At 66.2% G+C, this 886,822-nt stretch carries 831 protein-coding genes, 5 tRNA genes, 2 other RNA genes, 7 pseudogenes and 3 riboswitches (2 of these 848 only partly in view); of the genes and pseudogenes, 453 read left to right on the forward strand and 392 right to left on the reverse strand.

The window, feature by feature from the left end:
* From cbiE to PI990_RS03725, 6 genes are all read left to right on the forward strand, one after another.
* A protein-coding gene (gene cbiE, locus PI990_RS03700) for a precorrin-6y C5,15-methyltransferase (decarboxylating) subunit CbiE (RefSeq protein WP_271659848.1) crosses the window boundary here: on the forward strand, positions 1 to 94 show its end. It extends 1,112 nt beyond the left edge of the window; 94 of the gene's 1,206 nt are visible here — the last part of the coding sequence; its start codon lies beyond the left edge, outside the window; its stop codon occupies positions 92 to 94.
* Between the two features lie 44 nt (positions 95 to 138).
* The gene (locus tag PI990_RS03705; RefSeq protein ID WP_271659849.1) at positions 139 to 1,236 is read left to right on the forward strand and encodes a cobalt-precorrin-5B (C(1))-methyltransferase; all 1,098 of its coding nucleotides are present in this window, start codon (positions 139 to 141) and stop codon (positions 1,234 to 1,236) included.
* Complete coding sequence (locus PI990_RS03710; RefSeq protein ID WP_271659850.1) at positions 1,233 to 1,964, forward strand: cobalt-precorrin-6A reductase; 732 nt, start codon at positions 1,233 to 1,235, stop codon at positions 1,962 to 1,964. The genes PI990_RS03705 and PI990_RS03710 overlap by 4 nt, the downstream gene beginning before the upstream one ends.
* On the forward strand, positions 1,961 to 2,668 hold the full coding sequence (locus PI990_RS03715; protein ID WP_271659851.1) for a (2Fe-2S) ferredoxin domain-containing protein: 708 nt from the start codon (positions 1,961 to 1,963) through the stop codon (positions 2,666 to 2,668). Before PI990_RS03710 ends, PI990_RS03715 begins: the two co-directional genes overlap by 4 nt.
* A 77-nt stretch (positions 2,669 to 2,745) precedes the next feature.
* A complete protein-coding gene (locus tag PI990_RS03720; protein WP_271659852.1) occupies positions 2,746 to 2,991 on the forward strand; it encodes a type II toxin-antitoxin system CcdA family antitoxin in 246 nt (81 codons plus the stop codon).
* Positions 2,991 to 3,308, forward strand: coding sequence for a CcdB family protein (locus PI990_RS03725; protein ID WP_271659853.1), 318 nt, complete (start codon positions 2,991 to 2,993; stop codon positions 3,306 to 3,308). Before PI990_RS03720 ends, PI990_RS03725 begins: the two co-directional genes overlap by 1 nt.
* A gap of 10 nt (positions 3,309 to 3,318) precedes the next feature.
* On the opposite strand, the gene PI990_RS03730 is transcribed toward PI990_RS03725, so the two are convergent.
* The 3 genes from PI990_RS03730 to PI990_RS03740 form a co-directional block, all read right to left on the reverse strand.
* Complete coding sequence (locus tag PI990_RS03730) at positions 3,319 to 4,461, reverse strand: MFS transporter (protein ID WP_271659854.1); 1,143 nt, start codon at positions 4,459 to 4,461, stop codon at positions 3,319 to 3,321.
* Between the two features lie 347 nt (positions 4,462 to 4,808).
* Positions 4,809 to 5,441 (reverse strand): vWA domain-containing protein, encoded by a 633-nt coding sequence (locus PI990_RS03735; protein ID WP_271659855.1) that lies wholly within the window; start codon positions 5,439 to 5,441, stop codon positions 4,809 to 4,811.
* A 20-nt stretch (positions 5,442 to 5,461) separates the two neighbouring features.
* Positions 5,462 to 6,466 carry an ATP-binding protein gene (locus PI990_RS03740; RefSeq protein ID WP_271659856.1) on the reverse strand — a complete coding sequence of 335 codons (1,005 nt, stop codon included), beginning with the start codon at positions 6,464 to 6,466 and terminating at the stop codon, positions 5,462 to 5,464.
* A 522-nt stretch (positions 6,467 to 6,988) separates the two neighbouring features.
* Here PI990_RS03740 and PI990_RS03745 point away from each other — a divergent pair.
* Positions 6,989 to 8,077, forward strand: a complete 1,089-nt coding sequence (locus PI990_RS03745) for a 3-deoxy-7-phosphoheptulonate synthase (protein WP_271659857.1) — start codon at positions 6,989 to 6,991, stop codon at positions 8,075 to 8,077.
* A 119-nt stretch (positions 8,078 to 8,196) separates the two neighbouring features.
* Here the strand turns inward: PI990_RS03745 and cobN are convergent, their stop codons facing one another.
* Together cobN and cobW are read right to left on the reverse strand one after the other, a co-directional pair.
* The gene (gene cobN / locus PI990_RS03750) at positions 8,197 to 11,931 is read right to left on the reverse strand and encodes a cobaltochelatase subunit CobN (protein ID WP_271659858.1); all 3,735 of its coding nucleotides are present in this window, start codon (positions 11,929 to 11,931) and stop codon (positions 8,197 to 8,199) included.
* A gap of 60 nt (positions 11,932 to 11,991) precedes the next feature.
* Positions 11,992 to 13,044 carry a cobalamin biosynthesis protein CobW gene (cobW, locus tag PI990_RS03755; protein WP_316924369.1) on the reverse strand — a complete coding sequence of 351 codons (1,053 nt, stop codon included), beginning with the start codon at positions 13,042 to 13,044 and terminating at the stop codon, positions 11,992 to 11,994.
* Positions 13,045 to 13,140: 96 nt separating this feature from the next.
* A riboswitch (cobalamin riboswitch) is annotated at positions 13,141 to 13,334 on the reverse strand.
* 58 nt (positions 13,335 to 13,392) lie between these two features.
* Positions 13,393 to 13,604: riboswitch (cobalamin riboswitch) on the forward strand.
* A 102-nt stretch (positions 13,605 to 13,706) separates the two neighbouring features.
* Between cobW and PI990_RS03760 the strand changes: the two genes are divergently transcribed.
* The 6 genes from PI990_RS03760 (at position 13,707) to PI990_RS03785 (ending at position 17,857) form a co-directional block, all read left to right on the forward strand.
* Positions 13,707 to 13,889 carry a CbtB domain-containing protein gene (locus tag PI990_RS03760; RefSeq protein WP_021219636.1) on the forward strand — a complete coding sequence of 61 codons (183 nt, stop codon included), beginning with the start codon at positions 13,707 to 13,709 and terminating at the stop codon, positions 13,887 to 13,889.
* A gap of 11 nt (positions 13,890 to 13,900) precedes the next feature.
* Entirely contained in the window at positions 13,901 to 14,608 is a 708-nt protein-coding gene (locus tag PI990_RS03765; protein WP_271659859.1) for a CbtA family protein, read from the forward strand.
* A gap of 73 nt (positions 14,609 to 14,681) precedes the next feature.
* Positions 14,682 to 15,092, forward strand: a complete 411-nt coding sequence (locus tag PI990_RS03770; RefSeq protein ID WP_271659860.1) for a cobalamin biosynthesis protein — start codon at positions 14,682 to 14,684, stop codon at positions 15,090 to 15,092.
* Positions 15,089 to 15,853: a precorrin-4 C(11)-methyltransferase gene (gene cobM, locus PI990_RS03775; RefSeq protein ID WP_271659861.1), complete on the forward strand. Its 765-nt coding sequence runs from the start codon at positions 15,089 to 15,091 to the stop codon at positions 15,851 to 15,853. Before PI990_RS03770 ends, cobM begins: the two co-directional genes overlap by 4 nt.
* 197 nt (positions 15,854 to 16,050) lie before the next feature.
* The gene (locus PI990_RS03780; RefSeq protein ID WP_271659862.1) at positions 16,051 to 16,935 is read left to right on the forward strand and encodes a sugar nucleotide-binding protein; all 885 of its coding nucleotides are present in this window, start codon (positions 16,051 to 16,053) and stop codon (positions 16,933 to 16,935) included.
* Positions 16,928 to 17,857, forward strand: coding sequence for an NAD-dependent epimerase/dehydratase family protein (locus tag PI990_RS03785; RefSeq protein ID WP_271659863.1), 930 nt, complete (start codon positions 16,928 to 16,930; stop codon positions 17,855 to 17,857). The genes PI990_RS03780 and PI990_RS03785 overlap by 8 nt, the downstream gene beginning before the upstream one ends.
* A 459-nt stretch (positions 17,858 to 18,316) precedes the next feature.
* Here PI990_RS03785 and PI990_RS03790 read toward each other — a convergent pair whose 3' ends face one another.
* The 5 genes from PI990_RS03790 to PI990_RS03810 form a co-directional block, all read right to left on the reverse strand.
* Positions 18,317 to 19,009, reverse strand: coding sequence for an OmpW/AlkL family protein (locus PI990_RS03790; RefSeq protein WP_263401569.1), 693 nt, complete (start codon positions 19,007 to 19,009; stop codon positions 18,317 to 18,319).
* A gap of 114 nt (positions 19,010 to 19,123) precedes the next feature.
* Positions 19,124 to 19,651, reverse strand: coding sequence for a DUF3299 domain-containing protein (locus PI990_RS03795; RefSeq protein WP_021219643.1), 528 nt, complete (start codon positions 19,649 to 19,651; stop codon positions 19,124 to 19,126).
* Between the two features lie 7 nt (positions 19,652 to 19,658).
* Complete coding sequence (locus tag PI990_RS03800) at positions 19,659 to 20,921, reverse strand: ABC transporter permease (RefSeq protein ID WP_021219644.1); 1,263 nt, start codon at positions 20,919 to 20,921, stop codon at positions 19,659 to 19,661.
* 1 nt (position 20,922) lies between these two features.
* Complete coding sequence (locus PI990_RS03805; protein ID WP_263401566.1) at positions 20,923 to 21,630, reverse strand: ABC transporter ATP-binding protein; 708 nt, start codon at positions 21,628 to 21,630, stop codon at positions 20,923 to 20,925.
* 38 nt (positions 21,631 to 21,668) lie between these two features.
* Positions 21,669 to 22,262, reverse strand: a complete 594-nt coding sequence (locus tag PI990_RS03810; protein ID WP_271659864.1) for a DUF2796 domain-containing protein — start codon at positions 22,260 to 22,262, stop codon at positions 21,669 to 21,671.
* A 130-nt stretch (positions 22,263 to 22,392) separates the two neighbouring features.
* On the opposite strand from PI990_RS03810, the gene PI990_RS03815 reads away from it, so the two are divergent.
* The gene (locus PI990_RS03815; protein ID WP_021219647.1) at positions 22,393 to 22,746 is read left to right on the forward strand and encodes a hypothetical protein; all 354 of its coding nucleotides are present in this window, start codon (positions 22,393 to 22,395) and stop codon (positions 22,744 to 22,746) included.
* A gap of 102 nt (positions 22,747 to 22,848) precedes the next feature.
* Here the strand turns inward: PI990_RS03815 and trxA are convergent, their stop codons facing one another.
* The 3 genes from trxA to PI990_RS03830 all read right to left on the reverse strand — a co-directional run bounded on the left by trxA (position 22,849) and on the right by PI990_RS03830 (position 24,879).
* Complete coding sequence (trxA, locus tag PI990_RS03820; protein ID WP_263401563.1) at positions 22,849 to 23,718, reverse strand: thioredoxin; 870 nt, start codon at positions 23,716 to 23,718, stop codon at positions 22,849 to 22,851.
* Between the two features lie 73 nt (positions 23,719 to 23,791).
* On the reverse strand, positions 23,792 to 24,445 hold the full coding sequence (locus PI990_RS03825; RefSeq protein ID WP_021219649.1) for a class I SAM-dependent methyltransferase: 654 nt from the start codon (positions 24,443 to 24,445) through the stop codon (positions 23,792 to 23,794).
* Positions 24,442 to 24,879: a YbaY family lipoprotein gene (locus PI990_RS03830; RefSeq protein WP_271659865.1), complete on the reverse strand. Its 438-nt coding sequence runs from the start codon at positions 24,877 to 24,879 to the stop codon at positions 24,442 to 24,444. Before PI990_RS03830 ends, PI990_RS03825 begins: the two co-directional genes overlap by 4 nt.
* 122 nt (positions 24,880 to 25,001) lie before the next feature.
* On the opposite strand from PI990_RS03830, the gene nrdR reads away from it, so the two are divergent.
* From nrdR to PI990_RS03895, 13 genes are all read left to right on the forward strand, one after another.
* A complete protein-coding gene (gene nrdR / locus PI990_RS03835) occupies positions 25,002 to 25,466 on the forward strand; it encodes a transcriptional regulator NrdR (protein ID WP_031287756.1) in 465 nt (154 codons plus the stop codon).
* 3 nt (positions 25,467 to 25,469) lie between these two features.
* Positions 25,470 to 26,579 carry a bifunctional diaminohydroxyphosphoribosylaminopyrimidine deaminase/5-amino-6-(5-phosphoribosylamino)uracil reductase RibD gene (gene ribD / locus PI990_RS03840; protein ID WP_271659866.1) on the forward strand — a complete coding sequence of 370 codons (1,110 nt, stop codon included), beginning with the start codon at positions 25,470 to 25,472 and terminating at the stop codon, positions 26,577 to 26,579.
* Between the two features lie 188 nt (positions 26,580 to 26,767).
* Positions 26,768 to 26,913: riboswitch (FMN riboswitch) on the forward strand.
* 210 nt (positions 26,914 to 27,123) lie between these two features.
* Positions 27,124 to 27,786 (forward strand): riboflavin synthase, encoded by a 663-nt coding sequence (locus PI990_RS03845; RefSeq protein WP_021219653.1) that lies wholly within the window; start codon positions 27,124 to 27,126, stop codon positions 27,784 to 27,786.
* A 17-nt stretch (positions 27,787 to 27,803) separates the two neighbouring features.
* Entirely contained in the window at positions 27,804 to 28,898 is a 1,095-nt protein-coding gene (ribBA, locus tag PI990_RS03850; protein ID WP_021219654.1) for a bifunctional 3,4-dihydroxy-2-butanone-4-phosphate synthase/GTP cyclohydrolase II, read from the forward strand.
* A 61-nt stretch (positions 28,899 to 28,959) separates the two neighbouring features.
* A complete protein-coding gene (gene ribH, locus PI990_RS03855) occupies positions 28,960 to 29,436 on the forward strand; it encodes a 6,7-dimethyl-8-ribityllumazine synthase (protein WP_111260678.1) in 477 nt (158 codons plus the stop codon).
* Positions 29,433 to 29,924 carry a transcription antitermination factor NusB gene (gene nusB / locus PI990_RS03860; RefSeq protein ID WP_021219656.1) on the forward strand — a complete coding sequence of 164 codons (492 nt, stop codon included), beginning with the start codon at positions 29,433 to 29,435 and terminating at the stop codon, positions 29,922 to 29,924. The genes ribH and nusB overlap by 4 nt, the downstream gene beginning before the upstream one ends.
* A gap of 7 nt (positions 29,925 to 29,931) precedes the next feature.
* The gene (thiL, locus tag PI990_RS03865) at positions 29,932 to 30,900 is read left to right on the forward strand and encodes a thiamine-phosphate kinase (protein WP_271659867.1); all 969 of its coding nucleotides are present in this window, start codon (positions 29,932 to 29,934) and stop codon (positions 30,898 to 30,900) included.
* Positions 30,893 to 31,396: a phosphatidylglycerophosphatase A family protein gene (locus PI990_RS03870; RefSeq protein WP_031287757.1), complete on the forward strand. Its 504-nt coding sequence runs from the start codon at positions 30,893 to 30,895 to the stop codon at positions 31,394 to 31,396. The genes thiL and PI990_RS03870 overlap by 8 nt, the downstream gene beginning before the upstream one ends.
* Before the next feature lie 42 nt (positions 31,397 to 31,438).
* Positions 31,439 to 32,215, forward strand: coding sequence for a substrate-binding periplasmic protein (locus PI990_RS03875; RefSeq protein WP_271659868.1), 777 nt, complete (start codon positions 31,439 to 31,441; stop codon positions 32,213 to 32,215).
* Entirely contained in the window at positions 32,202 to 32,852 is a 651-nt protein-coding gene (locus PI990_RS03880) for a retropepsin-like aspartic protease family protein (RefSeq protein ID WP_263401557.1), read from the forward strand. The genes PI990_RS03875 and PI990_RS03880 overlap by 14 nt, the downstream gene beginning before the upstream one ends.
* A gap of 108 nt (positions 32,853 to 32,960) precedes the next feature.
* Positions 32,961 to 33,575: a GTP cyclohydrolase II gene (ribA, locus tag PI990_RS03885; RefSeq protein WP_021219661.1), complete on the forward strand. Its 615-nt coding sequence runs from the start codon at positions 32,961 to 32,963 to the stop codon at positions 33,573 to 33,575.
* Positions 33,572 to 33,991, forward strand: coding sequence for a hypothetical protein (locus PI990_RS03890; protein ID WP_021219662.1), 420 nt, complete (start codon positions 33,572 to 33,574; stop codon positions 33,989 to 33,991). The genes ribA and PI990_RS03890 overlap by 4 nt, the downstream gene beginning before the upstream one ends.
* Complete coding sequence (locus PI990_RS03895; protein ID WP_442969314.1) at positions 33,991 to 34,788, forward strand: cobalamin-binding protein; 798 nt, start codon at positions 33,991 to 33,993, stop codon at positions 34,786 to 34,788. Before PI990_RS03890 ends, PI990_RS03895 begins: the two co-directional genes overlap by 1 nt.
* 419 nt (positions 34,789 to 35,207) lie before the next feature.
* On the opposite strand, the gene PI990_RS03900 is transcribed toward PI990_RS03895, so the two are convergent.
* Together PI990_RS03900 and PI990_RS03905 are read right to left on the reverse strand one after the other, a co-directional pair.
* Positions 35,208 to 35,867, reverse strand: coding sequence for a response regulator (locus PI990_RS03900; protein ID WP_271659869.1), 660 nt, complete (start codon positions 35,865 to 35,867; stop codon positions 35,208 to 35,210).
* Entirely contained in the window at positions 35,848 to 39,279 is a 3,432-nt protein-coding gene (locus PI990_RS03905; protein WP_271659870.1) for a hybrid sensor histidine kinase/response regulator, read from the reverse strand. Before PI990_RS03905 ends, PI990_RS03900 begins: the two co-directional genes overlap by 20 nt.
* Positions 39,280 to 39,594: 315 nt before the next feature.
* Between PI990_RS03905 and urtA the strand changes: the two genes are divergently transcribed.
* From urtA to PI990_RS03950, 9 genes are all read left to right on the forward strand, one after another.
* A complete protein-coding gene (gene urtA / locus PI990_RS03910) occupies positions 39,595 to 40,827 on the forward strand; it encodes an urea ABC transporter substrate-binding protein (protein ID WP_021219666.1) in 1,233 nt (410 codons plus the stop codon).
* A 175-nt stretch (positions 40,828 to 41,002) separates the two neighbouring features.
* Complete coding sequence (urtB, locus tag PI990_RS03915; protein WP_021219667.1) at positions 41,003 to 41,920, forward strand: urea ABC transporter permease subunit UrtB; 918 nt, start codon at positions 41,003 to 41,005, stop codon at positions 41,918 to 41,920.
* Between the two features lie 10 nt (positions 41,921 to 41,930).
* Positions 41,931 to 43,109, forward strand: a complete 1,179-nt coding sequence (gene urtC / locus PI990_RS03920) for an urea ABC transporter permease subunit UrtC (RefSeq protein WP_271659871.1) — start codon at positions 41,931 to 41,933, stop codon at positions 43,107 to 43,109.
* On the forward strand, positions 43,106 to 43,864 hold the full coding sequence (gene urtD / locus PI990_RS03925; RefSeq protein WP_021219669.1) for an urea ABC transporter ATP-binding protein UrtD: 759 nt from the start codon (positions 43,106 to 43,108) through the stop codon (positions 43,862 to 43,864). The genes urtC and urtD overlap by 4 nt, the downstream gene beginning before the upstream one ends.
* 30 nt (positions 43,865 to 43,894) lie before the next feature.
* Positions 43,895 to 44,584: an urea ABC transporter ATP-binding subunit UrtE gene (urtE, locus tag PI990_RS03930; RefSeq protein WP_043245943.1), complete on the forward strand. Its 690-nt coding sequence runs from the start codon at positions 43,895 to 43,897 to the stop codon at positions 44,582 to 44,584.
* Positions 44,585 to 44,781: 197 nt separating this feature from the next.
* Entirely contained in the window at positions 44,782 to 46,011 is a 1,230-nt protein-coding gene (fmdA, locus tag PI990_RS03935) for a formamidase (RefSeq protein WP_271659872.1), read from the forward strand.
* A gap of 84 nt (positions 46,012 to 46,095) precedes the next feature.
* Entirely contained in the window at positions 46,096 to 46,443 is a 348-nt protein-coding gene (locus tag PI990_RS03940) for an FmdB family zinc ribbon protein (protein WP_173180368.1), read from the forward strand.
* A gap of 16 nt (positions 46,444 to 46,459) precedes the next feature.
* Positions 46,460 to 47,503 (forward strand): aliphatic amidase, encoded by a 1,044-nt coding sequence (locus PI990_RS03945; protein ID WP_271659873.1) that lies wholly within the window; start codon positions 46,460 to 46,462, stop codon positions 47,501 to 47,503.
* A 63-nt stretch (positions 47,504 to 47,566) separates the two neighbouring features.
* Positions 47,567 to 48,610, forward strand: a complete 1,044-nt coding sequence (locus PI990_RS03950; RefSeq protein ID WP_271659874.1) for an AAA family ATPase — start codon at positions 47,567 to 47,569, stop codon at positions 48,608 to 48,610.
* On the opposite strand, the gene PI990_RS03955 is transcribed toward PI990_RS03950, so the two are convergent.
* The 3 genes from PI990_RS03955 to PI990_RS03965 all read right to left on the reverse strand — a co-directional run bounded on the left by PI990_RS03955 (position 48,611) and on the right by PI990_RS03965 (position 54,071).
* Positions 48,611 to 50,581, reverse strand: coding sequence for a TonB-dependent receptor plug domain-containing protein (locus tag PI990_RS03955; protein ID WP_271659875.1), 1,971 nt, complete (start codon positions 50,579 to 50,581; stop codon positions 48,611 to 48,613). It lies immediately after the preceding gene.
* 330 nt (positions 50,582 to 50,911) lie between these two features.
* Positions 50,912 to 52,816 carry a 1-deoxy-D-xylulose-5-phosphate synthase gene (dxs, locus tag PI990_RS03960; RefSeq protein WP_271659876.1) on the reverse strand — a complete coding sequence of 635 codons (1,905 nt, stop codon included), beginning with the start codon at positions 52,814 to 52,816 and terminating at the stop codon, positions 50,912 to 50,914.
* A 37-nt stretch (positions 52,817 to 52,853) separates the two neighbouring features.
* Positions 52,854 to 54,071: an MFS transporter gene (locus PI990_RS03965; protein WP_271659877.1), complete on the reverse strand. Its 1,218-nt coding sequence runs from the start codon at positions 54,069 to 54,071 to the stop codon at positions 52,854 to 52,856.
* Between the two features lie 97 nt (positions 54,072 to 54,168).
* On the opposite strand from PI990_RS03965, the gene PI990_RS03970 reads away from it, so the two are divergent.
* The gene (locus tag PI990_RS03970) at positions 54,169 to 54,618 is read left to right on the forward strand and encodes a winged helix-turn-helix transcriptional regulator (RefSeq protein ID WP_043245949.1); all 450 of its coding nucleotides are present in this window, start codon (positions 54,169 to 54,171) and stop codon (positions 54,616 to 54,618) included.
* 239 nt (positions 54,619 to 54,857) lie between these two features.
* Here PI990_RS03970 and PI990_RS03975 read toward each other — a convergent pair whose 3' ends face one another.
* Positions 54,858 to 55,307, reverse strand: a complete 450-nt coding sequence (locus tag PI990_RS03975) for a BRO-N domain-containing protein (protein WP_271659878.1) — start codon at positions 55,305 to 55,307, stop codon at positions 54,858 to 54,860.
* A gap of 443 nt (positions 55,308 to 55,750) precedes the next feature.
* On the opposite strand from PI990_RS03975, the gene PI990_RS03980 reads away from it, so the two are divergent.
* Positions 55,751 to 55,933 (forward strand): type II toxin-antitoxin system HicA family toxin, encoded by a 183-nt coding sequence (locus tag PI990_RS03980; RefSeq protein ID WP_271659879.1) that lies wholly within the window; start codon positions 55,751 to 55,753, stop codon positions 55,931 to 55,933.
* A gap of 32 nt (positions 55,934 to 55,965) precedes the next feature.
* Positions 55,966 to 56,373, forward strand: a complete 408-nt coding sequence (locus PI990_RS03985; protein WP_271659880.1) for a type II toxin-antitoxin system HicB family antitoxin — start codon at positions 55,966 to 55,968, stop codon at positions 56,371 to 56,373.
* A gap of 109 nt (positions 56,374 to 56,482) precedes the next feature.
* Here PI990_RS03985 and PI990_RS03990 read toward each other — a convergent pair whose 3' ends face one another.
* The 3 genes from PI990_RS03990 to PI990_RS04000 form a co-directional block, all read right to left on the reverse strand.
* The gene (locus tag PI990_RS03990; RefSeq protein ID WP_271659881.1) at positions 56,483 to 56,740 is read right to left on the reverse strand and encodes a DUF4332 domain-containing protein; all 258 of its coding nucleotides are present in this window, start codon (positions 56,738 to 56,740) and stop codon (positions 56,483 to 56,485) included.
* Between the two features lie 16 nt (positions 56,741 to 56,756).
* Positions 56,757 to 57,212 carry an RDD family protein gene (locus PI990_RS03995; RefSeq protein WP_271659882.1) on the reverse strand — a complete coding sequence of 152 codons (456 nt, stop codon included), beginning with the start codon at positions 57,210 to 57,212 and terminating at the stop codon, positions 56,757 to 56,759.
* A 234-nt stretch (positions 57,213 to 57,446) separates the two neighbouring features.
* Positions 57,447 to 58,229, reverse strand: coding sequence for a hypothetical protein (locus PI990_RS04000; protein ID WP_271659883.1), 783 nt, complete (start codon positions 58,227 to 58,229; stop codon positions 57,447 to 57,449).
* Between the two features lie 202 nt (positions 58,230 to 58,431).
* On the opposite strand from PI990_RS04000, the gene PI990_RS04005 reads away from it, so the two are divergent.
* Both PI990_RS04005 and PI990_RS04010 read left to right on the forward strand, forming a co-directional pair.
* Positions 58,432 to 59,163: a helix-turn-helix transcriptional regulator gene (locus PI990_RS04005; protein WP_271659884.1), complete on the forward strand. Its 732-nt coding sequence runs from the start codon at positions 58,432 to 58,434 to the stop codon at positions 59,161 to 59,163.
* A 35-nt stretch (positions 59,164 to 59,198) separates the two neighbouring features.
* The gene (locus PI990_RS04010; RefSeq protein WP_271659885.1) at positions 59,199 to 59,501 is read left to right on the forward strand and encodes an antibiotic biosynthesis monooxygenase family protein; all 303 of its coding nucleotides are present in this window, start codon (positions 59,199 to 59,201) and stop codon (positions 59,499 to 59,501) included.
* Positions 59,502 to 59,578: 77 nt separating this feature from the next.
* Here PI990_RS04010 and PI990_RS04015 read toward each other — a convergent pair whose 3' ends face one another.
* On the reverse strand, positions 59,579 to 59,920 hold the full coding sequence (locus PI990_RS04015) for a zinc ribbon domain-containing protein YjdM (RefSeq protein ID WP_021219689.1): 342 nt from the start codon (positions 59,918 to 59,920) through the stop codon (positions 59,579 to 59,581).
* Positions 59,921 to 60,159: 239 nt separating this feature from the next.
* Between PI990_RS04015 and PI990_RS04020 the strand changes: the two genes are divergently transcribed.
* A complete protein-coding gene (locus tag PI990_RS04020; protein WP_271659886.1) occupies positions 60,160 to 60,864 on the forward strand; it encodes a sulfotransferase family 2 domain-containing protein in 705 nt (234 codons plus the stop codon).
* Positions 60,857 to 61,465, forward strand: coding sequence for an adenylyl-sulfate kinase (gene cysC, locus PI990_RS04025; protein WP_021219691.1), 609 nt, complete (start codon positions 60,857 to 60,859; stop codon positions 61,463 to 61,465). Before PI990_RS04020 ends, cysC begins: the two co-directional genes overlap by 8 nt.
* Positions 61,466 to 61,619: 154 nt before the next feature.
* Here cysC and PI990_RS04030 read toward each other — a convergent pair whose 3' ends face one another.
* Positions 61,620 to 62,114: an LEA type 2 family protein gene (locus PI990_RS04030; RefSeq protein WP_271659887.1), complete on the reverse strand. Its 495-nt coding sequence runs from the start codon at positions 62,112 to 62,114 to the stop codon at positions 61,620 to 61,622.
* 269 nt (positions 62,115 to 62,383) lie between these two features.
* Here PI990_RS04030 and PI990_RS04035 point away from each other — a divergent pair, with 269 nt between their 5' ends.
* Positions 62,384 to 63,286: a YihY/virulence factor BrkB family protein gene (locus tag PI990_RS04035; RefSeq protein ID WP_043245960.1), complete on the forward strand. Its 903-nt coding sequence runs from the start codon at positions 62,384 to 62,386 to the stop codon at positions 63,284 to 63,286.
* 12 nt (positions 63,287 to 63,298) lie between these two features.
* Here PI990_RS04035 and PI990_RS04040 read toward each other — a convergent pair whose 3' ends face one another.
* Positions 63,299 to 64,135 (reverse strand): arylamine N-acetyltransferase family protein, encoded by an 837-nt coding sequence (locus PI990_RS04040; RefSeq protein ID WP_271659888.1) that lies wholly within the window; start codon positions 64,133 to 64,135, stop codon positions 63,299 to 63,301.
* Between the two features lie 399 nt (positions 64,136 to 64,534).
* On the opposite strand from PI990_RS04040, the gene PI990_RS04045 reads away from it, so the two are divergent.
* Positions 64,535 to 65,986 carry a sodium:solute symporter family protein gene (locus PI990_RS04045; RefSeq protein WP_043245962.1) on the forward strand — a complete coding sequence of 484 codons (1,452 nt, stop codon included), beginning with the start codon at positions 64,535 to 64,537 and terminating at the stop codon, positions 65,984 to 65,986.
* A gap of 574 nt (positions 65,987 to 66,560) precedes the next feature.
* The gene (locus tag PI990_RS04050; RefSeq protein WP_271659889.1) at positions 66,561 to 67,298 is read left to right on the forward strand and encodes a DNA/RNA non-specific endonuclease; all 738 of its coding nucleotides are present in this window, start codon (positions 66,561 to 66,563) and stop codon (positions 67,296 to 67,298) included.
* 168 nt (positions 67,299 to 67,466) lie between these two features.
* Here PI990_RS04050 and PI990_RS04055 read toward each other — a convergent pair whose 3' ends face one another.
* The 5 genes from PI990_RS04055 to PI990_RS04075 form a co-directional block, all read right to left on the reverse strand.
* On the reverse strand, positions 67,467 to 68,090 hold the full coding sequence (locus PI990_RS04055; protein ID WP_043247406.1) for a TetR/AcrR family transcriptional regulator: 624 nt from the start codon (positions 68,088 to 68,090) through the stop codon (positions 67,467 to 67,469).
* A gap of 116 nt (positions 68,091 to 68,206) precedes the next feature.
* A complete protein-coding gene (locus PI990_RS04060; RefSeq protein ID WP_271659890.1) occupies positions 68,207 to 69,022 on the reverse strand; it encodes an outer membrane protein OmpK in 816 nt (271 codons plus the stop codon).
* Positions 69,023 to 69,415: 393 nt separating this feature from the next.
* Positions 69,416 to 70,873, reverse strand: coding sequence for an AdeC/AdeK/OprM family multidrug efflux complex outer membrane factor (locus PI990_RS04065; RefSeq protein ID WP_271659891.1), 1,458 nt, complete (start codon positions 70,871 to 70,873; stop codon positions 69,416 to 69,418).
* Positions 70,870 to 74,007: an efflux RND transporter permease subunit gene (locus PI990_RS04070; RefSeq protein ID WP_021222361.1), complete on the reverse strand. Its 3,138-nt coding sequence runs from the start codon at positions 74,005 to 74,007 to the stop codon at positions 70,870 to 70,872. The genes PI990_RS04065 and PI990_RS04070 overlap by 4 nt, the downstream gene beginning before the upstream one ends.
* Before the next feature lie 12 nt (positions 74,008 to 74,019).
* Positions 74,020 to 75,162: an efflux RND transporter periplasmic adaptor subunit gene (locus PI990_RS04075; protein ID WP_031288879.1), complete on the reverse strand. Its 1,143-nt coding sequence runs from the start codon at positions 75,160 to 75,162 to the stop codon at positions 74,020 to 74,022.
* 196 nt (positions 75,163 to 75,358) lie between these two features.
* Here PI990_RS04075 and PI990_RS04080 point away from each other — a divergent pair, with 196 nt between their 5' ends.
* Positions 75,359 to 75,991, forward strand: a complete 633-nt coding sequence (locus PI990_RS04080) for a TetR family transcriptional regulator (protein WP_271659892.1) — start codon at positions 75,359 to 75,361, stop codon at positions 75,989 to 75,991.
* A 74-nt stretch (positions 75,992 to 76,065) separates the two neighbouring features.
* On the opposite strand, the gene PI990_RS04085 is transcribed toward PI990_RS04080, so the two are convergent.
* The 15 genes from PI990_RS04085 to PI990_RS04155 form a co-directional block, all read right to left on the reverse strand.
* A complete protein-coding gene (locus PI990_RS04085; RefSeq protein WP_271659893.1) occupies positions 76,066 to 76,962 on the reverse strand; it encodes a LysR family transcriptional regulator in 897 nt (298 codons plus the stop codon).
* A 273-nt stretch (positions 76,963 to 77,235) separates the two neighbouring features.
* Complete coding sequence (locus tag PI990_RS04090) at positions 77,236 to 78,186, reverse strand: adenosine deaminase (RefSeq protein ID WP_021216794.1); 951 nt, start codon at positions 78,184 to 78,186, stop codon at positions 77,236 to 77,238.
* Positions 78,187 to 78,320: 134 nt separating this feature from the next.
* Positions 78,321 to 79,283 carry a 2-oxoglutarate and iron-dependent oxygenase domain-containing protein gene (locus tag PI990_RS04095; RefSeq protein WP_271659894.1) on the reverse strand — a complete coding sequence of 321 codons (963 nt, stop codon included), beginning with the start codon at positions 79,281 to 79,283 and terminating at the stop codon, positions 78,321 to 78,323.
* Between the two features lie 61 nt (positions 79,284 to 79,344).
* Positions 79,345 to 80,424, reverse strand: coding sequence for a BMP family ABC transporter substrate-binding protein (locus PI990_RS04100; protein ID WP_021216792.1), 1,080 nt, complete (start codon positions 80,422 to 80,424; stop codon positions 79,345 to 79,347).
* A 187-nt stretch (positions 80,425 to 80,611) separates the two neighbouring features.
* A complete protein-coding gene (locus PI990_RS04105; RefSeq protein WP_271659895.1) occupies positions 80,612 to 81,295 on the reverse strand; it encodes an SDR family oxidoreductase in 684 nt (227 codons plus the stop codon).
* Positions 81,296 to 81,436: 141 nt separating this feature from the next.
* A complete protein-coding gene (locus PI990_RS04110) occupies positions 81,437 to 82,363 on the reverse strand; it encodes an ABC transporter permease (protein WP_271659896.1) in 927 nt (308 codons plus the stop codon).
* Positions 82,354 to 82,746, reverse strand: a complete 393-nt coding sequence (locus PI990_RS04115) for a hypothetical protein (RefSeq protein ID WP_271659897.1) — start codon at positions 82,744 to 82,746, stop codon at positions 82,354 to 82,356. The genes PI990_RS04110 and PI990_RS04115 overlap by 10 nt, the downstream gene beginning before the upstream one ends.
* Positions 82,743 to 83,846, reverse strand: coding sequence for an ABC transporter permease (locus PI990_RS04120; protein WP_271659898.1), 1,104 nt, complete (start codon positions 83,844 to 83,846; stop codon positions 82,743 to 82,745). The genes PI990_RS04115 and PI990_RS04120 overlap by 4 nt, the downstream gene beginning before the upstream one ends.
* A gap of 16 nt (positions 83,847 to 83,862) precedes the next feature.
* The gene (locus PI990_RS04125; RefSeq protein ID WP_271659899.1) at positions 83,863 to 85,401 is read right to left on the reverse strand and encodes an ABC transporter ATP-binding protein; all 1,539 of its coding nucleotides are present in this window, start codon (positions 85,399 to 85,401) and stop codon (positions 83,863 to 83,865) included.
* A 732-nt stretch (positions 85,402 to 86,133) separates the two neighbouring features.
* The gene (locus PI990_RS04130; protein WP_271659900.1) at positions 86,134 to 86,967 is read right to left on the reverse strand and encodes a nucleoside-binding protein; all 834 of its coding nucleotides are present in this window, start codon (positions 86,965 to 86,967) and stop codon (positions 86,134 to 86,136) included.
* 278 nt (positions 86,968 to 87,245) lie between these two features.
* Positions 87,246 to 88,205, reverse strand: coding sequence for a LysR family transcriptional regulator (locus tag PI990_RS04135; RefSeq protein ID WP_271659901.1), 960 nt, complete (start codon positions 88,203 to 88,205; stop codon positions 87,246 to 87,248).
* A complete protein-coding gene (locus PI990_RS04140) occupies positions 88,202 to 88,801 on the reverse strand; it encodes an IMPACT family protein (protein ID WP_043243758.1) in 600 nt (199 codons plus the stop codon). The genes PI990_RS04135 and PI990_RS04140 overlap by 4 nt, the downstream gene beginning before the upstream one ends.
* On the reverse strand, positions 88,801 to 89,472 hold the full coding sequence (locus tag PI990_RS04145) for a TetR/AcrR family transcriptional regulator (RefSeq protein WP_021216784.1): 672 nt from the start codon (positions 89,470 to 89,472) through the stop codon (positions 88,801 to 88,803). Before PI990_RS04145 ends, PI990_RS04140 begins: the two co-directional genes overlap by 1 nt.
* A 186-nt stretch (positions 89,473 to 89,658) precedes the next feature.
* Complete coding sequence (locus PI990_RS04150; protein WP_271659902.1) at positions 89,659 to 91,035, reverse strand: uracil-xanthine permease family protein; 1,377 nt, start codon at positions 91,033 to 91,035, stop codon at positions 89,659 to 89,661.
* A 355-nt stretch (positions 91,036 to 91,390) separates the two neighbouring features.
* The gene (locus PI990_RS04155; RefSeq protein WP_021216782.1) at positions 91,391 to 92,311 is read right to left on the reverse strand and encodes a LysR family transcriptional regulator; all 921 of its coding nucleotides are present in this window, start codon (positions 92,309 to 92,311) and stop codon (positions 91,391 to 91,393) included.
* A gap of 130 nt (positions 92,312 to 92,441) precedes the next feature.
* On the opposite strand from PI990_RS04155, the gene PI990_RS04160 reads away from it, so the two are divergent.
* The 3 genes from PI990_RS04160 to PI990_RS04170 all read left to right on the forward strand — a co-directional run bounded on the left by PI990_RS04160 (position 92,442) and on the right by PI990_RS04170 (position 95,667).
* A complete protein-coding gene (locus PI990_RS04160) occupies positions 92,442 to 93,788 on the forward strand; it encodes an aspartate aminotransferase family protein (protein WP_031286809.1) in 1,347 nt (448 codons plus the stop codon).
* On the forward strand, positions 93,788 to 94,075 hold the full coding sequence (locus PI990_RS04165; RefSeq protein WP_043243760.1) for a cupin domain-containing protein: 288 nt from the start codon (positions 93,788 to 93,790) through the stop codon (positions 94,073 to 94,075). The genes PI990_RS04160 and PI990_RS04165 overlap by 1 nt, the downstream gene beginning before the upstream one ends.
* A gap of 92 nt (positions 94,076 to 94,167) precedes the next feature.
* A complete protein-coding gene (locus PI990_RS04170) occupies positions 94,168 to 95,667 on the forward strand; it encodes a CoA-acylating methylmalonate-semialdehyde dehydrogenase (protein WP_271659903.1) in 1,500 nt (499 codons plus the stop codon).
* A gap of 402 nt (positions 95,668 to 96,069) precedes the next feature.
* Here PI990_RS04170 and PI990_RS04175 read toward each other — a convergent pair.
* The 4 genes and pseudogenes from PI990_RS04175 to PI990_RS04190 all read right to left on the reverse strand — a co-directional run bounded on the left by PI990_RS04175 (position 96,070) and on the right by PI990_RS04190 (position 102,881).
* Positions 96,070 to 96,603 (reverse strand): annotated as a pseudogene (locus PI990_RS04175) (REP-associated tyrosine transposase).
* 305 nt (positions 96,604 to 96,908) lie between these two features.
* Positions 96,909 to 97,358 (reverse strand): BRO-N domain-containing protein, encoded by a 450-nt coding sequence (locus PI990_RS04180; protein ID WP_271659905.1) that lies wholly within the window; start codon positions 97,356 to 97,358, stop codon positions 96,909 to 96,911.
* 565 nt (positions 97,359 to 97,923) lie between these two features.
* Positions 97,924 to 101,193, reverse strand: coding sequence for a carboxyl transferase domain-containing protein (locus PI990_RS04185; RefSeq protein WP_271659906.1), 3,270 nt, complete (start codon positions 101,191 to 101,193; stop codon positions 97,924 to 97,926).
* Complete coding sequence (locus PI990_RS04190; protein WP_271659907.1) at positions 101,190 to 102,881, reverse strand: AMP-binding protein; 1,692 nt, start codon at positions 102,879 to 102,881, stop codon at positions 101,190 to 101,192. The genes PI990_RS04185 and PI990_RS04190 overlap by 4 nt, the downstream gene beginning before the upstream one ends.
* A 219-nt stretch (positions 102,882 to 103,100) precedes the next feature.
* Here PI990_RS04190 and PI990_RS04195 point away from each other — a divergent pair, with 219 nt between their 5' ends.
* Positions 103,101 to 103,997: a phosphatase PAP2 family protein gene (locus tag PI990_RS04195; RefSeq protein WP_271659908.1), complete on the forward strand. Its 897-nt coding sequence runs from the start codon at positions 103,101 to 103,103 to the stop codon at positions 103,995 to 103,997.
* A gap of 22 nt (positions 103,998 to 104,019) precedes the next feature.
* Here PI990_RS04195 and PI990_RS04200 read toward each other — a convergent pair whose 3' ends face one another.
* From PI990_RS04200 to PI990_RS04250, 11 genes are all read right to left on the reverse strand, one after another.
* Positions 104,020 to 104,409, reverse strand: coding sequence for a cupin domain-containing protein (locus PI990_RS04200; protein WP_184489581.1), 390 nt, complete (start codon positions 104,407 to 104,409; stop codon positions 104,020 to 104,022).
* Between the two features lie 144 nt (positions 104,410 to 104,553).
* Positions 104,554 to 105,921, reverse strand: a complete 1,368-nt coding sequence (locus PI990_RS04205) for an OprD family porin (protein ID WP_271659909.1) — start codon at positions 105,919 to 105,921, stop codon at positions 104,554 to 104,556.
* 29 nt (positions 105,922 to 105,950) lie between these two features.
* Entirely contained in the window at positions 105,951 to 106,739 is a 789-nt protein-coding gene (locus PI990_RS04210) for an inositol monophosphatase family protein (protein ID WP_271659910.1), read from the reverse strand.
* A gap of 14 nt (positions 106,740 to 106,753) precedes the next feature.
* Entirely contained in the window at positions 106,754 to 107,746 is a 993-nt protein-coding gene (locus tag PI990_RS04215; protein ID WP_271659911.1) for an extracellular solute-binding protein, read from the reverse strand.
* 19 nt (positions 107,747 to 107,765) lie between these two features.
* Entirely contained in the window at positions 107,766 to 109,397 is a 1,632-nt protein-coding gene (locus tag PI990_RS04220; RefSeq protein WP_271659912.1) for an ABC transporter permease, read from the reverse strand.
* A complete protein-coding gene (locus PI990_RS04225) occupies positions 109,394 to 110,464 on the reverse strand; it encodes an ABC transporter ATP-binding protein (protein WP_271659913.1) in 1,071 nt (356 codons plus the stop codon). The genes PI990_RS04220 and PI990_RS04225 overlap by 4 nt, the downstream gene beginning before the upstream one ends.
* A 175-nt stretch (positions 110,465 to 110,639) precedes the next feature.
* On the reverse strand, positions 110,640 to 111,386 hold the full coding sequence (locus PI990_RS04230; RefSeq protein ID WP_043243770.1) for an AraC family transcriptional regulator: 747 nt from the start codon (positions 111,384 to 111,386) through the stop codon (positions 110,640 to 110,642).
* 171 nt (positions 111,387 to 111,557) lie between these two features.
* On the reverse strand, positions 111,558 to 112,445 hold the full coding sequence (ispA, locus tag PI990_RS04235) for a (2E,6E)-farnesyl diphosphate synthase (RefSeq protein ID WP_021216766.1): 888 nt from the start codon (positions 112,443 to 112,445) through the stop codon (positions 111,558 to 111,560).
* Positions 112,442 to 112,684, reverse strand: a complete 243-nt coding sequence (locus tag PI990_RS04240; RefSeq protein ID WP_021216765.1) for an exodeoxyribonuclease VII small subunit — start codon at positions 112,682 to 112,684, stop codon at positions 112,442 to 112,444. Before PI990_RS04240 ends, ispA begins: the two co-directional genes overlap by 4 nt.
* Before the next feature lie 157 nt (positions 112,685 to 112,841).
* On the reverse strand, positions 112,842 to 113,600 hold the full coding sequence (locus tag PI990_RS04245) for a sulfite exporter TauE/SafE family protein (protein WP_271659914.1): 759 nt from the start codon (positions 113,598 to 113,600) through the stop codon (positions 112,842 to 112,844).
* A gap of 121 nt (positions 113,601 to 113,721) precedes the next feature.
* A complete protein-coding gene (locus PI990_RS04250) occupies positions 113,722 to 113,976 on the reverse strand; it encodes a DUF2790 domain-containing protein (protein WP_271659915.1) in 255 nt (84 codons plus the stop codon).
* Between the two features lie 285 nt (positions 113,977 to 114,261).
* Here PI990_RS04250 and PI990_RS04255 point away from each other — a divergent pair, with 285 nt between their 5' ends.
* From PI990_RS04255 to PI990_RS04285, 7 genes are read left to right on the forward strand one after another with little or no spacing between them, the layout of a single operon-like run.
* Positions 114,262 to 115,281 carry a beta-ketoacyl-ACP synthase 3 gene (locus tag PI990_RS04255; RefSeq protein ID WP_271659916.1) on the forward strand — a complete coding sequence of 340 codons (1,020 nt, stop codon included), beginning with the start codon at positions 114,262 to 114,264 and terminating at the stop codon, positions 115,279 to 115,281.
* Complete coding sequence (locus tag PI990_RS04260; protein ID WP_271659917.1) at positions 115,281 to 116,288, forward strand: NAD-dependent epimerase/dehydratase family protein; 1,008 nt, start codon at positions 115,281 to 115,283, stop codon at positions 116,286 to 116,288. Before PI990_RS04255 ends, PI990_RS04260 begins: the two co-directional genes overlap by 1 nt.
* Complete coding sequence (locus PI990_RS04265; RefSeq protein ID WP_271659918.1) at positions 116,285 to 117,139, forward strand: MBL fold metallo-hydrolase; 855 nt, start codon at positions 116,285 to 116,287, stop codon at positions 117,137 to 117,139. Before PI990_RS04260 ends, PI990_RS04265 begins: the two co-directional genes overlap by 4 nt.
* Entirely contained in the window at positions 117,129 to 118,487 is a 1,359-nt protein-coding gene (locus PI990_RS04270; protein ID WP_271659919.1) for a F390 synthetase-related protein, read from the forward strand. The genes PI990_RS04265 and PI990_RS04270 overlap by 11 nt, the downstream gene beginning before the upstream one ends.
* Complete coding sequence (locus PI990_RS04275) at positions 118,475 to 119,629, forward strand: ATP-grasp domain-containing protein (RefSeq protein ID WP_271659920.1); 1,155 nt, start codon at positions 118,475 to 118,477, stop codon at positions 119,627 to 119,629. The genes PI990_RS04270 and PI990_RS04275 overlap by 13 nt, the downstream gene beginning before the upstream one ends.
* On the forward strand, positions 119,626 to 120,765 hold the full coding sequence (locus PI990_RS04280) for a hypothetical protein (RefSeq protein WP_271659921.1): 1,140 nt from the start codon (positions 119,626 to 119,628) through the stop codon (positions 120,763 to 120,765). Before PI990_RS04275 ends, PI990_RS04280 begins: the two co-directional genes overlap by 4 nt.
* On the forward strand, positions 120,762 to 121,763 hold the full coding sequence (locus PI990_RS04285; RefSeq protein ID WP_271659922.1) for an aromatic ring-hydroxylating oxygenase subunit alpha: 1,002 nt from the start codon (positions 120,762 to 120,764) through the stop codon (positions 121,761 to 121,763). The genes PI990_RS04280 and PI990_RS04285 overlap by 4 nt, the downstream gene beginning before the upstream one ends.
* Before the next feature lie 63 nt (positions 121,764 to 121,826).
* On the opposite strand, the gene PI990_RS04290 is transcribed toward PI990_RS04285, so the two are convergent.
* Both PI990_RS04290 and PI990_RS04295 read right to left on the reverse strand, forming a co-directional pair.
* Entirely contained in the window at positions 121,827 to 122,198 is a 372-nt protein-coding gene (locus PI990_RS04290) for a DUF3592 domain-containing protein (RefSeq protein WP_271659923.1), read from the reverse strand.
* A 185-nt stretch (positions 122,199 to 122,383) separates the two neighbouring features.
* Complete coding sequence (locus tag PI990_RS04295) at positions 122,384 to 123,058, reverse strand: hypothetical protein (protein WP_034019461.1); 675 nt, start codon at positions 123,056 to 123,058, stop codon at positions 122,384 to 122,386.
* Between the two features lie 234 nt (positions 123,059 to 123,292).
* Between PI990_RS04295 and PI990_RS04300 the strand changes: the two genes are divergently transcribed.
* The 3 genes from PI990_RS04300 to PI990_RS04310 all read left to right on the forward strand — a co-directional run bounded on the left by PI990_RS04300 (position 123,293) and on the right by PI990_RS04310 (position 126,100).
* Complete coding sequence (locus tag PI990_RS04300; protein ID WP_271659924.1) at positions 123,293 to 124,597, forward strand: hypothetical protein; 1,305 nt, start codon at positions 123,293 to 123,295, stop codon at positions 124,595 to 124,597.
* Positions 124,598 to 124,666: 69 nt separating this feature from the next.
* Complete coding sequence (locus tag PI990_RS04305; RefSeq protein WP_034019465.1) at positions 124,667 to 124,897, forward strand: helix-turn-helix transcriptional regulator; 231 nt, start codon at positions 124,667 to 124,669, stop codon at positions 124,895 to 124,897.
* 477 nt (positions 124,898 to 125,374) lie between these two features.
* Entirely contained in the window at positions 125,375 to 126,100 is a 726-nt protein-coding gene (locus tag PI990_RS04310) for an inovirus Gp2 family protein (protein ID WP_271659925.1), read from the forward strand.
* 3 nt (positions 126,101 to 126,103) lie between these two features.
* Here PI990_RS04310 and PI990_RS31500 read toward each other — a convergent pair whose 3' ends face one another.
* The gene (locus tag PI990_RS31500; protein WP_232961653.1) at positions 126,104 to 126,175 is read right to left on the reverse strand and encodes a DUF4113 domain-containing protein; all 72 of its coding nucleotides are present in this window, start codon (positions 126,173 to 126,175) and stop codon (positions 126,104 to 126,106) included.
* 196 nt (positions 126,176 to 126,371) lie between these two features.
* Here PI990_RS31500 and PI990_RS04320 point away from each other — a divergent pair.
* Positions 126,372 to 126,725 (forward strand): annotated as a pseudogene (locus PI990_RS04320) (type IIL restriction-modification enzyme MmeI); the annotation flags it as partial.
* Between the two features lie 131 nt (positions 126,726 to 126,856).
* Here PI990_RS04320 and PI990_RS04325 read toward each other — a convergent pair.
* Together PI990_RS04325 and PI990_RS04330 are read right to left on the reverse strand one after the other, a co-directional pair.
* Entirely contained in the window at positions 126,857 to 128,233 is a 1,377-nt protein-coding gene (locus tag PI990_RS04325) for a heavy metal sensor histidine kinase (protein WP_012018612.1), read from the reverse strand.
* Positions 128,234 to 128,235: 2 nt separating this feature from the next.
* Positions 128,236 to 128,913, reverse strand: a complete 678-nt coding sequence (locus PI990_RS04330) for a heavy metal response regulator transcription factor (RefSeq protein WP_004374688.1) — start codon at positions 128,911 to 128,913, stop codon at positions 128,236 to 128,238.
* A 206-nt stretch (positions 128,914 to 129,119) separates the two neighbouring features.
* Between PI990_RS04330 and PI990_RS04335 the strand changes: the two genes are divergently transcribed.
* From PI990_RS04335 to PI990_RS04360, 6 genes are all read left to right on the forward strand, one after another.
* On the forward strand, positions 129,120 to 129,479 hold the full coding sequence (locus PI990_RS04335) for a co-regulatory protein PtrA N-terminal domain-containing protein (RefSeq protein ID WP_003246763.1): 360 nt from the start codon (positions 129,120 to 129,122) through the stop codon (positions 129,477 to 129,479).
* Between the two features lie 166 nt (positions 129,480 to 129,645).
* Positions 129,646 to 130,203 carry a cupredoxin domain-containing protein gene (locus PI990_RS04340; protein WP_003139550.1) on the forward strand — a complete coding sequence of 186 codons (558 nt, stop codon included), beginning with the start codon at positions 129,646 to 129,648 and terminating at the stop codon, positions 130,201 to 130,203.
* A gap of 147 nt (positions 130,204 to 130,350) precedes the next feature.
* A complete protein-coding gene (locus PI990_RS04345; protein ID WP_003246762.1) occupies positions 130,351 to 130,884 on the forward strand; it encodes a cupredoxin domain-containing protein in 534 nt (177 codons plus the stop codon).
* Between the two features lie 79 nt (positions 130,885 to 130,963).
* Positions 130,964 to 131,212, forward strand: coding sequence for a DUF2933 domain-containing protein (locus tag PI990_RS04350; RefSeq protein WP_003246761.1), 249 nt, complete (start codon positions 130,964 to 130,966; stop codon positions 131,210 to 131,212).
* Between the two features lie 5 nt (positions 131,213 to 131,217).
* Positions 131,218 to 133,581: a heavy metal translocating P-type ATPase gene (locus tag PI990_RS04355; protein ID WP_172979187.1), complete on the forward strand. Its 2,364-nt coding sequence runs from the start codon at positions 131,218 to 131,220 to the stop codon at positions 133,579 to 133,581.
* A 177-nt stretch (positions 133,582 to 133,758) separates the two neighbouring features.
* Positions 133,759 to 133,959: a heavy-metal-associated domain-containing protein gene (locus PI990_RS04360; RefSeq protein WP_003246756.1), complete on the forward strand. Its 201-nt coding sequence runs from the start codon at positions 133,759 to 133,761 to the stop codon at positions 133,957 to 133,959.
* Positions 133,960 to 133,978: 19 nt separating this feature from the next.
* Here the strand turns inward: PI990_RS04360 and PI990_RS04365 are convergent, their stop codons facing one another.
* The 4 genes from PI990_RS04365 to bufA2 are packed head-to-tail and all read right to left on the reverse strand — an operon-like array spanning position 133,979 to position 136,276.
* The gene (locus tag PI990_RS04365) at positions 133,979 to 134,293 is read right to left on the reverse strand and encodes a hypothetical protein (RefSeq protein WP_004374672.1); all 315 of its coding nucleotides are present in this window, start codon (positions 134,291 to 134,293) and stop codon (positions 133,979 to 133,981) included.
* A 50-nt stretch (positions 134,294 to 134,343) separates the two neighbouring features.
* Positions 134,344 to 135,138: an HvfC/BufC N-terminal domain-containing protein gene (locus PI990_RS04370; protein ID WP_003246754.1), complete on the reverse strand. Its 795-nt coding sequence runs from the start codon at positions 135,136 to 135,138 to the stop codon at positions 134,344 to 134,346.
* Positions 135,135 to 135,971: an MNIO family bufferin maturase gene (bufB, locus tag PI990_RS04375; protein ID WP_004374664.1), complete on the reverse strand. Its 837-nt coding sequence runs from the start codon at positions 135,969 to 135,971 to the stop codon at positions 135,135 to 135,137. Before bufB ends, PI990_RS04370 begins: the two co-directional genes overlap by 4 nt.
* Before the next feature lie 44 nt (positions 135,972 to 136,015).
* On the reverse strand, positions 136,016 to 136,276 hold the full coding sequence (gene bufA2, locus PI990_RS04380) for a BufA2 family periplasmic bufferin-type metallophore (RefSeq protein ID WP_003460126.1): 261 nt from the start codon (positions 136,274 to 136,276) through the stop codon (positions 136,016 to 136,018).
* 283 nt (positions 136,277 to 136,559) lie between these two features.
* On the opposite strand from bufA2, the gene PI990_RS04385 reads away from it, so the two are divergent.
* From PI990_RS04385 to PI990_RS04410, 6 genes are all read left to right on the forward strand, one after another.
* Positions 136,560 to 136,766 carry a co-regulatory protein PtrA N-terminal domain-containing protein gene (locus tag PI990_RS04385; RefSeq protein WP_003460125.1) on the forward strand — a complete coding sequence of 69 codons (207 nt, stop codon included), beginning with the start codon at positions 136,560 to 136,562 and terminating at the stop codon, positions 136,764 to 136,766.
* Between the two features lie 188 nt (positions 136,767 to 136,954).
* A complete protein-coding gene (locus PI990_RS04390) occupies positions 136,955 to 138,769 on the forward strand; it encodes a copper resistance system multicopper oxidase (protein WP_271659926.1) in 1,815 nt (604 codons plus the stop codon).
* Between the two features lie 12 nt (positions 138,770 to 138,781).
* Positions 138,782 to 139,093, forward strand: a complete 312-nt coding sequence (locus PI990_RS04395; protein ID WP_003246749.1) for a hypothetical protein — start codon at positions 138,782 to 138,784, stop codon at positions 139,091 to 139,093.
* Positions 139,083 to 140,174 carry a copper resistance protein B gene (locus tag PI990_RS04400; RefSeq protein WP_003246748.1) on the forward strand — a complete coding sequence of 364 codons (1,092 nt, stop codon included), beginning with the start codon at positions 139,083 to 139,085 and terminating at the stop codon, positions 140,172 to 140,174. Before PI990_RS04395 ends, PI990_RS04400 begins: the two co-directional genes overlap by 11 nt.
* A gap of 9 nt (positions 140,175 to 140,183) precedes the next feature.
* A complete protein-coding gene (locus PI990_RS04405; RefSeq protein WP_003139525.1) occupies positions 140,184 to 141,026 on the forward strand; it encodes a c-type cytochrome in 843 nt (280 codons plus the stop codon).
* On the forward strand, positions 141,016 to 141,459 hold the full coding sequence (locus tag PI990_RS04410) for a DUF411 domain-containing protein (RefSeq protein WP_003246746.1): 444 nt from the start codon (positions 141,016 to 141,018) through the stop codon (positions 141,457 to 141,459). The genes PI990_RS04405 and PI990_RS04410 overlap by 11 nt, the downstream gene beginning before the upstream one ends.
* Before the next feature lie 196 nt (positions 141,460 to 141,655).
* Here PI990_RS04410 and PI990_RS04415 read toward each other — a convergent pair whose 3' ends face one another.
* From PI990_RS04415 to PI990_RS04435, 5 genes are all read right to left on the reverse strand, one after another.
* Positions 141,656 to 142,963: an OprD family porin gene (locus PI990_RS04415; protein WP_271659927.1), complete on the reverse strand. Its 1,308-nt coding sequence runs from the start codon at positions 142,961 to 142,963 to the stop codon at positions 141,656 to 141,658.
* 156 nt (positions 142,964 to 143,119) lie between these two features.
* Complete coding sequence (locus PI990_RS04420) at positions 143,120 to 143,452, reverse strand: DUF2790 domain-containing protein (protein ID WP_037051470.1); 333 nt, start codon at positions 143,450 to 143,452, stop codon at positions 143,120 to 143,122.
* A gap of 145 nt (positions 143,453 to 143,597) precedes the next feature.
* Positions 143,598 to 146,747 carry an efflux RND transporter permease subunit gene (locus PI990_RS04425; RefSeq protein ID WP_074918666.1) on the reverse strand — a complete coding sequence of 1,050 codons (3,150 nt, stop codon included), beginning with the start codon at positions 146,745 to 146,747 and terminating at the stop codon, positions 143,598 to 143,600.
* Positions 146,744 to 148,204, reverse strand: a complete 1,461-nt coding sequence (locus PI990_RS04430) for an efflux RND transporter periplasmic adaptor subunit (RefSeq protein ID WP_003452298.1) — start codon at positions 148,202 to 148,204, stop codon at positions 146,744 to 146,746. The genes PI990_RS04425 and PI990_RS04430 overlap by 4 nt, the downstream gene beginning before the upstream one ends.
* Complete coding sequence (locus PI990_RS04435) at positions 148,201 to 149,463, reverse strand: TolC family protein (protein ID WP_003139513.1); 1,263 nt, start codon at positions 149,461 to 149,463, stop codon at positions 148,201 to 148,203. The genes PI990_RS04430 and PI990_RS04435 overlap by 4 nt, the downstream gene beginning before the upstream one ends.
* Before the next feature lie 927 nt (positions 149,464 to 150,390).
* On the opposite strand from PI990_RS04435, the gene PI990_RS04440 reads away from it, so the two are divergent.
* The 3 genes from PI990_RS04440 (at position 150,391) to PI990_RS04450 (ending at position 151,790) form a co-directional block, all read left to right on the forward strand.
* Entirely contained in the window at positions 150,391 to 151,089 is a 699-nt protein-coding gene (locus tag PI990_RS04440) for an inovirus Gp2 family protein (RefSeq protein WP_271659928.1), read from the forward strand.
* 184 nt (positions 151,090 to 151,273) lie between these two features.
* Positions 151,274 to 151,519, forward strand: coding sequence for a type II toxin-antitoxin system Phd/YefM family antitoxin (locus PI990_RS04445; RefSeq protein ID WP_033942931.1), 246 nt, complete (start codon positions 151,274 to 151,276; stop codon positions 151,517 to 151,519).
* Positions 151,509 to 151,790: a type II toxin-antitoxin system RelE family toxin gene (locus tag PI990_RS04450; protein WP_074918669.1), complete on the forward strand. Its 282-nt coding sequence runs from the start codon at positions 151,509 to 151,511 to the stop codon at positions 151,788 to 151,790. The genes PI990_RS04445 and PI990_RS04450 overlap by 11 nt, the downstream gene beginning before the upstream one ends.
* A 69-nt stretch (positions 151,791 to 151,859) precedes the next feature.
* On the opposite strand, the gene PI990_RS04455 is transcribed toward PI990_RS04450, so the two are convergent.
* The 6 genes from PI990_RS04455 to PI990_RS04480 all read right to left on the reverse strand — a co-directional run bounded on the left by PI990_RS04455 (position 151,860) and on the right by PI990_RS04480 (position 156,030).
* Positions 151,860 to 152,033 carry a hypothetical protein gene (locus PI990_RS04455; protein ID WP_009686156.1) on the reverse strand — a complete coding sequence of 58 codons (174 nt, stop codon included), beginning with the start codon at positions 152,031 to 152,033 and terminating at the stop codon, positions 151,860 to 151,862.
* Between the two features lie 10 nt (positions 152,034 to 152,043).
* Positions 152,044 to 152,541 carry a RadC family protein gene (radC, locus tag PI990_RS04460; RefSeq protein WP_074918671.1) on the reverse strand — a complete coding sequence of 166 codons (498 nt, stop codon included), beginning with the start codon at positions 152,539 to 152,541 and terminating at the stop codon, positions 152,044 to 152,046.
* Positions 152,513 to 153,463 carry a recombination directionality factor gene (locus tag PI990_RS04465; RefSeq protein ID WP_074918674.1) on the reverse strand — a complete coding sequence of 317 codons (951 nt, stop codon included), beginning with the start codon at positions 153,461 to 153,463 and terminating at the stop codon, positions 152,513 to 152,515. The genes radC and PI990_RS04465 overlap by 29 nt, the downstream gene beginning before the upstream one ends.
* Before the next feature lie 86 nt (positions 153,464 to 153,549).
* A complete protein-coding gene (locus PI990_RS04470) occupies positions 153,550 to 154,554 on the reverse strand; it encodes a YqaJ viral recombinase family nuclease (RefSeq protein ID WP_271659929.1) in 1,005 nt (334 codons plus the stop codon).
* 80 nt (positions 154,555 to 154,634) lie between these two features.
* A complete protein-coding gene (locus tag PI990_RS04475) occupies positions 154,635 to 155,603 on the reverse strand; it encodes a DUF932 domain-containing protein (protein ID WP_074918677.1) in 969 nt (322 codons plus the stop codon).
* 97 nt (positions 155,604 to 155,700) lie between these two features.
* Positions 155,701 to 156,030 carry a hypothetical protein gene (locus PI990_RS04480; protein WP_074918679.1) on the reverse strand — a complete coding sequence of 110 codons (330 nt, stop codon included), beginning with the start codon at positions 156,028 to 156,030 and terminating at the stop codon, positions 155,701 to 155,703.
* A gap of 273 nt (positions 156,031 to 156,303) precedes the next feature.
* On the opposite strand from PI990_RS04480, the gene PI990_RS04485 reads away from it, so the two are divergent.
* Positions 156,304 to 156,576 carry a hypothetical protein gene (locus tag PI990_RS04485; RefSeq protein WP_003118374.1) on the forward strand — a complete coding sequence of 91 codons (273 nt, stop codon included), beginning with the start codon at positions 156,304 to 156,306 and terminating at the stop codon, positions 156,574 to 156,576.
* A gap of 51 nt (positions 156,577 to 156,627) precedes the next feature.
* Here the strand turns inward: PI990_RS04485 and arsA are convergent, their stop codons facing one another.
* Positions 156,628 to 158,382 carry an arsenical pump-driving ATPase gene (gene arsA, locus PI990_RS04490; RefSeq protein ID WP_271659930.1) on the reverse strand — a complete coding sequence of 585 codons (1,755 nt, stop codon included), beginning with the start codon at positions 158,380 to 158,382 and terminating at the stop codon, positions 156,628 to 156,630.
* Between the two features lie 9 nt (positions 158,383 to 158,391).
* A complete protein-coding gene (gene arsB / locus PI990_RS04495; RefSeq protein WP_003460650.1) occupies positions 158,392 to 159,471 on the reverse strand; it encodes an ACR3 family arsenite efflux transporter in 1,080 nt (359 codons plus the stop codon).
* Between the two features lie 109 nt (positions 159,472 to 159,580).
* Here arsB and PI990_RS04500 point away from each other — a divergent pair, with 109 nt between their 5' ends.
* The 11 genes from PI990_RS04500 (at position 159,581) to PI990_RS04550 (ending at position 167,324) form a co-directional block, all read left to right on the forward strand.
* Positions 159,581 to 160,363 carry a metalloregulator ArsR/SmtB family transcription factor gene (locus PI990_RS04500; protein ID WP_003118377.1) on the forward strand — a complete coding sequence of 261 codons (783 nt, stop codon included), beginning with the start codon at positions 159,581 to 159,583 and terminating at the stop codon, positions 160,361 to 160,363.
* A gap of 22 nt (positions 160,364 to 160,385) precedes the next feature.
* A complete protein-coding gene (locus PI990_RS04505) occupies positions 160,386 to 160,856 on the forward strand; it encodes an arsenate reductase ArsC (protein WP_003118378.1) in 471 nt (156 codons plus the stop codon).
* An 18-nt stretch (positions 160,857 to 160,874) separates the two neighbouring features.
* Positions 160,875 to 161,585 (forward strand): arsenical resistance protein ArsH, encoded by a 711-nt coding sequence (gene arsH / locus PI990_RS04510; RefSeq protein ID WP_003118379.1) that lies wholly within the window; start codon positions 160,875 to 160,877, stop codon positions 161,583 to 161,585.
* A 19-nt stretch (positions 161,586 to 161,604) separates the two neighbouring features.
* Positions 161,605 to 162,105, forward strand: a complete 501-nt coding sequence (locus PI990_RS04515; protein WP_017678239.1) for a cyclin-dependent kinase inhibitor 3 family protein — start codon at positions 161,605 to 161,607, stop codon at positions 162,103 to 162,105.
* A 23-nt stretch (positions 162,106 to 162,128) separates the two neighbouring features.
* Positions 162,129 to 163,133 carry an ArsJ-associated glyceraldehyde-3-phosphate dehydrogenase gene (locus PI990_RS04520; RefSeq protein WP_003118381.1) on the forward strand — a complete coding sequence of 335 codons (1,005 nt, stop codon included), beginning with the start codon at positions 162,129 to 162,131 and terminating at the stop codon, positions 163,131 to 163,133.
* A gap of 18 nt (positions 163,134 to 163,151) precedes the next feature.
* Positions 163,152 to 164,375, forward strand: a complete 1,224-nt coding sequence (arsJ, locus tag PI990_RS04525; RefSeq protein WP_017678240.1) for an organoarsenical effux MFS transporter ArsJ — start codon at positions 163,152 to 163,154, stop codon at positions 164,373 to 164,375.
* Between the two features lie 84 nt (positions 164,376 to 164,459).
* A complete protein-coding gene (locus PI990_RS04530) occupies positions 164,460 to 164,741 on the forward strand; it encodes a class II glutamine amidotransferase (RefSeq protein WP_235567577.1) in 282 nt (93 codons plus the stop codon).
* 57 nt (positions 164,742 to 164,798) lie between these two features.
* Entirely contained in the window at positions 164,799 to 165,695 is an 897-nt protein-coding gene (locus PI990_RS04535) for a cation transporter (RefSeq protein WP_271661259.1), read from the forward strand.
* Positions 165,696 to 165,743: 48 nt separating this feature from the next.
* On the forward strand, positions 165,744 to 166,175 hold the full coding sequence (locus PI990_RS04540; RefSeq protein ID WP_003118384.1) for a disulfide bond formation protein B: 432 nt from the start codon (positions 165,744 to 165,746) through the stop codon (positions 166,173 to 166,175).
* Complete coding sequence (locus PI990_RS04545; RefSeq protein ID WP_003118385.1) at positions 166,175 to 166,858, forward strand: DsbA family protein; 684 nt, start codon at positions 166,175 to 166,177, stop codon at positions 166,856 to 166,858. The genes PI990_RS04540 and PI990_RS04545 overlap by 1 nt, the downstream gene beginning before the upstream one ends.
* A 4-nt stretch (positions 166,859 to 166,862) precedes the next feature.
* Complete coding sequence (locus PI990_RS04550; RefSeq protein ID WP_003118386.1) at positions 166,863 to 167,324, forward strand: methyltransferase family protein; 462 nt, start codon at positions 166,863 to 166,865, stop codon at positions 167,322 to 167,324.
* A gap of 460 nt (positions 167,325 to 167,784) precedes the next feature.
* Here the strand turns inward: PI990_RS04550 and PI990_RS04555 are convergent, their stop codons facing one another.
* The 6 genes from PI990_RS04555 to PI990_RS04580 form a co-directional block, all read right to left on the reverse strand.
* Positions 167,785 to 168,288: a hypothetical protein gene (locus tag PI990_RS04555; protein ID WP_003118387.1), complete on the reverse strand. Its 504-nt coding sequence runs from the start codon at positions 168,286 to 168,288 to the stop codon at positions 167,785 to 167,787.
* A 195-nt stretch (positions 168,289 to 168,483) separates the two neighbouring features.
* The gene (locus PI990_RS04560; RefSeq protein WP_034019487.1) at positions 168,484 to 169,689 is read right to left on the reverse strand and encodes a tyrosine-type recombinase/integrase; all 1,206 of its coding nucleotides are present in this window, start codon (positions 169,687 to 169,689) and stop codon (positions 168,484 to 168,486) included.
* 203 nt (positions 169,690 to 169,892) lie between these two features.
* Positions 169,893 to 170,420: an inorganic diphosphatase gene (ppa, locus tag PI990_RS04565; RefSeq protein ID WP_021216753.1), complete on the reverse strand. Its 528-nt coding sequence runs from the start codon at positions 170,418 to 170,420 to the stop codon at positions 169,893 to 169,895.
* 78 nt (positions 170,421 to 170,498) lie between these two features.
* Complete coding sequence (locus PI990_RS04570) at positions 170,499 to 171,317, reverse strand: zinc-dependent peptidase (protein WP_021216752.1); 819 nt, start codon at positions 171,315 to 171,317, stop codon at positions 170,499 to 170,501.
* 4 nt (positions 171,318 to 171,321) lie between these two features.
* The gene (locus tag PI990_RS04575) at positions 171,322 to 171,987 is read right to left on the reverse strand and encodes a DedA family protein (protein WP_021216751.1); all 666 of its coding nucleotides are present in this window, start codon (positions 171,985 to 171,987) and stop codon (positions 171,322 to 171,324) included.
* A gap of 243 nt (positions 171,988 to 172,230) precedes the next feature.
* Complete coding sequence (locus PI990_RS04580) at positions 172,231 to 172,689, reverse strand: GNAT family N-acetyltransferase (protein WP_021216750.1); 459 nt, start codon at positions 172,687 to 172,689, stop codon at positions 172,231 to 172,233.
* Positions 172,690 to 172,882: 193 nt separating this feature from the next.
* Between PI990_RS04580 and PI990_RS04585 the strand changes: the two genes are divergently transcribed.
* Complete coding sequence (locus tag PI990_RS04585) at positions 172,883 to 175,015, forward strand: acetyl-CoA hydrolase/transferase C-terminal domain-containing protein (RefSeq protein ID WP_271659931.1); 2,133 nt, start codon at positions 172,883 to 172,885, stop codon at positions 175,013 to 175,015.
* Positions 175,016 to 175,018: 3 nt separating this feature from the next.
* On the opposite strand, the gene PI990_RS04590 is transcribed toward PI990_RS04585, so the two are convergent.
* The gene (locus tag PI990_RS04590) at positions 175,019 to 176,020 is read right to left on the reverse strand and encodes a diaminopimelate epimerase (protein ID WP_271659932.1); all 1,002 of its coding nucleotides are present in this window, start codon (positions 176,018 to 176,020) and stop codon (positions 175,019 to 175,021) included.
* A gap of 154 nt (positions 176,021 to 176,174) precedes the next feature.
* On the opposite strand from PI990_RS04590, the gene PI990_RS04595 reads away from it, so the two are divergent.
* The 3 genes from PI990_RS04595 (at position 176,175) to PI990_RS04605 (ending at position 179,633) form a co-directional block, all read left to right on the forward strand.
* Positions 176,175 to 176,558 (forward strand): DUF2946 family protein, encoded by a 384-nt coding sequence (locus tag PI990_RS04595; RefSeq protein WP_271659933.1) that lies wholly within the window; start codon positions 176,175 to 176,177, stop codon positions 176,556 to 176,558.
* Positions 176,559 to 176,664: 106 nt separating this feature from the next.
* A complete protein-coding gene (locus tag PI990_RS04600; RefSeq protein ID WP_271659934.1) occupies positions 176,665 to 178,812 on the forward strand; it encodes a TonB-dependent copper receptor in 2,148 nt (715 codons plus the stop codon).
* A 53-nt stretch (positions 178,813 to 178,865) separates the two neighbouring features.
* The gene (locus tag PI990_RS04605) at positions 178,866 to 179,633 is read left to right on the forward strand and encodes an alpha/beta hydrolase (protein ID WP_271659935.1); all 768 of its coding nucleotides are present in this window, start codon (positions 178,866 to 178,868) and stop codon (positions 179,631 to 179,633) included.
* A 3-nt stretch (positions 179,634 to 179,636) separates the two neighbouring features.
* Here the strand turns inward: PI990_RS04605 and PI990_RS04610 are convergent, their stop codons facing one another.
* Positions 179,637 to 180,119 (reverse strand): hypothetical protein, encoded by a 483-nt coding sequence (locus PI990_RS04610; protein WP_271659936.1) that lies wholly within the window; start codon positions 180,117 to 180,119, stop codon positions 179,637 to 179,639.
* A gap of 230 nt (positions 180,120 to 180,349) precedes the next feature.
* Here PI990_RS04610 and PI990_RS04615 point away from each other — a divergent pair, with 230 nt between their 5' ends.
* The gene (locus PI990_RS04615; RefSeq protein WP_271659937.1) at positions 180,350 to 182,308 is read left to right on the forward strand and encodes a DEAD/DEAH box helicase; all 1,959 of its coding nucleotides are present in this window, start codon (positions 180,350 to 180,352) and stop codon (positions 182,306 to 182,308) included.
* Between the two features lie 342 nt (positions 182,309 to 182,650).
* On the opposite strand, the gene PI990_RS04620 is transcribed toward PI990_RS04615, so the two are convergent.
* The 9 genes from PI990_RS04620 to exaC form a co-directional block, all read right to left on the reverse strand.
* Positions 182,651 to 183,115, reverse strand: coding sequence for a hypothetical protein (locus PI990_RS04620; protein WP_442969315.1), 465 nt, complete (start codon positions 183,113 to 183,115; stop codon positions 182,651 to 182,653).
* A gap of 84 nt (positions 183,116 to 183,199) precedes the next feature.
* A complete protein-coding gene (locus PI990_RS04625) occupies positions 183,200 to 183,574 on the reverse strand; it encodes a response regulator (protein WP_021216742.1) in 375 nt (124 codons plus the stop codon).
* A gap of 24 nt (positions 183,575 to 183,598) precedes the next feature.
* The gene (locus tag PI990_RS04630) at positions 183,599 to 185,041 is read right to left on the reverse strand and encodes an ATPase domain-containing protein (RefSeq protein ID WP_021216741.1); all 1,443 of its coding nucleotides are present in this window, start codon (positions 185,039 to 185,041) and stop codon (positions 183,599 to 183,601) included.
* A gap of 194 nt (positions 185,042 to 185,235) precedes the next feature.
* The gene (locus tag PI990_RS04635) at positions 185,236 to 186,381 is read right to left on the reverse strand and encodes a two-component system sensor histidine kinase NtrB (protein WP_271659938.1); all 1,146 of its coding nucleotides are present in this window, start codon (positions 186,379 to 186,381) and stop codon (positions 185,236 to 185,238) included.
* A gap of 89 nt (positions 186,382 to 186,470) precedes the next feature.
* Positions 186,471 to 187,166, reverse strand: a complete 696-nt coding sequence (locus PI990_RS04640) for a glutathione S-transferase N-terminal domain-containing protein (RefSeq protein WP_271659939.1) — start codon at positions 187,164 to 187,166, stop codon at positions 186,471 to 186,473.
* 305 nt (positions 187,167 to 187,471) lie between these two features.
* Positions 187,472 to 188,287 carry an ethanolamine ammonia-lyase subunit EutC gene (gene eutC, locus PI990_RS04645; protein ID WP_271659940.1) on the reverse strand — a complete coding sequence of 272 codons (816 nt, stop codon included), beginning with the start codon at positions 188,285 to 188,287 and terminating at the stop codon, positions 187,472 to 187,474.
* Between the two features lie 9 nt (positions 188,288 to 188,296).
* Positions 188,297 to 189,691, reverse strand: coding sequence for an ethanolamine ammonia-lyase subunit EutB (locus tag PI990_RS04650; RefSeq protein WP_271659941.1), 1,395 nt, complete (start codon positions 189,689 to 189,691; stop codon positions 188,297 to 188,299).
* Between the two features lie 54 nt (positions 189,692 to 189,745).
* Positions 189,746 to 191,116, reverse strand: coding sequence for an ethanolamine permease (gene eat / locus PI990_RS04655; protein WP_271659942.1), 1,371 nt, complete (start codon positions 191,114 to 191,116; stop codon positions 189,746 to 189,748).
* 274 nt (positions 191,117 to 191,390) lie between these two features.
* The gene (gene exaC / locus PI990_RS04660) at positions 191,391 to 192,911 is read right to left on the reverse strand and encodes an acetaldehyde dehydrogenase ExaC (RefSeq protein WP_271659943.1); all 1,521 of its coding nucleotides are present in this window, start codon (positions 192,909 to 192,911) and stop codon (positions 191,391 to 191,393) included.
* Positions 192,912 to 193,228: 317 nt separating this feature from the next.
* Between exaC and PI990_RS04665 the strand changes: the two genes are divergently transcribed.
* A complete protein-coding gene (locus PI990_RS04665; RefSeq protein WP_271659944.1) occupies positions 193,229 to 195,130 on the forward strand; it encodes a sigma-54-dependent Fis family transcriptional regulator in 1,902 nt (633 codons plus the stop codon).
* Between the two features lie 435 nt (positions 195,131 to 195,565).
* Here PI990_RS04665 and phnX read toward each other — a convergent pair whose 3' ends face one another.
* The 3 genes from phnX to PI990_RS04680 form a co-directional block, all read right to left on the reverse strand.
* Entirely contained in the window at positions 195,566 to 196,393 is an 828-nt protein-coding gene (gene phnX, locus PI990_RS04670; protein ID WP_271659945.1) for a phosphonoacetaldehyde hydrolase, read from the reverse strand.
* 22 nt (positions 196,394 to 196,415) lie between these two features.
* Positions 196,416 to 197,762 (reverse strand): MFS transporter, encoded by a 1,347-nt coding sequence (locus PI990_RS04675; protein ID WP_184489616.1) that lies wholly within the window; start codon positions 197,760 to 197,762, stop codon positions 196,416 to 196,418.
* A 220-nt stretch (positions 197,763 to 197,982) separates the two neighbouring features.
* Positions 197,983 to 199,152: a 2-aminoethylphosphonate--pyruvate transaminase gene (locus tag PI990_RS04680; RefSeq protein ID WP_271659946.1), complete on the reverse strand. Its 1,170-nt coding sequence runs from the start codon at positions 199,150 to 199,152 to the stop codon at positions 197,983 to 197,985.
* A gap of 113 nt (positions 199,153 to 199,265) precedes the next feature.
* Here PI990_RS04680 and PI990_RS04685 point away from each other — a divergent pair, with 113 nt between their 5' ends.
* The 6 genes from PI990_RS04685 to PI990_RS04710 all read left to right on the forward strand — a co-directional run bounded on the left by PI990_RS04685 (position 199,266) and on the right by PI990_RS04710 (position 209,714).
* Entirely contained in the window at positions 199,266 to 200,144 is an 879-nt protein-coding gene (locus PI990_RS04685) for a LysR substrate-binding domain-containing protein (protein WP_271659947.1), read from the forward strand.
* A 180-nt stretch (positions 200,145 to 200,324) separates the two neighbouring features.
* Entirely contained in the window at positions 200,325 to 201,542 is a 1,218-nt protein-coding gene (locus tag PI990_RS04690) for a glycosyltransferase family 4 protein (RefSeq protein WP_271659948.1), read from the forward strand.
* Between the two features lie 108 nt (positions 201,543 to 201,650).
* On the forward strand, positions 201,651 to 207,242 hold the full coding sequence (locus tag PI990_RS04695) for a calcium-binding protein (protein WP_271659949.1): 5,592 nt from the start codon (positions 201,651 to 201,653) through the stop codon (positions 207,240 to 207,242).
* A gap of 181 nt (positions 207,243 to 207,423) precedes the next feature.
* Complete coding sequence (mpl, locus tag PI990_RS04700; RefSeq protein ID WP_271659950.1) at positions 207,424 to 208,776, forward strand: UDP-N-acetylmuramate:L-alanyl-gamma-D-glutamyl-meso-diaminopimelate ligase; 1,353 nt, start codon at positions 207,424 to 207,426, stop codon at positions 208,774 to 208,776.
* Positions 208,777 to 208,786: 10 nt separating this feature from the next.
* On the forward strand, positions 208,787 to 209,419 hold the full coding sequence (ubiX, locus tag PI990_RS04705; protein ID WP_043245935.1) for a flavin prenyltransferase UbiX: 633 nt from the start codon (positions 208,787 to 208,789) through the stop codon (positions 209,417 to 209,419).
* Positions 209,412 to 209,714: a YceK/YidQ family lipoprotein gene (locus PI990_RS04710; protein ID WP_271659951.1), complete on the forward strand. Its 303-nt coding sequence runs from the start codon at positions 209,412 to 209,414 to the stop codon at positions 209,712 to 209,714. The genes ubiX and PI990_RS04710 overlap by 8 nt, the downstream gene beginning before the upstream one ends.
* A 78-nt stretch (positions 209,715 to 209,792) precedes the next feature.
* Here PI990_RS04710 and PI990_RS04715 read toward each other — a convergent pair whose 3' ends face one another.
* From PI990_RS04715 to PI990_RS04745, 7 genes are all read right to left on the reverse strand, one after another.
* Entirely contained in the window at positions 209,793 to 210,260 is a 468-nt protein-coding gene (locus PI990_RS04715) for a YbaK/EbsC family protein (RefSeq protein WP_184489622.1), read from the reverse strand.
* A gap of 30 nt (positions 210,261 to 210,290) precedes the next feature.
* Positions 210,291 to 211,157 carry an MBL fold metallo-hydrolase gene (locus PI990_RS04720; protein WP_271659952.1) on the reverse strand — a complete coding sequence of 289 codons (867 nt, stop codon included), beginning with the start codon at positions 211,155 to 211,157 and terminating at the stop codon, positions 210,291 to 210,293.
* A gap of 59 nt (positions 211,158 to 211,216) precedes the next feature.
* Positions 211,217 to 211,828: a class I SAM-dependent methyltransferase gene (locus tag PI990_RS04725; RefSeq protein ID WP_021221505.1), complete on the reverse strand. Its 612-nt coding sequence runs from the start codon at positions 211,826 to 211,828 to the stop codon at positions 211,217 to 211,219.
* A gap of 102 nt (positions 211,829 to 211,930) precedes the next feature.
* Entirely contained in the window at positions 211,931 to 212,572 is a 642-nt protein-coding gene (locus PI990_RS04730) for an oxidoreductase (protein WP_271659953.1), read from the reverse strand.
* Between the two features lie 28 nt (positions 212,573 to 212,600).
* Complete coding sequence (locus tag PI990_RS04735) at positions 212,601 to 214,328, reverse strand: C13 family peptidase (RefSeq protein WP_271659954.1); 1,728 nt, start codon at positions 214,326 to 214,328, stop codon at positions 212,601 to 212,603.
* A 90-nt stretch (positions 214,329 to 214,418) separates the two neighbouring features.
* Complete coding sequence (locus PI990_RS04740) at positions 214,419 to 214,631, reverse strand: TM2 domain-containing protein (RefSeq protein WP_021221502.1); 213 nt, start codon at positions 214,629 to 214,631, stop codon at positions 214,419 to 214,421.
* Positions 214,632 to 214,746: 115 nt separating this feature from the next.
* Positions 214,747 to 215,202 (reverse strand): MaoC family dehydratase, encoded by a 456-nt coding sequence (locus PI990_RS04745; protein WP_271659955.1) that lies wholly within the window; start codon positions 215,200 to 215,202, stop codon positions 214,747 to 214,749.
* Positions 215,203 to 215,447: 245 nt separating this feature from the next.
* Between PI990_RS04745 and PI990_RS04750 the strand changes: the two genes are divergently transcribed.
* The 3 genes from PI990_RS04750 to PI990_RS04760 are packed head-to-tail and all read left to right on the forward strand — an operon-like array spanning position 215,448 to position 217,124.
* Complete coding sequence (locus tag PI990_RS04750; protein ID WP_271659956.1) at positions 215,448 to 215,810, forward strand: CidA/LrgA family protein; 363 nt, start codon at positions 215,448 to 215,450, stop codon at positions 215,808 to 215,810.
* A 2-nt stretch (positions 215,811 to 215,812) separates the two neighbouring features.
* Positions 215,813 to 216,523 carry an LrgB family protein gene (locus tag PI990_RS04755; RefSeq protein ID WP_271661261.1) on the forward strand — a complete coding sequence of 237 codons (711 nt, stop codon included), beginning with the start codon at positions 215,813 to 215,815 and terminating at the stop codon, positions 216,521 to 216,523.
* Positions 216,524 to 216,533: 10 nt separating this feature from the next.
* Positions 216,534 to 217,124, forward strand: a complete 591-nt coding sequence (locus tag PI990_RS04760; RefSeq protein WP_271659957.1) for an LON peptidase substrate-binding domain-containing protein — start codon at positions 216,534 to 216,536, stop codon at positions 217,122 to 217,124.
* Positions 217,125 to 217,174: 50 nt separating this feature from the next.
* On the opposite strand, the gene PI990_RS04765 is transcribed toward PI990_RS04760, so the two are convergent.
* Positions 217,175 to 218,494, reverse strand: a complete 1,320-nt coding sequence (locus tag PI990_RS04765; protein WP_271659958.1) for a bifunctional DedA family/phosphatase PAP2 family protein — start codon at positions 218,492 to 218,494, stop codon at positions 217,175 to 217,177.
* Positions 218,491 to 219,201: a DNA-3-methyladenine glycosylase gene (locus tag PI990_RS04770; RefSeq protein WP_271659959.1), complete on the reverse strand. Its 711-nt coding sequence runs from the start codon at positions 219,199 to 219,201 to the stop codon at positions 218,491 to 218,493. The genes PI990_RS04765 and PI990_RS04770 overlap by 4 nt, the downstream gene beginning before the upstream one ends.
* Before the next feature lie 114 nt (positions 219,202 to 219,315).
* Between PI990_RS04770 and PI990_RS04775 the strand changes: the two genes are divergently transcribed.
* The gene (locus PI990_RS04775) at positions 219,316 to 220,167 is read left to right on the forward strand and encodes a class I SAM-dependent methyltransferase (protein WP_271659960.1); all 852 of its coding nucleotides are present in this window, start codon (positions 219,316 to 219,318) and stop codon (positions 220,165 to 220,167) included.
* A 280-nt stretch (positions 220,168 to 220,447) separates the two neighbouring features.
* Here the strand turns inward: PI990_RS04775 and PI990_RS04780 are convergent, their stop codons facing one another.
* On the reverse strand, positions 220,448 to 221,674 hold the full coding sequence (locus PI990_RS04780) for an alpha/beta fold hydrolase (protein WP_271659961.1): 1,227 nt from the start codon (positions 221,672 to 221,674) through the stop codon (positions 220,448 to 220,450).
* Between the two features lie 298 nt (positions 221,675 to 221,972).
* Here PI990_RS04780 and PI990_RS04785 point away from each other — a divergent pair, with 298 nt between their 5' ends.
* The 11 genes from PI990_RS04785 (at position 221,973) to lipB (ending at position 232,036) form a co-directional block, all read left to right on the forward strand.
* Positions 221,973 to 223,238: a glutamate-5-semialdehyde dehydrogenase gene (locus tag PI990_RS04785; RefSeq protein ID WP_263404274.1), complete on the forward strand. Its 1,266-nt coding sequence runs from the start codon at positions 221,973 to 221,975 to the stop codon at positions 223,236 to 223,238.
* Positions 223,238 to 223,882 carry a nicotinate-nucleotide adenylyltransferase gene (gene nadD, locus PI990_RS04790; protein WP_184489631.1) on the forward strand — a complete coding sequence of 215 codons (645 nt, stop codon included), beginning with the start codon at positions 223,238 to 223,240 and terminating at the stop codon, positions 223,880 to 223,882. The genes PI990_RS04785 and nadD overlap by 1 nt, the downstream gene beginning before the upstream one ends.
* 21 nt (positions 223,883 to 223,903) lie before the next feature.
* A complete protein-coding gene (rsfS, locus tag PI990_RS04795; protein WP_031288488.1) occupies positions 223,904 to 224,257 on the forward strand; it encodes a ribosome silencing factor in 354 nt (117 codons plus the stop codon).
* Between the two features lie 12 nt (positions 224,258 to 224,269).
* A complete protein-coding gene (rlmH, locus tag PI990_RS04800) occupies positions 224,270 to 224,737 on the forward strand; it encodes a 23S rRNA (pseudouridine(1915)-N(3))-methyltransferase RlmH (protein WP_021221490.1) in 468 nt (155 codons plus the stop codon).
* Positions 224,738 to 224,746: 9 nt separating this feature from the next.
* Positions 224,747 to 226,648, forward strand: a complete 1,902-nt coding sequence (mrdA, locus tag PI990_RS04805; protein WP_184489632.1) for a penicillin-binding protein 2 — start codon at positions 224,747 to 224,749, stop codon at positions 226,646 to 226,648.
* 38 nt (positions 226,649 to 226,686) lie between these two features.
* Complete coding sequence (gene rodA / locus PI990_RS04810) at positions 226,687 to 227,790, forward strand: rod shape-determining protein RodA (RefSeq protein ID WP_169708471.1); 1,104 nt, start codon at positions 226,687 to 226,689, stop codon at positions 227,788 to 227,790.
* Positions 227,791 to 227,804: 14 nt separating this feature from the next.
* Positions 227,805 to 228,815: a lytic murein transglycosylase B gene (gene mltB, locus PI990_RS04815; RefSeq protein WP_031288487.1), complete on the forward strand. Its 1,011-nt coding sequence runs from the start codon at positions 227,805 to 227,807 to the stop codon at positions 228,813 to 228,815.
* Positions 228,816 to 228,818: 3 nt separating this feature from the next.
* The gene (locus tag PI990_RS04820; protein WP_184489633.1) at positions 228,819 to 229,823 is read left to right on the forward strand and encodes a septal ring lytic transglycosylase RlpA family protein; all 1,005 of its coding nucleotides are present in this window, start codon (positions 228,819 to 228,821) and stop codon (positions 229,821 to 229,823) included.
* Positions 229,824 to 229,881: 58 nt separating this feature from the next.
* Entirely contained in the window at positions 229,882 to 231,045 is a 1,164-nt protein-coding gene (locus PI990_RS04825) for a D-alanyl-D-alanine carboxypeptidase family protein (protein WP_271659962.1), read from the forward strand.
* An 89-nt stretch (positions 231,046 to 231,134) separates the two neighbouring features.
* On the forward strand, positions 231,135 to 231,416 hold the full coding sequence (locus tag PI990_RS04830; protein ID WP_111261509.1) for a DUF493 domain-containing protein: 282 nt from the start codon (positions 231,135 to 231,137) through the stop codon (positions 231,414 to 231,416).
* 62 nt (positions 231,417 to 231,478) lie between these two features.
* A complete protein-coding gene (gene lipB, locus PI990_RS04835; protein WP_043245009.1) occupies positions 231,479 to 232,036 on the forward strand; it encodes a lipoyl(octanoyl) transferase LipB in 558 nt (185 codons plus the stop codon).
* Between the two features lie 101 nt (positions 232,037 to 232,137).
* Here lipB and lipA read toward each other — a convergent pair whose 3' ends face one another.
* From lipA to leuS, 6 genes are all read right to left on the reverse strand, one after another.
* The gene (gene lipA / locus PI990_RS04840) at positions 232,138 to 233,190 is read right to left on the reverse strand and encodes a lipoyl synthase (RefSeq protein ID WP_021221482.1); all 1,053 of its coding nucleotides are present in this window, start codon (positions 233,188 to 233,190) and stop codon (positions 232,138 to 232,140) included.
* A gap of 177 nt (positions 233,191 to 233,367) precedes the next feature.
* The gene (locus PI990_RS04845; protein ID WP_271659963.1) at positions 233,368 to 234,672 is read right to left on the reverse strand and encodes a lytic murein transglycosylase; all 1,305 of its coding nucleotides are present in this window, start codon (positions 234,670 to 234,672) and stop codon (positions 233,368 to 233,370) included.
* A gap of 56 nt (positions 234,673 to 234,728) precedes the next feature.
* On the reverse strand, positions 234,729 to 234,881 hold the full coding sequence (arfA, locus tag PI990_RS04850) for an alternative ribosome rescue factor ArfA (protein ID WP_021221480.1): 153 nt from the start codon (positions 234,879 to 234,881) through the stop codon (positions 234,729 to 234,731).
* 75 nt (positions 234,882 to 234,956) lie between these two features.
* Complete coding sequence (holA, locus tag PI990_RS04855; protein WP_021221479.1) at positions 234,957 to 235,994, reverse strand: DNA polymerase III subunit delta; 1,038 nt, start codon at positions 235,992 to 235,994, stop codon at positions 234,957 to 234,959.
* Positions 235,995 to 236,036: 42 nt separating this feature from the next.
* Positions 236,037 to 236,642, reverse strand: a complete 606-nt coding sequence (locus PI990_RS04860; RefSeq protein ID WP_021221478.1) for an LPS-assembly lipoprotein LptE — start codon at positions 236,640 to 236,642, stop codon at positions 236,037 to 236,039.
* Between the two features lie 60 nt (positions 236,643 to 236,702).
* On the reverse strand, positions 236,703 to 239,324 hold the full coding sequence (gene leuS / locus PI990_RS04865) for a leucine--tRNA ligase (protein ID WP_271659964.1): 2,622 nt from the start codon (positions 239,322 to 239,324) through the stop codon (positions 236,703 to 236,705).
* Between the two features lie 241 nt (positions 239,325 to 239,565).
* Between leuS and PI990_RS04870 the strand changes: the two genes are divergently transcribed.
* Together PI990_RS04870 and PI990_RS04875 are read left to right on the forward strand one after the other, a co-directional pair.
* Positions 239,566 to 240,009, forward strand: coding sequence for a hypothetical protein (locus PI990_RS04870; protein ID WP_271659965.1), 444 nt, complete (start codon positions 239,566 to 239,568; stop codon positions 240,007 to 240,009).
* 26 nt (positions 240,010 to 240,035) lie between these two features.
* Positions 240,036 to 240,797 carry a YdcF family protein gene (locus PI990_RS04875; protein ID WP_043244991.1) on the forward strand — a complete coding sequence of 254 codons (762 nt, stop codon included), beginning with the start codon at positions 240,036 to 240,038 and terminating at the stop codon, positions 240,795 to 240,797.
* A 54-nt stretch (positions 240,798 to 240,851) separates the two neighbouring features.
* Here PI990_RS04875 and lnt read toward each other — a convergent pair whose 3' ends face one another.
* The 5 genes from lnt to miaB form a co-directional block, all read right to left on the reverse strand.
* Positions 240,852 to 242,372, reverse strand: coding sequence for an apolipoprotein N-acyltransferase (gene lnt / locus PI990_RS04880; RefSeq protein ID WP_021222013.1), 1,521 nt, complete (start codon positions 242,370 to 242,372; stop codon positions 240,852 to 240,854).
* A 102-nt stretch (positions 242,373 to 242,474) separates the two neighbouring features.
* Entirely contained in the window at positions 242,475 to 243,314 is an 840-nt protein-coding gene (locus tag PI990_RS04885; RefSeq protein ID WP_271659966.1) for an HlyC/CorC family transporter, read from the reverse strand.
* 21 nt (positions 243,315 to 243,335) lie between these two features.
* Entirely contained in the window at positions 243,336 to 243,794 is a 459-nt protein-coding gene (ybeY, locus tag PI990_RS04890) for an rRNA maturation RNase YbeY (protein ID WP_021222011.1), read from the reverse strand.
* A complete protein-coding gene (locus PI990_RS04895) occupies positions 243,787 to 244,809 on the reverse strand; it encodes a PhoH family protein (RefSeq protein WP_184489640.1) in 1,023 nt (340 codons plus the stop codon). Before PI990_RS04895 ends, ybeY begins: the two co-directional genes overlap by 8 nt.
* 90 nt (positions 244,810 to 244,899) lie before the next feature.
* Positions 244,900 to 246,240: a tRNA (N6-isopentenyl adenosine(37)-C2)-methylthiotransferase MiaB gene (miaB, locus tag PI990_RS04900; protein ID WP_184489641.1), complete on the reverse strand. Its 1,341-nt coding sequence runs from the start codon at positions 246,238 to 246,240 to the stop codon at positions 244,900 to 244,902.
* A gap of 128 nt (positions 246,241 to 246,368) precedes the next feature.
* Between miaB and PI990_RS04905 the strand changes: the two genes are divergently transcribed.
* On the forward strand, positions 246,369 to 246,698 hold the full coding sequence (locus tag PI990_RS04905) for a DUF1820 family protein (protein ID WP_021222008.1): 330 nt from the start codon (positions 246,369 to 246,371) through the stop codon (positions 246,696 to 246,698).
* 228 nt (positions 246,699 to 246,926) lie between these two features.
* On the opposite strand, the gene PI990_RS04910 is transcribed toward PI990_RS04905, so the two are convergent.
* The 4 genes from PI990_RS04910 to PI990_RS04925 form a co-directional block, all read right to left on the reverse strand.
* Positions 246,927 to 247,475 (reverse strand): tetratricopeptide repeat protein, encoded by a 549-nt coding sequence (locus PI990_RS04910; RefSeq protein ID WP_021222007.1) that lies wholly within the window; start codon positions 247,473 to 247,475, stop codon positions 246,927 to 246,929.
* 177 nt (positions 247,476 to 247,652) lie between these two features.
* Complete coding sequence (gene hemL, locus PI990_RS04915; RefSeq protein WP_271659967.1) at positions 247,653 to 248,942, reverse strand: glutamate-1-semialdehyde 2,1-aminomutase; 1,290 nt, start codon at positions 248,940 to 248,942, stop codon at positions 247,653 to 247,655.
* Between the two features lie 33 nt (positions 248,943 to 248,975).
* Complete coding sequence (thiE, locus tag PI990_RS04920) at positions 248,976 to 249,605, reverse strand: thiamine phosphate synthase (RefSeq protein WP_184489643.1); 630 nt, start codon at positions 249,603 to 249,605, stop codon at positions 248,976 to 248,978.
* Positions 249,602 to 250,399, reverse strand: a complete 798-nt coding sequence (locus tag PI990_RS04925) for a hydroxymethylpyrimidine/phosphomethylpyrimidine kinase (protein WP_021222004.1) — start codon at positions 250,397 to 250,399, stop codon at positions 249,602 to 249,604. The genes thiE and PI990_RS04925 overlap by 4 nt, the downstream gene beginning before the upstream one ends.
* A 299-nt stretch (positions 250,400 to 250,698) precedes the next feature.
* Between PI990_RS04925 and PI990_RS04930 the strand changes: the two genes are divergently transcribed.
* The 3 genes from PI990_RS04930 (at position 250,699) to PI990_RS04940 (ending at position 255,497) form a co-directional block, all read left to right on the forward strand.
* Positions 250,699 to 253,092: a hybrid sensor histidine kinase/response regulator gene (locus tag PI990_RS04930; RefSeq protein WP_271659968.1), complete on the forward strand. Its 2,394-nt coding sequence runs from the start codon at positions 250,699 to 250,701 to the stop codon at positions 253,090 to 253,092.
* 106 nt (positions 253,093 to 253,198) lie between these two features.
* Positions 253,199 to 253,837 (forward strand): TetR/AcrR family transcriptional regulator, encoded by a 639-nt coding sequence (locus PI990_RS04935; protein WP_021222002.1) that lies wholly within the window; start codon positions 253,199 to 253,201, stop codon positions 253,835 to 253,837.
* A 10-nt stretch (positions 253,838 to 253,847) separates the two neighbouring features.
* Positions 253,848 to 255,497 carry an acyl-CoA dehydrogenase family protein gene (locus tag PI990_RS04940; protein ID WP_271659969.1) on the forward strand — a complete coding sequence of 550 codons (1,650 nt, stop codon included), beginning with the start codon at positions 253,848 to 253,850 and terminating at the stop codon, positions 255,495 to 255,497.
* A 58-nt stretch (positions 255,498 to 255,555) separates the two neighbouring features.
* On the opposite strand, the gene PI990_RS04945 is transcribed toward PI990_RS04940, so the two are convergent.
* Complete coding sequence (locus PI990_RS04945) at positions 255,556 to 256,287, reverse strand: cell envelope integrity protein TolA (protein ID WP_271659970.1); 732 nt, start codon at positions 256,285 to 256,287, stop codon at positions 255,556 to 255,558.
* Between the two features lie 146 nt (positions 256,288 to 256,433).
* Between PI990_RS04945 and amn the strand changes: the two genes are divergently transcribed.
* Positions 256,434 to 257,915: an AMP nucleosidase gene (gene amn, locus PI990_RS04950; protein ID WP_021221999.1), complete on the forward strand. Its 1,482-nt coding sequence runs from the start codon at positions 256,434 to 256,436 to the stop codon at positions 257,913 to 257,915.
* A 149-nt stretch (positions 257,916 to 258,064) separates the two neighbouring features.
* A complete protein-coding gene (locus PI990_RS04955) occupies positions 258,065 to 258,880 on the forward strand; it encodes a hypothetical protein (protein ID WP_265170452.1) in 816 nt (271 codons plus the stop codon).
* Positions 258,881 to 258,923: 43 nt separating this feature from the next.
* Here the strand turns inward: PI990_RS04955 and PI990_RS04960 are convergent, their stop codons facing one another.
* Positions 258,924 to 260,003 (reverse strand): MBL fold metallo-hydrolase, encoded by a 1,080-nt coding sequence (locus tag PI990_RS04960; protein ID WP_021221997.1) that lies wholly within the window; start codon positions 260,001 to 260,003, stop codon positions 258,924 to 258,926.
* A 152-nt stretch (positions 260,004 to 260,155) separates the two neighbouring features.
* Here PI990_RS04960 and PI990_RS04965 point away from each other — a divergent pair, with 152 nt between their 5' ends.
* Complete coding sequence (locus PI990_RS04965) at positions 260,156 to 260,725, forward strand: pseudouridine synthase (protein WP_021221996.1); 570 nt, start codon at positions 260,156 to 260,158, stop codon at positions 260,723 to 260,725.
* A gap of 26 nt (positions 260,726 to 260,751) precedes the next feature.
* Here the strand turns inward: PI990_RS04965 and PI990_RS04970 are convergent, their stop codons facing one another.
* From PI990_RS04970 to PI990_RS05000, 7 genes are all read right to left on the reverse strand, one after another.
* Positions 260,752 to 261,144: a globin gene (locus PI990_RS04970; protein WP_021221995.1), complete on the reverse strand. Its 393-nt coding sequence runs from the start codon at positions 261,142 to 261,144 to the stop codon at positions 260,752 to 260,754.
* Between the two features lie 75 nt (positions 261,145 to 261,219).
* A complete protein-coding gene (locus PI990_RS04975; protein WP_021221994.1) occupies positions 261,220 to 261,423 on the reverse strand; it encodes a DUF2788 domain-containing protein in 204 nt (67 codons plus the stop codon).
* Between the two features lie 188 nt (positions 261,424 to 261,611).
* The gene (locus tag PI990_RS04980) at positions 261,612 to 262,091 is read right to left on the reverse strand and encodes an Lrp/AsnC family transcriptional regulator (protein WP_021221993.1); all 480 of its coding nucleotides are present in this window, start codon (positions 262,089 to 262,091) and stop codon (positions 261,612 to 261,614) included.
* 438 nt (positions 262,092 to 262,529) lie between these two features.
* A complete protein-coding gene (locus tag PI990_RS04985) occupies positions 262,530 to 262,949 on the reverse strand; it encodes an MAPEG family protein (protein WP_043245005.1) in 420 nt (139 codons plus the stop codon).
* A 111-nt stretch (positions 262,950 to 263,060) separates the two neighbouring features.
* A complete protein-coding gene (locus PI990_RS04990; RefSeq protein WP_021221991.1) occupies positions 263,061 to 263,954 on the reverse strand; it encodes a cation diffusion facilitator family transporter in 894 nt (297 codons plus the stop codon).
* Positions 263,951 to 264,454 (reverse strand): DinB family protein, encoded by a 504-nt coding sequence (locus PI990_RS04995; protein ID WP_271659971.1) that lies wholly within the window; start codon positions 264,452 to 264,454, stop codon positions 263,951 to 263,953. Before PI990_RS04995 ends, PI990_RS04990 begins: the two co-directional genes overlap by 4 nt.
* Positions 264,454 to 264,873 (reverse strand): polyribonucleotide nucleotidyltransferase, encoded by a 420-nt coding sequence (locus tag PI990_RS05000; RefSeq protein WP_184489652.1) that lies wholly within the window; start codon positions 264,871 to 264,873, stop codon positions 264,454 to 264,456. The genes PI990_RS04995 and PI990_RS05000 overlap by 1 nt, the downstream gene beginning before the upstream one ends.
* 129 nt (positions 264,874 to 265,002) lie before the next feature.
* Here PI990_RS05000 and hrpB point away from each other — a divergent pair, with 129 nt between their 5' ends.
* Positions 265,003 to 267,534: an ATP-dependent helicase HrpB gene (gene hrpB / locus PI990_RS05005; RefSeq protein WP_271659972.1), complete on the forward strand. Its 2,532-nt coding sequence runs from the start codon at positions 265,003 to 265,005 to the stop codon at positions 267,532 to 267,534.
* 9 nt (positions 267,535 to 267,543) lie between these two features.
* On the opposite strand, the gene PI990_RS05010 is transcribed toward hrpB, so the two are convergent.
* Positions 267,544 to 267,984 carry a CopD family copper resistance protein gene (locus tag PI990_RS05010; RefSeq protein WP_271659973.1) on the reverse strand — a complete coding sequence of 147 codons (441 nt, stop codon included), beginning with the start codon at positions 267,982 to 267,984 and terminating at the stop codon, positions 267,544 to 267,546.
* A gap of 244 nt (positions 267,985 to 268,228) precedes the next feature.
* A complete protein-coding gene (locus PI990_RS05015) occupies positions 268,229 to 269,311 on the reverse strand; it encodes an endonuclease/exonuclease/phosphatase family protein (protein WP_271659974.1) in 1,083 nt (360 codons plus the stop codon).
* A gap of 250 nt (positions 269,312 to 269,561) precedes the next feature.
* On the opposite strand from PI990_RS05015, the gene PI990_RS05020 reads away from it, so the two are divergent.
* Positions 269,562 to 270,365: a substrate-binding periplasmic protein gene (locus tag PI990_RS05020; RefSeq protein WP_271659975.1), complete on the forward strand. Its 804-nt coding sequence runs from the start codon at positions 269,562 to 269,564 to the stop codon at positions 270,363 to 270,365.
* On the opposite strand, the gene PI990_RS05025 is transcribed toward PI990_RS05020, so the two are convergent.
* The 4 genes from PI990_RS05025 to PI990_RS05040 all read right to left on the reverse strand — a co-directional run bounded on the left by PI990_RS05025 (position 270,359) and on the right by PI990_RS05040 (position 272,664).
* Positions 270,359 to 270,790, reverse strand: coding sequence for a VOC family protein (locus tag PI990_RS05025; protein WP_271659976.1), 432 nt, complete (start codon positions 270,788 to 270,790; stop codon positions 270,359 to 270,361). The genes PI990_RS05020 and PI990_RS05025 overlap by 7 nt on opposite strands.
* 46 nt (positions 270,791 to 270,836) lie before the next feature.
* Positions 270,837 to 271,499 carry a YciC family protein gene (locus PI990_RS05030; RefSeq protein ID WP_271659977.1) on the reverse strand — a complete coding sequence of 221 codons (663 nt, stop codon included), beginning with the start codon at positions 271,497 to 271,499 and terminating at the stop codon, positions 270,837 to 270,839.
* A 77-nt stretch (positions 271,500 to 271,576) separates the two neighbouring features.
* The gene (locus tag PI990_RS05035) at positions 271,577 to 272,095 is read right to left on the reverse strand and encodes a metal-dependent hydrolase (protein WP_021217620.1); all 519 of its coding nucleotides are present in this window, start codon (positions 272,093 to 272,095) and stop codon (positions 271,577 to 271,579) included.
* Complete coding sequence (locus PI990_RS05040) at positions 272,092 to 272,664, reverse strand: cysteine hydrolase family protein (RefSeq protein ID WP_271659978.1); 573 nt, start codon at positions 272,662 to 272,664, stop codon at positions 272,092 to 272,094. Before PI990_RS05040 ends, PI990_RS05035 begins: the two co-directional genes overlap by 4 nt.
* A 130-nt stretch (positions 272,665 to 272,794) precedes the next feature.
* Here PI990_RS05040 and PI990_RS05045 point away from each other — a divergent pair, with 130 nt between their 5' ends.
* Positions 272,795 to 273,268, forward strand: a complete 474-nt coding sequence (locus PI990_RS05045; protein ID WP_021217618.1) for an NYN domain-containing protein — start codon at positions 272,795 to 272,797, stop codon at positions 273,266 to 273,268.
* A 34-nt stretch (positions 273,269 to 273,302) separates the two neighbouring features.
* Positions 273,303 to 273,905, forward strand: a complete 603-nt coding sequence (locus PI990_RS05050; protein ID WP_271659979.1) for a 3'-5' exonuclease — start codon at positions 273,303 to 273,305, stop codon at positions 273,903 to 273,905.
* A 295-nt stretch (positions 273,906 to 274,200) separates the two neighbouring features.
* Here PI990_RS05050 and PI990_RS05055 read toward each other — a convergent pair whose 3' ends face one another.
* Positions 274,201 to 274,674 carry an Lrp/AsnC family transcriptional regulator gene (locus PI990_RS05055; RefSeq protein WP_021217521.1) on the reverse strand — a complete coding sequence of 158 codons (474 nt, stop codon included), beginning with the start codon at positions 274,672 to 274,674 and terminating at the stop codon, positions 274,201 to 274,203.
* Positions 274,675 to 274,833: 159 nt separating this feature from the next.
* Here PI990_RS05055 and yedA point away from each other — a divergent pair, with 159 nt between their 5' ends.
* From yedA to PI990_RS05095, 8 genes are all read left to right on the forward strand, one after another.
* Positions 274,834 to 275,739, forward strand: coding sequence for a drug/metabolite exporter YedA (gene yedA, locus PI990_RS05060; protein ID WP_271659980.1), 906 nt, complete (start codon positions 274,834 to 274,836; stop codon positions 275,737 to 275,739).
* 88 nt (positions 275,740 to 275,827) lie between these two features.
* Complete coding sequence (locus PI990_RS05065) at positions 275,828 to 277,153, forward strand: DEAD/DEAH box helicase (RefSeq protein ID WP_271659981.1); 1,326 nt, start codon at positions 275,828 to 275,830, stop codon at positions 277,151 to 277,153.
* A gap of 208 nt (positions 277,154 to 277,361) precedes the next feature.
* Positions 277,362 to 278,192 (forward strand): response regulator transcription factor, encoded by an 831-nt coding sequence (locus tag PI990_RS05070; RefSeq protein WP_271659982.1) that lies wholly within the window; start codon positions 277,362 to 277,364, stop codon positions 278,190 to 278,192.
* 661 nt (positions 278,193 to 278,853) lie between these two features.
* Complete coding sequence (locus PI990_RS05075) at positions 278,854 to 279,972, forward strand: ABC transporter ATP-binding protein (RefSeq protein ID WP_271659983.1); 1,119 nt, start codon at positions 278,854 to 278,856, stop codon at positions 279,970 to 279,972.
* A gap of 80 nt (positions 279,973 to 280,052) precedes the next feature.
* Positions 280,053 to 281,192, forward strand: a complete 1,140-nt coding sequence (locus PI990_RS05080) for an ABC transporter substrate-binding protein (protein ID WP_021217526.1) — start codon at positions 280,053 to 280,055, stop codon at positions 281,190 to 281,192.
* A 105-nt stretch (positions 281,193 to 281,297) separates the two neighbouring features.
* Positions 281,298 to 282,209, forward strand: coding sequence for an ABC transporter permease (locus PI990_RS05085; protein ID WP_021217527.1), 912 nt, complete (start codon positions 281,298 to 281,300; stop codon positions 282,207 to 282,209).
* A gap of 1 nt (position 282,210) precedes the next feature.
* Entirely contained in the window at positions 282,211 to 283,023 is an 813-nt protein-coding gene (locus PI990_RS05090; RefSeq protein WP_043245027.1) for an ABC transporter permease, read from the forward strand.
* A 19-nt stretch (positions 283,024 to 283,042) separates the two neighbouring features.
* Positions 283,043 to 284,512 (forward strand): aldehyde dehydrogenase family protein, encoded by a 1,470-nt coding sequence (locus tag PI990_RS05095; RefSeq protein WP_271659984.1) that lies wholly within the window; start codon positions 283,043 to 283,045, stop codon positions 284,510 to 284,512.
* 585 nt (positions 284,513 to 285,097) lie between these two features.
* Here the strand turns inward: PI990_RS05095 and PI990_RS05100 are convergent.
* From PI990_RS05100 to PI990_RS05155, 12 genes are all read right to left on the reverse strand, one after another.
* Complete coding sequence (locus PI990_RS05100; RefSeq protein ID WP_043245029.1) at positions 285,098 to 285,565, reverse strand: PAS domain-containing protein; 468 nt, start codon at positions 285,563 to 285,565, stop codon at positions 285,098 to 285,100.
* Positions 285,566 to 285,567: 2 nt separating this feature from the next.
* Positions 285,568 to 286,575: a response regulator gene (locus PI990_RS05105; RefSeq protein ID WP_263403911.1), complete on the reverse strand. Its 1,008-nt coding sequence runs from the start codon at positions 286,573 to 286,575 to the stop codon at positions 285,568 to 285,570.
* 85 nt (positions 286,576 to 286,660) lie between these two features.
* Positions 286,661 to 287,026, reverse strand: coding sequence for a VOC family protein (locus tag PI990_RS05110; protein WP_271659985.1), 366 nt, complete (start codon positions 287,024 to 287,026; stop codon positions 286,661 to 286,663).
* Positions 287,027 to 287,311: 285 nt separating this feature from the next.
* A complete protein-coding gene (locus tag PI990_RS05115) occupies positions 287,312 to 287,914 on the reverse strand; it encodes a GNAT family N-acetyltransferase (RefSeq protein WP_021217533.1) in 603 nt (200 codons plus the stop codon).
* Between the two features lie 121 nt (positions 287,915 to 288,035).
* Positions 288,036 to 289,412, reverse strand: a complete 1,377-nt coding sequence (locus PI990_RS05120; RefSeq protein ID WP_271659986.1) for an amidohydrolase family protein — start codon at positions 289,410 to 289,412, stop codon at positions 288,036 to 288,038.
* A gap of 21 nt (positions 289,413 to 289,433) precedes the next feature.
* Positions 289,434 to 290,774 (reverse strand): nucleobase:cation symporter-2 family protein, encoded by a 1,341-nt coding sequence (locus tag PI990_RS05125; RefSeq protein ID WP_021217535.1) that lies wholly within the window; start codon positions 290,772 to 290,774, stop codon positions 289,434 to 289,436.
* A gap of 103 nt (positions 290,775 to 290,877) precedes the next feature.
* A complete protein-coding gene (locus PI990_RS05130; RefSeq protein WP_271659987.1) occupies positions 290,878 to 291,930 on the reverse strand; it encodes a CobW family GTP-binding protein in 1,053 nt (350 codons plus the stop codon).
* Positions 291,927 to 292,550 (reverse strand): UbiX family flavin prenyltransferase, encoded by a 624-nt coding sequence (locus tag PI990_RS05135; protein WP_184489672.1) that lies wholly within the window; start codon positions 292,548 to 292,550, stop codon positions 291,927 to 291,929. The genes PI990_RS05130 and PI990_RS05135 overlap by 4 nt, the downstream gene beginning before the upstream one ends.
* Positions 292,547 to 293,944, reverse strand: coding sequence for a UbiD family decarboxylase (locus tag PI990_RS05140; RefSeq protein ID WP_271659988.1), 1,398 nt, complete (start codon positions 293,942 to 293,944; stop codon positions 292,547 to 292,549). The genes PI990_RS05135 and PI990_RS05140 overlap by 4 nt, the downstream gene beginning before the upstream one ends.
* Before the next feature lie 121 nt (positions 293,945 to 294,065).
* On the reverse strand, positions 294,066 to 294,971 hold the full coding sequence (locus PI990_RS05145; RefSeq protein ID WP_043245036.1) for an amidohydrolase family protein: 906 nt from the start codon (positions 294,969 to 294,971) through the stop codon (positions 294,066 to 294,068).
* Positions 294,972 to 294,975: 4 nt separating this feature from the next.
* Positions 294,976 to 295,905 (reverse strand): amidohydrolase family protein, encoded by a 930-nt coding sequence (locus tag PI990_RS05150; protein WP_043245037.1) that lies wholly within the window; start codon positions 295,903 to 295,905, stop codon positions 294,976 to 294,978.
* Between the two features lie 477 nt (positions 295,906 to 296,382).
* On the reverse strand, positions 296,383 to 297,282 hold the full coding sequence (locus PI990_RS05155; protein WP_271659989.1) for a LysR substrate-binding domain-containing protein: 900 nt from the start codon (positions 297,280 to 297,282) through the stop codon (positions 296,383 to 296,385).
* Positions 297,283 to 297,404: 122 nt separating this feature from the next.
* On the opposite strand from PI990_RS05155, the gene PI990_RS05160 reads away from it, so the two are divergent.
* The 3 genes from PI990_RS05160 to PI990_RS05170 are packed head-to-tail and all read left to right on the forward strand — an operon-like array spanning position 297,405 to position 301,011.
* The gene (locus tag PI990_RS05160) at positions 297,405 to 297,872 is read left to right on the forward strand and encodes a (2Fe-2S)-binding protein (RefSeq protein WP_271659990.1); all 468 of its coding nucleotides are present in this window, start codon (positions 297,405 to 297,407) and stop codon (positions 297,870 to 297,872) included.
* Entirely contained in the window at positions 297,869 to 300,079 is a 2,211-nt protein-coding gene (locus PI990_RS05165; protein WP_271659991.1) for a xanthine dehydrogenase family protein molybdopterin-binding subunit, read from the forward strand. The genes PI990_RS05160 and PI990_RS05165 overlap by 4 nt, the downstream gene beginning before the upstream one ends.
* A 32-nt stretch (positions 300,080 to 300,111) precedes the next feature.
* A complete protein-coding gene (locus PI990_RS05170; RefSeq protein ID WP_021217544.1) occupies positions 300,112 to 301,011 on the forward strand; it encodes a LysR substrate-binding domain-containing protein in 900 nt (299 codons plus the stop codon).
* A 3-nt stretch (positions 301,012 to 301,014) separates the two neighbouring features.
* Here PI990_RS05170 and PI990_RS05175 read toward each other — a convergent pair whose 3' ends face one another.
* From PI990_RS05175 to PI990_RS05185, 3 genes are all read right to left on the reverse strand, one after another.
* A complete protein-coding gene (locus tag PI990_RS05175; RefSeq protein ID WP_271659992.1) occupies positions 301,015 to 302,238 on the reverse strand; it encodes a TIGR03862 family flavoprotein in 1,224 nt (407 codons plus the stop codon).
* A gap of 89 nt (positions 302,239 to 302,327) precedes the next feature.
* Positions 302,328 to 302,849 (reverse strand): TM2 domain-containing protein, encoded by a 522-nt coding sequence (locus tag PI990_RS05180; RefSeq protein WP_271659993.1) that lies wholly within the window; start codon positions 302,847 to 302,849, stop codon positions 302,328 to 302,330.
* Between the two features lie 272 nt (positions 302,850 to 303,121).
* Positions 303,122 to 304,042 carry a histone deacetylase family protein gene (locus PI990_RS05185; RefSeq protein ID WP_271659994.1) on the reverse strand — a complete coding sequence of 307 codons (921 nt, stop codon included), beginning with the start codon at positions 304,040 to 304,042 and terminating at the stop codon, positions 303,122 to 303,124.
* 90 nt (positions 304,043 to 304,132) lie between these two features.
* Between PI990_RS05185 and PI990_RS05190 the strand changes: the two genes are divergently transcribed.
* Genes PI990_RS05190 through tesB form a run of 3 tightly spaced genes read left to right on the forward strand, consistent with a single transcriptional unit; the run spans position 304,133 to position 307,174 of the window.
* Entirely contained in the window at positions 304,133 to 304,690 is a 558-nt protein-coding gene (locus tag PI990_RS05190) for a GNAT family N-acetyltransferase (protein WP_271659995.1), read from the forward strand.
* Positions 304,687 to 306,252 carry a SagB/ThcOx family dehydrogenase gene (locus PI990_RS05195; RefSeq protein WP_271659996.1) on the forward strand — a complete coding sequence of 522 codons (1,566 nt, stop codon included), beginning with the start codon at positions 304,687 to 304,689 and terminating at the stop codon, positions 306,250 to 306,252. Before PI990_RS05190 ends, PI990_RS05195 begins: the two co-directional genes overlap by 4 nt.
* Before the next feature lie 52 nt (positions 306,253 to 306,304).
* Entirely contained in the window at positions 306,305 to 307,174 is an 870-nt protein-coding gene (tesB, locus tag PI990_RS05200) for an acyl-CoA thioesterase II (protein ID WP_184492074.1), read from the forward strand.
* Between the two features lie 336 nt (positions 307,175 to 307,510).
* On the opposite strand, the gene PI990_RS05205 is transcribed toward tesB, so the two are convergent.
* Positions 307,511 to 307,993: a BRO-N domain-containing protein gene (locus PI990_RS05205; RefSeq protein ID WP_271659997.1), complete on the reverse strand. Its 483-nt coding sequence runs from the start codon at positions 307,991 to 307,993 to the stop codon at positions 307,511 to 307,513.
* An 857-nt stretch (positions 307,994 to 308,850) separates the two neighbouring features.
* Here PI990_RS05205 and PI990_RS05210 point away from each other — a divergent pair.
* The 7 genes from PI990_RS05210 (at position 308,851) to PI990_RS05240 (ending at position 315,354) form a co-directional block, all read left to right on the forward strand.
* Positions 308,851 to 309,297, forward strand: a complete 447-nt coding sequence (locus PI990_RS05210; protein ID WP_271659998.1) for a Csu type fimbrial protein — start codon at positions 308,851 to 308,853, stop codon at positions 309,295 to 309,297.
* Positions 309,298 to 309,369: 72 nt separating this feature from the next.
* On the forward strand, positions 309,370 to 309,897 hold the full coding sequence (locus PI990_RS05215; RefSeq protein ID WP_271659999.1) for a Csu type fimbrial protein: 528 nt from the start codon (positions 309,370 to 309,372) through the stop codon (positions 309,895 to 309,897).
* The gene (locus tag PI990_RS05220; RefSeq protein WP_271660000.1) at positions 309,897 to 310,445 is read left to right on the forward strand and encodes a Csu type fimbrial protein; all 549 of its coding nucleotides are present in this window, start codon (positions 309,897 to 309,899) and stop codon (positions 310,443 to 310,445) included. The genes PI990_RS05215 and PI990_RS05220 overlap by 1 nt, the downstream gene beginning before the upstream one ends.
* A 13-nt stretch (positions 310,446 to 310,458) precedes the next feature.
* Positions 310,459 to 311,247 (forward strand): fimbrial biogenesis chaperone, encoded by a 789-nt coding sequence (locus PI990_RS05225; protein ID WP_442969316.1) that lies wholly within the window; start codon positions 310,459 to 310,461, stop codon positions 311,245 to 311,247.
* Positions 311,248 to 311,272: 25 nt separating this feature from the next.
* Complete coding sequence (locus tag PI990_RS05230; RefSeq protein ID WP_271660001.1) at positions 311,273 to 313,717, forward strand: fimbria/pilus outer membrane usher protein; 2,445 nt, start codon at positions 311,273 to 311,275, stop codon at positions 313,715 to 313,717.
* Positions 313,718 to 313,740: 23 nt separating this feature from the next.
* Positions 313,741 to 314,712, forward strand: a complete 972-nt coding sequence (locus PI990_RS05235) for a Csu type fimbrial protein (protein WP_271660002.1) — start codon at positions 313,741 to 313,743, stop codon at positions 314,710 to 314,712.
* A 51-nt stretch (positions 314,713 to 314,763) separates the two neighbouring features.
* Entirely contained in the window at positions 314,764 to 315,354 is a 591-nt protein-coding gene (locus PI990_RS05240; protein WP_271660003.1) for an HAD family hydrolase, read from the forward strand.
* A gap of 125 nt (positions 315,355 to 315,479) precedes the next feature.
* On the opposite strand, the gene ypfJ is transcribed toward PI990_RS05240, so the two are convergent.
* The 4 genes from ypfJ to PI990_RS05260 all read right to left on the reverse strand — a co-directional run bounded on the left by ypfJ (position 315,480) and on the right by PI990_RS05260 (position 318,561).
* Positions 315,480 to 316,352 (reverse strand): KPN_02809 family neutral zinc metallopeptidase, encoded by an 873-nt coding sequence (gene ypfJ / locus PI990_RS05245; RefSeq protein WP_271660004.1) that lies wholly within the window; start codon positions 316,350 to 316,352, stop codon positions 315,480 to 315,482.
* A gap of 68 nt (positions 316,353 to 316,420) precedes the next feature.
* Positions 316,421 to 317,275 (reverse strand): PhzF family phenazine biosynthesis protein, encoded by an 855-nt coding sequence (locus tag PI990_RS05250; RefSeq protein ID WP_271660005.1) that lies wholly within the window; start codon positions 317,273 to 317,275, stop codon positions 316,421 to 316,423.
* Positions 317,276 to 317,338: 63 nt separating this feature from the next.
* Entirely contained in the window at positions 317,339 to 317,776 is a 438-nt protein-coding gene (locus PI990_RS05255; protein ID WP_184492082.1) for a DUF411 domain-containing protein, read from the reverse strand.
* 275 nt (positions 317,777 to 318,051) lie between these two features.
* Positions 318,052 to 318,561, reverse strand: a complete 510-nt coding sequence (locus PI990_RS05260) for a DUF4136 domain-containing protein (protein WP_271660006.1) — start codon at positions 318,559 to 318,561, stop codon at positions 318,052 to 318,054.
* Between the two features lie 140 nt (positions 318,562 to 318,701).
* Here PI990_RS05260 and PI990_RS05265 point away from each other — a divergent pair, with 140 nt between their 5' ends.
* From PI990_RS05265 to ilvA, 4 genes are all read left to right on the forward strand, one after another.
* Complete coding sequence (locus tag PI990_RS05265; RefSeq protein ID WP_021218823.1) at positions 318,702 to 319,223, forward strand: DUF4345 domain-containing protein; 522 nt, start codon at positions 318,702 to 318,704, stop codon at positions 319,221 to 319,223.
* Positions 319,224 to 319,317: 94 nt separating this feature from the next.
* A complete protein-coding gene (locus PI990_RS05270) occupies positions 319,318 to 320,139 on the forward strand; it encodes an HDOD domain-containing protein (protein ID WP_021218822.1) in 822 nt (273 codons plus the stop codon).
* A gap of 194 nt (positions 320,140 to 320,333) precedes the next feature.
* Positions 320,334 to 320,750: a YybH family protein gene (locus PI990_RS05275; RefSeq protein ID WP_021218821.1), complete on the forward strand. Its 417-nt coding sequence runs from the start codon at positions 320,334 to 320,336 to the stop codon at positions 320,748 to 320,750.
* Entirely contained in the window at positions 320,747 to 322,273 is a 1,527-nt protein-coding gene (gene ilvA, locus PI990_RS05280; RefSeq protein ID WP_265170481.1) for a threonine ammonia-lyase, biosynthetic, read from the forward strand. Before PI990_RS05275 ends, ilvA begins: the two co-directional genes overlap by 4 nt.
* 456 nt (positions 322,274 to 322,729) lie before the next feature.
* Here ilvA and trmA read toward each other — a convergent pair whose 3' ends face one another.
* Both trmA and PI990_RS05290 read right to left on the reverse strand, forming a co-directional pair.
* The gene (gene trmA / locus PI990_RS05285) at positions 322,730 to 323,824 is read right to left on the reverse strand and encodes a tRNA (uridine(54)-C5)-methyltransferase TrmA (RefSeq protein ID WP_111259671.1); all 1,095 of its coding nucleotides are present in this window, start codon (positions 323,822 to 323,824) and stop codon (positions 322,730 to 322,732) included.
* Positions 323,824 to 325,116 (reverse strand): NCS2 family permease, encoded by a 1,293-nt coding sequence (locus PI990_RS05290; RefSeq protein ID WP_271660007.1) that lies wholly within the window; start codon positions 325,114 to 325,116, stop codon positions 323,824 to 323,826. Before PI990_RS05290 ends, trmA begins: the two co-directional genes overlap by 1 nt.
* Before the next feature lie 291 nt (positions 325,117 to 325,407).
* Between PI990_RS05290 and PI990_RS05295 the strand changes: the two genes are divergently transcribed.
* From PI990_RS05295 to PI990_RS05305, 3 genes are read left to right on the forward strand one after another with little or no spacing between them, the layout of a single operon-like run.
* Positions 325,408 to 325,938: a (2Fe-2S)-binding protein gene (locus tag PI990_RS05295; RefSeq protein ID WP_271660008.1), complete on the forward strand. Its 531-nt coding sequence runs from the start codon at positions 325,408 to 325,410 to the stop codon at positions 325,936 to 325,938.
* Positions 325,935 to 326,924, forward strand: a complete 990-nt coding sequence (locus tag PI990_RS05300; RefSeq protein WP_271660009.1) for an FAD binding domain-containing protein — start codon at positions 325,935 to 325,937, stop codon at positions 326,922 to 326,924. The genes PI990_RS05295 and PI990_RS05300 overlap by 4 nt, the downstream gene beginning before the upstream one ends.
* Positions 326,921 to 329,128: a xanthine dehydrogenase family protein molybdopterin-binding subunit gene (locus PI990_RS05305; RefSeq protein WP_271660010.1), complete on the forward strand. Its 2,208-nt coding sequence runs from the start codon at positions 326,921 to 326,923 to the stop codon at positions 329,126 to 329,128. The genes PI990_RS05300 and PI990_RS05305 overlap by 4 nt, the downstream gene beginning before the upstream one ends.
* On the opposite strand, the gene PI990_RS05310 is transcribed toward PI990_RS05305, so the two are convergent.
* Complete coding sequence (locus PI990_RS05310; protein ID WP_271660011.1) at positions 329,129 to 330,346, reverse strand: MFS transporter; 1,218 nt, start codon at positions 330,344 to 330,346, stop codon at positions 329,129 to 329,131.
* Between the two features lie 286 nt (positions 330,347 to 330,632).
* Here PI990_RS05310 and PI990_RS05315 point away from each other — a divergent pair, with 286 nt between their 5' ends.
* The 8 genes from PI990_RS05315 (at position 330,633) to PI990_RS05350 (ending at position 339,912) form a co-directional block, all read left to right on the forward strand.
* Positions 330,633 to 333,464: a xanthine dehydrogenase family protein molybdopterin-binding subunit gene (locus tag PI990_RS05315; protein ID WP_271660012.1), complete on the forward strand. Its 2,832-nt coding sequence runs from the start codon at positions 330,633 to 330,635 to the stop codon at positions 333,462 to 333,464.
* Entirely contained in the window at positions 333,457 to 333,996 is a 540-nt protein-coding gene (locus tag PI990_RS05320; protein WP_271660013.1) for a (2Fe-2S)-binding protein, read from the forward strand. Before PI990_RS05315 ends, PI990_RS05320 begins: the two co-directional genes overlap by 8 nt.
* Before the next feature lie 2 nt (positions 333,997 to 333,998).
* Entirely contained in the window at positions 333,999 to 335,222 is a 1,224-nt protein-coding gene (locus PI990_RS05325; protein ID WP_271661263.1) for a cytochrome c, read from the forward strand.
* 2 nt (positions 335,223 to 335,224) lie between these two features.
* Positions 335,225 to 336,196 carry an XdhC family protein gene (locus PI990_RS05330; RefSeq protein WP_271660014.1) on the forward strand — a complete coding sequence of 324 codons (972 nt, stop codon included), beginning with the start codon at positions 335,225 to 335,227 and terminating at the stop codon, positions 336,194 to 336,196.
* 128 nt (positions 336,197 to 336,324) lie between these two features.
* Positions 336,325 to 336,912: a nucleotidyltransferase family protein gene (locus PI990_RS05335; protein WP_271660015.1), complete on the forward strand. Its 588-nt coding sequence runs from the start codon at positions 336,325 to 336,327 to the stop codon at positions 336,910 to 336,912.
* A gap of 380 nt (positions 336,913 to 337,292) precedes the next feature.
* Positions 337,293 to 338,738 carry a cytochrome ubiquinol oxidase subunit I gene (locus PI990_RS05340; RefSeq protein ID WP_021218808.1) on the forward strand — a complete coding sequence of 482 codons (1,446 nt, stop codon included), beginning with the start codon at positions 337,293 to 337,295 and terminating at the stop codon, positions 338,736 to 338,738.
* 2 nt (positions 338,739 to 338,740) lie between these two features.
* Complete coding sequence (gene cydB / locus PI990_RS05345; protein ID WP_184492091.1) at positions 338,741 to 339,748, forward strand: cytochrome d ubiquinol oxidase subunit II; 1,008 nt, start codon at positions 338,741 to 338,743, stop codon at positions 339,746 to 339,748.
* 17 nt (positions 339,749 to 339,765) lie between these two features.
* Positions 339,766 to 339,912, forward strand: a complete 147-nt coding sequence (locus PI990_RS05350) for a DUF2474 domain-containing protein (protein WP_021218806.1) — start codon at positions 339,766 to 339,768, stop codon at positions 339,910 to 339,912.
* A 621-nt stretch (positions 339,913 to 340,533) separates the two neighbouring features.
* Here PI990_RS05350 and PI990_RS05355 read toward each other — a convergent pair.
* A complete protein-coding gene (locus PI990_RS05355) occupies positions 340,534 to 341,658 on the reverse strand; it encodes a methyltransferase (RefSeq protein WP_271660016.1) in 1,125 nt (374 codons plus the stop codon).
* A 325-nt stretch (positions 341,659 to 341,983) separates the two neighbouring features.
* Here PI990_RS05355 and PI990_RS05360 point away from each other — a divergent pair, with 325 nt between their 5' ends.
* Together PI990_RS05360 and PI990_RS05365 are read left to right on the forward strand one after the other, a co-directional pair.
* On the forward strand, positions 341,984 to 342,976 hold the full coding sequence (locus tag PI990_RS05360; RefSeq protein ID WP_271660017.1) for a TRAP transporter substrate-binding protein: 993 nt from the start codon (positions 341,984 to 341,986) through the stop codon (positions 342,974 to 342,976).
* Between the two features lie 85 nt (positions 342,977 to 343,061).
* Complete coding sequence (locus PI990_RS05365) at positions 343,062 to 343,838, forward strand: ferredoxin--NADP reductase (RefSeq protein ID WP_271660018.1); 777 nt, start codon at positions 343,062 to 343,064, stop codon at positions 343,836 to 343,838.
* Between the two features lie 182 nt (positions 343,839 to 344,020).
* On the opposite strand, the gene PI990_RS05370 is transcribed toward PI990_RS05365, so the two are convergent.
* The gene (locus PI990_RS05370) at positions 344,021 to 344,266 is read right to left on the reverse strand and encodes a cbb3-type cytochrome oxidase subunit 3 (RefSeq protein ID WP_021218802.1); all 246 of its coding nucleotides are present in this window, start codon (positions 344,264 to 344,266) and stop codon (positions 344,021 to 344,023) included.
* 10 nt (positions 344,267 to 344,276) lie between these two features.
* Positions 344,277 to 345,701, reverse strand: a complete 1,425-nt coding sequence (ccoN, locus tag PI990_RS05375) for a cytochrome-c oxidase, cbb3-type subunit I (RefSeq protein ID WP_021218801.1) — start codon at positions 345,699 to 345,701, stop codon at positions 344,277 to 344,279.
* Positions 345,702 to 345,992: 291 nt separating this feature from the next.
* Here ccoN and PI990_RS05380 point away from each other — a divergent pair, with 291 nt between their 5' ends.
* From PI990_RS05380 to PI990_RS05390, 3 genes are all read left to right on the forward strand, one after another.
* Entirely contained in the window at positions 345,993 to 347,663 is a 1,671-nt protein-coding gene (locus PI990_RS05380; RefSeq protein ID WP_271660019.1) for a nitrite/sulfite reductase, read from the forward strand.
* The gene (locus PI990_RS05385) at positions 347,660 to 348,142 is read left to right on the forward strand and encodes a DUF934 domain-containing protein (RefSeq protein WP_043244491.1); all 483 of its coding nucleotides are present in this window, start codon (positions 347,660 to 347,662) and stop codon (positions 348,140 to 348,142) included. Before PI990_RS05380 ends, PI990_RS05385 begins: the two co-directional genes overlap by 4 nt.
* A 286-nt stretch (positions 348,143 to 348,428) precedes the next feature.
* The gene (locus PI990_RS05390) at positions 348,429 to 349,991 is read left to right on the forward strand and encodes a TerC family protein (protein ID WP_271660020.1); all 1,563 of its coding nucleotides are present in this window, start codon (positions 348,429 to 348,431) and stop codon (positions 349,989 to 349,991) included.
* A gap of 58 nt (positions 349,992 to 350,049) precedes the next feature.
* On the opposite strand, the gene mscL is transcribed toward PI990_RS05390, so the two are convergent.
* Together mscL and PI990_RS05400 are read right to left on the reverse strand one after the other, a co-directional pair.
* Positions 350,050 to 350,469, reverse strand: coding sequence for a large-conductance mechanosensitive channel protein MscL (gene mscL / locus PI990_RS05395; RefSeq protein ID WP_263403961.1), 420 nt, complete (start codon positions 350,467 to 350,469; stop codon positions 350,050 to 350,052).
* 63 nt (positions 350,470 to 350,532) lie between these two features.
* Positions 350,533 to 350,820 carry a DUF1272 domain-containing protein gene (locus PI990_RS05400; protein ID WP_271660021.1) on the reverse strand — a complete coding sequence of 96 codons (288 nt, stop codon included), beginning with the start codon at positions 350,818 to 350,820 and terminating at the stop codon, positions 350,533 to 350,535.
* A gap of 159 nt (positions 350,821 to 350,979) precedes the next feature.
* Between PI990_RS05400 and PI990_RS05405 the strand changes: the two genes are divergently transcribed.
* From PI990_RS05405 to radA, 3 genes are all read left to right on the forward strand, one after another.
* Complete coding sequence (locus PI990_RS05405) at positions 350,980 to 351,219, forward strand: YdcH family protein (RefSeq protein ID WP_043244487.1); 240 nt, start codon at positions 350,980 to 350,982, stop codon at positions 351,217 to 351,219.
* A 77-nt stretch (positions 351,220 to 351,296) separates the two neighbouring features.
* Entirely contained in the window at positions 351,297 to 351,578 is a 282-nt protein-coding gene (locus tag PI990_RS05410; RefSeq protein WP_021218794.1) for a YdcH family protein, read from the forward strand.
* Positions 351,579 to 351,617: 39 nt separating this feature from the next.
* Positions 351,618 to 352,979 carry a DNA repair protein RadA gene (gene radA, locus PI990_RS05415; protein ID WP_021218793.1) on the forward strand — a complete coding sequence of 454 codons (1,362 nt, stop codon included), beginning with the start codon at positions 351,618 to 351,620 and terminating at the stop codon, positions 352,977 to 352,979.
* A 3-nt stretch (positions 352,980 to 352,982) separates the two neighbouring features.
* On the opposite strand, the gene PI990_RS05420 is transcribed toward radA, so the two are convergent.
* From PI990_RS05420 to PI990_RS05430, 3 genes are read right to left on the reverse strand one after another with little or no spacing between them, the layout of a single operon-like run.
* Positions 352,983 to 353,351, reverse strand: coding sequence for a PilZ domain-containing protein (locus PI990_RS05420; protein ID WP_021218792.1), 369 nt, complete (start codon positions 353,349 to 353,351; stop codon positions 352,983 to 352,985).
* Positions 353,352 to 353,404: 53 nt separating this feature from the next.
* Positions 353,405 to 355,576, reverse strand: a complete 2,172-nt coding sequence (locus PI990_RS05425; protein ID WP_271660022.1) for a hypothetical protein — start codon at positions 355,574 to 355,576, stop codon at positions 353,405 to 353,407.
* On the reverse strand, positions 355,563 to 356,768 hold the full coding sequence (locus tag PI990_RS05430; RefSeq protein ID WP_271660023.1) for a DUF3142 domain-containing protein: 1,206 nt from the start codon (positions 356,766 to 356,768) through the stop codon (positions 355,563 to 355,565). Before PI990_RS05430 ends, PI990_RS05425 begins: the two co-directional genes overlap by 14 nt.
* Before the next feature lie 219 nt (positions 356,769 to 356,987).
* Between PI990_RS05430 and PI990_RS05435 the strand changes: the two genes are divergently transcribed.
* From PI990_RS05435 to PI990_RS05470, 8 genes are all read left to right on the forward strand, one after another.
* Positions 356,988 to 357,494, forward strand: coding sequence for a DUF3015 domain-containing protein (locus tag PI990_RS05435; protein WP_021218789.1), 507 nt, complete (start codon positions 356,988 to 356,990; stop codon positions 357,492 to 357,494).
* A 415-nt stretch (positions 357,495 to 357,909) separates the two neighbouring features.
* Entirely contained in the window at positions 357,910 to 359,976 is a 2,067-nt protein-coding gene (locus PI990_RS05440; protein WP_271660024.1) for a carbon starvation CstA family protein, read from the forward strand.
* 13 nt (positions 359,977 to 359,989) lie between these two features.
* Positions 359,990 to 360,193, forward strand: coding sequence for a YbdD/YjiX family protein (locus PI990_RS05445; RefSeq protein WP_021218787.1), 204 nt, complete (start codon positions 359,990 to 359,992; stop codon positions 360,191 to 360,193).
* 60 nt (positions 360,194 to 360,253) lie between these two features.
* Positions 360,254 to 360,328, forward strand: a non-coding RNA gene (locus PI990_RS05450) — sX9 sRNA.
* 119 nt (positions 360,329 to 360,447) lie between these two features.
* A complete protein-coding gene (gene yjiA / locus PI990_RS05455) occupies positions 360,448 to 361,422 on the forward strand; it encodes a GTPase (protein ID WP_271660025.1) in 975 nt (324 codons plus the stop codon).
* An 86-nt stretch (positions 361,423 to 361,508) separates the two neighbouring features.
* Complete coding sequence (locus tag PI990_RS05460; RefSeq protein ID WP_021218785.1) at positions 361,509 to 362,024, forward strand: sigma-70 family RNA polymerase sigma factor; 516 nt, start codon at positions 361,509 to 361,511, stop codon at positions 362,022 to 362,024.
* Positions 362,021 to 362,968 (forward strand): FecR domain-containing protein, encoded by a 948-nt coding sequence (locus PI990_RS05465; protein ID WP_271660026.1) that lies wholly within the window; start codon positions 362,021 to 362,023, stop codon positions 362,966 to 362,968. Before PI990_RS05460 ends, PI990_RS05465 begins: the two co-directional genes overlap by 4 nt.
* A 65-nt stretch (positions 362,969 to 363,033) precedes the next feature.
* Positions 363,034 to 365,421, forward strand: coding sequence for a TonB-dependent receptor (locus PI990_RS05470; RefSeq protein WP_271660027.1), 2,388 nt, complete (start codon positions 363,034 to 363,036; stop codon positions 365,419 to 365,421).
* Positions 365,422 to 365,983: 562 nt separating this feature from the next.
* On the opposite strand, the gene glyA (PI990_RS05475) is transcribed toward PI990_RS05470, so the two are convergent.
* The 3 genes from glyA (PI990_RS05475) to PI990_RS05485 all read right to left on the reverse strand — a co-directional run bounded on the left by glyA (PI990_RS05475) (position 365,984) and on the right by PI990_RS05485 (position 370,222).
* Entirely contained in the window at positions 365,984 to 367,237 is a 1,254-nt protein-coding gene (glyA, locus tag PI990_RS05475) for a serine hydroxymethyltransferase (protein ID WP_021222882.1), read from the reverse strand.
* A 100-nt stretch (positions 367,238 to 367,337) separates the two neighbouring features.
* Positions 367,338 to 369,215, reverse strand: coding sequence for a hypothetical protein (locus PI990_RS05480; protein WP_271660028.1), 1,878 nt, complete (start codon positions 369,213 to 369,215; stop codon positions 367,338 to 367,340).
* A gap of 311 nt (positions 369,216 to 369,526) precedes the next feature.
* Positions 369,527 to 370,222, reverse strand: coding sequence for a DUF4241 domain-containing protein (locus PI990_RS05485; RefSeq protein ID WP_271660029.1), 696 nt, complete (start codon positions 370,220 to 370,222; stop codon positions 369,527 to 369,529).
* A 232-nt stretch (positions 370,223 to 370,454) separates the two neighbouring features.
* Between PI990_RS05485 and PI990_RS05490 the strand changes: the two genes are divergently transcribed.
* Positions 370,455 to 371,099 carry a DUF6348 family protein gene (locus PI990_RS05490; RefSeq protein ID WP_271660030.1) on the forward strand — a complete coding sequence of 215 codons (645 nt, stop codon included), beginning with the start codon at positions 370,455 to 370,457 and terminating at the stop codon, positions 371,097 to 371,099.
* A 72-nt stretch (positions 371,100 to 371,171) separates the two neighbouring features.
* Here the strand turns inward: PI990_RS05490 and PI990_RS05495 are convergent, their stop codons facing one another.
* The 3 genes from PI990_RS05495 to PI990_RS05505 all read right to left on the reverse strand — a co-directional run bounded on the left by PI990_RS05495 (position 371,172) and on the right by PI990_RS05505 (position 376,472).
* Entirely contained in the window at positions 371,172 to 371,543 is a 372-nt protein-coding gene (locus PI990_RS05495) for a hypothetical protein (RefSeq protein ID WP_271660031.1), read from the reverse strand.
* A 40-nt stretch (positions 371,544 to 371,583) separates the two neighbouring features.
* Positions 371,584 to 371,961 carry a hypothetical protein gene (locus PI990_RS05500; RefSeq protein ID WP_271660032.1) on the reverse strand — a complete coding sequence of 126 codons (378 nt, stop codon included), beginning with the start codon at positions 371,959 to 371,961 and terminating at the stop codon, positions 371,584 to 371,586.
* 344 nt (positions 371,962 to 372,305) lie between these two features.
* Entirely contained in the window at positions 372,306 to 376,472 is a 4,167-nt protein-coding gene (locus PI990_RS05505) for a bifunctional diguanylate cyclase/phosphodiesterase (protein WP_271660033.1), read from the reverse strand.
* Between the two features lie 285 nt (positions 376,473 to 376,757).
* On the opposite strand from PI990_RS05505, the gene ettA reads away from it, so the two are divergent.
* Positions 376,758 to 378,425, forward strand: coding sequence for an energy-dependent translational throttle protein EttA (gene ettA / locus PI990_RS05510; protein ID WP_021219403.1), 1,668 nt, complete (start codon positions 376,758 to 376,760; stop codon positions 378,423 to 378,425).
* Between the two features lie 84 nt (positions 378,426 to 378,509).
* Here the strand turns inward: ettA and PI990_RS05515 are convergent, their stop codons facing one another.
* Positions 378,510 to 378,917 carry a hypothetical protein gene (locus PI990_RS05515; protein ID WP_021219402.1) on the reverse strand — a complete coding sequence of 136 codons (408 nt, stop codon included), beginning with the start codon at positions 378,915 to 378,917 and terminating at the stop codon, positions 378,510 to 378,512.
* Between the two features lie 345 nt (positions 378,918 to 379,262).
* Here PI990_RS05515 and gdhA point away from each other — a divergent pair, with 345 nt between their 5' ends.
* Positions 379,263 to 380,597 carry an NADP-specific glutamate dehydrogenase gene (gene gdhA, locus PI990_RS05520; protein WP_271660034.1) on the forward strand — a complete coding sequence of 445 codons (1,335 nt, stop codon included), beginning with the start codon at positions 379,263 to 379,265 and terminating at the stop codon, positions 380,595 to 380,597.
* A gap of 97 nt (positions 380,598 to 380,694) precedes the next feature.
* Here the strand turns inward: gdhA and PI990_RS05525 are convergent, their stop codons facing one another.
* The 8 genes from PI990_RS05525 to PI990_RS05560 form a co-directional block, all read right to left on the reverse strand.
* Positions 380,695 to 381,066 carry a hypothetical protein gene (locus PI990_RS05525; protein ID WP_271660035.1) on the reverse strand — a complete coding sequence of 124 codons (372 nt, stop codon included), beginning with the start codon at positions 381,064 to 381,066 and terminating at the stop codon, positions 380,695 to 380,697.
* 113 nt (positions 381,067 to 381,179) lie between these two features.
* Complete coding sequence (gene rtcA / locus PI990_RS05530) at positions 381,180 to 382,205, reverse strand: RNA 3'-terminal phosphate cyclase (protein ID WP_271660036.1); 1,026 nt, start codon at positions 382,203 to 382,205, stop codon at positions 381,180 to 381,182.
* A 41-nt stretch (positions 382,206 to 382,246) separates the two neighbouring features.
* A complete protein-coding gene (locus PI990_RS05535) occupies positions 382,247 to 383,626 on the reverse strand; it encodes a HEAT repeat domain-containing protein (RefSeq protein ID WP_271660037.1) in 1,380 nt (459 codons plus the stop codon).
* Between the two features lie 49 nt (positions 383,627 to 383,675).
* Entirely contained in the window at positions 383,676 to 384,593 is a 918-nt protein-coding gene (locus tag PI990_RS05540; protein WP_271660038.1) for a hypothetical protein, read from the reverse strand.
* Positions 384,594 to 384,622: 29 nt separating this feature from the next.
* Positions 384,623 to 385,420, reverse strand: a complete 798-nt coding sequence (locus PI990_RS05545) for a nucleotidyltransferase domain-containing protein (protein WP_271660039.1) — start codon at positions 385,418 to 385,420, stop codon at positions 384,623 to 384,625.
* Between the two features lie 21 nt (positions 385,421 to 385,441).
* The gene (locus tag PI990_RS05550) at positions 385,442 to 386,020 is read right to left on the reverse strand and encodes a hypothetical protein (protein ID WP_271660040.1); all 579 of its coding nucleotides are present in this window, start codon (positions 386,018 to 386,020) and stop codon (positions 385,442 to 385,444) included.
* A 157-nt stretch (positions 386,021 to 386,177) separates the two neighbouring features.
* A complete protein-coding gene (locus PI990_RS05555; RefSeq protein ID WP_043243702.1) occupies positions 386,178 to 387,401 on the reverse strand; it encodes an RtcB family protein in 1,224 nt (407 codons plus the stop codon).
* Between the two features lie 658 nt (positions 387,402 to 388,059).
* Entirely contained in the window at positions 388,060 to 389,610 is a 1,551-nt protein-coding gene (locus PI990_RS05560; RefSeq protein WP_271660041.1) for a TROVE domain-containing protein, read from the reverse strand.
* Positions 389,611 to 389,851: 241 nt separating this feature from the next.
* Here PI990_RS05560 and PI990_RS05565 point away from each other — a divergent pair, with 241 nt between their 5' ends.
* The 4 genes from PI990_RS05565 (at position 389,852) to PI990_RS05580 (ending at position 393,807) form a co-directional block, all read left to right on the forward strand.
* Entirely contained in the window at positions 389,852 to 390,460 is a 609-nt protein-coding gene (locus PI990_RS05565; RefSeq protein ID WP_271660042.1) for a YiiX family permuted papain-like enzyme, read from the forward strand.
* 2 nt (positions 390,461 to 390,462) lie between these two features.
* A complete protein-coding gene (gene rtcR, locus PI990_RS05570) occupies positions 390,463 to 392,067 on the forward strand; it encodes an RNA repair transcriptional activator RtcR (protein ID WP_271660043.1) in 1,605 nt (534 codons plus the stop codon).
* 256 nt (positions 392,068 to 392,323) lie between these two features.
* Entirely contained in the window at positions 392,324 to 392,884 is a 561-nt protein-coding gene (locus PI990_RS05575; RefSeq protein ID WP_271660044.1) for an NADAR family protein, read from the forward strand.
* Positions 392,884 to 393,807, forward strand: coding sequence for an SMI1/KNR4 family protein (locus PI990_RS05580; protein ID WP_271660045.1), 924 nt, complete (start codon positions 392,884 to 392,886; stop codon positions 393,805 to 393,807). Before PI990_RS05575 ends, PI990_RS05580 begins: the two co-directional genes overlap by 1 nt.
* On the opposite strand, the gene PI990_RS05585 is transcribed toward PI990_RS05580, so the two are convergent.
* Complete coding sequence (locus tag PI990_RS05585) at positions 393,801 to 395,606, reverse strand: Lnb N-terminal periplasmic domain-containing protein (RefSeq protein WP_271661264.1); 1,806 nt, start codon at positions 395,604 to 395,606, stop codon at positions 393,801 to 393,803. The genes PI990_RS05580 and PI990_RS05585 overlap by 7 nt on opposite strands.
* Positions 395,607 to 395,872: 266 nt before the next feature.
* Here PI990_RS05585 and PI990_RS05590 point away from each other — a divergent pair, with 266 nt between their 5' ends.
* The 5 genes from PI990_RS05590 to PI990_RS05610 all read left to right on the forward strand — a co-directional run bounded on the left by PI990_RS05590 (position 395,873) and on the right by PI990_RS05610 (position 400,768).
* Positions 395,873 to 398,386 (forward strand): Lon protease family protein, encoded by a 2,514-nt coding sequence (locus PI990_RS05590; RefSeq protein ID WP_271660046.1) that lies wholly within the window; start codon positions 395,873 to 395,875, stop codon positions 398,384 to 398,386.
* 210 nt (positions 398,387 to 398,596) lie between these two features.
* Complete coding sequence (locus PI990_RS05595) at positions 398,597 to 398,938, forward strand: PA4575 family protein (protein WP_021219386.1); 342 nt, start codon at positions 398,597 to 398,599, stop codon at positions 398,936 to 398,938.
* Positions 398,939 to 399,133: 195 nt separating this feature from the next.
* Positions 399,134 to 399,628: a TIGR00645 family protein gene (locus PI990_RS05600; protein WP_031287650.1), complete on the forward strand. Its 495-nt coding sequence runs from the start codon at positions 399,134 to 399,136 to the stop codon at positions 399,626 to 399,628.
* 130 nt (positions 399,629 to 399,758) lie between these two features.
* On the forward strand, positions 399,759 to 400,064 hold the full coding sequence (locus tag PI990_RS05605) for a DUF6482 family protein (RefSeq protein WP_021219384.1): 306 nt from the start codon (positions 399,759 to 399,761) through the stop codon (positions 400,062 to 400,064).
* 86 nt (positions 400,065 to 400,150) lie between these two features.
* On the forward strand, positions 400,151 to 400,768 hold the full coding sequence (locus PI990_RS05610) for an FKBP-type peptidyl-prolyl cis-trans isomerase (protein WP_021219383.1): 618 nt from the start codon (positions 400,151 to 400,153) through the stop codon (positions 400,766 to 400,768).
* A gap of 139 nt (positions 400,769 to 400,907) precedes the next feature.
* On the opposite strand, the gene PI990_RS05615 is transcribed toward PI990_RS05610, so the two are convergent.
* Together PI990_RS05615 and PI990_RS05620 are read right to left on the reverse strand one after the other, a co-directional pair.
* Positions 400,908 to 401,156: a PA4570 family protein gene (locus tag PI990_RS05615; RefSeq protein WP_021219382.1), complete on the reverse strand. Its 249-nt coding sequence runs from the start codon at positions 401,154 to 401,156 to the stop codon at positions 400,908 to 400,910.
* Between the two features lie 229 nt (positions 401,157 to 401,385).
* Positions 401,386 to 402,354: a polyprenyl synthetase family protein gene (locus PI990_RS05620; protein WP_184488591.1), complete on the reverse strand. Its 969-nt coding sequence runs from the start codon at positions 402,352 to 402,354 to the stop codon at positions 401,386 to 401,388.
* Between the two features lie 244 nt (positions 402,355 to 402,598).
* Here PI990_RS05620 and rplU point away from each other — a divergent pair, with 244 nt between their 5' ends.
* From rplU to PI990_RS05645, 5 genes are all read left to right on the forward strand, one after another.
* Positions 402,599 to 402,910 carry a 50S ribosomal protein L21 gene (rplU, locus tag PI990_RS05625; protein WP_021219380.1) on the forward strand — a complete coding sequence of 104 codons (312 nt, stop codon included), beginning with the start codon at positions 402,599 to 402,601 and terminating at the stop codon, positions 402,908 to 402,910.
* Positions 402,911 to 402,935: 25 nt separating this feature from the next.
* Positions 402,936 to 403,193, forward strand: coding sequence for a 50S ribosomal protein L27 (gene rpmA / locus PI990_RS05630; protein WP_031287649.1), 258 nt, complete (start codon positions 402,936 to 402,938; stop codon positions 403,191 to 403,193).
* Positions 403,194 to 403,334: 141 nt separating this feature from the next.
* The gene (gene cgtA, locus PI990_RS05635; RefSeq protein WP_271660047.1) at positions 403,335 to 404,555 is read left to right on the forward strand and encodes an Obg family GTPase CgtA; all 1,221 of its coding nucleotides are present in this window, start codon (positions 403,335 to 403,337) and stop codon (positions 404,553 to 404,555) included.
* A gap of 80 nt (positions 404,556 to 404,635) precedes the next feature.
* The gene (gene proB / locus PI990_RS05640) at positions 404,636 to 405,754 is read left to right on the forward strand and encodes a glutamate 5-kinase (protein ID WP_271660048.1); all 1,119 of its coding nucleotides are present in this window, start codon (positions 404,636 to 404,638) and stop codon (positions 405,752 to 405,754) included.
* A 12-nt stretch (positions 405,755 to 405,766) separates the two neighbouring features.
* On the forward strand, positions 405,767 to 406,231 hold the full coding sequence (locus tag PI990_RS05645; protein WP_271660049.1) for a CreA family protein: 465 nt from the start codon (positions 405,767 to 405,769) through the stop codon (positions 406,229 to 406,231).
* A gap of 109 nt (positions 406,232 to 406,340) precedes the next feature.
* Here PI990_RS05645 and rpsT read toward each other — a convergent pair whose 3' ends face one another.
* Positions 406,341 to 406,616, reverse strand: coding sequence for a 30S ribosomal protein S20 (gene rpsT, locus PI990_RS05650; RefSeq protein ID WP_031287647.1), 276 nt, complete (start codon positions 406,614 to 406,616; stop codon positions 406,341 to 406,343).
* 261 nt (positions 406,617 to 406,877) lie between these two features.
* Between rpsT and murJ the strand changes: the two genes are divergently transcribed.
* From murJ to ispH, 6 genes are all read left to right on the forward strand, one after another.
* On the forward strand, positions 406,878 to 408,413 hold the full coding sequence (gene murJ / locus PI990_RS05655; RefSeq protein ID WP_271660050.1) for a murein biosynthesis integral membrane protein MurJ: 1,536 nt from the start codon (positions 406,878 to 406,880) through the stop codon (positions 408,411 to 408,413).
* A gap of 108 nt (positions 408,414 to 408,521) precedes the next feature.
* The gene (ribF, locus tag PI990_RS05660) at positions 408,522 to 409,460 is read left to right on the forward strand and encodes a bifunctional riboflavin kinase/FAD synthetase (RefSeq protein WP_021219373.1); all 939 of its coding nucleotides are present in this window, start codon (positions 408,522 to 408,524) and stop codon (positions 409,458 to 409,460) included.
* Positions 409,461 to 409,475: 15 nt separating this feature from the next.
* Positions 409,476 to 412,307 carry an isoleucine--tRNA ligase gene (gene ileS, locus PI990_RS05665; RefSeq protein WP_271660051.1) on the forward strand — a complete coding sequence of 944 codons (2,832 nt, stop codon included), beginning with the start codon at positions 409,476 to 409,478 and terminating at the stop codon, positions 412,305 to 412,307.
* Entirely contained in the window at positions 412,300 to 412,806 is a 507-nt protein-coding gene (lspA, locus tag PI990_RS05670; protein ID WP_263400619.1) for a signal peptidase II, read from the forward strand. The genes ileS and lspA overlap by 8 nt, the downstream gene beginning before the upstream one ends.
* Positions 412,799 to 413,251, forward strand: coding sequence for an FKBP-type peptidyl-prolyl cis-trans isomerase (locus PI990_RS05675; RefSeq protein WP_043243724.1), 453 nt, complete (start codon positions 412,799 to 412,801; stop codon positions 413,249 to 413,251). The genes lspA and PI990_RS05675 overlap by 8 nt, the downstream gene beginning before the upstream one ends.
* A 49-nt stretch (positions 413,252 to 413,300) precedes the next feature.
* Positions 413,301 to 414,248, forward strand: coding sequence for a 4-hydroxy-3-methylbut-2-enyl diphosphate reductase (gene ispH / locus PI990_RS05680; RefSeq protein ID WP_271660052.1), 948 nt, complete (start codon positions 413,301 to 413,303; stop codon positions 414,246 to 414,248).
* A 72-nt stretch (positions 414,249 to 414,320) separates the two neighbouring features.
* On the opposite strand, the gene PI990_RS05685 is transcribed toward ispH, so the two are convergent.
* From PI990_RS05685 to PI990_RS05720, 8 genes are all read right to left on the reverse strand, one after another.
* Positions 414,321 to 414,776, reverse strand: a complete 456-nt coding sequence (locus tag PI990_RS05685) for a type IV pilin protein (protein WP_271660053.1) — start codon at positions 414,774 to 414,776, stop codon at positions 414,321 to 414,323.
* Entirely contained in the window at positions 414,773 to 418,741 is a 3,969-nt protein-coding gene (locus PI990_RS05690; protein ID WP_271660054.1) for a PilC/PilY family type IV pilus protein, read from the reverse strand. The genes PI990_RS05685 and PI990_RS05690 overlap by 4 nt, the downstream gene beginning before the upstream one ends.
* Positions 418,738 to 419,085, reverse strand: a complete 348-nt coding sequence (locus PI990_RS05695) for a hypothetical protein (protein ID WP_271660055.1) — start codon at positions 419,083 to 419,085, stop codon at positions 418,738 to 418,740. The genes PI990_RS05690 and PI990_RS05695 overlap by 4 nt, the downstream gene beginning before the upstream one ends.
* A 6-nt stretch (positions 419,086 to 419,091) precedes the next feature.
* On the reverse strand, positions 419,092 to 419,613 hold the full coding sequence (locus PI990_RS05700) for a pilus assembly PilX family protein (RefSeq protein ID WP_271660056.1): 522 nt from the start codon (positions 419,611 to 419,613) through the stop codon (positions 419,092 to 419,094).
* Between the two features lie 7 nt (positions 419,614 to 419,620).
* Positions 419,621 to 420,403: a PilW family protein gene (locus PI990_RS05705; RefSeq protein WP_271660057.1), complete on the reverse strand. Its 783-nt coding sequence runs from the start codon at positions 420,401 to 420,403 to the stop codon at positions 419,621 to 419,623.
* On the reverse strand, positions 420,400 to 420,978 hold the full coding sequence (pilV, locus tag PI990_RS05710) for a type IV pilus modification protein PilV (RefSeq protein WP_271660058.1): 579 nt from the start codon (positions 420,976 to 420,978) through the stop codon (positions 420,400 to 420,402). The genes PI990_RS05705 and pilV overlap by 4 nt, the downstream gene beginning before the upstream one ends.
* A 15-nt stretch (positions 420,979 to 420,993) precedes the next feature.
* A complete protein-coding gene (locus PI990_RS05715; RefSeq protein ID WP_271660059.1) occupies positions 420,994 to 421,512 on the reverse strand; it encodes a GspH/FimT family pseudopilin in 519 nt (172 codons plus the stop codon).
* A 124-nt stretch (positions 421,513 to 421,636) separates the two neighbouring features.
* Entirely contained in the window at positions 421,637 to 422,179 is a 543-nt protein-coding gene (locus tag PI990_RS05720) for a GspH/FimT family protein (RefSeq protein WP_271660060.1), read from the reverse strand.
* A 71-nt stretch (positions 422,180 to 422,250) separates the two neighbouring features.
* Between PI990_RS05720 and thiO the strand changes: the two genes are divergently transcribed.
* A complete protein-coding gene (gene thiO / locus PI990_RS05725; RefSeq protein WP_271660061.1) occupies positions 422,251 to 423,357 on the forward strand; it encodes a glycine oxidase ThiO in 1,107 nt (368 codons plus the stop codon).
* A gap of 12 nt (positions 423,358 to 423,369) precedes the next feature.
* Here thiO and PI990_RS05730 read toward each other — a convergent pair whose 3' ends face one another.
* The 4 genes from PI990_RS05730 to PI990_RS05745 form a co-directional block, all read right to left on the reverse strand.
* Positions 423,370 to 424,704, reverse strand: a complete 1,335-nt coding sequence (locus tag PI990_RS05730) for a sigma-54-dependent transcriptional regulator (RefSeq protein WP_184488604.1) — start codon at positions 424,702 to 424,704, stop codon at positions 423,370 to 423,372.
* A 2-nt stretch (positions 424,705 to 424,706) separates the two neighbouring features.
* Positions 424,707 to 426,299 carry a sensor histidine kinase gene (locus tag PI990_RS05735; RefSeq protein ID WP_021219359.1) on the reverse strand — a complete coding sequence of 531 codons (1,593 nt, stop codon included), beginning with the start codon at positions 426,297 to 426,299 and terminating at the stop codon, positions 424,707 to 424,709.
* A complete protein-coding gene (locus tag PI990_RS05740) occupies positions 426,289 to 426,525 on the reverse strand; it encodes a PP0621 family protein (RefSeq protein WP_021219358.1) in 237 nt (78 codons plus the stop codon). The genes PI990_RS05735 and PI990_RS05740 overlap by 11 nt, the downstream gene beginning before the upstream one ends.
* Before the next feature lie 182 nt (positions 426,526 to 426,707).
* A complete protein-coding gene (locus PI990_RS05745) occupies positions 426,708 to 427,727 on the reverse strand; it encodes an outer membrane protein assembly factor BamD (protein WP_021219357.1) in 1,020 nt (339 codons plus the stop codon).
* 148 nt (positions 427,728 to 427,875) lie between these two features.
* On the opposite strand from PI990_RS05745, the gene rluD reads away from it, so the two are divergent.
* From rluD to clpB, 3 genes are all read left to right on the forward strand, one after another.
* The gene (gene rluD, locus PI990_RS05750) at positions 427,876 to 428,847 is read left to right on the forward strand and encodes a 23S rRNA pseudouridine(1911/1915/1917) synthase RluD (RefSeq protein WP_442969317.1); all 972 of its coding nucleotides are present in this window, start codon (positions 427,876 to 427,878) and stop codon (positions 428,845 to 428,847) included.
* Complete coding sequence (gene pgeF / locus PI990_RS05755) at positions 428,847 to 429,572, forward strand: peptidoglycan editing factor PgeF (protein WP_271660062.1); 726 nt, start codon at positions 428,847 to 428,849, stop codon at positions 429,570 to 429,572. The genes rluD and pgeF overlap by 1 nt, the downstream gene beginning before the upstream one ends.
* A 166-nt stretch (positions 429,573 to 429,738) precedes the next feature.
* Positions 429,739 to 432,303 (forward strand): ATP-dependent chaperone ClpB, encoded by a 2,565-nt coding sequence (gene clpB, locus PI990_RS05760; RefSeq protein ID WP_271660063.1) that lies wholly within the window; start codon positions 429,739 to 429,741, stop codon positions 432,301 to 432,303.
* A gap of 58 nt (positions 432,304 to 432,361) precedes the next feature.
* Here the strand turns inward: clpB and PI990_RS05765 are convergent, their stop codons facing one another.
* Entirely contained in the window at positions 432,362 to 432,694 is a 333-nt protein-coding gene (locus PI990_RS05765; RefSeq protein ID WP_021219353.1) for a PilZ domain-containing protein, read from the reverse strand.
* Positions 432,695 to 432,703: 9 nt separating this feature from the next.
* Positions 432,704 to 435,016, reverse strand: a complete 2,313-nt coding sequence (locus PI990_RS05770) for a DUF1631 domain-containing protein (RefSeq protein WP_271660064.1) — start codon at positions 435,014 to 435,016, stop codon at positions 432,704 to 432,706.
* 204 nt (positions 435,017 to 435,220) lie between these two features.
* Here PI990_RS05770 and PI990_RS05775 point away from each other — a divergent pair.
* The 14 genes from PI990_RS05775 to PI990_RS05840 all read left to right on the forward strand — a co-directional run bounded on the left by PI990_RS05775 (position 435,221) and on the right by PI990_RS05840 (position 449,411).
* Positions 435,221 to 435,296 (forward strand) — tRNA-Asn (locus tag PI990_RS05775).
* A 9-nt stretch (positions 435,297 to 435,305) separates the two neighbouring features.
* Positions 435,306 to 435,382 (forward strand) — tRNA-Pro (locus tag PI990_RS05780).
* A gap of 11 nt (positions 435,383 to 435,393) precedes the next feature.
* Positions 435,394 to 435,469: transfer RNA gene (locus PI990_RS05785), tRNA-Lys, on the forward strand.
* A gap of 585 nt (positions 435,470 to 436,054) precedes the next feature.
* Entirely contained in the window at positions 436,055 to 437,380 is a 1,326-nt protein-coding gene (locus PI990_RS05790; protein WP_271660065.1) for a 3-dehydroquinate synthase II, read from the forward strand.
* Between the two features lie 9 nt (positions 437,381 to 437,389).
* A complete protein-coding gene (locus PI990_RS05795; RefSeq protein WP_037022255.1) occupies positions 437,390 to 438,187 on the forward strand; it encodes a class I fructose-bisphosphate aldolase in 798 nt (265 codons plus the stop codon).
* 56 nt (positions 438,188 to 438,243) lie between these two features.
* Complete coding sequence (locus PI990_RS05800) at positions 438,244 to 440,691, forward strand: AMP-binding protein (protein ID WP_271660066.1); 2,448 nt, start codon at positions 438,244 to 438,246, stop codon at positions 440,689 to 440,691.
* Positions 440,692 to 440,726: 35 nt separating this feature from the next.
* On the forward strand, positions 440,727 to 441,440 hold the full coding sequence (locus tag PI990_RS05805) for a class I SAM-dependent methyltransferase (protein WP_271660067.1): 714 nt from the start codon (positions 440,727 to 440,729) through the stop codon (positions 441,438 to 441,440).
* Positions 441,441 to 441,462: 22 nt separating this feature from the next.
* Positions 441,463 to 443,193 carry an FAD-dependent monooxygenase gene (locus PI990_RS05810; RefSeq protein ID WP_271660068.1) on the forward strand — a complete coding sequence of 577 codons (1,731 nt, stop codon included), beginning with the start codon at positions 441,463 to 441,465 and terminating at the stop codon, positions 443,191 to 443,193.
* A gap of 36 nt (positions 443,194 to 443,229) precedes the next feature.
* Positions 443,230 to 443,955 (forward strand): cupin domain-containing protein, encoded by a 726-nt coding sequence (locus tag PI990_RS05815; protein WP_021221812.1) that lies wholly within the window; start codon positions 443,230 to 443,232, stop codon positions 443,953 to 443,955.
* 35 nt (positions 443,956 to 443,990) lie between these two features.
* Positions 443,991 to 444,755 carry an SDR family oxidoreductase gene (locus tag PI990_RS05820; RefSeq protein WP_021221813.1) on the forward strand — a complete coding sequence of 255 codons (765 nt, stop codon included), beginning with the start codon at positions 443,991 to 443,993 and terminating at the stop codon, positions 444,753 to 444,755.
* 56 nt (positions 444,756 to 444,811) lie between these two features.
* On the forward strand, positions 444,812 to 446,530 hold the full coding sequence (locus PI990_RS05825; RefSeq protein WP_271660069.1) for a GMC family oxidoreductase: 1,719 nt from the start codon (positions 444,812 to 444,814) through the stop codon (positions 446,528 to 446,530).
* Positions 446,531 to 446,588: 58 nt separating this feature from the next.
* Positions 446,589 to 447,359 (forward strand): aldolase, encoded by a 771-nt coding sequence (locus PI990_RS05830; protein WP_442969318.1) that lies wholly within the window; start codon positions 446,589 to 446,591, stop codon positions 447,357 to 447,359.
* A 29-nt stretch (positions 447,360 to 447,388) separates the two neighbouring features.
* Positions 447,389 to 448,135 carry an SDR family NAD(P)-dependent oxidoreductase gene (locus tag PI990_RS05835; RefSeq protein ID WP_021221816.1) on the forward strand — a complete coding sequence of 249 codons (747 nt, stop codon included), beginning with the start codon at positions 447,389 to 447,391 and terminating at the stop codon, positions 448,133 to 448,135.
* Positions 448,136 to 448,160: 25 nt separating this feature from the next.
* The gene (locus PI990_RS05840) at positions 448,161 to 449,411 is read left to right on the forward strand and encodes an acyltransferase family protein (protein ID WP_184488614.1); all 1,251 of its coding nucleotides are present in this window, start codon (positions 448,161 to 448,163) and stop codon (positions 449,409 to 449,411) included.
* Positions 449,412 to 449,663: 252 nt separating this feature from the next.
* On the opposite strand, the gene PI990_RS05845 is transcribed toward PI990_RS05840, so the two are convergent.
* The 10 genes from PI990_RS05845 to PI990_RS05890 form a co-directional block, all read right to left on the reverse strand.
* The gene (locus PI990_RS05845; RefSeq protein ID WP_271660070.1) at positions 449,664 to 449,945 is read right to left on the reverse strand and encodes an Ada metal-binding domain-containing protein; all 282 of its coding nucleotides are present in this window, start codon (positions 449,943 to 449,945) and stop codon (positions 449,664 to 449,666) included.
* A gap of 3 nt (positions 449,946 to 449,948) precedes the next feature.
* Positions 449,949 to 450,563, reverse strand: coding sequence for a 2OG-Fe(II) oxygenase (locus PI990_RS05850; protein WP_271660071.1), 615 nt, complete (start codon positions 450,561 to 450,563; stop codon positions 449,949 to 449,951).
* Positions 450,560 to 451,693 (reverse strand): bifunctional DNA-binding transcriptional regulator/O6-methylguanine-DNA methyltransferase Ada, encoded by a 1,134-nt coding sequence (gene ada / locus PI990_RS05855; RefSeq protein ID WP_184488616.1) that lies wholly within the window; start codon positions 451,691 to 451,693, stop codon positions 450,560 to 450,562. Before ada ends, PI990_RS05850 begins: the two co-directional genes overlap by 4 nt.
* 177 nt (positions 451,694 to 451,870) lie before the next feature.
* Entirely contained in the window at positions 451,871 to 452,416 is a 546-nt protein-coding gene (locus tag PI990_RS05860; RefSeq protein ID WP_271660072.1) for a methylated-DNA--[protein]-cysteine S-methyltransferase, read from the reverse strand.
* Between the two features lie 10 nt (positions 452,417 to 452,426).
* Positions 452,427 to 452,663, reverse strand: a complete 237-nt coding sequence (locus PI990_RS05865) for a hypothetical protein (RefSeq protein WP_271660073.1) — start codon at positions 452,661 to 452,663, stop codon at positions 452,427 to 452,429.
* 54 nt (positions 452,664 to 452,717) lie between these two features.
* Positions 452,718 to 453,431, reverse strand: coding sequence for a 2OG-Fe(II) oxygenase (locus tag PI990_RS05870; RefSeq protein WP_271661267.1), 714 nt, complete (start codon positions 453,429 to 453,431; stop codon positions 452,718 to 452,720).
* 26 nt (positions 453,432 to 453,457) lie between these two features.
* Positions 453,458 to 454,468 (reverse strand): LysR family transcriptional regulator, encoded by a 1,011-nt coding sequence (locus PI990_RS05875; protein WP_271660074.1) that lies wholly within the window; start codon positions 454,466 to 454,468, stop codon positions 453,458 to 453,460.
* Positions 454,469 to 454,779: 311 nt separating this feature from the next.
* Complete coding sequence (locus tag PI990_RS05880) at positions 454,780 to 456,081, reverse strand: NAD(P)/FAD-dependent oxidoreductase (RefSeq protein WP_271660075.1); 1,302 nt, start codon at positions 456,079 to 456,081, stop codon at positions 454,780 to 454,782.
* Positions 456,082 to 456,144: 63 nt separating this feature from the next.
* Entirely contained in the window at positions 456,145 to 456,318 is a 174-nt protein-coding gene (locus tag PI990_RS05885) for a DUF3094 family protein (protein ID WP_021221826.1), read from the reverse strand.
* Positions 456,319 to 456,404: 86 nt separating this feature from the next.
* Positions 456,405 to 457,031, reverse strand: coding sequence for a DUF1780 domain-containing protein (locus PI990_RS05890; protein WP_021221827.1), 627 nt, complete (start codon positions 457,029 to 457,031; stop codon positions 456,405 to 456,407).
* A gap of 113 nt (positions 457,032 to 457,144) precedes the next feature.
* On the opposite strand from PI990_RS05890, the gene PI990_RS05895 reads away from it, so the two are divergent.
* The 4 genes from PI990_RS05895 to PI990_RS05910 all read left to right on the forward strand — a co-directional run bounded on the left by PI990_RS05895 (position 457,145) and on the right by PI990_RS05910 (position 459,040).
* Positions 457,145 to 457,570: a GNAT family N-acetyltransferase gene (locus PI990_RS05895; protein ID WP_271660076.1), complete on the forward strand. Its 426-nt coding sequence runs from the start codon at positions 457,145 to 457,147 to the stop codon at positions 457,568 to 457,570.
* Positions 457,567 to 458,034 carry an FAD/FMN-containing dehydrogenase gene (locus PI990_RS05900; RefSeq protein ID WP_271660077.1) on the forward strand — a complete coding sequence of 156 codons (468 nt, stop codon included), beginning with the start codon at positions 457,567 to 457,569 and terminating at the stop codon, positions 458,032 to 458,034. The genes PI990_RS05895 and PI990_RS05900 overlap by 4 nt, the downstream gene beginning before the upstream one ends.
* A complete protein-coding gene (locus tag PI990_RS05905) occupies positions 458,031 to 458,717 on the forward strand; it encodes an energy-coupling factor ABC transporter permease (protein WP_271660078.1) in 687 nt (228 codons plus the stop codon). Before PI990_RS05900 ends, PI990_RS05905 begins: the two co-directional genes overlap by 4 nt.
* A gap of 107 nt (positions 458,718 to 458,824) precedes the next feature.
* Complete coding sequence (locus PI990_RS05910) at positions 458,825 to 459,040, forward strand: hypothetical protein (RefSeq protein ID WP_043244210.1); 216 nt, start codon at positions 458,825 to 458,827, stop codon at positions 459,038 to 459,040.
* Between the two features lie 3 nt (positions 459,041 to 459,043).
* Here the strand turns inward: PI990_RS05910 and yacG are convergent, their stop codons facing one another.
* Genes yacG through pilB form a run of 5 tightly spaced genes read right to left on the reverse strand, consistent with a single transcriptional unit; the run spans position 459,044 to position 463,649 of the window.
* The gene (yacG, locus tag PI990_RS05915) at positions 459,044 to 459,244 is read right to left on the reverse strand and encodes a DNA gyrase inhibitor YacG (RefSeq protein ID WP_021221832.1); all 201 of its coding nucleotides are present in this window, start codon (positions 459,242 to 459,244) and stop codon (positions 459,044 to 459,046) included.
* A complete protein-coding gene (gene coaE, locus PI990_RS05920; RefSeq protein WP_271660079.1) occupies positions 459,241 to 459,852 on the reverse strand; it encodes a dephospho-CoA kinase in 612 nt (203 codons plus the stop codon). The genes yacG and coaE overlap by 4 nt, the downstream gene beginning before the upstream one ends.
* On the reverse strand, positions 459,852 to 460,721 hold the full coding sequence (locus PI990_RS05925) for a prepilin peptidase (protein WP_271660080.1): 870 nt from the start codon (positions 460,719 to 460,721) through the stop codon (positions 459,852 to 459,854). Before PI990_RS05925 ends, coaE begins: the two co-directional genes overlap by 1 nt.
* Before the next feature lie 3 nt (positions 460,722 to 460,724).
* Positions 460,725 to 461,942 carry a type II secretion system F family protein gene (locus tag PI990_RS05930; RefSeq protein WP_271660081.1) on the reverse strand — a complete coding sequence of 406 codons (1,218 nt, stop codon included), beginning with the start codon at positions 461,940 to 461,942 and terminating at the stop codon, positions 460,725 to 460,727.
* Positions 461,943 to 461,945: 3 nt separating this feature from the next.
* Entirely contained in the window at positions 461,946 to 463,649 is a 1,704-nt protein-coding gene (gene pilB, locus PI990_RS05935; RefSeq protein ID WP_271660082.1) for a type IV-A pilus assembly ATPase PilB, read from the reverse strand.
* A 224-nt stretch (positions 463,650 to 463,873) separates the two neighbouring features.
* Between pilB and PI990_RS05940 the strand changes: the two genes are divergently transcribed.
* The 3 genes from PI990_RS05940 to PI990_RS05950 all read left to right on the forward strand — a co-directional run bounded on the left by PI990_RS05940 (position 463,874) and on the right by PI990_RS05950 (position 466,314).
* Positions 463,874 to 464,371 carry a pilin gene (locus PI990_RS05940; protein ID WP_271660083.1) on the forward strand — a complete coding sequence of 166 codons (498 nt, stop codon included), beginning with the start codon at positions 463,874 to 463,876 and terminating at the stop codon, positions 464,369 to 464,371.
* 106 nt (positions 464,372 to 464,477) lie between these two features.
* On the forward strand, positions 464,478 to 466,163 hold the full coding sequence (locus tag PI990_RS05945; RefSeq protein WP_271660084.1) for a PglL family O-oligosaccharyltransferase: 1,686 nt from the start codon (positions 464,478 to 464,480) through the stop codon (positions 466,161 to 466,163).
* Positions 466,164 to 466,238: 75 nt separating this feature from the next.
* Positions 466,239 to 466,314, forward strand: a tRNA-Thr gene (locus tag PI990_RS05950).
* A 61-nt stretch (positions 466,315 to 466,375) separates the two neighbouring features.
* Here PI990_RS05950 and nadC read toward each other — a convergent pair.
* Complete coding sequence (gene nadC, locus PI990_RS05955; RefSeq protein WP_271660085.1) at positions 466,376 to 467,224, reverse strand: carboxylating nicotinate-nucleotide diphosphorylase; 849 nt, start codon at positions 467,222 to 467,224, stop codon at positions 466,376 to 466,378.
* Between the two features lie 321 nt (positions 467,225 to 467,545).
* Between nadC and PI990_RS05960 the strand changes: the two genes are divergently transcribed.
* From PI990_RS05960 to PI990_RS31505, 4 genes are all read left to right on the forward strand, one after another.
* Complete coding sequence (locus tag PI990_RS05960) at positions 467,546 to 469,885, forward strand: DUF1631 domain-containing protein (protein ID WP_271660086.1); 2,340 nt, start codon at positions 467,546 to 467,548, stop codon at positions 469,883 to 469,885.
* Positions 469,886 to 469,994: 109 nt separating this feature from the next.
* Positions 469,995 to 470,558, forward strand: a complete 564-nt coding sequence (gene ampD, locus PI990_RS05965) for a 1,6-anhydro-N-acetylmuramyl-L-alanine amidase AmpD (protein WP_271660087.1) — start codon at positions 469,995 to 469,997, stop codon at positions 470,556 to 470,558.
* The gene (gene ampE / locus PI990_RS05970; protein WP_271660088.1) at positions 470,555 to 471,391 is read left to right on the forward strand and encodes a regulatory signaling modulator protein AmpE; all 837 of its coding nucleotides are present in this window, start codon (positions 470,555 to 470,557) and stop codon (positions 471,389 to 471,391) included. The genes ampD and ampE overlap by 4 nt, the downstream gene beginning before the upstream one ends.
* A gap of 1,610 nt (positions 471,392 to 473,001) precedes the next feature.
* A complete protein-coding gene (locus tag PI990_RS31505) occupies positions 473,002 to 473,706 on the forward strand; it encodes a methyl-accepting chemotaxis protein (RefSeq protein ID WP_431483552.1) in 705 nt (234 codons plus the stop codon).
* A 115-nt stretch (positions 473,707 to 473,821) separates the two neighbouring features.
* Here the strand turns inward: PI990_RS31505 and PI990_RS05980 are convergent, their stop codons facing one another.
* A complete protein-coding gene (locus PI990_RS05980) occupies positions 473,822 to 474,610 on the reverse strand; it encodes a TatD family hydrolase (RefSeq protein WP_271660089.1) in 789 nt (262 codons plus the stop codon).
* A gap of 97 nt (positions 474,611 to 474,707) precedes the next feature.
* Entirely contained in the window at positions 474,708 to 476,291 is a 1,584-nt protein-coding gene (locus PI990_RS05985; protein ID WP_021217730.1) for a peptide chain release factor 3, read from the reverse strand.
* Positions 476,292 to 476,854: 563 nt separating this feature from the next.
* Here PI990_RS05985 and PI990_RS05990 point away from each other — a divergent pair.
* The 6 genes from PI990_RS05990 to PI990_RS06015 all read left to right on the forward strand — a co-directional run bounded on the left by PI990_RS05990 (position 476,855) and on the right by PI990_RS06015 (position 484,493).
* Positions 476,855 to 478,018, forward strand: a complete 1,164-nt coding sequence (locus PI990_RS05990) for a type III PLP-dependent enzyme (RefSeq protein WP_021217731.1) — start codon at positions 476,855 to 476,857, stop codon at positions 478,016 to 478,018.
* 136 nt (positions 478,019 to 478,154) lie between these two features.
* Positions 478,155 to 479,273: an alpha-hydroxy acid oxidase gene (locus PI990_RS05995; protein WP_271660090.1), complete on the forward strand. Its 1,119-nt coding sequence runs from the start codon at positions 478,155 to 478,157 to the stop codon at positions 479,271 to 479,273.
* A gap of 162 nt (positions 479,274 to 479,435) precedes the next feature.
* Complete coding sequence (locus PI990_RS06000) at positions 479,436 to 482,024, forward strand: sulfite reductase flavoprotein subunit alpha (protein ID WP_271660091.1); 2,589 nt, start codon at positions 479,436 to 479,438, stop codon at positions 482,022 to 482,024.
* A gap of 125 nt (positions 482,025 to 482,149) precedes the next feature.
* Positions 482,150 to 482,896, forward strand: coding sequence for a 5-oxoprolinase subunit PxpA (locus PI990_RS06005; RefSeq protein ID WP_271660092.1), 747 nt, complete (start codon positions 482,150 to 482,152; stop codon positions 482,894 to 482,896).
* Positions 482,893 to 483,570 carry a 5-oxoprolinase subunit PxpB gene (gene pxpB, locus PI990_RS06010; protein WP_271660093.1) on the forward strand — a complete coding sequence of 226 codons (678 nt, stop codon included), beginning with the start codon at positions 482,893 to 482,895 and terminating at the stop codon, positions 483,568 to 483,570. The genes PI990_RS06005 and pxpB overlap by 4 nt, the downstream gene beginning before the upstream one ends.
* Positions 483,567 to 484,493, forward strand: a complete 927-nt coding sequence (locus PI990_RS06015) for a biotin-dependent carboxyltransferase family protein (RefSeq protein ID WP_271660094.1) — start codon at positions 483,567 to 483,569, stop codon at positions 484,491 to 484,493. The genes pxpB and PI990_RS06015 overlap by 4 nt, the downstream gene beginning before the upstream one ends.
* Positions 484,494 to 484,776: 283 nt before the next feature.
* On the opposite strand, the gene PI990_RS06020 is transcribed toward PI990_RS06015, so the two are convergent.
* From PI990_RS06020 to PI990_RS06055, 8 genes are all read right to left on the reverse strand, one after another.
* Positions 484,777 to 485,748, reverse strand: coding sequence for a peptide ABC transporter ATP-binding protein (locus PI990_RS06020; RefSeq protein WP_021217738.1), 972 nt, complete (start codon positions 485,746 to 485,748; stop codon positions 484,777 to 484,779).
* Entirely contained in the window at positions 485,748 to 486,719 is a 972-nt protein-coding gene (locus PI990_RS06025) for an ABC transporter ATP-binding protein (protein ID WP_184488641.1), read from the reverse strand. Before PI990_RS06025 ends, PI990_RS06020 begins: the two co-directional genes overlap by 1 nt.
* Before the next feature lie 10 nt (positions 486,720 to 486,729).
* Positions 486,730 to 487,632 carry an ABC transporter permease subunit gene (locus tag PI990_RS06030; RefSeq protein WP_184488642.1) on the reverse strand — a complete coding sequence of 301 codons (903 nt, stop codon included), beginning with the start codon at positions 487,630 to 487,632 and terminating at the stop codon, positions 486,730 to 486,732.
* Positions 487,633 to 487,641: 9 nt separating this feature from the next.
* Positions 487,642 to 488,652: an ABC transporter permease subunit gene (locus tag PI990_RS06035; RefSeq protein ID WP_021217741.1), complete on the reverse strand. Its 1,011-nt coding sequence runs from the start codon at positions 488,650 to 488,652 to the stop codon at positions 487,642 to 487,644.
* Positions 488,653 to 488,766: 114 nt separating this feature from the next.
* A complete protein-coding gene (locus tag PI990_RS06040; RefSeq protein WP_271660095.1) occupies positions 488,767 to 490,347 on the reverse strand; it encodes an ABC transporter substrate-binding protein in 1,581 nt (526 codons plus the stop codon).
* Between the two features lie 45 nt (positions 490,348 to 490,392).
* Positions 490,393 to 491,838, reverse strand: a complete 1,446-nt coding sequence (locus tag PI990_RS06045; protein ID WP_271660096.1) for an OprD family outer membrane porin — start codon at positions 491,836 to 491,838, stop codon at positions 490,393 to 490,395.
* 244 nt (positions 491,839 to 492,082) lie between these two features.
* Entirely contained in the window at positions 492,083 to 493,684 is a 1,602-nt protein-coding gene (locus PI990_RS06050; RefSeq protein ID WP_271660097.1) for an ABC transporter substrate-binding protein, read from the reverse strand.
* 277 nt (positions 493,685 to 493,961) lie between these two features.
* Positions 493,962 to 494,525, reverse strand: a complete 564-nt coding sequence (locus PI990_RS06055; RefSeq protein ID WP_021217745.1) for a helix-turn-helix domain-containing protein — start codon at positions 494,523 to 494,525, stop codon at positions 493,962 to 493,964.
* 163 nt (positions 494,526 to 494,688) lie between these two features.
* Between PI990_RS06055 and PI990_RS06060 the strand changes: the two genes are divergently transcribed.
* A complete protein-coding gene (locus PI990_RS06060) occupies positions 494,689 to 495,903 on the forward strand; it encodes a M24 family metallopeptidase (RefSeq protein ID WP_271660098.1) in 1,215 nt (404 codons plus the stop codon).
* A gap of 147 nt (positions 495,904 to 496,050) precedes the next feature.
* Here PI990_RS06060 and PI990_RS06065 read toward each other — a convergent pair whose 3' ends face one another.
* The 3 genes from PI990_RS06065 to PI990_RS06075 form a co-directional block, all read right to left on the reverse strand.
* Positions 496,051 to 497,652 carry an ABC transporter substrate-binding protein gene (locus PI990_RS06065; RefSeq protein WP_271660099.1) on the reverse strand — a complete coding sequence of 534 codons (1,602 nt, stop codon included), beginning with the start codon at positions 497,650 to 497,652 and terminating at the stop codon, positions 496,051 to 496,053.
* Positions 497,653 to 497,706: 54 nt separating this feature from the next.
* Entirely contained in the window at positions 497,707 to 499,308 is a 1,602-nt protein-coding gene (locus tag PI990_RS06070) for an ABC transporter substrate-binding protein (protein WP_184488671.1), read from the reverse strand.
* Between the two features lie 226 nt (positions 499,309 to 499,534).
* The gene (locus PI990_RS06075) at positions 499,535 to 500,248 is read right to left on the reverse strand and encodes an SIMPL domain-containing protein (RefSeq protein WP_271660100.1); all 714 of its coding nucleotides are present in this window, start codon (positions 500,246 to 500,248) and stop codon (positions 499,535 to 499,537) included.
* A 236-nt stretch (positions 500,249 to 500,484) separates the two neighbouring features.
* Between PI990_RS06075 and PI990_RS06080 the strand changes: the two genes are divergently transcribed.
* The 10 genes from PI990_RS06080 (at position 500,485) to PI990_RS06125 (ending at position 514,974) form a co-directional block, all read left to right on the forward strand.
* Positions 500,485 to 501,741, forward strand: coding sequence for an ATP-binding protein (locus PI990_RS06080; protein WP_184488672.1), 1,257 nt, complete (start codon positions 500,485 to 500,487; stop codon positions 501,739 to 501,741).
* A 22-nt stretch (positions 501,742 to 501,763) separates the two neighbouring features.
* Entirely contained in the window at positions 501,764 to 502,324 is a 561-nt protein-coding gene (locus PI990_RS06085; RefSeq protein ID WP_021217751.1) for a response regulator transcription factor, read from the forward strand.
* 339 nt (positions 502,325 to 502,663) lie between these two features.
* Entirely contained in the window at positions 502,664 to 503,605 is a 942-nt protein-coding gene (locus PI990_RS06090; RefSeq protein WP_021217752.1) for an AEC family transporter, read from the forward strand.
* Between the two features lie 117 nt (positions 503,606 to 503,722).
* The gene (locus PI990_RS06095; protein ID WP_043246079.1) at positions 503,723 to 504,514 is read left to right on the forward strand and encodes a YfaP family protein; all 792 of its coding nucleotides are present in this window, start codon (positions 503,723 to 503,725) and stop codon (positions 504,512 to 504,514) included.
* A 35-nt stretch (positions 504,515 to 504,549) separates the two neighbouring features.
* Complete coding sequence (locus PI990_RS06100; RefSeq protein WP_271660101.1) at positions 504,550 to 506,241, forward strand: DUF2138 domain-containing protein; 1,692 nt, start codon at positions 504,550 to 504,552, stop codon at positions 506,239 to 506,241.
* The gene (locus PI990_RS06105) at positions 506,226 to 506,888 is read left to right on the forward strand and encodes a DUF1175 domain-containing protein (RefSeq protein WP_271660102.1); all 663 of its coding nucleotides are present in this window, start codon (positions 506,226 to 506,228) and stop codon (positions 506,886 to 506,888) included. Before PI990_RS06100 ends, PI990_RS06105 begins: the two co-directional genes overlap by 16 nt.
* Entirely contained in the window at positions 506,885 to 511,453 is a 4,569-nt protein-coding gene (locus tag PI990_RS06110) for an alpha-2-macroglobulin family protein (protein WP_271660103.1), read from the forward strand. Before PI990_RS06105 ends, PI990_RS06110 begins: the two co-directional genes overlap by 4 nt.
* Before the next feature lie 28 nt (positions 511,454 to 511,481).
* Complete coding sequence (locus PI990_RS06115; RefSeq protein ID WP_271661268.1) at positions 511,482 to 513,101, forward strand: DUF2300 domain-containing protein; 1,620 nt, start codon at positions 511,482 to 511,484, stop codon at positions 513,099 to 513,101.
* A gap of 5 nt (positions 513,102 to 513,106) precedes the next feature.
* A complete protein-coding gene (locus PI990_RS06120) occupies positions 513,107 to 513,907 on the forward strand; it encodes a YfaP family protein (RefSeq protein ID WP_271660104.1) in 801 nt (266 codons plus the stop codon).
* 113 nt (positions 513,908 to 514,020) lie between these two features.
* Positions 514,021 to 514,974: an IS1595 family transposase gene (locus PI990_RS06125; RefSeq protein WP_271660105.1), complete on the forward strand. Its 954-nt coding sequence runs from the start codon at positions 514,021 to 514,023 to the stop codon at positions 514,972 to 514,974.
* 931 nt (positions 514,975 to 515,905) lie between these two features.
* On the opposite strand, the gene PI990_RS06130 is transcribed toward PI990_RS06125, so the two are convergent.
* From PI990_RS06130 to gatC, 5 genes are all read right to left on the reverse strand, one after another.
* Positions 515,906 to 516,292 (reverse strand): carboxymuconolactone decarboxylase family protein, encoded by a 387-nt coding sequence (locus PI990_RS06130; RefSeq protein WP_271660106.1) that lies wholly within the window; start codon positions 516,290 to 516,292, stop codon positions 515,906 to 515,908.
* Positions 516,293 to 516,311: 19 nt separating this feature from the next.
* Positions 516,312 to 516,695 (reverse strand): septal ring lytic transglycosylase RlpA family protein, encoded by a 384-nt coding sequence (locus PI990_RS06135; protein ID WP_271660107.1) that lies wholly within the window; start codon positions 516,693 to 516,695, stop codon positions 516,312 to 516,314.
* An 83-nt stretch (positions 516,696 to 516,778) separates the two neighbouring features.
* The gene (gene gatB / locus PI990_RS06140) at positions 516,779 to 518,224 is read right to left on the reverse strand and encodes an Asp-tRNA(Asn)/Glu-tRNA(Gln) amidotransferase subunit GatB (RefSeq protein WP_271660108.1); all 1,446 of its coding nucleotides are present in this window, start codon (positions 518,222 to 518,224) and stop codon (positions 516,779 to 516,781) included.
* Between the two features lie 11 nt (positions 518,225 to 518,235).
* A complete protein-coding gene (gene gatA / locus PI990_RS06145; protein WP_271660109.1) occupies positions 518,236 to 519,687 on the reverse strand; it encodes an Asp-tRNA(Asn)/Glu-tRNA(Gln) amidotransferase subunit GatA in 1,452 nt (483 codons plus the stop codon).
* A 16-nt stretch (positions 519,688 to 519,703) separates the two neighbouring features.
* On the reverse strand, positions 519,704 to 519,991 hold the full coding sequence (gatC, locus tag PI990_RS06150; protein ID WP_021217764.1) for an Asp-tRNA(Asn)/Glu-tRNA(Gln) amidotransferase subunit GatC: 288 nt from the start codon (positions 519,989 to 519,991) through the stop codon (positions 519,704 to 519,706).
* A gap of 218 nt (positions 519,992 to 520,209) precedes the next feature.
* Here gatC and mreB point away from each other — a divergent pair, with 218 nt between their 5' ends.
* The 8 genes from mreB (at position 520,210) to tldD (ending at position 531,092) form a co-directional block, all read left to right on the forward strand.
* A complete protein-coding gene (mreB, locus tag PI990_RS06155) occupies positions 520,210 to 521,247 on the forward strand; it encodes a rod shape-determining protein MreB (RefSeq protein WP_021217765.1) in 1,038 nt (345 codons plus the stop codon).
* Positions 521,248 to 521,325: 78 nt separating this feature from the next.
* Entirely contained in the window at positions 521,326 to 522,300 is a 975-nt protein-coding gene (gene mreC, locus PI990_RS06160; RefSeq protein ID WP_271661269.1) for a rod shape-determining protein MreC, read from the forward strand.
* Positions 522,300 to 522,788, forward strand: a complete 489-nt coding sequence (gene mreD, locus PI990_RS06165; RefSeq protein WP_271660110.1) for a rod shape-determining protein MreD — start codon at positions 522,300 to 522,302, stop codon at positions 522,786 to 522,788. The genes mreC and mreD overlap by 1 nt, the downstream gene beginning before the upstream one ends.
* A 49-nt stretch (positions 522,789 to 522,837) precedes the next feature.
* Complete coding sequence (locus PI990_RS06170; protein ID WP_184488680.1) at positions 522,838 to 523,431, forward strand: Maf family protein; 594 nt, start codon at positions 522,838 to 522,840, stop codon at positions 523,429 to 523,431.
* A gap of 9 nt (positions 523,432 to 523,440) precedes the next feature.
* Positions 523,441 to 524,898, forward strand: a complete 1,458-nt coding sequence (gene rng / locus PI990_RS06175; protein WP_271660111.1) for a ribonuclease G — start codon at positions 523,441 to 523,443, stop codon at positions 524,896 to 524,898.
* A 14-nt stretch (positions 524,899 to 524,912) separates the two neighbouring features.
* Positions 524,913 to 528,743, forward strand: a complete 3,831-nt coding sequence (locus PI990_RS06180; protein ID WP_271660112.1) for a YhdP family protein — start codon at positions 524,913 to 524,915, stop codon at positions 528,741 to 528,743.
* Between the two features lie 55 nt (positions 528,744 to 528,798).
* Entirely contained in the window at positions 528,799 to 529,653 is an 855-nt protein-coding gene (locus PI990_RS06185) for a carbon-nitrogen hydrolase family protein (protein ID WP_043246891.1), read from the forward strand.
* On the forward strand, positions 529,650 to 531,092 hold the full coding sequence (tldD, locus tag PI990_RS06190) for a metalloprotease TldD (protein ID WP_021217772.1): 1,443 nt from the start codon (positions 529,650 to 529,652) through the stop codon (positions 531,090 to 531,092). The genes PI990_RS06185 and tldD overlap by 4 nt, the downstream gene beginning before the upstream one ends.
* Positions 531,093 to 531,150: 58 nt before the next feature.
* Here the strand turns inward: tldD and yjgA are convergent, their stop codons facing one another.
* Entirely contained in the window at positions 531,151 to 531,672 is a 522-nt protein-coding gene (gene yjgA, locus PI990_RS06195; RefSeq protein WP_021217773.1) for a ribosome biogenesis factor YjgA, read from the reverse strand.
* Between the two features lie 145 nt (positions 531,673 to 531,817).
* Between yjgA and pmbA the strand changes: the two genes are divergently transcribed.
* The 6 genes from pmbA to PI990_RS06225 all read left to right on the forward strand — a co-directional run bounded on the left by pmbA (position 531,818) and on the right by PI990_RS06225 (position 537,289).
* On the forward strand, positions 531,818 to 533,164 hold the full coding sequence (pmbA, locus tag PI990_RS06200; RefSeq protein WP_021217774.1) for a metalloprotease PmbA: 1,347 nt from the start codon (positions 531,818 to 531,820) through the stop codon (positions 533,162 to 533,164).
* A 279-nt stretch (positions 533,165 to 533,443) separates the two neighbouring features.
* The gene (locus PI990_RS06205; protein ID WP_271660113.1) at positions 533,444 to 533,836 is read left to right on the forward strand and encodes a FagA protein; all 393 of its coding nucleotides are present in this window, start codon (positions 533,444 to 533,446) and stop codon (positions 533,834 to 533,836) included.
* Positions 533,833 to 535,209 (forward strand): class II fumarate hydratase FumC, encoded by a 1,377-nt coding sequence (gene fumC, locus PI990_RS06210; protein ID WP_271660114.1) that lies wholly within the window; start codon positions 533,833 to 533,835, stop codon positions 535,207 to 535,209. Before PI990_RS06205 ends, fumC begins: the two co-directional genes overlap by 4 nt.
* Before the next feature lie 54 nt (positions 535,210 to 535,263).
* Positions 535,264 to 535,710 (forward strand): tetratricopeptide repeat protein, encoded by a 447-nt coding sequence (locus PI990_RS06215; RefSeq protein WP_021217777.1) that lies wholly within the window; start codon positions 535,264 to 535,266, stop codon positions 535,708 to 535,710.
* A gap of 14 nt (positions 535,711 to 535,724) precedes the next feature.
* Complete coding sequence (locus PI990_RS06220) at positions 535,725 to 536,336, forward strand: superoxide dismutase (RefSeq protein WP_184488685.1); 612 nt, start codon at positions 535,725 to 535,727, stop codon at positions 536,334 to 536,336.
* A gap of 65 nt (positions 536,337 to 536,401) precedes the next feature.
* Positions 536,402 to 537,289, forward strand: coding sequence for a ZIP family metal transporter (locus PI990_RS06225; protein ID WP_031287154.1), 888 nt, complete (start codon positions 536,402 to 536,404; stop codon positions 537,287 to 537,289).
* 95 nt (positions 537,290 to 537,384) lie between these two features.
* Here PI990_RS06225 and PI990_RS06230 read toward each other — a convergent pair whose 3' ends face one another.
* The 10 genes from PI990_RS06230 to PI990_RS06275 all read right to left on the reverse strand — a co-directional run bounded on the left by PI990_RS06230 (position 537,385) and on the right by PI990_RS06275 (position 544,389).
* A complete protein-coding gene (locus PI990_RS06230) occupies positions 537,385 to 537,657 on the reverse strand; it encodes an HPr family phosphocarrier protein (protein ID WP_263400543.1) in 273 nt (90 codons plus the stop codon).
* 15 nt (positions 537,658 to 537,672) lie between these two features.
* On the reverse strand, positions 537,673 to 538,530 hold the full coding sequence (gene rapZ, locus PI990_RS06235) for an RNase adapter RapZ (protein ID WP_021217830.1): 858 nt from the start codon (positions 538,528 to 538,530) through the stop codon (positions 537,673 to 537,675).
* A 9-nt stretch (positions 538,531 to 538,539) separates the two neighbouring features.
* A complete protein-coding gene (gene ptsN, locus PI990_RS06240) occupies positions 538,540 to 539,004 on the reverse strand; it encodes a PTS IIA-like nitrogen regulatory protein PtsN (protein ID WP_021217831.1) in 465 nt (154 codons plus the stop codon).
* Positions 539,005 to 539,017: 13 nt separating this feature from the next.
* Entirely contained in the window at positions 539,018 to 539,326 is a 309-nt protein-coding gene (hpf, locus tag PI990_RS06245; RefSeq protein WP_263400541.1) for a ribosome hibernation-promoting factor, HPF/YfiA family, read from the reverse strand.
* Positions 539,327 to 539,408: 82 nt separating this feature from the next.
* Positions 539,409 to 540,908 carry an RNA polymerase factor sigma-54 gene (locus PI990_RS06250; protein ID WP_031287164.1) on the reverse strand — a complete coding sequence of 500 codons (1,500 nt, stop codon included), beginning with the start codon at positions 540,906 to 540,908 and terminating at the stop codon, positions 539,409 to 539,411.
* Positions 540,909 to 541,051: 143 nt separating this feature from the next.
* Positions 541,052 to 541,777 (reverse strand): LPS export ABC transporter ATP-binding protein, encoded by a 726-nt coding sequence (gene lptB, locus PI990_RS06255; RefSeq protein ID WP_021217834.1) that lies wholly within the window; start codon positions 541,775 to 541,777, stop codon positions 541,052 to 541,054.
* On the reverse strand, positions 541,777 to 542,322 hold the full coding sequence (gene lptA, locus PI990_RS06260; protein ID WP_021217835.1) for a lipopolysaccharide transport periplasmic protein LptA: 546 nt from the start codon (positions 542,320 to 542,322) through the stop codon (positions 541,777 to 541,779). The genes lptB and lptA overlap by 1 nt, the downstream gene beginning before the upstream one ends.
* Entirely contained in the window at positions 542,309 to 542,881 is a 573-nt protein-coding gene (gene lptC, locus PI990_RS06265; protein ID WP_184488687.1) for an LPS export ABC transporter periplasmic protein LptC, read from the reverse strand. The genes lptA and lptC overlap by 14 nt, the downstream gene beginning before the upstream one ends.
* Before the next feature lie 8 nt (positions 542,882 to 542,889).
* Positions 542,890 to 543,414 (reverse strand): KdsC family phosphatase, encoded by a 525-nt coding sequence (locus PI990_RS06270; protein ID WP_271660115.1) that lies wholly within the window; start codon positions 543,412 to 543,414, stop codon positions 542,890 to 542,892.
* Positions 543,415 to 544,389 (reverse strand): KpsF/GutQ family sugar-phosphate isomerase, encoded by a 975-nt coding sequence (locus tag PI990_RS06275; protein WP_021217838.1) that lies wholly within the window; start codon positions 544,387 to 544,389, stop codon positions 543,415 to 543,417.
* 244 nt (positions 544,390 to 544,633) lie between these two features.
* On the opposite strand from PI990_RS06275, the gene PI990_RS06280 reads away from it, so the two are divergent.
* From PI990_RS06280 to hisC, 10 genes are all read left to right on the forward strand, one after another.
* Positions 544,634 to 545,443 carry an ATP-binding cassette domain-containing protein gene (locus PI990_RS06280; protein WP_021217839.1) on the forward strand — a complete coding sequence of 270 codons (810 nt, stop codon included), beginning with the start codon at positions 544,634 to 544,636 and terminating at the stop codon, positions 545,441 to 545,443.
* Complete coding sequence (gene mlaE / locus PI990_RS06285; protein WP_021217840.1) at positions 545,443 to 546,240, forward strand: lipid asymmetry maintenance ABC transporter permease subunit MlaE; 798 nt, start codon at positions 545,443 to 545,445, stop codon at positions 546,238 to 546,240. The genes PI990_RS06280 and mlaE overlap by 1 nt, the downstream gene beginning before the upstream one ends.
* On the forward strand, positions 546,240 to 546,707 hold the full coding sequence (mlaD, locus tag PI990_RS06290) for an outer membrane lipid asymmetry maintenance protein MlaD (RefSeq protein ID WP_021217841.1): 468 nt from the start codon (positions 546,240 to 546,242) through the stop codon (positions 546,705 to 546,707). The genes mlaE and mlaD overlap by 1 nt, the downstream gene beginning before the upstream one ends.
* Positions 546,708 to 546,718: 11 nt before the next feature.
* Positions 546,719 to 547,366 carry an MlaC/ttg2D family ABC transporter substrate-binding protein gene (locus PI990_RS06295; RefSeq protein WP_265167753.1) on the forward strand — a complete coding sequence of 216 codons (648 nt, stop codon included), beginning with the start codon at positions 546,719 to 546,721 and terminating at the stop codon, positions 547,364 to 547,366.
* Positions 547,359 to 547,667, forward strand: coding sequence for an STAS domain-containing protein (locus PI990_RS06300; protein ID WP_271660116.1), 309 nt, complete (start codon positions 547,359 to 547,361; stop codon positions 547,665 to 547,667). The genes PI990_RS06295 and PI990_RS06300 overlap by 8 nt, the downstream gene beginning before the upstream one ends.
* A 109-nt stretch (positions 547,668 to 547,776) precedes the next feature.
* Complete coding sequence (locus PI990_RS06305; RefSeq protein WP_021217844.1) at positions 547,777 to 548,016, forward strand: BolA family protein; 240 nt, start codon at positions 547,777 to 547,779, stop codon at positions 548,014 to 548,016.
* A 23-nt stretch (positions 548,017 to 548,039) separates the two neighbouring features.
* Positions 548,040 to 549,305: a UDP-N-acetylglucosamine 1-carboxyvinyltransferase gene (gene murA / locus PI990_RS06310; RefSeq protein ID WP_043241471.1), complete on the forward strand. Its 1,266-nt coding sequence runs from the start codon at positions 548,040 to 548,042 to the stop codon at positions 549,303 to 549,305.
* A gap of 85 nt (positions 549,306 to 549,390) precedes the next feature.
* A complete protein-coding gene (hisG, locus tag PI990_RS06315; RefSeq protein WP_021217846.1) occupies positions 549,391 to 550,026 on the forward strand; it encodes an ATP phosphoribosyltransferase in 636 nt (211 codons plus the stop codon).
* 119 nt (positions 550,027 to 550,145) lie between these two features.
* Positions 550,146 to 551,459, forward strand: a complete 1,314-nt coding sequence (hisD, locus tag PI990_RS06320; RefSeq protein WP_184488690.1) for a histidinol dehydrogenase — start codon at positions 550,146 to 550,148, stop codon at positions 551,457 to 551,459.
* A gap of 2 nt (positions 551,460 to 551,461) precedes the next feature.
* Positions 551,462 to 552,514 carry a histidinol-phosphate transaminase gene (gene hisC / locus PI990_RS06325; protein WP_271660117.1) on the forward strand — a complete coding sequence of 351 codons (1,053 nt, stop codon included), beginning with the start codon at positions 551,462 to 551,464 and terminating at the stop codon, positions 552,512 to 552,514.
* 75 nt (positions 552,515 to 552,589) lie between these two features.
* On the opposite strand, the gene PI990_RS06330 is transcribed toward hisC, so the two are convergent.
* The 3 genes from PI990_RS06330 to algW all read right to left on the reverse strand — a co-directional run bounded on the left by PI990_RS06330 (position 552,590) and on the right by algW (position 556,704).
* Positions 552,590 to 553,318: a DUF4198 domain-containing protein gene (locus PI990_RS06330; protein WP_271660118.1), complete on the reverse strand. Its 729-nt coding sequence runs from the start codon at positions 553,316 to 553,318 to the stop codon at positions 552,590 to 552,592.
* A 12-nt stretch (positions 553,319 to 553,330) separates the two neighbouring features.
* Positions 553,331 to 555,418 carry a TonB-dependent siderophore receptor gene (locus PI990_RS06335; protein WP_271660119.1) on the reverse strand — a complete coding sequence of 696 codons (2,088 nt, stop codon included), beginning with the start codon at positions 555,416 to 555,418 and terminating at the stop codon, positions 553,331 to 553,333.
* A gap of 128 nt (positions 555,419 to 555,546) precedes the next feature.
* Positions 555,547 to 556,704, reverse strand: a complete 1,158-nt coding sequence (gene algW, locus PI990_RS06340) for a Do family serine endopeptidase AlgW (protein WP_021217851.1) — start codon at positions 556,702 to 556,704, stop codon at positions 555,547 to 555,549.
* Between the two features lie 112 nt (positions 556,705 to 556,816).
* Between algW and PI990_RS06345 the strand changes: the two genes are divergently transcribed.
* From PI990_RS06345 to cysN, 4 genes are all read left to right on the forward strand, one after another.
* The gene (locus PI990_RS06345) at positions 556,817 to 557,575 is read left to right on the forward strand and encodes a Nif3-like dinuclear metal center hexameric protein (RefSeq protein WP_271660120.1); all 759 of its coding nucleotides are present in this window, start codon (positions 556,817 to 556,819) and stop codon (positions 557,573 to 557,575) included.
* Positions 557,576 to 557,727: 152 nt separating this feature from the next.
* Positions 557,728 to 558,645, forward strand: a complete 918-nt coding sequence (gene cysD / locus PI990_RS06350) for a sulfate adenylyltransferase subunit CysD (protein ID WP_271660121.1) — start codon at positions 557,728 to 557,730, stop codon at positions 558,643 to 558,645.
* Positions 558,646 to 558,701: 56 nt separating this feature from the next.
* Positions 558,702 to 559,043: a four helix bundle protein gene (locus PI990_RS06355; RefSeq protein WP_021217854.1), complete on the forward strand. Its 342-nt coding sequence runs from the start codon at positions 558,702 to 558,704 to the stop codon at positions 559,041 to 559,043.
* 53 nt (positions 559,044 to 559,096) lie between these two features.
* The gene (gene cysN / locus PI990_RS06360; RefSeq protein WP_271660122.1) at positions 559,097 to 560,995 is read left to right on the forward strand and encodes a sulfate adenylyltransferase subunit CysN; all 1,899 of its coding nucleotides are present in this window, start codon (positions 559,097 to 559,099) and stop codon (positions 560,993 to 560,995) included.
* 136 nt (positions 560,996 to 561,131) lie between these two features.
* Here the strand turns inward: cysN and PI990_RS06365 are convergent, their stop codons facing one another.
* On the reverse strand, positions 561,132 to 561,572 hold the full coding sequence (locus PI990_RS06365; RefSeq protein WP_021217856.1) for a YhcB family protein: 441 nt from the start codon (positions 561,570 to 561,572) through the stop codon (positions 561,132 to 561,134).
* A 126-nt stretch (positions 561,573 to 561,698) separates the two neighbouring features.
* On the opposite strand from PI990_RS06365, the gene PI990_RS06370 reads away from it, so the two are divergent.
* The 3 genes from PI990_RS06370 to zapE all read left to right on the forward strand — a co-directional run bounded on the left by PI990_RS06370 (position 561,699) and on the right by zapE (position 564,895).
* On the forward strand, positions 561,699 to 562,328 hold the full coding sequence (locus tag PI990_RS06370; RefSeq protein ID WP_021217857.1) for an alpha/beta hydrolase: 630 nt from the start codon (positions 561,699 to 561,701) through the stop codon (positions 562,326 to 562,328).
* 30 nt (positions 562,329 to 562,358) lie between these two features.
* Positions 562,359 to 563,705 (forward strand): tryptophan--tRNA ligase, encoded by a 1,347-nt coding sequence (locus PI990_RS06375; RefSeq protein WP_021217858.1) that lies wholly within the window; start codon positions 562,359 to 562,361, stop codon positions 563,703 to 563,705.
* Positions 563,706 to 563,800: 95 nt separating this feature from the next.
* Positions 563,801 to 564,895: a cell division protein ZapE gene (gene zapE / locus PI990_RS06380; protein ID WP_021217859.1), complete on the forward strand. Its 1,095-nt coding sequence runs from the start codon at positions 563,801 to 563,803 to the stop codon at positions 564,893 to 564,895.
* Between the two features lie 118 nt (positions 564,896 to 565,013).
* Here zapE and PI990_RS06385 read toward each other — a convergent pair whose 3' ends face one another.
* Both PI990_RS06385 and PI990_RS06390 read right to left on the reverse strand, forming a co-directional pair.
* A complete protein-coding gene (locus tag PI990_RS06385) occupies positions 565,014 to 565,976 on the reverse strand; it encodes a hypothetical protein (RefSeq protein ID WP_021217860.1) in 963 nt (320 codons plus the stop codon).
* Between the two features lie 133 nt (positions 565,977 to 566,109).
* A complete protein-coding gene (locus PI990_RS06390) occupies positions 566,110 to 567,009 on the reverse strand; it encodes a GlxA family transcriptional regulator (RefSeq protein ID WP_169708358.1) in 900 nt (299 codons plus the stop codon).
* A gap of 247 nt (positions 567,010 to 567,256) precedes the next feature.
* Between PI990_RS06390 and PI990_RS06395 the strand changes: the two genes are divergently transcribed.
* Positions 567,257 to 568,393: an acyl-CoA dehydrogenase family protein gene (locus tag PI990_RS06395; RefSeq protein WP_021217862.1), complete on the forward strand. Its 1,137-nt coding sequence runs from the start codon at positions 567,257 to 567,259 to the stop codon at positions 568,391 to 568,393.
* 45 nt (positions 568,394 to 568,438) lie between these two features.
* Here PI990_RS06395 and PI990_RS06400 read toward each other — a convergent pair whose 3' ends face one another.
* Positions 568,439 to 569,476: an NADP(H)-dependent aldo-keto reductase gene (locus PI990_RS06400; protein ID WP_021217863.1), complete on the reverse strand. Its 1,038-nt coding sequence runs from the start codon at positions 569,474 to 569,476 to the stop codon at positions 568,439 to 568,441.
* A 272-nt stretch (positions 569,477 to 569,748) separates the two neighbouring features.
* On the opposite strand from PI990_RS06400, the gene rplM reads away from it, so the two are divergent.
* From rplM to PI990_RS06435, 7 genes are all read left to right on the forward strand, one after another.
* Positions 569,749 to 570,177, forward strand: coding sequence for a 50S ribosomal protein L13 (rplM, locus tag PI990_RS06405; protein ID WP_021217864.1), 429 nt, complete (start codon positions 569,749 to 569,751; stop codon positions 570,175 to 570,177).
* 14 nt (positions 570,178 to 570,191) lie between these two features.
* Positions 570,192 to 570,584, forward strand: a complete 393-nt coding sequence (gene rpsI, locus PI990_RS06410; protein WP_021217865.1) for a 30S ribosomal protein S9 — start codon at positions 570,192 to 570,194, stop codon at positions 570,582 to 570,584.
* A gap of 251 nt (positions 570,585 to 570,835) precedes the next feature.
* Positions 570,836 to 571,429, forward strand: coding sequence for a ubiquinol-cytochrome c reductase iron-sulfur subunit (gene petA / locus PI990_RS06415; RefSeq protein WP_031287170.1), 594 nt, complete (start codon positions 570,836 to 570,838; stop codon positions 571,427 to 571,429).
* Complete coding sequence (locus PI990_RS06420) at positions 571,429 to 572,640, forward strand: cytochrome b (protein ID WP_271660123.1); 1,212 nt, start codon at positions 571,429 to 571,431, stop codon at positions 572,638 to 572,640. The genes petA and PI990_RS06420 overlap by 1 nt, the downstream gene beginning before the upstream one ends.
* On the forward strand, positions 572,640 to 573,422 hold the full coding sequence (locus PI990_RS06425) for a cytochrome c1 (RefSeq protein WP_021217868.1): 783 nt from the start codon (positions 572,640 to 572,642) through the stop codon (positions 573,420 to 573,422). Before PI990_RS06420 ends, PI990_RS06425 begins: the two co-directional genes overlap by 1 nt.
* An 88-nt stretch (positions 573,423 to 573,510) precedes the next feature.
* Positions 573,511 to 574,128 (forward strand): glutathione S-transferase N-terminal domain-containing protein, encoded by a 618-nt coding sequence (locus PI990_RS06430; RefSeq protein ID WP_271660124.1) that lies wholly within the window; start codon positions 573,511 to 573,513, stop codon positions 574,126 to 574,128.
* 13 nt (positions 574,129 to 574,141) lie between these two features.
* Complete coding sequence (locus tag PI990_RS06435) at positions 574,142 to 574,564, forward strand: ClpXP protease specificity-enhancing factor (RefSeq protein ID WP_271660125.1); 423 nt, start codon at positions 574,142 to 574,144, stop codon at positions 574,562 to 574,564.
* A gap of 48 nt (positions 574,565 to 574,612) precedes the next feature.
* Here the strand turns inward: PI990_RS06435 and PI990_RS06440 are convergent, their stop codons facing one another.
* Genes PI990_RS06440 through PI990_RS06455 form a run of 4 tightly spaced genes read right to left on the reverse strand, consistent with a single transcriptional unit; the run spans position 574,613 to position 577,938 of the window.
* Positions 574,613 to 575,143: a BON domain-containing protein gene (locus tag PI990_RS06440; RefSeq protein ID WP_021217871.1), complete on the reverse strand. Its 531-nt coding sequence runs from the start codon at positions 575,141 to 575,143 to the stop codon at positions 574,613 to 574,615.
* Complete coding sequence (locus PI990_RS06445; RefSeq protein ID WP_021217872.1) at positions 575,140 to 575,733, reverse strand: phosphoheptose isomerase; 594 nt, start codon at positions 575,731 to 575,733, stop codon at positions 575,140 to 575,142. Before PI990_RS06445 ends, PI990_RS06440 begins: the two co-directional genes overlap by 4 nt.
* A 28-nt stretch (positions 575,734 to 575,761) precedes the next feature.
* A complete protein-coding gene (locus PI990_RS06450; protein ID WP_043241436.1) occupies positions 575,762 to 576,130 on the reverse strand; it encodes a YraN family protein in 369 nt (122 codons plus the stop codon).
* A complete protein-coding gene (locus tag PI990_RS06455) occupies positions 576,127 to 577,938 on the reverse strand; it encodes a penicillin-binding protein activator (RefSeq protein WP_043241434.1) in 1,812 nt (603 codons plus the stop codon). The genes PI990_RS06450 and PI990_RS06455 overlap by 4 nt, the downstream gene beginning before the upstream one ends.
* A gap of 89 nt (positions 577,939 to 578,027) precedes the next feature.
* Between PI990_RS06455 and rsmI the strand changes: the two genes are divergently transcribed.
* From rsmI to lpxC, 18 genes are all read left to right on the forward strand, one after another.
* A complete protein-coding gene (rsmI, locus tag PI990_RS06460) occupies positions 578,028 to 578,933 on the forward strand; it encodes a 16S rRNA (cytidine(1402)-2'-O)-methyltransferase (RefSeq protein WP_043241432.1) in 906 nt (301 codons plus the stop codon).
* 40 nt (positions 578,934 to 578,973) lie between these two features.
* Positions 578,974 to 579,331, forward strand: an RNA gene (rnpB, locus tag PI990_RS06465) — RNase P RNA component class A.
* Positions 579,332 to 579,669: 338 nt separating this feature from the next.
* Positions 579,670 to 580,125 (forward strand): division/cell wall cluster transcriptional repressor MraZ, encoded by a 456-nt coding sequence (gene mraZ / locus PI990_RS06470; RefSeq protein WP_031287485.1) that lies wholly within the window; start codon positions 579,670 to 579,672, stop codon positions 580,123 to 580,125.
* On the forward strand, positions 580,122 to 581,069 hold the full coding sequence (rsmH, locus tag PI990_RS06475) for a 16S rRNA (cytosine(1402)-N(4))-methyltransferase RsmH (protein ID WP_271660126.1): 948 nt from the start codon (positions 580,122 to 580,124) through the stop codon (positions 581,067 to 581,069). Before mraZ ends, rsmH begins: the two co-directional genes overlap by 4 nt.
* The gene (gene ftsL / locus PI990_RS06480) at positions 581,066 to 581,359 is read left to right on the forward strand and encodes a cell division protein FtsL (RefSeq protein ID WP_021218780.1); all 294 of its coding nucleotides are present in this window, start codon (positions 581,066 to 581,068) and stop codon (positions 581,357 to 581,359) included. Before rsmH ends, ftsL begins: the two co-directional genes overlap by 4 nt.
* Positions 581,356 to 583,089, forward strand: coding sequence for a peptidoglycan D,D-transpeptidase FtsI family protein (locus PI990_RS06485; RefSeq protein WP_021218779.1), 1,734 nt, complete (start codon positions 581,356 to 581,358; stop codon positions 583,087 to 583,089). Before ftsL ends, PI990_RS06485 begins: the two co-directional genes overlap by 4 nt.
* A complete protein-coding gene (locus PI990_RS06490) occupies positions 583,089 to 584,552 on the forward strand; it encodes a UDP-N-acetylmuramoyl-L-alanyl-D-glutamate--2,6-diaminopimelate ligase (protein WP_271660127.1) in 1,464 nt (487 codons plus the stop codon). The genes PI990_RS06485 and PI990_RS06490 overlap by 1 nt, the downstream gene beginning before the upstream one ends.
* A complete protein-coding gene (locus PI990_RS06495) occupies positions 584,545 to 585,909 on the forward strand; it encodes a UDP-N-acetylmuramoyl-tripeptide--D-alanyl-D-alanine ligase (protein WP_271660128.1) in 1,365 nt (454 codons plus the stop codon). The genes PI990_RS06490 and PI990_RS06495 overlap by 8 nt, the downstream gene beginning before the upstream one ends.
* Before the next feature lie 2 nt (positions 585,910 to 585,911).
* A complete protein-coding gene (gene mraY / locus PI990_RS06500; protein WP_021218776.1) occupies positions 585,912 to 586,994 on the forward strand; it encodes a phospho-N-acetylmuramoyl-pentapeptide-transferase in 1,083 nt (360 codons plus the stop codon).
* Between the two features lie 7 nt (positions 586,995 to 587,001).
* Complete coding sequence (murD, locus tag PI990_RS06505) at positions 587,002 to 588,348, forward strand: UDP-N-acetylmuramoyl-L-alanine--D-glutamate ligase (RefSeq protein ID WP_271660129.1); 1,347 nt, start codon at positions 587,002 to 587,004, stop codon at positions 588,346 to 588,348.
* Positions 588,348 to 589,556 carry a putative lipid II flippase FtsW gene (gene ftsW / locus PI990_RS06510; protein ID WP_021218774.1) on the forward strand — a complete coding sequence of 403 codons (1,209 nt, stop codon included), beginning with the start codon at positions 588,348 to 588,350 and terminating at the stop codon, positions 589,554 to 589,556. Before murD ends, ftsW begins: the two co-directional genes overlap by 1 nt.
* Complete coding sequence (gene murG / locus PI990_RS06515; protein WP_021218773.1) at positions 589,553 to 590,623, forward strand: undecaprenyldiphospho-muramoylpentapeptide beta-N-acetylglucosaminyltransferase; 1,071 nt, start codon at positions 589,553 to 589,555, stop codon at positions 590,621 to 590,623. Before ftsW ends, murG begins: the two co-directional genes overlap by 4 nt.
* Positions 590,616 to 592,073, forward strand: a complete 1,458-nt coding sequence (gene murC / locus PI990_RS06520; protein WP_021218772.1) for a UDP-N-acetylmuramate--L-alanine ligase — start codon at positions 590,616 to 590,618, stop codon at positions 592,071 to 592,073. The genes murG and murC overlap by 8 nt, the downstream gene beginning before the upstream one ends.
* Positions 592,070 to 593,017, forward strand: a complete 948-nt coding sequence (locus PI990_RS06525) for a D-alanine--D-alanine ligase (RefSeq protein ID WP_271660130.1) — start codon at positions 592,070 to 592,072, stop codon at positions 593,015 to 593,017. Before murC ends, PI990_RS06525 begins: the two co-directional genes overlap by 4 nt.
* Positions 593,018 to 593,021: 4 nt before the next feature.
* Positions 593,022 to 593,885: a cell division protein FtsQ/DivIB gene (locus tag PI990_RS06530; protein ID WP_021218770.1), complete on the forward strand. Its 864-nt coding sequence runs from the start codon at positions 593,022 to 593,024 to the stop codon at positions 593,883 to 593,885.
* 16 nt (positions 593,886 to 593,901) lie between these two features.
* Positions 593,902 to 595,152 (forward strand): cell division protein FtsA, encoded by a 1,251-nt coding sequence (gene ftsA / locus PI990_RS06535; protein WP_021218769.1) that lies wholly within the window; start codon positions 593,902 to 593,904, stop codon positions 595,150 to 595,152.
* A 47-nt stretch (positions 595,153 to 595,199) separates the two neighbouring features.
* Entirely contained in the window at positions 595,200 to 596,387 is a 1,188-nt protein-coding gene (gene ftsZ, locus PI990_RS06540) for a cell division protein FtsZ (RefSeq protein ID WP_021218768.1), read from the forward strand.
* A gap of 112 nt (positions 596,388 to 596,499) precedes the next feature.
* The gene (gene lpxC, locus PI990_RS06545) at positions 596,500 to 597,411 is read left to right on the forward strand and encodes a UDP-3-O-acyl-N-acetylglucosamine deacetylase (protein ID WP_021218767.1); all 912 of its coding nucleotides are present in this window, start codon (positions 596,500 to 596,502) and stop codon (positions 597,409 to 597,411) included.
* Positions 597,412 to 597,508: 97 nt separating this feature from the next.
* Here lpxC and PI990_RS06550 read toward each other — a convergent pair whose 3' ends face one another.
* A complete protein-coding gene (locus PI990_RS06550; RefSeq protein WP_021218766.1) occupies positions 597,509 to 597,970 on the reverse strand; it encodes a DciA family protein in 462 nt (153 codons plus the stop codon).
* 79 nt (positions 597,971 to 598,049) lie between these two features.
* Between PI990_RS06550 and PI990_RS06555 the strand changes: the two genes are divergently transcribed.
* The 5 genes from PI990_RS06555 to PI990_RS06575 all read left to right on the forward strand — a co-directional run bounded on the left by PI990_RS06555 (position 598,050) and on the right by PI990_RS06575 (position 604,920).
* Positions 598,050 to 598,976, forward strand: a complete 927-nt coding sequence (locus PI990_RS06555; protein WP_021218765.1) for a M23 family metallopeptidase — start codon at positions 598,050 to 598,052, stop codon at positions 598,974 to 598,976.
* 117 nt (positions 598,977 to 599,093) lie between these two features.
* On the forward strand, positions 599,094 to 601,829 hold the full coding sequence (gene secA / locus PI990_RS06560; RefSeq protein ID WP_031287482.1) for a preprotein translocase subunit SecA: 2,736 nt from the start codon (positions 599,094 to 599,096) through the stop codon (positions 601,827 to 601,829).
* Between the two features lie 126 nt (positions 601,830 to 601,955).
* On the forward strand, positions 601,956 to 603,173 hold the full coding sequence (argJ, locus tag PI990_RS06565; protein ID WP_271660131.1) for a bifunctional glutamate N-acetyltransferase/amino-acid acetyltransferase ArgJ: 1,218 nt from the start codon (positions 601,956 to 601,958) through the stop codon (positions 603,171 to 603,173).
* Positions 603,174 to 603,334: 161 nt separating this feature from the next.
* A complete protein-coding gene (locus tag PI990_RS06570) occupies positions 603,335 to 603,976 on the forward strand; it encodes a glutathione S-transferase family protein (RefSeq protein WP_271660132.1) in 642 nt (213 codons plus the stop codon).
* The gene (locus tag PI990_RS06575; RefSeq protein ID WP_271660133.1) at positions 603,973 to 604,920 is read left to right on the forward strand and encodes a Nudix family hydrolase; all 948 of its coding nucleotides are present in this window, start codon (positions 603,973 to 603,975) and stop codon (positions 604,918 to 604,920) included. Before PI990_RS06570 ends, PI990_RS06575 begins: the two co-directional genes overlap by 4 nt.
* Before the next feature lie 357 nt (positions 604,921 to 605,277).
* On the opposite strand, the gene PI990_RS06580 is transcribed toward PI990_RS06575, so the two are convergent.
* The 4 genes and pseudogenes from PI990_RS06580 to PI990_RS06595 all read right to left on the reverse strand — a co-directional run.
* On the reverse strand, positions 605,278 to 605,853 hold the full coding sequence (locus PI990_RS06580) for a cob(I)yrinic acid a,c-diamide adenosyltransferase (protein ID WP_271660134.1): 576 nt from the start codon (positions 605,851 to 605,853) through the stop codon (positions 605,278 to 605,280).
* Between the two features lies 1 nt (position 605,854).
* The gene (locus PI990_RS06585) at positions 605,855 to 607,867 is read right to left on the reverse strand and encodes a sensor histidine kinase (RefSeq protein ID WP_271660135.1); all 2,013 of its coding nucleotides are present in this window, start codon (positions 607,865 to 607,867) and stop codon (positions 605,855 to 605,857) included.
* Between the two features lie 45 nt (positions 607,868 to 607,912).
* The gene (locus PI990_RS06590; protein ID WP_271660136.1) at positions 607,913 to 608,824 is read right to left on the reverse strand and encodes a putative 2-dehydropantoate 2-reductase; all 912 of its coding nucleotides are present in this window, start codon (positions 608,822 to 608,824) and stop codon (positions 607,913 to 607,915) included.
* Positions 608,821 to 609,792: pseudogene (locus PI990_RS06595) on the reverse strand (response regulator); the annotation flags it as partial. The pseudogene PI990_RS06595 and the gene PI990_RS06590, both read right to left, overlap by 4 nt.
* Before the next feature lie 218 nt (positions 609,793 to 610,010).
* Between PI990_RS06595 and PI990_RS06600 the strand changes: the two are divergent.
* Positions 610,011 to 610,490 carry a YajQ family cyclic di-GMP-binding protein gene (locus PI990_RS06600; protein ID WP_021217414.1) on the forward strand — a complete coding sequence of 160 codons (480 nt, stop codon included), beginning with the start codon at positions 610,011 to 610,013 and terminating at the stop codon, positions 610,488 to 610,490.
* A gap of 114 nt (positions 610,491 to 610,604) precedes the next feature.
* Positions 610,605 to 611,441 (forward strand): mechanosensitive ion channel family protein, encoded by an 837-nt coding sequence (locus PI990_RS06605; protein ID WP_271660137.1) that lies wholly within the window; start codon positions 610,605 to 610,607, stop codon positions 611,439 to 611,441.
* Between the two features lie 42 nt (positions 611,442 to 611,483).
* Here the strand turns inward: PI990_RS06605 and PI990_RS06610 are convergent, their stop codons facing one another.
* Both PI990_RS06610 and PI990_RS06615 read right to left on the reverse strand, forming a co-directional pair.
* Positions 611,484 to 613,253, reverse strand: coding sequence for an AmpG family muropeptide MFS transporter (locus tag PI990_RS06610; RefSeq protein WP_271660138.1), 1,770 nt, complete (start codon positions 613,251 to 613,253; stop codon positions 611,484 to 611,486).
* Positions 613,254 to 613,328: 75 nt separating this feature from the next.
* Positions 613,329 to 613,709, reverse strand: coding sequence for an MGMT family protein (locus tag PI990_RS06615; RefSeq protein WP_021217411.1), 381 nt, complete (start codon positions 613,707 to 613,709; stop codon positions 613,329 to 613,331).
* Positions 613,710 to 613,905: 196 nt separating this feature from the next.
* Here PI990_RS06615 and PI990_RS06620 point away from each other — a divergent pair, with 196 nt between their 5' ends.
* Positions 613,906 to 614,910, forward strand: coding sequence for a DUF481 domain-containing protein (locus tag PI990_RS06620; RefSeq protein WP_265167771.1), 1,005 nt, complete (start codon positions 613,906 to 613,908; stop codon positions 614,908 to 614,910).
* 100 nt (positions 614,911 to 615,010) lie between these two features.
* On the opposite strand, the gene PI990_RS06625 is transcribed toward PI990_RS06620, so the two are convergent.
* Positions 615,011 to 615,769, reverse strand: a complete 759-nt coding sequence (locus PI990_RS06625; RefSeq protein WP_021217409.1) for an SDR family oxidoreductase — start codon at positions 615,767 to 615,769, stop codon at positions 615,011 to 615,013.
* 109 nt (positions 615,770 to 615,878) lie between these two features.
* Between PI990_RS06625 and PI990_RS06630 the strand changes: the two genes are divergently transcribed.
* The 4 genes from PI990_RS06630 (at position 615,879) to groL (ending at position 619,323) form a co-directional block, all read left to right on the forward strand.
* Positions 615,879 to 616,607 carry a HugZ family pyridoxamine 5'-phosphate oxidase gene (locus PI990_RS06630; protein ID WP_271660139.1) on the forward strand — a complete coding sequence of 243 codons (729 nt, stop codon included), beginning with the start codon at positions 615,879 to 615,881 and terminating at the stop codon, positions 616,605 to 616,607.
* A gap of 65 nt (positions 616,608 to 616,672) precedes the next feature.
* On the forward strand, positions 616,673 to 617,125 hold the full coding sequence (locus PI990_RS06635) for an FxsA family protein (protein ID WP_271660140.1): 453 nt from the start codon (positions 616,673 to 616,675) through the stop codon (positions 617,123 to 617,125).
* Positions 617,126 to 617,349: 224 nt separating this feature from the next.
* Positions 617,350 to 617,643: a co-chaperone GroES gene (locus PI990_RS06640; protein ID WP_111263046.1), complete on the forward strand. Its 294-nt coding sequence runs from the start codon at positions 617,350 to 617,352 to the stop codon at positions 617,641 to 617,643.
* 39 nt (positions 617,644 to 617,682) lie between these two features.
* A complete protein-coding gene (gene groL / locus PI990_RS06645) occupies positions 617,683 to 619,323 on the forward strand; it encodes a chaperonin GroEL (RefSeq protein ID WP_043241261.1) in 1,641 nt (546 codons plus the stop codon).
* 104 nt (positions 619,324 to 619,427) lie between these two features.
* On the opposite strand, the gene PI990_RS06650 is transcribed toward groL, so the two are convergent.
* Positions 619,428 to 620,156, reverse strand: coding sequence for a phosphatase PAP2 family protein (locus PI990_RS06650; protein ID WP_271660141.1), 729 nt, complete (start codon positions 620,154 to 620,156; stop codon positions 619,428 to 619,430).
* Between the two features lie 161 nt (positions 620,157 to 620,317).
* Here PI990_RS06650 and PI990_RS06655 point away from each other — a divergent pair, with 161 nt between their 5' ends.
* From PI990_RS06655 to PI990_RS06670, 4 genes are all read left to right on the forward strand, one after another.
* The gene (locus tag PI990_RS06655; protein WP_043241257.1) at positions 620,318 to 621,001 is read left to right on the forward strand and encodes a response regulator transcription factor; all 684 of its coding nucleotides are present in this window, start codon (positions 620,318 to 620,320) and stop codon (positions 620,999 to 621,001) included.
* Positions 620,991 to 622,271, forward strand: coding sequence for a sensor histidine kinase (locus PI990_RS06660; protein WP_271660142.1), 1,281 nt, complete (start codon positions 620,991 to 620,993; stop codon positions 622,269 to 622,271). Before PI990_RS06655 ends, PI990_RS06660 begins: the two co-directional genes overlap by 11 nt.
* Positions 622,272 to 622,835: 564 nt before the next feature.
* The gene (locus PI990_RS06665; protein ID WP_271660143.1) at positions 622,836 to 623,057 is read left to right on the forward strand and encodes a hypothetical protein; all 222 of its coding nucleotides are present in this window, start codon (positions 622,836 to 622,838) and stop codon (positions 623,055 to 623,057) included.
* 425 nt (positions 623,058 to 623,482) lie between these two features.
* Complete coding sequence (locus PI990_RS06670; RefSeq protein ID WP_271661270.1) at positions 623,483 to 624,187, forward strand: lipopolysaccharide kinase InaA family protein; 705 nt, start codon at positions 623,483 to 623,485, stop codon at positions 624,185 to 624,187.
* A gap of 56 nt (positions 624,188 to 624,243) precedes the next feature.
* On the opposite strand, the gene PI990_RS06675 is transcribed toward PI990_RS06670, so the two are convergent.
* The 8 genes and pseudogenes from PI990_RS06675 to PI990_RS06705 form a co-directional block, all read right to left on the reverse strand.
* The gene (locus tag PI990_RS06675) at positions 624,244 to 627,309 is read right to left on the reverse strand and encodes a multidrug efflux RND transporter permease subunit (RefSeq protein ID WP_271660144.1); all 3,066 of its coding nucleotides are present in this window, start codon (positions 627,307 to 627,309) and stop codon (positions 624,244 to 624,246) included.
* A gap of 24 nt (positions 627,310 to 627,333) precedes the next feature.
* Positions 627,334 to 628,488, reverse strand: coding sequence for an efflux RND transporter periplasmic adaptor subunit (locus PI990_RS06680; protein WP_271660145.1), 1,155 nt, complete (start codon positions 628,486 to 628,488; stop codon positions 627,334 to 627,336).
* Positions 628,489 to 628,830: 342 nt separating this feature from the next.
* Positions 628,831 to 629,598: a methyl-accepting chemotaxis protein gene (locus PI990_RS31510; RefSeq protein ID WP_371877132.1), complete on the reverse strand. Its 768-nt coding sequence runs from the start codon at positions 629,596 to 629,598 to the stop codon at positions 628,831 to 628,833.
* A gap of 165 nt (positions 629,599 to 629,763) precedes the next feature.
* Positions 629,764 to 630,534 (reverse strand): annotated as a pseudogene (locus tag PI990_RS31515) (methyl-accepting chemotaxis protein); the annotation flags it as partial.
* A gap of 27 nt (positions 630,535 to 630,561) precedes the next feature.
* Positions 630,562 to 631,659 carry a DUF1513 domain-containing protein gene (locus PI990_RS06690; RefSeq protein ID WP_271660147.1) on the reverse strand — a complete coding sequence of 366 codons (1,098 nt, stop codon included), beginning with the start codon at positions 631,657 to 631,659 and terminating at the stop codon, positions 630,562 to 630,564.
* Position 631,660: 1 nt separating this feature from the next.
* Positions 631,661 to 632,725, reverse strand: a complete 1,065-nt coding sequence (locus PI990_RS06695) for an imelysin family protein (protein WP_043241239.1) — start codon at positions 632,723 to 632,725, stop codon at positions 631,661 to 631,663.
* A gap of 10 nt (positions 632,726 to 632,735) precedes the next feature.
* Entirely contained in the window at positions 632,736 to 634,163 is a 1,428-nt protein-coding gene (locus PI990_RS06700) for a di-heme oxidoreductase family protein (RefSeq protein ID WP_271660148.1), read from the reverse strand.
* 246 nt (positions 634,164 to 634,409) lie between these two features.
* Positions 634,410 to 635,747 (reverse strand): imelysin family protein, encoded by a 1,338-nt coding sequence (locus PI990_RS06705; protein WP_271660149.1) that lies wholly within the window; start codon positions 635,745 to 635,747, stop codon positions 634,410 to 634,412.
* A 201-nt stretch (positions 635,748 to 635,948) separates the two neighbouring features.
* Between PI990_RS06705 and PI990_RS06710 the strand changes: the two genes are divergently transcribed.
* Both PI990_RS06710 and PI990_RS06715 read left to right on the forward strand, forming a co-directional pair.
* Positions 635,949 to 636,521, forward strand: coding sequence for a LemA family protein (locus PI990_RS06710; protein ID WP_043241229.1), 573 nt, complete (start codon positions 635,949 to 635,951; stop codon positions 636,519 to 636,521).
* On the forward strand, positions 636,521 to 637,432 hold the full coding sequence (locus PI990_RS06715; RefSeq protein ID WP_265167775.1) for an E3 ubiquitin ligase family protein: 912 nt from the start codon (positions 636,521 to 636,523) through the stop codon (positions 637,430 to 637,432). Before PI990_RS06710 ends, PI990_RS06715 begins: the two co-directional genes overlap by 1 nt.
* Before the next feature lie 149 nt (positions 637,433 to 637,581).
* On the opposite strand, the gene PI990_RS06720 is transcribed toward PI990_RS06715, so the two are convergent.
* The 4 genes from PI990_RS06720 to PI990_RS06735 form a co-directional block, all read right to left on the reverse strand.
* Positions 637,582 to 639,648: a putative bifunctional diguanylate cyclase/phosphodiesterase gene (locus PI990_RS06720; RefSeq protein WP_043241223.1), complete on the reverse strand. Its 2,067-nt coding sequence runs from the start codon at positions 639,646 to 639,648 to the stop codon at positions 637,582 to 637,584.
* A gap of 389 nt (positions 639,649 to 640,037) precedes the next feature.
* Positions 640,038 to 640,619, reverse strand: coding sequence for a superoxide dismutase [Fe] (gene sodB, locus PI990_RS06725; RefSeq protein ID WP_111263062.1), 582 nt, complete (start codon positions 640,617 to 640,619; stop codon positions 640,038 to 640,040).
* 206 nt (positions 640,620 to 640,825) lie between these two features.
* Positions 640,826 to 641,428, reverse strand: coding sequence for a LysE/ArgO family amino acid transporter (locus PI990_RS06730; RefSeq protein ID WP_271660150.1), 603 nt, complete (start codon positions 641,426 to 641,428; stop codon positions 640,826 to 640,828).
* 3 nt (positions 641,429 to 641,431) lie between these two features.
* Positions 641,432 to 641,839: an ACT domain-containing protein gene (locus tag PI990_RS06735; RefSeq protein ID WP_043241214.1), complete on the reverse strand. Its 408-nt coding sequence runs from the start codon at positions 641,837 to 641,839 to the stop codon at positions 641,432 to 641,434.
* Between the two features lie 91 nt (positions 641,840 to 641,930).
* Here PI990_RS06735 and PI990_RS06740 point away from each other — a divergent pair, with 91 nt between their 5' ends.
* A complete protein-coding gene (locus tag PI990_RS06740) occupies positions 641,931 to 642,827 on the forward strand; it encodes a LysR family transcriptional regulator ArgP (RefSeq protein ID WP_271661271.1) in 897 nt (298 codons plus the stop codon).
* 1 nt (position 642,828) lies between these two features.
* Here PI990_RS06740 and PI990_RS06745 read toward each other — a convergent pair whose 3' ends face one another.
* Positions 642,829 to 643,887 (reverse strand): saccharopine dehydrogenase family protein, encoded by a 1,059-nt coding sequence (locus PI990_RS06745; protein ID WP_271660151.1) that lies wholly within the window; start codon positions 643,885 to 643,887, stop codon positions 642,829 to 642,831.
* Between the two features lie 174 nt (positions 643,888 to 644,061).
* On the opposite strand from PI990_RS06745, the gene PI990_RS06750 reads away from it, so the two are divergent.
* Complete coding sequence (locus PI990_RS06750; RefSeq protein ID WP_184488738.1) at positions 644,062 to 645,051, forward strand: NAD-dependent epimerase/dehydratase family protein; 990 nt, start codon at positions 644,062 to 644,064, stop codon at positions 645,049 to 645,051.
* Positions 645,052 to 645,059: 8 nt separating this feature from the next.
* Here the strand turns inward: PI990_RS06750 and PI990_RS06755 are convergent, their stop codons facing one another.
* Positions 645,060 to 645,320: a hypothetical protein gene (locus PI990_RS06755; RefSeq protein WP_021217930.1), complete on the reverse strand. Its 261-nt coding sequence runs from the start codon at positions 645,318 to 645,320 to the stop codon at positions 645,060 to 645,062.
* 314 nt (positions 645,321 to 645,634) lie between these two features.
* Between PI990_RS06755 and PI990_RS06760 the strand changes: the two genes are divergently transcribed.
* On the forward strand, positions 645,635 to 646,477 hold the full coding sequence (locus tag PI990_RS06760) for an ATPase (RefSeq protein WP_271660152.1): 843 nt from the start codon (positions 645,635 to 645,637) through the stop codon (positions 646,475 to 646,477).
* Between the two features lie 235 nt (positions 646,478 to 646,712).
* Here the strand turns inward: PI990_RS06760 and PI990_RS06765 are convergent, their stop codons facing one another.
* The 4 genes from PI990_RS06765 to PI990_RS06780 all read right to left on the reverse strand — a co-directional run bounded on the left by PI990_RS06765 (position 646,713) and on the right by PI990_RS06780 (position 650,810).
* Positions 646,713 to 647,684: an IS110 family transposase gene (locus tag PI990_RS06765; RefSeq protein WP_271658246.1), complete on the reverse strand. Its 972-nt coding sequence runs from the start codon at positions 647,682 to 647,684 to the stop codon at positions 646,713 to 646,715.
* Positions 647,685 to 648,226: 542 nt separating this feature from the next.
* Positions 648,227 to 649,276, reverse strand: a complete 1,050-nt coding sequence (locus PI990_RS06770) for an alkene reductase (RefSeq protein WP_021217558.1) — start codon at positions 649,274 to 649,276, stop codon at positions 648,227 to 648,229.
* A 15-nt stretch (positions 649,277 to 649,291) separates the two neighbouring features.
* A complete protein-coding gene (locus tag PI990_RS06775) occupies positions 649,292 to 650,455 on the reverse strand; it encodes an MFS transporter (protein WP_184488740.1) in 1,164 nt (387 codons plus the stop codon).
* 46 nt (positions 650,456 to 650,501) lie between these two features.
* Positions 650,502 to 650,810 (reverse strand): ArsR/SmtB family transcription factor, encoded by a 309-nt coding sequence (locus PI990_RS06780; protein ID WP_021217560.1) that lies wholly within the window; start codon positions 650,808 to 650,810, stop codon positions 650,502 to 650,504.
* A gap of 141 nt (positions 650,811 to 650,951) precedes the next feature.
* Here PI990_RS06780 and PI990_RS06785 point away from each other — a divergent pair, with 141 nt between their 5' ends.
* Positions 650,952 to 651,533 carry an acyl carrier protein phosphodiesterase gene (locus PI990_RS06785; protein ID WP_271660153.1) on the forward strand — a complete coding sequence of 194 codons (582 nt, stop codon included), beginning with the start codon at positions 650,952 to 650,954 and terminating at the stop codon, positions 651,531 to 651,533.
* 70 nt (positions 651,534 to 651,603) lie between these two features.
* Positions 651,604 to 652,464 carry a universal stress protein gene (locus PI990_RS06790; protein WP_271660154.1) on the forward strand — a complete coding sequence of 287 codons (861 nt, stop codon included), beginning with the start codon at positions 651,604 to 651,606 and terminating at the stop codon, positions 652,462 to 652,464.
* A 3-nt stretch (positions 652,465 to 652,467) separates the two neighbouring features.
* On the opposite strand, the gene PI990_RS06795 is transcribed toward PI990_RS06790, so the two are convergent.
* Together PI990_RS06795 and olsB are read right to left on the reverse strand one after the other, a co-directional pair.
* Positions 652,468 to 653,241 (reverse strand): lysophospholipid acyltransferase family protein, encoded by a 774-nt coding sequence (locus PI990_RS06795; RefSeq protein WP_271660155.1) that lies wholly within the window; start codon positions 653,239 to 653,241, stop codon positions 652,468 to 652,470.
* A gap of 14 nt (positions 653,242 to 653,255) precedes the next feature.
* Positions 653,256 to 654,026, reverse strand: a complete 771-nt coding sequence (olsB, locus tag PI990_RS06800; RefSeq protein ID WP_021217564.1) for an L-ornithine N(alpha)-acyltransferase — start codon at positions 654,024 to 654,026, stop codon at positions 653,256 to 653,258.
* 138 nt (positions 654,027 to 654,164) lie between these two features.
* Between olsB and PI990_RS06805 the strand changes: the two genes are divergently transcribed.
* The 16 genes from PI990_RS06805 to PI990_RS06880 all read left to right on the forward strand — a co-directional run bounded on the left by PI990_RS06805 (position 654,165) and on the right by PI990_RS06880 (position 670,419).
* Positions 654,165 to 655,049 carry an acyl-CoA dehydrogenase family protein gene (locus PI990_RS06805; RefSeq protein WP_271660156.1) on the forward strand — a complete coding sequence of 295 codons (885 nt, stop codon included), beginning with the start codon at positions 654,165 to 654,167 and terminating at the stop codon, positions 655,047 to 655,049.
* 475 nt (positions 655,050 to 655,524) lie between these two features.
* The gene (locus tag PI990_RS06810) at positions 655,525 to 656,310 is read left to right on the forward strand and encodes an MBL fold metallo-hydrolase (RefSeq protein ID WP_021217701.1); all 786 of its coding nucleotides are present in this window, start codon (positions 655,525 to 655,527) and stop codon (positions 656,308 to 656,310) included.
* 109 nt (positions 656,311 to 656,419) lie between these two features.
* On the forward strand, positions 656,420 to 657,532 hold the full coding sequence (locus PI990_RS06815; RefSeq protein ID WP_271660157.1) for a serine hydrolase domain-containing protein: 1,113 nt from the start codon (positions 656,420 to 656,422) through the stop codon (positions 657,530 to 657,532).
* Entirely contained in the window at positions 657,529 to 657,861 is a 333-nt protein-coding gene (locus PI990_RS06820) for a hypothetical protein (RefSeq protein ID WP_021217699.1), read from the forward strand. Before PI990_RS06815 ends, PI990_RS06820 begins: the two co-directional genes overlap by 4 nt.
* Before the next feature lie 145 nt (positions 657,862 to 658,006).
* Positions 658,007 to 659,215 carry a M20 aminoacylase family protein gene (locus PI990_RS06825; RefSeq protein ID WP_271660158.1) on the forward strand — a complete coding sequence of 403 codons (1,209 nt, stop codon included), beginning with the start codon at positions 658,007 to 658,009 and terminating at the stop codon, positions 659,213 to 659,215.
* A gap of 16 nt (positions 659,216 to 659,231) precedes the next feature.
* Positions 659,232 to 660,566 carry a citrate-proton symporter gene (locus PI990_RS06830; protein ID WP_271660159.1) on the forward strand — a complete coding sequence of 445 codons (1,335 nt, stop codon included), beginning with the start codon at positions 659,232 to 659,234 and terminating at the stop codon, positions 660,564 to 660,566.
* The gene (locus tag PI990_RS06835) at positions 660,563 to 662,050 is read left to right on the forward strand and encodes an amidase (RefSeq protein WP_271660160.1); all 1,488 of its coding nucleotides are present in this window, start codon (positions 660,563 to 660,565) and stop codon (positions 662,048 to 662,050) included. Before PI990_RS06830 ends, PI990_RS06835 begins: the two co-directional genes overlap by 4 nt.
* Before the next feature lie 75 nt (positions 662,051 to 662,125).
* Entirely contained in the window at positions 662,126 to 662,896 is a 771-nt protein-coding gene (locus PI990_RS06840; protein WP_271660161.1) for an IclR family transcriptional regulator, read from the forward strand.
* Between the two features lie 137 nt (positions 662,897 to 663,033).
* On the forward strand, positions 663,034 to 664,341 hold the full coding sequence (locus PI990_RS06845; protein ID WP_271660162.1) for an OprD family outer membrane porin: 1,308 nt from the start codon (positions 663,034 to 663,036) through the stop codon (positions 664,339 to 664,341).
* A 120-nt stretch (positions 664,342 to 664,461) separates the two neighbouring features.
* Positions 664,462 to 665,043 (forward strand): YceI family protein, encoded by a 582-nt coding sequence (locus tag PI990_RS06850; protein WP_184488749.1) that lies wholly within the window; start codon positions 664,462 to 664,464, stop codon positions 665,041 to 665,043.
* Complete coding sequence (locus PI990_RS06855) at positions 665,040 to 666,197, forward strand: phospholipase D-like domain-containing protein (protein ID WP_184488771.1); 1,158 nt, start codon at positions 665,040 to 665,042, stop codon at positions 666,195 to 666,197. The genes PI990_RS06850 and PI990_RS06855 overlap by 4 nt, the downstream gene beginning before the upstream one ends.
* Before the next feature lie 77 nt (positions 666,198 to 666,274).
* Positions 666,275 to 666,838, forward strand: coding sequence for a DUF2846 domain-containing protein (locus tag PI990_RS06860; RefSeq protein ID WP_271660163.1), 564 nt, complete (start codon positions 666,275 to 666,277; stop codon positions 666,836 to 666,838).
* Positions 666,839 to 666,926: 88 nt separating this feature from the next.
* A complete protein-coding gene (locus tag PI990_RS06865) occupies positions 666,927 to 667,508 on the forward strand; it encodes a DJ-1/PfpI family protein (RefSeq protein WP_263400466.1) in 582 nt (193 codons plus the stop codon).
* A 550-nt stretch (positions 667,509 to 668,058) separates the two neighbouring features.
* Positions 668,059 to 668,361 (forward strand): ribbon-helix-helix domain-containing protein, encoded by a 303-nt coding sequence (locus tag PI990_RS06870; RefSeq protein WP_021218680.1) that lies wholly within the window; start codon positions 668,059 to 668,061, stop codon positions 668,359 to 668,361.
* 129 nt (positions 668,362 to 668,490) lie between these two features.
* The gene (locus PI990_RS06875; RefSeq protein ID WP_021218681.1) at positions 668,491 to 668,991 is read left to right on the forward strand and encodes a hypothetical protein; all 501 of its coding nucleotides are present in this window, start codon (positions 668,491 to 668,493) and stop codon (positions 668,989 to 668,991) included.
* A gap of 171 nt (positions 668,992 to 669,162) precedes the next feature.
* A complete protein-coding gene (locus PI990_RS06880; RefSeq protein ID WP_271661272.1) occupies positions 669,163 to 670,419 on the forward strand; it encodes an Nramp family divalent metal transporter in 1,257 nt (418 codons plus the stop codon).
* A 13-nt stretch (positions 670,420 to 670,432) separates the two neighbouring features.
* Here the strand turns inward: PI990_RS06880 and PI990_RS06885 are convergent, their stop codons facing one another.
* The 4 genes from PI990_RS06885 to PI990_RS06900 all read right to left on the reverse strand — a co-directional run bounded on the left by PI990_RS06885 (position 670,433) and on the right by PI990_RS06900 (position 678,006).
* Positions 670,433 to 670,963, reverse strand: coding sequence for a hypothetical protein (locus PI990_RS06885; RefSeq protein WP_271660164.1), 531 nt, complete (start codon positions 670,961 to 670,963; stop codon positions 670,433 to 670,435).
* Positions 670,941 to 673,736 carry a M66 family metalloprotease gene (locus tag PI990_RS06890; protein WP_271660165.1) on the reverse strand — a complete coding sequence of 932 codons (2,796 nt, stop codon included), beginning with the start codon at positions 673,734 to 673,736 and terminating at the stop codon, positions 670,941 to 670,943. The genes PI990_RS06885 and PI990_RS06890 overlap by 23 nt, the downstream gene beginning before the upstream one ends.
* Before the next feature lie 51 nt (positions 673,737 to 673,787).
* Positions 673,788 to 676,154, reverse strand: coding sequence for a type II secretion system secretin GspD (gene gspD, locus PI990_RS06895; protein WP_442969319.1), 2,367 nt, complete (start codon positions 676,152 to 676,154; stop codon positions 673,788 to 673,790).
* A gap of 328 nt (positions 676,155 to 676,482) precedes the next feature.
* Positions 676,483 to 678,006, reverse strand: coding sequence for a fumarate hydratase (locus PI990_RS06900; protein ID WP_021218686.1), 1,524 nt, complete (start codon positions 678,004 to 678,006; stop codon positions 676,483 to 676,485).
* Positions 678,007 to 678,230: 224 nt separating this feature from the next.
* On the opposite strand from PI990_RS06900, the gene PI990_RS06905 reads away from it, so the two are divergent.
* Genes PI990_RS06905 through PI990_RS06915 form a run of 3 tightly spaced genes read left to right on the forward strand, consistent with a single transcriptional unit; the run spans position 678,231 to position 681,087 of the window.
* A complete protein-coding gene (locus PI990_RS06905; protein ID WP_184488756.1) occupies positions 678,231 to 679,358 on the forward strand; it encodes a GGDEF domain-containing protein in 1,128 nt (375 codons plus the stop codon).
* A complete protein-coding gene (locus PI990_RS06910; RefSeq protein ID WP_271660166.1) occupies positions 679,351 to 680,289 on the forward strand; it encodes an iron-sulfur-binding ferredoxin reductase in 939 nt (312 codons plus the stop codon). Before PI990_RS06905 ends, PI990_RS06910 begins: the two co-directional genes overlap by 8 nt.
* 24 nt (positions 680,290 to 680,313) lie before the next feature.
* The gene (locus tag PI990_RS06915; RefSeq protein WP_184488758.1) at positions 680,314 to 681,087 is read left to right on the forward strand and encodes an enoyl-CoA hydratase; all 774 of its coding nucleotides are present in this window, start codon (positions 680,314 to 680,316) and stop codon (positions 681,085 to 681,087) included.
* Between the two features lie 200 nt (positions 681,088 to 681,287).
* Here PI990_RS06915 and pyk read toward each other — a convergent pair whose 3' ends face one another.
* Entirely contained in the window at positions 681,288 to 682,739 is a 1,452-nt protein-coding gene (gene pyk, locus PI990_RS06920; RefSeq protein ID WP_184492156.1) for a pyruvate kinase, read from the reverse strand.
* Between the two features lie 87 nt (positions 682,740 to 682,826).
* A complete protein-coding gene (locus PI990_RS06925; protein WP_021218061.1) occupies positions 682,827 to 683,630 on the reverse strand; it encodes a hypothetical protein in 804 nt (267 codons plus the stop codon).
* Between the two features lie 160 nt (positions 683,631 to 683,790).
* On the opposite strand from PI990_RS06925, the gene PI990_RS06930 reads away from it, so the two are divergent.
* The 3 genes from PI990_RS06930 (at position 683,791) to PI990_RS06940 (ending at position 685,094) form a co-directional block, all read left to right on the forward strand.
* Positions 683,791 to 684,165 (forward strand): tetratricopeptide repeat protein, encoded by a 375-nt coding sequence (locus PI990_RS06930; protein ID WP_021218060.1) that lies wholly within the window; start codon positions 683,791 to 683,793, stop codon positions 684,163 to 684,165.
* An 84-nt stretch (positions 684,166 to 684,249) separates the two neighbouring features.
* Complete coding sequence (locus tag PI990_RS06935) at positions 684,250 to 684,672, forward strand: DUF4124 domain-containing protein (protein WP_021218059.1); 423 nt, start codon at positions 684,250 to 684,252, stop codon at positions 684,670 to 684,672.
* A 62-nt stretch (positions 684,673 to 684,734) separates the two neighbouring features.
* Positions 684,735 to 685,094, forward strand: coding sequence for a PilZ domain-containing protein (locus PI990_RS06940; protein WP_021218058.1), 360 nt, complete (start codon positions 684,735 to 684,737; stop codon positions 685,092 to 685,094).
* A gap of 398 nt (positions 685,095 to 685,492) precedes the next feature.
* On the opposite strand, the gene PI990_RS06945 is transcribed toward PI990_RS06940, so the two are convergent.
* From PI990_RS06945 to PI990_RS06975, 7 genes are all read right to left on the reverse strand, one after another.
* The gene (locus PI990_RS06945; protein ID WP_271660167.1) at positions 685,493 to 686,824 is read right to left on the reverse strand and encodes a DUF58 domain-containing protein; all 1,332 of its coding nucleotides are present in this window, start codon (positions 686,822 to 686,824) and stop codon (positions 685,493 to 685,495) included.
* The gene (locus PI990_RS06950; protein WP_021218056.1) at positions 686,821 to 687,945 is read right to left on the reverse strand and encodes an AAA family ATPase; all 1,125 of its coding nucleotides are present in this window, start codon (positions 687,943 to 687,945) and stop codon (positions 686,821 to 686,823) included. The genes PI990_RS06945 and PI990_RS06950 overlap by 4 nt, the downstream gene beginning before the upstream one ends.
* Positions 687,942 to 689,237 carry a DUF4350 domain-containing protein gene (locus PI990_RS06955; RefSeq protein ID WP_271660168.1) on the reverse strand — a complete coding sequence of 432 codons (1,296 nt, stop codon included), beginning with the start codon at positions 689,235 to 689,237 and terminating at the stop codon, positions 687,942 to 687,944. The genes PI990_RS06950 and PI990_RS06955 overlap by 4 nt, the downstream gene beginning before the upstream one ends.
* Positions 689,234 to 690,835, reverse strand: a complete 1,602-nt coding sequence (locus PI990_RS06960) for a DUF4129 domain-containing protein (RefSeq protein WP_271660169.1) — start codon at positions 690,833 to 690,835, stop codon at positions 689,234 to 689,236. The genes PI990_RS06955 and PI990_RS06960 overlap by 4 nt, the downstream gene beginning before the upstream one ends.
* Positions 690,822 to 691,799, reverse strand: a complete 978-nt coding sequence (locus PI990_RS06965) for a stage II sporulation protein M (RefSeq protein WP_271660170.1) — start codon at positions 691,797 to 691,799, stop codon at positions 690,822 to 690,824. Before PI990_RS06965 ends, PI990_RS06960 begins: the two co-directional genes overlap by 14 nt.
* Positions 691,796 to 692,533 (reverse strand): RDD family protein, encoded by a 738-nt coding sequence (locus PI990_RS06970; protein WP_021218052.1) that lies wholly within the window; start codon positions 692,531 to 692,533, stop codon positions 691,796 to 691,798. The genes PI990_RS06965 and PI990_RS06970 overlap by 4 nt, the downstream gene beginning before the upstream one ends.
* A 90-nt stretch (positions 692,534 to 692,623) precedes the next feature.
* On the reverse strand, positions 692,624 to 693,376 hold the full coding sequence (locus tag PI990_RS06975) for an integral membrane protein (RefSeq protein WP_043242520.1): 753 nt from the start codon (positions 693,374 to 693,376) through the stop codon (positions 692,624 to 692,626).
* A gap of 182 nt (positions 693,377 to 693,558) precedes the next feature.
* Here PI990_RS06975 and sbcB point away from each other — a divergent pair, with 182 nt between their 5' ends.
* Positions 693,559 to 694,989 (forward strand): exodeoxyribonuclease I, encoded by a 1,431-nt coding sequence (gene sbcB, locus PI990_RS06980; protein WP_271660171.1) that lies wholly within the window; start codon positions 693,559 to 693,561, stop codon positions 694,987 to 694,989.
* Positions 694,990 to 695,047: 58 nt separating this feature from the next.
* Here sbcB and mvaT read toward each other — a convergent pair whose 3' ends face one another.
* Entirely contained in the window at positions 695,048 to 695,425 is a 378-nt protein-coding gene (mvaT, locus tag PI990_RS06985) for a histone-like nucleoid-structuring protein MvaT (RefSeq protein ID WP_184492153.1), read from the reverse strand.
* Between the two features lie 309 nt (positions 695,426 to 695,734).
* Between mvaT and purU the strand changes: the two genes are divergently transcribed.
* The 3 genes from purU to PI990_RS07000 are packed head-to-tail and all read left to right on the forward strand — an operon-like array spanning position 695,735 to position 697,221.
* Positions 695,735 to 696,586 carry a formyltetrahydrofolate deformylase gene (gene purU / locus PI990_RS06990; RefSeq protein ID WP_021218048.1) on the forward strand — a complete coding sequence of 284 codons (852 nt, stop codon included), beginning with the start codon at positions 695,735 to 695,737 and terminating at the stop codon, positions 696,584 to 696,586.
* A 28-nt stretch (positions 696,587 to 696,614) separates the two neighbouring features.
* The gene (locus tag PI990_RS06995) at positions 696,615 to 697,034 is read left to right on the forward strand and encodes a CBS domain-containing protein (RefSeq protein WP_021218047.1); all 420 of its coding nucleotides are present in this window, start codon (positions 696,615 to 696,617) and stop codon (positions 697,032 to 697,034) included.
* Between the two features lie 10 nt (positions 697,035 to 697,044).
* The gene (locus PI990_RS07000; protein WP_021218046.1) at positions 697,045 to 697,221 is read left to right on the forward strand and encodes a hypothetical protein; all 177 of its coding nucleotides are present in this window, start codon (positions 697,045 to 697,047) and stop codon (positions 697,219 to 697,221) included.
* 25 nt (positions 697,222 to 697,246) lie between these two features.
* Here PI990_RS07000 and PI990_RS31520 read toward each other — a convergent pair whose 3' ends face one another.
* Both PI990_RS31520 and PI990_RS31525 read right to left on the reverse strand, forming a co-directional pair.
* Positions 697,247 to 698,011 carry a methyl-accepting chemotaxis protein gene (locus PI990_RS31520; protein ID WP_371877133.1) on the reverse strand — a complete coding sequence of 255 codons (765 nt, stop codon included), beginning with the start codon at positions 698,009 to 698,011 and terminating at the stop codon, positions 697,247 to 697,249.
* Between the two features lie 138 nt (positions 698,012 to 698,149).
* A pseudogene (locus PI990_RS31525) lies at positions 698,150 to 699,124 on the reverse strand (cache domain-containing protein); the annotation flags it as partial.
* A 117-nt stretch (positions 699,125 to 699,241) separates the two neighbouring features.
* Here PI990_RS31525 and PI990_RS07010 point away from each other — a divergent pair.
* Positions 699,242 to 700,732 (forward strand): helicase HerA-like domain-containing protein, encoded by a 1,491-nt coding sequence (locus PI990_RS07010; protein ID WP_271660172.1) that lies wholly within the window; start codon positions 699,242 to 699,244, stop codon positions 700,730 to 700,732.
* A 61-nt stretch (positions 700,733 to 700,793) separates the two neighbouring features.
* Here the strand turns inward: PI990_RS07010 and PI990_RS07015 are convergent, their stop codons facing one another.
* The 8 genes from PI990_RS07015 to PI990_RS07050 all read right to left on the reverse strand — a co-directional run bounded on the left by PI990_RS07015 (position 700,794) and on the right by PI990_RS07050 (position 709,295).
* Positions 700,794 to 702,266: an inorganic phosphate transporter gene (locus PI990_RS07015; protein WP_271660173.1), complete on the reverse strand. Its 1,473-nt coding sequence runs from the start codon at positions 702,264 to 702,266 to the stop codon at positions 700,794 to 700,796.
* A 154-nt stretch (positions 702,267 to 702,420) separates the two neighbouring features.
* Positions 702,421 to 702,618 carry a hypothetical protein gene (locus tag PI990_RS07020; RefSeq protein ID WP_021218042.1) on the reverse strand — a complete coding sequence of 66 codons (198 nt, stop codon included), beginning with the start codon at positions 702,616 to 702,618 and terminating at the stop codon, positions 702,421 to 702,423.
* Between the two features lie 313 nt (positions 702,619 to 702,931).
* The gene (gene mapR, locus PI990_RS07025) at positions 702,932 to 704,341 is read right to left on the reverse strand and encodes a GntR family transcriptional regulator MpaR (RefSeq protein WP_271661273.1); all 1,410 of its coding nucleotides are present in this window, start codon (positions 704,339 to 704,341) and stop codon (positions 702,932 to 702,934) included.
* A 77-nt stretch (positions 704,342 to 704,418) separates the two neighbouring features.
* Positions 704,419 to 705,837, reverse strand: coding sequence for a cytochrome c oxidase accessory protein CcoG (gene ccoG / locus PI990_RS07030; RefSeq protein WP_271660174.1), 1,419 nt, complete (start codon positions 705,835 to 705,837; stop codon positions 704,419 to 704,421).
* Positions 705,838 to 706,022: 185 nt separating this feature from the next.
* Positions 706,023 to 706,181 (reverse strand): hypothetical protein, encoded by a 159-nt coding sequence (locus PI990_RS07035; protein ID WP_271660175.1) that lies wholly within the window; start codon positions 706,179 to 706,181, stop codon positions 706,023 to 706,025.
* A gap of 86 nt (positions 706,182 to 706,267) precedes the next feature.
* Positions 706,268 to 706,804, reverse strand: coding sequence for an ADP compounds hydrolase NudE (gene nudE, locus PI990_RS07040; protein ID WP_271660176.1), 537 nt, complete (start codon positions 706,802 to 706,804; stop codon positions 706,268 to 706,270).
* Positions 706,805 to 707,004: 200 nt separating this feature from the next.
* A complete protein-coding gene (locus PI990_RS07045) occupies positions 707,005 to 708,135 on the reverse strand; it encodes a LuxR C-terminal-related transcriptional regulator (protein ID WP_271660177.1) in 1,131 nt (376 codons plus the stop codon).
* A 113-nt stretch (positions 708,136 to 708,248) separates the two neighbouring features.
* On the reverse strand, positions 708,249 to 709,295 hold the full coding sequence (locus tag PI990_RS07050) for a Rieske 2Fe-2S domain-containing protein (protein WP_271660178.1): 1,047 nt from the start codon (positions 709,293 to 709,295) through the stop codon (positions 708,249 to 708,251).
* A 183-nt stretch (positions 709,296 to 709,478) separates the two neighbouring features.
* Here PI990_RS07050 and PI990_RS07055 point away from each other — a divergent pair, with 183 nt between their 5' ends.
* The 3 genes from PI990_RS07055 to ribB are packed head-to-tail and all read left to right on the forward strand — an operon-like array spanning position 709,479 to position 712,323.
* Complete coding sequence (locus PI990_RS07055) at positions 709,479 to 710,294, forward strand: SDR family NAD(P)-dependent oxidoreductase (RefSeq protein ID WP_271660179.1); 816 nt, start codon at positions 709,479 to 709,481, stop codon at positions 710,292 to 710,294.
* Positions 710,295 to 710,305: 11 nt separating this feature from the next.
* The gene (locus PI990_RS07060) at positions 710,306 to 711,232 is read left to right on the forward strand and encodes an alpha/beta hydrolase (RefSeq protein ID WP_271660180.1); all 927 of its coding nucleotides are present in this window, start codon (positions 710,306 to 710,308) and stop codon (positions 711,230 to 711,232) included.
* Positions 711,232 to 712,323 carry a 3,4-dihydroxy-2-butanone-4-phosphate synthase gene (gene ribB / locus PI990_RS07065; protein WP_271660181.1) on the forward strand — a complete coding sequence of 364 codons (1,092 nt, stop codon included), beginning with the start codon at positions 711,232 to 711,234 and terminating at the stop codon, positions 712,321 to 712,323. Before PI990_RS07060 ends, ribB begins: the two co-directional genes overlap by 1 nt.
* Positions 712,324 to 713,203: 880 nt before the next feature.
* Here ribB and surE read toward each other — a convergent pair.
* The 4 genes from surE to PI990_RS07085 all read right to left on the reverse strand — a co-directional run bounded on the left by surE (position 713,204) and on the right by PI990_RS07085 (position 718,812).
* Entirely contained in the window at positions 713,204 to 714,193 is a 990-nt protein-coding gene (gene surE / locus PI990_RS07070) for a 5'/3'-nucleotidase SurE (RefSeq protein ID WP_184492143.1), read from the reverse strand.
* Between the two features lie 126 nt (positions 714,194 to 714,319).
* On the reverse strand, positions 714,320 to 715,696 hold the full coding sequence (locus PI990_RS07075) for a DUF1329 domain-containing protein (RefSeq protein ID WP_271660182.1): 1,377 nt from the start codon (positions 715,694 to 715,696) through the stop codon (positions 714,320 to 714,322).
* Between the two features lie 63 nt (positions 715,697 to 715,759).
* Positions 715,760 to 717,127: a DUF1329 domain-containing protein gene (locus PI990_RS07080; protein WP_271660183.1), complete on the reverse strand. Its 1,368-nt coding sequence runs from the start codon at positions 717,125 to 717,127 to the stop codon at positions 715,760 to 715,762.
* Between the two features lie 20 nt (positions 717,128 to 717,147).
* Positions 717,148 to 718,812, reverse strand: coding sequence for a DUF1302 domain-containing protein (locus tag PI990_RS07085; RefSeq protein ID WP_271660184.1), 1,665 nt, complete (start codon positions 718,810 to 718,812; stop codon positions 717,148 to 717,150).
* A 194-nt stretch (positions 718,813 to 719,006) separates the two neighbouring features.
* Between PI990_RS07085 and PI990_RS07090 the strand changes: the two genes are divergently transcribed.
* Both PI990_RS07090 and PI990_RS07095 read left to right on the forward strand, forming a co-directional pair.
* Positions 719,007 to 720,764, forward strand: coding sequence for an FAD-dependent oxidoreductase (locus PI990_RS07090; RefSeq protein WP_271660185.1), 1,758 nt, complete (start codon positions 719,007 to 719,009; stop codon positions 720,762 to 720,764).
* A 68-nt stretch (positions 720,765 to 720,832) separates the two neighbouring features.
* Positions 720,833 to 721,711 (forward strand): SDR family NAD(P)-dependent oxidoreductase, encoded by an 879-nt coding sequence (locus PI990_RS07095; RefSeq protein ID WP_271660186.1) that lies wholly within the window; start codon positions 720,833 to 720,835, stop codon positions 721,709 to 721,711.
* Between the two features lie 659 nt (positions 721,712 to 722,370).
* Here the strand turns inward: PI990_RS07095 and PI990_RS07100 are convergent.
* Together PI990_RS07100 and PI990_RS07105 are read right to left on the reverse strand one after the other, a co-directional pair.
* Positions 722,371 to 723,504, reverse strand: coding sequence for an LLM class flavin-dependent oxidoreductase (locus PI990_RS07100; RefSeq protein ID WP_271660187.1), 1,134 nt, complete (start codon positions 723,502 to 723,504; stop codon positions 722,371 to 722,373).
* Positions 723,505 to 723,961: 457 nt separating this feature from the next.
* A complete protein-coding gene (locus PI990_RS07105) occupies positions 723,962 to 725,146 on the reverse strand; it encodes a flavin-dependent monooxygenase (RefSeq protein ID WP_271660188.1) in 1,185 nt (394 codons plus the stop codon).
* Positions 725,147 to 725,611: 465 nt separating this feature from the next.
* Between PI990_RS07105 and PI990_RS07110 the strand changes: the two genes are divergently transcribed.
* The 17 genes from PI990_RS07110 (at position 725,612) to PI990_RS07190 (ending at position 743,342) form a co-directional block, all read left to right on the forward strand.
* The gene (locus PI990_RS07110) at positions 725,612 to 726,118 is read left to right on the forward strand and encodes a flavin reductase family protein (protein ID WP_271660189.1); all 507 of its coding nucleotides are present in this window, start codon (positions 725,612 to 725,614) and stop codon (positions 726,116 to 726,118) included.
* A 7-nt stretch (positions 726,119 to 726,125) separates the two neighbouring features.
* Positions 726,126 to 727,802 (forward strand): FAD-binding protein, encoded by a 1,677-nt coding sequence (locus PI990_RS07115; RefSeq protein WP_271660190.1) that lies wholly within the window; start codon positions 726,126 to 726,128, stop codon positions 727,800 to 727,802.
* Positions 727,799 to 728,557 (forward strand): glucose 1-dehydrogenase, encoded by a 759-nt coding sequence (locus tag PI990_RS07120; protein ID WP_271660191.1) that lies wholly within the window; start codon positions 727,799 to 727,801, stop codon positions 728,555 to 728,557. Before PI990_RS07115 ends, PI990_RS07120 begins: the two co-directional genes overlap by 4 nt.
* Positions 728,558 to 728,569: 12 nt before the next feature.
* Positions 728,570 to 729,628, forward strand: a complete 1,059-nt coding sequence (locus tag PI990_RS07125; protein ID WP_271660192.1) for a ferredoxin--NADP reductase — start codon at positions 728,570 to 728,572, stop codon at positions 729,626 to 729,628.
* A gap of 181 nt (positions 729,629 to 729,809) precedes the next feature.
* Positions 729,810 to 730,583, forward strand: coding sequence for an SDR family NAD(P)-dependent oxidoreductase (locus tag PI990_RS07130; protein WP_271660193.1), 774 nt, complete (start codon positions 729,810 to 729,812; stop codon positions 730,581 to 730,583).
* A 68-nt stretch (positions 730,584 to 730,651) separates the two neighbouring features.
* A complete protein-coding gene (locus PI990_RS07135) occupies positions 730,652 to 732,217 on the forward strand; it encodes a FadD3 family acyl-CoA ligase (protein ID WP_271660194.1) in 1,566 nt (521 codons plus the stop codon).
* 814 nt (positions 732,218 to 733,031) lie between these two features.
* On the forward strand, positions 733,032 to 733,922 hold the full coding sequence (locus PI990_RS07140; protein WP_271660195.1) for a VOC family protein: 891 nt from the start codon (positions 733,032 to 733,034) through the stop codon (positions 733,920 to 733,922).
* Positions 733,923 to 733,932: 10 nt separating this feature from the next.
* Positions 733,933 to 734,814 carry a CoA transferase subunit A gene (locus PI990_RS07145; RefSeq protein WP_271660196.1) on the forward strand — a complete coding sequence of 294 codons (882 nt, stop codon included), beginning with the start codon at positions 733,933 to 733,935 and terminating at the stop codon, positions 734,812 to 734,814.
* 22 nt (positions 734,815 to 734,836) lie between these two features.
* Positions 734,837 to 735,649, forward strand: coding sequence for a CoA-transferase subunit beta (locus PI990_RS07150; RefSeq protein WP_271660197.1), 813 nt, complete (start codon positions 734,837 to 734,839; stop codon positions 735,647 to 735,649).
* A 12-nt stretch (positions 735,650 to 735,661) separates the two neighbouring features.
* Positions 735,662 to 736,528: an enoyl-CoA hydratase gene (locus PI990_RS07155; protein WP_271660198.1), complete on the forward strand. Its 867-nt coding sequence runs from the start codon at positions 735,662 to 735,664 to the stop codon at positions 736,526 to 736,528.
* On the forward strand, positions 736,528 to 737,595 hold the full coding sequence (locus tag PI990_RS07160) for an NAD(P)H-dependent flavin oxidoreductase (RefSeq protein WP_271660199.1): 1,068 nt from the start codon (positions 736,528 to 736,530) through the stop codon (positions 737,593 to 737,595). Before PI990_RS07155 ends, PI990_RS07160 begins: the two co-directional genes overlap by 1 nt.
* 13 nt (positions 737,596 to 737,608) lie before the next feature.
* Entirely contained in the window at positions 737,609 to 738,367 is a 759-nt protein-coding gene (locus PI990_RS07165) for an enoyl-CoA hydratase family protein (RefSeq protein ID WP_271660200.1), read from the forward strand.
* A 5-nt stretch (positions 738,368 to 738,372) separates the two neighbouring features.
* Positions 738,373 to 739,539: an acyl-CoA dehydrogenase family protein gene (locus PI990_RS07170; RefSeq protein WP_271660201.1), complete on the forward strand. Its 1,167-nt coding sequence runs from the start codon at positions 738,373 to 738,375 to the stop codon at positions 739,537 to 739,539.
* 10 nt (positions 739,540 to 739,549) lie between these two features.
* Positions 739,550 to 740,605 carry an acyl-CoA dehydrogenase family protein gene (locus tag PI990_RS07175; protein ID WP_271660202.1) on the forward strand — a complete coding sequence of 352 codons (1,056 nt, stop codon included), beginning with the start codon at positions 739,550 to 739,552 and terminating at the stop codon, positions 740,603 to 740,605.
* Positions 740,606 to 740,642: 37 nt separating this feature from the next.
* The gene (locus tag PI990_RS07180) at positions 740,643 to 741,791 is read left to right on the forward strand and encodes an acetyl-CoA C-acetyltransferase (RefSeq protein WP_271660203.1); all 1,149 of its coding nucleotides are present in this window, start codon (positions 740,643 to 740,645) and stop codon (positions 741,789 to 741,791) included.
* A gap of 146 nt (positions 741,792 to 741,937) precedes the next feature.
* On the forward strand, positions 741,938 to 742,813 hold the full coding sequence (locus PI990_RS07185) for an SDR family oxidoreductase (RefSeq protein WP_271660204.1): 876 nt from the start codon (positions 741,938 to 741,940) through the stop codon (positions 742,811 to 742,813).
* A 37-nt stretch (positions 742,814 to 742,850) separates the two neighbouring features.
* On the forward strand, positions 742,851 to 743,342 hold the full coding sequence (locus PI990_RS07190) for a thioesterase family protein (protein ID WP_271660205.1): 492 nt from the start codon (positions 742,851 to 742,853) through the stop codon (positions 743,340 to 743,342).
* Positions 743,343 to 743,463: 121 nt separating this feature from the next.
* On the opposite strand, the gene PI990_RS07195 is transcribed toward PI990_RS07190, so the two are convergent.
* From PI990_RS07195 to PI990_RS31530, 6 genes and pseudogenes are all read right to left on the reverse strand, one after another.
* Positions 743,464 to 743,892, reverse strand: a complete 429-nt coding sequence (locus tag PI990_RS07195) for a hypothetical protein (RefSeq protein WP_271660206.1) — start codon at positions 743,890 to 743,892, stop codon at positions 743,464 to 743,466.
* 695 nt (positions 743,893 to 744,587) lie between these two features.
* Entirely contained in the window at positions 744,588 to 744,839 is a 252-nt protein-coding gene (locus PI990_RS07200; RefSeq protein WP_271660207.1) for a hypothetical protein, read from the reverse strand.
* Complete coding sequence (locus tag PI990_RS07205; RefSeq protein ID WP_271660208.1) at positions 744,836 to 745,303, reverse strand: BRO-N domain-containing protein; 468 nt, start codon at positions 745,301 to 745,303, stop codon at positions 744,836 to 744,838. Before PI990_RS07205 ends, PI990_RS07200 begins: the two co-directional genes overlap by 4 nt.
* Positions 745,304 to 745,810: 507 nt before the next feature.
* Entirely contained in the window at positions 745,811 to 747,247 is a 1,437-nt protein-coding gene (locus tag PI990_RS07210) for a hypothetical protein (RefSeq protein WP_271660209.1), read from the reverse strand.
* Positions 747,248 to 747,296: 49 nt separating this feature from the next.
* Positions 747,297 to 747,836 carry a super-infection exclusion protein B gene (locus PI990_RS07215; RefSeq protein ID WP_271660210.1) on the reverse strand — a complete coding sequence of 180 codons (540 nt, stop codon included), beginning with the start codon at positions 747,834 to 747,836 and terminating at the stop codon, positions 747,297 to 747,299.
* A gap of 209 nt (positions 747,837 to 748,045) precedes the next feature.
* Positions 748,046 to 748,216 (reverse strand): annotated as a pseudogene (locus tag PI990_RS31530) (hypothetical protein); the annotation flags it as partial.
* 211 nt (positions 748,217 to 748,427) lie between these two features.
* Between PI990_RS31530 and PI990_RS07220 the strand changes: the two are divergent.
* The 7 genes from PI990_RS07220 (at position 748,428) to PI990_RS07250 (ending at position 754,217) form a co-directional block, all read left to right on the forward strand.
* Positions 748,428 to 749,585, forward strand: coding sequence for an acyl-CoA dehydrogenase family protein (locus tag PI990_RS07220; RefSeq protein ID WP_271660211.1), 1,158 nt, complete (start codon positions 748,428 to 748,430; stop codon positions 749,583 to 749,585).
* Positions 749,582 to 750,769 carry an acyl-CoA dehydrogenase family protein gene (locus PI990_RS07225; RefSeq protein WP_271660212.1) on the forward strand — a complete coding sequence of 396 codons (1,188 nt, stop codon included), beginning with the start codon at positions 749,582 to 749,584 and terminating at the stop codon, positions 750,767 to 750,769. Before PI990_RS07220 ends, PI990_RS07225 begins: the two co-directional genes overlap by 4 nt.
* An 11-nt stretch (positions 750,770 to 750,780) precedes the next feature.
* Entirely contained in the window at positions 750,781 to 751,563 is a 783-nt protein-coding gene (locus PI990_RS07230; RefSeq protein WP_271660213.1) for an SDR family oxidoreductase, read from the forward strand.
* 2 nt (positions 751,564 to 751,565) lie between these two features.
* Positions 751,566 to 752,024, forward strand: coding sequence for a MaoC family dehydratase (locus PI990_RS07235; protein WP_111264713.1), 459 nt, complete (start codon positions 751,566 to 751,568; stop codon positions 752,022 to 752,024).
* A 150-nt stretch (positions 752,025 to 752,174) separates the two neighbouring features.
* Positions 752,175 to 753,377: an acetyl-CoA C-acyltransferase gene (locus PI990_RS07240; RefSeq protein ID WP_271660214.1), complete on the forward strand. Its 1,203-nt coding sequence runs from the start codon at positions 752,175 to 752,177 to the stop codon at positions 753,375 to 753,377.
* A gap of 10 nt (positions 753,378 to 753,387) precedes the next feature.
* The gene (locus tag PI990_RS07245; protein ID WP_271660215.1) at positions 753,388 to 753,777 is read left to right on the forward strand and encodes a nuclear transport factor 2 family protein; all 390 of its coding nucleotides are present in this window, start codon (positions 753,388 to 753,390) and stop codon (positions 753,775 to 753,777) included.
* Positions 753,774 to 754,217, forward strand: coding sequence for a nuclear transport factor 2 family protein (locus PI990_RS07250; RefSeq protein WP_271660216.1), 444 nt, complete (start codon positions 753,774 to 753,776; stop codon positions 754,215 to 754,217). Before PI990_RS07245 ends, PI990_RS07250 begins: the two co-directional genes overlap by 4 nt.
* A 218-nt stretch (positions 754,218 to 754,435) precedes the next feature.
* Here the strand turns inward: PI990_RS07250 and PI990_RS07255 are convergent, their stop codons facing one another.
* Positions 754,436 to 755,212, reverse strand: a complete 777-nt coding sequence (locus PI990_RS07255) for an SDR family oxidoreductase (protein ID WP_271660217.1) — start codon at positions 755,210 to 755,212, stop codon at positions 754,436 to 754,438.
* 461 nt (positions 755,213 to 755,673) lie between these two features.
* On the opposite strand from PI990_RS07255, the gene PI990_RS07260 reads away from it, so the two are divergent.
* The 6 genes from PI990_RS07260 (at position 755,674) to pbpG (ending at position 761,094) form a co-directional block, all read left to right on the forward strand.
* Positions 755,674 to 756,501 carry an alpha/beta fold hydrolase gene (locus tag PI990_RS07260; protein ID WP_271660218.1) on the forward strand — a complete coding sequence of 276 codons (828 nt, stop codon included), beginning with the start codon at positions 755,674 to 755,676 and terminating at the stop codon, positions 756,499 to 756,501.
* On the forward strand, positions 756,498 to 757,289 hold the full coding sequence (locus tag PI990_RS07265; RefSeq protein WP_271660219.1) for a fumarylacetoacetate hydrolase family protein: 792 nt from the start codon (positions 756,498 to 756,500) through the stop codon (positions 757,287 to 757,289). The genes PI990_RS07260 and PI990_RS07265 overlap by 4 nt, the downstream gene beginning before the upstream one ends.
* Before the next feature lie 13 nt (positions 757,290 to 757,302).
* Positions 757,303 to 758,211 (forward strand): acetaldehyde dehydrogenase (acetylating), encoded by a 909-nt coding sequence (locus PI990_RS07270; RefSeq protein ID WP_271660220.1) that lies wholly within the window; start codon positions 757,303 to 757,305, stop codon positions 758,209 to 758,211.
* A gap of 12 nt (positions 758,212 to 758,223) precedes the next feature.
* Positions 758,224 to 759,258 (forward strand): 4-hydroxy-2-oxovalerate aldolase, encoded by a 1,035-nt coding sequence (gene dmpG / locus PI990_RS07275; protein ID WP_271660221.1) that lies wholly within the window; start codon positions 758,224 to 758,226, stop codon positions 759,256 to 759,258.
* 148 nt (positions 759,259 to 759,406) lie between these two features.
* Positions 759,407 to 759,751, forward strand: a complete 345-nt coding sequence (locus PI990_RS07280) for a hypothetical protein (RefSeq protein WP_271660222.1) — start codon at positions 759,407 to 759,409, stop codon at positions 759,749 to 759,751.
* Positions 759,752 to 760,161: 410 nt separating this feature from the next.
* On the forward strand, positions 760,162 to 761,094 hold the full coding sequence (gene pbpG, locus PI990_RS07285; RefSeq protein WP_263401281.1) for a D-alanyl-D-alanine endopeptidase: 933 nt from the start codon (positions 760,162 to 760,164) through the stop codon (positions 761,092 to 761,094).
* Positions 761,095 to 761,163: 69 nt separating this feature from the next.
* Here pbpG and PI990_RS07290 read toward each other — a convergent pair whose 3' ends face one another.
* The 5 genes from PI990_RS07290 to PI990_RS07310 form a co-directional block, all read right to left on the reverse strand.
* On the reverse strand, positions 761,164 to 761,451 hold the full coding sequence (locus PI990_RS07290; protein WP_043242556.1) for a HigA family addiction module antitoxin: 288 nt from the start codon (positions 761,449 to 761,451) through the stop codon (positions 761,164 to 761,166).
* A 10-nt stretch (positions 761,452 to 761,461) separates the two neighbouring features.
* A complete protein-coding gene (locus tag PI990_RS07295; RefSeq protein ID WP_043242561.1) occupies positions 761,462 to 761,740 on the reverse strand; it encodes a type II toxin-antitoxin system RelE/ParE family toxin in 279 nt (92 codons plus the stop codon).
* Between the two features lie 53 nt (positions 761,741 to 761,793).
* The gene (locus tag PI990_RS07300; RefSeq protein ID WP_271660223.1) at positions 761,794 to 762,492 is read right to left on the reverse strand and encodes an LrgB family protein; all 699 of its coding nucleotides are present in this window, start codon (positions 762,490 to 762,492) and stop codon (positions 761,794 to 761,796) included.
* The gene (locus tag PI990_RS07305) at positions 762,489 to 762,845 is read right to left on the reverse strand and encodes a CidA/LrgA family protein (RefSeq protein WP_271660224.1); all 357 of its coding nucleotides are present in this window, start codon (positions 762,843 to 762,845) and stop codon (positions 762,489 to 762,491) included. Before PI990_RS07305 ends, PI990_RS07300 begins: the two co-directional genes overlap by 4 nt.
* A gap of 106 nt (positions 762,846 to 762,951) precedes the next feature.
* Positions 762,952 to 763,086, reverse strand: coding sequence for a hypothetical protein (locus tag PI990_RS07310; RefSeq protein WP_271660225.1), 135 nt, complete (start codon positions 763,084 to 763,086; stop codon positions 762,952 to 762,954).
* Positions 763,087 to 763,345: 259 nt separating this feature from the next.
* Between PI990_RS07310 and kynU the strand changes: the two genes are divergently transcribed.
* The 5 genes from kynU (at position 763,346) to PI990_RS07335 (ending at position 770,461) form a co-directional block, all read left to right on the forward strand.
* Positions 763,346 to 764,590 carry a kynureninase gene (gene kynU / locus PI990_RS07315; protein WP_021218030.1) on the forward strand — a complete coding sequence of 415 codons (1,245 nt, stop codon included), beginning with the start codon at positions 763,346 to 763,348 and terminating at the stop codon, positions 764,588 to 764,590.
* A 31-nt stretch (positions 764,591 to 764,621) separates the two neighbouring features.
* Complete coding sequence (locus PI990_RS07320) at positions 764,622 to 766,037, forward strand: amino acid permease (RefSeq protein WP_031287232.1); 1,416 nt, start codon at positions 764,622 to 764,624, stop codon at positions 766,035 to 766,037.
* Between the two features lie 127 nt (positions 766,038 to 766,164).
* Positions 766,165 to 767,484, forward strand: coding sequence for an OprD family porin (locus PI990_RS07325; RefSeq protein WP_271660226.1), 1,320 nt, complete (start codon positions 766,165 to 766,167; stop codon positions 767,482 to 767,484).
* A 90-nt stretch (positions 767,485 to 767,574) separates the two neighbouring features.
* Positions 767,575 to 769,335 carry a hypothetical protein gene (locus tag PI990_RS07330; RefSeq protein WP_021218027.1) on the forward strand — a complete coding sequence of 587 codons (1,761 nt, stop codon included), beginning with the start codon at positions 767,575 to 767,577 and terminating at the stop codon, positions 769,333 to 769,335.
* A 100-nt stretch (positions 769,336 to 769,435) separates the two neighbouring features.
* Positions 769,436 to 770,461, forward strand: a complete 1,026-nt coding sequence (locus tag PI990_RS07335; protein WP_271660227.1) for a porin — start codon at positions 769,436 to 769,438, stop codon at positions 770,459 to 770,461.
* Between the two features lie 982 nt (positions 770,462 to 771,443).
* Here the strand turns inward: PI990_RS07335 and PI990_RS07340 are convergent.
* From PI990_RS07340 to PI990_RS07400, 13 genes are all read right to left on the reverse strand, one after another.
* Positions 771,444 to 772,430 carry an amidohydrolase family protein gene (locus PI990_RS07340; protein ID WP_184491926.1) on the reverse strand — a complete coding sequence of 329 codons (987 nt, stop codon included), beginning with the start codon at positions 772,428 to 772,430 and terminating at the stop codon, positions 771,444 to 771,446.
* Entirely contained in the window at positions 772,427 to 772,999 is a 573-nt protein-coding gene (locus PI990_RS07345; protein WP_184491927.1) for a 3-hydroxyanthranilate 3,4-dioxygenase, read from the reverse strand. The genes PI990_RS07340 and PI990_RS07345 overlap by 4 nt, the downstream gene beginning before the upstream one ends.
* A gap of 10 nt (positions 773,000 to 773,009) precedes the next feature.
* A complete protein-coding gene (locus PI990_RS07350; RefSeq protein ID WP_021218023.1) occupies positions 773,010 to 773,435 on the reverse strand; it encodes a RidA family protein in 426 nt (141 codons plus the stop codon).
* Complete coding sequence (locus PI990_RS07355) at positions 773,432 to 774,232, reverse strand: 2-keto-4-pentenoate hydratase (protein WP_021218022.1); 801 nt, start codon at positions 774,230 to 774,232, stop codon at positions 773,432 to 773,434. Before PI990_RS07355 ends, PI990_RS07350 begins: the two co-directional genes overlap by 4 nt.
* Positions 774,229 to 775,266 carry a 4-hydroxy-2-oxovalerate aldolase gene (gene dmpG, locus PI990_RS07360; protein WP_021218021.1) on the reverse strand — a complete coding sequence of 346 codons (1,038 nt, stop codon included), beginning with the start codon at positions 775,264 to 775,266 and terminating at the stop codon, positions 774,229 to 774,231. The genes PI990_RS07355 and dmpG (PI990_RS07360) overlap by 4 nt, the downstream gene beginning before the upstream one ends.
* A gap of 10 nt (positions 775,267 to 775,276) precedes the next feature.
* Positions 775,277 to 776,218 carry an acetaldehyde dehydrogenase (acetylating) gene (locus PI990_RS07365; protein WP_021218020.1) on the reverse strand — a complete coding sequence of 314 codons (942 nt, stop codon included), beginning with the start codon at positions 776,216 to 776,218 and terminating at the stop codon, positions 775,277 to 775,279.
* A gap of 11 nt (positions 776,219 to 776,229) precedes the next feature.
* Complete coding sequence (locus PI990_RS07370; protein ID WP_111263721.1) at positions 776,230 to 777,042, reverse strand: 2-keto-4-pentenoate hydratase; 813 nt, start codon at positions 777,040 to 777,042, stop codon at positions 776,230 to 776,232.
* 14 nt (positions 777,043 to 777,056) lie between these two features.
* Entirely contained in the window at positions 777,057 to 778,523 is a 1,467-nt protein-coding gene (locus PI990_RS07375) for a 2-hydroxymuconic semialdehyde dehydrogenase (RefSeq protein ID WP_442969320.1), read from the reverse strand.
* A 416-nt stretch (positions 778,524 to 778,939) separates the two neighbouring features.
* Positions 778,940 to 779,902, reverse strand: a complete 963-nt coding sequence (locus tag PI990_RS07380; protein WP_271660228.1) for a LysR substrate-binding domain-containing protein — start codon at positions 779,900 to 779,902, stop codon at positions 778,940 to 778,942.
* A 276-nt stretch (positions 779,903 to 780,178) separates the two neighbouring features.
* Positions 780,179 to 780,928 carry a tetratricopeptide repeat protein gene (locus PI990_RS07385; RefSeq protein ID WP_271660229.1) on the reverse strand — a complete coding sequence of 250 codons (750 nt, stop codon included), beginning with the start codon at positions 780,926 to 780,928 and terminating at the stop codon, positions 780,179 to 780,181.
* Positions 780,929 to 781,054: 126 nt separating this feature from the next.
* Positions 781,055 to 783,508: a TonB-dependent siderophore receptor gene (locus tag PI990_RS07390; protein ID WP_271660230.1), complete on the reverse strand. Its 2,454-nt coding sequence runs from the start codon at positions 783,506 to 783,508 to the stop codon at positions 781,055 to 781,057.
* 105 nt (positions 783,509 to 783,613) lie between these two features.
* Complete coding sequence (locus PI990_RS07395) at positions 783,614 to 784,579, reverse strand: FecR domain-containing protein (RefSeq protein ID WP_271660231.1); 966 nt, start codon at positions 784,577 to 784,579, stop codon at positions 783,614 to 783,616.
* Positions 784,576 to 785,109: a sigma-70 family RNA polymerase sigma factor gene (locus tag PI990_RS07400; protein ID WP_271660232.1), complete on the reverse strand. Its 534-nt coding sequence runs from the start codon at positions 785,107 to 785,109 to the stop codon at positions 784,576 to 784,578. The genes PI990_RS07395 and PI990_RS07400 overlap by 4 nt, the downstream gene beginning before the upstream one ends.
* 190 nt (positions 785,110 to 785,299) lie before the next feature.
* On the opposite strand from PI990_RS07400, the gene PI990_RS07405 reads away from it, so the two are divergent.
* The 3 genes from PI990_RS07405 to PI990_RS07415 all read left to right on the forward strand — a co-directional run bounded on the left by PI990_RS07405 (position 785,300) and on the right by PI990_RS07415 (position 789,413).
* The gene (locus PI990_RS07405) at positions 785,300 to 785,812 is read left to right on the forward strand and encodes a sigma-70 family RNA polymerase sigma factor (protein ID WP_271660233.1); all 513 of its coding nucleotides are present in this window, start codon (positions 785,300 to 785,302) and stop codon (positions 785,810 to 785,812) included.
* Complete coding sequence (locus tag PI990_RS07410; protein ID WP_271660234.1) at positions 785,809 to 786,783, forward strand: FecR family protein; 975 nt, start codon at positions 785,809 to 785,811, stop codon at positions 786,781 to 786,783. The genes PI990_RS07405 and PI990_RS07410 overlap by 4 nt, the downstream gene beginning before the upstream one ends.
* 185 nt (positions 786,784 to 786,968) lie before the next feature.
* Positions 786,969 to 789,413: a TonB-dependent siderophore receptor gene (locus tag PI990_RS07415; protein WP_271660235.1), complete on the forward strand. Its 2,445-nt coding sequence runs from the start codon at positions 786,969 to 786,971 to the stop codon at positions 789,411 to 789,413.
* 383 nt (positions 789,414 to 789,796) lie between these two features.
* Here PI990_RS07415 and PI990_RS07420 read toward each other — a convergent pair whose 3' ends face one another.
* The 4 genes from PI990_RS07420 to PI990_RS07435 form a co-directional block, all read right to left on the reverse strand.
* Positions 789,797 to 790,117 carry a hypothetical protein gene (locus PI990_RS07420; RefSeq protein ID WP_271660236.1) on the reverse strand — a complete coding sequence of 107 codons (321 nt, stop codon included), beginning with the start codon at positions 790,115 to 790,117 and terminating at the stop codon, positions 789,797 to 789,799.
* Positions 790,114 to 790,653 carry a thiamine pyrophosphate-binding protein gene (locus PI990_RS07425; protein ID WP_271660237.1) on the reverse strand — a complete coding sequence of 180 codons (540 nt, stop codon included), beginning with the start codon at positions 790,651 to 790,653 and terminating at the stop codon, positions 790,114 to 790,116. The genes PI990_RS07420 and PI990_RS07425 overlap by 4 nt, the downstream gene beginning before the upstream one ends.
* On the reverse strand, positions 790,650 to 791,828 hold the full coding sequence (locus tag PI990_RS07430) for a PepSY-associated TM helix domain-containing protein (RefSeq protein WP_184491934.1): 1,179 nt from the start codon (positions 791,826 to 791,828) through the stop codon (positions 790,650 to 790,652). Before PI990_RS07430 ends, PI990_RS07425 begins: the two co-directional genes overlap by 4 nt.
* Positions 791,829 to 792,053: 225 nt before the next feature.
* On the reverse strand, positions 792,054 to 792,929 hold the full coding sequence (locus PI990_RS07435; RefSeq protein ID WP_271660238.1) for a LysR substrate-binding domain-containing protein: 876 nt from the start codon (positions 792,927 to 792,929) through the stop codon (positions 792,054 to 792,056).
* A 134-nt stretch (positions 792,930 to 793,063) separates the two neighbouring features.
* Between PI990_RS07435 and PI990_RS07440 the strand changes: the two genes are divergently transcribed.
* Genes PI990_RS07440 through PI990_RS07455 form a run of 4 tightly spaced genes read left to right on the forward strand, consistent with a single transcriptional unit; the run spans position 793,064 to position 797,293 of the window.
* Complete coding sequence (locus PI990_RS07440) at positions 793,064 to 794,119, forward strand: agmatine deiminase family protein (RefSeq protein ID WP_271660239.1); 1,056 nt, start codon at positions 793,064 to 793,066, stop codon at positions 794,117 to 794,119.
* 1 nt (position 794,120) lies between these two features.
* On the forward strand, positions 794,121 to 795,032 hold the full coding sequence (gene aguB, locus PI990_RS07445) for an N-carbamoylputrescine amidase (protein WP_184491937.1): 912 nt from the start codon (positions 794,121 to 794,123) through the stop codon (positions 795,030 to 795,032).
* Positions 795,033 to 795,034: 2 nt separating this feature from the next.
* Entirely contained in the window at positions 795,035 to 796,129 is a 1,095-nt protein-coding gene (locus PI990_RS07450) for an extracellular solute-binding protein (RefSeq protein ID WP_184491938.1), read from the forward strand.
* Between the two features lie 36 nt (positions 796,130 to 796,165).
* Entirely contained in the window at positions 796,166 to 797,293 is a 1,128-nt protein-coding gene (locus tag PI990_RS07455; protein ID WP_271660240.1) for an agmatine deiminase family protein, read from the forward strand.
* A 480-nt stretch (positions 797,294 to 797,773) separates the two neighbouring features.
* Here PI990_RS07455 and PI990_RS07460 read toward each other — a convergent pair.
* The 3 genes and pseudogenes from PI990_RS07460 to PI990_RS07475 form a co-directional block, all read right to left on the reverse strand.
* Positions 797,774 to 798,120, reverse strand: a pseudogene (locus tag PI990_RS07460) (DUF1883 domain-containing protein).
* Positions 798,121 to 798,538: 418 nt separating this feature from the next.
* A complete protein-coding gene (locus tag PI990_RS07470; RefSeq protein WP_184491941.1) occupies positions 798,539 to 798,703 on the reverse strand; it encodes a hypothetical protein in 165 nt (54 codons plus the stop codon).
* 62 nt (positions 798,704 to 798,765) lie between these two features.
* Positions 798,766 to 799,821, reverse strand: coding sequence for a helix-turn-helix transcriptional regulator (locus PI990_RS07475; protein ID WP_271660242.1), 1,056 nt, complete (start codon positions 799,819 to 799,821; stop codon positions 798,766 to 798,768).
* A gap of 103 nt (positions 799,822 to 799,924) precedes the next feature.
* On the opposite strand from PI990_RS07475, the gene PI990_RS07480 reads away from it, so the two are divergent.
* Positions 799,925 to 800,818, forward strand: a complete 894-nt coding sequence (locus tag PI990_RS07480) for a tetratricopeptide repeat protein (protein ID WP_271660243.1) — start codon at positions 799,925 to 799,927, stop codon at positions 800,816 to 800,818.
* Entirely contained in the window at positions 800,805 to 801,845 is a 1,041-nt protein-coding gene (locus PI990_RS07485) for a hypothetical protein (RefSeq protein WP_271660244.1), read from the forward strand. The genes PI990_RS07480 and PI990_RS07485 overlap by 14 nt, the downstream gene beginning before the upstream one ends.
* A gap of 58 nt (positions 801,846 to 801,903) precedes the next feature.
* Here the strand turns inward: PI990_RS07485 and PI990_RS07490 are convergent, their stop codons facing one another.
* Positions 801,904 to 802,494 carry a hypothetical protein gene (locus tag PI990_RS07490; protein WP_271660245.1) on the reverse strand — a complete coding sequence of 197 codons (591 nt, stop codon included), beginning with the start codon at positions 802,492 to 802,494 and terminating at the stop codon, positions 801,904 to 801,906.
* Between the two features lie 263 nt (positions 802,495 to 802,757).
* Between PI990_RS07490 and PI990_RS07495 the strand changes: the two genes are divergently transcribed.
* From PI990_RS07495 to PI990_RS07505, 3 genes are all read left to right on the forward strand, one after another.
* Entirely contained in the window at positions 802,758 to 804,869 is a 2,112-nt protein-coding gene (locus PI990_RS07495) for a hypothetical protein (protein ID WP_271660246.1), read from the forward strand.
* 273 nt (positions 804,870 to 805,142) lie between these two features.
* Entirely contained in the window at positions 805,143 to 806,582 is a 1,440-nt protein-coding gene (locus PI990_RS07500) for a purine-cytosine permease family protein (RefSeq protein WP_184491945.1), read from the forward strand.
* Positions 806,579 to 807,439: a nitrilase family protein gene (locus PI990_RS07505; protein ID WP_271660247.1), complete on the forward strand. Its 861-nt coding sequence runs from the start codon at positions 806,579 to 806,581 to the stop codon at positions 807,437 to 807,439. The genes PI990_RS07500 and PI990_RS07505 overlap by 4 nt, the downstream gene beginning before the upstream one ends.
* A 55-nt stretch (positions 807,440 to 807,494) precedes the next feature.
* Here the strand turns inward: PI990_RS07505 and PI990_RS07510 are convergent, their stop codons facing one another.
* Together PI990_RS07510 and PI990_RS07515 are read right to left on the reverse strand one after the other, a co-directional pair.
* Positions 807,495 to 808,367 (reverse strand): helix-turn-helix transcriptional regulator, encoded by an 873-nt coding sequence (locus PI990_RS07510; RefSeq protein WP_184491974.1) that lies wholly within the window; start codon positions 808,365 to 808,367, stop codon positions 807,495 to 807,497.
* A 587-nt stretch (positions 808,368 to 808,954) separates the two neighbouring features.
* The gene (locus tag PI990_RS07515; RefSeq protein ID WP_265167836.1) at positions 808,955 to 809,986 is read right to left on the reverse strand and encodes a pyridoxamine 5'-phosphate oxidase family protein; all 1,032 of its coding nucleotides are present in this window, start codon (positions 809,984 to 809,986) and stop codon (positions 808,955 to 808,957) included.
* A gap of 366 nt (positions 809,987 to 810,352) precedes the next feature.
* Between PI990_RS07515 and PI990_RS07520 the strand changes: the two genes are divergently transcribed.
* Positions 810,353 to 811,384: an ABC transporter substrate-binding protein gene (locus PI990_RS07520; protein ID WP_021218759.1), complete on the forward strand. Its 1,032-nt coding sequence runs from the start codon at positions 810,353 to 810,355 to the stop codon at positions 811,382 to 811,384.
* Between the two features lie 211 nt (positions 811,385 to 811,595).
* On the opposite strand, the gene PI990_RS07525 is transcribed toward PI990_RS07520, so the two are convergent.
* Positions 811,596 to 811,958, reverse strand: a complete 363-nt coding sequence (locus tag PI990_RS07525) for a winged helix-turn-helix transcriptional regulator (RefSeq protein WP_271660248.1) — start codon at positions 811,956 to 811,958, stop codon at positions 811,596 to 811,598.
* Between the two features lie 123 nt (positions 811,959 to 812,081).
* Between PI990_RS07525 and gstA the strand changes: the two genes are divergently transcribed.
* From gstA to PI990_RS07560, 7 genes are all read left to right on the forward strand, one after another.
* Complete coding sequence (gstA, locus tag PI990_RS07530) at positions 812,082 to 812,684, forward strand: glutathione transferase GstA (protein WP_271660249.1); 603 nt, start codon at positions 812,082 to 812,084, stop codon at positions 812,682 to 812,684.
* Positions 812,685 to 812,756: 72 nt separating this feature from the next.
* Complete coding sequence (locus PI990_RS07535; protein ID WP_271660250.1) at positions 812,757 to 813,785, forward strand: AraC family transcriptional regulator; 1,029 nt, start codon at positions 812,757 to 812,759, stop codon at positions 813,783 to 813,785.
* Between the two features lie 266 nt (positions 813,786 to 814,051).
* Entirely contained in the window at positions 814,052 to 814,411 is a 360-nt protein-coding gene (locus PI990_RS07540; protein WP_021218755.1) for a DUF3509 domain-containing protein, read from the forward strand.
* A 236-nt stretch (positions 814,412 to 814,647) separates the two neighbouring features.
* The gene (locus tag PI990_RS07545) at positions 814,648 to 816,912 is read left to right on the forward strand and encodes an ATP-binding protein (RefSeq protein WP_271660251.1); all 2,265 of its coding nucleotides are present in this window, start codon (positions 814,648 to 814,650) and stop codon (positions 816,910 to 816,912) included.
* A gap of 9 nt (positions 816,913 to 816,921) precedes the next feature.
* Positions 816,922 to 817,383 carry a response regulator gene (locus PI990_RS07550; protein ID WP_021218753.1) on the forward strand — a complete coding sequence of 154 codons (462 nt, stop codon included), beginning with the start codon at positions 816,922 to 816,924 and terminating at the stop codon, positions 817,381 to 817,383.
* A 61-nt stretch (positions 817,384 to 817,444) separates the two neighbouring features.
* Positions 817,445 to 819,832 (forward strand): response regulator, encoded by a 2,388-nt coding sequence (locus PI990_RS07555; protein WP_271660252.1) that lies wholly within the window; start codon positions 817,445 to 817,447, stop codon positions 819,830 to 819,832.
* Positions 819,829 to 820,389, forward strand: a complete 561-nt coding sequence (locus PI990_RS07560; RefSeq protein WP_271660253.1) for a biliverdin-producing heme oxygenase — start codon at positions 819,829 to 819,831, stop codon at positions 820,387 to 820,389. The genes PI990_RS07555 and PI990_RS07560 overlap by 4 nt, the downstream gene beginning before the upstream one ends.
* Positions 820,390 to 820,493: 104 nt before the next feature.
* On the opposite strand, the gene PI990_RS07565 is transcribed toward PI990_RS07560, so the two are convergent.
* On the reverse strand, positions 820,494 to 821,726 hold the full coding sequence (locus PI990_RS07565; protein WP_271660254.1) for an NADH:flavin oxidoreductase/NADH oxidase family protein: 1,233 nt from the start codon (positions 821,724 to 821,726) through the stop codon (positions 820,494 to 820,496).
* Between the two features lie 121 nt (positions 821,727 to 821,847).
* Here PI990_RS07565 and PI990_RS07570 point away from each other — a divergent pair, with 121 nt between their 5' ends.
* The 6 genes from PI990_RS07570 (at position 821,848) to PI990_RS07595 (ending at position 824,444) form a co-directional block, all read left to right on the forward strand.
* On the forward strand, positions 821,848 to 822,282 hold the full coding sequence (locus tag PI990_RS07570; RefSeq protein ID WP_271660255.1) for a MerR family transcriptional regulator: 435 nt from the start codon (positions 821,848 to 821,850) through the stop codon (positions 822,280 to 822,282).
* 285 nt (positions 822,283 to 822,567) lie between these two features.
* Positions 822,568 to 822,714: a hypothetical protein gene (locus PI990_RS07575; RefSeq protein ID WP_271660256.1), complete on the forward strand. Its 147-nt coding sequence runs from the start codon at positions 822,568 to 822,570 to the stop codon at positions 822,712 to 822,714.
* Between the two features lie 33 nt (positions 822,715 to 822,747).
* Positions 822,748 to 823,104: a hypothetical protein gene (locus PI990_RS07580; protein ID WP_271660257.1), complete on the forward strand. Its 357-nt coding sequence runs from the start codon at positions 822,748 to 822,750 to the stop codon at positions 823,102 to 823,104.
* The gene (locus tag PI990_RS07585; protein WP_271660258.1) at positions 823,104 to 823,508 is read left to right on the forward strand and encodes a hypothetical protein; all 405 of its coding nucleotides are present in this window, start codon (positions 823,104 to 823,106) and stop codon (positions 823,506 to 823,508) included. The genes PI990_RS07580 and PI990_RS07585 overlap by 1 nt, the downstream gene beginning before the upstream one ends.
* 94 nt (positions 823,509 to 823,602) lie before the next feature.
* Positions 823,603 to 824,031 carry a hypothetical protein gene (locus PI990_RS07590; protein WP_271660259.1) on the forward strand — a complete coding sequence of 143 codons (429 nt, stop codon included), beginning with the start codon at positions 823,603 to 823,605 and terminating at the stop codon, positions 824,029 to 824,031.
* Between the two features lie 35 nt (positions 824,032 to 824,066).
* Positions 824,067 to 824,444 (forward strand): hypothetical protein, encoded by a 378-nt coding sequence (locus tag PI990_RS07595; RefSeq protein ID WP_169708378.1) that lies wholly within the window; start codon positions 824,067 to 824,069, stop codon positions 824,442 to 824,444.
* Here PI990_RS07595 and PI990_RS07600 read toward each other — a convergent pair.
* A complete protein-coding gene (locus PI990_RS07600) occupies positions 824,441 to 825,349 on the reverse strand; it encodes an ADP-ribosylglycohydrolase family protein (RefSeq protein ID WP_271660260.1) in 909 nt (302 codons plus the stop codon). The two genes, PI990_RS07595 and PI990_RS07600, sit on opposite strands and share 4 nt — an antisense overlap.
* A 111-nt stretch (positions 825,350 to 825,460) precedes the next feature.
* Positions 825,461 to 827,170, reverse strand: a complete 1,710-nt coding sequence (locus PI990_RS07605) for an amidase (RefSeq protein WP_271660261.1) — start codon at positions 827,168 to 827,170, stop codon at positions 825,461 to 825,463.
* Positions 827,171 to 827,736: 566 nt separating this feature from the next.
* Between PI990_RS07605 and PI990_RS07610 the strand changes: the two genes are divergently transcribed.
* Together PI990_RS07610 and PI990_RS07615 are read left to right on the forward strand one after the other, a co-directional pair.
* Positions 827,737 to 828,771, forward strand: coding sequence for an ABC transporter substrate-binding protein (locus tag PI990_RS07610; protein WP_271660262.1), 1,035 nt, complete (start codon positions 827,737 to 827,739; stop codon positions 828,769 to 828,771).
* A 2-nt stretch (positions 828,772 to 828,773) separates the two neighbouring features.
* Entirely contained in the window at positions 828,774 to 830,489 is a 1,716-nt protein-coding gene (locus tag PI990_RS07615; RefSeq protein WP_271660263.1) for a diguanylate cyclase domain-containing protein, read from the forward strand.
* A gap of 75 nt (positions 830,490 to 830,564) precedes the next feature.
* Here the strand turns inward: PI990_RS07615 and PI990_RS07620 are convergent, their stop codons facing one another.
* From PI990_RS07620 to PI990_RS07645, 6 genes are all read right to left on the reverse strand, one after another.
* On the reverse strand, positions 830,565 to 830,918 hold the full coding sequence (locus PI990_RS07620; protein ID WP_271660264.1) for a type II toxin-antitoxin system RelE/ParE family toxin: 354 nt from the start codon (positions 830,916 to 830,918) through the stop codon (positions 830,565 to 830,567).
* The gene (locus PI990_RS07625; protein ID WP_236207590.1) at positions 830,918 to 831,202 is read right to left on the reverse strand and encodes a type II toxin-antitoxin system ParD family antitoxin; all 285 of its coding nucleotides are present in this window, start codon (positions 831,200 to 831,202) and stop codon (positions 830,918 to 830,920) included. Before PI990_RS07625 ends, PI990_RS07620 begins: the two co-directional genes overlap by 1 nt.
* 153 nt (positions 831,203 to 831,355) lie before the next feature.
* A tRNA-Gly gene (locus PI990_RS07630) sits at positions 831,356 to 831,429 on the reverse strand.
* Positions 831,430 to 831,552: 123 nt separating this feature from the next.
* The gene (locus PI990_RS07635; protein WP_271660265.1) at positions 831,553 to 832,437 is read right to left on the reverse strand and encodes an alpha/beta fold hydrolase; all 885 of its coding nucleotides are present in this window, start codon (positions 832,435 to 832,437) and stop codon (positions 831,553 to 831,555) included.
* A 483-nt stretch (positions 832,438 to 832,920) separates the two neighbouring features.
* Positions 832,921 to 833,613: a pseudouridine synthase gene (locus tag PI990_RS07640; protein ID WP_271660266.1), complete on the reverse strand. Its 693-nt coding sequence runs from the start codon at positions 833,611 to 833,613 to the stop codon at positions 832,921 to 832,923.
* Positions 833,613 to 833,819, reverse strand: a complete 207-nt coding sequence (locus PI990_RS07645; RefSeq protein WP_271660267.1) for a cysteine-rich CWC family protein — start codon at positions 833,817 to 833,819, stop codon at positions 833,613 to 833,615. The genes PI990_RS07640 and PI990_RS07645 overlap by 1 nt, the downstream gene beginning before the upstream one ends.
* Positions 833,820 to 834,136: 317 nt before the next feature.
* Here PI990_RS07645 and pcsA point away from each other — a divergent pair, with 317 nt between their 5' ends.
* The 6 genes from pcsA to PI990_RS07675 all read left to right on the forward strand — a co-directional run bounded on the left by pcsA (position 834,137) and on the right by PI990_RS07675 (position 839,780).
* Positions 834,137 to 834,859 carry a phosphatidylcholine synthase gene (gene pcsA / locus PI990_RS07650; protein ID WP_021216986.1) on the forward strand — a complete coding sequence of 241 codons (723 nt, stop codon included), beginning with the start codon at positions 834,137 to 834,139 and terminating at the stop codon, positions 834,857 to 834,859.
* A gap of 132 nt (positions 834,860 to 834,991) precedes the next feature.
* Positions 834,992 to 835,528 (forward strand): hypothetical protein, encoded by a 537-nt coding sequence (locus PI990_RS07655; protein ID WP_271660268.1) that lies wholly within the window; start codon positions 834,992 to 834,994, stop codon positions 835,526 to 835,528.
* Positions 835,529 to 836,116: 588 nt separating this feature from the next.
* Complete coding sequence (locus PI990_RS07660; protein ID WP_271660269.1) at positions 836,117 to 837,481, forward strand: glutamine synthetase family protein; 1,365 nt, start codon at positions 836,117 to 836,119, stop codon at positions 837,479 to 837,481.
* 109 nt (positions 837,482 to 837,590) lie between these two features.
* A complete protein-coding gene (locus tag PI990_RS07665; protein ID WP_271660270.1) occupies positions 837,591 to 838,901 on the forward strand; it encodes an NAD(P)/FAD-dependent oxidoreductase in 1,311 nt (436 codons plus the stop codon).
* Positions 838,902 to 839,218: 317 nt separating this feature from the next.
* Complete coding sequence (locus PI990_RS07670) at positions 839,219 to 839,491, forward strand: type II toxin-antitoxin system Phd/YefM family antitoxin (RefSeq protein ID WP_172435033.1); 273 nt, start codon at positions 839,219 to 839,221, stop codon at positions 839,489 to 839,491.
* Entirely contained in the window at positions 839,457 to 839,780 is a 324-nt protein-coding gene (locus tag PI990_RS07675; RefSeq protein WP_271660271.1) for a type II toxin-antitoxin system RelE family toxin, read from the forward strand. Before PI990_RS07670 ends, PI990_RS07675 begins: the two co-directional genes overlap by 35 nt.
* A gap of 292 nt (positions 839,781 to 840,072) precedes the next feature.
* Here the strand turns inward: PI990_RS07675 and PI990_RS07680 are convergent, their stop codons facing one another.
* Positions 840,073 to 840,861: a helix-turn-helix transcriptional regulator gene (locus PI990_RS07680; protein WP_271660272.1), complete on the reverse strand. Its 789-nt coding sequence runs from the start codon at positions 840,859 to 840,861 to the stop codon at positions 840,073 to 840,075.
* 151 nt (positions 840,862 to 841,012) lie between these two features.
* Here PI990_RS07680 and PI990_RS07685 point away from each other — a divergent pair, with 151 nt between their 5' ends.
* The 3 genes from PI990_RS07685 to PI990_RS07695 all read left to right on the forward strand — a co-directional run bounded on the left by PI990_RS07685 (position 841,013) and on the right by PI990_RS07695 (position 844,479).
* Positions 841,013 to 841,828: a carbon-nitrogen hydrolase family protein gene (locus PI990_RS07685; protein ID WP_271660273.1), complete on the forward strand. Its 816-nt coding sequence runs from the start codon at positions 841,013 to 841,015 to the stop codon at positions 841,826 to 841,828.
* Positions 841,829 to 841,953: 125 nt separating this feature from the next.
* Entirely contained in the window at positions 841,954 to 843,276 is a 1,323-nt protein-coding gene (locus PI990_RS07690) for an APC family permease (RefSeq protein WP_271660274.1), read from the forward strand.
* A 126-nt stretch (positions 843,277 to 843,402) separates the two neighbouring features.
* A complete protein-coding gene (locus PI990_RS07695) occupies positions 843,403 to 844,479 on the forward strand; it encodes a bifunctional transcriptional activator/DNA repair enzyme AdaA (protein WP_271660275.1) in 1,077 nt (358 codons plus the stop codon).
* 238 nt (positions 844,480 to 844,717) lie between these two features.
* Here the strand turns inward: PI990_RS07695 and metR are convergent, their stop codons facing one another.
* Entirely contained in the window at positions 844,718 to 845,635 is a 918-nt protein-coding gene (gene metR, locus PI990_RS07700; RefSeq protein WP_021217003.1) for a transcriptional regulator MetR, read from the reverse strand.
* A gap of 109 nt (positions 845,636 to 845,744) precedes the next feature.
* Between metR and metE the strand changes: the two genes are divergently transcribed.
* Positions 845,745 to 848,033: a 5-methyltetrahydropteroyltriglutamate--homocysteine S-methyltransferase gene (gene metE, locus PI990_RS07705; protein WP_271660276.1), complete on the forward strand. Its 2,289-nt coding sequence runs from the start codon at positions 845,745 to 845,747 to the stop codon at positions 848,031 to 848,033.
* A gap of 56 nt (positions 848,034 to 848,089) precedes the next feature.
* On the opposite strand, the gene glyA (PI990_RS07710) is transcribed toward metE, so the two are convergent.
* Positions 848,090 to 849,346, reverse strand: coding sequence for a serine hydroxymethyltransferase (gene glyA, locus PI990_RS07710; RefSeq protein WP_271660277.1), 1,257 nt, complete (start codon positions 849,344 to 849,346; stop codon positions 848,090 to 848,092).
* 374 nt (positions 849,347 to 849,720) lie between these two features.
* Here glyA (PI990_RS07710) and PI990_RS07715 point away from each other — a divergent pair, with 374 nt between their 5' ends.
* Entirely contained in the window at positions 849,721 to 850,713 is a 993-nt protein-coding gene (locus tag PI990_RS07715) for an alpha/beta fold hydrolase (protein WP_043242827.1), read from the forward strand.
* A 187-nt stretch (positions 850,714 to 850,900) separates the two neighbouring features.
* Here PI990_RS07715 and glpD read toward each other — a convergent pair whose 3' ends face one another.
* The gene (gene glpD / locus PI990_RS07720) at positions 850,901 to 852,427 is read right to left on the reverse strand and encodes a glycerol-3-phosphate dehydrogenase (protein WP_265167852.1); all 1,527 of its coding nucleotides are present in this window, start codon (positions 852,425 to 852,427) and stop codon (positions 850,901 to 850,903) included.
* Between the two features lie 138 nt (positions 852,428 to 852,565).
* Complete coding sequence (locus tag PI990_RS07725) at positions 852,566 to 853,324, reverse strand: DeoR/GlpR family DNA-binding transcription regulator (RefSeq protein ID WP_021222792.1); 759 nt, start codon at positions 853,322 to 853,324, stop codon at positions 852,566 to 852,568.
* A 106-nt stretch (positions 853,325 to 853,430) separates the two neighbouring features.
* On the opposite strand from PI990_RS07725, the gene ybaK reads away from it, so the two are divergent.
* The 4 genes from ybaK (at position 853,431) to PI990_RS07745 (ending at position 857,393) form a co-directional block, all read left to right on the forward strand.
* Positions 853,431 to 853,901 (forward strand): Cys-tRNA(Pro) deacylase, encoded by a 471-nt coding sequence (gene ybaK / locus PI990_RS07730; RefSeq protein ID WP_021222791.1) that lies wholly within the window; start codon positions 853,431 to 853,433, stop codon positions 853,899 to 853,901.
* A 29-nt stretch (positions 853,902 to 853,930) separates the two neighbouring features.
* Entirely contained in the window at positions 853,931 to 855,427 is a 1,497-nt protein-coding gene (glpK, locus tag PI990_RS07735; protein ID WP_271660278.1) for a glycerol kinase GlpK, read from the forward strand.
* A gap of 39 nt (positions 855,428 to 855,466) precedes the next feature.
* Entirely contained in the window at positions 855,467 to 856,258 is a 792-nt protein-coding gene (locus PI990_RS07740; protein WP_184491585.1) for a substrate-binding periplasmic protein, read from the forward strand.
* 64 nt (positions 856,259 to 856,322) lie between these two features.
* Positions 856,323 to 857,393 carry a GGDEF domain-containing protein gene (locus PI990_RS07745; protein ID WP_271660279.1) on the forward strand — a complete coding sequence of 357 codons (1,071 nt, stop codon included), beginning with the start codon at positions 856,323 to 856,325 and terminating at the stop codon, positions 857,391 to 857,393.
* Here PI990_RS07745 and PI990_RS07750 read toward each other — a convergent pair.
* Entirely contained in the window at positions 857,375 to 858,484 is a 1,110-nt protein-coding gene (locus tag PI990_RS07750; protein ID WP_271660280.1) for an ABC transporter ATP-binding protein, read from the reverse strand. The genes PI990_RS07745 and PI990_RS07750 overlap by 19 nt on opposite strands.
* Positions 858,481 to 859,398 (reverse strand): ornithine carbamoyltransferase, encoded by a 918-nt coding sequence (gene argF, locus PI990_RS07755; RefSeq protein WP_271660281.1) that lies wholly within the window; start codon positions 859,396 to 859,398, stop codon positions 858,481 to 858,483. Before argF ends, PI990_RS07750 begins: the two co-directional genes overlap by 4 nt.
* A 472-nt stretch (positions 859,399 to 859,870) precedes the next feature.
* On the opposite strand from argF, the gene PI990_RS07760 reads away from it, so the two are divergent.
* The 3 genes from PI990_RS07760 (at position 859,871) to grxD (ending at position 862,983) form a co-directional block, all read left to right on the forward strand.
* Entirely contained in the window at positions 859,871 to 860,308 is a 438-nt protein-coding gene (locus PI990_RS07760; RefSeq protein WP_043242824.1) for a hypothetical protein, read from the forward strand.
* A gap of 137 nt (positions 860,309 to 860,445) precedes the next feature.
* Entirely contained in the window at positions 860,446 to 862,554 is a 2,109-nt protein-coding gene (locus tag PI990_RS07765) for a molybdopterin oxidoreductase family protein (protein WP_184491577.1), read from the forward strand.
* Positions 862,555 to 862,650: 96 nt separating this feature from the next.
* Positions 862,651 to 862,983, forward strand: a complete 333-nt coding sequence (gene grxD / locus PI990_RS07770) for a Grx4 family monothiol glutaredoxin (protein ID WP_031289067.1) — start codon at positions 862,651 to 862,653, stop codon at positions 862,981 to 862,983.
* A gap of 61 nt (positions 862,984 to 863,044) precedes the next feature.
* Here the strand turns inward: grxD and bfr are convergent, their stop codons facing one another.
* The 4 genes from bfr to pyrC all read right to left on the reverse strand — a co-directional run bounded on the left by bfr (position 863,045) and on the right by pyrC (position 865,921).
* Positions 863,045 to 863,515 carry a bacterioferritin gene (gene bfr, locus PI990_RS07775; protein ID WP_021222782.1) on the reverse strand — a complete coding sequence of 157 codons (471 nt, stop codon included), beginning with the start codon at positions 863,513 to 863,515 and terminating at the stop codon, positions 863,045 to 863,047.
* A 198-nt stretch (positions 863,516 to 863,713) separates the two neighbouring features.
* Positions 863,714 to 863,932 carry a bacterioferritin-associated ferredoxin gene (locus PI990_RS07780; protein WP_021222781.1) on the reverse strand — a complete coding sequence of 73 codons (219 nt, stop codon included), beginning with the start codon at positions 863,930 to 863,932 and terminating at the stop codon, positions 863,714 to 863,716.
* A 271-nt stretch (positions 863,933 to 864,203) separates the two neighbouring features.
* Positions 864,204 to 864,878 carry a ribonuclease T gene (rnt, locus tag PI990_RS07785; RefSeq protein ID WP_021222780.1) on the reverse strand — a complete coding sequence of 225 codons (675 nt, stop codon included), beginning with the start codon at positions 864,876 to 864,878 and terminating at the stop codon, positions 864,204 to 864,206.
* On the reverse strand, positions 864,875 to 865,921 hold the full coding sequence (pyrC, locus tag PI990_RS07790) for a dihydroorotase (protein ID WP_271660282.1): 1,047 nt from the start codon (positions 865,919 to 865,921) through the stop codon (positions 864,875 to 864,877). Before pyrC ends, rnt begins: the two co-directional genes overlap by 4 nt.
* Positions 865,922 to 866,148: 227 nt before the next feature.
* On the opposite strand from pyrC, the gene PI990_RS07795 reads away from it, so the two are divergent.
* The 3 genes from PI990_RS07795 to gloA all read left to right on the forward strand — a co-directional run bounded on the left by PI990_RS07795 (position 866,149) and on the right by gloA (position 868,950).
* Positions 866,149 to 867,090 (forward strand): flagellar protein MotY, encoded by a 942-nt coding sequence (locus PI990_RS07795; RefSeq protein ID WP_374981999.1) that lies wholly within the window; start codon positions 866,149 to 866,151, stop codon positions 867,088 to 867,090.
* Between the two features lie 127 nt (positions 867,091 to 867,217).
* Entirely contained in the window at positions 867,218 to 868,435 is a 1,218-nt protein-coding gene (locus tag PI990_RS07800) for an argininosuccinate synthase (protein ID WP_271660283.1), read from the forward strand.
* Between the two features lie 122 nt (positions 868,436 to 868,557).
* The gene (gloA, locus tag PI990_RS07805; RefSeq protein WP_021222776.1) at positions 868,558 to 868,950 is read left to right on the forward strand and encodes a lactoylglutathione lyase; all 393 of its coding nucleotides are present in this window, start codon (positions 868,558 to 868,560) and stop codon (positions 868,948 to 868,950) included.
* Between the two features lie 188 nt (positions 868,951 to 869,138).
* On the opposite strand, the gene PI990_RS07810 is transcribed toward gloA, so the two are convergent.
* The 9 genes from PI990_RS07810 to metG all read right to left on the reverse strand — a co-directional run bounded on the left by PI990_RS07810 (position 869,139) and on the right by metG (position 877,196).
* Positions 869,139 to 869,318 (reverse strand): PA3496 family putative envelope integrity protein, encoded by a 180-nt coding sequence (locus PI990_RS07810; protein ID WP_021219177.1) that lies wholly within the window; start codon positions 869,316 to 869,318, stop codon positions 869,139 to 869,141.
* 107 nt (positions 869,319 to 869,425) lie between these two features.
* Entirely contained in the window at positions 869,426 to 870,064 is a 639-nt protein-coding gene (gene nth, locus PI990_RS07815) for an endonuclease III (protein WP_021219178.1), read from the reverse strand.
* A gap of 16 nt (positions 870,065 to 870,080) precedes the next feature.
* Positions 870,081 to 870,626 carry an Rnf-Nqr domain containing protein gene (locus PI990_RS07820; protein WP_271660284.1) on the reverse strand — a complete coding sequence of 182 codons (546 nt, stop codon included), beginning with the start codon at positions 870,624 to 870,626 and terminating at the stop codon, positions 870,081 to 870,083.
* Positions 870,623 to 871,225 (reverse strand): RnfABCDGE type electron transport complex subunit G, encoded by a 603-nt coding sequence (locus PI990_RS07825; protein ID WP_271660285.1) that lies wholly within the window; start codon positions 871,223 to 871,225, stop codon positions 870,623 to 870,625. The genes PI990_RS07820 and PI990_RS07825 overlap by 4 nt, the downstream gene beginning before the upstream one ends.
* A complete protein-coding gene (locus tag PI990_RS07830; RefSeq protein ID WP_271660286.1) occupies positions 871,222 to 872,223 on the reverse strand; it encodes an RnfABCDGE type electron transport complex subunit D in 1,002 nt (333 codons plus the stop codon). The genes PI990_RS07825 and PI990_RS07830 overlap by 4 nt, the downstream gene beginning before the upstream one ends.
* On the reverse strand, positions 872,220 to 873,605 hold the full coding sequence (gene rsxB, locus PI990_RS07835) for an electron transport complex subunit RsxB (protein WP_271660287.1): 1,386 nt from the start codon (positions 873,603 to 873,605) through the stop codon (positions 872,220 to 872,222). Before rsxB ends, PI990_RS07830 begins: the two co-directional genes overlap by 4 nt.
* Positions 873,602 to 874,153 carry an Rnf-Nqr domain containing protein gene (locus tag PI990_RS07840; RefSeq protein ID WP_271660288.1) on the reverse strand — a complete coding sequence of 184 codons (552 nt, stop codon included), beginning with the start codon at positions 874,151 to 874,153 and terminating at the stop codon, positions 873,602 to 873,604. Before PI990_RS07840 ends, rsxB begins: the two co-directional genes overlap by 4 nt.
* Before the next feature lie 101 nt (positions 874,154 to 874,254).
* Positions 874,255 to 875,058 (reverse strand): DUF4349 domain-containing protein, encoded by an 804-nt coding sequence (locus tag PI990_RS07845; protein WP_442969332.1) that lies wholly within the window; start codon positions 875,056 to 875,058, stop codon positions 874,255 to 874,257.
* 101 nt (positions 875,059 to 875,159) lie between these two features.
* A complete protein-coding gene (gene metG / locus PI990_RS07850; protein WP_271660290.1) occupies positions 875,160 to 877,196 on the reverse strand; it encodes a methionine--tRNA ligase in 2,037 nt (678 codons plus the stop codon).
* Between the two features lie 132 nt (positions 877,197 to 877,328).
* Between metG and apbC the strand changes: the two genes are divergently transcribed.
* The gene (gene apbC / locus PI990_RS07855; protein ID WP_271660291.1) at positions 877,329 to 878,420 is read left to right on the forward strand and encodes an iron-sulfur cluster carrier protein ApbC; all 1,092 of its coding nucleotides are present in this window, start codon (positions 877,329 to 877,331) and stop codon (positions 878,418 to 878,420) included.
* A gap of 39 nt (positions 878,421 to 878,459) precedes the next feature.
* Here the strand turns inward: apbC and PI990_RS07860 are convergent, their stop codons facing one another.
* Both PI990_RS07860 and PI990_RS07865 read right to left on the reverse strand, forming a co-directional pair.
* Complete coding sequence (locus PI990_RS07860; RefSeq protein WP_271660292.1) at positions 878,460 to 878,951, reverse strand: rod shape-determining protein; 492 nt, start codon at positions 878,949 to 878,951, stop codon at positions 878,460 to 878,462.
* Positions 878,952 to 879,033: 82 nt separating this feature from the next.
* Complete coding sequence (locus tag PI990_RS07865; protein ID WP_271660293.1) at positions 879,034 to 879,795, reverse strand: glycine-rich domain-containing protein; 762 nt, start codon at positions 879,793 to 879,795, stop codon at positions 879,034 to 879,036.
* A gap of 174 nt (positions 879,796 to 879,969) precedes the next feature.
* Here PI990_RS07865 and dcd point away from each other — a divergent pair, with 174 nt between their 5' ends.
* From dcd to PI990_RS07880, 3 genes are all read left to right on the forward strand, one after another.
* Positions 879,970 to 880,536 carry a dCTP deaminase gene (dcd, locus tag PI990_RS07870; protein ID WP_043242812.1) on the forward strand — a complete coding sequence of 189 codons (567 nt, stop codon included), beginning with the start codon at positions 879,970 to 879,972 and terminating at the stop codon, positions 880,534 to 880,536.
* A 76-nt stretch (positions 880,537 to 880,612) separates the two neighbouring features.
* The gene (locus tag PI990_RS07875) at positions 880,613 to 881,164 is read left to right on the forward strand and encodes a hypothetical protein (protein WP_271660294.1); all 552 of its coding nucleotides are present in this window, start codon (positions 880,613 to 880,615) and stop codon (positions 881,162 to 881,164) included.
* Between the two features lie 124 nt (positions 881,165 to 881,288).
* On the forward strand, positions 881,289 to 881,492 hold the full coding sequence (locus PI990_RS07880) for a hypothetical protein (protein ID WP_184491632.1): 204 nt from the start codon (positions 881,289 to 881,291) through the stop codon (positions 881,490 to 881,492).
* Positions 881,493 to 881,496: 4 nt separating this feature from the next.
* On the opposite strand, the gene nadE is transcribed toward PI990_RS07880, so the two are convergent.
* Genes nadE through PI990_RS07895 form a run of 3 tightly spaced genes read right to left on the reverse strand, consistent with a single transcriptional unit; the run spans position 881,497 to position 884,237 of the window.
* Positions 881,497 to 882,324 (reverse strand): ammonia-dependent NAD(+) synthetase, encoded by an 828-nt coding sequence (gene nadE, locus PI990_RS07885; protein WP_271660295.1) that lies wholly within the window; start codon positions 882,322 to 882,324, stop codon positions 881,497 to 881,499.
* Positions 882,325 to 882,339: 15 nt separating this feature from the next.
* Positions 882,340 to 883,545: a nicotinate phosphoribosyltransferase gene (gene pncB / locus PI990_RS07890; RefSeq protein ID WP_184491549.1), complete on the reverse strand. Its 1,206-nt coding sequence runs from the start codon at positions 883,543 to 883,545 to the stop codon at positions 882,340 to 882,342.
* A 2-nt stretch (positions 883,546 to 883,547) separates the two neighbouring features.
* Entirely contained in the window at positions 883,548 to 884,237 is a 690-nt protein-coding gene (locus PI990_RS07895) for a nicotinamidase (RefSeq protein ID WP_371876952.1), read from the reverse strand.
* A gap of 47 nt (positions 884,238 to 884,284) precedes the next feature.
* Between PI990_RS07895 and PI990_RS07900 the strand changes: the two genes are divergently transcribed.
* The 3 genes from PI990_RS07900 to PI990_RS07910 all read left to right on the forward strand — a co-directional run.
* A complete protein-coding gene (locus PI990_RS07900; RefSeq protein WP_271660296.1) occupies positions 884,285 to 884,890 on the forward strand; it encodes an adenylyltransferase/cytidyltransferase family protein in 606 nt (201 codons plus the stop codon).
* On the forward strand, positions 884,887 to 885,567 hold the full coding sequence (locus PI990_RS07905; RefSeq protein WP_271660297.1) for an NUDIX hydrolase: 681 nt from the start codon (positions 884,887 to 884,889) through the stop codon (positions 885,565 to 885,567). Before PI990_RS07900 ends, PI990_RS07905 begins: the two co-directional genes overlap by 4 nt.
* A gap of 533 nt (positions 885,568 to 886,100) precedes the next feature.
* A protein-coding gene (locus PI990_RS07910; RefSeq protein ID WP_271660298.1) for an ABC transporter ATP-binding protein crosses the window boundary here: on the forward strand, positions 886,101 to 886,822 show its 5' portion. 130 nt of this gene lie beyond the right edge of the window; the window shows 722 of its 852 coding nt (coding positions 1-722); it begins with the start codon at positions 886,101 to 886,103; the stop codon falls past the right edge of the window.

An 886,822-nucleotide genomic window follows, 5' to 3' on the forward strand; every position in this document is an offset into this window, starting at 1 on the left:
CATCGCCATCGCCCAGGCCCAGCCCCTGGGCGGCTTCGACACCTGGCGCTCGGCACTGCCCATCACCCTGCTCGAGGTGCTCAAGGATGCCTAGGTTGGCGCCGAGCGCCGCCGAGTCCTGCCCTGCACGACCCCGCCATGCGTGACGAAACCCCCGAACAGCCCGCGCCCCTGCGCAGCGGCTACACCACCGGCAGTTGTGCCACCGCCACCAGCCTGGCGGCGGCGCGCCTGTTGCTGGGCGGCGCGGCGAGCGACGCGGTGGAGATCGTCCTGCCCAAGGGCCAGCAGGTGCTCATGCGCCTGGAGTTCTGTCGCCTGATCGATGGCGGCGCCGAGGCGGGCACTCTGAAGGATGCCGGCGATGACCCGGACGTGACCCACGGCGCGCTGATCTACGCCCAGGTGCGCCTGGCCGCCGAGCCGGGGGTGCGCTTCCATGCCGGGCCCGGCGTCGGCACCGTCACCAAACCGGGCCTGACCCAGGCGGTGGGCGAGCCGGCGATCAACCCGGTGCCACGGCGGATGATGACCGAGCACCTCACGCGCCTGGCCCAGGAGCGCGGTCACGCCGGCGGCTTCGAGGTCACCGTCTGCGTGCAGGGCGGCGCCGAGCTGGCGCTGAAAACCATGAACCCGCGCCTGGGTATCCTCGGTGGCCTGTCGATCCTCGGCACCACCGGCATCGTCCGGCCCTTCTCCTGCTCGGCCTACATCGCCTCCATCCACCAGGGCATCGACGTCGCCCGCGCCAACGGCTTCACCCACCTGGCCGCCTGCACCGGCAACGCCAGCGAGGACGCCATGCGCCACCGCTATGGTTTCGACGACACCGCGCTGATCGAGATGGGCGACTTCGCCGGCGCCGTGCTCAAGCACCTGCGCAAGGCACCGGTGGAAAAGCTCAGCCTGTGCGGTGGCTTCGGCAAGATCAGCAAGCTCGCCGCCGGCCACATGGACCTGCACAGCCGCCACTCCAGCATCGACCTGCCGCTGCTCGCCGAATGGGCCGCCGGCCTGGGCGCCGATGCCGAGCTGCAGGGCGCCATGCGCGGGGCCAACACCAGCCAGCAGGCACTGGCGCTGGCCCACGCCGCCGGGGTGCCCCTGGGCGATACGGTCTGCGCCCACGCCCTGGCCTTCGCCCGTCGTACCGTACCCGCCGGCGTCAGCCTGGAAGTCTTCGCCATCGACCGCCAGGGCAACCTGGTGGGCCAGGCCCTGGAGCACCCATGAAACGCATCCTGCTGCTGGGCGGGGTCACCGAGGCCCTGGCCCTGGCCCGGCGCCTGGGCCCCGAACACGTCTACAGCCTCGCCGGCCTCGGCAAGGTGCCGGCCGACCTGAGCTGCCAGGTGCGCGTCGGCGGCTACGGCGGTGCCGAAGGGCTGGCGCGCTACATCGAGGACAACGGCATCGGCCTGCTGCTCGATGCCACCCATCCCTATGCCGCACAGATCAGCCACAACGCCGCCCGCGCTGCCGAGCTTGCTGGCGTGCCCTGCTGGGCATTGCGTCGCCCCGGCTGGCGCGCCGGCGAGGGCGACGACTGGCGCGAGGTTGCTGATTGGGCCGAGCTGCTCGACGCCCTGGCCACCTTCCAGCGCCCCTTCTTCACCCTTGGCCGCGAACCCCTGGAGCACCTGGGTGAAATCCCCGCCCACCAGCACTGGACGGTGCGCTGCCTGCAAAGCCAGGCGCCCGGTGAACGCTTCGAGGTGATCGGTGCCCGTGGCCCGTTCGTTCTGGATGAGGAGCGTGCGTTGTTCGAGCGGCTGCGCAGCGACGTGCTGATCAGCAAGAACAGCGGCAGCCAGTCCACTGAACCCAAGCTGCAGGTGGCCCGCGAGCGTGGCCTGCCGGTGCTGATCCTCAAGCGCCCCGAGCTGCCCCCCGTCACCCGTGAATTCGACTCGCTCGACGGCCTCTGGCAGGCCCTCGTCCCCTACCTGGAAACACCATGACCGCCACTCCCTACGCCCGCGTGCTGTTCGCCGGGCCCGACCTCTACACCGGCTCCTTCGCCGAGCTGTTCCGCCGCCAGCTGAGTGCCCTGCGCGGTGAGGCGGCACTCGCCGATATCGTTGACACCGGCACCGGCCTCGATGCACTGCTGCATGCCGTGCAGGCCAGCCCGCGCCCGCTGCTGGTGATCGACCTCGACCCGCAATCAACCGCTCAACACCTCGACTGGCTGCGCAGCGAACTGGGTCGCCTCGACGCCCCCGAGCAACTCTTCGTCGCCAGCCTGCTGGGCCAATACGACAGCGACCCGGCCGGCGCCGCCGTCGCCCTGGTCGAGCGCCGCGAACTGCACCTGGCCTGCGTCGGCGTACCGGAGCTGCCGGGCAGCCACGCCTGGTCCTGCATCCCGCCCCACGCTCGCCGCCTGCTGCTGTGCAACGGCCCGCGCTGCACCCGCCGTGGTGCGCTGCCTCTGTGGAAGAAATTGCGGGAAACCCTCAAGGCCGCCGGCAAGCTGGAGTGCGAAGGCGGCGTGCACATCACCCGCACCCAATGCCAGTTCCCCTGCGACCTCGGCCCCACCGCCAGCCTCTACCCGGAAGGCGAGTGGTACCGCATCCGCGATGAGGCGGAGGTGCTGCGCTGGGTGCAGGAACGAATAGTCGAAGAACGGGCAGTGCCGGAGATGCTGACCAGTGTTTAAGGGACGCCTGACGCTCGATTTTGCTTTGCGGGTTTGTGTGCGCATAAGATGTGCGCATTAACCGTGAGGGTTCGAAAATGCCTGCTCTCTACAACGCCCAAGCGCCGAAGAAGGCCGCCAACCTCAGCATCAACAGTGATCTGCTGAGCAAGGCCCGCTCTTTGGATATCAATCTTTCCTCGACCCTGGAACAGGCCTTGGTGGAGGCCTTGAAAACCCGTCAGCGCGAAGTCTGGCTCGAAGAGAATCGCGAGGCCATTGCCGCTTACAACCAGCATGTCGAGGAGCATGGTGTTTTCAGTGATGGTCTGAGGCGCTTCTGATGCCCCAGTTCGCTGTCCATCTCAATACGAATCCAGCCACTCGAGCGAAAATCCCTTATCTGCTGGATGTGCAGAGCGATCTGATCGACGGCCTCGCAACTCGTCTAATAGTGCCTCTGTACATCGATGACATCCTGGATGGCCGAGCGGTTGGAACCCTGATGCCGAAGTTCGAGGTGGAAGGAACAACAGTGGTGATGTTCACCCCTGAATTGGCAGGTGTGCCACGTAATGTTCTTGGCGCTCAGGTGGCGGACTTGTCAGGTCATCGTTTCGAAATCATCGCAGCCTTGGATCTGTTGATCACTGGTATCTGACTTCGCCCCTTCACCGCGCGAAACGCCCCGCCGTGAGCGGCGCCGAGAGCATCAGCGCGCCGAGGATCATGAAGGCCGTGACCAGGCCCAGGCCCTGGGCGACGAAGCCCACCAGCGCAGGCCCGGCGAGTACGCCGGCGTAGCCGACGGTGGTCACGGCGGCCACCGCGAGGTTGGGCGGCATGGCGCTCTGGCGGCCGGCGGCGGTGAACAGCACCGGCACAATATTGGCCGCGCCCAGCCCGACCAGCAGGAAACCCGCCAGCGCCAGAGCGGTGTGCGGGGCCAGCAGCATCAGCGCGAAGCCGGCCGTGGCCAGCAGGCCGCCGCCCACCAGCACGCGGTACTCCCCCAGGCGGGCGATCACCCGGTCGCCCGTCAGCCGGCCGCTGAGCATCGCCAGGGAGAACAGTGCGTAGCCGATCCCGGCCTGGGCCGGGTCGAACTGGCGGGTTTCCACCAGCAGGATGGCGCCCCAATCCAGCAGCGCGCCTTCGGCCAGGAACATGGCGAAGGTCAGCGCCCCCAGCAGCAGAACGATCCCGCGCGGCAGCACGAACAGTGGCCCTTCGCTGCCCGAACGGGTGCGCAACAGGCGCGGTGCCGCGAGGGCGAGCCCGAGGATGACCACCAGCAGGGCGACGAGAATCGCCGGCAGCGGTGCCAGCCCGGCGGCCAGCAGCCCGGTCATGCCGAGGGAACCGACGAAGCCGCCGAGGCTGAACAGGCCGTGGAAGCCCGACATCAAGGGAACCGGTGCGTCGTTCGCCACCTCCACGGCGTGGATGTTCATCGCCACGTCCATGGCCCCCAGGGAGGCGCCGAACAAGGCCAGGGCCAGGGCCAGCACCAGGCTGGAGTCGGCACCGGCCAGCAGCGGCATGGCGCAGCACAGGCCCAGCCCGCCCACCAGGATCACCGGACGGGCGCCGATCCGCCCGGCCAGCACGCCGGCCACCGGCATGGACAGCATCGAGCCAGCCCCCAGGCACAGCAGCAACAGCCCCAGCACCGCCTCCTCGATACCCAGGCGCGCCTTGGCGTAAGGCACCAGCGGCGCCCAGCAGGCCATGCCGAAGCCGGAGACGAAGAACGCCAGGCGCGTGGCGAGACGGGTGGCTGGGCTGTCGGCGCAGGGCACTGCTTGGTTCATCGGGCATTCCGCAAAGAAAAGGGCGGACCTTAACACGCACCCGGGGCGGGCGACGTTCGACCATCTGGTTGATGGACGATCCAGGGCGCGGGTGGTTCAGGTCCGACGCGGACGTAGGTTGGCGCCGAGCGCAGCGAGGCCCAACGTTGCGAGGCCGGTATGTGCAACTTCAGTTCATTGGGCATCCGCGAGGTTGGCTCGCATTTGGGGACACCTTCAGCTCTGCCCGGTGGACCGGTAAAGCGTGGTCCACCCGAAGTCGCATGCCATTCACGGGGTCCCCCGCGGGTAGGGTGGACATCGCTCTTTATGTCCACCAAGCGGTGCCTATTCCGAGCGCATCCGGCTCAGTCCGACAGCACCCGGTATTCCGCACCCAGTTCCTCGGCCAATTGGCGGGCGCGGCCGAGGCGGATGGGGCCGCCTTCGATATCCACCAGCAGCGTGTCGCAGCCCAGCGGCTCCAGGGCGGGCCAGTCCTTGAGGCGGCCATCGGTGAGGATCAGCACGCGCTGGTGCTCCGCGGGCTTCTGTCGTTGGCGGCGCTGCAGCCAGTCACGGGCCAGGTGCAGGGCCTCGATCAGCGGGGTGCCGCCGCCGGCGCCGAGGCCGTCGAGCCATTGATGCAGTGGCGCCGAGGCCTTGCTGCCCTGCCACAGCCAGTGGGGTTCGCGGCCGGTGGCGTGGAGCAGGGCGAGGCGGGCGCGCTGGCGGTAGGCGGATTCGAACAGCCCGGCCAGCAGGCCCTTGGCGCGTGACAGGGCGCCGTGGCGGCGGGTGGAGGCGGAGGCGTCCACCAGCAGCAGCCAGAGTGCATCGGGGCGCTGGCCTCGGGGGCGGCGCACCAGGTCGTCGGCCTTGCGCGGGCGGCCGCGCAGCAGGGTCGGCAGCCACTGGATGGCACCGTCGCGCCCGCCACGGGCCGCGCCGCTGCGGCCGTTGGCGAGTGTCCCGGGGCCTGGTCTGGCATCCGCGCCCATGACCCGGCGCGGGCGGATGCTCAGGGCTTTTTTGGCCAGCCCGGCAGCTCGCGTCGGGTGTCGGTGGGCACGGGTTGCGCGGGCAGCTCGCCCCACTGGCCTTCGGCGCCGGCGGCATCGCTGGGCGCCGGCGCGGAGGCGGGCGATTGTGCCGGCGGGGCCGAGGGTGGCGTTGCGTGGCGACGGCGATGGGCCAGGGCGAAGTGCTCGACGGCGTCGATATCCTCTGCCTCGATACGTGGCGCGCCACGCCAGGCGGCATGGGCGCGGGCGGCGCGCAGCCACACCAGGTCGGCGCGCAGGCCGTCGACGCCGGCTGCGAAGCAGCGTTGGGCGATCTGGTCCAGGGCGCTGTCATCCAGGGGGATGGCGGCGAGGCGTTCGCGGGCGTCCTGGCAACGGCGCGCGAGGGCCTGCTGCGGGGTGTCCCACTGGGCGATGAAACCCTGCGGGTCGGCGTCGAAGGCCAGGCGGCGGCGCACGATCTCGGCGCGCTCGGCCGGTTGCGGTTGGCCGTCGAGGGTGACCTTGAGGCCGAAGCGGTCCAGCAGTTGCGGGCGCAGCTCGCCTTCCTCGGGGTTCATGGTGCCGATCAGCACGAAGCGCGCGGCGTGGCGGTGGGACAGGCCGTCGCGCTCCACCAGGTTGACGCCGCTGGCGGCGACATCCAGCAGCAGGTCCACCAGGTGGTCGGGCAGCAGGTTCACCTCGTCGACATAGAGCACGCCGCCGTGGGCCTTGGCCAGCACGCCGGGGGAGAACTGCGCACGGCCTTCGCCCAGGGCCGCGTCGAGGTCGAGGGTGCCGACGATACGTTCCTCGCTGGCGCCCAGGGGCAGGGTGACGAAGATGCCTTGCGGCAGCAGGTCGGCGATGCCCCGGGCCAGGGTGGACTTGGCCATGCCGCGCGGGCCTTCGATCAGCACACCGCCGATGGCCGGGTCGATGGCTGCCAGGTACAGCGCGAGCTTCAGCTCGTCGGCGGCGACCACGGCGCTCAAGGGGAAGTGGGGGAGCTCGGACATGACGGGTTCCTGAAAACGCATCGCGGCATGGTAGCGAAAGGCCGAACGCGCCGATAGAAAACAGTGATTGAACGGCGGCCGGCGATGCAGTAATTTGGCCAGCATTCGCTTTGGAGATCGTCATGCCGCACCTCGCTTCCACTCCGCTCACCGCTTGCCAGGCCCAGCGCCCGGCACGTGCGCGCGTGGCTGCTGCGGCCAGCTATTTCTATGGGTATTGGTTTAGCCACGGGCTGGCCTGATACCTGATCAGGCGGCCCACTCCAGCAGGGTCGCCAACCAAAGCTCCACAAAACCCCCGGTCGGCAACCCGCCCGGGGGTTTTTGTTTTTCCAGGGCCCACAAGGCCAAACGCACGTAATCCGAGGATCGCACCATGATCAGCTACCGCACCTACGCCACCTATTACCGCAACTCCGACTGGCGATTTAGCCGCTTCGCCGCCGCACTCACACCCCTGAATCGAACACCCAGTTAGAGCGCCGCGCGCGGACCGAACCGCGCCGGCCGAGGATGCCCGTCATGAATTCCTTTTCCGTATCGCCCATCGCCGCCCAGCCCCTCCACGCCCTGCCGCTGGAAAGCCTGGCGTCCCCCTCGCGCAGCACCCAACCGCTGCCCACCCCCGCCGAACTGCGCCAGCGCCTGCCGCTGCACGATGCCCTGGCCCGCCAGGTCCGTGCCCAGCGCGATGCCGTGCGCGCGGTGCTGGATGGCGACGACCCGCGCCTGCTGGTGGTGGTCGGCCCCTGTTCCATCCACGATCCCGAATCCGCCCTCGACTACGCCCGCCGCCTTGCCGCGCTGGCGCCGGAGGTGAGCGACCAGTTGCTGCTGGTGATGCGCGCCTACGTCGAGAAACCGCGCACCACGGTGGGCTGGAAGGGGCTGGTGTACGACCCGCACCTGGATGGCAGTGGCGATATGGCGGCCGGCCTGGCGCTCAGCCGCCGGCTGATGCTGCAGATGATCGAGCTGGGGCTGCCGGTGGCCACGGAATTGCTGCAACCCCTGGCCGCCGGCTACTTCGATGACCTGCTGGGCTGGGCCGCCATCGGTGCGCGCACCAGCGAATCCCAGGTGCATCGCGAGATGGTCAGCGGCCTCGACCTGCCGGTGGGCTTCAAGAACGGCACCGACGGCAGCCTCGGCATCGCCACTGACGCCATGCGCTCGGCGGCCCATGCACACCAGCACTTCGGCATCGACGACCAGGGCCGCCCGGCGCTGGTGCAGACCGCCGGCAACGCCGATACGCACCTGGTGCTTCGCGGCGGCCACCAGGGCCCGAACCATGACGCAGCCAGCGTCGCGGTCGCACGGGCGGGGCTGGAGAAGCTCGGCATCGCGCCGCGCATCATGGTCGATTGCAGCCATGCCAACAGCGGCAAGGACCCGCTGCGTCAGCCGGCGGTGCTGGCGGACGTGATCGACCAGCGCCTGGCCGGCCAGGACGCCCTGCGCGGGGTGATGATCGAGAGCCACCTGTTCGACGGCGCGCAGTCGCTTTCCTGCGACCTGAGCTACGGCGTGTCCATCACCGATGGCTGCCTGGGCTGGGACGGCACCGAGCGCATCCTGCGGGAGGCGGCGGCGCGGTTGCGCGGGTAATCATCGGTGGGCGGGGCGTTGCCCCGCCTGGCGACTGAAGTCGCCCCTACAGGTGCCTCGACGCACCGATGGAAAAGCATCGCGAATGAATTCGCTCCCACCGGGCATCAGGCCGGGGGCTACTGCTCCTCGATATCCAGCAGCAGGTTCTCGATGGCCTCGCGGTAGTCGCCGGGGTGTTCCCAGAGGCCGCGTTGCTGGGCTTCCACCAGGCGCTCGGCAATGTCGCGCAGGGCGTCGGGGTTGTGCTGCTGGATGAAGTCGCGGGTGTCGGCGTCCATCAGGTAGGCGTCGGCCAGCAGCTGGTACTGGTGGTCGTCGATCAACTCGCTGGTGGCGTCGAAGGCGAACAGGTAGTCCACGGTCGCCGCCAGCTCGAAGGCGCCCTTGTAGCCGTGGCGCTTCATGCCGGCGATCCACTTGGGGTTGGCGGCGCGCGAGCGCACCACGCGGCCGAGTTCCTCCTTCAGCGAGCGGATGCGTGGCAGGTCCGGCTGGCTGTGGTCGCCGTGGTAGCTGGCCACTTTCTCGCCGCGCAGGGTCTCGGCGGCGGCGAGCATGCCGCCCTGGAACTGGTAGTAATCATTGGAGTCGAGGATGTCGTGCTCGCGGTTGTCCTGGTTCTGCAGCACCGCCTGCAGCCGCTCCAGGCGTTGGGCGAAGCGCGCCCGCGCGGGCGTGCCGGCATCCTGGGCGCCGTAGGCGTAGCCGCCCCAGTTCAAATACACCTCGGCCAGTTCGGCTCGGTCCTGCCATTGGCGCTCCTCGATGGCGCCTTGCACGCCGGCGCCATAGGCCCCGGGCTGGGCGCCGAAGATGCGCCAGCCGGCCTGCAACCGCGCGTCGTCCGCGGCCAGCCCTTCGGTGGCGAGGCGGGCGCTTTCCAGTTTCACCCGCGCGGCCAGGGGGTTCATGTCCTCGGGTTCGTCCAGTTCGGCTACGGCCTGCACGGCGGCATCGAACAGGCGGATGAGGTTGGCGAAGGCATCGCGGAAGAAGCCCGATACCCGCAGCGTCACGTCCACTCGGGGGCGGTCGAGCAGCGACAGCGGCAGGATCTCGAAGTCTTCCACGCGCTGGCTGCCGGCCTGCCACACCGGACGCACGCCCATCAGCGCCAGGGCCTGGGCGATGTCGTCGCCGCCGGTGCGCATGGTGGCGGTGCCCCAGACGGAAAGGCCGAGCTGGCGCAGGTGGTCGCCCTCGTCCTGCAGGTGGCGTTCCAGCAGCAGGCTGGCGGACTGGAAGCCCAGGCGCCAGGCGGTGGGCGTGGGCAGGTTGCGCACGTCCAGGGTGAAGAAGTTGCGCCCGGTGGGCAGGGTGTCGAGGCGCCCGCGACTGGGGGCGCCGCTGGGGCCGGGCAGCACGAAGCGGCCTTCCAGGGCGGCCAGCACGCCGCCGATTTCGGCGGGGCCGCAGGCGTCCAGGGTCGGGGCGACGACCTGGCGCAGGCTGTGGATAACCAGGTCGCTGGCGGGGCCCACTGGCGGATGATCGGTCGCCCGGATCATCTCCAGGGCCAGCAGCTCCAGGCGCTCGCGGGTGTCGCCGTTGCTGCGCCAGGGATCGATGCTGACCCGCTCCAGCAGCGCCGGGCGCGGGCCTTCCCAGGCTTCGGCCCAGTTGCAGTCCAGTGGGTCGCGGCCCAGTTGCAGGTCGGTGGCGAGCGCACGCAGCAGGCTGGCGTTGGCGCCCTTGCCGTCCCCCCGGGGGATGCGCACCAGGGACAGCAGGGTGTCGTCGCGCAGGCCGCCGACGGGGGATTCGCCGAACACGTGGAGGCCGTCGCGGATCTGCGACTCCTTGAGGTCGCAGAGGTAGGCGTCCAGCTGCGGCAGCCAGCTTTCCGGGTCGTCGCTGATGCTCAGCTCCAGCTCGCGGTCCAGCGCGGTGGCCTTCACCAGTTCGAGGATCTCGCCGCGCAGTTGCACGGCGCGGCGCGGGTCCAGCAGCGAGGCGTCGTAGTACTCGTCGGCCAGGCGCTCCAGGTCGCGCAACGGGCCGTAGTTCTCGGCGCGGGTCAGCGGCGGCATCAGGTGGTCGATGATCACCGCCTGGGCGCGGCGCTTGGCCTGGGCGCCTTCGCCGGGGTCGTTGACGATGAAGGGGTAGATGTTCGGCAGCGGGCCCATCACCGCGTCCGGCCAGCACTCGGCGGAGAGGCCGACGCCCTTGCCCGGCAGCCATTCCAGGTTGCCGTGCTTGCCGACGTGCACCAGCGCGTCGGCGCCGAACACCTCGCGCAGCCAGAAGTAGAAGGCCAGGTAGCCGTGGGGCGGCACCAGCGCGGCGTCGTGGTAGATGGCTGCCGGGTCCAGCTGGTAGCCACGCGCCGGCTGGATGCCGACGAAGGCCAGGCCGAAGCGCAGGCCGGCGATCATCATGCGCCCGGCGCGGAACATCGGGTCCTGCTGCGGTTCGCCCCAGCGCTCCGTTACCGCCCGCTGGTTGGCTTCGGGCAGGCGGGCGAAGCAGGCCAGGTAGGCGTCCAGCGCCAGGCTCTGGGCGCAGGGGCGCGCGTCGAGGCTGTCGAGGTCATTGCTGACGCCGCCCAGCAGGCTGTGGATAAGTGCCGTGCCGTTCTCCGGCAGGCCGGCCAGGGGGTAACCCTCGGCCTCCAGGGCGCGGAGGATGTTCAGCGCGGCGGCCGGGGTGTCCAGGCCCACGCCGTTGCCGATGCGGCCGTCGCGGGTGGGGTAGTTGGCGAGGATCAGCGCCACGCGCTTGTCGGGGTTGGCCTTGCGCCGCAGCAGCAGCCAGCGGCGCGCCAGTTCGGCGACGAAATCCATGCGTTCGAGGTGGGGCAGGTAGCACACCACGTCGCTCTGGCTGCGCTCGCTGCGCCAGGCCAGGCCCTTGAAGCTGATGGGGCGGGTGATGATGCGCCCGTCCAGCTCCGGCAGGGCGATGTGCATGGCCAGGTCGCGCGGGCCGAGGCCTTGCGGGTTCTCTTCCCAGAGCGGTTGGTTGTCCAGCGAGCAGATGGCCTGCAACACCGGCACGTCGCGGCGGAAGGGACGCTGGCCGGGTGAGTCGGGGTTGGATTGGGCGAAGCCGGTGGTGTTGATGATCAGCTCGGCGTCGGCGGCGTCCAGCCAGTCCTCGACCACGGCCAGGCATTCGGCCTCCTTGAGGCTGGCGACGGCGATGGGCAGCGGGTTGATGCCGACGGCGGCGAGGCGCTCGCAGAAGGCGTCGATGAAGGCGGTGTTCGCCGCCTGCAGGTGGGTGCGATAGAACAGCAGGGCCGCCACCGGCTGGCCCTCCCGCCAGTCGGCGCGCCAATGGTCGAGATGAGCGGGGCGCTGGTGCGGGTGATGCACGGCAACGCGGGGCAGGGCGCTGGGTGCCTGCCAGGGGTAGTCGCGGCCCAGGCAGCGGCTGGCGAGGCTGGCGAACAGCTGGCGGGCGTTATCCAGGCCGCCTTGGCGCAGGTACTGCCAGCAGCGCTCGGCGTCTTCTTCCGGGACGTTGCACAGGCGGGCCAGCTCCGGGTCGGGGCGGTCGTCGCCGGGCACCAGGATCAGCTGTGTGCCGCGCTCGGCCAGGGCCACCAGTTGCTCGATGCCGTAGCGCCAGTAGCCGACGCCGCCATGCACGGAGATAAGGATGACCTTGGCGTGCTGCAGCACCTCGTCGACGTAAAGGTCCACCGAGGCGTGGTTCTGCAGCTGCATGGGGTTGGCCAGGCGCAGGCTGGGGTAGTCCGCCGGCAGCTCGCGGGCGGCCTCGGCCAGCAGCGCCAGGTGCGAATCACCGCTGCAGAGGATCACCAGCTCGGCGGGCGTCTGGGCCAGGTGGGCGATGCCGTCGTCGGGGACGAAGCCGCCAGGTTGGGTGCGCAGCAGGTGCATGGCTCGGGCCTTGGCTCTGTGGAGCGGCCCTCTCCCGGGGGAGAGGAGCCGGTTCGGCGGTTACGCCAGGGCGGTGCGCAGTTCGTTGGCTATGGTGGCCTGGTCCAGCTCCTGGCCGATCACCACCAGGCGGGTGGCGCGGGGTTCGTCGGCCAGCCACTTGCGGTCGAAGTGCTTGTCGAAGCGCTTGCCGACGCCCTGTACCAGCAGGCGCATGGGCTTGCCGGGGATGGCGGCGAAGCCCTTGATGCGCAGCACGTCGTGGCGCTCCACCAGTTGGCCGAGGGCGGCCAGCAGGGCGGCTTCCTCCACTTCCGGCAGGTCGACGTGGAAGGAGTCGAACTCGTCGTGGTCGTGGTCCTCGTGCCCTTCGTGGTCGTGGTGGGTGGCGCGGCTGTCGATGTGCGCCTCGGCCTCGGCGTTCAGGCCCAGCAGCACGGAGAGCGGCAGCTTGCCGGCGCTGGCTTCGACGATCTTCACCGCCGGCGGCAGCTCCTCGGCCACCTCGGCGCGCACGGCGGCCAGGGCGTCGGCATCGAGCAGGTCGGCCTTGTTGAGGATCACTAGGTCGGCGCTGGCTAACTGGTCTTCGAAGAGTTCGTGCAGGGGCGACTCGTGGTCGAGGTTCGGGTCCTGCTTGCGCTGCTCGTCCACCTGCTCGGGGTGGGCGGCGAAGGTGCCGGCGGCCACGGCTGGGCTGTCGACCACGGTGATCACCGCGTCCACGGTGCAGGCACTGCGGATCTCCGGCCACTGGAAGGCTTGCACCAGGGGCTTGGGCAGGGCCAGGCCGGAGGTCTCGATGAGGATTTGGTCGAGGTCGCCACGGCGTGCCACCAGCTCGCGCATCACCGGGAAGAACTCTTCCTGCACGGTGCAGCACAGGCAGCCGTTGGCCAGCTCGAAGACGCGGCCCACGGCCTCTTCCTCGCTGCAGCCGATGGAGCATTGCTTGAGGATTTCGCCGTCGATGCCCAGCTCGCCGAACTCGTTGACGATCACCGCGATGCGGCGGCCCTCGGCGTTGTCGAGCATGTGGCGGAGCAGGGTGGTCTTACCGGCACCGAGGAAGCCGGTGACGATGGTGACGGGGAGTTTGGCCAGGGTTTTCATGCGCGGCAGCCCTTCGCTGGGAGTCGATCGGATCGGCGGGCGCGCGGGACGAGGGCACGGAGGGCCCGATTCGCCACCGGATCACCCCGCCCGGTTGTATGGAAATTCGCCGAGGCAGGTCTCCTGGCTCACAGCCTGGCGCGGTGCGCCGTCCCTCCGCCTTCCCGCCCGGTGGGCAGTGGCTGTGGATGGGACCTCAGCTGTTCACAGTTGCGGGGGCAGCCACGGCTTGGCCGTGTTCCCTCTTAGCCGCGGCGCACGGCCGCGGAACCTCGAAGGGCCGAAGGCTACGCAGGGCGGGGGCGGCGGTCAATCGCGGCGGTTGACGGCCAGTCGGACTCGTGATGTTCTTGTGCGGTTTTTTCAGGTGTCTCGCGCCGTCGCGCGCGAGGTGAAACGGGAAGTCGGTGTGCTCCAGGGCGAGTCCGACGCTGCCCCCGCAACGGTAAGCGCACGTAGGGATCTGTAGGCCACTGTGTCCGGCGGACATGGGAAGGCAAACCCGACCAGCCATGGCTGGCGTCGCAAGCCCGGAGACCGGCCTGATCACTTTTTTGGCAACCCGCGGTGGGCGGGCGCACGCCGGAAATGCGGTCCCCGCGCGGCCGCTTTCTTCGCACGCGTTCCTCTTGCCGACTCACCCGCATCGCAGAGGAAGCACCATGTCCAGCAGCACACTGAGCCATTCGGCCGCCGCCGTCCCCCTGTCCAAACGCCTGGCCATCGCCATCGGTGCCAGCCTCCTGGGCCTGTCGCTGGTGTACTTCGCCGGCTTCTCGCACATCGAGGCGGTGCACAACGCGGCCCACGATACCCGCCACAGCTCCGCCTTCCCCTGCCACTGAGAGGCGCGACCGTGATCAAGCGCATCGCCCAGACCGCCGGGTTCGCCGGCCTCTTCGCCGCCATCGTGCTGACCCTGCTGCAAAGCCTGTGGGTCACCCCGCTGATTCTCCATGCGGAAACCTTCGAGAACTCGGCACCGGCCGAGCAGACCGAACACGCCCACGAGCACGCCGCTGGCGCGCCCGCCCATGAACACGACGCCGAAGCCTGGGCTCCCGCCGACGGCTGGCAGCGCACCCTGTCCACCGGTGGCGCCAACCTGGTGGTGGCCGTCGGCTTCGCCCTGCTGCTGGCCGCGCTGTTCAGCCTGCGCGGCCCGACCCGCGCCTGGCAGGGCCTGCTCTGGGGCCTGGCCGGTTTCGCCACCTTCGCCCTGGCGCCGTCCCTCGGCCTGCCGCCGGAGCTGCCGGGTACCGCAGCCGCCGACCTGGCCCAGCGCCAGGTCTGGTGGATCGGCACCGCTGCCTCCACCGCTGCTGGCCTGGCGCTGATCGCCTTCGGCCGCAACTGGGTCCTGCGCATCGTCGGCCTGGTACTGCTGGTGATCCCCCATGTGGTCGGTGCACCGCAGCCTGAAGTGCATGCGAGCTTGGCGCCGGAAGCGCTGGAGCACGAGTTCATCGCCGCCTCGCTGGTGACCAACGCGCTGTTCTGGGGCGCCCTGGGTTGGGCCGCTGCCTGGCTGTACCAGCGCTCCGCGAGCCAAGACCTGGCGTGAGCCGGGCTTCGCTGCCGATCGACCCCGCGCAGGGCCCAGCCCTTCGCGGGGTTTTGTTTTGTGAGGCCGGTCGATGACCCTGGTGGCCGGCCTCGGCTGCCGGCGCGGCTGCTCGGAGCAGGAGCTGCGCGCGTTGCTCGACGCTGCCCTGGCCGAGCAGGGACTCGTACCTGGCCATCTCAGCGCCCTGGCCAGTGTCGACAGCAAGGCCGATGAGCCGGGGTTGCAGGCCCTGGCGCTGACCCTTCGCTTGCCCCTGGCGCTGCTGCCGGCGGCGCAGCTGGCGGCCTGCGAGGGGCGCTTGTCCGGCCTGTCGGCCATCGCCCTGCGGGAAACCGGCAGCCCCGGCATCGCCGAAGCCGCCGCGCTGGTACAGGCCCAGGCCCTGGCCGGCCGCCCGGCGCGGTTGCTGGTGGAGAAACGCCGCAGTGCCAACGCCACCTGTGCGCTGGCCTGCACCCTTGAGGATGTGGATAACCCATGACGGTCTATTTCATCGGCGCCGGCCCCGGCGATCCGGAGCTCATCACGGTCAAGGGCCAGCGGTTGATCCGCAGTTGCCCGGTGATCCTCTACGCCGGTTCCCTGGTGCCGGAAGCGGTGCTGGATGGGCATAGCGCCGAGCGGGTGGTGAACACCGCCGAGCTGCACCTGGAGGCGATAGTCGCCCTGTTGGCCGAGGCCCACGGGCGTGGCCAGGACGTGGCCCGGGTGCATTCCGGCGACCCCTCGCTGTATGGCGCCATCGGCGAGCAGATCCGCCACCTGCGCGCGCTGGGCATTCCCTATGAGGTGGTGCCCGGCGTCACCGCCACCGCCGCCTGCGCCGCGTTGCTCGGCACCGAGCTGACCCTGCCGGATATTTCCCAGACGCTGATCCTCACTCGCTTCGCCACCCGCACTCGGATGCCCGAGGGCGAATCGCTGGCGGAGCTGGCGCAGCACCGCGCGACCCTGGCCATCCACCTGGGCGTCAGCCACCTGCCGCGCATCGTCGAAGAACTGCTGCCGCACTATGGCGCCGATTGCCCCGTGGCCGTGGTGCACCGCGCCAGCTGGCCCGACCAGGACTGGGTGACCGGCACCCTGGCGGACATCGAGGCACGGGTGGCGCAGAAGGATTTCCGCCGCACCGCGCTGATCCTCGTGGGGCGGGTGCTGGCTGCCGAAGGTTTCACCGATTCCTCGCTCTACCACCCCGACCACGCCCACCTCTACCGCCCAACGGAGCCTCCGCAGAGCTGAAGTGGCATGCCGCATGGCGCGCCACTAGTGACGCAGCGCCGGGAAATAAGCAGAATGCGTCTTTCCCGGTCGGAAACGGCCGCTGGCTTGCGTGCCCGATGTCCCCGTCACGGCGATCCTCCTGGTCACAGGGAGGGCGCTATCGCGGGACGACGGCTGATCGTTAACACCCACTGGCTTTAAGCGACCTTCTGTCTATGCGTATGCGCTTGATGCTCCTGGGCGGTGGCAATGCCCTTGGCCAGGCGCTTATCCGCCTGGGGGCCGAGGATGATGTAGGGTTCCTCGCCCCACGCCCGCCCGACCAGGGCTGGGATGCCGCCAGCCTGACCCAGCTGCTCGATGACACCCGCCCCGATGCGGTGATCAACCTCGCCTACTACTTCGACTGGTTCCAGGCCGAAGAGGCCAGCGCGGGCCGCTTCGCCGCGCAGGAACGCGCGGTGGAACGCCTGGCCGAGCTCTGCCAGCACCACGGCATCGTCCTGTTGCAGCCTTCCAGCTACCGAGTCTTCGACGGCGCCCGGGCCACCGCCTACAACGAGAAGGACGAGACCATCCCCCTCAGCCTGCGCGGGCAGTCCCTGTGGCGCATCGAGCAGAGCGTGCGCGCGGTGTGCCCCAAGCACGTGCTGCTGCGTTTCGGCTGGCTGCTGGATGACAGCAACGAAGGCATCCTCGGGCGTTTCCTCGCCCGTGCCGAGCGGGACGATGAGCTGATGCTGGCCGACGACCGCCGTGGCAACCCCACGCCGGTGGACGATGCCGCGCGGGTGATGCTCGCGGTGCTCAAGCAGCTGGACTGCGCGGCGCCGCTCTGGGGCACCTACCACTACGGTGGCCACGAGGCGACCACCACCCTGGCGCTTGGCCAGGCGGTGCTGGCCGAAGCCCGCAACCTGCACACGCTGAAGGTGCAGGAAATCACTCCCCAGGCCCACGCCGCCCGTCCCGATGCGGCGGACGAGCCGCAGCACGCGGTGCTGGCCTGCAAGAAAATCCTCCATACATTCGGCATCAAGCCCCGCGCCTGGCGCGCGGCGTTGCCCGCTCTCCTGGATCGTTACTACCGCCATGGCTGATTCCCCCATCCTCGTTACCGGCGGCGCCGGCTTCATCGGCTCCAACCTGGTGGACGCGCTGCTGGCGCGCGGGCATTCCGTGCGCATCCTCGACGACCTGTCCACCGGCAAGCGCGACAACCTGCCGTTGCACGACTCCCGCGTCGAACTCATCGAAGGCAACGTCGCCGACGCTGCGCTGGTAAGCCGTGCCGTGGCCGGCTGCAAGGCGGTGGCGCACTTGGCCGCGGTGGCCTCGGTGCCGGCTTCGGTGGACGACCCGGTGGCTACCCATCAGGCCAACTTCATCGGCACGCTCAATGTGTGCGAAGCCATGCGCGAGCACGGCGTGAAGCGCGTGGTGTTCGCCTCCAGCGCCTCGGTCTACGGCCAGAACGGCGAAGGCCAGGCCATCGACGAGAACACCCCGACCGCGCCGCTGACCCCTTACGCGGTGGACAAGCTGGCCAGCGAGCAGTACCTGGATTTCTACCGTCGCCAGCACGGCCTGGAGCCGGCGGTGTTCCGCTTCTTCAACATCTTCGGCCCGCGCCAGGACCCGTCCTCACCCTATTCCGGGGTGATCAGCATCTTCACCGAGCGCGCCCTGGCCGGTACGCCGATCACTATCTTCGGTGACGGCGAGCAGACCCGTGACTTCGTCTATGTCGGCGACCTGGTGCAGGTGCTGGTGCAGGCCCTGGAAAACCCCGGCGTCGAAGCCGGCCCGGTGAACGTCGGCCTGCAGCGTTCCACCAGCCTCAAGGACCTGCTCGCCGCCATCGGCAGCGTGGTAGGCGAACTGCCGGCCATCAGCTACGCCGAAGCGCGCTCTGGTGACATCCGCCACTCCCTGGCGGACAACGGTCGCCTGCTGGAGCGCTTCGCCTTCCCCGAGCCGACGCCCCTGGCGGTCGGCCTGGCTCACTTGCTGGGCCGCTGAGCCGAATGGAAAAGGCGCCCGCGAGGCGCCTTTTTTGGCTCTGTCTGCGTTAGCTGTTGTGGTTTTAAAGCAAGGGCTCAAGCACGGTGTCTTCCGGACGCCCTCCACCGCATGGGTTTCGCTTCGCTCTACGCCATCCTACGAAAGCTGCCGCCACTACGTGCGCGCTGGGGGCGCACATCGATGTGATGCGTTTGGCGAAGAAAGCTGGAGCAGCCGCCAGACCCGTATGGAGGGCCAAGTTTTTTGGTTCCTTTTCACCGGGCTGGCGTTCCAGCGATTGGAAAAGGGACTCGCCCGGGTGGGCGAAACCAGAAGTACCAGCAAAACTCAGCAATCAGCTGGGCTCAAATCCTCTAGCAACACTTAACGCAAAAAGCCTTTTTTCATCCCACCAGATGGGCCGGTGATGCCAACGAAAAAGGCGCCCGAAGGCGCCTTTGTTCAGTGCGGTTGGGCTTAGAACTTGTAGCCCAGGCCGACCATGTAGACCCACGGGTCGACATCCACGTCCACTTTGGCGCGTACGCCCAGGGCGGTGTTGTCGACGTAGGCGCGGGTGTCGATGTCGATGTAGCGCACCTGGGCGTTGACCATGATGCTGTCGGTCAGCATGTAGTCGGCGCCGACCTGCCAGGCCAGGCCCCAGGAGTTCTTCACGCGGAAGTTGTCGAAGCCGGCTGCGGTTGCGCCGCTGCCCACGTGCTCGTCATAGATCCAGGTGTAGTTGATGCCGGCGCCCACGTAAGGCTGGAAGGCCGACTGGGATTCCAGCGGGTAGTACACGACGCTCAGGGTCGGCGGCAGGTGCTTCAGCGAGCCCAGGCTGCCGTTGGCGGCGTCGAGGGCGGTGCCCTTGAGCTTCACTTCGTGCTCGAAGGGGGTGGCGGCCAGCAGTTCCAGGCCGAAGTGGTCGGTCAGCATGTAGGCGAAGTTCAGGCCCAGCTGGGTGTCGCTGTCCATGGTCGCCTTGCCGCCCAGGTCGGCGCCGGCCAGGGGGCCGCGGTCTACCTTGACGCTGGAGCTGTCGGCTTTCGGGTTGACGGTGATGGCACCGGCACGAACGAGGATGTCACCCGCCTGGTGAGCCTGGGCCAGAGGGGCGGCCACAGCGAGGGCGAGAAGGGAGGCGGCTAGGAACGGCGTTTTCATTTATTGGCTCCGAGGTCATGAGCTTGTGTTGGCTGGGCTCAGTTTCGGGGAGCGCGAACCACGGCACCTTGATCTAGCTCAATGCCGTGGTGAGTTCGTTAGCAGGCTTGCTTATCAGCTCTCGGGGATCTCGTAGGGGTAGATCTTGCTGGCTTCCATCTGGTAGCCGGCCTCGGCCAGTTCGCTAGTGCTGGATTTCACCTGCAACGGCCCTTCGATCCAGAACGGCTGGTAGAGCGCGTCCATCAGCACGCCGAGTTCGCTGGTGACGTGGACGATCTGGTTCGACGGCGGTGGCGGCACGTGGATGCAGGCACCGAAGTAGGGGACCAGCAGGAAGTCGGTCACCCGGCCTTCTTCGGTCACGTCCAGCGGCACGATATAACCGGGCAGTTTCACTTCCAGGCCATCCAGCGTCGGCACCACCGGAGCGGTCGGCGACTGCTGGGTGGCGGCCGGGCCCGCCTCGGCGGCCAGGGAGTCGGCCAGTTGCGAAAGGTCGTGGATGGGCGCGGGGGGCGGTGGCGGCGGAGCGTCGGCGGGGATCAGCTCGGACCAGGTCAGTTCACGGACCTCACCGGCCCAGAGGCCGGTGGCGGTCAGCAGGATCAGGGCCGGAAGGGCCAGCAGGGCGCGTTTCATCATGGGCTCACAGGCGAATGGACAGGCCGTCGGCCAGGGATTGCCGATAGGCGCGCCAAGCCGGCACGGCGCCCATCAGCAGGGCGGCGGCCAGGATACCGCCCAGCAGCGTCCACTCATAGCGGCTTGGCAATGCCAGCGGCAGGTAGAGGCCGTAGTTGGCCTGCACGTAGCCCTGGGCGAGGGCGATGCCGAGGTAAAGCACCACCAGGCCGAGCACTGCACCGGCCAGGGCCAGGGCGAAGGCTTCCAGCACCAGCAGGCTGGCGATATGCCAGGGCCGCGCGCCCACCGAGCGCAGGATGGCCATCTCGCGGCGGCGCTCGTTGAGGCTGGTGAGGATGGCGGTGAGCATGCCGATCAGCCCGGTGAGCACCACGAACAGCGAGACCACGAAGAGTGCCTTCTCGGCCGTGCCCATCAGGCTCCAGAGTTCCTGCAGGGCGACGCCGGGGAGGATCGCCAGCAGCGGCTCGCCACGGAATTCGTTGATCTCCCGTTGCACGGCGAAGGTGGCGATCTTGCTGTTGAGGCCAAGCAGGAAGGCGGTGATGGCCTTGGGTTGCAGGTCCAGGGCGCGGGCCTGCTCGGCGCTGACCTTGCCGGCACCGCGGGCGGGCACGCCGTTCTGCCAGTCGACGTGCAGCGCCTCCATCCCCGCCAGGGAGATGTGCAGGGTGCGGTCCACCGGCGTGCCGGTGCGTTCGAGGACGCCGACCACGGTGAAGGGTTTGTCGTCGTGCTGCACCAGGCTGACGGTGCTGACGCCGTGGGACAGCACCACCTTGTCGCCCAGCTTGTATTTCAGGGCTTCGGCCACTTCGGCGCCGAGTACCACGTCGAACATGTCGGCGAAGGGTTTGCCTTCGGCCAGCTTCAGCGGCTGGGCGCGGCCGTAGCGGTAGTGTTCGAAATAGGCTTCGCTGGTGCCCATCACCCGGTAGCCCTTGTGGGAGTCACCCAGGGAGATGGGGATGGCCCACTTCACCTTGGGGTTGTGGGCGAGGGTTTCGAAGCTGTCCCAGCGGATGTTGTTGGTGGCGTTGCCGATGCGGAATACCGAATACAGCAGCAGGTTCACCGAACCGGAGCGGGCGCCGACGATCAGGTCGGTGCCGCTGATGGTGCTGGCGAAGCTGGCACGGGCCTCGGTGCGCACCCGCTCGACCGCCAGCAGCAGGCAGACGGAAAGGGCGATGGCGAAGACCGTGAGCAGGGCGGTGAAGCGGCGGTTGGCGAGGCTCGCCAGGGCCAGGCGGAACAGATACATCTCAGGCCTCCTGCGGGCGCGCAGCGCGGTTCAGTTCCAGCAGCGACAGGCTGCGATCGAAGAGCGGTGCCAGGCTCTGGTCGTGGCTGACGAACAGCAGGCTGGCCCCGGCCTCGCGGCATTCGCCGAAGAGCAGCTGGAGGAAGCTTTCCCGGGCGTCGGCATCCAGGGCCGAGGTGGGTTCGTCGGCGATCACCAGTTCCGGCTGGCCGATCAGTGCGCGGGCGGCGGCGACGCGCTGCTGCTGGCCGATGGACAGGGCATCGGCGCGGCGTTCCAGCAGGCTGGCGGCTAGGCCCAGGTGGCCGAGCAGGGTGGCGGCGGCTTGGGCCACGCTGCCGTGGCGCTGCTGGGCGCGCTGGGCCCGCAGGCGCGAGAAGTGGCAGGGCAGCTCGACGTTCTCGCGCACGGAGAGGAAGGGCAGCAGGTTGAACTGCTGGAAGATGTAGCCGGTATGGTCGACGCGGAAGCGGTCGCGCGCGCCAGAGGCCATCTTGCCCAGGTCGCGGCCCAGCAGGTTGACGCTGCCACGGCCGGGGGTCTGCACGCCGCCGAGCAGGCCCAGCAGGGTGGTCTTGCCGCTGCCGCTGGGGCCTTTGAGGAAGAGGGTCTCCCCGCTTTGCAGGGCGAAGGCGGGGATGTCGAGCAACTCGGCGTGGCCCGGCCAGGCGAAGCCCAGGTCGGTGATTTCGATCAGTGTCTGGCTCATGGGGTGCCGGCCGGGTTGCCCCGGCCGGTTCATCGGGTTCAGAAGCTCAGGGAAGGGCTGGCAGGGGTCAGTTCGGCGCCTTGCTGGCCCTGCGGGCCGATCAGTTGTACCTGAATTTTCTGGGTGGCGGGGAAGCGCGTGAACAGCGCCTTGAGGTCCAGGGTCTTGAGGTTTTCGGGCTTGGCGCATTCCAGCTGGTAGTGGGCGTGGATCTCGCTGTGCTCGTGGTGGTGCTCGTGGCCTTCCGCTTCATCGTGGTCGGCGTCTTCGTGTTCATGCTCGTGTTCCGGGGCATTGCCGAACAGCGGGCTTTCCAGCTCCTGGCCAGCCACCTTGCAACCGGCGACCAGGGGGATGGCGAACAGGTCCAGGGGCTTTTCCAGCTGGGCGCGGGCGGCGGCGACCTTGGCCTTGTCGGCGTCGCTGTTGGCGGCGTGCTCGAAGCCCACCAGGTTCATGGCCGGGCTTTCCAGCTCCAGCTCCAGGCTGTTGCCGTCCAGGGCGATGTTCATCCGCGCCACGCCGTGCTCGTGGGCACCGAGGCTGCCGTGTTCCTCGTGTTCGTGGTCATGGGCCTGGGCGGCGGCCAGGGGCAGCAGGGCGAAGGGCAGGGCGAGCAGCAGGCGGCGCATGGGGCACTCCGGGGTGGGGCTGAAATGAGGTGTTACGTTATAACAACTTTGCGTTGGCCATGCCAGTGCTGCTTGGCGCCTCGTGGAGGGGCGTGGGAGCATTGCCCGATTCAAACCCGGGGAACTGGACATGCTGCGAATTCGTGGACGGATCGGCGATTGGCCGGTCGACCTGACGGTGGAGATGGACGAGGAGGACTGGCAGCGCCTGGGCGGGCAATTGCAGGTCAGCGTCGAGGCGCCGTCGGCTCCTGCCCCTGTCGCCACGCCTGCCGCGCCGAAGCGCAACGACGCTCTGTGGGATGCCGCGCTGGGCCTGTTGCAGGGCGCCGGGCGCATCGAAGGACCGCGCCTGCTGGTGGAGCTGGAAGCCCTGGCCGGCGGTGCCGCTGCCGGTAAGCGCCTGCTGGTGCGGCTGCGCCACAGCGAGCAGGTGCAGCTGGAGATGGGCGGCGACGCGCCCGTCTATATCTGGAAGGGGTAAGCGCCGTCGGTTGGCGCCCAGCGCAGCGAGGCCCAACGTGATGGATGTGGGCTTCGCTGCGTTGGGCTTCGTACCTCGGCCCAACCTACGTCGGTCGAGCGATCAGTAGATCGCCTGGTACAGCTTGCGGCGGTAGGTGGTGACCAGCGGGTGGTCGTTGCCCAGCAGGTCGAACACCTGCAGCAGGGTCTTGTGGGCGATGCCTTCGGCGTAGCTGCGGTTGCGCACGAACAGCTTGAGCAGGCCGTCCAGTGCCGGCTCGTACTGCTGGCGGGCCAGTTGCTGGATGCTCAGCTGGTAGCTGGCCTCGTCGTCCTCGGCGTTCTGTGCCAGGCGCGATTTCAGGTCGGCGGCTTCCGGCAGGTCGGCGGCCTGGCGCAGGAAGGTCAGCTGCGCGCGGGCACCGGCCAGGGCCTGCTTGTGCTCGTCGCTCTTCACCGCATCCAGTACCGCCTGGGCTTCGCCCAGCTCACCGCGCTCGGCCAGGCAGCGCGCGTAGAGGATCAGCGCGGCGGCGTTGCTGTTGTCTTCGGTCAGTACCTGCTTGAGCAGGGCCTCGGCATCGCCGATACGGCCTTCGGTGAACAGCGCCTGGGCGGTTTCCAGCGGATCGGCGGCGGCCGGTGCGGGCTGCTGCACATGGGGTTCGAGCATGGCGCGGATCTGCGATTCCGGTTGCGCGCCGGCGAAGCCGTCCACCGGCTGGCCGTCCTTGAACAGCACCACGGTGGGCAGGCTGCGGATGCCGAAGCGCATGACGATGTCCTGCTCGATGTCGCAGTTGACCTTGGCCAGCAGCAGCTCGCCCCGGTACGACTCGGCGATCTGCGCCAGCAGCGGCATCAGCGCCTTGCAGGGCGCGCACCACTCGGCCCAGAAGTCCACCAGGACCGGCTTGTGGAAGGAGTTCTGGATCACCGCCTGGTCGAAGTCGGCGGCGGTGGTATCGAAGATATAGGGCGTGTCGCTCATCGGGGTTCTCGAGTGCGCAAGGGATGGGCGAATGATACGGCTGCCGCTTGCAGCCGCCTACCGGGGCTCGTCGTTATCTCACTGCGTGATACAGGCTCACGTGGCGGAATTCCTCGGGTTCGGCCAGGTCCGGCCAGGTGCAGGCTTCGAGCATGGCCAGGCGGTTGTAGTGCGGGTGGGCGAAGTCGCGGACGCGGGAGTCGGCCACCAGGGCTTCGCGGCCACGGCTGAGGAAATGGTCGAGCAAGGGCAGGTTGGCGCGGTCGTAGAGCACGTCGGCGACCACGATCAGGTCGAAGCGGTCCGCTTCGGCGAAGAAGTCCTCGGAGTAGCCCAGCTCCACGCCATTGAGGGCCGCGTTGGCGCGGCAGGATTCCAGGGCCAGCGGGTCGAGGTCGCAGGCCACCACCTCCGCCGCACCGGCCTTGGCCGCGGCGATGGCGGCGACACCGGAGCCCGCGCCGAAGTCCAGCACGCGCTTGCCGGCCACCCAGTCGGGGCGCTCGGCGAACCAGCGCGCCAGGGCCAGGCCGCTGGCCCAGCAGAAGCACCAGTAGGGCGGCTCTTCGAGGATGCGCCGGGTTTCCTCAGGGTTGAAGGCACGGTCCATGTTGGCGCCGTCGATCAGCCACAGGCGCAGGTCGGTGCCCGGCAGCGTCTCGGCACTGAGGCGGGCGTCGCCGAGCAGGTCGCCGAGGGCGCGCTGCAGGCCTTCGGGGGGCGTCATGGTGCGCGCTCCAGCTGCAACGGGCCGAGGGCCTGGCTCTCGGCCTGGAGGATGCGCTGCGGTGCCAGGCGCTGCACCAACTGGCCGGACTGGCTGACCCGGGCGCGCAGCTCGACGCGCCGGCCCAGGGGGAACACCTCGGGGTTGAAGGTCAGCTTGAAGGGCAGGGCCTGGCCGGTGCCGGAGAGGCGCAGGCTGGCCAGCAGCTGCTGCGGGCGGTCACGGTCGTCGATCACCAGCAGGGCCATTTCCACTTCGCTGCCGGCCGGGGCGCCGAGCAATTGGCCCCTGAGCTCGCGCAGGTGGGCGGGCGTGGGTTCTTCAGCCTGCAGGCGAGGCGCGGCCGGCTTGGAGGCGGGCGTGGGCGCGACGGGCGGCTCGCTGGAGCAGGCGACCAGCAGGGCAGCGAGGGAAAGGACGGAAAGGGCACGCATGGATGACTCCTGGCCTTTGTTGCGGAGGGCTCTGGGCGGCCTTATAACGCAAAGCCCGCGGCTTGTCTTGCGGGGGAGATGCGCTACCATGTGGCCTTCTTTTTCCGCAGTTGTCGCCCACCATGCACTGTCCCTTCTGTGGCGCCCATGACACCAAGGTGATCGATTCGCGACTGGTCGCCGAAGGCGATCAGGTCCGTCGCCGCCGTGAATGCCTGGCGTGCGAGGAACGCTTCACCACCTTCGAGACCGCCGAACTGGTCATGCCTCGGCTGATCAAGCAGGACGGCAGCCGCCAGCCCTTCGACGAGGAAAAGCTCCGCGCCGGCATGCAGCGCGCGCTGGAGAAGCGCCCGGTGAGCATCGAGCGCCTCGAAGAGGCCATCGCCCATATCAAGCACAAGCTGCGCGCCACCGGCGAGCGCGAGGTGAAGTCCCGCGTGCTCGGCGAGCTGGTGATGCTGGAGCTGCAGAAGCTCGACGAAGTCGCCTATATCCGTTTCGCTTCGGTCTACCGCCGATTCCAGGACCTCAACGAGTTCCGCGAGGAAATCGAGCGCCTGGCCCGTGAGCCCTCGAAAGACTAAGGCATGACCCAGAACGATCAGGCCTTCATGGCCCGCGCACTCGAGCTGGCCCGCAAGGGCCTGTATTCCACCCATCCGAACCCCCGCGTCGGCTGTGTGATCGTCCAGGGCGGGCGCATCGTCGGCGAAGGCTGGCATGCCCGCGCCGGCGAGCCCCATGCCGAAGTCCACGCCCTGCGCCAGGCCGGCGACAAGGCCCGTGGCGCCACCGCCTACGTCACCCTCGAACCCTGCAGCCACCATGGCCGCACGCCGCCCTGCGCCGATGCATTGGTCAATGCCGGCGTGGCGCGGGTGGTGGCGGCGATGCAGGACCCCAACCCCGAAGTTTCCGGTCGCGGCCTGCTGCGCCTGATGCAGGCCGGCATCGCCGTGCAGAGCGGCGTGCTGGAAGCCGAAGCCCGTGCGCTGAATGCCGGCTTCATCAAGCGCATGGAACAGGGCCTGCCCTTCGTCCGCGTCAAGCTGGCGATGAGCCTGGACGGCCGCACGGCCATGGCCAGTGGCGAAAGCCAGTGGATCACCGGGCCGGATGCCCGCGCCGCCGTGCAGCGCCTGCGTGCCCGCGCCAGCGTGGTGCTGACCGGGGCCGACACCGTGCTCGCCGATGGCGCGCGCCTCACCGTGCGCCCGGACGAGCTGGGCCTGAATGCCGAGCTCACTGCCCTGGCGCTGGATCGCCCGCCGCTGCGCGTGTTGGTGGATGGCCGCCTGCGCGTGCCGCTGTCCGCCCCCTTCTTCCAGGCCGGGCCGGCACTGGTGGCCACCTGCGCTGCCGCCGCCGCGCGCGACCGCTTCCAGGACGATGGCCACGAGCTGCTGGCGGTGCCGGGCAGCAATGGCCACGTCGACCTCAAGCGCCTGCTGGCCGAGCTGGCCTCGCGCGGCGCCAATGAAGTGCTGGTGGAAGCCGGCCCCCGCCTGGCCGGCGCCTTCGCCCGTGCCGGGCTGGTGGACGAGTACCAGATCTTCATGGCCGGGCGCATCCTCGGCTCCAGCGCCCGCCCGCTGCTGGACTGGCCCCTGGCACGGATGGCCGAGGCGCCGCAGCTGAAGATCGTCGAGATGCGCGCGGTCGGGGATGACTGGCGGATCATTGCGGTGCCTTTGTGAAGGCAGCGGCAAGCCTCAAGCTTCAAGCCTCAAGTTAGAAGCTAGAAGCTAGAAGCTAGAAGCTAGAAGCTAGAAGCTAGAAGCTAGAAGCCGGCACACTTGCAGCTTGCAGCTTGCAGCTTGCAGCTTGCAGCTTTCCCCTTTCCCCTCCTTGTGTTAAAAAACCGCCTCGGCCACGCCAGTGGCCGAATCGTTCTCAGGGCGGGGTGAAAGTCCCCACCGGCGGTAATTGCGCGTTGCGCATAGCCCGCGAGCGCTTGCTTAGTCGCAAGGTCAGCAGACCCGGTGTGATTCCGGGGCCGACGGTCATAGTCCGGATGAAGAGAGAACGGGATTGCCTGCCTGGGCGTGTTTCTGCGCGCCTGCGAAGTCCCTTTCGATCCAACGTGCCCTGTTTTTTCATAAACAGGAGTTCAACGATGTCCCATACCTTTCTCCCGGCGCTCGCAGCATCGTCTGCGTGGATGACCGCGAGCGCATCCCGGGTGCCTATAATGCGCTCCCGGGCCTTGCGCACCGGCCATCCTGTTGCAGTGGAGGTCCCATGTTCACCGGCATAATCGAAGCGATCGGCAGCATCCGCGCCATCACCCCCAAGGGCGGTGACGTGCGCGTCTACGTGGCCACCGGCAAGCTCGACCTGGGCGATGTGAAGCTCGGCGACAGCATCGCCGTCAACGGCGTCTGCCTCACCGCGGTGGAACTGCCCGGCGACGGCTTCTGGGCCGACGTCAGCCGCGAAACCCTGGCCCGTACCGCCTTCATCGACCTGAAGACCGGCAGCAAGGTCAACCTGGAAAAGGCCCTGACCCCCACCAGCCGCCTCGGCGGGCACCTGGTCAGCGGTCATGTCGACGGCGTGGGCGAGATAGTGGCGCGGGAAGACAATGCCCGTGCCGTGCAATTCAGGATCCGCGCACCGCGTGAACTGGCGAAGTACATAGCCCTGAAGGGGTCGATCACCGTCGACGGCACGAGCCTGACGGTGAACGCGGTCAATGGCGCCGAATTCGAGCTGACCATCGTCCCGCACACCCTGGATGAAACCATCATGGCCGACTACCGGCCGGGCAGGCAGGTCAACCTCGAGGTCGATCTGCTGGCGCGTTACCTGGAGCGCCTGCTGCTGGGTGACAAGGCCGCCGAGCCCGCCGCCTCCGGCCTGACCGAAAGCTTCCTCGCCGAACACGGCTACCTCAAACACTGAATTCAAAAGGAGGGCCCATGGCTCTCAATAGCGTTGACGAACTGATCGAAGACATCCGCCAGGGCAAGATGGTCATCCTCATGGATGACGAAGACCGCGAGAACGAAGGCGACCTGATCATGGCCTCCGAGTGCGTGCAGGCCGAGCACATCAACTTCATGGCGCGCTTTGCCCGTGGCCTGATCTGCATGCCCATGACCCGCGAGCGCTGCGAGACCCTCAAGCTGCCGCTGATGGCCCCGCGCAACGGCTCCGGCTTCGGCACCAAGTTCACCGTCTCCATCGAGGCCGCCGAAGGCGTCACCACCGGCATCTCCGCCGCCGACCGCGCACGCACCGTGCAGGCTGCTGCCGCCAAGGGCGCCAAGGCCGACGACATCGTCAGCCCCGGCCACATCTTCCCGCTGATGGCCCAGCCCGGTGGCGTGCTGGCCCGCGCCGGCCACACCGAAGCGGCCTGCGACCTGGCGCGCATGGCCGGCTTCGAGCCGTCCGGGGTGATCTGCGAAGTGATGAACGACGACGGCACCATGTCCCGTCGCCCCGAACTGGAGGCCTTCGCCGCCGAGCACGGGATCAAGATCGGCACCATCGCCGACCTCATCCACTACCGGCTGATCCACGAACGCACCGTCGAGCGCATCGCCGAACAGCCGCTGGACAGCGAGCTGGGCCAGTTCAACCTGGTTACCTACCGCGACGCCGTCGAGGGCGACGTGCACATGGCGCTGACCCTGGGCACCATCAGCCCGGAAGAGGCGACCCTGGTGCGCGTGCACAACATGGACCCCCTGCGCGACCTGTTCATGGTCAACCAGGAAGGCCGCTGGAGCCTGCGCGCGGCGATGAAGGAAGTGGCCAAGGCCGGCAGCGGCGTCGTGCTGCTGCTGGGCAACCCGCTGACCGGCCCGCAGTTGCTGGCGCACCTGGAGCGCCAGCTGGGCAGCGATGCCAAGGTCACCAACCCCGCCACCTACAGCACCGTCGGCGCCGGCTCGCAGATTCTTCGCGATCTCGGTGTGCGCAAGATGCGCCTCATGAGTTCGCCGATGAAGTTCAATGCGATATCCGGTTTCGACCTGGAAGTTGTAGAATACCTGCCCGCTGAATGACCCGTAGGGCGCGCCACATGCCGTGAACGCGCCCTCGCTCTTTAATGAACGAGAACCCGCCATGACCCTGAAGACCATCGAAGGTACCTTCATCGCCCCCAAAGGCCGCTTCGCCCTGGTGGTCGGCCGCTTCAACAGCTTCGTCGTAGAAAGCCTGGTGAGCGGCGCCGTAGACGCCCTGGTACGCCACGGCGTGAATGAAAGCGACATCACCATCATCCGTGCCCCGGGTGCTTTCGAAATCCCGCTGGTGGCGCAGAAAGTCGCCCAGCGCGGCGAGTACGCAGCGATCATCGCCCTCGGCGCCGTGATCCGTGGTGGCACCCCGCACTTCGAATACGTCGCCGGTGAGTGCACCAAGGGCCTGGCCCAGGTGTCCATGGAGTTCGGCGTACCGGTTGCCTTCGGCGTGCTGACGGTCGACTCCATCGAGCAGGCCATCGAACGCTCCGGCACCAAGGCCGGCAACAAGGGCGCCGAAGCTGCCCTGTCCGCCCTCGAAATGGTCAGCCTGCTGGCGGCCTTGGAGGCCAAGTGAGTTTCAACAGCGACATCGACAACCCGGACGAAGCCAACAAGCCCGTCGCCAAGGGCAAGACCGCTGCGCGCCGCCAGGCCCGCAGCCTGGCCGTCCAGGCCCTGTACCAGTGGCACATCGCCGGCCAGACGCTCAATGAAATCGAGGCGCAGTTCCGCGTCGACAACGATTTCTCGGCGGTCGACGGTGCCTACTTCCACGAGATCCTCCACGGCGTACCGCGCCAGGTGACCGAGATCGACGAGGCCTTCACGCCTTGCCTGGATCGGCCCCTGGCGGAAGTCGACCCGGTCGAACTCGCGGTGCTGCGCCTCTCCACCTACGAGCTGCGCAACCGCGTCGACGTGCCCTACCGTGTGGTGATCAACGAAGGCATCGAGCTGGCCAAGGTCTTCGGCGCTACCGACGGACACAAGTTCGTCAACGGCGTGCTGGACAAGCTGGCACCGCTGCTGCGTGCCGCCGAGGTCCGTGGCGCCAAGCGCTGACCGAGGAATGGGTGAGTTCGAGCTGATCCGCCGTTACTTCGTCGCCGCTGCCTGTGCAGCGGCTGGCGAGGGCATCGCGCTGGGTATCGGCGACGACTGCGCCCTGCTGCAACTTCCCGCCGGCGAGCAGCTGGCGGTCTCCACCGATACCCTGGTCGCCGGGGTGCACTTCCCCCTGGACTGCGACCCCTTCCTGCTCGGCCAGCGCGCCCTGGCGGTTTCCGTCAGCGACCTGGCCGCCATGGGCGCCACGCCCGTCGGTTTCACCCTCGCCCTGACCCTGCCGGCCGCCGATGCGGATTGGCTGCAGGGGCTCGCCCGTGGCCTCGATGCCATGGCCCGCGACTGCGCCATCGCCCTGATCGGCGGCGACACCACCCGTGGCCCGCTGAGCCTGACCGTCACCGTGTTCGGCCGCGTGCCCGCCGGCCAGGCCCTCACCCGCGCCGGCGCCCGCCCGGGCGACCTGCTCTGCGTCGGCGGCAGCCTGGGTGACGGTGCCGGCGCCTTGCCCCTGGTGCTCGGCGAGCGTGATGACCACAGCCATGAAGCCCGTGCGCTGCTCGCCCATTACTGGTCGCCGCCGCCGCAGCTCGGCCTCGGCATCGCCCTGCGCGGCAAGGCCAGCGCGGCGCTGGATATTTCCGATGGCCTGCTCGCCGATTGCGGGCACATCGCCGCCGCCTCCGCTGTCGCACTGATGGTGGAGCGCGAGCGCCTGCCGCTGTCCGCAGGCCTGCGTGCGCTCTACCCGCGCGAGCCGGCCCTGAACCATGCACTGGCCGGTGGCGACGACTACCGCCTGGCCTTCACCCTGCCGCCGCAGCACCTGGCCGCCCTGCAGGCCGCCTGGCCCGAGGTGGCCGTGATCGGTCGCGTCGAAGCGGGCCAGGGCGTGCACCTGCTCGACGCCGATGGCGGGGATATCCGGCCGCCGGCACGGGGCTTTCAACATTTCGGGAGTCAAGGTGACTGATCATCCGCAGCAAGAGCCGGTGCCACCGGCCCCGCCCTCGGTCTGGCGCAACCCCTGGCATTTCCTCGCCTTCGGCTTCGGTTCCGGGACCCTGCCCAAGGCCCCCGGCACCTGGGGTTCGCTGGTGGCGCTGCCGTTCATCCCGCTCTGGCAGATGCTGCCCGACTGGGGCTACTGGCTGATGCTCGGGCTGACCATGCTGTTCGGCTTCTGGCTGTGCGGCAAGGTCGCCGATGACCTGCGCGTGCACGACCACGAAGGCATCGTCTGGGACGAGATGGTCGGCATGTGGATCACCCTCTGGCTGGTGCCCGAAGGGTGGCAGTGGCTGCTGCTAGGCTTCCTGGTATTCCGGTTCATGGACATCCTCAAGCCCTGGCCGATCCGCTGGATCGACCGGCACGTCCACGGCGGCGTCGGCATCATGCTCGACGACGTGCTGGCCGGCGTTTTCGCCTGGCTGGCGATGCAATTGATCGTCTGGGGCGTGGGCTAGCCGCCAGACCTGGACTCGGCAGGGAGCGGAAGGGGAGTGATGATGCGCGGCTGGTTGGTCGGACTGCTGGCAATGATGCTGGCGCCCTGGGCGCTGGCAGCGGACGCATCCCCTGGCAACAAGCCCGAGGCGAGCGCGACGGAAGTCGTGATCGCCGCCGAAACCTGGGCCGCACACACCGACGCCGACGGCAGCGGCCTCGGCTGGGACATCCTGCGCAAGGTCTTCGAACCGGTCGGCGTGCACCTGCGCACGCGCTCGGTGCCCTACACCCGCTCCATCGGCCTGGTGAAGCGCGGCGAGGCCGACGCCTGGGTCGGCTCCTACCGTGACGAAGTGCCCTGGGCCATCTACCCCCACTGGAACTACGACGCCGACCGTATCAGCGCCCTGGCCCTGAAGGGGACACCGGTGCCCACCCTGGCCAACCTCGGCGAACACCGCCTGGTGTGGATGCGCGGCTACGGCTACGAGCGCTACCTGCCGAACCTGGCGCATTTCCAGGAGATCGAGCGGCGCGGCGGCATCCTCTCGATGCTCGACCTCGACCATGCCGACTACTACATCGACGCCCGCACCGAGGTCGACGACGTCCTGCGGCAGAGCCCCAACCCGGAAAACTACCGCATCACCTACCTCACCCAGCTCAAGCTCTATGTCGCCTTCGGTGACACGGCACGCGGACGCGAATTCGCGGAGCTGTTCGACGAACGCATGGCGCGCCTGGTGGAAAATGGCGAACTGCGCCCGGTCTTCGCCCACTGGGGGCAGCCGTACCCCTTCGACCCGGAACCGGAGAGCCACCATGCGTCGCCTTGAACTGTTCTGCGCCAGCCTGCTGCTGGCCTGCTGTGGTGCCCTCCATGCCGAACCCCAGGTGCAGGTGGTTGGCCTGTTCCCCAATGCCGCGGTGCTCAGCGTCGACGGCCAGCGCAAGCTGGTGAAGGTTGGCCAGACCGGCCCCGGCGGCGTCGAGGTGGTCAGTGCCAGCAGCCGGGGCGCGGTGCTGCGCATCGGCGGTATCGAGCGCACCTACGAGCTTTCCCGCGAATACAACCAGGCCGGCGCCAGCGCCCCGCAGAAGACCCAGATGAGCATCGCCCGCGGCAACAATGGCCACTTCATGGTGGCCGGTGCCATCGAGGGCCACCCGGTGCAGTTCATGGTCGACACCGGTGCCTCCACCGTCGCCATGAGCGAGAACCAGGCGCGCATCCTCGGCATCGACTACCGGGTGACCGGCAAGCCGATGACCGCCAGCACCGCCTCCGGCACCGTGCGGGCCTGGCGGGTGGTCTTCGACCGGGTCAAGGTCGGCCCGCTGGAAGTGCTCGGCGTCGAAGGCGCGGTGGTCGAGGGCGATGCCCCGGTCGACGTGCTGCTGGGCATGAGCTTCCTCAACCGCGTGCGCTGGCGCGAGGACCAGGGCGTGCTGCTGCTGGAGTCGAAGATCTGAGGCTCGATCGTCCAAGCGTTTCGATCCTTATCCCCAACTATTCAGTCTGACCGGCCGGTTAATGCTGCTGATACAATGCCGGCCTTTCGAAATCCCAGGAGATCCGTGGTGTCCGTCGTCTTCGTCGCCGCCTCCCAACTGCCCACGCCCTTCGGCCTCTTCACCATGCATGGCTTCCTCGACCAGGCCAGCGGCAAGGAACACGTTGCCCTGACCATGGGCGAATTCGCCGATGGCGCCCCGGTGCTCGGCCGTCTGCATTCCGAATGCCTGACCGGCGACGCCCTGTTCAGCCTGCGCTGCGACTGCGGCTTCCAGCTCGAGGCCGCCCTGCGCGCCATCGCCGAGGAAGGCCGTGGCGTGCTGCTGTACCTGCGCCAGGAAGGCCGTGGCATCGGCCTGCTGAACAAGATCCGTGCCTATGAGCTGCAGGACGGCGGCGCCGACACGGTCGAGGCCAACGAGCGCCTGGGCTTCGGTGCCGACCAGCGCGACTACGCCATCTGCCTGCCGATGCTCGACCACCTGGGCATCTCCGGCATCAAGCTGATGACCAACAACCCGCGCAAGGTGAAGGCCCTCGAAGGCTTCGGCATCCGCGTCGCCGAACGCGTGCCGCTGCAGACCGGCCTCAACCCGCACAACAAGAAGTACCTGGCGACCAAGGCCGGCAAGCTCGGCCACATGCTCGGCAGCCTGCACCAGGGTGAAGTCGAGCTATGACCCGCAACCAGGTGCGCCGCAAGCTGGGCCTCGAATGGTGGGCCTACCTCGCCATCGCCCTGGCCCCGCTGTTCGTGCTCAACCTGCTGTTCGGCTCCGGCGAACCGGTGTTCGCCGCCCTGGAGATGCCGCTGTTCCTGGCGGCGCTGATCTCCATGTTCATCAGCCTGCCGCTGTTCCGTGGCTACAAGCGCGCCCTGATCGCCACCGAGGAAGCCCTCGACAGCGAAGAAGAACCCGCCGCCTGGATCGCCCTGGCCCGCGCCCGCCGCGTGGCCTTCCTCGGGGCCGGCCTGCCGGCCTGGATCGGCGCCGTCGCCGTGTTCGCCGGCCTTAACGCCGTGGCCCTGGTGCTGCTGGCCCTGGGCAGCGTGGTGATCTTCAGCCTCTACCGCATCCCGCGCCAACTGGGCTGATGCGCAGCCTGCTGGGCGCTTTGCTGCTGTGCCTGGCGCTGCCCGCCATGGCGCAGCTGCGCGTGGTCAGCCTCGCCCCTTCCCTTACCGAACTCATGCTCGACCTGGATGCCGCCGACCTGCTGGTGGGCGTGCTCGATGGTGGCGAGCGCCCGGCCGCTCTGGCGGGGCTGCCCAGTGTCGGCCGCTACGGCCAGCTGGAAATCGAAAGCCTGTTGGCGCTGAAGCCCGACCTGGTGCTGCTGTGGCCCGACAGCGTGGGCGCTGCCGGGCGTGAACAGCTCAGGCGTACCCCCATCGAGCAGTTGCGGGTGGAGCCCCGGCAACTGGATGACCTGGCCGGGGTGTTCGCCGAAGTGGGCCAGCGCGTGGGGCGCGCCGAACAGGGCCGTGCCCTGAGCCAGCGCTTCGCTGCGGGGCTGGCGGAGTTGCGTGGGAAATACCGCCGCGAGGTGCCGCTGGCGGTGTTCTACCAGGTGTGGGACAAGCCGCTCTACACCCTGGGCGGGCAGCAGATCGTCAGCGACGCCCTGCGCATCTGCGGCGCCGAGAACGTCTTCGCCGACCAGCGCCTGCCGGCGCCCCAGGTCAGCATCGAATCCATCCTGCAGCGCCAGCCCCGGGTCATCCTCGTCAGCGAACCGGCCCAGGCCGACGCCTGGCGAGCCTGGCCGCAGATCCCCGCGGTCGCCGCCGGCCAGGTGTGGCCAGTGCCCGACCGCGGCCTGGAACGCCCCAGCTTCCAGATGCTCGACGCCACCCGCAAGCTCTGCGAGCGCCTCGCCAGCGCTCGTTGAGCGCCGCCCGACGTATCCTACGAAAGACGCCATCCGCAGCGAGCACCCAGCGGGCTGTAGGGTGGATGACGCTTCACCCATCCACCATGGGCAGGCAGGGATCTATGGACCTGGCACCGAGGCTGATCGGTACCTCGATGGTGGATGAAAAGAGCGTCATCCACCCTACGCATCACCTATCTCATTCGCGATGCCGGCTCCGTGCCGGGCATCGATGGGTTTCGCTGCGCTCTACGCCATCCTACGAAAGCCGCCATCCGCAGCGAGCACCCAGCGGGCTGTAGGGTGGATGACGCTTCACCCATCCACCATTGGGCAGGGCAGGGGTCCATGGACCTGGCACCGAGGCTGATCGGCACCTCGATGGTGGATGAAAAGAGCGTCATCCACCCTTGCATCACCTGGCTTCAAAAGGAGCATCAACGCCCCGCCGACATGGCCACCGCCGCCGCTGCGGTGCGGGTTTCGACGCCCAGCTTTACGTAGACGTGCTCCAGGTGCTTGTTCACCGTGCGCGGGCTGAGGCCGAGGATGTCGCCGATGTCGCGGTTGGTCTTGCCGCAGGCCACCCAGTGCAGCACCTCCATTTCCCGGCCGGTGAGCTGGAAGCGCGAGGCCAGCGCCTCCTGGGTCTGCTCGTCGTCCAGCGCCGGGCGTGGCGCCGGGGCGTTGCGCACGGCCTGCAGGGCGCGGGCGGTGCGCAGGTGGGCGGCGACGCGGGCGAGCACCTCGTCGGGCTTGATCGGCTTGGTCACATAGTCGATGCCGCCGGCGGCGAAGCCTTCCACCACATGCTCGCTCTCGGTCAGCGCGGTCATGAACAGCACCGGGATGTCCGCCGTCTCGCCACTGGCCTTGAGCCGTCGGCAGGTCTCGAAGCCGTCCATGCCCGGCATCATCGCGTCCAACAGGATCACGTCCGGCTGGCTGCGCTGGGCGCGCTCCAGGGCGCTGGTGCCGTCCAGCGCCACCAGCACCCTGTAGCCGGCGGCGTCGAGGGCATCGCTGAGCAGGGCGAGGTTGTCCGGGGTGTCGTCGACGATCAGCACCACGGCGCTGTCACGGCTCGAGCTGTGCATGGGCTCCTCCTGTCTGGTCGCGCGCCAGGTCGACGCGGGGGGTGGGGCTGCCGGCCGCTTTCAGCAGCGTATTGAATTCGTTGAGTTGGAAGCGCCGCGCGCGTTGTCGCAGGCCGGCGAGGACGGCGGTGCACCCGGGCTCCTCGCGCTCGATGGCATCCAGGCGCTCGAGGATGCCCTTGACGTAGCCCATCTCGCTCAGCTCGCGCAGCGCCTCCAGGGCGGCGGGCGAGGGCCGCGCGCCGTCCGCTTCGGTACAGGGGGCCACGGGCGGACGCTTGAGCCATTCCAGGCCCAGGTGCTCCTTGATCTTCTCCAGCAGGGCCGGGGTGTGCACCGGCTTGGCCAGGTAGTCGTTGCAGCCGGCCGCCACGCTGCGCTCGCGGTCGTCAGCGAAGGCGTTGGCGGAGATGACGATGATCGGCGCCCGCGACTGCACGTGGCGGCGGATCAGGCGGCTGGTCTCCCAGCCGTCCATGTGCGGCATCGACAGGTCCATGAGGATCAGGTCCGGGTGCAGCAGGGCCACCTGGCGCACCGCCTCCTGGCCATCGGCGGCCTGGACGATCTCGAAGCCCAGCGGTCCCAGCATGCCGGCCAGCACCCGGCGGTGCTCGATATGGTCGTCCACCAGCAGCACGCGGCGGCGCGCGCCCTGGTAGCCGATGATGTCGTGCTCGACGTGCACCACCGCCTGGGGCACGCGCACCTCGGACAGGAACAGGCGCACCTGGAACGAGGTGCCCTGGCCCGGCCGGCTGTGCACGCGGATGTCGCCGCCCATCAGCGCGATGAGCATGCGGGTGATGGTCAGGCCGAGTCCGACGCCGTTGTCCTGGCGCAGCGGGTCGCCCCGTTCGAAGGGCTGGAAGATGCGCTCGATCTGGTCCGGCGCGATGCCGATGCCGGTGTCGATGATCTCGAAGGTGGCGGTTTCGCGCAGGTAGCTGACCCGCAGCCGCACCTCGCCGCTCTCGGTGAAGCGCACCGCGTTGCCCAGCAGGTTGATGAGGATCTGGCGGATGCGCTTCTCGTCGCCGCGCACCACCACCGGCAGGCGACCGCCGGGCTCGTAGCGGAAGGCCAGGCCCTTCTCCTCGGCCTGCGGGCTGAACATGTGCTGCAACTGCTGGAGGAATTCGGGGAAGGGGATTTCGCTGGGCTCCAGTTGCAGCTTGCCGGCCTCGATCTTGGCCACGTCCAGCAGCCCGTCGATCAGCGACAGCAGGTGCGAGCCGCTGCGGAAGATGGTCGCCAGGGCCTCCTTGTGCGGCTCGGGGGTGAGGCCGTCGCGCTGCAGGATCTGGGTGTAGCCGAGGATGCTGTTGAGCGGCGTGCGCAACTCGTGGGACAGCCCGGTGACGTAGCGGCTCTTCGCCGCGTTGGCCGCCTCCGAGGCTTCCTTGGCCTTCTGCAGCGCCTCGTCGGTCTTGCGGTGGGCCTCGATCTCCTGCATCAGCAGGGTGGTCTGGCGGTTCGACTCCTCCAGCGCCACGTGGCGACTCTCGCGGGTCAGCACCACCCACCAGGCGAGTATCGCGGCGAACAGCGAGAGGGTCAGGAAGGCCTTGAGGAACGCCTGGTAGAGCGTCTGCGCGGCGTCCGCCGGGGCCTGTTCGAGGCCCTGGGAAACCTGGCTGTAGATCAGCGCCAGGGCGCAGAACAACAGGATCACGATCACCGCCAGCACTCCCAGGTAGTGGGCCAGGCGCGTGTGCAGGCGCGGCACCGAGGCGTTGGGCAGCAGCCGGCGCACCAGGTCGTCGAACTGTTCCGAGAGCCGCGCCCGGGGCTTGCAGGCATCGCCGCAGCGGGCGTCCAGCGAGCAGCACAGGGAGCAGATGGGCGCGCCGTAGGCTGGGCAGAAGGCGGTGTCCTCGCGCTCGAAATCGTTGCTGCACAGGGTGCAGGTGACCTTCTCGCGTAGCGGATGGAGCAGCGCCGGGTCGCTTTCCCGGGCGATGTAGTAGCGCCCGCCGGTGAACCAGGCCAGCAGCGGCGCCACCGCCATCGCCGAGACCAGCGCCACCATGGGCGAGGCCGCCTGGGCGAGGCTGCCGAGCAGCCCGGCATGGGCCAGCACCGAGAGCAGCGAGGCGATCAGCATGGCGCCGACCCCCACCGGGTTGATGTCGTAGAGGTGCGCGCGCTTGAACTCGATGTGCCGCGGCGACAGGCCCAGCGGCTTGTTGATCACCAGGTCCGCCACCAGGGCGCCGATCCAGGCGATGGCGATGTTGGCGTAGAGCCCCAGCACCTGCTCGATGGCCTCGAACACGCCCAGCTCCATCAGCATCAGCGCGATGGCCACGTTGAACACCAGCCAGACCACGCGGCCGGGGTGGCTGTGGGTGATGCGGGCGAAGAAGTTCGACCAGGCCAGGGAGCCGGCGTAGGCGTTGGTGACGTTGATCTTCACCTGGCTGACGATGACGAACAGCACCATGGCGCCGAGCGCCCATTGCGGCGAGGCGAACACGTAGTTGAAGGCCACCAGGTACATCTGCGTCGGTTCGGCGGCGCGCTCCAGGGGGATCTCGTGCTGCAGGGCGAGGAAGGCGAGGAAGGCGCCGCCGAGCATCTTCAGTGCGCCGGGGATGATCCAGCCGGGGCCGGCCAGGAGCATTGCCGCCCACCAGCGCTTGCGGTTGGCGCGGGTCTTCTGCGGCAGGAAGCGCAGGTAGTCCACCTGCTCGCCGATCTGCGTCACCAGCGCCAGGGCCACGGTGCAGGCGGCGCCGAAGTGCAGCGGGTTGAAGGTGCCGGCCTCGCCGTCGCGCCCGGCGAAGCTGGCCAGGTCGCCGAGCGCCCCGGGGTTCCTGGCGATGACGAAGACGTAGGGCAGCAACAGCAGCAGCAGCCACACCGGCTGGGTCCACATCTGCAGGCGGTTGATCAGGGTGATGCCGAAGGCCACCAGGGGAATGATGATCACCGAGCAGATGACGTAGGCCAGCGCCAGCGGGATGCCGAAGTACAGCTCCAGGGCCAGCGCCATGATCGCCGCCTCCAGGGCGAAGAACAGGAAGGTGAAGCTGGCGTAGATCAGCGAGGTGATGGTGGAGCCGATGTAGCCGAAGCCGGCGCCACGGGTGAGCAGGTCCATGTCCACGCCGTAGCGTGCGGCGTAGTAGCTGATGGGCAGGCCGGTGAGGAAAATCACCAGGCTCACCGCCAGCACCGCCCACAGGGTGTTGGTGAAGCCGTAGCTGATGGCCAGGGCGCCGCCTATGGCTTCCAGGGCGAGGAAGGACACGGCGCCGAGGGCGGTGTTGGCGATGCGCAGCTCCGACCATTTGCGGAACGAGCGCGGCGTATAGCGCAGCGCGTAGTCCTCCAGCGTCTCGTCGGCGACCCAGCTGTTGTAGTCGCGGCGGATCTTGGCGATGCGTTGCGTACCGGTCTGTTGCACGGCGGCGCTCCTGGGCGGCGGTGGGCGTGTGCAGCAACTTCCATGCCCCGCCCCGGCCCCGGGTGCGCACCGCTCTGGCACGGCCTTCCCGGCTTGGCTGCGTCATCGCGCGCACGTCCTTGCGCCTGTCTGCGAGCGCAGCATGCCCCAAGCTGGCGCACCGGCCACTACGTCAGATGACGTATGCCGCTACGTCAATGTGCGTATACCCCCGCCCCCTGCCCGAACGCATCCTTGCCCCGAACCGAGGCCGGTACCCGCAAGGCGAGCCGACCACGCCAACCACAGAGGAGCAGGACCATGGATTCAAGCTTGATGACGGGTGCGAAACGCTTTCTTCCGCGCCGGCTGGCGCTGGGCGCCGCCGCGCTGTCGCTGATGGCCGCAGCGGTATTCGGTCAGCTGGCGGTGGCCGCCGACGCCAACACCACCGGCCTGGCGGTGACCGACACCGAAGTGACCGTGGGCCAGCTGCACTCGGCCACCGGCACCATGGCCATCTCCGAGACCGGCTCGATCCAGGCCGAGCGCCTGGCCATCGAGCAGATCAACGCTTCCGGCGGCATCCTCGGCCGGCAGATCAAGATCATCCAGGAAGACGGCGCCTCCGACTGGCCGACCTTCGCCGAGAAGGCCAAGAAGCTGCTGGTCAACGACAAGGTCGCCACCGTCTTCGGCTGCTGGACCTCGGCTTCGCGCAAGGCCGTGCTGCCGGTGTTCGAGAAGGAAAACGGCCTGCTTTACTACCCGACCTTCTACGAGGGCCTGGAGCAGTCGAAGAACGTCATCTACACCGGCCAGGAGGCGACCCAGCAGATCCTCGCGGGCCTGGACTGGGTGGCCAAGGAGAAGGGCGCCAAGACCTTCTACCTGATCGGCTCGGATTACATCTGGCCGCGCACCTCGATGAAGATCGCCCGCAAGCACATCGAGAACGTGCTCGGCGGCAAGGTGGTGGGCGAGGAGTACTACCCGCTGGGCAACACCCAGTTCGGCTCGCTGATCAACAAGGTCAAGCTGAAGAAGCCCGACGTGGTCTTCGCCGCCGTGGTCGGGGGCTCCAACGTCGCCTTCTACAAGCAGATGAAGGCCGCCGGCGTCACCGCCGCCAAGCAGACCCTGCTGACGCTCTCGGTGACCGAGGATGAACTGCTCGGCATCGGCGGCGAGAACATGGCCGGCTTCTACGCCTCCATGAAGTACTTCCAGAGCCTGGACAACCCCAACAACAAGGCCTTCGTCGAAGCCTTCAAGGCCAAGTACGGCAAGGACGCGGTGATCGGCGACGTGACCCAGGCCGCCTACCTCGGCCCGTGGCTGTGGAAGGCCGCCGTGGAGAAGGCCGGCAGCTTCGACGTCGACAAGGTGGTCGCCGCCTCCCCGGGCATCGAGCTGACCACCGCGCCGGAAGGCTACGTGAAGGTCCACGACAACCATCACCTGTGGAGCAAGACCCGCATCGGCGAGGTCCAGGCAGACGGTCAGTTCAAGGTGGTCTACGAGTCCGGCCTGATCGAACCCAATCCCTTCCCCAAGGGGTATCAGTGAGTAGGGAGCGGCAAGCGGCAAGTTTCAAGCTGCAAGAGGCAAGCGAGAAGCGAGAAGCGAGAAGCAGCTTGAAGCTTGAAGCCTGAAGTGGGGTCGGGGTTTGTCTGACCCCCGTTCCACCCTGAATCCAAACCCCGGCGGGCGGCGAGGCTGTCGCCCGCTTCCGGAGAACCTTATGGAATGGCTATCTGAGTTCGGCGCCATTGCGGCCATGCAGGGCTTCAACGGGCTGTCGGTGTTCTGCGTCCTGCTGCTGATGGCCCTGGGGCTGGCGATCATCTTCGGCCAGATGGGCGTGATCAACATGGCCCACGGCGAGTTCCTCACCATCGGTGCCTACACCACCTACCTGCTGTCGGCACTGACCACCCACTACGCGCCGGCGATGCAGCCCTATTACTTCTTCTTCGCCATCGTGCTGTCGTTCTTCATCGCCGGGGCCATCGGCTGGCTGGTGGAGTGGGCAATGATCAGCAAGCTCTACCAGCGCCCGCTGGACACCCTGCTGGCCACCTGGGGCCTGTCCCTGGTGATGCAGCAGGCGTTCCGCTCGATCTTCGGCGCGCGCGAGGTCAGCGCCACCCTGCCGGAATGGCTGATGGGCTCGTTCAACCCCACCGAGAGCATCGACATCCCGCGCAACGGCCTGTTCGTCATGGGCCTCACGGTGCTGCTCACCGCCACGATCTTCCTCATGCTCTACCGCTCGCGCTGGGGCCTGCAGGTGCGCGCCACCATGCTCAACCGGGTGATGAGCCGCGCGGTGGGCATCAACACCAAGCGGGTCGACCGCATGACCTTCGCCCTCGGCTGCGGTGTCGCCGGGGTGGCCGGCGCGGCCTTCACCACCATCGGCTCCACCGGGCCGACGGCGGGCTCGCTGTACATCGTCGACACCTTCCTGGTGGTGGTCTTCGGCGGCGCGCAGAGCCTGTTCGGCACCATCGCCTCGGCCTTCACCATCGCCCAGACGCAGTCCATCTCCGAGTTCTTCATGAGCGGCTCGATGGCCAAGGTGCTGACCCTGTCGGCGGTGATCCTGATCCTGATGCTGCGCCCCCAGGGGCTCTTCTCCATCAAAGTCCGTAAATGAGGGGCGGCAGATGAACGCAATCGACAACGTCCTCGGCGGGCGGCAGGGCACCATCGGCCTGCTGATCCTCGCCGCACTTATCCTCGTGGTGTTCCCGCTGGCGCTGGACGCCTTCCGCCTGAGCATGGTCGGCAAGTACCTCACCTACGCCTTCGTCGCCGTCGGCCTGGTGCTGTGCTGGGGCTACGGCGGCATCCTCAGTCTCGGCCAGGGGGTATTCTTCGGCCTCGGCGGCTACTGCATGGCGATGTTCCTCAAGCTGGAGGCCTCCGACCCGGAGAGCACCAGGATCCAGTCCACCCCCGGCATCCCGGACTTCATGGACTGGAACCAGATCACCGAGCTGCCGCTGCTCTGGCAGCCCTTCCACAGCTTCGGCTTCACCCTCGTCGCGGTGCTGGCGGTGCCCATGCTGCTGGCGGCGGTGATCGGCCTGGCGATGTTCAAGCGGCGCGTGGGCGACGTGTACTTCTCCATCGTCACCCAGGCCATCGCCATGATCCTCACGGTGCTGATCATCGGCCAGCAGGGGCTCACCGGCGGGGTCAACGGCATCACCGACCTGAAGACCCTGATGGGCTGGGACATCCGCACCGACGGCGCCAAGCTCATCCTCTACTTCGTCAGCGCCTTCCTGCTACTGGGCTGCATCGTCATCGGCAAGTTCATCCTCGCCTCCAAGCTCGGCCGCCTGCTCATGGCCATGCGCGACAAAGAGGAACGGGTGCGCTTCTCCGGCTACGACGTGGCCAGCTTCAAGATCTTCGTGTTCTGCGTGGCCGCCGGCTTCTCGGCCATAGGCGGGGCCATGTTCGCCCTGCAGGTGGGCTTCATGTCGCCGAGCTTCGTCGGCATCGTGCCGTCCATCGAAATGGTCATCTTCGCCGCCGTCGGCGGGCGCATGTCGCTGCTCGGCGCGGTGTACGGCGCGCTGCTGGTGAACTACGGCAAGACCTACTTCTCCGAGAGCTTCCCCGAGCTGTGGCTGTACCTGATGGGCGGCCTGTTCATCGCCGTGGTCATGTACTTCCCCAACGGCCTCGCCGGGCTCTGGCAGAGCCATGGCCGCCCGCGCCTGGAGCGCCTGCTGGCCACCCGCGCCAAGGCACCCGCCGCAACTGTGACGACGCCCGCCGCGAGCCCGAGCCCGGCCCCGAGCACCCCCCGTGAACTGGAGCGCACACCATGAGCCCGAGCGGATTCGAAAGCCCGAAACCGGTGCTGGCCATCGAGGGCCTGACGGTGTCCTTCGACGGCTTCAAGGCGGTCAACGACCTCAACCTCTACCTGGACCGCAACGAGGTGCGGGTGGTGATCGGCCCCAACGGCGCCGGCAAGACCACGGTGCTCGACCTGATCTGCGGCAAGACCCGCGCCACCGCCGGCAGCATCCAGTTCGACGGCCGCGAGCTGACCCGCATGCGCGAGTACGACATCGTCCGCGCCGGCGTCGGGCGCAAGTTCCAGAACCCCTCCATCTACGAGAACCTGACGGTGTTCGAGAACCTGGAGATGTCCTACCCGGCCGGGCGCAAGGTGCTCGGTGCGCTGTTCTTCAAGCGCAGTGCCGAGGTCATCGCCCGCGTCGAGGCGGTGGCCGGGGAAATCTTCCTCAGTGAGCACCTGCACCGCCAGGCCGACCTGCTCTCCCACGGCCAGAAGCAGTGGCTGGAGATCGGCATGCTGCTGATGCAGGACCCGGAGCTGCTGATGCTCGACGAGCCGGTGGCGGGCATGAGCGTCAGCGAGCGCGCGCAGACCGCCGAGCTGCTCAAGCGCATCAGCCAGGGGCGTTCGGTGCTGGTCATCGAGCACGACATGGAGTTCGTCAAGAGCATCGCCCACAAGGTCACCGTGCTGCACCAGGGCAAGGTCCTGGCAGAAGGCAGCATGGAGGCGGTGCAGAGCAACCCGAAGGTGATCGAGGTGTACCTGGGGCATTGAGCCCCGGGCCAGCCATCAATGGAGTCCAGCATGTTCCAGATCAGCAAGCTCACCTCGGGCTACGGCCAGAGCCAGATCCTCCACGACCTCGACCTGAACGTGGCCAGGCAGGAAATCGTCGCCGTCATGGGGCGCAACGGCATGGGCAAGACCACCCTGTTCAAGAGCCTGATGGGCATCCTCCCGCAATGGGGCGGTGAGGTGCGAGTCGATGGCCAGGACGTGTCGGCCCTGGAGACCCACCAGCGCGTCGAACGCGGCATCGCCTACGTGCCCCAGGGGCGGATGATCTTCTCCCACATGACGGTGCTGGAAAACATCCAGACCGGCCTGCCGGCCTCGGCCAACGGCCAGGTTCCGGACGATCTCTACGCGCTGTTCCCGGTGCTCCACGACATGCGCTCGCGCAAGGGCGGCAACCTCTCCGGCGGCCAGCAGCAACAGCTGGCCATCGCCCGCGCCCTGGCCACCAACCCCAAGGTGCTGCTGCTGGACGAACCCACCGAGGGCATCCAGCCGTCGATCATCAAGGACATCGCCCGCAGCCTGAAGGAGATCCGCACCCTGCGCGACCTGACCATCGTCGTCTCCGAGCAGGTGCTGTCCTTCACCCTGGAGATCGCCGACCGCTTCCTGGTGATCGAGAAGGGCCGCTTCGTGATCGAGGAAACCCGCGACCGGGTCGACGAAGCCACCATCAGCCGCTACCTGTCGGTGTAGCCCGCAGCCGGGCCGTGGCCCGGAATCCCCGCCAAGCCGTCCCCGTGCCCGCGCACGGGCGACGGCTTTCGCGCGCCCGCCCGGCCGCTTCCCACCTACGTAATTCGACGTATTCCCGATCCCGGCCAGGCGGCCAAGACTAGCTCCCAGCGCGGCCCAGACCGCCCGTCCAACACTTGGTCCCAAGGAGCACCGTCATGACCGAAACGCTGATCAAGGTCGACCTCAACCAGGCCGCCACCGAGAACGAACAGATCCACAACCGCTGGCACCCCGACATTCCCATGGCCTGCTGGGTCAACCCGGGGGATGACTTCATCCTCGAGACCTACGACTGGACCGCCGGCGCGATCAAGAACAACGACGACGCCTCGGACGTGCGCGACGTCGACCTCTCCACCGTGCACTACCTCTCCGGCCCGGTGGGGGTGAAGGGCGCCGAGCCGGGCGACCTGCTGGTGGTGGACCTGCTGGACATCGGCGCCAAGCCGGATTCCCTGTGGGGTTTCAACGGCTTCTTCTCGCGGCAGAACGGCGGCGGCTTCCTCACCGATCACTTCCCCCTGGCGCAGAAGGCCATCTGGGACTTCCACGGCCTGTTCACCAGCTCCCGGCACATCCCCGGCGTGCAGTTCGCCGGGCTGATCCACCCCGGGCTGATCGGCTGCCTGCCGGACCACAAGATGCTCGCCGACTGGAACAGCCGCGAGCAGGCGCTGATCGACACCAACCCGACCCGCGTGCCGCCCCTGGCCAACCCGCCGATGGCGCCCACCGCGCACATGGGCAAGCTGCGCGGCGAGGCCCGCGACAAGGCGGCCATGACCGGCGCGCGCACCGTGCCGCCGCGCGAGCATGGCGGCAACTGCGACATCAAGGACCTGTCCCGCGGCTCGAAGATCTTCTTCCCGGTCTACGTCGACGGCGCCGGCCTCTCGGTGGGCGACCTGCACTTCAGCCAGGGCGACGGCGAGATCACCTTCTGCGGCGCCATCGAGATGGCCGGCTGGGTGCACATGAAGGTCGAGCTGATCAAGGGCGGCATGGCCAAGTACGGCATCAAAAACCCGGTGTTCAAGCCCAGCCCCATCGTGCCCAACTACAAGAACTACCTGATCTTCGAAGGCATCTCGGTGGACGAGTCCGGCAAGCAGCACTACCTGGACGTCAACATCGCCTACAAGCAGGCCTGCCTCAACGCCATCAACTACCTGACCAAGTTCGGCTACTCGCCGGCCCAGGGCTACGCGCTGCTTGGTTCGGCGCCTGTGCAGGGGCACATCAGCGGGGTGGTGGACATCCCCAACGCCTGCGCCACGCTCTGGCTGCCGACGGAAATCTTCGACTTCGACATCAACCCCAACGCCTCCGGCCCGACCCGCTTCCTCGACGGCAGCGTCGACCTGCCCATCGCGCCGGACAAGTGAGTTCACCGCCCCGGCGGGAGGTTGCTCTGGACGGCGTACCTCCCGCCGGGACGGCGGACATCGAACGAAGACGAGGACCCCAACATGCCCATCTACGAATACGACTGCGCCACCTGCGGCGACTTCACCGCCCTGCGGCCCATGGCCGAGCGCGAGGCCCCCTGCGCCTGCCCGGTGTGCGACGAGCCGGCGCCGAGGGTCATCCTCTCCGCACCCGGCCTGGCCACCCTGGCCGGCAGCCAGCGCCGCGCCATCGCCGCCAACGAGCGCAGCGCCAACGCGCCGCAGACGGTCGAGGAGTACCGCGAGAACCGCAAGCACCCGAAAGGCTGCGGTTGCTGCACGCCGAACAAGCCCCTGGCGCCGACCAAGGCCAACCCCCACGCGCTGAAGACCAAGCCCGGTGCGCGGCCCTGGATGATCAGCCACTGAACGGAAGGAGAAGCCCATGCGTCACGGTGATATTTCCAGCAGCCCGGATACCGTCGGCGTCGCCGTCGTCAACTACAAGATGCCGCGCCTGCACAGCAGGGCCGAGGTGCTCGACAACGCCCGGCGCATCGCCGAGATGATCAAGGGCATGAAGCTCGGCCTGCCCGGCATGGATCTGGTGGTGTTCCCCGAGTACAGCACCATGGGGATCATGTATGACCACGACGAGATGATGGCCACCGCCGCCAGCATCCCCGGCGAGGAGACGGCGATCTTCTCCGCCGCCTGCCGCGAGGCCGGGACCTGGGGCATCTTTTCCCTCACCGGCGAACGCCACGAGGAGCACCCGCACAAGGCGCCCTACAACACCCTGGTGCTGATCGACGATCGTGGCGAGATCGTGCAGAAGTACCGCAAGTGCATCCCCTGGTGCCCCATCGAGGGCTGGTACCCGGGCGATCGCACCTACGTCAGCGAAGGGCCCAAGGGTCTGAAGATCAGCCTGATCATCTGCGACGACGGCAACTACCCCGAGATCTGGCGCGACTGCGCGATGAAGGGCGCCGAGCTGATCGTGCGCTGCCAGGGCTACATGTACCCGGCCAAGGAACAGCAGGTGCTGATGGCCAAGACCATGGCCTGGGCCAACAATTGCTACGTGGCGGTGGCCAACGCCGCCGGCTTCGATGGCGTCTACAGCTACTTCGGCCACTCGGCGATCATCGGCTTCGACGGCCGCACCCTGGGCGAATGCGGCGAGGAGGAGATGGGCATCCAGTACGCCCAGCTGTCGGTCTCGCAGATCCGCGATGCGCGGGCCAACGACCAGTCGCAGAACCACCTGTTCAAGCTGCTGCACCGGGGCTACACCGGCGTCTACAACTCCGGCGATGGCGACCGTGGCGTGGCCGATTGCCCCTTCGAGTTCTACCGCACCTGGGTGCTGGATGCGGAGAAGGCCCGCGACGATGTGGAAGCGCTCACCCGCCGCACCCTCGGTGTCGCCGACTGCCCGGTGGGCGAGCTGCCCCATGGTGGGCGCGAGCAGGTCGCGGGCTAGCGCGACGGCGCTCCGTGAGCGGGGCGGCCCGCCGCCCGTGATTCCCTGAACCGAGGAGCCCGGATGCCCTTCGTCAACGACCTGATCGAGCACAACCGCGAGCACCTGGGGCGCGGCGAGGTGCCGGCGGCGCGCTTGCAGTCGCGCTTTCTCTTCGAGCCCGACACCGTCATGGCCCTGCTGCGCACCCGCATCGTCGGCCAGGACGCCGCGCTGGAGGCGGTGGAGGCCCTGCTCAAGGTGGTCAAGGCGGACATCGGCGACCGCGAGCGGCCCCTGGCGGTGAACCTGTTCATGGGCCCCACCGGCGTCGGCAAGACCGAGCTGGTGCGCCTGCTGGCGCTGGCCATCCATGGCCGCGCCGACGCCTTCTGCCGCATCGACATGCAGACCCTGGCCCAGGAACACTACGTCGCTGCGCTCACCGGTGCGCCGCCGGGCTACGTGGGCAGCAAGGAGGGCGCCACGCTGTTCGACGCCGAGGCCATCCAGGGCAGCTTCGGCCGCCCCGGCATCGTGCTCTTCGACGAACTGGAGAAAGCCGGCAAGGAGGTGGTGCGCAGCCTGCTCGGGGTGCTGGAGAACGGCCAGCTGATCTTGAGCGCCGGCAGCCGCCGCATCGACTTCCGCAACAGCCTGATCTTCCTCACCAGCAATATCGGCGCCCAGGAGGCCTGGCAGTTCCGTGAGCGCTATTCGCGTGGCTGGCGGCGCCTGTTCGGAGTCTCCCCACGGGACGAGGCGCGGGTGCTGGAGGCGGCCTTGCACCGCCACTTCGACCCGGAGTTCCTCAACCGGCTGGACCGCGTCGTCTGCTTCGAGCGCATCGGCGAGGACCACCTGGAGGCCTTGCTCGACATCGAACTGGCGCGCCTCAACCAGCGCCTGGCACGCCAGGGGCGCACGCTGGTGCTGCAAGAGGGCGCCCGCGAGCTGCTCTGCCTCGGCCATGACCCGCGCTACGGCGCCCGTGACCTGGGGCGGCGCGTGCGGGTGCTGCTGGAACCGGCCCTGGCTGAGTGCCTGCTGGCGTCCCCCGGCGCGACTCGCCTGGTGGCTGCGCGCCGGCAGGGCAGCCTGCGGGTGCGCGCGGGCGAGGCAACCTGACTAGAACTGCGGCGACCACTTGAGGGTCATCACCACCTTGCGGCCTTCGTCCTGGTAGCCGCCGTACTGCTCGATGGTCGGGTCGGCGACGTTCACCGTGTTGCTGCTGGTGGGCGTGCCATCGCCGAAGGGGTAGGACGACGAGGGGTTGGAGCTGGAGACGTAGCGCTGCTCGGTGATCTGGCGGTTGCCGATGTTCTCGACCCGGGTCTCCACCTTCAGGCCCTTGAGGAAGCTCCAGCCGGCACGGATATCGATGCGTCCGTAGCCGGGGGTCTTCTCGGTGTTCTCGGCGTCCACGTAGCGGCTGGAAACCCCCGTCCAGCTGAAGCCGAAGTTGTAGTCCCCGAACTTCTTGTCCACATCCAGCACCAGGGTGCGCCGTGAGCGGCCGGGCAGGGTATGACCGGTGTCCCGGTCGCGCGGGTCCACCAGGCCCAGGTTGAGGTGGGTGTTCCAGCCCATGAAGTCGCGGGATGCGCTGAGGTCCATGCCGTTGATGCGGGCCTTGCCGACGTTGCGCATCTCGTTGACGAAGAAGGGGTTGAAGTCCAGGACCGGGGAGATCAGGTCCTCGATGTCGGTGCGGTAGACGCCGAAGCTCCAGTCGGTGTCGTAGTGCGAACCGCGCAACTGGGCTTCCCAGGTCTTCGAGTGCTCGGGGTCGAGGTCCGGGTTGCCGGTGGGCTGGAAGGGCGCCGGCAGGTACAGCTCGACCATGTTGGGCACGCGGAAGCCCTCGGCGTAGCTCAGCACCAGCTGGGTGGACATCGGCAGGTCGAAGTCCAGGGCGGCCCCCAGGCTGTTCTCGCTGCCGTACTGGTCGCTGCTGTCGTGGCGCAGGCCGAGTTCGGTACCGAAGGGCGCGGCGCGATAGCGGTGCTGGGCGAACCAGGCCTGGTTGCGGCGCTCCATCTCGTTGAGCGTGCGATTGGCGGTCAGGCGCTCCTCGTACCACTCGGCGCCCAGCAGCACCTGCTGGTGCTCGTCCAGGCGCAAGGTGTTCTGCCACTCCACCGAGTCGCGATAGGTGGCGAATTCCTGATGGGTGGTGAAGAAGTTGCGCACCGTGTCCAGCTGGCTCCTGTTCTCCGCGTGGCCCAGTTGCAGGCGGCTGGTCCAGCGCGGGTCGAGGTTCGCCTCCAGAAACGCCGAGGTGCTGTTGAGGGTGAACTCGTCGGTGGGCTGGCCGGGGTACCAGAGGGCGTTCTCGTCGAGGTCGCTCTTGCCGCGCTGGTCCAGCAGGTTGAGGCCGGCACGCCACTGTTCGGTGAGGCGGTGTTCCAGGCTCAGGTTGAAGCCCCGGTTGCGGTAGGTGTCGTCGTCGGTGTTGGCGCCATCGATGTCGTCGGTGCGGTCGCTGTGCAGCTCCAGCAGGCTGGCGCCCAGGTCGAAGCGGGTCCGCTCGTCGCCGCCGGAGAGGCCCAGGCTGTGCTCGTTCTCGTCGCTGTCGCCGAGGCTGAAGTCGAAGCGCGGCTCCAGGCCGGCGCCCTCGCCACGGCGGGTGAACACCTGGATGACGCCGCCCATGGCATCCGACCCGTAGAGGCTGGAACGGGCGCCGCGGGTGACCTCCACGCGTTCAACCTGCTCCAGGTTCAGGTATTCGAGGCGTGACAGGCCATCGGAGAGCGAGCCGATGCGCACGCCGTCGATCAGCACCAGCGTCTGGTTGGCATTGGTGCCGCGCAGGTAGAGGCTGGTGCGGCTACCACGGCCGCCCTGCTGGGCGACCGACATGCCGGGTACACGGGTGAGCAGGTCCGGCACGCTCTTGACCTTCAGCCGGGAGATGTCCTTGCGGGTGAAGATGCTGGTGGCGGCGGTGGCCTGGGAACGGGGCTCCAGCGCGTTGCCCGAAGTGGCCACCACATAGGGGCTCTTCAGCGCGTCGAGGCTGTCCAGGGGGATTTCTTCGGCTGCCGCGAGGCAGGGGGCCATGGCGATGGCCAGGGCCAGACGGGAACGCATAATCGATGACTCCTCAAAAGATCCATGACTTTCGAGAAGGGCGGGACAAGAACGACTGCGCGACCGGTGATCGCCTGTGCTTGACGGTGCAGCCCCTCCGCAACACACGTCGTACGACGAGAACCGTTTCCACGTGCCGCCCCGCACCGCGCCGACGACTCTCTGGTCGTTCGACGACATCCTGCACGTGAGGCCGGGAGCCGGAACCGCCTGTTGCGGGCTCCCCGTGGCGGGCTGGGCTGGTCGCTCTGCGGCGGCCTGGCTCCGGGCCCGGGTGTCTCGGGTGAACAAGCGCCGCGCCCGCTGGCACGGCGATCAGTAAAGGGCAGTCTAGCCGGCGCTGCGCTCCAGCAAGGCCAGGCGTTCGCGGATCGAGGCTTCGATGCCGCTGGCGTCCAGGCCGCACTCGGCGAGCATCTGTGCCGGTTTGGCATGCTCGACGTAGTAGTCCGGCAGCCCCAGGTGCAGCACGGGCAGCAGGATGTTTTCACGGGCGAGGAACTCGCTCACCGCCGAGCCGGCACCCCCCATGATGCTGTTTTCCTCGACCGTCACCAGCAGTTGGTGGCTGCCGGCCAGTTCACGCACCAGGGCCTCGTCCAGCGGCTTGACGAAGCGCATGTCGACCACGGTGGCGCCCAGCGTTTCGCCCACCTGCAGGGCTTCGGCCAGTTGCACGCCAAAGGCGAGGATGGCGACGCGGGCACCCTGGCGGCGAACCACGGCCTTGCCGATCTCCACTGGCACCAGCTCCTTGTCGATGCTGGCGTTGGGGCCGCTGCCGCGCGGGTAGCGCACCGCTGCCGGGCCGGGGAACAGGTGGCCGGTGGTCAGCAGCAGGCGCAGTTCGTTCTCGTCGCTCGGGGTCATCACCAGCATGCCGGGGATGCAGCGCAGGTAGGAGAGGTCGAAGCTGCCCGCATGGGTGGGGCCGTCTTCGCCCACCAGGCCGGCGCGGTCGATGGCGAACAGCACGTCGAGGTTCTGCACCGCGACGTCGTGGATCAGCTGGTCGTAGCCGCGCTGGAGGAAGGTCGAGTAGATCGCCACCACCGGCTTGGCGCCGTCGCAGGCCATGCCGGCCGCCAGGGTCACGGCGTGCTGTTCGGCGATGGCGACATCGAAGTAGCGATCGGGGAAGCGCTCGCTGAAGGCCACCAGGTCGGAACCTTCCTTCATCGCCGGGGTGATGCCCACCAGGCGCGGGTCCTGCGACGCCATGTCGCAAAGCCACTGGCCGAAGACGCTGGAGTACTTGGGCCCGGACGCCTTCTTCGGCGCTGCCGGAGCGTTGATCGGCTCCAGCTTGGTGATGGCGTGGTAGCCGATGGGGTCGACTTCCGCCGGGGCGAAACCCTTGCCCTTCTTGGTCACCACGTGGAGGAACTGCGGGCCCTTGAGGTCACGCATGTTGCGCAGGGTGGCGACCAGGGTGGGCAGGTCGTGGCCGTCGATGGGGCCGATGTAGTTCCAGCCGAGTTCTTCGAACAGGGTGCCGGGAACCAGCATGCCCTTGGCGTATTCCTCGGTGCGACGGGCGATCTCCCAGGCGCCGGGCAGGCGCGAGAGCACCTTCTTGCTGCCTTCGCGCATGCTCGCGTAGGTGCGGCTGGAGAGGATCTTGGCCAGGTAGTTGGACAGGCCACCGACGTTGCGCGAGATCGACATGTCGTTGTCGTTGAGGATCACCAGCATGTCGGTCTGCACGTCGGAGGCGTGGTTCAGTGCCTCGAAGGCCATGCCGGCGGTCAGTGCGCCGTCGCCGATCACCGCGATGGACTTGCGCTCCGAGCCCTGCATGCGGGCGGCGATGGCCATGCCCAGGGCCGCGCTGATGGAGGTGCTGGAGTGGCCGACGCCGAAGGTGTCGTACTCGCTCTCGGCGCGGCGGGGGAAGGCGGCGACGCCGTCCTTCTGGCGCAGGCTGCCCATCTGCTCGCGGCGCCCGGTGAGGATCTTGTGCGGGTAGGCCTGGTGGCCCACGTCCCACACCAGTCGGTCGTCGGGCGTATCGAAGACGTAGTGCAGGGCGATGGTCAGTTCGACCACGCCGAGCCCGGCGCCGAAGTGCCCGCCGGTCTGGCCAACGGTATAGAGCAGGTACTGGCGCAGTTCGTCGGCCAGGGTTTCCAGCTCCGCTTCACCCAGCCGGCGCAGCTCGTCCGGCGTCGCCGCGCGGTCGAGCAGGGGCGTGAGCGGGCGCTCGCGGGGAATCTCATGGAACGTCGTGGGCATCAGGCTAGTCGTTATGGGTGCAAAAAGATGCGGCAGTTTACCTGATGCCGCTTTGCCTGCCCAAGACATGGTGTCGGATGCCGTTGCGGTCCGGCAGGGTCACCCACCAGAAGGCCAGCGCCAGCAGGCTGAGAGCCGCGCCGAGCAGGCACACGGCGGCCCAGCCGGCCCAGGCATAGAGCTGCGTGGCGGCGAAAGCGCCCAGGGCACTGCCGGCGGCATAGAACAGCATGTAGAGGCTGATCAGCCGGCTGTGGGCGGGGTTGCCGCTGCTCAGCACCAGGCTCTGGTTGAGCACGTGCAGGGCCTGGCCGGCGGCGTCCAGCAGGAGGATGCCCAGCAGCAGCGCCCACAGCGATTGCCCGGTGAAGGCCAGCGGCAGCCAGGCCAGGGTCATCACCAGCAGTGCCAGGCCACTGGCCTTCTGCGCCTGGCCCCGGTCGGCCCAGGTGCCGGCTCGCGTCGCTGCCAGCGCTCCGGCTGCGCCGACCAGGCCGAAGGCACCGATGGCGCTGTGGCTCAGCGCCAGGGGCGGTTCGCTGAGGGGCATCACCAGCGCCGCCCAGAACAGGTTGAACACGCAGAACAGCAGCAGCGCGAGCACGCCGCGCACCTGCAGCACGCGGTCCTCGCGCAGCAGGCTGAACATCGACCCGAGCAACGCCGGGTAGCGCATCCGCGAGTGGGGCCGGGTCTCCGGCAGGCGCCACCAGAGCAGGGGCAGCAGCACCGTCATCAACCCGGCCGAGAGCAGGTAGACCGCGCGCCAGCCGCCCAGGTCGGCCATCAGCCCCGCCAGGCTGCGGGCCAGCAACAGGCCCACCACCACGCCGCCCTGGGCGGCCCCCACCACCCGGCCGCGCTCCCCGTCACTGGCCAGGCTGGCGGCGAAGGCCAGCAGGCCCTGGGTCATCGCGGTGCCCAGCAGGCCGAGGCCGAGCATGCCCAGCAGCACCAGGGCCGGCTGGCGGGCGAGGGCGACCAGCAGCAGCGAGCCCACCAGCAGGAGCAATTGCCCAGCCATCAGCCGGCGCCGTTCCAGCAGGTCCCCCAGGGGCACCAGCACCAGCAGGGCCAGGGCGCTGCCCACCTGGGTGAGGGTGATCACCCCACCGACAGCGGCACGGCCGATGCCCAGGTCAGCGGCGATCGCATCCAGCAGCGGGTGGGCGTAATAGACGTTGGCGACGCTCAGGCCGCAGGCCACGGCCAGCAGCCAGACCAGTGCCGGCGGCATCGGGGAATGAGTGGGCATGCCGAAAGTCCTTGTTGTGGTTTCAAAATGAAACCATTTGAAGGCTATCGATACAGGTTTTAAACTGCAACCACTTTTCGCGAGCTGGAGGTGGTGCATGAAAGACCCGCAAGCCGAGGAGCACTGCCCGGTGGCCCGGGCGCTGGACGTGATCGGGGACCGCTGGTCGCTGATGATCGTGCGCGACCTGTTCGACGGCCTGCAGCGTTTCGGCGAACTGCAGAAAAGCCTCGGCGTGGCCAAGAACATCCTCAGCGACCGCCTGCGCAAGCTGGTGGTCGAAGGTGTCCTTCGTGTGGAGCCGGCCGCCGACGGCAGCGCCTACCAGGCCTATGCGCTCACGCCCCGGGGCCATGACCTGTTCACCCTGGTCGTCAGCCTGCGCCAGTGGGGCGAAGCCCACTGCTTCGCCCCCGACGAGGTGCATTCCGAACTGCTCGACACCGCCGACCAGCCCCTGGCGCGCCTGGAAGTCCGCGACGCCAATGGCCGCCCCATCAGCGCCGCCGACACCCGCGTGCGCAAGGTCGACGTCGCGGCGGGTTGACCGAGCAGCAGGACGTGGGAATTCATTCGCGATCGGGGGCAGCACCGGCGCCACGTCTGTGCATTGCAACGATGGGTTTCGCTTCGCTCTACACCATCCTACGGGGTCGGTTCACGGGCTTGGCATCGGAGCCGATCCATACCGCTCGTAGAAGGGGGCGGGCGGCGCTCCGCGAGATTCGTAGGATGGGTAGAGCCGTGCGAAACCCATGCTGGGGGGCGGCACCCTGCCCGGGCGTTTCAGAGCCCTCGGTAACGCGGCACCTTGTCCCACTGCATCCACAGCTCACCTTGCCAATCCAGCAGCACCAGCCGGCGGGATTGCCAGTCCAGCATCACGCGCCGTGGCTGGTGACGGCAGCCCGTGTACTGGTCGCGCAGGGTGGGGACCACGTCGCGGGCGAGCCACTCTTCCAGGTGCTGCAACTCGGGGTGGCCGAAGCGGATCATGGCCTGGTAGAGGCCGCCTTCACTGACGAGATGGACCTCTTCCTCGCTGCCGGTGGCATAGGCGAAACGGGCGCTGCGAATCTGATAGGGGCGCAGGCGGCGGTGCAGCGCCTGGGGATGGTGCAACCCCAGCAGGCGGGCGAAATCGTAGGCGCAGAACCAGGGCTGGTCGTCGATCATCACGCCGCGCAATGGGCGGTTGTGGCGGTAGAAAAAGATCGGGGTGTATGCGTCGTGCATGGCGTTACTCCGTTTGCTGGTAGGTCCGCCACCCCTCGTCGCTAAACAAAGGGTGGCGGATCGCGCGGGGTTAGCGAACCGGGCAAACGGAGCCGGCAGACCACGAAGGTCTCCCCACGCGATCCGCCATTAGATGATGCAGTCCTGAAAACTGCATGCGAGCCGGTTCCCGCTGGAAACGTACGCCGTTTCCCGCAAGCCCCGTAGGCGGCATCGCGCCGTTTGCTTCAGGTCGCTAAACCTGGTCGCGGATTGACTGCGACCGAGCGAACTTAGGGAGTGGGCTGGAGGCGAACAAGGGGTTGCGGCGGGTTTGGGAAATTTCCTCGGCAAGTTTGCTTGTGAAGCTGAAACGGCTGACTCGCTCAGCAGTGCCCGATAGCAGAGAATTGTGTTTCTTTATTTGGTGGTTACTATAACCACCAGTCTGCCAAGGACTGGATGTGAACAGCCGACAACTCATTGAGCTGATCGAGGTCGATGGTTGGTTTCTGGTAAGGACCAGAGGTAGTCATCACCACTTCAAACACCCGAGCAAGCCAGGACTCGTAACCATCCCCCATCCGAAGAAGGACCTGCTTGCTGCCACGGTGGCAAGCATCCTCAAGCAGGCGGGGCTCAAATGAACTTGCCTACTCCCTGTCGAAGAGGCCAAACAATGCTTTACCCGATTGCAATTCTGCCCGGCGATGACGCGCACGCCTGGGGTGTCGAAGTACCGGACCTGCCCGGCTGCTTCTCGGCAGGTGATGACCTGGACGAGGCGATGGCCATGGCGCGCGAGGCTATCGAGGGGCATCTGGAGTTGCTTGCGGAGGACGGCGCGCCAATTCCCGTGGCGCGCAAGGTGACCTTCCATGCGGAGGATCCCCGTTATGCCGGCTGCACCTGGGCGTTGGTGGATATCGATGTGGTCCGCTACATGGGCAAGGCCGAGAAGCTCAACATCACACTGCCCGGCTACCTGCTCAATCGCATCGACGAGTACGTGCGCACTCACCCGGAACAGAAAAGCCGCTCGGGCTTCCTCGCTGCCGCAGCAATGCGAGCACTGCAGGAGGCCTGAAGCCCCCGCCTCTGCCCACAGTTTCTGTGGAACAGCCTGTGGATATCTTCTGGGTGGATCGCTGCGGAGCAGGCGGGGCGGTGGTTCGGCGTGGTCGCTCGAAAATTCGTCAGGCCTGGGCGGTGTGCTGCCGGGCGAAGTCGATGATGGCCTGGATGGCTGCCCGCGCCTGGGGGCTGTTGTGCCAGCAGGTGGAGCCCATCATCCGGGAAATCTGCAGGGTGAGGTCGGCGGCTTCGCAGTGGGCCAGTTGCTCCAGGGTGTGGAAGCCGATCTGTTCCAGGCGGCCGACCACGGTCGGGCCCACGCCTTTGAGCGCGACCAGTTGGGCGCGGGTTTCCGGGGTGAAGCCCTGTAGTTGGGTCATGGCGATTTCCTTCGCTTCATTCCGTTGCGGTGGTTGTGGTGGGCTCTTCCATCTCGGCCATGCGCTGGCGCAGTGCGGCCAGGTCGCGGGTGGGGATGACGAAGGTGTAGGCCCAGATATCGCCCAGGCGCCGGGCGTTGCAGGACCAGATGACGGCAATGGCGGCCGGCAGCGAGCCGAGGATGAAGGGGTTGGTTTCCACCAGGCGGAAGGCGCTGCGGACGAGTACCTGCATCAGTTGCGGCGGCTCGCCGTTGGGGGCGATGACCCGGATCCGGCAGATCCATTTCCCTGGGGTGAAGCCACGCAGCAGCCACTCGCACAGCGGGAAGTACAGGAGCACCGGCAGCACGATCGCGAGCACGTGACGTGTCTGTTCGTAGAGGAGAGCGACCAGGCTGATGATCAGTGCCTTGTCGATGATGAAGGCGAGGCTGCGCAGGGCGAGCATGCGTGTGCGGGAAACGTCCATGTTGCTTGGAGCCGGTGGTGGAAAGGGGCGGGCAGGATAAACCAATCCCGCTGGGGAGGTCGGGCGTCGGTCACGGCAGCGGCGCCCATTTCCCGGGCTGAAGCCCGGGCTACGGGTATGGAGCGCCCGTGCACTGCCCACAATTTCTGTGGGGCAAGCTGTGGATAAGTTTTGGATGGATGGCTGCAGGGCAAGCCGCCCGTAGCATTCAGGCGGCTGGTGGTTTTTCCGCCATCACGGATAGTCGCGGCACCAGGTTTCGCCGTACTCGGCCAGCATGGCCTGTTCCAGCACCTTGGCGTCGGCGGCTTCGGCGAAGCGGAACAGCACCCAGGCAAGGCTGCGCACGAGCTGGTCGCGGGTCTTGTAGTTGGGGATGTCGTGCATGGCGTCGGTGGCGTGCTTGAGCCAGGCGAACAGCTCGCGCTGGTCGGCCTCGTCGGCGCCGAGCAGGTAGATGAAGAGCATGCCGACCAGGGGCAGGCTGAGGTCGAAGTTGTCGCGGTTGAAGGTCAGGCGGGCGAAGGGAACCGCGCGCAGCACGCGGGCGATTTCGCCGTGCAGCCAGGCGTCGCCTCCGAACTCGGCCTTGAGCTTCTGCTTTTTCGCCAGCATGCCGGGCTGGTGGGCGAAGCGGCCGACCTGGGCCAGTAGCGCGAGGCGGCGGGCATGGGCGTCGAGGGTCATCTCGCCGTCGAACAGCAGGACCATTTCCCAGCGGTTGAGGCGGCAGCGCGGGTAACCGTGTTCGGCCAGCACCTGGGCGGCATCTTCTGCGGCACGGGCGAGCAGGCCGAGCTGGAGTTCGCTGGTGGTCGGCGGTGTGCCGCCATTGAGCAGCAGGTAGTAATAAAAGGTCTGCAGGGTGGCGTCATCGAGCTCCTTCGGCGGCTTCTTCACCAGCGGGGTGATGCTGGGGTGGTGGCTGCAGTAGTAGCTGTTGGAACTGTTGGCTTCGGCGAAGTCGGCTGCGCCGGAGGCGATGAACTGCTGGATGATTTCCGTCTTGCTGGACATGGCTCGTTACCTGATGGGCGGCGCCACCGAGCATAGAAGGCCGGGCAGGATTTTTCTGAGCAGCGGGTGGCTTTCCTGAGGGAGCTCGCCGGTTTGCGAGGGTGTTCGCCAGGTATCACCGGAACGGCTCGGCGGCGCTGGTTTTTACCGTTGGGCTGTGCCCAAATGCCTGCCGGTATTCCCCTCAATACGGCTCCCTTCCATGCGCAAGGCCGATCGCCTGTTCCAGGTCGTCAACCTGATCCGCACCCACCAGCCCATCACCGCCCAGCGCCTGGCGGAACGGCTGGGAGTTTCCACGCGCACCATCTATCGCTACGTGGACGACCTGTCCCTGAGCGGCATCCCGATCTACGGCGAGGCCGGCGTGGGGTATGCGCTGGACGAGCATTTCGAGCTGCCGCCCCTGGCACTCAACCGCGACGAGCTGGACGCCCTGCTGCTGGGCGTGGAGCTACTGTCGCGCACCGTGGGCGACGAGATGGCCGATGCCGCGCGCTCGCTGCTGAGCAAGATCCAGGCGGTGGTGCCCGAGCACGCCCTCGACCCGCAGAGCGCACCGGTTCGGGCATTCGTCAGCCCCTTCACCCCGGAGCAACTGCGCCATTGGGACAGCCTGCGGCGTGCCATCGGCGAACAGGCGGCGGTGCGTATCGACTACCTGAGCCTGGACGACCGCGCTTCGCAGCGGGTGATCTTCCCACTCGGGTTGTTCTACTGGGTGGGCAAGTGGACGGTGGGTGCCTGGTGTGTGCTGCGTGGCGAGTACCGTGACTTCCGTGTCGACCGCATCCGCAACCTGGCGCGTCTGGCCGATGCACCGCCGGCGCCCGAGGGGCTGAGCCTGGCCAGCTACATGCGCCACCGCAGTTGCGAGGCGCAGTTGCAAGAGGCGCAGGCCACTGACAGAACGTTGTCAGCAGAGGAGGCATAGGCTGGGCAGTCTCAACCAACGGAAGGGCGATCGCCATGCAAGATTCTTCGGTATTGGAACTGGTGCTGTTCAAGACTAAACCCGGCCGCGAAGAGCGCATCGCCGAAATCCGTGCCGGTGTGCGCGAGGCGCTGAAGACCTGCGACGGCTTCATCGGCTTCCGCAGCTTCATCTCGGTGGAAGGCAGCCATGTGTTCGCCGACCTCGCCGAGTGGTCCTCCCATGAAAGCGCCCTCAGCGCGGCCCGTGCCTTCAACGGCGCCGACCCGCGCTTCCAGCCCTACATGCGGGAGATCAAGGAGGTGATCTTCATGGGGCATTTCAGCCCGGGCGAGTGACCTGGTGTTAAGACAGTGGTTACCGCAGGCATGAAAAAGCCCGGCATATGCCGGGCTTTTTGCTGCCTGAGAAGGGCTCAGACCTTGCGCACGAATTCCGACTTCAGCTTCATCGCGCCGATGCCGTCGATCTTGCAGTCGATGTCGTGGTCGCCATCCACCAGGCGGATGCCCTTGACCTTGGTGCCGACCTTCACCACCAGGGACGAGCCCTTGACCTTGAGGTCCTTGATCACGGTGATGGTGTCGCCGTCCTGCAGGACGTTGCCGACGGAGTCCTTGATCACCTTGCCTTCATCGGCCGGCGCGTCGGCGGCGTTGGCGGACCATTCGTGGGCGCACTCCGGGCAGACCAGGTTCTGGCCGTCTTCATAGGTGTATTCGGAGTTGCATTGGGGGCAGGGGGGCAGGGTGCTCACGGCGTATCTCGCAATCGGGTGAAAAAAAGACCGCAGATTATATAAGGTTTTAGTGGTCGCTGTCGGGGGTGGCGTAATGATGGCCCTTGTATCGGACTGCTTACCGGCTTGACCAAGGCTAAATATTTCCCGGCTGCCGCCTTGCTAGCCTGCCGCAGGTAAACCCATGCCCAGGACGTACAAGGCGTGGAACCAGTCCGATGGCGATGGAGTGCCTGCCGTTCCTGCGGGGGGAATCGATGTTTCAACGTGTCCTGTGGAAGCTCATGCCGAAGTCGCAGCGGGCCTTCCTGCTGGGGCGGATGGCGGTGGTCGACCGCGCCGCCGTCAACCGCTCCATGTCGGGCAACCTGCGCTACCCGGAGCCCTTCCGGCGCCAGGGCTGCCTATTCATCCACGTGCCCAAGTGCGCTGGCTCCAGCGTGGGCGATGCGCTGTTCGGCGGCTGGCGCGCCGGGCACCTGCCGCTGTACTGGTACGAGCAGCAGTTCCCTACCGAATACGCCACGGCCTTCAAGTTCAGCTTCGTCCGCGACCCACTGGAGCGTGCCTTCTCGGCCTACGTCTACCTGCGTGGCAACGAACTGCGTCCGCGCCACCAGGCGGCCAAGCGGTTGGTCAGCAGTTACCAGGGCTTCGATGACTTCGTCGCCCGCTGGCTGCATGTGGATAACGTGCGGCGGCAGATCCACTTCGCCCCGCAGACCGACTTCCTGATGGATTCCCTCGGCCACCTGGCGCTGGATTTCATCGGCTATCAGGAACACCTGGAGCGCGATTTCACGGCGCTCTGCGAGCTGCTAGGCTGCAATCGGACGCTGCCTCACTCCAATCCCTCGCTACGGCGCGAGGCGCTGCCGGTGAAGGACATCTGCACGGCGCGCACGCGGGAGATCGTGCGCCAGGTTTACCAACGTGACTACGAGTTGCTCGGCTATGCATAAGCACGCACCTTCCGCCCTGTTGCCCTGGATCCGCCCCTACAACCTCGCCCTGCCGCGCTCGGCACGGGCGGCGATCAAGCACCAGAGGCCCTGCTGCATCTGGCTGACGGGGCTTTCCGGCTCCGGCAAATCCACCCTGGCCAACGCCCTGGAAGTGGAGCTGAACGCACGTAACCTGCACACCTTCGTGCTCGACGGCGACAACCTGCGCAACGGCCTGTGCCGTGACCTGGGCATGGACGATGCGGCGCGCCGGGAGAACGTGCGGCGCATCGCCGAGGTGGCGCGGCTGATGGTGGATGCGGGGCTGGTGGTGATAGTCGCCGCCATCTCGCCGTTCCGCGCCGACCGCGAGGCGGCACGGGCGCTGTTCAGCGTCGACGAATTCCATTGCGTCTACGTCAGCACGAGCTTCGAGACCTGCGCCCGCCGCGACCCCAAGGGCCTCTACCAGGCGGCGATGCAGGGCCGCATCAGCAATTTCACCGGCCTCGACAGCCCCTACGAAGCCCCCACCGACGCCGACTGCGAGATCGACACCGACGAGGTGGACGTGATCGAAGCGACCTCGTGGTTGATGGCGCTGGTGCTGGGGGAGTAGCCCCTCCCAGGCGACAGCCTTTTGGAGGGTGGATGACGCTCTTTTCATCCACCAGGCGAGGCCGCAGGCGGCACCCAGCGGGGCCTGCTTTGGCGACTGAAGTCGCCCCTACAGCAGAGCGCGCCGTTGCCGTTTGTGTGTTCCTTACCGTTGGTCAATACACCGTCGCCGGCTCCGGCAGGCTGAGCAGGCCGGCTTCGTTGAAGCGCACGGTGTTCCAGAAGCCGCCGCCGAGCTTGCCGCGCACGGTGTAGGGGACGCCGGGTTGGCGGCCGGTGTTGTGGCTGTTGGCCAAGCCCCAGGCCTGGCGCATGGCGGAGAAGGCAGAGACGGTCACGGGGACGCTCACCAGGGCTTCGCTGAAGCGCGGGATTTCGCCGGCCTGGTCGCTGACGCCGCTGGCCAGGGGCTGGTTGTTGATGTCGAGATCGAGGGCGATGCCGTTGTAGCGGATGGCGGTGTCGTTGGGGTTCTGCACCCGCAGCTTGACCATGAAGCGCATTTCCAAGCCTTGGCCGGGCACCGGCTCCATGCCCACCAGGTCGATGCGCACCGGGTCGCGCGGGGCCAGGGTGCTGCAGGCAGAGAGGCCCAGCATCAACAGCAGGCAGCTGGCGAGGTGCAAGGTGGAGCGGATGATTGGGGTCATGGCGTACGTCCGATTTGTGCAGGTGGTGCACCGCTAGAGACCGGCGAAGACGCCGTTCATTCCGCGTTCTCCGACGAAAGTAGCCCACGGGACGGCGTCGCGAAGGGGCGTTCGGCCAGGTATTTCCGGCCCTTAAGCGGAGCGGCGGCGTCTATCCCAGGGGCTGCTGCCGTCCGTCGGAAGGCACGCGCCAGGCGCGTTGCCTGAACTCAATGACCGCTATGGCCGTCCATTGCCCTTGTATGGGGATGAAAATAGCGAGCAGGCAGATGATCCGTTCTCTGGGGTTGAGGAATGTCGGGTGGCGCACCATCGTGGTCCGCACCGTGACCGAGTTCATCGATGACGAGCTGCCGACCTATGCCTCGGCGCTGGCCTTCCAGATGTTCTTCTCGCTGTTCCCCTTCCTGTTGCTGCTGATCGCGGTGATCGGCTTCCTCGAGTTGCCTGAGTTCTTCGACTGGCTGCAGGCCCAGGCGACGCTGGTGCTGCCGGGGGCGGCGATGGACCTGGTGCTGCCGGCCATCGAGCAGTTGCAGACGCAGAAGCCGGGGTTGTTTTCCATCGGTGCGGTGGTGGCGCTGTGGTCGTCGTCATCGGCCATCCGCTCGAGCATGGATGCGATGAACCGCGCCTATGACGTGGAGGAAGGGCGCCCGACCTGGAAGCGCATCCCGCTGTCGGTGCTCTACACCGTGGGCGTGGCGGCTTTCCTGCTGGCAGCGGCAGGGCTGATGGTCACCGGACCGCAGGTGATGAACTGGCTGGCCGGGCAACTGGGCATCGAGGATGTGGTTGTGCTGCTGTGGAACTGGCTGCGCATCCCGGTGGCGGTGCTGCTGCTGATGATGGTGGTGGCGTCGGTCTACTACCTGCTGCCGGATGTGAAGCAGGAGTTCCGCTTCATCACGCCCGGCTCGGTGCTGGCGGTGCTGGTGTGGCTGGTGGCGTCCATGGGCTTCAGCTACTACGCGAAGAACTTCGCCACCTACAACGCCATGTACGGCAGCATCGGCGCCATCATCATCCTGCTGCTCTACCTGTACATCTCGGCGGCGGTGCTGCTGTTTGGCGCCGAGCTCAACGCGGTGATCGAGCACCACTCACGCGAGGGCAAGAAGCCCGGCGAGAAGAAGGCCGACGAGGGTGCCGTTGTGCAGTTGCCCGAGTAGCGGTGCGCCGGTTCAGCCGCGCAGCAGGCCTTCCAGGCGCTCGCGCAGCCGGGGCTCTTCCTCTTCGCTGATGCCCAGCAGGAAGTAGTGGCGCAGCACGGCGATGGCTTCGTCCGCGCTTTCCAGCAGGCGCTGGTTCACCTGGCCGTCGGCACTGCGGCGGTTGAAGGTGCCGTTGCGCAGGGTGAAGCGCTCCGTGCCCTGGGTGCGGGCGGCCACCAGCATCTGGCGGAAGATGCTGTCCGGGTGGGTCGAGGTGTACCAGTTGCGGGGCACGTAATCGACCCAGTGCTGGGGCTGCAGGTCGAAGCGGTAGACCGGCACCCAGGCATCGCCCAGGAAGGTTTCCAGCTGATGGTCATCGTGCCCGGCGTCGGGCGGGAGCAGGCGGAAGGGCAGCTCGCCGAGGTCCTCATGGCCCTGCAGGGACAGCGAGCGGGTGGGGTTGGCGGAGCCGAAGCCGACATCGGCGATGACCGGGCCGCCGTCCAGGTCCACCCTCAGCAGCAAGTGCGAGGTGATGGTCAGCGGCGCATCGTCCGGCAACCCCCAGCGCACCCGCGCCGCCAGCGGGGTGACGCGAAAGCCCAGGGCCAGCAACAGGCGCCCGAACAGGCCGTTGATCTCGAAGCAGTAACCGCCACGGCTGCGCTCCACCACCTTGGCGAACACCGCCTCGGCGTCGATGGAGATGGGGCGGTCGAGCAGGACGTCGACGTTCTCGAAAGCGACCCGGTCCAGGTGGGCCTTGATCAGGCGGTCGAGGGTGGCGCGGTCGGTGAGGGTGGGGGCCGGCTGGTCGATGTGGGCCAGGTAGGCGCGGGTCTGCTCAGGGCTCAGGGCGTGCATGAAGCGGCTCCATGGATGACGGGAGGAGGCTAGCAGAGCTTTGGCGGGCTGGCTGCTGTTCTGCTTTTGCAACGCCTCCTGTAAAAAATAAGGAACTGATGGGTTGGCGCTGGCGAAGAAATGATCGGTGCATCAACGGGTTGTCTGACAATCCGAAGGCGCGCCTGTCGTTTTTTGTAGTCATCTGGCTTGTAACTGTTTGACATATTTGACGGCTTTGGCAGACTGCTCGCCCGTTGCGGCAGGAGGTCGCGGTTGCCGTGCAGGGCTCCTGAAGCCATGACGGATGATCCCGCCCGGTTGTGACGCGCCTAAAACAAAAATTCTGTCAGTCGCGGCGACCCTGGGTGGACACAGGTCCGGCAGGCCAGACGACGGGCGAGCCACTGGAACTCACACATGCTGATCTGGTTTGTTGCGGTCTACCTGCTGATCACCGTCGGTGTTGGCTTCTACGCCTCCACTCGCGTCAAGAACTCCAAGGATTTCGCGGCAGGCGGCCGCAGCATGTCCTTCCCGCTGGTGGCGGCCATGGTGTTCGCCACCTGGTTCGGCTCCGAAGCGGTGCTGGGCATCCCCGCCACCTTCATCGAGGAAGGCTTCGCCGGGATCATCGAAGACCCGTTCGGCTCCTTCGGCTGCCTGATGCTGGTGGGCCTGGTGTTCGCCCGCCCGCTGTACCGCATGAACCTGCTGACCATCGGCGACTTCTTCAAGAAGCGCTTCGGGCCCAATGTCGAGCTGATCACCAGCCTGGTGATCATTGGCTCCTACCTGGGCTGGGTGGCAGCGCAGCTCACCGCGCTGGGCGTGGTGTTCAACGTGCTCTCCGACGGCTCCATCACCACCACCCAGGGCATGCTCATCGGCACCGGCATCGTGCTGCTGTACACCCTGTTTGGCGGCATGTGGTCGGTGGCGCTGACCGACTTCATGCAGATGATCATCATCGTCGCCGGCCTGCTGTACCTGACCTGGCTGATCGGCGACATGGCCGGTGGCGCCGAGGTGGTGATCAGCCACGCTGCCAGCGAGGGCAAGTTCGCCTTCATGCACGGCTTCGAACCCCGTGACATCGTCGCCTTCCTCGGCGCGGCGGTGACCATGATGTTCGGCTCCATCCCGCAGCAGGACGTGTACGCCCGGGTGATGTCGGCCAAGACCGAGAACATCGCCGCACGAGCTTCCATGGCCGGCGCCTGCTTCTACCTGGGCTTCTGCATGCTGCCGATCTTCCTCACCTATGCGGCCTCGATGATCGACCCGGCGATGGTGCAGAAGTGGCTGGCGGAAGATGCGCAGATGATCCTCCCGCACCTGATCATGGAGCGCACCCCGCTGTTCGCCCAGGTGATGTTCTTCGGCGCGTTGCTCTCGGCCATCATGTCCACCGCCTCGGGCACCCTGCTGGCGCCTTCGGTGACCTTCACCGAGAACGTGCTCAAGCGCTTCCTGCCGGATATGGACGACCGCCAGTTCCTGCTCGCCATGCGCCTGAGCGTGCTGGGCATGACGGTGGCCACTTCGCTGTTCGCCCTGTATTCGGACGCGAGCATCTACGAGATGGTCGGCAATGCCTACAAGGTGACCCTGGTCGCCGCCGTGGTGCCGCTGTTCGCCGGGCTGTTCTGGAAGCGCGCCACCACCCAGGGCGCGCTGACCGCCATCGGCTTCGGCCTGGCCTCCTGGGTGTTCCTGGAGATGAATTACCAGGAAACCGACTTCTGGCCGCCGCAACTGGCGGGCCTGCTGTTCAGCGTGCTGGGCATGCTGCTGGGCTCCCTGCTGCCGCAGCTGAGCCGCCCGCGCGGTGAAAGCGTCGACGCCATGATGGCGCCCGCCGGCAACTGACCCATCCCGGGCCCTCCTGTTCTGGAGGGCCCGCCCTTCTTCCCCGTGCCGGTCCCGGCACACCCCGTACGGAAGCTGTGATGCAGTCGTGGTTTCTGACTGCTCGAACAGGTTCCGAACTGGTGCATCCCTTCCTGGCTGTCCTCCCGCATGACCGGCCCCGGGCGCTGGCAGCTGCCCGAGGGGCGAGGCCTGGCGGTGGATTTCTTCCTTTAGTTGACCTATGCGTCAATTTGGATGTGCGCTCACCATAATGGTGAGAAAAATATTATTACGATGAAAATCAGTGGCTTGTGATTAATTCAGGGCCGCTTGCCAGCGTCGCACTCCTTGCTCTAGGTTTCACGAACCTGTCATTAGAGACAGGTTATCGTCTCCCCCGGTGACTGACCGGCTCGGTAGTGCTCCCCTGTGCTGCCGGGCCGCCAGTGCACCACCGTGCAGCCCACCGCACGGTGCGCCCGCCCTGGGCGCCTCGCCGTAGATCAATCGCAACAGACATCGCCTGGTTTCGTTTTTTCCACCCGAGCGCTTCCCGCCGTGGGAGGCCCGCACCTGCAAGGAAGAAAAAGCAATGAAACGTATCGCCCTCCTGCTGTCGCTTTGCTGCGTCCCTTTCACCTCGGCCTTCGCCGCCACCGTCACCCTGAGCAAGGGCGGCTACAACCTCACCTACGATTGCGACAACCACACCGCCTTGCGCTACGAGTACGTGCTGACCACCGACACCGGTTCGGCGGCGAGGCCTTCGTCCTTCTACCTGGATCCGGACCTGCCCAGCGGTTGTGCCGGCCAGACCAGCTCTTCGTCCTACGCCAGCGTGGTATCGGGTTGGGACCGTGGCCACCTGGTGACCTCCAACCACATGGACTACAACGCCACCTACATCAAGCGCGCCAACTACATGAGCAACATCGTGCCGCAGGTGGCCAGCTTCAATCAGGGCATCTGGGTGGCGGCCGAGAATGTCGCTGAGTGCTACCGCGACCTGGCCACCGTCTATGTGTATGGCGGGGTGGTCTACAACGACACCTCCAACGACTACTTCCTGTCGTCCCACGGCATCCGCACGCCGGATTACTTCTGGAAGACCATCGTCACCACCGATACCGCCACCGGGCAGACCAAGGCCATCAGCTGGTACATCCCCAACCAGGCCGGCCTGGGCAGCCTGAACAGCTACATCAAGAGCATCTCCGAGCTGGAAAGCCTGATCGGTACCAGCGCCGTGGGCATCAGCGTGCCGGCCAGCGTCAAGGCGCAGAAACCCACCAGCACCTGGGCGACGCCGAGTGGCTGTGATTTGAGCTGATCATCGATTGCGTAGGGTGGGGCGGGGGGCTGGGCTTTTCTTCCAGCTTCCAGCTTCCAGCTTCCAGCTTCCAGCTATCCAAGCCCCTCGAATGCCCAGGCTGGGCCGCCCACTCCCCGCCACTCCAGACTTTTCTTGCCGCTTGCAACGTGAAGCTTGCCGCTGCTTCTAAGTCGCCAGACCGATGCCACGGAGTATGACGGCGGTGACGGTCTGCACGGCGCGTTCGAACTGCTGGTCGTTCAACGGCTGGTGATTGTTGAGCACCATCACCTGGTGGTCGAAGTCGGCGTAGTGCTGGGTCGAGGCCCAGATCATGTACAGCAGGCTGGAGGGTTCGACCGGAAGGATGCGCTTGCTCTCGACCCACTGGCGGATCTTTTCTTCCTTGAGCTTGGCCCAGTCGTAGAGGGGGCCGTCGAGGGCTTCCTTGAGCTGCGGGGCGCCGTGGATGACTTCGGCGGCCCAGACCTTGGAGCCATGGGGGCGGGTGCGCGAGCGGTTCATCTTGGCGCGGATGTAGCTGGTCAGCGCGACGCTGGGGTCGTCGAACATCTCGAAGCAGGTGCCGTCTTGCTCCCACTCTTCCAGCAGGCTTTGCAGCACGGCGCGGTAGAGGTCTTCCTTGGTCGCGAAGTAGTAATGCAGGTTGGACTTGGGCAGGCCGACTTCCTGGGCGATGTCCTGCATGGAGGTGGCGGCGAAGCCTCGCTCGGCGAAGACCTTTTCGGCGGCCAGGAGGATCTTCTCGGTGTTCTTGATGCGGATGCCGATCTTGCGGTTACTGCTCATCGATCCCTCGGGCTGCACGGACTGAAGCCGGGCAAACATATCACCGAACCCGGCGCGGGCACGAGCCCGACGCGCGAGGTGCCCCGCCGCCGTGGAGGCGGCGGGGCGGGGCTGGATCAGAAGTGCACTTTGACCAGCAGGCTGGCGGTGTTCTGGTCGGTGCCGCCGAGGATGTCGTCGCCGAGGAAGCTGTCATCGTCGATGCCGTACTTGTTGCTCCAGTAGTCGTACTCGACGCCCACGTAGAGCTGCTTGGCGCCCAGGTTCATGGCCTTGCCCAGGTCGTACTTGATCTGCGGGTTGAAGTGCAGGTTGGCGTGCAGGTCGTTCGGGCGGCTGCTGGTGGCGTCCTTGTTGTTCCAGACCCAGTCCATGAAGCCGTCGATGAGGATGTCGGAGTCGCCCACCGGCAGGGTGTACGACCACACCGGGGTGACCTGCCACTGGCCGGACGGGTTGTTGGTGATGCCGTCGGGCTTGCGGTAGTAGAAGTTCAGCTGGAAGTAGTCGAAGCCGGGGATGGCCAGGTCGAAGCCCGGGCCCACCAGGTAGTTCTGGTTGCGGTTCTCGCCGCGCTCGTAGGTGGCGGCCAGCAGCACGTCGGTCACCGGGCCGAAGGCGATCTTCTGGTCGAACAGCTTGCCGAAGGACAGGCGCGGGGAGATTTCACCGTAGTAGGTGTTGTTGCCCGCGTTGGCGTCGGCCTTGCCGTTGTAGTTGATCTGGTCGGCGAAGATGAACAGGTCGCCCCAGGTCCAGCCACTGGCGTGCTCGAAGGTGAAGGTCTGCTGGATTTCCGGGTTGACCTTGAAATCCTTGCCATAGAGGTAGGTGACGCTGTTGTTCTGCCACAGCAGGGGGCCGTCGGCCAGGGCTTGGCCGCAGGCCAGCAGGCCACCGGCGAGCGCGAGAGCGGAGAGGGTACGGTTCATTCGGGTTGGGCTCCTGGTGCTTGGTTATCTTTCTATCTGCGTAGAAGTTGTCTGATTGGTCAGGCTTGGCTGCCAGAGCAAGAAAGGAGCCAGTTTTCTCCGACACCTTCCCCGGGCGCGGGATTATCTGGATAAACCCCGATGTTTCAAGCGGTTGTTTCGTGACCAACGGGTTTTTCCGACTTGCGGGAGGCTTGCCCGTGCACGGTTATGGGCGCGCATACCTGACCGATCGAACAGTCCTGCATCAACTTGGGGCGGCTGCGGGCGACGGGGGACGGAGCGTTCGGCGCCTGCTGCGGTTTTTCCCCGGCCCATAAAAAAGCCCCCATCAAGCTTGATGGGGGCCTCGCGCAGCAAGGGTGGCCCAATCCATGGGCCTGGACACGCGAATCAGGATTGCGGGTTGGCCGGTGCCGCCTGGGCGCTGCCGGTGCGCTCGTTCCAGCCACCGCCGAGGGCCTTGTACAGGTTGACCTCGCTGGTGAGCTGGTTGAGGCGGTCACTGATCAACTGCTGGCGCGCGCTGAACAGCTGGCGCTGGGCGTCGAGCAGGGTCAGGTAACTGTCCACGCCGGTGCGGTAGCGGCGCTCGGCCAGGCGGTAGTAGTCCTCGGAGGTGCGCACCAGGTTGCGCTGGGCGGTGAGCTGCTCCTCGAAGGTGGTACGGGCGGCGAGGCCGTCGGCGACTTCCTGGAAGGCGGTCTGGATGGCTTTCTCGTACTGCGCCACCTGGATGTCCTTCTGCACCTCGGCGTAGTCGAGGTTCGCCTTGAGGCGGCCGGCGGTGAAGATCGGCAGGTTGATCTGCGGCTGGAACAGCCAGCTGCCGGAGCCACCGTCGAACAGGCCGGAGAGCTCGGCGCTCTTGGTCCCGGCATTGGCGGTGAGGCTGATGCTGGGGAAGAACGCAGCGCGCGCGGCACCGATGCTGGCGTTGGCGGCCTTGAGCTGGTGCTCGGCCTGGAGCACGTCCGGGCGGCGTTGCAGCAGCTCGGAGGGCAGGCCGGCGGGCACTTCGGCCAGTTGGTCGTCGCCCAGCACCTCGCCTTGCGGCAGGTCACCGGGTACGCCCCTGCCCAGCAGCAGCGCCAGGGCGTTGCGGTCCTGGGCCACCAGGCGGCTGTACTGCGCCAGGGTGACCTGGGCGCTTTCCACGGCGGTGCGCGCCTGGCTCAGGGCCAGGGCATCGGCGACGCCGACGTCGAAGCTGCGCTGGGTGAGGGCGAAGCTTTCCTGGTAGGTCTTCAGGGTGTCGCGGGTCAGCTTGAGCAGCGACTGGTCGGCCTGCAGGGTCAGGTAGGCGTTGGCGACGCTGGCCACCAGGCTGATCTGCGTGCTGCGACGGGCTTCCTCGCTGGCGAAGTACTGCTCCAGGGTCTGCTCGTTGAGGCTGCGCAGGCGGCCGAAGAAGTCGATTTCCCAGGCGCTGACGCCCACCGTGGCCGAGTACTGGCCGCTGGTGGTGGCGCGGCCGCTGCTGGACAGGTCCGCCGGCAGGCGCTGGCGGGTGCCGCTGCCGTCGGCCGAGATGCTGGGGAACAGCTCGGAGCGCTGGATACGGTACTGCGCGCGGTAGGCGTCGATGTTCAACGCGGCGACGCGCAGGTCGCGGTTGTTGGCCAGGGCGGTTTCCACCAGGCGTTGCAGCGCCTGGTCCTTGAAGAACTCGCGCCAGCCCAGGTCCACCACAGCGGTGGTGGTCTGCGCGCCGCTGGCGTTGGCGGTGTAGGCCTCGCCCAGGGGCCAGGCGCCGTCCACCGGCGCCTCGGGGCGCTGGTAGTCGGGGATCAGCGAGCAGCCGCCGAGCAGGACGCTGGCGACCGCGAGGGACAGCAGGGACTGCCTCATTCGGCGGCCTCCTTGGTCAGTTCGTCTTTGCTGCGCTTGTCCTTGAACAGCGAGCAGACCAGTACGTAGAACAGCGGGACCCAGAAGATCGCCAGCACCGTTGCCGTAAGCATGCCGCCGATCACGCCGGTACCGATGGCGTGCTGGCTGCCCGAACCGGCGCCGCTGGAGATGGCCATGGGCACCACGCCGAGGATGAACGCCAGCGAGGTCATGATGATCGGACGCAGGCGCATGCGGCACGCCTCGATGGCGGCGTCGAACAGGCTCATGCCCTGCTCGTGCAGCTCCTTGGCGAACTCGACGATGAGGATCGCGTTCTTCGCCGAGAGGCCGATGGTCGTGAGCAGCCCTACCTGGAAGAACACGTCGTTGGAGAGCCCGCGCATGCTGGTGAACAGCAGCGCACCGAGGATGCCCAGGGGCACCACCAGCATCACCGAGAAGGGGATCGACCAGCTCTCGTACAGGGCCGCCAGGCAGAGGAACACCACCAGCAGCGACAGCGCGTAGAGCGCAGGTGCCTGGGCACCGGAGAGGCGTTCCTCGTAGGACAGGCCGGTCCAGGAGTAACCGACGCCGGCCGGCAGTTGCTTGATGATTTCCTCGACCGCCGCCATCGCTTCGCCCGAGCTGTGGCCAGGCGCCGCTTCACCGAGGATCTCGATGGCCGGTACGCCGTTGTAGCGGGCCAGTTTCGGCGCGCCGTAGACCCACTCGCCGGAGGCGAAGGCGCTGAACGGCACCATTTCGTTCTGGTCGTTGCGCACGTACCACTTGCCGAGGTCGTCGGGGTTCATCCGCGCCTCCGGTACGCCCTGCAGGTAGACCTTCTTCACACGGCCACGGTCGATGAAGTCGTTGACGTAGCTGGCACCCCAGGCGATGGACACGGTGTTGTTGATGTCCGCCAGGGAGACGCCATGGGCACGCGCCTTCTCGTCGTCGATCTGCAACTGGTACTGCGGCTCGTCGTACAGGCCGTTGGCGCGCACGCGGGTCAGCACCGGATTGTTGTTGGCCAGTTCGAGGAACTTGTCCCGGGCGGCGTTGAGCTGCTCGTGGCCGACGCCTGCGCGGTCCTGGAGGAAGAAGTTGAAGCCGGTGGCGTTACCCAGTTCCAGCACCGCCGGCGGGGCGAAGGCGAAGACCATCGCGTCGCGGAAGCTGAAGAAGTGCTGCTGGGCGCGCTGGGCCAGGGAGAACACGCTGTGCTCGGCGCCGGGGCGCTCTTCCCATGGCTTGAGCATGATGAAGGCCATGCCCGAGCTCTGGCCGCGACCGGCGAAGTTGAAGCCGGTGACGGTGAACACGGATTTGACGGTGTCCTTCTCCTTGTCCAGCAGGTACTCGCGCATCTGGTCGACCACCACCTGGGTGCGCTCGGCGCTGGCGCCGGCCGGGGTCTGCACCTGGGCGAAGAGCACGCCCTGGTCTTCCTCGGGGAGGAAGGCGGTGGGGATGCGGGTGAACAGCCAGGCCATGATCGCGACGATCACCAGGTACATCAGGATGTACGGCGTCTTGCGCTTGAGGATGGCGCGCACGCCCCGCTCGTAGCCGTTCACGCTGCGGTCGAAGGTGCGGTTGAACCAGCCGAAGAAGCCGCGCTTGGGGGCGTGGTGACCCTTGGCGATGGGCTTGAGCATGGTGGCGCAGAGGGCCGGGGTGAAGACCAGGGCCACCAGCACCGACAGCGCCATGGCGGAGACGATGGTGATGGAGAACTGGCGGTAGATCACGCCCGTGGAGCCGCCGAAGAAGGCCATCGGCAGGAACACCGCCGAGAGCACCAGGGCGATGCCCACCAGTGCGCCCTGGATCTGGCCCATGGACTTGCGCGTGGCTTCCAGCGGCGACAGGCCTTCCTCGGCCATCACCCGCTCGACGTTCTCCACCACGACGATGGCGTCGTCCACCAGCAAGCCGATGGCCAGCACCATGGCGAACATGGTCAGGGTGTTGATGGTGAAGCCGAACATCGCCAGCACGCCGAAGGTGCCGAGCAGCACCACTGGCACCGCGAGGGTGGGGATGATGGTGGCGCGGAAGTTCTGCAGGAACAGGAACATCACCAGGAACACCAGCACGATGGCTTCGCCCAGGGTGTGCACCACGCCTTCGATGGAGGCCGAGACCACCGGGGTGGTGTCGTAGGGGAACACCACTTCCATGCCGGCGGGGAAGAAGGGCTTCAGCTGGTCGATGGTTTCGCGGATCGCCTTGGCGGTGTCCAGCGCGTTGGCGCCGGTAGCCAGCTTGATCGCCATGCCCGAGGCCGCCTTGCCGTTGAACTGCGCGCTGATGGCGTAGTTCTCGCCGCCCAGCTCGACGCGGGCGACGTCGCGCAGGCGCACCTGGGAGCCGTCACGGTTGACCTTGAGCAGGATGGCGCCGAACTGCTCGGGCGTCTGCAGGCGGGTCTTGCCGATGATGGTGGCGTTGAGCTGGGTGCCGGGGGAGGCGGGCAGACCGCCGAGCTGGCCGGAGGACACCTGCACGTTCTGCGCCTGGATGGCGCTCTTCACGTCCACCGGGGTCAGCTGGTAGTTGTTCAGGCGCGAGGGGTCGAGCCAGATGCGCATGGCGTACTGCGAGCCGAACACCTGGAAGTCGCCCACGCCCTTGGTGCGCGAGATCGGGTCCTGCATGTTGGAGACGATGTAGTTGGACAGGTCGTTCTTGTCCATGGAACCGTCCACCGACACCACGCCGATCACCAGCAGGAAGTTCTTCACTGCCTTGGTCACGCGGATGCCTTGCTGCTGCACTTCCTGCGGCAGCAGCGGGGTCGCCAGCTGCAGCTTGTTCTGCACCTGCACCTGGGCGATGTCAGGGTTGGTGCCCTGCTCGAAGGTGGCGGTGATGGTCATGCTGCCGTCGGAGTTGCTCTCCGAGGAGATGTAGCGCAGGCCGTCGATGCCGTTGAGCTGCTGCTCGATCACCTGCACCACGGTGTCCTGCACCGTCTGCGCCGAGGCGCCGGGGTAGGACACCTGGATGCCGACGGCGGGCGCGGCGATGCTCGGGTACTGGTTGATCGGGAGCTTGAGGATGGCCAGGCCGCCCGCGAGCATGATCACCAGCGCGATCACCCAGGCGAAGATCGGCCGGTCGATGAAGAACTTCGACATGGAAGACGCTCCTTATTGGCTTTTCGCCAGGTCGGGATCCACCGACTTCGATTCGGCGACGTTGGTCGCGGGGGCGGTCTTCACTTCGGCGCCGGGGCGGACGAACTGCAGGCCTTCGGTGATCAGCTTGTCACCCGGGTTGAGGCCCTTGGTCACCAGCCAGCGATCGCCGACGGTACGGTCCGCTTCCAGCTGGCGCAGCTCCACCTTGTTCTCGGCGTTGACCACCAGCGCGGTGGCCTGGCCCTTGAGGTCACGGGTCACGCCTTGCTGCGGCGCGAGGATGGCCTGCTGGTTCACGCCCGAGCTCAGCTGCGCGTGCACGAACATGCCGGGCAGCAGGTCGTGGTCGGGGTTGGGGAACACGGCGCGCAGGGTTACCGAGCCGGTGCCTTCGTCCACCGACACCTCGGAGAACTCCAGGGTGCCTTCGTGGCCGTACTCGCTGCCATCTTCCAGCATCAGCTTGACCTTGGCGGCGTTGTCGCCGGCCTTCTGCAGCTGGCCGCTCTCCAGGTCGCGGCGCAGGCGCAGCAGGTCCTTGGTCGGCTGGGTGACGTCGACGTAGATCGGGTCGAGCTGCTGGATGGTCGCCATGGCGGAGGCCTGGCCGTTGTTCACCAGGGCGCCCTCGGTGACGCTGGAGCGACCGATGCGGCCGGAGATCGGTGCCAGCACCTTGGTGTAGCGCAGGTCGATGCGGGCTTTCTCCAGGGCGGCTTCGGCTTGCAGGCGCGCGGCCTGGGCTTCGTCATAGGCCTGGCGGCTGACGGCCTGGTCGGTCACCAGATCCTTGTAGCGGTCGGCCAGGGAGCGGCTGGAGGCGAGGGTCGCCTCGGCGCTCTTGAAGGTCGCCTGGTACACGGATTGGTCGATCTGGTAGAGCTGCTGGCCGGCCTTCACTTCCGAGCCTTCCTTGAACAGGCGCTTCTGGATGATGCCGTCCACTTGCGGGCGAACTTCGGCAATGCGGAACGCGGTGGTGCGGCCCGGCAGCTCGGCGGTGAGCGTGAAGGGCTCGGATTTCAGGGTGACGATGCCCACTTGAGGTGTCTGCGCGGGCGGCGGCGCGGAGGCCTCCTTGCAGCCGGCGAGTGTGAGCGTAGCCAGAGCGACGGCGGAAACCATAGCTGCGAAGGCTGGCTTCTTCTGCATCTGAAAAGACCTCGTTCGATACGTTTGCCCGGGCGGGCGGTACCCATGCAGGGAGCGTGGGTGGATTGTTTAGTCAGCTAACGAATATACTTACGTACGTGAACGTTTGTAAACGAATCTTCTCATCTCTCTGTCAGATAATGTGTCGAGGGTGAGGCGTTCTTTCGCTGCTGTCCCCACTCTCAGAGTCACCTGCATGGCCAGACGAACCAAAGAAGAAGCCGAAGCGACCCGTGTCCAGACCCTGGATGCCGCCGAACAGGTGTTCTACGACAAGGGCGTCTCACGTACCTCCCTGGCGGATATCGCCGCCCGGGCGGGTGTCTCCCGCGGGGCCATCTACTGGCACTTCCAGAACAAGGTCGACGTCTTCCAGGCCATGCACGAACGCTTGCGCACCCCGCTGGAGGAGCTGGCCCGCGCCAGCGAGAGCGAGGACGAGCCCGACCCCTTGGGCCGCATGCGCCAACTGCTGGTGCGCCTGCTCAAGCGGGTGGAGCTGGACCCGCGCAGCCGGCGCATCAGCGAGATACTCCAGCACAAATGCGAGTTCACCGACGAGCTGGGCGACCTGCGGCAGAAGATGCAGAGTTTCAGCCTGGAATGTGACCAACGCATTGCCCGCGCCCTGGCCAATGCCGTGGCCAGGGGACAGCTCCCCGAGGGGCTCGACTGCACCCGCGCCGCAGTCACGCTGCACGCGTACATCGACGGCCTCCAGGCCCACTGGCTGTTGGCGCCCGGGCGCTTCCCCCTGGCCGAACAGGCCGAGCAACTGGTGGACGCACTGCTGGACATGCTGCGCGGCAGCGTCGCGCTGCGCGGCTGAGAAGGGTCTGACAGACCCGGGGTTCATGGCTTTCGCGCCCCGGGAGCCGCGTCCCAAAGGCGGGTGGATCTGTGCTAGGCCCGGGCGCCGGTCAGGCGCGCCTGGATGAAGTCGAGAAAACACTGGATGCGCAGGGCCAGCTGCGAGTTGCGGTAGTACACCGCATGGATCGGCTGGCGGTAGTCGCTCATGTGCTCGGCCAGCACCGCCACCAGGCGGCCCTCGGCCAGGTCCTGGTCGGTCATGAAACTGGCCAGGCAGGTGATGCCCTGGCCGGCCAGGGCCAGCTGGCGCAGGGTCTCACCGCTGGAGGCACGCAGGTTCGGCTGCACCGAAAGCTGGTTGCCGCAGACATGGCGCACCGGCCACTGGTTGAGGCTTTCCGGTTGGGTGAAGCCCAGCAGGCGATGGGCCTTGAGGGCCTCCACACTGTCGGGCATGCCGTGGCGCTCCAGGTAATCCGGGCTCGCTACCAAGTGCAGGCGGCTGGCGCCCAGGGGCCGCGCGTGCAGTGTGGAGTCGCTCAGCGGGCCGATGCGGATGGCCAGGTCGGTGCGGTGCTCCAGCAGGTCGATGATCTGGTCGTTGGTGTTTAGCTCCAGCTGGATGTCCGGGTACAGCGCGCGGAACTCGCCGATATGCGGCACCACCGCATGCAGCATGAACGGCGAGGCGGCGTTGATGCGCAGGCGCCCGGCGGGCTTCTGCTGGCGCAGGGCCAGGCGTTCTTCCAGGGCCTCCATCTGCTGGAGGATCTCCTTGGCGCTGTCGAAAAAGAAGCGCCCTTCCTCGGTCAGCTCCATGCGCCGCGTGGTGCGGTTCAGCAGGGTGGTGGCCAGCTTCTCTTCCAGGCGCGACAGGGTGCGGCTCACCGCTGACGGCGTCAGCCCCAGGTGCTCGGCGGCGGCGCTGATGGAGCCGCACTCGACGACGCTGACGAAATGCTGGAGCTCATCGGAGGTGGCTTTCATGTCGGCCTCATTCGTGATCGGCAAGCAAGGCCGAAGGGCGGATAGCGCTTTTTTCTGCGGGGAATTGTAGGCCTCTCTGGGGACTTATTCATTGCCCATGCGGTGCTAGCCGCCCCACGGAGCAAGAGGCTCCTGTCTATGGAGAGAGAGGTGAGCCCCAGCGATGTTGGGCCGACGACATGGATTTCGCGTTGCTAGCGGATAGGCGCCTGCTCCATGGCGAAGCCGGCCCATGTCCACCCGCAAAAAGGGCCGCATCGCGGCCCTTTTCCTTTACTTCACCAGCCGTGCATCCAGGCTGTTCTGCGCCAGGCGCTGGGCCTGATCCTGGCTCATGCCCAGGTGTTCGTGCAGGGCGTAGAAGTTTTCGGTGACGTAGCCGCCGAAGTAGGCCGGGTCATCGGAGTTCACCGTCACCTTCACACCGCGCTCGAGCATGTCGAGGATGTTGTGCTGGCTCATGTGGTCGAACACGCACAGCTTGGTGTTGGACAGCGGGCACACGGTCAGCGGGATCTGCTCGTCGATGATGCGTTGCATCAGGCGCTCGTCCTCGATGGCGCGCACGCCGTGGTCGATGCGCTCGATCTTCAGCAGGTCGAGGGCCTCCCAGATGTATTCCGGCGGGCCTTCCTCGCCGGCATGGGCGACGGTGAGGAAGCCTTCGCCACGGGCACGGTCGAACACGCGCTGGAACTTGCTCGGCGGGTGACCCATCTCGGAGCTGTCCAGGCCCACGGCGACGAAGGCGTCGCGGAAGGGCAGCGCCTGGTCGAGGGTTTTCTGCGCCTCGTCTTCGGAGAGGTGGCGGAGGAAGCTGAGGATCAGCCCGCTGCTGATGCCGAGCTGCTTGCGGCCGTCGTCCAGGGCATGGCGGATGCCATTGAGCGCCACTTCGAAGGGGATGCCGCGATCGGTGTGGGTCTGCGGGTCGAAGAAGGGTTCCGTGTGGATGACGTTCTGCGCCTTGCAGCGTTGCAGGTAGGCCCAGGTCAGGTCGTAGAAGTCCTGCTCGGTGCGCAGTACATCGGCGCCGGCGTAGTAGAGGTCGAGGAATTCCTGCAGGTTGCCGAAGTCGTAGGCGCGGCGCAGGGTTTCGACGTCATGCCAGGGCAGGGTGACCTTGTTGCGTTCGGCCAGGGCGAACAGCAACTCGGGCTCGAGCGAACCTTCCAGGTGCAGGTGCAGTTCGGCTTTGGGCAAGGCATTGAGCCAGTCGTACATGGTGGTTTCTCGTTATCAGGCAAGGTCGCCTGCAAGTTTAACTTCCCGGACAGGATTTCGCCGAGCAGCCGCCCGAACGGTGTTGCCCCAGGGGCCACCCGGCGGCCCCTGGCGAACGGCACTCGCCCACGCGCTCAGGCGGTTTCTTCGCGGCGATAGGCGTAGGTGTCGGCGAAGCGTGAAAGCAGGTACTCGGCGCTGGTCACCGCCGGGTACTTCGGCGGGTTTTCGGCGCTGGAGCAGTTGGGCAGGCAGCTGATTTCCGTATCCGGGTGCGGTTCGGCGAAGAAGGGCATGGAGTAGCGGTGCACACCCAGGGGGCTGATGACCCGGTGCGGGGTGGACTTGTACCGGTCGTTGCTCCAGCGCGCCATCATGTCGCCGATGTTGACCACGAAGCTGCCGGCGATCGGCGGCGCGTCGATCCACTGGCCGCGCACATCCTGCACCTGCAGGCCGCCGGCGTCGTCCTGGTAGAGCAGGGTGACGCAGCCGTAGTCGGTGTGCGCGCCGGCGCCCTGTTGCTCGGCGGAGCTGGCGGTATGGCGCGGCGGGTAGTGGATCATGCGGAACACGCTGATGGGCTCGGCGAAGCGCTGGTCGAAGAAGTCGCGGTCGATGCCCAGGGCCTGGGCGATGGCCCGCAGCAGGGTCTGCGCCAGGGCCTGCATGTCGGCGTAGTGCTGCTCCATCAGCGGCGCCCAGCCGGCCTGTTCGGGGTGGCGGTTGGGGCCGCGCAGGGGCTTGCCGGCCAGCACCTCGGGGTGGTTCGCGTCCATGTGGAAACCCATGTCGAAGGTCTCCTTCAGGTCGCTCGGCTTGCTCGGGTCGAGCTGCTCGGTGGCGATGGCGCCGTAGCCGCGATGGTGCGCCGTGCGGGTGATGTCGATCTTCAGCTTCTCCGCCTCGGGCTGGGCGAAGAAGGCCTTGGCCGCCGCCAGCAGTGCCTCGATGCGCGCGGGGGCGATGCCGTGGCCGGTGATGTAGAAGAAGCCCCAGTCGCGGCAGGCGGCGTCGATGCGCGCCGCGACCTGCTGCCAGGCCTGGTGGTCATCACCGTAGAGCGCGGCGATGTCGATGATGGGGAGCTGGTTCATCGGTGATCCTTGGATCCTGTGGGAGAACACCCTCTCCCCGGTGGGGGGAGAGGGGCTGCGCTTACTTCGGCAGTTCCGCCTTGATGCCTTCGACGTAGTAGTTCATGCCGGCCAGGTCGGCGTTGGTGGCGGTCACGCCGTCGGCCAGCTTGATGGCGCCGCTCTGGTCCTTGATCGGGCCGGTGAAGGGGTGGAACTCGCCGCTCTTGATGCTGGCGATGATCTTCTCCGCCTCGGCCTTCACGTCGGCCGGCACCAGGTCGCTGATGGGCAGCTGGATGGTGTCCTCGGCCAGGCCGCCCCAGTAGTCCTGGGATTTCCAGGTGCCGGCCATCACGCCTTCGGCGGCCTGGATGTAGTGCGGCCCCCAGTTGTTGACGATGGAGGTGAGCACGGCCTTCGGGCCGAAGTGGGCCATGTCCGAGGCGTAGCCCACGGAGTACACGCCACGGCGCTCGGCGGCCTGGATCGGCGCCGGGCTGTCGGTGTGCTGGAAGACCACGTCCACGCCCTGGTCGATCAGCGCGTTGGCGGCGTCGGCTTCCTTGCCCGGGTCGAACCAGGAGTTGACCCAGACCACCTTGATCTCGGCCTGCGGGTCGTACTTGTTCAGGGCCAGCTGGATGGCGTTGATGTCGCGGATCACTTCCGGGATGGGGAAGGAGGCGATGTAACCGATCTTGTGGCTCTTGGTCATCTTCGCCGCCAGGTAGCCGCCGACGTAGCGGCCCTCGTAGGAGCGCGACAGGTAGGTGCCGAGGTTCTTGTCCTGCTTGTAGCCGGTGGCGTGCTCGAAGGTGACCTTGGGGAACTGCTTGGCCACCTTGGCGGTGGGGTTCATGTAGCCGAAGGAGGTGGTGAAGATCAGGTCGTAGCCGCCCTTGGCCATGTTGCGGATGACCCGCTCGGCATCGGCGCCCTCGGCGACGTTCTCGACGAAGCTGGTCTCGACCTTGTCGCCCAGCTTGGCCACCAGCGCCTTGCGGCCTTCCTCGTGCTGGTAGGTCCAGCCGTGGTCGCCGATGGGGCCGACATAGACGAAGCCGACCTTCAGCGGGTCGGCGGCGGAAGCGCCGAGGGTGGCACTGAAACCGATGGCGGCGACGAGCGTGCGCAGCAGGTTCTTCTTGGAATCGAACATGGGGGATGGGGCTCCTGGTCTGTTGTTCTTTGCTGTGCCCTGTGGGCTGACCAGGCGATTGCAAAAAATTGACCAACTGGACAAGCCGCGCGCAAAGCCGCGTGCCAGGCCCCTCGCTGCAGGCGTTGCGCACCATCCGCGAGCGCGGATGGTGCACGGCGAGCGCTGCCCGCCGCCTGCTGGTGCGTCACCAGGGAATGGTCTGGCCCTGGTAGTCGATGTAGTGATGGCCACCGCGACCGGCGAAGGCTTCGATCTGCTGCACCAGGCCCTGGACGCTGGTGGCGACGTCGATCTCGGCTGACTCGCCGCCCATGTCGGTCTTCACCCAGCCCGGGTGCAGGCTCAGCACCGTGGGCGACGCGTCGCCCCATTCGGCCACCAGGCTGCGGGTCAGGGTGTTCAGCGCGGCCTTGCTGGCGCGGTACAGCGCCAGGCCGCCGGCGTCGTTGCCGGCCACGCTGCCCAGTATCGAACTCATGAAGGCCAGGGTGCCGCCGGGCAGCAGGTTGTCGCGCAGGCGCTGGGCCAGGCGGATGGGCGCCACGGCGTTGGTGAGGAACAGCTGGGCGATCTCGGCCTCGGTGGCCTGCACCGCGGACTGGTGCGCCGGGCCGTAGACCCCGGCGTTGACCAGGATGAGGTCGAAGGTGCGGCCGTCCAGCTCACCGGCCAGGGTCTCCAGGCCGGCGACGCTGTCCAGGTCCAGGGTTTTCACCTCGACGCCCTCCAGCGCGGCCAGGTCGCCGGCGCCCTGAGGGTTGCGCACGGTGGCGGTGACCTGCCAGCCGGCGGCCTGCAGTTGCTTGACCAGGCCCAGGCCGATGCCCCGGGAGGCGCCGATGATCAATGCGGTTTGTGTGCTGCTCATGTGCGGTCCTCTGCATGTGAAGACCGGCAAGAGTAGCCGTTTATTGAGTGCGTGTGCCTGGGCTTCCCGGACTGAAGTCCGGGCTACGCTTCGCACGGCCCAACCCTGTAGCCCGGGCTTCAGCCCGGGAGTGTTGTCAGGTCAGTGCCCACCCTTCCACGGCTGGCCCAGGGACACGGGGGCGAACAGGCGGGTGCGCACGGCATCGCGGGAGAGCAGCACCAGCACCAGGATGGTCGCCACATAGGGCAGCATCGCCAGCAGGTTGGCCGGGATGGCCAGGCCGACGCCCTGGGCCACCAGGTGGAGGATGCTGGCCAGGCCGAAGAGGTAGGCGCCGAGCAGCACGCGGAACACCCGCCAGCTGGCGAACACCACCAGGGCGAGGGCGATCCAGCCGCGCCCGGCGGTCATGTTCTCCGCCCACATCGGCGTGTACGCCAGGGACAGGTAGGCCCCGGCCATGCCCGCCATGGCCCCGCCGAAAAGCACCGCCAGGGTGCGCACGCGCAGCACCGGCAGGCCCATGGCGCTGGCCGCGTCGGGGTTCTCGCCCACGGCCTGGAGCACCAGGCCGATGCGGCTCTTGAGCAGCGCCCAGGCGATGAACGCGAACAGCGCGAAGGACAGGTAGACCATCAGGTCCTGGCTGAACAGCATCTTGCCCAGCAGCGGAATGCCGCTGAGCAGCGGGATGGCCACCGGCTCGAAACCGGACAGCGGCTTGCCCACCCAGGCGGCGCCGACAAAGGACGACAGGCCGATGCCGAAGATGGTCAGCGCCAGGCCCGTGGCCACCTGGTTGGCGTTGCAGCCCAGGGCCACCAGGGCGAACAGGGCGGACAGCAGCATGCCGGCGGCCATCGCCAGCAGCACGCCGAGCCACAGGTTGCCGGTGCTGATGGCGGCGATGAAGCCCACCACCGCACCGAACAGCATCATCCCTTCCTGGCCGAGGTTGAGCACGCCGCTCTTCTCGCACACCAGCTCGCCCAGGGCGACCAGCAGCAGCGGCGTGCCGCAGCGGACCATGGCGTAGAGGATGTTGGTCAGCAGATCTAGATCCATGGGGAAACCTCGGTTTTGTAGCGGGAAGCTGGAAGCTCGAAGCTGGAAGAAAAGGCGCCGTTCATGTCTGTTGCACCGTCTTCAAGCTTCCGGCTCTCGGCTTCCAGCTCAACGCAAAGCGTGGCCGGTACAGAATCAGCACGTCGCAGGTGAGCAGGAGGAACAGCACCAGTTTTGTAGCGAGAAGCTTGAAGCTGGAAGCTGGATGAAAAAGCGTCGTTCATGTCGATTGCACCGTCTTCAAGCTTCCGGCTCTCGGCTTCCAGCTCAACGCAAATCGTGGCCGGTACAGAATCAGCACGTCGCAGGTGAGCAGGAGGGACAGCACTGGTTTTGTAGCGGGAAGCCGGAAGCTCGAAGCTGGAAGAAAAAGCGTCGTTCATGTCGGCTGCACCGTCTTCAAGCTTCCGGCTTTCGGCTTCCAGCTCCACGCCAAGCGTGGCCGATACAGAATCAGCACGTCGCAGGCGAGCAGGAAGAACAGCATCATTCCCTGGAACAGCTGGGTGATGGATTGCGGCAGGTTGAGGGCCATCTGCGCGTTCTCGCCGCCGAGGAACAGCAGTGCCATCAGCAGCCCGGCGACGAGGATGCCGAAGGGGTTGAGGCGGCCGAGGAAGGCCACGGTGATGGCCGCGTAGCCGTAGCCCGGCGACACCTGCGGCACCAGTTGGCCGATGGGGCCGGTGACCTCGCCGACGCCGGCCAGGCCCGCCAGGCCGCCGCTGACCAACAGCGCCAGCCACACCAGGCGCTTCTCGCGGAAGCCGACGAAGCCGGCGGCGCGCTTGTCCAGGCCCAGCACCTTGATCTGGAAGCCGAGGAAGCTCTTGTGCAGCAGCACCCACACCGCCACCAGGGCGAACAGGGCGAAGTACAGGCCGATGTGCAGGCGCAGGTCCTCGACCACCGGCGGCAGGCGCGAGGCATCGCCGAACATGGCCGACTCGGGGAAGTTGAAGCCTGCCGGGTCCTTCAGCGGGCCGTGCACCGCATAGAGCAGCAGGTTCAGGGCCACGTAGTTGAGCATGATGGTGGTGAGGATCTCGTTGGCGTTGAAGCGCGTGCGCAACCAGGCCGCCAGGCCACCCCAGGCGGCACCGGCGAGCATGCCGGCGGCCAGCACCAGGGCCAGGGCCCAGCGGCTTTCCCAGTCGATGATGTGCACCGCCACGGCGCTGCCGGCCAGGGCGCCCAGCAGCAGCTGGCCTTCGGCGCCGATGTTCCAGATGCGCGCCTGGTAGGCCACCGCCAGGCCCAGGGCGCAGAGCAGGATGGGCAGCGCCTTCACCAGCAGCTCGGAGATTCCGTAGAGGTCGCTGATGGGCGCCACCAGCAGGGCGTGCAGGGTTTCCAGCGGGTCATGGCCGAGGGCGACGAACAGCGCCGAGCCACAGGCCAGGGTCAGCAGGCCGGCCAGCACCGGGGACAGCAGGAGCATCGCGCGCGACTGCTGCGTGCGGGGTTCCAGGGATAGCAACATGAAAGGCTCCGGGCGCTCAGGCGGCTTGGGTCGAATCGAACTGGCCGGCCATCCAGCGGCCGACCTCCTGCGGGCTGGTGGCGACCACGGGCTTGAGCGCCGACAGCTCGCCGCTGCACAGGGCGCCGATGCGGTCGCTGATCTGGAACAGCTCGTCGAGGTCTTCGGAGATCACCAGGATCGCCGCGCCGGCATCGCGCAGGGCGATCAGCGCGCGGTGGATGGCGGCGGCGGCCCCTACGTCCACGCCCCAGGTGGGGTGGGCGGCCACCAGCAGCTTGGGTTGCTGGAGGATCTCGCGGCCGAGGATGAACTTCTGCAGGTTGCCGCCGGAAAGGCTGCGGGCGGCGGTGTGGGCGTCCGGGGTCTTCACCGCGAAGCGCTGGATGATCTCGTTGGCGAAGGCCAGCACCTGGCCGCGGCGGATCATGCCCCGGCTCAGCAGCCCGCGCTGGAAGCCGGTGAGCAGGGCGTTGTCGGCCAGGCTCATGTCCGGCACCGCGCCATGGCCCAGGCGCTCGGCAGGGACGAAGGCCAGGCCGCGGGCGCGGCGGGCGTCCGGCGGCAACTGGCCCACCGGCTGGCCGGCGAAGCGGATGGCACCGGCCTGGGCGGCGGGCAGGCGGCGCTCGCCGGAGAGCAGGGCGAGCAGCTCGTCCTGGCCATTTCCGGCGACCCCGGCGATGCCGACGATCTCGCCGCTGCGCACATCGAGGCCGAGGTGCTTCAGCGACATGCCGAACGGGTCCGGGTTGTACCAGTCGAGCCCCTGCAAACTGAGGAAGGGCGCGCCGCCGCTGGCCTTGGGGTAGCTGGCGGCCAGGCCTTCGGCATCACCCACCATCAGCCGTGCCAATTCCAGGTCGCTGCATTCGGCCGGCACGCAGTGGCCGGACACGCGGCCGCCCCGCAGCACCGTGGCGCTCTGGCAGAGGGCGCGCACTTCGCCCAGCTTGTGGCTGATGAAGAGGATGCTGCAGCCCTCGGCAGCCAGGCGGCGCAGGGTGACGAACAGCTCGTCGGCCTCCTGCGGGGTGAGCACCGAGGTGGGCTCGTCGAGAATCAACAGGCGAATGTCCTGCATCAGGCAGCGGACGATCTCCACCCGCTGGCGCTCGCCGATGGACAGCGCGTGCACCAGGCGCCCGGGCTCCAGGGCCATGCCATAGCGCTGGGACACCTCGCGGATGCGCGGCTCCAGTTGTTTGGGTGTGCCGGCCTCGCGGCCCAGGGCCAGGGCGATGTTCTCGGCCACGGTGAGGGTTTCGAACAGGGAGAAGTGCTGGAACACCATGCCGATGCCCAGGGCGCGGGCCTGGGCCGGGTCGCGCACGCGCAGCGCCTCGCCCTGCCAGCGGATCTCGCCGGCATCCGGCTGTACCACGCCGTAGATGATCTTCATCAGCGTGCTCTTGCCGGCGCCGTTCTCGCCTAGCAGGGCGTGGATCTCGCCGGGCTCGATGCGCAGATCGACGCGGTCGTTGGCCAGGCAGCCGGGGTAGCGCTTGGTGATGCCGAGCATCTCCAGGCGCGGTGGGGGAGTGGGGCTGTTCATCGTGGTCTTTCCCGGAAAGAGAGCTGGCCAGACAAAGCAAAAAGCTGGCCACCGGGTCAGGAAGGCCCGTGCGGGCTCGCGTGGCTGGGCGAAGCGGGGAAAACGCAGCCGTCGATGGGCATTGCCGGGGCATTTTCCTGCACGCTTTCGGGGCGCCGTGGCTCCCGATGGCGCAGCGGCTATTGGACGAATTTCGACCACCGCCCCGCAGCGCCCGTGGGCACTGGCGCGGAGAAGTTGTTCCCAAGGTTATCCACAGGAATGTCCACGGCCCGTGTGGACAATGGCGGTGCACCGCGCCGGTATCCCGGCGCCCGGGTTTCTGGCAGGTGAAAATAAAGCTAGACCCTTCAGGTGCTTACACGGTAGACACGGGGCCCCGCGCGCACTGGTCACGAAACGAGCAGCCCCGGCGAAGCGGCGGCCGGCGGCGCCCCGAGCAATTGCTCAAAAGGTTATCCACAGGCTTGTCCACGCTTTATGTGGGTGGTTCCAAGGCGGATTCCGGACACCCCCGTAGGTTGGCGCCAAGCGCAGCGCGGCCCAACGTTGTGGGGATAAGGGAAGTGGCGGTGTGGATGGCTGAGACACCGCACGGTGGACCGGTGAAGCGGGGTCCACCCTACGAAGTCTCGTGCCTCAGGGAAGCCGGTAGCCCGGGCTTCAGCCCGGGAGCAGGGGGTAGTCGTGTCGCGGGGGAGGGCCCGGCACCGGGTGGCGCCGGGCGGCGGGTCAGAAGCTGAATTCCATGTTCAGGGTCGGGGTGGAGGTGCGGCTGCCACGGCCGCCGTCGACGCCGAACTTGTTGTGCCAGTACTCGTAGCCAACGCCGAACCAGAGGTTGGGCTTGATGTTCTTGCCCGGGCGCGCGGCGACCATCAGCGAGGTGCGCATCAGCGTCTCGGCGGCGGTGTCCTTGTTGTTGTAGTCCTCGCCCTTCTCGCCCACGTGGTTGATATAGCCCTGGAACTTGGCGGCGTGGTCGCCGACCTGGAAGGGGCGCAGCCAGGTGAGGTTGAGGTTGTAGGTGCCGTCGAAGGTCATCTCCTCGTGGCGCGCGCCGGGGATGCCGGTCTGGTTGCGCTCGCGGTAGTAGAGCAGGCTCAGGTCGAGCACGCCGACGGTGTTGAACTTGAGGGTCGGGCCGAACACGATGGCGCTCTTGTTGGAGGAGGCGCGGTTGTTGTTGCGGTTGACGTCGAAGCCGGCGGTGAAGGCGTAGTCCTTGATCAGGCCGTCGCCCTGTTTCTGGTCGAACACCCGCGAAGCGAACAGCTGGTGGCGGTACACCGCGTAGACCTCGCTGCCACCGTGGTCGGTGCCCTTGCGCGGGTCGCGGTTGTCGGAGAGGAAGACGTCGAGGTTGAAGAAGTTGCTGCCGTACTGGTACCCGCTGGCGTGGGTGAAGCTGTAGATGCGCTTGGCGAATTTGTTCGGGTTGTTCGGGTTGGTGAACTGCTGGCCGTAGCGGAAGCCGACGCTGTTGTTCATCCATTCCAGTGCGGCCGCTTCGCCGGCCGAGAAGAGGGCGAGAGCGACCGTGGCTCCCTGCAGTGCTTTTTTCATTGTTATGGGCTCCTGTTCCTGAGTTCTCGATGCCTTGGCTCGGGCATCGAGGGGCGCAGTATCAGCACATCCGGATTGATCACCAAAGAACAGAATGTAGAGCATCCCGATGCCGATTCGGCATCACGCGGTTGACTCAAAAGTCAGTATTTTCAGGGCTTTAGCGGGATTGTGTACAAACCGCAAAAGCCGATGGCTCTAGCGCGCGGGCTGCAGCAGGGCGCCCCGTCCAGAGCCTCGACAGGGACAGTCATGAAAAAGATAGACGGGAATGCGGCCTACGGCCGGTTGCCGGGGGCACTGCGGGGTGGTGGCCGCTCTTCGCGCTCACGCAGGGTGATTTCCTCGGTCAGCTGGCGTGCCAGTGCATCCACCGCCACGGGCAGGTAGCGGCCGCCGCGCACGTAGAGGCCGAGGTCGTTGAAGATGCCGCCGTTGTCGGTCAGCGGCAGGTGCACCAGGTCGCCGGCCTCGAGGTCGGCCTCGATGCCGATGCGGGTCTGGAAGGCCACGCCCATGCCGCGTTTCACCAGTTGCCGGGCCAGCTCCACCGAGCTGCTTTCCAGCGCCGGCTTGCCGGGCAGGTTGAGGCGTTTCTGCAGCGGGCCGAGCAGGTGGTGGATGGACAGTTCCTGCTTGGCCAGGATCAGCCCGTGCTCGGCGCAGGTGGCGAAGCTCACCTCGTGCAGCGAGGCCAGCGCATGCCCGCGCGGCACGATGGCGCCGAGACGGAAGTGGCCGACGCTGAGCTGTTGCAGCTCGGCGCTGCGGGGCAGGAAGAAGGCCAGGCCGAGGTCGGCGGCGCCACTCAGCACCGCCTCGGGGATGGCCTGGGAGCCCATGGCGGTGACGCCGATGGTGACCCGTGGGTAGCGCTCGTGCATGGCCTTGAGCACCCGGGGCAGCAGGTCGATGGTCACCCCTTCGACGGTGGCGATCTCCACGTGGCCGGTGCGCAGGCCCTGCATGGCATCCAGCTCCGAGCGCACCCGCTCGACGTCCTGCAGCACCACGGTGATGTGGCGGGTGAGGATCTCCCCGGCCGGGGTCAGGCGCAGGCCGGCGGGCAGGCGGTCGAACAGCGGCGCGCCGATCTCGTCCTCCAGCTTGAGGATCTGCCGGTTCACCGCCGAGGAGGCGACGTTGAGCCGGCGCGCCGCCTCGCGGATGGAGTTGCAGCGGCGCACCATGTCGAAATAGTGGATGGCCGGCGAGTGGATGCGCAGCTTGCCGGTCATGGCGTGTCGTCCTCGATGGCGGCGAGCTGGCTGCGCCCACGGCTGATGTCGCCGAGCAGGCGTTGCAGCGGTTCCCGCTGGGCCTCCGGCAGGGCCAGGTGCAGCCAGGCGCCTTCGGCGTCGTAGTCCTCGCCTTCGAGCTGCGCCTGGAGGTCGGCCAGGCGTGCCTTGAACAGCGCCAGTTCGGCGAACGCCAGGTGGCAGCGGAAGCGCGACAGGCGCAGCAATGGCAGGCGCTCGCCGCCTTGCAGGCACTTGGCGGCGCTGCCGCCGTAGGCGCGGGCGAGGCCGCCGGTGCCGAGCTGGATGCCGCCGTACCAACGGATCACCACTACCGCGACCTGGTCCATGTCCTGGCCCTCGATGGCCGCGAGCATGGGGCGCCCGGCGGTGCCGCCGGGTTCGCCGTCGTCGCTGAAACGGTATTGGTTACCCACCTTCCAGGCCCAGCAGTTGTGCGAGGCGGCGGGGTCGCTGGCGCCGGCGATGAAGGCTTGCGCCTCGGCCGCGCTGGTGACCGGCGCGGCGAGGGCGATGAAGCGGCTCTTGCGGATTTCCTCGCGGTATTCGCAGGGCGCGGCAAGGGTGAAGGGCATCAGCTGGCGGGTGTCGGCGGGGTCAGGCCGCAGCCCTTGAGGATGATGTGGGTGAGGCTCTGCGCGGCCACTTCGAAGTCGTCCTTGGTCAGGCGCTTGCGCCCGCTGACGCGGCAGATCTGCGAGCCGAAGTCGGCGTAGTGCTGGGTGCTGCCCCAGAGCAGGAAGATCAGGTGCGTGGGGTCGATCGGGTCCAGCTTGCCGGCGGCGATCCAGGCTTCGAACACCCCCGCGCGGCCCTTGAACCAGTCGCGGTAGTCCTGATCGAAATACTTCTCCAGGCAGGCACCGCCGCTGATCACTTCCATGGCGAAGATCTTCGAGGCCAGGGGGAAGCGCCGCGAGAATTCCAGCTTGGCGCGGATGTAGCGGGCCAGCGCCTCGGCGGGGTCGTCGTCCACGGTCAGGGTGTTGAAGGTGCTGTCCCACAGTTCGAGGATGTTGCTTAGCACCGCCACGTACAACCCCAGCTTGTTGCTGAAGTAGTAGTGCAGGTTGGCCTTGGGCAGCCCGGCACGCACGGCGATGGTGTTCATGCTGGTGCCTTTGAAACCGTGCTTGGCGAACTCTTCCTCGGCAGCAGCGAGAATGGTCTCTTCGTTCTTCTGGCGGATGCGGCCGGCAGGCTTGCCGGTGGAGCTGGGGCTATGGGCGGGGACCAGGACAGTCATAGGTCATCCAGAGGGGTCAGGAAGCGGGCGAATGCACTGATAACCCAAGCGCGGGGCGGTCGACAAGCCAAAACTGTTGCGGCGGTCAGGTTATCCACAGGTTTTGTCGGGCCTGCACCATGATGGGTCGGTTTTTTCGTGCCGTGCACCGCGCCAGGCACCGCCCCGGGCCTGGCGCGGCGTGGTTCAGGCGCGTTCGGCGGCACCATCCGTCCGGTTGGCGCGTTTCTCTTCCGGTAGCACCAGGCTCAGGACGATGGCGGTGATGCCGCCGCAGGTGATGGCCGAGTCGAACAGGTTCTGCACCAGCTGCGGCATCTGGTGCAGCAGGGTCGGCTGCGCAGCGATGCCCAGGCCGACGCCGAAGGAACCGGCGATCACCAGCAGGCTGCGGCGGTCCAGCGGCGCCTGGGCGAGGATGCGGATGCCCGCCGCCGCCACGCTGCCGAACATCACCAGGGTGGCGCCGCCCAATACCGGCTTGGGGATCTGCTGCAGCACCGCGCCGATCAGCGGGAACAGGCCGAGCACGAACAGCACGGCGCCGATGTACAGGCCGACATGGCGGCTGGCGACGCCGGTGAGCTGAATCACCCCGTTGTTCTGGGCGAAGGTGGTGTTGGGGAAGGCGCTGAAGGTGGCCGCCAGCATGCAGCTGACGCCATCGCCGAGCACGCCGCCCTTGAGCCGCGCCTCGTATTCCGGGCCCTTGAACGGCTTGCGCGAGATCATGCAGTTGGCGGTCAGGTCGCCCACGGTCTCGATGGTGCTGATGAGGTAGATCAGCGCCACCGGAATGAAGGCTGTCCAGTCGAAGCTGAAGCCGAACCTGAAGGGCAGCGGCACGCTCACCAGGGGCAGGTCGGGCAGCGCCTGGGGCACCAGCTTGCCGCTGAAGAAGGCGGCCACGCTGCCCACGGCCAGGCCGATGAGGATGGACGACAGGCGCACCCAGGGGTTGCTCGAGCGGTTCAGCAGGATGATGGTCGCCAGCACCAGGCCGCCCAGGGCCAGGTTGCCCGGCGCGCCGAAGTCCGGGGCCTTGAAGCCGCCGCCGATATCGGTGATGCCGACCTTGATCAGGCTGACGCCGATCAGGGTGATGACGATGCCGGTGACCAGCGGGGTGATGACCCGGCGCAGGTGGCCGATGAAGCGGCTGAGCACGATCTGCACGAAGGCGCCGAAGAAGCACACGCCGAAGATCATCGCCAGGATGTCCTCCGGGCTGCCGCCACGGCTCTTCACCAGGAAGCCCGCCGACAGCACCGCACCGAGGAAGGCGAAGCTGGTGCCTTGCAGGCAGATCATCCCCGCGCCGATGCCGAATGGGCGCCGCGCCTGGAGGAAGGTGCCGACGCCGGAGACCATCAGCGCCATGCTGATCAGGTAGGGCAGGTGCGCCCCCAACCCCAGCGCGCCACCGATCACCAGCGGCGGGGTGATGATGCCGACGAAGCTGGCCAGCACATGCTGCAGCGCGGCGCAGAACGCCAGCAGCGGTTTCGGCTTGTCGTCCAGGCCGTAGATGAGTTCGGAGTTGCGTTCTTCTTCAGCGTGCATGCTGGCCTCGGCAGGTTGGGGCGGCGAACCGGAGCGGCTCGCCGGGGCAGATGCCGGGCTATTGCAAAAAATTGACCAGGTGCGCAGGTTTTTTCGCTTTCCACCCTGCAAGACCCAGGGTTGGCGGGCGCTACGGGATAGGCGTATGGGCTGCGCTAGGTATGACCGAAGGGTTTCTCCTGCACCAAATCGGGGTCGCCCGCTTCATTGCTGGGCGTTCGGTGACGCTCATTCTCTCCTACGATTCAGTCCAGAGCGCGGCTTCGTAGGGTGGACCACGCTTCACCGGTCCACCAGGCGGAGTGGAAGGGGAGCTCAAGCGCTCCGCCAGCCCGTCATCCCCCGCGAACACGCCTTAGCCCGTTGCCGCCAATGCCTCCAGGAAACTCTCCAGCACCAGGTGCGGGCGGCGGCCCTTGCGGGTCACGGTGGCGAGGCTGAGGTCGTAGAAGCGCTTGCTGGGCTTGAGCGCGCGCAGGCGGCCCTGCTGCACCCAGAAGGTGGCGTAGTGGTCCGGCAAATAGCCGATGTAGCGCCCGGTGAGAATAAGGAAGGCCATGCCCTCGCGGTCGGAGGCGCTCGCGGTGCAATGCAGCGCCTGGTAGTGGGCCTGGATATCGGCCGGCAGGCGGAAGGTGGGGGCAATGGCCTCCTGCTCGTTGAGGCGGGCATCGCTGAGCTGGGCATCGTCGGCGTAGAACAGCGGATGGCCCACGGCGCAGTACAGCAGCGAGCGCTCGTCGTACAGCGGCTGGTACTCCAGGCCCGACAGCGCCACCGTCTGCGGCACCACGCCCACGTGCACGCGGCCGTCGAGCACGCCCTGTTCCACCTCGCTGGGCGGGGTCATGCGGATGTTGATCACCACGTCCGGCCCGCGCTCCTTCAGGCGCGACAGGGCATGGGTGATGCGCATGTGCGGCAGGGTCACCAGGTTGTCGGTGAGGCCGATGTTCAACTCGCCGCGCAGGTGCAGGTGCAGGCCGTTGACCTCGGTACGGAAGCTCTCCAGGGCGCTGAGCAGTTGCAGCGACGACTGGTACACCTCGCGCCCCTCCTCGGTCAGGGCGAAGCCGGCGCGGCCGCGCTGGCACAGGCGCAGGCCGAGGCGCTGCTCCAGGTCGCTCATCTGCTGGCTGATGGCCGAGCGACCGATGCCCAGCACGCTCTCGGCGGCGGAGAAGCCACCGCACTCGACGACGCTGCGGAAGATGCGCAGCAGGCGGATATCGAAGTCGCTGACCTGGGCCAGTGCTTCCGGGCGACGGGTGCTCATCAGTTTAGTAGTCCGTGACCTGAAGATATGAAAAGTTGAATTTTCATGACTTTATGCCCGTGGCAATGTCGACTGCAAGAACCACCGGGTTCTCCCCCACAACCCACGCCCCATCGCGAGGCAGACAAGAATGAACATGCCGCAGACCGCCACCCCCTCCCTGGCCAGCCAACTGAAGCTGGACGCCCACTGGATGCCGTTCTCCGCCAACCGCAACTTCCAGCGTGACCCGCGTCTGATCGTGGCCGCCGAAGGCAGCTGGCTGATCGACGACCAGGGCCGTCGCATCTACGACAGCCTGTCGGGCCTGTGGACCTGCGGCGCCGGTCACTCGCGCAAGGAAATCCAGGAAGCCGTGGCCAAGCAGCTCGGCACCCTCGACTACTCCCCGGGCTTCCAGTACGGCCACCCGCTGTCGTTCAAGCTGGCCGAGAAGATCGTCGAGATGATGCCCGGCGAGCTGAACCACGTGTTCTTCACCGGCTCGGGCTCCGAGTGCGCCGACACCGCGGTGAAGATGGCCCGCGCCTACTGGCGCCTGAAAGGCCAGGCCACCAAGACCAAGCTGATCGGCCGCGCCCGTGGCTACCACGGCGTGAACATCGCCGGCACCAGCCTTGGCGGCATCAACGGCAACCGCAAGATGTACGGCCAGCTGATGGACGTCGACCACCTTCCGCACACCCTGCAACCGGGCCTGGCCTTCACCAAGGGCATGGCCGAGACCGGCGGCGTGGAACTGGCCAACGAGCTGCTGAAGCTGATCGAACTGCATGACGCGTCGAACATCGCCGCCGTGATCGTCGAGCCCATGGCCGGCTCCGCTGGCGCCCTGGTGCCGCCGGTGGGCTACCTGCAGCGCCTGCGCGAAATCTGCGACGCCAACAACATCCTGCTGATCTTCGACGAAGTCATCACCGCCTTCGGCCGCATGGGCAAGAACACCGGCGCCGAGTTCTTCGGCGTGACCCCGGACATCATGAACGTGGCCAAGCAGATCACCAACGGCGCCATCCCCATGGGCGCAGTGATCGCCAGCCGCGAGATCTACCAGACCTTCATGAACCAGGCGACGCCCGAATACGCCGTCGAATTCACCCACGGCTACACCTACTCCGCCCACCCGGTCGCCTGCGCCGCCGGCCTCGCCGCCCTGGAGCTGCTGGAGAAGGAAAACCTCATCCAGCAGGCCGCCGACCTGGCCCCGCACTTCGAGAAGGCCATCCACGGCCTGAAGGGCGCCAAGCACGTGGTCGACATCCGCAACTGCGGCCTCGCCGGTGCCCTGCAACTGGCCCCCCGTGACGGCGACGCCATCGTCCGCCCGTTCGAAGCCGGCATGGCCCTGTGGAAGGCTGGCTTCTACGTTCGCTTCGGTGGCGACACCCTGCAGTTCGGGCCGACCTTCAACGCCAAGCCGGAAGAACTCGACCGCGTGTTCGACGCCGTCGGCCAGGCCCTGCAAGGCATCAACTGATGAGCGCACGCCCCCAGGCCGTGCCCACCGTGCAGGTGGACAACGCCGAAGTCATCGTCACCGAGTGGCGCTTTGCCCCCGGTGCCGAGACCGGTCGCCACCTGCACGGCCACGATTACGTGGTAGTGCCCATGACCGGCGGCACCCTGCTGCTGGAAACCCCGGAGGGCGAGAAACGCGCGCCCCTGGTGGCCGGGCAGAGCTACTTCCGCAAGGCCGGCGTCGAGCACAATGTGATCAACGCCAGCGACCACGAAATCGTCTTCATCGAAACCGAAATCAAATGACGTCCACCCTCTCCCCGTGAGGAGAGGGCGGGTGCGCAGCCGCTGCCCGCGCCCCAGGACCACCCCGACAAAGCCCTACAAGAGAGATGACCATGAGCACCATCCAGCACCTGATCCACGGTGAGCTCGTTACCGGCGAAGGCCGCACGGCCGACGTGTACAACCCGGCCACCGGCGAATCCACCCGCAAGGTCGCCCTGGCCAGCCGCGCCACCGTGCAACAGGCCATCGACTCGGCCAAGGCCGCCTTCCCGGCCTGGCGCAACACCCCGCCGGCCAAGCGCGCCCAGGTGATGTTCCGCTTCAAGCAGCTGCTGGAGCAGAACGAAGCGGAAATCTCCCGCCTGATCAGCGAAGAACACGGCAAGACCATCGAAGACGCCGCCGGTGAACTGAAGCGCGGTATCGAGAACGTCGAATACGCCAGTGCCGCCCCGGAAATCCTCAAGGGCGAATACACCCGCAACGTCGGCCCGAACATCGACGCCTGGAGCGACTTCCAGCCGCTGGGCGTGGTCGCCGGCATCACCCCGTTCAACTTCCCCGCCATGGTGCCGCTGTGGATGTACCCGCTGGCCATCGCCTGCGGCAACTGCTTCATCCTCAAGCCCTCCGAGCGCGACCCGAGCTCCACCCTGCTCATCGCCGAACTGCTGCACCAGGCCGGCCTGCCCAAGGGCGTGCTGAACGTGGTGCACGGCGACAAGGAAGCCGTGGACGCCCTGATCGAAGCGCCGGAAGTGAAGGCCATCAGCTTCGTCGGTTCGACCCCCATCGCCGAATACATCTATGCCGAAGGCACCAAGCGCGGCAAGCGCGTCCAGGCCCTGGGCGGTGCCAAGAACCACGCCGTGCTGATGCCCGACGCCGACCTCGACAACGCCGTCAGCGCGCTGATGGGCGCTGCCTATGGCTCCTGCGGCGAGCGCTGCATGGCCATCTCCGTGGCCGTGTGCGTGGGCGACCAGATCGCTGACGCGCTGGTGCAGAAGATCGTCCCGCAGATCAAGGGCCTGAAGATCGGCGCCGGCACCAACTGCGGCCTCGACATGGGGCCGCTGGTCACCGCCGCCGCCCGCGACAAGGTGGTCGGCTACATCGACGACGGCGTCGCCGCCGGTGCCGAACTGGTGGTGGACGGCCGCGGCTACCGCGTCGCCGGCCATGAAGACGGCTACTTCGTCGGTGGCACCCTGTTCGACCGCGTCACCGCCGACATGCGCATCTACCAGGAAGAAATCTTCGGCCCGGTGCTGTGCATCGTCCGCGTCGGCAGCCTGGAAGAAGCCATGCAACTGATCAACGACCACGAATACGGCAACGGCACCTGCATCTTCACCCGTGACGGCGAAGCCGCCCGCCTGTTCTGCGACGAAATCGAAGTGGGCATGGTCGGCGTCAACGTGCCGCTGCCGGTACCGGTCAGCTACCACAGCTTCGGTGGCTGGAAGCGCTCCCTGTTCGGCGACCTGCACGCCTACGGCCCGGACGGCGTCCGCTTCTACACCCGCCGCAAGGCCATCACCCAGCGCTGGCCGCAACGCGCCAGCCACGAGGCCGCGCAGTTCGCGTTCCCGAGCAACAACTCCTGAGTGATCGGGTGAGATAAGAAAAAGGCCAGTCGAGAGACTGGCCTTTTTTGTTTCCCTTCCAATGCGGCATGTGCCTGCTCATTGGGTGATGGGTTTCGCCAAGCTTTACCCATCCTACGAAGATGAATTGGCGCCGCCGTAGGATGGTTAGAGCACCGCGAAACCCATGCTGCCGGCCCGGCACCGGAGCCAGGTCTGTGCCCGGAATTGATGGGTTTCGCTTCGCTCTACGCCATCCTACGGAGGTGCTTCGGTGTCTAGGTGTCTTTGTAGGATGGGTAGAGCACCGCGAAACCCATGCTGCCGGCCCGGCACCGGGGCTAGATCTGTGCGTGGAATTGATGGGTTTCGCTTCGCTCTACGCCATCCTACGAAGATGTATTGATGGTCGATGCCTGCGTTTCACCACTCCCCCACGCTGCCTTCCATTTCGTCTTCAGCGCCCGCCCAGTTTGCCGGCAGGATGCCCGCCTTCACCTATTGATGAAACGACGACCAAGGCCAATCGGCCACCCGCTCGACGTGCCCGTGCTTGCGTGGGTTGTGGTGGATGTAATCCACATGGCGGGCGAAGTCTTTGTCGTCACGGATGCGGTGCTCCCAGAACCGCCGTTGCCAGATGCCGCGCTCGCCCTTGTACTTGCGGCTGTCGGAGTGCGGCTCGCCATAGGGCAGTGCCCGGGAGAAGCCACTCTTGATCAGACGCCAGCGCAGGGCGTAGTTGGCATCACCGGGTGGCAGTGTGCACAGCGCATGCAGGTGATCCGGGAGGATGACTATGGCATCGATGCGCCACGGGTGGCGCTTCATGCCGGCGCGAAAGCTGGCACGCAGCAGATCGATGTGATCGGTGAGCAGGCTGCTGCTGCGGTCGGCCAGGTTGAGGGTGAAGAACCAGGTAGCGCCTGGTGTGTGGTCGCGGCGGTAGTTGGTCATTGGCGGGCGTCCTTGCCTGAGGATGGACGTGCCCATCCTAAGAACGCCTTGTTCTCTCAGTGGCTGGTGGGCGTGACCGATTCGTCCTGAAACCTTGTGGCTGATGGGTTTCGCTTCGCTCTACGCCATCCTACGGAGGTGCCTAGGTGCCTCGGTGTCTTTGTAGGATGGGTAGAGCTCCGCGAAACCCATGCTGCCGGTCCGGCACCGGAGCCAGGTCTGTGCCCGGAATTGATGGGTTTCGCTTCGCTCTACGCCATCCTACGAAGGTACCTCTACGCTGCCGAGGAATAGCCTGGTACTCGCTAGAGCCCCAGGTAGCGCGGCACCTTCTCCCACTGCATCCACAATTCGCCCTGCCATTCCAGCAACAGCAGCCGTTCGCTCTGCCAGCCGATCCATACGCGGCGGGGTGCGTGGGTGGGGGCGTCTTGCTGGTCGCGCAGGGTGGGGATCACCTCGCGGGTGAGCCATTCATCCAACTGCTGGCATTCGGGGTGGCCGAAGCGGATGAGCGCCTTGTAGAGGCCGGCTTCGTTCATCACGTCGATCGTCTCTTCGCTACCGCTGCTGCGGTGCAGGCGGATGCGGCGGGTTTCGTGTGGCTTGAGGCGGCGATGCAGGGCCTGTGGATGGTGCAGGCCCAGCAGGCGGGCGAAGTCGTAGGTGGAGAACCAGGGCTGGTTGTCGATCATCACACCGCGCAGGGGGCGGTCGTGGCGGAGGAAGGTGGTGGGGATGTAGGCGTCATGCATCGTGTAGCTCCCGTGGTCGGTTAAGGAGCTGCCACCTACGTCGTCATCGAAAGGGTGGCAGACCGCAACGGGGTTGACGAACCGGACCACGACCGGCAGACCGCTAAGGGTCTCCCCGCGCGGTCTGCCATGGAGGGCGTGCAGTTTAAAAAACTGCGCGCTGCACAGGTGCCACGGGAAACGTCCGTTGTTTCCCGCCGGCACCGTAGGCAAAACACGCATGTGGTTCAGGTCGTCAAACCCGATCGCGGGATTGACCGCGACCGGGTGAACGTAGGGAGCGGGGCGGGGGCGAACAAGGGGTTGCGGTGGGTTTGGGAAATTTCCGCGTGATGCTTGGGCGTTGGGCACTGCATGCCCTTTCGCGGATGAATCCGCTCCCACGGAGGGCTGTGCCGTGCGCACCGCCGCAGGGTGTTTCCGGCGAGCCCTTGGGTCGGTTCATGGGCTCGGCATCGGAGTCGATCCGTGCCCCGTTGGTGGATGGAAAGAGCGCCATCCACCCTACGTACAGCCCAGCCCGGTGCAGAACTGTGCGAATTCATTCGCGATGGGTTGGCTCGGCCTACCAGGTATCCACGAACGGGCGCTTGCGGCCTTCCCGTGGGGTGGGTTTCGGCGCGGTGTTGAGGCCGCGTAGGAGCCAGGCGCGGGTTTCTTCCGGGTCGATGACGGCGTCGATCTCGAGGAAGCTGGCCATGTTGATCGCCTTGCCGTTCTGGTAGGCCTTGGCGACCATCTTGTCGAACAGCTTCTGCCGCTCTTCGAGGTTTTCCACAGCCGCGAGCTCCTTGGCGAAGCCCAGGCGCACGGCGCCCTCCAGGCCCATGGCGCCGAACTCGCCGCTGGGCCAGGCGATGGTGAACATCGAGGAGTGGAAGCTGCCGGCGGCCATGGCCTGGGCGCCCAGGCCGTAGCCCTTGCGCAGCACCACGGTGAAGAAGGGCACCGAGAGGCTGGCGGCGGCGACGAACATGCGCGAGACGTGGCGCACCGTGGCGTGTTTCTCAGACTCCGGGCCGACCATGAAGCCGGGGGTGTCGCAGAGCGAGACCATGGGGATGTCGAAGGCATCGCACAGCTGCATGAAGCGCGCGGCCTTGTCGCCGGCCTGGGCGTCGATGGCGCCGCCCAGGTGCATGGGGTTGTTGGCCAGGAGGCCGAAGGGCTTGCCTTCGATGCGGATGAAGGCGGTGATCATCCCCGGGGCGAACTGGCGGCGCAGCTCCAGCACCGAGCCCTCGTCGGCCAGCTGGCCGATCACCGCGCGGATGTCGTAGACGCGCAGGCGGTTCTCGGGGATCGCATGGCGCAGCTCGCGCTGGTCGGCGCATTGCCAATCGCTGACCGTGCCCTGGAAGTAGGAGAGGTAGCGCTTGGCGACGTCCACCGCTTCGGCTTCGTCTTCCACCAGCACGTCGATCACGCCGTTGGGGCCCTGCACCGAGGTGGGGCCGACCTCCTCGGCCTTGAAGCTGCCCAGGCCGCCGCCTTCGATCATCGCCGGGCCGGCCATGCCGATGCTGGCGTTGCGGGTGGCGATGATCACGTCGCAGCAGCCGAGCAGCGCGGCGTTGCCGGCGAAGCAGCGGCCGGAGACGACGCCCACCACCGGCACCAGGCCGGAGAGCCGCGCCATGGCGACGAAGGTGTGGCAATCCAGCCCGGCCACGCCGACGAAGTCGGTGTCCCCCGGCCGGCCGCCACCGCCTTCGGCGAACAGCACCAGCGGCACGCGCCACTGTTCGGCGAGGCCGAGCATGCGGTCGGTCTTCTTGTGGTTCATCACGCCCTGGGTGCCGGCGAACACGGTGTAGTCGTAGGAGATGGCCATGCAGCGCGCGGCCTCGTTGCCGAACTGTGCGGCGTTGACCGTACCGAGCCCGGCCACCAGGCCGTCGGCCGGGCTTTGCTGGATCAGCTCTTCCAGCGAACGGCGGCGGCGCTGGGCAGCCAGGGCCAGGGCGCCGTATTCGATGAAGCTGCCGGCGTCGAGCAGGTCGTCGAGGTTCTCGCGGGTGGTGCGCTGGCCGGTCTTGCGGCGGCGCGCCACGGCGTCGGGGCGGCGCTCGTCGCGGGTGATGGCATGGCGTTCGAGCACCTCGGCGAGGTCGGCGCGGATGTGCGCCAGGTCGATGCTTTCTTCGCTGGCCACGGCATCGCCGCTCACCTCTGCCGGTTCCAGGTAGAGCAGCGCGGCGCCTTCGAACAGGGCGTCGCCGGGGGCCACCGGCAGGGCGCGGACGATGCCGCTGTGGCTGGCCTTGACCACGAACTCCATCTTCATCGCTTCCAGCACCGCCACGGCCTGGCCGACGGCGATGGCGTCGCCCTCGGCCACGTCCAGGCTCACCAGCACGCCCTGGCTGGGGGCGTTCAGGGCGATGCAGCCGGCCGGTACGTCGGCCACGGCGTTGTGCGCGGCCTGGCCGCTGGTACCACTGACGAACAGGTGCGGGTGGGCGGCCTGTTGCGGGGCCAGCAGCTCGGCGATGTGCTGCTCGATGAAGCGGGTGCTGACGCGGTTGTCCGCCAGCTCCGGGCGGCGCAGCAGGTTCTGCAGGAAATGGATGTTGCTCGCCACGCCCTCCAGGCGGAATTCGCAGAGGGCGCGGTAGGCACGGCGCAGGGCGCTGGGGAAGTCCTCGCCCTGGACGATGACCTTGGCCAGCAGGGAGTCGTAGCTGGGGCTGGTGGCGTAGCCGGCGTACCCGTAGCCGTCGACGCGGATGCCGGCGCCGCTGGGCGGTTCGTAGGCGCTGATGACGCCGCCGGCCGGGCGCGCACTGCCGTCGGCCTGCATGGTTTCCAGGTTGACCCGCAGCTGCACGGCAAAGCCCCGTGGCGCGGCGGGCTGTGCCAGGCCCAGCTCGGCGAGGCGGGCGCCGGCGGCGATGCGCAGCTGCGCCTGCACCAGGTCGACGCCGGTGACGGCCTCGGTGATGCAGTGTTCCACCTGGATGCGCGGGTTGGCCTCCATGAACACGAAGTCGCCGCGCGCGTCGTCTACGAGGAATTCGAAGGTGCCGATGCCACGGTAGGAAACCGCGCCGGCCAGGGTCAGGGCGGCGTCGAGGATGCGCTGGCGCAGCGCCAGGTCGAGCCCCGGTGCGGGGGCGATTTCGATGACCTTCTGGTTGCGTCGCTGCAGGCTGCAGTCGCGCTCCCACAGGTGGCTGACCGCTTCACCGTCGCCGACCACCTGCACCTCGATGTGCCGGGCCTGTTCGATCAGCCGCTCGACGTAGAGGGCGTCGCTGCCGAAGGCGCCGCGTGCTTCCGATTGGCAGCGGGCGTAGGCCTCCTCCAGCTCGGCCGCCTCGCGCACCGGGCGCATGCCGCGGCCACCGCCGCCGGCCAGGGCCTTGAGCATGATGGGGCCGCTGTCGAGAAAGGCGCGGGCCTCTTCCAGGCTGGTGGCGCGGTTGCTGCCGGCGGCCAGGGGTACGCCGCAGCGCTCCGCCAGTTCACGGGCACGGGCCTTGTCGCCGAAGGTGTCGAGGGCGTCGGCTGCCGGGCCGATGAAGCGCACGCCGGCCCCTTCGCAGAGGCGGGCGAAGGCGGCGTTCTCGCTGAGGAAGCCGTAGCCCGGGTGCACGGCGTCGCAGCCGTTGGCCAGGGCGGCGTCGAGCAGCTGCTGCATGTCGAGGTAGGCGGCCGCGCCACGGCCCTTGAGCGCCACGGCCTGGTCGGCCTTGCGCAGGTGCAGGGAGGCGGCGTCGTCCTCGGCGAACACCGCGACGCTGGGGATGCCCAGCTCGGCGGCGGCACGGGCGATGCGGATGGCGATCTCGCCACGGTTGGCGATCAGCAGGCGGGTGATGGCTCGGTTCACAGCAATGCTTCCAGTTCGTTCTTCTTGACCTTGCCGGTGGCGGTCATCGGCATGGAGTCGACCAGACGGATGTCCGGCACCTTGTAGATGGCCATGGAGGCCTCGCACCACTCCAGCAGGCTGGCGCCGGTTTCGTCGCTGCCCGGCTTGAGCACGACGAAGGCGACGGGTTGCTGGCCGCGCTCCGGGTGCGGGCGGCCGAGCACGGCGCTGGCGAGGATGGCCGGGTGCTGGCCGAGCAGGGCTTCCAGCTCGCTGGGGAACACGCTCATGCCGTTGACCTTGAGCATTTCCTTGCGTCGGCCGAGGTAGCGGATGAAACCCTGCTCGCTGATCACGCCGAGATCGCCGGTGTGCAGCCAGCCGCCGCGCAAGGCTTCGGCGCTGGCCTCGGGGCGCTGCCAGTAGCCCTTGAGCAGGGAGGGCGAGCGCAGGCACAGCTCGCCTTCGCTGCCCAGGGGCAGCAGCTCGCCGGTGTCGAAGTCGCAGACCTTGAACTCGGTGCCCGGCACCGGCAGGCCGACGAAGGTGGGCTGGGCGCGCAGGTCGAAGTCGTCGTCCTGCAGGCCGGCGGTGAAGGTGTCGCAGGTGTGGGTTTCGGTCATGCCGAAGCTGAATTCGAACAGGGTGCAGCCGGTGAGCTCGCGCCAGCGGCGGCGGTAGTCGAGGGTGAGCTTCTTGACGAAGGAGATGGCGCCGACCTGGCGCAGGGAGGCGAAGTCGAATTCGCCCACGCGGGGGTGGTCCAGCACCTCGGCGGCGCTGTCCACCAGCAGGCCGCAGTGGCTGACGCGGTAGTGCTGCACGGCGGCCATGAAGGCCGGGGCGTCCCAGCGCGCCAGCAGCACCAGGGTGCAGCCGGCGAACACCGGGAACAGCAGGCCGGCGTTTTCCCCGGCGATCCAGAACTCGGGGAGGAAGTTGAGGGTGATGCTGTGTTCGTCCATGCCCAGCGCGGTGGGCACGAAGCTGGCGCAGGTGTAGAGCATGTCGCGGTGGCTGTGGATGCAACCCTTGGGCAGGCCGGTGGTGCCGCCGGTGTAGTTCAGTGCGGCGATGTCATCCAGCTGCGGGCAGTGCGCAGGCGTGGGCGCGGTGCAGGCGGCGAGGGCGGGGTAGAAGTCGATGACGTCGTCGCCCGTGACCTTCGGGGCGAACAGCAGGTCCGGCGCCGGAATCGTCGGCGTGGCCGGGCGCAGCTCGCTGAGGCTGGTGGCGATCACCTGGCGCAGGGCGGTTTCGCCACGCACCTGGCGCACCACCGGCAGCAACTGGTCGAAGCACAGCAGCACCTCGGCGCCGCTGTCGTTGAGCTGGTAGCTCAGCTCCAGGCCCTTGGACAGCGGGCTGACCGGGGCATGCACGGCGCCGCACTTGAGGATGCCCCAGAAGGCGATGTGCAGCTGCGGGCAGTTGGGCATGAACACCGCGACGCGGTCCCCCGGGCGCACGCCGAGTTCCACCAGCAGCGCGGCGCAGCGGTCGCTGAGGCGGTCCAGTTCCGCATAGTCGAGGGTGTGGCCGTAGAAGTGCAGGGCGGTCTTGCCCGGCTGGTGCCGTGCCCATTCGCGCAGGTACTCGGTCAGCGGCCGTTCGCCGAGGGGGTACTGCGGCTCGCGCGGGGTGCCGGTGGGCCAGGCGTCGTGCTGGAGCTGGCGCAGGGTGGCCAGGTACTGGTCTTGGTTCATCGGGGCCTCGCGCTGGTCTTGTCGTTGTGTCGCGGGATGGCCTTCATCCTAGACAGTCGCGCCCGTTGCAGGACCGATGTTCGCCCTGACGAATACCCCTCTCTCAGGGTGGCTGATGGAGCTTGCGCGTGTCGTGAGGGCTTTTGTCCTGATCGGACCTTGCCGCCAGGCGCGGGCTGCAGTATCTGTGGCGACCTTCCCCTGCCCTCAAGGACGACCATGAACGAATTGCTGCACAGCCTGGACTGGGTGCTGCCCTTGCGCAGCGACGCGCTGACGCCGCTGATGCGCTTCTTCACCCTGCTGGGGTACGAGAAGTTCATCCTCTTCTTCCTGCCCCTGGGCTACTGGGCCTGGCACCGCACGGTGTTCTTCCGCTTGCTGGTGCTGGTGGCGATCACCGCGCTGCTCAACGCCTGGCTCAAGGATTACTGGCAGGACCCGCGCCCGGACATCGCCCTGCGCATGGACCACGAGGTGGGCGAGAGCTTCGGCCTGCCCAGCGGGCACGCGCAGATCTCGGTGGTGATCTGGTTCTGGCTGGCCCTGGAAGTGCGCCGCCTGTGGTTCTGGCTGCTGGCCTGCACCCTGGTGACGGGCATCCTCTTCAGCCGCCTGTACCTGGGCGCCCATGATGTCGAGGACCTGATCGGCGGCTCGCTGCTGGGGGCCGCGACCCTGGGCTGCTTCGCCCTGGCGCAGCGCTGGCAAGGTTGGCGCGAGGCCCCGGCTCTGGTGCTGCTGATGCTGATCATCGCGGCCACCGCCCTGGCCTACTTCACCTGGCATGGCCAGCCGCCGAGCTACGTGCCGCTGCTGGCGGGGCTGATGATCGCGGTGCTGTACGGCTATCGCCACCTGGACTTCTCCATGGAGGTGGCGACCTGGCGGCGGGTGCTGGCGGCGACCATCGGCGCGCTGTCGTTCATTGGCCTGCAGTGGGGGCTCAAGCACATCGGCTTTGCCTTCTCCCTCGATGGCCAGGCCTGGCAGGCGTTCCGTGGCTTGGTGATGGGCGGCTTCGTCGCCGCACTGATGCCCTGGCTGCTGATTCGCCTTGGGCTGCTCAAGGCGCGCCGCGACGAGCCGGCCCTGGCGCTGGCCCAGCCCGTCTGAGGGGCGGGCCGGCAGCCCGCGGTCAGGCCGACTGGTTGGCCGGCGCCGGGTAGTGGGTGCTGCTCTCGGTGTGCCGCGGCACCACCGCCAGCACGGCGGCGTCGCGCCCCTGTAGGCGGTGCCAGAGGCCCCGGGGCACGACCAGGATGGAGCCGGCGCGGATCGTTTCCTGTAACAGGCCGATGGCGGCGAGCAGGGTGATGTCCAGCTCGCCCTCCAGCACCTGCAGCAGCTTGTCACCGTCGGGGTGGCGCTCCCAGGGCATCTCGCCGCTGAGGCGGCCCAGGTGGATGGCGCCCGCGCCGGGGTGGAAGGGCGTCAACTGGGTGAGCGGCTGGAGCTGCGGCTCCAGGGCCATGATCCGGCCGTTGCGGATGCCGTCGAGTGCGCTGTGGATATCGATCGCCTTCATGTGTGCCTCCAGGCTGGTTGACCAAGGTCGGGCAGGGCCTGGACGACGTTAACAGCGGGGCGGGTAGGGCGTGGCTGAAGCTCGGGTAGGACCGCAGCGAACGGCCCCGGCGCGTGCGCACCGGGGCCCTGTTGCGCATGCGCCCTAGAACAACGCCAGGCTGTAGCTGAGGAAGACCCGGTTCTGGTCGACGTCGGTGCTGGCCTGGCTGCGCAGGCTGGCGTTGCGCCAGGTGATGCCCAGGCCCTTGGCCGGCCCGGCCTGCACCACGTAGGCCAGGGTGAAGTCCCGTTCCCACTCTTGCAAATGCCCGCGTTCGGAGCGGATGCCGCTGCCCTTGAGGTAGGCGACGTTGCTGGTCAGCCCCGGCAGCCCCCAGGTGCCGAAGTCCACCCCGTACTGGGCCAGCCAGGTGCGCTCGCCGGCGCGGGCGAAGCTGTTCAGCTGGCGGTCGGTGATGAGGTAGACGTCGCTGCCGTTGCCCTGGTTGGGCTGGATGAAGTGGCTGTCGCCGCTCAGGCGCTGGTAGCCGGCGCCGAGGCTGTGGGCGCCGAGGCTCCAGTTGAACAGGGCGCTCCAGGCGCGGTTGTCCACCTTGCCGCGATGGGCGCCGCTCTCGCCGTTGCCGGGGCCGTAGTAGCCGGCGGCGGTGTAGCCCTCGGCGCGGCCGCTGTGGCTGGCGTTATGGCCCGTGGCGCGGGTGTCGAAGTGGCGCAGGTCGGTCTTCAGCGTACCCAGGGGCAGCACCTGCTCGTGGTTGAGGCCGAGGAAGTGCTGGCGATAGAAGTCCTCCAGCTGGCCCAGGTAGTACTGCACCTGCAACTGCTGGCTGACCTGGTAGTCCAGGCCGAGGAAGTCGAAGGCGTCGCTGTGGCGGGCCGGCGCCGCGCTGACGGCGTTGCCGGGCTTGCGCGGGCTGTTGGCGCCGTTGATGGAGAGGTCGTCGCGGTGGCTCTGGGCGCGCCCCTTGGCCTGGCGCAGGCGGCCGGCCAGCAGGGTGAGGTCGTCGAACTCGCGCACCGTCAGCTGGGCGCCTTCGAAGGTCTGCGGCAGCAGGCGCCCGTCGTTGGCCTTGATCACCGGCAGGCGCGGGATCAGGGTGCCGAACCGCGCCTCGCTGGCGCCGACCCGCAGCTTGGCGGTGAGCCCGAGGCTGCTGTATTCGTCGCGGGCGCGGCCGTCGTGCTCCAGGGGGAACAGGGCGCTGGGGGTGCGGGTCTGGTCGGCCTTGCCGGCGCGGCCACCGCCGTCCAGGCGGATGCCGAGCAGGCCGATGGCGTCGAGGCCGACGCCCACCGTGCCTTGGGTGTAGCCGGACTGGTAGTCCAGGCGCAGGCCCTGGCCCCATTCCTCGGTCTGGCCGGCGTGGCCGTCGCGGTTGTCCTGGTTGAAGTAGAAGTTGCGCAGCGCCAGGGTGGCGTGGCTGTCGTCGATGAAACCGTCCGCCTCGGCCAGGCCCATGGCGAGGGCCAGCGACAGGGCGAGGGGGATGCGGGGATGGATGGCGGTCATGGCGTGTCCTCCTTGTGACCTTGGGTGGTTCAGGCCTGGTGCAGGCGCTCCAGGGCCTGGCGGTGCAGCTGGGGATCGCCGGCGGCCAGCACGCTGCTGCCGGAGCCAAGGCCGAGCGGGCGGCCCTGCCAGTCGCTGATCACCCCGCCGGCGCCTTCGATGACCGGCACCAGGGCGCAGTAGTCCACCGGCGCCATGCCGCCGCCGTCGGCCACCAGGTCGATGCGCCCCCGGGCGAGGTTGGCGTAGGCGCTGCAGGCGGCACCGTAGAGGCGCCAGCGGGTGGCGTCGCGCAGCCGGGCGAAGGCCGCCAGGTGTTCGGCCGGCAGGCTTTCCGGGTTGCTGCTGGCCAGCAGCGCGCGGGCCAGCTCGGTGCAGGGGCGGGTGCGCACTGGCTGGCCGTTGAGCCGGGTGGGCTGGCCTTCCACGCCGACCCAGCGCAGGCCGGCGATGGGCAGGTCGACCACCCCCAGCACCGGGCGCCCGTCGCGGCACAGGGCGATCAACGTGCCGTACACCGGCACCCCGGCGATGAAAGCCTTGGTGCCGTCGATGGGGTCGAGCACCCAGCTGTATTCGGCGTCGCGCTGGTGGTCGGGGTATTCCTCGCCCACCACGCCGAACTCGGGCGTGTGGTGGGCGATGGCCTCGCGCAGTTCCTGCTCGATGGCGCGGTCGATGGCAGTGACGGGGCTGGCGTCGTCCTTGTCCTCGAAGGGCTGGCCGTCCTCCTGGGCGGCCTGCCAATGGGCCTGCAGGCGGGCGCGGGCGAGGTCGGCGAGGTGTTCGGCTGTGGCGCGGTGGTGGCTGGCGGTCATGTCCGGCTCCGGTGTCAGAGGGCTTTGTCGAGGCCTTTCCAGGCGCTGAGGAAGGCGTCGCGGCCGGCGATGGCGGCCTGCTCGTCGGTGGGGAAGACGGCGATGTCCTTCAGCTCCGGCAGCTCGACATGGGCGCTGACCTCGATGTCGCTGCGGCTCGGCCGGCGGTAGGCCTGCTCCAGCAGGGCGACCTGGGTGTCGCGGCTCAGCAGCAGGTCGTAGAGGCGCTTGCCGGCCTCGGGGTTGGGGCCGTTCTTCACCAGCACCAGGGCCTCTTCGGTGACGAAGGTGCCGTCGGCCGGGTAGACCAGGCGGATCTCCCGCTGGCCGCCGGCGACATAGGCGTAGGCGTTGCCCTCGAAGGTCAGGCCGACGGCGTATTCGCCCTGGGCCACCTGGTTGAGCACGGCGCTGGAGTTGCGCGAGACCACCAGGTTGGCGGCCAGGCGGCGGAAGTCGTCCTCGCCCAGCAGCTGGCGCAGGCCCCAGAGCGCGGTGTAGGCGGTGGAGGTGGCGGTGGGGTCGCCGACGATGATCCGCCCCTTCCAGGCCGGGTCCAGCAGGTCGCGCCACTGGGTGGGCTCCTTGAGCCCGCCGAGCTGCTTGCGGTTCACCATCATCACCACCACCTGGATGTTGGCGGTGCTCCACAGCTGCTGCGGGTGCTGCTGTGCCTCGGGGATGGCCTGGGCCTGGGGCGAGCGGTAGGGCGCGTAGAGCGCGGTGAAGGCGCCCAGGGTGTTGGGCTGGGAACTCCAGAACACGTCGGCCCGAGCCGCCTGGCCCTCGGCCTCGATGCGCTTGAGCAGGGCGGCGCTGGAGCCGTTGACCACGCCGATCTTCAGGCCCGGGTCGAGGCGCTGGCCGCTGTCCAGCAGGGCCTGCACCGCCGAGTCGTTGTTGGTGGTGTAGAGCACCGCCTGCTCGCGGGCGAGGGCGGGTTGCAGCAGGTTGAGGGCGAGGGCGGCCAGCAGGGCGGGCAGCCGGTGCTTCCAGGTGGCGTTCATGGCGACTCCTTGGTGCGGTTCAGAAAACCTTGATGCGGAACACCCGGGTGGCGATGACCACCGGGACGAGGGTGAGCAGGACCAGCACCAGCCCGTAGGCCGCCGCCTGGCCCTGGAGGCCGGTTTCCACCAGGCGGAAGACCTGGATGGTGATGGTCTCGCGGCCGGCCGAGTACACCACCAGCGAGGCGCTCAGCTCGGCGACGATGGTGGTCCAGGTGAGCACCGCCGCAGCGGCGACGGCAGGCGCCATCAGCGGCAGCACCACCTTGAAGAAGGAGCGCAGCGGCGGCACGCCGAGGCTGATGGAGGCCTCCTCGATGGAGTCGGGGATGTTGTAGAGGGTGGCCGAGGCGCTGCGCACGCCGAAGGGGAAGCGGCGGATGACGAAGGCCACCACGATGATCGCCGCCGTGCCGCTGAGGGCCAGCGGGCCGCTGTTGAAGGTCATCACCAGACCGATGCCGAGCACCGTGCCGGACATGGCCAGGGGCAGCATGGCGAGGTAGTCGATGGCCGGGGTGAGCAGGTTCTTCTTCTTGATCACCAGGTAGCTGATGACCACGCTGAGCAGGATGCCCACCAGGGTCGCCAGGGCGCCGTAGGCCAGGGTGTTGAGGATGGGTTCCGGGCTGCGCAGCAGGACCCGTTCCAGGTTCTCCAGGGAGAACTGGCCCCAGTGCATCACCGGCCCCCGCGAGCGGGTGAAGGCGCTGGCCAGCACCGTCAGCAGCGGCAGCGAGGAGAGCAGGATGAACAGCGCCGTGGCCGCGCCCAGCAGCGCGCCACGTACCCCACGCAGGCGCTGGGCCGGGGCGCTGCGGCCCTGGACGATCTCGTAGCGCTTGCGCCCCACCAGCCAGCGCTGGAGGAACAGCACCCCGGCGACGATGGCGATGGACAGGGTGGCCAGGGCGCTCTGCAGGCCGGCGTTGGTGCCCATCTCGGAGACGAAGCTCAGGTAGGTGAGCACCGAGAGCAACTGCACCTTGCCGCCCAGCAGGGTGGCGATGGCGAAGTTGCCCACCACCAGGGTGAACACCAGCAGGCCGGAGGCCAGCACGGCGGGCAGCACCACCGGCAGCATCACCTGCAGGCGCGCCTTGGCCGGCGGCACGCCGAGGCTCTGGGCGGCTTCCTCCAGCTGGGCGTCGAAGCCGCGGATGGCGGCCAGGGTGCCGAGGTAGATGTAGGTGTAGTAGACCAGGCTCATCACCAGCACCAGGCCGGGCCAGCCGTAGAAGCTGGGCAGGGCGAGGCCGAGGTGGTCCTCCAGGGCGCGGGTGAGCAGGCCGTTGTTGCCGAGGATCATCAGCCAGGTCTGGCTGACGATCACCTCCGGGACCACCAGGGTGCACACCGGCAGCACCGCCACCAGCGCCTTGCCGGGGAAGTCGAAGCGCGCGGTGACGTAGGCCAGGGACACCCCGAGCACGCTGGCGCAGCCGGTCACCAGGGCGCCCAGCAGCAGGGTGTTGCCGAGGGCGCGCAGGTAGCGCGGGTCGTCCAGCAACTGGGCCCAGCCGCTGCCGCCGGCACCGGCCACGCTGCCGTGCAGCAGGTTGGCCAGGGGCCAGAGCAGGAACACCAGCAGCAGCCCCAGGGCGAACAGGGCGAGGAGCAACCAGGGGGAGGGCAGGCGCCGGTTCATTGGGCCACCACCCGGAGCTGTGCGGGGTCGAACTCCAGGCTCACCGGCTGGCCCTCGTGGAAGCCGTCGCCGTCGGTGCCGAAGCGGTCGACGTTGAGCTGCTGGGCGTCGGCCAGCTCGATGCGGTAGCTGGTGCGGTTGCCCAGGTACTGCTTGCGCCGCACCTGGCCGGCCAGGCAGTTGCCGAGGGCCTGCCCGGCGGGGCGCAGGCGGATGCTTTCCGGTCGCGCCACCAGGTGCACCTCGGGCTCGGGCAGCGCCGTCTCGGCACGTGCCTGCAGGGGCTGGCCGGCCACCAGTACGCGGATGCCGTCGTCGCCTGCCTGCTCCAGCACCCGCGCGGCCAGCAGGTTGGCCGAGCCGATGAAGTCGGCGGCGTAGGTGCTGGCGGGGGACTGGTAGATGGCCTGGGGGCTGCCCAGTTGCTCGATGCGGCCCTTGCGCATCAGGGCGATGCAGTCGGAGAGGGCCAGGGCCTCTTCCTGGTCGTGGGTGACGAAGACGGTGGTGATGCCGATCTCCCGCTGCAGGTCGGCGATGGCGGCGCGGATCTGCAAGCGCAGCTGGGCGTCGAGGTTGGACAGCGGCTCGTCCATCAGCAGCACCTCGGGCTCGATGGCCAGGGCGCGGGCCAGGGCCACCCGCTGCCGCTGGCCGCCTGAGAGAGCGGCGGGGTGGCGCTCGGCGAAGCCGCTCATGCCGACCCGCTCCAGGTATTCGCCCACCTTGCGGCGCACGGTCGCCGCGTCGGCCCGGCGGGCGCGCAGGCCGTATGCGACGTTGTCGAACACGGTCTTGTCGGGGAACAGGGCGTAGTCCTGGAAGACCATGCCGATGCCCCGGCGGTGGGCGGGGACCTGGGTCATGTCGACATCGCCGAAGGCCAGGCGCCCGCCGCTGGGGCGGATGAAGCCGGCGATCACCCGCAGCAGGGTGGTCTTGCCGCAGCCGCTGGGGCCGAGCAGGGTGAAGAAGCTGCCGTCGGGAATGTGCAGGTCAAGGCCGTCGATCACCCTGATCCCGCTGCCGTAGCTGACCTCCAGCTGGCTGATGCTGATGGATGACATCGCATTTCTCCGTTCGCGTGTTTGTTCTTGTTGGCGCGGGGGCGGTGCCTGGACGGCCCGCCCCGGGGCGTTCGTGCACCCCGTGGATGGGCCTACTGTGAACGGGGCGCGGGCGGGTGGCTTGATCGATTCGCCCGGTTGCGGTGCGCGGTTCGGCACAGCCGGCCGACCGGCCTCAGGCGCGGCAGCGGTCGCGGTACTGGCTCGGGGAGAGCCCGGTGAGGGCCTTGAACTGGCGGCTGAAGGCGCTGTGGTCGGCATAGCCGCAGCGGTAGGCGATCTCGGTGATGGGCAGCTCGCCGGCCAGCAACTGGGTGGCGGCGCCCAGGCGCGCCTTGTGGATCATCTGCCGGGGGCTGAGCTGGAAGATGCGCTTGCACAGCCGGCCGAGCTGGGAGGCGGAGAGCCCGGCGATGGCGGTGAGTTCATCGAGGCTGATGGGCTCGGCGAAGTGCTCGCGGATGTGGGCGTCCACCGCTGCCAGGCGTTGGAAGGCGGGGTGGCTGGACTGTGGCGCCTGCAGGTCGTAGGAGATACCGGCCACGCCGATGACCCGCTGCGCCGGGTCGCGCAGGGCCAGCTTGTGGGTCAGGCACCAGCCGGGCTTGCGGCCGGGGTAGAGGTGCAGCTCCAGCTGGTCGCTGAGCTGGTCGCCGGCCTCCAGCACCTGGCGGTCCTGCTCGGTGTAGAGGTGGCCGAAGCGGCGCGGGAACACGTCTTCGGCGGTGCGCCCCAGCAGCGGCGCCTTGTCCTTGAAGCCGCAACGCTGGGCGAGGGTCTGGTTGACCAGCACGTAGCGGGCGTCCAGGTCCTTGACGAAGAACACCACGTCCGGCATCGCGTCCAGCAGCGGTGCGACCTGTTCCAGGCTGCGCAGCAGAGCGGGGAGATCCGGGGTGATGGGGAGCTGATCGAGCTGCATCGTTCACGCCGAAGAGTCGTTGGCCATGGGCTTCGGACGCTGAACCTAGCCTGCGCCCTTCTGCGGGCACCAGATGAGGAGCGCCCCCGGAAGGGCGCGCTTTTGCGTATTCGATGGACGGAAGGTGACGGGTTGGCGTGGCGGTATTTCCCGCCGGGCGTGGAACGCGGGTCAGCTGCGCCGTTCGACGATGTAGCGGGCCAGGTCGCGCAGCGGTTCGGCGGCCTCGCTGAAGGGGCGCAGGGTGTGCAGGGCCATGTCGCGCAGTTCCAGGGCGTAGGCCTTGGCGTCGTCGAGGCCGAGCAGGGCGGGGTAGGTGGGCTTGTCGCTGGCCTGGTCCTTGCCCTGGGTCTTGCCGAGGGTGACGGTGTCGCTCTCGACGTCGAGGATGTCGTCCTGCACCTGGAAGGCCAGGCCGATGGCCTGGGCATAGGCCTGCAAGGACTTCATCGATGAATCGTCGGCATTGCCACTGGCCAGGGCGCCAAGGCGCACGCTGGCTTCGATCAGGGCGCCGGTCTTGTGCCGGTGCATCACTTCCAGGGCCTTCTGGTCGAGCCGCAGGCCCACCGAGCCGAGGTCGATGGCCTGGCCGCCAACCATGCCGGCGGGGCCGGCGGCGCGGGCCAGGGTACCGACCATGGCCAGGCGCGCATCGCTGTTCTGCGGGTTGAGGCGACGGTCCGCCAGCACTTCGAAGGCCAGGGTCTGCAGGCCGTCGCCGGCGAGGATGGCGCAGGCTTCGTCGAAGGCCTTGTGGGTGGTGGGCTTGCCCCGGCGCAGGTCGTCGTCGTCCATGGCCGGCAGGTCGTCGTGGACCAGGGAATAGGCGTGGATCAGCTCCACCGCACAGGCAGCGCCGTCGGCACGGTCGAGATCGCCACCCAGGGCTTCGCAGGCCGCATACACCAGCAGCGGGCGCACGCGCTTGCCGCCATTGGTGACGCTGTAGCGCATGGCCTCGTACAGGCGTTGCAGTTCAGGGCGGGGGGCGTCGAACAGGGTTTCCAGGGCGGCGTCGACGCGCGCCTGGCAGCGGGACTGGTAGGCCGCGATCATGCCTGCTCGTCCGCGTCGAAGGGGGCCTCTTCCAGCTCGCCGTCGCGCTCCAGGAGGATCTGCACCTTCTGCTCGGCCTGGCTCAGCGCACCCTGGCATTCGCGGGTCAGGCGGATGCCCTGCTCGAAGGCGCCGAGCGAGTCTTCCAGCGACAGCTCGCCGCTTTCCAGGCGCTCGACCAACGCTTGCAGGTCGGCGAGGGACTGTTCGAAATCGGGGGTGGCTTTCTTGCGGGCCATGGCGGGCATCTCAGGGCAGTTCGGAACGGGCGGACACTAGCAGAGCCGCGCCCTTGCGGGCAAATGAACGGGAGGGTTTTCAGGGCTTTTCCGTCGCTCCGGCAGGCGGCGGAACCCTGTTCGTTGAGCGTGGCAAACACGCCTGTGAGGATGAACCCTACGCCGTAATGAAGTAGTAAGCCGTCATTCCCGCCCCCACGGCGATCACCAGCCAGCGTAACCAGCGGCTCGGCAGGCGCCTGGCCAGCGCGCCGCCGGCATAGCCGCCGCAACTGGCGGCGCCGAGCAGCACCGCCAGCTCCGCCCAGCTGACCCGCCCCGCTGCCACGAAGGTGACCACCGCGACGCTGTAGATGGTGCTGGAGAGCAGGTTCTTCAGCGCATTGGCGCGCAGCAGCGGGTGCCCTTCGATGGAGAAGGCCGCCAACTGCAGGATGCCCATGCCCGCGCCGAAGTAGCCGCCATAGACCGCCACCAGCGCATGGGCGATGCCGCCCGCGACGCCGTGGCGGGGCAGGGCGCCGGCTTCGCGCTGGCGGTTGACCCGCCGGCTCAGCCAGGGGCTGGCGGCGAACAGCAGGGTGGCGGCTAGCAGCAGCCAGGGGATCAGCCGGCGGAACACCTCGTCGCCCCCGGCCAGCAGCAACAGGCCGCCGCCCAGGCCACCCAGCAGGGAGATCGCCACCAGCGGCAGCAGCCAGCGGCCCAGCGGGCGCAGCTGGTCACGTGCCGCCCAACTCGCGGCGAGGCTGGCGGGCCACAGGGCCACGGCATTGGTGGCGTTGGCGGTCACCGGCGGCAGGCCGGCAGCCAGCAGGGCAGGGAAGGAGAAGAAGGTGCCGCCGCCCGCGAGGGCGTTCATGCCGCCGGCAGCGAAGCCGGCGAGCAGCAGCAAGAGGATATCGGCGAGGGTCATGGCAACGGCGCAAAAGGGCGGAGCTTACGCAGCGGGCGCCGTCGAGGCAAAGGTGGGGGCCGTCATGCGCCGGCCGGCCCCGGGCCGCTCGCCCTTGGGGCGAGGCGTATCGCGCGGGGGCTCAGCTGTTGAAGCAGGCGTCGGATTGCTTGGTGTAGCTCACGGCGTGGGTCGTGCCCTGGGAGTCGATGTAGGTCATCTTCGCCTCCACCAGTTCGCAGGTGAGCGGGTGGGGCTCGTCGATGGACACGACCTTGGCCACGTCCAGGTGCATGCCGTAGACGAAGGGTTCGACCTGGGTCGACTCGCTGGCGTGGGCGCCGCTGGCGATGGTCACGAACAGCAGCGCCGTGGCGCCGCAGGCAAGGGCTTTCATGGTGTTTTCCTCTTCGGGTGGTTCATGGCCACCATGAGAAACCATGGCACGCCGGGGAAAAAGCGAGGTGCCGAAGAAGGGCTTTTTCGGATGGCGTAACAATCCGCTCCGATCCTTCGCCGCAGGCCGGGAATTGAGACCGGTGAAATTGTTTCGGCCGGGGGCGTTGCCGTATGCTCGGCCGATTCTCTCCAGGGCTCATCTGCCCTTGCCAGTGGCCCCTGTGTGGGCACTGCGGCGGCGCCATGCCGCCGGGACGGCTCAACTTATCCAAACGGAACTTGAATGCAGACTTCACCCCCCGCGCACCTGCCCGCCAGGCCCGTATCCATCCTCGGTTCCGGGCACGCCTTGCCCGAACGCATCGTCACCAGCACCGAGCTGGATACCCGCCTTAACCTGCGCGCCGGCAGCGTGGCGCGTATCAGCGGGGTCATCCAGCGGCACGTCGCGAGCCCCCGGGAGACCGCTGCCAGCCTCGGTGCCCTGGCGGCCCGCCGCGCCCTCGCCGCCGCCGGCCTGGAGCCGCAGCAGGTGGACCTGGTCGCCTGCGCCAGCGGCACCATGGACCAGGGCATGCCCAGCAACGCCGCGCTGCTGCACCTGGAACTGGGGCTGGGGCAGTCGGGCATCCCGGCGCTGGATGTCAACGCCAGCTGCCTGGGCTTTCTCGCCGCCGTCGACACCCTGTCGTGGCCGCTGAGTGCGGGGCGTTATCGACGCATCCTGCTGGTCTGCTCGGACATCGCCTCCTGCGGGCTGGACTGGCAGCAGGTGGAGGTCTGCGGGATCTTCGGCGACGGTGCCGCTGCGGTGGTGCTGGGCCTTGGCGATGGCGGGCCGAAGATCATCGCCTCCAGCCTGCGCACCTATTCCGAAGGCGCGCACCTGTGCGAAATACCCGGTGGCGGCTCGCGCTATCACCCGCGCCGCATCGATGTGCCCTTCGAGCCGCTGACCAGCTTCGCCATGCACGGCAAAGGCGTGTTCCGCCTGGCGGCCAAGCACCTGCCCGCCATGAAGGACGAGCTGCTGAGCCAGGCCGGGCTGAGCCAGGCGCAGATCGATTGGGTCATCCCCCACCAGGCCAGCCACCGCGCCATGCAGCACGCGGCGCGGCGCCTGGGCTTCAAACGCGACAAGGTCATCGACATCTTCGCCATGCACGGCAACCAGGTCGCCGCCTCGCTGCCCACGGCGCTGGATATCGCCATCCGCGACGGCCGCATCCAGCGCGGGCAACGCTTGCTGCTGATCGGCACCGGCGCGGGCCTGTCCCTCGGCGGCATGATCCTGGAGTACTGATGAAGATTCTGGTTACCGGTGGCAGCGGCTTCGTCGGCCGCCATATCGCCTGGCGCCTGGCGGCCGAAGGCTGCGAGGTGGTCTTCACGGGGCGCAACGCCACGGCAGCGGCCGAGGTCATCCAGCACAGCCCCGGCCCCCTGCGCTGGGTGCCAGTGGAGCACGGCTCCCCGACGGCGGCCGCGACCTTGCGGGAGGCCAGCCAGGGCTGCGCGGCCATCGTCCATTGCGCGGCGCTGTCCTCGCCCTGGGGCTCGGTCCAGGCGTTCGCGGATGCCAACGTGGCGTCCACCGAGGAGGTGCTCCAGGCCTGCGAGGCCAATGGCGTGAAGCGCCTGGTGCACATCTCCACGCCGAGCCTGTACTTCGCCTTCCGCGATCGCCTCGGCGTGCGCGAGGACGAGGCCCTGCCGCCACCGGTCAACGAATATGCCCGCAGCAAGGGCCTGGCCGAGGAGCGGGTGCGCGCGGCCGGCCTGCCCGAGGCGGTGCTGCTGCGCCCGCGCGCGGTGTTCGGCCCCTGGGACGGCACCCTGATGCCGCGCCTGCTGCGGGTCATGCAGCGTGGGCCGATCCCGCTGATGCGCGGCGGGCGCGCGCAGCTGGACCTGACCTGCGTCGACAACCTGGTCCAGGCGATCTGGCTGGGCCTCAACCAGCCGTTGCCCAGGGCCCTGTGCACCTACAACGTCAGCAACGGCACGCCGCTAGCCTTCGAAGACCTGCTGCACAAGGTCGCCGCCGCCTTCCAGCTGGAGCTGCGTACCCGCCGGCTGCCCTGGCGGTTGGTGGACCTCATTGCCCGGGGCCTGGAAGCCAGCGCGCGCCTGCGCGACAGTGGCGAGCCGCTGATCACCCGCTACGGAGCCGGTGTGCTCGCCTTCAGCCAGACCCTGGACCTCCAGGCCCTCCACGACGAGCTGGGCTACCGCCCGGTGATCACCCAGGACGAAGGCATCCGCCAGCACGCGCAGTGGTGGCTGGCCCAACCAGGAGTACGCCCATGAGCCGCACCGTCAGTCTCAACATCCTGCGCGCCGGTTGGTGCCGGCACCTGGAGTGCATGGCGGACCGCGGCGGGCGCTGGGCGAAAACCGAGTTCCCGGCGCTCTGCGGGTTGATCCGCCACCCCGAGGAGGGCTGGCTGCTGTACGACACCGGTTACTCCGAGCACTTCTTCCAGGCCACCCAGGCATTGCCCGAGCGCCTGTTCCGCCAGGCGGTTCCCGTGGAGCTGCCGGTGCAGGAACGGCTGCACGCGCAATTGCAGGCCCTGGGCATCACCCCGGACGACATCCGCACGGTGATCATTTCGCACTTCCACAGCGACCATATCGCCGGGCTGCGGGACTTCCCCCAGGCCTCGTTCATCGCGCTCGACGCTGACCGCCGGCATATCGAAAGCCTGCGTGGCCGGCGCTGGCGCGCGACCCTGGGCGGCCACCTGCCGACGCTGCTGCCCGACGACTTCGGCAGCCGCGTACGCCTGGCCGATGAGTGTCGCCGCTGTGATCTGCCGGAGTGGATGCAGCCCTTCGACCAGGGCTTCGACCTGCTGGGCGATGGCAGCCTGGTGGGCGTGCCGCTGCCGGGGCATAGCGAGGGCCAGCTCGGCTTGTTCATCCCCGATGCCCAGGGGCGCCCGGTGTTCCTGGTGGCGGACGCCTGTTGGTCGGTGCCCGCCTGCCGCGCGGGCCGGTTGCCGGCACCACCGGCGCTGTGGTTCGCCGGCCACGACGCCGGGCAGTACCGCCAGACCTATGCCGGCCTGGGGGCGTTGATCCGCAACGAGCCCGCCGTCGCCGTGCTGCCTTCCCACTGCACCCAGGCCTGGGAGGCGTTCGAGGATGAGCGCTGAGCGGGCCCTCGGCGCCCTGCGCAGCATCGCGAGTTTCATCCACAGCCGTTACCGCCTGCGCTTCACCCGACGCGAGCAGCTGGAGGCCTGGCAGGCCAGGCAGCTGCGGCACTTCCTGCGGGACGTGCTGCCCCGTGCCGGGCGCTTCCAGGGGCGGGCCATCACCGACCTGGCCAGCCTGCCGCTGATGGACAAGGCCACGTTGATGGGGGATTTCGCCGGCTTCAACAGCCGTGGCCTGAGCCTGGAGGAGGTGTTGCCGATCGCGCGGCAGGCGGAGGCGTCGCGGGACTTCAGCCCGACCCTGGGCGACATCACCGTCGGCCTGTCGAGCGGCACCTCGGGCAACCAGGGGGTGTTCCTGGTCAGCAGCGAAGAGCGCCAGCGCTGGGCCGGCATCCTGCTGGCGAAGACCTTGCCCCGGCACCTGTTGCCGCGCCTGCTGGCGCCCTGGCGCCCGGCCTTGCGCATCGCCTTCTACCTGCGGGCCAACAGCCGCCTGTACACCACGCTTTCCAGCCGGCGGATCGACTTCGGCTTCTATGACCTGACCCTGGGGCTGGAGCCGTCGCTGGCGCGCCTCGCGGACCATGCCCCCGATGTGCTGGTGGCCCCGGCCACCGTGCTGCGCGGGCTGGCCGAGGCGGCGCTCGCCGGGCGCCTGAGCATCCGCCCGAGCCATATCCTCTCGGTTGCCGAGGTGCTCGAGGCGGAGGATGCAGAAGCCGTGCGCACCGCATTCGGCGTGGCCCCGCAGCAGATCTACCAGGCCAGCGAAGGCTTCCTCGGCTACACCTGCGAGCGCGGCACCCTGCACCTCAACGAGTGCCACCTGCATATCGAGCCGGAGTGGCTGGATGCCGGGCGCACGCGCTTTCAACCGATCATCACCGACTTCTCCCGGCGCACGCAGATGATCGTGCGCTACCGCCTCAACGATGTGCTGCGGGTGGCCGAGGCGCCGTGCGCCTGCGGGCGCGTCGAGCGGGCCATCGCCGCCATCGAGGGGCGCGCCGACGACATCCTCTGGCTGCCCGACCTGCCGGGCCGGCAGTTGCTCGCGCTCTACCCCGATGTGCTGCGCCGCACCCTGCTGATGCACGGGGCGGCCTTGCAGGAATACGAAATCCATCAGCGTGGGCTGGCGTGGCAGGTCAACCTGCGCGCCGCCGGCGACCACGACGACGCCTGCCTGGCGCTCGGCGACAGCATCCGCGCGCTGTGCGCCCAGTTGGGCATGCGCCCGCCGGCGCTGGGGTTCGGGCACTGGCAACCTGCGCCACCCGAGGCCAAGCGCCGCCGATTGAAACTCCTGGAACTGCCCGAGGGCCTGCCATGCACGTACTGATTCTCGGCGCCCGCGCGCCGGCCTGCCTGGAGTGGGCGCGTGCCTTCGACGAGGCCGGCTGGACGGTCAGCGTCGGCGATTCGCTGAGCCTGCCGCTCAGCCGCTTCAGCCGTTCGGCGCAGCATTTCGTGCGCCTGCCGGAGCCCCGGCAAAACCCGGCGGCCTGGGTCGAAGCGCTGGCGGCGGTGATCCAGGCGCAGGGCATCGACCTGTTGCTGCCGACCTGCGAGGAGGTGTTCTACCTCTCCCACGGCCTGGCAAGGCTGGCACCGCTGTGCCGAGTGCTGACCAGTGACTTCGCCCTGCTGCACCGCCTGCACCACAAGGGGCGCTTCGCCGCCATGACCGAGGGCTGGGCGCTGAGTGCGCCCGAAACCCACCTGCTGGCCGACAGCCAGGCCCTGCAACGCTTCGCCGGCGAGGCCGCGCAGTGGGTGTTCAAGCCGGCCTACTCGCGTTTCGCCTCGCAGACCCTGATCCGCCCCAGCGCAGTACAACTGGGCAAGGTCCAGCCGACGGCTGCGGCGCCCTGGGTGGCACAGCGCTTCATCGAGGGGCGCGAGCTCTGCAGCTTCAGCCTGCTGGTGGACGGCGAGTTGCGCGCCCACGGCTGCTATCACCCGCGCTACCGGGTGGGCCGGGGCTCGGGCATCTACTTCCAGCCCGAGCTGCCGCAACCGATCCGCGAGTTTCTCGAGCGCTTTGGCCGGGAAACTGGCTACACCGGCCAGGTGGGGTTCGACTTCATCGAAGACCGCGCCGGGCGTTTCCATGTACTGGAATGCAACCCCCGGGCAACCAGCGGCGTGCACCTGTTCGACGACCAGCGCCGGCAGCTGGTGGCCAGCCTGGGGGCTGCCTCCGGACAACTGCTGGAAGCCACGCCCGCACCGCGCATGGTCGCCCTGGCGGTGCTGTTGCTGGCGGCGCCGCAACGGGCCTTCAGCGCACCCTTCTGGCAGGACTACGCCGCCGCCCGCGATGTGGTGGTCCAGCAGGGGGACTACTGGCCCCTGACCACGCAATTGCTGGGGCTGTCGGAAATCATCGCCCGCGCCCTGACCCGGCGTTGCGGCCTGCTGGCCGCCTCCACGGCGGACATCGAATGGAACGGCCAGCCCCTGGGCGAGGCGCCGCGATGAGGCTGCTGCCTGCCGAACAGCTCCTGGCCGAGCCCGCCGGCGACGGTGACAGCCTGGCGCGCAGCTATGTAAAGGCCTGCGCCAGCGCGCGCCTGGTGGGCAATGTGACCACGCGCCTGGCGCTGCTCGACACCGGCACCCAGCAGTTCCCCGTCAGCATCACCGACGGTGGCGAGCCGGAAGGCAATTGCTATGTGGTGTCCCCGCGCACCGCCTACAGCGGCTACGCCCGTGAAGAGATCAAGCGCCTCGGCAAGCCCTGGCTGACCTGGCCGCTCACCCTGCTGACCCTGGGGGTCGACCGCCTGCTGCGCCTGGCCAAGGTGGACAGGCTGGCGCAGGTGAACAACTGGCTGCTGTCTACCAACCTCTACCCGGCCGGCTGGGACCTCGATGAATTGCCGGCGCTCACGGCATTGTTGAAGGCGGAGTTTCCCGACAGCGGCTTCGGTTTCCGCTCGCTCAACGACGCCAGCAACCGCGCGCTGCGCGAGCGGCTGGAGGGCCTCGGCTACCTGAGCATTCCCAGCCGCCAGGTCTACCTGTTCGATGGCCGTGCCGGAGGCGAAGCCGCGTTCCTCAAGCATCACAACACCCGCCTGGACGCCACCTTGCTGCGCCGCAGCCCCTATGACGTGGTGGATGGCGCGGCGCTGAGCGAAGCCGATTTCCAGCGCATCGAGTACCTCTACAACCTGCTGTACCTGGACAAGTACTGCCGGCTCAACCCCCATTACCGCGCCGCCTGGCTGCAACGTGGCCAGGAGCAGGGCTGGCTCGACATACGCGCCCTGCGCGGCCCCGACGGGCGGATCGACGGGGCGCTGGGCTGGTTCGCCAACGCGACGCTGATCAGCGCCCCGATCGTCGGCTACGACACCGCGCTGCCCCAGCGGGCCGGGCTCTATCGGCAACTGACGCGCCTCTGCCTGCAAGAGGCCGTGGAGCGCCGGGTGGTGCTGAACTTCAGTTCCGGTGCCGCCGGGTTCAAGCGCCTGCGCGGCGGGCAGGCGGAGATCGAGTACAGCCTGATCCACGTCGCCCACCTGCCCTGGTACCGGCGCCTGGTGTGGACCCTGCTCAGCCGCCTGCTGCATGGCATCGCCGTGCCGATGATGAAGAAGCTCAAGCTATGACTGCATCCGCCCGATGGTGGCCGGTGGCGCTCAGCCACGAACTCGGCAAGCAGCCCCTGGCCTGCCAGCTGCACGACCTGCCACTGGTGCTGTTCCGCGCGGAGGACGGCACGCCCGCCGCCTTGCCGGACCGCTGCCCGCACCGCTTCGCGCCACTGAGCGCGGGCAAGGTCCGTGACGGCCAGATCGAATGCCCGTATCACGGCTGGCGCTTCGCCGCCGACGGGCGCTGCACCCGCGTGCCCGGCACCGAGCTGGAGCGCTGCGACAAGCCGCTGCTCGACAGCCTGCCCAGTTGCGAGGCCCATGGGCTGGTGTGGGTCAGCCTCGCAGGCGACCGGCCGGCCATCCCGCCTGTCGCGCCGGCCGAACAGCGGCAGGCTCTGGACACCTTCTGGATCACCGACGAGGTGGAATGCTCGCTGCTGGAGGCGGCGGAGAACTTCCTCGACGGCTTCCACACCCACTTCGTCCATGCCGGCTGGATTCGCCACGACCGGCAACGGCAGAGGATCAGCGCCCGGGTCCGCCCGCTGGCCGACGGCGTCGAGGCCCTCTACAGCGAGGAGGGCACACAATCCGGGTTGATCTCGCGGCTGTTCGAAGGCGAACGCGGCATCAGCATGGGGCGCTTCCGCCTGCCCGGGCTGGCGGAAATCGAATACCGCGACCGCAAGGGCGGCCTCAACCTGCTGGTCAGCGCCTGGCTCGTGCCTGTCGGCAACGGCCGGCTGCGCCTGTTCGCCCGCATCGCCACCGCGCACGGTTGGTTGCCCGCCGCGCTCAAGCGCCTGGTGCTGCGGCGCTTGTTCGGGGTGATCCTGCGGCAGGACCGGCAGATACTCGAACAGGTCAGCGCCAACCAGCGGCGTTTCGAGCACCTGCCAGTGAAGCAGCTGGATGGCAGGCAGGACCTGCTTGGGCCGAGCATTCGGCTGCTGATCGAGGGCGATGAGCCGCTCGATTTCGAGGAGAGGCGGGTGGAGATCCGGCTCTAGGCGATGGGAAGTTTCTCCATCAGGCTGCCGGCAGGACACCGCGTCACGTGGGCGGAGGCGCGTCTAGAGTTGAATGGCAGAGGAAAAGCCGGGCTGGACGACATGGGAGCGGTCAGGGCGCTCCGGGTCGTAGGCGATCTCGAGTTTCGTACCCACGGGGTAGCGACGGGCTGCGTCTTCTGCGGAGCTTTCTCGCGAAAACGGAGTGCTCAGGTCGACGGCGGAATGGTGCGTTCCGTTCGCTTCATAGCGGTATAGCAGCGTGGCCGTGTACTCGTACCGATCTCTTCGGTTCTTCGAGCTGGTCACCTTCATGCCGGTGACTATCGCCTGCGTTCTGGGCCAGCTTTGCTCGATCTCCGTCTTCGCCTTGACGTAGTAGATGGAGGCAGCTGCAACGAGCAGAAATCCAATGATCTTCCAGGCGTCGGACATGACTCTTCCTTCCTTGGGGAGCGATGACTTGCCTGATTCTCATTGAGCAGGCAATAAAAAAGCCGGCTTGTGGCCGGTGTATTATTGTTGTATCTCATTGATTTTATAAGATTTTATATTTATAAATTACTTTGACCCACACTTTGACCCACACTCTGGTGGGTCGCTGCCCTGGGGCGATGATTTCAGATGGCTCTTGGGCTCATCTCTCTATGCTTGAATACGGCGGCGTCGATGGCCTCTTGGATTACACGCAGGTGTTCCTCTGCAAGAGGCGTTGCAGCGGCTTCTTCCTCGGGGGATAGCGCAGGGAGTGTTTCCTTTAGGTAGGCCTCCCACTGCGCAAGCTGTTTTATGCAATGGCGCAGCTGCTTCCAGGTTTCATCAATGCGGATCTTGGCTAACTCTTGTTCAAGCTTGCGTGCGTTGCGTATGGCTTTCATTGCCTGAGATTCGTGCCTGGCTTCCTCTTTGTTAATGGAAACCTGTTTAGAGGCTACCTCGATCAGGCTTTCAATCACGCCTGTTTCAGTAATTTTGTGTCTTTTTGCCAAGGTCTTGAGCTTTGCCTTGGTTGCTTTGGGGAGGGTGAAGGAGCACGTCTGCCGGCCACCCTCTGTCGCTCGATAGCGCCGTTGCCGGATGGCATTTCTCAGTCGCTGAATGAGCTTTACGCCTTCGGCCTCTTTTTCTAGGGCATGGATCGATCTGACAAGCGAGCTGAAAATCGTCGCGGCCATCAGGCTGAGCTTGTCCTTGAGTCGATCAGGGCAGTGTTTGGACAGATAGTTCGCGGCCCACTGCCACTCTTCATGATCATCCTCATTGAGCCAGCTCGGCTTGCCTTCAGTCCTCGCCATCCACCTCTCTCCTCTTACTGAGCTCCACCACCATGCCGTGGGCGCTCGCTATGCCAAGCCTGTTAACAGAAAAGATAACTGATGTGTTAGCTGATGTGAATTATGAGGTGTTAACTGATTTGTTAATTAGCATGTTAAATGCATCGTTAACGGTCTTGTTAACTGAATTAACTGTTCTGATAAAATAGGGTATAAAATCTCAATTTCTATTTTTGGATTAAGATTTTTACGGCCATGATAGCTCTATCAGATATAGAAGCAGATGCAGAGGCACGGTTTTTTTTGCAGGCTTTTGTTTGTCGGAATGACGTCAGTCTGGACGTGCCTTACAAGATCAAGCCTGTAGCGAAGCAACTCTGTCTGACGGAAAGGTTTGTCTGGGATGCTTCGCAAGAGCTGGTCAGGGCTGGGCTTCTGAAGAAGTGCAAGCAGGACGGCAGGGTTGGGCGTCCTGATGTCAGCTACGTAGCCTCAGAAAACTTGCTTAGAGTGCTCGTCAAGGCAGACCCAGAATTCACTCATCGCGAGCTGATGCTTCGTCTTTTTCTTGAACCGGAGATTCACGCAGTTAGGGACGGTGAAACGACGGCATCGACAGGGCATGAGGAAAAGCCACCCCGTACTGCGACACGCAAAGACGGTCGGCCTGCAGCTCCTGGTGCCAAGGGGCGGTTGGGGGCTGCTACCCGGGTTTTATTAGCGGCCCTTCTCAGTGAGGCTGACGAGTGCGGTGTAGTGGCCGGGCTTGGAGGGCCTAGGCTCAGGGCTATGACTGGTCTCGACACCTTATCGATCAAGCATCAATTGAAGCGTCTTTTGAGCTTGGGGTTCGTTAGGAGCTATATGCCGGGGTTGTCGCATGGGGTCTTCGTTGGCTCAAAGGTAACGAGCATCTACTACCTAAACCTGGATCACCCGCAGCTTCGTTTGAGACAGAGGGAACGGGGGGTAGTGGTATACGTAACGCATGGGCCGGGCAGATACGACATACTCGGCGCGGCAATGCCGACGACAGAGGCGCTAAATGCGCTGAAGCCAAAGCAAGGACAAAAGCCTTATGTGCTGGATCTGCTCTATCACAAGCTGGCAAGCCATACGTCGTATCTGCTGACGGCTATTTGGTCAGATCCAGAATGCGACCTGGGTGATGCGAAAGCGGAAATTTCCAAAAGGATTGCTGAAGAGCTGGGCGGTCCGTTGACCGTTAATTCTGATCGGACTGCGTACGCTGGTTGGGGAGGCTTGAGGGAAAGTTTCCAGGCCGAGGCTTGCCGGTGGGCGGAAAGCATCCACAAGGGGTTGCGCCGTATGAAAGTCTGGCCAGGATACAAGCCCCACCTGGTTCGGCTCATTCCAGCTCCGGTGAGAAAGGATGGCCTCAGCATTGTGTCGCTGGTTGTTCATCCCGCACCGAGAGATAACAACATATGCCTTTGGGTATGGGACGTACGCGGTGGGAGGGTTGACTCGTATATCCGTGAGGATGCGCTGGACTCGGCCCTTCGCTATGACGTAAGGCTTTTGACCAGGGCCCCCTAGGCGAGCAACAGGCAGGTCATTTTATACGGCCCTCGCAGATCCTCTGGGACATACAGAGGAGCCCTGCTGATGCGAATTTTCCGCTTACAAGACGTGATCACTGCTACTGGCCTGTCTAGGTCGACCCTGTACAAGTACATCTCGGAAGGCACCTTCCCGAAACCGGTATCGTTGGGCGACCGATGCGTCGGCTGGGTCGATAGCGAGGTGCACGACTGGATCCTGGCCAGGATTGAGGAGCGTGACCAGGCTGAGGGTGCTGCTACGCGCCCGATTGGCCACCTGAGTATGGCCGGCTAGAACCGCTCCTGCGCCATGATCAGCTTCGGCTGGTCATGGCGCTTATGCCGTCGTTCAGTCACTGGCTGTGCGGCCTCGCATGGCAAGTCGTGGCGGTGTCGCTCCCGCCGCCCCGACAGCCTCTTCGATATCTGGCTCAGGCCTCTTCAGCTTGATTTATTTCCGAAATCCGAACTCGGCAAAAATTGCCGCTATGGCGGGACGATTGAGGTGGCTTTGCCCGAGCAGCTCGGCGAAGGAAATTGCGGTGCGGGTATTATGCTTTTACTAGCTATTACCCCCCGAAGGGTTCACGCCTAACCGAGTAGCAACCTTCACTGACCTACACAGGGAGTCGGACACTGATCCACCATCTGAGAGGCCAACACTACAGCGTGTCCAGAGAGACCAACCAACGGATCAGGCGAGCAAGGTAGCGGTTAAAAAGTACACAGTAGACAAAAGGTTATGAAACTCCACCAACGAGAGGTCATAACCATGCTCAACGATACCGACACCATCCAACGCTACCCGCTTCGTCATCCAGCCAATACCAATCTGCATCTTCACTACGACGACACCTTTGAGGGCTTCCGCTTGATGCGTGACAAGGGGCCTTTCATTCGTGAGCACCTGTCCGATCTCAAGCGCACCATAGACCTGGCATTAGCTGAGTATCCGAGGGTCTTAGCCTTCAGAGTTGACCTCCACTTGCCTCAAGGCGTCCTGCTACCTGACTACGCTTATACGAACCAGGTCATCAGCCGATTCTTCGAATCGTTTACGAAGAAGATCCAGTACCACCAGGAACGAGTGGCTGATCGTGGCTATTCGCGTGGCTGCAAAGTACGGTACGTCTGGTCGAGAGAAATAGGTCAGGCAGGCCGGCAGCATTATCACCTGCTGATCCTGTTGAACCGCGATGCCTATTACACCCTGGGGCTGCTGCGCTCAGACAGGGTCAACATGATCAGCCGGATAGAAGAGTCATGGGCCAGTGCACTGCGGTTGTCGAAGCATGAGGTCGACGGGCTGGTACATATCCCCGACAATCCAACGTATCGGATAGATCGGCATCCCCGTATGCGGAAGGTTGCATGGTCAGAACACAAGATTCTTGTTGATGAGCTACCGGATCTGTTCCACCGGGCCAGCTACCTGTGTAAGAAAGCGACCAAGTCCTACGGGGATCGTCAGCGAGGATTCGGTACCAGTCGAGGGTAGTGGCTAGTTCGCCTTTGCGACCATTAACTCAGACCAGCGAGTGGTGTAGGCGGGGGATAGCAGTTTTCTTCGCATAGCCCACTCGACTGGCTTGGCGATGCGTCCTGGCTGCAGCGTTCCACGTCCTCAGCAGTTTTTGATAGCTTCCATGGGGCACAGGATCATTTTCACATGCCAATGCTCGTTCCTTTATCATCCATGCACTTTGCATGGATGGTGGGCCTAAAGGCCCCCTGTGCCGCCTTGGCAGCAGTGATCGGAACAGCCCTATATGAACGCCGTAGAAATCGAACAAGCCATCACCGACCTGGCCAGCCAGCCGTTTGACCGGGTCGAGTTCCCTTATGCCTTCCTGCAGGCTTTCGGTAACAAGGAAACCACCCTCAAGCGCCTGCGTTCGGGTGCAACCAATAAGTCCGATCTGGGCGGCGTACTGCAGACCAGCAATATCCATTTGGCTGTGTGTGAGCCAGGCAAGGTCACCGAAACCCTGGCGGCACTGAAGGCCAGCCCCGCGACGGCCCGTGCCAAGGCTAAATATGTGCTCGCTACCGATGGCGAGACGCTGGAAGCTGAGGAGCTGGAAAGCGGCGAGACGGTCGCCTGCGACTACCCGCAGTTTCCTCTTGTGTCAGCTCACCGCTCGTTACCTATCTGGATGGCGAATGCAATCTGCGCTCAGTCGAGTTGCACCTGCACCCACCCTGTCAAGTTGGGCTAGCGGTTAGCTGTAGCCTACTTACCGCCAGACCGGCATTATCTGGGATGGGGCAATTCGATGTGAAAGCCCGTGAGGCTAGCCGCTGAGGTGCACCAGATGCGGCCTTTGTGAGCCTCAATGATGGATCGGGTGATTGCAAGCCCGAGCCCGGCGTTGCTCGGGCTGCCCTCCCGCCGAGCGGGGTCAACCCGGTAAAAACGGTCGAAGAGCTTCTCTAGATGCTCTGAGCTGATTGTGTCCCCTGGGTTCTCGATACTGAAGGTAGTGGAGTCCTCTGTCTCGCGGATCAGAACCGAAATTGTCTGTCCCGCCGGCGTGTAGCGCAGCGCATTGGACAGCAAGTTGGATAGCGCGCGATCAAGCATCAGCCGATCTCCCAGCACTTGGCCTTTGCCTGTGAGCGATAGCTCAATGCCGCGCTCTTCGGCCAGAAGGTGGTAGTAGTCAAACAGCTTGAAGACTACGTCAGCCAGTTCGATCCTGGCCTGCTCGGGGATGATCAGGCCATTATCAGCCTTGGCCAAGAACAGCATGTCATCAATCATCCGAGACATGCGCTTCAAGTCCTCCAGGTTGGAGTACAGATTCTCCTCATAGGCATTGATATCGCGTTTTTTACTCAGCACGACCTCGGTGTGGGTCATCAGATTGCTGACTGGAGTTCGTAGCTCGTGGGCAATGTCGGCCGAAAAATTGGAGAGCCTAACGAAGGCATCCTCTAGCCGAGCCAACATCGCATTGAAGGAGAGAACCAGTTGCTGAAGTTCCCGCGGCACTGGTTCGAGAGGGATTCGCTCCTGTAACGAGCGAGCGGACATCCCGGAGGCCACATGAGTGACTTGCCGCAGAGGCCTAAGGCCGCTGCGAGCAACCACCCAGCCGAGTGCGGCACTGAACAGGGCGCTGATGACCAATCCAATCCAAAACCATCGTTGCAGCGTGTCGAAAAAGTGTGTGTGATTGGTGACGTCAAGAATCAGCAACGCAGTGAGCGGCTCAGCCTGATCGGCTACCGAGATTTGCTCCGTCATGCCACGGTACATGTGTTGGCCGTTCTGCCACTCCCACATGCTCTGCTCATTTGCACGTCTGAAACGCTCAGGTACTTCGACTGCTCTGGGGTCGGAAAACAGTACAGAACCGTCACTGGCCAGGATAGTGGCGGCCAGATCCTGATGGGCTCCCAGCAAAGCTCGCAACTGCGGTAATTCTTCCGAAAGGCTCGCTTCACCGCGAGCATTGTTGAGGATATGTTTGGCGGATTCGAGTTTCTCCACCAGGGCCTGCCGATCCAGCATCTTGAAGTGGTGCTGGCTGAGCATATTGAAACTCAGCCCTGCTACCGTCAGGACTGCAATTACCGCGGACATGAACATCAGGCTCATGCGTGCGGTCAGCGAAAGGTGCTTCATATTCACTCCGGAGCATCCATCATGTATCCCATGCCGCGGGCGGTATGAATCAGCTTGAGATCGAAATCGTCATCGATTTTTGCGCGTAGCCGGCGTACCGCAACCTCAATGACATTGGTGTCGCTGTCGAAATTCATGTCCCAAACCTGAGAGGCAATCAGCGACTTCGGGAGCACCTCGCCGCGCCGGCGCAGTAGCAGTTCCAGCAGTGAAAACTCCTTCGCGGTCAGGTCAATTCTTTTCCCGCCACGGATCGCACGCCGCTTCATCAGATCGACTTCCAGATCGGCAATTTTCATGGTGGTCTGCGTCGGCGAACCATTACCTCTGCGCAACAGCGTTCTGACCCTGGCCAGAAGCTCTGAGAAAGCAAATGGCTTGATCAGGTAGTCGTCCGCACCCAGCTCCAACCCTTTTACGCGGTCTTCCACACCATCGCGTGCCGTCAAGAACAGTACGGGGACGTCTTTTCCTGCTGCGCGCAACATGCGCAGCACTTCCCAACCGTCCAGCCCAGGCATCATTACATCCAGAATTAGCAGGTCATAGGCTTCGCTAAGTGCATGCTGAAGGGCATCTGTACCGGTCATAACCCGGTCGACATTGAACCCAGCCTCGGTGAGACCTTGCTGGAGGTACGTACCGGTTTTGGGTTCGTCTTCAGCTACCAGTAGTTTCATGTGTGCAGACTCCAAAAGTCGGGTGGCCTGAGTTTGCAGGCAAACCGCGGCCCCAACCAGAAGCTTACGAAAATGTAATTCTGACTTCAGCTCACTGACAGGGTGGCTTGTCTAGGGTGCAAGCATGAGTACTAGGTTGTGCTCTCGGCCCTCGACAGACCAAAAGCAGAGGTGCCGGCCATAGTTTGCACTGATGGAGACTGCCCATGAAATCGCTGAAACCTTTGCTTCTGGTTGGTTCGCTACTGCTGTCTTCCATGGCTTGGGCCGAAGGGGGCAGCGACCGTGTATTCGAGCGCATCCAGCAGATGCGCGACAAAGCAGAAGCCGTGCTGATCCAGGCGGAGAAGGCCCCGGTCGGCGAGCGGCATGTGCACATGAAGGAGCATATGAACATGCTCGAAGACATCATGAGCCAGCTGCACAACGAACATCCCGCGCCAAACATGTCTGCCGAAGAGCATCTGGCCTGGATGGAAAAGCATGACAAGCTGGTAGACGACGTGCTGGCTCAAATGATCCGCGAGCACAAGCTAATGATGGCCGACAAAGAGTGCCATCGATAAGGATTTTCCCATCTTCCAGGCCTTCCGTGATTGCTCCTTTGGCCTAGCGGCGCCTTTATGGCGCCGTGCTTTTTCCCAGCTGACGCAATTGTAGTTTTGGGGTCAGCGGCCTGGCAGCAAGCGGGGAATAGCATGAGATTTCCAGCACCCATCTCGAGGTCTCACCATGAAACGCTTACCCCTTAAACTGCTGATCAGCACTCTGTTCATCAGCACCACCTTTCCGGCATTTGCCGAGGTCGGCGGCAGTAGCAATGGCATTGGGCAGCAGGCCCAGGCGACGCCAGCGACTCGTACCATCTTGGTAAAGATGGACGACATCAACTACAGCCAGAAAACGATCGATGTGAAGCCAGGTGAAACCGTGCGCTTCGTTCTGAAGAACGAGGGCGCGTTGATGCACGAGTTCAACATCGGGCAGGCAGCGTCCCAGCTGGAGCACCAGCGCAAGATGGCGTCCTTGTTCAAGGACGGCACACTGACCCCGACCGGCATGGCCGAGCGCATTGTCTGGCATGAGCGTTATGGCATGGGAGACTCCAACCCTCCAGGCTATCCGGAAGTCATCAAAGCCAAGCATGACGACCCGAACGCGGTTCTCGTCGAGCCCGGCACAACCAAAGAGTTCGTGTGGACCTTCCCTAAGGCGGGCAGTTTGAGCTTCGCCTGTACATTGCCTGGGCATTACCAGGCGGGGATGGTCGGTGAGTTTGCTCTGCGTTAGTCCGGCATCGGTGCTACCCGTTGGCCGCGAGCTGGGTAGCACCGATCTGACGAACCTTACTGCGATGTAGTTTTCACGTCAGCGTACCGCCAGCTGCACCTCATTAGCATCGGGACTCATCCCTCCTCAACACCTCAGAGGCACACCATGAAACTCAGACCCGCTTTCATAATCACCACCCTTGGCTTGCTGCTCAGTGCTGCCAATGCGCTGGCCAGCCCGGGCCACAAGAAAGACAGTATTGGGCAACCGGGAGACGGTCAGGCAGTAGATCGCACCATCGAAGTCCGGATGGGGGACATCTTCTTCGAACCCAAAGCAATGGAGATCAAAGCAGGCGAGACAGTTCGCTTCGTCCTGAAAAATGACGGTGCACTGCTACACGAATTCAATCTTGGCAAAGCGGCATCCCATGCCGCGCACCAGAAAGAGATGGCCGCGATGTTTCAGAACGGCACGCTGTCCCCTACAGGTGCACATGACATGAGCAATATGGGCCATGCCATGGGCGGCATGAAGATGGTCGGTATGGAACACGATGACCCCAACAGTGTTCTTGTCGAACCTGGAGCACGCGAAGAGTTGATCTGGACCTTCTCCGCCGCCACCGAACTGGAGTTCGCCTGCAATATTCCAGGACATTATCAGTCGGGAATGGTCGGTAAGGTGACCGTACGCTGACGTTTATTGATACTCGCCAACTCCGTCCAGTCTGAGACACCTATAGTGATCCGGCCGCCATTGAAACGAGGCTATTGTCATGGACCATACCCATCACACCAGTACCACTGAGCCGCCTTTTTGGAAGAGCAAGATTGGCATTGCGCTGATCATGCTGGCCGTAATCGGCATCTTCTATGTAGCGCGTGAGCATTACGGTCATCTTTCGCAGGCCCTGCCGTACCTCATCCTGCTGCTATGCCCGCTGATGCATCTGTTTGGCCACAATCACGGCGGGCACTCCCACTCCAGCAGCACCGCTGTTTCCAAGGACGAAGAAAGGACATAGATCGCATGCAAAAGACCTCCTGCCATCATGACCAGGATCATTCACATAACTCGCACGCCCACTCCGAGAGCCAGCGCGACCCGGTGTGTGGCATGGAGGTCAAACCTGATGGCCCTTATCGCGGGAGCTTTGAAGGGAAGGCCTATCATTTCTGCAGTGCGAAGTGCCTAGAGAAATTCCAAGCAGATCCTCATCAGTACATGAGCCATCAGTCTCATGGGGAGCATCACCAGCACGCGACTCCAGCACCCACATCGACACCTGTAGGTGCTGAATACACCTGCCCGATGCATCCAGAAATCCGTCAACCGGCTCCCGGAAACTGCCCGATCTGCGGGATGACGCTGGAACCTGTCATCCCGGAGCTGGAAGAGGAGGAAAATCCAGAGCTGAAGGACTTCTCGCTGCGGTTCTGGTGGACCCTACCGTTGACCGTCATCGTGACCGTATTGGCGATGGCCGGCCATTCCTTGCAACTGTTTCATGGCACGACCCAGAACTGGGTCGAGCTGGCTCTGGCGACGCCCGTGACGCTATGGGGTGGCTGGGTATTCTTCACCCGCGGCATTGACTCCATCCGCCACCGCAGCCCCAACATGTGGACCCTGATCGGTTTGGGAACGGCCGCTGCCTACCTCTACAGCGTGGCCGCTACCTTGGTTCCGCAGTGGTTTCCGGCGGCTTTTGCCCAGGACGGACGTATCGGCGTCTATTTTGAAGCAGCCGCGGTGATTATCTCACTCACGCTGTTGGGCCAAATGCTCGAACTCAAGGCCCGCTCGCAGACTTCGGCAGCCATCAAGTCACTGCTGAGGCTGGCACCAAAGACTGCGCGTCGCATCAAGCCCGATGGCCAGGAAGAAGATATTCCGCTGACACATGTCCATCAGGGCGACCACCTACGTGTCCGGCCGGGAGAGAAAGTCCCGGTGGACGGTACGGTTCTAGAGGGGGAGAGCGCCGTCGACGAGTCGATGCTTACCGGAGAACCGTTACCCGTGACCAAGCGGGTAGGGGATGCCCTTATCGGTGCCACCCTGAACACCCACGGCAGCCTGGTGATGGAGGCGCAGAAGGTCGGTGCCGAGACCATGCTGTCGCAGATCGTTCAGATGGTGGCCAGAGCCCAACGTTCCAAGGCCCCCATGCAGCGTATGGCTGATGCGGTGGCAGGGTATTTCGTGGTCGGGGTGATCCTGATCGCGATTCTGACCTTCTTCGGCTGGGGGCTATTAGGGCCGGAATCAGGCTGGGTATTTGGCCTGATCAATGCGGTGGCGGTGCTAATCATTGCGTGTCCCTGCGCTCTGGGTCTGGCAACCCCGATGTCCGTCATGGTTGCGACTGGCAAGGCCGCTAGCAGCGGTGTGTTGTTCCGCGATGCCAGCGCCATCGAAAATCTATGCAAGATCGACACGCTCATCGTCGACAAGACTGGAACCCTGACTGAGGGGCGTCCCGTATTTCATAGTGCGGAAGGGACAGGCGGTTACGACTCCAATGAAGTGCTGCGCCTGGCTGCTAGTCTCGACCAGGGTAGTGAGCACCCGCTGGCTCATGCCATCGTCGATCATGCGCGCGGTCAGGGCATTGCACTGGTCAAACCGGACACTTTCGAATCTGGCTCGGGTATTGGTGTGCGCGGCCAGGTCGATGACCATCAGCTGCAGCTCGGCAACACCGCACTGATGGACGAGGCGGGCGTCGATATTACCCCGCTGCGCAATCGCGCCGAGCAACTGCGTCTGGAAGGCATCAGCATCATCTATTTGGCCGTTGATGGTCGCCTGGCGGGACTCCTGGCCGTTTCCGATCCGATCAAGCCTACTTCTCAACAGGCTGTCTCCAAGCTTCAAAGCGAAGACGTAAAGGTCATCATGGCCACTGGTGATGGCCTCACCACAGCAAGAGCCGTGGCGAAGCAGCTCGGAATCGAGGAAGTGCATGGTGAGGTCAAACCGCAGGATAAGGAGAAACTGGTCGCCGATTTGCAGGGCTATGGCCGTCGTGTCGCCATGGCGGGTGACGGCATCAACGATGCGCCCGCCCTGGCCAGGTCTGACGTAGGTATCGCCATGGGCACCGGTACCGATGTGGCGATGAACAGCGCCCAAGTGACGCTGGTCAAGGGAGATCTGATGGGCATCCTGCGAGCGCGCACCCTGTCAGTGGCAACCGTGAAAAATATGAGGCAGAACCTCGCCTTTGCGTTCCTCTACAACGCGATGGGAATCCCGCTAGCAGCGGGGCTGCTGTACCCGCTGACGGGGCATCTTCTGTCGCCCTTGATTGCTGCGCTGGCGATGAGTGTCAGCTCGGCGTCGGTGGTCTTCAATGCTCTGAGGTTGAAATCAACGGACATCGGATAGGCTTCCATACCACCGACCAGGTGATTATTCAGAAGCGCATCTGACCGGAAAATGCCGTACGGTAGTTTCCGGTCCGACCTATCTGTCGCAACACATACGGGCTTGACCTTGCCATCGTGTCAAGGTCGATGCTGTCCGTGCGGTAACTTGAGCCGCGGACGAAATGAGGTGAAAGACATGTTTAGTCTGAGTGTTGCGGGGATGGGCTGTGGCAGTTGCGTGAGCAAAATCACGAAGGCCATTCAAGCTCTGGATCAGGATGCACGAGTAGAAGTGGATCGAGCGGCCGGCAAGGTCACCGTTGAGAGCACAGAAAGTGCCGAATCGATCCGCGAACTCATCCAGGAGCTTGGCTATTCGGCCCAGGTCAGCGCTTGAGCGCTGACCTGCTATCCCACTAAATCTCCAGTTCTGAGAGCTCTTTTAGCCCTGGGATACTGGTGACCTCGTTGGTCATACCTTCTGAACCATCTCGGCCGCGAAGCCAGTTTGAGTGATCGCCTGGCTCGCGCATTTCCAGCGTGTCATAGGAGTACCGCTTGCGCTTGAACAGGCTTTTCAATGCAGCGAACTCGTGGCTTTTTTCGTCTTCTATGCCGACGACTTCTCCTGCAAGCCGCTCCCAGTGACCAACGCCGTCGGCCAGCATTGCCTGATAGGTCTCCGGGTCAAGCAAGGCTTGCTGTTTGAAATGAATGATGCGGTGAGTCATAGAAGCGCTCGGAGTGGCCAAAGAGAGAGCGCTAGCCTAAAGGTTCCGGGTCATTCGTGTAATAGCTGGCCGCGCTTTAGCAAACCGTCGTTGACCCACAACTTCAACCAGGTCGCGGCTTGCAAGGGAGCTTGCTCGCCATGCGTGGCGCTCAACGACTCGCAGAGTTCAGCGAACGATCCGCCCTCGATGAGAAACTGCAATGCCGAAGCCTCCGCTGGCTCCAGGCTCCGGTACTGGCAGACGAGTTCATGACGCCAAACAAGACAGGCTAGGTTCGTTGGCAGGCGGGTAACATCAGGCAGCAAGCTGCCGGACTTGGCGGCTTTCCACAACTCCAGCGTGTTGTACTGCAGCTGCAACCACCGGGCAGATGCAGTCAGGGAAACCCTGAGTGAAATCCAGTCTTCAGCCGAAAAATCACTCATGGTCTCCAGCGAAAGCGCTTCGACATCCTGAGCGTCGAAGGCCAGTGTAAAGGCCCATTCCAGTTCCGCGAGTTCGCGCATCGGCGATAGTTGGGGTTCTTCGACGTAGCTGCTAATGAACTCGGGCAGCTTCTCGCCCAGCCAGCGAATGCTGAAATGTCGTGGTGGCCAGGCGGCCAAGTACGCCAGTGCGAGCTGCTCGAATGATTCGTTGCCGATCCAGTGAAGCAGGGCAGGGAAGTCTTCTCGCAAGACCGCAAGCAGGCGCGAACGGTAAGCGTTGTGGTAGATCTGCAGGCCTTCGAGAGCACTCAGCGCTGTGCTACCTCGGATCTGCTCCAAAAGCTCGTTGGAGGGCAGGGCACTGTCACCTGTCAGGTAAGTTTCAAATGCAGTCTGTAGGGCGATCAGGCTCAAGGGGTGGCCCCCGATATCACAGATTTGGCGATAGCACGGGCATGTGCTAATTCGGACAACAGCTCTTCCAGCGGCGGAAACTGGTCATCCCGCTCGATCAAGGTCGATGTCGGGCCCAAGTAGCTCAAAGTCTTGCTGTAGAGAGACCAAACCGGATCAGCGATGGGCTGGTCATGGGTGTCGATGAGGTACTGCCCGTAATCGCTGTGCCCGGCCAGGTGAATTTGCCGAATCCGCTCGTGCGGCAATTCCATGATGAACTGCCAAGGGTCGAAACCCTGGTTGCGCGAACTGACGTAGACGTTGTTCACGTCGAGAAGCAGCTCGCACCCGGTCAGGTAACTGAGCTCCGAGAGGAACTGAGACTCGCTCATGCTGGATGTTGTCCACTGCACGTAGGAGGAAACGTTCTCCAGCACGATGGGACGTTCCAAAACATCCTGCACCAAGCGCACCCGGGCCGCGACATGCAGCAGGCTCTCCTGGGTAAACGGCAGCGGTAGCAGATCGTGAAGTTGATGGGCGTTGCCTCGACTCCAGCACAGGTGATCAGACACCCACTGAGGCTGCACCCGATCCGCCAGCTGCTTGAGCTGTCGTAGGTAGTCTATGTCCAAGGCATGTGAGCCGCCAATCGAAAGAGATACTCCGTGCATCACCAGGGGGTAGTGCTCGCCGATCGCATCAAGGAAGTAGAGAGCCTTGCCGCCCTCCACCAGGTAATTCTCGGAAATGATCTCGAACCAGTCGACCGCAGGCCGTTCCTCCAGGATCTGCCGGTAATACTCGTTACGAAGGCCAAGACCGAAACCCAGAGTTTTGCGCTTACTCATTCGAGACTCCAGCAGGGGAGTGGCATGCACTCCCCTGAACCGCCTTATTCGCTGGTTTTGCCACCGGCTTCGTCACATTTGGTCTGGGTCATCAACTTGAACCCTTGGCCTTTGCATTCGCCTTGGCCTTTGCAGTCGTTTTTCGCGGTCATGCAGTCGTTCTGCCCTTTGCAACCATTGATCCCGAAGCACTTCACTTCTGCTGCTTTGGTTTCCTGAGCAGCCTGGACGGGCAGGGTGGAGAACAGGCTGGCGGCCACCAGAGCCAAGGCGGCACCGGTAGCTACGTTGGATTTGTTCGACATAGTGGCTATCTCTCTTGATTGTTTGATGGTCGCGATCCGTCGGTGCGAATGAACGAGTTAGCTCAGGCATTGCTACCGATCAGGCCCATGGAATCCGCAAGGCTGCGCGGGCAGGAAGACAGTACCGAGCCTTCAGGAGGGCCTACAAGAAAGAAATAGCAAACTGACAGAACTGTAATGTTCGGATCAGGTTGCTGACAGGGCGTCGTGGTTAACGTAGCTGCGAGCTTAACGCTCGTCCCCACTAGTTACAGGGGCTTCTAAACTTCTGAGGATTAACGAAATGAAATCGATCAAAACCCTGTTTGTAGTTGCTGCCCTGAGTGTTTCCAGCCTGGCGATGGCCGAAGGCGGTGCTGATCGCACGTTTGCACGCATGGAGCAGGCACGCCAGACGTCTCTGGAGGCCTACCGGGTGGCCCAGCAGCAGAAAGTTGAGGCTCCTGTAGCCAGCAGTCCAACCGAGCAAGCAGAGCACACCAACTGCTGAAGTCATCTACCTTACAGAAATGTAATCACCCGGATGGTTGAGATATGGCAGTTTCATACTGCTTGGTGTCAGGGGGAACTTGCGCAGCACGCAAAGCTTGAAGATCAAATCTCCCGACACTGGAGCAGTCAATGAACCCGAGACCGGGTGCATATCACCGGCTCATCTGACGGATTGGACATAACGGCATGCAAAGCAAAACCACAAGACGTACTTTCGTCAAAGGCCTCGCCGCCGCCGGTATTCTCGGCGGCATGGGCATGTGGCGCACGCCGGTCTGGGCGGTGAACAGCCCCGGCCAGCCCAACGTACTGACTGGTAACGAATTCGACCTATTCATCGGTGAAACCCCGGTGAACATCACCGGCGCAGCGCGCACGGCCATGACCATCAACGGCTCGCTCCCTGGGCCGATTCTTCGTTGGCGCGAAGGCGATACCGTCACATTGCGCGTGCGCAACCGCCTCAAGGAGGACACCTCCATCCATTGGCACGGCATCATCCTGCCGGCGAACATGGATGGTGTTCCTGGCCTGAGCTTCCATGGCATCGCCCCTGACGGCATGTATGAGTACAAGTTCAAGGTCAACCAGAACGGTACCTACTGGTATCACAGTCACTCGGGGCTGCAGGAGCAGGTCGGCGTATACGGCGCGCTGGTCATCGATGCCAAGGAGCCCGAGCCCTTCAGTTACGACCGTGATTACGTCGTGTTGCTGAGCGACTGGACGGATGAAAATCCAACGCGGGTACTGGCCAAGCTCAAGAAACAGTCGGACTACTACAACCAGCACAAACGCACCGTTGGTGACTTCATCGATGACGTAAGCGAGATGGGTTGGTCCGCCGCCTTAGCCGACCGTAAGATGTGGGCCGAAATGAAGATGAGCCCGACTGATCTCGCCGACGTCAGTGGCTACACCTACACCTACCTGATGAACGGCCAGGCACCTGATGGCAACTGGACCGGCATATTCAAACCGGGCGAGAAGATTCGTCTGCGTTTCATCAATGCCTCGGCCATGACGTACTTCGATGTGCGCATCCCAGGCCTGAAGATGACTGTGGTTGCGGCCGATGGTCTGCACGTCAAACCGGTCAGCGTCGACGAGTTCCGTATCGCCGTGGCCGAGACCTACGACGTGATCATCGAACCAGACAGCGAACAGGCCTATACCGTGTTTGCCCAATCCATGGACCGCACTGGCTATGCGCGCGGCACCCTTGCGGTACAGGAAGGGTTGAGTGCACCGGTACCAAGCCCTGACCCGCGCCCACTGATTGCCATGGGTGACATGGGCATGGACCACGGCAGCATGGGCGGCATGGATCATGGGAGCATGGCCGGGATGGATCACGGCAGTATGTCGGGCATGGATCATGGGAGCATGCAGGGTGGCATGGCCGGCATGGATCACAGCCAGATGGCTGGAATGGATCATTCGGGCATGGCAGGCATGGCAGGCATGGCAGGTGCCATGCAGGCACACCCAGCCTCAGAGACCAACAACCCGCTGGTCGATATGCAAACCATGACACCAACGCATAAGTTGGACGACCCAGGTATTGGTTTGCGAGACAACGGCCGACGCGTCCTCACGTACTCTGACCTGCGCAGCACCTTCCCTGATCCGGACGGGCGTGAGCCAAGTCGCACCATCGAGCTGCACCTCACCGGGCATATGGAGAAATTCTCCTGGTCCTTCGATGGAATCAAGTTCTCTGACGCCGAGCCTCTGCGCCTCAAGTACGGCGAGCGTGTTCGCATCACGCTGGTCAACGACACCATGATGACTCACCCGATCCATCTTCATGGCATGTGGAGTGATCTGGAGGATGCGAACGGCAATTTCCTGGTGCGTAAACACACCATCGACATGCCGCCAGGTTCCAAGCGCAGCTATCGGGTGACCGCCGATGCGTTGGGGCGTTGGGCCTATCACTGCCACCTGTTGCTCCACATGGAAACGGGCATGTTCCGTGAAGTCCGTGTGGATGAGTAAAGGAGATTTCTGATGAGTACTTTTATGAAGCGTAATGCCCTGTTTGGCAGCGCAGCGATGTTCAGTCTTTTGGCTGTTCTGCACGCGCCGACGTCATTGGCAGGTGAGGGGCACAGCGAGCACGAACAACATGCTGCCGAGTCGGCTGCGCCCGACGCCAGTGACAAGCCAGCAGATCAATCGAAAGGCAAGGCCGCTGGCCATCAGATGGATCATGGCGCCATGGATCATGAGGGTATGAACCATGACGATATGGGGCACGAGAAGATGATGGATAAGCATGGCGGCACCGAAGCCGAAGCAGGTTCGAACCATGACCACTAGGTTTTCACGCCCGTCCCTCATAGCGCTGGCCGTGTCGCTGAGTGCACTCAGCGGCGGCGTTACCCAGGCTGCGGAAGAAATGGATCATTCGGCAATGGGGCACGGCTCCATGTCGATGGACCACAGCCAGATGGGCCACGGTTCCGCCAAAGCGCCGATGGAGGGCATGGATCACAGCAAGATGGACCATGGTGCCATGCAGGGTGCTTCGGGCAGCATGGATCATAGCCAGATGGGCCACGGCCAGAGCCAAGAGAAGGCCCAGGCTATGGATCACAGCAAGATGGGGCATGGCGCCATGCAAGGACAGATGGAGGGCATGGATCATTCAAAGATGAACCATGGCTCCGCTGAAGCCCCGAGAACCACCAGCCGTACGCCGATTCCCGTTCTGACGGATGCTGATCGCCAAGCGGCTTTCCCGCCATTACCTGGCCACAAGGTTCACGACAGCGCCATCAACAGTTTTTTCCTGCTCGATCAGCTCGAATACCAGGACGCAGATGAGGGCAGCACCCTGGCCTGGGATGCGTCGGGCTGGGTAGGCGGTGATATCAACCGGGTCTGGTTCCGCTCCGAAGGCGAGCGTACCAACGGCGTGACCGAGGATGCTGAATTACAGCTGCTGTACGGCCGCTCGATCGGCCCTTGGTGGGATGTCGTCGCGGGCGTTCGCCAGGACTTCAAACCGGAGTCGCCGCAGACTTGGGCCGCCTTCGGTATCCAGGGCATGGCGCTTTACGCCTTTGAGGCCGAAGCCACGGCCTTCGTCGGCGAGAATGGCCAAACTGCTGCCCGACTGGAGGGCGAGTACGACATTCTGCTGACCAACCGGCTGATTCTCCAGCCAACTGCCGAAATGAACTTCTACGGCAAGAACGATCCTGAGCGAGGTGTGGGGTCTGGGTTGGCAAATACCGAGCTCGGCTTGCGTCTGCGTTACGAGATTGTCAGGCAGTTTGCCCCCTATATCGGGGTTTCCTGGAGCCGCTCCTATGGCAACACGGCAGACATGGTGCGCGACGAGGGCGGTGATGTAGACGAGGCGCGTTTTGTCGCCGGTATCCGGATGTGGTTTTGAGAACCTGGCATGAAAAGAACAATTAAAACTTTGGTGGCGGCCGGCGTGGTCGGTAGCACAGCTGTCCTGGCCGGCGCCTACTTTGGCGTGGTCAACGTGGGGGCCGACGATCCCCATTTTCCTGCAGTGCATGCGTTTCTCACGATGGCCCGTGACCGCTCTATCGAAGTCCGTTCGCGGGACATCGAGGTTCCCAACCTGGATGATCAAGCTCTTATTCGCGCCGGTGCGGGCAACTACAACTCCATGTGTATCGGCTGTCATTTGGCGCCAGGTGTGGCGGAGACCGAGCTAAGCCAATCGCTTTATCCTGCGCCCCCCAACCTCGCCAAGATCGGTGTCGATGGCAATCCGTCAGCAGCGTTCTGGGTGATCAAGCATGGCATCAAGGCAACGGGTATGCCTGCGTGGGGCAAGAGCATGGGAGACGAGTACATCTGGGGCATGGTTGCCTTCCTCAACCAACTGCCGACGATGGATGCCAAGCAATACCAAACACTCGTCGCATCCAGTGGCGGCCATCAGCACGGTGGTGGGGAAACGCAGATGCATAACCATGAAGGACAGCACGGCGACAACAAGCCTGGCCATCATGACAATAGTGGCGGTGGCGATGACCATCATGGATCAGGTGATGCTGGAGAGCCTGGTCATCACGATGCCGCGGCTACGGATAGCGAGGGTGGCTCCGCACCTAAGGCAGGTCACCATTCGGATATGAGTGGCGATGACCACCATGCTGGAGATGAGGCGTCGTCCAACGGAGGTGATCATCACGCCGAGCAGGCTCCGAACGCCTCGCCCAAGACCCACACCCACGCCGATGGCAAAGAGCACGTACATGAAAGCTAAATATCTGGCCTTACTGGCCGCCCTCTCCGTCACGTCTGCGGTTCAAGCAGCTGATGCCCTGACGATTGATGTCCATCGTGATGCCAATTGCGGATGTTGCAAGAAGTGGATTTCACACCTCGAAGCGAATGGCTTCAAAGTCGTCGACCATGTTGAAAGCAACATGACAGCAGTGAAGCAAAGACTGGGCGTCGCGCCACGGTTAGCGTCTTGCCACACCGCGGTGATTGACGGCAAGTTCGTCGAAGGTCATGTGCCGGCGGCTCAGGTCATCGAACTCACCAAGCGCGATGATCTGCTGGGCATCGCTGTTCCCGGGATGCCGGCGGGCTCCCCCGGCATGGAAGTCGATGGCGTACAGCATGCCTACCAGGTCATTGGCTTGACCAAGACGGGTTCTGATCAGGTCGTTGCAGAATATCCCGCCCAGTAGTACTGCCTGCCAGCACGGCCGCTTGTGTGTAGTGGCCGACTCATTTTCATACGTCCTTTAACCTAAGTAAAAAAGGCGCCCTAGGGCGCCAAGGGCTGTCTCCAAACCAAAGGAGCACTACGAGGGGACAGCAGGACCAAGGAGCGAGCGGGGCAATCAACCCGCTCGCTTGCCAGGGTTAGAGAACTTCCAGCGGCTACTCGACAATCAGGCGGAACTCATCCAAATCCGACTCGAAGTCGGTGGCGCGAGTCGTGGCTTGTCGAATGCGAAAGGACATGTCCTTCAACGACCCAGACTGCACAACGTACTTGGCCTCGATGTCCCGCTCCCAGCGCTTCTGGTTGGTCAACGGATCGCCGTTGTCATCACGGCGCATATAGACTTCGTTGGCGTTGCTGTAGTCGACATCCCAGCCCTGGGCATATCGAGTCATGAAGCTCAATCCAGGCACACCGAAAGGCTCCATATCCAGGTCATAGCGCACTTGCCATGACTTCTCCTTCGGCGAGTTGAAGTCGCTGTACTGGATTGAGTTGTCGAGGTAGATGGAGTCCGATTGGCGCAAGTAGTCGAAGTCATCATCGCCATTGTTGCGCTGGAGACCCACCAGCACTGTATGAGCGCCGAATTGGATGCCGACCTTGCCGCTCCAGATGTTGTTATCGAAGCTCCCGAGGAGCTGCCTCCCTTCATCGACCGCCTTGTAGTAGTTCAGCCCGCCGATCAAGGCGACATCGTCCGCAAGCGGGTAGCTCAGCGTGGTGCCCGCGTAATATTGATTCCAGGCATCCTTGAGGCGGCTGGTGTAGAGACTAAAGCCGACGTTGTCATTAAGCGTGTAATCACCACCGAAATAGGCGATCCATGGCGAGTCCACTTCGCCCGCGTAGAAGGTAGCGAAGCCGTCGCGCATGCTGCTGGTATTGGGTTGGCTCATCGAGTGGAGGCGACCGCCCTGAAGCGACAGTCCTTCCACGCTGCTGTTGACCACGGTGACACCTCGGAAACTCTCCGGTAAAAGCCGTGCATCACCGTATTGGACGACCGGGCTGACGGGAAAGACGTCGCCTACCTTGATCTCGGTATCCATGAACCGAGTTTTCACCGCGCCCCCCAGTTTGGAGTAGTTGTCCTCAGCCTGCCCGAGGCTGTTGTAAGGCATCACGTCGACTGAGCCGCCTGCTCCAGAACGGCCGTCGCCGGTGTCAAGCTTGAGCCCTAGCATGGCAAAGGCATCGACACCAAAGCCTATGGTGCCCTCGGTGAAACCAGACTCGAATCTGCCTATCACGCCATGCGCCCACTCTTCCGAATAGCCATTACCCGAGCTGCTGGACTGGCCTTTACGGAAATCGCGGTTGAAGTAGAGATTTCGATTGAGAATGGTCAGGCTGCTGCCTTCGATAAATCCCTCGCCTTTCTCGCCGGCGGCCATTGCAGCTTGCCCGGTACTGATGCTCAGAGCGAGTAGAGAAAGTCCTAACAGGGTTCTGTTATTCATAAATGCTCCTGATGTTATTGGCAGTTGTCATTGTGTGGTCTCATATATGTGCCAAGCGCGCCGGGCATAACCAGGCGCGCCTTGGCCATATTTCCACATGCCAAATAACGTCAGGGTGACTTGAAAATTACTTTTCAATCAGCGCGATGTCATTTATTAGTTTTGGTTCCGGCAACCTGTTCCGACTGCACGGTATTCAAGAATATTCAGATCGCCGTTGGAGTCCTCGTAGGTCATCTGGGCTGGCATCACATTGCAGCTAGAGTCCGTTGAGGTAATGGCCACGACCCTGGCGATATCGAGCTTCATGCCGTAGCGGTAATGAATAACTTCAGGCGGATTCTTTCCGTTAGCGGCAGCATACTCTTGCATGGCCTGCTCATTGGCCTGAATCATCCGACCATAAACACGATCAGCGCCGCCTTCTGCCAGAGCGGCAGAGGAAACAACCATAACGGCAAGGGCTGCAATAACTTTGAGGCTTTTCATATTTAATCACTCCTTCAAGGTGGTGATTAAAATATATCCGCTCAACCTGTCATAAAAATGAAGTCAAAGTTACATCGCCGTAATGCTTCCTGCCGCGTTACCCGGGCGAGTCAGCTTGGCGCGTGGCTTGCCCGGGTTTGTAAAGCTATATCTCCTGTGGTGCGCGAACCTTCTGTGTACGCTGCCTTCGCATCAGCCAGTAGGCGGCCGGCAAAACCAGCATGGACATCAGCGGCGCGGTAATCATGCCGCCGACCATGGGCGCGGCGATGCGCTTCATCACTTCGGAACCGGCACCGCCGCCCCAGAGGATCGGCAGCAGGCCGGCGATGATCACGGCCACCGTCATCACCTTAGGCCTCACGCGCAGCACCGCGCCCTCACGAATGGCCTCAAGCAGGGCCGGATCACCGCTGCGTCCAGAGTCCAGCCGAGCATGCCAGGCGTTCCTCAGATACAAGAGCATGATCACCCCGAACTCGGCTGAGACGCCGGCCAGGGCAATGAAGCCGACCCCAGTGGCCACCGACAAGTTGAAGCCGAACCAATAGAGCAGCCAGATGCCCCCCGACAGGGCGAAGGGCAGGGTGGCCATGATCAGCAGGGCCTCGCTGAAGCGGCTGAAGGTCAGGTAGAGCAGCACGAAGATAATCAACAAGGTCGCCGGCACCACCCAGGACAACCGCGCATTGGCGCGCTCCAGGTACTCGAACTGACCGGAGTAAGAAACGGTCATGCCAGCGTCGAGTTTTACCCGCTCAGCTACGCGTTGCTGCAGCTCACGCACGGTCGATGCCAGGTCGCGCCCACGGACATCGACATAGACCCAGCCGGACAGGCGCCCGTTCTCGCTGCGCAGCATCGGTGGCCCTTCGGTCAGGCTAACCTGGGCGACGGTGCCCAAGGTGATCTGCTGGCCGGCAGGGGTGAGGATCGGCATACGCCTTAGCGCCTGGGGACTGTCCCGCCACTCCTTGGGATAGCGCAGGTTAATCGGAAAGCGGGCCAATCCTTCGACCGTCTCGCCGATATTGCTGCCGCCAATGGCACCCGATACCACCGCTTGTACGTCGGCAATGCTCAGGCCGTAGCGTGCCGCGGCCAGGCGATCGATCTGGATATCCACATAGCGTCCGCCGGTGAGGCGCTCTGCCAGCGCTGAGCTCACCCCAGGTACATCTTTGGCCACCACCTCGATATCGCGAGTAATGCGCTCGATATCGACCAGGGAGGTTCCGGAGACCTTCACGCCGATGGGGCTCTTGATCCCCGTGGCCAGCATGTCGATGCGGTTGCGAATTGGCGGCACCCAGATGTTGGACAGCCCTGGGACTTTCACCGCACGATCCAGCTCCTCAATCAGCTTCTCCGGCGTCATACCCGCGCGCCATTGCTCGCGCGGCTTGAACTGCACGGTGGTCTCGAACATTTCCAGCGGCGCCGGATCGGTGGCTGTCTCCGCTCGCCCGGCTTTGCCGAATACCCGGGCCACCTCCGGCACCGTGAGGATCATGCGGTTGGTTTGCTGCAGCAGCTGGGTTGCCTTGCTCGCCGGCAAGCCGGGCAGGGCCGAAGGCATGTACAACAGGTCGCCTTCGTCCATGGGCGGCAGGAACTCTCCTCCGAGTCTGCTGAGGGGCCACAGACTGGACACAAAGACCAGCACGGCCAGCGCCAAGGTCACCTTGGGCCAGGCCAGCACCCACTCCAGCACCGGCCGGTATGCGCCGATCAGCCAGCGGTTCAAGGGGTTTTGCTGTTCGCTGGGGATATGCCCACGAATCCAGTAGCCCATCAGCACCGGTACCAGGGTGACCGAGAGGCCGGCGGCGGCGGCCATGGCATAGGTCTTGGTGAAGGCCAGAGGGCCGAACAGGCGCCCTTCCTGGGCCTCCAGGGTAAATACCGGGAGGAACGATAGGGTGATGATCAGCAGGCTGAAGAAGAGTGCCGGTCCGACTTCGGCTGCGGCTTCGCCGATCACTCGCCAGTGCGCCTCGCCTTGGAGCGGCTCATTGGGGTGCCGAGCCTTCCAGGCCTCGATGTGCTTGTGCGCGTTCTCGATCATCACCACGGCGGCATCGACCATGGCGCCGATGGCGATGGCGATCCCGCCGAGCGACATGATGTTGGCATTGACGCCCTGGTAGCGCATGACGATGAAGGCCATCAGGATGCCCAGGGGCAGGGTGATGATCGCCACCAGCGACGAACGCAGGTGCCAGAGAAAGATCAGGCAAACCAAGGCAACCACCACGAACTCTTCCAGCAGCTTGTAGCTGAGGTTGTCGATGGCACGGTCGATCAGTTGCGAACGGTCATAGGTAGTGACCACTTCGACGCCGGTGGGCAGGCTGGCTTTCAGGCTGTCCAGCTTGGTCTTCACGGCAGCGATGGTGTCCCGGGCATTCTTGCCGGAGCGCAGGATGACCACGCCACCGACCACTTCACCCTGGCCGTCCAATTCGGCGATACCGCGACGCATCTCTGGCCCCAGTTGAATGGTGGCCACCTGGCCTAGCAGCACCGGAATTCCGCTTGCCGAAGCCCGCAGCGGCACATTGCGAAAATCATCCAGGCTCTCCAAATAGCCCGAGGCCCGCACCATGTACTCGCGCTCCGCCAGCTCCAAGATGGCGCCGCCGGTTTCCTGGTTAGCGCTCTTCAGCGCCGCTTCGACCTCCTGCTGAGTTACCCCATAAGCCACCAGCTTCTGCGGATCGAGCAGCACTTGGTATTGCTTGACCATGCCGCCGAGGGTGGCCACTTCGGCTACGTTGGGCAGGCTCTTGAGTTCGTACTTGAGGAACCAGTCCTGCAGTGCCCGCAGCTGGGCAAGATCATGCTGGCCGCTGCGGTCGACCAAGGCGTACTGGTAGATCCAGCCCACGCCGGTGGCATCCGGCCCAAGGGTGGTGGTAACACCCTCGGGCAGGCGTTCCTGCGCCTGGTTGAGGTACTCCAGCACCCGCGAGCGCGCCCAGTAGAGGTCGGTGTCGTCCTCGAACAGCACGTAGACGAAGGAGTCGCCGAAGAACGAGTAGCCGCGCACCGTCTTCGCCCCCGGTACCGAGAGCATGGTTGTGGCCAGTGGGTAGGTCACCTGGTTCTCGACGATCTGCGGTGCCTGTCCGGGAAAGCTGGTTCTGATGATGACCTGGGTGTCAGATAGGTCCGGCAGTGCATCCAACGGCGTGTTGCGCAGCGACCAGAGGCCCAGGGCGGTGATGAACAGGGTGGCCAGCAGTACCAGGAAGCGGTTGCCGATCGACCAATGGATCAGGCGCGCGATCATGGCTGGTCTCCTTCCTTGCGGAGCTGCTCGATCAGCAGGCCGGAGTTTGTCTGACGTGCGGCGATGCGTACGTGATCTCCTGGCTTAAGTCCCACAGCTACTTCGGAGCTGACCAGAGGAAAAGCCATGGTCATACCTGGCATATTCAGGCTCTCGAAGGGGCCATGCTCCAGGGTGACTTGTTTCCCGTCCAGTGCGCGAATAACGCCGTGAGACACATGCAGCCCCTCCGTGCTGTCCTGTTCTGCATTGCCGGCCAGGATGCCCTGCAGGCTGGCTTCCGAATCGATGAGGAACTGGCCGGAGGTAACGACCGCCTGACCTTCCTCAAGACCGGAAAACACCTCCAGACGCCCATCGGCCTCGCGGCCCAAGGTGATTTCCTGGGGACGGTAGCGTCCGTCGCCTTCGGCCAGCATCACCAATGCACGCTTCCCGGTGCGAATCACGGCTTCACTCGGCACAAGAAGCGTGGATTGTTCGACGGCACTGTTCAGGCGTACGGCGGCGAACATGCCGGGGCGCAACTTACCGGCAGGGTTGGGTAGCTCGCTGCGTACCGTGAGCGTGCGCGTTTGCGGATCGGCACTCGGCAGCAAGGCTATGACGCGGCCCAGCAGCGGTCGATCAGGAAAGGCCGTCAGGTTGGCGCGGATCTCGTCCCCGACCTGGATACTTCCGGCCATGGCCTCGGGTATCGCCGCATCGAGCCAGACACTGGACAGCCCGTTGATCAACGCCAGATCCTGCCCGGCTTCAACGGTCATCCCGGCGCGTACCTGCAAGGCTTGGAGCTCGCCGCTGATAGGTGTGGTGAGGGTTTGCACTGCCCGCGGTTTGCCGCTGCGGCGAACCTGCTCTATCAACGCTTGTGGCATGCCGAGCAGGCGGAGGCGCTCTTGGGCCGCAGTGATCAAGCGGGCGTCACCGGTACGCAGTACCGCGAGGAACTCCAACTGCGCGGCGGACCACTCGGGAATCAGCAGGTCGACCAGGGGTGTTCCAGCTGGCAGTACATCGCCAGGGGCACGCCCGTAAACCCGCTCGACGAATCCGCCAGCGCGGGCCTGGAGGTTCGCTACCTCTCGCTGGTTATAGGCCAGGGAGCCGACCACCTCGATATCCGAGGGCAGTACACCGCGGATCACCGTCGAGGTCCGCATTCCGAGGTTCTGCACGGCTTGAGCGGGGACGCTCAGGACAGACGGATCTTGCTCGGATCCTGCGTATTTAGGGACAAGCTCCATATCCATGAAAGGTGACTTGCCCGGTTTATCGAAGCGCTGCTCAGGCTGCATCGGGTCGTACCAATAGAGCACCTTGCGCTCGTCCGTCGGTGCGGAGCTAGGCAGTAGCTCGTGTTTGGCTTGCCGCTGGGCCAGCCAGTAGCCACCGCCCGCCGCGCCAATGCCCACGGTCAGCACGGCGACCGCAAAACCAAATGTCGATATCTTCATTTCAGGCCCTCCACATAGGCGTAGTACAGGCTTGCGGAGAGCTGGCTCAACTTGCGCTGTTGTTCAATCTGCCGCAGTTGCGCATCAATCAGGTCGCGCTGGGCAGTAATAACGGATGTGAGCTGGCTGTTACCGGCTTGGTAGGCGGCCAGTTCGAGATCGGCACGTTTGCTTGCAAGCGGGATCAAGGTTTTTTCGGTGCGTGACAAGGTCCTGCGCAGTTGCTCAAGCTCGGCAATACCGCCTTCCAGCTCAGCCTGATGGGCGCGCAGTAATGCTTCCTGCTCGGCTTCCATCTGCGACACGCTTTGTTGTCTGGCGTTGATCTTGGGCCCCTGACGTGTGCCTACGAACAACGGCAGGTCGAAGGTAAATTGCACCATCACCATATCGCCGAACTGGTTGTCGCGATTGTTGTAGGCAAACTCAACACCCCAGTCGGGGGTCTTCTCGGCGATGGCCTCGTTCAGCTCGGCGCTAGCCTCGCCGACTCGGGCGGAGGCAGCGCGCAACTCAGGGTGTGAGGCAATGCGTTGCTGCAGGTGCGGTGCCACCAGGTTCAGACTGGGAACACCTCCTTGCAAAGGCTGGTCAGCCTCGTTGCCTATCCAGCGGCGCAGCTTGGCACGAGCTACTGCCACATCGCGATTCAGTTCATCTCGCCGATCTTGTAACGCCAAAGCTTCCTGGTCGGCCTGCAACAGCTCGCCAGGCTGAGCACTACCGCCGGCAATCAGCGATTGCACGGTCGAGCGGAGCATCTCGATCTGACGGTCCAGTTGATCGAAGAGGCCAACACTGCGTTCGGCGTAGTACACATCCAGCCAGCTCACTGCCGTCTGGCGCTTGATCTCCAACTGCATGGCACGCTGCTCGGCCTCGGCTCGGCCTACTGAAGCCTCGGCCAACTGGCGCCGAGCCTGACGCTTGTCACTGTTGGGGACTTCCTGCATGAACCCAATGCGGCGCATGGTCATGGAGTCACGATTAAGCGTGTAACGGTCAGGGCCTTCGATCGGCAGGTTGTCGATGCCTAGAATCAGCTTGGGATCGGGCAGGGCGTCTGCGGGCTCGACAGCCTGCTGTGCCGATGCCACCTGCGCCTGGCGCGCGAGGTTCTCAGGGGCACTCTGCTCGGCCAGAGCTTGGGCTCGTTCGAAAGTTAGGGGCTGCGCCTGCGCGGCAAGCCAGGGAGCTGCCCAGAATGCGGCAGCCAACACACCGAGAAAGCCACGGCGTGGAAAAAGGAAAGCGGACATGCTTTCGCCTCCAATGCGATTGATCGAAGTCGCGACTACGAAACGTGACCGCGACGATGCGCCTGACTGTAAGGCGCGGGATGATCACTGCATTAGACGAAACGAGGAGGGCGCCAGAGTCCTGCGGGCTCTCGCTTAATCACCGACTGGGTCAGCAATATCTCGGGGCGTGAGGGGAGAGGGGATATGCTCTTGATCACGGTGGTCTGGAGAAGTCCTCCGGTCTTGCATTCCTGGCCGGGTTTGCAAGGGGACTTCTTGGCCACCCCATCAGACTTGTCCATTTGCTCGCAGCACGGAGCATCGGCCATTGCATGGCCCTGATGATCGGCGCTCTGCATCGGGCAAGGTTGTGCCGGCATGCTGAAAGCCACACCGCCGAAGGTCGGCAGCACGAGGCTAGCAATCATTAGCAGGATCAATCCAATCCGACGCACAGCAATTCACCAGGCGGGGCAATAGGCCGACGATAGCAGATTGCCCCCGAGCCATGAATGCTCCTTTTGACGATAACAGCACTTCGTTGATTTGGATCAAATAGAGTGGCTGGTCTCACAGGGCGAGCTGATTTTGTAGCGGGTGAGATTTCAATCGAGCAAGCGATAGAGTTCAGGCCAAAGAGGATTCTATAATCACTCTATAATTAACTACATGGATCAGCGTATTATTTTTGGATAATTTGGATAATTTAATTCCGAAATTGTATTGATTGTTAAAAGCTCTGTAATTGCTTTGTTTTATCTATAGCGCCCTTCGTGTTTGCTGGGCTTTCTGCTTATTTATTTTGCGGCGGGAGTATTATTATTTTATTGATAACTATTAAGCTTATCTAGCATGGTGCGGGTGTTAAGGGTGGAGGGTGTAGGGTGTATTAAATATTTAATAATGGCATATGTGTTATGAGTCAAATTAACTGGAGTCATAACCATGGTCAACGATATCGCTACAACCCAGCACTCCCCACTACGTCATCCCGATAATACCAATCTTCATTTGCACTACGGGGAGACCTTTGAAGGTTTTCCTATCCAGGCAGAAGTAGGCCCCTTTGCTCTGGAATACCTTTATGATCTCAAACATACCATCGACTTAGCCATGGCTGAGTACCCTAGAGTACTTGCCTTCAGAGTAGATCTTTATGTGCCTAATGCTATCGAGCTACCCGAGTACGCCTATACGAACAAGGTCATAAGCAAGTTCTTCGAATCGTTTACGAAGAAGATCCAGTACCACCAGGAGCGCGTGGCTGAGCGTGGTTACTCGCGTGGTTGCAAAGTACGATACGTCTGGTCGAAAGAGATCGGTCAGAGAGGTCGTCGCCATTACCACCTACTGATTCTTTTGAACCGTGATGCCTATTACAGGCTAGGCCGGATAGGTTCTGAACGGATTAACATGTTCAGACGGATTGAAGAGTCTTGGGCCAGTGTACTTGGATTATCAGCTGATCAGGTTAGGGGGCTGGTCCATAGGCCAAAGAATCCTGAGTACTTTATCAATCGAGAAATTCGTCGAGACGAGTTCGATGAGCTGCCTGAGCTGTTCAAACGAGCCAGCTACCTGTGTAAGAAAGCGACCAAGTCCTACGGCGATCGTCAGCGGAGTTTCGAGACCAGTCGGGGGTAGGGAGCAGTCCGCGCAAGCCGCATGGGCTCACAGCTCAATGGGAGGCTTCAGGGCAATCAGTTCTCCCAGATGGCGGCGGTTCAAAATTGGACGCCTCGTGCCATTTGGAAGATTGCCCATGGGGATGCCTTGCTATGCTATGCACCTTAAGACCAAAATAAAGACCTAAAAAAGGAGCTATGGTATGCAGAGTGTTTTGGCTGACGTTGCAGTGAGCGTTTCTGAGCTGAAGAAAAACCCCACCGGTGTTATGGCTGGTGCTGGTGGCATGCCGGTCGCCGTTCTCAATCATAACCGCGTGATGGGGTACATGGTGCCAGCCGAGCTGTACGAGCAGATGCTGGACCGTCTGGACGATCTGGATCTGATCGATGTCGTTAATGCACGCTCCGGTGAGAAGGGGGTGCCGGTGAACCTGGATGACCTATAAGCTCGAGTTCCTGCCCTCAGCGCTGAAGGAATGGGAGAAGCTGGGTCATACAGTGCGTGAGCAGGCAAAGAAAAAACTGCGTGAGCGGCTGGAAGCACCAAAGGTACAGGCTGATGCCCTCAGGGATCTGCCTGGGCACTACAAGATCAAGCTCCGAACAGCAGGCTATCGTTTGGTGTATCGGGTCGAAGATGATCGGGTGGTTGTGATTGTGGTCGCAGTGGGCAAGCGTGAACGAAGTGCAGCTTACAAGGCAGCAGGTAAGCGTTAGCTACCAGGGCAAAAGAAGAAGTGAGAGCCATTGCAGGCAGTCTTTCGACTACCCACGCTGGCTCACCGTTCAAGGGTTCATTCTTACTTTCTGCTTCCGGTAGATCCAGCACGCCAACACCACGGCAATCAGCAATGGTGGAAAGCGCACCATCAGAATCATCAGCAGCAATATCGCCAGACAACCGGCCAAGATCCCGGCAAACATGAATGCCGAGGCAACAGTCCGTAGCAGCAGTTTCATTGGCACCTCCTTACAGGTAGCCGCGCTCAGCCAACGACACACAATCCTCCTGGCCTACCACAACGTGATCGAGCGTTCTGACTCCGACCAGATTCAGTGCGTCCTGCAGTTTCGTGGTGAGATTGCGATCCGCCTGGCTGGGCTCGGGATCACCTGAGGGGTGGTTGTGTACCAGGATGATTGCCGCTGCGTTGTGTTCCAAGGCGATCTTCACGATTTCCCGTGGGTAGACGCTGGCTCCATCCAGGGTTCCGCGAAACACTTCCTCGAACGCAATCACCCGGTGTCGGCTGTCGAGCATGAGCAGTGCAAAAACCTCGTGCTCATAATCAGCCAGCAGCGTCTGCAGGTGACTGAACGCCTCCTTAGGCGAGGTCAGTGCACGTCCCTTGCGCAGGCGCAGGCTGGCCAGTTGCCTGGCCATCAGCAGGATGTCGTTTTCCGTCACCGGGGACTCGACCAAGTAGGTGCCGGCCGTGTCACTGGCTTTCAGCTTGTGCAGGTGCATGGCGGCCTCCTTGGTCTTGGTCTGTGGGTGGGGTGTGACGAGCAGCCTGTGCATCGAGCTTTTCAGCCAGGCTGGGTTTGGTGGGGTTGAGTTGGGAAATTGTTGCTGCAGCAGGAGCTTCACCCTCGGGGTAGAACTCTTCCACGATGGCGCTGGCATCCTCCTCGCTGTCCTCGAAGGCTCCGTTGCCGAAGCCGCGTCGTGCAGCCTCATCCAACGCTGCTTGATTGAAGCCGGCAGCTTGCCGCCGCGAATCGAGTTCACTGGCGGACACCAGTGCTTCAGACATGTCCATGCCACCACGTACCGTCAGATCGGCGTAGAAGATCGGCGTGCCATGGCTCTGGCGAGTCGACTTACCACGTAGACGTAGTTCCAGTGGCAGGCAGGCCAGGCGGTTGCCCGAGATGGCCTGGAAGTAATGCAGGCGAGCGGCGAGGGTGCGGATGCTGTTGAAGCCGGTGGTGCGGAACACGAAGCTGCCCAGCGGATCCTCATCACCAATGACCACATTCAGTCGGCCGTAGGGCTTACAGGCACCGCCTTTGGCCAGTGGGCAGGCATCCGGTGACGGGCAGGGCAGTGACTGCATGCCGTCCTGAGTGACCCGCTTGCAGGTTTCACCATTGCCCACGCAGATTGGGCGTCCGGACTGTCGGTCGAACAGCGTGTAGTCAGCTCGGAAATTCAGCTCCGGTTCGTTGAACAGAAGCCGTACCGGAATGCTGCGCAGCTTGTCGTCCTTGCCCTGGCGCAGCTCGTCATTGAGCGGGTGCAGCAGCCAGCCGTCCTTGCCTTGCACTTGGGAAGTGATGGTGAACTGGTCATCTTTCTCCGGCAGACGCTTGCCGTTCTTCTCGATGACCTTGCCGATGGAAATCCGCCCGAGTACCGGCGGAGTGATAGCCAGACCTTTGAGCATGGTGAGTCTCCTGGAAGTGAAAAAAGGCCAGCCACGCAGCGCTAACTGCATGGACTGGCCAAGGGGAGGGATGGAGTAGTTGGGTTTCAGCCCACCAGGAAGCGTCGTGCACCTGGTTTCAGCAGTGGGTACTTGGCTTGCAGGTAGGGCTTGTCCTTGAGCAATTGAGCGACATCGAGACCGATACTGTCTTTGGCCTTGCGCCAGCTGACATAGCCACTGGAGAACTCCGCCCGGCTGGCATCGCCCATGGCCTGCTGCAGCATCTGCTTCAGTTCAGACTCGCGCTTTTCCTTGTCGGCAATCGACTGACGCACGGCTTTCAGCTCGATGTAAGCCGCTGAAAGACCAGCATGCTGGCTGAAGTCGACGACCTGGCCGTTGTCCTCCGGGTAGAGGTAGCGCAGCGCAGACTCAGCTGAAGCCGTGCCATCGGCCGGCGGTGGGGTGTCGGTTTCCACGTAGTGCCAGAACTGGCGCTCCAGCTCGATCAGGCGAGCAATCATCTGCTCGTCCCGTTCGATACGGTGGATCTCCAGCGTTTGGCCACCCAGCAGTACCGCTACATCCGCCGCCTGCTTACCGGTGACGGCGAGCTGGTGCATCACCTGCAGCTGCACATACTCAGGCACGCCCTCTTTCCAGAGTCGTGCCCCATTTATGCCTGCTGTCTTGCATTCGAGGATCTGCACGTCGTCCGCCCCGATTACCTCGCGGTCGATGTTGGCCAGCATCCAGGGCAACTCCGGATCAGGATGCTGCAGCACGGCGTTGATGCGCCGTACCTTGTTCTTAGTGCGCTTGCTGTAGTGCCAGGCCACGATGGGCTCCAGCACGTTGCCCCAGTACATCGGGCTTTCCTCATCCTGAGGATCAGCCTTGGGCATGCCAGCATCACGCCCGGTCTTTTCCATCCACAGCTCCAGTTGCGACTTGTAGGGGTTGAGTCCTACGGCTGCAGCTGCATCCGAGCTGCCAATACCTTGCTTACGGATCTGCAGCCAGTCCTCGCGTGGCAGTTCCTTGGTGCTGACCAGGCGCAGAGCTGGGCGGGATTTGCTGGTGCTGCGATTCAATGAAGTGGCTTTCATAGCGTTCACCTTGCAGAAATAGAAACGCCCGACCTGCAACGAAGCGGGTCGGGCGTTATGGGGTGGAGTAGGTAAAAAGGTCAGGCGACCAGTTGCAGGGCAGTATCCAGAGCGCGTTGCTTGATCTGGGCACCTTGGCCGAACCAGGCAGAGTCGAGGCGGTATTCCGTGCTGCGTGCCCGGCGTTCGTGATCGACGTACTCGGTCACGGCATTGAGCAAGCCCCAGGCGGTGCCGCGTGCCGAGTCCAGCTGGCTGCCGCGACCACGACCTTCGTACAGCTCCTGCACTTTGCGCAGAGCGCGTTCGTTGGGCAGTTGCTCCGGCAGTGCGCCAGTCGGGCTTGTGTCGCACATCACGTTCATAAAGAAGCCCAGTGCCTCATGCCACTGCACCTTGCGTTCAGCCAGGTGGCGCATGCGGTACATGAAGTCATCCCATTGCGAGACGGCGATACCGAGCTGCTTCTTCACCAGATCGCCATCGAAGCGTGTGCTGTGCGGCACCTTGATCGCACGGCTGGTGCCGTCCAGGGCGATGGTCAGGGTGTTGTTGCAAACTACGCGGATGGTGGTGGGCGTTGCTGTGGTGGCCAGGGTGCCGTCGCAGGAAGTGGCCAACAGCAGGTAGCCATTCACCTGGTCGTTACCTTTGATCGCTGCACCCTGGCCAGTTCGCGCCAGCGCCCAGAACTTGCGACCGCCCTTGAGCACGCCAGCGGTTTCCAGCTCGTAGCCGGAGACCTCGGTCAGATCGCGGTAGAACTCCAGCACCTCACGAGGCTGGACGGTGTGGTAGCGCTGCGAGACCACCGACAGCGGTGCCTTGGTGTCCGAACGGTAGAGCACCTTCTGCTCGGGGAATGAGTGGATCGCGCCCAGGTGGCCGATGGCGTCCGACTTGAAATGCACGGGGCTTTCCAGGATCTGCCAATCCATGCCGGCTTCGCGTTGCCAGACCTCGATAGGCTGTTTCTGCGGCAGGTTGTTGCCTAAGCCGTGCCACGGGGTAGCGCCAACATAGGCCATTTGTTCGATTTGATGAGCCATGACGAATTTCCTTTGGGTGCAGGCCGGCATAAAGCGCCGCGCAGAGCGCAGCACCGGCAATCAGTGATGGATAAGTAAGAGGAGAGCAGTTGCCGGATCAGGCCGGCAGATTGAAGCGATGACCGCAGAGCAGGCAGAGGTTGTGAGCCAGGACATGGCGGTCGAGCGACTCGCCGAGCTGAGCGCCAATCGCACAGCCGCCGACGCTTCCGGCCAGGCCGCCGAGAATGGCGCCGGATACCGAACCAAGTGTGATACCGACAGGGCCGGCGATTACGCCGAGCGCTGCGCCGGCCTTGCCGCCTGCCAGAGCAGCACTGATGCCTCGTGCGAGACCACCGACAGCGCCGATGGCCGCGCCAGCTTTCATGGCGTGATGGAAAGAAGCGACTTTGGGGGAGTGACAGCGGGGGCACTGCAATGACATGGGGCGAACCTCCTTGGTGCTGATGTCATTGCGGTAATGTGTTGCTGAGATTTTTTTGAATCGAATGGCTGCTTTTCAGCAGCGCTAACTGAGTGCGAACTGGCTGGAGTCGGCCAGAAGCAGCCATTGCCTTGGTTTCTTCATAGCTCGGCGAAGCTCTTTGAGGCCTGAAACGAATGGTTACATACGCACATTCGAATTAACGCATATTGTAACTTTTCTGAAATGGTCGCCTTAATAAATTATGGCTCTCCCCACTCAATAGGTAGTGCCATGAAGAACCTCACCCTCTCAGCCCTGCTCCTCTCGTCCCTGTTCACCGGCTCCATTATGGCCAGCGAATTCGATAAGCCTGGTTTTGTTACCGAGGTTGAGGATGGTCGTCTCTGGGTTTTCCGCGAAGACTCTCAGGAACTGAAGGACTTCAAAGCCACTGGCGAGCCAGCCAAGCAGTTCACCGATATCGGTTCCGGCCCGAATGGCATGACGGTCAAAGCGGCTGACGAGAAAACCCTCAAGGATTACCTTGAGGTCATCAAGAAGTAAGCGCTTTCAAGCAGAAGGCCCGCAGAATGCGGGCCTTTTCATTGGTGCAGATTACTTGCTGAGAGCGAGTAAACGCTCAACCCCAACCGGCTCCTCCGCCATGAGCGGGATGACCGCATAGCGTTGCGCGTGCTCGGTCGCGACATGCTCAATATCCTTCAGCTCATTGACCGCCCGCTTATGTAATAGCGGTGATTCTGTCCTTGCGGCTGCCACGCTATTGTTGATCACCCATGCCCAAGGCTCAATGCCGGCACGACGCAGATCAGCTTGCAGGCTCGCGGCCTCCAGCACGGGAGTGGTTTCAGCCAGGGTCACCAGCAGCACTTTGGTTTGCTTAGGATCCTGGAGTTGCATCATCGGCGTGGAAAAACGCATGTTGCTGCCCGACATCTGCCGAGCAATGTCGCGGTGATAAGCCCCGGTGGCATCCAGTAACAGCAAGGTATGGCCGGTCGGGGCCGTATCCATCACCACGAACTTTTTGCCGGCTTCACGGATGATTCGCGAGAAGGCCTGGAATACAGCGATCTCCTCGGTACAGGGTGAACGCAGATCCTCGGCCAGCAGCGCCCGAGCCTGCTCATCCAGGCCCGCGCCCTTGGTTTGCATGACGTGATCACGATAGCGCTGTGTCTCGGCATGCGGGTCAATGCGGCTCAGCGTCAGGTGCTCAAGCGTGCCATCCAGTGTCTCGGCAAGGTGCGCGGCAGGATCAGAAGTAGTCAGGTGCACGGGCAGCCCACGTCGAGCCAATTCGACGGCAACCGCTGCGGCCAAAGTCGTTTTACCGACACCACCTTTGCCCATCACCATGATCAGGCCATGACCATCGGCGGCGATCTCGTCGATCAGGGACTTGAGTCGTGGAGCGTTCAATTCAATCGGCGCACTGGCCGGTGCCTGCGTGCTGTCAGCAGAACCCTCAACCAAAAGTTGTCGCAGGGCATCCAATCCCACCAGGTTGAATGCTTTCAACGGCAACAGGTCGAGCTGCAGTGTTCGCAGCGCTGGCGGCATGGCAGCGACTGCGGCCTGTTCACGTTTATAGACGGCGGCGGCCAGTACATCCTTCTGCGCCTCACTCGCCGGCAGCACGCCGTTGATCACCAGGTACTGCTCTTGCAGCCCGATGGCTGCCAACTCCTCGCGTGTGCGGGCAGCCTCGCGCAGGGTGGCGGCCTGCGCCCTGGCAACCAGAACCAGACGGGTCTTGGCTGGATCAGAGAGTGCCTCTACCGCCTCGCGATACTGATCACGTTGTTTGTCCAAACCGGCCAGCGGGCCAAGACACGATGCATCACCTTGCCCCGCCTCCAGAAATCCACTCCAGGCACCCGGCAGTTGCAGCAGTCGAATCGTGTGCCCGGTCGGGGCGGTATCGAAAATGATGTGATCGAAGCGGGCCTTCAGTTCATCGTTGACCAGCAGTGAGGTGAATTCGTCGAAGGCTGCGATCTCGGTCGTGCAGGCTCCCGATAATTGCTCCTCCATGCCTTTGACCACATCAGCAGGCATGACACCCCTCGCCGGGCCCACAATCCGATCCCGATAGGCTTGAGCTGCGCCCTGTGGGTCGATCTCCAGGGCCGCCAGGTTTTCCACGGCGGGTACAGCGGTGATCTGATTGCCGATCTCCAGACCGAATACCTGCCCGACATTGGAGGCCGGATCGGTACTGACCAGCAGCACGCGCTTGCCCTGACGGGTCAGTTCCAGGGCTGTCGCGCAGGCAATGGAGGTCTTTCCGACCCCGCCCTTACCGGTGAAGAACAGGAAGCGTGGTGCATTGTCGATAAAGCGCATGCTGACCCCCTAGCGATTGTTGAGGCTGCTCTCGTACCAGTTGCGTGTGCTGTTGACCATGCGTACCAGCCATAGCATCACGGGCACTTCGATCAGTACGCCGACCACGGTTGCCAGGGCGGCACCCGAGTTGAATCCGTACAAGACAATGGCCACGGCTACGGCCAGCTCGAAGAAGTTGGAGGCGCCGATCATGGTGGCCGGGCCCGCTATGTCGTGGCGCACTTTCAGTGTATGGCAGAGCCAGTAACCCAGTGCCGCGATGAACAGTGTCTGCACCAACAGAGGAATCGCGATGATGCCGATGATCAGGGGTTGCTCGACGATGGACTCACCCTGGAAGGAGAACAACAGAACCAGAGTGGCCAGCAGAGCGATGATGGAAAATGGCGAAATCTTCGCCAGCACATTCTCGAAATAGGCTTCGCCGCGCTTCATCAGTTGAGCCCGCAGAAACTGGGCGATGGCCAGCGGGATGACGATGTACATCACCACGGAAAGCAGCAGGGTGTCCCAAGGCACCGGGATCGAAGAAACGCCCAGCAACAGCGCCACGATAGGCGCAAAGGCAAACACCATGACCAGATCGTTCAGTGCCACCTGGGTCAGGGTGAAGTTGGCATTACCCTTACACAGGTTGCTCCAGACAAACACCATCGCCGTGCAGGGCGCCGCACCGAGCAGGATCAAGCCGGCCATGTAGCTATCCAGCTCTTCGGCGGGCAGCCAGGGCGCAAACACCTGCTTGATGAAGAACCAGCCAATCAGCGCCATGGAAAACGGCTTGACCGCCCAGTTAACGAACAGGGTGACGAACATGCCGTTCTTCTGCTGGCGCACTTCGCTGATGGCGCTGAAGTCGATCTTCATCAGCATCGGAATGATCATCACCCAGATCAGCAGGCCAACCGGGATATTGACCTTCGCCACCTCCAGGGCGCCGACGGCCTGAGCCGCTTGCGGCACAACCAAGCCAAGCACGGTGCCCACCACGATGCACAGGAACACCCACAGGGTCAGGTAGCGCTCAAAAACTCCCAGTGGAGCCCCAGAGGCCTGCTTCATCGCGACTTCACACGCATTTGTCATCTTTGCTGCCTATCCTCGTTCCCTTGGCGCGCAACGCGCCGAATATTCATTTTACTGCATATTCGAAAAATAATATATTTGCTCATGTGCATCTTTGATAGGGATCAACATGAGCCAGAAAAAGCGCGTCCTGTTCCTCTGCGTCGCGAACTCCTCACGCTCGCAGATGGCCGAAGCCCTGCTGCGCCACACCGACTCAGAACATTTTGAAGTCTACAGCGCAGGCTCCGCCCCCACTGAAGTCGACACCCGAGCCCGCAACGCATTGGAGCAGCTTGGTGTTCCCACTGATGGGCTTTACAGCAAGTCCATCGAACAGGTCGCTGGCGAGCCTTTCGACTACGTGATCACCCTGTGTGACAAGTCCGCCCTGGAGTGCCAGGCCCTGCCAGGGGCTGGTGAGTACATCGCCTGGAATTTTGAAGACCCGGCAACCAGCTCGCAGAAAGATGCCTATCGCAAGACCCTGCATGAGATTCATGAACGGATAAAGATGTTCGTGCTGATCAAAAGCAAACCGGCTAAAGAAGCTTCCACTCTGCATGCCATGTCGCCAACCGAAGTCTTCAAATGTCTGGCCGAGGAAACGCGGGCGCGAATCGCCTTGCTGGTGACCCTGGAACAGGAACTCTGTGTCTGTGAACTGACCTCGGCACTGGAAGAGGCGCAACCCAAGATATCTCGTCACCTGGCCCTGCTGCGCGGCTGTGGCCTGCTGGAGGATCGGCGTAATGGCCAGTGGGTGTACTACCGCCTGCACCCGCAGCTGCCGGAATGGGTGACCGATATCCTCAAACAGGCCCTGGACAACAATGCCGAGTGGTTACGCCAGGATGTGCAACGCCTCTGGCAAATGCGAGATCGCCCTGGGCGCAAGCCGGCCTGCGATTGAATACCAGCCATTGAGGATGACCATGAAAGTTTTATTTCTCTGCACCGCCAATAGCTGCCGCAGCATCCTGTCGGAGGCTATCTTCAATGCGATGGCTCCCAAGGGCATGCGGGCCTTTAGCGCAGGCAGCTACCCCAAGGGGGAGGTCAATCCGTTGGCTTTGCAGGCACTGCTTGATGCTGGATTCGATGTTGAAGGCCTGTACAGCAAATCAACCGATGCCCATCAGGCTCTCGCCCCTGACATCGTCATTACCGTCTGCGACAAGGCAGCCGGAGAGGCCTGCCCAGTTTTCTTTGGCCCGGCGTCTCGTTGTCACTGGGGACTGAGTGACCCATCCGACGTTAACGGATCTGAGGCGGAAATAAACGCAGCGTTTGCAGCCACCATCCAGCAGATCCAGAAGCGAGTGAGCGCATTTATCGCGCTGCCCTTTGCTCAACTCGACAGCGATGCGCTCAAGGCCGAGCTGAACAGGATCGGCTCGTTGTAGCCCAAGAGGTAAGAACCCATGATCGACAACCTGCCCAACGTCGCCGAGGAGCTGTTTGCCCGCTCTATCCCGACAAACCTGGGCCTCGCCGAAGGCGAGCACAAGCCGCGCATTCTGCTGCTCTATGGCTCCAATCGTGAGCGCTCCTACAGCCGTCTGCTGACCCAGGAAGCGGCGCGCTTGCTGGAAGCCTTCGGCGCGGAAACCCGAATATTCGATCCTTCCGGCCTGCCCATGCCGGACGATGCCGACAGCAGCCATCCCAAGGTCAAGGAACTCATCGACCTGGTGCTCTGGTCTGAAGGTCAGGTGTGGTGTTCACCCGAGCGCCACGGCGCTATGACCGGCGTATTCAAGTCGCAGATCGACTGGATACCGCTGACCATGGGTGCCATCCGTCCCAGTCAGGGCAAGACCCTGGCCGTGATGCAGGTCTGTGGAGGCTCGCAATCCTTCAATGCGGTTAACCAGATGCGTGTGCTGGGGCGCTGGATGCGCATGTTCACCATCCCCAACCAGTCTTCAGTGCCCAAGGCCTACCTCGAATTCGACGAGGCCGGGCGCATGAAACCTTCCAGCTATTACGACCGCGTTGTGGACGTCATGGAGGAACTGGTCAAGTTCACCCTGCTGCTGCGCGGCCACAGCGACTATTTGGTCGACCGTTACTCGGAACGTAAAGAGTCCGCTGAAGAACTCTCCAAGCGCGTCAACCAGCGCGCCATCTGACTACCAGGAAACCCTCTCAATGAATCACCCCTACGACCGGCTCAGCATTCCCGGTATCCAAGGCAAACTCATCTTCACGCCCTGTCCCGGCACCAAAGACAGCAGCCTTGTCGACTCGCTGGCCACGCTGAAACAGGCCGGTGCCTCTGCCGTGATCAGCCTGATGCCGGCAAGCGAACTGGCCTCCAACGGGGCCGAGGACATCGGCAAGCAATGCCAGGCGCAGGACATGGCCTGGTTCCACCTGCCGGTGGCGGATGAGCAAGTACCGCTCGAAGATTTCGGCCAGGGCTGGAAAGCCTGCAAACAGAGCATCCTTGAGCGGCTCAATGCGGGCCAGGACATCGCCATCCACTGCAAGGGCGGCTCGGGACGCACCGGGCTGATTGCGGCGCGGATCATGATCGAGGCCGGCATTCCCCGCGCCGATGCCATTGCCCTGGTGCAAGCCCTGCGTCCCAAGGCTATTCAACACCCTGCCCACATCAACTGGATCACCCAGTTCGATGCTGCCCACTAACTCCAGTAGATGAGTCGAAAAACATGGCTATCAAAATTGGTATCAACGGTTTCGGTCGCATCGGTCGTTTGGCGCTGCGCGCCTCCTGGGACTGGCCCGAGTTCGAATTTGTCCGCATCAATGATCCGGCAGGCGATGCCGCCACCCATGCGCACCTGATCAACTTCGACTCGGTGCACGGTCGCTGGCACCACGAAGCCGGCAGCGAAGGCGATTGCGTGGTGATCGGCGGCAAGCGCATCCAGGTCACCGCCAACAAGGCGATTGCCGACACCGACTGGTCGGACTGCGATCTGGTGATCGAGGCCAGCGGCAAGATGAAGACCGTGGCGGTATTGCAGGCTTACCTGGATCAGGGCGTGAAGCGGGTCGTGGTCTGCGCGCCCGTGAAGGAGAAAGGCGCACTGAACGTGGTGATGGGTGTCAACCAGCAGCTGTTCAATCCAGCCGAGCACCGCATCGTCACCGCTGCCTCCTGTACCACCAATTGCCTGGCTCCGGTGGTCAAGGTGATTCACGAGAACCTCGGCATCCGCCATGGCTCGATCACTACCATTCATGACCTGACCAACACCCAGAGCATCCTCGACACCCCGCACAAGGATCTGCGCCGTGCACGCGCTAGCGGCATGAGCCTGATCCCGACCAGCACCGGTTCGGCCACCGCCATCGCCGAGATTTTCCCCGAGCTGCGCGGCAAGCTGAACGGCCATGCCGTGCGCGTGCCGCTGGCCAACGCCTCGCTGACCGACTGCGTGTTCGAAGTCGAACGGGCCACCACGGTGGAGGAAGTCAACCAACTGCTGAAGGCTGCTGCCGACAGCCAGCTGAAAGGCATCCTCGGCTACGAGGAACGCCCGCTGGTCTCCATCGATTACCGCACTGACCCGCGCTCCTCAATCATCGATGCGCTGTCGACCATGGTCATCAACGGCACTCAGGTGAAGCTGTATGCCTGGTACGACAACGAATGGGGCTATGCCAACCGCACCGTGGAGCTGGCCAAACTGGTCGGCCTGGCCGTTTAACCAAGTAGGGATGCAAGCATGAAGGCGTTGTCAGCCCTGGCCCCGGAGGTCAAACAGTACCTGCTGGTGACCGGCAATTACTGGGCATTCACCCTCACCGATGGCGCCTTGCGCATGTTGGTGGTGTTGCACTTCCACAGCCTGGGCTACAGCCCCTTGCAGATTGCCGCGCTGTTTCTGTTTTACGAGATCTTCGGCGTAGTCACCAACCTGGTCGGCGGCTACCTCGGCGCCCGATTGGGCCTTAATCGCACCATGAATATCGGCCTGGCGATGCAGGTGGTCGCACTACTGATGCTCACCGTGCCCGCCGCCTGGCTAACCGTGCCTTGGGTCATGGGCGCACAGGCGCTGTCGGGGATCGCCAAAGACCTCAACAAGATGTCGGCCAAGAGTTCCATCAAACTCCTGGTGCCCGATGCCCAGCAGGGCACGCTGTACAAGTGGGTGGCAATCCTCACCGGCTCGAAGAATGCGCTCAAGGGCGTGGGTTTCTTCCTCGGCGGCGCCCTGCTGGCCGTGCTGGGTTTTGCCGGCGCGGTATTGACCATGGCCGGCGTGCTGGCGGTGATCTGGATCGCCAGTCTGTTCCTGTTGAAGAAGGATCTGGGCAAGGCCAAAGCCAAGCCCAAGTTCAAGGACATCCTTTCCAAAAGCCGGGCGATCAACATCCTCTCCGCCGCGCGCCTGTTCCTCTTTGGCGCCCGCGATGTCTGGTTTGTGGTTGCCTTGCCGGTTTACCTGAGCACGGTTTTCGGCTGGGACTTCTGGATGGTGGGTGGCTTTTTGGCCAGCTGGATCATCGGCTACGGCATCGTGCAGTCCTTCGCTCCGGCCCTGACCGGCAAGCGCAGCGGGCATGTGCCCGATGGCCGTGCGGCGTTTCTCTGGGCGGCGCTGCTAGCCGGCATTCCGGTTGCGATTGCTCTGGGCCTGGATAGCGATTTACCCAAGCAGGCGGTACTGGTAGGTGGTCTACTGATCTTCGGTGCCGTGTTTGCCATCAACTCGTCGCTGCACAGCTACCTGATCGTCAGCTACGCCAAGGAAGACGGCGTGTCACTGGATGTCGGTTTCTACTACATGTCCAACGCGCTTGGCCGGCTGGTCGGGACGCTGTTGTCCGGCTGGGTCTTCCAGCAATACGGCCTGGAAGCCTGCCTGTGGGTCTCCAGCGCCTTTGTCGTGTTGGCCGCGCTGATATCCATCGGTCTGCCCAGGCATCAGCAGTTGGTGAGCTAAGCCAATACCCTATCCGGAGCACGCGCCATGTGTGAGTTGCTGGGAATGTCTAGTCGGTATCCCGCGAGACTGACCTCGTCACTGATGAGTCTGGCAGCACACGCAGGGGGTGCCAGCAGGAACAGCGATGGCTGGGGCATTGCGCTCTACGATGAGCGCGACGTGGCAGTTTTTAGAGAAACTGGCCGGGCTAGCGAGAGCCCGCTAGTACAGTTCCTGCTGGCTGGAGGGCCCTGCACGACACTGGCACTCGGGCATATTCGACATGCAACCCAAGGTGCCAGGACGCTGGCTAACACTGCACCCTTTACCCGAGAGTTAGCGGGTCGAATGCACGTATTTGCACACAATGGCATGCATGCTTGACCCTGTAGCTACTACATGGTTTGTAATCCGCAGGCTCAAGTTCAATAGGAGATATGGATAGTGAGCTCTTGTGAAAAGTCCTGTGGTTGCGGTTCTACTGCGGAAGCCATTGAAGCAGCGGCCATATCTTCGAGTGAAGGAAGCTGGGTCAGCAGTTTTTCTGTGCCCAAAATGGATTGCCCTTCCGAAGAGCGGATGATTCGGCTCGCACTCAATGGCTTGCCTGAACTTCACTCGTTGTCCTTTGATTTAGCCGGCAGGCAAGTACGCGCATTTCATGATGGGTCGGTTGATCAGATTGCCAGCAAGCTGGAGTCACTTGGCCTGGGCGCAACACTGCTAGGCACTCAACCAGCCAGCCAGGAGTCCGTCTCGGCCAACAGTGCTAGTGAAGAGCTAACTGCTTCGAAAGAGGCCTGTACGCTGAAAATCCTGCTCGGCATCAATGGCGCGATGTTTGTCACCGAGATGACCGCTGGTTTAATCGCTCAGTCGGCTGGCCTGGTTGCCGACTCTTTGGACATGTTTGCTGATGCTGCCGTTTATGGATTGGCTCTATACGCGGTCGGCCGCAGCGCGCAGTTGCAAGTGCGCGCAGCCCATCTGGCGGGCTTCCTTCAAATCGTATTGGCTCTGGGTGTACTCGGAGAAGTGATTCGGCGCTTCTTCTACGGTAGTGAGCCTGAGTCGATGCTGATGTTGGGGGTAGGTCTAGTCGCACTGGTGGCAAACGTCAGCTGCCTTTTGCTGATCTATGGCCACCGCGAAGGTGGTGCTCACATGAAAGCGAGCTGGATCTTTTCAGCAAACGACGTGCTCGCGAACATCGGTGTAATCACTGCAGGGGCATTGGTTGCCTGGACAGGCTCACCCTACCCAGATCTGGTCATTGGCACTGTAGTAGGACTGTTCGTGCTGAACGGTGCGCGCCGCATACTGGCCTTGAAGGCCTGATCAACAGGATCGTCTGCCGTAGCGCCCGCTAGGCATAAGGAAATTACGATGAGCCTTCAACCTTCCTCCGGCAGCTGGAATCTGCTGCTGCTCGCCTGGTTAGTAGCTTTGGTGTCGACTCTCTCCGCGCTGTTCATCGGCGAGGTAATGGGTCAGGCACCTTGCGTGCTGTGCTGGTTCCAGCGTGCCTTTATGTTCCCTCTGGCGGTGGTTCTGGCTATCGCCTGCTACCGCTCAGACTTCGCCATTTGGCGTTATGCCTTGCCGCTGGCCGCTATTGGCGCGGTGTTGGCCTTCGCCCACACGCTGCTCTACGCCGGACTGATTCCCCAGCCGATTCAGCCTTGCACGGCTACCGGCCCGTCCTGCTCAGGAGCCGAGATGACCATATTCGGCGGCGTGCCGTTGCCAGTGCTGGCTCTGCTCGCATTCATCCTGATCACCGTTCTACTCATCATCATCCGCCGGAGAACCATCTAATGAACCGCCGCCCCCTGGTCCTGATCATCAGTGTGGTGATCCTAGCTGTCTTCGCTGCCGCCGCTTACCTGTACGCGCCATCCAAATCGTCCCAGACATCGCAGCAGCCCCAGGCAACCGCGCCAGCACAAGCCGCAACGGAAGCCACCTCAGACAGCAGCAACCTGGTCCGTTTCCACTCGCCGGTGTTCGGCCCAGCTAAAGCCCCGGTGACCATTGTCGAGTTCTTCGATCCGTCTTGTGAGGCATGCCGGGCCTTCTACCCGCATGTGAAGAAAATCCTCGCCGAGAACCCCGCCGAAGTGCGCTTGGTGCTGCGCTATGTGCTGTTCCACCAAGTATCCGAGGAGGTGGCGCGCCTGCTGGAGGCCTCGCGTAAACAGAACCTGTATCCGCAGGTGTTGGAAGCGGTACTAGAAGCCCAGCCGGGCTGGCACGACGACCCCAAGGCCCAAGAGGCCTGGGTCGTCGCCGAACGAGTCGGTCTGGATGTGGAGAAGGCTCGTGCGGACATGAATAGTCCTGGTGTCGACGCCGTACTGAAGCAGGATATGCAAGATGTTAAGGCCGTGGGCGTTCAGGGCACGCCGACTTTCTTCGTCAATGGCCAGCCGTTGGATGAGTTCGGCCTAGAGCCGCTGCGCCAGCTGGTGAGCAGCGAAGTCGCCAAGGTAAGGAAGTGACACGATGGGCGTGTTAGAAAACCGAATTCCGCCGCCCTTGGTTGCAACCATCATTGGAGTGCTGATGGGGGCTTCCTATCGCTACCTGCCAGGCTTTGAGCTGACGCTTGGCTGGCGCCTAGCCGCCGCTCTGCCGGTGCTGTTACTCGGGCTCGGCGTATGTCTTGCTGGTGTATTGTCATTTCATCGTGCTCGCACCACGGTCAACCCGCTACGTCCGGAGAGCGCCTCCGCTCTGGTCGATGGTGGCATCTACCAGTACACCCGCAACCCAATGTATCTGGGCTTTGCCACCGCCCTGGTGGCTTGGTCGCTGCTGCTGGCCTCGCCACTCACACTGCTCGGTGTGGTCGTCTTCGTGCTGTACATGAACCGCTTCCAGATTGTTCCCGAGGAACGGGCACTAACGATGCTGTTCGGTGTGGATTTCGCCCGTTACTGCTCGCAGGTGAGGCGCTGGCTCTAAATCATCGAATGTCTGCTTCTGGCTGTGGCTCAACCTCCGAGCGCAACTTGGAGTAATCGTCGCCTCGATCGACGAGAGGTAAAGCGCTCGCCCTTAGGATCATTGATCGGCAAGAGCGATGCAGAGCCTCCACTATCTAGTACATCACGCTCGACTGACTCCAAGACCTCCCGACTAACCCCAGAACCAATGCGAATACTCACGCACGCCACGTCTTCGGCGTCAGACTGCATCACCATTACCGAGTTTCAGCCCGCTGGCTCCCGCAGAGCTTCCTAGCATCTGGAGCGAGGGCACTTACTGGGTAATTGAAAGATGTGCTAACGCGGCAGCCGACGCAGCGGGCGAGTGAGACCGAGCAGTTGCTACCGCATGAGGTCCTGCCCACCTCACGCAAGGTGAGGTGGGCAGACGCTTAGTGATGGGAGTCGGGCGGTTCCCGTGGAACAAGCGTTAGGGCTTAGCGAGGCGGAGTGCCCATGTGCTGCTGATGCTGCATCATCTGATCCATCATCATCTGTTGCATACCCATGTATCTGTCCATCATGTATTGATGTTGCCTCATCTGTTCAGGCGACATCTGGGAGTAGTGGCTGCCCATTTGGCCCCAGCCCATCATGTGGCCGCCCCCCATCATTTGCCCACCCATCTTGCCGCCTCCGCAGCAATCCATCATTCCGTCGCCCCACATCCCGTTCATCATTTGCATTCCATGCTGCATCATGACTTGGTGCTGTTGCATCAATTTCTGGCGCTGCGCAGGATCGGCCGCCTTCTGGATTAGGCTCATCTGCTCCTGCATGTTCTTCAGGTTTTCCTGCGCCTTCGCCATCTCCTGGTCAAATTGCTCGATGCTCATAGACTGCTGAGTCGGCTTGGCGGCGTTAGCGTCCTGCTGCGCAAAAGCTAAGGCTGGGAAAAGTACAGCCGCCAAAGCGAGGGCGGCGAGTTTGGATGCTTTCATAATTCAGATCCTTGTACGGGATAGTGGGCAGGGAGTGGATTGCCACTAATCAATATAGGCCTCGATTCAGGGCGCAAACTGATGTAAGTCAAAGGGTGACCTGACGCCTCAACACACGCAATGATGAGGGGCGTGCATGGCCGCTTTTGGCCGGTTTCTGTCTGTTGTTACCGGCTGCTTGGGGCTTGCTGTGGGTCACTTCTTGCTCGTGCAGAACTTGGCCCATTCCGCCATCAGTGCCCTGCGCTTCTCCAGAAGGTCGGAGCGCGAATAGGCCGCCTCGGTCTGGTCGCGTTCATCATGGGCAAGCGCAAGCTCGCATACCTCTCGCGGGTAGTTGGTGCATTCGTTTGCCCAGTCCCGGAAGGTCGATCGAAAGCCATGTCTCGTGATGTCTGCATACCCCAGCTTGTGCAGCAGGTTGCGTATGGCGTTGCCATGCATGACACCATTCTTCCCTTGCCCAGGGAAAAGATATATTGAATGAGTCGTATTCATGATATTCAGCATCTCGACTACCGGGGGCGATAGAGGAATGACGAAAGGTTTTCGCATCTTCATGCGCTCAGCCGGCAGTGCCCAAGTGCCAGTTTCGAGGTCAAACTCAGACCATTGAGCATGTTGGATCATGTGGTAACGAGCACCGGTTAGAATCAGTAATCTGGTTGCGATGGCGTCACGTGTATCGATGTTGGCCAGGGTGGATATCAGCTTCGGAGTGTCTTTCCACTGCAGTGCTGGGAAGTGCTGGCGCTGTCTGGCCTTCTTCTTCTCTGCCTTGCTCAGCAAATTGTCCAGGTGTCCGCGCCAGCGGGCAGGATTGTCCCCCTCGCGTAAGCGCCGAGCCTTGGCTGCATCTAGTATTTGCTCGATCTGGCCCCTGATTTCATCAGCAGTCCGGGTCTTGGTTACCCAGATGGGTTGCAATGCAGCAAGCACATGCTCGGTGCTGATGATGTCAGCCGACAACTTGCCCATGGTCGGGAAGGCGTAGAGCTCCAGTTTGCGCAGCCAGCCTTTCCGCCACTTCTCAGACCAACTACCGCCGTGTGCTTGTTGGTATTCGCGAGCGAGATCTTCGAACGTCGTGCGACGTGCTGCAGCCTGGCGTTCGGCTTCGCGCTTGGCTTCCTTTGCCGCATCGCGGGTTGCCAGTGGGTCGCTTCCGGACGCTAGAAGCTTGCGTTGATCGGCGGCTAACTGCCGGGCTTGGCTGAGTGTGACGGCCGGAAAGGGGCCTAGCCCCATTTCGCGGCTGCGGCCATCCAGCTTGTAGCGAAAGATCCAGCTGGTTCCGCCGCTCTTGGATACCTGGAAGTACAGGCCATCGCCATCATTGGTTTTTCCTGGCGTTGCAGCCTTGGCTATCGACTCCACGGTCTTGCTGGTCAGCTTGCCCATTACTCGCTCCTACTCCAACCCACACCCCTCGACCCACACTTTGACCCACACCTTGGTCGCGGATTTTATGGATGGTTACTGGATGTCTTAGGACGAATGCTAAGCTGCAGGGCCTGTATTTGCTAGTGCTGTAGGATCTTGTCGGATTTCTTCGGGCAATAAAAAAGCCGGCTTGTGGCCGGCTTTCCATGAGAGGTCGGGGCTTACTTTTGGTAAGCCGCAACCGCTTTGACGATTTCGGCGCGGGCAGCGTCAGCATTGCCCCAGCCTTCGACCTTGACCCATTTGCCTTTCTCGAGATCCTTGTAGTTCTCGAAGAAGTGCTTGATCTGTTCCAGCAGCAGGGCCGGCAGGTCGGTGTATTCCTTGATGTCCACGTACAGCTGGGACAGCTTGTCGTGGGGGACGGCGATCAGCTTGGCGTCGCCGCCGGCTTCGTCGGTCATGTGCAGGACGCCGACCGGACGGGCGCGGATCACGGCGCCGGGGGCGACGGGATACGGGGTCACGACCAGCACGTCCAGCGGGTCGCCGTCGTCAGCCAGGGTGTTGGGGATGTAGCCGTAGTTGGCCGGGTAGAACATCGGGGTGGCCATGAAACGGTCGACGAACAGGCAATCGCTGTCCTTGTCGATTTCGTATTTGATCGGCGCGTGGTTGGCCGGGATTTCGATAGCGACGTAGATGTCGTTCGGCAGGTCTTTGCCAGCCGGGATCTTGCTGTAGCTCATGGTCGACTCCCTGGGAATGGGCCAAAAAAAGTGGGCGGATTATATGCACATTCATTGGGCGGCGCCACGCCGTCGTGCTCATCCGTTGGTCGTGTTCCGATAGTCCGGGTGCTCGTCGATCAGGCGTGCCAGGCGCGTGGCCGGGTCTTGCCGATAGAAGGCCGCGAGCTGGGTGTAGACGGCGGGGTAGGCGGCCTGCAGCAGGTCGGGGGCGCTGAAGAAGTACTCGCTGGTGACGGCGAAGAATTCCGCCGGGTCTTCCGCCGCGTAGGGGTCGATGGGCAGCTCGGCGTCTTCGTTTTCGTCGAGGCGGGCGTTCATTTCATCGTAGGCGGCCTGCATGGCCTCGGCCCAGTCGGATTGGCGCATGTCGCGGTGCAGCGGTGGCAGGCCGTTGGCGTCGCCGTTGAGCATGTCCAGCTTGTGTGCCAGTTCGTGGATCACCAGGTTGTAGCCCTCCCAGCCGCCGCTGGCCTGCACGCCGGGCCAGGCGAGCACCACCGGGCCGCGGAGCCAGGCTTCGCCGCTGTGCTCGGCGTCCCATTCATGGACGACGCCGGCGCTGTCGCGGTGGCGCTGGGGGCTGACGAAATCGTCGGGGTAGATCACCAGTTCGTGGAAGCCCTGGTACCAGCCCAGTTCTCCCAGGTGCAGCAGCGGCAGCTGGGCCTGGGCCGCGAGGATCAGGCGGTCACGCGGGGCGAGCTGGACGTCGCCCAGGAGGCTCAGGTGCTTGTCGTGGAGGAACAGCACGCTGCGTTCGCGCAGGCGCTGGTCTTCTTCGGCGCTGATGCCGTCGAGTATCGGCAACGCCTGGCGCACCTCGGCCCAGAGCGTGTCAGCGACCGGGTTGCGCGCCAGCGTGCGGCGCCGGCGCCAGTTGCGCAGGGACCACATGGGCTCAGCCCGGGCGCTCGGTGCTGTCGCTGGCGTCGGCCGGGCGCAGGTGGCGATGCACCACGCCGATGAACATGGGCACCAGGGACAGCAGGATGATGACGACCACGCCCACGGACAGGTTCTGCTTGATGAAGGGCACGTTGCCGAAGAAGTAGCCGAGGGTCACCAGGCCGCCGACCCAGAGGATGGTGCCGACGACGCTGAAGGCCAGGAAGCGCCCGTAGGGCATGCGGCCGACGCCGGCGACGAAGGGGGCGAAGGTGCGCACGATGGGCAGGAAGCGCGCCAGGGTCACGGTCTTGCCGCCGTGGCGGTCGTAGAACTCGTGGGTGCGCTGCAGGTAGTCGCGGCGGAAGATCTTCGAGTTGGGCTTGTTGAACAGCCGCTCGCCGGTCGTTCGCCCGATCATGTAGTTGGTGCTGTCGCCCATGATCGCCGCGAGCATCAGCAGGGCGCCGAGCACGATGGGGTCCATGGCGCCATTGGCGCAGATGGCGCCGGCGATGAACAGCAGGGAATCACCGGGCAGGAAGGGCATCACCACCAGGCCCGTCTCGCAGAAGATGACCAGGAAAAGGATGGCGTAGATCCAGGTGCCGTAGTTGCTGACCAACAGGTTCAGGTATTCGTCGAGATGGAGGATCAGGTCGAGCAGGTTGAAATCCATGGGGCGCCTTGTCGATTCTGCGGCGGCGGCTCTGCTGCCGGGCGAGCGGCATTATAGGGGCAAGCGATGTGGCAACGGCGAGCATCCGTCGCCACCTGTTCCAGCATGAAGGTTGCAACTGTTTCCATTGTTTTCCGCTGGATAGGCCCACAGGGCCGCTGCACCGGGTGGTGCGGGTTACGGTGCCGCTGGTGATCGGCTGGTGGCGGAGCCTGGGCGCCTGAGGGGCGCCCGGCGGGTGGATCAGTCTTCGTGGATCGGCAGGATGTAGTTGACGAACTCGCTGTCCTCGCGGAAGCCGATGGACTCGTAGACCTTCTTCGCCACCTCGTTGCCGGCGCTGGTGGAGACGCGCATGCGCACGGCGTTGGTTTCCTTGGCCATCTTCTTCGCGGTCTGCAGCAGGCGGTCGGCCACCAGCTGGCGACGGGCGTCCTCGGCGACATAGATGTCGTTGAGGATCCACACGCGCTTCAGCGACAGGGACGAGAAGCTCGGGTAGAGCTGGCAGAAACCGAGGATCTTGGTGTCGTCGTCATCGGCCAGGGCCAGGTAGATCACCGACTCCTTGCGGCGCAGGCGCTTCTCGAGGAATTTGCGGGAGGAATCGGGGAAGGGCAGTTCGCCGTAGAACTCGCGGTATTTGACGAACAGCGGGTTCAGCAGGTCCAGGTGCTCCAGGGTGGCTTGGACGATGCGCATGAGTAGGCCTCGGCGTAGGTGGTTGGGGCTGGTAAGAATGCAGGTGCTATGCCAGCACCCGGTCGATGCTGCCTGAAAATTCCTGGAAAGCGCAATCCAAGCGAGCGTTTGAATCGCAGCCCGTCGCACGTTGAGCAAAAACGCAGCCGTGCCGGTCCAACCCTGCATCGTCGATCTGCAAGGGAGAGGACAGGTGCCCAACTGCTCGCTGGAACAGGCCGTGGATGAAGTGCTGCGCCGGATCGAGGGGCCCATCCGCCTCGGCATCCCCCTGGGGCTGGGCAAGCCCAACCGCTTCGTCAACGCGCTGTACCAGCGGGTCAAGGCACTGCCCGAACGCCAGCTGACCCTCTATACCGCGCTGTCCCTGGCCAAGCCGCAACCGGCCAGCGAGCTGGAACAGCGTTTCTCCGGCCCCTTCCTGCGCCGCCTGTATGGCGACTACCTCGAACTCGACTATCTCAGTGACCTGCGCTGTGGCGAGCTGCCGGCGCATATTCGCGTGGAGGAGTTCTACCTGCAGCCGGCCAGCCAGCTGGATAACCCCCAGGCCCAGCAAAGCTACGTCAGCCTCAACTACAGCCAGGTGGCCCGGGACCTCGACCGCAAGGGCCTGAACCTGGTGGCGCAGATGGTCGCCGCGCGGCCGCAGAACCCGGGGCGCTTCAGCCTCAGTTGCAACCCCGATATCACCCTCGACCTGCTGCCGCGCCTGCGCCGTCGCCGCGCGGCGGGGGAAACCATCCTCACCGTCGCCCAGGTGCACGAGGCCCTGCCCTATATGCCGGGCGATGCGGAGATCGACGCCGACGAATTCGACCTGGTGCTGGACGCCCCCGAGCGCAGCACCCTGTTCTCCACCCCCAACATGCCGGTAAGCCTGCAGGACCATGCCATCGGCCTGCACGCCAGCGCCCTGGTGCGCGACGGCGGCACGCTGCAGGTGGGCATCGGCGCCATGGCCGATGGCCTGGCCGCCGCGCTGGTGGCGCGCCAGGGGGACAACGCTGGCTACCGCGCGGTGCTCGACGCCCTGGAGGTGCCCCAGCGCTGGGGTGCACTGGTGGAGGCCGAAGGCGGCCTGGCGCCCTTTGCCCAGGGGCTCTACGCCAACAGCGAGATGTTCCTGCTCGGCCTGCTGGTGCTGCTGGAAGCGGGCGTGCTGTGTCGCCCGGTGTACCCCGATGTGCGCCTGCAACGCCTGGCCAACGCCGGGGTGCTGGACCCCCACGGTGCCGTGACCGACCTCGATGCACTGCTGGATGAGCTGCCGCGCGTGCTGGATGGCGACAGCCTCGCCTGGCTGCAGCGCCATGGCCTGCTCGGCGAGACCGTGCGCCTCGATGGTGGCCAGCTGCTGCTGGGTGATGGGCGCCGGCTCAGCCCTGATATGGAGAACGCCGCCACCCGCGCGGCCCTGGTCGAGCAGCTCGGCCAGGTGCGCGGCGGGGTGCTGATCCATGGCGGCTTCTTCCTCGGCCCCGAAGCCTTCTACCAGCGCCTGCGCGAGCTGGGCGACGGGCCGCTGTCACGCATCGCCATGACCGCCATCAGCTACGTCAACCGCCTGCACGGCGACGAAGAGCTCAAGCGCCTGCAGCGCCGCGACGCGCGCTTCGTCAACAGTTGCTTCACCATCACCCTGCTGGGCGCCAGTGCCGCCGACCAACTGGAGGACGGCCGCGTGCTCAGCGGCGTTGGCGGGCAGTACGACTTCGTCGCCCAGGCCCACGAGCTGGAGGGCGCCCGCTCGATCCTGATGCTGCGCAGCTGGCGTGAGTCAGGCGGCGAGGCCAGCTCCAACATCGTCTGGGAATACGGCCACGCCACCATTCCCCGGCACCTGCGCGATCTGGTGGTGACCGAGTACGGCATCGCCGACCTGCGCGGCAAGAACGACGCCGAGGTGATCGAAGCGCTGCTGCGCATCGCCGACTCGCGCTTCCAGGACGGCCTGATCGCCGAGGCGCAGAAGGCCGGCAAGCTGCCCGCTGACTTCACCCTCGACCCGCTCTACCGGCAGAACACCCCCTGGCGCCTGCTGGCGCTGCAGGCCGAGCATCCCCGGTTGTTCGCCGAATACCCGCTGGGCTGCGACTTCACGCCGGAGGAACAAGACCTGTTGCGCGCCCTGCGCTGGTTGAAGAGCAAGCTCAAGCTCAGCGAGATCCTCGAGCTGGGCATGGCCACCCTGTTCGACCTGCCGGAGCCCGCCGACTACACCCGCCACCTGCAGCGCATGGACCTGCACGCGCCCAGCGGCCTGCGCGAGCAGCTCTACCAGAAGCTGGTGCTGGCCGGGCTCAAGGCCACCGCGCCGGGCTGAACCTCAGCCGTCGAGCCGCGTGCCCACGCCGAACAGCCACACCCCCACCAGCGCCTCGCCCTGTTGCTCCAGGCGCAGCGGCGCGGTGCCGCCGGGCATGCGCACCTGCACCTCGCCGGCCGCCACCAGCCCGGCCTTCCAGGCGGCACTGGCCACGGCGCAGGCGCTGCTGCCGGAGGATTCGGTCGCCCCTTCGCCGCGCTCGAACACCCGCGCCTCGATGGCGCCGTCCGCCGCCCGCGCCGCCCATTGCAGGTTGACCCCGGCGGGGCAGGGGTTGCCGCCGCCGATGGGCGCGGCGTAGGCGATGCGCTCCAGTGCCGCGTGGGGCACGGCGGCGCGCAGCCAGGGCATGGTCGGCAGCGTGGCGGGATCGTCCAGCAGGGTCACGCAATGAGGGTTGCCGATACGCACGAACTGGCTGCGCTGCCATTCGGGATTCACCTGCGCCAGGGCGTCGACACGGCTCAGCGGGTGGCCGTGGAAGTCGGCGGCGGCCACATGCTCGCCATCGGCACCCACCGCCTCGGGGCCGAACCCCGGTGCGCCCATCTGCAACCAGAAGCCTGAGTGCCCATCGCGTTCGGCGGGCTCGATGGGCGTGACCACCGGCGAGCTGCCGCCGGGCTTGTCGTGGTGCACCTGCAGGACGAAGGCCTGGCTGGGCAAGACCTGGCCGTCGTCGAGCAGGGACTGGGCGAAAAGGGTCATGCCGTTGCCGCTGCGTTCGGTCAGGCTGCCGTCGGTGTTGACGATCAGCAGGTCCCAGGGCGAGGCGTCACCGAAGGGACCCACCAGCAGCCCGTCCGAGCGATGGCCCTTGGCGCCTTGTGGTCGCTCGCCTTCGGGCCAGGTGCAGAGGGCCTCGATGGCGGCGACGCTCCACTGCGCGCGCTGCCGCGCCGCGTCGGCGGCTTGCTGTGGCACGGCGATGCCGAGCTGGCGCAGCGCTTCGGGTGTGGTGACGACATAGCGGTTGCCGCGGGCATCGTAGAGGCGGGTCATCGGGGTTCTCGCTGCGGATTGGAGGTGCGACTGTAGCGGTTGTGACGCCGTTCCGGCCAAGCGGATTGCAGCGATCTATCCGACATCGGCTGCGGCAATCCACCACAAGGGCCGGCTTTCTCGCCGTGAAATTTCGGTGCTAGAGTCGCCGCCCATGAAAACCGCCCGCCACGACCGCTCGTTGATCGCCTGGATGCTCTACGCCTGCGTCCTGTTCAACCTGCTCGCCTGCGGTATTCACCACGGCCAGGCATTGGGCCTGGAACTCAGCGGGCTCGGTGGCGCCTTCTGCTCGGCCACCGGCAGCGACGGGCCTTCCGTCGACGGTGATCTGTCCGGCTCCCTGGCGCAGCTTTCAAACCTGGGTTTCAGCTGCCCGATGGGTAGCGCCGTCACCCTCGGCATCCTCTTCTTCCTCGGTCTGTTCTGGCTCCAGCGTCGCCGCGAGCTTCCGCGCCCGCCCCGGGACCGCCACACATGCACGCCCCCCCGTTACTGCTGGCCCTCGGCCAATCCCCGCGCCTCTCCCTGCCTCTGAAATCACAACCCCGCGCCTGCGGCCGTCCTGCTGACGCCGCCGACCCGAGCTGCCCGTCGCCCGAGCGTGACGGCGCCAACGATTTCAGATCATGGAAAGCATCCACATGCACCAGCCTGTCCCCTGCCGCTCCAGCCGTTTCAGCTTCCAGCCCGATGCCGCGCGCCTGCGCTGGCGCCACGCCTTCGCCCTGGCCGCCGGCCTGGCCTTCGCCGCGGGCGCCGTCGCCCATGAACATGACCACGAGCAGCACGTGGCGCCCGTCGCGCCCGCTGCCGAGCCGATCGAGGTCAGCGCCACCGTCATCACCGCGGTGCAGCAGAGCTCGCCGCTGACCATCGTCACTGACCCGAAGGAGGCCCGGCAGCCGGTGCCGGCCAGCGACGGCGCCGACTACCTGAAGACCATTCCCGGCTTCTCCGCCATCCGCAACGGCGGCACCAACGGCGACCCGGTGCTGCGCGGCATGTTCGGCTCGCGCCTCAACCTGCGCACCAACGGCGGCCTGATGCTCGGTGCCTGCCCGGGGCGCATGGACGCCCCCAGCTCCTACATCTCGCCGGAGACCTTCGACAAACTCACCGTGATCAAGGGCCCGCAGACCGTGCTCTGGGGCCCGGGTGCCTCGGCCGGCACTGTGTTGTTCGAGCGTGAGCCGGAGCGTTTCGGCGAACTCGGCAGCCGCCTCCATGCCAGCCTGCTGGCCGGCTCCAACGGCCGCTTCGACCGCGTGCTGGACGGCGCCGTGGGCAACGAACTCGGCTACCTGCGCGCCACCGGCAACCATTCCCAGTCCGACGACTACGAGGACGGCAACGGCGACACCGTGCCCTCGCGCTGGGACAAGTGGAACGGCGACGTGGCCCTCGGCTGGACCCCGGACGCCGACACCCTGGTCGAGCTCTCCGCCGGGCGTGGCAACGGCGAGTCCCGCTACGCCGGGCGCGGCATGGACGGCAGCCAGTTCCTGCGCGAAAGCCTCGGCCTGCGCTTCGAGCGCAGCAACCTCGGCGGCGTGCTCGACAAGCTGGAGGCGCAGGTCTACTACAACTACGCCGACCACGTGATGGACAACTTCCGCCTGCGCAACCCCGACCCGACCAGCTCGATGCCCATGCCGATGGCCTCCCAGGTGGACCGCCGCACCCTCGGTGCGCGCATGGCCGCCACCTTCAAGTGGAGCGAGGTGGAGCTGGTGGCCGGCCTCGATGCCATGCGCAGCGAGCACCGCAAGCGTGCCTCGCGCTACTCGATGATGAGCGGCACCTTCACCGACGCCGACCAGTTCCCCCGCACCCGTGATGCGCTGATGCACAGCTACGGCGCCTTCGGCGAGCTGACCTGGTACGTGGAGGAGGGCGACCGCGTGGTGGCCGGCGCGCGCCTGGACCGCTCCGACGCCAAGGACTACCGCCGCACCCTGGGCATGATGGGCATGGCCAACCCGACCTTCGGCGACACCCGCGCCGACACCCTGCCCAGCGGCTTCGCGCGCTACGAGCACGACCTGGACAGCGCCACCACCCTCTATGCCGGCCTCGGCCATGTGCAGCGCTTCCCCGACTACTGGGAGCTGTACTCGCCCAACCAGGGCCCGGCCGGCTCGCGCAACGCCTTCGATGGGGTCAAGCCGGAGAAGACCACCCAGCTGGACTTCGGCGTGCAGTACAGCGAGGGCGACCTGGAGGCCTGGGCGTCCGGCTACGTCGGCCAGGTGCGCGACTACATCCTCTTCACCTACACCCCGGGGATGATGGGCGACACCTCGCGGGCCGATAACATCGACGCGCGCATCATGGGCGGCGAACTGGGCGCGGCCTACCGCCTGGACGAGAACTGGAAGACCGACGGCACCCTGGCCTACGCCTGGGGCAAGAACAGTTCCGACGGCCGTGCGCTGCCGCAGATGCCGCCGCTGGAAGCGCGCCTGAGCCTGGCCTACGAGCAGGGCGCCTGGAGCGCCGGTGCCCTGTGGCGCGTGGTGGCCGCGCAGAACCGCGTGGCCGAAGGGCAGGGCAACGTCGTCGGGCAGGACTTCGGCAGCAGCGGCGGCTTCGCGGTGTTCTCCCTCAATGGCGCTTACCGCCTGACCCGCGACATCAAGGTCAGCGCCGGGGTCGACAACCTCTTCGACAAGGCCTACGCCGAGCACCTCAACCTCGCCGGTGACGCCGGCTTTGGCTTCCCCGCCGAGCCCGAGGCGATCAAGGAGCCCGGCCGCACCCTGTGGACCAAGGTGGACTTCAGCTTCTGATAGGCTGAAAACGCCCCCGCGCCCAGCGCGGGGGAACACCTTCGGAGCTCTCCATGACGCGCACCCTGCTGGTAACCCTCGCCCTCGTCGCCGGGCTGTACCTGGCCATCTGCCTCATGCTCTTCCTGTTCCAGCGCAACCTCCTCTACTTTCCCCAGCCCCGCGCGGTGCAGGCGCCGGAGAACACCCTGGAGCTGGCGGTACCGGGAGGGCGGCTGGTGGTCACGGTGCGGCCACGGCCCGGCGCGCAGGCGCTGCTGTACTTCGGTGGCAATGGCGAGGATGTGTCGCTGAACCTGGAACAGCTGGCCGAGGCCTTCCCCGACCGCGCGCTCTACCTGATGCATTACCCGGGTTATGGCGGCAGTTCCGGCGAGCCGTCGGAGGCTCTGATCCTGCGGGATGCCGAATTGCTCTATGACCACATCCGCGACCGCCACGAGCAGGTGGCGCTGGTGGGGCGCAGCCTGGGCTCGGGCGTTGCCGTGCAATTGGCGAGCAAGCGGCCGGTGAGCCGGCTGGTGCTGATCACCCCCTACGACAGCATCGAGAACGTCGCCGCCGGGCGTTTCCCCTGGGCGCCAGTGCGCGGGTTGCTACGGGATCGCTACCGCTCGGCGGATGTCGTCGGCGCCCTGCGCGTGCCGACGCTGCTGATGCTGGCCAGCGATGACCAGGTCATCCCCCGTGACAGCAGCGAGCGCCTGGCGGCGGCCTTCGCCCCCGGCGTGGCACGGCTGGAGGTGCTGGACGGCGCGGGCCACAACGACATATCCCTGCACCCGCGCTACCTGCCGCTGCTGACCGAGGCCCTGCGCTGAGGCTCAGGCGTAGATGCTGATGCCGCCCTTGGCCTGCAGCCAGTCGCGGTAGGTCTCCAGCGAGCTGGTCTGCTTGTCGCCGTTCACGCCGACGAAGGAGAAGGCACCTTCCAGGCCCTTGTCGAGCAGCTTCTGCACCTGGGTCAGCATCTTGGCGGCGTCGTCGCGGTCCAGGGTGGAAACGTCCGGCAGCTGTATCTGTGCGCCATTGCCGCCATTTAGCCCGGCCCTGGTCGCGGCGCTGGCGTTGCTCAGCACGTTGCTGGTGTTGCCGGCCATGGCGTTCATCAGCCCGCCGCGCCCCTGGGCTACCAGGTTGGCGGCGAACTGGCGCAGTTCGGCGATGGGGTCCGTCGGCTTGTCGGTGGCCTTGCCGTCGGTGCCGGTGGTGGTGCCGGTGGTGGAACCGCTGGTGCCGGTGGTGGACGGCTTGGTGGCGCTGGCGAGGTAGGTCGCCAGCGGCGAGCTGTTGGAGATGATGGTCATGGCCTTTCCCTGGATGCAGAGGATGCGCCGCTTTGGTGCAGGGATCGGGCCATATTCGTGAAAGCCCCGCTGCAGAAGGCTTCCGGCCTTTTACTCGGGAATGTGCGCGGCGCCGCATTGCCGGCGCGGGGCAAGGCCTTGCCGCCGGTTGGCCAGGGGCCAGCAACTGACGGCGCCGGGGCAAAGCCCTTATCATCGCGCCCTGTTATTCGCTTTCCCGGACCCTTTGGATGCTGTCTGCCGTCAAGCGCTACAAGTCGCTGCTCTCCGGAGCGCTGGCGCGTTATTTCCCCCGTACCACCGCCTACCTGCGCGAAGAGCGCGAGGCTGCGCAGGCCATGGCCGCCCAGGCGCAGAAGAAACCCCGTGGGCGCAGCCGCAAGGGCGCCACCAGCACGCCCAAGGGCCGTTCGAGTGGCAAGAAATCCGCCCCCAAGGAACCGGGCGGGGTCGCTGCGCCGGCGGCTGAGCTCCAGGACGACGGCATCTACGGCGGCCCCCTGCGGCAAAGCGCCGGTGTCGCCGAGGCCATGCGCGAGAAGGTCGCCGCCGCCGTGGCCGCTGGCGTGGTGGCTGCGCCTTCGGACGAGCAGTGGGCGATGATCCTCGGCCGCGCGCCGGTCACCCGCATCTTCGCCGGGGCTGGTTCCGGCAAGTCCACCACCCTGGTGCTGCGCGTGGTGTTCATGCTCTGCCACCTGGGCATCGAGCCCGGCAAGCTCACCGTCATCTCCTTTACCAACGCCTCCTGTGCGCAGCTGCGCGACCAGCTGCAGCGGGTGCTCGGCTTCTGGGAATTCGCTTTCGACGCCACCCAGGCGCGGCAGTGCGTGCGCACCTTCCATTCGGCCATGGGCGTGCTGGCCAAGGCGGCCCTGGGCAACCCCGCCTGGTTCGAGCAGCTGGACGACCGCGACCCCAGCGCCGAGCCGGACAACCCCCTCGCCGCCGGCCGCCTGCGCCCGGCCCAGCAACGCCTGCTGGAGGAGGCCTACCAGGCCTGCTACGCCGCCGATGCCGGGTTCCGCCAGCGGGTGCACCGCCTGCTGGGGCTGGCCGAACCGGTGGAGGAGGAGGGCGCCACCATCGGCCAGGCACCCCGTGATGCGTTGCGCCTGGCCGGCGAGCTGACTGCGCTGCCGCTGCCGGAAGCCTTCCATGCCCAGGCCGGGTTCATCGAAAGCATCGGCCTGCGCATCGACCGGTTGCAGCCGGCCACGCTCAACTGCCCGCCCCAGGAGCGCTTGTTCATCGAAGCCCTGCAGCCCTTCTGGGCGCGCTTCCAGGCGCTGTTGCGCGAGCGCGGCGCGATGACCTTCAACGATGCCTTCGCCGAGCTCACCCAGCGCCTGCCGGCCGGCAGCCTCGACGCCGCGCTGCTGGAGCCGCTGACGCACCTGCTGATCGACGAGTTCCAGGACATCTCCCCGCAGATCGTCCAGTGGCTGCAGGCCGTGCACCGCCAGCTGGCACGCTCGCGCCGGGCGCCGAGTCTGATGGCCATCGGCGACGACTGGCAGTCCATCTATGGCTGGCGCGGTAGCTCGCCTGAGCTGTTCATGGATTTCGACCGCCACTTCCCCGGCAAGGGCAAGGCGAAGAAGAGCAAGGTGCTCTTGCTGGAAACCAACTACCGCTCCATCGAAACGGTGGTACGCGACGGCGAGGCGGTACTCGGGGGCGTCGCCTTCAAGCAGGAGAAGACCAGCCGCGCGGTGAAGGTTGCCCAGCCGGAGGACGGCGTGCGCCTGGTGCAGGGCTTCGACCTGGCCGCCGGGCTGCCGAACCTGGTCGCCGACATCCAGGCCCAGTGCCGCCATGTCGAGGAGCGTGGCAGCGGCGAGCGCACCGCCGTGCTCCTGCTCGGCCGTCGCAACGAAGCCCTGCGCAGCATCCAGGCGCAACTGGACCCGGCGCTGCCGGTGAAGGCCTACAGCATCCACCGCGCCAAGGGCCTGCAGGCGGAAGTGGCGGTGATCGTCGACGACTGCCTGCCCACGGAGGCGCACCCCCTGCGCAACGCCCTGTATGCCCGCTGCGGATTCTTCCGCAACAGCTACGACCAGGCCATGCGTGACGAGAGCCTGCGCCTGGCCTATGTCGCCATCACCCGGGGCGTCAGCCGCGTTATCTGGTACTGCCGCAAGGCCCAGGGCGCCACCGCCGTATTGGCCGGGCGCGGCCGTTGAGTCGTTGAGCCCGTAGGGGCGAGCTCTGCGAAAGCTCCTGCAGGGGCGACGTCAGTCGCCAAGTGGCGCGCAGCGCCGCCGCCCTTATGGGAGCGAATTCATTCGCGATCGGAGCCCCGGACTGAAGTCCGGGCTACGGGCTCGCGAAGCGCCTGGCGACGTGGCCCGTCACCGCTCCCTTGGTGGATGAAAAGAGCGTCATCCACCCTACACGGCGGTCTTGCCCGTGCGGTGGCGAGAGCCTTTGTAGGGGCGACTTTAGTCGCCAAGTGGCGCGCAGCGCCGCCGCCCTTGTGGAATTCATTCGCGAAAGGGCGGCCTTGAAACCGCCGCTGCGTCGCCTCAGAACAAGGCTTCGGTGTCGCGGATGAGCACGGCGTGGTGGCCGTCTTCGTCTTCGAAGATTTCGTAGAGGAAGTACATCTCGATGGCGCCCTCGGGGGTGTTCACGGCCACCTGGTCGCCGGCTTCGGCGGTGAAGTAGGCGCGGCTGGCGGGGGCGGCGATGCATTCGATCAGGGCACTGAAGAACTGCACGGGGTCGCTGTCGTCGTAGTATTCCTCGCGCTCGCTGTCGCTCCATTCGGCGGGGGGCTGGAAGACGCCGGTGATCAGTACGCGGGCATCGCCGAGGTCTTCCTCATCGGCGTCGGCATCGTCGGGGTCGGCGCGATAGAGCGTGGCTTCGAGGGCGTCGGGGCTGCCCAGCACGGCCTGGCGAGAGGTGAAGCGGCGCTGCGGGTCGAGGGCGACGGCCTGGCAGATCTGGACCCAGGTGGGGTCGCTGGCGAGTTCTTGGGTGGACACGGCGGTCTCCGCTGGGGGCTGAAAGCCGGCAGTTTCCGGGACGCGAGCGACGCTGGCAATGGGCGGCGGACGGAGCGGGGCGGTTCAGGCCTGGCCGTCGCTGGGGCCGATCAGTTGCGCGACCGTGGCGATCACGGCGTTGATGTCGAAGGGCTTGTCGAAGACGGCGGCGAACAGGTCGCTGCGGTCGCGGCCGACGCTGCCTTGGGCGCCGCTCATGAGGATGATCGGCAGATCGGGGGATTGCGTGCGCGCGCGGATCGCCTGGGCGAACTCCAGGCCGTCCATGATCGGCATCATGAAGTCGGTGATGACCAGGGACGGGCGCTCGCGATCGAGAACTTCCAGTCCCCTGCGGCCGTTGCCGGCCTTGACCACCATGTAGCCTTCGTCCTCCAGCGCAAAGGCCAGGATATCTGCAATCAGATACTCGTCATCGACTACCAGGATCGTTGTCATTAGGCACTGACCAGTTGGCGTGTTTCAGTTGCCGGGATTGGGCGTTGCCGCCCCCGACATGACTGCCGTCGCATGCTTGAAGGCCTTGTCGAGGTTGATTCCATGGTCGTGGATAACGACCTCCAGCAGGGAGGGGTCGTAACGGCTGTCCCTCATCTTGAGAATGGACAGCAGGCGTTTCAGTTCAGAGTTCATTTCCACGTAGCGCATCAGCACCAGGTTGTCGACGATGCTCGACAGCTCCGGCGCCGGGGCGTTGATGTCGGCACTGTACAGGTCGCGCATCTCCCAGGTGGCGAGGACGGTGACGCCGAGGGCGCGCAGCTCGTTCATCAGGGCGCTGAAGAACTCCACCAGGCGCGACTGGTTGCTGGCGACGCGGGCCATGCCGCCGAGGCTGTCGATGTGCACGCGCTTGATGCCTTTCTCGACCACGGTCTTGATCAGCCGAGCGCCGAGGCCGTCGAGCAGGCCTTCGGTGGTGGGTTGCCACTTCAGGTGCAGGGCGCCGCTGTCTTCCAGGGGCTGCAGGTCGATGCCGATGCTGCGTGCCTTGATGCGCAGGCGCTCTGGGGACTCGTAGAAGCCGAAGTGCAGGCCGGGCTCCTCGGGGGTGGACTGGGCGAGGAAGCTGATGCCGAGGCTGGTCTTGCCGACGCCGGCCGGGCCCATTACCAGGGTGGCCGAGGAGCGCGCCAGGCCACCGTCGATCAGCGCATCGAGGCCGCCGATGCCGCTGGAGATGCGCTGCAGGTCGGCGCTGTCGGGGCGCGTGGGGCGGCTGTAGAGGGTTTCCAGGCGCGGGTAGACGACCAGGCCGTCGTCGGTGATCTCGCACTCGTGCAGGCCGGACAGCGCACCGCTGCCACGGGTCTTGCGCAGCTGGATGCGGCGCACCGAGCGGGCACCGAACAGCTCTTCGCCCAGCTCGATGACGCCATCGACCATGGTGTGCTCGGGGCTGCCGTCGTCGAGGCGGGCGCTGGTGAGAAAGAGCACGGTGCAGCCGGCGAAGGCGGCGTGGCCCTGCAGCTCACCGATGAATTTCTTGGTGTCCAGCGGCGTATCCGCCTTGGAGCGGGCATTGAGCAGGCCGTCGACGATCAGCACCGTGGCCTTCTGCCGGCTGATCTCGCGGCGCAGCAGCTTGACCACCTCGTCCAGGCCTTCGTTCTCCAGCGTGTCGAAGGCGCTGACGAACTGGATCTGCGCGCCGATCTGCGAGGCGTCGAAGAAGCTCAGGGTGGAGAGGAACTGGAACAGTCGCTCATGGGTTTCGGCCAGCAGCGTGGCGACCAGTACGCGCCCGCCGTCGCGCACGTGGTTGAAGGCGATCTGGTTGGCGAGGATGGTCTTGCCCGATCCGGGACGGCCCTGGACGATGTAGGACGCGCCGGCAACCAAGCCACCCTTCAACAGGGCATCCAGCCCTTCGATGCCGCTTTGAAGGCGTTTTAGCTGTTCCAAGTTCTGGCCTGCCTCATCTGGATGTTCGCTTGTAGAGGGCCGACGTGCCTGCTCGGGAGCCTGGCTGGCCGGCACTGCGCATTGCGTCCGGTCATGGGCGGGTCGGCCTTGATCCCGGCGATTCTACGCTGCCGGCTCACTATCAGCGATAGAGTCGTGCCTTCTGAAGTAGTTCCTGTGCGCGGCGGCACCTTTCAGGGGGCCTGGTAGAGCAGCGCCGGCAGGCAGAGGGTCATGGTGGTGCCGCGCCCCGGTTCGCTGTCCACGCGGATGGTGCCGCCGTGCTGGCGCACGAAGCCGTAGGCCTGGCTCAGGCCCAGGCCGGTGCCCTTGCCCAGCCCCTTGGTGGTGAAGAAGGGCTCGAAGATGCGCGGCAGCACCTCCGGCGGGATGCCGCTGCCGCTGTCGCGCACCGAGATGATCAGGAATTCGCCGGTCAGCTCGTCCCACTCGCCCGTCAGGGTGCGGTTCTCCGCGCGCAGCACGATGCTGCCGTCCTGCTCCATGGCGTCGCGGGCATTGAAGATGAGGTTGAGCAGGGTCATCTCCAGCTGGCTCGGGTCCACCAGGATGGGATGCAGCGGCGGGCACAGCTGCAGCTCCAGGGTCATGCCCTTGGGCAGCGCCTGGCTGAAGAACATCTGCGCCGAATGCAGGGTGTTTTCCAGCTGCACCACTTGCTGCTGCTGGTCGCGCTGGCGGGCGAAGGAGAGCAGGTGCTGGGTCAGGTGGCTGCCACGCAGGCCGGCCTCGTGGATGCTGCCGAGCAGTTCCTTGATGCGCTTGGGGTCCTGGGTGCGACCGGCCAGCGCCGAGGCGCCGATGATCACCGTGAGCAGGTTGTTGAAGTCGTGGGCCATGCCGCCGGTGAGCTGGCCCAGGGCTTCCAGCTTCTGCGCCTGGAACAGCTGCGCGCGCAGGCCTTGCAGGTGCAGCTCGGACTCGTGGCGTTCGGTCATGTCGCGGGTGATCTTGGCCAGGCCGATGATCCGTCCGTCGTGGTCGCGCACCACATCCATCACCGCCAGGGCCCAGAAGCGCGTGCCGTCGCGGCGCACCCGCCAGCCTTCGTCCTGGGAACGCCCGGTATTGAGTGCGGTGGCGATCAGGTGGGCGGGGCGGTTGGCTGCGCGGTCTTCCTCGGTGAAGAACATCGACAGGTGCTGGCCGATGGCTTCCTCGGCGCTGTAGCCCTTGATCCGCTCCGCGCCGGCGTTCCAGCTGATGATCTCGCCCTCGGGCGAGAGCATGTACAGGGCGTAGTCGACCACGGCGTTGACCAGCAGCTCGTAGCCTTGCTCGTTCAGCCTGTGGATGGGCTTGGGGGTGTTCGGGTCCATTGGCACCTGCTTGGGCGGGGAACCGGGTAGGGGCTGGCAGTGTACGTCTTCCCGGACGGCGCGCGCACCGTCCGGTAGCGGTGCCGAGATCACCCCGGAATCTTCAGTCCACGGGCCACCGCTGGGCGGGCGAGGAAGGCCTCCAGCACGCGGGTGACGTTGGCGAAACCGTCGATGCCCACCAGCTCGCCGGCCTCGTAGAAGCCGATTAGGTTGCGCACCCAGGGGAAGGTGGCGATGTCGGCGATACCGTAGTCGTCCTGGATCCAGTCACGCCCTTGCAGGCGACGGTCGAGCACGCCGAGCAGGCGCTTGGACTCGGCGACGTAGCGGTCGCGCGGGCGCTTGTCCTCATAGTCCTTGCCGGCAAATTTATTGAAGAAGCCGAGCTGGCCGAACATCGGGCCGATGCCGCCCATCTGGAACATCAGCCACTGGATGGCCTCGTAGCGCCCGGCGGCGTCGTCGGGAATCAGGCGCCCGCTCTTCTCTGCCAGGTACAGCAGGATGGCGCCGGACTCGAACAGCGCCAGGGGCTGCCCACCGGGGCCGTCCGGGTCGAGGATGGCGGGAATCTTGTTGTTGGGGTTGAGGGAGAGGAACTCGGGGGACAGCTGGTCATTGGTGTCGAAACTGACCTTGTGCGCCTCGTAGGGCAGGCCGACTTCCTCGAGCATGATCGACACCTTCACCCCGTTGGGCGTGGGCAGCGAGTAGAGCTGTAGGCGGTCGGGATGCTGGGCGGGCCATTTGTGGGTGATGGGGAAGGAGGAAAGGTCGGTCATGGGGAGTCCTGTCGAATGGCTGCGGGACGAGCAGACAGCATGGCTGGGTCGCGGCGCTTGTCCAGTGGCGACAGCCATGACCCGGCGGGATCGCGGGCCGCATCACGGATGCCTGGGGTTTCCATCTCGACCACTGGCGTCGCGTGCCGTTCAGTCACCCGGCTCGACCCGTAGGGTGGCGTAGAGCGCAGCGAAACCCATCATCCAGGCTGTCCAGGAAGAGGCCCGCCGAGACCGGGGAGCGGCAGGGCCCGGCTCCCGGTCCATCGCGAATGAATCCGCTCCCACAGGGTGGGCGAGGCGCTTCAACCACCCAGCAGGAAGTTGCCCCGTGCAGGCTGGCCGGCGCCGTCGAGCATCGGCACCTGGGAGTCGTCCTTGAGGTTGACCCCGGAGAGCTGACGGCGGCTGGCTTCGCGCATCAGGTAGAGGAGGCGGTGGGCGGCGAGGCCGTAGGAGAGGCCTTCCAGGCGCACGTTGGAGATGCAGTTGCGGCTGGCGTCGGTGAGGCCGACCCGGGGCGCCCAGGTGAAGTACAGGCCGAGGCTGTCCGGGGAGCTGAGGCCGGGGCGTTCGCCGATGAGGATCACCACCATCTTCGCCTTGAGCAGTTCGGCCACTTCGTCCGCCACCGCCACACGGCCTTGTTCCACCAGGGCGATGGGCGCGGTGCTCCAGCCGTCTTCCGCCGCCTGTTCCTCGAAGCGTTGCAGGAAGGGCAGGGCGTGGCGCTGCACGGCCAGGGAGGACAGGCCGTCGGCGATCACCAGGGCCAGGTCGTAGCCGTCGGGATTGGCTTCGGCGTGCTGGCGCAGGCGCTGGACCGACTCCTCGTCCAGGCGTCGGCCCAGGTCCGGGCGCTGCAGGTAGGTGTGGCGGTCCGCCGCTGCGCTGTGCAGCAGCAGGCTGTCGCGATCACGCGTGGCCAACTCGGCAGCCAGGGCCGCGCGGTCGAAGGGCAGGTGCACGGCGTCGCGGGCCTGGGCGTGGGCGAACTGGAAGTCCAGCTGGGCTTCGGTGGGCAGGCTGGTGCCGGCACGGCCGAGGGCGATGCGCGCGGGGGTGAGGTTGCGCAGTTCGCGCCAGGGGTTGTCGAGGGCGGGGCGTTTGTCGTCGCTCATCGGGCTTCCTCAGGTGAGCTGCGCCAGGGCCTGGCGGAAGGCGGGCGGCACCTGTTCGCCCAGTCGCACACGGCCGCCCTGCTGGCTGGCGATGCCCATGCGCTCGAGCCAGGCCTCGAATTCGGGGGCCGGGCGCAGGCCCAGGCTCTGGCGGGCGTAGAGGGCGTCGTGGAAGGAGGTGGTCTGGTAGTTGAGCATCACGTCGTCGGAGCCGGGGATGCCCATGATGAAGTTGATGCCGGCGACGCCGAGCAGGGTCAGCAGCATGTCCATGTCGTCCTGGTCGGCTTCGGCGTGGTTGGTGTAGCAGATGTCGCAACCCATGGGCACGCCGAGGAGCTTGCCGCAGAAGTGGTCCTCCAGCCCGGCGCGGATGATCTGCTTGCCGTTGTAGAGGTATTCGGGGCCGATGAAGCCGACCACGGTATTGACCAGGAAGGGGTCGAAGTGGCGGGCGACGGCATAGGCGCGGGTTTCGCAGGTCTGCTGATCGACGCCGTGGTGGGCATTGGCGGAGAGCGCGCTGCCCTGGCCGGTCTCGAAGTACATGAGGTTGTTGCCCAGGCTGCCGCGTTTCAGCGAGAGGCCGGCCTCGTGGCCTTCGCGGAGGATTTCCAGGCTGATGCCGAAGCTGGCGTTGGCCGCCTCGGTGCCGGCGATGGACTGGAACACCAGGTCCAGCGGTACGCCACGGTTGATCGCCTCGATGGAGGTGGTGACGTGGGTGAGCACGCAGGCCTGAGTGGGGATTTCGTAGCGCTGGATGATGGCGTCGAGCATCTCCAGCATGGCGCAGATGGACGACAGGCTGTCGGTGGCCGGGTTGATGCCGAGCATGGCGTCGCCGTTGCCGTAGAGCAGGCCGTCGAGAATGCTCGCGGCGATGCCGGCGGGCTCGTCGGTGGGGTGGTTGGGCTGCAGCCGAGTGGACATGCGCCCGCGCAGGCCCATGGTGTTGCGGAAGCGGGTGACGACGCGGATCTTCTGCGCCACCAGCACCAGGTCCTGCACGCGCATGATCTTCGACACGGCCGCGGCCATCTCCGGCGTCAGCCCGGGTGCCAGGGCGCGCAGTGAGGTCTCGTCGGCCATATCGCCCAGCAGCCAGTCGCGCAGCCCGCCGACCGTGAGGTGGCTGACCGGGTCGAAGGCGGCGCGGTCGTGGCCGTCGATGATCAGGCGGGTGACTTCGTCCTCCTCGTAGGGGATCAGCGCCTCGTCGAGGAAGTGCTTGAGCGGGATGTCGGCCAGGGCCATCTGCGCGGCCACGCGTTCGCCGTCGCTGCTGGCGGCGACGCCGGCGAGGAAGTCACCGGAGCGCGCCGGGCTGGCCTTGGCCATGACCTCCTTGAGGCTGTCGAAGCGCCAGGTCTGGCCGCCGACGCTATGGGAAAAAACTGCCATGTCGATCGTCCTGTCTGTGCCGGCCCCGCCATTGCGTCGGGGCCGGCCTGGGGCTCAGATGCGGGTCAGCATCGCGTCGGCGGGGGCGCTGGCGCGGTGGTGGGCGGTGAACTGGAACCAGACGAAACCCACGGCCATGATGCCGAGGAAGATCACCCCGATCAGGGTGTTGAACCAGGCCATGGCCACCAGGCAGACAACCGCCAGCAGCAGGGCAATGGCCGGCACCACCGGGTAGCCCGGGGCGCGGAAGGTGCGCTCCAGGTTGGGTTCGCTGGCGCGCAGCTTGAACAGCGCGAGCATGCTGATGATGTACATGACGATGGCGCCGAACACGCTCATGGTGATCATCGCGGCGGTCAGGCTCATGCCCTGCAGGTTGATCAGGCCGTCGCTGTAGATGGCGGCGATGCCGATCACGCCGCCGGCGATGATGGCGCGGTGCGGAGTCTGGAAGCGCGACAGCTTGGCCAGGCCGCGTGGCAGGTAGCCGGCGCGGGCCAGGGCGAAGAACTGCCGCGAGTAGCCGAGGATGATGCCGTGGAAGCTGGCCACCAGGCCGAACAGGCCGATCCACACCAGCATGTGCATCCAGCCGGAGTTCTCACCGACCACGGCCTTCATGGCCTGGGGCAGCGGGTCGTTGATGCCCGACAGCTGGCGCCAGTCGCCGACGCCGCCGGCCATGATCATCACGCCGATGGCGAGGAACACCAGGGTGAGGATGCCGGCCACGTAGGCGCGCGGGATGGTGCGTTTCGGGTCCTTGGCTTCCTCGGCGGCCATGGCCGCGCCTTCGATGGCGAGGAAGAACCAGATGGCGAAGGGGATGGCGGCGAAGATGCCGGAGATCGAGGCGCTGCTGAAGGTGTCCGAGCCGGCCCAGCCGTTGAGCACGAAGTTGCTGAAGCTGAAGCCCGGCGCCACCACGCCCATGAACACCAGCAGTTCGGCCACGGCCAGCACCGTGACCACCAGCTCAAAGGTGGCGGCGATGCTGACGCCGAGGATGTTCAGGGTCATGAACACGAAGTAGGCACCCACCGCCGCGTGCTTGGGATCGAGTTCGGGGAACTGCACGTTGAGGTAGGCGCCGATGGCCATGGCGATGGCCGGTGGGGCGAAGACGAATTCGATCAGCGTGGCGATGCCGGCGATCAGGCCGCCGCGCTCACCGAAGGCGCGGCTGCTGTAGGCGAAGGGGCCGCCGGCGTGGGGGATGGCGGTGGTCAGTTCGGTGAAGCTGAAGATGAAGCAGGTGTACATGGTCGCCACCAGCAGCGTGGTGACCAGGAAGCCGAGGGTGCCGGCGGCGCCCCAGCCGTAGCTCCAGCCGAAATACTCGCCGGAAATCACCAGGCCGACGGCGATGCCCCAGAGGTGCAGGGTGCCGAGGGTGGGTTTGAGTTGGTTAGTGGTTGTCATGCGCGTCTCCGGATGTTGCCTTGAAGGAAGTGGGGCGACGGATCGGAGAGGCGGGAGGCGGCGCGTGGCCCGAGCGGGCACGGACCACCGACTGCGGGCAGCAGCGAGGCGTGATGCACATGGTGTTCACCGTTTCTTGTTGTTGTAGTCGGATGGAGCCGGGGTGGAGCGGACCGGGCGCTGCCTGATCGGCGCCCGGTCCTGGTTTTTCACTTACAAGGGGTCTCTCCTGGCCTGGACCTGCGAGGCTCGCGGCAGGCCAGGAGAGCCTTTTCTAGAAGAAGCCGAGAGGGTTGATGTCGTAGCTCACCAGCAGGTTCTTGGTCTGCTGGTAGTGGTCGAGCATCATCTTGTGGGTCTCGCGGCCGACGCCGGACTTCTTGTAACCACCGAACGCGGCGTGGGCCGGGTACAGGTGGTAGCAGTTGGTCCACACGCGGCCAGCCTTGATGCCACGGCCCATGCGGTAGGCGCGGTTGATGTCGCGGGTCCACAGGCCGGCGCCCAGGCCGAACTCGGTGTCGTTGGCGATGGCCAGGGCTTCCGCTTCGTCCTTGAAGGTGGTGACGCCCACCACCGGGCCGAAGATCTCCTCCTGGAACACGCGCATCTTGTTGTTGCCCTTCAGCAGCGTCGGCTGGATGTAGTAGCCGGTGGACAGGTTGCCTTCGAGCTTCTCGACGCCGCCGCCGGTGAGGATTTCAGCGCCTTCCTGCTGGGCGATATCGAGGTAGCTGAGGATCTTGTCGTACTGCTGCTCGGAGGCCTGGGCGCCGACCATGGTGTCGGTGTCCAGCGGGTCGCCACGCTTGATGGCCTTCACCTTCTTCATCACCTCGGCCATGAATGCCGGGTAGATGGATTCCTGTACCAGGGCGCGGGACGGGCAGGTGCACACTTCGCCCTGGTTGAAGAAGGCCAGCACCAGGCCTTCGGCGGCCTTCTCGATGAAGGCCGGCTCGGCCTGCATGATGTCCTCGAAGTAGATGTTCGGGCTCTTGCCGCCCAGCTCCACGGTGGAGGGGATGATGTTGGTGGCGGCGCACTTGAGGATGTGCGAGCCCACCGGGGTGGAACCGGTGAAGGCGATCTTGGCGATGCGCTTGCTGGTGGCCAGCGCTTCACCCGCTTCCTTGCCGAAGCCTTGCACCACGTTGAGCACGCCGGGCGGCAGCAGGTCGCCGATCAGCTCCAGCAGCACGCTGATGCCCAGCGGGGTCTGTTCGGCGGGCTTGAGCACCACGCAGTTGCCGGCGGCCAGGGCCGGGGCCAGCTTCCAGGCAGCCATCAGCAGCGGGAAGTTCCACGGGATGATCTGCCCCACCACGCCCAGGGGTTCGTGGATGTGGTAGGCGACGGTGTTCTCGTTGATCTCGGCGGCGCCGCCTTCCTGGGCGCGGATGCAGCCGGCGAAGTAGCGGAAGTGGTCGGCGGCCAGGGGGATGTCGGCGTTGAGGGTTTCGCGCACGGCCTTGCCGTTGTCCCAGGTTTCGGTGACGGCGAGCAGTTCGAGGTTGGCTTCGATGCGGTCGGCGATCTTCAGCAGCACCAGGGAGCGGTCCTGCACCGAGGTCTTGCCCCAGGCATCGGCGGCGGCGTGGGCGGCGTCCAGCGCCTTGTCGATGTCGGCGGCGTCGGAGCGGGGGAATTCGGCGATGGGCTGGCCATTCACCGGCGAAGTGTTGGTGAAGTACTGGCCGTTGACCGGCGGGACGAACTCGCCACCGATGTAGTTGCCGTAGCGGGCCTTGAAGGAAACGATGGCGCCGGGGGTACCGGGTTGGGCGTAACGCATGGTCTATCTCCTGGCTCTTGTGCTTATTGGGGAGTTGGCGCCGAAGCGCTTTGAGCAGCATAGAGCAAGGGCCGGGCCAGGCCGGTGAAAGCCCCGTGGGAGAAGGCTCCAGGCGTTGTGGGGAACGGCCGGTGGGCGAGGGCTGTCGCATGCCTGGTACGTCCCGGGTGACAGAGTGTCACGCATCCGGTACAGCGCTCGACCGGTGGGTCACCCGGCGATTGCAAAGCCGCTTGTGCTGGTGGATGCTGCGGCGATGCGGGTGCCCATCGGGGCACGGGCTGCCTCCCGCAAGCCCGCAATGGAGAACGACAAGAATGCACGACCACCTGAGCCGCCACGCTCGGCAAGTGCTGACCGTGGCGCAAGGCAAGGCCCAGTCCAGCGGGCCCGCCGCCGACCCTTCCATCGCCCGCTCCTGGCTGCGCTGCCTGGAGGATTACCACCTCGACCCGGCCCTGCCCATGGCGCCGACCGTGCTCGAACATGCGCGCATGCTCGAGTGCCGCGAAGGCATGCAGCAGGTGCTGGAGATCGCCAGCGGCGAGATGAGCAGCCTTTATCACCAGCTTTCCGGTGCCGGCCATGCGGTGCTGCTCACCGATGCCCGGGGTGTGATCCTCAATTGCGTGACCGCCGGGGCCGAGCGCCAGGCCTTCGAGCGCGCCGGCCTTTGGCTGGGCGCCGACTGGAGCGAAGCCCGCGAGGGCACCAACGGCATCGGCACCTGCGTGATCGAGCGCCAGGCGCTGACCATCCACCAGGACGAGCACTTCCGCAGCCGTCACACCGGCCTCACCTGCTCCGCCAGTCCGGTGTTCGACCCCCAGGGCGACCTGTTGGCGGTGCTCGATGTGTCTTCCGCGCGCCACGACGTGTCGCGCCAGAGCCAGTTCCACACCATGGCGCTGGTCAACCTCTCGGCGAAGATGATCGAGAGCTGCTACTTCCTGCGCCGCTTCGAGGGCGAGTGGCTGCTGCGCTTCCACCTGCAGGCCGAGTACGTCGGCCTGTTCAGCGAGGGGCTGATGGCCTTCGACGGCGAAGGGCGCATCCGCGCGGTGAACCAGAGCGCCATCAACCTGCTGGACAGCGCCCGCGAGCGCCTGCTGGGGCAGAGCGTGGAAGCCTTCTTCGACTGCCGGCTGGACGACCTGCTCGGCCGCGCCCAACCACAACCCAATGCCAGCTGGCCGCTGCGTGCGCGCAATGGCCGTGCCCTCTATGCCGTGTTGCGGGGCCAGCCGCGTGCCGTCGCCCGTGCGTTACCGGTGGCACCGAAATCCGCCGTGCCCGGCCTGTGCCTGGGCGACCCGGCGCTGGCCGCCGACTTCCGCCGTGCGCTGAAGGTGTACGAGCGCGACGTGCCCGTGCTGGTCAATGGCGAGACCGGCTCCGGCAAGGAGGCCTTCGCCAAGGCCGTGCACCTGGCCAGTTCCCGCGCTGCGCGGCCCTTCGTGGCGCTCAACTGCGCGGCCATCCCTGAATCCCTGATCGAGAGCGAGCTGTTCGGCTATCGCGGCGGCAGTTTCACCGGTGCGCGCAAGGAAGGCATGCGCGGCAAGCTGCAACAGGCCGATGGCGGCACCTTGTTCCTCGACGAGATCGGCGACATGCCCCTGGCCCTGCAGACCCGTCTGCTGCGGGTGCTGGAGGAGCGCCAGGTGGTGCCCATCGGCGGCGAGGCCCAGGCCGTGGACGTGCGCATCATCAGCGCCACCCACCGTGAGCTGGGAGCTCGCGTGGCCGATGGCAGTTTCCGCGAAGACCTCTACTACCGCCTCAACGGCCTGGTGATCGACCTGCCGCCCCTGCGCGAGCGCAGCGACCGCCCCGAGCTGCTCGACCACCTGCTGCACGAAGAAGCCCGTGGCCAGGCCATCCGCCTGGAGCAGGACGCCCGCCAGGCGCTGCTCGACTACGCCTGGCCCGGCAACGTGCGCCAGCTGCGCAACGTGCTGCGCACCCTGGCGGCGCTGTGCGAGGACGGCCGCATCCGCTACGCCGACCTGCCGGCGGACCTGCGCCGTGCACCTGCCCCGGCCCCCACCACCGACTGCGTGGTGCACCCGCTGGAAGACGCCGAACGCAGCGCCCTGCTCGCCGCCCTGGAAAGCCAGCGCTGGCACATGACCCGCACCGCCGAGCAGCTCGGCATCAGCCGCAACACCCTGTACCGCAAGCTGCGCAAGCATTCGATCGAAACGCGCAGTTTGTAGCCAGGCTCGGATGTAGCCCGGGCTTCAGCCCGGGAATCTCCGTCGGGTTCAGGCCTGTTGATGATGGGTTTCGCTGCGCTCTACGCCATCCTACGGGTGGGGCTTGCGCTTGGTTCAGGCACTGAGATGACCGGGGAGTAGGGTGGATGGCGCTCTTTCCATCCACCAGGCGGTGCTACCTGTGGCACCGAGCAGGGGCAGCCCTGCGGGCTGCTTGGCGACTGAAGTTGCCTCTACGGTGATGGGTTTCCCTGCGCTCTACGCCATCCTACGGTGGGGCTTACGCTTGGCTCAGGCACTGAGCGGACCGGGGCGTAGGGTGGATGGCGCTCTTTTCATCCACCAGGCGGTGCTACCTGTGGCACCGAGCAGGGGCAGCCCTGCGGGCTGCTTGGCGACTGAAGTTGCCTCTACAGGGTGCCCCCTACGGTTCACTCAATTGCCCTGCGGCATTTCCCCGCGCTTGAGCCGGGCGTTGATGGCGTCGATCACCTGCGGCAGGTCGGCGATGGTGTCGATCAGGTAGTGCGGGCGGGCGCCTTCGAATTGCTGGACGATGCGTGCGCGCTCCTGCTCCAGCTTGGCGGCGGGCAGGGCCTTGAACTGCTCCCAGGTCAGGCCCAGGGCGTTGCCGGAGCAGGTGAGGGCGACCGTCCACATACCGGCGCTGCGGCCTTCTAGGATGCCCGGCCAGGTGTCGTCCACCTTCACGCAGGCGGCCACGTCGCTGATGCCCAGGGCGATGACGTTGGCCAGTGCCTGGGCCGGGTGCGGGCGGCCGTTGGGGACTTCGTCGGTGGCGACCACATGGTCGGCGACGTAGCCGTTCTTCTCCGCCAGTTCCACCACCTTGGCCATCACCGCTGCCGGGTAGCCGGAGCAGGAGCCGATCTTCAGCCCCTTGCCGCGCAGGCTGGCGATGGCCTCCAGGGCGCCGGGGATAAGCGCCGAGTGCAGGGCGATCTTCTCGATCTGCAGGGGCATGAAGCGTTCATAGATCGCAGTGACGTCGTCGTCCGTGGGCTGGCGGCCAAAGGCGGCGCGGTAGCGCTCGGCGATGGCGGGGAGGTCGCACAGGGTGCGGATGTGATCCCACTTGCCCATACCCATCGGGCCGCGCGCTTCCTCCAGGCTCACGGCGACGCCGAACTCGGCGAAGGCCTCGACGAAGATCTGCGTCGGCGCGAAGGAGCCGAAGTCGACAACGGTGCCGGCCCAGTCGAGGATCGCGGCTTGCAGCTGGGTGGGTTGCTGGTAGTTCATGGGTGTCTCCTTGGGAGTGAAGTCAGGAACGGGCGCCGAGGGGCTGGCCGTCGTTGCCGGGTGGGGGGATGAGTCCGTCGAGAACCTTCAGGGTCTTGGGCCGGCTGTTCCAGAACGGCACCAGCATCAGGCTGGCGAGCAGGGCCGCGACGGTGAAGCCGATGAACACGGTGGTGGTGTCGAAGTAACCGGGCAGCAGGCCGCCGAGGATGGCGCCGACCGAGCCGCAGCCGTTGACGAAGCCGGCGGCGGTGCCGGCCGCTTCAGTGGTGCCGAAGTCGATGGCGGCGGAGCTGCTGATCATCGAGTCGGGGCCGTAGAGGGTCAGGCCCAGCATGAACAGCAGGCCGACCACCAGGTACAGGCTGCCGCTCTGCATGGCCGGCACGAACAGGCCCAGGCACAGGGTCAGCGCCACCAGGCTGATGACGCAGGCGGGCATGCGCCGCGCGCCGAACCAGCGGTCGGAGGCGATGCCGATGAGGATCGGCCCCACCAGCCCGGCCACTTCGAAGGCTGTGGGCACGATGGCCGAGGCGACCTTGCCCACGGCGGGCATGCGCTCGTAGACCATCATCGGGCCCCACAGCAGGATCGCGTAGCGCGCCGGCTTGAGCAGGAAATAGGCGAGGCCGAGGACCAGCACCGTGCGGTTGCCCATGATCTTGCGCAGCGATGCCCAGTGGCCGTCGCGCTCGATCTTCAGCTCGCGGGAGGTCTTCACTTCCACCTCGACCGGCTCCAGGCCGACGTCCTCGGGGCGGTTGCGCTGCAGCAGCCAGAACAGCACCGCCACCACCAGCACCACCACGGCGCTGGAGACGAAGGCCGCGCGCCAGTCGCCGAACACCTGGTACGCCCACCAGCCGGCGAAGGGCGTGGAGACCAGGCCACCGAAGGCGTAGCAGGTGCTCCAGTAGCCCAGCACCCGGCCGCGCTCGCGGGTGGCGAAGAAGCAGCCGATGTTCTTGCACAGCCCGCTCCAGCCGGTGGACTGCGCCAGGCCCTGGACCACCATGCAGGTGGCGAAGATCGGCAGGGTGGCGAAGGTGCCCATGGCCAGCGCGGCGAGCGCCGAGACCAGCAGCCCGCCGAAGACGATCACCCGCGGGCCGAAGCGGTCGGCGAAGATGCCCCAGGTGAACTGGCCGATGGCATAGGCGGCGAGGTACAGGGCATCGAGGTTGGCCATGACCGATTTTTCGAGTTCGAAATCCGCGTCCTCGGTGATGCCGAGCTTGGCCACCGAGAAGGCCTTGCGGGTGAAGTAGAAGGCGGCGTAGGCCAGCCAGGTGATGAGGAAGATCTGTACACGCCAGCGCTGGATGGATTGCCATCCGCGCCCTTGGACACCGAGTTGGTTGTTCATGGTTCTGACCCCTATGGGTTTGCCGACAGTGCGAGAGGGAGGCTGTTGTTGTTCTTGGGTACTTCCTGGCTGTCTAAACGCCGGGCCTGGTCAGAAGGGCAGAGGCCGTGCGTCAGGCATGGTGCTGATCGTCTCGGGTGGGCGGGCTCCTCGCCGGCGCGGTCGCCGGCCGATGGAAAAGGGGCCACCCGTATCGGGGCACGGGCGGCCAAGGGGCGGATCAGGCCGCCGTTTTCTCGAGGGTCACGCCCATTGCCTGCAGGGACTCGGCGATGGCGCGCAGCAACTGGCGCACGATGGGCTCGTCGATCTGGCCGATGCAGCCGATGCGGAAGCTCTCGGCCTGGGTCAGCTTGCCGGGGTAGATGACGAACTGGCGGGCCTTGAGCTCGTCGTAGAAGCGCTTGAACTCGAAGGCCGGGTGCTCGGGGCTGAAGAAGGTGGTGATGATCGGCGACAGCCAGCGGTCCTCCAGCAGCGTCTCGAATCCCAGCTCGCGCATGCCGTTCACCAGCACGTCGCGGTTGCGCGTGTAGCGCGCCAGGCGGCCCTGCACGCCACCCTCGGCGGCGTGCTGTTCAAGTGCCGCGTGGAAGGCAACCACGCTGTGGGTGGGCGGGGTGAAGCGCCACTGGCCGGTGCGCTCCATGTAGCGCCACTGCTCCAGCAGGTCGAGGCTCAGGGAGTGGGCGCGGCCGGCGGATTCCTCCAGCAGGTCTCGGCGGATGATCACGAAGCCGAAGCCGGGGATGCCCTCGATGCACTTGTTGGCCGAGGACACCAGGACATCGAAGGACACCTCGTCCACCGTCAGCGGCACCGCGCCGAAGGAGCTCATGGCGTCGACGATCAGGCGCTTGCCATGGGCCTTCACCACAGCCGCCAGCTCACGCAGGGGGTTGAGGATGCCGGAGCTGGTCTCGCAGTGGACCAGGAACACGGTGGTCACCTCGGGGTGGTCGCGGAGCAGGGCGTCCACCTCCTCGGGTAGCGGCGGCAGGTAGTCGCCCTTGTCCAGCGCGATATGGGCGCGGCCCAGGTAATCGAGGGTCTTGGCGGCGCGCTGGCCGTAGGCGCCGTTCATCAGGATCAGCGCCTTGCCGTCGCGGGGGATGGCGGTGGCGAGGGCGGCTTCCACCGAGAAGGTGCCGCTGCCTTGCAAGGGCACGCAGGCGTAGCTGTCGTCGGTCACCCCGGCCATGGCCAGTAGCTGCTGGCGGATCTCGGCGGTGACGCGGTTGAAGTCGGCATCCCACGAGCCCCAGTCACGCAGCATGGCTTCCTTGGTGGCACGCGAGGTGGTCAGCGGGCCGGGGGTCAGCAGGTAGGGCTCGCCCTGGACCGGCGCGGCGAGGGGCGTATGCGATGCGGGGAATTCGGCTTTGCTCATGATCGTCTCCAGCGGTGGTCGGGGCTGGCGCTGATCAAAGCAATTGGCTAGAAATAAATGAAATCGATTTATGGTATTTCACAAACAAGCTGAGCTTATTAGTAGGGGCTGTGATGTCGGTTTCCCAGGCGCAACTCAAGGCCTTCCACGCCGTGGCGGTGCACGGCAACTTCACCCGCGCGGCGGAGCAGTTGTTCCTCAGCCAGCCGGCGGTCTCCGACCAGGTGCGCAAGCTGGAGGAGCGCTTCGGCGTGCTGCTGTTCAACCGCAACAAGCGCTCGGTGCAGCTCACCGAACTGGGTGAGCGCCTGCTGGCCATCACCCAGCGCCTGTTCGCCGCCGAAAACGAGGCCGAGGAACTGCTCACCCGCTCCCGCGCCCTGCAAAGCGGCAGCCTCACCCTGGCAGTGGACGCGCCCATGCACCTGCTGCCCTACATCGCCCGCTTCTGCGAGCGCTACCCCGGCATCCGCGTGCGCCTGGTGACCGGCAACAGCGACGAATCCCTGCGCCGGCTGATCGACTACCAGGCCGACTTCGCCGTGCTTGGCCGCCCGGTGGACGACGACCGCCTGATCGCCCATGTGCTCAGCAGCGGCCCGCTGGTGGCCTTCGTCGCCGAAGGCCACCCCTGGGCACGACGCGACGCCATCCACCTCGCCGACCTGCACCGCGCCCCGCTGGTGCTGCGCGAACAGGGCTCCATGACCCGGCAGATGCTGGAAGACGAAATGCGCCGCCTCGACCTCGACACCCACCCCGCCATCGAAGTGGAAGGTCGCGAAGCGGTGTTCGAGATGGTCGTCGCCGGCCTCGGCGTCGGCATCGTCTCCGCCGCCGAACTCGGCTCCAGTCGCGGCGTGCACGTACTGCCCATCCTCGACTTCGAACCGCGCATGACCGAGACGCTGGTGTGCTTGAAGGAGCAGGGGGCGAGGCGGGTGATCGGGGCGTTTTTGGAGGTGGTGGGAATCCAGGACGCTAGGTCCTGATTCCTTGCTTGGCTATTGATCCGCCATTCGTGAGCCGCATCACGCGGCCCGCTTTCCTTGCTCCCCTGTCCCGGTTCATCCTTCGCTTGTGGCGTAGTGCCATGATTTTCTGCCGCTTCTCGCCTGGGCAAACCCGAGGGGTGGCAGCCATGGAAGACCTGCAAAAGGAGTTGCGGCGGGATGCGTGTGCTGTTCATTCACCAGAATTTCCCTGGCCAGTTCCGTCATCTCGCCGCCCATCTGGCGAAGCGGGAGGATGTCGAGGTCCTGGCCATCGGCCGCGAGCAGGCGCCTGGGCTGCCGGGGGTGCGGTTGTTACGCTACAAGCCCCATCGCAAGGCGAGTGCGCAGACGCACCCTTATGTGCGCACCTTCGAGGATGGCGTGCTTCATGGGCAGCAGGTGCTACGCCTGCTTCTGGACCTGAAGGGCAAGGGTTACCGACCGGATGTGGTGGTCGCCCATCCGGGGTGGGGTGAAAGCCTGTATGTGAAGGAGGCCTTCCCCTCGGCGCGGTTGATCCACTTCTGCGAGTACTACTACCAGGCCCGTGGCGCCGATGCCGGTTTCGACCCGGAATTCCCGCTTGATACCAACGGCGCTGCGAGCATCCGCAGCCGCAATGCGCTGCACCTGCTCAACCTGGAGAACTGCGACCTCGCCATCACCCCGACCCAGTGGCAGCGCAGCGTGCACCCCGCGGCCTATCGCGACGCCATGCAGGTGATCCATGAAGGCATCGATATCGCCGGCCTGGGCCCTGATCCCGAGGCCAGCCTGGAGTTGCCCGATGGCCGGGTGCTGAAGGCCGGGCAGCCGACCCTCACCTACGTGGCACGTAACCTGGAGCCCTACCGGGGCTTCCACAGCTTCATGCGGGCCTTGCCGCGCATCCTTGAGGCGCACCCGACCTGCCAGGTGCTGGTGGTCGGTGGCGACGAGGTGAGTTACGGCAGCCGCCCCAAGGGCGCTGCCAACTGGCGCAGCAAGCTGCTGGCGGAGAACCCCATCGACCTGCAGCGCGTGCACTTCCTCGGCAAGGTGCCCTATGCCACCTACAAGCGAGTGCTGCAGGTTTCCGCCGCGCATATCTACCTGACCTACCCCTTCGTCCTGTCCTGGTCCCTGCTGGAGGCCATGGCCAGCGGCTGCCTGATCATCGGCTCGGATACCGCGCCGGTGCGCGAGGTGATCGAGGACGGCCGCAACGGGCTGCTGGTGGACTTCTTCGATGGTGAGCGGGTCGCCGAGAAGGCCTTGCAGGCCCTGGCCGAGCCCGAGCGCTTCCAGGCCTTGAGGCGGCAGGCGGTGGTTACCGCACGGGGATATTCGACTGACAGCGGCATCGCCCGCTACCTCCAGGTGCTGGGCCTCGACTCGGTGATGCAGCCTGCCTGATTGCGACAGCCCCCCGTTCATTTATCCACACCTGCGGATACCTCTTCGGACTACCGAAGGGGCGCGGGTGGTGGCGGTTCGATCGTGTGATCCATCAAAGGAGAGGGTATGGATTTTCAAGGCACAAACGGCAACGACACCCTGGTTGGCGGCGATACGGACGACCAGTTCTATGGCGCTGAGGGGGATGACCTGCTGGTCAGTGGCGCTGGCGTGGATACGCTAGCCGGCGGCCTGGGCAACGACACCCTGCGGGGCGGCTCGGGAGCCGATATCTACCGCTTCGGCCGAGGCAGCGGTCGCGATGTGATCGAGGACGGCGGTGGCGATGGTTTCGTCAATCGCCTCGAGTTCGAGGTGGGCATCCTGCCGGAGGATGTCAGTTGCAGGCGCGTCGGCGTGGACCTGGTGCTGAGCCTCGTCGACTCGAACGATCAGGTCATCCTGCGCAACTACTTCTCCAGCGTCGGCCTGCCGGAGATCGCGGAAATCTTCTTTGCCAATGGTGCCCGCTGGTCGCCTTATGACGTGAGGACGCGCGTGGAGAACGCCCCCCAGGGCCAGTTCCTGCAGGGAACTCCGGGCGCTGATTTCCTCCAGGGGACTGGCCAGGCCGACACCCTGGAAGGCGGCGCCGGCAACGACATGCTGAACGGCCTTGGCGGTGATGATCTGCTGCTGGGTGGCGAGGGCGATGACACGCTGGTGGGCGGGCAGGGGTTCGACACCCTGATCGGCGGCCAGGGTAACGACACCTATCGCCTGGCGGGCAGTTGGGGCCAGGTGCTGATCAATGAGCAGGCCATGGAGAGCGGTGTCGATGTGATCGAGATCCTCGACGTGTCATCGCAAGACGTGCGGCTCAGCCGAGTTGGCAATGACCTGATCCTGCTCCGCCAGGGAAGCAGCGACAGGATCACCATCAGCAACTATTTCAATGCCGATGCCCTTGCACCCTACGCCATCGATGAGATCCGTTTCTCCGACCAGATGTGGCGGCCGTTGCAGGTCCTGCAGATGCTCAACGCCGGCACGCCCGGCAACGACACCCTGACGGGAACGGCCGTCCCCGACACCCTTTCCGGTGGCTTGGGCGATGACCAGTTGTTCGGCCTGGGTGACAACGACCAACTGGACGGTGGCGCGGGCGACGACAGCCTCTTCGGCGGTGCGGGTGACGATCTGTTGCTCGGCGGTGATGGCGACGACTGGCTGGACGGCGGGGAGGGCTACAACCAGCTTATTGGCGGCATGGGCAATGACACCTATGTGGTGGACAGCCAAGGCTACGCCGCTATCACCGAGAACATCGGTGGCGGGATCGACACCGTGCGCAGCAGCATGACCCATACGCTGGGTTACGGCCTGGAAAACCTGGTCCTGACCGGCAGCGCCCGCATCGACGGCTATGGCAACCAGCTGGACAACGACATCACCGGTAACTCCGGCGATAACCGCCTCAAGGGCGAAGCCGGAAACGACCGGCTGTATGGCCTGGATGGCAAGGACACCCTGGAGGGCGGTGCCGGCAACGACAGCCTCTACGGCGGGGCGGGCGACGATACCCTGCTCGGCGACGACGGCGATGATTGGCTGGATGCCGGAAGCGGGGCCGATCTGCTCATCGGCGGTGCGGGGAACGACACCTACGTCATCAGCCAGATCGAGCAACGGATCAGCGAGATGGCCGGGGGTGGCGTGGATACGGTGCGCAGCAGCATCAACTACGGCCTTGTCGGTGCACTCGAGAACCTGGTTCTGACCGGCACGGCGGACCTGAACGGCTTCGGCAACGAGCTGAACAACGAACTGACCGGCAATGCGGGCAACAACATCCTCGAAGGCCGAGCGGGTGATGACCGCCTTGACGGGGGCGCTGGCGACGATCAGCTCAGCGGCGGTTATGGCAACGACACTTACCTGTTCTCCCGTGGCTGGGGTCGGGACACCATTTTCGACAATGGTGACGGCCGCGATGTGATCCTGTTCGGCGCGGATGTCCTGCCGAGCGATATCCAGGCGGTGCATCTGGGCGACGACCTGATGCTCACCCTGAAGGGGGCGTCGGACTCCATCCTGGTCAAGGGCTACTTCCTCAATAACGGGGCGAGCGTCAACTCGATCGAAGAAATCCGCTTCGCCAACGGCGTGGTCTGGACCTTCGGGCAGGTGCGCAGCCTGGTACTCCAGGGGGGCGATGGCGATGACCTGCTCAATGGCTTCAGTACTGCCGATACGTTGAACGGCGGAGCGGGTAACGACACGCTCTTCGGCGCGGAGGGCAACGACCTGCTGATCGGCGGTGCCGGCAACGATGTGCTGAATGGCGGCACCGGCTCCGACACCCTGCGTGGCGGGCTGGGCGACGACACCTATGTGATCGACTCCCTCGGCGATGTGATCCAGGAGAACCCCAACGAGGGCATCGACACCCTGGAGTCCAGCGTCAGCATCAGCTCGACGCTGAGTGCCAATATCGAGAACCTGCGCCTGACCGGCAGCGGCAACCTGACCGGCTTCGGCAACGGCGCGAACAACCTGATCACCGGCAACCAGGGCGCCAACTACCTGATGGGCAACGCCGGCAACGACACCCTCAGCGGGGAGGGCGGCAACGACACCCTCGAAGGGGGCGTCGGCAACGATGTGTACCGTTTCGCCAGGGGCTGGGGTTCGGACACGGTGCAGAACTTCGAGTCCGGCTCCAATGGCCTGGACGTCATCGAGTTCGCTGCCGATATCCTGCCGAGCGATATCCAGGTGTCCCGCAGCGGGGCCAACCTGGTGCTGAGCCTGGGCGGCAGCGGCGACCGCATCAATGTCATCAACTACTTCCTGAGCGATGGCGCCACCTCCAATGCGGTGGATGAAATCCGCTTCGCCAATGGCGCCCGCTGGACCCTGACGACCATCAAGGCGCTGGTACTGCAGGGCACCAGCGGCAATGACACGCTGACGGGCTACGCCACTGCCGACAGCATCAGTGGCGGTGCCGGCAATGACAGCATCCTCGGGGGTGATGGCAACGACACCTTGGACGGCGGCAGCGGCGATGATGTGCTCGAAGGGGGCACCGGCAACGATCGGCTGGTCGGGGGCGCGGGCAACGACACCCTGAACGGCGGTGCTGGCAACGACGTCTTCGTGGTCGATTCCGCAGGCGATGTGGTGATCGACAGCAGCGGCACCGACACGGTGGAGGCCAGTGTTTCCTTCACCCTGGGGGCGGGCATCGAGAAGCTGACGCTCACCGGCAGCGCCAACCTCCAGGGCATCGGGAACAGCCTGGACAACACCCTGACTGGCAACACCGGCAACAACCTGTTGCAGGGCGGCGCCGGCAACGATGCGCTGAATGGCGGCGCGGGCAACGACCAGTTGCAGGGTGGCGAGGGCGACGACCTCTACAGCTTCGCCCGTGGCTGGGGCCAGGATGTGATCGACGATACCGAGGGTGCCCTCGACGCTATCGAGTTCGCCACGGGCATCGCTCCCGGTGATATCACCGTCAGCCACGATGGCGACGACCTGTTGCTGAACCTGTGGGGCAGCGCCGATAGCATCCGTGTGGTGGGCTACTTCGGTGCGACTGGAGCCGTGGAGCAGATCCGCTTCGCCGACGGCACCCAGTGGCTGCCGGACCAGCTCCGCTCGCGGGTGCTGCAGGGGGACTCCACTGATGATCGTCTGGTCGGTTTTGCCAGCAACGACGTTCTCGACGGCAAGGGGGGCAACGACAGCCTGTTCGGTCTGGCCGGCGACGACACGCTTTACGGCGGTGCCGGCAACGACCTGCTCGACGGCGGCGATGGCAACGACCTGCTCGATGGCTACACCGGCGTCGATACCCTGATCGGTGGCGCGGGTGATGACCGCTACTGGGTGGATGCGGGCGACAGCGTGATCGAAGGCGTGGACGGCGGCATCGACACGGTCGAGTCGCGGGTTTCCTGGACCCTGGGCGACAACGTCGAGAACCTGGTCCTCAGTGGCCCGGCGATCGAAGGCATCGGCAATGCGCTGAACAACGATATCCGTGGCGGCGACGGCAACAACCTGCTGCGCGGGGAGGCGGGCGACGACCGCCTGAACGGCGGGCAGGGCAAGGACACCCTGATCGGCGGGACGGGCAACGACACCTATGTGTTCAACAACTACTGGGGGCAGGACGTCATCCACAACCAGGACGACGGCATCGACAAGCACGACGTCATCGAGTTCGCCGACTTCAACCCCGAGCACATCCGCTTCCGTCGTGTCGACGACGACCTGGTGTTCGAGCGCAACAACACCCTGGACAGCCTGACCGTCGTCGGCTTCTTCGCTGGTGATGGCAAGGGGCCGGCCTCCATCGAGGAGGTTCGTTTCGGCAATGGCGATATCTGGACCGGCGACTTCATCCGCAACAGCCTGCTGCACGGTTCCTATGGCAACGACACGGTGCAGGGCTACTCCACGGACGACGCCCTCTTCGGCGATGACGGCCAGGACGAGCTGCGTGGCTTTGCCGGTAACGACACCCTCGATGGCGGAGCCGGCAACGACACGCTGTTCGGTGGCGCCGGAAATGACTCGCTGCTTGGCGGCCTGGGCGGCGACCGCATGGAAGGCGGTGCCGGCGACGACACCTACCAGGTGGACTCGCTGAGTGACCTGGTGATCGAGAGCGCGGGCGGGGGGATCGACACCGTTGAATCCAGCCTGACCCTGACCCTGGGCGCCAATGTCGAGAACCTCACCCTCACCGGCACCGCTGCCATCAACGGCACCGGCAACGATCTGGACAACCTCATCATCGGCAACGATGCGAACAACGCGCTGTACGGTGGCATCGGCAACAACTGCCTGTTCGGCAGGGGCGGTGATGACCTGCTAGTGACGGGCTCCGGGCAGGACTACCTCGATGGCGGTGACGGCAACGACACCCTGAACGGCAACCTCGGCAACGACACGCTGTTCGGCGGGGCCGGCAATGACGTCCTCAATGGCGGCGATGGCGATGACCGCCTGTACGGCGGCGAGGGCAACGACAGCCTCTATGGCGGCCGTGGCAACGACACCTTCGTGATCGACTCGCCCGGTGACAGCGTCTTCGAGTACCTCAACGAGGGCATCGATACGGTCGAGGCCTCCATCAGCCACAGCCTGGCCTTCGGTGTGGAGAACCTGACCCTGACCGGTGAGGCCGCTATAGACGGGACCGGCAACACCCTGGACAACCAGCTGCGGGGCAACGCGGCGGCCAACCGGCTGTCCGGCGGCGCGGGCAATGACACGCTGATGGGGGGGGCCGGCAACGACACCCTGTCCGGTGGTGCCGGCTCGGATACCTATGTCTTCGGCCTGGGCGACGGCCAGGATGTCATCCAGAACAACGACAGCGTGGCGGGTAGCCTGGACCTGTTGCAGTTCGGCAGCGGCATCTCGGTCGAGCAACTCTGGTTCCGCCAGAACGGCAACGACCTGGATGTCAGCCTGGTGGGCGGCACCGAGCGGGTGAGCATCGAGAACTGGTACGGCGGAAGCGCCTACCACCTCGACCAGTTCAAGTCGGCCGACGGCAAGACCCTGCTGGACAGCCAGGTGCAAGGGCTGGTGGATGCGATGGCCGCCTTCGGCGTGCCGGCGGGGGCCGAGGGCAACCTCACCGCCGCCCAGCGCGACGAGCTGAACCTGGTGATCGCCACCCACTGGCAGTGACCGCCTGAACGCGTGACAAGGAGCCCCGCCATTCGGCGGGGCTTTTTCGTTGCGGGGCGGCGAATGAAATCACCTTCCAGCGCTCTACATATGCCGCAGGGCCAGGCTCCGGGCGGGGCCGCTGTGCTAACCTGCGGCATGTTTTTTTCGGGCTCCGGCAGCCCGTTTCCAGAGGTATTCCATGCATATCCATATCCTCGGCATCTGCGGCACCTTCATGGGTTCGCTGGCGGTGCTGGCCAAGGAACTCGGCCACCGCGTCACCGGCTCCGACGCCAACGTCTACCCGCCCATGAGCACCCAGCTGGAGGCCCAGGGCATCGAGCTGATGCAGGGCTACGACCCCGCGCACCTGGACCCGGCGCCGGACCTGGTGGTGGTGGGCAATGCGCTGTCGCGGGGCAACCCGGCGGTGGAGCATGTGCTGAACAAGGGGCTGCCCTATGTCTCCGGCCCGCAGTGGCTGGCGGACCACGTGCTGCAGGGCCGCTGGGTGATGGCGGTGGCCGGTACCCACGGCAAGACCACCACCACCAGCATGCTGGCCTGGGTGCTGGAGCATGCGGGCATGAGCCCGGGCTTCCTCATCGGTGGCGTGCCGCAGAACTTCGGCATCTCGGCGCGCCTGGGCGGCACGCCGTTCTTCGTGGTGGAGGCGGACGAGTACGACAGCGCCTTCTTCGACAAGCGCTCGAAGTTCGTTCACTACCGCCCGCGCACGGCGATCCTCAATAACCTGGAATTCGACCACGCCGACATCTTCCCGGACCTGCCCGCCATCGAGCGGCAGTTCCACCACCTTGTGCGCACCATCCCCGGCGAGGGGCTGATCATCCACCCCACCACCGAACCGGCCCTGGTACGGGTGCTGGAAATGGGCTGCTGGACGCCGGTACAGACCACCGGTGAAGGCGGCCAGTGGCAGGTGCGCCTGCTCAGCGAGGATGGCTCGCGCTTCGAGGTGCAGTTCGACGGCAAGGTGCAGGGCACCGTGGAATGGACCCTGACCGGCCAGCACAACGTGGCCAACGCCCTGGCGACCCTTGCCGCCGCGCGCCATGTGGGCGTGGTGCCGGAACTGGGCATCGCCGCCCTGAGCGCCTTCCGCAACGTCAAGCGGCGCATGGAGAAGGTCGCCGAAGTGAACGGCGTGACCATTTACGACGACTTCGCCCACCACCCCACCGCCATCGCCACCACCCTCGACGGCCTGCGCAAGCGCGTGGGCGAGGCGTCGGTGATCGCCATCATCGAGCCGCGTTCCAACTCCATGAAGCTCGGCGCTCATCGCGACGGCCTGCCGGAGAGCGTGGCCCAGGCCGACCAGGTGATCTGGTACGCGCCGCCGAACCTGGGCTGGGACCTGGCCGCCACGGCCGCCGCCTGCCCGGTGCCGGCGGTGGTCTGCGATTCGCTGGAGGCGATCATCGAGCGGGTGAAGGGCCAGGCGCGCCCGGGCACCGAGGTGGTGATCATGAGCAACGGCGGTTTTGGCGGCCTGCACGGCAAGCTGGCCAAGGCGCTGGAAGGCTGAGGACGACGACATGAGCGGACCCGAACGCGTCACCCTGGCGATGACCGGCGCTTCCGGTGCCCAGTACGGCCTGCGCCTGCTGGACTGCCTGGTGCAGGAAGACCGCGAGGTGCACTTCCTCATTTCCAAGGCCGCGCAGCTGGTGATGGCCACCGAGACCGAGGTCACCCTGCCACCCAAGCCGCAGTCGATGCAGGCCTTCCTCAGCGAATACACCGGCGCCGCGCCGGGGCAGATCCGCGTCTACGGCAAGGAAGACTGGATGGCCCCGGCGGCCTCCGGTTCCGGTGCACCGGGGGCGATGGTGGTGGTGCCTTGCTCCACCGGCACGCTGTCGGCCATCGCCACCGGTGCCTGCAACAACCTGATCGAGCGCGCCGCGGACGTGGCGTTGAAGGAGCGGCGCAAGCTGATCCTGGTGCCCCGCGAGGCGCCGTACTCCAGCATCCACCTGGAGAACATGCTCAAACTCTCCAACCTCGGCGCAATCATCCTGCCGGCCTCGCCGGGTTTCTATCACCAGCCGCAGACCATCGATGACCTGGTGGACTTCGTGGTGGCGCGCATCCTCAACCTGCTGGAAATCCCCCAGGACATGCTGCCGCGCTGGGGCGAGCACCATCTGCAGAGCAGCGATGACTGAACCGCGCCGCGCCCGCCTGGGCTTGCTCATCGGCCTGGTGCTGGTGTTCCAGGGCTGCGCCGCCGTGCGTACCCTGGACGCGGCCAAGCCCGGCGCGCCCATCATCTACTCCGGCACCCGGCTGGATTGGTATTCCCTCAATGGCGGTTGCTGCCCCAAGGACCGCTTCGGCGCTGAAGCGCCAGGCTGGGCGGCGCTCGACTTGCCGTTCAGCGCCGTGCTGGAGACGCTGTTGCTGCCCTTCGCGGTGGCGGCGGAGCTGGGCGTTGGGCTGGGTGTGACCGGGGGGAATTGAGGCGCTCCGTAGGGTTGCGTGGTGATGGGTTTCGTACCTCTACCCATCCTACGGATGATTCCTTCTGATCGGCCGACGTCAGGCCGGGTCCTGGCAGACATCCACCCATTGCGCGGCGACCAGTTCGGCCATGTGTTGCGGGGCGATGCGTACGGCGCTGTGGATGGCGCCGGCGGCGGGGACCACTTCATCGAAAGCCTGCAACGACAGGTCGCAATAGACCGGCAGCGGGGTGGCCAGGCCGAAGGGGCAGACGCCGCCGACGGGGTGGCTGGTCAGCGCCTGCACGGTTTCGGCGTCGAGCATCTTGGCCTTGGCGCCGAAGGCTTCCTTGAACTTGCGGTTGTCGATGCGCGCATCGCCGCGCGCCACCACCAGCAGGTGCTGCTCGCCGACGCGGAAGGCCAGGGTCTTGGCGATGCGGCCCGGCTCGACGCCGTGGGCCTCGGCAGCCAGGGCGACGGTGGCGGTGCTGGTTTCCAATTCGATGATGGCGAGTTCGGGGGCCTTCTCGGCGAGGAAGGCGCGTACGGATTCGAGGCTCATTCGGGGCTCCTTGATTTCTGTCCGGCTGGCTCAGGCGGCCAGCTGGTGCACGGCGGCGAGGCTGTCGTCGAGGCCGTAGCGGCCCTTGCCGTCGCGGGTGACGCGGCCCATGGCGACGCTCGGGTCGTGGGTGAAGAGCAGGCGGCCATTGCGCTCCAGCAGGCTGGCGAGCAGGGCTTCCTTCTCTTCTATCAGGCCTTCGGGGAAGCGGTCGTAGCCCATGGTGATGGGCAGGTGCACCCAGGGTGCGCCGGGGATCAGGTCGCCGCTGAACACCACCGGACCGTCGGGCATGGCGATCTCCGGCAGCAGTTGGCCGGGCGTATGGCCGTCGCTCCAGTGCAGGCGCCAGTCCGGGCCGAGGATCTCGGCGCCGGGCTGCTCGTCGATCAGCACTAGGCGGCCGCTGGCTTCCAGCAGTTCGAGCATTTCCGGGATGTAGGAGGCGCGGTCGCGCGGGTGCGGGTTGCAGGCGCGCTGCCACTGGCGGCGGCCGGTGACGAAGCGGGCGTTGGGGAACAGCAGGCGCATGGGCTGGTCCTGTTCCCAGGCGGCGAGCAGGCCGCCGGCATGGTCGAAGTGCAGGTGGGTGAGCAGCACGATATCGATGTCGGCATCGGACAGGCCCGCCTCGGCGAGGCTGTCGAGCAGCACGTGGTGCGCCTCCTGCACGCCGAAGCGGTGCTTGAGCTCGGGCGGGAAGAAGGCACCGATACCGGTTTCGATGAGGATGTTGCGCTCGTCTTCCTGCACCAGCAGGGCGCGGCAGCCGAGGTCGATGCGGTTTTGCGCGTCCGGCTGCATCCAGCGCTCCCAGAGGGCGCGCGGGGCGTTGCCGAACATGGCGCCGCCGTCGAGTTTCTGGCTGTTGCCGGTGAGCGAGGTGAGGGTACGCATGGGGCGGTTCCGGGCTGGCTTTCAAGCGCCCAAGGCTAACCCGGTTGCGGGGGCGCCGGTCAATCCGCCCAGCCGCGATAGACGAAGGTCATGGGGCGCGGGCCCTGCAGGTAGCCGGTGTGCAGCTCGCGGATGGCGAAGCCGCCGGCCTCGATCAGGCGCGGGATGTCGCGGTTGAGGTGGCAGCCGCCGGCGAAGGGTTTCCACAACGGCGTGAGGCGATGCTGCCAGCGCACCACCGGGGCGTCCGGTGCCAGGCCGTGTTCGGCGAACAGCAGGCGCCCGCCGGGCTTGAGCACGCGGCGCATTTCCTTCAGCGCCGCCGGTGCATCGGGGATGGTGCAGAGGGTGAAGGTGCAGACGATGCTATCGAAGCTGGCGTCGCTGGCCTGGATCTCGCCCAGTTCCAGGGCGATGGTTTCCACCGGGATGGTGATGGCGTCGGCACGCTGGCGAGCCAGGGCCTGCATCTGCGCGGCGGGGTCGACGCCGATCACCACCTGCACCTTGGCCGGGTCATAGAAGCCGAGGTTGAGGCCCGTGCCGATACCGATCTCCAGCACCCGGCCTTCGGCCTGGGGCACGATCTTCGAGCGGGTCTTCATCACTTCGCCCATGCCGCAGGCGTAGTCGATCAGGCGGGGCAGGACGTGGCGATCGTAGAAACCCATGGCGGGCAGTCCATTGCGGTTGACGAGGCATTCACGTTAGCAGGGCGCATCCCCGCGCGGCGCGGGGATTTCGGCCAATGGCGGGAGGATTCCCGCCCGGGCTTAGCGGCCCAGGCGGCGCAGTTCGTCCGATTCGATGATGCGCGTGCCCTGGTCGGTTTCCAGGGCCAGGCGCCACAGGGCTCGGGCCAGGGTGCAGGCGCCGATGCCACGGTACTTGCCCGGCAGCCAGCGCATGAGCGGGGCGGCCAGGCGTTCGCCGAGGCGGAATTCGCTGCGCGGGCCGAGCAGCAGGGACGGGCGTACCAGGGTCAGCTGTGGCCAGTCCTGGGCCTTGAGCGCTGCCTCCATCTCGCCCTTGGTGCGGTTGTAGAACACCGAGGAACTGGCGTCCGCGCCCAGGGCGCTGATCACCAGGTAGTGGCGGGCGCCGAGTTCGCGGGCGCGGGCGCCGACGGCGAGCACCAGGTCGAGGTCGATGGCGCGGAAGGCTTCCTGGGAGCCGGCCTGGCGGATGGTGCTGCCGAGGCAGCAGAAGGCGGTGTCCACCGGCCCCTGGAGTTGCGGCAGCAGGTCGGCGATATCGCCCACCGGGTTGTCCAGGCGCTTGTGCTCGGCGAGGGGGCGACGGGTCGGCGCGAGCACCCGCTCCACCGTGGGTTCGTTGAGCAGTCGGTCGAGCAGGTGTTCACCGGTCAAGCCCGTGGCGCCGGCGAGCAGGATGTGCTGGGGCGTCAGATGCATGCTGTTTCTCCGCTGTTACAGCTTCAGCTTAGTGGCTGGCGGCGGTTTTGCCGTCGGCCGTTGCAGGTTGCGCGGCGAGGGCCTCTTGGGCTTGCGCGGCGCGCAACTTTCGCCAATGGGCGAGCACCGGTTTTGGTGCCCAGATCTGCGGTTCGGAGGGTTCGAAACCGTCGGCCTTCTCCCATTCGGCAACCTCGGTGCGGGCGAGTTCGAAAGCACGTTCCAGGTCGTCGGTCTGGTTCAGGGCGTCGGCCAGCAGGGCGCGGCCGAAGTAGGTGAATTCGTTGTCGTCGGAGCAACCGAAGGACACCCGGTCGGCGCGGGCGGCGGTCATCACCAGGGTCTTGTCGTCCTTGAGCGCGGGGATGAAACCGCCGGAGTAGCAGGCGGAGATCACCACCACCTTGTGGCGCTCCTTCAGCGGCGCCAGCACCGTGGCCAGCTCGCTGGCGGGCAGGTCGCCGAGCTGCAGGCCGGGCTGCTCGAGGGCCAGCTGGTGGTCGGCGGAGCCGTGGCTGGTGAGGTAGATGAACACCAGGTCTTCCGGCCCGCTGCGCTGGGCGATGCCCTGGATGGCGCGGGCCAGGCTCTCGCGGGTGGCCAGGGGGCGGTCGGCCATGTGGTCGCGGTGGTTGATCAGGGTGATGTGGCCGTGGGCGCCGAAGCGCTGGTCGAGCAGCGTGGCGACGTAGTCGGCCTCGCGCAGGAATACGCTCTGGCGGCCATCGCCCCCCAGGCTCAGGGAGTACAGCTCCACCGCCGGGGTGGAGGCGGGCAGGGCGTCGATGGCGGCGTCGAGCAGGCGGCCTTGTTCCAGCAGGCCGACCTCCAGGGGGTTGGGCAGCGCCTTGCCGGTTTCATCGTTGATGCGCCGGCCACCGCGCCAGGTGCCTTTCTCCTGGCCGCCGTCGGCCAGGGTCAGGGTGCCCTTGCCGGCATAGCGCCCAGCGGCGAAACCGCCTTCGTAGCGGCTGCCATCGGCGAGGCTGAGGCTGCCTTCGCCCTGGTAGCGCCAGTTGCGGAAAGCGCCGGTGTACAGCTCGCCGTCCGCGCCCTTGTATTCGCCCCTGCCGGTGAGGCTGCCGCCCTTGAACTGGCCGCTCCAGACCGAGCCTTCGGCGTTCTGGTAGCGGCCCTTGCCGTCGAACAGACCGCCTTTGAAGCCACCGCTGTAGAAGCCGCCGTCGGCGCCCTGGTAGTCGCCTTCGCCATCGAGTTGGCCGGCCTTGAACGGGCCGGAATAGCGCGAGCCATCGGCGTCGGTGCGCACGCCCCGGCCGGTCTGTTCGCCGCGTTTGAACTGGCCCTGGTAGCTGCTGCCGTCGGGCAGGGTGAGCTTGCCCTGGCCGTGGTAGCGATCGTCGCGGAAGGTGCCGCTGTAGACCATGCCTTCGCGGCTGAGCGTGCCTTCGCCGTTGAATTGGTTGGCCTTGAAGCCGCCCTCGTAGAGCGTGCCGTCGCCATAGGTCATGTGGCCGTTGCCGTCGAACAGGCCGTTGCTGAAATCGCCCTGGTACTCGACGCCGTTGGGGCCGTGCCAGGTGCCGCGCCCATTGGGCTGGCCATCCTTGAAGGTGCCTTCGAACCAGGTGCCGTTGCTGTAGTCCAGGCGCCCCGGGCCCTGCAGCAGGCCATCGACCACCGCGCCACGGTAGCGCGAGCCGTCGGGCAGGCGAGCGTCCGGCGGGGTGAGGGGTTCTCCGTCTCCGCAGGCCACGAGGAGCAGGGCGAGCGCGAGGGGCAGCAGCGGTTTCATCGACAGTCCCTTGAAGGTGGATACGGCTGGTGCAAGTGTGGCGTAAAAAAGCCCGCTATTGCGGGCTTTTCTTTTCAGTCAGGCAGGGGCTCAGGTCCACTGGGTGATCTTGTTGCCCTGTTTGTCGGTGAAGGCGCCGACGATGATCATGATGAAGTCGATCAGGGTCCAGATGCCCAGGCCGCCGAGGGTGAGGATCTGCAGGATGGCGGTGCCGATCTTGCCGGCGTAGAAGCGGTGCGCGCCGAAGGTGCCGAGGAAGAAGCACAGCAGGAAGGCGGGGAGAATGCGTTTTTCGGTCATGGAACTGTCCTTGTTGAGAAGGCGGGTGCCGATTGGCGATGGGGATTCTAACGAATGCGGCGCGGCGAAGGCCAATGGCGGGGGAAGTGCCGGCGAGGGCCGCCGGCACGATGCTTCAGACGAAGCAGAGGCTGAGGGACTCGGCGATGTAGGCAGGCTTGGCCTGGCCTTCGATCTCCAGGGTGGCGCGGGCCTTGATCAGCCACTGGCCGGGGTTCTTCTCGGTGACGTCCATGATGGTGAGCGCCAGGCGGACGCGGGAGTCCACCTTCACCGGCTGGATGAAGCGCACGCTGTCCAGGCCGTAGTTGATGCCCATCTTCATGCCTTCGGGCAGTACCAGCAGCCCTTCGGTGAGAGCCGGGATCAGCGACAGGGTGAGGAAACCGTGGGCGATGGTGGTGCCGAAGGGGGTGTGCTTGGCCTTCTCCGGGTCAACATGGATGAACTGGTGGTCGCCGGTGCACTCGGCGAACTGGTCGATGCGACCCTGGTCGATGGTCAGCCACTCGGAGTGGCCCAGGTCCTTGCCTATGTAGTTCTTCAGTTCGGATACAGGTACGAACGGCATGCTTCATCCTCCGTGGACGTGGTTTGTTGTTCTTCTTGCTGGGTCTTTGGCCGACCCTGGATTCATCGCCGTCTAGATCAGCATGGCCGGATGCCAGGGGTCAAGCTGGCATGCCCCCTGCGAATGGCGGGTTATAGCGAGGGGGGCGAGCGGGCCTATAATGGCGCGATCCTGGCAACGGGCCCTCTGCAACGGGCCTTGCGCGCGGTTCGCCGTTTGCTTCCTCGACCTATCCGGAGATTTTCATGCTTTTGCGCGGCCTGACCTGGCTGGTGCTGTTCCAGTTGCTCGGCACCGGGATCAACGCCCTTTTCCTGCAAATGCTGCCCGGCCCCATCATCGGCCTGGTGCTGCTGTTCCTGTTCCTCGTCGCCCGGGGCGAAGTGGGTGAGCCGCTGTCGGTGGCCTCCAGCAGCCTGCTGCGCTACCTGCCGTTGCTGCTGGTGCCGCCGGCGGTGGGGGTGATGGTCTATGCCCAGGCGATCTGGGCGGACTTCTGGGCGGTGGTCGGCGCGCTGGCGCTGTCGGTGTTCTTCTCGATGCTGTTCGTGGGCTGGCTGATGCAGCGCCTGATCGACCGCAAGGCCCGCCAGGAGGGTCGCCCATGAGCATCGACTGGCACGGCGCCTGGCAGGCCATCGCCCACCATCCGCTGTTCGGCGTCGGCCTGACGCTGGCGGCCTACCAGCTGTCCATCTTCCTCTACGAGAAGACCCGGCTGATGTTCCTGCAGCCGGTGCTGGTGTCCATGGCCGTGGTGATCGCGGTGCTGGTGCCCCTGGGCATCGGCTACGAGGAGTACCGCCAGAGCACCACGCTGCTGACCTTGCTGCTGGGCCCGGCCACCGTGGCCCTGGCGGTGCCGCTGTTCCTCAACCTCAAGCGCATCCGCCAGTTGTTCTGGCCGACGCTGATCACCCTGTTCATCGGCGGCCTGGTTGCTACGGTTATGGGCGTGGGCCTGGCCTGGGCCTTCGGTGCCGAGCACATGATGCTGATGACCATGGCGCCGAAGTCGGTGACTTCGCCCATCGCCATGCTGGTGGCCGAGCAGATCGGCGGCGTGGCGGCGCTGGCAGCGGTGTTCGTGCTGATCACCGGCGTCATCGGCGCCACCCTCGGCCCGGAGTTGCTGCGCCGCATCGGCGTGCGTCACCCGGCGGCCCAGGGCATGGCGCTGGGCATCACCGCCCACGCCGTGGGCACCGCCCGGGCGTTACAGGAAGGCGAGGAGTGTGGCGCCTTCGCGGCGCTGGCGATGAGTTTGATGGGTGTGGCCACCGCGGTGCTGTTGCCGCTGGCCGTTGCGATGGTCGTTTGAGGTCGTGTCGATGAATCTGCCGCTGTTTCCGCTCAATACCGTGCTCTTCCCCGGCTGCTCGCTCGACCTGCAGCTGTTCGAGGCGCGCTACCTGGACATGATCGGCCGCTGCATGAAGCAGGGCACCGGCTTCGGCGTGGTCTGCATCCTCGAGGGCGAGGAGGTGGGCGACGCGGCCAGCCGTTTCTCCGGCATGGGCTGCGAGGCGGTGATCCGCGACTTCAAGCAGTTGCCCAACAGCCTGCTGGGGATCCGCGTGGAAGGCGTGCGGCGTTTCAAGGTGACCCGCGCCGAGGTGCTGCCCGACCAGTTGACGGTCGCCGATATCGAGTGGCTGGACGAGGCCGAGGAGCGCCCGCTGCAGCCCGAGCACGCCGACCTCGCCGCGCTGCTCAACGCCTTGGCCGAGCACCCGCTGGTGCAGGGGCTGGGCATGGGCGGCCTGGCCAATGGGCAGCAGGAGCTGGCCAACCAGCTGGCCTACCTGCTGCCGTTCTCGCTCAAGGAAAAGCTCGAACTGCTGGCGCTGGGCGACCCCGAGCAGCGCCTGGGTCACCTGCAGGGGCTGCTCAACAAGCTGCAGGGCGACATGATCGCCTGAGGCTCCCGCTTCTCCCTTCCCGGGCTGAAGCCCGGGCTACCGGCTCCCGATCACTTGTAGCGGTACATGGCGAAGGCTTCGGGCAGGGCCCAGGTGGCTACGCCGCCGAGCAGGGCGATGCAGGCCGGGAGCACCAGCCACCAGACCCGCGCGCTCATCGCCGGCATCGGCTCGTCACGCTGCAGGATGGCCAGCCAGGCCGCACAGATGCAGCCGGCCAGCAGGGCGCCGGCAAGGATGTCGGTGGGCCAGTGCACCCCCAGGTAGACCCGTGACAGGGCGATGGCCAGCGCCGGCAGGCAGGCCAGCAACAGCCAGGTCAGGCGCATGCGTGCGGGCTGCGAGCGGCCGGCCAGCACGCCCAGCACCAGGAAGAAGGCGAAGGCTGCCGAACTGTGGCCGCTGGGGAAACTGAAGGTGCTCAGGGGCTCGGCCAGTACCTCCGGCCGGGCGCGGGCGAACAGCTGCTTCAGGCCGCCATTGGCCAGCGCCGTGCACACCAGGGTGGCGCCAGCGAACACCGCGTGGCGCCATTTCCGGGCGACCAGTAGCAGCGAGGTGAGCAGGGCGCCGGCGAACAGCTGGGTGCGGAAATCGCCGAGGCGGGTGACCAGCACCATGACGCTGTCGAGGGTGTCGTTGCGCTGCTCCTGCACCAGCGCCATCAGGCCCTGGTCGAAGTCGTGCAGGTAGGACCAGCCGAAGAACAGCCCCGCCAGCAGCGCCAGGCTGAGGCCGGCGGCCAGGGGCGTCGCCCAGCGCTTCTCGCGCAGGCTGCCCTGGAGGATCAGCGCCAGCATCGCCAGCACGGCGACCACCACCACGCCGGCCTCCTTCCAGAACCCCTCCGGCAAGGGCAGGCGGAAGGCCGCGCCCGTGGCCCAGCCGGGCAGCAGGTAGGCCACCGACCAGCCGGCCGCAGCGAGCATGCTCACCGCGATGAAGCGCGGCAGCGGCATGTCGAGCATGCCGGCGACCATGGGCAGCATCGGCCGCAGCGGGCCGATGTAGCGACCCACCAGCAGGCTGGCGACGCCGTAGCGGTTGAAGTAGTTCTCCGCCCCGGCCAGCCATTCCGGGTGGTGGCGCAGGCCCGGCAGGCGGCGGATGTTCTGGTGGAAGCGCCGGCCCAGCCCATAGGAAATGGCATCCCCCAGCAGGCCGCCGAAGTAGCCCAGCAGCAGGGTTTCCCAAAGCCCCAGTGCACCGCTGCCGGCCATCACGGCGACGGCGAACAGCAGCACGGTGCCGGGCACGATGATGCCGGCGATGGCCAGGCATTCGACGCAGGCGATGATGAAGATGGCCAGGCCCAGCCACTGCGGGTGGGCGCCGAGCCAGGTGGTGAGGGCGTCGAGCCATTCGCTCATGGGGTCGTTCCTTCGATCAGGTGATAGTGCTGCCCTTCGACCTGCCCACGGCGCAAAGGGTTGCGTGTGCAGTGCCGTGCATAACCGGCGTCGACGAAGCGGTAGAGCAGGTGCTCGTCGCGGCCGTGGGGAATGCCCAGGCGGGTGGTCTGGATGATCTGTGTCGGCCGCTCGCCAACGTCTTCGACGAACAGTCGGGCGGGGTCGAAACGCTGCGCATCCCATTCCTTCACCCGCAGGCCCATGGCCTTGCACAGCAGGGTCTGGCCGGCGCAGAGGCGTTCGGGCGGGCGCGGGATACCGTTGGCGTCGGGGTTGTTGAGCTGCATGGCGGTCAGTGCTTCGGGGCCGGAGATCGCGTCCACCCAGGGGTGGCCGGACTTGATCAGCACGGCGTTGCCGGGCCCCTGGGCGCTGAAATTGAGCGAGTCGCCGCCGCGCGCGTAGTACATATAGATGTGGCCGCCATCGAGGAACAGCGCCCGGCGCTTCTCGGTGTAGCCGAGGGAGGCGTGGCTGCCCTTCTCGGCGCAGTAATAGGCCTCGGTCTCGATGATGCGCGCCGACAGCCAGTGCTTGCCGACCCGGTGGCGGATGACCTTGCCGAGCAGTTCACGGGCCAGCAGTTGTGCGTCGCGGTCGAAGAAGGCATCGCCCAGGGCACGGTCTTGCGGCCAGGGCAAACTTAGGGTGGGAACGGTGGGCATGGGCTGTCTTGGCTATCCGCAGCGGCTTAGGCTGGCGATTATACGTAAGCCTCGACGGCCGGCAGCTGAACGGCTGGATGGGAAACACCGAGAAAAACAATAAAGAGTCCTGCCATGTCCAGAACCGCCCGGGCCGACAGCGCCCACATCACGCCCAGCGCGCACTACACCGGTTATGTCTGGTACCGCCATCACCTGGCCGACCCAGCGTTCGCCACCTCCCTCGGGCGCTGGGTGCACGGCCTGCTCAGCCCCATCACCTGGGGCGCGCGGGTGGGCTTCGGCCTGGATATCGAGAACTTCCTGCTGCAACGCCACCTGCTGATCGACGCCCGGCTCGACGCTGCCATCGCCACTGGCACGACCCAGGTGGTGGAGATCGCCTGCGGGCTGTCGCCCCGGGGTCGGCGCTTCTGCGAGCGCTACCCGGAGCTGCGCTACCTGGAGGCCGACCTGCCGCCCATGGCCGCGCGCAAGCGCCTGCTGCTGCACGGCGAGGGCTGGCTCAACAGCCGCCACCAGGTGCGCGCCGTGGACATCCTCGCGGGCGAGGGCGGGCAGGGGCTGGATGCATTGTTCGCCGGGCTGGACCGCCACCGGCCGGTGGTGGTGATCACCGAGGGGTTGGTCAATTACTTCGAGCTGCCGGTGATCGAGGGCTTCTGGCAGCGCCTGGCCGACCAGTTGCGCGCCTTCCCCTCAGCCTCCTACCTCACCGACCTCTACCCGGACCTGCGCGAGCACCCGCGCTACCGCCAGGTGCGCTGGGGCGTCGACCTGGTCGGCCGCTTCACCCGCGGCAACTACCCGCTGCACTACCGCGACGGCGCGGCCATCGTCGACGGCTTCAACCGCTGTGGTTTCCCCCGGGTGCAGGTGCTGGACCCACAGGTGCATGGCGCCGACCTGGGCTTGAGCATGGGGCGGTGGCCCACCCTGGTCCGCGTCGTCGAAGCTTCCATATGAAACGACCTGCGTTGCCATCGCGGCGTTAAAAACAGGCTCGAGGTGCTCATTTACAGCACGTAAACTCCCGCCCTTTCGCCTGTTTTTGCCTTGCGCTGGCTGCCTCGCCTACGTTTCAGGGCTTGAGTGGCAAAGGGCAAGGGGCAAGGGGCAAGGGGCAAGGGGCAAGCGGCAAGCGGCAAGCCACAAGTGACAAGCCAGAAGCCAAAGCCAAAAGCTTCAAGAAAACTCCTGGCTTCCAGCTTCCAGCTTCCAGCTTCCAGCTTCCAGCTCCCATCTTTCAGGCCGCTGCCGCCGCCATTTGCCAGGGTCCGACCTGGGCGGCGAGGGCGGCGCTGGCCTGGGCGTCGACATGGGTGAACACCAGCGACAGCGTGTCGCCCTGGCGGCGCAGGGGCAGCAGTTCCAGCGCTGGCAGGTCGCCGGCGCGCAGGCTCCAGCCACGGGTGGGCAGCGTGGTCGGCAGGTCGCCGTGCAGCAGGCCGCCGAAGAAGCCCAACTCGCTCACTTCCACGCTTAGCTCCCCCAGTTCCGGGTGGAACAGGCGGCCGTTGCGGTCGAGCGGGGCGAGGCGGGGTTCCTGGCGTTTCTCCAGGTTGCCGAGCATGCCCCGCGCCAGGCGCGTGGCACCGGGGGCCTGCTGCGGCAGCGGGTTGCCCTTGAAGAAGGGCACGTAGAGGCGCGAGCAGGCGTCGCGGCGTTCGAACTGGGCCAGGTGGTCGCCGTTCTCGATCAGTGCGCAGTCGGCATCGTCGCAGGCGGCGGCGAACAGCGCGTGTTCCCAGGGCTGGGTGAAGTGGTCGTATTCGCCGGCCAGCACCAGGGTCGGGCAGCGCGGGTGCTGGGCGAAGCCGCCGAAATCCAGCAGGCGCCGGCTGTTCTGCCGATAGCGCTCCTGCTCCACCGGCGACAGGCGTTGCAGCTGGCGCAGCATGGCCTTGCGGAAGCCCGGGGTGATGCCGGTGGCATCCAGGCGCAGCGGGTTGATCAGGCCGATCAGCACGCCCTGGGCGAAGGCCGCAAGGTTGCCTTCGGCGAGCATCAGCAGGCCTTCCTCCAGCAACGCGCGGGCGCCGTCGCGGCCGAAGGCGGTGATGCCGGCCAGCAGCAACCGCTCGCAGCGTTGCGGGTGGCGGCTGGCGAACAGCGCCGCCAGGGCCGAACCGTAGGACAGGCCGATGGGCATCAGCGGGGGCAGCGCCAGTTCCTCGACGAAGTCGGCGATCAGGTCGGCCAGTTGCTCCAGCCCCAGCTCGGGGGCCAGTTGCAGGTTGCCGCCCTGGCCGGGGAGGTCGAGGAGGATGACCGGGTGCTCGCCGAGCAGCTCCTCCACCTCGGCGGCGAAGGAGCGGAAGCTCTGGAAGGCGCCGCCTAGCATGAGCACCGGCGTTCGTGGGTCGTCTGCGTGGTGGGACCAGGCCTGGTAATGCAGGCACCAGGGGCCGATGTGGAGCCTCTCGGGGGGCGAGGCGAGCAGGTCTGCGCTGTATCCGGTGCGATAGAGCATGGCGATTCTCCGGCGCTCGGGCGCCTTGTTGTTGTTCTCGCCGCGAGTCGGGGCGCGGGGCACGACCTCAAGGTAAACATCGGTGACGATTTTGTTTACCCAACCTTCGGGCGGCAAAAAGCCAGTATTTTTCCGTGGGTGTCACCGTATCCCCTGCAACCGCGGGGGCTGGCGCTTGCGAGTGGGAGCCGGGGAGGGCGCGGAACGGGCTGTTTACCATCCGCCCGGCGCCGCTGGGCGTGGCGGGGCGCGCGGGCTATAATCGCCCACTTTTCCCAACTGCCAGACCGCCGAGACCATGACCGAGTCCGTTCTCGATTACATGACCCGCCTGGGCCGCGCCGCGCGCGCCGCCTCGCGCGTGGCCGCCCGTGCCAGCACCGCGCAGAAGAACCGCGCCCTGCTGGCCGCCGCCGATGCCCTGGACGCCGCCCGTGGCGAGCTGTCCGCCGCCAATGAGCAGGACCTGGCCAACGGCCGGGCCAATGGTCTGGAGCCAGCCATGCTGGATCGCCTGGCGCTGACTCCGGCACGCATCGACGACATGATCGAGGGCCTGCGCCAGGTGGCCACCCTGCCGGACCCCATCGGCGAGATCCGCGACATGCGCTACCTGCCTTCGGGCATCCAGGTGGGCAAGATGCGCGTGCCCCTGGGCGTGATCGGCATCATCTACGAGTCGCGCCCGAACGTGACCATCGATGCGGCCAGCCTGTGCCTGAAGTCCGGCAACGCCACCATCCTGCGGGGCGGTTCCGAAGCCATTCATTCCAACCAGGCCATCGCCCTGTGCATCCAGAAGGGCCTGGCCGACGCCGGCCTGCCGGCCGAGCTGGTGCAGGTGGTCGAGACCACCGACCGCGCTGCCGTGGGCGCGCTGATCAGCATGCCGGAGTTCGTCGACGTCATCGTGCCGCGCGGCGGCAAGGGCCTGATCGAGCGCGTCAGCCGTGATGCCAAGGTGCCGGTGATCAAGCACCTGGACGGCATCTGCCACGTCTATATCGACATCGCTGCGGACCTGGACAAGGCGATTCGCGTCGCCGACAACGCCAAGACCCAGCGCTACGCGCCCTGCAACACCATGGAAACGCTGCTGGTGCATGCCGGCATCGCCGAGCGCGTGCTGCCGCCGCTGGCCGCCATCTACCGCGACAAGCAGGTGGAGCTGCGTGGCGACGCCGCCACCCGCGCGCTGCTGGGCAGCGATGTGCTGGAGGCGACCGAGGAAGACTGGCGCACCGAATACAATGCGCCGATTCTGTCGATCCGCATCGTCGCCGGGCTGGATGAGGCCATCGAGCACATCAACGCCTACGGCTCGCAGCACACCGACGCGATCATCACCGAGAACTTCAGCGACGCCCGTCGTTTCCTCACCGAAGTGGATTCCGCCTCGGTGATGGTCAATGCCTCGACGCGCTTCGCCGACGGGTTCGAATACGGCCTGGGCGCGGAGATCGGTATTTCCACCGACAAGCTGCACGCCCGTGGCCCGGTCGGCCTGGAAGGCCTGACCAGCGAGAAGTACGTGGTCTTCGGTGACGGTCACGTGCGCACCTGATGGGCAAACGCATCGGTCTGTTCGGCGGTACCTTCGATCCTGTGCACATCGGCCACTTGCGTGGTGCGCTGGAGGTCGCCGAACTGATGGGGTTCGACGAGTTGCGTCTGATTCCTAGCGCCAGGCCGCCGCACCGCGAGACGCCGCAGGTTTCTGCGACCGATCGCCTGGAAATGGTCCAGCGTGCGGTGGCCGACCTGCCGCCGTTGCGGGTGGATGACCGCGAACTGAAGCGCGACCGACCGTCCTGGACCATCGACACCCTGGAGTCCGTGCAGGCCGAACTGGGCACGGACGACTCGCTTTACCTGCTGCTGGGCTGGGACGCCTTCTGCGGCCTGCCGAGCTGGCACCGCTGGGAGGAGTTGCTGGAGCACTGCCACATCCTGGTGTTGCAGCGGCCGGATGCCGACAGCGAACCACCGGAAGCACTGCGCGACCTGCTGGCGGCGCGCAGTGTCGCCGACCCCCTGGCCCTGGCCGGGCGCGGTGGGCAGATTTCCTTTGTATGGCAGGCACCGCTGGCGGTGTCCGCCACGCAGATCCGCCAATTGCTGGCCACCGGGCGTTCGGTACGATTCCTCGTCCCCGATGCGGTGCTGGCCTATATCCATGAGCACGGCCTGTACCGTGCGACGAGCTGAATGATCGAGGTAGTTGAACCGATGCAAAACGAAGAACTGGTCAAGGTCGCTCTTGCGGCCCTGGAAGACATGAAGGCCCAGGACATCACCACCATCGATGTACGCGGCAAGACCAGCGTTACCGACTTCATGGTGATCGCCAGCGGTACCTCCAGCCGCCACGTCAAGTCGATCGCCGACAACGTGCTGGAGAAGGTCAAGGAACAAGGCGTGAGGCCCCTGGGCAGCGAAGGCCTGGACAGCGGCGAATGGGCCCTGCTGGACCTGGGCGATGTGGTCGTCCACGTGATGCAGGTCGCCACCCGTCAGTTCTATGACCTCGAGCGCCTGTGGCAGGGTGCCGAGCAGAGCCGCGCCCAGCATCCCCAGGAATAACGGAGCGTCGCCTTGCGTCTGCGTCTGATCGCCGTTGGCTCGCGCATGCCCCGCTGGGTGGAGGAGGGTTGGCACGAGTACGCCAAGCGCCTGCCGTCCGAACTCGCCCTCGAACTGGTGGAGATCCCCCTGACCACGCGCGGCAAGAACGCCGACGTGGCGCGGATGATCCGCCAGGAAGGCGAGGCGATGCTGGCCAAGGTGCAACCCGGGGAACGCATCGTCACCCTGGAAGTCGAAGGCCGCGCCTGGAGCACCGAGCAACTGGCGGTGGAGCTGGACCGCTGGCGTCTCGACTCACGCACCGTGAACCTCATGGTCGGTGGCCCGGAAGGGCTGGCCCCCGAGGTTTGCGCGCGCAGTGAGCAACGCTGGTCGTTGTCGCCGCTGACCCTGCCGCACCCGTTGGTGCGGATCCTGGTCGGCGAGCAGATCTACCGTGCCTGGACCGTGCTGTCCGGCCACCCCTATCACAAGTAAGCCGTACCGATGCCGCAGCCGATCCGCCTGAAAGACCACGAGAAGGATGCCCGCCTGGTGCGGCGTCGCGTCGTCGTCGGCGCTGTGGCGGTGCTGCTGCTGACCTGCGTGCTGATCGCCCGCCTTTATTACCTGCAGGTGATCCAGTACGAGTACCACTCGACGCTTTCCGAGAACAACCGCGTCCACGTCCAGCCGATACCGCCGACCCGTGGCCTGATCTACGACCGCAACGGCCTGATCATCGCCGACAACCGGCCGAGCTTCAGCCTCACGGTGACCCGCGAGCGCGCCGGCGATTGGGAGCAGACCCTGGACGTGATAGTCGAGGCGCTGCAGTTGAGCGCCGATGACCGGGCGCTGTTCGAGAGGCGCATGAAGCAGGGGCGTCGCCCCTTTGAGCCGGTGCCCATCCTCTTCGAACTCTCGGAAGAGCAGATCGCCCGCGTGGCGGTGAACCAGTTCCGCCTGCCGGGCGTGGAAGTGGTGGCGCAACTGGTGCGGCACTACCCCCAGGGCGCGCACTTCGCCCATTCGGTGGGCTATGTCGGGCGCATCAACGAAAAAGAGCTCAAGGAGCTCGACCCGATCAACTACAGCGGCACCCACCATATCGGCAAGACCGGTATCGAGCGCTTCTATGAGGACACGCTGCACGGCGAGGTGGGTTACGAGGAAGTCGAGACCAACGCCCGTGGCCGCGTGCTGCGGGTGCTAAAGCGTACCGACCCTAAACCGGGCAAGGACCTGGTGCTGACCATCGACACGCGCCTGCAGGAGGCGGCCGAGGCGGCCCTCGCTGGGCGTCGCGGTGCCATCGTGGCAATCGAGCCCTCCAGCGGCGATGTGCTGGCGATGGTCAGCCAGCCGAGCTTCGATCCCAACCCCTTCGTCACCGGCATCAGCTTCAAGCAGTACGCCGAGCTGCGCGACTCCATCGACCGGCCGCTGTACAACCGCGTGCTGCGCGGCCTTTACCCGCCGGGCTCGACGGTGAAGCCGATGGTGGCCGTTTCGGGCCTGGACGCTGGCGTGGTCACCCCGGATTCGCGGGTGTTCGACCCCGGCTTCTACCAACTGCCCAACTACGACCACAAGTACCGCAACTGGAACCGCAGCGGCGACGGCTGGGTGAACCTGGAGACCGCGATCATGCGCTCCAATGACACCTACTTCTACGACCTCGCCCATAAGATGGGCATCGACCGCCTGCACACCTATATGAGCCGCTTCGGCTTCGGCCAGAAGGTCGCCCTGGACATGTTCGAGGAAACCACCGGGCTGATGCCGTCCCGCGACTGGAAGCGCGCCCGCTACCGCCAGGCCTGGTACCCGGGCGAGACGCTGATCCTCGGCATCGGCCAGGGCTACATGCAGGCCACGCCCCTGCAGCTGGCCCAGGCCACCTCGCTGATGGCCAGCCGCGGCAAGTGGATCCGCCCGCACCTGGCCAAGACCATCGAAGGCAAGCCGCCGGAAGACCCGAACCCGATGCCGGACATCGCGCTGCGCGATCCCAAGTTCTGGGACTATGGCCGTATCGGCATGGAGCAGGTGGTGCACGGCGCCCGTGGCACCGCGCGCAAGGTCGGCGACGCCTCGGTCTATCGCATCGCCGGCAAGTCCGGTACCGCGCAGGTGGTGGCGATCAAGCAGGGCGAGAAGTACGACCGCTCGAAGGTCCAGGAACGCCATCGCGACCACGCGCTGTTCATCGGCTTCGCTCCTGCCGACAACCCGAAGATCGCCGTGGCGGTGATGGTGGAGAACGGCGAGTCCGGCTCCGGTGTCGCTGCGCCCGTGGTGAAGCAGGTGATGGATGCCTGGCTGCTGGGCCCCGATGGGCAGCTCAAGCCCGAGTTCCAGTCGCCGCAGGCGCCCCTCACCGCCGAGAAGAGCCCGAGCCGATGAACAGCAACTTCGACCGCACCCTGTCCAACGAGGACGTGATGCGCCGCCGCGCCAGCCTGCTGCAGCGTCTGCACATCGATGGCCAGTTGCTCCTGCTTCTGTTGCTGCTGGCCGCCGGCAGCCTGTTCGTCCTTTATTCGGCCAGCGGCAAGCACTGGGACCTGCTGATGAAGCAGGCGTCTTCCTTCGGCCTCGGCCTGGTGGCGATGGTGGTGATCGCCCAGTTCGAACCCCGCTTCCTCGCCCGCTGGGTACCCCTTGGCTATGTCGGTGGCGTGGCGCTGCTGATAGTGGTGGACATCATGGGCCACAACGCCATGGGCGCGACGCGCTGGATCAACATCCCCGGGGTGATCCGCTTCCAGCCCGCCGAGTTCATGAAGATCCTGATGCCGGCGACCATCGCCTGGTACCTGTCCAAACGCACTTTGCCACCCAAGCTCAAGCACGTTGTGGTGAGCCTGGCGCTGATCGTGGTGCCCTTCATCCTGGTGGTGCGCCAGCCGGACCTCGGCACCGCGCTGCTGATCCTCGCCTCGGGCGCCTTCGTGCTGTTCATGGCCGGGCTGCAGTGGCGCTGGATACTCGGCGCGGTCACGGCGGTGGTGCCGATCGCGGTGGGGATGTGGTTCTTCGTCATGCACGACTACCAGAAACAGCGGGTGCTGACCTTTCTCGACCCGGAGAGCGACCCGCTCGGCACCGGCTGGAACATCATCCAGTCGAAGGCGGCGATCGGTTCGGGTGGGGTGTTCGGCAAGGGCTGGCTGCTGGGCACCCAGTCGCACCTGGATTTTTTGCCCGAAAGCCACACGGACTTTATCATTGCCGTCCTCGGCGAAGAGTTCGGCCTGGTCGGCGTGTGCATCCTGCTGCTGGTCTACATGCTGCTGATCGGTCGCGGCCTGGTCATCACCGCCCAGGCGCAGACCCTGTTCGGCAAGCTGCTGGCGGGCAGCCTGACCATGACCTTCTTCGTTTATGTGTTCGTCAACATCGGCATGGTCAGCGGCCTGCTGCCGGTGGTTGGAGTGCCTCTTCCCTTCATCAGCTATGGCGGAACTTCGCTGGTTACGCTGCTGTCAGGGTTTGGGGTTTTGATGGCCATCCATACCCATCGCAAGTGGATCGCCCAGGTTTGATACGAGTGAATAATTTGAAAATACTGCGCAACTGGATGATGCGAGGGGCCCTGGGAGTGGGCTTCTGCGGCGTGCTGGGTGCAGCCGCCCCCGCATTGGCGGGCGACTATGAAGGAAGCCCCCAGGTCGCCGAGTTCGTTGCGGAGATGACCCGCGACTATGGTTTCGCCGGGGAGCAACTGGTCAGCCTGTTCCGGGAGGTCGAGCGCAAGCAGGCGATCCTCGATGCCATCTCGCGGCCGGCCGAACGGGTCAAGCCGTGGAAGGAATACCGGCCGATCTTCATCACCGATGCCCGCATCCAGAAAGGCGTGGATTTCTGGAACAAGCACGCCGACGCCTTGGCCCGTGCCGAGAAAGAGTACGGCGTGCCCGCCCAGGTGATAGTCGCCATCATCGGCGTCGAGACCTTCTATGGCGGCAACACCGGCAGCTACCGGGTGATCGATGCGCTGTCCACTCTGGGCTTCGACTACCCGCCGCGTGCCGACTTCTTCCGCAAGCAGCTCAAGGAGTTCCTCCTGCTGGCGCGCGAAGAGCAGGTCGACCCGCTCACCCTCAAAGGCTCCTACGCCGGCGCCATGGGCCTGCCGCAGTTCATGCCGGGCAGCTTCCGCGCCTACGCGGTGGACTTCGACGGTGATGGCCACATCGATATCTGGAACAACCCGGTGGATGCCATCGGCAGCGTGGCCAGCTACTTCAAGCGCCATGGCTGGGTAGCCGGCGAGCCGGTAGTGAGCCGCGCCCAGGTGCGTGGCGAGAATGCCGAACAGGGCCTCACCGAAGGCCTAGACCCGGTGAAGAATGTCGGCGAACTGCGCGCCCTGGGCTGGGCAAGCGGTGACGCCTTGCGCGATGATCTCCCCGTCACGGCCTTCCGACTGGATGGCGTCGACGGCATGGAGTATTGGATGGGCCTGCCCAACTTCTACGTGATCACCCGCTACAATCGCAGCGTGATGTATTCCATGGCGGTGCATCAGCTTTCAGAATCCTTGGTCAATGCACGGGGCGGGCGTTAACAGATGCAGCCAATGCCTATGAGAATCGCTGCTTACGGTGTCCTGGCGCTGATGCTCGCCAGTTGCTCCAGCAGCCGTACCCCGCAGCCGGTACAGCAGGGCGGAAATATTTCCGGCCCCGGCGACTATTCGCGCCCTCATCGTGACGGCGCTCCCTGGTGGGACGTGGACGTATCGCGGATTCCCGATGCCGTGCCCATGCCGCACTACGGCTCGTACAAGGCCAACCCCTATACGGTGCTCGGCAAGACCTACTACCCGATGAGCGATGCGCGCCGCTACCAGGCCACCGGCACCGCCTCCTGGTACGGCACCAAGTTCCACGGCCAGGCCACTGCCAACGGCGAGGCCTACGACCTCTACGGCATGACCGCCGCGCACAAGACCCTGCCGCTGCCGAGCTACGTCAAGGTGACCAACCTGGACAACGGCCGCACCGTGATCCTGCGGGTCAACGACCGTGGCCCGTTTTACTCCGACCGCATCATCGACCTGTCCTTCGCTGCCGCGAAGAAGCTCGGCTATGCCGAGAGCGGCACCGCGCGGGTCAAGGTGGAAGGTATCGATCCCAACGAGTGGTGGGCTGCCCAGGGCCGCCCGGTGCCCATGGTGCTGGCACAGCCGCAGCAGGTGGCCAAGGCGCAGCCGGCGCCGAGCGTCGCGCAGGTTGCCTCCGCCCCCGTTGAGCAGTACACCCCGCCGCCCGCGCAGCACGCAGCCGCCGTGCTGCCCGTGCAGATCGACGCAAAAAAAAACGGTTCACTCGGAGCATCTGGCCTGTATCTCCAGGTGGGCGCCTTCGCCAATCCGGACGCTGCGGAGCTCCTCAAGGACAAGCTGAGCGGGATGGTGAGTGCCCCGGTATTCATCAGCTCGGTCGTGCGCAATCAGCAGATCCTGCACCGGGTACGCCTGGGGCCGATCGACACGCAGGGTGAAGCACAGCAATTGCAGGACAGCGTACGCCTGGCCAACCTCGGCCAGCCGACCCTGGTGAAGCCGGACTGACGGCTTCGTTCTTTGCCCGCAAGGGCCTGTTAGACCATTAGCAACTTCAGAGAGACGGATGAACATCATCAGCTTTGCGAAACGCCTTCTACTGCCAGCAGCCCTGCTCATCGCCGCGCCGGTCGCCCTGGCCGCCGAGCAGATCGTCCCATCGCCGCCGCAACTGGCTGCCAAGGCCTATGTGCTGATGGATGCCGCCAGTGGCCAGGTCCTGGTCGAGAACGCCGGTGACGAGCGCCTGCCGCCCGCCAGCCTGACCAAGCTGATGACCGCGTACATCGCCACCCTGGAAATCCGCAAGGGCCAGATCGGCGAGAACGACCCGGTGACCATCAGCGAGCACGCCTGGCGCACCGGCGGTTCGCGCATGTTCGTGCAGGTGAACACCCAGGTGTCCCTGAGCGACCTGCTGCACGGCATCATCATCCAGTCCGGCAACGACGCCAGCGTCGCGGTGGCCGAGCACATCGCCGGCAGCGAAGACGCTTTCGCCGACATGATGAACACCACCGCCGAGAAACTCGGCATGACCGGCAGCCATTTCATGAACGCCACCGGCCTGCCCAACCCGGAGCACTACTCCACCGCGCACGACATGGCTCGCCTGGCCCGCGCGATCATCTACGAGGACCCGGCGCACTACGCCATCTACTCGCAGAAGGAGTTCTTCTGGAACAACATCAAGCAGCCCAACCGCAACCTGCTGCTGTGGCGCGACAAGACCGTCGACGGCCTGAAGACCGGCCACACCGAGGAAGCCGGCTTCTGCCTGGTTGCCTCCGCCGTGCGTGACAACCAGCGTCTGATCGCCGTGGTGTTCGGCACCAACAGCGAGCAGGCCCGTGCCGCCGAGACCCAGAAGCTGCTGACCTACGGTTTCCGCTTCTTCGAGACCAAGACCTTCTATCAGAAGGGTGCCGAGCTGGCGAAAGCCCAGGTATGGAAGGGCGCTTCCCGCGAAGTGAAGGCCGGCCTGGCCAGCGACCTGACCATGACCCTGCCGAAAGGCCAGCTGCAGAAGCTGCAGGCTGCCATGACCCTGTCCCCGCAGCTGGTCGCGCCCATCAAGCAGGGCGACGTGATCGGCAAGGTCGAGGTCAAGCTGGACGACAAGGTGGTGCACAGCGCCGACCTGGTCGCCCTGGAGGCCGTCGAGGAAGGTGGCTTCTTCCGCCGCGTGTGGGATAGCATCCGCCTGTTCTTCTACGGCCTGTTCAACTAAGCCGCACCCACCGACCTACTGAGCCGACGCCTCGCCCCCCACCCGGGTGGCGGGGCGTCCGCATCGCGGGCCACGAGTCCGCCGCCGCCATGACCGACGAAACCGACGTACAAGCCCCGAAAATCGAATTCCCCTGCGAGCGCTACCCGATCAAGGTGATCGGTGATGCCGGCGAGGGCTTCTCCGACCTGGTCGTCGAGATCATCCAGCGCCACGCGCCGGACCTCGACGTCACCACCCTGGTGGCACGCGACAGCCGCAATGGCCGCTTCCTCTCCGTGCAGGTGCTGATCACCGCCACCAGCGTCGACCAGTTGCAGGCGATTCACGTCGACCTGCGCGCTACCGGTCGCGTGCACATGGTGCTCTAGTGGCGCCTGAGCTCATCGTGCGTCACCTGGGGTTGGCGGATTACCTGCCGACCCTGGAGGCGATGCGTCGCCTGACCGCCGAGCGCGACGGCAGCACCCCCGATGAAATCTGGCTGCTGCAGCACCCGCGCGTCTTCACCCAGGGGCAGGCCGGCAAGGCCGAGCACCTGCTGGCACCTGGGGATATCCCGGTGGTCCAGGTGGATCGCGGTGGCCAGGTCACCTACCACGGCCCCGGCCAGCTGGTGGGCTACCTGATGCTCGACCTGCGCCGTCTGGGCCTGGGTGTGCGCGAACTGGTCACGGCCATGGAGCAGAGCCTGGTCGATGTGCTGGCCGGCTACGGCATCGAGGCCGCGCCCAAGGCGGATGCCCCCGGCGTCTATGTCGCGGGCGACAAGATCGCCTCGCTGGGGCTGCGGGTCAGCCGTGGCTGCTCCTTCCATGGCCTGGCACTCAACGTGGACATGGACATGTCGCCCTTCCAGCGCATCAATCCCTGCGGCTACGCCGGGCTGAAGATGGTGCAGCTCCGTGAGCTGCTCGATTCGCCGCCGTCGTTCGACGAGGTGGCGCAGCGGCTGGAGCGCGTCCTGCGCGACCGGCTCTACCCGCGCTAGGCAGATACGAAAAAGGCGCCCAGTGGGCGCCTTTTTCGAAGTCCTGATTTCCCTTCATCGCACTCCACCCCGGTTTTCCGGGGCGGTCTTGCCGTGCCCGCTCAACCCAGGTTGAGGGTGGGGATGAGGTTGGTATCCAGGGGCTGGCCCGGTACCGGAACCGGTGCGGCGAGGCCCAGGTTGTTCTTCTCGAACACCCGGTCGGCGCGGTAGCTGGAGCGCACCAGCGGGCCGGCGGCGACTTCCATGAAGCCCTTCTCCAGGCCGATGTCGCGGAAGCGGTTGAATTCTTCCGGGCTGACCCAGCGCTGCACCTTCAGGTGGTTGCGGGTGGGTTGCAGGTACTGGCCGAGGGTGAGGATGTCGACGCCGATGGCGCGCATGTCATCCATGGCTTCGATCACTTCTTCGTCGGTCTCGCCCAGGCCCAGCATCAGGCTGGTCTTGGTCAGCAGGCTGGGGCGATGGCGCTTGGCATGCTCCAGCACGCGCAGGGTCTTCTCGTAACCGGCGCGGGGGTCACGCACTTCGTAGGTCAGGCGCTTCACCGTCTCGACGTTCTGCGCGAATACTTCGAGGCCGGAGTCCGCCACACGCTCGATGGCTTGCAGGTCACCGTTGAAGTCGGGGGTGAGGGCTTCCACCACTACGTTCGGGGTGCGCTCCTTGATGGCGCGCACGCAGGCTGCGTAGTGGGCCGCGCCGCCGTCGTCGAGGTCGTCGCGGTCGACGGAGGTCAGCACGATGTAGCGCAGCGCCATCAGCTCCACCGACTTGGCGGTGTTCTGCGGCTCTTCCTTGTCCAGCCAGCCATTGGGGTTGCCGGTGTCCACGGCGCAGAAGCGGCAGGCGCGGGTGCACACCGAGCCCATCAGCATGATGGTGGCGGTGCCGTTGGACCAGCACTCGCCCATGTTCGGGCAGTGGGACTCCTGGCACACGGTGCTCAGGCGGTGTTCGCCGACATTGCGCTTGACCGCGTCGAAGCGGCTGCCACCGGGCGCCTTGACCCGCAGCCACTTGGGCTTGGGCTCGAATACCTGCGGCTCGGCCGAAGAACGGCGCTTCTGGCCATCCTTGATCGCGGTGATGCCCTCGGCGTTACGGAATTTTTCGCCACTGGCGACGGGTTTTGGCGAGGCTGTATCGGACATCTGAACTGGCTCCGCTAGAGGCTCAGCTGGCTGCCACGGGGGCAAAAAAAGGGGGTGGCGCAGTTTATCACAAAGGTGGATACAGGCTGGCAGCCACCCGGAGACAAATGACCAGACGGTCAGCCTCGGCCACCGGCCTTCCCGCAGGAGAGGCCGGTGGCCGGGCGAAAGCGGGGCTCAGCGTACCTTGCGCAGTTCGCCGAGCAGTTCCTGGTTGGGGTAGCCATCGGCTGGCCAGCCCAGGCGCTGCTGGTAACCACGGATCGCCTTGCGGGTGTTGGCGCCGATGATGCCGTCGGCGGCGCCCGGGCTGTAGCCGTTGCTGGCCAGGGCTTCCTGCAGCTCGATGCGCTCGGTGCGGCTCAGAGGCTTGTCACCCTTGGGCCAGGTGCCGGCGATCAGCCCCTGGCCGTCGAAGCGCTGGGACAGCAGACCGATGGCCAGGGCGTAGGACGAGGAGTTGTTGTACTTGAGGATGACGCGGAAGTTGTCCAGCACCAGGAAGGCCGGGCCGCGATAACCGGCCGGCAGCAGCAGGTAGCCCCGCTCCTGCGCGAGCGAGGCGTGCAGGGGGGATTTGACCCCGAGGGCCTGCCACTCGGCCACTGTCTTGCGGATCTCGGTGTCGGCCTGGGCGTAGTCGAAGCCGGCGGGCAGCCGCACTTCGGCGCCCCAGGGCTTGCCCTTCTGCCAGCCGGAGGCCTGCAGGTAGTGGGCGGTGGAGGCCAGGGCGTCGGCGGTGGAGTTCCAGATATCGCGGCGACCGTCGCCGTCGAAGTCCACGGCGTGGGTGTTGTAGGTGGTGGGGATGAACTGGGTCTGCCCCATGGCGCCGGCCCAGGAGCCACGCATGCCGCCGGGCTTGATGTCGCCGTGCTGGATGATCTGCAGCGCGGCGATCAGTTGGGCGTGGGCGAAGGCCGGGCGGCGGCCTTCGTAGGCCAGGGTGGCGAGGGAGCGGATCACCGATTTGTCGCCCATGAACTGGCCGAAGCTGCTTTCCATGCCCCAGACGGCGACCAGGGTCTGGCGGTCGACGGCGTAGCGTTGCTCGATGGCGTCCAGTATCCGGGCGTGTTCCGCCAGCAGGGCCTGGCCCTTGCGGACGCGGTAGGGCGACATGGCGCCTTCCAGGTATTCCCAGACCGGGCGGGTGAACTCGGGCTGGCTCTGGTCGGCCTTGACTACGGCGGGGTCCGGTTCGATGCCCTGGAAGGCCTGGTCGAAAATTGTGGCGCGGATGCCGGCCGCCAGTGCTTCCTGGCGGAAACGGTCACGCCATTGTTCGAAGGTCTCGTCGGGCAGGACGTCGGGCGCGAGCTGCTGCACGGTGGTTTGTGCGGAGGTGGAGGCGGGCTGGACGGGCGCGCTGGCCAGGGGGGCGGCGTTGTTCGGGGTGTCGGCGCAGGCGCTGAGGACTGCGAGGGTGGTAGCCACTGCCAGGCTGCGGAGGATCAGGCCGGGTACGGGGGCGAGGAGCATGGGGCGGTCTCGACAGCTGTAAAAACAAGCCGCGACCTTAACACGGATGGCCCTTTTCAGGCGGCCAGAAGCGAAGAAGCCTCCCAGTTACGGGAGGCTTCGCGGCGGTAGCTGCCTTTGCCTTTTGCCGGCTGTTCCTGGCGGCTGCGGAACAGGGGCTGGGCGATGATGCTTTTCGCCTTGTTGGGTTTCTTGCGCTGCTTGGCCATGGCCGACTCTCCACTGGACGCCTGCGGGGTTGCAGGCGCGCGCATCTTGCGCCCGAGTGCGGGCGATGTCCAGTGTCAGGCGGCGGGGATGGGCAGGCGCTGGCCGGCGAGGCTGAGCGCGAGGTGCGCGAGTCCGATCCAGGGGTCGCCTGCGGCCTGGCCCTTGATCTGCGCATCGATGCGCTGGGCATCGCTGAGCAGCTGGTTCCAGCGCGAGGCAGGGTGGCGTTGCAGGGCACGACTGACCAGCGGGCGGCGTTTGTCCCAGACCGGCGGGCGGGCGGAGGCGAAGGCCTTTTCCAGCGGTACGCCCTGGCTGTACTGCTGGGCGATACCGGCCAGCTGGCGCAGCTCGCGGGCCAGGGCCCAGAGGATCACCGGGGTTTCCACGCCCTCGCCACGCAGGCCTTCGAGGGTGCGCAGGGTGTGGGCGGCTTCGCCATTGAGTGCGGCATCGATCAGCCCGAAGACGTCGAAGCGGGCGCTGTCGGCAACGGCGGCCTGCACGGTGGCGGCGTCGATCTGACCGCCTTCGGCGAGCAGCTTGAGCTTTTCGATTTCCTGGGCGGCGGCCAGCAGGTTGCCTTCCACGCGGGCGGCGATCAGGTCCACCGCTTCCTGGTTGGCGGCGAGGCCGGCCTGGGCCAGGCGCTGGCGTATCCATTGCGGCAGCTGGTGGGCGTCCACCGGCCAGATCTGCAGGAACTGGGCGTTGGGGCCGTCGATCAGCGCCTTGGCCCATTTGGTCTTCTGGGTGCTGCCGTCCAGCTTGGGCAGGCTCACCAGCAGCAGGGTGTCTTCCGGCGGGCGCGAGAGGTATTCGAGCAGGGCGGCGGCGCCTTTGTCCCCGGGTTTGCCATTGGGGATGCGCAGTTCGAGCAGGCGCCTGTCGGCGAACAGCGAGAGGCTGGCACCGGCCTCATGCAGTTGGCCCCAGTCGAAGCTGGTCTCGACGTTGAAGACCTGGCGCTCGTTGAAGTCGCGCTCGCGGCAGGCCATGCGGATGGCGTCGCAGGCTTCCTGGCACAGCAGCGGTTCATCGCCGCTGACGACGTAGACAGGGGCGAGGGTGCCTTGCAGGTGCTTGCTGAGTTGGGCGGCGTTGAGCTTCATGGGCGGGAAATGACCGGGGCCGCAGTAGCGGCCCCGTACACCTTACTGGATGGGCAGTTGCAGCGGAGACTGCTGCGGCTTGGCCTCGTCGGCGCGACGCTCGGCTTCCAGGGCTTCGGCTTCCGCCTTGGCCTTGGCTTCGGCTTCTGCCTGCAGCTGGTCCAGACGCTCGGGGGTGATCAGCTGCAGGCGCATGGCCAGTTGCTGCACCACTTCGCGGCGCATTTCCTCACGCAGCTGGGTGGACTCCTGGGAGGAGCCGATCAGGTTGTTGCTGTCGTGGGTGTAGTAGCGCTGCACGTCCATGCGATCGCTGAGCAGCAGCAGGTCGTTGTTGCCGCGGATCTCGTAGTCGACGGTGTAGCTCATCTCGTACTCGGCGCTGCGCGCGGAGCCGGTGTAGGTGGCGGTGCGCTGGTCTTCCTTCTCGCGGGAAAGGACCAGGGTGTAGGGCGCGCCGGCGTGGACGTTGACGTTGCTGTTCTCCAGCAGCTCGCGTACCTGCTTCACGGTCTCGCCGTAGGTGTTGCGGCCGGTGACGTCGATTTCCTTCAGGGCGAACCGGGTGTCGCCGGTACCGCGCAGCTGAAAGCCGCAGGCACTGAGCATCACGGCCAGACCCACGACCAGCAGATTCCGTTTCTTCATCTTTGTTTTCCCCTTGGCGAACGTACCGGGGCCGCGCTCCACACGCGGCCCCGGGCTCAATCAGTTGGCGACTATGTTGACCAGCTTGCCCGGCACCACGATGACCTTGCGGATCGTCAGGCCCTCGGTGAAGCGCAGCACGTTCTCGTTTTCCCGCGCGGTGGCCTCGACGGCCTCGCGGCTGGCGTCGGCCGGTACTTCGATCTGGCCGCGCAGCTTGCCGTTGACCTGAACCACCAGTTGCAGGGTGTCCTGCACCAGGGCGCTTTCGTCGACCTTCGGCCAGGTGGCATCGATGATCGCGTCGGCGTGGCCCAGTTCGCGCCACAGCTCATGGCTGATGTGCGGGGTGATGGGGGCCAGCAGCAGGGCGACGGTCTCCAGGCCTTCCTGCAGCAGGGCGCGGTCCTGGGCGGTTTCCTGGGCGGCTTTCTCCAGCACGTTCATCAGGGTCATCACGGCGGCGATGGCGGTGTTGAACTTGTGGTGCTGGCCGACATCCTGGCTGGCCTGCTTGATGGCCAGGTGGATGGCACGGCGTACTTCTTTCTGCGTGTCGCTCAGGGCGGCGGCGTCGAGGCTGCCCGGCAGGCCGGCGTTGACGTGGGCCTGGCCCAGGCGCCAGACGCGGCGCAGGAAGCGGCTCGCACCTTCGACACCGGAGTCGGACCATTCCAGGCTCATGTCCGGCGGCGAGGCGAACATCATGAACAGGCGGCAGGTGTCGGCACCGTAGGCGTCGATCATGGCTTGCGGGTCCACGCCGTTGTTCTTCGACTTGGACATCTTCTCGGTGCCGCCGATTTCCACCGGCAGGCCGTCGGTCTTCAGGCGGGCGCCGATGACCTTGGCCTTGGCGTCACGCTCGACTTCGACGTCGGCCGGGTTGAACCAGTCCTTGCCGCCGTTCTCGGTGGTGCGGTAGTAGGTGTCGGCGATCACCATGCCCTGGGTGAGCAGGTTCTTGAACGGCTCGTTGGAGCTGACCAGGCCTTCGTCACGCATCAGCTTGTGGAAGAAGCGCGCGTAGAGCAGGTGCAGGATGGCGTGTTCGATACCGCCGATGTACTGGTCAACCGGCAGCCAGTGGTTGGCGGCGGCCGGGTCGACCATGCCTTTGTCGTAATGGGGCGAGGCGTAGCGGGCGAAGTACCAGGAGCTTTCCACGAAGGTGTCCATGGTGTCGGTTTCGCGCTTGGCCGCGGTGCCGCATTTCGGGCAGCTGCACTCATAGAACTCGGGCATCTTGGCCAGCGGCGAACCGGCGCCGTCCGGCACCACGTCCTCGGGCAGGACGACGGGCAGCTGGTCCTCGGGGACCGGCACGTCGCCGCAGCTCGGGCAATGGATGATCGGGATCGGGCAGCCCCAGTAGCGCTGGCGGCTGATACCCCAGTCGCGCAGGCGGAACTGGGTGCGCGCCTGGCCGAGGGATTTCTTCTGCAGGGCAACTTCGATGGCGTCGAAGGCACCCGGGAAGTCCAGGCCGTCGAACTCGCCGGAGTTGATCAGCTGGCCATGCTCGCCATAGGCGGGCTGCCAGGGCGCCGGGGTTTCGTCGCCGGCGCTGGTGCGCACCACGGCTTTCACCGGCAGGGCGTACTTGGCGGCGAATTCGAAGTCGCGCTCGTCGTGGGCGGGCACGGCCATCACCGCGCCTTCGCCGTAGTTCATCAGGACGTAGTTGGCGACCCACACCGGCAGCTTCTCGCCGGTCAGCGGGTGCTCGACGAACAGGCCGGTCGGCAGGCCTTTCTTTTCCTGGGTGGCGATGTCGGCTTCGGCAACGCCGCCACGCTTGCACTCATCGATGAAGGCCTGCAACTCGGCAGCCTTGTCGGCCGGCAGCTTCTGCAGGGCGATGGCGGCCAGCGGGTGCTCGGCGGCCACGGCCACGTAGGTGGCCCCCATCAGGGTGTCCGGGCGGGTGGTGAAGACCTTCATTACCCCGGCCTGGCCGATGCTGGCCGCGTCGTAGGGGAAGCTCACTTCCATGCCACGGGACTTGCCGATCCAGTTGCGCTGCATGGTCTTGACCTGCTCGGGCCAGCCATCCAGGTCGTCCAGGCTGCTCAGCAGCTCATCGGCGTAGGCGGTGATCTTGAAGTAGTACATCGGGATTTCGCGCTTTTCGATCAGCGCGCCCGAACGCCAGCCACGACCGTCGATGACCTGCTCGTTGGCCAGTACGGTCTGGTCCACCGGGTCCCAGTTGACGGTGCCGTTCTTGCGGTAGATGACGCCTTTCTCGAACAGGCGGGTGAACAGCCACTGTTCCCAGCGGTAGTAATCCGGCTTGCAGGTGGTGACCTCGCGGGACCAGTCGATCGCCAGGCCCAGGCTTTTCAGCTGGGTCTTCATGTAGTCGATGTTTTCGTAGGTCCACTTGGCAGGGGCGACGTTGTTCTTCATCGCGGCGTTTTCCGCCGGCATGCCGAAGGCGTCCCAACCCATGGGCTGCAGGACGTTCTTGCCCTGCATGCGCTGATAGCGGGCGATCACGTCGCCGATGGTGTAGTTGCGCACGTGCCCCATGTGTAGCTTGCCGCTCGGGTAGGGGAACATCGACAGGCAATAGAAGGTGTCCTTGCCGGGCTGTTCGCTGACTACAAAGGATTTCTGCGAATCCCAGTGGGATTGCGCGGCGGCTTCGATTTCGCGGGGCTGGTAGTTTTCGTGCATGGCTACTTGCGCTGAGAAAAGGGCATTCAGATCCGCTGCTGTCCCGGATTCGGTAGGCCTGATCTGAAAAGGAAATTCGAGCGCCGTAGCATACATGACCCCCCTCGGCTGAGGGAAACCCTGATTGTCCGCCGCCCGGGCGCGGCCCACCGTTTGTCGCGGCAGCCTGCCGGTTCGGCACCTGGCGCTAAGCTATTCATTAGCTTTGTAAAAGTCGGATGCGGTAACGAGGTGGTGGTAGATGGGCGATTTGCGGCGGGCGGAATCGGCGGGCGGGCTCTACGAGCGATTGCTGCATCGCCTGGCGCTCGCCCTGGATGAAGCCGACACCGCCGTCCGCCTGCGTGATGAGCACCCCCGCGAGCTGGAGCTCAAGGGACTGACCCCCGCCGAGCTCGAACTGATCCGCGCCTACCTCGACAACGACCTGCACTGGCTGCGTGGATGGCACGCGGCCGCCGAAGAGCTGGCGTTGATCGAGCAGCAGCCGGCCAAATCCAAGCTCACTCGCACCGCCGCCAAGGCGCCCACGCCCTCGCCACGTGTCGCCAAACCCCTGTTCAAGCGGCGCCAGCAACTGGTTTGCGCACTTTGCGGCGCGGCTGCCAGCTGGCAGCGTGGCCAGGGTGTGCAGGCCTGCCCCACCTGCGGTTCGCAGCTTTTCCGTACCGGTAATCCCCGTTAGGCTTCGCGCACCTTTGGAGGTGCTCGATGCCCATTCGCTATTTCTTCAAACAATTGCTGCTGCCGCCTGGTGGCCTGTTGCTGCTTCTGCTGGCCGGCTGGTGGCTGCGTCGACGCAGCCCGCGCCTGGCGCTGTGCTGCTTCGTGCTGGGCTTCGGCGGCTTGTGGGCGATGAGCCTGCCGGTGGTGGTCGAGTGGTCGGCACGGGCACTGGAGACCGAAGCGCCCTTGACCCGGGATGAGTGGAGCGGCCTGGCCGGGCGTGCCCAGGCCATCGTTGTGCTCGGTGCCGGGCGCATGCGTGGCGACCCCGCCTGGGGCGAAGACCAGCCCAGCCTCCTGGCCATGGAGCGGGTGCGCTATGCAGCGTTCCTGGCCAAGGCCAGCGGTCTGCCGGTGCTGACCTCCGGCGGCCTGCACTACGGCACCCCGCCCAGCGAGGCGGCGATCATGGCCAGGACCCTGGAGCAGGAGCTCGGCGTGCCCGTGCGCTGGCAGGAAGGGACCAGCCGCACCACCTGGGAAAATGCCGTGGAAAGCGCGCGCATCCTCAAGGCCGAGGGTATCGACAAGGTCGTATTGGTGACCCAGGCCTTCCATATGCAACGGGCGCGCTGGTGCTTCGAGCAGGTGGGGCTGGAGGTGGTGACGGCGCCCATGGGCGCCTACGGGGTGCCGGTCTCGCAACCCTTCGGCGGCTGGCTGCCGGAAGCGCCGGCGGTGTGGAGGAGCGGCATGCTGCTCAACGAGTGGATCGGGCTGATCGCCTATCCGCTGGTCTATCGCTGATCCTCCGTGCGTCCCGGGCTGAAGCCCGGGCTACGGTGGCGCCGGGGCGCGGGGTCAGACGGTCTTGGCGATGCGGCTGGCCAGCAGGGCCCAGCCGAACAGCAGGCCGCAGAGGATCACCAGCGGCCAGGCACGCCATTTCAGGTAGGGCGTCAGCTCCTGCATCGGCACCACTTCGCCATACAGGGTGGCCTTCTGGAACTGCGGGATGCTTTCGGTGATCTGGCCGAAGGGGTCGATCAGCGCGGTGACGCCGTTGTTAGTGGCGCGGATCATCCAGCGGCCGGCTTCCAGGGCGCGCATCTGCGCCATCTGCAGGTGTTGCAGCGGGCCGATGGAAGTGCCGAACCAGGTGTCGTTACTCACCGTCAGCAGCAGTTCGCTGTTGGCCGACAGGCCGGCGGCGAACTCCGGGTAGACCACTTCGTAGCAGATGAACGGGGCGATGCGGTACCCCTTGGCCAGCAGCGGCTGCTGGTCGGCCGGGCCCCGGGCGAAGTCCGACATGGGCAGGTCGAAGAAGGCGATCAGGCCGCGCAGCACGTCCTGCAGGGGGACGTACTCGCCGAAGGGCACCAGCTTCTGCTTGAGGTAGGTGCCTTCACCTTCACCGACCACGGTGATGCCGTTGTAGTAACGCTTTTCACCGCGCTCATTGAGCTGGCGGATCGGCACCCCGGTGATCAGGGTGGCCTGGCGATCATGGGCGAATCGGTTCATCACCGAGAGGAAGCCGTCGGCGTATTCCTTGAGCACCGGCACGGCGGTTTCCGGCCAGATGATCAGGTCGGCCTTCTCGGCGCTGAAGGTCATGTCGCGGTACAGCGCCAGCTGCGCGTTGAGCTGTTCCGGGTCCCACTTCATGTTCTGTTCGACGTTGCCCTGCAGCGCGGCGACCTTCAGCGGCTCGCCGGCGGGTTTGGTCCAGGCATGGCCTTTCAGGGCCTGGCCGGCGATCCAGGGGGCGACCAGCAGCACCAGGCCGGCAGCGAGGAAGCCTGGGCGTGTGCGCAGGCGCACCAGGTTGACCAGCAGGGCGGCGGTCAGCGCGAGGACGAAGGACACCAGCCACATGCCGCCCACCGGGGCGAGCCCGGCCAGGGGCGCGTCGAGCTGGCTGTAGCCGGCGTAGAGCCAGGGGAAGCCGGTGAGGAACCAGCCGCGGAAGGCCTCCTGGGCCAGCCACAGGGCGGCGAAGGCCAGGGCGTCGGCCAGGGGCGCTTCGCTGCGGCGGAACCAGCGCGCCCAGACGATGGCGGGCAGGGCGAAGAACAGCGCGACGCCGGCGCTGAAGCCGCCGGTGAGGAAGGCCGCCAGCGGCACCGAGGCGGCGCCGTAGTCATGGATGCTGACGTAGATCCAGCTGGTACCGGCAATGAACAGGCCGAAGCCGTAGCACCAGCCGCGGATGAAGGCGGCCTTGGGCGCCAGGTCGCGCAGGCCGAGGTAGAACAGCGCCAGGGACAGCAGCGAGAGTGGCCAGATATCGAAGGGCGCGAGGGCGAGCGGGGTGAGCGCGCCGGCCGCCAGGGCCAGCAGGTTGCCCGGCCAGCCGGGGCGGGTGATCCAGTTCATGCACAGTCCTTGGGCTTGGTGGCGCGGTCGCGCCCGGGGAGTTCGTCGCGGCGCAGTCTAGCCGGGCCGCGCCCACGCCGTGAAGCGGGGCGCGGCCTGGTCTCAGCGGGACAGCGGGCTGAGGCGCAGCAGGTGCAGGCGGCGGCTGTCGGCGTTGAGCACGCGGAAGCGGAAGTCGCCGATCTGGGTGACTTCGTTGCGCTTGGGCAGGTGGCCGAAGGCGCCCATCACCAGGCCGCCGACGGTGTCGAATTCGTCTTCGGAGAAATCGGTTTCGAAGAATTCGTTGAAGGTGTCCACCGGGGTCAGTGCCTTGACGATGAAGTCGCCGCTGGGCAGCGGCTTGATGTAGCTGTCTTCCTCGACATCGTGCTCGTCCTCGATGTCGCCGACGATCTGCTCCAGCACGTCCTCGATGGTCACCAGGCCGGCGACGCCGCCGTATTCGTCGATGACCACGGCCATGTGGTTGTGGTTGGCGCGGAATTCCTTGAGCAGGACGTTGAGGCGCTTGGACTCGGGGACGAAGGTCGCCGGGCGCAGCATGTCCTTGATGGCGAAGGGGCGCTCCGGGTCCTGGAGGATCAGCGGCAGCAGGTCCTTGGCCAGGAGGATGCCCATCACGTCATCCAGGCCTTCGCCGATCACCGGGTAGCGCGAGTGCGCGGCGTCGATGATCGCCGGAAGGAATTCCTTCGGGCTCTGGTTGGCCTTGATGCTGATCATCTGCGAGCGCGGCACCATGATGTCGCGTACCTGCAGGTCGGCGACCTGAATTGCACCTTCGACGATCGACAGGGCTTCGCTGTCCAGCAGCTTGTTCTGGTGCGCTTCACGGAGGAGCTCCAGCAGCTCCTGGCGGTTCTTCGGCTCATGGGCAAAGGCCTGGGTCAGCTTTTCCAGCCAGGACCTGTGCCCGTTGCTCGATCGATCTTCGCTCATATGTCCTTGCTCGGTGCCTTCTTATTCGTCATCGCGGTAGGGATCGGGGTGGCCCAGTTCAGCCAGCAATTCCCGTTCCAGCGCTTCCATTTCTTCGGCTTCTTCATCTTCGATGTGGTCGTAACCGAGAAGATGCAGGCAGCCATGAATCACCAGGTGCGCCCAGTGGGCGTCCAGGGCCTTGCCCTGTTCAGCGGCCTCGCGGGCCACCACCGGGGCGCAGATCACCAGGTCGCCGAGCAGCGGGATATCCAGCAACTCGTCGGGCACGTCGGCGGGGAAGGACAGTACGTTGGTGGCGTAGTCCTTGTGCCGCCAGGTGTTGTTCAGCTCGCGGCCCTCGGGCTCGTCTACCAGGCGGATGGTCAGCTCCGAGTCGGCACTGCGCTGGCGCAGGGCCAGTTCGCACCAGCGGCGGAAGTCGGCTTCGCCGGGCAGCCCGGGGGCTTCACTGGCCAGTTGCAGGTCGAGTTCAAGCATCGGCGTCGATCGCACCCGGGTCGTTGTCGGCAGGCTTGGTCTTGGGCTGGTTGCGGTTGTCGTAGCGGTCATAGGCTTCGACGATGCGCTGCACCAGCGGGTGGCGGACCACGTCCTGGGACTTGAAGTGGGTGAAGGCGATGCCCGGTACGTCACGCAGCACATCGATCACGTGGGTCAGGCCGGAGCGGGTGCCGCGCGGCAGGTCGACTTGGGTGATGTCGCCGGTGATCACGGCCGTGGAGCCGAAACCGATACGGGTGAGGAACATCTTCATCTGCTCGAGGGTGGTGTTCTGACTCTCGTCGAGAATGATGAAGCTGTTGTTAAGGGTGCGGCCGCGCATGTAGGCGAGCGGGGCGACCTCGATGACCTGTTTCTCGATCAGCTTGGCCACCTGCTCGAAGCCGAGCATCTCGTACAGGGCGTCGTAGAGCGGGCGCAGGTAGGGGTCGATCTTCTGCGACAGGTCGCCGGGCAGGAAGCCGAGCTTCTCGCCGGCCTCGACCGCCGGGCGCACCAGCAGGATGCGGCGGACCTGTTCACGCTCCAGGGCGTCCACGGCGCAGGCGACGGCGAGGTAGGTCTTGCCGGTGCCGGCCGGGCCGATGCCGAAGTTGATGTCGTGGTCGAGGATCGATTTGACGTAGCGCTGCTGGTTGGCGCCGCGCGGGCGGATCATGCCCTTGCGGGTGCGCAGGGCGACGCTGGTGTCGACCTTGGCGGGGCTGGCCAGCTGCTCCATGCCGGTTTCCTGGAGGAACAGGTGGACCATGTCCGGCGATAGCTCGCTGGCTTCGGTTTCACGGTAGAGGCGGCGCAGGAGGTTTTCCGTGGCCTGGGTACGCTGGGCGTCGCCAACCAGTTCGAACTGGTTGCCGCGGTTGCGTATCTCGATGGCCATGCGCTGTTCGATCAGCCGCAGGTGCTCGTCGAATTGGCCGCAAAGGTTGGCGAAGCGACGGGCTTCAAAGGGTTCCAGGGTGAAGCGGTGCAAATCCAGGGGTGCGTTCAATGTCGTCTGTATGTGGCCGCCGAACGGCAGGGATAGGAAAGGAAGAATAAACCCAGGTGCCCGACTGTGAAAGCTCGGGCATCTCGGAATTCAGTGCAGGGTCTCGTTGATCAGGGTGCCGCGCAGGGAGTGGGGCAGGGCGTCGTCGATGTGGACGTCGACGAACTGGCCGATCAGCCGCGGGTTGGCACTGCGGAAGTTGACGATGCGGTTGTTCTCGGTGCGGCCCTGGAGCATGCCCGGGTCCTTCTTGGAAAAATCGCTGACCAGGATGCGCTGGGTGCTGCCGACCATCCGTCGGCTGATCTCGAAGCCCTGCTGGTGGATGCGGCCCTGGAGGATCATCAGGCGCTGCTTCTTGACCTCGTCCGGAGTGTCGTCCACCAGGTCGGCAGCGGGGGTGCCGGGGCGCGAGCTATAGATGAAGGAGAAGGAGAAGTCGAAGCCGACGTCTTCCACCAGCTTCATGGTGGCTTCGAAGTCCTTCTCGGTCTCGCCGGGGAAGCCGACGATGAAGTCGGAGCTGATGCAGATATCCGGCACCGCCGCCTTCAGCTTGCGCACGCGCGACTTGTATTCCAGCGCAGTGTGGTTGCGCTTCATCGCCGCGAGCACGCGGTCGGAGCCCGCCTGCACCGGCAGGTGGACGAACTTCACCAGCTCGGGCACCTCGGCGTGGGCCAGGATCAGCGCATCGGAGAATTCCAGCGGGTGAGAGGTGGTGTAGCGCAGGCGGTCGATGCCATCGACGGCAGCGACCACGCGGATCAGCTCGGCGAAGTCGGCGATGCGGCCGTCATGGGTGGTACCCCGGTAGCCGTTGACGTTCTGCCCGAGCAGGGTGATTTCGCGCACGCCGTTGTCGGCGAGGTGGATGACCTCGGCGAGCACGTCGTCGAAGGGGCGGCTGACTTCCTCGCCACGGGTATAGGGCACGACGCAGAAGGTGCAGTACTTGCTGCAGCCTTCCATCACCGAGACGAAGGCGCTGGGGCCGTCGACGCGGGGTTCGGGCAGGCGGTCGAACTTCTCGATCTCGGGGAAGCTGATGTCCACCTGGGGCACGCGGGTGCTGCGTGCCGCGTCGATCATTTCCGGCAGGCGGTGCAGGGTCTGCGGGCCGAAGACCACGTCGACATAAGGGGCACGATCACGGATCGCCGCCCCTTCCTGGCTGGCCACGCAACCACCGACGCCGATCACCAGCTGCGGGTTCTGCTGCTTCAGGTCACGCCAGCGGCCCAGTTGCGAGAACACCTTGTCCTGCGCCTTTTCGCGGATGGAGCAGGTGTTGAGCAGGATGACATCGGCGTCTTCGGCGCGCTCGGTCACTTCCAGCGCCTGGTGTTCGCCCAGCAGGTCGACCATGCGCGAGGAGTCGTACTCGTTCATCTGGCAACCGTGGGTCTCGATGTAAAGCTTCTTGGCCATGCACGTTCGTCGGGTGGTTCGAAGAACCGCGCATTATAGTCGGCAGGCGCCTGGCTTCCTAGCGTCCACCGTCCGGAGCCGTGCTATGCTTCGCGCCCCTCGAACTTCCCCCTCCTGCCGCCTCCTCCATGACCAAGCGCGACCCGATCTACAAGGTGATCTTCCTCAACCAGGGCCAGGTGTACGAGATGTACGCCAAGCAGATCTACCAGAGCGATCTGTGGGGCTTCCTGGAGGTGGAGGAATTCGTCTTCGGCGAGCGCACCCAGGTGGTGGTCGACCCCAGCGAAGAAAAGCTCAAGGCCCAGTTCGAAGGCGTGGTACGCAGCTTCGTGCCCATGCACGCCATCATCCGCATCGACGAGGTCGAGCGCCTCGGCACCCCGAAGATCAGCGAAGCCAAGGTCACCGGCAACGTCATGCCGTTCCCCATGCCGATGCCGGATAAGAGCAGCTGAAAGCCTGAAGCCTGAAGCCTGAAGCTGGAAGGGTCGTGTGTAGGGTGGGTCGGGCGGCGTTCCGCGAGCGTAGCGAAACCCATGTGGAGCGGTTTTCGGCATGACTCCGAGCGGTGGACCGATAAAGCGTGGTCCACCCTACGTCCAGGTTGCGAAAGCAAGAAAGCCTGGAGTTGACGACCATCGTCGATCCCCCAGGCTCTTCCAGCTTCCAGCTTCCAGCTGCTCCTAAGGCAACGGCGAAAAAGGCGAGCCGCCGTCGGCGGTCTGCAGTTCGATCAGGTAGTTGCGGAAGATCTGCCCCAGCACCTGGGTGGCGATCTCGAGTTCGTCGGCGCGCATCTGGCCGGAAACCATGTCGGCGGTGTCCATCGCCTCGTCCGAGCCGTTCACCGCAGCCATCTTCAGCACGATATAGGCCTGCACGTTGCTGGCCGGCACGCCTTCGCCACGGAAGAACATGTTGCCGAGGCGGAACTGCGCCTGGGCGTTGCCTTTCAGGGAGGCTTGCTCGAACCAGTTGAGCGCCTGGTGCAGGTCGCGGGGGGTGCGCTTGCCGTCGTAGTAGAACTCGCCCAGCTCGTACTGCGCCTCGGTGTCGCCGGCCTTGGCGGCCTGCTGGCAGTTGGAGAGGGCTTCCTGCTGGTCTTCGGGTTGCGTATTCAGGCTGCAGCGCCCGGTGGCCGAGATCAGCAGGGAGTTACCGCCGGCTTCGGCCAGCAGTGGAGAGAGGAGCAACAGGCTGCCCAGGGTCAGGATGCGGCCGGTGCGGTTCATGAAATCACAGCGCCTCGAAAAGCAGTGCGGGCGACGGGCCCGGCCGGCGAAACGCGCCGACCGTCACATTATGAAATAAGCAAGGCGCTTCTTACAAAGTCTTTGCGCGGATTTCCTTGCATCCGGGCGCTGGCCCGTAGGCGCGGCATCCCGGATGCAACGTCCGCGTAAAGCCGGTCAGGCCTTTTTCAGCTCGGCGAACGCGCGCTCGGCGGCGTCCAGGGTGATGGCCAGCTCGGCATTGCCGTGGGCGATGGAGGTGAAGCCGGCCTCGAAAGCGCTGGGCGCCAGGTACACGCCACCCTGCAGCATCAGGTGGAAGAAGCGCTTGAAGCGCTCGGCGTCGCTGGCCATCACGTCGTCGAAGGTGACGATGTCGTCGGCGCCGCTGAAGTAGAGGCCGAACATGCCGCCCGCCTGGGTGGTGACGAAGGGAATGCCGGCGGCATCGGCGCGCTGTTGCAGGCCATCGAGCATGCGGCTGGTGTAGTCGCTCAGCTCGGCGTGGAAGCCGGGGCGGCTGATCAGCTTCAGGGTGGTCAGGCCGGCGGCCATGGCCAGCGGGTTACCCGAGAGGGTGCCGGCCTGGTAGACCGGGCCCAGCGGGGCGATCTGCGACATGATTTCGCGCTTGCCGCCGAAGCAGCCCACGGGCATGCCACCACCGACGATCTTGCCGAAGGTGGACAGGTCCGGCGTCACGCCGTAGTAGCCCTGGGCACCGCCGAGGGCGACGCGGAAGCCGGTCATCACCTCGTCGAAGATCAGCACCACGCCGTGCTGGTCGCACAGGCGGCGCAGGCCTTCGAGGAAGCCCGGGGCCGGGGGGACGCAGTTCATGTTGCCGGCCACCGGCTCGACGATGATGCAGGCCACGTCCTGGGCCACTTCGCCGAGCATCTTCTCGACGGCGTCGATGTCGTTGAAGGGCAGCGTCAGGGTGTGCTTGGCGAAGGCTGCGGGCACGCCGGCGGAGCTCGGCACGCCCTGGGTCAGCAGGCCGGAGCCGGCCTTCACCAGCAGGCTGTCGGAGTGGCCGTGGTAGCAGCCTTCGAACTTGATGATGCTGTCGCGGCCGGTGTAGCCACGGGCCAGGCGGATGGCGCTCATGGTCGCCTCGGTGCCGGAGCTGACCATGCGCACCATCTCCATGGACGGCACCAGGGAGCAGACCAGGTCGGCCATCTCGGTTTCCATGGCGGTCGGGGCGCCGTAGGAGAGACCGTGCTCCAGCTGGCGGCGCACGGCGTCGAGCACGTCGGGGTGGCTGTGGCCGAGGATCATCGGGCCCCAGGAGCCGACGTAGTCCACGTAGCGCTTGTCGTCCTCGTCCGTTACGTAGGCGCCTGCAGCGTGCTTGAAGAACAGTGGCGTGCCGCCAACGCTCTTGAAGGCGCGGACCGGCGAGTTGACGCCACCGGGGATGTGTTTCTGGGCGTTGGCGAACAGGGTTTCGGAACGGGACATGTCAGGCTCTCTCTGAAAACGGGTGTACGGGGCTCAGGCCGGATCGAACAGGGCACTGAAGGCGCGCGCGCGGCGCTCCACTTCGGCGGGGCTGTCGGCGGCGAACAGGGCGTGGATCACGGCGATCAGGTCGGCGCCACGGGCGATCAGCTCGGGGGCGTTGTCCTGGGTCACGCCGCCAATGGCCACCAGCGGCAGGGCGAAGCGGCGTTTGGCTTCGTCCAGCAGCTCGGGCGTGGCGGCAGGGGCGCCGGGCTTGGTGTTGGAGTTGAAGAAGCGACCGAAGGCGATGTAGCTGGCGCCTTCGCGCACCGCGGCCGCGGCGAATTCCAGGTTGGCGTGGCAGGTGCCGCCGATGATGGCGTTGCGGCCGAGCAGGGCGCGGGCGGCGGCGAGGGAGCCGTCGCCCTGGCCGAGGTGCACGCCGACGCTCAGGCGCGCGGCCAGTTCGGCATCGTCATTGATGATCAACTGCGCACCGTGGCGCGCGCACAGCTCGCGCAGGGCGTCGGCTTCGCGCAGGCGGCGGGCGTCGTCACCGGATTTGTCGCGGTACTGCAGCAGTCGGGCGCCGCCCTTGAGCGCCGCCTCGACGTAGGGCAGCAAGCGGCCGTCAGCGAGCAGGGCGCTGTCGGTGATGGCATAGAGACCGCGCAGCTTCATGAGCAGAAGTCCAGGGGCAGGCGGCGCGGCACGAACTGGCCCTGGCCGGGCTGCTCGGCGTCACGCAGGGTGCGCCAGGTGTAATCGAGGGCGGTTTCCACTGCGCTGACCAGGTCCTGGCCGAGGGCCAGGCGGCCGGCGAGGGTGCTGGCCAGGGTGCAGCCGGAGCCGTGATAGCTGCCCGGCAGGCGCTGGCAGGTGAAGGTGTGCTGGCTGCCATCGCGGGAATAAAGGCGGTTGTGCACTTCGGTCTCGTCGCCATGGCCGCCGGTGATCAGCAGGTGGCGGACGAACGGCAACAGCTTCTCGGCGCACTGGTCGGCGGTGCCTTCGGGCAGTTCGGCGAGGATGCGTGCTTCCGGCAGGTTGGGGGTGGCCAGGGTGGCGACCGGCAGCAGGCGCTCGCGCATGGCGAAGCCGACTTCGTCCTTGCCCAGGGCGCCACCGCCGCCCGCGCGCAGCACCGGGTCGCAGACCAGCGGCACGCCCGGCAGGGACTGCATGATTTCCAGGACCGTCTCGACCATTTCCACCGAGCCAAGCATGCCCAGCTTGACGGCGGAGACCGGCAGGTCTGCGATCACCGCATGGGCCTGGGCCAGCACCCACTCGCGGTCGAGCACGCGGAAGTCGGAAACGTTGACGGTGTCCTGCACGGTGAGGGCGGTCACGGCAGGGGCGGCATGGCAACCCTGGGCGATCAGGGCTTCGATGTCCGCCTGGAGACCGGCGCCGCCACTGGGGTCGTGGCCGGAAAGACAGAGGACGATGGGGCGGGAGATGGGCTTTTTCATGGTGCGCGAGCTTATCACTTTTCCCGCGCCCGGAGCCCGGCCGGCCCGTACGCATTGTCGGACAAAAGGCCTCTGCGACAACCTGCCCCAGGTTGGGGCAGGAACACGCCGCCGCGTGTTTCCGTGGAATGCCTTGAAAGTACCGTTCTAGAGCGGCTGGTGGCTTATGGCAATGTGCCTCTTCGTGCGGCCTTGGGCTGTGCTAAAGTGAGCGAATTCGAACAACCAGGCCCCGTGTGGCGCGTCAGCAGGGGAAGAAGGGACTTCCCGACGCGCACAACAGGCCTTTGCGGGGCTTCATGCGGCGCGTCCTTCTGCTTCTTCTCCTTCTGGTTTCCACGTCCGTGCTGGCGGTCGAATTCGACGAGCAGACGCGCCAACTGCCCCTCGGGCGGCACATGGACGTATTCGAAGACGTACGCGGCGACGCCAGCCTGGCCGATATCACCTCGCCCGCCCTGGAAAGCAGCTTCCGCCGTCACGACAAACCCGTGCTCAACGCCGGCTACTCGCGCTCGGTGTTCTGGCTGCGGGTGGACCTCGACTACCGCCCGCGCACGCTGGGCGGCCAGCAGCCCTGGTTGCTGGAGCTCGCCTACCCGCCGCTGGATCACCTCGAGCTCTACCTGCCCGACGGCCTGGGCGGCTACCGCCTGGCCCAGCGCACCGGCGACGCCTTGCCCTTCTCCAGCCGCGAGATCAAGCAGAACAACTACCTGTTCAGCCTCAACCTGCAGCCCAACCAGCCCCAGCGCCTCTACCTGAGGCTGCAGAGCCAGGGCTCGATCCAGGCGCCGCTGGCCCTGTGGTCGCCGCAGGCCTACCTGGAAGAGCAGCCCGGGCGCATCTACGTGCTCGGCATCATCTACGGCGTGCTGCTGGTGATGCTGATCTACAACCTGTTCATCTTCCTCAGCGTCCGCGACACCAGCTACCTCTACTACATCCTCTATATCGCCTCGTTCGGGCTCTACCAGATCTCGGTGAACGGCGCCGGCATCGAATTTTTCTGGCCCGACAGCCCCTGGTGGGCCAACGCCGCAACGCCCTTCCTGATCGGCTCGGCCTCGCTGTTCGGCAGCCAGTTCGCCCGCAGCTTCCTGCACACCGCCGAACACAGCCCGTGGATGGACCGCACCCTGCTCGGGCTGATGGCCATGGGCGGCCTGGTGATGGTGCTGTCGCTGGCCGCCAGTTACGGCGTGGCCCTGCGCCTGGCCACCTCCCTGGCGCTGATCTTCACGGTGGTGATCTTCACCGCCGGTATCCTCGCCTGGCTGCGCGGCATGCGGGTAGCGCGCTACTTCATCTTCGCCTGGACCACCTTCCTCATCGGCGGCGCCATCAACACCCTGATGGTGCTGGGCTACCTGCCCAACGTCTTCCTCACCATGTACGCCAGCCAGATCGGTTCCGCGCTGGAGGTCGGGCTGCTGTCCCTGGCCCTGGCCGACCGCATCAACGCCATGAAGGAAGAGCGCACGCGCATCCTCCAGGAAGCCGGGCGCAAGTTGGAGACGCTCAACCAGGAACTGGCCAACAGCAACCGCCTGAAGGACGAATTCCTCGCCACTGTCACCCACGAGCTGCGCACTCCGATGAACGGCGTGATCGGCTCCCTGGAGCTGATGCAGACGGTCAAGCTCGACGTCGAGCTGGAGCAGTACCAGAAGACCGCCGCCAGCTCGGCGCGGGACATGATGCGCCTGGTCAACGACATCCTCGCCATGACCGAACTCCAGGCCGGCAAGCTCTACCCCCGGCGCGAACCCTTCAGCCTGCGTGGCCTGTTCGACAGCCTGCGTGCCCAGTACGCCCCGCGTGCCGAAGACAAGGGCCTGCGCTTCTCCCTGGAGCTGGATGAAAGCCTGCCCGACATCCTCGAAGGCGACGCCGGCAAGCTCTCCCAGTCCCTCGGCTACCTGCTGGACAACGCCATCAAGTTCACCCCACGGGGCAGCGTCACCCTGCGTGTGTTGCGCCTGGAGTCCAGCGGCGACGACCTGGGCCTGCGCGTGGAAGTGGAAGACACCGGCATCGGCTTCCAGACCCCGGCGGATGGCTCGCTCTACCGCCGCTTCCGTCAGATCGACGGCTCCATGACCCGCGAATACGGCGGCCTGGGTATCGGCCTGGCCCTGGCGCGGCAGCTGGTGGAGCTGCTGGGTGGCGACCTCACCCATGAATCCGAGCCCGGCCAGGGCAGCTGCTTCCGTCTCGACGTGCAGCTGACCCGGCCCGCCCAGCCGCAGTTGCCGGCCACGCCCCCGCGCCGCGCCGCCGGCCAGGCCCAGCGTCGGCCCGAGCAATGCACCGTGCTGGTGGTGGAGGACAACGCCATCAACCAGTTGGTGACCCGCGGCATGCTGCTCAAGCTCGGCTACCGCGTGCGCACCGCCGACAACGGCGCCGAGGCCCTGGAGCTGCTGCGCCGCGAACCGGTGGACGGCGTCCTGCTGGATTGCCAGATGCCGGTGATGGACGGCTTCGCCACCTGCCGTGCCCTGCGCGGCATGCCCACCTATGCCGACCTGCCAGTGCTGGCGATCACCGCCCACAGCCACAGTGGCGACCGCGAGCGCTGCCTGGCGGCGGGCATGAGCGACTACCTGGCCAAGCCGGTCAAGTTCGAAGAGCTGCGCACCCTGCTGCACGACTGGCTGCTCTGCCGGCCGGTGGAAACCAGCGCCTGAACAGTCCCGGCAGGCGGCGTTTTTCCCCTTTTCGACGGCGTTAATCCCGCTTTCTGCAAAATCTGAATCCTGATTCACTGAAAAAAGATGAATCAGGATTCAGACCATGTCCTACCGAGTCACCGCCACCCGAATCGACCGTGACCAGGAACTGCGCCGGCGTATTCTCGATTGCGCGCTGGCCCGCGTGGCCGAGGGCGGTTTCGCCGCACTCACCATGCAGGCTCTGGCCGAGGACGCCGGCGTCGCCACCGGCAGCCTGTACCGGCACTTCCGCAACAAGGGTGAGCTCGCGGCCGAAGTCTTCGCCCGTGCCAGCCAGGTGGAAGTGGACACCCTGGCCCAGTTGCTGCGCGGCCCAGGCACCCCCACCTGGCGCCTGGCCGAAGGCTTGAACCAGTTCGCCGCCCGCGCCTGGAGCAGCCGCCGGCTGGCCTTCGCCTTGATCGCCGAGCCGGTGGACCAGGAAGTGGACGAGCAGCGCCTGCTCTATCGTGAGTCCTACGCCGAGCTGTTCATCGAGTTGCTGGAGGAAGGGCGCGCCAGCGGCGAATTCGACCTCCTCTCCACGCCCCTCACCGCTGCCTGCCTGGTGGGGGCCATCGCCGAAGCCCTGGTCGGCCCCTTGTCGCCGCCCGCCCGCGCCGCCCGTGAGCCCGGGCAATCCCAGGCCGACCTCGAACTGGTCAGCCGCAACCTCGTTTTCTTCTGCCTGCGCGCCGTTGGCGCCGCCATCCCTGCCTAGGAGAACCGCCATGAACCTGCACCAGTTCGCCGAGACCCATGACGTGCTCAACCAGGTGCCGTCCCTGGACGGCGCCAACCTCTACCGCGTCGACCTGCCCCTGCAGGAATGGACCCGCCGCTACGACGGCGGCTGGGCCGAGGCGCAGCTCGACCGCTACGGTGCTGCGGCCGGCGGCGCGTTGATGGCGGCGGGTTTCCTCGCCAACGAGAACAAGCCGGTATTCAAGAGCCATGACCGCTACGGCAACCGCATCGACCTGGTGGAGTTCCACCCCGCCTACCACGAGCTGATGGCCTCGGCCATCGCCGCCGGCATCCCCTCGCTGCCCTGGACCGACCCGCGTCCCGGCGCCCAGGTGGCGCGCGCGGCCCTCAACTACCTGCACAACCAGCCCGAGGCCGGCAACGCCTGCCCGCTGACCATGACCTACGCCAGCGTCCCGGCCCTCAAGCTGCAGCCGGATATCGCCGAAAAGTGGCTGCCGAAGATCCTCTCCACCCAGTACGACCCGCGCAACCTGCCCATGGAGCAGAAGAGCGGCGTCACCATCGGCATGGCCATGACCGAGAAGCAGGGCGGCACCGACGTGCGCGCCAACACCACCCGCGCCCACCCCGTCGGCATCCCCGGCCCGGGCCAGGCCTACGAGCTGGTCGGCCACAAGTGGTTCTGCTCGGCGCCCATGTGCGACGCCTTCCTCACCCTGGCCTACACCGACAAGGGCCTGTCCTGCTTCCTGCTGCCGCGCCACCGCCCGGACGGCACCCGCAACCAGTTCTACATCCAGCGCCTGAAGAACAAGCTGGGCAACTGGGCCAACGCCTCCAGCGAGGTGGAATACCGTGGCGCTCTGGCCTGGATGATCGGCGAGGAAGGGCGCGGCGTGCCCACCATCATCGAAATGGTCTCCCTGACCCGCTTCGACTGCATGATCGGTTCCAGCTCGCTGATGCGTCAGGCGCTGACCCAGGCCGCGCACCACTGCGCCCACCGCAAGGTCGGCGGGCGCGTGCTGGCCGACCAGCCGCTGATGCAGAACGTACTGGCCGACCTGGCCCTGGAAAGCGAAGCCGCGCTGGCCCTGACCATGCGCATGGGCCGCGCCCTGGACCACGCCCACGATGAGCAGGAAGACAAGTTCGCCCGCCTGGTCACCGCCGTGGGCAAGTACTGGATCTGCAAGCGCGCCCCCGCGATGATCAACGAGGCCCAGGAATGCATGGGCGGCGCCGGCTACGTCGAGGAAACCATCCTCCCGCGCCTCTACCGCGAAGCGCCGGTCAACTCCATCTGGGAAGGCTCCGGCAACGTCCAGTGCCTGGACGTGCTGCGCGCCCTGTCCAAGGAGCCCGGCGTGCTCGACGCCCTGTTCGCCGAACTGGGCGACGGCCACGGCGACGCCCGCCTGGCCGCCCACATCGGCAACCTCAAGGCTGCCTTCCATGACACCGCCGACATCCAGTACCGCGCCCGCCAGCTCACCGAAGACGTCGCCGTGGGGCTGCAGGCCAAGCTGCTGCTGGAAGCCGGCAACGCCACCGTCTCCGACGCCTTCATCGCCAGCCGCCTCGGCCACGGCGGTCGCGTCTACGGCACCCTGCCGCGCGGCGTGGATGTCGAAGCGCTGGTGGCGCGCAGCACGCCGCATCTGGTGTAACGCTCGGCGTGTGGCGTCGTAGGTCGGGTGAAGCCCGGCGATCTTTCTGGCCAGCGGTTCAGCGCCGCTGCCAGATCATCTTCCCGCCCGTGCCCTCGGTGACCAGGTAGGGGTCGCTGAAGCGGTAGCGGGCGGCGGGCTGGTAGTCGGCGGCGCCTTGCTGGCGTACCAGCAGCACGCCGTTGTCGCTGCGCCATTGGCCGCTGTATTGCAACTGGCCGGGGCTGTCGTAACTCCAGTCGCCGCCACCGCCGGCGGAGCGGGTCCATTGCGCCACGCTGCCGTCGGCGCCGAGGCGCAGGGTCATCACGGTGTTGAAGGAGGCGAAGCCGGTGCCGCCGCTGCTGTTGATGATCTTCTCGTGCACCCAGTTGCCCACCAGGGACGGGTCCAGGCCGCCGCCCGTACTTTGTGGCTGTGCCTGTGCGTTCGCCTGGTCGGCGCGCAGGAACAGTGCCTGGCGCTCCAGTACCTGGCCGTTACGCGGGTCGCGGGCGGCGATGCGGGTGGCGAGCTGGGCGTCGGCGTAGCGGGCGGCGAGGGTGGCGACCACCTGGCCGGATTGCGGCACGCTGATTTCCGCTCGCAGCACCTGGCCGTCGAAGCTGCCCTTGAGGTCGAGGCGCAGGCTGCCGTTCTCCACGTACTGGCCGCTCACTGCCTGGCCGTCCTGGCGCAGCACCAGCTCGGTGGGTTGGCCGTCGAGGTTGGCCTGGTAGCGGCCGTCGAGTTCGCCGGCCAGCAGGGAGCAGCAGTAGAGGGCGGGTAGCAGGCAGAAAAGGCGGGCCATGGCGGAGGACTCGTCGTTGGGGTCACCCAAGCCTAGTCGCAGGCCGTGCAGGCTGCCATTGCCGGGACAATCGTCGCGCAATGCACCGAAGGCTCTATGCCGCGGGCCCGGACAGCGGCAAGATAGAACCTGTTCGCACAGACAGGATGCCGATCGTGACCCAGGATACCCCCGAGTTTCTCATCGCCAGCACCGCCGAAGAGGCGGTCGACCGTCTGGCCGAGCTGCATGGCCGCGCCACCTCTGCGCTGAGCCAGGCCCTCAAGCTCTACCTCAAGGAACGGGCCGAGCCGGACGCCGCCCAGCGCGCGCAGTTCCGCTACCCGGAGTTGCGCATCACCTATCGCTGCCAGGGCGAGGTGCCGTCCACCGTCCGCGCCTACGCCAAGATGCAGGTGCCGGGCACCTACAGCGTCACCGTCACCCACCCTGCGGCCTTCCGCAAATACCTGCTGGAGCAGCTGCGCCCGCTGATGAGCGACTTCACCGTGCAGGTGGAAGTGGGCGTGAGCCAGCAGAACATCCCCTATCCCTATGTGGTCGAGCAGGGCGATGAGCTGGCCGGCACCGACGTGACTGCCGCCGCCCTGGCGCGGGTGTTCCCCAGCACCGACCTGTCCGCCGCCACCGATGGTGTCGCCGACGGGCTCTATGACTGGGAGCAGGCCGACCCGCTGCCCCTGGCGCTGTTCGACGCGGCGCGGGTGGATTTCTCCCTGCGCCGCCTGGTGCACTACACCGGCAGCGACTGGCGCCATGTGCAGCCCTGGATCCTGCTCACCAACTACCACCGCTACGTCGACCAGTTCATCCAGCACGGCCTCACCCAGCTGCGCGAAGACCCGCGCTTCGTGCGCATGGTCCTGCCCGGCAACGTGCTGGTGGAGCGGGACATGAACGAGGAGACCATGCAGGCGGTGATCGACAGCGTGGTCTGGCACCGCTACCAGATGCCGGCCTATCACCTGATCGCTGCCGACGGCCATGGCGTCACCCTGGTCAACATCGGCGTCGGCCCGTCCAACGCCAAGAACATCACCGACCACCTGGCGGTGCTGCGCCCCCACTGCTGGCTGATGATCGGCCACTGCGGCGGGCTGCGGCAGTCGCAGACCATCGGTGACTACGTGCTGGCCCACGCCTACATGCGCCGCGACGGCATCCTTGATCGAGTGTTGCCGCCGCATATCCCGCTGCCGGCCCTGGCCGAAGTGCAGCAGGCCCTGCAGGACGCAGCAGCGCTGGTCACCGGCGAACACGGTGAAGACCTCAAGCGGCGCCTGCGCACCGGCACCGTGCTCACCTACGACGACCGCAACTGGGAGCTGCGCTGGGCCCAGGAGCGCCCGCTGATCAACCTGTCGCGGGCGGTGGCGGTGGACATGGAAAGCGGCACCATCGCCGCCCAGGGTTATCGCCTGCGGGTGCCCTACGGCACGCTGCTGTGTGTCTCCGACAAGCCGCTGCACAGCGAGATCAAGCTGCCGGGCTCGGCCAGCGCCTTCTACCAGCGCGCCGTCAGCCAGCACCTGCGCATCGGCATCGCCGCGCTGGACCTGCTGCGCACTCAGCTCAACTCGCTGCACTCGCGCAAGCTGCGCAGCTTCGACGAGCCGCCGTTCCGCTGATCGTTCGTTGAATAGGAAAAGGGCCGCATGATGCGGCCCTTTGTCTTGTGGGGCTGAACGATCGTACGTCCTTTGGTGAGCTGCTCGGCAGCCGTGCACTCGGGTTTCGATTTAAGCTGCGGCCTTCAAGGACGAGCGAGGTGACATCGATGGAGCAGGCCCGCCACTTACTCACGGCATTCTGGGAACCGTTCAGCTTCCTGAACCTTTTCGCCTGGATCAGCGGCGCACTGCTGTTAGGCACGATCGCCGGCCTGGTGCTGGCCATCCAGTTGCACCGCGGCGGTTGGCTGGCCCGCAGCAAGCGCTGGCATCACTGGACGCTCAAGCTGTATTTCCTGCTGCTGCCGCTGGCCGGAGGTGTGCTGGGATTCCAGGGCGGGATGCTGTACAGCGGACAGCAACAGATCAACCGGCACCTGGACAGCTACGCGCCGGCCGTGCAGCGGCTGGCCGATGACACCTGGCAGGACTTCCAGGCTTATGTCCAAGCCCAGGACGAGCAGCGACTGCAGGCCTTGCGCGGCGCCAGCGTGCAAGCGGCACTCAATCAACTGGCGCTGGATTACCTGCGCGGCGAGCGGCAGCAGGAGGCCGACGCGCGAGCCGAGGCGTCGCTGGCCGAGCGCGTGGCCTTCGACCTGCTCGATCGTCTGCGAGCGAGCCTGCTTGGCAAGGCCTTGGGCGAGGTGGCGGTGAGCGAGGCGGCGAGCTACAGCGGGCTCAACAAGAAGGTGCTGGCCGGGGTGCTCGATGCGCGGGTGGAGCAACTGTTCCAGGCCGAGTTCCTGCTGGACCTGCTGAAGCGCCAGGTCGGCCATGTGTTCAAGCCGTTTTACATCGCGCTGCTGCTGCAGCTCGGCCTGCTCCTGGTTTTAATCGCCGGGGAGTGGGGTGTTTCACGCTGGCTCCGCCAGATCCCGTCCGCCGCCCTGGCGGAGCCGGTCGCACTGGGGGCTCCGTAACAAACGGGCCGCGTGATGCGGCCCGTTTGTTACGGGCGGTGGCTCAGTTGCCGCTGGCCTCGGCGAGGCCGGTTGCGGCGTCGCCGTCCAGGGCGGGCACCTGCCACTGGTAGCCCGGCGTCGGCACGCGGAAGTTGTCGGCCTCGACGTTCCAGTCCGCCAGCGCCTTGGCCAGGTCCTTGGGCGGGGTGTACTGGCCTTCGTCAGTGAGGTTGAAGGTGCCGAAGTGGATGGCCAGGCTGTTGCGCGAATCCAGCTGCTTGTGGGCCTGCACGGCATCGTCCGGGTTCATGTGGTTGTCGCGCATGAACCAGCGTGGCGCATAGGCGCCGATGGGCAGGGCGGCGAAGCGCATGGGCCCGAAGCGCTCGTGGATCAGGCGGAACTCCGGCCCCAGCCCGGTATCGCCGGGGAACAGCAGCGGGCCGTCCGGCGAGGTGACCACGAAGCCCATCCACAGGGTCCGGTTGGTGTCGCCGCGGGTGCGCGCCGACCAGTGCTGCACCGGCACCGAGTGCAGGGTGAGTTCGTCGTTCAGCGGCAGCTCCTGCCACCAGTCCAGCTCCACCACGCGGGCGAAACCGGTCTCGCGGATCAGCGGGCCGTTGCCCAGCCCGGTGGCCACGGTGGCCAGGGGGAAGCGCTCGGCCAGGCCACGCAGGCTTTCCAGGTCCAGGTGGTCGTAATGGTTGTGGCTGACCAGGATCAGGTCGATGGGCGGTAGCTGGTTGAGGCTCAGGCCCGGCTGCTGATGGCGGCGCGGGCCGATGAAGCTGAAGGGGCTGACGCGCTGGGACCACACAGGGTCGGTGACGATGTTCAGGCCGCGGTGCTGGATCAGCACGGTGGCGTGGTTGATGTAGGTGATGCGCAGCTCGTCGCCCTGCACCCGCTCGACGACCTCGGGGGCGGCGACGGCGGGCTCTTCCACCCAGGGCGCCTGCTTCTCGCGGTTGAACTGCCACTTCAGCACCGACCACAGGTCCTTGTGCGGCTTGGGTTCGATGTTGTGGAAACGCTGGCCGTCGAAGTGGTCCGAGGTCGGCCCCTGGTAGGGCGTGCCCGCACAGCCGGCCAGGGTCATCAGGCTGATCAGCCAGGTGGGGCGTAACGCACGGGGCATGGTGGTCCTCGCTCTTGCGGTGGTGGGGCGCTCAACCTAGCATGCGCTTCCGATACCCTGTCCACTGCCGCTCGTAACCAGCCATGTCGTCCCGCCCGCCGCGCTCTCCACGTCCTTCTTCCCGTCGCCCCCAGCCCGCCGCTCCCCGCCGCGTGGCCAAGGCGCCGCCGGCCGAACCGCGCCTGGTGCTGTTCAACAAGCCGTTCGACGTGCTCACCCAGTTCAGCGATGGGGAAGGGCGCGCCACCCTCAAGGATTTCATCGACATCCCCGGCATCTACCCCGCCGGGCGTCTCGACCGTGACAGCGAGGGCCTGCTGCTGCTGACCAATGACGGCCGCTTGCAGTCGCGCATCGCCGATCCCAAGCACAAGCTGGCCAAGACCTACTGGGTGCAGGTGGAAGGGGAGCCCAACGAAGAACAGCTGCAGCGCCTGCGTGACGGCGTCGAACTCAACGACGGCCCGACCCTGCCGGCCGAGGCGCGCCTGCTGGAGGCGCCGCAACTGTGGGAACGCGACCCGCCCGTGCGCTTCCGCAAGAGCGTACCCACGGCCTGGCTGGAACTGGTGATCCGCGAGGGGCGCAACCGCCAGGTGCGGCGCATGACGGCCGCCGTCGGCCTGCCGACCCTGCGCCTGGTGCGCGTGCGCATCGGCCCCTTCGCCCTGGACGGGCTGGGGCTCGGTCAGTGGAAGGACGTGCCGGCGCGTCTGGACTGAGCGCCGGCGGCTGGATCAGGAACTGATCAGTAGAAGGACTTGATCACTTCGATGCCCTTGTTCAGCACCTCGCGCCAGGCGCTGCGTACCTCGGTGCTGTGATCCTTGTCGTGCTCGGCGATGGTCAGCAGCAGCGACTCCACCCACAGGTCGTACATCTCGGGGCGGATGTCGAAGCCCTCGCGGGAGTGGGTGGCGCCGAGTGCGCGCAACTTGGTGTCGGGCATGCCGCGGGCGAACATCACCAGGTTGAGGATGCCCTGGCGCAGCAGTGCCTTCTGCGCCGGCATATCGGTCTCGGTGAACTTGGCGCGGATCTGCGGCGAGCTGTCGAGAAAGCGGCGATAGAAGGCATCGAAGAAATCGGGGTTGGCACAGCAGCGTCCATAGCTCTGCATGACGCGATCAGTGGCGTTCATGTTGTCTCCAGGCAGAAAAAACGAAGCCGCCCACGCAGGCGACCTTGCCTGTGCGGGGAGCGCGGGGGAGGTTTTTTACATGCCTTCGAGGCCGCCGATCACCAGGGACTTGATGACGAAGCCGAGCACACCGAGACCCAGGGCGAGGAACAGGATGAAGGTGCCGAAGCGACCGGCCTTGGACTTCTTGGCGAGGTCCCAGACGATGAACGCCATGAACAGCACGAGACCGGCGATCATCGCGGTCATCATCCACTCTTCGAATTTCTCGGGGCTCATTCTCAACCTCTAGCAGCGAAACGAATCAGACCCGGCGCGGGAATGCGCCGGGCAGTGATGCCGTGAGGGCGGGGGCTGCGGTTGTTGTTCTGCGAGCCTGGGGCTCTTATTGGCGAAACCACGCGGGGCACAGCAAAGGCGCGGCGATTATACGCCGCGCTCCGGTGCTCGCCAGTACCACCTACGTATTAGCCGCGCAGGTGGGTCAGCGGCAGCTCCGTGGTGCTCAGCACCTGGTTGAGCACGAAGCTCGAACGCACGCTGGTAACGCCTTCGATGCGGGTCAGCTGGCCCAGCAGGAACTGCTGGTAATGGTCCATGTCCGGCACCACCACCTTGAGCTGGTAGTCCGCCTCCATGCCGGTCACCAGGCAGCACTCCAGCACCTCCGGGCACTGGCCGATCACCGACTGGAAGTGCTCGAAGCGCTCCGGGGTGTGGCGGTCCATGCCTATCAGCACATAGGCGGTCAGGCTCAGCCCCAGCTTCTTGCGGTCGAGCAGGGCCACCTGGCGCACGATGTAGCCGTCGTCCTCCAGCTGCTTCACCCGCCGCGAGCAGGGCGAGGGCGACAGGCCGATGCGCTCGGCCAGCTCCTGGTTGGAGATGCGCGCATCGCGCTGCAGTTCGGCGAGGATCTTCAGGTCGTAGCGGTCGAGTTTTTCCATCTGTGCACCCGGATTCCATGTGGATTGCCAGGAATGATGCGTGATTAGTGAAAAATTGCGCAAGTGGCAATCTGCAGAGCAATCTTTGCAATCATCTGTCGTGCCCGGCAGCTTAAGATTCTTCTCAGTTTCACGGCCCGGACAGCATGTCCACCCGACCCGCCCAATCAGGCGCGTCGGCGCCGCCGAACCCACCGGTTCGAGTCGGCCCCCGGGTCCGCGCTGCCCAATCAGGCAGGCGATGAAAGCGGCGACACAATTGCCAGCACAGGACAGATTCCCCAAAGGGGGGCCCGAAATAGGGGCCCCCCTTTTTTATTGCCCGCGAGAAACCTGATGCACAGGCTCAATCCGTAGGATGGGTCGGGCGGCGTTCCACGAGCTCGGCGAAACCCATCGAGACCGAGCGCGGATCAGCACGGGTACTTGCGAGAGGCCTTAGACGAGGCCGGCCAGGCGCAGCAGCCACCAGGCCAGCACTGCCAGCTGCACGAAGAAGCCGGCGAAGCGCAGCCAGACGAACAGCGCGCTGGTGCTGATCAGGTGGACGACGCTTTGGAAGATGCGCGCGCCCAGCAGCACCAGGGCCAGCGGGTCGGTGATGGCGGTTTGCGCGGTGGCCAGGGCGAACAGCAGTACCGCCGCCTGCATCGGCAGGTTTTCCAGGCAGTTGGCGTGGGCGCGCACCAGGCGCTGGCCGAGTGCGCCGGGCGTGTTGCTGCCATCGGGGGCGAAGGCGTTGACCTTCATCCGCCCGCCGAGCACCAGCAGGCCGCGCTGATTTACCAGTAAAAAGACCAGCAGCAGGCTCCAGGCGACCAGGCCGAGCAAGGCGATGGCAGTGGGGGATTGCGACATGGGAAAGGCTCCTCGAATTGTTGTTGTGGGATGACGCGCGGCGAATATAGAGCAAAAGCTCTAAATCTGCGAAGCCAACCAACAATGGGGAGGAATACCGGGAGGGCAGTCTTAGTTGCGGGCGGCCTGGACCACCTCGATGGGGTCGGCGTGTACCAGCACCTCGGCCCGTGGGTAGGCCGCGATGATCGCCTGTTCCACCCGCTCGCACAGCGCATGGGCCTGGGACAGCGGCAGCTCGCCCGGCAGCTCCAGGTGCAGTTGCACATACCAGTGGCTGCCGGAAATGCGCGTGCGCAGGTCGTGGGCGCCCAGCACGCCGGGCACCGCGCAGGCAAGCTGGTGCATGCGCTCGCCCACTTCTGCGGAGACTTCCTCGTCCATCAGCACTGCCACCGATTCCCGGGCGATGCTGATGGCGCTCCAGAGGATGTAGGCGGCAATGCCCAGGCCGAAGAGGCCGTCCACCCGGTCCCAGCCCTGGCTGGCCAGCGCCAGGGCGATGAGGATGCTGGTGTTGAGCAGCAGGTCCGAGCGGTAGTGCAGGGAATCGGCCCGCACCGCGGTGGAGTGGGTGACCTGCACCACATGGCGCTGGAAGGCCAGCAGGGCGAGGGTCAGCACCAGGGACAGCACCATCACCGCCATGCCCAGGCCCTGGCTGCCCAAGGGCTCCGGCTGGCGCAGGTGCTCGACCGCCTGCACGCCCACCAGCACGGCGCTGGCGGCGATGAACATGGCCTGGGCCAGCCCGGCGAGGGATTCCGCCTTGCCGTGGCCGAAGCGGTGGTCATCGTCCGCCGGCTTCAGGGCGAAACGCACGGCCAGCAGGTTGAGCAGGGAGGCGGCGCTGTCCAGCAGCGAGTCGGTCAGGCCCGCCAGCAGGCTGACCGAGCCGCTCAGCCACCAGGCGACTGCCTTGGCCAGCACCAGGGTCAGGGCGACACTCAGCGAGGCGCTGGTGGCCAGGCGCAACAGGCGCGCGTGCTGCGCTGAAGTGCTCATGAACGGCTGGGCTGGTAGTAGATGAAATCCAGCGGCGGGCTTTCCAGGCCAATTGCCGTCATCGCCGCGGTCACCTGGCCCCGGTGGTGGGTGCCATGGTTCACCAGGTGGGTGATGATTTCCCCATGGGGGCGGCGGAAGGGCTCGCCCTTCATGTTCTGGTATTCCAGGGGCGCGGCCAGGGCGTCGTCGTCCTGCCCGGCCAGCCAGGCGCGCCACAGGCCGATGCCTTCGGCCAGCACTGCGGCCAGGGCAGCGCGGTCCGGCGCGGCCTCGGCGTCCAGTCGTTCGAAGGGGCGGGGCAGGTGCAGCAGGCGGGAGAACCAGATGCGGTCCACCACGGCTAGGTGGTTCAGGGTGCCGTGGATGGAGCCGAAGAACAGGCCGCGATCGGCCCGGTAGCGGGTTTCGTCGAGGGGCGCGAGGCTCGCCAGCAATTGCCGGTAGGCCCAGCCGTGGTAGGCCAGGAGTCTGTCGAAATGGCCGGCGAGCGCACGCATCAGGCGGCCGGTTTCAGGCCATAGGCGGCCAGTTGCTCGAGGCTGCCGCTGTGCTGGATCAGGCGCGGGTCGTCCAGCGGCAGGTTGCGGCCGGTTTCACGCTCGATGATCGCCTTGAGGCGGGCGTTGTCGATCTTGCCGTCGGTGCCGATGGCGTCTTTCAGCAGCGCCGGGTCGACCTGGGCGGTCTCGTTGTCCGGCAGGTAGATGGCACCGGTGGCGAAGTCGACGCCGAAGGCGATCAGGCCGGGGATCACATAGAAGAGGATGCCGACGGCGTTGAGGGCGGCGACCACGGGGTCGATCTTGCCTTCGATCTGGCCACGGCGGTCAGGGAAGAACAGCGTGCCGCAAGCGGTCAGCTGGGTCAGCAGGGCGGCGGCGACGGCGCCACCGATCAAACGGGAAGACATGCGCATATGCGGCTCCAGGCGAGAAAATGGCGTCACTATACCAAGGCGTTCATTGCAAAACGCACGGCAGTGTTGAGACCACACGAAAGGGCTGGCAGTTCGCCGCTATAATCGCCACCCCGCGTTGGAGCCCCCATGAATCCGCTACCCATCGATGCCGTCCTGCCCGCCCTGCGCGAGGCCCTTGCGCAGCGCCATGAAGCGGTGCTCGAAGCGCCCCCCGGCGCCGGCAAGACCACCCGCGTGCCCCTGGCGCTGCTGGGCGAACCCTGGCTCGCCGGGCAGTCCATCCTCATGCTCGAACCCCGCCGGCTGGCTGCCCGGGCCGCCGCCGAGCGCCTGGCCGACGAGCTGGGCGAGAAGGTCGGCGAGACCGTGGGCTACCGCATCCGCCTGGAGTCGAAGGTCGGCCCGCGCACGCGCATCGAAGTGGTCACCGAAGGCATCCTCGCCCGCCGCCTGCAGGACGACCCGGCGCTGGAAGGCGTCGGCCTGGTGATCTTCGACGAATTCCATGAGCGCAGCCTCGACGCCGACCTGGCCCTGGCGCTGACCCTCAACGGCCGCGCGCTGCTGCGTGACGAGCCGCCGCTGAAGGTGCTGCTGATGTCCGCCACCCTGGAGGGCGAGCGCCTTTCCAGCCTGCTGGACGCGGCGCCCGTGGTGCGCAGCGAGGGGCGCATGTTCCCTGTGGATATCCACTGGGGGCGGCCCTTCCAGGCTGGCGAATACATCGAGCCGCGGGTGCTGCAGACGGTGCTCCTGGCCCTGGCCGACCAGCCGGGCAGCATCCTCGTGTTCCTCCCCGGCCAGGCCGAGATCCGCCGCGTCGCCGAGCAGCTCGGCGAACAGCTGCAGGGGCGCAGCGACGTCCTGCTCTGCCCGCTGCACGGCGAGCTCGACCTGGCCGCCCAGCGCGCCGCCATCGAGCCCGCGCCGGCCGGCACGCGCAAGGTGGTGCTGGCCACCAACATTGCCGAAACCAGCCTGACCATCGACGGCGTGCGCGTGGTGGTGGACGCCGGCCTGGAGCGGGTGCCCTGTTTCGACCCGGCCAGCGGCATGACCCGCCTCGACACCCAGCGCATCTCCCGCGCCTCCGCCACCCAGCGTGCCGGCCGCGCCGGGCGCCTGGAGCCGGGCGCCTGCTACCGCCTCTGGTCCGAGGCCCAGCACCAGCAGCTGGCCGCCCACGGCAGTGCCGAAATCCTCCAGGCCGATCTCGCCGGCCTGGCCCTGCAACTGGCGCGCTGGGGCGTGGAGCCCGGCGAACTGGCCTGGCTCGACCCACCGCCCGCCGCCGCCCACGGCCAGGCCCGTGACCTGCTGCGCCGCCTGGGCGCCCTGGCCCCGCGCGAAAGCGGCGGCCTGGCGCTCACCGCCCACGGCCAGGCCATGGCCGAGCTGCCGGCGCACCCGCGCATCGCCCACCTGTTGCTGCGTGGGCAGGCGCTGGGGCTCGGCAGCCTGGCTTGCGACCTCGCTGCGCTGCTCGGCGAGCGCGACATCCTCCGGGGTGGCGGCGCCGACCTGCACAGCCGCATCGCCCTGCTCACTGGCGAGACAGGCGCCGCCCGTGGCGCCAAGGGCGGCGTGCAGCGTGCCCGCCAACTGGCCCGGCAGTTCCGCTCCTACCTGCGTGGTGCCGCCAGCGAAGCCGTGGCCGACCCGGACCACCCGCGCTGGCTCGGCTGCCTGCTGGCCTTCGCCTACCCCGACCGCATCGCCCAGCAACGCCGCCCCGGTGGCGCCGAATACCGCCTGGCCAACGGCCGTGCCGCGCTGTTCGCCGAACCCGATGCGCTGATGAAGGAGCCCTGGCTGGTGATCGCCGACCTGGGCAGCCGCCAGGGCCAGCGCGAGGAGCGCATCTACCTCGCCACCGACCTCGACCCGACGCTGTTCGAAGGCCCCCTCGCCGAACAGGTCAGCGCCCAGGAACTGCTGGACTGGGACGAGCGCGAAGGCGTGCTGCGTGCCGAACGCCAGCGGCGCATCGGCGAGCTGGTGCTGGACCGCGAACCCCTGGCCAGCCTGGACGAAGCCGCGCGCACCCGCGCCCTGGTGGGGCTGGTGCGGCGCAAGGGCCTGGAGTTGTTGAACTGGACGCCGGACCTGCGTCAGTGGCAGGCCCGCGTGGCGCTGCTGCGGCGCCTCGACCTGGCCCGACAGGGCAGCAGCGATTGGCCGGACCTGTCCGATGCCGCGCTGCTCGATTCCCTGGAGGACTGGCTCGCGCCCTGGCTGGGCAAGGTCAGCCGCCTTAGCCACTTCTCCGCCCTGGAGCTGCCTGGCATCCTCGCCGGCCTGCTGCCCTGGCCGCTGCCCCAGCGCCTCGACGAGCTGGCGCCGCGCGCGATCACCGTGCCGTCCGGCTCGGCCATCCGCCTCGACTACAGCGAAGACACCCCGGTGCTGGCGGTGCGCCTGCAGGAGCTGTTCGGCCTGGCCGACACGCCGCGCATCGCCGAGGGCCGCCAGGTGGTCAAGCTGCACCTGCTGTCTCCCGCGCGCCGCCCGGTACAGGTCACCCAGGACCTGGCCAGCTTCTGGGCCAACACCTATATCGAGGTGAAGAAGGACCTCAAGGGCCGCTACCCGAAGCACTACTGGCCGGACGACCCGCTGATCGCCGAGCCCACCGCCCGGGCCAAGCCGCGCAAGTGAGGGGGCGGCTTACCAGCTGAGGAGGAACATCGCCTTGGCCAGGAAGATCACCCCCAGCATGTGCACCAGCACGCTGATGTGGATGCGCCGCGAACGCTGCGGCGTCATCTGCCCACGGCGCATCAGCAGCACCACCAGCAGGAAGTGCCCGAGGATGCTCAGCGCCAGGATGATCTTCAGCGTCAGCAAGGTGCCGAAGCTGCTGGACAGCGGTGCATGCAGCGCCGCGCGATAGTGCATGGCCAGCCCCAGCCCGGCACCGAACAGTGCCAGCACCACCCAGTGCATCACCTTGCGTGCGCGTTGCCCCAGGGCCTTGGAGAAGCGCTCGCGGGGTTCCTGCTCCAGCACCGGGGTGGCACGGCTGAGAATCATCACCTCGAAGAACACCCCGCCGATGAAAAAGGCAGCGGCGGTCAGGTGGATGAACTTGAGCAGCAGGTAATGCATGGCGGGCTCCCGAACGGCGGATGGCGGCGGGCACTAAGCCCGTTGCCGATCATGCCGCGTACCGCCAAGCGCGCCCTGACCTGGGTCAGCTGTGTGTGAAGCGGCCGGAACGCCCCATCCTGCGAAGAGCATGAAGCCCCGCCGTAGGGTGTGCCGCGCGCACCGAGAAGATGAGGCGTACCTGACACATCGAATGAGCCATGAAAGGTGAGGCAGCTAAAAACGCCTCGCCCCAGTCAACATCTCAATGCACCGGCGGCAGCAGGAAGCGTGCGATCAGGGGCAGGTGGTCGGAGATGCGCAGGGTATCGAGCTGGCGCACGCGTGCGTCGATGCGGGTCAGGCGGGGGCTGTGGAACACATAGTCGACGGTGCGGTCCGGCCCCGTCACGCGCGGGTCGTTGGGGAACTGGGTGAACCAGCGTTGGCGCTCGGCGCCGTCGGTTTCCTCGGCGGCGGGCACCCTCGGGTAGGCCTTCAGCGCGTCCAGCTCGCTGTCCGGGGCGAAGCGGCTGCGTTGCACCGCGTCCAGATGCGGGTACTGGCCCGGCGGCAACTGGTTGAAGTCGCCGCCCAGCACCCAGGGCGTGCGCTCCCGTTCCAGTTCGTCGAGCAGGCTGCGGGTCATCGCCAACTGGCGCTGTGCGGTGTCCTGGCCTGGCACCCAGGGGTCCAGGTGGGTGTTGATCGCCGCCAGGCGCCCGCCCTCGCGCACCGGCAGGTAGCTCACCAGCAGCGCCGGCTTGCGTTCGAAGGGGCGCTGCAGCAGGTCGCCTTCGGCGAGGGGCAATTGCAGGCGTTCGGCGCTGTCCATGCGCAGGCGGCTGAGGGTTGCCAGCTTCATGCCGACGCTGCCGAGGATGTGTGGCTGCGGCACGAAGGCGGCCTTCCGGTAGAAGGCCTGGGTGCTGCAGGGATAGACGTCGGCGAGGCGCTCGCGCAGCAGGGCCAGCTGGTCCTGGTAGTCGGTGGCGCGGGCGCCTTCGTCCAGCTCCTGGAGGAACACCAGGTCCGGTTGTTCGTCGCGCAGCACGCGCACCACCTCGTCCAGGCTGTAGGCCACGTCGGCGGCGGTCGGGCGTTCGTCCGGGCCTTCGCGGTCAGGCAGGTCGTAGTAGAAGACGTAGCGCTTGCCGGCCAGGTACTGCAGGTTCCAGGTCATCACCTTCAAGGCCTGGCCGGGCTGCAGCAGCGGCGCCTTGGTCACGCAGCTCACCCGTTCCTCCTCACGCGCGGCGGGGTGCCAGGTCAGGCTGTAGACCAGCGCAGCCAGGGCGACGGCGAGGATCAGCAGGCAAAGCAGGAGGCGGCGCAGTAAGGGGGGCATCGGCTGGGAGCTGGGCTTGGCTGGAACCGGGAATTGCCGAGCATACCCGAGCAGGCGGCCTGGCCAAAACCCATGGCCAAGCGAAGCGGCCAGGACGCGTGAGCGACGCTATTCTTGTCTTGTCGCGATGGATCGCAGAGCAGTCCGGTAAAGCCGGTTTGCGCATTCCTCGGGTTGCCCTACCATTCCCGGCCCCGTAGGCAAGGGTCTTGCAGGATCAACCCGACAGTCCCGACTTCCAGGAGCAGGCATGCATCGCCAGATAGTGGTCAGTCCCGCCGAGCCGCCGGCCCTTCGCTGGGGTGGCCCGTGGCTGTTCGTGGTGCTGGGGGGGTTGCTCGGCGCCACGGCGGCGCTGGCCGAGGAGCGCGCGCCGTTGCGGGTGATGACCGATTATTGGCCGCCCTTCCGCATGGAAGGCGAGCGCGGTGCCCTGCATGGCCTGGACATCGACCTGCTGGCCGAACTGGAGCGTCGCACCGGGCTGCGCTTCGATGTGCAGCGCGCGCCTTGGGCCCGTGGCCTGGCCGCCTTGCAGAGCGGCTCGGCGGACCTGATGACGGGCCTGGCGCGCACCCCCGAGCGGGAGCGCTACATCGACTACCTGCCCATCCCCTATTACGCCTGCGCGCCGCGCCTGTATGGCACGCCGGAGCTGGCGGCGAGCATCACCCGCTACGAACAGCTGCGTGGCCCCACCATCGGCTACGTGCTGGAGTCGGTGTATTTCCAGCCCTTCGATTCCGATGCCGGCCTGCACAAATCAGGAGTCAACAACGAGCAGCAATTGCTGGAGATGCTCATGCGCGGGCGCCTGCAACTGGTGATCGGCACCGACTGCCAGGTGGACTACGAGCTGCGCGACCCGCGCCTGGCCGGGCGCATCGTCAAGACCGGCTACCAGCCGCAGACCCGCACCGAGCTGTTCATCGGCTTCACCCAGCAGCATCCGCTCACCGACGAAAAGAAGCGGATCGCCACCGCCCTGCAGCAGATGCTCGACGAGGGCTGGGTGGCCGAGGCCGCCAAGCGCTACCAGCCCGCCACTCAGTGAGCGTGGGGTTCGACCACCACTTCGTAGTCCAGGCTGGTGTCCCAGAACGCCGCCTCGATCTTGTGCCCGTCCGGGTCCCGCACGAAGCAGCCGAAGTAGGGCGCGCCATATTCCGCGCGGGGCCCCGGCTCGCCATCGGAACTGCCGCCGCCGGCCAGGGCCGCCTGGTAGAAGGCCTGCACTGCGTCCTTGTCCGCTGCGAAGAAACCGATGTGGGTGCCGTTGCCGGTACTGGCGGGCTTGCCGTCGATGGGCTTCTGCACCCAGAACTCCGGGTACTCGCGGCCATAGGCCACGGCGCCGGGGTGCTCCAGTACGCGGCGGCAGCCGAGGGTCGGCAGCACCTTGTCGTAGAAGGCGAGGGCGCGGTCGAAGTCGTTGGTGCCGAGCGAGATATGGGAAAGGATGCTGGGGTTTTCGGCCATGGAATGAATCTCCCTGTGCAATGGCCCGGACAAGACTAGCCGGCTTTCAGTGTTCCGCTGCCGGCTCCCCCAGCAGGCTGAACAGGCGGAAGATCAGCACGCTGGTGAACAGTTGCAGGAAGCCGTCCAGGCAGTCGACGAAGATGCTGGCGATGGTGTCCGGGCGTTCGCCCAGCTCGCCATAGGCCCACCATTCGAAGAGCCATACCGGCCCCATCGCCAGGAGGATGCAGCAGAGGATGGTGAGGAAGTGCCCGTCGCTCATGCGGAAGCTCTGCTTCATGGCATCCATCGGCGACATGCCGTCCAGCACCAGCAGGTACTCGGCGAACGCCAGCCGGCTCATGACCCACAGCCCCGGCAGGATCAGCAGCGAGGCGCCTAGCATGATCAGCAGCGTGCTGAAGGCCGCCAGCACCGCGAAGGACGGCCAGCGCAGCAGCGCCAGGCCCCATATCTGTTTCTTCTTCAGGCTCACCCGGCTGCTGCGGCTGTCGAGGAAAACGATCAGCGCGCCGGTGTAGAGGGGGTAGAACACCAGGCGGATGAGCAGGTCGGAGGCTGCCGAAGGCGTCTCGCCCATCCAGGTGGAGGCCAGTTGCAGGGCCAGTGCCTCCAGCAGGATCACCGGCAGGCAGAGCGAGGCGATCATGCCGAAGTGACGGCTGAAGAAATACCAGGAGTCGCGCAGCAGCAGCAGGGGGTTCATCGACGGCGCCATAGGAATGCAGGGCAATGAGGCAACTCTAGTCGATGCCTCGCACCATCTCCAAGGCGCCGCACGCGCTAGAGGGCGGCCTGCGTCGATCCGCCTCGCCACCTGAGGCGCGCCAGCCAGAGCGCCGCCCCCAGCAGGCTGAGCTCCAGCAGGAACGACCAATGCAGGATGAAGTTCAGCCACCAGGGCTGGTAGCGCGGCGTCACGGTGGCCAGGGAGAAGGCCTGGTCGACCCAGGGCGCCAGCCACCAGATATCGCCCACCACGCTGTCCAGCAGCAGGTGCACGCAACCGTTGAGCGTGAACAGCACGAGCAGCGTCGGCACCCACGTTTGCTGCGCCAGCCGCTGCCAGGCGAGGGCCAGCGCCAGGGCGCCGAACCACACCACAGGCCAGTGGCTCCAGTAGCTGTGGTGGTGATGCTGGCGGCCATCCACCAGGTGGAAATAGAGCATGTCCAGGTCCGGGGCGAAGGCCCCGAGCAGCGCCACCGCCAGCCACAGGCGCGGGCTGCAGGCGGCGGGGCGGAAGCGACGTTCCAGCAGGGCGCCGATCAGGTAGCCCGTGGGCAGGTGGGCGACGATCACGAAACCAGTCCGGCCAGCAGGGCCTCGCTGTTCAGCACCTCGGCGTACTCGCCGGCGAGGTTGGCCATGGCCATGTCGTGCACTTCCTCGGCGCTGCGCGGGCGGCCGGCCCAGTCGGCCTTGGCGAAGGTGTAGCAGGCGTCGGCCACCACAGTGGTAGCGAAGCCCAGGTTGCTGGCGCTGCGCGCGGTGGCCTCCACCGAGTTCTCGCTGGCGACCCCGGTGATCACCACACGGTGGATGCCGCGCACATGCAGCCAGCGCTCCAGGGCGCTGTGGGTAAAGGCATCGGTGACGTTCTTCTCCAGCACCTGCTCGCCGGGTGCCGGCGCCAGCTCCGGCTGGAACAGCGCGCCGTCCTGCCCCGGGGCGAACACCGAGCCCGGCTCGCGGGACATGTGGCGCACGTGCACCAGCGGCCAGCCGTGCTCGCGCCAGTGGGCGAGCAGGGCGGCGATGCGTGCTTCGGCCTGGGGGTTGTTGCGTTGCGTGGTGACGCGGGCGATGCCTTGCTGCATATCGATGATGATCAGGGCGGGAGGCGCGTGGAGAGGGTCGTTCAGCGGCATATCGGGTGTCCTTTCCTCGGTGCTGGCATACTGTGCGCCGACTCTAGCAGACCGTTGAAAAACTGACTGCGCTGCCTCGTTTACGTTTTTTTGCAGCTTTAAACTCACGCCCGCCACCCGAGGAAAACCGGTGAAGAAGATCGCAGTGTTCGCCGATGTCCAGAACCTCTACTACACGGTGCGCCAGGCCTATGGTTGCCATTTCAACTACACCGCGCTGTGGAAGGACATCGCCGCCCGTGGCGAGATCGTCGAAGCCTATGCCTACGCCATCGACCGGGGCGACGCCCGCCAGCAGCAGTTCCAGCAGATCCTGCGCAACCTCGGCTTCACCGTGAAGCTCAAGCCCTTCATCCAGCGTGCCGACGGCTCGGCCAAGGGCGACTGGGACGTGGGCATCACCATCGACATCCTCGACGCCGCCGCGCGGGTGGACGAGATCGTCCTGGCCTCCGGCGATGGCGACTTCGACCTGCTGCTGGACCGCGTTCGCGACCATGGTGTCGAAGCCGTCGCCTATGGCGTGCCCGGTCTCACCGCTCAATCGCTGGTGCGTGCCGCCAGCCGTTACGTACCCATCGAGGGCGGCCTGCTGCTCAAGTGACAGCGCGCCGCCCCCGCGAAACACTGGAAACCCCGTGGACCCCATAGCCGTCATCGACTTCGAAACCACCGGCGTCACGCCGGGGGACAACTGCCGCGCCACCGAGATAGGCGTGGTCATCCTCGACCAGGGCCGCATCGTCGACCGCTACCAGAGCCTGATGAACGCCGGCGTCTGGGTGCCGCCCTTCATCGAGAGCCTCACCGGCATCAGCAACGCCATGGTCCGTGCTGCACCGCCGGCGGCCCAGGTGATAGGCGAGGTGGCGGATTTCGTCGGCGACATCCCGTTGCTGGCGCACAACGCCTCCTTCGACCAGAAGTTCTGGGACGCCGAGCTGGCGCGCCTCGGTCGCCGTCGCCGGCAGGCCTTCGCCTGCTCCCTGCTGTTGTCGCGTCGCCTGCTGCCGGAGGCGCCCAACCACAAGCTCGGCACCCTCAACAGCTGGGCGCGCCTGCCCCACACCGGCCAGGCCCACCGGGCGCTGGCCGATGCCGAGATGGCGGCCAACCTCACCCTCTTCATCGCCGAGCGCCTGCGTGACCGCCACGGCGTGCAACGGATCTCCCACGAGCTGTTCTGCAGCCTGCAGAAAGTCCCCGCCGCCAAGATCCTCGATGCGCTGAAGCGGTTGTAGATGCGCTCGGCGCCGCACTCGGCGAGGTGCTTTGCGTAGGGTGGATGACGCTCCTTTCATCCACCAGGCGATGTCGAGTCCCGCACCGCCTGGTGGGAGCGAATTCATTCGCGATGGAGTGCCCGGCCACCCTTAGCTCAGTACCGGCGGCGGGGCTTTCGCGGCTGAAGCCGCTCCCACAGGATTGCCCGCAGCGAGGCCGGATAGGGCTGCGTTGGGCCTCGCTGCGCTCGGCACCAACCTACGAAGCGTATCCCCGTGGGAGCGAATTCATTCGCGATGGGCTACCCGCCACTCACACCTTGCGCAACGCCTCCACCTTGCCGGTGTGCACCTGCAGTTCCGCCGGGATGCGCCGTTCGAAGGGGGTGGAGAGGATCAGCGAGGTCTTGCTGGCGCCGTACTGGCTGAGGCGGTCGATCAGGTCCTGCAGCTCCGGCATGGTGGCCACGGCGGCTTTCATCAATACGCAGGCGTCGCCGGTGATGCGGTGGCAGAGGGAGATCTGCGGGATCTTCTCCAGGGCCTCCAGGGCGCGCTTGGAGTCGTGGTCGGCGAGGCGCAATTCGATCACGCACTCGATAGGCAGGCCGATCTTCGCCGGGTCCACGGCGGCGTGGTAGCCGGTGATCACCCCGCTGGCCTCCAGCTTGGCCACGCGGTCGGCCACGGCCGGGGGCGAGAGGTTGACCCGGCGCGCCAGGTCGGCGAACGAGGCGCGTCCGTTCTCCATCAGCGCCGAGAGCAGCAGGCGATCATACTTGTCCATCGTTGGTCTCCACGCGCTGTGTTTAGGAAAAAAGGCAAACAGCGTTTATTGGCGTTGATTCGAAAGTTAAGGGGCCATTGAAGCAGGTTTCATCGCTTATTTTCCCCATATGGCCTTGCATAGAATAAACACTCTGCCAACCGGATCGTCGAGCCCCCCATGCCTGCGCAACGTTTTCCCCTCCTGCTGATCGGCGCCTTCATAGCCCTCTACATCATCTGGGGGTCCACCTACCTGGCGATCCGCATCGGCGTCGAATCCTGGCCGCCGCTGCTCATGGCCGGCGTGCGTTTCGTCATCGCCGGCAGCCTGATGTTCGCCTGGCTGCGCTGGCGCGGTGCGCCCATGCCCACACTGCGTGAATGGAAGGCCGGTGCGGTGATCGGCGTGCTGCTGCTCAGCTGCGGCAATGGCGGCGTCACCCTCGCCGAGCACCTGGGCGTGGCCTCCGGCGTCGCCGCCCTGGCGGTGGCCACGGTGCCGCTGTTCGCCCTGGTGTTCGGGCTTATCTGGGGCCAGCGCACCACGCGCCTGGAATGGGCCGGCATCGTCCTCGGGCTGATCGGCATCGCCTTGCTCAACCTCGGTTCCAACCTCCAGGCCAGCCCCCTGGGCGCCGCGCTGATCCTCTTTGCCGCCGCCAGCTGGTCCTTCGGCTCCATGTGGAGCAAGCACCTGCCGCTGCCCGCCGGCCCCATGGCCAGCGCGGTGGAAATGCTCGCCGGCGGCGCCGCGCTGCTGCTGGGCAGTGCGCTGAGCGGCGAACGCATGGAAACCCTGCCCACCCCCGCCGGCTGGGCGGCCCTGGCCTACCTGGTGGTGTTCGGCTCGATCATCGCCTTCAGCTCCTACCTCTACCTGCTGAAGAACGTGCGCCCGGCGGCGGCCACCAGCTACGCCTACGTCAATCCGGCGGTGGCGGTGCTGCTCGGCGTGCTCTTCGCCGGCGAACACATCGGCGGCGAGGAAGGCCTGGCGATGCTGGTGATCATCAGCGCCGTGGTGCTGATCGGCCTGCCGCAGTGGCGCAAGACCAAGGAGCCGGTGCTGCAGCAGACGAGCTGACGGGAGGCCGGAATCCGGCCAAGGAACGCAGGTAGTTTTCCAACGGCCTGATAGAATTGCGCCTTTCCGTTCCCTGGCTGTTACCTCCATGACCTTCGCTTCCCTTGGCCTGATCGACCCCCTGCTGCGCGCGCTCGACACGCTCGGCTACCAGACCCCATCGCCGGTGCAGGCCGAGGCGATCCCCGCCGTACTCAAGGGCCGCGACCTGATGGCCGCCGCGCAGACCGGCACCGGCAAGACCGCCGGTTTCGCCCTGCCGCTGCTGCAGCGCCTGACCCTGGAAGGCCCGCAGGTGGCCGCCAACTCGGTGCGCGCCCTGGTGCTGGTGCCCACCCGCGAGCTGGCCGAGCAGGTTCACGAGAGCTTCCGCGTCTACGGGCAGAACCTGCCGCTGCGCACCTATGCGGTGTATGGCGGGGTCAGCATCAACCCGCAGATGATGAAGCTGCGCAAGGGCATCGACGTGCTGGTGGCCACCCCCGGCCGCCTGCTCGACCTGTACCGGCAGAACGCGGTCAAGTTCAACCAGGTGCAGGCGCTGGTGCTGGACGAGGCCGACCGCATGCTCGACCTCGGCTTCTCCCGCGAGCTGGACGATGTCTTCTCCGCGCTGCCGCGCCGCCGCCAGACCCTGCTGTTCTCCGCCACCTTCTCCGACGCCATCCGCCAGATGGCCCGCGAGCTGCTGCGCGACCCGCTGTCCATCGAGGTCAGCCCGCGCAACGCCGCCGCCCGCAGCGTCAAACAGTGGGTGACCACCGTGGACAAGAAGCGCAAGTCCGAGCTGTTCCTGCACCTGCTGCAGGAGCGCCGCTGGGGCCAGGTGCTGGTCTTCGTCAAAACCCGCAAGGGGGTCGATGAACTGGTGGGCGAGCTGCAACGCACCGGCGTGTCCGCCGACGCCATCCACGGCGACAAGCCGCAGCCCTCGCGCCTGCGTGCCCTGGAGCGCTTCAAGGCCGGCGAGGTGCAGATCCTCGTCGCCACCGATGTCGCCGCCCGTGGCCTGGACATCGACGACCTGCCCCTGGTGGTCAACTTCGACCTGCCCATCGTCGCCGAGGACTATGTGCACCGCATCGGCCGCACGGGCCGTGCCGGCGCCACCGGCGAGGCCATCTCCCTGGTCTGCGCCGACGAGGTGCAGCTGCTCTCGGCCATCGAAGTGCTGATCAAGCAGACCCTGCAGCGCCGCGACGAGCCCGGCTTCGTCCCCGATCACCGGGTACCGCAGACCGACGCCACCGGCGCCATCCTGAAAAAGCCCAAGAAGCCGAAGAAACCCAAGGAGCCCCAAGCCGGCGCAAAGGGTGGCAAGCCGTCGCGCCTGGGCAACTGGATCGACAGCGAGGCGCCGAAGGCCAAGGCCGTGCGCAAGGGCCCGGGGTTCGGCAAGGCGAAGAAGGGCTGACTGCTACCGCCCGGTGTAGCGTCGGGTGACGCAACGCGGGGCGCGGCGAACCATCGAGGTGCACTGCGCAGGCCGTTGAGCGAGGCGGCGCGCAGCCTGGCGCGGGATTGGCCAGAGTTCGGGATATTGGCGCAAATCGTGCATTTCTGTGCGAAATGATGAACGCCTAGTGCGTTCAAAGCGCCGTCCCACGTCAGACGATTCCATGATGCGCCCCAAGGAACTCAAGCACTGGACCACCGGTGTCGCCCACCTGCTGTCACAGCCCGCCGGCCGTGCGCGCCTGCTCGGCCTCGCCCAGTGGCTGCAGCAGATCTGCCACGTCGACCACTTCGTGCTCTTCGTCTACGAGGGCAACCACCGGCCGCTGGCGCTGTTCGATACCTTCCCGGCGGACAAGCGCCACGTCTACGTCGAGGATTACCAGGTCGGCCCCTACCTGCTCGATCCCTTCTACCTCGCCTGCACCCGCAACCAGGCCCCCGGCCTGTGGCGCCTGCGTCAGTTCGCCCCGGACCACTTCTACCTGGGCGAGTACTACGTCACCTACTACCAGCAGACCGGCCTCACCGAGGAGATCGCCTTCTTCATCGACCTGGCCGACGGCGCCAAGGCGGTGCTCTCGCTGATGCGCAGCGCCTGCAGCCCGGCCTACAGCCGCGACGAGATGCAACTGCTCGACTGCGCCCAGGCGGTGGTCGAGCAGGTGGTGGGGGAGGCCTGGGAACAGCGCCGCGCCCACCAGCCACGCCCGGCCCAGGACCTGGACTACAAGATCCGCGAAACCTTCGAGCAGTTCGGCGCCCACCTGCTCACCGCCCGCGAACAGGAAGTGGTGCAGATGCTCCTGCGCGGGCACTCCAGCGCCTCGGTGGCGGAGCACCTGGCCATCAGCCCCGGCACGGTGAAGATCCACCGCAAGAACATCTACGCCAAGCTCGGTATCGGCAGCCAATCGGAGTTGCTCGGGCTTTTGGTGCGCGACCTTGCCGGCCAGCGCGAGGTGGTCAGCGAAGCAGTATTGCGTGCGGCGATCTGAGGCATTTCGCTTATCGCCAAGTGGAATTTAGCGGCGCTGATCAATAACCATCCATCATGCTGGAAGCCGCGCGGCGCTTGGCCCCGGGCCGCCTGTCCACGAGTTATCCACAATCCGTTCCACAGATAATGTGAGCAGAAAACCGCACCCCCTGCGGCATTTCGGCCTGTGCGGCAAGCCTTTTTATGCAGAAAAAAAGCTTGCCTTCGCGGGGCCTGGGTGGCAGGCGCATTTCGTCGCCGCTGCGACCTGAAATCGCAGTTTTGCACCGCTGTTCATTTTTTGTACATATTCTCAAGGTGCCCGTATCCAGTGGGCTGCAGAAGGTTATAGACGAGTTATCCACAGCTTCATCCACCGTTTCTGTGGGCACTCGAACCCTTGCCCGACAGGGTTCGATCTGCTAGCCACCGACGCACTCCGGGGTAGAGCGATTGATCGTTTTTTGAGCAGTTGGCGGTGGCCCCTGCCGGGAGTGGTGCGCACGCGCCCATCCACCCTCTGTCCACAAAGTTATCCACAGCTTCTGTGCATAGCTGCGGTAACTGACAGGGCGCTGGTTGTGGCCGGCCAGCCCTATCCCCGGAGGGATATATACAGCCCGAAACGGCGGTTGCTAGCGTGGCTCCACAAGCAGGAACACCTGGAAAAGGGGCTGGTCGTGAGCGATGCAGAGGCTGTCTTCGATATCGAATTCCGCAACGTGGAAAAGAGCTACGGCTCGGTGCGCGCGGTCAGCGGGCTGAACTTCAAGGTCCGTCGCGGCGCCTTCCACTCCTTCCTCGGCAGCTCGGGCTGCGGCAAGACCACCACCCTGCGCATGATCGCCGGCTTCGAGCAGCCCAGCGCCGGCGAAGTCTGGCTCGGCGGCCGCCCGGTGGCGGGCATCCCGGCGCACCAGCGGCCGGTGAACATGGTGTTCCAGAGCTACGCGCTGTTCCCCCACCTCACGGTGACGGAAAACATCGCCTACGGCCTGCGCTACCTCAACCCGCGGCCGGATCGCGACGAACAGCGCCGCCGCGCCGACGAAGCCCTGGAGATGGTGCGCCTCGGCGGCTTCGGCCAGCGCAAGCCCCACGAACTCTCCGGCGGCCAGCAGCAGCGCGTGGCCCTGGCCCGTGCCCTGGTCAACAAGCCCACGGTGCTGCTGCTGGACGAACCCCTGGCGGCGCTGGACCGCAAGCTGCGCAAGGAGATGCAGTCCGAACTGCTGCGCCTGCAGCGCGAGGTCGGCATCACCTTCGTGCTGGTCACCCATGACCAGGAAGAAGCGCTGTCCATGAGCGACAGCATCAGCGTCATGCAGGACGGCGGCATCATCCAGACCGCCACCCCCGAGCAGCTCTACGAAACCCCCGCCAGCCGTTACGTGGCGGACTTCATCGGCGAATCCAACCTGTTCACCGGCACCGTGCGCCAGGTGGACGGCGACCGTGTGCTGCTGGACATGCCCCAGGGCCTGCAACTGGCCAGCCCGGCCACGCCCACCGGCCCGCGCCTGGCCGCCAGCGACCCCGGCTGCATCGCCGTGCGCCCGGAGCAGATCGCCATCGGCAACGCCGCCGACGCCCTGGCCCGGGAGATCAGCCTGGCCGGCGAAGTGGTGGACCGCATCTACCTGGGCAACCTCACCGAATACCGCGTGCGCACCGAGCCCTTCGGCATCGTCTGCGTGCGGGTGCCGGGCCACACGGGGCGCGACAAGGCGGCCTTCGAGCACGGCGCGCCGGTGCGCATCGGCTGGGACCAGGCCGCCGGCCTGGCCATGGCGCTCTAGGTTTCAACCCCCCCTGCAAGGCATCGCGGGGGCTTCTGCAGTGAATAAAAACCACAGACGAACTGGCGGGGTAGCAGGCAATGGACCGTAAAGACTTCATCAAACAGATGCGCAGCTGGCAGAACGGCTCCATCACCCGACGCGAATTCCTCGGCCGCACTGGCCTCGGACTGGCCGCTGCGGTGGTCGCCACCCACATGCCCGGCCTGCTCACCAGCAAGGCCTATGGCGCCGACAAGGCCATCGGCGACCGCGTGGTGCTGGCCACCTGGCCGAACTACCACAACGCCGAGAACTTCGCCGCCTTCGCCGAGAAGACCGGCGCCCACGTGCAGATGAACGTGTTCGGCTCCAACGAGGAGATGCTCGCCAAGCTCCAGGCTGGCGGCAGCGGCTGGGACCTCTTCGTGCCCACCAACTACACCATCAGCACCTACGTCGAGCTGGGCCTGATCGAGCCGCTGGACCTGGCGCGCCTGCCCAACTTCGATGCCGCCAGCTACGAGAAGCGCTTCATGGAGCAGGGCATCGTCGACGGCAAGCTCTACGCCGTGCCGAAGAACTGGGGCACCACCGGCTTCGTCTACGACAGCGACAAGATCAAATCCAAACCCAGCAGCTGGAAGGAGTTCTGGGAACTGGCCAAGGGCGACGCCTCCGGCCGGGTGATGGTCCACGACTACCAGCTCACCGCCATCGGCAATGCGCTGAAGTCCTTCGGCTACAGCTTCAACTCGCTGGACCCGAAGGAGCTGGCCGACGCCGAGAAGCTGCTGCTGGAGGTCAAGCCGCACCTGTTCGCCATCAACTCCGACTACCAGCCCTCGATGCGCAACGGCGACGCCTGGATGTCCATGTGCTGGACCGGCGACGGCTCGCAGCTGCACCGCGACCTGCCCAACATGCAGTTCACCCTGGGCAAGGAAGGCGGCGAGCTGTGGAGCGATTTCTTCGCCATTCCCAAGGGCGCCGAGCGCCCGGATGCCGCCTACGCGCTGATCAACTTCCTCCTCGACCCGCAGGTGAACAAGCTGGAAGTGGAGGCCCACGGCTACCCCAGCGGCGACAAGCGCGTGGATGCGCTGCTGCCCAAGGCGATGCTCGACGACCCGATCATGTACCCGGCCGCCGAGCTGCTCAGCGCCCTGGAGTTCGGCGCCGCCGCCACCCTCACCAGCCCGGAGCGTGCCGAACTGATGGCGCGTTTCAAGGCTGCCTGACCGTCGCTGCCGTCGCAGGGGCGAGCTCCACCCGTGAATCGCGACGCCGCATTCGCGAGCAGAGCTCGCTCCCAGGTCGCCTCCATGAATCGTAGGGACTCTTCCATGAACGTCGCTCTCAGCGCTCCCGCAGCGGTCGATGCGGGCCAGGCCGCGCCGGTCGAAAGCCGCAGCCTCGGCCGCCGCGTCACGCTGCTCCTGCTGCTGCCTTCCACCCTGTGGTTCCTGCTGATGCTGCTGATGCCGCTGGTGATCATCCTGGTCTTCAGCCTCGGCGAGCGCAGCCCGGTTGGGGGCTATGCCGCCGCGCTGACCCTGGACAACTACCTCAACCTCGGCTCGCGGGCCAAGGCCTTCGCCAACACCCTGTTCCTCGCCCCGCTGGGCACCCTGGTGTGCCTGCTGGCGGCCTACCCGCTGGCCTACTTCCTGGCGGTGAAGGTGCAGCGCAACCGTTCGCTGCTGCTGACCCTGGTGATCGTGCCGTTCTGGACCAGCTTCCTGATCCGCACCTACGCCTGGATCTTCATCCTCGGCGGCAAGGGCATCCCCGCGCTGCTGGCCAGCGTCGGCCTGGAGGACGTGCGCCTGATCAACACCCCCACGGCGGTGCTGATCGGCATCGTCTACGGCTACCTGCCGCTGATGGTGTTCCCCATCTACGTCAGCCTGGAGAAGCTCGACAAGCGCCTGCTGGAAGCCTCTTCCGACCTCGGTGCCAGCGCCTTCGAAACCTTCCGCCGGGTCACCCTGCCGCTCTCCGCGCCGGGGGTGATCACCGGCGCCATGCTGGTGTTCATCCTGCTCATGGGCGAGTTCCTCATCCCCGCCATCCTCGGCGGCGGCAAGGTGTTCTTCGTCGGCAACGCCCTGGTCGACCTGTTCCTGCAATCGCGCAACTGGCCCTTCGGCAGCGCGGTGGCCATGACCCTGGTGGCGATGATGCTGGTGATCATCTTCCTCTACCTCAAGCTCGTGGCGCGCTACGGCAAGCGCTCCACCGACGGGATGCTCTGACATGTGGCTGCGCAGCTATTCCACCTCGCTGTACCTGTTCCTCTACGCGCCCATCGCGCTGATCATCCTGTTCAGCTTCAACGCCGGGCGCAGCGGGCTGTCCTTCGAATGCTGCTCGGTGCAGTGGTTCGGCCGCGCCTTCGGCAACCCCTTCATCATGGAAGCCCTGGGCAACAGCGCGCTGATCGCCCTGTGCTCGGCGCTGATCGCCACCCTGTTCGGCACCCTCGCGGTGTTCGGCCTGCAACGGGTGGGGCGGCGCGTGCGGATGTTCTTCGACGCCCTGACCTACTGCGCGATCATCATCCCCGGCATCGTCATCGGCATCGCCACGCTGATCGCCTTCATCAGCCTGTTCGAGGTGCTCAACCCGCTGCTGGATGTGATTCTCGGCGCCGGCCTGCCGCGCCTGCGCATGGGCTTCGTCACGGTGGTCGCCGCCCATTCGCTGTTCACCATGGCGCTGGTGATGGTCATCGTCCGCACCCGCGTCGAGTCCCTGGACAAGGCCCTGCTGGAAGCCTCCGCCGACCTCTACGCGCCGCCGCTGGAGACCTTCCGCCGCGTGGTGCTGCCGCAGATCGCCCCGGCGATCATGGCCGGCTTTCTCCTGGCGTTCACCTTCAGCTTCGACGATTTCATCATCGCCTTCTTCGTTGCCGGCTCGGAAACCACGCTGCCGATCTACATCTTCTCGTCCATCCGCCGGGGCATCACCCCGGAGATCAACGCCATCTCGACCGTGATCATCTGCGCCTCCCTGGCGCTGCTGTTCACCTCCCGCTACCTGCAGAACCGCCGTACCGGCGCCTGACGACCACCTGGAGAACACCATGCGTGACCAGCTGTATATCAACGGGCAATGGGTCCGCCCGGACCTGGGTGGCCATTTCGACGTGATCGACCCGAGCAGCGGCGACCTGATCCAGCGCGTGCCGGCGGCCACCGAGGAAGACATCGACCACGCCGTGCGCGCCGCGCGCCAGGCTTTCAACCGTGGCTGGGGGCAGACCACCGGCGCCGAGCGCGCCGGCTGGCTGGAGGCCCTGGCCAGCGAGCTGGAAGGCCGCCAGGACGCCCTCGCGGTGCTGGAGGTGCGCGACAACGGCAAGCCGCTGCCCGAGGCGCAATGGGACATCGCCGACGCCATCGGCTGCTTCCGCTACTACGCCGAACTGGCGCGGGAGCTGGACGGCCGCCAGGACGAGGCGCTGGAGCTGCCGGATGCGCGCTTCAGTTGCCGCATCCGCCACGAGCCGGTGGGCGTGGCCGGGCAGATCATCCCCTGGAACTACCCGCTGCTGATGGCCGCCTGGAAGGTCGCCCCGGCCCTGGCCGCCGGCGCCACCTGCGTGCTCAAGCCCTCGGAGCTGACCCCGCTCACCGCCCTGGAGCTGGCCAGTGCGGCGGACCGCATCGGCCTGCCCTCGGGCGTGCTCAACGTGGTCACCGGCCTCGGCGGCGACGCCGGCGGGCCCCTCAGCCAGCACCCGGGCGTAGACAAGCTGGCCTTCACCGGCAGCGTGCCCACGGGGGCGAAAATCATGTCGGCGGCGGCGGCCGATATCAAGAACATCAGCCTGGAGCTGGGCGGCAAGTCGGCCTTCATCGTCTTCGACGACGCGGATATCGAAGCGGCGGTGGAATGGATCATGTTCGGCATCTTCTGGAACCAGGGCCAGGTGTGCAGCGCCACCTCGCGGCTGCTGGTGCAGGAGGGTATCGCCCCGCGCCTGCTCGAACGCCTGGTCGCCGAGGCGCGACGCATCACCATCGGCCCGGGCCTGGAACGCGGCGTGCTGCTGGGCCCGCTGGTCAGCGCCGGGCAGTACCAGAAGGTCATGGGCATGATCGAGCAGGGCACCCGCGAAGCGACCCTGATCAGCGGCGGCAAGCGCCCCACACACCTGTCCCACGGCTACTTCCTCGAGCCGACCATCTTCGACGAGCCGGCGGACAACGCCAGCATCTGGCGCGACGAAATCTTCGGCCCGGTGCTCTGCGTCAAGCGCTTCAAGACCGAAGCCGACGCCCTGCGCCTGGCCAACGACAGCCGCTTCGGCCTCGCCGCCGCGGTGATGAGCGCCGACCTCGACCGCGCCGCCCGGGTGGCCAACGGCCTGCGCGCCGGTATCGTCTGGGTCAACTGCTCGCAGCCCACCTTCACCCAGGCGCCCTGGGGCGGCATGAAACACAGCGGCATCGGCCGCGAGCTCGGCCGCTGGGGGCTGGACAACTACCTGGAGGTCAAGCAGGTCACCGAGTACCGCAGCCAGGAGCCCTGGGGGTGGTACCTCAAGTGATGCGAGGGGCCCCGTAGGATGGTGTAGAGCGAAGCGAAACCCATGCTGTGGTGTGCATGGCTGGATCGCCCATCGCGAATGAACTCGCTCCTACAAAAGCAGCAGGCCCCCGCCGCACAAGCGTGACCGCTGCGTAGGGTGGAGGTCGTTCTTTACCTCCACCAGGCGGAGTCGGGCCCCGGCACGGCATCATGCCTGAGGCTTCGCATCGATGGGTTTCGCGGAGCTCTACCCATCCTACGACGACGCCCCACGCGGAGTCAGGATCGGCACCTCGTCACGCGGAAACTCCGAGCAGGTCGAGGAGAAACGGTGGGTTGAAGCGGAGCGCCGCCCGGCCCACCCGCCCTGTGTCTGTGCATGACCGGATCGGTTGATCGCGAATGAATTCGCTCCCACAGGGCGGCGGATGGGCTTGACCCATGCGTAGGGTGGAGGTCGCTTTTTACCTCCACCAGGCGGAGTCGAGCCCCTGTACAGCGTCATGCCTGAGGCTCCACATCGATGGGGTTCGCGGAGCTCTACCCATCCTACGAGGCCTCCACGCAGGGTTCGCCGTGTGCACAACGAACGGATCGGTGGGCGTTACGCCGGGCCGCCGTCGCCGGCGCGGAGGGCGGCGACCTGCTTCTTGTAGCGCGCCACCTCGGTGACGTCGTAGATCACCACGCAGAGGTGCTCGACGCTGCCGCTGGCGCCCATCAGCGGCAGCAGGGTGACGTTCTGGTACATGAGGTCCTCCTCCCCGGTGATCGGCTGGTAGTTCTTGAAGCGCACCAGGTAGGGCCGCTGCTCCCACAGGCTGAAGGCGCGGGTGCCGAGTTGCACCACGCTGTCCACCTTGCGTCGCAGCCAGGTCTCGTCGATCTCGTCGAACAGCTCGAACAGCACCTTGCCGTGGACCTCGTCCGGGCCCATGCCGGAGTGGTTCTCCATGAAGCTGTTCCACACCTCCACCTTGTACTGGCGGTCGAGAACGATCACGCCGACGTCGATGCACTGCACGATGTCGAGCAGCCAGTGAACCTCTTTGATATCGATCTGTGCCGGCATGGTCAGTCCATCAGGTAGCGGATCTTGTGGGTCAGGCGCGGGATCGAGTCCTCGGTGAACAGCAGCAGCAGGTCGAAGTGCACGTTGTGGCCCTCGACGCTGTAGCTGATCTCCACCGCCAGGGTCTTCTTCCAGCGGGTGCGGTTGAGGTGGATCAGCCGCTCGATGGATGCATGCTGGCCGAGCAGCTGCGGGTGGCCCTGGGAGAAGCGCACGTCGATCTGCTCGGCGATGCCGGCCAGGCAGGCACCGATGATGATGCTGGCCAGGTCCAGCAGCATCTCCGAGGTTTCCTTGTCGTCGGCCGGGTGCCAGCCCAGCAGGTTGGCCATGTCGGCGATTTCGGAGTCGTGGAACAGCAGCAGCGCCTCGCCGGCGATGGCGTCGCCGATGAAGCCCTGGCACAGCGCGCTGAGCCGCTCGCCGCTCTGGGCGTCGGCCAGGGTCATGTGCAGCTCGCTGACCTCGAAGATGTTCACCTGGGGCACCGGCAGCTGCACGAACACGTTCAGCACCTTGGCCAGCAGCGCGGCGGCGCGGCCCATGGCGACGTTGCTCACCTCGCGCAGGGCATCGCGGAAGTTGACCTTGAGGACCAGGTCCTCGCGGGAGGGCACCGGCTCGGCGGGCACGCCCGGTGCCGGCACCTTGAGCAGGCCCAGGCGCACCAGCACGGCGCGCAGCTCGGCGGGGTCGGCGGGCTTCTTGAGGAAGGCCAGGGCGCCCAGTTCCAGCACCCGGCGCTGGGCCTCTTCCTGGATGTCGCCAGAGACCACCACCACCTGGGCCACCAGGCCCTCGGCCTGCAGCTGGGCCAGCACCTGGTAGCCATCCATCACCGGCATGGTCAGGTCCAGCAGCACCACTTGGCCCAAACCCTGGCGAATGGCGGCCATGGCTTCTTCACCCTGGGTGGCCTGGGTGATGGTCACCGGCCAATCCTGGGGCAGCGCGCGGATCAGTTGCTTGCGCGCCATCATCGAGTCATCGCAGACGAGGAGGGGAATCACTTAGCGGCACCGCCGTCACTTCAGGTCAGAGCAAGCATAGACGCTGGCCCGGGGCTCGCCGGCACGGGCGCCGGCGGGATTGCGCTCAGATGTTCTGGCCGATACGCCAGAGCACGCCGCTGGGGTCGAAAAGAATGAAGTCGCGGATGCGCCAGGGCTGGTCCTCGGGCGGGATGGCCCGCACGCCGTAGCGCTCGATCACGCCGCTGGTCTGCACGTGCTGCCACCAGGCCTCAACGTCCTTCACCAGTAGGTGCATCATCAGGTTCTCGGCCAGAGCCTGCTCGTAGAAGTTCTGCAGCAGGAAGGCGCAGTCGCCATGGCTGAAATAGGCGATCTCCTCGGAGACGCCGCCGGGCTTGAACCCCAGGTCCAGGTAAAAGGCCTTGCTCTGTTCGTAGTCCTTCGCGGGGACGAAGGCCTTCATTTCAACGGTTTCCAGCGTGCTCATGGGCTATCCCTGTGGTCGGTGAACAGGCCGTCGCGGTCAGGTGGGCGCCTCTGCGGGCGCCTGCAGCCGCATCCTAAACCCAGGAATACCCGCTCCGGTAGCCCGTCAGGAGCACGAAGGTCGCGTCTCCGCATGATCGATGCAGGGGCGACTTCAGTCGCCAAGCGGCGCGCAGCGCCGCCGCCCTGGTAGGAGCGAATTCATTCGCGATGGGGTGATCAGGCCATGCACGGCACAGCATGGGTTTCGCTTCGCTCTACGCCATCCTACGGTCCGCGACCCCCCTCAAATCCCCCGGGTCATGAACCGATGGGCGGCGATGCCGGGGATAGGGGAGGGGCGCTCGTGCTCGACCACGAAGCCCAGACGTTCGTAGAGCGCCTGGGCGCGGGGGTTGGCGGCGGAAACGTCGAGGGCCGCGCGTTGCAGGCCGTCATGGCGGCCCAGGTGCAGCAGGTGGTCGATCAACCGCTGGCCGATGCCCTGGCCGGTGAGGCCCTCTGCCACGCCCAGGTGGGCGAGGTAGCAGGTGGCGGCGGGTGGCGGCTGGATGATGCGCTCCAGCTGCAGGCCGCGGCGGATCACCGCGGCGGCGCCGAAGCCGTAGAAGCCGACGATCTGCCCCAGCGCCGCCAGGCTGTTGCGCAGGTTGGCTTCGCCGCTGAAGGCGGTGCCAGTGGCGACGATGCGGCCATCCTGCTCGCCCACCCAATGCAGGCGGTAGCCGAACTCGCCCGCCTCCCGCGCCAGGGTCCAGCGCAGGAAGTCCACCGCGCTGCGCCCGCCACGGGCGAAGGCGTGGTCGAAGGCGGCGGGGCCGGAGCGGTACACCAGCGGGGCGATGGCCGGGGCATCGGCCGGTGTCGCGGGGCGGAAGGTCAGGGCCATGGCGGGGGCTCGGAAGGGCAGGGGAATGCGAAAATTAGCACTTTCGTGCCACGTTTCGCGAGTGCCCCGCCGAGCCGCCCACCGCGCCGCCCTGAGCCCCGGGCAGCGCGGCTTTCCGGCCTCAGTCGCCCTGCAGCAGCTGCTGCACGCCGTCCAGGGCTTCGCGGCGCAGGCGCTCGATATCGAGCCCCGGGATCACCCCGTCATCCACCACCAGGCGCCCGCCCACCAGGCTGTAGCGCACCGCCATCGGCTCGCCGGCCAGCACCGGCGCCAGGGCCGGGTCGTGGAAGCCGAAGAAGCGCGGGTGGTCGAGGCCGTAGAGCACCAGGTCGGCGGCCTGGCCCACTTCCAGGGTGCCCACCGCGCCCAGGCCCAGCACCGTGGCGCCGCCGGCGGTGCCCCAGTGGATGACGTCCTCGGCCAGGGTGGCCGAGGCGCCCTGGTTGGCGCGATGGATCAGCCAGGCGGTGTTGGCCTCGCCCACCATGCTCCCGGACTCGTTGGAGGCGACGCCGTCCACCCCCAGGGAGATGGGCACGCCGGCTGCCGCCATCTGCGGCACCGGGGCGATGCCGCTGCCCAGGCGCGCGTTGCTCACCGGGCAGTGGGAGATGCCGGTGCCGGTCTGCGCCAGCATGCGGATCTCCGAGGGCTGGGCGTGGACCATATGGGCGAACCACACGTCTGGCCCCAGCCACTCGTGCTCGGCGACGAACTCCACCGGCAGGCAGTTGTACTTCTCGCGGCAGAAGTTCACGTAGTTCTGCGTCTCCGACAGGTGCGTGTGCAGGCGCAGGCCCATGCGCCGGGCGCTCTGCGCCAGCTCGCGGAGCAGCGTCGGCGGCAGCGAGAAGGTCGGCGTGGTGGGGGCGACCACCACCCGGCGCAGGGCGTCCGGGGTGTTCTGGTGGTAGCGCGCCTTGAGCCGCTCGATGTCGCCGAGCATCTGTTCCAGGCTCTCCGGCTGCAGCGCCGTCTTGGAGAAGCCCGGGTGGGCGTTGGCCGATTCCAATGCGCCGCCCCGGCAGAGCACGAAGCGCATGCCGAATTCTTCGGCGATGTCGAACAGCGCGTCGCCGCTCTCGGTGCTGCCATGGGCGTGGTAGAGGTAATGGTGGTCGGCGCAGGTGGTGACGCCCGACAGCAGCAGCTCTGCCATGCCCAGGCGCGCGGCGATGCGCACCAGCTCGGTGGTGAAGCGCGACAGGCGCGGGTAGGGCACGCTGGCCAGCCAGCCTTGCAGGTCCTGGTTGAGGCCGGCGGGTACGGCCTTGAGCAGGTTCTGCGCCAGGTGGTGGTGGGTGTTCACCCAGCCCGGGTAGACCAGGCAGTGGCGCGCGTCGATCACCCGCTCGCCGGCCCCCGGCTGCAGGTCGTTGGCCATCTCGGCGATGCGCCCGTTGCGGATGCGGATGTCGACGCCACCGGCGCGGGCGCGGTCGCCGCGCAGGCCGGTCATCACCGACTGGGGATTCTTGATCAGGATGTCGTTCATGGAAGGTTCCCGTGGTTGCGCTCAGAGCACGTCGTGGAGGGTCTTGCCGTTCGCGGTGTCCGGCACGCCGACGCCATTGAGGGCGGCGTTGAGGCCCACCGACACCAGGCAGGCGATCACCACGCTGCTGTGCAGGAAGGGCTGGCTCCACTCGGGCAGTTGATGGAACAGGGCGGGGGAAAGCACCGGCACCAGCGCGGCGGCGATGGTGAAGCCGACGATCAGCACGTTGTAGCGGTTGCGCTCGTAGTCGACCTTGGCCAGGGTCTGGATGCCGGCGGCGGCGACCACGCCGAACATGGCCACGGCAGCGCCCCCCAGGGCGGCGGTGGGCATCGAGGCGATGACGGCGCCGGCCTTGGGGATCAGCGCCACGGCGCACATCATCAGCCCGCTGACGGCCACCACCCAGCGGCTGCGCACGCCGGTGAGGATCACCAGGCCGACGTTCTCCATGAAGGCGATGAAGGGGAAGCCGGCGAACATCCCGGCGATGGCGCTGGATAGGCCGTTGGCGCGCAGCCCGGCGACCACCTGGCGGTCCTCCACCGGGCGCTCGACGATGTCGCCGATGGCCACGAACAGGCCCATGGACTCGACCATCTGCACGATCATCACCACCACCATCGTGGCGATGGGGATCAGCGCGAAGGTGGGCACGCCGAAGTGGAAGGGCACCGGCACCGTCAGCCAGGGCGCCTCTTCCACGCCGTGGAAGTTGCCCATGCCCAGCCCATAGGCCAGGCCGCCCCCCACCAGCATGCCGATCAGCACCGACATGTTGCGCAGCAGCGGGCTGCCGTAGCGGGTCACCAGCAGGATCACCGCCAGCACCACCACCGTCACCAGCAGGAAGCCGGGAGCGCCGAAGTCGCTGTGGTTGCGCCCGCCGCCGGCCCATTCGTAGGCGATGGGGAACAGCTGCAGGCCGATCACCGTGACGATGCAGCCGGTGACCACCGGCGGGAACAGCCGTCGCAGGCGCCCCACCCAGGGCGCCACCAGCATGGTGAAGAGGCCGGCGCCGATCACCGCGCCGCAGATGCCGGCGACGCCGATGTCGGGGTTGCTGCCGATGGCGATCACCGGCCCCACGCTGCTGAAGGCAGCGCCCTGGAGGATCGGCAGGCGCACGCCGAACTTCCAGAAGCCCAGGGTCTGCATCAGGGTGGCGATGCCGCAGCAGAACAGCGTGGTGCTGATCAGCAGCACGGTGTCCGGCTGGGACATCTTCAGGGCGCTGGCGACGATCAGGGGGACGGCGATGGCGCCGATGTACGAGACGGCCATGTGTTGCAGGCCGAGGGTGAGCATCTGACGGAGCGGCAGAATCTGGTCTACCGGGTGCACGGCTGAATTCATGGTGTAAGTCCTCTGGCGAATTGTTCTTGTTGCTGAGGGAACCCGTTCAGTGTGCCCAGGGCCGTCGCCCGGCTCACGGGCGTAGCGGCAGCCCGGAGCGTGGTCAGCCTGCGAGGCAGGCGGCGAACCCCTGGTTGAGGGCGGCGCGATCGAGGTCGCGGCCGATGAACACGATCTTGCTGGTGCGCGGCTCGTTGCCCCAGGGCGTGGAGGCGCGGAACTCCACCAGGCTGTGCACGCCCTGCAGCACGTAGCGCTGGTCCTCGCCCTGCACGGCGAGCACGCCCTTCATGCGGTAGAGGGTGTCGGCCTGGCGCTGGCGCAGGTCGGTGATCCAGCGGTGGAAGGCCATCAGGTCGATGTCCTGGGTCACGGCGATGCCCACCGAGCTGACGCTGGGGTCGTGCTCGTGGTCGGTGTCCGCAGCAGGCTCGTGGTGGTCATGGTCATGGTCATGGTCGTGATGCTCCGCGCCGATCTCCATCAGCTTGCGGGTGGCCTCGAAGGCGCCGACGCCGAGGATGCTGTCCAGGTCGATGCGGGCGTAGCTGGAGGTCACCAGCTCGGCGGTGGCGTTGAGGCTGCGCACCTTGCCTTGCAGGTCGGCCAGTTCCTCGCCGTTCACCAGGTCCACCTTGTTGATGATGATGCGGTCGGCACAGACGATCTGGTCCACCGCCTGGTTGTCCACGCCGTCGAGCTGCAGGTCCTCCAGGTGCTGGGCGACGTGCTTGGCGTCCACCAGGGTGACGATGGCGTCCAGCTCCACCTCGGCGGCGATCGGGTCGTCGATGAAGAAGCTCTGCGCCACCGGGTAGGGGTCGGCCAGGCCGCTGGTCTCGATGAGGATGCGGTCCAGGCGCACCGGGCGCGCCACCAGCTCGCGGATGATGCGCACCAGGTCCTCGCGGACCTCGGCGGTGCAGCACACGCAGCCGTTGACCATCTCGTAGATCTCCTCGCTCTCGGAGCTGAGCACCAGGTCGCCGTCGATGCCGACTTCGCCGAACTCGTTTTCGATCACGGCGATCTTGTGGCCGTGGTTCTCCTTGAGGATGTAGTTGAGCAGGGTGGTTTTGCCGGCCCCGAGGAAGCCGGTGAGGATGGTCACCGGGATCTTGCGGTTGGGCGTCGGGGCGTTGAATGGACTGTTCATGCGAGCTCCTTCGGGGTTGCGGAATGGCCGCCGTCGGCGCCGGCTTGCGGGGCGGGTTCGCCCCAGCGCAGCGCGGTGCCGGCGTCGAGGCCGAACAGGTCGAGCACCCGGCCGAGGCTGTGGTCGACCATCTGTGAAAGCGATTGCGGGCGGGCGTAGAAGGCCGGCACCGGCGGGGCGATGATCCCGCCCATCTCGGTGACCGCCGTCATGTTGCGCAGGTGCGCCAGGGTCAATGGCGTTTCCCGCGCCATCAGCACCAGCGGCCGGCGTTCCTTGAGGGTCACGTCGGCGGCGCGGGTCAGCAGGCTGGAGGAAGCGCCGCTGGCGATCTCCGCCAGGGTGCGCATGGAGCAGGGCGCCACCACCATGCCCAGGCAGCGGAACGAGCCGCTGGCGATGCCGGCGGCCACGTCGTCGGCGCGGTGGTGGTGGCTGGCGCGGGCGATGACGTCGGCCAGCTTGTAGTCGGTCTCGTGGGCCATGGTCAGCTGCGCCGCGCGGCTCAGCACCAGGTGGCTCTCGATCCCCAGCTGCTCCAGCAGCTCCAGCAGGCGCACGCCGTAGACGAAGCCCGAGGCGCCGCTGATGCCCACCACCAGGCGACGGGGAGCCGTCATGACGCGCTCCCCGGCAGGTAGCCCTTCAGCAGCTGGCGCATGCGCCCCTGGATGCGCGGGTCGAGCTGCGCGCGGATGCCGTCGAAGCCGCTGCTGCGGGTGGCGTCCAGGCCCATGCGCGAGGTGGTGCCGTTGGCCGAGGAGGACGGGTCCAGCGGGCTGCCCGGCAGGCCGTCGATGGTGAACAGGTCCTGGTGCGGCTGGAAGTGCGTGGCCAGCGCCCAGAGCACCTGGCTGTCGTCGCTGATGTCGATGTCGCTGTCCACCGCGATCACCGTCTTCAGGTACGGGTCCCAGCCGAGCAGGGCGAGCATGATCTGCCGCGCCTCGCCGTCGCGGCTCTGGTCCAGCGCCACGTAGCAATGGAAGTGGGTGCCGGAGTTGGGGTAGTGCACGGCGGTCACCGCCGGGAAGCGCGCCTTGAGCTTCTCGCTCATCTCCGCCTCGCGGGGCAGCCGCGCCAGGGTCAGGTGCTCGGCGTAGCGCCCGCCCACCACGTCCACCAGCCAGGCGTCGCTGCGGCGCAACAGGGTGTCGACGCGCAGCACGTTGTTGGTGGAACGGTCGGAGGAGTAGCCGCTGAACTCGCCGAACGGGCCTTCCTCGGCATAGGCGGTGGGGTCGATGGCGCCCTCCAGCACGAACTCGGCGTGGGCCGGCACGCCGATGCCGTAGCGCGGCGTCTTCACCAGTTCCAGGGGCGCGCCGAACAGGCCGCCGGCCACCGCGCGCTCGTCGGCGCCATAGGGCAGGCGCGCGGCGGCGGCCAGCATGAACAGCGGGTGGGCGCCGACCACCATGGCCACCGGCAGCTCCTCGCCGCGTTCGCGGGCGGCCTGCAGCATGCGCCACAGGTGGCCGCGGGAATGCAGGCTGGTGGCCAGGGCCTGGCGGGCATGGCGCATGGAGCGGTGGTAGCTCATGTTGGCCACGCCCGTGACCGGGTCCTGGGCGACGATGATGGCGTTGGTGATGTAGGGCCCGCGGTCGCTGTCGAAGTGCTTGAGCATCGGCAGCAGTGCCAGGTCCAGGGCCTCGCCCTCGATCACCTCGTCGAGCACCGGGCCGGTGGCCAGGTAGACCGGCGGAACGGGGGCGTTGGCGCGGGCCTGGAACACCTCGTGGAGCTTCGCCGGGGTGGTGCCGAAGAGCCGGGCGATGCGGGTTCGCGAGGCGAACAGGTTGGTCACCACCGGCACGCCGAGGCTGCCCACCCGCTCGCAGATCAGCAGCGGGTGCTGGCCCCGGGCGGCCAGGGCGTCGACCAGGGCGGTGACGTCCTGGTCGGCGGAAAGGGGTTCCTTGATGGTCAGCACGTCGTCGGCGAAGCGCTCGCGGTAGGCCTCGATGAACGCGTGGAAATCCTGGGTCGTGGCAAAGCTCGGCAGGGTCATGGTGCACCTCTCGAAAAGCAGGCGGTCCCGGGGCGCGGGGTGTCCGAGTCCCTGCACGCGGCCGGCCGATGGCCGACCGCGTGCGGTCCCCGGGACGCCTGTAAGTACCGCAGTGGAAACCCTAGAGGTAGGTGGTGGTCAGGCGGATCTCCGCCTCCGCCAGGTCCTTGGGCGGCGGCGTCGGGTCGATGCCCACCAGGCGCGCGATGTTGTTGCCCAGGTAGTCCTCGAGGTGGTCCTCGTCGATGCCCAGCCCCTGCGGGGCGGGCGAGCAGAGCACCTCCAGCTCGCGCAGCCACATGCCCGGTTCGTTCGGCGGCGAGTCGGTGCCGAAGACGATCTTGTGGCGCGGCAGCTCTTTGGCGAACTCGACGATGCGCGACTGGAAGCACCAGCCCGACTCGCAGTACACGTTGGGCGTGTCCATCGCCATCCAGAAGGCCTCGAAGGAGTAGTTGCCGCCGGTCTGGATGCCGAAGTGGCCGATGATGAAGTTCACCATCGGGAACTCGCGGATGATCGGGTAGAACATGGTCGGGATGGTGTAGGGCCCGTCACCGGTGTGGATCAGCACCACGATGTTGTACTTGGCGCAGACCTTCATCGCCGGGCGCAGCCAGTCCAGGGCGCGGTCCGGGCGGTAGCCGTGCATGTTGGCGTGCAGCTTGAGCATCTTGAAACCGTATTCCTTGACGTGGAATTCCAGCTCCGCCGCACCGTTTTCCGGGCCCCAGCGCGGGTTGAAGGTGAAGTTGCCGATGAAGCGGTCGGGGTAGTTCACGCACAGCTCGGCGATGTACGACATGTAGTCGCGCACGCCCTCGCGGCCACGGCGGTTGCCGTCGCGGTAGCCGGTGTTGCCCGGCGGCGGCTGGATGAAGCCCATGTCGATGCGGCGCGGCTTGCCGTTGATCATGTAGGGGCCGTCCATCAGCTTGAGCATGCGCTCGCCGGTGAAGGGCGTGCCGGTGTGGCGCCAGGCCTCGTCGACCAGGTTGGTGGGGTGCAGGTGGGTGTCGATGATCATCGCATCAGCTCCTGGCCAGTTGCGTGGTGACGGGGCTCTTCAGCAGCGCCTCGGCTTCGGCGAGGCTGCGCGGCGGCGGGGTCGGCTCCAGGCCGATCATCCGGGCGGTGTTGTTGCCGAGGTATTCCTCGAGGGTGTCCTCGTCCAGGTCCAGCCCCTGGGGCGGCTCCATGCACAGCACCTCCAGCAGGCGCAGCCACATGCCCGGCTCGTTGGGCGGGGTGTCGGTGCCGAAGAGGATCTTGTGGGTCGGCAGGACCTTGGCGAACTCGACGATGCGCGATTGCAGGCACCAGCCGGACTCGCAGTAGACGTTGGGCAGCTCCATGGCCCACTGCATGGGCTCGAACACGTAGACGCCACCGGTCTGCACGCCGAAGTGCGCCATGATGAAGTCGACGTTGGGGAACTCCTTGATCATCGGCACCCACTCGGAAGGGATGCTGTAGGGGCCGTCACCGGTGTGCAGCTTCACCGGCACGCCCAGCTCGGCGCATTTCTCGAAGGCCGGGCGGACCCAGTCCAGGGCGCGGTCCGGGCGGTAGGCATGCATGTTGGCCTGCATCTGGACCATCTTGAAGCCGTGCTCGGTGACGTAGCGTTCGATGGCCTCGACGCCGTTCTGCACGCCGCAGCGGGGGTTGTAGACGAAGCAGCCGATGAAGCGGTCCGGGTAGGTCTGGACCATCTTCAGGGTGTAGGCCATGTAGGCGTCGATGGATTCGCGGCCCGACAGCTCGCCGTCGGTCCAGGTGTAGATGGTGTTGCCCTGGGGCGGCTGGATGAAGGCCTTGTCGATGCGGCGCGGTTTGCCGTTGACCAGATAGGGGCCATCCATCATCTCCAGCAGGCGCTCGCCGGTGAAGGGGTCACCGTCGTGCCTCCAGGCGAGGTCCACCAGATCGGTGGGGTAGCAACTGATATCGATGATCACAGTTCGATCTCCTGATAGTGCGGGGAAGGAAGACCTTCCGGTTCGCAACAGATCGACCTGTGCAATGGCCATTGCTAGGTGCCTCGCAGCACCTTCCCGCGCCTCTTGCAGGGCGCACAGGACCTGAGCTGTCGCTTGGTCCGCAGTATTGGGAGGGGCCTCGAAGCGCGACCAATACTATTTGGCCGCTGGGTTGATATGCGCTGGATATCGGCCCCGCAAGAGGATGATTTGCAAGGGGTTATCCACAGCGCCGCCCCTGCGTTGGGCACGAATTCACCGCGCAAGTGGCCTCTGTAGGATGGGTAGAGCTCCGCGAAACCCATCAATGCTGCGCGCCAGGTATAACGACGTGCCCGGTCCGACTCCGCCTGGTGGATGAAAAAGCGCCATCCACCCTACACAGCGGTCATGTCCGTGCAGCGCCGCCGCTTTTCCGGTGGGAGCGAATTCATTCGCGATCGGGCTTCCAGGTGCTCACTCGATCGCCGCGAACGTCCTCGCCGCCATGTCGCGGATGGCGGCGATCATCGGCGCAACCTTCTCGCCACCGCCGTGGGGCCAGAGGGCGTAGAGGTTGTAGTGCGCGGGAATGCTGGTGCGGGTCAGGCGCACCAGGCGGCCTTCGCGCAGGGCATCGGCGGCCAGCAGGCCGCGCACCAGCCCCACGCCGGTGCCGGCCTCGGCGGCGGCCAGCAGGTTGGCGACGTTGTCGAACACCATCACCGCCGCAGGCTCGGTGGGCTCCAGGCCGGCGGCGTCGAGCCAGGGGATCCACGAGCGCCGCGAGTAGCCCAGCAGCGGCAGCTTCAGCACCTCGGCCGGCTCGATGGGGGCCACCAGGCCATGGCGTTGCAGCAGCGCCGGGGAGACGACGGGGGTGACGCGGTCGTCGCAGAGGGGCGCGAACTCGCAGTCCTGCCACTCGCCGTAGCCGTAACGCAGGCTCAGGTCGACGCGCTCGAACGCCTGGCGCTCCAGGCGCGGCATGGACAGGAAGAGGATCTCGCGGCCGGGGAACAGCTCCAGCAGCGCCGGCAGGCGGGCGTTGAGCCAGCTCTGCGCCAGCTCGGCATCCACATCCAGGGTCAGGCGCCGGGGCAGTTCGCGGTGGCTCACCGAGGACAGTGCCTTGTCGATCTGCATCAGGCCGTCGGTGAGCATCCCGGCGAACAGCTGGCCGGCATCGGTGAGGCTGCTGCGGCCCTTCTCGCGAAGGAACAGCGGCTGCCCGACGAATTCTTCCAGCGTGCGGATCTGCTGGCTCACGGCGCTGTGGCTGAGGTCCAGGTCGCGGGCGGCCTGGGAGAAGCTGCCGGTACGGGCGGCCTGGAGAAACGCGCTCATCGACTGCAGCGACGGGTATCGCTTGTACATGGCTGTAAGTCCTGCTTACACGGGTTGGCGGAAATCGTCGCTGGCTGGCGCCGCAGCTCCCACCCACTATGGGGCGGCACGACTACACGCGAATTCTCGCCTCAGTTCAAGGAGCGCCCGGCATGATCGAGATCGTGGTGAACGGTACAGGCCATCAGTTGGAAGACACGCTGGCGTCCACGCCCTTGCTCTGGGTCCTGCGCGACCGCCTGTACCTGACCGGCACCAAGTTCGGTTGCGGCGGTGGTTTCTGCGGCGCCTGCACGGTGCACCTGGACGGCACGCCGATCCGCTCCTGCCAGTTCCCCCTGGCGGCTGCGGCGGGGCATGCGATCACTACCATCGAAGGGCTGTCCGCCGAGGGCGACCACCCGCTGCAACTCGCCTGGGTCGAGGAGGACGTGCCCCAGTGCGGCTACTGCCAATCCGGCCAGTTGATGTCGGCGGCGGCATTGCTGGCCTCCGGCACCGCCATCGACGATGACACCATCCGTTCAGCCATGGCCGGCAACATCTGCCGCTGCGGCACCTACCCGCGCATCGCCAAGGCCATCAAGCGTGCCGCCGCAGCACAGGGGGACGCCACATGAGCCTGGCCCGGCCGCTGGCGCGGCGCACCTTCCTCAAGCATTCGGCGACCCTGGCCTCGGGCCTGGCCATCGGCTTCCACCTGGGCGGCGCCCAGGCCGGGCGCGAACTCGGCACGGCCGCCGGGGCCACGGCGCCCTTCGAGCCCAACGCCTGGGTGCGGGTGCTGGCCGACGGCACGGTGAGGATCGTGGTGCACAAGCACGACTCCGGCACCGGCACCCACACCGCGCTGGCCGCCTGCGTCGCCGAGGAACTGGACCTGGACCCGCTGGAGGTGCAGGTGATCACCCCCGAGAACCCCTTCTTCGAGGCCTACCGGCACCCGCTGTGGAAAGTGTTTTCCACCGGCGGCAGCACCAGCGTTTCCCTGGAATACGGGCGTCTGCGTGAGGCCGGCGCCACCGCGCGCACCCTGCTGGTAGAGGCTGCGGCGCTGCGCTGGGGCGTGGCGCCCAGTGATTGCACCACCCGGGACGGGCAGGTGCTGCATGCCGCCAGCGGCCGCCGCGCGGGCTACGGCGAGCTGGCCGACGCCGCCGCACAATTGCCGGCGCCCAAAGAGGTGAAGCTCAAGGACCCGGCGCAGTTCCGCTACATCGGCAAGCTGCGCCACAAACGCCACGCGGCGGACAAGGTGCGCGGGCGCTTCGAGTACGGCATCGACGCCCGGGTGCCGGGCATGTGGGTGGCGGTGGTGCAGCGCAGCCCGGTGGTCAACGGCCGGGTGGCGAGGATCGACGACAGCGCGGCGCTGAAGGTGCCCGGCGTGCACCGGGTCATCCGCATCCCCGCGCAGGACAAGGTGCTCGGCGGCAACCAGGAAGGCGTGGCGGTGCTCGCCGCCGACTACTGGGCCGCCAAGCTGGGGCGCGCCGCGCTGGTGGTGGAGTGGCAGGGCGGCCTGGATGATTTCGACAGCGAGCAGCTGGCGGCAACCCAGGCCAAGGCGCTGGAAACCGCCGGCGCCACGCCGGTGCCGACGCTGCAGGCCGGTGACGCCGCTGCGGCCCTGGGCGGTGCCGGGCGGGTGATCAAGGCCGACTACCGCATGCCCGGCAAGATGCAGAACCCCCTGGAGCCGGTGTGCATCATCGCCTGGCTCGACGCAGGCGGGATCACCTTCAAGGGCGGCGTGCAGGTGCCGTCCTTCGCCATGGAGGCGGCCGAGGTGATCTGCGGCCTGCCACCGGAAAAAGTGCACATCGACGAGATGGTCTCCGGCGGCAGCTTCGGCGCTCGGGAGGCCAAGTACTGGCTGTTCGAGGTCGCCTACCTGGCCGCCCAGGCCAAGGTGCCGGTGAAGCTGATGAACAGCCGTGAGGACGAGATGCGCGCCCTCTACGGCCACCCCGCCACCCTGCACCGCCTGGAAGGGGCCCTGGATGGCGAGGGCGCCCTGCAGGCCCTTAGGCTGCGCGCGGTGTCCCCGGCCTCGCCGGAGATGTGGGAGCCGGGCTACTTCGAGCGCCCGGACCACATGGACTACAGCACCACCGAGGCCATCTCCGCCTTCGACTTCGCCTACCGCGCGCCGCACCTGGACCTGGCCTGGCTGCGCCACGAAAGTGGCGTGCCCAGCGGCTGGTACCGCTCGGTGAGCTTCATCCCCAACGTCTTCGCGGTGGAGAGCTTCATGGACGAGCTGGCCCAGGCCGGCGGCCGCGATCCGCTGGATTTCCGCCTGGCGCACATGCACGAACGGCCGCGCCATGTGGAGGTGCTGCGCACCGCGGCGAAGCGCGCCGGCTGGGGCCACGCGGCGGAGGCGGACTCGGCCCTGGGCATCGCCACCAACCAGGGCTACGGCAGCTTCATCGCGGTGATCGCCCAGGTGGCCCGGCGCAACGGCACGGTGCAGGTGGAGCGCCTCACCTGCGTGGTGGATTGCGGCCTGGCGGTGTCCCCCGGCGGGGTGGAGGAACAGCTCCAGGGCGGGCTGATGTGGGGGCTCGGCCATGCGCTGTTCGACCGCCTCGACATCCGCCAGGGCCAGGTGGTGCAGAGCAACTTCCACGACTACCGGGTGGCGCGCATGTCGGACATGCCGGCGCTGGACATCCAGGTGCTCGAAGGCGCGCGGGACACGCCCGGCGGCATCGGCGAGCTGGCCAGCCCGGCGGTGGCGCCGGCCATCGCCAACGCGGTGTTCCGGCTCACCGGCAAGCGCCTGCGAGACACGCCGCTGGCGCTGGATGGCCTGGGCTGAACGGGGTGAACTGAACGGCTTGCGGAGGCTGCATGGACTTACGACTGCTGCGCTATTTCTCGGTGCTCGCCGATGAACTGCACTTCGGCCGTGCGGCCACCCGGCTGCACATGTCGCAACCGCCCCTGAGCCAGCAGATACGCCTGCTGGAGGAAGCCCTGGGCACGCGCCTGTTCGAGCGCAGCCACCACCGGGTGGAACTGACCGAAGCCGGCCGCACCCTCAAGCAGCAGGTGCCGCTGGTGTTCGAGCAGCTGAACCGCGCGCTCGACCTCACCCGCCAGACCGCCCGTGGCCAACTGGGCGAACTGGAGATCGGCATGATCAGCTCGGTGATGGTCGGCGTGCTGCCCAAGGCGTTGCACCGCTTCCGCACCCGCTACCCGGACGTGCGCTGGCGCCTGCACGAGATGACCCCGGCGGCGCAGCTGGTGGCGCTGAAGGAGCACCGCATCGACGTCTGCGTGTTCCGCGTCGGCCATGACGACCCCGGCCTGCGCAACGAGCTGCTGCTTTACGAACCCCTGCGCGCGGTGCTGCCGGCGGAGCACCCGCTGGCCCAGCGCGCGACCTTGGCGCCCGTCGACCTGGCGGGGGAGTTCTTCGTGACCCTGGAGCTGAACCAGTCGAGCTTCGCCAACTTCCTCGTGCAGTGCTGCGTGCAGGTGGGCTTCAGCCCGCTGATCCTGCAGCAGGTGATCGAGGTGCAGACGCTGCTCGGGCTGGTCCAGGCGGGGTTCGGCGTGGCGCTGCTCCCGGCGTCGCTGGAGCAGCTGGCGCCGGCCGGGGTGGTGTTCCGCCGCCTGCAGCCGCCCCTGCCGGAGGTGCCGCTATACGCCATCTACCGGGCGGGGGATGACTCGGCGGTGCTGCAGCGCTTCCTTGAAACCCTGCGCGAACAGAGCGCCACCGAGCGGCCGTTGCCGGCCTGACGTCTAACGGGCCAGCCACTCCAGCATGCCCAGCCCGGCGCGGCGGCCGCTGGCGAAGCAGGCGGTGAGCAGGTAGCCGCCGGTTGGGGCTTCCCAGTCGAGCATCTCGCCGGCGCAGAACAGGCCGGGCAGGGCCTTGAGCATCAGCTTGTCATCGAGGGCTTCGAAGGGCACGCCGCCGGCGGAGCTGATGGCCTCGTCCAGCGGGCGCGGGCGCACCAGGGTGATGGGCAATGCCTTGATGGCGGCGGCCAGGCGCGCCGGGGCGGTGAACACCTCGGCTGGGGTGAGCTCGCGCAGCAGCCCGGCCTTGACCCCGTCGATGCCCAGCTGGCTGTGCAGGTGCTTGGCCATGGAGCGCGCGCCGCGCGGCTTGGCCAGGGCCTTGATGACCTTCTCCAGCGGGTGGTTGGGCAGCAGGTCCAGGTGCACCGTGGCACTGCCATCGCGGGCGATGCGCTGGCGGATGCGTGCCGACAGCGCATAGACCAGGCTGCCCTCGATGCCGCCGGCGGTGAGCACGAATTCGCCCGGGCGGGGCGGCTCGTCGTCCAGGCGCAGGGCCACGGTCTTCAGCGGCGCACCGGCGAACTTGTCCTTGAGCAGTTGGCTCCAGCCTTCCACCTCGAAGCCGCAGTTGGCCGGTTGCAGCGGGGCGATGGCGACGCCACGGCCTTCCAGCAGCGGCACCCAGGCGCCGTCGGAACCCAGGCGCGCCCAGCTGCCGCCGCCCAGGGCGAGCAGGGTGGCGCGGGCTGCGACGCTGCGTTCGCCCTCCGCCGTGGCGATGCGCAGGTCGCCCTGTGCGTCCCAGCCCAGCCAGCGATGGCGGGTGTGGATGGCCACGCCCGCTTCGCGCAGGCGCTTGAGCCAGGCGCGCAGCAGCGGCGCGGCCTTCATGTCGGTGGGAAACACGCGGCCGGAGGTGCCGACGAAGGTGTCGATGCCCAGGCCGTGGATCCACGCGCGCAGCTCCTCGGCGCCGAAGCCGTGCAGCAGCGCGGCCACATCGTCGCGGCGTTCGGCATAGCGGGAGAGGAAGGCGTCGCTGGGCTCGGAGTGGGTGATGTTCATCCCGCCGACACCGGCCAGGAGGAACTTGCGGCCCACCGAGGGCATGGCGTCGTAGAGGTCGACCCGCACGCCGGCGAGCGCCAGCGTTTCGGCGGCCATCAGGCCGGCGGGGCCGCCACCGATGATGGCGACGGGGAGGGAATTCTGGGTCATGGCGGGCTTGGCGAGGTTGGGCTGGCGCGCATTCTAGCGCAGGCCTCGCCAGCGGGCATGGGCGCCGCACGGGGCGGCGCCCGGCGGGCTCACTGCTGCTGGCGCAGTTGCGGCTCGGCCTGCGGTTGTTGCTGGTGTTGCTGCTCGATACGGGCCTGGGCGGCCTTGGCCTTCTGTACGTACTGCTGGTAGGCGGGGATGGCGATGGCGGCGAGGGTGCCGATCACGAACAGCAGCGCGAAGCCGCCCGCCAGGCCGATCAGCCAGGCACTGCCCTTGGTTCGGCCGTACTTGGCGTTCCAGGTCTGGTCGCTGGTGCAGAAGAACACGATGGCCTCGATCAGCGAGATCAGGCTGGGGATGCCGGTGCCGATGAACAGCAGGTAGAACAGCCCCCACCACTGGCCCAGGTAGAAACGGTGGAAGCCGAGGCCGCCGAGGAATAGCGCGAGGAAGCCCGCGACGATCTTGCTCTTGGAGTTCAGGTTCTGGTCGGCGTTGCAGCGCGGGCAGGTCTGCGCTGTCGGGGTGATGGAGGAACCGCAGTTGCGGCAGAACACGCTTTCCGCTTCGAGGTTGGCGCTGGGTGCCTGGTAGGCATGGACTTCCATGGAGACATCCTTGTGGGGGAAAGCGGCGACTCTAGCAGTGGCACGAAACGACTGCTAGCAGGTGGCCATGATTCTGTGAGGGCGGCGGGGATTGGGGCCTGTGGGGGTGTTTGGGGAGGGGGGGGGAGTGTTGGGGGAGTTTTTGGGTGGGGGGTGGGCTTTGGTGTATTCGGTGGGCTGAAGCGGAGCGCCGCCCGGCCCACCCTACGGCTCGCTCTACGCCGCGCTCTACGGCCATCCTGTGCCCCGTCTTACGCCGGCGTTGTGGCGGGTTAGGCGAGGCCCTGGCTGTGCCAGACGCGGGCGGCGCTGTGGTGGAGGATGCCGTGGCGGCGGGCGAGGGCTTGGCGGTCCTTGCTGTAGCCGCCGCCGATGACGCCGACCACGGGGATGTCGCGGCCCAGGCAGTGGCGCATCACCGCTTCGTCGCGGGCGGCGACGCCGGCATCGGTGAGCTTCAGGTAGCCCAGGGCATCGTCCTGGTGCACGTCCACGCCGGCGTCGTAGAGCACCAGGTCGGGCTGGTAGAGCGGCAGCAGGTAGTTCAGCGCGTCGTCCACCACCCTGAGGTAGTCGGCGTCGCCCATGCCCATCGGCAGGGGGATGTCCCAGTCGCTCTCGGCCTTGCGCACGGGGAAGTTCTTCTCGCAGTGCAGGGACACGGTGATGGTCTCGGGTGTGTCGGCGAGGATGCGCGCGGTGCCGTCGCCCTGGTGCACGTCGCAGTCGAAGATCAGCACGCGTCCGACCCGGCCGGCCGCTAGCAGGTAGCGGCTGATCACCGCCAGGTCGTTGAAGATGCAGAAGCCCGCCGGGAAGTCGTAATGGGCGTGGTGGGTGCCGCCAGCCAGGTGGCAGGCGAGGCCGTGCTCCAGGGCCAGCTCGGCGGCCAGCACCGAGCCGCCGACGGCGCGGATGGTGCGCCGGGCCAGGGCCTCGCTCCAGGGCAGGCCGAGGCGGCGCTGGTCCTCGTGGGCCAGCTCGCCCTGCAGGTAGCGGGCGATGTAGTCGGGGCAGTGGGCGAGGGCGAGGATGTCGGCCGGGCACAGCTCGGGGCGCAGCAGCTGCTCGTCGCGGACCAGCCCGCTGTCCACCAGGTGGTCGCGCAGCAGGCGGAACTTCTCCATGGGGAAGCGGTGCCCGTCGGGGAAGGGCGGGCTGTAGTCGTCGTGGTAGACCAGCGGCAAAGGCATAATGCGGAGCTATTTTTCATCGGCCGGGGCGCAAGAGTACCCCGCTGGCTGTCCATGCCGTAAGCACCACCACGCTTGGAGGAACCGACCATGCCCATCGAAACGCAAAGCCCGCGCCTGTTGCTGCGCGCCTGGCGCGACGACGACCTCGATCCCTTGGCCGCGCTCTGCGCCGACCCCGAGGTGATGCGCTACTTCCCCGGCACCCAGAGCCGCGAGGAGGCCGCCGCGCTGATCCAGCGCGCCCGCGCCCACGCCGCCGAACACGGCTTCGGCCTCTGGGCCCTGGAGCGCAAGGACAACGGCGAATTCATCGGCTTCACCGGGCTGGGCAAGGTCGGCTTCGAGGCGCCCTTCACCCCGGCCACCGAGATCGGCTGGCGCCTGGCCCGCGCCCACTGGGGCCAGGGTTACGCCAGCGAGGCGGCGCGCGCAGCCCTGGCCTGCGCCTTCGACACCCTGCAGCTGGCCCAGGTGGTGGCCTTCACCACCCCGGCCAACAGGGCCTCCAGCGCGGTGATGGAACGCATCGGCATGACCCGTGACGAGGCCGGCGACTTCGAGCACCCGAAGGTGGAAGTCGGTCACCCGCTGCGCCGCCACATCCTCTACCGTATCCACCGCCAGGCTTGGCTGGAGCGGCCATGAGCGATGAGGTTCGCGCCTACCACGCCCTGAGCAAGCACCGCCCGGATGCCTGGGCCCCCGGCCCCGGGCGCCTGGAGTGGTCGACCCAGCCGGCGCCGTTCCGCCGCTACGCGGGCGCTCGCTGCATCGCCCTGCCGCGCCGGCCGCTGGAGGAAACGCCGCGCTACGACCAGCCCTTCGCCGGGCCCGTCAGCGCCCCCGCGCCCTTCGATGCCGCCAGCATCGGCCAACTGCTCTACGACAGCCTGGCCCTCTCGGCCTGGAAGGAGGACGGCGGCAACCGCTGGGCGCTGCGGGTCAACCCGTCCTCCGGCAACCTGCACCCCACCGAGGCCTACCTGCTGGCACCAGCCGGCAGCCTGGACGGCCCGGCGCTGCTGGCCCACTACGCACCGGACCTGCACGGCCTGGAGGTGCGCGCCGAGTTGCCCGCTGCCCTGGCGCTGCCGGCAGGCGGCTTGCTGCTGGGGCTTTCCAGCATTCACTGGCGCGAGGCCTGGAAGTACGGCGAGCGTGCCTACCGCTACTGCCAGCACGACCTCGGCCACGCCCTGGCGGCCATTGCCATCGCCGCCTCCGCCCTGGGCTGGCGGGTGCGCCTGCTGGGCCAGGTGCCCGATGCCCGCCTGGACGCCCTGCTGGGGCTGGACCGGCCCGGCTTCGAGGAGGCCGAACGGGCCGATGCGCTGCTGTGGATAAGTGCGCCGGACGCGCCGCTGCCCCGGCTGCCGGGCACCTTGCTCGACGGCCTGGCCGCGCTGGAGCTGGACGGTGTGCCCAATCGCCTGTCCCGCGAGCAGCGCCACTGGCCGGAGCTGGAACGGGTGCTGCAGCTGTGCCGCGCCCCGGCGCAGGCCGACAGCGACGACGCCTTCACCCCCGGCCGGCAGAGCGACGACAACCCTGGCCTGCCGTTGCGCCCGCTGTTGCACCGGCGCCGCAGCGCCCAGGCTATGGACGGGCGCACCGGCATCCACGCCGAGCTGCTGCTGGCCTGGCTGCGCCGGCTGATGCCGGAAAACTCGCCGGTGCCCCTGGCCCTGGCGGGGGCACCGCAGGTGGACCTGCTGCTGTTCGTGCACCGCGTGCAGGGCCTGGAGCCCGGCCTCTACTGGCTGGCCCGTGGCGCCGCGGCGGACGCCGAGCTGGCGCAGGGGCTGCGGGAGGATTTCCTCTGGCGGCGGGTGCCCGGCGAACTGCCGCTGTACCGCCTGCTGGAAGGTGATGCACGGGGTCTGGCGGGCTTTCTTTCCTGCGGGCAGGACATCGCCGCCGACGGCTGCGTCGCCCTGGCCATGCTGGCGCGCTTCGACCAGGCCCTGGAACAGGGCGCCTGGCGCTACCCGAGGCTGTTCTGGGAATGCGGCCTGCTCGGCCAGCTGCTGTACCTGGAAGCCGAAGCGGCGGGGCTTTCCGGCACCGGCATCGGCTGTTATTTCGACGATGCGGTGCATGAACTGCTCGGACTTGCCGACAGCCGCTGGCAAAGTCTTTACCATTTCACCCTTGGCCGCGCCCGCTGGGATGAGCGCCTGACGACGTCACCGGCCTATCCTGAATGAACTCGACCCCGACCCTGAACGGGGCAGCCGCCTTGCAGAGGAGATACCCCACATGACCCAGGTGCTGGATGATCTGGTCGCCTTGCTGAGCCTCGAATCCATCGAGGAGAACCTCTTCCGTGGCACCAGCCAGGACCTGGGCTTCCGCCAGCTGTTCGGCGGCCAGGTGCTCGGTCAGTCGCTGTCGGCGGCCAGCCAGACGATGGAAGAGGAGCGCCACGTGCACTCCATGCACGGCTACTTCCTGCGCCCGGGCGACGCCACCCTGCCGGTGGTCTACACCGTGGACCGGGTGCGCGACGGTGGCAGCTTCAGCACCCGGCGGGTGACGGCGATCCAGAAGGGCCAGCCGATCTTCACCTGCAGCGCCTCGTTCCAGGCCGACGAGAACGGCTTCGAGCACCAGATCACCATGCCCCAGGTGCCCGGGCCGGAGAACCTGCCCTCGGAGCTGGAGCTCACCCGGCAGAACGCCCACCTGATTTCCGAGCGCATGCGCGACAAGTTCCTCTGCGACAAGCCCATCGAAATCCGCCCGGTCACCGCCAACAACCCCTACGACCCCAAGCCCGGCGAGCCGATCAAGTACGTCTGGTTCCGCGCCGACGGCAACCTCCCGGACATCCGCGCCCTGCACAAATACGTGTTGGCCTATGCCTCGGACTTCGGCCTGCTGACCACCGCCATGCTGCCCCACGGGGTTTCGGTGTGGCAGAAGTTCATGCAGGTGGCCAGCCTCGACCACTCGCTGTGGTTCCACCGCGACCTGCGCGCGGACGACTGGCTGCTGTACTCCATGGACAGCCCCTGGTCCGGCAACGCCCGCGGCTTCTCCCGCGGCAGCATCTTCAATCGCGCCGGCCAGCTGGTGGCCTCGGTGGCCCAGGAAGGGCTGACCCGCGTGCGCGAAGACTGGAAATAACCCCCGCGCCCACCCCGTAGGAGCGAGCTCTGCTCGCGAAGCGCTCCGCCGAGTGGGCCACGGCGTATGGCCCGACTCCGTTGGTGGACATAAAAAGCGATGTCCACCCGCCCGAAATGCCCCGGTGCCCCACGACGACCGGGCCCGGGTAGGGTGGATGACGCTCTTTTCATCCACCAATCGGTGTTCCCGGCCTGCACCCTGGGCGAGTTTTGCACCGCATGGGTTTCCCTGCGCTCTACCCATCCTACGTGTGCCTTGCAGGTGCTTCGTAGGATGGGTAGAGCCGTGCGAAACCCATCACCTCGGTATCCCCAGGCGTCCCCACGGCCAGCCTCAGGACAACTGCTGCTTCAACGCATCGCTCTGGCCGAGGACGCGGGGCATGTCTTCGTAGCGGATCCACCATTGGCCTTGCCATTCCATGAGGTTGACCTGGTGGTGGCCCTGCCATTTCAGCAGGCGGCGACGGGGCTGGTGGTCGGGCGTGCGTTGGCCGTCGAGGAGGGCGGGGAGCACTTCCTGGGTGATCCACTGGCGCAAGCTGCGGTTTTCCGGGTGGTAGAAGTTCACCAGCAGCAGGCTGTGCAGGCCGCTTTCGTTCACCAGCAGCTCGTCGGTGAATTGCCCGGCCTCGTGGCGCAGGGTTTCCTGGCGCCACTGGTCGGCGTCGAGCTTGGCGGTGAGGCGCATGTCCAGGCGGCTGTTGGTGAGGCGGGCGAGGTCGCGGCAGCAGAACCAGGGCAGGCCGTCGATCAGCACGACGTTGAGGGGGCGGCGGTAGCGGATGAAGCGCGTGGCGATGCGGTAGTCAGTCATGGCGCGCCTCCGGGGTGGAGGGGCGGCAGGTGATGCGCTGTTGCGACTGGATGGCTCGCATGTTCCAGAACTCCTGTGCTGGACGTGGAGCCGCCACCGAGGGGAAGGGTGGCGGACCGTGCAGGGCTAGAGACCCCGGCAAACACGCAAACCGGATGGGCATACGCCCGTCCCGCACGGTCCGCCATAGACGGCCAGGAAGCCGGAACCCGAGGGGACCGTCTTTCTGCTATGGCGTGTGATGCGTGTGTTGGATTTCGGGGTCTCTAATCCCGGTCATGACCAAGGCCACGACGGGGCGAGAAGCTACTGAGCGGTCCTGTAGGACGGCAATGCAGTTGTCGCGTAGGGAACGGCCTTCAAGCTACCGCAAGTCGTTGGTTAATCCCGCTGTAAGACCCTGAGTGAAATATTTCCAACGGGTCGATGTTATTAGGCGATTTGCTGTAGGAGAATCCTCACAAATCTTTATTGCCAATCGCAATTTAAACCCGCTCGAAAAGTGCTAATGCGTTTAAAAACACATACTGGCTATTTGCTCTTTGTTGCGTAAGTAAAACGCTATTTATACTTCCTCTTATTTCCTACAAAGCCCTGAAAGCCCCGCCAATACATAGGTTTGAAGCCCTGTAGGCCCTGTGATGGCACATTGCGCCAGCGTGCTGGCACCTTCAGCTTTTTGAACGCCGCCGAATTTCTACTACGGTCCCATTCACTGGTACGCAAGTGCTCGTGGAGTCTTGGGTGTTGTAGGAGTTTTCATAATGAACCGCGCTCAGTTTTTGATTTCGTCCCTCGTACTTCTGCCTCTCTCTTCTACGCTCGAGGCCGCCGGGACGGTCCAGGGACAGTTGGGTGTGCAGCTCGTGATTGGCGCCGGTTGCACCGTGAACAACGGCAGTAACAACGGCAGTGCGAACACATTCGGCAGCATCGCCTTCGGTACCTACCCGAGCTTGAACAGCATCATCGAAGCCCAGTCCGTGGGGGCTTCGGCGGGCAGTTCGTTCGGCGTGACCTGCACCATCGGCACCAACTATTCGGTGGCGCTGGATTCGGGCCTGCATGCCACCGGCAACCAGCGCAACATGAGTGCCGGCGCCACCGATGTGATCGCCTACAACCTCTACAAGGAGGCGGCGCGCACCACGCTCTGGGGCAACGGCAGCAACGGCGGCACGGCCCTGGCCGCCACCGGCACCGGCGCCAACCAGGAGCTGGTGGTGTATGGCCGCGTACCGCCGCAGACGACACCCGCCACCGGCACCTACACCGATACCGTCCAGGTGACCATCACCTGGTAAGCGTTGTGACCGGGCCCGGCGCCCGCAATGACCACTGCGACACGGAAGTAAGACTCACAGCCAGGAACCGCCATGGTCTGCCATTGCGACAGCAAGTGGATGTGGCTGGTGCTGATGGTTTCGACGACGGTCTGTCCGTCGATCCATGCCGCCAGCAAGAGCGCCACCATCGGAATAGCCGCTGAAGTCCTGCCGGCCTGCAGCGCCGGCAGCACGGTACCGGCGACCCTCGGCCAGTTCGGCACCCTGGATTTTGGCACCCACTTCAACCTCGCCGCGCAGGTCACTGTGGTCGGCACGGCGGGAGCCGGTGCACTGCGGGTCAACTGCCTGACCAGCACCCCCTATCGCGTACTGATCAGCGCCGGCGGCAGCGGCAACGTCAATGCCCGCCGCATGACCGGGCCCTCGGCAGCCCAGGTCAGCTACAACCTCTACACCTCCGCCACCTACGACACCGTGTGGGACAACAGCATCGGCGTCACCGGCACCGGCAACGGCCAGGACCAGCTGCTGCCGGTGTACGGCCGCGTGCCGGTACAGGCCGCGCCGCTGTCGGGCACCTACACCGACACCGTCACCGTGACGGTGAGCTGGTGATGGTGCGCCGGCCCCTGGTCGCCAGCCTGGCCCTGCTGCCGGGCCTGGGCTGCTTCGCCGACACGGGCCTCAACGAGCTGCAGATCACCCAGCTGTTCGAGATCAAGGCGGCGGTGACCGCCGGCTGCATCCTGGGCAGCGGCAGCAGCGACGTGACCACCTACGGCAGCATCAACTTCGGCCAGGTCAGCACCCTGCCCAGCGACGTGACGCGGGTCAGCACGGTGGGCAACGGCTCCATCCAGTTGCAGTGCACACCCGGCACCTCGCTGAGCATCGCCCTCAACGCCGGGCTCAACACCGCCAGCGTCACCGGCGGCCGCTACATGATCAAGGGCGCCGAGACCCTGCGTTACCAGCTGTACAAGGACGCCGGCTACAGCGCCGTCTGGGGGGATGGCAGCAACGGCGCCACGGCCATGAGCCTGACCTACAGCGCCACCAGCGGCACCCAGTCCTACCCGGTGTATGCGCGGCTGTTCGCGGTGGCGACCATGCCCAGCGCCGGGATCTACACCGACACGGTGACCGTCACCGTGACCTATTGAGAAGGGGAAGCCCATGCACCGAACCGCCCTAGGACATGGCCTGCGCACCGGCGTCATCGCCGCCTTGCTGGGGCTGGGCCTGACGGCGGCGAACACGGCCATGGCGGCGAGCTCGGTGCTGATCTGGCCGATCAACCCGACCATCGAGGCCGAACAGAAGGCCGCCGCGCTGTGGCTGGAGAACCGTGGCCAGCAACCCGTCGACCTGCAGGTGCGGGTGATGGCCTGGCGCCAGGGCAACTTCGACGACCAGCTCGACGCCCAGCGCACCATCATCGGCAGCCCGCCGGTGGTGACCATCGCCCCAGGCAAGCGACAGATGATCCGCCTGATCGCCACCCAGCCGGCGCCGGCCGGCACCGAGCAGGCCTACCGGGTGCTGGTGGACGAGATGCTGCGCCCGGATGCCCAGGTGGACCCGCAACTGGGGGTGAAATTCCAGATGCGCTATTCGGTGCCGCTGTTCGTGTTCGGCGGTGGCGCGGGGCCGGAGCCGGTGAGCGGCGCCAAGCCCCGCGAGGGGGTGCAGATCCTCCAGCCCAGGCTCAGCTACCAGGTGCGCCAGGAAGGAGGCCGGCGCTACCTGTTCCTCAGCAACCAGGGGCCGGCCCATGCCCGGCTGTCCAAGGTATCGCTGCGCCAGGGGGGCGCCAGCACACTGATCGCCGATGGCCTGCTGGGCTACGTGCTGCCCGGCGCGCAGATGCGCTGGCAACTGCCGGAGCGGGCGCCGAGCGGCAATTTCGTGCTGGAGGCGCGGATCAACGAGCAGGCCGAGCCCCAGCCGATACCGGCCCATTGAACAGCGGCCGGGCGACTGCCGAAGGATGGCGCATATTGGGGGCAACGGGCGCAACACAACGGCATGGGCATGGCGCCTGTGGGGCGGGCTGCTGCTCGTTCTGCTGCTGGGCGGAGCGCCCTGGGCGGCCGAGCCCAACCCGCCGCCCGCCGAGGCCGCCGCAGCTGCGCCCGTCGACTCCAGCCCAGGGCCGGGCCCGGGCGAGCCGGCGGCCACCGACCCTGGCGCGGCGCCGGGGGAGTACACCCTCTACCTGGAGCTGGTGGTCAACGAGATGCCTACCGACAAGGTGGTGCCGGTGATCGTCCGTGCTGGCCACTACTGGGTCGAGGCCGAGGACCTGCGTGGTGCTGGCGTGCGCCTGCCCGAGGGCGCCAGCGGGCCCCAGGCGCTGGATGCCATCGAAGGCCTGGGCAGCGAGTACGACCAGGAGCTGCAACGCCTGAAGCTGACGCTGCCCAGCGAGTGGCTGCCGCGCCAGGAGGTGGGTGATACCAGCGTGTATGCGCGCACCCCGGCCCGCGCCGACTTCGGCGCGCTGTTCAACTACGACCTCTACTACACCGACAGCGATGCCGGGCAGCGCTACGCCAGCACCTGGCTGGAGCAGCGCCTGTTCGGCAGCCGCGGCACCCTGGGCAACACGGGCGTGTACCGCAAGAGCTTCGGCGACAGCGAGGGCGAGGGGGACGGCTACGTGCGCTACGACACCCTGTGGACCCTCAACGACCAGGAGAGCCTGCGCACCTTGCAGGTGGGCGACCTGGTCACCGGGGCGCTGACCTGGAACAGCGCGGTGCGGGTGGGCGGCGTGCAGATGTCGCGTAACTTCGGCCTGCGCCCGGACCTGGTCACCTACCCCCTGCCGCGCTTCAGCGGCGATGCCGCGGTGCCGAGCACGGTGGACCTGTTCATCAACAATGCGCGGGTCAGCAGCGACGACCTGCAGCCCGGCCCCTTCACCGTGAGCAACGTGCCCTACATCAGCGGCGCGGGCACCGCCACGGTGGTGACCACCGACGCCCTGGGGCGCCAGGTGTCCACCGACGTGCCCTTCTACGTGACCAACACGCTATTGCAGAAGGGCCTGTACGACTACTCCCTGGGTGTGGGCAAGCTGCGCGAAGACTACGGCGTGAAGAGCTTCGCCTATGGCAGCACAGTGAGCAGCGGCACCTTCCGCTACGGCATCAGCGACGCCTTCACCCTGGAGAGCCACGCCGAGCTGGGCGAGGAACTGCGCCTGGGCGGGCTCGGCGGCACCTTCGGCCTGGGCAACTGGGGCACCCTCGGCACCTCGTTTTCCCAGAGCACCTATGAAGGCCTGCGCGGCCATCAGGCCAGCCTCGGCTACAGCTATTACTCGCCGCTGTTCGGCTTCGCCTTCCAGCGTGTGCAGCGCAGCTCGGGCTTCGTCGACGTCAGCCAGGTCAGCGCCCTGGAGCTGGGCCGCGAGGAGCTGGGCCTGGCGCGGCGCACCGACCAGGTGACCTTCTCGGTGAGCCCGGAGGAGATCGGCAGCCTCGGCATCGGCTACTTCGCCAGCGAGACCCGCAGCGGCGAGCGCACCCGCGTGCTGAACTTCTCCTGGTCGCGCAGCCTGTGGGCCAACAGCAGCCTGTACGTGTCGATGAACCGCGAGTTGGGCACCTCGGGCTATTCGGCGCTGGTGCAGCTGATCATGCCGTTCGACATGCTTTCCACCTTCAGCGCCAGCGTCGAGCGCGACACCAACGGCAAGTACCGCGAGCGGGTCAACTACGGGCGCACCGCACCGAGCCAGGGCGGCGTCGGCTACAACCTCAGCTACGCCGCCGGTGGCGGCCGCTACACGCAGGCCGACGTCACCTGGCGCACGCCCTATACGCAGATGCAGCTGGGCGTGTACGACAACGATGGCGAGCGCACCCAGTGGGGCGATATCAGCGGCTCGCTGGTGTGGATGGACGGCGGGGTGTTCCCCAGCAACCGCATCAACGACGCCTTCGTGCTGGTCAGCACCTCGGGCTTCGCCGACGTGCCGGTGAACTTCGAGCACCAGCTGCTGGGCCACACCGACAGCCGCGGTCACCTGCTGGTGCCCTGGGTGCCGTCCTACTACCGCGCCAATTACGAGATCGACCCCCTGGGCCTGCCGGGCAACGTGCGTATCCCGGATATCTCCCAGGAGATTGCCGTGCACCAAGGCAGCGGCGCCCTGCTGGAGTTCCCCATGGCGCGGGTGGTGGCGGCGAGCATCCTGCTGATCGACGTGCGTGGCGAGGTGCTGCCGCGCGGCGCCATCGCCCGGGTCGAGGGGCGCGACCTGGAGGCCTATGTGGGCTGGGACGGGCTGGTGTATTTCGAGGGGCTGGAGCTGCGTAACGCGCTGCGCGTGGAGCTGCCCGACGGCAGCCACTGTGCGGTGACGGTGGAGCTGAAGAGCCTGGACGAGGAACTGGCGCAGATCGGCCCGCTGACCTGTCGTTGACCTGCACAAACGAGGAACGAGTCATGGATGCGAAGCGCAATATCCTCTCCCTCCTGCTGCTGGCGCTGCTCTGGCTCGGCGCGGGGCGCGCCTGGGCGGCCTGCACCACGGTGAACCCGGCGGTGAGCCTGGGCAGTGTCAGCTCCTTTGCGATGAACGCGTCCGCCCAGGGCAACCTCGGCGGCGCTGGGCTGACCTGTGCCTCCTTCCTCTCGCTGCTGGCGGCCAACTACGTGCAGGTCACCCTGCAGTCCGCCGCGCCGGTGCTCAGCGACGGCCAGGGCAACAGCATTCCGCTGAAGGTGTTCGTCAGCAACGGCGGCGCCGAGATCACCCCCGGCTCCACGGTGCAGCTGAGCAGCCTCGCGGTGCTGGCGCTGCTGACCAACGCCACCACCGGCATCAACCTGTACTTCCAGGCCCAGGCCGCCAACGTGCCCGCCGGCACCTACACCGCTTCGGTGGTGTTCACCTGGCGCTACGCCATCTGCGAATCCGGCGCGCTGAACCTGTGCAGCTGGCAACGCAGCCCGGGCGTCACCCAGAATTGCCCGGCGGGCCTCTGCGGCGCGCCCACCAACTGGGGGACCGGGGTGACCGCCACCAGCACCGTGACCATCGTAGTCACCAAGGCCTGCACCCTGAACAGCTACCAGAACGTCGACCTCGGCAGCCAGGCGCTGGTCAGCCAGTTCGCCTCGGTGACCCGCGCCATCACCCTGACCTGCACCAGCGACGAGGGTTACCTGGTCAGCTTCGACAACGGCCAGAACTACCAGGCGCCCTGGCGACGCATGGCCAGCGGCGCCAACCGCCTGGGCTACAACATCTACTTCCCCAATACGACGACGGTGTGGACCACCACGCAGAACCTGTCGCAGAAAGGCACGGGATTGCTGCAGACGGTGAACTTCCAGGTGACCGTCGACCCCACGCAGGCCAACGTGCCGGTGGGCACCTACATCGACAACGTGACCCTGATCATCAACTACTGACGGGACGGTGTACCCTGGCGCGCTGTTTCCCGAACCGTCCGGAGTAGAGACATGGGCCTGGCGCAGTTCCGCCATTGGGTGTTCGACATGGATGGCACCCTGACGATTGCCGTTCACGATTTCGCCGCGATCCGCCGCGAGCTGGCGATTCCCCCGGAGGATGACATCCTCCATCACCTCGCCGCGCTGCCGGCGGAAGAGGCCCGGGCCAAGCACGCCTGGCTGCTGGAGCACGAGCGCGAGCTGGCGCTGAATGCACGCCCGGCGGCCGGTGCCGTGGAGCTGGTGCGCCACCTGCACGCATGCGGCGTGCGCCTGGGCATCCTCACCCGCAACGCCCGCGAGCTGGCGCTGCTGACGCTGCAGGCCATCGGCGTGGACGATTGCTTCGCCCCGGCCGACATCCTCGGCCGCGACGAGGCGCCACCCAAGCCGCACCCGGGTGGCTTGCTGCACCTTGCCGAGCGCTGGGCCGTGGCGCCGGACGAGATGGTGATGGTGGGCGACTACCGCTTCGACCTCGACTGCGGCCGCGCCGCCGGCAGCGCCACGGTGCTGGTCAACCTGCCGGAAAACCCCTGGCCCGAACTTACCGATTGGTACGCCGAGGATTGCGCGCAGCTGTTGCTGTTGGCGCGGTAATCGGGTGCGTGCCAAGACCGCAACCGCATGGGTTTCGCTTCGCTCTACCCATCCTACGGGGGAGTGCTTCGTAGGATGGGAAGAGCCGTGCGAAACCCATCAAAGGCCCCACACGGAGCGGGTGGCTACAGGTCCCGTGCGGTGAAGGTGTCGCAGCGGTTGATGTCGCCGCGTTCGAAGCCGGTCTTGAACCAGCGCACCCGCTGGGCCGAGGTGCCGTGGGTGAAGGAGTCGGGCACCACCTGGCCGCGTGCCTGTTTCTGCAGGCGGTCGTCGCCGATGGCGTTGGCGGCGTTGAGGGCTTCTTCCAGGTCACCCGGCTCCAGCCAGTCCAGGCGTTTCTGCGCGTGGAAGGCCCAGACACCGGCGAGGCAGTCGGCCTGGAGTTCCTGGCGCACCAGTAGGCCGTTGGCGCCTTCCATCTTCTGGCCGCGCTGGCGCGCGGCATTGACCTTGGCGGAGACGCCGAGCAGCGTCTGCACGTGGTGGCCCACCTCGTGGGCGATGACATAGGCCTGGGCGAAGTCGCCGGCGGCGGAGAAGCGCTGGGCCATTTCGCGGAAGAAGTCCAGGTCCAGGTACACCTGGCGATCGCCGGGGCAGTAGAAGGGGCCGACCGCCGAGGAGGCGAAGCCGCAGGCCGATTGCACGCCGCCGTTGAACAGCACCAGTTTCGGGTCCTGATACTGGCGGCCGCCCTGCTGGAAGATGGCCTGCCAGGTGTCTTCGGTATCGCCGAGCACAGCGCGCACGAACTCCGCTTCCTGGTCGTCCCCCGGTGGCGCGCCGCTATGAGGGGGCGCGGTGGAGAGGCTGGCCTGGCCGGCGAGCTGGCCGAGGATGGTCAGCGGGTCTTCACCCATGAGCAGGCCGACCACCACCACCAGGGCGATGCCGCCCAGCCCGATGCTCTTGCCGCCGCCGAGGCGCATGCCGCCACTGCCGCTGCCGCGCGCATCCACCACGTTGTCGCTGCGTCTCGCCCGTTGCCAGCGCATGTGCCGATCCTTGTTCTTGTCGAGGCATTGAGTGTCGTAGCTGGCGGCGGGGTGCGCCAGCCCGGTCGTCAGCCGAGGCGGCCCGGCTCCGGCAGCAGACGCGCATGGGCCAGCAGTTGCACGGCGCCGCCGACCTGCACGCGGCCCTCACCGGTGACCTGTACATCCAGCCGGCTGGGGCGGCCGAGGAAACGCCCCTGGTTGAGGGCGAAGCCCTGCTCGCGGCGCTCCAGGCCCCGCTGTACCAGCCAGGCGGCGACCGGGCCGGCGGCGCTGCCGGTGGCGATGTCTTCGACCACGCCGAGGGGGTCCCAGGTGCGGCCTTCGCGGGCGTCGACGTCGAGGAGGAAGACGAAGGCCGCGCCTATGGCCGCCAGGTCGTCATCCAGCGGACGTTGCTGGCGGGCATTGGCCAGCCCGGCGCCGGTCACCGGCAGCAGCAGGTAGGGCAGGCCGGTGCTGACCACCTGCGGCGGGTGGCGGCTGTCCCATTCGCTGCTGAACGCGGCGGCGAAGCCCTGGGCGGCGCGGGCGTCCAGCTCGACGCCGAACTCGGCGATGCCCTGGTCCATCTCCGCGTAGAAGCCCTGGCCCTGGCGGCGGGTGGCCAGGGTGACGCGCTTGTCGCGCAGCTGCAGGGCCCATTCGGCGTGCTCGCCCGGGGCGTGCAGGTGGTGCAGCAGGGCGGCGGCGCCGAGGATCGGGTGGCCGGCGAAGGGCAGCTCCTCTTCCACGGTGAACACCCGCGCGGCGAACTCCCCGGGCTGGGCGCTCGGTTCGAGGAAGATCGACTCGAACTGGCGCAGCTCCTGGGTCAGTCCCTGCATGGCAGCGGGCGACAGGCCCCGGGCGTCGGGGAACACCGCCAGGCCGTTGCCGGCCAGCACGCGTTCTGCGAATACATCGACCTGCCAGTAATCCATTGCTGTTCCTCGTAAACGCGCGCGGCCGCCCAGGGGCGGCCGCGTTGTGGGGGTAGGGGAGCGCTAGTGTGCCGGATACTCGGCCAGCACGCTCTGCTGACCTTGCGCCGATACGCCGATCACCTGGTAAGCGTCCTGCATGCCGTCCATCTCCATGCCCGGCGAGCCCATGGGCATGCCCGGCACGGCGGCGCCGATCAGGTCCTTGCGCTCGCGCAGCTTGAGCACGTCGCTGGCCGGCACATGGCCCTCGACGAACTTGCCGTCGACCACGCCGGTGTGGCACGAGCCCAGGCCGTGAGGCACGCCGAGGCGGGTCTTGACCGAGGCCATGTCGCGCTCGACGTGGTCGTTGACCTGGATGCCGTTGTCCCGCAGGTGGCTGATCCAGGCCTTGCAGCAGCCACAGTTGGGGTCGCGGTAGACGTCCATGGAAACGGTCTCCGCCGCCTGGGCGAAGAGGGGTGCGAAGAGCAGGGAGGCGAGAAGGGCGCGGCGCATGGGAAAGCTCCTGAGCGTGGAATGGGCGACAGCTTATGCCTGTCGCCGCTGCGCTGCGCGCCTCGGCTGTTACGGGATGTACGCCGGTTGATATGGGTCAGTTTTCCCCGTTTCCGGGGACGCGTGCGTTGCCCTCGTAGGATGGGTAGAGCGGAGCGAAACCCATCAATGGGGCGCGCCAGGGAAAACGGCGTGCCGCTCCCGACCCCGCCTGGTAGAGGTAAAAAACGACCTCCACCCTACGCAGCGGTCATGTCCTTGGTGGGCGGGATGTTTCAAGGCGCCGGCCGCGCGGGGAAGTCCTTCAGCAGCTCGGCCACGGCCTGGTCGAAGCCTTGCTGGGTGAGCTTGGGGTCGTGCAGCTGGCGGCTGATCTGCGCTTCGAACAGCACCCGCTCGTCGAAGCCGTCGAGGATGCGCAGGGCGAGGCGGGCGCGTTCGTCCTGGGTCAGCTCGGTCTGGTTGTAGAGGGCGCCGCCTGGGGTGACCACCGGTCGCATGGTCACGCCTGGCTCCGGCGCCAGGCCCAGGGCGTAGATGATGGTCAGGTCGCTGCCGTGCTCCTGGTAGCGGTAGCCCTTGGCTTCCAGGGCCTTGTGCAGGGCGTTGTCGAAGCGTTCTTCCAGGTCCTGGCGGTGCCCCGGGGCACGCACCGGCTGGATGCTGAAGGTCATGTAGTGGCTGGTGCGCGCGGCCGGGGCGACGGTGACGCCGTCGTCGGGGGGCGCGGCGCAGGCGCCCAGCAGCATGGCGAGCAGCGGCAGGCTGAGGCGGGGCGGCAGCATGGGTGACTCCTTGGAATGGTCCTGGCTAGAGCCTAGCCGTGGCCTTGGTCCGGCGGCCCCGACCTTGCGATGGGTTGGGCGAACGAAACCCGCTGCGATGGGTCTTTTGCAGATCGCTGCCGATCGGGAGGAGAAAGGCGATGCTACTTGCCCGGCTGATTCTGGTGGTCCAGATCCTGGTGTTCGCGGGTTTCGGCCTGGCCTACTGGTTCCGCCCCTACGAGATGGCCAACCTCAGCGGCATGCTGCTGATGGAAACCACCTCGGTAAGCAACGTGCGTGTCTACTACGGCGGCCTGCAGATCGGCCTGGCGCTGTTCCTGCTCTGGGCCCTGCGCGGCCGCGAGCTGATGCGCGCGGCGCTGATGATGCTGTTGCTGGTGCAGTCCGCCCTGGCCCTGGCGCGCATCGGTTCCCTATGGCTGGACGACGGCACCCTGCAGAACTTCGACATCAGCTCCCTGGCCTACAAGGTGGCCACCGCGCTGCTGGCCGGCGTGGCCCTGGTGCAGCTGGCGCGCTACCAGGAACCGGTGGCGGACACCGCGCTGATCGGCGACCTGGACGACGAGGTCAGCGAGCCGCTGCGCCGGGGCGGCATCCGCGAAGGGTTGGTGGAACGCATCGACGAAGCGGCACCGCTGCCGCCGGAAAGGCCCTGATACAGAGCCGTCGCACACGGGGCGACGGCCTGCCGGGCAGGCTTGGGAAACTTGCCTATCCTTTGGTTTTCAAGCCGATGACGGAGGCGGTCCCATGGATATAGAAGCCCTATTTTCCAACCTGCACACCTTGCCCAGCATTCCCAAGGTGGCGCAGGACCTGATCCAGCAATTCGATAGCCCGACCTCCAGCCTGGATGGCGTGGCGCGCAATATCGCCCTCGACCCGGTGATCGCCGCCAAGGTGCTGCGCCTGGCCAACTCCGCGCGCTTTCGCGGGGCGCGGGAGTCCACCAGCATCGAGGATGCGGCCATGCGCCTGGGCTTCAACACCCTGCGCACCCTGGTGATGGCTTCGGCCGTGACCGGCGCCTTCAAGGCCTCGCCCAATTTCGACCTCAAGGGCTTCTGGCTGCACAGCTTCCAGGTGGCGAGCATCAGCCGCCTGCTGGCCAAGCAGAAGGGCGTGGACCCGGACACGGCGTTCACCTGCGGGATGATGCATGACATCGGCGAACTGCTGATCCAGACCGGCGCCCCCGAGTTCGCCGAGAAGCTCAACAGCGGCAAGGGCGGGGCCACGGGGCGTGCCGCCAGCGAAACGCTGCAACTGGGGTTCGGCTACCCGGAAGTGGGGGCAGAGCTGGCGCGGCGCTGGCAGCTGCCGGCGGTGATCCAGCAGGCCATCGCCTACCAGGCGCGCCCGATGCAGGCGCCGGCCGATGCCTTGCTGCCGCGCATCCTCGCCCAGGCGGTGCTGGTCAGCGAGGCGCTGCAGGCACATGGCGGCGCCACCGAGGAGGCGCGGCAATCCCTGGAAGGCCCGCTGGTGGAAGGCGTGGACCTGGACGCGCTGTTCGCGGCGTTGCCGGCGGTGCTGGAGGCGGACAAGGCCTTCGCCGAACTGCTCACCTGAAACCGACGCTTGACTTGGCGCAGCGGCAGGAATAATTTCCAGACCCATGAAATCGACCTCCCTGATGCTGCGCCAACAGATTATTACCGCCATTACATACTTGGCGGGTTGACCAGTACCTACAAAGAAACCCGCCCTCGAGGCGGGTTTCTTCTTTCTGTCTCCTGGGCCCCAAGCGAACCGCAGGAGACGCCATGCAACCTTCCCCCCTCGTCCAGGCCGTGCAACAGGCGGACCAGCTGATCAATGCCGGGCGCTTCGATGCGCTGATGGATTTCTACACCGACGACGCCGTGCTGGTGGTGCGCCCGGGCCTCAACGTCCAGGGCCGCGACGGCATCCGCCGCGCCTTCGATGCCATCGCCGCGCATTTCCAGCACAGCCTCTGGGTCAGCCAGCGCGACCTGCAGGTGGTGGAGACCGGCGACACCGCCCTGGTGATGGGCCGTGCGCGCATCCAGTGGCGCTCCAGCGACGGCTTCCTGTCGTTCCTCGAACGCAAGGCCACCTACGTGTTCCGCCGCCAGGCCGACGACAGCTGGCGCTGCGCCGTGGATAACTCCTATGGCACCGACCTGCTCGATGCCGTCACCGGGGAGGCCGTGGCATGACCGACTCACTGCTCAAGGGCTATGTGCAGAAGATCCTCCGCGCGCCGGTGTACGACGTCGCCATCCAGACGCCCCTGCAACCGGCGCCGCGCCTGTCTCAGCGCCTCGGCAACGCCGTGCTGCTCAAGCGCGAGGACCTGCAGCCGGTGTTCTCCTTCAAGATCCGCGGCGCCTACAACCGCGTGTCCCAGCTCAGCGCCGAGCAGCGTGCGCGCGGGGTGATCGCCGCCTCCGCCGGCAACCACGCCCAGGGCCTGGCCCTGGCGGCGCGCCAGCTGGGCATCGAGGCGACCATCGTCATGCCGCGCACCACGCCGGAGCTCAAGGTCCAGGGCGTGCTGGCCCGGGGCGGCAAGGCGGTGCTCCACGGCGACGCCTTCCCCGAGGCCCTGGCCCATGCGTTGCGCCTGGCCGAGGAGCAGGGCCTGACCTTCGTGCCGCCCTACGACGACCCCGACGTGATCGCCGGCCAGGGCACCGTGGCCATGGAGATCCTGCGCCAGCAGCCGGGCGAGCTGGATGCCATCTTCGTGCCGGTGGGCGGTGGTTCGCTGATCGCCGGCATCGCCGCCTATGTGAAGTACCTGCGTCCCGAGGTGAAGGTCATCGGCGTCGAGCCGGAGGATTCCAACTGTCTGCAGGCCGCCATGGCCGCTGGCGAGCGCGTGGTGCTGGAGCAGGTGGGGCTGTTCGCCGACGGCGTGGCCGTGGCGCAGATCGGCGCGCACAACTTCGAGGTCTGCCGCCAGTACGTGGACGAGGTGCTCACCGTCAGCGCCGACGAAATCTGCGCGGCGATCAAGGACATCTACGACGACACCCGCTCCATCACCGAGCCGGCCGGCGCCTTGGCCGTGGCCGGGATCAAGAAGTACGTGGCCCGCGAGCGCTGCGAGGGCCGCACCCTGGTGGCCATCGATTCGGGCGCCAACGTCAACTTCGACCGCCTGCGCCACGTGGCCGAGCGCGCCGAGCTGGGCGAGCAGCGCGAAGCGATCATCGCCGTGACCATTCCCGAGCGCCCGGGCAGCTTTCGCGCCTTCTGCGAAGCCCTGGGGCGGCGGCAGATCACCGAATTCAACTACCGCTTCCACAGCGAGGCCGAGGCGCACATCTTCGTCGGCGTGCAGACCCACCCGGAGAACGACCCGCGCGACGCACTGGTGAGCGGCCTGCAGGCCCAGGGCTTCCCGGTGCTGGACCTGACCGACAACGAGCTGGCCAAGCTGCACATCCGCCACATGGTCGGCGGCCGCGCCGACGGCGCCCTGCACGAGCGCCTGCTGCGCTTCGAATTCCCCGAGCGGCCCGGCGCGCTGCTGAACTTCCTCAACCAGCTGGGCGGGCGCTGGAACATCAGCCTGTTCCACTACCGCAACCACGGCGCCGCCGACGGCCGCGTACTGGCCGGCCTGCAGGTGCCCGACCACGAGCTGCACCTGCTGCCCGGGGCGCTGGACGCCATCGGCTACCCCTGGTGGGACGAAAGCGACAACCCGGCCTACCGCCTGTTCGTGGGGTGATGGGCGTGATGAATCGCCACTTTGTGGGGGGCGACATGCACTTTTCGTAGGATGGGTAGAGTTCCACCAAACCCATCGATGCTGAGCCTCACTCAGGCATGGGTGTCGTGCCTTTGCAGCATGGGTTTCGCTCCGCTCGCGGAACGCCGTCCGACCCATCCTACGGAGGTATGCGGGTGGCTTTGGAGCGGCTTCCTGTAGGGGCGACTTCAGTCGCCAAGCGGCGCGCAGCGCCGCCGGCTTGGTGGGAGCGAATTCATTCGCGATTGAGAGGGCGGCGCGCGCCGGGTTTCACCCGACCTACATGTCGCTCAACCATCGTGCTCACGTGCGACACCGCCTTGGTGGAGGTAAAAAGCGACCTCCACCCTACGCAGCGGTCATGTCCGCGCGGTGGCAGGCTTTTTGTGCGAATTCATTCGCTATCGGGGTACCAGGCGGTGACCCCGGCCGGGATCAGCGACGCACCAGCAACACACCCGATTCCATATGGTGGGTGTAGGGGAACTGGTCGAACAGGGCGCAGCGCTCGATGCGGTGGGTGTCGTGCAACTGGGCGATGTTGGCGGCCAGGGTCTCCGGGTTGCAAGAGATGTAGAGGATGCGTTCGAAGCGGCGGGTGAGCTCGCAGGTGTCCGGGTCCATGCCGGCGCGGGGCGGGTCGACGAACACGGTGCCGAACTCGTAGGCCTTGAGGTCGATGCCGGCGAGGCGGCGGAAGGGGCGCACTTCGTTGAGGGCTTCGGTCAGTTCCTCGGCGGAGAGACGCACCAGGGTGACGTTGTCCACGCCGTTGTCGGCGAGGTTGGCCAGGGCGGCGTTGACCGAGGTCTTACTGATCTCGGTGGCCAGCGCCTTGCGCGCGCGGGTGGCCAGGGGCAGGGTGAAGTTGCCGTTGCCGCAGTAGAGCTCCAGCAGGTCGTCGCTGCGCTCGCCCATGGCTTCGAAGGCCCAGGCCAGCATCTTCTGGCACACCTCGCCGTTGGGCTGGGTGAAGGCGCCTTCGGGCTGGCGGTAGCGGAAGGCGCGGCCGGCGACGGTCAGCTCTTCTTCCACGTAGTCGCGACCGATGACGATGCGCTTGCCCTTGGAGCGGCCCACCAGGCTCACGCCCAGGTCGGCGGCGAGCTTCTCGGCCTCGGCCTTCCAGGCATCGTCCAGGGGGCGGTGGTAGCAGAGGGTGATCAGCGCGTCGCCGGACAGGGTGGTGAGGAACTCCACCTGGAACAGCTTGAACGACAGCACCTGGCTCGCCTGCCAGCCGGCCTTCAGGCGCGGCATCAGCTCGTTGATGCGGCGGCTGGCGATGGGGAAGTCCTCGATCAGCACGGGGGTGAACTTGTCCCCGGCTTCGAACATGGCGTAGTGACGGGTCTCACTGCCGGTCTCGCGCCACAGGCGGAACTCGGCGCGCAGGCGGTAATGCTCGCGGGGCGAGTCGAAGACGTCCGGTTGCGGTGCGTCGAAGGGCGCCAGCAGTGCCTTCAGGCGCTCGGCCTTGTCGGCGAGCTGCGCGGCGTAGCCTGTGGGATCGAACTGCGGGCGGCTCATCAGTGGAAGAACCCCATCTTGATCACGAACAGCACGGCGAGGATCACCAGCGCCGGGCTCAGCTCGCTGTAGCGGCCGGCCAGGGTCTTGATGGCGGCCCAGGCGATGAAGCCGAAGGCGATGCCGTCGGCGATGGAGTAGGTGAAGGGCATGGCCAGGGCGGTGATCAGCACCGGGGCGGCGGTGGTCAGGTCGTTCCAGTCGATCTCGGCCAGGCCCGAGGCCATCAGCACGGCGACGAAGAACAGCGCCGGCGCGGTGGCGAAGGCGGGCACGCTGCCGGCCAGGGGCGAGAGGAACAGGGCCAGGAGGAACAGCACGGCGACCACGACGGCGGTGAGGCCGGTGCGGCCACCGGCGCTGACGCCGGCGGCGGATTCGATGTAGCTGGTGGTGGTCGAGGTGCCCAGCAGCGACCCGCCCATGGCGGCGGTGGAGTCGGCGATCAGGGCGCGGCCCATCTTCGGCATGTGGCCGTCGGCGCGCATCAGGCCGGCTTTCTTGGCCACGGCGATGAGGGTGCCGGAGTTGTCGAACAGGTCGACGAAGAGGAAGGCGAAGATCACGCTGACCAGGCCGATTTCCAGCGCGCCCTTGATGTCCAGCTGCAGGAAGGTGGGCGCCAGGGACGGCGGCATGGAGACAATGCCACCGAACTTGGACACGCCCAGGCCGATGCCGGCGAGGGTGACGGCGAGGATGCCGATCAGCACGGCGCCGGTCACCTTGCGGGCTTCCAGGGCGATGATCAGGAAGAAGCCGAGCACGGCGAGGATCGGCTCCGGCTTGGTCAGGTCGCCCAGGGTGACCATGGTCACCGGGTGGGCGGCGACGATGCCGGCCTTCTGCAGGGCGATCAGCGCCAGGAACAGGCCGATGCCGGCGGCGATGGCCGAGCGCAGCTCCAGGGGGATGCTGTTGATGATCCATTCACGGATGCGGAAGATCGACAGCACGAAGAACATGCACGCCGAGATGAACACCGCGCCCAGGGCCACCTGCCAGGTGTGGCCCATGTGCAGCACCACGGTGTAGGTGAAGAAGGCGTTCAGGCCCATGCCGGGGGCGAGGGCGATGGGGTAGTTGGCGATCAGGCCCATGACGGTGGAGCCGATGGCGGCGGCCAGGCAGGTGGCGACGAACACCGCGCCTTTGTCCATGCCGGTTTCACCGAGGATGGCCGGGTTGACGAAGAGGATGTAGGCCATCGTCAGGAAGGTGGTCAGGCCCGCCAGGACCTCGGTGCGTACGTTGGTGTCGTGCGCTTTGAGTTGGAACAGTTTTTCCAGCATTTTCGCTCCCCGTGACGTCTTCGCGTCTGTTGGCCCGGACTGGATAGCAGTCAAGCACAGCGCCTGCGGTTGGGCGCCGTTTCTGCCAGCCCGGCAAAAAAGGCGCGCATCATACCAGCTCCCCTGGGGGCGGTGAATTTATGACCAGACGGGCAGCTCGGGTTTCGTCAACAGTCCGCCCGGGCAGAAACCCTGAACCTCGGCGAAGACCGGCCAGTCCACCAGAAAGATGCGGGTATCCACACCCGCGCACCGCCCTTCGGGGCCGGACGAGACGAGCCTGAGGTCAACATGAGTTCCCTACCCAGCCTGCGCCGTGGCCAAACCGCCGTCGGCCATCCGATCCAACTGGTCATCAACGGCGAACCCCATCGGCTGCAGGTGGAGCCCTGGACCACCCTGCTCGACCTGCTGCGCGAGCGCCTCGACCTGGTGGGCACCAAGAAGGGCTGCGACCACGGCCAGTGCGGCGCTTGCACCGTGCTGCGCAATGGCGTGCGGATCAATGCCTGCCTGGCCCTGGCGGTGATGCAGGACGGCGCCGAGATCACCACGGTGGAAGGCCTGGAGCGGGGCGGCGAGCTGCACCCCATGCAGGCCGCGTTCATCCGCCACGACGCCTTCCAGTGCGGCTACTGCACACCGGGGCAGCTGTGCTCGGCGGTGGCCCTGGCCAGCGAGAACCACGCCCACGACCGCGACGGCATCCGCGAGCAGATGAGCGGCAACCTGTGCCGCTGCGGCGCCTACGCCAACATTCTCGACGCCATCGAGGAGGCGCTGCCCGCCTGCCAGGGCGCCGCCAAGGGGGACGCCGCATGATGCCCTTCAGCTACGAGCGCCCCGAGGAACTGGACCAGGCCCTGAAGCTGGCCGGCCCCCATGCGCGCTTCATCGCCGGGGGCACCAACCTGGTGGACCTGATGAAGGAGAATGTCGAGCGCCCCGAACGGCTGATCGACATCACCGCGCTGCCGCTGCACGGCGTACTGGTCGGCGAGGACGGCGGGCTGCGCATCGGCGCCCTGGTGAGCAACGCCGACCTGGCCTGGCACCCGCGCGTGCAGAGCCATTTCCCATTGCTGGCCGAGGCGCTGCTGGCCGGGGCTTCGCCGCAGTTGCGCAACATGGCCACGGTCGGCGGCAACCTGCTGCAGCGTACCCGCTGCCAGTACTTCTATGACGTGGCCACGCCCTGCAACAAGCGCGAGCCCGGCAGCGGCTGCCCGGCGCGGGCGGGGCTCAACCGCAACCACGCAATACTCGGCGCCAGCGAACACTGCGTGGCCACCCACCCTTCCGACCTGTGTGTGGCCCTGGCGGCGCTGGAGGCCAAGGTGCACGTCGCCGGCCCCGGCGGCACCCGGGTGATCGCCTTCGCCGACTTCCACCGCCTGCCCGGCGACGAACCGCAGCGCGACAACCTGTTGGCGGCAGACGAGCTGATCACCGAGGTCGAGCTGCCGCCGTCGCCCTTCGCCCGCCACAGCGCCTACCTGAAGATCCGCGACCGCGCTTCCTACGCCTTCGCCCTGGTTTCGGTGGCGGCGGCGCTGCGCGTGGAGCAGGGCACCGTGGCCGAGGCGCGCATCGCCCTGGGCGGTGTGGCGCACAAACCCTGGCGCCTGCCGGACGCCGAGGCGGCACTGGTGGGGCGCCCGTGCACACCGGCGGCCTTCCGTGTCGCCGCCGACCTGCTGCTGCAGGGGGCCGAGGGCCTGGGGCGCAACACCTTCAAGGTGGAGCTGGCGCGCCGCGCGGTGGTCCGCGCCCTGGCCGACGCCGCTAAGGGAGGGCCCCGGGCATGAGTGCATCGCCACTGGGCAAGGCCCATGACCGGGTGGACGGCCGTGACAAGGTCACCGGTCGCGCCCGCTACGCTGCCGACTTCGCCGTGCCCGGCCTGTTGCATGGCTGGGTGGTCAACGCCGGCATCCCCCGTGGGCGCATCCTCGCCATCGACAGCCGCGCGGCCGAGGCGGTGCCCGGTGTGCAACTGGTGCTGACCCACGCCAACCGCCTGCCCATCGCCAGCTATGACGAACCCTACGAGGACGCCGACGCCGCCGACGGCTCGCCGTTCCGCCCGCTGTACAACGACCGCATCCTCTATAGCAGCCAGCCGGTGGCACTGGTGGTGGCCGAGACCCTGGAGCAGGCACGCCACGCCGCGCGCCTGGTGACGGTGGAATACCAGGCCGAGCCGCACCAGACCGACCTGCTGGCCGCCCTCGACGACGCCCACCTGGCCCCGGCGTCGCTGCCCGAGCCCCGGGGCGATTGCGCCGGCGCCCTGGCCGGCGCGGCCCTGCGCATCGACGTGAGCTACAGCTCGCCCATCGAGCAGCACAACCCCATGGAGCCCCACGCCGCCACGGTGGTCATGCAGCCTGACGGCGCGCTGCTGGTCTACGACAAGACCCAGGGCACGCAGAACAGCCAGCAGTACATCGAGCGGGTGTTCGGCCTGGAGCCGGGTCAGGTGCGGGTGATGGCGCCATTCGTCGGCGGCGCTTTCGGCTCGGCCCTGCGCCCGCAGTACCAGCTGGTGCTGGCGGTGATGGCGGCGCTCAAGCTGCAGCGCTCGGTACGGGTGACCCTGACCCGGCAGCAGATGTTCAGCTTCGGCTACCGCCCGCGCACCCTGCAGCGCCTGAGCCTGGGTGCCGCCGCCAATGGCGAGCTGCGCGCCCTGCGCCACGAAGCGGTGGGGCAGACCTCGCGCTTCGAGGACTTCACCGAGCACGTGGTGGAGTGGTCCGGGATGCTTTACCAGTGCGACAACGTCGAACTGGGCTACCGCGTGGCGCCGCTGGACGTCTACACGCCGCTGGACATGCGCGCCCCCGGCGCCACCCTCGGGGTCTTCGCCCTGGAGTGCGCCATGGACGAGATGGCCGCTGCCGTGGCCATCGACCCACTGCAGCTGCGCCTGACCAACTATGCCGAGCGCAACCAGAACGAGGGCAAGCCCTTCTCCAGCAAGGCCCTGCGCGAGTGCTACGCCCAGGGCGCCGAGCGCTTCGGCTGGGCGGCGCGTGACCCGCAGCCGCGCAGCATGCGCGAGGGCCACGAGCTACTCGGCTGGGGCATGGCCACCGGCGTGTGGGAGGCCATGCAGAGCCCGGCCAGCGCCCGCGCGGTGATCGATGGCGACGGCCACTTGCACCTGAGCAGCGCCACCACCGATATCGGCACCGGCACCTACACGGTGATGACCCAGATCGCCGCCGCCAGCCTGGGGCTGGACATGGCGCGGGTGACCTTCAGCCTGGGCGACTCGCACTTGCCGAAGGCGCCGCTGCAGGGCGGTTCCTTCACCGTCTCCTCGGTGGGCAGCGCGGTGCAGCAGGCCTGCGTGGCGCTGCAGGACCGGCTGCTGAAGACCGCCGTGGCGCTGGAGAACTCACCCTTCGAGGGGCTGACGCGGGAGCAGGTGGAGTTCGTCGACGGCGAACTGCGGGTCATCGGCGCGCCGGAGCTGGCGCTGGGTTATGGCGAGATCGTCCGTGCCGCTGGCGGCGCGGCCCTGGAAGCCCGGGTGGACGCCAAGCCGGACGACAAGCGCGACGCCTATTCCACGGCCAGCCACTCGGCGGTCTTCGTCGAGGTGCGGGTGGACGAGGCGCTGGGCGTGGTGCGGGTCAGCCGGGTGGTCAGTGCCATCGCCGCCGGTCGCGTGGTCAACCCGAAGATGGCGCGCAGCCAGATTCTCGGCGGCGTGGTCTGGGGCATCGGCATGGCCCTGCAGGAGGAGACCCAGACCGACCATGCGCTGGGCCGGCACATGAACCACAACCTGGCCGAGTACCACATCCCGGTGCACGCGGATATCGGTGAGATCGAGGTGATCTTCGTCGAGGAAGAGGACGAGGTGGTCAACGCCCTGGGCTCCAAGGGCGTCGGCGAGATCGGCATAGTCGGGGTCGCGGCGGCGGTGGCCAACGCCATCTGGCACGCCACCGGCAAGCGCATCCGCGACCTGCCGATCACCCCCGACAAACTGCTCTGATCAATCGCAGCCGTGCAGGCGGTCGCGGTTGGCCAGGGTGGGGAAGAGCCTTATCCACAGGCCGGTGATGAGCAGGGTGCCGACCCCGCCCATGACCACCGCCGGCACGGTGCCGAACCAGGCGGCGGTGACCCCGGACTCGAACTCGCCCAACTGGTTGGAGGCGCCGATGAACAGGCCGTTGACGGCGCTGACCCTACCGCGCATCTCGTCCGGCGTGTGCAACTGCACGAAAGCGCCACGGATGACCATACTGATCATGTCCGCCGCGCCCAGCACCGCCAGCACCGCGAGGGAGAACCAGAACGAGGTGGACAGGCCGAAGGCGATGGTGGCGACGCCGAACACGCCCACGGCGGTGAACATGATGCGCCCCACCTGGCGTTCGATGGGGAAGCGCGCGAGCCAGAACGACATGGCCAGCGCGCCCACCGCCGGTGCCGAGCGCAGCAGGCCGAGGCCCCAGGGCCCGGTGAGCAGGATGTCCTTGGCGAACACCGGCAGCAGCGCGGTAGCGCCGCCGAGGAGCACGGCGAACAGATCGAGGGAGATGGCGCCGAGGATGTCGCGGCGGCTGCGGATGAAGCGGATGCCGGCCAGCAGCGAGTCCATGGAGGCGCGCTCCTTGCGCAGCACCTGCTGGCGGCTGGACAGGCTCAGCATCAGGCAGCAGGCGATGGCGTAGAGCACCGCCACCGGGCCATACACCCAGAGGCTGCCGAAGGCGTAGAGCAGGCCGCCCACCGCCGGCGCGACGATGGTCGCCGCCTGCATCGCCGAGGCCGCCGCGGCCACGGCGCGTGGGAACAGCTCCGTCGGGACGATGTTGGGCAGCAGCGCCTGGGTCGCCGGCATCTCGAAGGAGCGTGCCGCGCCGAGGGCGAAGGCGAGGAGGAAGATCATCTCGCGGCTGATGTTGTCGGTGGCGCTGCCCAGTACCAGCGCGACGGCGATCAGCCCCTGGACCGTCTGGCACAGCGCGGCCACGTGGCGGCGGTCGTAGCGGTCGGCCACGTGCCCGGTATGCAGCATGAACAGCACGCGCGGGAGGAATTCCGCCAGGCCCACCAGGCCCAGGTCGAGCACGTTGCCGGTGAGTTCGTAGATGTGCCAGCCGATGGCCACGGTGAGCATCTGGAAGCCGCTGGCGGTGCACACGCGAGCGAACCAGAACGCCATGAACGGGCGGTGGTGACGCAGCAAGAGGGCCTGGGACATAGGTCGGGAAAATGCTTAGGAGGCTATCGGATGCGCAGATTAGCACCTTGCCCCGGCGCCGAAAATCGGCGCGACGCCCCGGCACCCGAGGCGTGCACCTTCGTGCCAGGAATTTATTCTGACCGAGCGGCCAATTTTTTCTTGTCTGCCGATTCGGTTCCATTAGAATCTGACCTTCGAGTCAAAAATCATCTCGACCATTCTCATCGACCCCGAGCCTCGGGGCCGACGGATTACTACGCACAGGAAACAGGGGCCGGCACAGATCGCGCCCCAAGGATCGGGTATGTCCAACCGTGAGTTATCCCGACGCGCCTTCTTGCAGGGCAGTGTCATCGCAGGTATCGGCATCACGCTGGCACCACTGGGCAGCAAGGCCTTTGCTGCATTGTTCGAGGACAAGGTCACCGCCTCGCCGCAGCCCTGGTACACGCCCGGCGGCCAGGCACGAGCGCGCATCGACGGCGTCTCCAAGGCCTGCGGGGCCAAGGTCTTCGCCCGTGACATTCGCGCCAAGGACATGCCCGGCTGGCCCCAGCGCCAGGGCCATGCGCTGCTGATCAAGGCGACCCGCGCCGACCAGCTCTACGCCGGACTCGACCTGTCCATGCTCGGCGACGAGCTGCAGCCCGATCGCCTGGTCACCGCGGCGGACCTCGCCCGTGACGGCATCGGCTTCCCCGAAGGCCACAACCTCGATCCCTTCCTGCCGGAAGGCCAGGTGCCGATGTTCATCGGCCACCCGGTGGCGATGGCCATCTGGACCGACTTCGACCGCTACCGCCGGGCCAAGAACATCCTCAAGTTCAACGAGAAGGTGGTGCGCTACGGCGCCAAGGCCGAGCTGTACCAGACCGACCCTTACGGCAGCTTCCGCTTCGTGCGGGTGGGCGGCGAGACGGCGTTCGAGCCGGACGTGTTCTCCAGCCTCAAGGACAGCATGCTGTTCCCCATCATCCGCCAGCGCAAACCGGTGTGGAGCCAGCAGGCCAAGATCAACGGCGACCTGACCCAGCAGGGCCTCTATTACGCCGAACGCATGGAGCAGCAGCTCAAGGCGCCGCCGGAAGACTGGCTGGTGTTCGACGAGCGCTTCACCACCCAGTCCATCGAACCGGCGGCCCTGGAAGCCGACAACGGCAACGGCTGGTATGACGCCGAGAGCGGCACCCTGCACTTCGTGGTCGCCACCCAGTGCCCCTTCGAGGTGGCCGAACAGACCGCGCACATGCTGGCGCCGTCGCGCTTCAAGGTGACCAAGCTCAACCTGCACCCGGGCTACACCGTGGGCTACGGCTCCAAGGACAACAACATCTTCGTCTTCTACGCCGCGCTCGCCGCGATGTACGGCGAAGGCGTGCCGGTGCGCCTGGCCAACGACCGCTACGAGCAGTTCCAGAGCGGCATCAAGCGCCACCCCTTCGACATGCATTACCAACTGGCGGTGAACAAGCAGGACCACAGCTTCCAGATCTTCCGCGCGCACATGGACGTCGACGGCGGCGGCCGCGCCAACTACAGCTCCTCGGTAGCGGCGGTCGGCGCCACGGCGGCGCAGTCCATCTACTACCTGCCGCAGAGCGACCTGGCCGCCACCGCGTACCATTCGCGCGGCGTCGAGGCCGGCTCCATGCGCGGCTACGGCACCCTGCAGACCATGGCCGCCACCGAGATGATGGTGGACGAGGTGGCCGGCCGCCTGGGCCTGGACGCCATCGAGCTGCGCAAGAAGAACGTCTTCAAGACCGGCATGAAGAACACCCAGGGTGCGATTCCCGCCGGTGCGCTGCGCCTCGACGAGATTCTCGAGAAGGCCGCCCAGCACGAAATCTGGCGCACCCGCGCGGAGCGCAAGCAGCGCTTCGACGCCGAAGACCCGGACAACCTCTACGGCGTCGGTTTCGCCATGTGCCAGAAGGACTTCGGCACTGGCTCCGAGGCGCCCCTGGCGAGCCTGGAGATCACCGCCGACGGTCGCGTGCTGCTGCGCCACGTGGCCATCGACATGGGCACCGGCATGGCCACCTCCCAGGCGCTGCTGGCCGCCGACCACCTGGGCCAGCCGGCCCATGAGATCAAGACCGGCGAGACCGACTGGCACGAGCTGGGCCTGGTCACCAGCGGCAACCCCTACATCATCAGCCAGGCCGACCAGGACGCCGCGCTGAAGAACCCGCGCTGGGTGGGCAAGCTGGCGTCGCCGTCCTCGGCCACCAACTCCGCCTACTACTCCGGCCACGCCACCCGCGAGGCCGCGCGAATCCTCTTCAACTTCGGCCTGTGGCCGGCGGCGCTGAGTATCTGGGGCCGTGGCGAGTACAACGGCTCGCTCAACCCCTACGTGGTGCGCCGCGAAGACGCCCACTGGAAGGATGGCGCCCTGAGCGCCGGCGGCATGCCGCCGATCCCCTTCGAGCTGCTGGCGAAGAAGGCCCATGACCTGGGCCTGGTCACCGGTGCCAGCGTGCACGGCTTCAACCGCTGGAAGTGGGCCTCGGCCGAGTTCGAGATCAACGGCGTGCGCGAGAGCCTGCCGCTGGACGCGGTGGCGGTGAAGTACGGCGCCGGTGCCGACGCCGGCAAGCGCGCCCTGATGACCCGCAACGGCTACCACCTGCTGGACCGCGTCTCGGTCAGCTACCCGGAAACCCAGCTCAACAACGCCATGGTCACCTACTACAGCCCGGTGGCCACCCTGGTGGAGATCAAGGTCAACAAAGGCAGCGGCCAGGCCACCGTGATCAACCACCATTCCTGGATGGAGTGCGGCCGGGTGATCGTCCCCGAGCTGGTGCTCGGCCAGCTGGAAGGCGGTATCGCCATGGGCATCGGCCACGCGCTGCTGGAGGAAATGCCGCTCTACGAAGGAGGCCCGGGCGAGGGCACCTGGAACTTCAACCGCTACCAGCTGCCCCGGGCGAAGGACGTCGCCGTGTGGTCGCAGACGGCGGAGATCCTGCCGCCGCTGTCGCCCAGCGACCCGGCCAAGGGCATCGCCGAAGTGGTGATGATCCCCGTGGTCGGCGCCATCGTGAACGCCGTGGCCCACGCCACCGGCAAGCGCCTGCGCGACCTTCCCCTGACTCCGGCCCGCATCAAGGAGGCCCTCCATGGCTAACCGCGCGCTCAGCATGAACATCAACGGCCAGGCCGTCGGCCCCATCGAGGTGGCTGACGACCTGATGATGATCGACTTCCTCCACGAGTACCTGAACCTCACCGGCTCGCGCCTGGGCTGCGGCCAGGGCGTGTGCCACGCCTGCGTGGCCATCCTCGACAAGCCCGACGGCACCAGCGAGGAGATCCGCACCTGCATCACCGGTGCGCATTTCTTCGCCGGCAAGAATGTGCGCACCATCGAAGGCCACGCCAAGCGCGACGCCAAGGGCGAGGTGAGCGAGCTCAACCCGATTCAGCAGAAGTTCGTCGACCAGTTCGCCTTCCAGTGCAGCTACTGCACCCCGGGCTACGTCAACGCCGCCACCGTGCTGGTGGAGAAGCTGCAGCGCCAGCCGGTGAAACGCAGCGAGCTGGAGGGCGAGATCGACAGCGCCCTGGGCAAGCACATCTGCCGTTGCACCGGTTACGTCCGCTACTACAACGCCGCGCGCGATGTGGTCGAGGAACTGGGTCTGGTGAAGGAAGGCTGATGATGAAAGCACTGCTGATCGCCGCCGGGCTGCTCCTGCCCCTGGCCGCCACCGCCGCGCCCGAAGCGCCCGCCGACAAGGCCCTGATCGAGCGCGGCCGCTACATCTCCCGCGCCGCCGACTGCGTGGCCTGCCACAGCATCGAGGGCAGCGCCCCCTATGCCGGCGGCCTGCCCCTGGAGTCGCCGTTCGGCACCATCTATGGCACCAACATCAGCCCGGACAAGGAGCACGGCATCGGCAACTACACCGCCGATGACCTCTACCGCGCGCTGACCCAGGGCGAGAAGCCCGATGGCAGCAAGCTCTACCCGGCGATGCCCTACACCTCCTACCACCTCATCACCCGGGAGGACTCCGATGCCCTCTACGCCTACCTGATGAGCCGCGAGCCGATCCCCAAGGCGAGCCCGCAGACCAGCCTGACCTTCCCGTTCAACCTGCGCTTCGGCCTGGCCTTCTGGAACATGCTCTACAAGAACCGCGTGCAGATGCAGCCGGCGGAGGGCAAGAGCGAGCAGTGGCAGCGCGGCCAGTACCTGGTGGAAGCCCTCGGCCACTGCGGCGAATGCCACACCCCGCGCAACGCGCTCGGTGCCCTGCAGCAGGACCAGCGCATGGAAGGCGGCGTGCTCCTGGGCTACCTGGCGCCGAGCCTGAAGGCCGACGCCCTGGCCGCCCGTGGCTGGACCACCGACGACCTGGCGACCTTCCTCAAGCACGGCATCAGCGCCCAGGGCTCGGTGTTCAACGAGATGTACCCGGTGCTGCACCACAGCCTGCAATACCTGCCGGAGGTGGATCACCAGGCCATGGCGGTGTTCCTCATGGGTGACCAGCCGCCAGCGCCGGCGACCATCGCCACCCGCCCGCTGGCCGAGCTCACCGCCAGCGGCAAGGCCGGTCGCCAGGAGTACCTGAACCTCTGCGCCGGCTGCCATGGCGCTGAGGGGCAGGGCATCCCCCACGTGGCGGTGGCCATGGCCGGCAACACCACCCTGCGCCAGGAGGATTCGCGCAACCTGCTGCGGGTGATCGACGACGGCATCCGCGAGCAGCAGTTCACCGGCTTCGAACGCATGCAGCCGATGCCCGGTTTCCTGCATGATCTTGATGACGCGCGGATGCGCGATCTGCTCAACTACCTGCGCCAGACCTGGGGAGGATCGCCCGGGGACATCGGTATGGAGAGCGTCTCCCAACTGCGAAGCGAAAAGGTTCACTGACCATGCAACACCTCGACCTCATCGTCGTGCGCAAGGCCCTCGAATGGTCCAGGGCCGGCCAGCGTGTCTGGCTCTGTACCGTGCTTTCCACCTACGGCTCGGCGCCCCGTGCGCCGGGCTCGCTGCTGGCCGCCAACGAGGCGGGGCAGTGGGTGGGGTCGTTGTCCGGTGGTTGCGTCGAGGATGACTTCCTCGAACGTGTCGCCGAAGGCGCATTCCCCGAGCCGCTGGCGCTGGTGCGCTACGGCGACGGCAGCGATGAGCGTTCGAAGATCAGCCTGCCCTGCGGCGGGGTGCTGGACGTGCTGGTGGAGAACCTGCCGGCCGATTGCGAGGTGCAGGCGCACCTGCGCGAGCTGGAAAGCGCCCTGGCCGGCCAGCGCCGGCTGCTGCGGGAGATCCGCATCGACGGCGGCACCCGCACCCTGCTGGAGGACCGCGAGCAGGGCGCCCGGGTGGAGCGTAACGAACAGGTGATCCGCCTGCGCGTCGGTGCTGCCCAGCGCCTGCTGCTGGCGGGCTATTCCTCGGTGGCCCAGGTGTGTGCCGAATTCGCCCAGCCGCTGGGCTTCGAGGTGGTGCTCTGCGACCCCCGCGAGGAGGTGCTCGAGGGCGTCGAGCTGCCGGGCGTCGAGGTGCGCCGCGAGCTGCCCTCCGAAGTGATCCGCAACGGTGGTTGCCACGCCGACACCGCCGTTGTGGCCCTGACCCACGACCCGCGCATCGACGACCTGGCGATGATCGAGGCGGTGCGCACCGAAGCCTTCTACATCGGCGTGATGGGCTCGATGGCCACCAGCACCAAGCGCCGGGAGCGCCTGCGTCGCGTGGGCGGCCTGAGCGAAATCGAGATCGACCGCATCATCGCCCCCATCGGCCTGAACCTGGGCAGCAAGACCCCGGCGGAGATCGCCCTGGCGGTGCTTGCCGACATCCTGCGGGTGCGCAATGCGATACCGCGCGAGCGGGTTTGATCCACGCTTCCTGATGTTGGGGCGAATTCATTCGCCCAGCAGCCGACGGGCTGCTTCACCCAGGTCATTGGCACGAGGACCGCTGCGCGGTCCCGGGCGAATAAATTCGCCCCTACAGGAGTTCCTACATGCCCCCCGTCATCGCCCTAATCCTCGCCGCTGGCCGTGGCACCCGCTTCGGCAGCGACAAGCGTCAGGCGCGCCTGGCCGATGGCCGCACCCTGCTGGCGGCCAGCGTGGCGCGGGCGCGGGCGGTGTTCGATGAGGTGCATGTGGTGCTGCGCCCGGAGGACGACCCGGCGGCGCTGGGCCTGCCCGACGATTGTCCGGTGATCCGCTGCGCGGACGCCGACCTGGGCATGGGCCACAGCCTGGCGGCCGGCGTGCGCGGGTTATCCACAGCCCGGGGCAGGGCCGTGGCGGTGATGCTGGGGGACATGCCCTGGCTGGCCGAGGCGACGCTGCGCCAGTTGGTGGCCCAGGCCGATGCGCAGCACATCCTGTTCCCGCTGCACCACGGCCTGCGCGGCCATCCGGTGATCTTCGGGCGCGACTTCTGGCCCGAGCTGCAACACCTCCAGGGCGACGAAGGCGCCCGTTCCGTGCTCGCCGCCCACCGCGAGGCCTGGCGGGTATTGGAGGTGGACGACCCCGGCGTGGTGCTGGACGTGGACACGCCCCAGGCCCTTGATTCGGGGCACGTACCACGGCCGTAGGCGTGCACCGACTGCCAGGGGGTGTAGGGTGGATGACGCTTCATCCATCCACCAGGTGGGTTACGGGCTGCTCAGGACTGTCCGGTGACCTTGTAGCGGAGCCCCGGTCCGGCTCCGTGTTTGTCCAGGGTTATCCACTCGCTGCGGCAACCTGCCGCGTGGCAATCGACCACAGCATTTTTCTTCAAGCGAAGCGCTACTCTTTAGCTGCTGATTGATCTGCGTCAATGCCCGACCTTTGGGTTTGCGCTTGCGGCCGATTGGGCCGCCATCTCCCTGAAACTCCACATAAAAAGAACGAATTCCCATGAGCAGCGCTCCAATTGCCGGAGTGACCTGCCCAGGGCCGTGCCCGTGAAACCAGCTATGAGGACGCCGTAATGTTCGGATTGGAGGCTCTTGATCTCGCCCGAATCCAGTTCGCCTTCACCATTTCCTTCCACATCATCTTTCCGGCCATCACCATTGGCCTGGCGAGTTACCTGGCGGTATTGGAAGGCTTGTGGCTGAAGACCAACCGGGAGGTCTATCGCGACCTCTATCACTTCTGGTCGAAGATTTTCGCCGTCAACTTCGGCATGGGCGTGGTGTCCGGCCTGGTGATGGCCTATCAGTTCGGCACCAACTGGAGCGCCTTCTCCGACTTCGCCGGCTCGGTCACCGGGCCGCTGCTGACCTACGAGGTGCTCACCGCATTCTTCCTCGAGGCCGGCTTCCTCGGCGTGATGCTGTTCGGCTGGAACCGCGTCGGGCCGGGCCTGCACTTCTTCTCCACGGTGATGGTGGCCATCGGCACGCTGATCTCCACCTTCTGGATCCTCGCCTCCAACAGCTGGATGCAGACGCCCCAGGGCTTCGAGATCATCGATGGCCGGGTGATCCCCACCGACTGGTTCGCGGTGATCTTCAACCCGTCCTTCCCCTATCGCCTGGCGCACATGGCCACCGCGGCCTTCCTCGCCACGGCCTTCTTCGTCGGCTCCTCGGCGGCCTGGCACCTGCTGCGCGGGCGTGACAACCCGGCGATCCGCCAGATGCTCTCCATGGCCATGTGGATGGCCCTGCTGGTGGCGCCGATCCAGGCGTTCATCGGTGACCTGCACGGCCTCAACACCCTCAAGCACCAGCCGGCGAAGATCGCCGCGATGGAAGGGCACTGGGACAACAGCAGTGGCGAGGCGACCCCGCTGATCCTCTTCGGCTGGCCGGACATGGAGCGCGAGGAAACCCGCTTCAAGGTGGAGATTCCCTACCTCGGCAGCCTGATCCTCACCCACAGCCTGGACAAGCAGGTGCCGGCGCTGAAGGACTTCCCCAAGGAAGACCGGCCCAACTCCACCATCGTCTTCTGGTCGTTCCGCATCATGGTCGCCCTGGGCCTGCTGATGATCCTGGCCGGCGTCTGGAGCCTGTGGTTGCGCTGGCGCGGCGGGCTGTTCACTTCGCGGCCGTTCCTCTACCTGTGCCTGTGGATGGGGCCGTCCGGGTTGATCGCCATCCTCGCCGGCTGGTTCACCACCGAGATCGGCCGCCAGCCCTGGGTCGTGTATGGGCTGATGCGCACCGCCGACGCCTCGTCGAACCACAGCTTCGCGCAGATGAGCCTCACCCTGATCATGTTCGTGGTGGTGTACTTCGCCGTGTTCGGCGCCGGCTTCAGCTACCTGCTGCGCCTGGTGCGCAAAGGGCCGAAGACCGATGAAGGCAAGGAGCAGGGCATCGGTGGCCCTGGCCAGAAACGCACGCCGGCACGGCCGATCTCGGCCGCCGACGAGAACATGGACGACGATGACGCCAGTGGCGACGACCTGGGCGCGAGGAATTGAACATGGGCATCGACCTTTCTCTGATCTGGGCAATCATCATCGTCTTCGGCGTGATGATGTACGTGGTGATGGACGGCTTCGACCTGGGCATCGGCATCCTCTTCCCTTTCGTCAAGGACGACTCCGAGCGCGACGTGATGATGAACACCGTGGCGCCGGTGTGGGACGGTAACGAGACCTGGCTGGTGCTGGGCGGGGCAGGGCTGTTCGCGGCCTTCCCGCTGGCCTACTCGGTGGTGCTCAGCGCCCTCTACCTGCCGCTGATGTTCATGCTCATCGGCTTGGTGTTCCGGGGCGTGGCCTTCGAGTTCCGCTTCAAGGCCAAGGAGCACAAGCGCCACATCTGGGACAAGGCCTTCATCGGCGGCTCCCTGGCGGCGACCTTCTTCCAGGGCGTGGCCCTGGGGGCCTTCATCGAAGGCATCCCGGTGGAGAACCGCCAGTTCGCCGGCGGTGGCCTGGACTGGCTGGCACCCTTCCCGATCTTCAGCGGCCTGGGGCTGGTGGCGGCCTATGCGCTGCTCGGCTGCACCTGGCTGATCATGAAGACCGAAGGCCGCCTGCAGGAGCAGATGCACGACATGGCCCGGCCGCTGGCCCTGGTGCTGCTGGCGGTGATCGGCATCGTCAGCATCTGGACCCCGCTGTCCCATGGCGAGATCGCCCAGCGCTGGTTCAGCCTGCCCAACCTGTTCTGGTTCCTGCCGGTGCCGCTGCTGGTGCTGGTGACCTTCTTCTACCTGCTGCGATCGGTGGCGAACTACGACAACATCAAGCCCTTCGTGCTGACCCTGATCCTCATCTTCCTCGGCTACAGCGGCCTGGGCATCAGCCTGTGGCCGAACATCGTGCCGGGCTCGCTGAGCATCTGGCAGGCCGCCGCGCCGCCGCAGAGCCAGGGTTTCGCGCTGGTGGGGGCGCTGTTCATCATCCCCTTCATCCTCGTGTACACCGCCTGGAGCTACTACGTGTTCCGCGGCAAGGTCACCCCGGACCAGGGCTACCACTAGTGGACAGGAGAGCGACCATGGCTGTGGATAACCCCGAGAAGAAGCCCCTGTGGCAACGCCTGGGCTGGCTGCTGGCGATCTGGACCGGCAGCGTCCTGGCGCTGGGCGCCGTGTCCTACCTGCTGCGGCTGTTCATGAATGCGGCGGGGCTGAGCACGCCCTGAGCCGGGACAAGATGCCGGCTCGGCTCCGATGGTGGACCCGCGATCCTTATGACTGCGCTGTCGGGGTGCACCCGACCTACGGTTGAGCGACTCCCTGCGGTACCAGGGAGCGCAGGACGGTAGGGTGGATGTCGCTTTTTACATCCACCAGCGATGCCCGGTCTGGCTCCGATGGTGGACCGGTGAAGCGGGGTCCACCCTACGCGACGGTCAGCTCGTGCAGGGCGGGTGGAACCCGCGATCCTTATGACGACGATGTCGGGTTGCACCCGACCTACGGTTAAGCGACTCCCCGCGGTACCAGGGAGCGCAGGACGGTAGGGTGGATGTCGCTTTTTACATCCACCAGCGATGCCCGGTCTGGCTCCGATGGTGGACCGGTGAAGCGGGGTCCACCCTACGCGACGGTCGGCTCGTGCAGGGCGGGTGGAACCCGCGACTCCCCGCAGCACCAGGGAGCGCAGGACGGTAGGGTGGATGTCGCTTTTTACATCCACCAGCGATGCCCGGTCTGGCTCCGATGGTGGACCGGTGAAGCGGGGTCCACCCGCAACGGTCGGCTCGTGTAGGGCGGGTGGAACCCGCGAATCCCGACGGCGGGTGCCCGATTGAATCGCGCCCCTACTTGGTGGCCTTGAGGATCACGAACTTGGGTGTGGCGGCGACCTGTTCGACGCCGCGGTACAGGCGCTTGAGCTTGGCGTGGTAGCCCAGGTGGCGGTTGCCGACTATCCACAGCTCTCCGCCGGTGACCAGTGCATCGCGTGCCTGGACGAACATGCGCCAGGCGAGGAAGTCGCCCACCACCTGCTGCTGGTGGAAGGGTGGGTTGCACAGCACCAGGTCCAGCGAAGCCGCCGGTTGTTCGGCGAGGCCGTCGCCGGGGCGGATGTCCACCGGGCGCTCGCCCAGGGCGATGCGCCAGTTATCCACAGCCGATTGCACGGCCATGTACGACTCGTCCACCAATGTCAGTTGCGCTGCCGGGTTGGCCAGGGCGTAGGCGATGCCGAGCACGCCGTTGCCGCAGCCCAGGTCCGCCACGCGAGTGGCGTCCAGGCGCTTGGGCAGGTGCGGGAGGAAGGCGCGGGTGCCGATGTCCAGGCCCTCGCGGCAGAACACGTTGGCGTGGTTGAGCAGCTCGATGCGCGGCTTTTCCAGCAGGTAGCGGGTGGGGTAGGGCGAGCGGGCGCGCGGTCGGTCCGCCTGTGTGGCCACCAGCAGGCGGGCCTTTTTCACCGCCAGCGAGGCCTGCATCGGGCCGATGTATTTCTCCAGCAGGTCGCCGGCGGCGTGGGGCAGGTGCTTGACCATGCCGGCGGCCACCACCGTGGCGCCGGGCGCCAACTGGCCTTGCAGGCGGATCAGCTGTTCTTCCATCAGGGCCAGGGTCTTGGGCACGCGGATCAGCACCCGGTCGAATGGCCCCTCGACTATTTCATTTGCCGGCACGAAGCGCAGCGCGTCGGCGGCCAGGCCGTTACGCGCGAGGTTGCGCTGCAGGCCGAGGAAGCCCAGGTGCGAGTCGCCGCTGCTGGTGACCCGCACATGGGGCGCGAGGCTGGTGGCCAGGGCGCCGAAGCTGTCGTTGAGCACCAGCACCCGGGTGGCGGCGTCGGGCGCCTGCTCATGCAGGTGGGCGAGCAGGTATTCGTCGGCGGCGTCGAACGCCTGCAGCGGGTCGTTCGGCTGGTCGGGAACACGGACCAGGTCGAGCTGGCCGAAGGGGGTGAGCAGTTGGGGCATCGGGAACTCTGGACTCGGATGAAGGCGAAGATTCTGCTGGAAGTGAGAGCTGGTTTGGATTAGCGGTGCTTGTTTATTGATCAGTTTTGACTAACAATCCACGCCGCTGATTTCGGCCCGCCATCCCATGGCGATTCTCTCCGCCGGAACAGCTCCAATAATAACCAGGCATCTGGCATTTCTCTGCCCTGAACGACCTGGTACGCCGTAAAAACGGTGCGTACCCGCTGGTTGGGAGCGGGCGTTCCACCGAAAAAACCTTATTCCAGACGGAGCCGACGCGCATGGCGCGGGCTTCGCCGTTGCCATTTGCACAGGTGTATACATGTACAAGTCTCTGTTCGGGGCGCTCTTCGCTTCGCTCATGGTCCTTTCCAGCTCCGCACTGGCCGAGGAGCCGATCCTCATCAAGTTCTCCCACGTGGTGGCCGAGGACACGCCCAAGGGCAAGGGCGCGCTGCTGTTCAAGAAGCTGGTGGAGGAGCGCCTGCCCGGCAAGGTGAAGGTCGAGGTCTACCCGAACTCCAGCCTGTACGGCGACGCCGACGAGATCCAGGCGCTGCAGAAGGGCGAGGTGCAGATGCTGGCGCCCTCGCTGTCCAAGTTCGAGGCCTATACCAAGCAGCTGCAGGTGTTCGACCTGCCCTTCCTGTTCGACGACCTCGAAGCCGTTAAGCGCTTCCAGAAGCGTGACAAGAGCCGTGAGCTGCTGCGCTCCATGTCCAAGCAGGGCATCTATGGCCTGGGCTACTGGAACAACGGCATGAAGGTGCTGACTTCCAACCGCGAGCTGCGCAAGCCTGAAGACGCCAAGGGCCTGGCCTTCCGTATCCAGCCGTCCTCCGTGCTCGACGCACAGTTCGGCCTGCTCGGCGCCAAGACCGTGAAAATGCCCTTCGCCGATGCCTTCAAGGCCCTGCAGGCGGGCACCATCCAGGGCACCGAAGGCCCCTGGTCGAACATCGCCAGCCAGAAGGTCGACACCGTTCAGCCGTTCATCATGGAAACCAACCATGGCTCGCTGAACTACATGCTGATCACCAGCCACAAGTTCTGGATCAGCATTCCCTACGAGACCCGCACCGAGCTGGAAGCCATCATCGAGGAAGTCACCTTCGCGGTGAACAAGGATGCCGAGGCGATGAACCTGAAGGACCGCGAGCGCGTCATCGCCGCCGGCAAGACCAAGGTCGTCACCCTCACCCCCGAGGAGCGCGATGCCTGGCGCCAGGCCCTGATGCCGCTGTGGAAAACCTACGAAGCGGAGATCGGCGCCGACGTGCTGCGCGCCGCCCAGACCGTCAACCGCAAGCACTGATCGGTCTATAGCCACAACGCGCGCGGGTGTTTCCCGCGCGCGCTTTGCGGGACACTGGCAGGGTTCCAGCGACAAGGAGCCCGCAATGAGCGCCAGCGAAGAGAAGTTCACCCGCCAGACCCTGCTCGACGTCCAGACCCTGACGCCGAGCCTGTTCACCCTGCGCACCACCCGTGACCCCGGCTTCCGCTTCCGCGCCGGCCAGTTCGCCCGCCTGGGCGTGACCAAGGCCGATGGCAGCACCGTGTGGCGCGCCTATTCCATGGTGTCTGCGCCCCATGACGAGCACCTGGAGTTCTTCTCCATCGTGGTGCCCGGCGGCGAGTTCACCAGCGAGCTGAGCCGCCTCGCCGAGGGCGACACCCTGCTGATCGACAAGCAGGCCTTCGGCTTCCTTACCCTTGATCGCTTCATCGACGGCCGTGACCTCTGGCTGCTGGCCACCGGCACCGGTGTCGCGCCCTTCCTGTCGATCCTCCAGGACCTGGAAGTGTGGCAGCGCTTCGAGCGCATCCTGCTGGTGTACAGCGCACGGTACGAAAGCGAGCTGGCCTACCAGCCGTTGATCGCCGGGCTCAAGGAGCTGGAGCACCTGGAAGGCGTCGCCGACAAGCTGACCTACATCCCCGTGGTCACCCGCGAGCAGGTACCGGGTGCGCTGAACGGGCGCATCACCACGCTGATCGAGAACGGTGAGCTGGAGCGCGCCGCCGGCCTGGCGCTGACCCCCGAGCATTCGCGGGTGATGCTCTGCGGCAACCCGCAGATGATCGAAGACACCCGCGCGGTGCTGAAGGCCCGCGACATGAACCTGGCCCTGACCCGCAAGCCCGGGCAGGTGGCGGTGGAGAATTATTGGTAGAAGACGTTGACCCAGCGAGCGTTCGTAGGATGGCGTAGAGCGAAGCGAAACCCATCGATGCGAGGTAAGGCATGGGTTCGGTGCCGGCCTACCAGCATGGGTTTCGCACGGCTCGCGGAGCGCCGCCCGACCCATCCTACGACACAGGGTTTCGCACGGTTCACGGAGCGCCGCCTTACCCCTCACATCTCCACATCCCCTCGATTCGCACAGCCGCCGTCGCAACGGCCGGGGCAGCTGCAGCCGGTGCTGCTGCGCCCGGTGGCGCGTTCCATGCGCCGGGCCACGGGGTCGTCGTCGGCGAAGGGCAGCATGGTGGCTTCGTCGATCTGCCGCTGGCTCTTGCCACCCAGGCTGAACTGGGTGGCGACGTAGAAGAACACCAGGGTGCCCAGGGACAGCAGGCCGTAGAAGGTATCCGTGTCCATGCCCGTCTCCTCAGGCCGTGGCGCCGAGCGCGTGCCGTTCGGCCTGGGGCGCCTTCAGGGTGCGCCAGGTGTTATAGGCCATCAGCAGCATGCCGCTGAGGAAGAACACCCCGCCGATGAAGCGCACCAGGAAGCCCGAGTGGCTGGCCTCCAGGGATTCGACGAAGGAGTAGGTGAGGGTGCCGTCGTCGTTGATGGCGCGCCACATCAGGCCCTGGGTGATGCCGTTGACCCACATCGAGGCGATGTAGAGCACGGTGCCGATGGTGGCCAGCCAGAAGTGCGTGTTGATCAGGCCGACGCTGTACATGCGCTCGCGACCGAAGATCTTCGGGATCAGGTGGTAGAGCGAGCCGAAGGTGATCATCGCCACCCAGCCGAGGGCGCCGGCGTGCACGTGGCCGATGGTCCAGTCGGTGTAGTGGGAGAGGGCGTTGACCGTTTTGATCGCCATCATCGGCCCCTCGAAGGTGGACATGCCGTAGAAGGCCAGCGAGACGATGAGGAAGCGCAGGATCGGGTCGTCGCGCAACTTATGCCAGGCACCGGAGAGGGTCATCATGCCGTTGATCATGCCGCCCCAGCTGGGCGCCAGGAGGATGATCGACATCGCCATGCCCAGGCTCTGGGCCCAGTCCGGCAGGGCGGTGTAGTGCAGGTGGTGCGGGCCGGCCCAGATGTACAGGGTGATCAGCGCCCAGAAGTGAACGATGGACAGGCGGTAGGAGTAGACCGGGCGCCCGGCCTGCTTGGGGATGAAGTAATACATCATCCCGAGGAAGCCGGTGGTGAGGAAGAAGCCCACCGCGTTGTGCCCGTACCACCACTGCACCATGGCATCGGTGGCGCCGCTGTACAGCGGGTAGGACTTGAACCAGCTCACCGGGATGGCCATGTGGTTGACCACGTGGAGCATGGTGGTGACCAGGATGAAGGCGCCGAAGAACCAGTTGCCCACATAGATGTGCGGGGTGCTGCGCTTCATCACCGTGCCGAAGAACACCACCGCGTAGGCGACCCAGACGATGCCCATCCACACGGCGCCGGTGAATTCCACCTCGGCGTATTCCTTGGTGGTGGTCAGGCCCTGGGGCAGGGTGACCAGCAGGCAGACGATCAGCGCCTGCCAGCCCCAGAAGGTGAAGGCCGCCAGGCCGTCGCCGAACAGTCGCGCCTGGCAGGTGCGCTGCACGGTGTAGTAGCTGGTGGCGAACAGCGCGCTGCCGCCGAAGGCGAAGATCACCAGGTTGGTGTGCAGCGGGCGCAGGCGGCCGAAGCTGGTCCAGGGCAGGTCGAGATTGAGCTGCGGCCAGACCAGCTGGGCGGCGATGAACACGCCCAGGCCCATGCCGACCACGCCCCAGACGACGGTCATGATCGCGAACTGACGAACCACCCGGTAGTTGTAGGTGGGCTCCTGTGTTGCAGTGCTCATGGCGAAACCTTTCGATTGCAAGGAAGGGGGTGCCAGTACGGGGGCTGGCAGGGTCGTCACTCTAGGAAGGCGAGCCAAAACAAAACAGGCTCAGATCATTGAGGTTTTTGGGTATCAGATCAGGGCCGATCGGATGGCTGACAGATGGAGAAAGGCCGCCAGGCGATGCTCATCTGATCCGGTTTTAGATCGCACATCTGCGGCTGTTTCTGCTGCGCGGGTCCGTCCATAGTTGCACCTCGTTGTTCCGCCCCCGGTGCAGGGGCGGATGCCTGACCCGAGGAGCCTTGCATGTATCGATACGACGACTACGACCACGCGCTCGTGCGTGAGCGCGTGGCGCAGTTCCGCGACCAGGTGGCGCGGCGCATGAGCGATGAGCTGAGCGAGGAGGAGTTCCTCCCGCTACGCCTGCAGAACGGCCTGTACATGCAGAAGCACGCCTACATGCTGCGCGTGGCCATCCCCTACGGCACCCTGGCCTCGGGCCAGCTGCGCACCCTGGCCGGCATCGCCCGCGACCACGACCGCGGCTACGGCCACTTCACCACGCGGCAGAACATCCAGTTCAACTGGATCGAGCTGGCCGAGGTGCCGGACATCCTCGAACGCCTGGCGGAGGTGGAGATGCACGCCATCCAGACCTCCGGCAACTGCGTGCGCAACATCACCACCGAAGCCTTCGCCGGGGTGGCCGCCGACGAGCTGCTGGACCCGCGCCCGCTGGCGGAAATCCTCCGCCAGTGGTCCACCATCAACCCCGAGTTCCTCTTCCTGCCGCGCAAGTTCAAGATCGCCATCTCCGCCTCCGGGGAAGACCGCGCGGCCATCCAGATGCACGACATCGGCCTCTACCTGTACCGCGACGCGGCGGGCGAGATGTGCCTGCGGGTGCTGGTGGGGGGCGGTCTGGGGCGCACGCCGATCCTCGGGTTGCAGATCCGCGATGGCCTGCCCTGGCAGCACCTGCTGTCGTACGTCGAGGCCATCCTGCGGGTGTACAACCGCCACGGCCGGCGCGACAACAAGTACAAGGCGCGGATCAAGATCCTGGTCAAGGCGCTGGGTATCGAGGCCTTCTCCCGCGAAGTGGAGGCTGAGTGGGAGCACCTGCGCGACGGCCCGGCCCAGCTCACCGCCGATGAGTACCAGCGGGTGGCCGCGGCCTTCGATGCGCCGGTGTACGAAACCCTCGACGACGTCGACCTGAATTTCGGCAGCCAACTGGCCAGCGACCCGGCCTTCGCCCGCTGGTGCTCGCGCAACCTGCAGCCGCACAAGGTGCCCGGCTACGCCGCCGTGGTGCTCTCCACCAAGCCCGGGGTCGACGCGCCGCCGGGTGACGTCACCGCCGCGCAGATGGAGGCCGTGGCCGACTGGGCAGACGCGTTCGGCTTCGGCGAGATACGCATCGCCCATGAACAGAACCTGGTGCTGCCCGATGTGCGCAAGCGCGACCTGCACGCGCTCTGGTCGCGGGCGGTGGCCGTTGGCCTGGCCACGCCGAACATCGGTCTGCTGACCGACATCATCGCTTGCCCTGGCGGCGACTACTGCGCCCTGGCCAACGCCAAGTCGATCCCCATCGCCCAGGCCATCCAGCAGCGTTTCGAAGACCTCGACTACCTGCACGACCTGGGCGAGCTGAGCCTGAACATCTCCGGCTGCATGAACGCCTGCGGCCACCACCACATCGGCAACATCGGCATCCTCGGTGTGGATAAGGGCGGCAGCGAGTGGTACCAGATCACCCTCGGCGGCGCCCAGGGCATGGCCGCTGCGCTGGGCAAGGTGATCGGTCCCTCGTTCAGCGCCGCCGAGGTCCCGGAGGTGATCGAGCGCATCGTCGCCACCTATGTGGATTACCGCGAGCTGGAGGAGCGCTTTGTCGACACCGTCGGGCGCATCGGCATCGAGCCTTTCAAGGAACGGGTCTACGTGCGTGAGCAGGTGCCGGCATGAACAACCTCATCCGCCTGCTCGACGATGAACCGCAGTTGATCGCGGACGACCCCTGGACCCTGGTGCGCGAGGCGGGCGAGGCGCTGCCCGACGGGCGGCTGATCCTGCCGCTGGCACTGTGGCGCGAGCGTGATGGCCGGGACGGCCTGCTGCTGCAACCGGACGACGAGGTGGAGGCACTGGGGCCGCTGCTGACCGATGCGCTGCCGCTGATCGCCGTGGACTTCCCCAGCTTCCGCGACGGCCGCGGCTACAGCCAGGCCTACCTGCTGCGCAGCCGCCTGGGCTGGCACGGCGAGCTGCGTGCGGTGGGCGATGTGCTGCGCGACCAGCTCTCGCACATGCGCCAGTGCGGCTTCGATGCCTTCGCCGTGCGCGAGGACAAATCCGTCGTCGATGCGCTCAAGGGGCTGGCCGGGGTCAGCGTGCTCTATGGGCGTTCGGTGATCGAGCCGCGGCCCCTGTTCCGGCGGCGCTAAGCAAGTTCGTACACGATTAGTAAAAATTCCCCGATTAAACGGCGTGCATTCATGTCCTAGGATGCTCGTCCGTTTTTTTGATCCGGAACCCAATGGACAGCGACAGTTGTAAACCACCCCCGAGTACCCAGGGCGTGGCCCCTTCCTCCCCCGGCGCCAGCGCGCGCCAGACCCGAGCGTGGCAGCGTGCCGCGCGATCTTCCCGCATGCCGAACCGCCTGCAGCGCCCCGTTAGCGCCGATGCAGCCTTCGCGCGTGCCCGTCTTTCGCCCGGGAGTGCCTGAGCATGGAATGGATAGCCGACCCCACAGCCTGGCTGGGCCTGCTGACGCTGATCGTGCTGGAGATCGTCCTCGGCATCGACAACCTGGTGTTCATCGCCATCCTCGCCGACAAGCTGCCCCCCGAGCAGCGTGACCGCGCACGCCTGATCGGCCTGTCGCTGGCGTTGATCATGCGCCTGGGCCTGCTGGCCAGCATCTCCTGGCTGGTGACCCTGACCGAACCGCTGTTCGAGGTGTTCGGCCAGGCCTTCTCCGGCCGTGACCTGATCATGTTGTTCGGTGGTGTGTTCCTGTTGTTCAAGGCCACCATGGAGCTGCACGAGCGCATCGAGGGCCATACCCACCACCAGAGCGGCAGCCGCACCTACGCCATGTTCTGGCCAGTGGTGGCGCAGATCGTCGTGCTGGACGCGGTGTTCTCCCTGGACGCGGTGATCACCGCCGTCGGCATGGTCGAGCACCTGGAAGTGATGATGATCGCCGTGATCATCTCCATCGGCCTGATGATCGTCGCCAGCAAGCCGCTGACCGCCTTCGTCAACGCCCACCCCACGGTGATCATGCTGTGCCTGGGCTTCCTGATGATGATCGGCTTCAGCCTCACCGCCGAAGGCCTGGGCTTCCACATTCCCAAGGGCTACCTGTATGCGGCCATCGGTTTCTCGATCCTCATCGAGATGGCCAACCAGACGGTGCGCTGGCGACGCAAGCGCAAGCTGCAGGGCAGCCGTGGCCTGCGTGAGCGCACCGCCCATGCGGTGCTGCGCCTGCTCGGCGGCCGTGGCGTGGATGCCGGCGAAGTGGGCGATGACATCGCCGACATGCTCAAGGACGGCGAGGGCGACACCGCGGTGTTCGACCGCCGCGAGCGGGTGATGATCAGCGGCGTGCTGCACCTGGCCGAGCGCTCGATCCGCACCGTGATGACCGACCGCGCACGGGTCAACCGCATCGACCTGGGCGAGACCCGCGAGCAGATCCACCAGGCCCTGCTGCAGGCGCCCCACTCGCGCCTGGTGGTGATCCGCGATGGCGCGGTGGACGAGCCCCTGGGCTACCTGCACAAGAAGGAGCTGTTCAAGGAACTGCTGCGCGGCGAGGAGCCGGACCTGGAATCCCTGCTGCGCGCGCCGGTCAACCTGCCCGAGAGCGTGTCGGTGCTGGGGGCCCTGGAGCAGATGCGCGAGGCCTCCACCCACATCGCCTTCGTGGTCAACGAGTTCGGCGGCTTCGAGGGCCTGGTGACCATGACCGACATCCTCGAGTCCATCGCCGGCCAGCTGCCCGACGCCAGTGAGAGCGAAGGCCCGGACATCGAGCCGAGCGCGGGGGGCTACAAGGTCAGCGGTGCGGTGAACCTCGCCGTGTTGCGTGAGCGCCTGGGCTTCCGCGCCCGTCCCACGGACGACTACCAGACCCTGGCGGGCCTGGCCATGAGCCTGCTGGACCGCCTGCCCATGGTGGGCGACCGCCTCGAGGTAGAAGGTTGGGAGCTGCAGGTGACCGAGGTGCGTGAGCGCCGGGTCAACCGCCTGCTGCTGAGGCCGGTCGAGGAGACGGGCTGAGTCTGAAACGTAAACGGCGCCATCGGGCGCCGTTTTCATGTTTGCGAAGACAATCCGGTCAGGGCTGCTTGTCCTGCTGCTGCGATTTGAGCAGGTCGCGGATTTCGGTCAGCAGCACTTCCTCCGGGGTGGGGACCGGCGGGGCGGAGGGGGCTACGGCTTCTTCGCGCTTGAGTTTGTTGATGGCCTTCACGCCCATGAAGATGGCGAAGGCGACGATGACGAAGTCGAGCACCGTCTGGATGAACTTGCCGTAGCTCAGCACCACCGCTGGGATATCGCCCTGGGCGGCCTTGAGGGTGATGGCCAGGTCAGTGAAGTCGACGCCGCCGATCAGCAGGCCGATGGGGGGCATGACCACGTCGCCGACGAAGGACGAGACGATCTTGCCGAAGGCCGCACCGACGATGATGCCCACCGCCATGTCGACCACGTTGCCTTTCACCGCGAAGGCTTTGAATTCGTTCAATAGGCTCATGTACCGCTCCCTTGGGTCTGGTTATGGGCTGAAAGTGTAACCGAGTGTTCTGACCCTGCCATCTCAGCGATGTTGCGGTTCCACGTGCCGGTACAGGCTGCAGAAATCGGCGTGGACGCGGCTGTCCACCGGTTTTTCCACCCTCACGCCGGTGGCGGGGTAGCGGTTCAGCAATACCTTCGGCCGCACCGGGCGCGGGTAGAAACCGCCGCCGCAGTTGGGGCAGACGTTCTCCAGGCGCTCGGCACAGGCGGCGCAGAAGGTGCACTCGAAGGAGCAGATGCGTGCATCGGCGCTCGATGGCGGCAGGGGGCGGGAACAGGCTTCACAGCTAGGGCGCAGCTCCAGCATCGGGGGTTCTCCTCGGTCAGGCGGACCATCCTAGTGCTTCCAGGGGCCGGCGCACAGCCACGACTGTTCACTGAAAACCTCCCGGTGGTGCATCGGCCGGCGACATCGCGGCTGCTTGGTCTAGCCTCAAGGGAGTTTTCGCCAGTGAGGAGCCCGACCATGCCGCTCGAACATCACCCCCTGGACCGCGAGTTCCCCGAACATCGCGACACGATGCGCGAAATGCTCCAGCACAACGTGCATTTTTCCCGTCTGGCGCAGGAGTACCAGCGCCTCGACGCCCGCATCTATGAAGTGGAGGACGGCAAGCACGCCCTCGATGACCTCGCCCTGCACAGCCTGAAAATGCAGCGGGTGGCCCTGAAGGACGAGATCGCCCAGCTGCTGAAGAGCCATTGAGGCGTTGATCGGCGTCAAAACGGCGGGGAGGCGCGCTGGGTAGTCTGGCGCCCATTTCCCCTTCCGGAGCCGTCGCCATGACCGTCTACGACACCCTTCCCAATGCCGCCCCCGAGCGTGACCGCAAGGCCCTGTACGAGGCGCGCCGCGCCGAAGAGCGCACGGCGCGCCTGCGCGAGCAGTACGAGCTGCTGGAGAAGCGCATCGGCCGCATCGAGCAGGGCAGCGAGCCGCTGGACGGTTCCAGCCTCCAGGCCCTGCGCATGCGCCGCGATGGCCTGCTGCAGAATCTGCAGGCGCTCAAGGCGCCGGAGCGCAAGGAAGGCTGCTGCGGCTGCGGGCGCGCCTGCAAGGGTTGATCCGCTATCATGCGGGCTTTCGTCTGACGGAGTCCGCTGATGGCCAAGGCCAAGCGCATGTACGGCTGCACCGAGTGCGGCTCGACCTTCCCCAAATGGGCCGGCCAGTGCGGCGATTGCGGGGCCTGGAACACCCTGGTTGAAACCGTCATCGACGGCGCCGCGCCCCCCAGCGGGCGCGCCGGCTGGGCCGGTGGCCAGGCGCAGATCAAGACCCTGGCCGAAGTCAGCGTCGAGGAAATGCCGCGCTTTTCCACCGCCTCCGCCGAGCTCGACCGCGTACTCGGTGGTGGCCTGGTGGACGGCTCGGTGGTGCTGATCGGCGGCGACCCCGGCATCGGCAAGTCCACCATTCTGTTGCAGACCCTGTGCAACATCGCCTCGCGCTTCCCCGCGCTCTATGTCACCGGTGAGGAATCCCAGCAGCAGGTCGCCATGCGCGCCCGCCGCCTCGGGCTGCCGGAAGACAAGCTCAAGGTGATGACCGAGACCTGCATCGAAAGCATCATCGCCACCGCCCGGGTGGAGAAGCCCAAGGTGATGGTGATCGACTCCATCCAGACCATCTTCACCGAGCAATTGCAGTCCGCCCCTGGCGGCGTGGCCCAGGTGCGCGAGAGCGCGGCGCTGCTGGTGCGCTATGCCAAGCAGAGCGGCACGGCGATCTTCCTCGTCGGCCACGTGACCAAGGAAGGCGCCCTGGCGGGCCCGCGCGTGCTGGAGCACATGGTCGACACCGTGCTGTATTTCGAGGGCGAGTCCGATGGCCGCCTGCGCCTGCTGCGGGCGGTGAAGAACCGCTTCGGCGCGGTCAACGAACTGGGCGTGTTCGGCATGACCGACAAGGGCCTGAAGGAGGTTTCCAACCCGTCGGCGATCTTCCTCACCCGTGCCCAGGAAGCGGTGCCCGGCAGCGTGGTCATGGCTACCTGGGAAGGTTCGCGGCCGATGCTGGTGGAGGTGCAGGCCCTGGTGGACACCAGCCACCTGGCCAACCCGCGCCGGGTCACCCTGGGCCTGGACCAGAACCGCCTGGCCATGCTGCTGGCGGTATTGCACCGCCACGGCGGCATTCCCACCCACGACCAGGATGTGTTTCTCAACGTGGTGGGCGGGGTCAAGGTGCTGGAGACGGCGTCCGACCTGGCGCTGATCGCGGCGATCATGTCGAGCCTGCGCAACCGCCCGCTGGAGCATGACCTGTTGGTGTTCGGCGAGGTGGGCCTGTCGGGCGAGGTGCGCCCGGTACCGAGCGGCCAGGAGCGCCTGAAGGAGGCGGGCAAGCACGGCTTCAAGCGCGCCATCGTGCCCAAGGGCAACGCCCCGAAGGAGGCGCCCCCGGGGCTGCGGGTGATTGCGGTGACGCGCCTGGAACAGGCGCTGGATGCCCTGTTCGAGTGACCCCTACTTCTCTACCAGGGCGGCGAGGTCACGTTCCAGCAGGTCCTCGTCGCCGAGGTTGAGTTCCACCAGGCGGCGCAGGTGGGCGATGGAATCCAGGTCGATGTGCTGGCAGACGAAGCCCAGCTGGTCCTTCTGGACGCGGGTCAGCACGACTTCCATGCGCACCTGGGTGTCGCCGCTGAGGCGGACGGTGGCGAGGAATGGCTGGTCCGGATCGCCGTTCCAGTTGCTCGGGCGTTCCACCAGCAGGCCCTTCAGGGAAATGTCCTGCAGCTCGACGTTCCAGCGACGCTCGTCCTGGGCGATCTCTGTGGCGGCATCGAACGCGATGCGGTGGAAGCGTCGGCGCTCGTTGTCTGTGTCACTCATGGCGTGGCTCCTGCTCAATTCACACAACTATAGACAAGGCTCGGGGCTGCCGCTCATCGGGAACGGCGGCGCCACAGCCAGGTTCCGGCGGCACCCAGCAACAGCGCGGCGCCGGCGACGAGGCCGTACCTGATGGAGTAGAACCCGTCGCGCACGGCCTGTTCACGTTCTTCCCACAGGCGGCCGTGGGCGCTCTGGAAGTCCGGCTCCTCGCAGTTCATGCCGAAGTTGCCCGCCCATTCCACGAAGGGGCCGTGCTCGACGTAGCGCCGGTAGATGGCCTGGGTACGGCCGAGGTCGGTGTACTGGATCCAGCCGCTGCCCTTGCACAGCACGGCGGCGAAGGCCTGGCTGGTATGGGGCAGGTCGTCGGCGGCGCGCTCGGTGAGGTCGGCGGCGACCCAGCGGTAGTGGTAGCGCACATTGGGCTGGGCCAGGTTGGCGTTCTGCCGCTGCACTTCGTCCGCGGAAAGCAGCCCGCCGGCCTGCAGCGGGTTCACCTGGGTGAAGGCGAAGTTGCCGCCCAGAACGTGGAAGTCCGGGGACATCTCGTAGCCCAGCAGCTCCATGCCCTGCCGGCGGGCCAGGCGGGCGGCGGTGTAGTAGGCCTCGGCGCGGCCGATGCCGGTCCAGCGGCTTTGCGCCTGTTCGCGGGCCTGGCCGTATTCAAGGGCGGCGGCGCGCAGCTCGTCGCTCTCGAAATAGGCCGGGGCTTCGTCGTAGCGGCCTTCGCGCAGCAGGCGGCGGCCCAGCAGCTCGCGCAGGGAGGCGGCCACCGGTTGCGGGCGATAGGCGTCGCGGTCTTCCTGGGTTTGGGGGGGCGGCGCGACGACCTTGGCGTCCACGTAGCCCTTCAGCTCGTCGAGGGTGAGCACCCGCTCGGCCACGGCGGCGGCATCCATCCAGTAGATCTCGCCGCTGCGGTAGAGGTTGTCGAAAGCCTCCAGGTAGTCGCCGCGCTGCAGCGCGAGGATGGCGCTCTCGCCTTCCACCCGGCAGCGCGGCGTGATGGTTTCCCACTCCCAGCCGGCGGTGCGTCGGGCGCCCCATTTCTCGTCCTCGGGGAAGGCCTTGGCGGCCCGGGCGTAGGCTTCGGCGGCGCGCGGGGTGTCGCCGGCACGCAGGGCCAGCTTGGCCCGCAACCACCAGGCGAGGCCGCTGTCCCCGGCCTTGGCCAGGAAGCGTCCGGCATCGTCGTAGCGGCCGACGCGGTAGGCGAGCGCGGCGAGGCGGTCGGCGTTGGGCAGTTCGGCGGCGTCGAGGGCCATCAGCAATTCGGCCAGGTGCTGCTCGCCGTTGGGCTGTTCGTCGTAGAACCAGCCGATCCGGGTGAGCAGGCGCACCGTCAGCAGTTGTTGCACCTCGGGCACCGCCAGCAGCGGCACCAGTTGCTCGTCGGGCATGCGCGCCAGCTCCCCGCTCAGTTGGCGCAGGGAGCTGTAGCCGGTGTTGGAGTGCAGCGTCGCCTGGTTGGCGTAGAGGCGGATGGCCTCGCCCCAGTCGCCGGCCTCCTTGGCCAGCAGGGCTTCCTCGCCGAGGCTGGCGGCGGCCAGCTCCAGCGGGTCGTCGAAGCCCTCGATGGCCAGTGTGCGGGTGAGGCGGAAGGCCTCCCTGGCGGCTTCGGCATTGGCGTGCAGGCGCTGGGTGATTTCCTCGTCGCTGAGCACTTCGTCGCTGGCGGACAGGGCCCGGCTGCTGGCGGCCAGGGTGCGGCCCATGGAGTAGGCGGCCCAGGTGCTGCGGGTCCGGCGCTCGGCGTCCGGCAGCGCGAGGACGCGGCGGAAGTAGTCGACGGCCAGCGCAGGGTCGCCCTGGAAGGCTACGGCACCGGCGGTGTAGAGGCGGATTTCGGCGGGCAGGTCCTGGCCTTCCGCTTCGGCCCGCTGGGCGTCATCGAGGCCGCGCAGGGCCTGCACGCGCTGCCACATCGCTTCGCCCAGCTCGCTTTTCTCGCGCTCGTCACGCTGCTGCAGGTAGGCGCCGTTGTCCTCCTCCCAGCGCGGTACCAGGCTGGCCTCGGTGACCTGCTTGAGCCCGGGGATGGGCGGTGCCAGGCGGCTGATCTCGAAGGCGAAGTTGCCTTCGGGCAGTTCGGCCAGGCTGTTGGCGCGGTCGTCCAGCAGGCGCATGGAGAAGTCCGGGCCGCAGGCCAGGGCGCTGCCGAGCGGCAGGGCGAGGGCGATGGCCAGGGCGAGACGGGCAGGGCGACGCTCAGGGGCGTACATGGATTCCTCCTTGATCGAGTTCGGAGCAGCGGGCCCAGCCCAGCGCACGGCGCTGGCCGGCGGCGAGTTCGGCGGCGGCCTGGCGCTCCAGCACCAGGCCCGTGTCGCTGCGTTGCATGCGGTAGCCGGGCAGGGCGTCGAAGGCCTGGCAGTCCCGGGCGGCGATGTCCAGCCGCTGCGGCAGCGGGCCGGGGGCATTGCCGGTATTGGTGAGGCTGAGTTCGCGCAGGTCATCGCCCCGTGGGCGTTCCACCTGGACGGCCAGTGCCGCCGCCAGGGGCTCGCCCCGGGCCACGGCGCGCAGGGTCGCCAGGGGCCAGGCGCGGCGATCGCCCGGTAGGGGCAGACGGAACCAGATGAGCCCGGCGAGGTGGGCGGGGCGTTCATCCCGCAGGCGTTGTACCAGGGCGGCGACCTGCTGCGGGTCGGCGCTGAGTTCGCGGCGTTCGCCGGCCAGGTTCAGCGGCGCTTCGCTTTCCACCTGGGCGCCGCTGGCACTGCTGATGAGGCCGGCACCGTAGGCGGGCAAGGCGAGCAGGAAAGGACGCTCGCTGCGTTCGGCCCAACGCTGGGCCCAGGCGAACGCCTTGTCGGCATCGAACAGCCCCTGCTCCGGAGCGCTGACGCCGTGGACCTGCAGCACGCTGCCGTCCACTTGGGCCAGCAGTGCGTCAAGCTCCGGGCTGGACAGCCAGGCGGGCAGGGCGGTGATGCCCAGGCGCAGGCCCGGTGGCAGGGCCTGGCGCAGCTCGGCGAGGAAGCGGGTGTAGCCGGGCAGGCGCGCGCTGGCGCAATCGTGGTCGATCTCCAGCGCCTGGGGGGTGAGGCCGGCGGCCTGCCAGTCGGCGAGCAGCGCGGTGATTTCCTCCCGTGCCCGTTGTGCGTCCAGTTGCGGCAGCTGGCCGTCGAGGCGTACCACCGCCACCAATGGCCGGCCATCGGCGCGCAGCAGCGGGGCGTCGACGCGGATGCGCGACCAGCCGGCACCGGGGTGGGCCTGCAGGGCGAGCACGCGCAGGGTGGAGAAGTCGGCGTGGCTGGCGGCGAGCGCTTCGGCGTGGACGGGCAACCATTGGCGCTGCCAGACGTAGAGTTGCTGGTCGAAGGGCAGGGACGCCTCTTCGCGGCAGCCGCCGGTCAATGCGAGTAGGAAGAAGAGGGCCGCGATCCAGCGGCGGGGGAGGCCGTACATGGTCTTCATCGTGACGTGGCCCGGGCGCGAGGCCCGTTCGCGGCGGATTAGACGCCCAATCCGCAAGGCCGGCAAGGGCTGCCCGCCAACTTCGTCACATCCCCGCAAGCGGCATGGTCATTGGGCGCACGGCAGGGCCGCCTGGTTTGACAGTTCGCCAAGTGTCGCCAAAGCTGCTTAGGCGGATTTACCCCTATTGATGATTGTGGAGTGCAGCTAATGGACAACCGACTGCTGGTCAAAGGCGTGATTGTGGGACTTCTGAGCGTGGGTAGCGTGGCGGCACATGCCGATGCTGCCGGTGGTAACGGCTGCGGCTGGGGCAACATGCTGTTCGAAGGTCAGCGCGGCTTCGCACCGCACTTCCTGGCCACTACCACCAACGGCACCTCGGGCAACGCCACCTTCGGCATGACCTCCGGTACCAACGGCTGCGATGTCGGCGCCAAGATCGGCTACGGCGGCCGCTCGATGCTGGCCATGAACGGCATGCTCGACAACATCGCCGAAGACATGGCCCAAGGCCAGGGCGAAGCGCTGGACGCCTACGCCACCCTGCTGGGCGTGGAACAGGGCGACCGCGCCCACTTCGCCAAGATCGCCCAGGAGAACTTCTCCACCATCTTCTCTGCCCCGGACGTGACCGGCGAGCAGGTGCTGGCCAACACCCTGGAAGTGATGAGCCGCGACCAGCAACTGGCGCGCTACGCCAAACAGCCGGCCTGATCGGCCGCAGTAACGAAGAAGCCGGGCGATGCCCGGCTTTTTCATGCCCGGTGATCAGGCGGCTTGGCCGAAATGTCGGGTTGCACCCGACCTACCCAGGCATCGGACCCAGCGCGCAGATAGACCTGTCTGGACACAGGTGGGCGTAGGGTGGGCCGGGCGGCGCTCCGCTTCAGCCCACCGCTTTCCCTGTCCTCCACTCCGCCTGGTGGAGGTAAAAAGCGACCTCCATCCCACTCAGCGGTCATGCCCATGCACGGGGGCTGGCAGGGCACGCTCCATGCCCCGGATAGACCCCGTCCAACCACCCCGGCGACAGTGGCCGAAGGCTCTAGACCAAGGTCTGACTTCAGTTTCGCCGGGGAGCGGCTAAGCTTGTGCGGCAGCTTGTCTGTCTATCCATTCGGAGTTCCCTATGAACAATAACAATAGCGTCACGCGCCACCTGCCCTGGGCAGTGCTGGCGGTGGTCGGCGCATGTGCCTTGGGTGTGGTCGCACTACGCCGCGGCGAGGCGATCAACGCCTTGTGGATCGTGGTCGCAGCCGTTGCCCTTTACCTTGTCGCTTACCGCTACTACAGCCTGTTCATCGCCACCAAGGTGATGCAGCTGGACCCGACCCGCGCGACCCCCGCGCTGCTCAACAACGACGGCCTGGACTACGTCCCGACCAACAAGCACATCCTCTTCGGTCACCACTTCGCCGCCATCGCCGGCGCCGGTCCGCTGGTGGGCCCGGTACTTGCGGCGCAGATGGGCTATCTGCCCGGCACGCTCTGGCTGATTGCCGGCGTGGTGCTCGCCGGTGCGGTGCAGGACTTCATGGTCCTGTTCATCTCCACCCGTCGCAACGGCCGCTCCCTGGGCGAGCTGGTGCGTGAGGAGATGGGCCAGATACCCGGCACCATCGCGCTGTTCGGCGCCTTCCTGATCATGATCATCATCCTCGCGGTGCTCTCGCTGATCGTGGTCAAGGCCCTGGCCGAGAGCCCCTGGGGCATGTTCACGGTGATGGCGACCATCCCCATCGCGATGTTCATGGGCATCTACATGCGCTACATCCGCCCGGGCCGTATCGGCGAGATTTCGCTGGTGGGCGTGGTGCTGTTGCTGCTGTCGATCTGGCTCGGTGGCCAGGTGGCCGCCGACCCGGTCTGGGGCCCGGCCTTCACCTTCACCGGCGTGCAGATCACCTGGATGCTGATCGGCTACGGTTTCGTCGCCGCCGTGCTGCCCGTGTGGCTGGTGCTGGCGCCCCGTGACTACCTGTCGACCTTCCTCAAGATCGGCACCATCATCGCCCTGGCCATCGGCATCCTGGTGACCATGCCCGAGCTGAAAATGCCGGCGCTGACCCAGTTCGTCGACGGCACCGGCCCGGTGTGGAAGGGCGGCCTGTTCCCCTTCCTGTTCATTACCATCGCCTGTGGCGCGGTTTCCGGCTTCCATGCGCTGATCAGCTCCGGCACCACGCCCAAGCTGCTGGCCAACGAATCCCATGCCCGTTACATCGGCTACGGCGGCATGCTGATGGAATCCTTCGTCGCCATCATGGCCATGGTCGCCGCCTCGGTGATCGAGCCGGGCGTGTACTTCGCCATGAACAGCCCGCCGGCCGTAGTCGGCACCGACGTCGCCAGCGTGGCGGCCACCGTCAGCAGCTGGGGCTTCACCATCACCCCCGAGGTGCTCGAAGCCACTGCCCGTGACATCGGCGAGCACACCATCCTGGCCCGTGCCGGCGGTGCGCCGACCCTCGCCGTGGGTATCGCGCAGATCCTCCACCAGGTGTTGCCGGGCGAGAACACCATGGCGTTCTGGTACCACTTCGCGATCCTCTTCGAGGCGCTGTTCATCCTCACCGCGGTGGACGCCGGTACCCGTGCCGGGCGCTTCATGCTGCAGGATCTGCTGGGCAACTTCGTGCCGGCGCTGAAGCGCACCGAGTCCTGGACCGCCAACGTCATCGCCACCGCCGGCTGCGTGGCCATGTGGGGCTGGCTGCTGTACCAGGGCGTGATCGACCCATTGGGCGGCATCAACACCCTGTGGCCGCTGTTCGGCATCTCCAACCAGATGCTCGCCGGTATCGCCCTGATGCTCGGCTGCGTGGTGCTGATCAAGATGAAGCGCCAGCGCTACGTCTGGGTCACTCTGGTGCCGGCCACCTGGTTGCTGATCTGCACCACCACCGCGGGCCTGATCAAGCTGCTCGACCCGAACCCGGCGGTGGGCTTCCTGGCCCTGGCCAAGAAGTACAGCGACGCCGCCGACGCCGGCCAGATCCTGGCCCCGGCCAAGGACATGGCGCAGATGCAGCACGTGATCTTCAACGCCTACACCAACTCGACCCTGACCGTGCTCTTCCTCTTCGTGGTCCTCAGCATCCTGTTCTACGCCATCAAGGTGGGACGCAGGGCCTGGGCCAAGCCGGAGCGCACCGACAAGGAATCGCCCTTCCAGCCGATCCCGGATGCCTGAGGAGTGAACGCGCATGTTCAATGACCTGAGCCGCATGGGTAAGTACCTGGGGCAGGCCGCGCGCATGCTGGTCGGCATGCCCGACTACGACAACTACGTCGAGCACATGCGGGGCAAGCACCCGGACAAGCCGGTGATGAGCTACGAGGAGTTCTTCCGCGAGCGCCAGGAGGCGCGCTACGGTGGCGGCAAAGGGCGGCCCATCCGCTGCTGCTGAACCTACCCCGCCAAGCTACTGCGCTTGGCATCTTGGGTGCGGGCAGTGCTCGGAATCCTCATGTACTGGAGTACATTGCGGTTCCTGTGCGCTGGTCGCCCCCAACCTGCCTGCGCTCGCGACGCTTGGCGAGGCAGGTTGAGGTACAACAGCGCCACGACTCGTCGTGGCGCTGTTCTTTCTGTTCAGCGAACCGCTGAAATCCCCATGACCCATTTCCCGGATGGGTCTCCGCCACATCGAGGAATGCCCTGATGTCCGCACACCTCCCCATCCCCGTCACCGTGCTCAGCGGCTTTCTCGGCGCCGGCAAGACCACGCTGCTCAAGCACATCCTCAAGGCCGGGCACGGCCTGAAGATCGCGGTGATCGAAAACGAATTCAGCGAGACGCCCATCGACGGCCAACTGCTCGGCAGCGAGCCGGTGCAGGTGATGACCCTGGCCAACGGCTGCGTCTGCTGCTCCATCCACGTCGAGCTGGAGAAGGCCCTGTACCTGTTGCTGGAGCGCCTGGACGCCGGCGAGCTGGCCTTCGACCGCCTGGTGATCGAGTGCACCGGCCTGGCCGACCCGGCACCCGTGGCGCAGACCTTCTTCGCCGACGAGGAGCTCTGCGAGCGCTACGTGCTGGACGGCATCATCACCCTGGTGGACGCCGCCAACGCCGAGCGCCACCTGGCCGAGACCATCGCCCAGGCCCAGGTCGGTTTCGCCGATCGCATCCTGGTGAGCAAGCGCGACCTGGTGGACAACGCCCACTTCGAGGCCCTCAGCCAGCGGCTGTCACGGATCAACCGCCGCGCGCCGATCCGTGTGGTCGACCACGGCCGCATCGACCTGGCCGAGCTGCTCGACGTGCGCGGCTTCAACCTCAACGCCGACATCGGCTCCGGCCTGAGCCTGCGCCCGCTGACCCCGGCCGGCTCCACCGACCGAATTTCCACCCTGGTGCTGAAGAGCGACAAGGCGCTGGACCTCGACAAGCTCAGCACCTTCATGGAAGGCCTGCTGGAAGAGCACGGCAATGCACTGCTGCGCTACAAGGGCGTGCTGGATATCGCCGGCGAGGACCGGCGCATGGTGTTCCAGGGGGTGCTGCGCCTCTACGGCTTCGACTGGGACAGCGAGTGGGCGGAGGGCGAGTCGCGCGAGAGCGTGATCGTGTTCATTGGCGATGGCTTGCCGGAGGAGCGCATCCGCGCCGGTTTCGCCGAGGTGCAGGCCTGAAAGGGTGACTCGCAGGGTTGGAATGCAGACGAAAAGTAAATAGAATCACTCGCATTTGATTCCATTTACCCTCCGGCGTGCCACCCATGAACGATGCAGTCGCGGCACCCGAACCCTGTCTCAATACCCTCTATCGCGAACACCGCAGCTGGCTGGAAAGCTGGCTGCGGCGGCGCCTGGGCAACGCCTGGGATGCTGCGGACCTGACCCAGGACACCTTCGTCCGCGTGCTCGCCGCCCACCAGGACAAACCGCTGCCGCGCCTGCAGGAGCCACGGGCCTACCTGCTCACCGTCGGCAAGCGCCTGCTGATCAACCACCACCAGCGCCGCAGCCTGGAACGCGCCTACCTGGACGCCCTGGCCAGCCTGCCGGAGGCGCAGGCGCCTTCGCCCGAACAGCGCTGGCTGCTGCTGGAAACCCTGCAGGCGCTGGACGAACTGCTCGACGGCCTGCCGCTGGCGGTGCGCCGCGCCTTCCTCTGGTCGCAGCTCGAAGGCCTCGACTACGCCAGCATCGCCCTGCGCCTGGACGTATCCGAACGCACGGTGAAGCGCTACATGGCCAAGGCCTACGAGCACTGCCTGCTGGTGGACCTGTGAGTGCCCAGCCCTCGGCCCACGCCCGCCAGGTGGCGCGGGAAGCGGCGCACTGGCTGACGCTGCTGGAGTCCGGCGGCGCCCGCGAGGCCGACCATGCCGAGTTGCAACGCTGGCGCGCCCGCAGCAGCGACCACGAACAGGCCTGGCAGAAGGCCCAGGCCCTGCGCCAGCGCTTCGCCCAATTGCCCGGCGCCCTGGCGTTGGCCAGCCTCGACCGTCCGGACCTGGGGCGGCGTACCACTCTCAAGCGCATGCTCGCTCTCGGCGCTCTGGCACCCGCCGGCTGGCTCGCCTGGCGGCAGATGCCCATCGCCAACTGGAGCGCCGACCTGCGCACCGCCACCGGCGAGCGGCGGTCGCTGGAGCTGCCCGACGGCACGCGCCTGCAGCTCAACACCGCCAGCGCGGTGAACCTGGATTTCACCGACGGTCGCCACCAACTCGCCCTGGTCGACGGCGAAATCGCCCTGGACGGCGCCAGCGAGTTGCAGGTACAGACCCGCGACGGTCGCCTGCAGGCGTCGGGCGCGCGCTTCTGCGTGCGCCAGTTCGACCACGGCTGCCTGGTATCGGTGGCGCGCGGCACGGTACGGCTGGAGCCTGTCCAGGGCATGCCGGTCACCCTGCAGGCGGGCCAGCGTGCCGGCCTGGGCGCTTCCGCTGTGGGCCGGGTGGAAGCCTTCGATACCCGCCAGCCCGACTGGCAGCAGGGTGTGCTGATCGTCGAGAACCGTGGCCTGGGTGCAGTGCTGCGCGAGCTGGATCGCTACCGACCCGGCGTGCTGCGCTGGGACCCGGCGCTGGAAACCCTCGCCGTGACCGGCACCTTCCGCCTGGAAGACACCGACAAGGCCCTGGCCCTGCTGGCCGCAAGCCTGCCCATAGAGGTGCACTACCGCACCCGCTACTGGGTGTCGCTGGTGCCACGGCAATCACCTGCATGAGGGCTGTCCCTTTTTTTCGGCTCGCCTGTCATCACTGGCAATAGAACGAAAAAGAGAGCCTTTCGATGTCTGCAGTCCTTTCCTTCCGTCCCTGCGCGATGCCTCTGCTTCTGGCCCTGGGCTGTGCCGGCCTGTCTGCCGCCAGCTGGGCCGACGACGGTGCGCGCCGCAGCTACCAGATCCCCGCCGGCAGCCTGGGCGCAGCGCTGACCCGTTTCGCCGGCGAGGCGGGCGTCAGCCTGTCCGTCGACCCGTCCCTGGTCTCCGGGCGCAGCAGCGCCGGGCTGAACGGCGACTTCGGCGTGGAAGAAGGCTTCGCCCGCCTGCTCCAGGGCTCCGGCCTGATGCTGCAACCGGCTGGCGAGGGCAGCTACACCCTGCTGCCGGTGCCCGAGGAGGGGAGCCGCGTGCAGCAGTTGCAACCGATCGCCATCACCGGGCAGGGCGGCGGCGCCAGCGCCGACCACTACGCCGGCGGCCAGGTCTCCCGGCGGGGCGGGCTGGGCATGCTGGGTGACCGCGACTTCATGGAGACGCCCTTCAACCTCACCTCCTACACCCGCGAGGCGGTGAAGAACCAGCAGGCCCGTACCCTGGCCGACGTGGTCGCCAGCGACCCTTCGGTGCGCACCACCAACCCGTCGGCGGGGCGCTTCGAGCAGTTCTCCATCCGTGGCTACAGCCTCTACAACAGCGATGTCGCCTACGGCGGCCTCTACGGCGTGCTGCCCACCTACTCCATCGACATGGAGATGGCCGAGCGGGTCGACATCCTCAAGGGCCCCGGAGCCTTGCTCGGCGGCCTGGCGCCCAATGGCAGCGTTGGCGGCAGCGTCAACATCGAGCCCAAGCGCGCGGGCGACGAGCCGACCACCGAGTTCACCGCCATGCACGCCTCCTCCGGCCAACTGGGCGGGCATGTGGACATCGGCCGGCGCTTCGGCGACGACCAGCGCTTCGGCCTGCGCTTCAACGGCGTCAAGCAGTCCGGCGACACCGAGTGGGACCACCAGAGCCTGGAGCGTGATTCCGCCGTGCTCGGGCTGGACCTGCGTACCGAGCGCGTGCGCCTGTCCCTCGACCTGGGCCGCCAGGAACGCGACGTCGACGGGCCGATGGAGCGCGTCGGCCTCAACGCCGGGGTCAAGGTGCCGGACGCCGAGGACATCCACCACAACTTCGCCCAGCCCTGGACCTACTCCCGTGCCAAGGACACCTTCGGCGCCCTGCGCGGCGAGTACGATCTGAGCGAGTCGCTGATGGTCTATGCCGCCGCCGGCGCGCGCCGGGGCGACTACGACTTCCTCCGCCACGCGGTGCAGCTGACCAACGACGCCGGGCGCTTCGTGGTCAGCCCGCGCGCCTTCCAGCGCGAGGAGGAGGTACGCACCGCCACGGTCGGCCTGCGCAACTGGTTTTCCACGGGCTCGGTGGGGCACACCCTCAATCTCAGCCTCAACCGCTTCGACATGACCTTCGACAACAGCGGTGCGCGCTACGCCAACGGCGTGAGCAACCTGTTCGACCCGACGACCCTGCCGGTGCCGATCACGCCCACGGCCGCCGACAACCCGACCCACACCGAGAGCGTGCTCTCCAGCCTGGCGCTGGCCGACACCCTCGGCTTCGCCGACGACCAGGTGCTGCTGACCCTCGGTGCGCGTCTGCAGCGGGTGGAGGTGGACAGTTCCGAACCCGGCGAGCCCGACCAGCGCTACGACGAACGCGCCACCTCGCCGGCCCTGGGCGTGGTCTGGCGCACCACCGAGTCCCTGTCGCTCTACGCCAACTACATGGAAGGCCTGACCCAAGGGCAGACCGCGCCGGAGACCGCCAACAATGCCGGCCAGGTGTTCGCGCCCTACCGCAGCAAGCAGGTGGAGGCCGGCATCAAGTACGACATGGGCAACCTGACCAGCACCCTCAGCGTCTTCCGCATCGAGAAACCGGCCTACTACACCGAGAACGGCTTCCTGCGGCCCGACGGCGAGCAGCGCAACCAGGGCGTGGAGCTGAACCTGTTCGGCGAACCGCTGGAGGGCGTGCGCATCCTCGGTGGCGCCATGCTGCTGGACGCCGAGCTGACCCGCACCGCCAATGGCACCAACGACGGCAACCGCGCGGTCGGGGCGCCGATCCTCAACGCCAACCTGGGCTTCGAATGGGACCTGCCCCAGGTCCAGGGGCTGACCCTGACCGCACGAGCCATCCACACCGGCGCCCAGTACCTCGACCAGGCCAACACGCAGAAGGCCGACGCCTGGCAGCGCTACGACCTGGGCGCGCGCTATGCCTTCAGCGTCGGCGAGACGGACGTCACCCTGCGCGCCAGCGTGGAGAACGTCATGGACAAGGCCTACTGGGCCTCGGCCAACGTCCCCGACGGCACCGCCACCGGCCTCACCCTCTCCACCCCGCGCACCTGGCTGGTGTCGGCGACCCTGGGGTTCTGATGGCCGCCTTCCCGGGCTGAAGCCCGGGCTACGGCCGGTATTCGTAGAGCGTAGGGTGGGCTTCAGCCCACCATCGGAGCTGCCGGCAACCCCCCTGGTGGATGGAAAAAGCGCTATCCACCGGCCCCGGCAGGCCCGTGCCTGTAGGGGTGAATTCATTCGCCAGGGGCCGCCGGCACGTTGTGTCCGGCAGGTGGGGTGGACCACGCTTCACCGGTCCACCGCAGCGGAGCCCGGTTCGGCTCCGCTGGTGGATGAAAAGAGCGCCATCCACCCTACCCCCCGACGTACCACGTGCCTGCAGGGGCGGACTCATTCGCCAAAGGCCGCCGACACGTTGTGTCCGGCAGGTGGGGTGGACCACGCTTCACCGGTCCACCGCAGCGGAGCCCGGTTCGGCTCCGCTGGTGGATGAAAAGAGCGCCATCCACCCTACACCCCGACGTACCACGTGCCTGTAGGGGCGGACTCATTCGCCAAGGGCCGCGCAGCGGCCCCATGGCCTGTGCGACAGGCATAAAAAAGCCCGGCATGAGCCGGGCTTTTTCGTCAGCGCTGACGTTTAGTTGCCGTAGACCGGCAGCTTGGCGCAGATGGCCTTGACCTGTTCGCGAACGCGGTCGACCACGGACTCGTCGCCCATGTTCTCGAGGATGTCGCAAATCCAGGTGGCCAGCTCGCGGCACTCGACTTCCTTGAAGCCGCGGGTGGTGACGGCCGGGGTGCCGATGCGCAGGCCGGAGGTGACGAAGGGCGAGCGCGGGTCGTTGGGTACCGAGTTCTTGTTCACGGTGATGAAGGCGCGACCCAGGGCGGCGTCGGCGTCCTTACCGGTGATGTCCTGCTTGATCAGGGACAGCAGGAACAGGTGGTTCTGGGTACCGCCGGAGACCACGTCGAAGCCGCGGTCGATGAACACCTGGGCCATGGCCTGGGCGTTTTTCACCACTTGCTGCTGGTAGGTCTTGAACTCGGGCTGCAGGGCTTCCTTGAAGCACACGGCCTTGGCGGCGATGACGTGCTCCAGCGGGCCACCCTGGGCGCCGGGGAAGACGGCGGAGTTCAGCTTCTTCTCGATCTCTTCGTTCTTGCGAGCGAGGATCAGGCCGCCGCGCGGGCCGCGCAGGGTCTTGTGGGTGGTGGTGGTGACCACGTCGGCGAAGGGCACCGGGTTCGGGTACACGCCAGCGGCGACCAGGCCGGCCACGTGGGCCATGTCGACGAACAGGTAGGCACCTACCTTGTCGGCGATGGCGCGGAAGCGCGGGAAGTCGAGGATCTGCGAATAGGCGGAGAAGCCTGCGACGATCATCTTCGGCTTGTGCTCGACGGCCAGGCGCTCGACTTCGTCGTAGTCGATCAGGCCGGCGTCGGTGATGCCGTACTGCACGGCGTTGTACAGCTTGCCGGAGGAGGAGACGGAAGCGCCGTGGGTCAGGTGACCGCCGTGGGCCAGGCTCATGCCGAGGATGGTGTCACCGGCCGACAGCAGGGCCAGGTAGACAGCGGCGTTGGCCTGGGAACCGGCATGGGGCTGGACGTTGGCGTAGTCGGCGCCGAACAGTTCCTTGGCGCGGTCGATGGCCAGTTGCTCGACAACGTCGACGTACTCGCAACCGCCGTAGTAGCGCTTGCCCGGGTAACCCTCGGCGTACTTGTTGGTCAGTACCGAACCCTGGGCTTCCATCACCGCCGGGCTGGTGTAGTTCTCGGAGGCGATGAGTTCGATGTGCTCTTCCTGGCGCTGGGCTTCCTGCTCCATCGCGGCGAAGAGGTCTGCATCGTAGCGGGCGAGGGTCAAATCACGGCTGAACATGGCGGTCCTCTCAGGGATCGGTACGTGGAAAGGCGCGCATTCTAACTCATAGGTCGTTGGCTGACACATGAAGGTCGGTCATACGACAGACAAGTGGCATTCACGCGGAATCACTGTCGTCTTCCTGCAATTGGGCGAGCTTCTGGCGCAGGGTCTCGCGCTCATGGTCGAACAGCAGTGGCAGCTGCTGCCAGCTCTCGTAGAGCGGCTCCAGCCAGCAGCAGTAGCCGTCGTCGGGGCGCTGGCTTTCCAGGTGTTCGAAGCAAGTGTGGATGTCCAGCGCGTGGGCTGGCTGGTCGTGGGCGATGGCCGCCAGCACGCGGATGGCCGCCACCGTGGTCCAGTCACTGGGCCCGAACAGGGCGCAGAGCAGCAGTTCGCGGCGCCGCGAGCCTTCCCAGCCGCCGTCGAGATGGGCCAGCACCTGGGCGGCGGCGCTTTGCACGCGGGTGAGCCAGAGCAGCGCGGGAATCGAGCGGTCGGGCACCGCCGGCGGGTGCACCAGGGTTGCCAGCACCTGCAGCGGCTCGTCACCTGTGAGGCCGGCGGCCACATGGCTGGCCTGGGCCCAGTTGGCGCGGGCATAGGGCTTGGCGGCGAGCGCGGCGATCAGCGCGCTGACCTTTTCGCCCGGCGGCGGCAGGGCCGGCTGCGCCTGGTCGCCCTCGTAGCGCCAGAGCCGGTGGGCGACCGGGCCCAGAGGCTGGCGCGGGTCGGGCTGGGCGATGGATTCGGCGGTTACCTCCACCTTGCAACCGGCCAGGCCATGGGCGGCGAGTTCCAGGGTGATGGCGAGGACGTTGCTCGGCGCCTCCAGGGAGCTGGTGCGCAGGGTGATGCTGTCGCCGGGCGAGCCGTTGTAGCTGCCATCGAGCAGGCTGTCGCGGATCTTGCGCAGGACGTTGGCGCTGGCGTCGTTGGGTTGGGGTGGGGCGCCGCTGGCGAGGAACCACAGCTGGTAGGCGCGCTCGTTATCGGCCTTGGCGGCGTCGATCACCCGCTGCAGCAGGGCGTCGTCGCCCGTGGCGCGCCACTGGCAGTAGTCCCGCGAGGGGGCGGCCCAGGCATGTTCCGGGTGCAGCGCCAGGGCCTGGTCGTACCAGTTGATCGCCTGGGCCCAGCCCTGGTTCTCCAGCCAGGTGTCGCCGGCCTCCAGGTAGGTGCTGAGTTCTTCCGGTTGCTGCTGCATGGCCTGGCTGAAGGCCAGGTCGGCCTCCGCCGGGCGGCCTTGTTGGCGTAGTACCAGGCCACATGCGGTCGCCTGGTGCCAGTCCTGCTGTTGCTCCGGGCCGGCCAGTTCCAGGGCCTGGTCGAACAGGGCGGCGCGGCGTAGCAGGCCGATGTGCAGCATGGCCCATTGGGCGACGAAATCGTCCGAAGGCCGGATGCGACGGGCCAGTGCAGCCCAGCGGCGGGTATTGGCGAGGTCGTGGGCGGTGGCTTCGCGGGCTTCCGGGGTGCGCTGGATGACGCGGCCGTAGAGGCGCATCTGCAGGTCGGCATCCAGCTGCTCCAGGGCGCCGGCCGGCTCCAGCCAGCCGAGGGCCCAGGCGTCGAGGTAGTCGCTTTCGGGGGCGGCGTCGATGACGTGCAGGAGTAGGTCCACCGCGTCGGCGACCCGCCCTTCGCGGGCCATGATCCAGCAGCGCAGGGCCTCGGTGGCGGCGTAGCGCTGATCGCTCGGCGGCAGCAGCACGGCTTCAGCCGGGGTACCGGCGGTTTGCAGGTAGCGTTCGGCCAGGGCCAGCCATTCGGGGTTGCCCGGGGCGAACTTCAGCAGCTCGGCCAGGTGCTCGGCGCCATGGGCGAGGTTGCCCTGTTCCAGCTCGGCCTCGGTGATGAAGCGCTCGAACTCGGCAGTGCCCTGGCGCAGCTCGATGCTGGTTTGTTCGGGGGCGGCCTGCGTCTCGGCGGTCGGGGCGGCTGGGGTGGTCTGGCGGGTATCGGCGTTGCGGGTAAAGCGTTTCCACCAGGACATGGCGGGCTCCTTGTCTCGTCGTCGCCGGTCAATGGCGGGCTGGTCGGGCGGGGCGCTGGGCCGTGATGGCGCGATCTTACGGCAAGGCCCCCGGCGTGGGCCTGTCGGGGATCACGAAACCGGTTTCGCGGCGAGGGTGGAGCGGTGTTCGGCATGACCTCGAAGGGTGGACCGGTGAAGCGTGGTCCACCCTACGCCCGGGCTGCGGAGACAAATAAGCTCAGGTGTTGACGCTCTCCACCGATCCCTCAGGCTATTCCAGCTTCCAGCTTCCAGCTTCCAGCTTCCAGCTTCCAGCTTCCAGCTCGCTGTCAGCGCTCAGGCAGCAACAGAAAATCGGTCACCACCGCCACCAGCCGGCCGTCGGCGTCGTAGCCGAAGTAGCTGGGGTAGGCGCCGTCGCCGTAGCCGCTGGAGAAGAGCGCCACATTGCCGGCGTCGGTCGGCAGCAGGTACCAGCTGCGGGTGTGCTGGTAGGTCTTGTCCAGTTCGGCGAACAGGCGCTTGTCGAAGGCCTCGCCCTCCTGGTCTCGGCGGGCCTCGTAGCTGCGCAGGGCAGCGGCGTCCATGAAGCCGCCGGTGCCGCTGTCCACCCCGTAGCCGAAGAACTCGTCCGGGGCCAGGGTGTTCGGGTCCTGGCCTTTCACCAGGGCCATCTCCCAGCGGGTCGCCGGGCCGGGGGCGAAGACGATGCGGGCGAAGGCCACGCGTTCGTCATCGCCGATTCGCGCGATGGCCAGCTGCAACGGATAGCGGCCCTTGGGCACGGCCTGGGTGAAGGGGCCGTCGCAACTCACCAGCGGGTCGCAGGCCACCAGTTGCCCGGTGGGCAGCTCCAGCTCGCCGATGGCCTGTGTATGGAGGCGGTAGTCCTGGCCCTCCACCTGCACCTGGTAGCCCTCGGTGAAGGCGGCATCGAAGAGCGGGTGGTCCATCGGGGCGGCGGCCTCGGCGTGGAGCGCGGGCAGGGCCAGCAGCAGGGCAAGCCTGGCGAAGTGTCGGTTCATGGTCGGTGGTTCTCCCTCTGTGCAGCAGCGGTGGAGAAGATCCCACGCCCTGGCGCCCGCGTGTGCGGACTGGTGCGCAGAATACCTGCGGCGCAGCCAGACGAGTGCGTCCTGCTCGACGGGCTTGCCGCTCCGACCGCTCAAGCGCGGTAATCTACGCGCCGTTTCGGCCTGGCATTCCCGGGCCCCGTCTATGCCGCCTCGGGCGTGCCTTATTGCACAAGGATCGAAGATGGAACCGGTATTCGTTACGCAGCGCCTGGCTGCACTGTTTGAGTCCCATGGCGTCGAGTTCGTCGTGCACGACGACTGGGTCGCCCCTGCTGGCCGGCTGCCGGCCATCCGCGCCACCTGGTACCCCGGCGAGCAGACCGGGCGGCTGAACGTGGATGTGCTGCTGGAAGACGACAACCGCCAGTTCCAGGAAGCCTTCGTCGGCCTGGGCGAGGGCGAGTCGGGTTTGCAGGACGCCTGGCAGAACTTCTGCCGCAACAGCTTCCACGTGCTGCTCTCGGCGTTGTGGGGCCATGTCGACGAGGAGCAGGTAATGGTGGAGACCTGGCAGGTGGGCGAGCAGCGCTTCGAGGCGCACCTGGGCAACCTCGGCCTGCGGGGCGCTGATGGCAAGGTGCCGGAGCTGCCCGCCGAGCTGTTCCCAAGTATCGAGGCGCAGATCCGCGCCCAGCCGCTGGACGCGCGCATCCACTGGTTCCGCCACTTCTTCTGCGCCTTCAGCAACCAGCGCACGGTGGAGGCGCTGTTCGACAACGACGCCTGGCAGGCCGGCATGGACAGCCTCTCGCGCCTCGGCTGGCAGGATTCGCAGGCCTACTACAGCGTGCGGCACTTCCTGGTGGTCAAGCCGGTTTCGGATTGATGCCGCATGCTTGGAGTCGCGCTGTAAAACAAAAGCCCCGCATCTAGCGGGGCTTTTGTTTGAGGTGACGTATCAACGGTTGTTGTAGCCGTCTTCGCTCGGGTCGTAGGTGATCTGGTAGACGTTGAAGTTGGCGCCGCCCGCGCCCACGCCGGTGTAGGTGAGGCGGCCCTGGCCCTTGTACAGCTCTTCCATGCGCATGGCGTCGCTGCCGAAGTAGAAGGGGATGAACATCTTGCCGGTCATGTGGTTGTAGCTGTCGGTGGGTTGGCCGATCAGGTCATGCACCTGTTTCATGGACATGCCGGGCTGCACCTTGGCAAAGGGGCTGCCTGCCGGGATCTGGCCGACGATCTGTTGTTGCGGGGCACGCGGCGAAGAGCCGCAGGCGGCCAGCAGGCCCATGGCGGCGATGAGGCCGATTTGCAGGAATTGGGTACGCATTGAACTTCTCCAGGGTGGTGACGGTAATTCGGTGGGCCGCTCAGCCCTTGTAGCCTTTCTCGACCAATTCCTTGGTCACTTCCTCGGCACCCTGCACGCACTCTTCGTGAGAGCTGTCGATGAACCTCAGGAAATGCCAGGTACCGTTCTTCTTCATCACGAAGGCTTGCATGTCACCGGTTTCCTGGCCGTCGGCCCTGACGGAGTTGACGGTCTGGCAAGCGGCAATGCCGTTGACTTCGGTGTACTCGCCGAATTTGTAGACGTCCTTCACCAGCAGGTTGTCGATCACCTCCTTCTGGACCTCGGATTCGGCGGAGTTGCAGCCGCCGAGCACGGCGGCGAGCCCCAGTGCGACAGCACAGCGGAGCAGGTTGGCAGGGGTGGGGCGGTGTTTCGCGGCGCGAGAAACGGTCATGACGCAATCATCCTTGTGCGGGGTTCTTGTTGGGGGCGTGGAGCGCCTGACTACCAGTGACGAGCGGCCGGAATGGCAGGGGCCGGGACCACCACTCCGGGACGCTGATTGCCGGCCACGAAAAAAAGCCACGACTTGGCGGCAGGGTCAGCGGCGTTCAGGGGGGCTTTGCAGATACTGGCGAGGGTGTCTAGGAGTCGCTTCGTACTTGCAATCCTTTGCAACACTTAAATGGCGAAGCGAAATCTGGCAGGGCTGTAGGAAATATTCAACTTCATTCGTATGACAACCAGACGCCCGTCACAGCGGCTGGTAAGGCGGTCGAGGCCGGTTTGGTGCGCCGCTCAACTGAGCATGAACAGCGCAGCACCGCCGAACTGGGCCTCGAACTGCTCGGGGCTCATGGGGCGGCCGAAGAGGTAGCCCTGCACTTCGTCGCAGCCGTGTTCGCGGAGGAACTCCAGCTGGGCGTGGGTCTCGACGCCTTCGGCGATCACCGCGAGGTTGAGGCTGTGGGACATGGCGATGATGGCGCGGGCGATCTGCGCATCGCGTTCGCCGTCGGGCAGGCCGTCGACGAAGCTGCGGTCGATCTTCAGCACATCGATGGGGAACTGCTTGAGGTAGTTGAGCGAGGAGTAGCCGGTGCCGAAGTCGTCCACCGCGATGCACAGGCCCAGGCGCTTGAGGCTGGCGAGAATCTGCATCGCTTCGCTGACATCGCGCATGAGGATGGATTCGGTCAGCTCCAGCTCCAGGCAGGCGGGCGGCAGGCCGCTGTCGGCGAGGATTCCGGAGATGCGTTCCACCAACTGGCCGTCGGCGAACTGGCGCGCGGAGATGTTCACCGAGATCTTCGGCAGGCGCATCTTCTGCTGGTGCCAGTGCTTGAGCTGGCGGCAGGCTTCGCGCACCACCCAGTCGCCGACGTCCACCACCAGGCCGAGTTCTTCGAGCACCGGGATGAAGTCGTTGGGCGGCACCAGGCCGCGTTTGGGGTGCTGCCAGCGCAGCAGCGCCTCGACGCCGGTGAGGCGCTTGCCGTCGCCGGAGAACTGCGGCTGGTAATAGAGGATGAATTCGCGCTGCTCCAGGGCGTGGCGCAGGTCGCCCTCCAGCTCCAGGCGCTCCAGGGCGCGGGCGTTCATTTCGGCCTGGTAGAACTGGAAGTTGTTCTTGCCGCGTTCCTTGGCGTGGTACATCGCGGTGTCGGCGTTCTTCATCAGCTGGCTCAGCTCGCGGCCGTCCTGGGGGCTGAGGGCGATGCCGATGCTGGCGGTGACGAAGAACTCGCGGCCTTCCAGCACGAAGGGCCGTGCCAGGCTGGCGAGTATCTGCTCGGCCACGCTGATGGCGCGGTTCAGCGCGCCTTCGCGGGTGGCGCGAGGTTGCAGCAGCAGGGTGAATTCGTCGCCACCCATGCGCGCCACGGTGTCGTCGTCGTCGACGCAGGCCGCCAGGCGGATGGCCACGTCCTTGAGCATGCGGTCGCCGGCGGCATGGCCGAGGGAGTCGTTGATCGGCTTGAAGCGGTCGAGGTCGAGGAACATCAGCACCACCCACTCCTGGTGCCGCTCGGCGTGCTGCAGAGCGGTGTGCAGGCGGTCCTGGAACAGCGTGCGGTTGGGCAGGTGGGTGAGGGCGTCGTAGTAGGCGAGGCGGTGGATGCGCTGCTCGCTGGCCTTGCGCTCGCTGATGTCGCTGAAGAAGCATACGTAGCTGACCAGGTCGCCTTCCTCGTCGTGCACCGCGGTGATGCCGATCCACGAGGGGTAGGCATCGCCCTGGCGGCGCTTGAGCCAGACCTCGCCCTCCCAGCTGCCGCGCTGGTTGAGCTGGCCGAGGATGTAGTTGAGCTGGGTGGCCTGCTGGCGGTCGGCGGTGAGCACCGAGGGCAGCTGGTCGAGCACTTCGGCCGAGGAATAGCCGGTGATGCGGCTGAAGGCTTCGTTGACCTGGACGATATAGCCCGCCGGGTCGGTGACCAGGATGGCCGAGGTGGAGTGCTCGAACACCGTCGCCGCCATGCGCAGGTCTTTTTCGGCGCGGCGTTGCTGGCTGATGTCGCGGCCGACGCCGAGCAGCCCTTCGAACTGCCCGTGTTCGTCCCACATCAGCATGATGCGCAGTTCCACGGGAATCTTGCGGCCATCGGCGCGCAGGCAGTCGAAGAGGAACAGCTGGGCCGGCAGGCGGGCGCGCAGTTCGGCCAGGCGCTGGGGGTTGCCCAGGGCGTTGCTGACCTGGTCCAGCAGCACGTAGAGCGGGGCCATCTGCCGTGGGTCGGCGACGGCGGTGTTGAAGCCGTTGGCGACCACCGATTCGGCGCTGAGGCCGAGCACCGGCTGCACCGAGGGGCTGACGTAGTTGAGCTGCAGCTGGCGGTCGCTGGTGAAGATCACGTCGCTGATGCTTTCTGCCAGCAGGCGGTAGCGCCGCTCGCTGTCGCGCATCAGTTCGCTGGCTTCGATCTGCTCGGTGATGTCCTTGGCCACGCCTATCAGGCGGCTGACCCGGCCCTGCTCGTCGCGGGTCAGGGATTGCTCGCGGATGTCGAACCAGTGCCAGTTGCCGTCGCGATGGCGCCAGCGCAACTGGCATTGCAGCAGCAGGCCGTCGCCGACTACCTGTTGCAGGTTGCGCATGCGCCAGTACTGTTCCTCGTCGTCCGGGTGCAGCACCTGCTCCCAGAAGCGCTCGCCCATCTCCTTGAGCTCGCTGCGGCTGTAGCCGAGCTGCTGGCCGAGGCGGTTGTTGCTGAGCATGACCTTGCGGTTACCGATGTCGTGCACGTAGAGGGTGTCCGGCACGGCCAGCACCACGTCGGACCAGAAGCGCTCGCGCTCGATCAGCGACAGCTCGATGCGTTTGCGGCTGGTGATGTCGCTGATGCTCAGGGTGACGGCGTGCAGGTCCTGGATCATTTCCGGCAGGCGCAGCACCACCCACAGGTGGCGCTCGGTGCCCTGGGGCGTGACGAGGCGGGTTTCCAGCTCGATCTGCGATTGGCTGCCGAGCACGGCGCCGATCAGCTGGACGCGGATGCCGCCATCGCGCAACGGGCCGTGGCCGACCAACTGCTGCCAGGCCTGCTCGGTGCTGGCGACGCCCAGCAGGCGCAGGGCGAACTGGTTGACCTCGGTGATGCGCAGGCGCTGCTGCAGCTCCATGTGCTGCTCGGGGTGCGCGGTGATCCACTGGCCGAGGGCCTGGGTGTCGCGCAGGCCCAGCTGGAACAGGTATTCGCGCAGGCCGGAAAGGTCCAGCACGCAGAGCGCGACGCCGGTGCCTTCGAAGATGTCCTGGTAGCGCCGACGGGTTTCCTGCAGCACGCGCAGGGCCTGCTGCTCTTCGGTGACGTCGCGCAGCACCCAGACGTAGCCGATCAGCTTGGCGCCATCGTTGAGGTCGTTGCGGGTCACGGCGAACAGGCGCTGCTCGCCGTCGACGCCGGCGGGCACCAGGTCCGGGCCGAGGTCGTTGGGGAAGGTGGTGGCGTGCAGCAGCAGCGGGTCCAGCCCTGGCAGCAGGGCCAGCAGGTGGTACTCCTGGGATTCTTCGCTGCTCATGCCGAACAACGCCTCGGCGCGGGCGTTGAGGTAGCACACCACGCCGTCGGTCCAGGTCACCACCACGCGCTCTTCGATCACCCCCAGGGCGCTGGCCGCCTGGCGCAGGGAGCGCCGCGAGGCGTCGTTGATCTCGCGCAGGTTGCGCTGTTCGCGCTGCAGGACGAACAGGGCGATGGTGGCCAGGGTGGCGCAGATCAGGAACAGCGCGAAGCGGCCGATGAGCCCGGGCAGCAACTGGGCCTGCACCTGGCGTTCGTCGTAGAGCGCGCGCAGCTGCCAGTCACTGTGGGCGAGGGGGGCGAGGAACAGCGTCTGCGACTCTTCCTCGGCGGTCACCGGCATGACGATGGGGCTGTCCTTGTCGAGCTTGCCGCTGTGCAGCAGCACGCGGGCGCTGAAGCGGTCCTCCAGCAGCCAGCCGGACTGGGCGCGCTCCTGCTCGCGGATCCAGTTGTGCAGCGCACGCGGCGCCAGGCGCAGCAGCCAGGCGTTGTTGGCCTGCACGTCCCGCAGGATCAGGTACAGCTGGCCGCCGGCCTGGGCGCTGAAGGCGAAGTGCACGGGCTGGCCGGCGGAGCGCTGGTAGAGGCTGGCGACGAACAGGGCGTCGTCGGCGCCTTCCGCGCTGTCGGCGGCGATGCCGCCACGGGGGGTGAGCCAGGCGATGCTGCGCATGGCCGGGTAGATGCGCCGCAGGTTGTCCAGCAGCTCGGGGTCGATGGACGGCTGGCGGGCGCTCTGGGAGAGGAAGGCGAGGCCGGCCTGGGCCTTGAACTCCATGCTGCCTTCCAGGTGGCTGGACATTTCCCGCGCCAGCTCCTGGCTGCGTTGTCGCTGGCTGTCCTGGAGCTGGTGGTACTCCTGTTGCAGCTGCCAGAGGAGCAGGCCGAGCATCGACAGCACGAGGATCACGAGCAGGCCCTTCACCGAGCGATGCATCGGCGGGCCGTACGGCTCTCCGGGCGCACGCGGGGTAGTGGAAGGGCGAAGCTTGGGCACTGGGCGAAATCCTGCGGTGACGACGAAAAAGGCAGGGTGGTGCTTGCCGACTGACTGTAGTCCGGCTGATGCAAGCCGGCTAGCATGCCTTGAAGTGAGGCGAAGTGCCAGCATGGCCGACGAGCGTCGTTTGCCCTGTTTCGCCCATTCCGGTAGCTTTGCCGCACGCGCGCGGGAGCGCCTGCGCCCCGCTCTATACCCCTGATCACAGAACCAAGGTCACCCATGGCTCAATACGTCTTCACCATGCATCGGCTGAGCAAGGTTGTTCCGCCGAAGCGGGAAATCCTTAAAAACATCTCCCTGTCGTTCTTCCCCGGCGCCAAGATCGGTGTGCTGGGCCTCAACGGCTCGGGTAAATCGACTCTGCTGAAGATCATGGCCGGCGTGGACACCGAGTTCGACGGCGAAGCGCGCCCGATGCCCGAGCTGAACATCGGCTACCTGCCCCAGGAGCCGCAGCTGGACCCGAACAAGAGCGTGCGCGAAGTGGTCGAGGAAGCGGTCAGCGTGGTGAAGGACGCCCAGGCTCGCCTGGACGAGGTCTACGCCGCCTACGCCGACCCGGACGCCGACTTCGACAAGCTGGCCGCCGAGCAGGCCAAGCTCGAAGCCATCCTCCAGGCCAGCGATGGCCACAACCTGGAGCGCCAGCTGGAAGTCGCCGCCGATGCGCTGCGCCTGCCGGCCTGGGACGCCCGCGTCGAGCACCTGTCCGGTGGTGAGAAGCGCCGCGTGGCCCTGTGCCGCCTGCTGCTGTCCGCCCCCGACATGCTGCTGCTGGACGAACCGACCAACCACCTGGACGCCGACTCCGTCGCCTGGCTGGAGCACTTCCTCCACGACTTCCCGGGCACCGTGGTAGCCATTACCCACGACCGTTACTTCCTCGATAACGTCGCCGGCTGGATCCTCGAACTCGACCGTGGCGCGGGCATCCCCTACGAGGGCAACTACTCCGGTTGGCTGGAGACCAAGTCGGCCCGTCTGGCCCAGGAATCCAAGCAGCAGTCGGCCCATGAAAAGGCCATGAAGGAAGAACTGGAGTGGGTGCGCAAAGGCGCCAAGGCCCGCCAGTCGAAATCCAAGGCCCGCCTGCAGCGCTTCGAGGAAATGCAATCCCAGGAATTCCAGAAGCGCAGCGAGACCAACGAGATCTACATCCCGGCCGGTCCGCGCCTGGGCGACAAGGTCATCGAGTTCAAGAACGTCACCAAGGGCTACGGCGACCGCGTGCTGATCGACAACCTGTCGTTCTCCATGCCCAAGGGCGCCATCGTCGGCGTGATCGGCGGTAACGGTGCCGGTAAGTCGACCCTGTTCCGCATGCTCATGGGCAAGGAGCAGCCGGACTCGGGCAGCATCGAGATCGGCGAGACCGTGCAACTGGCCTGCGTGGACCAGAGCCGCGACGACCTGGATGGCAGCAAGACCGTGTTCCAGCAGATTTCCGACGGCTCCGACCAGATCCGCATCGGCAACTACGAGATCCCGTCGCGCACCTACGTCGGTCGCTTCAACTTCAAGGGCGGCGACCAGCAGAAGTTCGTCAAGGACCTGTCCGGTGGTGAGCGTGGCCGCCTGCACCTGGCCCTGACCCTGAAGGAGGGTGGCAACGTCCTCCTGCTCGACGAACCGTCCAACGACCTCGACGTTGAAACCCTGCGCTCCCTGGAAGAAGCCCTGCTTGACTTCCCCGGCGCCGCCATCGTGATTTCCCACGATCGGTGGTTCCTGGACCGCGTCGCCACCCACATCCTGGCGTACGAAGACGACTCGCAAGCGGTGTTCTTCGAAGGCAACTACACCGAGTACGAAGCCGACCGCAAGAAACGCCTGGGCGATGCCGCTGCCCAGCCGCACCGCGTGCGTCACAAGAAGCTGGCCCAGTGACCTGAGGTCATCCCCCGGTTGACGCCGGGTGGGCCGCAAAAGAAAACGGAGCCGAAAGGCTCCGTTTTCGTTTCCGCTCCCGGCTTACTTCACCTTACGGGCCAGGTCGTCCAGGCTGCGTTGCAACTGGTCGGTCTTGCGTGCCTGCTCATCCAGCCCGCGCTGGATGCCGGAGATGTCGTTGGCCGAGCCGCTGTCGCGCTTGAGGTCGTCCACCTGGCGCCTCAGGGCGCTGATGGTGTCGGCCTGATCGCTGCTCAGCTGATTCAGCTTGTTGATGTGCTTCTGCATCTCCTTGAGATCGCCGACGCTGATGTTGCTCTCCGTCAGTTGGCCCCCGTGGGAGGTGCTATCTACAGCGGCGAGGTTGTCATAGCTGCTGGCCGAGCCTGCCATCTCGACACCTGCTCGGGCCTGGCCGATGCCGGCGAGCAGCAGGGCGGTGAGCGTGGTGGCGGCGAGGAGGGAAGGACGCATGCGCGAGCGGTACATGGATGAACTCCTGGGAGTGAGTGCCGAAATGGCACATCGCTATGACTGGCGCGAATGTGCCGAGTTCTCCCGTGGAAATGGGTGGATACAAAGGCCAGGCGGCAGCGCCCCGCTCGCTCGGTGCTCGCGCGAATGCGCTATTTGAGAGCCTGGATTGCGCCGACAAGGTGCAGGCTTTGCTCGACGAAATCCCCGTTTCAGAGGGGTTTATTCCCTTCGATTACGGCGTCTTTTATAGATTTGCACCAAAAAGATTCAATAAGGCGTCATTTTGCACTTCTGTAGGGCGCGTTTTCCTTGTTAGAGTCAGCGCCCTTTTGATCAGAACGAGCAGGCCAGGACGCCATGACCGAATCCGTCGACAACTATCTTGCCCGCCTGAAACGGCGTGACCCCGACCAGCCCGAATTCCACCAGGCCGTGGAAGAGGTGCTGCGCAGCCTGTGGCCCTTCCTCGAAGCCAACCCGCATTACCTGCAGGCCGGCATTCTCGAGCGCCTGGTGGAGCCGGAGCGCGCGGTGCTGTTCCGGGTGCCCTGGGTCGATGACGCCGGCCGCGTACGGGTCAACCGTGGCTTCCGCGTGCAGATGAGCAGCGCCATCGGCCCGTACAAGGGCGGCCTGCGCTTCCACCCCTCGGTGAACCTCGGCGTGCTCAAGTTCCTGGCCTTCGAGCAGGTGTTCAAGAACTCCCTGACCTCGCTGCCCATGGGCGGCGGCAAGGGCGGCTCGGACTTCGACCCCAAGGGCAAGAGCGATGCCGAAGTCATGCGCTTCTGCCAGTCGTTTATGAGCGAGCTGTACCGTCACATCGGCGCCGACCTCGACGTGCCCGCCGGTGACATGGGCGTCGGTGCCCGCGAGATCGGCTTCCTGTTCGGCCAGTACAAGCGCCTGTCCAACGAGTTCACTTCGGTGCTCACCGGCAAGGGCCTGTCCTACGGCGGCAGCCTGATCCGCCCGGAAGCCACCGGCTACGGCTGCGTGTACTTCGCCCAGGAAATGCTCAAGGGCCGCGAGAGCGGCTTCGACGGCCAGCGCGTGGCCATCTCTGGCTCCGGCAACGTCGCCCAGTACGCGGCGCAGAAGGTCATGGAGCTGGGCGGCAAGGTGATCTCGTTGTCCGATTCCGAAGGCACCCTGTTCGCCGAAGGCGGCCTGACCCAGGAGCAGTGGGAAGCGGTGATGGAGCTGAAGAACGTGCGCCGTGGCCGCCTCAGCGAGCTGCCGGCGCCTGGCCTGCGCTTCCTCGCCGGCCAGCGCCCCTGGAGCCTGGCTTGCGACATCGCGCTGCCCTGCGCGACCCAGAACGAGCTGGACGCCAACGACGCCCGCACCCTGCTGGCCAACGGCTGCATCTGCGTCGCCGAAGGCGCCAACATGCCCTCGACCCTGGAGGCTGTGGATATCTTCGTCGAGGCCGGCATCCTCTACGCCCCGGGCAAGGCCTCCAACGCTGGCGGCGTCGCCACCAGCGGCCTGGAGATGAGCCAGAACGCCATGCGCCTGCACTGGAGCGCCGGTGAGGTGGACCAGCGCCTGCACGGCATCATGCAGAACATCCACCATGCCTGCGTCGCCCACGGCGAAGAGCACGGCCGGATCAACTACGTGAAGGGCGCCAACATCGCCGGCTTCGTCAAGGTGGCCGACGCCATGCTGGCGCAAGGCGTGGTCTGAGTCGCGACATCCCCTGGTGGGAGCGGATTCATCCGCGACGAAAAAGGGCAGCCGAATGGCTGCCCTTTTCGTTTGCGCGACGGTTGTGCCCGGCCGCTCAATGGCCGGTCAGGGCGCGGTCCATGGCGCGGCGCTTGTCGCGCTCCCAGTCCTCGTCGCGGTCCTTGGAGATCTGCTCGTGGAACTCGCGCAGCTCTTCGCTGCGCACCTGTTCCTTGCACTGCTCGAAACCGTCGCCCCAGCCTTCGGCGTAGGTGCGCTCCTTGAGGTAGCGCGGCACGTCCTTGCGGAAGGCGCCGGTTATCACGCCGGCCGCCTGGCGGCCACTGCTGCAGCCGTCGCGGAAGCCGTCGGCGAAGGCCGGTGGGTAGCCTTCGGCGATCAGGTGTTGGTGGGTGCTCTCGCAGCCGGCCAGCAGGGCGCAGCCGAGTAGGAGGGGGATGGCAAGGGCGGCGCGGAATGACGCCATGTTCGACTCCCGTACGCCCGTTACCCGGGCGTACATGTGCTGATTTCATTGCGGCGGCCACCCCGGGAGGGGCGGCCTGGCGCAAGTATCGGCGGGAGGATGTCGTGGTTTCGTCAAACCGCCGTGATGGCGATGTCGTGGAAATCCTGCCGCTTACTCTGTATCTGACAGCGGACGGGCAGGAATTGCTGGATCACCTCGATATTGCTCACCAGGTGGTCGCTGAGCACCAGGGTGCTGAAGCTGCCGCCGCCGGCCAGGGCCATGGGCAGCAGCAGCTGGTCCGACAGGTGCTCGCCCACCGCGGTGCCAGAAGCCAGCCAGGCACGGGCCTCGTCCACCGCCAGGTCGGCGACCCGCTCCGCACCCAGGCGGGGCTGGCCGAAGGCGCTGAACACCTCGGTCAGGGTCGCGCAGCCGATCTCCAGCAGCAGGGCATTGCCCGGCCCCTGGTCATTGTCGATGAACTGCAGGTGCAGCTCGTCCTCACTCCAGCCCAGACGCTTGCCCACCCGTTGCAGCTCGCGTTCGCCGACATGGCCGGGAACCCCGGCGACCAGCGCGCGTGCCTGGCGCTTCAACACCACGCCCGGTGCCTCCAGGTGCAGCGGCTGCAGTTCGCCGGGTGCCATGCGCAACCGCACCACGCCGCCACCGGCCATCATGAAGCCGTGGCGCAGCAGCTCCAGCTCCACCTCGGCGCCCATGCGGCGCAACAGCGGCAGCCAGGCGCACTGGAGAAAGTCCACCGGCGGCGCCAGCGGGTTGTGGGTGCCGCCGCTGACCTCCAGGGTGCTCGGCCCGTCGGCGAACAGCAGCGCCGGCAGCAGGGTCTGCAGCACCAGGGTGCAGCTGCCCCCGCTGCCGATGGCGAAACGGTAGTCGCCGCCGCGTATCGGCCCGGGCGTGAAGCACAGCGTCTGCGAGCCCAGCTCAGCGCCCTCGACCACTGCCCCGGACACCTGCGCTGCCGCCAGCACCGCCGTCAGGTGCTGGCGCAACAGGCCCGGCCGACTGCGCTTCGCACGGATATTGCGGATGCGGAACGCGCGCCCGCTGATCATCGACAGGCTCAGCGCGCTGCGCATTATCTGGCCGCCACCGATGGCGCCGTCGAGTTCGAGAAAATCCTTGTTCATGTCTTCAGTGTTCCGATCAATTGCTTCCGCTAAGGGCGCTTTCACAGCAGCCGTATCAGGGCCGTCAGTTCTTCTTCGGGTATCAGTTGCCTGTCGCGCAGGCCTTCCAGGCGGGCCTTGAGTTGCGCGGCAGACGCCCAGTATCTGTTCGGTCGCCAGCGCTGACGCCAGGACTGGAACGCCTGTAGCCAGAGCTCGCGCTGGGCTTCAGCAGCGCTGCACAGGCCATCCAGCAGGCTTTCCGATTGGGCGCCGGCAGGCCGCATCAGGATGAGGCGCAGGCTGCCCGGTATGTCCTCCACGGCACGACGGGCGATCTCTGCCTGCAGTGCCGGCTCGAATGCCGGGTGGCGCAGGCGCTTCAAGGCCAGGAGTGCCGCCACGATCACGCCCGGTGCGGCGTCGTCCAGCAGGACGAGGCTTGCCTCGCTTGCTTGTTCAGGGGCGAGCTCCATCAGCACCTGCAGGCCCTTGCGGCGTACGGAGAGCAGTGGCGTGGCGAGCGCCTGGTGGGCCAGCGGAACGGCTTCCTCCATGCGCAGTTCAGCGGCCTGGCCGAGCACGCCGTGCCAGTGGGCCCTGTCCTTCGGCAGCTGCTCCAGGGCACGTCGCACCACGGCCGGGGCGTCGACGCCATGGCGAGGCGCAGCCCAGCGCGCCAGGTCGCGAACGGCGGGCGAGCTGTCCAGCAGGGCCGTTTCCAGCCAGTTGTGCAGTTCTGCTGCGTCGGGTTCGCCCTTGAGCAGCGCATACAGGGCCTTGGCGCGCAGGCGGCCGCTGCGGTCCATCAAGGCTCGGCGCCAGAGCGGGCCGGCCAGGTTGGACGGCGCCTTGCCCAGCGCGTCCATGGCTTGGGTGCGCAGCGTTGGATCGGGGTGTGCCAGGGCGGTCCCGAGCAGTTCGGCGTCGAGAGTGCCCTCAGCCATCAGGGTGCTGAAGACGAAGCGTGCTTCCCGTCCGCTCAGGCCTGGTAGCGCCTGAAGCAAGGTCGGGCGCAGCGCGGGCTCTCGCAGGCGTTCCTGGATGCTGGCCAGGGCCACGCCGTGGTCGGCGCGCATCTTGCGCTGCAGGTCCAGCAGCAGGTCGAGGTTGGCCAGCAGGCTCTCGGCAGACGCTGCGACCAGGCGCTGTTCCAGGGCACCCCGTGCCAGCTCGCGCAGGCTCGCCACCGAGTCGTTCAGGCAGACGAGGCAATAGGCCAAAGCGGATTCGTTGCCCCGCTCGAGGTGGCGGCGCAGCACGCCCTCGCGAATGAAACCGTTGTGCTGCCGAGGCAACTCGCGGGCGCTGAGGGTGACGCCGTTGGCCAGGGCGGTTTCGGCTTCGTCCAGCCGGTATCGCAGCCAGTCGGTGTATTCGCCGCCAGCCTGTTTCACGCGTAGCTGGTCCCGCCAATGGGCGAGCCATTGCGTTGTGTTCATTGGAGCTCTCCTTGGATGGGGGATCAGGCCCCATCCCTGTCCCGCCGGCTTATGGCGTCGGGGCGGGTGTATTCAATAGCGGTGCCAGTGGCACGCTCTGTGGGCGCAGGGTCGCTGCGCAGTGGTGCAGGCGGGTGGTTTCCGCCTGGGCCTGGGAGGCGCTTTCCGCCACCTGCATCAGGGCGTAGCGGTTAGCGCCCGGGGTGCCGGTGTCGATGACTGCATAGGACCCCAGGCACTCGGGCTGCCGGGTGCGGGAGGCATGGGCGGCGGTGGCGCTGGCGTGGCGCTCGGCGATCACCGCGAGCAGCGACGCTGGCGGCGGAGTGGCCGCTTCGGCCAGGGCCGAGTGGTCGCCATTCCACTTCAGGTTGCGGGTTTCCAGGCGGTCTGGCGCGTTGTCCTCCGTGGCGTGGTAGCGCACCAGCAGCACCGGACTCTCACCGGTGGCGGCCAACACCCAGCTCTGGTTGGGTCCCGGGGCCTCGTCGTGGGACCAGGCCAGGCGCGGGCCCTGGGCCGTCGCCAGGTAGAGGGCGTGGCGGCGCTTGGGATGCTCGAAGCCGGCCATCTGGGTGACCAGCAGTGCCGGCGCGCCATCCGCCAGCGGCAGCGGGCGGGCGGAGGCGCTGACCTGCCCTTCCTCCTCACCGGTTATCCACACCCCGGGTTGGCCCGAAGCGCTCGCCAGGGGCGTACCGGTGCCGTACAGGGGATCGGGCTCCGCTGGCTGGGCCGGTGCAGCCGTCGCCGACCAGGTCAGCGCCGCCGGGGCGCCGACCGGCTGGCCGCCACGCAACAGGCGCAGCTCGAAGGGGCAGGCCGTCTGGGTGCAGGCGGGCAGCGACAGTTCGAAGGCCGTTGTTGCGTCCAGGGCGACGGTTTCCAGCCGCTGGCGCTCCTGGGCGGCCAGGCTGCTGGCCAGGCCGAGGAGCGCCGGCAGGGTGATAAGCAGTTTGAAATCCATTTCCCGTGTTCTCCCTTTACTCGTTGGCGTCAGGCGGCGTGGGTCCGCACGCAGTGGCGCATGAATTCATCCAGCAGGGCGTCATCGCCCTCGCCCCGTGGCAGCTGTGGCGCTTCACCGGCGCAGGCCAGCTGGGCTTCGATGAAGGCGTGCAGCACCTCGCGGCGAGGGCCGTAGGTGGCTTCGGTCCCCGCACGCTTGAGTTGCAGCAGCGCGTGTATTTCCTCCAGCAGTGCAGCGTCATCCAGGGTCACCAGCAGGTCCTCGAAGGGCATCGGCGGGCGGCCGCGGCCTTGGTCGAGCCAGCGTACCGCCAGGAGCGGGCGCAGGACGTAGAGGTACTTCTTGAAACGCACGGTCTCGTCTTGCAGATAGCCCCGGAAGTTCTTCTTGGCCATGGACAGGTAGTGGTGACGCACGGCTCGGGGCGACCAGAAGGCTTCGGCCAGTTCGCGCAGGCGTGCACTGGCGGCTTCGTCCTGGCGGTACACCAGGGGCGAGTCGAGCCATTCCAGCAGCGTGGGGTTGGAGTGGCGCAGCAGGCGCAGGGCCTTGCGCAGTTCCCAGCCGCTGACGTCCAGCTCGTCGTCCAGCGGGCGCTCGATCACGTCGCGCGGCTCACTCACCTGCAGGTACCAGTCGGGTTGCTCGACATAGACGAAGCGCACGTCGTAGTCGCTGTCGCTGGAGGCGAAGCCCCAGGCGCGGCTGCCGGATTCGCAGGCGTAGAGCACGGTGACCTTGCGCTCGCGTTCGACCCGTTGCAGTTCCTCCAGCACCCGCTCGCGCATGGCGGCGGGGAGGGGATGGCGGTGGTCGCTGGTCATTTCGTTGGTTCCTTTACTGCTTCAATCGGTGGCGCTGGCGGCCAGCGCGCTGAGTGTTCGTCGTCTCGGGTTGTACAGGGTGAGGCACCAGATGCCCCACCATTCCTTGCCGTCATCGAAGTAGCTGCTCCAGGCGCTGCGCTGGGGTTCGTCGTCGGCGTTGCCGACCCAGTCCAGCACCTGCAGCCCTTCGCCGGCATGCAGCCGCAGGACCTCGCGCCATTCGCGGAAGTCCTCCACCTGCAGCGTGCTGCCGTAGGGCGGGCCGACCAGGGCCCGGTACAGCGGCCCATCGTCCCGCGCCAGGTCCTCGATGCGCGCGGCATCCAGGGCCTGCGGGCGCGCCCGATCCAGGTCGGGGATCAGCTCCGGCCAGGGTTTATTGGCGTACTGCGGGTGTTCTTCCAGCAGCTTGCGGCGCCATGCATGGGAGCGTTCGCGAATGCCTTCGAACAGCACCCGCAGCGCATCCTTGTGCTCGGCCTCGCCGGGGCGGGCGGTGACATCCAGGCCCAGCACGACGAAGTCGAAGACGCTGCCGGCTTCGTCGAGGCGGGCCTGGAGTTCCGTCACCCGGCGGTTCTCCAGTTTCTGCAACATGATTTCCTCTTCACAGTGTCTTGAAAAACGTCGGCGAGGCAGTCAGCGCAAGGCAAAAGCAGGCGAAAAAGTGGAGTTTACGAGCCGTAAATGAGCATTTTGATCGGACTCGCGCACGAGCCTGCTTTTAACGCAGCGATGGCAACGCAGGTAGTTTTTACCCCTTTACGCACACCACCTGGCGCAGGGTGTGCACCACTTCCACCAGCTCGCGCTGGGCATGCATCACGGCGTCGATATCCTTGTAGGCCATGGGGATCTCGTCGATTACGTCTTCGTCCTTGCGGCATTCCACATGGGCGGTGGCGCGGATCTGGTCTTCCACGGTGAACAGTTTCTTCGCCTTGGTACGGCTCATGGTGCGACCGGCACCGTGGCTGCAGGAGCAGAACGCCTCCTCGTTACCCAGGCCGCGCACGATGAAGCTGCGCGCGCCCATGGAGCCCGGGATGATCCCCAGCTGGCCCTTCTGCGCCGATACCGCACCCTTGCGGGTTACCAGGACCTCCTGGCCGAAGTGCTGCTCCTTCTGCACGTAGTTGTGGTGGCAGTTCACCGCCTCCAGGTTGGCCTCGAAGGGCTTGGTGATCACCTGGCGTGCTGCAGCGATCACGGCATGCATCATCATCGCGCGGTTCTGCTTGGCGAAGTCCTGGGCCCAGCTCACGGCTTCCACGTAGTCGTCGAAGTGCTCGCTGCCTTCTTCGAAGTAGGCCAGGTCGCGGTCCGGCAGGTTGGCGATGTGCTGGCGCATATCGGCCTGGGCCAGTTCGATGAACAGGTTGCCGATGGCGTTACCTACGCCGCGCGATCCGCTGTGGAGCATGAACCAGACGCGCTGTGCTTCGTCCAGGCAGACCTCGATGAAGTGGTTACCGGTTCCTAGGGTTCCCAGGTGCTTGCGGTTGTTGGTCTTCTCCAGGCGCGGGTACTTATCGGTGATCACCTTGAAGCGCCCGGCCAGGGCCGACCAGGCGTGGTCCGCCAGCTCCGGCACGTCTTCCCAGGCGCCTTTGTCTCGGCCACCGCGGGAAACGCTACGCCCGTGGGGCACGGCTCTTTCGATGGCGCTTCGCAGGCCGGCCAGGTTATCCGGCAGGTCGGAGGCGGTCAGCGAGGTGCGCGCGGCGATCATTCCGCAACCGATGTCCACGCCCACGGCGGCCGGGATGATGGCGCCGACGGTGGGGATCACGCTGCCGATGGTCGACCCCTTACCCAGGTGCACGTCCGGCATCACGGCCAGGTGCTTGAAGATGAAGGGCATCTGCGCGGTGTTCATCAGTTGCTTGCGCGCGTCGTCCTCCACCGGTACGCCCTGGGTCCAGAGCTTGATCGGTTTGCCGTTGGCGACTTCCAGCAGGTTGTAGTGCTTTTCCATGTTCTCGTTCCTTTCAATTTCAAAACGGCGACAACTGAGGTGAAACGTGCATCGCGCTCTATCCGTTGAGCTACGGCCCCGAAGAGCCGGCGGGAGTCGAACCCGCAACCACGACGTCCTGTAGTTCCACCGGCATTCGCCGGGTCGATCCTTTGGCCATTCGATGGCCCTGGTGCAGCGACGAGGCGACGCGGACATGAGACTGCTCTACCTACTGAGCTACCCGTTGCCGGGGCGGGGTTCGAACCCGCGACCAATGTAATGTCCGCTGCATTCGCTGCCGGCCCATGCGGGCCGTGGTGAAACAGGTGCGACGACAAAAGGTGGTGAAACGTTTTCGTGTTCTACCGTTGAACTACGGCCCCGCAGTATTGGAGCCGACGGGATTCGAACCCGCATCTCGACCGTGGAAGGGTGTAGTTCCACCGGCATTCGTCGCAAAACTCAAGGTGGCACGACAAGGGAAGGCGACTGTTCCGCGTTGCCGCGGGCCGGAATCGAACCGGCTCAACCGATGTACAGCCACCTGCATTCGTGCCGCGCGCTACGGTGACAAAGGTGTGCAGGGACATCGGTGATGTAGTCCCGGCTGCATTCGCCGTCTCGCGCTTCAACTCGTTGCGGGCCCCGCCCCATTGCGGGGCCCTTCATCTTTTCGCTACAGCTCGGTCGCCTCGATCAGCTCGACCCAGTGCCGCGCGCCGTATGCGCCGCTGGCGAACTGGGCGACCACATCGAATACCGCATCGCCGAAACCGCCGACGTTGAGGATGTCCGCCCGCTCCTGCGCCTGGGTGGTGCCGTAGGGCTGGATGTCGATGCAGACCATCTTCGCCTTCGGGTTCAGCCGCTTCAGCTGCTGCCACTGGAGCATGGTTTCGGTGGCGCCGCGACGCTTGGCGTCGATCCAGGATTCGTTGTCAGAAACCAGGATCAGCGTATCCACCTTGGCCTTCTCCTTCACCAGCTGCGCCAGCGGTGCCGAGCAGTTGGTACCACCGCCGCCGATCGAGGCCAGCTTCTGCGCGTTGCTCATCACGCTGTCACGCGGGTTGAGTCGCACGTTCACCACGTGGTTCTCGAACGGCATCACTCGCGCCATCGGCTGCTTGCGCAGTACCGCTGCGGCCATCAGCGCCGCCACGTCGATGCAGCGCACGGTGCTGGTGGCGCCCGGGCGGTAGCCGGTGGCCGGGCTCTGCATGGAGCCGGATACGTCCGGGCACACCACCACGTTGCCCCGCAGCGCCGGCACATTGGCCAGCGACATTTCCAGTGCGTCCTGCAGCGCCTCGCGCACCGGCTCCGGTACTTCGCTGCCGGCCATCTTGTAGGCAGTCAGCAACTGGTACGGGTAGACCCGTGCCTTGGCCACCGCTTCCCGGTCCGCCAGCCGCGCGGCAACCGTGTAGGCCGCGCCGCGCAACTGGAACACACCGTGGCGTGCCAGGGTGTTGAGGTTCATCCGCAGTGCCTGCCAGCCCATTCGCTGTGCCTGTACCAGCCACTGTTCAGCGCTCAGCTGACGGTCACCCAGCAATTGGAAGGGCACGTCCGGCAGCTCGTCGCTGGCGCCGCAGCGGTAAGCCAGCAGGGCACGGGTCAGCGGCGGCAGCGCGTCGGCATCCGCCGGCTTGCCGAGTACCCAGGCGAAGAAGGCTTCACGCCAGGCTTCGCTCGGTTTCGGGTGAACCATCTTCAGCACGTCCGCCAGGGAAGGTTGGTTGCCGATCGCGGCTTGCAGCAGTTGTCGCTCGCTGGCGGTGTTCAGCCACTCCTGTACCAGTCGCTTGGGTTGTGAACCGAGCGATTTACGGCCGGTCACACCGCTGCGCAGGATCTGCACGAAGTTGCGCAGCATCTTGCCGTTATCCACCACCTGGCCGAAAACTGCCGGCAGCAGGGAGGAGCGTTGCGCCGCCAGAGCGGCCACCAGCAGGGCCGGCATGTCCTTCATGTGGCCGGCACGACGGGCGTACACGGCGGTCTTGGCCACGAAGGCCGCGTCCAGTTGAGCCACCAGGGCCAGGACCTCGGCCAGTTGCTCGGGAGCGTCGGCGTAGAAGGTCTGGTTCAGGCAACCGGTCATCGCCAGTTGCGCCAGCTTGTGCTTCGGCTGCAGGGCGTAGGCGCCGGCCTGGCTGTGGTTCAGTGCATCCACCTGCGGCAGGCCTGCTGCCTGGGTGTTGAAGAGTGCGGTGTTGGCCATAGTGGCTTCTCGCTCTGTTGTCCTTTCGTTGACAGGGATATAGCGAGCGGCGTGCCAGTTCCGTTTTCGTGGCTCGAATTAATTTTTAACTCATTGATTTATAAGGATTTAATTTCTATTTCCGCTGAATCCAATGATCTCCATGGCGGCAGTCGTCATGAATATTCATATTCATGGATATACGAATTTATCTTTTTGGATAAAATCGCCGGCACTGACGCGCCCTCGACAAGGACATGCCATGCGCTTTTCACTTTTTCTCGTCTTCAGCCTGTTTGCCGGCCTGGCCCAGGCGGTGCCGCTGCCCGAGGTGCACGAGGGCGACATCATCTTCCACCAGTCGCGCTCGGCGCAGAGCCTGGCGGTGCAGCAGGCCACCCACTCGCGCTACAGCCACATGGGGCTGGTGCTGGCGCGCAACGGCACGCTGCAGGTGTTCGAGGCGGGGGCGAAGGTGCAGTACGTGCCGCTGCAGCACTGGATCGCCCGGGGCGAGGGTGGGCACTACGTGATCAAGCGGCTGGCCCGTGCCGATGAGCTGCTGACCCCTGACGTGCTGGTGCAGATGCGCCAGTTGGCGGAGGGCATGCGCGGGCGTCGCTATGACCTGGCCTTCGAGTGGAATGACCAGCGCCTGTATTGCTCGGAGCTGGTATGGAAGCTCTACGAGCGCAGCCTAGGCCTGCGCCTGGGCGAGTTGCAGCGCATCCGCGACTTCGACCTGAGCTCGCCGGTGGTGAAGGCGAAGATGCGCGAGCGCTACGGCCAGAACATCCCGCTGGACGAGACCGTGGTATCACCGGTGGCGATCTTCGAGTCGCCCCTGCTGATCACCGTGGCGGAGCACTGAGCATGGCGCGCAAGACCGTCGCCATCGGCTTTATCGGCGCCACCCTGGATCGCATGGGCAAGGGCGCCGAGCGCTGGAACAAGTGGCGCCCCAGCGTCGGCCTGTGCCAGCAGCCGGACCTGCTGCTGGACCGCCTGGAACTGATCCACGGCAGCGATGCCCGCGACCTGGGGCTGGCCCAGCGCATCAAGGGCGATGTGGAGCAGGTGTCGCCGCAGACCGAGGTGGTGCTGCACGAGATGCCGCTGCACAACCCCTGGGACTTCGAGGAGGTGTATTCGGCGCTGCACGACTTCGCCAGCGCCTACCGCTTCGATACCGAGCACGAGGACTACCTGGTGCACATCACCACCGGGACCCACGTAGCGCAGATCTGCTGGTTCCTGCTCACCGAGGCGCGCTACCTGCCGGCGCGCCTGGTGCAGACCTCGCCGGCCCGCCGTCGCGACGAGGACCGCCATGCCATCGGCACCCACTCGCTGATCGACCTCGACCTGTCGCGCTACGACCATATCGCCTCGCGCTTCCAGCGCGAGATGCTGGAGAGCCTGGCGCTGCTGAAATCCGGCATCGCCACGCGCAACGCGGCGTTCAACCGCAGCATCGAGCAGATCGAGCGGGTGGCGCTGCGTTCCCGCGCGCCCATGCTGCTGGTGGGGCCGACCGGGGCGGGCAAGTCGTTCCTGGCGCGGCGCATCTTCGAGCTGAAGGATGCGCGCCACCAGATCAAGGGCCGCTTCGTCGAGGTGAACTGCGCGACCCTGCGCGGCGACGGCGCGATGTCGGCGCTGTTCGGCCATATCAAGGGCGCCTTCACCGGCGCTCAGAACGCCCGCGATGGCCTGCTGCGCGCGGCGGACGGCGGCATGCTGTTCCTCGACGAGATCGGCGAGTTGGGCCTCGACGAGCAGGCCATGCTGCTCAAGGCCATCGAGGAGAAACGCTTCTTCCCCATGGGCTCGGACCGTGAGGTGGAAAGCGATTTCCTGCTGATCGCCGGCACCCACCGCGACCTGCGCACGCGGGTGGCCGAGGGGCTGTTCCGCGAAGACCTCTATGCCCGTATCAACCTCTGGACCTTCGAACTGCCGGGCCTGGCCGGGCGCCGCGAGGACATCGAGCCGAACATCGATTTCGAACTGGAGCGCCATGCCCGCGAGCAGGGGCGCATGGTGCGTTTCAACGTCGAGGCGCGGCGCCGCTACCTGGCCTTCGCCTGTTCGGGGGAGGCGCGCTGGGCGGGTAATTTCCGCGAGCTGTCGGCCTCGATCACGCGCATGGCGACCCTGGCTGACAGCGGCCGCATCGACGAAGCGCTGGTGCAGGAGGAGATCGACCGCCTGCGCTACGCCTGGGGCGCCCAGGGGCAGGCGGATGATGGCCTGGCGGCGCTGCTCGGCGAGCGGCTGGTGGAGCTGGACCGCTTCGATCGCCTGCAGCTGGCAGCGGTGGTCGCGGTGTGCCGCGAGGCGAGCAGCCTGTCCGAGGCGGGGCGGCTGCTCTATGACGTCTCGCGTCAGGCCAAGGCGCAGCCCAATGATGCCGACCGGCTGCGCAAGTACCTGGCGCGGTTCGGCCTGGAGTGGAAGGACCTGGCCGCCGGCTGAGGTGGCTTGATCGTCGTGCCGGCCTCGACTCCGCTTGGTGGAGGTAAAAGGCGACCTCCACGCAGCGGTCATGCCCATTCGGTGGGGGCGCCCGTGTAGGGGCGACTTCAGTCGCCCTCCTTGTGGGAGCGAGTTCATTCGCGATGGGCTCCCCTAGGCTCTGCGTTGCCGCGTTTCTAGGTAACGGCCCGCTCCGGTTTCCTTTGTGCTCGGCTATCCTGTGCGCCTTTCGAACAGGCCGAGCAAGGACCGCCCCATGAACCTCCCTCACTCCGTCGAGCACCTGCGCGAGCGCTGCGCGGCGGGAGAATCCTTCGATTACCTGTACTTCTGGGGCCACAGCAGCGCCCCCGGCGCGCCGCTGGGCAAGGCCTGTTTCAGCCAGTGGTTCAAGTCGCCCTTCACCCTGGATGGCGTGCGCTATGCCACCGCCGAGCACTGGATGATGGCTGGCAAGGCGCGCCTGTTCGGGGATGAGCAGGCGCTGGAGCGCATCCTCGCCGCCCGTACGCCGGCCGATGCCAAGGCGCTCGGTCGCGAGGTCCGTGGTTTCGATGACGCCCGCTGGCGTACCCACAGCTTCGACCTGGTGGTAGAGGGCAATCTCGGCAAGTTCGAGCAGAACCCCGACATGCAACGGGTACTGCTGGTCACCGGCACCAAGGTTTTGGTGGAGGCCAGCCCGGTGGACCCGGTCTGGGGCATCGGCCTGGCCGAGGCGGACGCGGCGGCGCGTGAGCCCGCTACCTGGCGTGGCCTCAACCTGCTGGGCTTCGCCCTGATGCAGGTGCGCGAGCAGCTGGGAGGGCAGGCCTGATGTTCACCGACGACGAACTGCAACGCCTGCGCCGGCACGGGCTGGCGCCCTTCGCCGGGCGCATCATCCACGAGGCCCGGCCGCCGATCACCGATACCGAGTTGGCCGAGGTGGAGCAGCGCCTGGGTCGCCCGCTGCCGCCGACCCTGGTGCGGCTGTGGCGTGTCGCCTTTGGTGGCCGCCTCGATTACGACGTCCAGGTGGACTACCAGGGCCACCTGCATCCCTTCTCCCTGAGTGAGCTGTTCTTCCCCGGCAGTGACGGTTACCACGACCTGTGGGGCTGGGTCGAGCACGAGGAGGAGGGCGCTCGGGAGTTCGCCGAGGACGAGGGCCGTGAGTGGGATGGGCGCCTGACGTTCCTGCCCGTGGGCGGCTTCGAGTACCTGGAGCGCGTCTATGTCCGCATCGAGCCGGGTGACAATTTCGGTGCTGTCTATGCCTGGAGCAAAGGGCTGCCGCCGGCCTGGCCCATGCGCCTGCACGAGGATTCGTTCGCCCGGGTGGCGGACGACCTGGAGGGGCTGTTCGCCCAACTGGTGTATTACAGCGACCCCTTTGCCGAGGGCGCCGACGGCACCGGCCTGGAGCTGGACGAGGCGTTGGACCCGCTGGCCGCCGAGGATGCCGGGTTGGCGCAGCGGCTGCGGGCGGGGATGAGCGCCCAGGTGCAGGACTGGCGCGGTGCGCTGGAGGACGGCCGGCTACTGGCCGAGCCGGCCTTGCAGCGCCTTGCCCTGGAACACGCGGTGGAGGCCGGTGACGAAGCACTGCTGACGTGCCTGGCCGATGCGGGCGTGGACCTTGGGCAGCTGATCCGCGGTGGGGCGAATGCACCGGTGTACGCCCGCCTGCTCAAGCGCGAGGCCGTGGTGGCCTGGTTCGCTGGACGCGGCATCGCCGAGCGCTACCTCGATCAGTAGTGGTACCAGCGCAGCTGCAGCATCACTTCGTTGTCATTGCCGCCGAGCTGGCTGAAGGAGCGCTCGGCGGAGAGGCGCAGGCCCAGGTCCGGGCTCAGCTCCCATTGCTGGTTGAGTGACAGGCGCCGGCGCACCTCGCCGTTGTGGAAGTAGTCGCCGGCCGCTTCCAGGCTGAGGGTGCCCAGGGGATTGCGCCAGAGCAGCCCGGTATCGAAGCCGCCGGCCCCGGCGACGAAGGCGCCGAAATCCGGGTTGTGCTCCACCCGGGCGGTGGCCAGGGCGTAGTAGAGGGCGTCGTCCCCCAGCTGCCAGCTGCCGCCCACGCCGCCGTTGAGGTGGCTCACCAGGGTTTCGTCACCGTCCTTGCCGGGCACCCGTTCCAGGCCGCCGGCCACCTGCCAGGACCAGGGCTGCAGCAACTGGGTGCGCGGGGTCAGCGAGCGGATGGTGGCGAAGTCCAGTTGCTGCAGCTGCCAGTGGTTCTGCTCGTACTGGCGCAGCTTGAGCTGGAGGATTTCGATCTGCGCACCGAGGGGGAAGCCGGCGAGGTTGTCGTTGAGGTCGTGGTAGGCCATGCGCAGGCCGTACTCGGCGTAGGCGCGGTCTTCACGGCTGCCGACGCCCAGTTGCCAGGTGCGCGACTCGTGGCCTTCCTCGGGCAGCGCCGGGCGTTCGGCCTGCAGTGGGGGCGGCGGGTTCTGGTTGATCGCCCGCAGCAGCTGGAAGCTGCGCTGCGCACGGGCGCCGCTGCGTTCCTTGCCGGTGGAGCGGTAGCGCTCGAGGCGGAAGGCGGCGTCCTGGATCAGCGCGCGGCGCGGGGCGGGCAGGGCGCGGAAGGCCGGGTCGTCCAGCAGGCTCTCGTCGTCGGCCAGGCGCAGGACCCAATCCTGCTCGTCGCTGTCCAGCGGCGCGGCGCGGGCCATCAGTTCCTTTTCCCGCGAGGGGCGGTAGTCGATCTGTTCCACCAGCCCGGCGTCCTTGATGGCGCGCACGGTGTCGGTGGGGATGGCGGTGAGCGGGAACTGCTCGGTGAGCTCGATGCCGGGGCGGGCGATCTCCAGCAGCTCCAGCAGTCGGTAGGAGCAGTTCTCGTCGAAGAAGAAGTAGTCGAAGCGCACCTGGCGCAGCTCCCACACGTGCTCGACCATGCGCCCGGTTTCCTCGGCGGTGAGATTGAGTCGGTACTCCCACAGGTCGCGGTTTTCCAGGCGGCTGTATTCCTTGAGCTTGTCGCGGTAGGGCACCAGGGCGAAGAGGCCGGGGTAGCCGCCCATCAGGCCCTTCCAGGCGTAGAGGATGCTGTTGTCCGCGCCTTCGATGAAGGCACCGAAGTTGAGCGCGTAGCTGAGCAGGGCAGAGTTGTTCTCCTGCACGTCGGGCTGGTCGATGCGCAGCAGGGTGTGGCCGAACATGGACGAGGGGCTGTTGAGGTAGGCCGCAGGGAAGATCAGCACCGTGCTGTGGGGGTTGATGTCGCGGTACCAGTTGGCGAATTCGCTGCAGGCCGGCGCCGGCAGCCCGGTCAGCTGCAGGCGTTCGCGCAGCCAGCGGGTGCGCGCCGGATAGAGGCATTGCGGGTGGCGATCGCCGAGGCTGGCGTCCTGGTAGAGGGCGTCCACCGTGGCGGCGAGTTCGGCGGCGGGGTCGCTGTCGCCGTTTTCGGCGAGGAAGAAGCGTTCGTCGTCGACGTAGCTGCGCCAGCCGCCGAGCTTGCCGGTTTCGTAATGGCCGAGGGCGATCCAGTAGGGGTCTTGCGCCAGGCGCTGCAGGGTTTGCTGGGGAATGGCGGGGGCCGCCATCAGGTGTGTACAGGTGCAGAGCGCCAGGAGGGAGAAGATCCGTTTCAACTGCACTGCTCGCTTTCGCCTGGGGAGGGGATGGGCGAGCTTTGGCGATGCCCGGGGTGGGTGTCAAGCAAGGCCAGAATGCACGATTGCGCAAGCCTTCCGATGCATTTGCGAAGCGCCTCGCGCCGCGCTCCGCTGAGGTCGGAACGCCTTGCAACGCGGACGAAGGCGGCGCCAGAATGCGGCCATTGCTTCCGCGTCACCCATAAGGATTTCCGATGCCCGATCCCCTCGCCGCTTCCCTGCGCCTGGCGCCCGATGCGCTCACCCGCCCCTTCGATCCCCAGCAGTTCGCCTTCGCCACCACCGACGATCTCGAACCTTTCCGCGGCGTGCTCGGCCAGGAGCGCGCGGTGGAAGCCCTGCAGTTCGGCGTCGCCATGCCGCGCCCGGGTTACAACGTTTATGTAATGGGCGAGCCGGGTACCGGTCGTTTCTCCTTCGTGCAGCGCTACCTCAAGGCTGAAGGCAAGCGCCTGGAAACGCCGATGGACTGGGTCTACGTCAACAACTTCGAGGAGCCGCGCGAGCCGCGCGCCGTGCAGTTGCCACCGGGTGAGGCGAACGCCTTCATCACCGACATCGGCCAGCTTGTGGATAACCTGCTGGCGACCTTCCCGGCGGTGTTCGAGACGCCCACGTTCCAGCAGAAGAAGAGCGCGATCGACCGCGCCTTCAACCAGCGTTACGACCGTGCCCTGGATGTGATCGAGCGCCTGGCGCTGGAGAGGGACGTGGCGCTCTACCGCGACAGCGCCAATATCGCCTTCACCCCGATGAAGGATGGCAAGGCGCTGGACGAGGCCGAGTTCGCCCAACTGCCCGAAGCCGAGCGCGAACGCTTCCACGAGGATATCTCCAGCCTGGAGGAGCGCCTCAACGAGGAGCTGGCCAGCCTGCCGCAGTGGAAGCGCGAGTCCAGCAACCAACTGCGCCAGCTCAACGACGAGACCATCACCCAGGCCCTGCAGCCGCTGCTGTGCGTGCTCTCCGAGAAGTACGCGGAGAACGCTGGCGTGGTCGCCTACCTGCAGGCCATGCAGGTGAACCTGCTGAAGACCGTGGTCGACCAGATGCTCGACGACAAGCCGGACCTGCAGCGCCGCGAGATGCTCGAGGAGCAGTACTGCCCGAGCCTGGTGGTGGGCCATCCGGCCAGCGGCGGCGCGCCGGTGGTGTTCGAGTCGCACCCGACCTACGACAACCTGTTCGGCCGCATCGAGTACGGCACCGACCAGGGCGCCCTCTATACCAGCTACCGGCAGTTGCGCCCCGGTGCCCTGCACCGCGCCAACGGCGGCTTCCTGGTGCTGGAGGCGGAGAAGCTGCTGAGCGAGCCCTTCGTCTGGGATGCGCTCAAGCGCGCCCTGCACTCGCGCCAACTGAAGATGGAATCGCCCCTGGCCGAGCTGGGCCGCCTGGCCACGGTGACCCTGACGCCCCAGGTGATCCCGCTGCAGCTGAAGGTGGTGATCATCGGTTCGCGCCAGCTGTATTACACGCTGCAGGACCTGGATCCGGACTTCCAGGAGATGTTCCGCGTGCTGGTGGACTTCGACGAGGAGATCCCGCTGTCGGAAGAGACCCTCGAACAGTTCGCCCAACTGCTCAAGACCCGTACCTCGGAGGAGGGCATGGCGCCGCTGAGCGCTGCCGCGGTGGCGCGCCTGGCCACCTACAGCGCGCGCCTGGCGGAGAACCAGAAGCGCCTCTCGGCGAAGATCGGCGACCTGTTCCAGCTGCTCAGCGAGGCGGACTTCGTGCGCCAGTTGGCCGGCGAGAAGGTGACCGATGCCGAGCACATCGAGCGTGCGTTGAAATCCAAGGCGACCCGCACCGGGCGCGTTTCGGCGCGCATCCTCGATGACATGCTGGCGGGCATCATCCTCATCGACACCGATGGCGCGGCGGTGGGCAAGTGCAATGGCCTCACCGTGCTGGAGGTGGGCGATTCGGCCTTTGGCGTGCCCGCGCGGATTTCCGCCACGGTGTACCCGGGCGGCTCGGGTATCGTCGACATCGAGCGCGAGGTCAACCTCGGGCAGCCCATCCACTCCAAGGGCGTGATGATCCTCACCGGTTACCTGGGCAGTCGTTATGCACAGGAGTTCCCGCTGGAGATTTCCGCGAGCATCGCCCTGGAGCAGTCCTACGGCTACGTCGACGGCGACAGCGCGTCCCTGGGCGAGGTCTGCACCCTGATCTCGGCTCTGTCGCGCACGCCGTTGAAACAGTGCTTCGCCATCACCGGCTCGATCAACCAGTTCGGCGAGGTGCAGGCGGTCGGCGGGGTCAACGAGAAGATCGAGGGCTTCTTCCGCCTCTGCGAGGCGCGTGGCCTGACGGGCGAACAGGGCGTGATCATCCCCCAGGCCAACGTCGCCACCCTGATGCTCGACGAGCGCGTGTTGCAGGCGGTGCGTGCCGGACGCTTCCATGTCTACGCGGTGCGCCAGGCCGACGAGGCGCTGAGCCTGCTGGTGGGCGAGGCGGCGGGCAGCCCGGACGACAAGGGCCGTTTCCCCAAGGGCAGCGTCAACGCCCGGGTGGTGGAGCGCCTGCGCGAGATCGCCGAGATGGGCATGGAGGAGGAAGAGAAACCCGATGCGGCCAAGGAAGCCGTCGCTGCGCTGGAGAAAGCGCCGGCGCCGGCCAAGCCGCCGCGCAAGGGACCGAAGAAGGAGCCCGGCAAGAAGACCCCGCCCGAGGACAAGATCCAGGGGCCGGCCTGACCAGGCGATGACCGGTCACGGCGCTTGCGTGCGTCGTGGCTGGTCAGTCATTGAGCGATAAGGGCCGGCCCAGCGCGGCTGCCGGTCCGACAGACTTTTCACCACTCCATCCACAGGCTTATCCACAGCTGGCGTGGATAAGGTTTCCTCACTTCCTCACGGTTGCATGCGGGTGTAGGCTGGCCGCAGGTCTACGCGAGGAACGCCGTTATGTCCCGCAACCTCTGCCTTACCCGTCAATGCCTGGGGTTGGTTACGCGCATCGAGTGCGTGATCCTGCCACTGGCTGGAGAGAAGGGACTCTGGACGCTTATCTGCGCGGCCGGCATCTCCGGGGCGCAGCCCTCCGCGCTAAAGGCGCAGGGCCCATTCCACGGGCCTTTCGTCGCTGAATCGGTACTGTCTGCGATTGCCTCTTGCCTGGCCGAGCTGGGCTACTGCGAATGCGCGGACCCGATGATCTGGCGTATCCATGTGCAGGGTGAGTTGCGCCGGCTGAACGGCGAGCGGCGTCACAGCCTGGGCAGCTTCCTGTTCAGCCCGGAGACCTGACGGCCGCTTCGTTGAGCAGCTTTTGCGCAGCGCCCGACAAGCCCCGACCACGCCTGCTCCGGGCCATCGTTCCCAAGACTGTTCACAGGGTTATCCACAGCTGTTGGGGATATTTCGGGGCATTACTTGCCTGTTTTTCTGTAGGAATGTGCTCGTTATACTCGCCGCCAGTTTTGATTCTGGATGCGAGGCTTCATGGAACGCTTATTGGAAAACACGATGTACGCGGCGCGCTGGCTGCTGGCGCCCATCTACTTCGGCCTGTCCCTGGCGCTGTTGGCGCTGTCGCTGAAGTTCTTCCAGGAGGTCTATCACGTCCTCCCGCATGTTTTCGAGAAAACCGAAGCCGAACTGATCCTGGTGCTGCTGTCGCTGATCGACATGTCGCTGGTGGGCGGCTTGCTGGTGATGGTGATGATCTCGGGCTACGAGAACTTCGTCTCCCAGCTGGATATCGATGAAGGCAAGGAGAAGCTCAGCTGGCTGGGCAAGATGGATTCCGGCTCGCTGAAGATGAAGGTGGCGGCGTCCATCGTGGCGATATCGTCGATCCACCTGCTGCGAGTGTTCATGGATGCGCAGAACATCGATAACGCCAAGATCATGTGGTACGTGATCCTGCACATGACCTTCGTGATCTCGGCGTTCGCCATGGGTTACCTGGACAAGATGACCAAGCACGATCACTGATCGCCTTCCTGCGCCACCATGACCGCCCGTCAGCGTCCTGCTCGCGGGCGGTCGTGTTTCTGCCCGGCGGTTTTGATCCTGTACAGAAACTGTATTTAACTTTTTCCTGTACAGACCGCGAGGTGACGCCATGAACCTGCAGACCCTTTCCAGCGAAGCCCGTGCCGGGCATATCGAGGGGCTCGACCTCATCTCCATGGAAGGGGGCATCTACCTGTTGCAGGCGCATATCGATGGGCGCTGCCACACCCTGGACGATGGCCGCGGCCATGCGATGCAACTGCGCTCGGTGGAGCATGCGCGGGGGCTGTTGCACGAGCTGCCGCGCCTGCCTTTCTATCTGGTGCATGCGTCGGTGCACGACGAAATGTGCGGCATCGCCCCCGATGGGCGCAGCGCGTTGCGGGTGCCGCTGTCGATGGGTTCCAGCCGCTGAACGGGCGAGGTGCGATGCGGGGATAGGGCGCGGAAGGGGGGCTGTGCTAGTCTGGCCGACCTTTTTTCCAGAGCGGAGCCCCGGCCATGTCCGAACTCGAATTTTCCACCGATGAAACCCGTGTCAGCTATGGCATCGGCCGCCAGCTGGGCGACCAGATCCGTGACAATCCCCCGCCCGGCGTGAGCATCGACGCCGTTGTCGCCGGCCTACGCGACGCCTTCGCCGGCATCGAGAGCCGTGTGGATGGCAATGCCCTGTCCGCCGCCTTCAAGGTGATCCGCGAGCGTATGCAGGCTGAAGCCCAGGAGAAAGCCGATGCCGCCGCTGGCGAAGGCCGTGCCTACCTGGTGGAGAACGCCAAGCGTGAAGGCGTGACCCAGCTGCCGTCCGGCCTGCAGTATGAAGTGCTGGTCGCGGGCGAGGGCGCCAAGCCTTCCGCCGAAGACACCGTGCGCACCCACTACCACGGCACCCTGATCGACGGCACCGTGTTCGACAGCTCCTACAACCGTGGCGAGCCGGCTGAGTTCCCGGTGGGTGGCGTGATCGCCGGTTGGGTCGAGGCCCTGCAACTGATGAACGCCGGCAGCAAGTGGCGCCTGCACGTGCCCAGCGAGCTGGCCTATGGCGCCCAGGGTGTTGGCAGCATCCCGCCCCACAGCGTGCTGGTGTTCGACGTGGAGCTGCTGGAAATCCTCTGAGCCTTCTCAGGGTGATTGCCGGGCGCGTCGTCCCTGACGGCCCGGGAACCGGCGGAGGCGCCTTTGCCTCCGCTCGCACGGCTGGCGGCCCGGGGCGCCGGCCATGCGGATGACGCGTCCTGCGTCATCTGAACCCCTCTCAGTGCAGCTGGATTTCGTTGTGCGGACGCAGTGCCCGCGCATAGCAGAAGAGGAACAGGCTGCGCACCAGCTCCTTGAGTATCAGGGGCTCGCTGGACGTCAGGCCGGCGAGGTCGAGATCCCCCTGGTCCCGTAGTTCGTCGAGGGCCTCCTCTTCGAGGATGGCGCACACTTCGCCGGTTTCACGGTGGAGGATGCGCAGGTAGGGGTGCGGGCGATCCAGCCAGGCATCGATCAGGTAGGTCATGGCTCATCTCCTTGAAAAGCAGTAAGATGAGAATAATTCCTATTATCAAAATAGCAAGCGCGATTTGCAGCCTTTCGTCGTCTGCTTGATCCAGGTCACGCTGGATGGTGCGCCCGAGTCTGCTCCCGCGTCCCATATCCACTGCGTTGTGAGCTGGTTCGGAAGGAGTTGGCGATGGCGCAATAAAAAGCCCGTCACGAGGACGGGCTTTTGCTGGTGCGGGTGTGGATCAGTGCGTGCGGGCCACGGCGAAGCGAGTGAGCTCGATCAGGGCGTCGCGGTATTCGTTGTCCGGCAGCACCTCCAGGCAGGCGATGGCGCGCTCGGCGTAGTCGCGGGCGAGGCGGGCGGTGTAGTCCAGCGCGCCGGCGGCTTCGACGGCTGCGCGGACGCCTTCCAGGTCCTGGCTGCCGCCCTGCTGGATGGCCTGGCGGACCACGGCGGCCTGCTCGGCGGTGCCGTCACGCATGGTGGCGATCAGCGGCAGGGTAGGCTTGCCCTCGGCCAGGTCGTCGCCGACGTTCTTGCCCAGGGTGGCGGCGTCGCCGCGGTAGTCGAGCAGGTCGTCCACCAGCTGGAAGGCGATGCCCAGGTAGTCACCGAAGGTGCGCAGGGCTTCGACCTGTTCGGCTGGGGCCTGGGCCAGCGCGGCGGCGCTGTGGGTGGAGGCTTCGAAGAGCATCGCGGTCTTGCCGCGGATGACTTCCATATAGGTTTCTTCGGTGGTGCTGGCGTCGCGGATCTTCGACAGCTGCAGCACTTCGCCCTCGGCGATCACGCGGGTGGCCTGGGAGATGATGCGCATCACCGGCATCGAGCCCAGTTCCACCATCATTTCGAAGGAGCGCGCATAGAGGAAGTCGCCCACCAGCACGCTCGGCGCGTTGCCCCACAGTGCATTGGCGGTGGAACGGCCGCGGCGCAGGCCGGAGGCATCGACCACGTCGTCGTGCAGCAGGGTGGAGGTGTGCAGGAATTCGATGGTGGCGGCGAGCAGGCGCAGTTGCTCACCGCCAAAGCCCAGGGCGTTGCCGCTGAGCAGGACCAGGAGCGGGCGCAGGCGCTTGCCGCCGGCGGACACGATGTAGTCGCCGATCTTTTCCACCAGGGGAACGCGGGAGGTGAGTTGCCGACGGATGATGTCGTCGACTGCGGTAAAATCGTCCGCCACCACGCGGTAGAAGGCCTGGGGTTGCATCGGCGAGGGGTGCTCCTTTGAGGTTGCGCGGCATGCTAGGGGGCAGGGTGGGGGCTGTCAAGGCGAGTACCAGCGGTGCTTGCGCGGTAATCATGGCTTGCGTACAATCGCGGCCCCTGAACTTCCTTGGGCATTTTCCTGCCTTACGCAATTGCACGGGTTCCAGTTCCGGCCCCATGCAGCCATGCCGACCCCTACTTATTTCTATAAAGCGTCGGGTGAGCAGGTTTAACGGAGAAAATCCATGTACGCAGTTATCGTTACCGGCGGCAAGCAATACAAAGTCGCTGAAGGTGAATTCCTCAAGATCGAGAAGCTCGAGATCGCCACCGGCGAATCCGTGACCTTCGATCGCGTTCTGCTGATCGGCAATGGCGACGACGTGAAAATCGGCGCTCCGGTCGTTGATGGCGCCAAAGTAGTCGCTGAAGTGGTCGCTCAAGGCCGTCACGACAAAGTGCGCATCATCAAGTTCCGCCGTCGTAAGCACCACATGAAGCGCCAGGGCCACCGCCAGTGGTTCACTGAAATCAAAATCACCGGCATCCAGGCCTAATTTCCTTTTTTGGAGGATTTGACTCATGGCACACAAAAAAGCTGGCGGTTCTACCCGCAACGGCCGCGACTCAGAAAGTAAACGCCTTGGCGTGAAACTGTACGGCGGCCAGGTCATCAAGGCCGGCAACATCATCGTGCGTCAGCGCGGCACCAAGTTCCACGCCGGTTACGGCGTTGGCCTGGGCAAAGACCACACCCTGTTCGCGAAAGTGGACGGCGTGGTCAAGTTCGAGGTCAAAGGCGCTTTCGGTCGCAAGTACGTGAGCGTCGTCGCGGCCTAATCGCGACTCCGCTGCAAAAGCCCTGTCTCGCGACGGGGCTTTTTTGTTTCTGATAGATGGAAACTCCGATTTGCGCGGGCTTCCCTGTATCCTTGTGTTCTTTTTTCTTTCAACCCGTCCCGCGTGGCGGGAGGCGTCCTGATGAAATTCGTCGATGAAGTATCGATCTTTGTAAAAGCGGGTGACGGCGGCAACGGCCTGATGAGTTTCCGTCGCGAAAAATTCATTGAGAAGGGCGGCCCCAACGGCGGCGATGGCGGTGACGGCGGCTCCGTGTTCATGGAAGCTGACCCGAACCTGAACACCCTGGTCGACTATCGCTACACCCGTCGTTTCGATGCCCAGCGTGGCGAGAACGGCGGCAGCAAGGACTGCACCGGGCGCAAGGGTGAGGATCTGGTCCTGCCCGTTCCGGTCGGGACCACCATTATCGATGCCGGCACCCAGGAAATCATTGGCGACCTGACCAAGCCCGGTCAGCGGCTGATGGTCGCCCAGGGCGGCTGGCATGGCCTGGGCAACGCCCGTTTCAAGTCGAGCACCAACCGTGCGCCGCGCCAGACCACCAACGGCAAGCCGGGCGATTCCCGTGACCTCAAGCTGGAGCTGAAGGTGCTGGCCGACGTCGGCCTGCTGGGCCTGCCGAACGCGGGCAAGAGCACCTTCATCCGTGCCGTTTCCGCGGCCAAGCCGAAGGTTGCCGATTACCCCTTCACCACCCTGGTGCCGAACCTGGGCGTGGTCAGCGTGGGGCGCTACAAGAGCTTCGTCGTGGCCGACATTCCTGGCCTGATCGAAGGCGCCGCCGAAGGTGCGGGTCTGGGTATCCGCTTCCTCAAGCACCTGGCGCGTACCCGCCTGCTGCTGCATATCGTCGATATGGCGCCGCTGGACGAGAGCGATCCGGCTGAAGCCGCTGCCACCATCATCGAGGAACTGGGTCGATTCAGTCCCGCGCTCACCGAGCGTGACCGTTGGCTGGTACTGAACAAGGCCGACCAGCTTCTCGACGAGGATCGCGAGGCTCGCCTGAGGGCGGTGATCGAGCGCCTGGGGTGGGAGGGTCCGGTCCATGTGATCTCCGCACTGGAGCGCGAGGGCACCGAGGCGCTGTCCCAGGAGATCATGCGCTACCTCGACGAGCGCACCCTGCGCATGAGTGAGGAGCCCGAGTACGCCGAGGAGCTCGCGGAGCTGGATCAGCGCATCGAGGACGAGGCGCGTGCCCGCCTGCAGGCGTTGGACGATCAGCGCGCCCTGCGCCGTGCTGGCCTGAAGAGCGCTGGTGCGGAAGATGACGACGATGACTTCGATGATGACGAAGACGACGGCGACGGTCCGGAAATCTTCTACGTTCCCTGATGAGTGCGCCGCTCGGCGCAAATGATCGCCATAGGCTGTGCGCCATGGGCCGCACGGCTTTCTAGCTAAGGTTGGAAGATATGCGGGACAAGGTGACGGGCGCGCAGCGCTGGGTGGTCAAGATCGGCAGTGCGCTGCTGACGGCGGATGGTCGTGGTCTCGACCGTGATGCCATGGCGGTCTGGGTCGAGCAGATGGTGGCCCTACGCAATGCCGGGGTCGAGCTGGTGCTGGTTTCCTCTGGCGCTGTGGCGGCGGGCATGAGTCGCCTGGGCTGGAATGCCCGGCCGAAAGCCATGCATGAATTGCAGGCTGCGGCTGCGGTGGGGCAGATGGGGTTGGTGCAGGCCTGGGAGTCGAGTTTCGGCGAGCATGGCCGGCACACCGCGCAGATTCTCCTGACCCATGACGACCTCTCCGATCGCAAGCGCTACCTCAATGCGCGCAGCACCCTGCGCACCCTGGTCGAGCTCGGCACCATTCCGGTGATCAACGAGAACGATACGGTGGTGACCGACGAAATCCGTTTCGGCGACAACGACACCCTCGCGGCCCTGGTGGCCAACCTGGTCGAGGCCGACCTGCTGGTGATCCTCACCGATCGCGACGGCATGTTCGATGCCGATCCGCGCCACAATCCCGATGCCCAGCTGATTTTCGAGGCCCGTGCCGATGACCCGGCGCTGGACGCCGTGGCGGGCGGCACCGGTGGTGCGCTGGGTCGTGGCGGCATGCAGACCAAGCTGCGTGCGGCGCGCCTGGCGGCTCGTTCCGGTGCGCATACGGTGATCGTCGGTGGGCGTATCGAGCGGGTGCTGGATCGCCTCAAGGCGGGCGAGCGCCTGGGCACCCTGCTGGCGCCCGAGCGCGGCATGCTGGCGGCGCGCAAGCAGTGGCTGGCCGGCCATCTGCAGACTCGCGGCAACCTGGTGCTGGACGCGGGTGCGGTGAAGGCCCTACGTGACGATCGCAAGAGCTTGCTGCCGGTGGGCGTGAAGGCCGTGCAGGGCAGCTTCCGTCGTGGCGAGATGGTGGTCTGTGTCGGGCCGGATGGGCGCGAGGTGGCGCGCGGCCTGGTCAACTACAGTGCCCTGGAGGCGCAGAAGATCATCGGGCAGTCCTCCGAACAGGTGGAGAAGCTGCTGGGTTATGTCGATGAGCCCGAGCTGGTGCATCGGGACAATCTGGTTCTGGTCTGAAGGAGCGTTCGGATGCGCATGATCAAGGGGTTGTCGGCATTGGCGCTGTGCGTGCCTTTGCTGGCTGCGGCGGAGGAGATCGGTTCGGTCTCGACCGTGTTCAAGTGGGTGGGGCCGAACGACAAGATCGTCGTCGAGGCTTTCGATGACCCCAAGGTGGAGGGCGTGACCTGCTACCTGTCGCGCGCCAAGACCGGCGGAGTGAGGGGTGGGCTCGGCCTGGCGGAGGATCGTGCCGAGGCTTCCATTGCGTGCCGCCAGGTTGGGGCGATTCACTTCAAGGGCGAATTGAAGGATGGCGAGGAGGTCTTCAAGGAGCGCACCTCGCTGGTGTTCAAGACCATGCAGGTGGTGCGTTTCTTCGACCAGAAGCGCAATACGCTGGTGTATCTGGTGTACAGCGATCGGATAATCGAGGGCAGCCCGCAGAATGCGGTTACGGCGATTCCGATCCTGCCCTGGGTCGAGTCGCGCTGAAGATCAAAAGCCCGGTTCGCCGGGCTTTTTTGTGCCTGGTGCTTGGCTTTACTTTTCTACGGGCAATAAAAAACCGGCCCTGAGGCCGGTCTTTCATCAGAAGCAAAGCTTAGGCAGCAGCCTGGCCGAGCGCCTTGATGTGGGCGTTCAGGCGGCTCTTGTGACGAGCAGCTTTGTTCTTGTGGATGATGCCCTTGTCGGCCATACGGTCGATTACCGGAACGGCCAGGGTGTAGGCGTTCTGGGCCTTGGGCAGGTCCTTGGCATCGATCGCCTTGACGACGTTCTTGATGTAGGTACGGACCATGGAGCGCAGGCTGGCGTTATGGCTACGACGCTTCTCAGCCTGTTTTGCGCGTTTTTTGGCAGAAGGTGTATTGGCCACCGTCAAGCTCCTCGAAAACTGGGGGGATACAAACAAATAAGGCCGCGAATCATGCCGATGCGATGAAGCAATGTCAAGGGCAGGTACGGCTTCCCTACAAAGGGGCGACGAGCGTACCTCAGATCGGCGGGCAGCGTGATTTATTTCTGCACCGGCTCTACACTCGCGGCCTCCGAAAACCAGCGCGTTGGCCTGGTTGCGGCCCCGCCCGCCGGGCGCAAACCCTTCATGCTCACCCCGGAATGCAAGCAGCCTGACCTTATGAACCTGCTCAAATCGCTGGCGGCCGTCAGTTCCATCACCATGCTTTCTCGGGTCCTCGGCTTCGTTCGCGACACCATCGTGGCGCGCATCTTCGGTGCCGGCGTGGCGACCGACGCCTTCTTCGTTGCCTTCAAGCTGCCCAACCTGTTGCGGCGGATCTTCGCGGAGGGCGCGTTCTCCCAGGCCTTCGTGCCGATCCTGGCGGAGTACAAGAGCCAGCAGGGAGAGGAGGCCACCCGCACCTTCCTGGCGTATGTATCCGGTTTGCTGACGCTGGTGCTGGCGATTGTCACGGCCATCGGCATACTCGCCGCGCCCTGGGTGATCTGGGCTACGGCGCCGGGCTTCACCGATACGCCGGAAAAATTCGAGCTGACCACCTCGCTGCTGCGGGTGACTTTCCCCTACATCTTCCTTATCTCTCTCTCGTCCCTGGCCGGGGCTGTGCTCAATACCTGGAACCGTTTCGCCGTGCCGGCCTTCGTGCCGACACTGCTGAACGTGGCGATGATCATCTTCGCGCTGTTCCTGACACCTTATTTCGACCCGCCGGTGATGGCCCTGGGCTGGGCGACCCTGGCCGGCGGCCTGGCGCAGTTGCTGTACCAGCTGCCGCACCTGAAGCGCATCGGCATGCTCGTGCTGCCGCGCCTGAACCTGCGGGACAGCGGCGTATGGCGGGTGATGAAGCAGATGGGGCCGGCGATCTTCGGTGTTTCGGTGAGCCAGATCTCGCTGATCATCAACACCATTTTCGCGTCCTTCCTGGCGGCCGGCTCGGTGTCGTGGATGTACTACGCCGACCGCCTGATGGAGCTGCCGTCCGGTGTGCTGGGCGTGGCCCTGGGCACCATTCTGCTGCCGTCGCTGGCCAAGACCTATGCCAGCGATGATCGCCAGGCCTATTCGCAGCTGCTGGATTGGGGGCTGCGCCTGTGCTTCTTGCTGGTGCTGCCTTGCGCACTGGCGTTGGCGCTGATCGCCGAGCCGCTGACGGTGTCGCTGTTCCAGTACGGCAAGTTCAGCGCCCATGATGCGGAGATGACCCAGCGTGCACTGATCGCTTACTCGGCGGGGCTGCTTGGGATCATTCTGGTCAAGGTGCTAGCGCCTGGCTTCTACGCCCGGCAGAACCTGCGCACGCCGGTGCGTATCGCCCTGTTCACCCTGGTTGCGACGCAACTGATGAACCTCGTCTTCATCGGCCCGCTACAGCACGCGGGGCTGGCATTGGCCATTGGCCTGGCCGCTTGCCTCAATGCCGCGCTGCTGTTCTGGCAATTGCGCCGGCAGAAGCTGTTCGAGCCACAGCCCGGTTGGCCGATGTTCCTGACCAAGCTGCTGGTGGCGGTGGCCTTGATGGCGGCGGTGCTGGTGGGCGGCATGTGGCTGCTACCGGCTTGGGACCAGGGCGACATGCTGCTGCGCCTGTTACGCCTGGGTGGGTTGGTCACGGCAGGGGCGCTGAGCTATTTCGCTACGTTGGCGTTGCTCGGCTTCCGCCTGCGACACTTCGCCCGACGTGCGATCTGAGCTTCCTGGGGCCGCCTGATCGGGCATCGGCGCGGCCCGTCAGCGGCGCCTGTTGTCTGGCTGCGGGTGTGCGTATAATTCGGCCACTTTGTGAACAAGACGTGTGCTATGCAGCTGGTCCGAGGCCTCCATAACCTGCGGCCCCAACTTGGGGGTTGCGTTGCCACCATCGGCAATTTCGACGGCGTACACCGTGGTCATCAAGCCATTCTCAAACGCTTGCGCGAGCGCGCAGCCGAGTTGGGCGTGCCCAGCTGCGTGGTGATTTTCGAGCCGCAACCCCGCGAGTTCTTCGGCCCCGATACCGCCCCCGTGCGGCTGACCCGCCTGCGCGACAAGCTGGAGTTGCTGGCTGCCGAAGGTGTGGACCGCGTGCTGTGCCTGGCCTTCAACCGCCGGCTGCGCGAACTCAGCGCCGCCGAGTTCGTGCATGCGGTGCTGGTCGAGGGGCTTGGGGTCAAGCATCTGGAAGTGGGCGATGACTTCCGCTTCGGCTGTGATCGCGCCGGCGACTTCGCATTCCTGCAGATGGCCGGTGCGGCCGAAGGCTTCAGCGTGGAAGCTGCCGCCACCGTCGAGCTGGATGACGTACGGGTGAGCAGTACGCGCGTGCGCCAGGCCCTGGCCGCTGCCGATTTCGCCCTGGCCGAGCGCCTGCTGGGCCGGCCTTTTTCCATCACGGGGCGGGTGCTGCACGGGCAGAAGCTGGCGCGCCAACTGGGTACGCCCACGGCCAACGTGCAGCTCAAGCGTCGGCGCGTTCCCCTTTCCGGGGTCTTTCTGGTCAGCGTCGAACTGGACGGCCAGCGCCGCCCCGGCGTTGCCAACATCGGCGTGCGTCCCACCGTGAAGGGGGATGGCAAGGCCCACCTGGAAGTGCATCTGCTGGATTACTCCGCCGATCTGTATGACCGGCGCATCAGCGTGACCTTCCACCACAAGCTGCGTGAAGAGCAGCGTTTCGCCTCCCTCGAGGCGTTGAAGTCGGCGATCGACGCGGACGTCGCCGCAGCCCGTGCCTACTGGCAAGGCATCCCAATTCAATGATGAGCCTGGACTGACATGACCGATTACAAAGCGACCCTCAACCTGCCGGAAACGGCATTTCCGATGAAGGCCGGTCTTCCCCAGCGTGAGCCGGAGACCCTGCAGCGCTGGGACTCCATTGGGCTCTATCAGAAGCTGCGCCAGATCGGTGAGGGCCGCCCGAAGTTCGTCCTGCACGATGGCCCGCCCTATGCCAACGGCAGCATCCACATCGGTCACGCGGTCAACAAGATCCTCAAGGACATCATTCTCCGTTCCAAGACCCTGGCGGGCTTCGATGCCCCCTATGTACCGGGCTGGGACTGCCACGGCCTGCCGATCGAGCACAAGGTTGAGACCACCCACGGCAAGAACCTCCCTGCCGACAAGACCCGTGAACTCTGCCGTGCCTATGCCGCCGAGCAGATCGAAGGGCAGAAGGCCGATTTCATCCGCCTGGGTGTATTGGGCGAATGGGACAACCCCTACAAGACCATGGCCTTCGCCAACGAGGCCGGTGAGATCCGCGCCCTGGCCGAGATGGTCAAGCAGGGCTTCGTGTTCAAGGGTCTGAAGCCGGTCAACTGGTGCTTCGATTGCGGTTCCGCCCTGGCCGAGGCCGAGGTGGAGTACCAGGACAAGAAGTCCGACGCCATCGATGTCGCCTTCCTGGTCGAAGACGCCGACAAGCTGGCCGCGGCATTCGGCCTGTCGAGCCTGGCCAAGCCGGCCGCCATCGTCATCTGGACCACCACCCCCTGGACCATCCCGGCCAACCAGGCGCTGAACGTCCACCCCGAGTTCAACTACGCCCTGGTCGATACCGGCGCGCGCCTGCTGTTGCTGGCCGAAGAACTGGTGGAATCCTGCCTGGCACGCTTCGGCCTCGAAGGCCAGGTGATCGCCACCGCCAAGGGCGAAGCACTGGAAAACATCCGTTTCCGCCATCCGTTCTACGAGCGCCTGTCGCCGGTCTACCTGGCCGAGTACGTCGAGCTGGGTGCCGGCACCGGTGTGGTCCACTCCGCTCCGGCCTATGGCGAGGACGACTTCCGCTCCTGCAAGCACTACGGCATGAGCAACGACGACATCCTCAGCCCGGTGCAGAGCAATGGCGTCTACGTCCAGGACCTGCCCTTCTTCGGCGGCCAGTTCATCTGGAAGGCCAACCCGGCCATCGTCGCCAAGCTGGAAGAGGTTGGTGCGCTGCTCAAACACGAGAGCATCAACCACAGCTACATGCACTGCTGGCGCCACAAGACCCCGCTGATCTACCGCGCCACCGCGCAGTGGTTCGTCGGCATGGACAAGCAGCCCAACGAAGGCGCCACCCTGCGCGAGCGCGCGCTGGCCGGCATCGAGCAGACCGAGTTCGTACCCGCCTGGGGCCAGGCGCGCCTGCACAACATGATCGCCGGCCGCCCGGACTGGTGCATCTCGCGCCAGCGCAACTGGGGCGTGCCGATCCCGTTCTTCCTGCACAAGGCCACCGGTGAGCTGCACCCGCGCACCGTCGAGCTGATGGAGGAAGTGGCCAAGCGCGTCGAACAGGAAGGCATCGAAGCCTGGTTCAAGCTGGACGCCGCCGAGCTGCTGGGCGATGAGGCCCCGCAATACGACAAGATCAGCGACACCCTGGACGTGTGGTTCGACTCCGGCACCACCCACTGGCACGTGCTGCGCGGCTCGCACCCGCTGGGCCACGCCAGCGGCCCGCGCGCCGACCTGTACCTGGAGGGCTCGGACCAGCACCGCGGCTGGTTCCATTCGTCCCTGCTGACCGGTTGCGCCATCGACAATCACCCGCCGTACCGCGCGCTGCTGACCCACGGCTTCACCGTCGACGAGTCCGGCCGCAAGATGTCCAAGTCCCTGGGCAACACCGTGGTGCCGCAGACGGTGATCGACACCCTGGGTGCCGACATCCTGCGCCTGTGGGTAGCGTCCACCGACTACTCCGGCGAGATCGCCGTTTCCCAGCAGATCCTGCAGCGCAGCGCCGATGCCTACCGCCGCATCCGCAACACCACGCGCTTCATGCTTTCCAACCTCTCGGGCTTCGACCCGGCGCAGCACCTGGTGCCGGTGGAGGACATGCTGGCCCTGGATCGCTGGGCCGTGGACCGTACCCTGCAGCTGCAACGCGAGCTGGAAGAAGCCTACGGCGAGTACCGCTTCTGGAACGTCTACTCCCGCGTGCACAACTTCTGCGTGCAGGAGCTGGGCGGCTTCTACCTCGACATCATCAAGGACCGCCAGTACACCACCCAGGCCGACAGCCTGGCGCGTCGCTCCTGCCAGTCCGCGCTGTTCCACATCGTCGAGGCGCTGGTGCGCTGGGTTGCGCCGATCCTGGCCTTCACCGCCGAGGAGGTCTGGCAGTTCATGCCGGGCGAGCGTGGCGAGTCGGTGATGCTCAACACCTGGTACCAGGGCCTGAGCGAGCTGCCGGAAGGCTTCGAGATGAGCAACGCCTTCTGGGAAGACGTGGTCGCGATCAAGGCTTCGGTGAACAAGGAGCTGGAGAACCTGCGTACCGCCAAGGCCATCGGCGGCAGCCTGCAGGCCGAGGTCACCGTCTTCGCCGAGGAGTCCCTGGCCGCCAAGCTGGCCAAGCTGGGCAACGAACTGCGCTTCGTGCTGATCACCTCCACCGCCGACGTGCAGCCCCTGGCCGCCGCACCGGCCGATGCAGTGGAAACCGAGGTGCCGGGCCTGAAACTGAAGATCCTCAAGTCCGTCCACGCCAAGTGCGGTCGTTGCTGGCACCACCGCGCGGATGTCGGCGTGAACGCCGCGCACCCCGAGCTGTGTGGTCGTTGCGTCGAGAACATCGAAGGCGCTGGTGAGGTTCGCCACTATGCCTGAGGCCCGTTTTGGCCGTCTCGGCTGGCTGCTGCTGAGCGTCCTGGTGTTCGTGCTGGACCAGGGTTCCAAGTGGGTGGTGCTGGACGTGATTCCGTTCCGCGAGCGGATCACCGTCATCCCCGGTTGGTTCGATTGGATTCACGTCTACAACACCGGTGCCGCCTTCAGTTTCCTCGCCGACAGCTCCGGCTGGCAGCGCTGGTTCTTCGCCCTGATCGCCCTGGTGGTCAGCGGCGTACTGGTGGTCTGGCTCAAGCGCCTGAAGGCCGACGAAACCTGGCTGGCCATTGCGCTGGCCATGGTCCTCGGTGGCGCATTGGGCAACCTCTATGACCGCGTGGTGCTTGGCCACGTGGTCGACTTCATCCTGGTGCATTGGCAGGATCGCTGGTACTTCCCCGCGTTCAACCTGGCCGATACCGCCATCACCCTGGGCGCCATCATGCTGGCGCTGGATATGTTCAAGTCGAAGAAGTCCGGAGAACCCGCTCATGACTGAGTCTCTCGCCACTGAGTCGCGCATCGGTCCGGATGCCCGGGTCACCCTGCATTTCGCCATCAAGTTGGAGAACGGTGATGTCGTCGACAGCACCTTCGACCGCCAGCCGGCCACCTTCAAGGTCGGCGATGGCAACCTGCTGCCGGGTTTCGAGGGCGCGTTGTTCGGTCTCAAGGCCGGTGACAAGCGGGTGCTGCCGATCGAGCCGGAGCAGGGTTTCGGCCAGCCGAACTCGCAGAACGTGCAGGTCATGCCGCGCAGCCAGTTCCAGGACATGGAACTCTCCGAAGGCCTGCTGATCATCTTCAATGATGCCGCCAACACCGAGTTGCCTGGCGTGGTGAAGCGCTTCGACGACAGCCATGTGACCATCGACTTCAACCACCCGCTGTCCGGCAAGTCGCTGCGCTTCGAGGTGGAGATTCTGGCAGTCGAGCCGGCGTGATTTCAGCTCCCGCAGGGGAGGGCGGCCGCAAGGCCAAGAGGTAGACAGCATGCAAATCAAACTCGCCAACCCCCGCGGCTTCTGCGCCGGCGTCGATCGCGCCATCGAGATCGTCAACCGCGCGCTGGAAGTGTTCGGCCCGCCGATCTACGTGCGTCACGAAGTGGTGCACAACAAGTTCGTGGTCGAGGATCTGCGCGCCCGCGGTGCGGTGTTCGTCGAGGAACTGGACCAGGTGCCGGACAATGTCATCGTCATCTTCAGCGCCCACGGCGTCTCCCAGGCCGTACGCCAGGAAGCCGACCGCCGTGGCCTGAAGGTCTTCGACGCCACCTGCCCGCTGGTGACCAAGGTGCACATGGAAGTCGCCCGCTACAGCCGTGACGGCCGCGAATGCGTGCTTATCGGCCATGCCGGGCACCCGGAAGTTGAAGGCACCATGGGCCAGTACGACTGTAGCAACGGCGGTGCCATCTACCTGGTGGAAAACGAAGCCGACGTCGAGAGCCTGGTGGTGCGCAACCCCGAGGCGCTGTCCTTCGTCACCCAGACCACGCTGTCCATGGACGACACCAGCCGCGTCATCGACGCCCTGCGCAGCAAGTTCCCCAGCATCGGCGGACCGCGCAAGGACGACATCTGCTACGCCACCCAGAACCGCCAGGATGCGGTCAAGCAGCTCGCCGACGAGAGCGATGTGGTCCTGGTGGTCGGCAGCCCCAACAGCTCCAACTCCAACCGCCTGCGCGAACTCGCCGAACGCATCGGCACCCCGGCCTACCTGATCGACGGGGCCGAGGACATGAAGCAGGAGTGGTTCGAAGGCATCACCCGCGTCGGTATCACTGCCGGTGCCTCTGCGCCGGAAGTGCTGGTGCAGGGTGTGATCGAACAGCTGCGCGCCTGGGGCGCCGAGGTTGCGGTCGAGCTGGATGGGCGGCCGGAGAATGTCACCTTCTCGATGCCGAAGGAGTTGCGCGTCGTTGAGGTGAAATAAATGTGACGAACAATAAAGAGCCCGGCGATGCCGGGCTTTTTATTGTTCGTCAATACACGGGCGCGTCCAGGGCTACCAGCACGATTCTACTTTTCCCGTTCCGGATATCCCTTTTTCTCCCCGGCTGTTGAGCGTGAGGTTCTTGCACTCCGTGTCCTTTGTTTGCGGTCCGGCCGGTGCCGCCGTAAGAGTCACGCAACGTGCAATTACATCAGCTGCTGCCGTACCGCATGCAGCTGCGGTGATCGTGTAACGCTTCTCATCACTTGGAACCGGCGTAGCTGCATAGCCGAGCCCCGTAGGGGGGCTCGCCGATGCGTCACCATTCAAGGCGGCGATGTAGCTCTGGTTCTGCGAGTAGAAGCGTTCCTGCGCTTGCATGATCTCCATCAGTTTGGCCATCCCATCCGCCCTGCCTGAGCGGATGGTATAGCTCTGATAGCTTGGATAGGCGATGCCGGCAAGGATCGCAACTATCACCATCACCACCATTAGTTCAATTAGCGTGACGCCCCTTTGCTTAATCAATTTTCTCTCCAGTATTTGGCACTGATCGGAGGCGCATTACAGAACTGGCCACCTTCAACGCATTCAAGTTTGGGACATTCGGTGCCAATACAAACGGTATTGTTGTCCGAACCGTCCGATCCACTGTCCCCGACGATGACCGTCGGACTCGGCGGGATGCCGCTGCGGCCCAGGTCGAAACTGCGGGTAGGCGTAGCGACACCATTGACCTGCTTGGTAAACACGGCACTCGCATCTATCAGGTTGAGTGCAAAGAAGCGGCCACGTCCAACGTCAGGACCGCAGGTAGTCACCGCGGAACCTCTCGGGCTGAAGGTGCTGAACAGCACCGCGCCATTGAACGAAACCGAACTGGACAGGACTTTCTCGCCTTTTGGAAGGCGCAGGAACCAGCCCTTGCTCGCGTTCAATTGCTCGAGGTTAGGCGTATAGCTGTCACCTGGGGTCAGTTGACCGTAGAGCTCGTTTATCTGCTGTCTCAGGGTTGGCAGTTGATCACTCGCGTTGGTCAGGGCCACATCGATCAGATACTGGTAGGCATCGAAAATGGTCATGCCGTTGCCGTACTTGGCCCGTGCAGCCGTCAGCTGTGCATTCGTCAGCGTGGGGCTGTTGCTATAAGGGGTAGCCGCCAGTGCATCCAGCTCCGCCTGAAGAGAGCTCACCTTCCCAGCCAGCGTCACACGTTGCGCCTCTAGCGTATTGATCAGAGTGGTGTTGTTGGTCTGGTTGGTTGCCTGGTTGCTTAGCTGCGCCTGCTTGGTTGCCTCGTCGCGAGCCTGCAGAGCAGCCTCGTCCTGGCCTGTGCCTGTGCCTGTTTCGGCGAGCAGGTTGGTGATCGCATCATGCAGCGCAGGAGGCGGCGAGCTTTGACTCTCCTTGACTGCCGTGATGAGTTGCTTGAGCCGGTCGCTCTGGTTCTGCTGTTCGCGTTTGGTGTAGGCCGCATTAGCTGTGTAGTTGCTTCGCAGAGTGGCCAGTTCAGCTTCCAGGCCCTGCACGACGCCGGGCTGCGGGTCGACTTGGGCTGCGATGATCTGCTGTTCCTTGGCCAGAATCTGGCTGTTCAGCGAATCCAGTGTGGACTGGGTGGCAAGCACGCTGTTGTAGGCAGCGACCAGGCGTGCACGTTCGCTGGTGTCCACATTGCCCTGGACCAGTTCATTCAGCAGGGACTGCATGGCCCCGATCTGGGTCTGGTAGGCACTTTGCTTGGTGCTTTCCGGGGCATGTTCGGCGATGTAGGGGTCGGCGTCGAAGATCGCATCAATCTGCTTCTGACGGTTGTTGGCCTCTGTTGCCGTGTCGACCATTTCGGTCTGCTTGCTGGTGAAGTTGATACCCGCCTTGTAGTTCTTGAAGTTTGTCTGTGCCGCGCTGGCTGCATTGTTGAGCGAGTTGATCGCGGCTTCTTTGGTCGCGATGGAGGCCAGAATTTCTGCCGCTCCGGCTTCAGTCAGGTTGATGCTGGATACGTCCGTAAGGTCGGATTCCGTCAGCGTGGTGTAGGCCGTCGGCGGTGCGGAAACGCTGGTGTCGCGAATCACATAGAAGCGATCGACAGTGTTTTCGTTAAGCGGGTGGGCGCGATAGCCTGAGCCCAGTGAAATGGTGAAGTAGCTTCTGCCGCCTCGCTCGCGAACCAGTGCCACGTCCGGGGTATTGAAGAAGCGCCGGTTGTTGAGCGCGTTGGTCCCGCCGAAGCTCGCAATACGACCGCCAGTCGCCAGCGTCGATGCACCAGTGTTGGCGTTGTTCAGATCGACCCGGAAGACCTGACCGCGAGTGTCGGCTGCATAGATGATGTCGGCGAAGCCGTCACCATTTCTGTCGATGATGGCCGGGTCAGCCGGAATGCTGTTGGTCATGGAGGTGATGTTGAGCGTGCTCCCTGTATTGCCAGCACTCCACAGCAACTGCCCGGTATCTGCATCCACGATGAAGATGCGGTTACCGATGGTGTCATCGATCGGGGTGTTAGGGTTGTCGTTGTCCTGGTTGACGTCATAGCCGCCAGTAAAGATCAGCACCTGCTTGTCGGTACCGTTCAGTTTGATTTTGGCGAGCTTCGGTGTGGACCAGCTCTGCCCGAGTTTCTCGAAGCCGGAAGTTTCGCCACCCTTGATCGTCCATTTCAGCTTCGGCGCGGTGATGGACGTGACATCCAGGGCGTAATAGTTGCGACCACCCCGACCCATGCCTGCATAGAGATAGGCCTTGGTGATGTCGCGGGTGCGAGTGCTGGCGTTCAGGTCCGAGTATTCGGTCCACAGATTGAACTGGCCATCCATGCCATATTTCTTGGTGCCGAGACCTTCGGCATTCTTGTAGTAGTACCCCAGGTTCGGCAGCAGCTCCTTCGGAATGAAGGCAAACTTCTCTTCTCCTGTTGACGGGTCTACCGCATGGATAAAGCCCTCGTTGGTACCAAAGAACATATACAGCTGTTCAGGTGAGGCCTCATAGGTGGCGTCGCTGGTTGGCTTCTGGGAGTTGGCTACCCTGACGAGGTCCTCGTCCGTCTTGTAGGCCACTAGCTTGGGCTCGTTGTGCAAAACGTCGCCGACCTGCTTCCTCGCTGTTTTCGGGGAAGTCGTGCTATCGGGATCGAATCCGCGGCCCCATTCTATGAATTTGGTCCTTTCGGCGGTGGAGCTAGCCCCTAGCAGTGCGCTGGTGAGTGCGGTTGTATCCGAGAAGGTGGGAAGCGCCGCGCTGTCGGTTACGCCAGCGCTGGCGGTCGGACTCCTGTCTGCAGCCGTCCAGGTGAAAACACTGCGGCTGGTGGGGGCGGGCAGTCTTGCGGCAACCCCGCCTTTTTCTACGTCGCGGCCATCAGCGGCAGTCGACCAGAAGCTGCGCGATGTTTCCGAGAAGAAGCCAGTCGTGGAGTCGACGGCTGCCGCTCCCGACGCATCCAGAATGATGCTGTCGCCCGTGCTGTTCTTGCCGAGTTTGTAGCGTTTGACGTTCCCGACCCACCGAGCGCCTTCCGCCGGGCGGAACAGCGCATAGTAGAGATCGTTGCGGAAACCGAGGTTGTTGTAGGCGCTCACAGCCACGCTGGGCGTGGCGAAGGTCGTGTTTTCGGCCAGGATCTCGACGATGATGGATTTCATCGCCTCAGTGAGACCCGACACGTTGTCGGTGGTCTGGTAGCTGCCTTTGCCCGCTGCTGCAGTATTGCTCAATAGCGTCTGGTCGGTTGCAAAGCCGATGGTGTAAGTACTGGCGATCTGCTTGCCGCTGTAGGAGCTGGAGAGATCCTGATTGGCGAGAAATTGCGCGAGGTGTGGTAGGCACACGCCATGGCCATTACCGCAGCTCGTGCTAGCCCAGGGAGCGGTGTTCTTGCCGGCAACGAGCTTGCGAACATCAGCGTTGGAGTCGACATCTTCAGTAGGCTCGCCGTCCGTCAGATAGATGATGCTGGTTTTCTGGCAGCTATGGGTGATCGGCGAAATATATTTGCCGTTGGCCATCGACGAAGCGACGCTGGTTTTCTTTCCCCAGACCGGTGTTCCTCCAGTTAGATAGAGATAGGCCTCATAGTAGGTTTCCAACAGGGGGGTCCAGTCATCTGCACCGATGTTGTTGACGGTTTGCTTGAACCCGTCAGCCGTGCTGTTGTTAAGGATCGAGATGGGGCTGATGACCTTACCGCCGCCGCTGGTGTTGAAACGCATGAAACCGATGTTTACGTCACCGTTGCCTTTCAGTTGGTCGATCAGGTTATTGGTGACAGACTGGACAACTTGGATACGCGTCTTGTTGGTCGACTTGACTTTTGTGTCCATCGACCCGGAGGAGTCAATGATGAACAAGATGTTCGGGCGTACGCGTTGGTCCGCGGGGAGGTCGCGCGTTACATAGATTTCAATATCTTCCGCCAGCGCACTTTGCAGCGAGAACAGCGTGTAAAAGAACGCGCCGGCGAAAAGCAGAGGTTTGCGTGTGCGTTTCATTGGCTGTCCTCTGTCGGCTCGATGATATTGATTTTTATGGCTCGTTCAGGATTCTCTTCCGTGAACTTGATATGGCCTTTCCAGTCGACCTTGTTCTTCAGGACGGCGATATCGGCCAGTTTTCCTTGGAGGCGAAACTCAGTGTCTCGGTAGAACGACATCTTGATTGGGTCGCAGGTTGTACAGCGATAGACCAGCATGGTGCCCAGGCGAGTATCCGTTGGTTGCCAGTTCACGATGAGACGCTCGGCCTCTACGGTTTCGAACGAGTAGTTGTCAGGGATGGTCTCGTCAGCGTGGGCGGACGTCATTACAAGGGTGATGAAGAACAGTAGATATTTCATGGGGTCTCACTTGTTCGTGCGAAACACGATACCTTGGACTTGGTCGGAAGACGCTCCGCCGTTGAGGGCAGCCTTGGTGTTTATTTCGTAGTAAGTGCAGGAGAATTTCTCCAGGCTATAACCACCTTCGCAGGGACTGTCAGACAGATAGCGGACCGAGTTTGCAGCGAACGAACCGCGGATATCCGAGATAACGGCTGTTAGGTTGACGGGCACACGGCTGCTTTTTGGCAGCGCCAGCTCGAGCAGGCGTTCTTGAGTCAGGCCATGAGCATTCGCGTTCTTGGCATTGAGCAGTGGCACTCTCTTGGCGACGCTGCCGCTGAAATCCTTCATCTGTGCACGGATTTCGCTCTGGGTCAGTTGATAGGCGTCGGTGCGGAACTGCGTATTGCTGGCCATGCGCTCTTCCATCGTGGCAAAGCGCATGGCGGTGATGCCAGCAATCGTCAGTACGAGCAGGAAGATTAGAGCGACAATCAAGCTGGCGCCTTTCTCGTGCTGGTTATGCCCAGGGATAGTCAACATCGTCGCCTCAGTTGGTGTTCTTGAGAAGAATGGTGGTGGTGAAGATCTGCCGGCCAAGTCGGGCTTCTGCGTTCGAAAATGACACTGGAGTGGCGTCAAGAAGTGCAAACTTTCGTGCAGGCGGGGTCGGATTTACCGGCGTGACGGAGTTGGCCAGGACGGCCAGTCTTATTGCCCTGACTTGATCCCACTTGTTCAAGCTGGTGACTCTGTCCGCCGATATGTACTGATCAACGCTGTCGGCTTTTCCCGCTGTGTTGACCCCGTAAAGAACCTGGAGTCGATCAATCCCCTCTACCAGCGGCTTATTGCTGCTGATGGCGGTCGTGGTTCCAATGTAATAGGAGCTGCAAACGAGGGATCCGTTGAGTGTCTTGAATACGTTTACCAATACTTTGTCGCCGTCAACCGATGCGCCCGCGCAGTCGTAGTGCAGGCCGGTACCTTCGTCTCTCGGGGGTTGGAAGGCTATCGCCAGAGTATCGGAATCTGCCCCGCTGCCGTTCAGGCTGCATGCATCTCCGCAGTTCTTGCCTTGCACGGGAAGAGGGGGGGAGATTAACTCCGTGGGATTGGTGTAACCACCGAGCCGCGCGTTCCTTGCAATGAACTCGAGCGCGAAGCGGCCGTTCTCTTGCAGGTGCGACATGGCATCGTTAGTGGCATAGGTTTGTTTGGTCGACAGAAAAACCTGAATGACGCCCGTCAGCAGGATCAGACTCAGGACCAAGGCGACCATGAGTTCGATGATACTCAGGCCGCGCTGATTGAGTAGGGTTACTGGCTTCATCTCCGAAGTTCCTTGAGCTCTGCCGAGAGTACTTTTTCCGACCTGGTTTCCTTGCCTTGTTCCTGGGGAGCGTTTGACTTGCTTAACCAGGACGATTTCAGACTCAGGACATTCGAGGCGTTGGTAATGGTCATGACCGAAGCGGTGGACGCCGGGGAAATGAAGTCGCGGCTGTTGAAGCGGGCGTCGATGGTATTGAATGTCGAGATCGCCGCGTAGCTGCAACTGGCTTCCCAACTGTCGAATTTAGCCATCTGGGTCGCTGTACAACTCGTGGCGTTGACCTTGGCGTTGGTGCTGGGGGAGAAGTAGTCGGAGCAGATGGTGGCCGGCAATTGGGCGCAGTTCACTGCGGCAGCATAATCGGCAGCTGAGCCGGCCGGGTTGGCGCGAATGCGCTCGGCCAGATCCTGCAGCACCGAGGTGGCTTGTGAGCGCTGGGCACTGTCCGAAGTGCCCTGTAGGGCATTGAGTTGCAGTGCGGCCAGGCCGAGCAGGCCTACGGTAAAGATCACAAGGGTAACCAGCACCTCGATCAATGAGGTCCCCAATTGTTTAACTGAAAAGCTTCTCATCCGGGATTCCTGCATTCAGTTGCATGTGGCTGATTTGATGATCTTCACGATTTCTGCACGTCCTTGCGGGTTCACCCGCACGCAGCGAGCGTCTTCACCTGTGGCGTTGAGTCGGTTAGAGGAAACCTTGATTGCCGGCGTGCCCGTCGCAGCTCCACGGGTTCCGTCGCGCAGAAAGGTGATACGTGGAGGAGAGGCCAGATTGGCACTGGTGACGGTTACCGCTTCAGCAGCAGCAAATTTACGGACAACTGCGCTGTCGGAGCAGTCACTGATGCTGGTGGGGCCTACGCACCAGCCGTCGCTCCAGCCAGAGTTGGAGCTGGTCATCGGCACGACGGATACGCTTGCGTTGATCTTCACCGCTTCCGATCTTGCCAGGGCCAGGGCGAGGGTGAGGTCCGAGGCCTGCCCGCTGACCCGCTGCCTAAGAACGAACCCCCCCATTGCTGGCGCGGCGAGGGATGTGACTATCGCCAAGAGCAAAATGGTCACCATCAGTTCTATCAGGGTAAATCCTTTACTGTTCTGCATCACGGGCCTCTAGGCGCACTATTGAGTGCAGTTTCTTGTAACGACACGGGCGAAACAATTTTGGCTGGATGGCAGGCGTGAAACGAAGCGTGAACGGTACATGACGTCCCGCAGCAGGATCGGCTCAGCTATCACGAGGGCATTGAGCAGGAATGCGGCTTGACCGTATTCGCCCCTGAAGACTGATGACGGTTTTCAAGTGATGGGCATTGGGTTTGCGATGACAGAGCGTGAAGGTGCCGTTGCTCACGAATGTCATGCCGTATGAGCTGAAGTGAAGTGAACTGCGAGGCCTCATTCCGCGCCACTGGATTTCCAGGCTGCTGGGTATGTCAAGCCTCATCAGAATGTCGGTGTCGTCCTTGAGCATGCGGCGCCCCTTTTCGTCGATGAAGCTAGTCAGCGTGCCGTACTCGAGGGTCGAGCATTTTCCCGTGTGATCGGTGGTGCAGATGCTTACTCGGGTTTTGTTGAGGAGAGCATGATGACGAGCATGCTGTATGAGTCTGGTTAAGTCCTGTTGAAACGAATTGAGCTCCTGGCGTGCCTTGAATGCAGCCATAGGAGGTATCGCCAGGCTGAAGAGCACGCTCAGTAGCAGCAGTGTTATCAGCAATTCCAGCAGGCTGAAGCCATCTGACCTGTTGTAGTTCTTCCTCATCTCCATGACTATCCGCTCCCTGTGAACTCGAACGCGCCACCATCAACAGCGGTGCAATGGCTTGGGTTAGGAGGGCAATGGTGACAAGTCTGTGTGTGGTCGGTGCGGGGGCGGTTGGTTTGTTGAGTGCTCTACAGTTGGCAGAGCATGTGGACCGTCTGGTTTTGATTGAGCGCAAAAGTGTTGGGCGAGAGGCCTCCTGGGCCGGAGGGGGCATAGTTTCACCTCTATATCCGTGGCGTTACAGCTCAGCGGTTACGGCACTGTCGCATTGGTCTCAGAGCTATTATCCGCAGTTGGTTCGGCAATTGCTCTTGCGCACTGGGGTTGATCCTGAGCTGCATTCGACGGGGCTCTATTGGCTCGATCTGGACGATGAGGCGCAGGCTTTAGCGTGGGCCGCAGAGCGCAATCGCCCGGTTTCCCGCGTGGCGATCAGCTCGGTCAAGGCTGCGGTCCCGCCATTGGCCGAGGGCTACTCCACCGCCATCCACATGGCCGATGTCGCCAACGTCCGTAATCCTCGCCTCACCCGTGCCCTGCGCGAAGCCCTGCTTCAATTGCCCAACGTCACGCTTCGTGAAGACTGCGCTGTGGACGGTTTCATCCAGGAAGGCGGGTGTGTTGTCGGGGTTCGTACGGCTCAAGGCGAGATTCGCGCTGATCGCGTTGTGCTCTGCGCGGGGGCCTGGAGCGGGGAGTTGCTGGCGACGCTGGGGCTCGACCTGCCGGTGGAGCCGGTGAAGGGGCAGATGATCCTGTTCAAGTGCGCAGAGGACTTCCTGCCAAGCATGGTGCTGGCCAAGGGGCGTTATGCGATTCCGCGACGTGATGGCCACATCCTGGTGGGCAGTACGCTGGAGCACGAGGGATTCGACAAGACGCCGACCGAGTCGGCGCTGGAGAGCCTGAGGGCATCGGCGATCGAGATGCTGCCAGCCCTGGCGGATGCCGAGGTGGTGGGGCATTGGGCGGGGCTACGTCCGGGCTCGCCGGATGGCATTCCCTTTATAGGCCCGGTCCCGGGGTTCGATGGGCTCTGGTTGAACTGCGGCCATTACCGCAACGGCCTGGTGTTGGCGCCTGCGTCCTGTCGGCTGCTGACCGACCTGATGCTCGGGCGTGAGCCCATCGTCGACCCGGCGCCCTACGCGCCATCGGCGCGCTTGAAGCCGCTGGCCTGATCGGCCTGGGGATCAGTCGATCCCCAGTTTCTTCAGGCGGTAGCGCATCGAGCGGAAGGTCAGGCCCAGGCGTTGGGCTGCGGCGGTGCGGTTCCAGCGGGTTTCCTCGAGCGCCTGCATGATCAGCTTGCGCTCCACCTCTTCCAGGTAGTCCTCGAGATTGTCGATCTGCGCGAGGTCGGCTTCGCCGTTTTCGGAAGCCGCCGGTGCATCCGTCAGGCGCAGGTCTTCAGGCTGGATCTGGTCGTTCTCACACAGCGTGTAGGCCCGCTCCAGCATGTTTTCCAGCTCGCGGACGTTGCCGGGGAAGCGGTAGCTCTTGAGCTTCTCCATCGCATCGCGGGTGATGCTGGCCGCAGCGCTGCTGTCCGCTGCCAGGCGCTTGAGCATGACGTCGGCCAGTTGCGGGATGTCCTCGCGGCGCTCGCGCAGCGGAGGGACGCTGAGTTCGATGACGTTCAGGCGGTAATAGAGGTCCTGGCGGAAGCGTCCTGCAGCCACTTCTGCGGCCAGGTCCTTGTGGGTGGCGCTGAGGATGCGCACGTCCACTACCACTTCCTGCTGTCCGCCGATGGTGCGGACGGCTTTTTCCTGGATGGCGCGCAGCAGTTTCACCTGCATGGGCAGGGGCAGGTCGGCCACTTCATCGAGGAACAGGGTGCCACCGTGGGCAGCCTGGAACAGGCCGATCTTGTCTTCGATGGCGCCGGTGAAGCTGCCTTTCTTGTGGCCGAAGAACTCGCTTTCCATCAGCTCCGACGGGATGGCGCCGCAGTTGACCGGCACGAAGGGGTCTTCATGGCGCGGGCCCTGCTCGTGGATCATGCGGGCCACCAGCTCCTTGCCGCTGCCGGATTCGCCGCTGATGTACACAGGGGCCTGGCTGCGGGCGAGCTTCTGGATCTGGTTGCGCAGTGACTTCATCGGCGGGGAGTCGCCGAGCAGGCGGTTGTCCATCGGCGTTTCGCCGTTGCTGCTGGTGCGCAGGCGCAAGGCGGCGGCTACCAGTTCGCGGAGCCGGCCGAGGTCCACCGGCTTGGTGAGGAAGTCAAAGGCGCCGGCCTTCAGGGCGTTGACGGCCGTATCCAGGCTGCCGTACGCGGTGATCATGGCAACGGGCACCTGAGGGTGGCGTTGCTGGATGTGCTGAACGAGGTCGAGGCCGGTGCCGTCGGGCAGGCGCATGTCGGTGAGGCACAGGTCGAAGGGTTCGGCGGCCAGGAGCTCGCGGGCCTCTTTCACATTGCGGGCGCTGCGGGTGTCCAGCTTCATCCGGCCGAGGGTGATCTCCAGCAGTTCGCGGATATCGGGCTCGTCATCGACGATGAGTGCTTTCTGTCTGGTCATGGTCAGCTCAATTTGCGCGGGTGGGCAAAGGTTATGCGAAAGCAGCTGCCTCCGGTTTCGCGGGGCCTGTAGTCGAGACGGGCCTGGTTGCTCTCGCACAGCTCCCGTGAGATGTACAGGCCAAGCCCGGTGCCCTTGTTTTCGGTGGTGTAGAAGGGCTCGAAGATGTGCTGCACCTGCTCGGCGGGTACGCCGGCGCCGTCATCCATCACTTCCAGAACGGGCAGGTCGCTTTCCGGGTCGCGGAACAGCTTCAGCCAGACCTGTCCTACCTTGTTCTTCTGTGAACTGTAGCGCAGGCCGTTCTGTACCAGGTTGGTCAGTACCTGGGTGAGTTGGTGCGGGTCCATGCGGGTCTGGATGGTGCCGCTGTTGGTCTCGATGTGCAGCGTCTGGCCCGGGCCGGATGCGTTGCGGAATTCGCTGGCGAAGCGGTGCAGCCAGTACTTCAGGTCGAGCAATTGCGGCTCCGCTTGGCGGCGGCGGGAGAGCTGCAGGACGTTCTCGATCACCAGGTTCATACGCCGAGACTGGTCCTGGATGATCTGCGCCAGGCGCTGGTCGGGACCGGACAGCTCCTCGGACTCCTGCAGCAACTGCGCCGCGTGGCTGATGGCGCCCAGTGGGTTGCGTATCTCGTGGGCGATGCCGGCGGTCAGACGACCCAGGGAGGCGAGCTTGAGTTGCTGGGCCTGTTGGGCGATCTGCGAGATGTCGTCGAGGAAGATCAGGGTGTCCCGCTGCTCGCCCCGCTGCAGGGAGACGAAGCTCGGTTGCAGCACCGGGCCTTCGGCCACCGCCTGCAGGCTCTGGGGACGCAGCGTGGGGTTGTCCAGCCACTGCTGCAGGCGTTTCACCAGCTCCGGGCTTTGCGGGTCGAGGACCTTGCCGGCCAGGTCCTCGCGGCCCAGCAGCGTCAGTGCACCCTGGTTGGCCAGGATTACGCGGTGCTGGGGGTCGAGCACCAGGATGCCGGTGCGCATGCGCTGAAGGATCAGGGCGTTGAGCGCTTCCAGGTTGGCGACGTCGGCGGCACGTTTTTCGGCCAGGGTCTCGCTCAGTTGCAGGCGCTTGCTGATGCCCTGGACGAAGAGGGCGGCGGCGAAGCACAAGGCACCCAGGGCGCCGGCCTGCACGTACTGGCTGGCGGCTTCCGGGCGGCTGAGGCTGAGGTAGAAGGTCAGGTAGATCATGCCGATGGCGGCAACGGCGGCGATCAGCAAGCCGACCCGGCCGCGCAGCAGGATGTTGGCGATCGCCACCGCAACTATCACCAGGTTGCCGATACCGCTCGGCGTGCCGCCCGCCGCATAGAATAGGCAGGACAGCAGGATCACGTCCACCAGCGCCAGGCTGAAGACCTGCAGCATGTGTTTCGGGTGGCGGACCATCAGCGCGATGAGGATGTTCAGCAGCAGGTAGAACCAGCACGCATTGCGGAACAGCTGGGCGCGGGCCAGGTCGAGCAGTTCGCTGTCCAGCTCGCTGGAGATCAGGCCTACCAGTGCCAGGCCGATGAGCAGGCGGTAGATGTTGTAGAGGCGGAAGATGCGGCGTGCCGGCTGGCTGCCCAGCGCGGGGGCTTCAGCGCTCACCGCTGGAGGTGTCCTGTTCCAGGTGCGCGCGGCTGCAGTACCAGCGCTCGCCGTTGGCCAGCGCGTTGGCCTGGGGCACGTGCACGCCGCACTGGGTGCAGCGCACCATCGGGCTGGCGGTTTCGTCCACGGGCTTCTGCGGGCGCGGCGCCGGTGGCGTCTTCATGCGGCGCCAGACCCAGACGGCGGCGAAGATCACAACAATCCAGAACAGCAGGCGGACCATCCCAGTCGAGCTCACTTGTCGTTGAAAGGAGCGCAGTTTAGCCAAGCCGATGGTCGGCGCCCAGCGGGGAGGGTGCGAGCTGTGCATCAGGTCCCCTGGCCAGGCGCAAAAACAGGGACGAGCACGTTTCGTGCGGATAAAAAAAGAGGCCCGCAGGCCTCTTCTTTACATCGCGGTCGTTCTCAGTCGAAAACGCCAAAGGTCATGTAGCTGAACCAGGAGCGGTCGCCGCTGCTGTTGGCTTCGGCTTCGTGCTGTTCTTCCTGCACTTCCTGCTGGTTCTCGGGCTTGAGCTCGTCCGGGATTTCTTCCTGGGCGTCTTCGTACTGTTTGATCACGTCCTGGTTGGCGCGGGTTTCGCCCGGCGGCAGCGGCGGCTCGCTCTCAATCAGGCCGAGGGTGGCCTTGGCCAGCCAGGAGCGGTTATCTGCTTCTTCTTCGCGGGGTACGAACTGGCCGTCGACCAGGTTCGGGTGGTCCGGGTAGTTGAGCTTCAGGGTTTCCAGGCTGGTGGCTGCGAGGTCGTTCAGGCTCAGGCGCTGGTAAGCCTCGACCATCACGGCCAGGCCATCGCCGACGGCAGGGGTTTCCTGGAAGTTTTCCACCACGTAGCGGCCGCGGTTGGCGGCGGCGACATAGGCCTGACGCGTCAGGTAGTAGTGGGCGACGTGGATCTCGTACGCGGCCAGCAGATTGCGCAGGTAGATCATGCGCTGCTTGGCGTCCGGCGCGTAGCGGCTGTGCGGGTAGCGGGTGGTCAGCTGGGCGAACTCGTTATAGGAGTCGCGGGCAGCGCCCGGGTCGCGCTTGGTCATGTCCAGCGGCAGGAAGCGGGCGAGCAGGCCACGGTCCTGGTCGAAGGAGGCCAGGCCCTTCAGGTAATAGGCGTAGTCGACGTTGGCATGCTGCGGGTGCAGGCGAATGAAGCGCTCGGCGGCGGACTTGGAGGCTTCGGGCTCGACGTTCTTGTAGTAGGCGTAGATCAGTTCCAGCTGGGCTTGCTCGGCATAACGACCGAACGGATAGCGGGACTCGAGGGCCTTGAGCTTGGATACGGCGCTGGTATAGCTCTTGTTGTCCAGATCGGCCTGAGCCTGCTGGTACAGCTCGGACTCGCTCAGGTTCTCGTCTACCACCTCTTTGGAGGAGCAGGCGGCGGTTAGGGCGAGAATAGCGATCAGCAGCAGGTGTTTCACTTGCATAGCGGCTTGCGTCCCTGTGACGGCTGGCTGTCTTGGGCGGAGCCGTCCTGTTATGATGGGCGCCCTGGGCTCCCCCAGGACAAAGACGCCGTATTTAACCACAAGCGCGTGGCCGAAACCAAAGGCTGCGCCCCCGCCGTTTCCGAGCATGTCCCCAATTATCAAGCAGGTCATCCAACTCAGCGCCGAGGTGCCGTCCGAACTGGGCGGGCAACGCCTCGATCAGGTCGCTGCACAGCTCTTCGACGAGCATTCGCGTTCGCGCCTGGCCGCCTGGATCAAGGACGGCCTGCTCACGGTCGACGGCCAGGTGCTGCGCCCGCGTGACACTGTTTATAGCGGTGCCGTGCTGGAGCTCAACGCCGAGCAGGAATGCCAGGGTGAGTGGGTCGCCCAGGACATCGCGCTGAACATCGTCTACGAGGACGACCAGTTGCTGGTGCTGGACAAGCCCGCCGGGCTGGTGGTCCACCCCGCTGCCGGGCATGCCGATGGCACCCTGCTCAATGCCCTGCTGCACCATGTGCCGGACCTGGCCAACGTGCCCCGTGCCGGCATCGTGCATCGCCTGGACAAGGACACCACCGGCCTGATGGTGGTAGCCAAGACCCTGGAAGCCCACACCAAGCTGGTGGCTCAGCTCCAGGCCCGCACCGTCAGTCGCATCTACGAGGCCGTGGTGGTCGGCGTGATCACCGCCGGCGGCAAGGTCGATGCCCCCATCGGTCGTAGCTCCCAGCAGCGCCAGCGCATGGGCGTGGTGGCTGGCGGCAAACCGGCGGTCAGTCATTACCGTGTGCTGGAGCGCTTCCGTTCGCACACCCATGCCCGGGTCAAGCTGGAAACCGGGCGCACGCACCAGATCCGCGTGCACATGTCCTATGTGAATTTCCCGCTGGTGGGTGACCCCGTCTACGGCGGCCGCTTCCGTATTCCTCCGGCCGCCAGCCAGACGCTGGTCCAGACCCTCAAGGACTTCCCCCGCCAGGCCTTGCATGCCCGCTTCCTCGAGCTGGACCACCCGGTGACCGGCGCGCGCATGAAGTGGGAGTCGCCGCTGCCCGACGATATGGTCTGGCTGCTCACCCTGCTGCGCCAGGACCACGAGTCCTTCAACTGATGAATGACTGGCTGACGCCCGACTGGCCTGCACCCGAGCGGGTTCGCGCCTGCGTCACCACCCGTGCCGGGGGCTTCAGCGAGGCCCCCTTCGACAGCTTCAATCTGGGCGATCACGTCGATGACGCTCCCGCTGCCGTTGCCCGCAATCGCCAGCGCCTGGTCGAGACGCTCGGCTGCCAGCCCGCCTGGCTCAGCCAGGTGCACGGCGTGCGCGTGGTCGAGGCCGATCCGACCTGTGTCGAGACGGCCGATGCCAGCTGGAGCTCGACGCCCGGCATCGCCAGCCTGGTGATGACCGCCGATTGCCTGCCTGCCCTGTTCTGCGATCGCGCCGGCACCCGTGTCGCGGCGGCCCACGCCGGTTGGCGCGGGCTGGCCAATGGCGTGCTCGAAGCGACCCTGGATGCCCTGGACCGCCCGGCGGACCAGGTGCTGGTCTGGCTCGGCCCGGCCATTGGCGTCGATGCCTTCGAGGTCGGGCCGGAAGTGCGCGACGCCTTCGTCGCCCAGCACCCGCAAACCGAGTCGGCCTTCCGCCCGAGCCACAACGAAGGCCGGTTGATCGCCGATATCTATGCCCTGGCGCGCATCCGTCTCGCTGCACGGGGCGTCACCGCTGTCTTTGGCGGCGGCTTCTGTACCGTCACCGATCCGCGTTTCTTCTCCTACCGCCGCGCCTCGCGCACCGGGCGATTCGCCAGCCTCGTCTGGCTCGTCGACTGACTTTTCCTCCTGCGGATCGCCGCGCCGACCGTCGTCGACTGACCCCCGTCAAGTCGCGATGGCTTGAATCGCCCAGAATCGTCCTTATCTAGACTTCATCTCGGCGGGCTTCTCGTCTCCGGAGCCTTCATCGCTCCAGCCCGCTCTTTAAAGGAAGGACTGCCCTATGCGAATCGACCGTTTGACCAGCAAGCTGCAACTGGCGCTCTCCGATGCCCAGTCCCAGGCCGTGGGCCACGATCACCCGGCCATCGAACCCTTTCACCTGATCCTCGCCCTGCTCGACCAGCAGGGCGGCTCCATCAAGCCCCTGCTCATGCAGGTGGGCTTCGACATCGCCGCCCTGCGCAGCGCCCTGACCAAGGAACTGGACGGGCTGCCGAAGATCCAGAACCCCACCGGCGACGTGAACCTGTCCCAGGACCTGGCGCGCCTGCTCAACCAGGCCGACCGCCTGTCCCAGCAGAAGGGTGACCAGTTCATCTCCAGCGAGCTGGTGCTGCTCGCCGCCATGGACGAGAACACCAAGCTCGGCAAATTGCTGCTCGGCCAGGGCGTCACCCGCAAGGCGCTGGAGAACGCCATCGCCAACCTGCGTGGCGGCCAGGCGGTCAACGACCCCAACGTCGAGGAATCCCGCCAGGCGCTGGACAAGTACACCGTCGACCTGACCAAGCGCGCCGAAGACGGCAAGCTCGACCCGGTGATCGGCCGTGACGACGAAATCCGTCGCACCATCCAGGTCCTGCAGCGCCGTACCAAGAACAACCCGGTGCTGATCGGCGAGCCCGGCGTCGGCAAGACCGCCATCGCCGAAGGCCTGGCCCAGCGCATCGTCAACGGCGAAGTACCGGATGGCCTCAAGGACAAACGCCTGCTGTCCCTGGACATGGGCGCGCTGATCGCCGGCGCCAAGTTCCGCGGCGAGTTCGAGGAGCGCCTCAAGGCGGTGCTCAACGAGCTGTCCAAGCAGGAAGGCCGGATCATCCTGTTCATCGACGAGCTGCACACCATGGTCGGTGCCGGCAAGGCCGAAGGCGCGATGGATGCCGGTAACATGCTCAAGCCCGCGCTGTCACGCGGCGAGCTGCATTGCGTCGGCGCCACCACCCTGGACGAATACCGCCAGTACATCGAGAAGGACGCCGCCCTCGAGCGCCGCTTCCAGAAGGTGCTGGTGGACGAGCCCAACGAGGAAGACACCATCGCCATCCTCCGTGGCCTCAAGGAGCGCTACGAGGTGCACCACGGTGTGACCATCACCGACGGCGCCATCGTCGCCGCCGCCAAGCTGTCGCACCGCTACATCACCGACCGCCAGCTGCCGGACAAGGCCATCGACCTGATCGACGAAGCCGCCAGCCGCATCCGCATGGAGATCGACTCCAAGCCGGAGGCGCTGGACCGCCTCGAGCGCCGCCTGATCCAGCTGAAGATCGAGCAGGAGGCCCTGAAGAAAGAGGACGACGACGCCGCCCTCAAGCGCCTCGAAAAGCTCAAGGACGACATCGCCCGCCTGGAGCGCGAATACGCCGACCTGGAAGAGATCTGGAAGTCCGAGAAAGCCGAAGTGCAGGGCTCGGCGCAGATCCAGCAGCGCATCGAGCAAGCCCGCCTGGACATGGAGGCCGCCCGTCGCAAGGGCGACCTGCAGCGCATGGCCGAGCTGCAGTACGGCATCATCCCCGACCTCGAGCGCAGCCTGCAGATGGTCGACCAGCACGGCAAGACCGAGAACCAGCTGCTGCGCAACAAGGTCACCGACGAGGAAATCGCCGAGGTCGTTTCCAAATGGACCGGCATCCCCGTCTCGAAGATGCTCGAAGGCGAGCGCGAGAAGCTGCTGAACATGGAGGCCATGCTGCACAAGCGCCTGATCGGCCAGGACGAAGCCGTGGTCGCCGTGGCCAACGCCGTGCGCCGCTCCCGTGCGGGCTTGTCCGACCCGAACCGGCCCAGCGGCTCGTTCCTGTTCCTCGGCCCGACCGGTGTCGGCAAGACCGAGTTGTGCAAATCCCTGGCCGAGTTCCTCTTCGACACCGAGGAGGCGCTGGTACGCATCGACATGTCCGAGTTCATGGAGAAGCACTCCGTGGCACGGCTGATCGGCGCGCCGCCGGGCTATGTCGGCTATGAAGAGGGCGGCTACCTGACCGAGGCCGTGCGTCGCAAGCCGTACTCGGTGGTGTTGCTGGACGAAGTCGAGAAGGCCCACCCGGACGTGTTCAACGTCCTCCTGCAGGTGCTGGAGGACGGTCGCCTCACCGACAGCCACGGCCGTACCGTGGACTTCCGCAACACGGTGGTGGTGATGACCTCCAACCTCGGTTCCGCGCAGATCCAGGAACTGGTAGGAGATCGCGAAGCCCAGCGCGCGGCGGTGATGGATGCGGTGAGCAACCACTTCCGCCCCGAGTTCATCAACCGTATCGACGAGGTGGTGGTGTTCGAACCGCTGGCCCGCGAGCAGATCGCCGGAATCGCCGAGATCCAGCTGCAGCGCCTGCGCAAGCGCCTGGCTGAGCGGGAGCTGAACCTGGAGCTGTCCAGCGAGGTGATGGACAAGCTGATCGCCGTCGGCTACGACCCGGTCTATGGTGCGCGCCCGCTCAAGCGCGCCATCCAGCGCTGGATCGAGAACCCCCTGGCGCAACTGATCCTGGCTGGCAAGTTCGCCCCGGGCATCGCCATCAGCGGCAAGGTGGAAGGCGAGGACATCGTCTTCGTCTGATGCCGTCCAGCCGGAAAGAAAAAGCCCCGCATTGCGGGGCTTTTTAGTGTGCGCGGCCTCAGATGTGCCGGAGCAGCACATCCAGGGACGCGGCCTGGTCTTCGGCAAGGTCGATGATGTGGAAGCCGGCCCAGCTGTGCTGGCCGTCCGCACCCGGGCGGCTCCACAGGCAGTCGGCGCCCAGGCGCACTTCGCTGACGCCCTCCACCGGCGTGGCCGAGACGATGCGGCATTCCCACACCGAGTCGGTGGCCAGCGGCGACTCGCTGAACAGCATGAAGCCATCGGCGGAGAGGTCCACCACCCGGCCCAGGCGCTGGGCGGAGTGCAGGTCGTAAACCTCCAACTGGAGTTCCGTGGCGTGGCGGCTGCTATGTCGACGGTCTTCCATGGGGGCTCCTTAGCTCGGCTCGGCATTGCGGCCGGTGAAACGTTGCAGGACGCGGTAGATGGCGCCCAGGGCGCGGTCCACCAGCGGTGCGTTGTGTTCCGGGGCGATGATGCGTGCCAGCCCCTGTTCCATCTCGCTGGCCAGCAGCGTGATGGGCTTGATGGCGACGCGCTGGCCGCTGTGGTCGACGAACATGTAGTTGCGCGTGGTCGGGCTGTACCAGGACAGCTTGAGCTTGCGCCCCTGGCCCTCCTCGACGAACTCGAACCAGGTGTTGAACTCCAGGCTCTCCAGCTCCTTGACCAGCAACTGGGCGCGCGGCGACAGGCCCGACGGGCGTGCCGGCGCCAGCAGCCCGGCGTCTTCGCCGAGCATTTCGCTGAGCGGGCTCTTGGGCAGGTCGGGGTTGATCTGCGCTGCCAGCTGCGGCTGCTTGCCCTGCACGGCGTGCTGGCACGCCACCAGGTCCTGCAGCAGGCGGCGGATACCGTCCTCGTGGTAGCCACCGAGCAGTTCCAGGCCCTTGCGCAGGTCCTCCAGCAGGGCCACGCGCAGGCCTTGCAGGCGCTCGCGGCCGTTGGCATCCAGCGGTGTGCCACTCCAGGCCAGTTGCTCTGCCACTTCCCGCGAGCGTCGCCATTCCTCGCCACGGTCGCCGTGGCGCAGCAGCACGAAGACCAGCACGTCGCTCCAGGTCTGTTCGAGGAAGTTGCGGATGATGCTCGGCGGTTCGCGCCCGGCCAGCACCTTGGCGATGGCGTCCACCGCCTGCTGGCGCGCGCTGAGCAGCTTGTCGCGGCCCTTGGCCGCCTCGACCGCGCGGCGTTCGCGCAGCTCGACCTTGTGTCGCAGGGTGGCGACGTATTCGTTGAACTCGTCCAGCAGGCTGTCGAACAGCTGCAGGTCGCCGATGAAGCCGTGGATGATCCGCTCCACCACCCATTGCATCTTCGACAGCAGCCCGCGCTCCTCGCCTTCGCCGCCATAGAGCACGCCGGCCTGGGCCATGGTGTTGAGCAGGCGCCGGGCGGGGTGGTGATGCTGGGTGAACAGCGCCTTGTCCTGCAGCGCCACCTTCAGATAGGGCGTGTGCAGGTGGGAAAGGGCGGTCTTGCAGCTGTCCGGCAGGTTGTCGTCGTCGAGGATGAAGTCGAAGAGCATGCCCACCAGGTCGATGACGTCGGCTTCCTGGTCGGAAAGCTTCTGCTGCCCCGGCAGGCTGCTGTGGGTTTCCAGTTGCTGTTGCAGGTCGGCCTTGAGCCCGTCCACCCGCTGCGGCTGTTGCAGGCGCGCGGCGAGTTCATGGGCCGACTGCTGCTGCAGGCGGTTGAGCGCTTCCAGCAGTTCCGCTGCGCTGTAGGTGCGTGTGGCACCCCGCGGGGCGTAGCTGGCGATGCTCGGGGTGCCGCCGAGCAGCGGTGTATCGAGGTTGCGCTGGCGGTGTTCCTCCAGCAGCGCGGCCAGGCCGCTGAACAGGGCACCCGGGTCCAGGGGCGGCGGCGCGCCGAGGTCGGCAGGGGGAGGTGGCAGCGTGGTGGCCGGCGTGGGTTGCTCGTTGCGGGCGGCCGGTGCGGGCTGGCCGTTCACCGCTGCGCTGCGCGCCGGGCTGGGGGCCCGTTGCGCGGTGTATTTGAGGTTGGGCAGCACGCCGGCTTCTATAAGGCGCTTGTTGAGCGCGTCGTAGAGCGTCTCCAGGCCCTGCATCACATGCTGGTCGAAGAGCATGTAGAGGATGGTCTTGATGCGCAGCGGGAAGGGCGTCGGCTCCAGGGCTTCGCGGAAGGCCTGGGCGATGGCCTGGGGACCGAAGGGGTTGCTGTCCTCGCCTATCTTCTTGCCGTTGTTGAGCAGCGCCAGGCGCTGGTCGAGGGCGAACAGCGACTGCGCGCAGCGTGCCTTGACCCGGCTGACCATATTGGTGACCAGCAAGCTCTCTTCATAGGCCTCGTTCTGCACCAGCTCCAGGCGGTCGGCATCCATCTCGGCCGCCGTCTGTTCCGGTTTGAGGGTGCCATCGAGGAAATCGGCGAACTGCTGGGCGATGCGCTGGTGATAGGCGCGTTCGATCTGCGGCCGCTGCTTGCGCACGTCGCGCATGCTGTCGAAGAACAGCGTCTGCACCTGGTTGTTCTCGGCCTTTTCGGCGCATTCGAACAAGGTGTCGTCGACCTGGGCGAAAACGCCGGTCAGGTGTTCCGCCAGCCGGTTCATCACCAGCTTGCGGCAGCTCTGCACCAACTCGCCGAAGCGTGGCTGGATACCACGGCTGGCAAGGATGGTTTGCGGGCGGGAGGAAGGGGGAGGGGTGTCCTGGGTGCTCATGGACTGTCCTGCCGGGGCCGTTTGGCCGGCGCGTCCTGTAGGTGATCTTGAATAGGCACAGATATAGCAGTCGGCCAGACAACTGCAAAGCATTGTATAAATTCGCTTTTCAGGGGTTGACAGCTCGTTCTGGAAACGTAAAATGGCGCGCCTCAGATGCAGCGAACCACGGTTCAAAGCGGATGAGATTGGAAAGTTAGAAGTTCCGCGATAGCTCAGTCGGTAGAGCAAATGACTGTTAATCATTGGGTCCCTGGTTCGAGTCCAGGTCGCGGAGCCAACTTCCAAACGGGGTATAGCGCAGTCCGGTAGCGCGCCTGCTTTGGGAGCAGGATGTCGGGAGTTCGAATCTCTCTACCCCGACCACTCCTTTTTATGGGTCGTTAGCTCAGTCGGTAGAGCAGTTGGCTTTTAACCAATTGGTCGTAGGTTCGAATCCTACACGACCCACCATATCCAGGAATGTCAGGTAGCCATCAGGTTGCCAGGCTTCCTCAAGAAGCCCACCTCTCGAGGTGGGCTTTTTCGTTTCCGGCCTTCCATTCCTGCATCTACGCACTGGCGCCAGACCTCCAGAGTCCCGTGTTCGGGCGGTCGATCGGCTGCTGCGGCGAGTTGCCGCAGGTCCGTACATTCTTTTTGGGTCTGACACCCGACCTCACGGGACTGGTTTTCTCCCGCCTGCCCGTGCCGCTTCGTTGTTTTTCGCCTGTCTACGGCCGGTCTGTCTGCGGACCTGTCGCGTCTGCCTGTGCTTCATCCCCCTCAGTGAATACCCCATCGCTCACATGGTCTTTCCTCGTACCTGCCCCTGGGAAAGACTCCGCTCCACGCAAAAGCAGGCGGAGACGAACCGTTCGTCCCCTTCGGCTCTTTGCACGCTTGCCCAGACGCACTACCGCGCCGGGTGCACGAGAACGGTTCCAGCGGGAGAGGAACTCCCGATTGTGGTTGCGCGATGCAGATGCTGTACGCAGCTGATTCTGGATGCCTCTACATGACCAAGTTGAATGGAATGGCTCGCAGCCTGGAGGGAACATGAGCAACGCAAGCGCAGGGGTGAAAGGCAAGGAGGTCCCGGTGATCCGTGAAGACGCCGCCGACCAGGCCTTCGAGACCCCCGAAACGGTATCCAAGCGAACGTCGGTGCGGCTCACCAACATCCGCAGCAACGGCGAAAGCAAACGCACCGCCAATGACAGCCAGCTGGTCTGGTTCGACAGCGCCCAGTTGGCGACCCGCCGCCCCGACGATGGCATCTTCGTCCGCGTCATCAACTCGCTCTACACCGGCATCGTCCTTTATATGGACAACCTCGCCGAACTGCTCCCCGCCGTCCCCTCGCGGATGCACGTGGTGCTGCGACTGCGTAATGCGGCCGAGCTCAAGGCCTTCCGCGAAGGCCCGCAGTTCGAGGACTTCAAGAAGGGCGTCGCCGCCCGCAACCGCTCCGTCGCCTACAACGACGCCGACGTCCTGGCCGAACTGAGCCGCGACGGCCTGCTCACCTGCTATACCAGCTACGTCGATGATCGCGAAAGTCTGCTGGCCGCCATCGACCTGGGGCTGCGCAGCAACTACCTGTGGATCCTCTTCCGCGACCCCACCAACATCCCGCTGGAGCTGGTGATCGCCTCGCTGCAATCCACCTCCACCGTGCTGATGAAGGAGATCAAGGCGCCCACCGACGTGGATGACGCCATCGTCTCCTACGGGGTGATGGAATACGGCGCCGAAGGGGTGATCTTCTCGCCCCGCGACCACGGCGTGATGAGCGAATTCCTCGCCCGCATGTCCCAGGCGCAGAGCGCCGCCAACCTCAATATCCAGGTCGGCACCGTGATCGAAAGCCGCCCGGTGGGCATGGGCTACCGCGCCTGCATCGACGCTTCCACCCTGTTCGAACCCGACGAGGGCATGCTGGTCGGCAGCACCTCCCAGGGCGGGCTGCTGTGCTGCCCCGAGGTCTACTTCCTGCCCTACATGGAGCTGCGGCCGTTCCGCGTCAACGCCGGCGCCGTGCACTGCTACGTGTTCAACACCGAGAACCGCACCGACTACATGAGCGAGCTGAAGGCCGGCTCGCCGATCATGATCGTCAACTCCAAGGGCCGCGTGCGCCGCGCCGCCGTGGGTCGCATGAAGATCGAGCAGCGCCCGCTGCGCCTGATCGAGGTCGAGTTCCCCGGCAAGGAGCGGGTCAACATCCTCATGCAGGACGACTGGCACGTACGCATCTTCTCCGACGCCGCCAAGCCGCTGAACATCTCCGAGCTCAAGCCCGGCGACAAGGTCCTCGGCTACGTCACCGAGCCCGGCCGCCACGTGGGCATCAAGATCAACGAATCGATCATCGAGAAATAGGGGCGCGCCATGAGCTACGTCAGCAGAGTACTGAGGGAGCGGCGTTTGCTGTTCCCGGCCTCGCGGCGCGGATTGATCGTGCCCATCGACCACGGCCTGACCCTCGGGCCCATCGCCGGCATGACCCACACCGCCGACTTCGAGAAATGGATCGCCAGCGACCACATCAGCGCGGTCATCGGCCACAAGGGCCTGATCGAGCGGCTGATCCTGCGGGACATGCTGCACCCCTCCACCGGGGTCATCCTCCACCTCAACGGCATGGCCAGCATCGCCCCCGAGCCCGACACCAAGATCATGGTGTCGAGCATCGACACGGCGCTGGAGCTGGGCGCAGACGCGGTGTCGATCCAGATCAACTTCACCGAGGACAACTTCCAGCACAACGTCGCCCTGCTCGGCGCCATGACCGACGCCGCCCACAGCGCCGGCTTCCCCATCCTCACCATGCTCTACGACAAGGTCCGCGGGCTCTCCGCCAGTGATCGGCAGAAGCGCCTCAGCCACCTGGTACGGGTGGTGGCCGAACTCGGCTCCGACGCGGTGAAGCTGGCCATGCCCGAATCCGCCAGCGACTGCACCGAACTGGTGGAAACCCACTGCCGCGACATCCGCATCTTCTTCGCCGGCGGCGAACGCACGGAAGACGAACGCCTGCTCGGCCTCACCCGCTCCATCCTCGCCAGTGGCGCGGCGGGGCTCTGCGTCGGGCGCAACGTCTTCCAGCACCCACGCCCCCTCGAACTGCTGCGGCGCCTCGCCGACTGCATCAAGGGCGAAACGGAATACCTCAGTCGCGCCGTTTGAACGGAACTCAACCCCCACGCGATCGCCACAAGCGATCAACCCCGGGAGACAGGTCAATGGAATACCTCGACGACAACGCGGCGCCCATCGGTGCCCGCAACGAATACGTGCTCTCGCCGCTCTGGAAGGACCTCTTCCCCGAGGGGCTGCTGGGCCGGCTCAACGCCAACCCCTTCCTCGTGGCCTGCCGCAACGGCGCGGTCAGCCTCGACCAGCTGCGCCACTTCCTCATCCAGCACCACTATTACTCGCAGTACTTCACCCGCTACCTCTGCGCGCTGATGGGCGGCATCGCCGACCAGGGCGAATTCAAGTCGCTGTCCTGCAACCTCACCGAGGAACTCTCCGGCGGCGACAGCGTGGACATCTCCCACGCCGAGCTGTACCGCCGCTCCATGGACCTGATGTCGGCACCGCCGCGCAGCCGCCCCTTGCTGCCCGGTACCCGCCAGCTCATCGACGGCATGTTCCGCCACTGCCGCAGCAGCGACCCCATCGACGGCCTGGCCGCCCTGTGCCTCGGCGCCGAGGCCATAGTCCCGCTGATCTACGGCCCGGTGCTCGACGCCCTGCGCAGCCACAACGCGCCCCGCGAGGCCGAGCACTTCTTCGTGCTGCACATCGAGGAGGACGAGGACCACGCCATCGTCATGCGCGAGATCATCGACCGCATGCTCGTTGAGCGGCCCTACCTGCGTGCCCGGGTCATCGCCATCGGCGAGGAGATGGTGCACCTGCGCATGGCCATGCTCACCGAACTGGCCCAGGGCCCCAGCAGCCAGCCCCTCGGCGCCGCCAGCACCCTGATGAGCGCCGACGCCCTGCAAACGCTGCGCGCCGACGCCTCCCTCGGCAGCGGCAACTTCCTCGACCGTTGCCTGGCGCTGAGCACCACTCCCGACGAGCCGTTCCTGTTCCTCGACAAGCCCCTGACCCTGCCGCGCGGCACGCCGGTCGGCGCCCTGTCGCTCAATGACCTGCAGCACCACCGCATGGCCCTGGCCGCCTGGTACCTGGAGCAGGGCGTGAAGCCCGGCGACGTGGTTGCGGTCACGGTCGAAGACGGCCTTGCGCCGCTGCTGCACTACCTGGCGCTGACCAGCCTGGGCGCAGCCATCTCGCTGATGAACCCGGCCATGCCGGCCGAGTTCGGCATCGCCTACATGGACGAGAACGGCTTCGAGCGCCTGGTGACCGACGCCGTCACCCTGATCACCAGCGACTTCGCCCGGCAATGGCGCGAAGCCGGCCGCCCGGTACTCGACGTCACCCGCGCCGCCCTCGACCCGGCGCCGCGCATGCCCGCCTGGTGGCCGCTGGAGCCGCAGGACTCCACCCTGGTGATGCTCAGCCACACCTCCGGTACCACCGGCCTGCCCAAGGCGGTGCGCTTCGAGCACCGGCAGTTCTTCATGGGCAAGCGGGCCCGCATCGGGCGCTTCGCCGAAGGCCCGGACGAGCGCTTCCTCAGCGCCCTGCCGCAGTCCCACTCGGCGGCCATCAGCCACCTGGAAACCGCCATCCTCCACGGCATCCCCACCTTCGTCCTCGGCACCCAGCAGGGCGAGGCGCTGCGCGAAGCCATCCAGCGCTTTGCGCCGACCACGGTGGCGGCCTTCCCGCGCAGCTATGTGCTGCTGGTCGAAGGCGGCATCGGCCATGACGAGTTCCCCACCGTGCGCCGCTGGTTCGCCATGGGCGACGCCTCGCACCAGAGCCATATCCGCCAGGTACTCGAAGGCGCGCCGCAATCGCGCTTCATCGACGCCTTCGGCAGCTCCGAGCTGGGCATGGCGCTGTTCCGCAGCGAATCGACCCTCGATGCCGTCGCCGCCCAGCGCTGCATCGGCCGCCCGGTGGACATCGCCGTGGCCAAGGTGCTCGACCCGCACAGCGGCGACGAAGTGAAGCCCGGCGAAGTCGGCCTGCTCGCCGTGCGCTCGCCCACCGTCACCTCCGGCTACTGGAAGCAGCCGCAGAAGACCGTCGACGCCTGGCGCGGCGGCTACTTCCTCACCGGTGACATCGCCTTCTGCAAGGACGGCGAGTTTTTCCAGATCGACCGCGCGGTGGACGTCATCGAGTCGCCCGCCGGCGCCCTGCACACCCTCCAGCTGGAGGAAGCGGCGCAGCAGGTGGAAAGCGTCTGCGACGTCACCGTGGTCGGTGTCGACCCGGCCCGCAGCGGCGGTGTCGGCCTGGTCGCCCTGGTGCTGCCCGACCGCTATGCGGGCGACCCGGCCACCATCGCCTCCCGTGTGCTGCGCACCCTGCACGAGGCCTGCGCCCAGCGCGGCGTGATCGTCGCCGAGGGCTTCATCGCCGTCGCCGTGGTCAGTGACCTGGCGTTCCTGCCGGTCGGCGCCACCGGCAAGGTGCTCAAGCGTCACCTGCGTGGCGTGGCCCAGGCACTGCTGGCCGGGGAGGGTGGGCAACAGGTGCTGCACCTGCTGCGCCCGGCCCTCGCCGATCGCCAACTCGCCGCTGCCGGGCACGGGCTCTGAGCCCCTCGCCGGTTATCCACAGAAGGAATCTCAGCATGACTCAAGCAATCCAGGAGGCCGGCGCACTGGCGTCGGTCCGCCAGCGCCTCGCGGCCGCCGAGGCCGATGGGCAGACCGAATACGAATGCATGGGCCGCGATTTCGTGGTGCATGAGGGGGTGTTCCCGCCGACCCACTTCCAGTCCACCGGCATCTTCACCCGCTACCTGCCCTACCCCCGGGGCGGGCGCCTGCTGGAGATCGGCTGCGGCGCCGGCGTCACCGCCGTCACCGCCGCCCTTGAAGGCTGCCGCGAAGTGGTGGCCAGCGACATCAGCGAGGCGGCCGTGCGCAACACCCGCGCCAATGCGGCGCGGCATGGCGTCACCGGGGTGATGTCGGTCCGCCAGGGTGACCTGTTCAAGGTGCTGGAGGCGGGCGAGCGTTTCGACGTCATCTTCTGGAACTCCAACTTCGTCTTCGTCGAGGCCGAACACGTCTTCGACAAGGCCATCATGCTCGCCTTCTGCGACCCGGGTTACGCCGCCCACAAGCGCTTCCTCGACGAGGCCCCCGAGCATCTGGCCGAAGGCGGCATGCTGCTCATGGGCTTCAGCAGCCAGGGCGATGGCGGTGCGCTGGAGGCGATGCTCGCCGAGCACGGCTACGGATCGCGCCGGGTCGCCTCGGTGACCGGCCAGGGCGCGGGCGCACCGCGCTACGACATCCTCCAGCTCCTGCCGGGTGCGCACGCACCCGCAGGCGCCTGACCGGCAGCGACGGAGCCTCATCGTGAGCACAGGCCAGAAGACCCAGCACGCCGCCGTGGCCATCGTCGGCGGCGGCCCCGTGGGGATGATGCTCGCGCTGTTCCTGGACCACCACGGCGTGCCCGTGGTGCTGTTCAACAGCGAGCGCAACACCCGCTGGCACCCCAAGGGGAACACCCACAACTCGCGCACCATGGAGCACTACCGGCGCCTGGGCCTGGCGGAGGCCATCCGCCGCCTCGGCCTGCCCCTGGACCACCCGCGCGACGTCGCCTACTTCACCCGCCTCAACGCCTGGGAACTGGCGCGCCTGGACATGCCGTCCGAGCGCGAACGCATGGCGGCGGCGCGCAGCGCCGAGGACACCGACCAGGTGCCCGAGCCGCTGCTGCGGGCCAACCAGATGTACGTCGAGCGCTTCCTGCTCGAACACATCCGCACCCGCCCCAACATCCAGCTGCGCTTCGGCTGGCGGGTCAGCGGCTTCGAGCAGGACGCCGACGGCGTGCGCCTGATCGCCGTGGAAAGCGCCAGCGGCGAAGCCATCGAGCACTGGACCGCCGACTACCTGGTGGGCTGCGACGGTGGCCAGAGCTTCGTCCGCCGCACCCTCGGCATCGGCTACCTGGGGCCGGACGGCTCCAGCGGCGGCTTCCTCAGCGGGCGCATGTTCTCCAGCCATGTGCGCATCCCTGCGCTGCACCGCGACATCCTCGCCGGGCGCAAGGCCTGGATGTACAACGTGGTGGCGCCCGATGCGCGCATGCTGCTGATCAGCCTGGACGGCGAGGACGAGTTCCTGCTCATGACCCAGGCGCGCTCCCATGACGAGATGCCCCAGGACGACCGGGTCATCGCCGCCATCCGCCAGGGCATCGGCGCCGAGGTCGGCGTCGAGGTGCTGGCCCACGCCGTCTGGCACGGCGGCTTGGCCCTGGTGGCCGAGCGCTTTTCCGATCGCCGGGTGTTCCTCGCCGGCGACGCCACCCACCTGTTCTCGCCCACCGGCGGCTTCGGCATGAACACCGGCATCGACGGCGCCGCCAACCTCGCCTGGAAGCTGGCCGCCGCGGTGCAGGGCTGGGCCGGTGAAGGGCTGCTGGCTTCCTACGAGGCGGAGCGGCGCCCGGTCACCCTGCGCAACACCGAGGCCGCGCGCCAGCTCACCCAGCGGGTGGGCAAGGTGGAAGTGCCCGCCGCCGTCGAGGCGCGGGGCACCGAGGGCGAGCGCGCCCGTGCCCGACTCGGTGTTTCGTTGCGTGGCTTCCGTGGCCAGTTCACTTCCATCGGTGTGGAGCTGGGCGCGCGCTACGACGGCTCGCCCATCGTCTGGCAGCAAGGCCAGCCGCCCGAGGACGACCCCCTGCATTACCGGCCCAGCACTGTGCCCGGCGGGCGCTTGCCGCACCTGTGGCTGCCGGCAGGCGAGGGTTCGCGACGCTCGGTATTCGACCTGCTCAGCAGTGGCTTCACCCTGCTGCGCAACGGCCCCGATGCGCCGTCGGTGGAGCGCCTGCGCGATGCCGCCGCCGCCCGTGGCATTCCGCTGACGGTGGTGGAACTGCCGGCCAGCGCCCGTGACTGCTACCGCTGCGGATTGCTGCTGGTGCGCCCCGACCAGCACATCGGCTGGCGCGGCGATGCGGTGCCGGAAGACGCCGGCGCGGTACTGGAAAAACTCGTGGGCCACGGCTGTGCCGTGAGCCCGAAGGATGGCCAGGCGCTGGGTAGCGTCCTGGGTGCGGTTGGCTAGATCAACGACCGGGTCACTGACCCGCAAGGAGGATGTATGAGCTCACTGGAAGCCGGCTTCGACACCGGCGAGATGCTGGAACAGGACCTGCAGTCGGACTACGCCGAGGATGCCGAGGAGAACGCGGCGGCCTTCGCCCTGATCGAGGACGACCCCAACCCGCAAGTGGTCAACGGCGAGCCGGAAGGCGCCTCGATCCGCTTCGTGAAGACCGGCGAGACCACCCGTGGCCGCTACCTGATGGCCAAGGTGGAAATCCCCCCGGGCTCGGGCCCGCCGCTGCACGTGCACACCCGCACGGACGAGTGGTTCTACGCCCCCGACGGCGGCGTGGTGATGCTCATGGGCACCCGCACCTACACCGACATGGACAACCCGCCGGACGTCTCCGGGCGCGACACCATCCGCATGATCCCCATGAAGAAGGGCGCCATGGTCTTCGGCCGGCGCAACCACATCCATGGCTTCCTCAACATCTCCGACAAGACCGTGATGATGTGGCTGGTGTGGACGCCGGATACACCCGAAGTGACCCTCAAGGATTACTTCGAATCCATCGCCCGGCCGATCCTCCCGGGCGTCCGTGGCGCACGCAACAACCCCATCGTGCAGCTCAAGGCGGTTAGCGAGGCGCGCGACTACGGAATGATGTTCAGCACCGATTTCTGGCAGTACGCCGAGAAGGTGGAGGAGGGCGAGGCGCCCTTCGGCAAGAACCTGGACGGCCTGATCAGGCTGTTCGAATCCGCCAAGCAGGCGTGAAACACGGGACAACCCAACAAGGAACGAGGTGACACATGAGTATTCTGGCGAACAAGACCGCGATCGTGACCGGGGCCAGCTCCGGCATCGGCTTCGAGGCCGCGAAGCTCTTCGCGAAAGAGGGCGCCAAGGTGGTGGCCGTGGCCCGTCGGGGCGAGGCCCTGGAGCGGCTGGTGGACGAGATCACCGCTGCTGGCGGCGTGGCCGTCGCCCTGGCCGGTGACATCAAGGACGAGCAGTGCGTGCGTGAGTCGGTGGCCCTGGCGGTGAGCCGTTTCGGCGGCCTCGACATCGCCTTCAACAACGCCGGCTCCATGGGCGCCCTGGGCGCGGTGACCGATATCTCCCTCGAAGGCTGGCACGACACGATCGACACCAACCTGACCAGCGCCTTCCTCTGTGCGCGCCACCAGATCCCCGAGCTGCTCAAGCGCCCCGGCGCCTCGCTGATCTTCACCTCGTCCTTCGTCGGCCACAGCGTCGGTTTCCCGGGCATGGCCGCCTACGCGGCGAGCAAGGCCGGGCTGGTGGGCCTGACCCGCACCCTGGCGGCCGAGTACGGCGGCCAGGGCCTGCGCGTCAACGTGCTGCTGCCCGGTGGCACCGACACCGAGATGGGCCGCGCCGCGGCTTCCACCCCGGAGCAGAAGGCCTTCGTCGAGAGCATCCACGCGCTCAAGCGCATGGCGCGCCCGGAGGAGATCGCCCAGTCGGCGCTGTACCTGGCCTCCGATGCCTCCAGTTTCGTCACCGGCACGACCCTGTTCGTGGAAGGCGGCGTGACCATCACCCGCACGTGAACCGGCGGGGGCTTCGCGCCCCCGCCCCAGGAAGCCGACCTCGTTCAGGAACGAACATGAAGAAGCACAACGACTCCCCGTCGCTCGACGCCATCCGGGAGGGCGCAGCCGGCTTCGGCGCCTCCGGCCGTCGCGATTTCCTCACCCGCCTGCTGGCCCTCGGCGCGGGCGCCGGTGCCGCCGGCATGGGCCTGCTGCCCGCCGCCGCCCTGGCCGGCGAGCGCGATGGCCGCCCGGCCCAGCGCCTGGACTACGACTACGTGATAGTCGGCGCTGGTTCCTCCGGTTGCCTGCTGGCCGATCGCCTGTCCGCCACCGGCGCCTCGGTGCTGCTGATCGAGGCCGGCAGCCACCGCATCGACCAACCCAAGGTCCGCGAAGTGGCCCTGTGGCTGCAGAACATCGGCAGCGACACCGACTGGGCCCGCCAGAGCACCGCCCAGGCGCAGCTGGACAACCGCCAGCAGGCCCTGGCGGCCGGCAAGGTGGTGGGTGGCTCCGGCAGCATCAACGCGATGATCTGGCTGCGCGGCGACCCCCGCGACCTGGCCCAGTGGCAACGCCATGTCGGCGGCCCCTGGACTGCCGAGGCGCTGCTCCGCGCCTATGACGACATGGCACGCCCGGTGGGCAGCCCCGGCAGCGGCCCCTCGCGCATCCGCGTCGGCCGCTACGCCGACCCGCACCCGCTCACCGCCGCCTACCTGGCCGCCAGCGGCGACACCGGGCTGCGCACCATCGAACTGAATGCCGGCCGCCCGCTCAATGGCGCCGGGGTCACCGAGGTCAACGCCACCGCCGACGGCTACCGGGTCGGCCCGGCCCAGGCCTTCCTGGTGCCGGCCCTGGCCCGCGCCAACCTCAGCGTGCTGGCCGATGCGCTGATCACCAACCTGATCATCCAGGGCAACCGCTGCCGGGGCGTGCGTGCGCTGGTGGACAACGCCCTGGTGCAGATCCGCGCCAACCGCGAAACCATCCTCTGCGCCGGCACCTGCGAGTCGCCCAAGCTGCTGATGCTCTCCGGCATCGGCCCGCTGGACGAGCTGCGCGCCCAGGGCATCCCGGTGCGCCAGCACCTGCCGGCGGTAGGGCGCAACCTGCAGGACCACCTGCTGCTGAGCCTGCAGTACCGCTCTCGGGTGTTCGTGCCGCCGCAGCTCTCCAACGGCGTGTCGACCATGTCGTACTACAGCAACGGCCCGGCGCACCTCGCCCCGGACGTGCAGGTGGCCGGCATGCAGTACCCCTTCGGCCCGCTGCAGGCGCCGGCCGGTGGTTCCTACACGCTGATCCCCTTCCTCGCCAAGCCGCGCAGCCGTGGTCGCGCGCGCCTGGCCGGCACGGACCCGCGCCAGAACATGCTGCTGGACCCGGGCTACCTCGCCGAGCGCGTCGACCGCGACAACATGGTCTTTGCCCTCGAGCGCGGCCTGGCCCTGGGCGCGAGCCGTGCGCTGGCCGGCTTCAACGGTGGCCTCTACCCGGTCGACCCGCTGCGCACCTACGCCGAGAAGCTCGCCTTCATCGCCCGCAACGCCGGCCCCGGCCTGCACTACACCGGCACCTGCTCCGCCGGCCGTGACCCGGCCAGCAGCGTGGTGGACTCGCGCTTTCGGGTCTGGGGCGTGGACGGGTTGCGGGTGGTGGACGCCTCGGTGATCCCCGAGATGCCGGCGGTGAACATCCACGCCTCGGTGCTCTCGGTCGCCCAGCTCGCCGCGAAGGTATTGGTGGAGGAGCGCCGCTCGCACCCCCACCACGCCACGGCCTGAACCGACGCCCGCGCCCCTGGTGGCGCGGGCCTTCCCAACCCGAACCCGAGGCAACGCCATGAAGACCCTGTTGGCCGAGAAGGCCGAGCTGATCGACAAGAGCGTCGACGCCATGAACACCCACCTGGTGGCGACGGAGCGGCCTCTGCGCGAGAAGGTCGCGCTGACCTGCCGCGTGCTCTTCACCCACGGGCACGACTCTGGTCTCGCCGGGCAGATCACCGCGCGCACCGGGGTTCCGGGGCGCTACCTGACCCAGCGCCTGGGGCTGGGCTTCGACGAGATCACCCCGGCCAACCTGCTGGAGGTGGACGAGGACCTGGTGGTGATGGCCGGCGACGGCATGGCCAACCCGGCCAACCGCTTCCATTCCTGGATCTACCGCGCGCGCCCGGACGTGAACTGCATCGTCCACACCCACCCCATGCATGCCAGCGCGCTGTCGCTGCTGGAGCGCCCGCTGAAGGTGGCGCACATGGACAGCTGCATGCTCTACGACGAGGTGTCCTTCCTCGCGCGCTGGCCGGGTGTGCCGGTGGGCAACGAGGAGGGCGAGCTGATCGCCTCGGTGTTGCAGCACCGCCGCGCCGCCCTGCTGGCCCACCACGGCCTGGTGATCGCCGCCCGCAGTGTCGAGGAAGCCTGCGTGCTCGCCGTGCAGGTGGAACGCACCGCGCGCATGCAGCTGCTGGCCGAGGCGGCGGGGGAAATCTGTGACATCGACCCGGCCCTGGCCCGTGAGGCCCGTGACTGGATCCTCCAGCCCACGCGCAGCCGCGCCACCTTCGACTACTTCGCCCGCCGCGCCCTGCGCGAGCTGCCCTTCTGACCCTTCACTTTCTTCACGAGGTTTCCGCCATGCAGCCATCCCTGCTTTCCAAGAACGCCCTGGTCACCGGGGCCTCCCGTGGCATCGGCAAGGCCACCGCCCTGGCCCTCGGCGCCGCCGGCGCCTATGTGCTGGTGCACTGCAACCGTGGGGTCAACGAGGCCCACGGCGTGGTCACCGAGATCCGTGATCGGGGCGGCCGCGCCGATGTGCTGGTGGCCGATCTCGCCAGCGCCGAAGGGCCGCGCATCCTCGCCGCCGAGGTGGGTGAGCGCGTGCGCCGCCTGGACGTGCTGGTGGCCAGCGCCGGCATCGCCCAGACCGCGACGCTGGAGGAGACCCGCATCGAGGACTTCGATCGGCTGTTCGCGGTCAACGTGCGCGCGCCGTTCTTCCTGGTCCAGCAGCTGCTGCCGCTGCTGGGCGAGGGCAGCAGCCTGGTGCTGATCTCCTCCCTGGGCGCGCGCTCGGCGGTGGGGGACATCCCCGCCTACGCCGCCACCAAGGGCGCGCTGGACACCTTGGTACTGCACTTCGCCCAGGCGCTCGGCGGGCGCGGCATCCGCGTCAACGGCCTGGCCCCGGGGGTGGTGGACACCGAGATGTCCAGCTTCGTGCGCAGCGACGAGGGGCGCGACTTCGTGCTCGGTATCCAGGCCCTGCAGCGCATCGCGCAGCCGGAGGATATCGCCGACGCGGCGTTGTTCCTGGCCTCCGACGCCTCGCGCTGGATCACCGGGGACATCCTCAGCGTCGACGGCGGCACCAAGCTGTAACCACGGGCCGCCAGGGGTAGACACCATGAACATGAAGACCGAACTGCCCGCCACCGGGCTCGCTGCCCACGGCGGCACGTCGAGGAACCTCGAACTCGACCGGCTGCGCGCCATCGCCGTGCTGCTGACCTTCTACGTCCACCTGTACCAGGTGTTCTACCCCTGGACCTTCACCATGCACTACCCCAAGCCCGAGTCGGTGCTCGACCTGTTCGGCAACGCCTGGGCCGGGGTCGACCTGTTCTTCGTGATCTCCGGCTACATCATCTCGCGCACCCTGCTGGAACAGCTGGACGGGTTGCGCAGTGGCGTGCAGCGGGCGGCCTGCATCCGCGCCTTCTATGTGCGCCGGGTGTTCCGCATCCTGCCGGTGGCCTGGCTGGTGGTGGCGCTGGTGATGCTGTTCAGCCTGTTCCTCAACCAGGGCCAGTACTTCGCCCCGCCGGTGTACAACGCCCAGGCGGCGCTGGGCATCTTCACCTACACCTTCAACTTCTGGCTGCCGGACAACAAGATCGCCGGCGGCGTGCCGCTGGCGCCTTACTGGAGCCTGTCGGTGGAGGAGCAGTTCTACCTGTTCTACCCGCTGTTCCTGCTGCTGCTGAAAAGCACCCGTGCGCGGGTGATGGCTCTGGTGGGCGGCTTGCTGCTGGTCAGCCTGGTGCTGCGGCCCTTCAGCCTCTCCGACCCGATGAAGGTGTTCTTCTTCACCCAGACCCGCTGCGACGGACTGATCTATGGCTGCCTGCTGTACCTGGCCACCACCCAGAGCTGGTTCGAGGCCATCCGCGTACGTGCCGGCCGCCATCGTTACGCTGGGGCGCTGGTGGTGACGCTGCTGGCGCTGGTGCTGGGCAGCGTCACCGCCATCGGCTTCGGCAACACCCTGGCGGTGCCGGTGGTCTGCGCGCTGTCCCTGGCGCTGGTGTTCATGGCCGCCTGCGAGGGCAACCTGATCGTCTTCCCGCAGCCGCTGCAGTGGGTGCTGGACTACCTCGGCAAGCGCTCCTACACCTTCTACCTGGTGCACATCCCGATGTTCTACCTGACCCTGGAGCTGATGTTCCGCTACACCCGCAGCGAGGGCATCGCCATCACCGACGCGCTCTGGCCGCAGTACACGGTGCTGATGCTGGTGCTGGTGTTCGGCGCCACCGAACTGATCCACCGCACCGTGGAGAAACCCATGATCGCCCTCGGCAAGCGCATCACCGAACGCTCCCGCCTGCCCGCCGAACCGGCCCCACAAGCCCTGGCCCCCACGCCGGCCCCGTAGGTCGCCGGCGCGGCGCCGGGTTGGGTAGGGTGGATGACGCTTCACCCATCCACCGGGCGGGGGCGGGTTTCAATGCAACGCTTCGGGCATAACGGCGTGCCCTGTTCGACCCCGCCTGGTGGAGGTAAAGAGCGACCTCCACCCTACACAGCGGTCACCTCCACGCGGGGCTCGGAGGACCTTTGTAGGGGCGACTTCAGTCGCCCAGCGGCGCGCAGCGCCGCCCTCCTGTAGGCGCGAATTCATTCGCGATCAGGCGTCATCCTGGGCACCCAGCTCCCCCGCCTTCCACATCCTGTACCGCTCCGCCATGCACACCGCGCAGGGCCGGTAGCCGGCGCTGAGCGCCGTGGCTTCGTCGAGAAAGAACACCCGCTGTGCCCGGTAGCCACCCCGGGCCAGGGCCTGCAGGGCGCTGCGGCAGTCGAGGCGGCCGTAGAGCTTGTTGCGGCGGTGGCCGCCGAGGGTGCCGGGGTGGTTGCTGGCGAAGGGGCGGCCGTCGGCGCCGATCAGGGTCCAGGTTCTGTCCGGCATGGCTCAGTGCCTGGCGGGGAAGTCCAGCTCCAGGCTCAGGCGCTGGCCGCTGCGCACCCGGCTGGTGCCGTGCTTGAGGCCGGCACCGTAGAGTTGGCCGAGGCTGTTGCGCACCGGGCGGCGACCGGTGCTGAAGAGCACCGCGTCGCCCTGGCGCAGGGGCAGCACCGTGGCGCGCGACTGCATGCGTGGGCGCTGTTCGGTGACGACGAATTCGCCACCGCTGAAGTCCTGCCCCGGGCAGGACAGCAGGATGGCGATGCGCAGTGGCAGGGCCGTGCCGTTGTCCTGGCGCAGGTTCAGGTAGTCGCCGGCTTCCAGCCGGCACAGCTGTGCATCGACTGTGATGCCCTGGAGTGGGTAGCGGTGCGCTTCACCCAGGGCTTCGTTCCAGCGATTGGCCAGGCTGGCGAGCTCGGGAGGGTACGCGTCCGCGAACGACGTGCCGGGCGTGGCGATCCACTCGCCACGGCCGGGCTCCGGGGGCGCTAGGCCGGCGCCTTGGGCTTCCGCCAGCCTGCGCCAGTGCTGCACCGCGCCTGCATCCAGCAGGCCGGGCAGCAGGGCGTAGCCGTCGTCTTCCAGGCTGCGGGTGAGCGCCGGCCAGTCCAGCGTCATGGCTGGGCCACGGCCTGCTTGCTGCGAGGGGCTGCGCTGGCACTGGCGGCCTTGGCCGGCTTGGCTTCGCGCAACAGCAGTTCGCGTTTGCGGTCGATGCCCCAGCGGTAGCCGGAGAGATCGCCATTGCGCCGCACCACGCGGTGGCAGGGGATGGCCACCGCGATGTGGTTGGCACCGCAGGCCTGGGCCACCGCACGCACCGCCTTGGGCGCGCCGATGCGTTCGGCGATGTCGGTGTAGCTGACGGTGGTGCCTGGCGGGATGTCCCGCAGGGCTTTCCACACCCGCTCCTGGAACGCCGTACCGCGCACGTCCAGGGGCAGGTTGAGGCCCAGGGAGGGCGCTTCGATGAAACCGACCACCTGGGCCACCAGGCGTTCGAAGTCGGCGTCGCCACCCACCAGCTGGGCCTTGGGGAACTGGTCCTGCAGGTCACGCACCAGTTCGTCCGGGTCGTCGCCCAGAAGGATGGCGCAGACCCCGCGCTGGCTCTGGGCGACGAGGATGGCCCCCAGCGAGCACTGGGCCACGGCGAAGTGGATCGAGGCGCCGGCACCGCCATCGCGGTATTCGCTGGCGCGCATGCCGAGCAGCTGGTCCGAGGTTTCGTAGAAGCGGCTGTTGGAGTTGAAGCCGGCGCCGTAGATGGCGTCGGTCACCGAGGTGCCGACATCGCTGAGCTCCTGGCGCAGGCGGCGCGCGCGGTAGGCCGAGACATAGGCCTTGGGGGTCAGCCCGGTTTCGGTCTTGAACACCCGGTGGAAGTGCGAGGGGCTCATGCCCGAGCGCTGCGCCAGCTGGTTGAGGTTCAGCGGCGTGTCGGCGGCCTCGATGGCACGGCAGGCCTCGGCTATCAATGAGGTGCGTCGGGCCGCGGTGCTGGTGCGGTCGCCGGCCAGGCTGCGGCTGGCGCGATAGCCGGCGGCTTCGGCGGCGGCCGGGTTATCGAAGAACTCGACGTTCTTGCGGTTGGGCAGACGGGTCGAGGAGCTGGGGCGGCAGTAGACGCCGGTGGTCTTCACCGCGTAGACGAACTGGTCGTCGGCGGCGCTGTCGCGGGCGATGACGGCTGCCCAGCGTTGATCGTCCGTGAGGTAGAGAGCGGTTTCGTGCGGGTTCCTGCTCATGGTGGCTATCCAGAAGTACCGTTGACTATTGCAGGTTAAAACCGAATTCAAACGCAAGAACTCCGGTTCTTGCGTTCGAATCCACCGTGGCTCCGCCGAGGCGTTCCGATGCGGGCGGAGGGGGCGCTGGAGGGTATAGATGATGAGCCTCTCCAGCGTCCAGCGCTGCGCGTTCGGTCAGAACAGCGCGGCGGTCTGCGGCTCGGCGGCGAGAGGGCGCAGGGCCTTCTCGTGCTCCAGCAGCCAGCGCTTGCGCTCCAGGCCCCAGGCGTAGCCGCGCAGTTCGCCGTTGGCGGCGATCACCCGATGGCAGGGAATGACCAGGGCAACGGGGTTGGCGGCATTGGCGGCGCCAACGTCGATGGCGGCGCGCGGGTCTTCCAGGCCCAGCTCGCGGGCCAGCTGGCCATAGCTGCGGGTGGTGCCGGCCGGAATGCGCCGCAGGGCCGCCCAGACCTGAAGCTGGAAGGGCGTGCCGGTGGGCTCGATGACGAGGTCGTCGAGGGCATCACCGTCGCCTTCGAAATAGCGGCGCAGGGCTGTGGCTATCTCCTTGGGGGCGGGGATTTCCGGGAGGTCCCTGGGGCTGGGGCGGTCCTTCAGCGAGCGGGTGAGCTGGCGCTTGTAGTCGGCGAAGCCGAGGGCGCAGATGCGGCGTTGTTCATCGGTCACCAGCAGCAGCTCGCGCAGGGGCGAGCTCAGGCGGCTCATCATCAATGTCATGGCAATCTCCTTATCGCAGTCGAGTGACGCTGTGGGGGCGCAGCAGGAAGACTTCCCCGCTGTCCAGGTGCAGCTCGGTCCGGCCCGAATCGTCCGTGTGCCAGCGGGCCTGCCTGGCATCCACCAGTGCCTGGAAGGCACTGATCACCCGCAGGCGCGCGGCCGGGTCACCGGTCGTCGTTCCAACCGCCAGCGTGCCGGCTTCGAACGACGGCAGGGTGCCGCTCTCCCAGGGGTGAAGTGGCATGGTCAGCCCACCCTGTGGGGGCTGTGCGTGAAGGGTGTGTTCATCGTCGTGGCCTCAGCTGGCGTCGTGGAAGATCAGCCCCAGGGTGCGGCGCTGGCCGCTTCTGACGAGGCTGACGCCGTGGCGCGTGGCGGCGCGGCGGAAGCCACCGCGTTTACCGGGCACGGGGCGCAGGTCCACTGGGAACAGCACCGCGTCGCCCTTGCCCAGGGGCACCACTTCCGCCCGTTGCTGGCCGGCGATGTTCTCGGTGAGCACGAATTCGCCGCCGCTGAAGTCCGCATCCGGCGCCGACAGCAGGATCGCCAGCTGCAACGGGAACACGTGCTCGCCGTACAGGTCCTGGTGCAGGCGGTTGTAGCAGCCCGGCCCGTACTGCAGCAGCAGGGGCGTGGGGCGGCGCTGCCCGGCGCGGTGGCAACGGGCGAGGAAAGTGTCGAACCGCGCGGGGTAGCGGGTGTCGATGCCCAGGCGCTGGTTCCAGCGGTTGGCGATGGCCGCCAGCGGCGGGTAGAGGCGGTGGCGCAGGCGCCCGAGCAGGGTGGGCAGTGGGTAGGCGAAGTACTTGTACTCACCCCGGCCAAAGCCCTGGCGCTCCATGACGATGCGCGAGCGGAAGCCTTCGTCGCGGCTGTAAAGCGAAGCGAGCTGGGCGCAGGCGGCGTCGTCCAGCAGGCGCGGGATCAGGGCACAGCCATGGGCCTCCAGCTCGGCTTCGAGGGCTTGCCAGTCGAGGCGCTCGAGGCGTTCCAGCGCAGCATCGGGCATGGGGTGTTCGAGGGTGGCGAGCGCGGTCATGGCGTGGAGAAATCCCCGGCGCTGAAGGACAGGCCCACCCGCGCCAGCCGCGAGACGGGGGCGAGGGGGTGGAGTTCGGAGAACAGGCAGGTTTCCGGTTCTTCCTGCTGGTTGCACACCTGCTCGATGCGTTCGAGGAAGCGCGCCAGGTGCGGCGAGGGCTCGCTGTCCGGGCGCAGCAGGTAGGTGGTGAGCACCGAGTCGGGCACCGACAGCGCGCGGGTGACGATCTCGCTGCCGGGCAGGTAGCTCTGCTCGGTGCCACAGATCAGGGCGACCCCGTAGCCGGCCGACACCAGGGCCTGCATGGTTTCGCGGGAGATGTATTGCTCGACGATGTTCAGCGAGGCCTCCTCGGCTTCGCTGAGGTTGGCCTTGAGCATGCGGCTGATCTGCTGGTGCTGGCCTTCGTGGACTTCGGGGTGGCTGAGGATTAGCGGGTGGCGCGCCAACTCCTTGAGCGGGATCTTGCGGTGCGACAGCAGCGGGTGGCGGGCGGGCAGGGCGGCGACCAGGGGGTCGCTCCAGATCGGCCGTACGCACAGGCCATCGATGGCGTTGTCGGTGCGCGCGAAGCCGACGTCGTAGCTGTGGTCGAGCATGCCCTTCACCTGTTGGGCGTGGCTCACCTCGAACAGGCGTATCTCCATTTCCGGCTCTTCCTGGCGGCAGCGCGCCAGCAGGTCGGCGAGTTTTTGCGGGGCGATGCCGTCGGAAACCGCGACCCGCAGCGTGCCGCGAAAGCCCATGGCGACGCCGCGCATGTCCATCCGTGCCTGCTCCAGGGCGGCGAAGATGCGTTTGGTGTTCTCTAGAAAGACGGTGCCGGCCCAGGTCAGTTGAACGCCCCGCGGGTTGCGTTCGAAGAGCAGGGTGTTGAGGTCCGACTCCAGCTCCTTGATGGCCCGCGACAGGGGCGATTGCTCGATGTGCAGGCGCGCCGCGGCGCGGGTGAAGTTCAACTCCTCGGCCACGGCGAGGAAATAGCGAAGATGACGTAGTTCCATGTATGAGTCTCTCCTGTCTGTCATCGACCCTGGTTCCGGGCCGTGCCCGGGTTGCTGCGTTCCTCCAGCCCTTACTGCGTAGTGGTCCTGGTGCGCGAGTGGCCCCGGTGGCGCCTATCCGATGGCGCAAACGCCCTGGCCAGACGCGTTGCGGGGCTCAATATCGGCGTGAAGAGACCGTCCCGCACTCCGTTTCTTGCGGTCGAATCTGCAGGGCGGGAAAGGGCGACGGACGGTGGGGCGGAAAGGGGCTTGGAGCGGCGGGGAGAGGCGAGGGAAGGCCGGCATCGCGAGGATGCCGGCCGGGTGGATCAGTGGAGCTTCAGGCGTGGGTCGGTGCTGCGGCCGATGCGGTCGCTGAGCATCAGCAGCAGGGTGCGGAAGCTGCCGTAGAGCGCCATCTGGTGCATGCGGTAGAGCGAGATGTAGAACATTCGCGCCAGCCAGCCTTCGAGCTTGACGCTGCCCATCAGGTTGCCCATGAGGTTGCCGACGGCGCTGAAGCTGGACAGGGAGATCAGCGAACCGTAGTCCTTGTAGCGGTACTCGGGCAGCTCCTGCTGGCCGGCGATGCGCAGCTTCAGCGACTTCACCAGCAGCGAGGCCTGCTGGTGGGCGGCCTGGGCGCGCGGAGGCACGCTGCGGTCGCTGCCGTCGCCCAGGGGGCAGGCGGCACAGTCGCCGAAGGCGAAGATGGCGTCGTCACGGGTGGTTTGCAGGGTGGGTTTGACCACCAGCTGGTTGATGCGGTTGCTTTCCAGGCCGTCCAGGTCCTTGAGGAAGGCGGGCGCGCGGATGCCGGCGGCCCAGACCTTGAGGCTGGCGGGGATCACCTCGCCCTGGGCGGTGCGCAGGCCTTCGGCAGTGACCTCGCTGACCGCGGCACCGGTCATCACGGTGACGCCGAGCTGTTCCAGGGTCTTGTGCACCGGCGCGCTGATGCGCTCGGGCAGCGCCGGCAGGACGCGCGGGCCGGCTTCGATCAGGGTGATGCGCATGTTCTCCGGCTGGATGCTGTCCAGGCCGTAGGCGGCCAGTTCGTGGGCGGCGTGGTGCAGCTCGGCCGCCAGTTCCACACCGGTGGCACCGGCGCCGACGATGGCGACGCTGATCTGGTCGCTGTTGCCTTCACGGGCGTGAGCGCGCAGGTAGTGGCTGAGCAGCTGGCGGTGGAAGCGTTCGGCCTGCTCGCGGGTGTCGAGGAAGATGCAGTGACGGGACGCGCCTTCGGTGCCGAAGTCGTTGGTGGTGCTGCCAACGGCGATCACCAGGCTGTCGTAGGGCACTTCACGGGCGGGCACCAGTTCACGGCCGTCCTCGTCGAGGGTGGCGGCGAGCTGGATGGCCTTGCGCGTGCGGTCCAGCCCGCTCATGCGGCCGAGCTGGAACTCGAAGTGGTTCCATTTACCCTGGGCGACGTAGTTCAGCTCGTTCTCCGTGGAGTTCAAGGAGCCGGCGGCCACTTCGTGCAGCAGGGGTTTCCAGATGTGCGTCAGGTTGGCATCGGCCAGGATGACCTTGGCCTGGCCTTTCTTGCCCAGGGTTCTACCCAGACGGGTGGCGAGCTCCAGCCCGCCGGCGCCGCCGCCGACGATAACGATACGATGGGTCATGGGAACATCTCACAAGGCTATAAGAATTCTTATGGTTGGCGCCGGGCGAGCGGGGGAGGCTGCTCATAGCACGAGGCGCGCGAGGAGGCGGCTGAGGATGCCGAGCCCGACCACCATCACCAGCAGAATCATCAGCAGGCGCCAGGGCTTGAACGGCTCGCGTTCCACCTGGTGCTGGGGGAGATTCAGGTACTGGTCGACCTTCTGCTGGTCTTCGGGTGTCAGGCGGCTGCTCATGGTAAGCCTCGACGGGGGAATGAGCTCATTCTAGCTGCGTGTTTCGAGAAGGCTCAATCGACGGCGCGAATAATTCGACTGCCGCGTCACAGTCCGATGCCGGCGTCGAAGATCACCGTTCGACCCAGGTTGGCGCGTAAAAATTCCGGGGCATCCGGGTGGGCGAAGAGCACGCGGGCGTAGGTGGAGCCGACGATGGACAGCGAGCGCCAGCCCTGGCGGAGGAATTCGGTGGGCGGCGGGAAGGGGCTGTTGAAATCGGGCACCGAGCGCTTGAGGTTGACGAAGGCCACCAGGTCCAGCTCGTTCAGCTCGAGGCCGCGCTCGGTGTAGTTGTGGGCCTTCTTGCGCAGCGTTGGCGCCAGGCGGGCCTGCAGCTCGGCGGTGGCGATGCGCTTGGGCCGGGCTTCGCGGCGCACCAGTTGGGCGAGGGAGAAGGCGCTGCGGCGGCGCTCCAGCTCGGCGCGCCATTCATCATTGAGCCGCCGGCCTTCATCGAGGACGAAGAACACCTCGAAGGCGGCATCGCGGAACTGCACATCCGGCGGCTCGCCTCCGGTGCTGAAGTCTTCCAGCCGATGGGGCACGTTAAGAGCCTGCAGCAGGCGCTGGCAGACCCAGCGCTCGCGCTCCCATTTGCGTGCGTTGGAGAGGAAGTCGTTGGCCTGTTCCGCCTGACGGGTGAGCAGGCGCAGGTAGTCGGATTCGTCCATGAGCGGAGCTTAGCCTCGCCGCGCCTCGCTGTGGTAGCCCGACGCGGCATACGGGCACGGCGCCCTGTGGCGGGCCTTGGTATAAACTCCGGACCTTGCCCTGGAACCTGCCCATGCCATTGCGCCCCGCCACACCTGCCGACCACTCCCGATTGCTGGCCCTCTGGAGCCGGACGCCGGGCATCCGCCTGCGCCCGGAGGACGAGTACGCACCCTTCTGCGCCTATCTCGCACGAAACCCCGGGCTGAGCCTGCTGGTCGAAGCCGGGGGCGAGGTGGTCGCCTGCCTGATGGCCGGACACGACGGCCGACGCGGCTACCTGCAGCACCTGGTGGTCGACGAGGCCTTTCGCGGGCGCGGGCTGGCCCGGCGGATGCTCGATGAGGTGCTGGCACGGCTGGCAGAGCAGGGCATCGGCAAATCCCATGTCTTCGTCCTGCGTGATGCACCGCAGGCGCTGGCCTTCTGGCAGGCGCAGGAAGGCTGGGGCGAACGTGGGGATATCCAGGTTTTTTCCACAAGGGGAGCGAGTGAATGAAAGCGGTTTTCGTGGTGTTGCTGATGGCGTGGATGGGGTTTGCCCAGGCGCAGGAGGAGGGTTCACGGCTCGCGCCCTGGACGCTGCTGGACCAGTACGACCAGCCTTACACCCTCGATGACGGGCTGCGGCTGTTGCTGGTGGCCCGCGACATGGACGGCGCGAAGCTGGTGAAGGCGGCGTTGGAGGGGCAACCCAAGGGCTACCTGGAGGCGCGCAAGGCCGTGTTCCTCGCCGATGTGAGCCGCATGCCGGCGGTGATCGCCAAGCTCTTCGCGGTGCCGGCGATGCGGGATTACAACTACCGGGTGATGCTGGACCGTGAGTCCCGCGTGGCGCCCCGTTATCCGGCCGAGGCGGGCAGCGTGCTGCTGTTGCGCCTGGAAGGTGGCGTAGTGCGTGAAACCCTGACCTTCACCGATGCTGCGGCGCTGCGCACCGTTCTCGAGTCCTCCGCAGAGTGATCGCATCCCAGCTGCTCTCCACCACCAGCCTGGGCCTGGGCTGGGCGATCTACCTGCCGGCCATCGCCTGGGCGATCTGGCGTGCGCCCTGGGTGGAGCTGTTCAGCGATACGCGGCGCCAGCACCTGCTGTTCGGCACCGTGCTGGCGCTGTTCCTGCTGTGGCTGGTACGGCGGGATTTCGATTCGGGCGTCTCCTACCACTTCATCGGCATGACGGCGGTGACGCTACTGCTGGATTGGCCGCTGGCGGTGCTCGGCGGCCTGGTGGCACAGCTTGGCCTGCTGGCGCTGGGGCGCCAGGACTTCGCCGCGCTGGGCCTCAACGGCGTGCTGCTGGTGCTGCTGCCGGTGCTGGTGACCGAGTGCTGCGCCCTCTGGGTGGAGCGCTATCAACCGCGCAACCTGTTCGTCTACATCTTCTGCTGCGGCTTCTTCCCCGCCGCACTGGCGGCGCTGCTGTGCACGCTGGTGGGGCTGGGCGTGCTCTGGCTGGACGGCATCTTCCCGATGCCGCCCTGGCTGGAGGATTTCGTCGGCTACCTCTGGCTGGTGATGTTCCCCGAAGCCTTTATCAACGGCACCGCGGTGACGGCGCTGGTGGTGTTCTACCCGGACTGGCTGGAGACCTTCAACCGCTCGCGCTACCTGCAGGCGCCCTGGAAGGACGACGAGCCGAAGTGATGGTCGGGAATTCACCGCGGGCATGACGCCTGGCGGCTTGATCCCGGTCAATTAACCACAGCCTCCCGCGCACCGATCATGGCGCCTTCACAGACGATGAGCGGGAGATGACCATGCACAAATGGGCGCGCGAGATGCTGGATCGGGAGCTTGCCGTGGCCAGTGGTGCGGGGATGAGCGAGGCGCTGGCGTTGCGGGCGCTGCTCAGCGAGGTGGTGGAGCGCAGCAAGGCGGTGCGGCCCATCGATGATCTGGCCCAGGAGCTGTGCTTCCTGGCCGACAACCTCGATGACGACCGCGATTACGCCTTCATGCGCCCCTGAGGCTCAGTGACCCCGTTCAGGCAGGTCGCTGGTGAAGAGTTCGTCTTCCTGGACGTCGCCGGGGATCGCATGTTCCTCGGCGGCCCAGGCTCCCAGGTCGATCAGCTTGCAGCGCTCGCTGCAGAAGGGCCGGCTGGGGCTTTGCGGGCCCCATTCGACGGGGGCGCCACAGGTGGGGCATTCGACTGTCATGGGCTGGCTCATGCTTGGCCTCCGCGCAGGGTCAGGTAGAAAGCGTGCAGGCGCTCGACTTCGCGCTGCAGCCATTCGAGGTCACGGTCATTGACCAGGACGTCATCCGCCGCTTCCAGGCGCTTTTCACGGCTGGCTTGGGCCTTGAGGATGGCGCCGACCTGTTCTTCGGACACCTTGTCCCGGGCCATGGTGCGCTGGATCTGCACCGCTTCCGGGGCATCGACCACCAGCACGCGCTGGGTCATGCGGTGCTGACCGGACTCGATCAGCAGCGGCGAGACGAGGATGGCGTAGGGCGACTGGGCGCTGGCCAGGTCGCGGACGATTTCCTCGCCTATCAGCGGGTGCAGCAGGTTTTCCAGCCAGCGGCGCTCCTCCGGGTGTTCGAAGATGCGTTGGCGCAAGGTGGCACGATCGAGCTGGCCGTCGGCCTGCAGTACATCGCTGCCGAAGTGCTCGGTGATCAGTGCGAGGGCAGGGCGGCCGGGCTCGACCACCCAGCGCGCCGCATGATCGGCGTCCACCAGGTGCACGCCGAGGTTGCCGAAGTGGGTGGCGACAGCGCTCTTGCCGCTGCCGATGCCGCCCGTAAGGCCAAGGATCCAGGGTTTGTTCATCAGAAACCGGCGAAGTGGAGATAGGTCCCGGTTATTTGATCACCCCAGAGCAATGCAATCCAGCCGGCAATCGCCAGGTAAGGGCCGAAGGGGATGGGCGTGCCGCTGTCGGCATCGCGCAGCTTGAGAATGATGATCCCCAGCACCGCGCCCACCAGGGACGACAGCAGGATGGTCAGCGGCAACACCTGCCAGCCGCCCCAGGCACCGAGCATCGCCAGCAACTTGAAGTCGCCGTAGCCCATGCCTTCCTTGCCGGTCACCAGCTTGAACACCCAATACACCGACCACAGGCTGAGATAACCCGCAACCGCGCCCCAGAGCGCATCGCTGGGCGTGGCGAACATTCCCTGGTTGTTGAGGATCAGGCCAAGCCACAGCAGCGGCAGTACCAGGGAATCCGGCAGCAGCTGGTGGTCGACGTCGATCATGCTCATCGCCAGTAGCCCCCAGGTCAGCACCAGGAACGCCCCAGCCTGCCAGGTGAAGCCGAAATGCCAGGCGACATAAGCCGACAGCAGGCCACACGCCAGTTCCACCAGCGGGTAGCGCTTCTTGATCGGTGCCTTGCACGACGAGCACTTGCCACCCAAGGCCAGCCAACTGACCACGGGAATGTTCTCCCAGGCCTGGATCTCATGCTGGCAATGTGGGCAGCGCGAGTTCGGCAGGATCAGGTTGAAGGTATCGCCCTTGGGCTCCGCCGGCAGCTCCAACGCCTCCCGCGCCTGCACCTTCCAGTCACGGAACATCATCACCGGCAGGCGGTAGATGACGACGTTAAGGAAGCTGCCGACGAGAAGGCCGAGGAGGAAGATGCAGAAAACAAAGGCCGGCAAATTGCCGGCCATAAATTCAACGAGGGACATGTATCAGACCACGGAACCGAGTTGGAAGATGGGCAGGTACATGGCGATGATCAAACCGCCCACCAGGACACCGAGGACCGCCATGATCATGGGCTCCATCAGGGCCGTGAGACCGTCTACGGCGTTGTCTACTTCCTGCTCATAATATGTTGCGACCTTGTCCAGCATCAGGTCCAGAGAGCCTGACTCCTCACCGATAGCCGTCATCTGAATAGCCATGCTCGGGAATACGCCAGTGGTACGCATGGAGAAGTTCAGTTGCATGCCGGACGAGACGTCTTGCTTGATTCTGGCAACGGCATTCTTGAATACGATATTGCCAGTAGCGCCAGCCACTGAATCAAGGGCATCCACCAGCGGAACGCCTGCGGCGAATGTGGTAGCGAGTGTTCGGGCGAAACGTGCAACTACGGCCTTGTAGAGGATGTCACCCACAATGGGAAGCTTGAGGACGAACCGATCCAGCCAGTTGCGAAATTCTTCTGAACGCTGGTGAGCTTGCTTGAGTCCGAAAAATATACCTATGAACGCGAATAGTATTATGTACCACCACTCTTGCAGGGCCTCGGATAGACCTATGACCATTAGAGTAAAGGCAGGAAGCTCGGCACCGAAGTTTGCGAAAACAGACTGGAACTGCGGAACGACTTTGATAAGCAAAATGGCAGAGACTATAACCGCAACCAACACTACAGCGATTGGGTAGTTCATCGCCTTCTTGATCTTGGACTTCAGCGCCTCGGTCTTTTCCTTATAGGTGGCCACTCGATCAAGCAGCGTTTCGAGTGCGCCCGACTGTTCGCCCGAATCCACCAAGTTGCAGTAAAGGTCATCGAAATAAAGAGGTCTCTTGCGCAGGGAAGCGGCGAAGCTATTACCCGCTGCGACATCCTGCTTGACGTCGTCGACCAGCTTGCGCATGTTCTGGTTGTCGAACCCCTCGCCAATGATGTCGAAAGACTGCAAGAGAGGAACACCGGACTTCATCATGGTGGCCATCTGGCGAGTGAAAAGTGCGATATCCAAGGGCTTGATCTTTTTTCCCGAGCCAAAGAGCGATACTGCCTTCTTTCGCACTTTGAGCGGGTTGATGCCTTGCTTGCGCAGTTGGGCTTTGATCAGCGAGGGGTTGATACCGCTGAGCTCACCGGTGACCTTGGTGCCTTTCTTATCGGTGCCTTCCCATTTGAAGACACTCGTTTTTACTGCTTTTTCCGCCATGGATTAGTCCTTGGTCACGCGGTTGACTTCCTCGAGGCTGGTGACGCCTTGCATTGCCTTCAGTAGGCCCGAGGTGCGCAGATCGTTGAAGCCATCTTTGCGCATCTGCGCGGCGATATCGATGGAGTTGCCTTCCTCCATGATAATGCGTTGCAGAGAGGACGTGTTTTTAACTACTTCATAAATACCGACCCTGCCCTTGTAGCCACCCTTGCAGTTTTCGCAGCCAGTGGGGGCGAAGATCTTGAATGTGCCGATCTTGTCCTCGGGGAACCCTTCTTTCAGTAGCGTGTCGTGAGGGACTTCCACCTCTTTCTTGCAGCTGTTGCACAGCTTGCGGGCAAGGCGCTGGGCGATGATCAGGTTGACGGAGGTGGCGATGTTGAACGCTGGCACCCCCATGTTGCGCAGTCGGGTAAGGGTCTCTGCAGCACTGTTGGTGTGCAGGGTCGACATGACCATGTGGCCGGTCTGGGCGGCCTTGATGGCGATCTCGGCGGTTTCCAGGTCGCGGATCTCGCCGACCATGATCACATCAGGGTCCTGACGCAAGAACGCCCGCAGCGCCTGGGCGAAATCCATGCCCTGCTTGGGATTGACGTTGACCTGGTTGATCCCCTCCAGGTTGATTTCCACCGGGTCTTCTGCCGTGGAAATGTTGATATCGACCGTATTCAGGATGTTGAGGCCGGTATAGAGCGACACCGTCTTGCCCGAACCGGTCGGCCCTGTTACCAGGATCATGCCCTGGGGTTGCTTCAGTGCGCTCAGGTAAAGCTCCTTCTGGCGCTCTTCATACCCCAATGCATCAATACCCATCTGGGCGCTCGAAGGGTCCAGGATCCGCATGACAATCTTCTCGCCCCATAGGGTGGGAAGCGAGTTGACACGAAAGTCGATGGACTTGGTCTTGGATATCTTCATCTTGATCCGGCCGTCCTGGGGCTTGCGGCGTTCGGAGATGTCGAGTGCGGCCATGACTTTCAGGCGGGCCGAAATTCGGCTGGCAAGCTGGATGGGCGGGCGGGCCACCTCATGGAGGATGCCGTCGGTACGCAGGCGTACCCGGTAGCTTTTTTCATAAGGCTCGAAATGGAGGTCGGATGAGCCTCCCTTGATGGCATCCAGCAGCATCTTGTTGACGAAGCGCACCACGGGGGCGTCGTCGGCGTCCGTTCCGCCATCGGAGCTGGGCTTGTCATCATCGACGGCTTCAACATCCAGCCCATCGAGATCGACGTCGGCCAGGTCTTCCATACCGGAAGCGTCGCCCTCAAAGAACTTGTCGAGTGCGGCGCCAAGCTTGTCATCTTCGACGAGTATCGCTTCGGTGGTCAGGCCGGTGCTGAACTGTATGTCAGTAGTCGCTTGGTGGTTCGTTGGGTCGGAGACCGCAATGAACAGCTTGTTGCCACGTCGCCAGAGGGGCAGGGCGCGGTGCTGGCGCAGGAGCTTCTCTGCCACAAGGTCTTTCGGCTGAGAGTCCTTGTCGATGCTTGCCAGGTCCATGAAGGCAATGCCGAACTGCTCCGCAGCCAGCTCGGCCAGGTCGCGACTCTTCAGGAGCTTGTTCTGAGCGAGGTAGGTGACGAGGGAGATTTTATTGCGTTGGGCCTGGATAAATGCGCTTTGCGCAGCTTTTTCGTCCAGCAGGTTGGCGTGTACCAACTGCCGAGCCAAGCCTGAAAGTGTGGGCGATTCGCTCATGGTGAAGTCTTCGTAAAAATGAAAGGTTTATAGCCTAGATGGAGGGGCCTGCCAAATTGAAACCTGAGGCATGACGCTTTTTGTCAGTTAGTTGCCGATAAAGTCTGTGGCCCTGTGTCGTGATTGCACTGGCATGCTGCCTCTGGTGCCTTTTCAGAGTTGGCACGGCAAATGCTTTCTCTGGTTTCAGGTCACTCGACCTTCGAACATTCTTGGAGAAACATATGAAGGCTCAAAAAGGCTTTACCCTTATCGAACTGATGATCGTTGTTGCGATCATCGGTATTCTGGCTGCTGTCGCTCTGCCGGCTTATCAGGACTACACCGCTCGTGCCAAGGTTTCTGAAGTCGTGCTGGCTGCTTCTAGCTGCCGTGCTGCTATCTCGGAAGCTTCGCAAACCGGCTTGTCCTCTGCGCCTTCGCAACCCAATGGCTTCGGTTGCGGTGAGGGCGGCACTAGCGCCTCCCCGATCTCCCAATATGTTGAGTCGATTAGCACCAGCACCGGTGGTATTATCACTGTCAAGGCTCGCAATATCGCTCAGCTGGGGACTACCAAGGTAGAAGTCCAGCTGCAACCCTTCACTGATGCACAAGGTTCTGCTGCTGCTGTTGCCAACAACTTCTCTGGTGCCAACCTTGCGCCGATCCGTGCTTGGAAGTGCGTTGCGCCTGCCAACACCGGTATCGAAGCCAAGTACCTGCCGGCCAGCTGCCGCTAATCTGGAGTGACTAGGGCGTTGAGCTTTAGTGCTCTTCGTCTAGTCATCAATAACGCCCCGCATCTGTGGGGCGTTATTTTTTGTATTTTTTCACTGGGTAGGTTTCATGGTGTCCGTTTCATTTTGGCGGAAGCTATCGTTGACGGCTGCTGCGCTACTTTTTCTACTGGCGTGGCTATTACCCAATCACTACGCGCCATGGGTGGCTGCGTATCAGGATCTTCTGAGTTTCAGTGCTCTTATTTTTCTGCTTCTTGCGTGCTTGAGTAAGGGGGGCGTTGCCATAGCGCCCTCTCTCGGCTTTTTCTTTGTGCTCCCGCTCATCCCCTTGGTTCAGCTCTCGTCAGGAGTGGTGTTTTTCTCAGGAGATGCCTGGATTGCTTCGGCCTATTTATTTGGTTTTGCGATGGCATTGGTCGCGGGCTACAACTTGAGTAAACAGCCCGAAGTTCAAAAGGTGTTCTTTTTCCGGATTATTGCAGCTGTATTGATTTTTGGTGCTGTTGTCTCTGTCTGGATTGCTTTGCGCCAATGGCTAATGCTGGCTGGTAATATTTGGACTGCCGACCTTGAACTGGGGCGGCGTCCTTACGCCAATCTTGCTCAGCCCAATAACTTGGCTACATTGCTGTGCTTGGGGCTTGCCGGCACCCTCTATTTTTATGAGAAGTACTTGCTGGGGCGCTTAGGGGCTTCGCTTTTGGCAGCATATCTGCTTTTCGGTGTCGCGCTTACTCAATCTCGAACGCCTTGGGTGGGGGCTCTAGCGGTTGTTGTGTTCTGGGCGTGGGTTGGAGTTCGTGTTCCGAGGCGTCTTCCTGTATTGAAATTGTTGGGTTGGGTTGCGCTTTATGTCTTTCTCGTGATTTCACTTCCTTCTCTTGCGAAGGCGCTGCTGATTTCTGATGAACTAGTAATTCGGATGGGCGCCTCTGAGCGCATAGAGATGTGGCGGCAAATCTGTCTTGCCATAGTGAATGGGCCGTTGTGGGGCTATGGCTGGAATCAGGTGAGTGTGGCGCAGATAGGTGTTTCTTTGGAATATGTTGTACCTATGCCTACCGAGCACAGTCATAATCTCCTGCTTGATCTGCTTGTTTGGAATGGGCCCATCTTGGGTGCCGTGATCATTTTTTATGTGTTGATCTGGCTATGTCGACTTTACTGGCGGGCTCGCAGTTCTGAAAGCTTGTTCGCTTTGGTTGCGACAGGTCTGATTCTGGTACATGGGATGCTGGAGTACCCGCTGGAATATGCATTCTTCCTGTTGCCTGCAGGGGTTTTTCTAGGTATCGCAGTGGCTGAGGGGCGGCAGGGCGTGCCGGTATTCGCTCTGCCGCGCTGGATGTTTGGATTGATTGTATTCGCAGGTGCGGGCCTGCTTGGTTGGGTGGGGCGGGAATACCTGATCTTGGAAGGCAGCTATCGGCAGATGCGGTTTGAGAGGGCTCGCCTCGCAGATGCCACTTCAGTGAAGTCGACGCCTGAAGTGATGGTGATCAGCCAATTGCGCGAGTACATGCGCTTTGCCCGGACACAGCCGGATGCCAGCATGACCGCAGAAAGCATCGAGTGGATGCGTCGTGTCGCCTATCGCTATCCATATCCTTCAAGCCTGTTTCGCTATGCATTAGCGCTTGGGCTCAATGGACAGCCAGTTGCGGCGCGTGAACAACTTCGTGTCATCAAAGCGCTGCACGGTGATGGGTATGCGCAAGAGGGGGTGCAAGTGCTTCGTACGATGTCCGTGCATCATCCGGAGTTGAGCGCTGTTATAAGGGAGCCGCTTTAAAAAGGGGGCAAATCGTAGCACCTGCAAGCTTCTTTACTTGAGCTATTACCTGTTTGCCCTTAATTTATGCTCGCCGCCGGTGTAGCTCAGTAGGTAGAGCAGCGCACTCGTAACGCGAAGGTCGCAGGTTCGATTCCTGTCTCCGGCACCAGCTCAAACAAAAAGCCCCGCTTCTGCGGGGCTTTTTGTTGGGCGCTATATAAAGGAAAGGGTCAGATGCTCAGGCGCATCGACAGGTCGACGGCCCTGACGTCTTTGGTCAGGGTGCCGATGGAGATGTAGTCGACGCCGGTCTCGGCGATGGTGCGCAGGGTGGTGTCGTTGATGCCGCCGGAGGCTTCGAGCTTGGCGCGGCCAGCGGTGAGGGTGACGGCGGTGCGCATGTCGTCGAGGCTGAGTTCGTCGAGCATGACGATGTCGGCGCCGGCGGCCAGTGCCTGGTTCAGTTCGTCGAGGCTTTCCACTTCGATCTCCACCGGCTTGCCGGGGGCGATGCGGTGGGCGGCGGTGATGGCTTCGGCGATGCCGCCGCAGGCGGCGATGTGGTTTTCCTTGATGAGGAAGGCGTCGTACAGGCCGATGCGGTGGTTGTGGCCGCCGCCGCAGGTAACGGCGTACTTCTGCGCCAGGCGCAGGCCGGGGAGGGTTTTGCGGGTGTCCAGCAGCTTCACCTGGGTGCCCTGTACCAGCTCCACGTAGTGGGCCACGCGGGTGGCGACGCCGGAGAGGCACTGGAGGAAGTTCAGCGCGCTGCGCTCGCCGCTGAGCAGGGCGCGGGCGGGGCCTTCGAGGTGGAACAGCGGCTGGTTCGGCTGCACCTTGTCGCCATCGGCCACCTGCCAGTGCACCGCCACCCGTGGGTCGATCTGACGGAACACCGCATCGACCCACGCGGTCCCAGCAATGACCGCCGCTTCGCGGGTGATGATGGTGGCGTGCGCGAGGCGCTCTTCGGGGATGAGCTGGGCGGTGATGTCGCCGCTGCCGATGTCTTCGGTCAGTGCCCGGCGGACGTTGGCTTCGATCTCCGCGCTCAGGTCGGCGAGTTTCAAATTGGGCATGGGAGGCTCCGCTGCAGAATGGCGCGATTATAGAGGCAGGCGACCGCTGGTACAGCGCCGGTGGCAACTGTCTTGGGCTTTCTGCTAGATATTCAGGGGATGGGACGGTCTGTCAGAGGTCGTCCCACAAAGGGTTGGGACATCTGTGACGTATTTCATGTCTGGAGGAAATCTCCCCTTGGTTGCGACGAGAGTATCCCTATAATGATTCTGACTTTCTCTATTTGACGCCAGAAGCTTGACGTTAGGGATAACTCCCCGTTTATAGCTGTGCAACCAGCGAAGCCCACTAGATCGGACGCTGGTTGCGGGAGATTCACTATGCAGACCGACGCGAACGTGGTGCCCCTGAACAAGGGCGCCTCCGAGCAATCGCCAACTTCGCCGGTAGGAAGGCTGCCCGTGGCACTTATCCAGGTGCGCGACAAGGCTGCACAACAGCTGAAGCAAGCGCTGCAGGCGCTGTTCGACAACGCGGACGACACCCTCTTCCAGATGGCCGACCGTGCGACCAGCAACGCCGAGCAGAACGCCTTCTTCGAGGCAATGCGCGACTTGCGCCTCAAGCGCAAGAGCATCGAGCGCGGCTTCCTGCAAAAAGTGTTCGAGACCTTCGCCAACCTCAACCAGTACGAGATCGGTAAGGCGCCGGTGCTGGATGCGGTGTCGTTCGAGAGTCTGAGCCTGGTGCAGAACGACGAGCTGGAAGAGTCCGTCGCCCTGGATGCCATGGTCGCCAAGGTGATGAGCCGGGACGGCGTCGCCCTCGGCCACTTGACCACTCGCCTCAATACCCTGGTCACCAAGAAGATCGAGGACAAGAGCAACCCGCTCGGCCCGCGTGCCCTGTGTGAAGCCTTCCTCGACGCCTGCCGCAGCCTGGGCGTGGAGATCAAGGTCAAGCTGATCATCTTCAAGCTGTTCGAGAAGTACGTTCTCAGCGACCTCGACCAGCTCTATGCCGAATCCAACCTGGCACTGATCACCGCCGGTGTGCTCCCCGAACTCAAGTCCGCGCCGCCGGCCCGTCGTCCCCAGGGGCGTACCCCGGGTGCCGCTCGCTCTGCTCAGGCCGCCGCAGGCGGCGAGGCAATGGGCGATGGCGCCTACGCCGACGAGGGCGTGCAGGAAGTCTTCGGCGCACTGCAGGAATTGCTCTCCCAGGTCCGTGGCTCCGGCGGCGGTGTGGGAATGGGCATGAGCGGCCAGCGTCGCGAGATGCCCGCCGATGCGGTGCCTATCACCAGCAACGACCTGATGCGCCTGCTCTCGCACCTGCAACAGCACCTGCCCGTGCAGAACGCCGGCGATGTCGACCTGCGCTTCCAGCTCGACAACCTGCTCACCCGCGCCAGCGCCAAGAGTGGCAAGTCCCGTGTCGTGGGCCAGGTGGATGACGACGTCATCAACCTGGTGTCGATGCTTTTCGAGTTCATCCTCGACGACCGCTCCCTGCCGGATTCGCTCAAGGCCCTGATCGGCCGCCTGCAGATCCCGATGCTCAAGGTCGCGGTGCTGGACAAGACCTTCTTCAGCCGCGGCAGCCACCCGGCGCGCCGCCTGCTCAACGAAATCGCCTCGGCGGCCATGGGCTGGAACGAGCAGGACGATGTCCAGCGTGATGCCCTCTACCAGCGCATCGAACAGGTCGTGCTGCGTCTGCTGAATGACTTCGTCGACGACCCGACCATCTTCTCCGACCTGCTGTCCGACTTCCTCGCCTACACCGGCGACGAGCGCCGCCGCAGCGACCTGCTGGAACAGCGCACCCGCGACGCCGAGGAAGGCCGCGCCAAGGCCGAGCTGGCCCGCCAGCAGGTCGAGCAGGCCCTGAACGAGCGCCTGCTGGGCCGCACCCTGCCCGAAGTGGTGGTGCGCCTGCTGCAGGAAGCCTGGAGCAAGGTCATGCTGCTGACCTGCCTCAAGCACGGCGTCGACTCCGAGGAATGGCAGGCCACCCTGTCGACCATGGACGACCTGATCTGGAGCGTGGAGTCCCACGAGGCGCCCGAGGCGCGTATGCGTCTGCTGGAGCTGGTACCGGGGCTGCTCAAGGCTCTGCGCGAGGGGCTCACCAGCGCCGCCTTCGATCCCTTCTCCACCAGTGAATTCTTCAGCCAACTGGAAACCCTGCACGTGCAGGCCTTCCAGCGCTTCAAGCGCGTCGAGCCGGAGCCGGTCAGCGTGCCGGCGGCGACCGAAGGCGAGGGCGAGAGCCTGACCGCGGAAGTCGTAATGCCTCTGCTCGACCTGCCCGCCGACCTGGAAGTGGGTATGCCCGCCGAAGCGCCGGCCATGGTGGAGGTAGTCGAGGAAATCGTCCTGCTCGCCCCCGGCGAAACCCGCGCGCCCGAGCCTGATGCCGCCCTGCCGGATGACGACGAGGCGCTTGGCCACGTCGACAATCTGCGCGTCGGCAGCTGGGTCGAGTTCCAGGAAGACGAAGAGCACAAGGTGCGTTGCAAGCTGGCGGCGATCATCAAGCCCACCGGCAAGTACATCTTCGTCAACCGCACCGGCATGAAGGTGCTGGAGAAGACCCGTATGGGCCTGGCCGTGGAGTTCCGTCGCCAAGCCATCCGCCTGCTGGACGATGCCCTGCTGTTCGACCGCGCGCTGGAATCGGTCATCGGTAACCTGCGCCGCCTCAAGGGCGCCTGAGTCATCGCTCCCCCCCCCCACGACGCCCGGCTTGCCGGGCGTCGTCGTTTCCGGGCCTTGGCCCTGGGCGCGGCCTGCTCTAGAGTGTCCGCCAACCAAGGAGCCCTTCATGCAGCCGGACCCCGCGACAGGTTGGTGCCAAGGCGCCCGCCACTGCCCCTCGCCGAATTTCAATGCCCGCCCGGAGGGGGAAATCTCCCTGCTGGTGATCCACAACATCAGCCTGCCGCCCGGGCAATTCGGCACCGGCAAGGTCCAGCAGTTCTTCCAGAACCGCCTGGACGCCGACGAGCATCCCTATTTCGCCGATATCGCCGCCATGCAGGTCTCGGCGCATTTCCTCATCGAGCGCGACGGTGCCGTCACCCAGTTCGTCTCCTGCCTGGAGCGCGCCTGGCACGCCGGCAAGTCCTTCTTCGACGGACGTGAGAACTGCAATGACTTCTCCCTCGGCATCGAGCTGGAAGGCACCGATGACAAGGCCTATTCCGATGCCCAGTACGCCGTGCTCGGCCGGCTTGCGCGCGGTCTGTTGCGTGCCTACCCCGGCATCACTCCGGCGCGCATCCAGGGGCACAGCGACATCGCCCCCGGGCGCAAGACCGATCCCGGCCCCGCATTCGATTGGGCGCGATTCCGCGCCAGCCTGCTCGACAAGGAGGTACACCCATGAGTTTCCTGGTTCTCCTGCTGGTGCTGTGGGTGGAGAAGTTCTCCAGCCTGCGCCAGCGCATCCAGCAGGACGGGCCCTGGCTCCGCCAACTGGCCCGTCTCTCCGCCAACCCGCGCCTGGCTGGCCGCCCCTGGGCGGTGCTCGGCCTGCTGGTGGTGTTGCCGCTGGTGCTCCTGGCCCTGGTGCTGATGGCCCTGCAACCGCTCGCCTACGGTTGGCTGGCCTTGCCGTTGCACCTGCTGGTGGTGATCTACGCCCTCGGGCGCGGTGACGTCCAGGCGGACCTCGGCTCCTTCCGCGATGCCTGGCGCCGGGGTGACGTCCAGGGCGCCTACCATGTCGCCGAGCGTGACCTGGGCCTCGAGGTGGAAGAGGGCGAAGACCTGCTGCTGCGGGTCCAGGGCCACCTCGTGTGGCAGGCCTATCAAAGCTTCTTCGCGGTGATCTTCTGGTACTTCCTGCTCGGCCCGGTCGCGGCCCTGGCCTATCGCCTCCTGGCGCTGGCCGCCGACCACGCCGAAGAGCCCGCCCTGCGTGAGCGGGCCGCGCAGATGCGCCACGCCTTCGACTGGCTGCCGGTGCGGGTACTGGCCGCGAGCTTCTCGCTGGTGGGTAATTTCGTCGCGGTCAGTCGGGTGCTGCTGCACGAGCTGTTGAACTGGGATATCGCCGCCGAGCGCTTCGTGGTCATCGCCGGGCGTGCTGCCGGTGAGTTGCCGGACGACACCGCCGGCGAGGCGGGTGTGGCCAGCCTGGATGCGCTCTGGCACCTGCTGGTACGTGCCGCCGTGCTCTGGTACGCGGGCTTCGCGGTCTGGACCCTGCTGTTCTGATGGATGGCCGGCGGTGCAATACCGCCGGTCCGCCGCTACCGTTTCTGCTCCTGCTCAGAGGTCTTTCTTAACCTTAAGTTACAGAAACTTCCGCCGATATCAGGTACACAGTTCTTGAACCTCGCCGGCTTTTTCGTGACATGCGTCACGATTATTGTTCGGCATTGGTAGTCCTTATCTGTCATCCACAGGTCGGACGATCTGGGACGGCCGCACTGCCAGATGCGATCCTTGGCCGCCCCCGAGGCGACCCATAAGAATAATTAGGAAACAGGAGACGTCTTGTGAAGACCGTGTTGTATCCGGCCATCGCGCTGATGAATCGCCTCAGCTTCGGCATGAAATTCAGTCTGATCAGCGTGTTGTTCTTCCTGCCGATGCTGGTCACCAACTTCTACCTGGTGCGCGAGTCCTACGAGCAGTTCGTCAGTACCCGCTCCGAGCTGGAAAGCCTCGACCTGCTGGGTACCAGCCAGGGCATCCGTCGCAACCTGGAAAACCTCAACGACCTGGTGCTGATCAACTCGCTGATCGGCCAGTCCGGCCAGGCCGGCGACCTCGACACGCGCATCGGCAAGCTGGAAAAGGACCTGACGGGTGCCCTGGAGAACCTCGCCCCCGTCACGTCCGAGCCGGAGCAGGTCACCGAGTTCAACAACAAGCGCGAAGAGATGCTCAAGGGCCTGCAGGCCGCCGAGACGGAAACCTCCCTGCAGAGCAAGAGCGCGATGATCGAGAAGCAGCTGGGCAATGCCCAGGTGTTCATCAAGCTGGTCGCCAGTCAGGCCGGCCTCAGCCAGGACAGCCAGCGTGACGTGCGCCAGGTGGCTGAGCTGGTCACCGGCGTTACGCCGACCGTCACCGCCGCCATCAGCAAGGGCCGCGCCATCGGCGCCTATTCCCTGGGCCAGGGCTTCCTCAACTCCGCCGCCAGCACCAAGCTGGATGACCTGCTGCTGGAGCTGGAGAAGATCGGCTCCGAGTACGGCCTCAAGGTCCAGGACGCGCTCAACGGCAACCCCCGTGCCCAGGCCGCCCTGGGCGACCTGGCCAACGCCAGCCGTGAAACCCTCAAGCAGAGCGCCACGCTGTTCGAGGACCAGGTGATCATGGCCGACACCCTCGACACGCCCTGGCCGCAGTTCTATGACCAAGTCACTGCGCAGATGGACAAGACCTACCAGCTCAATGACGCCGCCCTCGGCCTGCTCAAGAGCGAGCTGGAGAAGCGCCTCGGCGAGAAGCGCGCGCAGACCGTGCTGCTGGTGGTCGCGCTGGTGGTGGTGTTCCTCGCCATCGTCTACCTCTACAGCGGTTTCTACGTTTCCACCCGCACCACCCTCAAGAGCCTGGGCAGGGTGATGGACCAGGTTGCCGCCGGCGACATGACCGTCAATTTCCGCGCCCAGAGCAAGGACGAGCTCGGCGAACTGGGCCAGGTGTTCAACGGCACCGTGGCGAAGATCCACGACCTGATCGAACTGGTCGGCCAGACCGTCACCGAGGTCGAGCGCCAGGCCAGCCGCGTGCAGAGCGTGTCCGAAGAGAGCAACCAGGCCGTCGCCGGCCAGCGCAGCCAGATCGAGCAGGTGGCGACGGCGATGAACGAAATGTCCGCCACCGCCCAGGAGGTCGCCCGCAGCGCCGCCGCTGCGGTGAACAGCGCCCATAGCGTGAACGAGGAAACCGTCAGCGGCCGTGCCCTGGTGGAGTCCCAGCTGGGCAGCATCGAGCGCCTGGCCCAGGAGATCGAGCAGTCGGTCAACGTGATCAACCAGCTCGCCTCCGACAGCGCTTCCATCAGCCGTGTGCTGGAGGTGATCAAGGGCATCGCCGAACAGACCAACCTGCTGGCCCTCAACGCTGCCATCGAGGCTGCCCGCGCCGGTGAGCAGGGCCGCGGCTTCGCGGTGGTGGCCGACGAGGTGCGCACCCTGGCCAAGCGCACCCAGCAGTCCACCGAAGAGATCGAGCAGATGATCGTCCGTCTCCAGGGCGGTGTCGGTGCGGCGGTCAAGGCGATGAACACCAGCCACCAGATGGCCGACGGCACCGTCAATCAGTCCGGCCGCGTGCAGCAGGCTCTGGAGAACATCCTCGGTGCGGTGGGCATGATCGTCGACCAGAACCAGCAGATCGCCGCCGCCGCCGAGCAGCAGACTGCCGTGGCCCACGACATAGACCAGAACATCGTCGAGATCAACAGCGCCGGCGAGCGCACAGCCGAAGGCGCCAGCCAGACCGAGCAGGCCAGCCGCCAGCTCTCCGACCAGGTAGCGCAGCTCAAACAGCTGATCGGCGCGTTCCGCGTCTGATCCAGTGCGCCACGCAAAAGCCCGCCGATTGGCGGGCTTTTTCGTTTATTGGCGGCGCCGCCGGTGGGCTGAAGCCCACCCTACATCTGGCCTGTGGAGCTTCGTAGCCCGGGCTTCAGCCCGGGAGGGGTGGCCAGCCGAACAGCTCGCAGGCATTGCGGCTGCTGGTGGCGGCAAGCTCGCTCGGGGTGAGGCCCAGCAGCTCGGCGAGGTTGGCGCAGATGTCCGGCAGGTACTCGGGGCTGTTGCGCTGGTGCGGGTGCATGGAGGGGGCCATGTCCGGGGAGTCGGTCTCCAGCACGATGGCGTCCAGCGGCAGTTGCGGCACCACCTTGCGCAGGCGGTTGGCCTGGGGCCAGGTAGGCGCACCGCCCAGGCCGAGGCGGAAGCCCAGCTTCAGGTACTCGCGGGCTTCCTCGACGCTGCCGGCGAAGGCATGGACGATGCCGGCGCGCTGCAGGCGGAAGCGCTTGAGGGTGTCGATCACCGCCGCGTGGCTCTTGCGCACATGCAACAGCACCGGCAGTTGCGCATCGGCGGCGATGGCGAGCTGGGCCTCGAACAGCGCCTGCTGCGCGTCGCGGTCGAGCGCTTCGAGGTAATAGTCCAGGCCGATCTCGCCCACCGCGCAAAGCTTGGGGTGCCCGGCATGGGTCAGCAGCGTATCGCGCAGCTCGTCCAGGTGGCGCGGCTGGTGCTCGCCCAAGTAGATGGGGTGCAGGCCGAAGGCGGCGTAGAGGTCGCCCTCGGTGGTGGCCAGTTCCCAGATGCGCTGCCAGTTGCCACGGGTCACGCCCATCAGCACCTGGCGCTGCACCCCCAGCGCGCGGGCACGGGCCAGCACTTCGGCGCGGTCGGCGTCGAACTCGGGGAAATCCAGATGGGTGTGGGTGTCGATCAGCATCGGGGCGGCGGTCGCATCAGGGGATGGGTGTCAGCCTAGCCCAGGGGCGCCGCCGGGAAGCGGCGCCCCTGTCGTGCATCCGATCGATAAAGCGCGATCAGTGGTGTTCGCGGGTGGCGCGGAACTTGATGTCCGGCCAGCGCTCTTCCATCAGCGCCAGGTTGACGCGGGTCGGGGCCAGGTAGGTGAGGTGGCCACCGCCGTCCACGGAGAGGTTCTCGAAGGCCTTGTCCTTGAACTCCTTGAGCTTCTTCTCGTCCTTGCATTCGATCCAGCGTGCCGACCAGACGTTGATCTGCTCATAGGCGCACTCGACCTTGTATTCCTCCTTCAGGCGGCTGGCGACGACGTCGAACTGCAGCACGCCGACCGCGCCGAGGATGATGTCGTTGTTGCGCTCGGGGAAGAACACCTGGGTGGCGCCTTCCTCGGCCAGTTCCTGCAGGCCCTGGCGCAGCTGCTTGGATTTCAGCGGGTCCTTCAGGCGCACGCGGCGGAACAGCTCGGGTGCGAAGTGGGGGATGCCGGTGAAGCCCAGGGCCTCGCCTTCGGTGAAGGTGTCGCCGATCTGGATGGTGCCGTGGTTATGCAGGCCGATGATGTCGCCGGCGAAGGCTTCCTCGAGCTGCTCGCGCTCGCTGGAGAAGAAGGTCAGCGCGTCGCCGACGCGCACGTCCTTGCCCAGGCGTACATGGCGCATCTTCATGCCTTGGCTGTACTTGCCCGAGCAGATGCGCATGAAGGCGATACGGTCGCGGTGCTTGGGGTCCATGTTTGCCTGGATCTTGAACACGAAGCCGCTGAACTTCTCTTCCTGCGGCTCCACGCTGCGCTCGTTGGCTGCGCGCGGCAGTGGCTTGGGCGCCCAGTCGACCACGGCGTCGAGCACGTGATCGACACCGAAGTTGCCCAGCGCGGTGCCGAAGAACACCGGGGTCAGCTGGCCGCTGATGAACTCGTCCTGGTCGAAGGGATGGCAGGCACCCTGGACCAGCTCCAGCTGATCGACGAAACGGTCGTACTCGTCGCCCAGGTGGGCACGGGCCTCGTCGGAGTCCAGCTTCTCGATGATCTTCACCGCGGTGCGCTCGTGGCCGTGGCCCGGGGTGTAGACGATGATGTAGTCGTCGGCCAGGTGGTAGACGCCCTTGAAGTCCTTGTAGCAGCCGATGGGCCAGGTGATGGGCGCGGCCTTGATCTTCAGCACCGCCTCGATCTCGTCGAGCAACTCGATGGGGTCGCGGATATCGCGGTCGAGCTTGTTGATGAAGCTGACGATGGGCGTATCGCGCAGGCGGCACACGTCCATCAGCGCGATGGTGCGCGGCTCTACGCCTTTACCGCCGTCGAGGACCATCAGCGCCGAGTCCACCGCAGTCAGGGTGCGGTAGGTGTCTTCGGAGAAGTCTTCGTGGCCGGGGGTGTCGAGCAGGTTGATGATGTGCTCGCGGTAGGGGAACTGCATCACCGAGGTGGTGATGGAGATGCCGCGCTGCTTCTCCATTTCCATCCAGTCGGAGGTGGCGTGGCGGTCGGACTTGCGCGACTTCACCGTACCGGCGACCTCGATCGCCTTGCCCATCAGCAACAGCTTCTCGGTGATGGTGGTCTTACCGGCGTCAGGGTGGGAAATGATGGCGAAGGTGCGGCGTTTGGCGACTTCGGCGGCCTGGATGGTCATGGATATGTGCCTGGCTGGAAACGGTTGCGGGCCATGTGCGGCCCGAAAAGCGCGGAATTATAGCGGGAAACGACCGGGGGATCAGTCCGCATGTCGCAGGCGGCGGTGATGGTGTTGCCGGCACCCAATCGGGCGATGGGGATGAACCCTCGAGGGGATCATCGGTCTGTCAGAAAAGAGGGCCATGATCGCCAGGTCCGGGCGCGTACCGATGCGCTGCAAGGGCCGTCGCCAGCGGTTTTGTGCAGCATTTCATAACGTTTTGTTTTGAATACAGAACAGTCAACAGGTAACGCGACAAAGGGATGTGAAAAAGCGGCATTTTTTGATTGATCTGCGCCCCCCATGGTCCTAAAGTTCGCGCCCGAACGTCCATGCTGGAAACGATCCATCCGGCTCAAGTACTGACGACGAGAGGTTGGCGGCCACAAGGCTGCAAATCCTCGGCGACATGCCTTGGGAAGTAGGCGAACCAAAGTGGGGAAACGGATTAGACGTTCAGGCTTTTCGCACCAAGCCCATCCCTTGCAACTTTTGTGTTTTTTGCCCAATGGAGCCCCAGTATGTCGATCAAGGTCGAAGACTATTTCGCACCCGCCACTTTCCAGCGCATGAAAGCGTTCGCTGATCAACACGAGACCCCTTTCGTGGTGATCGACAAGCAGACCATCGCCGATGCCTACGACCAACTGGTCGGCTGCTTCCCCTTCGCCAAGATCTACTACGCGGTGAAGGCCAACCCGGCGACTGAAATCACCGAACTGCTGCGTGACAAGGGCTCCAACTTCGACATCGCCTCCATCTACGAGCTGGACAAGGTGATGAAGACCGGCGTCGGCCCGGAGCGCATCAGCTACGGCAACACCATCAAGAAAGCCCGGGACATCCGCTACTTCTACGAGAAGGGCGTGCGCCTGTTCGCCACCGACTCCGAAGCCGACCTGCGCAACATCGCCAAGGCCGCCCCGGGCTCGAAGATCTACGTGCGCATCCTCACCGAGGGTTCCACCTCCGCCGACTGGCCGCTGTCGCGCAAGTTCGGCTGCAACCCCGACATGGCGCTGGACCTGCTGATCCTCGCCAAGCAGCTGGGCCTGGAGCCCTACGGCCTGTCCTTCCACGTGGGCAGCCAGCAGCGCGACATCGACGTCTGGGACGCCGCCATCGCCAAGGTCAAGGTGATCTTCGAGCGCCTCAAGGAAGAAGACGGCATCACCCTGAAGATGATCAACATGGGCGGCGGCTTCCCGGCCAACTACATCCAGCGCACCAACGCCCTGGAAACCTACGCCGAGGAAATCACCCGCTTCCTCAAGGAAGACTTCGGCGACGAGCTGCCGGAAATCATCCTCGAGCCGGGCCGCTCGCTGATCGCCAACGCCGGCATCCTGGTCAGCGAAGTGGTGCTGGTGGCGCGCAAGTCCCGCACCGCGGTGGAGCGTTGGGTCTACACCGACGTGGGCAAGTTCTCCGGCCTGATCGAAACCATGGACGAGTCCATCAAGTTCCCCATCTGGACCGAGAAGAAAGGCGAGATGGAGGAAGTGGTCATCGCCGGTCCGACCTGCGACAGCGCCGACATCATGTACGAGAACTACAAGTACGGCCTGCCCCTGAACCTGGCCAGCGGCGACCGCCTCTACTGGCTCTCCACCGGTGCGTACACCACCAGCTACAGCGCGGTGGAATTCAACGGCTTCCCGCCGCTGAAGGCCTTCTACCTGTAAGCGCCGCGTGACCGAAGAAGCCTGCCTCGCGGCAGGCTTTTTTATGCCCGCAAGATAATCCGGGGCGGCGTCTTGTCGCGGTTGCCTCGCTGCATCCCGCCCTTACCATGTGCAGCCGCGCTTCCCCAGGTGACCCATGACGTTTCTGCCCCCGCTGCAACAGATACCCGCCAGCATCGCCGCCGTTTCCGACTACGAACCCTTCGCCCGTGAGCGCATGACGCCCCAGGCCTGGGCCTATATGGCCGGTGGCGCCGCAGACGAGCTCACCCTGGGCGAGAACCGCGCGGCCTTCCAGCGTGCGCGCCTGCTCAACCAGGTGCTGCAGGACCTGGGCGGCGGCCACACGCGCCTGCAGCTGTGCGGGCTGGAACTGGACTACCCGATCCTCCTGGCGCCGGTTGCCTTCCAGCAGCTGGCACACCCGGATGGCGAACTGGCCAGCGTGCTCGGCGCGTCCGCGATGAAGGCCGCCATGGTGGTCAGCACCCAGGCGGGCATCAGCCTGGAATCGATTGCCGAGGCGGCGCAGACGCCACTGTGGTTCCAGCTCTACATCCAGCCGGACCGCGAGTTCACCTTGGCCCTGGTGCACCGCGCCGAGGCGGCCGGCTACCGGGCGCTGGTGGTCACGGTGGATGCGCCGGTCAGTGGCCTGCGCAACCGCGAGCAGCGTGCGGGCTTCGTGCTCCCCGAGGGCATCGAGGCGGTCAACCTCAAGGGCATGGGGGCATTGCCGCCTGCCGTCGCCCAACCCGGCGAGAGCCCCCTGTTCGGCAGCCCGCTGCTGGAGCAGGCGGTGACCTGGCGCGACCTCACCTGGCTGCAGGCCCATACGCGCCTGCCGGTGCTACTCAAGGGCGTGATGAACCCCCGGGACGCGGCGCGGGCCGTGGAGCAGGGCGTGGCCGGCATTGTCGTCTCCAACCACGGCGGCCGCACCCTGGACGGCATGCCGGCGACGCTGGACATGCTCCCGGCCGTGGCCCAGGCGGTGCAGGGGCGGGTGCCGGTGCTGCTGGATGGCGGCATCCGGCGCGGCACCGATGTGTTCAAGGCGCTGGCGCTGGGTGCCAGCGCGGTGATGATCGGCCGGCCCTATATCCAAGGCCTGGCGGCCGCCGGGGCGGCGGGTGTCGCCCATGTGCTGCACCTGCTGCGCACCGAACTGGAAGTGACCATGGCGCTGACGGGGTGCCGCACCCTGGCGGATATCCACCGTGAACTTCTCGTGCTGCCCCCCGCAGGACGCTGAGGACGGGGGCGGGCTGCGGCCACAAAGTAAATAGAAAGTAAAAGGCGCAGCTCGCACTGTTGGTGAAATTTATTCTCAAATAGAATCGCATCCCATCTGAGTATCCATGGCCCCCGTCACTCCGGCTGACGGGGCGCTGCCTGCTTCCAATAAGGGGTCACCGTGTTCAAGAAAGTCCTTTTCCAGCTGCACTGGTTCCTCGGCATCAGTGCCGGCCTGGTGTTGTGCCTCATGGGCATCACCGGTGCCGCCTACAGCTTCCAGGACGAAATCCTCGACTGGCTCAACGCCGACACCCTGCGTATCGAGGTGAATGACAGCGGTGTGCTGCCGCCCGCCGAACTGGTGCGCAAGATCGAAGCCGCCGAGGGCAAGCAGGTTACCGGGCTCTGGGTGGAAACCCAGTCCGGCGGGCCGGCGCGGGTGTTCTTCATGCCGCCGCCCGGCGAGCGGCGTGGCCCCATGCGCTGGTTCGACCCCTACACCGGTGAGCTGCTCGGTGAGCCTGTCGGCCAGCCCTTCTTCGGCCTGATGCTGCAACTGCACCGCTTCCTCGCCATGGGCGAGACCGGCAAGCAGATCACCGCTGCCAGCACCCTGGCACTGATCTTCTTCTGCCTCTCCGGCCTCTACCTGCGCTGGCCGCGCCAGGCCAGCAGCTGGCGTACCTGGCTGACCCTGGACTGGGCGCGCAAGGGCCGCAGCTTCAACTGGGACCTGCACGCGGTGGCCGGCACCTGGTGCCTGGCGCTCTACCTCCTGGCTGCACTGACCGGCCTGTTCTGGTCCTACGAGTGGTACCGCGCCGGCCTGCAGCGCCTGCTGGCCGATGCGCCACCCGTCGAACAGCAGCAGGCCAAGCCTGGCGAACGTCGTGGTGAAGGCCGTGGCGAGCGCCGCGAAGGGGGCCGCCCGGGCATGCAGCAAGCGCCGTCGGGCCCGCCGCTGGTGGTGGACTATGACGCCGTCTGGGCCAGCATCCGCGAGGCCGCCGGCCCCGGCATGACCGCCTACAACCTGCGCCTGCCCCCGGTGGGTGGCCAGCCGGCCACGGTGTTCTACCTCCTGGGGGATTCCAGCCATCCCCGTGCCACCAACCAGATCACCCTCGACCCGGCCACCGGCAAGGTCGCCCGCGTCGAGCGCTACGCCGAGAAGAGCTTCAAGGCGCAGCTGCTCACCAGCATCTACGCCCTGCACGTGGGCGAGTACTTCGGCCTGCCCGGGCGCATCCTGATGATGCTGGCGAGCCTCGCCATGCCCCTGTTCTTCATCACCGGCTGGCTGCTCTACCTCGACCGCCGACGCAAGAAGCGCGCGATCAAGGCCGCTCGCGGTGGTCTCGGCAACGGCGGTGACGGCGAGCCCTGGCTGATCGGCTTCGCCAGCCAGAGCGGTTTCGCCGAGCAGCTCGCCTGGCAGAGCGCCGGCCAGCTCCAGGCCGCCGGCTACCCGGTGCGCGTGCAGCAGTTGGGCGAACTGGATGCCGGGCAACTGGCCGAGGCGCGCAACGCCCTGTTCGTGGTCAGCACCTTTGGTGATGGCGAAGCACCGGACGCCGCCCGCGGCTTCGAGCGCAAGGTGCTGGGCCAGGCCTCGCAACTGGCCGACCTGCGCTTCGCCGTGCTCGCCCTGGGCGACCGCCAGTACCAGCACTTCTGTGGCTTCGCCCACCGCTTGCAGGCCTGGCTCCAGGGCCAGGGCGCCAACACCCTGTTCGACACGGTGGAGGTGGACAACGGCGACGCCGGCGCACTGCAGAGCTGGCAGCAGCAACTGGCCAGCCTGTCCGGCTCCAGCCTGGTGCCGGCATGGACCGAGCAGCCTTTCGAAACCTGGACCCTGGCCGGGCGCGAACACCTCAACCCCGGCAGCCAGGGCGAATCCACCTGGCTGCTGCGCCTGGGCGCCCCGGCGGGCAGCCAGATCCGCTGGCAGGCTGGCGACCTGGTGGAGATCCTTCCGCGCCTGGCCGACTCGCGCATCCAGGGCTGGCTCGACCGGCATGGCCTCGACGGCGAGGCCCAGGTGACGGTGGATGGCATCGCCCAGCCCCTGCGCCAGGCCCTGGGCGCGCGCCTGCTGCCGGATTCCTTCGAGCACCTGGTGGGCCTGCACCCGCAGGCGCTGCTGGATGCGCTGATCGTGCTCTCGGTGCGCCAGTACTCCATCGCCTCCCTGGAGAGCGACGGTGCCCTGGAGCTGATCGTGCGCCAGGAGCAGCATGCCGATGGCACCCTGGGCATCGCCTCCGGCTGGCTCACCCATTACCTGCCGACCGGCGCCAGCCTGCCGCTGCGCCTGCGTCGCAACGCCCGCTTCCACCGCCTGGAGGGCGAGCGACCGGCCATCTTCATCGGCAACGGCACCGGCCTCGCCGGCCTGCGGGCGCTGCTCAAGGCCAACATCGCCGCCGGCCACGGCCGCAACTGGCTGCTGTTCGGCGAGCGCAACCAGGCCCACGACTACTACTGCCGCGACGAGATCGAAGGCTGGCTGGCCAGCGGCGAGCTGGAGCGGCTCGACCTGGCCTTCTCCCGCGACCAGGCGCACAAGGTCTATGTGCAGGACCGCCTGCGCGAAGCTGGCGCCGAAGTACGCGCCTGGGTCGAGGCGGGTGCGGTGTTCTACATCTGCGGCAGCCTGCAGGGCATGGCCGACGGCGTCGACCGTGTGCTCCGCGAACTGCTGGGCGACGAGGCCCTGGATGCCCTCGCCGCCGAAGGCCGCTACCGCCGCGACGTGTATTGATCGGTTCATGGGCTGTGCTTCAGACCCGGGTGGGCTTCCCGGGCTGAAGCCCGGGCTGCGGTCGCTGATCCACCTGTGGATAACCCCATCTCGCACAGCCCGCCCGCTGTCGCCATAATCAGGCGATGAAAAATCGAATCCTGCTGAACTGCGACATGGGCGAGAGCTTCGGCGTCTGGACCATGGGCGACGACGAACACGCCATGCCGCTGGTGGACCAGGCCAACCTGGCCTGCGGCTTCCACGCCTCCGATCCCATGACCATGCAACGCACCGTCGACCTGGCGGTGCAGCACGGCGTGAGCATCGGCGCGCACCCGGCCTACCCGGACCTGATCGGTTTCGGCCGCCGGCAGATGGCCCTGTCGGTGGAAGAGGTCCGCGCCCTGGTGCTCTACCAGATCGGTGCGCTGGACGCCTTCTGCCGGGCCGCCGGTACCCAGGTCGCCTACGTCAAACCCCATGGCGCGCTGTACAACGAGCTAGTGCGCAACGATGCCCTGCTGGAGGCGGTGCTGGACGCCTGCGCCAGCTACCGCCAGGGCCTGCCGCTGATGGTCCTGGCCCTGGCCGACAACCGCCGTGAAATGCGCCTGGCGGACGAGGCAGCCGTGCCGCTGATGTTCGAGGCCTTCGCCGACCGTGCCTACCTGGCCGACGGCCAGTTGGCGCCGCGTCGGCTGGAGGGTGCGGTGCACCACGAGCCGGAGCGCATCATCGGGCAGGCCGTGGCCATCGCCCGGGGCGAGCCCTTCGCCGATATTGACGGCAAGCCCCTGCAACTGGTGGCCGACAGCCTCTGCGTGCACGGCGATAACCCGCAATCCCTGGCGGTGCTGCGCCGGCTGCGAGCCTACCTGGACGCCTCGTGATTCGTATCGAACCGGTCGGCGCCGAGGCGTTGCTGCTGGTGCTGGCGGATGAGCCGGACAGCTGCCTGCCGCAACGCATCGCCCAGCTCGCCGCCGCTCTGCGTCAGCACTTCGGCCACCGGCTCCGCGAGCTGGTGCCGGGTTGGACCACCCTCCTGCTGCACTACGACCTGCTGCACACCGACCACCTCCGGCTGGCCGCCGAGCTGGCGCCGTTGCTAGAGCAGTGGCAGCGGTCGGCTACGGTCGAGCAGGCCGGGCGCCTGCACGAGCTGCCCGTCTGGTACGGCGGCGAGGACCTGGCCACGGTGGCCGCTGCCTGTGGGCTCAGCCCCGCGCAGGTGATCGAGTTGCACGCCGGGGTGGAATACCGCGTCGGTGCCATCGGCTTCGCCCCGGGGTTCGCCTACCTGGGTGAGCTGGATACGCGCCTCGCCCTGCCACGGCGCGGTACGCCGCGCACGCGGGTGCCGGCGGGCAGCCTGGCCATCGCCGAGCGGCAGACGGCGATTTATCCACAGGCCTCGCCGGGCGGCTGGCACCTGCTGGGCCTGTGCTCGACGGCGCTGTTCGACCCGACGCGTGAGCCGCCGTGCCCGCTGGCGCTGGGGGACCGTGTGCGCTTCGTGCCCATCGATGAACGGACCTATCGCCGCGAGCGGGGCGAGCCATGAACGGCCTGCGGGTGATCAAGGCCGGGCCCCTGAGCCTGCTGCAGGACGGCGGGCGCAGCGGCTGGCAGCACCTGGGGGTGTCCCCGTGCGGGCCCATGGACCGTCACGCCGCCTTCTGGGCCAATCGCCTGCTGGGCAATGCGCCGGGCGCCCCGCTGGTCGAGATCGCCCTGGGCGGTGTCGAGCTGGAAAGCCTGGGCGATGGCTGGGTGGCGCTCTGTGGCGCGGACCTGCCCATTACCCTGGATGGCGAGGCGCGGCCCAACTGGTCACGCTTCCCGCTGCGCGCCGGGCAGCGCCTCAAGCTGGGCTTCGCCCGCAACGGCCAGCGGGCCTATCTCGCCATCACCGGTGGCTTTCGCGTCGAGCCGGTGCTGGGCAGCGTCGCCTGCCAGGTGCGTGAAGGCCTCGGTGGGCTGAACGGCCAAGGGGCGAAGTTGGCCGACGGCGATCTGTTGCCAGGCGGGGAAGGGCGTTTCGAACGGGGCGCCAGCGTGCCCTGGCCCTGGCAGCCGGACTACCGCGCCGAGCGGCCGCTGCGGGTGATGCTCGGCGGCGATGCCGGGCAGTTCGCTGATGACCAACTACAGGCCTTTTTCCAGCGACCCTGGCAGCTCAGCCCGCAATCGGATCGCATGGGCGCGCGCCTGCAGGGCGAGGCGATCCGTGCGCCGCAGCGGCAATGGTCCCTGGGCGTGGTACGCGGCACCGTGCAGGTCCCGCCGGATGGCCAACCGATCATCCTCCAGGCCGACCACCAGACCATGGGCGGCTACCCCATCCTCGGCTGGCTGCACCCCCGGGACTGCGACCGCCTGGCCCAGTGCGCGGCGCACCAGAGGCTGCGTTTCCAGGCTGTGGATATCTCGGCGGTACAGGCCGAGGTGCGCGAATTCCGTCGCTTCTTCGGCGCCCGTTCGTAGGGCGGGTGAAACCCGCGTGTGTTCTGGCCGGGTTGCCCCCGACCTTCAAGAGCCGTGTCGTTCCGTAGCCCGTGCTTCAGCGCGGGAAAGGTGCTGCTGGTGTTCCCGGACTGAAGTCCGGGCTACGGGTGGTGCTGGGGCGTAGGGCGGGTGAAACCCGCGTGACAGGGGATGTATGTGTCGGGTTTCACCCGACCTACGGGCATCGCGAATGAATTCGCTCCTACAGAGCGGTTATCGCGGGCCGGCGCACCCCATCGGGCGATGGGGTTCGTGGGGCGGGTTACGGGGCGATGGTTTCGGCGTGGTGGCAGGCGACCTGGCGAGCGTCCAGCGCGCGCAGTTCGGGGACTTCCACCTGGCAGCGCTCGGTGGCGTAGGGGCAGCGCTTGTGGAAGGCGCAGCCGCTGGGCGGGTCGAGGGGGTTGGGCAGTTCGCCGACGATCTTGATCTTCGGCTTGGCCGGGTCCGGGTGGATGGTCGGCGTGGCCGAGAGCAGCGCGCGGGTGTAGGGGTGCAGCGGGCGCTCGTAGATGAGCTCCGCCGGTCCGATCTCCGCCGGGCGGCCGAGGTACATCACCAGCACGTCGTCCGCCACGTGCTGCACCACCGAGAGGTTGTGGGAGATGAACACGTAGCCGGTGTTGAAGCGCTCCTGCAGGTCCATGAACAGGTTGAGCACCTGGGCCTGGATGGAAACGTCCAGCGCCGAGGTGGGCTCATCCGCCACCAGCACCTTGGGGTTGAGCATCATGGCGCGGGCCAGGGCGATGCGCTGGCGCTGGCCGCCGGAGAACATGTGCGGGTAGCGCTGGTAGTGCTCGGGGCGCAGGCCCACCTGCTGCATCATCGCCTGCACCTGCTCGCGGCGCTCGGCGCGGGACAGCGAGGTGTTGATCAGCAGCGGCTCGGCCAGCTGGTCGCCGATCTTCTGCCGCGGGTTGAGGGATGCATAGGGGTTCTGGAACACCATCTGCACGTCGCGGCGCATCTGCTTGCGCTGCAGGCCGTTGGCGCGGGTGACTTCCTGCCCGCCGATCTGCAGGGAGCCGGAGCTGGGGATCTCGATCAGGGTCAGGGCGCGGGCCAGGGTGGACTTGCCGCAGCCGGATTCGCCGACCACGGCGAGGGTCTTGCCGGCCTGCAGTTCGAAGGACACGCCATTGAGGGCGCGCACCGTGGCCGTGCCTTTGAACAGGCCACGGGAGATGTCGTAGTGACGGGTCAGGTCACGGGCGGTCAGTACGGCAGTCATCAGGCCACCTCGCCGAGATTCAGGGGGAAGAAGCAGCGCACCGCGCCATGTTCGTGCGGGTCCAGGCCGGGGCGGCGCTCGCGGCAGCTGGCCTGGGCGTAGGGGCAGCGCGGCGACAGCAGGCAGCCGTGGGGCCGGTCGTAGCGGCCGGGGACGATGCCGGGCAGGGTCGCCAGGCGGCGCTGGCCCTGGCTGTGCTCGGGAATCGCCTTGAGCAGTGCTTCGGTGTAGGGGTGGGTGGGCTCGTCGAACAGGCGCGGTACTTCGCCTATCTCCACCGCCTGGCCGGCGTACATCACGCAGACGCGGTCGGCGGTCTCGGCGACCACCGCCAGGTCGTGGGTGATCAGCACCAGGGCCATGTCGTGGTCGCGCTGCAGGTCCAGCAGCAGGTCCATGATCTGCGCCTGGATGGTCACGTCGAGGGCGGTGGTGGGTTCGTCGGCGATCAGCAGCTTGGGTTCGGCGGCGATGGCCATGGCGATGGCCACACGCTGGCTCATGCCTCCGGAGAGCTGGTGCGGGTAAGCGTCGAGGCGGCTGGCGGCGCCGGGTATCTCCACCCGCTCCAGCAGTTCCAGGGCGCGCTGGCGGGCGGCGCGGCCCTTGAGGCCGAGGTGCTGCTGCAGCACTTCCTCGATCTGGAAGCCTACGGTGTAGCTGGGGTTGAGGGCGGTCATCGGGTCCTGGAAGACCATGGCCAGGTCCTTGCCGACGATGTGGCGGCGCTGCTTGCCCTTGAGGCGCAGCATGTCGGTGCCGTCGAACTGCATGCTGTCGGCGGTGACCTTGCCGGGGGCGTCGATCAGGCCCATCAGCGCCATCATGGTCACCGACTTGCCGGAGCCGGACTCGCCGACGATGGCCAGCACCTCGCCCTTGTTCACGGAGAGGTCGAGGCCGTCGACCACCGGTACCGCATTGGCGTCGCCGAAGCGCACGCCGAGGTTCTTGATATCCAGAAGGCTCATGGTGGGCTCCTCAGACGGCATTCTTGAGTTTCGGGTCCAGCGCGTCGCGCAGGCCGTCGCCCATCAGGTTGATCGCCAGCACGCTGAGCAGGATGGTCAGGCCGGGCAGCGAGACCACCCACCAGGCGCGCTCGATGTAGTCGCGGGCGGAGGCCAGCATGGTTCCCCATTCCGGGGTCGGCGGTTGTACGCCGAGGCCGAGGAAGCCGAGGGCCGCGGCATCGAGGATGGCGGAGGAGAAGCTCAGGGTCGCCTGGACGATCAGCGGCGCCATGCAGTTGGGCAGCACGGTGATGAACATCAGGCGGAAGATGCCGGCACCGGCCAGGCGCGAGGCGGTGACGTAGTCGCGGTTGCGCTCGACCATCACTGCGGCGCGGGTCAGGCGCACGTAGGAAGGCAGCGAGACGATGGCGATGGCGATCACGGTGTTGATTAGCCCTGGGCCGAGGATGGCGACGATGGCCACCGCCAGCAGCAGCGAGGGCAGGGCCAGCATGATGTCCATCAGGCGCATGATCAGCATGCCCAGCAGCGGGGCGAAGCCGGCGATCAGGCCCAGAAGGATGCCGGGCAGCAGCGACATCACCACCGAGGCGAGGCCGATCAGCAGCGACAGGCGCGCGCCGTGGATCAGCCGCGAGAGCAGGTCGCGGCCCAGCTCGTCGGTGCCGAGCACGAACTGCCACTGGCCGCCTTCGAGCCAGGCCGGCGGGGTCAGCAGGGCGTCGCGGAACTGCTCGCTGGGGTCATAGGGCGCGATCCAGGGCGCGAACAGCGCGCAGATCACGATGATCACCATAAAGGCGAGGCCGCCGACGGCGCCCTTGTTGTGGGAGAAGGCCCGCCAGAATTCCTTCATCGGCGAGGGGTAGAGGATGGCCGGTTCGACCGTGTTCTGAGCGATGGTCATGACGGGGCCTCAGCGCTGGTGGCGAATGCGTGGGTTGGCGAAGCCGTAGAGCACATCCACGACGAAGTTCACCAGTATTACCAGGCAGGCGATCAGCAGGATGCCGTTCTGCACCACCGGGTAATCGCGGGCGCCGATCGATTCGATCAGCCATTTGCCGATGCCCGGCCAGGAGAAGATGGTTTCGGTGAGCACGGCACCGGCCAGCAGCGTGCCGACCTGCAGGCCGAATACCGTGAGCACCGGGATCAGCGCGTTGCGCAGGCCGTGGACGAAGACCACGCGGGCCGGCGACAGGCCCTTGGCGCGGGCGGTGCGCACGTAGTCCTCGCGCAGCACCTCGAGCATGGCCGAGCGGGTCATGCGGGCGATCACCGCCAGGGGGATGGTGCCGAGCACGATGGCCGGCAGGATCAGGTGGCGCAGGGCGTCGAGGAAGGCGCCTTCCTCGTCTGAGAGCAGCGTGTCGATGAGCATGAAGCCGGTGACCGGCTCGATGTCGTAGAGCAGGTCGATGCGCCCGGAGACCGGCGTCCAGCCCAGCCAGACGGAGAAGAACATGATCAGCAGCAGGCCCCACCAGAAGATCGGCATGGAATAGCCCGCCAGCGAGATGCCCATCACCCCGTGGTCGAACAGCGAGCCGCGCTTGAGCGCTGCGATCACCCCGGCCAGCAGGCCCAGGGTGCCGGCGAACAGCAGGGCGGCCAGGGCCAGCTCCAGGGTCGCGGGGAACAGGGTGAGGAATTCGTGCCAGACGCTTTCGCGGGTGCGCAGGGACTCGCCCAGATCACCCTTGGCGAGCTTGCCGATGTAATCGAAGTACTGCTCGCGCAGGGGTTTGTCGAGGCCGAGGCGGGTCATCGCCTGGGCATGCATTTCGGGGTCGACCCGGCGTTCGCCCATCATCACTTCGACCGGGTCGCCCGGGATCAGGCGGATCAGCGCGAAGGTGAGCAGGGTGATGCCGAAGAAGGTGGGGATCAGAAGCCCCAGTCGGCGGGCGATGAAACTTAGCATCTCGGTGGTTGACTCCTCAGGTATCACGCCCGCTTCCGCTTGTGACGGTGGGCGGGCGCCGTTCTTGTTGTTGGGAGCGTCGCGGCTGTGGGTTGGACCGCCGCGACGCTGCCGTTACTTCACCCGGGTGGTGGCGAAGTTGTTGTTGCTCAAGGGGCTGATCACGTAGCCGTCGATATTGCTGCGGCGCACATTGAACAGCTTAGGGTGTGCCAGGGGAATCCATGGGGCCTGGTTGTGAAATACCTCCAGGGCCTGTTCATAGAGCTTCGCCCGTTCCGCCGGCTCGCTCACGGTGCGGGCCTTCTGCATCAGGGTTTCGAAGTCCTGGTCGCACCAGCGCGCCTGGTTTTCCCCCGACTTGGCCGCCGCGCACGACAGGTTGGGGCTGAGGAAGTTGTCCGGGTCGCCGTTATCGCCGGCCCAGCCCAGCAGCACCATGTCGTGCTCGCCGCCCTTGGAGCGCTTGAGCAGCTCGCCCCACTCCAGCGAACGGATGGTCATCTGGATGCCGGCCTTGGCCAGATCCGCTTGCATCATCTGTGCCGCCAGCGCGGGGTTGGGGATGGTAGGCGAGGTGCCGTTGCGGATGAAGAGGGTGATCTTCAGGTCCTTCACCCCGGCTTCGGCGAGCAGCGCGCGGGCCTTCTGCGGGTCGTGGGGCCAATCCTGTATCTGGTGGTTGTAGCCCAGCAGCGTCGGCGGGTAGGGGTTGACCGCGGCGCTGGCGGCGCCCGGGCCGAACACCGCGCCGAGCAGGGCCTGCTTATCGATGGAGAGGTTGATGGCCTGGCGCACGCGGGCGTCGTCCAGCGGCTTGTGCTCGGTGTTGATGGCCACATAGGTGGTCAGCAGCGCGTCGATCTCGTCCACCGCCAGGCGCGGGTCGTTGCGGATGCCGGCCACGTCCTCGGGTTTCGGGTAGAGCGCCAGCTGGCACTCGCCGGCGCGCACCTTCTGCAGGCGCACGTTGGGGTCGAGGGTGATGGCGAAGATCAGGTTGTCGATCCCGGGCTTGCCGCGGAAGTAGTCCGGGTTGGCCTTGTAGCGCACCTGGGCGTCCTTGGCGTAGCGGTTGAAGACGAAGGGGCCGGTGCCGACGGGCAACTGGTTGAGCTGGTTGGTCTTGCCCGCCGCCAGCAACTGGTCGCCGTACTCGGCCGAGTAGATGGAGGCGAAGGGCATGGCCATGTCGGCGAGGAAGGGTGCTTCCGGGTGGGTGAGGGTGAAGCGCACGGTGAGCGCGTCGACCTTCTCCACGGACTTGATCAGCTCGCGCATGCCCATGGCGTCGAAGTAGGCGTAGCCGCGCTGCGCCGACTCATGCCAGGGGTGCTTGGGGTCGAGGGCGCGCTGGAAGGTCCAGACCACGTCGTCGGCGTTGAACGGCCGGCTGGGGGTGAACCAGTCGGTGGCGTGGAATTTCACGTCCGGGCGCAGGCGGAAGGTGTAGACCAAGCCGTCGTCGCTGATTTCCCAACTGGTGGCTAGGCCGGGGATCAGCTCGGTGGTGCCGGGCTTGAAGCCGAGCAGGCGGCTGAACACAGTCTCGGCGGTGGCGTCGGCGGTCACCGCGCCGGTGTATTGCACGATGTCGAAGCCCTCGGGCGCGGCTTCGGTGCAGACCACCAGGTTCTGGGCCTGGGCGCTGGCGGCGGCGAGGGCGGCCAGCAGGGGCAGGTAACGCATCTTCATGTCGGGTCCTCCAGGCGCCGGCGCGGGGCCGGCGCCGCATCCATGTCAGAGCAGGTCGAAGGGGAAGGTGCTGACGATACGCAGCTCGTTCACGCTGCCATCGATCTGCTGCTTGCTCGCCTTGTGGGACATGTAGGTGACCTTGAAGGTGCTGTCCTTGATGGTCCCGCTCTGCACCTTGTAGGCCGCCATCAGGCCGTATTCGCGGTGGCGCTCGTCGTCCATGGCGCGCACTTCCGCGTAGTTGCCGTAGGCGCCGTTGCGGTCACCGTCGTAGTGGGTGCCGTCGATGCCCCAGCCCTTGGCGTACCAGGCGGTGGTGGAGAAACCGGGGATGCCGAAGTAGCTCCAGTCGGTTTCGTAGCGGATCTGCGCGGACTTCTCGTTGGGGCTGTTGTAGTCCGAGAGCAGAGAGTTGGCCAGGTAGATGGCGGCGGTTTCGTGGATGTAGTCGAAGTACTCGTTGCCGTCGACCTGCTGCCAGGCGAGCGTCAGCGCGTGGGCCTGGTGGGCCAGGGTGAAGGCCAGGCTGAAGGTGTCGTTGTCGATGTAGCCGGCCTTGCGGTCGCCGGTGTCGCGGGTGCGGTAGCCGTTGAAGGCGGTGCGCAGGGACAGGGTCTCGCGGTCGCCCAGGTCGTGGGCCACGCTCAGGTAGTACTGGTCCCAGACGTCTTCGAAGCGGCCGGCGTAGACGGCGACCTCGAGGTTATCCAGCGGCTTGTAGTTGCCGCCGAGGTAATGCATGTGCTCGCCCGTGACCTCGCGGGTGCCGTATTCGGTGGTGAAGGCTTCGTCGCCGGCGCCGGTACGCGGGCTGGCGCGGCGGAAGCTGCCGGCCTGCAGGGCGAGGCCGTCGAACTCCTCGCTGGTCACCGCGTAGCCGGTGAAGCTGGAGGGCAGGGCGCGGTTGTCGATGTAGCTGAGCACCGGGGTGTCCACCAGGAAGCGGCCGGCCTTGAACTCGGTGTTGGAGGCGCGCAGGCGCACGTTGGCGACACCGAGCTTGGACCATTCCTCCTGGCCGTGGCCGTTGCTGTCGGCCAGGGTGCGGTTGCCGCCACCGCCGATGCGGCCCTTGCCGCGCTCGAGGTTGATGGCGTTGAAGGCGGCCACGTCCAGGCCGAAGCCGATGGTGCCTTCGGTGTAGCCGGAGCTGTATTTCAGCTGGGTGCCCTGTACCCAGGCGCGGCGGCTGTGGGTGCGCTGCGGGCCGTCATCCTTGGGGATGGTGAAGCCGAAGCCGTCCTTCATCTGCTCGCGGGCAGCGAAGTTGCGGGTGCTCAGGCTCAGGCTCTGGCCTTCGATGAAGCCGGTGGCGCCAGCCTGGCCCTTCACCGGTTTTTCCACGGCGGGGATGTTCTGCACCTGGGCGGCGTAGCTGGGGTTCTCGGGCACCGGGGGGACCTTTTCCTCTTCGGCGGCGAAGAGGTGTGCGCTGGCAGCCATCAGTGCCAGTCCCAGGGTTGCTCGTTGGAAGGGGGTGGATTTCATCACGTGTGCTCCTTTTTTGTTATCGCTTCTTCATCGAAACAAGGAACGCTCATGCGGACTGCCGCCGACGCCGGGCAAGCCGGTGCCGACGCGCGCAAGCGCAGCATCCTTGCGAACTCGTTGGGGCAGGTATGAAAGGGTCCTCCTCCGATCTGGCGTCGGATGGAGATGGGGTTCACGGAGTGGCCCGGAACGGGCCGCGAAAGCCGGCGGGCGTGGGGCCCGCCGGGTTCGTCAGGTGCGGTCAGGGCGCATTGGAGACGCCGTAGAAGGAGTTGGTGGAGAAGGGGCTGATCTTGAAGCCCTGCACGCTCTTGCTCATGGGCTGGTAGACGGTGGAGTGGGCGATCGGGGTGATCGGCACTTCACGTTGCAGCAGCTGCTGGGCCTGCTTGTAGAGCTCGGTGCGCTGGGCCTGGTCGGTGACGTTCTTGGCCTGCTTCACCAGCTTGTCGTAGTCCTTGTCGCACCACTTGGAGAAGTTGTTGCCGTTGATCGAGTCGCAGCCATAGAGGGTGCCGAGCCAGTTGTCCGGGTCACCGTTGTCGCCGGTCCAGCCGATCAGCATGGCGTCGTGCTCGCCAGCGTGGGCACGCTTGATGTACTCGCCCCACTCGTAGCTGACGATGCGTGCCTTGATGCCGACCTTGGCCCAGTCGGCCTGGAGCATCTCGGCCATCAGCCGCGCGTTGGGGTTGTAGGGGCGCTGCACGGGCATGGCCCAGAGGGTGATCTCGGTGCCTTCCTTGACGCCGGCGGCCTTGAGCAGCTCGCGGGCTTTCTCGGGGTTGTACTCGCTGCCCTTGATGGTCTCGTCGTAGGACCACTGGGTCGGCGGCATGGCGTTGACCGCCAGTTGGCCGGCGCCTTGGTACACGGCCTGGATGATCGCCGGCTTGTTCACCGCGATGTCCAGTGCGCGACGCACCTCGACCTTGTCGAAAGGCGCGTGGGTGACGTTGTAGGCGATGTAGCCGAGGTTGAAACCGGGGTTCGACGGCACCTGCAGCTTGGCGTTCTGCTTCAGCGACTCGAGGTCGGCGGGGCGCGGGTTGAGGGTGATCTGGCACTCGCCGGCCTTGAGCTTCTGCGCGCGGACCGAGGCGTCGGTGTTGATGGAGAAGATCAGGTTGTCGATCTTCACCTCGCCCGGTTGCCAGTAGTCCTTGTTGCCGGCGAAGCGGATCTGCGCGTCCTTCTGGTAGCGCTTGAACACGAAGGGACCGGTGCCGATGGGCTTCTGGTTCAGCTCGGCGGCCTTGCCGGCCTTGAGCAACTGGTCGGCGTATTCGGCCGAGTGCACCACGGCGAAAGGCATCGCCAGGTTCTGGATGAAGGCCGCGTCCACGGTGTTGAGGGTGAAGCGTACGGTGTGCGCGTCGACCTTCTCGACCTTGGCGATGTTCTTGTCCAGGCCCATGTCGGTGAAGTAGGGGAACTCGCTGGGGTATGCCTTACGGAACGGGTGTTCCTTGTCGATCATGCGCTGGAAGGTGAAGAGCACGTCGTCGGCGTTGAATTCGCGGCTGGGCTTGAAGTAGTCGGTGCTGTGGAACTTCACGCCGGGGCGCAGGTGGAAGGTGTAGCTGAGGTTGTCCGGGGAGATGTCCCACTTTTCTGCGAGGGCAGGGACGGCCTGGGTGCTGCCTCGTTCGAACTGCACCAGGCGGTTGAACAGGGTTTCGGAAGCCGCGTCGAAATCGGTGCCGGTGGTGTACTGGCCGGGGTCGAAGCCCGCTGGGCTGCCCTCGGAGCAGAACACCAGGTTGCTGGCGGCGGAAACGAATGGGGAACCGAGAAGCAGGCCTGCGGCGAGCAGGGCCTGGATGGGGGTGTTCTTGCGCATGCAAACCTCAATTTGTTCTTTTTCTGAGGGCGTCATGTGCGTGGCGGCCTTTTGGACCGAGCACATGCATCGGTACACCCCGCTGCATTCCGGGTCCCTGGTCGGGTGAGCCGGCCCTTTGCAGCGGTAAGCGGCGTTGCCATGGGTCCATCCCCGGCAAACAGCCGAGGCCGAAATTAAGTCATGCTGAAATTCCGGTCAATAGAAATTAAGCGCGACTAACATTGGCGCGTCACAGTCCTGTGCATGGGCGTTGCGGGAGCCCTGTGGAAAGGGCTCAGGAAGCGCTGTGGTCGTCGAACAGCGGCATGGTGGTGATGGTCAGGACCTCGGCCATTTCGCTGCCGGCGTTGGCCAGGCAATGGGCCTTGCCCGCATCGAAGTGCACCGAATCGCCGGCGCTGAGAGGATATTGCCGACCCTCGATGGTGTAGATGATCTGCCCGGAAAGTACATAGGCGAACTCCGAGCCTTCGTGGGCGATGAGCTCCGACTGGTAACCCACCGGCATGTTCATCTTCACTGCGTTGAGCAGGTTGCCGGGAAACGAGGTGGACAGGCGCTCGTAGGCCAGCGGCTGGCCCTCGATGGTGTAGCGCACGCGCTCGCCCTGGTGGGAATCGGGCTGTGGCTGGGGCGGCTGATCGAAGAGGACGTTGAGCGGAACGTTGAGGGATTTGGCGATGCTCGCCAGGGACGAGATCGACACACCGGTGAGATTGCGCTCCGCCTGGGAGAGGAAACTGGCGGTGAGGCCGGACTCGCTCGCGACCTCGTTCAGGGTCTTCTTGGCGGCGCGTCTGTAACGGCGCAAGCGTTCTCCGATGCGATCTACGGACATGGCGAGGGCTCTTGTTGGAAGGCGGCCAGTATAACGGCACGGGGCCTGCGTGAAAGCGCCGCAGGGGGCGGATGTTTTTTAAGTGGGACTGAAAATTTGTTTTGACCTCTATTTAAGTCTCACTTAAATTTCGCCGCAATTGTCGGACAAAGAGGTTTCAGCGATGACCAGGGGTGTAGGCGGAAGTACGCCGGAGCAGGCGCTCGCCGGATTGCGTGACATGACCGCCGGGAGCAGCCCCATCGGGCTGGCCGAATACCAGGCCCGGATCGAGCGTGCCCAGGCCTTGATGCAGGCGCAGGGCATCGCCGCCCTGTACCTCAACGCGGGCAGCAACCTGCGTTATTTCACCGGTGTGCAATGGCACCCGAGCGAACGCCTGGTGGGCGCGCTGCTGCCGGCCAGCGGCCAGCTGGAATACATCGCCCCGGCCTTCGAGGAAGGCACGGTGCGCGATTTCCAGGTGGTCCCGGGAGCGATCCGCACCTGGCAGGAACACGAGAACCCCTATCGCCTGCTGCTGGACATGCTCGCCGACCTGAACCTGGCCGCCGATGCCCGGGTGGCGCTGTGCCCGAGCCTGCCCTTCTTCATGTTCGACGGCATCCGCCGTGAAGGCAGCGCCTACGACTTCATCGACGGCGCCCGGGTGACCGGCCACTGCCGCCAGCGCAAGTCCGCCGCCGAGATCGCCCTGATGCAACGGGCCAAGGACATGACCCTGGAAGTGCACAAGGCCGCCGCCAGCATCCTCCGCGCCGGCATCAGCACCACCGAGGTCGAGGAATTCATCCACCAGGCCCACCGCAAGGTCGGCGCCCCCGGCTCCTACTTCTGCATCGTGCTGTTCGGCCCCGCCAGCGCCTTCCCCCACGGCGTGCGCGAGCCGCAGGTGCTCAAGGACGGCGACATGGTGCTGGTCGACACCGGCTGCAAGCTTCACGGCTACATCTCGGACATCACCCGCAGCTACGTCTTCGGCACCCCGAGCGAACGCCAGCGCTCCTTCTGGGACTTCGAAAAGGCCGCGCAACTGCAAGCCTTCGAAGCCGCCCGCCTCGGCGCCCCCTGCGAATCGGTGGACGCCGCCGCACGCCGCTCCCTGGAAGCCAACGGCTTCGGCCCGGACTACCAACTCCCTGGCCTGCCACACCGCACCGGCCACGGCATCGGCCTGGACATCCACGAAGGTCCCTACCTGGTGCGCGGCGACGCCACGCCCCTGGAGCCGGGGATGTGCTTCTCCAACGAGCCGATGATCTGCGTGCCCGGCGAATTCGGCATCCGTTTGGAAGACCACTTCTACATGGCCGAAGACGGCCCGCGCTGGTTCACCCAGCCCAGCCACTCCATCGACGACCCGTTCGGGTTGGAATGATCCAGAAGAGCCCGCCGACAAGGCGGGCTCTTTCTTTCTGGTCGTGCCGAGTCGTAGCCCGGGCTTCAGCCCGGGAGTGCCTGCGCATGCGCTGTCGGGTTGCCCCCGACCTACAGCTGCAAAGGGCTTCGCGAGCAGAGCTCGCTCCTACGGGGTGCCCGGCTTCGCCTTCAGCCGCGTGGTCGCGAAGTTATTCGACCCCAGCGGACTCATGCGGAAGCCTTCCACTTCCGGGGTGAGGACGTTGAACAGCCTGGGGTGGGCGAGGGGGATCCAGGGGGCTTGCTCGTGGAAGATCGCCAGGGCCTGGCGGTAGAGCTGGGCGCGTGTTTCCCGGTCGTTTTCTGCGCGGGCCTGGCGGATCAGTTCGTCGAACTTCGTGTCGCACCAGCCGGCCTGGTTCTCCCCTGATTTGGCGGCGGCGCAGGAGAGGTTGGGGGTGAGGAAGTTGTCCGGGTCGCCGTTGTCGCCGACCCAGCCCATGAACACCAGGTCGTGCTCGCCGTTCTTGGCGCGCTTGATCAGTTCACCCCATTCGAAGACGCGGATGTCCGCCTGGATGCCGACGGCGGCCAGGTCGGCCTGGAGCATCTGCGCGCCGATGCCGGGGTTGGGGTTGGTGGGGCCGCCGCCGGGGCGGGTCCAGATGGACAGCTTGAGGCCCTTGCCGTGGCCGGCTTCGGCCAGCAGCTGGCGGGCGCGTTCGGGGTCGTGGGGCCAGGGGTCGAGGTCGCTGTTGTAGCCCAGCAGGGTGGCGGGGTAGGGGTTGACCGCGGCGCTGGCGGCACCTTCGCCGTATTGGGCGCGGATGTAGGACTTCTTGTCGAAGGCGAGGTTGATCGCCTGGCGCACGCGCATGTCGTCCAGCGGTGGATGGCGGGTGTTGAGGGCGACGTAGGCGACCATCAGCGCGTCCTGCTCCACCAGTTTCACGCCGGGGGCGCCGCGCAGGGCGGGCACGTCGGTGGGCTTGGGGTAGAGGGCCACCTGGCAGGCGCCGGCGCGCAGCTGCTGGATGCGCACGTTCGGGTCGGGGGTGATGGCTAGCAGCAGGCGGTCGCTGGGGGGCTTGCCGTTCCAGTAGTCGGGGTTGGCGAAGAAACGCACCTGGGCGTCCTTGGCGTAGCGCTGGAAGACGAAGGGCCCGGTGCCCACCGGCTGGCTGTTGAGGGCGTCGGGGGTGCCGGCGGCCAGGAGCTTGGCGGCGTATTCGGCGGAGTAGATGGAGGTGAAGCCCATGGCCAGGTCGGCGAGGAAGGGCGCCTCGGGGTGGCGCAGGACGAAGCGCACGCGGTGGTCGTCGAGCTTCTCGATGCGCTCGATCAGCTGGGCGAAGGCCATGGATTCGGCGTAGGGGAAGCCCCGTGGCGAGAGGCCGTGCCAGGGGTGCTTGGGGTCGAGCTGGCGCTGGAAGCTCCAGAGCACGTCGTCGGCATTGAATTCGCGGCTGGGGGTGAACCAGGGCGTGGTGTGGAACTTCACCCCGCGGCGCAGCTGGAAGTCGTAGGTGAGGCCGTCCGCGCTGATGTCCCAGCGCTCGGCGAGGCCGGGCTGCAGGCGGGTGCTGCCGGGGGCGAACTGCACCAGGCGGTCGAACAGCGTTTCGGCAGCGGCATCACCCGTGGTGGCGGCGGTGTACTGGACGATGTCGAAGCCTTCGGGGCTGGCTTCCGTGCACACCACCAGGGAGCTGGCGGCGTTGCAGGCGAGGGGCAGGAGCAGGGCGAGGGACGACAGGCATCGGCGCATGGTGCTTCCCTTCGGGGGTGGAGGGGCGGGGCCGGGCGGCCCCGCCGACAGGGCCTACTTCTCGACGCTGACGCCATAGAAGGAGTTGAGGCCGAAGGGGCTGATGCGGAAGTCCTTGACCGTCTTGCTCATGGGTTGGTTGACGGTGGAGTGGGCGATCGGGGTGATCGGCACTTCGCGCTTGAGGATCTGCTGGGCTTCCTTGTAGAGGGCGGTGCGCTTGTCCTTGTCGGTGACCGCCTTGCCTTCCTTGATCAGCTTGTCGTAGCCCTTGTCGCACCAGCGCGAGTAGTTGTTGCCGCCGATGGCGTCGCAGCCGTAGAGCACGCCGAGCCAGTTGTCCGGGTCACCGTTGTCGCCGGTCCAGCCGATCAGCAGGGCGTCGTGCTCGCCGGCCTTGGCGCGCTTGTTGTACTCGCCCCACTCGTAGGAAACGATCTTGGCCTTGATGCCGATCTTGGCCCAATCGGCCTGGAGCATCTCTGCCATCAGCTTGGCGTTGGGGTTGTAGGGGCGCTGCACGGGCATGGCCCAGAGGGTGATCTCGGTGCCTTCGGCGACGCCGGCGGCCTTGAGCAGGGCCTTGGCCTTCTCGGGGTCGTAGGCCGGGTCCTTGATGCTGTCGTCATAGGACCACTGGGTCGGCGGCATGCCGTTGGTGGCGAGCTGGCCGGAGCCCTGGTAGACGGCCTTGATGATGGCCGGCTTGTTCACCGCCATGTCCAGCGCCTGGCGCACTTCGAGCTTGTCGAAGGGTTTGTGCTCCATGTTGTAGGCGATGTAGCCGACGTTGAAACCGGCCTGCTGGGGCACGTCGAGCTTGGGGTCCTTGCGCATGGCGTCGAGGTCGGCCGGGCGCGGGTAGGCGGTGATCTGGCATTCGCCGGCCTTGAGCTTCTGGTAGCGCACCGAAGCGTCGGAGTTGATGGCGAAGATCAGGTTGTCGATCTTCACGTCCTCGGGCTTCCAGTAGTCCTTGTTGCCCTTGTAGCGGATCTGCGCGTCCTTCTGGTAGCGGCTGAAGACGAAGGGGCCGGTGCCGATGGGCTTCTGGTTGAGGTCGGCGGCCTTGCCGGCCTTGAGCAACTGGTCGGCGTATTCGGCCGAGTGGATGGAGGCGAAGCTCATGGCCATGTTCTGGATGAAGGCCGCGTCCACGGTGTTGAGGGTGAAGCGCACGGTGTGCGCGTCGAGCTTCTCCAGCTTGGCGATGTTGGCGTCCATGCCCATGTCGGTGAAGTAGGGGAACTCGGTGGGGTACGCCTTGCGGAAGGGGTGGTCCTTGTCGAGCATGCGCTGGAAGGTGAAGAGCACGTCGTCGGCGTCGAATTCGCGGGTCGGCTTGAAGTAGTCGGTGCTGTGGAACTTCACGCCGGCGCGCAGGTGGAAGGTGTAGGTCAGGCCGTCATCGGAGATGTCCCACTTCTCCGCCAGGCCGGGTTCGACTGCGGTGCCGCCGCGCTCGAACTGGGTGAGGCGGTTGAACACCGCTTCGGCGCCGGCGTCGAAGTCGGTGCCGGTGGTGTACTGGCCGGGGTCGAAGCCCGCCGGGCTGCCTTCGGAACAGAAAACCAGGTTGCTGGCGGCGCTGGCGAACGGTGCGGCGGCGATCAGGCCGGCGGCGAGCAGCGCTTGGATGACGGCGTTTTTACGCATTTTGACCTCATGTCTTGTTGTGGTTGTCATCGTGAGGGGCCCCTTCGTGAGGGACCTTGCAAGAACCTATGCACGGCACATGCCTGAGGCAAGCCGAGGGCAGGGGAGAGTGTAGAAGCTGTGACGAAGGTGTAAGGCGGTGTCGCAAATATGCAAAAGCGGTGGCGCGTGGATGACCCGTTGATAAAAGGGAGCCGCGCCGTTGCAGCGCGGCTCCCGCCCGTTATCAGGGCATCTGCACCTCGATGACGCCGTCGGCATTGACGGTCACGCGACTGGTGCCGGCTTCGACTTCCGGTGCCGGGGCGCTGTCGTACATCGACGACTTGGCGGCCATGGCGCGCATCATCACCGGCTGCGGCTGGAAGCCGGCGCTGTTCAGGTTGAGGCTGACCAGCTTGTAGCCGCTGCCGCCGAGGGCCTCGGTGGCCAGCTGGGCGCGGGCCTTGAAAGCGTCCACGGCCTGCTTGATCAGGGCGTCTTCGTTCTTCTTGCGGGTCGGGTCGGCGATGCTGAAGTCCATGCCGCCCATCTTCAGGCTGCCCATCAGGTCGGCGCTGAGCTGGGAGAGGGTGGCGAAGTCCGGGCTTTCCAGGCGCAGTTCGGCGCGCTCGCGCCAGCCGGTGATCTTCTGACCCTTGTCGTCGTAGACCGGGTAGCTGTTGCGGCTGCCCAGGCTCACCGATACGCCATTGGTGGCACGGGCCTTCTCCACCGCCGCGTTGATGGTGCGGGTGATTTCGGCGGCGAGCTTGGCCGGGTCGGCGCTCTGGGATTCGCTGTAGAGGGTGACGTGCATCAGGTCGTGGGCCACTTCCTGGCTGACCTCGGCGCGCAGCGCCACCTGGTTGTAGCGGGCGTCTTCGGCCTGGGCGGTGAGGCTGCCGAAGGTCGCGGCGCACAGGGTGATGGCGGCGGCGAGGCGGGTGATGGCTTGCATAACGGCTCCTTGTGAGAGGCAGTGGGTGCACGGATTGTGCAGCAGTCACGGGGTTAGACGCAGGTCTGCTGCGAACGGGGTTAAGACCTGGAAGATTTTTTTGCGTTCCGGTCGGGCCCACCCAGTGGGCGACCCGTCGTCGGCCGACGAAAGGCGCACGACGATGCGGCGAGTTGACGCATATCAGCGGAGCGCGTGGCGCCTTGGTTATACTCCGCCGACGCCCTGGAGTACCCATGCTCGCACCCTTGCAATTGTTATCCGCCAGCCGGCAGAACCTGCTGCGCCTGACCTTCATCCGCATCCTCGTGCTGGCCGCCCAGGCCGGTTCGGTGGGGCTCGCCTACAAGGCCCAGCTGCTGCAACTGCCCTGGCTGGAGCTGTCGGTGACCCTCGGTGTTTCCCTGGTCCTGTGCCTGAGCACCGCCCTGCGCCTGCGTGGGCCCTGGCCGGTCACCGAGCTGGAATACTCGGTGCAGCTGGCCTGCGACCTGGTTATCCACAGCGTGCTGCTCTATTACTCGGGCGGTTCGACCAACCCCTTCGTCTCCTATTACCTGGTGCCGCTGACCATCGCTGCCGCCACGCTGCCCTGGCTCTACACCCTGGTGCTGGCGGGCATGGCGCTGGCTGCCTACACCTTGCTGCTGGTGTGGTTCCACCCGCTGGAGATGCCGGTGGCCCAGCGCGAGACGCTGCTGATCTACGGCATGTGGCTGAGCTTCGCCCTGGCCGCCGCGATGATCACCTTCTTCGCTGCGCGGATGACCGAGGAGCTGCGCCGCCAGGACCAGCTGCAGTCGGTGCGCCGCGAAGAGGGCATGCGTGACCAGCAACTGCTGGCCGTGGCCACCCAGGCCGCCGGTGCCGCCCATGAACTGGGCACGCCGCTGGCGACCATGAGCGTGCTGCTCAAGGAACTGCGTCGGGAGTATGGCGACAAGCCCTCCCTGCAGGAGGACCTGGCCCTGCTGCAGGAGCAGGTGCGCCTGTGCAAGGACACCCTGCAACAGCTGGTGCGCGCCGCCGAGGCGGATCGACGCCAGGCGGTGGTGGAGCAATCGGCCGTGGAGTGGCTGGAGGTCACCCTCAACCGCTGGCACCTGATGCGCCCTGAAGCCACCTATCGCTACCAGTGCCTGGGCATCGGCCTGCCACCGCGGCTGATGCCGCCGGCCGACCTGACCCAGGCCCTGCTCAACCTGTTGAACAACGCCGCCGATGCCTGCCCGGACAAGCTCGACATCCGCCTCAACTGGGATCCCCAGTGGGTGGTGCTGAGCATCCGCGACCAGGGCGCCGGCGTGCCCCTGGCCATCGCCGAGCAGCTCGGCCGGCCCTTCTTCACCACCAAGGGCAAGGGCTTCGGCCTCGGCCTGTTCCTCAGCCAGGCCAGCGTTACCCGCGCCGGCGGAACCGTGAAACTGTACAACCATGAAGATGGCGGTACGCTCACCGAGTTGCGCCTGCCACGAGGCTACGGCGTTGCCTGAGCTGAACCCGCGAGGAGTTGAAATGAGCGATGAACCCCTGATCGAAGGCGAAGAGCAGCCCCACCTCCTGCTGGTGGACGACGACACCACCTTCACCCGCGTCATGGCTCGTGCCATGAGCCGCCGCGGCCTGCGGGTCTCGGTCGCCGGCTCGGCCGAAGAGGGCCTGGTCGTGGCCAAGGACGACCTGCCCGATTACGCGGTGCTCGACCTGAAGATGGACGGCGACTCCGGCCTGGTGCTGCTGCCCAAGCTGCTGGAGCTGGACCCGGAGATGCGCGTGGTGATCCTCACTGGTTATTCGAGCATCGCCACCGCCGTGGAAGCCATCAAGCGTGGCGCCACCAACTACCTGTGCAAGCCGGCCGACGCCGATGACGTGCTCACCGCGCTGCTGTCCCAGCATGCCGACCTGGACACCCTGGTGCCGGAAAACCCCATGTCGGTGGACCGCCTGCAGTGGGAGCACATCCAGCGCGTGCTGGCCGAGCACGACGGCAATATCTCCGCCACCGCCCGCGCCCTCGGCATGCACCGCCGCACCTTGCAGCGCAAGCTGCAGAAGCGCCCGGTCCGCCGCTGACGCCGGCGCCGAATAAAACCTCGGCGCCTTGTTGGGGATGTGTAGGGTGGGCTTCAGCCCACCGCTTCTCCTTTACTTGCTAAATCATCGATACCGGAGCCCCGGGCACACTCCTGTGCCGACCCTGGCCCCGTCTGGTGGAGGTAAAAGGCGACCTCCACGCCGGAGCCGTCCTGGCAGCGCGGGTTCGCAGGGGCCTTGTAGGGGCGACTTCAGTCGCCAAGCGGCGCGCAGCGCCGCCCTCGGTTTTTCTCCCCCTGAAAGCTTCACGAAAGCCACTTCCCGCCCCGACTTGGTTATCCTTAGCCGCCTAACTATCCCCGCGCGCCAGGCCTTTCCATGTTCGCCGTCGTCCAGCAAATCATCGGCATCACCGCGCCGGTCTTTTCCATGCTTTTCCTCGGCGTTCTGCTGCGTCGCCTGCGCTGGATCGATGCGCCCTTCATCGATACCGCGTCCTCGCTGGTGTTCCGCGGCACCATGCCGACCATGCTGTTCCTCGCCATCGTCCAGGCCGACCTGCGCACGGCGCTGCAGCCACGGCTGATCGGCTATTTCGTCCTGGCGACGCTGGTGTGCTTCGGCCTGGCCTGGCTCTGGGCGATCTGGCGGGTGCCGAAGGCGGACCGCGGCGTCTACACCCAGGGCGCCTTCCGTGGCAACAACGGCATCATCGGCCTGGCCCTGGCCACCAGCATGTACGGCGACTACGGGCTCTCGGTGGGCGGGGTGCTCGGGGGCGTGGTGATCCTCTGCTACAACACCCTGTCTTCGGTGGTGCTGGCCATCTACGCGCCCAACGCCAAGACCGACCCCTGGAGCCTGTTCAAGAGCATCCTCTGCAACCCGCTGATCATCGGCGTGCTGGCGGCCATCCCGGTGGCCTACCTGCAACTGCCGCTGCCGGCCTGGGTGGTCACCTCCGGCGAGTATTTCGCGCAGATGACCCTGCCCCTGGCGCTGATCTGCATCGGCGGCACCCTGTCTTTGGCTTCCCTGCGCGCGAGCGGACCGATGGCGCTGAGCGCCAGCCTGATGAAGATGGTCTGGCTGCCCCTGGTGGCCACGCTCGGCGCCTGGGCCTGCGGCTTCCGCAATGCCGAGCTGGCGATCCTCTTCCTGTATTTCGCCAGCCCCACGGCGGCGGCCAGCTTCGTCATGGCACGTGCGGTGAACGGCAACCACGAGCTGGCGGCGGCGATCATCGTGGTCACCACCCTGGCGGCGGTGGTCACCACCAACATCGGCCTGCTGACCTTGCAGCTGATGGGGATGATCTAGCTTTCCGAGGTTAGATGTTTCAAATTGTGAGGAACTTCCGACTCCTCATCGCCCCGGATTGCGCGGCTCCTCGTCAGGCTCTAGCATCACCGCCTTTGCGCCGTTAAAGGATTAAACATGCGCGCCCCCCTCCTGCTCTGCCTGACGCTCCTGGCCTCCCTGGCCCAGGCTGCCGAACCGTCTGCGACGCTGGAGGGGCCGACTGCCGGCTGGCGCTACGCCGGGCTGCTGGACCGCAGCGAGAACCCCGCCGTCGCCTACCCCACGCCGCCCATCGACCGTGGCGGCCAGCGCAACCGCACCCTGATCGAGGGCCGCCTGGCCAACATCGGCCAGGTGCGCCAGCCGCACCGCCTGGTGGTCAACGGCAATCCGCTGCCTCTCTACACCGACGACCAGGGCCGCTTCGTCCGCCCCTATGCCTTCGGCGCCGGCTCCAACGGCGTGGAAGTGGTGTCCGGCGACGGCAAAACCCTCCGCCGCGTGCAGTTCTACGAAGCCAACACCCATCGCACCCCGGCGCGCCTGCGCGTGGTGCTCGGCTGGGACGACCCCAAGGCCGAGCTCGACCTGCACATCGTCACACCCGACGGTCAGCACGCCTTCTGGGCGGACCCGGTGATGAGCAACGGCGGCGGCCTGGACACCGACAGCGTCGATGGCCCGGGCCCCGAGATGTTCACCATGACCGCGCCGCTGCACGGCACCTACCTGGTGTACGTGAACTACTGGGGCAACCTGGGCGCCGGCGGCTACAACTTCGATGCCGGCAGCAACCAGAACGAGGTGATCACCTCGCAGATCAGCCTGGTGTTCAACGAGAACACCGTGAACGAGAAGCGCGAGACCTTCATCGTCCCGCTGCGCGCCATCGGCGAGCTGCTGCTCGTCAAATCCTTCAATTTCTGATGTCCCGACGCTTGGATGAACTGGGGTTATTCGACATGAGCCAGACCACCACACCCGAACCGGCCCGCCGCCCGGCCCTGGCACGCCACCCGCGCGTGCTCGCCGCCGGCCTGCTGCTGCCGCTGGCCGCCTTCGGCCTGCTGGGCGGGTGCTCCAAGGAACCGCCGCGCGAGCTGGCCGAGAAGAGCGCCCTGGGCCTCGACCTCAAGCGCCCCGACGCGCTGATCGAGAGCGTCTCGCTGAGCCGCCTGCCCAAGGACATCCTCGCCGTGCCGCTGCTGCGCGACACCCTGACCGAGGACTTCGTCTTCTACTACCAGGACAACGCCGACCGCCTCGGGCTGTCCGGCAGCCTGCGCCGGATCATCTACGAGCGTGACCTCAAGCTGCAGGACACGCTGCTGGACGAGCTGCTCGACCAGCCCGCCGAAGTCGCCCTGTGGCGCGGCGCCGACGGCAAGCTCAAGCACGTGCTGCTGACCATCGAGCGCGGTGGCCTGGCGCGGGTGCTGGAGCCCCTGGCCCACATCGCCCTCGACGACAGCCAACTGAGCCAGGCCGGCGAACTGCGCGTGGACGGTGATGCCGTACCGCTCTACCGCCTGAGCTACCTGGGCGACCGCTCCGTGCTGTTGGCCAGCCACGGCGACAAGCTGCTGGTGCTGTCCAGCCCCGGCATGCTGATGGACGAGGCCGGCCAACTGGCCAAGGACGCCACCGAGTCGGTGGAATCCCTGCTCGACGGCGAGAACCCCTTCCCCGAGCGCTTCGGTCTGGATGCCCGTGGCACCGAGCAACAGCGCATCGCCCTGTCCGGCGAGTACGTCGCCTTCGGCTACCAGCGCTTCTTCCCGTCCTTCGCCGGGCTGCGTTTCGAGATGGACGACAAGGGCTGGCACAGCTACGTCGCCCTCAACGAGATCGATGACCAGCCGGCCTTCGACTTCACCCCCATCTGGAAGGCCATGCCCATGGGCGCCAGTGCCTGCGTGGCCCTGCCGGTGGCCCCGGGTGTGCCCGGCAAACTGCTGGACCGCGTCGGCGCCGGCAAGGACGTCGCCGCCGAGCTGGAGAAACGCCTGAACGGCGCGGCCGGCCTGTGCTGGTACGCCGAGTCGCGCCTGCACTCGCCGCTGTTGGTTACCCAACTGGGCGAGGCGGCCACCCCTGAATTGGATACCGCCATCGAGGGCCTGTTCGGCTCGGTGATCGGCGCCTACGAGCCCTATGTCGAAGGCGGTCGTTTCCCGGTGGACGACCAGACCAATGGCCAGACCCGCCGCTGGACCCGCGACGTCGGCTCCAACTTCGGCCAGTACCCCGCCAGCGAGAACGCCAACCCGGACGCCCTGGGCTCCAGCGGCTTCTTCCGCGTGAGCCTGGCGCGCCATGGCGACACCCTGCTGTTCTCCCTCGACGACAAGCTGGTGACCAAGGGCCTGGATACCCTCGACAAGCGCTTCCCGCCGTTGGCCGAGACCCTGCCCAAGGACGCCCTGGTGCCGGCCTTCATGGCCCCGGATGGCCTGTCCAAGCTGCTCGAGCGCGAAACCCTCGACAGCCTGCCGAGCAACTACGAGCCGGTGTTCCGCAACGCCGCCGAAACCCACCTGCTGCCCAAGCTGCGGGCCCTCGGTGGCCATGGCAAGTACGCCCTGGCGCTGCCTGAGGGCACCAAGGCCGGTTCCGACTGGCAATGGCTGCCGCTGGAATGGCGCCCGCTGTGACCCGCACCCTGGCCCGCCTGCCGCTGGGCTTCGCCGCGCTGTTGATGGCGTGGAGCCTGGCCCTTCGCGCCGACGACGTTCCCGCCCTGGACGCCGAGCAGTCCCAGGTGTTCCGCGCCTGGTTCGTGCGCATCGCCCAGGAGCAGCTGCGCCAGGGGCCGAGCCCGCGCTGGCACCAGCAGGACTGCGCCGGCCTGGTGCGCTTCGCCGCCAACGAGGCGCTCAAGCCCCATGACGGCAAGTGGCTGCGTGCCAATGGTCTGTCCAACCGCTACCTGCCGCCGGAGCTGGACCTCAGCGAAGGCCAGCGCCGCCTGGCGCAGACCTGGCAGCAGGGTGGCGGCAAGGTCGGGCCCTATGTGAATGCCATCAAGCTGATCCAGTACAACAGCCGGTTCGCCGGCCGCGACCTCAACCAGGCGCGGCCCGGCGACCTGATCTTCTTCGACCAGGGCGACGAGCAGCACCTGATGATCTGGATGGGCCGCGACATCGCGTACCACACCGGAACCACCACGCCGACCGATAACGGCATGCGCTCTGTGAGCCTGCAACAACTCATGACATGGAAGGACACCCGATGGATCCCCGACGAATCCAACCCCAACTTTATCGGCATCTATCGGCTGCACTTCCTCTCCCGATGACTGCCGCCCGCCTGCTGCGCCGCGCCGCCTCCCTGTCGGCGGCGGCCCTGCTCGCCCTGGCCTTGCCCTTCGGCAGCGCCCAGGCCGAGGACGAGGTGCCGTCCAGCGGCTACACGCCGCTCGCGGGTGAATCCTTCTTCCTGCTCTCCGACAGCAGCTTCGCCGCCGACGAGGTGGCCAAGGTGCGCCTCGAAGCGCCGGGCCGCGACTACCGCCGCTACCGCATGGAAGGCTACGGCGGCGTCGACGTGCGGGTGTACCGCATCGACAACCCGCTGGACTTCCTCAAGCGCCAGAAAAACCTGCACCGTGTGGTCGCCGAGGGCGACTTCAAGGGCGAGGGCCTGTCCAACACCCTCGGCTACCTGTGGGACAACTGGTACCGCAAGTCGCGGCGGGTGATGCAGCGCGCCTTCTCCTACGAGTCGCGCAAGCAGGTCACCGAGGAAGCCCCCGAGCTGAAGATGGGCGATGCCATTCGCACCCCCACCGAGTTCACCCCGCAGGTGCAGTACGCCCCCATGAAGGGCCTGCCCCTGGTCGCGCAGTTCCGCTACCCGCTGTGGGAAGCCAAGCCCATCGAGCCGCCGAAGGGCGTCGAGCTGGCCGGCTCCTCCAGCCAGTTCACCAGCACCCAGCCGGGCAACGTCTACATCCCCCTGGGCAAGCTCAAGCCGGGCCTTTACCTGGCCGAAGCCATCGTCGGCAAGTACCGCGCCACCACAGTGGTGTTCGTCTCCAACACCGTCGCCGTGAGCAAGATCACCGGCGGCGAGCTGCTGGTATGGACCGCGCGCAAGCATGAAGGCACCCCGGTCGCCGGAGCCAAGGTGCTGTGGACCGATGGCCTGGGCGTGATGACCAGCGGCAGCACCGATGCCGAAGGCCTGCTGCGCCTCGGCCATGCCAGCCCGGAGCGTTCCTACGTGCTGGGCGAGGACGCCGAAGGCGGCGTGTTCGTTTCCGAGAACTTCTATTACGACAGCGAGATCTACGACACCAAGCTCTACGCCTTCACCGACCGCCCGCTGTACCGTCCGGGTGATTGGGTGGAAGTGAAGATCGTCGGCCGCGAGTTCAAGAACGCCCGTGACTCGGTGGCGCCCGGCGCCGCACCGGTCAAGCTGGCCGTGCTGGACGCCAACGGCACCCAGCTGCAGACCCTGGACCTGAAGCTGGAATCCAGCTCCGGCACCGCCGGCCGCTTCCAGCTGCCGCAGAACGCCGTGGCCGGTGGCTACGAGCTGCGCTTCAACTACCGCGACCAGGTCTACAGCAGCGCCTTCCGCGTCGCCGACTACATCAAGCCGCACTTCGAGGTGTCGCTGGACCTGGCCAAGCCCGACTTCCGCACCGGCGAACCGATCAAGGGCGCCCTGGTGCTGCTCTACCCGGACGGCAAGCCGGTGGTCAACGCCAATGTGCAGCTGAGCCTGCGCGCCCAGCAGCTGTCGATGATCGACAACGAACTGCAGTACCTCGGCCAGTTCCCCGTTGAGCTGACCAGCAGCGAGCTGTCCACCGACGCCAAGGGCCGTGCCGAGTTCGACCTGCCGGCCGCGGAGAAGCCCAGCCGCTACCTGCTCACCGTGTTCGCCAGCGATGGCGCCGCGTACCGGGTCAAGAGCAGCAAGGAAATCCTCATCGAGCGTGGCGCCGCCCGTTACGTCCTGAGCGCCCCGCAGCGCTTCAGCAGCACCGGCGAGTCGGTGCGCTTCACTTACCGCAGCGAACGTCCCACCGAGCTGAAACCGGCGCGTTACGACTGGGTGCGCCTGGAAGACCAGAGCAGCCACAGCGGCAGCCTGTCCGCCGGTGACGAGGGCTTCGACCTCAAGTTCGAGCGCCCTGGCACCTACAGCATCACCCTCAAGGACGAACACGACCTGATCCTCGGCGCCACCGGCCACTCGGTGAGCGGCGAGGGCGTCAAGTCCGTGGCCGGCACCATCGAGATCGTGCTGGACAAGGCCGAGTACCAGGCCGGTGACGAGGCCCTGGCCCTGATCACCTTCCCCGAGCCGGTGAGCGATGCGCTGCTGACCCTGGAGCGCGACAAGGTCGAGGCCACCGCGCTGCTGTCCAAGGGCGCCAGCTGGCTGAAGCTGGAGCGCCTGTCCGACACCCAGTACCGCGCGCGCATTCCGGTGGGCGAGACCTTCTCGCCGAACATCACCTTCTCCGCGCTCTACACCCGTGGCGGCGACTACAGCTTCCAGAACGCCGGCATCAAGGTGGCGACGCCGCAGATCGACATCCAGATCGTCGCCGACAAGGAGACTGCGCGCCCCGGCGACATGGTCACCGTCGAGCTGACCACCCGCTACGCCGGCAAGCCGACCGCCTCGCGCCTCACCGTCAGCGTGGTGGACGAGATGATCTACGCGCTGCAGCCGGAGATCGCCCCGGGCATCGACCAGTTCTTCTACCACCCGCGCCGCAACAACGTGCGCACCAACGCCAGCCTCTCGTTCATCGCCTACGACCTGGCCTTGCCCGGCACGCCCAGCGCCCCGGGCCGCGCCAACCGCAGCGACCGTGGCGTCAAGGTGCTGGAGCGTCCGCGCCGCGAGGAAGTGGACACCGCCTCCTGGCAGCCTGACCTGGTCACCGACGCCGACGGCAAGGCCCGCTTCAGCTTCCGCATGCCCGACTCGCTGACCCGCTGGCGCATCACCGCCCGCGCCGTCAACGCCGATGGCCAGGTCGGCCAGAAGCGCCAGTTCGTGCGTTCCGAGAAGCCGCTGTACCTGAAGTGGAGCGGCCCGGCCACCTACCGTGGCGGCGACAAGCCGGCCCTCGGCCTGTTCGCCTTCAACCAGGGCGAGGCCGCGACCAAGGCCGAGCTGGTGACCCGCTACAACGGCCAGGAACAGCGCACCCCGGTGGAACTGGCAAAAGGCATCAACTACCTGCCCCTGGCCGAGACCGCCCTGGTGAATGGTGACTTCCACGCCGAACTGGTGCAGGACGGCCAGGCCGTCGACGCCCTGGACGTCGCCCTGCATCTGGCCGCCAGCGGCTGGCAGAGCGCCCAGGCGAAGACCGTCGTCGCCTACGCCGGCAAGACCGAACTGGGCCTGCCGGCTGACGCCAGCGCCATCCGCCTGCGTCTCGACGACAGTGGCCGCTCCCTGTTCAAGGGCGCGCTCGATGACCTGCTCGGCTATCCCTACGGCGGCGTCGAGCAGACCGCCAGCCGCCTGCTGCCGCTGGCCCTGGCCTACCCGACCCTGGCCCAGGGCGAGCCGCGCGTGCGCGACCGCCTGCGCCTGATCATGCAGAACAGCCGCCTGCGCCTGGTGCAGATGGCCGGCCCCGAAGCGTCCTTCACCTGGTGGGGCGACGAGGCGGATGCCGATGCCTTCCTCACCGCCTATGCCTACTACGCCGACTGGTACGCCAGCCGCGCCCTGGAGGTGCAACTGCCGGTGGAACACTGGCAGCGCGTGCTGGACGTCTACGCCGCCCAGGCGCCGACCACGCCGTTGCTGCAACGTGCGCTGATCCTCGGCTTCGCCCGTGAGATGCAGCTGCCGGTCAACACCCTGATGGAAGGCCTGATGGCCGACCTGGCCGCCGCCGGGGAGGGCAGCGACCAGGCCCTGTCGGACGACGGCAGCCAGAGCCTGGTGATGACTGCGCCTGATTCGGCCCTGGGCCTTGCCGCTGCTCGGGTGCTCACCGTCGGCCTGGCGCGCCAGGTCCAGGTCCAGGTGCCGGACGCGCTGGCCGCCCAGGTTGGCGCTGCCCGCGAACGCCTGGCCGCCAGCCAGCAGCCCTTTGGCGAGGCCATCGGCCTGTACGTCAACGGTGCCGACCGCGAACGCGCCGCCTCGCTGCTCAAGCGCCTGGCACCCGGCCAGGCCACCCTGGAACGCGCCCTGGCGCTGACCTGGCTGCAGCGTTCCCTCGGCCAGGACAGCGAAGACATCGTCCTCAAGCCCCAGGGCGACTGGCACGCGGCCGAAGGCACCAGTGGCGAAGGCTACTGGCTGTGGCAAGGCCAGGGCGTGCCGAGCGAGCTGGAACTGCCGGCCGACCTGCCGCACCCGGTGGACGTGCGCCTGGACTTCAACAGCGCCCAGGCCACCCCGGTGAAGCTGGACGTGGAGATTTCCCGCCGCCTGCTGCGCCTGGTTCCCAGCGATGAGGCCTTCAACTTCACCGCCGAGGAGGTGAAGCCGGAAGACATCTCCAGCGACGACCTCTACCTGGACACCATCGTGCTCACCAGCAAGGGCGAACGCGCGCTGCGCTACGGCATGCTGGAAGTGCCGCTGCCGCCGGGCGCCGATGTCGAGCGCACCACCTGGGGCATCAAGATCTCCGGCCTGGGTGGCGAAGAAGCCGAAACCCTGGAGCGCGCGCGCAACGAGCCGGGCCAACTGCTCTACGCGGTGCCGGTGGACAGCCTGCAAGGCAGCGTGGTGCTGCAACACCTGGTGCGCTTCTCGCAGAAAGGTTCCTTCGAACTGCCGCCGGCCCGCTACCAGCGCCTCTACGCTCCCCAGGAGCAGGCGCTGGAGAGCGAACCTGCGCTCGGACGGATCAAGGTTGACTAGGACGCGACACCTGGCCGGGGCCCTGCTGATGCTGGCGGCCCCGTTGCTTCACGCGGGCGAGGCGCCTTTGAACCTCGCCTGGCGTGGGCCCCAGGGCAATGAACTGCTGCAGCTGGACCGCAGCCGGGTGCTCACGCGCGGGCCGCTGCCCGCCGAGCACCAGACGCCCATGGGCAGCCTGTGGAAACTGTTCGTCTACGCCTACCTCGTGGATAACGCGCGCCCCGACCCCGGCTACCAATGCAAGGGCCAGGACCGCGACGAGGTCTATTGCTGCAACCCCGGCGAGCGCATCGACCGGGACCAGGCGCTGGTGAAGTCCTGCGGCCTGTACTTCTCATCCCCCGAACTGCACCTCGACCCTGCCGACTGGTCGCGCTACTGGCATGAGCGCCAGGGCGCCGGCTGGCTGCAGCGGCTGGACCAGCTGCAGCCCCAGGCCCGGGTGCCGGTGGGCGAGCTGCTGGACGAGCTGGCCCACCTGCCGGCCCAGGCCCAGGCGCGCCAGGTGCTGCTCGACGTGCCCCTGTCGGCCCCCGATTCCGCCGCCCTGGGCGCCCTGGGTGGGCGCCTGCGGGCCAAGACCTGGAGCTGGCTGGCCGATGGTGATGCCCAGGCACGCCAGGGCGGTTTCGCCGGCTGGCTGGCCGATGGCACGCCGATCTGGGCCGGTGGCCCGGGTACCAGTCAGCGGGTGCTCAAGGATTACGCCGAGATACTCGGGCAGACACTGCCCACGACCTGGCCAGCGGAAACCGGCGCCTGCGTCGAAGTCGATCTGTTCACCCGCTACCCGGTGCGCCAGGTACGCCGCGAGGGGCAGGCCGCCGCCGTGGCGCCGGGCATGCTACGCGGGCGCTATGAGGTGGAGTTCGCCAATGGCAACCGCCTGGGTATCGAAAGCGACGGCGAGCTGTTCCTCGAAGGCCAGGGCGATGCCCAGACGCTCACCGCCCACCTGCAACGCGAGGACTACGTGGCCCGCGTGCTGCAACGCGAAGCCTCGGCGCAGCCGGCGGAGGCGGCCAAGGCCCTGGCCGTGGCCATCCGCAGCTACCTGCAACAGAACGCCGGCCGCCGTGGCGAGTGCCTGACCATCGACGACAGCAGCGCCAACCAGCGTGTGGCGCCGCGCCCGGCCACCGCCGAGGCCCGCGCCATCGCCGCCTGGACCGCCGACCTGGTGCTGGCCGGCAGCCCGGTGACCTATCACAGCGACAAGCCGGCGCCCGATCGCCTGGCCTGGCAACAGGCGGTGCAGCAGGCCGGCGATGGCTTGCGCTACGACGCCATCCTCGCCCGTGCCTTTCCCCGTGCCAGCCTCAGCCGTTGGGACAAGCCCGTGGCCGCCTGCCAGGCGCTGCCCAATGCCGAGGAGTGGCTGCGCACGCAGCGCCGCGGCTGGCGCGCCACCCTGGACGCCGAGCCCGGCTATGACGAGATCCAGCAATTCGCCGTGTGCCGCCTGGCCTCCGGCAAGCCCCATGTCGACCGCGAGCGGCGGCGCATCTTCGTGCGCGGCCTGTTCTCCCTGCAGGACCGCCTCGACCTGACCCACGAATACCTGCACCTGGCCTTCGAAGCCCACCCCAACGGCCAGGACGAAGACTACGTCGAACGCCTCGCCCGCCACCTGTTACTGGAATGACCCCCATGCGCCTGCGCCCCGGATACCTCGCCCCCTTGCTTCTCAGCCTGATCCCCCTGGCCGCCAGTGCCGAGGTGCGCCTCGACACGCCCCGTGGCGGTTGGCGCGAAGGCAGCGGCAACGGCGAGCACTTCATGCAGCAGGTGAACTACCCGGCGTCCTCGGTGAACGTCGCCGAGGACCAGGCCGACACCGCGCGCATCAAGGGCGCCATCACGGGCCTGGCCAAGGCTCCGCAGGGCCCGGGCCGGCTGGTGGTCAACGGCATCGACATGCCGCTGAAGATCAACGAGGACGGCGGCTTCGACCGCCCCTTCGTGTTCCCGGGGGGCAGTAACAGCGTTGAGGTGCGCAGCCCCGACGGCCAGCAGAAGCGCCGCGTGCAGTTCTATAGCCTCGGTCGCGGCGGGGCCTCGGCGCGCCTGCGGGTGGTGCTGTCCTGGGACAGCGACAACACCGACCTCGACCTGCACCTGGTGACCCCGGATGGTGGCCATGTGTGGTACGGCGAGCGCTCCCTGGCCAACGGCGCGGCCCTGGACGTGGACGTGACCACCGGCTACGGCCCGGAAATGATCGCCACGCCGACCCCGCTCAAGGGCCAGTACCTGGTCTACGTGAACTACTACGGTGGTGGTTACCGCAGCGAAGAGGACGGAAGCAGCTCGCCGGGCCAGGCGCTGACCATCGGCCAGATCACCGTGATCAGCGAAGAGGGCACGGCCAACGAGAAGCAGCAGAGCTTCCTCGTGCCCATGCGCCAGCCGGGTGAGCTGACCCTGGTGAAGAGCTTCAGTTATCCCTGATCGCTAGGCATGGCGGCGCTGCGCGCCGCTTGGCGAATGAATTGGCTCTGTCTGCGTTAAGTGTTGCTAGCTTCTAGACTTGTCGTTACGGCATCTCTTTCAGGAGGTCTGCCATGCGTGCGACAGAGTTTCGGAGCTGGCTATCTCGCCTGACTCAGCTCAACCAAACCCAGCGGGATCAGCTTCAAACGCAGCTGTCCTGCCCCCAGGGCATGCTGGCGGAGGCGCTGGAGCCTCCCGAGCATTGCCCCCACTGCCAAGCCACTGCCTTACGCCCATGGGGATCCAGTCACGGCTTGGCCCGCTACCGATGCCGAACCTGCAGGCGCACGTGCAATGCGCTGACGGGCACGCCATTGGCTCGACTGCGTCATCGGGAGTGTTGGGGGCGCTATGCCGAAGCCATGGTGAAAAGCCTGACGGTGCGCAAAGCCGCTGAACATTGCGAGGTTCACAAGAACACCGCATTCCGCTGGAGGCACCGTTTCTTGCGCTTGATCGCCGAGCATCGAGCACAGCATGAATCAGGGATTGTCGAGGCCGACGAGACCTTCTTCCTGGAGTCATTCAAAGGTCAGCGCAAACTGTCACGTCAGGCCCGCAAGCGCGGGGGCAGAGCACGGCGCAAAGGATTCACGGCCGAGCAGATCCCGGTCCTGGTGGTACGTGATCGGAGTGGGCAGCACGCCGACTTCCAGTTGAAACAACTCAATGCCGCGCACGTAGGTGAAGTGCTACGGCCGTTGCTCGATCCCGACGCGGTGCTGTGCACGGACAGCGCCGCGATCTACCAGAGCTTCGCCAAGGCAGAGGGCATTACCCACCATCGCGTGAACCTGCGCCAGAAGCGCCGCACCGATGGCGCCTTTCACATCCAGAACGTCAACGCCTATCACGGCCGCTTGAAGCTCTGGATGAAGCGTTTCAACGGTGTCGCGACCAAGTACCTGGAGAACTACCTGGGCTGGCGACGCCTGCTCGAGCGTTATGGAAATGATCTCAACCCGTTGATTTGTATGAAGGAGTCGCTCGGCGGCTATCCAGTGCAACAGCTAACGCAGACATAGCCAATGAATTCGCCCCTACATTTGCCCGCATCGCTCGAACGTGATCGTTGCGTAGGGAGGGCTTCAGCCCACCGAAACCCAACGAGCGCACTCTTCCAAACCAAGCGAAGAAGGTTGGGCAGCGACCAAGGTTCCTTCAAGAAGGCTTCAGCAGGCCTCGATGATCAGCCTGGTACCGGAGAGGCGGTGGGCTGAAGCGGTGCGCTGCCCGGCCCACCCTACGAAGAGCATGGCTCTGTCTGCGTTAGCTGTTGTGGTTTTAATGCAAGCGCTCAAGCACGGCCCTTTCCGGGCGCAAAAAAGGTTTGTGCAACCTCCGCCGCATGGGTTTCGCTCCGCTCTACCCATCCTACGAAAGTTCGTGCGCACCACGTGGTGATGCGTTGGGCGAAGAAAGTTGGAGCAGCCGCCAAACGCCCCTTCCCAGGAGGCCGAGCGAATCGTCGTGAAACGAAGCGAAGCGGAGTAACAGCCGAAGGCTGGCCCGAAGGGTGAGCGAAGCGAATCAAGGGGTTGAGCGACATGGATGTCGCGAGAGCCGCGATGGGCCAGGGATGGCCCTTCGCGGCGTGCCCCTGGACGCCGCTTGCGGCGAACGCACTTCAGTGCGGCCCGAAGGGCGAGCGTAGCGAGTAACGATGATGGAGCGAGGGGAGTCTGGCGAAGCCAGACCCGTATGCAGGGGCGAGTTTTTTGGTTCCTTTTCACCGGGCTGGCGTTCCAGCGATTGGAAAAGGGACTCGCCCGGGGGGGGGCGAAACCAAAAGCCGCACCGGAACTCAGCAATCAGCTGGGCTCAATTCTTCTAGCAACACTTAACGCCGCCCGAGTTGGCCCTCTTCGCGAATGAATCTCCCACAGTCCCGCGCAGCGACGTCGAGCCGCGCATCGTTGGGCCTCGCTGCGCTCGGCGCCAACCTACAGGCGCTAATCAGGCCTTCTGCTCGGCCTGCCAGGTGTCGATGATTTCCTGGGCGGCGCGGAAGGCGTCGATGGCGGCGGGGACGCCGGCGTAGACGGCGCAGTGCAGCAGCGCTTCGCGGATTTCTTCCACGGTGCAGCCGTTGTTCAGCGCGCCGCGCACGTGGCCCTTTAGCTCCTGGGGGCATTTCAGGGCGGTGAGGGCGGCGAGGGTGATCAGGCTGCGGGTCTTGCGGTCCAGGCCTTCACGGTTCCAGACGCCGCCCCAGGCGTGTTCGTTGACGAACTCCTGCAGCGGCTGGGTGAATTCGGTGGCATTGCCCAGGGCGCGGTCGACGAAGGCGTCGCCCATGACTTCGCGGCGGACCTGGACGCCGGGTTTGCGTGTTTCACTCATAGCGGTTTCCTGCTTGGGTTCATCTGAGGCTTTCGACGCGCACCGGCACCACGCCCGAGCGGATCATGCCCAGCTCTTCGGCGGCCTTTTTCGAGACGTCGATGATCCGCGTGCGGGCATAGGGGCCGCGATCGTTGATGCGCAGTACCACGCTGCGGTCGTTGTTGAGGTTGGTGACCTTGACCCGGGTGCCGAAGGGCAAGGTGCGGTGGGCGGCGGTCAGGGCGTTCTGGTCGAAGCGTTCGCCGCTGGCGGTCTTCTGGCCGTGGTGGCGGGCGCCATAGAAGGAGGCGCGGCCCTCGGCGCGGTAGTCGCCCGGGGTTTCGCTGTCGCGTTCGAAGGGGATGTAGGAGCAGCCGGTCAACAGGCCGGAGAAAGCGAGAAGGCAGAGCAGTCGCTGCATGGCGTCACCTGATGGAGGCGAAACGTTCTTGTGCCCTGTCACTGTCCGGCGGGCCCCGTGCGGGGCCCACCGGTTCAGCAGGCTCAGCTTTCGAGCTTCTTCTTCAGCAGTTCGTTCACTTGGGCCGGGTTGGCCTTGCCCTTGGCCGCTTTCATGGCCTGGCCGACGAAGAAGCCGAACATCTTGCCGCGCTTGGCTTCGTCGCTGGCGCGGTACTGCTCGACCTGTTCGGCGTTGGCGGCGAGCACCTCGTCGAGCAGCGTTTCCACGGCGCCGCTGTCGGTGTTCTGCACCAGGTCGCGGGCCTTGATGATGGCGTCGGGGGAGCCTTCACCTTCGGCCATGGCGGCGAACACGGTCTTCGCGGCCTTGCCGTTGATGGTGCCGTCCTTCAGGCGCAGGATCATGGTGCCCAAGTACTCGGCGGACACCGGCGATTGCTCGATCTCCAGGGCGTCCTTGTTGAGCAGGCTGGAGAGCTCGCCCATCACCCAGTTGGCGGCCAGCTTGGCGTCGCCACAGGTGCTTTGCACGGCTTCGAAGTAGTCGGCCATCTCGCGGCTGGCGGAGAGCACGCTGGCGTCGTAGGCGGAGAGGCCGAACTGGCTCTCGAAACGCTCGCGTTTCTGCACCGGCAGTTCCGGCAGTTGGGCGCGCACTTCGTCGAGGAAGCTCTTCTCGATCACCACCGGCAGCAGGTCCGGGCAGGGGAAGTAACGGTAGTCGTTGGCTTCTTCCTTGCTGCGCATGGAGCGGGTTTCGTTGGCCGCCACGTCGTAGAGCACGGTTTCCTGGACGATCTTGCGGCCGGATTCCAGCTCGTCGATCTGCCAGGCGATCTCGGTGTTGATGGCGCGCTCGATGAACTTGAACGAGTTGACGTTCTTGATCTCGCGGCGGGTGCCGAACTCGACCTGGCCCTTGGGGCGGACCGAGACGTTGCAGTCGCAGCGCAGCGAGCCTTCGGCCATGTTGCCGTCGCAGATGCCGAGGTAGCGGACCAGGGCGTGAATGGCCTTGGCGTAGGCCACGGCTTCCTTGGCGCTGCGCATCTCCGGTTCGGAGACGATTTCCAGCAGCGGGGTGCCGGCACGGTTGAGGTCGATGCCGGTCATGCCGTGGAAGTCTTCGTGCAGGCTCTTGCCGGCGTCCTCTTCGAGGTGCGCGCGGGTGATGCCGATGCGGCGGGTGGTGCCGTCGTCCAGGGTGATGTCCAGGTGGCCCTTGCCGACGATGGGCAGGTCCATCTGGCTGGTCTGGTAGCCCTTGGGCAGGTCCGGGTAGAAGTAGTTCTTGCGGGCGAAGACGTTGCGCTCGCCGATCTCGGCGTCGATGGCCAGGCCGAATTTCACGGCCATGCGTACGGCTTCGGCATTGAGCACCGGCAGGACGCCGGGCATGCCGAGGTCAACCAGGCTGGCCTGGGTGTTGGGCTCGGCGCCGAAGGTGGTGGCGCTGGCGGAGAAGATCTTCGATTGGGTGCTGAGCTGTGCGTGGATTTCCAGCCCGATCACGGTTTCCCATTGCATGTGTGTCGTCCTCAGAATCCGGCCGGGGCCTGTTTGTGCCAGTCGGTGACCTGCTGGTACTGGTGGGCCACGTTGAGCAGGCGTCCTTCCTGGAAGTAGGGTGCGAGCAGTTGCACGCCTACCGGCAGGCCGTCGACGAAGCCGGCGGGCATGGACAGGCCGGGCAGGCCGGCGAGGTTGGCGGTGATGGTGTAGATGTCTTCGAGGTACTGGGCGACCGGGTCGTTGTTCTTCTCGCCGAGTTTCCAGGCCGGGTTGGGCGTGGTCGGGCCGAGGATCAGGTCGACGCCCTCGAAGGCTTTGACGAAGTCGTTCTTGATCAGGCGACGGATCTTCTGCGCCTTCAGGTAGTAGGCGTCGTAGTAGCCGGCGGACAGCGCGTAGGTGCCGACCATGATGCGGCGCTTCACTTCGCTGCCGAAGCCTTCCTCGCGGGAGCGCTTGTACAGGTCGGTGAGGTCCTTGGGCGCATCGCAGCGGTAGCCGAAGCGCACGCCGTCGAAGCGCGAGAGGTTGGAGCTGGCCTCGGCCGGGGCGATCACGTAGTAGGCGGGGATGGCGTGCTGCATGTTGGGCAGCGAGACGTCCTTGACGGTGGCGCCGAGCTTCTTCAGCTCTTCGACCACGGCCATCACGGCGGCGCCGATGCGCGCGTCGAGGCCGCTGCCGAAGTATTCCTTGGGCAGGCCGATGCGCAGGCCGGCCAGTGGCTGGGCCAGAGCGGCGAGGTAGTCGTCCACCGGGGCATCGACGCTGGTGCTGTCCTTGGGATCGAAGCCGGCCATGGCGCCCAGGAGCAGGGCGCAGTCCTCGGCGGTGCGGGCCAGCGGGCCGGCCTGATCGAGGCTGGAGGCGTAGGCGATCATGCCCCAGCGCGACACGCGGCCGTAGGTGGGCTTGATGCCGGTGAGGTTGGTGAAGGCCGCGGGCTGGCGGATCGAGCCGCCGGTGTCGGTACCGGTGGTGCCGGGCACCAGGCGCGCGGCGACGGCCGCGGCGGAACCGCCGGAGGAGCCGCCGGGCACGCGGTCGAGCGCCCAGGGGTTCTTCACCGCGCCGTAGTAGCTGGATTCGCTGGCGGAGCCCATGGCGAACTCGTCCATGTTCAGCTTGCCGAGGCTGACGGTGCCGGCGGCCTTGAGCTTCTCGACCACGGTGGCGTCATAGGGGGCGGTGAAGTTGTCGAGCATCTTCGAGCCGCAGCTGGTGCGTACGCCCTGGGTGCAGAACAGGTCCTTGTGGGCGATGGGCGCGCCGAGCAGGGCGCCGTTCTCGCCGGCGGCACGACGGGCGTCGGCGGCACGGGCCTGTTCCAGCGCCTGGTCGGCGGTGACGGTGACGAAGCTGTTGAGTTGCGGGTCGAGGGCCTGGATGCGCGCCAGCAGGGCGCCGCTCAGTTCCTCGGAGGAGAATTCCTTGGCGGCCAGCGCACGGGCGATCTCGGCCAGGGTCAAGTGATGCATGCTGTAACCCTTTTCCTTAGTCGATGACTTTAGGCACGAGGTAGAGGCCGTTCTCGACGGCCGGCGCGATGGCCTGGTAGGCGTCGCGGTGGTTCTCCTCGGTCACTTCGTCCGCGCGCAGGCGCTGGGTGGCTTCGAGGGGGTGGGCCAACGGCTCGATGCCGTCGGTGTCCACGGCCTGCATCGCGTCGATCAGGCCGAGGATGTTGTTGAGGGTCTCGGTGGTACGCGGGATATCGCCGTCGTTCAGGCCCAGGCGGGCGAGATGGGCGATCTTTTCCACGTCGGAGCGTTCAAGCGCCATCGGGTTCTCCAACTGAGGTGCGGTCAGCGCAGTGCTTGGGACCGTGCGGGAAGGGCGCCGGGAACGGCACCGCGAACGGGCGGTCAAAGGCCGCGATGATGGGCCCAGAGGCCCGGAAAAACCGGCAATTTAACATATCGGCGCCTTGCCCAAAATCCCTGTCGTTGTTAGAGTTTGCCGCACTTTTTTACCCACGCGTTGCCTAGGGTCCCTCTCCCATGTTCAAGAAACTGCGTGGCATGTTTTCCAGCGATCTTTCGATCGACCTGGGCACTGCCAATACCCTGATTTATGTGCGCGAGCGCGGCATCGTCCTGAACGAGCCGTCCGTGGTCGCCATTCGTAACCACGGCAACCAGAAGAGCGTCGTGGCCGTCGGTACCGAGGCCAAGCGCATGCTCGGTCGTACCCCCGGCAACATTTCCGCCATCCGCCCGATGAAAGACGGCGTGATCGCCGACTTCAGCGTCTGCGAGAAGATGCTGCAGTACTTCATCAACAAGGTGCACGAGAACAGCTTCCTGCAGCCCAGCCCCCGTGTGCTGATCTGCGTTCCCTGCAAGTCCACCCAGGTCGAGCGTCGCGCCATCCGCGAATCCGCTCTGGGCGCCGGCGCCCGTGAAGTCTTCCTGATCGAAGAACCCATGGCCGCGGCCATCGGTGCCGGCCTGCCGGTCGAAGAGGCCCGTGGCTCCATGGTCGTCGACATCGGCGGTGGCACCACCGAGATCGCCCTGATCTCCCTCAACGGCGTGGTCTACGCCGAATCCGTACGGGTTGGCGGCGACCGTTTCGACGAGTCCATCGTTACCTACGTGCGCCGCAACTACGGCAGCCTGATCGGTGAATCCACCGCTGAGCGCATCAAGCAGGAAATCGGCACCGCCTTCCCGGGTGGCGAAGTCCGCGAGATCGACGTCCGTGGTCGCAACCTGGCCGAAGGCGTACCACGCAGCTTCACCCTGAACTCCAACGAGGTTCTGGAAGCGCTGCAGGAATCCCTGGCGACCATCGTCCAGGCGGTCAAGAGCGCCCTGGAACAATCCCCGCCGGAGCTGGCTTCCGACATCGCCGAGCGCGGCCTGGTGCTGACCGGTGGTGGCGCGCTGCTGCGCGATCTCGACAAGCTCCTGTCCCAGGAAACCGGCCTGCCGGTGATCGTCGCCGAGGACCCGCTGACCTGCGTGGCCCGTGGTGGTGGTCGCGCCCTGGAAATGATGGATCGTCACGCAATGGACCTGCTCTCCACCGAGTAAGGTTGGAGAGCCATTGCACCTGAGGAGCGGGTCATAAAACCGCTATTCGCCAAGGGACCTTCGCTCGGCGTGCGCCTGTTGGCGTTCGCCGTGCTTTCTGCCGCCTTGATGGTGGTCGATGCCCGCTTCGACACGTTGAAACCAGCACGCAGCCAGATGGGCCTCGTGCTGACGCCCTTCTATTGGCTGGCGGATTTGCCGGTGCGCCTCTGGGATGGCGTCAGCGACCAGTTCACCAGCCGCAGCACCCTGATCGCCGAGAACGAGAAGCTCAAGGCCGAAGGCCTGCTGATGCAGCGTCGCCTGCAGAAGCTGGCGGCCCTGACCGAGCAGAACGTGCGCCTGCGCGAGCTGCTCAACTCCTCCGCCCTGGTGGACGACAAGGTTCTGGTGGGCGAGCTGATCGGCGTCGATCCCAACCCCTTCACCCACCGCATCCTGGTGGACAAGGGCGAGAAGGACGGCGTGTTCCTCGGCCAGCCGGTGCTCGACGCCCGTGGCCTGATGGGCCAGGTGGTGGAGGTGATGCCCTACACCGCCCGCGTCCTGCTGCTCACCGATACCACCCACAGCATTCCGGTTCAGGTGAACCGCAACGGCCTGCGCGCCATCGCCAGCGGCACCGGTAACCCGGAACGCCTGGAGCTGCGCCATGTGGCCGATACCGCGGATATCAAGGAAGGCGACCTGCTGGTGAGTTCCGGCCTTGGCCAGCGCTTCCCCGCCGGCTACCCGGTGGCGACGGTCAAGGAAGTCATCCACGACTCCGGCCAGCCTTTCGCCATCGTTCGTGCCGTGCCCACCGCTGCGCTGAACCGCAGCCGCTATCTGCTGCTGGTGTTCACCGATACCCGCAGCCCCGAACAACGCGCCAACGATTCGGCCGAAGCCCAGGAAGCGGCCGATCGCGAAGCCACTGGCAAGCCCGCTGCGACGCCCGCGCCCGCCGGTGCGGCCGCCCCAGGCGCCGCCGCCACGCCTGCCGCCCCGACTCCTGCCGGCGCGGCCTCCTCGACGCCGGCTACACCGCCCGCCCACCGGGAGAACCGCTGATGGTCAGCGCCCGTTCGAACAATGGCTGGGTGATCTGGTTCAGCCTGTTGCTGGCCCTGCTGCTCAGCGTTGCGCCCATGCCCACCTTCATGGAAGTGGGGCGCCCGCTGTGGCCCGCCCTGCTGCTCACCTACTGGACGCTGGCCCTGCCGCACCGCGTAGGCGTGACCACCGCCTGGCTGGTCGGCGTTGCCGAAGACGTGCTCTACGGCACCCTGCTGGGGCAGAACGCGCTGATCCTGTCCCTGATCACATTCCTCGTACTGACCCTGCATCAGCGCTTGCGCATGTTCCCCATGTGGCAGCAGAGTCTGGTGCTGATGGTGGTCTTCGGCCTCGCCCAACTGGTGCAGCTGTGGCTCAACGCCCTGACCGGCAACCGCCCGCCGACCTTGTTGTTCCTCTTGCCCGCCCTGGTCAGCGCCTTGCTCTGGCCCTGGATTTTCGCCGCCTTGCGCGGCCTGAGCCGCCGCCTCAACGTCAAATGACCAGGCCGCGGCCATGCCGCGCGCCTTCTCGACATGGAGAAGTCCCAGCATGGCCACGCTCCACCTGGCATCCGGCTCGCCCCGCCGTCGCGAATTGCTCGCCCAGATCGGCGTTCCCTTCCGGCTTCTTTCCGCTTCCATCGATGAATCCGTGCGCCCCGGCGAACCTGCCCCGGCCTACGTCGAGCGCCTGGCCCGGGAAAAGGCCGCCGCCGGCCTGGCCGCCCTGGGCGATGCCGCCGGGGATGCCTGCGTGCTGGGTGCCGATACGTCGGTGGTGCTCGATGGCCGCATCCTCGGCAAGCCCCAGGACCGCGACGACTTCCTGGCGATGCTGGCGGGCCTTTCCGGCCGCGAGCACGAGGTGTTGACCGCATTGGCGGTGGCCCAGCCCGGGCGTTGCATCTCGCGCCTTGTGACCAGTCGGGTGCGCTTCCGCGTCATCCCCCAGGCCGAGCGCGAGGCCTATTGGGCCAGCGGCGAGCCGACGGACAAGGCAGGTGGCTACGCGATTCAGGGACTGGGTGCGGTGTTCGTCGAGAACATTCAGGGGAGTTATTCCGCCGTGGTGGGTCTACCGTTGCTGGAAACGGCAGACGTGCTGGGCGAATTCGGCATTTCTTGTTGGCAGCGCGTCGGGTAGGTTCTCAGCATGAGCGAAGAGATTCTGATCAATATCACGCCGATGGAATCGCGCGTGGCGGTGGTGGAAAACGGCGTGCTGCAGGAGGTGCATGTAGAGCGCACCCAGCGTCGTGGCATCGTCGGCAACATCTACAAGGGCAAGGTGGTGCGGGTGCTGCCGGGCATGCAGGCGGCCTTCGTCGACATCGGCCTGGATCGCGCCGCATTCATCCATGCCTCGGAAATTTCCAACCGCGAGGGCAGTGCGGTGGAGAACATCACCGCCCTGGTCCACGAGGGTCAGGCCCTGGTGGTGCAGGTGACCAAGGACCCCATCGGCAGCAAGGGCGCGCGCCTGACCACGCAGCTGTCGATCCCCTCGCGCTACCTGGTTTACATGCCGCGTACCGCCCATGTGGGCATCTCGCTGAAGATCGAAGACGAAGCCGAGCGCGAACGCCTCAAGCAGGTGGTGGCCGATTGCGTCGCCGCCGAAGGCATCGTGGAAACCGGTGGTTTCATCCTGCGTACCGCCGCCGATGGTGCGCGGTCCGAGGAGATCCTCGTCGACATCCGTTACCTGCGCCGGCTGTGGGAGCAGATTTCCTCGCAGATGCAGAGCGCCCCCGCGCCTTCGGTGATCTACGAAGACCTGAGCCTGGCCCTGCGCACCCTGCGTGATCTGGTCCACCCGCGCATCGAGAAGATCCGCATCGACTCCCGCGAGACCTTCCAGAAGGTCACCCAGTTCGTCGACGAGCTGATGCCGGAGATCGCCGACCGCCTGGAGCACTACCCCGGCGAGCGCCCGATCTTCGACCTCTACGGCGTCGAGGACGAGATCCAGAAGGCCCTGGAGCGCAAGGTGCTGCTGAAGTCCGGCGGCTACCTGATCATCGACCCCACCGAGGCGATGACCACCATCGACGTGAACACCGGCGCCTTCGTCGGCCACCGCACGCTCGAAGAGACCATCTTCAAGACCAACCTCGAAGCGGCCACCGCCATCGCCCGCCAGCTGCGCCTGCGCAACCTGGGCGGCATCATCATCATCGACTTCATCGACATGGAGGACGAGGAGCATCAGCGCCAGGTCCTGCGGACGCTGGAGAAGCAGCTGGAGCGGGACCACGCCAAGACCAACATCATCGGCATCACCGAGCTCGGCCTGGTGCAGATGACCCGCAAGCGCACCCGCGAAAGCCTGATGCAGAACCTCTGCGAGCCGTGCCCGAGCTGCCAGGGCCGCGGCATGCTGAAGACCGCCGAAACCATCTGCTACGAAATCTTCCGCGAAATCCTCCGCGAAGCCCGTGCCTACCAGGCCGAGGGCTACCTGGTGCTGGCCAACCAGAAAGTGGTGGACCGCCTGCTGGACGAGGAGTCGGGCAACGTAGCCGACCTCGAAGCCTTCATCGGGCGCACCATCAAGTTCCAGGTCGAGGGGATGTATTCCCAGGAGCAGTACGATGTCGTGCTGCTCTGAGGGCCTGAACTGATATGGCGCGTCCGGGCCTGTCGTTGGTCACCTTCCTGCGTACCCTGTTGGCGCTCTGCGCACTGGGCCTGGTGCTGGCTGCGCTCTATGTGAGCCTCGGGCGGCAACTGGTGCCGCTGGTGGCCGAGTACCGTGCCGAAGTCCAGGAGAAGGCTCGCGAGGCCCTGGGCGAACCCTTGCTGATCGGCAGCCTCGAAGGCCGCTGGCAAGGCATGGGCCCGGTGCTGGTGGCCCACGATGTGATGCTGGGAGAGGGCGATGCGGTTCTGCGCCTGGACCAGGTGCGCGTGGTGCCCGACCTGCTTGGCAGCCTGCTGGCCCGTGCACCGCGCATCGCCAGCCTGGAAGTCGAGGGCTTGCAGTTGCAGGTGCAGCAGGACGAAACCGGCAAGTGGACCCTGGCCGGCATGCCCGCCCGTGACGACCAGCAGCCGTTCAACCCGCGCAAGCTGATCGACGGCCTCGGGGTGGTCAAACGCATTTCCCTGCTCAACAGCCAGGTCACCCTGGAGCCCTGGAAGCAGAAGCCGGTCACCTTCACCTACGTCCAGACATCCCTGGGTGGCAATGCCTCGCGGCAACGCCTGGACGGCCAGCTGACCCTGCCGGACGGCCAGCCACTGAGCCTGCGCCTGCGTACCCGGCTCAACCCCGACGTGGTGCTGGACAGCGACGCCGAGCTCTACCTCAGCCTGCCCCAGAGCGACTGGGCGCGCTGGCTGCCGAAGAGCCTGACCCGTGACTGGCGCATCGAACAGTTCAAGGGTGGTGGCGAACTCTGGGTCGACTGGAAGCGCGGTGCCCTGCAAGGCGCCGTGGCCCGTGTGCACGTCGGCGAACTGCGTGGCAGCTATGCCCAGCGCAAGCTGGTGGCCCTGCAGGACCTGGCGGTGGACGCCTACTTCAACCGCAACGACAAGGGCATGAGCCTGTTGCTGGACTCCCTGGCGGTGAGCGTCGGCGAGCAGCGCTACAGCAATGCCCACATCAAGCTCGAACAGGTGCTGGACAATGGCCAGGGCGAAACCGAGTGGAAGCTCGCCGCCGACCGCCTCGACCTGCAGCCCCTGGTGCCGCTGGTGGAGGGCCTGGTGCCGCTGCCGGACCTGGCCGCCGAGCTGGTCAGCGGCCTCAAGCCCCGGGGTGCCTTGCGCAACCTGCAGATGGTTTATCGGCCCCAGGTGGAGGGCGCCCGGCATATCGGTTTCAGCAGCAACCTGGAGCGCATCTCCTTCAACGCCGTGCACGGCGCGCCGGCAGCCGAGAACGTCAGCGGCAGCATCACCGGCGACCTGGCCGGCGGTGAGCTGCGGATGGATTCCGACGACTTCGCCCTGCACCTTGATCACCTGTTCCCCAAGCCCTGGCGCTACCACGAGGCCCATGCGCGGCTGACCTGGAAGCTGGATGACCAGGGCTTCACCCTGATCAGCCCCTACCTGCAGGTGACCGGTGATGAAGGCAAGGTCGCCGGCGACTTCCTCATCCGCCTGCTGCACGACCCGGCGCAGGAGGATTACATGGACCTGCGCGTCGGCCTGCACGAGGGCGATGCGCGCTACACCGAGAAGTACCTGCCGACCCTGTCCAGCGGCCTCAGCCCGGCCCTGGCCGAATGGCTGAAGACCGCGATCAAGGGGGGCGTGGTGGACGAGGGCTTCTTCCAGTACCAGGGCTCGCTGCAGCACGACTCGCCGCCGGAATCCCGCTCCATCAGCCTGTTCTTCAAGGTTCACGATGCCGAGCTGGCCTATCAGCCCGGCTGGCCGGCGCTGCGCGAGGCCCGTGGCGACGTGTTCGTCGAAGACAGCGGCGTGCGCGTGCGCGTACCCAGCGGGCGCATCCTCGACAGCCGCGTCAGCGATGCCCGCGCCGATGTGCCCCATGTGGAACACGGCCAGGTGCCGCACCTGCGGGTCAAGGCACAGCTGGACAGCAGCTTCACCGACGGCCTGAAGATCATGCAGGAGGCACCCACACCGGCCGCTGAAGTGATGGCCGGCTGGCAGGGCGACGGCAGCCTGGATGGCAACCTGGACCTGGACATCCCCCTGGAGAAAGCCGGTGGCGAACCCCGGGTCATCGTCGAACTCACCACCCGTGATGCCCGGTTGAAGTTCGCCAAGCCGAGCCTGGAGCTCAGTGCCCTGGCGGGCACCTTCCGCTTCGACACCGCCAGCGGCCTCAGCGCCCAGCAGATCCGGGGCAAGGCCTTCGGTCGCGAGGTCACCGCCAAGGCCATCGCCGAGGGGCGCAATGGCAAGGGTCGTACGCGTATCCAGGCCAGCGGCCAGGCGGCGGTGAAGGACGTTGCCGCCTGGCTGGGCGTGACCCGGCCGCTGCCGATTTCCGGTGACATCCCCTACAAGCTCGACCTGGCGCTGGACGGCAAGGACAGCCAGCTGCGCATCGATTCCAGCCTCAAGGGGGCGGCCATCGACCTGCCGGCACCCTTCGGCAAGGCGGCGGGCGAGGTGCGTGACAGCCAATGGCGCATGACCCTGGACGGCCCCGAGCGGCGCTACTGGTTCGACTATGGCGGCCTGGCCAACCTGGCGGTCGCGGCACCGGCCACGGACTTTTCCCAGGCACGCGGCGAGCTGCTGCTGGGCTCGGGCAGCGCGAGCATGCCGTCGAACCGTGGCATTCGCGTACGCGGCACCCTGGACACGCTGGACCTGGCCGCCTGGCAGGCGGTGCGTGATCGCTATGCCGCCAAGGACGCCGGTGATGCTGTGGGCCTGTTGCAAGGCGCCGACCTGCGCATCGGCCACTTCGATGGCATGGGCATGAGCCTCGAGGACTTCCGGGTCGGCCTGGCCCGTGGTGACGCCCTGTGGAAGGTTGACCTCGACAGTGACCTGTTGCAGGGCAGCGTCAGCCTGCCCGATGCCAAGGGTGCGCCCATCGTGCTCGACCTGGCCCGCGTGCGCCTGCCCAAACCGCCGGAGAACGACGAGGCGGCGGAAGCCAGCCCCGACCCGCTGAAGGATGTCGACCCCCATGCCGTCCCGGCGCTGGATGTGCGCATCGCCCAGGTGCAGCTTGGCGACGAGCCCCTGGGCGCCTGGGCGTTCAAGGCCCGGCCGACGGCCCAGGGCACCCTGTTCAGTGACCTTGACCTCAACCTCAAGGGGCTGAAGATCACCGGCTCCACCGGGTGGGAAGGCGCCGCCGGTGCCAGCTCCAGCTGGTACAAAGGCCGCCTCGAAGGCAAGAACCTCGCCGATGTATTGCTGGCCTGGAAGTTCGCGCCCACCGCCACCAGCGAGCGCTTCCGCCTGGATGCCGACGGCCGCTGGCCGGGCTCGCCGGCCTGGGTGAGCCTCAAGCGCTTCTCCGGCACCCTCGATGCCAGCCTGCGCAAGGGGCAGTTCGTCGAGGTGGAGGGCAGCGCCCAGGCCCTGCGCGTGTTCGGCCTGCTCAACTTCAACTCCATCGGCCGCCGCCTGCGCCTGGACTTCTCCGACCTGCTCGGCAAGGGCCTGGCCTACGACCGGGTCAAGGGCCTGCTGGTGGGCAGCGAGGGGGTCTTCGTCACCCGTGAGCCCATTGTTCTCGAAGGCCCTTCCAGCGGCCTGGAGCTGAAAGGCACCCTGGACATGGCCCACGACGCCATCGATGCCAAGCTGCTGGTGACCCTGCCGGTGACCAACAACCTGCCGCTGGCCGCCTTGATCGTCGGGGCGCCGGCCATTGGTGGTGCGCTGTTCGTGGTGGACAAGCTGCTGGGTGACAAGGTGGCGCGCTTCGCCAGCGTGCAGTACGAGGTGAAAGGGCCGCTGACGGAGCCGAAGATCAGTTTCGACAAGCCGTTCGAGAAGCCCAATTGATTCCGTCGGCCACGCGCTGGAGTAGCATGCGGCGATGCCCGCTGTGGAGAATGTCATGACCTTCGCGGTGATCCAGATGGTCAGCCAGGACGATGTCCTGGCCAATCTCGCGACCGCCCGTCGCCTGCTCGAGTCCGCTGCCGAGGGCGGCGCGCGCCTCGCCGTACTACCCGAGAACTTCGCCGCCATGGGGCGTCGCGACTATGCCGCCATCGGCCGTGCCGAGGCGCTTGGTGAAGGCCCGATCCTGCCCTGGTTGAAACAGGTGGCTCGTGACCTCAGGTTATGGGTGGTGGCCGGCACCGTGCCGTTGCCGCCGGACGATGCGCCGGATGCCAAGCCCAATGCCTGTTCGCTGCTGGTGGACGAGCGAGGCGAGCGGGTGGCGCGCTACGACAAGATCCACCTGTTCGATGTCGACGTGGCCGATGCCCGGGGCCGCTACCGCGAATCGGACGACTATGCCTTCGGCGAGCGTGTGGTGCTCGCCGATACACCGGTGGGCCGGTTGGGCCTGACGGTTTGCTATGACCTGCGCTTCCCCGAGCTGTATGGGGCATTGCGCGAGGCCGGCGCTGAGCTGATCACCGCGCCATCGGCCTTCACCGCGGTGACCGGTGCGGCGCATTGGCAGGTGCTGGTGCGGGCGCGGGCCATCGAGACCCAGTGCTATGTGCTGGCGGCGGGGCAGGGTGGCGTTCATCCGGGGCCGCGCGAGACTTTCGGCCATTCGGCTATCGTCGATCCATGGGGTCGGGTGATTGCCGAACAGGCCAGCGGCGAGGCGGTGTTGATCGCCCGCCGCGATACGGACGAACAGCTGGCGGTGCGCCAGCGCATGCCGGTGACGGCACACAGAAGATTCTTGACGCCGGCCGCACCCGGGCCGGCGAGAACGGAGAAGTTATGAGCCAATTGTTGTTATCCGTCAGTGACCAGCTGCTGGCACCCGGCGGCCTCACCATCGAGCAGTTGCCGGGCGTGCTGGGCGAAGTCGCCGGCCCGGGCATCGATGCCGCCGACCTGTACTTCCACGGCCAGGTTTCCGAGTCCTGGGTGCTGGAGGACGGCATCGTCAAGGACGGCAGCTTCCACCTCGACCAGGGCGTGGGCGTGCGCGCGCAGTCCGGCGAGAAGACCGGCTTCGCCTACAGCAACGCCATCACCGCCGATGCACTGGGCCAGGCGGCCCGTGCCGCGCGCTCCATCGCCCGTGCCGGGCAGCAGGGCCGCGTGCAGGCCTTCGCCAGCCCGGACGTCGCCCGGCTCTACGCACCGGACAGCCCGCTGGACGTGATCGACCGCGCCGAGAAGGTCGAGCTGCTCAAGCGCATCGACGTCGCCACCCGTGCGCTGGACCCACGCATCAAGCAGGTCACCGTGAGCCTGGCGGGTGTCTGGGAACACATCTTGGTCGCCGCCAGCGATGGCAGCCTGGGTGCCGACGTGCGCCCGCTGGTGCGTTTCAACGTCAGCGTCATCGTCGAACAGAACGGTCGCCGCGAGCGCGGTGGCCACGGCGGTGGCGGGCGTACCGACTACCGTTATTTCCTCCAGGAAGACCGCGCCATGGGCTATGCCCGCGAGGCGCTGCGCCAGGCGCTGGTGAACCTGGAAGCCATTCCGGCGCCGGCGGGTACCTTGCCGGTGGTGATGGGCGCGGGCTGGTCCGGCGTGCTGCTGCACGAGGCGGTAGGCCACGGCCTGGAAGGCGACTTCAACCGCAAGGGCAGCTCGGCCTACAGCGGGCGGATCGGCGAGAAGGTCGCCTCCAGCCTCTGCACCATCGTCGACGACGGCACCCTGGCGGGCCGCCGCGGCTCGCTGAGCCTGGACGACGAAGGCACCCCGACCCAATGCACCACGCTGATCGAGAACGGTGTGCTCAAGGGCTACATGCAGGACAAGCTCAACGCCCGCCTGATGGGCGTGGCGCCCACCGGCAACGGCCGTCGCGAGTCCTACGCGCACCTGCCGATGCCGCGCATGACCAACACCTACATGCTGGCGGGGGAGAGCGACCCGGAAGAGATCATCGCCTCGGTGGAGCGCGGCATCTACTGCGCCAACCTCGGCGGCGGCCAGGTGGACATCACCAGCGGCAAGTTCGTGTTCTCCACCAGCGAGGCCTACCTGATCGAAAACGGCAAGATCACTGCGCCGGTCAAGGGCGCGACCCTGATCGGCAACGGCCCCGAGGCGATGAGCCGGGTTTCCATGGTCGGCAACGACCTGGCGCTGGACAGCGGCGTGGGCACTTGCGGCAAGGATGGGCAATCGGTGCCCGTCGGCGTGGGTCAGCCGACACTGAAGATCGATGCGATCACGGTGGGGGGTACGGGAGCTTGAGGAGGGGCGTTGGGCGCTCGAAGCCGTGTGACTTCCGGCTTCGAGCTTCCAGCGGCCTTTAACGCAGCCCGCGCTGGGTTTCGTCCAGGTCGCGGATGTATTTGAAGACCTTGCGCGCCGCGGCCGGCGGTTTGTTACGGGCCGCCTCGTGCTGGGCATGACGGATCAGGCTGCGCAGGTGCTGGCGGTCGGTTTCCGGGTATTCGACGACGAAGGATTCCAGGGTGCTGTCGTCCCCGCCGATGAGGCGATCACGCCAGCGCTCCAGGTTGTGGAAGCGCTCGTTGTACTGGCGGGTGGAGGCGTCGAGCTGGTCGACCAGGGTGACGATGGCCTCGATGTCCTGCTCGCGCATGAGCTTGCCGATGTACTGCAGGTGGCGTTTGCGGGCGATGTGGGCCTTGTGCCTAGGCGCTTCGAGCAGGGCCTTCTGCAGCGCGTCGGTCAGCGGCAGCTTGGCGAGGACATCGGGTTTGAGCGTGGTCAGACGTTCACCGAGGTCCTGCAGGGCGTGAAGCTCTTTCTTGACCTGGGTTTTGCTCTTCTCTCCGGAGAAGTCGTCGTCGAGGTATTCAGACATGGGGGCGATCCAGTGGGAAACGCCGCCATGATAACCAGTCGGACGGGGATTGTCCGGCCCGGCTGGCGCCGCAATGGTGCGGTCCGTGGGGTGGTGCGCCGGGTGCGCTCGCCCCGTCGAAAAGGTTTTGTGAACTGGAGTGGCTATGAGTGAAGTAGAAGTGGTCGGCCCGCAGGCCTTGCCCGAGTTGCAGGCACGGGTCGAACGCATCCTCGCCGAAGCCGGTCGCCAGGGTGCGACGGCCTGTGAGGTCGCGGTTTCGGTGGAGCAGGGGTTGTCGACCACGGTGCGCCAGCGCGAAGTGGAAACCGTCGAGTTCAATCGTGATCAGGGCTTCGGCATCACCCTGTATGTGGGGCAGCGCAAGGGTTCGGCCAGCACCTCGGCCACCGGCGATGACGCCATCCGCGAGACGGTGGCCGCTGCGCTGGCCATCGCCAAGCACGCCTCCGAGGACGAGTGCGCCGGCCTGGCCGATCGCGGCCTGATGGCCCGTGACCTGCCGGACCTCGATCTCTACCACCCCTGGGCCATCACCCCCGAACAGGCGGTGGAGCAGGCGCTGGTGTGCGAGGCGGCGGCCTTCGATGCCGACCCGCGCATCAGCAACGCCGATGGCACCACCCTCAGCACCCACCAGGGCTGTCGCGTCTACGGCAACAGCCATGGCTTCATCGGCGGCTACGCCAGCAGCCGGCACAGCCTGAGCTGCGTGATGATCGCCGGTGGCGAAGGGCAGATGCAGCGCGACTACTGGTACGACGTGAACCGCATCGGCACCCAGCTGACCGATGCGCAGGTCATCGGCCGCCGCGCGGCGGAACGCACGGTCAGCCGCCTGGGCGCGCGCCCGGTGCCTACCTGCGAGGTGCCGGTGCTGTTCGCCGCGGAATTGGCCACCGGGCTGTTCAGCAGCTTCCTGTCGGCCATCTCCGGCGGCAACCTCTATCGCAAGTCGTCCTTCCTCGAAGGTGCACTGGGCGAGCGCCTGTTCCCCGAGTGGCTGAGCATCGACGAGCGCCCGCTGATTCCGCGCGCCATGGCCAGCGCCTCCTTCGACAACGATGGCCTGGCGACCTACGCCAAGCCGTTCGTGGAGAAGGGCGAACTGGTCTCCTACATCCTCGGCACCTACTCGGGGCGCAAGCTGGGCCTGCCCAGCACCGCCAACGCCGGGGGCGTGCACAACCTCTTCGTCACCCACGGCCAGGAAGACCAGAAGGCGCTGTTGCGCCGCATGGACCGCGGGCTGTTGGTGACCGAACTGATGGGCCACGGCCTGAACATGGTCACCGGCGACTACTCCCGTGGTGCGGCCGGTTACTGGGTGGAGAACGGCGAAATCCAGTTCCCGGTCCAGGAAGTCACCATCGCCGGCAACATGAAGGACATGTTCCGCCAGATCCTCGCCGTTGGCAGCGACCTGGAAGTGCGCGGCAACATCCGCACCGGCTCGGTGCTGATCGAGCGCATGACGGTGGCGGGCAGCTGATCGCCCGGTCAGCCGTCGTCATGAAGAACGCGCCCGGGTGGCGCGTTTTTTTATGGGTGTTTTTCCCGAACCGATGGCCCGCCACGCTCGACGACGCGACTTTCATGCGCTCCGGAGATCGGCGCTGTTGAATGTTTTTGCGGCCTATCTGCCAGCCGTTACCGCATGGATTGCATCCGCTGACGTGAGGCGGGGCCGCCTCTGACGCACTTTCACTTTGCAAGTGCTAGTAATGTTTATTATTCTCAAGTGCGAATGATTACTATTTGAGAATTCGCAGTGCGGCCCCGTCTCGACGAACCCCAGGCATGCTCCGATTGGCGCTGGCTTGGCCAGCGTATCCGCTGCGCCCTGGCGCCGGACGACCCGCGCCTGCTGACGCGCTTCCTCAACGATGGCCACGAGTTGGTCGTGCACCACGACCTGCCGGCCTGGCGCATTTTCGAAGGCAGCTTCCAGCTGCTGCTGGACAGCGCCACCGACCGCGCCTTGCCCTGGCACTGGCGCTGCTTGTGCCTCGACCACGCCTATCTACCCCTGCAGTCCTTGCGCCCGCTGGCACGCGATCCGTTGCGACGCCAGCGCCTGCTCGGGCTGCAGCGGCGCCTGGCGACCCTGCGCCTGGCGCCATCCCTGAGCTACATCGAACCGGAAGAAGGAAATACAGCGTGACTGATACCCGAATCGAACGCGACAGCATGGGCGAACTGGCAGTCCCGGCCAAGGCGCTGTACGGCGCGCAGACCCAGCGGGCGGTGAACAACTTCCCGGTCTCCGGCCAGCGCATGCCGGCAGCTTTCATTCGTGCACTGATCCTCGCCAAGGCTGCCGCCGCGCGGGCCAACGTCGACCTGGAGCAGATCAGCCCGGCCATGGGCGACGCCATCGTCAGCGCCTGCCAGGAGCTGCTGGCGGGCGACTTCATGACCCACTTCCCGGTGGACGTGTTCCAGACCGGCTCCGGCACCAGCTCGAACATGAACGCCAACGAGGTGATCGCCACCCTGGCTAGCCGCCTGCTGGCGGAGAAGGTCAACCCCAACGACCACGTCAACTGTGGGCAGAGCAGCAACGACATCATCCCGTCGAGCATCCATGCCAGCGCGGCCATCGAGGTGAGCGAGCAACTGCTGCCCGCCCTCGGCCACCTGCTCAAGGTGCTCTGCGAGAAGTCCCTGGAAGTACGCCCCTATGTGAAGACCGGCCGCACCCACCTGATGGACGCCATGCCGGTGCGCATGAGCCAGGTGCTGGACGGCTGGGCCCAGCAGGTGCAGAGCAATATCGAGCACCTGCGTGCGCTGATGCCGAGCCTGCAGCAACTGGCCCAGGGCGGCACCGCTGTCGGCACCGGCATCAACGCCCACCCACGCTTCGCCGAGCGTTTCTGCGTCGAGCTGAACCTGCTCACCGGTTTGCAGTTCACCCCAGGCAACAACTTCTTCGCCCTGATCGGCTCCCAGGACACCGCCGTGGCCCTGTCCGGCCAGCTGAAAACGGTGGCGGTGACCCTGATGAAGATCGCCAACGACCTGCGCTGGATGAACTCCGGCCCGCTGGCCGGCCTGGCCGAGATCGAGCTGGAGGCCCTGCAGCCGGGCTCCTCGATCATGCCGGGCAAGGTCAACCCGGTGATCCCCGAGGCCACGGCGATGGTCGCCGCCCAGGTGATCGGCAATGACGCGGCCATCACCGTTGCCGGCCAGTCGGGCAACTTCGAGCTGAACGTGATGCTGCCGGTGATCGCCCACAACCTGTTGAACAGCGTCCAGCTGCTGTCGAGCAGCAGCCTGCTGCTGGCCGACCGCGCGGTGGCGAGCTTCAAGGTCAACCAGCCGAAGCTGAACGAAGCGCTGTCGCGCAACCCGATTCTGGTCACCGCGCTGAACCCCATCATCGGCTACCTCAAGGCCGCCGAGATCGCCAAGCAGGCGTACCGCGAAGGGCGCCCGGTGATCGATGTGGCCGAGGAAAACACCGAGCTGAGCCGCGCGGAGCTGGAGAAGCTGCTCGACCCGGAAAAACTCACCGAGGGCGGCCTCTAGCCGCGACACCGGGTGCCGCCACGGCGGCACCCTTCGCCCACCCGGAGGTGGCCGATGGAGTACTGGAAACGAACCATCGAGGCTGGCAACCGCAGCTTCCACAGCGGTGACTGGATCGAGGCGCGGGAGCTTTACCTGCAGGCCCTGGCCCAGGCGCAGATGCTGCTGGAGCGGTGGCCGGATGCGGACCAGGCGGTGGCCGCGTTCGTGGTCTCCCACCACAACCTGGCCGACCTGCACCTGATGCTCGGCCAGCCGGAGGAGACGGCGGAGAACCTCTGCACCTGCCATGAGCGCCTGCTGCAGGTGCTGCGTGACACCAGCCTGCCCGAGGCGCTGCGCGACGTTGCCCTGCGCCATAGCCGCTGCACCTACAGCAGTCTGTTGCAGTTCATCCAGGAGCACGGCGCCTATCCCCGTACCGATCGCCTGCTCGGCATCGTGCCTGGCCATTCTTCGCGAGCCCTGCCGAGCACCTCCGGCAGCCGCTACTACCATTGAACAAGGAACCGACCATGACCTACAGCCTGCCCGTCCTCACCTACGCCTACGATGCCCTGGAACCGCATATCGATGCGCAGACCATGGAAATCCACCACAGCAAGCACCACCAGACCTACATCAACAACCTCAATGCAGCCCTGGAGGGCAACCCCCTCGGCCAGCTGCCGGTGGAGTCGTTGCTGCAGCGCCTGGCGGAGGTGCCCGAGCAACTGCGCGGCGCGGTGATCAACAACGGCGGCGGGCACGCCAACCATTCGCTGTTCTGGACCGTGATGTCGCCCACCGGTGGCGGTGAGCCCCATGGCACCGTGCGTGCGGCCATCGAGGCGGAGCTGGGTGGCTTCGCGGCCTTCAAGGAGGCCTTCACCAAGGCGGCGCTGACCCGCTTCGGCAGCGGCTGGGCCTGGCTCAGCGTGACGCCGGGCAAGCGCCTGGTGGTGGAGAGCAGCGGTAACCAGGACAGCCCGCTGATGAATGGCAACGTGCCGATCCTCGGGCTGGACGTGTGGGAGCATGCCTATTACCTGCGCTACCAGAACCGTCGTCCCGAATACATCGGCGCTTTCTACAATGTCATCGACTGGGCCGAAGTGGACCGTCGATACCGAGAGGCGATGGCCTGATGCCTGAGCCCGACCTGCACAGCCTGGGCGCCGACGGGCGCCTGCACCCGTCCAGCCGGGGTCCCATGTCTTCTCTATTACCCAGCGGGCTTTCCCTGCGCCAGGTTCTTGGCCTCTGCGTGATGCTCGTCGGCTGCCTGCTGTTGTCCTGGCAGGCGGTACTGGCTGCCGAGCGTGCGCTGGAGCCCCATCTCTGGCATGCGCTGAAGTCGGGCACGCTGTGTGCGTTGGGCACGGCCGTCGGCACCTTGCCGGTGCTGTTCATGCGCAGCATCTCGGCACGCACCTCCGACACCCTGCTGGGCTTCGGTGCCGGTGTGATGCTGGCGGCGACGGTGTTCTCGCTGTTGATCCCCGGACTGGATGCGGCCGGCCAGTTGGGCTTTTCCAAATGGTCGGCAGGCTTCCTGATGAGCCTCGGCCTGCTGCTGGGGGCCAGTGCGCTGTTCGGCCTTGGCAGGCTGCTGCCGGAGCGGCAGCTCGAGGTCGATACCCGTACCGACCGCCTGGTGCTGGCACCGCGCATTCTGCTGTTCGTCATTGCCATCGTTCTGCACAACATCCCGGAAGGCATGGCGGTGGGCGTGGCGGCGGGCGCCGGGTTGGCGGGCGCGGACAGCCTGGCATTGGGCATCGCACTGCAGGACCTGCCGGAGGGGTTGATCATTTCCCTGGTGTTGGCGGGGGCGGGCATGTCCCGGGGCAAGGCGATGCTGATCGGCGCGGCGTCCGGGCTGGTGGAGCCGGTGTTCGCGTTGCTTTGTGCGTGGCTGGTGCAGGTGTCGGCGTTGCTGTTGCCCTGGGGCCTGGCCCTGGCGGCGGGGGCGATGCTCTTCGCGGTGACCCACGAAATCATCCCGGAATGCCATCGCAAGGGGCACGAGACCGCAGCGAGCCTGGGGTTGGCCGCAGGCTTCTGCCTGATGATGGTGCTGGATACGGCGCTGGCCTGATCGGCCGGTGCTCATGTCGCGACGCAGGGAAGGCGTCGCGTGGGTGGTTCGGTGTTTCAGCTCTTTCGGGCCCGGTATCTGTACCGGGCTTTCCGTCACTCGCCTTCGTCGAAGCGGTTGTTGATCAACTCGATCAGTGCGTTGAGCGCATCGTCGTCCTGCTCGCCTTCGGTGTGCAGGTGGATGTTGGTGCCCTTGCCGGCGGCGAGCATCATCACGGCCATGATGCTTTTGCCGTCCACCAGGCTTTCCGGGGTGCGGCCTACGCGAATCTGGCAGGGGTAGCGCCCGGCGACACCGACGAACTTGGCCGCGGCGCGGGCATGCAGCCCCAGTTTGTTGATGATGGTGATTTCGCAGGCTGGCATCGCGGCGGGGATCCTTTAACTGAGGTCGCGGTGGCGAACCTGGACGTTCTTCAGGTTGGGTTTGAGCGCCTGGCCGAGGCGCTCGGCGAGGTACACGGAACGGTGGTGGCCGCCGGTGCAGCCGATGGCGACGGTGACATAGGCGCGGTTGCTGGCGGCGAAGCGCGGCAGCCATTTGTTCAGGTAGCCGAGGATGTCCTGGTACATCTCCTCGACATCCGGCTGCGCGGCCAGGTATTCGGCGACATTGGCGTCCAGGCCGGAGTTATCACGCAGCTCGGGCTTCCAGTAGGGGTTGGGCAGGCAGCGCACGTCGAACACCAGGTCCGCATCCACCGGCATGCCGCGCTTGAAGCCGAAGGATTCGACTAGGAAGGCGGTTCCCGGCTCGGGCTTGTTCAGCAGGCGCAACTTGATGCTGTCGCGCAGCTGGTACAGGTTGAGGTGGGTGGTGTCGATCTTCAGGTCGGCGAGGTCGGCGATGGGGGCGAGCAACGAGGCTTCGTCGAGGATGGCCTCGGCAAGGGAGCGGTCTTCGTTGGTCAGCGGGTGGCGCCGGCGGGTTTCCGAGAAGCGCTTGAGCAGCGTTTCGTCATCCGCGTCCAGGTACAGCACATCGCAGTGGATGTGGCGGGCGCGGGCCTCTTCGAGGAGTTCGGGAAAACGCTTTAGCTGGCTGGGCAGGTTGCGCGCGTCGATGGAGACGGCGACCTGGGGGTGCAGCAACTCGGTCTGCAGCAGCGCGCGCTCGGCCAGTTCAGGGAGCAGGCCGGCGGGCAGGTTGTCGATGCAGTAGAAGCCATTGTCCTCGAGAACGTCGAGGGCGGTGCTCTTGCCTGAGCCTGAACGGCCGCTGACGATGATCAGGCGCATGGCAAGGTCCTAGCGTCCGTTCTGGACGTCCACTACCACCTGGTACAGGCTGTCGCTGCTCTGCGTCTGGCGCAGGCGGTCACGCACCTCGGTGCGGTCCAGCATGCTGGCGATCTGGCGGAGCAGTTCCAGGTGTTCATCGGTGGCGGCTTCGGGGACCAGGAGTACGAACAGCAGGTCCACCGGGGCGCCGTCGATGGCGTCGAAGTCCACGGGGGCGTCCAGGCGCAGCACGGCGCTGATGGGCGCGGTGCAGCCGGGAAGCCGGCAATGGGGGATGGCGATACCGTTGCCGAATCCTGTCGAGCCGAGTTTCTCCCGGGCGACCAGGCTTTCGAAGATATCTTGCGAGTCGAGGTCGGGAAGTTCGCGAGCAACCAGGTTGGCGATCTGTTCCAGGACACGTTTTTTGCTGCCGCCCGGCACGTTCACGAGGGAACGGCCGGGGGTCAGGATTTGCTCAAGTCGGATCATAGGAAGGGGAATGTCAGCGGGCGGTGGCGCCCTGCTGGCGGTTCAGCTGCTTTTCCTTGTGTTTGATCAGTTGACGGTCGAGTTTGTCGGTGAGCAGGTCGATGGCCGCGTACATGTCTTCATGCTCCGCATTGGCTACGACCTCACCACCGGCGATGTGCAGGGTGGCTTCGATCTTCTGCTTCAGTTTCTCCACCTGCATGATCACCTGCACATTGGTGATTTTGTCGAAGTGGCGCTCCAGTTTGTCGAACTTCTCGACAACGTAGTCGCGCAGGGCGTCGGTCACATCCAGTTGATGTCCACTGATGTTGACTTGCATACCGCTTTCTCCTTATTGCCCGTGTGTAAGAGACAGGCTAACGGGCCTGCCACCGGAACACTTTGGCGTGGATCAATCCGCGTCACATCAGCCGCTTGCGTTCGCTGGAAGGCGCTATCCCGAGGGATTCCCGGTACTTGGCGACTGTGCGGCGGGCCACTTGGATACCCTGTGCTTCCAGTAAACCAGCGATCTTGCTGTCGCTCAACGGCTTTTTGGCATTTTCCGCAGCGACCAGTTTTTTGATGATCGCGCGGATGGCGGTAGACGAGCATTCACCGCCTTCGGAGGTGCTGACGTGGCTGGAGAAGAAGTATTTCAGTTCGTATATGCCACGCGGGGTGTGCATGAATTTCTGGGTGGTGACGCGTGAGATGGTTGACTCGTGCATGCCCACCGCCTCGGCGATGTCGTGCAGGACGAGGGGCTTCATCGCCTCGTCGCCGTACTCGAGGAAACCGCGCTGGTGCTCGACGATCTGGGTGGCGACCTTCATCAGCGTTTCGTTGCGGCTCTGCAGGCTCTTGATGAACCAGCGGGCTTCCTGCAACTGATTGCGCATGAAGGTGTTGTCGGCGCTGGAGTCGGCACGACGGACGAAACCGGCGTAATGCGGGTTGACGCGCAGGCGCGGGACGGCTTCCTGGTTCAGTTCCACCAGCCAGCGTTCATTGTGCTTGCGCACGATGACATCCGGCACGACGTACTCGGGTTCGCTGGCTTCGATCTGCGAGCCGGGGCGGGGGTTGAGGCCCTGGATCAGCTCGATCACCTGGCGCAGTTCGTCTTCCTTGAGCTTCATGCGGCGCATGAGCTGGCTGTAGTCGCGGCTGCCGAGAACATCGAGATAGTCGCCTGCCAGGCGCTGCGCCTCGCTCAACCATGGGGTCTTGGCGGGCAGTTGGCGCAGTTGCAGGAGCAGGCACTCGCGCAGGTCGCGGGCGCCGACGCCGGCGGGCTCGAATTGCTGGATGCGGTGCAGGACGACTTCCACCTCGTCGAGTTCGATCTCGAGCTCGGGGTCGAAGGCTTCCACGACTTCCTCAAGGGTTTCCTCCAGGTAGCCGTCATTGTTGATGCAGTCGATCAGGGTGACGCCGATCAGGCGATCGGTATCGGACATGGGGGCCAGGTTCAGCTGCCACAGCAGGTGGCTTTGCAGGCTCTCGCCCACCGAGGTGCGGGACGTGAAGTCCCACTCGTCGTCATCGGAGCTGGGGAGGCTGCTGGCGCTGGTCTGGTAGACGTCTTCCCAGGCGGTGTCGACGGGCAGTTCGCTGGGGATGCGTTCGTGCCATTCGCCGTCTTCGAGGCTTTCGCTCTCCGAAGTGGGGACGCTGGATTCCTGGAAGCTGGATTCCTGGCTGGCGGAGTTGGGCAGTTGCTCGCTTTCTGCCATGGGGTCGGAGTTGTCGAAGTCTTCTCCTTCCTCCTGGCGCTCGAGCATGGGATTGGACTCCAGGGCCTCCTGGATTTCCTGCTGCAGATCCAGGGTGGACAGTTGGAGTAGGCGAATGGCCTGTTGCAGCTGCGGGGTCATCGTCAGCTGCTGGCCCATCTTCAGGACTAGCGATGGTTTCATGGCAGAGGGCTTAGCACCTTATTCGCCGGCGCACATGCGCCATCCACTACAGGGCGCCGAAGCGCCACCAGGAAGCAAATTATATGCCTGACCTTGAATGATTTTTCTACTGCCCGCAACATTTTGCGCGCAGGGCTGGTCCGTCAGAGGCGGAATTCGTGCCCCAGGTAGACTTCCTTGACCAGTTGGTTGGCCAGGATCTCTTCTGCACTGCCTTCGGCGATGAGCTGGCCATCATTCACGATGTAGGCGGTTTCGCAGATATCCAGCGTCTCGCGGACATTGTGGTCGGTGATCAGTACGCCGATCCCCTTGGCCTTGAGGTGATGGATGATCTGTTTGATGTCGCCCACGGAAATCGGGTCGACACCGGCAAAGGGTTCGTCGAGCAGGATGAACTTGGGGGCAGTGGCCAGGGCGCGGGCGATTTCCACGCGACGACGCTCGCCACCGGACAGGCTCATGCCGATGCTGTCGCGGATGTGGCTGATGTGGAACTCCTGCAGCAGGCTTTCCAGCTCGCGATGGCGGCCGGCGCGGTCGAGCTCCTTGCGGGTCTCGAGAATGGCCATGATGTTGTCGGCCACGCTGAGCTTGCGGAAGATCGAGGCTTCCTGGGGCAGGTAGCCGATACCGGCCCGGGCACGGCCGTGCATGGGCTGGTGGGTGACGTCCTGCTGATCGATCAGCACGCGTCCCTGATCGGCTTTCACCAGCCCCACGATCATGTAGAAGCAGGTGGTCTTGCCGGCACCGTTGGGGCCGAGCAGGCCGACGATCTGGCCGCTGTCGATGGACAGGCTGACGTCACGGACGACCTGGCGGCTCTTGTAGCTCTTCGCCAGGTGCTGGGCTTTGAGGGTCGCCATTACTCTGCTTGTCCCGCTTGCTGCTCTTTCTTCTTCGGCTGGATGACCATGTCGATGCGCGGGCGCGGAGTGCCGACGTTGGTGCCCGTGGCGCGGCCTGCGTTGACGATCTGGCGCTGGGTGTCGTAGACGATCTTCTCGCCTTCGAAGGTGTTGCCTTCCTGGATCACCTTGGCCTGGTCGATCAGCACGATGCGCTCGTTGGCAGCGAAGTACTGGATGGTCATGCCGTAGGCCTTGACGATCTGCTTGTCCACCGCAGGCTTCTGCTCGTAGTAGGCAGGCTTGCCCACCGAGGTGAAGACTTCCAGCTCGCCCTGGGCGTTCTGGGTGATGGTCACGGTGTCGCCGGTGATCTTCAGGGTGCCCTGAGTGATGACCACGTCGCCGCGATAGACCGCCACGCCCTGCTTGTCATCGAGTTCGGCGCTGTCCGCCTGGACGCGGATCGGCTGATCGCGGTCGCTGGGCAGCGCCCAGGCGCTGGCACTTCCGAGTGCGGCACCCAGGCTGAGCAGTAGGGGGAGGGTTTTAACGAACCTCATGCTGGCCTCTTACGTTGGACTGCAGGATCATCCTGCTGTCATTCAAGTACGCTTTCATTCCTTGTGCCGTGGTAACCCCGTTGGCGGCGTCGATTCTAACGGCTTGCTGGGTTTCCGCATATTCCCTGTCCGGGAACACGGTCAGGCGGCTGGTGGTGAGAATGGTTGGTCGGCCCTTGGCGTCGGTGCGCTCCACGCGGACCTTGTCGATCAGCTCCACCTGTTCACCTTCTGGGCCGACTTCGCCTCGCTCGCTCTGTACGTGCCACGGGAACTCGGTGCCGCGGTAGAGCTGCAGGTCGGGATTGGTCAGCAGGGTGGTGTCGCTCGATTTGACGTGTTCGAGCTTGGCAGCGGTCATCTCGTAGTGACGCTTGCCGTCTTCCTGATATTGCACGCTGGTGGCATTGACCACATAGAAGTCGATGGCGTTCTCGTCTGCAGGTGCAGTGGCCTGGCGCTCCATGAAGCTTTCCGGGCGGATGTTCCAGTAGCCCAGGGCGATCAGCAGGGCGGCGACCGGAATCAGGATCAGGGCGAGGCGGAAGTTCTTCGACATGGGCGGACCTAGAGGTAGGCGGCCTGTGCAGCGTCGAGGCTGCCCTGGGCTCGCATGATCAGTTCGCAGAACTCGCGGGCGGCACCTTCGCCGCCACGTGCCTGGGTGGTGCCGTGGGCGTGCTGGCGGACGAAGCTGTCAGCGCTCGCCACCGCCATGCCCAGGCCGACCCGGCGTATCACCGGCAGGTCGGGCAGGTCGTCGCCGAGGTAGGCCACCTGTGCGTATTCGAGGCCCAGCTCCGCCAGCAGTTCATCGAGTACCACCATCTTGTCCTCGCGGCCCTGATAGAGGTGCTGGATGCCCAGGTTGCGGGCGCGTCGCTCGACCACGGGAGTGCTGCGCCCGGAGATGATCGCGGTGCGTACCCCGGAGTTGATCAGCATCTTGATGCCGTGGCCGTCCAGGGTATTGAAGGTCTTGAATTCGCTGCCGTCGACCAGGAAGTAAAGCTTACCGTCGGTGAGAACGCCGTCGACGTCGAAGACCGCCAGGCGGATGGCCTTGGCGCGCTGTAGCAGATCGTCGCTCATTCAGATCACTCCGGCGCGGGTCAGGTCGTGGATGTGCAGGGCACCGATGGGGGTGTCGCTGTCGTCCACCACCACCAGCACGTTGATCTTGTGGTCGTCCATGATCTTCAGCGCCTCGGCGGCGAGCATGTCGGGGCGCACGGTCTTGCCGTGGACCGTCATGACTTCGTCGATGCTGGCCTGGCGGACGTCCACGCCCTTGTCCAGGGTGCGGCGCAGGTCGCCGTCGGTGAAGATCCCGGCCAGCTTGCCGTCGCTCTCCAGTACCGCGGTCATGCCGAGGCCCTTGCGGGTCATCTCCAGCAGGGCGTCGCGCAGGGAGGTGCCGCGTTCGACGCGGGGCAGCCTGTCGCCGCCGTGCATGATGTTTTCCACCTTCAGCAGCAGGCGACGGCCCAAGGCGCCACCGGGATGGGAGAAGGCGAAGTCCTCGGCGGTGAAGCCGCGGGCTTCCAGCAGCGCGATTGCCAGGGCGTCGCCCAGGACCAGCGATGCGGTGGTGGAGGAGGTCGGCGCCAGGTTCAGCGGGCACGCCTCATGCTCGACGCGGGCGTCGAGGTTGGCCTCGGCGGCCTTGGCCAGCGGCGACTGCGGGTTGCCGGTCATGCTGATCAGGGTGATGCCCAGGCGCTTGATCAGCGGCAGCAGGGTGACGATCTCGGCGGTGGAGCCGGAGTTCGACAGGGCCAGCACGACGTCGTCGGGCGTGATCATGCCCATGTCGCCATGGCTGGCTTCGGCCGGGTGGACGAAGAACGCAGGCGTACCGGTGCTGGCCAGGGTGGCGGCGACTTTCTTGCCGATATGGCCGGACTTGCCCATGCCCACCACCACGACGCGGCCCTTGCAGGCGAGGATCAGCTCGCAGGCGCGGACGAAGTCGTCGTCGATCCTGCCGAGCAGGGTGTCGATGGCTTCACGTTCCAGGCGGATGGTGCGGTGTGCGGATTGGATCAGATCGCTGGACTGGCTCATGTGGAGAGTGCAGTTGCCGAGGAAAAGGCGGGGATTATACCGGCAAAGAGTCGTTCGCTCACCCTCCATCGCATCCCGCCGAGGAGAAACCTGTCGCAGCCCTGAACAATGGCTGGCGCGGCCTTGGGTGGCATAGTGCTGCGATGCTATAGTTCGCCGCCTGTTCGGCCACCCCTCAGGCATCGTGTCCCGGCCGCTGGAGACGACGTCTTCTGCAGGGATGGCCGCATCGCAAGGAGTACAGATGAGCGCTGATAACGCTTACGCCGTGGAGTTGAAGGGCGTCACCTTCAAGCGCGGCACACGCAGTATTTTTCAGAATGTCGATATCCGCATCCCGCGCGGCAAGGTCACCGGGATCATGGGGCCGTCCGGCTGCGGCAAGACCACCCTGTTGCGCCTCATCGCCGCTCAGCTCAAGCCTGCGGCCGGCGAAGTCTGGGTCAATGGCCAGAACCTGCCGAAGCTTTCCCGGGCCGACCTCTTCGACATGCGCAAGCAGTTCGGTGTGCTGTTCCAGAGCGGCGCGCTGTTCACTGACCTCGATGTGTTCGAGAACGTCGCCTTTCCCCTGCGGGTGCACACCAAGCTGCCCGAGGAAATGATTCGTGACATTGTCCTGATGAAGCTGCAGGCGGTTGGCCTGCGTGGCGCCATCGAGCTGATGCCGGATGAACTCTCCGGCGGTATGAAGCGTCGCGTGGCCTTGGCCCGGGCCATTGCGCTCGACCCGCAGATCCTCATGTACGACGAGCCTTTCGTCGGCCAGGACCCCATCGCCATGGGCGTGCTGGTGCGTCTGATCCGCCTGCTCAACGATGCCCTGGGCATCACCAGCATCGTGGTCTCCCACGACCTGGCGGAGACCGCCAGCATCGCTGACTATCTTTATGTGGTCGGCGATGCCCAGGTGCTGGGGCAGGGCACTCCCAAAGAGTTGATGGAGTCGGATAACCCAAGGATCCGCCAGTTCATGAAAGGCATTCCCGACGGGCCGGTCCCCTTCCACTTCCCGGCACCCGATTACCGCAACGATTTGCTGGGAGAGCGTTGATGCGCAAGAAGTCTCCGCTCGAGCGCATCCGCCTGCTCGGGCGCGCCGGCCTGGACGTGGTCGAAGCGCTGGGCCGCTCCACCCTGTTCCTGTTGCGTGCCATGTTCGGGCGCACCGGCACCGGGGCTGGATTCCAGCTGCTGATCAAACAACTGTATTTCGTCGGCGTGCTGTCGCTGCCGATCATCGTCGTATCCGGTGTCTTCATCGGCATGGTGCTGGCCCTGCAGGGCTACAACATCCTGGTGGAATACGGCTCCGAGCAGGCGGTCGGGCAGATGGTCGCCCTGACCTTGCTGCGCGAGCTCGGCCCGGTGGTCACAGCGTTGCTGTTCGCCGGTCGTGCAGGCTCCGCCCTGGCGGCCGAGATCGGCAACATGAAGTCCACCGAGCAACTCTCCAGCCTGGAGATGATCGGTGTCGACCCGCTCAAGTACATCATCGCCCCGCGGCTCTGGGCCGGCTTCATTTCCATGCCGCTGCTGGCGATGATCTTCAGTGTGGTGGGCATCTGGGGCGGCGCGATGGTCGCCGTCGATTGGCTGGGTGTCTACGATGGCTCTTTCTGGGCCAATATGCAGAACAGTGTCGAATTCACCGAAGACGTGCTGAACGGCGTGCTGAAAAGCATGGTCTTCGCCTTCGTGGTGACCTGGATCGCCGTGTTCCAGGGTTACGACTGCGAGCCGACCTCCGAAGGGATCAGCCGCGCAACGACTAAAACCGTGGTCTATGCCTCGCTGGCCGTGCTGGGGCTCGACTTCATCCTGACCGCCTTGATGTTTGGAGATTTCTGATGCAAATCCGCACCCTGGAAATTGGTGTCGGCCTGTTCCTGCTGGCCGGGTTGCTCGCCCTGCTGCTGCTGGCTTTGCGGGTGAGCGGCCTGTCGGTCGGCGGCGCCAGCGAAACCTATAAAGTTTACGCCCACTTCGACAATATCGCCGGTTTGACTGTCAGAGCAAAAGTGACCATGGCCGGTGTGACCATCGGCAAGGTCACCGCCATCGACCTGGATCGCGAAAGCTACACCGGCAGGGTCACCATGGAGCTGGAAAAGCGCGTCGACAACCTGCCGACCGATTCCACGGCCTCCATCCTCACTGCCGGCCTGCTGGGCGAGAAGTACATCGGTATCAGCGTTGGCGGCGACGACCAGCTGTTGAAGGACGGCGGCACCATCCGCGACACCCAGTCCGCGCTGGTGCTTGAAGACCTGATCGGCAAGTTTCTGCTCAATACGGTCAATAAGGAAAGCAAGTGAGGACCTTCGACATGATCAAAGCAATGCGTAACGGCCTGCTGGTTCTGCTCGCCGCGCTGCCCCTGCTGGCCAACGCGGCGCCCAGCGCGCGCGACGTGGTGCAGCAGACCACCGACAAGCTGCTGGCCGACCTCAAGGCCAACAAGCAGCAGTACCGCAGCAACCCCGGTGCGTTCTACGAATCGCTGAACAACATCCTCGGCCCGGTGGTAGATGCCGACGGCATTTCCCGCAGCATCATGACGGTCAAGTACTCGCGCAAGGCCACCCCGGAGCAGATGACCCGCTTCCAGGAGAACTTCAAGCGCAGCCTGATGCAGTTCTATGGCAACGCCCTGCTGGAATACGACAACCAGGACATCCGCGTGCTGCCCGGCAAGCAGGAAGACCCGGAGCGCACCAGCGTCGGCATGGAAGTGAAGGACAGCAAGGGCACCGTCTATCCGGTGTCGTACACCATGGTCAACATCGATGGCCAGTGGATGCTGCGGAACGTCATCATTAACGGCATCAACATCGGCAAGCTGTTCCGCGACCAGTTCGCCGACACCATGCAGAAGAACGGCAACGACCTGGACAAGACCATCAACGGCTGGGCCGAAGTGGTGGCCAAGGCCAAGCAGACCGAGGAAGGCCAGAAGGCCGCCGGTCATGAGTGAAGCTGCACTGACAGCCGGTACCGCCGGGGAGCTGAAACTCTCCGGCGTGCTGGATTTCCGTAGCGGGCCAGAGCTCCGTGACGCGGGCGCGAAGATGATTCGCGAACACGGCATGGCAGACCTGGTGCTCGATTGTTCGGGCGTGTTGAAGTCCAGCAGCGTCGGTCTTTCCCTGTTGCTGGCCTTCATGCGCGATGCGCGCAAGGCCGGCAAGACGCTGACCATCCGCGCGCTGCCCGAGGACATGCGGCAGATCGCCGGCGTCTCCGGGCTCGACGAGTTGCTGCCGCTGGAAGTGTGAAGAGAGTCGAAAGCCCTCCGTCTGACCTTGCGCGCGCGGGGTTCGCAGGCAGAGGGCTTTTTTGTATCATGGCCGACCCGCGCGCGTAGGGCGCCGATTGAGGTTGAGCATGCAGGCCGTAGAAGTGAAGAACCTCCTGGAGGCTAAGCTGCCCGGAGCCCAGGTGGAAGTTGAAGGCGAAGGCTGCAACTTCCAGTTGAACCTGATCAGCGACGAGCTGGCTGGCATGAGCCCGGTCAAGCGCCAGCAGCAGGTTTATGCCCATCTGAACGCCTGGATCGCCAATGGCAGCATCCACGCGGTCACCATGAAATTCTTCAGCCTCGCTGGCTGGGCCGAGCGTTCCTGAGCCTACGGGCGACGAGATTCCAAATGGATAAACTGATTATTACCGGCGGCCAACGCCTCGATGGCGAAATCCGCATTTCGGGCGCCAAGAACTCGGCCCTGCCGATCCTCGCTGCCACCCTGCTGGCCGATACCCCGGTCACCGTGTGCAACCTGCCGCACCTGCACGACATCACCACCATGATCGAACTCTTCGGTCGCATGGGCGTGCAGCCGGTGATCGACGAGAAGCTCAGCGTCGAAGTCGACGCCAGCACCATCAAGACCCTGGTCGCGCCCTACGAGTTGGTGAAGACCATGCGCGCCTCGATCCTGGTGCTCGGCCCCATGGTCGCGCGCTTCGGTGAAGCCGAAGTGGCCCTGCCCGGCGGTTGCGCCATCGGTTCGCGTCCGGTCGACCTGCACATCCGTGGCCTCGAAGCCATGGGCGCGCTGATCGACGTCGACGGCGGCTACATCAAGGCCCGCGCTCCGGCCGGCGGCCTGCGTGGCGCGCACTTCTTCTTCGATACCGTCAGCGTGACCGGTACCGAGAACATCATGATGGCTGCCACTCTGGCCAACGGCCGTACCGTGCTGGAAAACGCCGCACGTGAACCGGAAGTGGTCGACCTGGCCAACTGCCTGATCGCCATGGGCGCGCAGATCCAGGGCGCCGGCACCGACACCATCATCATCGACGGCGTGAAGCGCCTCGGTGGTGCGCGTTACAGCGTGATGCCCGACCGTATCGAGACCGGCACCTACCTGGTTGCCGCAGCCTCCACCGGCGGCCGCGTCAAGCTCAAGGACACCGATCCGACCATCCTCGAATCCGTGCTGCTGAAGCTGGAAGAGGCGGGTGCCCACATCAGCACCGGCAACAACTGGATCGAGCTGGACATGAAGGGCAACCGCCCGAAAGCGGTCAACGTGCGCACTGCGCCGTACCCGGCGTTCCCCACCGACATGCAGGCCCAGTTCATTTCCATGAACGCCGTGGCCGAAGGCACAGGTGCGGTCATCGAGACGGTGTTCGAAAACCGCTTCATGCACGTCTACGAAATGAACCGCATGGGCGCGCAGATCCTGGTCGAGGGCAACACCGCCATCGTCACCGGCGTTCCGCAGCTCAAGGGCGCTCCGGTCATGGCGACCGACCTGCGGGCTTCGGCCAGCCTGGTCATCGCCGGCCTGGTTGCCGAGGGCGACACCCTGATCGACCGCATCTACCACATCGACCGTGGTTACGAGTGCATCGAGGAAAAACTGCAGCTGCTCGGCGCCAAGATCCGCCGCGTGCCGGGTTAGGTGACGCTCGGGCCGACCGTTAGCGGTCGGCCCGCACGCTCCCTCAAGGGCCCGCAGAGGGCCGAAGCCAAGGACATCCAGTTCCATGCTCACCATCGCGTTATCCAAGGGCCGCATCCTCGACGACACCCTGCCGCTGCTGGCGGAAGCGGGCATCGTCCCCACCGAGAATCCGGACAAGAGCCGCAAGCTGATCATCCCCACCACCCAGGATGACGTGCGCCTGCTGATCGTCCGTGCCACCGACGTGCCGACCTATGTCGAGCATGGCGCGGCAGACCTCGGCGTGGCCGGCAAGGATGTGCTGATGGAGTACGGTGGCCAGGGCCTGTACGAGCCCCTGGACCTGCGTATCGCCCGCTGCAAGCTGATGACCGCTGGCGCGATCGGTGTGCCCGAGCCCAAAGGGCGCCTGCGCGTGGCGACCAAGTTCGTCAACGTCGCCAAGCGCTATTACGCCGAGCAGGGCCGCCAGGTCGAAGTGATCAAGCTTTACGGCTCCATGGAGCTGGCCCCGCTGGTCGGCCTGGCCGACAAGATCATCGACGTGGTCGACACTGGCAACACCCTCCGCGCCAATGGCCTGGAACCCCAGGAAATGATTGCCACCATCAGCTCCCGCCTGGTGGTCAACAAGGCCTCGATGAAGATGCAGCACGCCCGTATCCAGGCGCTGATCGACACCCTGCGCCAGGCCGTCGAGTCGCGACACCACGACTGACACCCGTGCGGCTCCGGCCGCACCCGCCTATCCGTGTCATAGCCAATAATCTCGGGTGCCCGCACGGTGGGCTTGCTACTCTAGCGGCGCCCGAGCATTTGCCAATAATGAGGCCCGCTATGACCGTTCAAACCGCTGTTCGCCGACTCAATGCCGCTGATCCGGACTTCGCCCGTCATCTGGATCATCTGCTGAGCTGGGAAAGCGTATCCGACGAATCGGTCAACCAGCGCGTACTCGACATCATCAAGGCCGTGCGTGAGCGTGGCGATGCCGCCGTAGTCGAGTTCACCCAGCGTTTCGACGGTTTGACCGTGGACTCCATGGCCGACCTGATCCTGCCGCGCGAGCGCCTGGAGCTGGCCCTGACCCGCATCACCGCCGAGCAGCGCAAGGCCCTGGAGACCGCCGCCGAGCGTGTGCGCCTCTACCACGAGAAGCAGAAGCAGGATTCCTGGACCTACACCGAGGCCGACGGCACCGTGCTGGGCCAGCAGGTCACCCCGCTGGATCGCGCCGGCCTGTACGTGCCCGGCGGCAAGGCGTCCTACCCGTCGTCCGTGCTGATGAACGCCATCCCGGCCAAGGTCGCCGGCGTCGCCGAAGTGGTGATGGTGGTGCCGACCCCCCGTGGCGAGATCAACGAGATCGTCCTCGCCGCCGCCTGCGTGGCCGGCGTCGACCGCGTCTTCACCATCGGCGGGGCCCAGGCGGTCGCCGCGCTGGCCTATGGCACCGAGAGCGTGCCCCAGGTGGACAAGATCGTCGGCCCCGGCAACATCTATGTCGCCACGGCCAAGCGCCATGTCTTCGGCCAGGTCGGCATCGACATGATCGCCGGCCCCTCCGAGATCCTCGTCGTCTGCGATGGCCAGACCGATCCGGACTGGATCGCCATGGACCTGTTCTCCCAGGCCGAGCACGACGAAGACGCCCAATCCATCCTGGTCAGCCCCGATGCCGAGTTCCTCGACAAGGTGGCTGCCAGCATCGAGAAGCTGCTGCCGACCATGGAGCGTGCCGAAATCATCCGCACCTCCCTCTCCGGCCGTGGCGCGCTGATCCAGGTCGCCGACATGCAACAGGCGATCACCGTCGCCAACCGCATCGCCCCCGAGCACCTGGAGCTGTCGGTCGCCGACCCGCAGGCCTGGCTGCCGCAAATCCGCCACGCCGGCGCCATCTTCATGGGCCGCTACACCGCCGAGGCGCTGGGCGACTACTGCGCCGGCCCGAACCACGTGCTGCCCACCTCCGGCACCGCGCGCTTCTCCTCGCCGCTGGGTGTGTATGACTTCCAGAAGCGTTCGTCGATCATCTTCTGCTCAGCAGAGGGTGCCTCCGAGCTGGGCAAGACCGCGTCCGTGCTGGCCCGTGGCGAGTCGCTGACCGCCCACGCCCGCAGCGCCGAATACCGGATCAAGGGAGAATGACGATGAGCAAATTCTGGAGTCCCTTCGTCAAGGAACTGGTGCCCTACGTTCCGGGCGAACAGCCGAAGATCGCCAACCTGGTGAAGCTGAACACCAACGAGAACCCCTACGGGCCGTCGCCGAAGGCCATCGCCGCCATGCAGGCGGAACTGGGTGACAGCCTGCGCCTGTACCCGGACCCGAACAGCGACCGCCTCAAGCAGGCCGTCGCCGAGCACTACGGCGTGACAACCGCCCAGGTGTTCGTCGGCAACGGTTCGGACGAGGTGCTGGCGCACATCTTCCACGGCCTGTTCCAGCACGGCCGCCCGCTGCTGTTCCCGGACGTGAGCTACAGCTTCTACCCGGTCTACTGCGGCCTCTACGGCATCCCCTTCGAAGCGTTGCCGCTGGATGAGCAGTTCCAGATCCGCGTCGAAGACTACGCGCGCCCCAACGCCGGCATCATCTTCCCCAACCCCAACGCTCCCACCGGCTGCCTGCTGGCACTGGAAGCGGTGGAGAAGCTGCTGCAGGGCAGCCCGGATTCGGTGGTGGTGGTCGACGAGGCCTACATCGACTTCGGCGGCCAGAGCGCCATTGCCCTGGTGGACCGTTACCCGAACCTGCTGGTCACCCAGACGCTGTCCAAGTCTCGCTCCCTCGCCGGCCTGCGTGTGGGCCTGGCGGTGGGGCACCCGGACCTGATCGAGGCCCTGGAGCGCATCAAGAACAGCTTCAACTCCTACCCGCTGGACCGCATGGCCATAGTCGGCGCCGCTGCGGCGTTCGAGGACCGCGAGTGGTTCGAGCAGACCTGCACCAAGGTCATCGACAGTCGCGAGCGGGTGGTGAGCGAACTGGAAAAGCGTGGCTTCGAGGTGCTGCCCTCGGCGGCCAACTTCATCTTTGCCCGTCACCCGGGCAAAGATGCGGCGGGCATCGCTGCCGGCCTGCGCGAGAAGGGTGTGATCGTGCGGCACTTCAAGCAGGCGCGCATCGCCCAGTTCCTGCGCATCACCATCGGCACGCCGGAGCAGAACCAGGCGTTGCTGGATGCGCTCGACGCTGGCTGATTCCGCTGCCATGAACGAAAAAGCCGAGACGGGAAACCGCCTCGGCTTTTTTCATGCTTCAACGGCTGCTGCCGCTCACTCGTGATGGGCTTCGCCAACGAAGGTCAGCGAGGTGAAGAAGCCGTGCTCCTCGGCTTCCGGGTCCTTGTCGGTCTTCAGCGTCGCCTGTGCGGCGATCACGTTGAGGCCGGCGTTGCGTACCAGCACCTTGGCTTTGCCCTGGGCGTCGGTGGTGGCGCTGACGGTATGCGGGTCGCTGCGGTAGTCGCCGAACAGCTCGATGCCGGCTGCCGGTTTGCCGTCCAGCAGCACCTGCACCGGCAGCGGCTTGCCGGGGCCGACGCCGAGCGGGTCGACTTGCGGCACGATGACCAGGCGCACGCGCTCCAGGGCCGGCAGCTTGGCGCCTTCCTGGTAGACCGCGAGGCTGTACTTCCAGGTGTGGATGGAAGCGACAGCGCCCTTCACCTGGTCGCGGCCCTTGTTGATCCACTGCTTGTCGGCAGTCTGCGACCAGGCGCCGTTGTCCAGCGCCACGGCCAGGCTGGCCGGCGGCTTGAGGGGCTGCAGGCGGGCGTGGTCGTCGAGGCGCTGGACGGTGACCGGGATCATCCGGCCGGCCTTGTCGTAGGCCCAGGCGCCGCTGACCTTCTCTGCCTTGAAGGCGTCGTCCTCGGCGCCGTGTCCGTAGATGACTTCGATGTTGCCGCGACGTTGTTCGGTCCAGAGCCCGTGGGCCTGGGCCTGGCCGGCGAGGAGGGCGCCGAGGGCGGCGGTGAGCAGCAGTTTGCTGTGGAGTCGCATGGGGAATCCTTGTCAGAGGTTGAGGGTCAGGCTGAGGGTGAGGTTGCGCGGGTCGCCCGGCAGCACCCAGACATTGTTGTAGGAGCGCTCGTAGTACTTGCGGTCGAAGACGTTGTTGAGGTTCAGGCCGATGCTCAGGTCATCGCTGGCCTTGTAGTGGGCGAGCAGGTCGAGGGTGCTGTAGGCGGGCAGTTCGAACTGGCTGCCGGCCTGGCCGGAGCGGTCGCCCACGTAGTTGGCCGCGGCGCCGACATCCGAGCCGCGCAGCCAGCCGTCCTGGAACTCGTAGACGCCCATCAGGCTGCCGCTGTGCTTGGCGATGCCGAGCAGGCGGCTGCCTTCTGGCAGGGTGTTGTCCTCGGTCACCTCGGCATCGATATAGGCGTAGGCGCCGATCAGGCGGAAGGCGTCGCTCAGCTGGCCGGCGACCTGCACGTCGAGGCCCTGGCTGCGGGCCTTGCCGGCGGCGATGCTTTGGCTGGGGTCGTTCGGGTCGGCGGTGAGCACGTTCTCCTTCTCGATATGGAAGAGCGCGGCGGTGGCACCCAGCCGGCCTTCGAACAGGTCGAGCTTGACCCCGCTCTCATAGCCGACGCCCTTCTCCGGCTTGAACACGGTGCCGCGGCTGCTGATGGCGTTGTGCTTGACCGAGGTGGAGGCATTGGCGAACACCCCGACTTCCGGGGTGAGCTGGTAGAGCAGGCCCAGGCGTGGCGTGACGACGTCCTTGTGCTGGGCGTTGCGGATGCGCGTGGAGCGGTCCAGGGCCGCCTGTTCGAAGCGCTCGACACGCACGCCCACCAACCCGCGCAACTGGTCGGTGAAAGCAATCTGGTCCTGCAGGTTCAGCGAATGGCTTTCCACACGCTCGAAGAAGTCGTTCTTGCGGGTGAGCGCGGGCTTGGGTTGGCCGTATACGGGGTTGTGGATATCCAGGCCGTAGCTGAACAGGGTGTCGCTCTGGGGGTACTTCTGGCTGTTGCGGTAGTTCTCGTACTCCAGGCCGATCAGCGTCTGGTGCTGCCAGGTGCCGGTGGCGAAGGTGCCGTGCAGTTCGGCTTGGGTGATGCTGTTGTTCCATTCGAAATCGCGCTGGCGATAGAAGCGGCTGACGATGTCGCCGGACAGGCGCGAGGTTTCCGAAGAGTCGCCGGCCAGGTGGCCCTGGGCATAGTGGTTGGCCAGGCGCAGCTTCCAGTCCTCGTTCAGGTAATGCTCAAGGCTGACCTGCAGCATCTGGTTGCGGTTGCGGATCTCGCCGTCGTTGGGTTCGCCGAGGAAGGTGGAGCGCTTGACCGACCCGAGCTGGTTGCCCGGGGCGGGGATGCCGCGATCGAACACCGACTCGTGGCGCACGAACTCGCTCTCGATCAGCAGGCGCGTATCCGGGCTGAGCTGCCAGCTGAGGGACGGGCTGACCACCACGCGCTCGCTGCCGACGTGATCGCGGAAGCTCTGGTTGTCCTCCACCGCCAGGTTGATGCGCGACAGCAGGGTGCCGGCGTCGTCCAGCGGCGTGTTGACGTCGAGGCTGCTGCGGTAGCGGTCCCAGCTGCCCGCGCTGGCGCTGAAGCGGGCGAAGGCTTCCTCCTCGGGCTTCTTGGTGACGATATTGACCAGACCGCCCGGGTCCCCACGTCCGTAGAGGCTGGCCGCCGGGCCCTTGAGCACCTCGATGCGCTCGATGGTGGAGGCGTCCGGCGAGCTGTAGCTGCCACGGTTGATGGCGAAGCCGTTCTTGTACAGCTCGCCGGTGGTGAAGCCGCGCACGCTGTAGTTGAGGAAGGTCAGGCCACCGAAGTTGTTCTGCCGGGACACGCCGCCGGCGAAGTCCAGGGCGCGGTCGATGCGGGTGGTGTTGAGGTCTTCCAGTACCCGGGCGGGTACCACGGCCACGGATTGGGGGATGTCGCGCAGTTCGGAGTCGGTGCGGGTGGCGCTCGCCGAGCGGGTGGCGCGGTAGCCGGTGACGGGGCCGTCGGCGCGCTCGTGGCGGGATTCGATGGTGATCTCTTCGAGTTCCAGTGGTGCGGCGAGGGAGTTGCTGCTGGCCAGGCCGAGCGCCAGGCCGGCGGCCGAGGCGAGGGTGCGGGACTTCATTGTCGGTGGGTCTCAGGATTTAAAGATGTAATAACATAACATTATATTTTTTCATCTTTCACCTGCCAGGTTCGATTTCATGGGGCGGGGGGCGAAATGAATAACGGCGCCATCAGGCGCCGTTCGGGTCAGTTGTTGTCCGCGGGAGCTGTTTGCTGTGGCGGCCTGAGGCCGACTTCGGCGGAGAGGTCGATCTCCTTGCCGTTGCGCATCACCTTGACGCTGACTTTCTCGCCGGGCTTGGTGCGGGCCACCTGGTTCATCGAGCGGCGGCCGTCGCCGGCGGGTTCGCCATCGATGCTGAGGATGATGTCGCCGGGCTGCAGGTTGGCGCGTTGCGCCGGGCTGTCGCGGTAGATGCCGGCGACGACGATGCCCGGGCGCCCTTCGAGGCCGAAGGACTCGGCCAGCTCGGGCGTGAGCGGCTGCACCTCGATGCCCAGCCAGCCACGGATGACCTGGCCGTGCTCGATGATCGCCTTCATGACTTCCAGGGCCAGCTTGGTGGGGATGGCGAAGCCGATGCCCTGGGAGCCGCCGGACTTGGAGAAGATCGCGGTGTTGATACCGATCAGGTTGCCGTTGGCATCCACCAGGGCGCCACCGGAGTTGCCCGGGTTGATCGCTGCGTCGGTCTGGATGAAGTCCTCGTAGGTATTGAGGCCCAGCTGGTTGCGGCCGGTGGCGCTGATGATGCCCATGGTCACGGTCTGGCCGAAACCGAAGGGGTTGCCGATGGCCAGGGCGACGTCGCCGATACGGATGTTGTCGGAGCGGCCGAGGGTGATGGCGGGCAGGTTGTCCAGGTCGATCTTGAGCACCGCAAGGTCGGTCTCCGGGTCACCGCCCACCAGGCGTGCCAGGGTTTCGCGGCCATCCTTGAGGGCCACGACTATCTGGTCGGCGCCCGCAGTGACGTGGTTGTTGGTCAGCAGGTAGCCCTCGGGGCTCATGATCACCGCCGAGCCAAGGCTGGACTCCATGCGCCGCTGGCGCGGCAGGTTGTCACCGAAGAAGCGGCGGAACTGCGGGTCTTCGAACAACGGATGCGCCGGCTTGCTCACCACCTTGGTGGTGTAGAGGTTGACCACGGCGGGGGAGGCGCTGTTCACCGCTTCCGCATAGGACTCCGGGCCCGGGCGCGAGAGGCTGTAGCGGGGGGCTTCCTGGAGGTGCACTTCCTGGCGGGGCAGGCCGACCAGTTCGGGGTATTGCTGGATGATCAGCAGTGCTACGAGTACACCGACAAGCAGGGGCCAGCCGAAGAAACGCAGGGCCTTGAGCATCGAGGGGAATCCTGAGGGTTGCGAGGGGCGAGGGTGCCCCTTAAGGTGGCGCCATTATACGGGGCGGCCGCCAATAAAATAGCCGCTCTCAGCAGCTTATGAGGAGAGGCAGATGGCCATTGCACTGACCACCCTGGTGGAGGAAGCGGAGCGCTTTCTCGGGGCTTCGCGTATCTCGGATTACTGCCCCAACGGCCTCCAGGTCGAAGGGCGGCCACAGGTTCGGCGCATCGTCAGCGGGGTCACCGCCAGCCAGGCATTGCTCGATGCCGCGGTGGAAGCCGAGGCCGATGTGGTGCTGGTCCACCACGGCTATTTCTGGAAGGGCGAGAACCTCTGTGTGGTCGGGATCAAGCAGCGCCGCCTGAAGACTCTGCTGACCCACGACATCAGCCTGCTGGCCTACCACCTGCCCCTGGACGTGCACCCGGAAGTGGGCAACAACGTGCAACTCGCCCGCCAACTGGACATCACCGTCGAAGGCCCGCTGGAGCCGGACAACCCGCGTACCGTCGGCCTGATCGGCTCCCTTGCCGAACCGCTCACACCGCGCGATTTCGCTCGCCGCGTACAGGATGTACTGGGCCGCGAGCCCTTGCTGGTGGAAGGCTCCGGGATGATCCGCCGCATCGGCTGGTGCACCGGCGGCGGCCAGGGCTACATCGATACGGCCATCGCCGCCGGCGTCGATCTCTACCTCACCGGCGAGGCGTCCGAGCAGACTTTCCACAGCGCTCGCGAGAACGGCATCAGCTTCATCGCTGCCGGCCACCACGCCACCGAACGCTACGGCGTGCAGGCCCTGGGTGATTACCTGGCGCGGCGTTTCGCCATCGAACACCTGTTCATCGACTGCCCCAATCCCATCTAGGAAAGGGGCGCTGGAAGGCCCGTTCCAGCAGGTATAAAGCTAGATCGTTTCGTTCTAAGCGCGCCCCTGAATAGAAGAATGCGCTGTGCTAGAGTGCGCGCTCGTCCACGGCCCGAAGGCCGTTGTATCAGATAAGAAATCCGTGAGTAGCCATGCTCGACAAACTGACGCACCTGAAACAGCTGGAGGCGGAAAGTATCCACATCATTCGTGAGGTGGCCGCCGAATTCGATAACCCGGTGATGCTGTATTCCATCGGCAAAGACTCCGCCGTCATGCTGCACCTGGCGCGCAAGGCCTTCTTCCCGGGCAAGCTGCCGTTCCCGGTGATGCATGTCGACACTCAGTGGAAGTTCCAGGAGATGTACCGGTTCCGCGACAAGATGGTCGCCGATCTGGGCCTCGAGCTGATAACCCACGTGAACCCCGAGGGCAAGGCCCAGGGCATCAACCCCTTCACCCACGGCAGTGCCAAGCACACCGACATCATGAAGACCGAGGGCCTCAAGCAGGCCCTGGACAAGTACGGCTTCGATGCTGCTTTCGGTGGTGCCCGCCGTGACGAGGAGAAGTCCCGCGCCAAGGAGCGCGTCTACTCCTTCCGCGACAGCAAGCACCGCTGGGACCCGAAAAACCAGCGCCCCGAACTGTGGAGTGTCTACAACGGCAAGGTGAAGAAGGGCGAGTCGATCCGCGTCTTCCCGCTGTCCAACTGGACCGAGCTGGACATCTGGCAATACATCTACCTGGAACAGATCCCGATCGTCCCGCTGTACTTCGCCGCCGAGCGCGAAGTCATCGAGAAAAACGGCACGCTGATCATGATCGACGACGACCGCATCCTCGAGCACCTCTCGGACGAAGAGAAGGCCCGCATCGAGAAGCGCATGGTGCGTTTCCGCACCCTCGGTTGCTACCCGCTGACCGGCGCGGTCGAGTCGGAGGCCACCAGCCTCACCGACATCATCCAGGAAATGCTCCTGACCCGAACGTCCGAACGCCAGGGCCGCGTCATCGACCATGACGGCGCCGGTTCGATGGAAGAGAAAAAGCGGCAGGGCTATTTCTAGAAAGCAGTTGCAAGCTGCAAGCGACAAGCTTCAAGCAGGGAGTGGTTGGAGTTCGAATGGATTTCGAGCGACTCGATGTCTGGCGAAGAGCCAAACAGCTCACGGTAAGCATCTACAAGGCGTTCGCGGATTGCCGCGACGCCGGGTTCAAGGATCAGGTAACTCGTTCGGCGCTGTCCGTACCCAGCAATATTGCCGAGGGTATGGAACGTGGAAGCGCCAAGGAGAAATGCCGGTACCTGTGGATCGCCAAGGCATCCTGTGGCGAGCTGCGAACCCAGCTGATGATCGGAGCAGAAATCGGGTACATAGCGGAGTCGCTTGCTGCTGATTGGGTAGTCGAAACCCGTGAGTTATCGAGAATGCTCACGGGGTTGATCAACAAAATTTCTGTCTAGCTGGACGCCGACGAGCTTGCCGCTTGAGGCTTGCAGCTTGGAGCTTGAATGCAATGAGCCATCAATCCGATCTGATCAGCGAGGACATCCTCGCTTACCTGGCCCAGCACGAGCGCAAGGAACTCTTGCGCTTCCTCACCTGTGGCAACGTCGACGACGGCAAGAGCACCCTGATCGGGCGCCTGCTGCACGACTCCAAGATGATCTACGAAGACCATCTGGAAGCCATCACCCGCGATTCCAAGAAGGTCGGCACCACCGGTGACGAAGTGGACCTGGCGCTGCTGGTGGATGGCCTGCAGGCCGAGCGCGAGCAGGGCATCACCATCGATGTCGCCTACCGTTACTTCTCCACCGCCAAGCGCAAGTTCATCATCGCCGACACCCCCGGCCATGAGCAGTACACGCGCAACATGGCCACTGGCGCCTCCACCTGCGACCTGGCGATCATCCTGGTCGACGCCCGCTACGGCGTGCAGACCCAGACCCGCCGCCACAGCTACATCGCTTCCCTGCTGGGCATCAAGCACATCGTCGTCGCCATCAACAAGATGGACCTGAAGGACTTCGACCAGGGCGTGTTCGAGTCGATCAAGGCCGACTACCTGCAGTTCGCCGAGCGCATCAAGCTCAACCCGACGTCCATCCACTTCGTGCCGATGTCGGCGCTGAAGGGCGACAACGTGGTGAACAAGAGCGAGCGTTCGCCCTGGTACACCGGCCAGTCGCTGATGGAGATCCTCGAGACCGTCGAGGTCGCCGGCGACCGCAATTTCGCCGACATGCGCTTCCCGGTGCAGTACGTCAACCGCCCCAACCTGAACTTCCGTGGCTTCGCCGGCACCCTCGCCAGCGGCGTCGTGCACAAGGGCGATGAAGTCGTCGTGCTGCCGTCGGGCAAGGGCAGCAAGGTCAAGTCCATCGTCACCTTCGAGGGCGAGCTGGAGCAGGCCGGCCCCGGCCAGGCCATCACCCTGACCCTGGAAGACGAGATCGACGTTTCCCGCGGCGACATGCTGGTGCATGCCGACAACCGCCCGCAGGTCACCGACGGCTTCGACGCCATGCTGGTGTGGATGTCCGAGGAGCCGATGCTGCCGGGCAAGAAATACGACATCAAGCGCGCCACCAGCTACGTGCCGGGCTCCATCGCCAGCATCGCCCACAAGGTGGACGTGAACACCCTCGAAGAGGGGGCCGGCAGCGACCTGCAATTGAACGAGATCGCCAAGGTCAAGATCAGCCTGGACGCACCCATCGCCCTCGACGGCTATGAAAGCAACCGCACCACCGGTGCCTTCATCGTTATCGACCGCCTCACTAACGGCACCGTCGGCGCCGGCATGATCATCGCCGCACCGGTTGCCGCTGGCGGCCAGGGCGTGCATGGTGAGTCCGCCCACGTTTCCACCGAGGAGCGTGCTGCACGCTTTGGCCAGAAGCCGGCCACCGTGTTGTTCAGCGGCCTCTCCGGTGCCGGCAAGAGCACCCTGGCCTATGCCGTGGAGCGCAAGCTGTTCGACATGGGCCGTGCGGTCTACGTCCTCGATGGCCAAAACCTGCGTCATGATCTGAACAAGGGCCTGCCGCAGGACCGCGCCGGGCGCACCGAGAACTGGCGCCGTGCCGCCCACGTGGCGCGCCAGTTCAACGAAGCCGGCCTGCTGACCCTGGCGGCCTTCGTGGCGCCGGATGCGGAAGGCCGCGAGCAGGCCAAGGTGCTGATCGGCAACGATCGCCTGATCACCGTATACGTCCAGGCGTCCCCGCAGATCTGCCGCGAGCGTGACCCGCAAGGGCTGTACGCGGCCGACCAGGACAACATCCCCGGTGAATCCTTCCCCTACGACGTGCCGCTGAATGCCGATCTGGTGATCGACACCCAGAGCCAGTCGGTGGAAGAGGGCGTCAAGGCCGTGCTCGACCTGCTGCGTAGCCGCGGCGCGATCTGATCGCATCGCTGATGAAAAAGCCCCGCTGATGCGGGGCTTTTTTTGGCCCGGCGTTGGGCCTGACGTGGAACCCGGGACGTTTCCCGGCATGAAAAAGCCCCGCCTAGGCGGGGCTCTTCGTTGACTCATCCAGTGCTCAGTACTTGCCCTTGAGCCCGAAGTTTTCGTCCAGGGTGCCCGGGCCGTCGGTGGACTTGGGTGCATAGTCCTTCGGCGCCTCGTGGCTGCGCGGCGGGGTCAGGCGCTCGCGCGGGCCGGGGGCGTCGTCCGTGTGCAAGGCGGCGAGCAGGCGCTGGCGGGTCAGTTCGTCCAGGGCTAGCCGGCTGGCGCCGTCGGACAGGTGTTCCTGCACGTCCTGGTAGCTCTGGGTGAGCTTCTTCACCAGGTTGGCAGTGGTGTTGAAATGGGTGACCACTTCACTTTGATAGGTATCGAAGCGTGCCTGCAGGTCATCCAGTTGACGCTGCGTGCGATTCGGCGCGGTGCCGGGCAGCAGTCGGGCGACCAGAAAACCGATGCCGATACCGGCGAGCAGGGCGAGTGCTGGCAACAACCAGGCCGTGAGCGACTGTTCCACGAGTCCTTCCTCTATAAGCAGCTTTGCATTACGTTAACGGCTCGAATCCGCGCTGTATACCGCGACGCAAGCCCTGTGGTGCTTAACCAAGACGAGTCGACCCGGTCCGGGGTCACGGAGTTCCCGTTGTCCAATCGTGAAAATCCCATTCTGCTCCAGGGGCCAAGTGGCCAGCTGGAAGCACTTCACCTCGACCTGCCCGATGCCAAGGGGCTGGCGCTGATCTGCCATCCGAACCCGATCCAGGGCGGCACCATGCTCAACAAGGTGGTCTCTACCCTGCAGCGCACCGCTCGCGATGCCGGATACAGCACCCTGCGCTTCAATTACCGCGGTGTCGGCGCCAGTGCCGGCAGCCATGATATGAACACCGGCGAGGTGGATGATGCCGAAGCCGCTGCCCACTGGTTCCGCTCCCAGCGTCCGGAACTGGCGCTGACCCTGTTCGGTTTCTCCTTCGGTGGTTTCGTTGCGGCAAGCCTGGCGGGCCGTCTGGAGCACCAGGCCATCGAAGTGCCTCGCCTGTTCATGGTGGCGCCGGCGGTCATGCGCCTGACCGACGCCACTCCGCTGCCTGAGCGCGGCGAGATGACGGTGATCCAGCCCGACACCGACGAGGTGGTCGAGCCTCAGGCCGTGTATGGCTGGTCTGCCTCCCTGCAACGCCCCCATGAGCTGCTGAAAGTGGCAGAATGCGGGCACTTCTTTCACGGCAAGCTGACCGATCTCAAGGATCTGGTCCTGCCGCGCCTCTGACCCCGACTGCAGTCCGACAAGCGATTATCCATGACCACTCGCATTCTCACCGGCATCACCACCACCGGCACTCCGCACCTCGGCAACTACGCTGGCGCCATCCGTCCCGCCATCGTTGCCAGCCGTGACGCCGACGTCGATTCCTTCTACTTCCTCGCGGACTATCACGCGCTGATCAAGTGCGACGACCCGGCACGCATCCAGCGCTCGCGCCTCGAGATCGCCGCCACCTGGCTGGCCTGCGGCCTGGATGTGGACAAGGCGACCTTCTATCGCCAGTCGGATATCCCCGAGATCCCCGAGCTGACCTGGCTGCTGACCTGTGTCGCCGGCAAGGGCCTGCTCAACCGCGCCCATGCCTACAAGGCTTCGGTGGACAAGAACGTCGAGAACGGTGAAGACCCGGATGCCGGCGTCACCATGGGGCTGTTCAGTTACCCGGTACTGATGGCCGCGGACATCCTGATGTTCAACGCCCACAAGGTCCCGGTGGGCCGTGACCAGATCCAGCACGTGGAGATGGCCCGTGACATCGGCCAGCGCTTCAACCACCTGTTCGGTGCCGGTCGCGAGCTGTTCACCCTGCCGGAGGCGGTGATCGAAGAGGAAGTGGCGACGCTTCCCGGCCTGGACGGTCGCAAGATGTCCAAGAGCTACGACAACACCATTCCGCTGTTCGGCAGCGCCAAGCAGCTGAAGGACGCCATCGCCCGCATCGTCACCGACTCGCGCGCGCCCGGCGAGCCGAAGGACCCGGACAGTTCCCACCTCTACACCCTCTACCAGGCCTTCTCCACGCCGGCGCAGCTGGCGGCCTTCCGGGCCGAGCTGCTCGACGGCCTGGCCTGGGGCGAAGCCAAGCAGCGCCTGTTCCAGCTGCTGGACAACGAGCTGGGCGAAGCCCGCGAGCGTTATCACGCGCTGATCGAGCGCCCGGCCGATCTGGAAGACATCCTCCTCTCCGGTGCCGCCAAGGCACGCAAGACCGCGACGCCTTTCCTCAACGAGCTGCGTGAGGCGGTCGGCCTGCGGTCCTTCCGCAGCAATGTGCAGAGCGCCGATGCCGGCAAGAAGAAGGCGGCCAAGAGTGCGCGCTTCGTCAGCTTCCGCGAAGAGGACGGCAGCTTCCGCTTCCGCCTGCTGGCTGCTGATGGCGAGCAACTGCTGCTGTCCCGTTCGTTCGCGGATGGCAAGTCCTCGGGCCTGGTGACCAAGCGCCTGCAGGATGGCAGCGCCCTGGATATCCGCAGCGACGGCTCCAGCTATGGCCTGTGGCTCGATGGCGAGGCCGTGGGGCAGGGCGGTGAGTTCACCGATGCCGATGCCCGTGATGCTGCCGTTCAGCGTCTGCGTGAGGCACTTGCGCCCCAGGACTGAGGCGCTTTCTTACGGCCGGCGCTGCTGGCCGATTGCCAAGAAACGGGGGCGTCGCTAAAGTGACGACCCCGTTTTTCGTTGCCTTGCTACCGATCATGACCCCCCTCGAGCGTTACCAGGCCGATCTCAAGCGGCCGGACTTCTTCCACGACGCCGCGCAGGAAACTGCCGTCCGCCATCTGCAGCGCCTGTACGACGATCTGATCGCCGATGGCCAGAGCAAAACCGGCTTGTTCGGCGGCCTGTTCGCCAAGAAGCGCCAGGGGCCGGTCAAGGGCCTGTATTTCTGGGGCGGCGTCGGTCGTGGCAAGACCTACCTGGTCGACACCTTCTTCGACGCCTTGCCGTTCAAGGAGAAGATGCGCACCCACTTCCACCGCTTCATGAAGCGCGTGCATGAGGAGATGAAAACCCTCAAGGGTGAGAAGAACCCGCTGACCATCATCGGCAAGCGTTTCGCCGACGAGGCGCGGGTGATCTGCTTCGACGAGTTCTTCGTCTCCGACATCACCGACGCGATGATCCTCGCCACCCTGCTGGACGAGCTGTTCAAGAACGGTGTGAGCCTGGTGGCGACGTCCAACATCGTGCCGGACGGCCTCTACAAGGACGGCTTGCAGCGTGCGCGCTTCCTGCCGGCCATCGCCCTGGTCAAGCAGTACACCGATGTCGTCAACGTCGACAGTGGCGTGGACTACCGTCTACGCGCCCTGGAGCAGGCCGAACTGTTCCACTGGCCCCTGGGCGACGAGGCCGAGGCCAGCCTGAAGACCAGCTTCAAGAGCCTGCTGCCGGATTGCACCCAGGCCCAGGAAAACGAAGCGCTGATGATCGAGAATCGCGAGATCCGCGCGGTCCGCGTATGCGAGGACGTTGCCTGGTTCGAGTTCCGCGAACTCTGCGACGGCCCGCGTAGCCAGAACGACTACATCGAGCTGGGCAAGATCTTCCACGCGGTGATCCTGGCCAACGTCGAGCAGATGGGCGTGGCGAAGGACGACATGGCGCGACGCTTCATCAACCTGGTGGACGAGTTCTACGACCGCAACGTCAAGCTCATCATCTCTGCCGAGGTGGAGCTGAAGGACCTGTACACCGGCGGTCGCCTGACCTTCGAGTTCCAGCGCACCCTCAGCCGCCTGCTGGAGATGCAGTCCCACGAATTCCTCTCGCGGCCGCATAAGCCCTAATGAAAAAGCTGGAAGCCTGAAGCTTTTAGCCTGAAGAAAAAGCAATGCGGGCCGAGTTCGTCGGCCCGCACGCTATCTTGGCTTCCAGCTTCCAGCTTCCAGCTTCCAGCTTCCAGCTTTAGCGCTGCGCCACTTCCTTCTCATACTGCTTCAGCAACGCCTGGGCGTGGGCGACTTCCAGCGCTTCCATGGCGTTGATCGGCTTGATCGCCACGGCCTTTTTCAGGTGGTCCAGGACCTTCTGCTCTTCATCCTCGCCGTAGACGTAGACCAGGGCGTTGGCGTACTCGTAGTGGCCGATGGGCAGGTCGTCCTTGGCGCTGAAGGAGCGGGTGAAGTACTGCTCCATCTTGTCCGAGCTGACCCCGTAGGTCATTTTGCCCACCAGTTTGCCGACCTTGCGGATCACGCCGGCTTCGTAGCCGCCGTAGAGGGCGAGGGCGAAGGGCTGGCGCGGTTGCTTCTGCAGCAGGGCGTCCAGTTCCTCGGGAATCTGGCTGGTGTAGCCGCGCTTGAGTACCACCGGTACCGACAGCTCCTCGCCGAGGCGCGCCTTGGCGTACACGCGGCCGAACTGGGCCACGGTGTCGGCCTGGACCAGTTCGCCGGCCTCGTCGGTGTACTTGATCACTTCCTCCAGCAGGCGGTGTTTCTCCTCTTGGTTGGGGGCGAGGAACATCGCGTAGATCACCTGGGCGAACATCGCCGGCACCTGGCCGCCGACGCCCAGGGCCAGGCCCTGCTTCTTGGCCTCGGCGAAATCACCCTTGAACATCAGACGCCACACGTCCTGCAGCCGGGCCGCATAGGCTTCGGCTTCCTCGGGCTTGCCGGTGAAGCCGGTGTTGCCGGTAACGGTCATCTCCAGTGCCTTGGGGTTCTGGGTGGCCATGGTCACCACCCAGTCGGCATCGGGGAAGGGATAGTCGGGGCCGAAGCCGCGGGTCAGCTGGGGCCAGGCCTGGCGCAGCTTGTCACCGGAGTAGTCGTAGGCAGCCTGGTCGTAGGGGAAGGGTTTCCAGTCGTCTGCGACGGCTGTGAAGCTGGCGGCAGCCAGCAGGGCAAGCAGGTAACGGCGCATGGTTGAGTACCTTTTATTGTTGTTCTTCATCCGCCGTACCGCTGACGGAAAAGGTTCGGACACCCCAATGGGGACCATGCCCGGATCATAAGTCGCTGCCGCTGTCGGCCAACCCATCCTTGGGATGGCGGCTTTACTCGCCTTTGTGCTGGAACTGCCTGCGGTACTGGTTGGGGGAAAGATTGGTGTGCTGGCGAAACAGTCGGGCGAAGAAGCTGGCGTCGTCGTAACCCACTTCGTAGCTGATGGTCTTGATGCTCTTGCGGGTAGCTGACAGGAGGCCCTTGGCTGTTTCGATGCGTAACCGTTGCAGGTAGTGCAGCGGCTTGTCACCGGTGGCGGCCTGGAAGCGGCGCATGAAGTTGCGGATGCTCATGCCGTGGTCGCGGGCGACGTCCTCGAAGCGGAACTTGTCGGCGAAGTGCTCTTCGAGCCAGTGCTGGATCTGCAGGATGGTTACGTCCTGGTGCAGCTTCTGCCCGCCGAACCCGATGCGCCCCGGGGCGTAGCTGCGTTGCACTTCATAGAGGATGTCGCGGGAGACTGCCTGGGCGATGCTGGCGCCGCAGAAACGCTCGATCAGGTAGATGTACAGGTCGCAGGCGGACGTGACGCCGCCGGCGCAGTAGAGATTGTCGGCGTCCGAGAGGTGCTTTTCCTGGTTCAGCAGCACCTTGGGGAAGCGCTCGCCGAACTCGCGGAAGAAGCGCCAGTAGGTGGTCGCTTCCTTGCCATCCAGAAGCCCGGCCTGGGCCATCCAGAACACCCCGGTGGCCTCGCCGCAGATGGAGCTGCCGGCGGCGTGGCGCTCGCGCAGCCATTGCAGGACCTGGGGGTGGCGCTCGCAAAGGGCGTCGAAGTCATCCCAGAAGGCCGGCAGGATGATGATGTCGGCTTCGTCCAGCGCGCCGTCGACCGGCATGATCACATCGCTGAAGCTGCGCACCGGCAGGCCATCCGGGCTGACCAGGTGGATTTCGAATGCGGGCTTGAGGCCGAGGCCCTGAAGCTTGCTGTAGCGGAGGCTGGCCATATGGAAGAAATCCTTGGCCTGCATCAGGGTGGAAGCGAAGACACCTTCGGTGGCGAGGATACTCACCCGTCTTAGGGTGGGGGACTGCTGGTTGGTCATGGTCTTGTTCTTATTAGGGGAAAGCGGTCATTAGCCGGCTGGATCGTCTTATTTTTTGTCGCAACTGTCCAGTGTGCGTCTGGTACGACTGTCCTACAGTCTGTGGCCTTCGAACCCCGACCCCAGACGCATCCATCAAGGTGACCGCATGATCCCCAGAACCCTGTTCAGCTCCGATCACGAACTCTTCCGCGACAGCGTGCGCAAGTTCCTCGAACAGGAGGCGGTGCCTTTCCATCATCAATGGGAGAAGGACGGCTACATCGATCGCGCCCTGTGGAGCAAGGCAGGGGAGGCCGGCATGCTCTGCTCGCACATCCCCGAGGAGTACGGCGGCATGGGCGCCGACTTCCTCTACAGCACCGTGGTGATCGAGGAGATCGGTCGCCTGGGGCTCACCGGCATCGGCTTCTCGCTGCATTCGGACATCGTCGCGCCCTATGTGCTCCATTACGGCTCCGAAGAGCTGAAGCAGAAATACCTGCCGCGCATGGTGACCGGTGAGCTGGTGACCGCCATCGCCATGACCGAGCCGGGCGCCGGCTCCGACCTGCAGGGCGTGAAGACCACCGCGGTGCTGGACGGTGATGAGTACATCATCAATGGCTCGAAGACCTTCATCACCAACGGCTACCTGGCTGACCTGGTGATCGTAGTCGCCAAGACCGACCCCAAGGCCGGCGCCAAGGGCACCAGCCTGTTCCTGGTGGAGGCCGGCACGCCGGGCTTCTCCAAGGGCAAGCGCCTGGAGAAGGTGGGCATGAAGGCCCAGGACACCTCCGAGCTGTTCTTCCAGGATGTGCGGGTGCCCAAGGAAAACCTGCTGGGCCAGGCCGGCATGGGCTTCGCCTACCTGATGCAGGAGCTGCCCCAGGAACGCCTGACCGTCGGGATCGGCGCGCTGGCGTCGGCCGAGGCGGCGCTGAAGTGGACCCTCGATTACACCCGCGATCGCAAGGCCTTCGGCAAAGCCATCGCCGAGTTCCAGAACACCCGCTTCAAGTTGGCCGAGATGGCCACCGAGATCCAGATCGGCCGGGTCTTCGTCGACCGCTGCCTGGAGTTGCACCTGCAGCGCAAGCTGGATGTACCCACTGCGGCGATGCTCAAGTACTGGGGCACCGACCTGCAGTGCAAGGTGCTCGACGAGTGCGTGCAGCTGCACGGTGGCTACGGCTTCATGTGGGAATACCCAGTGGCGCGCGCCTGGGCGGACGCCCGTGTGCAGCGCATCTATGCCGGCACCAACGAAATCATGAAAGAGATCATTGCCCGCTCGCTGTAAGCGGATGCGGTGAAGGGAAGCCCGGCGAGTGCCGGGCTTTTCCATTTACGGGGCGGGGTTCGGCTGGGCCCGATGGATTTCGGCGATGCCTTCCAGAACGGCATCGGAAAGGGTCAGGGCGCTGCTGGCCAGGTTGCTCTCCAACTGTTCCAGGTTGGTCGCGCCGATGATGTTGCTGGTGACGAAGGGCTGGGCGGTGACGAAGGCCAGCGCCATTTGTGCCGGGTCCAGGCCGTGCTCGCGGGCCAGCGCCACATAGCGCGAACAGGCCGCCTGGGCTTGCGGGTTGGTGTAGCGGGCGAAGCGGCTGAACAGGCTGATGCGGGCGTTGGCTGGGCGCGCACCGTTCTCGTACTTGCCGGACAGCATGCCGAATGCCAGGGGTGAGTAGGACAGGAGGCCGCAACGCTCACGGATCGCCACCTCGGCCAGGCCCACCTCGAAGCTGCGATTGAGCAGGTTGTAGGGGTTCTGGATGGACGCGGCGCGAGGGAGCCCCAGTTGATCGGCCAACTGCAGGAATTTCATCGTGCCCCATGGAGTTTCGTTGGACAGGCCGATCTGGCGGATCTTGCCGGCCTTCGCCTGTTCGCCGAGCACTTCCAGGGTTTCCTGCAGCGGGGTGGAGTCCTCCTCGCGGTGCTGGTAGCCCAGTTGGCCGAAGAAATTGGTGCTGCGCTCGGGCCAATGCAGCTGGTACAGGTCGATCCAGTCGGTCTGCAGGCGCTTGAGGCTGGCATCCAGTGCGGCGGTAATGTGCTGGCGGTTGTGCTTGAGGTTGCCGCCGCGGATGTGGGTGATGCCGTTGCCGGGGCCCGCCACCTTGCTGGCAAGGATCCAGTCGGCACGATCGCCGCGCCTGGCGAACCAGTTGCCGATGATGGTTTCGGTTGCGGCATAAGTCTCGGCACGGGGCGGTACCGGGTACATCTCGGCGGTATCCATGAAGTTGATGCCGAATGCTTTGGCTCGTTCGATCTGGGCGAACGCTTCGGCTTCGCTGTTCTGTTCGCCCCAGGTCATGGTGCCCAGGCACAGGCTGCTGACCTTGATATCGGTGTTGCCGAGCTGGCGGAATTCCATGCAACGTTCCTCTATTGGCAAAGATTGCTATCAAATCAGGTTGAAATTTTCTGTGCAATCGGCATAATTCCGCGGCTTTCTTTGCGGGGATGCCTAGCTCGCGAAGAAGGAAGGTGGGGATGCCTAGCCCGCCGAAACCCCTTGCCGTGTGCGGACGCGCTGACCCGAGCCCCCGATAGCGTCTGTTTCCGGCTGCCCTGTGTTGCCAGGGCGAGCACTATTCAGTAAGATCCGCCGTCTTATTTTCAGGGCGGCCCCTGAGGCTATAGCGAATGAAGACTTTTACTGCAAAACCGGAAACTGTTAAGCGCGACTGGTATGTCGTCGACGCTGCCGGTCAGACCCTGGGTCGTCTGGCCACCGAAATTGCTAGCCGTCTGCGCGGCAAGCACAAGCCGGAATACACCCCGCACGTTGATACCGGCGACTACATAGTCGTCATCAACGCCGAGCAGGTACGTGTGACCGGTGCCAAGACTACCGACAAGATGTACTACTCGCACTCCGGCTTCCCGGGCGGCATCAAGGAAATCAACTTCGAGAAGCTGATTGCCAAGGCCCCTGAGCGCGTGATCGAGACCGCGGTCAAAGGCATGCTGCCGAAGAACCCGCTGGGTCGCGACATGTATCGCAAGCTGAAGGTGTACAAGGGTTCTGCTCACCCGCACACCGCTCAGCAGCCCCAAGAACTGAAGATTTAACGGGATAGTTCATTATGTCGGCGACTCAAAACTACGGCACTGGCCGTCGTAAGACTGCAACCGCACGCGTTTTCCTGCGTCCGGGTACTGGCAAGATTTCCATCAACAACCGCAGCCTGGATCAGTTCTTTGGCCGTGAGACCGCTCGCATGGTCGTGCGTCAGCCGCTGGAGCTGACCGAGACCGTCGAGAAGTTCGACATCTACGTCACCGTTCTCGGTGGTGGTGTCAGCGGTCAGGCTGGTGCGATCCGTCACGGTATCACCCGTGCCCTGATCAACTACGACGAAGCCCTGCGCAGCCCGCTGCGTAAAGCCGGCTACGTGACTCGCGATGCCCGCGAAGTCGAGCGTAAGAAGGTCGGTCTGCGTAAAGCGCGTAAGCGTCCGCAGTACTCCAAGCGTTAATACAACGCTTCGAAAAACGCCCAGGCCCTTGTGGATCTGGGCGTTTTTTTATGCCCGCGAAAATGCCCTGCGACAGCTTGTCGCATGCGCGTAACCCTTATCTCTCAAGGCTTTCAGCCGTTTTGTATCTGGCTATTACCTTGTCAGGAGAGGGGGTTTTCTTTACCATTTGGCGAATTTTTTGCGCGGCTCGATTTTTACTTAGTAGAGGCCTGAACAACAGGCCACAAAAGCTGATGGGAGACGACTGAATGAGCAATGACGGCGTGAATGCAGGCCGGCGTCGCTTCCTCGTAGCAGCCACATCCGTGGTGGGTGCTGCAGGAGCGGTGGGCGCTGCGATCCCGTTTGTGGGGTCATGGCAGCCCAGTGCGAAGGCCAAGGCCGCAGGGGCACCGGTGAAGGTGAATATCAGCAAGGTCGAAGCGGGTCAGCAGATGATTGCTGAGTGGCGCGGCCAGCCGGTGTTCATCGTTCGCCGTACCGAGGAGATTCTCGGCAACCTGGGCAAGATCGATGAGCGCATGGCTGATCCCAAGTCCGAAGCGTCCGTGCAGCCGACCTACGTCGATCCGCACAACCGTGCGATCAAGCCGGAAATCCTGGTGCTGGTCGGTCTCTGCACCCACCTCGGCTGCTCGCCCTCCTTCCGTCCGGAAGTCGCGCCGGCCGACCTGGGCGCCGAGTGGGTGGGCGGTTACTTCTGCCCCTGCCACGGTTCTCGCTACGACCTCGCCGGCCGCGTCTACAAGGCGCAGCCTGCTCCCTTGAACCTGCCGGTGCCGCCCCACTCCTACGAGTCGGATGATGTCATCGTCATCGGTGTGGACCAGGAGAAGGCCTAATGAGCAAATTCATGGAATGGATCGATGCGCGCTTCCCCGCGACCAAGATGTGGGAAGACCATCTGAGCAAGTACTACGCTCCGAAGAACTTCAACTTCTTCTATTTCTTCGGCTCCCTGGCCCTGCTGGTCCTGGTGAACCAGATCCTCACCGGTATCTGGCTGACCATGAGCTTCACCCCGTCCGCTGAAGAGGCCTTCGCGTCCGTCGAGTACATCATGCGCGACGTCGAGTACGGGGCGATCATTCGCTACCTGCACTCCACCGGCGCCTCGGCGTTCTTCATCGTGGTCTACATGCACATGTTCCGCGGTCTGCTCTACGGCTCCTACCAGAAGCCGCGCGAGCTGGTGTGGATCTTCGGCATGCTGATCTACCTCGCCCTGATGGCTGAGGCCTTCATGGGCTACCTGCTGCCCTGGGGCCAGATGTCCTACTGGGGTGCCCAGGTGATCATCTCGCTGTTCGGCGCCATTCCGGTGATCGGCGGCGACCTGACCCAGTGGATCCGTGGTGACTACCTGATCTCCGGCATCACCCTGAACCGCTTCTTCGCGCTGCATGTGATTGCGCTGCCGATCGTGATCCTCGGTCTGGTCGTGCTGCACATCCTGGCCCTGCACGAAGTGGGTTCGAACAACCCCGACGGCGTGGACATCAAGAAGCTGAAGGATGAGAACGGCATTCCGCTCGACGGCATCGCCCTCCACCCCTACTACAGCGTGAAAGACATCGTCGGTGTGGTGGTGTTCCTCTTCGTGTTCTGCTTCGTGGTGTTCTTCTTCCCGGAGATGGGCGGTTACTTCCTCGAGAAGCCGAACTTCGAACAGGCCAACCCGTTCAAGACGCCTGAGCACATCGCGCCGGTGTGGTACTTCACCCCGTTCTACGCGATTCTCCGTGCCGTTCCGGACAAGCTGATGGGCGTTATCGCCATGGGCGCCGCCATCGCCGTGCTCTTCGTGCTGCCGTGGCTGGATCGCAGCCCCGTCAAATCGATGCGCTACAAAGGCTGGCTGAGCAAGGTCTGGCTGCTGATCTTCTGCGTGTCCTTCGTCATCCTCGGCGTGCTGGGTGTTCTCGCGCCGACCCCGGGCCGTACGCTGCTGTCGCAGGTGTGCACCATCCTGTACTTCGCGTACTTCATCCTGATGCCCTTCTACACCAGGATGGAAAAAACCAAACCGGTTCCGGAAAGGGTGACAGGCTGATGAAAAAGCTATTTGCTGCATTTGTTATCGCTGCGCTGCCGGCCTTGACCTTCGCCGCCGGTGGCCATGATGTAGAGCTGGATCATGTCGATATCGACCTGACCGACAAGGCTGCACTGCAAGACGGTGCTCGTACCTTCGCCAACTACTGCATGGGCTGCCACAGTGCCAAGTTCCAGCGCTATGAGCGCGTGGCCAAGGACCTGGGCATTCCTGAAGAGTTGATGATGCAGAACCTGGTTCTGACTGGCGCCAAGATTGGCGACCACATGCAGATCGGCATGAAGCCGAGCGATGCCAAGACCTGGTTCGGCGCCGCGCCGCCGGACCTGACCCTGGTCGCTCGTGTTCGTGGTACCGATTGGCTGTACAGCTACCTGCGCAACTTCTATGAAGATCCGGCGCGTCCCTGGGGCGTGAACAACAAGATCTTCCCGAACGTCGGCATGCCTAACGTGCTGGTCGGCCTGCAAGGTCGCCAGGTCGTAGGTTGCAAGCAGGTCCAGGCTGTCGAAGGCGGCAAGAAGCAGTATGACCCGCTGACTGGGGCCCCCATCACCCACGAAGCCTGTGATCAGCTGACCATCGTGCCGAAGACCGGCAAGCTGAGCGAAGCCGAGTTCGATGTGAAGGTTCAGAACCTGGTGACCTTCTTGGCTTACTCTGCGGACCCGAACAAGCTGCACATGCAGCGTATCGGCACCTACGTTCTGCTGTATCTGGCCTTCTTCTTCGTATTCGCCTATCTGCTGAAGCGTGAATACTGGAAAGACGTGCACTGATACCCCGCGTCACCGTTGTATACTCGCGCGCCCTTAATGGGCGCGCGCGTTTTTCTACTACTGCATAACTTCAAGCGAGGAGGGCACCATGGCCGTAACCAACAGGTTGGCCTGTTACTCCGACCCCGCAGACCACTACTCCCATCGTGTACGCATCGTGCTCGCCGAGAAGGGTGTCGCTGCGGAGATAATCGATGTCGAGCCGGGCCGTTGCCCGCCCAAGCTCGCCGAGGTCAATCCATACGGCAGCGTGCCGACCCTGGTCGATCGTGACCTCGCACTCTATGAGCCGACTGTGGTGATGGAGTACCTCGAAGAGCGCTACCCCCACCCGCCGCTGATGCCGGTCTACCCGGTAGCAAGGGGTAATACGCGGCTACTGATGCACCGTGTGCAGCGTGATTGGTGCAGCCTGGTGGATCAGATTCTCGATCCGCGGGTGAAGGAGGCCGTCAAGGCGGTCGCTCGCAAGGAGCTGCGTGAGAGTCTCACCGGTGTATCGCCGCTGTTCGCCGACAAACCCTTTTTCCTCAGCGAAGACCTCAGTCTTGTAGACTGCTGCCTGTTGCCGATTCTCTGGCGCCTGCCGGTCCTGGGAATCGAATTGCCTCGTCCTGCCAAGCCATTGCTGGATTACATGGAGCGCCTCTTCGCACGCGATGGCTTCCAGGCCAGCCTGTCGGCAGTCGAGCACGACATGCGCTGATAAGGAGCCCTTGATGAACTCCAGTCGTCCCTATCTGGTCCGTGCGCTCTATGAGTGGATCGTCGACAACAACTGCACGCCCCATCTGCTGGTGAATGCCGAGTTCGCCGGCGTCAAGGTGCCGGCCGGCTACGCCAACGATGGCCAGATCGTGCTCAATGTCTCTCCCAGTGCGGTGCGTCACCTGCACATGGATAACGATGCGGTGAGTTTCGAGGGGCGTTTCGGTGGTGTTGCCCACAACCTCTACATTCCGGCAGCGGCGATCATGGCCATCTATGCCCGGGAGAACGGGCAGGGCATGGTCTTCGACCTGGAGCCTCCGGTGGTGGATGAGGACGATCAGGGGCCGGAAGATGACGGCCCGTCCGGCGGCGACCCGTCGAGTGGTTCTCCGCGACCCAGTGGGCGTCCCAGCCTCAAGGTGGTGAAATAATAAAAAAGGCGATCCGGTTGGATCGCCTTTTTTGTGCGCGCTGTTCGGTCAGTTGGTGTATTCGAACAGCTTCACGATGCGTTGCACGCCAGAGACGCCTTGCACGACGCTGGTGGCTTTGGCGGCTTCCTGGCGGGTCACCAGGCCAAGCAGATAGACGATGCCGTTCTCGGTCACGACCTTGATCTGCGAGCTGGGGATCTGGCTGTCGGCCAGCAGCTGTGTGGTGATCTTGGTGGTGATGGTGCTGTCGTTCATCCGCGCCAGGGTGGAGGAGTTCTGGCCAACGTGCAGCTCGTTGTGCACCTTCTTGACGCCCTGCGCGCTGCGCGCGGCCTGTTCGGCTTGGGACTTGAGGTTGTCGTTGGGGGTCTGGCCAGCCAGCAGCACGACGCCGTTGTAGCTGGTGACCACGATGTGCGAGTTGGTCTTGAGGTCGGGATTCGCAGCGTCGATCTTGGCCCGCACCTTGGACGGCGTGGACTGGTCGTCGATGGTCTTGCCGATGGTGCGGCCGCCACAGCCACCCAGAGCCAGGGTGATGGCGAGACAGGCGAGGATCAGGGGGGAACGCGTCATTCTTCACTCCCAAACAATTGACGATCGATCAGGTCACAGAGGCAATGGATGGCTAGCAGGTGGACTTCCTGGATGCGCGCCGTGGACTTGGCGGGCACGCGTATCTCGACATCTTCCGGCAGCAGCAGGGAGGCCATGCCGCCACCATCACGGCCGGTCAGAGCTACGACAATCATTTCGCGATCATGTGCGGCCTGGATGGCCTGAATGATGTTCGCCGAGTTACCGCTGGTGGAGATCGCCAGCAGGATGTCGCCTGGTTGGCCCAGGGCGCGGATCTGCTTGGAGAAGATCTCGTTGTAGCTGTAGTCGTTGGCGATCGAGGTGATGGTCGAGCTGTCGGTGGTCAATGCCAGTGCGGGCAGGCTCGGGCGCTCGCGCTCGAAGCGGTTGAGCAGCTCGGATGAGAAGTGCTGGGCGTCGCCGGCGGAGCCGCCGTTGCCGCATGCCAGGATCTTGCCCTCGTTGAGCAGTGCGTTGACCATCACCATGCTCGCGTGCTCGATGTGCGGTGCGAGCATTTCCATGGCCAGCAGCTTGGTGTCGATGCTGGCCTGGAAGAGCTGGCGGATTCGGGGTTGCATGTCCATCGGGTTGACCTTAAGTGGGAGCGACTGCTCAGGTATCAAAGGCGTTTTGCAGCCATGTCAGTCGCGGGGGTGAGTCGCCATCCATCGAGTTGATGGCGACCACGTCAAATCGGCACGGGTATTTGGCCCAGCGGGACTCCTTGAGGAGGAAGTGCTGGGCCGCGGTAATCAGCTTGGCGCGCTTGCGCGCATCGACGCTTTCCAGCGCTCCGCCCCAGGCGGCATGCCGCCGGTAGCGCACTTCGACGAATACTACTGTATCGCCGTCCAGCATGACCAGATCGAGCTCGCCCCGTGGGCATCGCCAATTGCTGGCGAGCAGGCGCAAGCCGTGTTGTTCGAGGTGGGAGCGAGCAAGGGCTTCCGCCGCTTGCCCGCTGGATTGTCGCTGGTTCAAGAATCGCTGTCGGGGAGTCGCAGGACCTGGCCGTCACGGAATTCGGCCCAGGGCAGCTGGCGCTCGACACGCTGTGCGGGGTTGAGGCTGAGGCTGCCGGAGAGGCCGTCAACGCGGCTTTCCGGAAGCGCCTTGAGCTGGTTCAGGCGAGGAGCCAGTCGATAGGCGTCCACGCCCATTGCGTAAAGGCGGCCCAGGCTGCCACCTGCTTGCGGCCACTGGCGATCGACCTCCTGACGCAGCGGGTCGTTGCTGTTCAGCAGCCAGGGGGTTTCGCAGAAACGGATGCCGTTCAGGTCCAGGTACTGCGCCTGGTTGTTGCTGCCGGTGAACAGGTGGGAGGTCGCATACACCGGCACATCCCCCGCGTATTGGAAGGCCAGGGTCGGCTTGATCTGCTGGGCCTGTTGCGGGGTGGCGGCGAGGAAGATGAAGTCGACGTCCTGGCGGCGAGAGGGCTGGGCGGCAACCTGTGTGCCCAGCGCGCCTTGCAGGCGCTTGGCACGCGATTCGCTCTGGCGCAGCTGGAACAGGTCGGCGATCTGCTGGGCGAGTTCGACCGGTTGGTCGACATGTTCGGCGGCGATCAGGCTGCCACCGGACTGCTCCCAGCTCTGGCGGAAGGCGTTGAGTACGCGATCGCCCCATTCGCCGCGAGGCACCAGTGCCACGGCGCGGCGCATGCCGTCACCCCAGGCGCGGCGTGCCACTTCGCGGGCTTCATCCTCGGCGGCGAGACCGAACTGGAACAATTGAGCGGGGCCTTCCTGGCCGGCGTCGCTGTAGTTCAGGGCCAGGGTGGTGATGGGCAGCTGCTCGCGGTCGCTCATCTGCTTGACCAGGGGCTTCTCCAGCGGGCCAACCACCAGTTGCACGCCATCTGCTTGGGCCTGGCGATAGAAGTCGTCCAGGGAGCTGAGGTGCGAGCTGTCATACAACTGGATGGCCGGAGGGTTCTGGCCGGCCTGCTGGGCTTGATAGTGGGCGGCGAGGAAACCGTCGCGCAGGGCGCGGGCGACGGAGGCAAGAGGGCCTTCCTGGGGCAGGAGGAGGGCGATCTTGGTCAGGGGCTGATTGGCCAGTTCCTTCAGTTTCGCCAGCGGTGCCGGCAGTGCTTCGGCGGCCGGGTGCTGGGGGTGCTGGGTGCGCCAGGACTCGATGGCGGCCTGCTGTTGTTCCAGGGTGCCGGCGCCTTTGGTTACACGGGCCAGTTCCATCCAGCCCGCGAGGTCGGCGTCGCCGCCCGCCTGGAGCTGATCGGCCGGCAGGTTGGAGACCAGCGTCCAGATGGCTTCATGGTTGGTCTTCTCGGCTTCGCCATTGAGCAGCGGGGCGATGAATACGCGCTCACGGGCTGCCGCGAGGTTCTGGCCATCGGCCTCCAGGGCGCGGGCGCGAACCAGTTGGGTGCGGGTCTGCTGTTCGACCGGCAGTTCACCCAGGCGCTCTAGGCTGGGGTGGCTCAGGGCCTTGAGTGCGCTTTTCGGCTGGTTGCGTGCCATGGCCAGTTCGGCGGCAAGCGTGCTGGCGAATACCTGCTGGGCGGGCTTGAGGCCGTCGAGCTGGACCTGCTCAAGAATGCGTGCCGAGCGGCCGATATCTTGCTGCTTGTATGCCAGGTCGGCAGCGGAGAGGCGCAGCGAGGCCGCTTGCTCGGGCTTGCTGTCGTTCGCTTGCTGAAGCATCTGCTCGATGCTGGCCTGAGGCGTGCGGGGCAGTTCGCCGAGGCTGGAGGTGGGCGAACTGCCGCAGGCGGCCAGCAGGCCGGCGAGGCAGAGTGCGGAAAGCGGGCGCAGGCAAGCGATCATTTAACGATCCCGGTACTCGATCAAAGAAGCGGGGGATTGTACCCAAGGCCCGCCTGGGGTGCGATGTTGGAGGTCAGAAACGGGCTACAATGCGCGCCTTTAAGTCAATTCCGAGGTGTCTTGTGACCGTTTCCCCAGGCTCTGCTGTCACCTTGGGCAAGCTCTATGTGGTGGCTACGCCGATCGGCAACCTCGACGACATCAGTACCCGTGCCCTGCGGGTGCTGCGCGATGTGGCGCTTATCGCTGCCGAAGACACCCGTCATTCCGTTCGTCTGCTGCAGCATTTCGGTATCAGTACGCCTCTGGCGGCTTGCCACGATCACAACGAGCGAGAGGAGGGCGGGCGTTTCCTGGCGCGCCTGCAGGCGGGCGAAGATGTGGCGCTGATCTCCGATGCGGGCACACCGTTGATTTCCGACCCCGGCTATCACCTGGTGCGCCAGGTGCGGGCCGCAGGGATCACGGTTGTCCCGGTGCCCGGTCCCAGTGCGCTCATTGCCGCGCTATCGGCGGCGGGGCTGCCATCCGATCGCTTCATCTTCGAAGGCTTTCTTCCTGCCAAGGCAGTGGGACGTCGCTCCCGTCTGGAGCGAGTGAAGGAAGAGCCGCGTACCTTGATCTTCTACGAGGCGCCCCATCGTCTGCTCGAGTGCCTGGAAGATATGGTCACGGTCTTCGGTGAGGAGCGCCCGGCAGTTTTGGCGAGGGAGCTGACCAAGACCTTCGAAACGCTCAAGGGCTCCCCGCTCTCGGCGTTGCGTGACTGGGTGGCTGCCGATTCCAACCAGCAGCGCGGTGAATGTGTGCTGCTGGTGGCCGGTTGGCAGGAGCCGGAGGGCGAGGATGCGATCAGTGGCGAGGCGCTGCGTGTGCTCGATCTGCTGCTGGGAGAACTTCCCTTGAAGCGAGCTGCGGCGCTGGCTGCGGAGATCACCGGGGTGCGCAAGAACCTGCTTTACCAGGCCGCCCTGGAGCGTCAAAGCGATTCTTGAGCTTGTTCTTATGCTGGCCTGCCGCTACCCTTGGCGGCGGAGAGTCGATCGGACAGTCGCTGTCTCATTTCGTTCGCGATTTTGAGAGGGAGGAAAGTCCGGGCTCCATAGGGCAGAGTGCCAGGTAACGCCTGGGAGGCGAAAGCCTACGGAAAGTGCCACAGAAAATAACCGCCTAAGCGCGCAAGCGCCGGTAAGGGTGAAAAGGTGCGGTAAGAGCGCACCGCACGACTGGCAACAGTTCGTGGCTAGGTAAACCCCACTCGGAGCAAGACCAAATAGGAATCCTTGGCGCGGCCCGCGTCGGATTCGGGTAGGTTGCTAAAGGCTGTCAGTGATGGCAGCCGTAGATGAATGACTGTCCACGACAGAACCCGGCTTACAGATCGACTCTCCATTTTTTCCCACTTCCGCTTCATTCCCCTTCTTTGCCCCGCGTCCGAAATACCGAATTTGCACCACGTCTGAAATACCGAAAAAATCTTACTCTTGAGAAATTACTTTAAGTTCGCACTCCAGCGTTCTGGTGTGCTTCATTTTTGTGCCTGAAATCCTCTGCAATATCTCTTCTTGCCCCTCCCCAAAGCTCGCTAAATCTCCGTCCTGTAAGGAATTTTCCGTCTTTGCCTGCCTTGACGGTGGGGCGCGCGCATTTCTATAGTGTGCGGAAGTGGTGCAAAGTGGGACGAAGTGGGATCAATTGGTACGGGAAGCCTAAAAAAGGGGAAACGCAGCCGTGTTTCGCGGAGCAAATGCCATCAGTCTCGACGCCAAAGGGCGCATCGCGATGCCGAGCCGGTATCGGGATGAGCTTTTTTCGCGTTGTGATGGGCAGTTGATCGTCACGATCGACGCCGTGGACCGCTGCTTGACCCTTTATCCGCTGCCCGAGTGGGAGCTCATCGAAGCCAAGCTTCGTGAGCTGCCGTCCCTGCGTGAAGAAACCCGCCGGTTGCAACGCCTCTTGATCGGTAACGCCGTCGACCTCGAGTTGGACGGTAACGGTCGTTTCCTCGTCCCGCCGCGCTTGCGCGAGTACGCGGGCCTGGACAAGAAGGCAATGCTGGTCGGCCAGTTGAACAAGTTCCAGATATGGGACGAAGACGCCTGGAACGCGATTTCCGACGCGGACCTCATGGCAATCAAACAACCCGGCGGCCTGCCGGACGAACTGCGTGACCTTATCCTGTGAGTACCGAAAGCAGCTTCCGCCACATCACCGTCCTGCTCGACGAGGCCGTAGAGAGTCTCGCCGTGCGTGCGGACGGCTGTTACCTGGACGGCACCTTCGGTCGCGGAGGGCACAGCCGGCTCATCCTCCAGCATCTTGGCGAGGAGGGGCGGCTACTCGGTTTCGATAAAGACCCCCAAGCCATAGCTACAGGGCAAGCGCTGGCGGCCGAAGACGGCCGCTTTGTCATTGTGCAGCGCAGTTTTGCCGAGATGGCTGGCGAGCTGGCCGAGCGCAGCCTGGCGGGCAAGGTGGACGGCGTGCTGCTCGACCTCGGGGTGTCCTCCCCGCAGCTGGATGATGCCGAGCGCGGTTTCAGCTTCCTCAACGACGGCCCCCTCGACATGCGCATGGACCCCACGCGCGGTGTCAGTGCGGCGCAGTGGATCGCCAGCGCGCCCGAGGATGAGATCGCCCGTGTACTCAAGGAGTATGGCGAAGAGCGTTTTGCCAAGCGCATGGCACGCGCCGTCGTGCAGCGTCGTGTCGAGAAGCCCTTCGAGCGCACCTCTGATCTGGCTGCGGTCCTGACCGCCGCCAACCCCGCCTGGGAGAAGGGCAAGAACCCGGCTACCCGTGCTTTCCAGGGCATCCGCATCCATGTGAACAACGAGCTGGGCGATCTGGAGCGCGGCCTTGACGCCGCCCTGGAGAACCTCGCCATTGGTGGTCGCCTGGTCGTGATCAGCTTCCATTCCCTGGAAGACCGCATCGTCAAGCTGTTCATGCGCAAGCATGCCAAGGGCGAAGCGGACAAGCTGCCGCGCAACCTGCCGATCCGTCCGCCGGCCTTCGACCCGCGCTTGAAGTTGCTGGGCAAGCCGCAATTCGCTTCTGACGAAGAACTCAAGGCCAACCCGCGCTCGCGCAGCGCGGTCATGCGTGTGGCGGAGAAGCTCAGATGAGCCGCCTCTATGCCAAGCCTCTGCCCGGCGGCAGCTTCCTGATGCTGCTGCTGTTCATCGCGGTGCTGGTTTCCGCGATTGGCGTGTCTTACAGCGCGCATTGGAACAGGCAGTTGCTGAACAAGCTTTATACCGAGCTCAGCGTGCGCGACAAGGCGCAGGCCGAGTGGGGGCGCCTGGTGCTCGAGCAGAGCACCTGGACGGCGCACAACCGCATCGAATCGCTGGCCAGCGAGCAGTTGAAGATGCGCATCCCCGAGCCTGCGGAAATCCGCATGGTGGCGCCATGATCAAACTCGAGGGGGCGCTCTATCCCTGGCGCTTCCGGGTCGTCCTGGCATTGCTCGCGTTGATGGTGGCGGCCATTTCCTGGCGCATCGTCGACCTGCATGTCATCGACCGCGACTTCCTCAAGGGGCAGGGTGACGCGCGCAGCGTGCGGCACATCCCGATTCCTGCGCACCGTGGCCTGATCACCGATCGCAACGGCGAGCCCCTGGCCGTCAGTACCCCGGTCACCACTCTCTGGACCAACCCCAAGGACCTGATGCCCGTGCGCGACCAGTGGCCGGTGATCGCCGCGACCCTGGGGCAGGATCCGAAGATCTTCGCCGAGCGCATCGATCAGAACGCCAATCGTGAATTCCTTTACCTCGCTCGCGGCCTGACTCCGGAGCAGGGGCAAGCCATCCTCGCCCGCAAGCTGCCGGGTGTGTACGCCATCGAAGAGTTCCGCCGCTTCTACCCGGCCGGCGAAGTGACTGCCCATGTGGTTGGCTTCACCGACGTGGATGACCGTGGCCGTGAGGGCGTCGAGCTGTCCTTCGACCAGTGGCTGGCGGGTGTGCCCGGCAAGCGCCAGGTGCTCAAGGACCGTCGTGGCCGGCTGATCAAGGACGTGCAGGTCAGCAAGAACGCCAAGCCGGGCAAGACCCTGGCCCTGTCCATCGACCTGCGCCTGCAGTACCTCGCCCACCGCGAGCTGCGTAACGCCCTGGTGGAAAACGGCGCCAAGGCGGGCAGCCTGGTGATCGTCGACGTCAAGACCGGTGAAGTGCTGGCGATGGCCAACCAGCCCACCTACAACCCGAACAACCGCCGCAACCTGCAGCCGGCTGCCATGCGCAACCGCGCCATGATCGACGTGTTCGAGCCCGGCTCCACCGTGAAGCCGTTCTCCATGTCCGCAGCATTGCAGAGCGGTCGCTGGAAACCGGAAGACAAGGTCGAGGTCTACCCCGGCTCGTTGCAGATCGGTCGCTACACCATCAAGGACGTTTCCAAGACCGAGGGCCCGATCCTCGATCTGACGGGCATCCTGATCAACTCCAGCAACGTCGGCATGAGCAAGATCGCCTTCGACATCGGTGGCGAGACCATCTACGAGACCATGCGCCAGCTTGGCCTCGGGCAGGACACAGGTCTCGGCTTCCCCGGCGAGCGCGTCGGCAACCTGCCCAACCACCGCGAGTGGCGCAAGGCCGAGACCGCGACCCTGTCCTATGGCTATGGCCTGTCGGTCACGGCGATCCAGATGGTCCATGCCTACGCCACCCTGGCCAATCATGGGCAGGCGGTTCCGCTGTCCATGACCCGGGTCGATACCGTCCCGGTCGGCGCCCAGGTCATTCCCGACGAGGTCGCCAAGACCATGCAGGGCATGCTCCAGCAAGTGGTCGAGGCGCCGCGCGGCGTATTCCGGGCCCAGGTGCCCGGCTACCACGTTTCAGGCAAGAGCGGCACGGCGCGCAAGGCTACGGTCGGCGCCAAGGGCTATACCCAGAACGCCTATCGCTCGCTGTTCGCGGGCTTCGCTCCGTCCACCAACCCGCGTCTGGCGATGGTGGTGGTGATCGACGAGCCCAGCAAGGCCGGCTACTTCGGTGGCCTGGTATCTGCACCCGTATTCGGCAGGGTCATGGCGGGCGCATTGCGTCTGATGAACATCGCCCCGGACAACCTGCCCACCGAGGAACAACAGACCGCAGCAGCGGCTACCGGCAAAGGAGGGCGTATCTGATGCCCATGCCACTGAATCAATTGTTGCCCCAGGCCGAAAGCGCCACCCTCATCCGTGAACTGACCCTGGACAGCCGCAAGGTGCGTCCGGGCGATCTGTTCCTGGCGGTACCGGGTATTCAGCAAGACGGCCGTGCCCACATCGCCGACGCCATCGCGCGTGGTGCCACTGCTGTCGCCTATGAGTCTGAAGGGACGGCAGCCATCGACGCCAGCGGCGCCGAGCTGGTTTCCATCAAAGGCCTGGCCGGCCAGCTCTCGGCCATTGCCGGGCGCTTCTATGGCGAGCCCAGCCGTGGTCTGAACCTGGTCGGTGTTACCGGTACCAACGGTAAGACCAGCGTCAGCCAGCTGATCGCCCAGGCCCTCGACCTGCTCGGCGAGCGCTGCGGCATCGTCGGCACCCTGGGTACCGGCTTCCATGGCGAACTGGAAAGCGGCCGCCACACCACACCCGATCCCCTGGCGGTGCAGGCGACCCTGGCCAACCTCAAGCAGGCCGGTGCCCGCGCGGTGGCAATGGAAGTATCGTCCCATGGGCTGGAGCAGGGCCGTGTCGCCGCGCTCGCCTTCGATATCGCCGTGTTCACCAACCTGTCCCGTGACCATCTCGACTACCACGGCTCGATGGAAGCCTATGGCGCCGCCAAGGCCCGGTTGTTCGACTGGCCGCAACTGCGCTGCCGGGTGATCAACCTCGACGATGCGTTCGGCCGCGAACTGGCGTCGCACGAGCATGAGTCGCGTCTCATCGGCTACAGCCAGGAAGATGCGTCGGCCTTCATCTATTGCCGTGAAGCCCACTTCGATGATGATGGTGTGCGTGCCAGCCTTGTGACGCCCCAGGGCGAAGGCTTGCTGCGCAGTCCGTTGCTGGGCCGCTTCAACCTGAGCAACCTGCTGGCGGTTGTCGGTGCCCTGTTGGGCATGGGCTACCCGCTGGATGAAATCCTCCGTGCGCTGCCTGGCCTGCAAGGGCCCGTCGGCCGCATGCAGCGCCTGGGTGGCGGCGACAAGCCGCTGGTGGTGGTGGATTACGCACACACGCCCGATGCGCTGGAAAAAGTCCTCGAAGCCTTGCGCCCCCATGCCCGTGGCCGCCTGCTGTGCCTGTTCGGCTGCGGTGGTGATCGCGATCGTGGCAAGCGCCCGCTGATGGCGGGCCTGGCCGAGCGCCTGGCTGACCATGTGCTGGTCACCGACGACAACCCGCGCAGCGAAGACCCTGCGCAGATCTTCGACGATATCCGCCCTGGTTTCGCTGACGCCGCCAAGGCGGAGTTCGTGCATGGACGCGGTGCCGCCATTGCCCGTTTGATCGCCAATGCGGGGCGCGACGACGTCGTGCTGCTGGCGGGCAAAGGCCATGAGGATTACCAGGAAATCAACGGCGAACGCCTGCCGTTCTCCGATCTGCAGGAAGCCGAGGCCGCCCTGGGCGCCTGGGGGGTGAGCCATGCTTGAGCCGATGCGCCTCTCCGCTCTGCAGATGCCGTTGCACGCCCGGCTGATCGGTGCTGATGCTGCATTCTCGGCAGTGACCACCGACAGCCGGCGCGTCGAGCCCGGCCAGCTGTTCATCGCGCTGGTCGGTCCGAATTTCGATGGGCACGACTACCTGGCGGACGTGGCCAGCAAGGGTGCTGTCGCGGCGCTCGTTCAGCGAGAGATTCCGGGCGCGCCCCTGCCGCAGCTGCTGGTCGGTGATACCCGCTTGGCGCTCGGCCAGCTCGGTGCGCTCAATCGTGACGCGTTCACCGGCAAGGTGGCGGCGGTGACCGGCTCCAGTGGCAAGACCACGGTCAAGGAAATGCTCGCCAGCATCCTGCGCACCCAAGGCCCGGTCCTGGCGACCCGTGGCAACCTGAACAACGACCTGGGCGCTCCGCTCACCCTGCTCGAACTGGCGCCGGAACACCGCAGTGCCGTGATCGAGCTGGGTGCCTCGCGAGTCGGCGAGATCGCCTACACCGTCGGCCTGACCCGGCCCCAGGTGGCCATCATCAACAACGCCGGTACCGCCCATGTCGGCGAGTTCGGCGGCCCGGAGAAAATCGTCCTGGCCAAGGGCGAGATCCTCGAAGGGCTGGCTGCCAATGGCGTTGCCGTGCTCAACCGCGATGACAAGGCCTTCGAAACCTGGCGCCAGCGCAATGGCGCTCGCCAGGTGCTGAGCTTTGGCCTCAAGGCCGAGGATGCCGACCTGCGTGCCGAATCCATCGTCCGCGATGCCCGCGGCTGCATGGCCTTCACGCTCAAGGGCGTGGCTGGCGAAGCGAACATCCAGCTCAACCTGCTGGGCCTGCACAACGTCGCCAATGCCTTGGCCGCCGCCGCTGCTGCCCATGCCCTGGGCGTACCGCTGGTCGGTATCCGCGAGGGGCTGCAGAACCTGCAACCGGTCAAGGGCCGCACCGTAGCGCAGTTGGCGCCCAGCGGTATGCGCGTGATCGATGACAGCTACAACGCCAACCCGGCTTCGATGATCGCGGCCGTTGATATACTCGCCGGTTTTCCTGGGCGTACCGTTCTGGTGCTCGGGGACATGGGCGAGCTGGGGGAATGGGCCGAACAGGGTCATCGCGACGTGGGTCTCCACGCGCGGGGCAAGGTCAGCGCGCTCTATGCAGTCGGTCCTCAGATGGCGCATGCCGTCGCCGCGTTCGGCGACGATGGGCGCCATTTCGCTGATCAGTCCAGCCTTATCCAGGCCCTGGTCGACGAGCAGGACGCCAACACAACAATTCTGATCAAAGGTTCTCGCAGCGCGGCGATGGAGAAGATCGTCGCGGCCATCTGCGGAACGGGGGAGGCTCACTAATCATGCTGCTGCTGCTCGCTGAGTACCTGCAACAGTTCTACAAGGGGTTCGGGGTGTTCCAGTACCTGACCCTGCGCGGGATTCTCGGCGTCCTCACGGCGCTGTCGCTGTCGCTGTGCCTCGGGCCCTGGATGATCCGCACCCTGCAGGTGCGCCAGATCGGCCAGTCCGTGCGCAACGACGGGCCGCAATCGCACCTTTCCAAGTCCGGTACCCCGACCATGGGCGGTGCGTTGATCCTCACCGCCATCGGTATCAGCACGCTGCTCTGGGCCGACCTGTCCAACCGCTACGTCTGGGTGGTCCTCGGTGTGACCCTGCTGTTCGGCGCCATCGGCTGGGTGGATGACTACCGCAAGGTGATCGAGAAGAACTCCCGTGGCCTGCCGAGCCGCTGGAAATACTTCTGGCAGTCGGTGTTCGGTATCGGCGCGGCGGTCTTCCTTTATATGACCGCCACCAGTCCGGTGGAGACCACCCTGATCCTGCCGCTGATCAAGGACGTGGGCATCCCGCTGGGTGCGGGCTTCATCGTGCTGACCTACTTCGTGATCGTCGGCTCGAGCAACGCGGTGAACCTGACCGACGGCCTGGACGGCCTGGCGATCATGCCGACCGTGATGGTCGGCGGCGCGCTGGGGATCTTCTGCTACCTGTCGGGCAACATCAAATTCGCCGAATACCTGTTCATCCCCTACGTGCCGGGTGCGGGCGAGCTGATCGTGTTCTGCGCCGCCCTGGTCGGTGCCGGCCTCGGCTTCCTCTGGTTCAACACCTATCCGGCCCAGGTCTTCATGGGTGACGTCGGCGCCCTGGCGCTGGGCGCCGCCCTGGGCACCATCGCCGTGATCGTGCGCCAGGAAGTGGTGCTGTTCATCATGGGCGGCGTGTTCGTCATGGAGACCCTGTCCGTGATGATCCAGGTCGCCTCGTTCAAGCTGACCGGCCGTCGTGTATTCCGCATGGCCCCTATCCACCACCACTTCGAACTGAAAGGCTGGCCCGAGCCCCGCGTGATCGTGCGCTTCTGGATCATTACCGTGATCCTCGTGCTGATCGGCCTCGCCACCCTGAAGCTGCGTTGAGGAGACCATGAGCCTGATCGCTTCCGACCAGTTCCGCATCGTTGTCGGCCTCGGCAAGAGCGGCATGTCCCTGGTGCGCTTCCTGGCGCGCCAGGGCGTGCGTTTCGCCGTGGCCGACACGCGCGAGAATCCGCCCGAACTGGCCACCCTGCGTGCCCAGTACCCGGGCGTGGAAGTGCGTTGCGGCGAACTGGACGTGGACTTCCTCAGCCGTGCCAGCGAGCTCTACGTGAGCCCGGGCCTGGCCCTGGCCACCCCGGCGCTGCAGGAAGCGGCCAAGCGCGGCGTCAAGCTGTCTGGTGATATCGAACTGTTCGCCCGCTACGCCAAGGCGCCGATCGTCGCCATCAGCGGTTCCAATGCCAAGAGCACCGTCACCACTCTGGTGGGCGAGATGGCGCTGGCGGCCGGACGCAAGGTCGCCGTCGGCGGCAACCTGGGCACCCCGGCGCTGGACCTGCTGGCCGACGACATCGACCTCTATGTCATGGAGCTGTCCAGCTTCCAGCTGGAAACCACCGACCGGCTCAATGCCGAGGTGGCCACGGTGCTCAATGTCAGCGAAGACCATATGGACCGCTACCCCGACATGCAGGCCTATCACCTGGCCAAGCACCGCATCTTCCGCGGCGCCCGGCAGGTGGTGGTCAATCGTGGCGATGCGTTGTCCCGGCCGCTGGTGGCCGATCAGTTGCCGTGCTGGACCTTCGGCCTGAACAAACCCGATTTCAAGGGCTTCGGCATGGTCGAGGAGGGCGGCGAGAAATACCTGGCCTTCCAGTTCGACAAGCTGCTGCCCGTGCGCGAGCTGAAAATCCGTGGCGCCCACAACCAGGCCAATGCCCTGGCGGCCCTGGCCCTCGGCCATGCCGTGGGGCTGCCCATGGAGCCGATGCTGGAAACCCTGAAGACCTTCACCGGCCTGGCCCATCGCTGCCAGTGGGTACGCGAGCGCAACGGCGTGGCGTATTACGACGACTCCAAGGCCACCAACGTCGGCGCCGCTTTGGCGGCGATCGAAGGGCTGGGCGCCGACATCGATGGCAAGCTGGTGCTGATCGCCGGCGGCGATGGCAAGGGCGCCGACTTCTCCAGCATGCGCGAGCCCGTTGCGCGCTTCTGCCGTGCCGTGGTGCTGCTGGGGCGTGATGCCGAGCAGATCGCCTCTGTCCTGGGCGATGCATTGCCGCTGGTACGGGTGCGCACCCTGGATGAGGCCGTGAGCCGTTGCGCCGAACTCGCCCAGGAAGGGGACGCCGTGCTGCTGTCGCCCGCCTGTGCCAGTCTCGACATGTTCAAGAACTTCGAAGAACGCGGGCGCCTGTTCGCCCAGGCTGCGGAGGGTCTTACCTGATGCTGGCCCGCCTGTTCGCCCTGCAGTCGCCACTGCGCAGTCGCCGTGGCATCGACCTGGACTTCCCGCTGCTCGCGGGTTGCCTGGCGCTGCTCGGCCTGGGCCTGGTGATGATCACCTCGGCGTCGTCCGAGGTGGCGGCAGCGCTGTCCGGCAATCCGCTTTATCACTCCATCCGCCATCTGATCTACCTGGCCATCGGCGGGGTCGCCTGCATCATTACCCTGCAGGTGCCCATGAGCTTCTGGCAGCGCCATGGCGCGCGCCTGATGCTGCTCGCCTTCGTGCTGCTGATCCTGGTGCTGCTGCCGGGCATCGGTCGCGAGGTCAACGGTGCCAAGCGCTGGATCGGCTTCGGCCTGTTCAACCTGCAGCCGTCCGAACTGGCCAAGCTGTTCACCGTGATGTTCATCGCCGGCTACCTGGTGCGTCGCCAGGATGAAGTGCGCGAGAAGCTCACCGGTTTCATCAAGCCCATGCTGGTGCTCGGACCCATCGCCGTGCTGCTGCTGGCGGAGCCGGACTTCGGCGCCACCGTCGTGCTGGTGGGCTCGTGCATCGCCATGCTGTTCCTCGGCGGCATCAACCTGGTGCGCTTCGTACCGCTGGTCGGTGCGGTACTGGGGGCCGGGATACTGGTGATGACCAGCCAGAGTTACCGGATGCAGCGTCTGACCAACTTCATCGACCCCTGGGCCGACCAGTACGGCGCCGGCTACCAGTTGAGCCAGGCGCTGATCGCCTTCGGCCGTGGCGAATGGTTCGGCGTCGGCCTGGGCAACAGCATCCAGAAGCAGTTCTACCTGCCCGAGGCGCACACCGACTTCGTCTTTGCCGTGTTGGCGGAGGAGCTGGGCATGGTCGGCGCACTGGCGACGGTCGGCCTGTTCGTGTTCGTCAGCGTGCGCGCGCTGCACATCGGCCTGTGCGCCGAGCGCGCGCGCCAGTATTTCTCGGCCTATGTGGCCTATGGCCTGGCCTTCCAGTGGATCGGCCAGGTGCTGATCAACATCGGCGTGAACGTCGGCCTGCTGCCGACCAAGGGCCTGACCCTGCCGTTCCTCAGCTACGGCGGCAGCTCCCTGGTGATCTGCTGCGTCTGCCTCGCGCTGCTGCTGCGGATCGAATGGGAAAGCAGGACCCATCTGGGCAATGAAGACATCGAGTTCGTCGAGAGCGACTTCCTCGAAGAAGAGGTGCGCCCATGAGTGGCAACGTATTGATCATGGCCGGCGGCACCGGTGGGCATGTGTTCCCCGCCCTGGCCTGCGCCCGTGAGTTCCAGTCCCGTGGCTACAGCGTGCACTGGCTGGGCACCCCGCGCGGCATCGAGAACGACCTGGTGCCCCAGGCCGGCCTGCCGCTGCACCTGATCCAGGTCACCGGCCTGCGTGGCAAGGGGGTGAAATCCCTGCTCAAGGCTCCGTTCGCCCTGGTGCGCTCGCTGTTCCAGGCGCGCCGTGTGGTGAGCGAGCTGAAGCCCGTCTGCGTACTGGGCATGGGCGGTTACGTGACCGGCCCCGGCGGCCTGGCCGCGCGCCTGGCCGGCGTACCGCTGGTGATCCACGAGCAGAACGCCGTCGCCGGCACCGCCAACCGCAGCCTGGCGCCCTTCGCCAGCCGCGTGTGCGAAGCCTTCCCCGACACCTTCGGCACCAGCGACAAGCGCCGCACCACCGGCAACCCGGTGCGCGAGGAGCTGTTCTTGGAAACCCCGCGCGACGCCCTGGCCGGCCGCACGCCGCGCCTGCTGGTGCTGGGCGGCAGCCTGGGTGCCGAGCCGTTGAACAAATTGCTGCCGGCAGCCATTGCCTTGCTGCCCGCCGAGCTGCGCCCGCAGGTGTTCCACCAGGCCGGCAAGAATCACGATGGGGTCACCGCGGAGCGTTATCGCGAAGCCGGTGTCGAAGCCGAGGTCGCCCCCTTCATCAAGGATATGGCGCGGGCCTATGCCTGGGCCGATCTGGTCATCTGCCGCTCCGGCGCGCTGACCGTCAGCGAGCTCGCCGCCGCCGGGTTGCCGTCCTTCCTGGTGCCGCTGCCCCATGCGATCGACGATCACCAGTCGCGCAATGCCGATTACCTGGCGAAGGAGGGCGCGGCCTTCCTTCTCCCGCAACATGCCACCGACGCGGCCACACTCGCCGCGCGGTTGACCGAGGTACTGATGCAACCCGAACGACTCAAGGCCATGGGCGCTATCGCCCGCAGTCTGGCCAAGCCCGATGCCACCCGCAGCGTGGTCGATATCTGCCTGGAGGTGGCCCATGGTTGAGAGCCAGAAAGCCATGCCGCAACCGGAAATGCGCCGTATCCGCCGCATCCACTTCGTCGGCATCGGCGGCGTGGGCATGTGCGGGATCGCCGAGGTGTTGCTGAACCTCGGTTACAACGTCTCCGGCTCCGACCTCAAGGCGTCGGCCGTGACCGCGCGGCTGGAGAGCTTCGGCGCGCAGATCTTCATCGGCCACCGCGCCGAGAACGCCGAGAACGCCGATGTGCTGGTGGTTTCCAGTGCAGTGAACAAGGCCAACCCGGAAGTCGCCGTCGCCCTGGAGCGTCGCATCCCTGTGGTGCCGCGCGCCGAGATGCTGGCCGAACTGATGCGCTACCGCCACGGCATCGCCGTTGCCGGTACCCATGGCAAGACCACCACCACCAGCCTGATCGCCTCGGTATTCGCCGCCGGTGGCCTGGACCCGACCTTCGTCATCGGCGGCCGCCTGAACGCCGCCGGCACCAACGCGCAACTGGGCACCAGCCGCTACCTGGTGGCCGAGGCCGATGAAAGCGATGCCAGCTTCCTGCACCTGCAGCCGATGGTCGCCGTGGTCACCAACATCGACGCCGACCATATGAGCACCTATGGCGGCGACTTCAACAAGCTGAAGAAGACCTTCGTCGAGTTCCTCCACAACCTGCCGTTCTATGGCCTGGCAGTGCTCTGCGTGGACGACCCGGTGGTGCGCGAGATCCTCCCGCAGGTGGCGCGCCCGACCGTGACCTACGGCTTCGCCGAGGACGCCGACCTGCGCGCCATCAACGTGCGCCAGCAGGGCATGCAGACCTTCTTCACCGTGCTGCGCAAGGACCGTGCGCCGCTGGACGTCTCGGTGAACATGCCGGGCAACCACAACGTATTGAACGCGCTGGCGACTATCGCCATCGCCACCGATGAAGGCATCGATGACGAGGCCATCGTCCGTGGCCTGTCGGGCTTCCAGGGCGTGGGCCGCCGCTTCCAGGTCTACGGCGAGCTGCAGGTCGAAGGCGGCAGCGTGATGCTGGTCGACGACTATGGCCACCACCCGCGCGAAGTCGCGGCGGTGATCAAGGCCGTACGGGGCGGCTGGCCGGAGCGCCGCCTGGTGATGGTCTACCAGCCGCACCGCTACAGCCGCACCCGTGATCTGTACGACGACTTCGTGCAGGTGCTGGGCGAGTCCAACGTGCTGCTGCTGATGGAGGTCTACCCGGCGGGCGAAGAGCCCATCCCCGGTGCGGACAGCCGCCAGCTGTGCCACAGCATCCGCCAGCGCGGCCAGTTGGACCCGATCTACATCGAGCGCGGCGTCGACCTGGCGCCGCTGGTCAAGCCGCTGCTGCGCGCTGGCGACATCCTGCTTTGCCAGGGCGCCGGCGATATCGGTGGCCTGGCCCCGCAACTGATCCAGAACCCGATGTTCGGTGGCGCCGGTGATGCCGCCGCGAGGAAAGAGTCATGAGTGCGAACCTGAAGTCCACGCTCGATCCCAAGGCGTTCGGTCGTGTCGCCGTGCTCTACGGCGGTCGCAGTGCCGAGCGTGAAGTGTCGCTGAAGTCCGGCAGCATGGTTCTGGAAGCGCTCCAGGGCGCAGGCGTCGACGTCTTCGGTATCGACGTTGGCGATGACCTGCTGCAGCGCCTGGCCGCCGAGAAGATCGACCGCGCCTTCATCGTCCTCCACGGCCGTGGCGGCGAAGACGGCAGCATGCAGGGCCTGCTGGAGTGCCTGGGCATCCCCTACACCGGCAGCGGTGTACTGGCGTCCGCCCTGGCGATGGACAAGCTGCGTACCAAGCAGGTGTGGCAGAGCCTCGGCCTGTCCACGCCGCGTCACGCGGTGCTGGCCAGCGAGGTGGATTGCCGCGCGGCGGCCGAGTCCCTGGGCTTCCCGCTGATCGTCAAGCCGGCCCACGAAGGGTCGAGCATCGGCATGGCCAAGGTGGCGGACGTCGAAGCGCTGGTGGAGGCCTGGAAAGGCGCCAGCCGTTACGACTCCCAGGTGCTGGTGGAGCAGTGGATCCAGGGCCCGGAGTACACCATCGCGATGCTGCGCGGGCAGGTGCTGCCGCCCATTCGCCTGGGTACGCCGCACACCTTCTACGACTACGACGCCAAGTACCTGGCCAGCGATACCCAGTACCAGATTCCCTGTGGGCTGGATGCGACCAAGGAACAGGAGCTCAAGGACCTGACCGCGCGTGCTTGCGAGGCGGTGGGCACCCAGGGTTGGGCACGTGCCGACGTGATGCAGGACGCCGATGGCCGCTTCTGGCTGTTGGAAGTGAATACCGTTCCAGGCATGACCGACCACAGCCTGGTCCCGATGGCCGCTCGCGCTGCGGGCTTGGATTACCAGCAACTGGTGCTGGCGATCCTGGCCGACAGCGTCGAGGCACGAGGTTAAGCACATGCGTGGCGCCGCGATCCGTCATCCGCAACCCGCCATCGGCCGCGCTCCCCAGCGCAAGCCGGTGCCGCGTGGTGCCAGCCGGATGGTGGCCAAGGAGCCGCTCAGCACCCGCCTGCCCAAGCCGAACTTCAGCGTGTTCAAACGCCTGGTCTGGCCGGTGGTGCTGGTGGTGCTGGGGTTCGGTGCCTATGAAGCGGCGCAGCGGTTGCTGCCCTATGCGGATCGCCCCATCGCCAAGATCAACGTGCAGGGCGACCTGAGCTACATCAGCCAGCAGGCGGTGCAGCAGCGCATCGCCCCGTACATCGCGGCGAGCTTCTTCAGCATCGACCTGGCCGGCATGCGCAGCGAGCTGGAGCAGATGCCCTGGATCGCCCACGCCGAGGTGCGCCGGGTATGGCCGGACCAGGTGATGATCCGCCTGGAAGAACAATTGCCGATCGCCCGCTGGGGCGACGAGGCACTGCTGAACAACCAGGGCCAGGCCTTCACCCCGCGTGAACTGGCCCATTACGAACAACTGCCGCAGCTGTGGGGGCCCCAGCGCGCCCAGGAACAGGTGATGCAGCAGTACCAGATGCTCAGCCAGATGTTGCGCCCGCTCGGGTTCTCCATCACCCGACTGGAGCTGCGCGAGCGCGGCAGCTGGTTCCTGTCCACCGGACAGGGCGTGGAGATCCTCCTGGGTAGGGATCATCTGGTGGAAAAGATGCGTCGCTTCATCTCGATCTACGAGAAGACGCTCAAAGAACAGATCGCCAACATCGAGCGCGTCGACCTGCGTTACCCCAACGGCTTGGCGGTAGCGTGGCGAACCCCGGTAGAGGCACCCGCGGCGGCCGTAGCCAGCCGTGCGAATTGAGGAGAAGGTTAGAACCATGGCAAGCGTGCAGAGCGGCAAGATGATCGTCGGCCTGGATATCGGCACCTCCAAGGTGGTGGCGCTGGTGGGCGAGATCGCGGCCGACGGCCAGCTGGAGATCGTCGGGATCGGCACCCATCCTTCCCGCGGCCTGAAGAAGGGCGTGGTGGTGAACATCGAGTCCACCGTGCAGTCCATCCAGCGCGCGGTGGAAGAGGCGCAGATGATGGCGGGCTGCCGCATCCACTCGGCCTTCGTCGGCGTGGCCGGCAATCACATCCGCAGCCTGAACTCCCACGGCATCGTGGCGATCCGTGATCGCGAGGTGAGCCCGGCGGACATCGAGCGCGTGCTCGACGCCGCTCAGGCCGTTGCCATCCCGGCTGACCAACGGGTGCTGCACACCCTGGCCCAGGACTACGTGATCGATAACCAGGAAGGGGTGCGCGAGCCCCTGGGCATGTCCGGCGTGCGCCTGGAAGCCAAGGTCCATGTGGTGACCTGCGCGGTGAACGCGGCGCAGAACATCGAGAAGTGCGTGCGCCGCTGCGGCCTGGAGGTGGACGACATCATCCTCGAGCAGCTGGCCTCGGCCTACTCGGTGCTCACCGACGACGAGAAGGAGCTGGGCGTGTGCCTGGTCGACATCGGCGGCGGCACCACCGACATCGCCATCTTCACCGAGGGTGCGATCCGTCATACCGCGGTGATCCCGATCGCCGGCGACCAGGTGACCAACGACATCGCCATGGCCCTGCGTACGCCCACCCAGTACGCCGAAGAGATCAAGATCCGCTACGCCTGTGCCCTGGCCAAACTGGCCGGTGCCGGCGAAACCATCAAGGTGCCGAGCGTCGGTGACCGCCCGCCGCGGGAACTCTCGCGCCAGGCACTGGCCGAAGTGGTCGAGCCACGTTACGACGAGCTCTTCACCCTGATCCAGGCCGAGCTGCGTCGCAGCGGCTACGAGGACCTGATCCCGGCGGGCATCGTCCTGACCGGCGGCACCGCGAAGATGGAGGGCGCGGTCGAGCTCGCCGAAGAGATTTTCCACATGCCGGTGCGCCTGGGCGTGCCGCATAGCGTCAAGGGGCTGAGCGACGTGGTGCGCAACCCGATCTACTCGACCGGCGTTGGCCTGCTCATGTACGGCCTGCAGAAGCAGTCTGACGGCATTTCGATGTCCGGCGGCCTGGGCAGCTTCAGTGACGAACCCAAGACACCTGTTCTGGAACGGCTCAAGCGCTGGGTCCAGGGCAACTTCTAAAGAGTTTTGCAGTAGGCGATACAACTAGAAAAGGAAGGAGAGGGGAAATGTTCGAACTCGTAGATAACGTCCCGCAAACCGCGGTGATCAAGGTAATCGGCGTAGGTGGTGGCGGCGGTAACGCGGTCAATCACATGGCCAAGAGCAACATCGAAGGCGTCGAGTTCATCTGCGCCAACACCGATGCCCAGGCTCTGAAGAACGTCGGTGCGCGCACCGTCCTGCAACTCGGCCCAGGCGTTACCAAGGGTCTGGGCGCAGGTGCCAATCCGGAAATCGGCCGCCAGGCCGCCCTGGAAGACCGCGAGCGCATCGCCGAAGTGCTGCAAGGCACCGACATGGTCTTCATCACCACCGGCATGGGTGGCGGTACCGGTACCGGTGCGGCGCCGATCATCGCTGAAGTGGCCAAGGACATGGGCATCCTCACCGTTGCGGTGGTGACCCGTCCGTTCCCGTTCGAAGGCCGCAAGCGCATGCAGATCGCCGATGAGGGCATCCGCGCGCTGTCGGAAAGCGTCGACTCGCTGATCACCATCCCCAACGAGAAGCTGCTGACCATCCTCGGCAAGGACGCGAGCCTGCTGTCCGCGTTCTCCAAGGCAGATGACGTGCTGGCCGGTGCCGTTCGCGGTATCTCCGACATCATCAAGCGTCCCGGCATGATCAACGTCGACTTCGCCGACGTGAAGACCGTGATGAGCGAAATGGGCATGGCGATGATGGGTACCGGCTGCGCCAGCGGTCCGAATCGCGCCCGTGAAGCCACCGAGGAAGCCATCCGCAACCCGTTGCTGGATGACGTCAACCTGCAGGGCGCCCGCGGCATCCTGGTCAACATCACCGCCGGTCCCGACCTATCCCTGGGTGAGTACTCCGATGTCGGCAACATCATCGAGCAGTTCGCTTCCGAGCACGCCACCGTCAAGGTGGGCACCGTGATCGATCCGGACATGCGCGACGAGCTGCACGTCACCGTGGTCGCCACCGGTCTGGGCGCGCGCCTGGAAAAACCGGTCAAGGTCGTCGACAACACCGTTCAGTCCACCGCCGCCGTGGCCGCCCCGGCACAGCAGCGCGCTGAACAGCCGTCGGTCAACTACCGTGACCTGGACCGTCCGACCGTCATGCGCAACCAGGCTCATGGCAGCGCCGCAACCGCCGCCAAGATGAACCCCCAGGATGACCTGGATTACCTGGACATTCCGGCCTTCCTGCGTCGTCAGGCCGATTGATGAAGTTTATCGACGCTATGTCTGTGATTGGTGTTCAGCAAAGGCCGGTTCTGCTATCATCCCCGGCCATTGTTGAAAACTGTTCGCAACTAGCGCGAAAGCGGCCACTGCCATGATCAAACAACGCACTTTAAAGAACGTCATCCGAGCCACAGGCGTAGGGCTGCATTCCGGGGAAAAGGTCTACCTGACCCTCAAGCCCGCCCCTGTGGATACCGGCATCGTGTTCTGCCGTACCGACCTGGACCCCGTCGTCCAGATCGCCGCCTATGCCGAAAACGTCGGTGAGACCACCATGTCCACCAACCTTTTCAATGGCGACGTCAAGGTCGGCACGGTCGAGCACCTGCTCTCGGCCATGGCTGGCCTGGGCATCGACAACGCCTATGTCGAGCTGTCCGCAGCCGAAGTACCGATCATGGATGGCAGCGCCGGTCCGTTCGTATTCCTCATCCAGTCCGCTGGCCTCGAGGAACAGGACGCAGCCAAGCGCTTCATTCGCATCAAACGTGAAGTGAGCGTGCAGGATGGCGACAAGCGCGCCACCTTCGTACCGTTCGATGGTTTCAAGGTCACTTTCGAGATCGACTTCGACCACCCGGTGGTCAACGGTCGCACTCAGAAAGCGTCTGTCGATTTCTCCAGCACCACCTTCGTCAAGGAAGTCAGCCGCGCCCGTACCTTCGGTTTCGTGCGTGATCTGGAATTCCTTCGCTCGCACAATCTGGCCCTGGGCGGCAGTGTCGAGAACGCCATCGTGGTTGACGAGGACAGCGTATTGAACGAAGACGGCCTCCGTTACGAGGACGAATTCGTCAAGCACAAGATCCTCGATGCCATCGGCGACCTCTACCTGCTCGGCAACAGCCTCATCGGCGAGTTCCGTGGCTACAAGTCCGGTCATGCACTCAACAATCGCCTGCTGCGTGCACTGATCGCCGACAAGGATGCCTGGGAAGTGGTCACCTTCGAAGACGCCAAGACCGCACCCATCTCCTACATGCGCCCGGTAGCGGCCGTGTAAGCAATACCTCTTTCCTTTCTTTGGAGGCCACCCATTGGGTGGCCTCTTTTTTGTGCTGGAAAAAGGGGAGGGCAGAGCGGCGGATTGTCGCGGAGGATCAGTCGTCGCGGTTTTTGCGGCCGCGTTCGGCAAGGCGCTCCAGGGCGGCGCGCAGCTTCGGGTCTTCGATGCCTTCGGCGGTTGCCTGGATGCTTTCCGCGGCGAAGGCCGACAGTTCGATGGTGCGGCCTGGTGCACGTGCCGAGCCTTGGGGAGGTTGCACCTTGAAGATGATTTTCGTTAAGGTCGCGAACTCTCCGAGTGCCTGAAGCTGGCGCTGCAGTCGACGTTGCTGGTAGCGCAGGCGCGTAGCCCAATGGCCGTCGCTGATGATCAGCATCAGGCAGCCCTCTCGCCACGAGGCGACACGGCAATGCTCGCGCGCTGCAGGTTGCAGTTGGCTTTCCAGCAGATGCTGTAGATGGTCGATGCGCTGGGCCTGGTTGAACAGGGCCTTGAGCGGTTTTTCCTCACGCAGCAGTGCGGCGGGGGACCGGGCCGGCAAGGGACGAAAAGACATGGCAGGACGCCTGAAGAATACAGAGTGGCCATGGTAGCAGAAGGCTGCACCGGGTAATGCTCGATCAATTGGGGAAGTCATGCACATCATTCTTCTGAGCCGCAGGCATGGGGCAGCGCGTTCGCTGAGCCTCGACCTGCGCGTTCTCCTGGCGCTCGGTGGCGTGCTGCTGGCGCTGGTTCTCGCATCGGGGATCGCCCTGGGCGCCTGGATCAAACCGGCCGCGCCCAGCGCCGAAGACAGCCAGCAGATGACCCTCGCGCTCGACGAGCAGCGCAGCCAGGTGAGCCAGGCGCGGGCCGATGCCCAGCGCCAGCTGGACGCTTTTGGTGCGCATATCGCTGATCTCCAGGCCCGCCTCACCCGGCTCGATGCGCTGGGCGAGCGTGTTGCCGAACTGGCTGAGCTGGACTCCAGCGAGTTCGACTTCTCCCTCAATGTCGGCCAGGGTGGCCCGGAAGACCCCCTCGACGCGCCCGCCTACCAGGCTCCTCCCTTCATGGATGTGCTGGACAGCCTCACCGAACGCCTCGAAAGCCGCGAGCAGCAGCTGGAAGTCCTCGAGCAACTGCTGGGCGAACGGCGCATCAGTGCGGCTGAGCACCTGGCCGGGCGCCCGGTGTTGCAGGGCTACATCTCCTCGCCTTTTGGCGTGCGCACCGATCCCCTCACGGGGCGTTTGAGCCGGCACAAGGGCGTGGACTTCGCCGCCAAGGCTGGCAGCGATGTATTGGCGGTCGGTGCAGGTGTCGTCACCTGGTCAGGACGCAAGACCGGCTACGGCAACATGGTCGAGATCAGCCATGCCGATGGCTATCGCACCCTCTATGCACACAACAAGAAGAACCTGGTGCAGGTCGGTGATCTGGTGCAGCGTGGCCAGGCCATCGCCGAAGTCGGCAGCAGTGGCCGATCCACCGGTGCCCACGTGCATTTCGAGGTCACCCGGGGCGGTGAGGTGGTCAACCCGGCCCTCTATATAGCTCGTTCCGCAGCAGCGGAGTAACGCTACTTTTCTCTACAACGAATCCGGGTAGAATGCCCCCTTCGCAAGCAGCCATGAAGGCTGCGTGGGCGACTCCGGGGCCGCCCCCCATCCATATATGTGGAAGATCCTGTCGATATGTTTGCGCCTTTGTTGAAGAAACTCTTTGGAAGCAAGAACGAGCGCGAAGTGAAGCGCATGGCCAAGGCTGTCCAGGCGATCAACGCCCTGGAAGAGCAGATGGTCGCGCTGTCCGACGAGCAGCTCAGGGCCAAGACCGAAGAGTTCAAGGCGCGAGTGGCCAAAGGTGAAACCCTCGACCAGATCCTGCCTGAAGCCTTTGCCGTGGCCCGCGAGGCCGGCAAGCGCGTGATGGGCATGCGCCACTTCGACGTGCAGCTGATCGGCGGCATGACCCTCCACGAAGGCAAGATCGCCGAGATGCGTACCGGTGAGGGCAAGACCCTCGTGGGTACCCTGCCGGTCTACCTCAACGCGCTGTCCTGCAAGGGCGTGCACGTGGTCACGGTGAACGACTACCTGGCCCGCCGCGACGCCAACTGGATGCGTCCGCTGTACGAATTCCTCGGCCTCAGCCTCGGCATCGTCACCCCGTTCCAGCCTCCGGAAGAGAAGCGCGCCGCCTACGCCGCCGACATCACCTACGGCACCAACAACGAATTCGGTTTCGACTACCTGCGCGACAACATGGCCTTCAGCCTGGAAGACAAATTCCAGCGTGAGCTGAACTTCGCCGTGATCGACGAAGTGGACTCGATCCTCATCGACGAAGCGCGTACCCCGCTGATCATCTCCGGCCAGGCCGAAGACAGCTCCAAGCTGTACATGCAGATCAACGCGCTGATCCCGCGGCTCAAGAAGCACGTCGAGCCGGAAGAGGGCAACGTCGTCCAGGAAGGCCACTACTCGGTCGACGAGAAGACCCGCCAGGTCGAGCTCAACGAACAGGGCCACCAGTTCATCGAAGACATGCTCACCCAGGCCGGCCTGCTGGCCGAAGGCGAGAGCCTGTACTCCGCGCACAACCTGGGCCTGCTGACCCACGTCTACGCCGGCCTGCGCGCGCACACCCTGTTCCACCGCAACGTCGAATACATCGTGCAGAACGATCAGGTCCTGCTGATCGACGAGCACACCGGCCGTACCATGCCCGGCCGCCGCCTCTCCGAAGGCCTGCACCAGGCCATCGAAGCGAAGGAAGGCCTGAACATCCAGGCCGAGAGCCAGACCCTGGCCTCCACCACCTTCCAGAACTACTTCCGCCTCTACTCCAAGCTGTCCGGCATGACCGGTACCGCCGACACCGAAGCCTTCGAATTCCATTCGATCTACGGCCTCGAAGTGATGGTGATCCCGACCCACCGCCCGATCGCCCGGAAGGACTTCAACGACCTGGTCTACCTGACCCAGGAAGAGAAGTACGCCGCCATCATCACCGACATCAAGGACTGCCAGGCCAATGGTCGTCCGGTGCTGGTGGGTACCGCCTCGATCGAAAGCTCCGAGTACGTCTCGCAGCTGCTGGTCAAGGGTGGTATCGAGCACAAGGTACTGAACGCCAAGTACCACGAGAAAGAAGCCGAGATCATCGCCCAGGCCGGTCGTCCGGGCGCCGTGACCATCGCCACCAACATGGCCGGTCGTGGTACCGATATCCTCCTCGGCGGCAACTGGGAGGTCGAAGTCGCCGCCCTGGAGAACGCCACCGAAGAGCAGATCGCCCAGATCAAGGCCGACTGGCAGAAGCGCCACCAGCAGGTGATCGAAGCCGGTGGTCTGCACGTGGTCGCGTCCGAGCGTCACGAGTCCCGCCGTATCGACAACCAGCTGCGTGGCCGTGCCGGTCGCCAGGGTGACCCGGGCTCCAGCCGCTTCTACCTGTCGCTGGAGGACAGCCTGATGCGCATCTTCGCCTCCGACCGGGTGAAGAACTTCATGAAGGCCCTGGGCATGCAGTCCGGCGAAGCCATCGAACATCGCATGGTCACCAACGCCATCGAGAAGGCCCAGCGCAAGGTCGAAGGTCGCAACTTCGACATCCGCAAACAGCTCCTCGAGTTCGACGACGTGGCCAACGAGCAGCGCAAGGTGATCTACCACATGCGCAACAGCCTGCTGGCCGCCGACGACATCGGCGAGACCATCGCCGAGTTCCGCGAAGATGTGCTGGGTCGCACCATCGACACCCATATCCCGCCGCAATCCCTGCCCGAGCAGTGGGACATCACCGGCCTGGAAATGGCGCTCTACAGCGACTTCGGCATCAAGCTGCCGATTCAGCAGTGGCTGGACGAAGACGACAAGCTGTTCGAAGACACCCTGCGCGAGAAGATCCTCGAGCAACTGACCATCGCCTACAACGAGAAGGAAGAGCTCGCCGGCGCCGAAGCCCTGCGCTCCTTCGAGAAGCAGATGCTGCTGCGCGTGCTGGACGACCTGTGGAAGGACCACCTGTCCACCATGGATCACCTGCGCCACGGTATCCACCTGCGCGGTTACGCACAGAAGAACCCCAAGCAGGAATACAAGCGCGAATCCTTCACCCTGTTCCAGGAGCTGCTGGATTCCATCCGTCGCGACACCATCCGTGTGCTGTCCCATGTCCAGGTCCGTCGTGAAGACCCGGCCGAGGAAGAGGCCCGCCTGCGCCGCGAGGCCGAGGAACTGGCCAAGCGCATGCAGTTCCAGCACGCCGAAGCCCCGGGTCTCGAAGAACCCCAGGAGCTGGGCGAAGAGGGCGACGTAGCCGTTGCCGCTGCGCCGGTCCGCACCGAGCCCAAGGTCGGCCGCAACGAGCCCTGCCCCTGCGGCTCCGGCAAGAAATACAAGCACTGCCACGGCCAGATCAGCTGAGGCTAAGCTGTAGTTCCCCACGCCGCGACCGGCTCAGCCGCTCGCGGCGTTTTCAACTCGACATCCCCAGAACGGTGGCGCTCCGGCACCGCCGCTTCACCTGACGACACGACAAGGAGCGCTTCCATGGCTGTTGGTCTCGGCCCCCTGCCCACCCTGCACCCGGTTCCCGGTTTCGAACTCGGCATCGCCTCTGCCGGCATCAAGCGCCCAGGCCGCAAGGACGTGGTGGTCATGCGCTGCGCCGAGGGTTCCACCGTAGCGGGCGTGTTCACCCTCAACGCCTTCTGTGCCGCGCCGGTGATCCTGTCGAAGAAACGCGTCCTGGGGCCCGTGCGTTATTTCCTGACCAACACCGGCAACGCCAACGCCGGCACCGGTGAGCCAGGCCTCGCCGCCGCCGAGCGCACCTGCGCCAAGCTGGCCGAACTGGCGGGCGTCGACGCCAGCGCCGTGCTGCCGTTCTCCACCGGTGTGATTGGCGAGCCGCTGCCGGTCGAGAAGATCGAAGCCGCCCTGGGCGACGCCCTGGCCGATCTTTCCGATGGCAACTGGGCTGCTGCCGCCACCGGCATCATGACCACCGACACCCTGCCCAAGGGCGCCAGCCGCCAGTTCGTGCACGACGGCGTCACCGTCACCGTCACCGGTATCAGCAAGGGCGCCGGCATGATCAAGCCCAACATGGCCACCATGCTCGGCTACATCGCCACCGACGCCAAGGTCGCCCAGGGCGTGCTGCAGGACCTGCTGCGCGATGCCGCCAACAAGTCCTTCAACCGCATCACCATCGATGGCGACACCTCCACCAACGACTGCTGCATGCTGGTCGCCACCGGCCAGGCCGCACTGCCGGAAGTGACCCAGGCCAGCGGCGAGCTGTTCGCCGCGCTCAAGCAGGCCGTGCTGGAAGTCTCCATGGAAGTGGCCCAGGCCATCGTCCGTGACGGTGAAGGCGCCACCAAGTTCGTCACCGTGCAGGTGAACGGCGGCGGCACCTACCAGGAGTGCCTGGACGTCGCCTACGCCGTGGCCCACTCGCCGCTGATCAAGACCGCGCTGTTCGCCTCCGACCCGAACTGGGGGCGCATCCTCGCCGCCGTCGGCCGTGCCGGCGTACCGCAGCTGGACGTGAGCAAGATCGACGTGTTCCTCGGTGATGTCTGCATCGCCAGCAAGGGCGGCCGTGCGGCCACTTACACCGAGGGCCAGGGCGCCGCCGTGATGGCCCGCGAAGAGATCGGTATCCGTATCGAGCTGGGTCGTGGCGGTTGCAGCGAAACCATCTGGACCACCGACCTGTCCCACGAGTACGTCAAGATCAACGCGGAATACCGCACCTGAGCCCGACGCAGCCGCAGGTTCGCCTGCGGCTGCGCTGATGCTCGTCCCTGGCATTCCCGGCGTTCATGGCCCCATGAGCAATGGGAATTTGCCATCCCCGCATGCGCCTTTTAAGGTCCATCGACCCGCTTGGACAAACCATCGGGCTCAAGGAGAAACGCATGGCACTCACCCTGGTTATCGGCAACAAGAACTACTCCTCCTGGTCGTTGCGCGGCTGGCTGGCCATGGAGCTGACCGGCGCGCCCTACCAGGAGCTGCGCATTCCGCTCTACGCCGCCGATAGCCATAAACGCCTGCTGGCGCGTTCGCCCACCGCCAAGGTGCCGGTGCTGGAAACCGAAGCTGACGGCGTCATCTGGGATTCCCTGGCCATCGCCGAATACCTCGCCGAGCGTTTCCCCGAAGCCCACCTCTGGCCCTTCGGCCAGGCGGCCCGTGCCCATGCCCGCTCCATCTGCGCCGAGATGCACAGCGGCTTCGTCGCCCTGCGCAGCCACATGCCCATGGACCTGAAGCGCAACCAGGCGCTCGATGGCATCCCGGAAGAGGCCGCCGAAGACATCCGCCGCGTCTGCGCCATCTGGTCCGACTGCCGCCGCCGCTTTGGCCAGGACGGCCCCTACCTGTTCGGCCACGCCAGCATCGCCGATGCCTTCTACGCGCCGGTGGCCAGCCGCCTGCGCAGCTACGCCGTGGAGCTTCCCGCCGAAGCCGCGGCTTATGTCGACACCATCTACCGGTGGCCCGCGTTCCAGCGTTGGTACCAGGCCGCCCTGCAGGAAACGGAGATCATCGAATGAAGCGAGTGCACGTGGCGGCTGCGGTCATCCGTGGCGCCGACGGCCGGGTGCTGATCGCACGCCGGCCGGACGACAAGCACCAGGGCGGCCTGTGGGAGTTCCCGGGCGGCAAGGTGGAGGAGGGCGAAGCCGTTCAGGTCGCCCTGTCGCGGGAGCTGGAGGAAGAGCTGGGCATTCGCGTCAGCGCCGCGCGGCCGCTGATCCAGGTGCACCACGACTACCCCGACAAGCAGGTGCTTCTGGATGTCTGGGAAGTCTCTGCCTTCACGGGCGAGCCCCATGGCGCCGAAGGCCAGCCCCTGGCCTGGGCCACCGAGCAGGAGCTGGCCGACTACGAATTCCCTGCCGCCAACCAGCCGATCCTGGCCGCCGCACGCCTGCCCGATCGCTACCTGATCACGCCGGACGAACTGGAGCCCCAGGAGCTGCTGCAAGGCGTTCGCGCCGCGCTGGCCAATGGCACGCGCCTGATCCAGCTGCGCGCGCCGAACATGTTCGATGCCCAGTACCGCGACCTGGCGGTAGACATCCAGGGCCTTTGCGCCCGTCGCGCCCAGTTGATGCTCAAGGGCCCGCTGGAATGGCTGGGGGACTTCCCTGCCGCCGGCTGGCACCTCACCGCCGATCAGTTGCGCCGCTATGCGCCCCGCGGCCGTCCGTTCCCCAAGGAACGCTGGCTGGCTGCGTCCTGCCACAGCGCGGAAGAACTGGAACTGGCCACCGAGATGGGCGTGGACTTCGTCACCCTGTCGCCGCTGCAGGCCACCCAGACCCATCCCGACGCCCAGCCGCTGGGCTGGGACGCCGCCCAGGAGATGATCCGTCGCTTCAACAAGCCGGTATTCCTGCTCGGTGGCGTCGGCCCGGACGACCTCCCGCGCGCCTGGCAGACCGGCGCCCAGGGTGTAGCGGGCATTAGGGCGTTTTGGCCTACTAAAGATTGAAGATTGAAGATTGAAGATTGAAGATTGAAGCCTGAAGCCTGAAGCCTGAAGCCTGAAGCCTGAAGCCTGAAGCCTGAAGCCTGAAGCGGGGTTCTGCGTGTAGGGGGGATGCCGCTTTTTGCATCCACCGGCGGTGCCGATCCGGGCTCCGCTGCGGTGGACCGGTGAAGCGTGGTCCACCCTACGTTCGGGCTTTCCCGGGTACGTCAGGGGTTAGGCAATAAATACGCCCGAGGGTTGACGGTTTCCGTCGATCCCCCAGGCTTTTCCAGCTTCCAGCTTCCAGCTTCCAGCTTCCAGCTTCCAGCTTCCAGCTTCCAGCTTCCAGCTTCCAGCTTCCAGCTTCCAGCTTCCAGCTCAGCCCCGGGTCGCCGCCTGCCACAACACCTCATCGACGCCCTGCCGCCTCGCGATCAACCGTGCGGCGACGAAGAGCAGGTCGGAGAGGCGGTTGAGGTAGGCCAGCAGTTCACCGCGCAGGGCTTCTTCGGCGTTGAGCGTCTGGGCGCGGCGTTCGGCGCTGCGGGCAGCGGAGCGGCAGACGTGGGCCTGGGCCACCAGGGCCGAGCCGCCGGGGAGGATGAAGTTCTTCAGCGGCCCCAGCTCTTCGTTCCACAGGTCGATGGCCGCCTCCAGGCGTTGCACTTCGCCTTCCTCCAGCACCTGGTATTCAGGCATCGAGAGTTCGCCGCCGAGGTCGAACAGGCGGTGCTGGCAGGGCGCGAGCATCTCGCTCACTTCGCCCAGCCCCGGGCAGGCGACGTGCTGCTCGGCCAGTTGCGCCAGCAGCAGGCCGAGCTGGCTGTTGAGCGAGTCCACCTCGCCTATGGCCTCGATGCGCGGGTGGTCCTTGGGCATGCGGCGGTTGCCGGAAAGGCCGGTTTCACCCTTGTCGCCGGTGCGGGTGTAGATCTTCGAAAGGCGGTTGCCCATATCAGGTCCCCGTGGGGCTGGAGGCCAGCGGCAGGCGCAGGGTGAAGCAGGTGCCCTGGCCGGGCTTGGACTGCACCTCCATCTGGCCCTTGTGGTTGTTGGTGATGATGAAATAGGAAACCGACAGGCCCAGCCCTGTGCCCTGGCCCACTTCCTTGGTGGTGAAGAAGGGCTCGAAGATGCGCTTGCGCACGTTCTCGGGGATGCCGACGCCATTGTCCTCCACCTGGACTTCCGCCCAGGGCGGCGCCAGGCGGGTGCGCAGGGTGATGTGGCCTTCCAGGTCGTCCTCGCGCTGGTGGATGGCCTGGGCGGCGTTCTTCAGCAGGTTGAGCAGCACCTGTTCCAGTTCGTTGGCGGTGCCCGGCACCGGCCCCAGTTCGGGGTCGAACAGGCGGGTGATGGTCATGCCCTTGAAGTCGAAGCCCTCGGTCAGGTCGAAGTCGTTGCTGGCGATCTCCACGGCCTGGTCCAGCAGCACCGGCAGCAGGCAGGGCGCCAGCTGGCGGTTGCTGCGGCGGCTGAAGGACAGCATGTGGGTGACGATCTTCGCCGCCCGCGAGCCGGCCTGGTAGATGCCGTCCAGCAGCTTGGGTACTTCGCGGGCCTCCAGGTAATGGTTTACCGAATCCAGGCAGATGCCGTCGGCGCGGGCCTGCTCCAGATTCTTCTCCAGCTCCGGTGACAGGCGTCGACGGATGTTCTGCACGTTGTGCAGGATGGCCCCTAGGGGGTTGTTGATCTCGTGGGCCATGCCGGCGGCCAGGCCGCCGACGCTGAGCATCTTTTCCGACTGCACCATCAGCTCTTCCATGGACAGGCGCTGGGTGATGTCGTCGATACGGATTACCACACCGCGCCCGGTGCCGCCCATCAGCGGGTAGAAGGTCAGGGCGTAGTGGCGCACCTCGTCGCCCAGCAGCCAGCTGACCCGCTCGACCTTCTCCACCTTGTGGCGTTCGGCGGTGAGCTTGATCTGCGGCAGGAAGGGCTTGAGCGAGGGGAAGGCGAGGAACACCGGCTGGTTCAGGGCGTCGTCCAGCGTGGTGCCGGAAAGCGCGGTGGCTTCCTGATTCCACTGGGTGACGTAGAGCTGTTCGTCCAGGGCGATGAGCGCCGAGGGCATCGAGTCGATGATGCTGTTGAGGTAGTTCTGGAAGCCGGTGAGCTTCTTCTCGATCTTGCTGCGCACCTGCACTTCCAGCTCCAGCTTGCGGTTGGAGTGGCGGGTCTCCTCCGCCAGTGCCTGGGCCTGGTCGACGGCGGCCTGGGAGTCGTCGCGGGCGCGCTTGAGCTGCTGCTCGCGGGCTTCGATGCGGCTGAGCATGGTGTTGAAGGCGTCGGCCAGGCTGCCCAGTTCGTCGCGGTGCCCACGCTGGGCGCGCAGGGCGTAGTTCTCCTCGCGGGTGACCTGGCGCGACAGTTCTTCCAGGCGGCGGATCGGCCCGGTGACCATGCGCCGGATCTGCCGCGCCACCAGCAGCCAGAGCAGCACGCTGCTGGCGAGGATCGCCAGGCTGGCGGTAAGGGTGCCGGTGTAGAAGGCGCCGGGCAGCTCACTGGAAGCCACCAGCAGCAGGTGGCCGGGTGGGCCGTTGTCCTGGGGCAGCTCGACCACCTGGCTGGTGCGGAATTCGTGCAGGCGCCAGCGTTGCAGCTTCTCGGTGTGCTGCGGCAGCTTGAGGGTGCTGCCGCTGATCAGCTGTGCCAGCAGCTCGCCCTGGCCGTCGTAGAGCGCGGCGGCGCGCAGCGGGGCGTAGCTGTCCAGTTGGTTGAGCAGGTCGCGAGCGGCCTCGGGAGAGGACAGGGCCTCGCGGGAAAGCGGCGCGGTGGCGAAGAGCCGACCCAGGGTCTGCAGGGCCTGGGGCGCCATGCTCTCCTGGGAGATCCAATAGGCGGCGCTGATGAAGGCCAGGTTGGCGATCAGCAGAACGGTGGTCACCAGGACCAGCAGGGCGGCCAGCAGCTTTCGGCCGACGGACAGGTTTTCGAGGCGCTGGCGCAGGCTGTTCAAGGGGCGGAATCCAGGCGGTTGGGCTGTCGGCAGGGTAGCGCGGGGTCAGTCCAGCGGCAATCCGCGCTCGGCCAGGTGCCCCTGCAAGCGCCTGAGCAGGGCCTGCAGGTGGGGCAGTACCAGGCGATGGCGCTCGGCCGCGGCGCAGGCGTAGCCGAGCAGGTAGCCGATCTCGGTGCGGCGTTTGGCCGCCACGTCCTGGTACATGGAGGAGTAGTTGGCGGCAGTGGCCTGGATCACCCGGCCCACTTCGTCATGAAGGCCTTCGGCGGCGGCCGGCTGGCCACACAGCTGCAGCAGCTCGGCCAGCTCGGCGCACAGTTGCTGCACCTGGGCCGGGTGCTCGACGAGGCCACCATTGCGGCAGTCGTTGAGCACGGTCAGCGGGTTGATCGCGCAATTGAGCGCGAGCTTGCGCCATAGCCGCGACAGAATGTCCGGCGTCCAGCCGTGGGGGATGCCGGCGCGCTCCAGCTCATCGAGCCAGGAGGGGGGTGCGGTGGCGTGCGGTTCGCCCAGCCAGGTGAAGCCGTGGCCGGCGAAGACCACGCGGAAGTCGCCATCGCGGAAGGCGCCCTCGGTGCTGGAGGCCAGAATGCAGCGGGCTTGAGGCGCACGGGCGGCGACGGCGTCCTGGCTGCCGAGGCCGTTCTGCAGCAGCACCAGTTCGGCACCGGGCGCCAGGCGTGGCAGGAGCGCTGCGACCGCGGCTTCGGCGTCGTAGGCCTTGCAGGCCACCAGCAGGCGCCGGATGGGCGTCGGGGCATCGAGGGTTTCGGCGGGCAGTTCGAGGCGTTGCGCCTGGCCCTGTTCCACCAGGGTCAGGCCGCCTGCCTGGTGGTAGGCGGCCAGGCGTTGCGGGTCACGCAGCAACAGGCGCACTGGCAGGCCGGCACGGGCCAGACGCATGGCCCACAGGCTGCCGAGGCTGCCGATGCCGAGGACGTGCCAGGTCATGGCAGGGGCAGGCGTATCGCGCTCACGCGGCCGCTGGCGTAGGACTCGGGCAGCAGCTTGGCGGCCTGGTCGATCAGTATCTCGACATCCACCGGCAGGGCCTTGCCATCCATCCCCACCAGGCTGATGCCGGCCTTGAGGGTGATGAAGCCTTCGCTGGTCTTGAAGGCCTTGAGGTTGAGGCCTTCATGCAGGCGCTTGAAGCTGCTGGGGGAGCACTCGTGGAGGTCTTCGAGCAGGGTGATCAGGCCGAAGTGGTTGTCATCCAGGCGGGTCAGCACGTCCAGCGGGCGCACCAGTTGCTGCAGGCGGCGGGCGACGCCGTGGAGCAGCTCGTTGTAGAACTCGCTGCCGTACTGCACGCGCAGTGCTGGGGCGTCATGCAGGCCGATCAGCAGGTAGCACAGGGCGCCCCCGCGGGACTCGACCTGGCGCAGGCTGTCGGAAAGCTTCTGGCGCAGGTAGCGCGGGTTGCCGAGGCCGGTCAGCGAGTCCACCAGGTTGCGTTGCTCCAGGCTGGCGATGTTCTGGGTCATCAGCCGGTTTTCGTGGAGCAGGCGCTGCAGGGTGTTGCACAGGCGGTCCGCCGCGTAGACGCGAGGCACCAGCTGTTCGTTCATGGCCGCCTTGCTGATGAAGTCGTCGACACCGCGGTCGAAGGCTTCGCCCAGCACGTTTTCACCTTCCTTGCCGGTGAGCAGGATGATGTAGGTGTAGTGGTCGATCATCTCGTCCAGCTGGCGCACCCGTGCGGTCAGTTCGAGGCCGTCGATCTCGGGCATCAGCCAGTCCGCCAGCAATACATTGGCGGGGCGCTCCTCGAGCAGGCGCAAGGCTTCCGTTGCGCTGCTGGCGAAGCGGACATCCTGATAACCGGCCTGGGTCAGGGCACGACCGATCATGGCGCTGGAGAACTTGGCGTCGTCCACCACCAGGATGCTGAGATGAGGGTTGGGCATGGCAGGCTCACAAGGAAGTGGCGAAGGTTGGCGATACTGGCTTGGTGCTATCAGTGCCTATTTCAGCAGGTTTTGCGTCCGCCTGTTAGAGCTGAATGCGTCGCTGCCATGCAATCCTGCAAAAATAGGTACCCATTGCTCAGTTATAATGGGCCCGCTTTTTTTACCGTCAAGCCAGGCGCCTTCCTTACGTGATGTGGGTCGCGCCGTCTATCTGGAGGAATCCCATGCCATCGTTCGACGTGGTGTCCGAGCTGGACAAACACGAGCTCACCAACGCGGTGGACAACGCGATCAAGGAACTGGATCGCCGCTTCGACCTGCGCGGCAAGTGCAGCTTCGAGAGCAAGGACAAAGCCGTCACCCTGACCGCCGAAGCCGACTTCATGCTCGAGCAGATGCTCGACATCCTGCGCAGCAACCTGATCAAGCGCAAGATCGACATCCACTGCATGGAGATCAAGGATCACTTCGCGTCCGGCAAGGTGGTCAAGCAGGAAGTGACCTTCCGCGAAGGCATCGAGAAGGAGTTGGCGAAGAAGATCGTCGCGCTGATCAAGGAGCGCAAGCTCAAGGTCCAGGCTGCGATCCAGGGCGAGCAGGTGCGTGTCACCGGCAAGAAGCGCGACGACCTGCAGGAAGCCATTGCGGTGCTGCGTGCCGAGCCCCTGGACTTCCCGCTGCAGTACACCAACTTCCGCGACTGACACTGCTTTTTTGAACCTTCGCCGCTGACCCGCGTCGCAAAATGCAAAGTCAGCGACTTTACCGCCATGGCTTCGTCCATGGCGGTTTCGTTTCAGTGAAGGCAAGAAAGGAGAGTGCGTGTGGATATAACCGTCGACGAATTGATCCGCCGATCGGAGGGCTGGCTGCCGATCATCCTCGAATACAGCGGCAAGCTCACCCTGGCGCTGTTCACCCTGCTGATCGGCTGGTGGCTGATCAACCGCGTGACCGATCGCGTCAGCAACCTGCTGGCGCTGCGCCGGGTGGACCGGACCCTGCAAAGCTTCATCGGCAGCCTCGCCAACATGATCCTCAAGGTGCTGCTGCTGGTCAGCGTGGCCTCGATGATCGGCATCGAAACCACTTCCTTCATCGCCGCCATCGGTGCGGCCGGCCTGGCCATCGGCCTGGCGCTCCAGGGCAGCCTGGCGAACTTCGCCGGCGGCGTGCTGATCCTCCTGTTCCGCCCGTTCAAGGCCGGTGATTTCATCGAGGCCCAGGGCGTGATGGGCTCGGTGGACCACATCCAGATCTTCCACACCGTGCTGCGCACCGGGGACAACAAGACGGTCATCGTGCCCAACGGCGCGCTGTCCAACGGCATCATCACCAACTACTCGAACCAGCCCACCCGGCAGGTGCTCTACGACGTCAAGGTCGACTACGCCAGCGACCTGGCCAAGGCCCGCGAGGTGCTGCTCAAGCTGGCCGAGGATCCGCGGGTGCAAAAGGACCCGGCACCGGTGGTGGTGGTCTCCGCACTGGGGGATACCTCGATCAACCTGTCGCTGCGCATGTGGACGTCCAACGCCGACTACTGGGGCGTGATCTTCATGCTCAACGAGTCGGTGCGCGACAAGCTGCAGGAGGCCGGCGTACAGCTCGCCCTGCCCCTGCGCATGGTGCAGGTGGTGCCTACGACCGCCTGAGGTCCTGCTGCAAAGGAAAAGGCCGGCGATCGCCGGCCTTTTTCATGGGTGTTCCGAACTGCCCTGCGCCTGGGGCGGCTGCGCGGCGGAGGGAGGGGAGGGTTCTTCCGGGGCTGCGCTGGCGCCATTGCGCTGCCTGCGCTCGCGACTCCATTGCACCAGGATCAGCACCAGGGTCGGCACGCCGAGCAGCGCGGTGAGCTGGAAGAACTGGTGGTAGCCGAGGCTGTCGACCATCACGCCCGAGTAACCGCCGATCAGCCGTGGCAGCAGCAGCATGATGGAGCTGAGCAGGGCGTACTGGGTCGCCGAGAACTTCAGGTTGGTCAGGCTCGACAGGTACGCCACGAAGGCCGAGGTGGCCAGCCCCGCGCTGAAGTTATCGCAGGAGATGGTGAGGATCAGCATGTCCAGGTGCGGGCCCATGTCGCTGAGCACCACGAACATCAGGTTGGTCGCCGCCGAGGCCGCACCGCCGATGAACAGGATCGGCAGGATGCCGAAGCGCACGATGAGCAAGCCACCGGCGCCGGCGCCGAGCAGGGTCATGACCAGGCCGAAGAGCTTGCTGACGCTGGCGATCTGTTCCTTGGTGAAGCCCTGGTCGATGTAGAAGACGTTGGCCATCACCCCCATCACCGTGTCGGACATGCGATAGGTGGCGATCAGCCCGAGCAGCAGCAGGGCCTGCCAGCGGTAGCGCTGGACGAACTCGCTGATGGGGGTCACCACCGGCGCCATCAGCAGGCGTCCGGGTGCCGAGAAGCAGGCCATGGCGATCAGCACGAACAGCGTGCCCCGGGGCCAGGCGCCAGAGGCATAGGCCTTGATGGCGGCGGCCGTGGTTACCAGGATCACGATCAGCACGATCATCGAGACGGCCTGGTGGACGAAGTCGAAGTTGGGGATCACCCGGCCCCGCGCGGCCACCAGCAACTGGCGGCGCTGCTGACTGAGCAGCTCGCGCACCGGGGCGATCTGGCGGCGGCCCCAGGGCGATAGGCAGGCCACCAGGAACAGGAAGTAGAGCAGGGCGCGCGGCCAGGCGCGGTCGAGCATGCCGGTGATCATCGCCGGCAGGGAAATCAGCATCACCAGCAGGATCAGCACCGAGGCCAGCTGGTCCTTGAGCTTGAAGCGCGAGGTGTGGGTCTGCACCTGCACATCGATGTGCGGCTCGCGCATCCACAGGCTGGTGATCAGCCCGGGCAGCATCAGCAGGGCGAACAGCAGGTAGGTGCCGGCCCAGGCGCCGTATTCGTAGGTCAGGGTGGTGGAACCGAACCACTCGGCGAAATACAGCGCGCCGGCGGTGGCCAGCAGCGCCGAAACCCGGTAGCCGAGCATGTAGCTCGCCGCGAGGGCGGCCTGGCGGCTGTCGTCGGCGATTTCCAGGCGGTAGGCGTCGACGGCGATATCTTGCGTGGCGGAGGCGAAGGCCACGATGACGGCCACGGCGATCAGCCAGGTCAGGTGTTGCTGCGGGTCGCACAGCGCCATGCCCACCAGGCCGAGGGCGACCAGGCCCTGGGACAGCACCAGCCAGGAGCGGCGACGGCCCAGGCGGCCGAGCAGCGGCAGGCGCCACTGGTCGAGCAGCGGTGACCAGATCCACTTGAAGGCATAGGCCAGGCCGATGAGGCTGGCGAAACCGATGGCCTCGCGAGACACCCCGGCCTCGCGCAACCAGACGGAAAGGGTGGAGAACACCAGCATGTACGGCAGGCCGGCAGCAAAGCCCAGCAGCAGCAGCGCAAGGGTGGCCGGGCTGGCGTAGGCGGCCAGGGCGGCGCGCCAGGTACGGTGGGACATCAGGCGTGTAATCCAGAAATCACGGGGCGGTCCATGACGACGAGCACGCGATGGAACCGCGACAAAGCGCGCACTCTAACCCTTGGGTGGCATGGGAAGCCAGCCGTGCCGACGCATATCCACCCGTTCGTTGTGGATGAAGACACCCTCCGCCCGTAAACGTGCCCGTTGCTCATCGCCGGAAGGGCTGCCGGCGAGCAGGCTGAGGCGGCCGCCGGCGGCGATCACCCGGTGCCAGGGCAGGCGCGTGTCGTCCGGCAACTGGCTCAGGGTGCGCCCCACCCAGCGTGCGGCACGGCCCAGGCCGGCCATTTCGCCGAGCTGGCCGTAGCTCACCACCTTGCCTGGCGGCACCTGGGCGAGGGTCAGGTACAGCGCCTCGCGGCGCATCTCGGGGCTGGCCGTCGGCAGGTCATCCAGGGGATTCGCGGTGGCGCGGGGCTTGCGGGTCGCCATGGCGGAACGGGGTCCGATTGCAGGGGTGGTTGCCAGAATAGGATGGCGGCCCCGGGGCGACAACCGCTCTACGGCAAGGGGCACGCTGGTCCGTTTTTGCGGAACTTGAGGCTTGTCCGTCGGTCAGTCCTTGCTCAGTCGCCGGGCTTGCGGATAATGCCCGGTTTTTCGCGAACTTGAGCCCGTGTATCCGCCTATGTTGTCCAGAACCCTGCTGTGCCTAGCCATTGCGGCTGCTTCGACCCCCTCGCTCGCCGATACCGTGTGGATGAAGAACGGCGATCGCCTGTCCGGCAAGATCAAGGTCTTCGACGGCGGCAAACTGATGCTGGAAACCGAATACGGCGGCTCCATCCCGCTGGACTGGAAAAAGATCGCCACCCTGGAAAGTGACCAGGAGCTGATGATCAAGCAGGACGATGTCACCGGCGAGCGCGCCAAGACCCTGCGCCCGGCCGAGCCCGGCAAGGTGATCCTGGCCAACGGCGAGGCACCGAAGACCGTCGAGCTGGCCAGCATCGAGCAGATCATGAAGCCCAAGCCCTTCGTCGAGGACCTGACCTGGTCCGGCAACGTCGACCTGGCCCTGGACTACAAGCGCGCCGAGAAAGACACCGACGACTACGATGTCGACTTCAAGACCAAGGCCCGTCACGGCCGCTGGCGCCACAACGCCACCGGCGAATACAACCGTGAATTCCAGGACGACGTGAAAACCACCGAGAACTGGGAGCTGGAATACGCCTTGGACCGCTTCATCACCGACAAATTCTTCTGGCAGGGCCGCGCCGAATACAAGCGCGACAAGATCGAAGAGCTGGAGCGCCAGCGCACCCTCGGTACCGGCCCCGGTTACCAGTTCTGGGACGACGAGCTGGGCGCCTTCTCCCTGGCATCCCTGGTCAACCGCACCGACTACGAATACTCCAATGGCGAGAAGGACAACTTCTACGCGCTCAGCATGAAGTGGGACTACAACCGCTACCTGGTGGGCAAGACCGTCGAGTTCTTCACCGTCGGCGAAGTGGGCCGCCCCCTGGGCAACGCTGCCGACTACTCCCTGGATGCCGAAGTGGGCCTGCGCTACAAGGTCACCGACTGGGCCTCGCTCAACCTCAAGGCGGAGAAGGACATGGTCCAGGGCGCCGAAGGCGAGATCGACGAGACCCGCTACACCGTCGGCTTCGGTGTGGGCTGGTAAGCACCCCACCGGCTGTCCCGGGCTGAGGCCCGGGCTACAGGCTGCGAACCTACAAGAAAAAGCCCCGCATCAGCGGGGCTTTTTCATTGCAGCGGAGCCCTTACAGGCGCAGGCCGCCGTCCAGCTCCAGAACGCGACCGGTGTAGTAGTCGTTTTCCAGGATGTAGGCCACCGAGTGAGCGATCTCCTGGGGCTTGCCCAGGCGCTTCAGCGGAATGCCGGAGGTCATCTTCTCCAAGGCTTCGGGCTTCATGCTGGCGACCATGTCGGTCTCGATGAAGCCGGGGGCCACGCCCGCCACGCGGATGCCGTAGCGCGCCAGTTCCTTCGCCCACACCACGGTGTCGGCGGCCACGCCGGCCTTGGCGGCGGAGTAGTTGGCCTGGCCCATGTTGCCGGCGCGGGAGATGGAGGAGATGTTGATGATCGCGCCTTCGTTCTTCAGCTCGATCATCTTCGCCGCCACTTCGCGGGTGCAGAGGAATACGCCGGTCAGGTTGACGTCGATCACCGCCTGCCACTGGGCCAGGCTCATCTTGGTCATCTCGCCGTCCTTGACCTTGATGGTCAGGCCGTCGCGGAGGATACCGGCGTTGTTCACCAGGCCGTTGATGGCGCCGAAGTCCTCGGCCACCTGGGCGACCATGTGGGTCACCTGCTCTTCGTTGGCCACGTTGCACAGGTAGGCGCGGGCGTCACCGCCGGCGGCCTTGCAGGCGGCCACGGCGTCGTCCAGTTTTTCCTGGTTCAGGTCCACCAGCGCCAGCTTGGCGCCCTTGCCGGCGAGGTACTCGCCCATGGCACGGCCGAGGCCCTGGCAACCGCCGGTGATGATGATGACCTTGTCTTTGAGCTGCATGCTTTTCCCCAAGAATTCGAAATGAGTGGCGGTATCCCCGCTGGCAGCCTGGAACCGCTATTCTGGCTGCCCGTCCGTTTTCGACGGATTCTGTGCAAGGAGTCAAAAGGTGAGCGTGAAAGCCGCAAAGAATGCCCGAGAATTGCTGCTCAAGGAATACCGCGGCGTTCTCTCCACCCAGTCCAAGGCCATGCCGGGCTTCCCTTTCGGATCAGTGGCACCCTATTGCCTGGACGCCGCCGGCCGCCCCCTGATCCTCATCAGCCGTATTGCCCAGCACACCCACAACCTGCAGAAAGACCCCAAATGCTCCTTGCTGGTGGGGGAGCGCGGCGCCGATGACATCCAGGCCGTCGGTCGCCTGACCCTGCTCGCCGAAGCCCGCCAGATCACCGACGCGGCCGAGATCGCGGCGGCCAGCGAGCGCTACTACCGCTTCTTCCCGCAGTCCCGGGACTACCACCAGACCCACGACTTCGACTTCTGGGTGCTGGAGCCAGTGCGCGCGCGTTTCATCGGCGGCTTCGGCGCCATCCACTGGATCGACCAGGTGGTGCTGGCCAACCCCTTCGCCGGCGAGACCGAGCGCAGCATGATCGAGCACATGAACAGCGACCATCAGTCGGCCATCGCCCATTACCTGGCGCTGCGCGGGCTGCCGGGAGAGGCGGCGGAGTTGGTCAGCATCGACTCGGAAGGGTTCCACCTACGCATCGGTCAGAACGTGCACTGGCTGCCCTTCCCAACATCCTGTAACAACCCAGGTTCGGTCCGTCAGGCCCTGGTAGCGCTGGCACGCGCGGAGAGCTGGCCGTCCGTCGCCGAACCCGAGGCTTGAATTCGGGGGAGGGCGGCTTCATCTAGATTTCCATCGGAAGCCGTTCTTCCGTCAAGGATCCCTCGATGCGTGTCTTTCTGTTCCTCCTCCTGCTGTTCCCGATCATCGAACTGGCCGTGCTGATCCAGGTCGGCAGTGTCATCGGCGTGTTGCCGACCCTGCTGCTGGTCATCGGCACCGGCGTGCTCGGCAGCGTGCTGTTGCGCGTCGCCGGCGTCGCCACCGCCTGGCGTGCCCGCGAGAAGCTCGCCCGTGGTGAGATGCCAGAGCAGGAAATGCTCGAAGGCCTGCTGATCGCCGTCGGTGGCGGCCTGCTGCTGCTGCCGGGCTTCATCAGCGATATCTTCGGCGTGCTCTGCCTGATCCCCTTCACCCGCCGCCTGCTGATCGGGCGCCTGCTCAAGCGTGCCCAGGAGCAGGCCCTGCGCCAGCGTGCCTTCGCCGATGACCTTGCCGCCCGCAGCGGGCAGACCCGCCCCAATGTGATCGAGGGCGAATACGAGCGCCGCGACCGCTGAGCCTCCGGTCGGCTCGTTGGAACTTCCTGCAAATATTTCAATGGTCGCCCTTGAAATACCCCTGGGCGCCCCTATGTATCGGTCACCGCAAGGTTCCTTGCCCTCAAGGGCAAGGTCAGACTTCAGCGGAGTGCTTCGCACCCCGCAGCCGGCCCCGCCGGATTTCGCTAACCCGCCGGTCAACCGTACCGGCGCCGGAAAACACTAATTGGGAGAGTTACACAATGAAGCTTCGTCCCCTGAATGATCGCGTCGTAATCCGCCGCAGCGAAGAAGAAACCAAGACCGCTGGTGGCATCGTGCTGCCGGGCTCGGCCGCTGAGAAGCCGAACCGCGGTGAAGTGGTTGCCGTCGGCACCGGTCGCGTTCTGGACAACGGCGAAGTCCGTGCCCTGGCAGTAAAAGTGGGCGACCAAGTGGTATTCGGCCCGTACTCCGGCAGCAACGCCATCAAGGTCGACGGTGAAGAACTGCTGGTCATGAGCGAGAACGAAATCCTCGCTGTCATCGAAGCCTGAACCGCCCCCTTTCCCATCTAGAATTCGAGGAAGAAGAACATGGCTGCTAAAGACGTAAAATTCGGCGATGCCGCTCGTAAAAAACTGCTCGTTGGCGTGAACACCCTGGCTGACGCCGTTAAAGCCACCCTCGGCCCGAAAGGCCGTAACGTGGTCCTGGAGCGCAGCTTCGGCGCCCCGCTGATCACCAAGGACGGCGTTTCCGTCGCCAAGGAAATCGAGCTCAAGGACCGCATCGAAAACATCGGCGCCCAACTGGTGAAAGACGTTGCCTCCAAGGCCAACGATGCTGCCGGTGACGGCACCACCACCGCTACCGTTCTGGCCCAGGCCATCGTCACCGAAGGTCTGAAGTCGGTTGCTGCCGGCCTCAACCCGATGGACCTGAAGCGCGGCATCGACAAGGCCACCGTCGCCATCGTCGCCGAGCTGAAGAACCTGTCCAAGCCGTGCACCGACACCAAGGCCATCGCCCAGGTCGGCACCATCTCCGCCAACTCCGACGACTCCATCGGCAACATCATTGCCGAAGCCATGGAGAAGGTCGGTAAAGAAGGCGTGATCACCGTTGAAGAAGGCTCGGGCCTGGAAAACGAACTGTCCGTCGTAGAAGGCATGCAGTTCGACCGCGGCTACCTGTCCCCCTACTTCATCAATAAGCCGGACACCATGGTGGCCGAGCTCGACGGCCCGCTGCTGCTGCTGGTCGACAAGAAGATCTCCAACATCCGCGAACTGCTGCCGGTTCTGGAAGCCGTTGCCAAGTCCGGCCGTCCGCTGCTGATCGTGGCTGAAGACGTCGAAGGCGAAGCCCTGGCTACCCTGGTCGTCAACAACATGCGTGGCATCGTCAAGGTCGCAGCCGTCAAGGCTCCGGGCTTCGGCGACCGTCGCAAGGCCATGCTGCAGGACATCGCCATCCTCACCGGCGGTACCGTCATCTCCGAAGAAGTCGGCCTGAGCCTGGAAAGCGCCACCCTGGAGCACCTGGGTAACGCCAAGCGCGTGGTCCTGAGCAAAGAAAACACCACCATCATCGATGGCGCCGGTCAGCAGGCCGACATCGAGGCGCGTGTTGCCCAGATCCGCAAGCAGGTTGAAGAAACCTCTTCCGACTACGACAAGGAAAAACTGCAAGAGCGTCTGGCCAAGCTGGCTGGCGGTGTTGCCGTGATCAAGGTTGGCGCTGCCACCGAAGTCGAGATGAAAGAGAAGAAAGCCCGCGTTGAAGACGCCCTGCACGCGACCCGCGCTGCGGTGGAAGAAGGCGTGGTTCCTGGCGGTGGTGTGGCCCTGGTTCGTGCCCTGGCTGCCATCAAGGACCTGACCGGTGCCAACGAAGAGCAGACCGCTGGTATCAACATCCTGCGTCGCGCTGTCGAAGCTCCGCTGCGCCAGATCGTTACCAACGCCGGTGACGAAGCCTCCGTGGTTCTGGACAAGGTCAAGCAGGGTTCGGGCAACTACGGCTACGATGCTGCCACCGGCCAGTACGGCGACATGATCGAGTTCGGCATCATCGACCCGGCCAAAGTCACCCGTACCGCGCTGCAAGCCGCTGCTTCCATCGCAGGCCTGATGATCACCACCGAGGCGATCGTTGCCGAGCTGCCGGAAGACAAAGCTGCTCCGGCCATGCCGGACATGGGCGGCATGGGCGGTATGGGCGGCATGATGTAAGCCACCCAGTCCATCCGGTCTGAAAGAAGCCCCGCCTAGCGCGGGGCTTTTTTATGCCTGTGGAAAAGTCGTCGGCGGGGCTCGCTCCACGCTGCTGGCGGCTATCAGGGCGCCAGTTCCGTGGCCGCCCCTGGCACCTCGTCGACCTGGGGCGCATAGAGCATGAAGCGGTAGCAGCCCAGGCAGATCAGCCAATCCAGCAGTGCCGTCCACAGGTTGTGGGAGAGAAAGTGCGCGCCCTGCATCATCCGCCCAATGGAAAATAGCCCGCCCAGGGCCAGGGCACCCACCAGGGCCAGGCGAGCGAGACGACGATTGCGGTCGCGCAGGAGGAAGTACAGGGCGAAGAAGGTGAAGCCGCTGCTGGCGTGGCCGCCCGGCCAGCAACGGCCGGGTTTGGCGGTGGGCGCGCGTTCGGCCAGCAGCGGGGTGTAGGTCTCCACACCGCCATAGCGGGTCAGGTCCCAGGGGCAGTGCACGGCGGTCAGCGCCTTCAGCGGCGTCACGATCGCGGTGGACAGGCCCATCGCCAGGACCAGATAGCCGAGGCGCCTGCGCAGGCCGTACCAGGGGCGATACAGGCAACTGGCGACGAACCCGGCCAGGGCCAGCAGCGCCACCGCGATCACCGCCTGCTTGGCGCGGTCATGCATCACGTCCTCGAGGAAGAAGCTGTGGGCACCGATGAAGCCTTCTCCAGGCCGGTAGAACAGGTCCGCCAGGGCGAAGTCCAGCCGGGTCGGCTCGATCACCAGCAGCGCGAGGATGATCGCCAGGGGCAGGCCCAGCGCCCAGCCATAGGCGAGCGGGCGGGAGGGGAGGGAAGGGGGCATGCGGTGTCTCCGGAGTACGGGGCGGGGGATTGCCAGGCCAGGGAATGGGCGTAATCTGCCGTGGCCGCCGTGGTGGCTCCGTGAACCGCGGGTGAAAAAACTGTCAAAGGCGCCTGAGGCCCCCAGAGGGCCGGAAAATCGATGAGGCGGGAGAGCTGCAGATGCGGATTTTGCTGGTGGAAGACAATCGCGACATCCTGGCCAACATGGCCGACTACCTGGAGCTCAAGGGCTACAGCGTCGACTGCGCCCAGGATGGCCTTTCCGGGCTGCACCTGGCCGCCACCGAACACTTCGACCTGATCGTTCTCGACATCATGCTGCCCGGGCTGGACGGCTACGCCCTGTGCCGGCGGCTGCGCGACGAGGCGCGGCGCGATACGCCGGTGATCATGCTCACCGCGCGGGACGAGCTGGACGACCGCCTGCAAGGCTTCAAGTCCGGCGCCGATGATTACCTGGTCAAGCCCTTCGCCCTGTCCGAACTGGCGGCGCGCATCGAAGCGGTGCTGCGGCGTTCCCGGGGCGGCGGCAAGCGGGCCCTGCAAGTGGGTGAGCTGAGCTACGACCTCGACACCCTGGAAGTCAGCCGTGCCGGCAAGCCGCTCAAGCTCAACCCCATCGGCCTCAAGCTGCTGGCCGTGCTGATGCAGAAAAGCCCCCACCTGGTCCGTCGCGAAGCCCTGGAAGAGGCGCTCTGGGGGGACGACTGCCCGGACAGCGACAGCCTGCGCAGCCACATCCACCAACTGCGCCAGGTGATCGACAAGCCCTTCGGCAAACCCCTGCTGCACACCCTGCACGGCCTCGGCTACCGCCTGGCGGAGTCGGCCGATGGAGTTTAGGCAGAGCCTCGCGCGGCGCATCGTCATCGCCTTCACCCTGATGACGGCGCTGGTGGGGGGAACCTTCTCGCTGGGCATCATCGAAGTGGTGCACCTGATCGAGGAACAGCTGATCTCCCGCGACCTGAACAACGAGCTGGAGCGCATCCTCTACGAGAACCTCGCCAAGGGCCGGGCGCCGAGCCTGGACAGCGACACCCGTTTCTACTTCGGCGAGGGCACCGGCCCCTACGCCTTGCCCGCCGAATACGCCAAGCTGGCGCCGGGCTTCCACGAACTCTTCGAAGGCCAGCTCTCGTTCCACGCGCTGGTGCGGGACATTGACGGCCACCGCTACGTCCTGCTGCAGGACCAGAGTGATTTCGAGGACCGTGAGCAGGCACTCTACGGCGTGGTGCTGGTGGGCTTCATCCTCAGCGTGCTGCTCTCGGCGCTGCTGGGCTGGTTGCTGGCGCGCAAGGTCATCGCACCGGTGGTGCGCCTGGCGGGGCAGGTCCGTCACCGTGACCAGCTGCTGGGGCTGGCCCCGCCCCTGGCGCCTGACTACGCCTCGGACGAAGTGGGCCAGTTGGCCCAGGCCTTCGACGACACCCTGGGCCGCCTGCGCGATGCCTTGACCCGCGAGCGTCTGTTCACCAGTGACGTCAGCCACGAGTTGCGCACGCCGTTGATGGTGATCGCCACCTCTTGCGAGCTGCTGATGGAAAACACCGGCCTCGACGAACGCTCGCGCCAACAGGTGCGTCGCATCGGCCGGGCCAGCGAGGAAATGCGCGACCTGGTGCAGACGTTCCTCATGCTGGCCCGCGCCCAGCGCGAGGGCGGCGAGGGGGTGCCGCGAGCCAGCCTCGGCGGCCTGGCGGACGAGCTTGTCGCCCTCTGGCGGAGCCCCATCGAATCCAAGGGGCTGCGCTTCGACTACCAGCCCGGTAACCCTCTGGAAACCCGCTTCAATGCCGCTTTCCTGCGTTCGGTGCTGGGCAACCTGTTGCGCAATGCCCTGCATTACACCGAATCGGGTCACATCGAGCTGCGCCTGGACGCGCGCGGCTTCAGCGTCGAGGACAGCGGTGTCGGTATCCCCGAGGAGCAGCGCGAGGCGATGTTCCTGCCCTTCGTCCGTGGCCTGGAGCAACGTGGCGACGGTCTCGGGCTGGGCCTGTCGCTGGTCAAGCGCATCTGCGAGAGCCAGGGCTGGGTGGTCAGCCTGACGCCGTCCGCCTCCGGTGGTTGCCACTTCCGCGTCGACCTGGTCGCCTCTGTGGGCTGACGTTTTTTTCACATCGGCATCACGGCAGCATGACGCCTGCCGGCAGAAGCTGGTGGCCCTGTGCAGTCGTGAGGCGCGGCGAAGGTACGGACCTTGCAGTGTCCGGCTCCCATTGCACCGGGGTAGCACCGGCGATGTCCGGGGGGAGGGCACGCAGGCGTCTGCACCGGGGGTGTCATGAAACCTGGCGACCTATCCGTGGTCCTAGCCGGGCCCCACAAGTGGGCATAAGGGTTACCTCGTGCCTGTTCTGTTACCTCAAGGGGCAGGCGCAGGGTGCTGACCGCTGGGCGGGAATGCCGGCGCCAGCGATGAAATGACACTTATTTGCAATAAATCGCTGCTAGCCTCGCCCGTCTGCCAACTGACGGTTGTGAAAGCCGGCGATGCCGCACACGGCGGCGAACAGGTGGGTTGAGAGGTGCGCTGCTGCTTAAGGACAAGAGCCGCGACGGGTGGGAATTACCGCAGGTATGCCATTCGTCACTTCGAAAAAGCGGACTGTGAACTATTGAACTAGTGTGAAGACACAGCGTTTGGCAGCGCTATCAAGGGGTTGCGATCATGAAGTTAGAAATAACGCGAGCTTTGTTCCTCGTCGGAGCTCTGGGCGTCGCTTCCATCGCCGCGGCGGCCTGGCATGAGCCATCGCCGTCGGTCATCAGCGTCAATGGCCTGGGCTACTGTCCCCTGCCGCCTAACGCCCGCCACAAGGCCGCCGTGCCCGACAAGCAATTGCTGTTGCTGATGTTCGGCCTGTCCCAGGGCATGGGCCCACAGGGCTGAGAGCCTGCTGGAAGACGTCAAAGCCCCGCGCATGCGGGGCTTTTTATTGGCTGGCGATCCGCTCTCGCTGCTCTTTCCTCCCGGTTCTTCCACGCAACAGGGAAGCCGGATGAGCCTCGCTCCGTTTCAGTTTCCTTCCTGCAACGCCCTTCAGCGGTACGGTACTTGCAGTTTCGCCCGGCACGAGCCGGCGATTACAGAGGGTATTTCGGTGCAACTCCCGGGATAGAGGTTTGGCGGCCCCTTTTTGGGGGGGCGCGTGCCCGGGCTTGCCGTTGTGCACGGGGTTACCCGGTGCACCTTCCTGTTACCGCAGGCGACACAAAAAGGTGGGAGTCATTCGTCCGTTCGGACGGTCTCGGTCTCTACGAGATGGCGGAACCTACCAGGCGATAACGAAGGAGCGACCGATGACGGCAGGTGTGATGGCGTTGACGAGTGACACGAACCACCAGTTCGACCATTTCTGGGACTGGCGTGGCGAGTGGGTCGAGGCACCGAACCTGAGGCGGGGTGGCGAAAGCGGGGTGGAGCGGGTGCGCCGCGATGACGGCGTTCTGTTGTATTGCAAGCGCCAGTGCGGCCACCTCTATCGCAGCGTGCTGCACCCCTTCGGACGCCCGACGGTGCTCCGTGAACGGGACGCCATCCGTGCGTTCGAGCGCCTCGGCGTGAGGGTGCCACGGCTGGTCTTCTGTGGCGCCCGGCGTGGCGGCGAGGCCGGCTGGCAAGCACTGCTGGTGACCGAGGCGCTGGACGGCTTCATCGACTTCGAGCGCTGGTACGCCTCGGTGGAAGGGCGGCCCGAGACCCTGGCGGAGCGCGAGCGGGTCCTCGGACAGGTGGCCGAGGTGCTGGCGCGGCTGCACCGGGGTGGCTGGCAGCACGGCTGCCTCTATCCCAAGCATGTGTTCATCCGCCTCGGAGAAGGCAGCGACCCTGCATCGGTGGAAGTCGCCCTGCTCGACCTGGAGAAGAGCCGCCGTCGCTTCGCCCACGCCCGGGCGGCCTTCAACGACGTCGGCCAGATCAAGCGTCATTCGGCCATTCGCGAGGATGACTGGGCCTGCCTGCTGGCCGCCTACGAGCTCGCCTTCGGCAGCCGCGTGGAGGCGTTGCACCGCCTTTGACGGCCCTTGAATGAAAAAGGCCCCGCATCTGCGGGGCCTTTTTCGTTCAACGTGGCTCAATGGCTGGTGGCGGGCTCTGCCTCCGGCTGGGTGGCGGGCCGTGGGTCCGGCTTGGCCAGCAGGGTATAGACGCAGGGCAGCACGAACAGGGTGAACAGCGTGCCGATGGACATGCCGGTGGCGATCACCATACCGATGTCGAAGCGGCTCACCGCGCCCGCGCCGCTGGCGAGAATCAGCGGCACCATGCCGAACACCATCGCCGCGGTGGTCATCAGTACCGGGCGCAGGCGGATGGACGCGGCTTCTTCCACGGCCTCCCTGGCGCTCAGGCCCTTGTCGCGGCGCAGCTGATTGGCGAACTCCACGATCAGGATGCCGTGCTTGCTGATCAGGCCGATCAGCGTCACCAGTCCCACCTGGGTGTAGATGTTCATGCTGGAGATGCCCAGGAACAGCGGGATCAGCGCGCCGCAGATCGACAGCGGCACCGTCACCAGGATCACCAGCGGGTCGCGGAAGCTCTCGAACTGCGCCGCCAGCACCAGGAAGATGATCGCCAGGGCGAGGCCGAAGGTCACGTAGAGCGCACTGCCTTCCTGCACGTACTGGCGCGAGGCGCCGGCGTAGTCGAAGGCGAAGCCGCGCGGGGCTTCCTCACGGGCGATCTGTGTCACCGTCTCCACCGCATCACCCATGCTCACCACCGGGAAGCCCTCGATGATCGCCGAGTTCAGCTGCTGGAACTGCTTGAGCTTGGTCGGTCGCGCGGTGTCGTGGACCGAGATCAGCGTGGACAGGGGCACCATGGCGCCGCTTTCACTCTTCACGTAGTAGTTGTTCAGCCAGTCCGGGTTGTCGCGGTAGGCGCGCTCCACCTGGGCGATCACCTTGTAGCTGCGACCGTCGATGGTGAAGCGGTTGATCTCGCCTTCACCCAGCAGCAGTGCGAGGGTGGAGCCGAGGTCCTCCATGGAGACGCCCATCTGCGCGGCCTTCTCCCGGTCGATATCCACCACCACCTCCGGTTTGTCGAAGGCCAGGTCGACGTTGAGGAAGGCGAACTTGCCCGAGGCTTCCGCGCGCTGCTTGATGCGCTCGGTCACCTGCAGCAGCGACTCGTAGTCGTTGGGGGTGTTGATCACGAACTGGAAGGGCAGGCCTTCACCGGTGCCCGGCAGCGACGGCAGGTTGAAGCCGAAGATCTGCAGGCCCGGGATGCGGTCCAGCTTGCCCTGGACCTCGTGCAGCAGCTCCATCTGGGTGCGCTCGCGCTCATCCCAGGGCTTGAGCAGGAAGCCGCCGATACCCGCCTGAACACCGTCGAAGCCGTTGATCTGGAACGACGAGTAGTACTCGGGGAAGGACTTGAAGATGTCCACGAACTCGTCGGTGTAGGCGTTCAGGTAGCTCAGGTTGGTCGGCTGCGGTGCCTTGGCCATGAGGAACACGATGCCCTGGTCCTCGTCGGGGGCCAGTTCGCTCTTGGTCATCATCAGCAGGATCGGGATCAGCGCCATGACGATGACCGCGAACACCACCACCACCGGGCGGGTGTTGAGGGTGCCGTGCAGGGCGCTCTGGTAGCGACGCTTGAGACGCTCGAAGATCATGTCCAGCTTGTGGGCCAGGCCGCTCGGGTTCTCCTCGTGGCGCAGCAGCTTGGAGCACATCATCGGCGACAGGGTCAGGGCGACCACGCCGGAGATGATCACCGCGCCCGCCAGGGTCAGGGCGAACTCGCGGAACAGCGCACCGGTAAGGCCGTCGAGGAAGCCGATGGGGGCATACACCGCCGCCAGGGTGATGGTCATGGAAATGACCGGCACGGCGATCTCGCGGGCGCCCTCGATGGCGGCATCGAAGGGGGTCTTGCCCTCTTCGATATGCCGGTGGATGTTCTCCACCACCACGATGGCGTCGTCCACCACCAGGCCGATGGCGAGCACCATCGCCAGCAGCGTCAGCAGGTTGATCGAATAGCCCATCAGCTGCATGAAGAACAGCACGCCGATCATCGACAGCGGGATGGTGATCACCGGGATCAGCACCGAGCGGAAGGCGCCGAGGAACAGGAACACGACCACGATGACGATCAGCACTGCCTCGCCCAGGGTCTTCACCACCTCGTCGATGGAGGCCTGGATGAAGCGCGTGGCGTCGTAGGCGATGGAGACCTTGAGGTTCGGCGGCAGCTGGGCTTCCAGCTCCGGCATGATCTCGCGCACATGCTTGATCACATCCAGCGGGTTGGCGCTGGGGGTGCCCTTGATGCCGATATAGACCGAGGGGATGCCATCGAAGGAACTGATGGAGTCGTAGTTCTCGGCGCCCATCTCGACCCGGGCGATATCACGCACCAGCACGCGGCTGTCGCCCTGGGTCTTCACCGGAATGGCGGAGAAGGCTTCGGGGGACTTGAGGTCGGTGGTGGCGTTGATGCTGGTCACCACGTACTCGCCCTTCACCTGGCCGGCGGCCGAGAGGAAGTTGTACTTGCGCACGGCATCGCTGACGTCGCCGGCGGTGACGCCGTAGGCGGCCATCCGCACCGGGTCCAGCCACAGACGCATGGCGAAGACCTGGTTGCCGAGGATCTCCGCTTCCGCCATGCCCGGCAGGGTGGCCAGCTTGGGCTGGATCACCCGCGACAGGTAGTCGGTGATCTGCGGGTTGGACAGCTCGTCGCTGTAGAAGCTGATGTACATCAGCGCCGAAGCGTCGGCCGACTCCTTGGACAGCACCGGGTCCTCGGCATCCTGCGGCAGCTGGTTCTTCACCTCGTTGGCCTTGGCCAGCAGTTCGGTGAAGAGACGATCGGAGTTCGAGCCGATGCGCGCGTAGATCGAGATGATCGACAGGTTCTGCTGGCTCGACGACGTCATGTAGTCGATGCCTTCGGCACTGGCCAGGCTCTGCTGCAGGGGCTGGGTGATGTAGCCCTGGATGGTCTCGGCGTTGGCACCGGGGTAGGCGGTGGTCACCGTGATCAGGGCGTTTTCCATCTGCGGGTACTGGCGGATCACCAGCTTGCTGAAGGCCTGGAAGCCCAGCAGCACGATCAGCAGGCTGACCACGGTCGCCAGTACCGGGCGACGGATGAAGGGATCTGTAAAAGCCATATCGGTATTCCTTGGCGTCGGGCCTTATTGCCCGGCGCTGGCTTGTTTGTCCGTTTGCGGCTGCAGGGCCTGGTCATCGGCGATGGCGACATGGGAACCGTTGTCCAGCTTCAGCTGGCCGGCGGTCACCACCTGCTCCTCGGGCTTGAGGCCCTTGAGCACCACGACCTTGCCGTCGCGGCGCGCTCCGGTCTCGACGAAGCGGCGTTCGACCACCAGCATCGGCTCGCCCTTGTCGTCCTTCTGCACCTGGCCGTCCTCGCCCTTCTTGGCGTCGATCACGTAGACCGAGTTGCCGTAGAGGGTGTAGGTGATGGCGGTTTCCGGCACGACGATGCGCGCGGTGTCGCCCGGCAGCAGCACTTCGAGGTTGGCGAACATGCCCGGCAGCAGCTTGTTGTCGGGGTTCTGCAGCATGGCGCGGACCTGCAGGTTGCGGGTGCTGTCCTCGACCTTGGGGTTGATCGCCGCGACCGTGCCTTCGAAGAACTCGCCCGGGTAGGCGGCCACGTTGATGCGCACGCGCTGGTCGATGGCGAGCTTGGGTACCGCCTGCTCGGGCAGGTAGAAGTCGACGAACAGGGTGCCGAGATCCTGCAGGGTGGCGATGGTGGTGCCGGAGGAAAGGAAGTCACCCACGTCCACCTGGCGGATGCCGATGGTGCCGGAGAAGGGCGCGACGATGCGCTTCTTCGCCAGCATGGCCTTCAGTTGGGCAACGCTGGCGGTGGATTTCTGCAGCTCCGAGGACAGGCGGTCGAACTCGCTCTTGGAGATGTTCTGCCGGTTCACCAGGCTGCGGCCGCGCTCGAACTCCACGCGGGCCAGGGCCAGGGTCGCCTCGGCGGTGGCCAGGCTGGCCTTCTCCACGTCGCTGTCCATCTGGATCAGCGGCTGGCCCAGGGTGACCTTCTCGCCGGAGCGGAACAGCACGTCCTGCACGGTGCCACCGACTTCTACGGTCAGGTCGACGCCCTGGAAGGCCTTGAGCGAGCCGATGGCCGGCAGACGCTCCTGCCAGGGTTGCTCCACGGCCTTGGCCGCCGAGACGCTGATGGCCGGTTTCGGTGCCGTGAACATGGCGATCTGCTGTTTGATGGAGAAGACTTTATAAACGGCGAGCGCAGCCACCACGAGGATGACCACGCCGAGCATGATGAGCATGCGGCGGAGCAACATATTCCGGTTCCTTGGCAAGGCAGATTGAGGCCTGGGAATAGGCGAGGGGTGCACCTTAGTACCACTGGCGGGGGCAAGTCAAAGGCGCGGAATTGCAAAAGTTTACATGCTGGCACGATGCCCATTTGGGCACTTGCAGATCGCCGGAGATCGCCACGGATCGCCTCATTTCAGCCAGCTGGAAACGGCCGTCGGGAGCCCGTGCGGTTTGCTGTGGAAAAGCACGCTGGACGCCAGGGGCGGCTGGGCGGTGGGCGCAGGGTGCAACCCGGTCAGGGCGCTGGCGCGGCTGGTGCTACCGGCCGGGGCGGGGCAAGGCACATCCCTGTGCCGGGAAACGCGTCAGGCGCTGAAGCGGCGGGTGACCCCGTTGAGCTCGCCGGAGAGCTCGTGCAGTCGGGTACTGGCCGCCTCGGTGCGTTGCACGTTTTCGTTGTTGGTGACGGCGATGGCGGTGATTTCGGTGAGGTTGCGCGAGATGTCCTCGGCCACCGAGGTCTGCTCCTCGGCCGCCGTGGCGATCTGCCGGTTCATGTCGCGGATGGCTTCCACCGCACCGGTGATGCGCTGCAGCATGGCGCCGGCCTCGGTGACCTGGGTGACGCTCTGCTCGCTGCGGTTCTGGCCGTTCTCGATGGCGCGCACCGCGTTCACCGCGCCGGTCTGCACCGTGTCGATGATCTGGTGGATCTCGGCGGTGGATTCGGCGGTGCGCTGGGCGAGGGTACGTACCTCGTCGGCGACCACGGCGAAACCACGGCCCTGCTCGCCAGCGCGGGCGGCTTCGATGGCGGCGTTGAGCGCCAGCAGGTTGGTCTGCTCGGCGATGCCACGGATCACTTCCAGCACCTTGCTGATGCGACCGCTGTCGTTCTCCAGGCGGCGGATCACGTCGGCCGTGGAGTCGATCTCGCCACGCATGCCAGTGATGCTCTGGATGGTCGCCTGCATCACCCGCTCGCCCTGCTGGGCGGAACTGTCGGCATCGTCGGCGGCGCGGGCGGCGTCGGCGGCGTGGCGCGCCACTTCCTGGGCGGTGGCGGACATCTCGTGCATCGCCGTGGCCACCTGGTCGGTGCGCGAGAACTGCTCGCGGGTGCCGCCGGCCATCAGCGTGGCGATGGCATTCAGCTCGCCGCTGGCGCTGTCCAGCTCGGCGGTGCTGTGCTTGAGGCGGTTGAAGGTGTCGGCGAGGAAGTCGCGGAGAACGTTGGCCGAATTGGCCAGGCGCCCCAGCTCATCGCGGCGGCTGGTGTCGACGCGCTCGCCGAAGTTGCCCTGGCTGAGGCGGGCGATGTGGTCGATCAGGTTGCGGATCGGGTCGATCAGGCGGCGGTTGATCAGCCAGATCGCCAGCAGGCCGATCAGCACGCTGGACACCAGCATCACCACCAGGCCGGTGGTCACGGTGCTGGCAGCGCTGGCGCTGATCTCGGCGGATTGCTTCGTGCCGCGATCATGCAACTGGGTGACCAGGGTGGTCATCTGCTCGCTGGCGGCGCGGTCGATGCCCTGCACGGCCTTGTCGCCTGCGCTTGGGTCGGCGCCGGCCGCGAGGAAGGCCTCGCGGCCCTTGCGGTAGGCACCGCCCAGGCTCTGGTGCTCATTGCGCAGACGCTCCACCTGGCTCTGCAGGCTGGAGTCGCCCTGCTCGCGGGCCTCGCTGACCAGCTTGCCGAGGATGTCCTGCACCTTGCGCTCCTGGTCCTCGAACTGGCCCCAGTACTTGTCCAGGGCGGCCGGGTCCTTGCCCCGCAGGAGGACGTTCTTCCATTCCTGCACCTGGCCCTTGAACTCGACGTTGGCGCTGTCGACGAGGCTCGACGCCTCCAGCGTGCCGCCTACCAGGTTGCGGTAGGACTGGATCCCTCCAGATAAAAAGTTGAAGCAGGTCAAGGCTATGACCAGGATCAGCAGCAGGCTGCCGCCCAACAACGCGAGTAGCTGGCCTCGCAGGGAAGTTTGCAGGGACATGGGATTACGCCTCGGGGACGTGGGAGGGATGGGTTGCAGATGGAGTATAGGTCGGCCGCCGCGACCGTTCATTGAGGCCGCGGCGACGAAATGCAGGAGTCAGGCCAGGTGCAGGTGGTTGTCCCAGAGTCCGGCGGGGAGTTGCAGTGGAGCGGCGGCGATCTCGGCCTTGCGGCAGTCGTAGAGGCGGCAGCGGCCTTGGCCGGAGGTGACCACGAAGCCGTCCTTCACCGCGCCGACGCCGGCGCAGTCGGGCAGGGGCGCGTCCAGGCGCACGGCGCCGCTGTCCAGGTCCCAGATGAAGAAGCGATTGCCGCGCGGGGCGGTCAGGGCCACCAGGCGCAGCTCGTCGTGGATGGCGACGCTGGCGGTGTACTGGGCCATCGACAGACGCTGCTCGTCCGCCAGGGGGAAGGGCTGGAAGGGCTGGCCCGGGCGCTTGATCGCCAGCAGGTCGGCGTGGTCGTTGGCGTCGCCCATGTACTGCTGGCCGGCGACGATGGTGCCGTCGGCGGCGATGGCCAGGTGGCGCACGCTGTTCATCTGCTGGGGCAGGGTCTCGCGGGAGATCAGGCTGCCGTCGCGGCGCATCAGCACCAGGCTCGGCTCCATGGCGTGGAGGTTCATTTCCACGCGGCTCTCGGCCTCGGTGCGGATGCCGCCGTTGGCGACCACGAAGGTCTCGCCGTCGGGCATCCAGGACACCTGGTGCGGGCCCAGGCCGTGGGTGGACAGCTCGCCCTGGTGGACCAGCCGGCGGTCGGCGTAGGCATAGACGCCGAGCAGGCCGCGGCCCGGGTCGCTGGTGTCGTTGTCGGTGGTGTAGAGCCACTCGCCGCTCCTGTGGAACACGCCGTGCCCGTAGAAGTGGCGATTGGGCAGGGACTTCACCGTCTGCAGCAGGCTGCCGTCGGTGAGGTCGATCAGGTAGCTCTCGGTGCCCGGGCGGCGGGCGACGAACAGGGCCACCGCTTCGCTGGGGTGCTCGACGATGTCGTGGCAGCGCTGGGCCACGCGGGTGGCGAATACCTGGGTGCCGTCGAGGCGGTAGCCGACGGCGTAGTGGCCGCCGTCGGCATCGTCACGGGCGGAGAGCAGCAGCGGGTCGTGGCCCTTCTTGCGGCTCAGGGTCCAGCCGCCCAGCGTCACGGCGCCGAGCAGCAGGCTGCCGAGGGCGAGTACCTGGCGGCGGAACATATCAGTCACCATCGTTGGCGTTGAAGCCGAGTTGGACGTTGAGAACACGGGCCAGCTCGTTGGAGTGCAGGCGGTGCACCACGTCGAGGCTGTCGTAGAAGACGTTCAGTTGCTTGAGGCCTTCCTCGCTCTGCAGCAGTTTGCTCAGCGGCGGGTCCAGGGCTTCGAGCTTGGCGCGGGCGTCGGCGTAGGCGGCGTCGATTTTCTCCGCCAGGGCCTTCTGGTCATCGCCCAGCAGGCTGCGGATGCCCTTGCCGTCGGCGCCCTGCCACAGCTGCTCGGCGCTGAGCAGGCTGGCGCCCAGGCTGGCCAGGGAGGTGTCGCTGCGCCAGCCATCGGCCTGGTAGGGCTGCGGCTGGCTCTTGGTCTGGCGGCCCATGGGCGTGCCGAGCTTCTTCTTCAGGGTGTCCAGGGCGGTGACCTGGACCCGCAGCAGCTCGGAGACGGCCTCGTGGGAGTCCGCGTAGCGCTGGTTGGGGAACTTGCTCAGTTGCTCGAGCATGCCGTCCTTGCTGTTCCAGGAGGCGAGGATTTCCTCGGCGAGGCTCTGCTGGCGCTGGCCGATGGCTTCCAGCAGCGGGCAGTAGCGGGCCTTCTGTTCCTGGTCGGCCAGGTCCAGGTTGCTGTCGAAGAGGATGTATTCGTAGGCCGAGAGGCCCTGCACCACGACGCTGGACTTGGCCAGGCCGGCGGCGTCGATGTCGGGCTTGGCCTTGACCAACTGCTCGACCTGGCGACCCACCAGGTTCTTCTTGTCCGGCCAGAACTGCACCTGCCAGGCGCGGTTGCCTTCGGCCAGCGGACCGACCATCAGCGGCTGCAGCTCGGCCCAGGCCTTCTGTGCCACGAGGAAATCGGCGCGGGCCTTGTCCAGCTCTTCCTTGCCGGAGCAGAACGCCAGGGCGCTGGCGGCCAGGGCGCGGTCGGCTTCCACCCAGCGGCTGTAGGTGGGCAGGATCACCTGCTTGGCCAGCGCAGCGGTGGCCTGGGCTTGCGGGTCCTGTGGGGCGCAGGCGCCGAGAGCCAGGGCGGCGAGGCTGGTGAAGAGCAGTTTGGGTCTGAACATGCAGGGCTCCTTAAAGGGAATTCAGGAATGCCAGCAGCGCGGCTCGCTGTCCAGCGTCATAGCGCATGACGGTCTGTTTCGCCGTCTCGGCCTCGCCGCCGTGCCAGAGGATGGCCTCGAGCAGGTTGCGGGCGCGCCCATCGTGAAGGAAACGGGTGTGGCCATTGACCGCTTCGGTCAGGCCGATGCCCCAGAGGGGCGCGGTGCGCCAGTCGCGGCCGCTGGCCTGGAACTCGGGACGGCCGTCGGCCAGCCCCTCGCCCATGTCGTGAAGCAGCAGGTCGCTGTAGGGGCGGATCACCTGGTTGGCCAGCTCCGGCTCGGCGGCATCGCTGCCGGTGGTGAAGCTCGGTACATGGCAGCCCTGGCAGCCGGCCTGGTGGAACAGCCCTTTGCCGTCGAGCACCTGCGGGTCGTTCACCTGGCGCCGCGCGGGCACGGCCAGGTTGCGGGCATAGAACAGCACCAGGCGCAGGATGTTGTCGCTGACCTCGGGCACACCGCCGTTGACCGCGGCCAGGCAGTCGATCTGGGCGGGCATGCAGTCGTCGCGGGGCAGCAGGCTGGTGGTCAGGCCCATGTCGCCGGAGAAGGCGTGGGCGTTCTGCTGGTTGAGGCTGGGCTGGCCGGCCTTCCAGCCGAAGCGGCCGAGCACGGTCTTGCCGGCGGCGTCATCCCAGACCTGGTTGGCGCGGCCGACGATGCCGGCGGGCTTGTCCTTCGAGACGCCCACGTTGGCGAGGATGGCGGCTTCGGGAATGGCCTCCAGCAGGCCCAGGCCGATCATCGGCGGGGCGACGCGGGCGGAGAACATCGTCTGCGGGTGCATGGGGCCGTAGCCGAGCTGGGTGATTTCCAGGGTCGGCTTCTGCAGCTCCACGCGGGTGCCGTCGGCGAGGGTCACCGGCACCGTCTCATAGCGCATGCGCACCTTGCCTTCCGGGGCGACGCCGGGGATGGCCACGTCCTGCAGCTGGCCGCCGTACACCGGTTCGGGCACCACGCCCAGGCGCTCCAGGGTGCGCTGGTGCTCGGCCTTGGCTTCGGCCGGGATGGACAGGCGCACCAGCATGGACACGGCATTGATCGCGCCCGGCCCGGGCGGATGGCCGCGGCCGTCCTTGATGTGGCAGTTCTGGCAGGCGTTGGTGTTGAACAGCGGGCCCAGGCCATCACGGGCGGTGGTGGAGGAGGGCGCGATCACCCAGGGATTGCGGAAGAAGCTGTTGCCGACGCTGAAGTCCAAGCGCCGGCTCGGCGGCAGGTTGGCCGAGGGCAGCGAGAAGGCGTTGCGGTCACTCTGGTCGACCGTGGTGGCGCCGCCGGAAAGGTGCTCACCCGGCTCTGCCTGGGTGAAGCGTGGCGCGTCGTCGCAAGCGCCCAGGCCAAGTACTAGCAGCAGGGGAAATGCGCGGCGCAAGGCCGATGAAGCGGGCATTGGCGGGGTCCGGTCGGCTGAAAACAGGCGGGCAATGTTAGCAGGCGAAGGATCATTAAATAAGAGGGATTTGCGTTTGCCCATGAGGGCGATCCGCTGCTCTGGCGGGTGCGTCAAAAGGCCCGGGGAAGAAGCTGGGGCCCGCATGGGGAGCGGCCCTGCGCTGCTCTTGCGCGGGCTGACGAGCGCCCACAAAAAAGCGGATGCGGCGTTGCGCCGCATCCGCTTCGCTTGTTACCGGGTCGATCAGAATTCGTGATCGGCGTTGTCCGGTTTCAGGTCGCTGATGCCCAGCTTGCCAGCGGCTTGCTCAATGGCACCGGTCTGCTTGACCAGGGCGGCGATGGCGTCACGGACGATCTGGTTGCCTTCGGCGTTGTCCGGGGCGATCAACTGATCGAAGTGCACGCCCTTGTTGGCGCTGTCCACCAGGACCTGCAGCTTGGCTTCGGTGGCTTCCAGGTCGGCCTTCAGGGTGGTGTCGGTCGCGGCATCGGTCTTGGCGACCAGGGACGACAGGCTCGGGCCGGTCAGGGTGGTGCCGTCGACCTTCTTGTACTCGCCCAGGTAGACGTTGCGGATGCCCTTGCCGTTGTAGAAGTGCGAGTTGTGGGTGTTGTCGCTGAAGCAGTCGTGCTCGTCTTCAGGGGAGTTGGCTTCCAGCGCGACCTTCATGCGCTCGCCGGCCAGTTCGCCCAGGGACAGGCTGCCCATGCCGAAGAGCATCTTGCGCAGGCCGGATTCGGCCGGTTCGGCTTCCAGCTTGGCGCGGTAGTTGTCGGCAACGCCGGCTTTCCACTGGCCAACCATGTAGTCCAGGTCGCTGACCAGCAGGTCGGTGGCAGCCTTCAGGTAGGCGGCGCGACGGTCGCAGTTGCCGCCGGTGCAGTCCTTGCCCTGGGCGTAGTCGGTCGCCGGGCGGTTGCCGGCGCCCGGGCCGGTGCCGTTCAGGTCCTGGCCCCAGAGGAGGAATTCGATGGCGTGGTAGCCGGTGGCGACGTTGGCTTCGGAACCGCCCAGCTCGTTCAGGCTGGAGAGCTTCTCACCGGTGATCTCGGTGACGTCGATCTTGTCTTCGCCGACCTGGATTTCCTTGTTGGCGATGATGTTGGCGGTGGCGCCCGGGTTGCCCAGCGCATGCTGGTAGTCCTTGGCGACGTAGTCGATCAGGCCCTCGTCCAGCGGCCAGGCGTTGAGGCCGCCTTCCCAATCGTCGACAACGGCGTTGCCAAAGCGGAAGACTTCGCTCTGCATGTACGGGGTGCGCGCGGCCAGCCAGGCTTCGCGGGCGGCTTTCAGGGTGTCGTCGCCAGGCTTGGCGATGAAGGCGTCGACGGCTTTCTGCAGGTCGACGGCGGTGCTATGGGCGTCGCTGAACACGGCCAGGGCCATATCGGCGTAGTGCTTGACCACGGCCTTGGCGGCGGCTTCGTCGACTTTCGCTACGGTCGCGGCTGGGGTGCTGCTGGCGGCTGCGGGAGCGGCGGCTTGCGGTGCGGCGGCCTTGTCCTTGTCGTCGCCGCAACCGGCGAGGGTGATGGCAATGGCAAGCAGGCTGGCAGTAGCCAGGGGCATACGACTCATGGCGAATTCCTTTGCGTGTTGTGGGGGACGTGGCGCAATTGCGCCCGAGAAACCGCGACATAATGCGAAAGATTTGCATTTTTGAAAAGGCCCGATGCAGCGTCCCCTGGATGCGGGATGTGCCCGTGGTCTCTATGCGCCAGCCGGGCTGACGTTAGAATGCCAGCAGTCTTGTTCCACCGAAGCCAAGGAGTTGCTCGCATGTCCCTGACCAGTGTCGCCCTGATCGTTGCTGCCCTGCTGGTCGCCGCCTACGCGGTGACCCTCTATAACGCCCTGGTGCGCCTCAAGCACGGCGTGACCAAGGCCTGGTCGAACATCGAGGTGCTGCTCAAGCAGCGCCATGACGAGCTGCCCAAGCTGGTGGAGACCTGCAAGCAGTACATGCAGCACGAGCGCACCACCCTGGAAAACGTCATCGCCGCCCGCAACGCCGTGGCCAGCGCCCGTGAGCGTGGCGACGTCGGCGCCCTGGGCCAGGCCGAGAGCGGCCTGCGTGCCGGCCTGGGCCAGCTTTTTGCCCTGGCGGAGAACTACCCCCAGCTCAAGGCCAACGAAAGCTTCCAGTTCCTCCAGCAGCGCATCAGCGGCCTGGAGAACGGCATCGCCGACCGGCGCGAGCTGTACAACGAAGCGGTCAACCTCAACAACGTGCGCATCGAGCAGTTCCCGGATGTGCTGCTGGCCCGCCTGTTCGGCTTCAAGCCCGCCGAGCTGCTGGTGTTCAGCGAGGCCGAGAAGGCCGACGTCGACCTCAAGTCGCTGTTCAACTGATGGTTAGTGGCGATGCCGCCGGGCTCGCGATGAGCCTGGCCTTCAGCCTCGGCGCCTTCTTCGGCGGCGGCTGGTGGTGCCTCAAGCGCCTGTCCGAGGCGCGCTTCCTGCTGGATACGCCGACCTCGAAGATCCGCTCCGCCGCCCAGGGCTATGTCGAGCTCTATGGCGTCCTCCAGGAATCCACCCTCGGCCAGCTGCAGGCGCCGCTCACCGGCAAGCCCTGTCTGTGGTGGCGCTTCCGTATCGAGGAGTACCAGGAGAGCGGCAAGAACAAGAGCTGGCGGGTGATCGAGAGCGGCACCAGCGACCAGTGGCTGCAACTGGGCGATGGCACCGGCGATTGCCTGATCGACCCGCGCGGCGCCGAAGTGCGCCCCTCCACCCGCGAGGTGTGGAAGGGCAACCAGCGCCACCCGCGCAATGTCGCGGCGCAGCCCGGTTTCCTCGGCATGCTGCTGGGGGGCGGCGAATACCGTTACACCGAGGAGCGCCTGCACCTCGGCGGCCCGCTCTATGCCATCGGTGATTTCCACACCGCCGGTGCCGGCCACCAGGGCTTCGATGGCACGGCAGCCCAGGGCGCGGTGATCCGTGAATGGAAGAGCGATTTCAGCGGCCTGCTGCGGCGCTTCGACAGCAACGGCGATGGCCAACTGGACGAGGCCGAGTGGAACCGCGTGCGCCTCGCCGCCCAACTGGAGGCCGAGGACCGCCACCGCTCCACCAGCGCCGCGCCCGCGGTCAACCACCTGCGCAAGCCGGGCGAGTCGCGGCCTTTCCTGCTCTCCAGCCATGGCGAGGACGTGCTCGCACGCTCCTTCTACTGGCAGGCCCTGGGCGGGGCTGCCGTGTGCATCATCGGCGCGGTGGCCACCGTGTACCTGCTGCAGGTGACGGGGCTGGTGTGATGCCTGGCGCCTCTGCGTTGGGCCTCGCTGCGCTCGGCGCCAACCTACGAGCTCCGTAGCCCGGCTTCAGCCCGGGAAGGGCACGCACGAAGCCGAACGGCAACCATGAAAAAGCCCGCCATCGAGGCGGGCTTTTTCATGGCCGGGATTCAGAGCGTCGCGGGGTTGGAGGCGGCGTTGGTCAGGCGGCGGGCCTGCTTGAGGTAGCCGGTGAGTTCGCGGGCGGGGAGGGGTTTGCTGTAGAGGTAGCCCTGCCCCTCGTTGCAGCCCTGGGAAATGATGTATGCCTCCTGCTCCTGGGTCTCCACGCCCTCGGCGATCACCTGCATGCCCAGGCTGCGGGCGAGCTGGATGATGGCGCGCACGATGGTGGCGTCGTCCTCGTCCTCGAGCACGTCCTGGACGAAGCTCTTGTCGATCTTGATCTTGTCCAGCGGCAGGCTCTTCAGGTAGCTCAGGGACGAGTAGCCGGTCCCGAAGTCGTCGATCGCGATCAGCGCGCCGGAGCGGCGCAGGCTCAGCAGGTGCTGGGCGGCGGTGGAGATGTCCTCCATCAGGCCGGTCTCGGTGACTTCCACTTCCAGGCTGCGCGGCGGCAGGCGGTAGACCTGCAGCAGGTTGTTCACCACCCGTGGCAGCTCGGCGTGGTGCAGCTGCACGGTGGACAGGTTGATGGCCATGCGCAGTTCGCTGAAGCCCTGGTCGTGCCATTCGCGCAGCTGGCGGCAGGCCTGGTCCAGCACCCATTCGCCGATGGGGATGATCATGCCGTTCTGTTCGGCCAGGGGGATGAACAGGTCCGGCGGCACGAAGCCGTGCTGCGGGTGCTGCCAGCGCAGCAGCGCCTCGACGCCCACCACGCGGTGGTCGCGGTAGTCGACCTGGGGCTGGTAGACCAGGTGCAGTTCGTTGCGGTTGAGTGCTTCGCGCAGGTCTTTCTCCAGCTCGCGCCGACGACGCATCTCGCTGTCGACGCTGGCGATGTAGAACTGGTAGCGGTTGCGCGAGCGGCTCTTGGCCAGGGTCATGGTCTGTTCGGCTTTCTGCAGCAGCTTCTCGGTGCTGTCGCCGTCTTCCGGGAACAGGGTGATGCCGATGGTGGCGCGCAGGCGCACTTCCTGCTGTTCCAGGGCGAAGGGCGCCTCGAGGTCGTCGAGCACGCTCTGGGCCAGTTCGGCCGCTTCGTAGGGTTGTTCGATATCGGCCTGGACCAGGGCGAACTGGTCGCCACCCAGGCGGGCCAGGGCGCCGAGGCGGCCGCTGTGGCCGCGCAGGCGGTCGGCGAGGGCGATCAGCAACTGGTCACCGGTCTGGTAGCTGAACTGTTCGTTGACGCCCTTGAAGTCGTCCAGGCCGACGCAGAGCACGGCGACGCGGCGCTGCAGGCGGCCGGCGTCATCGAGGATCTGGTCCAGCTGCTGCTGCAGTTGCTGGCGGTTGGGCAGCCCGGTGAGGAAGTCGTACTGGGCCATGCGCAGCAGGCTGTTCTCCGCCTCCCGGCGCAGGTGGGTATTGCGCTCGATGGAGGCCAGCAGCTCGTTGGCGGTGTTTATCCACAACCCCAGTTCGTTCTTCTCGTTGCCCTTGAGCATGGGCAGCTTGTGCTCGCTGGGGCGGTCGGGATTGATGTTGGTGAGGTGCTCGATGATCTTCGACAGCGGCTTGGTCAGCAGCCAGTGGTAGACCGAGTAGAGCACCAGGCCCATGGCCAGGGCGCGCAGCACCCCGGAGACGAAAATGATCACCGAGCTGACGACGAAGTCCTCGCCGTAGGGCGCGGTGTCCAGGGTGATGTTGAGGTCGCCGTAGTACTCGCTGTACGGGCCGCGGCCCACCAGCTGGGTGGTGAAGTTCTGTTCCTTGCCGAGGATGGCATCGGTGAGCCAGCGGGTCGGCAGCTCCATCAGCGGGCGCGACTTCTCGGCGAGCATGGGCTCGTTGGGGTGGCCGATGGCGGCGAAGCGGACCGACTCGTGCTGGAACAGGCCCTCGATCACCTGCATGCCCATCTCCCGATCGAGGCTGTAGACGGCCTGGGTCGAGGGATCGCGGAACATGCCGAGGATGCGGTGGGCATCGTTGGCCACCGCCTGCCGAGTCTTGTAGACGTCGAACACAATCTGCGCGCAGCTCAGCACTACACCGACCACCAGCGCGGACAGGAGCACCACGCGGAGCAACTTCAGTGACAAGCTGTGTTTGAGATCCAGCTTCAAGTAGGGATTCCTTGTTCGATGCCGGTAGGCGTCAGACCGCTTGAGTATTGGCAAACACGAGATAGCCGTCAAAGGGCCATTACGCAAATGCGCGGATTTTCACCTTGTCCGGTTCTCAGCCGGCACATTCTTCGGACGAACCTTGTCCCAGCCTGCACTGTGTCGGTGCGCTGGCTCCCCGCTTTAATGCCGTTCGACGGATTTCATTCTGGCACAGCCTGGGCGAATGCCCCGGCGATCCGGCGGACGGCGCCTCCCGGCGTCTCCAGCCGTTCGTCGTCTGCCAACAGATGCACTGCAAGCTTCGCTCCGGCGCGCGTTGATTTCGGCTGCGCAAATGAAAAGACCCGGCGCTAGGGCCGGGTCTTTCCGTGGAGCTGGAGCGGGTCTCAGGCAGCGTAGTTCTTGGCTACGAAGTCCCAGTTGACCAGGTTCCAGAACGCCTCGACGTACTTCGGACGCAGGTTGCGGTAGTCGATGTAGTAGGCGTGTTCCCAGACGTCGCAGGTCAGCAGCGGGGTGTCGCCGCTGGTCAGCGGGCAGCCGGCACCGATGGTGCTGGCCAGGGCCAGGGAGCCGTCGGCCTTCTTCACCAGCCAGCCCCAGCCGGAGCCGAAGGTGCCGATGGAGGTCTTGCTGAACTCTTCCTTGAACTTGTCGAAGGAACCGAAGGCCGCGTTGATGGCGTCAGCCAGGGCGCCGGTGGGCTGGCCACCGCCGTTGGGGCTCAGGCAGTTCCAGTAGAAGGTGTGGTTCCACACCTGGGCTGCGTTGTTGAAGATACCGCCCGAGGAGGTCTTGACGATCTCTTCCAGGCTCTTGCCTTCGAATTCGGTGCCCGGAACCAGGTTGTTCAGGTTCACGACGTAGGTGTTGTGGTGCTTGTCGTGGTGGAATTCCAGGGTCTCGGCGGAAATGTGCGGCTCGAGGGCGTTCTTCTCGTACGGCAGCGGCGGCAATTCAAAAGCCATGTCTATCTCCTTCATCAGGTCTGGATTTGTGCGCGGGGCGCGAGGCCGTTCACGGGCGGCCGGTGGGCGGCTGCGAGTTTGTACTCTTTTTTCGCCGCGAAGCCCGGATCATAGCATCGGCCCTGCGGCATAACCACGCAGCAAACGTGTGGAAATCCCGGCGCCAGGGCCTTTGAACCGTGCGCGAAGGGTTCGACAAGGGTTGCTCAGAGACCGTTCAGCAATTGTGCCGCAATGGCGAACATCATCACCGCCACGGCCAGGTCCAGAAGGCGCCAGGTGGCCGGGCGCGCCAGCCAGGGCGCCAACCAGGCGGCGCCGATCGCCAGGGCGAAGAACCAGATCAGCGACGCGCTCGCAGCGCCCAGGGCGTAAGCCCCGGGCACTGGTTGCTGAGCGCCGAGGGAGCCGATCAGCAGCACCGTGTCCAGGTACACATGGGGGTTGAGCAAGGTCACCGCCAGGGCCGCCAGCAGCACCGCCTTGCGTGAGCGCGGGCCGGTGTTGGCGGCCTGGTCCAGGGTCTGTGGGCGCAGCGCGCGGTGCAGGGCCTTGGCCCCGTACCAGCTGAGGAAGACGATGCCGCCCCAGCGGGCGATGGCCAGCAGCGTCGGGTTCTGCGCCAGCAGCGTCGCCAGGCCGAAGACCCCGGCGCACACCAGCACCGCGTCGCACAGCACGCAGAGCGCGGCCACCGGCAGGTGGTGCTCGCGGCGCAGGCTCTGGGCCAGGACGAAGGCGTTCTGCGCGCCGATGGCGATGATCAGCCCCGCCGCCACCAGCATCCCGTTGAGGTAGCTCTGCCACATGGCTCAGGCCTCCCCGGCACTGGCGGCCAGGGCGCGCAGGGTGGAGAGGGCGCGTTCGGCGTCGTCGCGGGCGACGAACAGGTGATCGTGGTAGTAGCCGGCAATGACGTTGCAACTGATGTTCGCCTGGGCCAGGGCGCCGGCGAAGGCTGCGGTAAGGCCCACGGCCGCCAGGGAGGAATGCACCTCCAGGGTGATCCAGGCGGCTACGTAGTCGTAAGCCAGGGCCAGGCGGTCGGCGTCTTCGCGGCGCAGGATGACGGTCAGCCCCTCGCGCTCGCGGAAGCTGCCCAGGGTTTCGCACCCCTGCAGCGCGGTGGCGTCGGCCAGGGTGCAGAACACGTAGTCGCCCGGGTTCAATTCGGGGGACATGCTGCGGATCAGCAGCGCGAGGGAGGTTTCGCCAGCCATGGGGGCGGTCCTGTGCGGAGGGGAGATGTGGCGAGTCTGGGGTGCGGGCGTGTATAAGAAAAACAAATCATGCTGATCCCCTATTAGGAAAATCGATTTGTTCGACTACAAGTTGCTGGCCGCCCTCGCGGCGGTGGTGGAGCAGGGCGGCTTCGAGCGTGCGGCGCAGGTGCTCGGCCTGTCGCAATCGGCGGTGTCCCAGCGCATCAAGCTGCTGGAGGCGCGGGTCGGCCAGCCGGTACTGGTGCGCGCCGCGCCGCCCACGCCCACGGATGTCGGCACCCGCCTGCTCAACCATGTGCAACAGGTGCGCCTGCTGGAGCGTGACCTGCAGTCCCAGGTGCCGGCCCTGGACGAAGGCGGCTCCCGCGAGCGCCTGCGCATCGCCCTCAATGCCGACACCCTGGCCACCTGGTGGGCGCGGGCGGTGGGCGACTTCTGCTCACGCCACGACGTGTTGATGGATCTGGTGGTGGAGGATCAGGACGTGGGCCTCAAGCGCATGCGTGCCGGCGAGGTGGCGGGCTGCGTGTGCGGCGCCGAACGCCCGGTGGCCGGCGCCCGCAGCATCCCCCTGGGCGCCATGCGCTACCGCGCCCTGGCCAGCCCGGCCTTCATCGCCCGGCATTTCGCCGGGGGCGTGACCCCGGCGGCGCTGGCCCGCTCGCCCTCCATCGTCTACGGCCCGGACGACCTGCTGCAGCACCGCTATATGGAATCCCTGGGGATCGCTGGCAGCTTCCCCCACCACCTCTGCCCCTCGTCCGAGGGCTTCGTGCGCCTCACCGAAGGCGGCCTCGGCTGGGGCCTGGTGCCCGAGCACCAGGTCCAGGGCCAACTGGCGCGAGGCGAGTTGCTGGAGCTGATCCCCGACCGCCCCATCGACGTACCGCTCTACTGGCACCACTGGCGCCATGGCGGCGAACTGCTCGGCCAGCTCACCGAGCACCTGGCCCGTGCCGCTGACCGCTGGCTGGTGCAGGACTGAATCAGGCGATACGGATCGCTCCGCTGCCCGGCAGCCGCTCCACGCAGCGCTCGCCGAACAGCCGCGACGGCGTCCCGTAGCCGCCGGGGCCTTCATGGGCCAGCAGATGATTCACCGCGAGCAGCACACCGTGGACGGTCACTTCATAGCCGTTGGCGGTTTCCAGGTGGGCGGTGCGTACCTCGCCGGCGGCGTTGCGCGCTTCGCCCCAGACCCAGGTGCGCAGCCGCTCGCGGGTCGCCTGATCGGGGCCGCGCACGCGCTTGTCCACCTGGCCCTTGAGCCACGTCTGCGCCGCCGCCCCGCCCAGCAGGCCGCGCAGGGGGTGGATCAGACGCATGCCCAGGGCCGCCGCCGGTGGCGCCGGCAGATACACCTCGATGTTGGGGATGCCGGTGGAGTAGTAGGCGGTGGCGACATCGCCCCAGGGGATGGTCACGGCGTTCTTCGCGCCACGGCCGAAATCGATGCGGCGCTGGCGGTAGCCCAGGGGCACGCCCACCCGTTCGCCATCGCGGCGCACCTGGCCGCCCAGGCGCAGGCCCTCTACCGAGGTCTTGGCGGTGCCCGGCGACAGGCCGCTACCGGTGTCGAAGCCCAGGGCCAGGTGGCTGGCATCCGGCAGTACCTGCTTCAGGCAGGCGGCCACGCAATCGGTGGGAATCACGTCGAAGCCCACGCCGGGGCAGACCACCCGGCCGGCCTTGCGGGCCAGCAGGTCATAGGCGCGGGCCTGTTCGAACACGGCGATCTCGCCGGTGATGTCCACGTAGTGACAGCCGCTGGCTAGGCAGGCCTCGATCATCGGCGCGCTGGTGGCGGAGAAGGGGCCGGCGCAATGGGCCACCACGCTGACCCCGGCCAGTGCCGCGCGGCTGGCCGCCGGGTCGGCTAGGTCGAAGGGGCGGGCGGGCAACGACAGCTCGTCGGCGATGCGCTGCACCTCTTTCGCGTTGCGCCCAGCCAGGATGGGCGTCAGGCCCTGGCGCACCGCTTCGGCGGCCACCAACTGGCCGGTGTAGCCATTGGCGCCGTAGATCATCCAGGTTGTTTCACCCATGCCGCGTCTCCCTCGTTGTCGTGGCCGACAAGACTAGCCGGGTCCGCGCCACGTGATGCCGGACCAAGGTTGGGCGTCTTGGCTTTCAAGGTCGGGCGGCTGGCTCGCGACGCCACGGCGCCATCCGGCGCACGCTGCTAGAGTCGCAGGCATAACGAGAACAGGGGATAGGCAATGAAGATTCTGGTAACCGGGGCGAGCGGCTTCATCGGGGGGCGCTTTGCCCGCTTCGCGCTGGAGCAGGGCATGTCGGTGCGCATCAACGGCCGGCGCCCGGAAGCCGTGGAGCACCTGGTCAAGCGTGGCGCCGAGTTCGTCCAGGGCGACCTGGCCGACCCCGACCTGGCCCGCGAGCTCTGCCGTGACGTCGAGGCCGTGGTGCATTGCGCCGGTGCGGTGGGTGTCTGGGGCAGCTACCCGCACTTCTACCAGGCCAACGTCGAGGTCACCGAGAACATCGTCGAAGCCTGCCTCAAGCAGAAGGTGCGCCGCCTGGTGCACCTGTCCTCACCCTCCATCTACTTCGACGGGCGCTCCCACGTGGGCATCCGCGAGGAGCAGGTGCCCAAGCGCTTCTCCGACCACTACGGCGCCACCAAGTACCTGGCCGAGCAGAAGGTCTTCGCCGCCGAGGAATTCGGCCTGGAAGTGATCGCCTTCCGCCCGCGCTTCGTCACCGGTGCCGGCGACACCAGCATCTTCCCGCGGCTCATCGCCATGCAGCGCAAGGGCCGCCTGGCAATCATCGGCAACGGCCTGAACAAGGTGGACTTCACCAGCGTGCACAACCTCAACGAGGTCCTGCTCAGCGGCCTGCTGGCGGCGGGCCCGGCGCTGGGCAAGGTGTACAACATCAGCAACGGCCAGCCGGTGCCGCTGTGGGACGTGGTCAACTACGTGCTGCGCCGCCTCGACCTGCCGCCAGTGACCCGGCACCTGCCCTTCGGCCTGGCCTATGGCGCGGCCACCCTCAACGAGACGGTCTGCAAGGTGCTGCCCGGGCGCCCGGAGCCTTCGCTGTTCCGCCTCGGCGTGGCGGTGATGGCGCGGGATTTCTCCCTCGACATCAGCCGTGCGCGGCACTACCTGGAATACGAGCCCACGACCAGCGTCTGGTCGGCACTGGACGAGTTCTGCACCTGGTGGAAGGCCCAGCAGCCCTGAGGCGCGGTTCAGCCGCGCAGCGGGCCGGCGTATTGGGTGTACTTGCGGATCAGCTCTTCCTCGCTCAGCACCTTCTGCACGCGGATGCCGGTGAGTTCGCTGAGGCGTTCGCCCAGGCTGATGATGTTCGCCTGCCGGGAATCGGCGCAGGCCTTGAGCATCGACTGGATGGCGTCGGGCTGGCTGAGACGGATATCCAGGGCCTGCTCGTCGCGAATCTGCCGACGCAGGGTTTGCATGCAGTCCAGTACGGCTTTGGTCAGTTCCACGCGTAATCCCCCCATGAATCAGAAGAGAGCCCCGTCCCTGTCTTCCCCGACCGGCGGAGCGTCGGGCCCCTACTGCATGGGCCCGCCTGGTTGAAGTGCCCCCAAGACACCTCACTGCAGTGATAGCAAAGTGCGTACCAGTTCACGCCCCCAGGAACCCTGGGGCCTGCAGCGGGTCGATCGACCGTGCGTCGCCCCGCGGCAGTGCGGATTCGCACCAGCTTGGCGCGACGCTGATGCCGCCCCAACGAAGCGGTATACTCGCGCACTTGTGGCCAGCCACGGCCCTTAGCGCTCTCTTCCGAAGGTCTACCATGCGTAACGATGCTCTCGATGAACTGGACGATGTTCCCAGCCTGACTACCGATGCCCGGGATCGCGACGAGTACGGCCAGCAGGGCCATGCCCACCACGCTCAGCCGGCCCGTGCGGCCAGCCACGGCCATGCAGCGGCGGTCAAGGTGCCCAGCACCGGCCCGTTGTGGGCCCTGATCGGCGCGCTGCTGATCGCCTTCTGCGGCCTTGGCTGGTGGAGCTTCCAGCAGATCTCCCTGATGGAGCAGCAACTGGTCGCCACCCAGGAAAGCTTCGCCCGCATCAGCGAGGAAGCCGCCGGTCGCATCCAGGACATCAGCGGCAAGGTGGTCGCCACCGAATCCAACGTCACCACCGGCAGCGAATCCCTCAAGCTCGAACTCAAGCAGCTGCAGGCCAAGGTCGCCGAGATGGGCAAGCAGCAGCAGAGCCTCAATACCCAGATCGGCGGGCAGGGCAAGCGCGTCGACCAGCTCGCCGCCGACATCAAGTCCCAGGAAGGCGCCGCCGGCCAGCTCGATGGTCGCCTCAAGGGCCTGGCCGACGAACAGGGCAAGCTCAAGGCCGCCCAGGGTGATTCCTCCAAGGTCGACGAGCGCCTCAAGGCCCTCTCCGCTGAAATCGACGCGCTGAAGAAGCAGGGCAACCCCAACCAGGCGATCAAGAGCCTGGAGCAGGACCTGCTGGTGCTGCGCAGCGAACTCGACAACCGCCCGGCACCGGCGCAGAACGTGGGCGGCAACACCGCCGAGTTCGACGCCTTCCGCGCGCAGATGACCCGCAACATCAGCACCCTGCAAAGCCAGGTGCAGAACCTGCAGCAGCAGATCAACGCCCGCTGATCCGTGCTTTAGCGAAAAGCCCCGCTCCGCCAGGACCGGGGCTTTTTTGTGCCCCGACGGATCGCAATGCCGCCGGGGGCACCCTGCTCTTCATGCCATCGCGCTCCGTTCTCACCGGTAAAGGGGGTGATGGGTTTCGCTGCGCTCTACGCCATCCTACGGCTCGTGTTGGTCGGCGGCGATTGCGTTTGGCTCAACCTCTGGGCTGACCGGGATGTAGATACCGTCTTGATCCCTAGTGAGCAAGGGCCAGTTTTACGTCGTACGGCTGGCCCGATTTCAAGACGCCATAAGCGATGTTCAGCAGCTTACGCATCGCTGCGCAGATGATCTGCATGCCGGTCTTGCCCTTGGCTCTGAGGCGTTCTCTCATCGCTTTGATCGCCCCGTTGTGCTGCAGGGCGCAAACGGCAGGCATGTACAGCCCAGCACGTAGCCGCGATGAGCCCATCTTGGAAATGCGGGTCTGCCCCCGGTATTTACCAGACTCCTGCAAACGCGGGTTGAGCCCGGCAAAGGCGGTAATCGCGCGGCTGCTGGTGAAGCGATGAGGGTCGCCCAGCTCCGCCAGGATCAGGGCGGCTGTCTTGTCCGCGATGCCATCGATGCTGGTCAACAGATCACGTTTGCCGCGCAGATCCGGGTCATTGTCGATGTGGTCGTTGATGGCCTTGAGGGTTTCCTCGATCTGTTGCTCGATGTGCCGCAACACTGAGCGGATCGACTCCTGCACGCTGGTATCAGCCACCTCCAGGCGATTGCTCTCCATCTGCTGGATTTCCTGCAGATCCGCCAGGCGCCGCATCAGTGCTTTCAGGCGCCGTATGGCGCGAGGTTCAGGCTGCCAGGGCCGTAGCTCGTCTTGGTGGCGCTCGCCGTATTCGGCGATCAGCTTGGCGTCGACCTTGTCAGTTTTCACTCGCTGCAGCTGACTGCGGGCGTAGTGAGCGATTTGCGCTGGGTTGAGGACGCAGACCCGATAGTTCTGCTCCAGCAGCCATTCGGCCAGGGCTTCATGGTGGATGCCGGTAGCTTCCATCACGACCCAGGCACCCGCCTCGCTGTGCTTGTTCAGCCACTCCTGCAGCGTGCGAAAGCCCGCCTCGCTGTTGACCAACTTGGCCTTGGTGCGGTACTTGCCGTTCGCCTGCAGGGTGGCGATATCGAACGTGTGCTTCGCAATGTCGACACCAATGACACTGGGCATGTGTGCTCCTCCTGATCGTTCCAAATGCGATCATCACTGCACCCGGCCCAACCTTGTGAATGCGAGCTCTGGGCTCAAGATACCGTTCGGGCTGTTCGAGTGAGTGTGGAGGGGCGGAGCACTATCTACGTCGCAGGCTCAGGGCCTAAGGGTGGACACGACTTCCAGCCCCTCCCCCGATGATCAGTCGGGAACTATTACCCCTGAAGGGGTAGTTAGTCGAGATACAAGGGTGGATGACGCTCTTTTCATCCACCAAGCGATGCTGCCGAGAGCACCCTGTGGACCGGATGCACCCCGGCGTTTGCTGGTGGGCTGAAGCGGAACGCCGCCCGGCCCACCCTACATCGCCCCCGCATGGGTTTGTGGGGCCTGTAGATCGGGTGCAACCCGACGTTTGCGGCGCACGATTCTCGCGGGTTGCACCCGCCCTACGGATTTGCACCTGTAGGGGCGAATTCATTCGCCCGCTCTTAATCCACAGCCACGAAAAAGCCCCGGCTTTATGGGCCGGGGCTTTGCTTTATCGCCAGCGTTGTCGCTTACAGGCGCGGGTAGTCGATGTAGCCGACCGGGCCCTTGGCGTAGAAGGTTTCCGGGTGCGGCTCGTTCAACGGGGCGTCCTGCTCCAGGCGGGCCGGCAGGTCGGGGTTGGCGATGAAGGGGATGCCGAAGGCCACGGCATCGGCCTTGCCTTCCGCCAGCCAGGCGTTGGCCTGCTCCTTGGTGAAGCGTTCGTTGGCGATGAACACGCCGCCGAAGGCTTCCTTCAGGCTCGGGGTCAGGCTGTCGTCGGCGACCTTCTCACGGGCGCAGATGAAGGCCACGCCACGCTTGCCCAGTTCGCGGGCCACGTAGCCGAAGGTCTCGGCGCGGTTGGAGTCGCCCATGTCATGGGAGTCGGCGCGCGGTGCCAGGTGAACGCCCACGCGGCCGGCGCCCCAGACCTTGATCAGCTCATCGGTCACCTCCAGCAGCAGGCGTGCGCGGTTCTCCAGGGAGCCGCCGTAGATATCGCTGCGCTTGTTGGTGCTGTCCTGCAGGAACTGGTCGATCAGGTAGCCGTTGGCGGCGTGCAGTTCCACGCCGTCGAAACCGGCGGCTTGGGCGTTCTCGGCGCCCACTCGGTAGGCCTCGATGATGTCGCCGATCTCTTCGGTCTCCAAGGCGCGGGGCACCGGGTAGTCACGCAGTGGGCGCAGCAGGCTGACATGGCCCTTGGCGGCGATGGCGCTCGGCGCCACCGGGGTTTCGCCGTCCAGGTAGCTGGGGTCGGAGATGCGGCCCACGTGCCACAGCTGCAGGACGATCTTGCCGCCGTTGGCGTGCACGGCCTTGGTGATGTTGCTCCAGCCCTTGACCTGCTCGTCGCTCCAGATGCCGGGGGTGTCGGGGTAGCCGACGCCCAGCGGGGTCACGGAGGTGGCCTCGCTGATGATCAGGCCGGCGGAGGCGCGCTGGGTGTAGTACTCGGCCATCAGCGCGTTGGGCACGCGGCCTTCGTCGGCGCGGCAGCGGGTCAGCGGGGCCATGATGATGCGGTTGGCGAGTTCCAGTTCGCCGATCTTGATGGGATCGAAAAGCGTTGCCATGGGATACACCTCGGATTAGTCGAGAGCGGTTTCCAGCTCGGGTTTGCGTTGACTGAAGGTAAGGACGGTCGCGACCAGGGCGAGAATCGCCAGCACGGCTGCGGCCAGGGGGACGCGGGTCAGGCCCAGGCCCTGGTCGATGACCAGGCCGCCGACCCAGGCGCCGAGGGCGTTGCCCACGTTGAAGGCGCCGATGTTCAGGGTGGAGACCAGGTTCGGCGCACCGGCACCGAAGGCCACCACGTTGACTTGCAGGGCGGGCACGGCGGCGAAGGCGGCCGTGGCCCAGAGGAACAGGGTGATCTCGGTGGGGATCAGCGCAGCGCTGGTCCAGCTGAGTACGGTGGAGGCGATGGCCAGGGCGACGAACACCCCCATCAGCGTCTGCGCCAGCTTCCAGTCCGCCAGGCGGCCGCCAATGACGTTGCCCAGGGTCAGGCCCAGGCCGATCAGCAGCAGGCTCAGGGTCACGCCACGGGGCGAGACGCCGGTGACTTCGCCCAGCAGCGGCGCCACGTAGGTGAAGATGCAGAAGACCGCGGCGGAGAACAGCACGGTGGTGGACAGCGCCAGCCACAGCCCCGCGCCATTGAGCGCGGCCAGTTCGCGGCGCATGTCGGCCTTCTCTTCGTCATGGCGGTTGGGCAGCACGCGCCACAGGCCGATCAGCGCGGCGACGCCGATCAGGGTCACCGCCCAGAAGGTCGAGCGCCAGCCGGCGGCCTGGCCCAGCGCGGTGCCCAGGGGCACGCCGAGCACGTTGGCCAGGGTCAGCCCGGTGAACATCAGCGCCACGGCCGAGGCCTTGCGGTTCTCCGGCACCAGGCTGGCGGCGACCACCGAACCGATGCCGAAGAAGGCACCGTGGCAGAGGGCGGTGACCACCCGTGCCAGCATCAGCAGCTCGTAGTTGGCGGCCACCGCGCACAGCAGGTTGCCGAGGATGAAGATGCCCATCAGTGCCAGCAGCGCGGCCTTGCGGGGGAAGCGGGCGGTGGCCATGGCCATGAACGGGGCGCCCACGGCCACGCCCAGGGCGTAGCCGGTGACCAGCCAGCCGGCGCCGGGAATCGACACGCCGAGGTCGGCGGCGACGTCGGGCAGCAGGCCCATGATCACGAATTCCGTGGTGCCGATGGCAAACGCGGACAAAGCGAGGACGAGAAGCGAAGTCGGCATTGGCCTGCTCCTGGAAGATTGTGGGTGGCGGCAGGTAATCGAAGGCCTAGAGCTGGTCGCTCATCTGGCGAAGGAATTCACTGATTACGGCTTCATTACGTTTGAAGAAGTTCCACTGCCCGACCTTGCGGCTGGTGACCAGGCCGGCACGCTGCAGGGTCGCCAGGTGCACCGAAACGGTGGACTGCGAAAGCCCCGTGCGCTGGTCGAACTTGCCGGCGCAGACGCCGATCTCGAACGGGTGGTCCTGCTCGACGAAATGCTTGTGCGGGTCTTTCAGCCACTGCAGCATCTCGCGCCGCACCGGGTGGGCGAGGGCCTTGATGATTTCGTCGATGTCGATGGGCGTGGTCATTGCTTCGTGGTTCCGGGTGAAGCCATATCGGGAATGGACGAACTATATATCGGCTAAAAACGATACAGGATCGTTTGTGCCGATAGTCTTCATCACGCCGGCTGATGGAAGCGCCCTCGGCTAGAGGCGTAAGCTTGGCCAATGAATTACCTCGCCCACCTGCACCTCGGCGGTGACCAGCCCGCCCAACTGCTCGGCAGCCTCTATGGCGACTTCGTCAAGGGGCCGCTGGACGGGCGCTGGCCGGCGGACATCGAGGCCGGCATCCGCCTGCATCGGCGCATCGACGTGTTCACCGACGCCCACCCGCTCACCGCCGAGGCCAAGGCGCTGTTCCCGGCCGAGCGCCGGCGCGTCGCCAGCATCCTCCTCGACCTGTTCTTCGACCACTGCCTGGCGCGGGACTGGCGGCGCTATGCCGAGGTGCCGCTACCGGCCTTCACCGGCCAGGTCTACCGGGTGCTGGCCGAGGAGCCGGCGCTGCCCGAGCGGCTGGCCTTCATCGCCCCGCGCATGGCCGCCCAGGACTGGCTCGGCAGCTACCAAGACTTCGAGATCATCGAGCAGGTGCTGGTCGGCATGTCGCGACGCTTTTCCCGGCCCGGCCTGCTGGATGGCGCCTATGAGGAGATCGAACAGCTGTACCAGCCACTCAGCGAGACCTTCCGTCGTTTCTATCCCGAGCTGCAGGGCTTCGCCCGCGAGGCATCCCGCCCGGCTTGACCTGCATCAAGCGCTGCAACCCCGTACCGGCTTGCAATATCCGTAGCTATCTGCCTACGGAGGTGCCCCCATGAAATCCCTGCTGCTGGCGACCGACCTGTCCTCGCGATCCGAGCGTGCCCTGCTGCGCGCCGCGAGCCTGGTGCGGCAGTTCGACTGCCCCTGGTTCATCCTCCACGTGGTGGACAGCGACCAGCCGCAGCTGCGCGTCGAGCTGGAGGTGGAGCAGATCTGCCGGTACCTCGAGGCGCGCCGCGATGAGTTCACCGAGCTGGCCGGCCGTGCCCCGGAAATCTGGGTGGAGACCGGTGACCCGGCGCCGCGCATCGCCGAATGCGCGCGCTGGGGCGATATCGACCTGTTGGTGATGGGGGTTCACCGACGCAACGCCCTGCGCGACGTCTTCGTCGGCACCACCCTGGAGCGCGTGGTGCGCACCTGCGAGAAACCGGTGCTGGTGGTCAACCGCGAGCCCGAGTCCTCCTACCGCGACCTGGTGCTGGCCCTTGACCTCTCGCCCACCTCGGCCCGCGCCGTACGCGCGGCCAAGGCGCTGGGGCTGATGGATGGCGCGCGTTGCCGGGCGGTGCACGCCTACGAACCCTTCGCCAGGGTGATGCTGATGAACGCCGGCATCACCACCCCGATGCTCGACGATCACCTCTCCAGCGAAGAGCGCAATGCGCGGCTCAACCTGGCCGGCTTCCTCGAAGAGCAGGGCCTGCAGGGCGTGGTGGGGGAGCAACGGGTGGAAGAGGGGCTGCCGATGACCATCCTGCGGCGGGTCATGGCCGACTCGCCACCGGACCTGTTGGTGCTGGGCACTCGGGGCATGGGCGGGATCAAGCGGGTGCTGATCGGCAGCGTCGCCGATGCGGCGCTGCGCGAATTCGAGTGCGACATCCTCGCCGTCCCGCCGATGCGGGACTGAGGCTCAGGCCGCCAGCTCCTCGGCGGCCTCTTCACCGAACAGCACCGTCTGGATCGCGCCGTGGGCCTGGCGGCTCAACAGCGTGCGGCTCAGGTCGGCACTGGGGATGGGCTGCAGCAGGTTGATCTCCACCTCGGCCACCTCGCTGCCCAACAGGCGCAGCAGGTGCGAAAGCAGGTCGTCGTCGCCGATGAAGGGCGCGATCTCGTCACGCTGGCCGTTGCGCAGGTAACGGATCGCCACCGGCTGCACCGCCACGCCGGTCTCGCAGGCGCTGGTCAGCAGGCGGCTGTGGAAGGTGCGCAGCAGGCTGCCGTCGGTGGTGGTGCCTTCGGGGAAGATCGCCAGTTGCCGGCCCAGCCCCAGGTGGCGGGCGAGTTGCTGGCCCACCAGGTTGCTGTCGCCCGCGCCCCGGCGGATGAACAGCGTGCCGGCCTTGTGCGCCAGCCAGCCGGCGATGGGCCAGGCGCGCACTTCGGCCTTGGACAGGAACGACAGCGGCGCGAGCATGCCCAGCAGCGGGATATCGGTCCAGGACACATGGTTGGACACCCACAGCATCGGCTGGCGCGGTACGTCGCCCGTCACCTTCACGCGGAAGGGCAGGGCACCGGCCAGGCGGGCGAGGAACCAGCGGGTCAGGCGCTGGCGCCGCATCATGATGTCGCGGCCACGGAACAGGCGTTCCAGCATCACCACCCAGCACGCCAGCAGCAGGCCGAAGCCGACCACCGCCAGCAGACGGGCGATGCGCAGGTACAGGCGTACTTTGCTCATGCCGTCGCCTCCGCTCAGACCGCCGCCTTGAAGTGACGGGCGTAGCGCGGGCACAGCTCGTCGCGCTTGAGCAGGATGAACACGTCGGCGACCTGGAAGTCCTGGTCCCAGCAGGGTTCGCCGCAGATCTTCGCGCCCAGGCGCATGTAGGCCTTGAGCAGCGGCGGCATCTCGGCGATGACGTTGCCGGGCAGCTCCAGCGCCGGCAGCGGGGTGCGCGGCTCGGCGCGCAGGTGTTCGGTGCACAGGTAGCGCTCGCGCAGGCGCTGCATGATGGCCTGGGCCTGGATGCCGCCGTCCTGCATGGGGATGCTGGCGCAGCCCATCAGGTAGCGGTAGCCACCTTCGTTAAGCACTTCGGCCAGCTCGCTCCAGAGCACGGCGATGGTGCCGCCATTGCGGTAGGCCGGGTCGACGCAGGTGCGGCCGATCTCCAGCACCGGGCCCTGCAGCTCGCCGAGGCCCACCAGCTGGAATTCTTCTTCGCTGTAGAAGCGGCCGATATCGTTGGCGGCGCGGTGGTCCAGCAGCCGGGTGGTGGCCACCAGGCAATCGCTGTCCAGGTCGCGCACGCCGATGTGCATGCAGTGCGGGTCGTAGTCGTCCATGTCTAGGCCGAACTCGGCGCCCTTGAGCTTGGCATCGAACTCCGCGCTGAACACGCGGTAGCGCAGGGCCTGGGCTTCACGCAGGGCGGCGACGCCGGTCAGGCGCTCGGCCTGCAGGCGACGTGGGCTTTTTTCGCCGCGGGCGGCGTTGTCGCGGGTCATTGCGATCTGGGTCATGAATAAAGCCTCCGTTAGCCGGCTAGATCCCGGTTGCAGCCGGTCGATCTTGTTGTGCAAAGTCAGGCTAGGGAGACCCGGTGTCACCACCATGACGTTTCCGTGATGCTTGAATGACAGCGACCAAAGGAGCCTGAAATGACCTGGCAACGCCTGCTGGAGATCAACGACCGCCTGCCCGCAGCCCCCCTGGAGGACTGGTACGGCGCACTGCTGGAGCGCCTGGGCGAGGCCTCGCCCTTCGAACTGGCGGTGCTCGGCGGCCGGCTCGCGGCGACCCCGGGGCTGGCTTTCCTCGCCGGCTACCAGGGGGCCCTGCGCCTGCTTTGGCCTTCTGCGCCGCAAAGCCTCGGCGCCTTGTGCGTGACCGAAAGTCGCAGCACCCGCCCGGCTGACATGCACACCCGCCTGGCCGGCCTGAGCCTGTCCGGGCGCAAGGATTTCGTCACCGCCGCCGATGCCGCCGACTGGCTGCTGGTGGCCGCCCGCGAGGAGGCCGAGGGCCAGCCGCCGCGCCTGGCCCTGGTGGTGGTGCGCAATGGCGCCCCGGGCGTGCGCATCGAGACCCTGCCGTCGCTGCCGCTGATGCCGGACATCCCCCACGCCCGCCTGCACCTGGATGCCGCCCACTGCGAGCGCCTGGCCGGCGATGGCTGGGACGCCTACGTGAAGCCTTTCCGCAGCATCGAAGACCTGCACGTGCTCGCCGCCATGGGCGGCTGGCTGCTCGGCGTCGGCCGTGACAGAGGCTGGCCGGAGCCCCTGCAACTGCGCCTGCTGGGGCTGCTCGGCAGCGCTGCCGAGGTGTCCCGGCTGTGCGCCACCAGCCCGACGATGCACCTGATGCTGGCCGGCCTGTTCGCCCAGTTCGACGGCCTGCGCCCCGAGCTGGAAAGCGCCCTCGCCAACGGCCCGCAGGCATGGGCCACGCTGTGGCAACGGGACCAGGGCGTGCTCAGCCTCGCCGTCGGCCCGCGCGCCAAACGCCTGGAAAAAGCCCGCGCCAGCCTTGGCCTGGGCTGAACCGCAGAGCTCCGTAGGCTGGGCTGGGTTCGTAGGATGGGTAGAGCTACGCGAAACCCATCATCGGGGTCCCGGCCGGGCCTCTGGAAGGAAATCGAGGCTGGCCGGGGCACGGGACCCCGTAGGTTGGGCTGAGGCACGAAGCCCAACACCGCGCGGCCGACCATTGCACCGTTGGGCCTCGCTGCGCTCGGCGCCAACCTACGGCACGTGCCGGTAGGTCGGGTGCAACCCGACGCCGTTGGAGTTCGGTCGGACCTCGCCTGGTGGAGGAAAAAAGCGTCCTCCACCCTACGCCGGCCCCATCTCCGAGCAGGGCGGCTCATCGCCCGCCGCACATCGCTCCACGCCAATCGCGACGCAGCGCCCGCCCCTGCGACGTTTTCGCCCTTGACGCCGGGTTCGCTTGATTCAGGTCAGTACGGGAAAAATCCACAACCCCGATGCTGGCCGCAGCAACCAATTCGAGGTTTCCATGCGGCGTGAACCCATAGTGCTGTTCGATAACGGCACCCACCAATGCCTGATGTTCGATGACCTGGTCAGTGGCGATGGCGTGCAGTCCAACCAGTTCCTGATCACCGACCACGAGCAATACCTGCTGCTCGACCCGGGCGGCGACCTGACCTACACCCCCCTGTCGCTGGAGCTGTCCAAGCACATCCCGCTGCAGGAACTGACCTACATCTTCGCCTCCCACCAGGACCCGGACATCATCGCGTCGCTGGACAAGTGGCTGCTGCACACCCGCGCCAAGGTCATCTGCTCCAAGCTCTGGGCGCGCTTCCTGCCGCACCTGACGGCCAACTACCTGGCCATCAGCCACGGCATCTCCACCTACGACCGCATCATCGCGCTGCCGGACCGTGGCCAGTCGATCCCCCTGGGGCGTTGCAACCTCAAGGCGGTGCCGGCGCACTTCCTTCACTCGGTGGGCAACTTCCAGATCTACGACCCGATCAGCAAGATCCTCTTCTCCGGCGACATGGGCGCGTCCATGGTCGATGACGCCAACCCGGTGCGCGACTTCGTCAACCACGTGCCCGAGATGGAGGGCTTCCACCGCCGCTACATGGCCGGCAACAAGGCCTGTCGCCTGTGGGCCGCCATGGTCCGCGAGATGGATGTGGAAATGATCGTGCCGCAACACGGCCGGCCCTTCATGGGCAAGGAAATGATCAGCGCCTTCCTCTACTGGATCGAGAACCTGCAATGCGGCCTCGACCTGATGGGCCCGGACGACTACCGCCTGCCGCGCTGAGCACTGACCTTTCGCGCCGAATGTCCCTTGAAGCGGCACGTTCGGCGCTTTTTAGCGTCATCTTCCCCGTGCTAGGGTTCCGCCTCCGCTGACAACAAGAGGCTGACCAATGCCCGTCCCGCTGCTGCGAACCCTGAGCCTGACGCTCGGCCTCTGCGCCGCCACGCTCGCCCACGGCGAAACCTGGCCCGGCGCCGAATGGGCCCAGGGCGCCAAACCGTCCGGCGCCGCCCTCGACGCCTTCGAAGCCTATGCCTTCCCCACCCGTGACGATGCCCAGCGCAAGGGCGTGCGCACCGACGCCGTGGTGGTGATCCGCGATGGCGAACTCATCTACGAACGCTACGCCGGCCCCACTCGCGCCGAGACGCCGCACCTCACCTGGTCGGTGAGCAAGAGCCTGCTCGCCGCCACCCTGGGCGTGGCCTACGGCGAAGGCCGCTTCAAGCTCGACGACCCGGTCGCCCGCCATTACCCGGCCTTCGCCGGCCATGGCGCGGTGCAGATGAACCACCTGCTGCACTGGGCCTCGGGCCTCGCCTGGCAGGAAGACTATGAATACGCGCCGTTGAAATCCTCGGTGGTGGCCATGCTCTACACCCGGGGCCGTGGCGACATGGCCGCCTTCGCGGCGGAACACCCGCTGGACGCCGTGCCGGGCAAGCGCTTCCGCTACTCCAGCGGCGACAGCAACGTGCTCTCCGCCGCGCTCAAGGGCATGGTCGGCGCCGCCTACAAGGACTACCCCTGGACCGCGCTGTTCGACCCGCTGGGCATCCGTTCGGCGGTGTGGGAAACCGACGCCGCCGGCACCTTCGTCGGTTCGTCCTATGCGTACATGAGCGCCCGTGACCTCGCCCGCGTCGGCCTGCTGATGCAGCGTGACGGGCGCTGGGGCGAGCGCCAGCTGCTGCCCAAGGAATGGGTGGCGTTCAACCGCAAGCCCTTCGCCGAGTACCGCACCGACCCCGAGCACCCCGGCGATGCCGTGCCCGGCGGGCACTGGTGGCTCAACGCGGTGGTGGAGGGCAGCGCCAAGCCCTGGCCGGACGCGCCCGAAGACGCCTTCGCCGCCCTCGGCCACTGGGGCCAGGCGCTCTACGTGTTGCCGGCGCAGAAGCTGGTGATCGTTCGCTACGCCGATGATCGCGACAAGAGCTACCAGCACAACCAGTTCCTCAAGCTGGCCCAGGCGGCCTTCGCCCAGGAGGTGCAGCCATGATCCGCCGTCACCCGATCCTCGCCATCCTGGTGCTGCTGCTCCTGGTGCTGGCCGGCCTGGCCTGGCAGAACCGTGTCCATATCCAGGCCTTCCCCGGCATCATCAGCGCCTACACCGCCAAGGAGTACTGCTCCTGCCGCTACGTCATGGACAACCCGGCGGACTACTGCGTGGGCTACGTGAAGCAATACGTGCCCACCAGCGCCTTCCTCGATGACGCCGCCGCCAAACGCGTGACCTCCCGTGGCCTCGGCGCCACCTCCACCGCCGCCTGGCTCGGCCCGCGCCAGGGCTGCCAGCTGCTGCCCGAGGCCGACCGCCTGCCCTGACCGCAGCGCCCCACCGGGGCGAGCCATGCGCCCGCGCCCGGTGTTCCACCCTGTGGAACCGTCTTCGATTGTTCTCCTCGCCCCGTGGCGCTTGACTGGGGCCGGGCCGCCTTCCCGGGTGGCCACGACGAGGAGAACAACAACAATGACCCGTTACGCGCACATCCCTGCCTGGCTGCATGGCATCGACGACGAGCTGCGTCGCCTGCGCCAGGACATCCACGCCCACCCCGAGCTGGGCTTCGAGGAAACCCGCACCGCCGAGCTGGTGGCCCGTGCCCTGGAGGGCTGGGGCTACGAGGTGCACCGGGGCATCGGCCGCACCGGCGTGGTCGGCGTGCTGCGCCGGGGCGATGGCACGCGGCGCCTGGGGCTGCGCGCCGACATGGATGCGCTGCCCATCACCGAAGCCACCGGGGTCGCCCACAGCAGCCGCCACGCCGGCTGCATGCACGCCTGCGGCCATGACGGCCATACCGCGATGCTGCTGGGGGCCGCGCGCTACCTGGCCGAAGCCGGGCGCTTCGAGGGCACCCTCAACCTGATCTTCCAGCCCGCCGAAGAGGGCCAGGGCGGCGCCGAGGCGATGCTCGCCGACGGCCTGCTGGAACGCTTCCCCTGCGATGCGCTGTTCGCCATGCACAACATGCCGGGGCTGGAGGCGGGTCGCATGGCCTTCCGCGCCGGGCCGGTGATGGCCTCCCAGGATCTGCTGGAAGTGGTCGTCACCGGCGTCGGCGGCCACGGCTCCATGCCGCACCTGTGCGTCGACCCGCTGGTGGCCGCCGCCGATATCGTCATGGCCCTGCAGACGGTGGTGGCGCGCAACATCGATGCGCAACGTGCCGCCGTGGTCACGGTGGGCGCGCTGCAGGCGGGGGAGGCGGCCAACGTGGTGCCGCAGAGCGCGTTGCTGCGCCTGAGCCTGCGGGCGCTGGACCCGGACGTGCGCGAGCTGCAGCTGCAGCGGGTCACCGCCATCATCCGCGGGCATGCCGCGAGCCACGGTTGCCAGGTGGCCATCGAGCACCGGCCGGCCTACCCGGTCACGGTCAACCACGCGGCCGAAACCACCTTTGCCCGCGACGTTGCCATCGGGCTGCTGGGGGAGGGCGCCGTGCAGGAGGCGCAAACCCTGATGGGCAGCGAAGACTTCGGCTGGATGCTGCAGCGCTGCCCCGGCAGCTACCTGGTGATCGGCAACGGCGAGGGGCCGATGGTCCACAACCCCGGCTACGACTTCAACGACGACATCCTCGGCCGTGGCGCCGCCTACTGGGCCGCCCTGGCGGAAGCCTGGCTCCAGGCCGCCCGCAGCAACCTGCCCAGCCGCGCGACCCGCGCCCACGCCTAAGCCCCGGAGGCTCACCATGCACACGCCAACCCGCGGCGCCTCGCGCGGCCGCCAGGTGACCGCTGCCGTCATCGGCAACGCCCTCGAGTGGTACGACTTCATCGTCTATGGCTTCCTGGCCAGCATCATCGCCAGGCTCTTCTTCCCGTCCGACAACGAATACACCTCGTTGCTGATGGCCCTGGCCACCTTCGGTGTCGGCTTCTTCATGCGCCCGGTGGGGGGCGTGCTGCTGGGGCTGTATGCCGACCGCAAGGGACGCAAGGCGGCCATGCAGCTGATCATCCTGCTGATGACCCTCTCCATCGCCCTGATCGCCTTCGCCCCGGACTACGCCGCCGTCGGCCTGGGCGCGCCGCTGCTGATCGTGGTCGCGCGGATGATCCAGGGCTTCGCCACCGGCGGCGAGTACGCCAGCGCCACGGCCTTCCTGGTGGAGTGCGCGCCGGCCAACCGCCGTGGCCTCTACGGCTCCTGGCAGCTGTTCGGCCAATGCCTGGCGGTGTTCGCCGGCTCCGGGATGGGGGCCCTGGTCACCCACACCCTCTCGCCGGAGGCGCTGGACAGCTGGGGTTGGCGCCTGCCCTTCGTCATCGGCCTGCTGATCGGCCCGGTGGGGCTGTGGATGCGCCGGCACATGGAGGAGACCGAAGCCTTCCTCGAAAGCCGCGCCAGCCAGGGTGGGGAGAACCTCAGCCTGGGGCGGATGCTGCGGGACAACCGGCGCGCCGTGCTGGTGACCCTGGGCAACACCATCAGCGGCACCGTGGCCTTCTATGTGGTGCTGGTGAACATGCCCACCTTCGCCCACAAGCAGCTCGGCCTGCCCCTGGACCAGGTGTTCATGGTGCAGATGGCGGCCGTGGCGCTGATGACCCTGGTGATCCCCATCGCCGGCGCACTCTCCGACCTCTACGGTCGGCGGCCGGTGCTGCTGGCGGGCACCTTCGCCTTCCTCGTGCTGGTCTACCCGCTATTCAACTGGGTCGCGGCGGCGCCGGGCCTGGAGCGCCTGCTGGTGATGCAGCTGCTGCTGTGCGCCTCGATCGGCACCCTCTACGGGCCGGGCCCCACCGCCGGCGCCGAGCAGTTCCCCACCGGCGTGCGTTCCACCGGGCTGGCGCTGTCCAATAACCTGGGGGTGATGCTCTTCGGCGGCTTCGCGCCCTTCATCGTCACCTGGCTGACCCAGGTCACCGCCGACCCGGTGGCCCCGGCCTACTACGTGCTGTTCGCCGCCAGCATCGGGCTGGTCTCGGCCTGGTACCTGCGCGAAGGTGCACCCGCTGCACTGGAGCGCCGCGAGCGCCGCCGGCTGCTCGCTCAATCCACCCGGAGCCTCGTCGAATGAGCCGTTTCGAATACCCCCTCGCCGAGCTGGCTGTGCAGGCGGCGAGCAGCGAGATCGTCGCCCTCGGCGCGCTGGCGCTGTCCGAGGCCATCCGTACCCGGCAGCTGTCCTGCCGGGAGGTGATGCAGGCCTACCTGGAACAGATCCACCGCCTCAACCCACGGGTCAACGCCCTGGTGGGCGTGCGGCCGGACGAACACCTGCTGGCCGAGGCCGAGCAGCGCGACCGCCTGCTGGCCCAGGGGCAGTGGCTTGGCTGGATGCACGGCATGCCCCAGGCGCCCAAGGACCTGGCCGCCGTCGCCGGCATGGTCACCAGCTTCGGCTCGCCGCTGTTCGCCGGGCAGGTGACCGCTCAGGATGCCCATGTGGTGGCCCGCGCCCGCGCCGCCGGGGCGATCTTCATCGGTCGCAGCAACACCCCGGAGTTCGGCCTCGGCTCGCACACCTACAACCGCGTCCACGGCACCACCGGCAATGCCTACGACCCGGGGCTCAGCGCCGGGGGCAGCAGCGGCGGGGCGGCGGTGGCCCTGGCGTTGCGCATGCTGCCGGTGGCCGATGGCAGCGACATGATGGGCTCGCTGCGCAACCCCGCCGCCTTCAACAACGTCTATGGCCTGCGCCCGTCCCAGGGGCGGGTGCCGCTGGGGCCGACGCCGGAGCTGTTCGCCCAGCAACTGGCCACCGAAGGGCCCATGGGGCGCAGCGTGGCCGATGTCGCCGCCTTGCTGCGCACCCAGGCGGGCTATGCGGCGGGGGCGCCGCTGTCGCTGAACACCGGGGACGACCTGGCCGGCTCGCTGGAGCACGACGTGCGCGGCCTGCGCATCGGCTGGCTGGGCGACCTGGGCGGCCACCTGCCCATGGAGCCGGGGCTGCTCGGCCTGTGTGAAACGGCGCTGGATGATTTCCGTGCCCTCGGCTGCGAGGTGGAGCCGTGCAGCGTGGCGTTCGACCCGGAGCGGCTCTGGCGCTGCTGGTTGGTGCATCGCCACTGGCTGATCGCCGGCAGCCTGGGCCAGGCTCATGCCGACCCGGCCAGCCGCGCGCAGCTCAAGCCGGAAGCCATTTGGGAAGTGGAGGGCGGGCTGCGCCTGTCGGCCCGGGACGTCTTCCAGGCCTCGCTGGACCGCAGCGACTGGTACCGCGCCTTGCTGGCGCTGTACGAGCGTTACGACTACCTGCTGCTGCCGTGCACCCAGGTGTTTCCATTCGATGCAACGCAGCACTGGCCGCAGGCCATCGATGGCCGGGCCATGGACAGCTACCACCGCTGGATGGAAGTGGTGGTGGGCGTGACCCTGGCGGGCCTGCCGGCCATGAGCGTGCCGGCGGGGTTCGGCGCCAATGGGCTGCCCATCGGGCTGCAGCTGGTGGGGCCGCCCCGTGGCGACCTGGCCGTGCTGCAACTGGCCCACGCCCACGAGTTGCACACGCAGTGGGTGCAGCGGCGCCCACCGGCGTTGCTCGGTGGCGCCTGAGGGGCGTGCAGCGGGTGGGTCCGTATCTTGCTGTTGTCGGCCGGTGCCTCGGTTGGCGGGGTGATGGAGGCGGGTATGCAAAGCAGAGAAGCAGGCGGCACCGTACGGTCGGTGGAGCGCGCCCTGGCCATCGTCGAGCTGCTGGGGGAACACGATTCGCTCGGGCTGGAGGAGCTGCACTACCTGACCGGGCTGCCCAAGGCCACGGTCTCGCGCCTGCTGCACACCTTGCTGGACCGGGGCTGGCTCTACCGGGGCCTGTGCGACCGGCGTTACCGGCTCAGTGCGCAGCGCCTGTTCGGTGACCCGGACCAGCGCTTCGCCCGCCAGCTGGTGGAGCTGGCATCGCCCCTGCTCAGCGAGCTGGCCGAGCGCACCGGGCTGGTGGCCGACCTGTCGTTCTTCGATGGCGACGACCTGCACGTGGTGGAAAGCGCGGTGCCCGAGGTGCTGCGCCGGCGCTACCCGGCCAACCGCCTGGTGGTGGGGCTGAAGGCCAGCCTCGCCGATTCGGCCATGGGCCGCGCCTGCCTGGCCGCCCTGGACGGTGAACAGCTGCAACGCCTCGCCGAACGCCATGCGCTGCCGGGCGAAGCGCTGCTGCTCGCCCATCGGCAGACCCACGACCAGGGCTTCGGCGAGCGCATCGAGGGCTCCTGGGAGTACTCGGTGCGCCTGCCCTTCCTGATCCGCGCCATGGCCTTGCCGGTGCACCGCCAGGGGCGCCTGGTGGGCAGCGTGGCCCTGCATTGGCCACGGGACCAGGACAGCGTCGAGTGCGTCAGCCGGCGCCACCTGGACGACCTCGCTGACGCCGTCGACGACCTGCAACGCAGCCTCGGCTGAAACCACTGGCGTCACTCCGCCGCCCCGTTCCGTGGGGCGGAACCCAATTCGATTGCCCTTCCCGGTCCCGGGTCGACAATGGAGCCTGCCCGTCCGGACGGCATCCACCTCATCCAGAACAACAAGAAGGACATGAGATGAACATGCTCGAAAAGGGCCTGGCGGGTCTCGCCTGCCTCACGCTCGCCGGCCTGTGCCAGGGCGGCACCTTCCTCGAAGACAGCAAGCTCGCCGTGCGCTACAGCCAGTACTACTGGAAGGAGAGCAACGGCGGCGAAGTCGGCCCCGTGCGGGACGAATGGGTGCAGGCCACGCTGCTCAGCTTCAATTCCGGCTGGTACCGCGAGGTGCTCGGCTTCGACTACGCCTACGGCCTGGCCAACGACCTGCATGTGGGCAGCGATGCCACCAGCATCAGCAACCTCGAGGCGGGCCATTCGGTGCAGTCGCCCCACGGCATCGCCAAGCCGATCGAGGCCTACCTGCGCGCCCGCCTGGAGGGCGAGCCGGGCGAGCTGCAACTGGGCGTCGGCAAGAAGAGCCGGCGCTACGGCCAGTACCAGGACGAACTCTTCAGCCGCATCCTGCCGCCCTCCACCCTGGGCGCGGATGTGGAGTTCCGCCGCCCCGGCCTGGAGCTGCGTTACAGCCGCATCAACGGCTTCAGCGCGCGCAACGAGTCGGGCTGGGCGGATGACCTGAGCAACTTCCGCGGGCAGAAGATCGACGCCCTGCACCTGTTCGCCCTGGGTATGGAACTGCCCGGGCTCGTCGCGTTGAAGCTGGAGTACAGCGAGTCGGAGGACTACCTGCGGGTGGGCTCGGCGAAGGTCGAGCGCAGCTTCGGCCTGGGCGGCGAGCGCTTCCTCGATCTCTACGCCACCCTCGGTGCCCAGCAGGACGCCGGGCGCCTGTTCGAGCGCGAGGGCGTGCGTGGGCTGTACGACGCGGACGCCTCGCACCGGGCGCGCTACCTCGACCTCTCCGCGCGCATGCGCTGGCCGCACCATTACCTGGGCATGACCTGGAACAAGGTGCGTGGCGACGACTTCGACCGCTTCTTCTTCAGCCAGGACCACGGCACCTGGAACAGCAGCGCCAAGCTGTTCTACCTGTTCGGTGTCGAAGACGAGGAGATGTTCAAGCTGGTGGCCGGCACCGACTTCTCGGCCCTTGGCCTGCCACGCCTGCGCCTGGACAGCCACTACGCCTTCTCCGACCACGCCGCTGGCTACGACGGCTTCTCCCGGCGGGAATTCCAGAGCGTGCTGCAATACCGCTTCGCCGGGTTGCTGGATGGCCTGAGCCTGATCTGGCTGCACAACGAGTTCCACACCAAGGGGCGTGCCGACGGGGTGACCCGCTTCACCCCCTCGCGGGGGCCCGCCGGGATCATCACCCACAATGCGGAACGCCTGTATTTGAACTACGTCTATAGCTTCTGATCGGTTGGCCGGGGTCTTCCCGGCCGCCTCCCACCCTGAGCGCCAGCCGCCCCGGCGCTCGCGGTTTGCAGGCGCAACGGCTGCCGGTTAAGGTGGCGCGATTGTGCGACAGGAGCCTGCATGTCCAAGTTAATTCCCCTGATTCCCGCCCTGCTCGGCGCCCTTGCGCTGCCAGTGCAGGCCGACTGGTACCTGGACAACGAGTCCTCGCGCCTGTCCTTCATCTCCACCAAGGGCGGCAACCTTTCCGAGGTGCATCGCTTCCTCACCCTGCACGGCACCATCGCCGACAGTGGCAAGGCGCACCTGCGTGTCGAGCTGGAGTCGGTGAGCACCGGTATCCCGCTGCGGGACCAGCGCCTGCGCGACCTGTTCTTCGAGATCGAGCGCAACCCCGAGGCGGAGGTCTTCGCCCAGCTCGACCTGCGCCCCATCACCGACCTGGCTCCCGGCGCCCAGCTGGAATTGCGCCTGCCGTTGAAGGTGAAGCTGCATGGCCGCGAGCACGACTACAGCACCGAGCTGCTGGCCACGCGCCTGGATGACCGCCGCTTCCAGGTGGTGACCCTGGCGCCGCTGGTGCTGCAGGTGGAGGACTTCGGCCTCACCGACTCCCTCGGCATGCTGCGCGAAATGGCCGGCCTGCCTTCCATCAGCCTCTCGGTGCCGGTAGGGGCCGTGCTGATCTTCACCGCGCGCTGATGGGCCACATCTTCCCCTGGAAGGCCGGCAACCGCTTCGAGCTGCTGATCGACGGGCCGCAGTTCTTCCCGGCGATGCTCACCGATATCGCCCGCGCCGAGCACCATGTGTCCCTGGAGCTCTACCTGGTGGAAGACGGGCGCTGCAGCGAGGCTCTGGCCGAGGCGCTGTGCCTGGCGGCGCAGCGCGGGGTGAAGGTGCGTTGCCTGTTCGACGGTTTCGGCAGCAAGAAGCTCGGCTCGGCCCTGCGCGAGCGCATGGTGCTGGCCGGCGTGCAGCTGCAGTTCTACAACCCGCTGCGCTGGCGGCGCGGGGTGCGCAACTTCTACCGCGACCACCGCAAGATCCTGGTCGTGGACGACCGTGTCGCCTATGTGGGCGGCACCGGTTCCACCGACGAGTTCTGGCAGCCCCAGGAGCCCGAAAGCCGCTGGCACGAGGCGATGGTCGCCATCGAGGGGCCGCTGGTGGTGCACTGGAAGCTGATCTTCGACTACCAATGGCTGGCCAACCTGCACCGGCGCCCCTGGCGCCCCGACGAGGCACCGGGCCTGGCGCGCCTGCCACCGCAACCCTCGGCCGGTATCGGCATGGGCCGGGTGGCCTACGCCGACGCCCGCCAGCACTTGGATATCGTGCAGTCCCTGGTGCGCAGCATCCGCAACGCCAAGACGCGCATCTGGCTGGCCACGCCCTATTTCCTGCCCAGCTGGAAGGTCCGCCGGGCGCTGCTCAAGGCCGCGCGGCGGGGCGTCGACGTGCGCCTGCTGCTCACCAGCCGCAACACCGACCACCCGCCGGTACGCTTCGCCGGCCAGCGCTACTACCCGCGCCTGCTGCGTGCCGGGCTGCGCATCTTCGAATACCAGCCGCGCTTCCTGCACCTGAAGATGGTGCTGGTGGACGATTGGGTCAGCGTTGGCTCCTGCAACTTCGACCACTGGAACTTGCGCTTCAACCTGGAAGCCAACCTGGAAGCGCTGGACCGCCACTTCACCGCCCAGGTGGTCGCCAGCCTGAGCCGCGACTTCGACGACAGCCGCGAGATCACCCTCGACGCCTGGCACGCGCGGCCCTTGATCAAGCGCTTCTACCAGCGGCTCTGGGGCTGGCTCGACCGCCTCGCCGTCAACCTGCTGGACCGTCGCCGCTAGCCGAACCTTTGTCGGGTGTCGGCGTGCCCCGCGCGCCGGCTACTCTGCTGTGCATAACCACAACAAGAGATGCGCCCATGCGCCGTCCGCTGCCCACCCTGTCACTCCTCGCCTTGCTGCTGTCCGGCTGCTCCACCCCCGGGGCCTTCTTCGGTGCCAGCGATGGGCCGGCCTTCGCCGCGCGCACGCCCAGCGACGCCGACCATGCGCTGGTCTACCTCTACCGGCCGCAAAGCGACTGGGCCGACCAGGAGCTGGAGGCGCCGGGCCTGTTCCTCAACGGCGAGCTGATCGGCGCGCTGCCCAGCAACGGCTACCTGCCCCTGGAATTCGAGACCGCCAGCTACCGCCTGGAGATGCGCCGGCCGCTGCTGGGCAGCTACTGGACCTTCTTCGCCGGCGGCCCGCTGGACTTCACCGAGATCACCAGCTTCGCCCTCGACGCCGAGGCCGGCGCCACCTACTACCTGCGCTACGACGAACTCAACCCGCCGCCGCGCAACGCCGAGCTGCCGCCCCAGGGCGACGGCCCGCTGCAACTGGTGGGCACGGCGCTGGGCGCCAGCGAGATCGCCGCCACCCACGAGGTGCAGCCGCTGCAGCGCTTCGGTTCCGCCGGCGAGCCGCTGGACGATCTGTAGTAGCCGCCTGTTACCCGGCGTGGGGAGGGCGGGCGGATACTTCGTCTACCCTTTGAATCCTCGAAGGCCCTACACGGAGGAACCCGCCATGGCGGCGAAGAAGATCCTGATGCTGGTTGGCGACTACGTCGAAGACTACGAAACCATGGTGCCCTTCCAGGCCCTGTCCATGGTCGGCCACACCGTGCACGCGGTATGCCCGGACAAGCGCGCCGGCCAGAGCGTGCGCACGGCCATCCACGATTTCGAGGGCGACCAGACCTACAGCGAGAAGCCGGGGCACAACTTCGCCCTCAACTTCGATTTCGACAAGGTTCGCGCCGAGGACTACGACGCCCTGGTGGTACCCGGTGGCCGCTCCCCCGAATACCTGCGCCTGAACGCCCGGGTGATCGAGCTGGTGAAAGCCTTCGACGCCGCCAAGAAACCCATCGCCGCCGTCTGCCACGGCGCCCAGCTGCTGGCCGCCGCCGGTGTGCTCAAGGGCCGCGCCTGCAGCGCCTACCCGGCCTGCGGCCCGGAAGTGACCCTGGCCGGTGGCGAATACGTGGACATCCCGGTGGACCAGGCTCACGTCGACGGCCACCTGGTCACCGCCCCCGCCTGGCCGGCGCATCCGGCCTGGCTGGCGAAATTCCTCGAAGTGCTGGGCACCCGTATCACCCTGTAAGGGGCGAGCCTGCGTTCCGGGGATCAGTGGATTCCCGGGGCCGCCTGCGGCGCCGTTTGATGGGTTTCGCTTCGCTCTACACCATCCTACGAAGGCCACCCCGTATGGTGTGCCGCGCACAGAGCGCTGATGCGCACATCAATGTGAGGGGCGGGCAAAGAGTTGGAGCAGCGGCCAAATGCCCCCTTTCAGGAGGCCGAACGCAGTCGTTGCGCAGGGGGACGAGTGGCATGGATGCCACGAGAGGCGCGACTGGCCATGGATGGCCCTTCGCGCCGGCCCCCGGAGCAGCGATGGAGTGAGGGAAGTCTGGCGACAGCCAGACCCGTATGTCGGGGGCGAGTTTTTTGGTTCCTTTTCAACGATTGGAAAAGGGACTCGCCCGGGTGGGCGAAACCAAAAGTATCAGCAAAGCTCGATAATCAGCTGGGCTCTAAGATCCTCCAGCAACACTTACCGTAGATATCACCCCATAAGGGGTGTTCGATGCAGAATGGCGCTGCTGCGCACCGCTTGTTTTCAGGGCACACCCGAGAAAGGAACCCGCTCCATGTGCGAACTTTATGTAAAGGCCGACCCGATCCTCTACGAGTCCCGCTCGCGCTCGCTGCGCATCCGTGGCGTGGTGACCACGCTGCGCCTGGAGAACCAGTTCTGGGACATCCTGCGGGAGATCGCCGAGGTGGACGGCATGACCACCAACCAGCTGATCGCCAAGCTCTACGAGGAAGTCATGGACTACCGCGGCGAGGTGGTGAACTTCGCCTCCTTCCTGCGGGTGAGCTGCACCCGCTACCTGGCCCAGCGCAGCGCGCCGGTCAACCTGGCGGTCTTGCCGCGACGGGCTGGCTGAAACTTGCGGCGGTCGGCGGAATTCCCTGACTGGTCGGTCTAGGCTGTTCGCGCGCGTGGCAGGGATGCCTTGGCCGCGCGTCTACCAGTCGCCGTCGTGGCTGGAGCCCAGATCCCAGGAGTTTTCTTCATGGCTGCCAAACGCCTCATTTCCGCTTCCCTTCTCGCTGCCAGCCTGCTGGCCGGCACCAGCGCTTTCGCTGACCCGTCCCTGGCCGAGCGCCGTGCCATCACCGCCTACCAGGAAGGCCCCTACGTCGAGCAACTGAAGGCCATCCAGACCGCCGCTGGTTTCGAGGTGCCGGTGGACGTGCAGTGGAACAGCATCGCGCTGCCCGACCAGTCGCAGAACTACACCCAGGACGGTTTCTGGAAGCAGGTCTACTTCACCCCGCTGGAGAAGGCCTTCGCCTCCGTGGCCGTGGACGACATGGGCAAGCAAGCACTCAAGGCCAAGCTGAGCAAGGTGGTGGTGCGTTATGACGAAGCCACCGCGCCCTCCAGCAACTACCCCGAAGGCGTGGCCTTCGACGGCGGCGTGCTGAGCCTGAACTTCAAGCCCTACACCAACGTCGACGACGTCGATGCCCGCGCCGAAGCCATCCAGAAGGCGCTGGAAGCCAAGCTCTGATCCCGCCGGGTCGGCCCCTGCCAGGGCCGACCCTCTCCCACACGAGTGGGCTTTTGCGCAGAGCGTCGCGGCGTTTAAGCTGCGTCATCCCCTCCGCTCGGCGCGCCCCCGATGTACAAGCTGCCCACCACGGCCACCGCGCCGTTCTGCCCCTCTGCCGTCAGCCACAGCGTGGCGGTGCCGGCCAACGCGTCCCTGGGGCGCAAGCTCATGCTCTTCGTCGGCCCCGGCCTGCTGGTGTCGGTGGGCTACATGGACCCGGGCAACTGGGCGACGGCCATCGAGGCCGGTTCGCGCTTCGGCTATGCGCTGCTGTTCGTGGTGGTGCTGGCGAGCCTCTCGGGCATGCTGCTGCAAAGCCTCTGCTCGCGCCTGGGCATCGCCACCGGGCGTGATCTGGCGCAGCTCTCGCGGGAGCGCTACCGCCCCGGCGTGGCGCGTGGGCAGTGGGTGCTCGCCGAGCTGTCGATCATCGCCACCGACCTGGCCGAGGTGCTGGGTGCGGCGCTGGCCTTCCACCTGCTGCTGGGCGTTTCCATCACCACCGGCGTGGTGCTGACCGCCTTCGACACGCTGATCGTGCTGGCCCTGCAAGGCGCCAACTTCCGCCGCCTGGAAGCCATCGTGCTGGGGTTGATCACCACCATAGGCGCGTGTTTCTTCGTCGAGCTGATGCTGATCAAACCCTACTGGCCGGACGTCGCCGCCGGGCTGCGGCCGTCCTGGGACGTGCTCTCCAGCCAGGAGCCGCTGTACCTGGCGATCGGCATCCTCGGCGCCACGGTGATGCCGCATAACCTCTACCTGCACTCGTCGGTGGTGCAGACCCGGGTCAACGGCGACGACGAGGCGAGCAAGCGCAGCGCCATCCGCTTCGCCCGTTTCGACACCATCGGCTCGCTGTCCCTGGCGCTGCTGGTCAACGCGGCGATCATGATCCTCGCGGCGGCGGCCTTCCACGGCAGCGGCCATACCGAGGTGGTGGAGATCCAGGACGCCTACCACCTGCTCGACCCGCTGGTGGGCGGCGCGCTGGCCAGCTTCCTGTTCGGCTTCGCCCTGCTGGCGGCGGGGCAGAGCTCCACCTTCACCGGCACCATCGCCGGCCAGGTGGTGATGGAGGGCTTCCTGCAGGCGAAGATCCCCTGCTGGCAGCGGCGCCTGATCACCCGCGCCCTGGCGCTGGTGCCGGCGCTGATCGGCGTGGTCTGGCTGGGGGACAGCGCGGTGGGCAAGCTGCTGGTGCTGAGCCAGGTGGTGTTGAGCCTGCAGCTGCCCTTCGCCCTGTGGCCCCTGATCCGCTTCACCAGCGACCCGGCGCTGATGGGCCCCTTCGCCAACAGCCGCCTGGTGGCCACTGTCGCCTGGAGCCTGTTCGGGCTGATTTCCCTGGCCAACCTGACGTTGCTGTATTTCTGGATGGCCTGATAAGCACCAGCAACTAGGGGGCGTTCACCTGGGGGCATCCACCGAGCGCCTGCAGCTCATCCAGGGGCACACCCGCCTGGGCGAAGGATTCGCAGCCGGCCGGCAGCGTGGGCAGGACCGGCGCCCGTTCGGCGACGACGGTGTCTGGGGACTGCTCCGCACCCCGGGACGCGCGCCCCTGGATCACCAGCTCGCCCACCTGGGCGCCTCGCCGCAGCAGCAAGCGATCGCGCTGCACTTCAAGCACTTCGATGCCACCGGGCAGCCGGACACCGGCCTGCACGGTCAGCAGGGTGGTGTCGTCGAGGCTGACGGAGGCCGTGCCCTGGCCGTCGCCCCGGCTGAAGACGCTGTACAGGCGCCAGCCGTCGAGGCCGACCAGGGGGCGCAGCGGGGGAGGGGGTTGCAGCGACAGCGGGGCGGGCTCGGCGAGCAGTGCCCCCGGCAGTTGCACCGCCAGGGCGGGGGCGCTCGCCAACAGGGCCGCCAGCAGCGCCAGGCTGCGGCGACCCGGGTGCGGGCTAGGGCGCGGTGCTGCTGGCACGTTGCTCGGCATTGGCGCTGAACAGGTTGAGGTTGCGGCTCTGCAGCAGCGGGAACAGCCCGTTGTCGTTGAGCGTCAGCCCGTACCACTTCTGGTTGGCGCCGCCGGTGCAGCCGTAGGTGATCAGCTTGCCGCGGCCGTCGGTGAGGTAGCCCCCGGAGAGGTCCATGCAGCGGCTGCCGTACTTGAGTTGCGGCAGGGCGGAGAGGTCCCAGGCCTGGGCGTCCACCTGGCTGTCACAGGGGCTGAGGCCGATGTCGCCGCTGGCGGTCAGGCACTGCGCCGGCTGGGCGGCGCTGTGGATGCGGCCGCTGGCGTCGACCCGCCATTTCTCCTCGAGTCCCCCGGTGCACTGGGCCTTGGCGGCGACGTAGGGCTTCCAGGCGCCATCGGCCTGCTCAATGCGCACGCAGTTGCCGTTGTTCATCGTCATCAGCTGGGCCGCTGGCAGCAGCGGGGTGGGGTCGAGCTGCAGGGTGGCCAGCAGGGTGTCGAGGGCCTTGGCGGCCTCGGCGTCACTGGCCAGGCGGCTGCCGTAGGCGTCCAGCCAGCGGTTCAGGCGCAGGGCCTTGGCCTGCTGTTCGTTGAGGCGCTGCAGCACCTGCTGGGCTGTGCCGGAGAGGCCGTCGGGGCTGTCGCTGTAGCTGTCGTAGAGCACCCGGGCCTCGCCCTTGAGGGCCGGCACCGCCTGCCCGGCGAGTGCGGCCAGGGCGTTGTCGAGCTTGGGCAGCTCTTCGTTGCGCAGGGCGTCGAAGCGTGCGTCACGGCCGACGATGACGGCCGGCGCCATGGCGGGCAGGCCCTGGGGAATGATCAGGCTGGCCAGCTCGGTGGTGGCGGCTCCAGCCGTGTCGCGGCACTGCAGGGCCGCCGCGGTGGGCTGCTCGGCCTGCGCCAGGTTGACGTGCAGCTTGTTGGCGTTGCTGCCCAGGCGGGTCGGGGCGACGGCGATGCGCTGGGTCGCGCCGCTGGCGAAGCTGACCTCCAGCCAGCATTGCTGGCTGGTGGCCGCGGCGTTCGGTGCTGGCAGGTCGTAGACCTGGCCCCAGTTGCCGCGCAGCGCCGGGTAGAGCACGGCGTCGTGGGTGACCGGGTCGTAGCCGCCGAGCAGGGTGATGACCGGGACGCCGAACAGCCGCGGCTTGCGGTAGTTGCCGTCGGCGCTGTTGTACCAGACGTTGCTGGAGGTCGGCGTCTTCGGCTGGAACACCTCCATCTTGCGGGTGCTGGCGTCCCACTTGCGGTAGCCGGTGGCGGAATCCGCCGCCCAGACCGCGCGGTTCAGCGCCGGCTGGATCTTCTGCCGGGTGCTGTAGCCGGTGTAGTGGGTGTAGTGCGACAGGCCGCTGGCGTAGTTGCCGCCGGCCATGGCGTCGGTGGCGAAGCTGTAGGCATCGACGTAGATGGGCATGCCGTTGAGGCCGCCGGTCTTGGCGCGGGTCCAGTGCAGGTTGGCGCGCATGCGCTTGCGGTAGGCGATGTAACCCCAGCCGCTGTCGTGGTGATGGCCGGACCAGAAGTAGTTGTCGCCGCTCTGCCCCGGGTAGTGGCCCAGGCCGTAGTGGTGGCCGATCTCGTGGCTGAATTCGTTACCCACCGAGTCGATCAGCGTGAGGATGCCGTTGCCGCCGCTGAGACCGTGGTTGACGGGGCCGTTGGCGTACTGGCCACGGGCATGGTGGATGACCGCCGAGTTGGTCAGCTGCGGCTGCTCCTGGCTGGCCATGCCGGCGCTGGTGATGCCCCAGTTGGCCAGGTTGATGCCGGTGCTGAAGGTGGACTTGGCGGTGTTCTCGCGCATGTCGCCGCTGTAGACGTCACCGGTGGTGGCGCTGACCTGGCCGAGGTCGGCGTCGTAGATCGTGCCGTTGGCCACCATCACCTTGCGCAGCAGCACGTTCTCGTACTGGCTGGCCACCAGGCGGGCGATGGGCACGGTCTGGAAGTAGTCGGTGGCGGCTTGTGCCGGCTGGCTGTTGAACCAGTGCTGGCCGCCCGGAACCTCGTTGCTCAGCATGCCGATGCGGATGGCCTGGACCAGCAGCTCGGCGGGCGGGGCGAAGTCGAAGGCTTCGGCGCTGCGCTGGCCGGTGCGGCCCTGGTCATCGCTGACCTGCAGGCTCATGCCGGGCACCACCCAGCTCCAGGGCAGCACGGCGGACCAGGCGCGGCGCGAATAGACCACGTCGGGGCGGGCGTCGCTGCCGGTGCGGTCGGCACGGTAGAGCTCGTCGGGGTGGCGCAGGGCGAGTTCACCCTTGAGGGCGCCGTCCACCAGCACCTGCACGCGCATGGACCTGGGCAGCGGTTGCTCCGGGGCCGGGGTGACCAGCAGCAGGGCTTCGCGCTCGCTGGTCAGGCGCGGCATGTTCTTCGCTTCGTTGTCCTGCGGGTCCACCGAGTGGCTCTGCACGAACTGCAGCATGGCGGCGAGGGTTCCGTTCAGGTCGTTGCGCACGGGGCGGGTCTGGCCATCGGCGGTCTGGTCGTAGAAGCCCAAGGCGTTCACCTCGTCGACCACGGCTGCGCTCGGCTCGGGGAAGCGGTCGCCCGGTGGCGTGACCGGTGGGGTCACAGGCGGGGTGACGGGGGGCGTGACCGGTTCTTCGGGGCTGCCGGTATCGGGCGGGGTGCCCGGCTGGGTGGGCGGGGTGGTGACGGTGTTGGAGCCGCCCGAGCCGGCGCTGCTGCCCCCGCCACCTCCGCCGCCGCCCAGGTCCAGGCAGCCGGCCAGGCTCAGCAATCCGTAGATAAGAACGATCTTGCGCAACATGTTCCCTCGCTTGTTCCGGTTCGGCGTTGTTGTGGTTATTCGGTCGTCGGACTACAGGGCGGTCACCTGGCCACGGTGGCTGGGCAGGCTGGCCGGCAGGTTGTGCAGGGCGCGTTCGGCCAGCTCCGCCTGGGGGTAGTCGCCGTAGAACATGCGGTACCAGTCCCGGCCATCGCGCTGCGTGCGCTGGATGCGCAGGGGCTCCCCGGGGTGACGGGCCATCAGCGCGCGCATGTATTGCTCGCTGCTGCCCTCGATGAGGTTGATGCTGAAACGCTGCGCCACCACCGGTGCGGGTGCTGGTTTGGGGGCGGGTGCCGCGGCTGGTTCCGGCGCCTTGGCCGGTGGCGCGACGCTCGCTGCGACAGGTTGGATGGGGCTCTCGCTGGGCGCGGCATAGGCGCGCACGGCCGCGGCCTCGGGGGCGGCTGCTGGAGCGGGCGCTGGAGCGGGAGCCGGGCGGGACGGCGGAGTGGCCGCCGGGCCTTGCTGCACAGCCGGCTGGAACAGTTGCAGCGGCTGCTGGGGCAGGGCGCGCTGGTTGTCCTGGCCCGCCAGTTGCCGCAGGTCCTGGTACTTCTCCTGGCTCAGGTCGGCCAGGCGCGGGCCGTCGCGCACCACCCGGGGGCGCAGGAAGACCATCAGGTTGCGCTTGACGTTGACGTCCTTGCTGGAGCGGAACAGCCCGCCGAGCAGCGGTATGTCGCCCAGCAACGGCACCTTGCTTTCGCTGCGGGTGACGTCGTCCTGGATCAGCCCGCCGAGCACGATCACCTGGCCGTTGTCGGCCAGCACCGTGCTCTTGATCATGCGTTTGTTGGTGACCAGGTCCACCGCCCGGGAGGCGGCGCCGGTACTGGGGGCGATGGAGGAGATTTCCTGCTCGATCACCAGGCGCAGGGTGCCGCCTTCGTTGATGTGCGGGGTGACCTTGAGGGTGACGCCGACATCCTTGCGCTCGATGGTGGTGAAGGGGTTGTTGGAGCCGGCGGCGTCGGTGGTGTAGGAGCCGGTCTGGAAGGGCACGTTCTGGCCGACGAGGATTTCCGCCTGCTGGTTGTCGAGGGTGAGCAGGCTCGGCGTGGACAGCAGGTTGCTGTGGCCGCTGGCCGAGAGGGCGGTGATCAGGGCGCCGAAGTTGTCGTTGCCGATGCCGACGATGGCACCGTCGGGCAGGCTGATCGGCGTCTTGGCTTCGATGGCGCCGAGCAGGGTGCCCACCGACAACCCGGTGTTGCTGAAGTTGGTGCCGCCGATGGGGCTGCCGTCGGAGCGGCCGTCGATGGCCCATTGCACGCCGAGGGCTTCGCTGACGTCGCCGGACATCTCGACGATGGCCGCTTCCACCAGCACCTGGGCCCGGGGCACGTCGAGCTGCTGCACGAGTTCTTCCAACTGGCCGACCATGTCCGGCTCGGCCATCAGGATGAGGGCGTTGAGCCCCTCGTCGGCGCGGATCAGCACCGGCGCCTGGGTGGTGGTGGGTGAGGTGGCGCCGCGCAGCTGCTCGGAGAGTTCGCCGAGGGTCTTGGCCAGGTCCTTGGCGTCGCCGTGGCGCAGGCGCACCACCCGGGTATTGGCCGCGCGGATGGGGGCGGTGTCCAGTTGCTTGGCCATGCGCAGCAGGCGTTCGCGGGCTTCGGGCGGACCGAGCAGCAACAGGCGGTTGGTGCGCGGGTCGGCGATCACCTGGGCGTTGCCGTTGCCGGCGGCCTGGCCCCGGCGCAGGCTTTCCTGAAGCATCGCGGCCACGTCCTTGGCCCAGGCGTGCTGGAGGTCGTAGAACGCGCTGTCTTCGGCGCCGGCACGGTCGAGCTGGCCGATCAGGGTCATCAGCCGTTCGATGTTGGCGTGCTTGTCGCTGACGATCAGCGCATTGCTGGAGGGGATGGCTGCCAGGTGGCCGTTCTGCGGCACCAGCGGGCGGATCATCGGCAGCAGCTCGTTGACCGGGGTCTGCTGCACCTGGATCAGGCGTGTCTCGAAGGTTTCCGGCCCGCTGCCGGTGGGGCTGTTGGCAACGCTGCGGCCTTCGATGTCGGGCACGACGCGGGCCTGGTTACCCTGGGCCACCACCGTGTAGCCGTGGGTGCTCATCACCGACAGGAACAACTGGTAGACCTCGCTGAGGGTCAGCGGCGATTCGGAGAGGACGGTGACCCGGCCCTTGACGCGCGGGTCGAGCACCAGCGTTTGGCCGCTGATGCTGGCGACCTGCTCGGTGAAGTCGGCGATGTCGGCGTCGCGCAGGTTGATGGTCCAGCGCGCTTCGCTGGCGCTCTCGGCCGATGGCGCTGCAGCGGCCGTCGGTGCCGCCTCGCAGTGCAGCGATGGGAGGGTGAGGCAGGCGCATAGCGCCAGCAGCGGGCCGCAGGCCGCCAGGCGCCGGGGCAGGGATACGGGGGTGATCCGAAGCATGTGGAGAGCTCGACAGACATCCGCGCATCCGTGCGCCTTGCTGGTTTTTCTATGGAGGGCCCTGCCCTGGGCCGAGCGACTGGCGAGGATATGTAAAGTTGCACGCCTGTACTAAAAAACAGTGAGCAACTGTGTACAGTTTCACAGTATTAATCCTGACCAGTGGGGCATGTGCGACTGGTCCGCATATTTCAGAAAATCCCCGCATCTTTCCCGTCGTTGGCGGCTTTTCCCTTCGGTCGCTGTGCTGCCCACCGAGCGCCGGTAGATTTCCTGCGCCCATGAAAAAGCCCGGCACGGGGCCGGGCTTCTTGTATAGCGGGGAGGCTTACTTCACCTCCACCGCCAGGCTTTCGACGATCTTCTTGTTCCAGATCGCCGGGCCGGTGATGTGCACCGACTCGCCGTTGGTGTCGACGGCGACGGTGACCGGCATGTCCTTCACTTCGAACTCGTAGATCGCTTCCATGCCCAGTTCGGCGAAGGCCAGGACCTTGGACTTGCGGATCGCCTGGGCCACCAGGTAGGCGGCGCCGCCGACGGCCATCAGGTACACGGCCTTGTTGTCCTTGATCGCCTCGATGGCGATGGGGCCGCGCTCGGATTTGCCGATCATGCCCAGCAGGCCGGTCTGTTCGAGGATCTGGCGGGTGAATTTGTCCATGCGCGTGGCGGTGGTGGGGCCGGCGGGGCCGACCACTTCGTCACCCACCGGGTCGACCGGACCGACGTAATAGATGAAGCGGCCCTTGAGGTCCACCGGCAGCTGCTCACCCTTGTTGAGCATGTCGACCATGCGCTTGTGGGCGGCGTCGCGGCCGGTGAGCATCTTGCCGTTGAGCAGGACGGTCTCGCCCGGCTTCCAGCTCTGCACGTCTTCCGGGGTCAGGGTGTCGAGGTCGACACGGCGCGCGGACGGGCCGGCTTCCCAGACGATTTCCGGGTAGGCGTCCAGCGGCGGCGCTTGCAGTTCGGCCGGGCCGGAGCCGTCGAGCACGAAGTGGGCGTGACGGGTGGCGGCGCAGTTGGGGATCATGCACACCGGCAGGGACGCGGCGTGGGTCGGGTAGTCCATGATCTTCACGTCGAGCACGGTGGTCAGGCCGCCCAGGCCCTGGGCGCCGATGCCCAGCTGGTTGACCTTCTCGAACAGCTCCAGGCGCATTTCTTCGAGCTTGTTCTGCGGGCCGCGGGCTTTCAGCTCATGGATGTCGATGGACTCCATCAGCACTTCCTTGGCCATTACCGCGGCCTTCTCGGCGGTACCGCCGATGCCGATGCCGAGCATGCCCGGCGGGCACCAGCCGGCGCCCATGGTGGGGACGGTCTTCAGCACCCAGTCGACGATGGAGTCGGAGGGGTTGAGCATGGCCATCTTCGATTTGTTCTCGGAGCCGCCGCCCTTGGCCGCCACGTCCACTTCCACGGTGTTGCCGGGAACGATGGAGTAGTGGATGACCGCCGGGGTGTTGTCCTTGGTGTTCTTACGCGCACCGGCCGGGTCGGCCAGGATGGAGGCGCGCAGGACGTTCTCCGGCAGGTTGTAGGCGCGGCGCACGCCTTCGTTGATCATGTCGTCGACGCTCAGGGTGGCGCCATCCCAGCGCACGTCCATGCCCACGCGCACGAACACGGTGACGATGCCGGTGTCCTGGCAGATCGGGCGGTGGCCGGTGGCGCACATGCGCGAGTTGATCAGGATCTGCGCCATGGAGTCGCGCGCGGCGGGCGACTCCTCGCGCAGGTAGGCCTCGTGCATGGCCTGGATGAAATCGACGGGGTGGTAATAGGAGATGAATTGCAGGGCGTCGGCGACGCTCTGTATCAGGTCGTCCTGTTTGATCACGGTCATGGGGCGCGCTCCTCTTGAATTCGGGAACATCGGGAAGCGCCGGACCACGACCCGGCGCGCATTCTGATTGGGGGTGAAAATGGCGCGGAAGTATACCGCGTGCTCAAGCGCGGGCACACCCGCCGACAGTCGACCTTGGTCGCTGATCGCCCGTGCGCGTCCCCTAGGTTTTTTGTGATCACGCGCGTACAGTGGCGGCATCGTGCCAGCACGGGACGGAGCCCATGAGCACAGCGAGTCAACGGGTCACCCATAGAGCGCTGCAAAGCCTGCTGCTGAAACGCTTCGGCATGGCGGCGGCTACCTATGCGCTTGCCCTGGCGCTGTTCTGGATCGCCGTGCTGGGTGACCTGTACCAGGCCTCGATGACCAGTGCCCTGGCCGCCTGCGGGCTGATCGTGCTGTCGCAGGTGTGCTTCCTGTTCATCTTCCTCAGCGGCCGCAACCTGGAGTTCCGTGATCCCAGCCTGACCGAAGCGCAGGTGCTGGTGGCCCTCGCCTGGCACACCCTGCTGCTGTCCGACCTGGAGGGCGCCCGGGGCGCACTGCTGGTGGTCTATGTACTGATCATGCTGTTCGGCGTGTTCCAGCTGCAGCCCAGGGTTTTCGTACGCTGTGCGGCCATCGGCTTCTTCGCCTTCACCGGGCTCAACCTGTGGGAGGCGTACCAGATGCGCCTCGCCGATCCGGCCCTGGCGGTGCTGCAGGTGTGCGCGTTGTTCGTGGTGCTGTCCTGGCTGACCCTGTTCGCCAGCTATGTGCAGGCCCTGCGCCAGCGCATGCGCCAACGCCGCTTCGCCCTGCAGGCGCACCAGGACACCCTGCGCGGCATGATGCGCCAGCTGGAAGACCTGGTGGCCACCGACGAGCTGACCGGGCTGTTCAACCGCCGGCATTTCCTGCGCCTGGCCACCCGCGAGCTGGACGGCCTGGCCCCTGGTCGCCAGCACGGGCTGGCACTGATCGACCTCGACCACTTCAAGCGCATCAACGACGTTCATGGCCACGCCGCCGGCGATCGCGTGCTGCAGACCTTCGCCGCCGTGGCGCGGGCCTGCCTGCGCGATGGCGACACCCTGGCGCGCTACGGTGGCGAGGAGTTCGTCCTGCTGCTGCCCAACTGCGATGCCGACCGCCTTACCGCCTGCTGCGAGCGCCTGCGCGAAGCCTTCGCCAGTGCCGAGCCGGTGGGCGTCGAGGTGGACGGGCTGAGCCTGTCCGCCGGCATGACGCTGCTGGGCATCCAGGATGATCTGGATGATGCGCTGCAGCGGGCCGATCAGGCACTCTATCGGGCCAAACGTGGCGGACGTAACCGCTGCGCTGCTGCGTGGGAGGAGCAGGGTGCCTGAAATAGAGGTTGCGGGTAGACGCTGGACCGTACCACCGTCCAGCAACCTGCTGGACCAGCTCAACGCCGCCGGATGCAAGGTGCCCTTCAGTTGCCGGGCCGGCAGTTGCCATGCCTGCCTGGTGCGCTGCCTGGCCGGTGAGCCGCTCGATGCCCGCCCCGAAGCGCTGGACCCCGAGCGCCGCGCCGAGGGCTGGCGCCTGGCTTGCCAGTGCCAGGTGGTGGGTGACCTGGTGGTGGAAGCCTTCGACCCGCAACGCGATGGCATCCCCGCCGAGGTGGTGGCGCTGGACTGGCTGGGCGATGTGGCGCGGCTGCGCCTGCGTCCCCAACGGCCGTTGCGCTACAGCGCCGGCCAGCACCTGCTGCTGTGGAGCGCCGAGGGCATCGCCCGGCCCTATTCCCTGGCCAGCGTGCCGGGGGAGGAACCCTGGCTGGAATTCCATATCGACTGCCGCCAACCCGGCGCCTTCGCCGATGCGCTGCGCCAGTTGGGTGTCGGCGGCACGCTGCGCCTGGGCGAACTGCGCGGCGGCGCGTTGCACTACGACCCGGACTGGGCCGGCCGCCCGCTGCTGATCCTCGCCTCGGGCACCGGCCTGGCGCCGCTCTGGGGCATTCTCCGCGAGGCCTTGCGCCAGCATCACCAGGGCGCGATACGCGTCATTCACCTGGCCCATGACCCGGCCGCGCATTACCTCGCCGAGCCCCTGCGGGTCCTGGCCGCGCGCCACGACAGCCTGCGCGTCGAACTGACGACCCCGGCGCAGCTGCAAGGTGTTTTGGCCGATCTCCGGCTTGTTTCGCGCCAGACCGTCGCCTTACTCTGCGGCAGCCCCGCCAGCGTCGAAGACTTCGCGCGCCGCCTCTATCTGGCCGGCGTGCCACGCAACCAACTGCTGGCCGACGTATTCCTGAGCCGCTCCTTCTAAGGCGGCCACCGCCGAGGAGCCACCATGAGCGAGCACATCCACCTGGAACGTGACCAGGGCCTGCTGACCATCCGCATGCAACGCGCGGACAAGATGAACGCCCTGACCCGCGCCATGTACGGCGCCATGGCCGATGCCCTGGACGCGGCCGGCGAAGACCGCAGCGTGCGCGCGGTGCTGATCACCGGCAGCGAGACCTGCTTCACCAGCGGCAACGACGTGGCCGACTTCATCCAGGCGCCGCCTTCCGGGCTGGACAGTGAAGTGTTCCGCTTCATGAAGGCGCTGTTCGATTTCGCCAAGCCGGTGGTGGCGGCGGTGAACGGCCCGGCGGTGGGCATCGGCACCACGCTGCTGCTGCATTGCGACCTGGTCTACGTGGCCCGCGATGCCAAGCTGAAGATGCCCTTCGTCAACCTCGGGCTGTGCCCGGAGTTCGGTTCCAGCCTGATCCTCCCGCGCATGCTCGGCCACGCCCGCGCCGCCCAGCTGCTGCTGCTCGGCGAAGCCTTCACCGGCGAGCAGGCGGCGACCTGGGGCATCGCCAACGAGGCGCTGGACAGCGGCGCCGCGACCCTGGCCCGCGCCCGCGAAATGGCCCAGCGCTTCGAGCAGCTGGCACCTTCTGCCGTGGCGGTGAGCAAGCGCCTGATGCGCGAACCGGGCCGCGAGGAACTGCGCCAGGTGATCATGGAAGAGGGCGAGCTGTTCGGTCAGCGCCTACGCACCCCCGAGGCCATCGAAGCGCTCTCGGCCTTCATGCAGCGCCGCAAGCCGGACTTCTCCAGGTTCGCCTGAGCGTCAACCTTCCCGGGTGTTGGGCCTCGCTGCGCTCGGCGCCAACCTACGGCACCGTGCGCATCTGTTGCGCCCACCTGGCTGATGGGGACGTTGTAGGGGCGAATTCATTCGCCAAGCGGTGCGCAGCGCCGCCGCCTCCAAGCCCTTGAATGAAAAAAGGCCGCTCATCGAGCGGCCTTTTCTTTACTGCGGATGCCTCACACCAGCGGGTCGCCGACGTGAAGGATCTTCATGGTGTTGGTGCCGCCGACGGTGTGGTAGCTGTCGCCCTTGGTGAGGATGACCCAGTCGCCCTGCTGCACGATGCCGCGCTTGAGCAGTTCGTCCACCGCGGCCTGGCTGACCTTGTCGGCCGGCAGCGCGGCCGGGTCGAAGGGCACGGTCTGCACGCCACGGAACAGGGCGACGCGGGCCTGGGTGGCACGGTGGGGGGAGAAGGCGAAGATCGGCACCGAGGAACGGATGCGCGACATGATCAGCGGGCTGTAGCCGCTCTCGGTGAGGCAGATGATCGCCTTCACGCCCGGGAAGTGGTTGGCGGTGTACATGGCCGCCAGGGCCACGCTCTCGTCGCAACGGCTGAAGGTGTGCCCCAGGCGGTGGCTGGATTTCTGGCTGGTGGGGTGCTTCTCGGCACCGACGCAGACGCGGGCCATGGCCTGCACCGCTTCCACCGGGTATTCACCGGCGGCGCTCTCGGCGGAGAGCATCACGGCGTCCGTGTAGTCCAGCGCGGCGTTGGCTACGTCGGAGACTTCGGCGCGGGTCGGCATGGGGCTGTGGATCATCGACTCCATCATCTGGGTCGCGGTGATCACGGCCTTGTTGTAGCGACGGGCGTGCAGAATGATCTTCTTCTGGATGCCCACCAGCTCGGCGTCGCCGATCTCCACGCCCAGGTCGCCACGGGCCACCATCACGGCGTCGCTGGCGCGGATCAGGCCGTCCAGGGCTTCGTCGTCGGCCACGGCTTCGGCGCGTTCGATCTTGGCCACCAGCCAGGCGCTGCCACCGGCTTCGTCGCGCAGGCGGCGGGCCAGTTCCATGTCGGCGGCGTCACGGGGGAAGGACACGGCCAGGTAGTCCAGCTCCATCTCGGCGGCCAGCTTGATGTCGGCCTTGTCCTTGGCGGTCAGGGCCGGGGCGGTGAGGCCGCCGCCACGACGGTTGATGCCCTTGTGGTCCGACAGCGGGCCACCGATCAGCACGGTGCAGTGCAGTTCGTCGGCGGTGGTGGCGTCGACGCGCATCACCACGCGGCCGTCGTCCAGCAGCAGTTCGTCGCCGACGCCGCAGTCCTTGATCAGGTCCGGGTAGTCGATGCCGACCACATCCTGGTTGCCGGCTTCACGCGGGTGGGTGACGGAGAAGCGGAATTTGTCGCCGGCTTCCAGTTCGATGCGCTTGCCTTCGAACTTGGCGATGCGGATCTTCGGGCCTTGCAGGTCGCCCAGCAGCGCCACGAAACGGCCGTGCTTGGCTGCCAGCTCGCGGACCAGGCGGGCGCGCGCCTTGTGCTCGTCGGGGGTGCCGTGGGAGAAGTTCAGGCGGGCAACGTCGATACCGGCGAGGATCAGCTGTTCCAGCACCTCGGGCGAGTTGCTGGCTGGGCCGAGGGTGGCGACTATCTTGGTGCGGCGAAGGGACATGCGAAGGCTCCATTTTTCAAGCAGAGCCCGAGGCTACACCGCTCGCAACCTGTAGTCATTGTTCCTCTTCACTACCCTTTGCCGGGGTTATTTCACGCCGGGATTCAGGGCCTGGTCCAGGTGCCGGGCGGCATTCTCGGCCTGCTCGGCATCGGGGAACTCGGCGAGCAGGCGGCGCAGGTAGCCGATGGCGCGGCCACGGTCGGCGCGGGGGTTGGCCGGGGCCAGGTTCATCAGCGCCATCTGGTACAGCGAGCGGGCCTTGATGTCGGGCTGCACATGGGCGTCGCCCAGGGCGAGGGAATACAGCTGCTCGGCTTCGTCGACGCGGTCCTTGAGCACGGCGCGGCGCGACAGCAGGGTCATGTCCGGGTCGAGGTCGCTGCGGTAGAGGTCGAGGTTCTGGCTGGGCTTCCAGTCGGCCAGCAGCTCGCGGGCGGTCTTGTGCACCGGCTCGTCGGCGCGCTGGCGGATCACCAGGATGCGCGCTTCGGCGCGTTCGGCGGCGCGGGTGCCGGGGAACTCGTTGGTGATCTGGTAGAAGCGGTTGAGCGCCTTGGTGTCGTCGCGCTGGTCGTTGTAGCGGCTCATGTAGATCAGGCCGATCTGGTAGAGCGAGATGGCACGCACCTCGTCGCTGAACTGGCGATCCTGGTAACCGGTGAGGTAGAGCTTCTCGGCCTGGGCGCTGGTGCCATCGCGTATGGCCATGGCGCTGTAGGTGAGCAGGTCGCCATCCTCTTCCACCGCCGCGGCCATGCGGTTGTTCTTCAGCACCTTGTACTCCACCGCTTCGTTGGTGGTGATCTGGGCGATGAACAGCGGGGTGGTGGGGGCGCAGGCGCCAAGCAGCAGAAGGGTGCACAGCAGGGCAGGGCGGATGGGCTGCATGGAGGCTCCGGGGGCGGGGTTTGGGCGAGTCTAGCAGCCGCTTCGCCTGGGCCGGGATGATGGGCTGCAAGTCCCATCGGAGGTTGTGCCCGCACTCCGCCGGATGGCGCTGCAGAAATTTCCGTGAGCGCCGATATACTCGCCAACGGAGGACTTACCCATGCGCACGCTGATCATCCTGGCCCTGCTCGCCGGCCTTGCCGGTTGCACCCGCTGGTCGCTGGACCATCACCTGAACAATGCCTACCACGCCTACGACGAGGGCGACTGCGAAACGGCCATGCTCGAGCTGTCCCAGGCCGAGCGCAAGAGCCGCTCGCGGGCCTATATGCAGCCGGAGATCTCCCTGCTGCGCGGCCAGTGCCTGGAGCGCCAGAGCCTGTTCGTGGATGCCCAGCAGACCTACAACTTCATCATCGGCCGCTACCCCACCAGCGAGTACGCCTACCGCGCCCGTGCGCGCCTGGAGACCCTGGAGAAGCTCGGCCAGATCAACACCGGCTCACCGGCCAAGGCCACCCCGGCGTCGCTCTGACCGGCGTTTCGACCGTCGGTCGTGGCTCGCTTGAGTGGTGACCGGCCAGCGCTAAGCTTGGCCTTTGTTTCCGGGAGGGGCTCCATGCGTCACCTGCTTTTCGCGGTCATCCTGCTGCCAGGGCTGGCGAGCGCGGAGATCTACCGCTGGACGGACGCCAGCGGCCAGGTGCATTTCAGCGAGCGACCCCAGGCCGGCGCGCAGCAGGTGGAGGTCAAGCCGCAGGTGGTGGAGCGTGACGAGGCCACCCGTGAACGTGAGCAACGTGCCGAGCAGTTCTTCGATGCCCGCCGCCAGGAACAGGCGCAGGCCGAGCGCAAGGCGGCGGATGCCCGCGGCGAGCGCCAGAAGCAATGCAACACGTTACGCGGTAACCTTGCCCAGCTTCGCGACGGCGCTAAGTTCTATCGTGTAGATGGGAAGGGGGAGCGCCAGTATTACAGCGACGGCGAGATCGACGCCGCCCGTCGTAAATTGACCGCGGAAATCAGTGAGCACTGCGGTTAATTACTTGGTTCGAGTGCAGTAGTGAGGCCATACTGAACGGCCATCAATAGCGATTCGCCATCATGCGTAGCCAACGCCGAATAGAACGCCACCAGCTGCCCTATTACCTGAAGGTCTTCAATCGCATCACCGACAAGCCCATGGGCTATCTGGGCAACGTGTCCCTCGAAGGCCTGATGCTGATCAGCCAGCTACCGATGCTGGTGGGGGCCCGTTTCGACATGCGCCTGAAGATTCCGGGGCATGACGGCCAGCAGCACTTCATCGACTTCTACGCGACCTGCCAATGGAGCCGGGAAGACGTCAACCCCGGCAACTTCGACTCGGGCTTCGCCCTGGTGGCACCGCCGCCGGAATACGTGGAGATGGTCGAGGCGCTGCGCCACTACTTCAGCTTTCGTCCCCTCGCCGCGTCGGCGTAGCCGTGCCCGGCGTTAGCCGCTGCGCTTCAGGCGCGGCGGCAGCGTATGGGATCGCACGCAGAATGGTGAGGGCGGCGTGACCGCCATGATGGGTTTCGCTTCGCTCGCGGAACGCCGCCCGACCCATCCTACGAATTGGCCACGTAGGTCGGGTGCAACCCGACACATCCACGCACGGTGCCACGCGAGGTTCACCCGCCCTGCGGTTGTGCGTGCGGAGCTGACCATTGCGTAGGGTGGAGGTCGCTTTTTACCTCCACCGTGCGGAGGTGGGGTTGGCGATTGGCAGCATGGGTTTCGCTTCGCTCTACCCATCCTACGGTTGCGCTCAAGCAGTCCGTAGCCCGGGCTTCAGCCCGGGAATCAAGCATGTGGGTGCGGTTGTGCCCTGATGGGGGTTAGAGCACGCCGGCCTTTTTCCAGGCCAGGTAGCGGCCGACCAGCTCGGGGCCGAGTTCGCCGGGGCGGCAGTCGAGCACCGGGACGTCGTGGGCAGCCAGGCGTTCGTGCAGGCTGGCGCGGGCGTTGAGGTAGTCCACCGTGCCGCAGTAGGACAGCGCCTGCTCGAAGCCTTGCACCGGTTCCTGGCGCAGGGCGTCCAGCACTTCTTCCCGCAGGCTGGCGATCAGCACCCGGTGATGGCGACCCAGGCGCTTGACTGCGGCCAGCAGCTCATCGTCGTCTTCATCGCGCAGGTTGGTCACCAGCACCACCAGGGCGCGGCGGCGTTGGCGTGCCAGCAGGGCGTCGATCGCGGCGCCGAAGTCGGCCGGGCGCTGGGTGCTGTTGAGGTCGTAGACGGCGTTGAGCAATACGCTCAACTGAGCCGGGCCCTTGACCGGCGCGAGGTAGCGCTGCTGGTCGCCGGCGAAGGTGCTGAGGCCGACCGCGTCGCCCTGGCGCAGGGCCACGTAGCTGAGCAGCAGGCTGGCGTTGAGGGCGTGGTCGAAGTGCGAGAGGTCGCCGTCCTGGCTGCGCATGCGGCGGCCGCAGTCGAGCATGAAGACGATCTGCTGGTCGCGTTCGTCCTGGTATTCACGGGCGATGGGCGTGCGCTTGCGCGCGGTGGCCTTCCAGTCGATCTGGCGCAGGGTGTCGCCGTCACGGAATTCACGCAGTTGGTGGAACTCCAGGCCCAGGCCGCGACGCGGACGCTGGCGCACGCCGAGCTGGCTGAGCCAGTCGTCCACCGCCATCAGCTGGGCGCCGTAGAGGCGAGCGAAATCCGGGTAGACGCGGGTCTCGCCCGGCAGGTCGAGGCAGCGGCGCTGGCCCCACAGGCCCAGGGGGCTGGGCAGCTCCACCTCGCACAGGGGGAAGGCGAAGCGGCCGCGCTGCAGCGGGCGCACGCGGTAGCCGAACTCGGTGACCTCGCCCGGGTGCAGGGCCACGGATTGCGGCAGGAACTCGGTGTCCATCCCCGCCGGCACATGGTCGTAGACCTTGAGCTGCAGGGCGCGGGTGAAGGCATGGTGCACGCGCAGGCGCACCTCGCCCCAGCGGCCCAGGGACAGGTTGCCCGGCAGCTGGCGTTCCAGCGCGGGTGAAGGCAGGCGGCGCAGCCACAGCGCATCGAGCACGGCCAGCAGGGCGAGGGCGCAGAGCAGCCCCCACCAGAGCAGGCGCAGCTGTTCCGGCAGCTTGGTGCCGAGGGCGTGCAGGGTGCCCAGGACCAGCGCCACGGCCAGCAGGCCGGCGATCAGGCCGAGCAGGATGCGCGATGGTTTCATAGGCGCGGCGCCGGCACCTGTTCCAGCAGTTGTTGCAGGACCTGGTCCACGGACTGGCCTTCGATATCCAGCTCCGGCGACAGGCGCACGCGGTGGCGCAGCACCGCCAGGGCGCAGCTCTTCACGTCATCGGGCAGCACGAAGTCGCCGCCGCGCAGCAGGGCGCGGGCGCGACCGCCACGGACCAGGGCGATGGAGGCGCGCGGGCCGGCACCCAGGGCCAGGCCCGGCCAGGTACGGGTGGCACGGGCCAGGCGCACGGCGTAGTCGAGCACCTGGTCGTCCATGGGCAGTTCGCTGGCGATGCGCTGCAGGGCCTGCACGTCCTTGGCCTGCAGCAGCGTGCGCAGGGGCGCCACCTCCAGCATGTCGGCACGGGCGGAGCGGGTCACCTGGCGCACCAGGGCGAGCTCTTCGTTGGCCTCGGGGTAGTCCATGCGCAGCTTGAGCATGAAGCGGTCGAGCTCGGCTTCCGGCAGCGGGTAGGTGCCTTCCTGCTCGATGGGGTTCTGGGTAGCCATGACCAGGAAGGGCAGCGGCACCGGCAGGGCGCGGCCTTCGAGGGTGACCTGGCGCTCCTGCATCACTTCCAGCAGCGCGGCCTGGGTCTTGGCCGGGGCGCGGTTGATTTCGTCCGCCAGCAGCAGGTTGGTGAACACCGGGCCCTTGCGCAGCTTGAACTGCTCGCTCTGCATGTCGTACACGGCGTGGCCGGTGACGTCGCTGGGCATCAGGTCCGGGGTGAACTGGATGCGCGAGAACTCGCCGCCGAAGCAGCGCGCCAGGGCGCGGACCAGCAGGGTCTTGCCCAGGCCCGGCACGCCTTCCACCAGCACGTGGCCGGCGCCGATCAGGGCGGTGAGCACGTCGTCGATGACGGCGGTCTGGCCGACCACGGCCTTCTGCAGTTCCTGGCGCAGGGCCTGGGCCAGCTGGCTGGCGCGCTGGCGCTGGCTGCTGGCTGCCGAGGGCGCGGCAGGGGCGGCCGGCGCCTGGGCGGGCTCGCTGGGCTGCACGGCAGCGGCTACGGGGGCCGGGGCTTCGGGGGTGACGTCGGAAAGGTCCAGGTTCAGGCCTTCGGCTTCATCGTTGATCGGCTGATCGGGCGTCTGTTCGCTCATAGGGCATTCCTGAGGCTTTGCAGGTGGGCGACCTGGCGGGTGAATTCGGAGGCGCTGAGGCGCTGCTTGGGCAGCGGCCGCATGGCCTGGCTGATGGCGGCGGTGGGCATGCGGGTCAGGCGGCTGAGCACCTGCCATTGCTCGGCCACGGCGAGTCGTTCGAAACCGGGGTGACGGCGCCGCGCGCGACGCAGGATGTCGCGCTGCAGGCCTTGCAGCAGCACGTGCTTGCCGCTGCGCCGCATGAGGAAGTCGGCGCTGGCGCGCAGGTGTTCTTCCAGCTGGCGGCGCGAGCGGCTGGCCGGTGCCAGTTGCGGCCCCTGGCGACGGCCGACGTGCCACAGCACCAGGGCGATGAGCAGGGCCAGGGCCGCCAGCGCTTCGGGGAAGTTGCGCAGCAGCAGGGCGGGCAGGTCATCGCGCTCGGCGCGGTAGAGCAGGGTCACGCTGGTGTCCTGGGTCAGGTACCAGAGCAGCCAGGCATTGTCGTGGCTGGCGATGTTGTTGTTCTGCCAGATCCAGCTGTCGGTGAGCACGGTGACCAGGCCGTCGCCATGGTTCATCTGCAGCATGTGGGTGGCGTTGCCGCTGTTGGCCCAGGCGTGGGCGCGGTCTTCGCTGTCGTAGAGGTGGAAGCCGGTGTCGAAGTCGATGTAGGCCGGCGCGTCCTCGTTTTCCAGGTAGAGCTTGGTCAGCTCGGGGTAGCGGTCTTCGTCCTCGGGCTCGGCTTCGCTGTCGGCCGGCGCTTCTTCCTCGCCTTCGGCCTGCTGCTCGCTGTCGTCGGCGGTGTCGGGCTCGGCTTCGTCCTGGGTGTCTTCGGCGCTGTCGGTGGCTTCGCTCTGCTCGGCGTCCTCGCTGTCCTCTTCGTCGAGGTCCTCGCTCTCGTACTGCTGCACGCCGAGGCGGTCCAGCAGCAGGTCACCGCTCTTGCCGTCGTCTTCGTCGTAGAGGGCTTCGGCGACGAACAGCAGGTGGCCGCCCTTGGCTGCCCAGTCCAGCACGCGGTCGGCCTGGCGCGGGGTCATGCGGCTGCGGTCGGCCAGCAGCAACAGGGTGTGGCCGGCGGCGGGCAGGTCGTTGAGCACTTCCAGGCCATCGGCGTGCGCCACCGTCAGGCCCTGCTTGCGCAGGTAGCTCTCGGCGGCGAGGTAGATGTTGCTGCGCGCCTCGGGCGAAGCCCCGTGGGCGATGGTTTCCTGGTAGGGCTCGATCTTGTTCAGCAGCCAGATGAGGAACAGGCCCAGCAGCAGGAAGAGCAGGGCACCGAAGATGAAACCTCCACGACGGCTCATGCGCTGGCTCCCGTGGCGACCAGGCGGCGCCAGCCTTCACAGAGGCCACGCTTGAGGCTCTCCGGTGGCAGCTGGTGGCCGTAGGCGAGGTTCTGCCAGTGGCGGGTGAGGACCTGGGCGAAGCGTCCCAGCTCTTCACGCTGCAGGTTCTGCACCATGCGCAGCACTTCGCCTTCGGTGTGGGAGCCCTTGAGCGGCAGGCGGAAATCGTGGAGCAGGTGGCTGAGCAGGGCACGGTAGAGCAGGCCGAGGGCCTCGCGCGGGTGCTCGGCCCAGAGCCGTTCGGCTTCGCTGGCGACGTCGTCGGGCAGGGTCTCGGGGGCCACCTCCAGGCCGAACAGCTGCAGAGGTGCCTCGCGGCGCCGGCGTTTCGGCAGGCCGATATTGCCGGCGAAGGTGGCGAGCCATTCACGGTAGCGCCAGATGATCAGGGCGATGAGGCTGAACAGCAGACCCCACAGCAGCACCTTGATCACCAGCGCCAGCCAGCTGGTGCTGTTCCACAGCTCGGCCAGCTTGAACAGGCCCTTGATGAAGTCGGTGAGGCTTTCCGCGTCTTCCTTGGAGAGTTCTTCTTTCTTCTTGTCCTTGGCCTCGGCATCCGGGAAGCGCCAGCGGGTCACCGTCTCGCGGTTCTCGAAGGGCGGCTCATCCAGCAGCTTGGCGATGCTTTCGCTGGAGGCCTGGCTGGTCAGCTCCTGGTGGAGGAGGCGCGGGGCGTCGGGGCCGTTGGGGTCTTCCACCGGGATCGGGCAGCTGCTGGCGGTTTCGTCGGCCAGCACCGGCTGGGCGGGCAGGGCGGTGACCAGGAGCACACCCATGCCCAGTACCAGGGCGTAGGCGAGGCCGGTGAGGCGCTGGCGCAGGCGGCGGAACACCAGTTCGATGTCCCAGGCTTCCAGGGCGGTGCGGCGGTTCAGGTAGAGGGTGAAGCCGCAGGCCACGTAGACCGGCTCCCAGATCATCAGCACGAAGAAATACAGGCCGTTGGACAGGTGCTCCAGCCATACCCAGTCGCCTTCGGCCTGTTGCAGCAGTTTCTGCCAGTCCCAGTCGGCCACCACCTGCTGCGGCAGCATCAGGTAGAGCAGGGTGATCAGGCCCATCCACAGCGCCGTTTCCAGGTGCATGCCGATGATGGTGAGCCAGGTGGCGCCGCCGGCATCGCGCTGGCCGAGCACCACCAGGCGCTGGCTGCGCGCCGCGCCGGAGAGGCCTTCGAGCTGCATCACCGGCAGGTCGAAGCTGCGTGTGGGGCTGAAGCGGCGCCAGGTGAGGCTGGCGATCAGCTGCGGCTTGAGCAGGCGCGGGAAGGCCTTGAGCGCTTCCTTGAGCGTTGGCGTGTCGCCGAACAGCGCGCGGGAAAGGATGTACAGCGGCAGGCGCTCGAAGGCGGGCTTGAGCAGCCAGAAGATGAAGATCGCCCAGCCGGAGTAGTTCCACAGCACCAGGCACAGCAGCAGGAACACCGGCAGGGTGACCAGCGCCCAGCTGGCCATGAGCAGGCCCATGTGGCGTCGGGCGAGCAGCACGCCGAGGTCCATGGCTTCCCAGGCGCTGCGCGGGCGGATGGCGACGCTGGCATCAGTCAGGCGCATGGCGACTCCGACCGGCGAAGCAGAAATAGCTGCCGAGCAGCAGCCACAGGCAGGCACCCACGATGTACTTCACCTTGGGCGTGGTGAAGGTCATGGACGACCAGTAGGCCTCGATGAACGCGGCGATCAGGAGCATCAGCATGGCGCCGGCAATGAGTTTGACGCTGTGGGTGGCGGCCAGGCGCAGGGATTCGGCGCGGGTCATCCGCCCGGGGGCGAGCAGCGCCCAGCCCAGCTGCAGGCCGGCGGCACCGGCGAAGGTGATGGCGGTGAGCTCGAAGGAGCCGTGGCCGATGACGAAGGACCAGAAGGTCTCGCCGTAGCCGACCTGGGTCAGGTGCCCGGCCACGGCGCCGATCATCAGGCCGTTGAAGAGCAGGAAGAACAGGCTGCCGAGGCCGAAGAGCAGGCCGCTGGCGTAGGTCTGAAAGGCGATGCCGATGTTGTTCATGATGTAGTGGCCGAACATCATCCAGTCATCGCCGGAGTCGCGCTCGCTGGCGCCGATGCGGTGGGCGTCGGGCTCGTACATGGATTCCATCTCGGCCACTTGGTCCGGCGGCACCACGCTGTAGACCAGGTCGGGGAACTGGTGCACCAGCACGCCCATTACCGCCAGGCTCACGTAGAACAGCAGGCTGGCGATGAGGATGCTGCGCCACTGCTCGCGCACCAGGCGCGGGAAGCCGCCGAGCACGAAGCCGACGATCTGCGCGCCGAGGTGGCTGCGGTGGCGGTAGAACTGCTGGTGGCCACGCATGGCCAGTTGCTGCAGCTGGTCGATCAGATGGCTGCTGTAGCCGCGCTCCTGGGCGAGGGCCAGTTGCTGGCAGAGGTGGCGGTAGTCGGCGGCGAAGCCCTCGCAGGACTTGGCGTCGGCCTTGCCACGCTCCAGGGCGTCGAGCTGGGCGCCGAAGCGTTCCCAGTCGGCCTGGTGGCGACGTTCGAAAAGGCTTTGTTTCATGGGCTTCCCAGTAGGCTCCTGGCGATGCCGTTGAGGCGGGCCTCGGCCTGCTCGGCCGGGACCTCCAGCGGCTCGGCGAGGATGCCCGCCAGCTCGGCGCGGCGCCCGCTGGAGAGGCCGCCCTGGCGCTCGGCATAGCCGAGGATGGCGCGCTGCTCGGCGAGGCTCAGGATGAAGGGTGCACGCTGGGGCTCGGCGTCCGGCAGTTGCGGGCGCGAGGGTTTGTCTTCGCGGTAGACCACCAGGGTGCCGGCGGCGAGGTCGCCGAGGCGCTTGAAGGCGGGGTGCGTCAGGGTGCTGATGATGCCCAGGGCGTAGCCGAATGGCAGGATGTCGACGAAGCGCAGCAGGTTGCGCACCAGGGACGAGGACCAGCCCACCGGTGTGCCGTCGTCGTGGACCACGCGCAGCCCCATCAGTTGCTTGCCGGGGGAGCGGCCCTGGTTGAGCACCTCGAACAGCACCATGTACCACCAGGTGACGAGGAAGGTGACGATCAGGCCCAGGCCCATGCCGAACTGCCCGAGCAGGAGGAACACCGAGTAGAGCACCAGTAGCAGGATGCCGCGGATCAGCAGGTCCACGGTATAGGCCAGGGCGCGGGGCAGGAGGCTGGCGGGGCGCAGCACGAGGTCGATGCCCTCGGGCGTTTCCACCTGGTAGCGGGTGTCCAGGGGGGCGGACTGACCCTGCTCATTTCCGTATGGGCTGGTGCTGCGGGACGTCGATGTCATGGGTCGACTGCGTTGGGGAAACCACGATGCTAGCGGAGCATCACTTGGCGAGGCAACCGACCCGCCGCTGGGCGGGTCGGCACGGCGGGCTCACTGCGGCGGGGGCAGCACGCCGAAGATGGTGCGATAGAGGATGCCCACGGCGATGATGAACATCGGGAAGGTCCAGATCAGGCCGATGCCCAGCGGAATCGCACTGACCATCATGATCAGCGACAGCACCAGCATCAGGCCGAAGACCTTGAACCAGCGCTGGGTGATGGCCTTGCGCGAGGCTTCCAGGGCTTCCCAGGGCGACAGCTTGCGCTCCATCGCCAGGGGCAGGGCGAGCATATAGGCGATGGCCAGGTAGAAGCCGGGGATGAGCAGCAGCAGGAAGCCGATGTAGATCAGCACCGCCATCAGGATATTGAGGATGAACAGCGGCACGAACAGGTTGAAGTTGCTGAACAGCTCGTTGAAGTTCAGTGGCTGGCCAGCAGCCTGGCGGATGCCCAGCAGGTAGATGCCGCCGAGAACCGTGGCGCAGAGGCCGGAGCCGATGACGCCGCCGATGAAGGACAGCACCGTGGCGGCGAGTTCACCGGCCATGCCGCCGATGAAGCCCAGGACCAGGCCGAGCAGTGTGGCCAGAATCTGGCTGGCGACACCGTAGATGATCATGCCGCAGACGATCATGCCCTTGGAGCCTTTGACCCGCTGCCAGGATTCGTTGATCACGTCGCCGATGTTGAAGTCGTAGCCACGGGCCAGGGCGGCTTCGATGCTCAGGGCGCCGTTGTCGACGGTTTCGACCAGGGCGCTCTGGGGCGCGGAATAGGGGTTTTCGGGTATGCCTTGCATGGTCGCTTCCTTGTGAGTCGGTGCAGGAGGCGCAGGCCCGGGTACGGGCATGGCGCGAGCGCGATATTTTCGGGTGTCGGTGCGACGAATTCAATCGGCTGCGTCACTGTTTCGCGTATTGGTGGTCGGTGGTCGCGCGCCGTCGGGTGATAGACTCCGGCCCCTTGGCCATAGGAGGCAACGTGACTTCCAGCATCTTCTGGTACGACTACGAAACCACCGGCATCAACCCCCGCAGCGACCGCGCCATCCAGGTGGCGGGCATCCGCACGGACGAGGCGCTCAACGAAATCGAGCAGCCGCTGAACATCTATTGCCGGCCCAGCGACGACATCCTTCCCCACCCGGCGGCCTGCCTGGTCACCGGCATCCTGCCGCAGACCCTGCGCGAGAAGGGGCTGGACGAAGGCGAGTTCATCACCCGCGTGCACGCCGAGCTGTCCCGCCCGGGCACCTGCGGCGCCGGCTACAACACCCTGCGCTTCGACGACGAAGTGACCCGCTACAGCTTCTACCGCAACTTCCACGACCCCTATGCGCGGGAGTGGCAGGGCGGCAACAGCCGCTGGGACCTCATCGACACCCTGCGCACCGCCTACGCGCTGCGCCCGGAGGGCATCGAGTGGCCCACCGAGGAGGGGCGGGTGTCGCTGCGCCTGGAGCGCCTGACCGCCGCCAACGGCATCGACCATGGCCAGGCCCACGAGGCGCTGGCCGACGTGCGCGCGACCATTGCCCTGGCGCGGCTGGTGCGTGATCGCCAACCACGGTTGTATGACTTCCTCTTCCAGTTGCGCAGCAAGCACAAGGTGCAGGAACAGATTCGCCTGTTGCAGCCGCTGGTACATATATCGGGTCGCTTTTCGGCGGCGCGGCATTATTTCTCCGTGGTAGTGCCACTGGCCTGGCACCCGAAGAACCGCAATGCATTGATCGTCTGCGACCTGTTATCCGATGTATCGCCGCTGTTGGATCAGGATGCTGAAACTCTGCGCCGCCGCCTCTATACACGGCGTGATGAGTTGGCCGAAGGTGAAATACCGGTCCCGTTGAAACTCCTGCATATCAATCGCTGCCCGGTAGTGGCGCCCTTGAGTGTATTGCGGCCGGCGGACCAGCAACGCCTGCACGTGGACTTGGCCGCCGTCCAGGAAAGCGCCCGGCAACTTGCCGAGTTGCGTGGGCAATGGCAGGACAAGTTGCCCGCCATCTATGCAGAGGAAGCCTTCCCCGGAACCGAAGATCCGGAGCAGCAACTCTATGATGGTTTTATCGGTGACCGTGATCGGCGGCTGTGCGAACAAGTACGGAATGCCGAGCCGCTTCGTTTGGCCCAGGAACCCTGGCCGTTCGATGATGTGCGGTTGCCGGAATTGCTGTTCCGTTACCGCGCGAGAAACTTCCCGGACACGTTATCCCCCGCCGAGCGGGATAAATGGAGCGCTTTCTGCCGCGGCCGCCTGAGTGACCCGGCCCTGGGCGCGCCCAATACACTGGCGGGCTTCGAGCAGGCGATGGCGGAGCTCCGCGCCACGGCGACGCCAGCGCAGCTGGCGATCCTCCAGGCCTGGTCCGAACATGCCACGCAATTGCGTCAACGCTATGGCCTTTGAGTTTTGCCGGGCAATAAAAAACGCCAGCTGATGCTGGCGTTTTTTTAACCCGTGGCAATTAGCCCAGCAGGGTGGCCCAACCTTCAACGGTGTCGGCGCCCCACTTGGCTTTCCACTCTTTCAGCGTCTTGTGGTTGCCACCTTTGGTTTCGATAACTTCACCGGTGTGCGGGTTCTTGTATTGCTTGACCTTGCGAGCACGCTTGCTGCCAGTAGTCTTGGCGGCAGCACGCGGGGCCTTGGAAGTTTTGGAGTCCGGATCGAGCAGGGCGATGATATCGCGCAGGGACTTCTGGTATTCACCCATCAGGGCGCGCAGTTTGCCTTCGAACTCCAGCTCTTTTTTCAGCTTGTCGTCTTGCGACAGGTTCTTCAGGCGCTCTTGCAGTTCTTTGATGGCTTCTTCGGTAGCGCGGTATTCGTTGATCAGCGACATGTCTGAGTCCCTTGTGAAAATGGTGATGGCTGGCGATGGCTGAGTGTCAGGAATAATAGTCAGCGCGTTAATACAAGTAAACATGCAGGAAAAGTTTTGTCGGGATTATTTTTAGAATAAGCCGATGTTTGAATTAATCCCTGTTCACAATCGGACCTAACCAGGGATTGGAACTTGCGTGCGTCATCGGCGACGGCGCCGGAGTTGCGGGCTGGCGCGGAGGCGACGGGAAGTTCAATGGAGCTGCTGAACTTTTCACGGCGTGTGGATAGAATGACCGCCTTTTGCGAAGTCTCTGGAGTTTCCCCCATGCGCACATTTCGTCTGGTGATCGCCTGCCCGGACGGCGTTGGCATCGTAGCCAAGGTCAGTAATTTCCTGGCGACTTACAACGGCTGGATCACCGAGGCGAGCCATCACTCCGACAATCAGAGTGGTTGGTTCTTCATGCGTCACGAGATTCGCGCCGATTCGCTGCCGTTCGACCTGGATGGCTTCCGCCAGGCGTTCGCGCCCATCGCGCGTGAGTTCTCCATGGAATGGCGCATCACCGACTCCTCGGTGAAGAAGCGCGTGGTGCTGATGGCCAGCCGTGAGTCCCACTGCCTGGCCGACCTGCTGCACCGCTGGCACAGCGGCGAGCTGGATTGCGAGATCCCCTGCGTGATCGCCAACCACGATGACCTGCGCAGCATGGTCGAGTGGCACGGCATCCCCTACTTCCACGTCCCGGTCGACCCGAAGAACAAGCAGCCGGCGTTCGAGCAGGTCTCGCGCCTGATCGACGAGCACAAGGCCGACAACGTGGTGCTGGCGCGCTACATGCAGATCATCCCGCCGGACCTGTGCCAGAAGTACCGCCACCAGGTGATCAACATCCACCACAGCTTCCTGCCCTCGTTCATCGGCGCCAAGCCGTACCACCAGGCCTCGCTGCGCGGCGTGAAGCTGATCGGCGCCACCTGCCACTACGTCACCGAGGAACTGGACGCCGGCCCGATCATCGAGCAGGACGTGGTGCGCATCAGCCACCGCGACAACATCGAAGACCTGGTGCGCCTGGGCAAGGACGTGGAGAAACTGGTGCTGGCGCGCGGCCTGCGCTATCACCTGGAAGACCGCGTGCTGGTGCACGACAACAAGACCGTCGTCTTCGACTGATCGCGTAACAGGAACAAGGAACGATCCCATGCTCAAGTCCGTCCAGGTTCGTGACTACATGACCCATCACCAGGTGAGCTTCCGGCCGGACACCGACCTGTTCCTGGCCATCGAGCGCTTGCTGGAGCACCGCCTGAGCAGTGCCCCGGTGGTCGACGCCCAGGGCCACCTGCTAGGCATGCTGTCCGAGTCCGACTGCCTGCGCGGCATTCTTTCCGGTGCCTACTACGATGCTGTAGGGGGAGTGGTGGGCGCGTGCATGCGGGCGCAGCCGGGGAGCGTTTCCCCGGGCGAGGACGTGGTCGATGTCTGCCAGCGCTTGCTGCGCGAGCAGCATGAGGCCTTGCCGGTCGTGGAAGGCGGTGTGCTGGTGGGCGTGCTCAGTCGTCGTGACGCCTTGCGCGCGATCAAGGCCTTCGCCCAGCACGACGCCGGCCGCCCGACCTAGGAGCTTGAGCATGTCCGACCCTCTCGACCGCGCGACCTCGAAAGCCCCGCCCACCCTCGGCGAGGGATGCGTGCGGCGCTATGACCCCGAGGCGCTGGACGAGGAGGACGGCACCGACTTCCCGGATGCCGAAGCCCTCTGGAAGCAGATCCAGGACGAAGCCGACGAAACGAAAAAGGCGCCTTGAGGCGCCTTTTTCATTCCCGCACGGTTCAGATGCGGAAGCTGTCCACCAGGTGCTTCAGGCGCGCGGCCTGCTGTTCCAGGTCGGCGCAGGCGCGCAGGGTGGCCTGGAGGTTTTCCACGCCTTCCTGGTTGAGCATGTTGATCTCGTTGATGTCCACGTTCAGTGACTCCACCACCGAGGTCTGTTCCTCGGTGGCGGTGGCCACGGACTGGTTCATCCCGTCGATCTCGCCGATGCGCTGGGTGACGCTGGAAAGGCGCTCGCCCGCCAGGTTGGCGATGGTCACGCTCTCCTCGCTGTAGCGCTGGCTCTCGGTCATGGTGTTGACCGCCTCGCGGGCGCCCACCTGCAGCTCCTCGATCATCTTCTGGATTTCCTGCGCCGACTCCTGGGTGCGGTGGGCGAGGTTGCGCACCTCGTCCGCGACCACGGCGAAGCCACGGCCGGCCTCACCGGCACGGGCGGCTTCGATGGCGGCGTTGAGCGCCAGCAGGTTGGTCTGCTCGGAGATGCCCTTGATGACCTCGAGGATCTGCCCGATGTTCACCGTCTTGCTGTTCAGCGTCTCGATGTTGCCGCACGAGGCGCGGATCTTCCCGGACAGGTCGCTCATGGCGACTATGGTCTTCTCCACCACCTGGCGGCCGTCCTCGGACTGGTTGCGTGCATCGGAGGCCTGGTGCGAGGCATCGGCGGCGTTGCGGGCGATCTCCTGGGCAGCGGCGCCCAGTTCGTTGATCGCCGCGGCCACGCTGTTGGTGCGCTGGGCCTGCTCGTCGGAGTTGCTCATCGACGAGTTGGAGGCCGACAGCACCAGCTTGGCCACCTCGTTGACCTGGCGGGTGGTGGCGGAAACCTCGCGAATGGAGGCGTGGATGCGCTCGACGAACTGGTTGAAGGACTGCGCCAGCTCGCCGAACTCGTCCTGGGAGTGCACCTCCAGGCGGCGGGTCAGGTCGCCCTCGCCCTGGGCGATGTCCTGCATGGCGCGGCCCATCAGCAGCAGCGGCTGCATCAGTACGCGGATCAGCATGCCCAGCAGGGCGATGATGATCACCACCGCGATGACGGTGACGATGATCGCCGAGGTGCGGAACTCACGCAGCATCGAGAACGCCTCGGCCTTGTCGATGGACAGGCCGATGTACCACTTCACCGTCGGCAGGCCCTTGATCGGGGCGAAGGTGAGGATGCGCGCCTGGCCATCCAGCTCGGACTCTGAGAACTCGGGGCTGATGCGCGGCGTGTTCCTGGGGTAGATGTCCGCCAGCTTCTTCATCACGAAATCCTTGTTCGGATGAACCAGGATGGTGCCGTCCTCGCTGACCAGGAAGGCGTAGCCCATGCCCTGGAAGTCCAGCGAATTGACGATCTGCTGCAGCGTCTGCAGGCTCAGGTCGCCGCCCACCACGCCCTTGTCTCCGGCGGGGGTGGCGATGGTCATGATCAGCGTGCTGGTGGCGGCGTCGATATAGGGTTCGGTCAGGGTGGTGGTGCCGGCGGCCATGGCGTCCTTGTACCAGGGACGGGTGCGCGGGTCGTAGCCTTCGGGCATGGCATCGTTCGGGCGCATGGTGAAGGTGCCGTCGGCGCTGCCCAGGTAGGTGAAGGAGAAGGTCGAGGCCAGCACCTTCTGTTCCAGCAGCGAGGTCACGGATTCGGCTTCGGCGTGGCGGGAGATGTTCTGCGCCACGTTCTCCACCAGCAGGATCCGGCCCGAAAGCCAGTTCTGGATGTTGCTGGCGGTCACGTCCCCCATTTCCTTCAGGTAACTCTCCAGGTCGTCTCGGATCGCATTCCGTTGCAGGTAATCGTTGTAGAGCGTGAATAGCGAGAACGCCGCTATCACTACCAGAGAGGCGGCCAACAGGATCTTGTGGCTGAACTTCAGGTTCTTGGTCATGTTTTCTTGCGTCCGATTGATGCAGGTACCAGTCTTGGCGGGTCGCCGGTTTTTCTTAACGGATCCGGCGTTGAACACTGTGTCGGTACAGAACCAGTAAAGCTTGAGGATGGCGAGATGCCTGCATCCAGTTCGATAATTCTTGGCGCTGACCCTTCCGGCCAGCCGATCGCCCAGGCACTGCGCCTGGCCAACCGTCACGGCCTGGTGGCGGGGGCCACCGGCACCGGCAAGACGGTGACCCTGCAACGCCTCGCCGAAGCCTTCAGCGACGCGGGGGTGGCTGTGTTCGCCGCCGACATCAAGGGTGATCTCTGCGGCCTAGGCGCCGCCGGCGTGCCCCAGGGCAAGGTCGCCGAACGCATCGCCTCCATGCCCTGGCTCGGACACCAGCCCAAGGCCTATCCGGTGACGCTGTGGGACGTGGCCGGCAAGAGCGGCCACCCGCTTCGTACGACACTCAGCGAAATGGGCCCCCTGCTGCTGGGCAACCTGCTGGAACTCACCGACAGCCAGCAGGCGGCCCTCTATGCCGCCTTCCAAGTGGCCGACCGCGAAGGCCTGCTGCTGCTCGACCTGAAGGACCTCAAGGCCCTGCTCAACCACCTGCGTGACCACCCCGAGCTGCTTGGCGAGGACCGTGCCCTGTTCGCCGGCGCCTCCGCCCAGGCCCTGCTGCGGCGCCTGGCCACCCTGGAACAGCAGGGCGCCGACGCCCTGTTCGGCGAGCCGGCCCTGCAACTGGAAGACATCCTCCACCCCGACCGGGACGGCCGTGGCCGCATCCACCTGCTGGACGCCAGCCGCCTGGTGCACGAGGCGCCCAAGGTCTACGCCACCTTCCTGCTCTGGCTGCTGGCCGAGCTGTTCGAGCAACTGCCCGAGTGCGGCGATGCCGACAAACCGGTGCTGGCGCTGTTCTTCGACGAGGCGCACCTGCTGTTCGCCGACACCCCGCGTGCGTTGCAGGAACGCCTGGAGCAGGTGGTGCGGCTGATCCGCTCCAAGGGTGTCGGCGTCTACTTCGTCACCCAATCCCCCAGTGACCTGCCGGATACCGTCCTCGCCCAGCTCGGCCTGCGCATCCAGCATGGGCTGCGCGCCTTCACCGCCAAGGAGCAGAAGTCCCTGCGTGCGGTCGCCGATGGCTTCCGCCCCAACCCGGCGTTCGACAGCCTGGCCGTGCTCACCGAGCTGGGCATCGGCGAAGCCCTGGTGGGCACGCTGGAAGAGAAGGGCACGCCGGCCATGGTGCAGCGCGTGGCCATCGCCCCGCCGCAATCGCGCATCGGGCCGCTGAGCGAGGCCGAGCGTGCCGAGCTGGTGCGCAGCTCGCCCCAAGCCGGGCGCTATGACAAGCCCATCGACCGCGAGTCCGCCTACGAAATCCTCACCGCCCGTGCCGCCGATGCGCCCGCTGCCCCGGCCACCAAGGGCAAGGCCGCGCCCGCCGAGGCGGAGTCCGGTTTCGCCGGTGCCGCCGGCGAACTGCTGGGCAGCCTCGCCAGCCAGGCGATGAAAACCGCCGTGCGCCAGGCCGCCAACCAGCTGGGCCGGCAACTGGTGCGCGGGCTCATGGGCTCGTTGCTGGGCGGCAAGCGCCGTTGACTGCGGATTCGCCGCAACGAAAAAGGGCGCCCGAAGGCGCCCTTTTTCATGGCTGCATGGCTCAGACGATGAACTTGGTCGAGAGCCAGAACAGCGCCGCGGCCAGGGCCATGGAGGTGGGCAGGGTCAGCACCCAGGCCAGCAGGATGTTGCGCACCGTGCCGCCTTGCAGGCCGCTCTTGTTGGCGACCATGGTGCCGGCGACGCCGGAGGACAGCACGTGGGTGGTGGACACCGGCAGGCTGTAGATGTTGGCCAGGCCGATGGCGGCGGCGGCGGTGATCTGCGCGCTCATGCCCTGGGCGTAGCTCATGCCCTGCTTGCCGATCTTCTCGCCGACGGTCAGTACCACGCGCTTCCAGCCGACCATGGTGCCGATGCCCAGGGCCAGGGCCACCGCGAGGATCACCCAGAAGGGCGCGTATTCGGTGGTGGCGGTCAGGTCCTTGCGCAGCTTCTCCAGGTCCGCCTTCTCGCGGGCCGGCAGCTCGGAGAGCTTGCCCACCTTCTTCGCGGTGTCGTCCAGGCAGAGCAGGTAGCGGCGGGTCTCGACGCGGGTTTCCTCGCTCATGTCGCTGTAGCTGGCCACGCCCTTGAGGTTGGTCAGCAAGCCGTCGATGGTCGCTTCGGTCTGCTTGGGATCGCAACGGAACGCCTGGGGCAACTCGCTGGGGGTTGCCTTGCCCAGGGCCAGCATCTCGCCGAGGGTGTCGGTGTGGCGCTGGTAGAACTGGCTCAGGTGGGTGGCGGCATCACGGGTGCGTTCGATCTGGTAGGTGGTGCTGTTCAGGTCGAGCACGAACTTCGCCGGGACGATGCCGATCAGCACCAGCATGATCAGGCCGATGCCTTTCTGGCCGTCGTTGGAACCGTGCACGAAGCTCACGGCCATGGCCGAAAGCACCAGCACCAGGCGATTCCAGAAGGGCGGGTGCTTCTTGTCGTCGACTTCCTTGCGGGTCTCCGGGGTCTTGTGCATCTTCGACGCCGGGTAGAACCACTTCAGCGACAGCAGCAGCAGCGCCGCGACCATGAAGCCGGCGGCCGGGGAGAAGATCAGCGACAGGCCGATATCGATGGCCTTGCCCCAGTTCACGCCTTCGCCCAGGGGCAGGTCGGTGATCATCGCGTTGGCCAGGCCGACGCCGAGGATCGAGCCGATCAGGGTGTGGGAGCTGGACGCCGGGATGCCCAGGTACCAGGTACCGAGGTTCCAGGTGATGGCCGCCGCCAGCAACGAGAACACCATGGCCAGGCCGTGGCCGGTGTTGACGTTGATCAGCAGCTCCACCGGCAGCAGGTGGACGATGGCATACGCCACGCCGACGCCGCCCAGCAATACGCCGAGGAAGTTGAAGATGCCGGAGAGGACCACGGCGCGGTAGGGCGACATGGCCTTGGTGTAGATAACCGTGGCGACCGCGTTGGCGGTGTCATGGAAACCGTTGATGAACTCGAAGGTCAGGACGAATGCCAGGGCGAGCAACAGGCTCACGACCAGCCAGGCATCAAGCCCGCTGAAGAGATCGAACATGAAGGTTTAGTGACAGGCTGGTTAGGGGGCGCGAATTATGCCAGAAATCCGGCCCGCGCCCAGCGCCCGACTGCCGATCGGTACCTGATGGCACTGCGGCATGGCAGCGCAGCCCAGTAAAACCGGGCTGCGCGACGCATTGTTCGAAATCGTTTCAGCTGTTCTGGCCGAGCTCTTTCTCGATCTTCTGGATCTCGCGCTCGAAGGCCTGGTCCAGGTAGTTCGAGCGTTTGCGCCAGGGCTTGCGCTCGGGGTCCGGTTGCGCGGCATAGGTGGTTACTTCGCCGCCGTAAACATCCTTGAATCGTTTTTCCTGGCGCTCGAGTTCGGCGCGCAGTTCGTCTTTCGTCACGTAGTGATCCGCTTCGTCTGATAGAGGTCTTGAATGAGTTTCCGGCGATGGAAGGCGCGGGGCCTTCTGCAACTTTCGCCTGTCATGGAGTTGGGCCGAATGGCCGTCTTCCATTGTCTTCACGACTATCCCGGTCGCGTTCGCCGCATCGCCACAAGCCAGGCATGCCGCGCCTTGCGCGAACTACCGGAGAACTTGGGGAAGGGCGGCGAAGTATATAGGGAAATTCACCAGAAGCTCTATCGAATAGAAAGCCGAACGCACGACGAGTTCAACTTTCGTTGCACTCGCCGTGCACTTTCCTGGTGCGTACTCAAAGGCTGCGGATGATTCGCCCGAGTGTTTCCATGGCCTGTTCGCTGCGTGCCGTCCAGGGGTGGCCGTAGTTCAACCGCGCGCAATTGCTGAAACTTCGCGTGGCCGAGAAGATCGGCCCGGGCGCGATGCTGATGCCCTGGGCCAGGGCCAGCTGGAACAGGCGCAGCGAGTCCACTTGCGCGGGGAACTCCAGCCACAGGAAGTAGCCGCCATCGGGCCGGCTGACCCGGGTCTGCTCCGGCAGATGGCGCGCCACGGCGGCCAGCATGGCGTTCTGCTGGCTCTCCAGGGCATAGCGCAGGCGCCGCAGGTGGCGGTCGTAGCCGCCGTGCTGCAGGTAGTCGGCGATGGCGGCCTGGGCCGGCACCGAGGCGGAGATGCTGGTCATCAGCTTCAACCGCTCGATCTCCCCGGCGTAGCGTCCGCCCGCCACCCAGCCCACCCGGTAACCCGGTGCCAGGCTCTTGGAGAACGAACTGCAATGCATCACCAGGCCCTCGCTGTCGAAGGCCTTCACCGGCTTGGGCGCCTGCTGGCCGAAGTACAACTCGGCGTACACGTCGTCTTCGATCATCGGCACCTGGTACTGCTTCAGCAGCTCGGCCAGGCGTCGCTTGCGCGCTTCGGTAAGGCTCGCACCCAGGGGGTTGTGGAAGTTGCTCATGAACCAGCAGGCCTTGATCGGCAACTGCTCGAGGCTGCGTTCCAGCACCTCCAGGTCGATGCCCTCGCGCGGGTGCACGGGGATTTCCACCGCCTTCAGCTTGAGTCGTTCCAGCACCTGCAGGCTGGCATAGAAGGCCGGCGACTCGATGGCCACCAGGTCGCCCGGGCGGGTCACCACCTGCAGGCACAGGTTCAGCGCTTCCAGCGCGCCGTTGGTGATCACCAGCTCCTCGATGGGCAGCGGCAGGCCGCCGACCATGTAGCGCAGGGCGATCTGCCGGCGCAGGCCGTGGTTGCCCGGGGTCATGTCGGAAACGGTGGAGCGCGGGTCCATCTCCCGCACCGCATGGGACATGGAGCGCGCCAGGCGTTGCAGGGGGAACAGTTCCGGGCTGGGGAAGGCCGAGCCGAAGGGCACGGTGTCCGGGTCCTTGATGGAGCTGAGCACCGAGAACACCAGCTCGCTCACGTCCACCTCGGTGGTAGCCGCCTCACGGACGGGCACTTCCGGTTCCTGCAGCGGGCGCTGCACGTGCTGGCAGACGAAGTAGCCGGAGCGCGCACGGGCGATGATCAGCCCGCGGCTCTCCAGCAGGTAATAAGCCTGGAACACGGTGGAGGCGCTGACCCCGTAGGTGCGGCTGGCGTGGCGCACCGAGGGCACCTTCTCCCCCGGTGCGAGCACGCCGGTGCGGATCAGCTCGGCGATCTCGTCGGCGAATTTCTCGTAGCGCTTCATCTTGTCCTGCGGGTGGGCGGCCTGGGCCGCCCACTCTAAGCGCTGCGTCGGGCCGCCGCCACAGGTGCCGTCCATGCTCAACGGTGGGGGCTGACGAAGGTGCTGTCGGCGCTGGCGCTGGCCGCATCGCCGTCCAGGCTGGTGAGGCGGAACACCAGCTCGCGGGAGCCGCCGCCCAGCGCGTCGTCCTCCTGGGCCACCGAAACCGGCAGCTCGAGGATCTCGCCCGCCTCGATCTTCACCTCGGCCGGTGCCTGCAGGCGCAGGCCCTCGCCCTCGGCCAGCTCCAGGCGGTAGCGGTGGGCGAGCTGGGTCTTGTTGATCAGCTTGAGGTTGTAGATGTTCTCGATCTCGCCGGCGGCGTTCTCGCGGAACATGCCCCTGTCCTTGATCACGTCCATGGAGATTTCCGAGCGCGCCGCCAGCAACCAGCCGAACGCGCCGATCATCAGCACCAGGGCGGTGGCGTAGCCGACCAGGCGGGGGCGCAGCAGGTGGGTGTGGCCGCCTTCCAGGGCGCGCTCCGAGCTGTAGCCCACCAGGCCACGGGCATAGCCCATCTTGTCCATCACCGAGTCACAGGCGTCTACGCAGGCTGCGCAGCCGATGCAGGCGATCTGCAGGCCATCGCGGATGTCGATGCCGGTGGGGCACACCTGCACGCACACCGTGCAATCGATGCAGTCGCCCAGGCCCTGGGCCTTCGGATCGACCCCCTTCTTGCGCGCCCCGCGGGACTCGCCCCGGGCGGCATCGTAGGAAACGATCAGTGTGTCCTTGTCGAACATCACGCTCTGGAAGCGCGCATAGGGGCACATGTGGATGCACACCTGCTCACGCATCCAGCCGGCGTTCACGTAGGTGGCGGCGGTGAAGAACAGCACCCAGAACAGCGAAATGCCGCCGGCCTGCAGGGTCAGGATCTCGGTGGCCAGTTCACGCACCGGGGTGAAGTAGCCAACGAAGGTCACGGCCGTGGCCAGGCTGATGGCCAGCCACAGGCCGTGCTTGGCCAGGTTGCGCAGCACCTTCTCCACGCCCCAGGGTGCGGCGGCCAGCTTGATGCGCTGGTTGCGGTCGCCCTGGGTGCGCTGCTCGACCCACATGAACATCCAGGTCCACACGCTTTGCGGGCAGCTGTAGCCGCACCACACGCGCCCGGCGAACACCGTGATGAAGAACAGCCCGAAGGCGCAGATGATCAGCAGCCCCGACAGCAGGATGAAATCCTGCGGCCAGAAGGTCGCGCCGAAGATATAGAACTTGCTGTCCTCCAGGCTCCAGAGCACGGCCTGACGGCCATCCCAATCGAACCAGAGGGTGCCGAAGAACAGCAGGCACAACAGCCCGGCGCCGAGCAGGCGGAAATTGCGGAACCGCCCGGTGAAGCTGCGGGTGTGGATCGGGGCACTGGAGGCATAAAGGGACTTGCTGGCGGCGGCGGGGCGACTCGGTTGGACGACCTCTACCTGCCTGACGGGAATCATCTCGCTCATGATGCTGGCCTTTTGGGCTATGACGGCGAGGCGGACTATAGGGAGAGGCTGATACTGGAAACAGATTCAGGTGATGGGGCAAAAACCATATCAGATGGGCCGCGATGGCCGTCTGGCCCGCAAGGTGCGTGGTTTCTGGCGGGGCACGGGTGTGCCCTGCGCAGAGCGCGGCAATCGGTCGCGGGCTAGAAGCGCAGCGCCGGGCGATAACAGGCGTGGATCTGCGCCTGGCACGGGTTGACCCCGGCCAGGGGTGTCAGCAGCGGGCTCTGCAACAGGCTGATGTAGGCAGCGCCCAGGGCGCAGGTGAGCAGGGTCAGGCACAGCTTGGTTCTTATTGTCATGGTCGTTCCCCGGTGAGGATGGACGCTGCTTTTGTTGTGCCGCCCACCCTAGGGCGCCCTGTGGCATATCGCCTCGTCCGGTCGGACTAGAGGCTCGCCAGGGCCATGAACAACGCCGCGATCGCCCGCGCCTCGTGCAGCTCGCCGCTGGCCACCAGCCCGGCGACGCCCGCCAGGGGCACCCGCAGCTGTTCCAGGGGCTCCGGCTCGTCGCCCTCGGCGGTGGCGGGCTGCAGGTCTTCGGCCAGCACCACGGTGCAGCTGTGGCACAGGTGCCCGGGGGCCAGGCTCAGGGTGCCCAGCTCACGCAGGCGCCCGGCACGCAGGCCGACTTCCTCCATCAGCTCGCGGTTGGCCGCCTGCAGGCAGGTCTCGCCCGGGTCCACGCCACCCTTGGGCAGCCCCAGCACCCGTGCCTCCACCCCCACCGCGTACTCGCGCACCAGCAGCACGTGCTGGGGGTCGGGCAGGGCCACCACCAGCACCGACTGGTAGCCGGAACCGCGCAAGCGCTCATAGACTCGCCGCTGGCCATTGCTGAATTCCAGGTGCAGCGCCTCGATCTGGAACCACGCGCTGCGGGCCAGCAATTCGGTCTTGAGGATGGTGGGTGGGCGACGCATGGCAGGCTTCCCATAAAGGATCGACCCCAGCCTCGCTCCGCGGGGGCACAAGGGCATCGTCCGGACGGACTAGCGCCCAGCCCCTGCGCGCCGACGGTTGCGTAGGATGGCGTAGAGCGAAGCGAAACCCATCACGCGGCACCACAAACGGGCCTGCCCCTAACCGGCACACACCCTTCGTCCAGTGCGCGCCGCCCCCTTCACCCCAGGGTCGCCACGCTCCTGAGAATCAGCCGCACCAGCATGGTCTGGCGGGTCACCCCGGTCTTGGAGAAGGTCGAGCGCAGGTGCGCCCGCGCGGTGTTGCGGCTGATGCCCAGCACGTCGGAGGCCTCGTCCAGGGTCAGGCCGTTGGCCAGCAGCATCGCCAACTGGGCCTCGGCCGGGGTCAGGTCGAACAGCGCCTTGACGATCTCCTGGGGCGCGCTGGATTCCTGCTCCGGGTCGCTGATGAAGATCACCACCGAGGGGCACTGCTTGCCCTCGTTCCAGGCCGAGAGCGGCACCGAGCGCACGATGATGCCCAGGTCTGCCTTGCCCGATGGGCGCTGCACGCGCAGGGCCTCGACCACCGAAGGCAGGTTGTTCTTCTGCGACTGCAGGGCCTGTTTGACCAGGCGGCGGAATTCCTGGGTATCGCGCGGGTTGCCCACCTGCAAACCATCGTTGACCAGCTTCAGGCCGTCCTTGTCCTGCAGCAGGCGCTCGGCCACGCGGTTGGTCTGCAGCACCTTGCCGTCCTCGTCGAGGATGATGGTGCCCACCGCCAGCTGGTCCACCGCGCCGGCGTAGAGGTTGCGCTCGGTCTCGATGCGGTTGAGCTGCATGTGCAGCTTGATGGAGCGCTCCAGGTGCGGCACGAACCGCGTCAGCAGGGCCTTGTCGTCCTCGGTGAACTCCGGGTCCTCGCGCCCCCGGCTCACGCGGATGCGGCACTGGGCGCCATCGCAGGTGCGGATGTCGGCGCCGAGGATGTGGAACACCCCCACCGGCTCCAGGAAGCTCTTGAAGAACTCCGACTCCACCCACTCCTGCCGCGACAGGAACTCGCTGTTGGTCACCACCTGGCGGTTGGGCAGGCCGACGAAGGGGTCGAGGGCGAAGAAGTGCTTGTTGTAGGACGCGGTGACCTCGGTCGAGCTGCCGGTGGTGTTCACCATCAGGCCCTCGGCGTGCTCGCTCGGCGGCCGCAGGATGAAGGTCACGTACTTGCTCTGCAGGTACTGGTTCAGGTGATTGAGGAAGGTGGCCCAGGGAGTGTCTTCGAGCGGCCCCTGATAGAGGTCGCCGAGCATCCCGCTGAATTCATCGAGCGTGAGTGTGTGTGCCATGACTGAACCATCTTTTTTATTTTTGTAGGGTGCTTCTTACCGGCTGACGGGATATTTCAGCAAGGCAGATCGTCACCTCCTGTAGGGAGGCGACGATCCAGCCGGTAACGCGCTTATGCGGTTTCGGTGATGTCCAGTACGACGAAGGAGCGGGGTTCGGCGAGGTTGCCGGGCAGGTCGGCGACGTTGGTGTAGAACTGCTCGTACCACTTGCGCAACTGGTAGACCGGGCCATCGCCGTCGCACAGCAGCGGGTTGTCGACACGGGTCTTGCTGTGCCAGATGGCCACGTCCTCGTAGAAGGCGTCCTGCGCCTGCTTCACGTAGGCCTTGGCCATCTCGCGGTTCTGCTCATCGGAGAGCCCGGGGATCTTCTTCACCAGCACGCCGTAGCGCAGGGTGAAGCTGTTCAGGTCGATGGGCACGTGGCAGTTGAGCAGGATCGAATGGATGGGCACGCCGTCCATCGCTCCCGTCATCTCGGTGATCTGGTAGGCCGGGCCGTAATAGGTGGCCACTGTGGTCAGCTCGCTGTCGCCGGAGAGGCGCGCGCTGCTGCCGCGCATCACCTGTACCGCCATGTGCCGCTCGAAGGTGTTGCTGAAGTGATTGAGGTCGGTGCCGTGTACGGCGTCGAAGTGCGCCATGTCCGAGACGTTGTCGATCAGCTCGCGGCAGTGGGTGTCGATCTTCAGCTCCGCCACTTCCCATTCGGCCCAGGCCTCGTCGAAGCAGGCCTCGATGCGCGGGATGGCCTGCTCGGCGATGGGCGGGTTGCCTTCCGGGTCGTGCCACACGAACAGCAGGTTGTTCTGTTCGGATACCGGCCAGGCCTTGATCTTCGCGCGGGGCGGAATGCGCTTGGCGTAGGGGATGTCGTCGCACACGCCATCGGCGCGCCAGCGCCACTCGTGGAAGGGGCAGCGGATGGCATCGCCCTCCACGCAGCCCTGGCTCAGGTCCGCGCCCATGTGCGGGCAGTAACCGTCGAGGATGCGGAGCTGCCCGTCCTCCGCGGCGAAGGCCACCAGGCGGGTGCCGAATACATCCAGGCGGTGGGCCTTGCCGTCACGGTACTGGGCCGCCAGCCCCAGGCAGTGCCAGCCACGTGCGTAGCGCTCTTCCAGTTGCCGGGTTTCGATCCGGTGCAGGGTGCTCATCTTCTTGTTCTCCCATCAGGGTTATCGAGAGCTGCACACGGCTCAGGCCGACCGGCGCAGCGAATGCACTGCAACGGATTCTGCTGAGCCTGGATTTCCCGGCATCGTCTGATCGGACGATGGCCCCGGTGGCGGCCCCGGTTCTACTGCGGGGCACAACGACACACACAAGGGGAGTCAGCCATGAACGTCGAACCCGGCCAGGTGGCGGTGATCACCGGAGCCGCCAGCGGCATCGGCCGAGGCCTGGCGCAGGAGGCCGCCGCGCGCGGCTTGCGCCTGGTGCTCAGCGACATTGACGGCGCACGCCTGGCGGCCCTGGCCGCCGAGCTGCAAGGGCAGGGCGCGGAGGTCGCCACCCTCACCGCCGACATCAGCGACACGCAGCAGGTGGAGCAGCTCCGCGAGCTGGCGGTGCAGCGTTTCGGCGGCGTCGACCTGCTGTTCAACAACGCCGGGGTCATGCAGACCGGCTTCAGCTGGGAGATCGACCGCCGCCAGTGGCAGCGCCTGCTGGACATCAACCTCGGCGGCGTGATCAACGGCATCCACGCCTTCGTGCCGCTGCTGCTCGAACAGGGCCGGCCGGCGTGCATCGTCAACACCGCGTCACTCGCCGGGCTGGTCTGCAGCCCCCTGCTCGGGCCCTACACCGTCAGCAAGCAGGCGGTGGTCGCGCTCTCGGAAACCCTTCACTACGAACTCGCCCTGCAGCAGTCCCAGGTAGCCGTCTCGGTGCTCTGCCCGGGCCCGGTGGCCAGCGACATCATGGGGTCCAACAGCCCCCTCGGCGCGGCCACCCAGCAGCTCGACGCGCTGCTCGACAGCAGCATCCGCGAGGGCATGGCGCCGCGTGAGCTGGCCCGCGAGGTGTTCGCCGGCATCGCCGCCGGGCGCTTCTGGCTGCTCCCGCACAAGAACTTCAAGCCGGCGCTGGAGCAGCGCCTCGCCAGCATCCTCGAGGAGACCAACCCGGTCTTCCAGATGGCCGACATCTAAGGAACCTCTTCATGTCCCTCGATCCCCAGATCGCCGCCGTGCTCCAGCAGTTCGCCGGCATGCCGCAGCCGGACTACAGCCAGCTCGACCCGCAGCAGTACCGCCAGTTCTGCGACAACCTGATGCCGCCGGTGCCCGGCGAGCGCCTGTTCGAGGTGCGCAACCTCAAGGTCGCCGGCGCCGCCGGGCTGCTGGATGCGCGTCTGTACCGCCCCGAAGACAGCGCCGAACTGCCGCTGCTGGTCTACTTCCACGGCGGCGGTTTCGTCATCGGTAACCTCGACACCCACGACAACCTCTGCCGCAGCCTCGCCCGCCTGTGCGGCGCGGTGGTGGTCTCGGTGGCCTACCGCCTGGCGCCTGAAGCCCGCTTCCCGGCGGCGCCGGAGGACTGCTACAGCGCTACCCGCGACCTGGTGGCCCGCGCACTGGAGCTGGGCTTCGACGCCAGCCGCCTGGCCCTGGCCGGCGACAGCGCCGGCGCCAACCTGGCCATCGCCGTCGCCCGCCTGGCGCAACTGCGGGCCGGGCCACGCATCGCCTACCAGTGCCTGTTCTACCCCGTCACCGATGCCGCCTGCGACAGCGCCTCCTACAGCGAATTCGCCGAAGGCTACTTCCTCACCCGCGAGCAGATGCGCTGGTTCTGGAGCCAATACCTGCAAGCCCCCGAGCAGGGCGCCGAGCTCCTGGCCTCGCCCCTGCGTGCCGACAGCCTCGCCGGCCTGCCGCCCACCTCCGTGTTCAGCGCCGGGTTCGACCCGCTGCGCGACGAGGGCGAAGCCTTCGCCCGGCGCCTGCAGGAGGCCGGTGTGCAGACCCGCCTGCAGCGCTGCGAAGGCATGATCCACGGCTTCATCAGCATGGCCGCCTTCGTCACCGCCGCCCAGGCGGCGCTGGAGTCCGCCGCCGCCGACCTGCGCCAGGCGCTGAGCTGATGGACAGCCCGCAGCGCCTCATCGAAGCCATGGCCAGCGGTCGCATGCTGGTGATCACCGACGACGCCGACGAGGGCGAAGGCTCGCTGGTGATCGCCGCCGGCCACGCCGATGCCGAGGCCATCAACTTCATGGCCCGGGATGCACGCGGGCTCATCTGCCTGGCGCTCACCGAAGAGCGCTGCCAGGCCCTGGGGCTGGAACTCATGGTGCCGCACTCGCGGGCCCGCCACGGCATGGGCTTCACCCTGTCGATCGAAGCGCGCAGCGGGGTCACCACCGGCATCTCCGCCGCCGACCGCGCACGCACCATCGCGGTGGCGGTGGACCCGGCCAGCGTCGCTGCCGACCTGGTGCAGCCCGGGCACATCTTCCCCCTGCGCGCCCAGCCGGGCGGGGTGATGCAGCGTGCCGGCCACGTCGAGGCGGCCTGCGACCTGGCGCGCCTGGCCGGGCTCATGCCCGCCGCCGTGCTGGTGGGCATCCTCGACGAGCAGGGCGAACCGGCCCGTGGCCAGGCGCTGCGCGACTTCGCCCAGCGCCACGGCCTGCCCCTGGGCAGCGTGGCCGACCTCATTCACCACCGCATCCTCCACGAGGGCACCATCCGCCGCTCCGGCGAGTACCCGCTGCAGACCCGCCACGGCGCGTTCCGCGTGCTCACCTACCTCGACGGCTACCAGGGGCAACTGCACCTGGCCCTGGTGCGCGGCGAGGTGAAGCGCGACACGCCCACCCTGGTGCGGGTGCAGGCGGCGGAAGCCCTGCGCGACCTGCTGGACAGCCATCCTGGCCAGTGGAACCTCGACCGCTCCCTGGCGCGGGTGGCCGAGGAGGGCGCCGGCGTGGTGGTGCTGCTGGCCCAGCAGGAAGCCCCGGAGGCGGTGATCGAGCAGTTGCAGCAAGGCACGCAAAAGCCCCGGCCGCCGAGTTTTCCCCAGCGCACCCTGGGCATCGGCGCGCAGATCCTCCGCGACGTCGGCGTGCGCCGCATGCGCCTGCTGAGCTTCCCGGTCAGCTACAAGGCGGTTTCCGGCTTCGAGCTGGAGGTCGCCGAGTTCATTCCCTTCCGTGCAGCGGAGCCGGAGTGAGCCGACCACCCGACACCTGCGCCTGCCCGTAACCCCGTCGGGTTTCACCCGGCCTACGCACCGTGCGCGGGGACAGGCGCGATGCACGTCGGTAACGCCGATTGGTGGATGGGTGAAGCGTCATCCACCCTACGCGAGGCCGGGCCGACGGGGCGTGACTGGGGACTGGCGATGATGGGTTTCGCGAAGCTCTACCCAGCCGCGGAGCTGACCGGGATGTAGGGTGGATGACGCTCTTTTCATCCACCAAGCGATGTCGCCGGAAAGCACATTGCATGGGCTCGAGGATGGGGCCCAACGTGCCCTCGCTCGGCCTCGCACCGTTGGGCTTCGTTCCTCAACCCAACCTACAAAAATCAAACCGCGCGTAGGGCGGACCCCGCTCCAGCGGTGTGCCATGTCGCGCCGGGTTTCACCCGGCCTACGCACCGTGCGCGGGAACAGGCGCGATGCACGTCGGTAACGCCGATTGGTGGATGGGTGAAGCGTCATCCACCCTACGCGAGGCCGGGCCGACGGGGCGTGACTGGGGCCTGGCGATGATGGGTTTCGCGAAGCTCTACCCAGCCGCGGAGCTGACCGGGATGTAGGGTGGATGACGCTCTTTTCATCCACCAAGCGATGTCGTCGGAAAGCACATTGCATTGGCTCGAGGATGGGGCCCAACGTGCCCTCGCTCGGCCTCGCACCGTTGGGCTTCGTTCCTCAACCCACCCTACAAAAATCAAACCGCGCGTAGGGTGGACCCCGCTTCGCCGGTCCACCAGCGGTGTGCCATGTCGCGCCGGGTTTCACCCGACCTACACAGCCCGCCGTGAATTCGTCTGCCCAACAAAAAGCCCCTATGCGGGGGCTTCCTGTCACGCGTTCATCGCAGCGATCAGGGCTTCACGCCCAGCAGCATCAGCTTGGTCTGCACCTGCACCAAGGGTGCGGCGGTGTAGTTGCCGTCGATGGGGGTGATCACCGCCTTGCCGAGGGACAGCTGCCAGGCGTCGCCCTGCTTCTGTTTGGCGGTGGGGGCGGGCGGGGCGACCAGGTTGACCCGCACCACGCCGTCCGGCCCTTGCTGCGGGGCGAACACCACGTTGCCCCAGTCGCTGATGGGGGCGAAGGCCACGCCCGTCACCTGGCCGGCTTCCAGGGCCGGGTAGTTGATGTTCAGCCCGGTGTTGCCCGGCAGGCCGATGACGTTGGTGTCGCAATAGGCCTTGGCCTTGCCGTGGCTCTTCTCGCACACGCGGCGGGCTTCGGCGCCGATGGCGGCGGCGCGGCCGATCACCCGGGTGGCGAAACGCGCGGTGTCGTCCATGGCGTCGAGGGTCTTCTTGTAGCCGGCCTGCGGGTCCTGGGCGATCAGCTTGAGGTCGATGGCGGTGGACACGGCCACCGCCGGCACGCCCTTGTACATGGCGCGCACGGCGGCGTTGACGGTGCCGGACATCTGCGTCAGCGGGCCGACGTTGTCGCCGAAGTTGGTGCCGGAGACCACCAGGTCCGGGCGGTTGTCCTTGAGCAGCAGGTCGAGGCCGACGTTCACCGCGTCCACCGGGGTGCCGATGGCTGAGGTCTTGCCGGCGGGCGGCACGTAGCCGGCAGGGGCGCCGACGCAGTACTTGCCCTGGGCCAGCTGGGTGATGGCCACGGCCTGGCCGGGCACCACGATGCTGGCGGCGCCGATGCCGCTGCTGTCGTTCTGCGGGCCGACCAGGGTCACCTGGTGGCCGGCGGCGATCAGCGCCTGGTACACGGCCTCGATACCGGGGGCGCGGCAGCCGTCGTCGTTGGTCAGGAGAATGTTCAAGGCATTGGCCTGCAGGGACAGGCCGAGAACGGCCAGGCCGATGCTGGCGCGGAGCAGTGTTGTCATTGTTATTTCCTCGTTGGATGGGCTCGGTAAAAAGCTGACCTTAAAGTCCATTTGTTACAGGTCTTCGAGGTGCGACTGCGGCGGCAGAGGGCGCCTGTGCGGCGCCCGCTGACGTCATGCCCGGGTTCAGCGGCCCTGCTTGCGCAGGCTGGCCACGGTGAAATTGCTGGCGTCGAAGTCGCTGTCGTTGAGCTTCGGCGCGTTCTGGTCGTTGATCAGGCGGTCGGCCAGGTAGGAGCCGGCGATCAGGTCGTGGTAGACCGCCACGCGGGCATGGAAGGCCTGCAGTTCATAGGCGTAGATCGAGGCCTGCATGTTGGTGCGCCACAGCTGCCCCTTGCCGTCGTAGTTGTCGGCCAGGGCGGCGGCCCAGGTGTCCTCGTCCAGGTACATCACGCGCTTACCGTAGATATGGCGCTTGCCCGGCTTGAGGGTGGCTTCCAGCACCCACACGCGGTGCTTCTCGTAGCGCATGTACTCGGGGTTGATGTGGCCGCTGGTGGCCAGCAGCTGGTCGAGCTTCACCGCCGGGTCGTCGAGGCGGTAGTTGTTGTAGGGGATGTACAGCTCCTTCTTGCCCACCAGCTTCCAGTCGTAGCGATCCGGCGCGCCGTTGAACAGGCGGTCCTCGTCCATCACGCGGAAGCCGCCGGCGCCGTAAGGCGTGTCATAGGCCACGGTGGGGGCGCGGCGCACGCGGCGGTTGCCGGGCAGGTACTGCCAGCTCTGCCGGGGCTGGGCCAGGGGGTCGCTGTACTCGTTGCCGAGGAAGATCTCGCCCTTCTTCCGGCTCGGTTCCAGGGTGGTGATCATGAAGTGCGCCTGGGTGCCGTCGAAGCTCGCGGCGTTGCCGCTGGGGTCGGTCCAGGGCGAGAGGATCTTGTAGTTCACCAGCTCGAACTGGCGGCTGCCGTTGGCCAGGGTCAGGGCCATCTTGTAGTTGGCGTCTTCCTTCCAGGCCACGGTGTGCAGGTTGTGGTTCCACATCAGTTCAAAGCCGTTCTTCGGGATCGGGAAGGGCGGGCCGCCATAGGCCTTGGTCACGCCGTTGCCGTCATTCACCAGTTCGGCATTCAGGGCGTTCTGCCTGATCGCGTCCTCCACCCACTGGGCGTAGCGGAAGTCCCGGTGGCTGGGGTAGACCGGCATGCGGAAGCTCTGTGGATAACGCTTGAACAGCGCCTTCTGGCCATCGGAAAGCTGGTCGGCGTACTGCGCCACGTTCTCGGCGGTGATGGTGAACAGCGGCTGCTCGCCGGCGTAAGGGTCGGGGTGCTTGGTGCCGCTGCCGGCGAACTGCACCTGGGGCGGGGTGCCGCGCCACTTGCCGCTCCATTCGGGGATGCTGCCATCGGCGTTGCCGGCCTTCTCGGCGCCGGTGGGGGTCAGGTCCTGGCCCAGGCGGGCCGCTTCCTCGGGGCTGAGCCCGGCCAGTGCCGGAGCGCTGGCGAGGCTGGTGGCGAGCAGGGCGCCCAGTACGGGCGAAAGGAATCTCAGGGTCATCTCGTGGCCTCCATGGGTGTTGCGGGAAATCCCCGCCCCGGTTGGGGCGGGGTGGCGACGGGGCTATTTGCCCAGCTTGCGCAGGCTGGCTGCGGTGAAGTAGCTGGCGTCGAAGCTGGCATCGTTGAGCCGGGCCGGGGCCAGGCCATTGACCAGGCGGTCGGCCATGTAGGAGCCGGCGAGCAGGTCGTGGTAGATGGCGACGCGGGCGTGGAAGGCCTCCACCTCGTAGGCGTAGACCGAGGTCTGGGTGTTGGTCCGCCAGAGCTGGCCCTTGCCGTCGTAGTTGTCGCCGAGGGCCGCGTTCCAGCTGTCCTCGTCGAGGTAGAAGCGGCGCTTGCCGTAGATGTGGCGCTTGCCTGCCTTGAGGTTGGCCTCCAGCACCCATACGCGGTGCAGCTCGAAGCGCACGTGGTCGGGGTTGAGGTGGCCGCTGCCGGCGGTCAGCTCGCTGGCGGGCAGGTCCGGGTCATCCAGGGCGTAGTTGTTGTAGGGGATGACCATCTCCTGCTTGCCCACCAGCGTCCAGTCGTAGCGGTCGGGGGCGCCGTTGAACAGGCGGTCCTCGTCCATCACGCGGAAGCCGCCGGCGCCGTAAGGCGTGTCGTAGCCGATGGTGGGCGCGCGGCGCACGCGACGGTTGCCGGGCAGGTACTGCCAGGCCTGGCGCGGCTTGGCCACCGGGTCGCTGAAGTCGCAGCTGAGGATGATCTCGCCCTTCTTCCGGGCCGGCTCCTGGGTGCTGATCATGGCGCAGGCCTGGGTGCCCTCGAAGGTCGCCGCCGAACCCTTGGGGTCGTCCCACTGGGAGAGGATCTGGTAGCCGACCTTCTCCTCCACCCGGTTCCCGTTGCCCAGCACCAGGGCCATCTTGTAGGTGGCTTCCTCCTTCCAGGCGCGGGCCGGCAGGTTCTGGTTCCACATCAGCTCGAAGCCGTTCTTCGGGATGGGGAAGGGCGAGCCGCCGAAGGCGTTGGCCACGCCGTAGCCGTCGTGCACCAGCTCGGCGTCGAGGGCGTTCTGCTTGATGTTGGCTTCCACCACGGGGGAGTAGCGGAAGTCGCGGTGGCTGGGGTAGACGTGAATCCGGTAGGTCGCCGGGTAGCGCTTGAGCAGTGCCACCTGGCCGTCGGAGAGCTTGTCCCTGTACTGCTCCAGGTTGGCCGCGGTGATGGTGAACAGCGGTTGCTCGCCGGCGTAGGGATCGGGGCGCTTGTGGCCGGTGCCGTCGAACTTCACGTGGGGCGGCGCGCCGAGCCACTTGCCGCTCCATTCGGGAATGCTGCCATCCGCGTTGCCGGCCTTCTCGGCGCCCATGGGCGTCAGGTCACGGCCCAGGCGCGCGGCTTCCTCGGGGCCCACCCCGGCCAGCACCGATGTGCTGGCGAGGGCGAGGGCGACGAGCAGCGGTGCGTTGTTGTAAGCGTGCATCTCGACTCTCCTGCTGCGGCTCAGAAGCTGTACTTGGCGCTGAGGCCGAAGTTGTCGCGGTCGGCCAGCGGGGTGTCGCCGGCGTCGCCCAGGAAGGCGTTGTAGCGGGCCTCGATGGTGAAGTTGTTGAGGTAGCGCCAGGTGGTGCCGATGCCCAGGCGGTCATCGCCTTCGCCCATGCCGAAGCTGCCGGCCAGCGACGAATCGCCGCCCAGGGACTGGCTGTAGATCAGCGGGATGGTCAGGTCCCAACCCTCGAAGAGGTTCAGGTACTCCAGCGACAGGTTGAGGGTGTAGCCCCAGGCGCTCTTGTCGTTGTAAAGCTTGTCGGTGTTGTTGGTGGTCAGCGGGAAGGCACCGCCGAGGCCGTCCGGGACGAAGACGTTGAAGCTCGGCGCCTTGTCGTTGTCGAGCACCTCGTTGTAGCCCAGCTCGCCGGTCAGGGTGGTGTTGTCGGCGATGGGCAGGTTGCCGAAGGCATGGATGAAGGACACCTGCGCCTGCATGGTCTTGGCCCGTACCGCGTGTGGGGTCAGCCCGGTGTCCACCAGCACCGGCTGGCCGTCGCGGTAGCTCACCTCGCCGCTGACGTTGGTCTCGCCCACCACCGTGGAGAAGCTCGCGCCGTATAGGTCGATGTCGTCGAAGTAGCGCACCTGGTACTCGCCGCTGTTCCAGTGGCTGAGGAAGTCCAGGGTCGGCGCCTTGTCGTGGAAGCGGATGTAGTACAGGCCGAACTCGGTGTTGTTCAGCGACTCGGCCACGTAGGTCATGGCCACGCCGTACTGGCCGCTGTCGCCGGGCTTGTCGTCGTGCAGGCGGCGGGTCAGGCCGAAGGCATCGGTGAAGCCGCCCTCGTCCATCTGGTCGGTGACCGAGAAGAAGCTGCCGACGCCATCGATCTCGGTCTTGGCCCACTCGTACTGGTAGTAGGCCTGCAGGCCGAGGTTGTCGGTGAGGCTGATCTGGCCGAACACCTGGCCCACCGGCAGGAAGATCTCCTTGATCTCCACCCCCGGGGTGTTGGCCTTGGTGCCGTCGGCCGGGGCCATGGCCGAGGAAATGCCGTTGCTGATGAACAGGCTCTCGCCCCAGCTCACCACCTGGTCGCCCACGCGCAGGTTGAGGTCATGGCCGCCCATGTCCCAGGCGCCGTAGAGGTAGTTGTCCAGCAGGCGGATGTCGCGGCCGTGCTGGTCGACTGTGTCGTCGGAGAAGCGGTTGGGCTTGGAGCACTGGCCGCCGGCGAAGCAGTTGGAGGTGCCGGTGCCGTTGTCGTTGCTGCGGTTGTAGACATCGTCGTAGAAGCCGCTGGCGCGGATGAACAGGCCGAAGTCGTCACGCCAGTTGAAGTTGGCCTCGGTGAGGAAGCTGGCGCGGTTGGCGATCAGGCTGCCCCGGTCGAAGGCGTTGTTGCCGTCGTCGATGTTGGCGATGCCGGCATTGGGGAAACCGTTGGACAGCGCATGGTCGCGGGACTCGGTGCGCCAGGCCATGGCGTAGGTCAGGGTGGTGTCCCAGGAAATCTTCAGGTCATCGCTGGGCTGGAAGGCCAGCGCCTGGCTCTGCCCGGCATGGCCCAGCGCAAGGCCCAGGCCGGCCACGCGGATGGCCAGGTGAAGCGGTGCAAGGGGTCGGCATTTTCTTGTTCTTGTCATGTCGTCGCTCTCGGCGTGTCTGGGCACGGCTCGGTCCGCCAGGCCCAAGGTTGAGTGGGTGTGGCGGGCTGACTATGTGGTCACCGTTGGCGCCCAACATCGTCCGAAGGGACTACGCGATGCGGGTGTGGCGGCTTAGTCCCAACGGACGATGTTGGGCGCTGGAGCGCTGCCGAGAATCCTTCGGGACCGCGTATCCATAACAACAAGGGAGCGACCCGATGAACGCGAACCGACGGCAATGGGATGAAAGCTGCGACGTACTGGTGGTGGGCTCGGGAGCAGGCGCCATGACCGCCGCCCTGCGTGCCCACGACCTCGGTTCCAGGGTGCTGTTGATCGAGAAGAGCGACCGCTACGGCGGCACTTCGGCGGTCTCCGGCGGCGGCATCTGGGTGCCCTGCAACCACCGCATCGCCGCCCTGGGGGGCGAGGATTCGGCCGCCGAGGCCATCGCCTACATCCGCGCCGTGACCCACGGCGAGATCGACGACGGGCGCATCGAGGCCTATGTCGAGCAGGGCCACCAGGTGGTGCGATACCTCGAAGAGAATTCCCACGTGCGCTTCGAGGCCCAGCCGCACTACGCCGACTATTACCCGGAGGTGCCCGGCGGCAAGCCGGGCTACCGCTCCATGGACCCGCTGCCCTTCGATGCGCGCCTGCTGGGCGACGAGTTCGCCCGCATGCGCGAGCCGTCCCCCGGCACCCTGATGATGGGCCGCGTGGCCATGACCATGAAGGAGGCCCAGGTGCTGCTCTGCCGTGGCCCCGGCTGGCTGGGCCTGACCCTGCGCATCCTCTGGCGCTACTGGCGCGACCTGCCCGGGCGCCTGCGTTCCAAGCGCGACCGCTTCCTCACCCTGGGCAACGCCCTGGTCGCCGCCCTGCGCTGCTCGCTGCTGGAGCGCCAGGTGCCGGTCTGGCTGGAGTGCCGCCTGGAGCGGCTGATGGAGGAGGGCGGCCGGGTCACCGGTGCCGAGGTCATCCGCAATGGCCGGCGCCTGCTGATCGAGGCCCGCCGTGGCGTGGTGCTTGGCGCCGGCGGTTTCGAACGCAACCAGGCCATGCGCAGCCAGTACCACCCGCAGCCCTCGCAAAGCACCTGGAGCGCCACGCCGCCCTACAACACCGGCGATGCCATCCGCGCCGGCCAGGCCCTGGGCGCCGCCACCGCGCTGATGGGGCACAGCTGGTGGGCGCCGACCACCCAGGTGCAGGGCGAGGAAAAACAGCGTGCGCTGTTCGTCGAGCGCACCCTGCCGGGCTGCATCCTGGTGGACTCGGCGGGCCAGCGCTTCGTCAACGAAGCCGCGCCCTACACCGACATCGTCTACGCCATGTATGAGCACGACAGCGAGGCCGCCACCAGCGTGCCTTGCTGGCTGATCTTCGACGCCGAGTTCCGCCGCAAATACCCCTGCGGTGCCTTGCTGCCGGGCTACGCCATGCCCGACCAGCGCCTGCCCAAGCACCTGCTGGGCTACTTCCACAAGGCCGACAGCTTCGGCGAACTGGCCCGGCAGATCGGCGTCGACGCCGGCGGCCTGCTGCGCACCGTCGAGCGCTTCAACCCCATGGCGGTGGCGGGCAAGGACGAGGACTTCCACAAGGGCGAGTCGCTGTTCGACCGCTACTACGGCGACCCCAGCGTGCAGCCCAACCCCTGCCTGGCGCCGCTGCTGAAGCCGCCGTTCTACGCGGTGAAGGTGGACGCCGGCGACATCGGCACCAAGGGCGGCCTGCTCACCGACCCGCACGCCCGGGTGCTGCGTGAAGACCGCACGCCCATCGCCGGGCTCCACGCCATCGGCAACAGCGCCGCCTCGATGATGGGCCGCACCTACCCCGGCGCCGGCTCCACCATCGGCCCGGCCATGGTCTTCGGGTTCCTCGCCGCAACGCATATCCACGGTGAGGACGAACGATCGGTAGGAGCGAATTCATTCGCGAAGCAGGCTGCAAGCCTGCCCTCCTGAACCTCCATGGGGCCGCTGCGCGGCCCTTTTCGCGAATGAATTCGCTCCCACGAAGAGGATCAATCCCGATGACTGCAAACACCCCCCAAATCGCCCTGGTCACCGGCGCCAGCCGTGGCGTCGGCAAGGGCATCGCCATCGCCCTCGGCGCGGCGGGCATGACCGTCTACCTCAGCGGCCGCTCCGCCACCGAAAGCGCCAGCCACCTGCGTGGCCAGCTGCTGCCCGGCAGCCTCGCCGAAACCGCCGAGGCGGTGAACCGCGCGGGCGGGCAGGGCGTCGCCGTGCCCTGCGACCACCGCGACGACGCACAGGTGCGAGAACTCTTCGCCCGCATCGAGCGCGAGCAGGGCCGGCTCGATCTGCTGGTGAACAACGCCGCCTTGCTGCATGAGAACCTCATCGACCCCGGCCCCTTCTGGGAGAAGCCCCTGGCGCTGCTGGACATCCTCGACGTCGGCCTGCGCTCGGCCTATGTCGCCAGCTACCACGCGGCGCCGCTGCTGCTGAAGAACGGCCGGGGGCTGATCGCCTTCGTCTCCTCCTACGGCGCCGGCTGCTACATGCACGGCCCGGCCTATGGCGCGCAGAAGGCCGGTGTGGACAAGTTCGCCGCCGACATGGCGGTGGATTTCGAAGGCACCGGCGTCGCCGCCGTCTCCCTGTGGCTCGGGCCCCAGCGCACCGAACGCACCGCCATCGCCGGCGCCGCCCGTGCCGACCAGTACGAAGCCTTCCTCGCCGTGGCGGAAACCCCGGAGTTCAACGGCCGGGTCATCCACGCGCTGCTGCAGGACCCGCAACTGCAAACGCTCTCCGGCCAGACCCTGGTCACCGCCGAACTGGCCCAGGGCTACGGCATCCGCGAAGCCGAAGGCCGCCAGCCACCGTCCTACCGCGAGATGCTCGGCGAGCCCCGCACGCAGCACCCGGCGCGGGTGATCTGAGGTTATCCACAACCGCCCGGCGCCGCTCGGGCGGTTCTCTCGCTTCCATGTGAACCCCCTTCGCGAATGAATTCCCACGAGAGCGGCAGCGCTGCGCACCGCTTGGCGAATGAATTCGCCCCTACACACACCCTCATGCCTCCGCGCGGACATGACCGCTACGTAGGGTGGAGGTCGCTCTTTACCTCCACCAAGCGGAGTCGAACCTGAAACTCCGCAGCGCTGCTGTGCACGCACCATCCGGCTTTCGTAGGGTGGGCCGGGCGGCGCTCCGTTTCAGCCCACCAAAGGCCATGCACACGACGAACCCGGGTGGGTCGCAAAAGGGCAGGGGCAGACCTTGGATTTCCCTAGCCATCAGCAGGGCCCACAAAACCGACAGGCACCGGGCGGATCGAAGAGCGGTGGGCTGAAGCCCACCCTACGCCGTTGCTGATCCAGCCCACGGACATGACCGCTGCGTAGGGTGGAGGTCGCTCTTTACCTCCACCAGGCGGAGTCGAGCCTGAAACTCTGTAGCGCTGTTGTGCACGCACTATCCGGCGTTTGTAGGGTGGGCTTCAGCCCACCAGATCCCAAGCACGTCGCCGCCATCTCGCGAATCGTCGCCCAATAAAAAACGGGCCTCATGGAGGCCCGTCCGTTCACACCGCCAAGGCTCAGCCCTTGTTGGCCTGCTTGCGGAAGTACGGGATCACGTGCTCGCCGATGTTCTTCAGCGTCTCGATCTGCGCCCATTGCGGCACGGTGCCCATCTGGCAGATGAAGAGGATCTCGTCGGCGCCGGCGTCGATCAGGCGCTGCACGTAGCCGATGCAGTCCTGCACGGTGCCGTAGGCGTGGTTGGGGTTCATCATCGCCATGGTCGGGTCGGAGAAGTCCACGGTGACTTCCTCCGAGGCGAAGCGCGACTTGATCACCGCCTGGCCGCTGCCGTCGACGAAGGTGTCGTCCTTCCACTTCTCCGGGTCCGGGCGCTCGCCACCGGCGTACCAGTAGGCCAGGGATTCCATGAAGTAGCGCTGGCCACGGATGCCGATGGCGCGGGCCTTCTCGTTGTCATCCAGGACGATGGCCGGGCACAGCGCGGCGATATGGCGGTTGGGGCGGAAGCCCACCTGCTGCTTCTCGTCGCGGTTGTCCCAGGCCTCGTGGTACACGGCCACCTTCTTGGCGATCTCCTCGGGGCCGCCGAAGCCCAGCACCAGGGCGCCCATGCCACGGCCGCCGGCGTTCTTCAGCGACTCGGTGTTGGTGCAGGCCAGGTACATCGGCGGGTGCGGGTCCTGGTAGGGCTTGGGGTGGATGGGGCGGCGGGGGATCTTCACGAAGTCGCCGTTATGTTCGATCTCGTCCTGCACGAACATCTTCGGGATCAGGTACATGGCTTCGTCGATCTGCGGCTGCAGGGTCGCCAGGTCGTAGCCGAAGGTGCCGGCCTCCTGCTGGGTGCCGCCCTTGCCCACGCCAAAATGCACGCGGCCCTTGGACAGCAGGTCGAGGGTGGCGATGCGTTCGGCCACCTTCACCGGGTGGTTCATCGCCGGCGGCAGGCACACCACGCCGTGGCCGATGCCGATGCGCTCGGTCTTGCCGGCGACGAAGGCGAGCATGGTTTCCGGTGCGGACATGTGCGAGTAGTTGGTCAGCGCGGTGTGTTCCACGCACCAGAAGGTGTCGAAACCGAGCTTGTCGGCGAGTACCGCCTGCTCGACGGTTTCGTCGAAGATGCGACGGTCGCCCTCGCGGCTGGAGTCGATCGTCTGTGCCTCGTAGATCAGGGAAAATTTCATGTGCTTCTGGCCCTTGTTGTTCTTGGTCTGGTCGGCCCGAAACACCGGGCCTTGGGCGCATGGTGTGGCAAGCGAAATGGCGTGGAATCCCCCAAACAGACTAATCCCCGCAGGTCTCCCAAACGGCACGACGCCCGTGCGGGGCGGGCGTCGTGGCAGGGTTTTTGGGAGCGGGCGCGGGTGCTCGCCGGGCACGCCGATGGTGGATGAAAAAAGCGCCATCCACCCTACGCAGGGCCTGACCCTTGCGTCGGGTGGACATCGCTTTCATGTCCACCAAGCGCTGCCGAGCCGAACTCTGACGGTGGATGAAAAAAGCGCATTCACCCACGCAGGGCGTGACCCCTTGTGTGGGTGGACATCGCTTTTCATGTCCACCAAGCGGTGCCGAACCGAACTCCGATGGTGGATGAAAAAAAGCGCCATCCACCCTACGCAGGGACTGACCTCATGGGTATCAAAGGAAGAAGTCGCTGCTCTCCAGGCCCATGCCCACCGCGCCGAGGTTGAGGGCGTACTTGCCGGGGCAGTTGGCGACGTGGGCGCGGCCGGTGTGGATGTCGCGGAAGGCGCGGTTGATGCCGTGCTGGCGGAAAATGGTCGAGGCGCCGCTGTTGTACATCAGCGTCTCCACCGCCTGGGCGCACTTGTCCGGGACGATGGCCGAGTCGTAGCGCATCTTCACCCGCTCGGCCATGGTCAGCGGCTCGCCGGCGCGGGCGCGCTGCATCATCAGCTCGAAGTTGCGCAGCAGCACGCTGCGGCATTCATCCACCGTGACCATGGCGTTGGCCAGGGCGCTCTGGGCGCCGGGGTCCTGGACGATCTTGCGGCAGTCGTTGACGCCGATGCGGTTCTTGTTGGCCTCGATGAACAGGTCGATGGCGCCCTGCAGCGCGCCGATGGTGGCGGACGACACCGCACGCACGAAGATCTGCCCGAACGGCAGGCGGAACAGCGGCGCGGCGTTCACCGCGTTGCCGGGGCTGTTCTGCAGGAAGCCGTCGATGGAGCGGTGGGTGCGGTACTCGGGCACGAAGGCGTCCTGCACCTGCACGTCGTGGGAGCCGGTGGCCTCCAGGCCCATCACGTCCCAGTTGTCGAGCACCTGGTAGTCGCTGCGCGGCACCAGGAAGGTGCGATAGTCCGGCCCGTCGCCGTCCTTCTCCGGCGGCACCATGGCGCCGAGGAAGGCCCACTGGCAGTGCGTGCTGCCGGAGGAAAAGCCCCAGCGACCGCTGAGGCGGAAGCCGCCCTCCACCCGGGTGACCTTGCCCACCGGCATATAGGACGAGGAGATCAGCACGCTGGAATCCGCACCCCACACATCCTGCGCCGCGCGGTCGTCGAACAGCGCCAGCTGCCAGTTGTGGATGGCGATCACCCCCAGCACCCAGGCCGACGACATGCAGCCCTCGGCGAGGGTCATCTGCACCTCGAAGAAATCGCCGGGCTCCAGCTCGTAGCCCTCCCAGCGCGCCGGCTGGAGGATGCGGAAGAACCCCGCCTCGTGGAAATCACGCAGGGTCTCCTCGGGCAGCTGGCCATTCTTCGCGGCCAGCGGCGCGCGCTTGCGCAGCACCGGCACCAGCTCACGGGCACGTTGTTTCAGGCGTTGGCGGATCAGGTCGTGGTCGAGCATTTTTGTTGTTCTCCGGTTAAGGGCTTGCCACCTCTCGCGGGCATTCAAGCAACCGGTAAAACAGCCGGCATCCCTCAAACGGACCATATGCCGGCGCAGGCACGGTAGGAGCGAGCGCTGCTCACGAAGCTTTCCATCACCCTGTAGCCCGGGGACGCCGGTCACTCCATTCCCGGGCTGAAGCCCAGGCTACGCAGCTGGCTTTCCCGTAGGAGCGAATTCATTCGCGATGCTTCGGGTGGGCTTCAGCCCACCGTTTTTCCCGCTCGGCTCTGGATGGAGCCCTGTAGCCCCGCGCCGACCTGGCCCCGCCTGGTGGAGGTAAAAAGCGACCTCCACCCTACGCAGCGGTCATGTTCCTGCCCCTTGAACCGCACCTCACCCAACTAGTCCCCTCGGACGATGACCGGCCCCGGGCCCTGGCGAAGAATCGACGGCACCTGAGAACCACAAGAGGGCAGTGCCATGAGCCAGGCCGAATTGAAGGGCGAGATGCTCCAGGCGATGCGTCGCCTGGCCAAGTCCGTGACCATCATCACCACCAGCAACGGCCGCGAGCGGTTCGCCATGTCGGCCACGGCGGTGGACTCGCTCTCCACCGAGCCGCCGTCCCTGCTCATCTGCGTCAACCGCACCGCGTCGCTGCACGCCGTGCTGGAGGCCGGGGCGGATTTCTGCGTGAACATCCTCGGGCTGGAGCAGGAAGAGCTGTCGCACCTGTGCAGCGGCCCGATAAAGGGCGAGGCACGGTTCCAGCGCGGCGACTGGCGGACCAGCCCCGGCGGCATTCCCTACCTGGGCGACGCCCAGTCGGCGATCCTCTGCCAGCAGGACGGGCGCTTCAGCTACGGCACCCACACGGTGTTCATCGGGCGCATCGTCGAGATCCACAACAGCGCCGAGATCAGCCCGCTGGTCTACCTCGACGGCACCTACACCACCACCGCCTCCTCGCTGGCTGCGGCGAGCTGAGGGCGCCATGACGGCCATGGAGCAGGACCCGCACGCCCCGCTGCGCGTGCATGACGCCGCGCAGCTGGACTGGGACGACAGCGCCGACCTGCTGGTGGTCGGCTTCGGCGGCGCCGGTGTCTGTGCCGCCATCGAGGCCGCCGAGCAGGGGCTGTCGGTGCTGGCGCTGGACCGTTTCGCCGGTGGCGGCGCCACTGCCCGCAGCGGCGGGGTGGTCTATGCCGGCGGTGGCACGCCGCAGCAGGCCGAGGCGGGCGTCGAAGACAGCCCCGAAGCCATGTACGCCTACCTGCGCGAAGAGGTGGGCGATGCGGTCAGCACCGAAACCCTGCGCGGGTTCTGCGACGCCAGCCGCGCCAACCTCGCCTGGCTGGAGCGCCAGGGCGCCGCCTTCCAGGGCAGCGTGCCGCCGTTGAAAACCTCCTACCCCAGCGACCAGTACTTCCTCTACTACTCCGGCAACGAGGCGGTGCCCGAATACGCCGCCAAGGCCCGCCCGGCACCCCGTGGCCACCGCGCCCTGGGCTCGGGCATGTCCGGCATCAACCTGTTCCGCCCCCTGGCCGCCAGCGCGCTGCGCCTGGGCGTGCGCCTGCGCAGCCAGTGCGAAGTGCAGCGCCTGGTGCTGGATGCGTCCTGCACCGTGATCGGCGTCGAGGCCTGGGAACTGCCCACGGGCAGCCGTGCGGCGAAGCAGCATGCGCGGCTGTCGCGCTGGACCGACGCCATCCATCCCTACGCACCGGCCCTGGCCGAACGCTGGCGCCGCCGCCTGCGCACCCTGGAGCGCGAGCATGCGCGGCGCCGGCTGATCCGCGCCGAGCACGGCGTGCTGCTCAGTGCCGGCGGCTTCGTCTTCAACCGCGCCATGCTCGGCGTGCATGCACCGCGCTACCTCGACGGCCTGCCCCTGGGCACCAGCGGCTGCGACGGCAGCGGCATCCGCCTGGGGGCCAGCGTCGGTGGCGAGTTGTCGCGCATGGAGCGGGCCAGCGCCTGGCGCTTCATCAACCCGCCGCTGGCCTGGGCCCGTGGGGTGATCGTCAACGACCAGGGCCTGCGTTACTGCAATGAAGAGGTCTACGGCGCCAAGCTCGGCCACGCCATGGTCGAGGAACAGGGTGGCCGCGCCGTGCTCATCCTCAACCGCGCGCTGCTGAAGGAAGCCTTCGCCCAGGTCGGCCCCGGCAAGGTGTGGAGCTTCCAGCGCCTGCCGGCGGTGCTCAACATGCTGTTCAACGCCCGCCGTGGCGACACCCTGGCGCAGCTGAGCGAGCGCAGCGGGCTGCCGCTGGGCAACCTGCAGCGCACCCTCGCCGACTACAGCGCTGCGGCCCGTGGCGAGCGCGAGGACGCCCTGGGCAAGTCGCGCGGCTTCCTCGCCGAGCTGGACGCCGGGCCCTGGTACGCCCTGGACCTGTCCTTCGCCAGCAGGCTTTTCCCCTGCCCGGTGATCACCCTCGGCGGCCTGGCCGTGTGCGAGCGCAGCGGCCAGGTGCTCGGTGCCGACGGCCAGCCGGTCGCCGGCCTGTTCGCCGCCGGCCGCAACGCCGTGGGCGTCGCTTCCAATTTCTATGTGTCCGGCCTGTCGCTGGCCGACTGCGTCCATTCCGGGCGGCGGGTCGGCGCCCATGTGGCGGGCCTGGTTCGTGCCGCTCTGGCTTATCAAGGAGAACAACGATGAAACGAGTCGAAGGCAAGGTCTGCATCGTCACCGGCGCCGCCAGTGGCGTCGGTCGCGAAGACGCGCTGCTGCTGGCCAGCGAAGGCGCCAGGGTGGTGCTCACCGACCTCAACGAAGAGGCCGGCCGCCAGGTGGCCGCCGAGATCGGGGGCGAGGCGCTGTTCATCCGCCAGGACATCGCCAGCGAGGCGGATTGGCAGAACGTCATCAAGCTCACCCTGGAGAAATTCGGCCGCCTAGACGTGCTTGTGAACAACGCCGCCATCCTCGCCGTCGGCAGCGTCGAGGACACCAGCCTGGAGCTGTGGCAGAAGGTGCAGCGCATCAACAGCGACGGCTACTTCCTCGGCTGCAAGTACGCCATCGGCGCGATGAAGGACAGCGGCGGCGGCTCCATCGTCAACATGTCCTCGGTGGCGGCCCTGGGCGGCATGCCGGCCTTCTGCGCCTACTCCGCCTCCAAGGGCGCGGTGGCGGCGCTGACCCGTTCCGTGGCGCTGCACTGCAAGCACCAGGGCTACCGCATCCGCTGCAACAGCGTGCACCCGGACGGCATCAATACGCCCATGACCCAGGCGCTGACCGGCGGTCAGGCGATCCCCCAGGGCGAGCTGGACAAGAACCCGCTGAACCGCATGTGCGCCCCGCGGGATATCGCCGCCCTGGTGCTGTTCCTCGCCTCCGACGAGTCGCGCTTCATCAGCGGCAGCGAGCTGCGCATCGACAACGCGCAGACCATCAGCGGCCTGCTCTGAACGGAGATGGCCATGGGCAGCGCGCAGCCTCTTGTGATCGAAACCCAGCAGTCCGGCGCCTTCCACCTGGAGGTGGCCGAGGTGATCGCCGAAACCCACGACAGCCGTTCCCTGGTGTTGCGGGTGCCGGCCGAGCTGCAGGAGCGCTTCCGCTACAAGCCGGGGCAGTACCTCGGCTTTCGCGTGGCGCTCGGCGGCAAGCGGCTGACGCGCTGCTACTCCATGTCCAGCTCGCCGGATTGCGACGCCCTGCCCAAGGTCACCATCAAGCGGGTGGACGGCGGGCGGGTGTCCAACTGGTTCAACGACCAGGTGCACCCCGGCGACCATCTGGAGGTGCTACCGCCGGCCGGGCACTTCCACCTGCGCCCGGGGGAGCACGACCTGGTGCTGTTCGGCGGTGGCTCGGGCATCACCCCGGTGTTCTCCATTCTCAAGTCGGCCCTGCAGACCAGCGCGCGGCGCATCAAGCTGGTGTACGCCAACCGCGACGAGGCCTCGGTGATTTTCCGCGACGAGCTGCGTGCCATCGCCCGCGCCCAGGTCGAACGCCTGGAGGTGGTGCACGTGCTGGACTCGGTGCAGGGCTTCCTCGACGAGGGCCAGGTGCGCCAGCTGGTGCGTGGCCACGCCGGCGCGGAGTTCTACATCTGCGGGCCGGGCCCCTTCATGGACACCGTGGAGCGGGCGCTGCTGGGGCTGGGGGAGGACGCCGCGCGCATCCATGTGGAGCGCTTCGTCTCGCCGCCCGACCCGGACGCCGGCGAGCCCCTGCCGGTGCCCGACGGCGCCGCCGTGGAACAGCTGCTGGTGGAGCTGGACGGCCGGCTCACCGAGGTGCCGGTGCAGCCGGGGCACACCCTGCTGCAGAGCTGCCGCGCCGCCGGGCTGGACGTGCCGTTCTCCTGCGAGGAGGGCTTCTGCGGCGCCTGCATGTGCCAGGTGGAAGAGGGCGAGGTGCTGCTCGCCCGCAACGATATCCTCAGCCCCGCCGAACTCGCCGAAGGCTGGACCCTGGCATGCCAGGGCCGCGCCGGCAGCGCGCGGCTGAAACTGAAGTTCCCGGGGTGACAGCCGGGTGCTACCGCCCTGCGGGGCGGTGTTGAGTCTGTAGTTCTGTGCCAATTTCGCCCGGCTCCGGCCGGGCTTTTTCTTGGCGTGCCGGCTAGTCCCAATGGACGATCAATCCGCCCCGCGCCTTGGGTAGACTCCGCCGAAAGCTCCATTCCAATAACAAACGAGGAGGTTTCCCATGGCACGTCTGTCGAACAAGGTCGCCGTCATCACCGGTGCCGCATCGGGCATCGGCCTGGCCTGCGTCCGCCGCTTCGCCGCCGAGGGCGCGCAGGTGGTCGGGCTGGATATCGGTGAGCCGCGCGCGGATATCGCCGCGAGCCTGGAAGGGGTCAGCCCGGCGCCCTTGTTCATGAGCCTGGATGTGCGCGACGAGGCGCGGGTCGAGGAGGTGATGCAGGAGGTGGTCAGCCGCTTCGGCCGCATCGACGCCCTGGTCAACGCCGCCGGCATCGCCAGCCGTGGAAGCATCACCGAGACCAGCACCGAGGAATGGCGCCGGGTGCTGGATATCCACCTCACCGGCAGCATGCTCACCAGCAAGCACGCGCTGCCGTCGATGCTGGCCCAGCGCAGCGGTTCGATCATCAACTTCGGCTCGATCTTCGGGCTCCAGGGTTGCGACGGCAACGCCGCCTACAACACCGCCAAGGGCGGCATCACCCAGCTCACCCGCTCCATGGCCATCGACTACGGCCACGCCAATGTGCGGGTCAACGGCCTGTGCCCGGGGCTGATCGACACGCCCATGACGCAGATGGTCAAGGAGCAGGAGGCCTTCCATGCCTTCTTCGCCTCGCAGCACATGCTCTGCCGCGCCGGGCAGCCGGACGAGGTGGCCGGCGTGGCGCTGTTCCTCGCCTCCGACGATGCCTCCTTCGTCAGTGGGCAGATGATCGCCGTCGACGGCGGCTTCTCCGCCGGTCGTCGCTTCGCACCGCCGCAGGCCTGATCCACCTTCACCCAACCACGGCCGGGCCCTGTGCCCGGCCGCTGCCCCTTCGCGCCCGAGAAACGCCCATGCCCAACCTGGAAAGCACCTTGACCATCCCCCAGTTGCTGGCCGCTGCGGCGGTTCGTTACGACCAAGCCCCGGCCATAGAGGACGACGGCACCCGCCTCAGCTACCAGCAGCTCGACCAGCTGCGCCGCCGCGCCGCCCGTGCCCTGCTGGCGCTGGAGGTGGGCCATGGCGAGCGCGTGGCCATCTGGGCGCCGAACATCCACGAATGGATCATCGCCGCCATCGCCCTGCAGAGCGTGGGCGCGGTGCTGGTGCCGCTGAACACGCGGATGAAGGGCGCCGAGGCGGGCTACATCCTGCGCGAGAGCGGTGCCAGCCTGCTGTTCGTCATCGGTGAATTCCTCGGCACCGACTACCCGGCGTTGCTGGCGGGTGAGCACCTGCCGGCGCTGCGTCGGCGTGTGTGCCTGCGTGGCGCGGCGGAGGGCTGCCTGGAGTGGGAGGCCTTCCTGGCCCTGGGGGATGAAGTCGCGCCAGCGGAGCTGGAACGGCGCGAGGCGCAAGTGGACGGCGAAAGCCTCTCCGACCTGCTGTTCACCTCCGGCACCACCGGCAAGCCCAAGGGGGTGATGAGCGCCCACGGGCAGAACCTGCGCATCGTCCGTGACTGGAGCGCCATGGTCGGCCTGCGCCCGGGCGACCGCTACCTGATCGTCAACCCGTTCTTCCACAGCTTCGGCTACAAGGCCGGCTGGCTGGCGGCGCTGATGGGCGGCTGCTGCATCCTGCCGCAGCAGGTGTTCGACGTGCCGGTGATGCTCGAGCGCATCGCCCGCGAAAAGGTCAGCGTGCTGCCCGGCCCGCCGACCCTGTACCAGAGCATCCTCGGCTTCCCCGGCCGTGAGCGTTACGACCTCTCCAGCCTGCGTGTGGCCGTCACCGGCGCCGCCTCGGTGCCGGTGGAGATGGTCCGGCGCATGGCCCGCGAGCTGGGTTTCGAAACCATCGTCACCGCCTACGGCCTCACCGAGGCCTGCGGCTTCGTCACCATCTGCCGCCCCGACGATGCGCCGGAAGTGATCGCCACCACCTCCGGTCGCGCCTTCCCCGACGTGGAGGTGCGTTGCGTCGACGCCGCCGGCAACCCGCTGCCGCCGGGCCAGCCGGGCGAGCTGCTGGTGCGTGGCTACAACCTGATGAGGGGCTATTTCAACAACCCCGAGGCCACGGGCGAGGCCATCGACGCCGAGGGCTGGCTGCACACCGGCGACATCGGCGTGCTCGATGAGCAGGGCTACCTGCGCATCACCGACCGCATCAAGGACATGTTCATCACCGGCGGCTTCAACGTGTACCCGGCGGAGATCGAGCAGGTGATCCTCACCTACCCGGGCGTGGCCCAGGCCGCGGTGATCGGCATCCCCGACGAGCGCCTGGGCGAGGTGGCCATGGCCTTCCTCCTGCCCGCCGGCGGCCAGCGCCTCGACGCCGACGCCTTCCTCGCCTGGTGCCGCGAGCACATGGCCAACTACAAGGTCCCGCGCCGCGCACGGGTGCTCTCCGCCATGCCCCTCAACGCCGCCGGCAAGGTCACCAAGGACGCATTGCGGGCGATGGTCTGAACCTGTAGCCCGGGCTACGCGAAACCCATCAATGCGGAGCTCCAGGCATGCACCTGTGCCGCGCTCGACTCCGCCCTGGTGGAGGTAAAAAGCGACCTCCACCCTACGCAGCGGTCATGCCCGTGCGCGACCGTAGGGCGGGTGAAACCCGCGTGGCTCCTGTGCACGGCACCCGACCTAAGGGGTTCCGCGACTCCACCAGGCGGGCTTGTAGGACCGTAGGATGGGTAGAGCTCCGCGAAACCCATCAATGCGGAGCTCCAGGCATGCACCTGTGCCGCGCTCGACTCCGCCCTGGTGGAGGTAAAAAGCGACCTCCACCCTACACAGCGGTCATGCCCCATGCACAGCCGTAGGGCGGGTGAAACCCGCGTGGCTCCTGTGCACGGACTTGTCGTGTTGCACCCGACCTACGGGGTTCCGCGACTCCACCAGGCGGGCTTGTAGGGCCGTAGGATGGGTAGAGCTCCGCGAAACCCATCAATGCGGAGCTCCAGGCATGCACCTGTGTCGCGCTCGACTCCGCCCTGGTGGAGGTAAAAAGCGACCTCCACCCGCAGCGGTTATCTCCGCACGCACAGCCTACGCAGCGGTCAAGCCCCACGCGCTGCTGTAGGGCGGGTGAAACCCGCGTGGTCCCGTGCACGGATTTGTCGGGTTACCCCCGGCGTACAGACGCGCCTCCACAACCCCCGCGCCATGCGCCTTTCGCGCTAGTCCCATCGGACGATGCCCCCTCCCGGTGCAGCCGATTTAATCGGTTCCATAGAGCCCGCACCCCGTATGCGGCGATAACGACGATGAGGAGAAGCGCATGGACATCCGTGGCTTGGGTTACGTCACCGTAGCCTCGACAGACCTGCAACGCTGGCACCGCTATGCCACCGACGTGCTGGGCATGATGGTGGAGGCCACGGCCGAGCGGCTGTTCCTGAAGATGGACGAGCGCGCCTACCGCATCCTGGTGGAGCGCGCGGACCGTGACGGCTACGGCGCCTGCGGCTGGGAAGTGGCCGGCAAGGCACAGTTCGAGCAGGCCATCGCCGAGCTGCAGGCTGCCGATGTGCAGGTGCAGCGGGGCAGCGCCGCCGATGCCGCCGCGCGCAAGGTGCAGGCGCTGGCGCGCTTCGCCGACCCGGATGGCAACCGCCACGAGCTGTTCTGGGGCCCGCTGCAGGATTTCGCCCCCTTCGCATCGCCCGCCGGTGTCTCCGGCTTCGTCACCAGCGCCCTGGGCATGGGCCACGCGGTGCTGCCGGCGCCGAGCTTCGACCGCTGCCTGGACTTCTACGAGCGGGTGATGGGCTTCGGCCTGTCGGACCTGATGAAGGTGCGCTTCACCCCCGACCCGGCCGAGCCGGAGAAGCGCATCCACTTCCTCCACTGCAACAACGCCCGGCACCACTCGCTGGCGCTGTTCGAATGCCCGATCCCTTCCGGCTGTGTGCACCTGATGGTGGAGGTCAACAGCCTCGACGACGTCGGCCGCGCCCATGACCGCATGCTCGCCCACGAGGTGAAGCTCTCCGCCACCCTCGGCCGCCACGTCAACGACGAGATGACCAGCTTCTACATGCAGACCCCCGCAGGCTTCGACCTGGAGTACGGCTGCGGCGGCAAGGTCATGGACTGGGAAGCCCACACCCCCTTCGAGAGCACCGTGGTCAGCCACTGGGGCCACGACTTCAGCGTCGGCCGCGGCTAAGGAGCACCCCATGGACAAACGCATGACGGCAGCCGACGCGGTCGGCCAGCTGCGCGACGGCATGACCATCGGCATCGGTGGCTGGGGCCCGCGCCGCAAGCCCATGGCGCTGGTGCGCGAGATTCTCCGCTCCGGCCTCAAGGACCTCACCGTGGTCGCCTATGGCGGCGCCGACGTGGGCATGCTCTGCGCCGCCGGCAAGGTGCGGCGGCTGGTGTACGCCTTCGTCTCGCTGGACTTCATCCCCCTCGAACCCTACTTCCGCAAGGCCCGCCAGGCCGGCGCCGTGGAGGTGACCGAGATCGACGAAGGCATGCTCCTGCTCGGCCTCAAGGCCGCGGCCATGGGCGTGCCCTTCATACCCACCGCCCTGGGCCTGGGCACCGACGTGCTGCGCCTCAACCCGCAGTTGAAGCTGGTCACCTCGCCCTATGACGACAGCCGCGACTGGGTCGCCATGCCGGCCCTGAAGCTGGATGCCGCGCTGGTCCATGTCGACCGCGCCGACGCCCGGGGCGTGTGCCAGATCGCCGGGCCCGACCACTACATGGATGACCTCTTCGTGCGCGCCGCCGACAAGGCCTATGTCAGCTGCGACGAGCTGGTGGACAGCGACTGGTTCCACCAGGACCCGATGCGCGCCCGCCAGGTGTTCTGGGAACGCAACCTCACCAGCGCCGTGGTGCACCTGCCGGGCGGGGCGCACCCGTCGTCCTGCGCGCCGCTGTACGGCTTCGATACCGCGCACTTCAAGGCCTACAACGCCTCGGCCAGCGAGCCGGACGGCTGGCTCGACTACGTGGAGCGCTACGTGAACTGCGGCGAGGACGAATACCTCGCACGGGTCGGCGGGCTCAATGCCATCCGCCAACTGCCACTCCCGGTTTTTTGAATCGAACATCGAGGAGGCCGAGATGACCGCCACCAAACAACCCTACAGCCTCGCCGAGCTGATGATCTGCGCGGCCGCCGAGGCCTTCGCCGACGACGGCGAGGTGCTCGCCACCGGTATCGGCGTGTTGCAGCGCCTGGCCGCGTCCCTGGCCATGCTCAACAGCAACGCCCGGCTGATGATGACCGACTCCGAAGCCTTCATGGTCGCCGAGCCCGTGCCGCTCGGCCCGCGTGACGGCTACCAGCCCCGCTACGACAGCTGGATGGGCTTCTCGCGCATCTTCGACAACGTCTGGAGCGGCCACCGCCACGCCCTGGTGGGCCCGGTGCAGATCGACCGCTACGGCCAGGCCAACATCTCCTGCATCGGCGACCACGCCCGGCCGAAGTCGCAGATGCTCGGCGTGCGCGGTTTCCCCGGCAACTCCATCAGCCACGCCAACTCCTTCCTGGTGGCCAGCCACAACCGCCGCGTGTTCGTCGACGGCGAGGTGGATGTGGTCGCCTCGGTGGGCTACAACCCGGCGCGCCTGGCGCGGGGCTGGTCGCTGGACGAGATCGACATCCGCCTGATCGTCACCGACCTCTGCGTGCTGGATTTCCACGGCCCCGAGCGGCAGATGCGCATCCGCTCGCTGCACCCCGGCGTCAGCGTCGACGAGGTGCTGGACGCCACCGCCTTCCCGCTGCACGTGCCGCAGAAGATCCCCACCACGGCGGCGCCGACCCTCGAACAACTGATCCTCATCCAGCAGCTGGACCCGCACAACCTGCGCGCCAGCCAGCTCAAGGACAACCCGCCGGGCGTGCGCGCCCGGGCCACGGTCCACTAGGCGGAGCAGCCCATGAACCACGAACAGGCCGAAGAGCAGGTGGTGCGCTACGAGGTGCAGGGCCCGCTGGCCCTGGTCACCATGCAGCGCCCCGAGTACCACAACGCGCAGAACTCGCGCATGACCTACGCGCTGGACGCCGCCTTCCGCCGCGCCTGCGACGACGACGCGGTGAAGGTCATCGTCCTCGCCGGGGCCGGCAAGCACTTCTCCGCCGGGCACGACATCGGCACCCCGGGGCGCGACGTCGACCAGAGCTTCGAGCGCGCCAGCCTCTGGTACGACCACGTCGGCAAGCCGGGCGGCGAGTTCCTCTACGCCCGCGAGCAGGAGGTGTACCTGGGCATGTGCCGGCGCTGGCGCGACATGCCCAAGCCCACCGTCGCCATGGTCCAGGGCGCCTGCATCGCCGGCGGCCTGATGCTGGCCTGGGTCTGCGACCTGATCATCGCCTCGGACGACGCCTTCTTTTCCGACCCGGTGGTGCGCATGGGCATCCCCGGCGTCGAGTACTTCGCCCATGTGCACGAACTCAACCCGCGCATCGCCAAGGAATTCCTCTTCCTCGGCGAGCGCATGGGCGCCGAGCGCGCCTGGCAGATGGGCATGGTCAACAAGGTGGTGCCCCGCGACGTGCTGCTGGACGTGACCCTGGACGTGGCCCGGCGCATCGCGCAGATGCCGCGCCTGGGTTTGCAGCTGACCAAGCAGGCGGTGAACAACGCCGAGGACCTGATGGGCAAGCGCGCCACCATGGACATGGTGTTCGGCCTGCACCACTTCGCCCATGCCCACAACGAGCTGGTCAGCGGCGACAAGCTGGGCGGCTACGACGCCCGCGCCATGGCGCAATCCCAGCGCAACCCGTCGGAGGCCTGATGGCGATTTCCCTCGAAACACGCCTGACCCGCCTGCTCGGCTGCCGCTACCCGATCATCCAGACCGCCATGGGCTGGGTCGCCGACCCCAGGCTGGTGGCCGCCACGGGCAACGCCGGCGGCTTCGGCTTCCTCGCCGGGGCGACCATCGAGCCGGCGCGCATGGAAGACGCCATCCTGCAGACCCAGCGCCTCAGCGACCGGCCCTTCGGCGTCAACTTCCACATGTACCAGGCCAACGCCGAGGAGATCGTCACGCTGGTGCTGCGCCACGGCGTGCGCGCGGTGAGCTACAGCCGCTCGCCGGGCAAGGCCATGATCGGCCGGCTCAAGGATGCCGGCGTGGTCTGCATCCCCACGGTGGGCGCCCTCAAACACGCGGTGAAGGCCGTGGAGATGGGCGCCGACGCGGTGACCGTGCAAGGCGGCGAGGGCGGCGGCCACACCGGCTCGGTGCCCACCGCCATCCTCCTCGGCCAGGTGGTGGACGCGGTCCAGGTGCCGGTGGTCGCTGCCGGCGGCTTCAAGGACGGGCGCGGCCTGGTCTCGGCCCTGGCCCTGGGCGCCGAAGGCATCGCCATGGGCACGCGCTTCCTGATGAGCGCCGACAGCCCGGTGCCGGCGGCCACCCTGGAGCGCTACCTCCAGGTGCGCGACCCGGCGGCGATCATCGTCAGCCGCGCCATCGATGGCATGCCGCAACGGATGATCCGCAACGAACTGCTCGACGCCCTGGAGCGCTCCGGCGGGCTCGGCCGCCTGCTGCTGGCCCTGCGCAGTGCCCTGGCCTACCGCCGCCACAGCGGTGCCAGCCTCGCCGGGTTGCTGGCCAGTGCCCTGAAGATGCGCGGCAACGACGGCCTCAGCGCCGCACAGACGCTGATGGCCGCCAACGCGCCGATGGTGATCCAGAAGGCCATGGTCGACGGCCAGCCGGCCGAAGGCGTGCTGCCCGCCGGCCAGGTCGCCGCCGCCATCGACGGCCTGCCGGGCTGCGCCGAACTCATCGAATCCATCGTGCAGCAGGCCGAGCAACGGCTCGCCGAGCTGTGCCGCCGTGCGTCCTGAGGGGGATAAGGCCATGACCACACCGTTTCACGTCAGTCTCGACAACGGCATCGCCGAGATGGTCTTCGACCACCCGCCGGTGAACGCCTTCGACAGCCGCGGCTGGGCTGCCATCGCCGCCGAGCTGGAGCGCCTGGGCGCGGCGCCCGAGGTGCGCGTCATCGTCATCCGCGCCGAAGGGCGGGGCTTCTGCGCCGGGGTCGACATCAAGGAGCTGGCCGCCGACGACAGCCTCATAGTCGCGGTGAACAAGGGCAACTACGACAGCTTCCGCGCCGTGCACCGCAACCCCAAGCCGGTGGTCATCGCCGTGCACGGCTTCGTGCTCGGTGGCGGCATCGGCCTGTGTGGCGCGGCGGACATCCTCGTCGCCTCCGAGTGCGCGCGCTTCGGCGTGCCCGAGGTGGACCGTGGCGCCATGGGCGGCGGCGCCCACCTGCAGCGCCTGTTCCCGGTGCAGAAGGTGCGCCACATGTACTTCACCGGCGAGCTGATCGACGCCGCCGAGGCCCACCGCCTGGGCGCCGTGGAGCGCGTGGTGCCCCGCGAGCGGCTGCGCGACGCGGCCCTGGAGATCGCCGCCAAGATCGCCGCCAAGAGCCCGGCCATGATCGCCCTGGCCAAGGAAGCCCTCACCGGCATCGAGGACGGCAACCTCGAAGACAAATACCGCTGGGAACAGGGCTTCACCCTGCAGGCCTACCGCTCGCTGGATTCCCAGGAATCCCGCGATGCCTTCGTCGACAAGCGCGCCGCCAACTTCAAGGGCTGACACCTATGCAACTGACCTATACACCGGCGCAACAGGCCTTCCGCGAGGAAGCCCGCGCCTGGCTGGCGGCCAACGTGCCCGCCCAGCCGCTGCCCTCCTTCGATTGCGAAGAGGGCTTCCGCCTGCACCGCGCCTGGGAAGCCCGGCTCAACGAGGGCCGCTGGGGCATGGTCACCTGGCCCAAGGCCCTGGGTGGGCGTGGCTGCGACCTGATCGAATGGCTGATCTTCGAGGAGGAGTACTACCGCGCCGGCGCCCCGGCCCGGGTCAACCAGAACGGCATCTTCCTGCTCGGCCCCACGCTGATGGAGTTCGGCACCGCCGCGCAGCAGGAACGCTTCCTGCCGAAGATGGCCACGGGCGAGGAAATCTGGGCCCAGGGCTGGTCCGAGCCGAACGCCGGCTCCGACATGGCCGCCATCCGCTGCCGCGCCGAGCGCCAGGGCGAGCACTACGTGATCAACGGCCAGAAGACCTGGTCGACCCGCGCCGTATGGGCCGACTGGCTGTTCGGCCTGTTCCGCAGCGACCCGCAATCCAGCCGCCACCACGGCCTCACCTTCATCCTCCTGCCGCTGGACAGCCCGGGCATCACCATCCGCCCCATCGCCCAGCTCAACGGCCTGCCGGGCTTCGCCGAGATCTTCTTCGACGATGTGAAAGTGCCTGTGGACAACGTCCTGGGCGGGGAGGGCATGGGCTGGCACGTGGCGATGTCCACCGCCGGGTTCGAGCGCGGGCTGATGCTGCGCTCGCCGGCGCGCTTCCAGGAAACCGCGCGGCGCCTGGTGCAGCTGTACCTGGCCAACCAGGACGCCGCCGACCAGGACCCGGCAATAGGCGAGGCGGTGATGCGCGCCTGGCTCGACGCCGAGGCCTACACCCTCAACACCTACATGACCGCCTCGCGGCTGGTGAAGGGCGGCAGGATCGGCGCGGAATCCTCCACCAACAAGATCTTCTGGTCCGAGCTGGACCAGCGCATGCACGAGACGGCGCTGTCGATCCTCGGCCTGCGCGGCGAGCTGCTGCCCGAAGCACCGGACGCGGGGGAGGTCGGCCACTGGCTGGACGGCTTCCTCTTCGCCCAGGCCGGGCCCATCTACGCCGGCACCAACGAGATCCAACGCAACATCATCGCCGAGCGGATGCTCGGCATGCCGCGCGCATAACGGGGACGCCATGGACTTCACATTCAGCGACGACCAACAGCTGTTCGAGGAAAACGTCCGCGCCTTCCTCACCAACGAAGTGACGCCGGAGCGCATCCGCGAACTCTGGCAGGTGGAGGGGGGCCGCAGCGACGAACTCTGGGCCCAGCTCACCGAACTCGGCCTCACCGCCGTCACCGTGCCGGAAGGCTTCGGCGGCCTCGACATGAACGAGCTGGACTTCATCCTCCTGGCCCAGGAATGCGGCTACGCGGCCCTGCCCGAACCGCTGGTGGACACCATGCTGGTGGGCGTGCCGCTGCTCGCCGGCCTGGGCGCCGAGCAGCTCGACCTGCAAGGCGAATGGCTCACTCGCATTGCCGAAGGCAAGGCGCGCCTCGCCGTGGGCCAGCCGGGCAACCCGCTGGTGGCCGACGCCCACGTCGCCAGCCTGCTGCTGTTGCCCCATGGCGACGAGGTGCACGCCCTGCGCCGCGAACAGGTGGACCTCACCCGCAACCCATCCGTCGACCCCAGCCGCCAGCTGTTCCGCGTGCACTGGCAACCTTCCGCCGCCACCTGCGTGGCCGCTGGCGAGCAGGGTCGTGCGCTCTGGGCCGGGGCCTGCAACCGCGGCGCCCTGGGCACCGCCGCGCAATCCCTGGGCCTGGCCCGGCGCATGGTCGACCTGGCGGTGGACTACAGCTTCGAGCGCAAGCAGTTCGGCAAGCCAGTGGGTTCCTTCCAGGCGGTGAAGCACCTGATGGCCAACGTCGCGGTGCAGATCGAGTTCGCCAAGGCGCCGCTCTACCGCGCCGCCTACGCCGTCGCCCACCACCTGCCGGGGCAGGACGCCCAGGTCTCCCACGCCCGCCTGGCCTGTGCCGAGGCCGCGCTGCTGGCGGCGAAGAACGCCATCCAGGCCCACGGCGCCATGGGGTACACCTGGGAAGTCGACCTGCAGCTGTTCATGAAGCGCGCCTGGGCCCTGGACAAGGTCTGGGGCGACCGCGGCTGGCACAAGGCACGGGTGCGCGAGGCGCTGTTCTCCGGTGCCATCACCCCCGGCGCCGGCCACACCTTCTAGCCACACAAGACCTACAAAATTCCAAGCGAGACCCGCCATGCCCGAAGCCTACATAGTCGATGCCCTGCGCACCCCCACCGGGCGGCGCAAGGGCGGCCTGAGCCACATCCACGCCGCCGACCTCGGCGCCCACGTGCTGCGCGAGCTGGTGGCACGCAACCCCATTCCCGAGGCCGACTACGACGACGTGATCTTCGGCTGCGTCGACACCATCGGCCCCCTGGCCGGCGACATCGCCCGCACCTGCTGGCTGGCCGCCGGCCTCGACCAGGCCGTGCCCGGCACCACCATCGACCGCCAGTGCGGCTCCTCCCAGCAGGCCGTGCACTTCGCCGCCCAGGCGGTGATGAGCGGCACCCAGGACGTGGTCATCGCCGGCGGCGTGCAGACCATGACGCAGATCCCCATCTCCTCGGCCATGATCGCCGCCGAGCCCCTGGGCTTCAGCGACCCCTTCTCCGGCTCCGCAGGCTGGGTGAAGCGCTACGGCGCGCAACCGCCGACCCAGTTCCGCTCCGCGCAGATGATCGCCGAGAAGTGGGACCTCTCGCGCCAGGCCCTGGAGGCCTACGCCCTGGAATCCCACCGCCGCGCCCTGCGCGCCATCGAGCAGGGCCGCTTCGCCCGCGAGATCGTCCCCCTGGCCGGCGTCGAGCACGACGAAACCCCGCGCCACACCAGCCTCGACACGATGGCCGAGCTGGGCTTCCTGTTCGGCTGCGACCGCGTCACCGCCGCCGTCTCCAGCCAGACCTGCGACGGCGCCAGCGCGCTGCTGGTGGTCTCCGAAGCCGCACTCAAGCGCTACGGCCTCACGCCCCGCGCGCGCATCCACCACATCAGCGTGCGCGCCGACGACCCGGTGTGGATGCTCACCGCCCCCATCCCCGCCACCGCCTACGCCCTCAAGCGCGCCGGCATGCAACTGGATGACATCGACCGGGTGGAAATCAACGAAGCCTTCGCCTCCGTCGCCATGGCCTGGCTGCAGGAAACCGGCTACCCCCACGAGCGCACCAACGTCAACGGTGGCGCCATCGCCCTCGGCCACCCCCTGGGCGCCACCGGCACCCGGCTGATGTGCACCCTGCTGCACGAGCTGGAACGCAGTGGCGGCCGCTACGGCCTGCAGACCATGTGCGAAGGCGGTGGGCAAGCCAACGTGACCATCATCGAACGGCTCTGACGGGACGCGTCAACGCTGCTGCGCTCGGTGATGCGGCGTTGGCGGGGCGGCCGCCTTGCCTGACCTTCGCTGGCGATCTGTTGAACGCGCCCCGGAAGGCACCGGCCCCGATTGAAATCCAATGAACCAAGCGACGGAGAATTGAAATGCCAATCTGCCAAGACCGCATCGTCCTTATCACCGGCGCCGGCGGCGGGCTGGGCCGCGCCTACGCCCTGGCCTTCGCCGCCGAGGGCGCCAAGGTGGTGGTCAACGATATCAACCTGCCCGCCGCCGAAGCTGTGGTGGCGCAGATACGCGCCGAGGGCGGCCAGGCCATCGCCAACAGCGGCGACATCACCGACTACGCCGCCGCTGGCGACATCCTCCGCCAGGTGCTGGACACCTACGGCGACCTCCACGTGCTGGTGAACAACGCCGGCATCTGCTGCGACCGCATGTTCGCCAGCCTCGGTGAAGCCGACTGGGACGCGGTGATGGCGGTGCACCTCAAGGGCCACTTCTGCCTCGCCAGCCACGCCGTGAAGCACTGGCGCGAACAGGCCAAGGGCGGCGCCCGGCTGCAGGCGCGCATCATCAACACCAGCTCCGGCGCCGGGCTGCAGGGCTCCATCGGCCAGTCCAATTACGCCGCCGCCAAGGGCGGCATCGCCTCCCTCACCCTGGTGCAGGCCGCCGAACTGGCGCGCTACGGCATCACCGCCAACGCCCTGGCCCCCGCCGCACGCACCGGCATGACCGAAACCGTGTTCGCCGAGGTAATGAAAAAGCCCGAAGACGGCTTCGACCACTTCGCCCCCGAAAACGTCGCGCCCCTGGTGGTGTGGCTCGGCTCCGAAGCCTCCCAGGGCGTCACCGGGCGCCTGTTCGAAGTGGAAGGCGGCAAGCTCTCCATCGCCGACGGCTGGCGCAAGGGCCCGGAGTTCGACAAGGGCGCGCGCTTCAACCCCGAAGAACTGGGCGGCGTCATCGACCGCCTGCTGGCCGACGCCACCCCGCCGCAGAAGGTGTACGGCAGCTAGCCGGGCGGCCACCTACCCAACAAGGAGCGAATCAGCCATGCACGCGCCGGTCAGTACGCTGCGGGTCACCGTCCCCACCGAGTGGATCGACGTGAACGGCCACATGAACGCCACCCACTACGGCCTCGTCATCTACGAGGCCCACGTCACCTTCACCCGGCAACTCGGCCTGGGCGAGGACTACGTGCAGCGCACCGGCTGCGGCAAGGCCGTGCTCGCCAGCCACATGGTCTACGAACGGGAAGTGGCCCTGGGGGACGAACTGGAAGTGCGCTCCTGGCTACTGGCCGTGGACGCCAAGCGCCTGCACTTCTTCCATGAACTGCACAACCTCGGCAAAGGCTGCCGGGCAGCCACCGCGGAGCAGGTCGACATCCACATCGACCTCGCCCTGCGCCAATCCTCCGCATTGCCGGAGGCGCTATTCGCCGCGCTGAAACAACGCGTGCTCGCCAACCTCGACGCCGGCCCCCCGCCAGGCGTCGGCAACCCCATCCGGCCTCCCATCAACCGCTGGCTGAACACCTGAATCGCCAACCGGCCGCACATCGCCAAACGAACCCGTGGGAGCGAATTCATTCGCGAAAACCTCCCCATCCACACGCACGGCCCGGCGTGTACCTGCATCCTTGCCACTACGCAGCCGCTACTTAATCCGGCGAAACCGGAAACCCCGGTGGCTGCGCGGGGAAGCGCTCGACAGGGAGCACCTGGTCCTTTCCCGCCCAATACAGCAAACCGTCGGGTTCGTATTGAAGGGGGATATCGCACCTCTTCATGAGGAACCCTTGGCAGTAGATTTCAGAGGCCTGCGCCGGGTAGGGCTCGAATACGAACCTGTAGGTTCTTTCTTCGCCCGATCCCTTGATGCTGTAGGTGATGATTGGGTCCAACTTGTCGCCAGTCAGCAGGATTTTCAGGGACGACTTCGGCTCGATGATTTCGCAGGTCGGCACTGTCTGGTTCAGGTTGCAAACCTGGATGCGCGCATCGCTGTTGTTGAATACGATCATTTCGACCAGAAACGAGCATCCCGACAGGGCAAGCATGGCGGCCAGTACGGCAATCAGTCTGAGCATGGGGTTTGTACGCATCCGTGGTGGTGGTCTTTCATCCCTGGAGCAGGGCGGCGGTTCACAGCGCTCGTGCGCCGCCGGAAGCTGCGGATTTCACCTCGCTACGGAACGCCGCGCAACCACCTTGTAGGGGCGACTTCAATGGCTCTGTCTGCGTTAAGTGTTGCCAGGGGATTTGAGTCCGGCTGATTGCCGAGTTTTGTTGGCGCTTCTGGTTTCGCCCACCCGGGCGAGTCCCTTTTCCAATCGTTGAAAAGGAACCAAAAAACTTGCCCCTCCATACGGGTCTGGCTTCGCCAGACTTCCCTCGCTCCATCATCGTTCCAGGGGCACGCCGCGAAGGGCCATCCCTGGCCCATCGCGGCTCTCGCGACATCCATGTCGCTCAACCCCTTCCACGACGATTCGCTCGGCCTGCTGGGAAGGGGCGTTTGGCGGCTGCTCCAACCTCGATGCTCAAGACCTCATGTTGATGTGCGCATCACCATCGGATGAGTACCGCTTTTCGTAGGATGGGTAGAGCGGAGCGAAACCCATGCGGTGGCGGTGGCAGAAACCCTTGGGCACCCGGAAAGCATCGTGTTTGAGCGCTTGCTTAAAACCACAATAGCTAACGCCGACAGAACCACTTCAATCGCCCAGGGGGAACGCATTTGCCCCACAAGCCCCTCCCTATTCCGAGAGGGGCCAGGTTCGGGTCAGTTGGTCCAGAGGGGCAGTGCGCCCATCTTCATCAGTTGCCAGAAGTCCTGCTGGTTGCTGCGGCAGAGGTCCACCATCACATCCATCAGCGCACCCTCGCGGACTTCGTTGAGAAAGGGGCCGGGGGTGCCCTCGCGCCGGCCCGCGTTGTCCTGGATGATCGCCGCGATCATGTGCACGGCGTTCAACCGTGAATCCAGGCGCTCCAGCAGGTCGTGCAGGCGTTGCTGCTGCATATCCGTGCTCATGCCGACACCTCCTTGCCGCTGGCCATGAACAGCGGCAAATCCCGCCAGGCCACCCACTGCTCGCCCTGCCAGCGCACCACACCCAGCTGCCGGCCCTCGTAGGTCAGCGTTTCACGCGTCGGGGCCGCATCGGGCGTGCGGTGGTAGTCATGCAGCGTCGGTATCAGCACCTCGTTCACCCAGCGGCCCACATCGCCATGCTTGGGCCTACCGAACTGGAACAGCCCCCGGTAAGCGCCGATATCGCTGATCACCACCACCTCTTCATGGAAGTCGTCGGTGTAGCGGAGGGAGAGGGTTTGTTGCTCGTGAGGCTGCAAGGAAGGGAGCAAGGGCAGGGCATCGGCCAGGCCGATCAACTGCGCGAAATCATGGGCGACGAACCAGGGCTGGTTGTCGACCATCACGGCGCGTAGGCGTTGGTGGTGGTGATAGAAAACGAGGGGGGAATATGCGTTTTTCATGGTGAATCTCCTCTTGCGATAGGAAGGCTCCACCACCCGCGCTGTCATCAAGGGTGGCAGATCGCGCGGGGTTGACAGACCGAGGCAAGAGGACCCGGCAGACCACGAGGGTCTCCCCACGCGATCCGCCATATAGCGTTGCAGTTGAAAACTGCATGCGAGCAAGGGCCTGCAGAAGCAATTCGCCGCTTCCGCATGCACCGTTGAGGCGCAATCGCGCCTCTTGCTTTCGGGCTGTCAAACCCGGCCACGGGATTTACCGTGGCTGGGGGAGGATAGGGAGGAGGGAGGGGGAGGGCAAGGGGAGAGGGTGTTATTTAAAGAACTTATAGTGGCACTGCAAAGCAATCTTCATATGCATTGAGATGAGAATTAATTATTTATTGGCTATTGATTGCGACCTAAAGTAGCCACTTTGGCAATAATGGTTGCTGTATAAATGTAATTTTCTGCTATAAGCTTCCTCTGCTGTTTTAATATGTGGTCTGCCTTTTTGATGTTATGACTTTACTCAGTATTATTTATGTCACGCAAAATGCGTGCTGCTATGGTTCTGGATCTTAATTCCTGCATTGGTCCCCATTCTCCTAATCCTAAGTGGAATTTTTTATTTACATCAGGGGAGTTCGCAAGCTTGTTAAATGCGAGGCATTCTTCATACATCTCATCCCAGTGCTGTGTAACATTGTAACGCTGACGAGTGGGCATCTTGAATCGAGTTTCATCATCAAGAAGTAAGTCGGGTAATTCATATTTCTTCAGGTTGTGAGCGATGAAGCATGAAGTTCGTCGTATTCTTCTGTTTTTTAACATCGACGAAATATGCCCTTTGGGTTCAAATTTTCCTTTGTGCTTTCGCAGAAGACGAATTCCGGCGTTATACTCAAGGTCACTAAATGAGAGGGTATTGCCCTTATGGCTTGGTAGTTCTAGGCCGAAGTGTTTTAAAGTTGAAATTATTATGCTGAGCGGATCTTTTTCAAGAAGATCTGTCATTTCCTGATTTCCCAATCCAGTCTCATTTATATATTGATGTATAAGTAGGATTAGTTTAAAGGAAACAACTTGTCTAGACATTCCTCTGCAAAGATCATTGCAGAGTGCGTCACCTGTCTCCCGATTTGTGATGGTTCTTACTAAAAGATTTGCCATGGCAGACATATCTATGCCTGAAATGTTCAATGCAAAATCAAAAATAGCGACCGAGAGAGAAAGCTTCGAAAGAAAATTAAGCTCAGGAAAATGCAGTTTTATAAGGAGGTGGAGAATATTATATTCCAGCCTATTTGGGTCTTTTATGATCTCATCCAGTCGTGAGGAGATTCTCTGCTCGTGATAGTTACTCAGACTTCCACAGGTAGTTGATATCCACTTAGCCTCTGCCATCATCTCGTTGGCAACTGCATTTGCCTCAAGCAAAGAAAGCATACTTAATGGGGTTTCTGCGATCAAGTCACCGTGTTTTGATATGTGAATTATAATTATTGGGCCGTATTTTTTATCGTAAGTAACGGTGTGTGCTAATTTTATATTTTCAAGTCTAACTAGTCTGTGTATCTTGACTAGTTCCTTATGCATTAGGATTTCTGAAATATTCAACATTGAAACATTGACGGCCTCCTGGGCAGTTTCAGATATTTTGGACAGGGCTAAGTCTCTTCTAACTAAAAATTCAACGCCCCATACTGTGGTTGTTAGGTCTAGATAGTGAGTTAGCTCATGGGTTATTAGCTTGGTCGCCTCTATCAGGTCAAAATTAATAGTGTTTGAATCGACTTTTGGTTGAATTGATTTTTTTAGAAGTTTTTTATGTCTGCCGTCATATTTCTTAAAGTTAATTATGCTTGTGGCGTAGTCTAAGTAACCATCGATATCCGGAGAGCACAAAGTGCTTTTCTCTCTCAAGTTCATTAACTCCCTGTTGAAATTCGTGTCAGCACTCATGCGGTTTTTTGTGGGTGTGCTGTGTTTTAGTTGAAGTTCGAAGCAAGCTTCACCACGTCAAACCTCTTCTTTGTCTAGGAGTCCGTGGCTCGCCTACATATCCATCTAGGAGTTGCTGATTTTCTTCAAGGTATTTTCTGGCCCATGGCTGCAAGTTAAAAGCAAAGCCATCTAGAATGTCGCCTACATTGGCGGCGAGGTATGTGATCCTTTTGGATCTTAGTCCCGCCATGACTCCATCATCCATCCCGACATGTACTGTGTTTTGCTTATGTATTATATAGGGAATTAAGTAGCCCTTTTCTTCTGGGGTTAGGTTGTGCAGCAGGTCTTTGAGTTCTTTGTTTGCTTTTTTTTGTTTGTGGTCTTGCATGAGGAAGGTAAATATTCTTGCGATGCAGAATGAAAGTACTAGTAAGAAGGCTGGGCCCAGATATATGCGAAACTCCTCTCTGAAATTATCAACGGCTACTGCTTTTGCAAGTCCCTCTGGTAGAAATAAAATTAATCCAAGGACTGATAATATTGCGACTAAAAAAGCAGCGGGTACCTTTCTAAAGTACTCTGCAAGTTCTGTTATTTTTTCCATAAATGTAAGCTCGACTTTTCTGAGTGTAAGCTGATGGTGAAAGTTACATTGTTCCTATTTTTATGTTGAAGTTGCACGTAACTCTTGTTTTTTCTGAAGTTGTTTCGCCCAAGAAAATCGAGTGCAAGTTCAATTGGATTTATCTCGATGAAGTGCTAAAGAGGAGGATTGATCTTGAGAACCACTTGAAGTATTGACACGGGAGAAGCTGATCTACTGATCGAGCCGTCATTGCAGAGAAACAGGTCGCCGTCGCAGCGAGCGATGCCGCCCTTGCTGCCGGAGCACGGCGTATTGCCGGCGTACGCAGGCGGCGAAAGCGCAGCGAACGCCAGGGCGAGGAGGAGAAGGAGGCGGAGTGGTCCGGGCACTTTGAGCATCCTTGCAAGTGATGGCCCGATGCTATTCCTCAAGTCTTACCAAAGGCAAGGTGTTGGCTTACGACTGATTGCGCGCCCTTTGTTGAGCGCCACCTGAGCCTATCCACTCACTCCATTCCCGCCATTTCCCCGTCGTCCATCCGGACGATTCCCCCCTCTCTACAACCCGCCAGACTGCCGTCCAGCCCAGTAATCACCACAAGGCAGTCCCATGGAATTCGCGTTCAGCGATGAGCAGGAGATGATCCGCGAGTCCGCCGAGAGCTTTCTCGCGGATGTATCCGACTCCGCCGCCGTGCGTGCGGCGATGGCGTCCGAGCGGGGGTATGACCCTGCGCTGTGGCAGCGCCTGTGCACGGAGATGGTGTGGCCGGCCATTCATATTCCCGAGCAGTACGGCGGGTTGGGGCTGGGGTTCGTGGAGCTGGCGATTCTGCTGGAGCAGATGGGCCGGCGGCTGTTCTGTTCACCCTTTTTCGCCACGGCCTGCCTGGCCACGCCGGCGTTGTTGCTGGGCGGCAGTGATGCGCAGAAGGTGCGCTGGTTGCCGCAGTTGGCGGACGGCAGCCTGACCGCGACCCTGGCCTATGCGGGCAATAACCGTGAGGGGCTGGAGGCGGTGCAGGCGAGCGTGCGCGCCGAGGGGCGGGGCTTTGTGATCGAGGGGCGCTTGCGCCAGGTGCTGGATGGCCACGAGGCGGGGCTGCTGGTGGTGGCCGCGCGGGGCGATGAGGGCATCGAGCTGTTCGCCGTGCCCGCCGATACGCCCGGCATCCGCCGCCGCCTGGTGCCGACCCTGGACCCGACCCGCAAGCTGGCCCAGGTGGATTTCGAGCATGTGTATGTGCCGGCCGATGCGCGCCTGGGGGCGGCGGGGCAGGGCGGGGCGTTGCTGGAGCAGGTGCTGCAGCTGGCCTGCGTGGCCCTGGCGGCGGAGCAGACCGGCGGCGCCCAGCAGGCGCTGGACCTGACCCTGGCCTACACCGCCGAGCGCCAGCAGTTCGGCCGCGCCATCGCCAGCTTCCAGGCCATCAAGCACCGCGCCGCCGACATGATGCTGGAGGTGGAGTGTGCGCGCTCCGCCGCCTATTACGCCGCCTGCGTGGCCGAGGAGGCGCTGGCCGCCAACGGCGATGCGACGGTCGCCGCCGAGTTGCCGCTGGCCGCTGCCCTGGCCAAGTCGCGTTGCTCGGAGGCGTTTTTCCACTGTGCGGCGGAGTCGATCCAGCTGCATGGCGGCGTCGGCTTCACCTGGGAATACGACCCGCACCTCTATTTCAAGCGCGCCCGGGCCAGCGAGGCCCTGTTCGGTGCGCCGGCCTGGCACCGCGAGCGCATCGCCGCCGCCCTCCTGGGAGATATCGCATGAAGATCCGTTTCAGCGAGGCGGACGAAGCCTTCCGCCTGGAGGTGGCCAATTGGCTGGCCGAGAACCTGTGCGGCGAGTTCGAGCCGCTGCGCTTTCGCGGTGGGCCGGGGGACGAGCACAGCTTCCCCGAGGAGCGCAAAGCCTGGGAGCGCAAGCTCGCCGAGGGGCGCTGGACCTGCGTCGGCTGGGCGCCGGAGCACGGCGGCCGGGGGCTTTCCATCAGCCAGCAGGTGATCTTCCACGAGGAGTACGCCCGCGCCGGCGGGCCGGGGCGCATGGGCCATATCGGCGAAGGGCTGGCCGGGCCGACCATCGCCGCCTTCGGCACCGAGGAGCAGAAGCGCCGCCTGCTGCCGGGCATCGTCAGCGGCACCGAGTTCTGGTGCCAGGGCTATTCGGAGCCCAGCGCGGGCTCGGACCTGGCCAATGTGAAGACCCGCGCCGTGCTGGAGAACGGCCAGTGGCGCATCAGCGGGCAGAAGGTCTGGACCTCGCTGGCCCACGAGTCCGAATGGTGCTTCGTGATCGCCCGCACCACGCCGGGCAGCGTCGGCCACCAGGGGCTGTCGTTCCTGCTGGTGCCGATGCGCCAGGCGCAGGTGACGGTGCGGCCCATCGAGCAGCTCACCGGCACCTCGGAGTTCAACGAGGTGTTCTTCGACGAGGCCCTTACCGACGGCGCCAATATCCTCGGCGCGCCGGGCGATGGCTGGAAGATCGCCATGGCGCTGCTGGGCTTCGAGCGTGGCGTCTCGACCCTCGGCCAGCAGATGCTGTTCCACAACGAGCTGGAGGAGATCATCCGCATCGCCCGTGCCAATGGGGCGGCCCGCGACCCGCTGCTGCGCCAGCGCATCGCCGAGGCCTGGGGCGGGTTGCGCATCCTGCGCTACAACTCGCTGCGCATGCTCTCCGGCGCCCAGGACGGTTCGCTGCGCCGCGAGGCGATGATCTACAAGCTGTGCTGGGCCGAGTGGCATGTGGCACTGGGCAAGCTGGCCATGGACGTGCTCGGCCCCGACGCCGAACTGCTCGACGGCGCGCCCTACGAGCTGGGGCGCCTGCAGGCGATGTTCCTCTTCAGCCGCTCGGATTCAATCTACGGCGGCAGCAACGAAATCCAACGCAACATCATTGCCGAACGCGCGCTGGGCATGCCCCGCGAGCCGCGCGTGCGCGCCTGAGAGGTCACTGCATGAATGTTCCCATCTACGTCCCCGGCCACGGTTTGCTGCGCGGCCGCTCGGTGCTGATCACCGCCGCCGCCGGTGCCGGCATCGGTTATTCCGCCGCCCTGCGCGCCGCCGAGGAAGGCTGCCGCGCGCTGATGATCAGCGACATCCACGAGGGCCGGCTGCAGGAGGCACGGGAGAAGATCCGCGCCGCCACGGGCCTGGAGCAGGTGCATGCGCAGGTGTGCAACGTCACCGACGAAGCCCAGGTGCGCGCCCTGGTGGAGGCCGCCGAGCGTGAGCTGGCGGGCGTGGATGTGCTGATCAACAACGCTGGCCTGGGCGGTTCGCGCCTGCTGGTAGAGATGAGCGACGAAGAGTGGCAGCGGGTGCTGGACGTGACCCTCACCGGCACCATGCGCATGACCCGCGCCATGCTGCCGAAGATGATGGAGCGCCAGGGCGGGGTGATCGTCAACAACGCCTCGGTGCTCGGCTGGCGCGCGCAGAAGGAGCAGAGCCACTACGCCGCTGCCAAGGCCGGGGTGATGGCGCTGACCCGCTGCGCGGCGGTGGAGGCGGCTGAGCATGGCATCCGCATCAACGCGGTGAGCCCGAGCATCGCCCTGCATGACTTCCTCAAGCGCTCGGCGCCGAGGGAGCTGCTGGACCAGCTCGCCTCCCGCGAGGCCTTCGGCCGCGCCGCCGAGGTGTGGGAAGTGGCCAACGTGATGATGTTCCTGGCCAGCGACTACAGTTCCTACCTGACCGGCGAAGTGCTGTCGGTTTCCAGCCAGAGGGCCTGAGCATGACCCGCATCTTCGAAACCCCTGCCGCGCTGTTGCAGCGGGTGGGCGAGCCACTGGGCGAAAGCGAATGGATCACCCTCGACCAGGCGCGCATCGACGGCTTCGCCGAGGCCACGGGCGACCACCAGTGGATCCACGTTGACCCGGTGCGCGCGGCCAGCGGCCCCTTCGGCGCCTGCATCGCCCACGGCTACCTGACCCTGGCGCTGGTGAACCTGTTCCTGCCGCAACTGCTGGAAGTGCGCGGCGTGGCCATGGGCGTGAACTACGGCTGCGACCGGGTGCGCTTCCCCAACGTGGTGCGCGTGGGCAGCCGCGTGCGCGGCCGCGCCGAGCTGGTGGCCGCCGAGGAAGTGAAGGGCGGCGTGCAGGCCACCGTGCGCGTGAGCGTGGAAATCGAAGGCGAAGAGCGGCCGGGCTGCGTGGTGGACACCATCAGCCGGTATTACGCGGCCTAGTGCGATGCGTCTGTTTTCTGTGGGAGCGAATTCATTCGCGAAAGGGGCGCGAAGCGGCCCCGCTCTTCAGGGCAGCCCTGCGGGCTGCATCGCGAATGAATTCGCTCCCACAAAGAGCCCCATGAGCCCCATGAATTCGAGGACACCAGGATGAAAGAAGCCGTAATCGTTTCCACTGCCCGCACGCCCATCGGCAAAGCCTTTCGCGGGGCGTTCAACGACACCGAGGCGCCGGCGATGGGCGGGCATGTGGTGGGCGAAGCGTTGCGCCGCGCCGGCATCGCCCCAGGTGAGGTGGACGATGTGATCATCGGCGCCGCCGCCCAGCAGGGCACCCAGGCCTATAACCTCGGCCGCCTCTGCGCCATGGCCGCCGGGCTGCCGTCGAGCGTGGCCGGCATGGCGGTGGAGCGCCAGTGCTCCTCGGGGCTGATGAGCATCGCCCTGGCGGCGAAAGGCATCATCTGCGACGAGATCGACATCGCCGTCGCCGGTGGGCTGGAGTCCATCTCCCTGGTGCAGAACAAACACAAGAACAGCTACCGCAACCAGTCCGAAGCGGTGCTGCTGCACGACCCGCGCGCCTACATCCCAATGATCGAGACCGCCGAGATCGTCGCCGAGCGCTACGGCATCAGCCGCGAGGCCCAGGACGAGTACGCCTACCAGAGCCAGCTGCGCACCGCCCGGGCCCAGGCCGCCGGGCTGTTCGACGCCGAGCTGGCACCCCTGGCCGCACAGCGCCTGGTGCTGGACAAGGCCAGCGGCGAGAGCCGCCACGAGCCGGTGACCCTGACCCGCGACGAGTGCAACCGCGCCGACACCAGCCGCGAGAGCCTCGCCGCCCTGGCGCCGGTGTGGGCGGGCGGCCAGTGGACGGGCCCCGGGCGCTTCATCACCGCTGGCAACGCGTCGCAGCTGTCCGACGGTGCTTCGGCCTCGGTGCTGATGGGCGCCCAGGAGGCGGCGCGCCGTGGCCTGGAGCCTTTGGGCCTGTATCGCGGCCTGGCGGTGGCTGGTTGCGATGCCGACGAGATGGGCATCGGCCCTGTGTTCGCCATCCCCAAGCTGCTCAAGCGCCACGGCCTGAGCGTGGATCACATCGGCCTGTGGGAGCTGAACGAGGCCTTCGCCTGCCAGGTGCTGCATTGCCGCGATGCGCTGGGCATCCCGGACGAGCGCCTCAACGTCAACGGCGGCGCCATCGCCATCGGCCACCCGTTCGGCATGTCCGGTGCGCGTATGGTTGGCCATGCGCTGATCGAGGGTAAGCGCCGTGGCGTGCGCTACGTGGTGGTGAGCATGTGCATCGGCGGCGGCATGGGTGCCGCCGCTCTCTTCGAAGTCGCTTAAGGAGCTTTCTATGATCAGCCCGCAACAGATCCAGCAGACCATGGCGCGTTACATCGAATTGGTGGACGCCTGCGATATCGACGGCATCGTCGCGCTCTACGCCGCCGAGGCCACGGTGGAAGACCCGGTGGGCAGCCCGCTGCATCGGGGGCGCGAGGCCATCGCGCAGTTCTACCGCGAGGGCCTGGGCCGCGCCAACGCCCGCGCCCGGCAGACCGGCCCGGTGTCCGCCAGCCACGCCGGCAGCGGCGCGGTGCCCTTCTGCGTCGACGTCGACTGGAACGGCGCGCCCTGCTCGATCCAGGTGATCGACGTGATGGAGTTCGACGACGACGGCCTGATCCGCTCCATGAAGGCCTATTGGGGCGAGGCCAACTTCGTGCCCCGGGACGCGTCGTGAGCCTGGACGCTCGCCTCGCCCGGCTGGAGGCGCTGGAGACCATCCGCCTGCTCAAGCATCGCTACTTCAATGCCTGCGACCTGAAGCAGGTGGAGGTGATCCGCGCGTGCTTCGCCGAGGGCCCCATCGCCATCGACTACGGCCCGGTGGGCTGCTTCACCGAGCGCGACAGTTTCGTCGCGCTCTACCGCGAGATGGCCTGCAACGAGCGGGTGATCGACCTTCACCACGGCGCCAACCCGGAGATCGAATTGGTTGCGGACGATGAGGCGGTGGGGCGCTGGGCGCTCTACTACTTCAACCTCGACGCCGAGACCGGCGCCACGCGCCAGCTGGGCGGGCTCTATGAAGATCGTTACCGGTGCATCGACGGGGAATGGAAGATCGTCGCCACGGTGTTTCGGGCGCATTCGAGGGTGGAGTCTGTGGCTCCGGGTTGATGGGTTTCGTATCTCGCGTAACGCCGCTCGCCCCATCCCACGGACACGCGTTCGTAGGATGGGTAGAGCGCAGCGAAACCCATCAAAGCGTTTCAAGTCGGGAGAGTGTTCTGGGCTTATTTGATGGTGGCGCCTCGCCCGGCACAGTAGGTTGGTGCCGAGCGAAGCGAGGCCCAACGCGACCCGGCCCTGTTGGGCTTCGCAGGCTCAGCGCCAACCTACGAGTTCACTCCCGCCGCATTGAGAAAGGCTGGTTTCTCCCCGCCGCCATGCACGCAGATATCTGTGCCGCTCACGTAGCTGGAAAGCTTGGATGCGAGATAGAGGCAGGCATCGCCTATGTCTTCCGGCGTGGCCATGCGTTGCAGGGGAATGCCCGCCGCCACCCGCGCCACGCCTTCGGCATCGCCGTAATGCAGCTCGGCCTGCTCGGTGAAGATGAGCCCGGCGGTCACGGCGTTGACCCGCACCTTGGGTGCCCATTCCACTGCCAGGGAGCGGGTGAGGTTGAGCAGCCCGGCCTTGGCCGCGCCATAGGCGGCGGTGCCGGGGGAGGGGCGGGTGGCGCTGACGCTGCAGATATTGATGATGGCGCCGCCTTCGGCCTGCCCCTGCATGATGCCGTTGGCCAGTTGGCAGAGGTTGAGCGGGGCCAGCAGGTTGAGGCGCAGGATGGATTCGGAGAAGCGCGGCGAGGCGGTGGCCGCCTCGGCATGGGGCGCGCCGCCGGCGTTGTTGACCAGCACGTCGAGCCGGCCGAAGCGCGTTTCGATGGCGTTCACCAACGCCTGCAATTGCTCGATGTCGCGCACATCGCAGGGGATGAAGTGGGCGCTGCGCCCCGCGTGGCCGGGCAGCTCATCCGGCGCCTGGCGCCCGCAGATCACCACCTCGGCGCCCTGTTGCAGAAAGCGCAGGCTGATGCCCCGCCCCACGCCCTTGCCGCCGCCCGTTACCAGCACCACCTTGCCGGTGAGATCCAGTGCATCGCCCATCGCTGCTTCCTCCTGTTTATCGATGGGGGGAGGCTATTGCCTGCTCGCGTGGCTGCCCACGTCCGAGGGGACTAGGTGCGCGATGGACCTGTAGGGGCGAATTCATTCGCCCAAGGGTGGCGAAGCCGCCCCGGTGAGGTTCGTTGGGTAGCCCTGCGGTCTGCTTGGCGAATGAATTCGCCCCTACATCGATGTGCCAGGACATGTGGATAGTCGCGGAGGGGGCTCCTAGAAGGCGGGCGATGGGGCGGCTGTGGGGCTGTTTTTTGTGGGAGCGAATTCATTCGCGATGCAGCCCGCAGGGCTGCCTTGAAGAGCGGGGCCGCTTCGCGCCCCTTTCGCGAATGAATTCGCTCCTACGGGAAAGGGGAGTGCCGATACGCTGCTAGTCCTCTCGGACGATGTTGCCCAGCGGGGTGGGCCGAATAATCCGGCTACGACAACCAACCGAGGAGAGCTCCATGGGCGCGCTACCGCAAGGGCGATTCGCCACGCTGCCGGATGGCCTGCGATTGCACTACCTGGACATCGGCGAGGGTGAGCCGGTGGTGTTCATCCACGGCAGCGGCCCGGGGGCCAGCGGCCACAGCAACTTCAAGCAGAACCACCCGGTGTTCACCGAGGCCGGCTACCGGGTGATCGTGCCGGACCTGCCCGGCTATGGCGCCTCCGACAAGCCGGAAACCGTCTACAGCCTGGACTTCTTCGTCGCCGCCCTGAGCGGCCTGCTGGATGCGCTGGATATCCAGCGCTGCGTGCTGGTGGGCAACTCCCTGGGTGGCGCCATCGCCCTCCAGCTGGCGCTGAACGAGCCCCAGCGCGTGAGCCGCCTGGTGCTGATGGCACCCGGCGGGCTGCTGGAGAAGGAGCAGTACTACCAGCAGATGGAGGGCATCCAGAAGATGGGGGCGGCCTTCGCCAATGGCGAGCTCAACGACGCCGTCGGCATGCGCCGCCTGCTGGCCCTGCAGCTGTTCGACCCGGCACTGATCACCGACGAAACCGTCAACGAGCGTGTGGCCGTGGTGCAGCAGCAACCGCGCTGCGTACTCGGCAGCATGCAGGTGCCCAACCTCACCGGGCGCCTGGCCGAGCTGGCTTGCCCGATCCTCGGCTTCTGGGGCATGAACGATAAATTCTGCCCGGTATCCGGCGCGCAGACGATGATGGAGCGCTGCCGCGACATCCGTTTCGTGCTGCTCAGCGAGTGCGGGCACTGGGTGATGGTGGAGCACCGCGAGCTGTTCAACCGCACCTGCCTGGACTTCCTCGCGGAGGGCCGGCCATGAACGAGGTGCTGCATCGCCTGCACGGCGAAGCGCTCTACCAGGCGCTGATCGGCGGTCGCACCCTGGAACCGCTGACCACCCGGTGGCCGGAGATCACCCTCGACGACGCTTACCGCGTGTCCCTCTACGCCATGGAGCGGCGCGTGGCGGCGGGGGATGTGGTGGTGGGCAAGAAGATCGGCGTCACCTCGGCGGCGGTGCAGCGCATGCTCGATGTGCACCAGCCGGACTTCGGCTTCATCACCCGCGACATGGCGTTCGAGGATGGCGCGGAGATTTCCCTCTCCGCCAACCGCCTGATCCAGCCGCGCGCCGAGGGCGAGATCGCCTTCCGCCTCAAGCATGACCTGCAGGGGCCGGGCGTCACCGAACAGGACGTGCTGGAGGCCACCGAATACGTGATGCCCTGCTTCGAGATCGTCGACTCGCGCATCCACGACTGGAAGATCCGCATCCAGGACACGGTGGCCGACAACGCTTCCTGCGGGGTGTTCGTGCTCGGCCGCGAGCAGGTGGACCCGCGCCAGCTAGACCTGCCCAACCTGCGCATGCAGGTGTTCAAGAACGGCACGCGCATCAGCGAGGGCCTGGGCTCGGCGGTGCAGGGCAACCCGCTGACGGCGGTGGCCTGGCTGGCCAACACCCTGGGCGCGCTGGGCATTCCCTTCAAGGCGGGGGAGATCATCCTCTCCGGCTCGCTGGTGCCGCTGGAGCCGGCCCGCGCCGGCGACGACTTCTCACTGACCATCGACGGCCTGGGCAGCGCCCGGGTGTCCTTCCGCGACTGACCGGGGCACGAACATGAACAGGAAACTCAAGGCGGCCATCATCGGGCCGGGCAATATCGGCACCGACCTGCTGATCAAGATGCGCCGTTCCGAATGGATCGAGCCGGTGTGGATGGTGGGTGTCGACCCGACCTCCGAGGGCTTGAAGCGCGCCGCCGAATTCGGCCTTAAGACCACCGCCGAGGGCGTCGACGGCCTGCTGCCGCATGTGCTGGACGACGACATCCGCATCGCCTTCGACGCCACCTCCGCCTATGTGCACGCGGAGAACAGCCGCAAGCTCAATGAGCTGGGCGTGATCATGGTCGACCTCACGCCGGCGGCCATCGGCCCCTTCTGCGTGCCGCCGGTGAACCTGCGCGAGCACGCGGCGACGCTGGCGATGAACGTCAACATGGTCACCTGCGGCGGCCAGGCCACCATCCCCATGGTGGCGGCGGTGTCGCGGGTGCAGCCGGTGGAGTACGGCGAGATCGTCGCCACCGTGTCGTCCGGTTCGGTGGGGCCGGGCACCCGACAGAACATCGATGAATTCACCCGCACCACCGCCGGCGCGGTGGAGAAGATCGGCGGCGCCAAGCGCGGCAAGGCGATCATAGTCATCAACCCGGCCGAGCCGCCGCTGATGATGCGCGACACCATCCATTGCCTCACCGAGGGCGAGCCGGACCAGGCGGCGATCCGCGCTTCGGTGCTGGAGATGGTGCGCGAGGTGCAGCGCTACGTGCCGGGCTACAAGCTGATCAACGGCCCGGTGTTCGAGGGGCGCAAGGTTTCGGTGTTCATCGAGGTGGAGGGGCTGGGCGACTTCCTGCCCAAGTCCGCCGGCAACCTGGACATCATGACCGCCGCCGGCCTGCGCACCGCCGAGATGTTCGCCGAAGAGGCCCACAAGGGCGCTCTGAAACTACCCGCCCGCTGATTGGAGAACCCCATGAACCTGCAAGGTAAGCACGTGCGCCTGCACGACATGAGCCTGCGCGACGGCATGCACGCCAAGCGCCACCAGATCAGCCTGGACGAGATGATCGCCGTGGCTACCGGGCTCGACGCCGCCGGCGTGCCGCTGATCGAGATCACCCACGGCGACGGCCTGGGCGGCAGTTCGCTGAACTACGGCTTCCCGGCCCATTCGGACGAGGCGTACTTCGATGCGGTGATCCCCAAGCTCAAGCAGGCCAAGGTGTCCGCCCTGCTGCTGCCGGGCATCGGCACGCTGGAGCACCTGAAGATGGCCCACGGCTGCGGCGTTTCCACCATTCGCGTGGCCACCCACTGCACCGAGGCGGATGTCTCGGGCCAGCACATCGGCATGGCCGCGAAGATGGGCTTGGACACCGTGGGCTTCCTGATGATGGCGCACATGGTCAGCGCCGAGAAACTGCTGGAGCAGGCGCGGTTGATGGAAGGCTACGGCGCCAACTGCATCTACTGCACCGACTCGGCCGGCTACATGCTGCCCGACGAGGTGAGCGAGAAGATCGGCGTGCTGCGCGCGGGGCTGGAGGCGGGCACCGAGGTGGGCTTCCACGGCCACCACAACATGGGCATGGCCATCGCCAACTCCCTGGCCGCCATCGAGGCCGGCGCGGCGCGCATCGACGGCTCGGTGGCCGGGCTCGGCGCCGGGGCGGGCAACACGCCGCTGGAGGTGTTCGTCGCGGTGCTGGAGCGCATGGGCGTGAACAGCGGCATCGACCTCTACCGCATCATGGACGTGGCCGAAGACCTGGTGGTGCCGATGATGGACCAGCCCATCCGCGTCGACCGCGATGCGCTGACCCTGGGCTATGCCGGCGTATACAGCTCGTTCCTGCTGTTCGCCAAGCGCGCCGAGCAGAAGTACGGCGTCCAGGCCCGCGAGCTGCTGGTGGAACTGGGCCGGCGCGGCACCGTGGGCGGGCAGGAAGACATGATCGAAGACCTGGCTCTGACCCTCTCCCGCCAGCGCGGCGTGCTGCCCACGTAGCCCGGGCTTCAGCCCGGGAGGGGCGGCGCTCCGACCACCACCCTTTTCCCACCACTGATCAGAAACCCGCCCCATGCGCCGAACCCGGCCATGGGGCGGTTGCCCAACGGACGTATCATCGGCACACAACCCTCAGCGAGGTACGGCCATGAAGCTCTTCCGTTGTGCGCTGCTGGCCCTGGTGGCGAGCTGTGCGATTCCCGCCCTGGCCGCCGAACCGAACGGGCAGCAGACCCTCCGCGTCATCCCCAAGACCTACGTCAGCCCCGGCGCCAGCGGCAGCGTCGACACCTACGAAAGCAGCCAGCGCTACGACGTGTACGGCGGGCAGCGCGTGCCCAGCGACATCAACTCCACCCGCAGCAGCTCCGGCTATAGCAGCCAGGACATCCAGCAGCGCGGCGGCATCCGCCAGACCACCGAATACCCCAATGGCCTGATCATCGAGCGGGTGCCGGGGCAGGGCACCACGCAGTATTACCGGCGGGAGTGATCCGTCGTTGTTTCGGTGGGAGCGAATTCATTCGCGATGCCAGGCCGCCGGCCTATCGCGGATGCACCCGCAGCGTAGGGTGGACCACGCTTCATCGGTCCACCAATCGAGGTCATGCCGGGCATCGCTGGTGGATGAATAAAGCGCCATCCACCCTACGCAGCGGTCATGTCCCTGCCTGTGGATTGCCGCCTCTCCCGTGGGAGCGAATTCATTCGCGATCGGTTTTTCCCGATGGCACCTCTGCGCCGATCTCCCGCTTCGCTTGGCCCTCCCGCTGCGAACGTGCTGCGAAAAAAAAGCCTGTTGGCGACCGGTGGGGGCTGAATCCACGGGCTTTTTGTTCTCTATAATGTCGACCAGTTCGCAACGGCGATCTTCATCCCAATCTGCATCTGGTAGCCCGTCACGTGAAAATCCGAACCTCGCTCTTCAAGGCCCTGTTCCTCTGCACCAGCCTCGCACTGGCCAGCCCTGCCAACGCCCAGACCCCCGCACCCCTGCGCGACCCGGCGCAACTGCAACTCGCCTCCGGCAGCGCCATGCTGCTGGACCTGAAGACCAACAAGATCATCTATTCCAACAACCCCGACCTGGTGGTGCCCATCGCCTCGGTCACCAAGCTGATGACCGCCCTGGTGGTGCTCGAAGCCAAGCAGTCGATGAGCGAAGTCATCGCCATCGACATCAGCCAGACCAAGGAAATGAAGGGCGTGTACTCGCGCGTGCGCCTGGGCAGCCAGGCCACCCGCCACGACATGCTGCTGATGGCGCTGATGTCGTCCGAGAACCGCGCCGCCGCAACCCTGGCCCACCACTACCCGGGAGGCTACCCGGCCTTCATCGCCGCGATGAACGCCAAGGCCCGCGCCCTGGGCATGAAGCACACCCGCTTCGTCGAGCCTACCGGCCTGTCGCTGAACAACGTCTCCACCGCCCATGACCTGGTGCAGCTGCTGGTGGCGAGCAACAAGTACCCGCTGCTCAGCGAGCTCAGCACCACCAAGGAAAAGACCATCACCTTCGTCAAGCCGCGCTACAGCCTGGGCTTCAGCAACACTAACCATCTCACCCGCAAGGCTGACTGGAACATCGAGCTGACCAAGACCGGCTTCACCGACGAGGCCGGCCACTGCCTGGTGATGCGCACCCGCATGGGCAACCAGCAGGTGGCCATGGTGCTGCTCGACGCCTTCGGCAAGTACACCCACTTCGCCGACGCCACGCGCATGCGCCGCTGGGTGGAAACCGGCAAGAGCGGCCCCATCCCGGTCGCCGCCAAGGCCTACCGCCAGCAGAAGGACTCGGCGCGCAAGCAGCAGATGATCGCCACGCCGAACTGATCCGGCGCGTCGCTCTTCACGTCCAGTGATTCAGGCCGGCGGGGTTCAACCCTGCCGGCCTTGTCGTGCTCAGGCGATTTCGGCGAAGCGCTCGATGGGCGGCTGCTCGCGTTGTTCGGCCTGCCAGAGGTCGTAGCTGCCCTGCATGGCCAGCCACATGCGCGCGGTGCTGATGCCGGCGCGTTCGAGCCGTACCGCCAGGTCCGGGCTGATCGGCGCGTGGCCGTGCATGATCCGCGACAGGGTTTCGCGGGCGATGCTCAGGCGCCGGGCCATCTCCGCGATGCTGATGCCCAGCGTGGGGAGCACGTCCTCGAGGAGGATTTCGCCCGGGTGGGGAGGGTTGTGCTGGGTCATGTCGGCCTCCTCAGTGGTAGTCCAGGTAATCGAGCAGTTCGACGTCGTTGTCGATGAAACGGAAGATCACGCGCCAGTTGCCGCTGATGCTGATCGACCACCAGGACTCCAGGTCGCCTTTCAGCGGGTGCAAACGCCAGCCCGGGATATTCAAGTCGGCCGGCCCGTGGGCGTTTTCCAGCATCAACAGGGCGCGGGACAGACGCTTGGCGTGCTCCGCGATGATGCCCTTCGTCGAGCCCGTCTCGTAGAAGAGACGTAATCCCTTGTGCCTGAAGCTCCTGATCATGGCGAAGAATCGTGATCCATTGGGTCACGCTTTGCAAGCTGCCGCCCGGCACCTCACCCCAGCATCACCGGCAACAGCACCGCCGTCGCCACGCCCGCCAGGCTCATGGCCAGGGCGGCGAAGGCGCCTGTCTCGCTGTTTTCCTGCAGCGCCTGGGCGGTGCCGACGGCGTGGGCGGTGAGGCCCAGGGCGAGGCCGCGTGCGGCGGGGTGGGTGACCCGTGCCATGCGCAGCAGGGCCGGGCCGAGGGCGGCGCCGAGCACGCCGGTGATCATCACGAACACCGCCGCCAGCGAGGCGCTGCCGCCCAGTTGTTCGGCGACCAGGATGGCGATGGGCGAGGTCACCGACTTCGGCGCCAGGGTCATCAGCATGGCGTGGCCGGCGCCCAGCAGGTGGGCCAGCAGCAGGGTCAGCGCCAGGGTCACCATGCCTCCTACCGCGAGGGCGATGAGCACCGGCCAGAACAGCTGGCGGATGCGCGGCAGGTTCAGGTACAGCGGCACCGCCAGGGCCACGGTGGCCGGGCCCAGCAGCAGCCAGAGCATGCTCGAGGCGCTGCGGTAGGTGGCGTAGTCGATGCCGCAGGCGAGCAAGGCGGCGACCACCAGCAGGGTGCCCACCAGCACCGGTTGCGCCAGCACCGAGCGGGTCTTTTCGAACAGCAGCAGCGCCAGCTGGTAGGCGCCCAGGGTCAGGGCGAGGTGGAACAGCGGGTGGTCGCTGACGCCGGGCAGCAGCGGGGCGCTCATGGGCGGTGCTCCGGGCGGCTGCGGCGGATCAGCGCCTGCATCAGCCAGCCGGTGAGCGGGATGCCCACCAGCAGGGAGCCCAGCAGCGCCGCAGCGATGGCCCAGAAGTCCCGGCCGATGGTTTCCACGTGCAGCATGATCCCCACCGCCGGCGGCACCAGCAGCAGGGGCAGGTATTTCAGCAGCTGGCCGCTGGCATCCCCCAGCGTCGCCGGCACCCCGCCGCGCAGCACGAGGAAGGCCAGCAGCAGGAGTAGGCCGAGCACCGGCCCCGGCAGCAGCGGGAGGACGAAGTGGTTGAGGGCCGAGCCCAGGAGCAGGAACGACAACAGCAGGAACATCCCGCGCAGCATGGCGACGCTTTCCGAGTGACGAGTCGAGGGAGCGTCACTATGAAAGGTGCGCGGCCCTGGAAAACAGCGCCAGTTGCCGGGGTAAAAGGCGGTGCAGACGGCGGCGTCAGGCCAGCCAGTCGTCCTTGTCGTCGGGTTCCTCGTCGGGCGCGAGCCCGTGGATGAGGTACCAGCGCACGGCGAGGTGGACCCCGACGGCGGCCGTGACCACCAGCAGGATGTGCAGCGACTCCGAATCCATGAGTTCCCCAGGGCAGTGAGGCGACTGCTGCAACGCTATCTGCCCAGGCGGGCGTTGAACAGGTGCAGTGGGCGCTGTTTACCGCCAGCACAGTGGTCGTGGCTGGCTATAACGGCTCGGAATAGTTGCTTCGGGCATTTCTATTTTCAGGTAATGGCGACTGAGGGGTAGCATCCGCTCACCCTAATGCGAACAGGTGCCCCGGACCCGAGCCGGGAGCCTGTGCAACCGATAAGAACAAAGCAGTCAAGGAATCGCCATGTCCAGCAGCGCCCCTCTCACCCGCGATGATTTCGTGCGCCTCGACAACGAGGACGGAATGGGTCAATTCCGCGCCCGTTTCGACCTGCCGCCCAACGAGATCTACCTCGACGGCAACTCCCTCGGCGCGATGCCGGCCCACGTCCCGGCGCGCATCGACACGGTGATGCGCAAGGAATGGGCCCATGGCCTGATCCGCTCCTGGAACGACGCCGACTGGTACCCGGCCCCGCAGCGCACCGGCGGCAAGATCGCCCGCCTGATCGGCGCCCAGGCCCACGAAGTGATAGTGGCCGACTCCACCTCCATCAACCTGTTCAAGGTGCTGGTCGCCGCCACCCGCATGCAGCCCTCGCGCAAGGTGATCCTGGCCGAGCGCGGCAACTTCCCCACTGACGTCTACATCGCCGATGGCGTGGCCGAGCTGACCGGCTGCGAGCTGCGCTGCGTGGAGCCGGACGCGGTGCTCGACGCCCTCGACGAGAGCGTGGCGATCCTCTCCCTGACCCACGTGAACTTCAAATCCGGCCGCCGCTACGACATGGCCGCCATCACCGCCCGCGCCCATGAAGTCGGCGCCCTGGTGGTGTGGGACCTGTGCCACTCCGCCGGCGCCATGCCCATCGAGCTGAACGGCGCCAACGCCGACTTCGCCGTGGGTTGCGGCTACAAATACCTCAATGGTGGCCCCGGCGCGCCGGCCTTCGTGTTCGTCGCCGAGCGCCATATCGCCCAGGTGCGCCAGCCGCTGACCGGCTGGCACGGCCACGCCAAGCCCTTCGACTTCAGCCACGACTACGCGCCCCATGCCACCATCGACCGCATGCTGGTGGGCACTGCCCCGCAGCTCGGCGTGCTGGCCCTTGAGGCGGCACTGGAGGTGTTCGAAGACGTCGACATGCAGGCCCTGCGCACCAAGAGCGTGGCCCTATGCGACCTGTTCATCCAGCTCTGCGACCAGGAGCTGCAAGGCCTTGGCATCGAGTTGCGCACCCCGCGCGACGCCGAGCAGCGCGGCAGCCAGGTGTCCCTGGCCCACGCCGACGCCTACCCGGTGATGCAGGCGCTGATCGCCCGCGGCATCGTTGGCGACTTCCGTGCGCCGGACATCCTGCGCTTCGGCTTCACCCCCCTCTACACGCGCTACCAGGACGTCTGGGAATGCGTGGCGGCACTGCGTGAAATCCTCGAACGAAAAGAATGGGACCGCCCGGAGTTCCTGGCCCGTAAATCGGTGACCTGAGCCCCCCGCCAAACCCTGGAGCAAGAATGCGATGACAAAAACAACAAGCTCATTCGAACAATTGGTAGACCGGGAAAAAGGCCTCAAGCAGAGCCTCACCAGCGGGCAGCTGTCGATGATCGCCATCGGTGGCGCCATCGGCACCGGGCTGTTCCTCGGCAGTGGTTTCGCCATCGGCTTCGCCGGACCCAGCGTGCTGGTCAGCTACGGCATCGGCGCATTGATCGCCCTGCTGCTGATGGGCTGCCTGGCGGAAATGACCGTGCGCCACCCGACCTCGGGCTCGTTCGGTTCCTTCGCCGAGTTCTACGTGTCACCCGGCTTCGGCTTCGCCATCCGCTACGCCTACTGGTCGTCCATCGTGTTTGCGGTGGGCACCGAGATCACCGCCGCAGCCATGTACATGAAGTACTGGTACCCCGAGGTGCCGGGCGGCTACTGGATGGTGGCCTTCTCGGTGGCGCTGATCCTGGCCAACGCCTTCAGCGTCAAGGTGTTCGGCGCCATCGAGTACGTGTTCTCGCTGCTCAAGCTGTGCGCCATCGTGGTCTTCATCCTGCTCGGCGCCTGGGTGGTCTACGGCGCGCCGGCGGATTCCGCCATCGGCTTCGCCAACTACAGCAACGACCGCGGCTTCTTCCCCAACGGCCTGTGGGGCACCTGGGTGGCGGTGATCGTGGCCTTCTTCAGCTACCTCAGCATCGAGATGATCGCGGTCGCCGCCGGTGAGGCGAAGGACCCGCAAAGCGCGGTGACCCGTGCCTTCCGCATCACCGTGGTGCGCCTGGTGGTGTTCTACCTGCTGACCATCGCCCTGGTCCTGGCCATCGTGCCCTGGGGCCAGAACAACGGCGGCCAGAGCCCCTTCGTCACGGTGATGGAAGCCACCGGCGTGCCCTATGCGGGCGCGGTGTTCAACGCGGTGATCCTGATCGCGGCGCTGTCGGCGATGAACAGCCAGCTGTACATCACCACCCGCCTGATGTTCAGCCTGTCCCGGGCCGGCCAGGCGCCCAAGGTGTTCGGCACCCTCAGCGGCAAGGGCGTACCGCTGCCGGCGCTGCTGCTGTCCTCGGTGGGCATCGCCCTGGCCACCCTGCTGTACCTGGCGTACCCGGAGAAGGCCTTCACCCTGATGATGTCGATCGCCATGTTCGGCGCGATGTTCACCTGGGCGGGCATCTTCCTCACCCACCTGTTCTTCCGTCGCCGCCAGGGCGGCCAGCCGCTGGCGTTCAAGCTCTGGGGCTACCCCTGGACCAGCCTCGCCGGCCTGCTGCTGATGCTGGCGCTGATGGTCACCACGCTGTTCACCGAGGAGTTCGCGCCCACCCTGCTGTGCGGCCTGCCGTTCCTTGCGGTGATCCTGCTGATCTACGCCCTGCGCTTCCGGCAACGGGCGCCGCTCGAAGGCGACGCGCCCAAGCCGCTGCCGATCCAGCGTTGATCCCCGGGCCAGGGACGGCCCGCACCCCCTGATGGCAACAGCGCCCACCCGCCGTGGGCCGGTGCCTGCGCGCGCCCCGGGATAGGGCCTGCCGCGAAGAACAACAAGAATTCACGAGGCTCGAACCATGTTGCGCAGAACCCTCCCGGCATTCCTGCTGGCCGCCTGTGCCTGCCCGCTCGCCCTTGCGGCGAACGAGCCGGCGCCGGGCTTCGTTGCCGGCAGCCAGGCGACCCTGTTGCTGCGCAACTCCTACTTCAACCGCAGCAAGGAAGATGGCCGCCGCGACGCCCGCGACTGGACCCAGGGCTTCGTCGCCCAGTACGCCTCCGGCTTCACCGAAGGCACCGTCGGTGTCGGCCTCGACGGCTTCGCCTACCTCGGGCTGAGGCTCGATGCCCCGGCCAACAAGACCGGCACCGGCAACCTCCCGGTGCACGACGACGGCCAGCCCGCCGACGAGTACGCCAAGGCCGGCGCCGCCCTCAAGCTGCGTTACTCGCGCAGTGTGCTCACGCTCGGCGAGCAGCGCCCCGACACCCCGGTGTTCGGCGTCAGCCACTTCCGCATCGTGCCGCAGACTGCCACCGGCATTGCCCTGGTCAGCCAGGAGATCGACGGGCTCGACCTGCAGGCCGGGCACTTCACCTCGTCCACCAGCCCGGTGACCACCAATGGCGACGGCGACCTCTGGGCGGTGATGGCGGGCGTCGCCACCCCGCGCGCCGATTACCTGGGCGGCCGCTACCGGGTCGCCCCCGGCCTGGACGTGAGCCTCTACGGCGCGCGCTTCAAGGACATCTGGAACCAGTACTACGCCAGCCTCGACGGCCGCCACGCACTGCAGGGCGACCGTGAACTGGGCCTGACGCTGACCCTCTACCGCACCACCGACAGTGGCCAGGCGCGGGCCGGCGAGATCGACAACACCACCCTGGGCGCCGCCACCTGGCTGCGCAGCGGCGCGCACCGCTGGCTGCTGGGGCTGCAACGGGTGGGCGGCGACACGCCGTTCGACTACCTGGGCGTGGGCGACAACGACCGCAATGGCCGCAACGGGCGGGACCAGGGCGCCTCCATCTACCTGCCCAACGCCGCCCAGTTCGCCGACTTCAACGGCCCCAATGAGCGCTCCTGGCAGGTGCGCTACGACCTGGCGCTGGAGCGCTATGGCGTGCCCGGCCTGTCGCTGATGGCCCGCCACGTACGCGGCTGGGGCATCGACGGCAGCCAGATTCCCGCCGGCAGCCCCTACGCCGGGCGCTACGGCGCCGATGGCGAGCACCGCGAAACCAACCTGGAGCTGCGCTACGTGGTGCAGGCCGGACCGGCCAAGGGCCTGAGCCTGCGCGCGCGCCAGGCCTGGCACCGTGCCGACCGCGACCAGGGCTCGGGCGACCTCGACGACTTCCGCCTGATCACCGACTACCCCATCGACCTGTTCTGACCGGCCAGCACGCCTGGCCGGGGGCTTCACCCACACCGATTTCTGCAATGGCAAGCACTGCCCAATCGGGCACAACTGACGGAGTGAATAATGAAAACAAGGCTGCTCCCTTCCAAGGCTCGCGTTCCGTTCATCCAGACCGGCGTCGCGGCATCCGTGATCCTCGGCATGTTGCTGGGCGGTTATGCCCGCGCCGAGGAACACGGCCCGATCAACATCGTCGACCCCTTCGTGAAGCGGCAGACCGAGCTCTCGCCGGACAGGACCCCGCCGGAACCGGCGCCGGGCAGCTACGGCCTGGACAAGAAGACCGGCGTCTTCACCCACCCGGCGGCCACGCCCTTCTCCCACGGCGGCCAGCCCTTCGCCGGCCAGCTCGACTACTGGGACAGCAAGACCTACATCAAGAACATGAAGGTCGAGGCCTATTACCCCATCGTGGTCGAGCCCTTCCACACCTGGCAGAACATCGTCGACTTCGACGGCAAGCGTTACCTGTACCAGTACGTGCGCCGCAGCCTGAAGATCTTCGATATCACCCACCCCAAGGACGTGAAGCTGCTGCTCACCCGTGGCGAGACCTGGGGCCCGAACGGCCCGGGCGAAGAGCAGAACCCCTACCCGGCGGACGACATGTTTGGCGCGGCCTCCATCCAGTGGAACAAGAAGCTGGGCAAGAACATCATGGTGCAGTCCTTCGAGGTGCGTCGTTTCGGCGTGCTGGAAGACAAGTACCGCGAGCCGGACAAGGTCGAGGCCATCCGCAAGTCCAAGCACCTCAAGGGCTTCAAGGTCTATGAGATGAACGGCCCGCTGCCGGCGGACTGGAAGCTGATCGCCACCCGCACCACCGACATCGAGCACCCCAACGCGCCCATCGGCGAGCAGGAAGGCTCCGGCGTGCGTGACATCCCGGCCTACTTCGGCGGCGATGTGATGTACGTGGCCGCCGCGCCCAGCGACAAATACGCCCTCACCGAATACCCCAACGACCTGTACAACGCCGGCTACCAGTCCTGGGACATGTCCAACCCGGCCGATCCCAAGCTGCTCGACGTGCTCACCGTGCCCGGCCAGATCGTCGGCGACCCCGAGCACGAGGCCGTGTTCAAGGCCAACCCGCGCGCCGGCAACCGCGCCTCCTGGATGGGCGCGCGCATGTCGCTGTTCATCCCCAAACCGGTGGAGCAGGGCGGCAAGTACGGCTACGCGGCCATGGGCGGCATGGGCCTGTACGTGGTCGACATCACCGATTCGAAGGCGATGAAGGTGGTGGGGCACGTGGACTTCCCGGTCAGCGTGGCCGGCACCGAGGGCGACAACATCGACGTCTCCCAGGTGGAGAAGACCGGGCTGGTGTACTTCAGCGGCTACCCGCTGTCCGAGGACTGCTACGAGGCCTACAAGGACATCTACGCGGTGGACGTGAGCAACCCGGCCAAGCCCGCCATCCAGCACGTGCTGCCGCGCCCGACGCCGCCGGCCGATGCCGCCTTCACCGACTTCTGCCAGCGCAAGGGCAGCTTCGGGCCCAAGCGCACCGGCTACTACACCCAGCCCGGCGTCTCCCGCGAGGGCATCCTGCCGTACGCCTTCTACAACGCCGGCGTGCAGGTGTTCGACGTGCGTGACCCGGCCAAGCCCACCATCGGCGCCTACTTCGTGCCGCCCTTCGACACCAAGAACGTGGCCAGCTACGCGGTCGGCAACCTGACCCACAGCGCCTACACCGAGTACGACCGCAACCTGATCTGGGTCTTCACCAACCACGGCTTCTACGCACTGTCGACGCCGTTGCTGGGCACGCCGAGCTTCGACGCACCGAAGAAGCCCTGGCCGTCCCGGGACTGACCCTGCGGCTCCATAACAACAAAACCCAATAAGAAAAATAGAGCGCGCGGCGGCGGGGAGATGGCCGCCGTGTGCTCACCCTGTTCGATCGGAGCAACCCATGCGCAAACTTCTACTCGCACTTCCGCTTGTGAGCGGGCACGCCTTCGCGGGAATCGAGATATCCGGGATCATCGACGTCACCTACGAGGTGGCCACGTCAGGGGGGGACACCGTGGAGCGGGTCACCGGTGCCGGTCTCAGCGCCAACCGCATCCAGTTCAAGGCGGACCAGGCGCTCACCGACGACCTCTCGGTGAAGGGCGTCTACGAGGCGATGTACAACCCCCATTCCGATGACGACATGGGCAAGCGCGAAGCCTATGCCCAGATCATCTCCAAGCGCTGGGGCACCCTCAGTGCCGGGCGCCAGGACACCCCATCGGCCAACGCCTACGGCTACGCCGACCCGCTGTTCGGCAACGAATACAGCCTGATCAACAACGTCAGCGTGTTCTATGCGCCCTGGCGTGAAGACCGCTCGCTGATGTACATCAGCCCGCGCATCGAGGGCTTCGAGTTCCGCGGCATGGCCACCCAGGGCGAGAAGGACAGCAGCCGCGACGGCCGCGTCTACAGCGTGGCGCTGGACTACTGGGCTGACAGCCCCTGGTACTTCTCCGGCGCCCTGGACCGCAAGTACCAGCGCAACCTCTGGGACAAGGACACCATGGAGTACGCCACCGACCTCTACCTGACGGCGGTGTACAGCATGGGCAAGACCGACCTGACCGCCGTCTACCACCGCTACACCGGCTACTACGCCTACGCGCCCTGGGTGGATTTCGAATCCAACGGCAGCGACCTGCAGCTGGGCCTGCGGCACAACTTCGACAACAAGCACAACGTCGCCGTCAGCCTCATCTACAAGGACGACCGCAAGGACGAAGCCCTCAGCGACGCCGCCGGCATCAACCTCGGCTACATCTACAACTACGACGAGAACATCGACCTCTACGGCGTCTACGCCTACATCCACCACAAACGTGATTCGGATGTGCGCTACCCCATCAGCTGGAACCTGGAAAGCCCGCTCGCCGACGAAAACCCCGAAGGCATGCAGCTCGGCGTGCGCTTCAAGTTCTAGCCCACCCGCCACACCCCCACCCGCGACAGGACGCTGCCGCGGGTTTTTTATTGCCCGCGAATCGGCGGTGCATGGGGCACGTTCGGTGCACGCCTGTCACGCCGATTGGTGGATGGGTGAAGCGTCATCCACCCTACGCGAGGCCGGGCCGATGGGGTGGGGTTGGGCGCCGCCGGTGATGGGTTTCGCGGCGCTCAACCCAGCCTCGGGGTTGACCGGGATGTAGGGTGGATGACGCTCTTTTCATCCACCAAACGGAGTCGCCGGAAAGCACATTGCGGCGGCGGTGCATGGGGCATGTCCGGTGCACGTCGGTCATGCCGATTGGTGGATGGGTGAAGCGTCATCCACCCTACGCGAGGCCGGGCCGATGAGCCGGGTTGGGGCCTGGCGGTGATGGATTTCGCGGTGCTTAACCCAGCCTCGGGGTTGACCGGGATGTAGGGTGGATGACGCTCTTTTCATCCACCAACGGAGTCGCCGGAAAGCACATTGCGGCGGCGGTGCATGGGGCACGTCCGATGCACGTCGGTCACGCCGATTGGTGGATGGGTGAAGCGTCATCCACCCTACGCGAGGCCGGGCCGATGGGGTGGGGTTGGGCGCCGCCGGTGATGGGTTTCGCGGCGCTCTACCCAGCCTCGGGGTTGACCGGGATGTAGGGTGGATGACGCTCTTTTCATCCACCAAACGATGTCGCCGGAAAGCACATTGCGGCGGCGGTGCATGGGGCATGTCCGGTGCACGTCGGTCATGCCGATGGGTGGATGGGTGAAGCGTCATCCACCCTACGCGAGGCCGGGTCGACGGGCCGGGGTTGGGGCCTGGCGGTGATGGGTTTCGCGGCGCTCGCGGAACGCCGCCCGACCCATCCTACGGGGCGGGTGCAACCCGACTCGCGGTTTTGCCTGGGCCATAAAAAAGCCCCGGTCCGACGGTGCGGACCAGGGCTTGAGTAAGGAGGCGTGATGAAGGGGGTGGATCAGATGCCGAAGAACTCCCGGGCGTTGCCGGCGCAGATGCGTGCCTTGTCGGCGTCGTCCAGACGCGGGTGTTCGAGCACGCCGGAGCCGATGCGCTGTTCGCCCAGGGGGAAGGGCGAGTCGGAGCCGAGCATGACCCGGTCCGGGCCCATCACGTCCACCAGCAGCTGCAGGGCGCGGGGGTCGAACACGGCGGAGTCGACGAAGAAGCGCTTCACGTAGCTCGAGGGCAGTTGCGGGCAGTCCTCGCGGACGATGTCGCGGTGGCGCCAGGCGTTGTCGACGCGGCCGAGAAGGAAGGCGAAGCCGCCGCCGCCGTGGGCGAAGCAGATGCGCAGCGACTCGGGGATGCGCTCGAAGGCGCCGGAGAGGATCAGCGAGAGGATGCCCAGCTGGGTTTCCGCCGGCATCGCCACCAGCCAGGGCAGCATCCATTTGCGCATGCGCTCGCCGCCCATCATGTCCCAGGGGTGCACCAGCACCGGGATGCCGTCGTTGGCGCAGTGGCTGAGGAAGGTCACCAGGTTGTCGTGGTCCAGGTCGTGGTTGCCCACGTGGTTGCCGATCTGCACGCCGACGTGGCCGGCGGCCTTGGCGCGGCTGGCCTCGCGGCAGGCGGCGTCTATGTCCTGCAGCGGCACCTGGGCCAGCACCTTGAGGCGGTCCGGGGCGCGGGCGGTCATCTCCAGGGCGCGGTCGTTCATCAGCTGGGCCCAGGGCAGGGCGCGTTCGATGGGCGCGTCGTAGGCGAACATCACCGGGGTGGCGCACATGATCTGGATGTCCAGGCCCTGCTCGTCGAGGTGCTCGATGCGCCGGACCGGGTCCCAGAGCACGTCGTGCACCGGACGGAAGGGCTTGTCGCCGACCATGATCTGGCCGCTGCGGCCGTCGCTGTGCAGCCAGGGCGCGCGCTCGGGGTTGAGCCGTGCGGCTTCCTCCCGGGTGATGGTGGGGAAGAAGTGCGAGTGGATATCGATTTTCATGCTTGGGCTGCCGCCTCCAGGGTCCGGTGCCAGGTCTGCCAGTCACGGCCGGGGTGGATCTCGCCGCATTCGCTGCAACGGCGCTCGGCGTCGCGGGTGGCGTAGAACTGCTCGTACACCGGGGGCAGGTCGTTGACGATGCTCTGCAGCTGCATCTCGTAGCGCTTGATCACCGTGCCGCAATGGGCGCAGCTCCACTGCAGGGCGTCGAACAGGCCGGCGGGGCGCTGGCGCTCGATCACCAGGCACAGGCTGCCGGGCTCGGGGCGTTGCGGGGAATGGATGACGTGGGGCGCCATCAGGTAGATGTCGCCCTCGCGCAGGTCGATGCGCTCGTAGCGGCCACGGTCCCAGATGTTCAGGTAGGCGTTGCCCTTGAACTGGTAGAAGAACTCCTCCACCGGGTCGTCGTGGAAGTCGGTGCGCTGGTTCGGGCCACCGACCACGGTGACCATGAAGTCGGCGTTCTGCCACACCTGCTGGTTGCCCACGGGCGGTTTGAGCAGGTGCGCGTGCTCCTCGATCCAGCGGTTGAAGTTGAGCGGCGGGCTGAAGTGGTGTTTGTCCATCTTGTTGTTCTCAGCGATTGAGCGGGGCGTAGGCCACGGCCTTGATTTCGATGCGCAGGTGCGGGTGCGGCAACTGGTGCACGGCGACGGTGGTGCGGGTCGGGCCGCTCTCGTCGAAGTACTCGGCGTAGACCTGGTTGTAAGGGCCGAAGTCGTTCATGTCGACCAGGAAGGTGCTGATCTCCACCAGGTTCTGCAACGTTGCGTTTTCACTGGCGAGGATGTCGCGGATGTTTTCGATCACCGCGCGGGTCTGGGCGCGGATGTCCAGGTTGGTGGTGCCCATGGCGTCCACCTCCACGCCCTCGAAGCTGTTGTCCGGGCGCCGCGAGCTGGTGCCGGAGACGTAGAGGAAGTCGCCGGCGCGCTTGATGTGCGGGAAGCGCCCGCGTGGGGTGGCCTTGCCGGCCACGACTGTGGAGCGGTTGTCACTCATGCTCGGGTTCCTTGTTGGGGCGCGCGGGCGGCGCTGCAGGTGAAGCCGCATTCGCCGTAGCCGGCGATCTCCACGCTGACGTGGGCGCCCGGGGTGAGGGCTTCGGCGGCGGTGGCCGCACCGGCCATGATCAGGCTGCCGGCGGGCAGGGCGATTTCGGCGCGGGCCAGCAGCTGCGAGGCCTGCACCAGGCTGCGCAGCGGGTGGCCGAGGATGGCGGCGGTGGAGCCGGCCTGGACCACGCGGCCGTCGATGCGCATCAGCACGCCGGCATTGGCCAGCCCGGCGAAGTCCCGCGACCAGGCGCCGACCACCAGGCCGGACGAGGAGCAGTTGTCGGCGACCACGTCTTCCAGGCTGAACTTGAAGGCCTGGTAGCGCGAATCGATGATCTCGATGGCCGGGGCCACGGCCTCCAGGTAGTCGGCCGCTTCCAGCTGGGTGAGTGGGCGTTCGATGGCGCGGCGGGTGACGAAGCACACCTCCGGTTCGGCGCGCGGGTGGATGAAGCGGCCCAGGTCCACCACGCCGCCGTCCTCTTCCAGCATGGCGTCGGTGAGCCAGCCCCAGATCAGGCTGTCGACGCCCATCTGGATCATCTTGGCGCGGCTGGTGAAGCCCAGCTTGACCCCGACCATGCGCTCGCCGTCGGCGTAGCGGCGGGCCATGGAGGCACGCTGGATCAGGTAGGCCTCGTCGAGGCTGAAGGGGCTGCTGGCGCTGAACTGCGCCAGCGGCTCGGCCTGGCGGGCAGCGCGGTCGAGGGCGGTGGCGATGCGGGCGATATCGGTGCTCATGGGCGCGGCTCCTGGCGGCGGGCGAGAAGGTCGAGGGCGACGTCGACGATCATGTCTTCCTGGCCGCCGACCATGCGGCGCTGGCCCAGCTCGACGAGGATGTCCACGGTCTTCAGGCCGTAGCGGGCGGCGGCCACTTCGGCGTGACGCAGGAAGCTGGAGTACACGCCGGCATAGCCCAGGGCCAGGGTTTCGCGGTCGACGCGTACGGGGCGGTCCTGCAGCGGGCGGACGATGTCGTCGGCGGCGTCCATCAGCGCCAGCAGGTCGGTGCCGTGGTGCCAGCCCAGGCGTTCGGCGGCGGCGATGAACACCTCCAGCGGCGCGTTGCCGGCCCCGGCGCCCATGCCGGCGAGGCTGGCGTCGATGCGGTCGCAGCCTTCCTCCACTGCGGCGATGGAGTTGGCCACGCCCAGGGAGAGGTTGTGGTGGGCGTGGATGCCGGTGGCGGTTGCCGGGTCGAGCACGGCCTTGAGCGCGCGGAAGCGCTCGCGAATGTCCTGCATGCCCATGGCGCCGCCGGAGTCGACCACGTAGATGCAGGTGGCGCCGTAGCTTTCCATCAGCTTGGCCTGGCGGGCGAGGCCGTCGGGGGTCTGCATGTGGCTCATCATCAGGAAGCCGACGGTGTCCATGCCCAGGTGGCGGGCGTATTCGATGTGCTGGCGGGAGACATCCGCCTCGGTGCAATGGGTGGCCACGCGGACCACCCGGGCGCCGGCGGCGTGGGCGGCCTTGAGGTCGTGCACCGTGCCGATGCCGGGCAGCAGCAGGGTGGCGATGCGCGCGTGCTGCAACACATCGGCGGCGGCCTCGATCCATTCCAGGTCGGTGTGGGCGCCGAAGCCGTAGTTGAAGCTCGAGCCCTGCAGGCCGTCGCCGTGGGCGATTTCGATGGAGTCCACGCGGGCCTGGTCCAGGGCGCGGGCGATGGTCTGCACCTGCTCCAGCGAGTACTGGTGGCGGATGGCGTGCATGCCGTCGCGCAGGGTCACGTCGGAGATGTACAGCTTCTTGCCGGGGGTGGCGGTCATGGCGTGCTCCTCAGCGGTTCAGCAGCGACTGCGCCATGCGTTCGGCGGTGGCCAGCGCGGCGGAGGTCATGATGTCGAGGTTGCCGGCGTAGCTCGGCAGGTAATGGGCGGCGCCTTCCACTTCGAGGAACACCGAGGTCTTCAACCCACTGAAGCGGCCATGGCCGGGGAGGGTCAGCGGCGCCGACTCGGGGATCACCTCGAACTGCACCTGCTGCTTGAGGCGGTAGCCCGGCACATAGGCCTGCACGGCGGCGACCATTTCCTCGATGGAGGCGGCGACCTGCGCCTGGTCCACCGCTTCGCTGAGCACATAGACGGTGTCGCGCATGATCAGCGGTGGCTCGGCCGGGTTCATGATGATGATCGCCTTGCCCTTGGCCGCCCCGCCGATTACTTCGATGGCCTTGGAGGTGGTCTCGGTGAACTCGTCGATATTGGCGCGGGTGCCGGGGCCGGCGGACTTGCTGGCGATGGAGGCGATGATCTCGGCGTAGTGCACGCGGGCCACGCGGGACACCGCCGCCACCATGGGGATGGTGGCCTGGCCGCCGCAGGTGACCATGTTGACGTTGGTCTGCTGCAGGTTCTGCTCCAGGTTCACCACCGGCACGCAGTAGGGGCCGATGGCCGCCGGGGTCAGGTCGATCAGGCGGATGCCGGGCTTCACGCTGCGCAGGTAGGCGTCGTTCTGCACATGGGCGGCGGCGCTGGTGGCATCGAAGACGAAGTCGATCTCGGCGAACTCGGGCAGGCGGGTCAGCCCCTCCACGCCTTCATGGGTGGTGGCCACGCCCAGGCGGGCGGCGCGGGCCAGGCCGTCGGAGGCCGGGTCGATGCCGACCATGGCGGCGATTTCCAGGTGCTGGGCGTTGCGCAGGATCTTGATCATCAGGTCGGTGCCGATGTTGCCCGAGCCGATGATCGCGGCCTTGAGTTTCTGTCTGTTCATGGGGGCTCCGGTCATTGCGCGGCGGCGAAGGCGGCGGTGACGCTGCCCAGGCCCTGGATGTGCGCGGTGAAGCTGTCGCCCGGTTGCACGGCGACCATCGGCCCCAGCGCACCGGTGAGGAGTATGTCGCCGGCACGCAGCGGTGCACCGTGGCGAACCATGGTGTCGGCCAGCCACAGCGCGGCGTTCAGCGGGTTGTCCATGCACGCGGCGCCGGCACCGACCGACACCGGCTCGCCGCGCAGGGTCATGCTCATGCCGCAGCGCACCAGGTCCAGCTTGTCCAGGGTTACCGGGCGGCTGCCGAGCACGAACAGGCCGGAGGAGGCGTTGTCGGCGATGGTGTCCACCAGGCGGATGTCCCAGTTGGCGATGCGGCTGCCGACCACCTCGATGGCCGGCAGGGCGAAGGCGGTGGCGCGGATCAGGTCGGCCACGGTGTGGCGCTCGAAGCACAGGTCGTGTTCCAGCACCAGGGCGATCTCCGCTTCCACCTTGGGTTGCAGGGTGTCGTCCCAGGCGATGGGCTGGCCGTCGCCACGGGCCCGCTCGGCGAACAGCAGGCCGAAGTCCGGCTGGTCGACGCCCAGCTGCTTCTGCACGGCGCGGGAGGTGAGGCCGATCTTGTGGCCCACCGGGCGTAGGCCGGCGTCGATGGCGGCCAGGGTGTTGTAGCGCTGGACGGCATAGGCCAGGGCGACCGGGTCCTGGGTCGGGTCTTCGGCCAGGGCGGTGGCGATCAGGTCGCGCACCGGGGCGCAGGGCTGGCCGCTGCGTTCCGCCTGGCGCAGGCGGCTGGCCGCTTCGATGAGTGCTGCATGCATGGTGGGGCTCCCGCTCAGGCGTTGACGCAGATGGTGGTGATCTCGGAGTAGAAATCCAGGGAATGGCGGCCGCCCTCGCGGCCGAGGCCGGACAGGCGCGCGCCACCGAAGGGCGTGCGCAGGTCACGGAGGAACCAGGTGTTGACCCAGATCATGCCCACGTGGAAGCGCCGCGAGACCTTGTGCGCGCGCTTCAGGTCGCGGGTCCACAGGGCCGTGGCCAGGCCGTAGGCGGAGTCGTTGACGCGGCGCACCACCTCGTCCTCGCTGTCGAAGGGGGCGATGTGGCAGACCGGGCCGAACACTTCTTCGCGCACGCAGCGGGCGTCGTCGCCGAGGCCGGTCCAGATGGTCGGCTGCACGTAGGCGCCGTTGTCGCGCTCGTCGCCGAACACCGGCACGCCGCCGCCGGTGACTTCGACGGCGCCTTCGCTGCGGGCCAGTTCGAAGTAGCCGAGCACCTTGTCGCGGTGCTTGTGGGAGATCAGCGAGCCCATGTTCACGCCGTCTTCGTCGGGGTAGCCGATCTTCAGTTTCTCGGCGCCGGCCTTCATGGCGGCGACGAAGCGCTCGTAGATCGGCCGCTCGACATAGACGCGCTCCGAGCACAGGCACACCTGGCCGGAGTTGGTGAAGCTGGAGCGCAGCACGCCGGCCACCGCCGCGTCGAAATCGCAGTCGGCGAAGACCACCGCCGCGTTCTTGCCGCCCAGCTCGAAGGAGACGTCACGCACGCCCTCGGCGGCGGCCTTCATGATGGTGGCGCCGGTGCGCGATTCACCGGTGAAGGTGATGGCGTCGACATCCGGGTTGCGGGTGAGGAATTCCCCGGCGGAGTTGGGGCCGAAGCCGTGCACCAGGTTGAACACGCCGGTGGGCAGCCCGGCTTCCTGCATCACCTCGGCCAGCAGGGTGGCGCTGGAGGGCGAATCCTCCGACGGCTTGACCACCACCGAGTTGCCGCAGGCCAGGGCCGGGGCGACCTTCCAGGTGAGCAACAGCATCGGCAGGTTCCACGGCGAGATGATCGCCACCACGCCGTGGGGCTTGCGCACGGTGTAGCTGAACACCTCGCTGCCATCGGCGGCGCGCATCTCGAAGAACTCGCTGCCGGCCTGGCGCACCAGCTCGGCGAAGGTGCGGAAGTTATGCACGCCACGGGCGATATCCAGGGTGCGCGCCTGCTGCACCGGGCGCCCGGTGTCAGCCACCTCGGCGGCGACGAACTCCTCGAAGCGGCGCTCGATGCCATCGGCGATGCGCATCAGCATGTCGGCTCGCTGGCTTGGGCTGAAGTCGGCCCAGGGCCCTTCCTGCGCGGCCTTGGCGGCGGCGACGGCGCGCTCCACCTGGCTGGCGTCGGCTTCGCAGACCTGGCTCAGGACGCGCCCGTCGATGGGCGAAACATTGGGGAAGGTCTTGTCACTGGCGACGAATTCGCCCGCGATGAAATGGCGCAGCAAGGGCAGGGGAGTGGACACGACAACCTCCGATTCTTGGATTTCGGAGAAGTCTAGGGAAGGCGCCTATAAGGGAATAATGAAAGCCTTGAGGTTGACTATTCTGCTTTGGAATAGCTGGATGGCTCGGTCACCCCACCCCCGGCTCGGCGCCCTCTGGGAACGCAATCCTCGATGTAGGGCGGGTGAAACCCGCGAGCCTGGGGAATCAAAAGCCGTCGGGTTGCACCCGACCTACGGGCCGGCCACCCAGCACACGACACGCCCGGTGCAGTAGGACCGTAGGGGCGAATTCATTCGCCCAGCAGCCCGCAGGGCTGCCTTGGCTCGGTGCCATAGATGGAGTCCCGGTGCGCCCCGCCCCATGGGTTTCGCTTCGCTCTACGCCATCCTACGAGAGCCGCCGCGATTGGAGAGGAGTAGGGCGGGTACATCGGTCAGGCCGGCGTGCCCTGGTCATGCTCGCGGCTGGCCTGTTCCAGGCATTCGCGGAACAGTCGGGCGGCGGGGCCGAGGTCGCGGTTGGCGGCGTGAAAGTAGCCGATATTGCCGAACTGCAGCGGGGTGCCCAGGTCGAGGGCGCGCAGCATGCCGGCGTCGGCGAACTGGCGGGTGGCCTCGTAGGGCATCAGGGCCACGGTTTGCTGGTCCTGCATGAGGCTGATGTTGGTGAGGATCGACAGGGATTCGACCACGTTGGCCGGGGTGCCCAGGTCGGCCTCGGCGAACAGGCGGTCGGCGGTGCGGCGCAGCAGCGAGTCGCGGGTCGGCAGCACCCAGGGGTAGTCGTGGAGTTCCGCCAGGCTCACCGGCGAGCGGCCCTGCAGCGGGTGCTGGGCGCCGGCCACCACGCACAGGGCTTCGCCATAGAGCACTTCCACTTCCAGCATCGGCGACTCGTTGCGCCAGCCCCAGTCGTCCGGCACGCGGCCCACCACCAGGTCCACCTCGCCCACCGCCAGGGCCGGGAACAGCTGGTCCATCTGCCCCACGCGCAGGGACACCAGCACGCTGGGCGCGCGTTGCTTGAGCAGTTGCATGGCGCGCGGCAGCAGCGAGCTGGAGGCGGAGATCAGGGTGCCGACCATGACATGGCCGGAGGTGCCTTCCTGGAAGGCGTTGACCTCGTCGGTGAGCGAGCGCAGTTCGGCCAGCAGCGATTTGGCCCGGCGCACCACCAGCTCGCCCAGTTCGGTGGCGGTGACCCCACGGTTGCCACGGATCAGCAGCGGGGCGTCGAAGTAGGATTCCAGCTCGTGGATGATCTTGGTCACCGCCGGCTGGGTCAGGTTCAGCGCCTGGGCCGCGCGCAGCAGCGAGCCGCTTTGCAGCACCTGGTCGAACACCACCAGCTGGTAGAACTTGAGCTTCCGCGCCACGGACATGGGGGTGAATTTCATGCGGTGCCTCGACGGGTCAAAGGGCGGTGGGGTGCGCAAAGCACCGCATGGTAATCAAAAGCGGGGACGAGCGGGGGATGTGGATGGTGGTGCCTGCTGGAGAGTTTTTGAGTCCAGCGGGTTGCCGAGTTTTGAGGGTGGTTGTGCCGTAGGGTGTGCCGTGCGCACCGCCGCACGGTGCGTCCGGCGAGCTCCAGGTGCGCGCAGCACACCCTACCTGCGGAGTGAGCGGCGGCTGCATGCCCACAGGCCCGGTTGTGCCCTTTGGCTATGACCTCAGGACTGCATCTCGCGCAGGGCGTCGCGGCTGAGGCTGATCCACTCGCCGTGCAGGTTGCGGTAGTGCTTGGGGGAGCGGCGGGCGTAGTGCTGGATCTGCTCCAGCAGCTCGCGGGCTTCGCGCTGGCGGCCTAGCTGGCGGAGCATCAGGGCGTAGCGGTAGTTGGCTTCGGGGCCGGTGTAGTAGCCCGAGAGGGCGCGGTATTCCTCTTCCGCTTTCGTGGTGTCGCCGAGGCTTTCCAGGGCGCGGGCGTAGAGCAGGTGGCCGTCGGCGGAGCGGTAGTCGGGGTTGTGCTGGATCAGCCGGTCGAGGGTGTCGCGGCAGCCTTGTGCATCACCCTTGGCGAACTGCGCCTGGGCGAGGCCGAGGAGGATGTCCGGCGCTTGTGCGTGGATGCCGCGCAGGGCGGCCTGGTAGTGGCTGGCGGCTTCGTCGGCCCGGCCCAGGCGCAGCAGCTCTTCGGCCAGCTGCACACGGGTTTCGCGGGTGTCGCGCAGGTCCAGCTCGTCACGCAGGGCACGCAGATGGCGCTCGGGGTCGAGGGTATCGTGCAGGCGGTTGACGGTGCGCCGGCCGGTGCGGCTGCCGAGCAGGTCGGGGAGCATGATGCCGAGGAAGTAGATCAGGCAGCCGAGGCCCGGCAGCGCGATGATCAGGTACAGCCAGTAGCGCTCCTGGCCGCTGCGGACGACGTGAAGCCCGCAGGTGACCTGGCAGGCGATAACGAGCAGGGCGAGCAGTGGCATGGCGGTTTCCAGTCCCTTGGAGAGTCGATGGGCGCCGCCCGGAAAGGGCGGGCGCCTATGAAATCACGCCGCCATGCGCTTGTCAGGTGGCCGGCTGTGGAGCCGGTCACGTTGTTGGGGTGGGGCTTACCAGTCGTAGCTGAGGTTGGACACCAGGGTGCGGCCCTGGCCGTAGTAGCAGTCCCAGATGCTGCGGCAGCTGGCGACGTAGGTCTTGTCGGTGAGGTTCTCGACGTTCACCGCCAGCTTCACGCCCTTGAGGCGCAGTACCGAGTGCTCGAAGTCATAGGTCACGGCCGCGTCGTAGACGGTGTAGGACGGGATCTGGAACGAGCCTTCGTAGTCATCGCCGTAGCTGCCGCGCACGTAGCGGGCACCGAGCCCGGCGCCGAGGCCGGAGAGCGGGCCGTCACCGATGTAGCGGTAGTCGGCCCAGAGCGAGGCGGTGAGCGGCGGGCTGCTGGCCGGGTGGCGACCTTTGCGGCCGTCGTTGTCCTTGCTGTACTCGATGTCGTTGCGCGAGACCGAAGCCAGCAGGTTGAGGTTTTCGGTGAGCGCGGCCTTGCCTTCCAGCTCCACGCCCTGGGAGCGGATGGCGCCGGTCTGGGCGTTGAAGCCGGGGTTGGCGAGGTCGGTGGTGAGGATGTTTTCCTGCTCCAGTTCGTAGACCGAGAGCTGGATGAAGCTTTCCTGGCCGCTGGGCTGGTACTTCAGGCCGGTTTCGTACTGCTTGCCGGTGGAGGGCTCGAAGGGCTGGCTGGCGGCGTTGGTGCCGGTCTGCGGGAGGAAGGATTCGGAGTAGCTGATGTAGGGCGCCAGGCCGTTGTCGAAGACGTAGGTGAGGCCGGCGCGGCCGGTGAAGGCTTCGTCCTTGACGTTGCTGTGGGTGCCCTGGAGCGGCGCGCGGTTGTCGGTTTCGGCCCAGTCGTAGCGCCCGCCGAGGGTGAGGATCCACTGGTCGAGCTTGATCTGGTCCTGCAGGTAGAGGCCGGTCTGGGTGACGGTGTTGTCCCACTTGTAGCGGTTGCCGAAGCGCAGCGCCTGGCCGTAGACCGGGTTGAACAGGTCGATGATCGGCGGGTTGAAGTCGTACTGGCCGTCGAACTTCGAGTTGAAGTGGTAGTAGTCCAGGCCGATGAGCAGGGTGTGGCGGGCGGCGCCGGTGTCGAACTGCGCCTGGGCGATGTTATCCACGCCGAACACGCTGTTCTTCTGCGCCCAGTCGACGCCGTAGCGGGTCTGGTAGCGCTTGTCGTCGGCACCGGTGACCGGGTTGGCGACGAAGCGGTAGCCGTGCAGGGGCGCGGTGTAGTGGTCGTCGACATAGGCGTAGCGGGCGTTCTGCCTGAACGTCCAGACGTCGTCGAGGCGGTGGCTCAGCTCGTAGCCCAGGGCGTTCTGCTTGCGGTTGTAGTCGTTGACGCCGGGCTCGCCGAGAAAGCGGTCACGGGAGATATGGCCGTTGGGGTTGGCGAACACCGTGCCTTCGCTGGGCAGGCCCTGGGCCTCGGGCACGCCGTCGTCCTTCTGCCATTGGGCGTAGAGCGTGAGGCTGGTGTCGTCGCTGGCCAGCCAGGTGAGGCTCGGGGCGATGAACAGGCGCTGCTGCTCGACGTAGTCGATCTCTGCGTTGCTGTCGCTGGCCAGGCCGGTGAGGCGATAGAGGAACTGGCCCTGGTCGTCCAGCGGGCCGCCGAGGTCGAAGGCGCCGCTCTTGCGGTCGTAGCTGCCGGTGCCGAGCTGGATCTGGTGCAGCGGCTCGGCGGTGGGGCGCTTGCTGACCATGTTGACCATGCCGCCGGGCTGGTTCTGGCCGTAGAGCACGGAGGAGGGGCCCTTCATCACTTCGATCCGTTCCAGCGAGTAGGGCTCGATCTGCAGGGCGCCGCCGGTGCTGCCGCCGCCATAGGGCAGGTGCAGGCCGTCGAGGTAGAGCGGTGTGGGCGAGTAACCGCGCGAGGTGGGCTCGTCGAAGATCTTCACCCGGTCGGAGAAGCCGCCCCCGGTCATGCCGGCGGTGTAGCGCAGCGCTTCGGTGATGCTCTGCGCGCCGCGCGCCTTGATCTCATCGGCGGTGATCACGTTGATGGTCTGGGGGATTTCCAGCAGTGGCGTATCGGTCTTGGTGCCGGTGCCGCTGCGGGTGGCCACGTAGCCCTGCACCGGGCCCCAGGCGTTTTCCTGGTAGCTGGTGCCCTGGATGCGCGTGGCGTCCAGTTGCAGGCCGCTGCCTTCGCTGCGCGGCTGCAGTTGGTAGCGGTCGGCGCCGGTACGCAGGGCCTGCAGGCCGCTGTCGCCGAGGAGGATGCCCAGCGCCTGTTCCACGCTGTAGCGCCCCTGCAGGGCCTGGCTCTGCTTGCCGGCGGTGAGGGCACCGTCGGCGGCCAGGTAGATGCCGGCCTGCACGGCGAAGCGGTTGAGCTGGTCGGCCAGGGGGCCGGCGGGGATGTCGAACTGTTGCTCCTGCATCTGCTCGGCGGCGGATACCAGCGTGCCGTGGAGGGCGGCGACAGCGCCGAGGGCGAGCGGGATGGCCAGCGCGAGGGGGCGCAGGGGGAAGCGTGAGGGGCGCGGTGACATGTTTTTTCCTTGTCGTTCGAGGGGCAGAAAGCCGTTGTCACCCACTAATTCGGATGAGAAGGAAAAACCGGAAACGCGAATGCGAAATTTTTTCGAACACCGGGATCAGCGCGCTTCCACGGTGTGCCACCAGGGCAGGGTGCGGTGCACGCGGATGGGCAGGACGTCTTCCAGCATCGCCAGCGCCTGGTCGCCGTCGTGCAGGGGGAAGGTGCCGGTCACCCGCAGGTTGGCGACCTGCGGCGCCACGCCGAGGTGGCCGTGGCGGTGGGCGGCCAGTTCTTCGACGAAGGCCGAGAGCGGCATGTCGCTGGCCAGCAGCATGCCCTGGCTCCAGCTCTGCCGGCCCTGGCTGGCGGGCTGCAGGGCGCCGATGGCCTGGGCGTCGAAGCCCAGTTGTTCGCCGGCCTGGGCGATGCGCACCTGGCCGGCGGTGTTGCGCACTTCCACCGCGCCTTCGAAGACGTTGAGCCGGGTGCGTCCGTCTTGTTGCTGCACGCTGAAGCGGGTGCCCAGCGCGCGCAGGCGGCCTTCGGCGGTGGTGATGACGAAGGGGCGGCTGTCGTGGTGGGTGTCGATCAGCACCTCGCCGGCCACCAGGTGCAGCAGGCGCAGGTCGGCTTGCAGGTCGACGTCCAGGGCGCTGGCGCTGTTCAGCCAGACGTGGCTGCCATCGCCCAGGGTGAGTTCGCGCACCTCGCCCGTGGCGCTGCGGTAGTCGGCGCGCCAGCCCGCCACCAGGCCCGGCAGCGGCGTGTTGCGCCAGCCGGCCCAGCCGAGCAGGGTGCCGCCGGAGAGCACGGCCAGGGTGCGCAGCAGCTGGCGCCGGGAGTGCTGGGCGCGACGGGCGCCCTTGAGCGTTTGCAGGGCCACCTCGCCATCGCCTTGCAACGGGGCGAAGCGCTGGCTGATGCGTTCGACGTAGAGCCAGGCCTGGCGGTGCAGCTCGCTTTGCCCGTGCCAGTGCAGCCAGGCGGCGCGGGTGCTGTCGTCGGCGGCTTCGGCGCTGAGTTCGGCGTACCAGTGCGCGGCCTGCTGGAGGATGGCGTGGTCGGGCTTGAGCGGGGTCATGGGCGCAGCGCCTCGTCCAGTTCGGCTTCCAGCAGCAGGCACTTGAACATGGCCTGGGCCATGTAGCTGGTGACGGTGCGTTCGGACACCCCGAGCCGTTCGGCGATGGCGCGGTAGCCAAGGCCCTGCATCTGGGCCAGGAGGAAGGCCTCGGCGACCTTGGGCGGCAGGCTGGCGAGCATCGCGTGCACCTGCTGCAAGGCCTCCAGCACCATGGCGCGGTGTTCCTCGGAGGGCGCCACTGCCTCGGGCTGGCCGGCCAGCACCTCGGCCCAGGCGCGCTCCACCTGCTGGCGCCGCCAGAAGTCCACGCACACATGGCGGGACATGGCGCTGAGGTAGGCGCGGGCGTGGGTGTCGCTGTCGAACTGGCGCGGCCTGCTCAGCAGGCGCAGGAACACGTCATGGGCGAGGTCGGCGGCATCGCTGGCGTTGCCCAGCTTGCGTTGCAGCCAGGCGCGTATCCAGCCGTGGTGCTCGACGTAGTAGTGCTGCACCTGGCGTTGGTAGGACTTGTCGAGGGTCGACATCGGGTGGCTTCCGGCAGGGGCAGGCGATTTGGATGCAGATGAGAAGGATTCGCATATTATGCGCAGTCGCCCGTGCTGGCAAACCGCACCGTGGCCGACCTGCTGGCGCGGGTGAACGCGGGCATTGCCAGCGGGAACGAGAATCAACAATAATGCGACTTATTCTTATTTGACTCCTGGGTCCATCCCCGTGGCCACCTCTCCTGATCTCAATGCTTCCCTGGCGACGCTCTATCACGAGAACCATCGCTGGTTGCGCGCCTGGCTCTATCGCCAGTTGCGCTGCCCGCAGGATGCCGCCGACCTGACCCAGGACACCTTCATGCGCGCCCTGACCTCGCGTCAGCTGGGGCAGCTGGACGAGCCGAAGGCGTTCCTCAATACCCTGGCCCGGCGCCTGCTGTGCAGCTTCTGGCGCCGCCGCAAGGTGGAGCAGGTCTATCTGCAGGCGCTGACTGAACTGCCCGAGCAGTTCGCGCCTTCCGAAGAAGACATCGCCCTGGTCAGCGAGGCCATCGACGCCATCGACCGGCTGCTCGACGGCCTGCCGCAACGGGTGCGCCGCGCCTTCCTGCTCAACCGCCTCGATGGCATGCCACAGCAGGCCATCGCCGATCACCTGGGCGTCTCCCTGGCCACCGTCGAGCGCGACCTGCGCCGTGCCTTCGTGCACTGCCTGAGCGCGAACCCGGAGCTGCCATGAGCCACGCCGAACTCGACCTGCACACCCGCACCGCCATCGACTGGATGCTGCGCCTGGACCCGGGCCGGGTGACCAACCACGACCGCCAGGACTTCAAGCGTTGGCTGGCCGACGACCCGGCCCACCTGGTGGCCTGGCAACGGGTCAGCGGATTGCTGCAACAACCCCTGGCCGACCTGCAGGGCGCCGAAGGGCGTAGCCCTGGGCAACTGCGTGCCGCCAGCCGGGCGCTCTCCGCACCCGACTCGCCACAGCGGCGCAAGCTGCTGCGCGGCGGCCTGGCCCTGCTGGTGCTGGGTGCCGGCAGCGGTGCGCTGGTCAACCGTGTGACCCCCTTGGCGGGCCTCACTGCCGATGTGCACACCGCGACCGGCGAGCGCCGTACCCTGCAGTTGGAGGACGGCAGCCGGCTGGTGCTCAACGCCCGCAGTTCGGTGGATATCCGCTTCGACGGTGCGCGCCGCCTGGTACGCCTGCGCGAGGGTGAGCTGCTGGCCAGCGTCGCCGTCGATGCCAATCGGCCGTTCATCATCGCCACCGCCCAGGGCGAAGTCCGTGCGCTGGGCACGCGCTTCCTGGTACGCCAGGAGGAATCGCGCAGCCTGGTTTGTGTGCAGGAACACCGCGTGCGCATCGACTGCCATGGCGGGCAGCACGGCGAGCTGAGCGAAGGCCAGGCGGCCTGGTTCGGCGCCTCCGGCATCCAGCCGGCCCCTGCCAGCCTGCTGACCCGCGCGGCCTGGGTGGATGGGCGCGTGGAGGTCAATGACGAGCCCCTGGGCCATCTGGTCGAGGCCCTGCGCCCCTACCATCGCGGCCTGCTGCGCATCAGCCCGGAAGCGGCGCAGGTGCGGGTGTTCGGTGTGTTCCCCCTGGACGACAGCGGCGCCGCCCTGCAATCCCTGGCCGAAACCATGCCGGTGCGCGTGCGCCGCTACGGCCCCTGGCTGACCTTGGTCGATCGCGCCTGATCGCCCATGGAGTGGCTCCGTACGTAGGGTGGATGACGCTTTTTTCACCCACCAAAGGGCGCCAAAGACGGGCTCGAAAGCGCGGCCATCGAACAAATGCAAAAAATCGCAAAAACGATGAGGGGTTTATGCGCCTCGTTGGACATGGATAGGGCAAACCCGACACACAGAACAAGGAGCCCTTCATGTCGTCCCCCCTTCTGCGCCCTGGCCTGCTGGCCCTGGCAATCGCTCTCGCCAGCGCCGGCCAGCCGCTCGTGGCCCTGGCCGAGTCCAGCACCAGCCAGGCTGCCGTGCGCAGCTATGACATCCCCGCCGGCCCGCTGGGCGAAACCCTGGCGCGCATCTCCCGCGAGAGCGGCCGCACCCTCTCCGCCGACCCGGCGCTGGTCCAGGGCAAGCGGGCACCGGCGGTGCGCGGCCAGTTATCGGCCGAGCAGGCGATGCAGCAGGCGTTGGCAGGCAGCGGGCTGGCACTGATCGTCACGGGCGGCGGCACGCTGTCGCTGGTGCCCATGGCAAAGGGTGAGGGGCTGGAGCTGGGCGCAACGACCATCACCAGCTCGCTGCTGGGCGATACCACCGAGGGCACCGGTTCCTACACCACGGGTTCGACCCGCACCGCCACCAAGTTGCCGCTGTCCATCCGCGAGACGCCGCAATCGATCAGTGTGATCACCAGCCAGCGCATCCGCGATCAGGAAATGGTCAGCCTGGAAGACGTGCTGACCCAGGCTCCCGGTGTGCTCTACAAGAAGAAGAGCAACTCCTCGGACGAGGAAGTGGGCATCTTTTCCCGTGGCATGAAGATCGAGAACTTCCAGGTCGACGGCATCCCCACCGTTTTTGAACCCTCCATGAGCAGCCAGTCCAATGACATGGCGGTGTACGACCGGGTCGAGATCGTGCGCGGCGCCACCGGCCTGCTCAGTGGCATCGGCCAGCCTTCCGCCACCATCAACATGGTGCGCAAGCGCCCGACCCGCGAGTTCGCCGCGTCGGTCCAGGGCAGCGCCGGCTCCTGGGACAACTACCGCACCGAGGTGGATGTCTCCGGCCCGATGAACGAGCAAGGCACCCTGCGCGGCCGCCTGGTGGGCGCCTACCAGACCGCCAACTCCTTCACCGACCGCCTCAGCACCGAGCGCCAAGTGGCCTATGGCGTGATCGAGGCGGACCTGAGCGAGCGCGACACCGTCAGCTTCGGCATCGACTACCAGGTGCGCAACTGCGACGCCTGCGGCTATTTCGGCTTCCCGGCCTTCTACAGCAATGGCCAGCGCACCGACTTCAAGCGCTCCTTCAACTCGGCTGCCGACTGGAGCTACGCGGATCGCCAGCGCACCTCGATCTTCGGCACCTACGAGCACCGCTTCGATAACGAGTGGATGGCCAAGGTCGCCATCACCAACGTGCGTGACGACAACGACGTCGAGTACGGTTGGTTCAGCAGCAACGGCTACCCCAACCAGCAGACCGGTGCGGGCACCAGCCTGTATTTCGCCAAGTGGCCGAGCAAGCCCGAGCAGAACTCGGTGGATGCCTATGCCTCCGGCCCCTTCAACCTGTTCGGCCGCGAGCACGAGCTGGTGGTGGGCGCCAGCGCCATGCGCTACCGCAGCAACACCGGTGCCTACCCGTTGTGGGTGGACCGCAGCGGCAGCGGCTGGGATCCGAGCCTTCCCAACGTCTTCGAATGGCGCGGCGACATCTCCAAGCCGCCGTTCAACCGCATCGGCGACCTGGAGTACAGCCAGCGCCAGTACGCGGCCTATAGCACGGCCCGCTTCAAGCTCACCGATGACCTGTCGCTGATCCTCGGCAGCCGCCTGAGCTACTTCAAGGTCGACCAGACGTCCGCGTATTACGGCTACGACCCGACCTCCCTGAAGAAGCGCGAGAACGGCGAGCTCACGCCATACGCCGGTATCGTCTACGACCTGGACGACAACCACTCGGTCTATGCCAGCTACACCAGCATCTACAAACCGCAGTCGAGCAGGACCGTCGAAGGGAAGTTCATGGACCCCACCGAAGGCGACAGCTACGAAGTGGGGGCGAAGGGCGAGTACTACGACGGCCGGCTCAACCTCACCGCTGCGCTGTTCGAGTCCAAGCTGAGCAACTACGCGGTCGGCACCGGGCTGTACGACGCCTTCGACAACGAGATGGTGGCGCCCGCGAAGATCAAGATCAAAGGCCTGGAGCTCGAAGTCGCCGGTGAACTCATGCCGGGCTGGCAAGTTCAGGCGGCCTACAGCCACGTAAACACCTACTACCCGCAAGGCGTCGATGTGAACGTCGGTTTCCCGCGGAACAACGTCAAGCTCTTCACCACCTACGACCTGACGGGGGACCTGAACCGTCTCACCCTCGGCGGTGGCGTGCGTTGGGAAAGCGCAACCAGCTACGGCAATACCCAGGTCATTCCCGGCACCACCCTGCAAGCCAAGCAGGGCAGCTACGCCCTGGTGGACCTGCTGGCGCGCTACCGCTTCGACGAGCATTTCACCGGCACGCTCAACGTCAACAACCTGTTCGACAAGGAGTACTACGCCAGCACCAGCGTCTACAGCGACCTCTACGGCGAACCGCGCAGCCTGACCGCTTCGTTGCGCTGGGAGTATTGATCGCAGCCGACCGGGTCCCGGGCTGAAGCCCGGGCTACGGCGTGACGCTGTGTGTAGGGGGAGGTCGCTCCTTACCTTCACCAGCGGTGTCGCCTGTGAGTACGCATGGTGGACGGGTGAAGCGTCATCCACGGCTGGCGCGCGCGGAGTTGGTCGGTGTGTAGGGTGGATGACGCTCTTTTCATCCACCATCGGTGTTGCCTACGAGCACGAAATGGTGGACGGGTGAAGCGTCGTTCACCCTACTGCTGGCGCGCGCGGAGTTGGTCGGTGGGTAGGGTGGATGACGCTTCTTTCATCCACCAGCGGTGCTGCCGGCGCGCACCGGTAGGGTGGGCCGGGCGGCGCTCCGCTTCAGCCCACCGATTGCCGATGGCGCGCCCTCAGAGCCCTTTGATCTGCTTGTAGTCCAACTCGGCGGTGTGGCCGGCGCCGAGGTCGAGCAGCACGTAGAACTCGCCGTCCGGGCGGGGGAAGGTGAAGCGCGAGTCCGCGCCGAGCTTGCCGGCGACCAGTACCTTTTCGTCGTAGCCGATCACGTCCAGGGTCACGTCCGGGGCGGCGCTGCCGTTGGAGAGGCCGCCGGTGCAGCGAATCTGCCCTTCGGCGATGGCTTCGCACTCGACGAAGGCGTTGTGGGCGAAGGCGGCGGGGGCGGCGAGCAGCAGGGCGCTCGCCAGCAGGGTGGGGTAAAGGGGCTTCACAGCTTGTCTCCATTGCGGGCCAGCCATTCGATCATCGACGGCGAGACTTCCTTCAGGGGGATGGACGCCTGGTGCACGCTGCCGTCCCAGCCTTCCACGGTCAGCCACAGGGCGTCGTCGGCGGTGGTGCCCGGCGGGATGCGCACTTCGGCGAACAGCCGGTAGGGGCTGCCGGACAGCAGCGAGCCGGCGGCGCGCAGGCTGCGTGGCTTGCCGATGCGCAGGTAGGCGGCCTTCACCTGGCCGATGCACTCGGCGCAGAAGGCCAGGGTGATCTCCTTCATGTAGCCGGCCTTGCCGTCCCGTTGCGGCTCGTGCAGCTCCCATTCGGCGATGCGTGCGCTCCAGGGGCCGACCGGGTATTCGCCGATCACCCGCTCGCCCAGGCCCTGCAGGCCGCGGTCGAGGCTGACGTCATGGAAGTAGGCGGGCATGAAGCCCAGCGGGATCAGCACCAGCAGCGCGCTGAGGTGGAAGCGCCACTTGAGCCACAGGCGTTTGAGGCGGGACTCGGGAATCAGGGCTGCGTTGCTCATTCGGTCGCCTCCACGGCGGTGGCGGCGGGTGTCGGGCGGGGCTTGCGCTTGAGCGCCTTGGCGGTGGCGATCACCGTGCGCTTGCTCCAGATGAGCAGGCCGCTGAGCACCATCATGCTCAGCAGCAGGCCGAAGAAGAACCAGATCATCTTCACCCAGATGCCGCCGAAGTCGCCGGTGTGCAGCGGGCGCATGGACTCGGTGACGAACTCCAGGGGCGTGCGGTCGGAGAGCAGGCGCGAGCCCACGAGCTCGCCCGTGTAGGGGTTGAGCTCGGCGGTCTGGAACATCAGCGGGTACCAGCCACGGCCGCCCACTTCCATCGGCGTGTAGGCGTCGGGGGCGAACATCACGAAGCTCACGTCGAAGCCGGGAATGGTCTCGGTGGCCGTGGCGACCGCCTGGTCCATGGTCACGCGCGGCACCGGCTGGCCGGGTTGCACCAGGGGGATCTGGTCACGCGGGATCAGGGTCGGCAGGCCCTCGCTGGAGATGGAGATGTGCGCGTCGGCGAGGATGGCGCGGATCAGGAACCAGATGCCGGTGATGGAAATCACCGCGATGAACCAGATCGACCAGATGCCCGAGAGGCGGTGGAAGTCGCCCCAGAAGATGCGCGCGCCCTGGCGGATGCGCAGGGTCGGCCGCAGGAAGCCGCGCCAGAAGCGCTTGTACACCACCAGCCCGGTGATCAGGGAGGCCAGCATCGGCAGGCCCAGCAGCGACACCAGGTACCAGCCCCAGCTGTAGCCGTTGGTGAAGGGCACCAGCCACCAGCCGTGCAGGGCACGGGTGAACTGACGGAAGTCGAACAGCGGGCTGCTGCCCTGGATCTGTCCGGTGTAGGGGTTCACGTACAGGGTCGCGGAGCGCGTGTCGGGGTAGGTCACCGATGCGGTCAGGGCGAAGTGGCTTTCCTCGGGCTTGGCCAGCCACTCCACATCGGCGGCGGGGTCCTGCTTCTCGATGGCGGCGAGTATCTGGTCGAAGCTCATCAGCTCGGCGTCATCCGAGGGCGCGGTGGCGCGCACGTCGGGGTTGGCGAGCCAGATGATCTCCTCGCTGAGCACTGCCAGGGTGCCGGTGATGCACACCAGGAACACGAAGAACCAGATGGGCAATGCCAGCCAGCTGTGGACCAGGAACCAGATTTTCGAACGGGACTTCTTCGACATGGGCAACGATCTTGGTAGCGGAATCAGGGCCACCGGCCTCGGCCGGTCACGGGTTCGGTTACGCCCGACCAATGGAAAAGCACCCGCCGGCCCCAGTGAGCTGGCGGGTGAAAACCAAAGGAACGACATCTCGAAGTCGAGGGGGCGTTACATTCAGGACGGACGAGAGGGGCAAAACCCGCAACTGCAGATGCAAGAAAATGTTTCCGTCCGACTGGCGGTGGGTTAGACGGCCGAACTCTCGCTTGCTTCCAACTGCTCCAGCAACCACGCGCTGAAGCTGCGCGTCAGCGGGCTGAGCTCGCTGTCGCGGTGGATCAGCCAGGCCCACTTGGGGCCACGGATGGTCTGTTCCACCAGCGGTTGCAGGCGATTCTCGGCGCGGGCCTTCTGCGCCAGCAACTGGCTGACCAGGGCGATGCCGAGGCCGTCGCAGGCGGCGTCCAGCAGCAGGCCGGGGTCGGAGAAGTTGAGGCCGCTGCTCTGCTGGCCGACATCGATACCGGCCTCCAGCGCCCAGTGGCTCCAGTCCATTTCCCGTTCGCCGTGCAGGGTGGTGCGCTGCGCCGGCGGCGTGGCCAGCAGGGACGGGTGGCAGGCGGGGTAGAGGCGGTCGGCGTGGAGCACGCGGAAGCTGCATTCGGCCTGGGCGGTGATGTCGTCGCGCACGGCGATGTCGATGGTCTGGGTGGCCATCTCCGGCGGCTCGTCGGTGGTGAACAGCCACAGGTCCACTTCCGGGTGCTGCTGGCGGAAGCCGCCCAGGCGCGGCACCAGCCAGTGGCGGGCGAAGGCCGGGCTGGTGTTGACCACCAGTTGGTTGGGCTTGCGGTACTGCTCCAGCCGGCGGATGCCCACGGCCAGTTGCTGCAGCAGTGCCTGGGTGGTGCCGAGCAGGTCGTGCCCGGCATCGGTGAGGGCGACGCTGCGGCCGTTGCGGTGGAACAGCGGCTGTTCGAGGAAGCCTTCGAGGCTGCGGATCTGCTGGCTGATGGCCGATTGGGTGAGGTGCAGCTCCTCGGCGGCCTTGTGGAAGCTGCCGAGGCGGGCGGCGGCTTCGAAGCCGCGCAGGGCGTTCAGCGGGGGCCAGTGCTTGAGCATCTCTGATAAGCCTGTCTGATCATAAATGTGGAAAATCTATCGTTTGTTGCGCCGAATTCACAGGCCTAGCATGGCATCCATTACCGCAATCGCGGTTTTCAGTGATAACTAAAACTTAACTGAAGGCAATCGTCATGCAGCAGCAACACGCGCAGCAGAGCGGCTGGGTCATGCCCGCCGAATGGTCCCATCACGCCGCCACCTGGATGGTCTGGCCGCACAACCAGCCGCTGTGGGAAGCCGGCTGGGGCGTGACCCTGGCTGCGGTGCAGGAGGACTTCGCCCGCGTCGCCAACGCCATCGCCCGCTTCGAGCCGGTGAAGATGGTGGTGGACCCGAGCGCCGTGGAGTGTGCCCGCGCCCTCTGCGGCCCGGGCATCGAGCTGCTGCCCCTGGCGGTAAACGACAGCTGGTGCCGTGACTCCGGCCCCAGCTTCATTTGCCACCCGCAACTGGGCGTGGCCGGCGTCAGCTGGCGCTTCAATGCCTGGGGCGGAAAATCGGCCCATGACCTCGACGAGGGCCTGGCCCGTCGCGTGCTCAACGGCCTGGGGCTGGACTGCTTCGGCACCGCGCTGAGCAACGAGGGCGGCGCCATCCATGTCGACGGCGACGGCACCCTGATCACCACCGAGTCGGTGCTGCTCAACGCCAACCGCAACGCGGGCATCAGCAAGGCCGAGGTTGAGGCGATTTTCGCCCGCCTGCTGGGGGTGAAGAAGACCATCTGGCTGCCGGGCGACCCGGACCACGTCACCGGCGACATGACCGACGGCCACGTCGACGGCGTCTGCGCCTTCGCCCGCCCCGGTGCGCTGCTGGTGGATGCCACCCGTGATGTCTCCTCGGTCTACGCCCAGGTGGCGCGGGAGAACCGCCGTGCCCTGGAACTGGCCACCGACGCCCGTGGCCGCCATTTCGAGATGCTCGAACTGTTCGAGGCCAGCGACGCGGTGGACACCGAGGCCGAGGTGTTCTGCGCCTCCTACACCAACTTCTACATCGCCAACGGCGCCATCATCATGCCGGCCTATGGCATCGACGCCGACGACGAGGCCGCCGCCACCCTGCGCCTGGCCTTCCCCGGCCGCGAAGTGGTGCCGGTGCGCATCAACCAGCTGGCCCACGGCGGCGGCGGGGTGCATTGCATCACCCAGCAGCAGCCGTCCTGGCCGCTGAAGGGGATGTGAGATGGCCAAGCTGACCGTCGCCACCACCCAGATGGCCTGCAGCTGGAACCTCGCGCGCAACCTCGACCAGGCCGAGCGCCTGGTCCGTGAGGCGGCCGCCCGGGGTGCCCAGGTGATCCTGCTGCAGGAGCTGTTCGCCACCCCCTATTTCTGCATCGAGCAGAACCACCGCCACCTGGCGCTGGCCGAGGAATACGCCCAGAGCCAGGTGCTGGCGCGCTTCGCCGACCTCGCCGGGGAGCTGGGCGTGGTGTTGCCGCTGAGCTGGTTCGAGCGCGCCGGCAACGCCTTCTTCAACTCCCTGGCCATGGCCGACGCCGATGGCCGCCTGCTGGGCGTGTACCGCAAGACCCACATCCCCAACGCCATCGGCTACCAGGAGAAGGAGTACTTCAGCCCGGGCGACACCGGCTTCCGCGTCTGGGACACCGCCCACGGCCGCCTCGGCGTGGGTATATGCTGGGATCAGTGGTTCCCCGAGACCGCGCGCTGCCTGGCCTTGCAGGGTGCCGAGGTGCTGTTGTTCCCCACTGCCATCGGCTCCGAGCCCGGCGCCCAGGGCCTGGATTCCCGCGACCACTGGCAGATGACCATGCGTGGCCACGCCGCCGCCAACATCCTCCCGGTGGTGGCGGCCAACCGTGTCGGTCGCGAGGTGGCGACCACCGACCCGGAGCTGCAGATGAGCTTCTACGGCTCCTCCTTCATCTGCGACCACAAGGGCAAGTTGCTGGCCGAGGCCGATCGCGAGGGCACCACGGTGCTGCTGCAGGAGCTGGACCTCGACGCCATGGCCGAGGAACGCCTGGCCTGGGGCATCTACCGCGACCGCCGCCCGGAGATGTACGGCCCGATGCTCGGCCTCGATGGCCAGCGCACCCACGTCACCTGGCAGAACACCCGAGGAGCCTGAGCATGCGTGCCTTCCGATCGCTGTTGGTCACCGCCGCCGCCCTGGCCTGCCTGGCCGGCAACGCCCAGGCGGAGGAGAAGATCCTGCGCCTGTACAACTGGGCGGATTACTTCGCCGAGGACACCCTCAGCCGCTTCACCGCCGAGACCGGCATCCAGGTCGTCTATGACGTGATGGATGGCAGCGAAACCCTGGAAGCCAAGCTGATGGCCGGCAACAGCGGCTACGACCTGGTCTTCCCCGGCGACACCGTGGCCGAGCGGCTGATGCGTGCCGGCGCCCTGCAGAAGCTCGACGAGAGCAAGCTCACCGGCCTGGACGACATCGAGCCCGGCCTCAAGCGCCTGCAGACCCGCTACCCCTACTCGCGCCACGCCGTGGTGCCCTACACCTGGGGCACCATCGGCATCACCTACAACGCCGCGATGATCGCCCAGCGCCAGGCCGACGCGCCGGTGAACAGCCTCGACCTGCTGTTCAAGCCGGAGCTGGCCGCGCGCTTCGCCGACTGCGGCATCTCGGTGATCGACTCGCCCGACGAGGTGCTCGCGGTGGTGCTCAACTACCTGGGCCGCGACCCGCGCAGCGCCAAGGCCGAGGACCTGGCGGCGGCCACCGCGCTGCTGAGCGCGATCAAGCCCTACATCCGCAAGTTCCAGTCGCAGCCGGTCACCGACCTGGTCAACGGCAACCTCTGCCTGTCCCTGGGCTACAGCGGCGACGTCACCCAGTCCCAGCGCGCGGCGGCGGCAGCGGGCAAGCCGGTGGACTTCCAGTACCGCATCCCCCGCGAGGGCACCACGGTGTGGATGGACACCATGGCCATCCCCGTCGATGCGCGGAACCCGGAATACGCCTATGCCTTCATCAACTTCGTGATGCGCCCGGAAAACATGGCCGCCATCAGCAACTTCACCGGCTACCCCACCTCCAGCGCCAAGGCGCGGCCGATGGTGGACGCCGACATGCGCGGCAACCCGGACATCTACGTCGACGATGCCGCCTATGCACGGCTGATTCCCGGCCGCGACATCCCCCAGCGCGACATGCGAGCCCGCATGCGTGCCTGGACCAAGTTCAAGACCTCCACCCACTGAAATGACCGCCGGCGCCCCGCGCCCTGGAGAACTGCCATGCCTTCGCGTCGTGACTTCATCAAGCACCTTACCGCCGTCGCCGGCCTCGGCGCGGTCGCCAGCCTCGGGCTCGGCATCTCGCCCGCCCGGGCCCAGGCCGCCCTGCGCGGTGGCGCCTGGCGCATGCCGGACGAGAACGGCGTGCACGCCTGCAGCTACGTCAGCTTCGGCGCCCAGGCGGCGATCTGGGAGGACTTCACCGCCGACGTGCAGGAATGCATCGGCCTGATCGCCCGCACCATCGCCACCTACGAGCCGGTGGTGGTGCTGCACCGACCCGGCCAGGCGAGCCTGGCCAAGCAGAAGTGCGGCACGCGCAACACCCGCTTCGTCGAGATGCCCCTGGACGACGTATGGATGCGCGACATCGGCGGCACCTTCGTGGTGGACGGGCAGGGCGGCCTCGGCCTGGTGGATTTCAACTTCAACGGCTGGGGCAACAAGCAGCAGCACAGCAAGGATGGCGAGGTGGCCGGGGAGGTCAGCTACGACGCCGACGCCAGCTACATCGCCAGCCAGCTCACCGGCGAAGGTGGCGGTATCGAAGTGGACGGCGCCGGCACCGGCATCATGACCGAGAGTTGCTGGGTCAACAGCAACCGCAACCCCGGCATGAGCAAGGCCCAGGTGGAAGCCGAGCTGATGAGCAACCTCGGCCTGCGCAAGATCATCTGGCTGCCCGGCATCAAGGGCAAGGACATCACCGATGCCCACGTCGACTTCTACGCGCGCTTCGTCAAGCCCGGGGTGGTGGTCGCCAACCTCGACAACGACCCGCAGTCGTACGACTACGCGGTGACCCGCAAGCACCTTGAAATCCTCAACAAGACCACCGACGCCGACGGCCGCAAGCTGCAGGTGCACACCCTGCCGCCGCCCCGCACCCTGCGCAACAACCGCTTCACCCGCAACAACCCGGACTTCGCCCCCGGCTACATCAACTACTTCCCGGTCAACGGCGCGGTGATCGCCCCGCAGTTCGGCGACGCCAGCGCCGACGCCTTCTGCCGCGACCTGCTCACCCGGCTCTACCCCGGGCGCAAGGTGGTGCAGATCAACATCGACGCGGTTGCCGCCGGCGGTGGCGGCATCCACTGCGTCACCTGCCACCAGCCGAAGGTGTAGACGGGCGGTCCCGGTCTTGATGGGCTCCCGGTTTGTAGGGTGGATGACGCTCTTCTCATCCACCAGCGGTGCTACTTGTGGCACCGGGCAGGGGCAGCCCTGCGGGCTGCTTGGCGACTGAAGTCGCTCCTACGGGGCGGATGCAAGGCCGGTGATGGGTTTCGCTGCGCTCTACGCCATCCTACGGTTCGTGTGCGGGGCCTGTTGGGGCGAATGCATGCGCCCGCTTTTCCACCCGGTTCGCGTCACACCCGCTCCATTTGTTTACGTGCGAAAAGTTGACACATGGACATGTAAACAAACACGACATAGCGTGACGCCCCAGATGCTGAATCAACTTCTGGGGAGCCCGGACATGTTGTCGATCGAACTGATTGTGGAAAACCTCGCCAGCAGCGCCCTGGTGCTGGGCTGCATGCTGGGCCTCGCCTGGTTGGCCTACGGCCCGGCGGAGCGAGGCTTGCGCGGCTGAGGCGTGCGTCAGGCCAGGTCGGAAGGCGAGCGGCGGACGAACTTGATCTTGTGGGTGAAGGTCGGCTTGCGCGTCACGCTGATGGCCCGGCGGGTCACCGCGTCGAGGGTGATGTTCCAGTAGCCGGTGCTGGGCACGGTGATGCGTGCCGGGAACTTGTCGAAGGCCCCACCGTGGTAGGTGTGGCGGCCACCGTTCTTGAAGCTGCGAAAGTTCGCATCGTTCATCAGGCGGATGTTGCAGACCTGCGAACACTCGATGACCACGATGTCGCCTTCGTTGAGGTGTTCGCGCTGGTGGATGAACTTCATGTACCGCTCCGGAGCTGGTAAAGCGAAAGGCGCAACGATATCACGGCGGGGCCCTCCCGCTCTCGGCCTGCCGTCGTTTCGCTGCTGCGCGCCGGGTAGCCGGGCTCGAACAGCCACAACCTGTACTCCCTGTGCACGCTTTCCAGGCGCAGCGCCACGCGCCGCTGCACCTGCGCCACCAGACGTTCCTCCAGCCAGCACCAGGCCTGGCGATAGTCGCCCAGGGTCATCTGCGCCCCCGCTTCCACCAACAGCACCACCGGGCGGTGCCCGTACCAACGCAGCGCCCCCTCCAGCCCCGCCAGCGCCTGTTCCAGGTGCGCGCCACGGCTCATGCGCAGGGCATGCTGGGCAACATCGAAACAGCCGCAGTAGTGGTGGCGGGCGATCACGCCGCCGCCCAGGTGGGCAGCAGCGCAGTCGCTGTTGTAGCAGTGGTAGAGGTAGTCGCCGGGCACGGGCTCAGCGCTGCCGGGTGGGTGCGTTGATGCATTTGTAGCCCGGGTACTGGGCCTCGGCGGTGATGCGCGCCATGTCCGAACTCACCGCCTGGACGATGAGGCTGAAGTTGGCGCGCGGGCCGGCGCCCGGCTGGACGCGTTGCAGGAAGGCGGAATAGCGGTGCATGGAAGCGATCTCCTCGGTGATGAGGAGCCCAGCCTAGAGGGACCGCACGACAGCCTGTGTCGTCAGGGGGCGGCGTAGAAGCCGGCCATTTCCTGTACGCACTGGGTGATGGCCTGGCGCAGCGCGGGTGGTTCCAAAACCTCCACGGTGGCGCCGTGGGCCAGGATCCACCACTGCAATTCGCGGGTGTGGGCGATCTCGCATTCCAGCAACCACCAGCCATCGCCCAGGGGCGACAGGTGCTGGGGTTCGGCCAAGGGCGTCTCGGTGCTGTCCAGACGCTCCCGCAGCGCGGCGTTGATGCGCAGTTTGAGTTGGATCGGTTCGGCGGCGAGCAGGGTTTCCTGGCGCGCATGGGTTTGCAGGTCGAACCCCGGGGGCGACTGGATGCTGCGCGACCGTTTCGGGGTGACGCTGCGGAAGCGTTGCAGGGGCAGGGCGCGGACCTGCGACTCGCCGACCTTGGTACAGATCAGGTAGATGCTCGAATCCCGATAGGACAGGCCCAGCGGGTTGAGCGCCATGCGTTGTTCCGCGGCGCTGCGCCGCGAGTAGTAGAGCGCCTCCAACTGATAGCCCTCCAGCAGCGCCAGTTGGATGTCCCGCAGCACGGTTTCGTCGATCGGCGCCTGGCGCAGCTGCAGCTGTTGCGAGCCGCTCACCACCTTGCCCAGCCAGCGGCCCTCGTGGCGCTGGAACTTGTCGAGCACCTCCCGCGAGCGCAGGTACTGTTCGCGCAGGTCGTCCAGTGCCGCGCGGTGCAGCAGGTGGCTGGCCTGTTCGTAGAGGGTGACGATGCTCAGGGCGACCCGCGCCGACTTCAATTCGTGGCTGTCCAGCGGCTTGGCCTGCACGCTGGCGGCGGGCAGGCGCGCGCCTTTGGCCAGGCTCCAGCGCGGCTGTGCATGGTTGTTGTCGGAGACGATGAGGCCATCGGCCGCCAGCAGCTCCAGGTCGCGCTGCACGGTGCGCAGGCCGATGGCGCAATCACTTAGCAGTCGCTTGTGCAGGGTCGCCGCATCGAGGCCCGGCTTTTCGGTGGCAGCGAGCTCGGCCAGCACCCGGTTGCGGCGCTCGAGGGTGACGACGGCGTTTGGGCGTGGGGATCGGACGGGCATCGGTGGTGTTCTCGTGCGACAGGAATTGTCGTTCGGCCGTGGATACTAGCGCCATGGAGAACGTGCCGCCTAGTGGCACGGACAGTAAGACGAGGAACCGAGCATGTCGAAGCCCGCCCGCATCATCAGCCTGCTGGAACACCTGTTGCCCCCGGCCGAGCGCTTGGGGATCGAGACGCCGGACGGCCTGCTGCGCCTCTACGCCGGCATCGGCCTGGCGGCGTCGGGAGCTAACGATCTGTTGAGCGATTGCGAGGGTGTCGAGGCTGCGCGCAGCCACTACGCCCTGCTGCGGCGACAGGCGCTGGCCGAGGACGCGGACGCGCTGAACGACCTCGGCTGGCTCTGGCTCAACGGCCGCTGGTTGCCGGGTGACCCGGGCAAGGCCTATCGCCTGTTCAAGCTCGCCGTGGCCCTCGGGTCGGCGCAGGCCCTGTTCAACCTGGGCGAGCAGTACTACTACGGCAAGGGCGTGGCGGTCGGCCTGGCGCTGGCCAACGACTACTACGAGCTGGCCTGGGAGCGCGGTGTGATTCCGGCGGCACGGGCGCTGGGTGGTCTGCTGGAAGAGCGGGCGCGTGAACGATGCGCGGACCCGGCCAGGGCCGCCGAATGGTACCGGCGCGCGGCCAGCGAGGGGGATGGTGATGCGGCGCTGCTCCTGGGCAACCTGCTGCTGGACGAGGCGCTCGGCTGCCTGGACGAGATGCAGGGCACTTGGTGGTTGCAGGTCGCCGCCGCGCAAGGGTGCATGGTGGCGGCCGAGCGGCTGGCGCATTTCTTCGCTGGCGGATTCCGGTTTCCCGATCCGCAGCGATATCTTTACCGCCTCTGGCGCGACCACGCCCTGCGCATGGGCAGCAGCCTGGCCCGCGAGATGAAAACGCTGGATGACGCAGAGAGGGTGTCGGACAGTGGGGGGCTTGATGGATTTTTCGTGCCCGGTGTCGGGTGCGGCTTTCGATGGAGCAATGGGAGGGAAGATGACGCTACATGATTCGATCGTTCTGGAGATCGTCAACGGCCGCCTGGCCATGGAGTTGCGGGCGACCGACCTGCTGGGGGACGAGCGCCGGGTCGAGGTGCTCGATGGCGAAGAGAAGGTGGAGCGCTTCCGTGTCGGCTTCGAGTTCTTCAGCGAGAGCCACATCACCACCGAGATGGCCAACCGCGCCGAGGACAGCGGTTACTGGGTCAAGCGTGGTGAAACGCCCCGCTATCGCAAGGTCGCCCGGGGGCTTTACCGCGTGCTGGCACTGGAGGAGGGCGAGGAGCTGCTGACCCAGGAGGCGTCGACGCCGGTCCAATCCGACGTCGCAGGGCGCACCGCCGAGGCGCGTTTCGCCGATTACCTGGCGCAGGTGCCGTTCCAGATTTTCGACCGACGCCGCCGTGCCTTGTACCCTGCGCAGCCGGTAGAAGGTTTTGCTGCGCGGCTTGGCAGCTACTTCTGGCCGAGCCCGAGCGTCGACTACCTCGCGACCACTAAGACCCTGAATGCCTTCATCGGCCGCGCCCGTGCCTTGAGCGTCGACCTCGCGGGCAATGCCGCGGCGGTGCTGGCGCTGTTCCAGGATATCTGCGACTGGGGCGGGGTGAAGCTGCCCACCCGGGACGCCGCCGTGGTTGTGCATAACCTCGGTGAAGCCCACAAGCACACGCCTTCCAGCTCCGCAGCGATGAACAGCGCCTGGACCAAGCTCTACGCGATCTTCTACCCGGACGACTTCGTGATCTTCGATTCCCGGGTCGCCACCGCCCTGGTTTCCATCGCCGAGGCGGTGCTGGATGACGCCGAGCTGACCGGCTTCAAACAGCAGTATCCGGCCCTGGGTACCGTGGCCGGCCGGGGCGGCTCCCGCCCGCGTGCGACCCGCAGCTACTGGAAGAACGCCTACACCTCCTGGCAGGCGCAACTGGACGCCAACCTGCTGTCGAAGCGGATTCTCTCCGCGCTCAACGGTGAGGATGGCAAGTACACCCTGCGTGAACTGGAAGCCGTGCTGTTCATGGAAGGCTACTGACGGCTCGCGGAGGGCCGCCCTGTTGCGACCCTCCGCACCTCGCCCCACCGATGCTGGATCAGGCGTTCAACAGCACCAGGGCCGCCAGTGGGTAGTGCCTGTCGTCATGGCTGCGCAGGTTCGGAACGGTGGCCGGCGCCACCCAGGCCAGGGCACCGAAGTGCTTGCCCTGCAACCAGTCGATGAAGGCCAGTTGTTCTTCTGCCGACGCCTGCGCGCCCTGGCGATAGGGGATTGCGAAAACCGCACCGACCTTGTGGCCCTCGATATCCGCCGAGCGCGCATCGGCCGTGGCCCGTGCGCAACGGTCCGCCAGCACTGTGCCCGCAGCGGCCAGGTCGGTGATCTCCAGGTAGACCACCTTGGCTTCGATGCAGAAGCCGTGCTCGTGGTTGGCGATGTAGAGGTCGTTGCGCCCCGCGCCGTACTCGGCTTCGTCACCGATCCTGCCCACCTGGTATTCCTCCAGGGCGGTCCAGCCCGCGCGCCAGGCCGCACCGCACAGCACGCTGACGTTGGATTGCTCGTTGTACCAGTAGGGCAGGTCCTCGCCGCCCCAGACCCCGACGTACTGTTTTACGCATTCGACCCAGGTGCGGAGCACCGGCTCCAGGGGCTGCAGCGGCGGGCTTTCGATGATCACGCTCATGACAATTCCCTTTGTGTTGGGTGAGTGTGGATGCGGTGCCGGGCTATGACGGGGCATCACTGCTGGCGGCGTTACTTTACCGGTAACCGGACTAACGGATAATGTCGCAATGATGGCTCTCCAGGCAGTCTGACGCTCCTTTGCATTCGTGAGCGACGTCAGTGGGCGCTCTATCTCCGGGCTTTACGGGGTGGCGAGTGCCTGGCGGGCGTTTTCGATGCCCACGGGAAGCGTGGGCTTCAAGGACCTGAAGGAGACGTTGTATGTCGTTGGTCGAGTTTTACCGGCAGAAGAATTTCAGCAGCTGCAGCCGCATCCACCTGGCCCCGGGAATTCCCCCCAAGCTGCTGAGCAACGCCATGGAGGCGTTCAAGTTCAAGGGGGATGCGCGTGAGATCGTGGCCCTGATCGACAACACCATGTTCGGCAGCGGCAAGGATGGCTGCCTGATCTGCAGCGACCGCATTCTCTTCCGCGAGCCCTTCGCGGAGCCCACCGAATACCTGTTCATCGAGATCAGGCAGATCCAGTCCCATGACCAGCGCGCCTTCATCAATGGCCGCGACGTGATGAAATTCAACATGCCCGACAAGCGTGACCTGAGCGCTTGCTTCGAGGTGCTGGCCGAGTGGCTGGGCGGGCAGGCCGATGCGCCTGGCAAGCCGGTTGCCGCGCCGGTGGAGGCCGCGCCGAAGGCCACCGGGGAATTACCGGCCGAGCAGTTGGCGGTGCTGATCGGCTACGTGCGCGAGTGCGCCTTGCGCATCGAGTCCGACAAGGTCTTCGTGGCGCCGAACATTCCGCCGAAGAAGCTGCAGGCGGCCCTGGCGTCCTATGGCAACAGCATGACGGCGGACGAGGTGATCGTGCTGGTCGACGACACCCTGTTCGGCGGCGCCAAGGAGGGGATGCTGATCGGCGACACGCGGATCGCCATGAAGATGATGATGGATTCGCCCCGCCTGTTCTTCTGGAAGTTCCTCACCGGCATCGCCATCAGCAAGCGCAAGGTCTTCGTCAACCAGCGCGAGATCGCCCAACTGACCCAGCTCGGCGAGGCCGAGCTGGGAGATTTCTTCGACACCATCAACGACTGCCTGCAGGACCTGCAGGGCCAGTTTGCCGATCAGCCCGCGCCGGTGGCCCAGGCGGTTGCGGCACCGGTGAGCGTGGCCGCGCCTGCCGTCGAGCAGCAGGCGCAGCTGTCCAGCGAGGTGGAGCAGAGCATGTCGGTGCCGGCGGTGCAGGCCCTGGCCGAGGCGCAGCCGGAAGTCGTGGCGGGGGACGCCAAGGGCAAGGATTCCAAGGCCAGCGAGAAGCTGTTCGGCTTCATCGCCAACGCCATCGAGCAGAACAAGTCGAAGATCATCCCGCTGCTCAAGGAGAAGACCGGCGAAGCCTCCCTCGCGGCCCTGCGCAACGACGAGAACATCGAGAAATTCGCGGTGTACCTCTATGCCTTCCTGCCGAGCGTGGTGCGCCTGGCGCTGAGGGAGCAGGTGTTCGTGCAGTTCATGATCAGCAACCGCGACAAGATCATTGACCGCATCATCGGCCCGGAGCTGGAAGGCGAGCTGCTGGAGGCGCCGGAGCCGGCGAGCCCTGCACCGAGCAAGGGCCTGGCCAGCTTCGCCAAGCGCGCCGAGCCGGCCGTGGCGCATCGCCCGTCGCTGTTCCGCCGCAAGCTGGAGGAGGGGCAGCAATACCTTGAGCAGTTCGAGGCCCATGCCCGTGGCGCCAGCGCCCGGCAGCGCGATACCGAGGAGTTCCAGCAGGGGCTGGAGCAGTTCCACACCATCCAGTTCGGCATGGGTGTATTGACCGGTGCGATGCAGGTGCCGCGCTTCGTGGCACGCGCCCAGCAGGCACCGCTGAGCGCCAACGAGCAGGCGGCCCTGGCCAGCGATGAAACCACCCTGTTGGGGCTGGGTTACGCCATCGCCTCCATGGGCCACATGCTGCGCGAGCAGGCCGGCTTCGACGAGGACCAGATCGCCGAGCTGTTCTACCCGCTGCTCAGCGCACTGATCGTCCCTTACGCCCAGCAGAACGTGGACGGTGGTCGCAAGACCCTGCGCAGCGTGGCCAAACCCATGGAGCAGATCGCCGAATCCGAGCTGATGAAGGACTTCCAGCTCAACTGCCGGCGCATGGGCATGAACATCGCCAACGGCGACCTGGAAGACCTCGCCGGCAACTTCACCTTCGCCATCTACCGGGCCGTGGAGTCGCAGTTCCCCAGCCAGGAGGAAGCCATCGGGCTGAACCGCAAGCTGGACGACTTCGCCCGTGAAGGCTTCGACGCGTACAGGCAGCAGATGGACGAGGCGCTGGAGGCGTTGCTGATCCGCTACATGGAAAGCCAGCAGGGCTGAACCGCGGCCCGGGGCGCCGATGCCAGGCGCTCCGGGGCTTGCCGGCGTTGCCGGATCAGTTGCCATATCCCTGAACCAAGTATTTGATTTATCCGATGTTTCCCCGCGCCCCCCTTGGCTAGAGTCGGCCCCATAACGACCAGAACAAGCCGAGACACCCATGGACGACCTGCTGCCTGCCTGCTGCGACACCCCGCCTGCCTGATCCAGCCCCGTGACCGTCACCCCGCGCCAACCCTGGCTGCGCCTTCACGTTCTGGATGAGGAATTTCCATGCATCAAACCCCGACTACCCAAGCCCCGCGCCCGAAGATCGAGGTGCGCTCCATCGACTACGTGCCGCGCAGCGAGCGCCACGGCAAGGTCTGGCACCAAGGCCCGTTCTGGTTCACCGGCAACTTCGTGCTTACCACCCTGGTCACCGGCTTCACCGGGCCGGCCCTGGGGCTGGGGGCGTTGCCCTCGATGCTGGCGATTCTGATTGGCGTGGCCATCGGCACCTTCTTCATGGCCTTCCATGCCAACCAGGGGCCGCGCATGGGCCTGCCGCAGATGATCCAGTCGCGGGCGCAGTTCGGCTTTCGGGGCGCGGTGGTGCCCTTCATCGCGGTGGTGGGGGTGTACATCGGCTTCAACGTGTTCAACGTCATCCTCGCCACCGATGCCATCAACACCGTGCTGCCCGGCGCGCGTACGCCCTGGTACCTGCTGCTGGTGGGCCTGGCGGTGCTGCTGGCGATCGTCGGGCACGACCTGCTGCACCGGGTGCAGCGCTGGCTGACCTGGCTGATGATCGCGGTGTTCGGCGTGCTGACCCTGCTCGCCATCCGCGAGCTGCGGGCCGATGCCGCGCTGGCCGCCGGGCCGTTTTCCTGGAGCGCCTTCCTGGTCCAGCTGTCGGCGGCGGCGGGTTACCAGATCAGCTACTCGGTGTATGTCTCCGATTACTCGCGCTACCTTCCGGAGAACACGCCGCCCGGCAAGGTGATCTTCTGGACCTACCTGGGCGCCGGCGGCTCGGCGCTTTGGCTGATGTCCCTCGGGGCCTTCCTCGCCTCGGCGCTGCCGGCGCCGGACGCCATCGGCAGCATCCGTGAGGTGGGCAACCGCCTGTTCGACGGCTTCGGCACCTTCGTCGTGCTGATCGCCGTGCCCTCGCTGGTGGGCATCATGGCGGTGAACTGCTACGGCGCCATGCTCACCAGCGTCAGCGCCATCGATGCCTTCACCAAGGTGAAGCCGACGCTGCGCCTGCGGGTGACCGGCATCCTGGTGATCGCGGCGATCATCCTCGCCGTGGCGCGGCTGATCCCCGAGAGCTACCTGGGCAGCTTCAACACCTTCGTGCTGCTGATGCTGTATTTCCTGGTGCCCTGGACGGCGGTCAACCTGGTGGACTTCTACCTGGTGCGGCGCGGGCACTACGCCATCGGCGAGATCTTCAACCGCGATGGCCTCTATCGCGGCTGGTCGGCCGCCGGCCTCACCGCCTACGGGCTCGGCTTGCTGGCGATGGTGCCCTTCATGGCGCTGAGCTTCTGGACCGGCCCCTTCACGGCAGCCCTGGGTGGCGCGGATATCGCCTTCGCCGTGGGCCTGCCGGTGGCCGGCGTCAGCTACTGGCTGCTAAGCCGGCGCCTGGACCTCGCCGCCGAGCGCCAACTGGCCGAGGCGGATAAACAGCGCCTGGAGCAACTGGGAGAACAGCCATGAGCACGCAGAAGACAGTCACGGTGGCCTGCTGCCAGGTCGCCCCGCGTATCGGCGAGCTGGAGTACAACCGCGCCCTGGTAGAGCGTGTGGTGCGCCAGGCGGCGCAGCGCGGTGCCCGGGTGGTGGTGCTGCCGGAGCTGGTGCAGAGCGGCTACCTGTTCCGCGACCGCGCTGAAGCGCAGGCCCTGGCCGAGACGCCGGACGGCCCCAGCCTGCGCCTGTGGATAAGCCTGGCCGCCGAGCTGGATATCGTGCTGGTGGCGGGTTTCTGTGAGCAGCGCGACGACGGCACGCTGGCCAACAGCGCCGCCCTGGTGGATGCCGGCGGCTTGCGCGCCCTGTACCGCAAGGCGCACCTGTGGGATGGCGAGAAGGCGATCTTCAGCCCCGGCGATGCCGCACCGCCGGTGGTGGACACGGCCTTCGGGCGCATCGCGGTGATGATCTGCTACGACCTGGAATTCCCCGAGTGGGTGCGCCTGCCGGCCCTGGCCGGCGCCGAGCTGCTCTGTGCCCCGGTCAACTGGCCCCGTGGCCCGCGCCCGGCGGGCGAGCGCCCCACCGAAGTGGTGCGGGTACAGGCCAATGCGGCGGTGAACCGGATGACCATCGCCGCCTGTGACCGCCACGGCCACGAGCGGGGTGTGGATTGGGTCGAGGGTTCGGTGCTGGTGGACGCCGACGGTTATCCCCTGGCCGGGCCGGCGGGCGAGGGCGGCGAGCAGCTGCTGCTGGCGTCGCTGGACCTGGAGGCGGCGCGGGACAAACGCATCAGTGGGCATAACGATGTGCAGGGTGATCGGCGGCCGGAGCTTTATGCCGGGGTGTTGGCTGTGCAGGGGAAGACCCTGGGCTGAAGCCCAGGCTACAGGATGACCGGCGTAGCCCGGGCTTCAGCCCGGGAACGGCTGCTCAGCTGTAGAGCCAGCGCCCCAGTTCTTCCAGGTTGGCGACCACGATCTGCTGCGCCACCGGTTTGGCCTGCACCTTGTTCGGGTCGATCTGGTAGCGCTGCAGTACGTACTGCACCAGGGCGCCGCGGCTGTGGATAACCAGCTGGCCGCCCTGCATGCCGTAGTCCGCCTCGATGATCGCCTGCTGCGCCGGCTTGAGCCGCGCATCGGGGGTGAGGATCACCTCCACCGCCGTCATCCAGCCTTCGTCGCCGTCGCGGCCCTGCTCGGATTCGTCCATCAGGTCCGGCTCACCCCGGAAGCGGCTGAGCACGAAGTCGCGGTAGTCGCGGTTCTTCTCGCAATAGGCGCGCACGTGCCAGCGCATGCCGGTGAAGATCAGCGTGTGCGGGGCGATGACGCGGGTTTCCGATTCCGGGTGGGCCAGGGACACGTACTCGGTTTCCAGGCGCAGGCCTTCGCGGCAGGCCTGGAGGAGGGGGCGCAGCACCTCGGGGCGGATGCTGCGGTCCGGCACCTGCAGCACCTCGGTGTGGGCATAGGCCAGGGCCAGGCCCTCGATGTGCGGCGAGCGTTCGCGGTTCTGGTCCAGCAGGTGCAGGTAGGCGCTGGCGCTGCCGTCGATGAACAGCGGCTTGAAGCCCTTGCCGGGTTTGTAGCCCTTGAGGTGCTTGTCGTAGACGAGGTTCTTCGGCGCGTGCTCGTTGAGGTAGGCGTTGATGTCCTTGGAGGCCTGCTGACGGCTGATGCCGAAGCTCTGCATCAGGTGGTTGGTGGTCAGTCGGCCTTCCCACCAGGCCACGGTTTCGATGAGCCGGTAGCGCTGGGCGAGGTCCCAGCGGACGTGGTCGATGGAGCGCTTCATGGCGATGCACCTGGCAGGACGGAGCCTTGGGTATAGGCCAGGTTTGTGGATATGTCCATTAAGGCGACATGTCGCCTTGCGAAAGAATTGGTGATTTGTTGCTAGAGTATTTGAGCCCAGCTGATTGCCGAGTTCTGTTGGTGCTTCTGGTTTCGCCCCCCCGGGCGAGTCCCTTTTCCAATCGCTGGAACGCCAGCCCGGTGAAAAGGAACCAAAAAACTTGCCCCATCATCCGGCCCCGGCTTCGCCGTGGTTCCCTCACTCCATCGTTGCTCTGGGGGCCGGCGCGATGGGCCATCCATGGCCTGGCGCGCCTCTCGCGGCATCCATGCCGCTCGTCCCCCGGCGCAACGACTGCGTTCGGCCTCCTGGAGGGGCGTTGGCGGCTGCTCCAACTTTCTTCGCTCGAATTCTCACATTGATGTGCGCACCAACCCAGCGCGCACGTGGCGACGGCTTTCGTAGGATGGCGTAGAGCGAAGCGAAACCCATGCGGTGGAGGTGGCAGAAACCCATAAATGCTCGGCTTGAGCGTTTGCTTTAAAACCCAACAGCTAACGCGGGCAAAGCGATTCCCTTCGATCGCTTCCCCCTCAATACAGATGCTTGAGGTCGTGCCGCACCACCGCGTCCACCACCAGGGTGGTGGCCTTGCCAAGCAGGCCGGTGCCGTTCATGTGTTCGGCCAGCATTTTCGGGAAGGAGGGGATGTCGCTCGGTGCCAGGTGGGTTTCCGGGCGCCACAGGCCGGCTTCGACCAGCTCGGGTGCCTCGACGAAGGCGAAGCGCTCCACTTCCACCAGGGTGCCCAGCACCGGGGCCTTGCCGTTCACCGAGAGCGGGCCCAGCAGCTGCGGGTCGGCGCTCACCTGGGCGCGGCCGGTGACGCTGAGCACGGTCGCCGAGCCCGGCAGCAGGAAGGCCAGCTTCAGTTCGTCGCAGGCGAGGATGTTGCTCAGCGACACCGCCACCTTGTTTCCCGGCCGCTCGGGGATCAGCAGCCGTTGTCCATCGATGACGCCGATGAAGCCTTCCGGGTCGCCGCGTGGCGAAATCTCTGTGGCGCCCTCGGCGTTGCGCGTCAGCATCAGCAGGTAGGGCGAACGGGCGATGAAAGCCTGCGCGGCGTCGGAGAGCGCGCCTTCGCCCCGTTCGGCCGGCCACCCGTCGAGGTGTTCGCGCGGCGTCCAGAAATCCGCCCGCACCATGGCCCGCGAGCAGTGCAGGAACAGCGCGTCGGCCTGGAACTCCAGCACCACGCCTGCCTCCACACCCCGTGGATGGCAGCGGCCATTGGCGCGCAGGGCGAAACCGATGCCCGGCATGATGAAGAGCAGGCTGCAGGGCCTGGGCGTCTGGCCGTCGATCCTGGGCAGGTGCAGGCCGGATGGCCAGGCGAGGCGGATGCGGTTGCCTTCGGCGAGGATCACCGGCGTGGCGTGCAGGTCGAGGAAGGCGATGTCGCTGTCGGCGCCAGCCAGGCCGACGGTGCAGACGCTGGCGTTGCGGATGATGGTCAGGCAATGGGCGTCGATCACCGGTTGCAGGCGTTTCTTCATCAGCGCGGGTGGCTCGCTGATCAGCTGGCGCAGGGCGCTGAGGGATTGGATGCGGTGGTTGGGCATGGCGCGGCTCCTGATGGCGGATGCCCCGATGCTAGGGCCGCGCCGCCCGCAGCGGCATGGCGCGCGGTTTCAATCCACATGGCGTTCGGTTGCAATCGCCTCGCAGGGCTGTCTAGCTGCACATGGCAACCTGAAACGCCCGTGCCAGAGCTTGTGCAGCACTCGCCACTGTGACGGAAAGCAATATGTGTGACGGGCGTTGCGTTCAGACTGTGCGGCAGATCCGGACCCGGTGCCCGCCAGGGGCGGTGGGAGGCAGCGGCATGTCGCTGTCGCGCACCTGGCAACCAAGGGGCACTGTGAGAATCCGGGCAGCGCCGCGGTCGACCCGTGGCCACACCGCCAATCGACAATAAGGAATGCTCCATGGATGTTGCTGTACGACGTGCCCTCGGTTTCCTCCTGGCCTGCGCCAGCCTGCCCGCTTCGGCGGAGTTCGTCACGGTGATCACCTTCGGTGGCGCCAACAAGGACGTGCAGAAGGAAGCCTTCTTCAAGCCCTTCAAGGCGAGCACCGGCAATGCCGTGGTGCACGGCTCGTACAACGGCGACCTGGACAAGCTCAAGCACATGGTCGAACTCAGCCACGTGACCTGGGACGTGGTGGAGATGGAGGCGCCGGAACTGGCGCGCGGTTGCGAGGAGGGGCTGTTCGAGAAGCTCGATCCGGCCTTCCTCGGCAACCCCGGCGATTTCGTGCCCGGCACCATCCAGCCTTGCGGCATCGGCATTTTCGTCTGGTCCACGGTGCTCGCCTATGACTCGGCGAAGATCAAGAACGCCCCCAGCGGCTGGAGCGATTTCTGGGACCTGCGCAAGTACCCCGGCAAGCGCGGCCTGCGCCATGGCGCCAAGTACAACCTCGAGTTCGCCCTGATGGCCGACGGCGTCGCGGCGAAGGACGTCTACCAGGTGCTGGACACCCCGGCCGGCGTCGAGCGCGCCTTCCGCAAGCTCGACGAGATCAAGTCCAGCATCGTCTGGTGGAAGGCCGGCGCCGAACCGGTACGCGCCCTGCAGGAGGGCAAGGTGGCCATGAGCGCCGCCTACAACGGCCGCATCGCCACCGCGCAGAAGGAAACCCGCTCCCTGGCCATGGTCTGGACCGGCAGCATCTACGACTTCGACTACTGGGCCCTGCCCAAGGGCTCGTGGAAGGGCGACCTGGCCAAGACCTTCGTCGCTTTCGCCAGCCAGCCGGAACGCCAGAAGGCCTTCGCCGAAGGCATCTCCTACAGCCCGGTGAACAACAAGGCGATCGCCATGATCGACCCCGCCATCGCCGCCACCCTGCCCACCGCCCCGCAGAACATCAGCGGCGCCCTGCCGATGAGCGTGAAGTTCTGGGCCGCCCACGGCGAACTGGAGCAGCGCTTCGAGAACTGGGTGAAGAACTGATTCCCGCACGGAGCTGACCTGCGTGGATGACGCTTTTTCATCCACCAGCGGTGTCGCCTGTGAGCACGAAATGGTGGACGGGTGAGGCGTCGTCCACCCTACGGTCGGCGTGTACGAAGTTGGTCGGTGCGTAGGGTGGATGGCGCTCTTTCCATCCACCAGCGGTGTTGCATGTGGGTACGAACGGTGGACGGGGGGAGCGTCGTACACCCTACGGTTGCTCATGCTCCGGCGTGGGGGCTTCGGTGTCCTCACGCGGCGGTCTTGCCTTGAGCCAGAGGCCGAATTCCTTGACCACTTCCACCACCTTGCGCAGGCGCTGGCCGTCTTCGGTGAGCTGGTATTCCACCCGCACCGGCACTTCCGGGTAGACGGTGCGCAGCAACATGCCGGCCTCTTCCAGGGCGCGCAGATCGAGGGTGAGCATGCGCTGGGAGATGTGCGGGATGTCGCGGCGCAGGTCGTTGAAGCGCTTGGTGCCGTCGAGCAGGTAGGACACCAGCAGCAGGCGCCAGCGGCCGCCGAGCAGGTGCATGGCTTCCTCCACCGAGCAGCCGGATACGTTCTTCTTCATGGGGGTTCCAAGTATATATTTTGTACCTAAGCTACAGATTTCTCCCTTCTTCAAAAAGAGAACCGCTGCGTCGATACTCCCGCCGCGCCCCCATTCCGGGGGTGGCCCGTGCAAGGAGTCGCCATGAAGCTGTACTACGCCCCCCGTACCTGTTCGCTGTCGCCGCATATCGTGCTGCTGGAGCTGGGCCTGCCGTTCGAGGCGGTCCGTGTGGATAACCGCAGCAAGCTCACCGAGCACGGCGACGATTTCCTCGTCATCAACCCCAAGGGCTACGTCGCCGCGCTGGAGCTGGACAATGGCGAGGTGCTGACCGAAGGCACGGCCATCGTCCAGTACCTGGCCGACCTGCGGCCGGAGTCCGGGCTCGCGCCGGCCAACGGCACCCTGCAGCGGGTGCGCCTGCAGGAGTGGCTGAACTTCATCTCCGGGGAGATCCACGCCGGCATGAGCCCGCTGTTCAACGCGGCGATCCCGGAGGAGGTGAAGGCGATCTTCCGGGCGCGGCTGTTGAAGCGCTTCGACTACCTGGAAAGCGTGCTGGACCAGGCCGACTACCTGCTGGACGGGCGCTTCGGCGTGGCCGATGCCTACCTGTTCACCGTGCTCGGCTGGGTGGATTTCTTCGCCATCGAGCTGGCGCCCTGGCCGGCGCTGGCGGCGTTCCGGGCACGCATCGGGGCGCGGCCGCAGGTGCAGGCCGCGATGCGCGCCGAGGCGGCCTGAGGCGAGCCCCTGTGCGCTGGCGGCGATGCCTGCCAGGCGGTACTGTCCGCGCAGGAACAAGGAATGCCTGCCATGAGCCCTACCCGTGTCTCCGCCCTTGCGGTGCTCGACCTGCATGACCTGCTGCTGCAACTGGGCGCCGTCGAGGCGGCGCAGTTGCAGGCCGTGGGGCTGTCCCGTGATCGTCTGCTGGCGTCGTGCGACCCAGCGCTGCCGTTGCAGGAGCAGCGCCTGGACGAGCGCCAGTTGCTGGGGCTCTGGCAACTGGCGGCGGGCAACCCGGCGTTGCCGCATATCGGCGTGCTGATCGGCCAGGCGTTCAACCCGGAGAAGCGCGGCCTGCTAGCCAGCCTGTTGTTCCAGTGCGCGTCGGTGGGGGAGGCGCTGTCGACCTTCCTGCAGCATGGCGCGCTGATGAACCCCTCCGAACACTGGACCTCCCGCGACACCGATGGCTGCCTGTGCCTCGAACTGGCGTTCGCCGCCGGGCGGGGTTATCCACAGGCGGCGGTGGAGCGCAGCCTGGTGGCGCTGGTGCGTTGGGGGCGGGAACTGGCGGGGGAGGGCTTCGTGCCCGAGCGGGTCGAGTTCGCCGGCCCGTGCCCCGCCTATGCGGAATATTTTGCCGAGGCGTTCGGTGCCGAGGTGCAGTTCGGCTGCGCCGCCAACCGCCTGTACCTCGCCCATGGGCAGCTCGCCCGCCCCATCCACAGCGCCAACCCTTACCTCAAGACCCTGCTCGCGGAGCGGGCGCGGACAGCCCTGGAGCAGGTGAGGGCGGAGAGCGACCTGGCCGAGCGGGTGCGCCTGATGATCCGCGCCGATCTCGCCGGCGGGCCGGGCATCGAGTCCCTCTGCGAGGCCCTGCACCTCAGCCGGCCGACCCTTTACCGGCGTTTGCGCGAACAGGGCACCAGCTTCACCGAACTGCTGGAGCAGGAGCGCAGCCAGTTGGCCTTGCAACGGGTACGCCAGGGTGACCCGCTGCAGGCGATCAGCGAGGCGCTGGGGTTCAAGGATGTGAGCACCTTCCACCGCGCGTTCCGTCGCTGGTTCGGCCATTCGCCGGGGGCGGCACGGCAGGGCGGGTCGGCGCCCTAGCGAGGCGCTAATCCGCGGTGGCGAAACAGGGCTGGCGCATCGGACGACCGTTTTTTCTCCATCGGGTTCGAGCGCAGCGTGACGACCCGTCCGAAAGTTCAGTGCAGTTTGCATGGCTCACCCGGGGGTATCGTGCAAATTGCAACTGGCACATTGATGTCAAAGATGTATAGGTCATTGAATTTTATGATTTTTTTCATTCAGCTCAACTGGCACAGCGGGTGCAATGGTTTGAGCTCAAAGAAAAAAATAAGGGAGCAATGACAATGCAGATCGCCATCAAAGAATTCTTCGACGCATTCCCCGGCTTCGAGGTGTCCATCAAGCCCCGCCCCGACGGCATGCTGCTGCTTACCCTGGGCAAGCAGGGCGAGGCCGCCATGAGCAAGGCCATCCAGAGCGATGCGGTGTTCTGCAAGGAACGTGTGCGTGGCCTGATCCGTGACGTGATGCGCGAGATGAAGCTGGCCTCCGGCGAGGTCACCTGGAAAGGCGAGGGCAATATCTGGCTTACCCGCGAGCTGCCCACCTTCACCGGCGGGCCGATCCAGATGACCGCCGCCAAGACCCTGGTGGAGCGCCGCAAACTGGAGCGCCAGAGCAACCGCCGCGCACTGGTGAGCTGAGTTCCTCGGGCAACGTGCGCAGCAACCGTTAGGGAATTTTTCGCGATCCTTGCGCTCAATCCATCATGAAATCCACGGCGATAACCCGGGTCGTTCGTCACGATTGTGGCGCCGCTTTCTGTTAGTTTGTCGCCCTTGAATCAATGGAATGCGCGGCTCCAGAACGGCCGGCAACGGTCGCTGACCCCTTCGGTGAACCGGCGGGACAGCAGTGGGGCATCGAAGGAGATCGCGTTTTGACACCCAGCGACAGTGTCGCGGCACTGGCCACCGCAAGCGAGAACTGCGCGCGGGAAGCCATTCGCATACCCGGCAGCATCCAGCCACACGGCTTCATGCTGGTGTTCGACGAGGCCGATGGGCGCGTGGTGCAGGCCAGCGCCAACGTCGTCGATTGGCTCGGCCTGCCCGTCGAGGAACTGCTCGGCCGCCGTTTCGACGAACTCCTGCAGGACAGCGAGGTGCTGCACAAGCACTTGGCGCAGCTGGATGACGGCGAGCACAAGCCCTTCCACATCGGCGATGTGCTGTTCACCTGCGGTGCCCGCGCCGGGCAGCCGACCGCGATGATGGTGCACCGCCACGATCAGGTGCTGATCGCCGAATTCGAGCCTGCCACCGAGGGGGGCGCTGCCGAGGGCGGCATCTACCCCCTGTTGCGCGGTTTCATCGGTCGCCTGCAGGAGGCCGAGAGCATCGAGGCGCTCTGCCGCTTCGCAGTGGCAGAGCTCAAGCGCGTCACCGGCTTCGGTCGGGTCAAGGCCTACAGTTTCGACGCCGAAGGCAACGGCCTGGTGCTGGCCGAGGAGGCCGATTCCGGCTACCCGCGCTACCTGGGCCTGTGCTTTCCGGCTTCCGACATTCCCCAGCAGGCCCGCGCGCTCTACTGCGCCAACCGCATCCGCGTGATCGAGGACGCCAACTACCAGCCTTCGCCCCTGCAGCCGGTGGACAACCCGCTCACCGGGCAGCCGCTGGACCTGAGTTTCGCCGCCCTGCGCAGCGTTTCCCCGGTGCACCTGCAGTACATGCGCAACATGGGCACGATGGCCTCGATGTCCATTTCCATCGTCGTCCGTGGCCGGCTCTGGGGGCTTATCTCCTGCCATGACGAGCAGCCCCGCACGGTGGGCTTCCAGACCCGCATCGCCTGCGAACTGATGGGCAGCGTGTTGTCGCTGCAGATCGAAAGCCGCGAAGCCCACGGCCAGACCCAGCGCCTGCTCGGCCTGCGCCAGCACATCGTGCACATGCTCTCGTCCATGGCCGACCGCGACAGCGTCGCCGCCGGCCTGCTGGCCTTGCCGGACACCTTCCTGGGGTTCGCTCGCGCCAGTGGCGCCGCGATCATCTCCGCCGCCCGTTGCGACCTGGTGGGGCAGACCCCGCCCGAGGCCCAGGTCAACGCCCTGGTGCATTGGCTGGCGCGGCGCGACGGCGAGGTTTTCCACACCGACAACATCGGCCGTGACATCACCGAGCTGCCCGAGCTGGCCCGCCACATTGGCGGCGTGCTGGCGGTGGCCATCTCGCAGATCCACTCCCATTACCTGCTGTGGTTCCGCCCGGAGCAAGTGCGCACCGTCGAGTGGGCCGGCAGGCCGGAGAAGAGCATCGGCCCAGGTGGCGCGCTCAACCCGCGCAGCAGCTTCGAGAGCTGGCAGGAGACGGTGAAGGGCTACTGCACACCCTGGGACCCGCTGGAGGTGGAAGGGGTTGCCGAATTGCGCACGGCGGTGCTCGGCATCGTGTTGCGCAAGGCCGAGGAGCTGGCCCAGCTGGCCGGCGAGCTGAAACGATCCAACAAGGAGCTGGAAGCCTTCTCCTACAGCGTTTCCCATGACCTGCGCGCGCCCCTGCGGCACATCGCCGGCTACGCCGAGCTGCTGGGTGAGTTCGAGGGCGAGCGCCTGTCCGAGCGGGGCCTGCGCTTCCTCGACCATATCGGCGAGTCGGCGCGTTTCGCCGGCACACTGGTGGACAACCTGCTGAGTTTCTCGCAGATGGGCCGTGCCGCCCTGCGCCTCTCCGATGTCGACCTGCAGGCGCAGGTGGAGGCCATCCGCACCGAGATGGCGCCGGACTTCGAAGGGCGTCGCGTCGAGTGGCGCATCGAGGGGCTGCCGGTGGTCATCGCCGATGCCGCCTTCCTCCATCTGGCGATGCGCAACCTGCTGTCCAACGCCATCAAGTACAGCCGCGATCGCAGCCCATCGATCATCGAGGTCAGCGCCCGTGTCGAAGGCAACGAGGTGGTGGTGGCGGTGAGCGACAACGGCGTGGGGTTCGACATGGAGTACGCCGGCAAGCTGTTCGGCGTGTTCCAGCGCCTGCACCGCATGGAAGAGTTCGAAGGCACCGGCATCGGCCTGGCCAGCGTGCGCCGCATCATCGAACGCCATGATGGCCGGGTCTGGGCCGAAGGCCGGTTGGACGAAGGCGCGACCTTCTATTTCGCACTGCCCCTGCGTGGGCAGGAAACACCGCAACAGCAACCATGAGGATCGACGATGCTCAAACCCATCCTTCTGATTGAAGACAACCCGCACGACCTCGAACTGACACTCGTGGCCCTGGAGCGCAGCCAGCTCGCCAACGATGTGATCGTCCTGCGTGATGGCGCCGAGGCGCTCGACTACCTGTTCCGCCGCAATGCCTACGCCGGGCGCGACGACGGCAATCCGGCGGTGATGCTGCTGGACCTCAAGCTGCCCAAGATCGACGGCCTCGAGGTGCTCAAGACCGTGCGCGAAAGCGCCGAGCTGCGCAGCATCCCCGTGGTCATGCTCACCTCCTCGCGGGAGGAGCCCGACCTGGAGCGCGCCTACGCGCTGGGGGTGAACGCCTACGTGGTGAAACCGGTCGAATTCAAGGAATTCGTCGCGGCCATCTCCGACCTGGGCATCTTCTGGGCCGTGCTGAACGAGCCGCCGCCCGGCTCGCTGCGCCTCCAGCGCCGCCCGGTCACCTGAACCGCGACACCCGCCACACCTCGGCCCCGCGCCGGGAAACAGGAAGCCACGACGACCGTCCATGCCGCCGAAGCCTTTGAACCTGCTGTTAGTCGAAGACAGCTCCCGTGATGCCGAGCTGGCCCTGCTGACGCTCGAACGTAGCGGCCTGTCGGTGGAGTCCACCCTGGTCTATCACCACCGGGCCGTGGAAGAAGCCTTGCTGCGCGGGCAGTACGACCTGATCCTCTGCGACTTCATCCTGCCCGGCTCCTCCGGGGCCCAGGCCCTGGAAGTGGCGCGACGCCTCGCACCCAAGACCCCGTTCATCTTCCTCTCCGGCGTGTTCGGCGAGGAGCACGCGGTGGAGATGATGCGCCAGGGCGCCATCGACTACGTGCTCAAGCAGAACCTCAGCCTGCTGCCCAAGGCGGTGACCCGCGCGCTCTCCGAGGTGCATGAGCGTCGTCGCCGGCGGATGGCCGAAGAAGCGCTGATGGAAGTGGAGGTGCGCGCACGCCTGGCCATCGACTCGGCGCGCATGGGCATGTGGGACTACCAGCCCGAGGGCGACCGGGTCATCTGGGATGAGCGCTGCAAGGCGCTCTACGAGCTGCCCCAGGACGCCGAGATAAACCTGCGCACCTTCCTCGACCGCTGCCACCCGAAGGACCGGCCCTACCTCGAACGCAAGATGAACGAGGCGCTGTCCCAGGACAGCGGCAACGAATACCAGGTCGAGTACCGCCTGCAACTGCCCGGCGGCCGCGAGCGGTGGGTGCAGACCAGTGGCCGGGCCTTTTTCGAAGACGGCCGCTGCGTGCGCTTCATCGGCGTGTTGCAGGACATCAGCGAGCAGAAGTACGCCACCGAGGCCCTGCAGCGCCTCAACGAGATGCTGGGCGAGCGCGTGGAGCGCCGCACCCGCGAGCGCGACCGCACCTGGGAACTCTCCCGCGAGCTGCTGGCGGTGCTGCGTTTCGACATGACGCCCATCGCCCTCAACCCTGCCTGGGAAGAGACCCTCGGCCTCACCCGCCAGCAGCTGACCCGTGTGCAGCTCTGGCAACTGATCCACCCGGACGACATCGACGCCACCTTGCAAGAGGCCGAGAACATCGCCAACGGCAACGTCTCCACCCGCTTCGTCAACCGCATGCGCCACAAGAACGGCGAGTACCGCTGGCTGTCCTGGACGGTGGTCCCCGACGAGGGGCTGATGTATGCCGCCGTGCGCGACATCAGCTACGAGCGTGCGGTGATGGACGAACTGGCTACCACCAACCAGCAACTGCGCGAAGAGATCCACGAGCGCCAGCGCGCCGAAGCGGCCCTGCATCAGATGCAGCGCCTGGAGGCGGTGGGCCAGCTCACGGCGGGCGTGGCGCACGATTTCAACAACCTGCTGACGGTGATCCTCGCCAGCACCACCTTCATCGAGCGCGACCTGGCCCGGGGCACCTTCGAGCGCACCCAGGGCCGCCTGCAGAACATCAAGGAAGCCGGCGAGCGTGGTGCCAAGCTCACCGGCCAGTTGCTCGCCTTCGCCCGGCGCCAGCGCCTGGAGCCGGTGGCGGTCAACCTCAACGACACGGTGCAGGGGCTGCTGGACATGCTCCAGCGCACCCTGGGCGGCGCTATCTGGATCGAGACCGACACCGCTCCCGGCCTGTGGGGCGCACTGGTGGACCCGACCCAGACGGAGATGATCATCCTCAACCTGGCCATCAACGCCCGCGATGCCATGCCCACCGGCGGCTCCCTGCGCCTGAGCACCTCCAACCAGGTAATCAGCCAGCCCGCGCAGCGCCCCGAAGACCCGGAGCCCGGCCCCTACGTGGTGCTGGCGATCACCGACTCGGGCAGCGGCATGAGCGACGAGGTGCTGGCCAAGGCCTTCGAACCCTTCTTCACCACCAAGGAGGTGGGCAAGGGCTCCGGCCTGGGGCTGGCCCAGGTGTTCGGTTTCGCCAAGCAGTCCGGCGGTGGCGTCAGCATCGAGACACAGGAAGGGCGGGGCACCACGGTGAAGGTTTTCCTGCCCTGCATCCAGGCCGATGCCGGCGAAGAGCAACCGGAATTGCACCTGCCCGCCGACCCCCCGCTGGGTGGGCCGAAGCGCACCATCCTGCTGGTGGACGACGACGACAACGTGCGTGAGGTGACTGCGGCGCTGCTGCACGCCCTGGGCTACCGGGTGCGCGAGGCCGAGAGTGCGGCACGGGGCCTGGAAGAGCTCGATGACGGCGTCGATCTGTTGCTCACCGATTTCGCCATGCCCGCCATGAACGGCGCGGAGTTCGCACGCGCGGCGCGGCAACGCTACCCGCAGTTGCCGGTGCTGTTCATCACTGGCTATGCCGAGCTCGATGAGCTGGATGTGGGCGACAGCGTGATCGTGCAGAAGCCCTTCCGCGATGAAGAACTGGCCACCAAGCTCAGCGCCGCACTGAAAGGGGCGGCGGCATGAGCCTGCGCCAGTTCCTGCGCGAATCGGGGGAGCACTGGCACGCGCGGGTCGACCAGGCCTACTCGACCTATTCGCTGGAAAGCCGCGCCGGCTACGGTGCCTTCCTCCAGGCCCATGCCCGCGCGCTGCTGGCGCTGGAACCGGCCCTGGAAACCGCCGGCATCGAACGGCTGCTGGACGACTGGCCGCAACGCCGCCGCCGCGAAGCCCTGTGCCGCGACCTGCAAACCCTGCAACTGCCCATCCCCGATGCGCTCGCCACGGCACTCCCCACCGATACCGGCTCCCTCTGGGGCCTCGCCTATGTGCTGGAAGGCTCGCGCCTCGGCTCCCGCCTGCTCGCCGGCCGCGTACGCCAGGCCAACTGGCCCGGCGCCGACAGCGCCCTCGGCTACCTCGGCCACGGCGAAGGCCAGCCGCTCTGGCCCGGCTTCCTGCGCCGCCTCGAAGAACAGGACGGCACTCTCGACCCCGCCGCCCTGCGTGCAGGCGTCGAGCTCGGCTTCCGCACCTTTCTCGCCGCCACTGAGCACGCCGCCACAGTGGCTCACGCGTAGCCGCCCATTGCGACACCGCCGGTGGAGGTAAACAGCGACCTCCACCCTACACACGAGCCAACCCCGTAGCCTGGGCTTCAGCCCGGGAAGCAGGCTGGTCGCAATCAGCCCCGGCTGCTCATCTGCTTCTTGTACTGCCGTGTGCGGCCCAGGGTCTTCCACTGTTCGTTCAGCAGCGCTTTCAGCGGCGAGGCGCTGGGGTCCGGCTGGTTGCCGGTGGCCAGGCGGCGCATCTGGAATTTCACCAGGGCCATGTAGGCCAGCGCGGCCAGGGCCTTGCGCTTCCAGCGGATCGGCGGCAGCTCGGCGCTGGCCTTCGCTTCGCCGTTGCGCCAGCGGCGGGGCAGGGCGGGGTCCACGGCCAGGGCGGTGGCGATGCCGGCCATGGCCACGCCGCCGGCGAGTACCTGCTCCACCACGGGCAGGCGGCGGATGCCACCGGTGACCATCACCGGCATGCGTGCGATGGCGGCGATCTCCTGGGCGAATTCCAGGAAGTAGGCTTCGCGGGCCAGGGTGCGGCCGTCACGGGCGTCGCCCTGCATGGCCGGCGCTTCGTAGCTGCCGCCGGAAAGCTCCACCAGGTCCACGTCCAGTTCGTTGAGCCAGAGCACCACCTGGCGCGCGTCGCTGGTTTCGAAGCCGCCGCGCTGGAAGTCGGCCGAGTTCAGTTTCACCGCCACGCAGAAGCCGGGCGAGACCTGGGCGCGCACCGCCTTTACCGCTTCCAGCAGGAAGCGTGCACGGTTCTCCAGCGAGCCGCCCCAGCGGTCGTCGCGACGGTTGCTCAGGGGCGAGAGGAACTGGCTCAGCAGGTAGCCGTGGGCAGCGTGCACCTGCACCCCGGTGAAGCCGGCCTGCTCGGCCAGGGCGGCGGTGCGGGCGAAGCGCTGGATCAGCGCGGTGATCTCGGCCTCGTCCAGGGGCTTGGGCACCGGGAACATCTTCGACAGGCCGCCCAGGTCCAGGGCCACGGCGGACGGCGCCACGGTGGGCTGGCCGAGGTTGGCCTGCATCTGCCGGCCGGGGTGGTTGATCTGCATCCAGAACTGCGCGCCCTGGGCACGGCCGATGCGCGCCCATTCGCGGAAGCGCTCCAGCTTCTGGCCTTCCTCCAACACCACGCCGCCGGGGCCGGTCATGGCGCGGGCGTCCACCATCACGTTGCCGGTCAGCAGCAGGCCGGCGCCGCCCTCCGCCCAGGCGCGGTAGAGACGCAGCAGCTCGTCGGATGGGGTCTGGTCCGGGTGGGCGAGGTTTTCCTCCATCGCCGCCTTGGCGATGCGGTTGGGGATGACGGCGCCATTGGGCAGTTGCAGGGGCTGGAAGGGCGACATGGGGCTCTCCGGGTGGGGGCCGATCGTCAGCTCGGGTTTGAGCGGCGCGCGGCGGGGGCTGTGTCATCGCAAAGGCTAAGGTTAAAGTCAACTTCAAGGTCAATAGGGGAGCCCCCGGAAAATGAAAATCGGCGAACTCGCCAAGCGCAGCGGCCTCGCCGCCTCGCGCATCCGCTTCTACGAGGCCAGCGGGCTGATCCGCGCCCAGCGCCTGGGCAATGGCTACCGCGACTACCCGGAAGAGACCCTGCACGTGCTGGAAATCATCGGCTGCGGCCAACAGGCGGGCTTCAGCCTGGAGGAGATGCGCAGCCTGATGCCCGGCGCCGACCTGCGCATCGGTGACCATGAGCGCCTGCTGGCCGGCCTGCGGGCAAAGGTCGCGGAGATAGAGATCGTCCAGCAGCGCCTGGCGCAGAGCCGCGAACGCCTCTTGCAGACCATCGCCAGCATCGAGGGCAAGCCCGAAGGCATGGACTGCGCGGAAAATGCCAAGCGCGTGATGGATCAATGGCGGGAGCGCAACGGGAAGGGGACGAAGGAAGCGGCGTCGTGATGAATGACGGAAGCTGGGACCGAGAGGTTTAGGGCATGATTCTGACTAGCAACTTTCCTCAGGGCCTGCGAACCGAAGCGATGCTCCAGCACGTGGGGATTCCGCGCCTGTGCAAGGTGGCAGCGGACTTTACCATTGCGTTTGCGGTAACCGTCCCTCCCTCGCAAGGGCGCGTTTCCGGGTGGGGTCGCCGCGAGTTGGAATTGAGGGTGGTTGCAGGCAGCGGGTCTTCAATAACGCTCTCACGGACATCGACCTGAATTTTTAATAGGACTTGGAGTAGAAATGAGCCTACGGCTGATGACACTTAACCTGGAAATTTTTGGTGCGGAAGTTTTTTATTTCTGGAACTACAAGCCCGAGGTGAAAGGCGTTGGCGGTGGCTTGGGTTGGCTGTACCCGGAAGGGTCGTTGCGTAACCTGAGTTATTAGGCGCTTCTGGAGCTCGGCTCCGGATCACATGAAGTGATGGTCGATGAGAAAGTTCGGAGCTTGGAAAGTAATGATCCTCAGCTTTCAGAGCTGGAGAATGATTTAAGGCTGGTCAGGTTTGCTTTGTTCTTTGAGCGAAATGATTGCTATGTAATGGGCTCTCCGCTTTTCGATATCGTCATGGCTTTCTATGCGGAAACAGCTGAGACAATCCTGCCGATGCTGGAAGAACACCACCTTTCAGCTCTGGCCGAATATGCACAAGAGATACCTGCACAGATCACACAGGAAGAAGCAGAAAAGTTTCAGTTTTTCTGCAGCGCTGGGACCTATACGAAAGTTCCTTTGAAGAATCTGATCTCGATAAGAAAGTATTTTGGGGTGGCTTGATGTTGTCGCAGCAGACTCTGTCACTTCTATCCGAGCTGCAGGCGAAGTCGAGCGCTGCTTATCCAGAGGGTGGATTGCTGTACACCTATGTGGAGGCGGCAAACCAAGCTCATTCTCGGTACCCGTCGGGTAGCTCTGCTTCTTCGGGGCTTTCGCCAGGCGAACTCAAAGACCTTGGGCGTTTCCTTCGATTGTCTCAAGGGGACTATCACCGCGAGTCGATGATGCCGCAGCTTTTTGAGGCAGCAGAAGGCCTCATAAATTGCCTGCAGACTGACCTCAATTTCGACGAAGTGTCGTATCTTGTGCGAGATGAGGGGGATGACATGACGATCAAGTTGAGCATGGCCCGCCGCTTGGACAATCGCTATTTCGAACTGGAGCTGTGGTGGTCGGTGGATTGATGATCCTGTATTTGTTAATAGAAGCCAGCACCCCTCAAGCCCACATACTTAACTGCTGACTTCCGCCGTTCCTATCCTTCACCGCTGAATCACGATGAAGCTCTCTCAATACATAAAAGCTTTGCTGACAGCCATCACCTTTACCGCCCTCTGCGCCTGCGTCCCCCTCTACAAGACCCTCCAGCCCTATGCCGAGGCACAGGTGCACAACGAGCAGGGCCAGCCGCTGGAGTCGGCGGAGGTGGTGTTGATCAGCAGCGCCTATCCATACGGCCGCGAGCAGTTCAGGGCGGTGGCGATGACCGATCCGTCGGGCGTCGCGACCTTCTACAAGGTGAAGGATTTTCGCCTCGAATTCTTCGTGATCCACGGGGCCCAGGAGTTCTTCTGGAACTGGTGCGTGAAGAGCCGGGGCTACGCGACCCAGACCACCACCTTCAGCAATGGTGATGATTTCGAGGCCTATCCGACGTTCGTGCTCAAGCCGGGGGATTCCACGGCTTGTCCTGAGCCCAGGAAATAGGACCGCTTCACGCCGTTGTGCCCAAGGAGATGCATGTGAACGAGCCGCTTTACACACCGGAACAGGTGGCGAAAAGAAATGCCGCGACGGATAAGCATGTCCGGCGCTGGTTGGCGGAGCTGCCCAGTACGGAAAAACTCGAATTCCTCAAACAGCTTTGGCCGCTGAATTTCCGCTTTACGCTCCTGCTCGTTCAGGGGGCGAGGCTGTCCAGGCAGGAAAGCGAAAGCCTTCTCGTGCACTGGTTACGCCACGGTAACCACAACGGTGCCCAGGAGCTCATCAAGCGGCTCGAGCCGGTGCTGGGAGAGAAGCGGTTCTGGCGTGTCGTCGCGCAGGAAGAACTCAGCCCGGCCATGCATGACTTCATCAACTACCACAGCCATGGCCGGCTGGATGCTGAGCGCTCCTAAGCGCGGCTGATCGCCGCCTGATACAAACCTTCCGCGATCTTCTCTATCTCATCCCCCTGGTGCAGCTTGCCGAGCCATCTGGCCGGGATGCCGGGCTTGCCGTAATAGGCGCCGGCGACCTGGCCGACGATGGCGGCGGTGGTGTCGGCGTCGTCGCCCAGGTTGGCGGCTTCGAGCACGGCGGCTTCGAAGGAGTCGGTGGCCCAGAAGCACCAGAGCGCGGCTTCGAGGGAGGCGACGCAGTAGCCCGTGCCGCGTATCTGCGCGCGGGGCTTGCCGATGAAGCTGCCGCCGGCCAGTTCGCGGATGGCGGGTTGCAGGTAGAGGGCGGGGGAGGCGTCGAGCAACTGGTCGCGGGATTTGCCGGCCAGGGCGTTGGCGATGACCTGGGCCAGCAGCTTGCAGGCCTCGACCGCTTCGGCGGCGCCGTGGGTGGTGCGCGAACTCTGTTGGGCGAAGCGGGTGACGTCTTCCGGGTGGGGGAAGTAGTACATGATCACCGGGGCGAGGCGCATCAGCGAGCCGTTGCCGGCGGTATCCGGTTCGCTGGAGCCGGCGAAGGGCTCGCCGGTCTGCTGGTAGAGGGTCAGCGCCTCACGGACGGTGGTGCCGATGTCGAAGCACTGCCCGGTGGCGCTCCAGTAGCCCCATTGCCACCAGTTGAGGTAGCGCGTCATCTGGTCGGCGGCGTCGAAGCCGTGCTTCTCCAGCAGGCTTTCGGCGAGGCACAGGGCCATCGAGGTGTCGTCGGTCCATTGGCCCGGCGCGAGGGCGAAGGGCCCGCCGCCGTTCATGTCGGCGATGGGCTCGAAGGTACCGGGCGGGAAGAATTCGAGGGTGGTGCCGACGGCGTCACCGCTGGCCAGGCCGAGCAGGCATCCCTTGTAGCGATCCAGTAGTTCCATGTGCGTATCCCCAGGGTGGACCTGATGGGTACTCCAGGGCCGGGCCTGGGGCAAGTGTCTGCGCGATGAGCGGGCAGGATCGGTGCGTGCAGCCCCGATCCCGCCGTTCCATCAACTGCGCGCCAACGGCGGGGTGCGCGGCGGCACCCGGCGCTTGCTGCCGGTGGCCTCGTAGGCCGAGGCGAGGCGCAGCAGCGTGGAGTCGTCGTAGGCGCGGCCGGCGAAGGTGAGGCCGACGGGCATGCCGATATCGGCCATCACGCCCATGGGCACGGTGACCGTGGGCACGCCCAGGTGGCGGATGGCGAGGTTGCCGTTGGCGACCCAGATGCCATTGCTCCAGGCGATGTCGGCGGACTCGGGGTTGACGTCGGCGTCGGCCGGGCCCACGTCGGCGACGGTGGGGAAGAGCACGGCGTCGAGGCCCAGGCGGTCCATCCATTCTTCGAGGTCGATGCGGCGGGTCTGCTCCAGGCCGCGCAGGCCGTCGGGCAGGGTGGGGATCTGGTCCCAGGGCGTGATGCCGCGCTCGGCCATCCGCACGTATTCGTCCATGCCCGCCGCCAGGTCGCCCTCGCGGTTGGGCAGGGTGCCCGGGTCGTGGGGGAAGATCTTCGGCCCGTCGACGTCCACCAGGCGGTTGAGCCTGGGGTCGCCGTTGGCGCGGAGGAAGTCGTCGAAGGCCCAGGCGGAAAGGTCCCAGAGCTCGTGGTGGAGGAATTCCTTGGACACCAGCCCGCGGTTGAACACGGTGGGGGCGCCGGGGCGGTCGCCCTCGCAGTTGGACACCAGCGGGAAATCGACCTCGACCACTTCGGCGCCGGCGGCTTCGAGGGCCTTGCGGGCCTCCTGCCACAGGTCGATCACCGAGGCGCGGGTGTTGATCCGCTGGCCGGTGGGGCCGCCGATGCCGGGGGCTTCGCTGGTGCCGGCCTGCGGGTCGGCGTTGATGAACATGCGCGGCACGCCGAGGCGCTTGCCGGCCAGGGCCTCGGCCTTCACTGCCAGCTCCAGGTAGGAGGCGGGGCGCACGCTGGAGGCGGCCGGAATCGGTACCCAGGGCTGCAGGCGCCACAGGTCGCCACGGGTGTCCGGGTCATCGGCGACCACCACGTCGAGCACTTCGAGCAGGTCCGCCATGATGCGGGCGTAGGGCACGACGACGTCCATGGTCGGCGTGAGCGGCCAGTTGCCGCGCACCGAGATCACCCCGCGCGAGGGCGTGTAGGCGCACAGGCCGTTGTTGGAAGCGGGGCCACGGCCGCTGGACCAGGTTTCCTCGGCCAGGCCGAAGGCCGAGAAGCTGGCCGCGGTGGCGGTGCCGGCACCGTTGGAGGAGCCGGAGGCAAAGGGCGCGGTGAGGTAGGCGGCGTTGTAGGGGCTTTCGGCACGGCCGTAGACGCCACGCTGCATGCCGCCGTTGGCCATGGGCGGCATGTTGGTCTTGCCCAGGCAAATGGCGCCGGCGGCGCGCAGCCGCTCGATGGTGAAGGCGTCGCGCTGGGCCACCAGTTCGGCGAAGGCCGGGCTGCCGGAGGCGGCGGTGAGGCCCTTGACCAGGTAGCTGTCCTTGGCGGTGTAGGGGATGCCGTCGAGCGGGCCGAGGGTTTCGCCCCGGGCGCGGCGGGCATCGGCGGCGCGGGCTTCTTCGAGGGCCTCGGGGTTGCGCACGACCACGGCGTTGAGGGCGGTGGCGGTGTCCTTGCCGTCATAGGCGTCGATGCGGGCTAGGTAGGCCTCGACCAGTTCGACGGCGGTGGTGCGGCCGGATTCGAGCGCGGCGCGCAGCTCGGCGATGGAGGCTTCGGTGACTTCGATCATGGGTTCACCGCCTGGCGTTGCTGGGGCTGGCCGGCGACATGGCGCGGCACCCGGACGTGGGGGGAGGTGATGCTGGCAAAACCGGTGTTCATGACGGTCCTCGTTTCTTGTGCGTGTGCGGTGGGGCGGACGCGCGGCCAGGCCGCTGGCGTTCCCAGGGGGCCTATTTAGCCACCAAGTGCCGGGCAGAGGAATCGCCCGTGCGCCCGCTCGTCCGCGGCGGTACGGGCGTCCCACTCTTGCCCGATTCTCGTGCCCATTCCGCTGTGCGCCCGGGTGAAGGGCCGCCGGCGAGGGGGCGATGGGCTGCCGTGACGCTCCGTTTGTCCGATCCTCCACGCGGATGGCGGCTTTTGGCCATATCGACGAGCAAAACGGGTTGCGTCATCGCTATGCTGTGGGGAATCCGTCGCGACCGCTCCATTCCGGCCAGAGCAAGCAGGCTGGTCGCCCGGTTATTTCAGGTTCGAGGTGCATTCCCGGTCAGTGCTTGGAGGCCTGGGCGGGGGCGGTTGGTTCATGCTTCGGAATCGTTCAATCAGCCTAATTCCGTCCAGGGCGGGGATATGCGCAGACTGTGTTCGATCTGGGCTTTGGTTGCCTGGTGCATCTCCGTGCCGGCCCTGGCGGCTGACGGCGATGTGCTGCATGTACTGGCCTGGCCCGGCTACGCCGACGCCGATGTGGTGAAGGCGTTCGAGCAGCAGCACCAGGTCAAGGTGGTGGTGACCCTGGTGGATTCCGACGAGTCCCTCTGGGACAAGCTGCACGCCCAGGACGGCGAGCTGTTCGACGTGCTCGCCGCCAACACCGCCGAGATCCAGCGCTACTACCACAACGGCATGCTGCAGCCGCTGGATGTCTCGCGCCTGCCCAACACCCGCTTCCAGTTGCCGCGCTTCCAGGATCGCGAGTCGATCGAGGGGCTGACGCGGGACGGCCAGGTGTATGCCATTCCCTTCACCTACGCGGCCATGGGGCTCATCTACGACCGCCAGCAGGTGCCGGTGCCGCCGCGCTCCATGGCCGAGATGTGGAACCCGGCCTATCAAGGCAAGGTGCTGGCCTTCAACAGCGCGCAACACAACTTCTCCTTCACCGCGCTGACCCTGGGACTGCCCGATCCCTTCCACCTGCGCGACGCCGAGATGCGCCAGGTGACCCGGCAGCTGGTGGCCCTGCGGCGCAACCTGCTGGCCTACTACAGCCTGCCGGAGGAGGCGACCGACCTGTTCCTGCGGCACAAGGCGGCGCTGCTGTTCGCCAATTACGGCATGCAGCAGGTGACGCAACTGCGCCAGGCCGGCGCCGATGTGGGTTATGTCATTCCCGATGAAGGGGCCATCGCCTGGCTGGACTGCTGGGCCATGACGCGCACCGCGTCCAACCCCGAGCTGGCGCTGGCGTGGATCGACTACATGCTCGAACCCCGCGTCGGCAAGCTGCTGAGCGAGCGCCAGGGCCTGGCCAATACCCTGGAGGCCCCGCTGGAGCCGGCGGGGGATGCGCGGCTCATCTGGCTGCAACCGGTGGAGGACGTCGGCCGGCGCGAGACGCTGTGGAGCCGCATCGTCTCCGGTGACCGGGAGGAGAGGTTCTAGCCATGCGCATGGGCCTGACCGTCAAGCTGTCGATCCTGCTCGCCTGCATCGGCATTCTCTCGTCGGGGATCACCGGCTACTTCTCCTATTCGGCCAACCAGGCGCTGCTGGTGAAGGAGGCCGAAGGCAACCTGCTCACCTCCACCGAGCTGCTGAGCCAGCGCCTGTCGTCGTTGCTGAGCGACATCGACGCCGACGCCCTGACCCTGGCCGAGATGCCTTCCAGCGCGCAGGTCTCCAGCCTCGGTTCGCTGCCGGGCGCCAAGCCGCACCTGGCCGGTGTCTTCGCCACGGTGATGCGCCTGCACCCGCAGTACTCCCAGGTGCGCCTGATCAGCCGCCAGCACCACGGCATCGAGGTGATCCGCTTCGATCGCGACGGCCCGCGCATGGTCGAGGTGGACGGCCTGCTGCTGCAGGAGAAAGGCCATTTCCCCTACGTGTTCGAAACGCTGCAGCTCAAGCCGGGGCAGGTGTACCTCGCGCCCATCACGGTCAACCACGAGCGCGGCGCCCACTCGGCCGACGGCACCCCGACCCTGCGCGTGGCTACGCCCGTGGCGGGAAAGGACGGGGTGGTGCAGGGGGTGGTGGTCATCAACGTCGACCTCAAACGCTTCCTCGAACAGCTGGAGACGGACCTGCCGCAGGGGCACCAGTTGTACCTGGCCAACCAGTGGGGCGACTTCCTGGTGCACCCGGAGCCGGCGATGGCCTTCGGCTTCGACAAGGGGCGGCGCATCCTCATCCAGGACAGCTTCGCCGACACCCAGCGCCTGCTCAGCCGCCAGGAGCCGAGCATCCTGATCAACGGCCTGGACGCACCGACCCGGGCCGAGGGCAAGATCATGGCCTTCGTGCGCAAGCCCTTCGGCCTCAAGGGGGATGACCAGTTCGTCGTGCTCGGCCTCTCGCGACCGTTGGAAGACGTGCTCGGCAGTGGCCGCTCCCTGGGGCGCAGCATCATCCAGATGGTGCTGGTGTTCAGCGTGCTGGCGGTGGTGCTGGCGGTGCTCTTCTCCCGCGCCCTGACCCGGCCGCTGCAGATGCTCAGCCTCGCCGCGCGCAGCTTCCAGACCGAGCACATGCACGACGTCGCGCTGCCCATCGCCCGCAAGGACGAGATCGGCGTGCTGGCCCGTGGCTTCGACCTGATGCGCCGCGAACTCAAGTCGCACATGGAAATGATGAGCCGCAACCAGCAGGAACTGCGCCACCTGGCCGACCACGACTCGCTGACCGACTTGCCCAACCGGCGGCAGTTCTTCCGCCAGATGCAGCGCTCCATCAGCGGCGTGGCCGACAGCGGCGAGCAACTGGCGGTGCTGTTCCTCGACCTCGACGACTTCAAGAAGATCAACGACGACATGGGCCACTCGGTGGGCGACGAAGTGCTCATCGTCGTCGCCCGGCGCCTGCGTGGCGCCGTACGCAGCGGCGACCTGGTGGCCCGGCTCGGCGGCGACGAATTCGTGGTGCTGATCCAGGGCGAGGAAATCGCCGCCGCTGCCAACGCCATCGTGCACAAGATCCTCACCGCCCTGGCCGATCCCATCACAGTGAAGGGCCACCCCCTCGACATTGGCGCCAGCATAGGCCTGAGCATCTACCCCCAGGACGGCACCACCGCCGAGGCGCTGATGCTGCATGCGGACAACGCGATGTACCGGACCAAGCTGGAAGGGCGGAAGGTCAGGGCGGGGGCGGCGCCGGAGTGAAATGCGGGCTGCGCCCGGTGATCACCGTAGGTTGGTGCTGAGCGTGCGAAGCCCAACATGGGGATATCAGCCAGCCTACTCGACAGGCAGGTGACGCGAGAGCTCCATCGCATCGTGTAGAACCCGGTCGATCATGATCCTGTCCGCCTCTTGCCGGTAGATAAGGAAGTGCCGGGGATTGCGCACGATGCCCGACGCTGTGCGGCCCCGTTCGCGACTCAGTCGTAGATGCCAGGAGCGAACGCCGTCGCCGAGCTCCGGTCGTTCCGCGCTGCCGGCCTGGTTCGGGGCTGATGCGACATCACGCAGGCCGGCAACGATCAGGGCCTGATAGCGCTGGCGTGCAATCTCGCCGAACTGCTCGTCCGTCCAGGCCAGAATGTCGAGGATGTCGGCTTGCGCGGCTTTGGATAAACGGTACCGGGCCATCAGTCTTGCTTGCGTCGAGCGGCCTGCTGGCCAAGCTGGCCGATGATGTCTTCGAGCTGGGCATCTTCCACATCCAGGTAACGACCCGCCGCGATATCTTCCCGACCTTTACGGGCCGCCTGCTGGAGCACATCGAGCTTGGCTGCTTCCAGGCGCTCACGCTCCTCGATAAGGCGCAGCCCTTCGCGCAGCACCTCGCTCGCGTTCTGATAGCGACCGGATTGCACCAGGCGTTCGACAAATTCGTGTTGGTGGTCGCTGAGCACCACGTTTCGGGTAGGCATGGCATCGACTCCAAGAGGGGGAGTGGGCCACTGTATGGGGGATTGGCAGATTATGCCAATGAGCCGTTGGGCCTCGCTGCGCTCGGCGCCAACCTACGGAAGCTGGAAAGCAAAAGGCCCGCATCTCGATGAGACTGCGGGCCTTTCTATGTCTGGAGCGGGCGAAGGGAATCGAACCCTCGTCATGAGCTTGGGAAGCTCAGGTAATGCCATTATACGACGCCCGCTTTCAAGGCCGCCTTTTTACCAGAAGCCTTGGCCAAAATGAAGCCCGATCATGCACTTAATGCACGCCTGCTACCTGGCGGCGGGGGGTGGAAGCCCCCGTTGCGGGGGCCTGCGTTGGGTAGTCAGACGGCCATTGCCTGGGCGGGCTGTGGCTGCAGGTGGCGCGGTTGCTGGGTGCTGGCGGGGGTGTCGAGGAAGCCGAGCATCACTTGCTGGGTCTGCAGCCAGCCGGCCTTGTGTTCGATGTCGATGAAGTGGCCTGCGTTGCGGATGGTGGCGAACTGGCAGTCGCGCACATGCTCGGCGAACAGCTGGGCATCCTTGGGAGATGTGTAGACGTCGTGTTCGCCGTTGACGAACAGCAGCGGGATGTCCACGGCCTTGAGGCAGTCCACGTAGCAGTTGGCGTCCAGCGATAGCACCTGGTGGATATGGAAGTGCATCTGCCGGTATTCGTGCTCGTCGAGGCTGGCGACGTGCCGGTGGTTGAAGCGCTTGAACAGCGCCGGCAGGTAGCGGCCGATGGTGTCGTTGACCAATGTGCCGACGTTCTCGCGGTCCACTGCCTGCAGGTAGTTCATGCCGTTTTTCATGTAATCGAGCATCGGCTCGTTGAGGATCGGCGAGAAGGAGTTGATCACCGCCTTCCTGATGCGCGCCGGGCTCTGGCCGAGGGCGAGCAGGGCGGCGACGCCCCCCCAGGAGAAGGACGAGAGGTAGTCCGCCTGGTAGTGCTCGATGAGCTCGAGGAGGATTTCCGCCTCGGTTTCCTTGGTGATCGGCCGGCTGTGGTCGTTGTGGGGCTTGGACCGGCCGGCGTAGGGCTGGTCGTAGAGCACCACGTTGAACTGCGGTTGCAGGTATTTCACCGTCTGCGCGAACGAGGCCGTGGTAGCCAGCGAGCCGTTGACCAGAATGATGGTGCGGCTGGCTTGAGGGTTGCCGTAGAACTCCGTGTGTACCTTGTACTTCCTGTCGATCGTGACGACCTGGGTTTGTGGCCTCATGTCGTTTCCTCCTGGCGCAAGTGGGTCGTGCGGACGAGGCGGGCCTCGTTCGCGGAGCATTCGGGCAGTCAGATAAACGCCTGGAGATGACAAGAGAATGTCAGGCGGTTTTTATTGGAATTTATTTATTTTTCAGTAATTTAGGTCGAAAAAGAGCAGGGCATCCAGCGCCCTTGGAGGGGCCGGAGCTGCGCTTTGACCAGGCAGGAAACCTATGCCGACGGGTGAGCGCCGGGGTGTTGCGGATCGCTTGGAAGGCTGTGGTGACTCATGGGTCACACTCTGACCTTCGGTTTGGATTCAAGCAGAGGTCAGTTACCCCCGCAAGCGCGAATCAGCACTTTTTCCGTGCAGCCCGTCGGGTGATGAAGAAAAGGCTGCCGCTCTGTTTCGCGCCTTGCCACCGGATGGTCATCTCCGATGTTCCTCAGAGGAGAGGGAAGGGGAGAAGTTGCAGTCGATTAGGCGCCGGCCGTCGGTCCCTTAGAAGAGCTCGATCTCGTCCGCGCTCAGGGCGCGGTACTGGCCGGGCTGCAGGGCCGGGTCGAGGTGCAGCTCGCCCATGCTTTCGCGGTGCAGGCGCAGCACCTTGTTCTGGAAGTGGCCGAACATGCGCTTGACCTGGTGGTAGCGGCCTTCGTGCAGGGTCAGCCGGGCGGTGCGAGGGGCGAGGATCTCCAGCTGCGCGGGGAGGGTGGTGAGGTCCTCGTAGGCGAAGTAGAGGCCACGGGCGAAGGTCTCGATGCAGGCCGGGTCGATCACCTGCTCGGTTTCCACGGTGTAGACCTTGGGCTGCTTGGTCTGCGGCAGGGTGAGGCGGCGCGACCAGAGGCCGTCGTTGGTGATCAGCAACAGGCCGGTGGTGGTGAGGTCGAGGCGCCCTGCCAAGTGCAGCTCATGCTTGTCGGGCTCGTCCAGCAGGTCGAGCACCGTGGGGTGTTCGGGGTGCTCGGTGGCGCTGACCCAGCCGGCCGGCTTGTGCAGCATGAAGTAGCGCGCCGGCTTACCGGGCTGTACTTCGCGCTCGTCGAGGGTAACGCGGTCGAACACCCGCACTTCGAGGCTGCCGTTGGTGACCACGGCGCCGTTGACCCGCACGCGCCCCGTGGCCAGTTGCAGGCGCGCGGCCTGGCGGTTGAGGTCGGGGAGGTTGCCGAGCAGGCGGTCGAGGCGCATCAGGTGGGTTCTTCGGGGGGCAGCAGGCGGGCGCAGCGGGGGCAGAGGCAGGCCTTGTCCTGGGCGTCCAGCGGGATGCGACGCAGGGCTTCGGGGGCGATCGGCGTGCTGAAGCACCAGCAGGGCTGGCCGCTGGCGGCTTCCTCGGCACAGTCGTTGGCCTGGCCGCAGAGCGGGCAGCGCGAAGGATCGGGGGGCTGGTTCATGCCGGTAGCGGGAGCCGTGGAAAAGGTCGCTAGGGTGCAGCGTGCTGGCAGCCGATGCAAGCCGCGCAGGATGGCCGTTGACCGATAAGCGGCGGCGCCCGGTGCAGCGCCCGTCGCAGAGCCTCCCGAGTGGGCGGAGCAGGGCGCCGGTCGGAAGAATTTGTGGGTCCCTGTGAATGACCTAGCAGCGAATTAGTAGCGCAGAGAGTAAGATTTTCGGCATTGTGCGCATCTTCGTCGGCATCGCCCGATGAACGCGTAAGAAATTCCAGTTGTCTACGGACTATCGCCACCTACTCAGCGGAACAGAGACCCACGTGTCCACACAAATCAATACGGTCAACAAAGCCAAGGCCTGGTCTGCACATGGCGTCACCGCCACCGGAGTGGTGCTGGCGCTGATGGCCATCCTCGCCCTCTTCGACAACCAGCCCCGCGACTGCCTGCTTTGGCTCGGCGCGGCCCTGCTGGTAGACGGCCTGGACGGCAGCTTCGCGCGCAAGGTCCAGACCAGCACCATGCTGCCGAACTTCGATGGCTCGACCCTCGACCTGGTCATCGACTACCTGACCTACGTGTTCATCCCCGCGCTCTTCATCTACCGCTACGTGCCGCTGCCGGACTACACCGTGCTGCCCACCGTGAGCCTGATCCTGGTGTCGTCGCTGTTCTGCTTCTGCAACCTGAACATGAAGAGCAGCGACAACTACTTCGTCGGCTTCCCCGCCGCCTGGAACGTGGTCGCGCTGTACCTCTACCTCATCGACCTGCCGCCGGTGGCGAGCTTCGCCATCATCTGCGTGCTGGCCGCGCTGACCCTGACCAAGCTGAAGTTCCTGCACCCCTTCCGCGTGCGCAAGCTGATGCCGCTGAACATCACCGTGACCTTCGTGTGGATGCTCAGCAGCATGTTCCTGATCATCCAGTACCCCGACCTGAAATCCATGATGGTCGCGCTCTGGGGCCTGTCCTCGGCGTACTTCGTCGGCGTGTGCCTGTGGCGCAGCCTGATGGACTGGAGCGGCAAGCTGCGCGCCTGATCCGTGCCTGTTGCACAAGAGCCCGTCCCCGCGACGGGCTTTTTTGTGGGCGCGACGAGCCGGGGGCGCATGGCCGGCCGGGCGACTTGCCTATATCCTTCACGCCTTTCCCACCCGCAGGACCCTTTCCAGATGAAAACGCAGCTGATCGAACTCATCACCAAAATCAGCTCGGGCTGCATGTCGGCAGAAGAAATCGACACGATCGCCGACGAAGCCACCCAGGCTTTCGCCGATCCCGAAGCCTTCCTCGCCGCCAACCCGGACATCAACTACGACGACAGCTTCACCATTCCCCTGGGCGAATGGGTGGTGGTCGGCAGCCTGCCGGAAACCGTGCTCTTCCACGCCGACGACTACCCGGACCTGCTGCAGCAGATCATCGATTCCTTCGGCCCGGAGGTGACCTTCAACATCCAGCCCAAGCAGCTGAAGAAGGTCGACCCGCTGCGCGCCATGCACCGCATCCAAGTGCAGCTCAGCGCCCTCTACCCGGAGAAGGGCGGCTATGTGCTGGTGGGCTTCAGCGATCCGATGGAGGACGACATCCTCCAGGCCGTGCTGGTCTACAAGCAGGACGTGGCTCGCGTGCTGGAACTGGCCGATGAGCTGCAGATCGACGCCGTGGAAGTCTATGAATCCATGAAGGGCGCGCAGGACGACGATTGAGGCTGGATGCTTGTCTGTAGGAGCGAATTCATTCGCGATCGGGCCTGTGCCTAGTGCCATCGCGGTTGAAACCGCTCCCACAAGAGCAGAGCGAGCCCAGACTGTGGAAAGGGCCGCTCTGCGGCCCCGGGCGAATGAATTCGCCCCTACAGGTCGTGCGCACCTTCTTCGCTCTTTGTTTAGCGCCAGCTGAACAATAGATAGGAAAAACTGGATTTTAAGCATCCTTGGCGGCGTGCGAGGCTCGTGCCATTCCATATCCAGGCGTTCCACAATGGGTTTTCCCCCGTCACTGATTGCACCACCCGAGCCCCTCGCCGCACCGACAGGGCGCGGGCGGCGGTGCGAGCGCCGGTGGCCGGGGCAACCCAGCGTCTCCCTTCCCCTCGAACTGGCCTTCTGGGCCCTCTGGCACTGCCGCCACGCGCGCCCGCCGGACGCTGCTCCCTTCTGATCGCCGGCCGGTTCCCGCTGCGGAAACTGGCCTACCTTGATGACGATCCGTTCCCGAACGCACGGCTGCACAGTGTTTGCATGGCCTTGCCCGGGATCATCACCTGCGCCCGTCGCGGCGCTGAAGAGAGCCAGATGAAATTCGCCACAGAGCAGGAAGCCCGAGACTTTCTCGACCAGAACCCCGATATCGACACCTTCGAGCTGTTCATCCTCGACGCCAACGGCGTGCCACGGGGCAAGCTGCTGCACCGCGATGAGCTGCTCGCCGTGTACCAGAGCGGCCGGCCGCTGCCGAGCACCATCCTCGGCCTCACCCTCAATGGCGACGACGTGGAGAACTCCGGCCTGGTCTGGGACGTGGGCGACATCGACTGCCGCGCCTACCCGCTGGCCGGTAGCCTGGTGCGCCTGCCCTGGCGGCGCATGCCTACTGCCGCCGTGCAGGTCAGCATGCACCCGAGCGAAGGCATGCCCGCCGCCATCGCCGACCCGCGCCACGTGCTGATCGAGGTGATCGAGCGCCTCAAGGCCGATGGCTTCCACCCGGTGATGGCCTGCGAGCTGGAGTTCTACCTGCTGGACCAGAAGCCCGATGCCCAGGGCCGCCCGCAAGCGGCGCTGGATAGCGACGGCCGCCGCCCGCGCACCACCCAGGTCTACGGCCTGCGCGAGCTGGAGCAGATCGAGCCCTTCCTCGCCGACCTCTACGCGGCCTGCAAGGCACAGGGCATTCCCGCCCGTACCGCCATTTCCGAATACGCGCCGGGCCAGGTGGAAATCACCCTGGAACACGGCGACGCGCTGGAGGCCATGGACCAGGCCGTGCGCTACAAGCGCCTGGTCAAGGGCGTGGCCAACGCCCACGGCATGCAGGCCTGTTTCATGGCCAAACCCTTCGATCACCTGGCCGGCACCGGCATGCACATGCACGTCAGCCTGGCCGATGGGCAAGGCCGCAACCTGTTCGCCAGCGAAGACCCGGCCGGCACCCCGCAACTGCGCCTGGCCGTGGGCGGCATGCTCGCCTCCCTGCTGGATTCGCTGCTGCTGTTCTGCCCCAACGCCAACTCCTACCGCCGCTTCCAGGCCAACAGCTACGCGCCCCTGGCCCCAACCTGGGGTGTGGATAACCGTACCGTCAGCCTGCGCGTGCCCGGCGGCCCGGCCTACACCCGCCACATCGAGCACCGCATCTGCGGCGCCGACGCCAACCCCTACCTGGCGGCGGCCGCCATCCTCGCCGCCATCCACCGTGGCATCCGCGACGAGATCGACCCGGGCGAGCCGGTGGAAGGCAACGGTTATGCACAGGCCAAGGAGTTGCTGCCCACCGATTGGCTCACCGCGTTGCAGGCCCTGGAGAACTCCAGCTGGGCGCGCGAGGCCCTCGGCGCGGAATTCCTCGGCGTCTACCTCGCGGTGAAGCGCGCCGAGTACCGCCAGTTCATGGCCGAAGTGGGCGAGCAGGACTGGCGCTGGTACCTCAACCAGGCCTGATGCCTGGCCAGGCCGCCCCGCGTGTGCGGGACGACGGCTGTCGTGCTGCATCGAGCAGGAAAACCGAATTCGTACAGATAGGGCCCCGAGGGCCTTGCAGGAACCGAAGATGAATGTTGCATTGAAGACCACGCCCAGCGCCGAGCGCTGCGCCTCCTACTACACCGCCACCCTCAATTCCGAGACCGACTACCCCACCCTGCAGGGCACGGTGGAGGCCGACGTGGTGATAATCGGCGGCGGCTTTACCGGCGTCGCCACCGCCGTCGAGCTGGCCGAGCGCGGCCTCAAGGTCGCCCTGGTGGAGGCGAAGAAGATCGGCTGGGGCGCCACCGGGCGCAACGGCGGCCAGGTCACCGGCAGCCTCTCGGGCGACGGCGCCATGCGCAAGCAGATGCGCAAGCGCCTGGGGCAGGAGGTGGACGACTTCATCTGGCACCTGCGCTGGCGCGGCCACGCGATCATCAAGAGCCGGGTGGAGAAGTACGGCATCGCCTGCGACCTCAAGCACGGCCACCTGCACGCGGCGATGAAGCCCGCCCATATGGACGAGCTGCGCGAATCCTTCGAGGAGGCCCAGCGCCGCGGGATGGGGGACGACGTGACCCTGCTCGACGCCGCCGGCGTGCGCCAGCACCTGGAGAGCGACCTTTACCTGGGCGCGCTGAAGAACACCCGCAACATGCACCTGCACCCGCTCAACCTGTGCATCGGCGAAGCCCGTGCGGCGGAGAGTTTGGGGGCGATGATCTTCGAGCATTCCGAGGTGCTGGAGATCGTCCACGGTGAGCGCCCGGCGGTGGTCACCGCCCAGGGCCGCATCAACGCTCGCCAGGTGCTGCTGGCCGGCGACGTGTACCACAAGCTGGAGCCGAAGAAGCTCAAGGGCATGATCTTCCCGGCCATGGGCGGCATCGTCACCACCCGCCCGCTGGGCGAGCTGGCGGAGCGCATCAACCCCCAGGACCTGGCCGTCTACGACTGCCGCTTCGTGCTCGACTACTACCGCCTCACCGCCGACAAGCGCCTGCTGCTCGGCGGCGGCGCCAACTACTCGGGGCGTGACTCGCGGGACATCGCCGGCGAGCTGCGCCCGGCCATCGAACGCACCTTCCCGGCGCTCAAGGGCATCGAGATCGACTACCAGTGGAGCTGCGCGATGGGCATCGTCATCAACCGCATCCCGCAGCTGGGCAAGCTCTCGCCCAACGTCTGGTACTGCCAGGGCTACTCCGGCCACGGCATCGCCACCACCCACATCATGGGCGAGATCATGGCCCAGGCCATGACCGGCAGCCTCGGCCACTACGACACCTTCGCCGACTGCTCGCACATCAAGGTTCCCATGGGCGACGTGTTCGGCAACCCGATGCTCGCCGTGGGCATGTGGTACTACCAGATGCTGGAGAAGCTGCGCTAAAGACCGTCGTAGCGCGGGGTGTGCAGGGGCGGTGCCTGCCGTATGGCTTCACCGAACTCGTGCTTGCCCCCTATCTTTCGGGGTATCGCCTTTCCTTCTCGAAGTCGCATATTCAGATGCTCGAAAAGCACTTTTAGGAGTGCTTTTTTCGGTGCTATTCTGCGAGTCCTCTCTGTTCGCACACATGACCTTGACCAAGACAGCTCGGCCACAGCAGAGAACCCGACAGTAGCTCAGCGAAGCTTGATGGTTCGGCCCTTGGAAATGAGCTCAGGCACCTTAGAAGCGCAGATAGCGGAGAACAGGCAGATATGGCGATGACCTACGTGGTTTTGGCTGACGTTGCGGCGTCAGTGACGGAACTGAAAAAAGACCCCATGGGCACCATTCGTGAAGGTGGCGGCGAAACGGTCGTGATCCTCAATCGAAATGAACCGGCGTTCTATGCCGTGCCCCCTGCACGCTACGAAGCCATGCTGGAACTGATTGACGATCTGCAACTGGCTGAAGCCGTGCGCGCTCGGGCTGGTGAACCTACTGTACGGGTAGATATCGATGACCTCATCGCGCAAGCCGGCGGAGCCGACTAAGTACGACCTGGAGTTCAACGCTCAAGCGCTCAAGGAGTGGGGAAAGCTGGGGAAGACCATCCAGTTGCAGTTCGCCAGAAAGCTCAAGGAACGGCTCGACAACCCCCGAGTCGAGGCCGACAAGCTCCGGGATATGCCCAACTGCTACAAGATCAAGCTGCGTGCCATCGGCTACCGGCTGGTATATGAGGTGATCGACAGTCGCGTGGTTGTCACCGTGATCGCCGTGGGCAAGCGAGAGCGAAGCAAAATCTATGGCGCTGCGACCAAGCGCTTGCAGGGCCCTTGAGCCGTCGCAGCACTGCGCCCAGGTGCTTCAACCTGGGTAACGGCATTCGTCAACGCCGCCGCTGAGGGGAGCAGAGTGCGGTGCGCCTTCTGTGGGGGCGGTTTCAACCGCGATTGGCCGCGCACTGGGCCCCATCGCGAATGAATTCGCTCCCACGCTGGCGTTGAACCGGGGCCCCGATGCGTTGGGCCTCGCTGCGCTCGGCGCCAACCTACGGTGCTTCATGGCGCACCTGTAGGGGCGAATTCATTCGCCCGGGAGCGCCATTGCGCAGCATGGATTTCGCTGTGCTCTACCCCCGCTGCGCCTTGAGAAACAGCGAGAACAGCTCCGACTGCGACTTGATCCCGAGCTTGGCGTAGATGTGCTTGCGGTGGACCTTCACCGTCTCCGCCGAGATGGCCAGCTTGCGCGCCACTTCCTTGCTGGAGCAGCCGCTGAGCATCAGCCGGGCCACTTCCAGTTCGCGGGCGGTGAGGGCGCTTTCCACCTGCTGGCCCACCTGTTCCAGCTGCACTTCCCAGTTCGGCGCCGGTTGCGGGGTGCTGGCCAGGCGTTCGGCCTCGAAGGCGAGGCGCTGGCGCATCAGTGCCGTCACCCAGGGTTCCACCAAGCTCAGCAGGGCGACCTGTTCGGGGGTGAAGGCCTGGCGTGAGCCGAGGGACAGGCATAGGGTGCGGCCGCCCTCCAGCGTCACGTTAAACTGCAACTCGTCGGCCACCACGTTGAGGCGGTGGTAGCGCTGGTAGTAGTCCGTCTGCTCGAAGCATTCCGGCGCCACGTCGGCCAGGCGCAGCAGGCCGCCCCGGGTGCTCTCGCGGCTGTGGATATAGAAGGGGTCCAGCAGGTAGAGGCCGTCCAGGTAGTCCTGGAACAGCAGGTCCGGCTCGCCGTCCTCGCCCGGGCATTCGGCGAACACCTGGGGTCGGCCCTCGCTGAACAGCAGCGCCACCCAGCTGTCGTGGGGCACGTACTGGCCGAGGGTGCGCACCAGGGCGACCCAGAAGCCCGGGGCGTCCAGGGCTTCGATCAGTTGCCCCACCGAGCGGTGCCAGGCGATGTCCTGAAGGCTCAACGTCATGCTTCTACCCCTGATGGGTTACCACGCGGGCGTAATTTCACCGGAAGCGTCGGCGGTTCCATACTTCGGGAACACCCGGGACCGACGCAGCGCGCATTCTGACCGGTTTGCGCAATCAGGTCTCGTGCCAAGACAAGAATCAGGAGTCCCCATGAAGGTCGAACTCGTCCAGCTGGCCGGTCGTGACGGCGATACCGCCTACAACCTCGCCCGCGCCCTGGAAGCCATCGCCGCCTGCGCCGCCGACACCGATCTGGTGGTGTTCCCGGAAACCCACCTGATGGGCTTCCCCACCCGCGAGAACATCGCCGCCGTCGCCGAGCCGCTGGAGGGCCCCACCGTCCAGGCCGTGCAGCGCGCCGCCCGCGAGCGCGACGTCGCCGTGGCCATAGGCGTGGCCGAGAACGACGCCGGCACCTACTACAACACCACGCTGCTGATCACCCCCGAAGGCATCGCCCTCAAATACCGCAAGACCCACCTCTGGGCCTCGGACCGCGGCATCTTCACCCCCGGCGACCGCTACGCCACCTGCCTGTTCAAGGGTGTGCGCGTGGGCCTGCTGATCTGCTTCGACATCGAATTCCCCGAGAGCGCCCGCGCCCTTGGCCAGCTCGGCGCCGAGCTGATCATCGTCACCAACGGCAACATGGACCCCTACGGCCCCACCCATCGCACCGCGATCATGGGCCGTGCCATGGAGAACCAGGCCTTCGCCGTGATGGTGAACCGCGTGGGTGAGGGCGATGGCGACCTGGTGTTCGCCGGTGGCAGCGCCGTGGTCGATCCCTTTGGCCGCCTGCTGCTGGAGGCCGGGCGCGAGGAGTGCCGGCAGATCATCGAACTGGACCTCGGCCAGATCGCCGCCGCACGCAGCGACTACCGCTACCTCGACGACCGGCGCATGGTGCTGCCCGGCGAGATGCGCGAGCACGCCGACGGCCGTCGCGAGCTGCTGATTCCCTGACTCTGATTTGACGGGCGCCCCCGAGGCGCCCCCGAGGCGCCCGCATTGCCGCCTGCATTGGGCGGTCGCTCCACCTTCGCCGACTTCGGCTCTGCCATAACAACCAACAATTCGGAGTAGCAGTAATGGCTCGTCTTCAGCGCACCCTGTCGCTGGGGTCCGTGGTGCTGTTCGGCATCGCGTACATGACCCCGATCATCGTCCTCGGCACCTTCGGCATCCTCGCCGACGTCACCCAGGGCCTGGTTCCCGCCGCCTACGTGGCCGCTTCACTGGCCATGCTGTTCACCGCCCTGAGTTATGCACGGATGGCCGCGGCCTTCCCGGTGGCCGGCTCGGCCTACACCTACGTGCGCAAATCCATCAGCCCCAAGCTGGGCTTCCTCGCTGGCTGGGCGGTGCTGCTGGACTACCTGTTCCTGCCCATGGCCATCTGGCTGATCGGCGCGGCCTACCTGCATTCCGCCTTCCCCGGTGTGCCCCAGGCGGTCTGGGTGCTGGCCTTCATCGGCGTCACCACGGCCATCAACGTGGTCGGCCTGAAGCTGGCGAAGAACATCAACGGCGCGCTGATGCTGGTGCAGTTCCTGGTACTGCTGGCCTTCGTCGCGCTCTGCGTGCACTACGTGCTGGGCGATGCCAGCAAGCCGCTGTGGTCCCTGGCACCCTTCGTTGGCGAGGAGCTCAACCTGCCGCTGGTGATGAGCGGCGCGGCCATCGCCTGCTACTCCTTCCTCGGCTTCGACGCGGTGAGTACCCTCACCGAAGAGACCCGCGACCCGAGCCGCACCATTCCCAGGGCGATCCTGCTGATCACCCTGGTCGGCGGCCTGATCTTCATCGCCACCTCCTACTTCGTGCAGCTGGCGCACCCGTCCATCGAGTTCCAGAGCGCGGACTCGGCGGCCTACGAGATCGCCCGCAACATCGGCGGTGATGTGTTCGTGTCGGTCTTCCTCATCGGCCTGATCGTCGGCCAGTTCACCTCGGGCCTCTCCGCCCAGGCCAGCGCCTCGCGCCTGCTGTTCGCCATGGGCCGCGACGGCGTGCTGCCGCAATCCCTGTTCGGCCGCCTCAGCGAGCGCTTCGGCACCCCGGTGGGCAGCATCGTGCTGTGCGGCGTGGTGGCCCTGCTGGCACTGGAGATGGACGTGACCACCTCCACCTCCTTCATCAACTTCGGCGCCTTCCTGGCCTTCAGCCTGGTGAACCTGTCGGTGATCTTCCACTACTGGCTGCGCAGCGATAAACGCGGCCCGCGCGAGGCGCTGCTGTTCGTGGTGTGCCCGCTGATCGGCATGGTCTCCACCCTGTGGCTGATGATCAGCCTCGACCACCTGGCCATCATCCTCGGCCTGTCGTGGCTGGCCCTGGGCGTGATCTACCTCGCCTGGCTCACCGGTGGCTTCCGTCGCCAGCCGCCGGAGCTGCAATTCGAAGAGGCCTGACGGCTGCCGGGGAGGGCGGGCACCTCGCTCGCCCGCCCGGCGGAATAGACGCCCGATCCGAGGCGGCAAAGGTCGGTTTCCTGGCATAAAGTGGGCGCTCTTTTTCCCTCGGTTCCGGAGCCGGCCATGGATGCCCCGCTGTTCGATTCGCTACCCGATGACGAGACCCTGTACCAGGCGCTGCTGGAGCGCGACCCGGCCTATGAGGGCTTCGCCTTCGTCGGGGTCAAGAGCACCGGAGTGTTCTGCCGCCTGACCTGTGCCGCGCGCAAGCCCAAGCGGGAGAACTCGGTGTTCTTCGGCAGCATCAAGGCCTGCGTCGAGGCGGGCTTCCGCCCCTGCCTGCGCTGCCGCCCGCTGGACCAGATGGGTGCCCAGGAGCCGCTGGTCAAGGAGTTGATCGCGCTGCTGGAGCAGGATCAGGAGCGGCGCTGGCTGGAAGGCGACCTAGTCGCCCTCGGCCACGACCCGTCCACGGTGCGTCGTGCCTTCAAACGCCACTTCGGCGTGACCTTCCTCGAGATGGCCCGCCTGCGCCGCATCGGCCACGGCCTGGCCCAGCTCTCCGCCGGGGCGCGGGTGGTGGACGCCCAAGTGACTGCCAGCTTCGATTCCGACAGCGGCTTCCGCAGCGCCTTCACCCGTCTGCTGGGCGAGCCGCCGTCGCAGTTGCGCGGGCGCGAGCTGCTCAAGGCCGACTGGCTGGAAACGCCCCTGGGTGTGATGCTGGCGGTGGCGGACGCGCAATCCCTGCACCTGCTGGAGTTCTTCGACCGGCCGGCCCTGGCCAACGAACTGAAGAACCTGCAGAAACTCACCGGCACCAGTATCGGTTTCGGCCGCTTCGCCCCCATCGACCAGATCGAGGCGGAGCTTTCGCGTTACTTCGCCGGCGAGCCGGTGGTCTTCGCCACGCCGCTGGCCATGGGCGCCTCGGCCTTCACCCGCAGCGTGTGGCAGGCCCTGCGCGAGATCCCCTTCGGCATCACTTGCAGCTACGCCGACCTGGCCCGCGCCATCGGCTCGCCCTCGTCGGTACGCGCCGTGGCCCGCGCCAATGGCACCAACCAGATCGCCATCGTCATCCCCTGCCACCGCATCATCGGCTCCGACGGTTCCCTCACCGGCTACGGCGGCGGGCTGTGGCGCAAGCGCTGGCTGATCGAGCATGAGCGGCGGATGGGGCGCGCAGTACCGGGCTGAAGCCCGGATTACGGATGGGCGGCCGGGAATCGGTGTAGGAGCGAATTCATTCGCGATGGGGTTCTCGGCGGGCCGGGAGTTTGCCGGCAGTCCTGCGGCCTGCTTTCGCGAATGAATTCGCTCCCACGGGTTGGCACATGCCTCCTCGTAGGAGCGAGCTCTGCTCGCGAAGCCCTTGGCGATGCTGCGCACCGCTTGGCGACTGAAGTCGCCCCTACAGTTGGCCTGTGCCTGCGGGTCAGCGCGCGGCGCTGACGCCCTCGAGGGTGGCGAAGGAGGTGTCCTTGGCGGTGAGCAGGAAGTCGCGCATGAAGGGGGCGTCGAGCATGTCCGAGCGGATGGCGGCGTGGAGCGTGGCGTAGAGGGATTTTTCGCCGAGCTTCTTGGCCGTGACGTAGCCGCGCGAGCTGTACTCGTGCAGCGCCCAGTTGGGCAGGCAGCAGACGCCGCGGCCGCTGGCCACCAGCTGCATCATCATCACCGTGAGTTCCGAGGTGCGCACCTGGGCCGGTTCGACGTCGGCGGGTTCGAGGAAGCGGGTGAAGATGTCCAGGCGGTCGCGTTCCACCGGGTAGGTGATCAGGGTTTCCGTTTCCAGGTCTTCGGGGACCATGTAGGGCTTGCCCGCCAGCGGGTGCTGGTTGGCCACCGCCAGCAGCGCTTCGTAGGTGAACAGCGGCACGTAGGTGATGCCGGGCAGGTCGATGGGGTCGGCGGTCACCACCAGGTCGAGGTCGCCACGGGCCAGGGCCGGCAGCGGGGCGAAGGAGAAGCCCGAGGCCAGGTCCAGCTCCACTTCCGGCCAGGCATCGCGGAACTGGTCGATGGTCGGCATCAGCCATTGGAAGCAGCTGTGGCATTCGATGGCCATGTGCAGGCGCCCGGCGGTGCCGCCGGCCAGCCGCGCGATGTCGCGCTCGGCGTTGCGCAGTTGCGGCAGCAGCGAGTCGGCCAGTTGCAGCAGGCGCAGGCCGGCACTGGTGAAGCGCACCGGCTTGGTCTTGCGCACGAACAGCTGCATGCCGAGGCGTTCCTCCAGTTCCTTGAACTGATGGGAGAGGGCCGATTGGGTGAGGTGCAGGCGTTCCGCCGCCTCCACCAGGCTATCGGCCTCGCGCAGGGCGTGCAGGGTCTTGAGGTGGCGGAACTCGAGCATGGCGATTCTCTATGAGCAGAATTTGTGACGAACGAGAAAATGTTGAGTTTGTCTCATGGAGGCCTGGCTGTCGACAATAGCGCCATCAACCTGAATGGAGCGTCATGCCATGGCCCTGGCCCACAGTCTTGGATTCCCCCGCATCGGTCGCGACCGCGAACTGAAGAAAGCCCTCGAAGCCTTCTGGAAAGGTGAACTCGACGAAGCCGGGCTGCGCGCTGTTGGCCGTGACCTGCGCGCCACCCATTGGCAACTGCAGAAGGACGCCGGCATCGAGCTGCTGCCGGTGGGCGACTTCGCCTGGTACGACCAGGTGCTGACCCATTCGCTGACCTTCGGCGTGGTGCCCGAGCGCTTCCGCCCCCACAGCGGCAAGCCCGGCCTGGACACCCTGTTCGCCATGGCTCGTGGCGTTTCCGGCGGTTGCTGCGGCGGCGCTCATGCCCAGGAGATGACCAAGTGGTTCGATACCAACTACCACTACCTGGTGCCGGAGTTCACCGCTGACCAGCAGTTCCAACTGAGCTGGGAGCAGCTGTTCGAGGAGGTGGGCGAGGCTCATGCCCTGGGTCACCAAGTGAAGCCGGTGCTGATCGGCCCGCTGACCTACCTGTGGCTGGGCAAGGCCAAGGGCGGTGAGTTCGACCGCCTCGACCTGCTGGATCGCCTGCTGCCGGTCTACGGGGAGATCCTCCAGCGCCTGGCCGCCCAGGGCGTGGAGTGGGTGCAGATCGATGAGCCGATCCTGGTGCTGGACTTGCCCCAGGACTGGAAGAATGCTTTTGAGCGTGCCTACAACCTGCTGCAGCGCGAGCCGCTGAAGAAGCTGATCGCCACCTATTTCGGCGGTCTGGAAGACAACCTCGGCCTGGCCGCGAGCCTGCCGCTGGACGGCCTGCACATCGACCTGGTGCGCGCCCCGGAGCAGTACCCGACCATCCTCGACCGCCTGCCGGCCTACAAGGTGCTGTCCCTGGGCCTGGTCAATGGCCGCAACGTTTGGCGCTGCGACCTGGACAAGGCCCTGGATGTGCTCCGGCACGCCCATGAACGCCTGGGCGAGCGCCTGTGGGTGGCGCCGTCCTGCTCGCTGTTGCACAGCCCGGTGGACCTGGGCCGTGAGGACAAGCTCGATGGCGAACTCAAGGACTGGCTCGCCTTCGCCGTGCAGAAGTGCGCCGAGGTCGCCATCCTCGGCCGTGCCCTGAACGAGCCGGAAGCCCCCGAGGTGCTGGCCGCCCTGGCCCACAGCCGCACCGTGCAGGCCGACCGTGCGCGCTCGCCGCGTATCCACAAGCCGGCGGTGCAGGCACGCCTGGCGGCCATCGAGCCGGCCCACGGCCAGCGCCGCTCGCCTTTCGCCGAACGCATCCGCCAGCAGCGCGCGCACCTCGACCTGCCGCTGTTCCCCACCACCACCATCGGCTCCTTCCCGCAGACGGCGTCGATCCGCCTGGCGCGCCAGGCCTTCAGGCAGGGCAAGCTGTCGGCGGCCGAATACACCGAGGCCATGCACAGCGAGATTCGCCACGCGGTGGAGGTGCAGGAGCAGCTCGGCCTGGACGTGCTGGTGCACGGCGAGGCAGAGCGCAACGACATGGTCGAGTACTTCGCCGAGCAGCTGGACGGCTACCTGTTCACCCGCTTCGGCTGGGTGCAGAGCTACGGCTCGCGTTGCGTGAAGCCGGCGGTGATCTTCGGTGACCTGAGCCGCCCGAAAGCCATGACCCTGGACTGGATCCGCTACGCCCAGGGCCTGACCAACAAGGTGATGAAGGGCATGCTCACCGGCCCGGTGACCATGCTGATGTGGTCCTTCCCCCGCGAGGACCTGACCCGCGAGGAGCAGGCCCGGCAGCTGGCGCTGGCCATCCGCGACGAGGTGGTGGACCTGGAGGCGGCGGGCATCCGCATCGTACAGATCGACGAGGCGGCCTTCCGCGAGGGCCTGCCGCTGCGCCGCAGCCATTGGCAGGGCTACCTGGATTGGGCCACCGAGGCCTTCCGCCTGTGCGCCTCGGGCGTGGCGGACCAGACCCAGATCCACACCCACATGTGCTACAGCGAATTCAACGATGTGATCGAGTCCATCGCCGCCATGGATGCCGACGTGATCACCATCGAGACCTCGCGCTCGGACATGGAGCTGCTGGAAGCCTTCAAGGCCTTCGCCTACCCCAACGAGATCGGCCCGGGCGTCTACGACATCCACTCGCCCCGTGTGCCGGACAGCGCCGAGATGGCCGGCCTGCTGCGCAAGGCGGCCGAGCGCATCCCCGCCGAGCGCCTGTGGGTCAACCCGGATTGCGGCCTGAAGACCCGCGCCTGGCCGGAGACCGAAGCGGCACTGGTGAACATGGTGGCGGCGGCGCGGCAGTTGCGCGCGCAGTTCGCCTGAGCAGGGCGTGGTAACGAAAAAGGCGGCCCTCGGGCCGCCTTTTTCATGGGCGCGGATCAGCCGCGGTAGACGGGGAAGTCCGCGCAGAGGGCCGCGACCTGTTTGGCCACCTGGGCCTCGACATCGGCATCACCGAGGTGGTCGAGGATGTCGCAGATCCAGCCGGCCAGCTCGATGCTCTGCGGCTCCTTGAAGCCACGGGTGGTGATGGCCGGGGTGCCGATGCGCACGCCCGAGGTGACGAAGGGCGATTGCGGGTCGTTGGGCACGGCGTTCTTGTTCACGGTGATGCCGGCGCGGCCGAGGGCGGCGTCGGCGTCCTTGCCGGTCAGGCCCTGCTTGATCAAGGACAGCAGGAACAGGTGGTTGTCGGTGCCGCCGGAGACCACGTCGAAGCCGCGCTCGATGAACACCTGGGCCATGGCCTGGGCGTTCTTGATCACCTGGGCCTGGTAGGTCTTGAAGCCGGGCTCCAGCGCTTCCTTGAAGCACACCGCCTTGCCGGCGATGACGTGCATCAGCGGGCCGCCCTGGGCACCGGGGAACACGGCGGAGTTGAGCTTCTTCTCGATCTCTTCGTTCTTGCGGGCGAGGATCAGGCCGCCGCGCGGGCCGCGCAGGGTCTTGTGGGTGGTGGTGGTGACCACGTCGGCGTAGGGCAGCGGGCTGGGGTACAGACCGGCAGCGACCAGGCCGGCGACGTGGGCCATGTCGACGAACAGCAGCGCCCCGACCTTGTCGGCGATAGCGCGGAAGCGCGGGAAGTCGAGGGTCTTCGAATAGGCGGAGAAGCCGGCGACGATCATCTTCGGCTTGTGCTCCACGGCCAGGCGCTCGACTTCGTCGTAGTCGATCAGCCCGGTGCGGGTGTCGAGGCCGTACTGCACGGCGTTGTACAGCTTGCCCGAGGACGACACCTTGGCGCCGTGGGTCAGGTGGCCGCCGTGGGCCAGGCTCATGCCGAGGAGGGTGTCGCCGGCATTGAGCAGGGCCAGGTAGACGGCGGAGTTGGCGGAGGAACCAGAGTGCGGCTGGACGTTGGCGTAGTCGGCGCCGAACAGCTCCTTGGCGCGGTCGATGGCCAGTTGCTCGACCTTGTCGACGTACTCGCAGCCACCGTAGTAGCGCTTGCCCGGGTAGCCCTCGGCGTACTTGTTGGTCAGGCCGCTGCCCTGGGCTTCCATCACCCGCTGGCTGGTGTAGTTCTCGGAGGCGATCAGCTCGATGTGGTCTTCCTGGCGCTGTTCTTCTTCCTGCATCGCACTGAAGAGTTCGTCGTCGTAGCCCTGGATCTGGTCGTGCTTGCTGAACATGGGAAATCCTCGGTCATGGTCCTGGGGTGAGGGATAGCAAGGGCGGTGCCAGGGGTAATAAACACAGGGTTATCAAGGGGTTGGGGATATTCGGGGTGGAGCACGACGAAGCGGCTGTAGGGATTTCGCTACAACAGGGCGAACCCGGACGCGCCCGCTGCAGTCTGACTCCCGTCAGCCCGGGCCTGCAGCGGCTGTAGCGTTGCCGTTACGCTGTAACGGCAACGCTACAAGGCTCGTGGAAATGCCATTGCAGAGGCCCGCAACGACCGTTGGGCGCCCTTCATGAAACTGTCACGGTTCTGTGGCAGTGCGCACGAAAGAGATTCATCAGAATCGCGTTTCACTGGGGTTTTGCGTTCTGGATTTTCATCATGCGTCTTTTCATTTTCCTCGCCGCCTTGCTGTGCGGCCTGCCCGCTTTTGCCTCCGCGCGCTGCGATACGCAGGTGCCGACGGAGACCGTGCACCTGGGCGAAGTGCGGCTGGCCTACCAGAGCATCGGCGATGAAAAGGACCCGGCGCTGCTGCTGATCATGGGGCTGGGCGGCCAGCTCATCCACTGGCCGGACGAGGTGGTGGCGGCCCTTTGCGAGCAGGGTTTCCGGGTGATCCGCTATGACAACCGCGACGTCGGCCTATCCGCCTGGACCCACCCGGAACCCGCCGCCAACCTGACCTACGAAGCGGTGCGCTACCGCCTGGGCTTCCCCGTGCAGGCGCCTTACAGCCTGCGTGACATGGCCGGTGACACGCTGAGCCTGATGGACGCCCTGCATATCCGCCAGGCCCATGTGCTGGGCGCGAGCATGGGCGGGATGATCGCCCAGCATGTGGCCGATATCGCCCCGGAGCGGGTGCTGAGCCTGACCCTGGTGATGACCAGCTCCGGCGCCCAGGGGCTGCCGGCACCGAGCCATGCGCTGATCGCCCTGCTGGCCCGCCGTGAGGCGCCGAGCCGCGAGGTGGCACTGGAACAGCAGGCCGATCTGCTGGCCGCCCTGGGCAGCCCGGATGTGGCGGACGATCGCACCCAACTGCTGGAGCAGGCCGCGCGGGCCTATGACCGTGCCTTCAACCCCGAGGGCGTGCAGCGGCAGATGCTGGCGATACTCGCCGAGCCGAGCCGCGTGGAGATGCTCAACCGCCTGAGCGTGCCGACCCTGGTGGTGCACGGCACCGCCGACCCGCTGCTGCCGGTGATGCATGGCGTGCACGTGGCGGCGCATATCAAGGGTTCGGAATTGAAGCTTATCCCGGGGCTGGCCCATCGCTTCCAGGAGGCCTTCAAGGAGCCCCTGCTGGCGGCGGTACTGCCGCACCTGCTGGCCCATCGGCAGGTGGATGGGCACGTGGCGCAGCTTTGAGTTCATCGCTGGAGGGCTATGAGAGGGGGTAGGGTGGGCTTCAGCCCACCAATAGGCGCTCCAAGGTCATCCCCCACTTCGTGCCAGGCTCCCCGGGCTGAAGCCCAGGCTACCTACCGTGACGGGTAGTAAGGTGATTCCGTAGCCCGGGCTTCAGCCCGGGTTGCAGGGCGTACCTGGGAGCGGATCAGGCGGCATCGGCCTTGGGGCGGTTGAGCAGGTACTGGGCGAGGCGTTCCTGCTGGCCGGGGGTCATGAACAGGCCGAGCTTGGTGCGGCGCCAGAGGATGTCGTCCAGGCCGGTGGCCCATTCCACGCGGCACAGGTAATCCACTTCACGGCTGTACAGGCCACCGCCGAGGTGATCGCCCAGGTCGGTGAGGTTCTGCACGCCATCCAGCATCTTCCAGGTACGGCTGCCATAGGTGCCGGCCCAGCGCCGTGCCAGGCTGTCGGGCAGCCAGCCGAAGCGGGCACAGAGGGCTTCGGCCAGCTCGGCCTGGCTGCTCATCTGCTCGCCACCGGGCAGCGGCTGGCTGGCGGTCCAGCTCGGCTTGGCGTTGGGGAAGAACGGCGCCAGCTGGGCCAGGGCCGATTCGGCGAGCTTGCGGTAGGTGGTGAGCTTGCCGCCGAACACCGAGAGCAGCGGCGCTTCGCCCGGGTGGGCTTCCAGCGACAGGGTGTAGTCGCGGGTGACGGCGGAAGGGTCGTCGGACTCGTCATCGCACAGCGGGCGCACGCCGGAATAGGTGCGCAGGATGTCCTTCTCGCTGATCTGCTGCTTGAAGTGGCGGTTGACCACATCCAGCAGGTAGGCGGTTTCCTCGGCGCTGATCGCCACCTTGGCCGGGTCGCCCTGGTATTCGCGGTCGGTGGTGCCGATCAGGGTGAAGCGTTCCAGGTAGGGGATGGCGAAGACGATGCGGCGGTCCTCGTTCTGCAGGATGTAGGCGTGCTCGCCGTCGTGCAGCCTGGGCACGATGATGTGGCTGCCCTGGATCAGGCGGATGCCGTAGGGCGACTTCTGCTTGAGGTCGTCCTTGATGAACTTCGCCACCCAGGGGCCGGCCGCGTTGACCAGGGCGCGGGCGCGGATCGACAGCAGGGTGCCATCGGCGCGTTCCAGGTGGATGTGCCACAGGCCCTTGCTGCGGCGGGCGCTGACGCAGCGGGTGCGGGTGTGGATGTGCGCGCCGTTCTCGCGGGCGGCCATGGCGTTGAGCACCACCAGGCGGGCGTCGTCGACCCAGCAGTCGGAATATTCGAAGCCGCGGGCGATGTCCGCCTTCAGCGGGCTGCCGGCGCCGAACTTCAGGCCGCGGGAGCCCGGCAGCTTCTCGCGCTTGCCGAGGTGGTCATAGAGGAACAGGCCGGCGCGGATCATCCAGGCCGGGCGCAGGTGCGGGCGGTGGGGCAGGACGAAGCGCATGGGGCGGACGATGTGCGGGGCCTTGGCCAGCAGCACTTCGCGCTCGGCCAGGGCTTCGCGCACCAGGCGGAACTCGTAGTGCTCGAGGTAGCGCAGGCCGCCGTGGATCAGCTTGCTGCTGGCGGAGGAGGTGTGCTGGGCGAGGTCGTCCTTTTCGCAAAGGAAAACCGACAGCCCGCGCCCGGCCGCATCGGCGGCGATGCCCACGCCATTGATGCCGCCCCCGACGACGGCCAGGTCATAGACTTCGGAAATGGGCGATTGGCGGCTCATCGGAGGGTTCATGCAGGCGGCACCGTAAGTCGAAAGTGAACTTTGAATGTTCGTTTCCGAAAAATGCTAGTCGAATACGCATGAAACCGCCAGCCCGCATGCGCGGCTGCGAGCGGGTGGGCGACGAAAGGAGGGGCGCGCTGGCGCGGCTCAGACCAGGTCGAGGTGGACCTTGTGCTCGGCCATCAGGCGGGCCAGGGCGGGGGAGGGCGCGTGGTCGGTGATCACGCGGTCCACCAGGGCGATGGAGCCCAGGCGCACCACGGCGTTGCGGCCGAACTTGCTGGAGTCGGCGGCGAGCAGCACCTGGCGGGCGTTGTCGATGATGGCCTGGGAGACGCGGACTTCCTGGTAGTCGAAGTCCAGCAGGCTGCCGTCATCGTCGATGCCGCTGATGCCGACGATGGCGTAGTCAACCTTGAACTGCTGGATGAAGTCCACCGCCGAGGGGCCGACGATGCCGCCGTCGCTGCGCACCGTGCCGCCGGCCACCAGCACCTCGAAATCCGCGCGGTCGGCCAGTTGCGCGGCCACGTGCAGGTTGTTGGTGATGACCTTGAGACCCTTGTGGCCCATGAGTTCGCGGGCGATGGCTTCGGTGGTGGTGCCGATGTTGATGAACAGCGAGGCATGGTCGGGAATCAGCGCCGCCACGGTTTCGGCGATGCGCTGCTTCTCGTCGCGCATCAGCCCGGCGCGCATGGCGTAGGCGGTGTTCTGGATGCTCGACGACTCGCTGGCAGCACCTCCGTGGGTGCGCCGCAGCAGGCCCTGTTCGGCCAACTGGTTGATGTCGCGGCGGATGGTCTGCGGGGTCACGGCGAAGGCCTGGGCCAGCTCGTCGATGCTGACGTAGCCACGGTCGCGGGCGAGGTCGAGGATTTCCTGCTGGCGAGGAGCCAAGGTCATGGGAACGGCTTCCGGATTTTTGTCGCGCATTATAGCGACGTGCTGCCGAACGGCGACTTTTCAGCTAAGGTACGCCCAATTCGCCCTCCTGTTTTCACAATCGAACATGACCCCTGCCATCGATCTGCTGAAGAAAGCCAAGGCCGAGCACAAGGTGCTCAGCTACACCCACGATCCCAAGGCGCCTTCCTATGGCCTGGAAGCGGCGGAGAAGCTTGGCCTGGACCCGGCACGGGTGTTCAAGACGCTGCTGGCGGCCACCGAGAAGGGTGAGCTGCTGGTGGCCGTGGTGCCGGTGGCCGGCACCCTCGACCTCAAGGCGCTGGCCCATGCGGCCGGGGCCAAGAAGGTGGACATGGCAGCGGCGGATGCGGCCCAGCGTGCCACCGGCTACCTTGTGGGCGGCATCAGCCCGCTGGGGCAGAAGAAGCGCCTGCGCACCTTCATCGACGAATCGGCCCGGGCGCACCCGAGCATCCATGTCAGCGCCGGGCGGCGCGGCCTGGAAGTGGAGCTGAGTGCGGACACCCTGGCCCAGCACACCCAGGCGCAGTTCGCGGCGATCGGCCGCGAGTGACGCCCCCATAACAACAAGGAAGCCTGCATATGGCCCAGTACCTACTTGCCATCGATCAGGGCACGACCAGCAGTCGCGCCATCGTCTTCAGCGCCCAGGGCCTGCCCGTGGCCCGCGCCCAGCAGGAGTTCAAGCAGTACTTCCCCAAGGACGGCTGGGTCGAGCACGACGGTGAGGAAATCTGGCTGACCACCCTCAAGGTCTGCCGCGAGGCGATCCAGAAGAGCGGTATGCCGGCCGCGGACATCGCCGCCATCGGCATCACCAACCAGCGCGAGACCACCCTGGTGTGGGACGCCGCCACCGGCACGCCGATCCACCCGGCCATCGTCTGGCAGGACCGCCGCACCGCCGATTACTGCTCGACCATGAAGGAGGCCGGTCACGAAGACGAAGTCGCCCGTCGCACCGGCCTGCTGATCGACCCCTACTTCTCCGCCACCAAGCTGCGCTGGATCCTCGAGAACGTGCCGGGCGCCCGGGCCCGCGCGGAGCGGGGCGAGCTGCGCTTCGGCACCGTGGACTGCTTCCTGCTCTGGCGCCTGACCGGCGGCAAGGCGCACCGTACCGATGCCACCAACGCCTCGCGGACCATGCTCTTCAACATCCACACCCAGCAGTGGGACGAGGCGCTGCTCAAGCTGTTCGAGATCCCCGCCAGCCTGCTGCCGGAGGTGCTCGACAGCGCCGCCGACTTCGGCACCACCGAGGCGCCGCTGCTGGGCGCGGCCATCCCGGTGCTGGGCATGGCCGGTGACCAGCAGGCCGCGCTGATCGGCCAGGCCTGCTTCCAGCCGGGCATGGTCAAGAGCACTTACGGCACCGGCTGCTTCCTGATCCAGAACACCGGCGAGACGCCCGTGACCTCGCGCAACCGCCTGCTCACCACCGTTGGCTATCGCCTGGACGGCAAGGTCACCTACGCGGTGGAGGGCAGCATCTTCGTCGCCGGCGCGGCGGTGCAGTGGTTGCGCGACGGCATCAAGCTGATCAGCCATGCCCGCGACACCGAGGCCCTGGCCGAGCAGACCGGCGATGCCTGCGGCGTGTACCTGGTGCCGGCCTTCACCGGCCTGGGTGCCCCCTACTGGGACCCGCGCGCCCGTGGCGCGATCTTTGGCCTGACCCGCGACACCGGGATCAAGGAGATCGTCACCGCCGGCCTGCAATCGGTCTGCTACCAGACCCGCGACCTGCTGGAGGCCATGAGCCAGGACGGCGCTGCCGCACCCAGCGCGCTGCGGGTGGATGGCGGCATGGTGGAGAACAACTGGGTGATGCAGTTCCTCGCCGATATTCTCGGCGTGGCGGTGGAACGCCCCGAGGTGACCGAGACCACGGCCCTGGGCGCGGCCTACCTGGCGGGCCTGAAGGCGGGGCTGTACCGCGACCTCGACGAGATCGCCCGGCACTGGCACCGCCAGCAGCGCTTCACCCCGCACATGGCGACCGCGCATCGGACCAAGCTTTACGACGGATGGCTGGATGCCGTCCAGCGGGTACGCAGCGAGGCCTCCGAGGCGTAAGCTGCACACTGGAGCGGTAAGCAACGCAGGGAGTTTGACGTGGCTGTCAGGGATGCACGTGTTCATCGACCATGGCGCAGGCTGGTTCTCGGCCTGTTCGCCCTTCTCGCCATCGGCCCCGCGCGGGCCGAGACCCTGGTCATTGCCGGGGATATCTGGTGCCCCATCAATTGCGCGCCCGAGTCGGCCAAGCCCGGCATCTTCGTCGAGCTGGCGCGGGATATCTTCGCCGAGGCCGGCATCCAGGTTGAGTACCGGGTGATCAACTGGGCGCGGGCCATCAGCGACGCGCGCACCGGCAAGCTCAACGCGGTGATAGGCGCCGGCATCCAGGATGCCCCGGACTTCCTCTACACCCCCACCGCGCCTGGCATTTCGCGCATGTGCTTCTACGTCGCCCAGGGCGCGCCCTGGCGCTACCAGGGGTTGGGTTCGCTGGCGCAGGTGCGCCTGGGCACCATCAACAGCTACAGCTATGGCCAGGAAATCGACGCCTACGTCCGCATGCATCGCGCCAAGGGCGACCGGGTGCAGGTGGTTTCCGGCGAGCAGGCACTGGAGATGAACGTGGAGAAGGTGCGCTTCGGCCGCCTCGACGCCACGGTGGAGAACAGCTGGGTGATGGAGAACCTGCTGGCCCGTACCCGCCAGCAGGACCGCCTGCAGTCGGCAGGCTGCCGCGCCCCGGACGTGCCCATCTACCTGGCCTTCTCGCCCGCCATCGAGGCCAGCGCCCGCTACAACGCCCTGTTCGAGGCGGGCCTGCAGCGTTACCGCGCCTCGGGCCGGCTGGATGCCCTGATGCGCAGCTATGGCGTGACGACGCCCTGATTGGCGGCGGGATTACGACGCCTGTCTATACTCCCGGCCATTCATCGTTATAGAAGGGGAGCCCATGCAGCCCTCCCGACATCAGCTGCTGCGCCTGCGAAGGGTATCGCTGGCCAGTGGTGCATCGTTGTTGTTCCTGCTGTTGTGCTGGTCGGCGCATGCCGCCGGCTACCTGGGCCTGAGCCTGGGCGGCATGCTCTTGCTCACGGGCCTGGTCGGGCTCAGTTGCCTGGCGTTCCTGGCCCTGGTGCGCAGCAACCTCAACCTGCGCTTCCATGATCCCAGCCTGACGCTGCCGCTGATGAGCTGGGCGATCTGCGTGATCTTCGCCACCGCCTACCATGCCGGCGAGCTGCGCCTGCTGTTTTTGATGACGGTGCTGCTGGTGCTGATGTTCGGCACCTTCCGCCTGCTGTTGCGCGGCTTTTTGCTGGTGATCCTGCTGACGGCCGTGTGCTACGCGTTGCTGATCAGCTCGCTGGTCGCCTCGGGCCGGGAGCTGGACCTGCACAGCGAGGCGATCCAGGCGGTGGAGTTCTTCGTGCTGCTGACCGGCGTCGGCCTGCTCTCCCTGGAGATGAACGGCCTGCGGCGCAGCCTTGTGCAGCGCAACAACGACTTGCGCCTGGCCTTGGAGAGCATCCAGAAGCTGGCCATCACCGACGAACTCACGGGCCTCTACAACCGCCGCTTCACCAAGGAAATCCTCGCCCAGCAGAAAGCCCTGGCCGATCGCGGCGACTACGGCTTCGTGCTCTGCCTGGTGGACCTGGACTACTTCAAGAACGTCAACGATCGCTATGGCCACGGCTGTGGCGACGCGGTGCTGCGCCAGCTGTCGAAGATGTTGCAGGAGTCGGTGCGGGATGTGGACTTCGTCGCGCGGCTGGGGGGCGAGGAATTCCTGCTGGTGCTTTCGCGCACCAACGAGGCGGGGGCCGAGGTGATGCTGGAACGCTTGCAGGCCAAGGTGCGTGCGGCGCACTGGGACGAATGCCCGGGGTTGAGGCTGACGCTGTCCCTGGGGGTCAGCGCCTATCGACCCGGCGAATCCTGGGAGGAAAGCCTGCTACGGGTCGATATGGCGCTTTACGAGGCCAAGCACAGCGGCCGCGATCAGCTCGCGGTGCTGTAGCGGCGCACGCCCTCGTCCTGCATCGCGGCCTGGGCGGCGACGCTGCCATGGGCGGGGAACACCACCAGGTGATCGGCGGCCACGCGGATGCCCACGTGCTGGCCGGGCTGGTGGTCGGCGTGGCTGGGGAAAATGGCTTCCAGCTGGGTGCCGGTGGGCAGTTGCAGGCGGTACAGGGTGGCGGCACCGAGGAAGGTCTTGCCGGTCACCAGGGCATTGAGCCCACCCTCGGGCGCCGGGACGATGTCGTCGGGGCGCAGCAGCACGTCCACCGCGCTGCCTTCCGGCCAGGCGTAGGCGCGGTTGCCACGGATCAGGCCGAGTTCGGTCTGCACCGTGTCCGGGCACACCTGCTGGCCACGGATGAAGTAGCCCTGGCCGACGAAGCTGGCGACGAAGGGGGTCGCCGGCTCGTGGTAGAGGTTGTAGGGGGTGTCCCACTGCTCCAGGTTGCCGTTGTTGAACACGCCGACCTGGTCGCTCACTGCAAAGGCTTCTTCCTGGTCATGGGTGACCAGCACGGCGCTGGTGCCACGGGCCTTGAGGATGTCGCGCACCTCGAGGCTGAGGCGACGGCGCAGCTCGCCATCGAGGTTGGAGAAGGGTTCGTCGAGCAGCAGCAGCGCCGGCTCGGGGGCCAGGGCGCGGGCCAGGGAGACGCGTTGCTGCTGGCCGCCGGAGAGTTCGTTGGGGTAGCGCCTGGCCAGTTGGCCGAGCTTGACCAGCTCCAGCAGCTCACCGGTGATGCGCTCGCGCTCGGGGTGCTTGCGGATGCCGAAGGCGATGTTCTCTTCCACGGTGAGGTGGGGGAACAGCGCGTAGTCCTGGAACACCATGCCGATGCGGCGTTTTTCCGGGGCCAGGGTGAAACCGGCCCTGGAGATGACCTCACCGGCCAGCTCGATCTCGCCTTCGAACACCGGCTCGAAACCGGCGATGGCGCGCAGGGTGGTGGTCTTGCCGCAACCCGAGGGCCCCAGCAGGCAACCGATGTCGCCGGCGTTGAGGTGCAGGTTGAGGTTCTGTACGACGCGCTGGTCCTGGTAGCCGCAGCTCAGGTTGCGCAGGTTTAGAAGCAGTTCGTGGCTCATGCTCGGGACGCGTGTTCGACGAGGAATTCCAGCAGCGCCTTTTGCGCATGCAGGCGGTTTTCTGCCTGGTCCCAGGCCACGGAACGCGGGTCGTCGAGCAGGTCAGTGCTGATTTCCTCGCCCCGGTGCGCCGGCAGGCAGTGCATGAAGATAACCGCTTCATCGGCCAGCGCAAGCAGCGCCTGGTTCACCTGGTAGGGCTTGAACAGCGCCAGGCGCCGCGCGGTCTCTTCTTCCTGGCCCATGGAGGTCCACACGTCGGTGCTCACCAGGTGGGCGCCGCGTACTGCCTCGCGCGGGTCACGCAGTACCTGCACGCGGTCGCCGGCCTGGGCGAGGAACGCCGGGTTGGGCTCGAAGCCTTCCGGGCAGGCGACGTTGAGGCGGAAGTCGAACTGGATCGCCGCTTCTATATAGGTGTTGCACATGTTGTTGCCATCGCCGATCCAGGCCACGGTCTTGCCCTGGATGGCGCCGCGGTGTTCCTGGAAGGTCTGCATGTCGGCCAGCAACTGGCAGGGGTGCAGGTCGTCGGAGAGGCCGTTGATCACCGGCACGCGGGAGTTCTCGGCGAACTCCACCAGCTTGCTGTGGGCGAAGGTACGGATCATCACCGCATCGAGCATGCGCGACATGACGATGGCGCAATCGCTGATCGGCTCGCCACGGCCCAGCTGGGTGTCGCGGGGCGAGAGGAAGATCGCCTGGCCACCGAGCTGGATCATCCCGGCCTCGAAGGAGAGGCGGGTACGGGTGGAGGCCTTCTCGAAGATCATGCCCAGCACACGGCTCTTCAGGGGCTCGTAGGGGACGCCTCGGTGGCGCAGGTCCTTCAGCTCGATGGCTCGACGGATCAGGCTGCTCAGCTCCTGGGGGGTGCAATCCATCAGGGAGAGAAAATGCCTTGCGCTCATTGCTGACTACCTTTTTTGCCTCTGGCCGCGGGTCCTGGTCGGTTTTTTCAGGGAAAAGCAGGCGGGACCGGCGGGCTAAGCCGCACGGGGCGACGGAATAGGGGGAGGCGCGATCTTATAAGGAATTGTCGCACTCTGCCAACCAGTGCCTCGAGGGGCCCGTGCCAGAGAGGTGCCGGCGTCTTTGCCGGCGGCTGGGCGAGGGGGGGCGGGAACCACCCTGGCCGATAGGCAAGGCGTGCGGTCTGGGATCGCGGCCGAAGGGGATGGCACGAACGCCTGGCCGAATGCGAGGAAATTCGGCGAAAAGGTGGGGTTTGGGAAATTTCCAAGGGACAAATCAGCCTGCATGAACTTATGCGGCTCAGGGCGCGTTGCTAGCGTGTGCCACCTCGAAATCACTCGGTTTCGGGGGCAGGGTCCGCTTACGGATGTTGGGCCCGGCCAGCATGTTCTGATCATGGAGATACCAATGAAGAAGTTCCTCGCACCTGCCGCCCTGGTCGTCGCTATTGGCGGTATGACCGGTTGCAGCACCTACAACGTCAGCCAGCCGAGCGCTCCGCTCAACGGCAACGTCAAGACCGGCCTGAAGGCCGACGTGGCGGTAGGTGAGCCGATCAGCGGGCAGTCCGAAGTGAACATCCTGTTCCACTTCCTGCAGTTCGGCGGCGATTCCCAGTTCGCCGATGGCGTGGTCTATGGCGGTGATGCCGGTGGCAGCCTGCCTTTCGGGCCCGATCCCATCTCGGCGGTGAAATCCGCTGCCGCGTTCAAGGCCGTCAAGTCCTCGGGTGCCGACCTGATCGTGGCGCCGCGCTACGAGCTCACCATCCAGGACTATTTCGTCTTCAAGAAAGTGAGCGCCAAGGTGACCGGCAACAAGGGCACCATCCAGTCCATCCGCTGACCCGCGAAGCGAATCGGCAGGCCTGATGCCTGCCGATTCATATCGTTGAATCTACTGGCCGACCGATCGATCTGCTTCCATAGTTCTGCTCTTGCGACCCGACCGGTCGTCTCGACACAAGAACATGAGGCAAGGCCATGACCAAGTCCGTTCACCACCGTGCATGCCATCTCTGCGAAGCCATCTGCGGGCTGACCATCGAAACCGAGGACCGGGACGACGGCTCCCGCCACATCCTCTCCATCAAGGGCGATGCCCAGGACAGCTTCAGCCGAGGCCATATCTGCCCCAAGGCGGTGGCCTTGCAGGACATCCAGAACGACCCCGACCGCCTGCGCCAGCCCATGCGCCGCGCCGGCAGCGAGTGGCAGCCCATCGGCTGGGATGAAGCCTTCGCCATGGTTGCCGAGCGCCTGGCCGAGATCCAGGCCCGCCACGGCAACAACGCGGTGGCGGTGTACCAGGGCAACCCCAGCGTGCACAACTACGGGCTGATGACCCACAGCAACTACTTCCTCGGCCTGCTGAAGACCCGCAGCCGCTTCTCCGCGACCTCGGTGGACCAGCTGCCCCACCACCTGGTGAGCCAGCAGATGTACGGCCATGGCCTGCTGATCCCCATCCCCGATATCGACCATACCGATTTCATGCTGATCCTCGGCGGCAACCCGCTGGCGTCCAACGGCAGCATCATGACCGTGCCCGACGTGGAGAAGCGCCTGAAGGCCATCAAGGCGCGCGGCGGCCGCCTGGTGGTGGTGGACCCGCGCCGCAGCGAGACGGCGGCCATCGCCGACCAGCACCTGTTCGTGCGCCCCGGCCAGGATGCCGCGTTGCTGCTGGCGCTGCTCAACACCCTGTTCGAGGAGAACCTGGGCCGCGGCACCCACCTGGCCGTCGACGGGCTGGATGAAGTGCGCCGCGCCATCAGCGGCTTCACCGCCGAGACCATGGGCCCCCGTTGCGGCATCGACGCCGCGGCCATCCGCCAGCTGGCGCGGGACTTCGCCGCCGCCGAAAGCGCCGTCTGCTACGGGCGCATGGGGGTTTCCACCCAGGCCTTCGGCAGCCTCTGCCAGTGGCTGATCCAGTTGATCAACCTGGTCACCGGCAACGTCGACAGCGTCGGCGGCGTGCTCTGCACCGAGCCGGCGGTGGACCTGGTGGCGACCACTGGCGGCGGGCATTTCAACCGCTGGCAGAGCCGCGTTTCCGGGTTGCCGGAATACGGCGGCGAGCTGCCCGTCTCGGCCCTGGCCGAAGAGATGCTGACCCCGGGCGATGGGCAGATCCGTGCGCTGGTGACGGTGGCCGGCAACCCGGTGCTGTCCACCCCCAACGGGCGGCGCCTGGAGCAGGCCCTGGACGGCCTGGACTTCATGCTCAGCATCGACCTCTACATCAACGAGACGACGCGCTACGCCGACCTGATCCTGCCGCCCACCGCGCCGCTGGAGCACGATCACTACGACACCACCTTCAACGTCTTCGCGGTGCGCAACGTCACCCGCTTCAACGAGCCGGTGCTGGCCAAGCCCCAGGGCGCCCTGCACGACTGGGAGATCTTCGTCGGCCTGGCCCAGGCCTTCGCCGCACGCACCAGCGTCGAGCTGAAGCCGACCCTGGAGCCGAAGCAGATGATCGACATGGGCCTGCGTTTCGGCCCCTACGGCGATCGTTCCGAGCACAAGCTCTCGGTGCAGCGCCTGGGTGATTTCCCCCATGGGCTGGACCTGGGCCCGCTCAAGCCCAACCTGGCGGGGCGCTTGAAAACGGCTGACAAGCGCGTGGTCGGCGCACCGTCGATCTTCCTCGGCGACCTGGGCCGTTTCGCCGCCCAGCAGCTGCCGGCGGAAGGCGAGCTGGTGCTCATCGGCCGGCGCCACGTGCGCAGCAACAACTCCTGGATGCACAACTACCACCGCCTGGTGAAGGGCAAGCCACGTCATCAGCTGCTGATGAATCCGGGCGACCTGGAGCGTCGCGGGTTGGTGGACGGGCAGCGGGTGCGGGTGCGTTCGCGGGTGGGGATGATCGAGGTGGAGGTGGCGGCCAGCGAGGAGATGATGCCCGGCGTCGTCAGCCTGCCCCATGGCTGGGGCCATGCGCGGCCCGGGGTGATGATGGGCATCGCCAGCGAGCAGCCCGGAGCCAGCGCCAACGACCTGACCGACGAACGGCAGCTGGATGCAGTCTCCGGCAATGCCGCGCTGAATGGGGTGCCGGTGGAGGTGGTGGCTGCCTGAAAGTCGTAGGGGCAAGCCCGAGCGTTGTGCTCGGACTTCCGTTACAATGCCGCCATCCTGCCGACCGACGAGTCGGAACGTTCAGCCGAGGTAGCCATGGATATCATCGAAACCATCAAAGAGCAGATCGCCAACAACACCGTACTGCTGTACATGAAGGGCTCGCCGAATGCCCCGCAGTGCGGCTTCTCCGCGCGTGCCGCGCAGGTGGTCATGGGCTGTGGCGAGAAGTTCGCCTATGTCGACATCCTGCAGAACCCGGAAATCCGCGCCAACCTGCCCACCTACGCCAACTGGCCGACTTTCCCCCAACTCTGGGTGGGCGGTGAGCTGGTCGGCGGTAGCGACATCCTTGCCGAGATGTTCGACAAGGGCGAGCTTCAGCAACTGATCAAGGACGCAGTGAGCAAGTCCGGCGCCAGCGCCTGATACCGCTCCCGCTCCAAAAGAAAAGCCCCGCAGATGCGGGGCTTTTTCATGTCCGGACGTTTTACTCGTCCATCTGCGACTGCAGGTAGTTCTCCAGGCCGACCTTGTCGATCAGGCCCAGCTGGGTTTCCAGCCAGTCGATGTGCTCTTCCTCGGACTCGAGGATGTCTTCGAGCAGTTCGCGGGTGCCGTAGTCACCGACGCTCTCGCAGTAGGCGATGGCGGCTTTCAGGTCCGGTACGGCGGTCAGTTCCAGCTTCAGGTCGCTGGCGAGCATTTCCTTGGTGTTCTCGCCGATCATCAGCTTGCCCAGGTCCTGCAGGTTGGGGATGCCTTCCAGGAAGAGGATGCGCTTAATGAGCTTGTCGGCGTGTTTCATCTCGTCGATGGACTCGTGGTACTCGTGCTTGCCGAGCTTCTCCAGGCCCCAGTCCTCGTACATGCGGGCATGCAGGAAGTACTGGTTGATGGCCACAAGTTCGTTGCCGAGGATCTTGTTGAGATGCTGGATGACTTTCTTGTCGCCTTTCATGTGGAGTCCTGCCGTGCAAAGGGGTGGAAGTGATCGAATTTTATCCAGTCGCCCGGCAAAGTCAACGTAAGTTATTGATTAGTAAGAGAATTTGAATGTGAATAAGAACGTTTAGATTCCGCGTCTTGGCGCTAACTGCTTGAATTATTGGCATAAAAAACCGGACGCTAGGTCCGGTTCTTCAAAAACCAATTTGTATCAGGCAGGCACGAAGGTCGCGGGATAGGCGAGGGCGGCCTGGCTGCTCTGTACTTCGGTGAGGGTTTCACGCACCACCTGCTTGGCGAGGCAGGCGCATTTGCCGCATTGGGTGCCTACGCCGAGGGTCTCGCGGACCTCGCGGTAGCTGCAGCAGCCTTCATAGATCGCATCACGAATGTGGCCGTCAGTGACACCTTGGCAGAGACAGACGTACATGGGTGGGCTCAACGCTCGGTAGTGGGCTTGATGGAAAGCGATACTAATCAGAATGAGAATGATTGTCAAAGTCCGTCCGTCAGGCTGCATTCCAGAGCGGTCCGGGCCTTAAATCAGGGCGAGGTGCCAGGTCCGGTGGTGCGATTCCGAGCTCCGCGACGTTGGGCCTCGCTGCACTCGTCGCCAACCTACGGGGCACCCTACAACCCAGGCAAAAGAAAGCCCGGCATCGGCCGGGCTTCCTTATAGAGACGCTGTGGATAACGCGACCTCAGTCGTCGTCTTCCATCCAGCCGCCCATTTCCTTCCAGCGGTTGACGATGCCGCAGAACAGCTCGGCGGTCTTCTCGGTGTCGTAGCGCGCGGAGTGGGCTTCGCGGCCGTCGAACTCGATGCCGGCCACCTGGCAGGCCTTGGCCAGGACGGTCTGCCCGTAGGCGAGGCCGGCGAGGGTGGCGGTGTCGAAGCTGGAGAAGGGGTGGAAGGGGTTGCGCTTGAGCCCGGTGCGGTTCACGGCCGCATTGAGGAAGCCCAGGTCGAAGCTGCTGTTGTGCCCCACGAGGATGGCGCGCTTGCAGCCGCTGGCCTTGATCGACTTGCGCAGGCCCCGGAAGATTTCATTCAGCGCGTGCTCTTCGCTCACCGCCATGCGCAGCGGGTGGTCGAGCTTGATGCCGGTGAACTCCAGCGCCGCCTGTTCGATGTTGGCGCCTTCGAACGGCTCGATGCGGAAGAAGTGGGTGTGGTCCGGGTAGAGGAAGCCCTGTTCGTCCATGGCGATGGTGGTCGCCGCGATCTCCAGCAGGGCGTCGGTGGCGGCATTGAAACCGCCGGTCTCCACGTCCACCACCACGGGCAGGTAGCCGCGGAAGCGGGCGGCCATGGGGTGGCGAGGGCCTTGGGGCAGGCTGCCGTCGAGCTCGTCGTCGTACAGGTCTTCGCTCACGCGTTTTTCTCCAGCAGGCGCCAGCGCAGCTTCTCGCCAGCGCGCAGCGGGATTACGGTCTGCTCGCCCAGGGGCAGGCTTGCGGGGGCGGTCCATTCTTCACGGACCAGGATGATGCTGTCGGTGTTGCGCGGCAGGCCGTAGAAGTCCGGGCCGTTCTTGCTGGCGAAGGCTTCCAGCTTGTGCAGGGCGTTGCGCTGCTCGAAGGCCTCGGCATACAGCTCGATGGCTGCATAGGCGGTGTAGCAGCCGGCGCAGCCGCAGGCGGCTTCCTTGGCGTGCTTGGCGTGGGGCGCCGAGTCGGTGCCGAGGAAGAAGCGCGTGCTGTCGCTGGTGGCCGCATCCAGCAGGGCTTCCTGGTGGGTGTTGCGCTTGAGGATCGGCAGGCAATAGAAGTGCGGGCGGATGCCGCCGACCAGCATGTGGTTGCGGTTGTACAGCAGGTGGTGGGCGGTGATGGTCGCGCCGACGTTGGCCGAGGCGGCCTCCACGAACTGCACGGCGTCGCGGGTGGTGATGTGCTCGAAGACCACCTTCAGGGTCGGGAAACGCTCGACCACGCGGCGCAGGTGCTCGTCGATGAAGATCTTCTCGCGGTCGAACACGTCAACATCGCCACGGGTCACTTCACCGTGGACCAGCAGCAGCATGCCGACTTCGGCCATGGCCTCCAGGGCCGGGAAGATGGTGTCGATGCGGGTGACGCCCGAGTCCGAGTTGGTGGTCGCGCCGGCCGGGTACAGCTTGGCGGCATGGACGAAGCCGGAAGCCTTGGCCGCGCGGATGTCCTCGGGGCGGGTGCGGTCGGTGAGGTAAAGCACCATCAGCGGCTCGAAGCGGCTGCCGGCAGGGCGTGCGGCGAGGATGCGCTGGCGATAGGCGTCGGCCTCTTCGGCGTTGCGCACCGGGGGCACCAGGTTGGGCATGATGATGGCGCGGCCAAAGGTGCGCGCGGCATCGGCGACTGTGTGGGACAGCACGGCACCATCGCGCAGATGGATGTGCCAGTCGTCGGGGCGCAGCAAGGTCAAACGGTCGGACATGGGGGGCTTCCAGGCGGGCAAAACTCGTCGTGCATGCTACCGGAAAAGCTTTTTCGGGGCACGCGGGGCTTGTGTTTCAAGGCGTCGGCGGTTTTTTCACGGTGTGACAGCGAAGGCCCTGCGGCGGCGCTGCGGGCAACGAACGGATACGGCGAATCCACTCAAGTTTTGCAGGCCGCCACCGATAGCCCTGGGGAGTGCAGAAATTTCCCGTGGAGCCCGCCGTCGTGCGCCAGTGCTATGTCGCCCTGCTCAGCCTGTTCGCCAGCCTTCCGGCCATGGCCATTACCTTCCAGACCCGCCTGGAGAAGGCCGAATGGGCGGTCGAGGGCGACAAGTTCGAGTGCCGCCTGTCGCAACCGATCACCGATTTCGGCAGTGGTGAGTTCGTGCGCCGCGCCGGCGAGCAGGTGACCTTCCGTCTCAAGGCCCGCGAGCGCTGGATGGGCGCCGGTTCGGCCACCCTGCTGGCCGCTGCCGCCCCCTGGCAGCCCGGACGTGGCGACATCAACCTCGGTGCCGTCAGCGTCGGCAATGGCGAAGTCCCGTTCAACAGCAGCCAGCTCCAGGGTGGGCGCCTGCTCACCGGCCTGCTGGAAGGGCGCAGCCCGCTGGTACGCCACCGCACCCTGCAGGGCGGCGAAGCCATGGAAGTGCGCCTGCTGCCGGTGAACTTCAACAAGGCCTACAACGACTACCTCGCCTGCACCACCAAGTTGCTGCCGGTGAACTTCGACCAGATCAAGAATGCCCAGCTCGCCTTCCCGGGCGGCGGCACGGCACTTGACGAAATGGGCCGTGCGCGGCTGGAGATCATCCTCGACTACCTCAAGGCCGATCCCAGCGTGAACCACATCGAGATCGACGGTCACTCCGACAACGCCGGCAATCGCCTGACCAACCGCGACCTCTCGCGCCGCCGCGCCCTGGCGGTGTACGACTACTTCAAGGCCAACGGCATTCCCGAGTCGCACATGGTCATGCGCTTCCATGGCGAGCGCTACCCGCTGGTGCCCAACAGCAACGAAGCCAACCGGGCGAAGAACCGTCGCGTCACCCTCGCCCTGTCCCGCGAAGCCGAAGCACCGCCTCCCGCCGAAGCGCCGGCAGCGGCCCCTGCGCCGATCATCCCCGAGGCCGACAAGGCCACCCAGGGCGCGGCGTCCTGAGCCCGCCCGGGTCGATTCGACGAAAGAATCTGTCGCTTGGTCGTCATTGCCTGTCGCGCCCCTGTAATTTGGCCTCCAGGGTCAGTAGAATCACGGGTTTTTCGCACAACCCCGTGGAGTTGATGGCATGGCGGACGTAAAGAAGGTTGTCCTGGCGTATTCCGGTGGCCTGGACACCTCGGTAATCCTCAAGTGGCTGCAAGATACCTATAACTGCGAAGTGGTGACCTTCACCGCCGACCTCGGTCAGGGCGAAGAGGTCGAGCCGGCCCGTGCCAAGGCCCAGGCCATGGGCGTCAAGGAAATCTACATCGACGACCTGCGCGAAGAATTCGTCCGCGACTTCGTGTTCCCGATGTTCCGCGCCAACACCATCTACGAAGGCGAGTACCTGCTGGGTACTTCCATCGCCCGCCCGCTGATCGCCAAGCGCCTCATCGAGATCGCCAACGAGACCGGCGCCGACGCCATCTCCCACGGCGCCACCGGCAAGGGCAACGACCAGGTCCGCTTCGAGCTGGGCGCCTATGCGCTGAAGCCGGGCGTGAAGGTGATCGCCCCCTGGCGCGAGTGGGACCTGCTGTCCCGCGAGAAGCTGATGGACTATGCCGAGAAGCACGCCATCCCGATCGAGCGCCACGGCAAGAAGAAGTCGCCGTACTCCATGGACGCCAACCTGCTGCACATCTCCTATGAAGGCGGCGTGCTGGAAGACACCTGGACCGAGCACGAAGAAGACATGTGGAAGTGGACCAAGTCGCCGGAAGCGGCGCCGGACACCCCCACCTACATCGAACTGACCTACCGCGCCGGTGACATCGTCGCCATCGACGGCAAGGACATGTCCCCGGCCCAGGTGCTGACCGAGCTGAACCGCATCGGTGGCGAGAACGGCATCGGCCGCCTCGACATCGTCGAGAACCGCTATGTCGGCATGAAGTCCCGTGGCTGCTACGAGACCCCCGGCGGCACCATCATGCTGCGCGCCCACCGCGCCATCGAGTCGATCACCCTGGACCGCGAAGTGGCCCACCTGAAAGACGAGCTGATGCCCAAGTACGCCAGCCTGATCTACACCGGCTACTGGTGGAGCCCCGAGCGCCTGATGCTGCAGCAGATGATCGACGCCTCGCAGAGCAACGTGAACGGCGTAGTACGCCTGAAGCTCTACAAGGGCAACGTCATCGTGGTCGGCCGCAAGTCCGACGACTCGCTGTTCGATGCCAACATCGCGACCTTCGAGGAAGACGGCGGCGCCTACAACCAGGCGGACGCGGCGGGCTTCATCAAGCTCAACGCCCTGCGCATGCGCATCGCCGCCGGCAAGGGCCGCAAGCTGTTTTGAGCTGGAAGCCGAGAGCCTGAAGCTGGAAGACTTCCCGCTTCGGGCTTGTGGCTTTAAGCTGCCTTCCAAGCCCCGGTCACGAGCCGGGGCTTGTCGTTTCAAGCCAATGAGGAGAAACCGAGATGCGACTGCTGCATACCATGCTGCGCGTCGGCGACATGGACACATCCATCGCCTTCTACACCGAAGTCCTGGGCATGACCCTGCTGCGTCGCAAGGACTACCCGGACGGCCAGTTCACCCTGGCGTTCGTCGGCTACGGCAACGAAGCCGAGAACAGCGTCATCGAGCTGACCTACAACTGGGGTGTGGACAAGTACGAGTTGGGCACCGGCTACGGCCACATCGCCCTGGAAGTGGCCGATGTCTACAAGGCCTGCGAAGACATTCGCGCCCGTGGCGGCAAGATCACCCGCGAGCCGGGCCCGATGAAGCACGGCACCAGCATCCTCGCCTTCGTCGAAGACCCGGACGGCTACAAGATCGAACTGCTCTCGCCCTCGCGCAACGACTGAGCGCCAGGCGCCTGAAGAAGCCCCGCCAATGCGGGGCTTTTTTTCGTCTGTAGGTTGGGCTGAGGCACGAAGCCCAACGCAGCGATGTTCAGCCCGGCACCGTTGGGCCTCGCAGGCTCGACGCCAACCTAGGTGAAACCCGGCCAACAAAAAGCCCCGCATCGGCGGGGCTTTCGGGTGGCTTCACATCAGAGGTCGAAATCGTAATCGGACAACTGCTTCTGCAGGCGGCGCTCTTCCAGGTAGTTGTCGATGATGCGGCGCTTGGTCAGGTTGGTCTTGGCAACCTCGACCGGAGCCTCGCCATCATCAGCGTCCTCGACGACGAAGTCTTCCTCGGTCTCGATCTCTTCTTTGGCTGTGCTCATACGGTCACTCCACGATGCGGGGCGCTATTGGCGCACCTTATAGCGACAAAGCAGGGGCCGGTAAAAAAGATTTTTTCAATCGAAGCATCGAGCCGTTCAATGAAGCCTCAATCGTCCGAGGTTTTCGCCTTGTATTCGCACAGGTCTTCGATTCGACAGGCGCCACAGCGCGGCTTGCGGGCCACACAGACATAACGTCCATGCAGGATCAGCCAATGGTGCGCGTCGAGCAGGTAATCCCTTGGTACGAATTTGAGCAGCTTCTTCTCCACCTCCAGCACGTTCTTGCCGGGGGCGATGCCGGTGCGGTTGCTGACGCGGAAGATGTGCGTGTCCACCGCCATGGCCAGCTGGCGGAAGGCGGTGTTGAGCACCACGTTGGCGGTCTTGCGGCCGACGCCGGGCAGGGCCTCCAGCGCCTCGCGCTCGTCCGGCACCTGGCTGCCGTGCTTCTCCACGAGAATGCGGCAGGTCTCGATGACGTTCTTCGCCTTGCTGTTGTACAGGCCGATGGTCTTGATGTACTCCGACAGCCCCTCCACGCCCAGGGCATGAATGGCCTCCGGCGTGTTGGCTACCGGGAACAGCTTGGCCGTGGCCTTGTTCACCCCGACGTCGGTGGCCTGGGCGGAGAGGATTACCGCTATCAGCAACTCGAAGGGCGAGGAATAGGCCAGTTCGGTCTTGGGCTCAGGGTTGTCCTCATGCAGGCGGCGGAAGATTTCCAGGCGTTTGGCGGCATTCATGGTCGACGGCTTCTGATTAGGGTTTGAGGCGCACGAGCGCCAGGAGCAGGCCCAGGAGGATAAGGCCTCCCGGCGCCGAGGCGAAGAGCGGCAGGCCGTCGGCAGCCGCCTGCCAGTTCAGGGCGCCAAGGCCCAGCCATTCGCCGTGGGCCAGCAGGCTGGCTTGGCCGAGCAGTTCCCGCAGCGCGCCCAGCAGCAGGGTACACGCGGCGAACAGCAACCCCTGGCGCAGGCCCGCAGCGGGACCGGCGGGTTCGCTCGCCACCAGCAGCAGGCAGGGCAGCGCCAGCAGGGCGAGGAAGGGGCCCAGGGCCCTATGCAGTTCGAAGGCGAAGGCCTGCATCAGCAACTGGGCAAGGCCCACCAGCACGCCGGCCACCAGCAGGGCGCCGAACCACAGGGCGTGGCCCGAGAGTGCACGGCGCAGCGCAGGCAGCAGCAGGCCGAACAGGCTCAGCAGCGGCAGGGCAACCAGGGTGATGCCCAGCGCCTTGACCAGCAGATCGCTGGCGCCCAGCAGGGGCGCCAGGCCAAGCAGGGGCAGGGCGATGGCGGGCTTCATGGCGCATCCCCCAGCAGCTGCTCGTGGTGGGCATCGAAGTAGCGCAAACCCTGCTGGGTCGCGGCGACCACGGCGCGGGACGTGATGGTGGCGCCGGCGATCTGGTCGAACGCACCGCCATCGGCCTTGACCCGCCACTCGCCCGGGCGACTATCCAGTGAGACGCCTTCCAGGCTTGCCAGCCAGGGGCTGCGGGCGGGCTCGATACGGTCGCCGATGCCGGCTGTCTCGCGGTGTTCCAGCACCTTGCTGCGCAACAGGCGGCCGTCCGGGGCGATGGCCAGCAGCAGGCGGATCGGGCCTTCGTAGCCGGCGGCCGTGACCGGCAGCAGCAACGCCACCACCTTGCCTTCGCGGCGCGCCAGCCAGGCGGCGGTGGGCGCGGGGCGGCCCAGGGCCTCGGCGTCCGGCAGGGCGATCGGTTCGCGCAGGGGGTGGTTGTCGTAGCTGCCGGGCGGTAACAGGTCGAGCAGCGCGCGTTCGTCGGCATCCACGGCGGCCGCGGTGATCTGCGGGCCGAGCCCCTGGTACGAGGCGACCAGCAGCGCCAGGCCGCCAAGGCCCAGCGCCAGCAACACAGCCAGCGAGCGGCCATTCATGGGCGTACCCCGCGTGCGGCGACCCGCTCCAGCGTGGGCACCAGCAGGTTCATCGCAAGCACCGCGAAGGCCAGGCCGTCCGGGTAGCCGCCCCAGGTGCGGATCCCATAGACCAGCAGGCCGACGCCCACGCCGAACAGCAGGCGCGCGCGGTCGCTGGCAGGGCCGGAAACCGGCTCGGTGACGATGAAGAAGGCGCCCAGCATGGTGGCGCCGGAGAACAGGTGGAACAGGGGCGAGCCGTTGGAGTCCGAGCCACTGCCGTTCCAGCACAGCAGCGCGGCGACGAAGAGCGCGGCGAGCATGCCCACCGGTGCGTGCCAGCGGATCACCTTCTGTTGCATCAGGATCAGGCCGCCGGCGAGGAAGGCCAGGTTGACCCACTCGGCACCGTGCCCTCCGACGCCACCGAAGGCGCCGTGGCCGGCGAACAGCTCGTCGATGGTCAGGCGGTCGTTGTGGCGCAGGGTATCCAGCACCGTGGCCTGGCTCCAGCCATCCACTAGGCCGCTGCCGAAGCCGAACACCTGTTGCAGTGCGCCCCAGGGGCCGTGGACCTGGCCGGCGGCGGGCCAGTGGGTGAAGTGGGCGGGGAAGGCCAGCAGGGCCAGGGCGAAGCCGAGCATCGCCGGGTTGAAGGGGTTGTGGCCGAAGCCGCCGAACAGCGACTTGCCGAGCAGGATGGCGCTCGCGCTCGCACACAGCGCCAGCCACCAGGGCGCGTAGGGCGGCAGCGCCAGGGCCAGCAACACGGCGGTTACCAAGGCGCCGCCCTCGGCCAGGGGCGCCAGGCCGAACAGGGCCTCTGTAGGGGCGATGCGCTGGCTGCGCAGGCGCCGCACCAGGGCCTCGCAGGCCAGTGCGGTGGGAATGGCGATGGCCAGTTGCACCAGGGTGCCGCAGCCGTACTGCCAGAGCAGTGCGAACAGGCCCGGCAGGCAGGCCAGCAGCACCAGGCGCATGCCTGGGCGCGGGTCGAAGCCGGGCTGTGCGGTCATGCTCCCGGGTGCCCGTCGAGCTGCGCCTGGGCCCGCGCCAGGCGTTCCCGGGCGCGGGCCAGGGCCTGTTCGTCGACGGGTTGGCGCCGCTCCAGCTTGCTTACCTCGGCGCGGGCCATGGCCAGCTCGGTCTTCAGCGCGCGCAGGGCCGGGTCGATGGGGTTCTTGTCGATGCGTTGCAGGTCCGGCGGGGTCTTGCCACTGGCGTCTTCGGCGGCGTGCAGCGCCTGCTCGGCGTCGGCGAGGGCCTGTCGCAGGGGTGCCAGTTCCGCTCCGGCGGCGCCACGGGCCTCGGCGCTGCGCAGTTCGGTACGGCGGCTGAGCAGGGCGATCTTCGCCTGCTTCAGTGCGGCCATGCCCGGTGTGGGGACGGCGGCCGGCTGGGCGCCTTGCAGGCGATCCAGCTCGGCTTCGGCCTGAGCCACGCTGGCGCGCAGTGCGTCCAGCTGGCTGCGCTGCTCGGCGTCCGGCTCATCGCCAAAGGCCTTCTCGGCCTTGGCCAACTGGGTGCGGCCCATGGCGGCGGCGATCTTGGCCTTCTTGTAGGCGGCTTGGTCCAGGGCGGTCGGCGTGCTCTCGTTGGCCGCTTCCAGCGCGGCCTGGGCCTTGGCGTTGGCGATGCGCAGCGCTTCCACTTCGGCCGCGATATCGGAGGTGCCGTAGACCTCCAGCTGCTTCTCGGCCTTGGCCAGGGCGACCCTGGCCAGCGCGGCCTCGATCTTCAGGCGCTTCTGCCGCTCGGTCTGGATGCCGGCCGCGGCCTTCTGCGCCTTGACCCGTTCGATGGCGGCCTGCACCGGGTCACTGGGCGTGGGCGTCGCCACCGGTTGCCGCGCCTGCGCCTGTGCCGCCCTGGCAGCGCGGGCTTCGCGCTCGGCCAGGCGTCGGGCTTCGTCGCGGGCGAGGCGGCGGTTGCGTTGTTCATAGCGATGACGGAACTGGTCGGCACGCTGGCGTTGCTCGGCGGCCGCCGGTTCCGCCAGGGGCAGGATGTCGATGCAGTCCACCGGGCAGGGCGCCACGCACAGCTCGCAGCCGGTGCATTCATCGGCGATCACCGTGTGCATCTGCTTGGCGGCGCCGACGATGGCGTCCACCGGGCAGGCCTGGATGCACTTGGTGCAGCCGATGCACTCGGCTTCGCGGATGAATGCCAGCTGTGGCGGCACCTGGCCGCCGGGGGCCTCCAGGGGCAGTGTCGGCACCTGCAGCAGGTCGGCCAGGGCGATGATGGTGGCGTTGCCGCCGGGCGGGCACTTGTTGATCGCCTCGCCCCGGGCCATGCCCTCGGCGTAGGGCCGGCAGCCGGGGTGGCCGCACTTGCCGCATTGGGTCTGGGGCAGCAGGGCGTCGATGCGCTGGATCAGCGCCGCCTGGCTCATGAGGCCACCATGCCGTTGAAGCCGAGCAGGGCGACGCCCATCAGCCCGGCGCAGATCAGCATCACCGGCAGGCCGCGGAAGGGCGCGGGCACGTCGGCCGCCTCCACCCGTTGCAGCAGGTCGTCGAACAGGCGCAGGGCGATCCAGAAGCCGATGCCACCGCCGATGCCCAGGCCGAGGGCGCTGGCGAAATCACCGGCAGCGGCCAGCAGCATGGCACCCAGTGCCGCGCCGTTGCCCAGCAGCAGGGGCAGCAGGCCGTCACGGGGCAGGTGCGGCGCGAGGCGGGCGAGCAGGGCCAGGCTCGCCCAGGCCAGTGGCAGCAGGGCGGGGAGCAGCAGGGCGATGCCGAGGTAGTCCAGGCCGAGGGGCGCCAGCAGTCGGTCCAGGGCCCAGGCCAGCGGCGTGGCGAGCACCAGCAGCAGGCCGCCGGCCAGCGCCAGGCTGCGGCTGCGGGACTGGCGCAGGGCGTCGGTGCCCAGGGGCAGGACGAGAATCAGGTTGTTGACCAGCGCTGCGCCGAGCAGGGCGAGGATGAAGTCGGTCATGGTCAGGGGCGTCGGGTCTATCGGAAAGGCCGCGCATTATCCGGGATGCTGCCGGAGCGGTACAGGGCCGCACGGTCGCGGCCCTTGTCAGCAAGGCTAGCTCAGCCTTGGGCGACGGCCTTGTTGCGGCGCGTGGCCTTGCGCCACAACCAGCGCACCAGCAGCGCCAGGGGGAACAGGATGATCACGAAGGGAATGCCGTAGCCGAGCATCTCCAGGGCCTGGGCGGTGCCTTCGGTGGCGTTGTCCAGCAGGCCGGAGGCGGCGTCGCCGATGCGCGACAGGCGGCTCGGGCGTTGCTGGTCGGTGGTGAAGTCCAGGGTCAGCAGGTTGGTGGCGATGCGGCGCTGCTGCTGGGCGGCTTCCTGGTTGGTGGCGGCCAGCTGCACTTCCAGCTCGGCCATCTCGCGGGCCAGGGCCAGCAGGTCGGCGACGGCCAGGTCCTTGCGCCCCTGGAACTCCTCGAGAGTCTTGTACTGGCGCTCCAGGCGCTCGCGGGTGCGGGCGTTGTCGCCCACGGCTTGGGCCAGGTCCTCGGCGCGGGTGTTGCGGCTTGCCAGTTCACCCCCTTCGGCGGCCAAGGCAACCATCTTTTCCACGCCTTCGGGCACGATGCGCAGCACCAGCTGGCCGGCACGGTAGTCGCCCTGGCTCTGCTCGATGGCCAGCAGGTCGCAGGTGCCGAAGCGGCCGTCACCACAGGCTTCGCGGGCGGCGGCCAGGCGCGGGGCGACGTTCTCGGCGGCGAGGTGGATGGTGACCTGGTGCTCGTAGGCAAGGAAGGCACCGGGCTTGGAGGCTTCGCCCCGGAAGGCGGCTGCACCGCTGCTCCCTTCACCTTCTGATTGGGAGCAGCCGGCCAGGGCGGTGAGGGCCAGGAGCAGGGGCAGGGTCCAGTGCTTGATCATGTGCGTTCCTTGCGTGGTGTCGCGTGGTTTATCGGTTCCTGAAACGACGAAGCGCCTGACCGGTGAGCGGGCAGGCGCTTCGTGATGGCCGGCGCGTATTACTTCACGCGCTGGCCGGGCTTGGCGCCGCTGTCGGGGCTGAGCAGGTAGATCTCCTCGCCGCCGGGGCCGGCGGCCAGGACCATGCCTTCGGAGACGCCGAACTTCATCTTGCGCGCGGCCAGGTTGGCCACGTACAGGGTCAGGCGGCCTTCCAGCTTGCTCGGGTCCGGGTAGGCGCTCTTGATGCCGGAGAACACGTTGCGTTTCTCGTCGCCGATATCCAGGGACAGGCGCAGCAGCTTGTCGGCGCCTTCGACGAACTCGGCCTTCTCGATCAGTGCGATGCGCAGGTCGACGGCGGCGAAGGCGTCGAAGCCGATCTCGGCGGCCAGCGGGTCCTTGGTCAGCTCGCCGTTGCCGGCAGGGGCCGGTGCCGCGGCGGCCAGGTCTTCCTTGGAGGCAGCGACCATGGCTTCGATCTTCGCCGGCTCGATGCGGGTCATCAGCGGGGTGAAGGCGTTCAGCTGGTGGTCGGCCAGCAGCGTCTCGTGGTCGGCCCAGGTCAGCGGGGCGACGTTGAGGAACTGCTCGGCAGCGGCGGAGAGGTTCGGCAGCACCGGCTTGAGGAAGATCACCAGCTGGCGGAACAGGTTGACGCCCGCAGCGCACACCGCCTGCACCTCGTCCTGCTTGCCTTCCTGCTTGGCCAGGGCCCAGGGCGCCTTGTCGGCGATCCAGGCGTTGGCGCGGTCGGCCAGGGCCATGATTTCACGCATGGCACGGGCGAAGTCACGGTTCTCGAAGGCGTCGGCGATGCTCGGCGCAGCGGCCTTGAACTCGGCGAACAGCTCCGGCGCGGCATTGGTGGCCACCAGGCGGCCGGCGTTGCCCTTGTGGATGAAACCGGCGCAACGGCTGGCGATGTTGACCACCTTGCCCACCAGGTCGGAGTTCACCTTCTGCACGAAGTCCTCGAGGTTCAGGTCGAGGTCGTCCACGCCGCGGCCCAGCTTGGCGGCGTAGTAGTAGCGCAGGTATTCCGGGCTCAGGTGGTCGAGGTAGGTGCGCGCCTTGATGAAGGTGCCTCGGGACTTGGACATCTTCTGCCCGTTCACCGTCAGGTAGCCGTGCACGTTGAGTGCGGTCGGCTTGCGGTAGCCGGCGCCTTCGAGCATGGCGGGCCAGAACAGGGCGTGGAAGTTGACGATGTCCTTGCCGATGAAGTGGTACAGCTCGGCGCTGGAATCCTTGGCCCAGAAGGCGTCGAAGTCCAGCTCCGGGCGGCGTGCGCAGAGGTTCTGGAAGCTGGCCATGTAGCCGATGGGCGCATCCAGCCAGACGTAGAAGTACTTGCCCGGGGCATCGGGGATCTCGAAGCCGAAGTAGGGCGCATCACGGCTGATGTCCCACTCCTGCAGGCCGGCATCCAGCCATTCGGCGATCTTGTTGGCCACCGACTCCTGCAGGGCACCGCTGCGGGTCCACTGCTTCAGCATGGCGTCGAAGTTCGGCAGCTTGAAGAAGTAGTGCAGCGATTCCTTGAGCACCGGAGTGGCGCCGGAAATGGCCGACTTGGGGTTCTTCAGCTCGGTGGGTGCATAGGTGGCGCCGCAGACTTCACAGTTGTCGCCGTACTGGTCGTCGGCCGCGCATTTCGGGCAGGTGCCCTTGATGAAGCGGTCGGCCAGGAACATCTGCTTGTCCGGGTCGAAATACTGGGTCACCGGGCGCGTGGCGATATGGCCGGCGTCGCGCAGCCGGGTGTAGATGCTGCTGGACAGCGCGCGGTTCTCGTCCGAGTGGGTCGAGTGGTAGTTGTCGAACTCCACCAGGAAGTCGGCGAAATCGGTGGTGTGCTCGGCGCGCACGTTGTCGATCAACTGCTCGGAGGTGATGCCCTCCTTCTCGGCGCGCAGCATGATGGCCGAGCCGTGGGCGTCGTCGGCGCAAACGTAGATGGCCTGGTTGCCGCGCATCTTCTGGAAGCGCACCCAGATATCGGTCTGGATGTACTCGACCATATGCCCGAGGTGGATGGAACCGTTGGCATAGGGGAGGGCGCTGGTAACGAGGATCTTGCGGGCTTCGGTCATGGTGATCGGCTGCACTGGGAACACGGGGAAAGTCGGTAACTATATAGGCGTGGCGGGGCATTTTCATCTGTTGCATGGGCTTTGGGTTAAGATGCCCGCCTGTTTCGCTCGGTCTTTTTCCCGGAGTCTTCCATGCCTGTCACCCGCGCCGTGGTGGAAGCCACGCTTCGTCAGTTCACCGATCCCCACCTTGGCCAGGACCCGGTCAGCGCCGGCTGCCTACGCGAGGTCGACATCCAGGGCGACAAGGTCCACGTACGCCTGGAGCTGGGCTATGCCGCCGGGCTGTTCAAGAGCGGCTGGGCGCAGATGCTGCAGATGGCCCTGGAGAACCAGGACGGCATCGATTCGGCCAAGGTCGAGGTCGATTGCGTGATCGAGCCTCACAAGGCCCAGGCCCAGGTGCCGGCCCTGGCCAACGTCAAGAACGTGATCGCCGTAGCCTCCGGCAAGGGCGGTGTGGGCAAGTCCACCACCGCCGCCAACCTGGCCCTGGCGCTGGCCCGCGAAGGTGCCCGCGTGGGCATCCTCGACGCCGATATCTACGGCCCCAGCCAGGGCATCATGTTCGGCATCGCCGAGGGCACCCGCCCCGAGGTGCGTGACCAGAAGTTCTTCGTGCCGATCAAGTCCCACGGCGTGGAAGTCATGTCCATGGCCTTCCTCACCGACGACACCACCCCGGTGGTGTGGCGCGGCCCGATGGTCTCCGGCGCGCTGATCCAGCTGATCACCCAGACCGCCTGGGACGACCTCGACTACCTGGTGGTGGACATGCCCCCGGGCACCGGCGACATCCAGCTGACCCTGGCGCAGAAGGTGCCGGTGGCCGGCAGCGTGATCGTCACCACCCCGCAGGACCTGGCCCTGCTGGACGCCAAGAAGGGCGTGGAGATGTTCCGCAAGGTCAACATCCCGGTGCTGGGCGTGGTGGAGAACATGGCGGTGCACATCTGCTCCAACTGCGGCCATGCCGAGCACCTGTTCGGCGAAGGCGGTGGCGAGAAGCTGGCGACCCAGTACGGCGTCGAGCTGCTGGCTTCCCTGCCGCTGTCCATGGCCATCCGCATGCAGTCCGACGGCGGCAAGCCGACCACCATCGCCGACCCGGAAAGCCAGATCGCCATGATCTACCAGGAGATGGCCCGCAGCGTCGGCGCGCGCATCGCCCTGTCCGGCATGGGCGCCGGCGCCATGCCGACCATCACCATCAGCGACGACTGACCGAGGACGCCGCTGCGCGCCTGAGGGCCTCCGGGCCCGCTAGATCGCCAGCAGCGTGCCGCCCTCCGCGGGGAACTGCCGGGCCAGTAGTTCCTCGCGGGTCAGTTCGCGGCCGACCCAGACCTGCACCTTGCGCGCCGCGCCGCGCCCCAGCTCGTAGAGCCCGCGTGCCTCGACCTGCGTCAGCCCGCCCTCCAGGAGTTCCTGCGGGTGCAGGACCAGCACCGGCGCGGCGCTGTAGAAGGTCCTGGGTGCCAACTCCCGTATGAACAGTTGCAGGGTCTTCTCCGCGACGGAGAAGTCAGCCAGCAGGGAGCGAGGGTGTTCGAAGCCGTTGAGCAGCTCTATTCCAGGTTGGCCTTCCAGCTGTTTCGCCGCCAGCCCCAGGGCGACGGGTACCCGTTTGCCCGCACGGGTCTGAATGGCGAGCACCGTCGGTTCCTCGAGCACCTTTCCGGACTTCACGTTCAGGCCGCTCAGGTATCCGGAGGTGAGCTTGAGGTAGAGCAGGGGTGAAAACGCGTCGATCATGCCGGTTCCGTCCGAGTGAAAAGGGCGCCTAGCCTAGCGATGGCGCGTTTTGTCGTCGACTGACTGCCACGCAACCTGGGACTCAGTCACCACCACCGCCGCCACAGCCTCCGCCACAGCCCCCTCCGCTGTCCCCGCCGCCACCATCCGAGCCGCCGCCGTCCCCGCCCGAGGAGTCGCTGCCGCCGTGGTGGCTGCTGCCGGTGCCGCTGCCGTCGCCGAAGTCGCTGGAGCCGTAGCCCGAGTCGGCGCCGACGAAATCACCGCCGCAGTAGATGACGCCACTGCCTGCGTCGCCGCTGTCGTTGCGGCGTACGCCTTGGCAGTCGGCCACATAGAGGAAGCCGCCGAGGATGCCCAGGCGGCTGTCCAGGTCGAACAGCAGCGGTACGCGGCCGGGCTTGCGCGGGTCGATGCGTTCCTGCTCGCAGGCGTACCACCAGCAGCGGCGCAGGCCGGCGTCGGCCTGGCGGGCGTTGCCCGAGAGGGTGCGTGCCGGGCGGTGGTGCAGGAAGCGGCCAAAGGCTTTCTGGCAGAAGTGCTTGTATTCGCGGGTGTCGAGGATGAAGGCGTGCCACAGGTCGTCCACCACCTGGGACGGCATGGAGACGTAGCCATAGCCGCTCTTCAGGTAGCAGAGGAAGTACTGGCGCAGGCCGGCGCTCACCAGCATGCAGTCTTCCAGGCTCAGTTGCGGGTGGCGCTTGCGCAGTTCATCGAACAGCCAGGGGGCCGGGCGGAACTCGCGGATGAAGCGTTCCCGGCCGATTGCGCGGCGGCGTTTGAAGAACGAGAAGGAAAAGACGGCGAAGAACAGGCCGGGGATGATCAGCCAGGGGGTCATGGTGGGTCCTTTCTCCACAAGGGCGGGCCAACAGTGGCGCACTCGGCGCCGTCGCCACAAGCCCCGCTCGGCGGCGCTGGGCGCCAGGCCACGCTACCGGTCGCTGCCCTTTGCCCGAAAGGCCCGCGCCCGGTAAGATTCGCGATCATTTTTCACCTTCACAGGACCCCTGCCATGAGCATCAAATCGGACAAGTGGATTCGCCGCATGGCCCAGGAACACGGGATGATCGAGCCCTTCGTCGAGCGCCAGGTGCGCGGCGCGGACGACAACCGGGTGATTTCCTACGGGGTGTCCAGCTACGGCTACGACGTGCGTTGCGCCGCCGAATTCAAGGTCTTCACCAATATCCACTCCGCCGTGGTCGACCCGAAGAACTTCGACGAGAAGAGCTTCGTCGACATCAACAGCGACGTTTGCATCATTCCGCCGAACTCCTTCGCCCTGGCCCGCACGGTCGAGTACTTCCGTATTCCGCGTGACGTGCTGACCATCTGCCTGGGCAAGAGCACCTATGCGCGCTGCGGCATCATCGTCAACGTCACCCCGCTGGAACCCGAGTGGGAAGGCCACGTGACCCTGGAGTTCTCCAACACCACCAACCTGCCGGCGAAGATCTACGCCCACGAAGGCGTGGCGCAGATGCTCTTCCTGCAATCGGACGAAGCCTGCGAAGTCTCCTACCGCGACCGCGGCGGCAAGTACCAGGGCCAGACCGGCGTGACCCTGCCCAAGGCCTGATCCACCTGCGTTGCGACCAAAGCCGGGCCCATGCCCGGCTTTTTCATGGCCTTATCCAGTCAAAGGAACCTGACGAATGAACCTGCTCAAATCCCTCCTGTTCACCCTCGGCCTGGGCGTTTGCTCGTTGTTGCAGGCTGCGGAACTCTCCGTGCTCAGCGGTACCGGGGCATTCGGCCTGCCGGCCAGCGCCACCCGCGCGCAGTTCGTCGAGCGCCTGGGCAAGCCCACGGCCGAGCTGCCCATGTACGGCAAGCGGCGCGGGCTGCTGTATGGCAATTCGATGATGCTGGTGTTCCTCGGTGACCGCCTGCGCGAAGTGCGCTGCTGGGAGCTGGGCGGCTACAACGACAGCCTGTTCCTCGGCTGGATGCAGGGCGTGGGCGAGCGCGGCGCGAATTGGCGTTTCAGCCTGGATGGCCAGCTGCACCTGGGCCAGCGGCGCGAGCAGACCGCCCCGTGGCTGCAAGGGCTGGAAGGCACCGGCGACGAGCGCTCGGACCTGGTGGTCAAGAACGGCAGCGAGGTGTGGCTGGGCTACGGCTTCGAGCCGGAGTTCAACCAGCAGGGCAATGAGGATGAGTCGGTGCTGGTCTCCATCACCGTGCATTTCAACGACCCGCGTTGAGAGCGCTTCGGGAAGAGCCCCGGGCTGAAGCCCGGGCTACGGGGCAGGGACGGAAATAGGCGGAATTCTTCGGCAATCGCGGGGCTCTACTGCTTGAAGCCACTGTAAACGCCGGAGGAATGCCATGCGCTCCCAGATCATCCTCGAAGCCCTGACGCCCAGTGCCAGTGCACTGGTGGACGCCATCCTCGCCCATAGCGACCCGTCGCGGGTGCTGCAACAGGTGCCAGGACCGGGCGACCCCGAGGAGCCGGGTGAACCCACCCAGCCCCACGAACCGGGCGAGCCGACCCTTCCCGACCCGCCGCCGCCCGCTCCGGTGGTGTAGCGCCTCAGGGCACCAGCGGCAGGTCGCGCTTGTGCTGAGTGGCGTCGTAGGTGCGCACGATGATGTCGTAGGCCTCCTGACGCACGCTCTCGCCGTGCAGGAAGGCGTCGATCTCGGCGTAGCTGACGCCATGGGCCTCTTCGTCGGGCTTGCCGGGGCGCAGTTCCTCAAGGTCGGCGGTGGGCACCTTCTGCACCAGGTTGTCCGGCGCGCCCAAGTAGCGGGCGATGGCGCGCACCTGGTTCTTCACCAGGCCGCTCAGCGGGGCCAGGTCGCAGGCGCCGTCACCGAACTTGGTGAAGAAACCCATCACCGCCTCGGCGGCGTGGTCGGTGCCGATCACCAGGCCGTTGTTGGCGTTGGCGATGGCGAATTGCGCGACCATGCGGATACGCGCCTTGACGTTGCCGATCACGAAATCGCGGCGGGCATCGCTCAGCGCCTGCAGGTGGATCACCTGCTCACCGAGACCGGTCACGCTGGCGGCGATGTTCACCGTGTCCTCGACATCTGCGCGGATGAATTTCAGTGATTCCTGGGCGTCATGCTCATCGTGCTGGGTGTTGTGCGGCAGGCGCACGGCGATGAAGCGGTAGTCCGGGTCGCCGGTCTCGGCGCGCAGCTCTTCCACCGTCACCTGGGCCAGGCGGCCGGCGGTCAGCGAATCCACGCCACCGCTGATGCCCAGCACCAGCACCTTGAGCCGCGCGTTGCGCAGGCAGGTCTTGATGAAGGCCTTGCGTCGCTCGATCTCGGCCTGCAGGGCGGCTTCATCGGCGAAGGGGGGTACCACATCCAGGGCGGCGGCTATCTCTTTCTGGCGATTGCTCATGGCGGTTCCTTGGCGCTAGCGCGCGTCTGATACGCGGAAAACGTGTTTCAGGTAGGTGACGAAGTTCTCGTCGCGGCACTGGGTCTTGCCCGGGGTGTCGGAGATCTTCGCCACCGGCTGGCCGTTGCAGGCGGTCATCTTGATGACGATGTTCATGGGCTCGACGCCCGGGATGTCGCAGGTCAGGTTGGTACCGATACCGAAGCTGACGTGGATACGACCGTGCAGGGCGCGATACAGCTTCAGCGCCTTGGCCAGGTCGAGGCCGTCGGAGAATACGAGGGTCTTGGTCTGCGGGTCTATACCGAGCTTTTCATAGTGACGGATGCACTTCTCGGCCCATTCCAGCGGGTCGCCGGAGTCATGGCGCAGGCCGTCGAAGAGCTTGGCGAAGTACAGGTCGAAGTCCTTGAGGAAGGCATCGGTGGTGATGCAGTCGGTCAGGGCGATCCCCAGCAGGCCGCGGTACTCGCGGACCCAGCAGTCCAGCGCGGCGATCTGGCTGTCGATCAGGCGCGGGCCCAGTTGCTGGTGGGACATCAGCCACTCGTGGGCCATGGTGCCGATGGGCTTGATGTCGAACTCGCGGGCCAGGTGCACGTTGCTGGTGCCGACGAAGCGCCCGGGGAAGTCGCGCTTGAGGATGTGCACCATCTCTTCCTGCACCCGGTAGGAGAAGCGCCGGCGGGTGCCGAAGTCGGCGATCTGGAAGCCTTCCAGCTCGCTGGCGCTGGCTTCGCCCTTGAGCCAGTCGAGCTTCTGGTAGAGGCGCTCGCTGGCCTGTTCGAGAATCACCTCGCGGTAGCGGTAGCGGTTGCGCACCTCGCTGACGATGGCCAGCAGCGGGATCTCGAAGAGGATCACGTGCAACCAAGGGCCGCGCAGGCGGATGCACAGCTGGTCGTCCTCGATGCCGGCCTGGACGTAGCGCATGTTGAAGCGGAACAGGCTGAGGAAGCGGGTGAAGTCCGGCTTGATGAAGGGGATGCGCTCCAGGAAGGCCAACTGGTCGGCGGTGATGGAAATCTCCGACAGGCGCTCGATCTGGTAGCGGATCTCCGCCAGGTAGGGCTTGAGGTCCTCGGCGTTGCGGCAGCGGAATTCCCACTCCACCTCGGCGTTGGGGTAGTTGTGCAGCACCGCCTGCATCATGGTCAGCTTGTAGAAATCGGTGTCCAGCAGGTTCTGCACGATGCGGTCGGAAAACACGCTCTCGGCCATGATCAGCTCTCCTTCTCGATGCTGTTCAGCAAGGCGTCCAGTTCGGCCTCGCTGGCGCACAGCGCGATGCCCAGTTCGTTCATCTGCAGCCGAGCGGCTTCGGCCGTGGCTTCGGCGATTGCCCGGCACGCCGGGAGGTAGACGATAACCGCAAAGCCGGCGCGGCGCAGTTGCAGCGCGGTGGTCTTCACGCAGTAGTCCAGGGCCAGGCCGCCCACCAGTACGTGGCTGACGGCGTTCTGCCGGAGGAATTCGATCACCCCGGTGCTGCGGCGTTCCGCCAGGTCGTGATAGCAGGCGCCGTAGGGGTGCAGGTCGGGCTCCACGCCCTTCCACACGAAGTAGTCGTAGTCCAGCGGCTGGGGCAGCTCGTCCAGCAGCTCGAAGCCGGGGGTGCCCGGTACGCAGTGGCTGACCCAGGTGATGTCGGCGTTGGCCAGGGGCAGCGGTGCGAGCATCTCCGCGTGGCTGGGCACGACCCAGGCGGCTTGCGGGCTGTGGGCATCCTTGCTGCCGATGCGCAGTTCGGCGCGGCGGGCCAGCAGGTTGAGGTGCGCCGCGATCTCGTCGCCACCCGGCACCGGGAGTTCGGCGGGGCAGAGGGGGGTGAAGCCTTTTTGGGCGTCGACATCGAAGCTGGCGATTTTCATGGCTGCGTTCCTCGTTCGGTTGCGGCTGGCTACATATTCCATCTCGTGTAATATGTCGTCAAGCACTCTTTGATCGCAGGAGGACAGCGATGAGAAACAGTCGGCAGGATTTTCCCGATCCCAGCCTGCGGGCCTACCCGGCGGGCAGCGCGTCCCCGGCTCCGGTGCGCTTCCGCCTGGCGGTTTACGGCGGCGCCTTCGACCCGCCCCATCCGGGCCATGAAAGCGTGGTGCGTCGAGTGCTGGAGTGCGCCGAGCAGGTGCTGCTGGTGCCCAGCCACCGCCACGCCCATGGCAAGCGCATGGTGGATTTCGCCCTGCGCTGCGCCTGGCTGGAGCGCCTGGCGGCGCGCATCGACCCGGCGCGGGTGTGTTGCGACGCCATCGAGGCGCGGCTGGCCCCGGGCGCGGCGGCGGTGTACAGCTACGACCTGTTGCAGGCATTGGCGGGTGAGTACGGTGTAGCGCCGGAGGACATCGCGCTGGTCATAGGCGAGGACAACCTGCCCCAGGTGGCGGGCTTCCATCGTGGCGCGGAACTGCGCGAGCGCTTCGGCCTGCTGGTGGCGGACGAGACGCTGCTGCTGCACAGTTCGGCCATTCGCCTGCACCTGCGCGAGGGCCTGGCGCTGCCGCCGGCCTGGTGCCTGCCGGAAGTGCAGGGGGAACTGGATATCTATAGGGAGCTGCAATGAGTTCTGCACAGGTACTGGCCAGCGTCGACATCGTCGCGCTGCGCCTGAACGAGGCCCAGGGGCTGGAGCTGCTGCTGATCCGCCGGGCCCAGGGGCCCTTCGAGGGGGAGTGGGCGTTGCCGGGCGTGCTGGTCAACGGCCGCTGCGACGACCCCGACCTGGACGCCGCCGCCACCCGTGCCCTGGAGGAGAAGGCGCGGGTGCGCCCGCAGCACCTGGAGCAGGTGGCCACCGTGGGCAACGCCCGGCGTGACCCCCGTGGCTGGTCGCTGTCGACCTTCTACCTCGCCCTGCTGGAGCCGGAAACGCAGCTGAGTGACGCCGACCTGCGCTTCCTGCCGCTGGAGGCAGCCACCGGGCTGCCCTTCGACCACGACCAGTTGGTGCAGCAGGCCCGTGAGCGCCTGGCCGGCAAGTCGGTCTACACCTCGCTGCCGCTGCACCTGCTGCCCCGGCGCTTCACCGTCACCGAAGCCCTGGGCGCCTTCCAGGCCTGCCTCGGCCAGGCGGTGCAGCACACCACCCTGCGTGGGCGCCTGGAGAAGATGAAGGGGCAGGGCTGGGTTCTGGACACCGGCGAGCAGAACCACCCGAAGATGGGCCGCCCGCAGAAGGTGCTGGAGCACTGCCCGGCGGAAGGCGGCGTGTTCACCTTCGACCGCAGCGTGTTGTCCTGAGGCCGGCCTCGCCCGGCTCCCGGAGGACGCTCGGCTGTCTCTCCGGGGGCTGCGGCGTCTTTTCCCTTTCCCTCTTCCTCGAGGCCTCATCGCCATCCCGGCATTCAAGACCCCTGTGCCGATTCGATCTGCGACCTCTTTATAAAAGGGGAAAGTTAGGAGCTGTCGTAACGGCACGAGCAACTATCCGCAGTTGAACTATCAGTGATATGCGCCCCAGTTTTATATATGAAACTTACTCAATGGGTAGAGTGGCAACGCTTGTTACCGAACGAAGCAGTAGCAGTCAAAAGTGCTCTATTGGGTTTTTATATTTGTAGGAAGTTTCATTTTGCAATTTAAGTTTGTTCCTACTTGTTAATCAGAAATGTTTCTGATGGTTTTATTTGATTTTTTATAATTAATTGATTTTTAAGGGTTAATAAGCGAAACGTTCGCGGATTTTATTGCGATTATTTAGTGGCACGGCTTCTGCAGAGTCTCATAGGAGAAACGATGTTTCTTATATGAAACGGATGTGAGGCCAGAATTACATGAGAGCCACCGCGTTGAATGTCCGCGGCGTTGAATATTTGCAAGCAACGCCCAAAACCGCAGAAGTCCGTGCCGAGATCGAATTCCGAGGTGTTACCAAGCACTTTCCGGGCAAGGGCAAAGCGGACCCCACTGTCGCCGTGAGTGGCCTGGATCTCAGTCTCAAGCGTGGCGAGGTCGTATCCATCATCGGGCCGTCCGGCTGCGGCAAGAGCACCCTGCTGAACATGGGCTCCGGCCTGTACATGCCCACCGAGGGCGAAGTGTTCGTCGGTGGCGAGCGGGTGACGGGCCCGGTACGGCGTGTCTCCTTCATGTTGCAGAAGGACCTGCTGATGCCCTGGCGCAGCATCCGTCGCAACATCGAGCTGGGGCTGGAGATCGAGGGGCGCCCGGCCCGTGAGCGCCGCGCCGCTGCCGAACAGATGCTGCAGAAGTGCCACCTGGACGGTTTCGGTGACCACTACCCGTTCCAGCTGTCAGGGGGCATGCGCCAGCGGGCCGCCCTGGCCCGCACCCTGGTCACCGATCCCCAGGTGCTATTCCTCGACGAGCCTTTTTCCGCCCTGGACGCCCAGACCAAGATGATCCTCCAGCAGGACCTGGCGCAGATGCTCCACGAGCAGCGCAAGACGGCCCTGCTCATCACCCACGACCTCGTTGAAGCCATTGCGCTGTCCGACCGCATCCTGGTCATGAGCGCCCGTCCGGGCGCCATCAT

Source organism: Pseudomonas sp. TUM22785, from assembly GCF_028198105.1.
GTDB classification, from domain to species: domain Bacteria; phylum Pseudomonadota; class Gammaproteobacteria; order Pseudomonadales; family Pseudomonadaceae; genus Metapseudomonas; species Metapseudomonas solani.

What these genes read in the sequence shown, in the direction of transcription:
- PI990_RS03705 (WP_271659849.1), top strand. Translation starts at nt 139, where the DNA reads ATGCGTGACGAAACCCCCGAACAGCCCGCGCCCCTGCGCAGCGGCTAC.
- PI990_RS03710 (WP_271659850.1), top strand. Translation starts at nt 1,233, where the DNA reads ATGAAACGCATCCTGCTGCTGGGCGGGGTCACCGAGGCCCTGGCCCTG.
- PI990_RS03715 (WP_271659851.1), top strand. Translation starts at nt 1,961, where the DNA reads ATGACCGCCACTCCCTACGCCCGCGTGCTGTTCGCCGGGCCCGACCTC.
- PI990_RS03720 (WP_271659852.1), top strand. Translation starts at nt 2,746, where the DNA reads ATGCCTGCTCTCTACAACGCCCAAGCGCCGAAGAAGGCCGCCAACCTC.
- PI990_RS03725 (WP_271659853.1), top strand. Translation starts at nt 2,991, where the DNA reads ATGCCCCAGTTCGCTGTCCATCTCAATACGAATCCAGCCACTCGAGCG.
- PI990_RS03730 (WP_271659854.1), bottom strand. Translation starts at nt 4,461, where the DNA reads ATGAACCAAGCAGTGCCCTGCGCCGACAGCCCAGCCACCCGTCTCGCC.
- PI990_RS03735 (WP_271659855.1), bottom strand. Translation starts at nt 5,441, where the DNA reads ATGGGCGCGGATGCCAGACCAGGCCCCGGGACACTCGCCAACGGCCGC.
- PI990_RS03740 (WP_271659856.1), bottom strand. Translation starts at nt 6,466, where the DNA reads ATGTCCGAGCTCCCCCACTTCCCCTTGAGCGCCGTGGTCGCCGCCGAC.
- PI990_RS03745 (WP_271659857.1), top strand. Translation starts at nt 6,989, where the DNA reads ATGAATTCCTTTTCCGTATCGCCCATCGCCGCCCAGCCCCTCCACGCC.
- cobN (WP_271659858.1), bottom strand. Translation starts at nt 11,931, where the DNA reads ATGCACCTGCTGCGCACCCAACCTGGCGGCTTCGTCCCCGACGACGGC.
- cobW (WP_316924369.1), bottom strand. Translation starts at nt 13,044, where the DNA reads ATGAAAACCCTGGCCAAACTCCCCGTCACCATCGTCACCGGCTTCCTC.
- PI990_RS03760 (WP_021219636.1), top strand. Translation starts at nt 13,707, where the DNA reads ATGTCCAGCAGCACACTGAGCCATTCGGCCGCCGCCGTCCCCCTGTCC.
- PI990_RS03770 (WP_271659860.1), top strand. Translation starts at nt 14,682, where the DNA reads ATGACCCTGGTGGCCGGCCTCGGCTGCCGGCGCGGCTGCTCGGAGCAG.
- cobM (WP_271659861.1), top strand. Translation starts at nt 15,089, where the DNA reads ATGACGGTCTATTTCATCGGCGCCGGCCCCGGCGATCCGGAGCTCATC.
- PI990_RS03780 (WP_271659862.1), top strand. Translation starts at nt 16,051, where the DNA reads ATGCGTATGCGCTTGATGCTCCTGGGCGGTGGCAATGCCCTTGGCCAG.
- PI990_RS03785 (WP_271659863.1), top strand. Translation starts at nt 16,928, where the DNA reads ATGGCTGATTCCCCCATCCTCGTTACCGGCGGCGCCGGCTTCATCGGC.
- PI990_RS03790 (WP_263401569.1), bottom strand. Translation starts at nt 19,009, where the DNA reads ATGAAAACGCCGTTCCTAGCCGCCTCCCTTCTCGCCCTCGCTGTGGCC.
- PI990_RS03795 (WP_021219643.1), bottom strand. Translation starts at nt 19,651, where the DNA reads ATGAAACGCGCCCTGCTGGCCCTTCCGGCCCTGATCCTGCTGACCGCC.
- PI990_RS03800 (WP_021219644.1), bottom strand. Translation starts at nt 20,921, where the DNA reads ATGTATCTGTTCCGCCTGGCCCTGGCGAGCCTCGCCAACCGCCGCTTC.
- PI990_RS03805 (WP_263401566.1), bottom strand. Translation starts at nt 21,630, where the DNA reads ATGAGCCAGACACTGATCGAAATCACCGACCTGGGCTTCGCCTGGCCG.
- PI990_RS03810 (WP_271659864.1), bottom strand. Translation starts at nt 22,262, where the DNA reads ATGCGCCGCCTGCTGCTCGCCCTGCCCTTCGCCCTGCTGCCCCTGGCC.
- PI990_RS03815 (WP_021219647.1), top strand. Translation starts at nt 22,393, where the DNA reads ATGCTGCGAATTCGTGGACGGATCGGCGATTGGCCGGTCGACCTGACG.
- trxA (WP_263401563.1), bottom strand. Translation starts at nt 23,718, where the DNA reads ATGAGCGACACGCCCTATATCTTCGATACCACCGCCGCCGACTTCGAC.
- PI990_RS03825 (WP_021219649.1), bottom strand. Translation starts at nt 24,445, where the DNA reads ATGACGCCCCCCGAAGGCCTGCAGCGCGCCCTCGGCGACCTGCTCGGC.
- PI990_RS03830 (WP_271659865.1), bottom strand. Translation starts at nt 24,879, where the DNA reads ATGCGTGCCCTTTCCGTCCTTTCCCTCGCTGCCCTGCTGGTCGCCTGC.
- nrdR (WP_031287756.1), top strand. Translation starts at nt 25,002, where the DNA reads ATGCACTGTCCCTTCTGTGGCGCCCATGACACCAAGGTGATCGATTCG.
- ribD (WP_271659866.1), top strand. Translation starts at nt 25,470, where the DNA reads ATGACCCAGAACGATCAGGCCTTCATGGCCCGCGCACTCGAGCTGGCC.
- PI990_RS03845 (WP_021219653.1), top strand. Translation starts at nt 27,124, where the DNA reads ATGTTCACCGGCATAATCGAAGCGATCGGCAGCATCCGCGCCATCACC.
- ribBA (WP_021219654.1), top strand. Translation starts at nt 27,804, where the DNA reads ATGGCTCTCAATAGCGTTGACGAACTGATCGAAGACATCCGCCAGGGC.
- ribH (WP_111260678.1), top strand. Translation starts at nt 28,960, where the DNA reads ATGACCCTGAAGACCATCGAAGGTACCTTCATCGCCCCCAAAGGCCGC.
- thiL (WP_271659867.1), top strand. Translation starts at nt 29,932, where the DNA reads ATGGGTGAGTTCGAGCTGATCCGCCGTTACTTCGTCGCCGCTGCCTGT.
- PI990_RS03875 (WP_271659868.1), top strand. Translation starts at nt 31,439, where the DNA reads ATGCGCGGCTGGTTGGTCGGACTGCTGGCAATGATGCTGGCGCCCTGG.
- PI990_RS03880 (WP_263401557.1), top strand. Translation starts at nt 32,202, where the DNA reads ATGCGTCGCCTTGAACTGTTCTGCGCCAGCCTGCTGCTGGCCTGCTGT.
- PI990_RS03890 (WP_021219662.1), top strand. Translation starts at nt 33,572, where the DNA reads ATGACCCGCAACCAGGTGCGCCGCAAGCTGGGCCTCGAATGGTGGGCC.
- PI990_RS03895 (WP_442969314.1), top strand. Translation starts at nt 33,991, where the DNA reads ATGCGCAGCCTGCTGGGCGCTTTGCTGCTGTGCCTGGCGCTGCCCGCC.
- PI990_RS03900 (WP_271659869.1), bottom strand. Translation starts at nt 35,867, where the DNA reads ATGCACAGCTCGAGCCGTGACAGCGCCGTGGTGCTGATCGTCGACGAC.
- urtA (WP_021219666.1), top strand. Translation starts at nt 39,595, where the DNA reads ATGACGGGTGCGAAACGCTTTCTTCCGCGCCGGCTGGCGCTGGGCGCC.
- urtB (WP_021219667.1), top strand. Translation starts at nt 41,003, where the DNA reads ATGGAATGGCTATCTGAGTTCGGCGCCATTGCGGCCATGCAGGGCTTC.
- urtC (WP_271659871.1), top strand. Translation starts at nt 41,931, where the DNA reads ATGAACGCAATCGACAACGTCCTCGGCGGGCGGCAGGGCACCATCGGC.
- urtD (WP_021219669.1), top strand. Translation starts at nt 43,106, where the DNA reads ATGAGCCCGAGCGGATTCGAAAGCCCGAAACCGGTGCTGGCCATCGAG.
- urtE (WP_043245943.1), top strand. Translation starts at nt 43,895, where the DNA reads ATGTTCCAGATCAGCAAGCTCACCTCGGGCTACGGCCAGAGCCAGATC.
- fmdA (WP_271659872.1), top strand. Translation starts at nt 44,782, where the DNA reads ATGACCGAAACGCTGATCAAGGTCGACCTCAACCAGGCCGCCACCGAG.
- PI990_RS03940 (WP_173180368.1), top strand. Translation starts at nt 46,096, where the DNA reads ATGCCCATCTACGAATACGACTGCGCCACCTGCGGCGACTTCACCGCC.
- PI990_RS03945 (WP_271659873.1), top strand. Translation starts at nt 46,460, where the DNA reads ATGCGTCACGGTGATATTTCCAGCAGCCCGGATACCGTCGGCGTCGCC.
- PI990_RS03950 (WP_271659874.1), top strand. Translation starts at nt 47,567, where the DNA reads ATGCCCTTCGTCAACGACCTGATCGAGCACAACCGCGAGCACCTGGGG.
- PI990_RS03955 (WP_271659875.1), bottom strand. Translation starts at nt 50,581, where the DNA reads ATGCGTTCCCGTCTGGCCCTGGCCATCGCCATGGCCCCCTGCCTCGCG.
- dxs (WP_271659876.1), bottom strand. Translation starts at nt 52,816, where the DNA reads ATGCCCACGACGTTCCATGAGATTCCCCGCGAGCGCCCGCTCACGCCC.
- PI990_RS03965 (WP_271659877.1), bottom strand. Translation starts at nt 54,071, where the DNA reads ATGCCCACTCATTCCCCGATGCCGCCGGCACTGGTCTGGCTGCTGGCC.
- PI990_RS03970 (WP_043245949.1), top strand. Translation starts at nt 54,169, where the DNA reads ATGAAAGACCCGCAAGCCGAGGAGCACTGCCCGGTGGCCCGGGCGCTG.
- PI990_RS03975 (WP_271659878.1), bottom strand. Translation starts at nt 55,307, where the DNA reads ATGCACGACGCATACACCCCGATCTTTTTCTACCGCCACAACCGCCCA.
- PI990_RS03985 (WP_271659880.1), top strand. Translation starts at nt 55,966, where the DNA reads ATGCTTTACCCGATTGCAATTCTGCCCGGCGATGACGCGCACGCCTGG.
- PI990_RS03990 (WP_271659881.1), bottom strand. Translation starts at nt 56,740, where the DNA reads ATGACCCAACTACAGGGCTTCACCCCGGAAACCCGCGCCCAACTGGTC.
- PI990_RS03995 (WP_271659882.1), bottom strand. Translation starts at nt 57,212, where the DNA reads ATGGACGTTTCCCGCACACGCATGCTCGCCCTGCGCAGCCTCGCCTTC.
- PI990_RS04000 (WP_271659883.1), bottom strand. Translation starts at nt 58,229, where the DNA reads ATGTCCAGCAAGACGGAAATCATCCAGCAGTTCATCGCCTCCGGCGCA.
- PI990_RS04005 (WP_271659884.1), top strand. Translation starts at nt 58,432, where the DNA reads ATGCGCAAGGCCGATCGCCTGTTCCAGGTCGTCAACCTGATCCGCACC.
- PI990_RS04010 (WP_271659885.1), top strand. Translation starts at nt 59,199, where the DNA reads ATGCAAGATTCTTCGGTATTGGAACTGGTGCTGTTCAAGACTAAACCC.
- PI990_RS04020 (WP_271659886.1), top strand. Translation starts at nt 60,160, where the DNA reads ATGTTTCAACGTGTCCTGTGGAAGCTCATGCCGAAGTCGCAGCGGGCC.
- cysC (WP_021219691.1), top strand. Translation starts at nt 60,857, where the DNA reads ATGCATAAGCACGCACCTTCCGCCCTGTTGCCCTGGATCCGCCCCTAC.
- PI990_RS04030 (WP_271659887.1), bottom strand. Translation starts at nt 62,114, where the DNA reads ATGACCCCAATCATCCGCTCCACCTTGCACCTCGCCAGCTGCCTGCTG.
- PI990_RS04035 (WP_043245960.1), top strand. Translation starts at nt 62,384, where the DNA reads ATGATCCGTTCTCTGGGGTTGAGGAATGTCGGGTGGCGCACCATCGTG.
- PI990_RS04040 (WP_271659888.1), bottom strand. Translation starts at nt 64,135, where the DNA reads ATGCACGCCCTGAGCCCTGAGCAGACCCGCGCCTACCTGGCCCACATC.
- PI990_RS04045 (WP_043245962.1), top strand. Translation starts at nt 64,535, where the DNA reads ATGCTGATCTGGTTTGTTGCGGTCTACCTGCTGATCACCGTCGGTGTT.
- PI990_RS04050 (WP_271659889.1), top strand. Translation starts at nt 66,561, where the DNA reads ATGAAACGTATCGCCCTCCTGCTGTCGCTTTGCTGCGTCCCTTTCACC.
- PI990_RS04055 (WP_043247406.1), bottom strand. Translation starts at nt 68,090, where the DNA reads ATGAGCAGTAACCGCAAGATCGGCATCCGCATCAAGAACACCGAGAAG.
- PI990_RS04060 (WP_271659890.1), bottom strand. Translation starts at nt 69,022, where the DNA reads ATGAACCGTACCCTCTCCGCTCTCGCGCTCGCCGGTGGCCTGCTGGCC.
- PI990_RS04065 (WP_271659891.1), bottom strand. Translation starts at nt 70,873, where the DNA reads ATGAGGCAGTCCCTGCTGTCCCTCGCGGTCGCCAGCGTCCTGCTCGGC.
- PI990_RS04070 (WP_021222361.1), bottom strand. Translation starts at nt 74,007, where the DNA reads ATGTCGAAGTTCTTCATCGACCGGCCGATCTTCGCCTGGGTGATCGCG.
- PI990_RS04075 (WP_031288879.1), bottom strand. Translation starts at nt 75,162, where the DNA reads ATGCAGAAGAAGCCAGCCTTCGCAGCTATGGTTTCCGCCGTCGCTCTG.
- PI990_RS04080 (WP_271659892.1), top strand. Translation starts at nt 75,359, where the DNA reads ATGGCCAGACGAACCAAAGAAGAAGCCGAAGCGACCCGTGTCCAGACC.
- PI990_RS04085 (WP_271659893.1), bottom strand. Translation starts at nt 76,962, where the DNA reads ATGAAAGCCACCTCCGATGAGCTCCAGCATTTCGTCAGCGTCGTCGAG.
- PI990_RS04090 (WP_021216794.1), bottom strand. Translation starts at nt 78,186, where the DNA reads ATGTACGACTGGCTCAATGCCTTGCCCAAAGCCGAACTGCACCTGCAC.
- PI990_RS04095 (WP_271659894.1), bottom strand. Translation starts at nt 79,283, where the DNA reads ATGAACCAGCTCCCCATCATCGACATCGCCGCGCTCTACGGTGATGAC.
- PI990_RS04100 (WP_021216792.1), bottom strand. Translation starts at nt 80,424, where the DNA reads ATGTTCGATTCCAAGAAGAACCTGCTGCGCACGCTCGTCGCCGCCATC.
- PI990_RS04105 (WP_271659895.1), bottom strand. Translation starts at nt 81,295, where the DNA reads ATGAGCAGCACACAAACCGCATTGATCATCGGCGCCTCCCGGGGCATC.
- PI990_RS04110 (WP_271659896.1), bottom strand. Translation starts at nt 82,363, where the DNA reads ATGGATCTAGATCTGCTGACCAACATCCTCTACGCCATGGTCCGCTGC.
- PI990_RS04115 (WP_271659897.1), bottom strand. Translation starts at nt 82,746, where the DNA reads ATGAACGACGCTTTTTCTTCCAGCTTCGAGCTTCCGGCTTCCCGCTAC.
- PI990_RS04120 (WP_271659898.1), bottom strand. Translation starts at nt 83,846, where the DNA reads ATGTTGCTATCCCTGGAACCCCGCACGCAGCAGTCGCGCGCGATGCTC.
- PI990_RS04125 (WP_271659899.1), bottom strand. Translation starts at nt 85,401, where the DNA reads ATGAACAGCCCCACTCCCCCACCGCGCCTGGAGATGCTCGGCATCACC.
- PI990_RS04130 (WP_271659900.1), bottom strand. Translation starts at nt 86,967, where the DNA reads ATGAAAAAAGCACTGCAGGGAGCCACGGTCGCTCTCGCCCTCTTCTCG.
- PI990_RS04135 (WP_271659901.1), bottom strand. Translation starts at nt 88,205, where the DNA reads ATGACCGGCAAGCTGCGCATCCACTCGCCGGCCATCCACTATTTCGAC.
- PI990_RS04140 (WP_043243758.1), bottom strand. Translation starts at nt 88,801, where the DNA reads ATGCCCTTCACCCTTGCCGCGCCCTGCGAATACCGCGAGGAAATCCGC.
- PI990_RS04145 (WP_021216784.1), bottom strand. Translation starts at nt 89,472, where the DNA reads ATGACTGTCCTGGTCCCCGCCCATAGCCCCAGCTCCACCGGCAAGCCT.
- PI990_RS04150 (WP_271659902.1), bottom strand. Translation starts at nt 91,035, where the DNA reads ATGCACGCTGAAGAAGAACGCAACTCCGAACTCATCTACGGCCTGGAC.
- PI990_RS04155 (WP_021216782.1), bottom strand. Translation starts at nt 92,311, where the DNA reads ATGAGCACCCGTCGCCCGGAAGCACTGGCCCAGGTCAGCGACTTCGAT.
- PI990_RS04160 (WP_031286809.1), top strand. Translation starts at nt 92,442, where the DNA reads ATGAACATGCCGCAGACCGCCACCCCCTCCCTGGCCAGCCAACTGAAG.
- PI990_RS04165 (WP_043243760.1), top strand. Translation starts at nt 93,788, where the DNA reads ATGAGCGCACGCCCCCAGGCCGTGCCCACCGTGCAGGTGGACAACGCC.
- PI990_RS04170 (WP_271659903.1), top strand. Translation starts at nt 94,168, where the DNA reads ATGAGCACCATCCAGCACCTGATCCACGGTGAGCTCGTTACCGGCGAA.
- PI990_RS04180 (WP_271659905.1), bottom strand. Translation starts at nt 97,358, where the DNA reads ATGCATGACGCCTACATCCCCACCACCTTCCTCCGCCACGACCGCCCC.
- PI990_RS04190 (WP_271659907.1), bottom strand. Translation starts at nt 102,881, where the DNA reads ATGAACCAAGACCAGTACCTGGCCACCCTGCGCCAGCTCCAGCACGAC.
- PI990_RS04195 (WP_271659908.1), top strand. Translation starts at nt 103,101, where the DNA reads ATGAACGAATTGCTGCACAGCCTGGACTGGGTGCTGCCCTTGCGCAGC.
- PI990_RS04200 (WP_184489581.1), bottom strand. Translation starts at nt 104,409, where the DNA reads ATGAAGGCGATCGATATCCACAGCGCACTCGACGGCATCCGCAACGGC.
- PI990_RS04205 (WP_271659909.1), bottom strand. Translation starts at nt 105,921, where the DNA reads ATGACCGCCATCCATCCCCGCATCCCCCTCGCCCTGTCGCTGGCCCTC.
- PI990_RS04210 (WP_271659910.1), bottom strand. Translation starts at nt 106,739, where the DNA reads ATGACCGCCAGCCACCACCGCGCCACAGCCGAACACCTCGCCGACCTC.
- PI990_RS04215 (WP_271659911.1), bottom strand. Translation starts at nt 107,746, where the DNA reads ATGAACGCCACCTGGAAGCACCGGCTGCCCGCCCTGCTGGCCGCCCTC.
- PI990_RS04220 (WP_271659912.1), bottom strand. Translation starts at nt 109,397, where the DNA reads ATGAACCGGCGCCTGCCCTCCCCCTGGTTGCTCCTCGCCCTGTTCGCC.
- PI990_RS04225 (WP_271659913.1), bottom strand. Translation starts at nt 110,464, where the DNA reads ATGTCATCCATCAGCATCAGCCAGCTGGAGGTCAGCTACGGCAGCGGG.
- PI990_RS04230 (WP_043243770.1), bottom strand. Translation starts at nt 111,386, where the DNA reads ATGCAGCTCGATCAGCTCCCCATCACCCCGGATCTCCCCGCTCTGCTG.
- ispA (WP_021216766.1), bottom strand. Translation starts at nt 112,445, where the DNA reads ATGATCGCGGCCTACCAGTCCCGCTGCCAGGCGCGCGTCGACGCCGCC.
- PI990_RS04240 (WP_021216765.1), bottom strand. Translation starts at nt 112,684, where the DNA reads ATGGCCCGCAAGAAAGCCACCCCCGATTTCGAACAGTCCCTCGCCGAC.
- PI990_RS04245 (WP_271659914.1), bottom strand. Translation starts at nt 113,600, where the DNA reads ATGACCCTCGCCGATATCCTCTTGCTGCTGCTCGCCGGCTTCGCTGCC.
- PI990_RS04250 (WP_271659915.1), bottom strand. Translation starts at nt 113,976, where the DNA reads ATGAAAGCCCTTGCCTGCGGCGCCACGGCGCTGCTGTTCGTGACCATC.
- PI990_RS04255 (WP_271659916.1), top strand. Translation starts at nt 114,262, where the DNA reads ATGCAGACTTCACCCCCCGCGCACCTGCCCGCCAGGCCCGTATCCATC.
- PI990_RS04260 (WP_271659917.1), top strand. Translation starts at nt 115,281, where the DNA reads ATGAAGATTCTGGTTACCGGTGGCAGCGGCTTCGTCGGCCGCCATATC.
- PI990_RS04265 (WP_271659918.1), top strand. Translation starts at nt 116,285, where the DNA reads ATGAGCCGCACCGTCAGTCTCAACATCCTGCGCGCCGGTTGGTGCCGG.
- PI990_RS04270 (WP_271659919.1), top strand. Translation starts at nt 117,129, where the DNA reads ATGAGCGCTGAGCGGGCCCTCGGCGCCCTGCGCAGCATCGCGAGTTTC.
- PI990_RS04275 (WP_271659920.1), top strand. Translation starts at nt 118,475, where the DNA reads ATGCACGTACTGATTCTCGGCGCCCGCGCGCCGGCCTGCCTGGAGTGG.
- PI990_RS04280 (WP_271659921.1), top strand. Translation starts at nt 119,626, where the DNA reads ATGAGGCTGCTGCCTGCCGAACAGCTCCTGGCCGAGCCCGCCGGCGAC.
- PI990_RS04285 (WP_271659922.1), top strand. Translation starts at nt 120,762, where the DNA reads ATGACTGCATCCGCCCGATGGTGGCCGGTGGCGCTCAGCCACGAACTC.
- PI990_RS04290 (WP_271659923.1), bottom strand. Translation starts at nt 122,198, where the DNA reads ATGTCCGACGCCTGGAAGATCATTGGATTTCTGCTCGTTGCAGCTGCC.
- PI990_RS04295 (WP_034019461.1), bottom strand. Translation starts at nt 123,058, where the DNA reads ATGGCGAGGACTGAAGGCAAGCCGAGCTGGCTCAATGAGGATGATCAT.
- PI990_RS04300 (WP_271659924.1), top strand. Translation starts at nt 123,293, where the DNA reads ATGATAGCTCTATCAGATATAGAAGCAGATGCAGAGGCACGGTTTTTT.
- PI990_RS04305 (WP_034019465.1), top strand. Translation starts at nt 124,667, where the DNA reads ATGCGAATTTTCCGCTTACAAGACGTGATCACTGCTACTGGCCTGTCT.
- PI990_RS04310 (WP_271659925.1), top strand. Translation starts at nt 125,375, where the DNA reads ATGCTCAACGATACCGACACCATCCAACGCTACCCGCTTCGTCATCCA.
- PI990_RS04325 (WP_012018612.1), bottom strand. Translation starts at nt 128,233, where the DNA reads ATGAAGCACCTTTCGCTGACCGCACGCATGAGCCTGATGTTCATGTCC.
- PI990_RS04330 (WP_004374688.1), bottom strand. Translation starts at nt 128,913, where the DNA reads ATGAAACTACTGGTAGCTGAAGACGAACCCAAAACCGGTACGTACCTC.
- PI990_RS04335 (WP_003246763.1), top strand. Translation starts at nt 129,120, where the DNA reads ATGAAATCGCTGAAACCTTTGCTTCTGGTTGGTTCGCTACTGCTGTCT.
- PI990_RS04340 (WP_003139550.1), top strand. Translation starts at nt 129,646, where the DNA reads ATGAAACGCTTACCCCTTAAACTGCTGATCAGCACTCTGTTCATCAGC.
- PI990_RS04345 (WP_003246762.1), top strand. Translation starts at nt 130,351, where the DNA reads ATGAAACTCAGACCCGCTTTCATAATCACCACCCTTGGCTTGCTGCTC.
- PI990_RS04350 (WP_003246761.1), top strand. Translation starts at nt 130,964, where the DNA reads ATGGACCATACCCATCACACCAGTACCACTGAGCCGCCTTTTTGGAAG.
- PI990_RS04355 (WP_172979187.1), top strand. Translation starts at nt 131,218, where the DNA reads ATGCAAAAGACCTCCTGCCATCATGACCAGGATCATTCACATAACTCG.
- PI990_RS04360 (WP_003246756.1), top strand. Translation starts at nt 133,759, where the DNA reads ATGTTTAGTCTGAGTGTTGCGGGGATGGGCTGTGGCAGTTGCGTGAGC.
- PI990_RS04365 (WP_004374672.1), bottom strand. Translation starts at nt 134,293, where the DNA reads ATGACTCACCGCATCATTCATTTCAAACAGCAAGCCTTGCTTGACCCG.
- bufB (WP_004374664.1), bottom strand. Translation starts at nt 135,971, where the DNA reads ATGAGTAAGCGCAAAACTCTGGGTTTCGGTCTTGGCCTTCGTAACGAG.
- bufA2 (WP_003460126.1), bottom strand. Translation starts at nt 136,276, where the DNA reads ATGTCGAACAAATCCAACGTAGCTACCGGTGCCGCCTTGGCTCTGGTG.
- PI990_RS04385 (WP_003460125.1), top strand. Translation starts at nt 136,560, where the DNA reads ATGAAATCGATCAAAACCCTGTTTGTAGTTGCTGCCCTGAGTGTTTCC.
- PI990_RS04390 (WP_271659926.1), top strand. Translation starts at nt 136,955, where the DNA reads ATGCAAAGCAAAACCACAAGACGTACTTTCGTCAAAGGCCTCGCCGCC.
- PI990_RS04395 (WP_003246749.1), top strand. Translation starts at nt 138,782, where the DNA reads ATGAGTACTTTTATGAAGCGTAATGCCCTGTTTGGCAGCGCAGCGATG.
- PI990_RS04400 (WP_003246748.1), top strand. Translation starts at nt 139,083, where the DNA reads ATGACCACTAGGTTTTCACGCCCGTCCCTCATAGCGCTGGCCGTGTCG.
- PI990_RS04405 (WP_003139525.1), top strand. Translation starts at nt 140,184, where the DNA reads ATGAAAAGAACAATTAAAACTTTGGTGGCGGCCGGCGTGGTCGGTAGC.
- PI990_RS04410 (WP_003246746.1), top strand. Translation starts at nt 141,016, where the DNA reads ATGAAAGCTAAATATCTGGCCTTACTGGCCGCCCTCTCCGTCACGTCT.
- PI990_RS04415 (WP_271659927.1), bottom strand. Translation starts at nt 142,963, where the DNA reads ATGAATAACAGAACCCTGTTAGGACTTTCTCTACTCGCTCTGAGCATC.
- PI990_RS04420 (WP_037051470.1), bottom strand. Translation starts at nt 143,452, where the DNA reads ATGAAAAGCCTCAAAGTTATTGCAGCCCTTGCCGTTATGGTTGTTTCC.
- PI990_RS04425 (WP_074918666.1), bottom strand. Translation starts at nt 146,747, where the DNA reads ATGATCGCGCGCCTGATCCATTGGTCGATCGGCAACCGCTTCCTGGTA.
- PI990_RS04430 (WP_003452298.1), bottom strand. Translation starts at nt 148,204, where the DNA reads ATGAAGATATCGACATTTGGTTTTGCGGTCGCCGTGCTGACCGTGGGC.
- PI990_RS04435 (WP_003139513.1), bottom strand. Translation starts at nt 149,463, where the DNA reads ATGTCCGCTTTCCTTTTTCCACGCCGTGGCTTTCTCGGTGTGTTGGCT.
- PI990_RS04440 (WP_271659928.1), top strand. Translation starts at nt 150,391, where the DNA reads ATGGTCAACGATATCGCTACAACCCAGCACTCCCCACTACGTCATCCC.
- PI990_RS04445 (WP_033942931.1), top strand. Translation starts at nt 151,274, where the DNA reads ATGCAGAGTGTTTTGGCTGACGTTGCAGTGAGCGTTTCTGAGCTGAAG.
- PI990_RS04450 (WP_074918669.1), top strand. Translation starts at nt 151,509, where the DNA reads ATGACCTATAAGCTCGAGTTCCTGCCCTCAGCGCTGAAGGAATGGGAG.
- PI990_RS04455 (WP_009686156.1), bottom strand. Translation starts at nt 152,033, where the DNA reads ATGAAACTGCTGCTACGGACTGTTGCCTCGGCATTCATGTTTGCCGGG.
- radC (WP_074918671.1), bottom strand. Translation starts at nt 152,541, where the DNA reads ATGCACCTGCACAAGCTGAAAGCCAGTGACACGGCCGGCACCTACTTG.
- PI990_RS04465 (WP_074918674.1), bottom strand. Translation starts at nt 153,463, where the DNA reads ATGCTCAAAGGTCTGGCTATCACTCCGCCGGTACTCGGGCGGATTTCC.
- PI990_RS04470 (WP_271659929.1), bottom strand. Translation starts at nt 154,554, where the DNA reads ATGAAAGCCACTTCATTGAATCGCAGCACCAGCAAATCCCGCCCAGCT.
- PI990_RS04475 (WP_074918677.1), bottom strand. Translation starts at nt 155,603, where the DNA reads ATGGCTCATCAAATCGAACAAATGGCCTATGTTGGCGCTACCCCGTGG.
- PI990_RS04480 (WP_074918679.1), bottom strand. Translation starts at nt 156,030, where the DNA reads ATGTCATTGCAGTGCCCCCGCTGTCACTCCCCCAAAGTCGCTTCTTTC.
- PI990_RS04485 (WP_003118374.1), top strand. Translation starts at nt 156,304, where the DNA reads ATGAAGAACCTCACCCTCTCAGCCCTGCTCCTCTCGTCCCTGTTCACC.
- arsA (WP_271659930.1), bottom strand. Translation starts at nt 158,382, where the DNA reads ATGCGCTTTATCGACAATGCACCACGCTTCCTGTTCTTCACCGGTAAG.
- arsB (WP_003460650.1), bottom strand. Translation starts at nt 159,471, where the DNA reads ATGACAAATGCGTGTGAAGTCGCGATGAAGCAGGCCTCTGGGGCTCCA.
- PI990_RS04500 (WP_003118377.1), top strand. Translation starts at nt 159,581, where the DNA reads ATGAGCCAGAAAAAGCGCGTCCTGTTCCTCTGCGTCGCGAACTCCTCA.
- PI990_RS04505 (WP_003118378.1), top strand. Translation starts at nt 160,386, where the DNA reads ATGAAAGTTTTATTTCTCTGCACCGCCAATAGCTGCCGCAGCATCCTG.
- arsH (WP_003118379.1), top strand. Translation starts at nt 160,875, where the DNA reads ATGATCGACAACCTGCCCAACGTCGCCGAGGAGCTGTTTGCCCGCTCT.
- PI990_RS04515 (WP_017678239.1), top strand. Translation starts at nt 161,605, where the DNA reads ATGAATCACCCCTACGACCGGCTCAGCATTCCCGGTATCCAAGGCAAA.
- PI990_RS04520 (WP_003118381.1), top strand. Translation starts at nt 162,129, where the DNA reads ATGGCTATCAAAATTGGTATCAACGGTTTCGGTCGCATCGGTCGTTTG.
- arsJ (WP_017678240.1), top strand. Translation starts at nt 163,152, where the DNA reads ATGAAGGCGTTGTCAGCCCTGGCCCCGGAGGTCAAACAGTACCTGCTG.
- PI990_RS04530 (WP_235567577.1), top strand. Translation starts at nt 164,460, where the DNA reads ATGAGTCTGGCAGCACACGCAGGGGGTGCCAGCAGGAACAGCGATGGC.
- PI990_RS04540 (WP_003118384.1), top strand. Translation starts at nt 165,744, where the DNA reads ATGAGCCTTCAACCTTCCTCCGGCAGCTGGAATCTGCTGCTGCTCGCC.
- PI990_RS04545 (WP_003118385.1), top strand. Translation starts at nt 166,175, where the DNA reads ATGAACCGCCGCCCCCTGGTCCTGATCATCAGTGTGGTGATCCTAGCT.
- PI990_RS04550 (WP_003118386.1), top strand. Translation starts at nt 166,863, where the DNA reads ATGGGCGTGTTAGAAAACCGAATTCCGCCGCCCTTGGTTGCAACCATC.
- PI990_RS04555 (WP_003118387.1), bottom strand. Translation starts at nt 168,288, where the DNA reads ATGAAAGCATCCAAACTCGCCGCCCTCGCTTTGGCGGCTGTACTTTTC.
- PI990_RS04560 (WP_034019487.1), bottom strand. Translation starts at nt 169,689, where the DNA reads ATGGGCAAGCTGACCAGCAAGACCGTGGAGTCGATAGCCAAGGCTGCA.
- ppa (WP_021216753.1), bottom strand. Translation starts at nt 170,420, where the DNA reads ATGAGCTACAGCAAGATCCCGGCTGGCAAAGACCTGCCGAACGACATC.
- PI990_RS04570 (WP_021216752.1), bottom strand. Translation starts at nt 171,317, where the DNA reads ATGTGGTCCCTGCGCAACTGGCGCCGGCGCCGCACGCTGGCGCGCAAC.
- PI990_RS04575 (WP_021216751.1), bottom strand. Translation starts at nt 171,987, where the DNA reads ATGGATTTCAACCTGCTCGACCTGATCCTCCATCTCGACGAATACCTG.
- PI990_RS04580 (WP_021216750.1), bottom strand. Translation starts at nt 172,689, where the DNA reads ATGCGCATCGTCCAAGCCACCCTGGAGCACCTGGACCTGCTGAACCCG.
- PI990_RS04590 (WP_271659932.1), bottom strand. Translation starts at nt 176,020, where the DNA reads ATGACCCGCCTCTACGATGCCCGCGGCAACCGCTATGTCGTCACCACA.
- PI990_RS04595 (WP_271659933.1), top strand. Translation starts at nt 176,175, where the DNA reads ATGAAAACCGCCCGCCACGACCGCTCGTTGATCGCCTGGATGCTCTAC.
- PI990_RS04600 (WP_271659934.1), top strand. Translation starts at nt 176,665, where the DNA reads ATGCACCAGCCTGTCCCCTGCCGCTCCAGCCGTTTCAGCTTCCAGCCC.
- PI990_RS04605 (WP_271659935.1), top strand. Translation starts at nt 178,866, where the DNA reads ATGACGCGCACCCTGCTGGTAACCCTCGCCCTCGTCGCCGGGCTGTAC.
- PI990_RS04610 (WP_271659936.1), bottom strand. Translation starts at nt 180,119, where the DNA reads ATGACCATCATCTCCAACAGCTCGCCGCTGGCGACCTACCTCGCCAGC.
- PI990_RS04615 (WP_271659937.1), top strand. Translation starts at nt 180,350, where the DNA reads ATGCTGTCTGCCGTCAAGCGCTACAAGTCGCTGCTCTCCGGAGCGCTG.
- PI990_RS04625 (WP_021216742.1), bottom strand. Translation starts at nt 183,574, where the DNA reads ATGACAACGATCCTGGTAGTCGATGACGAGTATCTGATTGCAGATATC.
- PI990_RS04635 (WP_271659938.1), bottom strand. Translation starts at nt 186,381, where the DNA reads ATGGACCCGAACACCCCCAAGCCCATCCACAGGCTGAACGAGCAAGGC.
- PI990_RS04640 (WP_271659939.1), bottom strand. Translation starts at nt 187,166, where the DNA reads ATGACCGACCTTTCCTCCTTCCCCATCACCCACAAATGGCCCGCCCAG.
- eutC (WP_271659940.1), bottom strand. Translation starts at nt 188,287, where the DNA reads ATGAGCGACGACAAACGCCCCGCCCTCGACAACCCCTGGCGCGAACTG.
- PI990_RS04650 (WP_271659941.1), bottom strand. Translation starts at nt 189,691, where the DNA reads ATGGCAGTTTTTTCCCATAGCGTCGGCGGCCAGACCTGGCGCTTCGAC.
- eat (WP_271659942.1), bottom strand. Translation starts at nt 191,116, where the DNA reads ATGACAACCACTAACCAACTCAAACCCACCCTCGGCACCCTGCACCTC.
- exaC (WP_271659943.1), bottom strand. Translation starts at nt 192,911, where the DNA reads ATGCGTTACGCCCAACCCGGTACCCCCGGCGCCATCGTTTCCTTCAAG.
- PI990_RS04665 (WP_271659944.1), top strand. Translation starts at nt 193,229, where the DNA reads ATGCACGACCACCTGAGCCGCCACGCTCGGCAAGTGCTGACCGTGGCG.
- phnX (WP_271659945.1), bottom strand. Translation starts at nt 196,393, where the DNA reads ATGAACTACCAGCAACCCACCCAGCTGCAAGCCGCGATCCTCGACTGG.
- PI990_RS04675 (WP_184489616.1), bottom strand. Translation starts at nt 197,762, where the DNA reads ATGAACAACCAACTCGGTGTCCAAGGGCGCGGATGGCAATCCATCCAG.
- PI990_RS04680 (WP_271659946.1), bottom strand. Translation starts at nt 199,152, where the DNA reads ATGAGCAAAGCCGAATTCCCCGCATCGCATACGCCCCTCGCCGCGCCG.
- PI990_RS04685 (WP_271659947.1), top strand. Translation starts at nt 199,266, where the DNA reads ATGTCGGTTTCCCAGGCGCAACTCAAGGCCTTCCACGCCGTGGCGGTG.
- PI990_RS04690 (WP_271659948.1), top strand. Translation starts at nt 200,325, where the DNA reads ATGCGTGTGCTGTTCATTCACCAGAATTTCCCTGGCCAGTTCCGTCAT.
- PI990_RS04695 (WP_271659949.1), top strand. Translation starts at nt 201,651, where the DNA reads ATGGATTTTCAAGGCACAAACGGCAACGACACCCTGGTTGGCGGCGAT.
- mpl (WP_271659950.1), top strand. Translation starts at nt 207,424, where the DNA reads ATGCATATCCATATCCTCGGCATCTGCGGCACCTTCATGGGTTCGCTG.
- ubiX (WP_043245935.1), top strand. Translation starts at nt 208,787, where the DNA reads ATGAGCGGACCCGAACGCGTCACCCTGGCGATGACCGGCGCTTCCGGT.
- PI990_RS04710 (WP_271659951.1), top strand. Translation starts at nt 209,412, where the DNA reads ATGACTGAACCGCGCCGCGCCCGCCTGGGCTTGCTCATCGGCCTGGTG.
- PI990_RS04715 (WP_184489622.1), bottom strand. Translation starts at nt 210,260, where the DNA reads ATGAGCCTCGAATCCGTACGCGCCTTCCTCGCCGAGAAGGCCCCCGAA.
- PI990_RS04720 (WP_271659952.1), bottom strand. Translation starts at nt 211,157, where the DNA reads ATGCGTACCCTCACCTCGCTCACCGGCAACAGCCAGAAACTCGACGGC.
- PI990_RS04725 (WP_021221505.1), bottom strand. Translation starts at nt 211,828, where the DNA reads ATGGGTTTCTACGATCGCCACGTCCTGCCCCGCCTGATCGACTACGCC.
- PI990_RS04730 (WP_271659953.1), bottom strand. Translation starts at nt 212,572, where the DNA reads ATGCATCTGACGCCCCAGCACATCCTGCTCGCCGGCGCCACGGGCTTG.
- PI990_RS04735 (WP_271659954.1), bottom strand. Translation starts at nt 214,328, where the DNA reads ATGAAACCGCTGCTGCCCCTCGCGCTCGCCCTGCTCCTCGTGGCCTGC.
- PI990_RS04740 (WP_021221502.1), bottom strand. Translation starts at nt 214,631, where the DNA reads ATGACCGAAAAACGCATTCTCCCCGCCTTCCTGCTGTGCTTCTTCCTC.
- PI990_RS04745 (WP_271659955.1), bottom strand. Translation starts at nt 215,202, where the DNA reads ATGCCGTTCGTACCTGTATCCGAACTGAAGAACTACATAGGCAAGGAC.
- PI990_RS04750 (WP_271659956.1), top strand. Translation starts at nt 215,448, where the DNA reads ATGCTTTTGCGCGGCCTGACCTGGCTGGTGCTGTTCCAGTTGCTCGGC.
- PI990_RS04760 (WP_271659957.1), top strand. Translation starts at nt 216,534, where the DNA reads ATGAATCTGCCGCTGTTTCCGCTCAATACCGTGCTCTTCCCCGGCTGC.
- PI990_RS04765 (WP_271659958.1), bottom strand. Translation starts at nt 218,494, where the DNA reads ATGAGCGAATGGCTCGACGCCCTCACCACCTGGCTCGGCGCCCACCCG.
- PI990_RS04770 (WP_271659959.1), bottom strand. Translation starts at nt 219,201, where the DNA reads ATGCCCACCGTTCCCACCCTAAGTTTGCCCTGGCCGCAAGACCGTGCC.
- PI990_RS04775 (WP_271659960.1), top strand. Translation starts at nt 219,316, where the DNA reads ATGTCCAGAACCGCCCGGGCCGACAGCGCCCACATCACGCCCAGCGCG.
- PI990_RS04780 (WP_271659961.1), bottom strand. Translation starts at nt 221,674, where the DNA reads ATGCTCTATCGCACCGGATACAGCGCAGACCTGCTCGCCTCGCCCCCC.
- PI990_RS04785 (WP_263404274.1), top strand. Translation starts at nt 221,973, where the DNA reads ATGACCGAGTCCGTTCTCGATTACATGACCCGCCTGGGCCGCGCCGCG.
- nadD (WP_184489631.1), top strand. Translation starts at nt 223,238, where the DNA reads ATGGGCAAACGCATCGGTCTGTTCGGCGGTACCTTCGATCCTGTGCAC.
- rsfS (WP_031288488.1), top strand. Translation starts at nt 223,904, where the DNA reads ATGCAAAACGAAGAACTGGTCAAGGTCGCTCTTGCGGCCCTGGAAGAC.
- mrdA (WP_184489632.1), top strand. Translation starts at nt 224,747, where the DNA reads ATGCCGCAGCCGATCCGCCTGAAAGACCACGAGAAGGATGCCCGCCTG.
- rodA (WP_169708471.1), top strand. Translation starts at nt 226,687, where the DNA reads ATGCGCCGCCGCGCCAGCCTGCTGCAGCGTCTGCACATCGATGGCCAG.
- PI990_RS04820 (WP_184489633.1), top strand. Translation starts at nt 228,819, where the DNA reads ATGCAGCCAATGCCTATGAGAATCGCTGCTTACGGTGTCCTGGCGCTG.
- PI990_RS04825 (WP_271659962.1), top strand. Translation starts at nt 229,882, where the DNA reads ATGAACATCATCAGCTTTGCGAAACGCCTTCTACTGCCAGCAGCCCTG.
- PI990_RS04830 (WP_111261509.1), top strand. Translation starts at nt 231,135, where the DNA reads ATGACCGACGAAACCGACGTACAAGCCCCGAAAATCGAATTCCCCTGC.
- lipB (WP_043245009.1), top strand. Translation starts at nt 231,479, where the DNA reads ATGCGTCGCCTGACCGCCGAGCGCGACGGCAGCACCCCCGATGAAATC.
- lipA (WP_021221482.1), bottom strand. Translation starts at nt 233,190, where the DNA reads ATGTCCGATACAGCCTCGCCAAAACCCGTCGCCAGTGGCGAAAAATTC.
- PI990_RS04845 (WP_271659963.1), bottom strand. Translation starts at nt 234,672, where the DNA reads ATGCTCCTCGCCCCCGTACCCGGCCTGATCCTCCGCAGCCTGGCAGTG.
- arfA (WP_021221480.1), bottom strand. Translation starts at nt 234,881, where the DNA reads ATGGCCAAGCAGCGCAAGAAACCCAACAAGGCGAAAAGCATCATCGCC.
- holA (WP_021221479.1), bottom strand. Translation starts at nt 235,994, where the DNA reads ATGAAGCTCAACGCCGCCCAACTCAGCAAGCACCTGCAAGGCACCCTC.
- PI990_RS04860 (WP_021221478.1), bottom strand. Translation starts at nt 236,642, where the DNA reads ATGAAGAAACGGAATCTGCTGGTCGTGGGTCTGGCCGTGATGCTCAGT.
- leuS (WP_271659964.1), bottom strand. Translation starts at nt 239,324, where the DNA reads ATGCACGAAAACTACCAGCCCCGCGAAATCGAAGCCGCCGCGCAATCC.
- PI990_RS04870 (WP_271659965.1), top strand. Translation starts at nt 239,566, where the DNA reads ATGGGCGATTTGCGGCGGGCGGAATCGGCGGGCGGGCTCTACGAGCGA.
- PI990_RS04875 (WP_043244991.1), top strand. Translation starts at nt 240,036, where the DNA reads ATGCCCATTCGCTATTTCTTCAAACAATTGCTGCTGCCGCCTGGTGGC.
- lnt (WP_021222013.1), bottom strand. Translation starts at nt 242,372, where the DNA reads ATGAACTGGATCACCCGCCCCGGCTGGCCGGGCAACCTGCTGGCCCTG.
- PI990_RS04885 (WP_271659966.1), bottom strand. Translation starts at nt 243,314, where the DNA reads ATGAGCGAAGATCGATCGAGCAACGGGCACAGGTCCTGGCTGGAAAAG.
- ybeY (WP_021222011.1), bottom strand. Translation starts at nt 243,794, where the DNA reads ATGCTTGAACTCGACCTGCAACTGGCCAGTGAAGCCCCCGGGCTGCCC.
- miaB (WP_184489641.1), bottom strand. Translation starts at nt 246,240, where the DNA reads ATGGCCAAGAAGCTTTACATCGAGACCCACGGTTGCCAGATGAACGAG.
- PI990_RS04905 (WP_021222008.1), top strand. Translation starts at nt 246,369, where the DNA reads ATGACCAAGCGCGACCCGATCTACAAGGTGATCTTCCTCAACCAGGGC.
- PI990_RS04910 (WP_021222007.1), bottom strand. Translation starts at nt 247,475, where the DNA reads ATGAACCGCACCGGCCGCATCCTGACCCTGGGCAGCCTGTTGCTCCTC.
- hemL (WP_271659967.1), bottom strand. Translation starts at nt 248,942, where the DNA reads ATGTCCCGTTCCGAAACCCTGTTCGCCAACGCCCAGAAACACATCCCC.
- thiE (WP_184489643.1), bottom strand. Translation starts at nt 249,605, where the DNA reads ATGAAGCTGCGCGGTCTCTATGCCATCACCGACAGCGCCCTGCTCGCT.
- PI990_RS04925 (WP_021222004.1), bottom strand. Translation starts at nt 250,399, where the DNA reads ATGAAAAAGCCCATCTCCCGCCCCATCGTCCTCTGTCTTTCCGGCCAC.
- PI990_RS04930 (WP_271659968.1), top strand. Translation starts at nt 250,699, where the DNA reads ATGCGGCGCGTCCTTCTGCTTCTTCTCCTTCTGGTTTCCACGTCCGTG.
- PI990_RS04935 (WP_021222002.1), top strand. Translation starts at nt 253,199, where the DNA reads ATGTCCTACCGAGTCACCGCCACCCGAATCGACCGTGACCAGGAACTG.
- PI990_RS04940 (WP_271659969.1), top strand. Translation starts at nt 253,848, where the DNA reads ATGAACCTGCACCAGTTCGCCGAGACCCATGACGTGCTCAACCAGGTG.
- PI990_RS04945 (WP_271659970.1), bottom strand. Translation starts at nt 256,287, where the DNA reads ATGGCCCGCCTTTTCTGCCTGCTACCCGCCCTCTACTGCTGCTCCCTG.
- amn (WP_021221999.1), top strand. Translation starts at nt 256,434, where the DNA reads ATGCCGATCGTGACCCAGGATACCCCCGAGTTTCTCATCGCCAGCACC.
- PI990_RS04955 (WP_265170452.1), top strand. Translation starts at nt 258,065, where the DNA reads ATGGAGCAGGCCCGCCACTTACTCACGGCATTCTGGGAACCGTTCAGC.
- PI990_RS04960 (WP_021221997.1), bottom strand. Translation starts at nt 260,003, where the DNA reads ATGCCCCGTGCGTTACGCCCCACCTGGCTGATCAGCCTGATGACCCTG.
- PI990_RS04970 (WP_021221995.1), bottom strand. Translation starts at nt 261,144, where the DNA reads ATGAACGCCACTGATCGCGTCATGCAGAGCTATGGACGCTGCTGTGCC.
- PI990_RS04975 (WP_021221994.1), bottom strand. Translation starts at nt 261,423, where the DNA reads ATGAGCCCCGAGAAATTCGAAGAGTGGATGATGACCGCGATGATCGCC.
- PI990_RS04980 (WP_021221993.1), bottom strand. Translation starts at nt 262,091, where the DNA reads ATGGAAAAACTCGACCGCTACGACCTGAAGATCCTCGCCGAACTGCAG.
- PI990_RS04985 (WP_043245005.1), bottom strand. Translation starts at nt 262,949, where the DNA reads ATGTCGCAATCCCCCACTGCCATCGCCTTGCTCGGCCTGGTCGCCTGG.
- PI990_RS04990 (WP_021221991.1), bottom strand. Translation starts at nt 263,954, where the DNA reads ATGAGCACTTCAGCGCAGCACGCGCGCCTGTTGCGCCTGGCCACCAGC.
- PI990_RS04995 (WP_271659971.1), bottom strand. Translation starts at nt 264,454, where the DNA reads ATGCGTGCGCTCGCCGGCCATTTCGACAGACTCCTGGCCTACCACGGC.
- PI990_RS05000 (WP_184489652.1), bottom strand. Translation starts at nt 264,873, where the DNA reads ATGCGCATGTCTTCCCGTTTGATCGGTGGCGCCGTCGCCGCCGCCCTG.
- hrpB (WP_271659972.1), top strand. Translation starts at nt 265,003, where the DNA reads ATGAATCCGCTACCCATCGATGCCGTCCTGCCCGCCCTGCGCGAGGCC.
- PI990_RS05010 (WP_271659973.1), bottom strand. Translation starts at nt 267,984, where the DNA reads ATGCATTACCTGCTGCTCAAGTTCATCCACCTGACCGCCGCTGCCTTT.
- PI990_RS05015 (WP_271659974.1), bottom strand. Translation starts at nt 269,311, where the DNA reads ATGCCCCCCTTACTGCGCCGCCTCCTGCTTTGCCTGCTGATCCTCGCC.
- PI990_RS05020 (WP_271659975.1), top strand. Translation starts at nt 269,562, where the DNA reads ATGCATCGCCAGATAGTGGTCAGTCCCGCCGAGCCGCCGGCCCTTCGC.
- PI990_RS05025 (WP_271659976.1), bottom strand. Translation starts at nt 270,790, where the DNA reads ATGGCCGAAAACCCCAGCATCCTTTCCCATATCTCGCTCGGCACCAAC.
- PI990_RS05030 (WP_271659977.1), bottom strand. Translation starts at nt 271,499, where the DNA reads ATGAACCCCCTGCTGCTGCTGCGCGACTCCTGGTATTTCTTCAGCCGT.
- PI990_RS05040 (WP_271659978.1), bottom strand. Translation starts at nt 272,664, where the DNA reads ATGCCGCTGAACGACCCTCTCCACGCGCCTCCCGCCCTGATCATCATC.
- PI990_RS05055 (WP_021217521.1), bottom strand. Translation starts at nt 274,674, where the DNA reads ATGGACAAGTATGATCGCCTGCTGCTCTCGGCGCTGATGGAGAACGGA.
- yedA (WP_271659980.1), top strand. Translation starts at nt 274,834, where the DNA reads ATGCCTGCGCAACGTTTTCCCCTCCTGCTGATCGGCGCCTTCATAGCC.
- PI990_RS05065 (WP_271659981.1), top strand. Translation starts at nt 275,828, where the DNA reads ATGACCTTCGCTTCCCTTGGCCTGATCGACCCCCTGCTGCGCGCGCTC.
- PI990_RS05070 (WP_271659982.1), top strand. Translation starts at nt 277,362, where the DNA reads ATGCGCCCCAAGGAACTCAAGCACTGGACCACCGGTGTCGCCCACCTG.
- PI990_RS05080 (WP_021217526.1), top strand. Translation starts at nt 280,053, where the DNA reads ATGGACCGTAAAGACTTCATCAAACAGATGCGCAGCTGGCAGAACGGC.
- PI990_RS05085 (WP_021217527.1), top strand. Translation starts at nt 281,298, where the DNA reads ATGAACGTCGCTCTCAGCGCTCCCGCAGCGGTCGATGCGGGCCAGGCC.
- PI990_RS05090 (WP_043245027.1), top strand. Translation starts at nt 282,211, where the DNA reads ATGTGGCTGCGCAGCTATTCCACCTCGCTGTACCTGTTCCTCTACGCG.
- PI990_RS05095 (WP_271659984.1), top strand. Translation starts at nt 283,043, where the DNA reads ATGCGTGACCAGCTGTATATCAACGGGCAATGGGTCCGCCCGGACCTG.
- PI990_RS05100 (WP_043245029.1), bottom strand. Translation starts at nt 285,565, where the DNA reads ATGCCGGCACAGATCGATATCAAAGAGGTTCACTGGCTGCTCGACATC.
- PI990_RS05110 (WP_271659985.1), bottom strand. Translation starts at nt 287,026, where the DNA reads ATGAGCACGCTGGAAACCGTTGAAATGAAGGCCTTCGTCCCCGCGAAG.
- PI990_RS05115 (WP_021217533.1), bottom strand. Translation starts at nt 287,914, where the DNA reads ATGGCCCTGACCTTCCGCCCCGCGACACCGGCCGATGCCCCGGCCATC.
- PI990_RS05120 (WP_271659986.1), bottom strand. Translation starts at nt 289,412, where the DNA reads ATGAACGACATCCTGATCAAGAATCCCCAGTCGGTGATGACCGGCCTG.
- PI990_RS05125 (WP_021217535.1), bottom strand. Translation starts at nt 290,774, where the DNA reads ATGAATTCAGCCGTGCACCCGGTAGACCAGATTCTGCCGCTCCGTCAG.
- PI990_RS05130 (WP_271659987.1), bottom strand. Translation starts at nt 291,930, where the DNA reads ATGAACAGTCCATTCAACGCCCCGACGCCCAACCGCAAGATCCCGGTG.
- PI990_RS05135 (WP_184489672.1), bottom strand. Translation starts at nt 292,550, where the DNA reads ATGACGGCTCCCCGTCGCCTGGTGGTGGGCATCAGCGGCGCCTCGGGC.
- PI990_RS05140 (WP_271659988.1), bottom strand. Translation starts at nt 293,944, where the DNA reads ATGACCCTGCCGAGCTTTGCCACGACCCAGGATTTCCACGCGTTCATC.
- PI990_RS05145 (WP_043245036.1), bottom strand. Translation starts at nt 294,971, where the DNA reads ATGATCATCGACACCCACCTGCACCCCACCAACCTGGTCGACGAGGCC.
- PI990_RS05155 (WP_271659989.1), bottom strand. Translation starts at nt 297,282, where the DNA reads ATGTACAAGCGATACCCGTCGCTGCAGTCGATGAGCGCGTTTCTCCAG.
- PI990_RS05160 (WP_271659990.1), top strand. Translation starts at nt 297,405, where the DNA reads ATGATCGAGATCGTGGTGAACGGTACAGGCCATCAGTTGGAAGACACG.
- PI990_RS05165 (WP_271659991.1), top strand. Translation starts at nt 297,869, where the DNA reads ATGAGCCTGGCCCGGCCGCTGGCGCGGCGCACCTTCCTCAAGCATTCG.
- PI990_RS05170 (WP_021217544.1), top strand. Translation starts at nt 300,112, where the DNA reads ATGGACTTACGACTGCTGCGCTATTTCTCGGTGCTCGCCGATGAACTG.
- PI990_RS05175 (WP_271659992.1), bottom strand. Translation starts at nt 302,238, where the DNA reads ATGACCCAGAATTCCCTCCCCGTCGCCATCATCGGTGGCGGCCCCGCC.
- PI990_RS05180 (WP_271659993.1), bottom strand. Translation starts at nt 302,849, where the DNA reads ATGGAAGTCCATGCCTACCAGGCACCCAGCGCCAACCTCGAAGCGGAA.
- PI990_RS05185 (WP_271659994.1), bottom strand. Translation starts at nt 304,042, where the DNA reads ATGCCTTTGCCGCTGGTCTACCACGACGACTACAGCCCGCCCTTCCCC.
- PI990_RS05190 (WP_271659995.1), top strand. Translation starts at nt 304,133, where the DNA reads ATGCCCATCGAAACGCAAAGCCCGCGCCTGTTGCTGCGCGCCTGGCGC.
- PI990_RS05195 (WP_271659996.1), top strand. Translation starts at nt 304,687, where the DNA reads ATGAGCGATGAGGTTCGCGCCTACCACGCCCTGAGCAAGCACCGCCCG.
- tesB (WP_184492074.1), top strand. Translation starts at nt 306,305, where the DNA reads ATGACCCAGGTGCTGGATGATCTGGTCGCCTTGCTGAGCCTCGAATCC.
- PI990_RS05205 (WP_271659997.1), bottom strand. Translation starts at nt 307,993, where the DNA reads ATGACTGACTACCGCATCGCCACGCGCTTCATCCGCTACCGCCGCCCC.
- PI990_RS05215 (WP_271659999.1), top strand. Translation starts at nt 309,370, where the DNA reads ATGGTCTGCCATTGCGACAGCAAGTGGATGTGGCTGGTGCTGATGGTT.
- PI990_RS05220 (WP_271660000.1), top strand. Translation starts at nt 309,897, where the DNA reads ATGGTGCGCCGGCCCCTGGTCGCCAGCCTGGCCCTGCTGCCGGGCCTG.
- PI990_RS05225 (WP_442969316.1), top strand. Translation starts at nt 310,459, where the DNA reads ATGCACCGAACCGCCCTAGGACATGGCCTGCGCACCGGCGTCATCGCC.
- PI990_RS05230 (WP_271660001.1), top strand. Translation starts at nt 311,273, where the DNA reads ATGGCGCATATTGGGGGCAACGGGCGCAACACAACGGCATGGGCATGG.
- PI990_RS05235 (WP_271660002.1), top strand. Translation starts at nt 313,741, where the DNA reads ATGGATGCGAAGCGCAATATCCTCTCCCTCCTGCTGCTGGCGCTGCTC.
- PI990_RS05240 (WP_271660003.1), top strand. Translation starts at nt 314,764, where the DNA reads ATGGGCCTGGCGCAGTTCCGCCATTGGGTGTTCGACATGGATGGCACC.
- ypfJ (WP_271660004.1), bottom strand. Translation starts at nt 316,352, where the DNA reads ATGCGCTGGCAACGGGCGAGACGCAGCGACAACGTGGTGGATGCGCGC.
- PI990_RS05250 (WP_271660005.1), bottom strand. Translation starts at nt 317,275, where the DNA reads ATGGATTACTGGCAGGTCGATGTATTCGCAGAACGCGTGCTGGCCGGC.
- PI990_RS05255 (WP_184492082.1), bottom strand. Translation starts at nt 317,776, where the DNA reads ATGCGCCGCGCCCTTCTCGCCTCCCTGCTCTTCGCACCCCTCTTCGCC.
- PI990_RS05260 (WP_271660006.1), bottom strand. Translation starts at nt 318,561, where the DNA reads ATGCTGCCGCCCCGCCTCAGCCTGCCGCTGCTCGCCATGCTGCTGGGC.
- PI990_RS05265 (WP_021218823.1), top strand. Translation starts at nt 318,702, where the DNA reads ATGCTACTTGCCCGGCTGATTCTGGTGGTCCAGATCCTGGTGTTCGCG.
- PI990_RS05270 (WP_021218822.1), top strand. Translation starts at nt 319,318, where the DNA reads ATGGATATAGAAGCCCTATTTTCCAACCTGCACACCTTGCCCAGCATT.
- PI990_RS05275 (WP_021218821.1), top strand. Translation starts at nt 320,334, where the DNA reads ATGCAACCTTCCCCCCTCGTCCAGGCCGTGCAACAGGCGGACCAGCTG.
- ilvA (WP_265170481.1), top strand. Translation starts at nt 320,747, where the DNA reads ATGACCGACTCACTGCTCAAGGGCTATGTGCAGAAGATCCTCCGCGCG.
- trmA (WP_111259671.1), bottom strand. Translation starts at nt 323,824, where the DNA reads ATGAGCCGCCCGCAGTTCGATCCCACAGGCTACGCCGCGCAGCTCGCC.
- PI990_RS05290 (WP_271660007.1), bottom strand. Translation starts at nt 325,116, where the DNA reads ATGCTGGAAAAACTGTTCCAACTCAAAGCGCACGACACCAACGTACGC.
- PI990_RS05295 (WP_271660008.1), top strand. Translation starts at nt 325,408, where the DNA reads ATGAGTTCCCTACCCAGCCTGCGCCGTGGCCAAACCGCCGTCGGCCAT.
- PI990_RS05300 (WP_271660009.1), top strand. Translation starts at nt 325,935, where the DNA reads ATGATGCCCTTCAGCTACGAGCGCCCCGAGGAACTGGACCAGGCCCTG.
- PI990_RS05305 (WP_271660010.1), top strand. Translation starts at nt 326,921, where the DNA reads ATGAGTGCATCGCCACTGGGCAAGGCCCATGACCGGGTGGACGGCCGT.
- PI990_RS05310 (WP_271660011.1), bottom strand. Translation starts at nt 330,346, where the DNA reads ATGTCCCAGGCCCTCTTGCTGCGTCACCACCGCCCGTTCATGGCGTTC.
- PI990_RS05315 (WP_271660012.1), top strand. Translation starts at nt 330,633, where the DNA reads ATGTCCAACCGTGAGTTATCCCGACGCGCCTTCTTGCAGGGCAGTGTC.
- PI990_RS05320 (WP_271660013.1), top strand. Translation starts at nt 333,457, where the DNA reads ATGGCTAACCGCGCGCTCAGCATGAACATCAACGGCCAGGCCGTCGGC.
- PI990_RS05325 (WP_271661263.1), top strand. Translation starts at nt 333,999, where the DNA reads ATGAAAGCACTGCTGATCGCCGCCGGGCTGCTCCTGCCCCTGGCCGCC.
- PI990_RS05330 (WP_271660014.1), top strand. Translation starts at nt 335,225, where the DNA reads ATGCAACACCTCGACCTCATCGTCGTGCGCAAGGCCCTCGAATGGTCC.
- PI990_RS05335 (WP_271660015.1), top strand. Translation starts at nt 336,325, where the DNA reads ATGCCCCCCGTCATCGCCCTAATCCTCGCCGCTGGCCGTGGCACCCGC.
- PI990_RS05340 (WP_021218808.1), top strand. Translation starts at nt 337,293, where the DNA reads ATGTTCGGATTGGAGGCTCTTGATCTCGCCCGAATCCAGTTCGCCTTC.
- cydB (WP_184492091.1), top strand. Translation starts at nt 338,741, where the DNA reads ATGGGCATCGACCTTTCTCTGATCTGGGCAATCATCATCGTCTTCGGC.
- PI990_RS05350 (WP_021218806.1), top strand. Translation starts at nt 339,766, where the DNA reads ATGGCTGTGGATAACCCCGAGAAGAAGCCCCTGTGGCAACGCCTGGGC.
- PI990_RS05355 (WP_271660016.1), bottom strand. Translation starts at nt 341,658, where the DNA reads ATGCCCCAACTGCTCACCCCCTTCGGCCAGCTCGACCTGGTCCGTGTT.
- PI990_RS05360 (WP_271660017.1), top strand. Translation starts at nt 341,984, where the DNA reads ATGTACAAGTCTCTGTTCGGGGCGCTCTTCGCTTCGCTCATGGTCCTT.
- PI990_RS05365 (WP_271660018.1), top strand. Translation starts at nt 343,062, where the DNA reads ATGAGCGCCAGCGAAGAGAAGTTCACCCGCCAGACCCTGCTCGACGTC.
- PI990_RS05370 (WP_021218802.1), bottom strand. Translation starts at nt 344,266, where the DNA reads ATGGACACGGATACCTTCTACGGCCTGCTGTCCCTGGGCACCCTGGTG.
- ccoN (WP_021218801.1), bottom strand. Translation starts at nt 345,701, where the DNA reads ATGAGCACTGCAACACAGGAGCCCACCTACAACTACCGGGTGGTTCGT.
- PI990_RS05380 (WP_271660019.1), top strand. Translation starts at nt 345,993, where the DNA reads ATGTATCGATACGACGACTACGACCACGCGCTCGTGCGTGAGCGCGTG.
- PI990_RS05385 (WP_043244491.1), top strand. Translation starts at nt 347,660, where the DNA reads ATGAACAACCTCATCCGCCTGCTCGACGATGAACCGCAGTTGATCGCG.
- PI990_RS05390 (WP_271660020.1), top strand. Translation starts at nt 348,429, where the DNA reads ATGGAATGGATAGCCGACCCCACAGCCTGGCTGGGCCTGCTGACGCTG.
- mscL (WP_263403961.1), bottom strand. Translation starts at nt 350,469, where the DNA reads ATGAGCCTATTGAACGAATTCAAAGCCTTCGCGGTGAAAGGCAACGTG.
- PI990_RS05400 (WP_271660021.1), bottom strand. Translation starts at nt 350,820, where the DNA reads ATGCTGGAGCTGCGCCCTAGCTGTGAAGCCTGTTCCCGCCCCCTGCCG.
- PI990_RS05405 (WP_043244487.1), top strand. Translation starts at nt 350,980, where the DNA reads ATGCCGCTCGAACATCACCCCCTGGACCGCGAGTTCCCCGAACATCGC.
- PI990_RS05410 (WP_021218794.1), top strand. Translation starts at nt 351,297, where the DNA reads ATGACCGTCTACGACACCCTTCCCAATGCCGCCCCCGAGCGTGACCGC.
- radA (WP_021218793.1), top strand. Translation starts at nt 351,618, where the DNA reads ATGGCCAAGGCCAAGCGCATGTACGGCTGCACCGAGTGCGGCTCGACC.
- PI990_RS05420 (WP_021218792.1), bottom strand. Translation starts at nt 353,351, where the DNA reads ATGAGTGACACAGACAACGAGCGCCGACGCTTCCACCGCATCGCGTTC.
- PI990_RS05425 (WP_271660022.1), bottom strand. Translation starts at nt 355,576, where the DNA reads ATGTACGCCCCTGAGCGTCGCCCTGCCCGTCTCGCCCTGGCCATCGCC.
- PI990_RS05430 (WP_271660023.1), bottom strand. Translation starts at nt 356,768, where the DNA reads ATGTACGGCCTCCCCCGCCGCTGGATCGCGGCCCTCTTCTTCCTACTC.
- PI990_RS05435 (WP_021218789.1), top strand. Translation starts at nt 356,988, where the DNA reads ATGGACAACCGACTGCTGGTCAAAGGCGTGATTGTGGGACTTCTGAGC.
- PI990_RS05440 (WP_271660024.1), top strand. Translation starts at nt 357,910, where the DNA reads ATGAACAATAACAATAGCGTCACGCGCCACCTGCCCTGGGCAGTGCTG.
- PI990_RS05445 (WP_021218787.1), top strand. Translation starts at nt 359,990, where the DNA reads ATGTTCAATGACCTGAGCCGCATGGGTAAGTACCTGGGGCAGGCCGCG.
- yjiA (WP_271660025.1), top strand. Translation starts at nt 360,448, where the DNA reads ATGTCCGCACACCTCCCCATCCCCGTCACCGTGCTCAGCGGCTTTCTC.
- PI990_RS05460 (WP_021218785.1), top strand. Translation starts at nt 361,509, where the DNA reads ATGAACGATGCAGTCGCGGCACCCGAACCCTGTCTCAATACCCTCTAT.
- PI990_RS05470 (WP_271660027.1), top strand. Translation starts at nt 363,034, where the DNA reads ATGTCTGCAGTCCTTTCCTTCCGTCCCTGCGCGATGCCTCTGCTTCTG.
- glyA (WP_021222882.1), bottom strand. Translation starts at nt 367,237, where the DNA reads ATGTTCAGCCGTGATTTGACCCTCGCCCGCTACGATGCAGACCTCTTC.
- PI990_RS05480 (WP_271660028.1), bottom strand. Translation starts at nt 369,215, where the DNA reads ATGTCCTGGTGGAAACGCTTTACCCGCAACGCCGATACCCGCCAGACC.
- PI990_RS05485 (WP_271660029.1), bottom strand. Translation starts at nt 370,222, where the DNA reads ATGAACCGACACTTCGCCAGGCTTGCCCTGCTGCTGGCCCTGCCCGCG.
- PI990_RS05490 (WP_271660030.1), top strand. Translation starts at nt 370,455, where the DNA reads ATGGAACCGGTATTCGTTACGCAGCGCCTGGCTGCACTGTTTGAGTCC.
- PI990_RS05495 (WP_271660031.1), bottom strand. Translation starts at nt 371,543, where the DNA reads ATGCGTACCCAATTCCTGCAAATCGGCCTCATCGCCGCCATGGGCCTG.
- PI990_RS05500 (WP_271660032.1), bottom strand. Translation starts at nt 371,961, where the DNA reads ATGACCGTTTCTCGCGCCGCGAAACACCGCCCCACCCCTGCCAACCTG.
- PI990_RS05505 (WP_271660033.1), bottom strand. Translation starts at nt 376,472, where the DNA reads ATGCATCGCTCGGTGAAGGGCCTGCTCGTGATCCTCGTGCTGTCGATG.
- ettA (WP_021219403.1), top strand. Translation starts at nt 376,758, where the DNA reads ATGGCTCAATACGTCTTCACCATGCATCGGCTGAGCAAGGTTGTTCCG.
- PI990_RS05515 (WP_021219402.1), bottom strand. Translation starts at nt 378,917, where the DNA reads ATGTACCGCTCGCGCATGCGTCCTTCCCTCCTCGCCGCCACCACGCTC.
- gdhA (WP_271660034.1), top strand. Translation starts at nt 379,263, where the DNA reads ATGACCGAATCCGTCGACAACTATCTTGCCCGCCTGAAACGGCGTGAC.
- PI990_RS05525 (WP_271660035.1), bottom strand. Translation starts at nt 381,066, where the DNA reads ATGGCGTCATTCCGCGCCGCCCTTGCCATCCCCCTCCTACTCGGCTGC.
- rtcA (WP_271660036.1), bottom strand. Translation starts at nt 382,205, where the DNA reads ATGAACAAGGATTTTCTCGAACTCGACGGCGCCATCGGTGGCGGCCAG.
- PI990_RS05535 (WP_271660037.1), bottom strand. Translation starts at nt 383,626, where the DNA reads ATGAACACAACGCAATGGCTCGCCCATTGGCGGGACCAGCTACGCGTG.
- PI990_RS05540 (WP_271660038.1), bottom strand. Translation starts at nt 384,593, where the DNA reads ATGGATTTCAAACTGCTTATCACCCTGCCGGCGCTCCTCGGCCTGGCC.
- PI990_RS05545 (WP_271660039.1), bottom strand. Translation starts at nt 385,420, where the DNA reads ATGACCAGCGACCACCGCCATCCCCTCCCCGCCGCCATGCGCGAGCGG.
- PI990_RS05550 (WP_271660040.1), bottom strand. Translation starts at nt 386,020, where the DNA reads ATGTTGCAGAAACTGGAGAACCGCCGGGTGACGGAACTCCAGGCCCGC.
- PI990_RS05555 (WP_043243702.1), bottom strand. Translation starts at nt 387,401, where the DNA reads ATGGAAAAGCACTACAACCTGCTGGAAGTCGCCAACGGCAAACCGATC.
- PI990_RS05560 (WP_271660041.1), bottom strand. Translation starts at nt 389,610, where the DNA reads ATGGCCAACACCGCACTCTTCAACACCCAGGCAGCAGGCCTGCCGCAG.
- PI990_RS05565 (WP_271660042.1), top strand. Translation starts at nt 389,852, where the DNA reads ATGCGCTTTTCACTTTTTCTCGTCTTCAGCCTGTTTGCCGGCCTGGCC.
- rtcR (WP_271660043.1), top strand. Translation starts at nt 390,463, where the DNA reads ATGGCGCGCAAGACCGTCGCCATCGGCTTTATCGGCGCCACCCTGGAT.
- PI990_RS05575 (WP_271660044.1), top strand. Translation starts at nt 392,324, where the DNA reads ATGAACCTCCCTCACTCCGTCGAGCACCTGCGCGAGCGCTGCGCGGCG.
- PI990_RS05580 (WP_271660045.1), top strand. Translation starts at nt 392,884, where the DNA reads ATGTTCACCGACGACGAACTGCAACGCCTGCGCCGGCACGGGCTGGCG.
- PI990_RS05585 (WP_271661264.1), bottom strand. Translation starts at nt 395,606, where the DNA reads ATGGCGGCCCCCGCCATTCCCCAGCAAACCCTGCAGCGCCTGGCGCAA.
- PI990_RS05590 (WP_271660046.1), top strand. Translation starts at nt 395,873, where the DNA reads ATGCCCGATCCCCTCGCCGCTTCCCTGCGCCTGGCGCCCGATGCGCTC.
- PI990_RS05595 (WP_021219386.1), top strand. Translation starts at nt 398,597, where the DNA reads ATGTCCCGCAACCTCTGCCTTACCCGTCAATGCCTGGGGTTGGTTACG.
- PI990_RS05600 (WP_031287650.1), top strand. Translation starts at nt 399,134, where the DNA reads ATGGAACGCTTATTGGAAAACACGATGTACGCGGCGCGCTGGCTGCTG.
- PI990_RS05605 (WP_021219384.1), top strand. Translation starts at nt 399,759, where the DNA reads ATGAACCTGCAGACCCTTTCCAGCGAAGCCCGTGCCGGGCATATCGAG.
- PI990_RS05610 (WP_021219383.1), top strand. Translation starts at nt 400,151, where the DNA reads ATGTCCGAACTCGAATTTTCCACCGATGAAACCCGTGTCAGCTATGGC.
- PI990_RS05615 (WP_021219382.1), bottom strand. Translation starts at nt 401,156, where the DNA reads ATGACCTACCTGATCGATGCCTGGCTGGATCGCCCGCACCCCTACCTG.
- PI990_RS05620 (WP_184488591.1), bottom strand. Translation starts at nt 402,354, where the DNA reads ATGCAACCCCAGGCCTTCTACCGCGTGGTGGCGGACGATTTTACCGCA.
- rplU (WP_021219380.1), top strand. Translation starts at nt 402,599, where the DNA reads ATGTACGCAGTTATCGTTACCGGCGGCAAGCAATACAAAGTCGCTGAA.
- rpmA (WP_031287649.1), top strand. Translation starts at nt 402,936, where the DNA reads ATGGCACACAAAAAAGCTGGCGGTTCTACCCGCAACGGCCGCGACTCA.
- cgtA (WP_271660047.1), top strand. Translation starts at nt 403,335, where the DNA reads ATGAAATTCGTCGATGAAGTATCGATCTTTGTAAAAGCGGGTGACGGC.
- proB (WP_271660048.1), top strand. Translation starts at nt 404,636, where the DNA reads ATGCGGGACAAGGTGACGGGCGCGCAGCGCTGGGTGGTCAAGATCGGC.
- PI990_RS05645 (WP_271660049.1), top strand. Translation starts at nt 405,767, where the DNA reads ATGCGCATGATCAAGGGGTTGTCGGCATTGGCGCTGTGCGTGCCTTTG.
- murJ (WP_271660050.1), top strand. Translation starts at nt 406,878, where the DNA reads ATGAACCTGCTCAAATCGCTGGCGGCCGTCAGTTCCATCACCATGCTT.
- ribF (WP_021219373.1), top strand. Translation starts at nt 408,522, where the DNA reads ATGCAGCTGGTCCGAGGCCTCCATAACCTGCGGCCCCAACTTGGGGGT.
- ileS (WP_271660051.1), top strand. Translation starts at nt 409,476, where the DNA reads ATGACCGATTACAAAGCGACCCTCAACCTGCCGGAAACGGCATTTCCG.
- lspA (WP_263400619.1), top strand. Translation starts at nt 412,300, where the DNA reads ATGCCTGAGGCCCGTTTTGGCCGTCTCGGCTGGCTGCTGCTGAGCGTC.
- PI990_RS05675 (WP_043243724.1), top strand. Translation starts at nt 412,799, where the DNA reads ATGACTGAGTCTCTCGCCACTGAGTCGCGCATCGGTCCGGATGCCCGG.
- ispH (WP_271660052.1), top strand. Translation starts at nt 413,301, where the DNA reads ATGCAAATCAAACTCGCCAACCCCCGCGGCTTCTGCGCCGGCGTCGAT.
- PI990_RS05690 (WP_271660054.1), bottom strand. Translation starts at nt 418,741, where the DNA reads ATGAAACGCACACGCAAACCTCTGCTTTTCGCCGGCGCGTTCTTTTAC.
- PI990_RS05695 (WP_271660055.1), bottom strand. Translation starts at nt 419,085, where the DNA reads ATGAAATATCTACTGTTCTTCATCACCCTTGTAATGACGTCCGCCCAC.
- PI990_RS05700 (WP_271660056.1), bottom strand. Translation starts at nt 419,613, where the DNA reads ATGTTGACTATCCCTGGGCATAACCAGCACGAGAAAGGCGCCAGCTTG.
- PI990_RS05705 (WP_271660057.1), bottom strand. Translation starts at nt 420,403, where the DNA reads ATGAAGCCAGTAACCCTACTCAATCAGCGCGGCCTGAGTATCATCGAA.
- pilV (WP_271660058.1), bottom strand. Translation starts at nt 420,978, where the DNA reads ATGAGAAGCTTTTCAGTTAAACAATTGGGGACCTCATTGATCGAGGTG.
- PI990_RS05715 (WP_271660059.1), bottom strand. Translation starts at nt 421,512, where the DNA reads ATGCAGAACAGTAAAGGATTTACCCTGATAGAACTGATGGTGACCATT.
- PI990_RS05720 (WP_271660060.1), bottom strand. Translation starts at nt 422,179, where the DNA reads ATGGAGATGAGGAAGAACTACAACAGGTCAGATGGCTTCAGCCTGCTG.
- thiO (WP_271660061.1), top strand. Translation starts at nt 422,251, where the DNA reads ATGGTGACAAGTCTGTGTGTGGTCGGTGCGGGGGCGGTTGGTTTGTTG.
- PI990_RS05730 (WP_184488604.1), bottom strand. Translation starts at nt 424,704, where the DNA reads ATGACCAGACAGAAAGCACTCATCGTCGATGACGAGCCCGATATCCGC.
- PI990_RS05740 (WP_021219358.1), bottom strand. Translation starts at nt 426,525, where the DNA reads ATGGTCCGCCTGCTGTTCTGGATTGTTGTGATCTTCGCCGCCGTCTGG.
- PI990_RS05745 (WP_021219357.1), bottom strand. Translation starts at nt 427,727, where the DNA reads ATGCAAGTGAAACACCTGCTGCTGATCGCTATTCTCGCCCTAACCGCC.
- rluD (WP_442969317.1), top strand. Translation starts at nt 427,876, where the DNA reads ATGTCCCCAATTATCAAGCAGGTCATCCAACTCAGCGCCGAGGTGCCG.
- pgeF (WP_271660062.1), top strand. Translation starts at nt 428,847, where the DNA reads ATGAATGACTGGCTGACGCCCGACTGGCCTGCACCCGAGCGGGTTCGC.
- clpB (WP_271660063.1), top strand. Translation starts at nt 429,739, where the DNA reads ATGCGAATCGACCGTTTGACCAGCAAGCTGCAACTGGCGCTCTCCGAT.
- PI990_RS05765 (WP_021219353.1), bottom strand. Translation starts at nt 432,694, where the DNA reads ATGGAAGACCGTCGACATAGCAGCCGCCACGCCACGGAACTCCAGTTG.
- PI990_RS05770 (WP_271660064.1), bottom strand. Translation starts at nt 435,016, where the DNA reads ATGAGCACCCAGGACACCCCTCCCCCTTCCTCCCGCCCGCAAACCATC.
- PI990_RS05790 (WP_271660065.1), top strand. Translation starts at nt 436,055, where the DNA reads ATGAGCAACGCAAGCGCAGGGGTGAAAGGCAAGGAGGTCCCGGTGATC.
- PI990_RS05795 (WP_037022255.1), top strand. Translation starts at nt 437,390, where the DNA reads ATGAGCTACGTCAGCAGAGTACTGAGGGAGCGGCGTTTGCTGTTCCCG.
- PI990_RS05800 (WP_271660066.1), top strand. Translation starts at nt 438,244, where the DNA reads ATGGAATACCTCGACGACAACGCGGCGCCCATCGGTGCCCGCAACGAA.
- PI990_RS05805 (WP_271660067.1), top strand. Translation starts at nt 440,727, where the DNA reads ATGACTCAAGCAATCCAGGAGGCCGGCGCACTGGCGTCGGTCCGCCAG.
- PI990_RS05815 (WP_021221812.1), top strand. Translation starts at nt 443,230, where the DNA reads ATGAGCTCACTGGAAGCCGGCTTCGACACCGGCGAGATGCTGGAACAG.
- PI990_RS05820 (WP_021221813.1), top strand. Translation starts at nt 443,991, where the DNA reads ATGAGTATTCTGGCGAACAAGACCGCGATCGTGACCGGGGCCAGCTCC.
- PI990_RS05825 (WP_271660069.1), top strand. Translation starts at nt 444,812, where the DNA reads ATGAAGAAGCACAACGACTCCCCGTCGCTCGACGCCATCCGGGAGGGC.
- PI990_RS05830 (WP_442969318.1), top strand. Translation starts at nt 446,589, where the DNA reads ATGAAGACCCTGTTGGCCGAGAAGGCCGAGCTGATCGACAAGAGCGTC.
- PI990_RS05835 (WP_021221816.1), top strand. Translation starts at nt 447,389, where the DNA reads ATGCAGCCATCCCTGCTTTCCAAGAACGCCCTGGTCACCGGGGCCTCC.
- PI990_RS05840 (WP_184488614.1), top strand. Translation starts at nt 448,161, where the DNA reads ATGAACATGAAGACCGAACTGCCCGCCACCGGGCTCGCTGCCCACGGC.
- PI990_RS05845 (WP_271660070.1), bottom strand. Translation starts at nt 449,945, where the DNA reads ATGCCGGACAGAACCTGGACCCTGATCGGCGCCGACGGCCGCCCCTTC.
- PI990_RS05850 (WP_271660071.1), bottom strand. Translation starts at nt 450,563, where the DNA reads ATGACGCTGGACTGGCCGGCGCTCACCCGCAGCCTGGAAGACGACGGC.
- ada (WP_184488616.1), bottom strand. Translation starts at nt 451,693, where the DNA reads ATGAGCAGGAACCCGCACGAAACCGCTCTCTACCTCACGGACGATCAA.
- PI990_RS05860 (WP_271660072.1), bottom strand. Translation starts at nt 452,416, where the DNA reads ATGACATTGATGATGAGCCGCCTGAGCTCGCCCCTGCGCGAGCTGCTG.
- PI990_RS05865 (WP_271660073.1), bottom strand. Translation starts at nt 452,663, where the DNA reads ATGCCACTTCACCCCTGGGAGAGCGGCACCCTGCCGTCGTTCGAAGCC.
- PI990_RS05870 (WP_271661267.1), bottom strand. Translation starts at nt 453,431, where the DNA reads ATGCCCGATGCTGCGCTGGAACGCCTCGAGCGCCTCGACTGGCAAGCC.
- PI990_RS05875 (WP_271660074.1), bottom strand. Translation starts at nt 454,468, where the DNA reads ATGGAACTACGTCATCTTCGCTATTTCCTCGCCGTGGCCGAGGAGTTG.
- PI990_RS05880 (WP_271660075.1), bottom strand. Translation starts at nt 456,081, where the DNA reads ATGACCCATCGTATCGTTATCGTCGGCGGCGGCGCCGGCGGGCTGGAG.
- PI990_RS05885 (WP_021221826.1), bottom strand. Translation starts at nt 456,318, where the DNA reads ATGAGCAGCCGCCTGACACCCGAAGACCAGCAGAAGGTCGACCAGTAC.
- PI990_RS05890 (WP_021221827.1), bottom strand. Translation starts at nt 457,031, where the DNA reads ATGGACGAATCCGACTACCTGCGCCTGCTCACCCGTCAGGCGGAACAG.
- PI990_RS05895 (WP_271660076.1), top strand. Translation starts at nt 457,145, where the DNA reads ATGCCATTGCGCCCCGCCACACCTGCCGACCACTCCCGATTGCTGGCC.
- PI990_RS05900 (WP_271660077.1), top strand. Translation starts at nt 457,567, where the DNA reads ATGAAAGCGGTTTTCGTGGTGTTGCTGATGGCGTGGATGGGGTTTGCC.
- PI990_RS05910 (WP_043244210.1), top strand. Translation starts at nt 458,825, where the DNA reads ATGACCATGCACAAATGGGCGCGCGAGATGCTGGATCGGGAGCTTGCC.
- yacG (WP_021221832.1), bottom strand. Translation starts at nt 459,244, where the DNA reads ATGAGCCAGCCCATGACAGTCGAATGCCCCACCTGTGGCGCCCCCGTC.
- coaE (WP_271660079.1), bottom strand. Translation starts at nt 459,852, where the DNA reads ATGAACAAACCCTGGATCCTTGGCCTTACGGGCGGCATCGGCAGCGGC.
- PI990_RS05925 (WP_271660080.1), bottom strand. Translation starts at nt 460,721, where the DNA reads ATGTCCCTCGTTGAATTTATGGCCGGCAATTTGCCGGCCTTTGTTTTC.
- PI990_RS05930 (WP_271660081.1), bottom strand. Translation starts at nt 461,942, where the DNA reads ATGGCGGAAAAAGCAGTAAAAACGAGTGTCTTCAAATGGGAAGGCACC.
- pilB (WP_271660082.1), bottom strand. Translation starts at nt 463,649, where the DNA reads ATGAGCGAATCGCCCACACTTTCAGGCTTGGCTCGGCAGTTGGTACAC.
- PI990_RS05940 (WP_271660083.1), top strand. Translation starts at nt 463,874, where the DNA reads ATGAAGGCTCAAAAAGGCTTTACCCTTATCGAACTGATGATCGTTGTT.
- PI990_RS05945 (WP_271660084.1), top strand. Translation starts at nt 464,478, where the DNA reads ATGGTGTCCGTTTCATTTTGGCGGAAGCTATCGTTGACGGCTGCTGCG.
- nadC (WP_271660085.1), bottom strand. Translation starts at nt 467,224, where the DNA reads ATGCCCAATTTGAAACTCGCCGACCTGAGCGCGGAGATCGAAGCCAAC.
- PI990_RS05960 (WP_271660086.1), top strand. Translation starts at nt 467,546, where the DNA reads ATGCAGACCGACGCGAACGTGGTGCCCCTGAACAAGGGCGCCTCCGAG.
- ampD (WP_271660087.1), top strand. Translation starts at nt 469,995, where the DNA reads ATGCAGCCGGACCCCGCGACAGGTTGGTGCCAAGGCGCCCGCCACTGC.
- ampE (WP_271660088.1), top strand. Translation starts at nt 470,555, where the DNA reads ATGAGTTTCCTGGTTCTCCTGCTGGTGCTGTGGGTGGAGAAGTTCTCC.
- PI990_RS31505 (WP_431483552.1), top strand. Translation starts at nt 473,002, where the DNA reads ATGTCCGCCACCGCCCAGGAGGTCGCCCGCAGCGCCGCCGCTGCGGTG.
- PI990_RS05980 (WP_271660089.1), bottom strand. Translation starts at nt 474,610, where the DNA reads ATGCTGATCGACACCCACACCCATCTGGATTTCCCCGAGTTCGACGCC.
- PI990_RS05985 (WP_021217730.1), bottom strand. Translation starts at nt 476,291, where the DNA reads ATGACCATCCAGGCCGCCGAAGTCGCCAAACGCCGCACCTTCGCCATC.
- PI990_RS05990 (WP_021217731.1), top strand. Translation starts at nt 476,855, where the DNA reads ATGTCGATCAAGGTCGAAGACTATTTCGCACCCGCCACTTTCCAGCGC.
- PI990_RS05995 (WP_271660090.1), top strand. Translation starts at nt 478,155, where the DNA reads ATGACGTTTCTGCCCCCGCTGCAACAGATACCCGCCAGCATCGCCGCC.
- PI990_RS06005 (WP_271660092.1), top strand. Translation starts at nt 482,150, where the DNA reads ATGAAAAATCGAATCCTGCTGAACTGCGACATGGGCGAGAGCTTCGGC.
- PI990_RS06015 (WP_271660094.1), top strand. Translation starts at nt 483,567, where the DNA reads ATGAACGGCCTGCGGGTGATCAAGGCCGGGCCCCTGAGCCTGCTGCAG.
- PI990_RS06020 (WP_021217738.1), bottom strand. Translation starts at nt 485,748, where the DNA reads ATGACTGCCGTACTGACCGCCCGTGACCTGACCCGTCACTACGACATC.
- PI990_RS06025 (WP_184488641.1), bottom strand. Translation starts at nt 486,719, where the DNA reads ATGAGCCTTCTGGATATCAAGAACCTCGGCGTGCGCTTCGGCGACGCC.
- PI990_RS06030 (WP_184488642.1), bottom strand. Translation starts at nt 487,632, where the DNA reads ATGACCATCGCTCAGAACACGGTCGAACCGGCCATCCTCTACCCCTCG.
- PI990_RS06035 (WP_021217741.1), bottom strand. Translation starts at nt 488,652, where the DNA reads ATGCTAAGTTTCATCGCCCGCCGACTGGGGCTTCTGATCCCCACCTTC.
- PI990_RS06040 (WP_271660095.1), bottom strand. Translation starts at nt 490,347, where the DNA reads ATGAAGATGCGTTACCTGCCCCTGCTGGCCGCCCTCGCCGCCGCCAGC.
- PI990_RS06045 (WP_271660096.1), bottom strand. Translation starts at nt 491,838, where the DNA reads ATGAAATCCACCCCCTTCCAACGAGCAACCCTGGGACTGGCACTGATG.
- PI990_RS06050 (WP_271660097.1), bottom strand. Translation starts at nt 493,684, where the DNA reads ATGCGCAAGAACACCCCCATCCAGGCCCTGCTCGCCGCAGGCCTGCTT.
- PI990_RS06055 (WP_021217745.1), bottom strand. Translation starts at nt 494,525, where the DNA reads ATGTCCGTAGATCGCATCGGAGAACGCTTGCGCCGTTACAGACGCGCC.
- PI990_RS06060 (WP_271660098.1), top strand. Translation starts at nt 494,689, where the DNA reads ATGACCAGGGGTGTAGGCGGAAGTACGCCGGAGCAGGCGCTCGCCGGA.
- PI990_RS06065 (WP_271660099.1), bottom strand. Translation starts at nt 497,652, where the DNA reads ATGCGCCGATGCCTGTCGTCCCTCGCCCTGCTCCTGCCCCTCGCCTGC.
- PI990_RS06070 (WP_184488671.1), bottom strand. Translation starts at nt 499,308, where the DNA reads ATGCGTAAAAACGCCGTCATCCAAGCGCTGCTCGCCGCCGGCCTGATC.
- PI990_RS06075 (WP_271660100.1), bottom strand. Translation starts at nt 500,248, where the DNA reads ATGCAAGCCATCACCCGCCTCGCCGCCGCCATCACCCTGTGCGCCGCG.
- PI990_RS06080 (WP_184488672.1), top strand. Translation starts at nt 500,485, where the DNA reads ATGCTCGCACCCTTGCAATTGTTATCCGCCAGCCGGCAGAACCTGCTG.
- PI990_RS06085 (WP_021217751.1), top strand. Translation starts at nt 501,764, where the DNA reads ATGAGCGATGAACCCCTGATCGAAGGCGAAGAGCAGCCCCACCTCCTG.
- PI990_RS06090 (WP_021217752.1), top strand. Translation starts at nt 502,664, where the DNA reads ATGTTCGCCGTCGTCCAGCAAATCATCGGCATCACCGCGCCGGTCTTT.
- PI990_RS06095 (WP_043246079.1), top strand. Translation starts at nt 503,723, where the DNA reads ATGCGCGCCCCCCTCCTGCTCTGCCTGACGCTCCTGGCCTCCCTGGCC.
- PI990_RS06100 (WP_271660101.1), top strand. Translation starts at nt 504,550, where the DNA reads ATGAGCCAGACCACCACACCCGAACCGGCCCGCCGCCCGGCCCTGGCA.
- PI990_RS06105 (WP_271660102.1), top strand. Translation starts at nt 506,226, where the DNA reads ATGGCGCCCGCTGTGACCCGCACCCTGGCCCGCCTGCCGCTGGGCTTC.
- PI990_RS06110 (WP_271660103.1), top strand. Translation starts at nt 506,885, where the DNA reads ATGACTGCCGCCCGCCTGCTGCGCCGCGCCGCCTCCCTGTCGGCGGCG.
- PI990_RS06115 (WP_271661268.1), top strand. Translation starts at nt 511,482, where the DNA reads ATGCTGGCGGCCCCGTTGCTTCACGCGGGCGAGGCGCCTTTGAACCTC.
- PI990_RS06120 (WP_271660104.1), top strand. Translation starts at nt 513,107, where the DNA reads ATGCGCCTGCGCCCCGGATACCTCGCCCCCTTGCTTCTCAGCCTGATC.
- PI990_RS06125 (WP_271660105.1), top strand. Translation starts at nt 514,021, where the DNA reads ATGCGTGCGACAGAGTTTCGGAGCTGGCTATCTCGCCTGACTCAGCTC.
- PI990_RS06130 (WP_271660106.1), bottom strand. Translation starts at nt 516,292, where the DNA reads ATGAGTGAAACACGCAAACCCGGCGTCCAGGTCCGCCGCGAAGTCATG.
- PI990_RS06135 (WP_271660107.1), bottom strand. Translation starts at nt 516,695, where the DNA reads ATGCAGCGACTGCTCTGCCTTCTCGCTTTCTCCGGCCTGTTGACCGGC.
- gatB (WP_271660108.1), bottom strand. Translation starts at nt 518,224, where the DNA reads ATGCAATGGGAAACCGTGATCGGGCTGGAAATCCACGCACAGCTCAGC.
- gatA (WP_271660109.1), bottom strand. Translation starts at nt 519,687, where the DNA reads ATGCATCACTTGACCCTGGCCGAGATCGCCCGTGCGCTGGCCGCCAAG.
- gatC (WP_021217764.1), bottom strand. Translation starts at nt 519,991, where the DNA reads ATGGCGCTTGAACGCTCCGACGTGGAAAAGATCGCCCATCTCGCCCGC.
- mreB (WP_021217765.1), top strand. Translation starts at nt 520,210, where the DNA reads ATGTTCAAGAAACTGCGTGGCATGTTTTCCAGCGATCTTTCGATCGAC.
- mreD (WP_271660110.1), top strand. Translation starts at nt 522,300, where the DNA reads ATGGTCAGCGCCCGTTCGAACAATGGCTGGGTGATCTGGTTCAGCCTG.
- PI990_RS06170 (WP_184488680.1), top strand. Translation starts at nt 522,838, where the DNA reads ATGGCCACGCTCCACCTGGCATCCGGCTCGCCCCGCCGTCGCGAATTG.
- rng (WP_271660111.1), top strand. Translation starts at nt 523,441, where the DNA reads ATGAGCGAAGAGATTCTGATCAATATCACGCCGATGGAATCGCGCGTG.
- PI990_RS06180 (WP_271660112.1), top strand. Translation starts at nt 524,913, where the DNA reads ATGGCGCGTCCGGGCCTGTCGTTGGTCACCTTCCTGCGTACCCTGTTG.
- PI990_RS06185 (WP_043246891.1), top strand. Translation starts at nt 528,799, where the DNA reads ATGACCTTCGCGGTGATCCAGATGGTCAGCCAGGACGATGTCCTGGCC.
- tldD (WP_021217772.1), top strand. Translation starts at nt 529,650, where the DNA reads ATGAGCCAATTGTTGTTATCCGTCAGTGACCAGCTGCTGGCACCCGGC.
- yjgA (WP_021217773.1), bottom strand. Translation starts at nt 531,672, where the DNA reads ATGTCTGAATACCTCGACGACGACTTCTCCGGAGAGAAGAGCAAAACC.
- pmbA (WP_021217774.1), top strand. Translation starts at nt 531,818, where the DNA reads ATGAGTGAAGTAGAAGTGGTCGGCCCGCAGGCCTTGCCCGAGTTGCAG.
- PI990_RS06215 (WP_021217777.1), top strand. Translation starts at nt 535,264, where the DNA reads ATGGAGTACTGGAAACGAACCATCGAGGCTGGCAACCGCAGCTTCCAC.
- PI990_RS06220 (WP_184488685.1), top strand. Translation starts at nt 535,725, where the DNA reads ATGACCTACAGCCTGCCCGTCCTCACCTACGCCTACGATGCCCTGGAA.
- PI990_RS06225 (WP_031287154.1), top strand. Translation starts at nt 536,402, where the DNA reads ATGTCTTCTCTATTACCCAGCGGGCTTTCCCTGCGCCAGGTTCTTGGC.
- PI990_RS06230 (WP_263400543.1), bottom strand. Translation starts at nt 537,657, where the DNA reads ATGCCAGCCTGCGAAATCACCATCATCAACAAACTGGGGCTGCATGCC.
- rapZ (WP_021217830.1), bottom strand. Translation starts at nt 538,530, where the DNA reads ATGCGCCTGATCATCGTCAGCGGCCGTTCAGGCTCAGGCAAGAGCACC.
- ptsN (WP_021217831.1), bottom strand. Translation starts at nt 539,004, where the DNA reads ATGATCCGACTTGAGCAAATCCTGACCCCCGGCCGTTCCCTCGTGAAC.
- hpf (WP_263400541.1), bottom strand. Translation starts at nt 539,326, where the DNA reads ATGCAAGTCAACATCAGTGGACATCAACTGGATGTGACCGACGCCCTG.
- PI990_RS06250 (WP_031287164.1), bottom strand. Translation starts at nt 540,908, where the DNA reads ATGAAACCATCGCTAGTCCTGAAGATGGGCCAGCAGCTGACGATGACC.
- lptB (WP_021217834.1), bottom strand. Translation starts at nt 541,777, where the DNA reads ATGGCGACCCTCAAAGCCCAGCACCTGGCGAAGAGCTACAAGAGCCGC.
- lptA (WP_021217835.1), bottom strand. Translation starts at nt 542,322, where the DNA reads ATGAGGTTCGTTAAAACCCTCCCCCTACTGCTCAGCCTGGGTGCCGCA.
- lptC (WP_184488687.1), bottom strand. Translation starts at nt 542,881, where the DNA reads ATGTCGAAGAACTTCCGCCTCGCCCTGATCCTGATTCCGGTCGCCGCC.
- PI990_RS06270 (WP_271660115.1), bottom strand. Translation starts at nt 543,414, where the DNA reads ATGAGCGACGATCTGCTACAGCGCGCCAAGGCCATCCGCCTGGCGGTC.
- PI990_RS06275 (WP_021217838.1), bottom strand. Translation starts at nt 544,389, where the DNA reads ATGAGCCAGTCCAGCGATCTGATCCAATCCGCACACCGCACCATCCGC.
- PI990_RS06280 (WP_021217839.1), top strand. Translation starts at nt 544,634, where the DNA reads ATGAGCGCTGATAACGCTTACGCCGTGGAGTTGAAGGGCGTCACCTTC.
- mlaE (WP_021217840.1), top strand. Translation starts at nt 545,443, where the DNA reads ATGCGCAAGAAGTCTCCGCTCGAGCGCATCCGCCTGCTCGGGCGCGCC.
- mlaD (WP_021217841.1), top strand. Translation starts at nt 546,240, where the DNA reads ATGCAAATCCGCACCCTGGAAATTGGTGTCGGCCTGTTCCTGCTGGCC.
- PI990_RS06295 (WP_265167753.1), top strand. Translation starts at nt 546,719, where the DNA reads ATGATCAAAGCAATGCGTAACGGCCTGCTGGTTCTGCTCGCCGCGCTG.
- PI990_RS06300 (WP_271660116.1), top strand. Translation starts at nt 547,359, where the DNA reads ATGAGTGAAGCTGCACTGACAGCCGGTACCGCCGGGGAGCTGAAACTC.
- PI990_RS06305 (WP_021217844.1), top strand. Translation starts at nt 547,777, where the DNA reads ATGCAGGCCGTAGAAGTGAAGAACCTCCTGGAGGCTAAGCTGCCCGGA.
- murA (WP_043241471.1), top strand. Translation starts at nt 548,040, where the DNA reads ATGGATAAACTGATTATTACCGGCGGCCAACGCCTCGATGGCGAAATC.
- hisG (WP_021217846.1), top strand. Translation starts at nt 549,391, where the DNA reads ATGCTCACCATCGCGTTATCCAAGGGCCGCATCCTCGACGACACCCTG.
- hisD (WP_184488690.1), top strand. Translation starts at nt 550,146, where the DNA reads ATGACCGTTCAAACCGCTGTTCGCCGACTCAATGCCGCTGATCCGGAC.
- hisC (WP_271660117.1), top strand. Translation starts at nt 551,462, where the DNA reads ATGAGCAAATTCTGGAGTCCCTTCGTCAAGGAACTGGTGCCCTACGTT.
- PI990_RS06330 (WP_271660118.1), bottom strand. Translation starts at nt 553,318, where the DNA reads ATGCGACTCCACAGCAAACTGCTGCTCACCGCCGCCCTCGGCGCCCTC.
- PI990_RS06335 (WP_271660119.1), bottom strand. Translation starts at nt 555,418, where the DNA reads ATGAAGTCCCGCACCCTCGCCTCGGCCGCCGGCCTGGCGCTCGGCCTG.
- algW (WP_021217851.1), bottom strand. Translation starts at nt 556,704, where the DNA reads ATGCTCAAGGCCCTGCGTTTCTTCGGCTGGCCCCTGCTTGTCGGTGTA.
- PI990_RS06345 (WP_271660120.1), top strand. Translation starts at nt 556,817, where the DNA reads ATGGCCATTGCACTGACCACCCTGGTGGAGGAAGCGGAGCGCTTTCTC.
- cysD (WP_271660121.1), top strand. Translation starts at nt 557,728, where the DNA reads ATGCTCGACAAACTGACGCACCTGAAACAGCTGGAGGCGGAAAGTATC.
- PI990_RS06355 (WP_021217854.1), top strand. Translation starts at nt 558,702, where the DNA reads ATGGATTTCGAGCGACTCGATGTCTGGCGAAGAGCCAAACAGCTCACG.
- cysN (WP_271660122.1), top strand. Translation starts at nt 559,097, where the DNA reads ATGAGCCATCAATCCGATCTGATCAGCGAGGACATCCTCGCTTACCTG.
- PI990_RS06375 (WP_021217858.1), top strand. Translation starts at nt 562,359, where the DNA reads ATGACCACTCGCATTCTCACCGGCATCACCACCACCGGCACTCCGCAC.
- zapE (WP_021217859.1), top strand. Translation starts at nt 563,801, where the DNA reads ATGACCCCCCTCGAGCGTTACCAGGCCGATCTCAAGCGGCCGGACTTC.
- PI990_RS06385 (WP_021217860.1), bottom strand. Translation starts at nt 565,976, where the DNA reads ATGCGCCGTTACCTGCTTGCCCTGCTGGCTGCCGCCAGCTTCACAGCC.
- PI990_RS06390 (WP_169708358.1), bottom strand. Translation starts at nt 567,009, where the DNA reads ATGGCCAGCCTCCGCTACAGCAAGCTTCAGGGCCTCGGCCTCAAGCCC.
- PI990_RS06395 (WP_021217862.1), top strand. Translation starts at nt 567,257, where the DNA reads ATGATCCCCAGAACCCTGTTCAGCTCCGATCACGAACTCTTCCGCGAC.
- PI990_RS06400 (WP_021217863.1), bottom strand. Translation starts at nt 569,476, where the DNA reads ATGGAATTCCGCCAGCTCGGCAACACCGATATCAAGGTCAGCAGCCTG.
- rplM (WP_021217864.1), top strand. Translation starts at nt 569,749, where the DNA reads ATGAAGACTTTTACTGCAAAACCGGAAACTGTTAAGCGCGACTGGTAT.
- rpsI (WP_021217865.1), top strand. Translation starts at nt 570,192, where the DNA reads ATGTCGGCGACTCAAAACTACGGCACTGGCCGTCGTAAGACTGCAACC.
- petA (WP_031287170.1), top strand. Translation starts at nt 570,836, where the DNA reads ATGAGCAATGACGGCGTGAATGCAGGCCGGCGTCGCTTCCTCGTAGCA.
- PI990_RS06420 (WP_271660123.1), top strand. Translation starts at nt 571,429, where the DNA reads ATGAGCAAATTCATGGAATGGATCGATGCGCGCTTCCCCGCGACCAAG.
- PI990_RS06425 (WP_021217868.1), top strand. Translation starts at nt 572,640, where the DNA reads ATGAAAAAGCTATTTGCTGCATTTGTTATCGCTGCGCTGCCGGCCTTG.
- PI990_RS06430 (WP_271660124.1), top strand. Translation starts at nt 573,511, where the DNA reads ATGGCCGTAACCAACAGGTTGGCCTGTTACTCCGACCCCGCAGACCAC.
- PI990_RS06435 (WP_271660125.1), top strand. Translation starts at nt 574,142, where the DNA reads ATGAACTCCAGTCGTCCCTATCTGGTCCGTGCGCTCTATGAGTGGATC.
- PI990_RS06440 (WP_021217871.1), bottom strand. Translation starts at nt 575,143, where the DNA reads ATGACGCGTTCCCCCCTGATCCTCGCCTGTCTCGCCATCACCCTGGCT.
- PI990_RS06445 (WP_021217872.1), bottom strand. Translation starts at nt 575,733, where the DNA reads ATGGACATGCAACCCCGAATCCGCCAGCTCTTCCAGGCCAGCATCGAC.
- PI990_RS06455 (WP_043241434.1), bottom strand. Translation starts at nt 577,938, where the DNA reads ATGATCGCTTGCCTGCGCCCGCTTTCCGCACTCTGCCTCGCCGGCCTG.
- rsmI (WP_043241432.1), top strand. Translation starts at nt 578,028, where the DNA reads ATGCGCGCCTTTAAGTCAATTCCGAGGTGTCTTGTGACCGTTTCCCCA.
- ftsL (WP_021218780.1), top strand. Translation starts at nt 581,066, where the DNA reads ATGAGCCGCCTCTATGCCAAGCCTCTGCCCGGCGGCAGCTTCCTGATG.
- PI990_RS06485 (WP_021218779.1), top strand. Translation starts at nt 581,356, where the DNA reads ATGATCAAACTCGAGGGGGCGCTCTATCCCTGGCGCTTCCGGGTCGTC.
- PI990_RS06490 (WP_271660127.1), top strand. Translation starts at nt 583,089, where the DNA reads ATGCCCATGCCACTGAATCAATTGTTGCCCCAGGCCGAAAGCGCCACC.
- PI990_RS06495 (WP_271660128.1), top strand. Translation starts at nt 584,545, where the DNA reads ATGCTTGAGCCGATGCGCCTCTCCGCTCTGCAGATGCCGTTGCACGCC.
- mraY (WP_021218776.1), top strand. Translation starts at nt 585,912, where the DNA reads ATGCTGCTGCTGCTCGCTGAGTACCTGCAACAGTTCTACAAGGGGTTC.
- murD (WP_271660129.1), top strand. Translation starts at nt 587,002, where the DNA reads ATGAGCCTGATCGCTTCCGACCAGTTCCGCATCGTTGTCGGCCTCGGC.
- ftsW (WP_021218774.1), top strand. Translation starts at nt 588,348, where the DNA reads ATGCTGGCCCGCCTGTTCGCCCTGCAGTCGCCACTGCGCAGTCGCCGT.
- murG (WP_021218773.1), top strand. Translation starts at nt 589,553, where the DNA reads ATGAGTGGCAACGTATTGATCATGGCCGGCGGCACCGGTGGGCATGTG.
- murC (WP_021218772.1), top strand. Translation starts at nt 590,616, where the DNA reads ATGGTTGAGAGCCAGAAAGCCATGCCGCAACCGGAAATGCGCCGTATC.
- PI990_RS06525 (WP_271660130.1), top strand. Translation starts at nt 592,070, where the DNA reads ATGAGTGCGAACCTGAAGTCCACGCTCGATCCCAAGGCGTTCGGTCGT.
- PI990_RS06530 (WP_021218770.1), top strand. Translation starts at nt 593,022, where the DNA reads ATGCGTGGCGCCGCGATCCGTCATCCGCAACCCGCCATCGGCCGCGCT.
- ftsA (WP_021218769.1), top strand. Translation starts at nt 593,902, where the DNA reads ATGGCAAGCGTGCAGAGCGGCAAGATGATCGTCGGCCTGGATATCGGC.
- ftsZ (WP_021218768.1), top strand. Translation starts at nt 595,200, where the DNA reads ATGTTCGAACTCGTAGATAACGTCCCGCAAACCGCGGTGATCAAGGTA.
- lpxC (WP_021218767.1), top strand. Translation starts at nt 596,500, where the DNA reads ATGATCAAACAACGCACTTTAAAGAACGTCATCCGAGCCACAGGCGTA.
- PI990_RS06550 (WP_021218766.1), bottom strand. Translation starts at nt 597,970, where the DNA reads ATGTCTTTTCGTCCCTTGCCGGCCCGGTCCCCCGCCGCACTGCTGCGT.
- PI990_RS06555 (WP_021218765.1), top strand. Translation starts at nt 598,050, where the DNA reads ATGCACATCATTCTTCTGAGCCGCAGGCATGGGGCAGCGCGTTCGCTG.
- secA (WP_031287482.1), top strand. Translation starts at nt 599,094, where the DNA reads ATGTTTGCGCCTTTGTTGAAGAAACTCTTTGGAAGCAAGAACGAGCGC.
- argJ (WP_271660131.1), top strand. Translation starts at nt 601,956, where the DNA reads ATGGCTGTTGGTCTCGGCCCCCTGCCCACCCTGCACCCGGTTCCCGGT.
- PI990_RS06570 (WP_271660132.1), top strand. Translation starts at nt 603,335, where the DNA reads ATGGCACTCACCCTGGTTATCGGCAACAAGAACTACTCCTCCTGGTCG.
- PI990_RS06575 (WP_271660133.1), top strand. Translation starts at nt 603,973, where the DNA reads ATGAAGCGAGTGCACGTGGCGGCTGCGGTCATCCGTGGCGCCGACGGC.
- PI990_RS06580 (WP_271660134.1), bottom strand. Translation starts at nt 605,853, where the DNA reads ATGGGCAACCGCCTTTCGAAGATCTACACCCGCACCGGCGACAAGGGT.
- PI990_RS06590 (WP_271660136.1), bottom strand. Translation starts at nt 608,824, where the DNA reads ATGACCTGGCACGTCCTCGGCATCGGCAGCCTCGGCAGCCTGTGGGCC.
- PI990_RS06600 (WP_021217414.1), top strand. Translation starts at nt 610,011, where the DNA reads ATGCCATCGTTCGACGTGGTGTCCGAGCTGGACAAACACGAGCTCACC.
- PI990_RS06610 (WP_271660138.1), bottom strand. Translation starts at nt 613,253, where the DNA reads ATGTCCCACCGTACCTGGCGCGCCGCCCTGGCCGCCTACGCCAGCCCG.
- PI990_RS06615 (WP_021217411.1), bottom strand. Translation starts at nt 613,709, where the DNA reads ATGGCGACCCGCAAGCCCCGCGCCACCGCGAATCCCCTGGATGACCTG.
- PI990_RS06620 (WP_265167771.1), top strand. Translation starts at nt 613,906, where the DNA reads ATGTTGTCCAGAACCCTGCTGTGCCTAGCCATTGCGGCTGCTTCGACC.
- PI990_RS06625 (WP_021217409.1), bottom strand. Translation starts at nt 615,769, where the DNA reads ATGCAGCTCAAAGACAAGGTCATCATCATCACCGGCGGTTGCCAGGGC.
- PI990_RS06635 (WP_271660140.1), top strand. Translation starts at nt 616,673, where the DNA reads ATGCGTGTCTTTCTGTTCCTCCTCCTGCTGTTCCCGATCATCGAACTG.
- PI990_RS06640 (WP_111263046.1), top strand. Translation starts at nt 617,350, where the DNA reads ATGAAGCTTCGTCCCCTGAATGATCGCGTCGTAATCCGCCGCAGCGAA.
- groL (WP_043241261.1), top strand. Translation starts at nt 617,683, where the DNA reads ATGGCTGCTAAAGACGTAAAATTCGGCGATGCCGCTCGTAAAAAACTG.
- PI990_RS06650 (WP_271660141.1), bottom strand. Translation starts at nt 620,156, where the DNA reads ATGCCCCCTTCCCTCCCCTCCCGCCCGCTCGCCTATGGCTGGGCGCTG.
- PI990_RS06655 (WP_043241257.1), top strand. Translation starts at nt 620,318, where the DNA reads ATGCGGATTTTGCTGGTGGAAGACAATCGCGACATCCTGGCCAACATG.
- PI990_RS06660 (WP_271660142.1), top strand. Translation starts at nt 620,991, where the DNA reads ATGGAGTTTAGGCAGAGCCTCGCGCGGCGCATCGTCATCGCCTTCACC.
- PI990_RS06665 (WP_271660143.1), top strand. Translation starts at nt 622,836, where the DNA reads ATGAAGTTAGAAATAACGCGAGCTTTGTTCCTCGTCGGAGCTCTGGGC.
- PI990_RS06670 (WP_271661270.1), top strand. Translation starts at nt 623,483, where the DNA reads ATGGCGTTGACGAGTGACACGAACCACCAGTTCGACCATTTCTGGGAC.
- PI990_RS06675 (WP_271660144.1), bottom strand. Translation starts at nt 627,309, where the DNA reads ATGGCTTTTACAGATCCCTTCATCCGTCGCCCGGTACTGGCGACCGTG.
- PI990_RS06680 (WP_271660145.1), bottom strand. Translation starts at nt 628,488, where the DNA reads ATGTTGCTCCGCCGCATGCTCATCATGCTCGGCGTGGTCATCCTCGTG.
- PI990_RS31510 (WP_371877132.1), bottom strand. Translation starts at nt 629,598, where the DNA reads ATGGCCGGCGGCACCCGCGAGCAGTTCTCGCGCACCGACCAGGTGGCC.
- PI990_RS06690 (WP_271660147.1), bottom strand. Translation starts at nt 631,659, where the DNA reads ATGTTCCGCCGCCAGGTACTCGCCCTCGGCAGCCTGCTGCTCGGCGCC.
- PI990_RS06695 (WP_043241239.1), bottom strand. Translation starts at nt 632,725, where the DNA reads ATGTTCAGACCCAAACTGCTCTTCACCAGCCTCGCCGCCCTGGCTCTC.
- PI990_RS06700 (WP_271660148.1), bottom strand. Translation starts at nt 634,163, where the DNA reads ATGCCCGCTTCATCGGCCTTGCGCCGCGCATTTCCCCTGCTGCTAGTA.
- PI990_RS06705 (WP_271660149.1), bottom strand. Translation starts at nt 635,747, where the DNA reads ATGAGTCGTATGCCCCTGGCTACTGCCAGCCTGCTTGCCATTGCCATC.
- PI990_RS06710 (WP_043241229.1), top strand. Translation starts at nt 635,949, where the DNA reads ATGTCCCTGACCAGTGTCGCCCTGATCGTTGCTGCCCTGCTGGTCGCC.
- PI990_RS06715 (WP_265167775.1), top strand. Translation starts at nt 636,521, where the DNA reads ATGGTTAGTGGCGATGCCGCCGGGCTCGCGATGAGCCTGGCCTTCAGC.
- sodB (WP_111263062.1), bottom strand. Translation starts at nt 640,619, where the DNA reads ATGGCTTTTGAATTGCCGCCGCTGCCGTACGAGAAGAACGCCCTCGAG.
- PI990_RS06730 (WP_271660150.1), bottom strand. Translation starts at nt 641,428, where the DNA reads ATGTGGCAGAGCTACCTCAACGGGATGCTGGTGGCGGCGGGGCTGATC.
- PI990_RS06735 (WP_043241214.1), bottom strand. Translation starts at nt 641,839, where the DNA reads ATGGCTGGCGAAACCTCCCTCGCGCTGCTGATCCGCAGCATGTCCCCC.
- PI990_RS06745 (WP_271660151.1), bottom strand. Translation starts at nt 643,887, where the DNA reads ATGGGTGAAACAACCTGGATGATCTACGGCGCCAATGGCTACACCGGC.
- PI990_RS06750 (WP_184488738.1), top strand. Translation starts at nt 644,062, where the DNA reads ATGAAGATTCTGGTAACCGGGGCGAGCGGCTTCATCGGGGGGCGCTTT.
- PI990_RS06760 (WP_271660152.1), top strand. Translation starts at nt 645,635, where the DNA reads ATGCGTAACGATGCTCTCGATGAACTGGACGATGTTCCCAGCCTGACT.
- PI990_RS06765 (WP_271658246.1), bottom strand. Translation starts at nt 647,684, where the DNA reads ATGCCCAGTGTCATTGGTGTCGACATTGCGAAGCACACGTTCGATATC.
- PI990_RS06770 (WP_021217558.1), bottom strand. Translation starts at nt 649,276, where the DNA reads ATGGCAACGCTTTTCGATCCCATCAAGATCGGCGAACTGGAACTCGCC.
- PI990_RS06775 (WP_184488740.1), bottom strand. Translation starts at nt 650,455, where the DNA reads ATGCCGACTTCGCTTCTCGTCCTCGCTTTGTCCGCGTTTGCCATCGGC.
- PI990_RS06780 (WP_021217560.1), bottom strand. Translation starts at nt 650,810, where the DNA reads ATGACCACGCCCATCGACATCGACGAAATCATCAAGGCCCTCGCCCAC.
- PI990_RS06785 (WP_271660153.1), top strand. Translation starts at nt 650,952, where the DNA reads ATGAATTACCTCGCCCACCTGCACCTCGGCGGTGACCAGCCCGCCCAA.
- PI990_RS06790 (WP_271660154.1), top strand. Translation starts at nt 651,604, where the DNA reads ATGAAATCCCTGCTGCTGGCGACCGACCTGTCCTCGCGATCCGAGCGT.
- PI990_RS06795 (WP_271660155.1), bottom strand. Translation starts at nt 653,241, where the DNA reads ATGAGCAAAGTACGCCTGTACCTGCGCATCGCCCGTCTGCTGGCGGTG.
- olsB (WP_021217564.1), bottom strand. Translation starts at nt 654,026, where the DNA reads ATGACCCAGATCGCAATGACCCGCGACAACGCCGCCCGCGGCGAAAAA.
- PI990_RS06805 (WP_271660156.1), top strand. Translation starts at nt 654,165, where the DNA reads ATGACCTGGCAACGCCTGCTGGAGATCAACGACCGCCTGCCCGCAGCC.
- PI990_RS06810 (WP_021217701.1), top strand. Translation starts at nt 655,525, where the DNA reads ATGCGGCGTGAACCCATAGTGCTGTTCGATAACGGCACCCACCAATGC.
- PI990_RS06815 (WP_271660157.1), top strand. Translation starts at nt 656,420, where the DNA reads ATGCCCGTCCCGCTGCTGCGAACCCTGAGCCTGACGCTCGGCCTCTGC.
- PI990_RS06820 (WP_021217699.1), top strand. Translation starts at nt 657,529, where the DNA reads ATGATCCGCCGTCACCCGATCCTCGCCATCCTGGTGCTGCTGCTCCTG.
- PI990_RS06825 (WP_271660158.1), top strand. Translation starts at nt 658,007, where the DNA reads ATGACCCGTTACGCGCACATCCCTGCCTGGCTGCATGGCATCGACGAC.
- PI990_RS06830 (WP_271660159.1), top strand. Translation starts at nt 659,232, where the DNA reads ATGCACACGCCAACCCGCGGCGCCTCGCGCGGCCGCCAGGTGACCGCT.
- PI990_RS06835 (WP_271660160.1), top strand. Translation starts at nt 660,563, where the DNA reads ATGAGCCGTTTCGAATACCCCCTCGCCGAGCTGGCTGTGCAGGCGGCG.
- PI990_RS06840 (WP_271660161.1), top strand. Translation starts at nt 662,126, where the DNA reads ATGCAAAGCAGAGAAGCAGGCGGCACCGTACGGTCGGTGGAGCGCGCC.
- PI990_RS06845 (WP_271660162.1), top strand. Translation starts at nt 663,034, where the DNA reads ATGAACATGCTCGAAAAGGGCCTGGCGGGTCTCGCCTGCCTCACGCTC.
- PI990_RS06850 (WP_184488749.1), top strand. Translation starts at nt 664,462, where the DNA reads ATGTCCAAGTTAATTCCCCTGATTCCCGCCCTGCTCGGCGCCCTTGCG.
- PI990_RS06860 (WP_271660163.1), top strand. Translation starts at nt 666,275, where the DNA reads ATGCGCCGTCCGCTGCCCACCCTGTCACTCCTCGCCTTGCTGCTGTCC.
- PI990_RS06865 (WP_263400466.1), top strand. Translation starts at nt 666,927, where the DNA reads ATGGCGGCGAAGAAGATCCTGATGCTGGTTGGCGACTACGTCGAAGAC.
- PI990_RS06870 (WP_021218680.1), top strand. Translation starts at nt 668,059, where the DNA reads ATGTGCGAACTTTATGTAAAGGCCGACCCGATCCTCTACGAGTCCCGC.
- PI990_RS06875 (WP_021218681.1), top strand. Translation starts at nt 668,491, where the DNA reads ATGGCTGCCAAACGCCTCATTTCCGCTTCCCTTCTCGCTGCCAGCCTG.
- PI990_RS06890 (WP_271660165.1), bottom strand. Translation starts at nt 673,736, where the DNA reads ATGTTGCGCAAGATCGTTCTTATCTACGGATTGCTGAGCCTGGCCGGC.
- gspD (WP_442969319.1), bottom strand. Translation starts at nt 676,154, where the DNA reads ATGCTTCGGATCACCCCCGTATCCCTGCCCCGGCGCCTGGCGGCCTGC.
- PI990_RS06900 (WP_021218686.1), bottom strand. Translation starts at nt 678,006, where the DNA reads ATGACCGTGATCAAACAGGACGACCTGATACAGAGCGTCGCCGACGCC.
- PI990_RS06905 (WP_184488756.1), top strand. Translation starts at nt 678,231, where the DNA reads ATGAGCACAGCGAGTCAACGGGTCACCCATAGAGCGCTGCAAAGCCTG.
- PI990_RS06915 (WP_184488758.1), top strand. Translation starts at nt 680,314, where the DNA reads ATGAGCGAGCACATCCACCTGGAACGTGACCAGGGCCTGCTGACCATC.
- pyk (WP_184492156.1), bottom strand. Translation starts at nt 682,739, where the DNA reads ATGTCCCTTCGCCGCACCAAGATAGTCGCCACCCTCGGCCCAGCCAGC.
- PI990_RS06925 (WP_021218061.1), bottom strand. Translation starts at nt 683,630, where the DNA reads ATGCAGCCCATCCGCCCTGCCCTGCTGTGCACCCTTCTGCTGCTTGGC.
- PI990_RS06930 (WP_021218060.1), top strand. Translation starts at nt 683,791, where the DNA reads ATGCGCACGCTGATCATCCTGGCCCTGCTCGCCGGCCTTGCCGGTTGC.
- PI990_RS06935 (WP_021218059.1), top strand. Translation starts at nt 684,250, where the DNA reads ATGCGTCACCTGCTTTTCGCGGTCATCCTGCTGCCAGGGCTGGCGAGC.
- PI990_RS06940 (WP_021218058.1), top strand. Translation starts at nt 684,735, where the DNA reads ATGCGTAGCCAACGCCGAATAGAACGCCACCAGCTGCCCTATTACCTG.
- PI990_RS06945 (WP_271660167.1), bottom strand. Translation starts at nt 686,824, where the DNA reads ATGAAACCATCGCGCATCCTGCTCGGCCTGATCGCCGGCCTGCTGGCC.
- PI990_RS06950 (WP_021218056.1), bottom strand. Translation starts at nt 687,945, where the DNA reads ATGAGCGAACAGACGCCCGATCAGCCGATCAACGATGAAGCCGAAGGC.
- PI990_RS06955 (WP_271660168.1), bottom strand. Translation starts at nt 689,237, where the DNA reads ATGAGCCGTCGTGGAGGTTTCATCTTCGGTGCCCTGCTCTTCCTGCTG.
- PI990_RS06960 (WP_271660169.1), bottom strand. Translation starts at nt 690,835, where the DNA reads ATGCGCCTGACTGATGCCAGCGTCGCCATCCGCCCGCGCAGCGCCTGG.
- PI990_RS06965 (WP_271660170.1), bottom strand. Translation starts at nt 691,799, where the DNA reads ATGAAACAAAGCCTTTTCGAACGTCGCCACCAGGCCGACTGGGAACGC.
- PI990_RS06970 (WP_021218052.1), bottom strand. Translation starts at nt 692,533, where the DNA reads ATGACATCGACGTCCCGCAGCACCAGCCCATACGGAAATGAGCAGGGT.
- PI990_RS06975 (WP_043242520.1), bottom strand. Translation starts at nt 693,376, where the DNA reads ATGCAAGGCATACCCGAAAACCCCTATTCCGCGCCCCAGAGCGCCCTG.
- mvaT (WP_184492153.1), bottom strand. Translation starts at nt 695,425, where the DNA reads ATGTCGCTGATCAACGAATACCGCGCTACCGAAGAAGCCATCAAAGAA.
- purU (WP_021218048.1), top strand. Translation starts at nt 695,735, where the DNA reads ATGCGCACATTTCGTCTGGTGATCGCCTGCCCGGACGGCGTTGGCATC.
- PI990_RS06995 (WP_021218047.1), top strand. Translation starts at nt 696,615, where the DNA reads ATGCTCAAGTCCGTCCAGGTTCGTGACTACATGACCCATCACCAGGTG.
- PI990_RS07000 (WP_021218046.1), top strand. Translation starts at nt 697,045, where the DNA reads ATGTCCGACCCTCTCGACCGCGCGACCTCGAAAGCCCCGCCCACCCTC.
- PI990_RS31520 (WP_371877133.1), bottom strand. Translation starts at nt 698,011, where the DNA reads ATGAGCAACTCCGACGAGCAGGCCCAGCGCACCAACAGCGTGGCCGCG.
- PI990_RS07010 (WP_271660172.1), top strand. Translation starts at nt 699,242, where the DNA reads ATGCCTGCATCCAGTTCGATAATTCTTGGCGCTGACCCTTCCGGCCAG.
- PI990_RS07015 (WP_271660173.1), bottom strand. Translation starts at nt 702,266, where the DNA reads ATGTTCGATCTCTTCAGCGGGCTTGATGCCTGGCTGGTCGTGAGCCTG.
- mapR (WP_271661273.1), bottom strand. Translation starts at nt 704,341, where the DNA reads ATGAAGCGCTACGAGAAATTCGCCGACGAGATCGCCGAGCTGATCCGC.
- ccoG (WP_271660174.1), bottom strand. Translation starts at nt 705,837, where the DNA reads ATGAGCGAGATGATTCCCGTCAGGCAGGTAGAGGTCGTCCAACCGAGT.
- PI990_RS07035 (WP_271660175.1), bottom strand. Translation starts at nt 706,181, where the DNA reads ATGACAATAAGAACCAAGCTGTGCCTGACCCTGCTCACCTGCGCCCTG.
- nudE (WP_271660176.1), bottom strand. Translation starts at nt 706,804, where the DNA reads ATGCGTCGCCCACCCACCATCCTCAAGACCGAATTGCTGGCCCGCAGC.
- PI990_RS07045 (WP_271660177.1), bottom strand. Translation starts at nt 708,135, where the DNA reads ATGGCACACACACTCACGCTCGATGAATTCAGCGGGATGCTCGGCGAC.
- PI990_RS07050 (WP_271660178.1), bottom strand. Translation starts at nt 709,295, where the DNA reads ATGAGCACCCTGCACCGGATCGAAACCCGGCAACTGGAAGAGCGCTAC.
- PI990_RS07055 (WP_271660179.1), top strand. Translation starts at nt 709,479, where the DNA reads ATGAACGTCGAACCCGGCCAGGTGGCGGTGATCACCGGAGCCGCCAGC.
- PI990_RS07060 (WP_271660180.1), top strand. Translation starts at nt 710,306, where the DNA reads ATGTCCCTCGATCCCCAGATCGCCGCCGTGCTCCAGCAGTTCGCCGGC.
- ribB (WP_271660181.1), top strand. Translation starts at nt 711,232, where the DNA reads ATGGACAGCCCGCAGCGCCTCATCGAAGCCATGGCCAGCGGTCGCATG.
- surE (WP_184492143.1), bottom strand. Translation starts at nt 714,193, where the DNA reads ATGACAACACTGCTCCGCGCCAGCATCGGCCTGGCCGTTCTCGGCCTG.
- PI990_RS07075 (WP_271660182.1), bottom strand. Translation starts at nt 715,696, where the DNA reads ATGACCCTGAGATTCCTTTCGCCCGTACTGGGCGCCCTGCTCGCCACC.
- PI990_RS07080 (WP_271660183.1), bottom strand. Translation starts at nt 717,127, where the DNA reads ATGCACGCTTACAACAACGCACCGCTGCTCGTCGCCCTCGCCCTCGCC.
- PI990_RS07090 (WP_271660185.1), top strand. Translation starts at nt 719,007, where the DNA reads ATGAACGCGAACCGACGGCAATGGGATGAAAGCTGCGACGTACTGGTG.
- PI990_RS07095 (WP_271660186.1), top strand. Translation starts at nt 720,833, where the DNA reads ATGACTGCAAACACCCCCCAAATCGCCCTGGTCACCGGCGCCAGCCGT.
- PI990_RS07100 (WP_271660187.1), bottom strand. Translation starts at nt 723,504, where the DNA reads ATGAAATTTTCCCTGATCTACGAGGCACAGACGATCGACTCCAGCCGC.
- PI990_RS07105 (WP_271660188.1), bottom strand. Translation starts at nt 725,146, where the DNA reads ATGCTCGACCACGACCTGATCCGCCAACGCCTGAAACAACGTGCCCGT.
- PI990_RS07110 (WP_271660189.1), top strand. Translation starts at nt 725,612, where the DNA reads ATGAGCCAGGCCGAATTGAAGGGCGAGATGCTCCAGGCGATGCGTCGC.
- PI990_RS07115 (WP_271660190.1), top strand. Translation starts at nt 726,126, where the DNA reads ATGACGGCCATGGAGCAGGACCCGCACGCCCCGCTGCGCGTGCATGAC.
- PI990_RS07120 (WP_271660191.1), top strand. Translation starts at nt 727,799, where the DNA reads ATGAAACGAGTCGAAGGCAAGGTCTGCATCGTCACCGGCGCCGCCAGT.
- PI990_RS07125 (WP_271660192.1), top strand. Translation starts at nt 728,570, where the DNA reads ATGGGCAGCGCGCAGCCTCTTGTGATCGAAACCCAGCAGTCCGGCGCC.
- PI990_RS07130 (WP_271660193.1), top strand. Translation starts at nt 729,810, where the DNA reads ATGGCACGTCTGTCGAACAAGGTCGCCGTCATCACCGGTGCCGCATCG.
- PI990_RS07135 (WP_271660194.1), top strand. Translation starts at nt 730,652, where the DNA reads ATGCCCAACCTGGAAAGCACCTTGACCATCCCCCAGTTGCTGGCCGCT.
- PI990_RS07140 (WP_271660195.1), top strand. Translation starts at nt 733,032, where the DNA reads ATGGACATCCGTGGCTTGGGTTACGTCACCGTAGCCTCGACAGACCTG.
- PI990_RS07145 (WP_271660196.1), top strand. Translation starts at nt 733,933, where the DNA reads ATGGACAAACGCATGACGGCAGCCGACGCGGTCGGCCAGCTGCGCGAC.
- PI990_RS07150 (WP_271660197.1), top strand. Translation starts at nt 734,837, where the DNA reads ATGACCGCCACCAAACAACCCTACAGCCTCGCCGAGCTGATGATCTGC.
- PI990_RS07155 (WP_271660198.1), top strand. Translation starts at nt 735,662, where the DNA reads ATGAACCACGAACAGGCCGAAGAGCAGGTGGTGCGCTACGAGGTGCAG.
- PI990_RS07160 (WP_271660199.1), top strand. Translation starts at nt 736,528, where the DNA reads ATGGCGATTTCCCTCGAAACACGCCTGACCCGCCTGCTCGGCTGCCGC.
- PI990_RS07165 (WP_271660200.1), top strand. Translation starts at nt 737,609, where the DNA reads ATGACCACACCGTTTCACGTCAGTCTCGACAACGGCATCGCCGAGATG.
- PI990_RS07170 (WP_271660201.1), top strand. Translation starts at nt 738,373, where the DNA reads ATGCAACTGACCTATACACCGGCGCAACAGGCCTTCCGCGAGGAAGCC.
- PI990_RS07175 (WP_271660202.1), top strand. Translation starts at nt 739,550, where the DNA reads ATGGACTTCACATTCAGCGACGACCAACAGCTGTTCGAGGAAAACGTC.
- PI990_RS07180 (WP_271660203.1), top strand. Translation starts at nt 740,643, where the DNA reads ATGCCCGAAGCCTACATAGTCGATGCCCTGCGCACCCCCACCGGGCGG.
- PI990_RS07185 (WP_271660204.1), top strand. Translation starts at nt 741,938, where the DNA reads ATGCCAATCTGCCAAGACCGCATCGTCCTTATCACCGGCGCCGGCGGC.
- PI990_RS07190 (WP_271660205.1), top strand. Translation starts at nt 742,851, where the DNA reads ATGCACGCGCCGGTCAGTACGCTGCGGGTCACCGTCCCCACCGAGTGG.
- PI990_RS07195 (WP_271660206.1), bottom strand. Translation starts at nt 743,892, where the DNA reads ATGCTCAGACTGATTGCCGTACTGGCCGCCATGCTTGCCCTGTCGGGA.
- PI990_RS07200 (WP_271660207.1), bottom strand. Translation starts at nt 744,839, where the DNA reads ATGAGCACGGATATGCAGCAGCAACGCCTGCACGACCTGCTGGAGCGC.
- PI990_RS07205 (WP_271660208.1), bottom strand. Translation starts at nt 745,303, where the DNA reads ATGAAAAACGCATATTCCCCCCTCGTTTTCTATCACCACCACCAACGC.
- PI990_RS07210 (WP_271660209.1), bottom strand. Translation starts at nt 747,247, where the DNA reads ATGAGTGCTGACACGAATTTCAACAGGGAGTTAATGAACTTGAGAGAG.
- PI990_RS07215 (WP_271660210.1), bottom strand. Translation starts at nt 747,836, where the DNA reads ATGGAAAAAATAACAGAACTTGCAGAGTACTTTAGAAAGGTACCCGCT.
- PI990_RS07220 (WP_271660211.1), top strand. Translation starts at nt 748,428, where the DNA reads ATGGAATTCGCGTTCAGCGATGAGCAGGAGATGATCCGCGAGTCCGCC.
- PI990_RS07225 (WP_271660212.1), top strand. Translation starts at nt 749,582, where the DNA reads ATGAAGATCCGTTTCAGCGAGGCGGACGAAGCCTTCCGCCTGGAGGTG.
- PI990_RS07230 (WP_271660213.1), top strand. Translation starts at nt 750,781, where the DNA reads ATGAATGTTCCCATCTACGTCCCCGGCCACGGTTTGCTGCGCGGCCGC.
- PI990_RS07235 (WP_111264713.1), top strand. Translation starts at nt 751,566, where the DNA reads ATGACCCGCATCTTCGAAACCCCTGCCGCGCTGTTGCAGCGGGTGGGC.
- PI990_RS07240 (WP_271660214.1), top strand. Translation starts at nt 752,175, where the DNA reads ATGAAAGAAGCCGTAATCGTTTCCACTGCCCGCACGCCCATCGGCAAA.
- PI990_RS07245 (WP_271660215.1), top strand. Translation starts at nt 753,388, where the DNA reads ATGATCAGCCCGCAACAGATCCAGCAGACCATGGCGCGTTACATCGAA.
- PI990_RS07255 (WP_271660217.1), bottom strand. Translation starts at nt 755,212, where the DNA reads ATGGGCGATGCACTGGATCTCACCGGCAAGGTGGTGCTGGTAACGGGC.
- PI990_RS07260 (WP_271660218.1), top strand. Translation starts at nt 755,674, where the DNA reads ATGGGCGCGCTACCGCAAGGGCGATTCGCCACGCTGCCGGATGGCCTG.
- PI990_RS07265 (WP_271660219.1), top strand. Translation starts at nt 756,498, where the DNA reads ATGAACGAGGTGCTGCATCGCCTGCACGGCGAAGCGCTCTACCAGGCG.
- PI990_RS07270 (WP_271660220.1), top strand. Translation starts at nt 757,303, where the DNA reads ATGAACAGGAAACTCAAGGCGGCCATCATCGGGCCGGGCAATATCGGC.
- dmpG (WP_271660221.1), top strand. Translation starts at nt 758,224, where the DNA reads ATGAACCTGCAAGGTAAGCACGTGCGCCTGCACGACATGAGCCTGCGC.
- PI990_RS07280 (WP_271660222.1), top strand. Translation starts at nt 759,407, where the DNA reads ATGAAGCTCTTCCGTTGTGCGCTGCTGGCCCTGGTGGCGAGCTGTGCG.
- PI990_RS07290 (WP_043242556.1), bottom strand. Translation starts at nt 761,451, where the DNA reads ATGACCCAGCACAACCCTCCCCACCCGGGCGAAATCCTCCTCGAGGAC.
- PI990_RS07295 (WP_043242561.1), bottom strand. Translation starts at nt 761,740, where the DNA reads ATGATCAGGAGCTTCAGGCACAAGGGATTACGTCTCTTCTACGAGACG.
- PI990_RS07300 (WP_271660223.1), bottom strand. Translation starts at nt 762,492, where the DNA reads ATGAGCGCCCCGCTGCTGCCCGGCGTCAGCGACCACCCGCTGTTCCAC.
- PI990_RS07305 (WP_271660224.1), bottom strand. Translation starts at nt 762,845, where the DNA reads ATGCTGCGCGGGATGTTCCTGCTGTTGTCGTTCCTGCTCCTGGGCTCG.
- PI990_RS07310 (WP_271660225.1), bottom strand. Translation starts at nt 763,086, where the DNA reads ATGGATTCGGAGTCGCTGCACATCCTGCTGGTGGTCACGGCCGCCGTC.
- kynU (WP_021218030.1), top strand. Translation starts at nt 763,346, where the DNA reads ATGTCCAGCAGCGCCCCTCTCACCCGCGATGATTTCGTGCGCCTCGAC.
- PI990_RS07320 (WP_031287232.1), top strand. Translation starts at nt 764,622, where the DNA reads ATGACAAAAACAACAAGCTCATTCGAACAATTGGTAGACCGGGAAAAA.
- PI990_RS07325 (WP_271660226.1), top strand. Translation starts at nt 766,165, where the DNA reads ATGTTGCGCAGAACCCTCCCGGCATTCCTGCTGGCCGCCTGTGCCTGC.
- PI990_RS07330 (WP_021218027.1), top strand. Translation starts at nt 767,575, where the DNA reads ATGAAAACAAGGCTGCTCCCTTCCAAGGCTCGCGTTCCGTTCATCCAG.
- PI990_RS07335 (WP_271660227.1), top strand. Translation starts at nt 769,436, where the DNA reads ATGCGCAAACTTCTACTCGCACTTCCGCTTGTGAGCGGGCACGCCTTC.
- PI990_RS07340 (WP_184491926.1), bottom strand. Translation starts at nt 772,430, where the DNA reads ATGAAAATCGATATCCACTCGCACTTCTTCCCCACCATCACCCGGGAG.
- PI990_RS07345 (WP_184491927.1), bottom strand. Translation starts at nt 772,999, where the DNA reads ATGGACAAACACCACTTCAGCCCGCCGCTCAACTTCAACCGCTGGATC.
- PI990_RS07350 (WP_021218023.1), bottom strand. Translation starts at nt 773,435, where the DNA reads ATGAGTGACAACCGCTCCACAGTCGTGGCCGGCAAGGCCACCCCACGC.
- PI990_RS07355 (WP_021218022.1), bottom strand. Translation starts at nt 774,232, where the DNA reads ATGAGCACCGATATCGCCCGCATCGCCACCGCCCTCGACCGCGCTGCC.
- dmpG (WP_021218021.1), bottom strand. Translation starts at nt 775,266, where the DNA reads ATGACCGCCACCCCCGGCAAGAAGCTGTACATCTCCGACGTGACCCTG.
- PI990_RS07365 (WP_021218020.1), bottom strand. Translation starts at nt 776,218, where the DNA reads ATGAACAGACAGAAACTCAAGGCCGCGATCATCGGCTCGGGCAACATC.
- PI990_RS07370 (WP_111263721.1), bottom strand. Translation starts at nt 777,042, where the DNA reads ATGCATGCAGCACTCATCGAAGCGGCCAGCCGCCTGCGCCAGGCGGAA.
- PI990_RS07380 (WP_271660228.1), bottom strand. Translation starts at nt 779,902, where the DNA reads ATGAAATTCACCCCCATGTCCGTGGCGCGGAAGCTCAAGTTCTACCAG.
- PI990_RS07385 (WP_271660229.1), bottom strand. Translation starts at nt 780,928, where the DNA reads ATGCCACTGCTCGCCCTGCTCGTTATCGCCTGCCAGGTCACCTGCGGG.
- PI990_RS07390 (WP_271660230.1), bottom strand. Translation starts at nt 783,508, where the DNA reads ATGTCACCGCGCCCCTCACGCTTCCCCCTGCGCCCCCTCGCGCTGGCC.
- PI990_RS07395 (WP_271660231.1), bottom strand. Translation starts at nt 784,579, where the DNA reads ATGACCCCGCTCAAGCCCGACCACGCCATCCTCCAGCAGGCCGCGCAC.
- PI990_RS07400 (WP_271660232.1), bottom strand. Translation starts at nt 785,109, where the DNA reads ATGTCGACCCTCGACAAGTCCTACCAACGCCAGGTGCAGCACTACTAC.
- PI990_RS07410 (WP_271660234.1), top strand. Translation starts at nt 785,809, where the DNA reads ATGAGCCACGCCGAACTCGACCTGCACACCCGCACCGCCATCGACTGG.
- PI990_RS07415 (WP_271660235.1), top strand. Translation starts at nt 786,969, where the DNA reads ATGTCGTCCCCCCTTCTGCGCCCTGGCCTGCTGGCCCTGGCAATCGCT.
- PI990_RS07425 (WP_271660237.1), bottom strand. Translation starts at nt 790,653, where the DNA reads ATGAGCAACGCAGCCCTGATTCCCGAGTCCCGCCTCAAACGCCTGTGG.
- PI990_RS07430 (WP_184491934.1), bottom strand. Translation starts at nt 791,828, where the DNA reads ATGTCGAAGAAGTCCCGTTCGAAAATCTGGTTCCTGGTCCACAGCTGG.
- PI990_RS07435 (WP_271660238.1), bottom strand. Translation starts at nt 792,929, where the DNA reads ATGCTCAAGCACTGGCCCCCGCTGAACGCCCTGCGCGGCTTCGAAGCC.
- PI990_RS07440 (WP_271660239.1), top strand. Translation starts at nt 793,064, where the DNA reads ATGCAGCAGCAACACGCGCAGCAGAGCGGCTGGGTCATGCCCGCCGAA.
- aguB (WP_184491937.1), top strand. Translation starts at nt 794,121, where the DNA reads ATGGCCAAGCTGACCGTCGCCACCACCCAGATGGCCTGCAGCTGGAAC.
- PI990_RS07450 (WP_184491938.1), top strand. Translation starts at nt 795,035, where the DNA reads ATGCGTGCCTTCCGATCGCTGTTGGTCACCGCCGCCGCCCTGGCCTGC.
- PI990_RS07455 (WP_271660240.1), top strand. Translation starts at nt 796,166, where the DNA reads ATGCCTTCGCGTCGTGACTTCATCAAGCACCTTACCGCCGTCGCCGGC.
- PI990_RS07470 (WP_184491941.1), bottom strand. Translation starts at nt 798,703, where the DNA reads ATGCACCGCTATTCCGCCTTCCTGCAACGCGTCCAGCCGGGCGCCGGC.
- PI990_RS07475 (WP_271660242.1), bottom strand. Translation starts at nt 799,821, where the DNA reads ATGCCCGTCCGATCCCCACGCCCAAACGCCGTCGTCACCCTCGAGCGC.
- PI990_RS07480 (WP_271660243.1), top strand. Translation starts at nt 799,925, where the DNA reads ATGTCGAAGCCCGCCCGCATCATCAGCCTGCTGGAACACCTGTTGCCC.
- PI990_RS07485 (WP_271660244.1), top strand. Translation starts at nt 800,805, where the DNA reads ATGACGCTACATGATTCGATCGTTCTGGAGATCGTCAACGGCCGCCTG.
- PI990_RS07490 (WP_271660245.1), bottom strand. Translation starts at nt 802,494, where the DNA reads ATGAGCGTGATCATCGAAAGCCCGCCGCTGCAGCCCCTGGAGCCGGTG.
- PI990_RS07495 (WP_271660246.1), top strand. Translation starts at nt 802,758, where the DNA reads ATGTCGTTGGTCGAGTTTTACCGGCAGAAGAATTTCAGCAGCTGCAGC.
- PI990_RS07500 (WP_184491945.1), top strand. Translation starts at nt 805,143, where the DNA reads ATGCATCAAACCCCGACTACCCAAGCCCCGCGCCCGAAGATCGAGGTG.
- PI990_RS07505 (WP_271660247.1), top strand. Translation starts at nt 806,579, where the DNA reads ATGAGCACGCAGAAGACAGTCACGGTGGCCTGCTGCCAGGTCGCCCCG.
- PI990_RS07515 (WP_265167836.1), bottom strand. Translation starts at nt 809,986, where the DNA reads ATGCCCAACCACCGCATCCAATCCCTCAGCGCCCTGCGCCAGCTGATC.
- PI990_RS07520 (WP_021218759.1), top strand. Translation starts at nt 810,353, where the DNA reads ATGGATGTTGCTGTACGACGTGCCCTCGGTTTCCTCCTGGCCTGCGCC.
- PI990_RS07525 (WP_271660248.1), bottom strand. Translation starts at nt 811,958, where the DNA reads ATGAAGAAGAACGTATCCGGCTGCTCGGTGGAGGAAGCCATGCACCTG.
- gstA (WP_271660249.1), top strand. Translation starts at nt 812,082, where the DNA reads ATGAAGCTGTACTACGCCCCCCGTACCTGTTCGCTGTCGCCGCATATC.
- PI990_RS07535 (WP_271660250.1), top strand. Translation starts at nt 812,757, where the DNA reads ATGAGCCCTACCCGTGTCTCCGCCCTTGCGGTGCTCGACCTGCATGAC.
- PI990_RS07540 (WP_021218755.1), top strand. Translation starts at nt 814,052, where the DNA reads ATGCAGATCGCCATCAAAGAATTCTTCGACGCATTCCCCGGCTTCGAG.
- PI990_RS07550 (WP_021218753.1), top strand. Translation starts at nt 816,922, where the DNA reads ATGCTCAAACCCATCCTTCTGATTGAAGACAACCCGCACGACCTCGAA.
- PI990_RS07555 (WP_271660252.1), top strand. Translation starts at nt 817,445, where the DNA reads ATGCCGCCGAAGCCTTTGAACCTGCTGTTAGTCGAAGACAGCTCCCGT.
- PI990_RS07560 (WP_271660253.1), top strand. Translation starts at nt 819,829, where the DNA reads ATGAGCCTGCGCCAGTTCCTGCGCGAATCGGGGGAGCACTGGCACGCG.
- PI990_RS07565 (WP_271660254.1), bottom strand. Translation starts at nt 821,726, where the DNA reads ATGTCGCCCTTCCAGCCCCTGCAACTGCCCAATGGCGCCGTCATCCCC.
- PI990_RS07570 (WP_271660255.1), top strand. Translation starts at nt 821,848, where the DNA reads ATGAAAATCGGCGAACTCGCCAAGCGCAGCGGCCTCGCCGCCTCGCGC.
- PI990_RS07575 (WP_271660256.1), top strand. Translation starts at nt 822,568, where the DNA reads ATGAGCCTACGGCTGATGACACTTAACCTGGAAATTTTTGGTGCGGAA.
- PI990_RS07585 (WP_271660258.1), top strand. Translation starts at nt 823,104, where the DNA reads ATGTTGTCGCAGCAGACTCTGTCACTTCTATCCGAGCTGCAGGCGAAG.
- PI990_RS07590 (WP_271660259.1), top strand. Translation starts at nt 823,603, where the DNA reads ATGAAGCTCTCTCAATACATAAAAGCTTTGCTGACAGCCATCACCTTT.
- PI990_RS07600 (WP_271660260.1), bottom strand. Translation starts at nt 825,349, where the DNA reads ATGGAACTACTGGATCGCTACAAGGGATGCCTGCTCGGCCTGGCCAGC.
- PI990_RS07605 (WP_271660261.1), bottom strand. Translation starts at nt 827,170, where the DNA reads ATGATCGAAGTCACCGAAGCCTCCATCGCCGAGCTGCGCGCCGCGCTC.
- PI990_RS07610 (WP_271660262.1), top strand. Translation starts at nt 827,737, where the DNA reads ATGCGCAGACTGTGTTCGATCTGGGCTTTGGTTGCCTGGTGCATCTCC.
- PI990_RS07615 (WP_271660263.1), top strand. Translation starts at nt 828,774, where the DNA reads ATGCGCATGGGCCTGACCGTCAAGCTGTCGATCCTGCTCGCCTGCATC.
- PI990_RS07620 (WP_271660264.1), bottom strand. Translation starts at nt 830,918, where the DNA reads ATGGCCCGGTACCGTTTATCCAAAGCCGCGCAAGCCGACATCCTCGAC.
- PI990_RS07625 (WP_236207590.1), bottom strand. Translation starts at nt 831,202, where the DNA reads ATGCCTACCCGAAACGTGGTGCTCAGCGACCACCAACACGAATTTGTC.
- PI990_RS07635 (WP_271660265.1), bottom strand. Translation starts at nt 832,437, where the DNA reads ATGAGGCCACAAACCCAGGTCGTCACGATCGACAGGAAGTACAAGGTA.
- PI990_RS07640 (WP_271660266.1), bottom strand. Translation starts at nt 833,613, where the DNA reads ATGCGCCTCGACCGCCTGCTCGGCAACCTCCCCGACCTCAACCGCCAG.
- PI990_RS07645 (WP_271660267.1), bottom strand. Translation starts at nt 833,819, where the DNA reads ATGAACCAGCCCCCCGATCCTTCGCGCTGCCCGCTCTGCGGCCAGGCC.
- PI990_RS07655 (WP_271660268.1), top strand. Translation starts at nt 834,992, where the DNA reads ATGAAAACGCAGCTGATCGAACTCATCACCAAAATCAGCTCGGGCTGC.
- PI990_RS07660 (WP_271660269.1), top strand. Translation starts at nt 836,117, where the DNA reads ATGAAATTCGCCACAGAGCAGGAAGCCCGAGACTTTCTCGACCAGAAC.
- PI990_RS07665 (WP_271660270.1), top strand. Translation starts at nt 837,591, where the DNA reads ATGAATGTTGCATTGAAGACCACGCCCAGCGCCGAGCGCTGCGCCTCC.
- PI990_RS07670 (WP_172435033.1), top strand. Translation starts at nt 839,219, where the DNA reads ATGACCTACGTGGTTTTGGCTGACGTTGCGGCGTCAGTGACGGAACTG.
- PI990_RS07675 (WP_271660271.1), top strand. Translation starts at nt 839,457, where the DNA reads ATGACCTCATCGCGCAAGCCGGCGGAGCCGACTAAGTACGACCTGGAG.
- PI990_RS07680 (WP_271660272.1), bottom strand. Translation starts at nt 840,861, where the DNA reads ATGACGTTGAGCCTTCAGGACATCGCCTGGCACCGCTCGGTGGGGCAA.
- PI990_RS07685 (WP_271660273.1), top strand. Translation starts at nt 841,013, where the DNA reads ATGAAGGTCGAACTCGTCCAGCTGGCCGGTCGTGACGGCGATACCGCC.
- PI990_RS07690 (WP_271660274.1), top strand. Translation starts at nt 841,954, where the DNA reads ATGGCTCGTCTTCAGCGCACCCTGTCGCTGGGGTCCGTGGTGCTGTTC.
- PI990_RS07695 (WP_271660275.1), top strand. Translation starts at nt 843,403, where the DNA reads ATGGATGCCCCGCTGTTCGATTCGCTACCCGATGACGAGACCCTGTAC.
- metR (WP_021217003.1), bottom strand. Translation starts at nt 845,635, where the DNA reads ATGCTCGAGTTCCGCCACCTCAAGACCCTGCACGCCCTGCGCGAGGCC.
- metE (WP_271660276.1), top strand. Translation starts at nt 845,745, where the DNA reads ATGGCCCTGGCCCACAGTCTTGGATTCCCCCGCATCGGTCGCGACCGC.
- glyA (WP_271660277.1), bottom strand. Translation starts at nt 849,346, where the DNA reads ATGTTCAGCAAGCACGACCAGATCCAGGGCTACGACGACGAACTCTTC.
- PI990_RS07715 (WP_043242827.1), top strand. Translation starts at nt 849,721, where the DNA reads ATGCGTCTTTTCATTTTCCTCGCCGCCTTGCTGTGCGGCCTGCCCGCT.
- glpD (WP_265167852.1), bottom strand. Translation starts at nt 852,427, where the DNA reads ATGAACCCTCCGATGAGCCGCCAATCGCCCATTTCCGAAGTCTATGAC.
- PI990_RS07725 (WP_021222792.1), bottom strand. Translation starts at nt 853,324, where the DNA reads ATGACCTTGGCTCCTCGCCAGCAGGAAATCCTCGACCTCGCCCGCGAC.
- ybaK (WP_021222791.1), top strand. Translation starts at nt 853,431, where the DNA reads ATGACCCCTGCCATCGATCTGCTGAAGAAAGCCAAGGCCGAGCACAAG.
- glpK (WP_271660278.1), top strand. Translation starts at nt 853,931, where the DNA reads ATGGCCCAGTACCTACTTGCCATCGATCAGGGCACGACCAGCAGTCGC.
- PI990_RS07745 (WP_271660279.1), top strand. Translation starts at nt 856,323, where the DNA reads ATGCAGCCCTCCCGACATCAGCTGCTGCGCCTGCGAAGGGTATCGCTG.
- PI990_RS07750 (WP_271660280.1), bottom strand. Translation starts at nt 858,484, where the DNA reads ATGAGCCACGAACTGCTTCTAAACCTGCGCAACCTGAGCTGCGGCTAC.
- argF (WP_271660281.1), bottom strand. Translation starts at nt 859,398, where the DNA reads ATGAGCGCAAGGCATTTTCTCTCCCTGATGGATTGCACCCCCCAGGAG.
- PI990_RS07760 (WP_043242824.1), top strand. Translation starts at nt 859,871, where the DNA reads ATGAAGAAGTTCCTCGCACCTGCCGCCCTGGTCGTCGCTATTGGCGGT.
- PI990_RS07765 (WP_184491577.1), top strand. Translation starts at nt 860,446, where the DNA reads ATGACCAAGTCCGTTCACCACCGTGCATGCCATCTCTGCGAAGCCATC.
- grxD (WP_031289067.1), top strand. Translation starts at nt 862,651, where the DNA reads ATGGATATCATCGAAACCATCAAAGAGCAGATCGCCAACAACACCGTA.
- bfr (WP_021222782.1), bottom strand. Translation starts at nt 863,515, where the DNA reads ATGAAAGGCGACAAGAAAGTCATCCAGCATCTCAACAAGATCCTCGGC.
- PI990_RS07780 (WP_021222781.1), bottom strand. Translation starts at nt 863,932, where the DNA reads ATGTACGTCTGTCTCTGCCAAGGTGTCACTGACGGCCACATTCGTGAT.
- pyrC (WP_271660282.1), bottom strand. Translation starts at nt 865,921, where the DNA reads ATGTCCGACCGTTTGACCTTGCTGCGCCCCGACGACTGGCACATCCAT.
- PI990_RS07800 (WP_271660283.1), top strand. Translation starts at nt 867,218, where the DNA reads ATGGCGGACGTAAAGAAGGTTGTCCTGGCGTATTCCGGTGGCCTGGAC.
- gloA (WP_021222776.1), top strand. Translation starts at nt 868,558, where the DNA reads ATGCGACTGCTGCATACCATGCTGCGCGTCGGCGACATGGACACATCC.
- PI990_RS07810 (WP_021219177.1), bottom strand. Translation starts at nt 869,318, where the DNA reads ATGAGCACAGCCAAAGAAGAGATCGAGACCGAGGAAGACTTCGTCGTC.
- nth (WP_021219178.1), bottom strand. Translation starts at nt 870,064, where the DNA reads ATGAATGCCGCCAAACGCCTGGAAATCTTCCGCCGCCTGCATGAGGAC.
- PI990_RS07820 (WP_271660284.1), bottom strand. Translation starts at nt 870,626, where the DNA reads ATGAAGCCCGCCATCGCCCTGCCCCTGCTTGGCCTGGCGCCCCTGCTG.
- PI990_RS07825 (WP_271660285.1), bottom strand. Translation starts at nt 871,225, where the DNA reads ATGAATGGCCGCTCGCTGGCTGTGTTGCTGGCGCTGGGCCTTGGCGGC.
- PI990_RS07830 (WP_271660286.1), bottom strand. Translation starts at nt 872,223, where the DNA reads ATGACCGCACAGCCCGGCTTCGACCCGCGCCCAGGCATGCGCCTGGTG.
- rsxB (WP_271660287.1), bottom strand. Translation starts at nt 873,605, where the DNA reads ATGAGCCAGGCGGCGCTGATCCAGCGCATCGACGCCCTGCTGCCCCAG.
- PI990_RS07840 (WP_271660288.1), bottom strand. Translation starts at nt 874,153, where the DNA reads ATGACCGACTTCATCCTCGCCCTGCTCGGCGCAGCGCTGGTCAACAAC.
- metG (WP_271660290.1), bottom strand. Translation starts at nt 877,196, where the DNA reads ATGACCGAAGCCCGCAAGATCCTCGTTACCAGCGCCCTCCCCTATGCC.
- apbC (WP_271660291.1), top strand. Translation starts at nt 877,329, where the DNA reads ATGCCTGTCACCCGCGCCGTGGTGGAAGCCACGCTTCGTCAGTTCACC.
- PI990_RS07860 (WP_271660292.1), bottom strand. Translation starts at nt 878,951, where the DNA reads ATGATCGACGCGTTTTCACCCCTGCTCTACCTCAAGCTCACCTCCGGA.
- PI990_RS07865 (WP_271660293.1), bottom strand. Translation starts at nt 879,795, where the DNA reads ATGACCCCCTGGCTGATCATCCCCGGCCTGTTCTTCGCCGTCTTTTCC.
- dcd (WP_043242812.1), top strand. Translation starts at nt 879,970, where the DNA reads ATGAGCATCAAATCGGACAAGTGGATTCGCCGCATGGCCCAGGAACAC.
- PI990_RS07875 (WP_271660294.1), top strand. Translation starts at nt 880,613, where the DNA reads ATGAACCTGCTCAAATCCCTCCTGTTCACCCTCGGCCTGGGCGTTTGC.
- PI990_RS07880 (WP_184491632.1), top strand. Translation starts at nt 881,289, where the DNA reads ATGCGCTCCCAGATCATCCTCGAAGCCCTGACGCCCAGTGCCAGTGCA.
- nadE (WP_271660295.1), bottom strand. Translation starts at nt 882,324, where the DNA reads ATGAGCAATCGCCAGAAAGAGATAGCCGCCGCCCTGGATGTGGTACCC.
- pncB (WP_184491549.1), bottom strand. Translation starts at nt 883,545, where the DNA reads ATGGCCGAGAGCGTGTTTTCCGACCGCATCGTGCAGAACCTGCTGGAC.
- PI990_RS07895 (WP_371876952.1), bottom strand. Translation starts at nt 884,237, where the DNA reads ATGGAATATGTAGCCAGCCGCAACCGAACGAGGAACGCAGCCATGAAA.
- PI990_RS07900 (WP_271660296.1), top strand. Translation starts at nt 884,285, where the DNA reads ATGAGAAACAGTCGGCAGGATTTTCCCGATCCCAGCCTGCGGGCCTAC.
- PI990_RS07905 (WP_271660297.1), top strand. Translation starts at nt 884,887, where the DNA reads ATGAGTTCTGCACAGGTACTGGCCAGCGTCGACATCGTCGCGCTGCGC.